This is a genomic window from Bradyrhizobium barranii subsp. apii, assembly GCF_011516635.5.
GTDB classification, from domain to species: Bacteria; Pseudomonadota; Alphaproteobacteria; order Rhizobiales; family Xanthobacteraceae; genus Bradyrhizobium; species Bradyrhizobium barranii.
Genome location: NZ_CP096255.1, coordinates 6,228,726 through 7,126,037 on the forward strand (window position 1 = coordinate 6,228,726; position 897,312 = coordinate 7,126,037).

Annotated in this window: 843 protein-coding genes, 7 tRNA genes, 50 pseudogenes and 4 riboswitches (2 of these 904 running past the window's edge); of the genes and pseudogenes, 388 read left to right on the forward strand and 512 right to left on the reverse strand. The window is 63.8% G+C overall.

Translation table 11 applies throughout. The annotated features are described in order from the left end of the window. Window positions 1–657, reverse strand: partial view of a response regulator transcription factor gene (locus HAP41_RS29755; protein ID WP_135214413.1) — the 5' portion only. Its footprint begins 135 nt before the window's first position; only the first 657 of its 792 coding nucleotides appear in the window; the start codon lies at window positions 655–657; its stop codon lies off the left edge, out of view. A gap of 365 nt (window positions 658–1,022) precedes the next feature. Next, complete coding sequence (locus HAP41_RS29760; protein ID WP_166065068.1) at window positions 1,023–2,366, reverse strand: IS1380 family transposase; 1,344 nt, start codon at window positions 2,364–2,366, stop codon at window positions 1,023–1,025. A 337-nt stretch (window positions 2,367–2,703) separates the two neighbouring features. On the opposite strand from HAP41_RS29760, the gene HAP41_RS29765 reads away from it, so the two are divergent. From HAP41_RS29765 to HAP41_RS29790, 6 genes are all read left to right on the forward strand, one after another. Then, window positions 2,704–3,936, forward strand: coding sequence for an acyl-CoA dehydrogenase family protein (locus HAP41_RS29765; RefSeq protein WP_063986456.1), 1,233 nt, complete (start codon window positions 2,704–2,706; stop codon window positions 3,934–3,936). A 28-nt stretch (window positions 3,937–3,964) separates the two neighbouring features. Beyond that, window positions 3,965–4,513, forward strand: a complete 549-nt coding sequence (locus tag HAP41_RS29770; protein ID WP_084795173.1) for an NAD(P)H-dependent oxidoreductase — start codon at window positions 3,965–3,967, stop codon at window positions 4,511–4,513. A 42-nt stretch (window positions 4,514–4,555) separates the two neighbouring features. Continuing rightward, entirely contained in the window at window positions 4,556–5,356 is an 801-nt protein-coding gene (locus HAP41_RS29775; RefSeq protein WP_166094233.1) for an alpha/beta fold hydrolase, read from the forward strand. 26 nt (window positions 5,357–5,382) lie between these two features. Further along, on the forward strand, window positions 5,383–5,826 hold the full coding sequence (locus HAP41_RS29780; protein ID WP_166094226.1) for a cupin domain-containing protein: 444 nt from the start codon (window positions 5,383–5,385) through the stop codon (window positions 5,824–5,826). Window positions 5,827–5,944: 118 nt separating this feature from the next. Next, the gene (locus HAP41_RS29785) at window positions 5,945–7,156 is read left to right on the forward strand and encodes an MFS transporter (RefSeq protein ID WP_166094212.1); all 1,212 of its coding nucleotides are present in this window, start codon (window positions 5,945–5,947) and stop codon (window positions 7,154–7,156) included. 147 nt (window positions 7,157–7,303) lie between these two features. After that, window positions 7,304–7,678 carry a winged helix-turn-helix domain-containing protein gene (locus HAP41_RS29790; protein WP_085404847.1) on the forward strand — a complete coding sequence of 125 codons (375 nt, stop codon included), beginning with the start codon at window positions 7,304–7,306 and terminating at the stop codon, window positions 7,676–7,678. 28 nt (window positions 7,679–7,706) lie between these two features. Here the strand turns inward: HAP41_RS29790 and HAP41_RS29795 are convergent, their stop codons facing one another. Both HAP41_RS29795 and HAP41_RS29800 read right to left on the reverse strand, forming a co-directional pair. Then, on the reverse strand, window positions 7,707–8,693 hold the full coding sequence (locus HAP41_RS29795; RefSeq protein ID WP_166094206.1) for a cysteine synthase A: 987 nt from the start codon (window positions 8,691–8,693) through the stop codon (window positions 7,707–7,709). Window positions 8,694–8,849: 156 nt separating this feature from the next. Continuing rightward, window positions 8,850–9,227, reverse strand: coding sequence for a hypothetical protein (locus HAP41_RS29800; RefSeq protein WP_028159380.1), 378 nt, complete (start codon window positions 9,225–9,227; stop codon window positions 8,850–8,852). A 183-nt stretch (window positions 9,228–9,410) separates the two neighbouring features. Here HAP41_RS29800 and HAP41_RS29805 point away from each other — a divergent pair, with 183 nt between their 5' ends. Continuing rightward, a complete protein-coding gene (locus HAP41_RS29805; protein WP_071915151.1) occupies window positions 9,411–10,820 on the forward strand; it encodes an aldehyde dehydrogenase family protein in 1,410 nt (469 codons plus the stop codon). A gap of 68 nt (window positions 10,821–10,888) precedes the next feature. Further along, window positions 10,889–11,449 carry a DUF2478 domain-containing protein gene (locus HAP41_RS29810; protein ID WP_166094200.1) on the forward strand — a complete coding sequence of 187 codons (561 nt, stop codon included), beginning with the start codon at window positions 10,889–10,891 and terminating at the stop codon, window positions 11,447–11,449. A gap of 191 nt (window positions 11,450–11,640) precedes the next feature. On the opposite strand, the gene HAP41_RS29815 is transcribed toward HAP41_RS29810, so the two are convergent. Both HAP41_RS29815 and HAP41_RS29820 read right to left on the reverse strand, forming a co-directional pair. Further along, entirely contained in the window at window positions 11,641–11,964 is a 324-nt protein-coding gene (locus HAP41_RS29815; RefSeq protein ID WP_224580703.1) for a hypothetical protein, read from the reverse strand. Window positions 11,965–12,229: 265 nt separating this feature from the next. Continuing rightward, window positions 12,230–12,373, reverse strand: coding sequence for a hypothetical protein (locus tag HAP41_RS29820; RefSeq protein ID WP_224581070.1), 144 nt, complete (start codon window positions 12,371–12,373; stop codon window positions 12,230–12,232). Here HAP41_RS29820 and HAP41_RS29825 point away from each other — a divergent pair. Continuing rightward, window positions 12,368–12,595, forward strand: coding sequence for a helix-turn-helix domain-containing protein (locus tag HAP41_RS29825; protein WP_248577124.1), 228 nt, complete (start codon window positions 12,368–12,370; stop codon window positions 12,593–12,595). The genes HAP41_RS29820 and HAP41_RS29825 overlap by 6 nt on opposite strands. Window positions 12,596–12,611: 16 nt before the next feature. Here the strand turns inward: HAP41_RS29825 and HAP41_RS29830 are convergent, their stop codons facing one another. The 5 genes from HAP41_RS29830 to HAP41_RS29850 form a co-directional block, all read right to left on the reverse strand. Next, window positions 12,612–13,196, reverse strand: a complete 585-nt coding sequence (locus HAP41_RS29830; protein WP_071915153.1) for a TIGR00645 family protein — start codon at window positions 13,194–13,196, stop codon at window positions 12,612–12,614. Between the two features lie 34 nt (window positions 13,197–13,230). Next, window positions 13,231–13,866 (reverse strand): TerC family protein, encoded by a 636-nt coding sequence (locus HAP41_RS29835; protein ID WP_063984006.1) that lies wholly within the window; start codon window positions 13,864–13,866, stop codon window positions 13,231–13,233. Next, a complete protein-coding gene (locus tag HAP41_RS29840; RefSeq protein WP_166094195.1) occupies window positions 13,866–14,225 on the reverse strand; it encodes a hypothetical protein in 360 nt (119 codons plus the stop codon). Before HAP41_RS29840 ends, HAP41_RS29835 begins: the two co-directional genes overlap by 1 nt. A gap of 2 nt (window positions 14,226–14,227) precedes the next feature. Then, the gene (locus tag HAP41_RS29845; protein ID WP_166094191.1) at window positions 14,228–14,701 is read right to left on the reverse strand and encodes a TerB family tellurite resistance protein; all 474 of its coding nucleotides are present in this window, start codon (window positions 14,699–14,701) and stop codon (window positions 14,228–14,230) included. A 445-nt stretch (window positions 14,702–15,146) separates the two neighbouring features. Further along, window positions 15,147–15,527 (reverse strand): nuclear transport factor 2 family protein, encoded by a 381-nt coding sequence (locus HAP41_RS29850; protein ID WP_166094188.1) that lies wholly within the window; start codon window positions 15,525–15,527, stop codon window positions 15,147–15,149. Between the two features lie 175 nt (window positions 15,528–15,702). On the opposite strand from HAP41_RS29850, the gene HAP41_RS29855 reads away from it, so the two are divergent. The 4 genes and pseudogenes from HAP41_RS29855 (at window position 15,703) to HAP41_RS29870 (ending at window position 20,345) form a co-directional block, all read left to right on the forward strand. Then, window positions 15,703–17,460, forward strand: coding sequence for an MOSC and FAD-binding oxidoreductase domain-containing protein (locus HAP41_RS29855; RefSeq protein WP_166094181.1), 1,758 nt, complete (start codon window positions 15,703–15,705; stop codon window positions 17,458–17,460). Between the two features lie 52 nt (window positions 17,461–17,512). Further along, on the forward strand, window positions 17,513–18,109 hold the full coding sequence (locus tag HAP41_RS29860) for a redoxin domain-containing protein (protein ID WP_175618062.1): 597 nt from the start codon (window positions 17,513–17,515) through the stop codon (window positions 18,107–18,109). Between the two features lie 51 nt (window positions 18,110–18,160). Beyond that, window positions 18,161–19,641 (forward strand): annotated as a pseudogene (gene pdxR / locus HAP41_RS29865) (MocR-like pyridoxine biosynthesis transcription factor PdxR). Window positions 19,642–19,715: 74 nt separating this feature from the next. Beyond that, entirely contained in the window at window positions 19,716–20,345 is a 630-nt protein-coding gene (locus HAP41_RS29870) for an FMN-binding negative transcriptional regulator (protein ID WP_166094167.1), read from the forward strand. Between the two features lie 52 nt (window positions 20,346–20,397). Here the strand turns inward: HAP41_RS29870 and HAP41_RS29875 are convergent, their stop codons facing one another. Both HAP41_RS29875 and HAP41_RS29880 read right to left on the reverse strand, forming a co-directional pair. Continuing rightward, the gene (locus tag HAP41_RS29875; RefSeq protein WP_166094163.1) at window positions 20,398–20,883 is read right to left on the reverse strand and encodes a hypothetical protein; all 486 of its coding nucleotides are present in this window, start codon (window positions 20,881–20,883) and stop codon (window positions 20,398–20,400) included. Beyond that, a complete protein-coding gene (locus HAP41_RS29880) occupies window positions 20,880–21,476 on the reverse strand; it encodes a hypothetical protein (protein WP_224581006.1) in 597 nt (198 codons plus the stop codon). The genes HAP41_RS29875 and HAP41_RS29880 overlap by 4 nt, the downstream gene beginning before the upstream one ends. Before the next feature lie 203 nt (window positions 21,477–21,679). Here HAP41_RS29880 and HAP41_RS29885 point away from each other — a divergent pair, with 203 nt between their 5' ends. The 4 genes from HAP41_RS29885 to HAP41_RS29900 all read left to right on the forward strand — a co-directional run bounded on the left by HAP41_RS29885 (window position 21,680) and on the right by HAP41_RS29900 (window position 25,492). Continuing rightward, window positions 21,680–22,510: a class II glutamine amidotransferase gene (locus tag HAP41_RS29885; protein WP_166094159.1), complete on the forward strand. Its 831-nt coding sequence runs from the start codon at window positions 21,680–21,682 to the stop codon at window positions 22,508–22,510. Window positions 22,511–22,530: 20 nt separating this feature from the next. Further along, window positions 22,531–23,757 carry a carboxylate-amine ligase gene (locus tag HAP41_RS29890; protein WP_166094156.1) on the forward strand — a complete coding sequence of 409 codons (1,227 nt, stop codon included), beginning with the start codon at window positions 22,531–22,533 and terminating at the stop codon, window positions 23,755–23,757. Window positions 23,758–23,783: 26 nt separating this feature from the next. Next, window positions 23,784–24,005 carry a hypothetical protein gene (locus HAP41_RS29895; RefSeq protein WP_175618061.1) on the forward strand — a complete coding sequence of 74 codons (222 nt, stop codon included), beginning with the start codon at window positions 23,784–23,786 and terminating at the stop codon, window positions 24,003–24,005. 347 nt (window positions 24,006–24,352) lie between these two features. Further along, window positions 24,353–25,492 (forward strand): hypothetical protein, encoded by a 1,140-nt coding sequence (locus tag HAP41_RS29900; protein ID WP_166094149.1) that lies wholly within the window; start codon window positions 24,353–24,355, stop codon window positions 25,490–25,492. A gap of 59 nt (window positions 25,493–25,551) precedes the next feature. On the opposite strand, the gene HAP41_RS29905 is transcribed toward HAP41_RS29900, so the two are convergent. The 5 genes from HAP41_RS29905 to HAP41_RS29925 all read right to left on the reverse strand — a co-directional run bounded on the left by HAP41_RS29905 (window position 25,552) and on the right by HAP41_RS29925 (window position 27,612). Beyond that, window positions 25,552–26,172 carry a hypothetical protein gene (locus HAP41_RS29905; protein ID WP_166094146.1) on the reverse strand — a complete coding sequence of 207 codons (621 nt, stop codon included), beginning with the start codon at window positions 26,170–26,172 and terminating at the stop codon, window positions 25,552–25,554. Between the two features lie 28 nt (window positions 26,173–26,200). Next, complete coding sequence (locus tag HAP41_RS29910; RefSeq protein WP_166094141.1) at window positions 26,201–26,536, reverse strand: hypothetical protein; 336 nt, start codon at window positions 26,534–26,536, stop codon at window positions 26,201–26,203. A gap of 85 nt (window positions 26,537–26,621) precedes the next feature. Beyond that, complete coding sequence (locus HAP41_RS29915; RefSeq protein WP_166049614.1) at window positions 26,622–26,858, reverse strand: hypothetical protein; 237 nt, start codon at window positions 26,856–26,858, stop codon at window positions 26,622–26,624. A gap of 74 nt (window positions 26,859–26,932) precedes the next feature. Further along, complete coding sequence (locus tag HAP41_RS29920; RefSeq protein ID WP_063984017.1) at window positions 26,933–27,136, reverse strand: hypothetical protein; 204 nt, start codon at window positions 27,134–27,136, stop codon at window positions 26,933–26,935. Beyond that, a complete protein-coding gene (locus tag HAP41_RS29925) occupies window positions 27,133–27,612 on the reverse strand; it encodes a hypothetical protein (protein ID WP_166049556.1) in 480 nt (159 codons plus the stop codon). The genes HAP41_RS29920 and HAP41_RS29925 overlap by 4 nt, the downstream gene beginning before the upstream one ends. A 463-nt stretch (window positions 27,613–28,075) precedes the next feature. Between HAP41_RS29925 and HAP41_RS29930 the strand changes: the two genes are divergently transcribed. The 3 genes from HAP41_RS29930 to HAP41_RS29940 all read left to right on the forward strand — a co-directional run bounded on the left by HAP41_RS29930 (window position 28,076) and on the right by HAP41_RS29940 (window position 30,716). Continuing rightward, window positions 28,076–29,083: an alpha/beta fold hydrolase gene (locus tag HAP41_RS29930; protein WP_063984018.1), complete on the forward strand. Its 1,008-nt coding sequence runs from the start codon at window positions 28,076–28,078 to the stop codon at window positions 29,081–29,083. Window positions 29,084–29,191: 108 nt separating this feature from the next. Then, complete coding sequence (locus HAP41_RS29935; RefSeq protein WP_063984019.1) at window positions 29,192–30,487, forward strand: DUF892 family protein; 1,296 nt, start codon at window positions 29,192–29,194, stop codon at window positions 30,485–30,487. A 79-nt stretch (window positions 30,488–30,566) separates the two neighbouring features. Then, entirely contained in the window at window positions 30,567–30,716 is a 150-nt protein-coding gene (locus tag HAP41_RS29940; protein ID WP_155255931.1) for a hypothetical protein, read from the forward strand. Between the two features lie 39 nt (window positions 30,717–30,755). Here the strand turns inward: HAP41_RS29940 and gor are convergent, their stop codons facing one another. The 3 genes from gor to rpiA form a co-directional block, all read right to left on the reverse strand. After that, window positions 30,756–32,144, reverse strand: a complete 1,389-nt coding sequence (gene gor / locus HAP41_RS29945; RefSeq protein WP_085404866.1) for a glutathione-disulfide reductase — start codon at window positions 32,142–32,144, stop codon at window positions 30,756–30,758. Between the two features lie 131 nt (window positions 32,145–32,275). Further along, window positions 32,276–32,824, reverse strand: coding sequence for a DUF2059 domain-containing protein (locus HAP41_RS29950; RefSeq protein ID WP_071915171.1), 549 nt, complete (start codon window positions 32,822–32,824; stop codon window positions 32,276–32,278). Window positions 32,825–32,826: 2 nt separating this feature from the next. After that, complete coding sequence (rpiA, locus tag HAP41_RS29955) at window positions 32,827–33,552, reverse strand: ribose-5-phosphate isomerase RpiA (RefSeq protein ID WP_176400469.1); 726 nt, start codon at window positions 33,550–33,552, stop codon at window positions 32,827–32,829. Window positions 33,553–33,716: 164 nt separating this feature from the next. Between rpiA and HAP41_RS29960 the strand changes: the two genes are divergently transcribed. The 6 genes from HAP41_RS29960 (at window position 33,717) to HAP41_RS29985 (ending at window position 40,078) form a co-directional block, all read left to right on the forward strand. Next, on the forward strand, window positions 33,717–34,391 hold the full coding sequence (locus HAP41_RS29960; RefSeq protein ID WP_014496192.1) for an HAD family hydrolase: 675 nt from the start codon (window positions 33,717–33,719) through the stop codon (window positions 34,389–34,391). A 153-nt stretch (window positions 34,392–34,544) separates the two neighbouring features. Then, window positions 34,545–35,048: a hypothetical protein gene (locus HAP41_RS29965; RefSeq protein ID WP_135214417.1), complete on the forward strand. Its 504-nt coding sequence runs from the start codon at window positions 34,545–34,547 to the stop codon at window positions 35,046–35,048. 131 nt (window positions 35,049–35,179) lie between these two features. Further along, window positions 35,180–36,232: a GTP 3',8-cyclase MoaA gene (gene moaA, locus HAP41_RS29970; protein ID WP_071915174.1), complete on the forward strand. Its 1,053-nt coding sequence runs from the start codon at window positions 35,180–35,182 to the stop codon at window positions 36,230–36,232. 300 nt (window positions 36,233–36,532) lie between these two features. Beyond that, window positions 36,533–37,072 (forward strand): TRAP transporter small permease subunit, encoded by a 540-nt coding sequence (locus tag HAP41_RS29975; protein WP_014496195.1) that lies wholly within the window; start codon window positions 36,533–36,535, stop codon window positions 37,070–37,072. After that, window positions 37,069–38,670, forward strand: a complete 1,602-nt coding sequence (locus HAP41_RS29980) for a TRAP transporter large permease (RefSeq protein WP_063984025.1) — start codon at window positions 37,069–37,071, stop codon at window positions 38,668–38,670. The genes HAP41_RS29975 and HAP41_RS29980 overlap by 4 nt, the downstream gene beginning before the upstream one ends. 121 nt (window positions 38,671–38,791) lie before the next feature. Continuing rightward, window positions 38,792–40,078: a M20/M25/M40 family metallo-hydrolase gene (locus HAP41_RS29985; RefSeq protein WP_166094118.1), complete on the forward strand. Its 1,287-nt coding sequence runs from the start codon at window positions 38,792–38,794 to the stop codon at window positions 40,076–40,078. Between the two features lie 16 nt (window positions 40,079–40,094). On the opposite strand, the gene HAP41_RS29990 is transcribed toward HAP41_RS29985, so the two are convergent. From HAP41_RS29990 to HAP41_RS30005, 4 genes are all read right to left on the reverse strand, one after another. Next, window positions 40,095–41,405 carry a sensor histidine kinase gene (locus HAP41_RS29990; protein WP_414643296.1) on the reverse strand — a complete coding sequence of 437 codons (1,311 nt, stop codon included), beginning with the start codon at window positions 41,403–41,405 and terminating at the stop codon, window positions 40,095–40,097. A 67-nt stretch (window positions 41,406–41,472) separates the two neighbouring features. Next, complete coding sequence (locus HAP41_RS29995) at window positions 41,473–42,147, reverse strand: response regulator transcription factor (RefSeq protein ID WP_166094109.1); 675 nt, start codon at window positions 42,145–42,147, stop codon at window positions 41,473–41,475. 161 nt (window positions 42,148–42,308) lie between these two features. Then, a complete protein-coding gene (locus tag HAP41_RS30000; RefSeq protein ID WP_071915177.1) occupies window positions 42,309–43,262 on the reverse strand; it encodes an ABC transporter substrate-binding protein in 954 nt (317 codons plus the stop codon). A 131-nt stretch (window positions 43,263–43,393) separates the two neighbouring features. Further along, a complete protein-coding gene (locus tag HAP41_RS30005) occupies window positions 43,394–45,157 on the reverse strand; it encodes a cache domain-containing protein (protein WP_166094105.1) in 1,764 nt (587 codons plus the stop codon). A gap of 464 nt (window positions 45,158–45,621) precedes the next feature. On the opposite strand from HAP41_RS30005, the pseudogene HAP41_RS30010 reads away from it, so the two are divergent. The 4 genes and pseudogenes from HAP41_RS30010 to HAP41_RS30025 all read left to right on the forward strand — a co-directional run bounded on the left by HAP41_RS30010 (window position 45,622) and on the right by HAP41_RS30025 (window position 52,373). Next, window positions 45,622–46,478 (forward strand): annotated as a pseudogene (locus tag HAP41_RS30010) (metal-dependent phosphohydrolase). Between the two features lie 297 nt (window positions 46,479–46,775). Continuing rightward, a complete protein-coding gene (locus tag HAP41_RS30015) occupies window positions 46,776–49,322 on the forward strand; it encodes an arylsulfatase (protein WP_166094100.1) in 2,547 nt (848 codons plus the stop codon). Window positions 49,323–49,640: 318 nt separating this feature from the next. Continuing rightward, window positions 49,641–51,225, forward strand: a pseudogene (locus tag HAP41_RS30020) (sulfatase-like hydrolase/transferase). A gap of 312 nt (window positions 51,226–51,537) precedes the next feature. Beyond that, window positions 51,538–52,373: pseudogene (locus HAP41_RS30025) on the forward strand (IS5 family transposase). Between the two features lie 16 nt (window positions 52,374–52,389). Here HAP41_RS30025 and HAP41_RS30030 read toward each other — a convergent pair. The 4 genes from HAP41_RS30030 to HAP41_RS30045 form a co-directional block, all read right to left on the reverse strand. Beyond that, complete coding sequence (locus HAP41_RS30030) at window positions 52,390–52,635, reverse strand: YunG family protein (protein WP_422652909.1); 246 nt, start codon at window positions 52,633–52,635, stop codon at window positions 52,390–52,392. A gap of 523 nt (window positions 52,636–53,158) precedes the next feature. After that, window positions 53,159–54,250, reverse strand: a complete 1,092-nt coding sequence (locus tag HAP41_RS30035; protein WP_014496209.1) for a TRAP transporter substrate-binding protein — start codon at window positions 54,248–54,250, stop codon at window positions 53,159–53,161. Window positions 54,251–54,443: 193 nt separating this feature from the next. Further along, the gene (locus HAP41_RS30040; protein ID WP_166094096.1) at window positions 54,444–55,586 is read right to left on the reverse strand and encodes an Mrp/NBP35 family ATP-binding protein; all 1,143 of its coding nucleotides are present in this window, start codon (window positions 55,584–55,586) and stop codon (window positions 54,444–54,446) included. Between the two features lie 108 nt (window positions 55,587–55,694). Next, window positions 55,695–56,132, reverse strand: coding sequence for a VOC family protein (locus tag HAP41_RS30045; RefSeq protein ID WP_028159844.1), 438 nt, complete (start codon window positions 56,130–56,132; stop codon window positions 55,695–55,697). A 187-nt stretch (window positions 56,133–56,319) separates the two neighbouring features. Here HAP41_RS30045 and HAP41_RS30050 point away from each other — a divergent pair, with 187 nt between their 5' ends. The 6 genes from HAP41_RS30050 to HAP41_RS30075 all read left to right on the forward strand — a co-directional run bounded on the left by HAP41_RS30050 (window position 56,320) and on the right by HAP41_RS30075 (window position 62,076). Then, the gene (locus HAP41_RS30050; protein WP_166094089.1) at window positions 56,320–57,192 is read left to right on the forward strand and encodes an NAD(P)-dependent oxidoreductase; all 873 of its coding nucleotides are present in this window, start codon (window positions 56,320–56,322) and stop codon (window positions 57,190–57,192) included. A 22-nt stretch (window positions 57,193–57,214) separates the two neighbouring features. Continuing rightward, on the forward strand, window positions 57,215–58,492 hold the full coding sequence (gene nhaD / locus HAP41_RS30055; protein WP_166094080.1) for a sodium:proton antiporter NhaD: 1,278 nt from the start codon (window positions 57,215–57,217) through the stop codon (window positions 58,490–58,492). Window positions 58,493–58,629: 137 nt separating this feature from the next. Continuing rightward, complete coding sequence (locus HAP41_RS30060; RefSeq protein ID WP_166094069.1) at window positions 58,630–60,225, forward strand: sensor histidine kinase; 1,596 nt, start codon at window positions 58,630–58,632, stop codon at window positions 60,223–60,225. A gap of 44 nt (window positions 60,226–60,269) precedes the next feature. Continuing rightward, on the forward strand, window positions 60,270–60,473 hold the full coding sequence (locus tag HAP41_RS30065; RefSeq protein ID WP_028146760.1) for a DUF1289 domain-containing protein: 204 nt from the start codon (window positions 60,270–60,272) through the stop codon (window positions 60,471–60,473). Window positions 60,474–60,501: 28 nt separating this feature from the next. Continuing rightward, window positions 60,502–61,041 (forward strand): TIGR02281 family clan AA aspartic protease, encoded by a 540-nt coding sequence (locus HAP41_RS30070; protein WP_063984038.1) that lies wholly within the window; start codon window positions 60,502–60,504, stop codon window positions 61,039–61,041. Between the two features lie 366 nt (window positions 61,042–61,407). Beyond that, the gene (locus HAP41_RS30075; RefSeq protein WP_038943855.1) at window positions 61,408–62,076 is read left to right on the forward strand and encodes an outer membrane protein; all 669 of its coding nucleotides are present in this window, start codon (window positions 61,408–61,410) and stop codon (window positions 62,074–62,076) included. 52 nt (window positions 62,077–62,128) lie between these two features. Here the strand turns inward: HAP41_RS30075 and dusA are convergent, their stop codons facing one another. Further along, the gene (dusA, locus tag HAP41_RS30080) at window positions 62,129–63,058 is read right to left on the reverse strand and encodes a tRNA dihydrouridine(20/20a) synthase DusA (RefSeq protein WP_224580701.1); all 930 of its coding nucleotides are present in this window, start codon (window positions 63,056–63,058) and stop codon (window positions 62,129–62,131) included. A gap of 502 nt (window positions 63,059–63,560) precedes the next feature. On the opposite strand from dusA, the pseudogene HAP41_RS30085 reads away from it, so the two are divergent. Next, window positions 63,561–63,716: pseudogene (locus tag HAP41_RS30085) on the forward strand (DUF736 family protein); the annotation flags it as partial. Window positions 63,717–63,937: 221 nt separating this feature from the next. Here the strand turns inward: HAP41_RS30085 and HAP41_RS30090 are convergent. From HAP41_RS30090 to HAP41_RS50405, 3 genes are all read right to left on the reverse strand, one after another. Further along, window positions 63,938–64,699, reverse strand: a complete 762-nt coding sequence (locus tag HAP41_RS30090; RefSeq protein ID WP_166094065.1) for an IS5 family transposase — start codon at window positions 64,697–64,699, stop codon at window positions 63,938–63,940. Between the two features lie 185 nt (window positions 64,700–64,884). Next, window positions 64,885–65,547 carry a LysR substrate-binding domain-containing protein gene (locus HAP41_RS30095; RefSeq protein ID WP_321576426.1) on the reverse strand — a complete coding sequence of 221 codons (663 nt, stop codon included), beginning with the start codon at window positions 65,545–65,547 and terminating at the stop codon, window positions 64,885–64,887. Window positions 65,548–65,591: 44 nt separating this feature from the next. Beyond that, window positions 65,592–65,765, reverse strand: a complete 174-nt coding sequence (locus tag HAP41_RS50405; protein WP_321576376.1) for a LysR family transcriptional regulator — start codon at window positions 65,763–65,765, stop codon at window positions 65,592–65,594. A gap of 157 nt (window positions 65,766–65,922) precedes the next feature. Here HAP41_RS50405 and HAP41_RS30100 point away from each other — a divergent pair, with 157 nt between their 5' ends. From HAP41_RS30100 to HAP41_RS30135, 8 genes and pseudogenes are all read left to right on the forward strand, one after another. Further along, window positions 65,923–66,669, forward strand: a complete 747-nt coding sequence (locus tag HAP41_RS30100) for an SDR family NAD(P)-dependent oxidoreductase (RefSeq protein WP_166094059.1) — start codon at window positions 65,923–65,925, stop codon at window positions 66,667–66,669. 138 nt (window positions 66,670–66,807) lie between these two features. Next, entirely contained in the window at window positions 66,808–67,551 is a 744-nt protein-coding gene (locus HAP41_RS30105) for an alpha/beta fold hydrolase (protein ID WP_206706241.1), read from the forward strand. A 78-nt stretch (window positions 67,552–67,629) separates the two neighbouring features. Next, window positions 67,630–68,376 carry an SDR family NAD(P)-dependent oxidoreductase gene (locus HAP41_RS30110; protein WP_166094050.1) on the forward strand — a complete coding sequence of 249 codons (747 nt, stop codon included), beginning with the start codon at window positions 67,630–67,632 and terminating at the stop codon, window positions 68,374–68,376. A gap of 30 nt (window positions 68,377–68,406) precedes the next feature. Continuing rightward, entirely contained in the window at window positions 68,407–68,787 is a 381-nt protein-coding gene (locus HAP41_RS30115; RefSeq protein WP_166094038.1) for a DUF427 domain-containing protein, read from the forward strand. A gap of 23 nt (window positions 68,788–68,810) precedes the next feature. Continuing rightward, complete coding sequence (locus tag HAP41_RS30120) at window positions 68,811–69,557, forward strand: glucose 1-dehydrogenase (protein WP_166094026.1); 747 nt, start codon at window positions 68,811–68,813, stop codon at window positions 69,555–69,557. Window positions 69,558–69,661: 104 nt separating this feature from the next. After that, window positions 69,662–70,789: an MFS transporter gene (locus HAP41_RS30125; protein WP_166094021.1), complete on the forward strand. Its 1,128-nt coding sequence runs from the start codon at window positions 69,662–69,664 to the stop codon at window positions 70,787–70,789. A 777-nt stretch (window positions 70,790–71,566) separates the two neighbouring features. Continuing rightward, window positions 71,567–72,226, forward strand: a pseudogene (locus HAP41_RS30130) (HWE histidine kinase domain-containing protein); the annotation flags it as partial. 147 nt (window positions 72,227–72,373) lie between these two features. Next, window positions 72,374–73,320 (forward strand): IS630 family transposase gene (locus HAP41_RS30135; protein WP_166055883.1). Its coding sequence is split into 2 segments (ribosomal slippage): window positions 72,374–72,713 and window positions 72,713–73,320, totalling 948 coding nucleotides; the frame shifts between segments, so codons are not numbered across the junction. 540 nt (window positions 73,321–73,860) lie between these two features. Here the strand turns inward: HAP41_RS30135 and HAP41_RS30140 are convergent. From HAP41_RS30140 to HAP41_RS30175, 8 genes are all read right to left on the reverse strand, one after another. After that, window positions 73,861–74,010 carry a hypothetical protein gene (locus HAP41_RS30140; protein WP_166094006.1) on the reverse strand — a complete coding sequence of 50 codons (150 nt, stop codon included), beginning with the start codon at window positions 74,008–74,010 and terminating at the stop codon, window positions 73,861–73,863. Between the two features lie 225 nt (window positions 74,011–74,235). Continuing rightward, window positions 74,236–74,550, reverse strand: a complete 315-nt coding sequence (locus tag HAP41_RS30145) for a hypothetical protein (RefSeq protein WP_166094001.1) — start codon at window positions 74,548–74,550, stop codon at window positions 74,236–74,238. Between the two features lie 12 nt (window positions 74,551–74,562). Beyond that, the gene (locus HAP41_RS30150) at window positions 74,563–75,534 is read right to left on the reverse strand and encodes an ArdC family protein (RefSeq protein WP_166093992.1); all 972 of its coding nucleotides are present in this window, start codon (window positions 75,532–75,534) and stop codon (window positions 74,563–74,565) included. Window positions 75,535–76,478: 944 nt separating this feature from the next. Continuing rightward, entirely contained in the window at window positions 76,479–77,519 is a 1,041-nt protein-coding gene (locus HAP41_RS30155) for an IS110 family RNA-guided transposase (protein WP_166093978.1), read from the reverse strand. 121 nt (window positions 77,520–77,640) lie between these two features. After that, entirely contained in the window at window positions 77,641–78,177 is a 537-nt protein-coding gene (locus HAP41_RS30160) for a cysteine hydrolase family protein (protein WP_166093971.1), read from the reverse strand. Between the two features lie 33 nt (window positions 78,178–78,210). After that, window positions 78,211–78,849 carry an acyl-homoserine-lactone synthase gene (locus tag HAP41_RS30165; RefSeq protein WP_175618060.1) on the reverse strand — a complete coding sequence of 213 codons (639 nt, stop codon included), beginning with the start codon at window positions 78,847–78,849 and terminating at the stop codon, window positions 78,211–78,213. A 194-nt stretch (window positions 78,850–79,043) separates the two neighbouring features. Then, window positions 79,044–79,772, reverse strand: coding sequence for an autoinducer binding domain-containing protein (locus tag HAP41_RS30170; RefSeq protein WP_166093967.1), 729 nt, complete (start codon window positions 79,770–79,772; stop codon window positions 79,044–79,046). Between the two features lie 166 nt (window positions 79,773–79,938). Beyond that, window positions 79,939–81,462 (reverse strand): aldehyde dehydrogenase family protein, encoded by a 1,524-nt coding sequence (locus HAP41_RS30175; RefSeq protein ID WP_166093963.1) that lies wholly within the window; start codon window positions 81,460–81,462, stop codon window positions 79,939–79,941. A 197-nt stretch (window positions 81,463–81,659) separates the two neighbouring features. Here HAP41_RS30175 and HAP41_RS30180 point away from each other — a divergent pair, with 197 nt between their 5' ends. Continuing rightward, window positions 81,660–82,727: an alcohol dehydrogenase gene (locus tag HAP41_RS30180; RefSeq protein ID WP_206706242.1), complete on the forward strand. Its 1,068-nt coding sequence runs from the start codon at window positions 81,660–81,662 to the stop codon at window positions 82,725–82,727. 50 nt (window positions 82,728–82,777) lie between these two features. Here the strand turns inward: HAP41_RS30180 and HAP41_RS30185 are convergent, their stop codons facing one another. From HAP41_RS30185 to HAP41_RS30210, 6 genes are all read right to left on the reverse strand, one after another. Beyond that, on the reverse strand, window positions 82,778–83,953 hold the full coding sequence (locus HAP41_RS30185; RefSeq protein ID WP_166093943.1) for an ABC transporter substrate-binding protein: 1,176 nt from the start codon (window positions 83,951–83,953) through the stop codon (window positions 82,778–82,780). Then, window positions 83,953–84,723 carry an ABC transporter ATP-binding protein gene (locus HAP41_RS30190; RefSeq protein WP_166093934.1) on the reverse strand — a complete coding sequence of 257 codons (771 nt, stop codon included), beginning with the start codon at window positions 84,721–84,723 and terminating at the stop codon, window positions 83,953–83,955. Before HAP41_RS30190 ends, HAP41_RS30185 begins: the two co-directional genes overlap by 1 nt. After that, window positions 84,720–85,481, reverse strand: a complete 762-nt coding sequence (locus HAP41_RS30195) for an ABC transporter ATP-binding protein (protein WP_166093924.1) — start codon at window positions 85,479–85,481, stop codon at window positions 84,720–84,722. The genes HAP41_RS30190 and HAP41_RS30195 overlap by 4 nt, the downstream gene beginning before the upstream one ends. Then, window positions 85,478–86,329 carry a branched-chain amino acid ABC transporter permease gene (locus tag HAP41_RS30200; RefSeq protein WP_166093917.1) on the reverse strand — a complete coding sequence of 284 codons (852 nt, stop codon included), beginning with the start codon at window positions 86,327–86,329 and terminating at the stop codon, window positions 85,478–85,480. The genes HAP41_RS30195 and HAP41_RS30200 overlap by 4 nt, the downstream gene beginning before the upstream one ends. Continuing rightward, window positions 86,329–87,201: a branched-chain amino acid ABC transporter permease gene (locus HAP41_RS30205; RefSeq protein WP_166093913.1), complete on the reverse strand. Its 873-nt coding sequence runs from the start codon at window positions 87,199–87,201 to the stop codon at window positions 86,329–86,331. The genes HAP41_RS30200 and HAP41_RS30205 overlap by 1 nt, the downstream gene beginning before the upstream one ends. Before the next feature lie 72 nt (window positions 87,202–87,273). Further along, window positions 87,274–88,233: a polysaccharide deacetylase family protein gene (locus HAP41_RS30210; protein ID WP_224580698.1), complete on the reverse strand. Its 960-nt coding sequence runs from the start codon at window positions 88,231–88,233 to the stop codon at window positions 87,274–87,276. Between the two features lie 87 nt (window positions 88,234–88,320). Here HAP41_RS30210 and HAP41_RS30215 point away from each other — a divergent pair, with 87 nt between their 5' ends. Next, window positions 88,321–89,073 carry an isochorismatase family protein gene (locus tag HAP41_RS30215; protein WP_166105702.1) on the forward strand — a complete coding sequence of 251 codons (753 nt, stop codon included), beginning with the start codon at window positions 88,321–88,323 and terminating at the stop codon, window positions 89,071–89,073. Here HAP41_RS30215 and tnpC (HAP41_RS30220) read toward each other — a convergent pair. From tnpC (HAP41_RS30220) to tnpA (HAP41_RS30230), 3 genes are read right to left on the reverse strand one after another with little or no spacing between them, the layout of a single operon-like run. Beyond that, the gene (gene tnpC / locus HAP41_RS30220; protein ID WP_166073793.1) at window positions 89,004–90,575 is read right to left on the reverse strand and encodes an IS66 family transposase; all 1,572 of its coding nucleotides are present in this window, start codon (window positions 90,573–90,575) and stop codon (window positions 89,004–89,006) included. The two genes, HAP41_RS30215 and tnpC (HAP41_RS30220), sit on opposite strands and share 70 nt — an antisense overlap. Window positions 90,576–90,627: 52 nt before the next feature. Further along, window positions 90,628–90,981, reverse strand: coding sequence for an IS66 family insertion sequence element accessory protein TnpB (tnpB, locus tag HAP41_RS30225; RefSeq protein ID WP_166073804.1), 354 nt, complete (start codon window positions 90,979–90,981; stop codon window positions 90,628–90,630). Further along, a complete protein-coding gene (tnpA, locus tag HAP41_RS30230) occupies window positions 90,974–91,432 on the reverse strand; it encodes an IS66-like element accessory protein TnpA (RefSeq protein ID WP_166073826.1) in 459 nt (152 codons plus the stop codon). Before tnpA (HAP41_RS30230) ends, tnpB (HAP41_RS30225) begins: the two co-directional genes overlap by 8 nt. A 162-nt stretch (window positions 91,433–91,594) precedes the next feature. On the opposite strand from tnpA (HAP41_RS30230), the gene HAP41_RS30235 reads away from it, so the two are divergent. Together HAP41_RS30235 and HAP41_RS30240 are read left to right on the forward strand one after the other, a co-directional pair. Beyond that, window positions 91,595–92,371 carry a maleate cis-trans isomerase family protein gene (locus tag HAP41_RS30235; protein WP_166093895.1) on the forward strand — a complete coding sequence of 259 codons (777 nt, stop codon included), beginning with the start codon at window positions 91,595–91,597 and terminating at the stop codon, window positions 92,369–92,371. Window positions 92,372–92,408: 37 nt separating this feature from the next. Continuing rightward, window positions 92,409–93,038 carry a MarR family winged helix-turn-helix transcriptional regulator gene (locus HAP41_RS30240; protein ID WP_166093890.1) on the forward strand — a complete coding sequence of 210 codons (630 nt, stop codon included), beginning with the start codon at window positions 92,409–92,411 and terminating at the stop codon, window positions 93,036–93,038. A gap of 119 nt (window positions 93,039–93,157) precedes the next feature. Here HAP41_RS30240 and HAP41_RS30245 read toward each other — a convergent pair whose 3' ends face one another. Beyond that, window positions 93,158–94,000: an IS5 family transposase gene (locus HAP41_RS30245; RefSeq protein ID WP_166060442.1), complete on the reverse strand. Its 843-nt coding sequence runs from the start codon at window positions 93,998–94,000 to the stop codon at window positions 93,158–93,160. 127 nt (window positions 94,001–94,127) lie between these two features. Here HAP41_RS30245 and HAP41_RS30250 point away from each other — a divergent pair, with 127 nt between their 5' ends. From HAP41_RS30250 to HAP41_RS30260, 3 genes are all read left to right on the forward strand, one after another. Continuing rightward, on the forward strand, window positions 94,128–95,561 hold the full coding sequence (locus tag HAP41_RS30250; RefSeq protein ID WP_248577125.1) for a 4-hydroxyphenylacetate 3-hydroxylase family protein: 1,434 nt from the start codon (window positions 94,128–94,130) through the stop codon (window positions 95,559–95,561). Window positions 95,562–95,661: 100 nt separating this feature from the next. Continuing rightward, window positions 95,662–96,168 carry a flavin reductase family protein gene (locus HAP41_RS30255; RefSeq protein WP_166093874.1) on the forward strand — a complete coding sequence of 169 codons (507 nt, stop codon included), beginning with the start codon at window positions 95,662–95,664 and terminating at the stop codon, window positions 96,166–96,168. Window positions 96,169–96,172: 4 nt separating this feature from the next. Further along, entirely contained in the window at window positions 96,173–96,817 is a 645-nt protein-coding gene (locus tag HAP41_RS30260; RefSeq protein ID WP_166093867.1) for a site-2 protease family protein, read from the forward strand. Between the two features lie 79 nt (window positions 96,818–96,896). Here HAP41_RS30260 and HAP41_RS30265 read toward each other — a convergent pair whose 3' ends face one another. After that, window positions 96,897–97,163 (reverse strand): metal-sensing transcriptional repressor, encoded by a 267-nt coding sequence (locus tag HAP41_RS30265; protein WP_166093809.1) that lies wholly within the window; start codon window positions 97,161–97,163, stop codon window positions 96,897–96,899. An 843-nt stretch (window positions 97,164–98,006) separates the two neighbouring features. Between HAP41_RS30265 and HAP41_RS30270 the strand changes: the two genes are divergently transcribed. From HAP41_RS30270 to HAP41_RS30290, 5 genes and pseudogenes are all read left to right on the forward strand, one after another. After that, window positions 98,007–99,986: a carbohydrate porin gene (locus HAP41_RS30270; protein WP_224580697.1), complete on the forward strand. Its 1,980-nt coding sequence runs from the start codon at window positions 98,007–98,009 to the stop codon at window positions 99,984–99,986. 16 nt (window positions 99,987–100,002) lie between these two features. Then, the gene (locus tag HAP41_RS30275) at window positions 100,003–101,739 is read left to right on the forward strand and encodes an ABC transporter permease (protein ID WP_166093763.1); all 1,737 of its coding nucleotides are present in this window, start codon (window positions 100,003–100,005) and stop codon (window positions 101,737–101,739) included. 15 nt (window positions 101,740–101,754) lie between these two features. After that, complete coding sequence (locus tag HAP41_RS30280; RefSeq protein WP_166093756.1) at window positions 101,755–103,065, forward strand: ABC transporter ATP-binding protein; 1,311 nt, start codon at window positions 101,755–101,757, stop codon at window positions 103,063–103,065. 1,206 nt (window positions 103,066–104,271) lie between these two features. Further along, window positions 104,272–105,444: pseudogene (locus HAP41_RS30285) on the forward strand (GTP-binding protein). Beyond that, window positions 105,387–106,445: a murein L,D-transpeptidase catalytic domain family protein gene (locus tag HAP41_RS30290; RefSeq protein WP_224580696.1), complete on the forward strand. Its 1,059-nt coding sequence runs from the start codon at window positions 105,387–105,389 to the stop codon at window positions 106,443–106,445. The pseudogene HAP41_RS30285 and the gene HAP41_RS30290 overlap by 58 nt, the downstream one beginning before the upstream one ends. Here HAP41_RS30290 and HAP41_RS30295 read toward each other — a convergent pair. After that, entirely contained in the window at window positions 106,391–106,819 is a 429-nt protein-coding gene (locus HAP41_RS30295; RefSeq protein ID WP_166093753.1) for a hypothetical protein, read from the reverse strand. The two genes, HAP41_RS30290 and HAP41_RS30295, sit on opposite strands and share 55 nt — an antisense overlap. Before the next feature lie 38 nt (window positions 106,820–106,857). Here HAP41_RS30295 and HAP41_RS30300 point away from each other — a divergent pair, with 38 nt between their 5' ends. After that, on the forward strand, window positions 106,858–108,393 hold the full coding sequence (locus HAP41_RS30300) for a M20/M25/M40 family metallo-hydrolase (RefSeq protein ID WP_166093749.1): 1,536 nt from the start codon (window positions 106,858–106,860) through the stop codon (window positions 108,391–108,393). Here the strand turns inward: HAP41_RS30300 and HAP41_RS30305 are convergent. Further along, window positions 108,390–109,253 carry a LysR substrate-binding domain-containing protein gene (locus tag HAP41_RS30305; RefSeq protein ID WP_175618058.1) on the reverse strand — a complete coding sequence of 288 codons (864 nt, stop codon included), beginning with the start codon at window positions 109,251–109,253 and terminating at the stop codon, window positions 108,390–108,392. The two genes, HAP41_RS30300 and HAP41_RS30305, sit on opposite strands and share 4 nt — an antisense overlap. A gap of 137 nt (window positions 109,254–109,390) precedes the next feature. Between HAP41_RS30305 and HAP41_RS30310 the strand changes: the two genes are divergently transcribed. From HAP41_RS30310 to HAP41_RS30325, 4 genes and pseudogenes are all read left to right on the forward strand, one after another. Further along, entirely contained in the window at window positions 109,391–110,557 is a 1,167-nt protein-coding gene (locus HAP41_RS30310; RefSeq protein WP_166093713.1) for a trans-sulfuration enzyme family protein, read from the forward strand. Window positions 110,558–110,622: 65 nt separating this feature from the next. Further along, a complete protein-coding gene (locus HAP41_RS30315; protein ID WP_206706243.1) occupies window positions 110,623–111,438 on the forward strand; it encodes a transporter substrate-binding domain-containing protein in 816 nt (271 codons plus the stop codon). Further along, on the forward strand, window positions 111,438–112,085 hold the full coding sequence (locus tag HAP41_RS30320; protein WP_166093710.1) for an amino acid ABC transporter permease: 648 nt from the start codon (window positions 111,438–111,440) through the stop codon (window positions 112,083–112,085). Before HAP41_RS30315 ends, HAP41_RS30320 begins: the two co-directional genes overlap by 1 nt. Further along, window positions 112,082–112,846, forward strand: a pseudogene (locus tag HAP41_RS30325) (amino acid ABC transporter ATP-binding protein). Before HAP41_RS30320 ends, HAP41_RS30325 begins: the two are co-directional and overlap by 4 nt. A gap of 402 nt (window positions 112,847–113,248) precedes the next feature. Here the strand turns inward: HAP41_RS30325 and HAP41_RS30330 are convergent. From HAP41_RS30330 to HAP41_RS30340, 3 genes are all read right to left on the reverse strand, one after another. Then, complete coding sequence (locus tag HAP41_RS30330; protein ID WP_166093700.1) at window positions 113,249–113,779, reverse strand: AMP-binding protein; 531 nt, start codon at window positions 113,777–113,779, stop codon at window positions 113,249–113,251. 8 nt (window positions 113,780–113,787) lie between these two features. Then, the gene (locus HAP41_RS30335) at window positions 113,788–114,996 is read right to left on the reverse strand and encodes an isochorismate synthase (protein WP_206706244.1); all 1,209 of its coding nucleotides are present in this window, start codon (window positions 114,994–114,996) and stop codon (window positions 113,788–113,790) included. A 156-nt stretch (window positions 114,997–115,152) separates the two neighbouring features. Then, on the reverse strand, window positions 115,153–115,809 hold the full coding sequence (locus HAP41_RS30340; RefSeq protein ID WP_166093693.1) for an O-methyltransferase: 657 nt from the start codon (window positions 115,807–115,809) through the stop codon (window positions 115,153–115,155). Window positions 115,810–116,175: 366 nt separating this feature from the next. Between HAP41_RS30340 and atzF (HAP41_RS30345) the strand changes: the two are divergent. Next, window positions 116,176–117,864 (forward strand): annotated as a pseudogene (atzF, locus tag HAP41_RS30345) (allophanate hydrolase); the annotation flags it as partial. 390 nt (window positions 117,865–118,254) lie between these two features. On the opposite strand, the gene HAP41_RS30350 reads toward atzF (HAP41_RS30345), so the two are convergent. From HAP41_RS30350 to HAP41_RS30360, 3 genes are all read right to left on the reverse strand, one after another. After that, entirely contained in the window at window positions 118,255–119,412 is a 1,158-nt protein-coding gene (locus HAP41_RS30350) for a ribonucleotide-diphosphate reductase subunit beta (protein ID WP_166093687.1), read from the reverse strand. 10 nt (window positions 119,413–119,422) lie between these two features. Beyond that, entirely contained in the window at window positions 119,423–122,326 is a 2,904-nt protein-coding gene (locus HAP41_RS30355; RefSeq protein ID WP_166093681.1) for a ribonucleoside-diphosphate reductase subunit alpha, read from the reverse strand. A gap of 121 nt (window positions 122,327–122,447) precedes the next feature. Further along, window positions 122,448–122,667: riboswitch (cobalamin riboswitch) on the reverse strand. Between the two features lie 232 nt (window positions 122,668–122,899). After that, the gene (locus HAP41_RS30360; protein WP_166093677.1) at window positions 122,900–125,296 is read right to left on the reverse strand and encodes a TonB-dependent receptor; all 2,397 of its coding nucleotides are present in this window, start codon (window positions 125,294–125,296) and stop codon (window positions 122,900–122,902) included. Window positions 125,297–125,485: 189 nt separating this feature from the next. Between HAP41_RS30360 and HAP41_RS30365 the strand changes: the two genes are divergently transcribed. The 6 genes from HAP41_RS30365 to HAP41_RS30390 all read left to right on the forward strand — a co-directional run bounded on the left by HAP41_RS30365 (window position 125,486) and on the right by HAP41_RS30390 (window position 131,266). Continuing rightward, entirely contained in the window at window positions 125,486–126,190 is a 705-nt protein-coding gene (locus HAP41_RS30365) for an ABC transporter ATP-binding protein (protein ID WP_166093673.1), read from the forward strand. Window position 126,191: 1 nt separating this feature from the next. After that, window positions 126,192–127,583, forward strand: coding sequence for an ABC transporter permease subunit (locus tag HAP41_RS30370; protein WP_166093665.1), 1,392 nt, complete (start codon window positions 126,192–126,194; stop codon window positions 127,581–127,583). 10 nt (window positions 127,584–127,593) lie between these two features. Continuing rightward, on the forward strand, window positions 127,594–128,550 hold the full coding sequence (locus HAP41_RS30375) for an ABC transporter permease (RefSeq protein ID WP_166093658.1): 957 nt from the start codon (window positions 127,594–127,596) through the stop codon (window positions 128,548–128,550). Between the two features lie 86 nt (window positions 128,551–128,636). After that, entirely contained in the window at window positions 128,637–129,062 is a 426-nt protein-coding gene (locus HAP41_RS30380; protein WP_166093653.1) for a DUF3526 domain-containing protein, read from the forward strand. Between the two features lie 114 nt (window positions 129,063–129,176). Further along, window positions 129,177–129,560, forward strand: a complete 384-nt coding sequence (locus tag HAP41_RS30385; protein WP_166093632.1) for a DUF2946 family protein — start codon at window positions 129,177–129,179, stop codon at window positions 129,558–129,560. A gap of 317 nt (window positions 129,561–129,877) precedes the next feature. Continuing rightward, on the forward strand, window positions 129,878–131,266 hold the full coding sequence (locus tag HAP41_RS30390; protein WP_224580695.1) for a TonB-dependent receptor family protein: 1,389 nt from the start codon (window positions 129,878–129,880) through the stop codon (window positions 131,264–131,266). Here HAP41_RS30390 and HAP41_RS30395 read toward each other — a convergent pair. Further along, window positions 131,251–132,197, reverse strand: a protein-coding gene (locus tag HAP41_RS30395) for an IS630 family transposase (protein ID WP_166093615.1) whose coding sequence is annotated in 2 segments (ribosomal slippage) — window positions 131,251–131,858 and window positions 131,858–132,197 — 948 coding nt in all. Because the reading frame shifts where the segments join, the coding sequence is not laid out codon by codon here. The genes HAP41_RS30390 and HAP41_RS30395 overlap by 16 nt on opposite strands. A gap of 30 nt (window positions 132,198–132,227) precedes the next feature. On the opposite strand from HAP41_RS30395, the gene HAP41_RS30400 reads away from it, so the two are divergent. Together HAP41_RS30400 and HAP41_RS30405 are read left to right on the forward strand one after the other, a co-directional pair. Next, window positions 132,228–132,848 carry a TonB-dependent receptor domain-containing protein gene (locus HAP41_RS30400; RefSeq protein WP_349770477.1) on the forward strand — a complete coding sequence of 207 codons (621 nt, stop codon included), beginning with the start codon at window positions 132,228–132,230 and terminating at the stop codon, window positions 132,846–132,848. Between the two features lie 45 nt (window positions 132,849–132,893). Next, window positions 132,894–133,395: pseudogene (locus HAP41_RS30405) on the forward strand (YcnI family copper-binding membrane protein). A gap of 139 nt (window positions 133,396–133,534) precedes the next feature. Here the strand turns inward: HAP41_RS30405 and HAP41_RS30410 are convergent. Continuing rightward, a complete protein-coding gene (locus HAP41_RS30410; protein WP_166093610.1) occupies window positions 133,535–134,524 on the reverse strand; it encodes a GlxA family transcriptional regulator in 990 nt (329 codons plus the stop codon). Between the two features lie 102 nt (window positions 134,525–134,626). Here HAP41_RS30410 and HAP41_RS30415 point away from each other — a divergent pair, with 102 nt between their 5' ends. The 4 genes from HAP41_RS30415 to HAP41_RS30430 all read left to right on the forward strand — a co-directional run bounded on the left by HAP41_RS30415 (window position 134,627) and on the right by HAP41_RS30430 (window position 138,894). Further along, entirely contained in the window at window positions 134,627–135,295 is a 669-nt protein-coding gene (locus tag HAP41_RS30415; protein ID WP_166093603.1) for a DJ-1/PfpI family protein, read from the forward strand. 91 nt (window positions 135,296–135,386) lie between these two features. Beyond that, complete coding sequence (locus tag HAP41_RS30420; RefSeq protein WP_166093600.1) at window positions 135,387–136,655, forward strand: ABC transporter substrate-binding protein; 1,269 nt, start codon at window positions 135,387–135,389, stop codon at window positions 136,653–136,655. A 225-nt stretch (window positions 136,656–136,880) separates the two neighbouring features. Beyond that, entirely contained in the window at window positions 136,881–137,213 is a 333-nt protein-coding gene (locus tag HAP41_RS30425) for a DUF2946 family protein (RefSeq protein WP_248577246.1), read from the forward strand. A gap of 570 nt (window positions 137,214–137,783) precedes the next feature. After that, window positions 137,784–138,894, forward strand: a protein-coding gene (locus HAP41_RS30430; protein WP_166093596.1) for an IS3 family transposase whose coding sequence is annotated in 2 segments (ribosomal slippage) — window positions 137,784–138,635 and window positions 138,637–138,894 — 1,110 coding nt in all. Because the reading frame shifts where the segments join, the coding sequence is not laid out codon by codon here. A gap of 95 nt (window positions 138,895–138,989) precedes the next feature. Here the strand turns inward: HAP41_RS30430 and HAP41_RS30435 are convergent. Further along, the gene (locus HAP41_RS30435) at window positions 138,990–139,340 is read right to left on the reverse strand and encodes a hypothetical protein (protein ID WP_166093586.1); all 351 of its coding nucleotides are present in this window, start codon (window positions 139,338–139,340) and stop codon (window positions 138,990–138,992) included. Window positions 139,341–139,628: 288 nt separating this feature from the next. Between HAP41_RS30435 and HAP41_RS30440 the strand changes: the two genes are divergently transcribed. From HAP41_RS30440 to HAP41_RS30455, 4 genes and pseudogenes are all read left to right on the forward strand, one after another. Next, window positions 139,629–140,045 carry a hypothetical protein gene (locus tag HAP41_RS30440; RefSeq protein WP_166093577.1) on the forward strand — a complete coding sequence of 139 codons (417 nt, stop codon included), beginning with the start codon at window positions 139,629–139,631 and terminating at the stop codon, window positions 140,043–140,045. Window positions 140,046–140,328: 283 nt separating this feature from the next. Further along, window positions 140,329–140,757, forward strand: a complete 429-nt coding sequence (gene tnpA, locus HAP41_RS30450) for an IS66-like element accessory protein TnpA (RefSeq protein WP_248577127.1) — start codon at window positions 140,329–140,331, stop codon at window positions 140,755–140,757. 62 nt (window positions 140,758–140,819) lie between these two features. After that, a pseudogene (locus HAP41_RS50775) lies at window positions 140,820–140,897 on the forward strand (hypothetical protein); the annotation flags it as partial. 115 nt (window positions 140,898–141,012) lie between these two features. After that, the gene (locus HAP41_RS30455) at window positions 141,013–141,468 is read left to right on the forward strand and encodes an MFS transporter (protein ID WP_224580694.1); all 456 of its coding nucleotides are present in this window, start codon (window positions 141,013–141,015) and stop codon (window positions 141,466–141,468) included. Between the two features lie 864 nt (window positions 141,469–142,332). On the opposite strand, the gene HAP41_RS30460 is transcribed toward HAP41_RS30455, so the two are convergent. Then, window positions 142,333–142,698, reverse strand: a complete 366-nt coding sequence (locus HAP41_RS30460; RefSeq protein ID WP_166093555.1) for a hypothetical protein — start codon at window positions 142,696–142,698, stop codon at window positions 142,333–142,335. A gap of 12 nt (window positions 142,699–142,710) precedes the next feature. On the opposite strand from HAP41_RS30460, the gene HAP41_RS30465 reads away from it, so the two are divergent. Genes HAP41_RS30465 through HAP41_RS30480 form a run of 4 tightly spaced genes read left to right on the forward strand, consistent with a single transcriptional unit; the run spans window position 142,711 to window position 147,933 of the window. Beyond that, window positions 142,711–144,363 carry an ABC transporter substrate-binding protein gene (locus HAP41_RS30465; RefSeq protein WP_166093552.1) on the forward strand — a complete coding sequence of 551 codons (1,653 nt, stop codon included), beginning with the start codon at window positions 142,711–142,713 and terminating at the stop codon, window positions 144,361–144,363. A gap of 38 nt (window positions 144,364–144,401) precedes the next feature. Then, window positions 144,402–145,412, forward strand: coding sequence for an ABC transporter permease (locus tag HAP41_RS30470; protein ID WP_166093544.1), 1,011 nt, complete (start codon window positions 144,402–144,404; stop codon window positions 145,410–145,412). Further along, on the forward strand, window positions 145,409–146,257 hold the full coding sequence (locus HAP41_RS30475) for an ABC transporter permease (protein ID WP_166093540.1): 849 nt from the start codon (window positions 145,409–145,411) through the stop codon (window positions 146,255–146,257). The genes HAP41_RS30470 and HAP41_RS30475 overlap by 4 nt, the downstream gene beginning before the upstream one ends. Continuing rightward, a complete protein-coding gene (locus HAP41_RS30480; protein ID WP_166093535.1) occupies window positions 146,236–147,933 on the forward strand; it encodes an ABC transporter ATP-binding protein in 1,698 nt (565 codons plus the stop codon). The genes HAP41_RS30475 and HAP41_RS30480 overlap by 22 nt, the downstream gene beginning before the upstream one ends. A gap of 43 nt (window positions 147,934–147,976) precedes the next feature. On the opposite strand, the gene HAP41_RS30485 is transcribed toward HAP41_RS30480, so the two are convergent. Both HAP41_RS30485 and HAP41_RS30490 read right to left on the reverse strand, forming a co-directional pair. After that, entirely contained in the window at window positions 147,977–148,990 is a 1,014-nt protein-coding gene (locus HAP41_RS30485; RefSeq protein ID WP_166093527.1) for a DUF2891 domain-containing protein, read from the reverse strand. Further along, complete coding sequence (locus HAP41_RS30490; RefSeq protein WP_166093522.1) at window positions 148,987–149,910, reverse strand: hypothetical protein; 924 nt, start codon at window positions 149,908–149,910, stop codon at window positions 148,987–148,989. Before HAP41_RS30490 ends, HAP41_RS30485 begins: the two co-directional genes overlap by 4 nt. 89 nt (window positions 149,911–149,999) lie before the next feature. On the opposite strand from HAP41_RS30490, the gene HAP41_RS30495 reads away from it, so the two are divergent. Continuing rightward, window positions 150,000–150,914 carry a LysR family transcriptional regulator gene (locus HAP41_RS30495; protein ID WP_166093517.1) on the forward strand — a complete coding sequence of 305 codons (915 nt, stop codon included), beginning with the start codon at window positions 150,000–150,002 and terminating at the stop codon, window positions 150,912–150,914. A gap of 25 nt (window positions 150,915–150,939) precedes the next feature. On the opposite strand, the gene HAP41_RS30500 is transcribed toward HAP41_RS30495, so the two are convergent. The 13 genes and pseudogenes from HAP41_RS30500 to HAP41_RS30560 form a co-directional block, all read right to left on the reverse strand. Next, entirely contained in the window at window positions 150,940–151,341 is a 402-nt protein-coding gene (locus tag HAP41_RS30500) for a VOC family protein (protein ID WP_166093502.1), read from the reverse strand. Between the two features lie 134 nt (window positions 151,342–151,475). Beyond that, entirely contained in the window at window positions 151,476–152,258 is a 783-nt protein-coding gene (locus HAP41_RS30505) for a class II aldolase/adducin family protein (RefSeq protein ID WP_175618056.1), read from the reverse strand. A gap of 16 nt (window positions 152,259–152,274) precedes the next feature. After that, entirely contained in the window at window positions 152,275–153,267 is a 993-nt protein-coding gene (locus HAP41_RS30510; RefSeq protein WP_166093485.1) for an NAD(P)-dependent oxidoreductase, read from the reverse strand. A 440-nt stretch (window positions 153,268–153,707) separates the two neighbouring features. Continuing rightward, window positions 153,708–155,405 (reverse strand): GMC family oxidoreductase, encoded by a 1,698-nt coding sequence (locus tag HAP41_RS30515; protein ID WP_166093478.1) that lies wholly within the window; start codon window positions 155,403–155,405, stop codon window positions 153,708–153,710. Between the two features lie 63 nt (window positions 155,406–155,468). Further along, window positions 155,469–156,800 (reverse strand): MFS transporter, encoded by a 1,332-nt coding sequence (locus HAP41_RS30520; protein WP_166093466.1) that lies wholly within the window; start codon window positions 156,798–156,800, stop codon window positions 155,469–155,471. Window positions 156,801–156,871: 71 nt separating this feature from the next. Then, window positions 156,872–157,678 carry an enoyl-CoA hydratase/isomerase family protein gene (locus HAP41_RS30525; protein WP_166093457.1) on the reverse strand — a complete coding sequence of 269 codons (807 nt, stop codon included), beginning with the start codon at window positions 157,676–157,678 and terminating at the stop codon, window positions 156,872–156,874. 36 nt (window positions 157,679–157,714) lie between these two features. Further along, entirely contained in the window at window positions 157,715–159,259 is a 1,545-nt protein-coding gene (locus HAP41_RS30530) for an AMP-binding protein (RefSeq protein ID WP_166093449.1), read from the reverse strand. Continuing rightward, window positions 159,252–159,770, reverse strand: a complete 519-nt coding sequence (locus HAP41_RS30535; protein ID WP_166093438.1) for a (2Fe-2S)-binding protein — start codon at window positions 159,768–159,770, stop codon at window positions 159,252–159,254. The genes HAP41_RS30530 and HAP41_RS30535 overlap by 8 nt, the downstream gene beginning before the upstream one ends. Beyond that, a complete protein-coding gene (locus HAP41_RS30540) occupies window positions 159,767–160,582 on the reverse strand; it encodes an FAD binding domain-containing protein (protein WP_166093421.1) in 816 nt (271 codons plus the stop codon). Before HAP41_RS30540 ends, HAP41_RS30535 begins: the two co-directional genes overlap by 4 nt. Beyond that, window positions 160,579–163,581: a xanthine dehydrogenase family protein molybdopterin-binding subunit gene (locus HAP41_RS30545; protein WP_166093414.1), complete on the reverse strand. Its 3,003-nt coding sequence runs from the start codon at window positions 163,579–163,581 to the stop codon at window positions 160,579–160,581. The genes HAP41_RS30540 and HAP41_RS30545 overlap by 4 nt, the downstream gene beginning before the upstream one ends. A 143-nt stretch (window positions 163,582–163,724) precedes the next feature. Further along, window positions 163,725–164,564 (reverse strand): helix-turn-helix transcriptional regulator, encoded by an 840-nt coding sequence (locus tag HAP41_RS30550; protein ID WP_166093386.1) that lies wholly within the window; start codon window positions 164,562–164,564, stop codon window positions 163,725–163,727. A 127-nt stretch (window positions 164,565–164,691) separates the two neighbouring features. Further along, window positions 164,692–166,113: a UbiD family decarboxylase gene (locus HAP41_RS30555; protein ID WP_166105689.1), complete on the reverse strand. Its 1,422-nt coding sequence runs from the start codon at window positions 166,111–166,113 to the stop codon at window positions 164,692–164,694. 25 nt (window positions 166,114–166,138) lie between these two features. Then, a pseudogene (locus HAP41_RS30560) lies at window positions 166,139–166,752 on the reverse strand (UbiX family flavin prenyltransferase). Window positions 166,753–166,925: 173 nt separating this feature from the next. Between HAP41_RS30560 and HAP41_RS30565 the strand changes: the two are divergent. Both HAP41_RS30565 and HAP41_RS30570 read left to right on the forward strand, forming a co-directional pair. Next, complete coding sequence (locus HAP41_RS30565; protein WP_166105688.1) at window positions 166,926–167,897, forward strand: LysR family transcriptional regulator; 972 nt, start codon at window positions 166,926–166,928, stop codon at window positions 167,895–167,897. A gap of 212 nt (window positions 167,898–168,109) precedes the next feature. Beyond that, window positions 168,110–169,150: a Bug family tripartite tricarboxylate transporter substrate binding protein gene (locus HAP41_RS30570; protein ID WP_166093381.1), complete on the forward strand. Its 1,041-nt coding sequence runs from the start codon at window positions 168,110–168,112 to the stop codon at window positions 169,148–169,150. A gap of 75 nt (window positions 169,151–169,225) precedes the next feature. Here HAP41_RS30570 and HAP41_RS30575 read toward each other — a convergent pair whose 3' ends face one another. The 3 genes from HAP41_RS30575 to HAP41_RS30585 all read right to left on the reverse strand — a co-directional run bounded on the left by HAP41_RS30575 (window position 169,226) and on the right by HAP41_RS30585 (window position 171,993). Then, a complete protein-coding gene (locus HAP41_RS30575) occupies window positions 169,226–170,062 on the reverse strand; it encodes a bifunctional allantoicase/(S)-ureidoglycine aminohydrolase (protein ID WP_166093371.1) in 837 nt (278 codons plus the stop codon). A gap of 62 nt (window positions 170,063–170,124) precedes the next feature. Further along, window positions 170,125–170,634 carry an ureidoglycolate lyase gene (locus HAP41_RS30580; RefSeq protein WP_166093360.1) on the reverse strand — a complete coding sequence of 170 codons (510 nt, stop codon included), beginning with the start codon at window positions 170,632–170,634 and terminating at the stop codon, window positions 170,125–170,127. Between the two features lie 27 nt (window positions 170,635–170,661). After that, window positions 170,662–171,993, reverse strand: coding sequence for a C4-dicarboxylate transporter DctA (locus HAP41_RS30585; protein WP_166093355.1), 1,332 nt, complete (start codon window positions 171,991–171,993; stop codon window positions 170,662–170,664). A gap of 224 nt (window positions 171,994–172,217) precedes the next feature. Here HAP41_RS30585 and HAP41_RS30590 point away from each other — a divergent pair, with 224 nt between their 5' ends. Then, window positions 172,218–173,123: a LysR substrate-binding domain-containing protein gene (locus HAP41_RS30590; protein ID WP_166093342.1), complete on the forward strand. Its 906-nt coding sequence runs from the start codon at window positions 172,218–172,220 to the stop codon at window positions 173,121–173,123. A 119-nt stretch (window positions 173,124–173,242) separates the two neighbouring features. Here the strand turns inward: HAP41_RS30590 and HAP41_RS30595 are convergent, their stop codons facing one another. Next, window positions 173,243–174,124: a LysR substrate-binding domain-containing protein gene (locus tag HAP41_RS30595; RefSeq protein ID WP_175618054.1), complete on the reverse strand. Its 882-nt coding sequence runs from the start codon at window positions 174,122–174,124 to the stop codon at window positions 173,243–173,245. 181 nt (window positions 174,125–174,305) lie between these two features. Here HAP41_RS30595 and HAP41_RS30600 point away from each other — a divergent pair, with 181 nt between their 5' ends. Both HAP41_RS30600 and HAP41_RS30605 read left to right on the forward strand, forming a co-directional pair. After that, window positions 174,306–174,674: a nuclear transport factor 2 family protein gene (locus tag HAP41_RS30600; RefSeq protein ID WP_166093333.1), complete on the forward strand. Its 369-nt coding sequence runs from the start codon at window positions 174,306–174,308 to the stop codon at window positions 174,672–174,674. A 258-nt stretch (window positions 174,675–174,932) separates the two neighbouring features. Then, the gene (locus HAP41_RS30605; RefSeq protein ID WP_166093329.1) at window positions 174,933–175,535 is read left to right on the forward strand and encodes an MBL fold metallo-hydrolase; all 603 of its coding nucleotides are present in this window, start codon (window positions 174,933–174,935) and stop codon (window positions 175,533–175,535) included. Window positions 175,536–175,585: 50 nt separating this feature from the next. Here HAP41_RS30605 and HAP41_RS30610 read toward each other — a convergent pair whose 3' ends face one another. Genes HAP41_RS30610 through HAP41_RS30620 form a run of 3 tightly spaced genes read right to left on the reverse strand, consistent with a single transcriptional unit; the run spans window position 175,586 to window position 179,548 of the window. Next, entirely contained in the window at window positions 175,586–176,017 is a 432-nt protein-coding gene (locus HAP41_RS30610) for a RidA family protein (protein WP_166093324.1), read from the reverse strand. A 17-nt stretch (window positions 176,018–176,034) separates the two neighbouring features. After that, window positions 176,035–177,213, reverse strand: a complete 1,179-nt coding sequence (locus HAP41_RS30615; protein ID WP_166093321.1) for an acyl-CoA dehydrogenase family protein — start codon at window positions 177,211–177,213, stop codon at window positions 176,035–176,037. A gap of 16 nt (window positions 177,214–177,229) precedes the next feature. Beyond that, entirely contained in the window at window positions 177,230–179,548 is a 2,319-nt protein-coding gene (locus HAP41_RS30620; RefSeq protein ID WP_166093317.1) for a bifunctional salicylyl-CoA 5-hydroxylase/oxidoreductase, read from the reverse strand. Between the two features lie 290 nt (window positions 179,549–179,838). Here HAP41_RS30620 and HAP41_RS30625 point away from each other — a divergent pair, with 290 nt between their 5' ends. After that, entirely contained in the window at window positions 179,839–180,342 is a 504-nt protein-coding gene (locus HAP41_RS30625) for a MarR family winged helix-turn-helix transcriptional regulator (RefSeq protein WP_071915253.1), read from the forward strand. Between the two features lie 12 nt (window positions 180,343–180,354). Here HAP41_RS30625 and HAP41_RS30630 read toward each other — a convergent pair whose 3' ends face one another. Genes HAP41_RS30630 through HAP41_RS30660 form a run of 7 tightly spaced genes read right to left on the reverse strand, consistent with a single transcriptional unit; the run spans window position 180,355 to window position 187,725 of the window. Then, window positions 180,355–182,016, reverse strand: coding sequence for an ATP-dependent acyl-CoA ligase (locus tag HAP41_RS30630; protein ID WP_166093288.1), 1,662 nt, complete (start codon window positions 182,014–182,016; stop codon window positions 180,355–180,357). A gap of 9 nt (window positions 182,017–182,025) precedes the next feature. Continuing rightward, complete coding sequence (locus HAP41_RS30635) at window positions 182,026–183,183, reverse strand: ABC transporter substrate-binding protein (RefSeq protein ID WP_166093275.1); 1,158 nt, start codon at window positions 183,181–183,183, stop codon at window positions 182,026–182,028. 56 nt (window positions 183,184–183,239) lie between these two features. Further along, a complete protein-coding gene (locus HAP41_RS30640) occupies window positions 183,240–184,022 on the reverse strand; it encodes a cyclase family protein (RefSeq protein WP_166093250.1) in 783 nt (260 codons plus the stop codon). Window positions 184,023–184,056: 34 nt separating this feature from the next. Further along, the gene (locus HAP41_RS30645; RefSeq protein ID WP_166093246.1) at window positions 184,057–185,298 is read right to left on the reverse strand and encodes an SDR family NAD(P)-dependent oxidoreductase; all 1,242 of its coding nucleotides are present in this window, start codon (window positions 185,296–185,298) and stop codon (window positions 184,057–184,059) included. Beyond that, window positions 185,295–186,473 (reverse strand): thiolase family protein, encoded by a 1,179-nt coding sequence (locus tag HAP41_RS30650; protein WP_166093235.1) that lies wholly within the window; start codon window positions 186,471–186,473, stop codon window positions 185,295–185,297. The genes HAP41_RS30645 and HAP41_RS30650 overlap by 4 nt, the downstream gene beginning before the upstream one ends. A 24-nt stretch (window positions 186,474–186,497) precedes the next feature. Continuing rightward, window positions 186,498–186,926 carry an organic hydroperoxide resistance protein gene (locus tag HAP41_RS30655; RefSeq protein WP_166093227.1) on the reverse strand — a complete coding sequence of 143 codons (429 nt, stop codon included), beginning with the start codon at window positions 186,924–186,926 and terminating at the stop codon, window positions 186,498–186,500. 16 nt (window positions 186,927–186,942) lie between these two features. Beyond that, window positions 186,943–187,725, reverse strand: coding sequence for an aspartate/glutamate racemase family protein (locus tag HAP41_RS30660; RefSeq protein WP_166093222.1), 783 nt, complete (start codon window positions 187,723–187,725; stop codon window positions 186,943–186,945). A 619-nt stretch (window positions 187,726–188,344) separates the two neighbouring features. Between HAP41_RS30660 and HAP41_RS30665 the strand changes: the two genes are divergently transcribed. The 4 genes from HAP41_RS30665 to HAP41_RS30680 are packed head-to-tail and all read left to right on the forward strand — an operon-like array spanning window position 188,345 to window position 193,056. Beyond that, entirely contained in the window at window positions 188,345–189,493 is a 1,149-nt protein-coding gene (locus tag HAP41_RS30665) for an ABC transporter substrate-binding protein (RefSeq protein ID WP_166093213.1), read from the forward strand. 43 nt (window positions 189,494–189,536) lie between these two features. Continuing rightward, a complete protein-coding gene (locus tag HAP41_RS30670; RefSeq protein ID WP_166093198.1) occupies window positions 189,537–190,580 on the forward strand; it encodes a branched-chain amino acid ABC transporter permease in 1,044 nt (347 codons plus the stop codon). Further along, entirely contained in the window at window positions 190,577–192,346 is a 1,770-nt protein-coding gene (locus HAP41_RS30675; RefSeq protein WP_166093192.1) for a branched-chain amino acid ABC transporter ATP-binding protein/permease, read from the forward strand. Before HAP41_RS30670 ends, HAP41_RS30675 begins: the two co-directional genes overlap by 4 nt. Further along, on the forward strand, window positions 192,343–193,056 hold the full coding sequence (locus HAP41_RS30680) for an ABC transporter ATP-binding protein (RefSeq protein ID WP_014496276.1): 714 nt from the start codon (window positions 192,343–192,345) through the stop codon (window positions 193,054–193,056). The genes HAP41_RS30675 and HAP41_RS30680 overlap by 4 nt, the downstream gene beginning before the upstream one ends. Here HAP41_RS30680 and HAP41_RS30685 read toward each other — a convergent pair. Continuing rightward, on the reverse strand, window positions 193,053–193,232 hold the full coding sequence (locus HAP41_RS30685) for a hypothetical protein (RefSeq protein ID WP_166093189.1): 180 nt from the start codon (window positions 193,230–193,232) through the stop codon (window positions 193,053–193,055). The genes HAP41_RS30680 and HAP41_RS30685 overlap by 4 nt on opposite strands. Before the next feature lie 468 nt (window positions 193,233–193,700). On the opposite strand from HAP41_RS30685, the gene HAP41_RS30690 reads away from it, so the two are divergent. Further along, window positions 193,701–197,060, forward strand: a complete 3,360-nt coding sequence (locus HAP41_RS30690; RefSeq protein WP_166093178.1) for an AAA family ATPase — start codon at window positions 193,701–193,703, stop codon at window positions 197,058–197,060. A gap of 63 nt (window positions 197,061–197,123) precedes the next feature. Here the strand turns inward: HAP41_RS30690 and HAP41_RS30695 are convergent, their stop codons facing one another. From HAP41_RS30695 to HAP41_RS30710, 4 genes and pseudogenes are all read right to left on the reverse strand, one after another. After that, the gene (locus HAP41_RS30695; RefSeq protein WP_166093173.1) at window positions 197,124–198,386 is read right to left on the reverse strand and encodes a patatin-like phospholipase family protein; all 1,263 of its coding nucleotides are present in this window, start codon (window positions 198,384–198,386) and stop codon (window positions 197,124–197,126) included. Window positions 198,387–198,811: 425 nt separating this feature from the next. Continuing rightward, window positions 198,812–199,888: a hypothetical protein gene (locus HAP41_RS30700; protein WP_166093160.1), complete on the reverse strand. Its 1,077-nt coding sequence runs from the start codon at window positions 199,886–199,888 to the stop codon at window positions 198,812–198,814. 475 nt (window positions 199,889–200,363) lie between these two features. Further along, complete coding sequence (locus tag HAP41_RS30705; protein ID WP_166055583.1) at window positions 200,364–200,966, reverse strand: plasmid pRiA4b ORF-3 family protein; 603 nt, start codon at window positions 200,964–200,966, stop codon at window positions 200,364–200,366. Then, a pseudogene (locus HAP41_RS30710) lies at window positions 200,963–201,529 on the reverse strand (IS66 family transposase); the annotation flags it as partial. The gene HAP41_RS30705 and the pseudogene HAP41_RS30710, both read right to left, overlap by 4 nt. Before the next feature lie 175 nt (window positions 201,530–201,704). Here HAP41_RS30710 and istA (HAP41_RS30715) point away from each other — a divergent pair. Next, on the forward strand, window positions 201,705–203,246 hold the full coding sequence (gene istA / locus HAP41_RS30715; RefSeq protein WP_166065845.1) for an IS21 family transposase: 1,542 nt from the start codon (window positions 201,705–201,707) through the stop codon (window positions 203,244–203,246). A gap of 16 nt (window positions 203,247–203,262) precedes the next feature. After that, a complete protein-coding gene (gene istB, locus HAP41_RS30720; protein ID WP_166063422.1) occupies window positions 203,263–204,024 on the forward strand; it encodes an IS21-like element helper ATPase IstB in 762 nt (253 codons plus the stop codon). A gap of 98 nt (window positions 204,025–204,122) precedes the next feature. Here the strand turns inward: istB (HAP41_RS30720) and tnpC (HAP41_RS30725) are convergent. From tnpC (HAP41_RS30725) to HAP41_RS30740, 4 genes and pseudogenes are all read right to left on the reverse strand, one after another. Continuing rightward, a pseudogene (gene tnpC, locus HAP41_RS30725) lies at window positions 204,123–205,127 on the reverse strand (IS66 family transposase); the annotation flags it as partial. Window positions 205,128–205,178: 51 nt separating this feature from the next. Next, window positions 205,179–205,532, reverse strand: a complete 354-nt coding sequence (gene tnpB, locus HAP41_RS30730) for an IS66 family insertion sequence element accessory protein TnpB (protein ID WP_166065968.1) — start codon at window positions 205,530–205,532, stop codon at window positions 205,179–205,181. Continuing rightward, entirely contained in the window at window positions 205,526–205,948 is a 423-nt protein-coding gene (gene tnpA / locus HAP41_RS30735; protein ID WP_166055731.1) for an IS66-like element accessory protein TnpA, read from the reverse strand. The genes tnpB (HAP41_RS30730) and tnpA (HAP41_RS30735) overlap by 7 nt, the downstream gene beginning before the upstream one ends. A gap of 657 nt (window positions 205,949–206,605) precedes the next feature. Then, window positions 206,606–206,824 carry a DUF1127 domain-containing protein gene (locus HAP41_RS30740; RefSeq protein ID WP_414643248.1) on the reverse strand — a complete coding sequence of 73 codons (219 nt, stop codon included), beginning with the start codon at window positions 206,822–206,824 and terminating at the stop codon, window positions 206,606–206,608. Between the two features lie 1,727 nt (window positions 206,825–208,551). Between HAP41_RS30740 and istA (HAP41_RS30745) the strand changes: the two genes are divergently transcribed. Then, window positions 208,552–210,063 carry an IS21 family transposase gene (istA, locus tag HAP41_RS30745; protein WP_166105319.1) on the forward strand — a complete coding sequence of 504 codons (1,512 nt, stop codon included), beginning with the start codon at window positions 208,552–208,554 and terminating at the stop codon, window positions 210,061–210,063. Window positions 210,064–210,077: 14 nt separating this feature from the next. Beyond that, a complete protein-coding gene (gene istB / locus HAP41_RS30750; RefSeq protein WP_166057122.1) occupies window positions 210,078–210,830 on the forward strand; it encodes an IS21-like element helper ATPase IstB in 753 nt (250 codons plus the stop codon). Between the two features lie 543 nt (window positions 210,831–211,373). Here the strand turns inward: istB (HAP41_RS30750) and HAP41_RS30755 are convergent. Both HAP41_RS30755 and HAP41_RS30760 read right to left on the reverse strand, forming a co-directional pair. Further along, window positions 211,374–211,655, reverse strand: a complete 282-nt coding sequence (locus HAP41_RS30755) for a response regulator transcription factor (protein WP_166093133.1) — start codon at window positions 211,653–211,655, stop codon at window positions 211,374–211,376. A gap of 128 nt (window positions 211,656–211,783) precedes the next feature. Further along, on the reverse strand, window positions 211,784–212,293 hold the full coding sequence (locus HAP41_RS30760) for a phasin family protein (RefSeq protein ID WP_166093118.1): 510 nt from the start codon (window positions 212,291–212,293) through the stop codon (window positions 211,784–211,786). A 261-nt stretch (window positions 212,294–212,554) separates the two neighbouring features. Here HAP41_RS30760 and HAP41_RS30765 point away from each other — a divergent pair, with 261 nt between their 5' ends. Both HAP41_RS30765 and HAP41_RS30770 read left to right on the forward strand, forming a co-directional pair. Then, the gene (locus HAP41_RS30765; RefSeq protein WP_166093107.1) at window positions 212,555–212,890 is read left to right on the forward strand and encodes a hypothetical protein; all 336 of its coding nucleotides are present in this window, start codon (window positions 212,555–212,557) and stop codon (window positions 212,888–212,890) included. A 6-nt stretch (window positions 212,891–212,896) separates the two neighbouring features. Further along, on the forward strand, window positions 212,897–213,073 hold the full coding sequence (locus tag HAP41_RS30770; RefSeq protein WP_166093099.1) for a hypothetical protein: 177 nt from the start codon (window positions 212,897–212,899) through the stop codon (window positions 213,071–213,073). A 13-nt stretch (window positions 213,074–213,086) separates the two neighbouring features. Here the strand turns inward: HAP41_RS30770 and HAP41_RS30775 are convergent, their stop codons facing one another. After that, entirely contained in the window at window positions 213,087–213,734 is a 648-nt protein-coding gene (locus HAP41_RS30775; RefSeq protein WP_166093092.1) for a response regulator transcription factor, read from the reverse strand. Window positions 213,735–214,520: 786 nt separating this feature from the next. On the opposite strand from HAP41_RS30775, the gene HAP41_RS30780 reads away from it, so the two are divergent. Both HAP41_RS30780 and HAP41_RS30785 read left to right on the forward strand, forming a co-directional pair. Further along, complete coding sequence (locus HAP41_RS30780; protein ID WP_166093085.1) at window positions 214,521–215,027, forward strand: hypothetical protein; 507 nt, start codon at window positions 214,521–214,523, stop codon at window positions 215,025–215,027. Window positions 215,028–215,307: 280 nt separating this feature from the next. Next, the gene (locus HAP41_RS30785; protein WP_166093079.1) at window positions 215,308–216,165 is read left to right on the forward strand and encodes a hypothetical protein; all 858 of its coding nucleotides are present in this window, start codon (window positions 215,308–215,310) and stop codon (window positions 216,163–216,165) included. A gap of 248 nt (window positions 216,166–216,413) precedes the next feature. Here HAP41_RS30785 and HAP41_RS30790 read toward each other — a convergent pair whose 3' ends face one another. Further along, window positions 216,414–217,208 carry an ATP12 family chaperone protein gene (locus HAP41_RS30790; RefSeq protein WP_166093071.1) on the reverse strand — a complete coding sequence of 265 codons (795 nt, stop codon included), beginning with the start codon at window positions 217,206–217,208 and terminating at the stop codon, window positions 216,414–216,416. A 74-nt stretch (window positions 217,209–217,282) separates the two neighbouring features. Here HAP41_RS30790 and HAP41_RS30795 point away from each other — a divergent pair, with 74 nt between their 5' ends. Then, entirely contained in the window at window positions 217,283–217,729 is a 447-nt protein-coding gene (locus tag HAP41_RS30795) for a hypothetical protein (RefSeq protein ID WP_166093059.1), read from the forward strand. A gap of 137 nt (window positions 217,730–217,866) precedes the next feature. Here HAP41_RS30795 and HAP41_RS30800 read toward each other — a convergent pair whose 3' ends face one another. The 3 genes from HAP41_RS30800 to HAP41_RS30810 are packed head-to-tail and all read right to left on the reverse strand — an operon-like array spanning window position 217,867 to window position 221,874. Beyond that, window positions 217,867–219,081 (reverse strand): RluA family pseudouridine synthase, encoded by a 1,215-nt coding sequence (locus HAP41_RS30800; RefSeq protein ID WP_135214968.1) that lies wholly within the window; start codon window positions 219,079–219,081, stop codon window positions 217,867–217,869. A 52-nt stretch (window positions 219,082–219,133) separates the two neighbouring features. Then, window positions 219,134–220,471, reverse strand: a complete 1,338-nt coding sequence (locus tag HAP41_RS30805) for a replication-associated recombination protein A (RefSeq protein WP_166093054.1) — start codon at window positions 220,469–220,471, stop codon at window positions 219,134–219,136. Next, complete coding sequence (locus tag HAP41_RS30810) at window positions 220,468–221,874, reverse strand: DegQ family serine endoprotease (protein ID WP_166093047.1); 1,407 nt, start codon at window positions 221,872–221,874, stop codon at window positions 220,468–220,470. Before HAP41_RS30810 ends, HAP41_RS30805 begins: the two co-directional genes overlap by 4 nt. Before the next feature lie 313 nt (window positions 221,875–222,187). On the opposite strand from HAP41_RS30810, the gene HAP41_RS30815 reads away from it, so the two are divergent. Beyond that, window positions 222,188–223,819 carry an OprO/OprP family phosphate-selective porin gene (locus HAP41_RS30815; RefSeq protein ID WP_166093039.1) on the forward strand — a complete coding sequence of 544 codons (1,632 nt, stop codon included), beginning with the start codon at window positions 222,188–222,190 and terminating at the stop codon, window positions 223,817–223,819. Between the two features lie 41 nt (window positions 223,820–223,860). Here HAP41_RS30815 and HAP41_RS30820 read toward each other — a convergent pair whose 3' ends face one another. After that, window positions 223,861–224,244, reverse strand: a complete 384-nt coding sequence (locus HAP41_RS30820; protein WP_028151187.1) for a winged helix-turn-helix transcriptional regulator — start codon at window positions 224,242–224,244, stop codon at window positions 223,861–223,863. Window positions 224,245–224,377: 133 nt separating this feature from the next. On the opposite strand from HAP41_RS30820, the pseudogene HAP41_RS30825 reads away from it, so the two are divergent. Then, window positions 224,378–225,112, forward strand: a pseudogene (locus tag HAP41_RS30825) (zinc-binding alcohol dehydrogenase family protein); the annotation flags it as partial. 105 nt (window positions 225,113–225,217) lie between these two features. Here HAP41_RS30825 and istB (HAP41_RS30830) read toward each other — a convergent pair. Further along, window positions 225,218–225,709 (reverse strand): annotated as a pseudogene (istB, locus tag HAP41_RS30830) (IS21-like element helper ATPase IstB); the annotation flags it as partial. A gap of 139 nt (window positions 225,710–225,848) precedes the next feature. Between istB (HAP41_RS30830) and HAP41_RS30835 the strand changes: the two are divergent. From HAP41_RS30835 to HAP41_RS30855, 5 genes and pseudogenes are all read left to right on the forward strand, one after another. Continuing rightward, window positions 225,849–225,986, forward strand: a pseudogene (locus tag HAP41_RS30835) (phage integrase N-terminal SAM-like domain-containing protein); the annotation flags it as partial. An 83-nt stretch (window positions 225,987–226,069) separates the two neighbouring features. Further along, window positions 226,070–226,905: pseudogene (locus HAP41_RS30840) on the forward strand (IS5 family transposase). Continuing rightward, entirely contained in the window at window positions 226,890–227,648 is a 759-nt protein-coding gene (locus HAP41_RS30845; protein ID WP_166093020.1) for a tyrosine-type recombinase/integrase, read from the forward strand. The pseudogene HAP41_RS30840 and the gene HAP41_RS30845 overlap by 16 nt, the downstream one beginning before the upstream one ends. Before the next feature lie 20 nt (window positions 227,649–227,668). Next, window positions 227,669–228,895 carry an IS91 family transposase gene (locus HAP41_RS30850; protein WP_166053869.1) on the forward strand — a complete coding sequence of 409 codons (1,227 nt, stop codon included), beginning with the start codon at window positions 227,669–227,671 and terminating at the stop codon, window positions 228,893–228,895. A 418-nt stretch (window positions 228,896–229,313) separates the two neighbouring features. After that, window positions 229,314–230,260, forward strand: a protein-coding gene (locus HAP41_RS30855) for an IS630 family transposase (protein ID WP_166055883.1) whose coding sequence is annotated in 2 segments (ribosomal slippage) — window positions 229,314–229,653 and window positions 229,653–230,260 — 948 coding nt in all. Because the reading frame shifts where the segments join, the coding sequence is not laid out codon by codon here. A 10-nt stretch (window positions 230,261–230,270) separates the two neighbouring features. Here HAP41_RS30855 and HAP41_RS30860 read toward each other — a convergent pair. The 5 genes and pseudogenes from HAP41_RS30860 to istA (HAP41_RS30880) all read right to left on the reverse strand — a co-directional run. After that, window positions 230,271–230,537 (reverse strand): annotated as a pseudogene (locus HAP41_RS30860) (ATP-binding protein); the annotation flags it as partial. 14 nt (window positions 230,538–230,551) lie between these two features. After that, window positions 230,552–231,304, reverse strand: coding sequence for a Mu transposase domain-containing protein (locus HAP41_RS30865; RefSeq protein WP_224580693.1), 753 nt, complete (start codon window positions 231,302–231,304; stop codon window positions 230,552–230,554). Window positions 231,305–231,398: 94 nt separating this feature from the next. After that, the gene (gene istB, locus HAP41_RS30870; RefSeq protein ID WP_166063422.1) at window positions 231,399–232,160 is read right to left on the reverse strand and encodes an IS21-like element helper ATPase IstB; all 762 of its coding nucleotides are present in this window, start codon (window positions 232,158–232,160) and stop codon (window positions 231,399–231,401) included. 16 nt (window positions 232,161–232,176) lie between these two features. After that, a complete protein-coding gene (istA, locus tag HAP41_RS30875; protein WP_166065845.1) occupies window positions 232,177–233,718 on the reverse strand; it encodes an IS21 family transposase in 1,542 nt (513 codons plus the stop codon). Between the two features lie 82 nt (window positions 233,719–233,800). Then, on the reverse strand, window positions 233,801–234,643 hold the full coding sequence (gene istA / locus HAP41_RS30880) for an IS21 family transposase (protein ID WP_224580692.1): 843 nt from the start codon (window positions 234,641–234,643) through the stop codon (window positions 233,801–233,803). A 196-nt stretch (window positions 234,644–234,839) separates the two neighbouring features. On the opposite strand from istA (HAP41_RS30880), the pseudogene HAP41_RS30885 reads away from it, so the two are divergent. Further along, a pseudogene (locus HAP41_RS30885) lies at window positions 234,840–235,145 on the forward strand (zinc-binding dehydrogenase); the annotation flags it as partial. A 187-nt stretch (window positions 235,146–235,332) separates the two neighbouring features. On the opposite strand, the gene HAP41_RS30890 reads toward HAP41_RS30885, so the two are convergent. The 33 genes from HAP41_RS30890 to rpsL all read right to left on the reverse strand — a co-directional run bounded on the left by HAP41_RS30890 (window position 235,333) and on the right by rpsL (window position 256,617). Beyond that, the gene (locus HAP41_RS30890) at window positions 235,333–236,121 is read right to left on the reverse strand and encodes an SDR family NAD(P)-dependent oxidoreductase (protein ID WP_166092992.1); all 789 of its coding nucleotides are present in this window, start codon (window positions 236,119–236,121) and stop codon (window positions 235,333–235,335) included. A gap of 210 nt (window positions 236,122–236,331) precedes the next feature. After that, window positions 236,332–237,171: a c-type cytochrome gene (locus HAP41_RS30895; RefSeq protein ID WP_166092983.1), complete on the reverse strand. Its 840-nt coding sequence runs from the start codon at window positions 237,169–237,171 to the stop codon at window positions 236,332–236,334. A 121-nt stretch (window positions 237,172–237,292) separates the two neighbouring features. Further along, window positions 237,293–237,709, reverse strand: coding sequence for a 50S ribosomal protein L17 (gene rplQ, locus HAP41_RS30900; RefSeq protein WP_166092978.1), 417 nt, complete (start codon window positions 237,707–237,709; stop codon window positions 237,293–237,295). 163 nt (window positions 237,710–237,872) lie between these two features. Next, window positions 237,873–238,904, reverse strand: coding sequence for a DNA-directed RNA polymerase subunit alpha (locus tag HAP41_RS30905; RefSeq protein WP_038942308.1), 1,032 nt, complete (start codon window positions 238,902–238,904; stop codon window positions 237,873–237,875). Between the two features lie 112 nt (window positions 238,905–239,016). After that, window positions 239,017–239,406 (reverse strand): 30S ribosomal protein S11, encoded by a 390-nt coding sequence (rpsK, locus tag HAP41_RS30910; RefSeq protein ID WP_007603045.1) that lies wholly within the window; start codon window positions 239,404–239,406, stop codon window positions 239,017–239,019. Between the two features lie 121 nt (window positions 239,407–239,527). Next, window positions 239,528–239,896 (reverse strand): 30S ribosomal protein S13, encoded by a 369-nt coding sequence (gene rpsM / locus HAP41_RS30915; protein WP_166092936.1) that lies wholly within the window; start codon window positions 239,894–239,896, stop codon window positions 239,528–239,530. 187 nt (window positions 239,897–240,083) lie between these two features. After that, window positions 240,084–240,965: an adenylate kinase gene (locus HAP41_RS30920; RefSeq protein ID WP_166105681.1), complete on the reverse strand. Its 882-nt coding sequence runs from the start codon at window positions 240,963–240,965 to the stop codon at window positions 240,084–240,086. Between the two features lie 276 nt (window positions 240,966–241,241). After that, window positions 241,242–242,573 (reverse strand): preprotein translocase subunit SecY, encoded by a 1,332-nt coding sequence (secY, locus tag HAP41_RS30925; RefSeq protein ID WP_028152980.1) that lies wholly within the window; start codon window positions 242,571–242,573, stop codon window positions 241,242–241,244. A gap of 148 nt (window positions 242,574–242,721) precedes the next feature. Then, window positions 242,722–243,207, reverse strand: coding sequence for a 50S ribosomal protein L15 (gene rplO / locus HAP41_RS30930; protein WP_166092927.1), 486 nt, complete (start codon window positions 243,205–243,207; stop codon window positions 242,722–242,724). A gap of 75 nt (window positions 243,208–243,282) precedes the next feature. After that, the gene (gene rpmD, locus HAP41_RS30935) at window positions 243,283–243,477 is read right to left on the reverse strand and encodes a 50S ribosomal protein L30 (protein ID WP_011088137.1); all 195 of its coding nucleotides are present in this window, start codon (window positions 243,475–243,477) and stop codon (window positions 243,283–243,285) included. A 25-nt stretch (window positions 243,478–243,502) separates the two neighbouring features. After that, complete coding sequence (rpsE, locus tag HAP41_RS30940; RefSeq protein ID WP_028152981.1) at window positions 243,503–244,093, reverse strand: 30S ribosomal protein S5; 591 nt, start codon at window positions 244,091–244,093, stop codon at window positions 243,503–243,505. Between the two features lie 44 nt (window positions 244,094–244,137). Then, on the reverse strand, window positions 244,138–244,500 hold the full coding sequence (gene rplR, locus HAP41_RS30945) for a 50S ribosomal protein L18 (RefSeq protein WP_007603036.1): 363 nt from the start codon (window positions 244,498–244,500) through the stop codon (window positions 244,138–244,140). An 11-nt stretch (window positions 244,501–244,511) separates the two neighbouring features. After that, window positions 244,512–245,045 (reverse strand): 50S ribosomal protein L6, encoded by a 534-nt coding sequence (rplF, locus tag HAP41_RS30950; protein ID WP_063982587.1) that lies wholly within the window; start codon window positions 245,043–245,045, stop codon window positions 244,512–244,514. A 16-nt stretch (window positions 245,046–245,061) separates the two neighbouring features. Then, the gene (rpsH, locus tag HAP41_RS30955) at window positions 245,062–245,460 is read right to left on the reverse strand and encodes a 30S ribosomal protein S8 (protein WP_008136338.1); all 399 of its coding nucleotides are present in this window, start codon (window positions 245,458–245,460) and stop codon (window positions 245,062–245,064) included. A gap of 14 nt (window positions 245,461–245,474) precedes the next feature. Next, window positions 245,475–245,780, reverse strand: a complete 306-nt coding sequence (rpsN, locus tag HAP41_RS30960; protein WP_063982585.1) for a 30S ribosomal protein S14 — start codon at window positions 245,778–245,780, stop codon at window positions 245,475–245,477. A 46-nt stretch (window positions 245,781–245,826) separates the two neighbouring features. Continuing rightward, window positions 245,827–246,384, reverse strand: a complete 558-nt coding sequence (gene rplE / locus HAP41_RS30965) for a 50S ribosomal protein L5 (protein WP_063982584.1) — start codon at window positions 246,382–246,384, stop codon at window positions 245,827–245,829. Further along, a complete protein-coding gene (rplX, locus tag HAP41_RS30970; protein WP_063982583.1) occupies window positions 246,377–246,691 on the reverse strand; it encodes a 50S ribosomal protein L24 in 315 nt (104 codons plus the stop codon). Before rplX ends, rplE begins: the two co-directional genes overlap by 8 nt. Then, on the reverse strand, window positions 246,691–247,059 hold the full coding sequence (gene rplN, locus HAP41_RS30975; RefSeq protein WP_007603030.1) for a 50S ribosomal protein L14: 369 nt from the start codon (window positions 247,057–247,059) through the stop codon (window positions 246,691–246,693). Before rplN ends, rplX begins: the two co-directional genes overlap by 1 nt. 84 nt (window positions 247,060–247,143) lie before the next feature. Then, window positions 247,144–247,392: a 30S ribosomal protein S17 gene (gene rpsQ / locus HAP41_RS30980; RefSeq protein WP_063982582.1), complete on the reverse strand. Its 249-nt coding sequence runs from the start codon at window positions 247,390–247,392 to the stop codon at window positions 247,144–247,146. Window positions 247,393–247,405: 13 nt separating this feature from the next. After that, window positions 247,406–247,612 (reverse strand): 50S ribosomal protein L29, encoded by a 207-nt coding sequence (gene rpmC, locus HAP41_RS30985; RefSeq protein ID WP_063986292.1) that lies wholly within the window; start codon window positions 247,610–247,612, stop codon window positions 247,406–247,408. Between the two features lie 5 nt (window positions 247,613–247,617). Further along, entirely contained in the window at window positions 247,618–248,031 is a 414-nt protein-coding gene (rplP, locus tag HAP41_RS30990) for a 50S ribosomal protein L16 (RefSeq protein WP_063982581.1), read from the reverse strand. 32 nt (window positions 248,032–248,063) lie between these two features. After that, complete coding sequence (gene rpsC, locus HAP41_RS30995) at window positions 248,064–248,789, reverse strand: 30S ribosomal protein S3 (RefSeq protein ID WP_063982580.1); 726 nt, start codon at window positions 248,787–248,789, stop codon at window positions 248,064–248,066. An 18-nt stretch (window positions 248,790–248,807) separates the two neighbouring features. Next, a complete protein-coding gene (gene rplV / locus HAP41_RS31000) occupies window positions 248,808–249,197 on the reverse strand; it encodes a 50S ribosomal protein L22 (protein ID WP_166092879.1) in 390 nt (129 codons plus the stop codon). A 10-nt stretch (window positions 249,198–249,207) separates the two neighbouring features. Then, the gene (rpsS, locus tag HAP41_RS31005) at window positions 249,208–249,486 is read right to left on the reverse strand and encodes a 30S ribosomal protein S19 (RefSeq protein ID WP_008136357.1); all 279 of its coding nucleotides are present in this window, start codon (window positions 249,484–249,486) and stop codon (window positions 249,208–249,210) included. Window positions 249,487–249,498: 12 nt separating this feature from the next. Further along, window positions 249,499–250,332: a 50S ribosomal protein L2 gene (gene rplB / locus HAP41_RS31010; RefSeq protein WP_028152985.1), complete on the reverse strand. Its 834-nt coding sequence runs from the start codon at window positions 250,330–250,332 to the stop codon at window positions 249,499–249,501. 12 nt (window positions 250,333–250,344) lie between these two features. Beyond that, the gene (locus HAP41_RS31015) at window positions 250,345–250,647 is read right to left on the reverse strand and encodes a 50S ribosomal protein L23 (protein WP_007603019.1); all 303 of its coding nucleotides are present in this window, start codon (window positions 250,645–250,647) and stop codon (window positions 250,345–250,347) included. Continuing rightward, window positions 250,644–251,264, reverse strand: coding sequence for a 50S ribosomal protein L4 (gene rplD / locus HAP41_RS31020; RefSeq protein WP_011088150.1), 621 nt, complete (start codon window positions 251,262–251,264; stop codon window positions 250,644–250,646). Before rplD ends, HAP41_RS31015 begins: the two co-directional genes overlap by 4 nt. 1 nt (window position 251,265) lies before the next feature. Beyond that, window positions 251,266–251,979 carry a 50S ribosomal protein L3 gene (rplC, locus tag HAP41_RS31025; protein WP_063982578.1) on the reverse strand — a complete coding sequence of 238 codons (714 nt, stop codon included), beginning with the start codon at window positions 251,977–251,979 and terminating at the stop codon, window positions 251,266–251,268. A 53-nt stretch (window positions 251,980–252,032) separates the two neighbouring features. Next, on the reverse strand, window positions 252,033–252,341 hold the full coding sequence (gene rpsJ, locus HAP41_RS31030) for a 30S ribosomal protein S10 (RefSeq protein ID WP_002712302.1): 309 nt from the start codon (window positions 252,339–252,341) through the stop codon (window positions 252,033–252,035). 84 nt (window positions 252,342–252,425) lie between these two features. Beyond that, window positions 252,426–253,616: an elongation factor Tu gene (gene tuf / locus HAP41_RS31035; RefSeq protein ID WP_063982577.1), complete on the reverse strand. Its 1,191-nt coding sequence runs from the start codon at window positions 253,614–253,616 to the stop codon at window positions 252,426–252,428. Window positions 253,617–253,656: 40 nt separating this feature from the next. Continuing rightward, window positions 253,657–255,729 carry an elongation factor G gene (gene fusA, locus HAP41_RS31040; protein ID WP_166092849.1) on the reverse strand — a complete coding sequence of 691 codons (2,073 nt, stop codon included), beginning with the start codon at window positions 255,727–255,729 and terminating at the stop codon, window positions 253,657–253,659. A 30-nt stretch (window positions 255,730–255,759) separates the two neighbouring features. After that, window positions 255,760–256,230, reverse strand: a complete 471-nt coding sequence (gene rpsG / locus HAP41_RS31045; RefSeq protein WP_063982575.1) for a 30S ribosomal protein S7 — start codon at window positions 256,228–256,230, stop codon at window positions 255,760–255,762. A gap of 15 nt (window positions 256,231–256,245) precedes the next feature. Next, complete coding sequence (gene rpsL, locus HAP41_RS31050; protein ID WP_166092826.1) at window positions 256,246–256,617, reverse strand: 30S ribosomal protein S12; 372 nt, start codon at window positions 256,615–256,617, stop codon at window positions 256,246–256,248. Between the two features lie 683 nt (window positions 256,618–257,300). Between rpsL and HAP41_RS31055 the strand changes: the two genes are divergently transcribed. Next, window positions 257,301–258,554 (forward strand): FAD-dependent oxidoreductase, encoded by a 1,254-nt coding sequence (locus HAP41_RS31055; RefSeq protein ID WP_166092819.1) that lies wholly within the window; start codon window positions 257,301–257,303, stop codon window positions 258,552–258,554. Here HAP41_RS31055 and HAP41_RS31060 read toward each other — a convergent pair. The 12 genes from HAP41_RS31060 to HAP41_RS31115 all read right to left on the reverse strand — a co-directional run bounded on the left by HAP41_RS31060 (window position 258,467) and on the right by HAP41_RS31115 (window position 276,857). Beyond that, window positions 258,467–260,500, reverse strand: coding sequence for an ABC transporter ATP-binding protein (locus tag HAP41_RS31060; protein WP_166092815.1), 2,034 nt, complete (start codon window positions 260,498–260,500; stop codon window positions 258,467–258,469). The two genes, HAP41_RS31055 and HAP41_RS31060, sit on opposite strands and share 88 nt — an antisense overlap. Before the next feature lie 132 nt (window positions 260,501–260,632). Continuing rightward, the gene (locus tag HAP41_RS31065; protein WP_166092811.1) at window positions 260,633–262,696 is read right to left on the reverse strand and encodes an FAD-dependent oxidoreductase; all 2,064 of its coding nucleotides are present in this window, start codon (window positions 262,694–262,696) and stop codon (window positions 260,633–260,635) included. A gap of 192 nt (window positions 262,697–262,888) precedes the next feature. After that, complete coding sequence (gene rpoC, locus HAP41_RS31070; RefSeq protein ID WP_071912831.1) at window positions 262,889–267,085, reverse strand: DNA-directed RNA polymerase subunit beta'; 4,197 nt, start codon at window positions 267,083–267,085, stop codon at window positions 262,889–262,891. Between the two features lie 129 nt (window positions 267,086–267,214). Continuing rightward, window positions 267,215–271,333 (reverse strand): DNA-directed RNA polymerase subunit beta, encoded by a 4,119-nt coding sequence (rpoB, locus tag HAP41_RS31075; RefSeq protein WP_085405453.1) that lies wholly within the window; start codon window positions 271,331–271,333, stop codon window positions 267,215–267,217. Between the two features lie 483 nt (window positions 271,334–271,816). Then, window positions 271,817–272,194: a 50S ribosomal protein L7/L12 gene (rplL, locus tag HAP41_RS31080; protein ID WP_028152883.1), complete on the reverse strand. Its 378-nt coding sequence runs from the start codon at window positions 272,192–272,194 to the stop codon at window positions 271,817–271,819. Window positions 272,195–272,248: 54 nt separating this feature from the next. Beyond that, a complete protein-coding gene (gene rplJ / locus HAP41_RS31085; RefSeq protein WP_166092795.1) occupies window positions 272,249–272,767 on the reverse strand; it encodes a 50S ribosomal protein L10 in 519 nt (172 codons plus the stop codon). A gap of 586 nt (window positions 272,768–273,353) precedes the next feature. Next, entirely contained in the window at window positions 273,354–274,307 is a 954-nt protein-coding gene (locus tag HAP41_RS31090; protein ID WP_166092789.1) for a 2-hydroxyacid dehydrogenase, read from the reverse strand. Between the two features lie 121 nt (window positions 274,308–274,428). Further along, window positions 274,429–275,121: a 50S ribosomal protein L1 gene (gene rplA, locus HAP41_RS31095; RefSeq protein ID WP_014494487.1), complete on the reverse strand. Its 693-nt coding sequence runs from the start codon at window positions 275,119–275,121 to the stop codon at window positions 274,429–274,431. A 6-nt stretch (window positions 275,122–275,127) separates the two neighbouring features. Then, a complete protein-coding gene (rplK, locus tag HAP41_RS31100) occupies window positions 275,128–275,556 on the reverse strand; it encodes a 50S ribosomal protein L11 (protein WP_006611824.1) in 429 nt (142 codons plus the stop codon). A gap of 131 nt (window positions 275,557–275,687) precedes the next feature. After that, a complete protein-coding gene (nusG, locus tag HAP41_RS31105) occupies window positions 275,688–276,245 on the reverse strand; it encodes a transcription termination/antitermination protein NusG (RefSeq protein WP_166092773.1) in 558 nt (185 codons plus the stop codon). Further along, the gene (gene secE, locus HAP41_RS31110) at window positions 276,245–276,436 is read right to left on the reverse strand and encodes a preprotein translocase subunit SecE (RefSeq protein WP_007611620.1); all 192 of its coding nucleotides are present in this window, start codon (window positions 276,434–276,436) and stop codon (window positions 276,245–276,247) included. Before secE ends, nusG begins: the two co-directional genes overlap by 1 nt. A gap of 345 nt (window positions 276,437–276,781) precedes the next feature. Next, window positions 276,782–276,857: transfer RNA gene (locus tag HAP41_RS31115), tRNA-Trp, on the reverse strand. Between the two features lie 152 nt (window positions 276,858–277,009). Here HAP41_RS31115 and HAP41_RS31120 point away from each other — a divergent pair. Then, on the forward strand, window positions 277,010–278,233 hold the full coding sequence (locus tag HAP41_RS31120; RefSeq protein WP_166092765.1) for a serine hydrolase domain-containing protein: 1,224 nt from the start codon (window positions 277,010–277,012) through the stop codon (window positions 278,231–278,233). A 150-nt stretch (window positions 278,234–278,383) separates the two neighbouring features. Here HAP41_RS31120 and HAP41_RS31125 read toward each other — a convergent pair whose 3' ends face one another. Further along, window positions 278,384–279,151: an SDR family NAD(P)-dependent oxidoreductase gene (locus tag HAP41_RS31125; RefSeq protein ID WP_063982568.1), complete on the reverse strand. Its 768-nt coding sequence runs from the start codon at window positions 279,149–279,151 to the stop codon at window positions 278,384–278,386. Between the two features lie 69 nt (window positions 279,152–279,220). Beyond that, window positions 279,221–279,919 (reverse strand): histidine phosphatase family protein, encoded by a 699-nt coding sequence (locus HAP41_RS31130; protein ID WP_166092754.1) that lies wholly within the window; start codon window positions 279,917–279,919, stop codon window positions 279,221–279,223. 134 nt (window positions 279,920–280,053) lie between these two features. Between HAP41_RS31130 and HAP41_RS31135 the strand changes: the two genes are divergently transcribed. Then, window positions 280,054–280,839, forward strand: coding sequence for an SDR family NAD(P)-dependent oxidoreductase (locus HAP41_RS31135; protein WP_028152877.1), 786 nt, complete (start codon window positions 280,054–280,056; stop codon window positions 280,837–280,839). A 929-nt stretch (window positions 280,840–281,768) separates the two neighbouring features. Here the strand turns inward: HAP41_RS31135 and HAP41_RS31140 are convergent. After that, window positions 281,769–282,251 carry an anthrone oxygenase family protein gene (locus HAP41_RS31140; RefSeq protein ID WP_166092750.1) on the reverse strand — a complete coding sequence of 161 codons (483 nt, stop codon included), beginning with the start codon at window positions 282,249–282,251 and terminating at the stop codon, window positions 281,769–281,771. Between the two features lie 68 nt (window positions 282,252–282,319). Here HAP41_RS31140 and HAP41_RS31145 point away from each other — a divergent pair, with 68 nt between their 5' ends. The 3 genes from HAP41_RS31145 (at window position 282,320) to HAP41_RS31155 (ending at window position 284,722) form a co-directional block, all read left to right on the forward strand. Then, on the forward strand, window positions 282,320–282,970 hold the full coding sequence (locus HAP41_RS31145) for a TetR/AcrR family transcriptional regulator (RefSeq protein WP_166092737.1): 651 nt from the start codon (window positions 282,320–282,322) through the stop codon (window positions 282,968–282,970). Window positions 282,971–283,063: 93 nt separating this feature from the next. Further along, window positions 283,064–284,251, forward strand: coding sequence for an acetylornithine deacetylase (gene argE, locus HAP41_RS31150; RefSeq protein ID WP_166092727.1), 1,188 nt, complete (start codon window positions 283,064–283,066; stop codon window positions 284,249–284,251). Between the two features lie 168 nt (window positions 284,252–284,419). Continuing rightward, window positions 284,420–284,722: a hypothetical protein gene (locus tag HAP41_RS31155; RefSeq protein ID WP_166092716.1), complete on the forward strand. Its 303-nt coding sequence runs from the start codon at window positions 284,420–284,422 to the stop codon at window positions 284,720–284,722. Between the two features lie 199 nt (window positions 284,723–284,921). Here the strand turns inward: HAP41_RS31155 and HAP41_RS31160 are convergent, their stop codons facing one another. From HAP41_RS31160 to HAP41_RS31170, 3 genes are all read right to left on the reverse strand, one after another. Continuing rightward, complete coding sequence (locus HAP41_RS31160; protein ID WP_166092704.1) at window positions 284,922–285,548, reverse strand: LysE family translocator; 627 nt, start codon at window positions 285,546–285,548, stop codon at window positions 284,922–284,924. Window positions 285,549–285,757: 209 nt separating this feature from the next. Next, window positions 285,758–286,816, reverse strand: coding sequence for a phosphotransferase family protein (locus HAP41_RS31165; RefSeq protein ID WP_166092686.1), 1,059 nt, complete (start codon window positions 286,814–286,816; stop codon window positions 285,758–285,760). Window positions 286,817–286,947: 131 nt separating this feature from the next. Further along, window positions 286,948–288,183, reverse strand: coding sequence for an acyl-CoA dehydrogenase family protein (locus tag HAP41_RS31170; RefSeq protein ID WP_063982561.1), 1,236 nt, complete (start codon window positions 288,181–288,183; stop codon window positions 286,948–286,950). 209 nt (window positions 288,184–288,392) lie between these two features. Between HAP41_RS31170 and HAP41_RS31175 the strand changes: the two genes are divergently transcribed. Continuing rightward, window positions 288,393–289,055, forward strand: a complete 663-nt coding sequence (locus tag HAP41_RS31175) for a TetR/AcrR family transcriptional regulator (RefSeq protein ID WP_166092677.1) — start codon at window positions 288,393–288,395, stop codon at window positions 289,053–289,055. A gap of 188 nt (window positions 289,056–289,243) precedes the next feature. On the opposite strand, the gene HAP41_RS31180 is transcribed toward HAP41_RS31175, so the two are convergent. The 15 genes from HAP41_RS31180 to HAP41_RS31250 form a co-directional block, all read right to left on the reverse strand. Continuing rightward, window positions 289,244–289,636 (reverse strand): RidA family protein, encoded by a 393-nt coding sequence (locus HAP41_RS31180; RefSeq protein WP_166092671.1) that lies wholly within the window; start codon window positions 289,634–289,636, stop codon window positions 289,244–289,246. Between the two features lie 201 nt (window positions 289,637–289,837). Then, entirely contained in the window at window positions 289,838–290,053 is a 216-nt protein-coding gene (locus HAP41_RS31185) for a hypothetical protein (RefSeq protein WP_014494475.1), read from the reverse strand. A 105-nt stretch (window positions 290,054–290,158) separates the two neighbouring features. Continuing rightward, window positions 290,159–290,266: a 3-keto-5-aminohexanoate cleavage protein gene (locus tag HAP41_RS31190; RefSeq protein ID WP_224580691.1), complete on the reverse strand. Its 108-nt coding sequence runs from the start codon at window positions 290,264–290,266 to the stop codon at window positions 290,159–290,161. A gap of 25 nt (window positions 290,267–290,291) precedes the next feature. Continuing rightward, window positions 290,292–291,521, reverse strand: a complete 1,230-nt coding sequence (locus HAP41_RS31195; RefSeq protein WP_166092662.1) for a CaiB/BaiF CoA transferase family protein — start codon at window positions 291,519–291,521, stop codon at window positions 290,292–290,294. 218 nt (window positions 291,522–291,739) lie between these two features. Then, entirely contained in the window at window positions 291,740–292,429 is a 690-nt protein-coding gene (locus HAP41_RS31200; RefSeq protein ID WP_166092656.1) for an outer membrane protein, read from the reverse strand. A gap of 137 nt (window positions 292,430–292,566) precedes the next feature. Further along, window positions 292,567–293,772, reverse strand: a complete 1,206-nt coding sequence (locus HAP41_RS31205) for an MFS transporter (RefSeq protein ID WP_166092649.1) — start codon at window positions 293,770–293,772, stop codon at window positions 292,567–292,569. 145 nt (window positions 293,773–293,917) lie between these two features. Beyond that, window positions 293,918–294,745: a 3-oxoadipate:acetyl-CoA acetyltransferase gene (locus tag HAP41_RS31210; protein ID WP_166092636.1), complete on the reverse strand. Its 828-nt coding sequence runs from the start codon at window positions 294,743–294,745 to the stop codon at window positions 293,918–293,920. 121 nt (window positions 294,746–294,866) lie between these two features. Then, complete coding sequence (locus HAP41_RS31215; protein WP_166092625.1) at window positions 294,867–296,264, reverse strand: MFS transporter; 1,398 nt, start codon at window positions 296,262–296,264, stop codon at window positions 294,867–294,869. A 469-nt stretch (window positions 296,265–296,733) separates the two neighbouring features. Then, window positions 296,734–298,050, reverse strand: a complete 1,317-nt coding sequence (locus HAP41_RS31220; RefSeq protein ID WP_166092622.1) for an NAD(P)/FAD-dependent oxidoreductase — start codon at window positions 298,048–298,050, stop codon at window positions 296,734–296,736. A gap of 59 nt (window positions 298,051–298,109) precedes the next feature. Further along, entirely contained in the window at window positions 298,110–299,426 is a 1,317-nt protein-coding gene (locus HAP41_RS31225) for an NAD(P)/FAD-dependent oxidoreductase (protein WP_166092615.1), read from the reverse strand. Between the two features lie 86 nt (window positions 299,427–299,512). Continuing rightward, a complete protein-coding gene (locus HAP41_RS31230) occupies window positions 299,513–300,259 on the reverse strand; it encodes an amino acid ABC transporter ATP-binding protein (protein ID WP_166092606.1) in 747 nt (248 codons plus the stop codon). Next, window positions 300,256–301,074, reverse strand: a complete 819-nt coding sequence (locus HAP41_RS31235; RefSeq protein ID WP_224580690.1) for an amino acid ABC transporter permease — start codon at window positions 301,072–301,074, stop codon at window positions 300,256–300,258. The genes HAP41_RS31230 and HAP41_RS31235 overlap by 4 nt, the downstream gene beginning before the upstream one ends. Continuing rightward, window positions 301,071–301,787, reverse strand: a complete 717-nt coding sequence (locus HAP41_RS31240) for an amino acid ABC transporter permease (protein ID WP_166092603.1) — start codon at window positions 301,785–301,787, stop codon at window positions 301,071–301,073. The genes HAP41_RS31235 and HAP41_RS31240 overlap by 4 nt, the downstream gene beginning before the upstream one ends. Before the next feature lie 17 nt (window positions 301,788–301,804). Beyond that, window positions 301,805–302,563 (reverse strand): transporter substrate-binding domain-containing protein, encoded by a 759-nt coding sequence (locus HAP41_RS31245; protein ID WP_224580689.1) that lies wholly within the window; start codon window positions 302,561–302,563, stop codon window positions 301,805–301,807. Continuing rightward, on the reverse strand, window positions 302,547–302,795 hold the full coding sequence (locus HAP41_RS31250; RefSeq protein WP_166049508.1) for a hypothetical protein: 249 nt from the start codon (window positions 302,793–302,795) through the stop codon (window positions 302,547–302,549). The genes HAP41_RS31245 and HAP41_RS31250 overlap by 17 nt, the downstream gene beginning before the upstream one ends. A 36-nt stretch (window positions 302,796–302,831) precedes the next feature. Here HAP41_RS31250 and HAP41_RS31255 point away from each other — a divergent pair, with 36 nt between their 5' ends. After that, the gene (locus HAP41_RS31255; protein ID WP_063982551.1) at window positions 302,832–303,602 is read left to right on the forward strand and encodes an IclR family transcriptional regulator; all 771 of its coding nucleotides are present in this window, start codon (window positions 302,832–302,834) and stop codon (window positions 303,600–303,602) included. Between the two features lie 124 nt (window positions 303,603–303,726). On the opposite strand, the gene HAP41_RS31260 is transcribed toward HAP41_RS31255, so the two are convergent. From HAP41_RS31260 to HAP41_RS31275, 4 genes and pseudogenes are all read right to left on the reverse strand, one after another. Then, the gene (locus tag HAP41_RS31260) at window positions 303,727–303,930 is read right to left on the reverse strand and encodes a hypothetical protein (RefSeq protein WP_166092593.1); all 204 of its coding nucleotides are present in this window, start codon (window positions 303,928–303,930) and stop codon (window positions 303,727–303,729) included. Window positions 303,931–304,175: 245 nt separating this feature from the next. Next, a pseudogene (locus HAP41_RS31265) lies at window positions 304,176–304,343 on the reverse strand (GDP-L-fucose synthase); the annotation flags it as partial. A 212-nt stretch (window positions 304,344–304,555) separates the two neighbouring features. After that, a tRNA-Gly gene (locus HAP41_RS31270) sits at window positions 304,556–304,629 on the reverse strand. Window positions 304,630–304,961: 332 nt separating this feature from the next. Beyond that, on the reverse strand, window positions 304,962–307,376 hold the full coding sequence (locus HAP41_RS31275) for an ATP-binding protein (protein WP_166092588.1): 2,415 nt from the start codon (window positions 307,374–307,376) through the stop codon (window positions 304,962–304,964). Window positions 307,377–307,692: 316 nt separating this feature from the next. Between HAP41_RS31275 and HAP41_RS31280 the strand changes: the two genes are divergently transcribed. Beyond that, the gene (locus HAP41_RS31280) at window positions 307,693–308,406 is read left to right on the forward strand and encodes a substrate-binding periplasmic protein (RefSeq protein WP_166092583.1); all 714 of its coding nucleotides are present in this window, start codon (window positions 307,693–307,695) and stop codon (window positions 308,404–308,406) included. A 10-nt stretch (window positions 308,407–308,416) separates the two neighbouring features. On the opposite strand, the gene HAP41_RS31285 is transcribed toward HAP41_RS31280, so the two are convergent. Further along, complete coding sequence (locus HAP41_RS31285) at window positions 308,417–308,620, reverse strand: hypothetical protein (RefSeq protein ID WP_166092576.1); 204 nt, start codon at window positions 308,618–308,620, stop codon at window positions 308,417–308,419. A gap of 26 nt (window positions 308,621–308,646) precedes the next feature. Further along, entirely contained in the window at window positions 308,647–308,826 is a 180-nt protein-coding gene (locus HAP41_RS31290; protein WP_028149875.1) for a hypothetical protein, read from the reverse strand. 197 nt (window positions 308,827–309,023) lie between these two features. Here HAP41_RS31290 and HAP41_RS31295 point away from each other — a divergent pair, with 197 nt between their 5' ends. Further along, window positions 309,024–309,404 (forward strand): YciI family protein, encoded by a 381-nt coding sequence (locus tag HAP41_RS31295; protein ID WP_166092572.1) that lies wholly within the window; start codon window positions 309,024–309,026, stop codon window positions 309,402–309,404. A gap of 9 nt (window positions 309,405–309,413) precedes the next feature. On the opposite strand, the gene HAP41_RS31300 is transcribed toward HAP41_RS31295, so the two are convergent. Continuing rightward, entirely contained in the window at window positions 309,414–310,004 is a 591-nt protein-coding gene (locus HAP41_RS31300) for a TMEM175 family protein (RefSeq protein ID WP_166092564.1), read from the reverse strand. Between the two features lie 128 nt (window positions 310,005–310,132). Here HAP41_RS31300 and HAP41_RS31305 point away from each other — a divergent pair, with 128 nt between their 5' ends. Continuing rightward, window positions 310,133–312,190: an ATP-dependent helicase gene (locus tag HAP41_RS31305; protein WP_166092559.1), complete on the forward strand. Its 2,058-nt coding sequence runs from the start codon at window positions 310,133–310,135 to the stop codon at window positions 312,188–312,190. Between the two features lie 62 nt (window positions 312,191–312,252). On the opposite strand, the gene HAP41_RS31310 is transcribed toward HAP41_RS31305, so the two are convergent. From HAP41_RS31310 to HAP41_RS31320, 3 genes are read right to left on the reverse strand one after another with little or no spacing between them, the layout of a single operon-like run. Continuing rightward, complete coding sequence (locus HAP41_RS31310; protein ID WP_071912731.1) at window positions 312,253–313,500, reverse strand: metal-dependent hydrolase family protein; 1,248 nt, start codon at window positions 313,498–313,500, stop codon at window positions 312,253–312,255. Window positions 313,501–313,512: 12 nt separating this feature from the next. Then, window positions 313,513–314,016, reverse strand: coding sequence for a GAF domain-containing protein (locus HAP41_RS31315; protein ID WP_071912729.1), 504 nt, complete (start codon window positions 314,014–314,016; stop codon window positions 313,513–313,515). Further along, entirely contained in the window at window positions 314,013–315,371 is a 1,359-nt protein-coding gene (locus HAP41_RS31320) for an MFS transporter (protein ID WP_166092534.1), read from the reverse strand. The genes HAP41_RS31315 and HAP41_RS31320 overlap by 4 nt, the downstream gene beginning before the upstream one ends. Before the next feature lie 171 nt (window positions 315,372–315,542). On the opposite strand from HAP41_RS31320, the gene HAP41_RS31325 reads away from it, so the two are divergent. Next, entirely contained in the window at window positions 315,543–316,409 is an 867-nt protein-coding gene (locus HAP41_RS31325; RefSeq protein ID WP_248577128.1) for a LysR family transcriptional regulator, read from the forward strand. 138 nt (window positions 316,410–316,547) lie between these two features. Continuing rightward, the gene (locus HAP41_RS31330; protein WP_166092527.1) at window positions 316,548–317,579 is read left to right on the forward strand and encodes an LLM class flavin-dependent oxidoreductase; all 1,032 of its coding nucleotides are present in this window, start codon (window positions 316,548–316,550) and stop codon (window positions 317,577–317,579) included. Window positions 317,580–317,604: 25 nt separating this feature from the next. Here HAP41_RS31330 and HAP41_RS31335 read toward each other — a convergent pair whose 3' ends face one another. Both HAP41_RS31335 and HAP41_RS31340 read right to left on the reverse strand, forming a co-directional pair. Continuing rightward, window positions 317,605–317,847, reverse strand: a complete 243-nt coding sequence (locus HAP41_RS31335) for a GIY-YIG nuclease family protein (RefSeq protein WP_166092508.1) — start codon at window positions 317,845–317,847, stop codon at window positions 317,605–317,607. A 94-nt stretch (window positions 317,848–317,941) separates the two neighbouring features. Continuing rightward, a tRNA-Tyr gene (locus HAP41_RS31340) sits at window positions 317,942–318,027 on the reverse strand. Window positions 318,028–318,233: 206 nt separating this feature from the next. On the opposite strand from HAP41_RS31340, the gene rlmB reads away from it, so the two are divergent. Next, entirely contained in the window at window positions 318,234–319,064 is an 831-nt protein-coding gene (gene rlmB, locus HAP41_RS31345) for a 23S rRNA (guanosine(2251)-2'-O)-methyltransferase RlmB (RefSeq protein ID WP_166092499.1), read from the forward strand. Window positions 319,065–319,189: 125 nt separating this feature from the next. On the opposite strand, the gene HAP41_RS31350 is transcribed toward rlmB, so the two are convergent. Next, the gene (locus HAP41_RS31350) at window positions 319,190–319,711 is read right to left on the reverse strand and encodes a hypothetical protein (protein ID WP_166092494.1); all 522 of its coding nucleotides are present in this window, start codon (window positions 319,709–319,711) and stop codon (window positions 319,190–319,192) included. Window positions 319,712–319,767: 56 nt separating this feature from the next. Beyond that, on the reverse strand, window positions 319,768–320,253 hold the full coding sequence (locus HAP41_RS31355) for a hypothetical protein (RefSeq protein ID WP_166092477.1): 486 nt from the start codon (window positions 320,251–320,253) through the stop codon (window positions 319,768–319,770). A gap of 307 nt (window positions 320,254–320,560) precedes the next feature. Between HAP41_RS31355 and HAP41_RS31360 the strand changes: the two genes are divergently transcribed. From HAP41_RS31360 to HAP41_RS31370, 3 genes are all read left to right on the forward strand, one after another. Further along, complete coding sequence (locus tag HAP41_RS31360; protein WP_166092470.1) at window positions 320,561–321,034, forward strand: hypothetical protein; 474 nt, start codon at window positions 320,561–320,563, stop codon at window positions 321,032–321,034. Between the two features lie 122 nt (window positions 321,035–321,156). After that, window positions 321,157–321,297, forward strand: coding sequence for a hypothetical protein (locus HAP41_RS31365; protein WP_166092466.1), 141 nt, complete (start codon window positions 321,157–321,159; stop codon window positions 321,295–321,297). Between the two features lie 218 nt (window positions 321,298–321,515). After that, on the forward strand, window positions 321,516–322,790 hold the full coding sequence (locus HAP41_RS31370) for an IS256 family transposase (RefSeq protein ID WP_166064748.1): 1,275 nt from the start codon (window positions 321,516–321,518) through the stop codon (window positions 322,788–322,790). Between the two features lie 32 nt (window positions 322,791–322,822). Here the strand turns inward: HAP41_RS31370 and HAP41_RS31375 are convergent, their stop codons facing one another. Together HAP41_RS31375 and HAP41_RS31380 are read right to left on the reverse strand one after the other, a co-directional pair. Next, on the reverse strand, window positions 322,823–323,101 hold the full coding sequence (locus HAP41_RS31375) for a hypothetical protein (protein ID WP_166092461.1): 279 nt from the start codon (window positions 323,099–323,101) through the stop codon (window positions 322,823–322,825). 243 nt (window positions 323,102–323,344) lie between these two features. Then, window positions 323,345–324,180 (reverse strand): annotated as a pseudogene (locus HAP41_RS31380) (IS5 family transposase). A 209-nt stretch (window positions 324,181–324,389) separates the two neighbouring features. Here HAP41_RS31380 and HAP41_RS31385 point away from each other — a divergent pair. Further along, the gene (locus HAP41_RS31385) at window positions 324,390–325,733 is read left to right on the forward strand and encodes an IS1380 family transposase (RefSeq protein ID WP_166053720.1); all 1,344 of its coding nucleotides are present in this window, start codon (window positions 324,390–324,392) and stop codon (window positions 325,731–325,733) included. A gap of 451 nt (window positions 325,734–326,184) precedes the next feature. Further along, window positions 326,185–326,259, forward strand: a tRNA-Thr gene (locus HAP41_RS31390). Between the two features lie 234 nt (window positions 326,260–326,493). Here HAP41_RS31390 and HAP41_RS31395 read toward each other — a convergent pair. Continuing rightward, window positions 326,494–327,123, reverse strand: coding sequence for a TerC family protein (locus HAP41_RS31395; protein WP_166092433.1), 630 nt, complete (start codon window positions 327,121–327,123; stop codon window positions 326,494–326,496). A gap of 260 nt (window positions 327,124–327,383) precedes the next feature. On the opposite strand from HAP41_RS31395, the gene HAP41_RS31400 reads away from it, so the two are divergent. After that, a complete protein-coding gene (locus HAP41_RS31400) occupies window positions 327,384–328,727 on the forward strand; it encodes an IS1380 family transposase (RefSeq protein ID WP_166065068.1) in 1,344 nt (447 codons plus the stop codon). Between the two features lie 1,008 nt (window positions 328,728–329,735). Here the strand turns inward: HAP41_RS31400 and HAP41_RS31405 are convergent. Continuing rightward, window positions 329,736–329,894, reverse strand: coding sequence for a hypothetical protein (locus HAP41_RS31405; RefSeq protein ID WP_166092423.1), 159 nt, complete (start codon window positions 329,892–329,894; stop codon window positions 329,736–329,738). 45 nt (window positions 329,895–329,939) lie between these two features. Between HAP41_RS31405 and HAP41_RS31410 the strand changes: the two are divergent. After that, window positions 329,940–330,038 (forward strand): annotated as a pseudogene (locus tag HAP41_RS31410). Window positions 330,039–330,054: 16 nt separating this feature from the next. Here the strand turns inward: HAP41_RS31410 and HAP41_RS31415 are convergent. The 5 genes from HAP41_RS31415 to HAP41_RS31435 form a co-directional block, all read right to left on the reverse strand. Beyond that, window positions 330,055–330,468, reverse strand: a complete 414-nt coding sequence (locus HAP41_RS31415) for a GFA family protein (protein WP_166092410.1) — start codon at window positions 330,466–330,468, stop codon at window positions 330,055–330,057. 20 nt (window positions 330,469–330,488) lie between these two features. Continuing rightward, entirely contained in the window at window positions 330,489–332,321 is a 1,833-nt protein-coding gene (locus HAP41_RS31420; protein ID WP_166092405.1) for an outer membrane protein assembly factor BamB family protein, read from the reverse strand. A 104-nt stretch (window positions 332,322–332,425) separates the two neighbouring features. Further along, a complete protein-coding gene (locus tag HAP41_RS31425; protein ID WP_166092398.1) occupies window positions 332,426–333,139 on the reverse strand; it encodes a class I SAM-dependent methyltransferase in 714 nt (237 codons plus the stop codon). 81 nt (window positions 333,140–333,220) lie between these two features. Beyond that, entirely contained in the window at window positions 333,221–333,940 is a 720-nt protein-coding gene (locus tag HAP41_RS31430; RefSeq protein ID WP_166092389.1) for a class I SAM-dependent methyltransferase, read from the reverse strand. A gap of 252 nt (window positions 333,941–334,192) precedes the next feature. Next, the gene (locus tag HAP41_RS31435) at window positions 334,193–335,890 is read right to left on the reverse strand and encodes a methyl-accepting chemotaxis protein (RefSeq protein ID WP_166092372.1); all 1,698 of its coding nucleotides are present in this window, start codon (window positions 335,888–335,890) and stop codon (window positions 334,193–334,195) included. Window positions 335,891–336,108: 218 nt separating this feature from the next. On the opposite strand from HAP41_RS31435, the gene HAP41_RS31440 reads away from it, so the two are divergent. Continuing rightward, window positions 336,109–336,327, forward strand: coding sequence for a hypothetical protein (locus HAP41_RS31440; RefSeq protein ID WP_071912707.1), 219 nt, complete (start codon window positions 336,109–336,111; stop codon window positions 336,325–336,327). A gap of 3 nt (window positions 336,328–336,330) precedes the next feature. Here the strand turns inward: HAP41_RS31440 and HAP41_RS31445 are convergent, their stop codons facing one another. After that, window positions 336,331–336,495: a hypothetical protein gene (locus tag HAP41_RS31445; protein ID WP_166092350.1), complete on the reverse strand. Its 165-nt coding sequence runs from the start codon at window positions 336,493–336,495 to the stop codon at window positions 336,331–336,333. Window positions 336,496–336,597: 102 nt separating this feature from the next. Between HAP41_RS31445 and HAP41_RS31450 the strand changes: the two genes are divergently transcribed. Continuing rightward, window positions 336,598–336,987, forward strand: a complete 390-nt coding sequence (locus HAP41_RS31450; RefSeq protein ID WP_166092342.1) for a hypothetical protein — start codon at window positions 336,598–336,600, stop codon at window positions 336,985–336,987. A gap of 296 nt (window positions 336,988–337,283) precedes the next feature. Further along, the gene (locus HAP41_RS31455) at window positions 337,284–337,538 is read left to right on the forward strand and encodes a hypothetical protein (RefSeq protein ID WP_166092335.1); all 255 of its coding nucleotides are present in this window, start codon (window positions 337,284–337,286) and stop codon (window positions 337,536–337,538) included. Window positions 337,539–337,578: 40 nt separating this feature from the next. On the opposite strand, the gene HAP41_RS50410 is transcribed toward HAP41_RS31455, so the two are convergent. From HAP41_RS50410 to HAP41_RS31475, 4 genes are all read right to left on the reverse strand, one after another. Beyond that, window positions 337,579–337,821 carry a DUF6719 family protein gene (locus HAP41_RS50410; protein ID WP_038935984.1) on the reverse strand — a complete coding sequence of 81 codons (243 nt, stop codon included), beginning with the start codon at window positions 337,819–337,821 and terminating at the stop codon, window positions 337,579–337,581. Between the two features lie 251 nt (window positions 337,822–338,072). Beyond that, window positions 338,073–338,780 carry an outer membrane protein gene (locus HAP41_RS31465; protein WP_166092332.1) on the reverse strand — a complete coding sequence of 236 codons (708 nt, stop codon included), beginning with the start codon at window positions 338,778–338,780 and terminating at the stop codon, window positions 338,073–338,075. A 287-nt stretch (window positions 338,781–339,067) separates the two neighbouring features. Continuing rightward, window positions 339,068–339,502 (reverse strand): hypothetical protein, encoded by a 435-nt coding sequence (locus HAP41_RS31470; protein WP_176400471.1) that lies wholly within the window; start codon window positions 339,500–339,502, stop codon window positions 339,068–339,070. 211 nt (window positions 339,503–339,713) lie between these two features. Continuing rightward, window positions 339,714–340,082: a His-rich protein BRANT gene (locus HAP41_RS31475; protein ID WP_166092330.1), complete on the reverse strand. Its 369-nt coding sequence runs from the start codon at window positions 340,080–340,082 to the stop codon at window positions 339,714–339,716. 251 nt (window positions 340,083–340,333) lie between these two features. Here HAP41_RS31475 and HAP41_RS31480 point away from each other — a divergent pair, with 251 nt between their 5' ends. Both HAP41_RS31480 and HAP41_RS31485 read left to right on the forward strand, forming a co-directional pair. Next, entirely contained in the window at window positions 340,334–340,876 is a 543-nt protein-coding gene (locus HAP41_RS31480) for a tetratricopeptide repeat protein (RefSeq protein WP_028150223.1), read from the forward strand. 109 nt (window positions 340,877–340,985) lie between these two features. Then, window positions 340,986–342,374: a serine hydrolase domain-containing protein gene (locus HAP41_RS31485; RefSeq protein WP_166092325.1), complete on the forward strand. Its 1,389-nt coding sequence runs from the start codon at window positions 340,986–340,988 to the stop codon at window positions 342,372–342,374. Here HAP41_RS31485 and HAP41_RS31490 read toward each other — a convergent pair. Then, window positions 342,361–343,929 carry a S10 family peptidase gene (locus HAP41_RS31490; RefSeq protein ID WP_166092322.1) on the reverse strand — a complete coding sequence of 523 codons (1,569 nt, stop codon included), beginning with the start codon at window positions 343,927–343,929 and terminating at the stop codon, window positions 342,361–342,363. The two genes, HAP41_RS31485 and HAP41_RS31490, sit on opposite strands and share 14 nt — an antisense overlap. Window positions 343,930–344,179: 250 nt before the next feature. Between HAP41_RS31490 and HAP41_RS31495 the strand changes: the two genes are divergently transcribed. Continuing rightward, complete coding sequence (locus tag HAP41_RS31495) at window positions 344,180–344,959, forward strand: NAD kinase (protein ID WP_166092312.1); 780 nt, start codon at window positions 344,180–344,182, stop codon at window positions 344,957–344,959. A gap of 13 nt (window positions 344,960–344,972) precedes the next feature. On the opposite strand, the gene HAP41_RS31500 is transcribed toward HAP41_RS31495, so the two are convergent. The 3 genes from HAP41_RS31500 to HAP41_RS31510 are packed head-to-tail and all read right to left on the reverse strand — an operon-like array spanning window position 344,973 to window position 346,412. Further along, complete coding sequence (locus tag HAP41_RS31500) at window positions 344,973–345,557, reverse strand: hypothetical protein (protein ID WP_166092305.1); 585 nt, start codon at window positions 345,555–345,557, stop codon at window positions 344,973–344,975. A gap of 34 nt (window positions 345,558–345,591) precedes the next feature. Next, window positions 345,592–345,846 carry a helix-turn-helix domain-containing protein gene (locus HAP41_RS31505; RefSeq protein WP_049807677.1) on the reverse strand — a complete coding sequence of 85 codons (255 nt, stop codon included), beginning with the start codon at window positions 345,844–345,846 and terminating at the stop codon, window positions 345,592–345,594. Window positions 345,847–345,848: 2 nt separating this feature from the next. After that, a complete protein-coding gene (locus tag HAP41_RS31510) occupies window positions 345,849–346,412 on the reverse strand; it encodes a DUF2975 domain-containing protein (RefSeq protein WP_166092300.1) in 564 nt (187 codons plus the stop codon). A gap of 172 nt (window positions 346,413–346,584) precedes the next feature. Here HAP41_RS31510 and HAP41_RS31515 point away from each other — a divergent pair, with 172 nt between their 5' ends. Both HAP41_RS31515 and HAP41_RS31520 read left to right on the forward strand, forming a co-directional pair. Further along, the gene (locus HAP41_RS31515) at window positions 346,585–347,130 is read left to right on the forward strand and encodes a response regulator (protein WP_008549760.1); all 546 of its coding nucleotides are present in this window, start codon (window positions 346,585–346,587) and stop codon (window positions 347,128–347,130) included. A 27-nt stretch (window positions 347,131–347,157) separates the two neighbouring features. Then, entirely contained in the window at window positions 347,158–347,736 is a 579-nt protein-coding gene (locus HAP41_RS31520; protein ID WP_166092296.1) for an Hpt domain-containing protein, read from the forward strand. Between the two features lie 176 nt (window positions 347,737–347,912). Here the strand turns inward: HAP41_RS31520 and HAP41_RS31525 are convergent, their stop codons facing one another. The 4 genes from HAP41_RS31525 to folE form a co-directional block, all read right to left on the reverse strand. Then, window positions 347,913–349,088: a DUF2336 domain-containing protein gene (locus HAP41_RS31525; RefSeq protein ID WP_166092284.1), complete on the reverse strand. Its 1,176-nt coding sequence runs from the start codon at window positions 349,086–349,088 to the stop codon at window positions 347,913–347,915. 180 nt (window positions 349,089–349,268) lie between these two features. Beyond that, window positions 349,269–350,288, reverse strand: coding sequence for a lytic transglycosylase domain-containing protein (locus HAP41_RS31530; protein WP_224580687.1), 1,020 nt, complete (start codon window positions 350,286–350,288; stop codon window positions 349,269–349,271). Between the two features lie 140 nt (window positions 350,289–350,428). Next, window positions 350,429–350,851, reverse strand: a complete 423-nt coding sequence (hisI, locus tag HAP41_RS31535) for a phosphoribosyl-AMP cyclohydrolase (RefSeq protein ID WP_166092271.1) — start codon at window positions 350,849–350,851, stop codon at window positions 350,429–350,431. Between the two features lie 45 nt (window positions 350,852–350,896). After that, window positions 350,897–351,589: a GTP cyclohydrolase I FolE gene (gene folE / locus HAP41_RS31540; protein WP_063982517.1), complete on the reverse strand. Its 693-nt coding sequence runs from the start codon at window positions 351,587–351,589 to the stop codon at window positions 350,897–350,899. A 242-nt stretch (window positions 351,590–351,831) separates the two neighbouring features. Between folE and HAP41_RS31545 the strand changes: the two genes are divergently transcribed. Next, window positions 351,832–352,287 carry an iron-sulfur cluster assembly scaffold protein gene (locus HAP41_RS31545; protein WP_166092259.1) on the forward strand — a complete coding sequence of 152 codons (456 nt, stop codon included), beginning with the start codon at window positions 351,832–351,834 and terminating at the stop codon, window positions 352,285–352,287. A gap of 51 nt (window positions 352,288–352,338) precedes the next feature. Here the strand turns inward: HAP41_RS31545 and HAP41_RS31550 are convergent, their stop codons facing one another. Next, window positions 352,339–353,235, reverse strand: coding sequence for a COG3904 family protein (locus HAP41_RS31550; RefSeq protein WP_166092243.1), 897 nt, complete (start codon window positions 353,233–353,235; stop codon window positions 352,339–352,341). Window positions 353,236–353,483: 248 nt separating this feature from the next. Here HAP41_RS31550 and yidD point away from each other — a divergent pair, with 248 nt between their 5' ends. Together yidD and HAP41_RS50415 are read left to right on the forward strand one after the other, a co-directional pair. Continuing rightward, a complete protein-coding gene (gene yidD / locus HAP41_RS31555; RefSeq protein WP_063982515.1) occupies window positions 353,484–353,822 on the forward strand; it encodes a membrane protein insertion efficiency factor YidD in 339 nt (112 codons plus the stop codon). A 102-nt stretch (window positions 353,823–353,924) separates the two neighbouring features. Next, a complete protein-coding gene (locus tag HAP41_RS50415; RefSeq protein WP_071912677.1) occupies window positions 353,925–354,134 on the forward strand; it encodes a hypothetical protein in 210 nt (69 codons plus the stop codon). A gap of 128 nt (window positions 354,135–354,262) precedes the next feature. Here HAP41_RS50415 and HAP41_RS31560 read toward each other — a convergent pair whose 3' ends face one another. Both HAP41_RS31560 and HAP41_RS31565 read right to left on the reverse strand, forming a co-directional pair. Then, window positions 354,263–355,477, reverse strand: a complete 1,215-nt coding sequence (locus HAP41_RS31560; RefSeq protein ID WP_155795123.1) for a hypothetical protein — start codon at window positions 355,475–355,477, stop codon at window positions 354,263–354,265. A 2-nt stretch (window positions 355,478–355,479) separates the two neighbouring features. Beyond that, window positions 355,480–356,844 (reverse strand): APC family permease, encoded by a 1,365-nt coding sequence (locus tag HAP41_RS31565; protein WP_166092232.1) that lies wholly within the window; start codon window positions 356,842–356,844, stop codon window positions 355,480–355,482. A gap of 329 nt (window positions 356,845–357,173) precedes the next feature. Between HAP41_RS31565 and HAP41_RS31570 the strand changes: the two genes are divergently transcribed. Beyond that, a complete protein-coding gene (locus HAP41_RS31570; RefSeq protein ID WP_166092229.1) occupies window positions 357,174–358,499 on the forward strand; it encodes an alpha/beta hydrolase in 1,326 nt (441 codons plus the stop codon). A 168-nt stretch (window positions 358,500–358,667) separates the two neighbouring features. Next, the gene (locus HAP41_RS50130) at window positions 358,668–358,799 is read left to right on the forward strand and encodes a hypothetical protein (protein ID WP_256478301.1); all 132 of its coding nucleotides are present in this window, start codon (window positions 358,668–358,670) and stop codon (window positions 358,797–358,799) included. A gap of 235 nt (window positions 358,800–359,034) precedes the next feature. On the opposite strand, the gene HAP41_RS31575 is transcribed toward HAP41_RS50130, so the two are convergent. Continuing rightward, window positions 359,035–359,424: a hypothetical protein gene (locus HAP41_RS31575; RefSeq protein WP_166092221.1), complete on the reverse strand. Its 390-nt coding sequence runs from the start codon at window positions 359,422–359,424 to the stop codon at window positions 359,035–359,037. 91 nt (window positions 359,425–359,515) lie between these two features. Next, window positions 359,516–360,511, reverse strand: coding sequence for an MFS transporter (locus HAP41_RS31580; RefSeq protein WP_166092215.1), 996 nt, complete (start codon window positions 360,509–360,511; stop codon window positions 359,516–359,518). Window positions 360,512–360,696: 185 nt separating this feature from the next. On the opposite strand from HAP41_RS31580, the gene thrS reads away from it, so the two are divergent. The 3 genes from thrS to HAP41_RS31595 all read left to right on the forward strand — a co-directional run bounded on the left by thrS (window position 360,697) and on the right by HAP41_RS31595 (window position 364,719). Beyond that, on the forward strand, window positions 360,697–362,739 hold the full coding sequence (gene thrS, locus HAP41_RS31585; RefSeq protein WP_166092207.1) for a threonine--tRNA ligase: 2,043 nt from the start codon (window positions 360,697–360,699) through the stop codon (window positions 362,737–362,739). A 93-nt stretch (window positions 362,740–362,832) separates the two neighbouring features. Next, a complete protein-coding gene (locus tag HAP41_RS31590) occupies window positions 362,833–363,396 on the forward strand; it encodes a nitroreductase family protein (protein WP_166092204.1) in 564 nt (187 codons plus the stop codon). A 63-nt stretch (window positions 363,397–363,459) separates the two neighbouring features. Then, window positions 363,460–364,719: a serine hydrolase domain-containing protein gene (locus HAP41_RS31595; protein ID WP_166092199.1), complete on the forward strand. Its 1,260-nt coding sequence runs from the start codon at window positions 363,460–363,462 to the stop codon at window positions 364,717–364,719. Here the strand turns inward: HAP41_RS31595 and HAP41_RS31600 are convergent. Then, window positions 364,705–367,167, reverse strand: coding sequence for a putative bifunctional diguanylate cyclase/phosphodiesterase (locus HAP41_RS31600; protein WP_166092190.1), 2,463 nt, complete (start codon window positions 367,165–367,167; stop codon window positions 364,705–364,707). The two genes, HAP41_RS31595 and HAP41_RS31600, sit on opposite strands and share 15 nt — an antisense overlap. 1,077 nt (window positions 367,168–368,244) lie before the next feature. Continuing rightward, a complete protein-coding gene (locus tag HAP41_RS31605; protein ID WP_166092184.1) occupies window positions 368,245–369,300 on the reverse strand; it encodes an alpha/beta fold hydrolase in 1,056 nt (351 codons plus the stop codon). On the opposite strand from HAP41_RS31605, the gene HAP41_RS31610 reads away from it, so the two are divergent. Continuing rightward, a complete protein-coding gene (locus HAP41_RS31610; protein ID WP_166092180.1) occupies window positions 369,299–370,573 on the forward strand; it encodes an IS256 family transposase in 1,275 nt (424 codons plus the stop codon). The two genes, HAP41_RS31605 and HAP41_RS31610, sit on opposite strands and share 2 nt — an antisense overlap. A gap of 32 nt (window positions 370,574–370,605) precedes the next feature. Here the strand turns inward: HAP41_RS31610 and HAP41_RS31615 are convergent, their stop codons facing one another. Beyond that, window positions 370,606–371,298, reverse strand: a complete 693-nt coding sequence (locus HAP41_RS31615; protein WP_166092176.1) for an AfsR/SARP family transcriptional regulator — start codon at window positions 371,296–371,298, stop codon at window positions 370,606–370,608. A gap of 152 nt (window positions 371,299–371,450) precedes the next feature. Here HAP41_RS31615 and HAP41_RS31620 point away from each other — a divergent pair, with 152 nt between their 5' ends. From HAP41_RS31620 to HAP41_RS31630, 3 genes are all read left to right on the forward strand, one after another. Further along, on the forward strand, window positions 371,451–371,714 hold the full coding sequence (locus tag HAP41_RS31620) for a DUF1127 domain-containing protein (RefSeq protein WP_028150249.1): 264 nt from the start codon (window positions 371,451–371,453) through the stop codon (window positions 371,712–371,714). Between the two features lie 110 nt (window positions 371,715–371,824). Beyond that, a complete protein-coding gene (mddA, locus tag HAP41_RS31625; protein WP_166105673.1) occupies window positions 371,825–372,547 on the forward strand; it encodes a methanethiol S-methyltransferase in 723 nt (240 codons plus the stop codon). Window positions 372,548–372,568: 21 nt separating this feature from the next. Continuing rightward, window positions 372,569–372,970: a nuclear transport factor 2 family protein gene (locus HAP41_RS31630; RefSeq protein ID WP_166092165.1), complete on the forward strand. Its 402-nt coding sequence runs from the start codon at window positions 372,569–372,571 to the stop codon at window positions 372,968–372,970. 69 nt (window positions 372,971–373,039) lie between these two features. Here the strand turns inward: HAP41_RS31630 and HAP41_RS31635 are convergent, their stop codons facing one another. Continuing rightward, window positions 373,040–373,888, reverse strand: a complete 849-nt coding sequence (locus HAP41_RS31635; RefSeq protein ID WP_166105655.1) for a LysR family transcriptional regulator — start codon at window positions 373,886–373,888, stop codon at window positions 373,040–373,042. A 103-nt stretch (window positions 373,889–373,991) separates the two neighbouring features. On the opposite strand from HAP41_RS31635, the gene HAP41_RS31640 reads away from it, so the two are divergent. Further along, entirely contained in the window at window positions 373,992–374,984 is a 993-nt protein-coding gene (locus tag HAP41_RS31640) for a zinc-dependent alcohol dehydrogenase family protein (protein WP_321576378.1), read from the forward strand. A gap of 44 nt (window positions 374,985–375,028) precedes the next feature. Here the strand turns inward: HAP41_RS31640 and HAP41_RS31645 are convergent, their stop codons facing one another. Both HAP41_RS31645 and HAP41_RS31650 read right to left on the reverse strand, forming a co-directional pair. Then, window positions 375,029–375,220: a hypothetical protein gene (locus HAP41_RS31645; RefSeq protein WP_028150253.1), complete on the reverse strand. Its 192-nt coding sequence runs from the start codon at window positions 375,218–375,220 to the stop codon at window positions 375,029–375,031. A gap of 315 nt (window positions 375,221–375,535) precedes the next feature. Then, window positions 375,536–376,519: an aldo/keto reductase gene (locus HAP41_RS31650; protein WP_166092159.1), complete on the reverse strand. Its 984-nt coding sequence runs from the start codon at window positions 376,517–376,519 to the stop codon at window positions 375,536–375,538. A 103-nt stretch (window positions 376,520–376,622) separates the two neighbouring features. Between HAP41_RS31650 and HAP41_RS31655 the strand changes: the two genes are divergently transcribed. Further along, window positions 376,623–377,516 carry a LysR family transcriptional regulator gene (locus tag HAP41_RS31655; RefSeq protein WP_166092146.1) on the forward strand — a complete coding sequence of 298 codons (894 nt, stop codon included), beginning with the start codon at window positions 376,623–376,625 and terminating at the stop codon, window positions 377,514–377,516. 275 nt (window positions 377,517–377,791) lie between these two features. Here the strand turns inward: HAP41_RS31655 and HAP41_RS31660 are convergent, their stop codons facing one another. Beyond that, window positions 377,792–378,865: an RgsD C-terminal domain-containing protein gene (locus HAP41_RS31660; RefSeq protein WP_166092133.1), complete on the reverse strand. Its 1,074-nt coding sequence runs from the start codon at window positions 378,863–378,865 to the stop codon at window positions 377,792–377,794. Between the two features lie 244 nt (window positions 378,866–379,109). Between HAP41_RS31660 and HAP41_RS31665 the strand changes: the two genes are divergently transcribed. Beyond that, complete coding sequence (locus HAP41_RS31665) at window positions 379,110–380,153, forward strand: patatin-like phospholipase family protein (RefSeq protein WP_063982500.1); 1,044 nt, start codon at window positions 379,110–379,112, stop codon at window positions 380,151–380,153. 19 nt (window positions 380,154–380,172) lie between these two features. Here HAP41_RS31665 and HAP41_RS31670 read toward each other — a convergent pair whose 3' ends face one another. Next, window positions 380,173–380,601: a CBS domain-containing protein gene (locus tag HAP41_RS31670; RefSeq protein ID WP_063982499.1), complete on the reverse strand. Its 429-nt coding sequence runs from the start codon at window positions 380,599–380,601 to the stop codon at window positions 380,173–380,175. 190 nt (window positions 380,602–380,791) lie between these two features. After that, window positions 380,792–381,598 carry a rhomboid family intramembrane serine protease gene (locus tag HAP41_RS31675; protein WP_014494322.1) on the reverse strand — a complete coding sequence of 269 codons (807 nt, stop codon included), beginning with the start codon at window positions 381,596–381,598 and terminating at the stop codon, window positions 380,792–380,794. A gap of 465 nt (window positions 381,599–382,063) precedes the next feature. Between HAP41_RS31675 and HAP41_RS31680 the strand changes: the two genes are divergently transcribed. From HAP41_RS31680 to HAP41_RS31690, 3 genes are all read left to right on the forward strand, one after another. Next, on the forward strand, window positions 382,064–382,618 hold the full coding sequence (locus tag HAP41_RS31680; protein ID WP_041958462.1) for a PAS domain-containing protein: 555 nt from the start codon (window positions 382,064–382,066) through the stop codon (window positions 382,616–382,618). Between the two features lie 64 nt (window positions 382,619–382,682). After that, window positions 382,683–383,111: a cupin domain-containing protein gene (locus tag HAP41_RS31685; RefSeq protein WP_028150261.1), complete on the forward strand. Its 429-nt coding sequence runs from the start codon at window positions 382,683–382,685 to the stop codon at window positions 383,109–383,111. Between the two features lie 143 nt (window positions 383,112–383,254). Beyond that, the gene (locus HAP41_RS31690; RefSeq protein WP_166092118.1) at window positions 383,255–384,049 is read left to right on the forward strand and encodes a Crp/Fnr family transcriptional regulator; all 795 of its coding nucleotides are present in this window, start codon (window positions 383,255–383,257) and stop codon (window positions 384,047–384,049) included. Between the two features lie 292 nt (window positions 384,050–384,341). Here HAP41_RS31690 and HAP41_RS31700 read toward each other — a convergent pair whose 3' ends face one another. Together HAP41_RS31700 and HAP41_RS31705 are read right to left on the reverse strand one after the other, a co-directional pair. Beyond that, window positions 384,342–384,827, reverse strand: coding sequence for a phasin (locus tag HAP41_RS31700; RefSeq protein WP_166092113.1), 486 nt, complete (start codon window positions 384,825–384,827; stop codon window positions 384,342–384,344). 536 nt (window positions 384,828–385,363) lie between these two features. Further along, the gene (locus tag HAP41_RS31705; protein WP_071912640.1) at window positions 385,364–385,750 is read right to left on the reverse strand and encodes a COG4315 family predicted lipoprotein; all 387 of its coding nucleotides are present in this window, start codon (window positions 385,748–385,750) and stop codon (window positions 385,364–385,366) included. A 146-nt stretch (window positions 385,751–385,896) separates the two neighbouring features. Between HAP41_RS31705 and HAP41_RS31710 the strand changes: the two genes are divergently transcribed. After that, the gene (locus HAP41_RS31710) at window positions 385,897–386,403 is read left to right on the forward strand and encodes a GNAT family N-acetyltransferase (protein WP_166105653.1); all 507 of its coding nucleotides are present in this window, start codon (window positions 385,897–385,899) and stop codon (window positions 386,401–386,403) included. Window positions 386,404–386,520: 117 nt separating this feature from the next. Then, window positions 386,521–386,832: a hypothetical protein gene (locus tag HAP41_RS31715; RefSeq protein WP_166092107.1), complete on the forward strand. Its 312-nt coding sequence runs from the start codon at window positions 386,521–386,523 to the stop codon at window positions 386,830–386,832. Window positions 386,833–386,909: 77 nt separating this feature from the next. On the opposite strand, the gene HAP41_RS31720 is transcribed toward HAP41_RS31715, so the two are convergent. Both HAP41_RS31720 and HAP41_RS31725 read right to left on the reverse strand, forming a co-directional pair. Beyond that, window positions 386,910–388,883: a DEAD/DEAH box helicase gene (locus HAP41_RS31720; RefSeq protein WP_166092099.1), complete on the reverse strand. Its 1,974-nt coding sequence runs from the start codon at window positions 388,881–388,883 to the stop codon at window positions 386,910–386,912. A 246-nt stretch (window positions 388,884–389,129) separates the two neighbouring features. After that, window positions 389,130–389,965 (reverse strand): annotated as a pseudogene (locus HAP41_RS31725) (IS5 family transposase). A gap of 98 nt (window positions 389,966–390,063) precedes the next feature. On the opposite strand from HAP41_RS31725, the gene HAP41_RS31730 reads away from it, so the two are divergent. The 3 genes from HAP41_RS31730 (at window position 390,064) to HAP41_RS31740 (ending at window position 391,606) form a co-directional block, all read left to right on the forward strand. After that, window positions 390,064–390,393 carry a hypothetical protein gene (locus tag HAP41_RS31730; protein WP_176400472.1) on the forward strand — a complete coding sequence of 110 codons (330 nt, stop codon included), beginning with the start codon at window positions 390,064–390,066 and terminating at the stop codon, window positions 390,391–390,393. A 54-nt stretch (window positions 390,394–390,447) separates the two neighbouring features. Further along, window positions 390,448–391,188 (forward strand): metallophosphoesterase family protein, encoded by a 741-nt coding sequence (locus HAP41_RS31735; RefSeq protein ID WP_063982494.1) that lies wholly within the window; start codon window positions 390,448–390,450, stop codon window positions 391,186–391,188. A gap of 64 nt (window positions 391,189–391,252) precedes the next feature. Further along, window positions 391,253–391,606 carry a cupin domain-containing protein gene (locus HAP41_RS31740; RefSeq protein WP_166092089.1) on the forward strand — a complete coding sequence of 118 codons (354 nt, stop codon included), beginning with the start codon at window positions 391,253–391,255 and terminating at the stop codon, window positions 391,604–391,606. 25 nt (window positions 391,607–391,631) lie between these two features. Here HAP41_RS31740 and HAP41_RS31745 read toward each other — a convergent pair whose 3' ends face one another. From HAP41_RS31745 to HAP41_RS31765, 6 genes and pseudogenes are all read right to left on the reverse strand, one after another. Continuing rightward, window positions 391,632–392,144, reverse strand: coding sequence for a hypothetical protein (locus tag HAP41_RS31745; protein WP_166092083.1), 513 nt, complete (start codon window positions 392,142–392,144; stop codon window positions 391,632–391,634). A gap of 95 nt (window positions 392,145–392,239) precedes the next feature. Further along, complete coding sequence (locus HAP41_RS31750) at window positions 392,240–392,656, reverse strand: VOC family protein (protein WP_014494310.1); 417 nt, start codon at window positions 392,654–392,656, stop codon at window positions 392,240–392,242. A 104-nt stretch (window positions 392,657–392,760) separates the two neighbouring features. Then, window positions 392,761–392,880: a DUF5680 domain-containing protein gene (locus HAP41_RS50780; protein ID WP_256478302.1), complete on the reverse strand. Its 120-nt coding sequence runs from the start codon at window positions 392,878–392,880 to the stop codon at window positions 392,761–392,763. Window positions 392,881–392,941: 61 nt separating this feature from the next. Then, window positions 392,942–393,220, reverse strand: a pseudogene (locus HAP41_RS50420) (DUF5680 domain-containing protein); the annotation flags it as partial. Between the two features lie 3 nt (window positions 393,221–393,223). Beyond that, window positions 393,224–394,375 carry a zinc-binding dehydrogenase gene (locus HAP41_RS31760; RefSeq protein ID WP_166092079.1) on the reverse strand — a complete coding sequence of 384 codons (1,152 nt, stop codon included), beginning with the start codon at window positions 394,373–394,375 and terminating at the stop codon, window positions 393,224–393,226. Window positions 394,376–394,506: 131 nt separating this feature from the next. Continuing rightward, window positions 394,507–395,145 (reverse strand): Clp protease N-terminal domain-containing protein, encoded by a 639-nt coding sequence (locus HAP41_RS31765; RefSeq protein ID WP_166092072.1) that lies wholly within the window; start codon window positions 395,143–395,145, stop codon window positions 394,507–394,509. 311 nt (window positions 395,146–395,456) lie between these two features. Between HAP41_RS31765 and HAP41_RS31770 the strand changes: the two genes are divergently transcribed. The 6 genes from HAP41_RS31770 (at window position 395,457) to HAP41_RS31795 (ending at window position 401,014) form a co-directional block, all read left to right on the forward strand. Next, complete coding sequence (locus tag HAP41_RS31770; RefSeq protein ID WP_206706246.1) at window positions 395,457–395,936, forward strand: GNAT family N-acetyltransferase; 480 nt, start codon at window positions 395,457–395,459, stop codon at window positions 395,934–395,936. 37 nt (window positions 395,937–395,973) lie between these two features. Beyond that, window positions 395,974–396,771 carry an alpha/beta fold hydrolase gene (locus tag HAP41_RS31775; protein WP_166092062.1) on the forward strand — a complete coding sequence of 266 codons (798 nt, stop codon included), beginning with the start codon at window positions 395,974–395,976 and terminating at the stop codon, window positions 396,769–396,771. A gap of 193 nt (window positions 396,772–396,964) precedes the next feature. After that, the gene (locus tag HAP41_RS31780; RefSeq protein ID WP_063982486.1) at window positions 396,965–398,161 is read left to right on the forward strand and encodes an MFS transporter; all 1,197 of its coding nucleotides are present in this window, start codon (window positions 396,965–396,967) and stop codon (window positions 398,159–398,161) included. Between the two features lie 52 nt (window positions 398,162–398,213). Next, window positions 398,214–399,380, forward strand: a complete 1,167-nt coding sequence (locus HAP41_RS31785) for an MFS transporter (protein WP_166092050.1) — start codon at window positions 398,214–398,216, stop codon at window positions 399,378–399,380. Window positions 399,381–399,448: 68 nt separating this feature from the next. Further along, window positions 399,449–400,060 (forward strand): PilZ domain-containing protein, encoded by a 612-nt coding sequence (locus HAP41_RS31790; RefSeq protein WP_063982484.1) that lies wholly within the window; start codon window positions 399,449–399,451, stop codon window positions 400,058–400,060. 330 nt (window positions 400,061–400,390) lie between these two features. Beyond that, window positions 400,391–401,014, forward strand: a complete 624-nt coding sequence (locus HAP41_RS31795) for a transglutaminase-like cysteine peptidase (protein ID WP_166092028.1) — start codon at window positions 400,391–400,393, stop codon at window positions 401,012–401,014. A gap of 166 nt (window positions 401,015–401,180) precedes the next feature. On the opposite strand, the gene HAP41_RS31800 is transcribed toward HAP41_RS31795, so the two are convergent. After that, window positions 401,181–402,524 (reverse strand): IS1380 family transposase, encoded by a 1,344-nt coding sequence (locus tag HAP41_RS31800; protein WP_166053720.1) that lies wholly within the window; start codon window positions 402,522–402,524, stop codon window positions 401,181–401,183. Between the two features lie 227 nt (window positions 402,525–402,751). Between HAP41_RS31800 and HAP41_RS31805 the strand changes: the two genes are divergently transcribed. The 6 genes from HAP41_RS31805 (at window position 402,752) to HAP41_RS31830 (ending at window position 408,337) form a co-directional block, all read left to right on the forward strand. After that, complete coding sequence (locus HAP41_RS31805) at window positions 402,752–403,738, forward strand: ABC transporter ATP-binding protein (protein ID WP_071912608.1); 987 nt, start codon at window positions 402,752–402,754, stop codon at window positions 403,736–403,738. A gap of 42 nt (window positions 403,739–403,780) precedes the next feature. Next, window positions 403,781–405,070 (forward strand): ABC transporter substrate-binding protein, encoded by a 1,290-nt coding sequence (locus HAP41_RS31810; RefSeq protein WP_071912606.1) that lies wholly within the window; start codon window positions 403,781–403,783, stop codon window positions 405,068–405,070. A gap of 4 nt (window positions 405,071–405,074) precedes the next feature. Continuing rightward, complete coding sequence (locus HAP41_RS31815; protein ID WP_038945489.1) at window positions 405,075–406,034, forward strand: ABC transporter permease; 960 nt, start codon at window positions 405,075–405,077, stop codon at window positions 406,032–406,034. A gap of 3 nt (window positions 406,035–406,037) precedes the next feature. Beyond that, window positions 406,038–406,916 (forward strand): ABC transporter permease, encoded by an 879-nt coding sequence (locus tag HAP41_RS31820; RefSeq protein ID WP_063982477.1) that lies wholly within the window; start codon window positions 406,038–406,040, stop codon window positions 406,914–406,916. A 20-nt stretch (window positions 406,917–406,936) separates the two neighbouring features. After that, window positions 406,937–407,668, forward strand: a complete 732-nt coding sequence (locus HAP41_RS31825) for an aspartate/glutamate racemase family protein (RefSeq protein ID WP_166091998.1) — start codon at window positions 406,937–406,939, stop codon at window positions 407,666–407,668. 177 nt (window positions 407,669–407,845) lie between these two features. Next, on the forward strand, window positions 407,846–408,337 hold the full coding sequence (locus HAP41_RS31830; protein ID WP_166091991.1) for a hypothetical protein: 492 nt from the start codon (window positions 407,846–407,848) through the stop codon (window positions 408,335–408,337). 185 nt (window positions 408,338–408,522) lie between these two features. On the opposite strand, the gene HAP41_RS31835 is transcribed toward HAP41_RS31830, so the two are convergent. The 6 genes from HAP41_RS31835 to HAP41_RS31860 form a co-directional block, all read right to left on the reverse strand. Then, window positions 408,523–409,469, reverse strand: a protein-coding gene (locus HAP41_RS31835) for an IS630 family transposase (protein ID WP_166091987.1) whose coding sequence is annotated in 2 segments (ribosomal slippage) — window positions 408,523–409,130 and window positions 409,130–409,469 — 948 coding nt in all. Because the reading frame shifts where the segments join, the coding sequence is not laid out codon by codon here. Between the two features lie 418 nt (window positions 409,470–409,887). Further along, a complete protein-coding gene (locus HAP41_RS31840) occupies window positions 409,888–411,114 on the reverse strand; it encodes an IS91 family transposase (RefSeq protein WP_166061603.1) in 1,227 nt (408 codons plus the stop codon). 20 nt (window positions 411,115–411,134) lie between these two features. Continuing rightward, window positions 411,135–411,995, reverse strand: coding sequence for a tyrosine-type recombinase/integrase (locus tag HAP41_RS31845; protein ID WP_166079017.1), 861 nt, complete (start codon window positions 411,993–411,995; stop codon window positions 411,135–411,137). A gap of 203 nt (window positions 411,996–412,198) precedes the next feature. After that, window positions 412,199–412,579 (reverse strand): hypothetical protein, encoded by a 381-nt coding sequence (locus HAP41_RS31850; RefSeq protein ID WP_166091963.1) that lies wholly within the window; start codon window positions 412,577–412,579, stop codon window positions 412,199–412,201. 206 nt (window positions 412,580–412,785) lie between these two features. Next, a complete protein-coding gene (locus HAP41_RS31855; protein ID WP_028150041.1) occupies window positions 412,786–413,316 on the reverse strand; it encodes a gamma carbonic anhydrase family protein in 531 nt (176 codons plus the stop codon). A gap of 106 nt (window positions 413,317–413,422) precedes the next feature. Continuing rightward, entirely contained in the window at window positions 413,423–413,752 is a 330-nt protein-coding gene (locus HAP41_RS31860) for a DUF6949 family protein (protein WP_014494286.1), read from the reverse strand. Window positions 413,753–413,974: 222 nt separating this feature from the next. Between HAP41_RS31860 and HAP41_RS31865 the strand changes: the two genes are divergently transcribed. From HAP41_RS31865 to HAP41_RS31875, 3 genes are all read left to right on the forward strand, one after another. Further along, window positions 413,975–414,682: a hypothetical protein gene (locus HAP41_RS31865; protein WP_166091960.1), complete on the forward strand. Its 708-nt coding sequence runs from the start codon at window positions 413,975–413,977 to the stop codon at window positions 414,680–414,682. 158 nt (window positions 414,683–414,840) lie between these two features. Further along, window positions 414,841–415,236, forward strand: coding sequence for a PaaI family thioesterase (locus HAP41_RS31870; RefSeq protein ID WP_166091947.1), 396 nt, complete (start codon window positions 414,841–414,843; stop codon window positions 415,234–415,236). Window positions 415,237–415,427: 191 nt separating this feature from the next. Continuing rightward, window positions 415,428–416,762: an IS5 family transposase gene (locus tag HAP41_RS31875; RefSeq protein WP_085398139.1), complete on the forward strand. Its 1,335-nt coding sequence runs from the start codon at window positions 415,428–415,430 to the stop codon at window positions 416,760–416,762. Window positions 416,763–416,896: 134 nt separating this feature from the next. Here HAP41_RS31875 and HAP41_RS31880 read toward each other — a convergent pair whose 3' ends face one another. Both HAP41_RS31880 and cysE read right to left on the reverse strand, forming a co-directional pair. Next, on the reverse strand, window positions 416,897–417,115 hold the full coding sequence (locus HAP41_RS31880; RefSeq protein ID WP_007602550.1) for a DUF3126 family protein: 219 nt from the start codon (window positions 417,113–417,115) through the stop codon (window positions 416,897–416,899). A 124-nt stretch (window positions 417,116–417,239) separates the two neighbouring features. Then, window positions 417,240–418,064, reverse strand: coding sequence for a serine O-acetyltransferase (cysE, locus tag HAP41_RS31885; RefSeq protein WP_014494283.1), 825 nt, complete (start codon window positions 418,062–418,064; stop codon window positions 417,240–417,242). Between the two features lie 277 nt (window positions 418,065–418,341). Between cysE and HAP41_RS31890 the strand changes: the two genes are divergently transcribed. Further along, window positions 418,342–419,718 (forward strand): hypothetical protein, encoded by a 1,377-nt coding sequence (locus HAP41_RS31890; RefSeq protein WP_166091929.1) that lies wholly within the window; start codon window positions 418,342–418,344, stop codon window positions 419,716–419,718. On the opposite strand, the gene HAP41_RS31895 is transcribed toward HAP41_RS31890, so the two are convergent. Together HAP41_RS31895 and HAP41_RS31900 are read right to left on the reverse strand one after the other, a co-directional pair. Further along, a complete protein-coding gene (locus HAP41_RS31895) occupies window positions 419,704–420,459 on the reverse strand; it encodes an alpha/beta fold hydrolase (protein ID WP_166091920.1) in 756 nt (251 codons plus the stop codon). The two genes, HAP41_RS31890 and HAP41_RS31895, sit on opposite strands and share 15 nt — an antisense overlap. Before the next feature lie 38 nt (window positions 420,460–420,497). Next, entirely contained in the window at window positions 420,498–421,574 is a 1,077-nt protein-coding gene (locus HAP41_RS31900) for a hypothetical protein (RefSeq protein WP_166091901.1), read from the reverse strand. A gap of 384 nt (window positions 421,575–421,958) precedes the next feature. On the opposite strand from HAP41_RS31900, the gene HAP41_RS31905 reads away from it, so the two are divergent. Continuing rightward, complete coding sequence (locus tag HAP41_RS31905) at window positions 421,959–422,204, forward strand: zinc-finger domain-containing protein (RefSeq protein ID WP_008562814.1); 246 nt, start codon at window positions 421,959–421,961, stop codon at window positions 422,202–422,204. Between the two features lie 19 nt (window positions 422,205–422,223). Further along, a pseudogene (locus tag HAP41_RS31910) lies at window positions 422,224–423,425 on the forward strand (FAD-dependent monooxygenase). Between the two features lie 21 nt (window positions 423,426–423,446). Here HAP41_RS31910 and HAP41_RS31915 read toward each other — a convergent pair. Beyond that, a complete protein-coding gene (locus HAP41_RS31915; RefSeq protein WP_166091883.1) occupies window positions 423,447–423,869 on the reverse strand; it encodes a twin-arginine translocation pathway signal in 423 nt (140 codons plus the stop codon). A 175-nt stretch (window positions 423,870–424,044) separates the two neighbouring features. Here HAP41_RS31915 and HAP41_RS31920 point away from each other — a divergent pair. Then, window positions 424,045–424,133, forward strand: a tRNA-Leu gene (locus HAP41_RS31920). A 121-nt stretch (window positions 424,134–424,254) separates the two neighbouring features. Here HAP41_RS31920 and HAP41_RS31925 read toward each other — a convergent pair. The 3 genes from HAP41_RS31925 to HAP41_RS31935 all read right to left on the reverse strand — a co-directional run bounded on the left by HAP41_RS31925 (window position 424,255) and on the right by HAP41_RS31935 (window position 426,566). Beyond that, window positions 424,255–424,821 (reverse strand): hypothetical protein, encoded by a 567-nt coding sequence (locus tag HAP41_RS31925; protein WP_224580686.1) that lies wholly within the window; start codon window positions 424,819–424,821, stop codon window positions 424,255–424,257. Next, window positions 424,718–425,545, reverse strand: a complete 828-nt coding sequence (locus tag HAP41_RS31930; protein WP_224580685.1) for a hypothetical protein — start codon at window positions 425,543–425,545, stop codon at window positions 424,718–424,720. Before HAP41_RS31930 ends, HAP41_RS31925 begins: the two co-directional genes overlap by 104 nt. Window positions 425,546–425,786: 241 nt before the next feature. Continuing rightward, window positions 425,787–426,566, reverse strand: coding sequence for a crotonase/enoyl-CoA hydratase family protein (locus HAP41_RS31935; RefSeq protein WP_166091878.1), 780 nt, complete (start codon window positions 426,564–426,566; stop codon window positions 425,787–425,789). 98 nt (window positions 426,567–426,664) lie between these two features. On the opposite strand from HAP41_RS31935, the gene HAP41_RS31940 reads away from it, so the two are divergent. Next, window positions 426,665–427,252 carry a TetR/AcrR family transcriptional regulator gene (locus HAP41_RS31940; protein ID WP_166091874.1) on the forward strand — a complete coding sequence of 196 codons (588 nt, stop codon included), beginning with the start codon at window positions 426,665–426,667 and terminating at the stop codon, window positions 427,250–427,252. A 197-nt stretch (window positions 427,253–427,449) separates the two neighbouring features. Next, window positions 427,450–428,652 (forward strand): multidrug effflux MFS transporter, encoded by a 1,203-nt coding sequence (locus HAP41_RS31945; protein ID WP_414643349.1) that lies wholly within the window; start codon window positions 427,450–427,452, stop codon window positions 428,650–428,652. Window positions 428,653–428,854: 202 nt separating this feature from the next. On the opposite strand, the gene HAP41_RS31950 is transcribed toward HAP41_RS31945, so the two are convergent. Next, entirely contained in the window at window positions 428,855–430,450 is a 1,596-nt protein-coding gene (locus HAP41_RS31950; protein ID WP_224581001.1) for a glycosyltransferase family 39 protein, read from the reverse strand. A gap of 213 nt (window positions 430,451–430,663) precedes the next feature. Beyond that, a complete protein-coding gene (locus HAP41_RS31955) occupies window positions 430,664–432,274 on the reverse strand; it encodes an ABC transporter substrate-binding protein (protein WP_063982465.1) in 1,611 nt (536 codons plus the stop codon). Between the two features lie 267 nt (window positions 432,275–432,541). On the opposite strand from HAP41_RS31955, the gene HAP41_RS31960 reads away from it, so the two are divergent. The 9 genes from HAP41_RS31960 to HAP41_RS32000 all read left to right on the forward strand — a co-directional run bounded on the left by HAP41_RS31960 (window position 432,542) and on the right by HAP41_RS32000 (window position 444,399). Beyond that, window positions 432,542–433,672: a M20/M25/M40 family metallo-hydrolase gene (locus HAP41_RS31960; protein ID WP_166091847.1), complete on the forward strand. Its 1,131-nt coding sequence runs from the start codon at window positions 432,542–432,544 to the stop codon at window positions 433,670–433,672. A gap of 95 nt (window positions 433,673–433,767) precedes the next feature. Continuing rightward, a riboswitch (glycine riboswitch) is annotated at window positions 433,768–433,871 on the forward strand. A 3-nt stretch (window positions 433,872–433,874) separates the two neighbouring features. Beyond that, a riboswitch (glycine riboswitch) is annotated at window positions 433,875–433,989 on the forward strand. Between the two features lie 67 nt (window positions 433,990–434,056). Then, window positions 434,057–435,358 carry a D-amino acid dehydrogenase gene (locus HAP41_RS31965; protein WP_166091840.1) on the forward strand — a complete coding sequence of 434 codons (1,302 nt, stop codon included), beginning with the start codon at window positions 434,057–434,059 and terminating at the stop codon, window positions 435,356–435,358. 181 nt (window positions 435,359–435,539) lie between these two features. Next, window positions 435,540–436,481: an ABC transporter permease gene (locus HAP41_RS31970; RefSeq protein ID WP_014494267.1), complete on the forward strand. Its 942-nt coding sequence runs from the start codon at window positions 435,540–435,542 to the stop codon at window positions 436,479–436,481. 20 nt (window positions 436,482–436,501) lie between these two features. Next, a complete protein-coding gene (locus HAP41_RS31975; protein WP_028150021.1) occupies window positions 436,502–437,389 on the forward strand; it encodes an ABC transporter permease in 888 nt (295 codons plus the stop codon). A gap of 14 nt (window positions 437,390–437,403) precedes the next feature. Beyond that, a complete protein-coding gene (locus tag HAP41_RS31980) occupies window positions 437,404–439,053 on the forward strand; it encodes an ABC transporter ATP-binding protein (protein ID WP_166091801.1) in 1,650 nt (549 codons plus the stop codon). A gap of 213 nt (window positions 439,054–439,266) precedes the next feature. Further along, the gene (locus HAP41_RS31985) at window positions 439,267–440,769 is read left to right on the forward strand and encodes a M81 family metallopeptidase (RefSeq protein WP_166091798.1); all 1,503 of its coding nucleotides are present in this window, start codon (window positions 439,267–439,269) and stop codon (window positions 440,767–440,769) included. 13 nt (window positions 440,770–440,782) lie between these two features. Continuing rightward, window positions 440,783–441,946, forward strand: coding sequence for a M20 aminoacylase family protein (locus tag HAP41_RS31990; protein ID WP_166091792.1), 1,164 nt, complete (start codon window positions 440,783–440,785; stop codon window positions 441,944–441,946). Window positions 441,947–441,948: 2 nt separating this feature from the next. After that, complete coding sequence (locus tag HAP41_RS31995; protein WP_166091790.1) at window positions 441,949–443,370, forward strand: amidase; 1,422 nt, start codon at window positions 441,949–441,951, stop codon at window positions 443,368–443,370. A gap of 138 nt (window positions 443,371–443,508) precedes the next feature. Then, window positions 443,509–444,399, forward strand: coding sequence for a crotonase/enoyl-CoA hydratase family protein (locus HAP41_RS32000; RefSeq protein WP_166091785.1), 891 nt, complete (start codon window positions 443,509–443,511; stop codon window positions 444,397–444,399). A gap of 106 nt (window positions 444,400–444,505) precedes the next feature. Here the strand turns inward: HAP41_RS32000 and HAP41_RS32005 are convergent, their stop codons facing one another. From HAP41_RS32005 to HAP41_RS32015, 3 genes are all read right to left on the reverse strand, one after another. Beyond that, the gene (locus HAP41_RS32005; protein ID WP_166091776.1) at window positions 444,506–445,483 is read right to left on the reverse strand and encodes an NADPH:quinone oxidoreductase family protein; all 978 of its coding nucleotides are present in this window, start codon (window positions 445,481–445,483) and stop codon (window positions 444,506–444,508) included. Further along, on the reverse strand, window positions 445,483–446,091 hold the full coding sequence (locus HAP41_RS32010; RefSeq protein WP_166091767.1) for a 2-hydroxychromene-2-carboxylate isomerase: 609 nt from the start codon (window positions 446,089–446,091) through the stop codon (window positions 445,483–445,485). Before HAP41_RS32010 ends, HAP41_RS32005 begins: the two co-directional genes overlap by 1 nt. Before the next feature lie 171 nt (window positions 446,092–446,262). Beyond that, window positions 446,263–446,964, reverse strand: coding sequence for a glutathione S-transferase N-terminal domain-containing protein (locus HAP41_RS32015; protein WP_166091762.1), 702 nt, complete (start codon window positions 446,962–446,964; stop codon window positions 446,263–446,265). Between the two features lie 110 nt (window positions 446,965–447,074). Here HAP41_RS32015 and HAP41_RS32020 point away from each other — a divergent pair, with 110 nt between their 5' ends. Further along, window positions 447,075–448,097, forward strand: coding sequence for a methionine synthase (locus HAP41_RS32020; RefSeq protein WP_135216896.1), 1,023 nt, complete (start codon window positions 447,075–447,077; stop codon window positions 448,095–448,097). Continuing rightward, complete coding sequence (locus tag HAP41_RS32025) at window positions 448,097–448,327, forward strand: hypothetical protein (protein WP_063982454.1); 231 nt, start codon at window positions 448,097–448,099, stop codon at window positions 448,325–448,327. The genes HAP41_RS32020 and HAP41_RS32025 overlap by 1 nt, the downstream gene beginning before the upstream one ends. A 39-nt stretch (window positions 448,328–448,366) precedes the next feature. Here HAP41_RS32025 and HAP41_RS32030 read toward each other — a convergent pair whose 3' ends face one another. The 3 genes from HAP41_RS32030 to HAP41_RS32040 form a co-directional block, all read right to left on the reverse strand. Next, complete coding sequence (locus HAP41_RS32030; protein ID WP_166091745.1) at window positions 448,367–448,987, reverse strand: hypothetical protein; 621 nt, start codon at window positions 448,985–448,987, stop codon at window positions 448,367–448,369. 140 nt (window positions 448,988–449,127) lie between these two features. Further along, a complete protein-coding gene (gpt, locus tag HAP41_RS32035) occupies window positions 449,128–449,655 on the reverse strand; it encodes a xanthine phosphoribosyltransferase (protein WP_166091737.1) in 528 nt (175 codons plus the stop codon). 28 nt (window positions 449,656–449,683) lie between these two features. Next, window positions 449,684–450,421: a competence/damage-inducible protein A gene (locus HAP41_RS32040; RefSeq protein WP_166091725.1), complete on the reverse strand. Its 738-nt coding sequence runs from the start codon at window positions 450,419–450,421 to the stop codon at window positions 449,684–449,686. Between the two features lie 277 nt (window positions 450,422–450,698). Between HAP41_RS32040 and HAP41_RS32045 the strand changes: the two genes are divergently transcribed. From HAP41_RS32045 to HAP41_RS32080, 8 genes are all read left to right on the forward strand, one after another. Next, complete coding sequence (locus HAP41_RS32045) at window positions 450,699–452,117, forward strand: circularly permuted type 2 ATP-grasp protein (RefSeq protein WP_166091721.1); 1,419 nt, start codon at window positions 450,699–450,701, stop codon at window positions 452,115–452,117. A gap of 4 nt (window positions 452,118–452,121) precedes the next feature. Next, window positions 452,122–453,066 (forward strand): alpha-E domain-containing protein, encoded by a 945-nt coding sequence (locus HAP41_RS32050; RefSeq protein ID WP_028150006.1) that lies wholly within the window; start codon window positions 452,122–452,124, stop codon window positions 453,064–453,066. A gap of 169 nt (window positions 453,067–453,235) precedes the next feature. Beyond that, window positions 453,236–454,084 (forward strand): transglutaminase family protein, encoded by an 849-nt coding sequence (locus HAP41_RS32055; RefSeq protein ID WP_166091716.1) that lies wholly within the window; start codon window positions 453,236–453,238, stop codon window positions 454,082–454,084. A gap of 183 nt (window positions 454,085–454,267) precedes the next feature. After that, the gene (locus HAP41_RS32060; RefSeq protein WP_224580684.1) at window positions 454,268–455,434 is read left to right on the forward strand and encodes a flavin-dependent monooxygenase; all 1,167 of its coding nucleotides are present in this window, start codon (window positions 454,268–454,270) and stop codon (window positions 455,432–455,434) included. Window positions 455,435–455,488: 54 nt separating this feature from the next. After that, a complete protein-coding gene (locus HAP41_RS32065) occupies window positions 455,489–455,896 on the forward strand; it encodes a carboxymuconolactone decarboxylase family protein (RefSeq protein ID WP_028154692.1) in 408 nt (135 codons plus the stop codon). Between the two features lie 114 nt (window positions 455,897–456,010). Further along, window positions 456,011–456,769: a proteasome-type protease gene (locus HAP41_RS32070; RefSeq protein WP_028154691.1), complete on the forward strand. Its 759-nt coding sequence runs from the start codon at window positions 456,011–456,013 to the stop codon at window positions 456,767–456,769. A 33-nt stretch (window positions 456,770–456,802) separates the two neighbouring features. After that, window positions 456,803–457,561, forward strand: coding sequence for an SDR family oxidoreductase (locus HAP41_RS32075; protein WP_028150002.1), 759 nt, complete (start codon window positions 456,803–456,805; stop codon window positions 457,559–457,561). Window positions 457,562–457,846: 285 nt separating this feature from the next. After that, window positions 457,847–458,458 carry a hypothetical protein gene (locus tag HAP41_RS32080; protein ID WP_166091693.1) on the forward strand — a complete coding sequence of 204 codons (612 nt, stop codon included), beginning with the start codon at window positions 457,847–457,849 and terminating at the stop codon, window positions 458,456–458,458. 75 nt (window positions 458,459–458,533) lie between these two features. On the opposite strand, the gene HAP41_RS32085 is transcribed toward HAP41_RS32080, so the two are convergent. Further along, entirely contained in the window at window positions 458,534–459,772 is a 1,239-nt protein-coding gene (locus HAP41_RS32085; RefSeq protein WP_166105649.1) for an MFS transporter, read from the reverse strand. Window positions 459,773–459,931: 159 nt separating this feature from the next. Between HAP41_RS32085 and HAP41_RS32090 the strand changes: the two genes are divergently transcribed. Continuing rightward, window positions 459,932–461,182: a NupC/NupG family nucleoside CNT transporter gene (locus tag HAP41_RS32090; protein WP_166091687.1), complete on the forward strand. Its 1,251-nt coding sequence runs from the start codon at window positions 459,932–459,934 to the stop codon at window positions 461,180–461,182. 117 nt (window positions 461,183–461,299) lie between these two features. On the opposite strand, the gene HAP41_RS32095 is transcribed toward HAP41_RS32090, so the two are convergent. After that, window positions 461,300–461,839, reverse strand: a complete 540-nt coding sequence (locus HAP41_RS32095) for a cupin domain-containing protein (protein WP_166091685.1) — start codon at window positions 461,837–461,839, stop codon at window positions 461,300–461,302. A 162-nt stretch (window positions 461,840–462,001) separates the two neighbouring features. Next, a complete protein-coding gene (locus HAP41_RS32100; protein WP_014494242.1) occupies window positions 462,002–462,289 on the reverse strand; it encodes an usg protein in 288 nt (95 codons plus the stop codon). Window positions 462,290–462,667: 378 nt separating this feature from the next. Here HAP41_RS32100 and HAP41_RS32105 point away from each other — a divergent pair, with 378 nt between their 5' ends. After that, the gene (locus HAP41_RS32105) at window positions 462,668–462,982 is read left to right on the forward strand and encodes a co-chaperone GroES (RefSeq protein ID WP_008139213.1); all 315 of its coding nucleotides are present in this window, start codon (window positions 462,668–462,670) and stop codon (window positions 462,980–462,982) included. A 44-nt stretch (window positions 462,983–463,026) separates the two neighbouring features. After that, on the forward strand, window positions 463,027–464,667 hold the full coding sequence (groL, locus tag HAP41_RS32110) for a chaperonin GroEL (RefSeq protein WP_071912538.1): 1,641 nt from the start codon (window positions 463,027–463,029) through the stop codon (window positions 464,665–464,667). Between the two features lie 122 nt (window positions 464,668–464,789). Here the strand turns inward: groL and lepB are convergent, their stop codons facing one another. From lepB to HAP41_RS32135, 5 genes are all read right to left on the reverse strand, one after another. Further along, window positions 464,790–465,536: a signal peptidase I gene (gene lepB, locus HAP41_RS32115; protein ID WP_166091676.1), complete on the reverse strand. Its 747-nt coding sequence runs from the start codon at window positions 465,534–465,536 to the stop codon at window positions 464,790–464,792. A 163-nt stretch (window positions 465,537–465,699) separates the two neighbouring features. Next, window positions 465,700–466,851, reverse strand: a complete 1,152-nt coding sequence (locus HAP41_RS32120) for a slipin family protein (RefSeq protein ID WP_166091671.1) — start codon at window positions 466,849–466,851, stop codon at window positions 465,700–465,702. A 339-nt stretch (window positions 466,852–467,190) separates the two neighbouring features. Then, window positions 467,191–467,256 (reverse strand) — tRNA-Asn (locus HAP41_RS32125). Between the two features lie 4 nt (window positions 467,257–467,260). Next, window positions 467,261–467,330, reverse strand: a tRNA-Phe gene (locus HAP41_RS32130). 192 nt (window positions 467,331–467,522) lie between these two features. After that, the gene (locus tag HAP41_RS32135; RefSeq protein WP_071912531.1) at window positions 467,523–468,356 is read right to left on the reverse strand and encodes a LysR family transcriptional regulator; all 834 of its coding nucleotides are present in this window, start codon (window positions 468,354–468,356) and stop codon (window positions 467,523–467,525) included. Window positions 468,357–468,483: 127 nt separating this feature from the next. On the opposite strand from HAP41_RS32135, the gene HAP41_RS32140 reads away from it, so the two are divergent. From HAP41_RS32140 to HAP41_RS32150, 3 genes are all read left to right on the forward strand, one after another. Then, on the forward strand, window positions 468,484–469,065 hold the full coding sequence (locus tag HAP41_RS32140) for a cysteine hydrolase family protein (RefSeq protein WP_166091666.1): 582 nt from the start codon (window positions 468,484–468,486) through the stop codon (window positions 469,063–469,065). Between the two features lie 12 nt (window positions 469,066–469,077). Continuing rightward, complete coding sequence (locus HAP41_RS32145) at window positions 469,078–469,716, forward strand: glutathione binding-like protein (protein WP_166091661.1); 639 nt, start codon at window positions 469,078–469,080, stop codon at window positions 469,714–469,716. A gap of 110 nt (window positions 469,717–469,826) precedes the next feature. Then, window positions 469,827–471,191: a caspase family protein gene (locus tag HAP41_RS32150; protein ID WP_166091656.1), complete on the forward strand. Its 1,365-nt coding sequence runs from the start codon at window positions 469,827–469,829 to the stop codon at window positions 471,189–471,191. A 38-nt stretch (window positions 471,192–471,229) separates the two neighbouring features. Here HAP41_RS32150 and HAP41_RS32155 read toward each other — a convergent pair whose 3' ends face one another. The 7 genes from HAP41_RS32155 to HAP41_RS32185 all read right to left on the reverse strand — a co-directional run bounded on the left by HAP41_RS32155 (window position 471,230) and on the right by HAP41_RS32185 (window position 478,081). After that, window positions 471,230–472,666, reverse strand: a complete 1,437-nt coding sequence (locus HAP41_RS32155) for an NAD-dependent succinate-semialdehyde dehydrogenase (RefSeq protein WP_166091647.1) — start codon at window positions 472,664–472,666, stop codon at window positions 471,230–471,232. Between the two features lie 12 nt (window positions 472,667–472,678). Continuing rightward, window positions 472,679–473,326, reverse strand: coding sequence for an ATP-binding cassette domain-containing protein (locus HAP41_RS32160; RefSeq protein ID WP_166091645.1), 648 nt, complete (start codon window positions 473,324–473,326; stop codon window positions 472,679–472,681). Further along, window positions 473,327–474,028, reverse strand: a complete 702-nt coding sequence (locus HAP41_RS32165; RefSeq protein ID WP_166091633.1) for an ABC transporter ATP-binding protein — start codon at window positions 474,026–474,028, stop codon at window positions 473,327–473,329. It abuts the gene before it with no gap. After that, on the reverse strand, window positions 474,025–474,768 hold the full coding sequence (locus tag HAP41_RS32170; RefSeq protein WP_166091627.1) for an ABC transporter ATP-binding protein: 744 nt from the start codon (window positions 474,766–474,768) through the stop codon (window positions 474,025–474,027). Before HAP41_RS32170 ends, HAP41_RS32165 begins: the two co-directional genes overlap by 4 nt. Then, the gene (locus HAP41_RS32175; protein WP_166091623.1) at window positions 474,765–475,808 is read right to left on the reverse strand and encodes a branched-chain amino acid ABC transporter permease; all 1,044 of its coding nucleotides are present in this window, start codon (window positions 475,806–475,808) and stop codon (window positions 474,765–474,767) included. The genes HAP41_RS32170 and HAP41_RS32175 overlap by 4 nt, the downstream gene beginning before the upstream one ends. Window positions 475,809–475,811: 3 nt before the next feature. Beyond that, entirely contained in the window at window positions 475,812–476,732 is a 921-nt protein-coding gene (locus HAP41_RS32180; RefSeq protein ID WP_166091617.1) for a branched-chain amino acid ABC transporter permease, read from the reverse strand. 164 nt (window positions 476,733–476,896) lie between these two features. Then, on the reverse strand, window positions 476,897–478,081 hold the full coding sequence (locus tag HAP41_RS32185) for an ABC transporter substrate-binding protein (protein ID WP_248577129.1): 1,185 nt from the start codon (window positions 478,079–478,081) through the stop codon (window positions 476,897–476,899). Window positions 478,082–478,265: 184 nt separating this feature from the next. Between HAP41_RS32185 and HAP41_RS32190 the strand changes: the two genes are divergently transcribed. Both HAP41_RS32190 and HAP41_RS32195 read left to right on the forward strand, forming a co-directional pair. Further along, a complete protein-coding gene (locus HAP41_RS32190) occupies window positions 478,266–479,099 on the forward strand; it encodes a MurR/RpiR family transcriptional regulator (RefSeq protein ID WP_166091611.1) in 834 nt (277 codons plus the stop codon). 21 nt (window positions 479,100–479,120) lie between these two features. Further along, on the forward strand, window positions 479,121–479,900 hold the full coding sequence (locus tag HAP41_RS32195) for an SDR family NAD(P)-dependent oxidoreductase (RefSeq protein WP_166091608.1): 780 nt from the start codon (window positions 479,121–479,123) through the stop codon (window positions 479,898–479,900). A gap of 102 nt (window positions 479,901–480,002) precedes the next feature. On the opposite strand, the gene HAP41_RS32200 is transcribed toward HAP41_RS32195, so the two are convergent. Further along, complete coding sequence (locus tag HAP41_RS32200; RefSeq protein ID WP_166091597.1) at window positions 480,003–481,094, reverse strand: DUF2778 domain-containing protein; 1,092 nt, start codon at window positions 481,092–481,094, stop codon at window positions 480,003–480,005. A 649-nt stretch (window positions 481,095–481,743) separates the two neighbouring features. Here HAP41_RS32200 and HAP41_RS32205 point away from each other — a divergent pair. Continuing rightward, window positions 481,744–482,268 carry a FecR domain-containing protein gene (locus HAP41_RS32205; RefSeq protein WP_166091595.1) on the forward strand — a complete coding sequence of 175 codons (525 nt, stop codon included), beginning with the start codon at window positions 481,744–481,746 and terminating at the stop codon, window positions 482,266–482,268. Between the two features lie 61 nt (window positions 482,269–482,329). Next, complete coding sequence (locus HAP41_RS32210; RefSeq protein ID WP_166091592.1) at window positions 482,330–484,216, forward strand: CHASE2 domain-containing protein; 1,887 nt, start codon at window positions 482,330–482,332, stop codon at window positions 484,214–484,216. Between the two features lie 178 nt (window positions 484,217–484,394). Here HAP41_RS32210 and HAP41_RS32215 read toward each other — a convergent pair whose 3' ends face one another. The 4 genes from HAP41_RS32215 to HAP41_RS32230 form a co-directional block, all read right to left on the reverse strand. After that, window positions 484,395–485,897, reverse strand: coding sequence for a glycosyltransferase family 39 protein (locus HAP41_RS32215; RefSeq protein WP_166091584.1), 1,503 nt, complete (start codon window positions 485,895–485,897; stop codon window positions 484,395–484,397). 6 nt (window positions 485,898–485,903) lie between these two features. Then, the gene (locus HAP41_RS32220; protein ID WP_166091576.1) at window positions 485,904–487,037 is read right to left on the reverse strand and encodes a glycosyltransferase family 2 protein; all 1,134 of its coding nucleotides are present in this window, start codon (window positions 487,035–487,037) and stop codon (window positions 485,904–485,906) included. Between the two features lie 261 nt (window positions 487,038–487,298). After that, the gene (locus HAP41_RS32225; protein ID WP_166091568.1) at window positions 487,299–487,499 is read right to left on the reverse strand and encodes a hypothetical protein; all 201 of its coding nucleotides are present in this window, start codon (window positions 487,497–487,499) and stop codon (window positions 487,299–487,301) included. Between the two features lie 156 nt (window positions 487,500–487,655). After that, complete coding sequence (locus tag HAP41_RS32230) at window positions 487,656–488,039, reverse strand: hypothetical protein (protein ID WP_166091562.1); 384 nt, start codon at window positions 488,037–488,039, stop codon at window positions 487,656–487,658. 100 nt (window positions 488,040–488,139) lie between these two features. Between HAP41_RS32230 and HAP41_RS32235 the strand changes: the two genes are divergently transcribed. Together HAP41_RS32235 and HAP41_RS32240 are read left to right on the forward strand one after the other, a co-directional pair. Next, window positions 488,140–488,976, forward strand: coding sequence for a DUF72 domain-containing protein (locus HAP41_RS32235; RefSeq protein ID WP_094184413.1), 837 nt, complete (start codon window positions 488,140–488,142; stop codon window positions 488,974–488,976). A gap of 9 nt (window positions 488,977–488,985) precedes the next feature. Continuing rightward, window positions 488,986–489,447, forward strand: coding sequence for a DUF488 domain-containing protein (locus tag HAP41_RS32240; protein WP_166091546.1), 462 nt, complete (start codon window positions 488,986–488,988; stop codon window positions 489,445–489,447). A gap of 187 nt (window positions 489,448–489,634) precedes the next feature. On the opposite strand, the gene HAP41_RS32245 is transcribed toward HAP41_RS32240, so the two are convergent. The 10 genes from HAP41_RS32245 to HAP41_RS32290 all read right to left on the reverse strand — a co-directional run bounded on the left by HAP41_RS32245 (window position 489,635) and on the right by HAP41_RS32290 (window position 498,980). After that, entirely contained in the window at window positions 489,635–490,549 is a 915-nt protein-coding gene (locus HAP41_RS32245; protein WP_166091541.1) for a PhzF family phenazine biosynthesis protein, read from the reverse strand. Window positions 490,550–490,681: 132 nt separating this feature from the next. Continuing rightward, entirely contained in the window at window positions 490,682–491,581 is a 900-nt protein-coding gene (locus HAP41_RS32250) for an amidohydrolase family protein (protein ID WP_166091537.1), read from the reverse strand. A gap of 22 nt (window positions 491,582–491,603) precedes the next feature. Next, on the reverse strand, window positions 491,604–492,857 hold the full coding sequence (locus HAP41_RS32255) for an MFS transporter (protein ID WP_166091529.1): 1,254 nt from the start codon (window positions 492,855–492,857) through the stop codon (window positions 491,604–491,606). 49 nt (window positions 492,858–492,906) lie between these two features. Then, window positions 492,907–493,638: a GntR family transcriptional regulator gene (locus tag HAP41_RS32260; RefSeq protein ID WP_166091520.1), complete on the reverse strand. Its 732-nt coding sequence runs from the start codon at window positions 493,636–493,638 to the stop codon at window positions 492,907–492,909. A gap of 132 nt (window positions 493,639–493,770) precedes the next feature. Next, window positions 493,771–493,968, reverse strand: coding sequence for a hypothetical protein (locus tag HAP41_RS32265; protein WP_085404340.1), 198 nt, complete (start codon window positions 493,966–493,968; stop codon window positions 493,771–493,773). A gap of 111 nt (window positions 493,969–494,079) precedes the next feature. Further along, window positions 494,080–495,387: an adenylate/guanylate cyclase domain-containing protein gene (locus HAP41_RS32270; RefSeq protein ID WP_135215458.1), complete on the reverse strand. Its 1,308-nt coding sequence runs from the start codon at window positions 495,385–495,387 to the stop codon at window positions 494,080–494,082. A gap of 29 nt (window positions 495,388–495,416) precedes the next feature. Further along, entirely contained in the window at window positions 495,417–496,580 is a 1,164-nt protein-coding gene (locus HAP41_RS32275; RefSeq protein WP_166091515.1) for an ABC transporter permease, read from the reverse strand. Next, the gene (locus HAP41_RS32280) at window positions 496,577–497,509 is read right to left on the reverse strand and encodes an ABC transporter ATP-binding protein (protein ID WP_166091510.1); all 933 of its coding nucleotides are present in this window, start codon (window positions 497,507–497,509) and stop codon (window positions 496,577–496,579) included. Before HAP41_RS32280 ends, HAP41_RS32275 begins: the two co-directional genes overlap by 4 nt. Beyond that, window positions 497,506–498,294, reverse strand: a complete 789-nt coding sequence (locus tag HAP41_RS32285; RefSeq protein WP_166091506.1) for an HlyD family secretion protein — start codon at window positions 498,292–498,294, stop codon at window positions 497,506–497,508. The genes HAP41_RS32280 and HAP41_RS32285 overlap by 4 nt, the downstream gene beginning before the upstream one ends. Next, window positions 498,291–498,980 carry a TetR/AcrR family transcriptional regulator gene (locus HAP41_RS32290; RefSeq protein WP_175618048.1) on the reverse strand — a complete coding sequence of 230 codons (690 nt, stop codon included), beginning with the start codon at window positions 498,978–498,980 and terminating at the stop codon, window positions 498,291–498,293. Before HAP41_RS32290 ends, HAP41_RS32285 begins: the two co-directional genes overlap by 4 nt. A 108-nt stretch (window positions 498,981–499,088) precedes the next feature. On the opposite strand from HAP41_RS32290, the gene HAP41_RS32295 reads away from it, so the two are divergent. The 3 genes and pseudogenes from HAP41_RS32295 (at window position 499,089) to HAP41_RS32305 (ending at window position 500,321) form a co-directional block, all read left to right on the forward strand. After that, window positions 499,089–499,424 (forward strand): ArsR/SmtB family transcription factor, encoded by a 336-nt coding sequence (locus HAP41_RS32295; RefSeq protein ID WP_011088398.1) that lies wholly within the window; start codon window positions 499,089–499,091, stop codon window positions 499,422–499,424. Continuing rightward, a pseudogene (locus HAP41_RS32300) lies at window positions 499,421–499,892 on the forward strand (SRPBCC family protein). The gene HAP41_RS32295 and the pseudogene HAP41_RS32300 overlap by 4 nt, the downstream one beginning before the upstream one ends. Before the next feature lie 15 nt (window positions 499,893–499,907). Further along, window positions 499,908–500,321, forward strand: a complete 414-nt coding sequence (locus tag HAP41_RS32305) for a GFA family protein (RefSeq protein WP_166091497.1) — start codon at window positions 499,908–499,910, stop codon at window positions 500,319–500,321. A 130-nt stretch (window positions 500,322–500,451) separates the two neighbouring features. Here the strand turns inward: HAP41_RS32305 and HAP41_RS32310 are convergent, their stop codons facing one another. Continuing rightward, window positions 500,452–500,841: a DUF4189 domain-containing protein gene (locus HAP41_RS32310; RefSeq protein WP_028158473.1), complete on the reverse strand. Its 390-nt coding sequence runs from the start codon at window positions 500,839–500,841 to the stop codon at window positions 500,452–500,454. A gap of 327 nt (window positions 500,842–501,168) precedes the next feature. Here HAP41_RS32310 and HAP41_RS32315 point away from each other — a divergent pair, with 327 nt between their 5' ends. After that, window positions 501,169–503,718: a patatin-like phospholipase family protein gene (locus HAP41_RS32315; protein WP_166091494.1), complete on the forward strand. Its 2,550-nt coding sequence runs from the start codon at window positions 501,169–501,171 to the stop codon at window positions 503,716–503,718. Window positions 503,719–503,749: 31 nt separating this feature from the next. Here the strand turns inward: HAP41_RS32315 and HAP41_RS32320 are convergent, their stop codons facing one another. From HAP41_RS32320 to HAP41_RS32355, 8 genes are all read right to left on the reverse strand, one after another. Continuing rightward, window positions 503,750–505,354, reverse strand: coding sequence for an NTP transferase domain-containing protein (locus tag HAP41_RS32320; protein WP_166091490.1), 1,605 nt, complete (start codon window positions 505,352–505,354; stop codon window positions 503,750–503,752). After that, a complete protein-coding gene (locus HAP41_RS32325) occupies window positions 505,351–506,052 on the reverse strand; it encodes an XdhC family protein (protein ID WP_166091485.1) in 702 nt (233 codons plus the stop codon). The genes HAP41_RS32320 and HAP41_RS32325 overlap by 4 nt, the downstream gene beginning before the upstream one ends. A gap of 2 nt (window positions 506,053–506,054) precedes the next feature. Then, on the reverse strand, window positions 506,055–506,378 hold the full coding sequence (locus tag HAP41_RS32330; RefSeq protein ID WP_007602422.1) for an XdhC family protein: 324 nt from the start codon (window positions 506,376–506,378) through the stop codon (window positions 506,055–506,057). Between the two features lie 11 nt (window positions 506,379–506,389). Continuing rightward, window positions 506,390–507,592 (reverse strand): vWA domain-containing protein, encoded by a 1,203-nt coding sequence (locus HAP41_RS32335; protein ID WP_071912469.1) that lies wholly within the window; start codon window positions 507,590–507,592, stop codon window positions 506,390–506,392. A gap of 140 nt (window positions 507,593–507,732) precedes the next feature. After that, window positions 507,733–508,641, reverse strand: a complete 909-nt coding sequence (locus HAP41_RS32340; protein ID WP_014494196.1) for an AAA family ATPase — start codon at window positions 508,639–508,641, stop codon at window positions 507,733–507,735. A 62-nt stretch (window positions 508,642–508,703) separates the two neighbouring features. Beyond that, window positions 508,704–509,510 (reverse strand): FAD binding domain-containing protein, encoded by an 807-nt coding sequence (locus tag HAP41_RS32345; RefSeq protein WP_014494195.1) that lies wholly within the window; start codon window positions 509,508–509,510, stop codon window positions 508,704–508,706. A 32-nt stretch (window positions 509,511–509,542) separates the two neighbouring features. Beyond that, window positions 509,543–510,028 carry a (2Fe-2S)-binding protein gene (locus tag HAP41_RS32350; RefSeq protein WP_014494194.1) on the reverse strand — a complete coding sequence of 162 codons (486 nt, stop codon included), beginning with the start codon at window positions 510,026–510,028 and terminating at the stop codon, window positions 509,543–509,545. A gap of 135 nt (window positions 510,029–510,163) precedes the next feature. Further along, window positions 510,164–510,610 carry an SRPBCC family protein gene (locus HAP41_RS32355; protein ID WP_071912467.1) on the reverse strand — a complete coding sequence of 149 codons (447 nt, stop codon included), beginning with the start codon at window positions 510,608–510,610 and terminating at the stop codon, window positions 510,164–510,166. 173 nt (window positions 510,611–510,783) lie between these two features. Between HAP41_RS32355 and HAP41_RS32360 the strand changes: the two are divergent. From HAP41_RS32360 to HAP41_RS32370, 3 genes and pseudogenes are all read left to right on the forward strand, one after another. Next, window positions 510,784–512,128, forward strand: a pseudogene (locus HAP41_RS32360) (3-carboxy-cis,cis-muconate cycloisomerase). A gap of 16 nt (window positions 512,129–512,144) precedes the next feature. Beyond that, window positions 512,145–512,927, forward strand: a complete 783-nt coding sequence (pcaD, locus tag HAP41_RS32365; protein ID WP_166091455.1) for a 3-oxoadipate enol-lactonase — start codon at window positions 512,145–512,147, stop codon at window positions 512,925–512,927. Window positions 512,928–512,941: 14 nt separating this feature from the next. After that, complete coding sequence (locus HAP41_RS32370; protein WP_039152041.1) at window positions 512,942–513,334, forward strand: carboxymuconolactone decarboxylase family protein; 393 nt, start codon at window positions 512,942–512,944, stop codon at window positions 513,332–513,334. On the opposite strand, the gene HAP41_RS32375 is transcribed toward HAP41_RS32370, so the two are convergent. Together HAP41_RS32375 and HAP41_RS32380 are read right to left on the reverse strand one after the other, a co-directional pair. After that, window positions 513,296–513,832 (reverse strand): hypothetical protein, encoded by a 537-nt coding sequence (locus HAP41_RS32375; protein ID WP_166091451.1) that lies wholly within the window; start codon window positions 513,830–513,832, stop codon window positions 513,296–513,298. The genes HAP41_RS32370 and HAP41_RS32375 overlap by 39 nt on opposite strands. Before the next feature lie 182 nt (window positions 513,833–514,014). Then, window positions 514,015–514,173, reverse strand: coding sequence for a hypothetical protein (locus tag HAP41_RS32380; protein ID WP_166091448.1), 159 nt, complete (start codon window positions 514,171–514,173; stop codon window positions 514,015–514,017). A 289-nt stretch (window positions 514,174–514,462) separates the two neighbouring features. Here HAP41_RS32380 and HAP41_RS32385 point away from each other — a divergent pair, with 289 nt between their 5' ends. From HAP41_RS32385 to HAP41_RS32405, 5 genes and pseudogenes are all read left to right on the forward strand, one after another. Then, window positions 514,463–515,380, forward strand: a complete 918-nt coding sequence (locus HAP41_RS32385; RefSeq protein WP_028147449.1) for an ABC transporter permease subunit — start codon at window positions 514,463–514,465, stop codon at window positions 515,378–515,380. Window positions 515,381–515,390: 10 nt separating this feature from the next. Next, window positions 515,391–516,709: pseudogene (gene livM / locus HAP41_RS32390) on the forward strand (high-affinity branched-chain amino acid ABC transporter permease LivM). Then, entirely contained in the window at window positions 516,706–517,551 is an 846-nt protein-coding gene (locus HAP41_RS32395) for an ABC transporter ATP-binding protein (protein ID WP_166091440.1), read from the forward strand. Before livM ends, HAP41_RS32395 begins: the two are co-directional and overlap by 4 nt. Continuing rightward, window positions 517,548–518,288: an ABC transporter ATP-binding protein gene (locus HAP41_RS32400; RefSeq protein WP_014494184.1), complete on the forward strand. Its 741-nt coding sequence runs from the start codon at window positions 517,548–517,550 to the stop codon at window positions 518,286–518,288. Before HAP41_RS32395 ends, HAP41_RS32400 begins: the two co-directional genes overlap by 4 nt. 159 nt (window positions 518,289–518,447) lie before the next feature. Beyond that, window positions 518,448–519,566, forward strand: coding sequence for a branched-chain amino acid ABC transporter substrate-binding protein (locus tag HAP41_RS32405; RefSeq protein ID WP_028147453.1), 1,119 nt, complete (start codon window positions 518,448–518,450; stop codon window positions 519,564–519,566). Between the two features lie 74 nt (window positions 519,567–519,640). Here the strand turns inward: HAP41_RS32405 and HAP41_RS32410 are convergent, their stop codons facing one another. Continuing rightward, on the reverse strand, window positions 519,641–520,027 hold the full coding sequence (locus HAP41_RS32410; RefSeq protein ID WP_166091430.1) for a response regulator: 387 nt from the start codon (window positions 520,025–520,027) through the stop codon (window positions 519,641–519,643). A gap of 195 nt (window positions 520,028–520,222) precedes the next feature. On the opposite strand from HAP41_RS32410, the gene HAP41_RS32415 reads away from it, so the two are divergent. Together HAP41_RS32415 and HAP41_RS32420 are read left to right on the forward strand one after the other, a co-directional pair. Beyond that, window positions 520,223–523,075: a PAS domain S-box protein gene (locus HAP41_RS32415; protein ID WP_166091424.1), complete on the forward strand. Its 2,853-nt coding sequence runs from the start codon at window positions 520,223–520,225 to the stop codon at window positions 523,073–523,075. 54 nt (window positions 523,076–523,129) lie between these two features. After that, window positions 523,130–524,118: pseudogene (locus HAP41_RS32420) on the forward strand (P1 family peptidase). A 212-nt stretch (window positions 524,119–524,330) separates the two neighbouring features. Here HAP41_RS32420 and HAP41_RS32425 read toward each other — a convergent pair. Beyond that, entirely contained in the window at window positions 524,331–525,083 is a 753-nt protein-coding gene (locus tag HAP41_RS32425) for an EF-hand domain-containing protein (RefSeq protein WP_248577247.1), read from the reverse strand. On the opposite strand from HAP41_RS32425, the gene HAP41_RS32430 reads away from it, so the two are divergent. The 4 genes from HAP41_RS32430 to HAP41_RS32445 all read left to right on the forward strand — a co-directional run bounded on the left by HAP41_RS32430 (window position 524,974) and on the right by HAP41_RS32445 (window position 526,771). Beyond that, entirely contained in the window at window positions 524,974–525,213 is a 240-nt protein-coding gene (locus tag HAP41_RS32430) for a hypothetical protein (protein ID WP_224580999.1), read from the forward strand. The genes HAP41_RS32425 and HAP41_RS32430 overlap by 110 nt on opposite strands. Before the next feature lie 164 nt (window positions 525,214–525,377). Further along, window positions 525,378–526,079 (forward strand): ribulose-phosphate 3-epimerase, encoded by a 702-nt coding sequence (gene rpe, locus HAP41_RS32435; protein WP_085404324.1) that lies wholly within the window; start codon window positions 525,378–525,380, stop codon window positions 526,077–526,079. 298 nt (window positions 526,080–526,377) lie between these two features. Next, window positions 526,378–526,557, forward strand: a complete 180-nt coding sequence (locus tag HAP41_RS32440) for a hypothetical protein (RefSeq protein ID WP_166091403.1) — start codon at window positions 526,378–526,380, stop codon at window positions 526,555–526,557. A gap of 22 nt (window positions 526,558–526,579) precedes the next feature. After that, entirely contained in the window at window positions 526,580–526,771 is a 192-nt protein-coding gene (locus HAP41_RS32445; RefSeq protein ID WP_166091392.1) for a hypothetical protein, read from the forward strand. 6 nt (window positions 526,772–526,777) lie between these two features. On the opposite strand, the gene HAP41_RS32450 is transcribed toward HAP41_RS32445, so the two are convergent. The 5 genes from HAP41_RS32450 to HAP41_RS32470 all read right to left on the reverse strand — a co-directional run bounded on the left by HAP41_RS32450 (window position 526,778) and on the right by HAP41_RS32470 (window position 531,127). Continuing rightward, on the reverse strand, window positions 526,778–528,211 hold the full coding sequence (locus tag HAP41_RS32450) for a serine/threonine protein kinase (protein WP_063982397.1): 1,434 nt from the start codon (window positions 528,209–528,211) through the stop codon (window positions 526,778–526,780). A 6-nt stretch (window positions 528,212–528,217) separates the two neighbouring features. Next, on the reverse strand, window positions 528,218–528,958 hold the full coding sequence (locus HAP41_RS32455) for a metallophosphoesterase family protein (protein WP_063982396.1): 741 nt from the start codon (window positions 528,956–528,958) through the stop codon (window positions 528,218–528,220). 117 nt (window positions 528,959–529,075) lie between these two features. Then, window positions 529,076–529,681: a hypothetical protein gene (locus HAP41_RS32460; protein ID WP_166091382.1), complete on the reverse strand. Its 606-nt coding sequence runs from the start codon at window positions 529,679–529,681 to the stop codon at window positions 529,076–529,078. After that, window positions 529,674–530,360, reverse strand: coding sequence for a DUF2135 domain-containing protein (locus HAP41_RS32465; protein WP_071912439.1), 687 nt, complete (start codon window positions 530,358–530,360; stop codon window positions 529,674–529,676). Before HAP41_RS32465 ends, HAP41_RS32460 begins: the two co-directional genes overlap by 8 nt. Continuing rightward, on the reverse strand, window positions 530,357–531,127 hold the full coding sequence (locus HAP41_RS32470; RefSeq protein WP_028147463.1) for a MotA/TolQ/ExbB proton channel family protein: 771 nt from the start codon (window positions 531,125–531,127) through the stop codon (window positions 530,357–530,359). The genes HAP41_RS32465 and HAP41_RS32470 overlap by 4 nt, the downstream gene beginning before the upstream one ends. A 200-nt stretch (window positions 531,128–531,327) precedes the next feature. Between HAP41_RS32470 and HAP41_RS32475 the strand changes: the two are divergent. The 4 genes and pseudogenes from HAP41_RS32475 (at window position 531,328) to HAP41_RS32490 (ending at window position 534,993) form a co-directional block, all read left to right on the forward strand. Then, window positions 531,328–532,697, forward strand: a pseudogene (locus tag HAP41_RS32475) (sensor histidine kinase). A 7-nt stretch (window positions 532,698–532,704) separates the two neighbouring features. Then, window positions 532,705–533,355 carry a response regulator gene (locus tag HAP41_RS32480; protein ID WP_028158452.1) on the forward strand — a complete coding sequence of 217 codons (651 nt, stop codon included), beginning with the start codon at window positions 532,705–532,707 and terminating at the stop codon, window positions 533,353–533,355. A gap of 218 nt (window positions 533,356–533,573) precedes the next feature. Beyond that, entirely contained in the window at window positions 533,574–534,605 is a 1,032-nt protein-coding gene (locus HAP41_RS32485) for an MBL fold metallo-hydrolase (RefSeq protein ID WP_166091364.1), read from the forward strand. Window positions 534,606–534,702: 97 nt separating this feature from the next. Beyond that, window positions 534,703–534,993 (forward strand): hypothetical protein, encoded by a 291-nt coding sequence (locus HAP41_RS32490; RefSeq protein ID WP_166091362.1) that lies wholly within the window; start codon window positions 534,703–534,705, stop codon window positions 534,991–534,993. Window positions 534,994–535,029: 36 nt separating this feature from the next. On the opposite strand, the gene HAP41_RS32495 is transcribed toward HAP41_RS32490, so the two are convergent. After that, window positions 535,030–535,617: a TetR/AcrR family transcriptional regulator gene (locus tag HAP41_RS32495; protein ID WP_028158450.1), complete on the reverse strand. Its 588-nt coding sequence runs from the start codon at window positions 535,615–535,617 to the stop codon at window positions 535,030–535,032. A gap of 566 nt (window positions 535,618–536,183) precedes the next feature. Between HAP41_RS32495 and purB the strand changes: the two genes are divergently transcribed. Further along, window positions 536,184–537,491, forward strand: a complete 1,308-nt coding sequence (gene purB, locus HAP41_RS32500; protein WP_166091358.1) for an adenylosuccinate lyase — start codon at window positions 536,184–536,186, stop codon at window positions 537,489–537,491. A gap of 118 nt (window positions 537,492–537,609) precedes the next feature. Then, on the forward strand, window positions 537,610–538,776 hold the full coding sequence (locus tag HAP41_RS32505; protein WP_166091356.1) for a M20 aminoacylase family protein: 1,167 nt from the start codon (window positions 537,610–537,612) through the stop codon (window positions 538,774–538,776). Between the two features lie 66 nt (window positions 538,777–538,842). On the opposite strand, the gene HAP41_RS32510 is transcribed toward HAP41_RS32505, so the two are convergent. Then, a complete protein-coding gene (locus HAP41_RS32510) occupies window positions 538,843–540,696 on the reverse strand; it encodes an ATP-binding protein (RefSeq protein ID WP_166091352.1) in 1,854 nt (617 codons plus the stop codon). A gap of 201 nt (window positions 540,697–540,897) precedes the next feature. On the opposite strand from HAP41_RS32510, the gene HAP41_RS32520 reads away from it, so the two are divergent. Then, entirely contained in the window at window positions 540,898–542,259 is a 1,362-nt protein-coding gene (locus tag HAP41_RS32520) for an ABC transporter substrate-binding protein (protein WP_166091342.1), read from the forward strand. A gap of 69 nt (window positions 542,260–542,328) precedes the next feature. Here HAP41_RS32520 and HAP41_RS32525 read toward each other — a convergent pair whose 3' ends face one another. Beyond that, window positions 542,329–543,654, reverse strand: coding sequence for an LVIVD repeat-containing protein (locus HAP41_RS32525; RefSeq protein ID WP_166091334.1), 1,326 nt, complete (start codon window positions 543,652–543,654; stop codon window positions 542,329–542,331). Between the two features lie 70 nt (window positions 543,655–543,724). Further along, on the reverse strand, window positions 543,725–545,632 hold the full coding sequence (locus tag HAP41_RS32530) for an acyl-CoA synthetase (protein ID WP_166091327.1): 1,908 nt from the start codon (window positions 545,630–545,632) through the stop codon (window positions 543,725–543,727). Window positions 545,633–545,879: 247 nt separating this feature from the next. On the opposite strand from HAP41_RS32530, the gene HAP41_RS32535 reads away from it, so the two are divergent. Continuing rightward, complete coding sequence (locus HAP41_RS32535; RefSeq protein WP_166091322.1) at window positions 545,880–546,992, forward strand: SecDF P1 head subdomain-containing protein; 1,113 nt, start codon at window positions 545,880–545,882, stop codon at window positions 546,990–546,992. 260 nt (window positions 546,993–547,252) lie between these two features. Continuing rightward, window positions 547,253–548,059, forward strand: coding sequence for a Crp/Fnr family transcriptional regulator (locus HAP41_RS32540; RefSeq protein WP_166091320.1), 807 nt, complete (start codon window positions 547,253–547,255; stop codon window positions 548,057–548,059). Window positions 548,060–548,072: 13 nt separating this feature from the next. Here the strand turns inward: HAP41_RS32540 and HAP41_RS32545 are convergent, their stop codons facing one another. Continuing rightward, window positions 548,073–548,714: a glutathione S-transferase family protein gene (locus HAP41_RS32545; protein ID WP_166091310.1), complete on the reverse strand. Its 642-nt coding sequence runs from the start codon at window positions 548,712–548,714 to the stop codon at window positions 548,073–548,075. A gap of 147 nt (window positions 548,715–548,861) precedes the next feature. Further along, entirely contained in the window at window positions 548,862–549,413 is a 552-nt protein-coding gene (locus HAP41_RS32550; RefSeq protein WP_166091303.1) for a cytochrome b, read from the reverse strand. 169 nt (window positions 549,414–549,582) lie between these two features. Here HAP41_RS32550 and murI point away from each other — a divergent pair, with 169 nt between their 5' ends. The 7 genes and pseudogenes from murI (at window position 549,583) to HAP41_RS32585 (ending at window position 555,080) form a co-directional block, all read left to right on the forward strand. Next, the gene (murI, locus tag HAP41_RS32555; RefSeq protein WP_063982379.1) at window positions 549,583–550,380 is read left to right on the forward strand and encodes a glutamate racemase; all 798 of its coding nucleotides are present in this window, start codon (window positions 549,583–549,585) and stop codon (window positions 550,378–550,380) included. 61 nt (window positions 550,381–550,441) lie between these two features. Further along, window positions 550,442–551,215 (forward strand): annotated as a pseudogene (locus HAP41_RS32560) (HpcH/HpaI aldolase family protein). A 69-nt stretch (window positions 551,216–551,284) separates the two neighbouring features. Next, entirely contained in the window at window positions 551,285–551,668 is a 384-nt protein-coding gene (locus tag HAP41_RS32565; protein WP_166091283.1) for a cupin domain-containing protein, read from the forward strand. Between the two features lie 106 nt (window positions 551,669–551,774). After that, entirely contained in the window at window positions 551,775–552,542 is a 768-nt protein-coding gene (locus HAP41_RS32570) for a 2-oxo acid dehydrogenase subunit E2 (RefSeq protein WP_166091271.1), read from the forward strand. A gap of 199 nt (window positions 552,543–552,741) precedes the next feature. Then, window positions 552,742–553,359 (forward strand): 30S ribosomal protein S4, encoded by a 618-nt coding sequence (rpsD, locus tag HAP41_RS32575; RefSeq protein ID WP_071912408.1) that lies wholly within the window; start codon window positions 552,742–552,744, stop codon window positions 553,357–553,359. Between the two features lie 114 nt (window positions 553,360–553,473). Beyond that, window positions 553,474–553,695 (forward strand): hypothetical protein, encoded by a 222-nt coding sequence (locus tag HAP41_RS32580; RefSeq protein ID WP_166091266.1) that lies wholly within the window; start codon window positions 553,474–553,476, stop codon window positions 553,693–553,695. Window positions 553,696–554,012: 317 nt separating this feature from the next. After that, window positions 554,013–555,080, forward strand: coding sequence for a threonine aldolase family protein (locus HAP41_RS32585; protein WP_166091264.1), 1,068 nt, complete (start codon window positions 554,013–554,015; stop codon window positions 555,078–555,080). Window positions 555,081–555,218: 138 nt separating this feature from the next. On the opposite strand, the gene HAP41_RS32590 is transcribed toward HAP41_RS32585, so the two are convergent. From HAP41_RS32590 to grxD, 4 genes are read right to left on the reverse strand one after another with little or no spacing between them, the layout of a single operon-like run. Further along, window positions 555,219–556,481, reverse strand: a complete 1,263-nt coding sequence (locus HAP41_RS32590; protein ID WP_166091261.1) for a serine hydrolase domain-containing protein — start codon at window positions 556,479–556,481, stop codon at window positions 555,219–555,221. A 1-nt stretch (window position 556,482) separates the two neighbouring features. Then, window positions 556,483–557,769, reverse strand: a complete 1,287-nt coding sequence (locus tag HAP41_RS32595) for a serine hydrolase domain-containing protein (protein WP_166091259.1) — start codon at window positions 557,767–557,769, stop codon at window positions 556,483–556,485. A gap of 46 nt (window positions 557,770–557,815) precedes the next feature. Next, on the reverse strand, window positions 557,816–558,367 hold the full coding sequence (locus tag HAP41_RS32600) for an O-acetyl-ADP-ribose deacetylase (RefSeq protein ID WP_166091254.1): 552 nt from the start codon (window positions 558,365–558,367) through the stop codon (window positions 557,816–557,818). A gap of 3 nt (window positions 558,368–558,370) precedes the next feature. Then, window positions 558,371–558,697, reverse strand: coding sequence for a Grx4 family monothiol glutaredoxin (grxD, locus tag HAP41_RS32605; protein ID WP_175618047.1), 327 nt, complete (start codon window positions 558,695–558,697; stop codon window positions 558,371–558,373). A 239-nt stretch (window positions 558,698–558,936) separates the two neighbouring features. Here grxD and egtB point away from each other — a divergent pair, with 239 nt between their 5' ends. Together egtB and egtD are read left to right on the forward strand one after the other, a co-directional pair. Continuing rightward, window positions 558,937–560,235, forward strand: a complete 1,299-nt coding sequence (egtB, locus tag HAP41_RS32610; RefSeq protein WP_166091240.1) for an ergothioneine biosynthesis protein EgtB — start codon at window positions 558,937–558,939, stop codon at window positions 560,233–560,235. A 50-nt stretch (window positions 560,236–560,285) separates the two neighbouring features. Then, on the forward strand, window positions 560,286–561,257 hold the full coding sequence (gene egtD / locus HAP41_RS32615; RefSeq protein WP_166091232.1) for an L-histidine N(alpha)-methyltransferase: 972 nt from the start codon (window positions 560,286–560,288) through the stop codon (window positions 561,255–561,257). Window positions 561,258–561,450: 193 nt separating this feature from the next. On the opposite strand, the gene HAP41_RS32620 is transcribed toward egtD, so the two are convergent. Together HAP41_RS32620 and HAP41_RS32625 are read right to left on the reverse strand one after the other, a co-directional pair. Beyond that, window positions 561,451–562,644, reverse strand: coding sequence for a low temperature requirement protein A (locus tag HAP41_RS32620; protein ID WP_166091222.1), 1,194 nt, complete (start codon window positions 562,642–562,644; stop codon window positions 561,451–561,453). 26 nt (window positions 562,645–562,670) lie between these two features. Further along, a complete protein-coding gene (locus HAP41_RS32625) occupies window positions 562,671–562,907 on the reverse strand; it encodes a BolA/IbaG family iron-sulfur metabolism protein (RefSeq protein ID WP_028147489.1) in 237 nt (78 codons plus the stop codon). A gap of 179 nt (window positions 562,908–563,086) precedes the next feature. Between HAP41_RS32625 and HAP41_RS32630 the strand changes: the two genes are divergently transcribed. Together HAP41_RS32630 and HAP41_RS32635 are read left to right on the forward strand one after the other, a co-directional pair. After that, window positions 563,087–563,446: a DUF427 domain-containing protein gene (locus HAP41_RS32630; RefSeq protein WP_166091219.1), complete on the forward strand. Its 360-nt coding sequence runs from the start codon at window positions 563,087–563,089 to the stop codon at window positions 563,444–563,446. A 103-nt stretch (window positions 563,447–563,549) separates the two neighbouring features. After that, window positions 563,550–564,608 carry an alpha/beta fold hydrolase gene (locus HAP41_RS32635; RefSeq protein ID WP_248577248.1) on the forward strand — a complete coding sequence of 353 codons (1,059 nt, stop codon included), beginning with the start codon at window positions 563,550–563,552 and terminating at the stop codon, window positions 564,606–564,608. Between the two features lie 38 nt (window positions 564,609–564,646). Here the strand turns inward: HAP41_RS32635 and HAP41_RS32640 are convergent, their stop codons facing one another. Beyond that, window positions 564,647–564,820, reverse strand: coding sequence for a DUF1328 domain-containing protein (locus HAP41_RS32640; protein ID WP_028158427.1), 174 nt, complete (start codon window positions 564,818–564,820; stop codon window positions 564,647–564,649). 183 nt (window positions 564,821–565,003) lie between these two features. On the opposite strand from HAP41_RS32640, the gene HAP41_RS32645 reads away from it, so the two are divergent. Next, window positions 565,004–566,191, forward strand: a complete 1,188-nt coding sequence (locus HAP41_RS32645) for an acyltransferase family protein (protein WP_085404298.1) — start codon at window positions 565,004–565,006, stop codon at window positions 566,189–566,191. A gap of 41 nt (window positions 566,192–566,232) precedes the next feature. On the opposite strand, the gene purL is transcribed toward HAP41_RS32645, so the two are convergent. Beyond that, window positions 566,233–568,443: a phosphoribosylformylglycinamidine synthase subunit PurL gene (gene purL, locus HAP41_RS32650; RefSeq protein WP_166091195.1), complete on the reverse strand. Its 2,211-nt coding sequence runs from the start codon at window positions 568,441–568,443 to the stop codon at window positions 566,233–566,235. Between the two features lie 185 nt (window positions 568,444–568,628). Here purL and HAP41_RS32655 point away from each other — a divergent pair, with 185 nt between their 5' ends. Both HAP41_RS32655 and HAP41_RS32660 read left to right on the forward strand, forming a co-directional pair. Continuing rightward, window positions 568,629–569,108 carry a PaaI family thioesterase gene (locus HAP41_RS32655; RefSeq protein ID WP_166091185.1) on the forward strand — a complete coding sequence of 160 codons (480 nt, stop codon included), beginning with the start codon at window positions 568,629–568,631 and terminating at the stop codon, window positions 569,106–569,108. Window positions 569,109–569,183: 75 nt separating this feature from the next. Beyond that, window positions 569,184–570,155: a DMT family transporter gene (locus HAP41_RS32660; protein WP_166091178.1), complete on the forward strand. Its 972-nt coding sequence runs from the start codon at window positions 569,184–569,186 to the stop codon at window positions 570,153–570,155. A 55-nt stretch (window positions 570,156–570,210) separates the two neighbouring features. Here HAP41_RS32660 and HAP41_RS32665 read toward each other — a convergent pair whose 3' ends face one another. The 3 genes from HAP41_RS32665 to purQ all read right to left on the reverse strand — a co-directional run bounded on the left by HAP41_RS32665 (window position 570,211) and on the right by purQ (window position 572,845). Further along, window positions 570,211–570,948: a tetratricopeptide repeat protein gene (locus HAP41_RS32665; protein WP_063982362.1), complete on the reverse strand. Its 738-nt coding sequence runs from the start codon at window positions 570,946–570,948 to the stop codon at window positions 570,211–570,213. 212 nt (window positions 570,949–571,160) lie between these two features. After that, window positions 571,161–572,147 (reverse strand): tripartite tricarboxylate transporter substrate binding protein BugD, encoded by a 987-nt coding sequence (locus HAP41_RS32670; RefSeq protein ID WP_166091167.1) that lies wholly within the window; start codon window positions 572,145–572,147, stop codon window positions 571,161–571,163. Continuing rightward, a complete protein-coding gene (gene purQ / locus HAP41_RS32675) occupies window positions 572,144–572,845 on the reverse strand; it encodes a phosphoribosylformylglycinamidine synthase subunit PurQ (RefSeq protein WP_166091159.1) in 702 nt (233 codons plus the stop codon). The genes HAP41_RS32670 and purQ overlap by 4 nt, the downstream gene beginning before the upstream one ends. Window positions 572,846–573,012: 167 nt before the next feature. Between purQ and HAP41_RS32680 the strand changes: the two genes are divergently transcribed. Further along, window positions 573,013–574,029: a magnesium and cobalt transport protein CorA gene (locus tag HAP41_RS32680; RefSeq protein WP_071912382.1), complete on the forward strand. Its 1,017-nt coding sequence runs from the start codon at window positions 573,013–573,015 to the stop codon at window positions 574,027–574,029. 13 nt (window positions 574,030–574,042) lie between these two features. Here the strand turns inward: HAP41_RS32680 and purS are convergent, their stop codons facing one another. After that, window positions 574,043–574,282, reverse strand: a complete 240-nt coding sequence (purS, locus tag HAP41_RS32685) for a phosphoribosylformylglycinamidine synthase subunit PurS (RefSeq protein WP_014494125.1) — start codon at window positions 574,280–574,282, stop codon at window positions 574,043–574,045. Window positions 574,283–574,294: 12 nt separating this feature from the next. Next, entirely contained in the window at window positions 574,295–575,062 is a 768-nt protein-coding gene (purC, locus tag HAP41_RS32690) for a phosphoribosylaminoimidazolesuccinocarboxamide synthase (protein ID WP_172782948.1), read from the reverse strand. A gap of 320 nt (window positions 575,063–575,382) precedes the next feature. Here purC and HAP41_RS32695 point away from each other — a divergent pair, with 320 nt between their 5' ends. Continuing rightward, window positions 575,383–575,706 carry a DUF1476 domain-containing protein gene (locus HAP41_RS32695; protein ID WP_014494124.1) on the forward strand — a complete coding sequence of 108 codons (324 nt, stop codon included), beginning with the start codon at window positions 575,383–575,385 and terminating at the stop codon, window positions 575,704–575,706. Window positions 575,707–575,765: 59 nt separating this feature from the next. Here the strand turns inward: HAP41_RS32695 and cynS are convergent, their stop codons facing one another. Together cynS and HAP41_RS32705 are read right to left on the reverse strand one after the other, a co-directional pair. Continuing rightward, window positions 575,766–576,254 carry a cyanase gene (gene cynS / locus HAP41_RS32700; protein ID WP_166091147.1) on the reverse strand — a complete coding sequence of 163 codons (489 nt, stop codon included), beginning with the start codon at window positions 576,252–576,254 and terminating at the stop codon, window positions 575,766–575,768. A gap of 89 nt (window positions 576,255–576,343) precedes the next feature. Then, a complete protein-coding gene (locus tag HAP41_RS32705; protein ID WP_248577130.1) occupies window positions 576,344–577,912 on the reverse strand; it encodes a bifunctional AfsR/SARP family transcriptional regulator/alpha/beta hydrolase in 1,569 nt (522 codons plus the stop codon). 148 nt (window positions 577,913–578,060) lie between these two features. On the opposite strand from HAP41_RS32705, the gene mddA (HAP41_RS32710) reads away from it, so the two are divergent. From mddA (HAP41_RS32710) to HAP41_RS32725, 4 genes are all read left to right on the forward strand, one after another. Beyond that, window positions 578,061–578,810, forward strand: a complete 750-nt coding sequence (mddA, locus tag HAP41_RS32710) for a methanethiol S-methyltransferase (RefSeq protein WP_166091140.1) — start codon at window positions 578,061–578,063, stop codon at window positions 578,808–578,810. Continuing rightward, window positions 578,807–579,784: an NADPH:quinone oxidoreductase family protein gene (locus HAP41_RS32715; protein WP_166091137.1), complete on the forward strand. Its 978-nt coding sequence runs from the start codon at window positions 578,807–578,809 to the stop codon at window positions 579,782–579,784. The genes mddA (HAP41_RS32710) and HAP41_RS32715 overlap by 4 nt, the downstream gene beginning before the upstream one ends. A 33-nt stretch (window positions 579,785–579,817) precedes the next feature. Next, window positions 579,818–580,573, forward strand: a complete 756-nt coding sequence (locus tag HAP41_RS32720) for a PaaI family thioesterase (RefSeq protein WP_166091135.1) — start codon at window positions 579,818–579,820, stop codon at window positions 580,571–580,573. Between the two features lie 311 nt (window positions 580,574–580,884). Then, window positions 580,885–582,093, forward strand: coding sequence for a GGDEF domain-containing protein (locus HAP41_RS32725; protein WP_071912364.1), 1,209 nt, complete (start codon window positions 580,885–580,887; stop codon window positions 582,091–582,093). 169 nt (window positions 582,094–582,262) lie between these two features. Here the strand turns inward: HAP41_RS32725 and HAP41_RS32730 are convergent, their stop codons facing one another. Continuing rightward, window positions 582,263–583,462 carry a TrmJ/YjtD family RNA methyltransferase gene (locus HAP41_RS32730; protein WP_166091131.1) on the reverse strand — a complete coding sequence of 400 codons (1,200 nt, stop codon included), beginning with the start codon at window positions 583,460–583,462 and terminating at the stop codon, window positions 582,263–582,265. Window positions 583,463–583,800: 338 nt separating this feature from the next. On the opposite strand from HAP41_RS32730, the gene HAP41_RS32735 reads away from it, so the two are divergent. Further along, window positions 583,801–585,012, forward strand: a complete 1,212-nt coding sequence (locus HAP41_RS32735) for an NADP-dependent isocitrate dehydrogenase (protein ID WP_166091127.1) — start codon at window positions 583,801–583,803, stop codon at window positions 585,010–585,012. Window positions 585,013–585,110: 98 nt separating this feature from the next. Continuing rightward, window positions 585,111–585,656, forward strand: coding sequence for a DUF3455 domain-containing protein (locus HAP41_RS32740; RefSeq protein WP_166091116.1), 546 nt, complete (start codon window positions 585,111–585,113; stop codon window positions 585,654–585,656). A 4-nt stretch (window positions 585,657–585,660) separates the two neighbouring features. Here HAP41_RS32740 and HAP41_RS32745 read toward each other — a convergent pair whose 3' ends face one another. Continuing rightward, a complete protein-coding gene (locus HAP41_RS32745) occupies window positions 585,661–586,887 on the reverse strand; it encodes a cyclic nucleotide-gated ion channel (RefSeq protein ID WP_071912352.1) in 1,227 nt (408 codons plus the stop codon). Between the two features lie 6 nt (window positions 586,888–586,893). Continuing rightward, the gene (gene alaS / locus HAP41_RS32750; protein ID WP_166091112.1) at window positions 586,894–589,572 is read right to left on the reverse strand and encodes an alanine--tRNA ligase; all 2,679 of its coding nucleotides are present in this window, start codon (window positions 589,570–589,572) and stop codon (window positions 586,894–586,896) included. Between the two features lie 233 nt (window positions 589,573–589,805). Further along, window positions 589,806–589,894, forward strand: a riboswitch (glycine riboswitch). A gap of 144 nt (window positions 589,895–590,038) precedes the next feature. Between alaS and gcvT the strand changes: the two genes are divergently transcribed. The 3 genes from gcvT to gcvP all read left to right on the forward strand — a co-directional run bounded on the left by gcvT (window position 590,039) and on the right by gcvP (window position 594,615). Then, a complete protein-coding gene (gene gcvT, locus HAP41_RS32755) occupies window positions 590,039–591,187 on the forward strand; it encodes a glycine cleavage system aminomethyltransferase GcvT (protein WP_166091106.1) in 1,149 nt (382 codons plus the stop codon). Between the two features lie 11 nt (window positions 591,188–591,198). Continuing rightward, window positions 591,199–591,567 (forward strand): glycine cleavage system protein GcvH, encoded by a 369-nt coding sequence (gene gcvH, locus HAP41_RS32760; protein ID WP_166091099.1) that lies wholly within the window; start codon window positions 591,199–591,201, stop codon window positions 591,565–591,567. 180 nt (window positions 591,568–591,747) lie between these two features. Beyond that, window positions 591,748–594,615, forward strand: a complete 2,868-nt coding sequence (gcvP, locus tag HAP41_RS32765; RefSeq protein ID WP_166105647.1) for an aminomethyl-transferring glycine dehydrogenase — start codon at window positions 591,748–591,750, stop codon at window positions 594,613–594,615. A gap of 152 nt (window positions 594,616–594,767) precedes the next feature. Here the strand turns inward: gcvP and HAP41_RS32770 are convergent, their stop codons facing one another. The 4 genes and pseudogenes from HAP41_RS32770 to HAP41_RS32785 all read right to left on the reverse strand — a co-directional run. Beyond that, window positions 594,768–595,763 carry a hypothetical protein gene (locus HAP41_RS32770; RefSeq protein ID WP_166091097.1) on the reverse strand — a complete coding sequence of 332 codons (996 nt, stop codon included), beginning with the start codon at window positions 595,761–595,763 and terminating at the stop codon, window positions 594,768–594,770. A gap of 93 nt (window positions 595,764–595,856) precedes the next feature. Beyond that, complete coding sequence (gene recA / locus HAP41_RS32775) at window positions 595,857–596,945, reverse strand: recombinase RecA (RefSeq protein ID WP_014494106.1); 1,089 nt, start codon at window positions 596,943–596,945, stop codon at window positions 595,857–595,859. Between the two features lie 633 nt (window positions 596,946–597,578). Then, window positions 597,579–597,752 (reverse strand): hypothetical protein, encoded by a 174-nt coding sequence (locus tag HAP41_RS32780; protein WP_166091088.1) that lies wholly within the window; start codon window positions 597,750–597,752, stop codon window positions 597,579–597,581. A 71-nt stretch (window positions 597,753–597,823) separates the two neighbouring features. Further along, window positions 597,824–598,374 (reverse strand): annotated as a pseudogene (locus HAP41_RS32785) (IS5 family transposase); the annotation flags it as partial. A 94-nt stretch (window positions 598,375–598,468) separates the two neighbouring features. Here HAP41_RS32785 and istA (HAP41_RS32790) point away from each other — a divergent pair. Then, window positions 598,469–600,010: an IS21 family transposase gene (gene istA / locus HAP41_RS32790; protein WP_166091080.1), complete on the forward strand. Its 1,542-nt coding sequence runs from the start codon at window positions 598,469–598,471 to the stop codon at window positions 600,008–600,010. A 16-nt stretch (window positions 600,011–600,026) separates the two neighbouring features. Next, window positions 600,027–600,788, forward strand: a complete 762-nt coding sequence (gene istB / locus HAP41_RS32795) for an IS21-like element helper ATPase IstB (RefSeq protein WP_166091074.1) — start codon at window positions 600,027–600,029, stop codon at window positions 600,786–600,788. A gap of 99 nt (window positions 600,789–600,887) precedes the next feature. On the opposite strand, the pseudogene HAP41_RS32800 reads toward istB (HAP41_RS32795), so the two are convergent. After that, window positions 600,888–601,190, reverse strand: a pseudogene (locus HAP41_RS32800) (transposase); the annotation flags it as partial. Window positions 601,191–601,514: 324 nt separating this feature from the next. Here HAP41_RS32800 and HAP41_RS32805 point away from each other — a divergent pair. Next, complete coding sequence (locus HAP41_RS32805) at window positions 601,515–601,712, forward strand: hypothetical protein (RefSeq protein ID WP_063982347.1); 198 nt, start codon at window positions 601,515–601,517, stop codon at window positions 601,710–601,712. Window positions 601,713–602,568: 856 nt separating this feature from the next. Here HAP41_RS32805 and HAP41_RS32810 read toward each other — a convergent pair. Further along, window positions 602,569–603,912: an IS1380 family transposase gene (locus tag HAP41_RS32810; protein WP_166091063.1), complete on the reverse strand. Its 1,344-nt coding sequence runs from the start codon at window positions 603,910–603,912 to the stop codon at window positions 602,569–602,571. 188 nt (window positions 603,913–604,100) lie between these two features. On the opposite strand from HAP41_RS32810, the gene HAP41_RS32815 reads away from it, so the two are divergent. Both HAP41_RS32815 and HAP41_RS50785 read left to right on the forward strand, forming a co-directional pair. Further along, a complete protein-coding gene (locus HAP41_RS32815; RefSeq protein ID WP_166091055.1) occupies window positions 604,101–604,250 on the forward strand; it encodes a hypothetical protein in 150 nt (49 codons plus the stop codon). A 754-nt stretch (window positions 604,251–605,004) separates the two neighbouring features. Further along, window positions 605,005–605,247: a DUF6894 family protein gene (locus HAP41_RS50785; RefSeq protein ID WP_063982346.1), complete on the forward strand. Its 243-nt coding sequence runs from the start codon at window positions 605,005–605,007 to the stop codon at window positions 605,245–605,247. Window positions 605,248–605,609: 362 nt separating this feature from the next. Here the strand turns inward: HAP41_RS50785 and HAP41_RS32825 are convergent, their stop codons facing one another. From HAP41_RS32825 to tnpA (HAP41_RS32840), 4 genes are read right to left on the reverse strand one after another with little or no spacing between them, the layout of a single operon-like run. Beyond that, window positions 605,610–606,212: a plasmid pRiA4b ORF-3 family protein gene (locus HAP41_RS32825; protein ID WP_166055583.1), complete on the reverse strand. Its 603-nt coding sequence runs from the start codon at window positions 606,210–606,212 to the stop codon at window positions 605,610–605,612. Then, the gene (tnpC, locus tag HAP41_RS32830; protein WP_166086948.1) at window positions 606,209–607,774 is read right to left on the reverse strand and encodes an IS66 family transposase; all 1,566 of its coding nucleotides are present in this window, start codon (window positions 607,772–607,774) and stop codon (window positions 606,209–606,211) included. Before tnpC (HAP41_RS32830) ends, HAP41_RS32825 begins: the two co-directional genes overlap by 4 nt. A gap of 51 nt (window positions 607,775–607,825) precedes the next feature. Further along, window positions 607,826–608,179: an IS66 family insertion sequence element accessory protein TnpB gene (gene tnpB, locus HAP41_RS32835; protein WP_166065968.1), complete on the reverse strand. Its 354-nt coding sequence runs from the start codon at window positions 608,177–608,179 to the stop codon at window positions 607,826–607,828. Next, the gene (tnpA, locus tag HAP41_RS32840; protein WP_166055731.1) at window positions 608,173–608,595 is read right to left on the reverse strand and encodes an IS66-like element accessory protein TnpA; all 423 of its coding nucleotides are present in this window, start codon (window positions 608,593–608,595) and stop codon (window positions 608,173–608,175) included. The genes tnpB (HAP41_RS32835) and tnpA (HAP41_RS32840) overlap by 7 nt, the downstream gene beginning before the upstream one ends. Window positions 608,596–609,984: 1,389 nt before the next feature. On the opposite strand from tnpA (HAP41_RS32840), the gene HAP41_RS32850 reads away from it, so the two are divergent. The 4 genes from HAP41_RS32850 (at window position 609,985) to HAP41_RS32865 (ending at window position 613,281) form a co-directional block, all read left to right on the forward strand. Next, entirely contained in the window at window positions 609,985–610,998 is a 1,014-nt protein-coding gene (locus HAP41_RS32850) for a glycosyltransferase family 2 protein (protein WP_063982345.1), read from the forward strand. A gap of 1,193 nt (window positions 610,999–612,191) precedes the next feature. Continuing rightward, on the forward strand, window positions 612,192–612,428 hold the full coding sequence (locus tag HAP41_RS32855; RefSeq protein WP_063986255.1) for a DUF6894 family protein: 237 nt from the start codon (window positions 612,192–612,194) through the stop codon (window positions 612,426–612,428). Between the two features lie 245 nt (window positions 612,429–612,673). Next, window positions 612,674–612,865: a hypothetical protein gene (locus HAP41_RS32860; protein ID WP_085404274.1), complete on the forward strand. Its 192-nt coding sequence runs from the start codon at window positions 612,674–612,676 to the stop codon at window positions 612,863–612,865. A 248-nt stretch (window positions 612,866–613,113) separates the two neighbouring features. Then, window positions 613,114–613,281, forward strand: a complete 168-nt coding sequence (locus HAP41_RS32865; RefSeq protein WP_166091034.1) for a hypothetical protein — start codon at window positions 613,114–613,116, stop codon at window positions 613,279–613,281. Window positions 613,282–614,170: 889 nt separating this feature from the next. Here the strand turns inward: HAP41_RS32865 and HAP41_RS32870 are convergent. Together HAP41_RS32870 and HAP41_RS32875 are read right to left on the reverse strand one after the other, a co-directional pair. Continuing rightward, on the reverse strand, window positions 614,171–614,410 hold the full coding sequence (locus HAP41_RS32870; RefSeq protein ID WP_041954813.1) for a DUF2798 domain-containing protein: 240 nt from the start codon (window positions 614,408–614,410) through the stop codon (window positions 614,171–614,173). A gap of 93 nt (window positions 614,411–614,503) precedes the next feature. After that, a complete protein-coding gene (locus HAP41_RS32875) occupies window positions 614,504–614,755 on the reverse strand; it encodes a hypothetical protein (protein WP_148312138.1) in 252 nt (83 codons plus the stop codon). 454 nt (window positions 614,756–615,209) lie between these two features. On the opposite strand from HAP41_RS32875, the gene HAP41_RS32880 reads away from it, so the two are divergent. Then, window positions 615,210–615,398, forward strand: a complete 189-nt coding sequence (locus HAP41_RS32880) for a hypothetical protein (protein ID WP_166091030.1) — start codon at window positions 615,210–615,212, stop codon at window positions 615,396–615,398. 143 nt (window positions 615,399–615,541) lie between these two features. Continuing rightward, the gene (locus HAP41_RS32885; protein WP_028152656.1) at window positions 615,542–615,781 is read left to right on the forward strand and encodes a DUF6894 family protein; all 240 of its coding nucleotides are present in this window, start codon (window positions 615,542–615,544) and stop codon (window positions 615,779–615,781) included. 3 nt (window positions 615,782–615,784) lie between these two features. Here HAP41_RS32885 and HAP41_RS32890 read toward each other — a convergent pair whose 3' ends face one another. Together HAP41_RS32890 and HAP41_RS32895 are read right to left on the reverse strand one after the other, a co-directional pair. Next, window positions 615,785–616,039, reverse strand: a complete 255-nt coding sequence (locus HAP41_RS32890; protein WP_014494095.1) for a hypothetical protein — start codon at window positions 616,037–616,039, stop codon at window positions 615,785–615,787. Between the two features lie 103 nt (window positions 616,040–616,142). Continuing rightward, window positions 616,143–616,439: a hypothetical protein gene (locus tag HAP41_RS32895; RefSeq protein WP_081369444.1), complete on the reverse strand. Its 297-nt coding sequence runs from the start codon at window positions 616,437–616,439 to the stop codon at window positions 616,143–616,145. Between the two features lie 362 nt (window positions 616,440–616,801). Here HAP41_RS32895 and HAP41_RS32900 point away from each other — a divergent pair, with 362 nt between their 5' ends. Then, window positions 616,802–617,266, forward strand: coding sequence for a PaaI family thioesterase (locus HAP41_RS32900; protein ID WP_166091020.1), 465 nt, complete (start codon window positions 616,802–616,804; stop codon window positions 617,264–617,266). A 138-nt stretch (window positions 617,267–617,404) separates the two neighbouring features. Here HAP41_RS32900 and HAP41_RS32905 read toward each other — a convergent pair whose 3' ends face one another. Further along, complete coding sequence (locus HAP41_RS32905) at window positions 617,405–617,683, reverse strand: HdeA family protein (RefSeq protein WP_166091009.1); 279 nt, start codon at window positions 617,681–617,683, stop codon at window positions 617,405–617,407. Between the two features lie 184 nt (window positions 617,684–617,867). Between HAP41_RS32905 and HAP41_RS32910 the strand changes: the two genes are divergently transcribed. Then, window positions 617,868–618,110, forward strand: coding sequence for a PilZ domain-containing protein (locus HAP41_RS32910; RefSeq protein WP_071917354.1), 243 nt, complete (start codon window positions 617,868–617,870; stop codon window positions 618,108–618,110). 46 nt (window positions 618,111–618,156) lie between these two features. On the opposite strand, the gene HAP41_RS32915 is transcribed toward HAP41_RS32910, so the two are convergent. Both HAP41_RS32915 and HAP41_RS32920 read right to left on the reverse strand, forming a co-directional pair. Then, window positions 618,157–620,205: a pyrroloquinoline quinone-dependent dehydrogenase gene (locus HAP41_RS32915; RefSeq protein ID WP_166091007.1), complete on the reverse strand. Its 2,049-nt coding sequence runs from the start codon at window positions 620,203–620,205 to the stop codon at window positions 618,157–618,159. Then, complete coding sequence (locus tag HAP41_RS32920; protein WP_085404269.1) at window positions 620,206–620,430, reverse strand: hypothetical protein; 225 nt, start codon at window positions 620,428–620,430, stop codon at window positions 620,206–620,208. A 151-nt stretch (window positions 620,431–620,581) separates the two neighbouring features. On the opposite strand from HAP41_RS32920, the gene HAP41_RS32925 reads away from it, so the two are divergent. Both HAP41_RS32925 and HAP41_RS32930 read left to right on the forward strand, forming a co-directional pair. After that, a complete protein-coding gene (locus HAP41_RS32925) occupies window positions 620,582–620,986 on the forward strand; it encodes a hypothetical protein (protein ID WP_166090987.1) in 405 nt (134 codons plus the stop codon). A 114-nt stretch (window positions 620,987–621,100) separates the two neighbouring features. Then, window positions 621,101–621,430, forward strand: coding sequence for a hypothetical protein (locus HAP41_RS32930; RefSeq protein ID WP_166090980.1), 330 nt, complete (start codon window positions 621,101–621,103; stop codon window positions 621,428–621,430). Window positions 621,431–621,489: 59 nt separating this feature from the next. Here the strand turns inward: HAP41_RS32930 and HAP41_RS32935 are convergent, their stop codons facing one another. Both HAP41_RS32935 and HAP41_RS32940 read right to left on the reverse strand, forming a co-directional pair. Then, complete coding sequence (locus tag HAP41_RS32935; protein ID WP_166090975.1) at window positions 621,490–621,957, reverse strand: DUF6691 family protein; 468 nt, start codon at window positions 621,955–621,957, stop codon at window positions 621,490–621,492. 5 nt (window positions 621,958–621,962) lie between these two features. Beyond that, window positions 621,963–622,391 carry a YeeE/YedE family protein gene (locus tag HAP41_RS32940; protein ID WP_166090967.1) on the reverse strand — a complete coding sequence of 143 codons (429 nt, stop codon included), beginning with the start codon at window positions 622,389–622,391 and terminating at the stop codon, window positions 621,963–621,965. A gap of 157 nt (window positions 622,392–622,548) precedes the next feature. Between HAP41_RS32940 and HAP41_RS32945 the strand changes: the two genes are divergently transcribed. Next, window positions 622,549–623,718, forward strand: coding sequence for a GNAT family N-acetyltransferase (locus HAP41_RS32945; RefSeq protein WP_166090952.1), 1,170 nt, complete (start codon window positions 622,549–622,551; stop codon window positions 623,716–623,718). Between the two features lie 7 nt (window positions 623,719–623,725). Here the strand turns inward: HAP41_RS32945 and HAP41_RS32950 are convergent, their stop codons facing one another. The 10 genes and pseudogenes from HAP41_RS32950 to deoC form a co-directional block, all read right to left on the reverse strand. Next, complete coding sequence (locus HAP41_RS32950) at window positions 623,726–624,391, reverse strand: DsbA family oxidoreductase (protein WP_166090947.1); 666 nt, start codon at window positions 624,389–624,391, stop codon at window positions 623,726–623,728. A 65-nt stretch (window positions 624,392–624,456) separates the two neighbouring features. After that, a complete protein-coding gene (locus HAP41_RS32955; RefSeq protein WP_166090941.1) occupies window positions 624,457–625,278 on the reverse strand; it encodes a helix-turn-helix domain-containing protein in 822 nt (273 codons plus the stop codon). A gap of 260 nt (window positions 625,279–625,538) precedes the next feature. Further along, a pseudogene (locus tag HAP41_RS32960) lies at window positions 625,539–626,629 on the reverse strand (ABC transporter ATP-binding protein). 84 nt (window positions 626,630–626,713) lie between these two features. Further along, window positions 626,714–628,162: an ABC transporter substrate-binding protein gene (locus tag HAP41_RS32965; RefSeq protein ID WP_321576687.1), complete on the reverse strand. Its 1,449-nt coding sequence runs from the start codon at window positions 628,160–628,162 to the stop codon at window positions 626,714–626,716. Between the two features lie 49 nt (window positions 628,163–628,211). After that, window positions 628,212–629,249, reverse strand: a complete 1,038-nt coding sequence (locus tag HAP41_RS32970) for a carbohydrate ABC transporter permease (RefSeq protein WP_135214641.1) — start codon at window positions 629,247–629,249, stop codon at window positions 628,212–628,214. Then, window positions 629,246–630,121: a carbohydrate ABC transporter permease gene (locus HAP41_RS32975; protein ID WP_166090934.1), complete on the reverse strand. Its 876-nt coding sequence runs from the start codon at window positions 630,119–630,121 to the stop codon at window positions 629,246–629,248. Before HAP41_RS32975 ends, HAP41_RS32970 begins: the two co-directional genes overlap by 4 nt. Before the next feature lie 7 nt (window positions 630,122–630,128). After that, entirely contained in the window at window positions 630,129–631,052 is a 924-nt protein-coding gene (gene rbsK, locus HAP41_RS32980) for a ribokinase (RefSeq protein WP_166090929.1), read from the reverse strand. 5 nt (window positions 631,053–631,057) lie between these two features. Then, on the reverse strand, window positions 631,058–631,513 hold the full coding sequence (locus HAP41_RS32985; RefSeq protein WP_014494077.1) for an RbsD/FucU family protein: 456 nt from the start codon (window positions 631,511–631,513) through the stop codon (window positions 631,058–631,060). 83 nt (window positions 631,514–631,596) lie between these two features. Continuing rightward, window positions 631,597–633,986, reverse strand: a pseudogene (locus HAP41_RS32990) (aldehyde dehydrogenase family protein). Between the two features lie 2 nt (window positions 633,987–633,988). Next, the gene (gene deoC / locus HAP41_RS32995) at window positions 633,989–634,906 is read right to left on the reverse strand and encodes a deoxyribose-phosphate aldolase (RefSeq protein WP_224580998.1); all 918 of its coding nucleotides are present in this window, start codon (window positions 634,904–634,906) and stop codon (window positions 633,989–633,991) included. A 340-nt stretch (window positions 634,907–635,246) separates the two neighbouring features. Here deoC and HAP41_RS33000 point away from each other — a divergent pair, with 340 nt between their 5' ends. Further along, window positions 635,247–636,041, forward strand: coding sequence for a DeoR/GlpR family DNA-binding transcription regulator (locus HAP41_RS33000; protein ID WP_166090913.1), 795 nt, complete (start codon window positions 635,247–635,249; stop codon window positions 636,039–636,041). A gap of 80 nt (window positions 636,042–636,121) precedes the next feature. On the opposite strand, the gene HAP41_RS33005 is transcribed toward HAP41_RS33000, so the two are convergent. The 3 genes from HAP41_RS33005 to HAP41_RS33015 form a co-directional block, all read right to left on the reverse strand. Beyond that, a complete protein-coding gene (locus tag HAP41_RS33005) occupies window positions 636,122–637,273 on the reverse strand; it encodes a substrate-binding domain-containing protein (protein WP_166090908.1) in 1,152 nt (383 codons plus the stop codon). A gap of 105 nt (window positions 637,274–637,378) precedes the next feature. Beyond that, the gene (locus tag HAP41_RS33010; RefSeq protein ID WP_166090906.1) at window positions 637,379–638,371 is read right to left on the reverse strand and encodes an ABC transporter permease; all 993 of its coding nucleotides are present in this window, start codon (window positions 638,369–638,371) and stop codon (window positions 637,379–637,381) included. Then, the gene (locus HAP41_RS33015; RefSeq protein ID WP_166090903.1) at window positions 638,368–639,948 is read right to left on the reverse strand and encodes a sugar ABC transporter ATP-binding protein; all 1,581 of its coding nucleotides are present in this window, start codon (window positions 639,946–639,948) and stop codon (window positions 638,368–638,370) included. Before HAP41_RS33015 ends, HAP41_RS33010 begins: the two co-directional genes overlap by 4 nt. A gap of 421 nt (window positions 639,949–640,369) precedes the next feature. On the opposite strand from HAP41_RS33015, the pseudogene HAP41_RS33020 reads away from it, so the two are divergent. Then, a pseudogene (locus HAP41_RS33020) lies at window positions 640,370–640,775 on the forward strand (hypothetical protein); the annotation flags it as partial. A gap of 68 nt (window positions 640,776–640,843) precedes the next feature. Here the strand turns inward: HAP41_RS33020 and HAP41_RS33025 are convergent. The 9 genes and pseudogenes from HAP41_RS33025 to HAP41_RS33065 all read right to left on the reverse strand — a co-directional run bounded on the left by HAP41_RS33025 (window position 640,844) and on the right by HAP41_RS33065 (window position 649,740). Continuing rightward, the gene (locus HAP41_RS33025) at window positions 640,844–642,106 is read right to left on the reverse strand and encodes an amidase (RefSeq protein WP_248577249.1); all 1,263 of its coding nucleotides are present in this window, start codon (window positions 642,104–642,106) and stop codon (window positions 640,844–640,846) included. Continuing rightward, window positions 642,046–642,513: pseudogene (locus tag HAP41_RS33030) on the reverse strand (SDR family NAD(P)-dependent oxidoreductase); the annotation flags it as partial. The pseudogene HAP41_RS33030 and the gene HAP41_RS33025, both read right to left, overlap by 61 nt. A 47-nt stretch (window positions 642,514–642,560) precedes the next feature. Continuing rightward, on the reverse strand, window positions 642,561–643,286 hold the full coding sequence (locus HAP41_RS33035) for an ABC transporter ATP-binding protein (RefSeq protein ID WP_166090896.1): 726 nt from the start codon (window positions 643,284–643,286) through the stop codon (window positions 642,561–642,563). Continuing rightward, window positions 643,276–643,995, reverse strand: coding sequence for an ABC transporter ATP-binding protein (locus HAP41_RS33040; protein WP_085404254.1), 720 nt, complete (start codon window positions 643,993–643,995; stop codon window positions 643,276–643,278). The genes HAP41_RS33035 and HAP41_RS33040 overlap by 11 nt, the downstream gene beginning before the upstream one ends. 2 nt (window positions 643,996–643,997) lie before the next feature. Then, window positions 643,998–645,071, reverse strand: coding sequence for a branched-chain amino acid ABC transporter permease (locus HAP41_RS33045; protein WP_085404253.1), 1,074 nt, complete (start codon window positions 645,069–645,071; stop codon window positions 643,998–644,000). Between the two features lie 12 nt (window positions 645,072–645,083). After that, window positions 645,084–645,950, reverse strand: a complete 867-nt coding sequence (locus HAP41_RS33050; protein ID WP_028151201.1) for an ABC transporter permease subunit — start codon at window positions 645,948–645,950, stop codon at window positions 645,084–645,086. Window positions 645,951–646,048: 98 nt separating this feature from the next. Continuing rightward, window positions 646,049–647,290, reverse strand: a complete 1,242-nt coding sequence (locus HAP41_RS33055; protein WP_166090863.1) for an urea ABC transporter substrate-binding protein — start codon at window positions 647,288–647,290, stop codon at window positions 646,049–646,051. A gap of 33 nt (window positions 647,291–647,323) precedes the next feature. Next, the gene (locus tag HAP41_RS33060) at window positions 647,324–648,322 is read right to left on the reverse strand and encodes an acetamidase/formamidase family protein (RefSeq protein WP_166090861.1); all 999 of its coding nucleotides are present in this window, start codon (window positions 648,320–648,322) and stop codon (window positions 647,324–647,326) included. A gap of 17 nt (window positions 648,323–648,339) precedes the next feature. Further along, window positions 648,340–649,740 carry an amidase gene (locus HAP41_RS33065; RefSeq protein ID WP_166090857.1) on the reverse strand — a complete coding sequence of 467 codons (1,401 nt, stop codon included), beginning with the start codon at window positions 649,738–649,740 and terminating at the stop codon, window positions 648,340–648,342. 358 nt (window positions 649,741–650,098) lie between these two features. On the opposite strand from HAP41_RS33065, the pseudogene HAP41_RS33070 reads away from it, so the two are divergent. The 5 genes and pseudogenes from HAP41_RS33070 to HAP41_RS33090 all read left to right on the forward strand — a co-directional run bounded on the left by HAP41_RS33070 (window position 650,099) and on the right by HAP41_RS33090 (window position 654,286). After that, a pseudogene (locus HAP41_RS33070) lies at window positions 650,099–650,934 on the forward strand (IS5 family transposase). A gap of 103 nt (window positions 650,935–651,037) precedes the next feature. Beyond that, complete coding sequence (locus HAP41_RS33075) at window positions 651,038–651,499, forward strand: transporter substrate-binding protein (RefSeq protein ID WP_224580682.1); 462 nt, start codon at window positions 651,038–651,040, stop codon at window positions 651,497–651,499. 76 nt (window positions 651,500–651,575) lie between these two features. Continuing rightward, window positions 651,576–652,850 carry an IS256 family transposase gene (locus HAP41_RS33080; RefSeq protein ID WP_166064748.1) on the forward strand — a complete coding sequence of 425 codons (1,275 nt, stop codon included), beginning with the start codon at window positions 651,576–651,578 and terminating at the stop codon, window positions 652,848–652,850. A 69-nt stretch (window positions 652,851–652,919) separates the two neighbouring features. After that, entirely contained in the window at window positions 652,920–653,702 is a 783-nt protein-coding gene (locus HAP41_RS33085) for a transporter substrate-binding protein (protein ID WP_224580681.1), read from the forward strand. Continuing rightward, window positions 653,699–654,286 (forward strand): ANTAR domain-containing response regulator, encoded by a 588-nt coding sequence (locus HAP41_RS33090; protein ID WP_028151206.1) that lies wholly within the window; start codon window positions 653,699–653,701, stop codon window positions 654,284–654,286. Before HAP41_RS33085 ends, HAP41_RS33090 begins: the two co-directional genes overlap by 4 nt. Before the next feature lie 227 nt (window positions 654,287–654,513). Here HAP41_RS33090 and HAP41_RS33095 read toward each other — a convergent pair whose 3' ends face one another. Next, window positions 654,514–655,248, reverse strand: coding sequence for an IclR family transcriptional regulator (locus tag HAP41_RS33095; RefSeq protein ID WP_049807412.1), 735 nt, complete (start codon window positions 655,246–655,248; stop codon window positions 654,514–654,516). 90 nt (window positions 655,249–655,338) lie between these two features. Here HAP41_RS33095 and HAP41_RS33100 point away from each other — a divergent pair, with 90 nt between their 5' ends. From HAP41_RS33100 to HAP41_RS33145, 10 genes are all read left to right on the forward strand, one after another. Further along, window positions 655,339–656,019 (forward strand): RraA family protein, encoded by a 681-nt coding sequence (locus tag HAP41_RS33100; protein ID WP_166090855.1) that lies wholly within the window; start codon window positions 655,339–655,341, stop codon window positions 656,017–656,019. A 2-nt stretch (window positions 656,020–656,021) separates the two neighbouring features. Continuing rightward, complete coding sequence (locus HAP41_RS33105; protein WP_166090851.1) at window positions 656,022–657,284, forward strand: 3-isopropylmalate dehydratase large subunit; 1,263 nt, start codon at window positions 656,022–656,024, stop codon at window positions 657,282–657,284. Beyond that, complete coding sequence (locus HAP41_RS33110) at window positions 657,281–657,778, forward strand: LeuD/DmdB family oxidoreductase small subunit (protein WP_085404246.1); 498 nt, start codon at window positions 657,281–657,283, stop codon at window positions 657,776–657,778. The genes HAP41_RS33105 and HAP41_RS33110 overlap by 4 nt, the downstream gene beginning before the upstream one ends. Window positions 657,779–657,882: 104 nt before the next feature. Further along, window positions 657,883–658,953 (forward strand): pyridoxal-phosphate-dependent aminotransferase family protein, encoded by a 1,071-nt coding sequence (locus HAP41_RS33115; RefSeq protein ID WP_248577131.1) that lies wholly within the window; start codon window positions 657,883–657,885, stop codon window positions 658,951–658,953. Between the two features lie 31 nt (window positions 658,954–658,984). Then, window positions 658,985–659,992: an extracellular solute-binding protein gene (locus HAP41_RS33120; RefSeq protein WP_166090820.1), complete on the forward strand. Its 1,008-nt coding sequence runs from the start codon at window positions 658,985–658,987 to the stop codon at window positions 659,990–659,992. 4 nt (window positions 659,993–659,996) lie between these two features. Further along, window positions 659,997–661,058, forward strand: a complete 1,062-nt coding sequence (locus tag HAP41_RS33125; RefSeq protein WP_166090817.1) for an ABC transporter ATP-binding protein — start codon at window positions 659,997–659,999, stop codon at window positions 661,056–661,058. Continuing rightward, entirely contained in the window at window positions 661,055–662,692 is a 1,638-nt protein-coding gene (locus HAP41_RS33130; protein ID WP_085404243.1) for an ABC transporter permease, read from the forward strand. The genes HAP41_RS33125 and HAP41_RS33130 overlap by 4 nt, the downstream gene beginning before the upstream one ends. A gap of 17 nt (window positions 662,693–662,709) precedes the next feature. Beyond that, on the forward strand, window positions 662,710–663,765 hold the full coding sequence (locus HAP41_RS33135) for a threonine aldolase family protein (RefSeq protein ID WP_166090815.1): 1,056 nt from the start codon (window positions 662,710–662,712) through the stop codon (window positions 663,763–663,765). Window positions 663,766–664,150: 385 nt separating this feature from the next. After that, the gene (locus HAP41_RS33140; protein ID WP_175618045.1) at window positions 664,151–664,381 is read left to right on the forward strand and encodes a hypothetical protein; all 231 of its coding nucleotides are present in this window, start codon (window positions 664,151–664,153) and stop codon (window positions 664,379–664,381) included. Window positions 664,382–664,417: 36 nt separating this feature from the next. Then, the gene (locus HAP41_RS33145; RefSeq protein WP_166090807.1) at window positions 664,418–664,816 is read left to right on the forward strand and encodes a hypothetical protein; all 399 of its coding nucleotides are present in this window, start codon (window positions 664,418–664,420) and stop codon (window positions 664,814–664,816) included. 158 nt (window positions 664,817–664,974) lie between these two features. Here the strand turns inward: HAP41_RS33145 and HAP41_RS33150 are convergent, their stop codons facing one another. After that, window positions 664,975–665,532: an SET domain-containing protein gene (locus HAP41_RS33150; protein ID WP_071912271.1), complete on the reverse strand. Its 558-nt coding sequence runs from the start codon at window positions 665,530–665,532 to the stop codon at window positions 664,975–664,977. Window positions 665,533–665,692: 160 nt separating this feature from the next. Between HAP41_RS33150 and HAP41_RS33155 the strand changes: the two genes are divergently transcribed. Further along, window positions 665,693–666,298 carry a hypothetical protein gene (locus tag HAP41_RS33155; protein ID WP_166090803.1) on the forward strand — a complete coding sequence of 202 codons (606 nt, stop codon included), beginning with the start codon at window positions 665,693–665,695 and terminating at the stop codon, window positions 666,296–666,298. 21 nt (window positions 666,299–666,319) lie between these two features. Here HAP41_RS33155 and HAP41_RS33160 read toward each other — a convergent pair whose 3' ends face one another. Beyond that, on the reverse strand, window positions 666,320–667,054 hold the full coding sequence (locus HAP41_RS33160; protein WP_166090801.1) for a TetR/AcrR family transcriptional regulator: 735 nt from the start codon (window positions 667,052–667,054) through the stop codon (window positions 666,320–666,322). Between the two features lie 106 nt (window positions 667,055–667,160). Between HAP41_RS33160 and HAP41_RS33165 the strand changes: the two genes are divergently transcribed. The 7 genes from HAP41_RS33165 (at window position 667,161) to HAP41_RS33195 (ending at window position 672,610) form a co-directional block, all read left to right on the forward strand. Continuing rightward, complete coding sequence (locus HAP41_RS33165) at window positions 667,161–668,558, forward strand: carotenoid oxygenase family protein (protein WP_166090795.1); 1,398 nt, start codon at window positions 667,161–667,163, stop codon at window positions 668,556–668,558. 74 nt (window positions 668,559–668,632) lie between these two features. Beyond that, window positions 668,633–668,896 (forward strand): hypothetical protein, encoded by a 264-nt coding sequence (locus tag HAP41_RS33170; RefSeq protein ID WP_166105645.1) that lies wholly within the window; start codon window positions 668,633–668,635, stop codon window positions 668,894–668,896. 76 nt (window positions 668,897–668,972) lie between these two features. Further along, window positions 668,973–669,548, forward strand: coding sequence for a hypothetical protein (locus HAP41_RS33175; protein WP_166090793.1), 576 nt, complete (start codon window positions 668,973–668,975; stop codon window positions 669,546–669,548). Between the two features lie 14 nt (window positions 669,549–669,562). Beyond that, entirely contained in the window at window positions 669,563–670,114 is a 552-nt protein-coding gene (locus tag HAP41_RS33180) for an inner membrane-spanning protein YciB (protein WP_085404236.1), read from the forward strand. 108 nt (window positions 670,115–670,222) lie between these two features. Then, window positions 670,223–670,519, forward strand: a complete 297-nt coding sequence (locus tag HAP41_RS33185; RefSeq protein ID WP_071912259.1) for a hypothetical protein — start codon at window positions 670,223–670,225, stop codon at window positions 670,517–670,519. A gap of 14 nt (window positions 670,520–670,533) precedes the next feature. Beyond that, the gene (locus HAP41_RS33190) at window positions 670,534–671,454 is read left to right on the forward strand and encodes an SH3 domain-containing protein (protein ID WP_166090773.1); all 921 of its coding nucleotides are present in this window, start codon (window positions 670,534–670,536) and stop codon (window positions 671,452–671,454) included. Window positions 671,455–671,590: 136 nt separating this feature from the next. Beyond that, entirely contained in the window at window positions 671,591–672,610 is a 1,020-nt protein-coding gene (locus HAP41_RS33195; RefSeq protein WP_166090771.1) for a DUF3616 domain-containing protein, read from the forward strand. 43 nt (window positions 672,611–672,653) lie between these two features. Here the strand turns inward: HAP41_RS33195 and HAP41_RS33200 are convergent, their stop codons facing one another. Continuing rightward, a complete protein-coding gene (locus tag HAP41_RS33200; RefSeq protein WP_166090750.1) occupies window positions 672,654–674,309 on the reverse strand; it encodes a fumarate hydratase in 1,656 nt (551 codons plus the stop codon). 245 nt (window positions 674,310–674,554) lie between these two features. On the opposite strand from HAP41_RS33200, the gene HAP41_RS33205 reads away from it, so the two are divergent. The 3 genes from HAP41_RS33205 (at window position 674,555) to HAP41_RS33215 (ending at window position 676,249) form a co-directional block, all read left to right on the forward strand. Then, window positions 674,555–675,028 carry a hypothetical protein gene (locus HAP41_RS33205; protein WP_071912253.1) on the forward strand — a complete coding sequence of 158 codons (474 nt, stop codon included), beginning with the start codon at window positions 674,555–674,557 and terminating at the stop codon, window positions 675,026–675,028. A gap of 259 nt (window positions 675,029–675,287) precedes the next feature. After that, on the forward strand, window positions 675,288–675,458 hold the full coding sequence (locus HAP41_RS33210; RefSeq protein WP_166090739.1) for a hypothetical protein: 171 nt from the start codon (window positions 675,288–675,290) through the stop codon (window positions 675,456–675,458). A 116-nt stretch (window positions 675,459–675,574) separates the two neighbouring features. Continuing rightward, window positions 675,575–676,249 carry a methyltransferase family protein gene (locus tag HAP41_RS33215; protein WP_166090730.1) on the forward strand — a complete coding sequence of 225 codons (675 nt, stop codon included), beginning with the start codon at window positions 675,575–675,577 and terminating at the stop codon, window positions 676,247–676,249. 17 nt (window positions 676,250–676,266) lie between these two features. On the opposite strand, the gene HAP41_RS33220 is transcribed toward HAP41_RS33215, so the two are convergent. Continuing rightward, a complete protein-coding gene (locus HAP41_RS33220; RefSeq protein ID WP_085404232.1) occupies window positions 676,267–676,974 on the reverse strand; it encodes a glutathione S-transferase in 708 nt (235 codons plus the stop codon). 200 nt (window positions 676,975–677,174) lie between these two features. Continuing rightward, window positions 677,175–677,849, reverse strand: coding sequence for a lectin (locus tag HAP41_RS33225; RefSeq protein WP_085404231.1), 675 nt, complete (start codon window positions 677,847–677,849; stop codon window positions 677,175–677,177). Between the two features lie 323 nt (window positions 677,850–678,172). Between HAP41_RS33225 and HAP41_RS33230 the strand changes: the two genes are divergently transcribed. From HAP41_RS33230 to HAP41_RS33245, 4 genes are all read left to right on the forward strand, one after another. Beyond that, window positions 678,173–679,174: an NrtA/SsuA/CpmA family ABC transporter substrate-binding protein gene (locus HAP41_RS33230; protein ID WP_166090714.1), complete on the forward strand. Its 1,002-nt coding sequence runs from the start codon at window positions 678,173–678,175 to the stop codon at window positions 679,172–679,174. Window positions 679,175–679,188: 14 nt separating this feature from the next. Next, a complete protein-coding gene (locus tag HAP41_RS33235) occupies window positions 679,189–680,013 on the forward strand; it encodes an ABC transporter permease (protein ID WP_175618043.1) in 825 nt (274 codons plus the stop codon). A gap of 20 nt (window positions 680,014–680,033) precedes the next feature. Further along, window positions 680,034–680,873 carry an ABC transporter ATP-binding protein gene (locus HAP41_RS33240; RefSeq protein ID WP_085404228.1) on the forward strand — a complete coding sequence of 280 codons (840 nt, stop codon included), beginning with the start codon at window positions 680,034–680,036 and terminating at the stop codon, window positions 680,871–680,873. Between the two features lie 90 nt (window positions 680,874–680,963). Continuing rightward, on the forward strand, window positions 680,964–681,689 hold the full coding sequence (locus HAP41_RS33245) for a Crp/Fnr family transcriptional regulator (protein WP_063986244.1): 726 nt from the start codon (window positions 680,964–680,966) through the stop codon (window positions 681,687–681,689). Window positions 681,690–681,699: 10 nt separating this feature from the next. Here the strand turns inward: HAP41_RS33245 and atzF (HAP41_RS33250) are convergent, their stop codons facing one another. From atzF (HAP41_RS33250) to flgB, 9 genes are all read right to left on the reverse strand, one after another. Beyond that, the gene (gene atzF, locus HAP41_RS33250) at window positions 681,700–683,085 is read right to left on the reverse strand and encodes an allophanate hydrolase (protein WP_166090703.1); all 1,386 of its coding nucleotides are present in this window, start codon (window positions 683,083–683,085) and stop codon (window positions 681,700–681,702) included. A 169-nt stretch (window positions 683,086–683,254) separates the two neighbouring features. Beyond that, window positions 683,255–684,286 (reverse strand): Tim44 domain-containing protein, encoded by a 1,032-nt coding sequence (locus HAP41_RS33255; RefSeq protein ID WP_085404226.1) that lies wholly within the window; start codon window positions 684,284–684,286, stop codon window positions 683,255–683,257. Window positions 684,287–684,515: 229 nt separating this feature from the next. Beyond that, window positions 684,516–687,098, reverse strand: coding sequence for a cell cycle histidine kinase CckA (cckA, locus tag HAP41_RS33260; RefSeq protein WP_085404225.1), 2,583 nt, complete (start codon window positions 687,096–687,098; stop codon window positions 684,516–684,518). Window positions 687,099–687,252: 154 nt separating this feature from the next. Then, the gene (flhB, locus tag HAP41_RS33265) at window positions 687,253–688,332 is read right to left on the reverse strand and encodes a flagellar biosynthesis protein FlhB (RefSeq protein ID WP_166090689.1); all 1,080 of its coding nucleotides are present in this window, start codon (window positions 688,330–688,332) and stop codon (window positions 687,253–687,255) included. 7 nt (window positions 688,333–688,339) lie between these two features. Then, on the reverse strand, window positions 688,340–689,110 hold the full coding sequence (gene fliR / locus HAP41_RS33270) for a flagellar biosynthetic protein FliR (protein WP_028148497.1): 771 nt from the start codon (window positions 689,108–689,110) through the stop codon (window positions 688,340–688,342). A gap of 17 nt (window positions 689,111–689,127) precedes the next feature. Next, complete coding sequence (gene fliQ / locus HAP41_RS33275) at window positions 689,128–689,391, reverse strand: flagellar biosynthesis protein FliQ (protein ID WP_014494021.1); 264 nt, start codon at window positions 689,389–689,391, stop codon at window positions 689,128–689,130. A 130-nt stretch (window positions 689,392–689,521) separates the two neighbouring features. After that, window positions 689,522–689,830: a flagellar hook-basal body complex protein FliE gene (gene fliE / locus HAP41_RS33280; RefSeq protein WP_008142413.1), complete on the reverse strand. Its 309-nt coding sequence runs from the start codon at window positions 689,828–689,830 to the stop codon at window positions 689,522–689,524. Window positions 689,831–689,846: 16 nt separating this feature from the next. After that, a complete protein-coding gene (gene flgC / locus HAP41_RS33285) occupies window positions 689,847–690,272 on the reverse strand; it encodes a flagellar basal body rod protein FlgC (RefSeq protein WP_028158335.1) in 426 nt (141 codons plus the stop codon). A gap of 97 nt (window positions 690,273–690,369) precedes the next feature. Then, window positions 690,370–690,774 (reverse strand): flagellar basal body rod protein FlgB, encoded by a 405-nt coding sequence (flgB, locus tag HAP41_RS33290; RefSeq protein ID WP_166090677.1) that lies wholly within the window; start codon window positions 690,772–690,774, stop codon window positions 690,370–690,372. Window positions 690,775–691,123: 349 nt separating this feature from the next. Between flgB and HAP41_RS33295 the strand changes: the two genes are divergently transcribed. Beyond that, window positions 691,124–692,101 carry a flagellar biosynthetic protein FliO gene (locus HAP41_RS33295; protein WP_166090673.1) on the forward strand — a complete coding sequence of 326 codons (978 nt, stop codon included), beginning with the start codon at window positions 691,124–691,126 and terminating at the stop codon, window positions 692,099–692,101. After that, complete coding sequence (fliP, locus tag HAP41_RS33300; protein ID WP_063982286.1) at window positions 692,098–692,853, forward strand: flagellar type III secretion system pore protein FliP; 756 nt, start codon at window positions 692,098–692,100, stop codon at window positions 692,851–692,853. The genes HAP41_RS33295 and fliP overlap by 4 nt, the downstream gene beginning before the upstream one ends. A 162-nt stretch (window positions 692,854–693,015) precedes the next feature. Here fliP and HAP41_RS33305 read toward each other — a convergent pair whose 3' ends face one another. The 23 genes from HAP41_RS33305 to HAP41_RS33415 all read right to left on the reverse strand — a co-directional run bounded on the left by HAP41_RS33305 (window position 693,016) and on the right by HAP41_RS33415 (window position 711,548). After that, window positions 693,016–693,252, reverse strand: a complete 237-nt coding sequence (locus HAP41_RS33305; RefSeq protein WP_028148501.1) for a hypothetical protein — start codon at window positions 693,250–693,252, stop codon at window positions 693,016–693,018. 81 nt (window positions 693,253–693,333) lie between these two features. After that, on the reverse strand, window positions 693,334–697,098 hold the full coding sequence (locus HAP41_RS33310; RefSeq protein WP_166090667.1) for a tetratricopeptide repeat protein: 3,765 nt from the start codon (window positions 697,096–697,098) through the stop codon (window positions 693,334–693,336). 222 nt (window positions 697,099–697,320) lie between these two features. Further along, window positions 697,321–698,235 (reverse strand): O-antigen ligase family protein, encoded by a 915-nt coding sequence (locus HAP41_RS33315; RefSeq protein ID WP_166090665.1) that lies wholly within the window; start codon window positions 698,233–698,235, stop codon window positions 697,321–697,323. Further along, a complete protein-coding gene (locus HAP41_RS33320; protein ID WP_166090660.1) occupies window positions 698,175–698,786 on the reverse strand; it encodes a hypothetical protein in 612 nt (203 codons plus the stop codon). Before HAP41_RS33320 ends, HAP41_RS33315 begins: the two co-directional genes overlap by 61 nt. A 265-nt stretch (window positions 698,787–699,051) precedes the next feature. Further along, window positions 699,052–699,447, reverse strand: a complete 396-nt coding sequence (locus HAP41_RS33325) for a C40 family peptidase (RefSeq protein WP_224580679.1) — start codon at window positions 699,445–699,447, stop codon at window positions 699,052–699,054. Window positions 699,448–699,476: 29 nt separating this feature from the next. After that, on the reverse strand, window positions 699,477–699,785 hold the full coding sequence (locus HAP41_RS33330; protein ID WP_166090654.1) for a hypothetical protein: 309 nt from the start codon (window positions 699,783–699,785) through the stop codon (window positions 699,477–699,479). A 122-nt stretch (window positions 699,786–699,907) separates the two neighbouring features. Then, on the reverse strand, window positions 699,908–700,354 hold the full coding sequence (locus HAP41_RS33335) for a hypothetical protein (protein WP_166090650.1): 447 nt from the start codon (window positions 700,352–700,354) through the stop codon (window positions 699,908–699,910). Between the two features lie 3 nt (window positions 700,355–700,357). Then, window positions 700,358–700,861, reverse strand: coding sequence for a lysozyme (locus tag HAP41_RS33340; protein ID WP_166090645.1), 504 nt, complete (start codon window positions 700,859–700,861; stop codon window positions 700,358–700,360). Then, a complete protein-coding gene (locus HAP41_RS33345) occupies window positions 700,862–701,080 on the reverse strand; it encodes a DUF7940 domain-containing protein (RefSeq protein WP_166090640.1) in 219 nt (72 codons plus the stop codon). Window positions 701,081–701,135: 55 nt separating this feature from the next. Next, the gene (locus HAP41_RS33350) at window positions 701,136–702,572 is read right to left on the reverse strand and encodes a glycine-rich domain-containing protein (RefSeq protein WP_166090637.1); all 1,437 of its coding nucleotides are present in this window, start codon (window positions 702,570–702,572) and stop codon (window positions 701,136–701,138) included. A gap of 73 nt (window positions 702,573–702,645) precedes the next feature. Then, window positions 702,646–703,227, reverse strand: coding sequence for a DUF4376 domain-containing protein (locus HAP41_RS33355; RefSeq protein ID WP_166090633.1), 582 nt, complete (start codon window positions 703,225–703,227; stop codon window positions 702,646–702,648). Between the two features lie 18 nt (window positions 703,228–703,245). After that, window positions 703,246–704,595, reverse strand: a complete 1,350-nt coding sequence (locus HAP41_RS33360) for a hypothetical protein (RefSeq protein ID WP_166090629.1) — start codon at window positions 704,593–704,595, stop codon at window positions 703,246–703,248. Continuing rightward, window positions 704,585–705,271, reverse strand: a complete 687-nt coding sequence (locus HAP41_RS33365) for a hypothetical protein (protein ID WP_166090622.1) — start codon at window positions 705,269–705,271, stop codon at window positions 704,585–704,587. Before HAP41_RS33365 ends, HAP41_RS33360 begins: the two co-directional genes overlap by 11 nt. A gap of 30 nt (window positions 705,272–705,301) precedes the next feature. After that, entirely contained in the window at window positions 705,302–706,156 is an 855-nt protein-coding gene (locus tag HAP41_RS33370; RefSeq protein ID WP_248577132.1) for a baseplate J/gp47 family protein, read from the reverse strand. Beyond that, a complete protein-coding gene (locus tag HAP41_RS33375) occupies window positions 706,153–706,407 on the reverse strand; it encodes a hypothetical protein (RefSeq protein ID WP_248577133.1) in 255 nt (84 codons plus the stop codon). Before HAP41_RS33375 ends, HAP41_RS33370 begins: the two co-directional genes overlap by 4 nt. 42 nt (window positions 706,408–706,449) lie before the next feature. After that, window positions 706,450–707,037 (reverse strand): phage GP46 family protein, encoded by a 588-nt coding sequence (locus tag HAP41_RS33380; RefSeq protein ID WP_166090612.1) that lies wholly within the window; start codon window positions 707,035–707,037, stop codon window positions 706,450–706,452. Between the two features lies 1 nt (window position 707,038). Beyond that, complete coding sequence (locus HAP41_RS33385) at window positions 707,039–707,482, reverse strand: hypothetical protein (protein WP_224580678.1); 444 nt, start codon at window positions 707,480–707,482, stop codon at window positions 707,039–707,041. An 86-nt stretch (window positions 707,483–707,568) separates the two neighbouring features. Then, window positions 707,569–707,757, reverse strand: a complete 189-nt coding sequence (locus tag HAP41_RS33390) for a hypothetical protein (protein ID WP_224580677.1) — start codon at window positions 707,755–707,757, stop codon at window positions 707,569–707,571. Next, entirely contained in the window at window positions 707,757–708,809 is a 1,053-nt protein-coding gene (locus tag HAP41_RS33395) for a phage baseplate assembly protein (RefSeq protein ID WP_166090601.1), read from the reverse strand. The genes HAP41_RS33390 and HAP41_RS33395 overlap by 1 nt, the downstream gene beginning before the upstream one ends. 6 nt (window positions 708,810–708,815) lie before the next feature. Then, complete coding sequence (locus HAP41_RS33400) at window positions 708,816–709,388, reverse strand: hypothetical protein (protein WP_166090599.1); 573 nt, start codon at window positions 709,386–709,388, stop codon at window positions 708,816–708,818. A gap of 318 nt (window positions 709,389–709,706) precedes the next feature. After that, window positions 709,707–709,901 (reverse strand): hypothetical protein, encoded by a 195-nt coding sequence (locus tag HAP41_RS33405; RefSeq protein ID WP_166090597.1) that lies wholly within the window; start codon window positions 709,899–709,901, stop codon window positions 709,707–709,709. 36 nt (window positions 709,902–709,937) lie between these two features. Beyond that, entirely contained in the window at window positions 709,938–710,750 is an 813-nt protein-coding gene (locus tag HAP41_RS33410) for a tetratricopeptide repeat protein (protein ID WP_224580676.1), read from the reverse strand. Between the two features lie 105 nt (window positions 710,751–710,855). Then, the gene (locus HAP41_RS33415) at window positions 710,856–711,548 is read right to left on the reverse strand and encodes a FecR family protein (RefSeq protein WP_166090587.1); all 693 of its coding nucleotides are present in this window, start codon (window positions 711,546–711,548) and stop codon (window positions 710,856–710,858) included. 371 nt (window positions 711,549–711,919) lie between these two features. On the opposite strand from HAP41_RS33415, the gene HAP41_RS33420 reads away from it, so the two are divergent. Next, window positions 711,920–715,342 carry a VCBS domain-containing protein gene (locus HAP41_RS33420; RefSeq protein ID WP_166090584.1) on the forward strand — a complete coding sequence of 1,141 codons (3,423 nt, stop codon included), beginning with the start codon at window positions 711,920–711,922 and terminating at the stop codon, window positions 715,340–715,342. A 22-nt stretch (window positions 715,343–715,364) separates the two neighbouring features. Here the strand turns inward: HAP41_RS33420 and HAP41_RS33425 are convergent, their stop codons facing one another. The 5 genes from HAP41_RS33425 to fliL form a co-directional block, all read right to left on the reverse strand. After that, the gene (locus HAP41_RS33425; RefSeq protein WP_166090582.1) at window positions 715,365–715,562 is read right to left on the reverse strand and encodes a hypothetical protein; all 198 of its coding nucleotides are present in this window, start codon (window positions 715,560–715,562) and stop codon (window positions 715,365–715,367) included. A 659-nt stretch (window positions 715,563–716,221) separates the two neighbouring features. After that, window positions 716,222–716,983 carry a MotE family protein gene (locus HAP41_RS33430; RefSeq protein ID WP_166090579.1) on the reverse strand — a complete coding sequence of 254 codons (762 nt, stop codon included), beginning with the start codon at window positions 716,981–716,983 and terminating at the stop codon, window positions 716,222–716,224. Window positions 716,984–716,992: 9 nt separating this feature from the next. Then, entirely contained in the window at window positions 716,993–717,439 is a 447-nt protein-coding gene (locus HAP41_RS33435; protein ID WP_063982280.1) for a DUF6468 domain-containing protein, read from the reverse strand. After that, window positions 717,436–718,638, reverse strand: a complete 1,203-nt coding sequence (fliM, locus tag HAP41_RS33440; protein WP_063982279.1) for a flagellar motor switch protein FliM — start codon at window positions 718,636–718,638, stop codon at window positions 717,436–717,438. The genes HAP41_RS33435 and fliM overlap by 4 nt, the downstream gene beginning before the upstream one ends. A 19-nt stretch (window positions 718,639–718,657) precedes the next feature. After that, window positions 718,658–719,158, reverse strand: coding sequence for a flagellar basal body-associated protein FliL (gene fliL, locus HAP41_RS33445; protein ID WP_085405903.1), 501 nt, complete (start codon window positions 719,156–719,158; stop codon window positions 718,658–718,660). A 381-nt stretch (window positions 719,159–719,539) separates the two neighbouring features. Here fliL and flgF point away from each other — a divergent pair, with 381 nt between their 5' ends. From flgF to flgH, 4 genes are read left to right on the forward strand one after another with little or no spacing between them, the layout of a single operon-like run. Beyond that, complete coding sequence (gene flgF, locus HAP41_RS33450) at window positions 719,540–720,301, forward strand: flagellar basal-body rod protein FlgF (protein WP_071912210.1); 762 nt, start codon at window positions 719,540–719,542, stop codon at window positions 720,299–720,301. 16 nt (window positions 720,302–720,317) lie between these two features. Next, window positions 720,318–721,106 carry a flagellar basal-body rod protein FlgG gene (gene flgG / locus HAP41_RS33455; protein ID WP_014494004.1) on the forward strand — a complete coding sequence of 263 codons (789 nt, stop codon included), beginning with the start codon at window positions 720,318–720,320 and terminating at the stop codon, window positions 721,104–721,106. 10 nt (window positions 721,107–721,116) lie between these two features. Continuing rightward, the gene (gene flgA, locus HAP41_RS33460) at window positions 721,117–722,259 is read left to right on the forward strand and encodes a flagellar basal body P-ring formation chaperone FlgA (RefSeq protein ID WP_166090558.1); all 1,143 of its coding nucleotides are present in this window, start codon (window positions 721,117–721,119) and stop codon (window positions 722,257–722,259) included. Window positions 722,260–722,262: 3 nt separating this feature from the next. Next, a complete protein-coding gene (gene flgH / locus HAP41_RS33465) occupies window positions 722,263–723,027 on the forward strand; it encodes a flagellar basal body L-ring protein FlgH (RefSeq protein WP_063982276.1) in 765 nt (254 codons plus the stop codon). A gap of 148 nt (window positions 723,028–723,175) precedes the next feature. On the opposite strand, the gene HAP41_RS33470 is transcribed toward flgH, so the two are convergent. Then, a complete protein-coding gene (locus HAP41_RS33470) occupies window positions 723,176–723,955 on the reverse strand; it encodes a 2-keto-4-pentenoate hydratase (RefSeq protein WP_166090547.1) in 780 nt (259 codons plus the stop codon). A 96-nt stretch (window positions 723,956–724,051) separates the two neighbouring features. Then, window positions 724,052–725,082, reverse strand: a pseudogene (locus HAP41_RS33475) (SDR family oxidoreductase). Window positions 725,083–725,176: 94 nt separating this feature from the next. Between HAP41_RS33475 and HAP41_RS33480 the strand changes: the two are divergent. Next, the gene (locus HAP41_RS33480; protein ID WP_175618042.1) at window positions 725,177–725,575 is read left to right on the forward strand and encodes a winged helix-turn-helix transcriptional regulator; all 399 of its coding nucleotides are present in this window, start codon (window positions 725,177–725,179) and stop codon (window positions 725,573–725,575) included. A gap of 303 nt (window positions 725,576–725,878) precedes the next feature. Here HAP41_RS33480 and dksA read toward each other — a convergent pair whose 3' ends face one another. Next, the gene (gene dksA / locus HAP41_RS33485; protein ID WP_008554760.1) at window positions 725,879–726,244 is read right to left on the reverse strand and encodes an RNA polymerase-binding protein DksA; all 366 of its coding nucleotides are present in this window, start codon (window positions 726,242–726,244) and stop codon (window positions 725,879–725,881) included. A 212-nt stretch (window positions 726,245–726,456) separates the two neighbouring features. Continuing rightward, window positions 726,457–727,068 carry an NAD(P)-dependent oxidoreductase gene (locus HAP41_RS33490; protein ID WP_166090540.1) on the reverse strand — a complete coding sequence of 204 codons (612 nt, stop codon included), beginning with the start codon at window positions 727,066–727,068 and terminating at the stop codon, window positions 726,457–726,459. A gap of 164 nt (window positions 727,069–727,232) precedes the next feature. Here HAP41_RS33490 and HAP41_RS33495 point away from each other — a divergent pair, with 164 nt between their 5' ends. Further along, window positions 727,233–727,598 carry a winged helix-turn-helix transcriptional regulator gene (locus HAP41_RS33495; protein ID WP_166090537.1) on the forward strand — a complete coding sequence of 122 codons (366 nt, stop codon included), beginning with the start codon at window positions 727,233–727,235 and terminating at the stop codon, window positions 727,596–727,598. Here HAP41_RS33495 and HAP41_RS33500 read toward each other — a convergent pair. After that, complete coding sequence (locus HAP41_RS33500; RefSeq protein WP_063982271.1) at window positions 727,595–728,008, reverse strand: flagellar assembly protein FliX; 414 nt, start codon at window positions 728,006–728,008, stop codon at window positions 727,595–727,597. The genes HAP41_RS33495 and HAP41_RS33500 overlap by 4 nt on opposite strands. Before the next feature lie 270 nt (window positions 728,009–728,278). Here HAP41_RS33500 and HAP41_RS33505 point away from each other — a divergent pair, with 270 nt between their 5' ends. The 4 genes from HAP41_RS33505 (at window position 728,279) to HAP41_RS33520 (ending at window position 730,802) form a co-directional block, all read left to right on the forward strand. Continuing rightward, a complete protein-coding gene (locus tag HAP41_RS33505) occupies window positions 728,279–729,403 on the forward strand; it encodes a flagellar basal body P-ring protein FlgI (protein ID WP_028148517.1) in 1,125 nt (374 codons plus the stop codon). Next, window positions 729,403–729,771 carry a flagellar assembly peptidoglycan hydrolase FlgJ gene (gene flgJ / locus HAP41_RS33510; RefSeq protein WP_028148518.1) on the forward strand — a complete coding sequence of 123 codons (369 nt, stop codon included), beginning with the start codon at window positions 729,403–729,405 and terminating at the stop codon, window positions 729,769–729,771. The genes HAP41_RS33505 and flgJ overlap by 1 nt, the downstream gene beginning before the upstream one ends. 11 nt (window positions 729,772–729,782) lie before the next feature. Next, the gene (locus HAP41_RS33515) at window positions 729,783–730,280 is read left to right on the forward strand and encodes a hypothetical protein (protein WP_028158316.1); all 498 of its coding nucleotides are present in this window, start codon (window positions 729,783–729,785) and stop codon (window positions 730,278–730,280) included. 159 nt (window positions 730,281–730,439) lie between these two features. After that, window positions 730,440–730,802, forward strand: coding sequence for a hypothetical protein (locus HAP41_RS33520; protein ID WP_166090513.1), 363 nt, complete (start codon window positions 730,440–730,442; stop codon window positions 730,800–730,802). 53 nt (window positions 730,803–730,855) lie between these two features. Here HAP41_RS33520 and flaF read toward each other — a convergent pair whose 3' ends face one another. From flaF to HAP41_RS33535, 3 genes are all read right to left on the reverse strand, one after another. Next, window positions 730,856–731,224, reverse strand: a complete 369-nt coding sequence (flaF, locus tag HAP41_RS33525) for a flagellar biosynthesis regulator FlaF (RefSeq protein WP_014493991.1) — start codon at window positions 731,222–731,224, stop codon at window positions 730,856–730,858. Between the two features lie 290 nt (window positions 731,225–731,514). Beyond that, window positions 731,515–733,122: a flagellin N-terminal helical domain-containing protein gene (locus tag HAP41_RS33530; RefSeq protein ID WP_166090509.1), complete on the reverse strand. Its 1,608-nt coding sequence runs from the start codon at window positions 733,120–733,122 to the stop codon at window positions 731,515–731,517. 243 nt (window positions 733,123–733,365) lie between these two features. After that, on the reverse strand, window positions 733,366–734,970 hold the full coding sequence (locus HAP41_RS33535; protein WP_063982267.1) for a DUF1522 domain-containing protein: 1,605 nt from the start codon (window positions 734,968–734,970) through the stop codon (window positions 733,366–733,368). Window positions 734,971–735,292: 322 nt separating this feature from the next. On the opposite strand from HAP41_RS33535, the gene flbT reads away from it, so the two are divergent. Further along, window positions 735,293–735,718 (forward strand): flagellar biosynthesis repressor FlbT, encoded by a 426-nt coding sequence (gene flbT / locus HAP41_RS33540; RefSeq protein ID WP_071912194.1) that lies wholly within the window; start codon window positions 735,293–735,295, stop codon window positions 735,716–735,718. Window positions 735,719–735,797: 79 nt separating this feature from the next. Here flbT and HAP41_RS33545 read toward each other — a convergent pair whose 3' ends face one another. The 9 genes from HAP41_RS33545 to HAP41_RS33585 form a co-directional block, all read right to left on the reverse strand. After that, complete coding sequence (locus HAP41_RS33545; protein ID WP_166090505.1) at window positions 735,798–737,297, reverse strand: pyridoxal phosphate-dependent decarboxylase family protein; 1,500 nt, start codon at window positions 737,295–737,297, stop codon at window positions 735,798–735,800. Continuing rightward, complete coding sequence (locus HAP41_RS33550; protein WP_166090501.1) at window positions 737,294–738,547, reverse strand: ATP-grasp domain-containing protein; 1,254 nt, start codon at window positions 738,545–738,547, stop codon at window positions 737,294–737,296. Before HAP41_RS33550 ends, HAP41_RS33545 begins: the two co-directional genes overlap by 4 nt. Window position 738,548: 1 nt before the next feature. Further along, on the reverse strand, window positions 738,549–740,198 hold the full coding sequence (locus HAP41_RS33555) for a hypothetical protein (protein ID WP_166090495.1): 1,650 nt from the start codon (window positions 740,196–740,198) through the stop codon (window positions 738,549–738,551). Next, the gene (locus HAP41_RS33560; protein WP_063982262.1) at window positions 740,188–740,970 is read right to left on the reverse strand and encodes a methylenetetrahydrofolate reductase; all 783 of its coding nucleotides are present in this window, start codon (window positions 740,968–740,970) and stop codon (window positions 740,188–740,190) included. The genes HAP41_RS33555 and HAP41_RS33560 overlap by 11 nt, the downstream gene beginning before the upstream one ends. Window positions 740,971–741,041: 71 nt before the next feature. Continuing rightward, window positions 741,042–742,916 carry a flagellar protein gene (locus tag HAP41_RS33565; RefSeq protein ID WP_166090490.1) on the reverse strand — a complete coding sequence of 625 codons (1,875 nt, stop codon included), beginning with the start codon at window positions 742,914–742,916 and terminating at the stop codon, window positions 741,042–741,044. Window positions 742,917–742,936: 20 nt separating this feature from the next. After that, window positions 742,937–744,820 (reverse strand): flagellar hook-associated protein FlgK, encoded by a 1,884-nt coding sequence (gene flgK / locus HAP41_RS33570; RefSeq protein WP_085405889.1) that lies wholly within the window; start codon window positions 744,818–744,820, stop codon window positions 742,937–742,939. 34 nt (window positions 744,821–744,854) lie between these two features. Further along, entirely contained in the window at window positions 744,855–747,134 is a 2,280-nt protein-coding gene (locus HAP41_RS33575; RefSeq protein ID WP_166090470.1) for a flagellar hook-basal body complex protein, read from the reverse strand. Window positions 747,135–747,425: 291 nt separating this feature from the next. Continuing rightward, on the reverse strand, window positions 747,426–747,938 hold the full coding sequence (gene msrB / locus HAP41_RS33580) for a peptide-methionine (R)-S-oxide reductase MsrB (RefSeq protein WP_166090468.1): 513 nt from the start codon (window positions 747,936–747,938) through the stop codon (window positions 747,426–747,428). 87 nt (window positions 747,939–748,025) lie between these two features. Further along, a complete protein-coding gene (locus tag HAP41_RS33585; RefSeq protein ID WP_166090464.1) occupies window positions 748,026–749,483 on the reverse strand; it encodes an NAD(P)/FAD-dependent oxidoreductase in 1,458 nt (485 codons plus the stop codon). A 93-nt stretch (window positions 749,484–749,576) separates the two neighbouring features. On the opposite strand from HAP41_RS33585, the gene HAP41_RS33590 reads away from it, so the two are divergent. Both HAP41_RS33590 and HAP41_RS33595 read left to right on the forward strand, forming a co-directional pair. Beyond that, window positions 749,577–750,113: a SixA phosphatase family protein gene (locus tag HAP41_RS33590; RefSeq protein ID WP_038956013.1), complete on the forward strand. Its 537-nt coding sequence runs from the start codon at window positions 749,577–749,579 to the stop codon at window positions 750,111–750,113. 60 nt (window positions 750,114–750,173) lie between these two features. Next, on the forward strand, window positions 750,174–750,599 hold the full coding sequence (locus tag HAP41_RS33595) for a universal stress protein (protein WP_071917342.1): 426 nt from the start codon (window positions 750,174–750,176) through the stop codon (window positions 750,597–750,599). Between the two features lie 150 nt (window positions 750,600–750,749). On the opposite strand, the gene HAP41_RS33600 is transcribed toward HAP41_RS33595, so the two are convergent. Beyond that, window positions 750,750–750,986: a DUF1127 domain-containing protein gene (locus HAP41_RS33600; protein WP_166090441.1), complete on the reverse strand. Its 237-nt coding sequence runs from the start codon at window positions 750,984–750,986 to the stop codon at window positions 750,750–750,752. A gap of 184 nt (window positions 750,987–751,170) precedes the next feature. Between HAP41_RS33600 and HAP41_RS33605 the strand changes: the two genes are divergently transcribed. Further along, window positions 751,171–752,514, forward strand: a complete 1,344-nt coding sequence (locus HAP41_RS33605; protein ID WP_028148537.1) for an aminotransferase-like domain-containing protein — start codon at window positions 751,171–751,173, stop codon at window positions 752,512–752,514. Window positions 752,515–752,583: 69 nt separating this feature from the next. On the opposite strand, the gene HAP41_RS33610 is transcribed toward HAP41_RS33605, so the two are convergent. Together HAP41_RS33610 and HAP41_RS33615 are read right to left on the reverse strand one after the other, a co-directional pair. Beyond that, the gene (locus tag HAP41_RS33610) at window positions 752,584–753,183 is read right to left on the reverse strand and encodes a YdcF family protein (protein WP_166090422.1); all 600 of its coding nucleotides are present in this window, start codon (window positions 753,181–753,183) and stop codon (window positions 752,584–752,586) included. A gap of 62 nt (window positions 753,184–753,245) precedes the next feature. Beyond that, entirely contained in the window at window positions 753,246–753,833 is a 588-nt protein-coding gene (locus HAP41_RS33615; RefSeq protein WP_166090414.1) for a hypothetical protein, read from the reverse strand. Between the two features lie 79 nt (window positions 753,834–753,912). On the opposite strand from HAP41_RS33615, the gene HAP41_RS33620 reads away from it, so the two are divergent. Beyond that, window positions 753,913–754,347: a hypothetical protein gene (locus tag HAP41_RS33620; protein ID WP_166090408.1), complete on the forward strand. Its 435-nt coding sequence runs from the start codon at window positions 753,913–753,915 to the stop codon at window positions 754,345–754,347. Window positions 754,348–754,350: 3 nt separating this feature from the next. On the opposite strand, the pseudogene HAP41_RS33625 reads toward HAP41_RS33620, so the two are convergent. The 3 pseudogenes from HAP41_RS33625 to HAP41_RS33635 form a co-directional block, all read right to left on the reverse strand. Further along, window positions 754,351–756,750: pseudogene (locus HAP41_RS33625) on the reverse strand (bifunctional diguanylate cyclase/phosphodiesterase). Between the two features lie 104 nt (window positions 756,751–756,854). Continuing rightward, window positions 756,855–758,288, reverse strand: a pseudogene (locus HAP41_RS33630) (MFS transporter). A gap of 62 nt (window positions 758,289–758,350) precedes the next feature. Continuing rightward, window positions 758,351–758,581: pseudogene (locus tag HAP41_RS33635) on the reverse strand (YciE/YciF ferroxidase family protein); the annotation flags it as partial. Window positions 758,582–759,025: 444 nt separating this feature from the next. Between HAP41_RS33635 and HAP41_RS33640 the strand changes: the two are divergent. The 8 genes and pseudogenes from HAP41_RS33640 to garD all read left to right on the forward strand — a co-directional run bounded on the left by HAP41_RS33640 (window position 759,026) and on the right by garD (window position 770,432). Beyond that, the gene (locus tag HAP41_RS33640; RefSeq protein ID WP_063982249.1) at window positions 759,026–760,108 is read left to right on the forward strand and encodes a lysylphosphatidylglycerol synthase transmembrane domain-containing protein; all 1,083 of its coding nucleotides are present in this window, start codon (window positions 759,026–759,028) and stop codon (window positions 760,106–760,108) included. Window positions 760,109–760,198: 90 nt separating this feature from the next. Further along, window positions 760,199–762,148 (forward strand): SGNH/GDSL hydrolase family protein, encoded by a 1,950-nt coding sequence (locus HAP41_RS33645; protein ID WP_166090387.1) that lies wholly within the window; start codon window positions 760,199–760,201, stop codon window positions 762,146–762,148. A 317-nt stretch (window positions 762,149–762,465) separates the two neighbouring features. After that, window positions 762,466–763,821: an MFS transporter gene (locus HAP41_RS33650; RefSeq protein ID WP_166090363.1), complete on the forward strand. Its 1,356-nt coding sequence runs from the start codon at window positions 762,466–762,468 to the stop codon at window positions 763,819–763,821. A 122-nt stretch (window positions 763,822–763,943) separates the two neighbouring features. Next, on the forward strand, window positions 763,944–764,849 hold the full coding sequence (locus HAP41_RS33655; protein WP_063982246.1) for a LysR family transcriptional regulator: 906 nt from the start codon (window positions 763,944–763,946) through the stop codon (window positions 764,847–764,849). Window positions 764,850–764,979: 130 nt separating this feature from the next. Further along, the gene (kdgD, locus tag HAP41_RS33660; RefSeq protein ID WP_166090349.1) at window positions 764,980–765,924 is read left to right on the forward strand and encodes a 5-dehydro-4-deoxyglucarate dehydratase; all 945 of its coding nucleotides are present in this window, start codon (window positions 764,980–764,982) and stop codon (window positions 765,922–765,924) included. A gap of 26 nt (window positions 765,925–765,950) precedes the next feature. Continuing rightward, a pseudogene (gudD, locus tag HAP41_RS33665) lies at window positions 765,951–767,293 on the forward strand (glucarate dehydratase). A 19-nt stretch (window positions 767,294–767,312) separates the two neighbouring features. After that, window positions 767,313–768,761, forward strand: a complete 1,449-nt coding sequence (locus HAP41_RS33670; protein WP_166090334.1) for an aldehyde dehydrogenase family protein — start codon at window positions 767,313–767,315, stop codon at window positions 768,759–768,761. A 129-nt stretch (window positions 768,762–768,890) separates the two neighbouring features. Continuing rightward, window positions 768,891–770,432 (forward strand): galactarate dehydratase, encoded by a 1,542-nt coding sequence (garD, locus tag HAP41_RS33675; RefSeq protein ID WP_166090331.1) that lies wholly within the window; start codon window positions 768,891–768,893, stop codon window positions 770,430–770,432. Between the two features lie 16 nt (window positions 770,433–770,448). Here garD and HAP41_RS33680 read toward each other — a convergent pair whose 3' ends face one another. Together HAP41_RS33680 and HAP41_RS33685 are read right to left on the reverse strand one after the other, a co-directional pair. Continuing rightward, entirely contained in the window at window positions 770,449–771,189 is a 741-nt protein-coding gene (locus HAP41_RS33680; protein ID WP_166090273.1) for a hypothetical protein, read from the reverse strand. Between the two features lie 6 nt (window positions 771,190–771,195). Beyond that, on the reverse strand, window positions 771,196–772,083 hold the full coding sequence (locus HAP41_RS33685) for a MipA/OmpV family protein (RefSeq protein WP_166090270.1): 888 nt from the start codon (window positions 772,081–772,083) through the stop codon (window positions 771,196–771,198). A 347-nt stretch (window positions 772,084–772,430) separates the two neighbouring features. On the opposite strand from HAP41_RS33685, the gene HAP41_RS33690 reads away from it, so the two are divergent. From HAP41_RS33690 to HAP41_RS33700, 3 genes are all read left to right on the forward strand, one after another. Further along, a complete protein-coding gene (locus HAP41_RS33690) occupies window positions 772,431–773,111 on the forward strand; it encodes a response regulator transcription factor (RefSeq protein ID WP_071912145.1) in 681 nt (226 codons plus the stop codon). 125 nt (window positions 773,112–773,236) lie between these two features. After that, a complete protein-coding gene (locus HAP41_RS33695; protein ID WP_224580675.1) occupies window positions 773,237–774,472 on the forward strand; it encodes a sensor histidine kinase in 1,236 nt (411 codons plus the stop codon). 40 nt (window positions 774,473–774,512) lie between these two features. Next, the gene (locus tag HAP41_RS33700; protein ID WP_224580674.1) at window positions 774,513–774,935 is read left to right on the forward strand and encodes a hypothetical protein; all 423 of its coding nucleotides are present in this window, start codon (window positions 774,513–774,515) and stop codon (window positions 774,933–774,935) included. Window positions 774,936–774,983: 48 nt separating this feature from the next. Here HAP41_RS33700 and HAP41_RS33705 read toward each other — a convergent pair whose 3' ends face one another. Then, window positions 774,984–775,871 carry a major royal jelly family protein gene (locus HAP41_RS33705; RefSeq protein ID WP_224580673.1) on the reverse strand — a complete coding sequence of 296 codons (888 nt, stop codon included), beginning with the start codon at window positions 775,869–775,871 and terminating at the stop codon, window positions 774,984–774,986. Window positions 775,872–776,333: 462 nt separating this feature from the next. Here HAP41_RS33705 and HAP41_RS33710 point away from each other — a divergent pair, with 462 nt between their 5' ends. Together HAP41_RS33710 and HAP41_RS33715 are read left to right on the forward strand one after the other, a co-directional pair. Further along, on the forward strand, window positions 776,334–776,750 hold the full coding sequence (locus HAP41_RS33710) for a winged helix-turn-helix transcriptional regulator (RefSeq protein ID WP_166090245.1): 417 nt from the start codon (window positions 776,334–776,336) through the stop codon (window positions 776,748–776,750). 268 nt (window positions 776,751–777,018) lie between these two features. After that, on the forward strand, window positions 777,019–779,283 hold the full coding sequence (locus HAP41_RS33715) for a TonB-dependent siderophore receptor (protein ID WP_166090238.1): 2,265 nt from the start codon (window positions 777,019–777,021) through the stop codon (window positions 779,281–779,283). A 110-nt stretch (window positions 779,284–779,393) separates the two neighbouring features. Here HAP41_RS33715 and HAP41_RS33720 read toward each other — a convergent pair whose 3' ends face one another. After that, window positions 779,394–779,750, reverse strand: coding sequence for a hypothetical protein (locus tag HAP41_RS33720; RefSeq protein ID WP_175618040.1), 357 nt, complete (start codon window positions 779,748–779,750; stop codon window positions 779,394–779,396). A gap of 399 nt (window positions 779,751–780,149) precedes the next feature. Here HAP41_RS33720 and HAP41_RS33725 point away from each other — a divergent pair, with 399 nt between their 5' ends. Further along, a complete protein-coding gene (locus tag HAP41_RS33725; RefSeq protein WP_224580672.1) occupies window positions 780,150–780,890 on the forward strand; it encodes a hypothetical protein in 741 nt (246 codons plus the stop codon). Here HAP41_RS33725 and HAP41_RS33730 read toward each other — a convergent pair. Both HAP41_RS33730 and HAP41_RS33735 read right to left on the reverse strand, forming a co-directional pair. Further along, window positions 780,860–782,929, reverse strand: a complete 2,070-nt coding sequence (locus HAP41_RS33730) for a recombinase family protein (RefSeq protein ID WP_166090234.1) — start codon at window positions 782,927–782,929, stop codon at window positions 780,860–780,862. The two genes, HAP41_RS33725 and HAP41_RS33730, sit on opposite strands and share 31 nt — an antisense overlap. Further along, window positions 782,919–783,155: a hypothetical protein gene (locus HAP41_RS33735; RefSeq protein WP_156504748.1), complete on the reverse strand. Its 237-nt coding sequence runs from the start codon at window positions 783,153–783,155 to the stop codon at window positions 782,919–782,921. The genes HAP41_RS33730 and HAP41_RS33735 overlap by 11 nt, the downstream gene beginning before the upstream one ends. Before the next feature lie 408 nt (window positions 783,156–783,563). On the opposite strand from HAP41_RS33735, the gene HAP41_RS33740 reads away from it, so the two are divergent. Then, window positions 783,564–783,935: a hypothetical protein gene (locus HAP41_RS33740; RefSeq protein ID WP_224580671.1), complete on the forward strand. Its 372-nt coding sequence runs from the start codon at window positions 783,564–783,566 to the stop codon at window positions 783,933–783,935. 193 nt (window positions 783,936–784,128) lie between these two features. Here HAP41_RS33740 and HAP41_RS33745 read toward each other — a convergent pair whose 3' ends face one another. Beyond that, window positions 784,129–784,740: a DUF2147 domain-containing protein gene (locus tag HAP41_RS33745; RefSeq protein ID WP_166090222.1), complete on the reverse strand. Its 612-nt coding sequence runs from the start codon at window positions 784,738–784,740 to the stop codon at window positions 784,129–784,131. 100 nt (window positions 784,741–784,840) lie between these two features. Here HAP41_RS33745 and HAP41_RS33750 point away from each other — a divergent pair. Then, window positions 784,841–785,676 (forward strand): annotated as a pseudogene (locus HAP41_RS33750) (IS5 family transposase). A gap of 110 nt (window positions 785,677–785,786) precedes the next feature. Here HAP41_RS33750 and HAP41_RS33755 read toward each other — a convergent pair. Continuing rightward, a complete protein-coding gene (locus HAP41_RS33755) occupies window positions 785,787–786,815 on the reverse strand; it encodes an NAD(P)/FAD-dependent oxidoreductase (protein WP_166090213.1) in 1,029 nt (342 codons plus the stop codon). 181 nt (window positions 786,816–786,996) lie between these two features. Here HAP41_RS33755 and HAP41_RS33760 point away from each other — a divergent pair, with 181 nt between their 5' ends. Then, complete coding sequence (locus tag HAP41_RS33760; RefSeq protein ID WP_166090200.1) at window positions 786,997–787,464, forward strand: acyl-CoA thioesterase; 468 nt, start codon at window positions 786,997–786,999, stop codon at window positions 787,462–787,464. Window positions 787,465–787,479: 15 nt separating this feature from the next. Here HAP41_RS33760 and HAP41_RS33765 read toward each other — a convergent pair whose 3' ends face one another. Together HAP41_RS33765 and HAP41_RS33770 are read right to left on the reverse strand one after the other, a co-directional pair. Continuing rightward, window positions 787,480–787,800: a 2Fe-2S iron-sulfur cluster-binding protein gene (locus HAP41_RS33765; RefSeq protein WP_014493954.1), complete on the reverse strand. Its 321-nt coding sequence runs from the start codon at window positions 787,798–787,800 to the stop codon at window positions 787,480–787,482. A 166-nt stretch (window positions 787,801–787,966) separates the two neighbouring features. Continuing rightward, window positions 787,967–788,341 (reverse strand): Hpt domain-containing protein, encoded by a 375-nt coding sequence (locus tag HAP41_RS33770; protein ID WP_175618038.1) that lies wholly within the window; start codon window positions 788,339–788,341, stop codon window positions 787,967–787,969. 395 nt (window positions 788,342–788,736) lie between these two features. Here HAP41_RS33770 and HAP41_RS33775 point away from each other — a divergent pair, with 395 nt between their 5' ends. Next, the gene (locus tag HAP41_RS33775) at window positions 788,737–794,445 is read left to right on the forward strand and encodes an apolipoprotein A-IV repeat region-like domain-containing protein (RefSeq protein WP_166090187.1); all 5,709 of its coding nucleotides are present in this window, start codon (window positions 788,737–788,739) and stop codon (window positions 794,443–794,445) included. Between the two features lie 179 nt (window positions 794,446–794,624). Here HAP41_RS33775 and HAP41_RS33780 read toward each other — a convergent pair whose 3' ends face one another. The 3 genes from HAP41_RS33780 to HAP41_RS33790 are packed head-to-tail and all read right to left on the reverse strand — an operon-like array spanning window position 794,625 to window position 797,441. Further along, window positions 794,625–795,506, reverse strand: a complete 882-nt coding sequence (locus tag HAP41_RS33780; RefSeq protein WP_166090184.1) for an MlaD family protein — start codon at window positions 795,504–795,506, stop codon at window positions 794,625–794,627. Between the two features lie 16 nt (window positions 795,507–795,522). After that, window positions 795,523–796,305 carry an ABC transporter ATP-binding protein gene (locus HAP41_RS33785; protein WP_063982229.1) on the reverse strand — a complete coding sequence of 261 codons (783 nt, stop codon included), beginning with the start codon at window positions 796,303–796,305 and terminating at the stop codon, window positions 795,523–795,525. Between the two features lie 2 nt (window positions 796,306–796,307). Beyond that, entirely contained in the window at window positions 796,308–797,441 is a 1,134-nt protein-coding gene (locus HAP41_RS33790) for an MlaE family ABC transporter permease (RefSeq protein WP_166090162.1), read from the reverse strand. 143 nt (window positions 797,442–797,584) lie between these two features. Here HAP41_RS33790 and dgcA point away from each other — a divergent pair, with 143 nt between their 5' ends. Next, window positions 797,585–798,580 (forward strand): N-acetyl-D-Glu racemase DgcA, encoded by a 996-nt coding sequence (gene dgcA, locus HAP41_RS33795; protein WP_166090155.1) that lies wholly within the window; start codon window positions 797,585–797,587, stop codon window positions 798,578–798,580. Here the strand turns inward: dgcA and HAP41_RS33800 are convergent. After that, the gene (locus HAP41_RS33800) at window positions 798,550–799,746 is read right to left on the reverse strand and encodes an MFS transporter (RefSeq protein WP_166090151.1); all 1,197 of its coding nucleotides are present in this window, start codon (window positions 799,744–799,746) and stop codon (window positions 798,550–798,552) included. The two genes, dgcA and HAP41_RS33800, sit on opposite strands and share 31 nt — an antisense overlap. 75 nt (window positions 799,747–799,821) lie before the next feature. Here HAP41_RS33800 and HAP41_RS33805 point away from each other — a divergent pair, with 75 nt between their 5' ends. Beyond that, window positions 799,822–801,177 (forward strand): hypothetical protein, encoded by a 1,356-nt coding sequence (locus tag HAP41_RS33805; protein ID WP_166090138.1) that lies wholly within the window; start codon window positions 799,822–799,824, stop codon window positions 801,175–801,177. A gap of 219 nt (window positions 801,178–801,396) precedes the next feature. On the opposite strand, the gene budC is transcribed toward HAP41_RS33805, so the two are convergent. Further along, window positions 801,397–802,167, reverse strand: coding sequence for a meso-2,3-butanediol dehydrogenase (gene budC, locus HAP41_RS33810; RefSeq protein WP_166090125.1), 771 nt, complete (start codon window positions 802,165–802,167; stop codon window positions 801,397–801,399). Window positions 802,168–802,305: 138 nt separating this feature from the next. Further along, entirely contained in the window at window positions 802,306–802,665 is a 360-nt protein-coding gene (locus tag HAP41_RS33815) for a hypothetical protein (protein WP_071912117.1), read from the reverse strand. A gap of 149 nt (window positions 802,666–802,814) precedes the next feature. On the opposite strand from HAP41_RS33815, the gene HAP41_RS33820 reads away from it, so the two are divergent. Then, window positions 802,815–803,198, forward strand: a complete 384-nt coding sequence (locus tag HAP41_RS33820; protein WP_166090111.1) for a VOC family protein — start codon at window positions 802,815–802,817, stop codon at window positions 803,196–803,198. Here HAP41_RS33820 and HAP41_RS50790 read toward each other — a convergent pair. Continuing rightward, window positions 803,191–803,256, reverse strand: a pseudogene (locus tag HAP41_RS50790) (fucose-binding protein); the annotation flags it as partial. The gene HAP41_RS33820 and the pseudogene HAP41_RS50790 sit on opposite strands and share 8 nt — an antisense overlap. Window positions 803,257–803,612: 356 nt before the next feature. Here HAP41_RS50790 and HAP41_RS33825 point away from each other — a divergent pair. Then, the gene (locus HAP41_RS33825) at window positions 803,613–805,421 is read left to right on the forward strand and encodes a caspase family protein (protein WP_166090095.1); all 1,809 of its coding nucleotides are present in this window, start codon (window positions 803,613–803,615) and stop codon (window positions 805,419–805,421) included. A 73-nt stretch (window positions 805,422–805,494) separates the two neighbouring features. On the opposite strand, the gene HAP41_RS33830 is transcribed toward HAP41_RS33825, so the two are convergent. The 4 genes from HAP41_RS33830 to thiD form a co-directional block, all read right to left on the reverse strand. Continuing rightward, on the reverse strand, window positions 805,495–806,478 hold the full coding sequence (locus tag HAP41_RS33830) for a threonine/serine dehydratase family protein (RefSeq protein WP_028153337.1): 984 nt from the start codon (window positions 806,476–806,478) through the stop codon (window positions 805,495–805,497). A 64-nt stretch (window positions 806,479–806,542) separates the two neighbouring features. Then, window positions 806,543–807,586 carry a glycosyltransferase family 4 protein gene (locus HAP41_RS33835; protein WP_166090069.1) on the reverse strand — a complete coding sequence of 348 codons (1,044 nt, stop codon included), beginning with the start codon at window positions 807,584–807,586 and terminating at the stop codon, window positions 806,543–806,545. Continuing rightward, window positions 807,586–808,398, reverse strand: coding sequence for a UDP-2,3-diacylglucosamine diphosphatase (locus HAP41_RS33840; RefSeq protein WP_028153339.1), 813 nt, complete (start codon window positions 808,396–808,398; stop codon window positions 807,586–807,588). The genes HAP41_RS33835 and HAP41_RS33840 overlap by 1 nt, the downstream gene beginning before the upstream one ends. Window positions 808,399–808,624: 226 nt before the next feature. Next, the gene (thiD, locus tag HAP41_RS33845) at window positions 808,625–809,425 is read right to left on the reverse strand and encodes a bifunctional hydroxymethylpyrimidine kinase/phosphomethylpyrimidine kinase (RefSeq protein WP_166090064.1); all 801 of its coding nucleotides are present in this window, start codon (window positions 809,423–809,425) and stop codon (window positions 808,625–808,627) included. 128 nt (window positions 809,426–809,553) lie between these two features. On the opposite strand from thiD, the gene HAP41_RS33850 reads away from it, so the two are divergent. The 5 genes and pseudogenes from HAP41_RS33850 to HAP41_RS33870 all read left to right on the forward strand — a co-directional run. Next, entirely contained in the window at window positions 809,554–809,799 is a 246-nt protein-coding gene (locus HAP41_RS33850) for an Lrp/AsnC ligand binding domain-containing protein (RefSeq protein WP_014493934.1), read from the forward strand. A 296-nt stretch (window positions 809,800–810,095) separates the two neighbouring features. Further along, window positions 810,096–811,202 carry a KPN_02809 family neutral zinc metallopeptidase gene (gene ypfJ / locus HAP41_RS33855; protein ID WP_224580670.1) on the forward strand — a complete coding sequence of 369 codons (1,107 nt, stop codon included), beginning with the start codon at window positions 810,096–810,098 and terminating at the stop codon, window positions 811,200–811,202. Window positions 811,203–811,358: 156 nt separating this feature from the next. Beyond that, the gene (locus tag HAP41_RS33860; protein ID WP_166090051.1) at window positions 811,359–812,924 is read left to right on the forward strand and encodes an alpha/beta hydrolase; all 1,566 of its coding nucleotides are present in this window, start codon (window positions 811,359–811,361) and stop codon (window positions 812,922–812,924) included. A gap of 122 nt (window positions 812,925–813,046) precedes the next feature. Further along, complete coding sequence (locus HAP41_RS33865; RefSeq protein WP_166053720.1) at window positions 813,047–814,390, forward strand: IS1380 family transposase; 1,344 nt, start codon at window positions 813,047–813,049, stop codon at window positions 814,388–814,390. A gap of 266 nt (window positions 814,391–814,656) precedes the next feature. Continuing rightward, window positions 814,657–815,072 (forward strand): annotated as a pseudogene (locus HAP41_RS33870) (IS630 transposase-related protein); the annotation flags it as partial. A 48-nt stretch (window positions 815,073–815,120) separates the two neighbouring features. On the opposite strand, the gene HAP41_RS33875 reads toward HAP41_RS33870, so the two are convergent. From HAP41_RS33875 to tnpA (HAP41_RS33890), 4 genes are read right to left on the reverse strand one after another with little or no spacing between them, the layout of a single operon-like run. After that, a complete protein-coding gene (locus HAP41_RS33875; protein WP_166055583.1) occupies window positions 815,121–815,723 on the reverse strand; it encodes a plasmid pRiA4b ORF-3 family protein in 603 nt (200 codons plus the stop codon). Beyond that, entirely contained in the window at window positions 815,720–817,285 is a 1,566-nt protein-coding gene (gene tnpC / locus HAP41_RS33880) for an IS66 family transposase (RefSeq protein WP_166055670.1), read from the reverse strand. Before tnpC (HAP41_RS33880) ends, HAP41_RS33875 begins: the two co-directional genes overlap by 4 nt. A gap of 51 nt (window positions 817,286–817,336) precedes the next feature. Next, complete coding sequence (tnpB, locus tag HAP41_RS33885) at window positions 817,337–817,690, reverse strand: IS66 family insertion sequence element accessory protein TnpB (RefSeq protein WP_166065968.1); 354 nt, start codon at window positions 817,688–817,690, stop codon at window positions 817,337–817,339. Beyond that, window positions 817,684–818,106 carry an IS66-like element accessory protein TnpA gene (gene tnpA / locus HAP41_RS33890; RefSeq protein WP_166079858.1) on the reverse strand — a complete coding sequence of 141 codons (423 nt, stop codon included), beginning with the start codon at window positions 818,104–818,106 and terminating at the stop codon, window positions 817,684–817,686. Before tnpA (HAP41_RS33890) ends, tnpB (HAP41_RS33885) begins: the two co-directional genes overlap by 7 nt. Before the next feature lie 89 nt (window positions 818,107–818,195). On the opposite strand from tnpA (HAP41_RS33890), the pseudogene HAP41_RS33895 reads away from it, so the two are divergent. From HAP41_RS33895 to HAP41_RS33915, 5 genes and pseudogenes are all read left to right on the forward strand, one after another. Then, window positions 818,196–818,726 (forward strand): annotated as a pseudogene (locus tag HAP41_RS33895) (IS630 family transposase); the annotation flags it as partial. A gap of 351 nt (window positions 818,727–819,077) precedes the next feature. After that, on the forward strand, window positions 819,078–819,938 hold the full coding sequence (locus tag HAP41_RS33900) for a tyrosine-type recombinase/integrase (RefSeq protein ID WP_029085027.1): 861 nt from the start codon (window positions 819,078–819,080) through the stop codon (window positions 819,936–819,938). 20 nt (window positions 819,939–819,958) lie between these two features. Beyond that, entirely contained in the window at window positions 819,959–821,185 is a 1,227-nt protein-coding gene (locus tag HAP41_RS33905; RefSeq protein ID WP_166061603.1) for an IS91 family transposase, read from the forward strand. Window positions 821,186–821,592: 407 nt separating this feature from the next. Beyond that, the gene (locus tag HAP41_RS33910) at window positions 821,593–822,939 is read left to right on the forward strand and encodes an IS5 family transposase (protein ID WP_166053956.1); all 1,347 of its coding nucleotides are present in this window, start codon (window positions 821,593–821,595) and stop codon (window positions 822,937–822,939) included. A 36-nt stretch (window positions 822,940–822,975) separates the two neighbouring features. Further along, window positions 822,976–823,758, forward strand: a complete 783-nt coding sequence (locus HAP41_RS33915; RefSeq protein WP_166105627.1) for a potassium channel family protein — start codon at window positions 822,976–822,978, stop codon at window positions 823,756–823,758. 70 nt (window positions 823,759–823,828) lie between these two features. Here the strand turns inward: HAP41_RS33915 and HAP41_RS33920 are convergent, their stop codons facing one another. Then, window positions 823,829–824,653, reverse strand: coding sequence for an NAD-dependent epimerase/dehydratase family protein (locus tag HAP41_RS33920; RefSeq protein WP_166089908.1), 825 nt, complete (start codon window positions 824,651–824,653; stop codon window positions 823,829–823,831). Window positions 824,654–824,744: 91 nt separating this feature from the next. Here HAP41_RS33920 and HAP41_RS33925 point away from each other — a divergent pair, with 91 nt between their 5' ends. Then, the gene (locus tag HAP41_RS33925; protein ID WP_166089900.1) at window positions 824,745–825,713 is read left to right on the forward strand and encodes an SMP-30/gluconolactonase/LRE family protein; all 969 of its coding nucleotides are present in this window, start codon (window positions 824,745–824,747) and stop codon (window positions 825,711–825,713) included. Between the two features lie 273 nt (window positions 825,714–825,986). Here HAP41_RS33925 and HAP41_RS33930 read toward each other — a convergent pair whose 3' ends face one another. Next, window positions 825,987–827,417 carry an aldehyde dehydrogenase family protein gene (locus HAP41_RS33930; RefSeq protein WP_166089893.1) on the reverse strand — a complete coding sequence of 477 codons (1,431 nt, stop codon included), beginning with the start codon at window positions 827,415–827,417 and terminating at the stop codon, window positions 825,987–825,989. Window positions 827,418–827,686: 269 nt separating this feature from the next. Continuing rightward, window positions 827,687–830,050 (reverse strand): thiamine pyrophosphate-binding protein, encoded by a 2,364-nt coding sequence (locus tag HAP41_RS33935; RefSeq protein ID WP_166089882.1) that lies wholly within the window; start codon window positions 830,048–830,050, stop codon window positions 827,687–827,689. A 135-nt stretch (window positions 830,051–830,185) separates the two neighbouring features. Between HAP41_RS33935 and HAP41_RS33940 the strand changes: the two genes are divergently transcribed. From HAP41_RS33940 to HAP41_RS33955, 4 genes are all read left to right on the forward strand, one after another. Beyond that, window positions 830,186–830,647 (forward strand): Lrp/AsnC family transcriptional regulator, encoded by a 462-nt coding sequence (locus HAP41_RS33940; RefSeq protein WP_014497003.1) that lies wholly within the window; start codon window positions 830,186–830,188, stop codon window positions 830,645–830,647. 96 nt (window positions 830,648–830,743) lie between these two features. Next, on the forward strand, window positions 830,744–831,664 hold the full coding sequence (gene ppk2, locus HAP41_RS33945) for a polyphosphate kinase 2 (protein ID WP_166089860.1): 921 nt from the start codon (window positions 830,744–830,746) through the stop codon (window positions 831,662–831,664). Window positions 831,665–831,715: 51 nt separating this feature from the next. Then, window positions 831,716–832,243, forward strand: coding sequence for a TAXI family TRAP transporter solute-binding subunit (locus tag HAP41_RS33950; protein ID WP_224580669.1), 528 nt, complete (start codon window positions 831,716–831,718; stop codon window positions 832,241–832,243). A 42-nt stretch (window positions 832,244–832,285) separates the two neighbouring features. Then, window positions 832,286–833,134 (forward strand): TAXI family TRAP transporter solute-binding subunit, encoded by an 849-nt coding sequence (locus HAP41_RS33955; RefSeq protein WP_248577134.1) that lies wholly within the window; start codon window positions 832,286–832,288, stop codon window positions 833,132–833,134. On the opposite strand, the gene HAP41_RS33960 is transcribed toward HAP41_RS33955, so the two are convergent. The 11 genes from HAP41_RS33960 to HAP41_RS34010 all read right to left on the reverse strand — a co-directional run bounded on the left by HAP41_RS33960 (window position 833,112) and on the right by HAP41_RS34010 (window position 846,704). Next, a complete protein-coding gene (locus HAP41_RS33960) occupies window positions 833,112–834,191 on the reverse strand; it encodes a zinc-binding dehydrogenase (protein WP_166089851.1) in 1,080 nt (359 codons plus the stop codon). The genes HAP41_RS33955 and HAP41_RS33960 overlap by 23 nt on opposite strands. Window positions 834,192–834,251: 60 nt before the next feature. Next, window positions 834,252–835,193, reverse strand: a complete 942-nt coding sequence (locus HAP41_RS33965; protein ID WP_175618334.1) for a DMT family transporter — start codon at window positions 835,191–835,193, stop codon at window positions 834,252–834,254. A 188-nt stretch (window positions 835,194–835,381) separates the two neighbouring features. Next, on the reverse strand, window positions 835,382–836,221 hold the full coding sequence (locus HAP41_RS33970; protein WP_166089847.1) for an aldo/keto reductase: 840 nt from the start codon (window positions 836,219–836,221) through the stop codon (window positions 835,382–835,384). 19 nt (window positions 836,222–836,240) lie between these two features. Beyond that, complete coding sequence (locus tag HAP41_RS33975; protein ID WP_166105623.1) at window positions 836,241–837,137, reverse strand: SMP-30/gluconolactonase/LRE family protein; 897 nt, start codon at window positions 837,135–837,137, stop codon at window positions 836,241–836,243. Between the two features lie 261 nt (window positions 837,138–837,398). After that, window positions 837,399–840,104: a nitrate reductase gene (locus HAP41_RS33980; RefSeq protein ID WP_166089842.1), complete on the reverse strand. Its 2,706-nt coding sequence runs from the start codon at window positions 840,102–840,104 to the stop codon at window positions 837,399–837,401. Window positions 840,105–840,118: 14 nt separating this feature from the next. Then, window positions 840,119–841,336 (reverse strand): NAD(P)/FAD-dependent oxidoreductase, encoded by a 1,218-nt coding sequence (locus HAP41_RS33985; protein ID WP_166089822.1) that lies wholly within the window; start codon window positions 841,334–841,336, stop codon window positions 840,119–840,121. A 10-nt stretch (window positions 841,337–841,346) separates the two neighbouring features. Beyond that, window positions 841,347–841,775 carry a globin family protein gene (locus tag HAP41_RS33990; protein WP_063986572.1) on the reverse strand — a complete coding sequence of 143 codons (429 nt, stop codon included), beginning with the start codon at window positions 841,773–841,775 and terminating at the stop codon, window positions 841,347–841,349. 121 nt (window positions 841,776–841,896) lie between these two features. Further along, entirely contained in the window at window positions 841,897–843,288 is a 1,392-nt protein-coding gene (locus tag HAP41_RS33995) for an MFS transporter (RefSeq protein ID WP_085404430.1), read from the reverse strand. 336 nt (window positions 843,289–843,624) lie between these two features. After that, window positions 843,625–844,419: an ABC transporter ATP-binding protein gene (locus tag HAP41_RS34000; protein WP_028146781.1), complete on the reverse strand. Its 795-nt coding sequence runs from the start codon at window positions 844,417–844,419 to the stop codon at window positions 843,625–843,627. A gap of 13 nt (window positions 844,420–844,432) precedes the next feature. After that, window positions 844,433–845,329, reverse strand: a complete 897-nt coding sequence (gene ntrB, locus HAP41_RS34005) for a nitrate ABC transporter permease (protein ID WP_166089812.1) — start codon at window positions 845,327–845,329, stop codon at window positions 844,433–844,435. A 61-nt stretch (window positions 845,330–845,390) separates the two neighbouring features. Next, on the reverse strand, window positions 845,391–846,704 hold the full coding sequence (locus tag HAP41_RS34010) for a CmpA/NrtA family ABC transporter substrate-binding protein (protein WP_063984796.1): 1,314 nt from the start codon (window positions 846,702–846,704) through the stop codon (window positions 845,391–845,393). A gap of 673 nt (window positions 846,705–847,377) precedes the next feature. Between HAP41_RS34010 and HAP41_RS34015 the strand changes: the two genes are divergently transcribed. The 3 genes from HAP41_RS34015 (at window position 847,378) to HAP41_RS34025 (ending at window position 850,543) form a co-directional block, all read left to right on the forward strand. Next, window positions 847,378–848,217, forward strand: a complete 840-nt coding sequence (locus tag HAP41_RS34015; RefSeq protein WP_028146778.1) for a formate/nitrite transporter family protein — start codon at window positions 847,378–847,380, stop codon at window positions 848,215–848,217. Window positions 848,218–848,272: 55 nt separating this feature from the next. Next, window positions 848,273–850,009: a bifunctional protein-serine/threonine kinase/phosphatase gene (locus tag HAP41_RS34020; RefSeq protein ID WP_166089786.1), complete on the forward strand. Its 1,737-nt coding sequence runs from the start codon at window positions 848,273–848,275 to the stop codon at window positions 850,007–850,009. 234 nt (window positions 850,010–850,243) lie between these two features. Continuing rightward, window positions 850,244–850,543, forward strand: coding sequence for a hypothetical protein (locus HAP41_RS34025; RefSeq protein ID WP_166089783.1), 300 nt, complete (start codon window positions 850,244–850,246; stop codon window positions 850,541–850,543). 226 nt (window positions 850,544–850,769) lie between these two features. Here the strand turns inward: HAP41_RS34025 and HAP41_RS34030 are convergent, their stop codons facing one another. Continuing rightward, window positions 850,770–851,687, reverse strand: coding sequence for an intradiol ring-cleavage dioxygenase (locus HAP41_RS34030; protein ID WP_166089780.1), 918 nt, complete (start codon window positions 851,685–851,687; stop codon window positions 850,770–850,772). A gap of 162 nt (window positions 851,688–851,849) precedes the next feature. On the opposite strand from HAP41_RS34030, the gene HAP41_RS34035 reads away from it, so the two are divergent. From HAP41_RS34035 to HAP41_RS34045, 3 genes are all read left to right on the forward strand, one after another. Then, window positions 851,850–853,124: a serine hydrolase domain-containing protein gene (locus HAP41_RS34035; protein ID WP_166089776.1), complete on the forward strand. Its 1,275-nt coding sequence runs from the start codon at window positions 851,850–851,852 to the stop codon at window positions 853,122–853,124. A 400-nt stretch (window positions 853,125–853,524) separates the two neighbouring features. Next, window positions 853,525–854,982 (forward strand): sensor histidine kinase, encoded by a 1,458-nt coding sequence (locus HAP41_RS34040; RefSeq protein ID WP_166105621.1) that lies wholly within the window; start codon window positions 853,525–853,527, stop codon window positions 854,980–854,982. A 22-nt stretch (window positions 854,983–855,004) separates the two neighbouring features. Next, window positions 855,005–856,138: a mandelate racemase/muconate lactonizing enzyme family protein gene (locus tag HAP41_RS34045; RefSeq protein ID WP_166089760.1), complete on the forward strand. Its 1,134-nt coding sequence runs from the start codon at window positions 855,005–855,007 to the stop codon at window positions 856,136–856,138. Window positions 856,139–856,156: 18 nt separating this feature from the next. On the opposite strand, the gene HAP41_RS34050 is transcribed toward HAP41_RS34045, so the two are convergent. Both HAP41_RS34050 and HAP41_RS34055 read right to left on the reverse strand, forming a co-directional pair. Next, entirely contained in the window at window positions 856,157–856,435 is a 279-nt protein-coding gene (locus HAP41_RS34050) for a hypothetical protein (RefSeq protein ID WP_166089748.1), read from the reverse strand. Window positions 856,436–856,532: 97 nt separating this feature from the next. Further along, the gene (locus tag HAP41_RS34055; protein ID WP_166089743.1) at window positions 856,533–858,836 is read right to left on the reverse strand and encodes a TonB-dependent receptor; all 2,304 of its coding nucleotides are present in this window, start codon (window positions 858,834–858,836) and stop codon (window positions 856,533–856,535) included. A 257-nt stretch (window positions 858,837–859,093) separates the two neighbouring features. On the opposite strand from HAP41_RS34055, the gene HAP41_RS34060 reads away from it, so the two are divergent. Together HAP41_RS34060 and HAP41_RS34065 are read left to right on the forward strand one after the other, a co-directional pair. After that, window positions 859,094–859,756: a response regulator transcription factor gene (locus HAP41_RS34060; protein WP_166089732.1), complete on the forward strand. Its 663-nt coding sequence runs from the start codon at window positions 859,094–859,096 to the stop codon at window positions 859,754–859,756. Beyond that, window positions 859,753–861,066 (forward strand): ATP-binding protein, encoded by a 1,314-nt coding sequence (locus HAP41_RS34065; protein ID WP_166089709.1) that lies wholly within the window; start codon window positions 859,753–859,755, stop codon window positions 861,064–861,066. Before HAP41_RS34060 ends, HAP41_RS34065 begins: the two co-directional genes overlap by 4 nt. A gap of 1 nt (window position 861,067) precedes the next feature. Here the strand turns inward: HAP41_RS34065 and HAP41_RS34070 are convergent, their stop codons facing one another. Further along, complete coding sequence (locus HAP41_RS34070) at window positions 861,068–861,799, reverse strand: cytochrome c biogenesis CcdA family protein (RefSeq protein ID WP_175618037.1); 732 nt, start codon at window positions 861,797–861,799, stop codon at window positions 861,068–861,070. A gap of 206 nt (window positions 861,800–862,005) precedes the next feature. Further along, window positions 862,006–862,272: a hypothetical protein gene (locus HAP41_RS34075; protein WP_028152051.1), complete on the reverse strand. Its 267-nt coding sequence runs from the start codon at window positions 862,270–862,272 to the stop codon at window positions 862,006–862,008. A gap of 482 nt (window positions 862,273–862,754) precedes the next feature. Between HAP41_RS34075 and HAP41_RS34080 the strand changes: the two genes are divergently transcribed. The 4 genes and pseudogenes from HAP41_RS34080 to HAP41_RS34095 all read left to right on the forward strand — a co-directional run bounded on the left by HAP41_RS34080 (window position 862,755) and on the right by HAP41_RS34095 (window position 866,946). Continuing rightward, window positions 862,755–863,804 carry a LysR family transcriptional regulator gene (locus tag HAP41_RS34080; RefSeq protein WP_038943246.1) on the forward strand — a complete coding sequence of 350 codons (1,050 nt, stop codon included), beginning with the start codon at window positions 862,755–862,757 and terminating at the stop codon, window positions 863,802–863,804. A 25-nt stretch (window positions 863,805–863,829) separates the two neighbouring features. Next, window positions 863,830–864,201 (forward strand): helix-turn-helix domain-containing protein, encoded by a 372-nt coding sequence (locus HAP41_RS34085; RefSeq protein ID WP_166089689.1) that lies wholly within the window; start codon window positions 863,830–863,832, stop codon window positions 864,199–864,201. A gap of 397 nt (window positions 864,202–864,598) precedes the next feature. Next, a complete protein-coding gene (locus HAP41_RS34090) occupies window positions 864,599–865,948 on the forward strand; it encodes a L,D-transpeptidase family protein (RefSeq protein WP_166089682.1) in 1,350 nt (449 codons plus the stop codon). A 177-nt stretch (window positions 865,949–866,125) separates the two neighbouring features. Next, window positions 866,126–866,946: pseudogene (locus HAP41_RS34095) on the forward strand (enoyl-CoA hydratase). A 15-nt stretch (window positions 866,947–866,961) separates the two neighbouring features. Here HAP41_RS34095 and HAP41_RS34100 read toward each other — a convergent pair. The 9 genes from HAP41_RS34100 to HAP41_RS34140 all read right to left on the reverse strand — a co-directional run bounded on the left by HAP41_RS34100 (window position 866,962) and on the right by HAP41_RS34140 (window position 876,524). Next, window positions 866,962–867,378, reverse strand: a complete 417-nt coding sequence (locus HAP41_RS34100) for an ASCH domain-containing protein (RefSeq protein WP_166089674.1) — start codon at window positions 867,376–867,378, stop codon at window positions 866,962–866,964. Between the two features lie 38 nt (window positions 867,379–867,416). Continuing rightward, window positions 867,417–868,496: an isocitrate/isopropylmalate dehydrogenase family protein gene (locus HAP41_RS34105; RefSeq protein ID WP_166089666.1), complete on the reverse strand. Its 1,080-nt coding sequence runs from the start codon at window positions 868,494–868,496 to the stop codon at window positions 867,417–867,419. 135 nt (window positions 868,497–868,631) lie between these two features. Beyond that, complete coding sequence (locus HAP41_RS34110) at window positions 868,632–869,699, reverse strand: alcohol dehydrogenase (RefSeq protein WP_166089648.1); 1,068 nt, start codon at window positions 869,697–869,699, stop codon at window positions 868,632–868,634. Window positions 869,700–869,877: 178 nt separating this feature from the next. Next, a complete protein-coding gene (locus HAP41_RS34115; protein WP_166105617.1) occupies window positions 869,878–870,849 on the reverse strand; it encodes an ABC transporter ATP-binding protein in 972 nt (323 codons plus the stop codon). Further along, a complete protein-coding gene (locus tag HAP41_RS34120) occupies window positions 870,849–871,841 on the reverse strand; it encodes an ABC transporter ATP-binding protein (protein WP_166089612.1) in 993 nt (330 codons plus the stop codon). Before HAP41_RS34120 ends, HAP41_RS34115 begins: the two co-directional genes overlap by 1 nt. Then, window positions 871,838–872,707 (reverse strand): ABC transporter permease, encoded by an 870-nt coding sequence (locus tag HAP41_RS34125; protein WP_166089604.1) that lies wholly within the window; start codon window positions 872,705–872,707, stop codon window positions 871,838–871,840. The genes HAP41_RS34120 and HAP41_RS34125 overlap by 4 nt, the downstream gene beginning before the upstream one ends. After that, window positions 872,694–873,644 carry an ABC transporter permease gene (locus HAP41_RS34130; protein WP_166089583.1) on the reverse strand — a complete coding sequence of 317 codons (951 nt, stop codon included), beginning with the start codon at window positions 873,642–873,644 and terminating at the stop codon, window positions 872,694–872,696. The genes HAP41_RS34125 and HAP41_RS34130 overlap by 14 nt, the downstream gene beginning before the upstream one ends. Before the next feature lie 7 nt (window positions 873,645–873,651). Further along, complete coding sequence (locus HAP41_RS34135) at window positions 873,652–875,196, reverse strand: ABC transporter substrate-binding protein (protein WP_166089580.1); 1,545 nt, start codon at window positions 875,194–875,196, stop codon at window positions 873,652–873,654. A 131-nt stretch (window positions 875,197–875,327) separates the two neighbouring features. Beyond that, entirely contained in the window at window positions 875,328–876,524 is a 1,197-nt protein-coding gene (locus HAP41_RS34140) for a CaiB/BaiF CoA transferase family protein (protein WP_166089543.1), read from the reverse strand. 192 nt (window positions 876,525–876,716) lie between these two features. Here HAP41_RS34140 and glgA point away from each other — a divergent pair. Beyond that, window positions 876,717–877,949 (forward strand): annotated as a pseudogene (glgA, locus tag HAP41_RS34145) (glycogen synthase GlgA); the annotation flags it as partial. Between the two features lie 54 nt (window positions 877,950–878,003). Here glgA and HAP41_RS34150 read toward each other — a convergent pair. From HAP41_RS34150 to HAP41_RS34205, 12 genes are all read right to left on the reverse strand, one after another. Then, on the reverse strand, window positions 878,004–878,954 hold the full coding sequence (locus HAP41_RS34150; RefSeq protein ID WP_166105615.1) for an oxygenase MpaB family protein: 951 nt from the start codon (window positions 878,952–878,954) through the stop codon (window positions 878,004–878,006). Between the two features lie 77 nt (window positions 878,955–879,031). Continuing rightward, window positions 879,032–880,174 carry a patatin-like phospholipase family protein gene (locus HAP41_RS34155; protein ID WP_166089539.1) on the reverse strand — a complete coding sequence of 381 codons (1,143 nt, stop codon included), beginning with the start codon at window positions 880,172–880,174 and terminating at the stop codon, window positions 879,032–879,034. Between the two features lie 132 nt (window positions 880,175–880,306). Then, window positions 880,307–880,474, reverse strand: coding sequence for a cbb3-type cytochrome oxidase assembly protein CcoS (ccoS, locus tag HAP41_RS34160; protein ID WP_014497059.1), 168 nt, complete (start codon window positions 880,472–880,474; stop codon window positions 880,307–880,309). Next, window positions 880,474–882,663 (reverse strand): cation-translocating P-type ATPase, encoded by a 2,190-nt coding sequence (locus HAP41_RS34165; RefSeq protein WP_166089530.1) that lies wholly within the window; start codon window positions 882,661–882,663, stop codon window positions 880,474–880,476. The genes ccoS and HAP41_RS34165 overlap by 1 nt, the downstream gene beginning before the upstream one ends. An 11-nt stretch (window positions 882,664–882,674) precedes the next feature. Then, complete coding sequence (locus tag HAP41_RS34170; RefSeq protein WP_166089524.1) at window positions 882,675–883,160, reverse strand: FixH family protein; 486 nt, start codon at window positions 883,158–883,160, stop codon at window positions 882,675–882,677. 15 nt (window positions 883,161–883,175) lie between these two features. Further along, window positions 883,176–884,642, reverse strand: a complete 1,467-nt coding sequence (gene ccoG / locus HAP41_RS34175) for a cytochrome c oxidase accessory protein CcoG (RefSeq protein WP_166089511.1) — start codon at window positions 884,640–884,642, stop codon at window positions 883,176–883,178. Between the two features lie 112 nt (window positions 884,643–884,754). After that, on the reverse strand, window positions 884,755–885,630 hold the full coding sequence (gene ccoP / locus HAP41_RS34180; RefSeq protein WP_166089483.1) for a cytochrome-c oxidase, cbb3-type subunit III: 876 nt from the start codon (window positions 885,628–885,630) through the stop codon (window positions 884,755–884,757). A gap of 6 nt (window positions 885,631–885,636) precedes the next feature. Further along, a complete protein-coding gene (locus HAP41_RS34185) occupies window positions 885,637–885,801 on the reverse strand; it encodes a cbb3-type cytochrome oxidase subunit 3 (protein WP_166089478.1) in 165 nt (54 codons plus the stop codon). A gap of 13 nt (window positions 885,802–885,814) precedes the next feature. Then, window positions 885,815–886,549, reverse strand: coding sequence for a cytochrome-c oxidase, cbb3-type subunit II (gene ccoO, locus HAP41_RS34190; RefSeq protein WP_166089475.1), 735 nt, complete (start codon window positions 886,547–886,549; stop codon window positions 885,815–885,817). Between the two features lie 10 nt (window positions 886,550–886,559). Beyond that, the gene (gene ccoN / locus HAP41_RS34195) at window positions 886,560–888,209 is read right to left on the reverse strand and encodes a cytochrome-c oxidase, cbb3-type subunit I (RefSeq protein WP_166089462.1); all 1,650 of its coding nucleotides are present in this window, start codon (window positions 888,207–888,209) and stop codon (window positions 886,560–886,562) included. A gap of 301 nt (window positions 888,210–888,510) precedes the next feature. After that, window positions 888,511–888,936, reverse strand: coding sequence for a CBS domain-containing protein (locus HAP41_RS34200; RefSeq protein ID WP_166089453.1), 426 nt, complete (start codon window positions 888,934–888,936; stop codon window positions 888,511–888,513). A gap of 37 nt (window positions 888,937–888,973) precedes the next feature. Continuing rightward, window positions 888,974–889,807 (reverse strand): universal stress protein, encoded by an 834-nt coding sequence (locus tag HAP41_RS34205; protein WP_166089427.1) that lies wholly within the window; start codon window positions 889,805–889,807, stop codon window positions 888,974–888,976. Between the two features lie 207 nt (window positions 889,808–890,014). On the opposite strand from HAP41_RS34205, the gene fixL reads away from it, so the two are divergent. From fixL to HAP41_RS34225, 4 genes are all read left to right on the forward strand, one after another. After that, a complete protein-coding gene (fixL, locus tag HAP41_RS34210; RefSeq protein WP_166089421.1) occupies window positions 890,015–891,532 on the forward strand; it encodes a sensor protein FixL in 1,518 nt (505 codons plus the stop codon). A 3-nt stretch (window positions 891,533–891,535) separates the two neighbouring features. Further along, on the forward strand, window positions 891,536–892,153 hold the full coding sequence (gene fixJ, locus HAP41_RS34215; protein ID WP_028150099.1) for a response regulator FixJ: 618 nt from the start codon (window positions 891,536–891,538) through the stop codon (window positions 892,151–892,153). Window positions 892,154–892,196: 43 nt separating this feature from the next. Further along, window positions 892,197–892,619 carry a response regulator gene (locus tag HAP41_RS34220; RefSeq protein ID WP_166089405.1) on the forward strand — a complete coding sequence of 141 codons (423 nt, stop codon included), beginning with the start codon at window positions 892,197–892,199 and terminating at the stop codon, window positions 892,617–892,619. Between the two features lie 103 nt (window positions 892,620–892,722). Next, on the forward strand, window positions 892,723–893,421 hold the full coding sequence (locus HAP41_RS34225; RefSeq protein ID WP_166089393.1) for a helix-turn-helix domain-containing protein: 699 nt from the start codon (window positions 892,723–892,725) through the stop codon (window positions 893,419–893,421). 42 nt (window positions 893,422–893,463) lie between these two features. Here HAP41_RS34225 and HAP41_RS34230 read toward each other — a convergent pair whose 3' ends face one another. The 3 genes in view from HAP41_RS34230 to HAP41_RS34240 are tightly spaced (at most 23 nt apart) and all read right to left on the reverse strand, a layout consistent with a single transcriptional unit that may run on beyond the window. Continuing rightward, complete coding sequence (locus tag HAP41_RS34230) at window positions 893,464–894,777, reverse strand: MFS transporter (protein WP_166089383.1); 1,314 nt, start codon at window positions 894,775–894,777, stop codon at window positions 893,464–893,466. A 23-nt stretch (window positions 894,778–894,800) separates the two neighbouring features. Next, window positions 894,801–895,334, reverse strand: a complete 534-nt coding sequence (locus tag HAP41_RS34235) for a PRC-barrel domain-containing protein (RefSeq protein ID WP_166089379.1) — start codon at window positions 895,332–895,334, stop codon at window positions 894,801–894,803. A 22-nt stretch (window positions 895,335–895,356) separates the two neighbouring features. Beyond that, a protein-coding gene (locus HAP41_RS34240; protein ID WP_166089376.1) for an amylo-alpha-1,6-glucosidase crosses the window boundary here: on the reverse strand, window positions 895,357–897,312 show its 3' portion. Its footprint extends 249 nt past the window's final position; 1,956 of the gene's 2,205 nt are visible here — the last part of the coding sequence; its start codon lies beyond the right edge, outside the window; its stop codon occupies window positions 895,357–895,359.

Here is an 897,312-nt window from a genome sequence, read left to right on the forward strand (position 1 = left end):
GTTGGTCTGGCCGCGGCAGACCCGGATCGCGACGTCCGCGGACCGTGGCGGAAGCGATGCCGAGAGCGTCGCCACCGGCGTCGTTGCCGGCTCGGGGACCCGGATTGCGGCAGGATGGGCGTCGATCGCGCCCGCGTTCGTCATGTTGGTCAAAGCGAGCGAGCCGGCCCGACACAGCATCTCCATGCGCTGCCGCGACCGCATCGTGTAGGGCGCGTCCGTATCGGTCGTCGCCGTAAACAGCACGCCGACGATCTTCTGCCCGCACCACAACGGGCCGCCCATGTTGTATGCAAAGCCCCACTCGTGCAGCATCTCGAAGGACGGACTGTGCCGCCATTGCTGCGGACCGATCACCGTTTCGCCGTCGACCGCGCGGCCTTGGGTCATGATGCAGTCGAGCACGGGGTCGCGCTTCCAGAAGCCGGCCCTGTAATTGTCGAGCAGGCCTTCTGCGACGTGCCGGCTGTAGACCAGTTCCGGTTCGAGCCCGTCGAGCAAATAGAGGCCGACGGTCGGCGATCCCGTCAATTCCGTGATCGCCGAGCAGCAGGCAATGCCAAGCGCGCGCACCGAGCGGCTCTCGGCGATGGACATCAGCCGATCTGCGAGCTGGCGCTCGGGCAGACCATCCAAATGCTCCTGCTCGGCTCTCACCGCCACTCCTCGCGCGAACGCGCGGTGCCCTCGGACACACGCGCGTCATTGCCGATTGTTATAGGCTTAAAATTTCTGCCTCGCCTGACCTTTGGTCAAGCGAAAAGAAGCGGCAAAACACTGCTCTCCCGGCCCAGCTTTGCGGCAGAGCAGCATGGCCAACACCCCCCATGATGGGGGATTGCTGCTTTGGCCGCCTCATCTCTAGCCCGATCTATTCACGAGAGCACGGTCGTTCTTGACGTCTGACTGGGGCTGGCGGCTGGCGTGGGTGACCGTCCGGCCTTTTGTCACCGGGTTCTACATCAAGCTGTTTTGTACGCGTTGGAGGAGTGGGGCGGGTGAGCGGGCGCAGGCCCGGTCGGTTACGGGCCGAGCGGGAGCAGCGCGCCGGGCAAGCTGCGGAAGAGGTCGGCTTCGGGGCATGCCGCGGCGAACGCAAGGCGAATGCGGCTCGCGGTTTCGACGACCCGGGCTGCGATTTTCAAGAGACGAAGACGCAGCGTCGCGAACTCGGCGGCGGCCAATTCCCGGACTTTGGGAATGGCGCCGCGCACGGTAAGCATCAACCAATAAGCGGCGGTGTGGAGAACGAGACGGACCTGGTTGGCGAGCGCCGAACGGCAACTGGTGCGATCGGAGGCGAGCTGCGTCTTATGCAGCTTGATCAGATTTTCGGCTTGGCCGCGCGCGCAATACAGGCTGTCGTAGATCCACTCGGCCGAGCCGACATCGAGGCTGGTGACGACGAAGCGGATGTCGAGGCCGAGCATCGTCGCCTCAATACGGGCGACAGTGCGCCGTTCGTGATCCCAGGACTTTGCCTTGTGGCGCGTCTCGGTATAGCCGCGCAGAACAGGCAGGTTCTCGATGGCGCGTCGCGTGCGAATGTCGTCGGCGACCTCGTCGACTTTTCTGGCGAGAGGCTTGGTACCGGACAGACCGAAGATGTAGTCGATGCCGTTGTTCTCGCACCACGTCATGGCCTCCGGCCGAGCATAGTGCCCGTCGCCACGGAACGTAATTCGCGTCTTGTGCCACCGCGTCCGGATATGCCGTATCAGGCGGCGCAGATGGGCACGCACCTCGACGCCGCCCGGCGTCTTGCCGGGCCGCAGCACGACCGCCACGGGCCGGCTCTTCTCCGTGTCGTAGACGTGGATCGGCAGGAAGCAGCGTTCGTCATAATGAGCGTTGAACAGCGAGAGCTGCTGATGGCCGTGGACGACATCGCAGGTATCATCGATGTCGAGCGTGACGGATGCCGGCTCGCGCGGGTAGCTATCCATCCATGCGTCGACCAAAGTGTAGGTCAGTCGGATCACGTCGCGCAGGCGCGGAGCATTCTCCAGACGCGACAGCGTCGGTTGGGAACACAGATCGCGACCGCTGTCCGGCAGCCGTCCGCAGGCCAGCTTGAATGCGGGATCGGACCGCAGATGATCGAGGTCGTCGGCGTCCTCGTAGCCGCAGCAGATCGCGAACATGCGCGCGCGGAACATATCGACAAGGCTGTGCACGACCCGCGTCGGATCGCGCCGATCCGGGAACACCCGGGCCAAATTGTCGGCCAAACCGAGACGCCGCTCGGCCATCGCCAGAAGCATCACGCCCCCATTCGAGGTTAGGCGTCCACCATCGAAGGCAGCTGTGACTTTCTTGGCGTGAACGGCTGGAAACGAGAAGGGCAGAATCGTATCATCGGTCATGGCGGGCGTGGCGTTCGCGGTTGAGGTGATGGGGTTGGCTTCGCAACCGAATCCTACGCCGCATCAGCGCTTTACACCACGCTCGCCAGCCTCTCAGGCGCCCTCTCGCGAATAAGGCGGGCTAGCATCCCAGCCATCGGGATCGCGTAACGACGTTCGCGCGGTTCCGACGGGGACATCTCGACACCAACGCGAGCCGTTCGTCGCGCGCACCAACAGTCTTTGGCGCGTGTGGGCGGAGTCTTGCCCGCGACCGGCGTCTGTTCCGCCCGACCCAGATCTTCGCGTGCAGCAGCGTTGCGCGAAGAACCAACAGCCCGACGTGGAGACACCGACCATGAGCCCTTCCGTGCAACTCGCCGTAAAGCCTTCCGCGACCCCGACGGTGGCCGAGTTCCATGCGCGCCTCGACGCGCTGCTACCGCTGGTCGAATCCAGGGCCGCGGAGGCTGAGACACAGGGCTATCTGACTGACGACGTGGTAGCGGCGCTGCGCAAGGCCGGCATCTACACCATGCTGTTCCCGAAGGAGGTCGGCGGCGCCGAGCTTCTGCCTTACGACGCCATGACCGTGATCGAGCGGCTCGCTTACGCACACGCCTCCGCCGGCTGGTGCGCCATCGGCAACAACATGGAAGGCACGACGCTCGCCATCTACATCGAGGACGAAGGCATCAAGAAAGTCTTCGCGGGCGGGCCCGACATTACGATTGCCGGCAACGGCGTGCCGCGCGGCTTCGCCCGACCGGTCGATGGCGGTTACATGATCCGCGGTAACTGGGCCTATGGCAGCGGCATTCAGCACGCCGAGTGGGTCCATTCAGGCTGCTTCGTCACCGACGCATCCGGCAAGGACATGGTGTTCGGCCCGAACGGCCAGCCCAAGATCGTCGTCACCCACCATCCGCGCGCGACCATCAAGTTGATGGGCAATTGGGACGTGCTCGGCCTGCGCGCGACGGGAAGTTTCGACTACACTTTGAGCGAGGGCGACGAGTTGTTCGTGCCCACGCACATGACCTACGATTTTGACATTGGCGCGCCGCGCCGAGGTGGTGTGCAGGGTGCACTGGGACTGGCGGGCTACAGCGCCTGGGCGCATTCCGCCTGGGCCGTCGGTGTCGGCCGCCGCATGCTCGACGAACTCGTCAAGGTGATCGTCCAGCGCCAGGATCCATTCGGCAAGTCGCGCGACAGCGCGAGCTTCAAGTTCCAGTTTGCGCAGGCTGAAGCTCGTTTCCGCGCAGCACGTGCGTTGGTCCACGAAACCTGGAAGGACGTCTCGGAGACTTGTGCCGGCGGTGAAAGTCCGTCGCTGGAGCAGATGACGATGATCAAGCTGTCATTGCGCCACGTCCACGACGTTCTGTCGGATGTCGCCACCTTCGCGCATCGCGCCGCGCGCGGCGCCTCGCTGCACAACACGCCGATGCAGCGGTTCTATCGCGACATCCATTCGGGCACGCAGCACATCCTGATGGCCGACCAGATCGTCGAAGAGTGCGGCCGTGCGCTGCTCGGCCTCCCCGGCCCTGGTGCGCAATGGACGGTCTTCGGGGTGACGGGCTGAGCAAGCGACCAGACACGAGGGCGTCGAGGTGAGGACATCCCGCATCGTTGGCTTCTGCGGCAATAGTTGGCGCCCGGCGAAGTCGCGCATGCTGGTGGAAGCCGTCGCCGCCGATCTTCAGGCGCAGCATGGACTGAAGACCACCGTCCTCGACCTTGTCGACGCCGGTTGCGGCATCGCCGGCTTCACCCGGACTGCACTCGATGACAACGCGCGCGCCGTCGTCGAGGCCATCGAACAAGCCGACGGTCTCGTGATCGGATGCCCGGTGTTCCAGGGCTCTTATCCCGGATTGTTCAAGCACGTATTCGACTTGATCGAACCCAGCGTGCTGCGCAACCGCCCGGTGCTGTTGACCGCGGTCGGCGGCGGCCTGCGCCACTCGCTGGTGGTCGAGCACCAGCTCCGCCCGCTGTTCGGCTTCTTCGAAGCCTGCACCGTTTCGACGGCGATCTACTCCAGCAGCGGCGAGATCGTACCGGGCGAGCCGCTCGCACCAATGACGGCCGCGCGGCTCGCCAACGCCGTCGAACAATTCGCCTCACTTCTCAGCGGTCGCCAGGAAGCCGCCGCATGACTCACCAACGCCCGGCTCTGCCGCCTTCAACCGGAGACGACCATGCTTGATACCGTCAAACCCTCACCCGATCTCACCGGCTTCTCCCGCGCGGAACATACGATCAACGGCGTGCGGACCGTCGTTCACAGCATCGGAAGCGGCCCCGTGCTGGTGTTCCTGCACGGCACCGGCACCTTCACCGGCTTCGAGATGGCGCGCGATTGGGCGAAGCGGCACACGGTCATCATCCCCTATCATGCGGGCTTTGGCGATTCCGGCGACTCCGAGACGATCGACACCGTCGAGGATCACGTCCTTCACTACATGGATCTGTTCGACAAGCTTGGCCTTGAGCAGTTCGACCTCGCCGGGTTCTCGCTCGGCGGATGGCTTGCCGCGGAGTTCGCGATCCGTCAGCCGCATCGGGTCCGCAAGCTGGTGCTGGTTGCGCCCGCCGGTCTTGTGGTCGGAAGCGCGCCTGCGCCCGGATTGTTCGAGATCGCACCGCAAGAACTGCCAGCCTATCTCGCGCACGATCCGGCCGCGGCGCTCCGTTACTTTCCCAAGGCGCCCGATCCGGCCTTCGACGCCCGGCTTGGACGCGAGGTCACGGGCTTTGCCAAGCTGATCCGCAGCGAACCGCAGGGCAATCCCAAGCTCGCGCACTGGCTGCATCGAATCACGATGCCGACGCTGGTGCTATGGGGGGCCGCAGATCGTTTGCGCCCGACCGCCCAGGCAGATGCCTGGAAAGCAGGGCTCCCCAACGCACGCGTGACGCTGGTGCCGGCGACCGGTCATCTCGTGTTCGAGGAAACGCCATCTTCCGCACACTTCGTCACCGATTTTCTCGCCGATTGATCCCGCACACAACAGAGGACACCACCATGATCGAGATGCCTCCGGGCGTGACCCCTGCCAAAGAAGGCTTTGGCAACGTCATCTGGAACATTCTGGGCCAGACCTACACGCTGAAGCAGCATTCCGAGGCGTCGATGGCCTGGCATGCCGTGTTTCCAGATGGCACCTTCGTGCCGCCGCACGTGCATCCGACCCAGGATGAATTCGTCTATGTGCTGAGCGGCCGCTACGACCTCTGGCTCGACGGCAAGGACTTTGTCGCCAAGGCCGGCGACCTCGTCCGCATGCCCAAGGGCATCCCCCACGGCATTTTCAACAAGTCGGGTGAAACCGCCACCAGCCTGTTCTGGGTCGCACCGACGCGGTCGCTGAAAGAGCTGTTCGAGCGCATCCACAATCTCGCCGATCCGCAGGAGGTCGTGCGACGTGCCGCCGAACACGAGGTCAACTTCCTGCCGCCGCCCGCCTGAGGCCACGCCGATTCCGTCGACACGCAAACCGCGAGAACCGATGATGACCATGCTGACAACAACTTGGACGTCCATCTCCGAGAACGACCGCCGTCGGATAGCCCGGTGGCAAAAAGGCATGCTGGCGCTCGCCATCCTCTGCGAGATCTTTCTCGCCGCCGACTGGTATGCCTTCGCGGCCGTACTGCCCTTCGTCTCCGAGAGCCTCAAGCTCAATCCCGCCGAGGCCGGGCTTGCGCAAGGCATCTTTGCGCTGACCTACGGTATCGGCATGGTCGTGTGGTCTCCGGTCAGCCGGTCGATGACGGCGCGCAACATGCTGCTGATCGGGCTTGCGGGCACTGGTATAGGCATGGTGCTCCAGGTGTTCGTACAAAGCTACACACAGCTCGTGATGCTCCGGCTCGTGATCGGCTTCTTCGACGCCGGCATCTTCATCGGCAACATGAAGCTGATCTTTGGCTGGTTTCCGCAAAGTCGGCGTGGCTCGGTGGTAGGCATCATCCTCGCCGCCTACAGCCTCGCCATCACCATGGATTTCGCGCTCGGCATTCCCCTGACGATTGCGACCGGTTGGCGGACCTTCTTCGCCGTGCTGGCAATCGGCACGCTGCTCGTTGCAGCCGTCGACGCACTCGTCGTCCGCAACGATCCGCGCGAGCTCGGTATCGACGGTTTCACCTGGGGCAACGAAACACCGCAGGAGCACCTGCCGCTCGGCGAGATCTTCCGCTCGAAATGGATCGCGGTCGGCGGCTTCGGCATCGTGGCCTGCACCTTCGCGATCGCCGGCACCGCAACCTGGGTGGTGCCGGCCTTCATCACAGTACAGCACATGCCGCCGGAAGCCGGCGCTGTCATCGGCACCGTCATGGGGTTGTCGCAGGTGCTATTCCTGGTGATTGGCGGCTACATGTCCGATCGGCTCGGCAAGCCCTTCATGATCAAACTCACCGCATGTCTCGCTTTCCTGACCGCGCTGATGTTCCTGTGGAGCGTGGTCACACCGATGTCGTTCTCGATGCTGGTGCTGTTTGCAGCACTCAGCGGTATCGCGCTTCTCGGCGGCGGCGCTATCTTCGCCCTGCTCAGCGAAAAATACTCCGACGCGCTCGCACCGGCCGCGATTGGATACGCCGAGGTATTTGGCATCTTCTCGGCCTTCGTGGCGCCCTGGATGATGGGCGCCATCATCAACGCCTCGGCCGGCTCGTTCACCGGCGCCTTCATTGCTTTCGCGGTGGTCGAGCTCATCATCGTCGGCCTTTTGATGATCCTCGCCCGCGAGGACGTCAGTCAGGGCGCGGTGGTCGGAAGCCCCGCGGAATAAGATGCAGCGATCAAGGGCACGGGGCTGAAGCCCGTGCTCTGGGGACCTCGACAAAAGGTCCATCTTCTGGGAAATCAGGCGCCCTCACCTTGTCCGCGGCGGGCAAGAGTGGCAATCTCGCATGCAAGTGCCCCAAGAGACCCCGTCATGCCGCGCGCGAGCGCCAAATCGCTTCCCCAGCTCAGTCTGCGCATCGACCTCGATGGCGAGGATCGGATCGGGCCCGGCAAGATCGAGCTTTTGGAGCAGATCCGCGAGCAAGGCTCGATCTCGGCGGCCGGCCGCGCCATGGACATGTCCTACAAGCGTGCCTGGGATCTCGTGGACGAGATCAACCGCATTTGCGGACATCCCGCGGTCGAGCCGCAGGCCGGCGGCAAGAACGGCGGCGGCGCGATGCTCACTCCCTTCGGCGAAAAGCTTGTCGCGCGCTACCGCAAGATCGAACGCGACGCCGCCCGCGCCGTGCACAAGGAGCTGGAAGCGCTCAAGAGCGACATCGGCCGTTCGCGGAAATCGTGAACGGACGGGCGCGCATCCTGGCGGCTCGCTATCGCATCCAGCGTGGCAGGGGCAGATTTTTCTTGCGCAGGAATTCCGGGTTGAACAGCTTGGATTGATAGCGCTGTCCGCCATCCGCGAGGATGGTCACGATGGTTTTGCCTGGACCGAGGTCGCGCGCAAGTCGCATGGCTCCAACGATATTGATCGCGCTTGAGCCCCCCAGCACCAGTCCTTCATGCTCGATCAGGTCGAACAGAACGAGCAGCGCTTCCTCGTCCGTAATCTGATATGCCGCATCGATGGGCGTGCCTTCCAGGTTCCTGGTGACACGGACTTGCCCGATCCCTTCGGTGATGGAGTCTCCTTCCGTCGTGAGCTCGCCTTTGGTGAACCAATTATAGAGCGCGGCCCCCATGGGATCGCTGAGCGCGATCTTGATGCCGGGATTTCGCTCCTTGAGGGCCCGCGCGATCCCACCCAAGGTACCGCCGCTCCCGACGGCACATGTGAAGCCGTCGATTCTTCCAGCCGTCTGCTGCCAAATCTCAGGACCGGTCGTGCGATAGTGGCCCTCCCGATTGGCGACGTTATCGAACTGATTGGCCCAGAAAGCACCGAGCTCCTCGGCGAGCTGACCGGAATAGCGCGCGTAATGACCCGGATTGGAATAGGGTACGGCCGGCACCAGGCGCAGGTCGGCACCGCACAGCCGCAACATGTCCTTCTTCTCCTGACTTTGCGTGTCAGGCATCACCATCACGCTTCGATAGCCGCGTGCATTCGCCACGAGCGCTATGCCGATTCCGACATTGCCGGCCGTTCCTTCGACGATGACGCCTCCCGGCCCAAGCTTGCCGCATCGTTCGGCATCGTCGATCATGGCCAGCGCCGCGCGATCCTTGATCGAGCCGCCGGGATTGAGAAATTCGGCCTTGCCATAGATCTCGCAACCCGTGGCCTCCGACGGCATTCGCAGCCTGATCAATGGCGTGTTGCCGATAGCGTCCAGGAAACCCGTTCGAACATCGCTCATCGCTTGCCACCTCTACCCGCCCGCAACTTTAGGCTGGCGAACAGGCAAAGCGATTCTCTAGTTCAGGCGACGCGTGCAACATTTCCGGCGCTCGACCGGCCCAAGCGGCAATTTCATTCTTAGGCGGTGTTTTGTTTGCGCCTTTGGCCCAAGCCGCTAGTTCGGCCGCACCGACATTTCCGGCATCGGCTGGGTCAGCGCTTCGCCGAGCAGGCTCTGCTCGGCTTTCGGGATCGAGAAGCGCACCTTGAAGCCGTCCTCGGTTTGAAGCGTAATGATGCGCTGGGTCGTATCGGTCGCCTGCTCGATCGCCCAGGACGCCAGCGGATAGGCGTAGCGCAGGCTCTGGTCGCCGTAGCGGGCCTTCAGCGCCGCCTCGAGCAGCCCGGGCAGCGTCATGATGAGGGCGCCGACCTGGTTGAGCGAGACGCTGACCGCGGCCGGGTTGCCCGCCAGATCCTCGAAGCCCAGCGAGATCGCGCCGCCGTCGGACGCCACCTCGCAGGTCGTGAGCTGCCTCACCTTGATTTCCATCGTCAGTCCCGGAACGCGGTTCGCTATATTCATCACGATATATCGATATGTCCACCCGCGTCCAGCCCTGCTTTTCTGGAATTGATCGAACCGGCCGCCATGGTCGGCCCGGCGAAGTCGTGATATATAGTTCGATATAACAAGGCCCCGAACGGCCCGTTTCTGCAAGGGAGCGCAAAGCCAATGAGTGACTACAATCTTCTCATCGACGGCAAGATGGTGCCCGGCGACCAGACCATGCCGGTTCTCAATCCCGCGACCGAAGAGGTGCTGGCGCAGTGCCCGCGTGCCTCGAAGGCGCAGCTTGATGCCGCCGTCGCCGCGGCGAAGGCCGCCTTCCCGGCCTGGGCCGCGACCCCGATGGCGGAACGCCGCAAGCTCGTGAACAGGATGGCCGACGTCATCGAGGCCAATTCGGGCGAGCTCGCCCACATCCTCACCAGCGAGCAAGGCAAGCCGCTCGGCGACGCCACCGGCGAAGTCCTCGGCATGGCCGCGTTCTTCCGCTACCTCAGCTCGCTCGAATTGCCGATGAAGGTGATCGAGGATTCCGGCGACCGCAAGGTGGAAGCCTATCGCCGCCCGCTCGGCGTCGTCGGTGCCATCATTCCCTGGAACTATCCGCTGCTCATCCTCAGCTTCAAGCTGCCGTCGGCGCTGCTCGCGGGCAACACGCTGGTGGTGAAGCCGGCGCCGACCACGCCGCTCGCGACCCTGCGCTTCGCCGAGCTGATCAAGGACGTCCTGCCGAAGGGCGTTCTCAACTTCATCACCGACGCCAACGATCTCGGCGGCGAGATGACCAAGCATCCTGATATCCGCAAGATCTCGTTCACCGGCTCCTCCGCCACGGGGCAGAAGGTGATGGCGAGCGCGGCGCAGACGCTCAAGCGCATCACGCTCGAGCTCGGCGGCAACGACGCCGGCATCGTGCTCGACGATGTCGACCCGAAGAAGGTCGCTCCCGGCATCTTCGAGGGCGCGTTCCAGAACTCCGGCCAGGTCTGCCTCGCCATCAAGCGGCTCTACGTCCACGAGTCCGTCTATGACGAGCTCTGCAACGAACTGGTCGCGATCGCCAAGAGCACGGTGGTCGACGACGGCGCCAAGCAGGGCACCAAGCTCGGACCGCTACAGAACAAGATGCAGTACGAGAAGGTGAAGACGTTCCTCGAGGACGCGCGCAAGAACGGCAAGGTGGTCGCCGGCGGTTCGGCGATGGACCGTCCCGGCTATTTCATCGAGCCGACCATCGTGCGCGACATCCAGGAAGGCTCGAAACTGGTCGACGAGGAGCAGTTCGGCCCGGTGCTGCCGCTGATCAAGTACTCCGACAAGAACGACGCGATCCGCCGCGCCAACGCCACCACCTACGGCCTCGGCGCGTCGGTCTGGTCGTCCGACATCAAGCGCGCGCACGAGGTCGCAACGCAGCTCGAGTCTGGCACGGTCTGGATCAACAAGCACCTCGACATGGCCCCGCACATCCCGTTCGGCGGCGCCAAGCAGTCGGGCATCGGTACAGAGTTCGCCGAGGAAGGCCTCGCCGAATTCACCCAGCTCCAGATCATCAACGGCCCGCCGGCGGCCTAATCCGACATCCGGGGCCGCGGCAAAACCGCCGCGGCCCCGTTCTCTTTGCGACGAAGCAGAGGCCAACCATGTTCGACGCGCAATGCGACCTCGCCGCCCTCGTCTACGAGGCGCATCAGGACCCCGACGCGGTCCTGCGCAGCTTTGCGGCGGATCTGAATGCGCGTGGCTGTCGCGTCGTCGGCATGGTTCAGGCCGGCCAATGCGCGGATTCGAGCCTGTCGGCCGTGCTGCTTCACAGCGGCGAGACGCTTCCGCTCGCGCAGGATTTCGATCCGGCCGCGCGCGGCTGCCGTCTCGATCTCGCGCGGCTGCAAAATGCGGGGATGCGGATCGCGGACGCCCTCTCGCATGGCGCCGATCTCGTCATCATCAACCGCTTCGGCAAGCGCGAACGCGACGGCAAGGGCCTGTCCCATCTGATTGGACGCGCGCTCGGCGCCAACATTCCCGTGGTGATCGCGGTTGGCAGAGACCATTTCGCCGACTGGATCAAGTTCGCCGGCGGCATGAGCGTCAGGCTCGGCTGCGAGCGCGACGCGCTGGAGGCGTGGTGGCGGAGCATCTCCACAAGCAACGCGCGGCTTGACGTCGGATCACATCCTACGGTGTGCGAAATTCTGAAGTGAACGATCTGAGCCTGCCGGGCTCGCGTACTTGTCCGTGGAGTCCTCACAACATCGCGCCGACTTCCCCTGTCGCCGCCGCGCAGGCAGTAGTTTCCCGGAATATGGCCGACGGTCGGGCCTCTGATACGCTTGTGCGGATTCAACCCGCTCACCCCGACATGCCCTGGGATCCCGAAATGCCGGTACGTCGGCTAAAGCCATCGCGCGTCCTCGGCGTCGAGCGCTTCTCGGACTTCGACGAATTTCGCGCCAACGAGGTGCTCGGTCTCGGCACCAGCACGCCGCTCCGTCCGCGGGAATTCTCGCTGTCTCGCGCCATCCTGCCGCTCCGCGACGGGCTCTTCGTGCTCCAGCGCTCCTTTGCACGGCGGTTTGAGGCCGAGATCGGCACGGACAACGGCGTCGGCCTCGTTGTTCCCCTCACCTTTCACTCCATCGCCAATGGCCGCGAGGTCGATAGTTCGATGATCGCCGTCATGCGCGGCAAAGCCCCCGTCAAGGCGATCGAGCATCACCCCAACACTTACCTGATGCTGCGCTTCAACTCGGACATGCGCCATCGCGGCTGGGCGGATTTCGACACCGGCCTCTCCTATGTCCGCACGCAGGACGAGCCGATGACGCGCCTGCGCGCGGCTATCGTGGAGATGTTCTCGCTGGCGTCGGCATGCCAACGATCCCCGGCAATTCGAGGCGCTCTACCGCCCGATCCAGGAAACGCTGCTCGCCGGCCTCGACGCCACCCTGCTGCCGGCAGGCGCACGCAGCGCCCGCCCCGGTTCATTCGACAAGCACCGCAAGCTGATCGCGCATCTCGACGACGTCGTTGCGCTGTTCGGCAGCAAGCCGCTCTACAGCGACGACCTCGCCGCCGCGCTCGGCGTGTCCGTGCGCACGCTCCAGGTCGCGACGCACGCGGTGCACGGCGTGAGCCTGCACCACTATCTGCGCCTCAAACGGTTGTGGGCCGTTCGCGTCCAGCTCATGACCGGGGGCGATGGCTTGACCGTCAAGGCCGCCGCGCTCGGCAACGGCTTCTGGCACCTGGGCGACTTCTCCAGGAGCTACAGACTGGTCTTCGGCGAAGCGCCGTCCGAGACGCTGGCACGCGGACGGCGTCCGTTGCATCTGGCGATCGGCGCCTGAGAGAGCGGATTGCCCCTCAGGCGTGACCGTTCTCCTTGCGGTGCCCGCTCTCGCTGATGCGGTCGACCCAGGCGATACCGATTGCGGAAATGATGAAGGTCAGGTGGATCAGCACCTGCCACATCACCCCGGACTCGGTGAAATTGCTGCGCGTGGTGCCGAGATTGCCGGCCTCGATGAAGGTCCTGAGCAGCGAGATCGAGGAAATGCCGATGATCGCCATCGCGAGCTTGATCTTCAGCACGCTGGCATTGACGTGGCTCAGCCATTCCGGCTCGTCCGGATGACCGTTCAGGTTCAGGCGCGAGACGAAGGTCTCGTAGCCGCCGACGATCACCATGACCAGCAGGTTCGAGATCATGACGACGTCGATCAATCCGAGCACGACCAGCATGATCTGCTGCTCGCTGGCGTCGAACGAGTGCGCGACCAGGTGCCAGAGCTCTTTCAGGAACAGCAGCACATAGACGCCCTGCGCGACGATGAGGCCGACATAGAGCGGCACCTGCAGCCAGCGCGAGCCGAAGATGAGTTGGGCGAATGGGCCGATTTTCGGTCGCGGCCCGGCGTGCGCCGAAGGTGCTTTGGGTTCAGGCGTCATGGATCACTCCGGATTGCAGGCAGGAATTGTCGCCTCAGAGACTCGCGATGACGGGCGCGAGCTCGAGCGAACCGCGATAGATCATCTCGAAGGCGACGTAAACGATGATGGCGAGACCGACATAGGCGATCCAGCGCTGCTTCTGCAACACCCGGCCGAGCAGGTCGGCGGCGACGCCCATCATCGCGACCGACAGCAACAGTCCGAACGCGAGGATGTAGGGATGCTCGCGCGCGGCGCCTGCGACCGCGAGCACGTTGTCCAGCGACATCGAGACGTCGGCGGCGACAATCTGCAACGCCGCCTGCCCGAAGGTCTTGCGCGACGCCGGTGCGCTGCCCGCGCTGCCGCCATGGCTCAACGAGAGCTCGGTGTGCGCGGACTGCTCGCGCAGCTCGCGCCACATCTTCCAGCACACCCACAGCAGCAGCACGCCGCCGGCGAGCAGCAGGCCGATCACCTGCAGGAGCTGGGTCGCGACGCCGGCGAAGACGATGCGCAAGGCTGTGGCGGCGACGATGCCGACGATAATGGCGCGGCGGCGCTGCTCGGCCGGCAGGCCGGCGGCGGCAAGGCCGATGACGACGGCATTGTCGCCGGCCAGCACGAGGTCGATCAGGATGACCTGGAGCAGCGCGGTCAGCGCGTCGGCGGTGATGAATTCAGTCATTATTGATCATTTTTCGATGCGGAGGGATCGAGCCATTGCGGCTTCTTCCGCTCGACCCAATCCAGGACCCTGGAGCGCGAGGCGCGCAACGCCGGGACGTCTTCGGCGAGCAGTGCGAGGCCGAGCGGCAGCATCCAGACTCCAAGCACCGGCAGGAAGGAGAGCACGCCGCCAACGATGAGCAGCGCGCCCGAAGGGATCCTCACCCAGCGGCTGGACGGTTTGAGCAGATAGGCGACAGTGTCGCCCATGCGCGGCGGCAGGCGGCGGACGAGCTTGTCGAGACGCGGGTCGCCACCGGCCATCTGGCCGGTGGTGACCAGGTTTCCTGTCGTCCGCTCGTCCGATGCTGTGCTCATGCTCACTCCTGCGCGGCGACGCGCCGTTCAACGCCTGCGCTGCCCGGCGCTACCGGCTTTGCGCGCGGCAGCACCAGCGTCAGCAGGCGTAACAGCTTGATCGCCTGCACTTCATGGGGATGCACGTCCTCGTCCGCAGCCGCGACGCGCTCCGATAGTTCCATCAGATGTGCCGACAGCGGCAGGTCCGAGACCGGACGCAACGTGTCGATCACCACATTGGCAAAGTCGGGCTCCTCGAGCCGTTCCGCCAGTTCGTCGAATATCGCAAACAGCCGGTCGTCACTCATGTGCGGCGCCAGTCCGCGATCCCTGATGAAGCGGATCACCTCGTCGCGCTCGACCGGCGAAACGCGCCGGTCGGCGACGGCGACGAGCGCGCCGGCGATCACCAACGCGACCGCGGCCTGCTCGTTCAGCCTGGACGGTTCCGTGATCTCGATTTCGATCGGATTGGAAGTGGCGGCGTCGGACATCGTAGCTCCCTTACGTTGCGAAATGACCGCGCGGGGCTGCGATGGGGACGATTGAGTCGGAGAGAACTCGAGAAGGCCCGACGATCGGCCGATCCATCGCATTCGCGCGGGACAGGTCATCCGACATCGCGAGGTTTTGCCGACATTGTCGGCGTCCTCGCCAGAGGGGCCCGGATTCTTGTTCGCTTCAGAGATAAAGATAGGTGGGCCGGAATCAAGGCAACCGGAATGCGACCAGCCGCCGCATCGGGTTCCATGTCGGTGGATTTGGTTAACCAGCGATGCACGTGTCCCGGACGCGCTGCTGCGCTCTTCGCGTTGCTACGCCGAGCCGGGACCCAGAAGGCCACGCATTCCGCCGCAATATGGGCCCCGGCTCAGCAGTGCACCGCCGAAGAGGCGCTGCGCTGCGTCCGGGGCACGAGACCGCCGTTTGACGCGCAACTTACCTCACGACCTCGACAAGATGCGCGCGCGACGGTGCGGGATCGAACCTCTCGCCGAAATACTGTGTCTCGTGCGCCACCAGTCCTTCGCGGAATTCCATGATGCTGACGACATAGGACGGCACGCCGTCGTAGGTCAGCACGAACTCGCTCACCCAGAGATCGCCGCCGCCGACGATCCGGCGGACCGTGAAGCGCTTCTTGTTGGGCTGCACGAACCGGCTTTCCTGAATCGTCCTGCGGCCGCGGATGCGCTCGCCGGACTGCGGATAGTCGAGCACGGCGTCCCCGCGGTAGATGTCGTGCTCGGCCTCGAAATCATTCGCGTCCGACGCAGCCCAATGGCGCTGAAGGGCCGCCAGTATCGCCTGATCATCCATCGCGCTCTCCCGTCTTGCGGTGTCTGCCCCCAGATCGGGACGCAGACAGCCGGCGACAAGACCGGCTAGCAACGTCTAACAACGACTAACGGGCCAAAATTCCGACATGGATGCAGATTGGCATTGCAGCGACCTGGAATCCGCCAGAGCCGCGGCCGTCACACCGGGGAACCCCATGGCCCGTCTGCTCTCCCTCAATGTCGGCCTGCCGCGCGACATCGCGTGGCAAGGCAAGACCGTTTATACCGGCGTCTGGAAGACGCCCGTCAGTGGTCCGCGCAGGGTGCGGCGGCTCAACATCGACGGCGATGGACAGGGCGATACCGCCGGTCATGGCGGCGAGCAGCGCGCCGTCTACGTCTACCAGCGGGAGTCCTATCAATATTGGCAGGAGCACCTTGGTCGATCGAACCTCGTCCAAGGTCAATTCGGCGAGAATTTTACCGTCGAGGGCCTGGCCGACAGGGACGTCTGCATCGGAGACCGTTACAGGATCGGCTCTGCCCTGCTCGAGGTGACGCAGCCACGCGTCACCTGCTACCGGCTGGGGATTCGCATGGAGGAGCCGGACATGGCCGCGCTGCTTGTCAGGCACGGCCGGCCCGGCTTCTATTTTCGTGTGATCGAGGAAGGCGACGTCGAGGCCGGCGACGAGATCACGCAGATCGCTGATGGCCCCGAACGCATGAGCGTGTCCGAGATCAATGCGCTGCTCTACCTGCCGCCCCACCCGCGCGACGGCCTGGAGCGCGCGCTGAAAATTCCGGCGCTGAGCGGCGGCTGGCGTCATTCCTTCGAGGCGCTGCTCGAGCAGCAGCGCAAGGATACGACGGCGGGAAACGCCGGGCTCGGCCCGGCGTCGAGCCCGCCTCCGGCCTGGCGCGGCTTCCGGCCGTTTCGCGTGGCGCGCAAGATCGCCGAAAGCGGCAACGTGACGTCGCTGATCCTCGAACCCACGGACGGACATCCCGTCGCCGCCGCCCTGCCCGGGCAATTCGTCGTCGTGCGGCTCGGCACCTCCACTGCACCGGCGATGACGCGCAGCTATTCGCTGTCGAGCCGTTCCGATGCCGCGTCCTGGCGCATCAGCATCAAGCGCGAAGCCCACGGCGCGGCAAGCCAATATGTCGCCGATGAGGTCAAGATTGGCGACGCCGTGCAGATCGGCGCGCCGCGCGGAAGTTTCACGCTACGGCAAGATGCGCGGCCCGTCGTCTTGCTGAGCGCCGGCATCGGCGTAACGCCGGTGCTTGCGATGCTGCACGCGCTCGCCGCGGAAGCATCGACGCGCGAAGTCTGGTGGCTGCACGGCGCCCGCAACGGTCGCGAACATGCGTTCGCCGCCGAGGTGCGTGGGCTGTTGACTGGGCTGGCCCACCATCACAGCCATGTCTGCTACAGCGCGCCCGATCCGGGCGATCGTCTCGATGTGGATTTCGACTCGATCGGACGTCTGGACCTCCGGGTGCTTCAAACCCTCGGCGTCCCCTCAGACGGCGATTTCTATCTGTGCGGGCCGGCACCGTTCATGACCGATCTCTCGCGCGGGCTTGCCGGACTCGGCATCGCAGCGGATCGCGTTCACACCGAGATGTTCGGCGCGGGACCATCCCTGACACCCGGCATAGCGTCCTCCCCGCAGAAGCGGGCGCACTTGCCGGCCGGCGCAACCGGCCCGGGCCCGATGGTCTCGTTCGCCCGCAGCGGCCTCAATGTCTGCTGGGGACCAGCATATGCCAGCCTGCTTGAGCTGGCCGAAGCCTGCGACGTTCCCGTGCGCTGGTCGTGCCGGACCGGCGTGTGCCACAACTGCGAGAGCGGGCTCGTGGCCGGATCCGTCAGCTACGCGCCGGACCCACTTGACGCACCGGCGGACGGCAATGTCCTGATCTGCTGTTCACGGCCCCAGGGCGACGTCGTGATCGATCTGTGAGTGTTGGCGCTCACGCCAGACATGCGAGAGTTCGAAGACATGGGAGAGTCCAATGCGACCTGACATGATGCCGGGAGTAACCTTCCCCGATTACGAGCTCAGCGACCACACCGGCAAGCACCGAAAGCTCTCCGAGCTGCAGGGTGGCGATCCGATGGTGCTCGTTCTCGGCCGCGGCGGCTTCTGTCCGAAGGACCGCCGCCAGGCCGAAGGCCTGCTGCAACTCCATCGCGAGATGGAGGTCGGCTACTGCCGGCTGGTCACGATCACCACCGACAACATCACCCAGACCAACGAATATCGCAGCGGCGTCGGGGCGCACTGGCCTTTCCTGTCGGATTCGCGGCGGATCGTTCAGAAGGACCTCGACATCGCCGAATACACCGATCCCGTCCACAATCCGATGATCCCGCATGTCGTCGTGCTGGAGCCCGGCCTGCGCGTTCACAAGATCTATAACGGCTACTGGTTCTTCGGACGCCCGACCGTCGAAGAGCTGCGCCAGGATCTCCGGGCCGTCAGCATGAATTGCCGTCCGGACTGGGACATCACCGCGCCCGGGCTGAAGGCCTTCTGGGATCAGGGCCACAAGGAGCATTTTTACCCCTACGGCAAGGCTTACGTCGAAACTCTCGGCGAACGGGATTAGAACCACATTCCGGCATCGTCCGTTCGGACGAATGCCGACCCAGGAATGTGGATGGTCCAGATGAAGACGACTCCCGGCGATCGTGCCGGCCGCATGGGTGCGCGCCAGATCTACGAAGCCCTGAGGGATCAAATTCTGACGCGGGTCTACGGCATCGACGGCCTGCTGCCGTCGTCGCGGACGCTTGCCGGCGAGATGGGCGTGGCGCGCTCGACCGTGACCGTCGCCTATGAACAGCTCGCCGCCGAAGGTTTCATCGAGACACGCCATGGCGCGCGGCCGCGCGTTGCCCGCGCCGTCGTCGAACGCGGACGCGCGCGCGCCGCATCGCGGCCCTCGGCGCGCAAGCCGCTTCTGTCGGCCTTCGGCGAGCGGCTGCGGTCGGACCCGCCGCGCTGGACCGAGCCGCCGCGCGGGCTCATCGCCAACTTCCGCTATGGCGAGCTCTCGCCGTCGGATTTCCCGGTGCTGGCATGGAAGAAGGCCGTGACGGCGGCGATGGTGCGCAAGCCCGAGCGGCTGGCCTATGACGACCCCTGCGGCGCGCTGCGGCTGCGGACCGCGCTTCAGGGCTATCTGTGGCGATCGCGAAGCGTCCGCTGCGAGGTCGATCAGATCGTTGTCGTGAACGGCTCGCACCAGGGGCTCGACATCTGCGCGCGCCTCCTGCTCGACGCCGGCGACCGCTTCGTGATGGAGGATCCCGGCTACCAGATTTGGCGCGGCACACGCTCGCGGCGACGGGCGCCGAGACGGTGCCGATCCCCGTTGACGCGGACGGACTTGAGACAGCGCGGCTCGACGGCATCGAGGCCCGGCTCGCCTATGTGACGCCGTCGCATCAATATCCGCTCGGCGGCGTCATGCCGATCGGACGCCGGCACCAATTGCTGGCCTGGGCACGCAAGCACGACGCCTACGTGATCGAGGACGATTACGACAGCGAGTATCGCTACGACACCAGGCCGATCCCGCCGCTGCACGCGCTGGAGGGCAACGACAACGTGATCTATCTCGGCACCGTCTCCAAGACGCTCTCCCCGACCTTGCGGATCGGCTACTTGGTCGTGCCCGCCGGGCTGCGATCCCCGTTCGCAGCCGCCAAGCAGATCATGGACCGGCACACGCCGCTGATCGAACAGCACGCTCTCGCTTCGATGCTCGAAAGCGGCGCCTATGACAGCCACGTCAGGCGCGTGCGCCGGCGCAACGCCGAGCGTCAGCAGGCACTGATCGGCGCGTTGCGCCGCCGGTTCGGAGATAGTGTCCGGATCGAGGGCACGGCGGCCGGCCTGCACGTGGTGGCGTGGCTCGACGATCTGCCGCAGAAGCGCGAAGATGCATTGATCCAGGCGGCTCGCGCGAAAGGCGTCGGCATCTATCCGGTCTCGGCGTTGCTGGTCGGCCCAAGCCGGACGCCAAGCCGGACGCGGAAGACCGTCGGTCTCGTCATGGGCTATTCGGCGCTGGAGATCGCGCAGATCGAGAGAGGCTGCAAGCTCCTCGCCCAGGCCGCCGTCGAACTGGACTGATGAAATCATACATAACTGGCCGTTTCGTATAGGCCAGATTCCGGCTATCTCCGCATCAAGAACGGAGACACGCCATGTACATCCCGCCCGCCTTCAACGACGACGACATCGAGAACATCCGCGCGACTATCCGCGGTGCGCGCCTCGCCAGCCTGGTGACGGCCACCGCCGAGGGCCCGGTCGCCACGCCCCTGCCGCTCTTCCTCGACGAGAGCGAAGGCGAGCACGGCGTGCTCTATGGGCATGTCGCGAAGGCCAACCCGCAATGGAAGCTGCCGCCGATCGGCGATGCGCTCGCCATCTTCAACGGCCCCGACGCCTATGTGACGCCGTCCTGGTATGCGACCAAGCAGGAGACCGGCAAGGTCGTGCCGACCTGGAATTACGTCGCGGTGCATGCCTACGGCCCGGTCGAATTCTTCCAGGAGCCGGAGCGCCTGCTCGACGCCGTGACGCGGCTGACGAACAGGCACGAGGGCGCACGCGCCAAGCCGTGGGCCGTCAGTGACGCCCCCGCCGATTTCATCGCCGCGCAATTGCGCGGGATCGTCGGTGTACGCATTCCCGTCGTGCGGTTCGAGGGCAAGCGCAAGATGAGCCAGAACCGGCCCGAGGCCGATCGGGTCGGCGTCGCGCAGGGTCTCGCCGCAAGCGAGGACGCGCATGATCGCGAAGCTGCCGCCCTGATCCCGCTTCCGGTCTGAGAGAGCGGGATTCTCGGTGCTGAGAGGCTTCACCGAGAGTCTCCGTGGACCATCAGCTTGCGCAGGAATGCGCGGTGACGCGCTCGCCCCTGACAACGGCTTCCGCCAGTTTGCGCCCGACGTCACCGAAATCCGATAGGGCAAGATAGCCTTGCGCGTAGGCTTCCTGCGTCAGGCGTTCGAAGCGCTTGTCGTCTCCGGTCGACCATTGCTTGGCGATGTAGTCTGCTCCGGCTTTCCCGAAAATCTTGGGGTAGTGTTCCATATCGTTCTGACGACGATAATAGTAGTAGTCGATATGGGCGGCGAATTGCTTCCGCCCCTCTCCCGCGCAACGCGATCCATAAGGGCGCTCGAACGCCAGAGCGGTCTCGCGGCGCAAGCCTGCGCGACCGTCCACGAAGATCTCTTCGTTGGAGCCATAACCCGGACCATCGACCGGTGCTGCTGGTTGCTGGGCTGTCTTCTGCGGAGCGAATGCCCAGGCGGCGACCTGCCAGATGACAAGCGCCCAGACGATGAACCAGGCGCGGCTCATTTGAAGCTCGCCGATGCCTGCTGCCGTGGCAGGCATACCGGAGACGGATCAAACAACATACCGGGCCCGGTGAACCAGAGAACGACGTCGCGGATATCCTCCGGGAAGTCTTCCTTGACGATGCCCTTTTGTTTGAACGCCTCGGCCAGCTGCGCCTTGACGCGAACGTCCAGCGGCGTGGAATACGCGGCGTTCGCCCGATCGCGCTTCTCTTCACTGCAGAACATGCCCATTCTCGGATTTGGGCAATCGTAGATCTTCACCCAGCCCCGCGCATAGGCCTCCGTAGCCGCCCTCAGGTTCGCCTTCATGGTGTCGTCGCACGGCGACATCGCGTAAGCGGTGCTTGCCTGCAATGCGTCCATCCGCAGTGCGTCTTGCTTCGGGTCCTTGTCGCTTTGCAGGGTGTGCTCAGCTTCCCAATCCTTCCGCTGCTTGGCCTTTGAATGCTCATCGCCGAACGAGGAACTGAGCGTGGGCCTCAATTCACCGACCAGCGAAACGTGCGACACCGGAAATCCGCGCATCGCCCAGGAGACGCCCACGAACGTGGAGACGAACGCCATGCAGGTGAAAAGAACAAATCGGCTCATGATGCGCACTCAAAATTCGCGCGCAACCTAACCGTGTCGGCGTTAAGAGATGGATTAATGCGCGGGTTCCCGCAATGCAGGGTAAATGAACGTCTAAAACACGCTGCAGAAATGATCCGGACTTTGCAGAACACATCGCCGGGGAACCCAACACAGGCGATCTTGTTGGTGAACCTTACGCCACATCCTGACAGGAAGGCCGCATGTGCCGCTGGATCGCATACCGGGGCGAGACCACCTCGTTCGAGCCTTACGTCACCGAGCCCGAGCATTCGCTGATCGCGCAGAGCATCCGCTCGCTGCAATCCACCGCGGGCTCGAACGGCGACGGCTTTGGTCTCGGCTGGTATGGCGAGCATCCGGAGCCCGGCCTTTACCGCGAGACACGTCCGGCCTGGTCGGACGAAAACCTGCGCTACCTCTGCCGCCATCTGCGCTCGCATCTGTTCTTCGCCCATGTGCGCGCCGCCACCGGCACGGCGGTGACGCGGCAGAATTGTCATCCGTTCGCCTGCGGCCAGTGGATGTTCATGCACAACGGCTTCGTCGGCAGCTGGAATCGCCTGCGGCGCAAGGTCGAGGCGCTGATCCCCGATGCCTACTACCCCTCGCGGCTGGGCACGACCGATTCGGAAGCCGTGTTCCTCGCCATGATGGGCGCGGGACTCGACAGCGATCCACTTGGCGCAACGCAAACCGTGCTGCAATCGCTCGTCGGCCTGGTCAACGAGGGCGAGCTTCGTGAGCGCCTGCGTTTCACCAGCGCGATCGCAAACGGCCGGGATCTCTATGCGTTTCGCGTCGCGGTCAACGATGCCGCCAACACGCTCTATTATCGCGAGGCCAGCGGCGGCCAGGTCGTCGTCGTGTCCGAGCCGTTCGACAAGGAAACGGACTGGACGGAAGTGCCGCCGAATCACGCGCTGGTCGCGCGCGCGTCCGAAAACGTGAAAATTGTTCCGTTCGACCTTGCAATTTCCAGTGGGTCAGACGCGGAACCGGCCCGTGTCAGGCGGATTATTGCCCGCAGGTAATACCACTGCCGGGTGGCCCTATGACATTTGCTTCGGATGTTTTGAAACTGCTGCGCCTCGATTCCTCCGATGACAAGCAGCACCTCGTCATCCGCTCTGCCGGCGGACGCGGCAAGGCGGCTGAATATTCCTTCGGCATCGAGGAGGAGTACTTCCTCGCCGATCGCCGCAGCCTCGAGGTCGCGATCGAAACGCCCAACGCCCTGTTCGAGTCGGTGAACTGGTCCACCGGCGGCCAGGCGATGCGGGAGATGCTGCAATCCCAGCTCGAGATCGCTACCAACGTTCACGTCGATGTCAATGACGCCCGGGAAGAGCTGCGGTTCCTCCGCCGCGAGGTCGCCAACGTCGCTGCGCAATACGGCTTCGTCATCATGGCCTGCGGCACGCATCCGACCGCGGTCTGGCGCATGTCGCAGCCGAGCCCGAAGCCGCGCTACGAGGAGATGATCGAGGATCTGCGCAGCATCGGCCACCGCAACATGATGTGCGGCATGCATGTGCACGTCCAGCTGCCCGATCCCGAGAAGCGGATGGCGGTGATGCGGGCGATGCTGCCGCATCTGCCGCTGTTCATCGCGCTGTCGGCCTCCTCCCCGTTCTGGAATTCCCACAAGACCGGGCTGAAGGGCTACCGGCTTGCCGCCTATTCCGAGCTGCCGCGCACCGGCTTGCCCGAACTGTTCGAAACCAGGCACGACTACGACGAATATGTCGGCGCGCTGCAACGCTCCGGCGTGATTCCCGACGAGAGCCATATCTGGTGGGCGATGCGGCCGTCCATGAGGCATCCGACCCTCGAGCTTCGCGCGCCCGACACCTGCACTTTCATCGACGACGCCGTTGCCATCGCCTCGCTCTATCGCTGCCTGACGCGCCATCTTTATCTGCGGCCGCATCGATCGAAGGAGGTCACGGTGGTCGAACGCGCGATTGCGGTCGAGAACAAATGGCGGGCGCAGCGCTACGGCACCGATTGCATCTTTGCCTCGAAGGACGGGCCGGTCACCATCTCGGAGCAGCTCGCCCGGATCATCGACGACGTCGCCGGGGACGCAGCCGCGCTGAACTGCGCCGCCGAGGTCGAGCACTGCCGGACCATCGTGGAGCGCGGCAGCTCGGCGGAATTCCAGCTTCGCGCCTATCGCGAGAATGCAGAGGACATCGGGGCGGTCTCGCGCTGGATCGCAGCCTCGACGATCTCGGGCGCGAGCGCTCCGATCGGAAGCGTTCGTGCGCCGTCATAGCGCCCGCGCAAGCTTGGCGAACGACAATGTCGCTCCTGAATTCGGTGATCGTGGAGGAACGCGTGAATCGCGTCACGTCTTGCGCTGGCTGCGGCCACGGACTTGTACCGCTGCTTTCGGCCAAGGGCCGCGCGGAGCTCAGCTGCCTCTGGTGCGAAGGCATCGACGCGCGAACGGTGGACATGGCGAAGTGGGCGGACAGCCCGATCGGCAAGCCCGAGCGGATCACCCGTCAGCCGTTCGAATGAGCGGTTTCACATGGCCAGCCGCCGGCCTTTGCTGATCGACGCGACCTGCGCGGCTGCACGCCTGCGCCGGGGCTTGCCGACAAATTAGACAAACCGCGCCCCCTCGCCGGGGTTGCGGGCTCCGCGATGAGGCCCAGGCAAGCTAGCCTAACGCGCCGTCTAACCTCAGGCGCAATCTCGATTTTTCATCGCGCCGCGCGGGGCCACCGGGCCCGCGTATCGCGCTGCATCTCGACTGGCCCAGAATTCGCAAGGCAGCGTCAGGCCTGATTCCCTGCTCCCACGAATTGGCGCAGCAAGATGCGTGCGCCCGGAGACCGGATGAGCGGTAAAGATCGGAGAGTGCCATGAACGTGCATGCCGCCGGCGATCTCAAATTTACCGGCCTCACCCATCCGAACGGCGCACCACTACGCCTCAACGCTCAGGATTTCGTGGCAATCGATCGCGACAGGAACGCCAGGTTCGAAGCGACGTACCGGCCGCAAGCCCTGTACAACCGTGCGAACGAAGGCTTCCACGCCAACAACGAAACCTTCCTCCTGCACGAAGTCGTGACGAACCTCCCGATCTACCGCCCGGACACCGGCCCCACCGATTTCCATCTTCATCTTCCACCGGGCGGCTTTCAGCTCGTGCTGGTCACCTCGGGCGCTTTCACCTTCGACTACGACGGGCGCTTCTACAATGTCGGCCCCGGCGCGGTGATGTTGCAAAGCGCGATCGTCCACCGCCAGCTGTTCTACACCTGGTCGGGACTGTCGACCGAAGAAAACCTGAAGACGCCGCAGACCGTGGTGCCCGACCCGATCTCGATGGGCTATTCCGGCAAATTCCTCGAAGCCTTCGTGACCGATCCGACGACCTTTCCGAACCCGACGATCGTCGGTCCGGACCAGATCAACGAGGCCGAGACGCCGCGCGTGGCCTGGAGCCACCCGCTGCACAACCGGCCGGCCGACGCGGGCTTCTGGCTTCAGGATCCCCTCGCGCTGGATGCGTTGTTCAAGCCGCTCACCGGCAGTCCGATCAAATCGGCCATGCCCGTGTACGTGCGCGATATCGGGATCGAAGTGCCGAGCGGCCATCTCGTCACCGGCCACATCATCGCAACCGACCCGCGTGGACATTCACTCCTGCCGAAGACCACATCGACGGCAGCAGACGCCAGCTGCTTCGCCAAAGGCGAGGTCGCAATCTACCGCGTCATTCGCGGCACGGCCGAATTCAAGAACAAGGCCGGTGAGGCGATCGAGCTTGCGGCTGGCGATGTGGTGACGGCGGGCAAGAGCTCGATCAGCCTCGTCGGCCTCGGCGAGAACACGCAAGTGCTCCGCCTCGGTCTTCTAAAGGGCATGAACGACCTTTGCAGCTGGACGCCGACCCAGCGCGACGAGATCGACGGCCTCGCCGGCCAGATCATCACGCAGAAGGACATCCGCCCCCTGCGCACCGAGGGCAAGCCGGTTGGATATCTGTACGCGTAGCCGCACGAAAAGACGGCCCGCCGAAGCGGGCCGTCGCGATCTCATTGGCGCAATGATCCTTAACGCACTGATCCACCGTAGAGCTGCCGCTCCTTGCGAACTTCGTCCGCACCGTAGGGCTTGCTGGCGGGATCGAACGACTTCCATCCGGTCTTCTGCCAGGCGGCGCTGCGGTCACGCAAATTGACCGACGACTCGTTCAGGACTGCGTCAAGGCGGGATCGATCGGCATCTGCGACCCGCGCCGACACCAGCGTGCCTCCCCGACGCACGCCCTCGGCGTAGGAGTCCGCATCTTCCCGCGAAATGCCGGCCTCAGTCATCGCTCCGACGACACCGCCGGTTGCGGCTCCGGCGGCCGCGCCGACCGCGGTTGCGGCGAGCCAACCGGCCGCAACGACGGGTCCGAGGCCGGGGATTGCGAGGAGGCCGAGACCGGCGAGAAGGCCGGCAGTGCCACCCACGCCCGCACCGATGCCGGCGCCCTTGCCGGCACCTTCGGCGCGATCGTCGACGCCATCGCGGTCACGGTCCACCTTCTTGTCGGTGTTGAACCAGCTGTCCGAATTATTGGCGACGATGCTGATGTCCGAATGCGGCACGCCGGCAGCTTCGAGACGCTGAACCGCCTGCTGCCCAGTGCTGTAGCTGTCGTAAAGACGAGAAATTGTAACGGTCATTGTGTGTCCTTCTTACTTGCTTATTGGCTTACTTGGCCGAATTGACGTTGCCTTGAAAGTCGACGCTGACCGCGGTGGCAGATCCACCCTTGCTGGCATGGCCGCGCCAAACACCGTTGTCGTCCTTCTTCAGTTCGGTGACGTTGGCGTAGCCGGCATCCTCGATCTTCGACTTGGCTTGTCCTTCGGTGAAACTTTTGCGACCTGCGACAGGAGCGTCGGAGTTGTTTTGCCCCGCGCTGTTGACCGCGCTGTTGTTCGGTCCGGACTGCGCCGGTGGATTTTGTGCCGAGGCCGGAGCAGCTGCGAAGGCGGTGGCCGCCGCGAATAAAGAAATGCAAACGATAAACGATGGGCGCTTCATGATGGTCTCCAGTGTCTAAGGAGTGATCCAAGCCCCCATCAGAGCTTTAGTTCCTACGTCTCGCGCCGTGACATCTCCTTCACGCTCAGGTTCTGAAGAATATCATCCACGTCATCACCATGAGGATGACTGCAAGTCCCACACTCACACCCAGCAGCATCAACACGCTGGGACCGAGCTCGCCTTGGCGCGCTTCGAGCGCAGTCTCAACGATGCGGCCGCTCTTGTCTCGATCCATGTCATCTGGTCCTTGCATTCCGGGGAAAGGTCGACCGTTTTCCTGCGTCAGACCCGGCAGTGCTGCCCACGCCAAATCGTCCATGGATCTCAATCGGACCCTTGGTGGTTCGTTACTATTGGCAAACGGTGAAAGCTCGGGCTCGAGATCTGCGCTGGCTATCCAGGCAAGCGGCGTCCCGGAGCGGTCAGACAGGAGTTGATATCGGCAGCCATCTTGTTCCGGTGTGCCTTGCTCAGCAGCGCATCCCGCTCTGGGCCGGGTTCAAGGTGCGAGGCCTCTTCACGCAGCCTCAGTGCATCGGCTGCGAGACGCTCGGCAAGTGAATCCGCCTGACGCACGCGGTTGCGCTTCTCATTCATGACGAACGCCCCTGCGTTGGCATCAGAATCAAATCAGCGCTTTGCGGCTGCGGTCGCGAGACCGGCGGCGTCGCACCATCGAGCCACTCCTGCGTCTCCGCGAGAGCGAGCCAGGCATCGCCCATGCTCCTGAACTGCTTGCGCGCCGCGTCGTTGGCAGCGGTGTCTTCCAGCGTCAGGCAGTGCCCGGCATTCTGCCGAAGATGCTCGGACTGGCTCAATTGGATATCAGTGCTGCTCGTGGCATCGGCAGAGGTCTGCCAGGAGTTCTTGCACACAGGGCACCGCCACTGATTGACGAAGTTCCCGGTGGGCAAGTAGGTCGCATGCAAGGGAGCCGCCACTATTCGCCCGCAGGCGGTACAGCCGTTGGGCCGTTGTGACGGGGATTGCTGTGTCTCGTCCTGAACCGCTTTCGCGCTCCAGCGGCGATCGAACTTGCGGCAGAGATGCAGGGGATAGGAGATAACGTTCAATGCGCGCCTCCGGTTGTGGCGGGAGCGCGGCAGCGTCTCTCTGTCACCGGCGCCTGTCATGTCTGTGCGGGTGATATCCTGGATATGGTGTCGCAAATGACATTCACCAGTGCGCGGCCCCGAGGAACCACGCCTTTACCTCCGATCTACGGCATTTTCCGACTGCTGGCTGCATCGATTGGATTAGGAACATCTCTCCGTCCCTCCTGTTGCGTCTGCACGACATGATCCGTGAATGCGCATGCCGGGAGGTCCGGACCAGCACTGTTCCGGGTCCCAAGAAGGCGAAATCGATCCCTGCTCGATGGTGCTGATCCGGTCTCCGAATCGCACCCGCGACGCACGGAAATCTCCTCCAGCAAGAATCCGGCGCCATCGCGGTCGTGATGCGACCAAGGGCGTCAATGCGGAAGCGTCCCTTCCCCACTCTCCAACAGCTGGCCGCAGTCAGCGAAAGTGTCACATGCGCATACTGAAAAAACGTTCGCCATCTTTGGCGGCCACGGCCCTTCATGCTCTCGCAGAACATCCCTTGGCCTCCACGATTGCCGCGACGGCCGGCCTGCTCGCAGCGGCCGCGTTCGTCAATCGGCGCCTTGCCGACAAGGCGCAGCGTGATAATCCGCCCCAAGGGCGGTTCATCGACATCGACGGTGTTCGGCTGCACTATGTCGAGCGCGGGTCCGGACGCCCGCTGGTTCTGCTCCATGGCAATGGCAGCATGATCCAGGATTTCGAGTCGAGTGGCCTGATCGATCTTGCAGCCAAGGACTATCGGGTCATCGTGTTCGACCGTCCCGGCTTCGGGCACAGTCTGAGGCCGCGCAACGTGGTGTGGACGCCGGCCGCCCAAGCCGACCTTTTCAAAGACGCGCTTGCGCACCTTGGCGTCGACAAGGCGATCGTGCTCGGACATTCCTGGGGCGCATCGGTTGCGATCGCCCTGGCAAGCAGGCACCCCTCATTGGTCGAAGCCTTGATACTGGCGTCGGGCTATTATTTCCCGACGGCCCGCACCGACGCGATGATGGCGATGGCCGGGCCGGCGATACCAGGGTTTGGCGACATCCTCAGTCACACGATCTCGCCGATCCTCAGCCGCCTGATGTGGCCGACGATGCTGCGGCAGCTGTTCGGGCCCAAATCCGTCCCGGAAAAATTCGACGGCTTCCCCAAATCACTGGCGGTGCGTCCGTCGCAGCTTCGTGCGGGTGCCGCGGAAGCGGCGTTGATGGTCCCTTCTGCGATGCTGTCGGCGAAGACTTACGGCGAATTGGCCATGCCGGTCACCATCCTGGCCGGCGAGGACGACCGCCTCATCGACATCGACGAACAGTCCGGCAGGCTGCATGACGAGATCAAGCACAGCAAGATGCGTCGCGTCCCGAATGCGGGTCACATGATCCAGCAATCGGATACGGCTGACCTGATGGCCGCTGTCGACGAAGCCGCGGCGGAAACGCTGCATTGAGCCACCTGATTCTCCCGAGAAGCATCTGGTCGCGGCACGATCCGAATTAGGAACGTCCAACACAGCGCTCAGTTGGCCCCGGTATCTCCTGTAGTCAAAGGTCTTTCCATGTATCATCACGTCAAAAAGCTCATGTTCACAGTCCGGGTCGACGAGCCCGATCCCCGGTTCGGCAATATGCTGCTGGAGCAATTCGGTGGCGCCAACGGCGAGCTTGCGGCCGCCATGCAGTATTCCATTCAGGGTCTCAACTGCGAGGATCCCGACCGTAAGGATCTCCTCATGGATATTGGAACCGAGGAGTTGAGCCACCTTGAGGTCGTCGGATCGCTCGCGCGGCTGCACTTGAAACCCATGAAGTTCGATCGCGAAGCGGCGGAAGCCGATCCCTTGATCGCGATTGCCGGAGGCGGCGGTGTCAATCTGTTCAACTCGCAAGGCAGTGCCTGGACGGCGGACTATCTCAAGATCACCGGAGAACTCGACGTCGATCTGCGCAGCAACATCGCCGCAGAAGCTCGGGCCAAGATCGTCTATGAGCGCCTGATCAATTTCTGTGATGACGCCGGCACCAAGGACGCCTTGCAATTCCTGATGACACGGGAAATCACCCACATGAAGGCGTTCTCACGCGCGCTGGAAAGCATGAACAAGCCCACGTTCAGCATCGGCCGCATCGCTCCGACGCCCGGTCTCGTGGACCAGTTCTTCAACGATTCGACAGGGTCCGGCGACAATGGAGAAATCGACACAAGAGGTCCCTGGAATGAAGGCGAGGACTGGGTGTTCATGGAATCACCGGCACTCCAGAGCGGCGATCCCGGCGCAGCGCCTTCCATCGTTGCCGAAAGCTCGCCATCGGAACCGTCCGTTGGCCTTGACGACCTGCTGATCGATCAGCTGCGGGATCTCCTGCACGCGGAGAAGCAGTTGACCAAGGCATTGCCTCAGATGATCGAGGCTGCCCGCTACGACCAGCTCTCCGAGCTGTTCACCGTTCACCTGGCCGAAACCGAAGCGCAGATCGAGCGTCTCGACGAGTGCTTCGAACTTCTTGGGAAGAAGCCGCGCGCCAAGGCTTGCAAGGGCATGCAGGGGCTTGTCGAGGAAGGCGACGAAGTGATCAAGGAGGGCGCCAGGAAGGACGATGCCGCTGCGGATCTCGCGTTGATCGGTGCGGCACAGCGTGTCGAGCACTACGAGATTGCCGGCTACGCGACCGCCCGCAACCTGGCGCAGCAGTTGCGTCACACCGCCGTCGTCGCGCTGCTTTCCAAGAATCTGGCGGAGGAAGAGAACGCGGACCAGTTGCTCAATCAGGTCGCACGTTCGTTGATGTCGGTTGCGAAGATGCCCGCCGCCATCGAGCAGACCTTCGCCGAGGATGAGCCCGCCGGAGGCTAGCCGGCCTTGAACCATTGACCACAAGGCAAGGCGGCCCCTGCACGGGCCGCTGCGCCACCACAGCCGGAAAGGATCTAGCATGCGCCCGAAGATCAAAGAACATACCTGCCCGCTGTGCAACGGAACCGGCTTTCCCAAGTCCAAGGAGCCAGCGCACCCGGGCCGCAAGATCTATCCGGTCAAATGCGAGTCCTGCCAGGGCAAGGGCAAGATATCGGAGATGACGTGACGTGATCTCAGTGCTTTGAGGTCGCGCTGAAGGCCGCTCCTACTCCGCCGCCTGACGCACATGCCGCGCCGTCGGCGTGCGCATTGTGACGAGCTCTTCGGCCGCGGTCGGATGCAGCGCGATCGTCGCGTCGAAGTCGGCCTTGGTCGCCTTCATCTTCACCGCGATCGCGACCACTTGGGTGACCTCGGCGGCGCAATCGCCGACGATGTGGCAGCCGAGCACGCGGTCGGTCGAACCATCGACGACGAGCTTCATCAGCACGCGGGTGTCGCGACCGGACATGGTCGCCTTGATCGGCCGGAACGTCGTCTTGTAGATGTCGACGTGGCTGAATTGCGCACGCGCCTCGGTCTCCGTCAGACCGACCGTGCCGACCTCCGGCTGCGAGAACACCGCGGTCGGGATGTAGGAATGATCGACCTGCACCTCGCGCTTGCCGAACACGGTGTCGGCAAACGCATGCCCCTCGCGAATCGCAACCGGCGTCAGATTGTGCCGGTGGGTGACGTCGCCGATGGCATAGATGCTGTCGACCGAGCTCTTCGAGAAATGGTCCACCGCGATGCCGCCATTCTCGGGGTTGATGGCGACGCCGGCCTTCTCCAGGCCGAGATTGGCGACCGACGGATGGCGGCCGATCGCGAACATCACCTGGTCAGAGGCAAGGCTCGAGCCGTTCGACAGATGCGTGGTGAATTCCTCGCCGTGCCGATCGACCTTCGCCACCGTGCAGCCGGTGAGAATGGTGATGCCCTGCTTCTCCATCTCGCTCCGGACGTGGGCGCGAACGTCCTCGTCGAAACCGCGCAGGATGTTGTCGCCGCGATAGATCACGGTGACGTCGGAGCCGTAGCCGGCGAAGATGCCGGCGAATTCCAGCGCGATGTAGCCGCCGCCCTGGATCACGATCCGCCTCGGCAGCTTCTTGAGGTGAAACGCCTCGTTGGAGGAAATCACGTGCTCGATGCCAGGGATCGAGGCGCCATGGTTGGGCGCGCCGCCGGTGGCGATCAGGATGTATTTTGCGGTGATCTTCCGGTCGTTCTCGAGCAGGCGGACGGTGTGCTTGTCCTCGATCACCGCGCGACTCTTGACGACCTGCGCGCCCGACTTCTCGACATTCGTCGTGTAGGCCGCTTCCAGCCGCGCGATCTCCTTGTCCTTGTTGGCGATCAGCGTCGGCCAGTCGAAGGTCGCGGGCGGAACGGTCCAGCCGAAACCGGCGGCATCTTCCAGCTCGTGACGGACATGCGATCCGATCACGAACAGCTTCTTCGGCACGCAGCCGCGGATCACGCAGGTCCCGCCCATGCGGTACTCTTCCGCGATCATCACGCGCGCACCGTGACCGGCCGCGATGCGGGCGGCACGCACGCCGCCCGAGCCGCCACCGATGACAAAGAGGTCGACGTCGAATTCAGCCATTGTCCACTCCGACCTCTTCTTTCAGCGCATGATCCGGAGAAGTGTGCAGCGGTTCTCCGATAGGATCATGCGCAAATAACAGCCTAAAGCGCGATAACGCGCTTCAGGGGTTTCTGATCAGATAGGTACTGTCAGATTTCCTTGCCACGCTTGCGCATCTCGGCACGGAAGGCACCCATCACGGTCTCGGAGAAGTTCTGGGCCCAGGAGTTCATGAAGGCCATGCTGAGGCCGATGGCGCGCGGCTCGGCGTCGATCAGCTTCTTGCCCAGCGGCGACTTGTAGAAGGTGACGAGGTCCTTCAGTTCCTGCTCGGTGAACTCGCTGGCATAGATCTGCGCCATGCCTTCGCCGATCTCGTTCTGGCGGCCGTTGAGCTGCTGGGCCACGATCGGCGCGACCTCGCTGAGCTCCTTCTGGTAGTTGAGATTCTGCTGGATTAGCGTGATCTTGGTCTTCTCGACCATGCCAGGCACGGCGCCCTGATACATCGCGGTGGCGTTCTTGATCTGCAGGATCTCCTTGGCCGCCGCGATCGCCGCAGGCGAGGCTTTCGGCGGGGCCGGCGCGGGAGCAGCCTTCTGGGCCGGCGCGGCCTGCTGCGCTATCGCCGGAACCGCCGAGACGGCCAGTCCAGCAGCAAGCGTCGCGGCGGGCAAGAATCTCAATACGCTCTTCATTCCTAGTCTCCTTTCGGCTTACGCCGTTCAATCACGCGAATTCCCTCGCCGCCCGCCAAAACGGCCGAGCTGGCCAAGCCGATAAACAAGCCATGCTCGACCACGCCGGGGATCGAGCTCAACGCCTTGGCGAGGCCAGGCGGATCCACGATGCGTCCGAGCTGAGCATCGAGAATCCAGTGGCCGCCATCGGTGACGAAAACGTGGCCATCCTTGTCGCCGCCTTTGGCTTTGCGGACCGCCATTTGCCCGGAAACGCCGCATTCGGCAAATGCCTTCTCGATCGCGCGGCGCGTCGCGCCGAGCCCGAACGGGATGACCTCGATCGGCAGCGGAAAGCGGCCGAGCGTCGGCACCCATTTGCTGTCGTCGGCAATCACGATCATGCGATCCGAGGCGGCCGCCACGATCTTCTCGCGCAGCAGCGCGCCGCCGCCGCCCTTGATCAGGTTGAAGTCGGGATCGATCTCGTCGGCGCCGTCGACGGTGAGGTCGAGATGATCGATCTCGTCCAGCGTCGTCAGCTTCACACCGCAGCGCTCGGCATCGAGGCGCGTCGCCTCCGAGGTCGGTACGCCGATCACCTTGAGCCCGGCCTGCACGCGCTCGCCGAGCAGCTCGACGAAATGTTTGGCGGTCGAGCCGGTGCCGAGCCCGAGCTGCATGCCGTCACGCACCTCCTCGAGGGCGCGCGCCGCAGCCTGCCGCTTCAACTGGTCCATGCTCACGATGCGCCCGCCCCTGAATTTTAGAGTGTGCCGCCGATAGGTTGCCTGCGGCGGCCTATGTAGCCTCGTTTTTCCCGCCGGAACAGGCCTCCGGGCCGATCTTATAAGGTGAACTTATGGCTTCGGCCCTTGCGCCGATCCGGCCAGCCCGATAGCGCTGGACCATGACCTCCCCTTACACCCTCGTCTTCGATCTCGACGGCACGCTTGTGGATACGGCGCCCGACCTGATCACCGCGCTGAATTTCGTGCTCGACCGCGAAGGGCTGCCGCCCGTGCCGATGGCCTCGGCCCGCAACATGATCGGCGCGGGCGCCCGCAAGCTGATCGAACGGGGGCTGGAGGCCGAAGGCCGCACCGTCACGCCGGCTGACATGGACCGGATGACGGCGGATTTCATCGCCTATTATGCCGACCATATCGCGGTCGAATCCCGTCCGTTCGAGGGGCTCGAGGCCGCACTCGACCAGTTTGCGGCCCAGGGCCACCGGCTGGCGGTCTGCACCAACAAGCTGGAATGGCTGTCGAAGCGGCTTTTGGACCAGCTCGACCTCACCCGCCGCTTTGCCGCGATCTGCGGCGCGGACACCTTTGGCGTCCAGAAGCCCGATCCGACCATTTTCCGCGAGACCGTGGCGCGCGCCGGCGGGGCGGTCAAAGCCAGCATCATGGTCGGCGATGCCGGAACCGACGTCGGCGTGGCCCGGCGCGCCGGGGTGCCCGTGATCGGGGTCAGCTTCGGCTATACGGACGTGCCGATCGCGGAGCTGAAGCCGGACCGACTGATCCATCACATGCGCGACCTGCCGGCCGCGGCCCACAGCCTGATGACTGCCTAGGAACCACAAGCCTCTGAGATAACTGGCATATTCTACGGAACCCTGCGTTAACCATCTATTAACTATGCGCAGCGCGCCGGTTGCTTGCTTGGAACGACGCTCGTAGGTTCGCCCGGGGATGTGGCGGTTCGTCGCAGTTAGAAGTGGGTGGTCATGCGTCGTGTCATCGCGATTGCGCTAGCGGGAGCGAGCCTTGGTGGCTGCTCCTCGATGTCTTGGGACATGTTCAAATCGGCGCCGCCGACCGTCCAGGTCCGGCTCGAATCCAATCCTCCAGGGGCCGACGCCACGACCTCGCTGGGTGCGGGTTGCAAGACCCCCTGCTCCGTCTCGGTTCCCGCCCCCGACGCGCCGTTCACCGTCGCTTTCGCGCTGCCGAAATATCAGCCGGCCAGCGTGCCGGTGAACGTGATCAAGAATCCCGGGGATTTCACCACGCCCGCCTCGGTCACCACCGACCCGAATCCGGTGTTCGCGGAACTCCAGCCGGCAGTGCCGCCCAAGCCTGTGAAGAAGCCGCACCGGCCGAAGAAGCCGAAGCCGGCCGCAGCCGCCGCGGCGCCTGCGGATGCCGCACCCGCTGCGGCCCCTGCGGATGCTGCACCTGCTGCGGTGGCGGCCTCGCCGTTTCCCGATCCGAACGCAGGAAAGCGCTGATCCAGGCGCTGATTACGTATACCACCCGATTGTCCTAACCGCGTCCGATGCTTAGATTGCTTCCAGAGCACCACTGAAGCAAAGGTGCGCCCGTCGCCGTAAGTGACAAGGCATTTGGCAAGGCATCTGGTATGAACGGACCTTCCGCGAGCCCTCTCGCAGCAGCGAGCCCCCGCGACGCGCTGTCGAGCGCGATGACCGATCCGTTCGGGCGGACCATCTCGTATTTGCGCGTATCCGTCACCGACCGCTGCGATCTGCGCTGCTTCTATTGCATGTCGGAGGACATGACGTTCCTGCCCAAGGCGGACCTGCTGACGCTGGAGGAGCTCGACCGGCTCTGCACGGCCTTCATCGCCAAGGGCGTGAAGAAGCTGCGGCTCACCGGCGGCGAGCCGCTGGTCCGCCGTAACGTGATGACGCTGGTGCGCTCGCTGTCCCGCCACCTTTCGAGCGGTGCCCTGAGCGAGCTGACCCTGACCACCAACGGCACCCAGCTTGCGAAACACGCCCGGGAGCTCGCCGATTGCGGCGTCCGCCGCATCAACGTCTCGCTAGACACGCTCGATCCCAAGAAGTTTCGCGAGATCACCCGCTGGGGCGAGATCGACAAGGTGCTGGAGGGCATCGAAGCCGCGCGCGCTGCGGGGCTTGGCGTGAAGATCAACGCGGTGGCGCTGAAGAACCTCAACGAGGACGAGCTTCCCGACCTGATGCGCTGGGCCCACGGCAAGGGCATGGGCCTGACGCTGATCGAGGTCATGCCGATGGGCGAGATCGGCTCGGGTCGTATCGACCAGTACCTGCCGCTGTCGCTGGTGCGCGCGCGGCTCGCCCAGCAGTTCACGTTGACCGATCTGGCCGAGAGCACCGGCGGGCCGGCGCGCTATGTCAGCATTGCCGAGACCGGCGGCAAGCTCGGCTTCATCACGCCGATGACCCATAATTTCTGCGAATCCTGCAACCGGGTGCGCATCACCTGCACGGGCACGCTGCACACCTGCCTCGGCCACGAGGATGCTTCAGATTTGCGCAAACCCCTGCGTGCATCTGACGACGACATGCTGCTTGCGGATGCGATCGACCGCGCCATCGGGCTGAAGCCCAAGGGCCACGATTTCATCATCGACCGCCGCCACGACCGCCCCAGCGTCTCCAGGCACATGAGCGTCACGGGCGGCTGAGGGATTCGCGCCTTCCCCGCCATAAGCTTTTGACTCGGCGTCAATTTGCCCATTTTCCGATTGACGGCGCACAAGCCCGCTGGTTTGGTGCAGCCGCCTTTGCTTGCCCGGCAGCAATAAGCCGGCCGCGCCCCTTTGGCGGTCGCGGTCAAGACGGCAAGGCACGAGGGGAGGACTGACGCCGCAATCGCTCCGGAATATTGTCCGTGCGGTCGCGTGCTTTTCGCACGCTGGCTAGGCGATGCGTGCTGAAGCCTCCCGTAAAGTGTTGGGCCGCGACGGCGACGGAGAGAAAGTAAGATGCGTCCATTGCTGGCGGTGAGCAACGCCATCGACGCCCTCAATGAAAAGATTGGGTACGTCTGTAACATCCTGGTGCTGCTGGCGTGCCTGGTCAGCGCGGCCAATGCCATGATCCGCTATGCCTTCAGCAACTCCTCGAACGGCTGGCTGGAGCTGCAATGGTACATGTTCGCCATCCTGGTGATGTTCGGCGCGTCCTACACCTTCAAGCGCAACGAGCATGTCCGCGTCGAGATCTTCTACCTCACGCTCTCAGAACGCGGCCAGCTCTGGCTCGACATGATCGGCACGCTCTGCTTCCTGATCCCATCCTGCCTCCTGCTCGCCTATCTGTCCTGGCCGTTCTTCATGCAGGCCTATAACGTCGGCGAGATGTCGGGCAATGCAGGCGGCCTGATCCGCTGGCCCATCAAGTTCGTGATCCCCGCCGGCTTCGTGTTGCTGGCGCTCCAGGGTGTTTCGGAAGTCATCAAGCGTATCGCGGCTCTCCAGGGCTATGTGACGATCGACGCCAAGTACGAGAGGCCGACCCAATGATTACGCTGGAAATGATGCCGCCGCTGATGTTCGGCGGCCTGGTTCTGGCGATGCTGATCGGCTTCCCCGTCGCGTTCACGCTCGCGGCGGTCGGCCTCTCCTTCGGCTTCCTCGCCATCCATCTCGGATTCTTCGACCTCAACTTCCTCCAGGCGATTCCCGGCCGCGTGTTCGGCAGCGTGCTTTCCAACGAGCTGCTGCTCGCGATCCCGTTCTTCACCTTCATGGGCGCCATATTAGAGAGATGTGGACTGGCCGAAGATATGCTGGACTCGATGGGCCAGCTGTTCGGCCCGGTCCGCGGCGGCCTCGGCTATTCCGTCATCATCGTCGGTTTCATCCTCGGCGCCATCACCGGCACGGTGGCGGCGCAGGTCATCGCCATGGCGCTGATCTCGATGCCGGTGATGATCCGCTACGGCTACAACATGCGCTATATCACCGGCGTGCTCGCGGCCTCCGGCACGATCACGCAGCTGGTGCCGCCCTCGCTGGTGCTGATCGTGCTCGCCGACCAGCTCGGCAAGTCGGTCGGCGACATGTATCTCGGCGCCTGGGGCCCGTCGGTGTTCCAGATCATGCTGTTCGCCGGCTACACCTTCATCCTCGGCCTGATCAAGCCGAGCCACGTGCCGCCGGTGCCGAAGGAAGCGCGCACGCTGACCGGCTGGGCGCTGTGGAAGAAGTGCCTGATGGGCATCATCCCCTCGGCCGTGCTGATCTTCGTCGTGCTCGGCACCATGATGATGGGTCTTGCGACCCCGACGGAAGCCGGCGCGATGGGCGCGGTCGGCGCCATCGTGCTCGCCGCGATCCATCACAAGGACTTCACCTCGAAGGACCGCATGATCCTGATCGGCGGCGTGATCGCCGCCGGCGTCGGCACCATCGTCGCGATGCTGTTCACCGAGAACCTGGTCTTCAGGCTCTCGTTCGCCGTCACCTATCTCGCCGTGGCCTGGATCTGCATCCAGGCGGCACGCATCCCCGAGCTGCGCGACCTCATCAAGCAGGGCTACGAGTCCACCATGCGCCTCACCTGCATGGTCACCTTCATCCTGATCGGCTCGACCTGCTTCTCGGTGGTGTTCCTCGGCGTCTCCGGCGGCGTCTGGCTCGAGCATCTGCTGACCTCGCTGCCCGGCGGCGTGTGGGGCTTCCTGATCTTCATCAACCTCTTCATCTTCTTCCTGGCGTTCTTCCTCGACTTCTTCGAGATCGCCTTCATCATCCTGCCGATGATCGCGCCGATCGCGCAGAAGGTCCTTGCGCCGGTGGTGGGACCGGACGCGGCGCTGATCTGGTTCGGCGTGATGCTGTGCGTGAACATGCAGACCTCGTTCCTGCATCCCCCGTTCGGCTTCGCGCTGTTCTATCTGCGCGGCGTGGCGCCGAAGGAAGTGAAGAGCTCCGACATCTATTGGGGCGCAATCCCCTGGATCGGCCTGCAGCTGATCATGGTGCTGCTCGTGATCATCTTCCCGATCACGGTGACGGGCCTGCTCGACAAGCCGCTCAACGTCGACCTCGACAAGGTCAAGATCGAAGTGCCGCAGATCGACCTGCCGCCGCTGGATCTCGGACCGCCGCAGAAGTAGCGGCCATAACCATCGCCGTCATGTTCCGCCTCGGCGGTTCATGACGCGCGCGCCCGCGCGCGTGACAAGCAACGCAAACACGGGCATACCGGGCCATCCTCCAACTGATGGACCGCCGCGCATGTCCCGATCGCTCCCTGCTCCGTCGCTCGCTCCCTTGATCGCATCGCTCTGGCTGGCATGTGCCGCAACGATTGCGCATGCGGAACCGATGACCGATGTCCATGCGCTGGCGCAAAAGGAGCAGCAGCCGCTGCTCGACACGCTGCGCGATCTCGTCAGCATCGAATCCGGCAGCAAGGACATCGACGGCCTGAACCAGATCGCCGAGCGCGTTGCCGGCCAGCTCAAGCAGCTCGGCGGCACGGTGGAGATTTTGCACCCCACCGACGTCTATCGCCTCGACGACACGCCCGAGACGATCGGCCCGGCCGTGCACGCCGTGTTCAAGGGCACCGGCAGCAAGAAGATCATGCTGATCGCCCACATGGACACGGTGTACCTGAAGGGCATGCTGAAGGACCAGCCGTTCCGCGTCGACGGCGACAAGGCCTACGGCCTCGGCATTGCCGACGACAAGCAGGGCGTCGCGCTCATTCTCCATACCGTGGCGATGCTCCAGAAACTCAACTTTAGGGATTACGGCACGCTCACGGTGCTCACCAATGGCGACGAGGAGATCTCCTCGCCCGGCTGGCGCAGCACCATCACCAAATTCGCCGCGGATCAGGACGTGGTGTTCTCGTTCGAGGGCGGCGGCACCGACGGCACGCTGCGCCTTGCCACCAGCGGCATCGGCTCGGCCTATCTAACGGTGCACGGCAAGTCCTCGCACGCGGGCGCTCGGCCCGAGGGCGGCGTCAACGCGCTGTACGAGCTCTCGCACCAGGTGCTGCAGATGAAGGACCTGTCCAAGCCCGAGCAGGGCCTGAAGCTGAACTGGACGGTCTCGAAGGCCGGCACCAACCGCAACGTGATCCCGGCCGACGCCTCGGCCCAGGCCGATGCGCGTGCGCTCAAGGTCGCCGATTTCGACGAGTTGCAGAAGGCGCTGCAGGAGAAGATCAAGAATCGCCTGCTGCCCGACTCCAGGGTCGAGCTGAAATTCGAGGTGCGCCGCCCGCCGCTGGAGGCCAACGACGCCTCGCGGCGCGTCGCGGCCTGCGGCAAGACGATCTATGGGGAGATCGGACTGTCCCTCAAGGTCGACGAGAAGGCGACCGGCGGCGGCACCGACGCCGCGTTTGCCGCGCTCAAGACCAGCGGCGCCGTGGTGGAAGGCATGGGCCTGTCAGGCTTCGGCGCGCACTCCAACGATGCCGAATATGTGCAGATCAACAGCATCGTGCCGCGGCTCTATCTGGCCACGCGCATGATCATGGACCTGTCCACGGGCAAGCTGAAATAGCGGCGTCTTCCCGTGGTCAGCTTTGGCCAACCGGGTGCGCGGCTCCCTCCGCCAGCCGAAACCGCAGCGTGAACTCCGCGCCGCCGCCAGGAAGATTTTCCACCGCCACCGTCGCGGCATGATCGTCCGCGACCCCGCGCACGATCGAGAGCCCGAGGCCCGCGCCGTCGCTGCGCTGGCGGTCGGCGCGCCAGAAGCGCTGGAAGATCAGCTCGCGCTCGGTCTCCGCGATGCCGGGGCCGCAATCGCGCACGCGCACCGAACCGTCCTCGCGCACCTCGACATCGACGGCGGTATCCTTCGCCGTGAACTTGATGGCATTTTCGGCGAGGTTGAAGATCGCGCGCTGGAGCATCTCCGCATTGCCGTGGATCAGCACCGGCGCGTCGGCGCCCTTCAGCGCGATGTCCTTGTGCTGCGCGATCGCGAACGGCGCGATGGAGCCGACCACCTCGGCGCAGACGGCGCGCAGGTCCGCGGTCTCGCCGGGATCGAGCACCAGGGTATCGAGCTCGGCGATCTCCAGCAGCTGGGCGACGATGCGGCTCATGCCCTCGATGTCGTCATGCAGCGCCTGCCTTGCGGCGCCATCGCCCAGCGTCTCGATCCGCGTGCGCAGGATCGTGAGCGGCGTGCGCAATTGATGCGCGGCATCCGCCGTGAACTGCCGCTGCACCCGAAAACCGTCCTCGAGCCGGTCGAGCGCCTGGTTGACGGCGGTGACCAGCGGCATGATCTCGCGCGGGATCTGCTCCGTCGGCAGGCGGATGTCGGTGCGCGCCGGCCCGATATTGCTGGCCTCCTCCGAGGCCTTCCACAATGGCGCGATGGCGCGGCGGAAGATGATGATGTCGGCGGCGAGCAGGATCAGCAGGATTGGAATGGTGATCCACCCGACCCGGCGGAAGAAGTTCGAGATGATGTCGTCGATGATGACGTCGCGATGCGCCAGATCCTCGGCGACGCGGATGCGCACGATCTTGCCGTCGATGATGCGGGTGACGCCGGCGCCGGAAATCGTCTCGGAAAGTGTCGGCGGCGCCGACGCTGCCGCTCCCGTTTTGCGGCGGGACGAAAACAGCAAACGGCCGTCGGCATCGCGGATATCGTAGAGATAGCGGCCGTAGGCTTCCGAATAGAGGCCCCGCAGGCTGTCCGGCAGGTTGAACGTCAGCAGGCCGTCCGGCGCCGCGACAATGCGCTCGGCCAGCACCTCGGCCTGCGCCCGCATGGCTTCGCGGTGCAGCTGGTCGACTTCGGAATTGAGCAGCCAGAACAGCACCAGCGGCAGGAAGATCGCGACGACCGCGACCGCCACGATGTGCATGAACACGATGCGCCAGATCAACGATTTGAATGTCGGCGATCTGCCATAGGCCCCGGCGGCCGCCACGCTATTTCTCCTCGGACATGAGATAGCCGACGCCGCGGATGGTGTGGATCACGATCTTGGCGCCGTGCTCGGTGAGCTGCTTGCGCAGCCGCGAGACGTAGACCTCGACCGCGTTGGAGGCGACCTCGCCTTCGAGCCCGAAGATGTGGTCCTCGACGTTCTTCTTCGGCACCACCCGCCCCTGCCGGCGCAGCAGGATTTCCAGCACCGAGGTCTCGCGCGCGGATATGATCCGCGGCTGGTCGTCGACGAAGATCTGGCGGCTTTCGGTGTCGTAGACGAGGTTCGCGAGGCGCAACGAGCGGCCGAGCAGCTGGCCGGGCCGGCGCAGGATCGCCTCCAGCCGCGCCACCAGCTCCTCCATGGCGAACGGCTTTGCGAGATAGTCGTCGGCGCCGCTGCGCAGGCCGCTGACGCGGTCCTGCAGGCCGCCGCGCGCGGTCAGCACCAGCACCGGCAGCGGCTCCATCTGCCGCCGAAGCTCGCGCAGCACCGACAGGCCGTCGCCGTCGGGCAAGCCGAGGTCGAGGATCATCGCAGCGTAGCTGACGCTGCTGACCGCCTCGCGCGCCTCGGCCGCGGTGCTCACGATGTCGCTCTGGTAGCCGGCGGCCGACAGCCCGGCGGCAACGAGCCGCGACAGCTCGACATTGTCCTCGACGATCAGAAGGCGCATCGCAGTCCCGCCGGATGTTCCGGTGCAATCACGGCTCGCGCCGCATCTTGGCTCTCTTCCACCATTCCGGCCGCCTCGGCCAGCGAAAAAGCGCGTGGCAGGCTCGCCCGCGCCCCCTGTCAGGTTCGTGTAAGCCGATCTGGGCGCGTTCCCATGATGGTTTACTCGATCACCTCATCCGCGCCGGCAATGACTGCTGCGGAGAACGGATGGCCGAGCAGTTTCGCTGCCTTCAAATTGACAACGAGCTCCACCTTCGTGACGAGCTGAACCGGAAGATCGGAAGGCTTCTCGCCCGACAGAATGCGTCCGGCATAGATACCCGCGCGACGGTGCGACTGCATGAAATCTCCCCCATAGCTCATCAAACCTCCAGCCACGGGAAAGTCTCGGGTCTGCGTGATTGCGGGCAATTGATATTTCATCGCGAGAGCCGCCAGCCGGGCACTGCGAAATGCAAAATAGGGGTCGGAGGTAAACACAACTCCGCCTGGCCCGTCCCTGGCAACGGCCGCGAACACGGATTCAAATTCATCCTCCTTGCTTGCGCTATAGATCTGCAGTTGAACCCGCAGGGTTTCTGCGGCCGCCTGAAGCTTCTGCAATTGTGAGGGTGCGGTCGGACTTGTCGGGTTGGCGACCACCGCCAATCTGGTCGCCGTGGGCAACAGGTCGCGCATCAGCTCAAGCCGCTTTGGCGACACATCGACGCTCAGGCTCGATACCCCCGTGATATTTCCGCCCGGCCGCGACAGGCTGTCCACCACGCGTAGCTGAACGGGGTCGCCGCCCATCTCGAACACGATGGTCTTGGTCGTACCCGTACCCTTCGCGGCAAGTGCCACGGGAGCCCCGCCAGGAGCCACGATCAGGTCTACATTTCTGGCGACCAATTCGGCAGCCAGGGCTGGCAATCGAGAATATTGTCCGGCGGCCCACTGAAAGTCGATCGCCACATTGCGCCCCTCGACGAAGCCGGCTTCCTCCAGTCCCTGTCGGAAAGCCTCAAGTCGACTGCCAAAGAGCTCGGGTGACTCCGGGCAAAGATATCCGATGACCGGCATGGAGGGCTTCTGCCCATACGAGACGGTCGTCCACGTCGCGGCGCCTGCCATCCAAAGAAGAAAATCACGCCGTCTGGCGCGTCTGCGTAGCGTTGCTGCTTCAGAGTTGGCGCACCTCATGCCCACGGACCCGCTGCCGTCAGCCGTTTGCCGGAGCATAGCCCCGGATACGCGGACAGTCTCTAGCGGATTGTGCCGGGCATCCCGCGGCCAGTCGGCTCGAGAGCCTCGAAGGATATTCCGAAGACTGGAATGGCTTCGTCAAATCCTTTGATCTCGCGGCCCCCGAGATCCTCAACGGGCCGCCTGCCCTTGACGTCGGCGGCGACTTTGGCGTCGATCAGGATTTCCTTGTCTGCGGCAGATCCGCACAGCCGGGCCGCAAGATTCACGACGCTTCCAATGGCGGTGTAGTCGAGCCGGTCCTCGTATCCGATCCGGCCGACAGTCGCCGGCCCGCTGGCAAGGCCGATTCCGAAACCAATGTGGTAGCCACGCGATCGCCAGCCGGCGATGAGGGCTTGCACGTTCGTCTGCATGTCGATGGCGAGATCGATGGCTCTCAATGCAGGCTCTTCGACCGGGACAGGTGCGTTCACCAGCACCATCAGTCCGTCTCCGGAGAAATTGATCAGCGTTGCCTCGAATTTCGTGATGACCCTGCCAAGGCTTTCATAGTATTCCGACAATACGCTCATGACGTCCTCGGGCGCGGCGCCTGCTGAAAACGCGGTGAACCCCCTCAAATCGCAGAAGACAACGACGACTTCCGTACGGCGGCCGTCCAGCACGCTGTCATCGCCAGCTCGATCGACGAGATCGGCGACCTGGGGGGCAAGGAACCGCTTGAGCTTGGCGATGCGCTCCTGGTGCTGCTGCGCCAGCGCCAGCTCGGACGCCATTCTGTTGAAACTGTTTGCAAGACGCTGGAACTCGTCCCCGGTGTGGATCGAGATGCGGTGGTCAAAGGACCCGGCACCAATCCTCTCCGTGCCCTCCTCGAGCAGCTTGATCGGCTCCGTCATCCGGTGCGCCAATGCATAGGCAAGAATGCCTGCGAGCATGGTGCTGATTGCGAGAAGCATTGCCGTCCGCCACAGGGCGGAATAGATCGGCGCGTAAGCTTCGGATAGCGGCTGCACGACTACGACCGTCCAGTCGGGGCCCTGTACGGGAGCAGCGCTGGCGGCAACATAGTGTCCTTGCGCATCCCGGCTCGTTGCGAAGCCCGCTTTCGACCCTATCGCGTCCCGCACAGCCCGAAATGGCTTGGAGGTTGCTTCCTCCGCCCCGCGGAGCACGAGGCTGATGTCGGGATGGGCGATCAGGCGACCCGATCGGTCCAGGACGAAGGCGGAGCCGGTCTTTCCGACCTTGATCGCCGAGATCACATCCCAAATCAGCTTGAGGTTCACTTCGGCTATGACTGCGCCGACAGCCGGCCGGTTGCCGGCAATCCCGACCGTCAAATACGGTTCGGAGCCTCGATTGTAGCTGACGTCGCTGAACCAGATCTGAGCTGCGCGGGCACCAACCAGGGCGGGATCGGCTGATCGGTCCGTGCGGCTCTCGATACGATTGAGGCCGATCCGCGAGATGTAGAGACGCTCCAGGCCATTGCCGTCGAGGAGTGTGAGACTGACGATGGCGGGCGCTTGTCGAAGCAGGCGCAACGCGTCGGTCCGCCGGCGTTCGTCGAACTCGTCACTCCATGGAAGCTGAACCAGCCAGCCAAGCTGACTCGTGATGCCGTGGATGAAATCGTGTATCTCGGCGGCCGCGGATGCGGACTGGAGGCTAAGCCACTGGTCGAGCCTCGCGCGCTGATCGCGATAGCCGAACCACGCCTCAATGACGCCGTTGAATGCAAGTGGGATCGCGACAGCCACGAAAAGCGCGAACAGATATTTATGAAAAAGGCCGCGAAACCGATCCTGAGGAATCATGATCCGGTCTCCTGATAATCACATAAATACAATGACCCAGAATAACATGTCGCTCCGCCGTCGGGTGGAGTTCATTCGAACCCGAGCGCACCGGTGCACCCTTCGCGCTTTCTAGGGCGGACCAGCAACGCGGTCCGGCGACAAATTGGCGCCATGGCTGAATTGTCGGCCGATGTCAGCCTCCGGCTGACTGGCCTTCGCGCCGCACGCCGGCTTTTGACCACCCTGAACGGGCGTTGCTGCCGGGCAGACGTAGCATGCGCCGCAGCCACGTTGATCTAGGTCAAGCATCACCCCCGCCTTTGGCCTCACGTCATGTTCAGCCCATTTCAGGCGGTGACGTCGCCTTTCAGTTCGCTGGCGCCCGGCAATTTCCAGCTCGGCGTCGCATTCTTCCAGTGGCCTCCTCTCCCTCCTGATCCTGCAGCAGGCTTATTGGGGGTTCGTCGACGAGGACCTTGCTCATGATAACAATTCCGGAACTGACGTCCCAGGCGCTCGGTGCGTTCCTCATCTCGGAGACAAAAGGCCGCTTCGGCTCATCGCATGCCAGCTTGCCGGAATTGCTCCTTACGCTGCGAAGCTGGCCCTGGAATGTATCGGCAACAGCGATGCATTGTATCACAACGTGGAGCACACCCTGTTGGTCACGCTGGTGGGGCACGACATCCTGATCGGCCGCTCACTTCTGAGGCAAACCACGGCCAGCGATTACGCTCACTTTATCCTGGCCTGTCTGATCCACGACATCGGCTACGTTCGGGGCGTCATCTACGGAGACCAGGAGGGCGCCTATGTCGTTGATGGTACCGGCCGAACGGTTGAGTTGCCGGTCGGCTCCTCCGATGCAGCGCTTGCGCCCTATCACGTCGATCGTTCAAAATTGTTCGCGGTGGAGCGCCTCGACGCTGTCGACCAGATCGACGCCGCGCGCGTTGCCCAAGCCATCGAATATACCCGCTTTCCCTATACAGACGCACCAACGAGCGAACTCAAGGATGATCTGGACGAGGAAGAAGGTTTGTTGCTGCGCGCCGCTGATCTGATCGGCCAGCTCGGCGATCCGAACTACATGAAGAAATCAAATGCGCTCTTCTATGAATTCGAAGAGATAGGGCTCAACAAATCGCTCGGATACGCCACACCCGCGGACGTGGTGCACAAATATCCGCAGTTCTACTGGACCAAGGTCGCACCGCAAGTCCCAACGGCGATCCGTTATCTGAACGTAACGTCGAGCGGAAGACAATGGATCAGCAACCTGTATGGCAATGTCTTCCGCGCCGAGCGAGAGGTCAGACTATCTGGCCCGCAGCTGTAGATCGGTGGTCTTGGACGGATTCGAGGCTCCGGTTTTGGAGCTTGAATCACGTCTCGGGCAGCGCCACCAATCCGCAATGGCTGGTCGCGGTCCGGCCAATGCTCTGAATTTACTTCCGCTTCCGGCGGCATAACGGACATCGCCGGACTTGCTGCTGGTCTGGCCCTGTCGCGAATGACCGAAGGCGACGTTTCGGACCTGTGGGCACCGTCTTGATTTAGATCAATAGAAGCCTTGCGGCATTGTGTCCCGAGTAGGCGCCCACAGGGTTCTGACGTCTCCAAGAGGGAGCTTCCAATGACCCGTGCCCGCCAGGATGACGATAGCTCAAAGCCAGAAAGCCGCAACCGCCGCAACTTGCTGCTTTGCGGCACCACACTCACCGCCGCTTATTTGCTGTGCGCGCTGGGAACAACCAGCCTCGCGCAACAAACCACCGGCACGCCGGGTTCACCCAGCGCCACGACGACGATAGATGGAAAGTATCTCCCGCCGCCGCCGCCGAAGTTCGGCGGCGAGATCAACCTTGGGGCCAGCCAGTCGAAACCGTATTGGCCTGCGCAAGTAGTGCCGCCCAAGGGTGCGCCCAACGTGCTCCTGATCATGACAGACGATCAAGGCTATGGAGTTTCGGGGACCTTCGGCGGCGTCATCCCAACTCCTGCAATGGATCGCATCGCGAACGCCGGACTGCGTTACACGCAGTTCCACTCAACTGCTCTCTGCTCACCGACGCGGGCAGCGCTGATCACGGGCCGCAACCATCACTCGGTGGGCTTCGGCGTGATCACCGAAATGTCCACCGGATACCCGGGGTATGACTCCGTCATCGGGCCGGAGAGTGCCACCATCGGCACGATCCTGAGGGAGAACGGCTACACGACGGCGTGGATCGGCAAGAACCACAACACTCCCAGCTATCAACTGAGCTTGGCAGGACCTTTTGATCAATGGCCGAACGGGATGGGGTTCGATCACTTCTATGGCTTCATGGGCGGCGAAACTGACCAGTGGACGCCGTTTCTCTTCCGCGACCAGACGCAAGTCTTTCCGTGGGTAGGACGCCCCGGCTACAACCTCACCACCGACATGGCGGACGATGCGATCAACTACATGAGGGGGTTGAACAACGCCGCGCCAGACAAGCCGTTCTTCATCTATTACGTGCCCGGCGGCTCGCACGCACCGCACCAGCCTACGCCAGAGTGGATCAAGAAGATCAGCGACATGCACTTGTTCGATCAGGGCTGGGAAAAGCTGCGCGAGACAATCTTCGCCAACCAGAAACGGCTCGGTGTAATTCCGGCGAATACCCAGCTCACACCGTGGCCGGATGGCCAGCCAGAATACGGCGGCGCGAAGCTACAAAAATGGGACACGCTCAGCCCCGACGAGAACAAGCTTTTCATTCGCCAGGCGGACGTTTTTGCAGCCTACACGGCCTACACCGACCATGAAATCGGCAGGGTCATTCAGGAAGTCGAAGACCAGGGCAAGCTCGACAACACACTCATCATCTACATCAGCGGCGACAACGGCAACAGCGCCGAAGGCTCCATCCTCGGCACCCCGAACGAAATGGCCGCGATCCAAGGCGTCAACATTCCAGTCGCGGAGCAATTGAAATTCTACGACGTTTGGGGTTCGGCCCAAACCACGCCGCACTTTGCGGTGGCCTGGACCTGGGCTTTTGACACACCATTCAAATGGACCAAGCAGGTCGCGTCGCACTTCGGCGGCACCCGTCAAGGCATGGCCATCTCATGGCCCGGTCACATCAACGAGGTGGGCGGCATCCGCACGCAGTTTCATCACATGATCGACATCGTGCCGACGATCCTCGAAGCCACCGGCATTCCAGCGCCGGTGATGGTCAACGGCGTTGCTCAGAAGCCGATCGAAGGCGTGAGCATGTCCTACACCTTCGACAAAGCAAACGCGAACGCCCCTTCGACCCGCAGCACGCAATATTTCGAGATGGTCGGCAACCGGGCGATCTACCACGACGGCTGGCTCGCCGCCACCACGCCGCCCGAGCCGCCGTGGGATCTGGGCTTCGGCAAGTTTCCCGATGTCGTCAACGGCTACACCTGGGAGCTTTACAATCTCGCCGAGGATTATTCGGAGAACAACGACCTCGCGGCCAAGATGCCGGACAGGCTGCGCGACATGAAGGAACTGTTTCTGGTCACGGCGCAGAAATACAACGTGTTCCCGCTGGATAACAGCTTCACCGCTCGCGCAGTCACGCCGCGACCGAGCGCGACCGCGGGTCGGACCTTATTCACCTACTCGGGTGAATCGTCTGGTCTTCCCTACAGCTGCGCCCCCGACATTGCCGGCAAGTCCTACTCCATCACCGCCGAGGTTGAAATTCCGCAGGGAGGCGCAGAAGGCATGATCAATACGCTCGGGGGCCGTGGCGGTGGTCATGGTCTCTACTTGCTCAAGGAAAAACCAGTCTTCGTGTACAATTTTTTTAACGTGGAGCGCTTCCGATGGGAAAGCCCAGCGGCGCTCGCACCGGGTAAGCATACCATCGTGTTTGATTTCAAGTATGACGGCCCCGGTTTTGGCAAGGGCGGCACCGGCGTCCTGTCGGTGGATGGCAAGGAAGTCGCCAGCAGGACTATCCCGCACACCATTCCGTTCGTCGAAACGATCTACGAGACCTTCGATGTCGGTGTGGACACCCGCACTGGCGTGGACGACAAGGACTACCAGCCGCCATTCCGTTTCACCGGCAAGATCGACAAGCTAACGGTCAAGCTGGTCCCGATGAAGGCTGCGGAGGAAAAGCTTCACCAACAGAAGGTCCAGGAAACGATAAACAAGGCACAGTAAGTCGCTCCGACTTAGCTGCTTGGCACTTCGCTTTTACCGAACTCAAAATTGCGACAGTCCGCGCCATCTTTTCTGTGTGATCAGGAGGGAAACATGCCTGTTGTACGGTTCCGTCTCAGCGACTTGAAATCAACCAAAGCCAGTGGAGCTTCAATTGCAGCACTAGTGGCGGGCGCGCTCGGGTTAGCGGCCCTCACGATGTCGAGTGTTTCGTTCGCGCAGAATATTCGAGGCAGCGCTACCGGCCCCACGACCGCCAAAGGCTACGATCATCCAGATCAATTCATTCACCTAAAACCGGTGAAGCCAGCCGACAACATGTATCCCGTTATCGCCCATTCGGAACAGGAGCAACAGGCGCGCGGAAAGCTCGCTGACCTCGAAAGGAAGACCGGCAAGAAGCCCAATCTCATTGTATTCCTACTCGACGATGTGGCCTGGACGGACCCCGGCTTCAACGGCGGGGGCATCGCGGTTGGCAACGAAACGCCTACGATGGACAAGCTGGCCAACGAGGGGCTGAACCTGACCTCGGCCTACTCGACGCCGAGCTGCTCGCCGCGCCACGATCATGACAGGGCAGAACCCGCTGCACCATGGCATTCTCCGTCCGCCGATGTATGGCGAGCCGGGCTGGCTTGACGGCGCAATCACGCTCCCGAGCATTCTTAAGAAGCTTGGTTACGTGACGCGTGGTGCAGGCAAATGGCACATGGGCGAGAACCGTGGCTCCCTGCCGCAGAACGTTGGCTACGATGATTATCTCGGATTTCTCAGCGTGTCTGACGAGTACACGGAGTGGCGCGATCAGTATTTTGAACCCGAAATAGCGCTGAGCCCGTCCCGCTTCAAGATGATGGAAGAGGCTCCGTTCAGTCATTATGAGGTTCACTGCACTCCCACCAACACGGAACAGTGCGAAAACCTCAAGCTGATCGATCTTGCCTACATCAAGGACCTCGACAAGCGCTGGATGGACTACAGCGTCGATTTCATCAAGCAGATGAAGGACAGCAAGCAGCCGTTTTTCCTTTACCACGCGACGCGCGGCTGTCATTTCGACAACTATCCGTCCGACGAGTGGGCAGGAAAATCGCGAGCGCGCACCGTGTATAGTGACTGCCTGGTGCACATGGACTATGTGCTCGCGCAACTCGTCAAGGCGCTTGAGGATACGGGTCAGCTTGAGAATACGCTGATCTTGCTGACCTCAGACAACGGACCCGAATGCGAAATCCCGCCGCATGGCCGAACCCTATTCCGGGGCTGCAAGGGTTCGTCATGGGAGGGAGGCGTGCGCGTCCCGACATTTGCCTACTGGAAAGGCATGATAAAGCCGCGCCGGTCGGAGGGACAGTTCGATCAAGCGGACATCCTGCCGACCTTTGTATCGCTGGCAGGTAAGCCCGGTGCACAGCTTGCCGAGTTCTTCCCGAAGACGACTTACGTCGATGGCGTTGATCAGTCCGGCCTGCTGCTCGCCGACAATGGTGAGTCGGCCCGCCGCGAGCGCATCTACACCCTCAATCAATACTTCGCGATGATCCGCATCGATGAGTTCAAATACATTTGGACGGCTGAAATCGAGAATGGGTTCTTTCAGAAGGGTGATTGGGGCGGGTTCAGTGGTCCGATCGCTGTCGACACAGGAGGCGCGGTCATGGTGAACCTCTACACCAATCCAAAGGAAGACGTGTCAACAGGGCTACGCCATCTTCCGATGGGCGTACCATTGGCGGGCGCGGCGGCCTCGTACATCAAGGACCTCGTAAAGTATCCGCCGCAGTTCAAGATTGGTGTCCTCAACAACAAACCGCCGATCTACAATCTGCTTCCAAAGGTAAAGGACGCGATTGAGAGGTTCCAGCAGGATCAGGAAGAAAAATATCCGCGGCACCAATAGCGTGAAACAACTGCACGGGGGCGGAACGACCCGGGACTGCCCTCGCGAAAAGCGTCAACGACGAGAGCGCTTGTCGTTGACAAGTACCCGCTTTACACAGCCTGGACCCAACTCGGACATGGACACGGGCGTGGTAGAAAGGCGTGAACTTAGTCAGTGACGACCCTGACCAACCCGCCGGGAAAATCTGCTACTTTGGAATGCGGGCGTTTCATTGTCGACGGTCTAAGTGTCTGTTCCAAAACATGTTGAGTCGAATGAATCGGTTGTGATTCAAGGTGAGCGGCCTGATTCGATGGGGACGCGCCGCCAATGTGGACTACCGAGAACCGTGCACGCTACGACCGCAGCCGCCTGCGCTATCCGAGCGACTTGACCGACGAGGAGTGGGCGCTGATCGCGCCTCGCATCCCGCCGGCCAAGCGCGGCGGCAACAAGCGTACGGTGGACCTGCGCGAGATTGCCAACGGGCTGATGTACATCCTGAGCACAGGTTGCCAGTGGCGCGCGATCCCCAAGGACCTGCCGCCGCGCTCGACGCTGTATGGCTACTTCGATCTGTGGAGCTGGAACGGCACGCTCGATAAAATTCATCACGCCCTCTATGTCGAATGTCGCGAAAGGGCCGAGCGCGAGGCTTCTCCCACCGCCGCCATCATCGATAGCCAGAGCGTGAAAAGCGCTGAAAAAGGGGGCCTCATGATCTCCATGGCTACGACGCGGGCAAGAAGATCAAGGGCAAGAAGCGGCACATTCTCGTCGACACGCAAGGCCTCTTGATGCACGCCATCGTGCATGCGGCGGACATCCAGGATCGCGACGGCGGCGTGCTCCTGATGGCAACGTTGTTCGGCCTCTATCCCTTTCTTCTGAAGCTCTACGCCGACGGCGGATATCAAGGGCCACATTTCCAGAAGGGGCTGCGTAGCGCTCTGAAGCGCGTGAACCTCGAAATCGTCAAACGCTCCGATCAGGCTCACCGTTTCGTCGTCTTGCCCAAACGCTGGATCGTCGAGCGTACCTTTGCCTGGCTCGGGCGATGCCGAAGACTGTCCAAAGATTGGGAATGCTTCAATCACAGGGCGCTCGCCTTTCTCAAGCTGGCCTCCATCCGACTCATGCTGCGAAAGCTATGCAATCCAAGGTAATCTTTCCGGACAGACTCTAAGGAGGGGAGGCGTCCAGCAGCAATAAGGTGAAGTCGTACCGCCGTCCTTCGATCCGATTGTAGAAATGATCGCCCGCCGGCAGAGGCGTTTTCAGCAGCTCGCCGCCGAAGAGTTCGTGAACGAGCAGCGCCGTGACGTTGCACTGCCCTGCCGCCGGATTGTTCGGCGTCCATTGGCTGGAAGTCGACAGCGACCATGCCTTGCGCAGCGCGCGTTGAACCTCATCGGGATCGAAGCTCATCGTCACCTCACGGGATCGGCACCGAAGCACCAATTTCGGATTATGCGATGCCAGCTTTTTGCCACTGTTTTGCCCGACGTGTCAAACGGGTTCGTTGCTGGGTCGAGCCCCAACTCCATCCACCCGTCATTGCGAGCGTAGCGACTTGTCCGCCGAAGCCTCGGCGAAGGCGGAAGCAATCCAGAGTCCATCCGCGGTGACGGTCTGGATTGCTTCGTCGCAAGGGCTCCTCGCAATGACGATGCGGGAACGGACGCGCGGCAAATGACGATGTCATTCCGGATGCCGCGATCAGGCAAAATCGCCGCGTTGACCCCGGCTGCGCGACGATTGCCCCTTCCTGCTGATTTGCCCCAACGGTCCAAATGGTTGGCAGCATCCAGAGGGCAACCTGCCCTCACCCTGCTTCTACTGTGCATGGGGTTGTTTTTCATATTTTTGTTTGGGCGGCCGCTGGCGGCAAAGAAAAAGCCCGGCCTCGCGAACGAGGCCGGGCTCTGTCGTCTTGCGACGCTTCGAAAGATCAGCCGCGGGTGCGCGAGCGGATCATGAAGCTGTCGTAGGTGTATTCGGCGACCTGCCACCACAGATATTCGTCGGAGCGGTAGGCCTGCATGGCGTCGATCGACTTCTTGAAGTCGGGGTTCTTGGCCGAGATCTCGCCCCACAGCTCGTTGGTCGACTTGAGGCAGGCCTCGAGCACTTCGTTGGTGAAGGGACGAAGCTGGGTGCCGCCGGCGACCAGACGCTTCAGCGCCGCCGGGTTCTGCATGTCGTAGCGCGCGGCCATCCAGCTGTTGGCGTTGGCCATCGCGTTGGTGAGGATCGCCTGGTAGTTCTTCGGCAGCGAATTCCACTTGTCCAAATTGGTGAAGGCGTGGACGGTCGGACCGCCTTCCCAGAAGCCGGGATAGTAGTAGTACTTGGCGACCTTGGCGAAGCCGAGCTTCTCGTCATCGTAGGGGCCGACCCACTCGGCGGCGTCGATGGTGCCCTTCTCCAGTGCCGGATAGATGTCGCCGCCAGCGAGCTGCTGCGGCACGACGCCGACCTTCTGGAGCACCTGGCCGGCGATGCCGCCGATGCGCATCTTGAGGCCGGAGAGGTCCGCAACGGTCTTGATCTCCTTGCGGAACCAGCCGCCCATCTGGGTGCCGGTGTTGCCGCAGGGCTGACCGATCACGTTCGACTTCTTGAAGAACTCGTTGCCGAGTTGCTCGCCGCCGCCCTGGTACCACCAGGAGTTCTGCTGGCGCGCGTTGAGGCCGAACGGCACCGAGGCGTAGATCGCCCAGGTCGGGTCCTTGCCGACATAGTAGTAGGAGACGGTGTGGCACATCTCGACCGTGCCGTTCGAGGTCGCGTCGAGCGCCTGGAGGCCGGGGACGATTTCGCCAGCGGCGAACACCTGGATCTGGAATTTGTTGTCGGTCATCTCGGCGACGTACTTCGCCAGCTGCTCGCCACCGCCATAGATGGTGTCGAGCGACTTCGGGAAGCTCGACGTCAGGCGCCACTTGATCTCGGGCATGGACTGCGCGATCGCCGGCGAGGCCACCGCGGCGGTCGCCGCCGCGCCTGCTGCCGACACTTTCAGGAAATCACGACGCTTCATCTTCAGGTCTCTCCTTGTTGGGGCGTTTCCCCTAAACTTCCTCGTTGTCGCCGCTCGTTCCGGCGACGCGTTTTTGTCGCGTCGAACCGAAGGGGCTTGACTGCCGTGGCCTTTAACACGGAAGCCCCGCTTTCGGAACGCGACAATGGCATGACGGGGCTCTACGAAAGTCGCATGTCCCCAAAAGACCGGCTCAGGCCGCGGCGATAACGCCTTTGAGCTGGTCCCGGACCTGCCCCGCAATGGCGCGATAGATCGCCGCATGAGGGCCGTCCGGCTCGCTGTCGACCACGGGATTACCGGCATCCGAGGTGGCGCGAATCGCCATGTGCAGGGGGATCTCGCCCAGGAACGGTACCCCGAGCTTCTCGGCCTCGTGGCGCGCGCCGCCATGGCCGAAAATATCCGATTTCGTGCCGCAATGCGGGCACTGGAAGTAGCTCATGTTCTCGACGATGCCGAGAACGGGCACGTTGACCTTCCTGAACATCGCAAGCCCCCGCCTTGCATCGATCAGGGACAGGTCCTGCGGGGTCGAGACGATCACGGCGCCCTTGAGCGGCACGTTCTGCGCCAGCGTGAGCTGGGCATCGCCGGTGCCCGGCGGCATGTCGACCACGAGCACGTCGAGGCTCCCCCATGCGACGTCGCGCAGCATCTGCGTCACCGCCGACATCACCATCGGACCTCGCCAGATCATCGCGGTCTCTTCCTCCACCAGGAAGCCGATCGACATGATGGCGAGGCCGAAACGCTTGAGCGGAATCATCTTGCGCTCGCCGTCCAGCGCCGGCTTCTCGTGGAGGCCCGTCAGCCGCGGCACCGAGGGGCCGTAGATGTCGGCATCGAGCAGCCCGACCTTGAGGCCGAGGTCGCGCAGGCCCAGCGCCAGGTTGAGCGCGGTGGTCGACTTGCCGACGCCGCCCTTGCCCGAGGCAACCGCGATCACGGCAGCGACACCCGGAATCTCGGACTGGCGAGCCATCGGCGATTGGGCGCCGCCCTGCGGCGGTGGCTTGTGGGCGTGGACCGGCTGCACGCCCGGCGTGCCGCGGCTCGGCGTTGGCGGCGGAGGCGGTGCGGCACCCGGCTTGCGCTCGGCGGTCAGCGCCACCATCACGGTGGTGACGCCGGGAATGGCGCGCACCGCGGCCTCGGCCTCGGCCCGGACGGATTCCCAGGCCCGCGCCTCGGCGGCATCGACGTTGATCGAGAAGAACACCTTGCCGTCGGCCGCGCTGATCGCGCTCAGCACATTGGCATTGGTGAGCGCGACCCCGCGGGGCGACTTGATCCTGGCGAGGCTGTCGAGAACCTGTTGCTGCGTCACGCTCAAAGCGCATCTCCTGAACAGAGCATGATCCGGAAAAGTGTGGAGCGGCTTTCCGATCAGATCACGCTCAAGGCTTGAGGATGCCCCATTAGAGCGGAAACGGCCAAAAGGCTACTGCCTGCCGATATCGTCAGCCATCTCCGCGGGGGCAGCCCCCTGCTCCGCAGCGGCCTCGTAATTGAGCTCGATCATGACCCCGTTGGGGTCGTGGACGAAGATCTGCCAGAGGTCGCCGCCGGGCACCTGGCGGGAGTCGAATTTCATGCCCTTGGACGTCAACCGCTGCTTCATGCCGTCGAACCCGCGGCTGACGAAGGCGACATGGTGGACAACGCCGGAATCCGGCTTTTGTGGCTCCGAGGTCGGGGAAATATCGACGAGGTGCACCACCGCCTTGCCCTCGCTGTACATCCAGGCCCCCGGGAAGGCGAAATCGGGCCGCGCGCCTTTTTCCAGGCCCAGCACGTCCTCATAGAAGCGGACCGTCTCGGCCAGATTCCGGGTCCGGATGTTGAAATGATCGAGGACACCAACGCTCACGCCACCCATGCTTTCGCTCCCTTTTTTATGTAGGACCTTAAGTCCCGCCATCCTAGCACAGGCGGCTGCCAAACGAAGCCGTTGCCCTCTGGCCTCAAGGGTTTATGGTGCGCTCCTAATCCGCCCTCATAGCGGAACCAGGCGCCCCTCGCCCGGCAAAAACCGTAAAACCCAAACTACGGACAAGGTACCACACATGGCTAAAGTCGCTTTCCTCGGTCTCGGCGTGATGGGCTTCCCCATGGCCGGACACCTCGTGAAAAAAGGGGGCCATGAGGTCACCGTCTATAACCGCACCGCGGCCAAGGCGAAGGAATGGGCGGACAAGTTCGGCGGCAAGACCGCGGCGACCCCGAAGGCCGCGGCCGAGGGCCAGGATTTCGTGATGTGCTGCGTCGGCAACGACAACGATCTGCGCGCGGTCACGATCGGCCCCGACGGCGCATTCGCCGGCATGAAGAAAGGCGCGACCTTCGTCGACCACACCACCGCCTCCGCCGAAGTCGCGCGCGAGCTCGATGCGGCGGCCACCAAGGCCGGCTTCAAATTCATCGACGCTCCCGTTTCCGGCGGCCAAGCCGGCGCCGAGAACGGCGTGCTGACGGTGATGTGCGGCGGCGCGCAGGACGCCTATTCCGGCGCCGAGCCGCTCATCACAGGCGCCTATGCGCGGATGTGCAAGCTGCTCGGGCCCGCCGGCTCCGGCCAGTTGACCAAAATGGTCAACCAGATCTGCATCGCCGGTTTGGTGCAGGGCCTCTCCGAAGGTATCCACTTCGCCAAGAAGAGTGGCCTCGACGTCGCCGCCGTGATCGAGACCATCTCCAAGGGCGCAGCGCAGTCCTGGCAGATGGAGAACCGCTACAAGACCATGAACGAGGACAAGTACGATTTCGGCTTCGCGGTCGAATGGATGCGCAAGGACCTCTCGATCTCGCTGGCCGAAGCCCGCCGCAACGGCGCCAATCTGCCGGTGACCGCGCTGGTCGACCAGTTCTACGCCGAGGTCGAGAAGATGGGCGGCAAGCGCTGGGATACGTCGAGCCTGCTCGCGCGCCTTAACCGCTGACACCTGACGAACTGATCCCGCCTTGCTGATCGCGATCGCCGTCATCTTCGTTCTGGCCTATGCGGCGATCGCGCTCGAACACCCGCTCCGGATCAGCAAGAGTGCCACGGCGCTGATCGGCGCCGGGCTGCTCTGGGCGATCTACGCGGCCACGATCGGCGACCACGCCATGGTCGGCCGGCAGATCGACGAATCCGTCGTTTCCACCGCGCAGATCGTGTTCTTCCTGATCGGCGCGATGACCATCGTCGAGGTGATCGACGCCCACGACGGTTTCGAGGTCATCACCTCCCGCATCAGCACGACCAGTCAGGTCCGCCTGATGTGGCTGATCGGCTTCGTGACCTTCTTCCTCAGCGCGATCCTGGACAATCTGACCACCACCATCGTGATGGTCTCGCTGATCCAGCGGCTGATCGCCAGGCGCGACGACCGCCTGCTGTTCGCCTCCCTCATCGTCATCGCCGCCAATGCCGGCGGCGCCTGGACCGTGATCGGCGACGTCACCACGACCATGCTGTGGATCGGCGGGCAGATCACGCCGCTGAAGATCATGGGTTCGGTGTTCCTCCCCTCGCTGGTCAATCTGCTCGTGCCGCTCGCCTTCATCAGCCTTCTGGTGAAGGGCAAGACCATCGCACCGCCGCCCAAGGACGACGGAGTTCAGCTCGTCGGGTCGTTCGAGCGCAACCTGATGTTCTATCTCGGGCTCGGCGTATTGATCGCCGTGCCCGCCTTCAAGGCGGTCACGCATCTGCCGCCCTTCATGGGCGTGCTGCTCGGGCTCGGCATCGTCTGGCTGGTCGGCGAGGTCGTTCACCGCGACAAGGACGAGCATGTTCGCCGTCCGTTGACGCTCGCGCATGCGCTGACGCGGATCGACATGAGCTCGATCGTGTTCTTCCTCGGCATTCTGCTGGCGGTCGCCTGCCTCGAACATGCGGGCCTCCTGTCGATGCTGGCGCGCTGGCTGGAAGCGACGATTGGCCGCCAGGACGTCATCGTCGTCGTGCTCGGCCTGCTCAGCGCCGTCATCGACAACGTGCCGCTGGTGGCGGCGACCATGGGCATGTACGACCTCGGCCACTACCCGCCCGACAGCTTCCTCTGGGAGTTCATCGCCTATTGCGCCGGCACCGGTGGCTCGATCCTGATCATCGGCTCGGCCGCGGGCGTCGCCGCCATGGGGCTCGAGCGGATCGAGTTCCTCTGGTACGCCCGCCGCATCGCCATCCCCGCGCTCGCGGGCTATCTGGCGGGCGCGGTGGTCTACGTCGCCCAGCATGCGGCACTGCACTGACCGGCACTGCGCGCGTTCAAAATTAACGCCGGGTTAACGTAATTCTTTAGCTCCTTAAGTCACCTCTTAAGGATTTCTTGCCAGAGATAGACAATGCAGAAGGCCCGCCTTTGCGCAGGCAGGAATGTTGTTGTTCGATGAGTAAACCCGCTGAAAAGCCAGAGGTCGTACAGCTTCCGGCCGAGCCGGTGAGCGCGCCATCGGCGAGCAGCCGCCGGGCTGCGTCGCAGCGGGTACGCGAGGCGCGCGACAAGTTAACGTCGACCAGCGGAACCCGGCCGGCTTTCGACGCCGAGATGCTGCGCCAATATGCCCAGACGCGGCTGTCGGCCTCCTATGTCGTGATGCTGCTGGTGGTCGCCACCGGCGTGCTGTTCGGGCTGTGGATGCAGCCGATCCCGGCCGCGGCCTGGACCGCCGGCATGCTCTGCATCCACGCCGCGATGATCCGCAGCTGCCACCGTTTCCTGGCAGAGGCCCCCTCGCCCGCGGCGACGCGCACATGGCGGACGCACTTCGTCGTACTCGACCTGCTCTATGGCCTGTGCTGGATGGCGATCCTGATCCATCCCGTGCTCGACATGGTCACGGAAACGCTGATGATGTTCCTGATGCTGCTGGTGATCGCAGTGTCGAGCATGCTGGCCGCCAATCTGCCGATCGCCGCCCTTGCCGCCACGGCGCCGGTCGCGGTCGCGATGGCGCTGAGCTTTGCAATCACCGGCGCGCTCGACAATTACATCCTGGCGGCGCTCGCGCTCGCAGCCGAAGGCTATTTCGTGCTGCTGGCGCACCGCCTGCACTCCTCGACCTTCGCCACGCTCGAGGCACGCGCCGAGAAGGACGCGCTGATCGGCGAGCTCGAACAGGCCAAGGCGATCTCGGACGAAGCGCGCCACCGCGCCGAATCCGCCAACGTCGCAAAATCGCGCTTCCTCGCGCAGATGAGCCACGAGCTGCGCACGCCGCTGAACGCGATCCTCGGCTTCTCCGAGGTGATGAAGAGCGAAATCTTTGGCGCGCACGCGGTGCCGGTCTACAAGGAATATTCCGCCGACATCCATAATTCCGGCGTGCACCTGCTCAACCTCATCAACGAGATCCTCGATCTGTCGCGGATCGAGGCTGGCCGTTACGAGCTCAACGAGGAAGCGGTGTCGCTGGTCGGCATCGTCGCCGACTGCCATCATCTGATGAAGCTGCGCGCCTCGAGCCGCGGCATCACCATCCACGAGGTGTTCGAGCAGGCCATGCCGCGGCTCTGGGCCGACGAGCGGGCGATCCGCCAGGTCGTGCTCAACCTGCTCTCCAACTCGATCAAGTTCACCCCGCAAGGCGGCGAGATCTGGCTCAAGGCCGGCTGGACCGCTTCGGGCGGGCAATATCTCTCGGTGAGGGATTCCGGCTCCGGCATCCCCGAGGACGAGATCCCGATCGTGCTCGCCTCGTTCGGCCAGGGTTCCAACTCGATCAAGTCGGCCGAACAGGGCGCAGGGCTCGGCCTGCCCATCGCCAAGAACCTGATCGACCTGCATGGCGGCACATTCACGCTGAAATCGAAGCTGCGCATCGGCACCGAGGTCATCGTCACCTTCCCGCCGGAGCGCGTGATGAGTGCGCTGGCGCCGATGTCGGACGATTCGCCGCCGCTCCAGCCGGACAGTTCCGCGGTGCCCGACGAGAAGCGCCGGCCGCGCCACAAGCCGATCATGAGCGCAGGTACGGGCTCTTAACGAGATGCTTGCAGACATGCCCGACGATCCCCCACTATGGCCACATGAGCAAAGAAACGCCGTGCGTCGCCGTCTGCATGATCGATCCCAAGACGAGGCTGTGCTTCGGCTGCGGCCGGACCTTGCCGGAGATCGCGCGCTGGCACGCCATGGAGAGCACGGAACGGCTCGCGGTGATGGCGCTGTTGCCGGCACGCATGGCGGACGCGGGTTTGCAGCCGATCGCGGGATCACCGAAACGCGCCTGACCGCCCTGCGTCGCCTCGGAGGCGCGCAATGATCCGCTTCCTGCTCGTTCTCGTCATGCTCGCCGGCACGGCCGGTGCCGTCGTCGCCTATGGCGATCCCGACCGGATCGCGCGCGCGAGCAACAAGGTCTCGCACATGTTTCGCGCGCAGATCGCCTCCCCGGCCCCGGCCGTGCAGATCCAGCGCGGCCAGGGCGGCGAATTCGCGCTACGTGCGAAGATCAACGGCGTCGCCGCACCGATGGTGATCGATACCGGCGCGACCTCGGTGGTGCTGACCTGGGAAACCGCGAAAGCGATCGGACTGCCTCTCGAGATGCTCGAATACGACGTCGATCTCGAAACCGCAGGTGGCCACACCAAGGCAGCCCGCCTTACGCTCGACCGTCTCTCCGTCGGCCACCTCGTCGAAAAGTCGGTGCCGGCCCTCGTCGTGCCGCGCGGGCAGATGAAGACCAATCTGCTTGGCATGAGCTTCCTCGACCGCCTGGAGAGCTGGGGTGTGCGCGCCGACAAGCTGATGCTCACAGGCTACCCGGAATTGCCGGATCGCCGCGCGCTCCGATAATCCGCTTCGCTGCGCGCCTCATGCGCACGATCAAGGCCCAATCAGCCGGGACTGCCTGAGCCGCACAACGCGATCGGCGTCTGTCAAATCGCCCTTGGCCGCTCTGGCGCCAGTCAAACTGACGGCGCCGCTCCATCCAGGCAGCCCCGCTTGATCCAGTCCGCGAGGCCACCTTTGCGCCAGCGCGCTGCGCAACATCGGCGCGGCTGCCAGCCAACCGCCTAACCCGAGCCCCCGCGAACAACCCATCGATGTGGCATTTCCTCTATTTACAGACCGCCTAGTCGGTTTATAACAATCCCATTCCCGGATCGGGGTTGGACAAGGCTGCTCCGCGAGGTGCGGCCAAGTGGGAGATTGAGAATTATGACTGCCAGAGCCGCCTTACGCCGCACGATGCGCGCCCTGCCCTTTGCCGCGGTGTTCGCCGCGAGCAGCGCCTGCGCTGCCGACCTGTCGCCGCGCTACGCCGCGCCCTCCTCCGCCTACACGGCGCCGCAGCCGGTGTATTCGTGGACAGGTCTCTATGCGGGCTTCAACGCCGGCTACGCAGAGAGCGGCGACGACGCGTTCAATAATCTCGTCGGCATCAGCGGCGGCAAGGTCAAGGGCGCCGTCGGCGGCGTGCAGATTGGCTACAACTACCAGCTCTCGCCGATGTTCGTGGTCGGCATCGAGAATGACTTCGAGGGCGGCGACATCAAGAACCACGACGCGCTCAACAGCGCCGCGGTGAGCATCCCCTGGTACATGACCGGCCGCGCCCGCGCCGGCATCGCGACGATGGATTCACGGCTGCTGTTCTTCGGGACCGCGGGTCTTGCCACCGGCGAGTTGAAGGACGGGCCGATCAACAAGATGAAGATGGGCTGGACCGCGGGCGGCGGCGTCGAATGGGCGTTCCTGCCGAAATGGTCGGCCAAGGCCGAATATCTCTACACCGAGTTCAAGCACGACGATCTGCCGGACTGGAACGCCGCCAAATTCCACACCTTCCGCGTCGGCGTGAACTATCATTTCGATCTGCTCCGCTGAGGCGGATCGACGAGGAGCCGGATTTTGCGATCCGGCTCTTCACCCGTTTGGGCTAGGCCGCGGCCTCCGCCGGAGCGCGCGCACCGACACGCGCGATCGCATCGCGCAGCACGTCCACACCGGCGCCCGGCTTCACCCCCTGCTCGGCAAGATGGCGGCGGAAGGCGCGCGCACCGGGCACGGCGTGGAACGCCCCGACGAAATGCCGCGTGATCGCATGCAGCCGCGTGCCCCGCGCGAGCTGCTGCTCGATATAGGGCATCATCGCTTCGAGCGCGTCCTGCATCGTCGCATGCGGCGCCGCTTCGCCGAAGATGTCTTGATCGACGGAGAGCAGCCGCCATGGCTCCTGATAGGCGGCGCGGCCGAGCATCACGCCGTCGACGTGCTCGAGATGCGCTTTCGCCTCGTCGATACCGGGGATGCTGCCGTTGATGATGATGGGCACATCAGGCATCGCGCGCTTGAGGCGATAGACGCGATCATAGTCGAGCGGCGGGATGTCGCGATTCTCCTTCGGCGACAGACCGTTGAGCCAGGCCTTGCGGGCATGCACGATCAGCGCATCGCAGCCTGAGGCGACCACTCCGCGCGCAAGCGTATCGAGCGCGACCTCCGGATCCTGATCGTCGATGCCGATGCGGCATTTGACGGTGACGGGAATGGAAACCGCGCCCTTCATCGCGTCGACACATCGCGCCACAAGCTCCGGCTCCGCCATGAGGCAGGCTCCAAAGCGGCCATCCTTCACACGATCCGACGGGCAGCCGACATTGAGGTTGATCTCGTCATAGCCGAACTCTTCGCCGATCCGCGCGGCCTGTGCGAGCTCGCGCGGATCCGACCCGCCAAGCTGAAGCGCCACCTTGTGCTCGACCGCATCGAACCCAAGCAGCCGCTCCCGGTCGCCATGAATGATGGCGCCGGTCGTCAACATCTCCGTATAGAGCAGCGCCCGCCGCGTCAGATGGCGATGGAACACCCGACAGCGGCTATCGGTCCAGTGCGGAGCTGGCCCTTGTAGCTGCCGTTGTCGTTCTTGGTGACGTATCCGATTGCGGTCATGGTCTTGTCCTCTTGTTGTTCGCGAGGAGCCGATCCCCTCGCGATGGCTGGACCGTGATGGGGAGCGCAACGCCTTCGAACCCGCGGGCTTCTCGCGGGGCGTAGCGCATGCGGAGCACCTGAGCAGACGGCTTTTTTGAAGCGCAGCGGCCGCGAGGAGCCGGACTTGTCCGGCGGGGAAAAAAGCTGGCGGCGAGGGTTTTGGCAGGCGGGGCGCTTCCCATAGGTCCTCTCAGCCACGCGGGGAGATCGGTCCCGCAGGAAACAGAGGACAAGCCCCACCCGATCGGAGGGCGCTGAGGCGACAACCCACACGAGGACGGCTCTCATGGCGCTTTCGCATACAGGTCCGACGAACCCAAAACCTACGTGGGGCACCACGAGCCAGCCATTCCGCCTTTGGCATCGTGCCCGAGAACGTCGGGATCGGGGCGGGCTGGATCCGCCGCGGCGAGAACAGCCGCAAGGACTATGTGAGCCTCTCACTGGCGGCACCCGAGTTCGGTCCGCGTAAGCGCTATGACAATCTTGGCCGCGGCACGGGCGGCGACGACGACAGATCTTCGCCGCATTAGCCGGCTAACGGCCAACGCTCCCTAGGCGACGCTCGTGGAGACCAATCTTGAAGCTATGCTTGCACTGCCGTTTCGGATTGAGACACCACAACTGCTCAGGTCTTCGCGCGCTTGCAACGGGCTCTTACCTACTCGAACGCGAGCTATCGACCGTGCGCCACGTGTCCACTGGGCAAATTCAATGTACATTGCTTCTTGTGCACGCCGCTTCCCGGTTTGCATTAGGATGCGGACTCATTAAGGCGCAGCCACAGCCTGATTGACGCCAGTTGAACGAAGGCAAGGTAGTTGGCGGCAAGTCTGTCGTAGCGTGTCGCCACTCGGCGATATTGCTTGATTCTGTTGAAGAACCGCTCGACCTGGTTGCGAGCTCGGTAGAGATAGGGCTGAAGCAGATTGGATCGCAGCGGTTTGCTTTTCGGCGGAATGTTGGCCCACGCCCCCTTCTTCAGCGCAAGCTGTCTAATCCAGTCTGCGTCATGGCCACGATCAGCAAGCAGCATTGACCCAACTTTCAGACGAGACAGCAGTTTTCCGGCAAGCCGCACGTCGTGGGCCTCACCGGGACTCAGCGCCAACCGTACCGGCAGACCATTGCTATCGACCACCGCATGAATTGTGCTCGTCAGGCCGCCGCGTGACCTCCCCATCGATTGGCGCTTGTTTCGTGTGATCCAAGCTCCATGTCGATGCACTCGGACAATGAAGGTGTCGATCATCTGGACAGCCGCATCGTGGGCAGCCGCAAGTGCGTCGATGATGCGGCTCCAAACACCAGCCCGCCGCCAGCGGACGAAGCGGTTGTAGCAGGTCGTGTATGGGCCAAACGCCTCCGGCAGATCACGCCAAGGTGCTCCTGATCGTAGGATCCAGAAGATGCCGTTGAGGACTCGTCGATCGTTTACCCGAGGAACGCCACGCGGCTTGTTCGGCAGCATGGGCTTGATGGCGACCCATTCATAGTCAGCGAGTTCGTAGCGCATGAGTTGACTCCAGTTGGGAGTTTGAATGACGGGGTCTTTCTGACGCAACGCTTCTGGAACGTCCTGGTTAGGCGCTCACGGATAGAAACGGACGGCAACCTGCCGACAATCCCCACTGATCAGTCGAAAATGATCCGTCTCTGACAATTGACGGCTGAGCCCGGCGCCTCGGGTCCTAAGCAAGTCTATGCCGCATCCAGGCCATCGATCCTCGAGAGAAAGGTCTTCAATATTGGCGAGGCGTTGTCGCGGCGGAAGCCGACCGTTACAGCGATCGTCGGCGCATCACCTTCGAGAGGGCGACTTACGACCGACCAGGGCAGGAAATTCTTCGCGGATGCCGGCAGAATAGCAACGCCACGGTTAGATGCGACGAGCGAGATCGCCATGGCGTAGTTGTCGATTTCGAATGCCGGCGTGACCTCGATGCCGCAGCGCTCGAGGTATTCGGCAATGAGCGCCCGGAGCACCCGCGGCACTTTCGAGATGCCGATATAGGTTTCGCCGACCAGATCCTTTGGATCGAAAGTCTCTCGCTGAGCGAGCCTGTGATTGCTGGGCAGAACGGCGACCAGCGGCTCCTGCGCCACGACCTTGAATTCGATGTCCGGTGTCTTCTCGCCGCGCAGAAATGCGACGTCCAGCCTGCCACGTGCGAGCTCCTCCGCCAGCGTCGCCGAATGATCGCTGGAGACCCGAATTTCGATGTCGGCCAGTTCGTTGCGCAACAAGCTGGTCGCACGCGGTAGCCAGTCGACCTCCTGGCCGGTGGTGAAGCCGATCGCAAAGACCTGTTTGCTCGGCTGTGCCGCGCGCCGCGCGCCGTCGGTGGCGGCTTCGGCTTGCATCAGTGCCAAGCGAGCATGTTCGAGGAAAACCCGACCAGCCTCCGTCAGCTGCACGCCGTGCACGCTGCGGACCAGGAGCGGCACACCGACTTGTATTCCAGGTCCCGAATCTGCCGGCTCAGGGAGGGCTGCGCCGTGTGCAGTCGCTTCTCGGCCGCCACGGTGAGGCTGCCTTCTTCGGCGACGGCAACGAAATAGCGTAGATGGCGAAGCTCCATTCCATACTCTCCAGGTATGGGAAGGGAACTTACAAAGTCTTTTTCAAAAGCGCTAGTCGGGCCCAAATAGCTTCCAACAGCAACGAGACACCGGCTTCTGACCATGCCCTCTGGGCAGGGAACGGGTGGCTTGTGCCCAATTTGAGGAGCTTTCGCCATGTCCAACCCCGTCGTGCTCATCACCGGAGCTCTGACCGGAATCGGCCGGGCCACTGCCATCGCGTTCGTCAAACAGGGCTCGACCGTGGTCGTTTCCGGCCGTCGCGAGGCCGAAGGCCGGTCGCTCGAGGCCGAGCTCCGCGGCCTCGGCGCGGAGGCCGCGTTCGTTTTCGCCGACGTGCGCCGCGAGGACGATATCCGTCGCCTGGTCGATCAGACGGTCGAGCGCTTCGGCCGGCTGGATGTCGCCGTCAACAATGCCGGCACGGAGGGCACCCCGGGGCCGGTGACCTCGACGACGCTGGAAAGCTATGCCGCGATGTTCGACACCAACGTGCTCGGCACCCTGCTCAGCCTGAAGCACGAACTCAGGGTCATGCAGCGGCAGGGCGCGGGCAGCATCGTCAACATCTCGTCAACAATGGGCGAGCGCGGCGCTGCCAACCTGTCGCTCTACGTCGCGAGCAAGCACGCCGTGGAAGGCCTCACCAAATCCGCAGCACTCGAAGCTGCCGCTTTCAGCGTCCGCGTCAACGCGGTGGCGCCGGGGCCGACAGAGACCGCGATGCTCGATCGTCTGACCGGCTCGCCGGACAAGAAGGCTGCCTTCTACGCCGCCGTACCGCTCAAGCGCGGCGCGAGACCAGAGGAAATCGCAGAGGCCGTCGCTTTCGTGGCTTCGGAGAAAGCCTCTTTCATCACAGGCCAGATCGTACGGGTCAACGGCGGCAAGACCGCAAGCTGAATCCAATCGGTCACATCATCTCAGACATGAAAAGGAGTTCTGCCATGACTACGCACACACACCAAACTGCACCCACCCAATTCGTCGACGCCAACGGCATTCGCTTCGCCTATCGGCGCTTCGGCAAGACAGGCGGGCGTGCCGATCGTCATGAACATCCATTTCCGCGGCACCATGGACCATTGGGATCCGGCCGTGACCGATGGGCTGGCACAGCAACGCGAAGTCATCCTGTTCGACAATGCGGGCATCGGTGCCAGCTCGGGCGAGACGCCGGCGACCGTCCCAAGCATGGCGACAGATGCCATCGCCTTCATCAGGGCGCTCGGGATCGGCAAGGCCGACATCCTCGGCTATTCGCTCGGCGGCAAGGTCGCTCAGGAGATCGCCGTGCAGGCGCCCGACCTGGTTCGCAAGCTGGTCCTGGTGGGTACCGGGCCGCGTGGCGCCGACACCGCCGGCAGCAAATCCGCAGAGATCTTCTCTGCGACCTACGATCCGCCCGAACATCTCTGGATCGCCGCGCATTTCCTGCCCAATGCAGCCGGCCGTGCCGCCGGACGGAAGTACCTCGAACGCAAGTTCCGTCGCAAGGATCGCAGCCCGGAAGTGAGCGAGACGTCCGCCACGGCTCAGTACGCGGCGATCGTCACGTCGAACGAGAAGACCGATGGCGTGTGGGATTATCTGGCCGACATCCATCATCCTGCTCTGGTGGTCGATGGCAGCAACGACCTGATCATCCCCACGGTCAACGGATTCACGCTGCAGCAGCGTCTGCCGAACGCGCAACTCATCGTCTATCCGGACTCGAGCCACGGGCCGCAGAACCAGTATCCGGAGCTATTCGTGGCCCACACCGCCATGTTCCTGGACGCGTAGCGAAACGCGGGTCGTCGAACCGGTCGCGTTTCCGTCCTGTGCAATCGCTGCCCTGGATTTCCTGAAAGGAAGATCGTCATGAAATCGTGCTGTGGAAAGACTGCGCTCGTCACCGGCGCCTCACGCGGCATCGGGCGCGCCGCCGCTTTGGCGCTCTCCGAAGCCGGAGCCCAGGTCCTGGTTCACTACGGACGTGGCGCTGCAGAAGCGCGTTCGGTGGTCGACGAAATCAAATCCGCCGGAGGCAAGGCCCAGGCGATCGGCTTCGATCTCTCGGATCCTCAAGGTGCGCACAAGCTTGCCGCCAAGGTGCATGAAATCGTCGGCGAACGGCTCGATATTCTGGTCGCCAACGCCGGAGTGGCCAAAGCCGCCACGATCGAGGAGACAACGATCGAAGACTTCGACGCGCTCTTCGCCGTCAACGTGCGGGCCCCGTTTTTTCTGGTCCAGCAGTTGATCCCGATCCTGAAAGAGGGATCCAGCGTTATCTTCACCTCTTCGCTCGCCGCGCATGCGGCCGTGGGAGCGCTCGCCGCCTACGCGGCCACCAAGGGAGCCATCGACACCCTGGTCAAGCACTTCGCCTTTGTTCTGGGAGCGAAGGGCGTGCGCGTCAACGCGGTCGCGCCCGGCGTCGTCGAGACCGACATGTCCAGCTTCGCAAGGACCGAGTCCGGCCGCGAATTCACCCTCTCCATGCAGGCGCTAAAGCGGGTGGCGCAGCCCGACGACATCGCGGGCGCCATCGCCTTCCTGGCGTCCGATGCCGCGCGCTGGGTGTCCGGCGACACGCTGAGGGTGGACGGCGGCTCGAAGCTTTGAGCGACAAGACGCAATGAAAGGACAAACGTCATGACGGAGCGCACGATCAAGATACCCGGCCCCGATCATCCGATCACCATCGAGCGGAACGAAAAGCGGGTCGTCGTCACCGTAGGGGGACGCGTGATCGCCGATACTCGGCGAGCCCTCACACTGCGCGAGGCCAAGTATCCGCCAGTTCACTACATCCCGCGCGAGGACGTCGATATGGCCGCCCTCGCGAGGTCGGCGACGCGGACTTACTGCCCCTACAAGGGTGATGCGTCCTACTTCAGCATTCCAGCCGGCGGCGAACGTTCGACCGACGCGATCTGGACCTATGAAGCGCCCTATGAGGCCGTGGCCGAGATCAAAAATCACCTCGCTTTCTACCTCGACCGCGTCGACGCGATCGAGGAACAAGCCGCCTGAGCGGCATCTTCAAGGAGTACGTCATGTCTGATCTCACCGGCAAAGTCGCCATCGTCACCGGCGCGTCGAAAGGCATCGGTGCCGCCGTCGCCAAGACCCTGGCCGCGCGTGGCGCCGCGGTCGTTGTCAATTTTGCGTCGAGCAAGGCCGGCGCCGAGGCGGTGGTCAAATCGATCACCGGCTCGGACGGCAAGGCAATCGCCGTCCAGGGCGATGTATCCAAGGCTGCGGAAGCCAAGGCTCTCGTGGACGCAGCGATTTCTGCCTACGGCCGCCTCGACATCCTGGTCAACAACTCGGGCGTCTACGAATTCGGTCCCCTTGAGTCGATCACCGAGCCGCAGTTCCGAAAGATGTTCGACGTCAACGTGCTGGGTTTGCTGCTGATGACCCAGGCCGCGGCCCCCCATCTGCACGAAGGCGCCAGCATTATCAACATCGGCTCCGGCGTCACCGCCATCACCCCTCCCCAGACGGCGGTCTACACCGCCACCAAGGGGGCGGTAGACGTCGTCACCGGCGTGCTGGCCAACGAGCTCGGGCCTCGCAAAATCAGGGTCAACACGGTGAGCCCCAGCCTCACCGAGACCGAAGGTACCCATAGTGCCGGAATGCTCGCGTCCGAATTCGAAGCCGGCATCATCGCCCAGACGCCGCTCGGACGCCTTGGCCAGCCCCAGGACATTGCCGACGTCGTGGCCTTCGTGGCCTCGGACGACGCGCGCTGGGTGACCGGCGAAAGGATCTCGGCCGGCGGCGGCCTGCGCTGATGGGACGGATCCATGTCGGCCTCCGGTCATCGGATGGCCGACATTCTCCGCCGAGACTGGTCTGGAGCCGCCGAGCGAGTTTTTGGGTCTCGCTCGGCGTTGCCATGCATACGCTATGGACAAGCGCCGCGCCGGCGCTCAGCTATCGGCTCTATGCGGAGGAATGGCAGCTGTCGCCCATACAGACGACAGGCGTCTTCGCGATCTATCCGTTGTTCGTCGTCGGCACGCTGATTCTCCTGGGCGATCTGTCGGATCATGTCGGCAGGCGATGGACCATGCTTGCCGCTCTGATGTTCTCATTGATCGGGGCTCTGACACTCGCATGGGCCGTCAATGTGGAATGGCTCCTGGTTGCCCGCGCAGTGATGGGGGTAGGGGTCGGCCTTGCGAGCGGCGCTTCGACTGCGGCCATCCTCGAGTTCAGTTCTACCGGCGATCCCGAACGCGCCGCTTCGGCGACCAATCTGGCGCAGGCGCTCGGATTCGCCACCGCGCTACTGCTCGGCGGCGCTCTGATCCAGTACGCGCCCTATCCGTTGCGGCTAGACTTCTTCGCGCTTGCGGTGGTCATCGCCGCGCTGATCCTGCCAGTCTGGTTTCTTCCGCGTCATGTGTCGAGCCGGACGCCGTGGGCTCCCCGATTGCCTCACGTGCCGGCCACCGTTCGCAAAGCATTCCATGTGGCATCGATCGGCGCCGCGACGGCGTTCGCCACAGGCGCCGTCCTCCTTTCGCTCGGCGGCCAAGTGGCACACGACCTGGTCGGGTCCGCCAACGAACTGACGAACGGCGCCATCCTGGCGAGTTTCGCCATCGTGTCCGCGATAGCCACGATCGTCGCGAGAAAGTTACGGCCACGAGCTGCTCTCTTACTCGGTTCGGTCACGACCACGATCGCTGTCCTCCTTTTGTGGTTGGCAACGAAATTTCATCTACTGTCCGCTTTGCTCATTTCGACCTCGTTGGCCGGAATCAGCTATGCATTTCTGTTCTTGGGTGCGTTGACGTTGCTCAATGCCGTCGCGCCGGCTGACAGTCGCGGTGGCGTCCTCTCAGCATTCTATCTCGTCGGATATCTCTGCATGGGATTTTGCGCCCTCGCGTTGGGTGTGGTCGCTCGCATATGGGGATTACCGACGGCAGTGGCAGCGGCGGCGATCGTACTCGCTTCGCTAGGATGTGCGACATTCCTTTTTGCTGTGGCGCGCTTTTCGGCGATGGTCGAATGACCTTCCGCTCCATGGTCCGCAATGGCCCACGCAACCTATTGCGCTGCGGCACAAACTCGGCCGGTACAGGGGAAAAAACAGACAATGCGTCTATCGCATCAGGCCGCTGGCTTTATGGGTACACAGCCTACGTCGCGTTCGCAGCGTCCGTAATTTGGGTAGAACGAAAATAGCAGACAGCACACCAAAACCATCGCGATTGACTCTAACGAAGGGTGTACGCAGGGCTGAATTACAGAACAAATATAGGTTGTTTTAGTGGCGCTTGTTCTCGTTTTGGTTGTTGCCGTGTCGATCCCTAAAACCGGATGGATCGAAAACGAAAAAGTCAGCAGCCCAAAATGGTCAAATCACTGTCAGCTCTCGCCATATTCGTGCTTCTCGGGACTTCGGTAATAGCTTTGCCCGTTTTTTCCCCCAAAGTGCAAAGGGTCGAAGCCGCGGCGCTGACCAAGGGAGACCGGTTAAAGGTCAGAACTACCGCGTCGAATTGCTCAACCCAGGTCTGGCCAGAGTTCGCTGCATCCTGTTTGCGAAACGCGGGCTCCGGAGCGAAAATCCTAGAAGCCCATCTTGTGACGGCTCGCCGATAGCGTCTTGCATCGATCGTCTATGCCGTGGCGATCGTCAGGGGTCGGATAACCGGGCGCTTGCTGAATATTCGAACAAGTTCTGTAAACTCCATTGGTTCCGGGTGAAAGAGTAAGGCGATCCATGTCGACAGATCCGACCCAGGTGCCGAACGTACTTGTCGTGGAAGATGAGATGATCCTGCGCATGCGCGCGGTCGACATCGTGGAGGATGCCGGTTTTTGCCCCGTCGAAGCCGTCAACGCCGACGAGGCAATCTCCATCCTCGAATCCCGCTCGGACATCGCGCTGTTATTCACCGACATTCAAATGCCCGGCAGCATCGACGGCTTGAAACTAGCCCACGCGGTGCACGAGCGCTGGCCTGCGATTAAAATCATACTTGTTTCCGGTCAAGTGAAGCCAACTGAGGCGGAAAGACCTGCGAATAGCCGATTCTATGGCAAACCGCTCGGCGTCGACCAAATGATCACCGAGTTGCAGCGGATGGTGGGCGCGGGTGCCCTTACGCTTCTCCCGAGCACGACTGAGTGGCCGACGAGTCAGTCTCGTCACGCCGTCGAGACGGTGGCTTCCTCGTCCCATTCCGCGCACGACGCCGTCCTGTTGGCAGAGAACGACAGCCTGCGCCTGTTGCTCGAACAGGCCGAAATAGACGCGCAGGCCCTGCTCGTTCAAGCCGGGATCGATGCCGAGCAGCGGGAGGCTTCCGACAAATTGCAAAAGCTAATCGTCGGGGAACTTCATCATCGCGTCAAGAATACTTTAGCCATGGTCAGCGCGATCGCGTCCCAGAGTTTCCGTGGAGCCCCCAGTATCGAGCACGGACAGAAGGCAATGGAAAGTAGGCTGACCGCGCTGGGACGGGCTCACGATATGCTGATGCAGGTCAGTTGGGCTAGAGCATTTTCCGACCGGAAAGAATCGGGTGGGGATTCCCAAAACGGCGCGAGTCAGATTCAAGCTGCATGCTGGCGAGGGAGGCCAGCATGTATGGCCAGGGCGCTTTCGGTTGATCTTCGCCAAAGGGTGGTAGCCGCGATTGACGGTGGCATGTCCTGTCGACAGGCTGCTGAGCGCTTTGGTGTCAGCGCGGCCAGTGCGATCCGCTGGCGCGCTCGCCTCAAGAAAGTTGGCGACATCGTTCCTAAACGCCAGGGCGGTGACCGCAAATCGCAGCGCATCGAAGCGCATTCGCAATTGATTCTGGAGGCGGTGACAGCGAGGCCGGATATCACGCTTGCCGAGTTGCGAGAACTGTTGAAACGTCATGGAATATCGACTGGCATCGCGTCGCTCTGGCGTTTTTTCCAGCGCAGAAAGATCACACTTAAAAAAAGACAGCGCACGCCGCCGAGCAACGGCGCGGCGATATAAATGCCGCACGTGAGGAGTGGTTCGAAGGGCAAATCGACCTTGACCCTGAGCGTCTCGTCTTCATCGACGAAACCAGCGCCAACACCAAAATGGCGCGGCGTTACGGGCGCTCGCCACGCGGCGAGCGATGTCGTGCAGCTATCCCACACGGACATTGGAAGACGACGACGTTCACCGCTGGATTGCGCTCCGACGGTCTGATCGCGCCGCTTGTTCTGGACGGTCCAATGGATGGCGACGCTTTCCTGGCCTACGTCGAGCAATTGCTCGCCCCATCGCTGCGGCCGGGCGATACCGTTATCATGGACAACTTGCCCGCTCACAAGGTCCATGGCGTTCGAGAGGCCATCCAGGCGGTCGGAGCTAGCCTGCTCTATCTTCCGCCCTACAGTCCAGACTTCAACCCGATTGAAATGGCCTTCTCCAAACTGAAAGCGCTGTTGCGGGCCGCCGCAGCCCGCACCATGCCCGATCTCTGGCAAGCAATCGCCAACGCTCTCAAACGCTTCTCACCCGAGGAATGTCAAAATTATCTCGTCGCGGCTGGTTACGACGCAACGTGATCGGAAAACGCTCTAGCGCGAGCCTTACTCACACTCTGAGCAATGCCACAGAGCCCTATGATAGTCAGGGAGACAGGCGCTTTCATTTCAATGGGCCGGATATCAGGATTACCTCCATAGCCGTTATCGCGCTTGCGATGACGTTCAACGAGCTGTGCACCAATACTACCAAGTTTGGAGCCTTATCCGTCCCGGCGGGCCGTGTGGAAATCGTATGGACGATAGACGAGTTGAAGCAGAGGCTCCGGCTGGTTTGGACGGAAAGAGGAGGTCCAGCGGTAGTGCCTCCAGCACGGCGAAGCTTCGGCACTAGAATGATGGGGTCGCTCGGCCAACAATTGACCGGTCAGGTGAGGCTTGAATACGAACCGGGTGGCTTCATGTATTCATTGGATGTGCCGCTTAGATCGGTCGCGGCAACCGCGTAAAGTTGTCATTTCAGATCTTGGGCCTTCAGCGACTTCCGACGATATCCGTTTTCGTGCCACTGTTGGTGGTTGAGCGAACATCAGGCGCCCAGCCGCCTAACGATTAGACAGCCTAGTTGAACCCCTTCACAACCACCGCGAGGCATGAGCACAACACCGCCGTCGAGGTCAGCGTCGAGACGGTAACGACGATCTGGGCGAGGCAGATACGCCTCAGCTTGATCGCGTACGGCTCGGGAAAGACCTTCTGAGGATGTGCCATGGTCGGCTCCATGATGCGGTGCGACGCACCGCCTGGATCGACTCATAGGGCGAGGCGCCCCGATTGGCTTCCAGCTATATTTGCGAGTCCCCGGATTGACTCGTCCGCGACTCGCGACGCAACAAACTCGGGCGCAAACCAAGTGTTCGCAGCCGAATCGGCGTCCTCAAGCCCCAGTAAACAAAGGATTAAAGATTTCGCGGGCGCGCGCAAGCAGTAGGGATTTCACGGGTCACATTGCCCGATCGGAAACCTCATATAGCGTGGCACGAAGCCTTCGACCTCCACCCTGTCCTCGCCCTCGAGGCAGTCGTGGATGATCTTGTTCTGAACACGGGCGGGCTCGGAGACGTGGGCGTCGGCGATTTCCTTGCCCGCGGCGTCGGCGAGCATGGCTTCGATGGCGGTGCGACGGCGGAGGAGATCGAGGAAGGTCTCATCGAGCTTCCACCATCTGGCCGCGTCGAGCTTCAGCACCATCCCGGCGGCCTCGGTAAGTACCGAGCTGCTGCGGCGAAGCGTCCGCAGCGGACTGGCCACCAAGGGCGCCTCTCAGGGCGCCGCCGCCTCCACTTCCGTCGAATGGTTGCCCGGACCAAACGCGAGCAGGAAGTCGGCCGCTTTGGACGCCTTGCTTGCCGCCTGGAAAATCGCCCGGCTGTCCTCGCGAAGGACGTCCAGCCAAGAGCCGAGATAGTCGGCATGGCGGACGGTCGGTTTGATGCTGAGAGCTGCGCAGATGAAGGCTGCCGTCAGTTCGGCGACGAGTTCTTCCTTGGCATAGGGTTTGGAGCCAAAGGCGCCCGAGAGGTCGCGGTTCAAGCGATTGGGGTGACCGGTCCAGTGTCCCAGCTCGTGGAACAGCGTCCGGTAGAAGTTGATCTGCTCAAAAAAGGCGGCCTGCTGCGGGATATGCACGCGATCGGTGGTCGGCGCGTAGAAGGCCTCGCTGCCGCCAATGCGGATATCGGCGAGTGTTGCGGCTGCGAGCGCTTGCGCTTGCGCTTGCGCTTGCGGCACGATCTCGCATTCCCTTGCGGGAAGTGCTTGCGCGGTGAGATGGTCCGGCAGGTGCTCACACTGGTCGAGGTTGAAAACAGTGTAGCGGCGCAGGAAAGGAATGGACGCCTCGCCCTCCTCCGCTTTGGTGTGTCCAGCTTGCTCCTGCCCATCCCGTCCGCGTTTCGGAATGAAGCGGTCGGCGTAGCAGACGGTCACGCCGTGTTCGCCCTTGCGCACGGAGGCGCCGAGGTTTGCCGCCTGATTGAAGGTGAGCCAGCGCTGCGAGGAAAAGCCGCTCTTAAAAAGCTTGCTCCAGAGGATCAGGATATTGATCCCGGAATAGGCCTTGCCAGTCGCAGCGTTCCGCGGCAGCGAGAACGCGAGCTGATCCCCCTCCACGCCCCAAGGCCGCGCCCATGGGAAGATGCCGGCCTCCAGATCGGCGATGATGTGTGTTGTAATCTCCTCGTAAAGGCTGAGTTGCGGCTTGGTCGCTTCATCGCGCTGTTTCTTCGAACCCATGACAATGTCCATTCGCCCTTCTTTCGCGCCCTGCCACCGGAAGGCGGGGTGGGCGGCGAAGAGCGACCGGAAAGCCCCGAACATTTAAGGCGGGCCGCACCGGAACGGCCGAAGCGCAGCGGAGGACCGCGCCCGCGAACCAAGTGCGCAAGGAGAGATCGAGACGGGCGCGGTTGCGGCCTGCCGGTTCGGGGCTATACGGGAGCGCCGCCCACCCCGCCTTCAGGGGGCAACTCAAATGCGCCGGCCGCTCCGCGGCCGGCTCCGCAAAATGCGAACCAGGCGGTGCTTTCGGATCGAGCGCTCATGAGATTTTTCATCCGAACACCTTGGTGCATAGACGATGCCCACCCGCAGGCGACGCTCGAGCTCAGGCACCGATTCCACTCAGTCTTCGCACTCACATAGTCTCTGCTTTTGCCGCTCGGCTGATTCCTCGCAAACGTAGCTTCCGAAGGGTCTGCTTGCGGACGTTGCTTCTCAAGCATCTTCTCAGAGGCGTTGCTTCCGCTGCGCCGCTTTCTCTGCGTTGCTTCCAACGCGTCGCTTCGACGATGCCGCGTCCCTGACATCATCTCCTGGATCTCGCTTTCACCCAGACAACGCTGTCTTTTGCGTCAGGGATCGAAGCCGGTAGGCCGAGACCATCTCAGGCTCGGTTCATATGTGGACGGCCCCCGACTTGCAAGAACGGCTCTGGCAGCATGCTCGGATCGCTTGCGCTCATATGTCCGGCCTGTTTTCGGGTCTTGCGACCACCGGCCAAGATGGGCTTCGCGGACAGTGAGATCCAAACACGAGAGCGGCATTTTCTGCCGGTAAACCGAGCGGAGCATTTCACTGACCGGCTTGCGCCGAACGTACCACCTCTTCCTGTCCTGCAAGTTCCGCCCTCGGCGTCAAACCTGCCGGTCTGGCCGCCAAGCTCTACGTTTCGTTCAAGGCTATGTTGGCATCGGCATAACGCTGCTTGCAGGTCGATACCGCTCACCACTGACCATCAGTTTCCAGGCAATCCGCGCCAGCTTGTTTGCCAACGCTATGGCCACGAGCTTCGGCGGCTTGCGTGCGATGATGTCTTTCAGCCAGGGCCAGGACCGAGTTTCCCGTCGGCGCATATCTGCGATCACGGCCGTCGCGCCAGCCACCAAAACGGTTCGCAACATGCCGTCGCCGGCGCGTGTAATCACGCCGAGCCTGTTCTTCCCGGCCGTCGAGTGATTCTTTGGGGTCAGGCCGAGCCAGGCGGCAAAGTTTCTTGCCGACTTGAACCCGCGAGCATCCACGACCTTGATTGAAAGCAGCGTCGCACCGATCGGACCAACGCCCGGGATAGCCGCCAGCCGTCGGCTCATCTCGTTACTCCGGTGGAGTTGCATAAGCTTCTTGTCGAGCGTGGCGATCTGGTCGTCGACGCGCGCCAGTTCTGCCGCCAAGGCGTCCACCAACTCCTTCGCCAAGTCGGGGACTGTTGCATCGGCCTTGATATCGATCAGCAATTGCGGAAGCCGCGAAAGTCCCTTAGGCGCGGTAAAGCCGAATTCAGCGGCGTAGCCGCGGATAGAATTGGCAAGTTGGGTCCGCCTGCCTATGAACTGGTTGCGCACACGCGCGAGCATCTGTGCGCCCTGCTGCTCGGGGCTCTTGATAGGCACAAAGTTCTTGCGCAGTTTCGGCCGGCTTGCCGCCTCGCAAATTGCCTCGGCGTCCGCAGCGTCGGATTTCCCGCGCTGCACGTACGGTTTGACATATTGCGGCGGAATCATCGCCACCTCGTGCCCGAGCGATTGCAGTTCCCGCGCCCAATAGTGCGATGCCCCGCAAGCCTCCAGCGCGACAAGTGCAGGCGGCAAACGACTGAAGAACTCCAAAACCTGCCCACGTCTCAACTTACGCCGTAGAATCGGCTGCTCCGTCTCGTCAACGCCATGCAGCTGAAACACACTCTTCGACGTATCCAGACCGATGCGAACAATCGTTTCCACGGGCGGCTCCTTCGTTTGAGGTCAGCGACGACCTCTTCTTGCCATGCAGTGTGGCGGAAGGGGGCCGTCCACCCCAACACGAGGGCCCGGCCCGCAAGCGAAAGCTTGCGGGGGCGCCCACTTAAGAGAGCAATTGCTGGATCCTGAGTGTCGAGGCTCGATCATCACAGGCCATGGCCCACTCGAACAACGTCTGGCGAACTGTCGTCGTGACGATACCATGATGCGCCAGGCGATCTACGACGATCTGGCGATCGGCCTCCCTTCTCGCGAATGCCAGATCCGAGAGCAGCCGTACCTCATATCCACGACTCGCGCTTTCGATCGCTGCGATCAGCACGTCTTCCTCCAGATACAAGCCACCCAAGAACACGATTCCCACGTCCGCGTCCGCGAGATGTGCGGCAAAGGCCGGATCTCGCCATGGCGACAAAGCCTCGGATTGGAAATGCTCGATCGCAGCGGCCACCTCCTCGGAAAGCGATCCCGGCTGATACTCGCCAAACGCGATCAACGGCGCGCCAAGAAGATCACGGCAGATCGGGAGAAGTGCCAGAGCTTCAAAGCATCGTATGGCGAAAGCCTCAGCCCCTCCCGCGACGCTGCCTCGCGCGAGATTGAGCAGGACGACACGGCTGTGGCGGGGATCTGCCAGCAAGATCCAGGCTCCTTGGCGCGAGGCATCATGTGGTCACGCAGCTTTGCGGCCTTCGGGCAGCTTGCGCACCACCGGTCCCGCAAGCCCTGCCTGCCGGTACATCGCCTCGAGCGCCAGGTCGGAGTCTCTCAGATAACCTGCGAGCGCGATCGTCTGACCGAGCTTGCGCGGTTCGGTCAATCTCTCGAGCGGCCAGTATGCGCGCCGCAGGATGCGCTCCATTCGCACATCAGTGACTGTCACGATCGCGTTTGCGCCCTTGGTACGCATGGTTTCGATCATTGCTGCAAAAAGTACGAAAGTCGCGCGATTGAATCCACGTTGCCCGATCTCGGCGACGCGTTCGGTGTCGACGCAAAAGCGCGAACTCTCGAGGACGAGTTCGCTTCTCGGCGCCTCCTTGTCACCGAGCAAGATGGGGAACGTATCCGCGAGCATGGTCGGGCCGGTGGTGGGGAGCAGCCTGACGCATCCGAGCACGACGTTGTCGTCAGAGACGACCAGGACGTGGGTCGGTGCCAGCGTATCGTAGATGTCAATCTCGAGATCGCCGGAGACCGATACCGTCCAATCCAGCCGATCCCTGAACACCCGGCGGCGCAGGCGGAACATCTGCGCCAGCAAATCGAGCTGGGATCCAGTTTGGCGATGGTCGAGCGTAATGGCGTGCATGGCGAACTCCGTTGAAAGGGAGTTCACCAGACCAGAGTAAGGCGTTCGAGGCGCCTGTGCTATTTTACAGGTTCATGACCGCACCGAAACTTGCGCTAGCGTCAGCAAATGAACGTAACTTTTTTCCACAAGAGGCCGATCTGCCGAACGCCTTGACGCGTCGCGGCACCGGTCGGCCGAGAGGTGGAAATCTGTCAGGGCAGAAGTCTTTGCCGCATCGCCAGCGCGACGCAGTGCGTGATGGACGTGGCGCCGAGCTTGCGGCGTGCGTTTCCGAGATGAAACGCCACGGTGCGGGGCGTGATGCCGAGGATCACGGCGGTCTCGGACACGGTCTTGCCTAGCGCCGCCCATGCCAGGCATTGCCGCTCGCGTTGGCTGAGGATCTGGACGCGTTGCGGCTCTTCGCCGCTTGCGGGCCGGCCGCGCAAATGCGTGTGAAAATAGAGGCCGAGCAACTGGACGACGTCATGGGATGTCGCAAGCAGCACATCCGGCTCCATCAGGGCATCATCGGTCGCGACGGTGAAGGCCGCCATGCGGCCGAACCCTGCCCTGATCGGCACTGTAATGCCCGACTTGATGCCGAACTCGGTCGCCTCCTGAAAAAAGCGGACCTGTTCCCGGCTTGCGGGGCGAATTGACCCGGAGGATGCTCCCCAACTGAAGGTCGTGTGTTCGCCTCGTGCTCTGAGCACGACGGGGTCGAGCCGCTGATATTGGCGGCGCAAATATCGGCTCGTCCAGGATTTCGGGTAGGACGAGATCAGGTTCAAGGAGCTGTCGACATTGCTGAGATAGGCAAACCACCGAAAGCCGAGACCATGAGCCGCGCGCGTCGCTAATCGCTCAAATTCGCTCTCATCCACGGCCGTTTGAAGGGCATCGACGAAGTCCTGAAAGACGTTCTCTGCCCAGTTCATGGTTGCGATGATCCAACATTGGCGCTGGCGCGGCGGATTGTGCTCGATAAGGCCGTCCTTGCGGCGATCTCGGACCTTCGCTTGTGCCGAGTCAAGATACCGCCTCAAGCAACGGCGGCTTGAGGCCAGTACTTACCTTTGGCCCGGCGACGGACACCTTGTCGTTTCAGAGCCGAATACAAGTGTCCCAGGGAGATTCTCCTCCCCAATTGACACACACGCTCTGCCTTCGCATGTAGCCCTTCCAGGCATCCGACCCTGCCGTACGTCCGCCGCCTGTCGCCTTTTCGCCCCCAAAGGCCGCGCCGATGTCGGCACCGGTCGTTCCCATATTGACCCTTGCGATACCGCAGTCACTTCCCGCAGCTGACACAAACAGCTCGATATTGGAAAGATCGGTGCTGTGAATGCCTGAGGACAGGCCTTGCGGCACGCCATTGTTGATACGAATGGCCTCCTCGAGGGTCTCGTAGGTGAAGATGTAGACGATTGGAGCGAACGTTTCCCGCTGAACTGACGGCAGATCATGCGGCACGCCGGTGATGAGTGTCGGCTCCACATAGTAGCCTCGCCGCTCGATCCGCTTTCCTCCGAAGGCGACCTTGCCGCCGGCCTCAATTGCCTTCCGGACGGCTCTTTCAAAGTGGAACACCGCCTCCTGATCGACCAGCGGGCCGACGAGCGTTTCAGGTTCCCTGGGATCCCCAACCCTAATCTGGCTGAAGGCTTCCTTCAACAGCGCGACGAGGGATTCCGCGACAGAGCTTTGGACGATGACGCGTCTCGTGCTCGTGCAGCGCTGACCGGTGGTCCCGACCGCGCCGAAGGCTATGCTGCGCGCTGCCAGCTTGAGGTCAGCGGTTTGATCGACGATGCATCCGTTGTTGCCCGAGCATTCGAGGAGGTGACGCCGCCCCAGCGTGCCGCCTACAATTTCTGCAACCCAGCGGCCGACGGCACTTGACCCTGTAAATGACAACAGCGCGACCCGCCGGTCGTGGACCATCAGTTCGGCAATTTTGGTTTCGCTGGGTATGAACAGGGAAAAGATGCCATCAAGCTTGAACTCTTCCATCGCCATATTGCAGATTTTCTGCAGTCCGAGTGCGGTGAGCGGAACCTTGGGGCTGGGTTTCCAAATGACCGTGTTGCCACCGATGGCTGCGAGAAACGCATTTTGTGCCCAGACCGACGCAGGAAAATTGTAAGCCGTGATGATCCCGACGACACCAAGCGGCAGCCATTGATCATACATCCGGTGCCTGCTTCGCTGCGACTGCTGGACCGCACCGTACATCATGCGAGACTGGCCGGCCGCCATCGCGGCCATGTCGATCAACTCGCGATTCTCGGCTTTGGCTTCATCGAAGGTCTTTCCCGTGTCCAATACCAGGAGTGCAGCGAGATCGTATAAATAATGCCCCGCCAAGGCACCAATCCGGCCTACAAGCTCACCCCGCCTTGGCGCAGGCACGGCAGCCCAATCGGGTTGTGCAGCTCGCGCACAGCAAATGACACGCTCGTAGTCGAGCTCGTTTGCGCCCGCGATGGTCGCGACGATCTTATCCCGAGCCGGATCGATCGCGTCGAACGGAATCCGCCCGCCCGTCGGGCTCCACCCGTCCCCACTCGCATACGCGCCTGAATTCAAGAACTCGATACCGAAAGTCTTCAGAGCAGGCTCGAACATCTCAACCCCATTTAGTTACTTTACCAACCTAACTATATTGCTATAGACCTGACGCCGCGGTGTCAATCGAGCCGTGACGCATCTGCAGACCTCGCGGAGAGATTGAAGGTGCATCCAGCGCTCAGGCTCCCGCCACCCAAGGCAAATGATTGCACGTCGTTTGCGGTCAAAGCGTCATCTCACAAATGGAGGAACATTTGAAAAGTCTTGCGCTCACAGAATACCGGGCTCCTCTCGAATGTGTCGAGACGACGACGCCCGTCCCCAAGGGAAATGAGGTTCTGCTCAGAGTCTCCGCCTGTGGCGTTTGTCATACCGACCTTCACATCTGGGAAGGCGGCTACGATCTGGGCGGTGGAAAGATGATGAAGATGTCCGATCGGGGACAAAAGCTGCCACACACGATGGGTCACGAAGTTGTTGGCGAGGTCATTGCGGCCGGCGAAGACGCACTGCGGCTGGTTGAAGCCGGCAGGACCTATCTGGTCTATCCCTGGTTTGGCTGCGGAGAGTGCCAAGTCTGCAAAAACTCGGATGAGCATCTATGCCCAACTCCGCAATATCTCGGCGTTCTGCGCCCAGGCGGCTATGCCGACTACGTCCTGATCCCCCACCCCCGGTACCTCATTGATATTCCCGCAGGGATCCCCCCGGAGCAGGCCGCTCCCTACGCCTGTTCGGGATTAACCGCATATTCCGCCCTGAAAAAGCTCGGACCGGGCCGGCTCAAAAAGCCAATCCTCATCGTGGGTGCCGGCGGCCTCGGGTTGATGTGTCTTTCGTTGTTGAAGGCTATGGGACAGTCCGGTGCGATCGTCGCGGACATCGATCCCGACAAGCAGTGTGCCGCGCTGGCCGCGGGCGCGATTGCCGCACTTGATCCAACCAAAGCTGACTTTGCCGCTTTGCTTGCAGAAAGCGCCGAGGGAGGCATCCACACGATTATCGACTTCGTGGGATCGCCGGCCTCCTGGGATCTCTCGATGGGTACTCTCGCCAAGGGCGGAGCCTATGTGATCGTCGGCCTCTTCGGTGGCGAGCGAACGCTATCGTTGGCGACCCTGCCCTTGAGAGCCATTACGGTGTCGGGTTCATTCGTGGGCAGCCGGCGAGACCTGATCGAACTGATGAGTCTGGTGCGGACCGGTGTCGATCAAATGCCGATCGTGACGCGACCGCTGGACAACGCTCATGAAACGCTATCCGATCTGAGAGAAGGCCGAGTTGTAGGGCGAGCCGTCCTGGTGCCGGGTGGTCCGTCCTAAAGGTAGCCCGATAGACGGTGCCGGAGACCCGGCACCGTCCAAACGTCATTTCAGTCGACGGAGCGTTGATCGAACAGCGTCCACCGCCCGCCCTTGGCCTCAAGCACGTAGATGGGCTTGACCGCATCGCCATTCTCACGGAACGTGATTTTGCCCCCAAGCGCCGGATAATCCTTCATTTTCCGCAATTCGTCCTTGATGGCACCGCGCTCGCTTGCGAGTTTTGAGTGCTCGCCGGTGACCCTCGCCCGCTTCATGGCCTCCGCATACATGTAGACGATGTCGTAGCTGGATATGTCGGTCTGGTTCGGCACCGTACGACCGATCTTGGCAGCCTCCGCTCTCACTGCAAAGGACTTTGCAAAGGCGCGGACGGCATCATTCAACTCGCTGTAGAAGGGCGAGCCGATGATCGTCCCCTCACCGGCATCCCCGAACCGGACGGGGAGGTCCGGATCTCCGACGGTCGTGCCTGCGAACAGGCGCGCGTTGACCCCCTGCCGCTTCATTTCCTTCGCGAGATTGATCATGGCTTCTGGCGGCGCGCCGACGCCGACGATATCAGGCTTCAGCTGCGCCAGCTTTGACACTTGTGCCGACATGTCGAATGCCTTGTACGGAAAATCGACGAAGCCACTCACGGGAACCTCGACCTTCAACAGGGCCTCTGGCAGCACTGCTGTACCAACCGCCTTGGATACGGCGTCGTCGGTCGCGTAGGCAATGGCGGCCGTCCTCATGCCCAGACCCTTTGCCCGCATCACCGAAAGAACAGTTTCGATGACCAAGCCCTCATCGACGGTGTTTCGGAAGGCAAATTTGAATGGGGCCGCCACTCCCGGTGCCGACGATGACATCGACATCTGGGAAATGCCGAGACGTTCCCCGGCCGAGAATGCCACCCGTGCCTCGCTCGAGGAGAATGGGCCGACGACAGCGAGCGCTCCGGCGTCCCGCGCAAATTGTTCGACCGCCAGAACCGCCTGCTTCGGATCCCCTGCCGTGTCGAACTTGACGACCTTGAGCGGCAGGCCGTTCACCCCGCCGGCGCGATTGATTTCGTCAACCGCCATGTCCACCGCGATTTCGTTGGCATTCGCAACACTTACGAACGTGCCAGTCCGAGCCATCGACAAGCCGATGACGAGATCGTCATCATGCGCAGAAGCGGCCGACGCAAACGCGACGGTCATCAACAGTCCTATCAAGCCAGTTTTGTATGTCATCATCGCCTCCCTATCGATTTCCTCATGTGAGCAATCTCTGCCGCCTCATGCGCTGAACCGCCGAGATAGGCTTCCTGCAGCCGAGAGCTTCCTGCAATCGAAGCAGCATTTCCTTGCATGACGACGCGCCCGAGCTCCAGAACCGTCGCCTGGTGTGCAATCTTCAAAGCATTTGCAGTGTTCTGCTCGACCAACAGCACGCTAAGCCCCTCGCGGTTGTATTCACGGATGAGCTCGAACATCTTCGCGACAAACAGGGGTGACAGGCCAAGCGACGGTTCGTCCATCATCAGAAGCCGCGGCTTCGCCAACATCGCGCGGCCAAGTGCCAGCATCTGTTGCTCGCCGCCAGACAAGCAGGAAGCGCTCTGGCTACGACGCTGCGCAAGATTAGGAAACCGGTCGTAGATATTGTCGATCTCTCGCCGTATGGCAGATTTGTCCCGCCGCATATGGGCACCGACCAGCAGATTCTCCTCGATGGTCATGGACACCAGGATTCGGCGGCCTTCCGGCACGAGGACAAGCCCGCTCGCGGCGCGCCGATGAATCGGGCACCGAGTCACGTCGGTGTTCGCAAAAAGGACTGTTCCGCTCGTTGGCAAGACGGCCCCGAGGATGGAATGAAGGAGAGTGCTCTTGCCGGCTCCATTCGCACCAACAACCGTCACGATTTCCCCACGTGCCACCTGCAGGGAAACCTCGTGAAGTGCCTCCACCCGCCCAAAGCGGGCCGACACATTGCGGATGTCGAGAATGCAGTCGCTCATGCTGCCTGCTCCGTTCCCAGATAGGCCTCACGAACCTGCTCATCCGTCCTGACTTGGTCGAATGACCCTTCGGCAATCTTGCTGCCGAAGTTCAAGACGACAATCTTGTCGCACATCGACCGAATGAAATGCATGTCATGCTCGATCACCAGGAGCGTCGTTCCCCGTTCCTTCAGGATTTGGAGGTGACCGTGCAGCTCGCGTGTCTCCGATCCATTCAACCCCGCCGCAGGCTCATCCAGCATGAGAATTGACGGCGAGGATAATGTTGCTCGGATCAAGTCGACACGCTTGCGAACCCCGTAGGGAAGCAAGCCGACAGGTTCATCGGCATAGTCACGCAGACCAAATGCAGCAAGCTCATCCCTGGCCGCACGCACCCATTCGTGATCGCGAATGAGCCGAAATGGCTGGAGCACGTCGAGCGACCACTTCAATGTGACGTGCTGCCCGATCAGCAGATTATCGATGACCGACAGGCGCGGTATCAGGCGAATGTTTTGGAAGCTACGCGCGATCCCGCGTTTGATGCGATGCCGGGATGGGACATCACCGATGTCTTCTCCACGAAATCGGATGCTTCCGGAGCTGACCTGGTACACCCCGCTGATGAGGTTGAACACAGTCGTCTTTCCAGCGCCGTTGGGACCTATCAGCGCGGTAGCGGTTCGCTCGGGCACATCGAACGACAAATCGCGCACGACTTCGAGACCGCCGAACGACTTCGATAGATTTTGGACGGAAAGAAATCCGGTCATGACGCAGTCGTTCCATCCTGTACCGCAGTCCGCGCGCGACGGCGCGAAAGCCCGCGTGTCATCAGTCCCTGCGGACGCAGGGCCATGAAGATGATGATGAAGAGTGCAAAGATGGCATATCGCCATTGAGAGCTTGATCTCAGCGCCTCAGGCAGAAGCGTGAAGATCGCTGCACCGACGAGCGGCCCCCAGACGGATTGCGTGCCACCCAGCAGCACGTACAGGACGGTGTACGTGCTCAGCATCACGCCAAAATATTGGGCCTCGATATAGTTGAAATAATGCGCATAAAGCGCGCCGCCTATCCCGGCGATTCCTGCCCCCAACGTCAACGCGGCAATGCCGATGGCCTTGACGTTTAATCCCAGCAGGTCGGCGACCAGAGGATCGTTTTTGACGGCGGCAAAGTAGATCGTTACCCGCGTTGTCGACACCAGGCCTATGAGCAAGACAACGACGGCGGCCACGGCGACGACGACAGTGGCCTCGATGTGCACCGAGACCGGATAGCCTGCGGCGCCGCCAACCACCTCGAGATTGAGGAAGATCGCGGAGATCACCTGGCCCAACGCGAAGGTCGCAAGTGACAAATAGATGCCCTGGGTTCTGAGTATTGGTGCAGCTATGGCGACCGCCAGGATGGCGGCGGCTCCCCCACCGGCCCCGACAGCTGCCAGCACAGGCCAGCCACATTCATTGGTCAAATACGCGCCGGCATAGGCGCCGATCACCATAAACCCGGCAATGCCGAGATTGAGCTGACCGGCCGCCATCGGAAGATAGACCCCATACGCCGCGATGGTGTTAAGGGCGAGCAGCACGATCAAACCGGTCTGATAACCTGACATCACAGCTTCTCCCTGACGGCAGCCGATCCAAAGAGACCTTCAGGCCTTGCAATCAACAGCGCCAGCAGCAGTCCGTAGACGCTGATATTGACGAAGTCGGCGCCGAGGAACTGCGTTGAAAGGATCTCGACAAGACCGATCAGAAGCCCGCCAGCGACCGCGCCCCAAATATTGCCCATGCCCCCGATAATCATCGCGCTGATGCCCTTGAACCCGATGCTCTCCCCCATTGTCGACGAGACCTGGAGATAGCTGATGGCAAAGAGAATGCCGCCAATGCCGGTAAAGACTGCGCCCAACACGAACACCCTTGGGACCACAGAGCCGACATTCACGCCAAGCACCAAAGCGGTGCGCCGGCTCTCGGCGATAGCCCTCACCTGACGGCCAAGATTTGTGACGTGCAACGAGATGGACAAAGCAATGACGAATGCAAGAGACAAAGCGAGGCTCAGTGCCTGGGCTCCGCCGACGATAATTGATCCGGCTCTAAAATTGAAATCGGCAATGAGAGCAGGGAACGATTGTTGATCCGATCCCAGCCAGAGAACGACGAGGTTCTCCAGCAACACCAGGAAGCCGAGTGAGCTGACGAGTGGGACTTCCGGGTCACTGTCGCTGCTCGGTCGGTAGGTTAGCAGATAGACCGAAAGGCCGATGATCGCGCTCGCCACGAGCGCCAAGCCAAATGCGAGCAACCAATGCTGGCCGCTCTTCAGCGCCGCCCACGAGACCATTCCGGCAATCATGAAGATTCCTGGAATGGAAAAGTTGAGAAAGTTGAGAACACCGATTGCCAGCGTAAAGGCCACGGCAATCATGACATAAACGCCGCCAAGCATGAGGCCGTTCACGATCTGCTGGGCAATCATAGCTCTCTCATCCGTTCGACCGACCTAAGATCAACAAGCGTTCGCAGCGACATATCGATATTTCCCAGAGGATCAGACATCGCTCACGCGAAGCGCGGTTGGCACGGGCGGATCACCGGCATCAGCGGCATCGGGGCTAACAAGGGTGCCCTTCGGCAAAGCGAGCGCGTGCTCGGCAATCTTGCCGGATGTTGTGATCCAGACTCTGTCGCGATGAGATGCGATATGGGCGAGCGCACGTCGCAGTTCCCTGGTCCGGTGCGGTTGGCCCATGACGAAGGTGTGGAGTGCAGCCGAGAAGACGAGCGGATACTTCTCGGAATCCTGCAATTGCTGCTCGAAGGCATCTATCAACAGATCGGCAAATTCCGCGTCGCTGACCCTCCTGTTGAAGACGGCCGGCAGATCGTTCAGCTCCATGGACGGATACGGCACGCTGAGAATGGGACCGAGATCGGTCCTGAACAGCTGCGGTTGCTCGTCGTAGAACCAGTCGAGCATGTAGCCGAAGCCCTGTTCGACCAGCAGTTCGGGCGTTTTCGTGCTTTGCGATATGAAGGGTCCGAGCCAGCCTTGGGGAGCGATCCCCTCCTCCTTTTCAAAGCGCCGCCGAACTTCTTTCAGCATCTCGCGCTCCTCCTCTTCGCTCATGTCGATCTGCCGCTCCGAATTGGTGCGGCCGTGACCAACAAATTCGTCGCCTCGCTGCCGGAACGCGGCCATGAGCGCGGGATAGGCGTCGTAGACCGCGGTATTGGCGAGCACGGACAGCGGAATGTCGAATTCGCGGAAGAGGTCGAGCAGGCGCCAAACGCCCACCCGGTTTCCGAAGTCTCGGTAGGCATATCCCCGATGAAACGGAGCGGCCGGCATCGTCGTGAAGTCCGGCCCCGGATTCCGTCCGAACTCGAAAGCCTCGATGTTCAACGCAAAATAGACCGCGAGCCGTTTGCCGTCGGGCCATTCGTAGGTCGGCCGCTGCGTAATGGGCACGAACGGATATCGGTTCATCTTGGTGTCAAACTTGGCCATGGGCCCTCCACGCTTCCTCTATTGACCGTCACGCTATCGGACGATATTTAGTTTTGCAAACTATTTTTCTGAGAAGGAGGTTTGACTGTGCGACCCTGGGATAGCGTCATCACCGACGAAGATCAGCGTAGATACGATGCAGCTGGCTTTGGCCGTGCGGCAGGCATCGGGTGCAGGCCTGCGCTCCTGATTATCGATGTGCAGTATCGAACGACCGGCTCCGTTCCGATGCCGTTTTGGCAGGCCGTCGAAGAGTATCCGACGTCATGCGGCGACGTCGCATGGCGAGCTGTCGGGCAAATCGGCAGAATGCTGGAGCTATTCAGGAGGAAGCGCTGGCCTGTCCTCTTCCCGCATGTCGCGCCGAAGGTTCAGCAAGATGGCGGCCGGCTCGCAGCAAAAGTTCCGGCGATCATGACGATCCCCCCGGTCGGATACCGGTTTGTCAGGGAAGTTGGCCCCATCGACGGTGACATCCTGATTCCAAAGAAACATCCCAGCGCCTTCTTCGGCACCACGCTCGCAAGTCATCTCATAGATCTCAAGGTCGACAGCCTGGTCATGACGGGCTGCACGACATCGGGTTGTGTTCGCGCGAGCGTGGTCGACGCCTTCTCCTACAATTTCCACGTCGCTGTGCCCGAAGAGTGCGTTTACGACCGCAGTCCGGTCGCTCACAGCGTGAATTTGTTCGATATGGGTAAGCGCGATTTTCTTCGCACGCCGGCGGTTTTGATGGATTGCCCTGGTATCGGGCGATACCGAGCCGTTCAGGCAGTGGCGGCTTTGTGGAAGTTGAAGGGCAGCAGGTCTGTAATATCGGCGTCGCCGGCGCGCTGAGGCAATTCGGTGAGGACGTGGCGCAACCACGCTAACGGCTCGACACGTGAGGCGCGGCAGGTCAGCATCAGGCTATAGACGACGGCACTGGCCTTGGCTCCGTCCACGGTATCGCTGAACAACCAACTCTTCCTGCCAGTTGCAAAAACCCTGATGTCGCGCTCCAGAAGATTGTTGTCAATCGGCATGCTGCCGTCCCCGGTGTAGCGCGTCAGATATTCCCATTGGTTTCGGGTGTAGGATACGGCGTCGCCGAGCTTGCTGTCAGGCAAGACCTTCGGGGCCATGTCATCGAGCCATACTTTGAGAGCATTGAGGATGGGGACACTATGTTGCTGGCGGAAGCGGCGAATGCAGTAGGCCTGTGTTTCACCCTTCTCCGGTATTCCGTCCCACGCCCGCCTTTCAACCCGGTAGAGCTGTTCAAAGAACCGCAGCGCTTGCTCGGGCGGACCGCCGCCCTTCTTCCTGGCTTTGAGGGCATCGACAAAGCGCCGCCGGGAGTGGGCCATGCATCCAATGTGGGTGGCCCCTTCCAGCGTGCGCCATGCGGTATAGCCGTCACTCATTACAATGCCACGGTAATCGCCGAGGAAGGCTTGCGGGTGGATTTGGCCGCGGCCCGGCTGATAATCCAGAAGAACGATCGGCTCGTGGCTGCCCTTGCCGCTGCGATAAGCCCACATGTACGATGTGCTGGTGGCCCGTTTGTCCTTCTCCTTGAGGACCTGAACCGTTGTCTCGTCGCCATGGATGAGAGGTTGTGATCTGAGCCGCAGCTTCAGGGCGTCGTAGATGCGATGCAGATGCTTCTCGCTCGAGCCAATCACCCAGTGGCCCAAAGCGCCGCGGCTGACAGGAACACCTGCACGTTCGAAGGCCTGCGCCAGGCGGTAGAGCGGCGTGCCATCGACATATTTGTGAACCAGCGCGAACGCCAGCGTCGAGGGCGTGGCAACGCTGCCCGGCAATGGTTGCGGCGGCATCGGCGCGGTCACGACAGGGGCGTGGATCCCGGTGCGATCGCTATGGCGGCACGCATATTTGAAGCGCACATTCTGTAAAACCTTCGCCTTCACCTCGATATGAAGTTGCTCGGTGACAGCCTCGCCCATGCGATGCATCTGGCCACGGCAGCAAGGACACGCCTTCTGATCGTCGGACAGGTCATACTCGACGCGCTCACGAGGTAGGTTCCCCGGCAGCGGCTTGCGGCCGCGCTTCTTTCCCATTGTGTTTTCGACGGGTGGCAAGCCCGTGTCCGGAAGTTCGGCGATATTGTTCGTTTCACTGCCGGCGTCCTCCTCATCGGAGGCCTGCTCGGCTTCATTGAAGAGACGATCAACATGCTTTTCGCTGCGCGGCGCAAAACGATGCAGGCGTGCCAGCGCCAGTTCTTCCTCGAGCTTGGCGACGCGGTCGGCGAGTTGATGGTTCTCCGCCTGCAGCGCAGCAATGCGTGCCAACAGCACTTCAACACTCGGATCGCCGGTTCGATTCATCGAATTCTTGAATCTGAACCGTACCGACGCGTCAACCGCTCAACTCGAGAGCTCAGCCGGCAACCTGATATTGCCGCACCGGATGGCGGACCATCGCATCGATATCGATGCCGTCAAGGATCCAGTGCAATTGCTCCGTCGTCAGCGTGACGATCGCCTCCTGGCGGCGCGGCCATCGGAACCTGTCTTCGGTCAGCCGCTTCAGGACCAGTACAAAGCCGGACCGATCGAAGAACAGAAGCTTCATCCGGTCGCAACGGCGATTGCAGAACGCAAAAACCGCCGGAGTGAATGGATCGAGCGCCATCGTCTCCTGGACCAGGACCGCAAGGCTGTTGATGCCAGCCCGGAAGTCGATCGGCTCACGGTGCAGATAGACCTGCAGGTCATCGCCCAGTCTAAACATCGCCCAGCGCTCCAATGATCGCCGTCAATGCATCCACATCGCCGCATTCCAGCGCGAGCTTCACGCCATTCGGCAGCGACACGCTCACTTTGGCCGGAGAACAAAAAGCTGGAGTCCCTTTGGGTTCCGAACCACGCACTTCATCGTAAGCCGGCAAATCAACCGTCGCCACGCTGTCTTTTCGCGACAGGTCCCGCTCGGACTTCCCCTCAAGCTGAACCGGGATGAACGCCGGGCGTGAGGACGGCGGCAGCGACCTGGTCGCGCTGTGCTTCTTGATCCACTTCCGAAGGAGGTTCGCGTTGACCCCATGTTCGAGTGCAAGCCTCGATACCGAAACCCCAGGCTCAAGGCAGGCCGCGACAAGACGCTCTTTCGATGCCGCCTCGTAGCGCCGGCGACCGTTCCGGCCGACAAGCCTGACCCGCAGTTTCTGATCATCGTCGCTCATCACAAGGTGTCCACCTATTTTGGTGGACACCTCATGCATCAGGACTCTCAAAAGCAAAAGGTGCGGAGAAATTCGCGCTTACCGATATGGCGCAGAAATACGCCGATGTCCTTCCCACCGACGAACTACTTCACACCCTGGCCAAGCTGACGGAGCGCGACGATGTCCAATGATTTCGAATATGGATCCGGAGGGATCGTCGGTTTCGCACCGCCGCAGTCCAATCCGACCGTGGAGCCTGAAATGGCTACCCTCATGCCGTCGGACGTGCTCACGCTGACGACCCGCCTTCGCGGCGACCCGAACGACGCCCGAAAGCGGTTCGGAGACTATTTGTTCAATTTGGGAGAGAGCCTGGAGGGGTTCGGCGCGATCAGGCTCGGAGCCTTCGGCTTCGCGTGCACGGCAACGACCTATCTGCTTGGCCAGGACGAAGTGCGTCGAAAGTTCGAGCAGCTTTCGCGGCTTTACGGCTACCCGATCTTGTCCTCAGCCGAGGCCATCGAACTCGCCCTTACCGAGCTTGGTGCACAGCGCATCGCGCTGTTTGGCCCCTATCCTGCCTGGCTGCAGGCAGCTTCATTCGCCTACTGGTCGCAGGCGGGATTTGAGCTGGCTGCGAAGGGCGGGATTAACCTAGGCAGCGGCTCGGGCTCCTCCAATACGCTCGACATCTACAAGCTGCGGGCCTCCCGGGTCGTTGAAGCTGTCCTTCGCCTCGATTGGCAGTCGGCAGATGCGATCGTCCTGACCGGAACGGGTGCTCCGACCTTGCGGGCCATTCCGGACATCATGTGCGCCACGGGCAAGCCGGTCCTCTCCTCCAATCTTTGTCTGGGCTGGGCCGTCCTGAGGGCCATAGGTCACCGGGCTGCGCTCCCTGTTGGGGGGGATCAAAGCGTGCTAATCGACGGGTGGCCCGCGAGGGTGGCAAGGTAGCGATTCGTTTGCCGCGGGCACTTGAGGAACAGACGGAATGACAAAGTCCAAGGAGCGCGCAACGAAGGCCAAACCGGCTGCAGTCCGGCCTCGCGTTCCTCAGCTTCCGCCGACGATTTCTCGCGCCGCCCTGATGGTTGACGGGACCGACATGCTGGTGCGCATGATTACCCACCAGCATTTTGTGCTTTCGGGCTTGCTCGAGACCGTGCGCGGAGGATTTGCTTCTCTGATCGGGCTTTCGTCTTTTCAATACGTGCTCATGCAGGCGGTAGGACGCCTTTCCGACAAGCAGCAGTGGACTGTCCGGTCGATCGCGCGCGAGATGCATATGACCGACGCTTACGTGAGCGTCGAGATCGCCGACCTCGTCGAAAGAGGCTACCTTGCCAAGATCGTCAATCCCGATGACAGGCGCGTCAGCTTTCTCGAATTGACCGACAAGGGCGTCTCCTCGCTGACGGCAATTGCGCCCATTCAGCAAATGGTCAATGACGCACTTTACGGCCATCTCGACAGCCACAGCGCCCTCACCTATTCCAACGAATTGAGTGTTTTGATCTCGCGCGCCGAAACCGCGATTTCGGTCCTGAACGACGTCGCCGCGGATCAACGCGAGGCCGCGCTGCGACAGCCCCCCAAACGCCGCAGGCGCACGGCACGATAAGCGTCAAGAGCTGGCTTGACTCCAGCGCTTCCGCAATTTCTTTAGTTTACTTAACTAATCTTGGAGAGATGCGATGCTCAGAACTGGCGCCAATTATCTTCGATCCCTCAGAGCCTGACTCAAAATTGCATTGCTGTTTTTATCGCTGCGATGCGCCTTGTCATGAGTTGGACAGAGGCGAGGAAGAGCCAGGCAGTTGCGCTTTCGATGGTTCGCTCGAAGTCCTTGGCCAATCTGCGGTTGCGGCCGAGCCAGGCGAAGGTTCGTTCGACCACCCAGCGGCGCGGAAGCACCTCGAAGCCCTGTGCGGCATCGGAGCGCTTGATGATCTCGACAGTCCACCGGCCGATCTTTTCCAGCACCGCCTTGAGCTTTTCGCCGGCATAGCCGCCATCGGCGAAGATATGGCGCAGCCAGGGGAAGCGGTAGCGAATGCTGCACAGGACATCTGGCGTGCCGTCACGATCCTGGACGTCGGCAGCGTGAACGATCGCTCCGACCAGGAGCCCTTGGGTGTCGGTGACGATGTGGCGCTTTCGACCCTTGATCTTCTTTCCCGCGTCGTAGCCGCGAGGGCCGCCACTTTCCGTGGTCTTGACCGATTGGCTGTCGATCACGCCGGCCGTCGGCGAGGCCTCCCGGCCGATCGCCTCGCGCGCCAGCATCAGGAGTGCGTGGTTGATCGATTGCCACAATCCGCTGTCGCGCCATTGGTAGAAATAGTACTGCACCGTGGTCATTGGTGGAAACAGAGTGGGCGGCAGCATGCGCCACGGCAATCCGCCGCGCAGCAGATAGAGTACTGCCTCGACGATGTCGCGATAGCTCCATTTCGGGCGCCGCCCGCGCTTGGCCCGCACAGGAAGCAACCTCTCCAGCACGCCCCATTCCGCATCCGTCAAGTCGCTTGGCAAACGCAGCTCCTCTCGGGCAAACTGTGCCCGGGTGATATCAGTCCACATTCTCGATCCCTTTGATGCTTCGCAACACCGATGGAATCAGAACTCGCTGATATCACTCAACTTATTTTTCGGTCGGACACTCAAGGAGGGACGCAAGATCTACCTTGGAGGTCACCTCGTCGATGACGTGACGACCCATCCCGCGTTCCGAAATTCGGCCCAGAGCTTCGCGGGCTTGTTCGATCTCAAATGCGATCCAGAGCATGCTGGTCGCCTGTCCTTCCTGGAAGACGGCCAACGTCACAGCTTCTACTTCAAGCAGCCACGCAGCCGAGAAGATCTCGAGTTTCGCATGGCAGGACACAAAGCCTGGGCCGACGCTAGCTACGGGCTTTTCGGCAGATCGCCCGATCACGTCGGATCGTTCATCACCGGCATGACATGCCGTCCTGAAATATTCGACGTCCCGAACCATGGCTTTCGGCAAAACCTGCTCGATTATTACACCTATATTCGTGACAACGATCTCTATGTCAGCTACGCGACCCACCCTCCGCAGGGAGCGCGCAATTATTCATCCGATGCCGCCCCGTCTTTCTTCAAGTCGCCGGCACTTCATGTATCAGCCACGGACAGCGAGGGGATCACTCTCCACGGAATGAAGACGCTGGCTACAGGCGGCGCCTTCTGTGACGAGATCTGGATCGGAAATCTGACGCCGCTGGCTCCTGATCGCATCAAGGAGGCCGTCACCTGCGCAGTCCCCGCCAATGCAGAGGGATTGTCGCTTTGGTCGCGACGCTCGATGGAGCAGGCAGCCCCGAACGCCTTCGACTATCCCCTCTCCTCTCGCTTTGATGAGAGTGACTGCATGCTCGTCTGTGACAATGTGAAGGTTCCCTGGTCGCGCGTCTTTACGATTGGCAACGTCGATCTCAGCCGCGCGATCTACATGGAAACGGGTGGTCACTACTTCGGCAACCATCAGTCCAACGTCCGCTTCTGGGCCAAACTGCAGTTAATCGTCGGGCTTGCGAACAAGATTGCAAAATCCGCCGGTGTTCGGGGAATTCCGGCGGTTCAGGAGACGCTCGGACGGCTTGCCGCCATGGAGGCGACCATCGCCGGCCTTATCGCCGGTCAAATCGCTGATCATGAGTCCGTCGGTGACGGCTACGTCGTCGTCAACAAGCGCTACATGTACGCTGCGCTGAGCTGGTGCCAGGACAATTACGGACTGATCTGCGCAACCGTCAGGGAGCTGATGGGCGGCGCGATCTTCCAGATGCCGGCCGACATCTCGATTGTCGAAAACGGTCAGATGAACGCTCTTTTCGAGACATATTGGTCAACTGAGCACGAAAGCGCACTGGATCGGATGAAGCTCTACAAGCTGGCCTGGGATCTGCTGGCCTCGGAGTTCGGCGCCCGGCACGTTCAGTACGAGAACTTCTATGCAGGGCCTCCGTTCCTCGTTCGAGCCCATAGCATGAGGCTCGCACCCTGGTCCTCGCTCGACCAGACCGTCGACAAGCTGATGGCCAGTTACAGCCTCCCATCCGACGCTACATCGACTCGCCCCGTCCCTGGGACACGCGATGCAGTCACGCCTGCCAAATGATCGCGATGAGCGCGCCCTTCGCGGTCTCGGGAGAGATCCGAGACCACGAAGCCGGCAAGCCTGTTGAATCCATCGAGGCGACCTCGGAGCAAGCAGAGCCATGAATTTCGACAGCAGACAATTGCGTGACGCGCTTGGCCACTTCCCAACCGGGGTGATCATCGCGACTGCGAAGACCGACGAGGGCGAGCAAATGGGCATGACAATGAGCTCGTTTAACTCGGTGTCGTTGGATCCCCCGCTGGTCGTATTCAGCATTCACCTTGGTGCCGCCAGCCTTGCAAAGTGGCGCTCGTGCCGCAGATACGCAATTAACGTGCTCAGCGAAAGCCAGGAAGAGCTCTCAAATCGATTTGCGCGGACCAAGAGCAGCAAATGGGATGGCGTCCGTTCAATCAAGGGGCACTTCGACACCCCGCTTCTTCCTGGTGTGCTGGTCGCCCTGGAATGCGAGCAATACGCACGACACGATGGCGGCGATCACGAGCTCTTCGTCTCACGGGTTCTTGCAATTCACAAAGCCCCGGATGAGCTGGGGCGACCTCTCGTATTCGCAAAAGGACGCTATTGGCAGCTCCAATCTGATCAGCCCAACTTGGGCTGCTGATCCAATGTGGCATGCCCTCGTCCTCACTGCCGGCGGCTATGGCACACTCGTGGTTCACGAGCTTGGTCACCTTTACGCGGGCCGCGCGCTTGGCCACAACGCCTTGACGGTAACCATTGGATTGGGGCCAGCAATCGCTCGATTTACCGACGCTTGGGGTACGATCTGGACATTCCAGCTTCTACCCGTCCGATCCGCCTGTGGATTTATCGACGAGCCCATTCCGCAGCCGCGTCTAACCCTCAAAGGCGCAAGACCCCCCAGGGCATTTCGGAGCCTCGGTCTGCGGGAACGCGCCTTTGTCCTGCTTGGCGGGCCGTTCGCGAATGCGGCACTTGCGTGCGTTCTGATCCTTGCAACCTATATCGAGGACCCGGACTTCACCTTTGTCCGCCTTGCCAACACTGACAACGGCATCACTTTTCTGATCGGCTCCCTTTCGGCCGCCATCGCGCTCTTCAATCTCTTGCCGATCCCACCTCTGGATGGCGGCCGCCTGGTCATGCTCGCGATCGAGGCTCTGACCGGCAACCCTATCGACATCAAGAGTGAGAGGCGATTGTTCAGGTTGGGTGCGATCATATTGTCGGTTGTGACCTTGCTCGGCGCTCTCCTCTTCTTCGCGCTACCATCGCTCGTTCTCGAATGATTAACGATTTGAGCATGGCCGGAGTCGTCACTCTCACCGGTCTGCCCAGCAGCCATCCAAGACTGCATCGCCATTCGCTTCACAAATATTTCGCGATCAGATTGAACTCCTTGAGCATCGCTTTGCCTTTTGCGCTCGCGGTGCTTACCGAGCGTTCAAAGCTGTGACTGAGATGATCGTGAATGAGCATCTTCTTGGCACTTTCGATTGCTCCTTCGACGGCCTGCAACTGCTGCGCGATTTGAGCGCAGGGACGCTCCTGTTCGATCATCTCGATGATCGTCTCAAGATGGCCGTTAGCTCGTTTAAGACGGCGCGCAATAGACGCGTGTACGTGATCCGGCATCGTTCCTCCTATCCTCCCCCGGAGGATCATTTCTATCCTGGTGGGAGGATGGCAACATGTGCTTGACTCCGCCGAATTGCAAGACTATGTCGCTGACCAATGCTGGATGCATACCGCGCCTGGCAGATGACATACAGACGAAGAGCCATGGGCAGTACTCGCTATGGCACACTCCTTCCGCAGGAAGCCGCTGTGCCGCAAATCATAGTCAAGCGCGACAACGACGCCGGCGTGAGATCTCGCGACCCCAGATAAGTGGTCGCATTCTGCTCACTGACCTGCCGCGTGTTGCGGAGGTGGAGGTGAGCGATGTTGAAGACATCAGCACGAAAATACTGGCTTGGATTCCGGCGGACGCCGCTGGAATCACAATGTTCTATTGCCGCTAACGACAATTTCTCGCCGGCCAAGGCCAAGCGAACCACGCAGCGCAACTTGTTACAGCGCGTGCGCATTGTATGTCGCTGGTCACAGACTGCCGATGGATTGACCTGTCGCTGGCAGGTCGACACCCCTGCAATGCCGCCACGCGATGATCGAATACCGGCGTGTCAAATCGCGGCGGACCGGTCCGATCGCGCCGGCTTGTGTGCCCAATGGTGATCGAACCAGCGCAGTCCTTGCAAGATTACGGCGTGTGGCTGGAGTCGCTGTCTTACGACTAGCCAGCCACGCGCTGCGGTTGATCATGACCCTTCATGGTCAGCAGCGGCTGTCGCGGCAGGGGCTCGCCGCGCTCCTGTCTGGCACACGATCGATTGAGCGGCTCGGCATTTGGCTGGCATTGGGTCGACGACGAAAGCGCTGAACGCAATGGAATTGGATAAGTCGGGAGTGTCCGCGATGAAATATGCGCTCTTCGTTGGAGGTCTTGCGACGGGCCTGGCATCCGCCTGCGCTGTGGCAGGCGACCGGCCGTCTCCGGGGTGGGGTGACTTCCGATTGTACCAATGGACCGGCTTCTACGTCGGCGGCCATTTCGGCTATGGCGACGCAAATTTTGGGCCCGGCACAAGTCCCCTGCCTGAGCAAGGCGTCGTCCTGCCACATAGCGCGACTGGGCTCACCGGCGGCTATCAGCTCGGCTATAACCGGCAGCTCACCAACCGCGTCGTTCTCGGCATCGAGGCGGATTCGACCTTCACCAGTCCGTCGGATGCCCCGGCGCTGGCACGCGCGCCGACGCCCTTCCACACCACGATCGACTATGTCGGCACTGTGCGCGGCCGCATCGGCTATGCCTTCGATCGCCTCCTGCCTTACATCGCGGGCGGCGTCGCATGGGGCCACACGCATATCAACGTCAACGATGCCGACGGTGTCACACCGCTCTTCCCGGTTGGCCACTACCAGACCGGCTGGACCGCCGGTCTCGGGCTCGAATACGCGGTCAGCGGCAACTGGACCGCAAAGGCCGAGTATGAATATGTCGACCTGTCGAGCCGGACTTATGATCTGAGTCGCTTTGGCCTCGGCAGCGTCAATGTCGATCCGCGCATTCATCTGTTCAAGCTCGGCCTGAACTACCAGTTCGGCGACACGCCCTGGATGGCGCCGGTCAACGGCAAGACCGCGCTCCCAGAGTCCAATGACTGGAATGTCCACGCCCAAACGACCTTCCTGCCGCAGGGCTATGGGCCGATCCACTCGCCCTATGCGAGCCCGCTCAGCCTTCCCGGCAGCGGCCAGTTTCAGGCCACGTGGACGACCACGGCCTTCCTGGGAGCGAAACTCTGGGACGGCGGCGAGTTCTATTTCAATCCCGAGCTGGCACAGGGCTTTGGCCTCAACGGTACGCTCGGCCTTGCCGGCTTCTCCAACGGCGAGGCTCAGAAGGCCGGCGCCCCGTTTCCGAAAATCCGCGCGCAGCGCTATTACGTCAAGCAGACCTTTGGCCTCGGCGGCGAGCGGGAGGATGTGCCCGACGCCCCGAACCAGCTTGCGGGCAAGCGTGACATCGACCGCGTCACGCTGATCGTCGGCCGGTTTGCGGTCGGCGATTTCTTCGACGGAAATTCCTACGCCAAGGACCCGCGCGCCGACTTCATGAATTGGGCGATGTGGTCGTCGGGGGCCTACGACTTCCCCGCCGATTTGCCTGGCTACACCCGCGGCGCCGTGGTCGAGCTCAACCGCAAGGACTGGGCGGTGCGCGGTGGCCTGTTCCAGGTGCCGTCGGCGCCCAACAGCGACGTGCTTACCTTCAAGACCGGCGGTGCTGTGGTCGAAGTCGAGGAACGGCACAGCGTTGCCGATCAACCGGGCAAGCTCCGGGTTGGCGCCTTTTACAATAGCGGCAACACCGCCAATTACCGCGAGGTTATTGCACTGGCGGCCGCCAACCCCGCGCTCGACATCAACGACATCACCACCGCGGATCAGCGCACCCGGCCGAAATACGGCTTCTACGTTAATCTCGAACAGCAGATCGTCAACGACGTCGGACTGTTCGCGCGCGCAAGCTGGAATGACGGTCAGAACCAGATCCTGTCGTTCACCGATATCGACCGCAGCCTTTCCGGCGGACTGTCGATCAAGGGCAGCTTCTGGGGCCGGCCAAACGACACGGTCGGCATCGGCGGCGCCGTCAACGGGCTTTCCGCTGCGCACCGCGACTTCCTTGCTGCGGGCGGCACCGGTCTTCTGATCGGAGACGGGCAACTCAATTACAGTCCCGAACGGATCTTCGAGACCTACTATTCGTGGAGACTCAACAATTGGACCGCGCTGACCTTCGACTACCAGTTCATCACAAATCCGGCCTATAACGCCGACCGCGGACCTGTCTCGATTGTCTCGGGCCGCCTGCACGCCGAATTCTAGCCCGGGGGCGGCCGTCATGAAACTCCAGGATTTCCGTAGCGCCGCGATCGGGCAGGCGCTACGTCCCAATGTCTGGGATATCGCCGCGCTGATCCTAGTGGTCGGCGCCATGGTGCTGATCGTCTATGGCGGCGAACAGACCACGGCGCCGCTGTCGGAGCTCGAACTGACGCCGGTGTCGCTCGACCCGTCGAAACTGCCGTTTTATGCGCTGCGCACGACGTTGCGGATGCTGCTCGCGATCGTCTGCTCCACCATCTTCACCTTCGCCTATGCGGCGATCGCCGCCAAGAGCCGGCGCGCCGAGATGGTGATGATCCCGCTGCTCGACATCCTGCAATCGGTGCCGATCCTGGGCTTTCTGACCTTCACGGTCGTGTTCTTCATGAACCTGTTTCCCGGCCAGGTGATGGGCGCCGAGCTCGCTTCGGTATTCGCGATCTTCACCAGCCAAGCCTGGAACATGACTTTTAGCATGTACCAGTCGATCCGCAACGTGCCGAAGGATCTGGAGGAGGCGACGCAAAGCTTCCATCTCTCCGTCTGGCAGCGCTTCTGGCGCCTGGACGTCCCCTTCGCGATGCCCGGCCTGATCTGGAACGCGATGATGTCGATGTCGGGCGGCTGGTTCTTCGTGGTGGCCTCCGAAGCAATCACCGTCGGCAACACCACGGTGACGCTGCCGGGCATCGGCTCCTATGTGGCGATGGCGATCCAGCAGCAGAACCTCTCCGCAATCTTCTACGCGATCCTGGCGATGCTGTTCGTCATCATCGCCTATGACCAACTGCTGTTCCGGCCGATCGTCGCCTGGGCCGACAAATTCCGCTTCGAGCAGACCGCCTCGGGCGAAGCGCCGACCTCATGGATGCTCGACCTGTTCCGCCGCACCCGTGCGCTGCGCACCCTCACGCGCCCCTTCGCCGCGGTGAACAGGATGGTCTCGAATTTGCGCATCCCGCTGCCGAAGCTGTCTCGTGCGGGAAGCAACATGGGGAGCCGCCCGTCGCGCCTCGTCGACGCGCTCTGGATCGCCGTGATCCTCGCCGGCACCGGCTATGCCGCCTGGCTGACCTATCGCTACCTCTCGGCCAGCCTCGACCTTTCAGACGTCTTCATCGTAATCCGCGACGGGCTGATCACCCTGCTGCGCGTCATCGTGCTGATCAGCATCGCCACGCTGATCTGGGTACCGATCGGCGTCTGGATCGGGCTTCGCCCGAAGCTGGCCGAGCGCGTGCAGCCGCTGGCGCAGTTCCTGGCGGCCTTCCCTGCCAATCTCGCCTTCCCCGTCTTCGTCTTCATCATCGTCCACTATGGGTTGAGCGCCAATATCTGGCTGAGCCCGCTGATGATCCTGGGTACGCAGTGGTACATCCTGTTCAACGTGATCGCGGGCGCAAGCGCGTTCCCGACCGACCTGCGCGAGGCCGCCGGCAGCTTCCACCTCGGCGGATGGCGATGGTGGTTCAAGGTGATCCTGCCCGGCATCTTCCCCTACTACATCACCGGCGCGATCACGGCGTCCGGCGGCTCATGGAACGCGTCCATCGTCGCGGAGGTCGCAAGCTGGGGCGAAACGCATTTGCAGGCCACCGGATTGGGAGCCTATATCGCCATGGCGACGGAGGCCGGCGATTTTCCGCGGGTCGTGCTCGGTATCGCCACGATGTGTATCATGGTGACGCTGTTCAATCGTCTGCTCTGGCGGCCACTCTATGCCTTCGGCGAGCGCCGCCTGCGTCTCGGCTGATGAGGAGGGAAAATCATGCTTGACCAGGTAAAGCCATCCGCCCTCGTCGACATCCGCAACGTCTGCCGGTCGTTTCCGAAGGGCAGCGGCGAGCAGCTGCTGGTGCTCGAAAAGGTCGACCTCACCATCCATTCCGGTGAGATCGTCGGCCTGCTCGGCCGCTCCGGCTCAGGCAAATCCACGCTGCTTCGGATCATCGCCGGCCTGATGGCGCCCTCATCGGGCAGCGCAACATGCCGCGGCGAAACCATCATCGGCCCGCCGAACGGCGTCGCCATGGTGTTCCAGTCGTTCGCGCTGTTTCCCTGGCTGACGGTGCTGCAAAACGTCGAGCTGGGGCTGGAAGCGCTCGGGATCGATGCCACCGAGCGGCGCAAGCGCGCGCTGGCCGCGATCGACCTGATCGGCCTCGACGGCTTCGAATCCGCTTTCCCCAAGGAGCTGTCGGGCGGCATGCGCCAGCGCGTCGGCTTTGCCCGGGCGCTGGTGGTGCATCCCGACCTCCTGCTGATGGACGAACCGTTCTCGGCACTCGACGTGCTCACCGCCGAAACGCTGCGCACCGACCTGATCGATCTCTGGATCGAGGGCCGGCTGCCGATCAAGTCGATCCTCATGGTGACGCATAATATCGAGGAAGCCGTCCTGATGTGCGATCGCATCCTGGTGTTCTCATCGAACCCAGGGCGCGTCGCCGCGGAGATCAAGGTCGGCCTGAATCATCCGCGCAACCGGCTTGATCCGCATTTCCGCCAGCTCGTCGACAGTATCTACGCGCGCATGACCCAGCGTGCCGAACCGAAGGCCCCCTCCATCGAGGGCATCCCGGGCACCGGTGTCGGAATGACCCTGCACCACGTGTCGTCCAACGTGCTGTCCGGCCTGATCGAGACGCTCGCGGGACCGCCCTATCACGGACATGCCGACCTGCCGGTGCTCGCGAGCCAGCTCCAGCTCGAGGCCGACGAGATACTTCATCTCGGCGAGTCCCTCCAGCTCCTACGCTTTGCGCAGCTCAGCGAAGGCGACCTTATGCTCACCGACGTCGGCAAGCGCTTCGCTAACCTCGAGACCGATGCGCGCAAGAAGCTCTTCGCCGAGCATCTCGTCACATACGTGCCGGTGATGGGATTGATTCGCCGCGTGCTAGATGAACGGCCCTCACATACCGCACCCGCAGCGCGGTTCCGCAACGAGCTCCAGGACTACATGTCCGAAGACTACGCGGACGAGACCCTGAAGACAGTGGTGTCCTGGGGACGCTACGCCGAGTTGTTTGCTTACGATGAACAATCAGAGACGTTCAGCTTGGAAGATCCTAGATGACGCCATTCCGTCTGGAAATGTTGATGAGACCGGCCGCTTTCCCTGACAACAATCTGCCCAACAAACTCGAGAAGAAGCGTCTCGAGAAAGCCAAGAGATGCAGCATTAGGTCGAAAGGACGAGCAAGCTTCTGATATCGCGAGCCTTGGGTCGCGATGTCTTCGCGCGGCAAGTCGTCACCGTCCAGGCGACGACGGCTCCCCTTAACGCCTCCCATCTAAATGACCGCTCTTTTCGACTCTTGGAGCTTGTTCAGCAGACAGATTTTTGCGCCGCAGGAATTGGCCGTGGGACTCGCAGACCGGGAAGGCCTGCGGCTTGCCGCAAATCGAAACGAGCCGTCCACTGCACAATAGCGCAAAGAGACTACCAAGACAGTCACAATAGCCGTCTCAATAATGTGCGGTCCTATCAAACAGCCTGCATTTATCTGCCCTCGGAGCTTGCCGGTCTCCCCTAGGTACGGGGCAGTTGGTCCTACTTGGCAGGTTGAGCAACCCAGGCATCCTTCGGCTTCCAGCGATGAATTTGGCCGCAGCGCGGACACTCGAGAGGAATTTCAACCTGGGAAGCGTTTCGAAAATGACGGTCTCCATCTTCAGCCCCGTAAAGAAAAATGGCGTCTCCCGCTGCACAGACGGCACACGCCGCCATCTAACCCACTGAACAACTTTAACTCTCGCTCCACTCCATCGTGAAAGTTTAAGGTAGCTGCAACAATCTATGTTCGATTGGAGGCAATCAGAGAAAAGTTCGTAAGGTCGTCCATCAACCCTGCTGCCGCAGGTTCAAGTCGTCGAGCTGCCGCCGCTCGGCCCCTAAACCGCTTGGGCTTTGCATGCAATGCAAAATCCGCGCTATTATTTGCGCAGTGGCGCAGATCTGAAACCAATCCTCCCTACCCCGCGACGACGATACCGCCGCAAGTCCAAATCGTGGAGGCGCAACCACCCATACCGACATTCAGTTCGGACCGGACGTGTTGCGCAGTGCCTATCCTCCGGACCCCGTGGCCATGCCGAACAGAAAGGCCTCACTTCCGCGAGCCGCTGGGTGGACAACTATGAAGCTCGCCGTCGGAGTTGATTAAGCGCAGCTTGACAGAGGCTCATCATCTCTATTGTAATGTTATAACATTACATCTTAGTCACCCAATGTGCTCTCCCAACCATCGACCTATCTCATTGAAAAGGCTCTTCGATCTTCATGCGAAAACTCCCCGTCACCGTCTTGTCCGGCTTCCTCGGGGCTGGAAAGACAACTTTGCTGAACCACGTCCTGAACAATCGGCACGGCCTGAAGGTGGCAGTGATCGTCAACGACATGAGCGAGGTGAACATCGACGCTGATCTGGTCCGCGACGGTGGTGCCAACCTGTCCCGGACTGACGAAAAGCTCGTCGAGATGACCAATGGGTGCATTTGCTGCACGCTCCGCGACGATCTCCTGAGGGAAGTACGCACGCTCGCGGAGAGCGGGCGCTTTGACTATCTGCTGATCGAGTCAACAGGCATCTCCGAACCCCTTCCGGTGGCGGCGACGTTCGACTTTCGCTCGGAAGCCGGCGAGAGCCTCTCCGATGTCGCCCGTCTCGACACCATGGTGACCGTTGTCGACGCAGTGAATCTGCTCAAGGACTATTCGTCGACCGACTTTCTGCAGGATCGCGGCGAGGCGCTGGAGGGCGACAGACGAACGATGGTTGACCTGCTCGTGGAACAGATCGAGTTTGCTGATGTGGTGGTGCTCAACAAGGTGGACGACGCCACGGAAGCTCAGCGCGAAGCGGCGCGCAAGATTGTCCGCTCACTTAACCCCGAGGCCGATATCATCGAAACAAACCACAGCCGCGTCCCGTTCGATCGCGTGCTCGACACCGGCCGTTTCGATTTCGAGAAGGCGCAAGCGCACCCGCTCTGGTAACCCGCTCTGGTACAAGGAACCCTATGGCTTCGCCGAGCACATCCCCGAAAGCGAAGAATACGGTGTGAAGAACTTCGTCTACCGCGCCGTTCGGCCGTTCGAGCCGGTGAAGTTCGACCAGTTCATCAAGCAGTCCTGGCCTGGCGTCATCCGCGCCAAGGGGCATTTCTGGCTGGCGTGCGAACCGAAGCGTTGGGCTTCTGGTGGGCGGCCGTTCCCGCCGAACGCTGGCCTGACGATCCCTTCTGGCGCAAAAATCTGCGGAAGCATTGGAACGAGATCTATGGCGACCGCCGCCAGGAAATCGTATTCATCGGCGTCGGCATGGACGAAGGGGCGATCCGCGCACGGCTCGATGCCTGCCTCGTGCCAGGCAGGCCTGCAATGGATGTTGCCGAATGGGCAAAGTTGTCAGATCCATTTCCAGCATGGCGGCGCGCCGATCAAGCGGCCTGAACGGCAGTTGCGGAGGCGATCCGCTGCGGTCTGGATCGCCCTTTCTCTGGCGGTTCGCGCTTGGCGTGACGATCGCCGCGTGGCTGTCGGCTGGAGCCTTTGCGGCGGAACGGCCGTCGGAGATACCGGGCTGGTTGATGAGCCATGTCGGTGACGGCGCGGGGCAGATTGCTCCGGTGGTATTGCAGAGAGCGCGCGCTCTCTACCTGCGAAAGGTCGCAGCCGGCGTCGTCAAGAATCCCTGCTATTTCGCCATGGACGCGACGCGGCCGAGCGAAGCCGGATTGGGGAAGCGCTTCTACGAGATCTGCGAAGCCGACCGGTCTTTTCGCGCGATGCCCGCGGGGCACGGCAGCGGCCGCAATATCAAGGGCGCGGTGAATTTCGCGAACGGTAAGGAGTGTGCAAAGAATTTCGGCAATGCGCTCGACTCGAATCTGACGACCGGCGGCGCCTATGTGACGGCCGAGACGAAAACCTCATTCAAGGGTTACTTTCGTAATGGCGCGAAACAGGAGGCCATCCTCTTGCGCTCGTTCGTTCAGTTCGATGGCGAGGGAGAGACTGCCAATGCCAGGGAGCGTGCGATCGGCGGGCATCCAGCCGTTGTTTTGAAGGCCGTCCATTATCGAAGCATGGCGCGTAGTCCCTATGCCAATGTGAATGGTTGCGTTCCGGTCGGAACCCTCGTGGACTACGCGAGCGGACGCAGCAATGGCTGCACGAGTTGGTCGCGATCCGACGCAGAGCGAATCATTCCAAAGCTCAAGGAGCCGACAACAGTCTACATCTACCCGGAATCGCAGGACATCAAGGCGGTCGCTCAAGCCGTCTCGGCGCGCCGATCGCTTTCGTCGAGCAGCCCTTATTGGAACGCCTTTTGCTCGAGGCAAATCGGCGCCCCGAAGTTCTGGGCAAGAGAGGCCCTCGAACCGATTCTCGCTCGTTACCGCCCCGCTCCTGAACCGGCCGCGAGTCCGGTGCCGACTTGCAAGCCGTGACCTCTTCGTTCCTCGTCTCGGGCATTAAACTGGCGCGAGAACATCCAGAGCTGCTCCGTTGCCATGTAGCCGGCCATGAGCAGGGCACCGAAGGCAACAATCGCCACCGACGCCGCGACCTCGACCGCCCGGATCGCGAGCATGCCAAAGCCGGCCTGGGCCTTGGCCATGCGGCCGCCGACCTCGCGCGCGCTGACCGCGATCGTCGCGATCAGCGCAGCAGTCAGCGCGGTGCCGAGACCCATCAGCAGCTTGGCGCCGACGCCGGTCCAGACCAGGTCTTGCGCCAGTGCAAAGACGAGCAGGATGATCGTGCGCGTGGACGCATCCTGGGGAACATCGACACGACATCGCCCCCCATAAGCTTCCTGCATGAGTCGATAGCTTCGTCTGCATTGCGTGCGCCGATCTCTTGAACCAAGCTAAGGAAACGCAATCAGGGCAACCGCAGCCGAGACACGTTAAAATGCCTATAGACACCTCTCGCCTCCTGTCAGCGTTGGCCCTTTGGCTTGGGTTGTTGCTCCCGCAAAGTGCCGGCGCGGAAGATGTCCCTTCTTCAGGAGGCGACGTCATCGACATGATCAAGACGCTCATCCGCTTCGATACGACGAATGCGCCCGGCGACACCCGCCCCGTAGCGGCCTATTTGAAGTCCGTGTTCGACGCGGCCGATATCCCCAACGAGACCATTCTCGCTCCCAACGGCCAGGCCGCGCATTTCATCGCAAGGCTCAAGGGGAATGGCCATGAGCGTCCCGTGCTGCTGGCCGCTCACACCGATGTCGTACCGGTGCAGCGCGAGCGCTGGAGCGTCGAGCCGTTCGCAGCTGTCGAGAAGGACGGCTTCATTTACGGCCGCGGTGCACTGGACAACAAGGGCTCGGTCGCGGTCTACGCGCAGGCCATCCTGAAGCTGGCCAGGGATCCTAGCCCACGCTCCAGGGACGTCATCTTCCTGGCCGAGGCCGACGAGGAACAGGGCCAGTACAACACCAACTGGCTCGCCGACCACTACTGGGACAAGATCGATGCGGAGTTTTCGCTCAACGAGGGCGGCCGGACAGTTCTTGGCTCCGATGGCAAAGTGCACGAGCTCCACGTCACCTACGCGGACAAGCTGACGCTCAATCTCAAGCTGAGGGCCCACGGGCCGTCCGGCCATTCGTCACGGCCAATACCGATCACCAATTCGGCCAACGGACAGCTGATCAGTGCCTTGGTAAAATTGCAGTCCTACGAGACCGCGATTCAGCTTTCTCCGGAGATCCGCAGCTACCTCGACAAAACGGCAGCGCTGAGCTCTGAACCGCTTGCTAGCACCATCCGCCGCCTCCTCGCTGCCAACGATGAAGCCGCGCAATTAGCGGCAGCGCGTGACTTGATCGCCAAGGATCCAGGTGGCTGGGGCGTCGAGGGACTGCTCCGCAACACGCTGGTGGTCACCATGCTGAATGCGGGACAGAAGCCCAACGTCATCCCTGGTGATGCCGAAGCCGTGCTCAATGCGCGTCTGCTGCCGGGAGTGACCGTCGACAATTTCATCGCCGAGGTAAGGAAAGTCATCGGCAATCCCGGGATCGAGATCGAGATCGTTAGCGCCCGGCCCAAATCGGAAATTGCCGGCTTCTACGCGATGTATTCCCAGATGGCTCCTTCGAATCTGCATACGGCGCTCTTTTCCGCGCTCCAGGACAGCGCCGGCAAGACATGGCCTGGCGTCACTGTACTGCCGACTCTCTTGGTTGCCAGCACCGACGCCACGCCCTGGCGCCGGCGCGGCGTGCCGGTCTATGGCATCGGTGCGGTGCCATCCGATCCGGTGAGTGCGAGCCGTATCCATGGCGACGACGAACGCGTCGGCATCGATGCGCTCCGGCAAGGCGAAACATTCTTTTACGGCGTGCTCAAGACGGTCACCGCGCCCTCGCCAGCGAAGACCCCTTAGCCCTTCAACTTGATGCCGAATTGAGGCGCCACACGGCGCAACTCGGCGATGAACGAGCGATGCAGCCGCGATTGAGGACTGTTGTCGCGGAACAGCAGAACCTTGTGGAATTCCACCGTCGGTCGCATCGGCCGAGTGGTCAGCCCGAGTGCCGTGAAGCCGGCTGCCGCGCTCGGATTGACCATGCCGATCCCGACGCCGGCCAGGACCAGCGCGCAGACGGTGCTCGAACTGGGCGTTTCAACGATAATTCGGAGACGAACGCCGCACTTGGCGAGAACCGCTTCGAGGCGCTGACGCGCCTTGTCTTCCGGTGCGAGCGCAACGAACGGCCGGCCGTCCATGTCCTCCGGCGTGATGACATCCTTGAAGGCGAGCGGATGATCCGGCGGTAGCGCGCAGAGGGCATGACTGCTGCCAAAATGTTCATGATGGACGCCGATCAGATCGACTTCATCCGCCGCAATGCCGAGATCGAAGCTGCCGGAAGCGACCAGTTCGCGCACCACGGACGACGCGCGGATCTGCAGCGTGACCGGGACGCCCGGATGACGCTTGTTGAAGGCGTGGATCGCCTTCGGGATCAGCGTGTTCGCGAGAGCCGAGAGTGATGCGATGCGGATGGCCCCGGCGCCAAAATCGCGGATTCGCGCTGCTTCGGCACGGATCTTGTCGAGACCGACGAAGGTTCTGTCGACCTCAGCGAACAGCAGCCGGGCTTCTGCGGTCGGTGACAGCCGCCCGCCCGAGCGATCAAACAAGGAAAAGCCGACGGAGCGCTCCAGTTCGGCAATGGCGCGGCTGACGGCTGGCTGCGTGATGTCGAGCAGCTCCGCCGCGCGCGACGCGGAGCCCGTCAAGATGACTGCCCGGAACGTCTCGATCTGGCGATAGTGCACAAAGCCCCCTATAATTTCAACGCATACATGGATGCCTTTACTTCAATTGTAAGCATAGCGCAGACCGCTACGCTTTGGCGATTCCAAATGAGGTTTCCATGCACGACCTGACACGCTGCGTTCAGCATCCCCCCATATCCCATGAAGGCTTTTCCTCGCTCGCAGTGCCGACATACCGCGCCTCGACGATCGTCTACGACGATCCGCAGTCCTTTGCGCGGCGTTCAGAGCGCGGGCTCGACGGCTATACCTACGGCCTGCACGGCACGCCGACTACGCGCACGCTCGAGGCGCAACTCACGGCGCTTCACGGCGGCGTCCGCACCGTGCTCGTCCCCTCCGGACAGGCCGCAGTCGCCGTGACGATGCTGGCAATGCTGCTTCCGGGACAGAAGGTGCTCATCCCCGATACGGTCTATCCGCCGGTGCGCAAATTCTGCGAGGACTATCTCACGCCGCGCGGCATTGCCTTTGGGGTCTATGATCCGCTGATCGGTGCAGGCATTTCGGAACTCATCGATGACCAAACGCGGCTGATCTGGATGGAGTCGCCAGGCTCGGGCACGATGGAGGTGCAGGACGTGCCGACGATCGCGAAGATCGCTCAAGCCAAGGGTGTGCTGACCGGCTGCGACAACACCTGGGCCGGGCCGTTGCTATTCAAGCCGCTCGCCCATGGTGTGGATTTCGCCGTCGAGGCGCTGACGAAATATGTCGGCGGTCATTCCGACCTCCTGCTCGGCTCGATCACGGTGAAGGACCTTGCCTTACGCAAGGCGCTGAAGGACGTGTTGCGGATGGTCGGCATCGGCGTCTCGCCAGATGAGGCATCGCTGGCGCTGCGCGGCATCGAGACCATGGGCGTGCGCATGGCCCACACCGGCCGCATCGCGATGGAATTTGCAGAGCGCCTACAAGCCTCGCCCGTCGTCAGCCGTGTGCTACATCCGGCACTCCGGTCCTGTCCCGGCCACGAACTGTGGAAGCGCGATTTTGTCGGCTCCAGCGCTGTGTTCAGCATCGTCCTGAAATCGGAGTTCAAGGATCGGATCTACCCGGCGATGGCGGCGCTTCGCGTATTCGCGATCGGCGCATCCTGGGGCGGCACGCGCAGCCTGATCGCGCCGATGAACGTCACGGGCGACCGGACCGTGCGCCCATGGGATCCATCCGAATCCGTGGTGCGCATCAGCGTCGGCCTTGAAGAGCCCGGCGAGCTATGGTCCGACCTCGAGAGCTTTCTCACAGCCACTGCCGCAGCGTAAAATCAGACGAAGTCAGCTCCCTGCAATCAGTCGAGGATACTCTCATGACTTTTCGTGCCGCCCTGATGATGATGATCGCCACCATAATCAGTCTTGACGGGTTGAAAGCCACGCACGCCGACGATGGCAGGCTCGCTGAGTTGCGAGCCTCTGGCACCATGCGAGTCGGGGTCACGCTGACCAGCGCGCCCTGGACTTATCTCGGCAGCGACAACAAGGCTGCCGGCTACGATGTCGAGATCGCGAAAGAAGTGGGACAGCGGCTCGGGATCGCAAACGTCGTGTTTATTGGTGACAGCTTCAAGAACTTCATCGAAGGGCTGCGCGCCAACAAATACGATGCCGTTTTCAATGATCTGCCCCCGACGCCGGAGCGCGCCAAGCTGGTCGACTTCGCCGAAGCCTATGGGGTCGAGGACTTCCGCATCTTCGTCAAGACCGGCAACACGTCCATCAAAGGTCTCGACGACCTGAAGGGCAGAACCGTCGGCGTCACCACCGGAACGACCAACGAGTCCTGGGCGCGCGCAAACATCCCGCAGGCAAAGATAGCCGGCTACGAGAACGGCAGCTTCATCTTTCAGGACCTGGGCTTCGGCCGTGTCGAAGCTACCATCATCTCGCATTTTGGCGGCCTCCGCTATGCACAGGCGACCAATCTCGGCGTCATCGAGATCGGCGGCCCCCTCACGTACCAGCTGTCGGCGCCGGCGATCCGCAAAGGCGAGACCGCGCTCAAGGCAGCGATCGACAAAGCCATTCTGGAGATGATCGCTGACGGCACGATCGACCGACTCGGCGAAAAGATCATCGGCCACGATTACAAGATGTCCGAAGCCATTGCGAAAGCGAAGGCCGAACAGTCAGTTCCAAAGCCATGATGGATCTGTTGGTCCGGGCCTGGCCGCTGCTCGAGGAAGCCGTACCGATGACGCTGTTCCTAGGCTTATCCTCCTTCTGCCTCGGCAGCCTGCTGGGCCTTGGGGTCGCCTTCCTCCGCCTATCGACCGCCCGCGGCCTACGATGGCTCGCCTTCGCCTATGTCTCGATCTTTCGCGGCACACCGCTGCTCGTACAGATCCTGCTGATATATTTCGGACTGCCGCGCCTCGGTCTCGCGCTCGATCCTCTGCCGTCGGCTATCGCGGCGTTGACGCTGTTCTCCGCGGCCTATCTGAGCGAAAATTTCCGTGCCGGTATCCTGTCCGTCGACAAGGGGCAATGGGAGGCTGCTGACTCGCTCGGAATGGACCGACGCAGGGCGATCACGCGCATCATCTTGCCACAGGCGCTGCGCATCGCCCTGCCCCCGCTTGGCAGTCGCCTGATCGCGCTGATGAAGGATACCTCGCTGGCATCGGCCATCACTGTGGTCGAAGTGACCCGCGTGGCCGAGCAGGTCGGCGCCGCTAGCTTTCGCTATCTGGAAATGTTCCTGATAGCCGGCGCGATCTACTGGATCATCAATCAGCTTCTGACCGTGGTCCAGATGCTGGTCGAGCAACACTTGTCGAAGCATCTCGCATGACCGAGCAGAGGGCTGTTTCCATTTCGGGGCTCGTCAAGCGCTTCGGCTCCGCCGAGGTGCTTCATGGTATCGATCTCGAGGTGTCAACGGGCGAGGTGGTCGTGCTCGTGGGACCATCGGGATCGGGCAAATCGACGTTGCTGCGCACGATCAATCTGCTCGAACGGCCGACTGCCGGCCGGATCAGCGTCTGTGGCCACGCGCTCACCTTCGACAGCGCTGCCCGACAGGAACGAGAGGAGATTGCCGTCACCCGGGCCATCCGCGCCAAAACGGCGATGGTCTTTTAGTCCTTCAATCTGTTTCCGCACATGACAGCGCTGGCGAACGTTGCCGAAGGATTGGTCAGCGTGAAGCGCATGACGAGGCGAGAGGCGGAGGCGGAGGCAATGAATCTGCTGGATCGGATGGCACTGGCCCACAAAGCCGCCGAATATCCGGCCACGCTGTCCGGCGGCCAGAAGCAACGGGTTGCCATCGCCAGGTCACTTGCGATGCGACCGCAAGTCATGCTGTTCGACGAGCCGACCTCGGCGCTTGATCCGGAATTGCGCAGTGAGGTTTTAACCGTGTTACGCGAGATTGCCGCCAGTGGCATGACTATGCTGATCGTCACGCACGAGATGGCGTTTGCGCGCGAAATCGCGGACCGCGTCGTGTTCATGGATGATGGCAGCATTCGCTTTGCTGGCCCGCCGGAGGGGTTTTTCCAGACAGCCGATCCACGAATTTCGAAATTTCGATCTGCGATCCTGCTTTGAGGTGGACGATCTAGGATGCAGGGGCGTTTTGTGGAAGGAGGGCTGACAGCAAGCCCCGCGCTGATTGGCGACCTGTCGTACGCGGCCTGCAGAATAACGCGACGGCAAGTCGCTCATACCGTCCGACAATCCACCGTCGGAGATCGAGGAAGATGGTTCGGTGGGAGCCCAACCTCCGAAATTGCGGTGATTCGATGATAGGCGGCGACTGCTGCGGACACGAGTTGCAATGCGGCGGAGGCTGCAGAACTTGCTACCTGTGATGTTATTGGCGTTGACGCTCCAGATACTTGAAAGAGCGGCACTCACCGAAGGCGCCTCCGCAGCTGAGAGTTCGCGGATGAGTACCAAATAGTGCACCCGGCACGATTCTAACGTGTGACCCTTTGCCTTTCACTTGCGCTATGCAGGTGATGAATCTCCTGGTGTGCCAACGCCCGCTGGATCAGAGCGCTGACCACCGCCAACAGCGGCCACGTCCTGGCTGACTTCATCGGCGAGACGGCGCCTGCGCGCGAGGCGGCGGCCGAGCGCTTCGACAAAACCCTCATAGCGCTCGCGTCCTTTGGTCTGCGCTGCTGCTAATGCTGTATCCGGCAAGGCTGGCGTGCTGGTCAGCCAGAACCGGACAAATTGATTGGCACGGAAAAGCGCGAAAACGACGGACAGGAATTCCGGTATGTTCGGCAATTGCACCACAACCCGTTCGCCGGGACGAAGCCCGAGCGCGAGGAAGCGGGCGGCGTTTTCATTAGCTCGCTCGAGCAGCCCCGCATAGGTCCATCGCTGCCCGCCGCCGATGACGGCAATATGATCGGGGGTCTCACGGGTGCGCTGCGCGAGGAAGCCGAACATGGTTTCTCCGCGCCAATAGCCTTTCTCGCGGTAGCGCAGAGCGTATTGCTCCGGCCAGACTTGCTTCAGCTCCAGCATGGCGGGCCTCACTCGTCAAACCTGCCGCTATCAATGCCGAAGGCGTCCAGCATTGCACGGAACTTGGCGGAGATCTCGATCAGCTCGCCCGCCGGCGTAGACCCCGGCACGATGCCGGCGCCGGCATAGAGCCGCGCGTGATTGCCGTCGAGTTCGGCGCAACGGATGGATACATGCCAGCGCCCGTCGCCCGCCGAGTCGCACCAGCCGACGGCGCCGGCGTAGAACTCGCGATCATAGGGCTCGAGTTTCACGATCTGGTCGTTTGCGAGATTGCGCGGCAGGCCGCAAACCGCCGGCGTCGGATGCAGGAGGCCGGCGAAATGGGCTGATGACAGCGAAGCGTCCTTGAGCTGACCGACGATACGCGTGCCGAGATGCCACATGCTTGCCGTTGCCGGCAAACAGGTGCCCTCGGGCGCTGAAAGATCGGCGCAATACGGCGCGAGGATGTCCAGAATGGAATCGACCACCATTGCATGCTCGCGGCGATCCTTGTCGGAGGCGAGAAGTCGGGCACCAGCCTTGCGGTCCTCCTCCGTGTCACGATGGCGACGGGCCGAGCCCGCGAGCGGATGAGAGACGACATGCCCGCCCCGCTTCTCGAGAAGGAGTTCCAGCGTTGCGCCGATGAGGCTGCGGAGCCGATGCGAACTTGCCGGCAAAGGGGTCGCAAAGACCGTGACACTTTCATCCGCGGAAAGCTTGCGCATGAGGTCGGCCGCGGAGAAATCGCGGTTCGCGGTCACCTTCAGGCTGCGCGACAGCACAACCTTGCGCAAGGTGGCGCTCGGCGCGTTCAACTGGTCGAGTGCGACGGCAACTGCGTTGGCAAACTCGGCGGCAGAGGGGTCCGGATCGACCGACAGGACCCTGGAAGCGACCGCGTGCGATGATGCGCCACCGCCGAGACCGGGGATGGCACCGATGTCATGCTTTCCCTGGACGCGAAGAACGCGTTCGGGCTGAACAAGATATGATGGCTGCTTTGGATCGAATGGCAGAGCGCCGACGAGAACATCCGGCCCTTCCGTTTGCTTGTCGAAGAAATCGGCCGTGAGCTCCGCAAGGTTGGCAAGCGCACCATCGCCCAGGGTCGCAATCTGCCCGAGCGCGAGCATCGTCTCGCCGGCCGTCTTCAAGACAAAGGGAATTGGACGGGCGAGCGCAGGCTCCGCCTGCACCTCGTCGTCTATCCAGATAAGTGGAGTTGCCATGCTGCGCTCCGGTGTTTGTTGTGGATGGAATATCTGTTGCCCCCCGACATCGCCTCGATGATCGTCAATCGATCCGGCACGTTCCTGTAAGCGGTGCGGTCGCGAAGCTGTTGAGCGTCCGTCGCGTCACCTCGATACCGATCCACCAGCAGCCGCTCAGGCTCGGCGGCGAACCAGGGTCATGCCGTCGCCAAGCGGCAACATGGACATGTCGACCCGCTCATCGTCACGGATTCCCACATTGAGACGGCGCATAGCCACGGTCTCCGAGCTGTGGTCTTGAGGATCGGCGACCGATCGCCCCCAGAACACGTTGTCGAAGCAAATCAGCCCGGCCGGCCGGATGAGACGCAGGCTGTACTCGTAATAGGTGTCGTAATTTTCCTTATCGGCATCGATGTAGACGAAATCGAACGCTCCCTCGCCTTCATCGGCAAGGAGGCGCTCGAGCGAGGTGATGGCATCACCGAGCTTAAGCGCGACGCGGTCTGCCACCCCAGCCTTCCGCCAGTAACTGCGTGCGATCGCCGTCCATTCCTCGCTGGCATCCAGCGTAATGAGCCGACCGTCCAGTGGCAGCGCGAGCGCCATGGCAAGCGCGCTGTAGCCGGTGTAGGTGCCGATCTCCAGCACCCGCTTCGCACCGATTGTCTTCATCAAGAACGCGAGCAACTGGCCGGCAGGGGGCGATGTCACCATATTGCCCTCGGGCAGCGCCAGGGTTTCTTCGCGCAACTTCCTCTGCACGTCGGTCAGACGCGTACCGAATTCGACCGCGTATTGTCGTATCTGGATGTCCGTCACGTGCTTCATGCCCGATCCTCAGGTCGGTTGCGCGCTCGTCACGACCTCAAGGAAGCCGTGGCCACGCTCGTTCGAGCGCTTCCCCAGGAGCGTTGGTTGGCGGAGGGCAGGCGAAGACATATTTTTCGTTGAGCAGATTGGTCGCACTGACAGTCACTTCCAGCGCGCGGCAAGAAGCGCCGCCGGACTCCTTACTGGCACGGTGCCCGCGTGTGACCTAGAGGCAGGCTTTCGTTCGCCGGACTCTCGCTTTCGATCAAGATTAGGAGACCTACAAACTGCTTGCCATGTGCCACCCGCCATCAGCGCAGGCGACCGGGCGAAACACCAAACCGTTAGCGAAAATGATTGCAAAGTGGGCGGGGCCATACCCTCATCGCGCTCGTGCCGGAGGATACCGTATCCGCAGCGGCGGGCGCGTTGCCCACATTCGATCCGGCAAGATATCCGCTGTGGGGCGTGCCATTTGCTGTCAAGGACAATATCGATGTTGCTGGAATGTCGACAACGGCGGGTTGCCCGGAATTCGCTTACACGGCTGCGACGACGGCATTCGCCGTGCAAAGGCTACTCGATGCAGGCGCCCTGCTGATCGGCAAGACAAATCTCGACCAATTCGCGACCGGACTCGTCGGCATCCGGCCCCCATACCCGGCGCCAAGGAACGCCTTCCACGCCGGCTATGTTCCGGGCGGATCGAGCGCAGGCTCGGCCGTTGCGGTCGCCCACGGCATCGTAACGTTCGCGTTCGGGACGGACACGGCCGGCTCAAGCCGGGTGCCTGCCGGCCTAAACAACATTGTAGGTCTGAAGCCGTCGCCACCGTGTCCGGCTCCGGCGTCGTACCGGCCTGCCGGACGCTCGATACGATCTCGGTTTTCGCGGGCACGGTCGCCGATGCCGATCGCGCATTCCGAGTAATGGCGAGCTTTGATCCGAAGGACGCCTACTCCAGATCGCTCCCGGTGCCGCTGCCGCCTGGGGCGTTGCCGCCGGGATTGCGCGTCGGTGTTCCGGATGCCGGTAGCCGTCGCTTTGCCGGCGACCTGATCTCGGAAGCCGCCTTCGACGCCGCACTCGCGGATCTTTCATCCGTGACTGGCAGCACAAAGCCGACACCGGTCGATATGACGGCGCTATTCGATGTCGCGCATCTGCTCTACAGCGGCCCGTGGGTGGCAGAACGCTGTCATTCGGTCTGGGACATGATCGCAGCCCAGCCCCACGCTCTGCACCCGGCGACGCGCAAAATCATCGAGGCGGCGACCGCCTTGTCGGCGGTCGATGCATTTGCCGGCATGTATCGGTTGGCAGAACTGCCGCGGGCCGCGGACGGAATTTGGTCGCACGTCGATGTTCTCGTCGTTCCGACCTACCCGCGGCCACGCGAGGTCGGCGAACTCGCCGCCGACCCCTTCGGACCCAATAGCGAACTTGGGACCTATACAAACTTCGTCAATCTTCTCGACCTCTGCGCGCTGGCTATTCCGAGCCGGTTCCGTTCGGACGGCTTTCCTTCGGGTGTCACGCTGATTGCGCCGCGTGGTCGCGACGGACTCCTCGCCGCACTTGGCGAACGGCTGCATGCGGCCTCGGCCAAAAGCATCGGCGCCACCCCGTGACGAAGTCCCGCCAACAGTCGAGGCCCTTGCGAAGGCCGGACCGGGCGAGATCGAGCTTGTTGTCGTTGGCGCGCACCTGTCCGGCATGCCGCTCAATCACGAACTCACCAGCCGCAACGCCAGATTCCTTCGAGCCGGTCCGACCACGAAGGATTATAAGCTGTTTGCCCTAGCGGGTGGGCCGCCCTTTCGACCCGGGTTGATGCGAGTGGCCGACGGCACCGGATCGCAGATCGCGACGGAGGTCCGGGGCATATCGGCGGAAGGTCTTGGCAACTTCATCACTGGCGTTCCAGCACCGCTCGGTATCGGGACGACGCGGCTTGCCGATGGGACGTCGCCCAAGGGTTTCATCGTAGAATCCGAAGGAATTATCGGCGCCAAGGATGTCTCGGAATTCGGCGGCTGGCGAAGCTATATCGCCAGCCTGTCTGCACGCTGAACGACGCGGCGACGGGCAGGATAACCGAATGCAGAACTCTTAACTGGCTAGATGTCGATGTGGTCGATTATCCAGAACGGATCCAGCTCCAAGACCGCTACGATATGAATTTTGAGCGTCGCCGATGTATCTCGTCAGCGCATGATTTGTCGTTTTAGCCGGTCTGCGAACGGAGCTGTTCCGTTATGCGCGGTTAAATCGCGTGGTGGCCCCGCCAAGCGATCCTTGGCCCCACACCGCTGCAGGGCGGGGCCGCCACGTAGTTGTTATTCTGCCCTCATGGTCGAAAGCCGACGGAAAGGCTTCACCGGCTGAGAGGATCAGCCGAAGCAGGGTCAAAGGTCGATCATGCGACATCCAGAGATGCGTACCTTGTGTGCGGTCTTGCGATCACTCCCAGTTCAACGCACCGCCGTTCTGATACTCGATGACCCGGGTCTCGAAGAAGTTCTTCTCCTTTTTCAGGTCCATCGCCTCCGACATCCACGGGAACGGGTTGTCGACGTCCGCGAAGACCGGCGCGAGGCCGATCTGGGCGCAGCGGCGGTTGGCGATGAAGTGCATGTATTGCTCGCACAGCGCCGCGTTGAGGCCGAGGAAGCCGCGGGGCATAGTGTCGCGGCCGTATGCGGCTTCGAGCTCGGCAGCCTCGCGGATCATGCCGCGGAGCTGGTCCTGGAACTCAGCAGTCCACAGATGCGGGTTCTCGGTCTTGATCTGGTTGATTACGTCGATACCGAAGTTGAGATGAATGCTCTCGTCGCGCAGGATGTACTGATACTGCTCGGCAATGCCGACCATCTTGTTGCGCCGGCCGAGCGACAGGATCTGCGCGAATCCGGTATAGAACCACATGCCCTCGAACACGACGTAGAAGGCGACGAGATCGCGCAGGAAGGCGCGGTCGTTGTCGGGCGTGCCGGTCTGGAACGACGGATCGTCCAGATGCTGGGTGTGCTTGAGTGCCCAGGCCGCCTTGTCGGTGATCGACGGCACTTCGCGGTACATGTTGAACAGCTCGCCCTCGTCGAGGCCGAGGCTTTCCACGATGTACTGGAAGGTGTGGGTGTGAACCGCCTCCTCGAAGGCCTGCCGCAGCAGATACTGCCGGCACTCCGGGTTGGTGAGATGGCGATAGACCGCCAGCACGATGTTGTTGGCGACGAGGGATTCGGAGGCCGCGAAGAAGCCGAGATTGCGCTTGATGGCGCGCCGTTCGTCCTCGGTCAGGCCATCCCGCGACTTCCACAGTGCGATGTCGGCCTGCATCGACACTTCGGTCGGCATCCAGTGGTTGTTGCAGCCGGAGAGATATTTCTCCCAGGCCCATTTGTACTTCAGCGGCAATAGCTGATTGACGTCGGCGCGGCAGTTGATCATCCGCTTCTCGTCAACGGAGACACGGCCGCCGGCACGATCGATCGTGCCGAGGCCGCTCGGATTGACCGGCTCGAGCTTGAGCTGGGTCTGCGGGCGCAGGGCCGTCGTGAGGGTCGCGGCGGCGGGCGCCGCCACTGCGGTGGTTTCGGTATCGGACCAATCGAGCATCGTCATGTCCTCACTGGCAGGCTTCGCATTCGGGGTCGTCGATCCGGCAGGCGTTGATGCCGTCGAGATCGGGAGCCACCGCCGTCGGGATCATGATCGGGGCGTGCGACACCACGCTCGATGCCGACACCGCATTGAGCTTGCCGTCGGTGCCCTTCAGCGTCGACTTCTCGACGTGCGTGGCGCTGCGCGAGCGCAGGTAATAAGTGGTTTTCAAGCCGCGCCGCCATGCCAGCCGGTAGAGCGTGTCGAGCTTCTTGCCGGAGGGATTGGCGATGTAGAGGTTGAGCGACTGCGACTGGTCGATCCACTTCTGCCGGCGGGCGGCCGCCTCGATCAGCCAGGCGCTGTCGATCTCGAATGCTGTCGCATAGAGCGCCTTGAGATCGTCCGGCACGCGGTCGATCTGGCCCACGCTGCCGTCGAAATATTTGAGGTCGGAGACCATCACCTCGTCCCACAGGCCCCTCACCTTCAGGTCGCGCACGAGGAATTCGTTCACGACGGTGAAGTCACCCGACATGTTCGATTTGACGAACAGATTCTGGTAGTTCGGCTCGATCGACTGCGAGACGCCGCAGATGTTGGAGATTGTCGCGGTCGGCGCAATCGCCATGACGTTGGAGTTGCGCATGCCGCTCGTCGTGACCTTCTTGCGGAGGCGATCCCAGTCCAGCGTGGACGAGCGGTCGGCGTCGAGGCCGCCGCGGGCCTCCGCGACGAACTGGATGGAGTCGATCGGCAGGATGCCCTTCGACCACAGCGAGCCCTCGAAGCTGGGGTAACGCCCGCGCTCCACAGCGAGATCCGACGACGCTTCAATCGCGTGATAGGAAATCGCCTCCATGCTGACATCTGCAAAGGTGACAGCCGCGTCCGAGGCGATCGGAATGCGCTGGACCTGAAGCGCCTCCTGAAAACCCATCAGGCCGAGGCCGACCGGGCGGTGGCGCATGTTGGAGCGCCGCGCCTCCGGGATTGTATAGAAATTGATGTCGATGACGTTGTCGAGCATCCGTACGGCGGTCTTGACCGTCCGCTTCAACTTGGCCTGATCGATGTCGGCAGCGCCGACATGAGCGAGCATGTTGATGGAGCCGAGATTACAGACCGCGACCTCGTCGGCCGAGGTGTTCAGCGTGATCTCGGTGCAGAGATTCGAGGAGTGGATCACGCCCACGTGCCGCTGCGGCGAGCGCAGATTGCAGGGGTCTTTGAAGGTGATCCAGGGATGCCCGGTCTCGAACAGCATGGTCAGCATGCGGCGCCACAGATCGGTCGCGCGCACCGTCTTGAACACGCGTAGGCCGCCGGCCTTCGCCTTCGCCTCATACGCCTCATAGGCGGTCTTGAAGGCTGATCCATAGAGATCGTGCAGATCGGGGGTCTCGTCCGGCGAGAACAGCGTCCATTCGCCGTCGGCATCGACGCGCTGCATGAACAGATCAGGCACCCAGTTGGCGGTGTTCATGTCGTGGGTGCGGCGGCGGTCGTCGCCGGTGTTCTTGCGCAGATCGAGGAACTCCTCGATGTCGACGTGCCAGGTCTCGAGATAGGCGCAGACCGCCCCCTTACGCTTGCCGCCCTGGTTGACCGCGATCGCGGTGTCGTTGGCGACCTTGAGGAACGGGATGATGCCCTGGCTTTCGCCGTTGGTACCCTTGATGTGCGCGCCGAGGCCGCGCACCGGCGTCCAGTCGTTGCCGAGGCCGCCGGAATACTTTGCGAGGAGCGCGTTGTCCTTGACCGACTTGAAGATGCCGTCGAGATCGTCGGAGACCGTGGTGAGGAAGCAGGACGACAGCTGCGGGCGCAGCGTGCCCGAATTGAACAATGTTGGCGTCGAAGCCATGAAGTCGAACGAGGACAGCAGATCGTAGAACTCGACCGCCTTGCCTTCGCGGTCGATCTCGCGCACGGCAAGGCCCATCGCGACGCGCATGAAGAAGGCCTGCGGCAATTCAATGCGCTTGCCATGCACATGCAGGAAATAGCGATCGTAGAGCGTCTGGAGGCCGAGAAACTGGAAGTTGAGGTCACGCTCGGGCTTCAGCGCCGCCGCGATCCGGCCGAGGTCAAAGCGGGCGAGTTCAGGATCGAGCAGCTCGGCCGCAATCCCTGTTTTCACATAGGCCGGAAAATACTCGGCATAGCGCGTCGCCATGTCGGCCTGCGACGCGGAGGTGGAAACGCCATGGACGTAGGACAGCACCTCGCCGCGCAGCTTGTCCAGCAGCAGGCGCGCGCTGACATAGGCGTAGTTGGGCTCCTGCTCGACCAGCGTGCGCGCGGCCATGATCGAGGCCAGCGCCAGCTCGTCCTGGCTGATGCCGTCGTAGAGATTGCGGGTGGTCTCGGTCAGCACGGGTGCAGCGGAGACACCATCGAGGCCCGCGCAGGCCTCGCCGATGATGAGCGCGAGACGCTTGGTATCGAGCCCGATGCGCGAGCCGTCGGCCAGTGTGACGTGGAGCTCGGGCACGGCAGCCGTCTGGGGTTCCGCGGCGGCCTCCTCCGCACGTTGGCGGGATCGTTGCTCGCGATACAGCACATAGGCACGCGCGACCTTGTGGTGCTCGCTGCGCATCAGCGCGAGCTCTACCTGGTCCTGCACGTCCTCGATATGGAAGGTGCGGCCCTCGCCGGCACGGCGCATCAGCGCGGTGAGGACTTCAGATGTGAGCTGCTCGACACTCTCATGCACGCGGCGCGAGGCGACCGCGCTGGTGCCTTCGACCGCGAGAAAAGCCTTGGTCATGGCAACCGCGATCTTGGCGGAATCGAACGGCGAGACCTTTCCGTTGCGACGGATGATCTGCATGGACGGCTCGCTGGAAGCCGCCGCAAGTGACTGTGGACGCAACTGGATGATGGGTGCGGAAGCGCCTTCCGCGTCGTGCAGATTCAGTGACATCAATCGGCCCCGTGATGCGCGCGTTGTGTTTGAACGGGGCTTTTGGAAAGGACGCCGCAGAATCGCCGGCAGCAAAGCGCCGGACGGTGCATGCAAGCGACCGACGGACACCCCGCCCGTGGACGTTCAGATCGTCACGGCAGGTCTCCTGGCTCGCAGGTCATCGCTCGCTTCCCGTCTTCCCAATGCACGGACGCACCAGTGACGCTTGTTCGGAAGCAGCTCGCTGCTGACAGTTGCGGGGGCAGCGCCGGAATTCCTCGCCAAAGGTGAGGTTCACCGGCTTCCCTCTTAGCCACTAAATCTTGCGATCCAGCGGAACCGTGACGCCCACATGTGGTGATATTCGCGACGATGTGTCAACGATTCGTTTGAATAGCCGTCCCGTATTCGCTGTGGAATGTGGGAGTTCCCCACCTTGAGCCTTAATATCTAGCTCGGTCATAGGGGTCGCGCGCCTTGCCCCATAGTGAAGCCAGTTGCCCGATTGCGACCTTCGTCCCCAACGCGCTTCCGGCCCATCCAAATCAATAGAAAGAACCGAAATGATCATCATAGTTGAAGAAGATGCCGTCAGAATTTGAACGACGTCTCGATCTCGTATGTACGTCTCGCTCCTAGGAACACCTGGTCCGGATAAAATGGATCGCTCCACGCCGCATACTTAGTACCCGTGAAGTTTCGGACCCGGAACGTGACGCGCGTGTTGTCGAAGGTCGGGAACGTCCTGGACTTCGGAATGTCGACAAACGCAAAGGCGTCGGCGGTCGTATAGGCGAGCATCGTCACCGTATTGGCATCCGTGGTGTAGCGGTCGCCGACGTGGCGCACCGAGAAGCCGGCTTCGACGGGCAGCCAGCCCGGATTGAGGAAGCGATAGGATGCACCGCCGTTGACAATCAGTGCGGGAATGTTCGGAGGCGCGTTTCCGGAGAACGAGCCGCCAGTGAAATCGTAGTCCGCATATCGGGCGTGGACATAGGCAACGTTACCCCAGATCTTGAGCTCGGGGATCGGCCGGACCGCCGCGGCGAACTCCACGCCCTGCGACTTGACCTTGCCCGCGATGTTGAGAGTCTGGCCCGCCTGCGCCGTATAGACGTTGCTGCGCTCGATATCGAAAGCCGCGAAGGTCCACTCGGCGCGTCCATTCCACCACAGGTTCTTGACGCCCGTCTCGTAACTGCGCGCGTCCGAAAGGGTCACTTTTTGCGTCGGACTTAGGAGGAAGATGCTGCCGCCCGACAAATCGCTGGCCGTTGCGTACTGGCTGTAGAACGTCGTGCCCTGGAACGCTTCCCAGGTGTAGCCGATCCGCCCCGTTACCGGGTCCCAGTTTGTCGAATAAGGGAAGCCGGCCTTGTTCGCGCCGAAGGCGTTGGTCGACTCGCGATCGAGCATGAAAGGATTGTAGCGCAAGCCACCGATCAGGGCGAAGGTCGGCGTCAGCTTCAAGCGGTCTTCGATATTGAGTGCAACGCTGTCGATGGTGGCCGTCTGCCGCTGCGTCGTCAGCAAGCCGTAATATCCGCGGTCGGGGTCGACGAGGCTGACGACGTCATGCGGGAAGTTGGCCGCCGCTGGCCGCGTGAATTCAAGATGATAGGCCTCGACGCCGGTCACCATGCGGTTGTCCATGCCGAAGAAGCGCGAATTCCACGTCACGTCGGTATTGTTGCCGACCGTGTTCTGGTTGTGATGCACGAAGAAGCGCTCGCGATCGACCAGATTGTTGGTCGTGTTGAATGCGCTGACCTCGTTATTGTACCAATCGCGGCTGGAATTGTACTCATAGGTCTGGCTCCTGAGGGTGACGTCATTCGTCAAATTCCACTCGAAGCCGGTACGCAGCCACGTCTCGTCGACCTTCTTGTGATTGTCGAGCACGTTGTAGTTCGTGCTGAGCGTTCTGCTGTCGACGGTGACGGCGCCGAGATTGCTGCCGTTGTAATCGGACACTTTCGTGCCCGATACGATCCCACTCGTCGCGTAGGGCCCGCTGAAAGCGACTGGGACCAGCGGCGTGCCTTCGTAGACATGACCATAATAGTTCTTGTATTCGGCGGCGACGAACACCTTGAACGTCTGCGACAAGCGATAGTCGAGCTGGCCGGAGACATGGAGATTCCTGGCGTCGGTCCCGTCGATGAATCCATTGACATCCGACTGGCTTATGTCGAAGCGATAGTCCAGGCCTTGGATGTTCGTGCTGCCGCCCGACCCGAAGCCCGTTCGATAGCTGCCATAGGAATCAAACCCGACAAACGCTTCGTTCTGGATCGCTCCGGTATGCGGGGCCTTCGTAACGTAGTTGACCGCGCCTCCGACCGCGCCCTGACCTGACATCAACGACGACGGCCCCTTGATAAATTCGACGCGGTCGAGGTTGAACGTTTCCATCGGCTGGGCCGTGAAGCCCGAGGGACCGATGTTGATGCCGTTATATATCACGTTGACCTGGTTGCCCTGGAAACCACGGATCGTGAACGAAGGATCGTTCGGTGCGTCCACTGCGGTAACGCCCGTCGCTCCCTTCGCGGTATCGAACACGGTGTGATAACCCTGCTCGCGGATCGTCTCCGCGCCCACCACGTCCACAGAGGAAGGTATCTGACGCGGCGTGAGCCCGAGCCGGCTCGCCCCCAGAGCCACGACATTCGTATTGAGCGGCGTCGGCTTTGCTCCCGCCCCCTGCTCGGACGAGGTCGCCGGCGCAGCCGTTCCGCTCGCAGGCGCGCGCCCTTGCCGTGCCACCCGACTGGACGCCGATCGCGTGGAGACGTTCCTGCGCTTTGCCTGTTGCTTGGGCACCTGCACGACAACTGCGGGCAACGCCGTCGCCGAATCCGATCGTGCGGGAGACGGGGACGCCGCCTGCGCCCATGTGCAATCCGGATTTAGAGCGATTACACATAGCAGCGTAGAAAATGAAGTCGAACTCAACCACCCGCGCAAAGACACGTTGCCCATTTATCGCCCCACCAGATTACGCAGCCCACAGCCTTGATGAGCGCATCTATATGAGTATGATGTCAACGAGAAAACATCATACTGACGATTTGGCCGTTCGATCGTGTCGAGGGCCGCTCGTTGTTTCGATCCGCGCGGACAAGATGATGTCCTTCACACCCCCGTAACAACGGCTCGCTAGGGGACCTCATGCTTGATGCTATCGACGTGACAAAACAATTTGGCGCGAACACCGCACTCGACGGAGTTTCGCTCAGCGTTTCACCCGGCGACATCTATTGTCTTCTCGGCGCGAATGGCGCGGGCAAGACGACGCTCGTCAATCTGTTCCTGAACTTCATCGAGCCCACCTCCGGCAACCTGAAGATCGGAGAGCTGGATGTGACGCTCAAGCCGCTGGAGACGAAGCGGCTGCTCGCCTACATTCCGGAGCAGGTCACGCTCTACGCGCCCCTGACCGGCCTTGAAAATCTGGCGTTCTTCTCCTCGCTCGCGATCGGCGAACAGCTTGCGCGCCCCAGACTGCTTGAATTGCTGGAAGCCGCCGGGCTTCCGTCCGGCGCGGCCGACAACAGGGGTGCCACTTATTCCAAGGGGATGCGCCAGAAGGTCGGCATCGCCATCGCACTCGCCAAGAATGCGAAGGCGCTGCTGCTCGACGAGCCGACATCCGGCCTCGACCCATCGGCCGCAAACGAATTCTCCGAATTGCTCGTCAATGCAAGCAGAAGCGGCGTGGCCATCCTGACGACCACACACGACCTCTTCCATGCCAAGCAGACCGGGACGCGTATCGGAATCATGAAGCGCGGACGGCTGGTCGACGAGCTCAAGAGCGAGGACGTGAGCCACGCCGACCTCGAGGCGCTCTATCTCAAGCACATGAAGAACTGACGTGTTTCGCACTATCGCTGTCAAAGACCTGCGTGAGCTCTCACGCGACGGCCGCCTCCTCTGGGGTGCAATTCTGATCATGGCGCTGATGCTTGTCGCATCTGCGGCGGGATGGAACAGGCAGGCGCAAGTCAACAGCGAGCGCACGGCGGGACAGGCTCTCGACTACCAGGCCTGGCTCAACCAAGGCCCCCGTCATCCGCACGATGCGGCAGAGCAGGGTATGCACGTCTTCAAACCAGAGCCTCCGCTTGCGGTTTTTGACCCCGGCATCGAGCCGTTTGTCGGCTCGACGGTCTGGCTTCAGGCGCACCGCCAGAGCGAGCTCAAGTTCAGGCCGGCGCAGGACGCGACGGGATTGCAGCGGTTCGGTGAACTGTCGCCCGCCTGGATCCTCCAGGTTCTGCTGCCGCTTCTCATCGTCATCGTCGGCTTCAATGCGGTCAGCGGCGAGCGCGGGACGTTGCGCCAACTGCTCAGTATCGGTGTTTCCGGCCGCAGCCTGCTGCTGGGCAAGGCCGTCGCACTCGCAGGCTGCGTAGGCATTCTCATCGTACCGCTCGGCCTCGCTTTCGCGACCATCGTGCTGGCGCGGCTGCCCGCCGGGGAGCGGCTAGATGTCGCATACCGCATGATGCTGTTGTCGGCCGGTTATGGCCTCTACCTCGGTTTCTACATTTTCCTGACGCTCGCGATATCCGCCCTCGCCCGCTCGTCGCGCGCGGCGCTCGTGCTGCTGCTCGGCTTCTGGGTCACGACGACACTGATCGCACCGCGCACCGCGTCCGAGGCAGCAAACCTCGTCTATCCAACACCGTCGCGGCTCGACTTCAACGATCATCTATCCCACGAGATATCCGAGGCCGCCGACGAAGCCTGGAACAGCAATTTCGGCGTTCGCACGCAATGGGACGCTTCACTGCCCCTGAGCAAATGGGGAGCGGCGCTGAAAGTCGACGACCAGGCAGGCTACGGGGTGCTCGATAAGACCTTCGGCAAACTCTGGGATACGTTCGAGAACCAGCAGCGCCTGCAGCAATACGGCGGGATAGCAATCCCCGTCATCGCGCTCCGCGATTTCTCCATGGGACTGGCCGGGACCGATTTCTCGCAACACCGGGACTTTTCGACGGCCGCGGAAATGCAGCGCCGCAAGATCCAGGACATCGTCAGCCAGGACCTGATCGATCATGCCGACCCGCTCGGCAATGCGCACTTTACCTACAAGGCTCAGTCCAGCTTGTGGGCAACTGTGCCGCAGTTCAAGTATCAGCTTCCGCCGGCATCGTTCGCGTTGACGCATCATTGGCCCGCGCTCGTGCTGCTCGCCATCACGTTCGGCCTCGCGATTGGCCTCGCGCGGTATGGCATTTCTCGTCCGCTGATGCGCTGAGGCTGCCGGCATGATCTCCTCACAGCCCCGTTCGACCTTCTGGCTGATCGTGCGTCATGAAGCGCGGATCATGTTCCGTGACGGCACCTTGCCCCTGGTCGCGGCCGTCCTGGCCCTCATGGTCGGCTGCGGCCTCTTCGTTGGGCTCGCCCAGGCTTCCTTGCGCGATCGCATGCTGGTCGACGTCGTGAAGCACGAGCGGGAGACCCAGACGGAGAATCGGCAAACGCTGAACTCGGTTCTTGCAGGCAAGGAAGCCCTGGTGCCGTTCTCGAATCCGGCAAACCCGGCCGCACTGGCGGGAACACTGGCCGGACGGCACGCAACGCTGCCGAACGCGGCTCTGGCGGCGCTCTCGGTCGGCCAGTCGGACCTGATGCCGAACTACTACCGCATCACCTATCTGAGCAAAGTCCAGTTCATGTACGATACGGAGATCGAGAATCCCTGGAATTTGCTGAGCGGTCATTTCGACCTATCGTTCGTGATCGTGTTCGTGCTGCCCTTGCTGGTGATTGCACTGGCTTACAATTTGCTGTCTGCGGAGCGCGAGCAAGGCACCTTGCGCATGCTGTGCTCGCAACCAATCTCGGTCGTAACGATCCTCGGCGGGAAGGTATTCGTGCGCCTGCTCGCCGTTCTTGCCGTCACCATCCCGCTGCCGCTCGCGGTGCTGCTGCTGATCCGTCCCGAGGCGCGTGGCGCGGAGCAGGTCATGCTCATGTTGTCATGGTCAATGCTCGTCGGCAGCTATGCGTTGTTCTGGTTCGTGCTGGCAGTCCTGGTCAACGCCGCCGGCCGGTCGTCCTCCGCCAACGCATTGATCATGGCCGCGATCTGGACCGTGCTCGTCCTGATCCTGCCGGTCGCGCTCAATCTCGTCGTCAACGTCGTCAGTCCGGCGCCATCCCGCACCGAGCTTGCGAGCCGTACGCGTGTCGTAACGGCGGACGCCTTGCTCGAATAGAAAACCTCTACAGCGCAGACTATCGCTACGCGTCGGACCCTGAATCGCTGCAAGTGAAGGATGGGCACATCGAGGTCCCCGCCCGCATGCGCGCATTCTTCCTGGCCAAGCAGCGCGTGGACGAACAGGTCGAGCCCCTGCTCAAGCGCTTCGATCAACAACTGCTTCAGCAACAGAAGCTGGTGGACGTGCTGGGCTTTCTGTCGCCCGCCATCCTCGTCAACGAGGCGCTGAATGCGATCGCCGGCACCGACTCGCGCCGATTCGTCGCCTTCAAAACGCAGACGGAGGTATTTCATAACTCCTGGCGGGAGCATTTTGCGCCGAGGATCAAGGACAATCTCGCGACCACGGCTGACGACCTGGAGGCACTTCCGCGCTGGCACTGGATCGAGTTACCGGCAAGTGACGTCAACTGGCGCGTCGGGTCGCGCATCCTTCTCTTCCTGATACTTGTGGCCGGTTTCGGGACGGTTGCGCTTGCCCGCTCAGCGCGCGGACCGGTGATTTGAGCCACCGAATGTGATTGCTGGGCAACACAGGGCCAATCCTCGACCTCCTCCCCACGTTGCTTGTTTGATTCGCTCTTTCCGTGTGGTACGCCTGCCACAGGAGTTGAGTGATATATGGCGAAGCTCGCTTTCAAGCGACGGATCGGATGGGCCGCAGCATTCACAGCAGCCTACGGCCTTGCCTTCAATGTCATTCTGTCCAGTATTCTCATCGCAGGCGTTTCTCCGCTCGCGGCTGCGGACGCTCATGAACTTTGCATCAGCTCTATTGAGGCAAATGCCGCTCCCGCCGACACTGAAAAAAGCAGCGGCAAGGCCACGATCCACTGCCCGCTGTGCGTCGGCCACCATGTAGCGGTGGACGTGCCGCGACCTCCTGCCGATCTGGCGGAGCGCATTCAGCTGCGCGTGGAGGCCGTCTATTCGTTTCAAGAGCGCATTCTTGCGCGCGCTCGATCGTTTGATCATCTTTCCCGAGGACCTCCTGATCTGATCTGACCGTGCGCCGATGGCGCTCCGTCCATAGTTCAGTTCAGAGGTTCATCATGTCATTCACGTCCCTGCATGTGCTCGGCTGCTTGCTCGCCAGCACAGCACTCGTCTTCACTTTGCCGGCAAGCGCTCAATCAAATCCACCCAACCTTCCCCCTGTCACGGTGGAGGCGCCTCAGCAGAAGCGTAGTCAGTCAGCTCGCGCACCCCGCACCCAGAGCCAGGCAACACGGGCTACCCGATCGGCGCGGACGCCCGCACCAGCAGCCGTTCCCGCCGCTCAGTCAAACCCGAGCGGCAGCGGCACCCTAACGGTCCCGAGCTTGGCGCAAGCCACAGCTGAGATTCAGCGCATCCCCGGGGGCGTCGAGGTGGTGCCCGACACCCAGTTCAAAGACGGTCCTGCCAACACGATCAAAGATATCCTTGGATGGGTCCCGGGCGTCCTGATTCAGACGCGATGGGGACCTGACGGCCGCATTTCGATCCGCGGCTCCGGGTTGTCCCGGAGCTTTGGCAACCGCGGTATCAATCCCTACATGGACGGAATCCCCATCAATACAGCCGACGGGTTGTTTGATCTATTTGAAATCGATCCGACTGCCTATCGCTATGTCGAGGTCTTCAAAGGCGCCAATGCGTTGCGTTACGGCTCCAACTCGCTTGGAGGCGCGATCAATTTCGTCATGCCGACTGGTCGCGATGCATCACCATTCGAGGCGCGTTTCGACGCGGGCAGCTTTGGTTATTTGAAGACTCAGACGAGTTCCGGCGGAGCCTACGGACCCGCTGACTACTTCATCACGGCCTCAGCCCAGCGCGAGGACAAACACAGCAGAACCGACACCGAGCGCCTCAACGCCAATTTCGGCTACCAGTTTTCGCCGGACGCTGAGACGCGCTTCTACGTCAACGCGGGCCGGTGGCGCGCAGAGATACCGGGAGAAGTCACCAAGACGGCTGCGCTGTCGAATCCGCGAGCAGCAAACCCCGATTTTCTGATTCAAGATCAGCAGCGCAACATCGATACGGTTCGGCTCGCCAACAAGACGACATTGCGCTTCGACAACACCACGGTCGACTTCGGCATCTTCGGGCTGGACCGACACGTCGATCATCCGATTTTCCAATATCTCGACTTTACGGCCAAGGACTACGGTGGCTTTGTCCGCGCGACCGACGATCGGCTGATCGGAGGCTTCCGCAACCGCCTGATCACCGGCGTGAATCTTCAGAACGGGACGATCGACATCAACCAGTACATCAACCTGCCGGGCGCCGTAAAAGGCCCGTTGGCTTCTTCCAACCTGTGGAAGTCGGAGAACACCTCAATCTACGGAGACAACTCGTTCTTCGTACTTCCAAATGTCGCGCTCGTTGCTGGCGGGCTATTCATGCATGCCGTTCGCGATCAGCGGGACCGCTTCCTGACGGACGGCGATCAATCAGGCCGCCGCACCTGGGATAACATCAGCCCGAGGGTGGGTCTGCTCTGGGACGTCGATCCGGCTTGGCAGGTGTTTGGCAACATCTCTCGCAGTGCTGAGGTGCCCACCTTTGACGTGAACACGTTTGCGACGCCGGCAAGCTCGAACGTCGATATCCAGACGGCGACCACCTACGAAATCGGAACGCGCGGGCGTAGGCCTGATGTCACTTGGGACGTCTCCCTCTATCGAGCTAGAGCGTTTTCCGATCACGTTGCGTCGTAACCAGCCGCGACGAGATAATTTTGACATTCCTCGGGTGAGAAGCGTTTGAGAGCGTTGGCGATTGCTTGCCAGAGATCGGGCATGGTGCGGGCTGCGGCGGTCCGCAACAGCGCTTTCAGTTTGGAGAAGGCCATTTCAATCGGGTTGAAGTCTGGACTGTAGGGCGGAAGATAGAGCAGGCTAGCTCCGACCGCCTGGATGGCCTCTCGAACGCCATGGACCTTGTGAGCGGGCAAGTTGTCCATGATAACGGTATCGCCCGGCCGCAGCGATGGGGCGAGCAATTGCTCGACGTAGGCCAGGAAAGCGTCGCCATCCATTGGACCGTCCAGAACAAGCGGCGCGATCAGACCGTCGGAGCGCAATCCAGCGGTGAACGTCGTCGTCTTCCAATGTCCGTGTGGGATAGCTGCACGACATCGCTCGCCGCGTGGCGAGCGCCCGTAACGCCGCGCCATTTTGGTGTTGGCGCTGGTTTCGTCGATGAAGACGAGACGCTCAGGGTCAAGGTCGATTTGCCCTTCGAACCACTCCTCACGTGCGGCATTTATATCGCCGCGCCGTTGCTCGGCGGGGTGCGCTGTCTTTTTTTAAGTGTGATCTTTCTGCGCTGGAAAAAACGCCAGAGCGACGCGATGCCAGTCGATATTCCACGACGTTTCAACAGTTCTCGCAACTCGGCAAGCGTGATATCCGGCCTCGCTGTCACCGCCTCCAGAATCAATTGCGAATGCGCTTCGATGCGCTGCGATTTGCGGTCACCGCCCTGGCGTTTAGGAACGATGTCGCCAACTTTCTTGAGGCGACCGCGCCAGCGGATTGCACTGGCCGCGCTGACACCAAAGCGCTCAGCAGCCTGTCGACAGGACATGCCACCGTCAATCGCGGCTACCACCCTTTGGCGAAGATCAACCGAAAGCGCCCTGGCCATACATGCTGGCCTCCCTCGCCAGCATGCAGCTTGAATCTGACTCGCGCCGTTTTGGGAATCCCCACCCGATTCTTTCCGGTCGGAAAGTGCTCTAATATCAGGAATGAATTGCAATGCCTGACGGTCGTCGTCAATCCGTTCTTCACCAACCCCTGTGTTCAGACGAATGCAGGCCGAACCTTTCACCAAGGTGTGGAGGCCGGCGCCGGGGTCGCCTTTCTCAAATCTGTGTTTACCCAGGAAGATCGAGTGTGGTTCAACCTTGTTTATACCTATGGCGACTTTCGCTTTCACGACGATGCGATCTGGGGAAATAACCGCCTGCCGGGCGCGCCAGCCCACTACCTTCGAGCCGAAGTGCTCTACAAGAATCCGAACGGATTCTATGCTGGGCCGAACGTCGAGTGGATGCCTCAGTCCTTCTTTGCAGACAATGCCAATACCCTCACGATCGATCCGTATGCCCTGCTGAATTTCAAGGTCGGCTACGACACAGGCGTGGGTTGGTCGGGCTACATCGAGGGACGCAACTTGCTTGATAAGCGCTACATTTCAAGCACGATCACGGTCGGCACGGCCGATCCCACGATGGCGCTTTTCAATCCGGGCACGGGACGCGCGATTTATGGCGGCGTCCGCTATCGAATGTGAGGAGGAATCGACATGAATTGGACCATCACCACTCGGACCGCTGTCATGGCGATGTCTACGTTGCTTGGCGCCGGCAACGCGGCGCAGGCGCACGTCACCCTTGCGCAAACGGAGGCCTCAGTCGGGACCTCCTATCGGGCCACGTTCCGTGTCCCTCATGAATGCGGCGATTCACCGACGCTAAAGGTCCGCGTCCGGATTCCGGATGCCGTCGTCGGCGTCAAGCCGATGCCAAAGGCGGGGTGGAAAATTGATCTTATCAAAGGCAGCTACGACAAGTCCTACGCGATGTATCACAGCAACGTCACGGAGGGCGTGAAGGAAGGTGTCGTGGAGCGGCAACCTGCCAAATGACTATTACGAAGAGTTTGTCGTTTCCGTCTATCTGACAGCCGACTTGGCTGCAGGGCGAATGCTTTATTTCCCGGTGGTGCAGGAATGCGAGGGCGGCGGCACGCACCGCTGGATCGAAATTCCCGCGGAAGGCAAGACAGCTGGGGACTACAAGGGACCCGCACCCGGGGTAAAGCTATTGCCAAAACAATGAAGCCAGAGGTCCAGCTTAGGCCCGTGCCTGACCTTAACTCATGGCACCGAGAGGCCTGCTTCCTGAAGGTGAGCCCAACGGGATGACGCGTGCGGGCCACAACAGTCTTTGACCCGAAACCCACATACTCTCTTTCTTGCTATGGTATGTTATCTAGGCGCAACTCACGAGAGGGTGGTAACGACAACCTTCCTGTACCTTTCGCCGTGCGTCTCAAAGACTGTGGAGGCTGGCCAAACGCGCGGATGAACGCTCGGCGCATCCGTTCGGGATCGCGAAAGCCCGTTGCTTGCGCGACACTCTCTATCGTCTCTCCAGAGCATTGCACGCGCTCGCGTGCGACCTCCACGCGCAACCGCTCTACGGCCCTGGTCGGGCTCAACCCGGTTTCAGCGACAAAAGAGCGGACGAAATGTCGTGCGCTCAAACCGCTTTGCTCCGCAAGTGTCTCCCTGGTGAGGGGAGCGTGGAGATTCTCACGCATCCAGGACAGAAGACCACCAAAACGGCCGTTCGGCATCTTGAGTTCCAGCAGGGTCGAGAACTGCGACTGGCCACCGCTGCGGCGATGATACAGGACAAGCTGTCGAGCCGTCGCCTGCGAAATCTCGTCGCCATGATCTTCGGCGACCATTGCGAGCGCCAGATCAATCCCTGCAGTCACCCCAGCGGACGTCCAGACGCCACCGTCCTTTGCGAAAATGCGATCTGCCTGAAGTTTCACTCTCGGATATCGTCCGATGAAGTCACGCGTGCGGGACCAATGCGTCGTCGCATACCGGCCGTTCAATAATCCCGCCTCGGCCAGCAGATAAGCCCCGGTGCAGACGCTTGCGATACGTACGCCGCGTTTCGCCATTTTTTTAACGAAGGCAACCGTCGCCTTGCATTGCGCCGCGACCTCGACTCCCTCGCCGCCTGCAACGATGAGCGTCGTGAGCGACTTTGCCGAACGCAGGCTGCGCGCGTACATCTCGGCGCCCGAAGAACTTCTGACAGCACCGGCCTTGACCGCGAAGATCCTCGTTTGAGGCGCGCTCTGTTTTTGCCGCCTTGCGATCTCGAAAACGGAGATCGGGCCGGATGCGTCCATCAACTGAAAATCTCTGAAAATCAGCAGGCCGATCATGGCATGTCCAGATTTAAGGGAATTACGCCATTTCCGGCCCAACCGCAGCATGGCAGGGTGTTGCGGTCAAGGACAACGCGGAGAGCAGGACATGTCTAGTCGATGCAGATCGGTCTGTTGGTGTTTCCGCGCGTGACCCAGCTCGATCTCACAGGGCCGGTCCAGGTCTTCTCGAGTCTGCCGGACGCGGAGCTGCATCTCGTCTGGAAGCGGATCGAGCCCGTTCAAAGCGATTCAGTCATCACGCTTGCGCCGACGGTGGCTTTCGCCGATTGCCCGCAGCTCGACGTCATCTGCGTCCCCGGCGGCTACGGCACGGACGAACTTCTCGTCGACAAAGAAGTATTGGAATTCCTGCGCAAGCAGGAGCCAAAGGCAAAGTTCATCACGTCCGTTTGCACCGGCTCTCTCGTGCTGGGCGCTGCCGGCCTGTTGAAGGGCTATCGTGCCGCGACGCATTGGACCGCCATCGAAGCCTTGCCGTATTTCGGCGCGTCGGTCTCCCGTGACAGGGTTTGTATCGACCGCAACAGGGTGACCGGCGGCGGCGTGACGGCTGGCATCGACTTTGCGTTGACGCTGGTATCGCTGTTGAAGGATCGTGCGGCGGCCGAGATGATCCAGCTTCGGCTGGAGTACAACCCGGCGCCGCCGTTCGAGGCCGGATCGCCCGACACGGCGCCGGCGGCGATCGTCGCAGCCATGAAAGAGCGGGTCGCATCCGCGCATACCAATCGAATGGAGTTTGTGAAAAAGGCCGCCGTCACCTAGGGCACAGTCACCCGCGACCGTGTGTGCTGCATGATGCGACCTTCCTTGCCGGGAAGATAGCCAATCGTGACCTCGCGAACAAAGGTGAACCATGAGGCATTTCCGGATCGATGAATTTCGCCCATTACGGATCCAGTTTTATCGGCTGGTTCTCGGCATTGGTTTGGCGGTCTCTGCGACCGCACTTCCGGATCTGGCATCGGCCCGCGAGCTCTCGGCGGGGGTCGTCAAGATCGGAATCATCAACGATCAAACAGGCCCGCTATCGGATAATTCCGGCCCCGGTTCTGTGGTCGCGGCGAAGTTGGCCGTGGACGACTTTCGCAAGCTGTCGCCCGACCTGAAGGTCGAGATCATTGTCGCGGATCATCAGAACAAGCCTGACATTGGCGCCCAGATCGTGCGCAAATGGTTCGACGTCGACGGCGTCGACATGGTTGCCGACGTCGGCAATTCTGCGGTGGCGCTGGCCATTCAGTCGATCGCAAGAGACAAGAACAAGATCGTCATCTACTCCGCGGTCGGGACGACGGACATCGGCGGAAAGCAATGCTCGCGTACGGGCCTGATGTGGCTGCACGACAACTATAATCTCGTCACCGGCTCGGTGCGCAGGCTGGTCGCACAAGGATATGACAGCTGGTTCTTCATTGCCGCCGACTACGCGTTCGGACGGAATATGGTGGAGGTCTCCCAGCGCACGCTGGCCGAGGCCGGCGCAAAGTCGCTTGGCGCGGTGTTTCATCCGCTTGGAAATGCAGACTACAGTTCGTTCCTGCTGCAGGCTCAGGCGTCGAAGGCCAAGGTCGTCGCATTTGCGAATGCCGGCGAGCAACTCGTCACGGTCATGAAGCAGTGGAATGAGTTCGGCATGAACGCGACGCCGCAGAAGCCGGTCGCCGAACTCATGTTTCTGACCGATGTGCACGCGATGGGCGTGGAAACGGCCAAGGGACTGACGACGGTGACCGCCTGGTATTGGGGCTTGAACGAGGAGACGAGAGCATTCGGTCAACGCTTCTTCAAGCTGCACAAAACCATGCCGACCGCGCCTCAAGCCGCCGTCTACTCCGCGGTGCTGCAGTATTTGAAGGCGGTGGCTGCAATTGGAACGGACGAGACGGACGCCGTTCTCGACAAGATGCGTTCCATGCCTGTCGACGATTTCTATGCCCGAGGCGCGCGATTGCGCGCTGATAGCAAACTCGCGCACGATTTCTACCTCGTCGAGGTCAAAAAGCCGCAGGAGGTGAAGACTCCTTGGGACTACTACAACGTCCTGGAGACGATATCCGCCGACAAGGCGTACATGCCGCTGAGCGAGAGCGAATGTCCGCGGCTGAAAACCAGCGCAAAGTAGCGAACAGCGCGTGGGATGAGGATGGTTCTATCGGTCCGCCAGCGTGACATTTGGGATACAATGCACGACCATTCTTCGCACTCGTGGCTTCATTCGCTTCTCAGCAAGATCAGAAGTCGTCGACTCTCAATGCTTCGCATGATTAATTTAGACGCTACCATGGGGCGTCCACCGGTGCGGCAACGGCTGCAAATTTATCTCCCGGCTTTCCTGATGGCGCTGATGATGCAAATCATCGCGCCAATTGGCGCGTCATGGGCAACGGCCTCCGCTTTATCTGATCCATTGGCGGCCTTCGGCGGTGCTGCGATCTGCCACAGCGTAGCCACGGAAGCCGACAGCCAATCGGACCAGACCAGCCATCACGTCCACGATAGTGCGTGCGCGCTGTGTTGCCTGGTCGCTCATGCGGGCGCATCGCTGAGCACCCCCAAGATTGCGATTGCCGTTCCCTATAGGTCCTCGCTGGCCGTTGTTTGGCACAATGCGGCGCAAGACCTTCGGGATTCCGAGAGCGGCAGACACGCAAGGGCCCGAGCCCCTCCTTCGAACTCCTGACTTTTCCAAAATCGCAAGTTCGGTGCGGCCGTTTGGCCGCCATCGATCAATTTGTCGACTGTTGGCGGGCGATCGCGCCCGGGTCTGAGAGTTTCCGATGTTTCGTTTTCGCGTCTTGAGCAGCGCGAGTGTCGCTGCGCTTCTTGCCGTCCCCGAAGTCGCCTTTGGCCAATCTACGCAACTGCCCGGCGTGACCGTTCAGGCACCAAGCCAAACACGTTCCACCACCGGGGTCGTCCCCGGAAACAGGTCGGGCGCCAAGCGCGCCAAACGCGCAAACGCGCAAACGCGCAGCCGGTGGCACCAACGGAGGTGGTCAAGCCGCTCGCGAACGCTCTCGGAACCTATAATCCCTCATTAAATTTGCCGGATCTCAAACTCCCGCTCCGACCCGAAGGTGTACGACCTTACGATCGACGACTTGACTTATCGAGGCGCAAGCCAGCACCCGCTCTTGCCGAGAGTGCACGTCCATGAGCAACGTTTCGATTCCGCCAGCCTGCTGACCTGCTCCCCTTAAACGCCCCCGGTTTTGAGTTAGGGTTCTGTTCTCCACCAAGGAGACAGACGATGCGTAAGGGCAGGTTCACGGAAGAGCAGATCATCAAGGTCTTGAAGGAACACGCTGCCGGGATGTCGGCGACCGATCTGTGCCGCAAGCACGGCATCAGCGATGCAACGTTCTACAAGTGGCGGTCGCGCTATGGCGGGCTGGAGATCTCCGAGGCTCGCAAGCTGAAGGCCCTAGAAGAGGAGAACCGCAAGCTCAAAAAGCTGTTGGCGGAGACGATGCTGGACGCATCGACGCTGAGGAGATGCTCGGAAAAAACTTCTGACGCCCGGCTTGCGAGACGTGCTGTGACCTGGGCGATCAGTGAGAAGGGCTACTCGCAGCGACGGGCCTGCAGGCTGGTTGGCCTGCCGCCTAAGACCTATCGTTATGTCTCGACACGGCCGGACGATGGAGCGTTACGGATCCGGCTGAAGGAATTGGCTTCGCAACGGCGCCGCTTCGGCTACCGTCGCCTGGGGCTGCTATTGGCTCGGCAAGGGGTTCGTATCAATCGGAAGAAGCTGTACCGGCTCTACAAGGAGGAGCGGTTGACCGTGCGCAAGCGTGGAGGCCGCAAACGGGCACTGGGCACTCACGCACCGATGTCGATCCCGCAGGATGCGAACCTGCGCTGGTCGCTCGACTTCGTGATGGATACGCTCTCCAACGGCCGGCGCTTCCGTATCCTGACCCTGGTCGACGACTTCACCCGGGAGTGCCTCGGTCTGGTCGTCGACACCTCGCTCACCGCCTTGCGAGTGGTGCGCGAACTTGGCCAGATCATCGAAAGCCGCGGCTGTCCGCGCATGATCGTCAGTGACAACGGCACCGAGTTCACCTCGAACGCTATCCTGGCCTGGCAGGAGGAACTCGGGGATCGAGTGGCACTACATCGCACCCGGCAAGCCGATGCAGAACGGCTTCGTCGAAAGCTTCAACGGCCGTCTACGCGACGAGTGCCTGAACGAGCACCTGTTCGCCAACCTCAACGAGGCGCGCCAGATCATCGAAGAATGGAGGATCGGCTACAACACCAGCCGACCGCACACGAGCCTCAATGGGCTCACACCGACCGAATTTGCAACCCGCCCCAACAGGAGCCAAACCCAGAACAGACTCGACTTATAAACGAGGGCAAATCGGGGAGTAGGTCACTGCTTACGGCTCGATCTGCCCCCGCATGTTGAGCGCGCTAGGCCCGTTCTTAAGTCAATCCGAAGTGACTACGCCAGATGCCATGCAACATCAAACGTGACGATATCGCTCCGACCATGTAAACTGTCTCGCGTGGCACCACTCAAGAGTGCCACACAGAAGCAAAGCACCGGACCGAAAACGCGCAGTAATATCAATGCATACCGGGGTTGCCGCCTAAGTTCAATCCTGTCTGGCAGCACGAGCTTTCCCCTTATTTTATAGGCTTTTTGGAAATCCGCTGGTGTGGACGCCGGTGAGTACAAATGAAGAAACGTGCACATGGCGTCCTTGCCGCGGATCAGCCCCATCATCACGCGCTGCGAGATGCTTTGAAGGCCATCTTCCGCGAAAAGATAAAAGCGAATTGAAAGGGCCATGCGACGCCTCGATTTACCTGGCGCGCAAGCTTCGGCACATCCAAGGCCTCAGCAACACAAAAGAGGTCGAAAATTTCCGACAGATCAGCTAGGCGGCTTGCCTTGATTGCAATGAACGGGGGGGCTGTTTAGGAAGAACGAATGAGCAGCGATTCGTCCCTTGATTGGTCAACTATGGAACGCCCTGTCCCGCCGATGCCGCGACGACGATGGCCCTTGGTCCTTCTGATAGCTTCCCTAGTCGCAGTCGCCAGCGCCGGGGGTGCATACGCTTGGTTCAATACGGGAATGATCGTTCGGCTTGCTGGCCATGACGGCGCCGATGCTGACGCCGGATCGAACGACAAAGCGGTCATGACCGATTTGCTCGCCGCTCAGCAGAAGGCGACCGAAGATCTCGAAGCCATCGACCGGGCCATCACCGACCAACAGGAACAACTAAAGGCGATCGTCAACAAGCTCGCGAGTCTGAGCTCCAAGGTTGATGCTCTGAAGAACCCGGCTCCGGAAATTGCTGCTGTCCCGCCCGCATCCCCCTTTCCGGACCACACGACTGCGCCGCCAGTCTCTACCGCTAGCACGGCGCGCCCCCTAAAGCACACGCCCCTGCAAAAGCAAAAGCAGGCCCCGCGCGTTGCGAGTCCGTCCGGGCCGATTTCAGTTGGTGGAGCGCCGTTGGACATTGCACCTGGCAACCCGCATTAGCCCACGCATAAATCCGGCGCTTCCGCGGCTACTAGACTAGCCGCCAATCGGTCCCGAGAGCGCTTTAAGACCCGCTTCTATCGTCGCAATGTCCTGCTCGACCTGGGCGATTGATGACCGGCAATCGAAGCCCGTCCTGGCTTTCAAATCGACGACCAATCTCCGGCGATGGCCCTGCATTTCCTCAAGTGACCGGCAATCCTTTAGTCTCGTGAGGCTATCTACAATTAGCTCGATTGCACTGTATCCATCCGGTGAAGGCCGCCTTGCCGAATGAGGCGTGTTGTTGAGAACTGTCCTTATGGACAGTGATAGGCCCAGTGCCCAAGTCGAACGGCTCAAAGTAGTGGACACAGGCCGGCGGCGGCGCTGGTCCGAGGATGAGAAGCTCAAGATCGTCCTGGAGAGCTTACAGGCGCCGCGCCAGGTCGCAGCAACCGCGCGGCGGTATGGCGTTTCGCGCTCGTTGCTGCTGCGATGGCGACGGTCGTTTCGTCCCGAGCCGAAGGATGCCGCCGATCAACCTGGCTTCGTACCGGCGATAGTGGTCGCGGAATCAGGGCCGACGCCTGATCCAGTCGCGCCAGCCAGCAGCAGCGGGTCGATCGAGATCGAGTTTGCTGCCGGGGCTCGGATGCGGATCACTGGCGCGGTCGACGCGGCGACGCTGAAGGCCGCCGTGGCGGCGCTGGCAGATGGACGCCTGCGGTGATCCCGATTGCTTCGGGTGTGCGGGTGTGGATTGCGACCGGCCACACCGATATGCGTCGCGGCATGAACTCCCTGGGCTTGCTGGTCCAGGAAGCCTTTAAGCGAGACCCGCACGGCGGCGATCTCTATGTGCTCCGTGGCAGGAGCGGCAAGCTGATCAAGATCCTTTGGCACGATGGACTGGGCATGTCGCTCTGGAGCGCGGCCGCTTCCTGTGGCCGTCGTCGGCTGATGGCGTATTGCCTCTGGACTCGGCTTGCCTACGCCACACTTCCTCGCCGCTGCGGGCGCGGTCGTAGGAATCGCGTTGACCGGGCGTTGGAAGCTTCAAACCGGTGCAGGAATCGATCTTGCGCCCTCGATGCACTGGCCCTCACCTGTACTGGCAATCGACGCAGACGCCGACCGCGGGCCAGTCCTGATTACGGTCGAATACCGCATCTCCCCGGAGCGCCGCGAAGCCTTCCTCGTCTCCATCAGAGACTTGGAACAACAACGAAGGCGTGATGGCGCATATTCCTGGGACGTCTTCGAGGACGCCGCCGAGAGCGGACGCTTTCTGGAGACGTTCATGGTCGCATCTTGGCTCGAGCACCTGCGGCAACACCAGCGCGTGACCAATACCGACAGGGCCGTTCAGGACGCCATCCGCGAGTTCGGCGCCACGGCCGAGCCCAGGGTCACCCACTTCGTCGCCGCCAAGTTTCGGTAAACCGGCTTTGGCACGCACAGCAAACAGTCGTTGCCGTAGATGCTGATATGCCGACGTTGGGGCGCTACCATCTAGCGTGAGAAATCGTACAAAATCGTGGTTTGGAGCACAAAATCACAGCCTTGGTAGCGGGATCGAATCGAACTGCCGACATCAGCATTCTTCACCTTTACGCCGAACAGCGGCCTCCTCCCCACAGGCGAGACGATGGCACGTCGGTTCGCTATGCCAACGAGACCAGCTTCTCGGTCGCAGGTCGCTGCCCTGCTCTCGTCCATTCGATCGCGTCGAACCGACGCCGGCCTCACGCCTCGGACCGGCTGTTCATATTTGCCGTCAATAGATTTTTCTTGATCTCTCGGTGCACACGTCGTGCACACGCGGCCACTTAACTAGTTGAAAGACTTAAACTCTCGCTCCAATCCATCATGGGCGCAACGGAAAGTCTGTGATTTAAGCTATTCATATTACTGAGATATTCCAGCTCCAATCGACCCGCATCGATTGAGAAATCTGATTTGGTGAGGCTTCCGCCATCAGGCTCTTCTAGGTCCATATATGCATGAATTGGAAGCGGAAATCGCGCCTTCGGATTCTCCGGGCGCACGTCGCGCCCACGAGAACAAGGCGTTCGCCTGGCTTCCGGAACTGCCCAGGACTCATCGCCCAGATTAGCCGGCACAACATTTGTCTCGATCGCATTCGAGCGAACCCGGCATCCGCCGACTCGTCCGATGCGGCTTCCAACGTCACCGATCTCGTCGGCACGAGCAATCGCATCGAAGGCCGTGTCTGACCTGTTCCGTTTCGCCCAAGACCGCGCTACCGACGCAAGCTTCGCGCGTAATGCGATAGCAGCAACATTCATTTCCCGATCGCCAGCATGCCGTTCTCCAGCGATCGGCTCTCTGCAGAATGTCTTTTCAATTTGGTGATGCGCCACGCGACATAATGCGGCCTGAGAGGACCGTCTCGACGCCGAACTCGGGTTGACGCGCGAATGAAGCGGCAATCGTTGCGCTGTTCGGTCACGGGCAAACCTAGATCGGGCGCGTTCGCAATGAAAACAAAATGACCATCGCGTCCACTGCCCCGCCCCCGACGCTTTTGTTGTCTGTCCCAAGTGAAATTTGGAATGGCCAGGTCCCCTTGTTTCGCTTCTCCTACGAGGAAACGCTGATGGTGCCGTAACGCTTTCGCGAAACGGTGACCTGATCGCGCATCAATCATCAGGGGCTCTTCATGACCGCACGTTTCCCAATGTTCTCGCTCTCCCGGCGCCGCCTCCTCGCTACGGCCTCCGTGATTGCAGCAGCGACCTTGACGGCGACGGCGGGTCTCTCTCCAGCTCGAAGTGCCGGCGCTCCACCGAACGGCGGCGACGTCACCTTCCTCATCGACTCGCTCGGCAGCACCTGGATTCCGAACAACAGCGCGATCTCCAGCTTCCAAGGCCACATCTGGGGCCACGTGACCGACAAGCTCGTCTATGTCGATGCTGACGGCAAGGTCAGCCCCTGGATCGCCGAAAGCTGGGAGCAGAACGGCGAGGCCACGCAGTTCACCCTGCACCTCAAGAAGGGTGTGACCTTCTCCGACGGAACACCGCTCGACGCGTCAGCCGTGGTCGCCAATCTCGACATCTGGTACGCAGGCCGGCGGAACGAGGGGATCAATCCGATTGGCCTCTTCCCGAAGACTTACGACCACGCCGAGGCGGTCGATGCAGCCACCGTGAAGGTTGTCTTCAAGGCACCGACGCTCGGGTTTATCCCGACGCTCGGCTATCACGGCTCGATCCTCATCTCCCCGAAAACGATCGCGCAGCCCGCCGCACAGCAGGCTGATCTGGCCAAGACATCCGGGAGCGGCCCGTATGTGGTCGCTTCCTGGAAAGAGGGCGACTTCGTCAAGCTGGTCAAGCGCAAGGACTACAATTGGGGGCCGGCAGCCGTCGGCCACACCGGTCCGGCCTACCTCAACTCGATCACCTACAAACTCGTGACCGAGCCGTCGCTGCGGGTCGCCGCTGTCCAGTCGGGACAGGCCGATGTCGCCTACAGCCCCTCACCGCAGGAACTGAAGTCGCTCAAGGAAGCGGGCTTCACGGTCGCGACCCCGCGCTATCTCGGTTTCGTCAACGGCCTCGCGATCAACACCAAGCTGGAGCCATACAATGACGTGAAAGTGCGCCAGGCTCTTCAGGCCGGCATCAACCGGAAGGAGATCATCGATACCGTCTATACGCCTGACTGGAAGCTGGCGACGTCCTTCATCCAGAGCAACGTGCCGGGTGCCACCGACCATAGCGAGCTCCTGGCCTACAATCCCGGCAAGGCGGAGAAGCTTCTCGACGAAGCTGGCTGGATCAAGGGTGCTGGCGGCATCCGGACCAAGGACGGCAAGCAGCTGTCGCTGACGCTCCACTCCAACCCCTATCTTGCGACGGCAAAGTCGATCGACGAGCTCATCGCCCAGCAACTCGGCAAGCTCGGCTGGAAGGTCACCATTCGCGCCTACGACGTCGTGACGTTCGGCGAGAAGGTCCGGTTCGGCGGGCCGGCCGTGCCGGCCTACGAGGTGACGCGCAGCTTCATCGACGCCGGCACGGTGGCCAGCATCCTCACCGACGCCAACAACGGCGAGAACTGGTTCAACCTCGGCGACAGCGACAAGAAGCTCAATGAACTGCGCGACAAGATCGCCGGCGCGGCCTCTCTCGACATTCGCAATCCGCTGCTCGACGAGTTGCAGACCTACGTTCTCGAGCAGGGCTATTTCATCCCGCGCACGCAGATCGTCCAGCGGATCTACGTGCAGTCCCCGAAGCTCAAGGGGGAGGTCTACAACGGCATCGCCTACGCCAGCTATTACACGGCAACGATCGGCGAGTAATCCGCAGTGCAAACAAGCAGCGTGAGGAGGCGACCGGCATGAGAAGCGCCTACCTGTCCTATGCCGCGAAGCGCTTCGCCCAAGCCGTCGTCGTCATCCTGCTGGCTTACGTCTTCACCTTCGTCGTCGTCAGTATTTTGCCTGGTGACCCCATCACCAACGTGCTGCGCGACCCGCAGAATGGATTCAGCGAGGATCAGATCAAGGAGATCATCGCCGCCCAAGGCCTGGACCGGCCAATTCCGATCCAGCTCTGGGCGTCCTTGTCCAACTTCGTGACCGGCGACCTCGGCCTGTCGATGCGATCCAATCGGCCTGTGACGACCCTGATCGCCGAGGTTCTCCCTTCGACACTGATCCTTGCATCCGCAGCTTTCGCCATCGCGCTGCTGCTGGCGGCTACGATCGCCTACGGCACCCAGTTCCTTCCGAAACGGTGCGGCCAGGGCTTGCTGCGTGGCTTCCCATCGTTGTTCCTGTCGGTGCCGAACTTCGTGATCGGCCTGGTGCTGATCCACATCTTCGGCTTCCAGCTCGGGTTCTTTCGCGTGATCGCGCCGGACAGCTTCTGGGCGACCTTCTTCGCCGCGGTCGCGCTCGGCATCCCCATCTCCGCACGGATCACCGAGGTGCTGATCGCGAACCTCGACAACGAGTCCGAGCAGGAATACGCCGCCGTTGCGCGCAGCCGTGGGCTCGGGCAGATGCGCCTCTTTGCCAAGCACCTGCTCAAGCCGTCTTCGCTCCCGGTCATCACCGTCATCGCACTTGCCATCGGCGAACTGCTCGGCGGTTCGCTGATCACCGAGACAGTGTTCGGACGGACCGGTATCGGCAGCCTGGTGCAGCGTTCGGTGAGCACGCAGGACCTGCCTGTCCTGCAAGCGGTCGTCTCGCTTGCGGCAGTGGTGTTCGTGCTCGTCAATTTGATCGCCGACCTCGTCGACCCGCTGCTGGACCCGCGCGTGAAGCTGATCGGCGGTCGCAAGGTCCGCCCGACCACCGCCGACGAGAGCTCCACCAATCTTTCCCAGGCGGTGACGCCATGACGCTCGTCTCCTTTTCCTCCTCGCCACGCATCACGGCGATCAGCCGGCTGGCAGCCCTTCGGGTGCCGCCGACCGTCGCGCTCGCCTTCGTGGTCATCGCGCTCGTGATCGCCTGGTCGCTCGCGCCGAGCTTGTTCACGAGTCATGATCCCGCCAGCGGCGTTCCCACTGACAAGCTGCTCAGCCCCAGCGCAGCGCATTGGTTCGGCACCGATCACCTCGGTCGCGACCTCTATACCCGGGTCGTCTATGGCACGGCCTCCTCGGTGACGAGCGCGCTCATCGCGGTCGTCATCGCCGCGGTTGCCGGCGGGCTCATCGGCCTCCTGGCCGGCTTCCTCGGCGGCTGGATGGACATCGTGCTCGCCCGCCTGGTGGATGTGCTGCTGGCGATCCCGAACTTCCTGCTGGCGGTCATCGTCGTCACCGCGATCGGTTTCGACACCACGAACGCTGCGGTTGCGACCGGCGTCTCGGCGGTCGCCGTGTTCGCGCGGGTGATGCGCTCGGAAGTGATCAAGACCCGGCAGGCCGTTTTCGTCGAGGCATCGTTCCTGATGGGCGGCTCGCGCTGGCACATTCTGTTGCGGCACGTGCTGCCGAATGCATCGCGCTCGGTGCTCCCGCTCGCGGTGCTGCAGTTCGGCCTGTCGATCCTGGTGATCGCCAGCCTTGCTTTCCTCGGCTACGGCGATCCGCCTCCCGCCTCCGACTGGGGCCTGCTGATCTCGATCGGCAAGGACTACCTCAAATGGCCGTGGCTGGTGTACGCCCCCGCCTTCGTCACGATCGCGACCGTCCTCTCCGCAAACAGGATCAGCCGATGGCTCCGCAAGACAGACTGACCGCCACGTTCACCCGCGCCGAGCGCGTCGCGCCGACGCCGCTGCGGTCGATTCCGCAGCTCCGGGTCGACGGCCTGTCGGTCTCCTATGGGCCGCACGAGGTCGTGACCAACGTGAGCTTTGAACTCGGCCGCGGCGAGAACCTCGCCCTCATCGGGGAGTCCGGCTCCGGCAAATCGACGATCGCCCGCGCAGTGCTGCGGCTACTCCCCAGCGGCGGGCACGCCACCGGCCGCGTGGCGTTCGACGGCCAGGAGGTGCTGGGGATTTCCGAGCGCGGCTTCCGGCCGCTGCGGGGACGAGCTATCGGGTTCGTCCCGCAGGACCCCGCCAACTCACTCAACCCGGTGCGGACGATCGGTGCCCAGGCGCAGGAGGCGGCTGCGCTGCTCGACGACCCCGACAAGGCGATCCGCAAGCAGCTCATCCTGGAGACGTTCGCCCAGGTTGGGCTCGACACCCCCCTGCGTGTCTACGACTCCTACCCGCACCAGCTGTCCGGCGGCATGCTCCAGCGCGTGCTGATCGGCCTTGCGATCCTGCCACGGCCGGCACTGCTGGTCGCGGACGAGCCGACCTCCGCGCTCGACGTCACGATCCAGAAGCGGATCCTCGACCTGCTCACGCGGCTGCAGCACGACCTCAAGATCAGCCTGCTGCTCATCACGCACGACCTTGCGATCGCCGCCGAACGAGCGGACTCGCTCGTGGTGCTCAAGGACGGTGTCATCCAGGAGGCTGGCCGGACCGCTTCCGTCTTCTCCTCGCCGGCGTCGGCCTACGCAAAGAGGCTGCGCGCGGATGTCCCGGCCCTCAACCCCGACCGTTACGCCGCACTGCGCGACACGGGCTTCCGTTCCCTCAAGACCGGCCAGGCACCGAAGATCGAGGTCAGCGCCGTCACGAAGACGTTCACAGTCGACGGCAAGGCGCTGACGGCCGTCGACGATTTGTCGTTCAGCGTCCCTGCTGGCACCACGCACGCGCTGGTCGGCGAATCGGGCTCGGGAAAGACCACGACGGTCCGGTTGCTGCTTGGGCTGGAGGGACCCGACACCGGGAGCATCTCGGTCGCAGGCGAACAAATCACCGGCCGCTCGCCCGAGGCACTGCGGACGGTGTGGCGCCACCTTCAATTGGTCTACCAGAACCCGTTCACCTCGCTCGATCCGACCTGGACGATCGAGCGGCTCGTGCGCGAGCCGCTCGATCGATTCAAGATCGGAACGCAAAAAGAACGGGATGAGCGCGTCCGCGAAGCGTTGGCCGATGTCGGACTTGGCGAGCACCTGCTCTCCCGCAAGCCCGGGGCCCTGTCAGGTGGCCAGCGCCAGCGCGTGGCCATCGCCCGGTCGCTGGTCCTCAAGCCCGACGTGATCGTGCTCGACGAACCCACCTCCGCGCTCGACGTCAGCGTCCAGGCCGGCATCGTCGAAGTCCTGCTCTCGCTACAGGCCAATCTGGGCCTGACCTACGTGTTCGTGTCTCATGACCTGGCGCTGGTGCGTCAGCTCGCCCACACCGTCTCCGTGATGCATCGCGGACGCATCGTCGAACACGGGACCGTCGCCGACATCTTCGATAACCCTCAGCAGCCCTATACGAGGTCGCTGCTGGCGTCGATCCCGTCGGGTGGCGACGATGTCGCGCACATTCGCACGCGCGCCTTCGGTTGATCATGACCGCAGATTGAATGAGCCGCGGAAGGCCCCTGCCCGCTCAGTTCTCATCATCCAGTGCAAGCACGGCAAAGCTCGCGAGCCAGTGCTCTCCCATGTAGTGACCGGCGATATGGGGGAGGCCTGCGGCCAGATGCTCGCGCGCCGCTTCATGAGCAACGACGCGGCGGGGGTCGCCTGCCGGCAAGGCGTCGCCGAGAGAGCGCCAGCACCAGGCGCGGCTGAGATTGAGCCCGTCGAGATGAGCGATCTTGCCATCGGTGCGATCGGTGACCGTCGCAGGCTTGAACAGCGTTGCCGGCCGTCGTTCGACCAGCCGCGGCAGAAACCGATCAAACCAGGGCAGGAACGCGTCCGGGGGCAACAGGCGCCGCATGCACTCGGCTTCGATAAGAGCCGAGGACTGGAAATCGTCGCCGCTCGGCTCACCCCAGGCGGGGCAGTCCGTGTCCTCACCATACCAGCGCTGGCCAGTCTCGTGCAGCAACCTGGCGAGCACTTCATCCTTTTTGATGCCGGCGTAGTCTGCCGCCATCCGCAGGCCAAACGCCGTATTGAAATGGGTGCCGACGCGTACGGGATAGAACGCCAACGGCAGGAAGTCGCGAAAGCGTTGCGCGATGATTTCGGCCAGCGGCGCGAGATTGCGGCTCCAGCGATCGTCAGGGTGGAGCGCCAGTTCAGTCGCGAGCTTCAGGATCCAGGCCCAGCCATACGGCCGCTTGAAGCCGCGGGCAGTCGGGCGGGCGAAGTAAGCACGTTCGGCGGCAACCTTCTCGGGCACGAATTGCGTATCGAAGAGGGCGCGGATGTCGGAGGCTGCCGCAAGGTCGGGAAACCTGCGCAGCAGTCGCGCCAGCATCCAGTAGCTGTGGACACAGGAATGCCAGTCATAGCTGCCGTAGAAGATCGGATGCAGCTGGCTCGGCGTGCGGGCATCCGCAGGTTCAGCCAGCGCGTGATCAACGTTATTGGGATATTCGCGCCCGACATGGCCGAGCGCGATGTTGGCAAAATGCGAGGCATGTTCGCGGGTAAGACGGGGCGTGGTCACGGCTTGGCCTTTCCAGTGTTCCGGCCGATCAATGTCTCGATCAGGCGCGGCAGGAGGTAGATCGGAAATTGCGTCGCCGCGAAGTATAGCGCCATGCGTGGCGAGGCGGCAGCACCCAGCGCCGACCAGACCAGGCCGACATTACGGTTGCCGAGGATGAGCCCGACAGTCAGCCGCTGGCCCAAATTGCCCGGCAGCAGCACGGCACCAGCTGCTTGAAGGGCGATGTTGCAAGCGAAGGCGAGCCCGAGGCAGAGCGTGGCGGCCTGCACATCCGCCGCGATCTGCGCGCGAATGTCAGCCATCGTCGCCACCGCAAAGACGAGAAGCGCCGCGACGATGATCCCGTCGACCATCCCGCCATGGGCCGCCAGCACCGGGGCCGCATGCCGGCGGACCAGGAAAGCCACCCCTTCGGCGCCGCCGATCAACAGCGCCAGACGAAGCGCGAGCTCGAGCGCGCTGATCTCGAGACCGCCGAACCAGCCTGCAAGAAGCGGCACGGTGACCGGAGCCAGCACCATGGACAACACCGTCACCACGAGCGGCACCGCCCCGTCGAGCCCGAGCATGCGTGCCACCGCTGCCGTTCCGCTCGATGGCGGCGCCGAGGCGGCGAGCACCGCCGCAAGCGCGATCTCCGGACCAAAGTTCAAGGCGTGACCGGCAACACCGATGACGAGTGGACAGGCCACCATGACGACGGCCGGCAAGAGCACGGAAAGCGATGGCCGTCGCAGCGTTGCGACGACGGCCTGACTGTCGATCCGCAACAGCGTTCCCAGCACGATCAGGAAGATCGTGGTTGGCATCAGGGGGCGAGCGAGGTCCGCAAGAGCCGGAAAGACCAATCCAAGCAGGACGCCAAGCGCCAGCAATGTCGGTCCGCGCGGGATGAAGTGCAGGAGTAAAGACCGCATACGCCGCGCCCAATCATGTCGTCTCCGCCAGGAGACCACACCCCGCATCATTCTTGAAATCGATTATTACTATATCTATCATCGTTCAAATGAATTTGGCTTCCGTCGACCTCAACCTCCTGGTCGCCTTCGAGGCGCTGATGGAGGAACGCCATGTGACCCGCGCCGGCCAGCGCATCGGCCTGGCGCAACCGTCCATGAGCAGCACGCTGACGCGGCTGCGTGCGCTGTTTGGCGATGAGCTCTTCGTGCGCTCGGCCTCCGGCATGCAGCCGACGGCCAAGGCGCTGGCGCTGGCGCGGCCGATCAGCGACGCTCTGGGGCAGATCCGGGGCGTGCTCGAACCCACATCAGCCTTCAATCCGGCAACAGCCCGCCATCGCCTGTCTATTGCGGCGACCGACTATGGCGACCTCGTCGTGGTGCCGCGACTGGTCGAGGCGTTGCGGCGGGACGCGCCTGGTATCGATCTCGTAGTGCGCCCCATCATTGATCCGGCCGCGAGTGTCGCAAGCCTGGAACACGGCGATGTCGACGCGCTGATAGGTGGCCATCTTCCCGCTTCCCCGCGCATCATCCGATCCACGCTTTTCACGGAGAGTTTCGTCTGCATTCGCGACGCCAAGCGCGCCAAACTGAAAGCCCGTCTCACCAAGGACGATTACACGCGGCTCCCGCATGTGATGTTCTCCTCCGCCGGCGGCGACGGGCTTCCCGGCGCAATCGACACGATGCTGAGCCGGCACGGACGCAAGCGCCGGACCGCGATCACGCTCGCCCATGTCGTCGCGGTGCCGTTTGCCGTCGCCGGCACCGATCTCGTGGCAACCATGGCCGAGCGCGTCGCGCGCCGCTTCGCGACAGCCGCCGGCGTATCTGTCGTTCCGATTCCCTACGATGTGGAGCCATTCACCATCGACCTTCTCCACACGCGCCGCGCCATGGCCAATCCGGCGCTGCGCTGGTTCATCGAACTGGTCAATCGCGTCTGCGGGACGCTGTAGCGATCGGCGGGCCGGCAGCAGGCTGCTATTCCCGCTCAATCAGCTGCGCGATCTCCCAGACATGGCCTGAGGGGTCGGCAAAGGACGCAGTTCGTCGCCCCCACGGACGGTCGATCGGGCCATTGAGCAGATCGACGCCAATCTCCCGCAGGGCTGAACAGACCTGATCGACGTCGACGACCCTGATCGTCAGGAGTGCGCGCGCCCCTGCGGAGGACTGCGCGACACGCAGCGGCTCGACAAGCGGCGGTGCCTGAGACGCGTCGAGAAGATTGACCAGGAGCCCACCAAATCGAAGCACGGATGAGACCGCATCTTCCCAGACCGTCTCGGACGCGAAAACCTTGGCGTAAAACGCTTTCGACGACGCAATGTCATCGACGAACAATGTGATGACTTCAACTTCGCTTGGCAGACCATTGACCATGTCGTCCTGCTCCTCACCGTTGCTGCGGCAGCCTGCACAAGCGTGACAAGCCGCCTGCCGCTATATCTCACGATGTTAGAGCATGGCGCAATTCGGCGAGCCGGGTCATCGACCCGGCTTGGAAGCCTCGATCCCTAATTGAATAGATCCGGTTCCGCCTCGGTGATCCAGTCCCACAACGGCTGAAAGCTGAAATAGCCGCCCTTGTGCGTTCCGACCTGCCGCGAGGTCAGGCTGGCGATCTCGTGGGGGATCGGCTTTGGCGTACCGGCGGCTTCCGCAAGCAGCTGGGCACGCGCGGCATTGTCCATGGCGATGTAGCACCAGGCGGCAGCCTCGATGGTCGGTCCGACCGTGAGCAGGCCGTGGTTCTGCAAGATGGCCGCCTTCTTCGATCCCAGCGCCTGCGCGATCTTGCGGCCCTCTTCCGCCTCCAGCACGACGCCGGAGAACGGATCGAACAGCACGTGATCCTCGTAGAAGGCGCAGGAATCCTGCGTCAGCGGATCGAGCAGGCGGCCGAGCGCCGACCAGGCCTTGCCATAGGTCGAATGGGTGTGCGCGGCCGCGATCACCTCAGGATGCGCGGCGTGGATCGCGGAGTGAATCACGAAGCCGGCCTGGTTGATCGGCTTGTCACCGATCAGGATGTTGCCATCGTGATCGACGAGCTGAAGATCCGATACCTTGATCTGGCTGAAATGCTTCGACAGCGGATTGGTCCAGAACCGTTCGGGGAACTCCGGATCGCGCACGGTGACGTGGCCTGCGAGCCCCTGATCGAACCCGTAGCGCGAGAACAGGCGGAATGTTGCGGCAAGCCGCTGTTTGCGGTGCAGCCGCTCTTCCTCGAACGTCGCGGCCGGCGTGCGCTCGACCAGAGAGTATTTCTTGGGCTTCTCGACGACCTTGTTCATTGTTGCCTTTCCTTTTTTAGTATTCGAGATCCTTGTCGAAGACGTCGGCCAGCGCCACGCCATGGGCGTAGGCGTCGAGGTTGACCAGCGTTTTATCGGCCAGCCGCTTGGCATCCTCGCCACCCGTCCATGACACATGCGGGGTCAGGACGACCTTGGGATGGCGATAGATCGGATCGCCCTCCGGCGGCGGCTCGGGATCGGTGACGTCGAGCGTCGCGCCGGCAATCCGCCCCTCGTCGAGCGCCTGCAACAGCGCACCCTGATCGACGATCCGCCCTCGCGCGACATTGATTAGGTGCAGCGACGTCTTGGCCCGCGCCAGCACATCGGCGTTGATCAGACGCGCGGTCTTGGTCGTCGCCGGCAGAGCAAGGACGAGATGATCGGAAGCCGCGACCAGTTCCTCGATGCTATCAACCGGCTGGATGCCCGGAAGGACGTATGGCCAGGCCGAGCGCCTGAGAACCCTGATGTTGACACCGAACGGCTTGGCCCGCTCGGCGACTGCGCGGCCGATCGCGCCGAAGCCGGCAATCCCGATCGTCTTGCCGGTGAGCGAGCCCAGCGGACTGATCTTCCACTGCTCGCGATTGCGCGGCCGGATGTCATGGATGCGCTTCTCGAAGCCGAGAATCGCCGCAAGGACATATTCCGCGATCGGATCAGCCGAGATGCCGCGGCCGACCGTGACCACCGGACCGTCGAGCAGCCATGCCGGAAAGAAATCGACTCCCGTCGATGCGGTCTGGATCCAGTGCAGGCCAAACGGCCAGCCGGCCGGCTTCTCCGCAGGCGCTTTGTGCCAGCCCACGAGCGGCCGCGTCAGCAGCACGTCGGCTTCGGGAGCAACCTCCCAGGGAGCGCGATCGGCGGAATGATCGATGATCAGCGGGCGCGACCAGTGATCGACCAGCGCCGCACGAATGTCCGGGCCAAGCTGATTGACGATGATCGGCGATCGCACGCTGGTGGAGGCGCGCTGGCTTTCAATTCGGGGAGTGTTCATGTCACGCAGTCACGTTGGCAACGATCCGGATATGCTAGGCGTTTGCTGCAAGATAGTCCTTTCAAAGATGACGGGTGTCTTGCAACAAGAGGACGACGCGCTTCGACAAGACATAAGAATTTGTCTCCGGAGCCTTGGCGCTTCTGCGGGGGCCGCGCCCGACGCGACCAAGTGCTCGAACCTGAGACCCACTGATTAAGAGCCAGTTGGTCCCATCCCAAGAAGTCGCGTCATTGATCGAATAGGTCGTAGTTAGCTGCGAGAGTGCAAAGAAGCTGCGCTTTCCGGGACCAATCCGCCTGCTTCAAAACGTGAACCGCTCGATGCCGCAGTCGGTCGTCGCGGCGCTTCCTGTTCAGGAGTCGAATCTAATGGAGTGACCTCGTGGAACTCGAATACCTCACGCAGGAGGGCGTTTCCGCGCTGGCGCAGCACAAAGCTTAATTTAGCGACAGCAGGGCATCACTGATCTTCTCGGCCGTCATGATCACGGGGATGTTGGTATTGGCCGTCGGCAGCCGCGGCATGATCGAGGCATCCGCCACAAAGATGTTCTCGCTGCCGATCACCCTGCCCCCGGGATCGACCACCGCCATCCGGTCGGCGGGATCGCCCGCGCGGCATGTCCCCACTGGATGCCAGACTCCGAACACGCTTTGCCGTACGAAAACTTCGAGGGCACGGTCGTCGGCAAGCGTCGCCTGGAAGGCCGTGCCGTTGAGCAGCACGAGCCGGATCACAAGCGCCCTGAGGCCCGCGGGTATGTCGAGCATTGGCCCGAGGATGGACGCAACGATGCGATTGACGGTGCCGTACCGGCTCAGCCGCTTGATCCGCGGAGAAAAGGAGGCCGGGAAGAAATCGCCCGCCTCCGGGTTGAGCGCGGGATGAACGACAATCTTCGCGAGCAGCCGGACGGCCGCGACCATCCGTTCGAGATCGCGTCGGTCGGACAGCAGGTTGAAATCGACCACAGGATAGGTTTTCGGGTCGCGGCTCGCCAGCGTGAGCGAGCCGCTCGAATACGGCCGGTTGCACCAGAGAAAGTAGAGACCAAGCCGCGTGCCCAGCGCATGCCACCCGCCGCGCGCCGCGGCCGTGATGTACATGTCGGAGGCGTCGCAGCCGGGATGTTCGGACGAGAAGCGCATCGCCGCGAAATTGGGACGCCGCCGGGCAAGCGGCAAGCGCAACCGCCGCGGCAAATATTGACAGAAGGTCAGTGCGGGATGATCGCGCAGATTGCTGCCGACGCCGGGCAGATCGATCGCCACGGGAATGCCGAGCGCTTGCAGCGCCGCACCTGGGCCGATGCCCGCCCGCATCAGGATCGCCGGCGATTGCAGCGCGCCTGCGGTCAGGATCACGCGGCCGGCGGCGACGGCGAGCTTCTGCCCGCCCCGCGCGACCACCACGCCCCTCGCGCGGCGGCCATCGAGCTGGAGTTGTTCGACCTCGCTGTCCGCCCAGATGGTCAGGTTCGGCCGCGCGCGCGCTGCTGCGTCGAGATATCCGGCGGCGGTCGAGACGCGCCGGTCGTTGCGATTGGAGAAGGCCGGCGGAAAGATGCCGTCCTCGAACTCGCCGTTCTGGTCCCTTCGGAACGGCAGGCCGGTTGCCGACAAAGCCTCTCCCACGGCCTTGCCAAACGGCGGCATCGCCTCGCGCGCGATGCGGCGGATCGGGATTGGGCCGTGCTTGCCATGCAGCGGGCCGTGGAAATCCAGGTCCGTTTCGAGCTTGAGGAAGTACGGCAGCACATCCGCCCATCCCCAGCCGCGCGCGCCGAGATCGCGCCATTCGTCATAATCACGCGGCAGGCCGCGATTGGCCGATTGCACGTTGATGCTGGAGCCACCGCCCATCACCCGGCCCTGCTCGTAGGCGCGGACGATCGGCTTGCCCTCGGCATTGCGGCCGGCGGCCGCTGACAGGCCCGGCCAGATGTATTTGTCGCCGAAGAACAGCGTCATCGGATAGCTGTCGAGGATTTCCGGCGGCGTCGCCTCGGGCGGCGTGTCCATCCCGGCTTCGATCAGAAGCACGCGGCGGCTTCCGTCTGCGGAAAGCCGATTGGCGAGCACGCAGCCCGCCGATCCGCCACCGACGATGACGTCGTCGAAATGCAGCCCATCCATTCCCGTCTCGTCGCGCAATTCGATGGATCGGCGCGGCCACGAATGCGGCCGCGCCGATTTGGCTCAGCGGAAGTTACCCTTGGTCTCGGGGATCACGACCGCACCAATCAGGTAGATCACGAACACGCCGACTGCGAAGTAGGCCAGCGACATCGGGATCTCCGCAGGACTACCGCTCACCAGCGAGACGAAGGTCGGCATCATGCCGCCCAGCGCGAAGCCGATATTCCAGGACAGGCCCGTGCCGCTCGCGCGCAACGCGGTCGGAAAACGCTCGTTGAGGAAGATCAGCACCGGCGCATAGCCGGCATTGCCGATGAAGGCGATCGCGAGCGCATAGAGCGTGATTTGCGTCGTGTCCTTGGTCGCCGCGAGATTGAGATAGCACAGCGGCAGCAGCACCGCGGCCAGGACACCGATGATGAGGAACGTCTTTTTGCGGCCGATACGATCGCTCAGCGCGCCGACCAGCACGGCCGAGAAGAACGCCGACACGCTCGCGCCCATCAGGATCAACGACGAGGTCTGGTTCGGGACCGCATTGATGACTTTCAGGAAGCTCGGCAGGTAGCCCGAGGTCAGGTAATAGCCGGCGCCGCCACCGAAGGTGATGAGAAGGTTGACCAGCAGCACGCCGCGATATTCGCCGGAGAACACGTCCCTGACCGGCGCCTTCGAGACCTTCGCCTGCTTGTTACCCTGCTGGCGCTTGAGCTCCTTGAAGTAAGGCGACTCCTCGAGGTTGCGGAAGATGAACCAGCCGAGCAGCGAGCTCAGCAGCCCCGAGAAGAACATGAAGCGCCAGCCCCATACCGCGAAGGCATCGCCGGGGAAGATCGACGACGTGATCAGGAAGATGAAGGACGCGAGCAGCGCACCGATGCCGGCGCCACCGCCGCCGACCAGACCCGACATCGCGCCGCGCCATTGCGCCGGCACCGACTCGGTGCCGATGGTGTGGGTGGAGGCCACGACGCCGCCGACGAAGATGCCCTGCACCAGACGCAGGATCGGGAAGAGGATCGGCGCGATCACACCGACCTGCGCGATGGTCGGCAACAGACCGAACGCCGCCGTGCTGATGCCGACACCGATGATGGCGATCAGCATGGCCTGCTTGCGGCCGTGCACGTCGGCATAATGCCCGAACACCGCCGAGCCCAGCGGCCGCATCAGGAGCGTCACGGCGAACGAGCCGTAGACCGCGGCGAGCGACAGCGCTGGGTTGCTCGACGGAAAGAACAGCGCGCCAACGACCGGCGCCACGTAGAGCAAAATGAACAAATCGAACAGATCCAGCGCCCATCCGAGCACCGATGCGATGATCGCATTGACCATCTGCTTGTTATCCGCCGACGCTTGCGCGCCGGCGACCGGCATATCCATCTCAGCCATGTTGTTTACCTCCCCCGTTTTGATAGAGCCGCGGCTCGCGTCATTGCGAACCGCGGCAGTTTTGTCGCGTATCAGCGGCCGGTGAACTTCGGCGGACGCTTGGCGTTGAAGGCCTCGACGCCTTCCTTGAAGTCTTCCGACTGGCGAAGGCGGCTGTAGCAATGGCCTTTGAGCTCGATCGCGATGGCGAGCGTCGAATCCTCGGTGTCGTTGAGCAGCTTCTTGGCGGTGCGCTGTGCCAGCGGCGAGAAAGTGCGGAGCTCGTCGACCAGCTTGTCGGTCGCCTTCTCCAGCTCGGCATCCGGCACACACTCCGTGGCGATGCCCCAGTCGAACGCCTGCTTGGCCGAGATACGCTTGGAGCGCATCACGATGTCCTTGGTGCGGGTGATACCGACCATCTTCTGCAGACGGGCCGAACCGCCCGAGCCCGGGATCTGGCCGAGCTTTTGCTCCGGCAGCGCGTATTGCGTGGTCTCCGAGGCAATGCGGAAGTCGCAGGCGAGTGACAGCTCGAAGCCGACGCCGAAGCAATAACCGCGGTTGGCAACGATCACGGGCTTGGCGCAGCGCGCAGGCGCGGCGACGTTCCAGGCGAGCTTGGAAACGTGCTCGGGGCTCGCTTCCATGAAGCCGCCGATATTGCCGCCGCTGGAGAAATGCTCGCCCTCGCCGCGCACTACGATGACGCGCACGCGCGGATCCTCGTCCAGCGTTTCGAAGGTCAGGCGCAGCTGGTCACGCTGCGGCATCGCCACGACGTTGTAGGGCGGCCGGCCCAGGATGATATCGGCCCGCTCATGCGCCTCATCGATCTCGACCTTGAACCCGTCGAGTTTTGCGAGTCGGGGATCGGTAAAATTGTAGGCTGACGGCATGTTGGTTTCCTTCTGTTGATTGTTGATGAGTGATGATCAGGCGGCGTCTGATGGCGGCAGGCGCTCGGCTTCGTATTCACCGGCGACGAGCAGTCGCCGCAGCAGTTTGCCGACCGGCGATTTGGGAATGGCGTCGACGAAGACGTAGCGCCGAGGCCCCTTGAAATTGGCAAGGCCCGTGGTCCGGCAGAACTGCTCCAGCTCGACGTCCGACACAGGGCGATTGCGCTTGACGAAGGCGGCGACGACCTTGCCCCATTTCTCGTCGGCAACGCCGACCACTGCGACCTCGTCGACCGCGGGATGCAGCGACAGGCAGCTCTCGATCTCGACCGGCGAGACGTTCTCGCCGCCGGTGATGATCATGTCGTCGACGCGCCCGGTGACGAACAGGTCGCCGTCGGGATCGACGAAGCCGGTATCGCCCGTAAAATACCAGCCCTCGCGCAGCGACTTGGCGTCGGCTTCAGGACGGCGCCAGTAGCCCTCGAAGGCCTCGTCGCCGGCGAGCGTCGCGATGATCTCGCCCTCCTCGCCGACCGCAGCAAGCTCCGCGACCGACTTCGCGCCGATGCGCACGACCTTGACGTGCTGGTTCAGCCCGGCCTTGCCGGCCGAGCCGGGCTTTGCCGCGGCATCCTGGTCGATCGTAAAGGTGTAGATCTCGGAGCTGCCGTAGTGATTGACGAACAACTCTGGCTTGAACGCCTCGTTCAGCTTCTTGAGAAGGCCGTCGGTCATCGAGGCGCCGGCAAAACCGAGCTTGCGGACGCTGGAGACGTCGGTTTTGGAGAAGGCCTCGTGATGAACGAGGTCGTGATAGAGCGTCGGCACCAGATAGAGGTTGGTGATCTCCTCCTGCTCGATCAGCGCCAGCGCCTGGCGGCTGTCATAGCGCGGCAGGCAGATGAAGGTGCCGCCGATCAGCGACATCGCCAGCAGCGAGCGGACACCCATGGTGTGGTAGAGCGGCATCACGCCGAGCGTGCGCTCGCCGCGGCCGTAGAGATTTTGCGCGACATGAGCGATCGCGGCAGCACGTTCGGCCCGATGCCGCCGCGGCACGCCTTTCGGCCGCGAGGTCGTACCCGACGTGTAGAGCATGATCGACCACGCATCGGTGCCGACGCGCGGCTCGGCGTCCGGCGCGCTGTCCTTGATCAGATCGGCAAAGCTGGTGGCCTCCCCCGTCCCGGGATCGACGGAAACACGCAGCAGCTTGCCTGCCAACCCCGAGCCCTGCACCGCCTCGGCAGAGATATCCTGATAGACGATCGCGCAGGCTTCGGCGTTCTCGATGCAGTAATCGAGCTCGTCGGCCTTGGCGCGCCAGTTGACCGGCGTAATCACGAGCCCTGCGAACTGGCAGGCCCAGTGCAGCGTCGCCGCTTCCCAGCGGTTTTGCAGCAGCGTGACGACGTGATCGCCGGGCTTGAGGCCAAGGCGGTCGAACGATGCCACGAGCGCAGAGATCTTGCCGTACCATTGCCGGTAGGTCAGGCGCAGATCACCGTCGACCAACGCAATCGCATGGGGATCGCGCGCGGCGCTGGCGATGAAGCTGCTGGCGAGATCAAGCATCGGACGTCTCTTTTTTGGATGAAGCGAGTTCGGCGGCGGCTTCGAGCGCCGCCTGGATGATCGGTGTGTAGCCGGTGCAGCGGCAGATATGTCCGCTAAGGAGGTCGCGGATCTCGGCCTCGGTCGGCGCCGGGTTCCTGGCGAGATAGTGGTCGAGCGACATCAAAATGCCGGCGGTGCAGAAGCCGCATTGGAGCGCGTGGTTGCGGCGGAACGCCTGCTGCAGCACTCCGAGCCGGTCCGCCGACGGTGCGAGGCCTTCGACGGTCCTGAGCTCGCAACCATCGACCTGCGCAGCGAGCGTCAGGCACGACCGCGTCAGCATGCCGTCGACGACAACAGTGCAGGCGCCGCAGACGCCGTGCTCGCAGCCGACATGGGTGCCGGTCGCTCCCAGCTGGTGGCGCAGGAAATCGGAGAGCAGCATGCGCGGCTCCGCCTCGCCCTCGACCGGCTTGCCGTTGAGCGAGAAACGGACGGCATGGCGCTGATCTGCCTTGAGACGGGTCATTGCAGCACCTCGCCGATCAGATCGCGACCGATCATGCGCACGAGGTCGCGCCGGTAGCGCGCGGTTGCGTGGACGTCGTCGCGGGCACCAAGTTCGTAGGCAAAGGCATTGAGGGCATCGTCGAGCGCGCTGCCCTCCAGCCGCGGCCAGTCGCGCACGGTCGGAACGTCGGCGACGCCGCCAACGGCGATACGCACGCCCGTCGGTGTCTTCATCGCCGCGGAGGCGACAATGGCGAAATCGCCATGGCGTCGCGCGACCTCGCGGAAGGCGAAGCGCGATCCCTTGACGGCGGGCAGCGAGATTCCTTCGATCAGTTCGTCATCGGCGCGAGCGGTCAGCATCATGCCGGCGAAGAAGTCCTTGGCGGCAACGCGCCGCCGCCGCTTGGCGCTGCGCAGCAACACCTCGCCGCCGAGCGCAACCAGCGTCAGCGGCATCTCGGCGCTGGGATCGGCGTGCGCGAGCGAGCCGCAGATGGTGCCTCGGCTGCGGGTCTGCACGTGCCCGACCCAAGGCAGCGCCAGCGCGACCAGCGGCAGCGCCTCGGCAAGGTCAGGCCATGCCAGGAGGTCGGCCTGGCGCACGCCGGCGCCGATGACGACGGCATCCGTCTTCCGCTCGATCCGGCGGAGCTCCTTCAGACGCATGATGTCGATCAGCAGCTTCGGCTTGGCGAGACGCATGTTGAGCATCGCCATCAGCGACTGCCCGCCGGCGAGCACGCGGGCATCGCCACCTTGCTGCGCGAGGCCTTCGAGGACCTCGCCGACGGTTTCGGCGCGGAGATAGTCGAATGCGGGCGGCTTCATCGGCGCCCCCCGAACAGGCTCGCCACCTTTGCCAGCAGCGCGAACAGCGAGAAGCCGCCACCCTCCGCACCACCACCGCCAGCCTTGCGGGCCAGTGCGGTGAAGAACTGGCCGATGATGACGCGCGTGGCGCCGTCGAGCAGGCGACCGCCGATGCTCGCGACCTTGCCGCCGATCGCGGCGTCGTAGCTGTAGGTCAGCTTTGTGCCGCCATTGCCGTCGGGCGCGAGCGTGATCCGCCCCTCGGCGTTGCCGAAGCCGAGCGCGCCGGTCGCACCGCCACGCAGTGTGACCGCGCGTGGCGGATCGAGATCGAACAGCTCGACATCCGCGCGATAACGCCCGCTGACCGGGCCGATGCCGAGCGTGACGTCGGCGCGGAAATGCGTGTCGGTGATCTTGTCGACGCGCTGGCAGCCGGGAATGACGGATTGCAGCGTGGCGGGATCGAGCAGCATCGCCCAGACCTGCTCGGGCGGCCCCTTTACCGAGGCCTGTCCCTCACCGCGCAACCGCCGGTCGCCCTCGCGCACAGGCGCAGCAGGCGCGCCGCCAGCGGGAGGCGGCGGTTCGGCACCGCGCACCAGCTCTGCAAGCCGCGCCGGCACCAGCGGCAAGGTGATATCGGCAATGCCGAGCGCGTCCGCGACTGCATTGGCGAGGCAGACGGGTGTGGACATGCAATTGCCCTCACCGACGCCTTTTGCGCCGAGCGGCGTGAACGGCGACGGTGTCTCCATGTGGATGATCTGCGGCTCCGGCACCTCGGTGGTGGTCGGCAGCAGATAGTCGGCGAGCGTTCCCGTCAGGAAACTGCCGTCCTCGGCGTAGGCATATTCCTCAAAGAGCGCGGCGCCGAGCGCCTGGGTAAAGCCGCCGCGGATCTGGCCGTTGACCATGGCGGGATGCAGGATGGTGCCGCAGTCGTGCATGGTGACGTAGCGATCGATTCGCGTCTCCAGCGTCGTCGGATCGATCTCGACGCCGCAGAAATCGAAGATGAAGCCGTGGCAGAGCGAAGAGTTGATGCGGTCCTCGTCGTCGGGCGGCGTCAGCTCCGGCGGCGTCCAGAACACGGTCTCGCGGATGGTCTGGCCGGCGTCGTCCGGCAGCGAGCCCGGCGACCAGTGGCTGAGGGCTGCCACGCGCGAGAACGCGATCCGGTTTTCCGGATTGTGCCTGGAGGCAACGAAGCCTTTCGCAAACACGATGTCGGCGGCTTCGACGTTCAACTGGCTTGCGGCGATGCGGGCGAGCCTGCCGGCGACGCGTTCCGCGGCGATCTTCGCCGTGCCGGCCACGGCTGCTGCGAAGCGGCTGGCGTAATTGCCCGAAGCGATCGACCATGCGTCCTTGGCCGTGTCGATCTCGGTGTTGACCCGGATATCCCTAGGCTGGAGGCCGAAGACGTCGGCGACGACCTGCGACAGCACCGTGCGATGGCCCTGCCCCTGCGGCACGGAGGCGACGTGAACCGTGACGCTGCCGACCGGATCGAGGCCGACGGTTGCGGTTGCCTGCGCGCCGTTCTTGGGACCTGCCTTGCGGCGCTCGGCCGCCGTCAGCACGGTGGTGATGTAGCCCATGTTGGAGACGCTGGGCTCGACCACCGCGGTGAAGCCGATCCCGTAGAGCCGCCCCTGTGCTCGCGCCTCGTCCCGCTTCGCCTTGAGCTCAGCGAGCCTGCCCTGTTCGACTGCGAGCGCGACGGCGTCCTGGTAGTTGCCGGAGTCGAGCAAGGCACCGGTCGCCGTGCGATAGGGAAACGCGCCGGCGTCGATCAGATTGCGCTTGATGACATCGAGCGGATCGAGGCCGAGGCCGATCGCGATCCGCTGCACCAGGCGCTCCAGTGCGAAATAGACCTGCGGGCCGCCAAAGCCGCGGTTGAGACCGGTCGGTGTCTTGTTGGTGACGACGACGCGGTTGCGGATCCTGACATGGCGGATGTCGTAGGCGCCGGTCAGATTGCCGTGCATGCGGTAGAGCGTGGCAGGCTCAGGCGCGCGCAGATGCGCGCCGCAATCCTCGACCTGGTCCCAGTCCAGCGCGAGGATCTTTCCGTTCGCTGCAACCGCCGCCGACAGGGTGGTCGCGCGGTTGGTCGCCGATACCGACGCGGTAAGATGCTCGAGCCGGTCCTCGATCCACTTCACCGGCCGTCCCGTGACGCGCGCGGCCGCCGCGATCAGCACGATGTAAGGAAACACCCCCTGCTTGACGCCAAAGCTGCCGCCGGAATCCGGCGGCGTACGCAGCCGCAACCGGTTGCCCGGCACTTTCAACGCGCGCGCAATCACGGTGTGGATGCTGAACGGGCCCTGGAAATTGGCGAGCACCTCATAGGCATCCTCGCCGGCATCGTGCGATGCGACGACGCCATAGGTCTCGATCGGCGTGCAGGAATTGCGGGGATAGCGGATGTCGATGGAGAAGCGATGCGGCGCATCCGCAAAGGCCTTTTCAGGATCGCCGTAACGGAAATGGCGGTCGCTGGCGAGATTGCCGGGAAAGCCATCGTGGAGCACGGGCGCGCCCGGTGCGAGCGTCCCAAGCGGATCGACGACAGCGGCACGCGGCCGATATTCGACGTTGATCAGCTCGGCCGCATCCTCGGCGCGCGCACGGTCAGTTGCGACGACCAAAGCGACCGGTTCGCCGACATAGCGCACGCGGTCCATCGCGATCGGCCAACACTCCACCGGCGCCTTCACGCCAACGACGAGGCTCGTCGTGACGGCCTTGACGTCGCTGCCGGTCAGAACGGCTGCAACCCCCGGCAGACGCTTCGCGGCTTCAACGTCGATCGAAAGAATATCGGCATGCGCATGCGGCGAGCGCAGGATCGTCGCGTGTAGCGTGCCGGGCTGGACACCGAGATCGTCGATGAAGCGGCCGCGGCCAGAGAGCAGCGCGGCGTCTTCGACGCGCTCGATCGAACGCCCGACCCACGGGTCATCGCCACTTCCCGGATTTGCGGATTTGACCGCCTGCAACATGTCCCGGCATACCTCCCGACGCGTTCTTTGACGCGACGATGACGTTTGTCAGGACTGGGCGTGCGGGAGCCATACCGCCCGCTCTCACGACTTACCAAATCGTCTCATTCGAGAGCGTGCAGCGCAATATCAGCCCGCAAGACTCACCCCGCGAGACGCGAGACATTGCGAAACTCGCGCGGGCTGACGCCGGCATGATCCCGGAAGAAACGCGTGAAATGCGCCGGCTCCGGAAAGCCAAAGCGCTCGCTGAGCTCGCCGAGCGGTGTGTCCTCGCGCATGACAGCATCGAGCGCGCGCTCCATCCGGACGACATTGAGATACAGCTTTGGCGAGACGCCGAGCGAGGTCTCGAACAGGCGGAAGAACTGCGCGCGCGAGAGGCCTGCGCCCTTCACGAACTGATCGACGTTGGCATAGGAATCGTGCACGCGCATCGCGTCCATCGCGCGGCGGATGCGCCAATCGCAGCTCACCGCGCTCATGCCGCGGATCGAGGTCGGGAAGCTGCGCCAGGGCGTGAATCGCTCAATCACCGCGATCATGAGATCCGAGAGCGTCTGCTCGTGGGTCCGCACCCCATCCGGATTCGCCATCATTTCGGCCGCCAGATGCAGCGTGAGCTGACGGATGCGCGGCGACACCTCGCCCGACGGCCGCTCGAAAAAGCCCGGCGCACCGCTGGCCGCCCAGCCGGGACGGAACTCCTTCAGCCATTCCGGCTCGATATAGAGCGCCATGATCAGCGTGCGCGGACGGTTGGCGTCGTGCACATAGGCATGCGGCTTCCAGCCGTCGACGAGCACGGCGGCGGTGTCCGTCAGCGGCGTGACCTGGTCGCCCACAAGAAACTGCGTGTCGGAGCCCTCGACCTTGAGCAGGACGTGGCAGTGATGATGAGCGTGGCGGACCAGCGAACGGTCCATGTCGAGCAGAGCGACCCTGCCGAAAGCGCCATGAGCGATGCGCAGGGCCGTCGACATCAGTTTCTTCCTCCCGGCAGCGTTGCGCTGCAAAATGATTGCTTCATCGGCGCGGCACTATAAGCAGCCCCCGCTTCATATTCCAACGGCGCAAACCGACGCAAGTTGCTTCCGAGCGGTAATCCGCTCATGCACGCGTCTCCGAAAGAAGCCGCGCGACCGCAGCGCCGGGGTCGGCCTGCAAGGCAGTGGCGAGATCGACCTCCTCCTCGCCCTTGACGCGAATGCGCTTGAAAGCGAGCTCGGGCGCGTTGACCGGCGCGGTCGCATCGAGACCCATCTTGGCGCTGATGCCGTTGTCGGTGGTCGGATCGAGCTTCGAGCCGAGCGCGCCGGCGACGACCATGAGGTCGCGGTCGGCCTGGAAGCGCGTCGCCACCGCCCATTCGATTTCCTCGGACGAGGAGATGTCGACGTCCTTGTCCACCACGACCACCTGCTTGATGTCGTAATGGGCGCCGAAGGCGCACATCATGATGTTCTTGGGTTCGCCGTCGTTCGCCTTGTCGATCTTGATCGCGAGGTGGTAGCGGCAGGTGCCGCCGCGCGTCAGGCGGACATCGATTACGCCAGGAAAACTGCGCCGCAGATGCTGGAGCAGCGTCGCCTCGCGCGGCACGCCGCCGAGGATCAGGTGCTCAAAACCGCCGCCCACAATGGTATGGAAGATCGGTTTCGCACGATGCGTGATCGCATCGACCTCGATCACCTCGCGATTGGCGCGCGGACCATAATATTGGGGGAATTCGCCGAACGGACCTTCCGGCTCACGCACGCCCTGAAGAATGCGTCCCTCGATGACGATCTCCGCGTGGGCGGGGACGCGGACTGAATTGGTGCGACACTTCACGACGTCGACGGGCGCGCCGAGCAGCGCGCCGGCAATCGCCATCTCGTCCTCATCGAGCGCCGCGATCGCCTGCGAGGCCAGCATCAAGGCCGGATGCGCACCGATGACGATCGCGATCTCCAGCGCCTGGCCCAGCTCTTCCGCGAGGCGGTAGTAGGAGAAGGTGTGCCGCGGCAGCAGCAGCACGCCGATGCGGTTCCTGCCAGAGATCTGGCAGCGGTGGATCGAGACGTTCTGTGCACCGGTCTTCGGGTTGCGCGCGATCAGCAGGCCGGCCGTGATGTAGGGGCCGCTGTCGCGCTCATTGTGCTTGGGCACCGGGAGTTGGCGCAGCAGATCGACGTCCTCGTGGACGACGTCCTGCACCGGTCCGCTCGCGACCTCATGCGTCGGCAGCGGATGGTTTGCCTCAGCCAGGAACCGTGGCAGCAACTGGTCCTCGGTCACGCCGATGGAATCGGCGACCCAGTCGCGTCCGGCGAAGAGATTGGCGACGACGGGAATTTCATGCCCATCGGGGCGCGGGAAGAGCACCGCGCTGTCACGCTCCAACCGCTTGGCGACGGCGGCGAGCTCGTCAGCGAGCCCAATGCCCTCGCGGGCGATCGCGAGCTTGCCGCGCTCGGCGAGAAACGCGAGCCAGGCGCGCAGATCGGCGGGCGCGTTCGCGCCTCTCCTCGCAACATTTTCCATTCGCATACGGGTCATTCCTCAGGTCTTCAGGTCAGGGCGCGATCTTGCGCAGCGGCGGCGAGCGGCGCTTGAGCGCCTCGTCCTCGCCCCAGCGGCGCACAACGCCGATATCGATGTCGAACAGGTCGAGCACACGGCCGACGGTGTGCTCGACCATGTCGTCGAGGTTCTCGGGTTTTGCGTAGAAGGCCGGCACGGGCGGGGCGATGATCGCGCCCATCTCCGACAGGGCCGTCATCGTCCTGAGATGCCCGGTGTGCAGCGGCGTCTCGCGCACCATCAGCACCAGTCGCCGGCGCTCCTTGAGCACGACGTCGGCAGCGCGGGTCAAAAGCGTCGTGGTCACGCCGGAGGCGATCTCGGACATCGAGCGCATCGAGCACGGCGCCACGATCATGCCGGCGGTGCGGAACGAGCCGCTGGAGATCGCCGAGGCCATGTCGTCGATCGCATGGCAGACATTGGCGAGCTCCCTCACCTCCGCGATCTTGTCTCGTAGGCAAAGGTCAGCTCAGCGGTCTTCGACATCACCAGATGCGTCTCGACGCCGGCATTGCGCAGGAGCTGCAGCAGGCGCACGCCATAGGTGACGCCGGAGGCGCCGGAAATGCCGATGATCATCCGTTTAGGTGTTGCATCCTGCATATGTCTGATTTCGCTCCCAGACGGCGCGGCCCTCGAGGCCTCGCGGTCCGCCACGAGACTAGGCAATCCCGCCCATCACTACAAATAATGGTTGATTATATCATCCATCATCTGTGATGATGACCGCGAGCGAGACCGGCGAACGAAGGACAGGCCCCGTGGAACTCAGGCAGATGCAATATTTCCTGTGCCTGGCGGAGGAAAAGAACGTCACCCGCGCCGCGCGCCAGCTCAACATCGTGCAGCCGGCGCTGAGCATGCAGATCGCCAAGCTCGAGGCCGAACTCGGCCAAAAACTGTTCGACCGCAGCGTCCAGGGCATGACTCTGACCAGCGCCGGCGAGGCGCTGGTGCGGCTGACCGCGCCGATCGTGCGTGACGCCGAGTACGCGCGGCAGGAGATGGCGCAGCTCGGCGGGCGCATTTCGGGGCGGGTCTCGGTCGGCCTCATCACGTCGGTGGCGCAGAGCACTATGGCCAGTTCGTCGGCGACGGTCGCCAGTCGTTATCCCGAGATCACGCTGTCCGCCTGCGAGGGCTATACCGAGACGCTCGTGGACTGGGTCAACACCGGCCAGCTCGATTTCGCGCTGATCAACGTGCCGCGCCGGAAGACGCTGCTGTCCGCGCATCACATCATGGACGAGGAGATGGTGTTCGCCTGCCGCAAGGACAGCCCGGTCAGGCCACCGGCAAAGCTGCGCTTCGACCACGTCGCGAATTTCGACCTCGTGCTGCCGTCCAAGCGCCACGGCCTGCGGCTGATCCTGGATGAGCACGCCGCCGCCGTTGGCATCGACCTGCGGCCGCGGCTAGAGCTCGACACCCTCCCCGCGCTCTGCGACGTGATCGCGACCACCGATTTTGCCACAGTGCTGCCAACCATCGCGCTCCGGCAATCGCTTGCGAGCGGCGCCATCCGGGCGCATCGCTTCGACCAGCAACGGATCGTGCGCTCGATTGCCTGGGTGCATCACCCGCGGCGAGCGGTGTCGGTCGCGGCCAAGGCGGTGCTCGACGTCATCAGCCACGATCTTGCGCAAGCGGCCGCCGTGGCGAGAGAGTTTGTGGAGCCTTTCATTGGCAGCACGACCTCATCGCCCCGCAAGGCGCGCAGCAAGACGCGGCGGAAAGCGATCTCTTGAGTGCAGAATTCCTGCTCGGACAAGATGTCGCGCCCACTGCAAAATGAGACGGGTTGGTAAGTTTTGAGACGTGCGGGCATGACGGTCGTAGCGGCCTGCTAACTACGGTCCAGGCGCAGAAAAATGCGACCTGGCGCTCATCCCCGACGACTCCCGTCCCGGACGCTCCCTGGGCTCGCAGAACAAGACACAGTCGGGAGATTCAGTCCGAGATGGCACGGTTCGGTCGCAGCAAGATCACAGATGGCGCTCATCAGCAGAACGAGGGATTTCGTCCTGACCGGAGGTCGCTGCTCTCGCTCGGTGGTGGCGCCCTGCTCGCAGCAACGGGAATGCGGCATGCAAACGCGCAAGACTATCCGACCCGCCCGGTCCAGGTGCTTGTGCCCTTCGCCGGCGGCAGCGCCAGCGACGTCATCACCCGCATCCTGCTCAACCGCATGTCCATGTCACTCGGGCAGGCCTTCGTGGTCGACAATCGTCCCGGCGCCGGCGGCAATATCGGCACCGCGGCTGCGGCGCATGCCGCACCCGACGGCTACACGCTGCTTATGAGCACCTCCGGCCCGCTGGCCGCGAACAAGTCGCTGTACAAGGAGCTGCCCTACGATCCGCAGAAGGATCTCGTCCCGATCGGCCTGTTCGCGACGTTACCGAATGTCATCGTGATCAATTCGAGGCTGCCACCGAAATCGCTGAACGAGCTGATCGACTATGCCAAGGCGCATCCGCGGGAGCTGAACTACGGAACGGTCGGCGTCGGCTCGTCGCAGCATCTGGCGGCCGCCTATTTCGAGCAGCTCACGGGCACCGAGATCACGCACGTTCCCTATCGCAATATCGCCGCCTACACGCCGGACTTCATCGCGGGCCAGGTCCCGCTTGGCTTCCAGCTCTTGCCGAACGTCATCAGCCTGATCAAGAGCGGCGATGCACGCCCGCTCGCGGTGGCCAGCGACAAGCGCATGACCGCGCTGCCGGATGTGCCGACCGCGGCGGAGGCAGGCCTCAAGAATTACGAGAGCGCCGCTTGGCTTGCTTTGCTCGCGCCCGCGAGCACAGGCAAGGCCGTGCTCGACAGGCTCTATGCAGCAATGGCGGAAGCCGTGAACGATCCGAAGGTGCGCGCCCTCTTCGTCGAGCAAGGCGCCGAGCCCATGGTGATGGACCCACAAGGCCTGAAGGATTTCATGACATCGGAAACGACGAAATGGGCCGCGGTCATCAAGAAGATCGGCATCGAGCCGATGTAACCCCGAGCTTTTGTGCAATTCTCAGCATCGTCCGGATGATCCGTCCGCGATAGCTCGCCAAAAAGCGCCTCCAACTTACGCTGCCGTGAAGGGCCGCAGATCCATGTGCCGGTTGACATCCTTATAGAGGAGATAACGGAACCGACCTGGGCCCCCGGCGTAGCACGCCTGCGGACAGAACGCCCGCAGCCACATAAAATCTCCTGCCTCGACCTCGACCCAGTCCTGGTTGAGCCGGTAGACGGCCTTGCCCTCCAAAACGTAAAGACCGTGCTCCATGACATGGGTCTCTGTGAAGGGAATAGATGCGCCCGGCTCGAACGTGACAATATTGATGTGCATGTCATATCGGATATCGGCCGGATCGATGAAGCGTGTGGTCCTCCATCTCCCATCCGTATCTGGCATTAGCGTCGATGCGACCGAGTCCTCGTTGGTCACGATGACGTCGGGGTGAGCAAGCCCCGGTACGCCCTGATACAGCTTGCGGATCCAATGAAAATGAGCTGGGCTCGAGCTGCGATTGCGAATGCTCCAGCCGCGGCCGGGCGGAAGATAGGCAAAGCCCCCGGGCCGCAGCTCCCGCTCCTTGTCCGCCACCTCGAGGCTCAATTTGCCACCCGCGACGAACAGCGCGCCTTCGGCATCCTTGTCCGGCTCCGGCAACTCGCTTCCCCCACCCGGTGCCACCTCCATGAGATAATGGGAAAATGTCTCGGCGAATCCGGAGAGCGGTCGCGCCAGCACCCAGACACGCGTGTTATCCCAATGCGGCAGATGGCTGACGACGATGTCGCGCTGCACACCGCCGGGTATGACCGCATATGCGTTCGTGAAGACCGCCCGGCCGCTCAAGAGCTCCGTCTGGGCCGGATGGCCGCCCTGCGGCACGTGATAGGTTTGCGATCGCATGGTCGTGGCCTCCGATAGGTTTCCCGTGTGGTATGTCATTGCGCGGCTCTGCTTGCCGCGCGTCATTTTCCGAGAATGCTGTCCGGCGCAAGATCGAGCTGCATCATCTCTTCCAGCCAATATTCCTCAAGATTGTCGCCCCCGCCCTTCCGGTCGACGACGAAGAACGGACTGGAGTCTTCCAGAACAAGCAGTGGGTGGTGCCAGCAGTTGCGGGCATAGTTCACGCCCTGGTGTCCCGTTGCAGCGAAGGCCCGATAGGTCGAGGCGATATGCGGATCCGTGCAGACGACGATCAGCCAGTCCTTGCGGTTCAAGGGCATGAACAATTGACTTCCAAGCGGATGGCGCTCCATCAGCCGGATCGCGATCGGCGCAGGCCGGGTGGAGGCGACAAACCAACTGATGTTGATCTGTCCGCCTTCCGCGGTGACGTCGATCGTGGCGAGATCGTTGAAGCGCCGGGCATAGCCTTCGTTGATCAGCAGGGGCGCCAACCCATCCGTATCGACGACATCGCCAAACGGCGCAAATGCCTTCCTCGTTAGAGGCTCAATCGAAAGCGTCAGCATCGCCATATTCCAACCAACACTCGCGCTTTACGCCGTCTGTGCACTCGGGACGGGCTCATCTCCGCCGACGGCATCGACCAGCCCCTCACTTGAGGGATCAATCTCGCCATTCAGGATGCGATGCGCCTTTGCCCTGTCGATGTCGCCTTCCCAGGACGCGACGACGACGGTGGCAACGCAGTTTCCGACATAATTGCCGAGGGCGCGGGCAATGCCGATGAACCAGTCGACCGACAGGATGAGCACAAGGCCGATCGCCGGAATAGCCGGGATAGCGGCAAGCGTCGCGGCGAGCACGACGATGGCCGAGCCCGGAACGCCGTGCGCGCCCTTCGACGTGAGCAACGCGATGCCAAGGATGGCCAGGAGATCGCCTGTCGCAAGCGGCGTGTTGGTCGCCTGTGCAATGAAGACTGCGGCCAAAGTCAAGTAGATGGAGAACGCGTCCAGATTGAACGAGTATCCGGTCGGTATAACGAGACCAACCGTCGACCGCTTGATGCCGAGCTGCTCGAGCTTTCGCATGGTTTGCGGCAGAACGCTGTCGCCTGCGGCGGTGCCGAGAACGATCATCAACTCTTCGCGCAAGTAGGCGAGCAATTTGAACAGGCTGAAGCCGGACAGTCGCATGATTGCGCCGAGCACCACGATCACAAACAGCACCACGGCCAGATAGAACAGGCCGACGAGCCCACCGAGTTGCTTGAGCGAACCAACACCGTACTTCCCGACCGTGAAGGCGATGGCACCGAAGACGCCGATCGGCGCGAGCCGGACGACGAAATTCATCATCTTGAAGATGATCTCGTTCACGCGCTCGATGAACTCGACGACCGGCTTCGCTCGCTCGCCGCACAAGGACACGGCGCAGCCGAACATGATCGAGACGATCGGCACCTGCAGGACGTCGCCGGAGCTGAAGGCCCCCACAATCGTCGAGGGGATGAGCTTCATCAGGAATTCGGAGACGCCGCCTCCCGCGACCTGAGCCGCGGTCTGGCTGAACCCGCTAAGGGCCTTGGCGTCGAGCGTCTTCGGGTCGATGTTCATTCCTGCGCCCGGCTCGAAATAGTAGGCAAGCCCAATGCCGAACACCAGTGCGACGGTGGTGACGATCTCGAAATACAGGAGAGAGCGGATGCCGACCCTTCCAACCTTCGACAGGTCTCCCGCCGCGGCGATACCGTGCACGACGACGCAGAACACGATCACAGGCACCAGCATCTTGATCAGCTTGATGAAGCCGTCGCCGAGCGGCTTCATCTGAAGGGCGAGGTCGGGATTAGCCATGCCGAGGGCGATGCCCAGCATGAGCGCAATGACGACCTGGAAGAAGAGTGACTTGAAGATCTTGGGCACGGCTTTTCCTCGCTTGGCTGGTCTTCGACTGACGCGGCTTGGTGGGCCTTCAGGCCTCCGCCTATCTTGTTGTTTGATGGTGACGTGTCGTCGTACGCACAATGGAGCGCGCTTGCCGTGATCGCGGACCGCGCCCGGCTCGCAGAGGGCTCCGTCGGGCATTCGTTGACCATCGCGGATCTCAAGTCCAATATATAGAACGACACGATTGATAGGTTTTCCAAATGGATCTCCGCCAGCTCCGATATTTCATCGCCGTCGCCGAAGAACGCAGTTTCACCCTCGCCGCTCGGCGACTGAACCTCTCCCAACCACCGCTGAGCCAGCACATCCAGACGCTGGAGGCCGAGCTCAAGACGCAGCTTCTCCACAGGACCAGCCGCAGGGTCGAACTGACTAAGGCCGGCGAAGCCCTGCTGGGTCGAGGTCGCGCCATTCTCCAGCAGATCAAGCTCGCGGAAGACGAAGTTCAGTCGATCGGCGCTGGCCTTATCGGCACGCTTGACGTTGGTGCGACCGGCTCCATCCTGCGCGGTCGGCTGGCGGAACTGCTTGCCGCCTACCGAAAGGTTGCTCCGTCGGTGAAAACCACGGTGCATGAGCAGGCGCCTGCATTGCAGATCGCAGCACTCCTCAACCGCACGACCAACATTTGTCTCATTCGCAGCGTTCCGACCGAACACGGCCTGACCAGCAAGCTTGCCTGGCGCGAAGAGGTGGTCCTCGCACTGCCGCACGCGCACCCGTTGGCCGGGCGCAAGCGGGTTGCGCTTGGCGAACTAGCATCGGAGGATCACATCGTCCTCGACCCCAATAGCTCCGAGTTCGCACGCTACATCCAGAAATGCTGCGTCGATGCCGGCTTTTTGCCGCGGGTATCCCAGCAGGTCGTCGACGCCCAGTCGATTCCGAGCCTGATCGTGGCGGGCTTCGGCGTGGCGCTGGTGCCCCAGTCCATTGCGCGCTTCACGACAGCCGACATTGTATTCCGGCCCATCAGACCCTCGCCACCCTCGGCCGATGTGTTTCTGGTGTTCCGAGAGGATGAGACGTCGATGGTCGTGCGCAATTTCATCAAATTGGCCGTTCGGTACCTAAGCCACCGCAAAAGCCCGAGGCAAGCCTCCTGAAAGAGCACGACGGTCGTTGACGCCAGCTCGCTTGCCCGCATTGACGTCAGGCTTCCCTTCGTCGACGCCGCGCATGCCGGCATCTACGCCACTATACAGTTCGTCGCGTCGAATTATGGTTAAGAGGCTCGCAGTGCGTTCGTTAGTGCAGACAGCGCAGCCGGCTGATGCTGACGACTGGGGTAATACATGAAGAACCCGGGAATTGGCGGCGTCCAATCCTCCAGCACACGGATAAGGCGACGTTTCGCAACATGCTCCGCGACCTGCTCTTCGAATGCGAGTCCCAGGCCGGCGCCAGCGAGTGCGGCCTGAATCACCAGGTGGGTATCATCGATGATGAGCGGGCCATTGACGCCGACCGTGACCGCCTTCCGTCCTTTCTCGAATTCCCACCTGTATGGACCGCCCGGAAGACGCAGGCTTATGCATCGATGGTCATTTAGATCCTTGGGTTTCCGTGGAATGCTTCGTGATGAAAAATAGCCGGGCGATCCGACCACCGCCAATCTCAACTCCTGGGTGACCCGCACCGCGATCATGTCTTTCTGAATGTACTCGCCAAGTTGAATGCCGGCGTCGAATTCACCCGCAACGAGGTCGACGGGGCCAGTGACGGTAACAACGTCAAGAACGATGTCGGGGTAAGCTTCCGCGAATGCCGTGAGCCGCGGCAACAATACCATCACGGCAGCCGACCGGGACCGGACAATCCGAAGGCGCCCTGCAGGTCGGTGCCGAACGTTTCGGGCTTCGTTGATGGCACGAGCAATCTGCTCGAGTGCCGGAGACAATTCCTTCAAGAGAGCTGCCCCTGCGGCGGTTGGTGCGACGCTCTTGGTCGTTCGAGCAAGAAGCTGCAGCTCGAGCCGTTGCTCAAGTCCCCGGATCGTGTGGCTCAGGGCAGACTGAGACACACCAATCTTTGCCGCAGCCCGCGTAAAGCTCCGTTCTCTGGCGACGATTGCAAACGTAGCGAGTTCGTTCAGCTCGTTTCTCATGATTTATGAATCTTCCTCATAACCCCATGTCGTTCAACATGCCTATCCTCATAAGCTACTTTGTCCTAGCTTCGGTCAGCAAGGAAGACTTGAGGCAACCTTGTGCAGGTTTCGGCCGGAGACGAAACTTTCCAGCCACGCGCAGTTTCTTCCCGTTCCAAAAGTTATGGATAACAGGCCTATGGATACCGATGCTCGTGCCTTGCGCTCCCTGGCGCAGACCTATTTCGACAGTGCCCATGAAATGGATGCCGACAAATTCGCGTCTATATTCCATCCCTCGAGTTCCGTGACCAAGGTCGGCGACGACGGCAACGTGAGCGTGACGCCAATTGCGACGTGGCTGGCAGCTGTCCGTAATTTGAAAGCTCCGAAGCAACAGGGCCTGGAGTGCCAAGATCAGATCCTCTCGATTGACGTTGAGGGAGAGCTCGCGCTTCTGAAGCTGAAATTGCAAATTCCGCCGCGGTACTTCACCGACATGTTGTCGTGCTTGAAGGTCGACGGAACGTGGAAGATCGCTCAAAAAGTGATGACTTCGAAGCTCTGACGGCTTCTTTGTCGTTTTGAGAGAGTGAATCAAACGCTTGTCAGGTTGTCCGTGAAAGCTCTGTCACAAAGCGCCAACACCTTGGGCTGCGCTTCGGGATCATGGAGGATCTGGTCACTCTCTGATGGGTATGTCGACCTGCCCGCCGAATCCCTCAAATATCCAAGCAACAAAGTAGGCAGACAGACCGATCCGCTTCAGCGGGACGCTCCGCTGGTTCGATTATCGGTCAACTGCTTCCTATTCGATCGCTCTGGCATGGATCGCGTTTTGATCGATTGTGGAGCCGGCGGGAGTTGGGACCCGTCCATGGGACATCTCGCGGAGGCGATTGCGGAGGCAGGCATCGACACGTCATCGATCACGATGATCGCCCTCACCCATGCTCATGGCGACCACATCAATGGTCTCCTGATGCCTGACGGTCGACGAGCGTTTGATGGCCTGAGGAAGATCGTGATTGGGGAAAACGCCGTCGGGGAGTTTCTTGCCGAGCCCGTGCTGGAGCAGTTTCGTTCGCTCCTTGCCCCCATCAACGGTGGAGATCGGCTGGCCGATCATTTACTGGCGGTGGATATACCTGGGCACGCTCGGGGCCATATGGGTTATCTCCTCAACACTGACGAGGACGATGTCTTGTTCTGCGGCGACCTCATCCACGTTCCCGCCGCACAGTTTTCCTGTCCCGAGCTTACCTGGGCCTATGATGATGACCAAGCCGTAGCGAGGGCAACCCGGATCAGGTTGCTCCAGGACGCAGCCAATGCGCAGACGTGGCTCGCCGGCGCTCATTTAGGTCGACCAGGCATCGGCAGAGTGGTCGAAGAAGGGCAAGGATATGCGTTCGTTCCGGTCGCGTAGCGGCCCATGAGCCCGCGCGATCGGCGGCAGCGCCTTCGCGCACGCCCTCGTCAGTGCGGGACGACGGCAGTCGCTTCGATCTCGACGCGCGCCGATGGCTCGACGAGGCGCACCACCTGCACGAGCGCCATGCTGGGGTAATGGGTGCCGACCACCTCGCGATAGGCCTTGCCGAGCGCCTTCAGATTCGTGGTGTATTCATCCATGTCGACGACATACCAGGTCAGGCGCACGAGATGGTCCGGCCGGGCGCCGCCTTCCGCCAGGATCGCAACGATGTTTTCGAGCGTCTGCCGAACCTGCGCGACAAACCCGTCGGCGAATCGACCCGCGATATCCCAGCCGACGACACCACCCGTCACAACGAGACGCCCTTCGGCCATGATGCCGTTCGCGTACCCCTTCGGCTGCGGCCAGCCACCGGGCTGAAGCACTTGCAGACCGCTCGTCGCGGGGCCTTCTGACTTTCTCATCGTACTCATGCGGGGTCTCAATCCTCTTAGCGCGGCTTTAGGAGATCGCGCGCGACAATCAGTTTCTGGACCTCGGTCGCGCCCTCGTAGATGCGCAGCGCGCGGATTTCGCGGTAGAGGCTTTCGACGATCTCACCCTTGCGCACGCCGCGGCCGCCGAACATCTGGACGGCGCGGTCGATGACGCGCTGCGCGGTCTCGGTTGCCGTCAGCTTCGCCATTGCAGCTTCGCGCGTCGTCGGAAGCTTCTGGACGTCGCGACGCCAGGCCGCGCGGTAGGTCAGCAGCGCGGCAGCGTCAGTCTCCGTCGCCATGTCGCCGAGCGCAGCCTGGGTCAGCTGGAGATCCCCCAGCGTCGCACCGAACATGTGCCGGTTGCGCGCATGCGACAGCGCTTCGTCCAGTGCACGACGGGCAAAGCCGAGGGCTGCGGCGGCGACAGACGCGCGGAAGATATCGAGCGTCTGCATCGCGAGCTTGAACCCGCCGCCCGGCGCGCCGAGGCGACGGCTCGCCGGAATCCGGCAATTGGTGAAGCGCAGCGTCGCCAGCGGATGCGGCGCGATGACGTCGATGCGGTCGGCGATGCCGAAGCCGGGATCATCCGGGAAGACGACAAAGGCCGAGATGCCGCGGGCGCCCGGCGCCTCGCCCGTTCGCGCAAACAGCGTGTAGACGTCGGCAATACCGCCGTTGGAGATCCAGGTCTTCTCACCGTCGATGACGTAGTCGTCGCCGTCGGCGCGCGCGGTGCAAGACATCGCCGCGACGTCCGATCCGGCCTCCTTCTCGGACAGCGCGAAGGCCGCAAGCCATTCGCCGGCGCGAACCTTCGGCAGCACGGCCTTGCGCAGGTCGGCCGAACCGCCGAGTGCGATTGCGCCGGAGCCGAGCCCCTGCATCGCGAAGGCGAAATCGGCGAGGCCATCGGCATAGGCGAGCGACTCCCGCGACAGGCAGATCGAGCGGGAATCGATCGTCGACGCATCGCCGTCGGGCGCCGCGACGGCGCAATCGAGCACCCCCGCCTCGCCCATCGCGCGCACGAGCTTGCGGCAGGCGCCATCGACATCATTGTGATCGATTGTGTCGAGAGCCCCCGACTGCACGAAGCGGTCGAGCGCCTCGCCGACCGCATGATGGCGCGGCTCGAAAAACGGCCAATCGAGCCATTCGCGCCGGATCACTTTCGCCGTGGAGCTCATCTGATCCCTCCTCCGCTCATTGCGCGCTAGCAGCCGCCGCGCGCGCCAGATTGGTTTCGTATTGTCCCTTCGCGGACAGATACTGCTTCGGCCACTCGACCTTGGTGATGCCGATGCGCGCGGCTTCGTGCAGCGTCCAGGCCGGGTCGGCAAGATGCGGCCGCGCGATGGCGCAGAGATCCGCGCGGCCGGCCGCGAGAATCGAATTGGCGTGATCGGCCTCGGAGATCGCACCGACTGCGATGGTCTCAATGCCGACCTCGTTGCGGATCAGGTCGGCGAACGGCGTCTGGAACAGGCGTCCATAGATCGGCCGCTCGTCCTTCCAGACCTGCCCCGACGAACAATCGATCAGGTCCGCCCCCACCTCCTTGAACATCGCAGCGAAGACCGCCGCATCGGCCGGAATGTTGCCGCCGTCGGTCCAGTCATGGCAGGACAGGCGCACCGACATCGGCCGGCCGGACGGCCACACCGCGCGCATCGCCTCGAACACCTCCAGTGGAAAGCGCGCGCGGTTTTCATGGCCGCCGCCGTATTCGTCCGTACGCCGGTTGGTCAATGGCGAGAGGAAGCTCGACAGCAGATAACCGTGCGCGCAATGGAGCTCGAGCCATTCGACGCCGGCGGCAGCGGCACGACGTGTTGCCGCGACAAAATCGTCGCGCACGCGTTCCATGTCGCCGCGGTCCATCGCCCGCGGCAACTGCCTGTGGGGCAGATACGGCAGGGCCGAGGCCGAGATCAGCGGCCAGTCTCCGGATTCAAGGGGTTGATCGATCCCTTCCCAGGGCACCCTGGTCGCACCCTTGCGGCCGGCGTGGCCGAGCTGAATCCCCACCTTGGCATGCCCGACGCCATGGACGAGCTCGACCAAGCGGCGCCACTGCGCCGCTTGCGCATCGTTCCAGAGCCCAAGGCAGCCCGGCGTGATCCGCGCATCCGGCGAGACGCAGGTCATCTCGGCGAAGATCAGCCCGGCGCCACCCATGGCGCGCGCGCCGAGATGGGCGACGTGGAAGTCGTTGATGAGCCCGTCCTGCGCCGAATACATCGCCATCGGCGAGACCATGATCCGGTTCGCAAGCATCAATCCCCGCACACGGTGCGGTGTCAGCATCGGCGGCGGCACCCGCTCGCCATCCTTGACCGCAATGCCCGACCGCGCGGCGAACCAGCGCTCAAAACCTTCCAGCCAGGTGCGATCACGCAGGCGAAGGTTTTCGTGGCTGATGCGCTGCGAGCGCGTCAGCATCGAATAGAAGAACTGCGGCGGCTCGAGCGTATCGGCATAGCGGTGGCCGACCACCTCGAACCATTCCATGGCGTTGCGCGCCGCATTCTGGATGCGCGCCACGTCGACGCGGCGCACCTCCTCGTACGCGTCCAGCACGGTTTCGATGCCGGCGCGACCGTGACCATGGCGATCGAACTGGTTGGCAAGCTCGATGGCGTCGTCGAGCGCGAGCTTGGTGCCCGAGCCGATCGCGAAATGCGCGGTATGCGCGGCGTCCCCCATCAGCACGACATGAGACTTGCCGTTGAACACACTCCATTTGCCGCAGATCAGGCGGCTGAAATTGAGCCAGGCCGAGCCGCGCAGATGGCGCGCATTGGTCAGGAGCTTCGCGCCATCGAGCGTCTCGGCGAAGATTTTTTCGCAGAACTCGATCGAGGCCTGCTGATCGAGCTCGCCAAGCCCGTGGGCGTTGTAGGCTTCTTCCGTGGTCTCGACAATGAAGGTCGAGGTCTCCGCATCAAACTTGTAGATGTGCGCCTGGAACCAGCCGTGCTCGGTCTTCTGAAAATCAAATGTAAAGGCGTCGAACGCCTTCTTGGTGCCGAGCCAGATGAAGCGGTTGGGCCGGATCACCATGTCGGGCTGGAACTGCTCGGCATAGCGAGCGCGGATCCTGGAATTGACGCCATCACAGGCGACGATCAGGTCGGCGTCGGGGTATTCGAGATCGGATTCGACCTCGCGCTCGAAGACGAGCTCGACACCCAGCGCTTCACAGCGCCGCTGAAGAATATTGAGCAGATGCTTGCGCCCGATACCGATGAAGCCATGGCCCGTCGTGCGCTGGCGCGTCCCCTTGAAGACGAGCTCGATGTCGTCCCAGTGATTGAAGGCGTCCTCGATCTCGGCCGCGCTCTCGGGGTCGGCAAGGCGCATCGCGGACATCATGGCGTCCGAGAACACGACGCCCCAGCCGAACGTGTCGTAGGGCTTGTTGCGCTCGACGACCGTGATGACATGCTCCGGGTGCCGGCGCTTCATCAGCAGGCCCAGATAGAGACCGGCCGGGCCGCCGCCGATACAGACTATGCGCATGATCCCTCGCTTTCGCGCGTCGCGCCGTGTGCCGAGCTTTCACCCAAATTATTTTAAGCATAAAATATTTCCTCGGCGCTCATCTTGTCAAGGCGGTTCTGCAAAGACCCGGCCCACGGGCTGGTCTCCGCGGCATCGATCTGGAGATTCAGTGTAAATTGGACACACGGCAGCGCCGATTCCGAGCCGCTCGGGCGCAGCCTTGAATTTACTTTTGGCACGAACTATCTTGCCAATGACCACGACAGCTGCGCCGGCTTTCGTCAGGCCACCAAGCCCAGGAGATTCGATTGGCACTCGCGAAGGAGTCCACGCCTGTTTCAAAGAATGGGGCGGATCAGGACGCCGAGTACAGGGCTCAAACGCGGGTCTGGCTCCGGTTGCTCGCCTGCACGACCCTGATCGAGGGCGAGTTGCGGCGCCGGTTTCGCGAAGAGTTCGATTTCACGATGCCCCGCTTCGACGTTCTGGCCCAGCTCGACCGCGAACCGAGCGGGCTTGTGCTGGGAGAGTTGCCGAAGCGCCTGATGGTCTCGGCCGGGAACCTCACGCCGATCGTGGACCGCCTGGTCGAGGACGGATACATCACGCGCACGCCTTCGAACCTCGACCGCCGCGTACAGATTGTCTGCATGACGGTCGAAGGCCGCAAGACCTTCAGGCGAATGGCCAAGAGCCACGGCGCGTGGCTTGCCGAGCTGCTGGCGGATTTCCCGGCGGACCGGTTCGACGGATTGATCGGCGAGCTCGACGACCTCAAGGCTGCCGTCAGGGACGCCCTGCAAAAACCCTGAGCGGACCGACAGTCAGCGCCGCACCTTCACTCCGGCCGCCTCGCGATCCCAGGTATCCGTGGTGATGCCCGCCTCGCGCAGCACGCCCTTCTTGATCTTGCCGTTCTCAGTGAGCGGCATCTGGCTCAGAATGCGCACATAGCGCGGGATGGCGAAATAGGCGATCTGGCCTTCGCAGTGCCTGACGATGTCGATGGGCTCCAGCGATTGGCCCGGTTCGAGCAGGATCGCAGCCGCAACCTCGTCCTCGCCCAGCTCCGACGGCAGCGGGTAGATCGCGCAGGCGGCGACCGCGGGATGGGACTGGATGGTCTGCTCGACCTCCCATGAGGATACGTTCTCGCCACGCCTGCGGATCGAATCCTTCATGCGATCGATGAAGCGGTAGTGTCCATCAGCATCCCGAACGACCCGATCGCCCGAATGGAACCACAGATTCCGCCAGGCCTCGACCGTCTTCTCCGGCATGCCGAAATAGCCGGTGGCGAAAGCAAAAGGTTCTCCGGCGCGAAGCACGAGTTCGCCGGCCTGTCCGTCAGCAAGCGCTGAATCGTTTTCATCGACGATCCGCGCCTCAATGCCTTCGGCCAGATAGCCCATCGTTCCCGGACGATCGGACGGGATCGTACCTGCGAATACGAAGTTCGTCTCGGTCGACCCATAGCCGTCGACCAGCGGCACGCCAAACCGCTGAAGGAATGGACCGTGGATTTGCGGCGGCACGCCGCCGCCAAGCGCGACGCGAAGACGATGCGCCTTGTCGTTCGCATTCTTCGGCTGCGCCAGCAGCATCGATGCCATCGCGCCGAGCAGATAGCCGACCGTCGCCTTATGCCGTTGCGCCGCGGCCCAAAAGCCGGACGCGGAGAATTTCGGCTCCAGCACGTAGGTGCAGCCGTTCAGGAGCGCCTGATAGAACGCATTGAGCGCGTTGGTGTGGAACAGCGGCAGTGTCGTGAACAGCACATCGCCCTCGCGGACGCCGAGCGCCCGCGCCGAATAAATGCCCCACCAGAACAGCTGCGCCTGCGGACAGCACACACCCTTCGCTGGCCCCGTCGTGCCCGAGGTGTAGAGGATCGCAACGGTATCGCCGGGACGCACGGCACCCGCCGGGGCTGCGGCTCCGAGCGCCGGCAACGGTACGGCGGAAAGCCGGGCATCGACTGCCCCGGCGGCAGCTCCGACGATCCAGGTGCGAGGTGGCAGTTCAACACCCGCCTCGACGCTATCGATCGCGGCAACGAACTGAGCCTCGACGACAAGGAGCGCGGGACGCGAATTGCGGAAGATGTGGGAGAGCTGGAAACCGCGCAGCGCGGTATTGATCGGGACTGCGATGGCGCCAAGCCATGCGCAGCCGAGATAGACCTGCAGGAACTCCGGACGGTTCGAACACATCAACGCGACCCGATCGCCCGGCCTGATCCCGGCGTCGACGAGCGCCTGGGCCGACGCGGCCGCGATCGCCGCGGTCTGCCCAAAGCTCCAGCGCGTCTCACCGGCGACAAGCAGCACGCGCTCGCCGTAGCGCTCGGCCTGCCGCGTGAGGATCGTTGAGAGGATGCGGTCCGACGGCGGAAACGACGTCACTGCACACGCCCAGGCCGGCGTCACGTTCTCCTGGCCGACCGCGTCGCTGACGTTCACCGGCGCGTTCTCCGTCACGATCATGCTCCCGTCTCAGGGCAACAGCTTGTACTTGCCGTTCTCGATCTGGACCATGACGCGCGAGCGATCGTCGACGCCGTGCCGATCCGCCGGCGTATAAGTGTAGACGCCCTGCGTCCCGACGACCTCCTTGGTCGTGAACAGCGCCTGACGAAGCGCGGTGCGGAATTCCGGCGTGCCGGGCTTGGCACCGGTTGCCATCGCGCGTTTGGCGGCATCGGCGAAGACGAGCCAGCCGTCGAAGGAATAGGACGAGAATGAATCCGTCGGCGCCTCGCCGTTCGCCTTCTCGAAGGCAGAGCGGAAATTCAGGGCCACCTTCTGGATCGGATTGCTGGACGGGAGCTGCTCCGCCGCGGTCACGGGTCCAGTCGGGCAGATGATGCCGTTGGCGGCCTTGCCGGCGAGACGCAGGAAATCGGCGCTGATCAGCCCATGATTGCCGTATAGCGGCCCTTTATATCCCCGCTCCGACAAGGCGATGACCGGCAGCGCGCCGGGCGTTCCAGTGCCGCCGAGCATGATGGCGTCGGGACGTGCGGCGAGTGCGCGCAGCACCTGAGCCGTGACCGAAGAATCCGATCTGGCGTAGCGTTCGTTGGCAATGATTTTGATGTCGGTCGTCTTCACACTCTGCTCGAGCGAGTTGTACATGAGGTCGCCGAACGCATCGGAGAATCCGATGAACGCGACGGTCTTCAGGCCCTTCGCCTTCATGTGATCGACGATGCCTTGCACGAGAAGCGGCGTCGGTTGCGGCGTTTGGACGACCCAGGGGCCGCCGTCGCCCGGCGGCACCGGCGCGATCGGCGATACCGCGATCATGGGCACTTTCATCTCGATCGCGGCGGTCGCCATCGCTAGGGTCTGCGGCGCGCCCGACGTTCCGATCAGGATATCGACCTTCTCCTGCTCGACGAGCTTGCGCGCGTTGCGCGCCGAGGCGGTGGCATCGGAAGCGTCGTCGAGTTGGATGACGCGGACCTTCTCGCCGCCGATCTCACCGACATAGGCCTCTCCCGCCGCGATGCCCTTCGCGTTCGGGATGCCGATCGAGGATACCGGCCCGCTGAGACCGGTGACGAAGCCGACGAGGATCTCGGCCTGCGCAAGTTGCGGGACGGCGAGAACCAATGCGGTGGAAGCCAGCAGGCTCTTGATCAAGTTCATGGCACCTGTCTTTCGTGAGGATGTCTGTTCCGATTGGCAAGCGCCATGGATTGGATTCAGGTTGACGCAGCCAGCGCGATGACGCGAAGCGGACTGCCTGAGCCGTTCTGGATCTTCAGTGGCGAGGCCACGATGACGGCGCCTGTGGCCGGAAGCTGATCCAGGTTGCACAGGCATTGCAGGCCGTAGCGGCCCGCGCCGTGCAGGAAATGATGCGCCGGATAAGGCGGCTCGAAATGACCGGCCTGGCCCGCATCCGTACCGATGGTCTCGGTGCCAAACCCGATGACGCCGCGCTCCTCCACCAGCCACTTCATGACGGCCGCGTTGGGGCCGGGCATATGTGCGCCGTCATCCCTGAGATTGGAGTAGTCGCGCCAGCCCTTCTTCGACCAGTCGGTCCTGAGCAGCACCCAGTTCCGCTCGGGGATCCGGCCGTGCTTTGCTTCCCAGGCCTCGACGAGCGGGACGGTCAGCAGGAAATCGGGATCCTGCGCCGCCTGCGCGGAGCAATCGATCACGCAGGCCGGCGCGATCATGTCCTTGGTCGGCATCGTGTCGACGGCATTGTTCGGCAGGTTCTTGCCCGTGAACCAGTGGATCGGTGCGTCGAAATGCGTGCCGGTGTGTTCGCCGAACGTGACGTTGTTCCAGTACCAGGCCGGACCGCGACCATCATAACGCGAGATTTCCTGGATGCGGACGGGCGCGGCCTGGCCGAACTCCGGCGGCAGCACGATGACCGGAAAATCCGGACTGAGCGTAAATGTGAGATCGACGACGCGCACCGCGCCGGAAGAAACCGCACCCGCCAGCTCCAGGAGATTGTTGCTCTGCATCGTCACGTCCTCCGGCTTGGTTGAAATCCCGATCTCACCTGTCGAGCTCGCGCTCGAGCGCTTTCGGATTGGCCGCGAGACGTTGCCGGATCTCTTCGGCGACATCTCCGACATACATCTCCTCGAGCCCGCCTCTCAGCCCCGACACGACCGCCTGCGCGATTGCGCGCGGCGCAACCTTCGGCGGCGGTACGGTCTGGAACCACTCGGTGTCGACGGGCCCGGTGAACAGATTCATCACCCTGACGCCGCCGGGCCTGAGCTCGGCGCGAAGGCAGTGCGAGAGCGACAGGCACGCCGCTTGCGAGGCCGAGTAGGCGCCAAAGGCAGGCCAGTTCGCCAGCGCATGGACCGAGAGAATGTTGACCCACGCGGCACTGTTGTTGAGGCCATCGGCACCCCGCATCCGCATGGCGGGGCCGAAGGCCTGCGCGAGGTTGATGAAGCCGAGATAGGCCTGGTCGATCTCGTCGCGCGCGATGCTCGTGCCCCTGCGGTCGAGCAGGCCGCCCGGCCGCACATATTCCGTCGTGTTGACGAGGATATCGACCTTGCCGCCGATGTCGGCCGCGAGATCGGCCGCAGATTTTTCGTCGGCGGCGTCAAGGGTCACGATCTCGATTCCGTCCTGGCCGCGCAGCAGCTGCTCGCCGGCGAAAGGCCGCCACGGTTCGGCAATGCCGACGAACACCGTCTTGGCGCCTGCGGCCTTCAAGGCGGCGGCGGCCTCCTGACCGATCACGCTCCGACCGTTGGTGACCAACACGCGCCGGAATTTCGGATCGGCCGTCATTTCCCGCCATTGCTTGTCGTCTGCCATGTTGGGAGTCTCCCCCTCGGGATGGGCAAAGGCCACTGCCTGACCGCTCTTGTCGAGTTGAAACGACATGCGGACCGGTGCGCCCTCCACGCAGTCGGCATGGAGGTGCGTCACAATCGTCGGACCGCAATCCAACGTCACGAGGCCGATGCGCCAGGGCGCACGCTCGCGGAAATAGACATCGCTCGGCACGCGCGCAGTCGTTTCGGCAAGAAGAACACCTCGTCGTGGCGCATCGACGAAGGCAAGGCCGGCCGACAGGCAAGACGGGCAGGCCTCCCGCGCCGGATAAGCAAAAGAACCGCAGGCCTCACAGCGTTGCAGCACGAAGCGGCCCTCGGCGGCGGCCCGCGTAAACCCATGCGACGTCCTGCTGCGCGGTCGCGGCGGCGAAGCAGGCAGCCGCGTCCGCAGCAGCGGGTTCTTGCGCCGGGGCGGCTTGATCGGCTCTATCATCGCGACGGCCCTGCAAAGATCGCGGCGCCCGAGGCGAGACCACGGTCATAGTTGATCATACCGAACCCCGAGGCCAAGGCGAGGCTCGCGTTCCCGACCTGCGTGGGGCCTGCAGTCCCCAGAACCTGTCGAAGTCCCTCGACGAGACCGAGATAGGCGCCGGCGGCGCCAGCCTGTCCGGCCGAGAGCTGTCCGCCCGACGCGTTGTGCGGAAAGTCGCCGTCGATGGTGAGATCGTGCTGGCGCACGAACTCGGCCCCCTCCCCCTTGTTGCAGAAGCCGAGATCCTCGAACTGCATCATCGTGATGACGGGGTAGTCGTCATAGGTCTGCACGACATCGAGATCGTCAGGCTTCACGCCGGCCATCGCATAGAGCTCGCCGACGTCCATTGCCCAGCCACCGCGGACCTGCATCGGATCATCAGCAAAGGCGTTGTGCCGCTCGATCGTCGAAAGCAGCCGTGCTGCTGTCAGCCCGAGCGAAGCCGCGGTCTCGTCCCGCATCACCAGGAAGGCTTCGGCGCCGGCGCATGGCATCACGCAGTCGAAGAGATGGATGGGATCGGAGATCGGCCGGGCCGCCAGATATTGCTCCATCGTCAGCGGCGTCTTCATCAGCGCATGCGGGTTGCGCAGGGCATTGGCGCGCTGGGCGACGGCGATCCTGCCGACATCCTCACGCGTGACGCCGAAGGTCCGCATGTAGTTGCGGGCGATCAGCGCGAAGCTCGCATTGGCGCCACCGGCGCCATAGGGATAGACGGCATCCTGGTTGAAGCGCGAGAAGTTCTCCAGCGTCAGCCGGAAGGAATCGACGTAGTTGGTATCGCCGGCGATGCACGCCACGATGTCGGCGTCGCGCGCCTGAACCGCGCGCGCCGCTTTTCGCAAGCCTGCGATGGCGCTGGCGCCACCGAGCGGAATCGTATCCAGCCATCGCACGCAGAGTCCGAAATGCTGCGTCAGCCCGATCCCGCTGTCGGTGCCCATCGTGAAGCTGGAGACGCACAGACCGTCGATGTCGGAAGCCTTGATGCCGGCCTGCGCAACGAGCGTGCTCAGTGCCCGCCCGATCCACCACTGCGCACTCTCGATGGAGTAGCGCACATAGGGAATCGTGACGGGCGTCGCAATCACGACGCCGTCGTACGGTGTACGCAAGGTATTGGTCACCAACCGCCCGCCTCGTTCATTGTCTCAGATGACCGTCAGCTTCACGGCAATATTGCCGCGGGTTGCATTCGAGTAGGGACAGCGCTCGTGCGCGCCCGCGACGACCTCCTCGGCCACCGACCTCTCGACACCGGGCAGATTGACCTTCAGTTCGACGGCGAGCGCATATCCGACGGGAACCGGCCCCATCGCAACCTTCGCGATCACTGACGGCTCAGCGGATGGGACGACCTTCCGGGTGCGCGCGACGAGCTTGACCGCACCGAGAAAGCAGGCGGCGTAGCCGGCCGCAAAGAGCTGTTCGGGGTTGGTGCCTTCGCCCCCGGGACCGCCCAACGATTTCGGCACGGACAGCGATACCGACAACAGACCGTCGGCGCTGGCGGCCTTACCGTCCCGGCCGCCAGTCGCCGTCACCTCGGTCTCGTACAGGATCTTTTCGGGAGTCAGCATGATTCATTCTCCAGTCCTAGCGGCTGTTGCGAGCAAGCAGTGCGCGGAAATCGTCGCGCGCCTGGGCGCTGGCCCGCTTGAAGCTCGGCCCGCGGCTGGGCTCGGTGCCATTGAGCTGCCGGAGCTGCACCCACATCTCGGCACTTTTCAGCGCCACCGCCGCGCAATTGACCACCGGCGCGTGCCCGACTTTCAGGCCATGCTCCCTTCCGATCAGAAGGCCCGGCAGCACGCCGGCGGGGATCACGACGTCGGCGCCGTGCTCGACCAGCGGGCGTGCGCAGGCGACGAAGTCCTTGATCATGCGGGCTTGGGCGGCCTGATCTCCGTTAAAGGCATCGGCGAAATCCGCCGGCTTGCAGCCAAGGCCGGTCACGTGGACCACGCGATCGCCGAGGCCATAACGCTCGGCCTGCTCGTAGTGCCAGACCTCGAAGACGGGATCGAGCGTCACAAGGCCGAGCCTCCGACCGAGCTGAGAGGCCGCCACCAACGTCGCCTCACCGGTCCCGATCACGGGAATGTCGAGCGCCGAGCGCAGCTCGTAGAGTCCGGGATCCTGGAAATGTCCCATCACGAAGGCGTCGAACCCGCCCTCCTCGGCCGCGATGCCGTTGTCGATGGCCTGGACGGCGCAGCGCAATTCCGCGAGCCGTCCGAACTCCCGGTCGGGCGGCGAAATGCCCTCGACGTGAACTGTCGTGCCCGATGCAGCGATGTTGTTGAGGTATTCCGACAGCCGCGCCATGTAGGGCGCGTTCACGCTCGCATCAACGAAGCTCTGCCAGAAGATGCGCATCGTCCTTCTCCTCAGGCGGTGATCGGAGGATCGGTCGTCGACGGCCGATAAATATATTTCAATCATAAACTAATTCACGCGTCAAATGCGCTCGGCGTCGTCGCCGACGGCCACCGCCACCGCAAGGGAAGCCCGGCCTTTTCGTACGCTCGATCGGCATTGAGGCGCCGCACTCTGGCGAAATTGTATGCAACAACATTTTTTCTGACAGAGCCGTGACACGTGTTGACGGCTCCACCAACACTACTTTAGGCTTTAAGTAATTCCTCGCCGGCCAGGGACCGGTGGATGTTGCAGGGCACCGATTTTGAGAGACTCGATCGTGTGGACAGTCGCCGTGCTCGAACAGCCGGCAGCAACAGCATCGCCGGCCGCGCATCGCGGCCGGGCCAACGGCCTTCCGTTGCTTCGGGAAAGTCCCGCCCGCATCTGCCGATGGGCCTGTCGTTCGAGCGGCAACCAGCGCCATGGCCGCTGAGATCCGGCCGAGCAACCCCTCTTCGATCGCGCCCGGGTTTCGGCGCTGCAGCAATGCTTTCAATCGGTTCGTTCGTCGCTCGGGCTCCCCGCACGGCAGCTTCGAGGCATTCCTATCCAGCACCAACGGAGGAGAACGCGTATGCGCAAGACTCTGAGCCTACTCGCACTTGTCGCCGGACTCTTCGCAGCGCCGGCTGCGCGGGCCGACATCACCATCGGCTTCGTCACCTCGCTGAGCGGCAATGGCTCGTCGATCGGAATCCCCTATGGGCGCGGCATCAACGCCGCCTATGAGTACAAGAAGACCATCAACGGCGAGACCATTCACCTGATCCAGCTCGACGACGGCTCCGACCCGTCGGCCGCGACCCGCAATGCGCGCAAGCTGGTGGAAGAAGAGAAGGTGGACCTCCTGATCGGCACGGCCACGGCACCCTCGACCATCGCCATGGCGGCGGTGGCGAGCGAGCTGAAAGTACCGATGATCGCGGTCTCGCCGATCGGCAAGCTGCCGGATACGCCGGAGCAGTGGGTGGTGTCGGTGCCGCAGCCGGCCTCTCTCCTCGTCAAGATCGTCGCCGACCGCATGAAGCGCGACGGCATGAAGAACATCGGCTATGTCGGCTTCTCCGACGCCTGGGGCGACCTCGTCTATAACGGCGCCAAGGCCGCCGAAGCCGCCGGTGACATCAAGATACAGACCAACGAGCGCTATGCCCGCACCGACACCTCGGTCACCGCGCAGATTCTCAAGGTGATGGCCGCGCGTCCCGACGCCGTGCTGGACGGCGGCTCGGGTACGCAAGGCGCCCTGCCGCTCCTCACGCTCGCCGAGCGGGGCTTCAAGGGCAACACCTACGGCACGGTGGCACTCGTCAATCCGGACTTCGTCAATGTCGGCGGCAAGGCGGCCGAAGGCATTCAGGTCTCCGCGGGTCCCGTGATCGTCGCTGAGCAGCTTCCCGACGAGCACTTTGCCAAGAAGACCGCGCTGGATTTCCGCAGCGTCTACCAGAAGACCCATAACATCCCGACCACCGACGGCTTCTCCGCCTATTCGTTCGACGCCTGGCTGATTTTCGCCAACGCCGCCGAGCGCGCGCTGAAGACCGCCAAGCCCGGAACGGCGGAATTCCGCACGGCGCTGCGGGACGCGATCCTCAGCACCAAGGAGCTGCCGGGCGTGCATGCCGTCTACAATTTCAAGCCCGGTGCGGTCACCGGCGTCGACGAGCGCTCGCTCGTCGTGGTGCGCCTGACCGGCGGCGCCTGGAAGTACGCGCCATAACCGGATCAATGGCCCCGGCATCACAGGGAGCAACGACGTCTCAATGACGAGCGACATTGCAGCCATTCTCGCGATCGACGGGATCGCCACCGGGGCCGTCTACGCCCTGGTGGCGATCGGGACCGTCCTGATCTTCACGGTGACGCGAGTCATCTTCATTCCCTTCGGCGACATCGCGGCCTTCACCGCGCTGACGCTGGCTGCCCTGGACGCGAAGCGCTTTCCGGGGACGGGAGCGCTGGTCGTGATCCTGGCCTGCCTTGCGACCCTGATCGAGATCATCTCGCTGGTGCGCTCCGGCGAACTCCGCCTGCTGCCCCGCGCGCTGTCCTTCTACCTCCTGCTTCCGCTCGCCGTGGTCGGTGCAGCCTGGCTTGTCATGCGCCTGGACCCGCCGCTTGCCGTCAGGCTCCTGCTGGCGCTGATGCTGATCACGCCGATCTCCCCGCTTCTGGATCGGATCGTCTTCCGTCCCATCGCTGACGGCACCGTGCTGCTGTTGCTGACGGTGTCCGTGGCGCTGCATTTCGCGCTGGTCGGCCTTGGCCTGTTGTTCTTCGGGCCCGAAGGGGTTCGAACCGAGCCGCTGACCTCGCTCTCGACCGAGTTCGCGGGCGTGCTGATCTCGGGCCAGACCATGCTGATCGTGATCGCGGCACTCGTTTTCAGCGGCCTCCTCTACCTCTTCTTCGACTTCACGCTGGTCGGAAAATCGCTGCGCGCCACGGCCGTGAACCGGACCGGCTCCCGGCTGATGGGAATACGCCCCGCCCGCGCCGGCACGATCGCCTACCTGCTGGGATCGCTGATGGCCGGCGTATCCGGAATCCTGATCGCGCCGGTGAACACCGTGTTCTACGATTTCGGCTTCCTGATCGGCCTCAAGGCCTTTGTCGGCGCCATCGTCGGTGGCATGACCAGCTATCCCGGTGCGGCGATCGGCGCCGTCGGCGTCGGCATCCTCGAAAGCTTCGCCTCGTTCGAGAGCAGCGCGCTCAAGGACGTCATCGTCTTTTCGCTGCTGATCCCGATCCTGATCTGGCGATCCCTCGCCTCGCTGCATTCCGAGGAGGAGATCGAGGAATGACGCGCCTCCACATCCAGCTTGCCGCCGTCCTCGCCGTGTTGTGTCTCGCGGTGGCTCCCTTCGTGCTCAGTCCGTTCAGCATCACGCTGATGAACTATATCGGCATCTATTCGCTGGTCGCCATTGGTCTTGCACTCCTCACCGGCGTCGGCGGCATCGTGTCGTTCGGACAGGCGGCGTTCGTGGGCGTCGCGGCCTATGCAACCGCGTGGGTCTCTGCGTTGAACGGGTACTCCCCGTGGCTCGGCCTCGTGTTCGGCGTGGTGCTGACCTGCGGCGTCGCAACCGTTCTCGGCGTCGTCACCCTGCGACTTCAGGGCCATTTCCTGTCGCTCTCGACCGTCGCCTGGGGCCTTGCGATCGGCTTCCTGTTCGGCAATGTCGAGGGGCTCGGCCGCTTCAACGGCATCTCGTCGATCCCGCCGATCAGCTTCGGTTCGATTGCGCTGGTCACGAGCGCCCAGATCTATTTCCTGATCTGGGGCATCGTCGCCGCGGTGCTTTTCCTCGGCTACAACCTGCTGGAATCCCGGCTCGGCCGCGCCATGCGCGCGCTCCGGGGCGGCAATACGCTGGTCGAGAGCCTCGGCATCAACGCTTTCCGCATCAAGCTCGTGACCTTCGTGATCGCGGCCTTCCTCGCCTCGCTCTCCGGCTGGCTCTACGCACACATGAGCCGCTTCATCAGCCCGGGTCCGTTCGATGCCGGCATGGGCATCGAATATCTGATGATGTCGATGGTCGGCGGCGCCGGCAGCCTGCTCGGCGGCGTCGTGGGGGCCGCGGTCGTCACGCTGCTCAAGAACAGCGTGCAGGATTACCTGCCGCTGATCGCCAAGGGTGCCTCCGGCCAGCTCGAGATCGTCGCCTTTTCCGCATTGTTCATCCTGTTCCTGCAATGGGCCCGGCAAGGCATCGTTCCCTTCGTCGCCCGCTATCTGCCCAAGGCCAGGCGCGAGCGACCTCAACCGGCGCCGCCCCTGCCCCGTCGCGCGCAACCGACGCCCGGGGAGCTGCTTCTGAAAGTGGATGGTGCCGAGCGCCGGTTCGGCGGCCTCGTCGCGGTCAACAATGTCAGCTTCGAGGTCCGCGCTGGCGAAATCCTTGCCGTCATCGGCCCCAACGGCGCCGGCAAGAGCACGATGTTCAACTGCCTGACCGGGGCGCTCCGGGTCAACAAGGGTGAGATCGTCTTTGCGGGACGCCCGATCACGCATGACGCGCAGTCCCGCATCGCCAAGGCCGGCGTCGCCAGGACCTTCCAGCATGTGAAGCTGCGCCCGCGCATGAGCCTGCTGGAAAACGTGATGCTCGGCACCTATGCCCGCACGCGCAGCGGCCTGTTCGCCGGCGCCTTCCGCCTCAACGGGCGTGAGGAAGCCAGTACCCGGCACGAGGCGCTGATGCAGCTCGAACGTGTCGGGCTCGGCGACAAGCCGTTCGAGCTCGCGGGCAATCTGCCGCTCGGCAACCAGCGCATTCTGGAGATTGCGCGTGCGCTCGCCGCCGACCCTGCGCTGCTGGTGCTGGACGAGCCCGCCGCCGGCCTTCGCCGCCAGGAGAAGCTGCGGCTCGCGGAACTGCTCCGCTCGCTGCGGGCAGACCATCTGACCATCCTGATCGTCGAGCATGACATGGAGTTCGTGATGTCGCTGGTCGACCGCATCGTGGTGCTCGATTTCGGCTCAAAACTCTGCGAAGGCGCGCCAGCCGCGATCCGCAGCGACGAGCGGGTGCAAGAGGCCTATCTCGGAGGCGTCGCGTGAGCGAGATGCTGTCCATGACGGATGTGACGGTCTGCTACGACAATGTCGAAGCGGTCCGCAACGTGTCGCTGTCGGTCGAGGAAGGTCAGATCGTCACCGTCATCGGCCCGAACGGTGCCGGCAAGACAACGCTGCTGATGGCGGCCATCGGCCTTCTGGCCTCTCGCGGGCGCATGGTCTTCCAGGGTCACGACATCGGCAGGATGTCGGTCGAAGATCGCGTCGAGCGCCGGCTGTGCCTGGTGCCGGAGAAGCGCGAGCTGTTCTCCGACATGACGGTCGCGGACAACCTTCTGCTCGGCTCCTACAGCCTGCGCGACCGCTCGGGCGTCCAGAAGACGCTGGACGAAGTCTATGATCGCTTCCCACGCCTGAAGGAACGGCAGCGCCAGGCGGCAGGCACGCTCTCCGGCGGCGAGCGCCAGATGCTCGCGCTCGGCCGCGCGCTGATGGCCAAGCCGAAACTGCTCATGCTGGACGAGCCGAGCCTCGGCCTCGCGCCGCTGATCGTGCGCGAGATCTTTCGCACCATCGCGTCGCTACGCGACTTGGGCGTCTCCATCCTGCTGGTCGAGCAGAACGCCCGCGCCGCGCTCGAGACGGCTGACTATGGCTATGTGCTCGAGACTGGCGAGGTCGTGCAGTCGGGCCCGGCCAAGGACCTCATCCACGACCCCAGGCTGATCACGGCCTATCTCGGCGGGCACTAGCGCTGGCTCGGATCAGGCTCGGCGAGCCGCACAACAAAAATATCGAAAAACAACCCCATGCACAGTAGCTGGCCGACAGCGATATCAATGGCTTGATACCCAGCAACTGCGGATTTAACGAAATCAACTTGATCCGTCGGGCAAAACAGTGGCACAATGCCATCATCGCTGCCCATGGATAGCCGATGGCTTCCATCGCCAACTCGGACATCCCAGTTACTAGGGGATCAGCAAGCTAAAGCCCGCCCGCGACAATTGGGAACGGTGGAGCATACCATCACCCGGTGAAATGGCGCCGCTTGCGCGCCCACATCTTGGGCCACAGCAAAGGCAAATCAATGATGCTCTAATCAGCGCGATAAATCGAACATCAGTTGCGCTCCATCTTGAATCCGCATCTTGGCACAAAGTGCATATTACGTCCGGCCTCGCCGAGGACCGCTATTGGCTCATGGCAGACCTATCGTGGCCGTCTGCTTGATGTCGGCTTTTGACCCAACTGCGACATCGCTTGGCAGCATCCAGTTTTCGCTGGAGCCCTTTCAATTGGGCGAGAGGTCCGGCGATCTGCGCTTCCGGCGATAGATGCGCCTTCGCAGGCTATTCCAATGTGCTATTCTTATCGCATAGGCCATAGGTATCCCATGACAGGTACTGCAGAGTGGCTCGCATCGATCGGTTTGGGGGAGTACGCCCAGCGTTTCGCCGAGAACGCCATCGATTTCTCGGTCGTTAGCGATCTCACGGAGCAAGACCTCAAGGACCTTGGCGTCCTGCTTGGGCACCGGCGCAAAATTCTGCGCGCAATTGCAGAACTCAAGAGTGAAGTCCTCGTATCAGCCCGAACGGCCGCCAAACCAGCGCCGCGGGACAGTGCCGAGCGGCGCCAACTGACGGTCATGTTTTGCGATCTCGTGGATTCGTCGGCACTTTCGGTCCGACTGGATCCAGAGGACTTGCGCGCAGTCATCGGCGCCTATCACGACTGCATCGCGGATGTTATCGCCCGGAGTGAGGGCGTCATCGCGCGGTACATGGGGGATGGCGTGCTTGCCTATTTCGGCTATCCCCAGGCCCACGAGGACGATGCCGAGCAGGCGACACGCGCGGGACTGACACTGGTCGATGCCGTGGCCAATCTCCAGACAGATATCGGTACGAGACTACAGGTCCGCGTTGGCATCGCCACCGGAATGGTCGTCGTGGGCGATCTGACCGGCGAAGGCGCCGCCAAGGAGCAGGCGGTCATTGGTGAGACACCGAACCTGGCCGCTCGCCTGCAGCAGTTCGCCGAGCCCGGCATGGTGCTGATTTCCGAGAGCACACACCAGCTCACCGATGGACATTTCGAGTACCGCGATCTCGGTTCTGTCGCGCTCAAGGGATGGGCGGAGCCAATACCTGCATGGCAGGTGCTCGGGATCAGTGGAGTGGAAAGCCGCTTCGAGGCGCAGCACAAGACGCGGTTGACACCGCTAATCGGGCGTGACGAGGAGATCGAGCTGCTGTTGCGGCGCTGGCGGCATGCCGCGTCAGGCGAAGGCTGCGTCGTGGTTCTAACTGGAGAGCCGGGTATCGGTAAGTCGCATATCGCGCTGGCGCTTCAAGAGCGGCTCCAGGCCGAACCACACATTACGGTACGGCACTTCTGCTCGGCGCACCACGCCAACAGTGCGCTGTATCCATTCATCGTCAACCTCGAACGTGCCGCCCGGTTTGAACGAGGCGAGACGGCGACGGAGAAGTTTGCCAAGCTTGAAGCTCTGCTCTTGCGGTTTGGCGCCGATGCAGACGGCGTGGTGCCGGCCCTGGCCAATCTTCTGTCGCTTCCGCTCTGCGACCGCTATCGCCTTCCCGAAATGACTCCGCAGACCCGCAAGGACATGACGCTGGCGGCGTTCCTGGCCCAGCTCGAAGCATTGGCGGCGCGTCAGCCGGTGTTCGTCATCTTCGAGGATGCCCATTGGGCGGATCCGACGTCGCTGGAACTGCTCGCGGTTACACTGGAAAAGCTGCCGCGGCTTCGCGTGCTGCTGCTGATCACGGCGAGACCGGAGTTCACGCCGCCCTGGCCTGGTCATGCCCATGTGACGACGATCTCGCTCACGCGGCTCAGTCGGCGCAACGGGGCAGCATTGGTCGAGCGCGTCACCGCCGGCAAGACGCTCCCCGAGGAGGTCATGCACCAAATCCTCGCCCGTACCGATGGCGTACCCTTGTTCGTCGAGGAACTGACGAAGGCCGTGCTCGAAACCGGGCTGTTGCAGGAGCGGGACGACCATTACACGCTCAGCCGTCCGCTACCATCGATGGCGATTCCGACGACGTTGAGCGCATCGCTGATGGCCAGGCTCGACCGATTGGCTCCGGTGAAATACGTGGCTCAGATCGGCGCCGTCGTGGGGCGCGAGTTCTCCTACGAACTGCTGAGCGCCGTTGCCGAGTTGCCAAGGCAGACGCTGGAGGAAGCGCTTGCCCAGCTTGTCCGGGCGGAGCTGATATTCTGCCGGGGCGAGATACCCCGGGCTGTCTATACTTTCAAGCATGCGCTGGTACGCGACGCTGCCGAATCCGGGCTTCTGAAGAGCCGACGCGCTACGCTGCACGCCACCATCGCGGACGTGTTCGAGCAACAGTTCCCGGAAATCGTGGAGGCTCAACCCGAGACTCTCGCGCTCCACCTCACGGAGGCGGGACTGTTCGAAAAGGCAGGAGAATATTGGCTTCAGGCCGGAAGGAAGGCGGCCATGCGCTCCGCCAACCTCGAAGCTATCGCACACCTGCGGAAGGGCATCGAGGTGTTGGCCCATTTGGCCGACGGTGCTCGGAAGGACAGACGAGAGCTTGATTTCCAGTTCGCGCTGGGACCATGCCTGATCGCTACCCAGGGACCGGCATCGCCACATGCGGTGGCGATCTTCGCTCGCGCGCGCGAGCTGTGCCAGCGCCTCGCAGATCCCCCCGAGCAACTACAAATCATGTTCTGGTTGACCACCGCGAGCGTCATTCGTGGTGAGTTGCCGGTCGCCGAGGAAATGATCTCGGCGCTGCTCGAACTCGCGGAGGCGCGCGGCGATCGACCAACGTTGCTCAACGCGATGCGTGGACAAGGCATGATTCGACTTTTCATGGGACATCTCGAAGGAGCCCACGAAGTGATCGTACGGGCCTTCGAAGCGTTCGAGGCAAGCAACGAGCAGGACAGATTGGCGGCGCGTGCCGCCGGCCAGGATGCGGGCGTGGCCGACCTTGCCCTGATGTCATGGGTGCTCTGGCTGCTGGGCCGCCCCGATACCGCGCTCGCACGACTGGATACCGCCATTCGGCGTGCCGACGCCATTGGTCATCCGCATTCGCAGGCCTATGGATGTTACTATGCGTCCATTCTCCACGCTCTTCGGGGCGAGTTCCTGACTGCGCACGGCTATGCGGAACGCTGTCTTGCCTTGTCGGAGGAGCACGGATTCCGGCAATGGAGAGGATTGGCGCGCGCCGTTCGGGGGATAAGTGCCACCTTTCTTGATCCTTCGTCCGCCGCGCTCGCGGAAATCCAGGGTGCGATGAACGAATATCGCAACGCGGGCTATCAGCTCGGCATCACGGCCCTATACGTGCTCCTGAGCCCGGCCCTATTGTCGAGCCGTCAGCGCGAAGCCACGCTCGAGCTGATCGAACAGGGCCTTGCCACAACCAGCCGCAATAGCGAGCGGATATTTGAGGCCGAACTGTACCGACTGAAGGCGCGCGCGCTGCTCTTCGATGAAGTACCGGGAGCCGGCACCGAGGCGCAATCACTGTTCGAGCGCGCACTGACAACTGCAACAAGCCAACACGCCAAGGCCCTTGAACTTCGAGTTGCAGTGGACCTCGGCGCCTTGTGGGTCGATCAGGGCAGACGCAAGGACGCGCTCAATCTGCTCGCGCCCATCTACGCCGGCTTCGCCGAGGGTTTTGAAACGCAGGATCTAAAGCAAGCGAAGGCACTGCTCGATCGACTGCAGTAATTTTTCCCGGATCACAGATATTGGAGTCTGGTTCAGCGGTCGCAGAGCTACTTGCCTTTGGCACTAGGCATCCGCTCGCTCTTGGCATTTGCGATACGTATCTTTCACCTTTTGCCATCCCTCCTTGTCGTTCTTCTCTGGATGCTCATTTATGAAGTGCGGCCCTTCATGCGGGTCGAGGTCTGCATGTGCGTGATACCTCTTGATTGCTTGTTCCGCAGCGGCTCTTCCCAACACTCGCCCGTTATAGAGGTTGCTGTGATTCCATTTGAAATTGATGTGCCCCGGCACCTGGATCTCGACGATTATGCCTTCCCATTTGGGTTCGTCGTACTGCACGTGATATTTGAAGATCCTGACGTCGTCTTCGCCAACGGTCGCTGCGAATAATTGGCAAAGATTCGCCAGGGCATCATGAAGGTCTTTCGGTTTGCGGACCTGCTTCGAATCGACGATCCTGCTCACCCATATTTCGTCCAGATCACGGTGCTCCTCGAGCAAGCTCTCGAAGTTGACCGTGTCGATCAGCGCTCCTTCGCAGTACGTAACTCCGTCGATCTCAACTGTTTCTTCGATGAAGGGAAGAGCTGAGCACGCACATAGGCTGGACGCGCTGATTGGCCCTTTGTACTCTTTCTTGTCGGCTTGCTGGATCATTGGTCGGTTGGAAAACAACGCGAGCTTATGGTCATCAAGATTCCAGGCGTTGTGAAATATGACGGGCTTTCCAGGCTCTTTGAGCGCTTCGAACTTTATGCTCTTCATGAACTGGCTATTCGGATAGTTGATCTTGGAGAGGCCAGTGACATGGGACAAGTACATCATTGACGTGAGATAGCGAACGAAGGGATTGGGTGCCAGGACCTGATTAAGGATCCATCTGTTGATGTCTCCGTCGTCCGGGATCGTGAACTTCTGTTGAGGGAACCAGAGCGACATAGAATCCCTGAAGGCATTCACCATGGTCGATGGGCCCCATAAATGCAGATAGTTCTTGGGATCCATGACGAAGCTGGTCAGAGCCCTGCTCATGCTTCCTGCCCAATCTGGACCAAACACGGTGTTTATGGGGAAGCGCTTATAGCCTTCGTCGTCTCGAAACACGCCATTCTTGAAGAATTGATAGGTCTTTTCCGCCCTGGCTTTGTTTTCAACTCCATCAAACTGATTGTAGACGATCCCAACCCAAGCGCCGATGCAGGACAAAGCCCACACGTCAAACCTTATATCTTCGTTGGCAAGGGCTTCCAGAACCCCGATGTGCAATCCTGCTGCCGGACCGCCTCCGCCGAGCGCAATCGCTCTCTTTACCATCGGATCCTCCATCTGATTTTTCGTGTGGCTTATTCTCCAATCAACTTTCTGAATTGCGTGAAGAGATTGGTCATTCTTGGGCTCTCGGCCGCACAGAATGCCATCGAACCAAACTTGACAGTTCATAGAGCCAGCATTGCGAAATACGATACGTGCGACGGAGCGGTGGACGTCGATATTCGATCTCGAATCCGCTGATCCCACTGGCGCACGAAGAGCCTGCTTAGCCTATCGCGGTCTGAACCGTCCATTTGTGAACCACTTCACGTACGATACTTATTGCCGCCCATGGCAGCAGACCTGTTGTCCAATCGCGACTTCCGTTATTGGCCCAAAGCGGACGCTTTGTAGTCTTTGCTCAGATGTCGGCTTGTGACCCGGAACGGACATATCGAAATCAAAACAGACCGAAACGGACGAGAAGCACCGCGACTCAACTACGGGAGTCCTTTTGTCACCGTAAAGGGATTGAACCCACGTTCCGCGAGGGCAGCCCACGAAGCTGCGCCAAGATGTGACAATCGGAAATAGAGCCGCGGTTTGGTCGGATCGGTGTCCAACACGAACCCGGTCGGTAACTCGCGGGCAGTTGTGGCATAGAACCCACCATCCGGCGACCTCTGGGATTCGACTACAGCGATCAACGAGTCTGCTCTCCCAGTCCTGCCGAGCAATTTCATCAAGAGAGCCATTTGGCCCGTTCCTTCGGTCCACACACCGTCTCGGTCTTCACCGTAAGAAAAGCCCTCATCGACACTCATTCGCTGTTCGGCGGTCGTAATTGCCGATGCAAATTTCTCGACCGCTCCGTGGAGCGCTATTAAAGGCCAGACCTGAGCATCGAGAGCCAAAATCGGATTGTGCGTGACACCGTCTTCAGCGGTACCTGCGGCGAAACAGGCGCATGCCGGATCCCACATCGTATTTACGAAGTACTCAGCGACCGTTGCCTTATCGCGCCAGCGCGAATCCCCTGTACGGATCGCAAGAAGGCCAAACGCGGCGGCGAGGTCAGTATTATGTTCAGTCGATTTCCACGTCCGCACTTCCGGCGTCGGTTCGTGCCCAAACGTACCACCCGTGAAACCGCCAGTACCGCGCGTATCGGCCCATTGCGCGACCCAGGCGCCAAGCCGTGCTGCACCATCGCGGAACCGAGAGCCGGCGTTCAGATCATCAAGCGACAGCAACGCCAACATGGCCCATGCCATGTTACCAACATCGCTGCCCACCTGATATCGATCCTCTAACCATTTGTTCTGAGTATTGTCCCACCACCCCGGAAGTTTGACGGGGCCATTCCCCACCACGCCCGCGGCGTAAGCGTTCCGGAGCCGTCCATCATGCCAGGTGCGGTCGTTGTCGATGGCCCAGAGAAGCGCCGAGCCAATCCGATACGCTTTGTCTTGCTCACCGCAACCGACCAACGCGATGGCGGCTACCGCATTGTCATAGAGGTAGGCGGCGCCATGCAGAGGCCCCGATTCGACGGTCGGATAGCTGGGCAGGAACAACGGCCCTGATGGCGGTGCCTTATCAATTAGACCAGCGAGGTATCCGCACGCTGACGTTTTTGGTGCTGTTGAGGCTTGCAGTGGAGCGGAGGCCATCATGATTGCGAAAGTCGCGACGATCCAAGTCTGAAGGCAGAGTCCGCGACAACGGTAGAAGCAACAAGTGATTGGTGCCGGTAGCATTTCGCTGCCTCTCGTGTCTTTTCAACCAAGATAGACTTTAGGACATCGGGAAGAATGCCGGTCAGGATCGAGAAAAAACTGTGCCTTCGTCTTCAATGGCAGCTTATGGCACTTTTCGGACCTGCGGCAGCAGTGTTCCGATGTCCGCTGTTGAGGGTTGAACGGACCTAAATCAGCCGCGACCGAAGGTCGCCTTTTGACCCAGACCGGACCACCCGTTCGCCGCGCAGGCATTGGGCTTAGGCTCGACCGTAAGCGTAGCTCTGCGGCCCTTTTGAATGGCGCTTGACGCCTATTTTGTTCGCGTGGCGCGTCGCCGCGGCTTCCTTGTGTCGGACAACGCGTTGACGGCGGCTTCGAGTGCCTTCCGGTCGACGACGTTGGGATCGAACCGCTCCGGGCCCCAGAGGCGCATGTGTCCGTGCTCGGGATGGGCGGGGTCGCTGATGGCGGCGAGGTATTCGGCATAGCCTGGCGCACCGCCGACGTCTTCCGGAGGACAACGACCGGCGGCCTCGAGCAGGAAGGGAAGCCCCTCCGTCGTGGTGTTCTCGAACCATTTTTCGAGCTTGATCACATGGTCCCAGCTGTCGCCGAAGTCATAGAGATAGTGGATCGTCTTGGCGCCGGTCTCGCGAACGATATCGCACAGCCGCGCTTTGCGGGCATCCATGGGCTGGTGACCGTAATCATTGTCGGGGTCGGGAATCCCCCAATGTGCCTCACCAGCAAAGAACTCGAAGAGGTGACTGTTCGTCCAGCCGAATGCCTCCTGAAGCGTCAGATGCAGCCGATCAAGGCGCAGGGTGACGGGTACGACAAGGCGACGCATCACCTCCGGCTTCACATCCTTGAGGGTCACCTTGATCCGGACCGCGGTCGTGTTCAGGCTCATGCCGCCAGCCTCGGATCGCGTGTATGCATCGTATAGGTCGACGCCCAGGGAAGCAGTTCGTCCAGTCGCGCTGCAGGCCAACCATTGACGAGCTTGGCGAGAACGTCAGCGAGCCAGTGCTCGGCACTGACGCCATTGAGCTTACAGGTCTCAATGAGCGAAGCCAGCAATGCCCAATTCCCGGCGCCTTCGTCGCAACCGGCAAAAAGAGAGTTCTTGGCGTTGAGCTTGATCGGTCGCATCGCACGCTCGACAGCATTCGTGTCCATTTCGATGCGCCCATCATCAAGATAGAGCGTCAGGCCGTCCCAATGACGTAGTGCATAGCGCAAAGCCTTCGCCGTGTCGCTCTTCTGCGCAAGGTGATCGAGCTTGGCCTCAAACCACTGCTTCAAGGCTGCAACCAGAGGCCGGGTATGCGCTTGTCGGCCAGCACGGCGCTCGTCCGCAGATCGGCCGCGGAGGGCCTTCTCGACCGCGTAAAGCTGGGCGATGCGCTCAAGAGCCTCGCGGGCAACCGGAGCTGGCGCAGGCGCAGCCTCCCGCTCGATCTTCACAAACTGGCTGCATGTTTCGCGGGATCGTGAGCACGGATTTCAGGGGATCGTGAGCAGAGATTTCAGACGATCGTGAGCACGGATTTCGCGGGATCGTGAGCAGCTTTTCAGCAACTCAGCCCGCTTCGGCCGACAACTCAACCGGCTTAGGAACTGCCTCGTCAGTGAACGAGGAAGGCCGATGCCCACCCAGAGATTGTCGATGCGCCGGATCAAAGAGGTTCTCCGCTTAAAACATGTTCAAGGCTTGCCGGAGCGAGCCATCGCGCGCACCTTGGGCATCAGCAACGGCGCCGTGCACAGCTATCTACGCCGAGCCGGGGCTGCCGGGCTGAACTGGCCGTTGCCGGCCGGAATGAGCGACGAGGACCTGGAGCTGCTGCTTTTCCCGGCGCCGAGGCCTGCGTCGCAGAGCCCCCAGCGGGCCGTTCCCGACTGGGGCTATGTCGACAAGGAGCTGCGCCGACGCAACGTGACCCGTCGGCTGCTGTGGGACGAGTATCGCGCCACCCATCCCGATGGCTTCGGCTACACCTGGTTCTGCACGACGTACGAGGCCTGGAAGGGGCGAGCCCGGCCTTCGATGCGGCAGACGCATCTGGGCGGCGAGAAGGTTTTCGTGGATTTCGCCGGCGACACCATCGACGTCATCGATCCCTCAAACGGGGAAGTGCAGTCGATGAAGCTGTTCGTCGCGGCGATGGGCGCCTCCAACTATACCTATGCCGAGGCCTGTCCAAGCGAGGGGCTCGCCGACTGGATCCGGGTCCACATCAATCTTTTCGCCTTCCTCGGCGGCGTGCCGACATTCGTAGTCTGCGACAATCTCAAGGCCGCCGTCACCAATCCCGACCGCCACGATCCCGGCCTCAACCGAACCTATGCCGAGATGGCGAGCCATTACGGCACGGCCATTCTCGCAGCCCGGCCGCGGCGCCCAAAAGATAAGGCAAAGGTCGAAGTTGCGGTGCAAGTCGCCCAGCGATGGATTCTGGCGCGGCTGCGCAACCAACGCTTCTTTTCGTTGGCGGAGCTGAACGCAGCCATCAAAACACTCGTCGTCGAACTCAATGCAAGGCAGATGCGCGACTTTGGCGCCAGTCGCGCCGAACTGTTCGCCGAGCTCGACAAGCCCAAGCTTACAAAGCTGCCGGACCAGGCTTACGCTTTCGCACGCTGGAAGCGATGCCGGATCGGCCCCGACTATCATATCGAGATCGATGGACACTGGTATTCCGCGCCGTATCGGCTCATCCGTGAGCTTGTCGACGCACGCATCGATGACAGAACGGTCGAGATCTTCCACAACGGCCGCAGGATCGCCAGCCACGCCCGCGCGCCCAACCGGCGGGGCCACACCACCATCGCCGACCATATGCCCAGCGCCCATCGGCGCTACGGTCAATGGACGCCCGCCGGAGTGATCGTCGCCGGCGAGCGGATCGGTCCGTCGACCGCCGCCTTCTTCCAGGCCGTGATCGCGGCCCGGCCGCATCCCGAGCAAGGCTTTCGCACCTGCCTCGGCATTCTGTCACTGGTCAAAAGCTACAGCGCGGAGCGCGTCGAAGCGGCCTGCCGGCGCGGCATTCTGATCAAGGCGCGATCCGTCGCCTCGATCCGCTCCATCCTCCAGAACGGTCTGGATCGTACCTTTCTCGACGAGCCCTCCGAACACCAACCCCTGCGCCACGGCAACATCCGCGGCCGCGATTATTTTCACTGAAGCCAAGGAGACCTGTATGCTCAACCATCCCACCCACGAACGCCTGATCGAGCTCGGCTTGAGCGGCATGGCCAAGGCCTTCGAGGAGCAGCGACGATCGCCTGATCTCGAAGCCTTGCCGTTCGAAGATCGCATCGGCCTGCTGGTCGACCGGGAAGCGGCGGAACGCGACACCAGGCGGCTCACCACGCGCCTCAAGCTGGCCTCGCTCCGCCAGAATGCCTGCGTGGAGGACGTCGATTTGCGCACGCCGCGGGGTATCGACCGGGCCGTCTTCGCCAAGCTCGCCAGCGGCGACTGGATCGATCGCCACGAGAATTTGCTCATAACCGGGGCGACCGGATTGGGCAAAAGTTGGTTAGCCTGTGCCCTCGGCCACAAGGCCTGCCGAGATAATCGCTCGGTCCTCTATCACCGCGTCCCAAGATTGTTCGAAGCGTTGGGGCTCGCGCGGGGCGATGGACGTTATGCCCGCTTGCTCAAAACCCTTGGCCGCGCCCAGGTTCTGATTTTGGATGATTGGGGATTGTCGGTGCTCACCGCTGCCGAGCGGCGCGATCTACTGGAAATCCTTGACGATCGCCATGGCCGCTCCTCCACCATCGTAACCAGCCAACTCCCTGTGGACACATGGCACGAAGTTATCGGAGATCCCACGCTAGGCGACGCGATTCTGGATCGCCTCGTCCACAACGCTCACCGCCTCCAGCTTGCTGGCGAAAGCATGCGAAAACGCAACGCCAAAACCATCACCCTTGACGAGCAGCCAGAACGCTGACCCTATCACCGCCTCGGCCGGAGCGAGGCTGCTCACGATCGTCTGAATTCGGCGCTCATGATCGCGCGAAATCGCTGCTCACGATCACTGAAATATGCAAACTGGCGCCGCAGATGCGACCAGCAGAAGGCGAGCGTCCCGGACAGGGCGTCCGCACGCGTCTCTCGGGTCATGGTCTTGTAAGCCTGATAGCCGTCGCAGTGGATGATGCCGCGATAGCCCTCCAGCAGCCGCAAGCCATGAACGGCGCCGCGGCCCGGTGCATAGGCATAGACTACCCCAGGCGGATCAGGTCCGGCCCAAGGCCTGTCATCGCGTGACAGCGCCCAGAAGTAGCCGGTTTTTGTTCTGCCGCGCCCCGGATCCAGCACCGGCGCCGGGGTCTCATCGACACAGAGCTTCGAGGAGGCGAGCAGAAGCTGGCGCAGACGATGCCACACGGGCTTCAATTCCTGGGCGGCATAGCCGACCCAGAAGGCGAGCGTGGAACGATCCAGCGCTATTCCGTGCGTCGCCAGCATCTGCGCCTGGCGGTAAAGCGGCAAATGCCAGTGATACTTGGCATCGATCACATGCGCGACCAGCCGCTCGGTGGGCAATCCTCCCCTGATCAATCGCTCGGGAGCCGCGTGCTGCAGGACGACGCCATGACAGGCGCGGCAGGCCAGCTTGGGACGGCGGGTGATGATGACGCGATACTGCGCCGGAACGACGTCGAGCCTCTGGCTCTCATCCTGACCAATCTCGAAGAGGTTGCCCTTACAAGACGGGCAGCAGCTCTCGGCCGGCATCATAGTCTCGATGACGCGCGGCAAATGCTCCGGCAGCTGACCACGGTTGGCTCTGCGCGCGGCAGCTCTCTTCTCGCCTGTTTTGGGATTGGCACGATTCTCGGCGGCTTCGAGAGCCGCAACGGCCTGATCGATATCCTCCAGAACAAGCTGCAGCTGATCAGCGTCCAGCTTTTCCGAGGACCGACCGAACTGCGCATCTTTCGCAAGCTTGAGCAACCGCTCGAGCCGGGCGCAGCGATCCAGCAGAGCCGCGGCAAAGGCACGCAACTCGGCTGGATCGCTCGGTAGCTCATCAGGCAAATCACTCATTGGCCCGAGCTTGCCATGCTTCGCGTCACGATGCAGCGATGATTTGCATTTTTACGCAAGCGCTTTCGGCTGCGGGATCCGAGGCGCGTGCATGCGCGTCCAATCCATGCCGGCCAGCAGTGCTGACAGCTGGGCCCCATTCATCCGCATCACACCGGCCACGATGGGTGGCCATTTGAAGCCGCTGCCATCGAGCCGCTTCCAGTACATCACAAGGCCGCTGCCATCCCAGACGACGATCTTCACCCGATCGGCGCGCTTCGCACGGAACACCACCGCCACGCCCTTCATCGGGTCATGGCCCAGCGTATCCTTCGCCAGCAGCGCCAAGCCCTCTGCACCCTTCCTGAAGTCCACAGGTTGCGTCGCCACGTAGATCATGAGGCTCGCCGGCATCGTCAGCATGAACGTGTCCGTCGCAGCGCAATGAACACATCGCTCAACGCAGCAAGGCCAGGCGCCCCGCGCACCTCCACGCGCGCGCCCTGGAACTCAACCGTAACAATGGCTGCTTCCGGCGAACCGGAGGGCTCTGCGGCCGCAGGCAACGCTAATTCCGACACCACCGGCACGAACGACAGCGTGTCCGCCGACGCCGGCAATACCAACTGGCCCAAACGCGCCCGGCGCCGCCAATCATGCACCTGCTGGGGCCGGCAGCCATGGCGACGAGCGACGTCTGTTACAACCGCCCCCGGTTCGAGGCTTTCCGCCGCAATCTGCGCCTTCAAATCATCCGGCCAGCGCTTTCGACCTGCGCCAGCGAACACTTCAATACGCGGTGACAACGGTCGTCTTATGTCGTCAGAATGGTCGTCCATTGTGAGCACCCTTCCAGAAGATGACTCTTCTAACGGTGCTCTCAAGACTCCGCACAAACAATCAGACGGGCCTCGGCGCTACGCTTACGCTCGACCGGTCCTCGCGCTAGTTTGAAGGACCTCGTGTTGCCAGACAGAGCGGTCGTCCCCATCGTATAGTGATCAGAAATCGCCAGCCACGAAAAGACCAGACTACTGGCGATTGCCGCGCTTGCGCCGCCTGCTTGGGCGGAAGGGCGCGGGTACGGGTGCCAGGGCGAGCCCCTGGTACGGTATGGCAATCATCCCTCGACCATGGCCGACGAGTGCCGGTCATGCCAGTCCCGTGGATTATCGAAGAGCTGATCTATGGCCAAAAGCATTCTTGTCATCGTTGCAATTCTCGCAATTTCTACTTCTGGCGCTTTGGCCGCACAGAGGACCCATCATGGCCGCGCGTCGCCTGCGCCGGCGCCGAGCGAGGGGTCGAGGGGGCTGAGCCCATATGCTGTGGGCCCAGGTAATTCCAACGACCGCGAGATGTACATCAAGAACCTGCGCGATTCCGGGTATAATCCGGAGAACAACTTCAACAGGTTCGGGAACGTGCAGGCAGCACCTTATGGGGGCGGCTAAACCTCGAATCCCGTTAACCCGGTACCGGCGCGGCTGCCGTCGCTAGGCCCGCCAAAACGGCTTTTCGAGTTCGTGCGCGATGTCGCTCCGGGAGACGCCGATATCGTGCAGGTCGGGCTCGGTCCAGCGCGCGAGCTCCCGGCGATCGCGATAACGCTGCCGCCAGAGATGAAGGGTCGCGCCAACGCTGGCCCAAACCTCGTAGAGGTTGACGAGAGCCTTGATATCAGCGGAGATCAGGCGTGTTGAAGACAACTTCACAGCTTTATCTCCCCCTATAAGTTCGGGAGGACTGTATCGCTGTGCTACTGACAGCATACTGTCAGCAGCAGGTAGCATCTCTGGCCCAAGGAACGGAGATGCCCCGGCTTCGGCTGACAATCACTTTGCGTCATGTATTCTTGGGAAGTCCGATGTTGGCCCATCAGCGAAGTGACGACACCGCTCAAGGAGGTCCGCTTAGCGAGGCGGTGCGGACTGGATTTGCTCGCTCTGAGTTCTTCGCATTTTGACCCGAAGTCGACCTTAAACTCGTAACCAGCGAGAGGCTGATCGCAGCTTAGCAGAGTCCTTGGTGGGACTTAGCACAAGCGGCACGCTCCCCAGGATCCGCAGCAACCCGCGCAACCACCGAACCCCCAGCCACCATACCCCCAGTCATCGAACCCGATGTCGTCATAGAATCCGATGCTGAACCCGCAGCCGCCGCAACCGCAACCACGGAAGCCACGGCAACCACGGAAGCCACCGCAACCTCGGATGCCAACGAACCCGCTACCACCGCAACCTCGAATGCCAACGAGCCCGCCACCACCGCAACCTCGGATGCCAACAAACCCACCACCACCGCAACCTCGGCCGCCAACAAACCCGCCGCCGCCGCAACCTCGGCCGCCGCCGCACCCCCCGCCACCATGGCCGCACCCGCAACCACCGCACCCCCGCGCTAGCTGCACGCCGCCGCCAAAGTTTTCTCTATCGAAAAGATGGAACGTGGCCAGACTGACGTCGGCCATTTCCTCTTCGCCAAGAAAGAAGCGCTGATTTGGCGAGGTGTTGGATTGCGGGATACCGGTAGCGGGCATCGTGGATGCGGATGCGCTACTCGCCAGCGAAAGACCCAGTCCGGCCGCACCTAGCACCTTCACGGTGGCGGCTTTGGCTGTGCGCTTCTGCTTCGAAGCTTGCTTGACCCGTGGCATGATCGCACCCTCCGTAGTTCTTGTGAAAGCGCTCTGCAAGAGTGCGCTCGGCGAAACCGGCGCGCAAGGGTTACCTGTGCCATAAAATGCGAAACATCTCATCGAGCTCCATTCATCTTCAGAACCGAGATCGACACATGACCGCTTTTGGTTGAGCAGAATCACGCCAGCCGACCAGCGCAAGAGGCGTCGCGATGTCGGCTGTCTACGGGAAAGCGGACGTCACACGATGGTTGGGCTGACCCCAGCTTTTGACCCAAAGCGGAAATCACTAGCTCGGTACCCCGCTTAGGTGAAATGTCGTAGCAAGGATGCGCCAGCCGTCGGGGGAGCGAACAAGGTTGTACGACTGCCGCCATTGCCTTGTGACGCTTCCATCCGGTCGGAGGTTTTTCCACGTTACAGTTCCGAGAGCACTGCGTTCGCCTATAGGAACAGCCACTACATCGTGCAGAGTTCCACTTTCGGCCCCTTCGCGTCGGTAGATGTCGGCCACTCCTTGGAAAAACCGCGCAATCTCGTCACGTGACTGAAAACAATGTATCGACCCGTCACCCCGCATGGTGATGCGGATTCCGATTTATTCCGGCCGGGTATTCCGACTTGAAGCCGGCCATCGTTCCGATTTGAAGCCGGCCACGATTCCGAAATGAAACCGGCCGGCATTCCGATTTGAAGCCGGCCGGGTTTTGGAAGTCGGCGTTTTCGTTTGGGTCAGTCCTTCAGGCATCAAGTCCCTCGTTGATCCACGAGGGGAAGCGGATGCCGGCCAAGAGAGAACTGACCATGCGACAGATACGACAGATGCTGCGGCTTGCCCGTGATGGGGTGAGCGCCCGGGAGATCGGGCGCACGCTCGGGGTGGCGCGCAGCACGATCCAGGACAATCTCAAGCGTGCCTCGACTGCCGGGCTGGCGTGGCCTTTGGCGGGCGATCTGACCGACGCCGTTCTTGAACAACGTCTGTTTGCCCATGCCGGCGTCAGGCGCGGCTTCCGCCGGCGCCGGGAGCCGGATTGGGCCTCGCTGGCCTGTGAGCTGAAGCGGCCTGGCGTCAATCTGATGGTGCTGTGGGAGGAGTACCGGGCGGTCCATCCGGAAGGTTATGGCTACAGCCGGTTCTGCGATTTATTCCGGGAATTCGAGCGGCGGCTGTCTCCGACGATGCGGCAGGACCATCCGGCCGGCGACAAGGTCTTTGTCGATTACTCCGGCAAGAAGATCATGATCGTTGATCGCGCAACCGGGGTTGTGCGCGACGCGGAGATCTTCGTCGCCGTGCTTGGCGCCTCGAATTACACCTACGCCGAGGCGACCTGGACGCAGACACTTCCGGACTGGATCGAGGCTCATGTCCGAATGTTCCGGTTCTTTGGCGGGGTGCCACGCCTCGTCGTCCCTGACAATCTGAAGTCCGGCGTGCACCGGGCGTCGTTCTACGACCCCGAAATCAATCGCAGCTACGGGATGATGGCGTCCCATTACGGCGTTGGCATCCTTCCGGCACGGCCAAGAAAGCCCCGGGATAAGGCAAAAGTGGAAGCCGGAGTGCGTTTTGCCCAGACCTATATCCTCGGGCGGCTTCGCCGGCAGACCTTCTTCTCGCTGGCTGAGGCGAATGCGGCAATCGCCGCCGCGCTGGAGCGCATCAACGCCCACGTCATGCGCCGGATCGGCGTCAGCCGCCGACAATTGTTCGAGACCGTCGAGATGCCTGTCCTGGCGCCGTTGCCGGATGCCGACTATCAGTTCGCGGAATGGCTCCTGGCCCGCGTCTCGCTCGATTATCACGTCGAGGTCGACGGCTTCTTCTACTCAGTTCCACACGGCCTGATCCGGGAGCAGGTCGACGTTCGCGCCACCACCCGGACCATCGAGTTGTTCCATCGGGGTTTGCGTGTTGCTGCTCACCAGCGCCGTTATGGCGGCCGCCGGCACGGCACTGATCCCGATCACATGCCCAGTGCGCATCGGCGTTACGCCGAGTGGACTCCCGATCGATTCCGGCGCTGGGGGCGGTCGATCGGGCCCAACACCGAGGGGCTCGTTCTCGCCATCCTGGCCAATCGGCCTCATCCCGAACAGGGATTCCGGACCTGTCTCGGCGTGCTTCGGCTGTTCAAGGATATTGATCCCGAACGCGCCGAGCTGATCGCGGCCCGCGCGGTCGCGGTCAGCGCACTGACCTACAAGAGCATCGCCTCCATCATCGCCAACAAGCTCGAACGCAGTTCTCGCGATACCGAGGACGCGATCATCGAACATCCCAATCTGCGCGGCCCCGGTTACTTCCATTGAAAGGATTATCCAGCATGCTCACCCATCCCACCCTCGACCTGCTGCATAGCCTTGGTCTCCACGGTATGGCCAAAGGCTTCAAGGACCTCGATGCCCAGTCCGAAGCGCGCAGCCTCGAACACGCCGAATGGCTGGCGTTGCTCCTGGAACACGAGAAAACGCTGCGCCAGCAAAAGCGGTTCGAAAGCAGAGCTCGAGCCGCCAAGCTGCGTCATGCCGCCTGCGTCGAGGATGTCGATTACCGCGCTATCCGCGGCCTCGACCGCACGCTCTTTCTAAAACTCGCCGCTGGCGACTGGATCCGGGCACGACATAATCTCCTTGTTACCGGGCCGTGCGGCGTCGGCAAGAGCTGGCTCGCTTGTGCCCTCGGCAACAAGGCTTGCCGAGACGACTTCTCAGTTGCCTACCATCGTGTGCCGCGTCTCTTCGCCGCTCTCGCACTCGGCCGCGCCGATGGCCGCTATACCAAGATGCTGCGGGCGATCGCACGACTTGATCTGCTGATCCTGGACGACTGGGGACCAGAACCTCTCGACGCCGACCAGCGCCGTGATTTGCTCGAAATCGTCGAGGATCGATACGAAGCCCGCTCGATTATCGTCACCAGCCAGCTGCCCGTCGATCGCTGGTACGAAATCATCGGCAACCCCACCATCGCCGACGCGATTCTCGATCGCCTCGTCCACAATGCCTACCGCATCGAACTCAAAGGAGAGAGCCTCAGGAAGCAGAAGCAACCCGCTCAAGATCAACCGGTCTCTTGACCTTCCCAGCCCTCGACGACATCATGAAATTGACCCATGCGAACGACGCCACGGGTGGCTGGCTTCAGATCGGAATACCCGGCCGGCTTCGAATTGGAATGCATGGCCGGCTTCGTCGGAATCCGCACTTAAGGACTTCATAGAAGGGTTTCTGTCATGCTCCGCTATATTCTCGCTCCTCTTGCCGCTTTCGTTTTGCTCATCGCCTGCTTGATCCCCGATGATGCCGAGGCTCGGCGCGGCGGAGGTGCCTATCGGGGTGGCGGCGGTTACCGCGGCGGTGCGGTCGCAGTTCGAGGACCGCGAGGCGGCGGCGCTGTTGCAGTGCGCGGCGCAGGCTACCGGGGCTACGGCTATCGGGGCGGCTATCGCGGCTACGGTGTCGGAGCGGCAGCGGTAGGCGCGGCTGCCGTTGGCGCTGCTGCGTACCGCCGCAGTTGCTACGATGCGTACGGAAACTATATTTGCGCCTATTAATACGTGGCGACGCGCGATAGCGGTCCTGCAACTGCAACCAATTCTCGACAATCATGCAGCCGAAGTTCAGGACGGCGGTTCGCAGCCGCCGTTCTCGCTATGCTGCAGCTCGTCGACGGCCGTAGTAAATTTGTAAGATGGCCAAGACGCCCACTGCGCGGCGGCTTCTGCAATTTCAGACTGGGAACTGATTTGCAGTTTCTGCAGCAGGCGTTTCCGCTGTTCGCCAACTTGTTCTGGTCTTCCGCCGATCTGAACCGCAATGGCACGATCAGAGTAGCCTCGGGCTAGACGCCGCAAGATGCGCTTCTCGCGCGGGCTCAAAAAAGGGACGCTACCGTTGATCAATTTTGCCTCTGCAATAGCACGGGACCGAGCATATCCCGGTGGCCACCGGCAGTCACTCGAAATAGAACTGCTCAAGGTCCGTGGGCGATCCGCATTTGCGTCCATCCCTTTGCCGGAGCGGCCTGCAGTTATCGTCCCGGCAGAGCCGTGGGCTGCCCGGGTGGCTCGATGCGCCAGAACGGATATGCCGCCAGTTCTCTCGAATGCTGCCCGAACATATCGACCCGTCTACTTGTAAACTCCGTAATGACGCTGAAAAATTCAGTTGGTGACCTGATCGTCGCAAGTCTTAGGCTGAATTCAAGCGCAAATTGCGCGTTGGCCCCGGCCATCTCAAGTAGCTTCGCTTGATACGCCTGCATGTTTGCCGTCGCCAAAGCAAAGCCTTTCGTTGGATCGCTACCCGTCATTCTCTGACTGACGTCATCCGGTAAGGCATTCACCCGAGGCTCAATGACAGGAACCTCGTGTTTAGGATCATCATGAAGCTCAGGAGGCGGTTCAATCGAGACAGCCGCAACAGAGCGAAGTAAATTCTCTTTCGGGCTTCTGACAATGGCCTGCTTGTTCCGTTGAGCCCGCGCGGTTTTCGGATTGCGGGCGCGCTTTGGTACTGTCGCCGGTTTGCGCTTGCTCATCTGACGCTCCAAAAAAATGGGGGGGGTGCGACCACAACGGTCATTTCAGGAAGGACAACAGGCTTTGTGACGTGGTCGTTCCAAACCCGTGCATTGTTGCGGTCCGGGATGAACTGGAGATCAATCGCACGTTCTGCGATGTCGACGATGAGTTTAGGTAGCAACTTCAACCAACAAACGTCTAACTGGCGATCCCCAACGACCAAACTTGACGCCCCCGGCACGACCCGCTTGGATTAGCGGGTTGATGGAGAAAGCGTCATGCGTATCTCGCCGTCGATCGTGCCCGGTTCCGAGCGGGACATCTATCTGGTGCTGGATGATTTCGGCGGCCGTCTTGGCCGGGCCTGGACCGAGACCGACGAGGAGCACACCGACCGCGAGACGCTTCTGAGCCACCTGATGGAGGGGCAATTCAGCAACCCGGCCCGCATCGTGAGCTTCAACACTGGTGAGGGCTGGTCGCGGGATGCCTCCGAGGACATTGCCGAGGCGCTGCAACAGCGATGCGCCGTGCGCGGCGAGGTTCCTCCATCCCTTGAGGCGTTCCTCGAAACCCACGGGCCCGGGGCCACCGTCCAACTATCCCTGCTTTGAGCAGCCATGACCCCTTTCGGCCTGGTCATCGTCGCGGTCATCGTCACGCTGTTTGTCGTCGCGCTGGCGACGCCCGCCGGACGGGTCGCCTTAATCGGACGCGCGCGCGGGATGGTCCTCATGCTGGTCTGGCTCGCCCTGCTCGTGCTGCTCGGTACCATGTGGGCGCGGCTCGGCTGGTGATTGGGCCTACTTGCTATTCTGCTAGCTGGTCTCTGCCGCCCGATGCAAGAACGCCAAACCGTTCCGAAAGCGAAACTAGTTCCGTCAACGACCGAACCTGCATTTTGGCCATCACGTTAGAGCGATGCGCCTTGATCGTGCGCTCGGTCGTGCCCAGAGCGCTGGCGATCTGCTTGTTGATTTTGCCGCGAATGACCAGTTCAAAGACCTGCCGCTCGCGTGGGCTCAAGGTCGCAAGATGAGAAAGAAAGGCTTCGCGCATGCTCTTCAGGGGACGCGCCGCGTCGTGTTGCGCTAAGGCTCGTTCGACCGCTTGAAGAAGCTGGTCCGAAGATATCGGCTTGATCAGAAAATCTTGCGCACCTGCCTTGATGGTCCGCACCGTAGCCGGAAAATCAGCGTAACCAGTCAGGAATATAATGGGCAGCGTTGAGCCTAGTTCGATTAAGCGCTCTTGCAGCTCTGGACCGCTCATTCCCGGCAACCGCACGTCAAGAAGGATGCAACTCGGCACCTCGTTGCTCGGCAAGTGATCCAGTAGATGCTGAGCCGAAGGATAGGCCGAAACCTCGTAACCGAATTCCTCTAGGCGATCTCCTATCGTTTTGCAGAAGGTCGCATTGTCATCGACAATATGCACGAACCTCGGACCGAGCTTCACCTCCACTGCTTCCGACCTCCGGCTTAGGAAAAAGTTGCACGCGCCACCATAAGTTTTGGTTTAATACAACGTTAGCGGGAGCTCGCCAAGAGCTTGAAATCACGCCTCATTAAAAGAGACCCCAGCCCAAATGGGGCGATGAGTTGGGGGCCCTTGAGTGTGCCCTAAAAGTTTGAAGCGTTGGGCAAACTTGGCAAAAGTCGCGATGTTCCTTGCGCGCGTCAGAACAGCGCACGCGGTGCCCTGGGGCCGCCGTGGCGGGCTCAGCCCCGCTCTTTCGAACTGCGATTTCCTGCCTGGTGCCTAGATCGCGGCTCATGGCACCGCGTATTGAGTACGCCATCCCCTGGGACCCGCGGGATGGCTTGCTCCTTCTCCTCGGTGTCATGTGGGCGCGCTCAGGGTGCGCATCGATGATTGTGGAAAGCGACCGCCCGGACCCAGGAGTGTGATTGCCGGGCGCCCAACGGCCCCCTTATTCTGCCTTAAGTTGCAGCGGGTGGGAGAAGCAGGTGTGAGAAGACTGATGGTGATCGCGGCCGCGCTTGCCGCGATGGGGACCGGGGCGAAGGCTGACAGCGATTTTCTGCTAGTAGGCTGCATTCGTTCCACGTTCGGACCATGCACAGCATTGCCGACCCTGCGTTACTTAGTCTCGAGCCAATGCGACGCAGCTCGCGAAAAACTCCGATCGGATATGGGCGCCGGTAACGTCAGTGCCTCCTGTGTCCCGGCCGACCCGCGGTGGAACCGCGCTCTCTTCCCCGAGAAGTAGGCGGCGCTTCTATGAATATCGAGGCAACTGGTTGGATTGCGATTTATGCTGCCGTGGTGTCGTCGTGCGCGTTTCTCCTCAACCTCAGAACGTGGATCGAGAACAAGCCCCGGCTACAACTGAGCCTCATGGTCGATGGCATGATCGTGAGCCCGGGAAGGGGCGTCGAGGAAAAGGACTTAACTATCCTGACCGTCACCAATCGAGGCCGCACACCGACGATGATCACAAACATGGTCATCTTCGAGATGACGTGGTGGCAGCGGCTTAGGATCAAGCCCGCAAAAAGCTTTGTCGTAGCCAACCCACAAATGGCCGGATACCCGCCGAATATACCGGGCGATCTTGAACCCTTAAAAAAATGGACCGGGTACGCGCGTCCCCGGCGCGATCTGCTGACAGACTGGCCGAGCCATCGATATTGGGTTGGTATCTATGCCACCCATCGCGATCGCCCGTACTTGATCCGGTTGCCCAAGACAAAGTCCGGTCCACCTGCGAATTCCAAAAGCGTCTAAGAAAGAACCCGAAGCATCCCGCCTCCCCCGCTGTTCTGACGCGCCAGGAACGTCGCGGCTTTTGCCAAGTTTCCCCGACGCCCTCAAGCTCGTGAGGGCAAAACTCAAGGCCCCGGCTCATGCCCTAACGTGGGTTGGGGCCCTTTTTGATGCGGGCGGGAGGGGACCGCTACCCTTCGACTGTCCGGCCGCCCTGCACGAAAAAATGGTTCTCAAAGGACATCGACAACCGTAACGAGCAACCTATGATGTGGCCCATGGGGCGGGGGCTGATGTGACGATGGGCGGGGCTGCGGCGCATATCATTTTAAAGATCAAAACGAAGAACCCGATTGAGCTAGGGGACTTCGTCGCTGAGTTTACCTCTGTTGCGTCGCAATACGACAAGTTCATCAGAGAGAACCACCCAGACCTAGGGCCGGAAGCGCGCATCTATGTGAAGCAAATAAAGAAGGGCTCGATAATTGCCGAGCTACTGCCGTTTGTGCCCTTCGCAATGTTCGCGCCGCAGATCATTTCCAGCATCGAACAGGTCAACGCCGTTAATGACTTCGTGCGCAACTACGGCTCGAAGCTCAAAGCATATTTCAAAAAAGGCGGCGAGGTACCGGAGGCGTCCAGATCGGACCTGAAAGACTTCATGGGCTCGCTCGTTGCCATCGCAAACGATCCTGATGGGTCTGCCTCGCTTGAGGCGCTGGTTTTCGAGGACGGTAAGCGCAAAGTCAAAGCTGCTGTCAAGTTCACGTCCAGAGAGGCTTCGCGAGCCGTTGAGCATATCGAGGAACACCGTAAGAGACTTGAACGGAAGGACAGTTCTGATTTCCAGCGCGAGTTGATGGTCTTTCGGCAAGCGAACGTAAGGAGCCCGCAGGTCGGTAAGCGTACTGGCGAACTGGTTATGGTAGAGGCGATATCAGATCGGGAGCTGCCCTTGATTTACGCATCCGACCTCGCTGAGCAGCGGATAAAGCATGAGATACGGGATGCCGACGACAACCTTTTCAAGAAGGGTTTCATCGTGGACATCAATGTGCAGACAAAGGGCGGCAGACCAGTGGGCTACCGTGTAACGAACCTTCATCAGGTCATTGATCTGCCGGATGACGATGAACATGAAGCGATAGGCGACCGATAGCGATCATTCTTAAGGCGAACGGGCCGGAGCGTTGGAGCGCTCCGGCCCGGTCTGACCCTCAAACCATGGGTGCCGCCATGGCCAAGGGCGATCATACACCCGCGCGGGATAAGCCTGTCCAGCAAGAAAAACGCCGCCCCAAAATCGGGGCGGCGGTCTTGTGCGCGGGTATTCCTAGCCATGCAGAGAGCGTGGAAAACCGCCCCGTGTAAACCCTTGATTTCGCTCGATCGGTCCTCTGCCTCTCGTTAAGGACCTTTGTTCGCTTGCGGCTTCACGGCCGCCAGCACTGCCACGGCGGCCTCAAAATCCTTCAGGCGGGCGGCGCGGCGGGCAGCCGCCTCCTCGTCCACGCCCCATTTCTCGGCGTTCCAGTCCTCGTCGACATGGGCGGCGGCCCAGACCTGGCCGGCATCGCGCACGCCATGGGCGAGCGCCAGCGCCAGCAGCGCCGAACCGGTCAGGGTCGTGACCACGTGGAGCGCCGCGATCGACCAGGGATCACCGGGCAGCGCCGCGCGGGCGGCCTGAACGGCCTCGTCCGGCTGCTTCACATGCATGATGCCCTCGGACAGGATGAAATGCGCGCCCAGCGTCTCCGCGGCCCAGAACAGCACGGGGTCCCAATGCGCGGCCTCGCGGGCGACCAGCCCTTCGGGGTGGCCGGCGCGATAGAACAGCAGGTCTGTCTCGAAGTATTTTGCAAGGTCGTCGCTGACGAGCTCGACGCGATCGATGACACCCTCGACGACGCTGTTGGCGATCCGCGTCAGCGGCATTGTCACGGGATCGATCGTCTCGCCCTGAGCCGCCCATTCCGCGGCCACGGCATCGGCCAGCGCGCGCGACGGGATCACCACCTGGCGGGCCGATGGCGTCCGGATCGGCCTGCCGTCCAGCGTGATGGCGAAGCCGCCCTCGGCCTCGGCCACGCCCGCCTCCTTGTAGAAGCGCTTGCGCTGCGGCGTACGCGCGGCCCGGCGCACAGCCTCCTGCGGATCGAGCGGGGACCGCCCCGCAACCTCATCGAACAATTCGCGCATCTCGTTTCGGCCCCGGTCTCTGGATGCTAGGCTTGTAAGCCAAGACCGGCGGCTGATAAAGCGAGCGGCAAGGCATGAGGGAACTTGCGGGCATTGCGGCCCTTTTCGCCGGGCTCTGGCTGGCCGCGGCGGACGCCGGTTTCCGCACCCCGGAATCGCTGGTCCGCAATGTCTACGCGCATTACGGCGAAGGCGCGCCGGAGCTGTCAAAAGGCCTGCCGCGCGATGCCGCCTCCGCCCGGCAATTCTTCGACCCCAGCCTGCGCAAGGCCTGGAGCGCGCCGAAGGTCGAGCCCTACGACTTCCTGGTGCAGAGCCCGAACTGGAAGCTCGGCCCGGTCGCGATCACGGTCATTCGCAGGCAATACGACAAGACCTATGTCGCGGCGAATTTCGACAATCGCGGGCGGAAGGTCACGCTGAACTTCGTCCTGGTCAACGGACCCGAGGGATGGCTGATCACGGATGTCGAAAGCCCGCATGACAGTCTGCGGGTGTTTCTGGAGCAGTTTCGGAAGTGAGCGGGCTAGTCGCCACTGCGTCAACACCGTCATTGCGAGCGCAGCGAAGCAATCCAGACTGTATCCGCAGAAGCATTCTGGATTGCTTCGTCGCTTCGCTCCTCGCAATGACGGGGCTGGTAGCGAGGCCCCGATCCCTACTCTTCCGGCGCGTTCTCGATCGGATCAAACCGGCTGGCATCGAGCCCGAGCAGATTCCAGGACTGCTGCATGTGCGGCGGCAATGGCGCGGTGGCGTCGATCACGCCGCCGCGCGGATGCGGAATGACGATGCGGCGCGCGAGCAGATGCAGCCGGTTTTGCAGTCCGCCCGGCAGCTGCCAGTTCTCGATGTTGAAATATTTGGGATCGCCGACGATGGGGTGGCCGATATGCTCCATGTGGGCGCGCAGCTGATGGGTGCGGCCGGTCACGGGCTTGAGCGACACCCAGGTCAACTTGTTGCCGGCGGTCTCAACCACCGCATAATACGTCACCGCGTGGCTGGCACCTTCGTCGCCATGCTGGGCGATGCGCATGATGGTGTCGTCCTCGCTCTCTTCCTTCGCGAGGAAGGTCGAGATGCGGCCCTGCTTCGGCTTCGGCAGACCCGGCACCAGCGCCCAATAGGTTTTTCGCGCGGACCGCGAACGGAACGCGCCGGTCAGATGCGAGGCGGCAAACCGCGTCTTGGCGATCAGGAGACAACCCGAGGTCTCCCGGTCGATGCGGTGGACCAGGCGCGGCTTCTGACCCTTGGAATCGCGCATCACCTCCAGCATCTGGTCGATGTGCCGTGTCATGCCCGAGCCACCCTGTACGGCGAGGCCGAGAGGCTTGTTCAGGACGAGGACGTCGTCGTCCTCGTAGATCGTCATCTCTTTGAGCGCCTGAAGCGTCTTTTGGGCACCTTCCGACAGCTCGCCGACGGCCTTTGGCGTGTCGAGCTTCAACGGCGGGATGCGGACGCTCTGGCCCTCCTCCAGCCGATCCTTGCTGTCGACACGCTTGCCGTCCACGCGCAGCTCGCCTTTGCGGACGACGCGCTGGATGTGGGAGAACGACAGGCCGGGAAAGCGCGCTTCCAGGAAACGATCGACGCGCATGTTGTTCTCGTCAGCCGTCACCTTGACGGTCTGCACCTTCGTCGGCAGCAGCGCCTCGACGGGCTTTGCCGGCGCAGGCGCTTCGGGCGCAGCCTTGGGCGGCCGCCGCTCGGCACGCTCCGCCGCAAAGCGCGGCGGCTTCGCACCCGGCTTGCCACCCAGCCGTGGTCCCGCCTTCTTCACAGTGCGCGCCTTGAACGGACGCGAATCGTCGCGCTCGTCACGCGAGCGGGGCTTTGGGTTCATTCTCTTGATGCGGCGGCTCATGGTTGCCTGCGTACCCTAAAAGCCGGCTCCCGTCACGGCGAAATGGCCGTTTCTAGCGCGAGCCTCCCCGCTCCTTCCGCAGCTTGGCCCAGTAATCCAGCCGCTTGCGGATCTCGCGCTCAAAACCGCGCTCGGGCGGGTCGTAGAAGGTCTGGCGGCCCAGGGCTTCCGGAAAGTAGTCCTGGCCGGAGAAGGCGTCGGGGGCGTCGTGGTCGTATTCGTAGGCCGCGCCGTAGCCTTCGGACTTCATCAGCTTGGTCGGGGAATTGAGGATGTGCTTTGGCGGTAGCAGCGAGCCGGCCTGTTTTGCGACCTGCATCGCGGCCTTGAAAGCCGTGTAGACGGCATTCGATTTCGGCGCGGTGGCGAGATAGACGACGGCTTGCGCGATCGCGAGCTCGCCCTCGGGATGGCCGAGGAAGTCGAAGGCGTCCTTGGCCGCGTTGGCAATGACGAGCGCCTGCGGATCGGCAAGGCCGATGTCCTCGACCGCCATGCGTACGACGCGGCGGGCCAGGAACAGCGGGTCCTCGCCGACATCGAGCATGCGCGCGAGGTAATACAGCGCGGCGTCGGGGTCGGAGCCCCGCACCGACTTATGCAGCGCCGAGATCAGGTTGTAGTGACCGTCGGCCGACTTGTCGTAGATCGGCGCGCGGCGCTGCAGGATCTCCTGCAACTGCGCCGCGTTGAAAATCTCGTCCGCCCGCGCCGAACGCCAGACCTCCTCGACAAGCGTCAGCGAGGCCCGGCCGTCGCCGTCGGCCATGCGCACCAGCACTGTGCGCGCCTCGTCATCGAGCGGCAGCTTGCGGCCCTCGACCTCTTCGGCATGCGCGAACAGTTTTTCGATCGCGGCGGCATCGAGCGAGCGAAACACCAGCACGCGCGCACGAGAGAGCAACGCCGCGTTGAGCTCGAAGGACGGGTTTTCGGTGGTCGCGCCGACCATCACGACGGTGCCGTCCTCCATCACCGGCAGAAACGAATCCTGCTGGGCGCGATTGAAGCGATGCACCTCGTCGACGAACAGCAGCGTGCCCTTGCCCATCTCGCGGCGGGCGCGTGCGGCGTCAAACGCCTTCTTCAGATCGGCGACGCCGGAGAACACCGCGGAGATCTGCTCGAAATGCAGATCGGTCGCATCGGCCAGCAGCCGCGCCACCGTGGTCTTGCCGGTGCCGGGCGGGCCCCAGAACACCAGCGATCCGAGCGTGCGCGTCTCCAGCATGCGCGTCAGCGCACCATCGGGACCGAGGATATGGTCCTGGCCTACGACCTCCGACAGCGCGCGCGGGCGCAGCCGGTCCGGCAGCGGATGCGGAGCCTCGTGGTCGAGCCCCGCCGCGGCAAAGAGAGTTGGCGTCTCCTGTGGTCGCTTCGGGCTCATCCGCCCAGCGTGACGTTGATCTGCTGGCCACCGCGCACCAGCGTGATGCGCCAGATCCGCGGCCGTTCGCCCGCCGCCTTTTCGAGGTCGCCGGTCTTGCTGATCTTCTGGTTGTTGACGGCGAGGATGATGTCGCCCTTCTGGAAGCCGACACTCGCAGCCGCGCTGTCGCCGCCGAGATCGGTGATCACGACGCCTTCGGTGTCGGCGTCCAGATGCAGCTCGTCGGCAACCGCCGGCGTGATGGACGAGACCTTCGCGCCCTGGAACGGCGAGCGCGCGGTGACGACGAGTTCGTTGCGGCCGGAGTCGGGTGCGGTCTCGAGCGAGATCGTGACCTTGAGTGGCTTACCGCCGCGCTGCACGTCGATCTGCGCCGTGCCGCCGAGCGGACGCGTGGCGAAGCGGTAGTCGAAGGCGTTGGGATCATCCACGGTCTGGCCGTCGATCCCGGTGATGAGATCGGAGGATTTCAGGCCGGCCTTGGCCGCGGGGCCGCTCGAGACCACGCTTGCAACCAGCGCGCCGGTCGGCGAACGCAGGCCGAGGCTCTCGGCGATCTCGGGCGTCACCGCCTGCAGTTTCGCGCCGAGCCACGGCCGCTTCACCGCCTTGCCGCCGCTCTTGGCGGAGGCCACGACGACGCGCACCATGTTGGCGGGGATCGCAAAGCCGATGCCTTGCGAGCCGCCGGAGCGCGAATAGATCGCGGTATTGATGCCGGCGAGCTTTCCGCTCATATCGACCAGCGCGCCGCCGGAATTGCCGGGATTGATGGCCGCATCGGTCTGGATGAAGAACTGGTAGTCGGTGATGCCGACTTGGGTGCGCGCGAGCGCCGAGATGATGCCGTGGGTCACAGTCTGGCCGACGCCGAAGGGATTGCCGATCGCGAGCACGACGTCGCCAACCAGCAGTTCGTCGGAATTGGTGAAGTCGAGGGTCGGAAACTTCTCCTTGGTGTCCTTCAGGCGCAGCACGGCGAGATCGGTGCGCGGATCCTTCAGCAGGATCTCAGCCTCGAACTCCCGCTTGTCCGACAGCGATACTTTCACCTGGTCCGCGCCCTCGATGACGTGGACGTTGGTGACGACGAGGCCGGAGGCATCGACGATGACACCGGAGCCGAGCGAGCGCTGCATCTGCTCGGGCTGCTGGCCCGGCACGCCGAAGAAGCGGCGGAAGATCGGGTCGTCCAGCAGCGGATTGCGGTTCTGCACCACCTTGGCGGCGTAGACGTTGACGACGGCCGGCTGCACCCGCTGCACGATCGGCGCATAGGACAGCCGCAGCTCGGCGGGCGAGGACGGGACACGACGGTCCTGCGCGGCGGCCGGATTGAGGTGGGCTGAAAACGCTATGCACAATGCCGTGATGACGGCGGTCCGGGTCGATCGAAACATTCCTACCTCTCGGAAAAGACGCCGGAATATAGGCGCGTTCGCCCGCCAATAGAAGGGCGCCAGGGGGCATTATTCAGCCGCCTTTCCGGTGTGTCCGGCGTGCAAGTCCCGCATGCGAAATGACAATTTACCTGGGCGGTGGATTGGCATGATGCGCGTCATCCAGCATTGTGGTGGCGAGCGGATTCGGTTGCGGCGAATTGGCATCAGTGGGAACCGCGCAACCGGGCGCAGCGTCGCGGGGCAGTCATCGTTCATACCTAGGCTCTCCCGTTACGACTTGGGGAAGTTCGTCAAACGATGGAGTCATGATGTGAGCAGGACAAGACTTGCAGCCACCGCGATTGGTCTCGCCGGTGCGCTGGCGGCCTCGCAGGCCCAGGCCCAAACGGCAAGCAGCAGCGATCAGGAGATCGCTCTGCTGAAGCAGCAATTGAAGATGCTGGAGCAGAAGCTCGACAAGCTCCAGAGCCAGACCGCCGCCAACACGGCGGCCACGGCGAAGGCCAAAGCCGAAGCAAAGGCGGAGGCCAAGGCCGAAGCGCGCTCGGAGGCGAAGGCGGTCGTGGCCAATGCCAGCGCGGCGATCCCGCTCAAGGGACCGGCGCCCGCGTCCGGCGCCGTCGTGACGATGCCGAACAACCGGCCGACCATCTGCACCGCCGATGGGGCAAACTGCGTCGCGATCACCGGTCGCGTGCACTACGATATGGGCGGCTATGACTATCGTCCCAACACGGCGGCAACTGTGCCGCAAAAGCTGGACAGCGGCGAAAACGTGCGTCGCGCGCGCATCGGTGTCGTCGGCAAATTCCTCGAAGACTGGAATTTCGCGCTGATCTACGATTTCGGGGGCTCGTCCGACGGATTTGGCGGCACGGGCGCCGCCGGCGCGACCCCTGTCGGCTTCCTGCCGGGCGGAGGCACCTCCGGCATCGAGAATGCTTGGGTGAGCTACACGGGGCTGAAGCCGTTCGGCGGCAAGATGGCAATCGAAGCCGGCATCATGGACCTTGCCTGGACCCTGGATGAATCCACGAGTTCCAACGACATTGCGTTCATGGAACGCGCCTCGGTCGGCATCATCGCGCAAAATATCGCCGCCGGCGACTTCCGTTCCGCCGCCGGTGCCCGCTGGTACAATGACGTGTTCTGGGCCGGCGCTTACGTGACCGGCCCGACCTCGGGTGCCATTCACTCGGCCTCGAGCGTGTCACCTCCCGGGACCAGCGAGCAATACGGCGCGACCGCCCGCGTTGCGGGTCAGGTCGTGAGCGGCAACGACTACTCGGTGCATCTTGGCGCCGACGCGGAATGGCTGATCCAGCCGCCGCGCAATCTGCTCGCGAACACGCAAACGCTCACGCTCAGCGATCGTCCCGAGCTGCGGATCGATCCCACGACGCTGATCTCGACCGGAGCGATTGCAAATGTGTCGGGCGCGCAGGTCTATGGCGTGGAAGCCGCGGCCACCTATGGACCGCTCTGGGTCCAGGGCGAATACTACTGGTTCAACATCGATCGCGGTGCGAACACCGCGGTGGCGCCCATCGGTACGTCGAGCCTGAAATTCCAGGGCGGCTACGCACAGGCGGCCTATGTCCTGACCGGTGAATCGCGCAAGTACAATCCGAGCAACGCGGCCTATGGCGGCGTCAAGCCGAACAATCCGTTCTCGATCAACGGCGGCGGCTGGGGTGCCTGGGAGATCGCCGGTCGCTACTCGACCATAGATCTGAACGATCAGTTGGCGACCGCCGCCGGCATCGCCGGCGGGCGGCAAACCGTCTACACGCTGGCGCTCAACTGGTACGTCAACGGCAATGTGCGCTTCATGCTCGACTATCTGCATGGCACGGTATCGAAGCAGGCCTCGCCGGTCTCGACAGCCGATGTCGGCTCGAAGTTCGATGCGGTCGCGTTGCGCACGCAGTTTGCGTTCTGATGCTATCTCTTCCGGGAGCGGCACAGTCCGCTCCCGGAGAGTTACGCTGCGCGCTTCGGCTTCTTGACCGGCTCCGCTTCGGGCGGCGGCGCGCATGACAGCCGTTGCTGATGGCTTTCGCCCCAGGCCTTCAGGATGTCGATCACCGGCCGCAGGCTCTCGCCAAGCTCGGAGAGGCAATACTCCACGCGCGGCGGCACCTCGGCGTAGACCTTGCGGATGACGAGCTTGTCCTCCTCCAGCGCGCGAAGCTGCTTTGTCAGCATGCGCTGGGTGATGCCGGGCATCCGGCGGCGCAGTTCGCCGAAGCGCTGGGTGCCGTCCTGGAGGTGGTAGAGGATCACGCCCTTCCACTTGCCGTCGATCAGGTCCAGCGTCGCCTCGACCGAGCAGCCGGGACGCCGGGTAAAATCTCGCCGCTTCATGCGTGTTTTCCCAATAGTATCCAAACAGGGACTATATCCCCGAATTTACAGTACTTGCCAAATCGGGGCTAGCGGGACAGTTAGCAGGCTAGGCGCACATCACAAGCTACGCGCCATTTGATGGAGACAAGCCATGAAGGCCGTCGGCTACAAAAAATCGCTTCCGATCGAGGATCAGGACGCGCTGATCGATTTCGAGACCGCAAAGCCCGAGCCCAAGGGGCGCGATATCCGCGTCGCCGTGAAGGCCATCTCGGCCAACCCGGTCGATTACAAGGTACGCAAGCGTGCCGCCCCGCCCGAGGGCGAGACGAAGATTCTTGGCTATGACGCGGCCGGCGTCGTCGATGCCGTGGGTCCGGACGTCACACTGTTCAAGCCGGGCGACGCGGTGTTTTACGCCGGCTCGATCCTGCGCCAGGGCACCAATTCCGAATTCCACCTGGTCGACGAGCGCATCGTCGGCGTCAAGCCGAAGTCGCTCTCGTTCGCGCAGGCCGCAGCCCTCCCCCTCACCTCCATCACCGCCTGGGAATTGCTGTTCGACCGGCTCGGCGCGGTGCCCGGCAAGAGCGTCGATCCGCGCACGCTGCTGATCACGGGCGGCGCCGGCGGCGTCGGCTCGATCCTGATCCAGCTCGCGCGACGACTCACGGGCCTCACGGTGCTCGCGACGGCGACGCGGCCGGAGTCGCAAAAATGGTGCCTCGATCTCGGCGCGCATGCGGTGATCGACCACGGCAAGCCGATGAAGGAGCAGATCGAGAGCTTGAGGCTGCCGCCGGTCGCGCTGGTGGCGAGCCTTACCTTCACCGACCAGCACTACAAGGCGATCGCCGAGTTCATTGCGGATTCCGACGAAGCCGGCCATGCATTCCAATTCGAAGCCGGCCGGGTATTCCGATCTGAAGCCGGCCACCCGTGGCGTCGTTCGCATGGGTCAATTTCATGATGTCGTCGAGGGCTGGGAAGGTCAAGAGACCGGTTGATCTTGAGCGGGTTGCTTCTGCTTCCTGAGGCTCTCTCCTTTGAGTTCGATGCGGTAGGCATTGTGGACGAGGCGATCGAGAATCGCGTCGGCGATGGTGGGGTTGCCGATGATTTCGTACCAGCGATCGACGGGCAGCTGGCTGGTGACGATAATCGAGCGGGCTTCGTATCGATCCTCGACGATTTCGAGCAAATCACGGCGCTGGTCGGCGTCGAGAGGTTCTGGTCCCCAGTCGTCCAGGATCAGCAGATCAAGTCGTGCGATCGCCCGCAGCATCTTGGTATAGCGGCCATCGGCGCGGCCGAGTGCGAGAGCGGCGAAGAGACGCGGCACACGATGGTAGGCAACTGAGAAGTCGTCTCGGCAAGCCTTGTTGCCGAGGGCACAAGCGAGCCAGCTCTTGCCGACGCCGCACGGCCCGGTAACAAGGAGATTATGTCGTGCCCGGATCCAGTCGCCAGCGGCGAGTTTTAGAGCATTTTCCGACCGGAAAGAATCGGGTGGGGATTGAACGAAGCCGCTGCCGCGGCGTAGGGGGCAAGGTGGCATAGATCGCCTCCTGGCTGAGAGGATGTGGGTGTTGGAGCCCACCCCCTCAGACAGGAGTATCGAGATGGCCGATTTGAGCCCTCTTCGCCGCCGCATGATCGAAGACATGACCGTCCGCAATCTGTCGCCGGCGACGCAAAGATCCTACATCAGCGCGGTTTCGAAGTTCAGCCGCTATTTTGGCCGATCGCCTGACCGGTTAGTGTCTGTTCCAAAACATGTTGAGTCGAATGAATCGGTTGTGATTCAAGGTGAGCGGCCTGATTCGATGGGGACGCGCCGCCAATGTGGACTACCGAGAACCGTGCACGCTACGACCGCAGCCGCCTGCGCTATCCGAGCGACTTGACCGACGAGGAGTGGGCGCTGATCGCGCCTCGCATCCCGCCGGCCAAGCGCGGCGGCAACAAGCGTACGGTGGACCTGCGCGAGATTGCCAACGGGCTGATGTACATCCTGAGCACAGGTTGCCAGTGGCGCGCGATCCCCAAGGACCTGCCGCCGCGCTCGACGCTGTATGGCTACTTCGATCTGTGGAGCTGGAACGGCACGCTCGATAAAATTCATCACGCCCTCTATGTCGAATGTCGCGAAAGGGCCGAGCGCGAGGCTTCTCCCACCGCCGCCATCATCGATAGCCAGAGCGTGAAAAGCGCTGAAAAAGGGGGCCTCATGATCTCCATGGCTACGACGCGGGCAAGAAGATCAAGGGCAAGAAGCGGCACATTCTCGTCGACACGCAAGGCCTCTTGATGCACGCCATCGTGCATGCGGCGGACATCCAGGATCGCGACGGCGGCGTGCTCCTGATGGCAACGTTGTTCGGCCTCTATCCCTTTCTTCTGAAGCTCTACGCCGACGGCGGATATCAAGGGCCACATTTCCAGAAGGGGCTGCGTAGCGCTCTGAAGCGCGTGAACCTCGAAATCGTCAAACGCTCCGATCAGGCTCACCGTTTCGTCGTCTTGCCCAAACGCTGGATCGTCGAGCGTACCTTTGCCTGGCTCGGGCGATGCCGAAGACTGTCCAAAGATTGGGAATGCTTCAATCACAGGGCGCTCGCCTTTCTCAAGCTGGCCTCCATCCGACTCATGCTGCGAAAGCTATGCAATCCAAGGTAATCTTTCCGGACAGACTCTTAGAGCTGGAAGACGTCCGCGCCTTCCAGGTGCATTTGGTCTCGACCGGCATCTCATGGCCGGCGCTGAACCAGATCGTCTGTGCGCTACGGTTTTTCTACGGCGTCACGCTCGGCGAGGCGCTCATCCCAGAGCGCATTCCCTATGCGCGAGAACCGCGCAAGCTGCCGGTCGTTCTCAGCGCCGACGAAGTGGTTCAGTTTCTTGAAGCGGTATCGAGCCTGAAGAGCCGCGCCGCGCTCACCACCGCCTATGCGGCCGGGCTCAGGGCCTCGGAGGTTGCGGGACTGCGGATCGAAGACATCGACAGCGCCCGCGGCGTCATCCAGGTGCGCCACGGCAAGGGCGCGAAGGATCGCAACGTGATGCTGTCGCCCCAGCTGCTGGGCATCCTGCGCACCTACTGGCGGCTCGCCCGGCCGCGGCTTTATCTGTTCCCTGGTCGTGACGAAGATCATCCGATCGATCAGACCGTGCTGCATGCCGCCTGCCGGTCGGCGGTGAAGGCTGCGGGCCTGACCAAGCGCGTCACGCTGCACACGCTGCGCCACAGCTTCGCGACACATCTTCTCGAGAACGGAACCGATATCCGGATCATCCAGGTCTTGCTCGGGCACAATAATTTGTCGTCGACAGCGCGCTACACGCAGGTCGCCACCGATACGATCCGAGCGACGCAGAGCCCGCTCGATCGCCTGTCGCTGGAGGTGACGCCACCTGGATGACCCGCAGCGGGATGCGGGTCATGACCCGCTCCGACATCCGCTCCAACAGGCCCGCCATCGAGATTGCCGATATTCTGCGCCGGCATGGCGACGCCTATCGCCGTGTACATGCCGGTCATCTGGGGCGGGTCGAGCGGCGCGTGATGAGCGCGATCGTTGCGTGCCGGACCGAGGCGCTCGGCGGCCACATGCAGGCTTGCGACGACTGCGGCACGACACGCGTTGCCTATAATTCCTGCCGCAATCGGCACTGTCCGAAGTGTCAGGGGAGAGCCCGAGCCGCGTGGCTCGCCGCGCGTCAAGCCGACCTGCTTCCGGTTCCCTATTTCCACGTCGTCTTTACACTTCCCGCACCGATCGCCGCGATCGCTTTCCAGAACAAGGCCGTCGTCTATGCCATCCTGTTCAAGGCTGCCGCCGAGGCGATGACGACGCTCGCCGCCAATCCACGCCGGCTCGGCGGTGCGATCGGCGGCGTCGCCGTCCTCCACACCTGGGGACAGACGCTGATGCATCATCCCCACGTCCATTGCGTCGTTCCGGGTGGCGGCCTCTCGCCCGATGGCGCGCGCTGGACCGCTTGCCGACCGAACTTCTTCCTGGCCGTCAAACCGTTGTCCAGACTATTTCGCACACTTTTTCTCAAACGTCTGTCGGCAGCCTTCAACTCCGGTGCCTTGCGTTTCTTCGGCGATCTCGGAGCTCTGGCCGAGCCGGCTGCCTTTGCGGCCCACCTCGACGCCATGCGACGCATCAACTGGGTTGTTTACGCCAAGCGGCCCTTCGGCGGACCCGCACAGGTCCTGGCCTATCTCGGCCGCTACACCCATCGCGTCGCGATCGCCAACAGCCGGCTCGTCGCACTCGACGACGATCATGTCGCCTTCTCATGGAAGGACTATCGCCAAAACAGCGCGACAAAGATCATGAATCTCAAGCCCGATGAGTTCATTCGCCGTTTCCTGCTTCATACGCCGCCTGACGGCTTCCACCGCATCCGCCACTTCGGCTTCATGGCCAACCGCCATCGCGCTGCCAAGCTCGCCCTTTGCCGCGAACTTCTCGATCATGAGCGAACAGCCCCAAACGATGGCCAGCCGTCGCCTGTGGATTCGGAGGCTCAAACCTGGGCCGAGGTTCCTGCCTGTCCCGATTGTGGTGGCGTCATGCGCATCATTGAGCGCTTTCGACATAGCTTCAGACGCCCCAGCCCTCGAACATCACCGTTCCGATGCGACACATCGTGAGCCAAGTCATGTCGTGCACGACGATCATCATTCGTCATTTCGCTCCCAGCGTCTCGATCATCGCGGACGATGTCGAATCCGTGCTGTCACACTGCGCGACAACAACCGTCCGATGCAGCAAAAGGCCTATCGCGATCTCAGGCGAAGCGCGTCTGATCTCAACTCTTCCAGGATGCGCACTCCTGTGTCTCTGCCTCACGCGCCGAGCCAGCAGATCGGGCATGGCGATCTCGAACAATCCCCATAGCTGCAAAACCGCGAATAGCCTCCCGCGCCTTCGTTCAATCCGGCTTCAATGAGGTCGCGTCATAAGCGCCTGCCGCGCCCTCGCGTGAGCGCGACCTCACAGAACCCTCCAGATTCCCAAAACGGCGCGAGTCAGATTCAAGCTGCATGCTGGCGAGGGAGGCCAGCATGTATGGCCAGGGCGCTTTCGGTTGATCTTCGCCAAAGGGTGGTAGCCGCGATTGACGGTGGCATGTCCTGTCGACAGGCTGCTGAGCGCTTTGGTGTCAGCGCGGCCAGTGCGATCCGCTGGCGCGCTCGCCTCAAGAAAGTTGGCGACATCGTTCCTAAACGCCAGGGCGGTGACCGCAAATCGCAGCGCATCGAAGCGCATTCGCAATTGATTCTGGAGGCGGTGACAGCGAGGCCGGATATCACGCTTGCCGAGTTGCGAGAACTGTTGAAACGTCATGGAATATCGACTGGCATCGCGTCGCTCTGGCGTTTTTTCCAGCGCAGAAAGATCACACTTAAAAAAAGACAGCGCACGCCGCCGAGCAACGGCGCGGCGATATAAATGCCGCACGTGAGGAGTGGTTCGAAGGGCAAATCGACCTTGACCCTGAGCGTCTCGTCTTCATCGACGAAACCAGCGCCAACACCAAAATGGCGCGGCGTTACGGGCGCTCGCCACGCGGCGAGCGATGTCGTGCAGCTATCCCACACGGACATTGGAAGACGACGACGTTCACCGCTGGATTGCGCTCCGACGGTCTGATCGCGCCGCTTGTTCTGGACGGTCCAATGGATGGCGACGCTTTCCTGGCCTACGTCGAGCAATTGCTCGCCCCATCGCTGCGGCCGGGCGATACCGTTATCATGGACAACTTGCCCGCTCACAAGGTCCATGGCGTTCGAGAGGCCATCCAGGCGGTCGGAGCTAGCCTGCTCTATCTTCCGCCCTACAGTCCAGACTTCAACCCGATTGAAATGGCCTTCTCCAAACTGAAAGCGCTGTTGCGGGCCGCCGCAGCCCGCACCATGCCCGATCTCTGGCAAGCAATCGCCAACGCTCTCAAACGCTTCTCACCCGAGGAATGTCAAAATTATCTCGTCGCGGCTGGTTACGACGCAACGTGATCGGAAAACGCTCTAGAAAGAGCGTGCGGTCGAGGCCGCGGATAGCGCGGTAATCGACATCCTCGACGCAGGCGGCATGACGCAGCTTGGCGGCTCGAGCTCTGCTTTCGAACCGCTTTTGCTGGCGCAGCGTTTTCTCGTGTTCCAGGAGCAACGCCAGCCATTCGGCGTGTTCGAGGCTGCGCGCTTCGGACTGGGCATCGAGGTCCTTGAAGCCTTTGGCCATACCGTGGAGACCAAGGCTATGCAGCAGGTCGAGGGTGGGATGGGTGAGCATGCTGGATAATCCTTTCAATGGAAGTAACCGGGGCCGCGCAGATTGGGATGTTCGATGATCGCGTCCTCGGTATCGCGAGAACTGCGTTCGAGCTTGTTGGCGATGATGGAGGCGATGCTCTTGTAGGTCAGTGCGCTGACCGCGACCGCGCGGGCCGCGATCAGCTCGGCGCGTTCGGGATCAATATCCTTGAACAGCCGAAGCACGCCGAGACAGGTCCGGAATCCCTGTTCGGGATGAGGCCGATTGGCCAGGATGGCGAGAACGAGCCCCTCGGTGTTGGGCCCGATCGACCGCCCCCAGCGCCGGAATCGATCGGGAGTCCACTCGGCGTAACGCCGATGCGCACTGGGCATGTGATCGGGATCAGTGCCGTGCCGGCGGCCGCCATAACGGCGCTGGTGAGCAGCAACACGCAAACCCCGATGGAACAACTCGATGGTCCGGGTGGTGGCGCGAACGTCGACCTGCTCCCGGATCAGGCCGTGTGGAACTGAGTAGAAGAAGCCGTCGACCTCGACGTGATAATCGAGCGAGACGCGGGCCAGGAGCCATTCCGCGAACTGATAGTCGGCATCCGGCAACGGCGCCAGGACAGGCTGCATCTCGACGGTCTCGAACAATTGTCGGCGGCTGACGCCGATCCGGCGCATGACGTGGGCGTTGATGCGCTCCAGCGCGGCGGCGATTGCCGCATTCGCCTCAGCCAGCGAGAAGAAGGTCTGCCGGCGAAGCCGCCCGAGGATATAGGTCTGGGCAAAATGCATATTTCAGTGATCGTGAGCAGCGATTTCGCGCGATCATGAGCGCCGAATTCAGACGATCGTGAGCAGCCTCGCTCCGGCCGAGGCGGTGATAGGGTCAGCGTTCTGGCTGCTCGTCAAGGGTGATGGTTTTGGCGTTGCGTTTTCGCATGCTTTCGCCAGCAAGCTGGAGGCGGTGAGCGTTGTGGACGAGGCGATCCAGAATCGCGTCGCCTAGCGTGGGATCTCCGATAACTTCGTGCCATGTGTCCACAGGGAGTTGGCTGGTTACGATGGTGGAGGAGCGGCCATGGCGATCGTCAAGGATTTCCAGTAGATCGCGCCGCTCGGCAGCGGTGAGCACCGACAATCCCCAATCATCCAAAATCAGAACCTGGGCGCGGCCAAGGGTTTTGAGCAAGCGGGCATAACGTCCATCGCCCCGCGCGAGCCCCAACGCTTCGAACAATCTTGGGACGCGGTGATAGAGGACCGAGCGATTATCTCGGCAGGCCTTGTGGCCGAGGGCACAGGCTAACCAACTTTTGCCCAATCCGGTCGCCCCGGTTATGAGCAAATTCTCGTGGCGATCGATCCAGTCGCCGCTGGCGAGCTTGGCGAAGACGGCCCGGTCGATACCCCGCGGCGTGCGCAAATCGACGTCCTCCACGCAGGCATTCTGGCGGAGCGAGGCCAGCTTGAGGCGCGTGGTGAGCCGCCTGGTGTCGCGTTCCGCCGCTTCCCGGTCGACCAGCAGGCCGATGCGATCTTCGAACGGCAAGGCTTCGAGATCAGGCGATCGTCGCTGCTCCTCGAAGGCCTTGGCCATGCCGCTCAAGCCGAGCTCGATCAGGCGTTCGTGGGTGGGATGGTTGAGCATACAGGTCTCCTTGGCTTCAGTGAAAATAATCGCGGCCGCGGATGTTGCCGTGGCGCAGGGGTTGGTGTTCGGAGGGCTCGTCGAGAAAGGTACGATCCAGACCGTTCTGGAGGATGGAGCGGATCGAGGCGACGGATCGCGCCTTGATCAGAATGCCGCGCCGGCAGGCCGCTTCGACGCGCTCCGCGCTGTAGCTTTTGACCAGTGACAGAATGCCGAGGCAGGTGCGAAAGCCTTGCTCGGGATGCGGCCGGGCCGCGATCACGGCCTGGAAGAAGGCGGCGGTCGACGGACCGATCCGCTCGCCGGCGACGATCACTCCGGCGGGCGTCCATTGACCGTAGCGCCGATGGGCGCTGGGCATATGGTCGGCGATGGTGGTGTGGCCCCGCCGGTTGGGCGCGCGGGCGTGGCTGGCGATCCTGCGGCCGTTGTGGAAGATCTCGACCGTTCTGTCATCGATGCGTGCGTCGACAAGCTCACGGATGAGCCGATACGGCGCGGAATACCAGTGTCCATCGATCTCGATATGATAGTCGGGGCCGATCCGGCATCGCTTCCAGCGTGCGAAAGCGTAAGCCTGGTCCGGCAGCTTTGTAAGCTTGGGCTTGTCGAGCTCGGCGAACAGTTCGGCGCGACTGGCGCCAAAGTCGCGCATCTGCCTTGCATTGAGTTCGACGACGAGTGTTTTGATGGCTGCGTTCAGCTCCGCCAACGAAAAGAAGCGTTGGTTGCGCAGCCGCGCCAGAATCCATCGCTGGGCGACTTGCACCGCAACTTCGACCTTTGCCTTATCTTTTGGGCGCCGCGGCCGGGCTGCGAGAATGGCCGTGCCGTAATGGCTCGCCATCTCGGCATAGGTTCGGTTGAGGCCGGGATCGTGGCGGTCGGGATTGGTGACGGCGGCCTTGAGATTGTCGCAGACTACGAATGTCGGCACGCCGCCGAGGAAGGCGAAAAGATTGATGTGGACCCGGATCCAGTCGGCGAGCCCCTCGCTTGGACAGGCCTCGGCATAGGTATAGTTGGAGGCGCCCATCGCCGCGACGAACAGCTTCATCGACTGCACTTCCCCGTTTGAGGGATCGATGACGTCGATGGTGTCGCCGGCGAAATCCACGAAAACCTTCTCGCCGCCCAGATGCGTCTGCCGCATCGAAGGCCGGGCTCGCCCCTTCCAGGCCTCGTACGTCGTGCAGAACCAGGTGTAGCCGAAGCCATCGGGATGGGTGGCGCGATACTCGTCCCACAGCAGCCGACGGGTCACGTTGCGTCGGCGCAGCTCCTTGTCGACATAGCCCCAGTCGGGAACGGCCCGCTGGGGGCTCTGCGACGCAGGCCTCGGCGCCGGGAAAAGCAGCAGCTCCAGGTCCTCGTCGCTCATTCCGGCCGGCAACGGCCAGTTCAGCCCGGCAGCCCCGGCTCGGCGTAGATAGCTGTGCACGGCGCCGTTGCTGATGCCCAAGGTGCGCGCGATGGCTCGCTCCGGCAAGCCTTGAACATGTTTTAAGCGGAGAACCTCTTTGATCCGGCGCATCGACAATCTCTGGGTGGGCATCGGCCTTCCTCGTTCACTGACGAGGCAGTTCCTAAGCCGGTTGAGTTGTCGGCCGAAGCGGGCTGAGTTGCTGAAAAGCTGCTCACGATCCCCTGAAATCCGTGCTCACGATCCCGCGAAACATGCAGGCAAAACGCACTCCGGCTTCCACTTTTGCCTTATCCCGGGGCTTTCTTGGCCGTGCCGGAAGGATGCCAACGCCGTAATGGGACGCCATCATCCCGTAGCTGCGATTGATTTCGGGGTCGTAGAACGACGCCCGGTGCACGCCGGACTTCAGATTGTCAGGGACGACGAGGCGTGGCACCCCGCCAAAGAACCGGAACATTCGGACATGAGCCTCGATCCAGTCCGGAAGTGTCTGCGTCCAGGTCGCCTCGGCGTAGGTGTAATTCGAGGCGCCAAGCACGGCGACGAAGATCTCCGCGTCGCGCACAACCCCGGTTGCGCGATCAACGATCATGATCTTCTTGCCGGAGTAATCGACAAAGACCTTGTCGCCGGCCGGATGGTCCTGCCGCATCGTCGGAGACAGCCGCCGCTCGAATTCCCGGAATAAATCGCAGAACCGGCTGTAGCCATAACCTTCCGGATGGACCGCCCGGTACTCCTCCCACAGCACCATCAGATTGACGCCAGGCCGCTTCAGCTCACAGGCCAGCGAGGCCCAATCCGGCTCCCGGCGCCGGCGGAAGCCGCGCCTGACGCCGGCATGGGCAAACAGACGTTGTTCAAGAACGGCGTCGGTCAGATCGCCCGCCAAAGGCCACGCCAGCCCGGCAGTCGAGGCACGCTTGAGATTGTCCTGGATCGTGCTGCGCGCCACCCCGAGCGTGCGCCCGATCTCCCGGGCGCTCACCCCATCACGGGCAAGCCGCAGCATCTGTCGTATCTGTCGCATGGTCAGTTCTCTCTTGGCCGGCATCCGCTTCCCCTCGTGGATCAACGAGGGACTTGATGCCTGAAGGACTGACCCAAACGAAAACGCCGACTTCCAAAACCCGGCCGGCTTCAAATCGGAATGCCGGCCGGTTTCATTTCGGAATCGTGGCCGGCTTCAAATCGGAACGATGGCCGGCTTCAAGTCGGAATACCCGGCCGGAATAAATCGGAATCCGCAGTTCATGGCGCCGCAGGGTCGGTTCGGCCTGATCGACGATCCCCCGGAGTTCGCCGTGAGCACCTTCAAGGGCAAGGCGATCTCGGTACACTGGGAATCGATGTTCACGCGCTCCTCTTTCCAGACGCCCGACATGATCGCGCAGCATCATCTGCTCAACGACGTCTCCGACCTCATCGACAAGGGCGTGCTGCGCACCACGCTCGACCAGACCTTTGGCACGATCAACGCGGCCAACCTCAAGCGCGCGCATGCGCTGCTCGAAAGCGGCAAGTCGCGCGGGAAGATCGTGTTGGAGGGGTGGTAGCAGTCACAACGTTAGGGCGAAGCTGCGTAAGGTGGGCAAAGGCGCGCTCGCGCCGTGCCCACCATCTCGCAACGGGTGCGACAAAAGTGGTGGGCACGCTTCCGCCTTCGCTCTTCGAGCTACGGCGGACAAGTCGCTTTGCCCACCCTACGGTGCCACGCTTCCGGTGCCATGCCTTCGCGTAGTCTCAGGCGATCGTGTTAACGATACCGCCTTCGGCGCGCAGCGCCGCACCGTTGGTCGCGGACGCTTCCTTCGACGCGACATAGACCACCATGTTGGCGATTTCGTCGACGCTGGCGAAGCGCTGGATCAGCGAGCTCGGGCGATGCTGCTTGACGAAATTGGCCGCGGCTTCATCGACCGACTGGCCATTCTGCTTGGCGAGATCCTTCACGAAGGTCTCGACGCCCTCCGACATGGTCGGACCCGGCAGCACGGAATTGACGGTGACGCCGGTGCCGCGGGTGAGCTGCGCCAGGCCGCGGGCGACCGAGAGCTGGGCCGTCTTGCTCATGCCGTAGTGGATCATCTCGACGGGAATGTTGAGCCCGGACTCCGATGAGATGAAGACGATGCGGCCCCAGTTGCGCTTGAGCATGCCCTTCATATAGGCGCGCGACAGCCGCACGCCGCTCATGACGTTGACCTCGAAGAAGCGGCTCCAGTCCTCGTCAGGGATCTCGAAGAAGTCTTTTGGCTCGAAGATGCCGGCGTTGTTGATGAGGATGTCGACCTCCGGCAGCGCCGCCACAAGCGCCTTGCAGCCCGAAGCGGTCGAGACGTCGGCGGCGATGCCGCGGACCTTGACGCCTGCCCCTTCCAGCTTGCGCACGGTGGCATCGACCTTGTCCTGGCCGCGACCGTTGATGACCACGCTCGCGCCGGACGCGGCGAGACCTCTTGCGATGGCGTGGCCGATGCCGGCGGTGGAGCCGGTCACGAGGGCGGTCTTTCCGGAAAGGTCGATCTTCATGAATCGTCTCCATTGTTGCTGAAGCGGATATCGTGTCCAGCGCACGCCGCTTCAATCGCCACAACTGCGAAATCGTAGGGTGGCACAAAGCGATTTGTCCGCCGTAGCTCGAAGATCGAAGGCGGAAGCGTGCCCACCTTTTCGACACGAGTTGAAAGCGAAATGGTGGGCACGGCGCGCGAAGAGCGCACCTTTGCCCGCCCTACGGCACTATTGCCGCGGCGGTAGCGTCCTGAGAAACGCGACGATGGCATCGAGGTCCTGCGCCGTCATGCTGGCATAGGCAGCATAGGCCATCGGCGGCTTGAGCTTGTGGCCATCGCGCGCGATGCCTTGCGTAATCGCACGTTTGATTTCGTCGTCGCTCCAGCCGCCCAGGCCGGCCGCGGGATCCGCGGTGATATTCGGGGAGATGGATTCGCCCCACGGCCCCTTGAACGTCCGGCCACCCTTGCCGCTCGCACCCGCGAAATCATGCACGGCGGACGGGCCCTCCGGCGTGTGGCATTCCGGGCAATGGGCGATCGTCAGGAGATAGCGGCCGCGCGCGAGCTTGTCGGAGAGATCGGCCTCGGTCGCTTGCTTGCCGGCATAGGTCGGCGCTTCCAGTTTCAGCGCGATCCTGTATTCCGGCGCAGGGGTTTCGTGGCGCACTGCGGGGACTGAGCGCAGGTAAGCGGTAAGCGCATCGAGATCCCGGGCCGTGAGCACCGTGTAGAACGCGGTCGGCATGATCGGCGCGACCTTGGTCCCGTTCGGCCTGTTACCGCTGACCAGAAACCGCTTCAGCTCGGCATCGCTCCAGTTGCCGATGCCGGTGTCCTTGTCCGGCGTGATGTTGGAGCCGGTAACCTTGAAGGCAGGCTCGTCAAAGACCTGGCTGCCGCCCGCGAGCGCGCGCGAGAGATCGAGGCCCTGCGGCCCGCGCGGCGTGTGGCAGTTGTGGCAGACCATCACGCTGTTGACGAGATAGGCACCGCGTTCGACCAGCGTCTCGCCAGAGGCCGGCGACATCAACAGCGCCAGCGCGATCCCAAGCACAATTCTCATCGACAGCCCCCCGGCCGGAATCGCGTTCACCAGACGATGCGCGGCATGAGATATCGCCGCGCCATACAAAAAAGCGGCGCCCAGGGGCGCCGCTTTCTGAAAACTTGAGGTACCGGCCGGCTTACGCCGCCTCGGCTTCCTTCTCCTGCACCGGACCGGAGTCCTGGCCCTTGGCATCGACGTCGCGGTCGACGAACTCGATCACGGCCATTGCGGCGTTGTCGCCGTAGCGGAAGCCGGCCTTGATGATGCGGGTGTAGCCGCCCTGGCGGTCCTTGTAGCGGGGCGCCAGCACGTCGAACAGCTTCCTGACCTGATCCTTGTCGCGCATCTCGGAGATGGCCTGGCGACGCATGGACAGGCCGCCCTTCTTGCCGAGCGTGACGAGCTTCTCGACGATCGGACGGAGCTCCTTGGCCTTGGGCAGCGTGGTGACGATCTGCTCGTGCTTGATCAGCGCGGCGCACATATTGGCGAACATCGCGCGGCGATGCTCGGCAGTGCGGTTGAGCTTCCGATGAACCTTGCCGTGACGCATGTAACTATTCCTTAGTTTGAAACTGCCGCGACGGTTCGTCGGACATGTTGCTCAGGTGGGCTGCCTGCGTTCGCCCGCGAAAGCGCGTTGCGCTTTCGCTTTCTTGTTTGAGCATGATCCTTATCGGAAAACCGCTTCGCACTTTTCCGGGATCATGCTGCGCTCAGTAGTGATCCTCGAAGCGCTTGGCGAGCTCGTCGATGTTCTCCGGCGGCCAGCCCGGCACTTCCATGCCGAGATGCAGACCCATCTGGGCCAGCACTTCCTTGATCTCGTTCAGCGACTTGCGGCCGAAGTTCGGGGTGCGGAGCATTTCGGCTTCCGACTTCTGCACGAGGTCGCCGATGTAGACGATGTTGTCGTTCTTCAAGCAGTTGGCCGAACGAACCGACAGCTCGAGCTCGTCCACCTTCTTGAGGAAGGCCGGGTTGAAGGCGAGGTCCGGGATGATCTCCTGGGCGACTTCCTTGCGCGGCTCTTCGAAGTTGACGAACACGTTGAGCTGATCCTGCAGGATGCGGGCGGCATAAGCCACCGAGTCATCCGGCGTCAGCGCGCCGTTGGTCTCGATCGTCATGGTCAGCTTGTCGTAGTCGAGGATCTGGCCCTCACGGGTGTTCTCGACCTTGTAGGAGACCTTGCGGACCGGCGAGTACAGGCTGTCGACCGGGATCAGTCCGATCGGCGCGTCCTCGGGACGGTTGCGCTCGGCGGGCACGTAGCCCTTGCCGGTGGCGACCGTGAACTCCATGCGGATCTCGGCGCCCTCGTCGAGCGTGCAGATCTGCAGGTCGGGGTTGAGCACGACCACGTCGCCCACGGTCTGGATGTCGCCGGCGGTGACGACGCCCGGGCCCTGCTTCTTCACGACCATGCGCTTGGGGCCTTCGCCCTGCATCTTGATCGAGATGTCCTTGATGTTGAGCACGATGTCGGTGACGTCTTCACGGACGCCCGCGATCGAGGAGAACTCGTGCAGCACGCCGTCGATGTGCACCGACTGCACCGCCGCGCCCTGGAGCGAGGAGAGCAGGATACGGCGCAGCGCGTTGCCGAGCGTCTGGCCGAAGCCGCGCTCGAGCGGTTCGGCAACGATGGTCGCGAAACGGGTCGAATCGCTGCCGGGCTGGATCTGGAGCTTGTTCGGCCGAATCAGTTCTTGCCAATTTTTCTGGATCGTCACTGTTTCACCCATACAGGCCAGTCAAACTGCTAGTGCAGACACTGGCGTTGGAGAAAGGCCGCGGATCATTCGCGCGGCTTTGCAAAAAGTCATTGCGGGCGACCAATGCGCCCGCAACTTGGTATCAAACGCGCCGACGCTTGCGGGGACGGCAACCGTTGTGCGGGATCGTGGTCACGTCGCGGATCGAGGTGACGGTGAAGCCCGCGGCCTGAAGCGCACGGAGCGCCGACTCGCGGCCCGAACCGGGACCGGCGACTTCGACTTCCAGCGTGCGCATGCCGTGCTCCTGCGCCTTCTTCGACACGTCCTCGGCGGCAACCTGCGCGGCGTACGGGGTCGACTTGCGCGAACCCTTGAAGCCCATCGTGCCGGCGGAGGACCAGGCAATCGTGTTGCCCTGCGCGTCGGTGATGGTGATGGTCGTGTTGTTGAACGACGAGTTCACGTGCGCGACGCCGGAGGCGATGTTCTTGCGCTCACGACGACGAACGCGGGTGGCTTCCTTGCCCATAGAGTACCTTTCCTGAAGATCTCAAACGCCGCCGTAATGCCAGCGGCTACACCTGTGGAACGAAAGGCGCGTGGCGAACGGGTCTCCCCTTTCGCCACACGCCGCGATTGGATTCGAAAACTTACTTCTTCTTGCCGGCGATGGCCTTGGCCGGACCCTTGCGCGTACGCGCATTGGTGTGGGTACGCTGACCGCGCACCGGCAGGCCACGACGATGACGCAGGCCGCGATAGCAGCCGAGGTCCATCAGACGCTTGATGTTGACGCCGACCTCACGACGCAGGTCGCCCTCGACGAGATAGTCGCGGTCGATCACTTCGCGGATCTGGAGCACTTCGGCATCGCTGAGCTGGTTGACGCGACGATCCTCGGGGATCTTCACCTTCTCCAGGATCTCACCAGCGATCTTCTGGCCGATGCCATGGATGTACTGGAGCGCGATCAGCACGCGCTTGTTGGTCGGAATGTTCACGCCGGCAATACGGGCCACGGCCTTCTCTCCTGTTGCCGATCCCTCGTCAGGAATCAGGCTTTAAGTGCTTGGTTTCTCGGGCAGGTGTTCACAAACGCGAACACGACGCCCACCCCTGGTCTTCCTGGGGCCCGGCATCGTTTGAAACTATCCGACTTGGATGCGGGGCTTATTAGGGGATTCAGGGGGCTTTCGTCAACCGCTGCTAGCGCTTAGCTCGCTTTTTCGTGACCTTTTTTGCGGCCTTTTTGGCACCTTTTTTGACGGCCTTCTTGGCGGTCGTTTTGGCTGCCTTTTTGACCGTTTTCTTGGTCGTTTTCTTGGCCCCCTTCTTGGTGCCCTTTGCGGCCTTCTTGGCGGCCTTTTTAGCGGATTTAGCCGCCTTTTTGGCGGTTTCCGCCGGTTTTTTGGCTACCTTGGCCTTCTTGGCACCTTTCTTGGCGGGCGTCGACTTGGCCGCGCTGCGCGCTTGGGCCTTGCCATGCGACTTGGGTTCGACCGCCCCCAGCGCCAGAAGCTGGCGATGAATCGCGCGGGTGACCTCGTCGATGGCCATCATGCCGTCGATGGTCGAGAGCTTCCGCCGCTCGGAATAGTAGTGAATCAGGGGTTCCGTCTGGCTGCGGTAGCTGGCGAGTCGCTTGGTCAGGACTTCCGGGGTGTCGTCGACCCGGACCTCCTCCCCGCGCTCCCGCATCTGGGCGACGCGGGTCTCGACGCGACTCAGCAGCGCGCTCTCGTTCACGCGGAGCTCGACCACGGCATCGAGCTTGAGATGCTTGTGCTTGAGCAGCTCATCCAGCGCCTCGGCCTGCGGCACGGTGCGCGGGAAGCCGTCGAGGATGAAACCGTTCTTGGCGTCCGGCTGGTCGATGCGGTCGGAGATGATTCCCACCACGATCTCGTCGGGCACGAGGCCGCCGCTGGCCATGATCTCCTCGGCCTTCAGCCCGACCGGCGTTCCCGCCGCAACGGCCGCGCGCAGCATCTCTCCGGTCGAGAGCTGGACGATGCCATAGCGCTGCACCAGCAGTTGCGCCTGGGTCCCCTTGCCCGACCCCGGCGGTCCCAGAAGTATAATTCTCATCGGCGTACGCCCCCCGGATTGGTGAGCGATACGTCGCGCACCTGTGTTTGAAGTCCAATGACAGTGCAAATCATAATCGGCGTCGCACCGCTACCCATATCATAGGGGAGCAAATGCCAGGACGCCAAGAAGGCCTTTGAAATCAGTGATTGCGTCGCAGGGAGAGCAGCTCTGCCGATGTCTTGGAATGGCTGACTGGTCGCCTCGGCGGGCGCCGTGCGTTGCTCGCGCGGCGAATCGGCGGCGCTGTCGCGCCGCCCTTGGGGAACGCCGCGCTTAGCGGCGGCGGCCGCGCAGCTTCGACTTCCGGATCAGGCCCTCATACTGATGCGCCAGCAGATAGCCCTGCACCTGCGCCACCGTGTCCATGGTGACGCTGACGACGATCAGCAGCGAGGTGCCGCCGAAGTAGAACGGCACCGAGGCGTAGGAGATCAGGATTTCCGGGATCAAGCAGACGATCGCCAGATAAATCGCGCCGAGCACGGTGATGCGCGACAGCACGTAGTCGATATATTCCGCGGTGCGCTCGCCCGGACGGATGCCCGGAATGAAGCCGCCATGCTTCTTCAGATTGTCCGCGGTCTCGGTCGGGTTGAACACGATCGCGGTGTAGAAGAACGCGAAGAACACGATCAGCGCGAGATACATGATCAGGAACAGCGGACGGCCGTGGCCGAGCTGGGTCGTGATCCACTGGAACCATTCCGGCCCGCTGCCGGCGTTGAAGTTGGCAACCGTGGTCGGCAGCAGCAGCAGCGAGGACGCGAAGATCGGCGGGATCACGCCCGAGGTGTTGAGCTTGAGCGGCAGATGCGAGGACTGGCCCTCGAACATCTTGTTGCCGACCTGGCGCTTCGGATACTGGATCAGCAGCCGGCGCTGCGCGCGCTCCATGAACACGATGAAGGCGATCACGGCGACCGCCATGATGATGACGACCAGGATGAGGCCGGTCGACATGGCGCCCTGACGGCCGAGCTCGAGCATGTTGGCGAGCGCCGCGGGCAGCTCGGCGACGATGCCGGCGAGAATGATCAGCGAGATGCCGTTGCCGATGCCGCGCGAGGTGATCTGCTCACCCAGCCACATCAGGAACATGGTGCCACCGGTCAGCGTGATCGCCGTGGACAGGCGGAAGAACATGCCGGGGTCGCTGACGACGTTGCCGGCGCCTTCGAGGCCCACCGCGATGCCATAGGACTGGAACGCGGCCAAGATCACGGTGAGATAGCGGGTGTACTGGTTCAGCAGCTTGCGGCCGGACTCACCTTCCTTCTTCAGCGCCTCGAGCTGCGGCGAGACGGTGGTGAGGAGCTGGATGATGATCGAGGCCGAGATATACGGCATGATGTTCAGCGCGAAGATCGCCATACGGTGGATGCCGCCGCCGGCGAACATGTTGAACATGCCGAGGATGCCGCCCGCCTGGGACCGGAACACCTGTTCCCAGATGTTGGGATCGATGCCGGGCAGCGGGATGTAGGTCCCGAGCCGATAAACGAGCAGCGCACCCAAGGTGAACCAGATGCGCTTCTTCAGTTCGTCAGCCTTGGCAAACGCACCGAAATTGAGATTGGCTGCCAGTTGTTCCGCTGCAGAGGCCATCTTGGACTTTCTCCCGCCGCCTATTGCGCCGTCATGCCCGCGGCCGGGCTACTCTAGCGGACGCCGGACATTATCTGGGGCTCGGCTTCGATAAGTCCACGTCCCACACGCGTAAAGGCCCGCGAGCCGCGGGCCAATGACGCAGTTGTTACGCCGCCTCGCCTTCTTCCTTGGCAGGGGCGAGGATCTTCACCGAACCGCCGGCCTTCTCGACCGCGGCGATCGCGGTCTTCGTGGCGCCGTGCACTTCGATGTTGAGCTTGGACTTGAGCTCGCCGCGGCCGAGCAGCCGCACGCCGGCCTTGGCGCGGCGCAGCACGCCGCCCTTCACCAGGGCCTCGACGTTCACGACGCTGCCGGCGTCGATCTTCTTGGCATCGACCGCTTCCTGGAGCCGGTCGAGATTGATCTCGGCGAACTCGACGCGGAAGATGTTGTTGAAGCCGCGCTTGGGCAGACGGCGATGCATCGGCATCTGGCCGCCTTCGAAACCCTTGATGCGCACGCCCGAACGCGCGGTCTGGCCCTTGCCACCGCGGCCGGACTGCTTGCCTTTGCCCGAACCAATGCCACGGCCGATGCGCATACGCTTCTTGCGCGAGCCGGCGTTGTCGGCGATATCGCTGAGCTTCATCGCCCTGCTCCTTGTTTCTTGCGCATGATCTTCACCGAAAACGGGTGCCCGCTTTTCGGGATCCTGCGCCTTTGCTTACTTCTCGTCGACGATGCGAACGAGATGGTGAACCTTCTCGATCATGCCACGAACCGCCGGGGTGTCCGGCAGTTCGCTGGTGCGGCCGATCTTGTTGAGCTTGAGTCCGATCAGCGTCGAACGCTGCGAGTGATGGCGGCGGATCGCGCTGCCGGTCTGCTCGAGCTTGATCGTCTTTGCTGCCTTGGCCATGGGAGTCTACTCCGAAAAGCTTCCGTTAGTCGGCAGCCGCCTCGGCGTCACCGCCGATACGGCGGGACTGGAGGGTGGACACCTTGATATTGCGGCGGGCTGCGACCGAACGCGGCGAATCCTGATGCTTCAGCGCGTCGAAGGTTGCGCGAACCATGTTGTAGGGGTTCGACGAGCCGATCGACTTCGCGACCACGTCCTGGACGCCGAGCGTCTCGAACACGGCGCGCATCGGGCCGCCGGCGATGATGCCGGTACCGGCCGGAGCAGCACGCAGGTAGACACGGCCCGCGCCATGACGGCCGGCGATGTCGTGATGCAGCGTACGGCCCTCGCGCAGCGACACGCGGGTCAGGTTGCGCTTGGCGGATTCAGTCGCCTTGCGGATCGCCTCAGGCACTTCGCGCGCCTTGCCGTGACCGAAGCCGGCGCGGCCCTTCTGGTCGCCGATCACGACAAGCGCTGCGAAACCGAAGCGCTTGCCGCCCTTGACGACCTTTGCCACGCGATTGATGTGGACGAGCTTGTCGACGAACTCGCTGTCGCGCTCCTCCCGGCGTTCACGTCCGCCGCCGCCGCGTTGATCGCGTCCACCACGTTGTTCGCGTTCTGCCATTTTTCCAATCCTTCAGAGGCTTGCGCCTCACTCCTCAAATTCTGTTAGAAGCTCAGCCCGCTCTCACGCGCAGCGTCGGCCAGTGCCTTGACGCGCCCGTGGTAGAGGTAGCTGCCGCGATCGAACACGACTTCCTTGACGCCCTTCTCGGCGGCGCGCTCGGCCAGCAGCTTGCCGACCGCCTTCGCCGCATCGATGTCGGCGCCGGTCTTGCCGCCGTCGCGCATCGACTTCTCGAGCGACGAGGCAGAGGCCAGCGTCTCGCCCTTCAGGTCGTCGATGACCTGGGCGTAGATGTGCTTGGACGAGCGAAACACCGACAGACGCGGACGACCGCCACCGGAGCGGCGCAGCTTCAGCCGCACACTCCGCTTGCGCCGGGCATTGGTAACCTTGGCTTTGGACATGACCGGCTCCGTTACTTCTTCTTGCCTTCCTTGCGGAAGATGAATTCGCCAACATACTTCACGCCCTTGCCCTTGTAGGGCTCCGGCGGACGATAGGAGCGAATCTCGGCGGCGACCTGGCCGACACGCTGGATGTCGCTGCCGGTCACCGTGATCTCAGTCGGCTTCGGCACGGTGATCGTGATCCCTTCCGGGATCGCGTAGACCACGTCGTGGCTGTAACCGAGCGCGAGCTGCAGGTTCTTGCCCTGCATCGCGGCGCGGTAACCGACGCCGGTGATTTCGAGCTTCTTCTCGAAGCCCTTGGTGACGCCTTCGACCAGATTCGCGACCTGGGCGCGAGCAGTACCGTACAGCGCCCGCGCGCGGTTGGTCTCGACCCGCGGGTTCACCTTGACCTGGCCGTTCTCGAGCTTCACCTCGACGTCGTTATGGACGACGAACTGAAGCTGGCCCTTGGGCCCCTTCATCTTGACGGTCTGCCCGTCGACGGTCGCGGTCACACCCGACGGAACCGCCACAGGCCTTTTGCCAACACGTGACATGGATCAACAATCCTTCTCAGAACACCGTGAAGAGAACTTCGCCGCCCACATTCGCTTCGCGCGCGCTGTGGTCGGCCATGATCCCCTTCGGCGTTGACAACACCGAAATGCCGAGCCCGTTGTTGACCCGCGGCAGAGCCTTCACCGAGGCGTAAACACGACGCCCGGGCTTGGAGACTCGTTCGATCTCGCGGATGACGGGCTCGCCGTCGAAATACTTCAGCTCGATCTCGATCTCGCTGCGGCCCGAGGAATGCTCAAGCGTGGCGTAACCGCGGATGTAGCCTTCGGTCTTGAGGACCTCGAGCACGTTCTCGCGCATCTTCGAGCCAGGCGTGGAGACCTTGGACTTCGAACGCATCTGCGCGTTGCGGATACGGGTGATCAGATCGCTGATTGGATCGTGCGTAGACATCTAAACGACCCTCCTTACCAGCTGGACTTCACGAGGCCCGGGACCATGCCCTTGGAGCCAAGGTCGCGCATCGCGATGCGAGACAGTTTGGTCTTGCGGTAGTTCGAGCGCGAACGGCCCGACAGCTCGCAACGCAGACGGATGCGGGTCGCCGACGAGTTGCGCGGCATTTCCGCAAGCTTCAGGGTGGCGGCGAACCGCTCCTCCATCGGCAGCGTCTTGTCGGCGATGATCGCCTTCAACCGCTCGCGCTTCGGGGCGGCGTTCTTCGCCATCCGCTTGCGCCGGTTGTTCTTCTCGACTGAACTCTTCTTTGCCATGCTTGGCTCCTGGGTATCCGCGTTTGAGAGGCTTTAGGTCAGCGTCTCACTGCCGGAACGGGAAATTGAAAGCGGTCAACAAGGCCCTCGCCTCGTCGTCGGTCTTGGCCGTGGTGCAGACGGTGATGTCCATACCGCGGGCTTCCGTGACCTTGTCGAAGTCGATCTCGGGGAAAATGATGTGTTCCTTGAGGCCGAGCGAGTAGTTGCCGCGGCCGTCGAAGCTCTTCGGGTTCAGGCCGCGGAAGTCGCGGACGCGCGGCAGCGCGACCGTCACCAGGCGATCGATGAACTCGTACATGCGGGCCTTGCGCAGCGTGACCTTGCAGCCGATCGGCTGGTTCTCACGCAGCTTGAAGGTCGCGATCGCGATACGCGAATAGGTCACGATCGCCTTCTGGCCGGCGATCAGCGTCAATTCAGCGGCGGCGTTCTCGGCCTTCTTACGGTCGTTGACGGAGTCGCCAACGCCCATGTTCAGCACGACCTTGTCCAGACGCGGAACCTGCATGACGTTCTCATAACCGAACTTCTCGGTCATTTCCGTCCGGATCTTCGCGTCATATTCCGCGCGCAGGCGCGGCGTGTAAGCGACCTCAGCCATCGATCTCAGCTCCCGAGCTCTTGGCGATGCGGACCTTCTTGCCGTCCGCCAGAATCTTGAATCCGACGCGGGTCGGCTTTCCATCCTTGCCGACGAACGCGATGTTGGACAGTTGGATCGGCGACTCCTTCGAGATGATGCCGCCCTCCTGGGCCTGCGTCTGCTTCTGATGACGCTTGACCATGTTGATACCGCGCACCAGCGCCGTGCCGGCGTCCGGGCGAACCTCGAATACTTCGCCGGTGCGACCCTTGTCACGACCGGTCAGCACGACGACCTTGTCGCCCTTGCGGATCTTCGCAGCCATCACAGCACCTCCGGCGCGAGAGAGATGATCTTCATGTGGTTCTTCGCGCGCAGCTCGCGCGGCACGGGCCCGAAGATACGGGTGCCGACCGGCTCGGACTGGTTGTTGATCAGAACGGCGGCGTTGCGGTCGAAGCGGATGACCGAACCGTCGGCGCGGCGGATGTCCTTGCGGACGCGCACCACGACGGCCTTCATCACGTCGCCCTTCTTCACCTTGCCACGCGGAATCGCTTCCTTGATCGAGACGACGATGATGTCTCCGATCGTGGCGTAGCGGCGCTTGGAGCCTCCGAGCACCTTGATACACATGACACGGCGTGCGCCAGAATTGTCGGCCACGTCGAGGTTGGTCTGCATCTGAATCATTGATGCACCTCGTCCTCTTCTCTCTTGCGCCAGCCCAGCCGGCGCTCAACATTTTCCTGAAGTCAGTCGGCTAAAGCCAACAGATCAGGCGCTTTTCTTGTGTTCGCCCCGGATCACGATCCAGCGCTTCAACTTCGAAATCGGCTTGGTTTCCTCGATCCACACCATGTCGCCCGGCTTGAACTGGTTGTCCTCGTCGTGCGCGTGGTAGTTCTTCGAACGGCGGATCGTCTTCTTGTAGATCGGGTGCGTGAAGCGGCGATCGACGCGCACCACAACGGTCTTGGCAGTCTTGTCGCTGACGACCACGCCTTGCAAAGTACGTTTCGGCATATTCGTAAGCCCCTTACTTCTCTTTCGCGCGCTTCTGCGCGGCGACGGTCTTGATGCGGGCGATGTCACGGCGAGCCTCGCGCAGGCGCGAGGTGTTCTCGAGCTGCCCGGTGGCGCGCTGGAAGCGCAGGTTGAAGCGCTCCTTCTTCAGATTCAGGATGGCGTCATCCTGCTGATCAGGGCTCAATGCACGGATGTCTTCGATCTTCATCTGGGCCATGGCCATTACTCCGCAATGCGCTCGACAAAGCGCGTCTTGATCGGCAGCTTGGCGGCCGCCAGGGTCAGCGCTTCACGCGCCGTCTGGGTGTTGACGCCGTCGATCTCGAACAGCACCCGGCCGGGCTTGACGCGCGCGACCCACAGTTCCGGAGCACCCTTGCCGGAGCCCATGCGGACTTCGGCCGGCTTCTTCGACACCGGAACGTCGGGGAACACGCGGATCCAGACGCGGCCGGCGCGCTTCATGTGACGGGTCAGCGCGCGGCGAGCGGCTTCGATCTGGCGCGCCGTAACGCGCTCCGGCTCGGTCGCCTTCAGGCCGAACTGGCCGAAGGCCAACGTCGCACCCGAAGACGCAACGCCGTGGATACGGCCCTTATGCGCCTTCCGGAACTTCGTTTTCTTAGGTTGCATCATGGCTTCAAGCCCTCAAATTCTCTGTGCTGGCGTCAGGCCGCAGCGTTGTCACGGCGCCCACGGCCACCGCGATCACCACCGCCGCCGGTCTCGCCTTCGGCCATTCTCTTGTCCTGGGCCATCGGATCGTGCTCGAGGATCTCGCCCTTGAAGATCCAGACCTTGACACCGCAGGTGCCGAAGGTCGTGAACGCGGTCGCAACGCCGTAGTCGATGTCGGCGCGCAGCGTGTGCAGCGGCACGCGACCTTCGCGGTACCACTCCATGCGCGCGATTTCTGCGCCGCCCAGACGGCCCGAGCAGTTGATGCGGATGCCTTCCGCGCCGAGACGCATCGCCGACTGCACGGCGCGCTTCATGGCACGGCGGAACGCCACGCGGCGCTCGAGCTGCTGCGCGATCGACTCGGCCACCAGCGTCGCATCGAGCTCCGGCTTACGGATCTCGACGATGTTGATGACGACGTCGGACGAGGTGATGTCCGCGACCTTCTTGCGCAGCTTGTCGATGTCGGCGCCCTTCTTGCCGATCACCACGCCCGGACGAGCCGAGTGGATAGTGACGCGGCACTTCTTGTGCGGACGCTCGATCACGATGCGGGCGACGGCCGCCTGCTTGAGCTCCTTGTGCAGGATCTCGCGGATCTTGACGTCCTCGTGCAGCAGCTTGCCGTATTCCTGCTTGCCGGCGAACCAGCGGGAATCCCAGGTCCGGTTGATGCCGAGACGCAGACCGATTGGATTGATCTTTTGACCCATCGTTTTCTCCTGCGACCCTTAAGCCGCTGCTGCTTCGGCTTCGACCTGACGAACAATGATCGTCAGCTGCGAAAATGGCTTGTAGACACGGCCCGAACGACCGCGGCCGCGGGCGGCAAAGCGCTTCATCACGAGGCCGTTGCCGACGAAGGCCTGCGCCACGACGAGATCGTCGACGTCGAGGTCGTGGTTGTTCTCGGCATTGGCGATAGCCGATTCCAGGCACTTCTTCACGTCAACCGCGATCCGCTTGCGCGAAAACTGCAGGTTGGCGAGCGCAGCAGCCGCCTTCCGGCCGCGAATGAGCTGGGCGACCAGGTTGAGCTTCTGCGGGCTCACCCGCAGCATCCGGGCGACCGCCTTGGCCTCGTTCTCGGCGAGGCTCCGTTCGCGCTTAGGTTTGCTCATCGTTTAATCCTCAAGCCTTCTTGGCTTTCTTGTCGCCGGAGTGGCCATGGAAGGTACGGGTCGGCGAGAACTCGCCGAACTTGTGACCGACCATTTCCTCGTTGACGGCAACCGGTACGTGCTTCTGACCGTTGTAGACACCGAAGGTCAGGCCGACGAACTGCGGCAGGATCGTCGAGCGACGGCTCCAGATCTTGATGACGTCGTGACGGCCGGACGCACGGGCGGCATCTGCCTTCTTGAGCAGAGAACCCTCGACGAACGGGCCTTTCCAGACTGAACGAACCATGTCCGGCGTTCCTTACTTCTTCCGCTTGTGGCGGCTTAGGAGAATGAATTTGTTGGTCGACTTGTTGCTGCGGGTCTTCTTGCCCTTGGTCGGCTTGCCCCACGGGGTGACCGGGTGGCGACCGCCCGAGGTACGACCTTCACCACCGCCGTGCGGATGGTCGATCGGGTTCATCGAAACACCGCGGTTATGCGGCTTGCGGCCCAGCCAACGGTTGCGGCCGGCCTTGCCGATCGAGGTGTTCATGTGATCCGGGTTCGACACCGCGCCGATCGTGCCGCGGCAACGGCCGTGCACCAGGCGCTGCTCGCCCGAGTTCAGGCGGATGATCACATAGTCGTGGTCGCGGCCGACGAGCTGGGCGTAGGTGCCGGCGGAACGAGCGAGCTGGCCGCCCTTCCCGATCTTGACCTCGATGTTGTGGATGATCGTGCCGACCGGCATGTTGCCGAGCGGCATGACGTTGCCCGGCTTCACGTCGACATAGTTGCCGGCAACCACGGAATCACCGACGGCAAGGCGCTGCGGCGCCAGGATATAGGCCTGGGTGCCGTCTTCGTACTTGACCAGTGCGATGAACGCGGTGCGGTTCGGATCGTATTCCAGCCGTTCGACCGTCGCGGGCGCATCGACCTTGTCGCGCTTGAAGTCGACGATGCGCAGCGTCTGCTTGTGACCGCCGCCGCGGAAGCGCACGGTGATGCGACCGGTGTTGTTGCGACCGCCCGAGGAGTGCTTGCCTTCGGTGAGCGCCTTGACCGGCTTGCCCTTGTAGAGGGCCGAACGATCGACCATGACCAGCTGGCGCTGGCCCGGCGTCGTGGGATTGAATTTTTTCAGTGCCATCGTCGTACGACCTTACAGACCGGTGGTCACGTCGATCCGGTGACCCTCTTCGAGGGTCACGATCGCGCGCTTGCTGTTCGACTGCGAGCCGAGATTGCCGCGGAAGATCTTGGTCTTGCCCTTGCGGACCAGCGTGTTGACGCTCTTGACCTTGACGTCGAACAGCTTCTCGATCGCTTCCTTGATCTGCGGCTTGGTCGCCTTCGCGGCCACCTTGAACAGGACCTTGTTGTGCTCCGAGGCGATCGTCGCCTTTTCGGTCACGACCGGCGACAAGATCACGTCGTAGTGGCGAGGCTCGATGTTCTTCGTCATTTGAAGCGCGCCTCCAGCGCATCGATGGCGGCCTTGGTCAGAACGAGCTTCTGACGGCGCAGGATGTCATAGACGTTGATGCCCTGGATCGGCAGCACGTCCATGTTCGGGATGTTGCGGGCCGCAGCGGCAAAGCCGTTGTTGAGCTCGGCGCCGTCGATGATCAGCGCGTTGGTCAAGCCGAGGCCCGAGAAGTGGCCGAGCAGCGCCTTGGTCTTCGCGGCTTCCAGCGCGGCCTTGTCGATCACCAGCAGATCGCCGTCCTTGGCCTTGGCCGACAGCGCATGCTTGAGGGCAAGCGCGCGGACCTTCTTCGGCAGGTCGGTGGCGTGCGAACGCACCACCGGACCGAAGGCACGGCCACCGCCGCGGAACTGCGGCACGCGGGCCGAGCCGTGACGAGCACCGCCGGTGCCCTTCTGCTTGTACATCTTCTTGCCGGTGCGCCAGATCTCGGCGCGGCCCTTGGCCTTGTGAGTGCCGGCCTGACGCTTGTTGAGCTGCCACTGCACGCAACGCGCAATGATGTCCTGGCGCGGCTCGAGGCCGAAAATGGCGTCGGAAAGCTGGACCGAGCCGGCTTCCTTACCTTCGAGGGTCGTGACCTTCAATTCCATCTCACGCCTCCTGCGCAGCCGGAGCAGCGTCCGCTTCGCCAGCAACCTTGAACTTGCCGGGCTTCGGAGCATCCTTCGGCAGCGGCTTCTTGACAGCGTCGCGCACGCGGATCCAGCCGCCCTTGGAGCCGGGAACGGCGCCTTCGACGAGGATCAGGCCGCGCTCGACATCGAGCTGAACGACTCGAAGGTTGAGCGTGGTGATGCGGTCGACACCCATGTGGCCGGGCATCTTCTTGTTCTTCCAGGTCTTGCCGGGGTCCTGACGGCCACCGGTCGAACCGATCGAGCGGTGCGAGACCGACACACCGTGGGTGGCGCGCAGACCACCGAAGTTCCAGCGCTTCATACCGCCGGCGAAGCCCTTACCGACCGACGTGCCGGTGACGTCAACGAACTGGCCGACGACGAAATGATCGGCAAGGATCTCGGCGCCAACGGGGATCATGGCATCCGCGGAGACGCGGAATTCCTCGACCTGCCGCTTCGGCTCGACCTTGGCGACCGCGAACTGGCCGCGCTCTGCCTTGGGCATGTACACGGTCTTGCGGCTGCCAGAACCAAGCTGGAGCGCGACGTAACCGTTCTTCTCTTCAGTGCGGTGGCCTACGACCTGGCAATTGCCGAGCTTCAGCACGGTCACGGGGATATGTTCGCCGGCCTCTGTAAAGACCCGCGTCATCCCGACCTTTTGTGCGATCACTCCGGAGCGCATCGGCGTGCTTCCTGTTCTTTCTGTCCGCTAGTCGCGAACGTGATCCAAAAATCTTAGAGCTTGATCTCGACGTCGACACCGGCGGCCAAGTCGAGCTTCATCAAAGCATCGACGGTCTGCGGGGTCGGATCGACGATATCGAGCAGGCGCTTGTGGGTGCGCATCTCGAACTGCTCGCGGCTCTTCTTGTCGACGTGCGGCGAACGGTTGACGGTGAACTTCTCGATGCGGGTGGGCAGCGGAATGGGTCCGCGGACCTGCGCGCCGGTGCGCTTCGCCGTGTTCACGATCTCGCGGGTCGACGTATCGAGGATACGATGGTCGAACGCCTTGAGACGGATACGAATGTTTTGGCCGTTCATTGCCGTGGTCTCTCTTTAGTGGGGGGTGGCGAATAGCGAATAGCGAATGTCAAACTCGCTACGCGCCAATCCCTATTCTCGTAATTACTCGATGATCGAGGCGACGACGCCGGCGCCGACGGTGCGGCCACCCTCGCGGATCGCGAAACGGAGCTTCTCTTCCATCGCGATCGGCACGATCAGGTGCACTTCCATCGCGATGTTGTCGCCCGGCATCACCATCTCGGTGCCTTCCGGCAGATGCACGACACCGGTCACGTCGGTGGTGCGGAAGTAGAACTGCGGACGGTAGTTGGTGAAGAACGGGGTGTGGCGGCCGCCCTCTTCCTTGGTGAGGATGTAGGCCTCAGCCTTGAACTTGGTGTGCGGCTTGACCGAACCCGGCTTGCACAGCACCTGGCCGCGCTCGACGTCCTCGCGCTTGGTGCCGCGGAGCAGCGCACCGATGTTGTCGCCGGCCTGGCCCTGATCGAGCAGCTTGCGGAACATTTCGACGCCCGTGACCGTGGTCTTCTGCGTGGCGCGCAGACCGACGATCTCGATTTCCTCGCCGACCTTGACGATGCCGCGCTCGACACGGCCGGTCACGACGGTGCCGCGGCCCGAGATCGAGAACACGTCTTCAACCGGCATCAGGAAGGGCTGGTCGACCGGACGCTCCGGCTGCGGAATGTACTCGTCGACATTCTTCATCAGCTCGAGGATGGCGTCATGGCCGAGCTTCTTGTCGGAATCTTCGAGAGCGGCGAGCGCCGAACCCTTGATGATCGGGATCTTGTCGCCCGGGAAGTCGTACTTCGAGAGCAGCTCGCGGACTTCGAGCTCGACGAGCTCGAGGAGTTCCGGATCGTCGACCATGTCGCACTTGTTGAGGAACACGACGAGCGCGGGCACGCCGACCTGGCGGGCGAGCAGGATGTGCTCGCGGGTCTGCGGCATCGGGCCGTCAGCGGCCGACACGACCAGGATCGCACCGTCCATCTGGGCGGCGCCGGTGATCATGTTCTTCACGTAGTCGGCGTGGCCGGGGCAGTCGACGTGGGCATAGTGGCGGTTCTTGGTCTCGTACTCGACGTGCGCCGTCGAGATCGTGATGCCGCGCGCCTTCTCTTCCGGCGCCTTGTCGATCTGGTCGTACGCCGTGAACGTCGCACCGCCGGTCTCGGCGAGGATCTTGGTGATCGCAGCCGTCAACGACGTCTTGCCATGGTCGACGTGACCGATGGTGCCGATGTTGCAGTGCGGTTTGTTACGTTCAAACTTTGCTTTGGCCATTTGACTCTCCGTTCAATCGTCAGTTCGAGACCGACGACAATCAGGCAAACTTCTTCTGGACTTCTGCCGACACATTGGCCGGCGCTTCTGCGTAGTGGTCGAACTGCATGGTGAAGGTCGCGCGACCCTGGCTCATCGAGCGCAGGTTGTTCACGTACCCGAACATGTTCATGAGCGGCACCATCGCGTTGATGACGTTGGCGTTGCCGCGCATGTCCTGCCCCTGGATCTGACCGCGCCGGGAATTCAGGTCGCCGATGACCGAGCCGGTGTAGTCTTCCGGGGTCACCACTTCGACCTTCATGATCGGCTCGAGCAGGACGGACTTGCCCTTCTGCAGCGCTTCGCGGAATGCCGCGCGCGATGCGATTTCGAAGGCGAGCGCCGACGAGTCGACGTCGTGGTACTTGCCGTCGACGAGCTGAACCTTGACGTCGACCACGGGGAAGCCCGCGACGACACCAGAGCCCATCACGCTGTTGAGGCCCTTTTCGACGCCGGGGATGTATTCCTTCGGAACCGCACCGCCGACGATCTTGGACTCGAACTCGTAGCCCTTGCCGGGCTCGTTCGGCTCGACCACGATCGACACTTCCGCGAACTGACCGGTACCGCCGGTCTGCTTCTTGTGGGTGTACTTGACCTCGGCCTTCTTGGTGACGCGCTCACGGAACGCAACCTGCGGCGCGCCGATGTTGGCGTCGACCTTGTAGGTACGCCTGAGGATGTCGACCTTGATGTCGAGATGGAGTTCGCCCATGCCCTTGAGGATGGTCTGGCCGGACTCCTGGTCGGTCGACACGCGGAAGGACGGATCCTCCGCGGCGAGCTTCGCCAGCGCCACGCCCAGCTTTTCCTGGTCGGCCTTGGACTTCGGCTCGATCGCGATCTCGATGACCGGCTCGGGGAATTCCATCTTCTCCAGGATCACCTGCTTGTCGGGATCGCACAGCGTGTCACCGGTGCGCGCTTCCTTCAGGCCGGCCAGTGCGACGATGTCGCCGGCATAGGCTTCCTTGATGTCCTCGCGGTTGTTCGCATGCATCAGCAGCATGCGCCCGATGCGCTCCTTCTTCTCGCGCGTCGAGTTCACGACACCGGTGCCGCTCTGCAGGACGCCGGAGTAGATGCGGCAGAAGGTGATGGTGCCGACGAACGGGTCGTCCATGATCTTGAACGCGAGCAGCGCGAGCGGCTCCTTGTCGTCGGCCTTGCGCACGACCTCGTTGCCGCGGTCGTCGGTGCCCTTGATCGCCGGCACGTCGATCGGCGACGGCAGATAGTCGACGACGGCGTCGAGCAGCGGCTGCACACCCTTGTTCTTGAAGGCCGAGCCGCACAGCACGGGATAGAACGCGCCGGTCAGCACCGCCTTGCGGATCAGCCGCTTCAGCGTCGCTTCATCCGGCTCGTTGCCGTCGAGGAAGGCGGCCAATGCGTCATCGTCGAGCTCGACGGCGGCTTCCACCATCTTCTCGCGGTATTCCTTGGCCTGCTCGACCATATCTTCCGGGATGTCGACATAGTCGAACTTCGCGCCGAGCGATTCATCGTTCCAGATGATGCCCTGCATCTTCACGAGGTCGACGAGACCCTTGAAGTTGTTCTCGGCACCGATCGGAAGCTGGATCGCGATCGGCTTGGCGCCGAGGCGGTCAACGATGTCGGCCAGACACTTGAAGAAGTCGGCACCCGTCTTGTCCATCTTGTTGGCGAAGACGATGCGCGGAACCTTGTACTTGTCGCCCTGGCGCCAGACGGTCTCGGTCTGGGGCTCGACGCCCTGGTTCGAGTCGAGCACGCAGACGGCGCCGTCGAGCACGCGCAGCGAACGCTCGACTTCAATGGTGAAGTCGACGTGGCCGGGGGTGTCGATGATGTTCAGGCGCTTGCCGGCCCAGAAGGCGGTGGTTGCAGCCGAGGTGATCGTGATGCCACGCTCCTGCTCCTGCTCCATCCAGTCCATCGTCGCGGCACCTTCGTGCACTTCGCCGATCTTGTGGCTCTTGCCGGTGTAATAGAGGATGCGCTCGGTGGTCGTGGTCTTGCCGGCATCGATATGCGCCATGATACCGAAATTGCGGTAGTTCTCTATGGCATGAACGCGAGGCATGGGCTGATCCTTAGATTCCGTGTTTCGCCGTTACCAGCGATAGTGCGAGAAGGCGCGGTTGGCTTCCGCCATCCGGTGCACGTCTTCGCGCTTCTTGACGGCGTTGCCGCGGTTGTTCGAGGCGTCGAGCAGCTCAGCCGAGAGCCGCTCGGTCATCGTCTTCTCGTTGCGATCGCGCGCGGCCGAGATCAGCCAGCGGATGCCCAGCGCCTGACGGCGCACCGAACGAACTTCGACCGGCACCTGGTAGGTCGCGCCGCCGACGCGGCGGGAGCGCACTTCGATCGTCGGCATGACGTTCTCGAGTGCCTGCTCGAACACGCCGAGGGGGCTCTGCTTGGTCTTGGCTTCGATGATGCCGAACGCACCGTAGACGATGCCTTCGGCGACCGACTTCTTGCCGGCGTACATCACCGAGTTCATGAACTTCGTGACGATGATGTTCCCGAACTTCGGATCGGGAAGAACTTCGCGCTTTTCCGCTGAGTGGCGACGAGACATTGAGCTGGTTCCCGCTTACTTCGGACGCTTCGCGCCGTACTTCGAACGACGCTGCTTACGGTTCTTGACGCCCTGGGTATCCAGAACGCCGCGGACGATGTGGTAGCGCACGCCGGGCAAGTCCTTGACGCGGCCGCCGCGGATCATGACCACCGAGTGCTCCTGGAGGTTATGACCTTCGCCGGGGATGTAGCCGATCACCTCGAAGCCGTTCGTCAGGCGCACCTTGGCGACCTTACGAAGCGCCGAGTTCGGCTTCTTCGGGGTCGTGGTGTAGACGCGGGTGCAAACACCACGCTTCTGCGGCGACTGCTGCAGCGCCGGCACCTTCTTGCGCGACTTCTGCACTTCACGCGGTTGAGCGATCAGCTGGTTGATCGTCGGCATCCTGGCCTTACCCTTTGTTCTGCCGCGGTCCCTTCCGGGTCCGCTGTCTTGGCGCGGCCCGTTGCCGGATCCGCAATTCTTTTCGGGCCACCCGCCCGACGAGGTCGCCTCGCACGGAACAATCCGCACAAAGCGAAATTGCGCCAACCGCTCCATCACCGAGCGGAAAGCGTTACGACGCCACAGAGGACCGCAGTTTCAGGCCAATCAGCATAAAGCTGCGGCCCGCGCACCGAGGTCATGCATCCGAATTCGATCTCAAGAGAACGAGCTCAAGAGACCTAAAATCGCACTGGCATTGCCTAGCTATGATCGACAGCGTTTGAGCGGCATTCGTCGAGGTTGGTGCCCGTCTTAGCGATCCCTGAGGATCAGATCCCTGGAGATCAACGGGTGGCCCGTTCCGACGCTGGCGATGCTCACCGCCTGTCGTTAAGTGAGGCGCTTTCTATAAGTGAGAGTCGGCCAAGTCAAGGTGAAACGACAGTCAGAAAACGCTTCTGCCACCTGACGAAATCGCTGTTTACCCGCACTCACCGCGCCTGCCGGATATGGGGACCGGACGCCTGTTCCGCCAGCCCAAAAACAATTTATACCCGGGTTAAATGTACTTTTATAACCCTTGCTAAGGCTTTTTTTCCTGTTGATGCGTCAATCTGACGCCTGCGGCAGAGATTTGCACCATGCGGTACACCGACATTGCCATTATCGGCGGGGGATTATCCGGCTCGACCGCCGCCGCAATGCTCGGCCGCGCCGGCATTTCGACGGTGCTGATCGACCCGCATGAGAGCTATCCGGCGGACTTTCGAGTCGAAAAACTCAGTGGTCACGTCCAGGTCGAGCGATTCCTGAAGACCGGAATCGGAGAATCGGTGCTGCGCCGCGCGACTTTTGCCGGCGAAAACTGGATCGCCCGATTCGGCCGGTTGCTCGACAAGGCGCCGAGTCGGCAGTTCAACATCCTCTACGATTCGCTCGTCAACGCCGTCCGCGACGAGATCCCTGCCGGCGTCGAGCGCATCTGCGCCAAGGCGGTCTCGCTCGAGACGAGCCCGGAGCGGCAAAAGATCACGCTCGCCAATGAGGAGACGATCTCGGCCCGGCTGGTCGTGCTCGCCAACGGTCTGAACGTCGGCCTGCGCCACCAGCTCGGCATCGCGCGAAAAGTCATCAGCGCCTGCCATTCGATCTCGATCGGGTTCGACGTGGTGCCGGCGGGGCGGAATTCGTTCGACTTCCCGGCACTGACCTATTTCTCGGAACGGCCGAGCGACCGAATCCCCTACATCACGCTGTTTCCGACCGGTCCGCGGATGCGCGCCAATCTGTTCGTCTATCGCGGCGTCGACGACCCATGGCTGCGCGAGCTGCGCCGCGCGCCAGCCGAGACGCTGAACGCCGCCCTGCCCCGGCTCAAGCGCATCACCGGCGCCTTCGACATCGCCGGCGAGATCAAGATCCGTCCGATCGACCTCTATGTGAACGACGCAAGCGGCCAGCCCGGCCTCGTGCTGGTGGGCGATGCGTTCTCGACCTCCTGCCCCGCCGCCGGCACCGGCTGTGACAAGGTCTTCACCGACGTCGAGCGGCTCTGCAACGTCCATATCCCGGATTGGCTCGCCTCCGACGGGATGGATACGGACAAGATCGCCACCTTCTACGCCGATCCGGTCAAGCGGGCCTGCGACGAATGGTCGGCGGCGAAGGCGTTCGAGTTCCGCTCCGTCTCGACCGCGACGAGTCCCTACTGGACCGCGCAGCGCTGGGCGCGCTTCATCGCTTGGTCAGTTCAAGGCTTGCTGCGGCCGCTCGGAGGAGCAATTCATCTGGAGCCGAACTTCCTCGGTCACGCCTCCTCGTCGTCCTCGTCCTCATCATCCTCGTCAAGGTCGTCGTCATCCTCGTCGTCATCGTCGCTGTCGTCATCGGCCTGAGCCACAGCGCCATGCGGCTGGTGGATCTGGTCGTTCCACAGCTTGCGATAGGTGCCGTTCCTGGCGAGCAGCTCGGCATGCGAGCCGCGCTCGATCGCCCTGCCCCCTGAGATCACGATGATCTCGTCCATCTCGACCACGGAGGTCAGGCGATGGGTCGACCAGATCATGGTGCGCCCCTTCGCGACCTTCAGCAGCGTACGGTTGATCGCGGCCTCGGTGGTCTGGTCGAGCGCCGAGGTGGCTTCGTCCAGCAGCAGCACGGAAGGGTTACGGATGACCGCGCGCGCAATCGCGATGCGCTGGCGCTGGCCGCCCGACAGCGTATCGCCGCGCTCGCCGACCGGCGTGTCGTAGCGCTGCGGCAGGCTCATGATGTAGCGGTGGATCTCGGCCTTCTTGGCGGCGTTCTCCACCTCCTCGTCGGTCGCGCCTTCCTTGCCGAGCCGGATGTTCTCGCGAATCGACATGTTGAACAGCATGTTCTCCTGGAACACCACCGCCATGCTCCGGCGCAGCGAATCCAGCGTCACCTTGCGGACGTCGACGCCGTCGATGGCGACGCGCCCCTCGTTGGGCACGTACAGCCGCAGGATCAGATTGAGCAGCGTGCTCTTGCCGGAGCCCGAGGGGCCGACGATGGCGATGCGCTTGCCGGCGTTGAGCTTGAGGCTGAGATTGTCCAGCACCGGCGTCTGGCTGCCTTCGTACTGGAACGTCACGTGGTCGAAGGTGATGTCGTTGGTGATGCGCGGCAGATCGGGCGCGCCCGGACGATCGGCGCCGCGCGTCGGCTCGTCCAGCAGCTCCTGCATGTGGCGGATCGCGGCGGCCGAGGAGATCGACACCGGGATGAAGTGCATCACGTGGGCGATGTTGTAGGAGACCTCCCAGAACGCGCTCTCGAAGGTGACGAAGGTGCCGATGGTGATCTGGCCCTTGGTCGCCAGATAGGCGCCGATCGCGAGCACGACGAGGTGCAGCAGCAGCACCGAAATGGTGACCGTCCGCTCCACCATGGTCGACAGGAACGCAGCGGAAGCGATCTTGCGGCGGGTCTCGTCGTTGCGGAAGCTGAAGAAGCCGAACATCTTGCGTTGCAGGCTGAACGCCTTGATCACGGCCTGCGCGGCCACGCTCTCCTGCACCATGCCGAGCAGCGCGCTCTCGTTCTGCTTCTGCTCGTAATTGGCCTGCACCGCCTTCGGGGTGAGGATGCGCGGCCCGATCAGCGTGATCGGGAACACCAGCAGCGCGACCGCGGCGAGCTGCCAGTTCAGGAACAACATCAGGATGATGCCGGCGATCAATTCCAGGAACGGCAGCGCCGCACTGTTGGCGAAGGTCTTGACCGAGCCCTCGAAGGCCGAAAGGTCGACGGAAAAGCGCGACAGGATCTCGCCGCGCTTGGTGCGGCCGAAATAGGCCGCCGGCAGGTCCTGGACGTGCTCGAACACGCGCTTGCGGACGTCGGAGATGATGCAGGCAGCCAGCCTGGCGTCCCAGCGCTCGTACCAGACCGCCACGATCGAGGTGAAGATGCCGGCGACCGCGAGCACGCCGAGGATCCTGTAGAGCGCCTGGAAATCCTCCTCACCGAGCGCGTCGTCGATCAGGTACTTCAGGCTGAGCGGCATGATGACGTTGAACAGCGTCTCGACGCAGACGCCGAACGCCACGAATGACAGCATCCGCTTGTAGTTGGACAGGAACGGCTTGACGAAACCCAGGATGGTCGCGAGCGCGCCTGCGGCCTCGCGCGCGGTAAAGACGACGAGCTCCTCGTCCTCATCGTCGTCGTCGAGCTCCAGCTCGTCATCTTCTTCGTCTTCGTCGTCCTCGTCGTCTTCGAGGTCCGCCTTGACGGGGACAAGCTTGTCGTCGAGCTCGGCCGCCTCTTCCGTGGCGAGTTTCTGTTTGTCGGGCGGGAGGGGCTTGGACGCCATGAAACCAACCGATGCTGACGGCCGGCATGACCGCGGAGAAAGCAGGAAATAGCGGCAACCGCTATCGCACCGATTCTATGCGATCATGACGAATTCGGCAAAGCAATTGGCTAGGCCGGTCCGATCCTGTCTCTAGTCGTCGTCCTCGTCCTCGACCTTGTCGAAGAAGGAATAACGCAGGCTGTCGGCGTCGGCGTACCACTGGCCCGGGCCCTTGTTGGCGGCAAGCGTCGCCTCCCAGAGCGCATCGGTGCAGTCCTTGCGATGCATCGACAGGTCGAAGCCGTTGCCGAAGAACAGCTCGGACCATTCCCACCAGGTGCCGAGCTTCTTGACGCCGCGCAGCAGGTCGTAGCGGTCGATCACCACCGAAGCCATGTCCGAGGTGATCGAGCCGAACACGAGGCCGGTCTTGACCACGCGGTTCAGTTCGCGGATCGCGCGGACCACCTGCTTCGGGGAAACATGGCAGAGGCTGGTCTCGAACACGAAGTCGAAGGCGCCGTCCTTGAACGGCATGTCGGTGATCGAGCCGAGCTTGTTGTATTTCTTCAGCGCCTTCGGCGTCCTGGCGTGGATGGCGCGGTTGTTCTCGATGCCGAAGGCGTCGATGCCGCGGTCGCGCAGCGCGCCCACCAGTTCGCCGCTGGCCGAGCCCGCGACCAACAGCTTGGCGCCCCTGGCCTTGCCCCAGACGATGCCGATCAGCTTGGTGAGATAATCGGGATCGGTGAAGTGGTGCCAGGCGTCGCTGTAGGGACCGAGGCCGCGATAGTTCTCGAAATAGTCGCGGTCGATCTTGTCCGAGACCGGCTCGCCCTCCTCCTGTGCGCGCTCGCGGCGCAGGCGCATCATCTCGGTCAGGATGATGTCGGTCGCCGCGTCCGAGGAGTCGAGCAGACCGTTCAGCGTGGAGTCGAACAGATAATCGCCGACCACCACGATGCCGGGATGCTCCTTCGGCTCCGGCCGGTGATTGGTCATGACGTCGCGCACGGGCAGACCGCCGGGGATGGCGTTCACCGACGACAGCCAGCGGTGGATCTTGCCTTCCACGAAATGCGAACGCGCATCGCCGAGCGAGGCGGGCAGCGATTTCAGTGCGGCGTCGATCAGCTCCTGATCCGACAGATTGGCGAAGGCCAGCGCGTCGGAGCCGGGAATCAGCCAGTTCAGCACGCCGTGCTTGCCGATGTCATGACGCGCGCCCTCGTTGTAGACGCAGCAGCCGCCGAAGGCTTCCGACATGAACCAGGCGCCGGAAATCTTCTCGCCCCAGAACGGCGCGTCGAACAGGATCGAGACGCGCAGATAGTGCGCGGGCCGATCGAAATAAGAGACGTGCTTGACCATCGACTTGCGGAGCTGCTCGCCTTCCCAGCCCATGGTCGCGAGCCACGAATGCGGCAGGCAGACCAGCACGAGGTCGAAGTCGCGCGTCTCCGGCCCCTTGCCGTTCATCATCTTCAGCTGGTAGCGGCCGGTCGGCGCCTTGCCGACGGTGAGCACGCGGTGATTGAGTTGGATGTCGGCGTTGACCTCCGACTGCAGGCACTCGATCAGCTGCTCGTTGCCGTTCTGTATGGAATAGAGGCCGATATAGCCGTCGACATCCATCAGGTAGTTCTTGAGCGCGTTGAGCCCGTTGGTGTTGTGGCTTTCGGTCGCGATGTCGGAGCGCGCCATCACCTTGAAGAAACGCTTTGCGGTTTCGTCCTCGACCTCCTCGTCGAGCACCTGCTCGGCGGTCTTGTAGGCCCAGGGATTCTCGTTGTCGTGCGCGCCGACGCCCTCGTAATATTCGATCGGCGTCATCGCCTCGGCGCAGCGGTTCCGGAACGCCTCGATCGCAGCCGCAGTCTTGGCGCCGTATTTGCGGCGCATGCCCGCGACGTCGTTGAGGAGCTCGCCGCCGAACTGCACCTGCTCGGCGTCCATCGGAATGGTCTGAAGTCCGAAATGCTGGATCAGCTCGCGCAGCGGATCGGGACCCGTCATCGAGTAGTCGTAGATCTCGGCAACGCCGGCCTCGTACATCGCCGGCGCGGAATCGAATTTGCGCGTGACGATCTTGCCGCCGAGCCGGTCGGAGGCCTCGTAGATGGTGATGCGGCAGAGGTCGCCGAGCTTACGTTTCAAGTACCAGGCGCTCATCAGCCCGCCGGGGCCGCCGCCTACGATTGCGAGATCAAGCATATGAGTTCCGTGGTCTCCGGCCCTGCCCCCGTCACGGGACCACCGGTCTAACTTCCCTTAGCAGAAGCGCTTTTGCGCCTGAAGGAAAGATGAACAAAGGTTGATCCTGCACCGCAACAGGCAAACAAAGCAGCAAAAAGGCCGGCTTGCGCCGGCCTTTTCATTGTCCTCGGTATTCCTACGGATGAACGATTATTCCGCAGGAGGCAGCGCAGGAAGCTCCGCTTCCGGCGCGGGCGACACGACGGCCGCCTGCTTCTCGCGCTCGTCCAGGATCAGCTTGTCGCGCTTCATCGCGACTTCGCGGATCTTGGCCATGGAGGCGCCGGTGCCCGCCGGGATCAGCCGGCCGACGATGACGTTCTCCTTGAGACCTTCGAGCGGATCGACCTTGCCGTTGACCGCCGCTTCCGTGAGGACGCGGGTGGTCTCCTGGAACGAGGCCGCCGAGAAGAAGGAGCGGGTCTGGAGGCTCGCCTTGGTGATGCCGAGCAGAACCGGCGTTCCCGTAGCGATCTTCTTGCCCTCTTCCTTCGCCTTCTCGTTGAGCGCGTCGAACTCGATCTTGTCGACCTGCTCGCCGGAGATCATGTCCGTATCGCCCTGGTCGGTGACTTCCACCTTCTGGAGCATCTGACGGACAATCACCTCGATGTGCTTGTCGTTGATGAGCACGCCCTGGAGCCGGTAGACTTCCTGGATCTCGTTGACCAGATAGGCCGCAAGCTCCTCGATGCCCTTGACCGCCAGGATGTCGTGCGGCGCCGGGTTGCCTTCGACGATGAAGTCGCCCTTTTCGACGACGTCGCCGTCCTGAAGGTGGATGTGCTTACCCTTCGGGATCAGGTACTCGCGTGCCTCGTCGGTCTTGTCCATCGGCTCGATCGAGATGCGACGCTTGTTCTTGTAGTCGCGTCCGAACCGGATGGTGCCCGAGATTTCGGCGATGATCGCCGCATCCTTCGGACGCCGTGCCTCGAACAGTTCCGCCACCCGCGGCAGACCGCCGGTGATGTCACGCGTCTTGGCGCTTTCGGTCGAGACACGGGCGAGGATGTCGCCCGTATTGACCTTGGCTCCGACGTCGACCGAGAGAATGGCGTCGACCGACAGCATGTAGCGGGCATCGCCGCCACGGGCGAGCTTGAGCACCTTGCCGTCCTTGCCCTTGACCACGATGGCCGGACGGAGGTCCGCGCCGCCGCGGGTCGAGCGCCAGTCGATGACCACGCGCTTGGCGATACCGGTGGCCTCGTCAAGCGTTTCCGAGATCGACTGCCCCTCGACCAGATCCTCGAAGCCGATGGTACCTTCGACTTCGGTGAGCAGCGGACGGGTGTAGGGATCCCACTCGACGATGCGCTGGCCGCGCTTGACGGTGTCGCCCTCGTCGACGTGCAGGCGCGAACCGTACTGGATACGGTGCGTCGCACGCTCGGTGCCGTCGGCATCGACGATCGCGATCACCATGTTGCGGACCATCGCGACCAGGTGACCTTCGCTGTTGCGGGCGATGGCCTTGTTCCGGATCACGATCTTGCCGTCGAAGTTGGATTCGACGAACGACTGCTCGTTGAGCTGCGCCGCACCACCGATGTGGAAGGTGCGCATGGTCAGCTGGGTGCCGGGCTCGCCGATCGACTGCGCCGCGATGACGCCGACGGCTTCACCGTGGTTGACCGGCGTGCCGCGGGCGAGGTCGCGGCCGTAGCACATGCCGCAGATGCCGTTGACGAGCTCGCAGGTCAGTGCCGAGCGGATCTTCACCTCCTGCACGCCACCCTGGTGGATGGCATCCAGATGGCTCTCTTCCATCAGCGTACCGCGCTTGATGATCACCTTGCCCGAGCTGTCACGCACGTCTTCGCAGGCCGTACGGCCGAGGATGCGCGAGCCGAGCGAGGCAACCACGGTGCCGGCATCGACGATGGCGCGCATCTTGATGCCGAGCTTGGTGCCGCAGTCGTTCTGCGTGATGATGCAGTCCTGCGCCACGTCGACGAGACGACGGGTCAGGTAGCCCGAGTTCGCGGTCTTCAACGCGGTGTCCGCGAGGCCCTTACGGGCGCCGTGGGTCGAGTTGAAGTACTCGAGCACCGAGAGGCCTTCCTTGAAGTTCGAGATGATCGGCGTCTCGATGATCTCACCCGACGGCTTGGCCATCAGGCCGCGCATGCCGGCGAGCTGGCGCATCTGGGCCGGCGAACCGCGGGCACCGGAGTGAGCCATCATGTAGATCGAGTTGATGTCGGCATCCGCCCCGCTCGCCGTCTTCTTGGTCGAGGAGATCTCCTTCATCATCGCCTTGGCGATTTCTTCCGTGGCCTTCGACCAGGCGTCGACGACCTTGTTGTACTTCTCGCCATGGGTGATCAGACCGTCGTTGTACTGCTGCTCGAAATCCTTCGCCAGCGTACGGGTGGTGTCGACGATCTTCCACTTGGAGTGCGGCACAACCATGTCGTCCTTGCCGAACGAGATGCCGGCCTTGAACGCGTTGTAGAAGCCGAGCGCCATGATGCGGTCGCAGAAGATCACAGTCTCCTTCTGGCCGCAGTGACGGTAGACCTGGTCGATCACGCCCGAGATTTCGCGCTTGGTCATCAGCTTGTTGATGATCTCGTACGAAATCCGCGGGTTCTTCGGCAGCAGGTTGCCGAGCATGACGCGGCCCGCGGTGGTCTCGATCCAGCGCGTCGAGACCTTGCCGGTCTCGTCCATGCCCTGCCACCGATACTTGATCTTGGTGTGGAGGTGGATGACCTTCGCGTGCAGCGCGTGCTCGAGCTCGGCCATGTCGCCGAAGATCTTGCCCTCGCCGGGCAGACCTTCGCGCATGATCGAGACGTAGTAGAGACCGAGCACGATGTCCTGCGATGGCACGATGATCGGCTGGCCGTTCGCCGGATGCAGGATGTTGTTGGTCGACATCATCAGGACGCGCGCTTCCAGCTGCGCCTCGAGCGACAGCGGAACGTGCACGGCCATCTGGTCGCCGTCGAAGTCGGCGTTGAACGCGGCGCAGACCAGCGGATGCAGCTGGATCGCCTTGCCCTCGATCAGCACGGGCTCGAACGCCTGAATGCCGAGACGATGCAGCGTCGGTGCGCGGTTGAGCAGCACCGGATGCTCGCGGATGACCTCGTCCAGGATGTCCCAGACCTCGGGCCGCTCCTTCTCGACCAGCTTCTTCGCCTGCTTCACGGTGGTGGACAGGCCCTTGGCGTCAAGCCGCGAGTAGATGAACGGCTTAAACAGCTCGAGCGCCATCTTCTTCGGCAGGCCGCACTGATGCAGGCGCAGCTCGGGACCGACCACGATCACCGAACGGCCCGAATAGTCGACGCGCTTGCCGAGCAGGTTCTGACGGAAGCGGCCCTGCTTGCCCTTGAGCATGTCGGCGAGCGACTTCAGCGGACGCTTGTTGGCACCCGTGATGACACGGCCGCGGCGGCCGTTGTCGAACAGCGCATCGACCGCTTCCTGAAGCATGCGCTTCTCGTTGCGGATGATGATGTCGGGCGCGCGCAGCTCCATCAGCCGCTTCAAGCGGTTGTTGCGGTTGATGACACGGCGGTAGAGGTCGTTGAGGTCTGAGGTCGCGAAGCGGCCGCCGTCCAGCGGCACCAGCGGACGCAGGTCCGGCGGGATCACCGGAACCACGGTCATGATCATCCATTCCGGCTTATTGCCGGAGTGGCGGAACGCTTCCACGATCTTCAGGCGCTTGGCGAGCTTCTTGTGCTTGATGTCGGAGTCGGTCTCCTGCATCTCGAGGCGCAAGGTGGCTTCGAGCTTCTCGAGGTCCATGCCCTTGAGCAGCTCGCGGATCGCTTCCGCGCCGATCATGGCGGTGAAGGAATCCTGGCCGTACTCGTCCTGCGCCTTCAGATACTCGTCTTCCGACAGCAGCTGACGGTCCTTGAGCGCGGTGAGACCCGGCTCGAGCACGACGTAATATTCGAAGTAGAGAATCCGCTCGAGATCCTTCAGCGTCATATCCAGCAGAAGGCCGATGCGCGAGGGCAGCGACTTCAGGAACCAGATGTGGGCGACGGGGGCTGCGAGCTCGATATGGCCCATGCGCTCGCGCCGGACGCGCGACAGCGTGACCTCGACCGAGCACTTCTCGCAGATGATGCCCTTGTACTTCATGCGCTTGTACTTGCCGCACAAGCACTCGTAGTCCTTGATCGGCCCGAAGATGCGGGCGCAGAACAGGCCGTCGCGCTCGGGCTTGAAGGTACGGTAGTTGATGGTCTCCGGCTTCTTGATCTCGCCGTAGGACCAGGACAGAATCTTCTCAGGAGACGCGATCGAAATCCGGATCTGGTCGAAGACCTGAGCCGGAGTCGTCGGGTTGAAGAGATTCATAATTTCTTGGTTCATCGTCTTCTCCTCGCGTGCCGGTCGCCTACGGCCGCAAATTCGAAAATCACTCAATCGGGGCGCCCTGCCCTCAAGGCCTCGGGAGGGGCGCCGATGCCCGGCCGTGAAGGCCGGGCATGAAAGGTCGTATTACTCGGCTGCTTCCGACGTCGGCGCCGGTCCCACCTTGGAGTTGTGCAGGTCGACGTTGAGGCCGAGCGAGCGCATTTCCTTGACCAGCACGTTGAACGATTCCGGAATACCGGCCTCGAACGTGTCGTCGCCGCGGACGATCGCCTCGTACACCTTGGTACGGCCGGCGACGTCGTCCGACTTCACCGTCAGCATCTCCTGGAGCGTGTACGCCGCGCCGTAAGCCTCGAGCGCCCACACCTCCATTTCGCCGAAGCGCTGACCGCCGAACTGCGCCTTGCCGCCCAGCGGCTGCTGGGTGACGAGCGAGTACGGACCGATAGAACGCGCGTGGATCTTGTCGTCCACGAGATGGTGCAGCTTGAGCATGTAGATGTAGCCCACCGTCACCTTACGATCGAAGGCATCGCCGGTACGGCCGTCATAGACGGTCGACTGACCCGAAGCGTCGAGACCGGCAAGCTTCAGCATCTCCTCGATGTCGGCTTCCTTGGCGCCGTCGAACACCGGCGTCGCGATCGGCACGCCGCGGCTCAGATTGTGACCAAGCTCGATCAACTCGTTGTCGTTGAGCGACTTGATCGTCTCGTCCTCGCCGTAGACCTTCTTCAAGGTTTCCTTCAGCGGCTTGATGTCCTGCTTCGACAGATAGGCATCGACCGTCTGGCCGATACGCTTGCCGAGGCCGGCGCAAGCCCAGCCGAGATGGGTCTCGAGGATCTGTCCGACGTTCATGCGCGAGGGCACGCCGAGCGGATTGAGCACGATGTCGGCATGCGTGCCGTCTTCGAGGAACGGCATGTCCTCGATCGGCACGATCTTCGACACCACGCCCTTGTTGCCGTGGCGGCCGGCCATCTTGTCGCCGGGCTGGATCTTGCGCTTCACCGCGACGAAGACCTTGACCATCTTCATCACGCCGGGCGGCAATTCATCACCGCGCTGAAGCTTCTCGACCTTGTCGAGGAAGCGCTGTTCCAGCCCCTTCTTCGACTCGTCGTACTGCTTCCGCATGGCCTCGATCTCGGCCATCAGCTTGTCGTTCGGCGAAGCGAACAGCCACCACTGCGACTTCGGGTACTCCTCAAGCACCGCACGGGTGATCTTGGTGTCCTTCTTGAAGCCCTTCGGGCCCGCAATGCCCTGCCGTCCCTCGAGGAGCTCGGCAAGACGGTTGTAGACGTTGCGGTCCAGGATCGCCTGCTCGTCGTCGCGGTCCTTGGCCAGACGCTCGATCTCTTCCCGCTCGATCGCAAGCGCACGCTCGTCCTTGTCGACGCCGTGACGGTTGAACACGCGCACTTCCACAATCGTGCCCTGCACGCCCGGAGGAACGCGCAGCGAGGTGTCGCGAACGTCGGAGGCCTTTTCGCCGAAGATGGCGCGCAGAAGCTTTTCTTCCGGCGTCATCGGGCTTTCGCCCTTCGGCGTGATCTTTCCGACCAGGATGTCGCCGGCGCGCACTTCCGCGCCGATGTAGACGATACCGGCTTCGTCGAGGTTCTTCAGCGCTTCTTCCGAGACGTTCGGAATGTCGCGGGTGATTTCCTCAGGGCCGAGCTTGGTGTCGCGGGCCATCACCTCGAACTCCTCGATGTGGATCGAGGTGAAGACGTCTTCCTTCACGATCCGCTCGGAGAGCAGGATCGAATCTTCGAAGTTGTAGCCATTCCACGGCATGAACGCGACCAGCACGTTCCGCCCCAGAGCGAGTTCGCCGAGATCGGTCGAGGGACCGTCGGCGATAATGTCACCCTTCTTGACGATGTCGCCGACCTTCACCAGCGGACGCTGGTTGATGCAGGTCGACTGGTTGGAGCGCTGGTACTTCATCAGACGGTAGATATCGACGCCCGACTTGGTCGGATCGAGATCTTCCGTGGCGCGGATGACGACGCGGGTCGCGTCGATCTGGTCGATCACGCCCGAACGGCGCGCCGCGATCGCGGCACCCGAGTCACGCGCAACGACGCCTTCCATGCCGGTGCCGACGAACGGCGCCTCGGCGCGAACCAGCGGCACCGCCTGGCGCTGCATGTTCGAGCCCATCAGCGCGCGGTTGGCGTCGTCGTTCTCGAGGAACGGAATCAGCGCCGCGGCGACCGAAACGAGCTGCTTCGGCGACACGTCCATGTAGTCGACCTTGTCCGGCGTCACCGGCAAGACTTCGCCGGCGTGACGGCAGACCACGAGGTCCTCGGTGAAGCGGCCCTTCGGGTCGAGCGGCACGTTGGCCTGCGCGACCGTGTAGCGACCCTCTTCCATCGCCGAGAGGTACACGACCTCGTCGGTGACGCGACCGTCCTTGACCTTGCGGTACGGCGTCTCGACGAAGCCGTACTTGTTCACGCGCGCGAAGGTCGCGAGCGAGTTGATCAGGCCGATGTTCGGACCTTCCGGCGTCTCGATCGGGCAGATGCGGCCGTAATGCGTCGGATGCACGTCGCGCACCTCGAAGCCGGCGCGCTCGCGGGTCAGACCGCCCGGTCCAAGCGCCGAGAGGCGGCGCTTGTGGGTGATCTCCGACAGCGGGTTGGTCTGGTCCATGAACTGCGAGAGCTGCGAGGAACCGAAGAACTCGCGCACGGCGGCAGCCGCCGGCTTCGCGTTGATCAGGTCCTGCGGCATGACCGTGTCGATGTCGACCGAGGACATGCGCTCCTTGATCGCGCGCTCCATGCGCAGCAGGCCGATGCGGTACTGGTTCTCCATGAGCTCGCCGACCGAGCGCACACGGCGGTTGCCGAGATGGTCGATGTCGTCGATCTCGCCCTTGCCGTCGCGCAAATCCACCAGCGTCTTGATGACGGAGAGGATGTCTTCCTTGCGCAGCGTACGCTGGGTGTCGGGCGCATCGAGGTCGAGGCGCATGTTCATCTTGACGCGGCCGACCGCGGACAGGTCGTAGCGCTCGGCGTCGAAGAACAGCGACTGGAACATCGCCTGCGCCGAATCCAGCGTCGGCGGCTCGCCCGGACGCATCACGCGGTAGATGTCGAACAGCGCGTCCTCGCGCGTCATGTTCTTGTCGGCCGAGAGCGTGTTGCGGATATAGGCGCCGACATTGACGTGGTCGATGTCGAGCAGCGGCAGTTCCTTGTAGCCCTGCTCGTTGAGGGCCTTCATCGACTTGTCGGTGATCTCTTCACCGGCTTCCGCGTGGATCTCACCGGTCTTCGGGTTGACGAGGTCCTCGGCGAGATAGTTGCCGACGAGCTCCTCATCGGACAGCCGCAGCGCCTTCAGACCCTTCTCCTGCATCTGACGCGCACCGCGCACGGTGAGCTTCTTGCCGGCCTCGAGCACGACCTTGCCGGTGTCGGCGTCGATCAGGTCGTTGATGGTCGAGTAGCCGCGGAAACGGTTGGCGTCGAACGGAACGCGCCAGCCTTCCTTGGTCCGCTTGTAGAGAATCTTCTTGTAGAACGTGGACAGAATCGCCTCGCCGTCGAGGCCGAGCGCAAACATCAGCGACGTCACCGGAATCTTGCGGCGACGGTCGATACGCGCATAGACGATGTCCTTGGCGTCGAACTCGATGTCGAGCCAGGAGCCGCGATACGGGATGACGCGGGCGGCGAACAGCAGCTTGCCCGAGGAATGGGTCTTGCCCTTGTCGTGGTCGAAGAACACGCCGGGCGAACGGTGCATCTGCGAGACGATGACGCGCTCGGTGCCGTTGACGATGAAGGTGCCATTCATCGTCATGAGCGGGATGTCGCCCATGTAGACGTCCTGCTCCTTGATGTCCTTCACCGACTTCGCGCCGGTTTCCTCGTCGATATCGAACACGATGAGGCGCAGCGTCACCTTGAGGGGTGCCGCGAAGGTCATGCCGCGCTGGCGGCACTCGTCGACGTCGTATTTCGGCTGCTCGAACTCGTAGCGGACGAATTCCAGCATCGAGGTGCCCGAGAAGTCGGAGATCGGGAACACCGAGCGGAACACCGCCTGCAGGCCCTCGTCGAGACGCCCGCCCACGGGTTCGTCGACCATCAGGAACTGGTCATAGGACGCCTTCTGAACCTCGATGAGGTTCGGCATCTCGGCGACTTCCTTGATGTGTCCGAAGAACTTGCGAACGCGTTTGCGACCGGTGAATGTCTGCTGCGCCATCGTGGCCTCTCATTTCGTCGCCCGCTCCGGGCGCGCCGTCCAGGACGCGGTTGCCACCGCTCCCCGGGTTGAATTTTTCGAACCCGCTTTGGGGACCAAAAATCCAGTTTCAGGCCGTCATGTCCTGAATCTGTTCTTCAGACCTTCAAAACGCAAAACAACGCGCGGGGCGCATAGGCACGCCCGCCCGTCACAACGATTGTCTTCACGGACTGCAAAAGCCCGAAATAGCCTGCTCTCCCAACGGCTTACAGGGAATCCGGCATCCCTGCCCACCGCGCTTTCGTGCTGTCGAACCGATATGGGGCGACAATAGTCGAGATTCGAGGGGTCAACCTTCAAATCCCAACACTTTTTCGTGTTCGGCCTACGTCGGAGCGTTCCGTCGCACGCCTTTTGCATCTGGCCCGCCCCTTTTGGGGATGGACCAGGATCCCGGGCCTCGCATGATGCGCGCCCCGGGATCCGGCCAGTAAGCGTTGCTTACTTGAGCTCGACCTTCGCGCCAGCCTTCTCGAGCTGGACCTTGATCTTCTCGGCTTCGTCCTTGTTCACGCCTTCCTTGACCGGCTTCGGCGCGCCCTCGACGAGGTCCTTTGCTTCCTTCAGGCCCAGGCCGGTGATGGCGCGGACTTCCTTGATGACCTCGATCTTCTTGTCGCCGGCGGCGGCAAGAACGACCGTGAACTCGGTCTTCTCTTCAGCCGGAGCGGCGGCAGCGCCACCACCAGCCGGGCCGGCCACGGCGACAGCCGCGGCAGCCGAAACGCCCCACTTCTCTTCGAGGAGCTTCGCGAGTTCGGCAGCTTCGAGCACGGTGAGGCTCGAGAGGTCGTCAACGATCTTCTGCAAGTCAGCCATTGTTCAGTTTCCTTGAGTGTAAGTCTGGTTCGGGTTTGAGTTTTGCGAAGGGCGTCAGGCCGCTTCGCCCTTTGAGGCATGAGCCTGGATGACGCGCGCGAGCTTGCCCGCGGGCGCATTGGCGAGCTGAGCGATCTTGGTCGCCGGGGCCACAAGAAGGCCGACGATCTTGGCGCGCAGTTCATCAAGCGACGGCAGCGAGGCAAGTGCCTTCACGCTGTCGACATTCAGGACGATCTTTCCCATCGAGCCGCCAATGATGACGAACTTTTCGTTCGTCTTGGCGAATTCGACGGCGACCTTCGGCGCCGCTACCGGATCGTTCGAAGTGGCGATCACGGTCGGTCCCTTCAGCATGGGGCCGATGGCAACGACGTCAGTGCCTTCAAGAGCAATTTTGGCGAGACGGTTCTTCGAGACCTTCACCGAGGCGCCAGCCTGCTTCATCTGCATACGCAGCTTCTGCATCTGGGCAACGGTCAGGCCGGAATATTGAGCAACGACCGCGACGCTCGTGGTCTTGAAGACCCCATTGAGCTGTTCGACCGCTTCCTTTTTTGCCGCTCGTTCCACAGCAAGCTCTTTCCGGTTGGCGGTCATCGCGAGAAGCGGGACCGCCGGGTTGCACCCATCGCCCCACCCAAAACCTGAACCTCGGGGCCAAAACCCCTTCGGACACGCGCCGGGCGAGACGACAATTCAAAGCCTGCCCTCCGGGAGCCCTTAAGGCCCACGGCGTGTCGAGGTCCGAACCAGACCCGTTTCGCAAGCCAGCCGTTAAAGCTGGATACGAAGTGAAATCCGGTCTTCACCCGTCTATGCAGGCCATGCGATTAAGCCGTTGAGAAATCGAAATTTCCCGCGGGCGCCTGCAGTCTTGGACAGGACGAGGTCAGCCGGCGAACCGCCCGACCCCTGCCCGCACTCCACCAACCGACGGGTTTTCCTTCCTTTTCGGGCAAATCCTCACGGACGCCCTGAAAAGGAATGATCTCCTGTCCTTGTCGGGTTTTCGGAATGCGTGCACGAACGCGCCAGCCGAGGCCGGCACGTCCGGAAGCGGTTCTTTAACCGCTCGGAGCCCGCTTGCCAAGAGCAAAATTCACACCAGTTCCAATCCGTTGCCGGCCGGGCCTGAGGCGGCCCGACAAGGGCCGATTCAGGCCGATTTGACCCCGTATGGCAGCGGCTTGCCCGCGAAGAAAGCCGTCAGGTTCGCCAGCACGCAGTTCTGCATGGCGACGTGCGATTCGAGGGTGTGGCCGCCGATATGCGGGGCAAACACGACATTGGGGAGCGCCGTCAGCGCGTCGGGGGCGTACGGTTCCTTCTCGAAGACGTCGAGGCCGGCGCCGGCGATGGTCCTGTCGGAGAGCGCCGCCACCAGGGCCTTCTCGTCAATCACAGAGCCGCGGGAGATGTTGACGACGTAGCCGTGCTCCCCGAGTCGCCCGAGGATATCAGCGTTGACGACGTGCTGGGTCTCGGCCCCTGCCCGGACCGCGATCATCAGCACGCTGCACCAGTCGGCCAGCGCCTCCAGCGTCGGGAAATATTGATAGGGCAGATCGTATTTGGTGCGGCTGAAATAGCCGACCTCGCTCTCGAAGGCGGCGCAGCGCGCCGCGATCTTGCGGCCGATCTCGCCCATGCCGTAGACGCCGATGCGGCGGCCGGGCATGCCGGCCTGCGGCCGCATCATCGGCGACTGCTTTGAGCCGGCCCAATCGCCGCTGCGGACATATTGGTCGGCGACCAGGATCCGCCGCGTCGTCGCCAGCATCAGGGTCATCGCAATGTCGGCGACGGAAGCCGCATTGGCACCGGGGCTGTGGCCGACCGCGATGTTGCGCGCGACGGCCGCCTGCAGGTCGACGCCGTCATAGCCGGTGCCGTAGCAGACGATGGCGCCGAGTTTTGGGAACAGGTCCATCGCCTCTGCCCCGAGCGGCGAGCCGCCGGCGGTGAGCATCGCGCGGATGCCGCCGAGCTCATCGGCCGAAAACACCTCGCGCGCCGGCTTGCCGCCGGTGTCGAGCAGTTCGAACCGCTCGGCGAAGCGCGCCATCATCGTCTTCGGGAAGCGCGAGTAGATCAGGACCTTGTCAGCCATTTTTTCTTGTTTCCCGGTTCTTGTTTCCGATGAACGCCGCCGCAAACGACGAGGGGCGGAATCGGTTGCCCAATTCCGCCCCTCGCCTCGTGCAATTTCCAAACCTCAGCCGAGGCAAGCCTTAACCGAGAATGGTGCCCGGCTCGACCTTCACGCCGGGGCCCATCGTCGAGGACACCGCAACGCGCTGGATGTAGGTGCCCTTGGAGCCAGCCGGCTTCGCCTTCGAGACAGCATCGGCCAGGGCCTTGATGTTCTCGACCAGCTTCTCCTCGGAGAACGAGGCCTTGCCGACGCCGGCCTGCAAAATGCCGGCCTTCTCGACGCGGAACTCGACCGAGCCGCCCTTGGCACCCTTCACCGCACCGGTGACGTCCATGGTCACGGTGCCGATCTTCGGGTTCGGCATCAGGCCGCGCGGGCCGAGCACCTTACCGAGACGGCCGACCAGCGGCATCATGTCGGGGGTGGCGATGCAGCGATCGAAATCGATCGAGCCGTTCTGCACTTTCTCGACGAGGTCCTCGGCACCGACGACGTCGGCACCCGCAGCCTTGGCCTCATCGGCCTTGGCGCCGCGGGCGAACACGCCGACGCGGAGCGTACGGCCGGTGCCGTTCGGCAGGGTCACGACGCCGCGGACCATCTGGTCGGCGTGACGCGGATCGACGCCGAGATTGATCGCGACTTCGATGGTCTCGTCGAACTTCGCCTTGGCGCGTTCCTTGACCATCTTGATGGCGTCCGCGAGCGGGTAAAGCTTTTCGCGGTCAACACCTTCGCGGGCTTTGTTCAAACGCTTTCCGATTGCCATGACCGCTTACCCCGCCACTTCCAGACCCATCGAACGGGCAGAGCCCTCGACCATCTTCATGGCCGACTCGATGGAATCGCAATTGAGATCCTTCATCTTCTTCTCGGCGATCTCGCGCACCTGCGCCTTGGTCACCTTGCCGGCCTTATCACGGCCCGGCGCCTTCGAGCCGGACTGGATCTTGGCGGCCTGCTTGAGGAAGAAGGACATCGGGGGTGTCTTCATCTCGAACGTGAACGAACGATCGGCGTAGATCGTGATCACGACCGGAATCGGGGTGTTCTTCTCTTCCTTCTGGGTCTGGGCGTTGAACGCCTTGCAGAACTCCATGATGTTGAGACCGCGCTGACCAAGCGCGGGACCGATCGGGGGCGAAGGATTCGCCGCACCGGCCGGGACCTGAAGCTTCAGGTATCCGGTCACTTTCTTTGCCATGTATCACTCCTGTTGTGCCGGCAGGGCCGGCGGTTTCAGGTTCGTGGTCTGGGTCGGATGCGGCTGGCAACCGCCCTCTCCCTCCCACGGCCTCTTGCTAGCGTGAGACCGAAGCCTCACGCCTCAATCGATCAGACCTTCTCGACCTGACCGAATTCCAGTTCGACCGGCGTGGCGCGGCCGAAGATCGACACCGCGACCTTCACGCGCGAGCGCGCCTCGTCGATTTCCTCGACCATACCCGAGAACGAGGCGAACGGGCCATCGGCCACACGCACGTTCTCACCGATCTCGAACGACACCGACGCCTTCGGCCGTTCCACGCCCTCCTGCACCTGGTGCAGGATGCGCATGGCCTCGGCTTCCGAGATCGGCATCGGCTTGTTCTCGGCACCGAGGAAGCCCGTGACCTTCGGGGTGTTCTTGATCAGATGGAACGCCTCGTCGGTCAGCTTCATCTTCACCAGCACGTAGCCCGGGAAGAACTTGCGCTCGGCGTCGATCTTGCGGCCGCGGCGCACTTCCGTGACCTTTTCGGTCGGAACCAGCACCAGCTCGAACAGCTCCTCGAGCCCGCGCTGCTTGGCCTGCTCACGGATCGATTCGGCGACCTTCTTCTCGAAGTTCGAATAGGCGTGGACGATGTACCAGCGCTTGTCGGTCGATTGGGTTGCAGCGGCTGTTGCCATCAGTGAATGCCCAAAAGGAAGGTGATGAGGTAACGGATGATCTGGTCGGCGGCGAAGAAGAAGATCGAGGCCACGGCGACCATCACGAACACCATGATGGTGGTGATCGTGGTCTCACGACGGGTCGGCCAGGTGACCTTGGCGGTCTCCGAGCGCACTTCCTGCAAAAACTTGAACGGGCTAACTGCCATCGTTTGATGTCCAACGTCCGTCGACAGACGCGAATGAATTTCAGGGATCCGAACAGCCGCCGTTGGCCCAGCCCTCTGTCTCGAAGGATGAGCCGGGAAACCGGGCTCGATTGTTCGGGGATTTCAAAGCCGCGCCGGAAATCCGCGTTTAACGGGCCGGCTGCGAGTGCGGGGTAGATACTGCGGATGGGGCCAAAGGTCAAGGTGTGGGCTGCCCGGGACACGCGCGGCCGAGGCCAGCGGACCCGATCCGGATCAAGGGCTTACCCGGTCCGCATGATCCACGGTCCGAGCTTGTCGGCCCGCCACCGTCCTGCCTGTCGATCCTGATTGTCTGGGATTAGCTGGCAGGAGTGGCAGGGCTCGAACCTGCGACCCCCGGTTTTGGAGACCGGTGCTCTACCAATTGAGCTACACTCCTACGGACCCTCGCGTCGCCACGCGGATCAGGGGCGCTTTCAAGCACAGGGGACGGCTGGTTTGCAAGGGTGAAGCGCGCTGGCTTCGCTTGTTTGTGCCGCGCCTTCTGGGCCAGAGTTCATTCCCGATAATAATGTGCGCCCGGGAGTGAACATGACTGCCACAGCCGCCGCCCAAGCCGCCTCCGCGCCGAAAACCCCGCCTTTGCCCGAGGCCAGGCCGGAAACGCTGGGTCTGTCGCGCCCTCGCCTGCAGGCGATGTCGGACGCCTTCAAACGCGAGATCGACAAGGGAACCATTCCCGGGGTGACCGTGCTGGTCGCCCGGCGCGGCCAGGTCGGCTGGTTCGAGGCGCTCGGCAAGCAGAGCCCGGCGGGACCTGCGCCGATGGCGCTTGATTCGATCTTCCGGATCTTCTCGATGACCAAGCCGATCGTCTCGGTCGGCATCATGGCGCTGGTCGAGGATGGCCATTTGCTGCTCGCCGACCCCGTCGCCAAGTTCATTCCGGAGTTCGCCAACCAGAAAGTCGGCGTCGTCAGTGGCGGCAAGCTGGAACTGGTTCCGCCCCGGCGGCCGATGACGGTGCAGGACCTGCTCCGCCACACCTCTGGTCTCACTTACGAGCACCAGGGCGACGGCCCCGTGCACAAGCTCTACCAGGAGTCCCGCGTCCGCAGCCGCAAGATCACCAATGCCGAGCATGCCGCGCTGGTGGCAAGCTTCCCGCTGGTCTGCCATCCCGGCGACGAGTTCAACTACAGCCGCTCCACCGACATCCTCGGCCGCATCATCGAGGTCGTCAGCGGCAAGTCACTCGGCGCGTTCCTCACCGAGCGCATCCTCGCGCCGTTGCGGATGACCGAGACCGGCTTCTCGACGAGCGAGGCCAATACCAGCAGGCTCGCCCAGCCGTTCGAAGCCGATCCCTGGACCCGCGACAAGGTCGCGCTGTTCAACATGCTCGAGCAGCCGGTGATGGAGTCCGGCGACGGCGGCCTGGTCTCGACCACGACGGACTACGCCCGCTTCGCGCTGATGCTGCGCAACGGCGGCACGCTCGACGGCAACAGGATCATCGGCCGCAAGACGCTGGAGCTGATGGCATCCGATCACCTCGGACCGCACGTCGTGACCAACGGCACACTGCTGTCGCCGGGCCACGGCTTCGGCCTCGGCTTTGCCGTGCGCCGCGAGGCCGGCATCGCGCCGTTCCCCGGCAGCGTCGGCCAGTATTTCTGGAGCGGCATTGCGGGAACGTTCTTCTGGATCGACCCGAAGGAGGATCTGTTCGTCGTGTTTATGTCGCAGGGACCGGGGCAGCGCGACCACACGCGGACGCTGGTGCGGGATCTGGTTTACGCGGCGGTGGATTGACGATCGCTCTCGTGCGCCGGACGCGACGCAACGCGTAGCGGTGCGTCGCAGAGCCGGGGCCCATGTCTCCGCGATCTCGAACGCCGCCTTCTGGGTCCCGGCTCAGCGGAGCAGCACTTCGTGCTGCACCGCGTCAGGGACGCGAGACCATCAACTAATCGTCGCGCCGCCGTCGATCACCATGGTCTGGCCGGTCATGAAGTCGCCGGCCTTCGATCCCAGGAACACGGCGGCGCCGGCGATCTCGTCGGGGATGCCGATGCGCAGCAGCGGCGAGCGCGAGGTCGAGGCCTTCAAATTCTCCGGATTGTCCCACAGTGCCTTGGCAAAATCGGTCTTGATCAGGCCGGGCGCGATGCAGTTCACGCGGATGTTGTGCTTGCCGTACTCGCAGGCGAGGTTGCGCGCGAGCTGCATGTCGGCGGCCTTGGAAATCGCGTAGGCGCCGAGGATGGTCGAGCCCTTCAGGCCGCCGATCGAGGAGACGATGATCACCGAGCCGTCCTTGCGCTCGATCATCTGCGGCACCACCATCGAGATCAGCCAGTTGTTGGCGACGATGTTGTTGTCGAGGATCTTCCGGAACTGATCGTCGGAGATGCCGGCGAGCGGGCCGTAATACGGGTTCGACGCGGCGTTGCAGACCAGCACGTCGATCTTGCCGAAGGCGCGGTTGCTCTCATCGATGAGGTTTTGCAGATTTTCCTTCGACGAGATGTTGGCGGCGATCGCGACCGCCGTGCCGTTGCCGAACTTGTCGTTGATGCCCTTCGCAACCTGGTCGCAGACATCGGCCTTGCGCGAGGAGATCACGACCTTGGCGCCGTGCTCGGCCATGCGCTCGGCGATCGCCAGCCCGATACCGCGCGTCGAGCCGGTGATGACGGCGACTTTCCCCTTCATGTCGAACAAGGTCATGGTTTCCTCCCAGATTATGGTTTGATTGACTTGAAGCTTACGCCGTGTCCGCGCGCGCGGACAACGGTATCAGGCGAGCTTCTTGACTTCCGGCCCCGCCAGCTGATGCATCTCGGCGTGCGCGTCATCAGCGATCCACGGCTGCTGGTTGACCATCGGCAGTCGCCAGACCGAGCGTTCGGGGCTTGAGAAATAATCGAGCCGCGTGATCGACACATTGTCGATGTCGAACGACAGGGCCCGCTCTACCTGGCCGTCGAGTGCGAGGCCGATCGCCGCCTTGATGGTGCCGCCATGCGCGACCGCGATCACATCCTGCCCGGCCGCCTCGTTGTTGATCCGCTCGACGGTGCGGCGCGTGCGGTTGTAGAGATCCATGAAGCTTTCGCCGCCGGGCGCGGGCTCGTTGATGTCGGCGAACCAGCTCGAGCCGACGGGGCGGCTGGCGATGAACTGGGCGCGGTTCATGCCCTGCCAGCGTCCGAGATTCTGTTCGGCCAGGTCTGCTTCCCATTTCATCGATGCGGGCCTTGGGAAGCCGGCCGCCCAGATCGCTTCCGCGGTCTGGTGGGTGCGCATCAGATTGCTCGAATACCAAACCGCCTTGCGTGGCAGCACCTTGGCAACAGCGTTGAACACGTAGGTGTCGCTGGTGTCGCAGGCGAGATCGCTCTGCCCGTAAATCTTGCCGCCGTCATTGCGCACCGGCGCATGACGGACCCACCACCACCGCGTCGTGACCACTTTGGGCTTGTCTGCGCCTGTCATCGAAACTCTTCCATCCCGTTTAATGTCGCTGTACGTCAGGTGTGAACGTGTCTCAAGACACTTTACCGTTTGAAATCTTGTTTGAAATTCCGTCGCGCGGCAAGCGTCGCGCAGCATACCAAAGGGAGAAACGCATGGGCCGTCTGCAAGGCAAATCCGTCATCATCACCGGCGCCGGCAGCGGCATCGGCCGCGCCGCCGCACTCCTCTTCACCCGGGAAGGCGCCAAGCTGATCGCGGTCGACCGCACCGAGGCGGTGAAGGAGACCGTCGACGAGGTGAAGAAGGCCGGCGGTGTCGCGGAAGCCATGGTGGCGGATGCGGGCTCCGAAAAGGACGTCATGGCCGTCATCGACAAGGCGGTGAAGACGCATGGCCGGCTCGACGTGATCTGGGCCAATGCCGGCGTTTCCGGCGGGCTCGTGCCGCTCGGCGAGCAGACCGTGGAACAGTGGCAGGAGGTGCTGCGCGTCAACCTGATCGGCCCGTTCCTCGCGGTGAAGCATGCGATGCCGCACATGGTGAAGCAGCAGTCCGGCGCGATCGTGCTCACGGCGTCCGTCGCGGGCCTCAAGGCCGGCGCCAGCGGACATCCCTATGCGGCGAGCAAGGCCGGTGTGATCAGCCTGGTGCAGACCACGGCGTATTCGCTCACCGGCACCGGCGTGCGCATCAACGCGGTGTGTCCGGGCCTGATCGAGACCGGCATGACCAAACCGATCTTCGACCGCGCCAAGGAGCGCGGCACCCAAGACAAGATCGGCCAGCTCAATCCGTTGAAGCGCCCCGGCCAGCCGCACGAGCTCGCGGCGATGGGGCTGTTCCTGGCCAGCGACGAGGCGTCGTATGTCAACGGCCAGGCGTTCCCGGTTGACGGTGGTTTGACGGCGTCGATGCCGTATACGGGCAAGCCGGTTTAGCACACGCTCTCTCGCATCCCGGACGCGCTGCGTCCGGGATGCGAGACCGGAGTTTTGGCGCGCAACTGCCTCAACATCGTCATTGCGAGCGCAGCGAAGCAATCCAGAATCCCTCTGCGGAGGCAGTCTGGATTGCTTCGTCGCAAGAGCTCCTCGCAATGACGGAGTGTGGGGTGACACGGCCGCTTCATCATACGCATCTTCATTGCGGACACACCCTCGCGTCCTCGCGGCTTGCTTCGCCCGAGCTTTGCTTGGTCGCCTCACCCCCAATTGAAAGAGGGCGCAGGGAAGGCCGGGAGCCGGCTGGCTCCCATTGTCCGCTATGCCATGAGTAGTTTGCGCTACAATGCACAGCGGGTAACAGGGCAACCGGAGCATCCCGGCCTTCCCTGCGCAGTGGTTGGAACGGCTTATGTCGTGCTCTCCCCGGGGAGCGTTGCACTATTGCCCCCGTCGCCGTTGCGGATGGCTGATGCGCATGCCCGGTCGGGCTGCCACATCACCGCAAGACTTGGCGCACAGACCCCGGGCGCCAGGACGACACGATTTGGCCGTACGCCGATCACATCTGTCGTTGGCGCGAGGTCTTCGCTCACGGTCGCCCGCCCTGCGAAGCTTTTCGTGCCGATGTGACCTGCGTCCACCGCCGCCCGGCCCGCGTTCGTGACGATCGCGATACGCCCCTCTTCCTTGGGCCGGGTTGCGGCGACAGATACGCCGTTTCCGAATTTCGGTAAAGTGAAATATTTTCGCGAGTACACATTGACCGAGAGTTTGAGTGTTTTGCCCGACGGGCAACGCAAGGTCTTGTAGACTGGAGATCTTGTAGCCCGGATGGAGCGAAGCGTAATCCGGGGTTTGGGCCCCCCGGACATAATGGCCCCGGATTTCGCTTCGCTGCATCCGGGCTACGATGCCGATTTGGCCTACGAAGCCAGCGCTGCGACAAACAACCCGCTCGCGACCACCGACGCAACCATCCGCACGTGGTTCCAGAACGTCCAGTCCTTCAGATACGCCGCCCACACCGCGCCAGCCTCCGGCGCGGACGGCTGCAACGCGGCGAGCGCGTTGTTGAGCGGGACGTTGAACACCATCGTCACCACGAACATGCCGATGACATAGAGGCCGCCGCCGGCGATCATGCTCACCGCTCCCGGCTCGCTGACGCGCAACGCACCCATCACCACCAGCGCCGCGCCCGCCACGGTCGTGCCGAGAAACAGCGGCATGAACAGCGAGCGTACGATGTCGACATTGATCGCGTTCATCGCCGCGATGCCGGCGGCCTGATCGAGCCGGTCAAACGCGGTCATGATGAAGGTCGAAAAGGCGAAATAGATTCCGGCCATGAGGCCGCAGCCGATCGCCGAAAACCAGAGCAGTCCGGTCGTAAAAACCTGCCGCATGCCGCAGCTCCCTCAAATGCGATAAACTCTCTTATTCCTAACGTCAAGCGCAGATGGCGGGAATCAGGATGCCGGCACGGAAAAGCAGGACGGACAAGACGACGCACGCGGCCGCGCGACGCACGCCGCTGGTGCCGACGCAGGAGCGAAGCCGGGAACGCTTCGACCGCATCCTGACCGCTGCGGCCGAGATCCTCACCGAGAAAGGCAGCGACGCCTTCCGGATGAGCGACATCGTCGAGCGCACCGGCATCGCGTTCGGCTCGCTCTATCAATATTTTCCGGACAAGAGCACCGTGATCGGGACGCTCGCCGAGCGCTGCAATGTCATCGGCCGCGACTGCGTCCAGCGCGACCTCGCCGAGATGAAGAAGCTGTCCGACCTGCACGCTGCGCTATGCCGCATCACCGACGGCTATGACCAGATGTTCCGCGAACATCCCGTGATGCATCACATCTGGCAGGCGACGCAGGCCGACCGAAGCTTGCAGAAGATCGACGAGGAGGATGTGGCTTTTCTCGCCGGCCTCTTGAGCGATACCCTCAAGCGTGTCGCGCCGAAACAGCCCGCCGCCGCCCTCACCTCCTTTTCGCAACTGGCGATGATCCAGATCGCGGCCGCGGTTCGTCACGCCATCGCCTTGCCGCCGGCGGAGGCGCGGCGTACGCTCGACCTGTTCAAGCGAATGCTGCCGAAAGATCTCTCCGCGCTCGGCTAAAGCACCCCTCGCGACCGGATTTGCCCGAACCGCCACTCCGTTGGTATGTTTCGTGCAGGCGGCGAAGCCATCCTCCATCTCATGAACGAGACAATGCCCAACCTGATTTTCCCGAGTTCACGACCCGATCGCATTCGCAACCTCCTCGCCGACCTCGTCGGCTTCGACACCGTCAGCGACCGCACCAATCTGCCCTTGATTGCCCATATCGAGAGCTATCTCGCTTTCCTCGGTGTCAAGGGCGAGCGCATCGTCGACGACACCGGCCAGAAGGCCTCGCTCTGGGTCACGATCGGACCGGAGGACCGTCCAGGCCTCGTGCTGTCGGGACACACAGACGTCGTGCCGGTCGTGGGCCAGGACTGGAGCCACGATCCGTTCAAGCTGGTCGAGCGCGACGGCAAGCTCTACGGCCGCGGCACCACCGACATGAAGGGTTTTGTCGCGGTGTGCCTCGCCATGGTGCCGGAGATGCTGGAAGCGAAGCTGACGACGCCGATCCATCTCGCCATCTCCTATGACGAGGAGATCGGCTGCGTCGGCGTGCGGCCGATGCTGCGCGAGGTCGCGAAGAAGAAGATCAAGCCGCTCGGCGCCTTCATCGGCGAGCCGACCGAGATGAAGGTCATCATCGGCCACAAGGGCAAGCACGGCGTGCGCGCGACATTCCGTGGTCTCGCCCGCCACTCCTCGATCGCGCCCGACGGCGTCAACGCGATCGAATACGCGGCCGAGCTCATCACCGAAATCCGTCGCCGTGCCGTGAAGCTTGCGGCCGCGCGATCGAATGACAGCCTCTACGACGTTCCGCATTCGACGCTGCTCACCAGCATCGTGCATGGCGGCGCCGCGCTGAACATCGTGCCCGATACTTGCACGGTGGATTTCGAATGCCGCGGCATCGGCATCACCGAGTCGCGCGAGGTGACGGATGCGATCGTCGCCTGGGCCAAGGCCGAGCTCGAGCCGGAGATGAAGGCGAGACATCCGGAGTGCGGCATCGATTTCGAGGAGATCCTTGATTATCCCGCGCTCGACACGGCGGCCGACGCCGCCATCGTCACACTGGCAAAAGGCCTCGCCGGCCGTAACGACCACGCCAAGGTCGCCTTCGGCACCGAGGCGAGCCTGTTCGCCAGCATGGCGGATATCCCGTCGGTGGTGATCGGCCCCGGCGCGATCGCGCAAGCGCATACGCCCGACGAGTTCGTGGCGATGGCGGAGCTGGAGAAATGCGCAGGCTTCGTGGAAAGGCTGATCGCGCATTGTGTGAAGGGCTGACCCGTAGGGTGGGTTAGCTTAGCGCAGCGTAACCCGCCACTTCTGTTGCGCCGTGCGAATGGCGGACAACGATGCGCCTTTGCCCACCCTGCGGGAGCTGATTTGCCCGACAGGCAAGGCTCCCTTCTGCTAGGCTCCAGACTCTCGCCTAACCGAAGGGAGAACTCCATGAAGGCCATCGCACTGGGCGCACTCGGGGCCGCGCTGGTTGCGGCCGCCGCTCCCGCCGCGCCGCTCAACGCAACGACGATCGGCTCTGCCGAAATCTCCGACGTCGACCAAGTCGGTCTGATCTGCAACGAGTATTATGGACGCTGCTGGCGGACCCGGGGACGCTATGTCCTGCGCTACTTTGACGACCCCAGCTACCTCCCCGGCAGGGGCTACAACTACTACGCCGGTCCCGGCTATTACGATCGCGGATACGGCGGCTACTACGTCGGACCGAGGTTCACCATTCGCGCCCGGTAGCAGGCCAATCACCATCAGAGCGGCGCTCGACGCCGTCGCGTCGAAGAAGAAGGGCATGAACAGCGAGCGCAGGATGTCGACATTGATGGCGTTCATCGCCGCAACCGTTCAGAGCGTAGCCCGCATGAGCGTTAGCAACATGCGGGACCGCCGTCCCGGGTGTCGCTGCGCTCACCCGGGCTACGGGAGCACGCGTTCCTCATCGCTCCTGCAACGCCAGCCGCACGCCGACAGCGCAGTAGATGGTCCCGACCACCTTGCCCTGCCATTTCACCACGGCCGGATGGCGGCGCAGGAGATTGCCCAGACGACCGGCGCCGACGGCGAACACCACGGTGCTGACGAGACCCAGCAGCACGAAGACGATGCCGAGAATCGCAAGCTGAAGTGCGATCGAACCGTGCTCCGGCCTCACGAATTGCGGCAGGAACGCAAGGAAGAACAGCGCGGTCTTGGGATTGAGCACTTCGGTCAGCACGGCCTGCCGGAAGGCCCGGCCCGCGCCGATCGCGGGCGCGCCGCCGTTCAGCTCGACCGGCGCCTTGTCGAGCATCGCGCGAATGCCGAGATAGATCAGGAACGCAGCGCCCGTATATTTAACGATGCTGAACAGCAGCGCAGAGGTCGCGATGATCGCCGAAAGACCGACGATCGCCATCGAAGTGTGGATCAAGTCACCGGCCGCAATCCCCGCGCCGGTCGCGATGCCGACCTTCGTTCCCGAGCTAACCGCGCGCGCCATGGTGAGCAGCGTCGCAGGCCCGGGAATGAAGACAAAACCGAGTACGATGAGGATGTAGGTGATGAGGGTGGCGTGATCGATCATGTGGCTGGCCGTTCTTTCACTGATGTCGCTACGACAGCGGTGTCATGCCCCGGCTTGACCGGCGCACCCAGTACGCCGCGGCTCCTCTGCGTCCACGCGCTGTCTCTGGGATACTGGATTGCCCGTTTTCGCGGGCAATGACACCGAAAGTGTGGAGACGGCGAACCACAAAGCGAAAAGGCGCGGCCATCAGCCGCGCCTTTGTGAGTCTACACCGCGCCTGCCTTCTGCGCGTACTCCCACGACGCCTTCGACAGCGGCACGGTGCGCTTGGCCGACTCCAGGGCCTTCGCGTTGGCGGCGGTGCCGTCGCGGACGCGGCCGGCGATGCCTTGGGTGATGCCGGCGAGGCGGAACAGGTTGTAGGCAAAATACCAGTTGAGATCAGGCACCGTCATCTTGGTGACGTTGCAATAGATCTGCGCGGCCTCTTCCACGCTTGGGATGTTGAGCGCCTTGAGGTCGGCGCCCTCCAGGCCCGGCATGATCCACTGCATCAACAGATAGGTGAAGTCGGCCATGGGATCGCCAAGCGTCGACAGCTCCCAGTCGAGCACGGCCTGCACACGCGGTTCCGTCGCGTGGAAAATCATGTTGTCGAGGCGATAGTCGCCGTGGACGATCGAGACGCGCGCCTGCTCCGGCACGGTCTTGGGCAGCCATTCGGCGACCTTCTCGAACTCCGGAATGTGCTGCGTCTCGGACGCCCGGTACTGCTTGGTCCAGCGGTCGATCTGGCGCGCGAAATAATTGCCGGGCTTGCCGAACTCACCGAGGCCGATCGCGACGGGATCGTACATGTGGAGTTTTGCCAGCGTCTCGATCTTGCTGGTGAAGATTTTTCGACGATCTTCCGGCGTCTGGCTCGGCAGCGTCGGATCCCAGAACACCCGGCCGTCTTCCATCGACATGACGTAGAAGGCCGCGCCGATGATGCTGTCGTCCTGGCACAGCGCATAGGCGCGCGCGACCGGAAAACCCTGCTTTCCAAGGGCTGCGATGACGCGGTATTCGCGATCGACCGCGTGCGCCGACGGCAGCAATTTGCCGAACGGCTTTCGGCGCATCACATATGAGCGGTTCGGCGTGTTGAGCCGGTAGGTCGGATTGGACTGGCCGCCCTTGAACTGGAGGACAACCAGCGGGCCCTCATAGCCTTCGACGTTGTCGCGCATCCAGGCTTCGAGCCGCATCTCGTCGAAGCGATGACGCTCCTCGACCGGCTTGGTGCCCGAGAATTCTTCGTCTTTCCTGACGCCGTCAGCCACGATGACGCTCCCTCTTCAGTCCGAACATGATCCTAATCGGTAACCGCTGACGCACTTGCGTCAAGCGGTCACCGAATGCGGATCAGCCCTGTCGTCTTTTTCAAGTCGGGAGCGCCGCAGGGCTCTCCCTCTTAATGCTTGGGAGAATTGGCATACTTCCGAACTTCGAGCCTTGCAATGGCGCGATTGTGCACCTCGTCCGGACCGTCGGCGAGCCGCAGCGTGCGGATGCCGGCGTAGTCCTTGGCGAGACCCGCTTCGTCCGAAACGCCCGCGCCACCAAAGGCCTGGATCGCCTCGTCGATGATCTTCAGCGCCATGTTGGGTGCTGCGACCTTGATCATGGCGATCTCGGCCTGCGCGGTCTTGTTGCCGACCTTGTCCATCATGTCGGCGGCCTTGAGGCACAGAAGACGCGTCATCTCGATGTTGGTGCGGGCCTCGCCGATGCGCTGCTCCCACACCGAATGCTCGACAATCTTCTTGCCGAAGGCGGTACGCGACATCAGGCGCTTCACCATCTTCTCCAGCGCCTCCTCGGCCTTGCCGATGGTGCGCATGCAGTGGTGGATACGGCCGGGACCGAGGCGGCCCTGCGCGATCTCGAAGCCGCGGCCTTCGCCGAGCAGGATGTTCTCCTTGGGCACGCGCACGTTCTCGAGCAGCACCTGAGCGTGGCCGTGCGGCGCATCGTCGAAGCCGAACACCGGCAGCATCTTCTCGACCTTGATGCCGGGGGTGTCGAGCGGAACCAGGATCTGCGACTGCTGCTGATGCTTGGCCGCCTTGAAATCGGTCTTGCCCATCAGGATCGCGATCTTGCAGCGGGGATCGCCGACGCCGGACGACCACCATTTGCGGCCGTTGATGACGTAGTGATCGCCATCCTTCTCGATGCTGGTCTCGATGTTGGTGGCGTCGGACGAGGCGACCGCCGGTTCCGTCATCAGGAACGCCGATCGGATCTCGCCGTCCATCAGCGGACGCAGCCATTTGCGCTTCTGCTCCTTGGAGCCGTAGCGCATGAACACTTCCATGTTGCCGGTGTCGGGCGCCGAACAGTTGAACACTTCCGAAGCCCAGGAGATGTGGCCCATCTGCTCCGACAGCAGCGCGTATTCGAGATTGGTCAATCCCGCACCACGGAATTCGTCGTCTTCATGCTCGTTCGGCGGCATGAACATATTCCAGAGGCCTTCGGCCTTCGCCTTCTTCTTGAGGTCCTCCAGAACCGGGATCACCTTCCAGCGCTCGCCGCTGTGATCCTGCTCGTTATAGATCGGCACCGCCGGACGCACGTGCTTGGTCATGAACGACTGCACGCGGTCGAGCCATTCCTTCTGCTTGGGGGACAGATCGAAATCCATGGGACGCTCCTCGGTCTCTCTTTGCAAAGCTGTTTTGCGTCGGACTGTCCTCCCGCCGCACGCGGTCCGCAAGCACGAATGCCTGCGGACGCTTCGGAACCCGTCCGCGCGCTGCGAACGAGTCTCGATTGCGGATTGACTTTCTCCGGCCTTCAAACGATAGTTTCATACAAGTGTTTTGAATTGCACTCCCTCCCCGAGGGGCATCCATGGCCAGCGATCATACGAGGTCTGCCATTCTCGCCGCCGCCGAACGGCTTTATGCCGATCGCGGCTTTGGCGACGTGACGCTGCGCGACATCGTCGCGGAGGCCAACGTCAACCTCGCGGCGGTGAATTATCATTTCGGCTCGAAGGACGAATTGATCGCAGAGTTGTTCGTCTCGCGCTCGATCGCCACCAACCGCGAACGCCTGCGCGAATTGAAGGCCGCGGAAGAACAAGGCGGCGGTCGTGCGCCGATCGAGGTGATCTTGCGCGCCCTCGTCGGCCCGACCTTGCGCGGCTGCCTGGGTCCGGAAAACCAGCGCTCCACCGCGGCGCGCTTCATGATCCGCGCCTCGATCGAATCCGTGCCGCCGATCCGCCGCATCAAGAACCGCGAGATCGACCATTTGCGGAAATTCGCAGGCGCCATGCGGCGCTCCCTGCCCGACCGCAGCGACGTCGATATCTATTGGGGCCTGAACTTCGCGCTCGCCATGGCGCACCACACCATCCGCGAGAGCGAGCGGTTGACGAAGCTGTCGGAAGGCAAATGCGATCTCGACGACGTCGAGGACGTCGTCGCGCGCGTCGTCAGCGTCGCGACGATGGCGCTGACGGCGGGGCGGACCGAGACGAAGGCGCCGTCACGGGTTGTCGCGCGTTAGTCAAAAAGCCGTAGCCACGCCGGCGCTGCGCTCCCTCGCCCCGTTCTTACGGGGAGAGGGTTGGGGTGAGGGGCCTCTCTCCTCGTGCGAGCTTGTCGAAGGACCTGTACCCCCTCACCCGGATTGCATCTTCGATGCAATCCGACCTCTCCCCGCAAGCGGGGCGAGGTAAAGTAACCGCCAGTCCCTCACATCATCGCGATGCAGTCGATCTCGACGTCGAAGGGGCCGAACCATTCCGGGGTGCAGACGAAGATGCGCGCCGGCGGATCGATCGGGAAATAGCGCGCATAGATCGCGTTGAACGCGGCGAAGTGTTTGGTCGAGGTGCAGTAGACGTTGCACTTCATGACGTTGTCGAGCGAGGCGCCGGCCGTCTGAAGGCACAGCTTCATCTGCTCCATAATGATCTCGCTCTGCCGCTCGATTCCCATCCCGCCGATCTCGCCCGTCTCGGGGTCGAATGGCGGCAGGCCGGCAACGAAGATCATGTTGCCGGCGCGCGTGACCGGCGAGGTCGGCGCCTTGACGCGGTCGAGAAAGGACGAGATCGGTTCGACGCGGAGCGCTTCGCGTTTCATCGGCGGCCACCTTCGGTTCGAGCGAGACTGGCGCCTTGCTACATTATTTTGCAGCCGGCATGCTTCGCTAAAGCTCGAAGTGTGGTTGCGCTAAAGCGCGATGAGATCGCGCTCTAGTTTTTGTTTGAGCATGATCTCCGCGCAAATGCGTTCCGCGTTTGTCGCGAGGGAAAACCGCTGCGCAGTTTTCCGGATCCTGCCTTACACCCGCTGCGGCATCTCCTCGGCCTCTTCCTTGGCGAGCAGCAGCAGCATCTCGATGCCCATCTCGCCTTCCTGGGGCGAACGGATGAACTTTATCTCGTCGGCGCTTTGCCGCAGCGCTGCAATGATGGCGACGGCCTGATTGGCCGTTGCTGCCTCGGTCGCCAGAATTGCCTTCTGGTCCTTGGCTTGAAACCCGATCGTGTAGGACATGCGTTCCCTCCCGGACTTGCGTGGGGAGGATCGCATCAGAGTCGCGCGCAAAGCGGAAGCCTGAGCGAGTACGGACCGGGTTTATCTGGGGATTGCGCGCAAGCCTCAGGCAAGGCCGAACATGGCGCGCGCGTCGTCCGCGGTCGCAACCGTCGCTCCCAGGCTGGTCAGGATCGCTGTCGCATGCGCGCCGGCATTGGTCTTCGCCGGCACGCCCTGGGAGGATCAGGAAGCGAAGCTAGATGATCCCCTGCTGCTTCAGCTGTTCGATCTTGCCGGCATCATAACCAAGCTTGCCGCCGAGAACTTCCTGGGTGTGCTCGCCGAGCAGCGGCGGGGCGCGGTAATTCTTGATTGGGGTCTCCGAGAGGGTCAGCGCGTTGCGGATCAGCGACAGATCGGGCTCGAACGGATGATCGACCTTCACCCGCATGCCGCGCGACTGGACGTGCGGATCGGAAAACACCTGCTCGAAATTGTTGATCGGGCCCGACGGCACGCCGGCCTCCTCCAGCTTTTCGAGCCAATAGGCCACCGGCTGCTTCAGGAACAGGCCGGCGAAGATCGCCATGATCTCCTTGCCGTGCACGACGCGGTCGTTGTTCTTGACGAAGCGCTTGTCGTTCGCAAGCTCGGGCTCGCCGAGCACGGCGCAGGTGCGCTGGAACTGGCCGTCATTGCCGACCACCAGCATCAGCTCGCCGTCGGTGCAGCGGAACACGCCGGCCGGCATGCCGCCATTGCCCCAGGTGCCGCGGCGCGGCGGCATCTTGCCGTTGACGAGGTAGATCTGCAGCCAGTGCGACAGCGATGCGATGACGGTGTCGAACAGGCAGACGTCGATGTGCTGCCCCTGCCCGTCATTGGCGTCGCGATGGTACAGCGCCGAGAGAATTCCGATCGAGGTGTTCATGCCGGTCATGTAGTCGACGATCGACGGGCCGACCTTCATCGGACCCTCGCCGGGCTCGCCGTCGATATGGCCGGTGACGCTCATCAGACCGCCCATCGCCTGCAGGATCGCGTCATAGCCGGCGCGCGGCGCGTACGGGCCGGTCTGGCCGAAGCCGGTCACCGAACAATAGATGATGCCGGGGTTGATCGCCTTGATCGTCTCGTAGTCGAGGCCGTAGCGCTTGAGATCGCCGACCTTGTAGTTCTCCATGAAGACGTCGACGTCCTTGGCGAGCGCGCGGATGATCGCCTGCCCCTCGGGCTTGGCGATGTTGACGGTGACCGACTTCTTGTTGCGGTTGGCGCAAAGGTAGAACGAGTTGTTGTTGTTGGCCTTGCCCTCGGGGTCGGTCAGATAAGGCGGGCCGAAGGCGCGCGCGTCGTCGCCGGTGCCCGGCCGCTCGATCTTGATCACCTCCGCGCCGAGATCACCCAGCATCTGGGCCGACAGGGGCCCGGCAAGCACGCGGGTGAGATCAAGGATCTTGATGCCTGAGAGCGGCAAGGCCGACATGTCGATTTCCTCCGGGAACTGATATTGGCGCGGCGGCCTTAAGCCCTGGCCGCGCTCCCTGCGGATACACCATTTTGGAGTCCTGAGCACTGCGTTCGGGGCATACGGCTATCCATCGCCCGGCAGCAGGAGCGGCCCTGCGGCGGGCGAATTTCCGCGCCACGGCTATCGCGCCTGCGCCGGCGCTCCGCCACGGCGATCCGCGCCGCTGATGACGGCTAGAACCTGACGCTGATTCCACCGCGCACGGACTGGAAGCGAGGATGCTGCTCGTAGCTCGCCCCGACGTCGGGCCAGTCGAAGCGGGACGTGCCGAAATCGCTATAGCGATATTCCAGGCGCGCCGTAACCCGATTGGTCAGCGCCGCTTCTCCGCCGACGCCTGCGGTCCATCCGGTCTTCGAAATGTCGGCATCCACCGTGGGAACTGCCAATGTCGACGTCCACCGGTACTTCACCTCGGTGAACGCCAAGCCACCCGTCACATAGAGCAGCAGGCGCTCAGTCGGTGTAAAGCCGAGCCGTCCGCGAACGGAGGCCTCCCACTCCTTGCGCGCGTCGTATCGGAAAAACGGGATGTTAAATCCGCCGTTCACCGGGCCCACGTCTACATCGGCCTCAAGGCCAACAACGAGCCTGTCCAATTGATGGTTGTAGCCCACATGGACACCGCCGAAGCCGCCGTCCGCGCGGAACCCATGCGTGAAGCCGGTCGGAGGCCCGCCCAAGACGAATTCGACAGTGCGATCCGGGCTCCACGCGTAACCACCTTGGACACCTGCATAGAAGCCAGTCCATGCGAAGGGCGACACGGCGACAGAGCGCACTGCCTTAACGGGCAAGTCGGCAGCATCCGCAGCGACGGCGGAGCAGGCCAGCGCGGCGAGGCAGATCAGCGTGCGTTTCATTGCAAATTCCGGCCCATGGGATTGACGATTCCAACTCTAGCGGGTTCCTCCCGCTATTGCTGTGGCGGCCGGGCGACACTCGGTGAAAACGAATAGGAAGCGACCGGCAACTCGCGGCAACCGACGTGCCGCCGACCTCACACCACACCGGCCGCGGCCATCTGCGGACGGCGGCGGCTGAGCAGAAGCAGGATCATCACGGCCGCGCAGGAACAGACGAAGGTGAGACCGAGCGCGCCGCGGCTGCCGTATTGGGTGAGCAGGCCGGCAAGAACGGGCGGCGAGATGGCGGAGGCGAGATTGAGCGGGAGCGCGATCATTGACGACGCCTTGGCGAACTCGGCCTGATCGTAGAACACCAGCGGTATCGTCGCCCGCGCCACCGCCATGGCACCGCTGCCGGCGCCATAGAGCAGGATGAAGACCGCGACCGCCCAGGTCGCCCCCTCGCTCAGCATCAAGAGCAGCATGGCCACGGGCAGCGCCGTGCCGGCGACAAGCCCCGTCGTGATGCCGTCCCAGCGCCCGCCGCCGAGGAAATCGAGCCCGCGGGCGCTGACCTGGATCACGCCGAGCATCGAGCCGAAGGCGATCGCCTGCGCCGGCGCCAGCCCCTCGGCGCGCAGCAATTCGATGAAAACGGCGCTCAGGCCGAAAGTGACGAAGGCATTGACGGTGATCGCGGCGACGACGAGGCCGAACGTGCTCCGCGGAATCGACAGCGCATTGGCCTGTTTTGCGGGAGCGGTGCCCCCCTCCTTCGCGACGGCCCGGCGCGGAGTTGCGAAAGCATAAAGCGGAAGCGAAACGAGAAACAGCATGGCGGCGTAGACGAGGCAGGTGCCGCGCCAACCGAAATGACCGCTCAGGAACGAGGTGGTCGGCCAGAAGATGCTGCCGGACAGTCCCGTCACCAGCATGAGCGCACCAATCGCGCTCTTGGCCTGTCGCCCGGCGACCTCGTTGAGCATGATATAGGCGCCGGTCGACAGTGTGGCGCTGCCGCCCATGCCGAGAATGACCCAGGCCACGAAATAGAGCATCGGCTCGTGCGCAAAATACAGAAGGACATAGCCCGGCACGGCCACGACGGTGCCCGCCATCATCACCTTGCGTGCGCCGTGCCGCGCAAAAGCCTTGGCGAGCCAAGGCGCACACAGGCCCATGGTGACATAAAGCGTCGAGGTGCCCGCAAACACCATCGGCAGACTCATGCCGAGATCGGCCGCGAGGTCACGGCCCACGATCGGCGGAAGACCGATCGTGCCCCATCCAATGAGCTGGGTGATGGCAAGCACCAGCAGGACCCCGATGAGCCTGCCGTCAGATTTCAAGAACCGCATTCCGATCGTCGCCTGCCCCAGCTGCATGCGTGCGCACAGACACGTCATAGCGGGAGTCTTGATAACGGAAGTCCTGGCGCAGCGGAACGCCGGCCGCCGAATGGCAGAAGGCGGCCGGGAGCATGTCAGCAGGAGGCAGTAGCCCCTACCCCGCGAGCCCGAGCACGGATCGCGCCTCGGCCGCGGTCGCGACGCGCCGGCCGTGGCGTGTGACAGCCTCGCCGGCGATGGTCACGAGCTCGGCGTTGCTGGCGGCCAGGCGCGTCTTGTCGATCCTGATATTGTCCTCGAGCCCGGTGCGCACCGCGTCGGCGCCGCGCGCAAGCGCCCAGCCCATGACCTCGGCCTGATGGCGTCCGATCCCGGCCGCCGTCCACGTCGCTTTCGGGATCAGCCGCTTCAGCTCTCCCAGGAGGATGTCGAGGACATGCTCGTCCGCAGGCATCGCGTTCTTGACGCCCATGACGAATTGCACGTGCGGACGCGAGTCCATCAGCCCCGCCTCGATCAGACGCCGCGCACCGTGTAGATGCGACAGATCGAAGATCTCGATTTCCGGGCGGATGCCATTTGTCTTCATGCCGGTCGCGAGAGTCTCGACCAGGGCGGCGCCGTTCTCATAGACGATCGTCGGAAAGTTCACCGATCCTGTCGACAGCGAGGCCATGTCCGGCTTCAGATAAAGCGATGATCCCCGCGCCGAGGGATCGCGGCCGCGCCCGCCGGTCGAGAACTGAACGATCATCCCCGGACAATGCATTTTGATCCCCTCCTGCACCTGCGCGAAACGCGCGGGGTCGGAGGACGGCGTCTCGTCATCGTTTCGAACATGGATATGGGCAAGCGTGGCGCCGGCCTCGAAGGCCTCCTGCGTCGACTCGATCTGCTCGGACGGCAAGATCGGCACCGCGGGATTGTCCTTCTTGCGCGGAACGGAGCCGGTGATGGCGACAGCAACAACAACGGGGTTCATCCCTTGACCTCATGATGATCGCGCTCGCGCGCACAAAAATTCGAATCGGCAATCTCGTAACGCATCGAGCCCTGCCGCTGCAAACATCATCGATCGCAGCGGCAGGCTCCTTGCGTGCCCTTCAGGTCGGAATTGCGGCCGCACGGCTCGCCGCCTCCGCACGCTGCCGCTCATAGTCGGCCCGCGGCATCGGAACGGCCTTGGGATTGCCGAGATCGTCGATACTGACCCGATAGGTCTCCCGGGCCGTGACGGCCGCCAGCGCCGCGATGACAGTGATACCGAAGGCGATCGCTCCCACCGTCAAGGGGATATTGTCCGAGCCGGGAGGCGCCACGGTCGCAAACAGGGCCGGAAGCAACGCGGTGATGGTCGTTCCGATGTTCTGCGAGATCGCCATCGCCGACACCCGCGTGCGGGTCGGAAACAGCTCCGGGTAGAAGCTCGGGAAGATGGCGTTGTAGCCCTGATAGACGACGCCCCACATCAGCAGCGACACCAGGATCGCCAGCGGCACATTCCTGATGCTGATGGCATAGAGATAGACGAAGGCAAGCAAGCCGGAGAGAAGCGCGCCCACGATGATCGGAGGCTTGCGACCGACCTTGTCGGAGAGATTGCCGACGAAGGGAATGACGAATATGGCCAGCATATTTCCGAGGACCGGGATCCACAGATAGACGTCCTTGGCAAAACCGATGCCATAGGCCGGCTGCACCGCGTAGGCCGCACCGAAGATGGTCGCAACAACCGGGATGACGTTCATCAGAGCCATGCAGATGACCCTGAGCATGTCGCGCCAGCTCAGCTTGATGGCCTGAACAATGGGCGACCGCGGCGTTTCTCCCCGTGCGCCCTCTTGCGCAAAGGCAGGGGTTTCGTCGACTTCGCGACGAATGATGTAGCCTGCGACAATGACGAAGAAGCTGAGCAGGAACGGAATCCGCCATCCCCAGCTATTGAATGCGTCGGTCGGCATATAGGCCGCCAGCGGCAGGAACACGGCTGCCGCGAGGATTTGTCCGGCCTGCACGCCCTGAAGGGCGAAACTGGCATAGAAGCCGCGCCGGCCGAACGGCGCATGCTCCAGGATCATCGAGCTCGCGCCGGAGATTTCACCGGCCACCGCAAATCCCTGCACAAGGCGCAGGATGACGAGCAGGATCGGCGCCAGGATGCCGACCTGCTGATAGGTCGGCAGAAAACCCACCGCCATCGTCGAGATGCCCATCAGGAACATGCAGACGATGAGAACGGTCTTGCGGCCATGGGTGTCGCCCCAATGTCCGAGAACGAAAGCCCCGATCGGCCGGGCCACATATCCCACACCATAGGTCGCCAGCGATGCAACGATGGCGACGGTGGGATTTTCCGACGGGAAGAAGATTTGCGGAAAGATCAGCGACGCGGCGGTCGCGTAGATGAAGAAGTCATAATATTCGAGAGCCGAACCGATCCAGCCGCTGGCAGCGGCCTTCCTGGACTGACTCATGTGACGGATCGTGCGAGTCGTGGTCATCGCAGAAAATTCCTCCACTGGGTTTGCTGACGTCCCGTTGTCGGGCTTCGCTCGAAATTGGGCAGCATTCTCCGGGCGCTCTGCCGACTTCCGCGAGCGCTTGTCACTGCCGATGGGTATCCGATTGGTCGCGACAATAGGCTTTCGCCGGGCTAACACAATTACCCAGTTATGCGATAAACCTAACATGATGTTATTTTCGCCAGACTTGAACACAGTTGGCGATTGTGCGCCGATCAGCAGCGCTCCGGCGGAGACGCGTCGTCGACATCCGACGCAGAGACGACCAGATATTTCAGACCGCCAGTTCAACACACGCTTTTCGCCACAAGCGCACGCTAGGCTCGCTTCTCCCATGCCGGCAAGATTGCCCGCCTCAGACAGCGCGACTGTGTGTGGGAGACCGGCCCGTCTGCCACGAGAAGAGCTCCCGTGACGACTACACCTTGTTTGGCGTGGGCATCAAAAATCAGGCGGCCTTCTTCAGGCGCTTGAAGCGCTCCATCCGGAAGGGTGCGGGATCTACGCAGGGCGTCGAACCGGTCACGAGATCGGCCATCAGGGCGCCGGCGCCAGGACCGATACCGAAGCCGTGGCCCGAGAAGCCGGTCGCGAGATAGAAGCCTGGAACGGAGCCGACCGGCGCGATAACTGGAACGGCATCCGGCGTGACATCCATCAGGCCAGCCCACATTTGCATGATCTTGGCGTCGCGGAACGCCGGGAAGGCTTCGCACAGATGGGTGACGCCGCCGTGGACGAACCGCAGCGACGGATCGGGATCAAGAATGCGGACATGCTCGAAAGGACTAACCTCATCACTCTTCCAGCTGCGGGCCATTTTCACCTCGCGAACGAACTGACCGCCGATGCGAAGCGTCAGTTCGTTCCAGCTCTTGATGAGCGTCGGCGTATAGTCGCAGAACAATCGGAAACTGTCCGGCGTAATCGGGGCGACGTTCGCGTTGCGCTGGGCGACGGTGAACCCGCCATCCAGACGGCGGCGGAAAGCGAAGTTGCCCGCACCAACGGCAAAATCCGGAACGCCCTCGATCGAAGAAACGCGGGCGACGCTCCCGAGTATCTTCAGGACCGGAAGATCGATGCCCATGTTGCCGGCGAAGAGGCGCGACCAAGCCCCTCCCGCCAGCACGACGGACGAACAGCGGATCTCCCCGCGCTCGGTGACACAGCCGCTCACCCTGCCCGCCGACCGCTCGATGGAACGGACCGCGCAATTGGTGAGGATATGCACCCCTTTCGCGGCCGCGCCGCGCGCGATTGCAGGAACGGCGATAAACGGCTCCGCCTTGCCGTCGCTCGGCGTATGCAGCGCGGCACGGAACGGTTTCGCCATACCCGGAATGAGCGTCTTCAGCGCCTCGCCCCTTACGAAGCGAGAGTCGAGATCGAAAGACGTGGCGTGTTTCAACCACTCGTCATACGTCGCAACGTCGGCATCCGTGTCGCAGAGATAGGCGATGCCGGCCTGCCGAAAGCCGGTTTCGCCGCCGATACGCTCGTTCATGCCACGCCAGAGCCGAAGACTCTCGATCGCGAGCGGCAACTCGGCCGGATCGCGCCCCATTTGGCGTACCCAGCCCCAGTTTCGCGACGACTGCTCTGCTCCGATCAATCCCTTTTCGCACAGGGCAACGGAGACGCCACGCTCAACCAGCGAAAGCGCGGTCGACACGCCGATGATGCCGCCGCCGATCACGACGACGTCCACATGCGCAGGCAGCTCCTGCGGCGCGACGACAAGATCGGGAATAATCCTGGACACGTGGTCCTCCTTGAAACGGGTACGCGGAAGGCGAGCCGGGCCGGATGTGCCGCCCGGGATCAGCGTCCCGGACGGTCGAGGAAATCGCGCAGGCGATACCAGCCGGCAAAGAGCGGCACGAACCAGGGCTTGCCCGAATAGAAGGGCACGGCCGTGAATGTCTCGCGATCGAAGGCCGATGGCATGTTCTGCTCGCCGAGAATTTTGCGTGCTGTCTGGTAGCCGAGAAAGGTCATCAGCGCGACGCCGTTGCCATTGCAACCAGCCGCGAAATCCGCGCCGTCCCGAGCCCCGAGATGGGCTATCTTGTCGACGGTCATGGCCACGCGCCCGCTCCAGGCATGAGTGATCTTCACGCCCGCAAGCTGCGGCCAGATGGCCAACATGCGCGCATAAAGCCGCTTCGCGGCCAGCTTGTCGGGCATGTCGAAGATGCCCGGGCGTGAACCGAACAGAAGCCGTGTCCCGTCAGGCGACGGCCTGGCGTAGATCAAATCACGGCGTGTGTCGGACACCATGCGGGCCTGCGGAATGAGCTCGGCCAGGAGATCGGCCGGCAGCGGCGCGGTGGCAATCTGATAGCTCTTGACCGGCACGATGCGGCTGGCGAGGCCAGGCGTCGCATCGGCGGCGGTGTAACCGTTTGTGGTTGCGACCACGTGGGCAGCCCGGATGGCACCTCGAGCGGTCGGCACGATCTTCTCTCCTTTCGCACCATCCTGCACCATACCCGCGCGCGCATGCGAGCGCAGCATGACGCCGGCGGCGCGCGCCCGGTCGCGCAGCGCCTTGTGATACTTGCCCGGATGCAGACCGCCATATTCGTCGATCACCATGCCGCCGTGATAATAGTCCGAACCGATCGCCGATCGCTGCTGCGCGCGATCGAGGAAATGTACGGTCACGCCGGTCTTTTCCGCCAGAAGCATGCCGTGCCGCTTCAGGGTTTCGTAATCGCCCGCGGCGTGGGCGCCGAAAAAGCGGCCGCTGAGCGCAAGCCCCGCATCCAGCTTCTCCGTCTCGACCAGCATCTTCAGATAATCGAAGCTCTCGTTGCTCTCGCCGATCAGGCGCGAGAAGAGCACGGGGTCGATCCCCTTGATCGCACCACTAACCACCAGCTTCTGGCCACTCGACACCATCCCGCCCGAACGCGTCGAGGCTCCCTCCCCGATCCGGTCACCGTCGATGACGACGACGGAGCGCCCGGCGCGCGCCAGATGAGTCGCTGCATTCAACCCGGCATAGCCCGAGCCGATGACCACGACGTCGGCTCGCTCCGGCAGCGGATCGAGATCGGTCTCCGGTTCCGCGGCCTCCCACCAGTAAGGCGTTTCCTTGAAGTCCTTGGCGTAGATGTCGTCAAAACGAGGCATGATGTATTGGGCCTTCCGGCTCACCTTTCATTTTCATTGCACGTGGGATGGCCGCACCACGCAGCGCGTCCGCCCCGGTGGTGCGATCAGAGAACCTGACCGAGGAATTCGCGCGTGCGCGGGTCTCGCGGATTGTCGAAGAGTTCCGCAGGAGGCGCACTTTCCACGATCAGACCACGATCGGTGAAACAAACGCGTTGCGAGACTTCCCGGGCGAACTTCATCTCGTGCGTCACGAGAATGCAGGTGAGGCCCTCCTCCACCAGTTCGCGGATCGCGAACAGCACGTCCTTTACCGTTTCGGGATCGAGCGCAGCCGTCACCTCGTCGAACAGGATCGCTTCCGGCTGCATCGCGAGTGCGCGGGCGATTGCCACGCGCTGCTGCTGGCCGCCGGACAGCTGCCCCGGGTAGCTGTCCGCCTTCTCCGAGAGCCGCACCTTCTTCAGGAGCTTGCGGGCCCGCTCCTCGACTTCGGCGCGATCGTGTCCGAGGACCTGGATCGGCGCCATCATGATGTTTTCCAGTGCGGTGCGATGCGGGAAAAGATTGTACTGCTGGAACACCATCGCGACCTGATGGCGCAGCACCCGCATCTGCTTTTCCGACCTCATGTCATGCACACGGTGTGCGCCGACGCGGACAAAGCCTTCGTCCACGGGAATCAGGCCGTTGATGCAGCGCAGAATGGTGGACTTTCCCGACCCGGAAGGACCGATAATGCAGACTGCCTCGCCCTTCTGCACGAACATCGAAATGCCCTTGAGAACAGGGACGTCACCGAAGGACTTGCGGACGTTGTCGAGCTCGATCAGCGCGTCGATGCGGTTCACAGGCTTTCTCCCTTCACGGCGCGCTCCAACCGGCGCGCGACGACCGCGATCGGATAGCAATAGGCGATGAACAGGAAGAGGATGGTCAAATAGAAGTAGACGATCACGCGCTCGTTCTCCATGGCGAGCAAAGTATTCAGAATTGTCAGCACGTCCTGGATACCGGTCACCGTGGCGAGCGCTGTCGCGATCATCAGCAACGCGTAGGAATTCATCCAGCCCGGGATCATGCGCCGCAGCGCCTGTGGCATGATCACGTGGCGATAGATCTGGCCGGTGCCATAGCCGAGCGAACGTGCCGCTTCCCACTGACCGCTGTGAATGGACTGAACGGCGCCCCGGATCACCTCGGAGAAATTCGCCGCCGTCGGCAGCGCAAGGCCAATCACGGCCTTCACGAACGGCGGGAACGCAATGGTCGTGCCGAAGACATGCATCTCAAACGGCAGGAAATAGAGCGTTGCAAAAAGCAGAACGAGCCAGGGTGAATTGCGCAGGAAATTCATCAGCAGAAGAGACGGGAGCCGGATCGGCCCGAACCTGGCGAGCGTCGCAAGACCCATGATCGTACCGAGCACCGTCGCCAGTGCCATGGAGGCGATCGAGAGAATGATATTGAGGGCAAAGCCGCCATTGATCGGCCAGCCGGACGCCGAGCCGGTGAGAAGCAGAGGAAGCCGCGCCAGCACGCGGCTCCAGTGCGCCGAGCCGCCCGCCGCCGCATCGACCCCGATCCAGACGGCCACGCCAAAGGCGATCAGCAGCAGAACGGCGCGCTTCTTTCCGTCATAGGAGAGCATAGAGCCCGCGATCAATGCCCCCTCCCGTAACCCGGGAAGGCCATGAGGGCTTCGAGCCTCGCCATCGCAAATGTGAGGATGGACACCAGCACCACATATATGAGGAGGACCAGAATCATGACCTCCAGCGTGCGGAACGTGTCATTGTAGATCTGCCCGGCGTAGTACATCAGTTCCGGCACGGTGATGACGGATGCCTGCGACGTCGTCTTGAAGAGGTTGGTCAGGATGTTCGTCAGTCCCGGCAGGCAGATGCGGGTGGCGATCGGCGCCTCGATGCGCCAGAAGCGGGCCCATCGGCCGTACCCCAGCGACCGCGCCGCATCGATGATCGACCGCGGCATGGTTTCGATGCCGGAGCGGAAGGCTTCGGTCGCCAGCGCCCCGCCGAAGAGACTGAGCGAAATCGCAGCACAGGCAAAGGCACTGAGAAGCGGAACCGATAATCCCGTCGACGGATCGGTCACCTTGAGGCCGAGGTTCGAGAAGGTGAAATAGGCAAACAACATCTGCAGCAGCGGCGGCGTGTTGCGGAACACCTCGACGAACAGCTCGATCAGGGCATCGAGCCAGAAAATCCGCAGCGTGAGCCCGAGGGCCCCGAGCATCCCGATGAGGATGGCGGCCCCCGATGAGAGCGCCGCCAGCTTCAGCGTGTTGACGACACCGGTCAGCAGCCATTGCTGGTACGCAGGATCCGCGAGCCAGGAATAGTCGAGTCCGAACAAAGGCCGCTCCGTGTGCGTCAGTTCTTCTTCGCGACCGCAGCCTTCGCCCGCGCGGCGATGTAGTCGGAGTGCGGCATGCCGAACTCGGTCTCCCAAGCAATCAGCTTGCCTTCGGCCTCGGCCTTGCCGATGGCCTTGTCGACGGCGTCGTGGAATTCCGTGTCTCCCTTGCGGAGGCCGCCGGCCATCGGCTGGAATTCATACGGCGCCACCGCGATCTTGTAGCTCGCCCAATCGGGCTCCTTGAGCTTCTGCTGAAGCGTCATGTCGTCAAAGACGAAGCCGATGCAACGATTGTCCTTCAACGCGCGATAGGCTTCCGGCTGGGTCTTGAAGGCCACGAGATTGATGCCGAATTCCTCGGTCATCTTCTTGTTGTAGTAGGAGCCCTGGATGCCGCAGACCGACTTGCCCTTCAGCTCTTCCCACTTGGAGACCGTCGCTTCCTTGGCCGCCAGCACGGACGGGCCGGCAGCGGAAACGTATTCCGTCGTGAAGTCGATGACCTTGGCGCGCTCGGCCGTGACGCCGAGCGTGGCGAAGATCGCATCGATGCGGCCGGCGGTCAGGAATTCGATGCGATTGGACGCGACGACAGGCACGAGCTCGATCTTGTCCTCGGAGCCAAGGAGCTCCTTGGCAACGTACTTCGCAAGCGAGACCTCGAAGCCGACGATGTCGCCCTTGTCGTTCAGATAGCCATAGGGCACGTAATCATTCTTCACGCCGACGACGAGCTTGCCGCGTGCCTTAACGTTCTCAAGCGTGCCCGCCACGGCGGCGCTGCCAGTAAAAAAAGCAGCGAGCGCAACAGCGGAAACGCCCATCATCGTTTTGAAGCCTGTCATCCTGTTCCTCTGGATAAATCACGGCCTTCCAGCGCTGTTGCCACAGCGCCGCGTCAGCCATCAGCTTTGCGAATGCAGAAATCAGGTCGCTCAAAAAATATGCATCAATCTCAAGCGACCTAATTTTCATCATTGGAGACGCATCTTTCTCAATGTACAAGTTGCCGAGGCCTCTTTTTTCATAATGTGAGATACTGTGCCGGTGATCGCCCAACCGCCCTCCGGTGGAGCCCAGCTGCTCGACCGGACCGTCATCCTGCTGGATCTCGTCGCCGATGGCGGCGTCGAGGGCCTATCGCTCAAGGACCTGGCGGCCCGCTCCGGGCTCAACACCGCCACCTGTCACCGCATCCTCAACACGCTGGTCGGTCACAAGCTGCTTGCCCGCGACGACAAAAAACGGCGCTACAGGTTGGGTGCACGCATGGCGATCTACGGCGTCCGCGCGGCTCGCGGCCCCGGCATCATCAGCCGCTGCGAGATCGCGCTGTCCCGGCTCAGGCGCCGCACCGGCGACACGACGCATCTGATGGCCCGCTTCAACCACGATTCCGTTTGTCTCGACCGGCGCGACGGCGAATGCATCGTGCCGACGCTGACGGGATCGATCGGCGGTTTCGTCCCCCTCGGCGTGGGCCCGGGCTCGATCGCAATGCTCGCATTCCTGGACGAGGACGAGCAGGACTACATCATCCGCGCCAACCTCGGGCGCTACGCGTCCTATCGCAACCTCACCGAGGACAAGGTTCGACAGCTGATTGCCGACACCCGTCGCCGCGGTTACGCGGTGGATGTGGGCGAGCTCATTCCCGGCATTGCCGGAGTTGGATTGCCGATCATGACGCCGGGCGAAAAGCCGGGCGCGGCGCTCAGTTTCACGCTGCTCTGCGCCAAGCTGACGCCGGGCGTCCTCGAACATTACGGCGCCCTCCTGAAAGAGGAAATCGACGCCATCGTCGGTCAGTAGGAAGGATCAGGGTGGCGTGGCGACGGCCGGAAACAGGTTAGCGGATCTCGTTCACGTAGGGATGATGCGCAGTCGTGGCGCCGTACTCGCTCAGAATCACAAGCGCACGGGCTTGATCGTATCCCTAGCTTCCCAGCGCATTCCCGCCGGCTTCGCGACCGGGCACGCTGACATGCACCTCATGCCCCTGACGGATCGCCAGGGATGCGGCAGCGACCGCGGACTCGAACGCGGCTTCCTTGGTCGCGTATTTGCTTTTGACGTCGCCGTCATGCAGCACGCCCCATTCGTCCTCGACCGGCACGATCGCGTATTGAGCAAGGCCCATGGTGCAACTCCTCGATATCCAGCGCTGCGTGACCTGCGGATGTGCCGCCGTCACCCGCCACACGGTGTTGCCGCTGTCGTCGGCGACCAGCAGTGCGCCGGTCTTGTCGATGGCACCAGCATCGGATGAATCGGATGACCCGCGATTTGCGCGGTGGAGCGCACGCGCACGGCTTCTTGCACGGTCGGCCTCGTTTGGCTTTTCGCCCTGCCCGACCGGCCAACTCTTGTTTACGGTGAAGGTTCCTACTCTCGCGCCGCCACCGGCGCGCCGGCCTGATACGCCGCATAGGCGCGCCTCAAGCCATCGTGAAGCGAAGTCGCGGCGCGCCAGCCGAGCTTGGCGAGACGGCCGACGTCGAGCGGCTTGCGCGGCGTTCCATCGCGACGCGAGCTATCGACACTGATATCGCCGCACGCATTTGTCGCGGTTTCGAGTTCGACGTCGGTATTGACGCAACGCCTCACCACCGCAGGAGCCGCGGCCCGAGCGCGGCCCCCGCCAGAGTGCACACCACGATCGTTCCACCGCGAAACAGTCGATCGCAAAGCGAGCATCAGGACGTGTCAAGCAGCCGATTTGTCAGACTGAAACCTGACCACTCTCGCAAAATCTTCGAAAAATTTGGAGCGGGTGAAGGGAATCGAACCCTCGTATTCAGCTTGGAAGGCTGCTGCTCTACCATTGAGCTACACCCGCATCACTGGCTCCCTAACACGACCAGGCGACAGTCTCAACTGCTCCGGACCGGTCTTTCCCGTCTCGCGGACAGGCTGGTTCCCGCCCCCGGGGCGCCCCTTAACGGCGGCGGGATTTCGTCCTATATTCAGAGTTCCGAAACCAAACGAAAGGAGGTGATCCAGTGTCTTATCTCAAGCGCTGTCACCTCGCTGGGATCGCCCGCTAGGCTTTGACGAAAGGCCTGGCATCGGGGCGCTCTCAGCCCTGGACCAGCGAGCAAGAAATCGGGCGCGACGGGGCCCCCCCGCCGCGCCTTTTTCGTGGGTGGCGTCTGCATGGATGAGCTCCGCTCAGGCCGGCGGCTCACCTGCAAGCACCTCGCGGATCTTCTGCGACAGCTCCGATTTCCGGTACGGCTTCCTGAGCAGCGCCAGGCCGGGATCGAGATGTCCTTCGTGGACGATGGTGTCGTCGGTGTAGCCGGAGGTGTAGAGCACGCTCGCCCCCGGCCGGCGGAGCCGGACGGCTTCGGCCAATTCCCGTCCGTTCATGCCGCCGGGCATGATGATGTCCGTGAACAGGAGATCGAATTTGACGCCCTGGTCGACCAGCGCAAGCGCGGCTGCGCCGTCGCTGGCGGCGAGCGTGCGATAGCCGAGGGTGCCGAGCTGGGCGATGACATAGCCCTGCACCAGCGGATCGTCCTCGACCACGAGGATCGTCTCGTGCCCGCGTGCCGACGCGGGCGGCTGAACCGGCGCCGTCCTGGCCGGCGCCTCGCCCTTCGACCGCGGCAGGAACAGCCGCATCACCGTGCCGCGCCCCTCCTCGCTCTCGATGACGACGGTGCCGCCGGTCTGGCGGGCAAAGCCGTAGACCATGCTGAGCCCAAGTCCGGTGCCACGGCCGACGCCCTTGGTGGTGAAGAACGGCTCGAACACGCGCTCGCGGATGTCGGCCGGGATGCCGTGACCGGTGTCGGCCACCGCGATCATCACGAAGGCGCCGCGCATGACATCGCCGTCACCGGCACCGCTGGTGCCGTCGAGGTCGCGGTTCGCGGTCTCCAGCGTGAGCCGGCCGCCGCCCGGCATCGCGTCACGCGCATTGACGGCGAGATTGACGATCGCCGACGAGAGCTGCGACGGATCTGCCATCGCGGACCAGGCGTCGTCCGCGAGCCTGGTCACGATCTCGATATGCTCGCCGAGGATCGGCTTGAGCAGCTTCGCCGTTTCGACCACGAGTGCGTTGACATCGATGTCGCGGGGCTCCAGCGGCTGGCGGCGCGCGAAGGTCAGCAGCTGCGAGGTGATCTCGGCGCCGCGCGCCGCCGCATCGTCGATCAGCTGTGCGATCGCGGCGAACTCGGGCTTTTCGGCAAGCCCTTCCTGGATGATCTCGATGGTGCCGGTGATGACCGTGAGCACGTTGTTGAAGTCGTGAGCGACGCCGCCGGTGAGCTGACCGATCGCGTCCATCTTCTGGGATTGGCGCAGCCGCTCCTCGGCCTCGTGCTGCGCGGTGAGGTCGGTGGCCGACCCGCGATAGCCCATGAAGCGTCCGTCCGCGGCGAAGATCGGCTGGCCGTTGACGTTGAAATGATGCATACGGCCGGCCACGTCGCGCCCGCGATATTCAAACTTCCGGAACGGCTCATGGCGGTCCAGCGTCGCCACGTGCGCGCGCCATTTCTCAGGCTCGGCGTCGCGGTCGGAGGCGGCATCTGTGCGGTGCTTGCCGACCAGCGCCTTGTTGTCCATGCCGAAGGCGCCGGCCCGGTCGGATACGTAGGTGAACCGATGATCCGGTCCGGTCTCCCAGAACCAGTCGGACGCGGTCTCGGCATAGTCGCGGAAACGCTCTTCACTGGCACGCGCGTCCTCTTCGGCGCGCCGGCGGATATTCAGGTCGCGCTCGAGATTTGCGTTGGCCTCGCGCAGCTCGCCATAGGCGCGCCCGAGATTCGCGCACATCGCGTTGAAGGCGTCGATCACCTTGTCCAGCTCGTCGGGATCGCGGGGCGGCCGGCGCTCGAGGTGCAAAGGCGGCGGCGGCCGCGACAGGCTGTATTGGCCGACGAACTCGGCGATGGCGACCAGATGCCGCGTCACCAGCAGATGGAACATGTAGATGATGAACAGCGAGACGACAAAGGTCTTCGCGGCCTGGCTTGCAAGAATGACTAGGGCACGGTTGAGCAATTGCCGATAGACGTCTGTCAGCGTCGCCTCGACATGGAGCACGCCGATCGGGCGTGACGTCCCCTGGACGCTGTAGTTCAGCGGATAGTCGCGTGTCACGGCTGAGCGGGTGCTCGGCTCGCCGACCGCGACACGGATCGGATTGGGACGATCGGCGATCTCGCGCACCTCGGCGGCGCGGATGTCGGGCAGCCGCAGGATGCCGTCGAGCTGGAGCTCGAGCTGGTTCTGGTCGAGATTCCACAGGCTCTCGCCGAGGCTGCCGGTCGTGCTGCGGCCGATCTCGTCGAGCCGCGTCTCGATGACGCCGACCTCACGGTCGTAGTCGAGATAGAGCTGAAGGGCGGTCAGCATCAGCGTGACGATCGAAGAGAACAGCAGCACGGCGGCCAGCAGACGCGGCCCGACGCCGCTGCGCGACCAGTTGAAGATCCGCGACAGCAGCGCTCCGATCATCGCTGGCGCAAATGCAGCGCCGATCCCGCTCAAATCCTGCTTCGCGGCCGCCGGGGGACCGGCGCGACTGCTGCGCTTGGAGTCCTCGTCGCCTGCATTACCCATGCACCACGTCCCCGGAATGGCGGCACCCTGCTCCGGACGGCGGGTCGCCGCCGCGAGCAATTCGACAGTTGAAATTCTCTCATCACGCGAAGCGTGGCGATCCTGCCGGCCCATGGGCGGCTTGGCGGGGTCTTGTCTTGCGCCCAGCAGCAGGATTCTCGCGCAAACTATCACTTCGCGTACTGGAATGACATTGGCTAAAGTCCGCAGTCGCCTGCAAGACAAGCGAGCGGTGCGGCCGCCACGCGGGTGCCACCCAGGTGGATCGCGGCCATCCGAATCCAATGGTAGCCATGCAGGGCAAAGGAGACGCGTCATGTGGCGGATCATCGTCGCCTGCCTGTCATTGCTCGCCGCCGGTCCGTCGCACGCGCAGGAGCTGATCCGGCTGGCGCGGATCGCCGACATCCCGGATCAATATGTCGGCGGCGAGATGCTGCGGGCCGTCTACGCCAAGCTGAATATCAAGCTGGCGTTCGAGGACGTCCCCGGCAAGCGCGCGCTGGCGCTGTCGAGCGCCGGCGAGGTCGACGGCGAGATCCAGCGGATCGGAACGCTCTCCAGCGACTATCCGACGCTGATTCAGGTGACGCCGGCGATCAACTACATCGAGCCGACGGTCTTCGCGACGAAACTTCGTTTCGACGTCACCGGCTGGAATTCGATCAGGGAGTACAGCATCGGAATCGTCCGCGGCGTCGGCTCCTCAGAGGCCGGGACACGCGGCATGGCCCGCGTCACCGCGACCACCAGCCTCGAGAACATGATCAGGATGCTCGACGCCGAGCGTTTCGAGCTGATGGTCACCGACCTCTTCAGCGGGCTCGTGGCGGTGAGGAAACTCAATCTGCAGGCCAGGATTGTCCCGCTCTCGCCACCGCTGGAGCGCATCCACATCTACCATTATTTGCACGAACGCCATCGCGATCTGGTGCCGAAGGTCGGCAAGGTGATCGCGCAGATGGAAGCGAGCGGCGAGCTGGCAACGCTGCGCGAGGCGCTGGTCAAACAGGTCCTGAGCGCGCCGTGACGGCGCCGGCTCAGCTCGCGCGAAGCCGCTCACGCAGGGCAACGGCGGCAATCAGCACGCCGACGCACCAGGCCATGACCGCCCGATGAGGCTCGTCGCCGAGCAGCACGGTGATAATGCTCGTCAGCAGGCACGGCGCGATTGCCTTCCGCGTCCGGCTCATCAGCGCAAGCAGGAACGGCATCGTCGCGATCGATATTTGCAGGACGTCCATGTCGAGAGACGGTGTCGCCGAAGGCTTCAGAAGCCACACACATTGAGCGCGCGCGGGCGTTTTCCGCGGCGGCTTTCGACGATCCGCTCGCCGCCGTTCTCGGCCGAGCTGCCGTAATAGCGGTGGTGGCCGGACTGGTCGTGCAAATCCGCGGCTTCCGACTTTCCCGCCCGACGCGCGTCGCAGATGATCTTTATGGTCGACATGGCCGCCTCCGAAGTGTTCTTGGTGGCAATCAGTCGCCTCGGCTTTGGGCAGCGTTCACCTCCGAGGGCGGCAATCGGGTTTCAGGACGGTTTCGTCGCAACTTGCGCGACGCAATATGTTAGTCTCCGGGATTGTCGGTATCGGCGGCGCTCATACATCCTTCCGACTGCGAGCTTGAAAAACAAACGAGGTGACGATGCTTTACGCCATCCTGGCCTACCACGTGGAAGACGAGATTTTGTCCTGGACGGCAGAGCAGGACGCCGCGGTCGTGGCCAAAGTGATCGAGGTTCAGGCGCCCTTGAGGGCAAGCGGACACCTTGGGCCGGCCGCCCGTCTGGATGAGACCCGAAAGGCGCACACCTTGCGCGGCCCCGGCGCGGGCATGGTGCTGGACGGCCCGTTTGCCGAGACCAAGGAGCAGCTTCTCGGCTTCCACCTCGTCGACTACGATACCGATGAGGAAGCGATCGCGGCGGCGCGGAAGCTGCGCGAGGTCAACCCGTCGGCGGTCTACGAAATCCGTCCGGTCAAGCTTTACGTGCCGGCCGACGGGTTCGGCGCGACAAAGGGATGAGCCGCCGCCTCACGCCTCTGGTTCGGCCCGCCCGACGTAGAAGCGCTGGATCAGCAGCCCGCCAAAGGCGATGAACCACACGTAGGGCGCGACGTGCGGCGCGAAGGCCGCAACGATCGTGCCCGGAATGAACACCAGCAGCGGAAACATCGAGGCCATGATCTCGTGGCGCCAGCCGCCCAAAATCGTCCACCACAGCCAGGCATTGAGGCCGGCGATCGCGGTCAGATGCAGGCCGTACAGCACGGCCACCGCGCTGCTTATGCTGTAATTGGTGTAGAGGCCGTTGGTCACCGGCAGCAGCACGATCGACAACAGGAAGAACAGGTTGAGGATCACCATGCCGCGGCTGCCCACGGGCTGGCGCGCGAGCCGGCGGTGGTGGCTGATCCAGAACACGCCGGCGATGATGAAGCTGAGCGCGAGACCGGCGAGCTTGCCGGAATAGACATGGGCGAGATCGCTCCAGTTCGGGGCACTGGTGAACACCGCGGCCTTGGGCAGGTCGTAGGCGAGTAGCGTCATGGCGACACCAAAGATGGTGTTGCTGAGCGACTCCAGCCGCCGCATCTCGAACTGGTCGGGCTTGAGCTCGGTCATGCCGGTTGCGCGCTTCTCGGGCTGGAACTTCGGGCCGTCTTGTCCCTAGGTCTTAACATTGGTTCCGTCCAGCCGCATTGCGATTCGCGCCGGGATCGCCGACTCTCACCCTTTCACGGGGGCGATTCGTGGCGACATATCTGGATACGCTCAATGCGGAGCAGCGCCGCGCCGTGGAGCATGGCGTCGCCGATGGCGCGACCGTGGGCGCGCCCCTGCTCGTCATTGCCGGGGCGGGCTCCGGCAAGACCAATACGCTCGCCCATCGCGTCGCGCACCTGATCGTCGCGGGCGCCGATCCACGACGCATCCTCCTGATGACGTTCTCCCGCCGCGCCGCGGCCGAGATGGCCGGCCGGGTCGAGCGCATCGCACGAAAGGTGCTGGGCGAGAACAATGCCGCGATCATGCGCGACGCCCTCACCTGGGCCGGCACGTTCCATGGCATCGGCGCGCGCCTCCTGCGCGAATATGCCGAGCGGATCGGCGTCGATCCAGCCTTCACCATCCACGACCGCGAGGATTCCGCCGACCTGATGAATCTGGTCCGGCACGAGCGCGGCCTGTCGAAGACCGAGAGCCGCTTTCCCGCCAAGGGCACGTGCCTGTCGATCTACTCGCGCTGCGTCAATGCCGAGATGGAGATCGAAAAGGTGCTCGGCCAGCACTATCCCTGGTGCGCGGGCTGGGCCGCCGAGCTGAAGGGCCTGTTCGCGGCCTATGTCGAGGCCAAGCAGGCCCAGCACGTGCTGGATTACGACGACCTCCTGCTCTACTGGTCGCAGATGATGAGCGATACGCTGATCGCCGAAGAGATCGGCGGCCGCTTCGATCACGTGCTGGTCGACGAATATCAGGACACCAACCGCCTGCAATCCTCGATCCTGCTGGCGCTGAAGCCGGATGGACGCGGGCTGACCGTGGTCGGCGACGACGCGCAGTCGATCTATTCATTCCGCGCCGCCACTGTTCGCAACATCCTGGATTTTCCGCAAAGCTTCTCCCCCCACGCCGAGATGATCACGCTCGACCGCAACTATCGCTCGACCCAACCCGTGCTGGCGGCGGCCAACGGCGTCATCGGGCTTGCGCGCGAACGCTTCACCAAGAACCTTTGGACCGACCGCACTTCGTCGCAGAAGCCGCAGCTCGTCACCGTCCACGACGAGGCCGACCAGGCCCGCTACATCGTCGAGGAGGTGCTGGCCAACCGCGAGCAAGGCGCGCTGCTCAAGCACCAGGCGGTGCTGTTCCGGACGTCCTCGCATTCCGGTCCGCTGGAGATCGATCTGACCCGCCGCAACATCCCCTTCGTCAAGTTCGGCGGACTGAAATTTCTCGATGCCGCGCATGTCAAGGACGTGCTGGCGCTGCTGCGCTTTGCCGAAAATCCGCGCGATCGCGTCGCCGGTTTCCGCATCCTGCACCTGTTGCCGGGCATCGGCCCCGCCACCGCGCAGCGCGTGCTCGACCAGATGGCGGAGAGCACCGACCCGCTTGTCGCGCTCGGCCAGCTTGCAGTGCCGCCACGCAGCGGCGCCGAGTGGACCGACTTCGTCCGCACGGTCGGAAATCTGCGTTACTCGGAATGGCCCGCCGACCTCGAGCGCGTGCGGCTCTGGTATGAGCCGCATCTCGATCGCATCCACGAGGATTCCGAGACGCGCCGCGCCGATCTCATGCAGCTCGAGCAGATCGCGAGCGGCTATGCCTCGCGCGAGAAATTCCTGACCGAGCTCCCGCTCGACCCGCCGGATGCGACCAGCGACAAATCAGGTCCTCCGCTCCGCGACGAGGACTATCTGATCCTCTCCACCATCCACTCCGCCAAGGGCCAGGAATGGAAGTCGGTGTTCGTGCTCAACGTCGTCGACGGCTGCATGCCGTCGGATCTCGGCGCCGGTACCTCGGCCGAGCTTGAGGAGGAGCGCCGCCTGCTCTATGTCGCGATGACGCGCGCCAAGGACGATCTGCATCTTGTCGTGCCGCAGCGCTTCTTCACCCACGGCCAGCAAGCCAAGGGCGATCGCCACGTCTACGCCTCGCGCACCCGCTTCATCCCGGAATCCCTCGTCTATCTGTTCGAGCGCACCGCCTGGCCGAAGGCGGCTTCGGCTGCGGCCCGCGCTGCGGCGCAGGGCCCGAAGATCGATATCGGGGCGCGGATGCGGGGGATGTGGCGGTAGCGCAGGGTTGTTTAGACGTGTGTTCCTAACGCGAACCGGTATCCTCTTCGCTCGAAAACGCTTTAAGCGTTCAGCCGGTCGAACTGGACCTTGCCTGCCTTCATCACCATCGGGATGTGCTCGCCCTGGCCGAGCAGGCAGGCCACATCGCGCAGCGGGTTGCCGTCGACCACGAGCAGGTCCGCAATAGCGTCGGGCGCGATCCGGCCGAGCTTGCCCTCCATGCCGAGCACTTCGGCGCCGATCAAAGTCGCGCTGGCGATGACGGAGCGCGCTCCCAGAATTTCGGCGCGAATGCGGAATTCGTCGCTCTGGAGGCGTTGAGAAGCTCCAAGCAGATCGCTGCCAAATCCCATCTTTACCCCGGCGTCGCGATAGATCGCGAGCGAACGCAGACCGGCGTCGCGGACATCGGCGATCTTGGCCACGCTCTCCGGCGGCAGGCCGTATTGGGCGCCCTCGTTGGCCAGCGCCTCGTAGGTGACGAGGGTCGGCACCACATAGGCACCCTTTTCGGCCATCAGGCGCGCGGTCGGAGCATCGACCAGATTGCCATGCTCGATGGTGCGCACGCCGCAGCGAACCGCGCGTTCGATGGCGGCAGCGGTGTAGGCGTGGGCGAGCACGTAGGTCTGGCGCCCGCGCGCCTCCTCGACGATGGCGCGGATCTCGTCCTCGGAGTAGCCGAAGGCGCCGACCGGATCGGTCGGTGAAGCGACGCCGCCGGACGCCATGATCTTGATCTGGTCGGCGCCCATCTGGAGCTCCTCGCGTGCCGCCCTGCGCACGCCATCGACGCCGTCGGCAACGCGCGCCAGCGCCCCGACACGCACGCAGCAGGGACACGGGGCGTCGCTCGCGAGGTAATCCGAGCGCGCCCGCATATCACCGTGGCCGCCGGTCTGGCTGAGCGCACGGCCGGAGACGAACAGCCGCGGCCCGTCGGTCAGGCCGGTCTCGATCGCCTGCTTCAGCGCATGGCCGGCGCCGCCGGCGTCGCGGACGGTGGTAAAGCCACGCCGCAGCATGCCGCGCAGCAGCAGCGTCGAGCGCAGCGTCACCAGCACGTTCGGCATGTGCACCTGCTGCGCCAGGTTAAGCTCAACGGCGATGGCGTGCACATGCAGGTCGATCAGGCCGGGCATCAGCGTCCTGCCCTTGAGATCGATGGTGCGATCGGCGGTGGCCTGGATCGGCCGGTCCGAGACCTCCTTGATCAGGCTGTCTTCGACCAGCACATCATGGCCTGCCAGCAATTCCGCCTGGAGCGGATCGAGCAGCGCGGCGTTCTTGAAGAGGATGCTGGACATCGCGGAATCCTGTCAGAAGTCGGCCGGCGCAAGCAGCGCCGGCAAGGTGAGCTGGGCAAAGGGAAGGCACGCGGCGATATCGTCCTCGCCATACCAGCCCGCCTCGTGAAGCAGATTGAGCGAGCCGAGCGTACGGCCGCGCCAGCGCACGGGCATGTTGAGCACGCTCGCGCAGCCGAGCGAGGCGATCAGCTCGTGGTCGGAGAACACCTTGCGCAGATCGTCCCGCGTTCGGCCGATATAGGCCTCGCCGCGGTCGAGCACGGCCTCGGTCCACGGGCCCGGCGCGAGGCGCTTGCGTCCGCCGGTCGGATACGGACCGGGAAGATTGGAATAGACCCGCGCGGCTTCGCCGCTGTCGCCGTCGTAGGTCAGGATCGTGAACAGCTTGTGCCCGATCGCCGACTTCACGGCTTCGTCGAGTGCCGCGAACAGAGCATCCGGCTGATCCGCCCTGCTCTGCGCCGCCGCGACGGCGCAGAGCCAGGGATCAGCGGTAACTTTCGTCCGCGTCATGCAACTTCACCCGCCGCGATCTCTTCCAGCGAGCGGCCGCGCGTCGGCACGCCCATCAGCACGACGGTGACTGCCCCGAGCAGCAGCACAGTGGTGGTGACCCCGAATACGCCGGCGAAGCCGAAATTCGGATAGAGATAGCCGACCAGGATCGGCGAGACGATCGCGCCGATGCGACCGATTGCGGAGGCCAGCCCGGCACCCGTGGTCCTGACCGGCGTCGGGAATACTTCGGCGGTATAGGCATAGACGCCCGCATAGGTGCCGTTCATGAACAGGGACAGGAAGATCCCCGCCGCCATGATCTGCTGGTCGCTTTGCGCGAAGGCGAGCCCGAGCGCGCTGGCACCGCCGAGCACCATGTAGGTCGCGATCGTCGCCTGCCGCCCGATGCGCTCGTTGAAATACGCGGCGCTGAAATAACCGGGGATCTGCGCGCAATAGATCGCGATCGAATAGGCGAAGCTCTTGGTAATGCTCATCCCGTTCTGGACCAGCAGGCCGGGGATCCAGACGAAGAAGGAATAATAGCTGAAGGTGATCGCCAGCCACATGATCCAGGTCATGATGGTGATGCGCGCCTGGCGGCCGGCGAGCAGCGCCGCGAAATTGGCGAGCAGCGTTCCGGTAGCTCCGGCCGGCGCCGTCGCTTCGACGACCGGCTGCGGCAGGACATGGCCCGCGCGCGCAAAGCCTGCCTCGATCCTGTCGAGGACGGCTTCGGCTTCCTTCTCCCGTCCCCGGCTTTCGAGCCAGCGCGGCGATTCCGGCAGCGCCCGGCGCCACCACAGCAGCATGACGACCGGCACCGCTGTGATCACCAGCACGATGCGCCAGCCGTTCTCGTAGGCGGGAACGATGAAGTAGCCGAGCAAGGCTGCGGCGACGAAGCCGAAGGAGAAGAAGCCGGCGAGTGCGCCGGTAAAGCTGCCGCGATAGCGCCGCGCGACGAACTCCGCGAGATAGGGCGCGATGATCGCGCTCTCCGCGCCGGTCCCCATGCCGGCGACAACGCGGGCGGCAAAGAAGGACGGCCAGGTATCGACCATCGCACTCACGATCGATGCTGCGCAGTAAAGCGCCAGCGCCGACATCATCACCGCACGGCGCCCGATCAGGTCACCGAGCGTACCGGCGAACAACGCGCCGAACAGGAAGCCGATATAGGTGCTGCTGCCGAGCACGCCGATCTGGACGCTCGACAGATTCCACGCCGTGCGCAGCACCGGCAGGATGAAGGCCAGCACGGCTGCGTCCATCGCGTCGAATGCGTAGCCGAGCCCGCCCATCAACAGCAGATGCGTGTGGAAACGCGCGAATGGAAGGCGCTCGACGCGCGCCGAGATCATCGACATGAAAGTCCCCCTCTGTCTGGCGGCCCGGCACTCCGCTCATCCCTTGGAGGAACCATAGACAAAGAGATATTATCGTCATAATTTATAATTATGATCTAGTACATCACTGTGGTGAATGTTCTGTCGTTCCGATCGCTCGACCTCAACTTGTTGAAAGTCTTCGAGGCCCTGATGACCGAAGGCAGCGTCACGCGCGCCGCAAATGCGCTTCTGATGACGCAGCCGGCGGTCAGCAACGCGCTCGCGCGCCTGCGCGACGCGCTCGGCGATCCCCTGTTCGTCAGGTCCGGCACCGGCATCCGCCCGACCCAGCGCGCCGTGGTGCTGTGGGAGCCGATCGGCGAGGCGCTGGAACGCGTTCGCGGCGCGCTCGACGAGCAGGTGTTCGATCCGCGCCGCGCGCAGACCGAGTTCAGCCTGTCCATGTCGGACTACGTCGCCTCGCTGGTGATGCCGAACCTGCTGAACCATTTCGGCAGGGTCGCGCCCAAGGCGCGCGTCCATACCGTACCCAACACCATTCTGGAGATCGCCGACCAGCTCGAGGACAACAGGGTCGATTGCGTGCTGAGCGTCTATGTCAACGAGGCGCAACAGCCGGCCGCCATTCGCTCGCGCTCGCTGTGGACCGTCGACTACGCCTGCTTCATGCGGCGCGGCCATCCGCTCGCCGCGATGAAGCGGCTGAGCACGCGCAGCTTCCTCAATGCGGGGCACGTGGACGTGAGCCTCGCCGGCAAGACCTTGCCGTCCTACGATCTTTTCCTCGCCTCGCGCGGGCTGTCGCGCAACCTGGTCGCGACCGTCAATCATTACAGCGCCGCCTACGAGGTCGTGCGCCAGTCCGACCTGATCGCCGTGCTGCCGAGCGATCTGCGCTCGCAATCCCGGCACGCGCCGTTCCTGCACGCCATGCCGATTCCGCTCAAGGCGCCACCGCGCATCGTCAGCCTGTTCTGGCACCAGCGCAACGACACCGTGCCGGCGCAGCGCTGGCTGCGCGAGACCCTGGTCGAGATGTTCGCCAGGTCCGATTGATCCCGCCGGCGCGGTGAAAAACTGGAAACCATGCCTTTCCCGGAGCAGCATTGTCGAAGCGGCCTCCGCGCCCTAGCTGCACAGCAAACAATTTCCCACATGCGGGCGCCGCTCGCGCCCCCCACAGAGACCTGATCGATGACCGCACCGCTCGAATTCGGACTGGATACCTTTGGCGACGTCACCAAGGACGGCACAGGCAAGACGCTCGCGCACGCGCAGGTGATCCGCAACGTCGTCGACGAAGCCGTGCTGGCCGACGAGCTCGGCCTCGACTTCATCGGCCTCGGCGAGCATCACCGATCTGATTTTGCGATCTCCTCGCCCGAGACCGTGCTGGCCGCGATCGCGTCGCGCACCAGGCGCATCCATCTCGGCTCGGCCGTGACGGTGCTGAGCTCGGACGATCCGATTCGCGTGTTCCAGCGCTTTGCCACGCTCGACGCGCTCTCCAACGGCCGCGCCGAGGTCATCCTCGGCCGCGGATCCTTCACCGAATCCTTTCCGCTGTTCGGCTTCGACCTGCGCGCTTACGAGGCGCTGTTCGAGGAGAAGCTCGACCTGTTCACGGCACTCTTGTCGCAGCAGCCGGTGACCTGGGAGGGCAAGCTGCGTCCGCCGCTGAAAGATCAACTGGTCTATCCGCCGGTCGAGAACGGCCGGCTTAAGACCTGGATCGGCGTCGGCGGCAGCCCGCAATCGGTGGTGCGCGCCGCGCATTACGACCTGCCCCTGATGCTCGCGATCATCGGCGGCGATCCCGCGCGCTTTGCGCCCTACGTCGATCTCTATCACCGCGCCTTCAAGGAGTTCGGCCGCCCGGCACAGCCGATCGGCGTGCACTCGCCCGGTTACGTCGCCGAGACGGATGAGCAGGCGCGCGAAGAGCTGTGGCCCGACTACAAGGCGATGCGCGACCGGATCGGCAAGGAGCGCGGCTGGCCGCCGATGGGCCGCGACGAGTTCGTCAATGAGGCCGAGCACGGCTCGCTCTATGTCGGCTCGCCGGAAACCGTCGCGCGCAAGATCGCCAAGACCGCAAAGGCGCTTGGCATTTCGCGCTTCCAGCTGAAGTATTCGGCGGGGCCTTTGCCGCACGAGAAGCTGATGCGGAGCATCGAGCTTTACGGGGGGAAAGTGGTGCCGCTGGTCAGGGAGATGATGGGGTGAGGCGATAGTCCGTTTTTGCTTTCGCTCACCAGAATCTCTTCTTCGCGAAGGCGTGGCCCGAACCCGACTTCAAATAACGTTCGAAGGCTCTCGCCTTCTCGATATCTGAGAAGGCCACATAGGTAACCAGCCTCCAAGGCATGTATTTGGAGGTATGCGGAGACTTGCCCGCGTTATGATCCGCTAGCCGTTTTTTGAGGTTCGCCGTCAGGCCAATATAGCGCTGACCGCCGAAAGCGTCGCTCTCCAGAAGATAGACATAGTGCATGGGGCCGCCCTCCTTCGCCAAGGCTTCGGAGGGCATCCTGCTTCGCGCAGTTGAAGGCTGTAAATCCTGCGAAGCGCGTCAGCGCGAAGCAGGATGGTGGGGGAGGCAGGACTCGAACCTGCGAAGCCATGAGGCGGCTGATTTACAGTCAGCTCCCTTTGCCACTCGGGACACTCCCCCGCTCGACGGCAGCACAATCGGGCCGGACCTTGCCGGCGACCGAATACGGCCATGGAACGTGAAGGCCGCGACAGCCCGGATGGGGGCGCGACCGGGCGCGTTTATGGGCGATGCGGTGGGGCAAAGTCAACCGAGGCGAACAGCTAAAATCGCCCCCGAAGCCACCCAAATTGCCATATTCCGGGACCCGTGACACAAGCGAGCCCATGAAGGATCGAAAATTCATCCCAAGGGGCCCCCGCGGCGGGGCTAAGCCCTTCAACAGGCCCGGAAAATCAGCCGGCCGGCCGGCTTGGCGCGACCGCGATTCGCAGTCCGACGGACCGGTCATCCTCTATGGCTGGCACACCGTGACCATGGCGCTGGCCAACCCTCAGCGGCAGATCCGCAAGCTGACGCTGACCGAGAACGCCGCAAAGCGGCTTGCGGACGAAAACATCGCGACCCGCGTCACGCCCGAGATCGTCCGGCCCCAGGAGATCGACCGCCTGCTGTCGCCCGACGCCGTGCACCAGGGCCTGCTCGCCGAGGCCGACGCCCTGCCCTCGCCCGACATCGAGACCCTGGAGCAGGAAGGCATGGTGCTGGTGCTCGACCAGATCACCGATCCGCACAATGTCGGCGCCATCCTGCGCTCCGCGGCGGCTTTCGCGGTGAAGGCGATCGTCACCACGGCGCGCCACAGCCCCGAGGCAACCGGCGTGCTGGCCAAGGCCGCCTCCGGTGCTCTCGAGCTGGTGCCAATGGTGACTGTGCAGAACCTCGCCCGAGCGCTAACCGCGCTGAACGAGCGCGGCTTCCAGACCGTTGGGCTGGACAGCGAAGGCAGCGAGGACCTCTCGAACGTCACGCTGCGCGAGCCGCTCGCGCTGGTGCTTGGTGCCGAAGGCAAGGGCCTGCGGCAACTGACCCGCGAGACATGCAGCGTCGTGGCGCGGCTCGACATGCCCGGCGAGATCAAGAGCCTCAACGTCTCCAACGCCGCCGTGCTCTCGCTCTATGTCGGCGCGAGCCGTCTCGGGCTGATGAAGCGGTAGAGCGTTTTCGAGCGAATTGGATACCGGTTCGCGTCAAGAAAACGCGTCAAACTAAGAATCCAAACAACAAAACGCCCATCCGCATCGCGCGGACGGGCGCTTCGTCAACTCAACCAATCAAACGATCAGTAATAGCGGCGCAGCACGCGGTGGCCGCCGTAATACGGCGCGCGGTGGGCGTAGCCGTAGCGCGGACCGTAGCCGTAGTGCGTGCGCGGCAGATAGCCGTAGCGCGGGCCATAGCCGTAGCGATACGGACGGTAGTACGGGCGCTGATAGGGATAGGCGGCGGCGGCACGATAGCCATAGCCATAGCCGTTGCCGTAGCCATAACCACGGCCGTAGCCGTAGTTGGCGGGCGCGACGACTGCGTCCTCACGATAGGTCGGGTACGGCGCGAATGCGCCCGGTCCGGTGTAGGTCGGCCCTTGGTTGACGTAGTAATACTGCGTGGCCGGCTCGGCGAGGTGCTCAAAGCCCCATCCGCCATAACCCGGGCCATAGCCCCAGCTACCGCAACCCGTGTTGCAGCCGCTATAGACCGGCGCAACCGGTGCGCACGTGCCGAAGCCGCAAGCCGCGGCGGGCGCGGTGGCGACGAACATCACGGCAACCGCCGCAACCAGTCCCGAAATCATCTGACGCATTACTCTCTCCTGTTGATTTTCGTATCTTGGATTTTTTCTTGAATTTTCGACGTTTCTTAAGTTGGCGGCCTTCCGGGAGCCTCTGCATGCGGCCGCGGCCGAGTACGCCGCGGACGGTCGTTGATCTCAGGCGCAAAGATCACCGGCGGCGGATTGACGGGTACGTCCATCTGCGGCGGCAGCGGCGCCGATTGCACACCCCAGCTCTGGTGATAGCTCTCGGCGGGCCTGGGCAATTTGCGGTTCGCGGGCGGCTCGACCTCGAGCCGGCCGTAGCCGGGCCGCAAGCCCATGGTCGGATAATAATGGCCGACGTCCTCGGGCTGCCGCTCGGCGATGTAGCGCCCGCCATAGATGGTCGGCTGCACCTGAACGTTCTTGCCGAGACCCCAGACACCCTCGACCACGCTGTAGGACGCGTCGATGTTGTCGATGATGACGGGCACGCCCGGGCGGCCAGGAACGACGATATCGAAGCCGCCGCCGGCAAACGCCGTCGCGGGCAATCCGATCAGAAAGGCGGCGAGCGCGAGAGCGCGCATGGAAGGATCCCGGTTTATCCGACGCTCAACCTATCCGATCGCCACGCGGAGAGGGTTAAGGCCCGCTCACCAATTTCCGGTAAGCCTAACGTGCAAGGGTCGATAGCGGCTCAAATGCCGCAAGCTGCGCTAGCGAAGCGTTAACGGGACACAAACCCGCCGCACATGCTGGATCGCACGAGGTTGCGTGACACAAACCGCACATCCTCCGCGGGCTCACGTCGATGTGACCCCACGTGCGAGAATCCGCGGAACGACTGCCGGATGGCGCGCTTAGCACAGGTCTCAACAACATGGAGCAAATGCCATGACGAGCCTGAAGCTTCTTGGCTTGGCCGCGATCGTCGCGTCCACGCTGGCAACACCGGCCTTCGCGCAAACCACAGTCGACAATTCGGGCCGCTGTACGGGGCTCTTCCAGGATCCCAATTGCCAGAATCTCGCCCCCGGCAATCCCACCACCGATCGCGCCTATCGGCGCCGGCACATGGCCCGCGGCCAACTGAATCCGGATGACGAAACTCGATCGGGCTTCTGGCCGGTCGACACCGCAGGCGCCGTTGCTGGCGCCGCCATCGGCACCGCAGCAGCCGTTGCATCCGCGCCGTTCCGCGGCTGGGACAATTCCTACGCCTATGACACTTCCGGTGGATATGCCGGCGGCCGTAGCGAAATGGGCTGGTACGGCAATTGGGATACTTACGCAGCCCGCAACGGCATCGTTTGCCGGCCCGGGACCTGGTACAAGGGAGCGGACGGCCTCCAGCACATCTGCCAGTAACACGGCACAAGTCGGGTGAAGAGGATCAGGCGGCCCTACGGGCCGCCTGTTTCATGGCGGCGAAACCCACCTCTGGAAGCATGGAATGCCGAAAAGTTCACCTCGCGGATATGAGGTGACACATGAAACGACTACCCGGCACCGCCGCCATCGGCAGCGCCGCTATCATCGGGTCGTGGAACGGCGACAAGGCTGCCATGGCCAAGTGGTGCGCTGGCGCTCCCAAGACGCTGCGCATGATCGAAGAGGGTATGAAGCCATGAAGTTTGCCCTCACCTCCGTCACCATTCTCGCTCTGCCCTGCAATGCGCAGACGATGGAGGAAAACCGTCGCTAATGCTTTAGCGCGGCGCGTTCGCTATCATCTTAGCGACCCTTTCCCGGGGATGTCCCGGGTTCTGTTGAATTTCTGAAGAGGTCGGCGTTGCCCACCTTGAGCCGGTAGGCTCGGGGTGCTGATTCCACAAAGGAGAGCAACGCCATGACGAGAGATATCACACCGGCTGGTTGGCCGGCGACCGGGGCTGTGGAGAAATCATTTGCGGAAGTGCGAGCGAGCTTCGATCGGTTCTGCCTTGCGGCAGGAATCGAGGCGCTCGGCACGATGATGGAGGCGGATGTGACAGCGGCCTGCGGGCCGCGCCACGGTCGTGATGCGGCGCGGCGGGCGCACCGTTGGGGCCGAACGCGGGGGCGGATCGGTTTCCACGGCGGCAAGATCGAGGTCGATCGCCCGCGGGTCCGGGGCATGGACGGCCGCGAGGTCACGATCCCGAGCTGGGAAACGGCGGCGCAGGAGGACTGGCTCGGTCGCTGGGCGATGAACCTGATGCTGATCAATGTGTCGACGCGCCGGTTCGGCCGCGCCGTCCGGCTGCCCGAGGGTGACGTGCCGGCACCGCCCGGATCGGGGATTTCGAAGTCGGCGGCCTCGCGGAGGTTCGTGGCTCTGTCGGCGGCGCGGCTGGCCGACTTCATGGCTGCCGATCTGTCCGCGCTCGACCTTCTGGTGGTCCAAATCGACGGGCTGCATCTCGACGACGATCTCGTGCTGGTGGCCGCGATCGGGGTTGACGGCGAAGGCAACAAGCATCCGCTGGCGCTGGTGGAAGGGGCGACCGAGAATGCAGCAACGGTTCAGGCCCTGCTGGACAACCTGGTCTCGCGCGGGCTCGACCCGACGGTGCCAAGACTGTTCATCGCCGACGGCGCGAAGGCGTTGTCGAAGGCGATCCGCCGCACCTTCGGTTCGGCCGCTGCGATCCAGCGCTGCCAGATCCACAAGGCGCGCAACATCATGGAACGCCTGCCGAAAGAGCATCATGCGGCCACCCGCCGGGTGCTGCGCCAGGCCTGGGAGCTCGATGACGCCGACAAGGCTGAAAAATTGATCCGCAATCTCGCGCGTCGACTCGACCAGCAATGGCCCGGCGTTGCGGCCAGTATCCTCGAAGGCCTCGACGAAATCCTGACTGTCGTCCGGTTGAAGTTGCCGAAGGAGCTTCGCCGATCGCTCGCCTGTACCAATATCGCCGAGAACATGATGGGCACCATTCGCCGCGTCACGCGCAACGTTAAACGCTGGCGGGATGCCGGTATGGCCTTGCGATGGGTCGCGGCCGGTATGATCGAGGCCAACAAGGGCTTCCGACGATTGAAGGCGCATAAGCAATTGTCGGTTCTGCGTGCGGCCCTTCAAGCTCACCACGATCGCATGACAATCAAGTCCGTTGCCCACGTCACGAGGGCTGCGTAATATTCATTCCGGCAACGTCGACCCGACGTAGTTCAACAGCGATCGGGACATCCCCCCTTTCCCTTCATGATCTCGTCTATCATCATGAGCGTATCTTTATACGCTTGATCCATCACCGGGCGGCAAGTGCCCTCGAATTGATCACGCAACACTTTGATGTTGTCGCACTTGCGCGACATCTCGTTTGTCATCTTGTCGTTGGCGACCGTAGCTACGGCTCCAACCGCTTCTTTGGAAACGCCCGCCTGCGCACCTATGCGAATGCTGCGACCGTGCAACACGCCTGCTGCAGTCTTGAGTTTGCCGAGCAAAGGGTCGCTTGGGTCTTTTTGCTCACGACAGACGGCATCAATAGTCGCGTAATTCGCGCAGTTGATTGCATCGTCTAGGCGCCGCGTGAGCGTCGGCGGCTGCGAGCGCCGCGGCGATGGCGAGAAAGCGTTTCATGTCTCGTCCTCACTCCAAAGGAACGTATTTGGTTCCGAGACCGCGCAAGGCTTTGACAGCTTTGGAGCACCATTCGTTTTGTCAGCTTTAGAGTCTGTCCGGAAAGATTACCTTGGATTGCATAGCTTTCGCAGCATGAGTCGGATGGAGGCCAGCTTGAGAAAGGCGAGCGCCCTGTGATTGAAGCATTCCCAATCTTTGGACAGTCTTCGGCATCGCCCGAGCCAGGCAAAGGTACGCTCGACGATCCAGCGTTTGGGCAAGACGACGAAACGGTGAGCCTGATCGGAGCGTTTGACGATTTCGAGGTTCACGCGCTTCAGAGCGCTACGCAGCCCCTTCTGGAAATGTGGCCCTTGATATCCGCCGTCGGCGTAGAGCTTCAGAAGAAAGGGATAGAGGCCGAACAACGTTGCCATCAGGAGCACGCCGCCGTCGCGATCCTGGATGTCCGCCGCATGCACGATGGCGTGCATCAAGAGGCCTTGCGTGTCGACGAGAATGTGCCGCTTCTTGCCCTTGATCTTCTTGCCCGCGTCGTAGCCATGGAGATCATGAGGCCCCCTTTTTCAGCGCTTTTCACGCTCTGGCTATCGATGATGGCGGCGGTGGGAGAAGCCTCGCGCTCGGCCCTTTCGCGACATTCGACATAGAGGGCGTGATGAATTTTATCGAGCGTGCCGTTCCAGCTCCACAGATCGAAGTAGCCATACAGCGTCGAGCGCGGCGGCAGGTCCTTGGGGATCGCGCGCCACTGGCAACCTGTGCTCAGGATGTACATCAGCCCGTTGGCAATCTCGCGCAGGTCCACCGTACGCTTGTTGCCGCCGCGCTTGGCCGGCGGGATGCGAGGCGCGATCAGCGCCCACTCCTCGTCGGTCAAGTCGCTCGGATAGCGCAGGCGGCTGCGGTCGTAGCGTGCACGGTTCTCGGTAGTCCACATTGGCGGCGCGTCCCCATCGAATCAGGCCGCTCACCTTGAATCACAACCGATTCATTCGACTCAACATGTTTTGGAACAGACACTTAGCCCGTCTTATTCGTCAGAGGGCGCCTGAGAGGCTGGCGAGCGTGGTGTAAAGCGCTGATGCGGCGTAGGATTCGGTTGCAAAGCCAACCCCATCACCTTCAGCCGCGAACACCACGCCCGCCATGACCGACGATACGATTCTGCCCTTCTCGTTTCCAGCCGTTCACGCCAAGAAAGTCACAGCTGCCTTCGATGGCGGTCGGCTGACCTCGAACGGGGGCGTGATGCTTCTGGCGATGGCCGAGCGGCGTCTCGGCTTGGCCGACAATTTGGCCCGGGTGTTCCCGGATCGGCGCGATCCGACGCGGGTCGTGCACAGCCTGGTCGATATGTTCCGCGCGCGCATGTTCGCGATCTGCTGCGGCTACGAGGACGCCGACGACCTCGATCATCTGCGGTCCGATCCCGCATTCAAGCTGGCCTGCGGACGGCTGCCGGACACGGGTCGCGATCTGTGTTCCCAACCGACGCTGTCGCGTCTGGAGAATGCTCCGCGCCTGCGCGACGTGATCCGACTGACCTACACTTTGGTCGACGCATGGATGGATAGCTACCCGCGCGAGCCGGCATCCGTCACGCTCGACATCGATGATACCTGCGATGTCGTCCACGGCCATCAGCAGCTCTCGCTGTTCAACGCTCATTATGACGAACGCTGCTTCCTGCCGATCCACGTCTACGACACGGAGAAGAGCCGGCCCGTGGCGGTCGTGCTGCGGCCCGGCAAGACGCCGGGCGGCGTCGAGGTGCGTGCCCATCTGCGCCGCCTGGTACGGCATATCCGGACGCGGTGGCACAACACGCGAATTACGTTCCGTGGCGACGGGCACTATGCCCGGCCGGAGGCAATGGCGTGGTGCGAGACCAACGGCATCGACTACATCTTCGGTCTGTCCGGCACCAAGCCGCTCGCCAGAAAAGTCGACGCGGTCGCCGACGACATCCGCACGCGACGCGCCATCGAGAACCTGCCGGTTCTGCGCGGCTATACCGAGACGCGCCACAAGGCAAAGTCCTGGGATCGCGAACGACGCACCGTCGCCCGTATTGAGGCGACGATGCTCGGCCTCGACATCCGCTTCGTCGTCACCAGCCTCGATGTCGGCTCGGCCGAGTGGATCTACGACAGCCTGTATTGCGCGCGCGGCCAAGCCGAGAATCTGATCAAGCTGCATAAGACGCAGCTCGCCTCCGATCGCACCAGTTGCCGTTCGGCGCTCGCCAATCAAGTCCGCCTCGTTCTCCATACCGCCGCTTATTGGCTGATGCTGACCGTGCGCGACGCCATTCCCAAAGTCCGGGAATTGGCCACTGCCGAGTTCGCGACGCTGCGTCTTCGGCTCTTGAAAATCGCCGCCCGGGTTGTCGAGACCAAGAGCCGCATTCGCCTTGCGTTCGCCGCGGCATGTCCCGAAGCCGACCTGATCCGCAGCTTGCCCGGCGCGCTGCTGCCGCTCGGTCCTTGACCGGTGGGGCGTCCGCCCGCGTTCACCCAACCCATCCCTCAAGCGCGTTGCAAAGTACCGGTCGTCAGGCGGTGAAAAGCCGAAGGCAATCCTGTGCGCCTCGTCAGCGGAGGTGTGCGGATGCACCAGTCGGACCAAAATACCGCGCTCTCACGAATAGGGCGGGTTAGTCTTCCAGAATCGGTTGACGGTTGCGTCGACGATCATCCGCTCTTTTGGTCCGACATCCTTCGCCCGTACGTCCTTGAAACGGGGCAGTCTGGTTTCACAAAGCGATTTCCGGCTCTACACATTTTCTGCCAGGCGGCGGTGCGGACAAGAGCGCAAGCCAGTCAGACTAGACCTACACCCCGACTGCGGCTATATCGACGCAAACGCTGCCCGACCGTGCACCCCAACGTGCCGAGCGGACAAGTTTCTTCTCGTTAACTGCTTATAATTGTTTGGTTTTGCCGGCTTAGCTCAGCGGTAGAGCAGCGGTTTTGTAAACCGAAGGTCGGGGGTTCAATCCCCTCAGCCGGCACCAGCGCTTAGCTTGTTTTATTTCGATGTCCCTCAACCGGGCGCGGCGCTTGTACCCTTAGTTGTTTTCATTCTCGGGGCTGGCTTTGCTCTAACCTAATTTTTTTTGACCGGCGTCGATAGACTTTGGACAGGGCCGCCCCACAAAGGCGGCCCTTTCTTCTGCGGGCTTCACACCCCATCTGCAGCCTATGCATACTGCGTTCGAATTCTGCCTGACGACTTAGGATACAGCATCTCATATCGACGCAACGTTGATGACATCCAACGTCCCGCGAAAGACCATGTCACCCGCCACATAAAGGATGACGGCTAGACCGACGTAAGCAATCCATCGATAAGTTTGCAGAAGGCGCGCAATGAACGAAGCGGCCACGCCCATCATCGCGATGGACAGCCCCAGGCCGAAAATCAAGATCATCGGATGCTCGCGTGCTGCCCCTGCCACGGCCAGAACGTTGTCGAGAGACATGGAAACGTCGGCCACGACAATCTGCCAACTCGCTTGAGCGAGTGTTTTGCGAGCTTTGCCGCCTGCAATTGCTCCAGCGGCGTCCATCGCACCTGTTGGCCCTGTGGAGGATGTGCGCAACTCTCGCCACATTTTCCAGCATACCCACAACAACAGGATCCCGCCGGCGAGCAAGAGGCCGACGATCTGGAGGATTTGCGTCGCCAACCCGGCGAGTAAGACGCGCAGTATCGTCGCGGCAACAATACCGATCAAAATCGCCTTGCCTCGTTGCGCCTCAGGAAGGCCGGCTGAAGCAAGACCGATGACGATGGCGTTATCGCCGGCGAGCACCAGGTCGATCAGAACGATCTGCAAGAATACGCTAAGGACATCTGTATCGAAATAATCAGGCACGGGTCATGTCCCCGCCGCAGGGGAATGGGCAGCTGCAAGCGAGATCGCATAGGTCTATCGGATCGGTTGGCCAATACCTGCCACCAAGAAACGGGGGTCCTAGCGCCGCCGGTTATCAGGGGCTAGCGCTATCGCCTAGCCCGCCTTATTCGCGAGAGGGCGCCTGAGAGGCTGGCGAGCGTGGTGTAAAGCGCTGATGCGGCGTAGGATTCGGTTGCGAAGCCAACCCCATCACCTCAACCGCGAACGCCACGCCCGCCATGACCGATGATACGATTCTGCCCTTCTCGTTTCCAGCCGTTCACGCCAAGAAAGTCACAGCTGCCTTCGATGGTGGACGCCTAACCTCGAATGGGGGCGTGATGCTTCTGGCGATGGCCGAGCGGCGTCTCGGTTTGGCCGACAATTTGGCCCGGGTGTTCCCGGATCGGCGCGATCCGACGCGGGTCGTGCACAGCCTTGTCGATATGTTCCGCGCGCGCATGTTCGCGATCTGCTGCGGCTACGAGGACGCCGACGACCTCGATCATCTGCGGTCCGATCCCGCATTCAAGCTGGCCTGCGGACGGCTGCCGGACAGCGGTCGCGATCTGTGTTCCCAACCGACGCTGTCGCGTCTGGAGAATGCTCCGCGCCTGCGCGACGTGATCCGACTGACCTACACTTTGGTCGACGCATGGATGGATAGCTACCCGCGCGAGCCGGCATCCGTCACGCTCGACATCGATGATACCTGCGATGTCGTCCACGGCCATCAGCAGCTCTCGCTGTTCAACGCTCATTATGACGAACGCTGCTTCCTGCCGATCCACGTCTACGACACGGAGAAGAGCCGGCCCGTGGCGGTCGTGCTGCGGCCCGGCAAGACGCCGGGCGGCGTCGAGGTGCGTGCCCATCTGCGCCGCCTGATACGGCATATCCGGACGCGGTGGCACAAGACGCGAATTACGTTCCGTGGCGACGGGCACTATGCTCGGCCGGAGGCCATGACGTGGTGCGAGAACAACGGCATCGACTACATCTTCGGTCTGTCCGGTACCAAGCCTCTCGCCAGAAAAGTCGACGAGGTCGCCGACGACATTCGCACGCGACGCGCCATCGAGAACCTGCCTGTTCTGCGCGGCTATACCGAGACGCGCCACAAGGCAAAGTCCTGGGATCACGAACGGCGCACTGTCGCCCGTATTGAGGCGACGATGCTCGGCCTCGACATCCGCTTCGTCGTCACCAGCCTCGATGTCGGCTCGGCCGAGTGGATCTACGACAGCCTGTATTGCGCGCGCGGCCAAGCCGAAAATCTGATCAAGCTGCATAAGACGCAGCTCGCCTCCGATCGCACCAGTTGCCGTTCGGCGCTCGCCAACCAGGTCCGTCTCGTTCTCCACACCGCCGCTTATTGGTTGATGCTTACCGTGCGCGGCGCCATTCCCAAAGTCCGGGAATTGGCCGCCGCCGAGTTCGCGACGCTGCGTCTTCGTCTCTTGAAAATCGCAGCCCGGGTCGTCGAAACCGCGAGCCGCATTCGCCTTGCGTTCGCCGCGGCATGCCCCGAAGCCGACCTCTTCCGCAGCTTGCCCGGCGCGCTGCTCCCGCTCGGCCCGTAACCGACCGGGCCTGCGCCCGCTCACCCGCCCCACTCCTCCAACGCGTACAAAACAGCTTGATGTAGAACCCGGTGACAAAAGGCCGGACGGTCACCCACGCCAGCCGCCAGCCCCAGTCAGACGTCAAGAACGACCGTGCTCTCGTGAATAGATCGGGCTAGAGCCGCGTCCGAATGTAGTCTGACCGGTTGCTCGAAAAGAAGTGCCACTTGATCTGGTTCGCCAAGAATCGCTGCGGCACAACCCAACATGGTCAATGCCCCGGCAACATCCCATAGCGTTACATTTTCTAATGTCGCATTTCCCGACTTTGCCCAAGCCAAGACCGCAGTGATCATCGCGTCTGAGAAAAATAGAATACTGAGCGCTGGTAAGACGAGCGGGGAATCCAGCAGGAGTATCATCAAGAATGCAGGAGCTGCGACCAGTATGCTCAACACCGCGCATGTGCAAAATGCTTGCCGCCAAGAAGCATTCCTGTTTGTCCAACTTGCACGAGAACGGATCATTTGATCCTCCTGCATAGGAGCATTTTTGGCGCCACTCACCTGCTGAACTACTCTGGTCTAGCTGATCGTTTTCCGACGCCTCCCCATCAATGTTTTGTCCTATGCCGCTGACTCTCAATTAGCGTAAGAATGCCAGCGGTCACCACGGCAATAACGACGACGGCTGCCAGCGCCTCGACAGAGGCCAAGGTCCCGTACCACCTGTTCCAAAGCTCAATCATGTGCTGGCCTCTCGCGAGAGCGCACCCACGATCGACAAGATCTGCTCTCCAAGAAGAACGAACCGGGCGATCAAAAAAGCAATGCTACTCATCGTCGCGCGGTTTTTCACCGCGCGGCAAGGTGACTTATGTGGCAAGCCTAAGCTGAGCTTCATTGAGGAACCGGAACTAAGAACCTAGCGTTCCCACAGCTCAACATCAGCGCGCGGATAGCCACGAACCACAGCCCCACGAGCGCGGGCACGGCGCCGATGACATAGCTCCGCATGAGTCCCTCCCTATTTGCAGAAACTATGCGCGAGCGCGATCGACAGCCTGCCATGGCCGCGGCTTCGCGCAAGCTTCTCGGCCGCAGCCTCATTGCCGCCAGCCTCGGCCAGCAGGACCCGCGCGCCGGCACAGAACGCAATGGCTAGCAGCATCAGTCCTTTCAGCATTTTGGAGCGTCTCCTATTGCCGGCTATTCCAGCGGCCGTCGGCGAGCCGGTTGATGCTCTTCCGATCTCAGCTTGCCGAGGTCAGCGGTCAAGCTTCGTAGATCGCCTTGAAGGTCGGGGGTTCAATCCCCTCAGCCGGCACCAGCGCTTGGTGGAAACCTCAGCTTGCATTCTTTGGCGCACTGCTTTGCTGAAAGTGCTCCGCACCACTGATTTCGACCCAGCCATGTTTCGACTGCTCGAAAACCGATCTTAGCGGAGCCGGGAAATTCGGGTCCGCCATCGCGCCGACGGCGACGCCGATCATCCCTGGCAGATTGTCCGCCTTCCAGTAGACCGTCGAACCGCAATGGGTGCAAAAATAGCTGCGGACCTTGCCGCCGCTCGCGGCCTTGCGAACGTATTCGCTTGGGGTCCCCGAGATCGTGACGGCCTCAGCCGCGTAGAAGGCACCGACGCCGAAGGGCGCACCGGTTCGGCGCTGGCAGTCCATGCAGTGACAAGCAACGACCGCGCGGGATGGCCCCGCGAGCGACAATGCAACGGCGCCACAACTGCATCTGGCATCGATCATCGCGCCTCCCTACCTCGCGCTCACTCCGTGCCCACCTCGAACGCCAGCAGCACGTTGCCGGCGACGCCGCTCCATTGGCCGTAGCCGGAATTGGTGTAGAGCATGCCGCCGGCGATGACCGGTCCGGGACCATCGATCGCGCCGCCATGGGCGGGGACGCCGTTGACGGCCTTGTAATCCTGCGCGGTGTCGAACTCCCAGAGCAGCTTGCCGTCGCTGGCATAGGCACGCAGGAAGCCGCTGACGCCGCCGGAGAACACGACGCCGGGGATCAGGCTCACCGCCGCCGACAGCGCGGGGCTGCATTGGAGACGATCGCCGCAGGCGACCGGAGGCACCTCCATCACGACTGTCCCGTTGGCGAGATCGAGCCCGAACAGGCCGCCGCCTTGCGTGGAGTCGAGACGTCTGGTGCCGTCACGCAGGAAACGCACGTCGGAGTTCGCGACATAGATGCGATCCTGATCGGCCGCCGAGCCCCATTCGCTGCCGCCAAGCGCACCGCCCTTCCCGATCCGCGTCTGCCACAGGATCTTGCCACCGTCGTCGGGATCGAACGCGTGCACGACGCCGGATTTCTGTGCGATGGCAAGAACGCGCCTGCCGTCGCGCAGGGTCACCAGGATCGGCGACTGGCCGAAATCGTGGTCGGGTCCGTGATCCTCGGGACAATTGGTCTTGTCCACGCCGTAGCATGCCACGACATAAGCGTCCTTCGGCGTGGCCTGCTGGCTCCAGAGCAGCTTTCCCGTCGCAAGATCGAAGGCGAGAATCGCGTCACTCGTCGCGGATGGCGGATTCGAATAGGAATTGCTGGTCGCGACATAGATCGCGCCGCGCTTCACATCGATCGTCGGCGCCGACCAGATCGCGGCACCGGACGGGCCGAACAGCTGGACGCCCTTCGCGTTCTTGTCGGTCGGATGCGGCACTTCCGGGATCGTATAGGCTTGCCAGACCGGCTTGCCGGTCGCGGCGTCCAGCGCCACCACGCTGCCGCGGAAGGTGCAGCATTCGTAAGAGGCTTGCGAGCCGGCGGCTTCCTCGAGCGAGGACAGCGGCACGTAGAGCACGCCGGAATGCAGCACCGGCGCGCCGGTGATGCGCGCGGCCGGATGCTCCTCGACCTTCGTCTTCCAGATCAACGCCCCCGTCAGCGCGTTCACGGCATAGGCGTTGGCACGCAAATCACCGAAGAAGATCGCGAACTGATCGGAGCCGGGAAGCGGTGCGACCGTGATCGCGGCGCGCACCGCCGCATCGATCGCGAACGTCCACAGCGTGCAGCCGGTTCGCGCATCGAGCGCATGCACCTTGCGGTCGGTGCCGCCGATGAACAGCAGGCCGCCCATGATCGTCGGCGGCGCAAAGGATACCGAGGCGCCGGGAAACGCGTAGGCCCATTTCAGCCGCAGGCGCGGCACCTGCGCCGCGGTCAGGCCCGCCATGTCAGCCGGCTGGAAGCGGCTGTTGTTGAGGTCCACGCCCCACCCGTTCCAGCGTGGACCGTCGAGCGGTTGCGGAAAGCCGCTGATCTGCTGCGTGCAGCCGCCCTGCCCGTCAGACGCGCTGTTGATTGCGGCCTTGCCGGTGACGAAAGCAGCAATCGCGCGACGCTCGTCGTCGCTGCGCTCCTTCGCCATCGCGGCCATGCTGCCGGAGGTCAGCGTCCCCAGCACGTGATCAAACGACATCGCCTGCATGGCGCCGCGCGCGGGCGCGCGGCTCTGGGCATCGCCGGCATCGTGACATTGCGCGCAATGCGCTGTGTAGAGCGCGGCGCCGTCCTGCTGCGCCAGTGCCGGCGTGGAGCACCAGATCAACAGAGCCGCTACGGCAAAACTCGGCCTCATGGCGTTCTCCGGCATCGTCGACACGCGACCCAAAGATCGCGTCACACAACCTGAAGTGTATCGCCATTGCGATCGCGGACGCAATGGAGTTCCGCCTGCGTCCGTCACGTCGCCGTGGCCATGCGGATACGATCGGGCAGTTCATCCAGACGCCATAGGGCAAGGCTCTTGTCGCGCCAGCCACCACCGCCCTCCTCGCAACGCTCGTTGATCAGCGCTCGCGGCGACGGCCAGTTGAACGGGGCCTTCTCCATGTTCAGCGCGCGCCAATCGCCATCCGTGCAATCGCGATTTGCATCCCATTCGGGAAACGTCGTGACCAGCAGGAAGCCCGCGCCGCTTTCGGCAAAGCGGGCCACGGCGCAGGCGACGTTGTCGAAGCTCAAATGAACCAGGCAGTCCCGGCACAGGATGACATCCGCGCGCGGCAGCACATCGCGCGTGATGTCGGCAACGAGAAACCGGCCCGACAACTCGCCGCCAGCCACACGCCGGCGATTGGTCTCGATCAGCGACGGCACGATGTCGATGCCGGTGTAGTCGAGGTCGAGCTTAATGCGGCCGATCCAGCCGGCATCGCCGCAGGGCGCATCGAGCAGCGAGCGCGCGCCGAGCCGTTGCAGCAGCGGAGGAAGCTCCTCCCGGATCGCGGCGGTCGCCGGGTCCTCCGAGCCGAGGCCCGAGACGGATGTGGCCGCGCCCCACAGGTTGGTCCGCTCGATCCGCTCGAACCGCGCGGCGAGATCGAGGCCGTCAAAGTTATCGCGGTCCGCAACGAAGCGCTCATGGGCGAGCACGGGTGGACGATTGGTGATCATCGGGCGGGACTCGCGTCAAGATTCCGTCGCAAGCACACTATACAGCCGACGCGTCGCCTCCGAAATCGCCAGCCGCTTCCCTCAGGCCGCCTTCTGCCACTCCATGATGTGGAAATAGGGCACGCGGCGATGAACGGCATTCCTCTCGGGATCGCCGCCTGCGGGCTCCGGCTCGACGAACAGACGCAGCTGAAGGCCGTGATCGAGCAACAGCGTCATGTAGGTGCTGAGCGGACGATGCCAATTCTGGACGCGGATGCCGCGCCAGCTCACCCAGATCGGCCGCTCCTCCATGTAATGGTCGATCGAAAAGCGCGGGATACCCTCGCCGTCCCGCGTCCATCCGTCGGGCTGCCCTGCGGTGTTGAAGCTGGTCAGGTTGGCGATCAGCAGCGTGCCGCCCGGCCGCAGCGCCGCCACCATCTTCGCGATGGCCGCGCCGAGGTCGGGCATGTCGATCAGGCTGAGATAGCTGACGACCAGGTCGAATTCCGCACTCAGCTCCATCGTCTCGGCGCGGCCGAGCCGATAGTTGCCGGTCGGGTCCAGCTCCCTGGCGCGCGCAAGCAACGCTTCGGTCGGATCGAGGCCGGTGGTGCGGATGCCGGCGCGCTGCATGATGCGGCAGAAGCGCCCCTCCCCGCAGCCGACGTCGAGCGCATTGCGAAAGCCGCGCCTTTCGATCCGCGCCCGCATCGGCGCGTCCAGGACGAAGCGGCGGCCGTAGTCGCCGTCTTCTCCCTGCTCGACGATCCAGGCGGCCGCGGACGCGGTCCAGCCGTCGCTGACGTCCTCGTTCATGGGGCGACCTTCGGGAATGGAGTCGGCCGCGCGCATCGCGCTGCGCGGCTACTGACCACGGATTGGATCAGAGTTCAACATGAGGTAGCATGCAGCCCGCATGCGCTCGACCACCAGCAAAGAGAAGGCCAAAATCGTTGCCGGCGCCGTGACGGCCGTCGTCATGACGGCCATGCTCATGGTGTTCGCGCTCGGCCTCTTGCTTCCGCATTAGGCGCGGTGAGCGCGGCGGACGAGTGCCGCCGCACACACTTACGCCGCGCGCACGGTCCGCAAGAATTTTCCGACTTCGTCCTTCAGCCGGTTGCTGTCGGTCGCCAGCATCTTGGCGGTCGAAAGCACCTGCGAGGACGCCGAGCCGGTCTCGGCCGCGCCGCGCTGCACGTCGGTGATGTTGGTGGAGACCTGCTGGGTGCCGTGAGCGGCCTGCTGCACGTTGCGCGAGATCTCCTGGGTCGCGGCGCCCTGCTCCTCGACGGCCGCGGCAATGGTCGACGACACCTCCGACAGCCGCTCGATCGTCGCGGAGATGTCGCGGATCGCGTTGACGGATTCCTGGGTCGCGGTCTGGATGCCGGAAATCTGCTGGCTGATCTCGCCGGTCGCCTTCGCGGTCTGCTTGGCCAGTGTCTTCACCTCGGAGGCGACGACCGCGAAGCCGCGGCCGGCCTCGCCGGCGCGTGCCGCCTCGATCGTGGCGTTCAGCGCCAGCAGGTTGGTCTGGCCGGCAATGGTGTTGATCAGCTCGACCACATCGCCGATCCGCGTCGCCGCGATCGAGAGCTCGCTGACCCGCTCGGTCGTGGTGCGCGCCTGGGTGACGGCCTCGCCCGCCATCCGCGCGGATTCCTGCACCTGCCGGCTGATCTCGTTGACCGAGGACGACAGCTCCTCCGTGGCGGTCGCCACCGACTGCACGTTGCCGGTGGCTTCACCCGAAGCGACCGCGACCACCGAGGTCAGCTCCTGCGCGCGGTGCGCGGTGGTGGCCAGCGTCGAGGACGACGCTTCGAGCTCGGTGGACGCCGAGCCCACCGTCTCGATGATCTCGCCGACCGCACGTTCAAAGCCGTCGGCCAGGTTGACCATGTCACGGCGGCGCTGCTCGGCAGCCTGCTTCTCGATCTCGAGCTGCGCAGCCTTGAGGCGTTCGACCTCGAGCGCGTTGGTCTTGAAGACTTCGACGGTCCTCGCCATGTCGCCGATCTCGTCGCTCCGGTCCTTCTCGGGCACCTCGGTCTTGAGATCGTTGCGGGCGAGACCCTCCATGGCGAGCTTGAGCCGGGCGATCGGCCGGGACATCGCATTGAGGCCGATGAACAGCGCGATCGCGATACCGACGATCAGGCCGCCGGCGCTGACGCCGATCACGGTCCAGGTCGCGGATCTGGCGTCGCGGTTGATGGCTTCCTTGCGGGTGCTGACTGCCTGTGCGGACTCGGTCACGAACTGGACGATGCGTGCGAGGGCCGCGTCCAGCACCGGATCGCACTCCTTGTGCGCACGTTCGGCGGCCTTGGCATTCTCCTCCACGCTGCTTGCCTGCGCACCGGCCTGAAGTACCGGATCGCAGCTGGCGAACGCGGCCTTCAGCTGGTCCCCGATGCTCTTGACCTGGCTGGCGCGCGACGGGTCGTCCTGCACGGCCGCATCGAGGTACTGGCCGATTTCGCTACGGTTCTGGTTCGCGATCTTGAGACGGCCAGCGTTGCCCGCCTCCGTCGCCTCGGTGAAGACCGCATAGAGCGCGGCATGATAGGTCTCGGCGCGGCGCTGGGCCCGCGTCAGGTTGAGCGCCGAGGATTGCGCGGCGGAGAGTTCGGCAAATCCGTCGACGGTCGCCGAAAGTTCACGCGCGGCGAAGCCGGCGACGGCAAGCATCGCGCATCCCATCACCGCCACGATCAGTGCGACCTTCCACACGATTTTCAGATTGTTCAAAAAGCTCATAACAGCCGCCCCAATGCTTCTGCCGACGCATAATCCCAGCAACGGGCATTGGAACCGGCGGACGTTAAGATTTGATGCCAAATCCCCCGAGTAGTCTTACGGAAAAATAACTATTCGGGTGATCGGCGTAAGCCTCGTGTAAGCTTCTGCCTGTTTTGGGGGCGTGATCCGGACATGACCGGCCGGAACCGGTCGCCGACGTCAGTCGTTGTCGGCCCATGCGGATCAAGGAAGAAAACCGAAACATGTTTCTGCTGGCGACGGTGACGCTGTGCTGTGTCGCCGTGGCCGGCACCGTTGCGCTGTTCGAGCTGGCACCAGCGCCGGCTCCGGCAACGCAGGTCGCCGAACGCGCGGCGATCGACGTTACGGCTCCGACACCAGTCCGGGTGGTGGGGGCGCCGTTCGAGCCCAACATTAACCCGCGCGAGCGATAGCGCTCACGTCGGCGATGCCTCTGTGCCTGCCTCGGGCCGGCCTTGGGCCCGCGCCAATTCCTCCACGAACGCGATCACCTCCGCCCGCTTGTCGGGCGGCAGCGACAAGAACGCACGGACGAGCCTCAGGCCCTGCGCTTCGTCCGACTCGTCTAAATTGACGTCCATTCCCCACTGTCGGGCGAGCGGGAAAAATATGCAATCCCCAGCCGGACACCTCCTTGATTCGGCCGGCCACCTTTGCTGGAATAGCTCCAACAGAGGTGGACCATGAAGTGGATCAGCGAGCGCGACGCACTGATCGCGCAGACAATGGCCTTCGTCCAATCGGTAACCGGCAAGAAGGGTGACTTCCATCCGCCGGAGAGACCGACGGCTGTACCGGACGTGCCGGTGGGGACCGTCACCGTCGAGACCGTGGCGGTCGAGACATTGGCGGTCGAGATCAAGCCGCCGCCAGTCCCGCTCGCCCCGCCCGTCATGATCCCGCCAGCACGGACAAGCGGCGATTTCCGCTCCGAGATGCAGGCCCGCATCGCCAATTTCCGCAAGCATCAGGAGCGATTCGAGCGTGAGCGGGAGGAGTATTGCGCGGCGACCCTGACCAGGCTCCGCGCGGCCATTCGCGACCCCTCCCTCCGTCCGCCAGCCGAAAACTAAGGCCGACGGTCGATCAGACACCTACAGCCAGGACCAAACCAACCAGAGATTGGCCGCACAGGCGCTGAGCAATCCCAGCGTCAGTGGCAGCAGCATGTGCCCGCAGCAGGTCTTGAGGTCGGTCGTCATGGCCGAAAACATCCGCTGATTCCGGCAAATGAGTCCCAGGGATTCTTTTTTTTGGGATTCAGGACTCGTTAAAGACTCAGGGCCCGCGGCTCCGATCACGCCCCCGTGATCGCCCCGGAACCCCCTGCCCCGTGAAGCCGTTAACGCGCTTTCCGGGAGCGGGAAGAATGCCCTACGCCCTGTTCTGCAACGACGCCCAAATCAGCAAGGCCTATCCCAGCGAGGCCGACGTCTGGCAGCTCGCGCAGCAAAGCGGCCTCGTCGTGGATGTCAGCACCGACGACCAGGGCCACGGCCCGCGCCGGGTCCTGGACAATGATTACGAGATCAAGCCCTGCCGGGCCGCCCAAGGCGAGGACCCCGCCAGGAACAAGGCCGAGGCCGAGCAGCAGTCGAGGATGGAGCTTGAGCTGAATTCCTGAGGTTCGGCCGCAAGCCCGGGGTATGTCAGCAAGGGATCTCTCAGGGGGTCGCGGTCGCCAGCGAGGCCTGCTCGCCCGCGAGCACCACGCAGGCCTTGCGACGGTGCAGCCCGCGGATCGCGCCCGTTACCTTCAGCACCTTGCCGGACGGGCAGGAAGCGTCCTTGACGAAGGCCACCTCATAGGGTGCCAGCATCAGAGGCTCGGATTTGAGGATTGTCTGTGCAGCGCACGGCAGGGAGATGAAGCACGAGAGCACTACTGCCGACACAAAGATACGCATGTCCGTCGTCCCACCAGCCCGGTAATTCTCATATAACGCCTTCCGGAGCGCGAGTTCCGTAGGCGGCAAAAATTATTTTTGCTTTACGCCAGTCCCATGACGCGCGTGAGAACGCGCGCGCCAGACCGTTTGCTTGCAAATGACGCGCCAGATGGTTCACGCAAAGCAAACAACAGGCAGGCAAACAAGGGCCTGGCAAACGAAAGGCCGGCGTGAGCCGGCCCTTGTCAGGTCGTGGTCGCTGTTGGGCGTCAGTAGCGCGAGGCCGCCGGTCCGCCCCAGCCGAAGCGGTAGTTCACACCGACCTTGACGGTATGCTCGTCCTCCCGGCCCCGGACGCCGACGACGTCGGCCGGACCGGAGGTGAAAGTCGTGCTGCCAAAGTTGTAATACTGGTACTCGGCCTTGGCCGACCAGCTCGGTGCGAACATGTATTCGAGGCCGGCACCGACAGTATAGCCGTCCTTGTTGTTGCCAGTGGCGGTGAAGGGCTGCGCCACGCCGGCGACATTGACGCCGAGGCCGCCATTACGCCAAGCGTAACCGCCCTTGGCATAGACCAGCGCCGGTCCCCAGGTGTAGCCGATGCGGCCCGTCACCGACCCGAGCTGGTCGGTGTTGGACGTCACCTGCGTCCCCAGCGGGAACGTGACACCGTTGTTGTTGGTCGGCAGCCAAGAGTACTGGGCCTCGATACCCACCACCCAATTGGGCGCGAACTGGTAGTCGAAGCCGCCCTGCACGCCGCCCAGGAAGCGGGCGTCGCTCGACTGGAAGCTGCTGTCACCGGCGAACGCGCCGCCGACATGGCCGCCGATGTAGAAACCGGTCCAATTGTAGATCACCTGCGGCGGCGTATAGGCGGGCGCCTTGGTATAGGTGCGCGGCTGCATGTCGGCCGCGGCGGCCGGTGCAACCAGCGCCAGCAGAGCAACGGCGCCCAGCAGAATCGTCTTCATGATCATCCCCGTTCTTTCAAATTCGACACTCAGGAAACAACGTGGCGTGAATTAGGTTGCTTCGCGGCGATGCCGGAACGTTGATCGTCTGTCACTGTGACGGGGTGGCAACAACGCGATTTTGTTCCGTCACACCTGCTCGCACCGACTGTTTTCGTCGTCTGCGCAAGGCGGGCTGTAACGATCTGTCGCAAGGCAAACCAGCCCCGTTCAAAGCTCGCCAAATTGTGATCCAGCGGCTCCGGCGGCCCCTGTCCTAGCACCTGCCGATGAAGGCCGGCTTTGCGCTACCGCGCCATCTTTTCCAGTTCCGGAAAGGGTGCGTAAACCGCACCGGCGCAGAGCTCGCCGGCGCGATCGACGATGCGGGCGCCCCGCCCGTTGACGAAGACGGCGGCCCGTTCGCGCATGCCCTTGTAGCTGCCGTCGGTCTCGCGTGGCGTGAAGTGCAGGCAGGCAACGTAGAACCGCCGTCCGCCGATCTCGCGCAGCACCGGATCGGCCATGGTGGCCTCGCGCACGCCGACGGGATTGTTGAGGTAAGCGCGCATCAAGGCCAGCGTGTCACTGCGAAAATTGTCGGGGAACGGCTGCGGCCCTCCCGCCTGGGTCCCCTCCATCAGGGATGGACGATCACCGTCGCTGCCGAAACATGCCGCGAGCGCCAGCGGCAAGACCAGAACCAACGCCAGGATCACCGCACGCTTCGCCAATCGCCCCACAGGCCACGCTCTCCGCTCGATCAGACTCGGAGGATGTTCTAGCTCCAAGGTTGCACGAAGGGAATTCGCCCTGCTCGTAGGCTGCGCAAATAACGCACCGCCCCGCCGCCGGCGCCTGCGCTTTCGCGCTGACGCCGAGACGACGGGCCGGGCCTGAATTCCGCACGCGGCGGCGGGCAATGCCAGGGATGCCGCCGCGCCGGATCAGTCGTTAGCTGCGCTTGTCGATGGCCGCCGGCTTGGTCATGTCAGGCTGCGCCTTCAGCGACTTCTTGGCCGACAGATGCTTGTTGTGGTGGCGATGCGTGCGCACGGCCTTATGCTCGTCGGGCGTGACCGCGGCATTGGCGTTCATCGCCTTCGACTTGGTATCCACCTTGGCGTCCGCCTTGACGTCGGCGGCCTTCGTGTCGGCCTTGACGCCGGCCTCGGGTTTCGCGGCGGTGGTCGACAACTTGGTCTGGCTCTGGTCCGCCTTGATCACCGGCGCGGTCGTGGTGGTCTTGCCGGCTTCAGCGGCGAAGGCCGGGGCTGCGATTACGGAAGCGGCGAGCAAGGCTGCGGAAATGGTCTTCAACATGGTTGGTCTCCTCTTGGAAGGATCTTGAGGCGGCGCCCTCTCGCCTACTCTTCGATCGTGGGTGGGAGCCTAGGCGGCGTGCACTGAACCCAATCTGAAGCCCGTCGCAGGCTTCTGTTCATCTCGATGACAAGTTTGTCATCTGCGGAGGGGCGAATAGATCGTGCGAAGCGGGAATGTTTTTGCCCGCTGGGTGTTCCGGTCTTTGGGCAATCGTGTAGGATCGCCACGTTCCATACGGGAGAAGATAGATGCGCAAACTTTCCATGCTTCTGGTACCGGGGCTTGTCTCGATGGCGTTGGCCGCCGGACCGATGCTGACCAGCGCCTACGCCGCGGGCAGCGACGAGCCCTCGCCGCCGCCAAAGTCGGACAGCTCGGCCAAGAAGGGGAAGAAGAAGAGCTCCTCCATCAGCGATCCCAAATTCCTCGCGGCCTATCGCACCGCCTACACCACGATCTACGACGGTCACGACTACACGAGCGCGATCGGCCAGCTGAAGTCGCTCGAGCGCGACGACGTCGCCGACGTCGCCAATTTGATCGGCTACTCCTATCGCAAGCTCGGCGACTACCAGTCGTCCAAGGTCTATTACGAGATCGCACTGAAGGACGATCCGAACCACGTCCGCACCTGGCAGTATTACGGCCTCTGGCAGCTCGAGCAGGGCAACCGCGAACAGGCGCAGTACCACCTGAACAAGATCGCCTCGCTCGCCGGCACCGACAGCTCCGAGTATCGCTCGCTCGCCGCCGCGCTCGACAAACCGACCGGCGCGACGCTCGTCTACTGAGACATCGCATCCTCGAACGAAACGAACGGGCACAACCTCGGGGTTGTGCCCGTTCCGCTTTCTCGGTTAGCCTCTCGCATCAAGTGCTCCCCTCGCAAATTGGTGCGCAATGGATACGTGGCTGCGATCCGCGATCGACTACATCGGCTCCTGGATCGAATTCCAACAGACGACATTCCAACAGCCCGGCGTCATCGTCGCATTTGCCCATCGCGGCGAAATCGTCGCCGAGCACGCCTTTGGTCTTGCCAATCTCGACACCGGCGAAAAACTCACCCCGCGCCACCGCTGCCGCATCGCCTCGCACTCGAAGAGCTTTACCTCCGCCGGCATCATGAAGCTGCGCGACCAGCGCAAGCTCAGGCTCGACGACACGGTCGGCCAACATGTCGGCGGCCTGCATCCGCGCGTCGCCGAGACGACGATTGCGCAGGTGCTCTCGCACAGCGCGGGGCTGACGCGCGATGGCGCCGATTCCGGGCAGTTCATCGACAACCGTCCCTATCTCAACGCCAGGGAGTTGCTCGCGGAATTGAAGCTGCCGACCGCGATCGAGCCGGGGACGCGCTTCAAATACTCCAACCACGGCTTTGGCCTGCTCGGCCTCGTCATCGAAGCCGTGTCGAAGGAGCCCTACTCCGCCTGGATCAAGCGCGAGATCATCGAGCCCGCAGGCCTGCGCGAGACTGAGCCGGATGCGCCGCTTCCCAAGGGCGCATCGTTCGCGCGCGGCCACACGCGAAAAGTGCCCGTGGGCGAGCGTTGCGTGATCCCCGGCGACAATCCGACGCACGCGATGGCGTCCGCTACGGGCTTCGCCGCCACCGCCGGCGATACGGCCCGCTTCTTCGCGCAGCTTGCGCCCAACGCCAGGAAGAGCGTGCTCTCAGTCGCAAGCCGCCGCGAAATGACCCGGCATCACTGGCGCATCCCGCAGAGTTTCGAGGCCTATTACGGCCTTGGCATCAACGCCGGCAAAACCGACGGCTGGGACTGGTTCGGCCATGGCGGCCATTTTCAGGGTTACATCTCCCGGACCTGCTCCATCCCCGCTTGCGAGCTCGCGATCAGCATCCTCAGCAACTCCATCGACGGCGCGGCGCCGTTCTGGATGGACGGCGCGATGCAGATCCTGCGCGTGTTCAGAACTCGCGGCGCACCCGACCGCCGCGTGCGCGACTGGACCGGCCGCTGGTGGACGATCTGGGGCGCAACCGATCTCGTCCCCGCGGGCAACCGCGTGCTGGTCACCAATCCGCAGTTCATCAATCCGTTCATGGATGCCGCCGAGATCGAGGTCACCGGCCGCGACACCGGCAAGCTCGCCTGGGCTGCCGGCTATTCCAGCCACGGCGAGCCGGTGCGCCGCGTCCGCGACAAGCGCGGCAAGGTCAGCGACGTCTGGATCGCCGGCGCCAATATCAAGCCGGAGCGTGTCGTGGCGCGCGAGATCGCGCGGAGATATCCGCCGCGCAAGCGGCGGCCTACTCTCGGATGAGAGCCTCGACCTCGCTCCGAAACGCCTGCCGCGAGCCGTCGCGCGAATAGAACATGTGACCGCCGGGATAGACGACGAACTTGACCCGCTGCGTCGCGAACGCCGGGAGCTGGTCGAGCACCCGCTTCGATCCGAAATAGGGCGTGGCGAGATCGAACAGGCCGTGCGCGACCAGCACGTTCAGCTTTCCGTCGGTGGCGAGGATCTGGCGCAGCTCCGATACCGACTGCGGCGGGTTGATGCCGCGGCCGAAATCCCAATTGCCCTCGACGGCGCCGTTGAGGACTTCGTAGGAGCCATCCGGCCGCCAGTTGAGCTTGCGCGTGAGAACATCGACGGCCGCACTCGTCAGCGGCGCCTGGAGCGCATCGCCCGAGGGATCGCCGAACCGGGAGCTGCTCGAATCCGGATAGGGATCATAGCCTCGCACCGAGGCGTCGTATCGCCCCGTCACCTTGCCGTTCTTGCGGTCGAACTCGCGGCGGAATTCACCGACGTCGAAACGGCCGGCGAGCCGACGGCTCACGGCCTGGTCGATCCCGGTGAGCTCGGCGACCTTGTCGGCAAGGCGATTGGTGGCCTCCTTGTCCGCCTCGCCCTTGACGAGGTCGGCCAGGAATTCGCCCCGCGCGTAAGCCTCGACGTCGGCGAGATCGGCGCGCTTGACCGGCCCCTTGGCTTCGCGCGCCACCGCGACATAGCTCGGCAGCGTCGCGACATATTGCAGGAGGCTGGTGCCGGTGAACTCGCGGAAGTCCAGGAGCGGCGACACCAGGATCAATCCCCTGACGCCGACGCCATGCTGGAGCTGCAACTGGCGCACGACCTTCGGCCCGCGAATGCCGCCATAGCTTTCGCCGCCGACATATTTCGGCGAGGTCAGCCGGTCGTGCTTCTCCAGCCAGCGGCGGATCACGAGCGCGATCGAATTGACGTCGCCGTCGACGGAGTAGAAGGACTTGCGCGCGTCCTCGCCACTGGCGACGAAACGGCTGTAGCCGGTGCTGACGGGATCGATGAAGACGAGATCGGTGAAGTCGAGCCACGTCTCCGCGTTCGGCTTCACCTCGGGTGAGGCGGACGGCGACAGGGCTTCGCCATCAAGCGGCAGCCGCCACGGCCCCGCAGCGCCGAACTGGAGCCATGCCGAGGACGCGCCGGGACCGCCGTTGAACAGGAACGTCACGGGGCGCGTCGCGCGGTCGGCACCATCGAGCTCATAGGACGTATAGGCGATGTCGGCGAGCGGCTCACCCTTGCCGTCGAACACGCGGATCGAGCCGGCAGTCGCGGTGAAGTCGAGTGCGCGGCCCGGCAGATCGAGCGTCTGCTTCGTGGTCGAATCCGACGGAAGTCGATGCGGCTCGGCGGCGGACGTTGAACCCTGTGATGCGCCTGGCGTGTTGCCGCCGCGCCCACCCTTCTGTCCCGTGGGGGCCGTCGTCTCGGCGCGCGGCTGCGGCGGATCGTCCGCGCGGGCAAATCCCGCGAGCGCGAAAGTCGACACCGCCAGTACCAGGGTCGCGCGGCGGAGCGCCGGCAAACGCATGACCATGATCGTTCTCCTTGTCCGGCTGCGAGAGCCGGCGAGCATCGCAAGGCTAGCGAGAAATTGCGACGGTTTGGGGGATAGCCGGCCCATTGGCGCCTGAAGAAGCCGGGCGAGCACAAATCGACCCGGATTTGCCCTGAATCGGGATGGACGCTGTTTGCCTTGAACAGCGGTCCTTCTCGACAATGCATGCCCAGGTCGTATAGACGAGCCCGGCGGAACTTTCTCCAGCCAGCGGCCCTGCCCGGAAGCCATGACCAAGCCAGCGCGATACAACCGGATCGCCTTTGTCGCGAGCCCAAGCAGCGAGGCGCAAACCGCCTTCGGCCAGCTCACTCGGGACTATGGCAATTGCGACCCGAACGACGCCGATGTCGTGGTCGCGCTCGGCGGCGACGGACTGATGCTCCAGACGCTGCACCAGAACATGCACTCGGGCAAACCGATCTATGGCATGCACCGCGGCACCGTCGGCTTCCTGATGAACGAGTACTCGACGGTCGACCTTCGCGCCCGTCTCGAGGCAGCGCAGGAATCCGAGATCAACCCGCTCCTGATGCGCGCCACCGACGTCAACGACCGCGTCCACCTGCATCACGCCATCAACGAGGTCGCCCTGTTCCGGCAGACCTACCAGGCCGCGCGCCTGCGGATCCTGATCGACGAGCGCGAGCGCATGGCTGAGCTGATCGCCGACGGCATCATGGTGGCGACGCCCGCCGGCTCCACCGCCTACAATCTGTCCGCGCAGGGACCGATCCTGCCGATCAACGCCGCGCTGCTGGCGCTGACGCCGATCAGCGCCTTCCGCCCGCGCCGCTGGCGCGGCGCGCTCCTGCCCAATACGGCTTACGTCGTGATCGAGGTGCTGGAGGGCGACAAGCGGCCGGTGGCGGCGGTGGCCGACCATGACGAGGTGCGCGACGTCCGCCGCGTCGAGGTGCTGTCCGACAAGACCATCTCGATGCGCATGCTGTTCGATCCCGGCCATAGCCTGGAAGAGCGCATCCTGCGCGAGCAGTTCGGCTATTGAACGCCGGCGCGGATCACTGGCCGCAAGACTGAATCGATTCCAGGCCGCCCGCCATGGCGGGATCACCGAGCAGATCGAAATCCCTGACGACGGGAACGAAGCTCTTCGTCTCCGACGTCATCAGATAGATCGTGACAGGCAGCGATCCCTGCGGCACCGCATTCGCGCGACAGAATTCTCTGGCTGCCACGCCGAGCCCCATCGACCCGCGTTTGCCTTGCTTCCCCTGCTCGACCATCGACGCACGCAGCGCTTCGAAGCGTGCAGCATCGCCTGGCGACAAGCGATAGGCGTAGGTCGAGGAGCCCAGCGGCGGCGCAGGCAGGCCGGCGCGATCTCGCGCGTCGCTCATCTCCATCATGGCGAAGCTCGTCTTGGTCTCGGCCTCGCCGGCCACTTTGGTGACGACGTCGAGCTTGACGCCGCCCGAACGTGGCCGCAGCGCGTCAGGCAACTGCACGGCGACGCGCAGCATCGACAGATCCGTCGTCCTGGCATCGATGCGGGCAAGCGGCGGGATCGATGTCAGCGGCACCGAGCTGCAACCGGCAAGCATGAGCGCAGCCGCGCTCGCAAGAACACGCGCCAGGCGGTTCATCGCAGGCATCTCCAATCTGGACTTGAAGGATTGGCTAGGCCGATTTCCGGCCGGCCCCGCGCGGCTCCAGCGCGTCGTCCGCGCTGTCAGGGACATATTCCAGGATATCACCGGGCTGGCAGTCGAGCACGGCGCAGATCCGCTCGAGCGTGTCGAAGCGGATGCCGCGCACCTTGCCCGACTTCAGCAGGGAGACGTTCGCCTCCGTGAGCTCGATGCGCGCGGCAAGCTCGCGCGACCTGATCTTGCGCCTGGCGAGCATGACATCGAGGTTGACGATGATCGGCATGGTCAGATGATCTCGCTGTTCTCGTGCCACATGCGAACGGCGTCGGCCATCACGGTCGCGAATGCGACGAGCGCGAGGCCGCTCAGCACCGACAGCACATGCGACTGCTCGATGCCGAACATGACCACGAGCTGGCCCGGCTGGTTGGCCCGCGTCAGGTTGAGCGTGGTGAGCATCTGCACCAGCGGCGATATCAGCGCGTTGACGATCAGCGCGAGGCCCATCCGCCGGATGCGCCAGGCGTTGTCGGTCACGAAGACCTCGCCGCGCGCGAAGCGGGAGAACAACATCGAGAGCTGCAACAAGGCGTAGAGAACAGGCGCAAGTCCGATCAGGCCGATCAGGGCGCCGGCGAGGCGCGTACTGAAATTGAGAGTGAAGGGCCGCGCCCCCAGCGGGGACTGGGTCGCGATCCAGTGCCGGAGCATCTCGTCGCTCGACCAGAGCAGCGGTACCGCAAGCACAGCGCCGGCGACGCACAGGAGCGCGCCGACGGCCACGATCCGTCCGATGCGCCGCAACCGCGGCTCGACCGGCGCAGGAAAAGGAAACGCGACGACGCTCATCGGACTAGCTCCCATCCAATTGTATATTTTTATCGTTTTACAATAAAAAATGGCAGAATTACGATATTAACCTCTCCCCTTCTCACGCACGCCGCGAAATGCCGGCAGCAACCCTTCCTTAACCCCCGCCGCGATATGGTTAACGAAAGTTGACCGCTCCGGCCCAGGCGTCATGTTCCGCATCGATTTCAACAAGCTGCGCTTCCTCGTCTGCGACGACAATCCGCACATGCGCCGCATCCTGCGGACGCTGCTGCACTCCTTCGGCGCGCGCGAGGTTTACGAGGCCGAGGACGGCGCCACCGCGCTGGAAATGTACAGCCATTACGTGCCCGACATCGTCATCACCGACTGGGCGATGCCGATCTTCGACGGGCTCGAGCTTGCGCAGATGATCCGGCAGCCGGAATCCAAGGGCAATCCCTACGCGCCGATCATCATGCTGACCGGTCATTCCGAGAAGCGCCGCGTCACGGTCGCGCGCGATGCCGGCGTCACCGAATTCCTGGCCAAGCCGATCTCCGCCAAGGGCCTCTACCAGCGTATCCTCAACGTCGTCGCCAATCCCCGGCCCTTCATCAAGACCAAGACCTATTTCGGTCCGGACCGGCGCCGCAACACCAACTCCGCCTATATGGGCCCCGAGCGCCGCGTCGGCGAAAAGCACGAGGTGCTCCAGCAACCCTCGCTGCTCGACAAGGCTCGTTCCTCCATCTAGCGCAACGTTTCGATCGGGGCAGACATCATGGCGAAGAACGGCGCAAAGGACATCGAGGTCACGGCCTTCGCCACGCACCAAGTGATCACGCAGCCCAATCCGCTGCGCAAGGTTCTGCGCCGTGTCGAAGAAAAGGACCTGGACGATCCGGTCGCCCGCGCCGAGCAGGCGCTCGCGGGCCTCTCCAGTGAGTTCAAGGACTGGATGACGACCGAGGTCAATCGTCTGTCGGCCGCTTACGTCGCTGTTCGCCATGAGGGCTTCACCAAGGAGCGGCGCGACGAGCTGTTCCGCGCCGCGCATGACATCAAGGGCGACGCTGCGACGTTCGGCTATCCGGCGGCGGCGGGAGTTGCGGAGAGCCTGTGCCGCGTCATCGAGCACGCGCCCGATCTCGACAAGGTGCCGGCCGAGCTGTTCACGCACCACATCAACGCCATCCTCGCCATCGTGCATGAAAACACCAAGCTCGACAGCATCAGCGTCTCGGCCGAGCTCAGCCGCCGCCTGCGCAAGGTCGCCGACGACTATCTCGCCCACGCCAACCGCGACCGCCCCGAGCATCTCGAGGTGATTTTGGCACCGAGCATCGTGCCGGCGGAGTAGCGGCTCCCGCTCTCTCCTCTCGTTATTGCGAGCGCAAGTGTCGTAGGTTGGGCAAAGCGACTCGTCCGCCGTAGCTCGAAGAGCGAAGGCGGAAGCGTGCCCACCAACTAATATAAGCTGTGCGGATCAATGGTGGGCACGGCGCTGCGCGCCTTTGGCCACCCTACGGCATCTCGCTACGCCGCGATCAGATCGTCATACACCGGATCGAGCGCATCATCCGCGACGAGCTCGTCGCAGAACAGCCTTGCCTCTTCGCGCGCGGATTCCGTGGCGAAGCGGCGGAGCAGGACCATCAGCGGTTCGGTGGCGCCGCGGTCGGTCTCGCAATGGGTGAGCACGCGCTCGACCATGCGCCGGCGCAGTCGCGCCGCGCCGTCGTCGGTATCGACAAAACCTTGCTCGTGGCAGGCATCGAGCGCGACCTGGAACGCCGCGAAGGTCGCCTCGGGAAGTCCGGCGCGGCGGAGCAGCGCGTGCAGGCTGTTGCCGCCACGGTCGTGCAGCAGCGCGCAGACGCGTGCCAGCGGCAGGTCGGCGAGTTCGGCGAGTGCCGCGTCGAACAGATCGAGATTGCTCGACAGCAGCGCGCGCAGGATGAGGCCGGCGGTGAGCTGGCCCGTGACGCGCAGATGATGCACCAGGCCCTGCATGTCCTCGCCGCGCGACCGCACCGCGATGTTCATGGTGGAGCGATCGCGCGCCTCGACCGTGATGCGCTCGGCACGATCGGCGCTCAGCCAGTTCCGCGCCACGACGAATTGCGCAAGGGTCTCGGAGAGTTTTGCCACCAGCGCGGCGCGCGTCGCGGCCGGCAGATCCTCAAGCACCAGCATCGCCTCGCGGATCGCGGCGAGATGGCCGTGGCGCTCGACGATGCGATTCCAGGAGAACGGCGCAAGCTCGGCGTGGGGATTTTCGATCAGCTCGAGCGCGGCCGCCGCGCAGCCGACTTCGGCGATGGCGGCGCAGACCGACACCGGCAACGCGATGCGGCGGGCGACCGCGCATTGCACCTCGTCATTGCCGGTTGCGACGATGTCGACGAGATCGGCGTCGATCAGCAGCGGCGAATGTTCGAGCACGGGCAGCGCGACGGTCGGCTGGTCCGCCGACAGCGCCCGCACGATCGACGCCGGCGCATCCGTGCTGCGCGCAAAGGCCTCGGCCATCGCCTGCCGCACCAGCGGCGAGGGATCGTCGAGCAGCATCAGGAGCGCGCCTTCGGCCGCGATACGGTCGTCATGGGAAAGGTCTGAGATCAGCCAGGCCCGGGCCAATGCCCGCGTTGCCTCGGCCCGCTCGCCGGCGGGCGCCGTCCTGATCCAATTGATGAACTGCCGAACAATCATGCTGCTTCCGGCTTACACAACAAACGAAAACGGTGACGGCTTGTCACCTGCAACACAAAATAAACCACGACGCTTAACAAAGCGTTCACCATAACTGGCTGGTTTTATTGACGTTTTGTTAAGGGAACAAAGCCGCCTGCCACGCGTCCGGGACACGAGAGCGGGTTATTCGCGCGACGATCAGCTCGAGAACGTACCGCTGCGATCGCTGAATAGATCGAGCGGTTGCGGCGGGCGCACGTCAGGCGTCGCCGATGCGATCGAGGCTAGCGAGGCGTTGCTGCCCCACAATTTCTGCACCGTGGTCGAGACCGGCTGCGTGGCATCGCCGGGCTGATAGATCGAGCGGAATGCGGGTGTGATCGGCGTGTTGTCTGCAACCGTTGATGACGACGTCGCACTCACCGGCGTCACGCCGCGCGCTTCCGGAAAGGTCTGCAGATAAGCGGCGTTGTCGATGACAGGCACGGTGGGCTGCACGCCGTTGGCACTTGCGACCTGCGTCGTGGATGGCGAGTCGCCATACATCGCCATTGCGCTGCGGGTCGTCTTCGAATTCGCCGCGCTGGCGTAGCGCGCGTCGAGCACCGAATAGACCTCGGAGACGCTGCGCGCGCGGCCGTCCCTGGCGTAGAAGATCGATCGGTTGGCGGAGGCCGCGTTGGGAAACAGCCGCGCGCCGACCGCTTGCGGATTGTCCTCGGCATTGGCAATCAGCTTTGCGGCGCCGCCGACACCCATGAAATGCGCCATGTAGAGTTCGCTGTCAGACGGCCTGCGGCCGAGCAGTCCGGTGAGCTTGAAACTGTTCGACTGCGTCAGCGCTGCGGCCATGGTGGAGGCGGCTTCCGGATCGTCGCGCAGCTTCATGATCGACCGCTTCATGGCGGGATCATCGACAGCGTAGCTGCCCGACGACGTCCTTGTGATGGCGTCGGAATAGTTGCCATAGCCGAGCTGGGTGCCCGCCTCCTTAACCGTACCCAGCCAGGTCTGGTCGATGAACTGGTAGAGCCCGTGGGCGGATGACGTGGTGGCTTCCGCCGTCGGATCGAAATCCGATTCCATCTTGGCGGTCGTCAGCATGTACTGGAAGCTGACGCCCGTCCGGTTGGAGACCTGCTTGATCGCGCCGGCGACGCGTGCCCGCGACGGATCGAGACCCGTCGTCTGAGAGGCACTGGAATTGTCGACCGACATGATGGAGTGCTCGCCCCGTGCGGCGTTGAGCGACGCCGGCAATTCGGCGCCTGTCGTATCACCGTGGGACAGGTATGGTTAATGCGGGGTTAATCTGGCCCCTCGCCGTCATTCCGGCCCGCCCCGCGTATAACGACGGGCTATTTCTTGTAGACGGCGTCCGGATCGAACAACCTGTCCGCATCGACGAAGACCAGCTTCGTTCCGCCGCCCTCGGCCTCGACCTTGCGGTAAAAGCAGGACCGGCGGCCGGTGTGGCAGGCCGCGCCGATCTGCTCGACACGGATCCAGACCGCGTCCTGGTCGCAATCGGTGCGGATCTCGACCACGCGCTGGGTCTGACCCGACGTCTCACCTTTTCGCCACAAGGCATTGCGCGATCGGCTGAAGTACCAGGCCTCGCCGGTCGCAATCGTCTTGCGCAGCGCCTCGTCGTTCATGTGCGCGACCATGAGCACGTCACCGGTGGCGACGTCGGTCGCCACGCAGGTCACGAGGCCGGCGGCGTCGAACTTCGGCAGGAAAGCGAGGCCTTCCTCGATCTCATGGGAGTGAGCGGACACGGGCGTCCTCGCTAGAGCATGACGCGGACATAGACCTTCGCGAGGTCAGCGCGTCGTGCCTCGCACCAGGGACAGGAAACGAGCTTGCTCCGCGGGATTGTCGCGGAACATGCCGGTGAAGCGGCTGGTGAAGGTAGAGGCACCATGCTTGGCAACGCCGCGCACCGACATGCAGGTATGCTCGGCCTCGATCAGCACGGCAACGCCGCGGGGCTTGAGGATCTCGTCGATGGCCGCCGCGATCTGCGCCGTCATGTGCTCCTGGGTCTGGAGCCTGCGGGCGAAGATGTCGGTCAGGCGCGCAAGCTTCGACAGGCCGACGACGCGTTCCACCGGCGTATAGGCGATGTGCGCCTTGCCGTAGAACGGCATCATGTGATGCTCGCACTGCGAGGTGAACTCGATGTCGCGCACCAGCACGAAGTCGTCATAGCCGGCCGTCTCGCCGAAGGTGCGATCGAGCACCTCGGCCGGGCACTGGTGGTAGCCCTGATAGAGCTCGTCGAAGGCCTCGACCACACGGCGCGGCGTGTCGAGCAAGCCTTCGCGCGCGGTGTTCTCGCCGATATAGGCGAGCAGCGTCTTCACCGCCGCTTCCGCCTCTGCGCGCGCGGGGCGCGGCTGGTCGGCGCGGACGGCGGCCGCGAGGAATTCGGCAGGGTCAAGCTCAGCCGGGCGGCTCTCGGGCTGGCGGTCGGAGGGCTTGCCCGGGCGGATGGATTTGATCGTAGCGTCCATGTCTACTCCGTTCGACGGCCTCGCGGCCGGAGTGTCACCGGCAGACGGGGCGGCAAGCCGCCGGACGCCTGAAGAGAACAGTTTTGACGAAAAAGGCCCTTTGGGTCATCACGCTGGCAGCGCAGATCTGGACCGCTGCCGCCGCACCGCTGGACTGTTTTTTCGCCAGTTCCGCCCCTATATAGGACCGTGGGCGGCGCCCGCCAAGGCCGATCCGGTGCGGAAGTGTTGGACTCCATCACATGCTGAACGACATCTATAACAAGCGGATCATCGAACTGGCCGGGAATATTCCACGCCTCGGACGGCTGTCGGACCCCGACGCCACCGCCACCGCCCACTCCAAATTGTGCGGCTCGACCGTGAAGATCGACCTCAAGATGGAGGGCAACAAGGTCACCGACTTCGCCCACGACGTGAAGGCCTGCGCCCTTGGACAAGCCTCTTCATCCATCATGGCAAGTCGCGTCGTCGGCTCGACCGCGAGCGAACTCCGCGAGTTACGCGAAACCGTTCGCAGGATGCTCAAGGAGAATGGCGCGCCTCCTGAAGGCAAATGGGAAGAGATCAAGTTCCTCGAGCCGGTCCGCGACTACAAGGCGCGACACGCCTCGACCCTCCTGACCTTCGATGCCGTGGTCGATGCCATCGGCCAGATCGAGGCGAAAGCCAAGCAGCCGGCCGCGGCGCAGGGCTGATTTGGTCGAGGTCATTCCGGCGCGCGCCCCGGCATGACGATTAGGGAAATCCTACTTCTGCGAGCCTGCGCTTTGCGCCGCACCGGTCGGCACCACGGCTTCCGCCGTCTTGGTCGACTTGACGGGCTGCGGCTCCGCTTCCGCGCCGAACCTCGCCTGGGTCTTCGGTGCAAGTTCCGCCACCGCGGGCGCCGCGACGTCCACATGCGGCAGCACGTCGGCCACCAGGTTGGTGGTCACGAGATTGGTGAGCTTCAGCTCGCCAGCATCCAGCTCGTGCAGATCTTCCCACGGCGGCACGCTGAGCGCGAGCGAGAGTAGGTCGCCGGCGCCGCCCATATCGAACGTGTATTTGGCGAGCCGGCCGATGTCGCGCTCCACGATCATCAGGTCCTGCGCGCTGTAGCTCGCCGCCCTGGCATCGTCGGCACGATCGCCCATCCAGATCTGGTGGACCCGGACATGAGCGGCTTCCGGCACATAGCGCTTCTTGCCGGCCAGCAGTAGGAACACGCACATGGATTCGCAATAGGCTTCGGGCGCAACCGCCGGACGGGCCGACTGCCCGCCGCGGTTCTGAACGCTGATACCGACGGTGGTCGAAAGTCCAAGATTGCGGAAGCGCCGGCCGAGCGTGATCGCGTCGTTGACGGAACCGCCGCTGGAGTCGAGCACCACGGTCGCGCCGCCAAGCTGGCGTCCGCGCGAAAACTCCTCGAAATCCCTCGGCGTATCGGCGGTGATGATGCCGACCGCGCTGACCCAGCCGCGGCAGTTCGGGTCGCAGGCGACCCAGTTGAACTTCATCGGCAGCTTGCGCTCTTCGAGGGCGGCACCGGCACGAGCCGTTGTGCCGGTCGTGGCGACAGCTCCAAAGAGCGCGGCGCCAAGCGCGGCTGCCCCAAGCAACAACCAGCCGCGACGGTCGAGGGAGTTCAGAAGTCTCAATCTGGTTCCTTCCCCAAGCCCCAAAGGTTCCCCAACAGTCCTCGGTAGCGCCCTCTGAGTCCATCATACGGGCGTATGTTTCTACACACGGTCGTCATAAAAATGGTATCCGGGGGAATACAGATCGTCCACAGGTACTTGCTGCACTGCTCCCAAAAAGCACGGGAAATATGGCGCAGAAACAACAACTTGCGGTTCCCTGCGCCGGAACCGCGCAATACCTCGCTCACGATCGCAGCACAGCGCCCATGAAGCATTCAACCTGCGAGCACTGTTCCACTCCCATCGAGGGCGCGCTCCGGCTCCCGCGCCGATTCGGCCGCGCACTGATCTGGCTCTACCGCCACACGCTCTCGCCGCTGGTCGGCTACAATTGCCGGCACCTGCCGACGTGCTCGGTCTATGGCGACGAGGCGATCGAACGGTTCGGGCTGTGGGCCGGCGGCTGGATGACGCTCGCGCGATTGCTTCGCTGCAATCCTTTCGGCACATCGGGAATCGACAACGTGCCCCTCAGCGCACCGCAAGGCGCGCGCTGGTATCTGCCTTGGCGCTATGGCAGGTGGCGCGGCGTCAACGCATCCTGAATATCACCAGGAAACGCCGCGGCGCTTCGCGCATCGCTGCCTTGAATGGAACCGGAACTTCCCCCTCGCGTTGTTGTGATGCTCCCACGGGAGGAAACAAGAATGCGCTGGAAAATCAGCCCACATTTTCACTTCAGGCTTGGTCCACATCCTGGTTCCAGAGGGCATCACGACCCAAGAACCCTCGACATGATTGCCATCATTGCGCTGCTGACGCTCGTGGTCGGCTCCGGCTGGTATCTGGCGACGAGCCTTGCCACGGCGCCGAGCACCACGGCCTTCATCGTGCCGAGCCAGAGCGTGCACTGGTAGGTTCGACGTTAGAGACCGAGCACCAGCCGATCTGCACCGGGTTTGGCGACATATCATCAGATGGCGTTCGCGTTCGTACGGCTGGTTGTCATCGCCCGGAGCGCGTGACACCCGCCACAACAGGCAACCTAACGAAACCAGAAAAAGCGCCCGGGCGGTGGCGGGATCGACTCGGGCGGACGCAGCCGCTTCGGACGCGGCGGCTTTGGCGACGGCTCGGCGGACGAGGTGTTCTCCGCAGCCGGCGCGGTCTCGCTTCCCGGCACCCTCACCGACAGCAGCAAGTTCGATTCATGCGTCCGCCAGCGATAGCCGACGCCGAAATCGATCGGCTGGGCGCGCGTGAACAGTTCGGCGTAGCGCTCCTGGTAGCGGCCGGGGAATTCGTCGATCGGTCCGAGATAGCGGCCGAACGGGAAGAACCGCCACTGTTGCGCATTGTAGTTCGCAAGCGGAATGCCGGAATCGTCCTGGATGATGGTCGCGCTGTTGGCCAGCAGCCAGTTGCGAGCGACGGAGAAGTCGCCCTTGTGCAGGAGATAGGACGCGCTCTTGAGCAGGCTGTTGCCGGGCCCGAGCGTCTCGCAGAATTTCAGAAATCCCGTGTTGCGCGCGCTGGCATTGGAGAGATCGGTCGAGAAATAGTACAGCGTGCGCGCCTCGCCGTCGCTTCCGGCAAAGGTGATGCGGACACCGCGCGTCGCGTTCCGTCCCGGATTGTCGCCTCCCGTATGCACCCCGCCCTTGTCGTCGAGCGCGATCATCTCGACATTGCGGATGGTCTTGCCGGAGCGCGCGAGGAAGACATAGAGGATCGGCAACGTGCCGTTGACCTGGTTGGCGTGCAGGTCGACCTTCATGTGCTTGGTGATGAAGAAGGAGAAGCTCAGGATCGAGCCGAGCGAACGCTCGACATTGTAGAGCGCGGCACCGACCGAGCCGCGCGGCAGCCGCGTCAGGTCAGGCACCGCGCCGACCGGCTCCAGCGCGCCGAGCACGTAGGTGCTGGCCTTGGAGTAGAACGCATCGGCGTAGAGGAAGTCGGGGCCGCTGAACAAGTAGAACATGGTCGGCCGGGGCGCGGCCAGATTGACGTCGGCCCAATTGCGGATCTTCGAGAGCTGCCGCTGCTCGAGCTGGGCGAAGGCGCCGTCGAAGAATTTTGCGTGGCGCTGCCAGCCCGGATCTTTGGTGAGCGGCACTAGCGGCGAGTCCGGCGAAGGCTGCATGCCCGCGAGAAAGCGCGCGGTATCATCGAAGGTGACGTCGGCGGCACGTGCAGACGAGACGGCCGCGGCCAGCAGGGCAAGAGCGACGGCCGCAATTCTCATGGGTCGAAACATGTCTATTCGCGGTGTGATGACGTACCAGCGGCGACCGGCCGCCTGCGGAAAACAGCATAGATCAACAGGCCCGAGAGCATGAGCAGCATCCCCGCCAGCGACTGCACCGGCCGCTCGGTCAACAGGTAGTACATCATGAACGCGGTCACGAGCAGGAAAACGAGCGGCGTGAACGGGTATCCCCAGGCGCGATAGGGCCGCGGCAGGTCGGGATCGGTGATGCGCAGCTTGACGACGCCGGCGACCGTGAAGAACGAACAGAACAACAGCGCGAACTGGATGAAGTCGAGCACCGCCTCGAAGCTGCGCGTGAACAACAGCAGATTGGCGACGGCAAGCTGAAACAGGATGGCATAGGCCGGCGCGCCGCTCACCGATCGCTTCGAGAACACGCGCAGGGCCGGAATGTCCTCGCCCATCGTCATCATCACGCGCGGGCCGATCCACATCATCGCGCTGATCGAGGAGATCAGGCCGACGCAGATCATCGCACCGACGATCCGGCCGCCGAGGCTGCCGAAGATCGCGCTGCCCGCGACGCTGGCAACGTCGAGCTGGCCGGCCAGCGCACTGACCGGCGTCGAGTAGAGAAACACCGCATTCAGCGCGACGTACAGGACGAGCACGATCAGCGTGCCCGCGAGCAGCGCGCGCGGCAGATCGCGTTGCGGCATGTTCATCTCGCCGATGATGTAGGTCGCGGCATTCCACCCGGAGAACGAGTACATCACGAAGACGAGCCCGATCGCGAAGGGCGCGCTGACGATATGCGCGAGATCACCCGGCTGCGGCGTGAAGACAATCGGCTGCGGCGTGCCGATGACGAAGCCGGCGAGCAGGAAGGCGACGATCAGCACGACCTTGAGGATGGTCGAGATCAGCTGGAAGGTCGAGGAGTGCCTGACGCCGGTCAATTGCACGATCGAGACCAGCCACACCACGCCGATGGCAAGCGGGATCGGCGGCAGATCGGGGACGACCGATTTCGCGTATTCGCCGAACGCCATCGCCGCAAGCGCGACAGGCGCTGCGAAGCCAACCGTCGCCGAGACCCAGCCGGCGAGAAAGCCGAAGGCGGGATGATAGGCGCGGCCGAGGAAATTGTACTCACCGCTCGAGCGCGGAAACATGGCGCCGAGCTCGCTGTAGGAGAACACCCCGCACAGCGCGACGATGCCGCCGATGGTCCATAGCAACAGGATCGAGAAGCCGGACGGGATGTCCTTGACCTGGAAGCCGAGGCTGGTGAAGACGCCGACCCCGATCATGTCGGCAACGACGATGGCGGTTGCGACCAGAACGGAGACCCCCGGCCCGCCCGTCAGCCGGCCGGTCCAAGGTGCGGGTCCCGCATCTGATGCCGTCATCGGGGTCCTCAACCTCAGGCGTCACGTGTCGTTGGGAGCATCGTGCAGTCTGGTCCAGTCAATTCAAGCAGGGTTAACAAGGGTTAAATGTGGCGCATGGAATCGGTAGTGCGGCACCTTTTGTGCGCGATCCTGGGCAATAAAGCCCCGCAAACACCGGAGAATCCCGTTTCGCACCCCCACAATCAGGACACGATTGCATGGTCCCTTTGAGCATTCCGGATTTGGGGAAGTTTATCCGGACACTTAACGTCGCCTAAACGCCAGTCGGCTCAATTAGCTTGAATATTGCCGCTGGGCTTGTGGACATGACTTGGGGTCATGGGTGGATGGTCGGGGCCGCTCCGAAACTGAGAGCTGACATTCGTGCTGATCGGACGCTGTCCGGCGCGCGCAGTGGTGCGCGCCGGATCGCGCTGGTCTCAGCCTTGGTGCCGCTGTCGCTCACGCTGGTTCAATGCGGCAGGGCTCCCAACCCGGCGGCGCTCGCGGCGAACTCGCAGGCTAACGTCCAAATCGTCGCGAAGACCAATCCTCAGGTCGCAAGCAGCGACACGTTCGAGGATCGCTTCCCCGCCCCGCAATTCAAGGAGCGCTTCCCGTCGGCGAGCGAGAGTCTTCTGCAACGGCAGATGTCGGACTTCTCGCCCAAACGCGCCGTCCAGCAGCAGCCTCAGCCGGAGCAGGCGCCGTACAAGGTCGCCTCGCTCGCACCGCAAATCCCCTACCAGCGTCCGGCACGTGAAGACCTGACGACACTCGTCAGCATGAGATCGTCGGCCTTCCCCTATTTCGGCAACAACCCCGCCTCCGACGCGCCGTTCCTCAACATCTCCAAGGGCGATCGCCGCGGCCACCGCAGCTATTCCGGGCGCGTCTACTGGCAGGACGAGACTTACAGCGATAGCCGCGTGCTGATGCACGTGCCCGAGCATTTCGACGTGCGCAAGCCGGGCGTGATCGTGGTGTTCTTCCACGGCAACGGCGCAACGCTGGAGCGCGACGTGCGCGACCGCCAACTCGTACCGCAGCAGGTCACCGATTCCGGCGCCAACGCCATCCTGCTGGCGCCGCAGATGGCGGTCGATGCCGCCGATTCCAGCGCCGGCAAGTTCTGGCAGGCGGGCGGCCTCAAGCGCTTCATGGAAGAGTCGGCGGCCCATCTGGCCCGGCTCACCGGCGATCCCAACAACGCCCGCGCCTTCGCCAACATGCCGATCGTGATCGTCGGCTATAGCGGCGGCTTCCTGCCGACGGCCTGGAGCCTCGAGGTCGGCGGCATCAGCGACCGCGTCCGCGGCGTCGTCCTGCTCGATGCCGTCTACGGCGAAATGGACAAGTTCGCCTCCTGGATCGAGAGCCACCGCTCCGGCTTCTTCGTCAGCTCCTACACCCGCTACACCGCGCGGCGCGACCGCGAGCTGATGAGCATGTTGCGGCAAAAGGGCATCAGCGTCTCCGAGGACATGGACGGGCCACTCCGTCCCGGCAGCGTGGTGTTCGTCGAAACCGGCGACGGGATCACGCATCGTGATTATGTGACGCGCGCCTGGACCCGGGACCCGCTCAAGGACGTGCTGGTGAAGATGTCGGCGACGCCGTCATTGGCGCTGACGCGCGTTGCGTCCACCAATCCGGCCGCATCGAGCCGCTAGCCGATATTGCGCGCGCCGGCATTTGGCCGCGCTGCCCGCAATTGCCGCAGGCTTTGATCAAAATGTGATGTTGATGGCCGACATCCCCGGGAGCGACCGGATTGCTTCCGCTGGCAACGATCATAATTTGCCGGCCAAGTTTTAGCTTGAATTCTGCGGGGACAGACGGTGCGTCAGGGACTGTACAAGGTCGACTTCCACACGGTTCATGGAACCGGCTGCGGCGTCGTCTATGTGACGGATGGCAAGATGCGCGGCGGCAATTCCGCCTTCGCTTTCATCGGGACCTACGTCGGGTAAGGCGACAGCATCAAGGTCAAGATTTCGACCCAGCGCTACAACGACGATCCGTCCTTCAAGCCGCTGTTCGGGCACGACAGGATCACCCTGACGCTGGCCGGCCGTGAGGACGGCGACACGGCGGAATTCGAAGGCACCGCGCTGCAAGTGCCGGGCGTTGCCTTCAGAGCCGTGCTGAGCCGGATCAGCGACTAGCCGTCCGGCTTCCAGGCTCTCGATCTTCAGGTCTTGATCTTCAGGTCTTGGGCAGCTTCGGAATGCTCTCGGCAAAGCCGTTGAAGCAGGCCAGTCGCTCGTCCTCTTCCTTGAAGAAGCGGCAATCGGCGTAACCCTTGGCCTTCGCCGGTTTCGGCTTCGGCTGCGGCGCGATCACGGCGTCGTAGCAGTTGAGGCGGTCCTTGGTGCCGTCATCGAGGTCGAGGCAGGCCTGGAGCCGTGCCGCGATCGACTGCGGCTTGCCCTTCGGCGCTGCGGCCGGCTTGGCCGCGGCCTCTTTGGTCCCGCCTTTAGTCCCGTTGGGCGTGACCTGCACCAGCGGCTTGTCCCCCACCATGGGTGGCTTGTCGGTTTGTGCAAACGCGGAGGCTGAATAGAGCACCGCGGCAACCGCCAGAATCATCCTCATGTCAGTCAACTCTCTTTGGTCCCCATGCCTCGCCTTCTAGCGCTCCCGCGCGTGGTTTGCCAAGCACCTTGCGCATACGAAAACGCACCCTTCAGGCCGTGGTGGCAGCCGGCCGGGGTCGGGTCAGAACCACGAGGATCAGCGCCAGGACGACGAAGCCGACCGCGACGAAACCAAGCGGATGCAGCAGTTCGCGGGCGAACAGCAGCCCGCCGATGGCGGAGCCGACAGCCTGGCCGACATAGAGGACGGAGGTGTTGAGCGCGACGGTCGCCGATGCGAGCGGCGGCGCAGCCGCGACCAGCCGCACTTGCTGCATCGAATTGGTCGAGGCAAAGCCGAGGCCCCAGATCGCGACCGCGAGCGCCATGAACACCAGGCTCCCCGCGCCGAGCGCCCAGCCGGTGATGCCTGCAAGCAGCAGGCAGGTGAACAGCAACGACGTCCGATAGGGCCCCCAGGTGTCGACGATGCGGGTCGCGATGACGACGCCGAGGAAGCCGCAAACACCGTAGATGCCGAACACCATGCCGATTGCATCCGGGCTCGCCTCGGTCAGCTTCTTGAGCAGCGGACCCATGAAGGTGAACACCACAAACTGACCGGACATTTGCAGCATCGTGATCGCAAGCAGCAGCAGGATCGTCCTGCTGCGGCCGACCGCGCTCCAGGTCTTCAGGTCAACAGGCGTGCCCTTCAGGCCCGCCGGCAGGCGCAGCAGCAACAACAGGAAGCTGATGCAACCGAGCGCGCCGACCGCCAGCATCAGCAGGCGAATGATGAGGAGACTTGTGTAGTCAGGGGCAAATGCCGAGCCGAGATTGCCGAGGGCCAGCACCGCAAGCGTGGTCGCAAGCAGCGTCCGGCGCTCGATGCGGCTCGTGAGCCAGGCCGTCAGCGGCGAGCCGATGCACAGCGTGATCGCGCCGAAGGTAATCAGGAGCCCGGCCGCATGGATGCTGACGTCGAGCCCCGTTGCCAATTCCGGCAGCATGCCCGCCGGCGCCAGCACCGAGCAGCCGGTGACGAGATTGCCGAGCATCAGGGCGGTTGGCGTGAAACGGGCAGCGGCAGGCGAATTTTCCATGCAAATGCATGTAGAACGGGCCTGCGACCAGTTAAAGGGCGCGTTGCGAAATAGTTGGAGCATCGCCCAAGCTTTTGCGCGCGACTTTCTTGGAAATGCCGGATTGCACAGGCCGAATCGCCTGATATATCGCTCGTTCCCGCTTACCTGCGCTCGTTCGCAGGAGTGAGCCTCAGGAGAAAAGCATGACCGACCAGCCCAAATCCGAATCCGGCTTTCAATACAGCCTCAGCAATCTGAGACCCGTGACCCCGCCCGAAAAGATCACCCTCACCTTCCCCGACGGCGCCCGGCGCGAATACGCCAAGAGCATCACCGGCCTCGAGATCGCCAAGGGCATTTCGCCGTCGCTGGCCAAGCGCACGGTCGCGATGGCGCTCGACGGCGTGGTCGCCGATCTCGACGATCCCATCGAAGCCGATGCCAAGATCGAGCTGATCAACCGCGACGATCCGCGCGCGCTCGAGCTGATCCGCCACGACTGCGCCCACGTGCTCGCCGAAGCCGTGCAGACGCTGTGGCCGGGCACGCAGGTCACCATCGGCCCCGTGATCGAGAACGGCTTCTACTACGACTTCTTCCGCAACGAGCCGTTCACGCCGGAAGACTTTGCCGCGATCGAGAAGAAGATGCGCGAGATCATCGCGCGCGACAAACCCTTCACCAGGGAAGTCTGGGACCGCGAGAAGACCAAGCAGGTGTTCCGCGACAAGGGCGAGGCGTTCAAGGTCGAGCTGGTCGACGCCATTCCCGGCAACGAGCCGATCAAGATCTACTACCAGGGCGACTGGTTCGATCTCTGCCGCGGCCCGCACATGACCTCGACCGGCAAGGTCGGCAACGCCTTCAAGCTGATGAAGGTGGCCGGCGCCTATTGGCGCGGCGACAGCAACAACCCGATGCTGACGCGCATCTACGGCACGGCGTTCGCAAAGCAGGAGGACCTCGACGCTTATCTGAAGCAGATCGAGGAAGCCGAAAAGCGCGACCATCGCAAGCTCGGGCGCGAGCTCGACCTCTTCCACTTCCAGGAGGAAGGTCCGGGCGTCGTGTTCTGGCACGCCAAGGGCTGGACCATCTTCCAGCAGCTGATCGCCTATATGCGCCGGCGCCTCGCCGGCGACTACAGCGAGGTCAATGCGCCGCAGATCCTCGACAAGTCCTTGTGGGAGACCTCGGGCCATTGGGGCTGGTATCGCGAGAACATGTTCGCAGCGCAGTCAGCCGGCGACGAGGCCGAGGACAAGCGCTGGTTTGCGCTGAAGCCGATGAACTGCCCCGGCCACGTGCAGATCTTCAAGCACGGCCTGAAGAGCTACCGCGACCTGCCGCTGCGCCTCGCCGAGTTCGGCGTGGTGCATCGCTATGAGCCCTCCGGCGCCATGCATGGCCTGATGCGCGTGCGCGGCTTCACCCAGGACGACGCGCACGTCTTCTGCATGGAAGACCAGCTCGCCGACGAGTGCCTCAAGATCAACGATCTCATTCTGTCGACCTACGCCGATTTCGGCTTCACCGGCGACCTCACTGTGAAGCTCTCGACCCGGCCCGAGAAGCGCGTCGGCACCGATGCGATGTGGGATCACGCCGAGCGCGTGATGGCGACGGTGCTGCGCGAGATCCAGTCGCAGAACAATCACATCAAGACCGAGATCAATCCGGGCGAAGGCGCCTTCTACGGGCCGAAGTTCGAATATGTGCTGCGCGACGCCATCGGCCGCGACTGGCAGTGCGGCACCACGCAAGTCGACTTCAACCTGCCGGAGCGGTTCGGTGCGTTCTACATCGACCATGACAGCGGCAAGAAGGCGCCGGTGATGGTGCACCGCGCGATCTGCGGCTCGATGGAGCGCTTCATCGGCATCCTGATCGAGCACTATGCCGGCAATTTCCCGCTCTGGCTGTCCCCGGTGCAGGTGGTGGTCACCACCATCACCTCGGAGGCCGACGAGTATGCCAAGCAGGTGCTGGAACAGGTCCGGCGCGCGGGGCTTCGGGCCGAGATCGACCTGCGCAACGAGAAGATCAACTACAAGGTCCGCGAGCACTCGCTGGCCAAGATTCCGGCGCTGCTCGTGTGCGGGAAGAAGGAGGCCGAGACGCAGTCGGTCTCCGTCCGCCGGCTCGGCAGCGACGGCCAGAAGGTGATGACGACGGTGGAGGCGCTCGCCGCCCTCGTCGACGAGGCCACCCCACCGGACGTCCGGCGGGCGCGCGACGCGGCCTGAGTCCTGAAATCGATCTAAACTCGCTTCCGGTTGCGGGCGTGCATGCTTATCTCGGCATGGCACGCCCGACGACCAGCCGAAGAGGACACCGCAGTGCCCGACGCCATCGAACTCCTGAAGACCCGTCGCTCGGTCAAGCCGCGCGAGATAACCGGGCCCGGCCCCTCCCCCGCCGAGCTCGAAACCATCCTCACCATCGGCGCGCGCGTGCCCGACCACGGCAAGCTCGCGCCCTGGCGCTTCATCATTTTCGAGGGTGACGCCCGCGAGCGGGCCGGCGAGGTCATCGCGACGGTCTTTGCCCGCAAGAATCCGGACGCACCGGCGGCGAACATCGAGACCGAGCGCAAACGCCTCACCGACGCGCCGCTGGTGATCGGTATCGTCAGCTTCACCAAGCCGCATCCGAAGGTGCCGGCGTTCGAGCAGGAATTGTCGGCCGGCGCCAGCGTCATGAACATTGTCACGGCCGCGACCGCGCTCGGCTACGGCGCCTGCTGGCTGACCGGCTGGTTCGCCTTCGACCGCGACGTGCTGGACGGCCTCGGCCTCAAGCCGGACGAAAAGCTCGCCGGCCTCGTCCATATCGGCACGCCGACCAAGCCCAGCGAAGACCGTCCGCGACCGTTCCTTTCGGAAATCGTGACGCGTTTTTAATCGATGTCTTGTTGACGCCTCCGACGTCTTGCGGCTTTGATCCCGGCGAGGGAGGAAGCCCGGATGAAGCGTCGTGAATTTCTGGTCGGGGCCGCGCTGCTGGCCGGCACGATGGGGCGCAGCCGCGCCGCCGACATCCCTGCCCCGTCGACCGACGGACTTGAGCGCATCACCGCGTATTTTGACAACGAGGTGGGAAGCGGCCGGCTGCCGGGCGCCGTGATCCTGGTGCAGCAGCACGGCAAGCCGGTCTACCTCAAGAATTTCGGCGTGCGCGACACCAGGACGGGCCTCGCCATGACGCCCGACACGATCTTCGCCATCCACTCGATGACCAAGCCGATCACGTGTCTCGGCGCGATGATGCTGATCGACGAGGGCAAGCTCGCGCTCACCGACCCCCTGTCGAAATACGTCCCGCTCTTCGCCGACACCAAGGTGGGCCTGGAGCCGGAGGGCACCTCGAAGGTCGAACTCGAGCCGCCGATCCGCCCTGTCAACATCGAGGATCTGCTGCGGCAGACCTCGGGCATCAGCTACGACTATATCGGCGCTCCATGGGTGATGCAGGTTTACCAGGCCGCAAATATTTTCGAGGGGCCCTTCAACAACAGGCAATTCGCCGACCGCATCGCCAAGCTGCCGCTCACGCGCCAGCCCGGAACGCTGTGGCGCTACGGCCATTCCACCGACGTGCTCGGCGCCGTCATCGAGATCATCTCGGGCCAAACGCTATATGAATTCCTCAAGCAGCGCATTCTCGATCCGCTCGGAATGAACAGCACCAAATTTGTGCTGAAAACGCCGGAGGAGCGCGCCCGGATGGCGCGGCCGCTGCCGAGCGACCCGGTCCTGCTCGCCGGCGAGCGCGACCGCCTCGACCATCCCGAATGGGAATCCGGCGGCGGCGGGCTGCTCTCGACCATCACCGACTATCAGCGCTTCTCGCAGATGCTGCTCAATGGCGGCGAGTTCGAGGGCAAGCGTTACCTCAGCCCCGCCGTGTTCAAGGCGATGACCACCGATCACGTCGGGCCCGGCTCCGGTGTGGGGCGCGACTATTTCTATTTCCCGGGCGACGGTTTTGGCTATGGCTACGGCATCGGTGTGCGCACCGATCCCGGCAATGCGAAGCCGCCGCCGGCCGGATCGATCGGCGAATTGAAATGGGACTCAGGCAGCGGCACCTATTTCGGCGTCGATCCCAAGCTCGACATGGTCTACCTCTTGATGCAGCAGACCCAGAACGAGCGCAGTCGCATCACGCCCGCCTTCAAGGAACTGGTCTACGGCTGCTATCCCGAAGGGCTACGCCGCCCGTGAGGCGCGCTGGCCGAAATCGGCGAGCAGCTTTGCGATCTCGGCGGCGGGCCGCGCCGCGCTGAACAGAAACCCCTGCACCTCGTTGCAGCCTTCGGCGCGCAGCCAGTCGAGCTGATCCTCGGTCTCGACGCCTTCAGCCGTCGTGGTGATGTTGAGGCTGCGGCCGAGGCCGGAGATCGCGCGCACGATCGCGACGCAATCGGGCCGCTGCGCCAGATCCTTCACAAACGAACGGTCGATCTTGATCTTGTCGAACGGGAAGCTACGGAGATAGCTGAGGCTCGAATAGCCGGTGCCGAAATCATCCATGGAGATGCTGACGCCGAGCTCGCGCAATTGATGCAGGATCGCGAGATTGGCATCGGTCTCCGCCAGGAAGATCGACTCGGTGATCTCAAGCTCGAGCCGCTTCGGCGACAGGCCGGACTGCGCAAGCGCGGAAATCACGACCTGGACGAGGTTGCGGCTGCGGAATTGCGCCGGCGACAGATTAACCGCGACCTTGACGTCGACAGGCCATTTCACCGCCTCCGCGCAGGCCTCGCGCAGCACCCACTCGCCGAGCTGGGTGATGAGGCCGATGTCCTCGGCGACCGGAATGAATTCCGCCGGCGAGATCATGCCCTTGTCGGGATGACGCCAGCGCAACAGCGATTCGAAGCCGGAGATGCGGTCGGACGCGATCGACACCAGCGGCTGGTAGTGCAGCTCGAACTCGCCATTGGCGAAGGCGCGGCGCAGATCGAGCTCCATGTCGCGGCGCTTCTGCGCCTGGAGGTCCATCTCGCGCTCGAAGAAATGGTGCACGCCGCCACCGTCGGACTTCGCCCGGTACAGCGCCATGTCGGCATTGCGCATCAACTCCTCCGACGTCGTGCCGTCGCCGGGCGACAGCGCGATGCCGATGCTGGCGCCGATCACCATCTCCTGGCCGTCGAGGTCGTAGGGCGCCTTCAGCATGTCGATCAGCAAGGTCGCGCAGGCGCTGGCTTCGTTGGACGAGACGTCGGCTGCCAGGATCACGGCGAACTCGTCGCCGCCAAGCCGGGCCGCGAGATTGCCGCCGCGGACCGCGGTGGTGAGGCGTTCGGCAACTTGCTTCAGCAGGCGATCCCCCACCGGATGCCCGAAGGAATCATTGATGTTCTTGAACAGGTCGAGATCGATATAGAGCACGCCGACCCGTTTTCCGCCGGCCTGGTCGAGCGCCTGCTTCAAGCACTGCTGGAAATGTTCGCGGTTCGGCAGATCGGTGAGCCCGTCATGGTGCGCCATGTGGGCGATCCGCGCCTCGGCCTTGCGCCGCTCCGTGATGTCGACCACCGCGACCAGATAGCCGTCGCGATCGTCGAAGGCGACGCGGCGACCGAAAGTGAGCACCTCGATCTCGCTGCCGTCGGCACACAAATGGCGCCAGTTGCGCGAGGAGTGATAGGTGTCGCCGATGCGTTCGAGCGCCTCGGCGTGGCTGTCCCACTCGTCCTCGGGCCAGATCTCGTGCAGCTTCATCCGCAGGAAGGTGGCGCGGCTGTAGCCGTAGTGCTGGACCGCGGCATCGTTGACGCTGAGGAATTCCTTGGTCTGTGCCTCGAACACCCACATCGGCATCGGGTTGTTGTCGAACAGCAGGCGAAACGAGGCGTCGCGCCGCTTCAACGCGGTGACGTCGGAGATCGTCAACGAGACCAGATCGGCGAAGGCGGTGTCACTGAGCCGAAGGTAACGTCCGTCGTCCTCGATCTCGAGCTGCTCGCTGCGGCCGCCGGAGACGACCTTGAGCAGGAAGTCCATGATTTCGGGCGCGGCCAATAGCGTATTCCCCTCGCCGATCCGCCGCCACAACAGGCTCGCGCTCGCAACCTTCAGCAGCACACCGGCGCTCTTGTTGTGATGCACGATCTGGAGATCGAACGGCTTGCCTGCGGCATCGCGCAGCGTCGCCAGCGAAACCACGGCGTCATCGGTCGACGAGAAGATCGCGTCCAAGAGATTGTATTGCGCGCCGCGCTCGTTGATGTAGGCGCCAACCAGCGTGGCGCCCCAGCGCGAGGCGGTCGGCAGCGCCAGCACATCGTAGGTCCGGACCATGCCGTCGCGCACGCAATGCGCGCTGCCCTGATGCGGACGTCCGTTCTCGAGCGCGCTCGTCACAGCTTCCGACAGCGCCGTTGCGCAATCGGGCGAGAGCTCGGCGACCGGGATATCCCAGCGCTCCTCGCCGAGCCATTTCTGCACGTAACGCCCGCTGCGCGACAATTCGAGCGCGCCATCGTTCTTCAGCAGCGCGATGTGGTCGGCGAGCCGTCCGAGGCTCCCAAGCATCACGTCCTCATAGCGCGGCAGCCGTTCGCCCGGCTTCAACGCGGCACGCCATTTGCGTTGAAGCACCGGGATGTCGTCAAACATTTCGGCGGCCGGTTTTCCCGGCATCTTCTTCGCGGCAGTCATTGCAGTCCCCAACGCACTTTCCCAGGGCATCCAATGCAGCCGCGCTTAATGCCGTGTAAAAAGGACGCAGCCGCGGGTTCCATTTGGCGATTATGACAGTTTTAAGTCAGGTGTTGGTTAGTGCGCGTTAGACACTATGACGGTTGCCTAAAATGCGATGCGTGCGCGTGAGAGTGAGTATGGCGCACAGCTGCTTCATCCTCGTCATTGCGAGCGCAGCGAAGCAGTCCGAACTGCCGCCGCGGAAAGATTCCGGATTGCTTCGCTGCGCTCGCAATGACGAAGTGTGCAGGAGCCGCGCCGGCCTCTCTCGTGTCCCGGACGCGACGCAGCGCGTAGCGGTGCGGCGCAGAGCCGGGACCCAGCAGGTGACACAACACACTGACGCATGGGCCCCGGCTCTGCAGCGCATCACTTCGTGCTGCGCTGCGTCCGGGGCACGAGAGCGTCGTTGAGTGACTGACATGGGCTCGCATCCTCGCGGCGCATTTCGCCCGAGCTTTGCCTGATCGCCTCACCCTCGAATGAAAGAGGGCGCAGGGAAGACCGGGAGCCCGCTGGCACCCGAGGTCCACTGTGCGGAGTTGTAGTGAGAAGTCTGCACAGCGGCATACAGGTGTAGCCAGGACATCCCGGCCTTCCCTGCGCAGTGGTTGGAACGGCGTATGTCGTGCTCTCCCCGGGGAGCGATGCACTATTGCCCCCGTCGCCTTGCGGATGGCTGATGCGCGTGTCCGGTTGGGCAACACGCACCACCACAAGACTTGGCGCACAGACCCCGGGCGCCAGGACGACACGATTTGGCCGTACGTGGATCACACCGGTCGTGCGTGCGACGTGCTTCGCTCACGGCTGCCCGCCCTGCGATCACCTTCGCACCAGTGTGGCCCACGTCCACCGCCGCCCGGCCCGCGTTCGTGACGATCGCGATACGCCCCTCTTCCTTGGGCCGAAGTGAGGCAACACATACGCCGTTTCCGATTTCTTATAAAGCGAATTCTTTTCGTTGAAGGCGATTGACAGCGTTCTACCCTGAGTTCGGTGTTTTGCCCGTCGGGCAAAACTCGGCAAGCACGATCACCGACAGCGATCGGGCGCGAGAAACCTTCTTACACTGTCCAGAAATACCGACCAGGCCGGCTCGGTCCCCAGCAAGATATGATTGGGACTCTCGAGCGGAACGAATGTTGCGCCTTTAATCCGAGCAGCGAGTTCCTGCCCCTCCGTGAACTTTACGCTCGCGTCGGCACGAGCGTGCAACACCAGGGTCGGCGTTCGTACATCCTGCAGCAGATGCCGCACATCGATTTCGCCGAAGATATTCGTAAGCTTGAAGGCGTTCTGCGGCGACGTCGTAATCCGCTGCAGATCGTTGAACCACTGCGCCTGCTCGGCATTTGCTTCAGGAATGAAGAGGGACGTGAATATCTGGCGAAACACCGGACTTTCTTGCCCCCACCCCTCGAGGACCAGAGTTGTCAATGCCTCCCGGCGGGCCACGTTTGACGGGTCCTGATGGCGCCAACCCTTTGCGTATCCGCCATAAAGAACGAGATGACTGACACGCTCCGGGTGCTTCACGGCGTAGGCTATCGAGATCGCGCAGCCCTGAGAAATGCCAAGCAGGGGAAAACGTTCGAGCCCCGCCGCATCGACGACCGTCTCGAGATCACGCACGAAAGCGTCGAAGGAGATGTCGAAGACATCCCAGTCCGACAAGCCCGTACCGCGTTCGTCGTAGCGCAGGAACGTGTTGTCGCGGCTCAACGCCTCGATCCAGTGCTGCCAGACCGGGCTCGCAAAGTCGAATTCTAGATGATTGAGCCAATTGGCGGCTTTCACCAGCGGCGGCCCGGCGCCGACCGACGCATAGGCGATGCGCACCCCGTCGCGCGCGGTGCAGGTTCGAACGTTCTGCTTGAGCTGCCTCGGCGAAGCCGCCGGCTCAGCGGCGGCCACATCCCCGGGCGGCCCCCGATGCTGCGACCGATGTCGCAGGAGTTGCTGGTAAAGCGCCCTCGTCTCCTGATCCGGGGATGTCCCGGGTTCTGTTGAATTTCTGAAGAGGTCGGCGTTGCCCACCTTGAGCCGGTAGGCTCGGGGTGCTGATTCCACAAAGGAGAGCAACGCCATGACGAGAGATATCACACCGGCTGGTTGGCCGGCGACCGGGGCTGTGGAGAAATCATTTGCGGAAGTGCGAGCGAGCTTCGATCGGTTCTGCCTTGCGGCAGGAATCGAGGCGCTCGGCACGATGATGGAGGCGGATGTGACAGCGGCCTGCGGGCCGCGCCACGGTCGTGATGCGGCGCGGCGGGCGCACCGTTGGGGCCGAACGCGGGGGCGGATCGGTTTCCACGGCGGCAAGATCGAGGTCGATCGCCCGCGGGTCCGGGGCATGGACGGCCGCGAGGTCACGATCCCGAGCTGGGAAACGGCGGCGCAGGAGGACTGGCTCGGTCGCTGGGCGATGAACCTGATGCTGATCAATGTGTCGACGCGCCGGTTCGGCCGCGCCGTCCGGCTGCCCGAGGGTGACGTGCCGGCACCGCCCGGATCGGGGATTTCGAAGTCGGCGGCCTCGCGGAGGTTCGTGGCTCTGTCGGCGGCGCGGCTGGCCGACTTCATGGCTGCCGATCTGTCCGCGCTCGACCTTCTGGTGGTCCAAATCGACGGGCTGCATCTCGACGACGATCTCGTGCTGGTGGCCGCGATCGGGGTTGACGGCGAAGGCAACAAGCATCCGCTGGCGCTGGTGGAAGGGGCGACCGAGAATGCAGCAACGGTTCAGGCCCTGCTGGACAACCTGGTCTCGCGCGGGCTCGACCCGACGGTGCTAAGACTGTTCATCGCCGACGGCGCGAAGGCGTTGTCGAAGGCGATCCGCCGCACCTTCGGTTCGGCCGCTGCGATCCAGCGCTGCCAGATCCACAAGGCGCGCAACATCATGGAACGCCTGCCGAAAGAGCATCATGCGGCCACCCGCCGGGTGCTGCGCCAGGCCTGGGAGCTCGATGACGCCGACAAGGCTGAAAAATTGATCCGCAATCTCGCGCGTCGACTCGACCAGCAATGGCCCGGCGTTGCGGCCAGTATCCTCGAAGGCCTCGACGAAATCCTGACTGTCGTCCGGTTGAAGTTGCCGAAGGAGCTTCGCCGATCGCTCGCCTGTACCAATATCGCCGAGAACATGATGGGCACCATTCGCCGCGTCACGCGCAACGTTAAACGCTGGCGGGATGCCGGTATGGCCTTGCGATGGGTCGCGGCCGGTATGATCGAGGCCAACAAGGGCTTCCGACGATTGAAGGCGCATAAGCAATTGTCGGTTCTGCGTGCGGCCCTTCAAGCTCACCACGATCGCATGACAATCAAGTCCGTTGCCCACGTCACGAGGGCTGCGTAATATTCATTCCGGCAACGTCGACCCGACGTAGTTCAACAGCGATCGGGACATCCCCCCTGATCCGGCTCGACGTTGAGCTCTTTGCGCAGGATCGCCTCGCAGCGCTTGTATTGCCGCAACGCCAACGCGGTCTGCCCCTGCTCGGAGTAGAGCCGCATCAAGGCGCAATCCACCTCTTCCTGCAACGGATCGATCGCCAACAAACGGAGCGCCAACGCGATCGCCTCCTCCCGTGCGCCGATAAGCTGTAATTCCCGCAGCAGCGTATGGAAGGCAGAGGTGGCGACGGCGCGCAACCGGGTCCGCTCGCCCAATAACCACTCGTCGAAAAGATCGGACCGCGCGTTCAGTCCCTCGAGAAAGGGGCCGCGATACAACACCGCTGCACGTTTCAAATTGGCGATGGACGGATCGGATACCGCATCCTTGAATTCGACGACGTCGGTCGTGACGGCGCCGATATCGAAGCCAAGCAGGTCGTGATCGGCGGACAGCGGCAGCTCGGCGCAATCATGTCGCAGCATGCTGATGCATTGGCGCAAGCTTTGTCGCGCCGCGTCCTCGTGACTGTCGGGCCAGAGCAACGCCGCAAGCCGCTCACGAACATGGACGACCCCAGGGTTCATGGCCAGAAATGCCACGAGGGCCTGCGCCTTCTTGTTGCGCAAGGTGACCGGCCCGCCCCGGTCCATGGAAAACGAACCCAGCAAGGTCAACCGCGGCATTCCCACCCTCTCGGCATCAAATGGCGCAATTCTAGCAGCCTCGACCGCGTTTTTGACGGTTTTTTCACGCCTGCCCTGACGAGCCGCTCACCGCCGTCCTCTAGAAAGGAGACAACGCGCTACCCGGCGCACATTTGAAAAGGCACAAACACGTGACCCTGATTTCCCTATCCACATCAAGCCTCGCGGCGCCCTTCGGGCGCCGAGGCATTCCGCTGCTTCTCGCGAGGTTCCGGCGCCTGCTGAACGGTTGGATCGCCGCCGCCATTGCCCATCACGAGCGCCGGGCGGCGCTCGCCGCCCTGCGCCCGCTGGACGACCGGGCGTTGAAGGATGTGGGTCTCTATCGCGGCCCGTTCGATGACCTCATCGAACGCGCTGCACGGTCTCGATGGAGCCGCTTCCGGCAGGCGTGAGACGACCACATCAGTTCAATTCGATCCTCGCCAAAGACCAGGAGAAGATGATGTCTATCACGATTCAAAACGGGCCAGGTACAGCACCCACTCGCCCCTTCGCGCTGGCGATGAAGTCCGCGGCCCTCGTCTACGGGACCAGTGCCTATTTGATCTTTCTGGGCACGTTCCTCTATGCCATCGGCTTCGTCACGCAATATATCGTGCCCAAGACCATCGACACCGGCGCGCCGACCTCGCTAACCAACGCGCTCGCCATCAATCTGCTGTTGCTATCGACCTTCGCGGTTCAGCATAGCGGCATGGCGCGGCAGGGGTTCAAGCGGCTGTTCGCGCGCTTCGCTTCGCCGGTCATCGAGCGCTCCAGCTACGTGCTGCTGGCAAGCCTGACGCTCTTGCTGCTGTTCTGGCAATGGCAACCGATTCCGACGGTCATCTGGAACATCGAGTCTCCCGCCTTGGCCGGGCTCGTGATTGCGGGCGAGTTCCTGGGCTGGCTGATTGTGCTCTACAGCACATTCCTCATCAGCCATTTCGAACTGTTCGGCTTGACACAGGTTATCAGCCATTTCGCCGGCCGGCTCACCGCGCCCGTCAAGTTCAAGACGCCGGGCCTGTATCGCCTCATCCGCCACCCGATCTATCTGGGGTTCATCATCGCCTTCTGGTCGACACCGGTGATGACGCTCGGACACCTGATGTTCGCATCAGTGACAACGGCCTATATCTTCGTCGGCATCTGGCTCGAGGAGCGCGATCTGGTGGCGCTCTTCGGCGACGAGTACCGAAAGTATCGGGAGCGCGTCGCGATGCTGTTGCCGGGCCTTTTCTGAACGGATTGGAAAGGCACCATCGTGACCGGACAGGATTTGATCGATCGTGCAAAAGCCTTCGTCGCGGCAGTCGCCGCGGCGAAGCCCAGCCAGACCGTCGAGGCCTTTTATGCCGATGATATCGTGCAGGAGGAATTTCCAAACCTTCTCCTGCCGCAGGGCGCAGTGCGCGATTTCATCAACTTGCGAGCGTCTTACGACAGATCCCGTTACATCCTTGCCTCGCAATCGTTCGAAATCGTCAACGCCCTTGCGTCAGGCAATTGCGTGGTGATGGAGACGATCTGGACTGCAACACTGGCGGTCGGCGTCGGCAAGCTTGCTCCCGGCGACACTATGCGCGCCCGTTTTGCGCAGTTCTTCGAATTCCGTGACGGGCTGATCTTCAGGATTCGCAACTACGATTGTTTCGAGCGAATCTAGTCCGTAGGGTGAGTTACGCCTGTCGACTGCGCTTCGCACGGCCGAAAGGCTAATCCACCCTGCAGGCCGTCATGCCAACCGTTCGATCACGAGATCGAGCAGCGCGCGCAGGCGCGCCAGGCGTCGGAGATCGCGGTGATAGCCGACAAACGTGTCGCGGCCGGGCGGCGTTGCGCCGATGGCGAGCGCGACGAGACGGCGGTCGCGGTCGCCGAGGGGGCGTGGCAGCACGGCGAACCCGCCGCCGCCGGCACACAGCTCCGCCTGCGCCTGCCGGTTGTTGCTGCGCGAGGCGATCTCCGCATTCGGCAGCGTGCGCTTCAACCAGATCGCATCTGGCATGTCGGCGAATTCGGCATTCATGGGGACGACGCGGGCGCCGCTGCCGTCGCCGGCGCGCGGCGGCTTGCTGCCCTTCCTGCCGTACAGCGCGTAGGGAATGTGGAGCAGTTTTCTCGAGATCACCTCGGGCTCACTGAACGGCTTGATGCGGAAGACGAGATCGGCCTCGCGCCGCGGCAGGCTGTAGAGACGCGCATCGGTCAGGAGCTCGACGATCACCTTGGGATGGCGCTTGCCGAAAGCGGCGATCACCGGCGACAGCATCACCGTGCCGAACCAGTCCGACGACGACAGGCGCAGCATGCCGTCGAGCTGCGTCTCCGCACCCGAGGCGTGGCGCTGAAGCGCGAGCGCCTCCTCCTCGATCCGCTCGGCGTGGCGCAGCACGGCGGCGCCCTCGTCGGTCAGCACAAAACCATCGGCGGTGCGCTGGAACAGCGTTTGTCCCAGCGCGGTTTCGAGCGCGCGAAGCCGCCGCCCCATCGTCGGCTGTGTCTGGCCGATCTTGCGCGCGGCAGCCCCGAGCGAGCCTTCGCGCGCAATCGCCAGGAAGATGCGCAGATCGCTCCAGTCCATCGAAATGACCCCATACAGAAATGCACGATCATCGTACATTCTTGTTCCTTCTCATGCAAAATTTCATGAGCATATTGGAGGCCGACAACGGAGCAAGACGATCATGACGAGACAATCGACGATGCGGGCGGCGATCCTGGAGACCCACAACGCGCCACTGCGCCTCTCAACCGTCTCCACGCCCGAGGTCGGGCCGCGCGAGGTGCTGGTGCGGGTGCGCGCGAGCGCGGTCAATCCGCTCGACACAAAGATCCATGCCGGTGCGGCGGCGCATGCGCGTCATCCGCTGCCCGCCATTCTCGGAATCGATCTCGCCGGCGTGGTCGAGCAGACCGGGCGCGACGTGACGCGGTTCAAGCCGGGCGACGAGGTCTATGGCATGACCGGCGGCGTCGGCGGCGTATCGGGATCGCTCGCCGAATTCGCCGCGGTCGATGCCGACCTGCTGGCGCCCAAGCCCTCCAATCTCAGCATGCGCGAAGCGGCCGCCCTGCCGCTGATCTTCATCACGGCCTGGGAAGGCCTGATCGATCGCGCGGCGCTGAAGGCCGGCCAGAAGGTTTTGATTCATGGCGGTGCCGGCGGCGTCGGCCATGTCGCGATCCAGATCGCGCGCGCCATCGGAGCAGACGTGTTCGCGACCGGCTCGGCAGCGCAGCGCGCCACGATCGAAGGCTTTGGCGCTGTGTTCATCGACCGCGGCACTGCGATCGAAGCTTACGTTGCAGAGCATACAGGCGGCCGCGGCTTCGACATCGTCTACGACACCGTCGGCGGCAAGGTGCTCGATGCCTCCTTCGAAGCCGTGCGCCGTTTTGGCCATGTGGTGAGCGCGCTGGGCTGGGGCACGCACGCGCTTGCGCCGCTGTCGTTCCGCGCCGCCAGCTATTCCGGTGTGTTCACGCTGCTGCCGCTGCTATCAGGCGAAGGCCGCGCGCATCACGGTGAGATCATGGCGGAAGCGACGCGCCTGGTTGAAGCCGGCAAGCTCGCGCCGCTGGTCGATGCAAGGCGCTTCACGCTGGAAAGTGTTGGCGATGCCTACGCTCTGATCCGGGATCACGCCGCCAAGGGCAAGCTGGTCGTCGACATCTGAGGTGAGGCTCGTAGCCCGGATGGAGCTGTCTGCTGCTCCCGCCGCTAGTCCTCGCTGGCCGCCGCGGAGCGATTGCGCAGGTAAGCCTGCGACAACAGGAAGAACAGTGCGCGCTCGCCATGATACTTGGCGGACGGCCGGGTGCGCTCGAAGCCATCGGCAAATATCTTGCCGGACTGGCACACCTGCCATCGCCAGCCAAACCGCTTACGCCTGGTGATGATCACTTCAAACATGCCGACGGGCTTGGTCCCCTGCTTCTGCCGGTCTCGCAAGTCATGCGCCTGCTCCGGCCTCCCCCGTTAGACGGATGCCCGACATATAGCGCAGCAGGACGGAAAGAGAATAAAATTGATTATCGGAAATCCGTATCTTCCACCGGCTATGACGAAGTTGCGACGCTTGCGGAATAAGCCTGTGCTGGCGGTGTTAATCGCTTCCTTCAACGCTGCTTGCAACGCTGCTTGGTAGCGCTGGCAAAGGTATTCAAGTCGGAACACAAGACGCGTATGCCCGGTAAGCGAACGCTCACCGGGCATTCACGCCGCAGCTCAGCGGCCGACTCGCGCCTGGAGATGCGCAGGATAGCGGTCGCCCTGCACGGCGACCTTGGACAGCACCCCTGCAATTGCAGTGAGGTCCGCGTCCGACAGCGTCACCGCAGCCGCGCCGAGATTTTCCTCGAGCCGGTGCAGTTTGGTGGTGCCGGGGATCGGCACGATCCACCGCTTCTGCGCGAGCAGCCAGGCCAACGCGATCTGCGCCGGCGTCGCTTTCTTCATTGCGGCGATCTCGCCAAGCAGATCGACGAGGGTCTGATTGGATTTGCGTGCGCTGGATGAGAAGCGCGGCACGATGTTGCGGAAGTCGCTCGCATCGAACGTCGTGCTCTCGGTGATCGCGCCGGTCAGAAAGCCCTTGCCGAGCGGGCTGAACGGAACGAAGCCGATGCCGAGCTCTTCCAGTGTCGGCAGGATCTCCTGCTCCGGCTCGCGCCACCACAGCGAATACTCGCTTTGCAATGCGGTCACGGGCTGCACCGCATGGGCGCGGCGAATGGTCTGCGCGCCCGCCTCCGACAAGCCAAAATGCAGCACCTTGCCGGCCTGGATCAGATCCTTGACCGCGCCCGCGGTCTCCTCGACCGGCACGTCGGGATCGACGCGGTGCTGGTAGAACAGATCGATGCGATCGGTCTTGAGCCGCTTCAGGGCTGCCTCCGCCACCGCCTTGACGTTGGCGGGCCGGCTGTCGAGCCCGGCCTCGACCTTGCCGCCCTTGAAGCCGAACTTGGTGGCGATCACGACCTTGTCGCGGAATGGCTGAAGCGCCTCGCCGAGCAGCTCCTCGTTGGCAAAGGGCCCATAGGCCTCGGCGGTGTCGAAGAAGGTCACACCGCGCGCGACGGCGGTCCTGATCAGTGCGATCGCCTGCGACGTCTCGGTCGCCGGGCCATAACCGTAGCTCAGGCCCATGCAGCCGAGGCCGAGGGCCGAGACCTCGAGGCCGCTCTTGCCCAATGTTCGCATCTGCATCGTCAGCTCTCCCTGAAGTTCATGTTCGGCAGCGAATTTAGGCCACGCGCCGACCTGCGATTAGATGATAAAATCGGTATGTACTGATGAGATGGATTCATGAATGACCCGCACCAACGTCAATGACCTCCTGGCCTTCCTTGCGGTCGCGCGCGAGCGCAGCTTTACCCGCGCGGCAGCCCAGCTCGGTGTGTCGCAGTCGGCGCTCAGCCATACTGTGCGCGGCCTGGAGGAACGGCTCGGCCTGCGGCTGCTCACCCGCACCACCCGCAGCGTCGCGCCAACGGAAGCGGGCGAACGTCTGCTCCGCAATGTCGGGCCGCGCTTTGCGGAGATCGACGCAGAGCTGTCGGCGCTGACCGCGCTCCGCGAGACGCCGGCGGGCACCATCCGCATCACCACCGGCGAGCACGCCGCGCAGACGGTGCTGTGGCCGGCGCTCGCAAAGCTGCTGCCGCGCTACCCCGATATCAAGGTCGAGCTCGTCATCGACTATGGCCTGACCGATATCGTCGCCGAGCGCTACGACGCCGGCGTGCGCCTCGGCGAGCAGGTCGCCAGGGACATGATCGCGGTACGGATCGGGCCGGAGATGCGCATGGCCGTGGTCGGCGCGCCCGCCTATTTCGCCGCGCGGGGCAAGCCGAAGCTGCCGCAGGATCTCACCGAGCACAATTGCATCAACCTCCGCCTGCCGACCTATGGCGGGATCTATGCCTGGGAGTTCGAGAAGCGCGGACGCGCGATGAAGGTGCGGGTCGACGGCCAGCTCGTGTTCAACACCGGCCTGCTCAGGATGAATGCCGTGCTGGCGGGGCTTGGTCTTGCCTATATCCCCGACGATCTCGTCAAGCGCGAGATCGCCGACGGCCGGCTGATCCGCGTGCTCGCCGACTGGTGCGCACCGTTTGCGGGCTATCACCTCTATTATCCGAGCCGTCGGCAGCCGACGCCGGCGTTCGCCGTGCTCGTGGAGGCGTTGCGGTATCGGAAGTGACGGGGCGCGGCCCTCCTCCTCGTCATTGCGAGCGCAGCGAAGCAATCCAGAATCTTTCCGCGGAGGTACTCTGGATTGCTTCGCTGCGCTCGCAATGACGGTGGGGAAACAGCAGCGCGTCGAAACTGCGCTCTCGTGCCCCGGACGCGGCGCAGCGCTCCTTCAGCGGTGCGCCGCTGAGCCGGGGCCCATCTATCGAGATATGTGCTTGTGGCTTCCTGGGTCCCGGCTCTGCGGAGCGGCATCGCATGCCGCACCGCGTCCGGGACACGAGACTAGCGCGCGACCACTTCGACTTCGCCGTCGACGCCGTTGACGACGTTGAAGCCGCGCTCGTAGACCTTGCCCTCGTTCTTGGCGATGGCGCGGTATTCGCCTTCGGAGAGCACGACGCGCGGGAAGGCGCCGATCGATTCCTTGATGACGTCGCCGCCGGGGGTCAGCACCGACCAGGCGGTGTTGGCGAGCGCCTCGCCGCCCCTGTCGCTGACGAGCTTGAGCGTGATCACGGCGGCGCGGTGGGTGATGGTGACGTCGGTGAGCTTGCCGGCCTGGACACGGATGTCCGAGCGCACCACCGAATTGGCGTCGCCATAATTGGAGATGATGTAGTAGGTGCCCTCCGGGATCAGCACGACGTCGCCGGCGGCGACGTTCGGCACCAGCGAGGCGCGCTCGCCGGACTCGAACTGGCTGCCCTTGTAGATCGCGAACGAGATCTGGTTCTGCGGAATGCGGCTGGTGCCGACGCGCCCCTCGATGCGCAGGCCACCGGCCGGCAGCACGAAGGATTCGCGATCGGTCTCGGCCTTCAGGCTGACGGTGCGCACCGCACTGACGAGGCCGAAGGCGACGTGCACGACGTAATTGCCCGGCGGCAGCACGATGTTCGGCGTGGCGTTCCGATCCTCGCGGATCAGCTTGAAGGTGCCGTTCTCGTCAGGACGGTCGGCAAACACGCGCCAGACCAGGCCGCTGGTGATTGCGGGTGTGTCCTTGCCGTATTTCGCGGTCAGCGACAGAACGCCCTGGCCGGGCACGGCTGCGTTGAGCGGCGGGGCCGCCGGCACGGTGCTGACCGCGGGCGGTGGCATGCTGGGCGTATTCGGCTGCAGCAGGGTCGGCGGCAGGCTCGGCGGCCCAGCGCCCGGGCCTGAGGGGGGCGCGAGGCTGACGGCGCCGCCGGGGTCGGGCACCGAGGCGGGCGGCACCGGGGGCGGACGATCGGAGAAAAGCTGCGCCCGCGCTGCATTTTGACCAAGGATATAGAGGCAGGCAGCAAGGATCAGCGTCGGCAGCAGCGATGTGCTGCGCCGCCATCCGATGATGCCGTCACCCCCGAGAGTCATGCCACCTGCTTTTCACCGAAAACGCGGCAAATTCAAGCCTCCGAATCCCCGGGGAATACGGCCGGATACAGTTCTTTGGAACCCGGTTGACGCCTGCGTGATTAAACGGGAGGCAGCCGGTCCTCGCCACACTCCTGCCCCCTGCTTCCCGAACGGTATAAACCATGCTTTGCCCTCGTTCTGGCGGAGCGGAAGTACGGCGCCTACTCTGCTGTGAGGGCTGGCCCGGGGTAGGAGGGTTTCGGTGCTTGATATTTTGAAGGGTCGGGGCGCGAACGGCTCCAATGGAGAGAAGGTCGGTCTTGGCAGCGTGCGACGGCCGGTCATTGGCCTGGCGCTCGGCGGTGGCGCGGCGCGCGGCTTTGCCCATATCGGCATCCTGAGAACCCTGGCCGCCAATGGCATTGTGCCTGACGTTGTGGTCGGCACCTCGATCGGCGCCGTGGTCGGCGGCCTCTATGCGGCCGGCCGGCTGGATACGCTGCAGGAGTGGGGACGCAGCCTGCAGGGGATGCGCAACATCCTCGGCTATCTCGACATCCGACTGAGCGGCTCCGGCCTGATCGGCGGTGAGAAGCTGGCAACCCGGCTCGAGGACGCGGTCGGCCAGACCCTGATCGAGGATCTTCCGATCAAGTTCGCCGCCGTCGCAACCGAGGTCCGTACCGGCCACGAGATCTGGCTGACGCGCGGCCGCGTGGTCGACGCCATGCGCGCCTCCTACGCCCTGCCCGGCATCTTCTCGCCCGTCCTGATCGGTGACCGCTGGCTGGTCGACGGTGCGCTGGTGAATCCGGTGCCGGTCTCGGCAGCCCGCGCGCTCGGCGCCGAAATCGTCATCGCCGCAAATCTTTCCAGCGACATCTTCACCCATTCCACGACGATCTATTCGCACGGCGCGGTGCCCGAGACGGTCCCGCCGGCGGCCGAGGCGACCACGGCGAAGCGGCGCTTCCCGCGATTGTTCTCGCCCGAGAAAACCATGAAGCGCGAGTTCTTCGGCGGCGCCGGACGGCCCGGCATCTCCTCGGTGATGGTCGACGCCTTCAACATCATGCAGGACCGCATTACCCGCGCGCGCCTCGCCGGCGATCCGCCCGATCTCCTGATCACGCCGCGGGTCGGTCATTTCGGCTGGTTCGACTTCCACCGCGGCGAGGATCTGATCGCGCACGGCACCCGCGCCGCCGAGCGCGCGCTGGAGTCGATCCAGGAGGCGATCGAGGTGCTCGCGCCGGCGCCCGCGGGCAGCGCGCCCAAGGCGGGCGAGCCCAAGGCAGACGAATAACGCCGACGAGTAAGGCCGCTCAGGCCGTCTTGATGTAGTCGCGCAGGGCTTCCTGCTCGGTCTCGTATTCCTGGACGCGGCGCTTCACGATGTCGCCGATCGAGATCAGGCCGACCACCTTGCCATCGTCGACGACCGGCAAATGGCGGAACTTGCCGGTGGTCATCGTCTCCATGAGCTCGGCGACCGTGTCCGTCTCCTTGCAGGTCACCACCTTGCGGGTCATGACCTGGGAGACCGGCTCCTCCAGCGCGCCGGCGCCGCGCTCGCCGATCACGCGCACGATGTCGCGCTCGGACAGGATGCCTTCGAGCCGGCTCTGGTTCATCACCAGCACCGCGCCGATCTTCTTCTCGCCGAGCAGTTTGACCGCGGCAGCCAGCTTGGCGTCGGGCTCGACGCTCATGATCTGGTGGCCCTTGGTGTTGAGAATGGAACGTACCGTCATTGTCGGCCTCCCTGAATCGGATCCGTCCGCATTTCGCGGACCGGACTTGTTCGTCGAGTCTTCAACTAACAGTTTAGGCGCCGGTTGCACGCTGAGGCGCTTTGCGAAGCATCGCCGCTAGCGGCTTGTCGCTTCGGAACATTCTTCTCGGGAATGATGGATGAATTCGGGCGGCGCCGCAAGCGCAGCTTCAAATGCGGTTTGAAATGTCCTGTGATGACGCATCCGCAGCATCGTTTCGCACGCGCGGCACGGGATCGAACAGCGCGAACAGCAGAAGGCCCGCGAAGAAGCCGCCGATATGTGCCTGCCAGGCGACGCTCGTGGTTTCGGAATCGACGCCGATCGCGCCGACGCCGAAGATGATGTTGACGCCGAACCAAACGGCGAGGAAGCCGACCACCCGCCCGTCGCGCAGTGCGCGCGACAGCGGCAGTGCCGGAACCCTTGCGGCGGTATCGGCGTCTGATCGGCTGAACGACAGGAAGCTGCCGCGGACAAAGGCAAAGCGGATCGCCGCTGCCATCGCGCCGGACACAGAGGCCGAGGCGCCGATCATCGGGGCCACCGCGTGCTCATGGGTGACGAGATGGGCGAGCGCGCCGGCCGCTGCCGTCACCGCGAGAAACAGGAAGAACCTGATCGCGCCGAAGCGCCGCGCCAGCGCGCTGCCAAACGGCAGCAGCCACAGCACATTGAAGCCGAGATGGGTCAGATTGGCGTGCAGCAGTGAATAGGTGACGAAAGTCCAGACCTTGGCGCCGGCCCCACCGGGGATCTGCAGGTTGAGCAGCGAGGAATCGTAGCGTTTCGGGATGAAGCCGAAGACGTCGATGGTCCAGTTCTCGAGCTCCGGCGGCAGCAGCACCCGCAGATGGATCACCGCCAAAAGGAGGATATAGGCGGTCAGCGCGACCGGCAGCGTCAGGATCGGCTCGCGCGGAGCTTCCTCGACAACGGCCGGTATCTCCGGCGGAGAATCTTGCGGGGAATCCAAGGCAGCTTCGCTTTCAGGCGCGATCGGAGCGACAGGCTTAACGACAGCCTTGGAGATAGTCGCCTTTGCCGGCCTTGCGCAAGTGCACAAAAGGAAAAGGCAGGGCCTGGGAAAGCCCTGCCTGTCCATGTCGGTCTTCCGGTACCCAGAGGAATAAGGTGTATCCCCACCCCTCCCCGCGGCCCGCGACCAAACTGTTTGACGCCCGTGTACAGGCCCCGCCGAGAACCTGGATGAAAGCGGCGAGGCTTGCGACCGCGATCACCATAGCAGCGGCGCGCCGGACGGAAAGCGCATAGTTAATTTAACGTTAACGACGCAAAGACAGCCTCCGGGGGCCCGAAAACGCCTCCACGGCATGGACGCTGCAAATCCCCTCCTGCACAACAACGAAAGGGATCGCGGGTGCACTGAAGCGGGACAGGTTTGTCCCGTGAGCTAGCGCCCCGGGGTAAGCGTTCAGTCATGAAACATCCGTCGAGCCGCGCGTTCTTCGCGTATTGGGACAAGAAGCGCGGCACTGCGCGGGCCCCTGATCGGGCCGATATCGATCCGGCCGCGGTCCGCGGCCTGCTCGGCGACATCTTCGTGCTGTCCTGCGAGCAAAACCTCGGCTTCCCGTTCCGCGTCGCCGGCACGCGCGTCTGCGCGCTCGCGGGGCTCGACCTCAAGGACCAGAGCTTTGCGGCGCTGTTCACCGAGGCCAGCCGCAGCGAGATCGAGGAGATCACCACGATCGTCGCCGACGAGACGTTAGGTGCGATCGCCGGCGTCACCGCCGCGCGCGAGGACGGCAGCAAGGCGCATCTCGAGCTGCTGCTGCTGCCCTTCAACGCCCGCCCGCATACGCCGGTGAGTGTCACCGGCGTGCTCGCACCGTTCAACGACGAATGCGGCGCGTTGTCCGCATTCGCCCTCACCTCCTGGCGCTATCTGCATCAGCCGGAGAAGCTGCTGCCGCGCGCAATCCGCAAATTGCAGATCGCACGCGGGCTGATGGTGTATGAGGGGCTGAGGTAGTTTTCGTTTCGACGAGGGCGAACGCCGCGACCTCGATGCAGCCTCTCACCGGGATGACACAGCCATGTCCGACATCATCAGCTTCGGTACGCTTCAGCTCCGCTTCCTGCACAGCAAGGACGACACCGGCGGCAGCGTCGACATCTTCGAAATGACGCTCCAGCCGAATGCGCGGATGCCGATCCCGCATTATCACGACCGCTGGGACGAAACGATCTACGGGCTGTCCGGCGTATCGACCTGGACGATCGACGGCAAGCAGAACGATCTCGGCCCCGGAGAATCGGTCTTCATCAAGCGCGGCATCGTGCACGGCTTCACCAACCGTTCGACGGGACCGGCAACATGCCTGTGCATCCTGAGCCCCGGGGTGCTGGGCCCGCAATATTTCACGGAGATGGCCGCACTCCTGTCGGCCGGCGCGCCACCCGATCCCGCGAAGATGAAAGAGACGATGCTGCGCTACGGACTGGTGCCCGCGCCGGCAGCGTGAGCCAGGCTCGCGATCCATCATTGGAACCTTACCTGCTGCAGGACGTTTAGCTGTTTGCCGGGCATATGCCTGCACGGCAACGCGGCTCGGCCGGAGACGGGGCGTTTGCTCGCCGCCGGGCCTCCGTCGAGGGACGATTCCCCGTGATGGAGCACGCGACCAGAGTTGGTAATCGCCTGTTAGCTGCATTACCGCCGGCCGACTTCGCGTTGCTTGCACCGTATCTCCGGAAAGTACCGCTCCAGCACGATGCAGTCCTGGTTCGATCGGGCGACCGGGTCGAACACCTTTGCTTCCTGTGCAGCGGCGCGATCGCTCTCATCATGGAGTTGCCGAACGGACAGACGGCTGCAACCGCCGTGATCGGAAACGACGGCGTCGTCGGCCTCATGACGGCGCTCGGCCCCGTCCGATCCCCCCTGACGGCGGTTGTCCGCGTGGCCGGAACCGCACTGCAGATCTCGCCCGCGCGATTTCAAGCGACGCTCGAACGCAGTCCCGCCCTCGCAAGCGCGGTTCAGATCGTCACCAGGGCGATGATGACGCAATTCCTGCACGTCGCGGCCTGCAATGCACTGCACTCCGTCGAGGCCCGCCTCGCCCGCTGGCTGCTTCACATTCACGATCGGACGGAGGGCAGTGGTGACGTCCTGCACCTGACGCAAGAGACGTTGTCGGAATTGCTCGGCGTCCGGCGGACCACCGTCACGCACGTCGTGAGCGCACTTCGAACCTCAAGAGCCCTGAAATCCAGTCGGCGCGGTCAACTCGAGATCGATCGGCCCCGGCTCGAGGTCGTCGCCTGCGAGTGCTACAAGGTGATGAGCCGCAGGATCGATCGGATCGTTTCGCAGGATGCCGTCAGGCGGCTTCACACCGCGCCCGCGCGGAATGGCTGCCCGCCCCCGGACTTCCCGTTCGCCAAGACCGATTCATAGACCCAGGCCTCTCTGGCGAACCACTCATGCGTCGCCGCGCACATCCCGCAATATGTGCGCGAAAAGAACACCGTACTGCACCGAAATCTTTCGCGATCTATCTCGATGCCCGTCGGAATGGCGTGGCCCGTTTCCGGGCACTTGATCATCACCATACCCATCCTGACTTCCTCCAGCTTGGCATCACCTCACGGCAAGGCTTCTCACGGCAAGGCTTCGCCGCCTCGGCTGGACCGCGCCCCTTCTGGCGAAGACGCTCGTCCAGCCGATCCACGCGGCCAGTAGCCTCGATTCAAGCAGCCCTATGCAGAACCAGGTTGAAACTCTTCTTGATCGGCTCGGCCGTCTCGGTTGCGACCTTCTGGGCGAGGTCCCAAAGCTCCCGGTTTTGGCGAGAAGCCGCTTCAAAGGTCTTGCGGCTGTAGCTGGTGGAGAGGCTCACGGCATCCGCAAACGACCTCGCATCCGCAAGCTGGGACATGAACTCCAGCGCGGAGCTGGTATTGATGTTTGATATTTCGATGACCTTGGTGCCGTAATCGGCGGCACGCGTGGCATTGGTCGAACAGGCTTCACGGAGCGCTTCGGTGATCTCCTCGGAAGCCGCCCTCATCCGCTCTAAATTTGCCTTGGCCCGGGCGGCGCCTTGCTCGGCGAGATCGCCGAAGATCGCCTGGAAGTTGAAAAATGGCAGGTCGAACCTGGGCATTGCACCGCCATTCGCCGTCCCGTTCAGTCCAGTGGCGTTCGTCTCGGCTTTCAGATTGGCATCATTCATGGTCATTCATCCCCTCACGCGAAACCAGATAATGGATTGAAGACTCCCAGAAGCTCCCAAGTGCGGACCGCACCGGGAAACCAGTGCCCCTACTCTCAAATGGAGGGATGCTGCTGCCGATATGCCGCTCGCGCCCCCTGCCGGAACCAACTATGACCAACCAAAATCGGGCCTTCGGTTCGCTTTCGGACTCTCGACTTGAATAAATTCGATTCAAGCGACGACGCGCCACAGGCGGCATTCTTCCTTCTTTGAAGTTGTCGCGATTACTTCCGCCAACTTGAGATCAGTCCGGCGAGCGGTTCGGAGACGCCGGTGCCGGTGGCCTTCCGCTGGGGGCGCGGCGAGGATTCGGCCGCTTCCAGATGGCGCCCTGTCACTGATTGACAGCGAGTTGCTGGAGCCGCTCCGCAGCGCACCGCATTGAACGATACGTCGCATCGCCAATGCGGCGTTGCGCTGCGTCCGAGGCACGAGACCGGTGGCATCCCGTCAATGTCAGACACCACCTCGCATTGCCGCGGCGGATTGTCCGCTCACGGCATCGCCAGATGCCAGGCGCCGTTCAGAAAGCCGTCGCCGGTGATGTCGCCGGGCTTCTGGTCCTTGGCGAAGGTGTAGAGCGGCTTGCCCTTGTAAGCCCACTGCCTGGATCCGTCGTCGCGCGCAATGACGGTGTAGCCGTCGGCCGCGGCATCGCTCGCCTCGGCCTTCAGCACCGGCCAGTTTGTCGCACACGGTCCGTTGCAGGCAGACTTGCCGTCCGCATCCTTGTCGAAGGTGTAAAGCGTCATGCCCTTGGCGTCGGTGAGCACGTTGCCCTTGTCGGACTTGCCGGTCTTGGTCGGCGGCGCGGCGAAGGCAGCGGGGATGATGGCGAGCGATACGGCGAGCGTGAGCGCGAGGCGGATCGAGGACGTCATGGGTTCTCCTGTCATGCAATTGGCTTGCATGGGGTAGGACGCCGCGCAACGCTTCGTATTCCTGGGACGGTGGCAAAGATATTTTTCGCTGCGCGCATCGTCGCGACGGAATAAACTGAATGGGTGAGACCGACCAACGGACCGACATGAGCAAGCCGCATTGGCGTCCCGCGCGCGCCTCCGACCTGGTCGCGATCAGCGCGATCGCAGCGCGGATCCATCCCGATCTCCCTGAGAATCCCGACGTGTTCGCGGAGAAGATGCGACTCTATCCCGATGGCTGCCGTCTGCTCATCGCCGACGAAGAGATCGCCGGCTACGGACTCGCGCATCCGTGGAAGCAACACCGCATTCCGCCGCTCAACGGCTTCCTGCAACAATTGCCTGATGATGCGGATTGTCTCTACGTGCACGACGTCGCCGTGCTGCCCGATTTCCGCGGTGGCGTCGCGCGCGATTATATTGCCGATATCGAGAAGCTGGCGCGCGCATCACACATCACAACGCTCGCGCTGGTCTCGGTCTACGCCACGCGGCCGTTATGGGAGCGTCTCGGCTTCCGGCCCGTCGCGGCGGATACTGAGGCGCGCGCAAAGCTCGCCTCCTACGGCGAAGGCGCGACCTACATGCTCCGCGACCTCGCTGCGACATAACGTCCCCGCCCGGCTCACGCGGGCGTGAAGCCGTCCCTCGAACCGCCTTCGATCACCCCCCGTCGAAGGTGTGCGCGGGCCGTTCTGGTCTCGCCGAATCGAGACTGGAGAATTTCCATGAAACTCACATTGTCGAAAGTTGCTTTGATTGCATTCGCTGCGGCGGCCGCGTTCAGCGCGACCAGTGCCAACGCGGCGCAGGTCCGGACCTATGGCTGCGATTCCGCCTTCTTCGAGGGCTGCGGTATCCTTGTCGAGACGCCGACCCCTGGCGGCAGAAGCCGCATCAACCTCACTCACGACACCTCGCCCATCTACATGAAGCAGACGGACCCCCGCTACAGCTCGTCGATGCGTGATGCCGGTGGTGGCGGCGGAGGAGGTGGTGGTGGCGGCGGTGGCGGCGGTGGCGGTGGCGGTGGCCGCTGAGTTCGCAGCTGACTTTTCAGATGATGTCGCCGGCGCAATCCGGCGGCATCATTGCAGTCTGCACGGTCAGGCGCAGTTCAGCCCCGATGCTTTTTCTTCGCCTTCTTTTTTCCAGGCGCGCCCTTCAACGGCCACGGCGTGACCGCCGGCTCGGCATGGCCAGGCTTGTTCTTGTGCTTCTTTTTCTTTCCGAACGAAGGAGCATCGTCGAATTTCGGCCTGCGCTCGCCGTGAGCCTTGTCGCGTGGCTTGAATCCAGCTGCATCGCGCGGGCGATCGTCGCGACGTTCGCGATGATCGATCTCGCCGCTCTCGCGCCGCGGCGGCTTTGACCGCTCTTCCGAAGGCGCCTGCCGCTGCGGCGCATCCGTCATCGGTTCGAGGCGGATATTGTCTTCCTTGTCCGGACGCTTGATCTTGGCAGCGAAGGATTCCGCGACCCGCTCGAAAATTTCGAACTCGGTCGTCGTGTCCATGATCTTGATGGCGCCGATGTCGCCCTTGTCGATGCCGCCGCGGCGGCAGATCATCGGCAAGAGCCAGCGTGCTTCCGCATTCTTTCTTCGTCCGATGTTGGCCCGGAACCAGACGCTGCCGTCCGCCATGCCGTGTTTCGCCGACGATTTTCCTGATTTGGGTCGGGCTCTTTCGGGGCGATCATCGCCGCGCGAAGTGCGGGCATCGTCGCGCGGTGCGCGGACATTGTCGCGCCCGCGATCGTCGCGCGGCCGGCCGGCTCGCTCGCCGGGATCGATGATGTCTTCGGGCGACGGCAGCCGTGCGCGATAGAGCCGCGCGAGTGCGGCTGCGATATCCTCAGCCGACCGCTCGGCCAGCAGCGCCTGCGCCAGCACCAGATCGTCCGCGGTCGTCTCCTCGGTGAACAACACGTCCTTCATGCGGTCGTGATCGAGCCTGCGGATTTCCTCCGCCTGCGGTGCCGTTCCCCAGACCGCGTCGATCCCCGAGACATTCAGCAGCATTTCCGCACGTCGCCGCCGTACAGGCGGCACCAGCAGGACGCTCGTCCCCTTGCGGCCCGCCCGCCCGGTGCGGCCGGAGCGATGCTGCATCACCTCGGCGTCGTTGGGCAGATCGGCATGGATGACGAGATCGAGGCTCGGCAGGTCGATGCCGCGGGCGGCGACGTCGGTCGCCACACAGACGCGAGCGCGTCCGTCCCGGAGCGACTGCAGCGCCGTGGTCCGCTCGTTCTGCGTCAATTCGCCTGACAGCGCGACCACGGAGAAGCCGCGCTCCAGCAGCGCCGCCTGCAAATGCCTGACGTGATCGCGCGTGCTGCAAAACACCAGCGCGCTCGGCGCCTCGAAGAAGCGCAGCACGTTGACGACGGCATGTTCGACATCACCGGGGGCGACCCGGATGGCGCGGTACTCGATGTCGGCGTGACCGCCTTCATCGCCGGCGACCTCGATCCGAAACGCCTGCTGCTGATATTGCTTGGCCAGCGCCACGATACCGCGCGGAAACGTCGCCGAGAACAGCAACGTGCGGCGTGTCTCCGGCGTGGTCTTGAGGATGAATTCCATGTCCTCGCGAAAGCCGAGATTGAGCATCTCGTCGGCCTCATCGAGGACAACCACTTTCAATTCCGTGATGTCGAGACGGCCGCGACGCAAATGGTCGCACAACCGGCCGGGCGTGCCGACGACGATGTGAGCGCCCGCCGCAAGCTCGCGCTGCTCGCGCCGCGGATCCATGCCGCCGACGCAGGAGACGACCCGCCCGCCGGCATGCCCATACAGCCATGCCAGTTCGCGCTGAACCTGCAAGGCGAGCTCGCGGGTCGGCGCCACGATCAGGGCGAGCGGCGCCCCCGCCTGCTCGAACCGCTCGGCATCGCCAAACAGATCCTTGGCCATGGCGAGGCCATACGCGAGGGTCTTGCCGGAGCCGGTCTGGGCCGAAACCAGGAGGTCGCGGTCGGCCGCTTCGTCTGCGAGCACGGCGAGCTGGACGGGGGTGGGTGAATCATAGTTCCGCTCGGCCAAAGCGTGGGCGAGCGGCGGGGTCAGGGCCGGAAAAGACACGGGATGGAGAACCTTGGTTAATGTCAGGCGCGGAACGGTGAACCGGCGGACCTGAGTTGCGTGCGCGGCAAACGGCCCGGCCGCACGCCGGATGTGATCAGGGCGCTCTTTACGCCAAGTGCTCTGAAATCACCATGCCTATGATGCATGGCTTGACGGAAAGAACCGCGCCTAAAGGTTGCATCTGACGTTCGCGGCCACCTCCGTTAACTTGAAGCCAACCGGCTTAGAGTCTGTCCGGAAAGATTACCTTGGATTGCATAGCTTTCGCAGCATGAGTCGGATGGAGGCCAGCTTGAGAAAGGCGAGCGCCCTGTGATTGAAGCATTCCCAATCTTTGGACAGTCTTCGGCATCGCCCGAGCCAGGCAAAGGTACGCTCGACGATCCAGCGTTTGGGCAAGACGACGAAACGGTGAGCCTGATCGGAGCGTTTGACGATTTCGAGGTTCACGCGCTTCAGAGCGCTACGCAGCCCCTTCTGGAAATGTGGCCCTTGATATCCGCCGTCGGCGTAGAGCTTCAGAAGAAAGGGATAGAGGCCGAACAACGTTGCCATCAGGAGCACGCCGCCGTCGCGATCCTGGATGTCCGCCGCATGCACGATGGCGTGCATCAAGAGGCCTTGCGTGTCGACGAGAATGTGCCGCTTCTTGCCCTTGATCTTCTTGCCCGCGTCGTAGCCATGGAGATCATGAGGCCCCCTTTTTCAGCGCTTTTCACGCTCTGGCTATCGATGATGGCGGCGGTGGGAGAAGCCTCGCGCTCGGCCCTTTCGCGACATTCGACATAGAGGGCGTGATGAATTTTATCGAGCGTGCCGTTCCAGCTCCACAGATCGAAGTAGCCATACAGCGTCGAGCGCGGCGGCAGGTCCTTGGGGATCGCGCGCCACTGGCAACCTGTGCTCAGGATGTACATCAGCCCGTTGGCAATCTCGCGCAGGTCCACCGTACGCTTGTTGCCGCCGCGCTTGGCCGGCGGGATGCGAGGCGCGATCAGCGCCCACTCCTCGTCGGTCAAGTCGCTCGGATAGCGCAGGCGGCTGCGGTCGTAGCGTGCACGGTTCTCGGTAGTCCACATTGGCGGCGCGTCCCCATCGAATCAGGCCGCTCACCTTGAATCACAACCGATTCATTCGACTCAACATGTTTTGGAACAGACACTTAGAGGGGGACCGCGTGACGCCTTCCGCCAAACGCGCCTGCGGCGATTGCACGCTTTGCTGCAAGGTCATGGCCATCGAGGCGCTGGCCATACCGGCTGGAAGCTGGTGCCGGCACTGCAAACCCGGCCAGGGCTGCGCGATCTATGCCGAACGCCCGGCCATCATGGGCCAGCGCATGATCCTCGTCACGCCGGACCGCGAGTTCGATCGCGGCATCGTCGGGCCGGACGAGCGGATCGTGCGGGAGCTGGAGGGGACCAAGGTCGTCGGCGCGACGGTGGTGAAGGAACATCAGATCAGCCATGGCTGGTTGGTGAACGTCCCATCAGCCGATACTAGATAGGTCCGGTGACCTGGCAGAGTTAAGTTCAGGCAAAGCAGCACGGGGAGCACGACGATGCGATTGGCAGTCATTTCCGATATCCACGGCAATCTCGCTGCGTTGGAAGCGGTGCTGGCCGACATCAAGGCGCGCGGCGTCGATCGTACGGTCAACCTCGGCGATTGCGTCACCAGCCCGCTGTGGCCAAAGGAAACTTTCGAGGCTCTCCAGTCGCTGTCGTTGCCGACGGTGCGCGGAAATCATGATCGCTGGATTGAGGAGTTTCCAGACGACAAGCTCTCGCCGGCAGGTCTGTTTGCGCGTAGCGCATTGACCGCGGAGCAGCGCCGCGCACTTCACAGCCTGCCCTCCCAAATACGGCTGGACGACGGGATCCTGGCCTGCCACGGCACACCCGACGACGATACGACGTGCCTGCTCGAAGAAGCGCTCGAGGACGGCCGCTTCGTGCCGGCGCGTCGCGACGTGCTGACCGCGCGCCTTTCGAGCGCGCCAACGGCGCGTGTCGTGCTGTGTGGTCACAGCCACCGCCAGGCGGCTGTTCAGGGCCCGGGCGACCGCCTGGTCCTCAATCCCGGCAGCGTTGGTTGCCCGGTGTTCGCGGACATTCCTTTTGCCGCAAACCTGGAGCATCGCTCGCCTCACGCCCGCTACGCGATCCTCACGAAACGAACAAGAGGCTGGCAAGTCGAACTGCTGGCCCTGGAATACGACTGGGAAGCCGCGTCCGCGCAGGCGCTCGCCAACGGCCGCCCGGAATGGGCGGAGGCCATGTTATCAGGACATGTCAAATAGCTGGCCTTGCCACGTCGGTCATTCGATCCCAAATCGTGCCTCACGAGAGCGCAAAGGGGGAAACATGGCCGACAGCATATCGCTTGCCGACAAGCTCGCGACCTTTGGGGATCATTGGTCGCCGCGCACGGTTACGACCTTCAACGATTGCGACGTGATGGTGGTGAAGGTGAAGGGCGAGTTCACCTGGCACAAGCATGACGACACCGACGATTTCTTTCTCGTCCTGAAAGGCAGTCTGGACATCGAATTGCGGGATCGCACGGTGACGCTCGGCCCGGGAGAACTATATGTCGTGCCCAAAGGGGTCGAGCATCGCCCGGTGGCACGCGAGGAGGTTCACCTCATGCTCATCGAGCCCACCGGCACCCCGAACACGGGCGACAAGGCCACCGCCGCAGCACGCAAGCTCGCATAGAGGACAACGCTTGGCGCGCGTCTAATCAATCCCTGGAGGTCGCCAGCTTGGTGAAGCGGCCGACCAGCCTCGCCCTGACCCGTGCAACTGTGTCCCTCGCCGCGCGGCTCAGGGCGCGGATGGCGCGCCAGGCGTCGGTTGCCTGCAGCCACGCCTTCACCTCGGAGAACTTGCCGTACGCCCAGGCGAACGCCGGAATCCGCATCAGCTTGTCGCGCGTAAGATGGAACAGGCGCTCGACCAGCACGAGCTTGAGCAATTCGCCGACGATGAAAGTCACGGCGGCGCTCACGACCTGACCCGTTGCAGCGAGGTAGGCCGCCACCGGCTTGATCGGCTCCAGAATGATCACGGGCACGGAAAACAGGGCGAGCGAGGGATAAGGGGACAGCGACCTGATCCAGGTGGGCAACCACTTGAATTCGAAATGCCGCCCAATCCAGCGCGCCATTGGCCGCGCCACGGCCATGAAGACGGCATCCACCAGGAAGTAGATGGCCGCCAGGATGTAAGTAACGGGTTTCAGGATTCGCTTCACGATACCTCTCCCGTGAAGTGAAAGTCGGAACCTGGGCCTAAGTTTCACCTTAACATGGATAGATCGGGGATTCCCGATGGAACTTTTTGGGCGCCTCAGATCTCGGCATAGACCTCCAGCAAATTGCCGTCGGGATCGCGAAAAAACAGCGTCCGGTGTCCGAACGACTGGTTCGTCGGCGGTGACAGCAGCGCCACGCCCTGCCGCACCAGTTCATCGGCACATTGATCGACCTCGGTCGCGGACACCTTGAAGGCCAGTTGCAGCGAGGCGCTGCCCGCCGGCGTCGGCGCGTCGGCCGCGGTCCGGCTCGGTCTCGCCAGCGCCAGCGTGTTGCCGCCCAGGCCGTACTCGATCCAGTTCGGCGAGAGCTCGCGCAGCAGCGGAAAGGCGAGGACGTCCTCGTAGAACCGGCGCATCGCCGCCATGTCGCGCACGAAGATGACGGTGTAGTCGATCGCGCGAATGGCGTTGAAGGGGGAGCGGGTGCGCGGGTTAGGTTCGTCTGTCATTGTAGCCCTCTTCCAAACTCAGGCTCGTAGCCCGCATGGAGCGGAATGCGGGACCGGCGGCCCCGGATTGCTCTGCGCTCCATCCGGGCTACAAGGTTCAAGAATTATCGCAACAAACCACCGCTATAGCGCAGCTCGTACAGCGGTGCGCCATCATGCCGCGAGATCGTCTCGACGCCGCGGAAACGATCGAGCGAGCCCTCGGCCTCGTTGCGGTAGGTCACGCCGCAGATAAGGCTCCTCGACGCTTACGCCCAACAGCGCCCGGCGCAGGAATTTGTAGATCTCGAGCAGCGTGGACCGATCCGTGATGTCCGCGCGGGCGCCGCCGCTGTAGCTCATCGACCAGATGACATGGTCATCCCGTGACACGGTCTCTTGGCCAACGAAAAACCCCATCCCGAAATAGATATCGCGATAGGCATAAGGTGGCGCGCGATGTTCGAGCTGCTTGGAGCCGGCGAGCAGCGGCGCGACCACGGTCGCGTCGTCGTCCAGCCCCGCATAGGTGCGCCGCTTGGCTTCGACCAGGAACGCAGCGAGATCGGGTGGAATGGACGGCATTGTCTAGTCCACCAATTCCGGCCACGGCACGATGGTCGATTTCACCGTCTTCATCGCCATCGCATCCCTCACCGCCTGTGCGACGCCTTCCTCCGTAAAAGGATAGATCGTCTGCATCTTCAGCCAGGGATATTTGTCACGCGTGCGGTAGAGCATGTCGACGCCGAGCGGGAGATCATTACCGGTAAAGCCCCAGGATCCCAGCACGTTGAGGTCCTTGGTGCAGATGCGGTGCCAGGAGGTCTCGATCGAGCCGGCATCGGTGAACTGACCCATCTCGACATAGGTGCCGCCGTCGCGCAGCATCTCGATGCCTTCGGGGCCGGCGGTCGGATGTCCCGAGCAATCCATCACGAGATCGGCGCCGAAGTGGCCTACGATCTCGCGGACGCACGCGATGCGCTCCTGCGGCGATTTGATCTCCTCGATGTTCACCGTCGCCTCCGCGCCGAACTCGCGCGCGAGCTTGAGCCGCGGCTCTTCCGGCGCGCCGACGCAGATCACGCGCCCCGCCCCCATCTCCCTGGCGGCCGCGACCGCGAGAATGCCGATCGGACCCGAGCCCTGGATCACCACCGTGTCGCCCCAGGAAAAACCACCGGCGCGGGTGGCGCGGTTAAAGGCGCGGATGCAGGAAGTCAGCGGCTCCGAGAGCGCGCCCAGCCGCAGCGACATGTCGTCGGGCAGCTTGTAGATCTTGGTGCCCGGCAGCATCTCGAGGTCGACATAGACATATTCGGCCCAGCCGCCCCACATATGCGGCGCCTTGTCGAAGCCGAGATAGCGGCCGTAATAGACCGGCGTCAGGCACTTGTTGGCGGTCTGCGGATAATGGATGCAGAAATAGCAGTGGCCGCAGGGCATCAGCGGCGGGATCATCACTTTCGAGCCGACCTTCAGCGGCTTGCTCATGAAGTCCTCGGTGAATTCGTCGCCGCACTCGACGATGATTCCGCCGAGCTCGTGGCCGAGCGTGAACGGCCAGGGTAACGGCTTCGGCCAATGCCCTTTGAGAATGTGCAGATCGGTGCCGCAGACGCCGCAGGCGCCGACCTTGATCAGCGCAGCCTTTTTGCCGACCTTCGGCCATGGCACGGTCTTGATGACGGGCTCCGAGCCCGGCCCTGCGTGAGTGCAGACGCGGATCTGGTCCATGGCTGTTTCCTCGCTGCCTGCTTGTTATGATTGATTGGTGCGGCCGACGATCAGCCTATGACAGCCGTGGGGCGTTGCAAATACCAAGGTGCATACCTCAAATGCACCGGGGCAGAAGGTTCACTGTTCTCTCAACTTGCGCGAGGAGGCGCTCTCTCAAGACCTTCGCCGGTCATGCCCTGCTCGCTCAGGAGCCAAACCGCAGGACTTGCAGTTTCGCTGAACATGGTCGCCAACACGTCCAGACCACTCGTTTCACGTTTCAGGCTGCGCACGGTCGCACGATGCACCACACGTCGAAATGCAACCGTCGGCGTCGTGTCGCGCTCGTCGCGGATCATCACCCAAGTGCTCAGCTTATCGTCGATATAGGAGACTGTGGTGCGCCTCAGGGCTTCGAGGTCAACCTCGCTGGCCTTCATCACTTCCGAGGCATCCGGATCGTCCAGCAGCGCAAGCAAGAGATGCTCCAGCGTCGCAAACTCGTGCTTTCGCGCTTTGGCGTAAGTGAGAGCCCTGTTCAGAGTCAGATCGAGCTCGCGGGTAAATCCCGAAGGCCACTTGATGCTCGCACGCGGTGGCAGAGCCGAGGCCGTGTCAGACGCCGGCGGTCCGCGTCGGATCGCGGCAGCAAGCGTATTCCAGTCAGCCAAGCCAAACAGCTCGGCGGTCAGCTCAAGGCTTTCGGCGACCGAAATCTTGAGACCTTTGGAGGCGAGAGAGGCGCGCAGCGTGCGCGCCATATCTTTAGCATCGCGAAAGTCGCGCATGGCTTACTCCTTTGCTTGAACACTTCGGGAAGCCAGTGCTTGCGTTGCTGACCCGTTGTTCGGCAAAGGGGCCAAGACGATGCATGCGATACGTTCACCATCCCGTAAAGGGTGCAAGCGGCAGGTCGTATCCACCTGAAAGAAAGGTGGCTCGGCGGCCGCCAAGTGTCAATACTGACGACTCGCGCAAACCCGTAAATGGCTTGTATCCGGACGCTGGGTTAGGATGAGACGGGCTCCTAGCCCGTATGGCGCAGCGTGTCCCGGATTACGCTTTCGCTCCATCCGGGCTACGATCGAGGATGACGCCGATGCTGCGTGACTTTCAGCCAGCGGATACCGAAGCGATCGTGCGCGTCGCTCTCGCGGCGTTCGCGGAGTTCGAGCGGCACTATTCCGACTGGCCGTTGTTTACGACCCATGTCGCTAAGATGCCGGAGCTTGCCAAAACCGGCGAGATCATCGTCGCCGAGGATGGCGGCCAGATCGTCGGCGCCGTCGCCTATGTCGGTCCGCAAGCCCCGAAGCCGGCCTTCTTCGATCCGGCCTGGCCGGTCATCCGCATGCTGGTGGTCGATCCGGCCGCGCGCAGCAAGGGCATCGGCCGGCAATTGACCGAGGAATGCCTGCGCCGCGCCGAGCGCGACCGGTCGCCGGTCATCGCCCTGCACACGACGCCGATCATGACGGTCGCATTGCCGATGTATCAGCGGATGGGATTTACCAGGGTTCGCGAGGCGCCGGATATTTTGGGCGTGCCTTATGCGGTCTACCTCAAGACGCTGGGGTAGGATGGCGTCGGCGTTGATTCTTTGACAGTCGTTGCGAATGACAAACTGGACGAGCCGAACCTGCGCGGCAAATGGCATCGACATCCATTATTTACGGACCGGGGACGACAAGCCTGCGCTGATTGCACTGCATGGTCTGACCGGAAGCGGCGCCTGCTGGACACCGTTGGCGCGCGCTCTCGAGGACGGCTACGACGTCATCATGCCCTCTGCGAGAGGACATGGCGCGTCGAGCGCACCGTCCGGCGGGTATCTGTACCGCGATCTCGCGGGCGACGTCATCGGCCTCATTGACGCGCTCGGGCTGACTGCCCCGATCCTGCTCGGCCATTCCATGGGCGGCATGACCGCCGCCGTGGTGGCGAGCGAGATGGGTACGGCCATTCGCAGCGTTATCCTCGCCGATCCGACTTTCCTGCCACCGGAGCGCCAGCGCGAGGTTTACGAGAGTGATGTCGCCGAGCAGCATCGCCGACTTCTCGCCCGGGACAAGGACGAGGCGCTGGCCGAGGCCCGGCGGCGGCATCCGCACCGCTCATCCGAGCTGCTTGACCTGATCGTTGATGCGCGGCTGCGGACCGAGATCAGCGCCTTCGAGGTTCTCACGCCGCCGAACCCGGATTATCGCGGGCTTGTCAAAGCCATTGCCGTCCCGAGCCTGCTTGTCATCGGAGACAATGGCGTTGTCTCCGTCGAAACGGCGCGGGAGCTGCAGGGGCTCAATCAACACCTCCGCCATGAGGTGATCGCGAATGCGGGCCATGGGTTGCCATATGACAAGCCGGATGAGTTTGCTGCGGTGGTCAGGTCGTTTCTGGCGACGGAGATCGCGTGACGCGCTGCTTCGTAGCCCGCATGGAGCTTTGCGGAATGCGGGGTCGGCGGTCCCGGATTGCGGGCTACGGACACACACCCAAGTGTCTTGAGCGGCTGGCGGCGAACGTGTATGGCCCCAAGGGTCCCACCCAGGTGATCGCTTGAACCCCCTTCCCCAAAATCCTGTTGTCGCGTCCGGATCGTTCGCGGCGATGAAGTCGGTGCCGTACCGGCTCCAGTTCATCGCCTATGTGCTGGCGATGATGGCGGACAATATCGAGCATGTGATCAGCTATTGGGTGGTGTTCCAGAAATTCCATTCGCCTACGCTGGGGGGCTTTGCCGTGCTGTCGCACTGGCTGCCGTTCCTGCTGTTCTCGGTCGCGGTCGGCGGGCTCGCCGACCGGTTCGATCCGCGGCGCATCATCCAATGCGGCATGCTGCTGTTCATCGTGGCCTCGGCCGGATGGGGCTTCTTCTTCATCACCGACACCATCCAGATGTGGCACGCGATGCTGCTGCTGGTGATCCATGGTTGCGCCGGCGTGCTGTGGCAGACGCCGAACCAGTTGCTGCTCTACGACCTCGTCGGTCCCGCGGATCTTCCGAGCGCGGTGCGCCTGAATGCGATGGCACGCTATCTCGGCATCCTGGTCGGCCCCGCCGTCGGCGGCGTCATCATGCTCACGCTGGGCACCTCGCACGGCATCATCTTCAACACGCTGTTCTACCTGCCGATGCTGCTCTGGCTGTTCTGGGCCCCGGTGCGCGACAAGAGCGTCGCGGTGCGGCGCTTCGCCATGCGCGGCCTTGCCGACATCGTGCTGACGATGCGTGCCATCGGCACGCAGCCGGTGCTGACCGCAATGACGTGGCTCGCCGGCCTCACCTCCTTCATGATCGGCAACGCCTATCACGCCCAGATGCCGGGGTTTGCCGGCGATCTCGGCCACGGCGATCCCGGCGTCTCCTACAGCGTGCTGCTCGCGGCCGACGCGGCAGGTGCACTGCTTGCGGGCATCGCGCTGGAATCCTGGGGACGGTTGAAGGGCACGCCGCGCACCGCGATCATGCTGGCCATGCTGTGGAGCGTGGCGCTGCTCGGCTTCGCCGCGGTGCGGATCTATCCGGTCGCGATCGTGCTGCTGTTCTTTGCCGGCTTCTTCGAGCTGTCCTTCAACACCATGGCGCAGGCGCTGGTGCAGTTGAACGCACCGCACGACATCCGCGGCCGCGTCGTCGGGCTCTACAACATGGCCGGGCTCGGTATGCGGGCCTTCAGCGGCATCACCGTCGGCCTGTTCGGTGCGGCGATCGGCATTCACTGGTCGCTCGGGCTCTCGGCCGCGGTGCTGCTGGCGCTGCTGTGCCTTCTCTACGGACGCGCGACGAGGAAGACAGCCGGTTGACTCTCGTCCCTCTCCACCGCACCTTCGAGAGAGGGCTTGGGGAGATGAGACGTTGCGCAATCGCTGGGGCATTCTTGCGATCCTGTTCGTCGTGCGCCTCACCATCGCGTTCCAGTTCCAGAGCGTGGCCGCAGTCGCGCCGTTGCTGCAACAGACCTTTGGCGTCGGGCTCGCCGATATCGGCATCCTGATCGGACTCTATTTCACCCCCGGCATCCTGCTGGCGCTGCCGGGCGGCGCGATCGGCCGGACTCTTGGCGACAAGCCGACGACGATCGCAGCGCTGCTGCTGATGACCGCGGGCAGCCTGGTCATGGCCACCACCGACATCTGGGGCTGGCAGATGGCGGGCCGGCTCGTCTCCGGCGCCGGCGGCGTGCTGCTGACGGTGCAGCTCACCAAGATGGGCACCGACTGGTTCGCCGGGAAGGAGATCGCCACCGCGATGGCGATCTTCGTCAATTCCTGGCCGGCCGGCGTCGCGATCTCGCTGCTGGTGCTGCCGGCGATCGGCACGGCCTATGGCGCAAGCGCGGTGTTCCTGGCGGCGGGCGCACTCACGGCAATCGGTATTGTGCTGGTCACGCTCTATCAGTCGCCGCCGGGAGCCACAGTCAGCGCGGCCGGCCCAGGCCGGCTCGATCCCCTCGCACTGCTGGCGGTGATCGTCGCGGGCCTGATCTGGGGACTTTTTAATGTCGGCTTCGCCATGATCTTCTCGTTCGGCCCCTCCCTGCTCGCCGAGCGCGGCTGGAGCATTGCGGCGGCGGGCTCCGCGATCAGCCTCGTGATGTGGCTGTCGGTGATCTCGGTGCCGGCAGGCGGCTATCTCGCCGACCGCTTCAAGCGTCCGCTCACGCTCGCGACCGCAGCCAGCCTCATCGTGGCCGGGCTGCTGGCCTGGTTGCCGCGATCGGATGCGGTGATCACGGTCCTCGTCCTGATCGGCCTGATCGGCGGCCATCCGGCCGGCCCGATCATGAGCCTGGCCGCCCGCGTGCTCGCGCCGGAAACAAGGGCGATCGGCATGGGCGTGTTCTACACTCTCTTCTATGCCGCGATGATGCTGGGACCGGCGGTGGCCGGCCGGCTGGCCAAATCGGCCGGGACGGCCGCGGTGGCACTCGACCTCGGCGCGCTGACGGTGCTGGCCTGCCCGCCGCTGATGTGGCTTTTCGAGCGCATTGTGTCTGTCCGTAATCGACGCGCCCAATCCTAACGCGGCGTTAACCCTGTGCACCTTAGGGTCGTCCCGGACTCCGCCAGGCGGGGGGTCGGGTTGTGAAAATGGCGTTGGCGAACAAAAAATTTCTTCCGGCCGCCGAGGAACGACGGCGTTTCCAGCGGGTGAAGGTTCACCTGCTCGGCCGCTACATGCTGCCGGACCGCCGGGAATTCCCCTGCCAGGTGATCAACATGTCGCCGGGCGGACTGGCGCTTCTGGCCCCCGGCATCGGCAATGTCGGCGACCGCGTCGTCGCTTATCTCGACCATATCGGCCGGGTCGAGGGCAAGATCACCCGCATCATCGACAACGGCTTCGCCATGACGGTCGGGGCGACGCCCCGCAAGCGCGACAAGCTGGCGGCCCAGCTCACCTGGCTTGCCAACCGCGACATCCTCAATCTGCCGGAGGATCGCCGCCACGACCGTATCGTGCCGCGCAACCCGATCGCGGTGCTGACGCTCGAGGACGGCACCAAGATGACCTGCCGCATCATCGACCTCTCGCTGTCCGGTGCCGCCATTGCCGCGGAGAACCGCCCGCCGGTGAAATCGATCGTGCTGCTCGGCCGGGTCCAGGGCCGCGTGGTCCGAAACCTCGAGGACGGCTTCGCGCTGGAGTTCATGCACGAGCAGCCGATAGAGACTCTCGAAGAGAGCGTTACCGCGCGGTAAAGCGCAAGGACGCTAAAACGCCTGTATTTCCAGCCCTGAAGGCGGCTTCCGCGATGCGGACGCCGCCTTTTTCGTGTCCGGCGACCGCCTCGCGCGGGTTAACGCGAGGGCCGCGTGCGCGCGCAAACAACAGTTCCGCCAGCGTTTCCGCGTTAATAGATAAAATTTGAATCAATTGAAGTCATTTCAAATCTTAGTCGAATTCGATTCAAGTATAGATCGAATTCATCGCGCCTTTTACTTGTATTCGTCTCGACTTGACTTGGCCGACTTAGCGGCAACTCAAAAGCTCCATGCGAAATGTGGTCCCAACAAGAAACGGGGGCCGCAATGTTGGACTTCAGGGGACAGGGGAAAGGGCTGGCACTGGCTGCCATGCTCTTCGGGATCAGCGCGGCAGCGCAGGCCAGCGAAGGCCGTCTGCTCTACGCGAGCCTCGGCGACACCACGCGTGCGCCGATCGGCTGGGTCGAGTTCTGTGCGGATAATGCCGCCCAGTGCCAGGGCGCGCCGACGCAACCGCGCGACATCGTGATGTCGCAGGCCGCATGGCGCGACCTCGTCAAGGTCAATCGCTGGGTCAACGAGACCGTCAAGCCTTTGACCGACCAGGAGCACTGGGGCGTGATCGAGAAGTGGTCGCTGCCGACCGACGGTTACGGCGATTGTGAAGACTACGTGCTGCTGAAGCGCAAGATGCTGATCGATGCCGGATGGCCGCGCGAGGCCCTGCTCATCACCGTCGTGCGGGACAAGAAGGGCGAAGGACACGCGGTGCTGACGGTGAAGACCGACAAGGGCGAGTTCGTTCTCGACAATCAGAACGAGAACGTCGTTGCCTGGACGGAGACCGGCTACCGCTTCGTCAAGCGCCAGTCACAGAGCGATCCCAACGTCTGGGTCTCGCTCGGCGACACCAAGCCGGCGGTCTCCACCGCCAGCGCCAAGAACTAGCCCGCCCTATTCGTGAGAGCGCGGTATTTTGGTCCGACTGGTGCATCCGCACACCTCCGCTGACGAGGCGCACAGGATTGCCTTCGGCTTTTCACCGCCTGACGACCGGTACTTTGCAACGCGCTTGAGGGATGGGTTGGGTGAACGCGGGCGGACGCCCCACCGGTCAAGGACCGAGCGGCAGCAGCGCGCCGGGCAAGCTGCGGATCAGGTCGGCTTCGGGACATGCCGCGGCGAACGCAAGGCGAATGCGGCTCTTGGTCTCGACAACCCGGGCGGCGATTTTCAAGAGCCGAAGACGCAGCGTCGCGAACTCGGCAGTGGCCAATTCCCGGACTTTGGGAATGGCGTCGCGCACGGTCAGCATCAGCCAATAAGCGGCGGTATGGAGAACGAGGCGGACTTGATTGGCGAGCGCCGAACGGCAACTGGTGCGATCGGAGGCGAGCTGCGTCTTATGCAGCTTGATCAGATTCTCGGCTTGGCCGCGCGCGCAATACAGGCTGTCGTAGATCCACTCGGCCGAGCCGACATCGAGGCTGGTGACGACGAAGCGGATGTCGAGGCCGAGCATCGTCGCCTCAATACGGGCGACGGTGCGTCGTTCGCGATCCCAGGACTTTGCCTTGTGGCGCGTCTCGGTATAGCCGCGCAGAACCGGCAGGTTCTCGATGGCGCGTCGCGTGCGGATGTCGTCGGCGACCGCGTCGACTTTTCTGGCGAGCGGCTTGGTGCCGGACAGACCGAAGATGTAGTCGATGCCGTTGGTCTCGCACCACGCCATTGCCTCCGGCCGGGCATAGTGCCCGTCGCCACGGAACGTAATTCGCGTGTTGTGCCACCGCGTCCGGATATGCCGTACCAGGCGGCGCAGATGGGCACGCACCTCGACGCCGCCCGGCGTCTTGCCGGGCCGCAGCACGACCGCCACGGGCCGGCTCTTCTCCGTGTCGTAGACGTGGATCGGCAGGAAGCAGCGTTCGTCATAATGAGCGTTGAACAGCGAGAGCTGCTGATGGCCGTGGACGACATCGCAGGTATCATCGATGTCGAGCGTGACGGATGCCGGCTCGCGCGGGTAGCTATCCATCCATGCGTCGACCAAAGTGTAGGTCAGTCGGATCACGTCGCGCAGGCGCGGAGCATTCTCCAGACGCGACAGCGTCGGTTGGGAACACAGATCGCGACCCGTGTCCGGCAGCCGTCCGCAGGCCAGCTTGAATGCGGGATCGGACCGCAGATGATCGAGGTCGTCGGCGTCCTCGTAGCCGCAGCAGATCGCGAACATGCGCGCGCGGAACATATCGACCAGGCTGTGCACGACCCGCGTCGGATCGCGCCGATCCGGGAACACCCGGGCCAAATTGTCGGCCAAGCCGAGACGCCGCTCGGCCATCGCCAGAAGCATCACGCCCCCGTTCGAGGTCAGCCGACCGCCATCGAAGGCAGCTGTGACTTTCTTGGCGTGAACGGCTGGAAACGAGAAGGGCAGAATCGTATCGTCGGTCATGGCGGGCGTGGTGTTCGCGGCTGAAGGTGATGGGGTTGGCTTCGCAACCGAATCCTACGCCGCATCAGCGCTTTACACCACGCTCGCCAGCCTCTCAGGCGCCCTCTGACGAATAAGACGGGCTAACGACCTGACTCTGCTGCACAGTTCTGGAATTCAGCCGGCCAAGGGCGGTTGGCACGGACCTTGCGGAGAGACGGGAGCATCGCCCCTCCCTTGGACACGCCATGGCCACTCCCGCCGCTCTCGAACTGGTCGCCGTCACCAAGCGCTACGACACGACACTGGCGGTCGACACCGTCAATTTGAAGATTCCGGCCGGGACCTATTGCTGCCTGCTCGGCCCCTCCGGCTGCGGCAAGACCTCGACCTTGCGCATGATCGCGGGCCATGAGGCGGTCAGCAAAGGCGACATCATTCTCGGTGCGCAGAACGTGACCGACCTCGAGCCCGCCAAGCGCGGCACGGCGATGATGTTCCAGTCCTACGCGCTGTTTCCGCATCTGACGGTGCTCGACAACGTCGCGTTTGCCCTCAAAATGCGCGGCGTCGACCGCGCGACCAGGCACAAGCGCGCCGGCGAATTGCTCGAGCTGGTGGCGATGACACCCTATGCGGGCCGGCTCCCGGCCCAACTCTCCGGCGGCCAGCAGCAGCGCGTGGCGCTGGCTCGCGCACTGATCACCGAGCCGCAGATCCTGCTGCTCGACGAGCCGCTCTCCGCGCTCGATCCGTTCCTGCGGGTGAGGATGCGCGGCGAGTTGAAGCGCCTTCAGCGCGAGCTCGGCATCAGCTTCATCCAGGTCACCCACGGCCAGGAAGAAGCGATGGCGCTCGCCGACCACATCGTGGTGATGAACCAGGGCAGGATCGAACAGCAAGGCACCGCGCGCGAGATCTTCCACCGCCCCCGCACCGAATTCGTGGCGCGCTTCATCGGCGGCCACAACGTCCTCAGCGACGCCGGAAACCTCATCGCCGTGCGCGCCGATCAGCTCGGCATCGCGCCGTTCGCCGAGGGCGCGTTCGGCGCCCCGGCGCTGCTGACCCAGACCGAGTACCAGGGCTCCTACATCGCCGTCTCGCTCACGCTCGACGATGGCACCGCCCTGTTCTCCCACCTCCCCGAGGCCGCCTTCGACGTCCACCCCTTCCGTCCGGGCGATCGCGTGCTGGCCACCTGGGATCCCGCCAAGGCGCAACGCCTGCAATAGCGCCGATCGATCACTGGAATGCGCAACAGAGGAGTGACTGATATGACCGAGACCACCAGGACGAAGGGCGTCAGCCGCCGCACGCTGCTCAAGGGCACCGCAGGTCTCGCGGGCCTCGCCGCCGGCTCCGGCGCAATCACCGGCTTCCCCTATGTGAAATCGGCCGATGCGAAGGTGCTGCGCTATCTCGGCACCGCCGTGAACGAGGGCGACGACATCTCCAAGCAGTGCCTCAAGGACACCGGCATCAAGATCGAATACATCACCGCGACCACCGACGACGTCACCAAGCGCGTGATGACCCAGCCCAACTCCTTCGACGTGTTGGACACCGAATATTTCTCGCTGAAGAAGATCGTGCCGTCGGGCAACATCCTTGCCCTCGATGCCAGGAAGATCAAGGAATTCGACAACATCACGCCCGTCTTCACCAAGGGTGAGACGCCCGGCGGCAAGAAGATCGGCGGCCAGGGCACGGCGCCCTGGAAGGTGCTCTATCTCGAAGGCAAGGACTCCAAGAAGTTCGCGACGTCGGCGACCGAGTTCGTCACGCTGATCCCGACCGTCTACAACGCCGACACGCTCGGCATCCGTCCCGACCTGATCAAGCGCCCGATCAGCTCGTGGTCCGAGCTGCTCAACCCCGAATTCAAGGGCAAGGCCTCGATCCTCAACATCCCCTCGATCGGCATCATGGATGCCGCGATGGTCGTGGAAGCCACCGGCAAGTACAAATATGCCGACAAGGGCAACATGACCAAGGAAGAGATCGATCTCACCATGAAGGTGATGACCGAAGCCAAGAAGGCGGGGCAATTCCGCGCCTTCTGGAAGGACTTCAACGAGAGCGTCAACCTGATGGCCTCCGGCGAGACCGTGATCCAGTCGATGTGGTCGCCGGCCGTGACGAAGGTGCGCTCGATGGGCATCCCCTGCACCTTCCAGCCGCTCAAGGAAGGCTATCGCTCCTGGGCCTCGGGCTTCTGCGTCTCCAAGGGCGTGTCGGGTGCAAAGCTCGAATGGGCCTATGAGTTCGTGAACTGGTTCCTGTCCGGCTATGCCGGTGCCTATCTCAACCGCCAGGGCTACTACTCCGCCGTGCTCTCTACCGCGAAGGCGCACATGGAGCCGTACGAGTGGGCGTACTGGATGGAAGGCAAGCCGGCCGAGAAGGACATCAAGGCGCCCGACGGCTCGCTGCTCGAGAAGGCCGGCGCGGTACGCGACGGCGGCTCCTACGAGGACCGCATGGGCGGCGTCGCCTGCTGGAACGCCGTGATGGACGAGAACGACTACATGGTCCGCAAGTGGAACGAGTTCATCGCGGCCTAACGTGATGGACACGTCAGAGGACATCCTGCAACAGGCGTCCCCGGGCTTGATCCCGGGGTCGGGCACGGCGCGCGCCGCGAAAGCGACGCGCCTGTCGCCGTCCTTCATCTCCTGGCTCCAGGCCGGGCCGATGATGCTGGTGTTTCTCGCCTTCTTCCTGATCCCTCTGGTCTTCGTCGTCATCGTCTCGTTCTGGGACTACAACGAATACCAGTTGCTGCCGGCCTTCTCCGGCCGCGGCTACACCGACACGTTCGAGGGCTGCATCGCGCAGCTCCCCGATCTCTGCACCATCGCCAAGACCTATCTGAAGACGTTGAAGCTGTGCTTCCTGGTCTGGGTCATCACGCTCTTCATCGGCTTCTGGGTCGCCTACTTCCTCGCCTTCCACGTCAAATCCAAGACCTGGCAGATGGGATTGTCGCTGCTCTGCACGATCCCGTTCTGGACCTCCAACGTCATTCGCATGATCGCCTGGATCCCGCTGCTAGGACGCAACGGCCTGGTGAACTCCGGACTGGTCAAGAGCGGATTGATCAACCATCCGCTGGAATGGCTGCTGTTCTCCGAATTCTCCGTGGTGCTGGCGCTGGTCCACCTGTTCACCTTCTTCATGGTGGTGCCGATCTTCAATTCGATGGTGCGCATCGACAAGTCGCTGATCGAGGCGGCCTACGACGCCGGCGCCACCGGCTTCCAGACGCTGGTCAACGTCATCATCCCGCTCTCCAAGCCCGGCATCGTGATCGGCTCGATCTTCGTCATCACCATCGTGATGGGCGACTTCATCACCATCGGCGTGATGGGCGGCCAGCAGATCGCCGCCGCCGGCAAGATCATCGAGACGCGGGTGAACGCGTTGCAATTCCCGGCTGCCGCCGCGAACGCCGTGATCCTGCTCATCATCACCTTCCTGATCATCACCATGATGTCGCGCATCGTCGACATCAAGAAGGAGCTCTAGAGCATGAAGGAGGGACGCCCGCGCTCATTCTACGTGCTCGCGATCTTCTTCGCAGCCTATGTGCTGTTTCTCTACGGCCCGATGATCGCGATCTACGTCCTCTCGTTCCAGGGCCCGCAGGGCGGCCTCACCTTCCCGATGAACGGCGTGTCGACCTTCTGGATCGCAAAACTGTTCCAGGGCACCGGCATCGTCGATCTCGGCGCGGCCTTCCGCCGCTCGCTGCTGCTTGGCCTGATCGTGATGGTCGTGACCGTCGTACTGTCGGTCGCCGCCGGCATGGCCTTCCGCCGCAAGTTCAAGGCGCAAAGCATTTTGTTCTACTCGGCGATCGCGAGCCTGATCGTGCCCTCGATCATCACCTCGCTCGGCATCTCGCTTGAATTCCGCATCATCGACGATTTGATCAAGGCGCACTGGAACGAGAATTTCGAGACCTCGATGGGCCTGCTGACCTCAGGCCTAGGTGCGCACCTGACCTGGACGCTGCCGTTCGGCCTGCTCATCATGTTCGCGATCTTCAACCGCTTCGATCCCAGGCTCGAGGAAGCCGCGCGCGATCTCGGCGCGACGCCGTGGCAGGCCTTCCGTCATGTCGTGCTGCCGATCATCCTGCCCTCCGTGATCGGCATCGGCCTGTTCGGCTTCACGCTGTCCTGGGACGAGCTCGCCCGCTCCAGCCAGGCGATCGGGGCGGTGAACACGCTGCCGCTCGATCTCCAGGGCCTCACCACCACCGTGACGAACCCCGACATCTATGCACTCGGCACCGTGATCTCGGCGGTGTCGTTCACCGTGATCGCCCTTGCACTCGGCACCATCCACATGCTCAACAAACGGCAGGCGGCCAAGGGCTCGGATGCCGGCCAAGGGCTTGTCTGACAAGGGGCTTGTCTGATCTGATGCGACTTCACGTCGTCAATCCCAACACCACCGCGTCGATGACGGCGAAGATCGCCGCTGCAGCACGCAGCGTCGCCCTGCCCGACACATTGATCGATGCGCGCCAGCCCGCGATGGGCCCGGTCTCGATCGAGGGCTTTTACGACGAAGCCTTCGCCGTGCCCGGCATGCTTGGCTGCATCCGCGACGCCGACCGCGACGGCGCCGACGCCCACATCATCGCCTGCTTCGACGACACCGGCCTCGACGCCGCGCGTGCCGCCGCGAAAGCGCCGGTGATCGGCATCGGGGAAGCCGGCTTCCACATGGCGAGCCTGATCGCGGCGCGTTTTGCCGTGGTGACGACCCTCGGTGTCTCGATCGTGCCGATCGAGCATAATTTGCGGAAATACGGTCTCGCCGAGCGCTGCGCTCGCGTCCGCGCCGCCGAGGTCCCGGTGCTCGCGCTCGAGGAGCGCAATGCTGATGCTCTCGGCAAGATCTCCGCGGAGATCACCGCCGCGGTCCGCGACGATCGGGCGGAAGCCGTCGTGCTCGGCTGCGCCGGCATGGCTGACCTCGCCGCCGAGCTCGCCGCCACACATGGCCTGCCCGTGGTCGACGGCGTCGCCGCGGCGGTCACGCTGGCAGAATCACTGGTGCGGCTAGGACTGAAGACCTCCCGACTCGGGCCCTATGCGGCGCCGCGCTCGAAGACCTATTCCGGACCGTTTTCGCCGTTCCAGCCTTGATCCCGGCTCTTTTCGAGGACCTTCAGGGGTCCCAAGACCAGCTGATTGCTGGTTTTTTGCCGTTAGCCTCTTTTTGGTCCCATTTGTTACCGAACGGTAACACTTTCGGGACGTCCCGGCGACCGCTGGTTGCCGCACTTCGCCACTCACCAAGTTTCAATTTGGGTTTTGTCAGCGATGATCGATCTCGCCCAGGACAGGCCGTCCAACCCCCTCCTTCGCCTTGGCGCCCAGCCGATTGCGCTGACCGCCGCAGCCCTCCTGCTCCTCATCGCCGGCGTGACCTCGATCGCGATCTGGCGCGCCTCTACCGGTGCAACTCCTGAGACCGACCGGGTGGTGGCGTCGCGGCAGCTCCAGGCCCGCACGGCCCAGGCATCCGAGCAACTCGTCGAGAAGACCAAGGGTCTCGAGGCGACCCAGCAGGAATCGATCGACCAGCTCCAGGTCGTGCAGGACCAGCTCCAGACCATGAAGCGCCTGATGGCGGCGCAGCAGGCCGACACCAAGCGCCTGTCCGAACAGGTCACGACGCTGAACGAGTCCATCGACGGCCTTCGGCAGTCCTTTGCCAGCGTCCGGGCCACGGAGGCGGAGACACCCTCGGTTACCCGCAGGAAACCGTCGCGCCGTGTCCACGCCAGCGCCCGCAAGCGCTCGCGCGGCTAGCCGGGTCAGGGTCTGCGACTAAATTTTTCCACATGTGAACTGGATCACATTCCCCCGTATGATTCCGCGCCATGCTCGCGGTTACCGGATGGCGTGAGCCGATTTCAATGTCCGGGGCTGGCAAGGTCGTTGACGGTATACTGCGTCAACGGCCTTGTTCTTTAGTGGGCTAGAGCGTTTTCCGATCACGTTGCGTCGTAACCAGCCGCGACGAGATAATTTTGACATTCCTCGGGTGAGAAGCGTTTGAGAGCGTTGGCGATTGCTTGCCAGAGATCGGGCATGGTGCGGGCTGCGGCGGCCCGCAACAGCGCTTTCAGTTTGGAGAAGGCCATTTCAATCGGGTTGAAGTCTGGACTGTAGGGCGGAAGATAGAGCAGGCTAGCTCCGACCGCCTGGATGGCCTCTCGAACGCCATGGACCTTGTGAGCGGGCAAGTTGTCCATGATAACGGTATCGCCCGGCCGCAGCGATGGGGCGAGCAATTGCTCGACGTAGGCCAGGAAAGCGTCGCCATCCATTGGACCGTCCAGAACAAGCGGCGCGATCAGACCGTCGGAGCGCAATCCAGCGGTGAACGTCGTCGTCTTCCAATGTCCGTGTGGGATAGCTGCACGACATCGCTCGCCGCGTGGCGAGCGCCCGTAACGCCGCGCCATTTTGGTGTTGGCGCTGGTTTCGTCGATGAAGACGAGACGCTCAGGGTCAAGGTCGATTTGCCCTTCGAACCACTCCTCACGTGCGGCATTTATATCGCCGCGCCGTTGCTCGGCGGCGTGCGCTGTCTTTTTTTAAGTGTGATCTTTCTGCGCTGGAAAAAACGCCAGAGCGACGCGATGCCAGTCGATATTCCATGACGTTTCAACAGTTCTCGCAACTCGGCAAGCGTGATATCCGGCCTCGCTGTCACCGCCTCCAGAATCAATTGCGAATGCGCTTCGATGCGCTGCGATTTGCGGTCACCGCCCTGGCGTTTAGGAACGATGTCGCCAACTTTCTTGAGGCGACCGCGCCAGCGGATTGCACTGGCCGCGCTGACACCAAAGCGCTCAGCAGCCTGTCGACAGGACATGCCACCGTCAATCGCGGCTACCACCCTTTGGCGAAGATCAACCGAAAGCGCCCTGGCCATACATGCTGGCCTCCCTCGCCAGCATGCAGCTTGAATCTGACTCGCGCCGTTTTGGGAATCTGGAGGGTTCTGTGAGGTCGCGCTCACGCGAGGGCGCGGCAGGCGCTTATGACGCGACCTCATTGAAGCCGGATTGAACGAAGGCGCGGGAGGCTATTCGCGGTTTTGCAGCTATGGGGATTGTTCGAGATCGCCATGCCCGATCTGCTGGCTCGGCGCGTGAGGCAGAGACACAGGAGTGCGCATCCTGGAAGAGTTGAGATCAGACGCGCTTCGCCTGAGATCGCGATAGGCCTTTTGCTGCATCGGACGGTTGTTGTCGCGCAGTGTGACAGCACGGATTCGACATCGTCCGCGATGATCGAGACGCTGGGAGCGAAATGACGAATGATGATCGTCGTGCACGACATGACTTGGCTCACGATGTGTCGCATCGGAACGGTGATGTTCGAGGGCTGGGGCGTCTGAAGCTATGTCGAAAGCGCTCAATGATGCGCATGACGCCACCACAATCGGGACAGGCAGGAACCTCGGCCCAGGTTTGAGCCTCCGAATCCACAGGCGACGGCTGGCCATCGTTTGGGGCTGTTCGCTCATGATCGAGAAGTTCGCGGCAAAGGGCGAGCTTGGCAGCGCGATGGCGGTTGGCCATGAAGCCGAAGTGGCGGATGCGGTGGAAGCCGTCAGGCGGCGTATGAAGCAGGAAACGGCGAATGAACTCATCGGGCTTGAGATTCATGATCTTTGTCGCGCTGTTTTGGCGATAGTCCTTCCATGAGAAGGCGACATGATCGTCGTCGAGTGCGACGAGCCGGCTGTTGGCGATCGCGACGCGATGGGTGTAGCGGCCGAGATAGGCCAGGACCTGTGCGGGTCCGCCGAAGGGCCGCTTGGCGTAAGCAACCCAGTTGATGCGTCGCATGGCGTCGAGGTGGGCCGCAAAGGCAGCCGGCTCGGCCAGAGCTCCGAGATCGCCGAAGAAACGCAAGGCACCGGAGTTGAAGGCTGCCGACAGACGTTTGAGAAAAAGTGTGCGAAATAGTCTGGACAACGGTTTGACGGCCAGGAAGAAGTTCGGTCGGCAAGCGGTCCAGCGCGCGCCATCGGGCGAGAGGCCGCCACCCGGAACGACGCAATGGACGTGGGGATGATGCATCAGCGTCTGTCCCCAGGTGTGGAGGACGGCGACGCCGCCGATCGCACCGCCGAGCCGGCGTGGATTGGCGGCGAGCGTCGTCATCGCCTCGGCGGCAGCCTTGAACAGGATGGCATAGACGACGGCCTTGTTCTGGAAAGCGATCGCGGCGATCGGTGCGGGAAGTGTAAAGACGACGTGGAAATAGGGAACCGGAAGCAGGTCGGCTTGACGCGCGGCGAGCCACGCGGCTCGGGCTCTCCCCTGACACTTCGGACAGTGCCGATTGCGGCAGGAATTATAGGCAACGCGTGTCGTGCCGCAGTCGTCGCAAGCCTGCATGTGGCCGCCGAGCGCCTCGGTCCGGCACGCAACGATCGCGCTCATCACGCGCCGCTCGACCCGCCCCAGATGACCGGCATGTACACGGCGATAGGCGTCGCCATGCCGGCGCAGAATATCGGCAATCTCGATGGCGGGCCTGTTGGAGCGGATGTCGGAGCGGGTCATGACCCGCATCCCGCTGCGGGTCATCCAGGTGGCGTCACCTCCAGCGACAGGCGATCGAGCGGGCTCTGCGTCGCTCGGATCGTATCGGTGGCGACCTGCGTGTAGCGCGCTGTCGACGACAAATTATTGTGCCCGAGCAAGACCTGGATGATCCGGATATCGGTTCCGTTCTCGAGAAGATGTGTCGCGAAGCTGTGGCGCAGCGTGTGCGGCGTGACGCGCTTGGTCAGGCCCGCAGCCTTCACCGCCGACCGGCAGGCGGCATGCAGCACGGTCTGATCGATCGGATGATCTTCGTCACGACCAGGGAACAGATAAAGCCGCGGCCGGGCGAGCCGCCAGTAGGTGCGCAGGATGCCCAGCAGCTGGGGCGACAGCATCACGTTGCGATCCTTCGCGCCCTTGCCGTGGCGCACCTGGATGACGCCGCGGGCGCTGTCGATGTCTTCGATCCGCAGTCCCGCAACCTCCGAGGCCCTGAGCCCGGCCGCATAGGCGGTGGTGAGCGCGGCGCGGCTCTTCAGGCTCGATACCGCTTCAAGAAACTGAACCACTTCGTCGGCGCTGAGAACGACCGGCAGCTTGCGCGGTTCTCGCGCATAGGGAATGCGCTCTGGGATGAGCGCCTCGCCGAGCGTGACGCCGTAGAAAAACCGTAGCGCACAGACGATCTGGTTCAGCGCCGGCCATGAGATGCCGGTCGAGACCAAATGCACCTGGAAGGCGCGGACGTCTTCCAGCTCTAACCGGTCAGGCGATCGGCCAAAATAGCGGCTGAACTTCGAAACCGCGCTGATGTAGGATCTTTGCGTCGCCGGCGACAGATTGCGGACGGTCATGTCTTCGATCATGCGGCGGCGAAGAGGGCTCAAATCGGCCATCTCGATACTCCTGTCTGAGGGGGTGGGCTCCAACACCCACATCCTCTCAGCCAGGAGGCGATCTATGCCACCTTGCCCCCTACGCCGCGGCAGCGGCTTCGTTCAATCCCCACCCGATTCTTTCCGGTCGGAAAATGCTCTAGCTGGAGCCCCGCTCCGATGGAATCGGAGCGGGGCTCCAGCTTTTTGCAGCTGTCAGAACGCTATTCGCAGACATCCACGCGGCGGACACGCCAGCCTGCCGGCGTCATCACGCGCTTCCGCACCACGTAACAGCCGCCGTAACCGCCGTCGTCGTAGCCGGTACCATAGTAATAGGGATCGCCGTAACCGTAGCCGTAGCCGTAATAGCCGCCATAGTAGCCGGCGCCGGCGAGACCTGCCCCGATCGCCACTCCGGGCCAGAAGCCGCCGCCACGCCAGTAACCGCCATGGCCCCAGCCGCCACCATGGCCCCAGCCGCCGCCGCCGTGGCCCCAGCCGCCGCCACCATGACCGAAACCGCCCCCCGCCTCAGCCGCCTGCGGCGCCGACAAGCCGACTGCCGCGACGGCCAGCGCCGCCATCATCATCTTGCGTAACATCACTCGATCCTCCGCGTGGAGACGTTCCACGCTCAAAGCAGGACCAAGCTAACGTCACCCGCGCCTTCCTGACAGCCTTACTGCCTCACTTCCGCGCGAGTATCAGCAGCCGCGATCGAAGCATGTGAATCCGAAGGAAGCTGACGCGCGGCGCGCGCGGACCGCTATGCGGCGGCTGCCATCTTCTCGGCGGCCCACGGCTATTCTCAGCCGATCCGCTTCAGGCCTTTCTTGAAGCGCGGGCCGTTGGCCACGTAGAACCTCGCCGCACTCCCCATCTTCTGCACCTGGGCGTCGTCGAGCGTGCGGATCACGCGCGCGGGCGAGCCGATGATCAGGGAGCGTTCGGGAAATTCCTTGCCCTCGGTGATGACCGAGCCCGCGCCAACGATGCTGTTGCGGCCGATCTTCGCGCCGTTCATCACGATCGAGCCCATGCCGACGAGCGCGCCCTCCTCGATCGTGCAGCCGTGCAGGATGACGTTGTGGCCGACGGTGCAGTTCTTGCCGATGACCAAGGGAAAGCCGAGGTCGGTGTGGCAGGTCGAGCCATCCTGCACATTGGCGCCCTCGCCGATCTCGATCCATTCATTGTCGCCGCGCAGCACGGCGCCGAACCAGACGCTCGCACCCGGCTTCAGGCGCACGCGGCCGATCACGGTCGCGGTCTCGGCGATGAAGTAATTCCCGTCGGCGGGAAGATCGGGTGCCTGTCCGTCGAGCTCGTAGATCGCCATGGGGTTCTCCTGTCGCGTCAACCCCAGCCATAGCGAAACGGCGACGCTGAGGCAAAGGGCCGCCGCGCCACGCAGGGGACGCAGAGTATCCCGTGCAACGGAAGCGTCAGACCAGAACGCCGGCGGCGCGTAGCGTCATCAGGAAGAAGGTGCCGCTCATCATGCTCCAGAAGCCGGCGATGACGGTCGCCATCATCACGAATTCGACGCGGCGGCTTTCCACCCGCATGCCACGCAACGTGTTGCGCATGATGATGAAGGGCGCCGCGAAGACCAGGAACGGAACCGCGGCAAACGTCTTCGGCGCCACGCCGTCCTGCAACAGGCCGAAACCGGCGGGCCGCTGGGCAAACGCCTGGTATCCGTTCACGAGCGCGCCCGCGAGCGCGAAACCGATGCAGATCGAGAACAGAGAATTGAAGGCTTCAGGTGTCATCGAACGGTCCGCCCTTACGCAACGCCGGAGCCATCCTGTGACAAAGAGTGTCGGTTAACGCTACATTATCCTTAAGGGAAGGTTAACGTCGGTGGCCGATCCGCGCAGGGCCCTCCCCCATCCCGGCGGCCGGGAACGCTCCGCGAATTCGCCGCCGCATGGCATATTCGCCGCTGATTCGTCGGCCACCGGCCGACTTCCCGGTTCGACTTGCGCAAGCTCATGACGATGTTTTCGGCAGCTCCCCTTAGGTCCTCCAGGACGCACCCTCGGGCGCATGTCGTCCCGATCGTGCTCGGCGGCATTGCGGCGCTGGGCGCGGTGGCGCTCGTCGCCTATTTGCTGTGGCCGACCTGGGGCTCGGGCGGCGCGAATGCTCCGGACCGGCTGCCGGTGAGCGTCGGCGGCACGCTGTTCAACGTTCCCACGACCGCGATCAGGATGAAGATCCAGCGGCACTCCGGGCCGCAGGAGCGCATCGATCTCGACTTCCTCTACCCTTCGCTTGAGCCGCCGGGCGCGCCGAAACATGTCACCGCCGACACCGTGGAAGAGGCGATGCAACCGATCGACCGTGTCTTCCTGTCGATATCGGCGCATCACGATGCGCTGGCGCCGGAGCAGCGAACAGCCACGATCTATCCGCGCTATCTCGACCAGGCCGCGACCAGTGCGGCGGACGGCCTGACGATGCGGATGTTCCGCGCCGACACGCCCTATGGCAGCGAGGACTTCTATTCCGCCGCAAGCCCCGCGCTGACCGCACGCTGCACGCGCGATGCCGCCACGCCCGGCATGTGCCTCTCCGAACGCCGTGTCGGCGGCGCCGATCTCACCTTCCGTTTTCCGCGGAGCTGGCTGTCGCAATGGCGCGATGTCGCGGAAGCGCTGGACCGGCTGTCAGCGCAATTGCGCGGACCGAAGGGATGAGCGCGGATTTCCGCCCCCGGACCGGCGCCTCCCGACAAAAATATCGAAAACAACCCCATGCACAGTAGCCAGTCGCCTATCCCGATTTCGTATTTTTCGAAAACGAAATTGACCCGTCGGGCGAAACAGGGATATGATGTCATTATGGGGCGATCAGCTTGAATGATGCGGCAACACATCTCCCGCCCGGCGCCGAGCTACTCGGACGCGAATGGCTCGGCTTCGACGAGAGCGGCCATGCACTGATCCGCTTTCAGGCGCAGCTCGCATTCACCAACAGGCACGGCACGATCCAGGGCGGCTTCCTCGCGGCGATGCTGGACTCCGCCACCGGGATTGGCGCGCTGGCCGCGCTTTCTCCTGACCTGACAGTGGTCACCAGAAGTCTGGATACGCGCTTCCTGAAGCCTGCAGCGGTCGGAGCCATCACGGCACGCGCGCGCGTTGTCGAACGGACGGATCGCGATATGGTCGTGCAGGCCGAGCTCGTCGATGCGAACGGCATCACTGTCGCTGATGCCACGGCGCGGCTGCGCATTCTCGCGAAGAAATAGAACTACGGAACCGCGGAGTTAGTCGTCCGTGAAGAATGCGGATTGATCTGAGAAATAAGCAGAATTTGTCTTGATGTAGTATTCGATTTTGCAGGAAAGCGGGGTGTTGGACCTCGCTTTCTTGCGTTTTAGGATTTTGCTTTTGGGCGATTCGTGATTCCCTGACGGCGTCGTCGACATTGGGGAATGCGATGAGCAAGCCGAGGGATGATCGCCAGAAAGACCTGTTGCTTCCGGCGCTTGATCAGATCATCGACATGGGTCATCCGCTGGTGCGGTTGGCAGCGCTGATCGACTGGAACATCCTGAATGAGCGCTTCAGTTCAGTGTGCCAAGCAGGGTCGGGCCAGCCGGGCTTGCCGACGCGGCTAGTCGCCGGCCTGTTCATTTTGAAGCACATGCACAACCTGTCAGATGAGGTGCTGTGCGCTCGCTGGATCGAGAACCCCTATTACCAATACTTCTGCGGCGAATTGAGCTTCTGCCACCGTCTGCCGTTCGATCGATCGTCGATGACACGCTGGCGGCAGCGGCTCGGCGAGGAACAGCTCGTCGCCCTGATCCAGGAAAGTCTTTCAGTGGCGCACAAGACCGGCGCCATCGGTCCCAAGGACCTGGAACGGGTGGTCGTCGATACCACAGTGCAGCCCAAGGCGGTTGCACATCCGACCGACGCGCGGCTGCTGCATCGAGCAATCACCAAGCTGGTCGGGCTCGCCAAGCGCAACCGTGTGCCGCTACGCCAGAGCTATCTGCGCCTGGCCAAGCGCGCCGCCATCATGACCGGCCGCTATACCCACGCCCACCAGTTCAAACGCGCCCGGCGGCAGCTCAAGTTCCTGCGGACACGGCTTGGCCGGATCATCCGCGACATCCGCCGCAAGATTGATGGCGATACGGTGCTGGAAGCTCGCTTCGGCCCGTTGCTCGGTTTAGCGCAGCAGGTGCGCAGCCAGGATCAGCATCAGCGCGGTCCGAAGGTCTATGCGTTACATGCTCCGGAGGTTGAGTGCATCGGCAAAGGTAAAGCCCGCGCGCCCTACGAGTTCGGCTGCAAGGTCAGCATCGCCACCCCTGTGACGTCTCCGAAGGGCGGCCAGTTCGTGCTCCATGCCAAGGCCCTGCATGGCAATCCCTTCGATGGGCACACGCTCGGTCCCGTAATCGCCGACATGGAGAAGCTCACCGGGGTGGAGACTCGCCGTATCCACGTCGACAAAGGATATCGCGGTCACAACCACCCGCATCGGTTCAGGGTCTGGATCTCGGGTCAGGTCCGCCGCGTCACAGCTTCCATCCGTCGCGAGATGAAGCGTCGTGCGGCTGTCGAGCCTGTCATCGGCCACGTCAAGGCCGAGCACCGCATGGACAGAAATTATCTCAAGGGACGCCTCGGCGACCGCATCAACACTGTTCTCGCCGCCGCCGGCTATAACTTCGGTCTGCTGCTGCGATGGCTCGCAGAGCTCTTGCGTGTCATCATCCGAGCCTTCTTCGAGACCGTCCCGGCTCGAAACACCGCTTGAGCCGGGCGCCGCCGCCAGTTCTTCACGAACGACGAGTTAACGTTCGTCATTGCGAGCAGTGCGAAGTAATCCAGAATCCCTCCGCGGAAAGATCCTGGATTGCTTCGCTTCGCTCGCAATGACGGAGAGAGAAACTATTCCTGATCGACGAGATCGTCCTCGAGGATCGCCATCTGGAATTGGAACGAGCGATCATCATCCTCGTCATCGACGAAGAGCACACCGATGAACTCCTCGCCGATATAAACCTCGGCGGAATCATCCTTCTTCGGCCGCGGCACGACGCGGATCTTGGGATTGCCGAATACGCGCTTCAGATACGCGTCGAGCTTCCTTACTTCCTTGACGTCCACGGCAAGTCTCCAATCGAAATCTGGGTTGGCGGGGTTTTAGGACGAGACGCGACGAACCGCCAGCATGAATTGCCAAAGAATTTGGGGACGAGCAGGGCCGGAGAATCCGGCCCTTTTCACTCACTCAAAGTCCCATCGCGTTGATCATCTGATCCATGGTGCGCGACGGCTCGGCGCATCCGGCCTCACCGACGATCTTGGCGGGCACACCGGCAACCGTGACGTTGTGCGGCACCGGCTTGACCACGACCGAGCCGGCGGCGATGCGCGCGCAATGACCGATCTCGATGTTGCCGAGGATCTTTGCGCCGGCGCCGATCAGGACGCCGTGACGGATCTTCGGATGGCGGTCCTCGTTCTCCTTGCCGGTGCCGCCGAGCGTGACGCCGTGCAGGATCGAGACGTCATCCTCGATCACCGCGGTCTCACCGCAGACGAAGCCGGTGGCGTGGTCGAGGAAGATGCCGCGGCCGATGCGCGCGGCGGGATTGATGTCGGTCTGGAACACCGCAGACGCGCGGCTCTGGAGATAATACGCAAAGTCCTTGCGGCCCTTCAGATAGAGCCAGTGCGCGAGGCGATGGGTCTGAATGGCGTGAAAGCCCTTGAAGTAGAGCAAGGGGTCGATGAAGCGCGACGTCGCGGGATCGCGATCGTAGACGGCGACGAGATCGGCGCGGAAGGCGTTGCCGAGATCGGGAGCCTCGCGCAGCGCCTCGTCATAGGTCTGGCGAACGAGATCACCCGACAGCGCGGAATGATCGAGCCGGTCGGCGAGACGATGGATCACCGAATCTTCCAGGCGACTGTGATGCAGCACCGTCGAGTAGATGAAGGTCGCAAGCTCCGGCTCGCGATGGACGATGTCCTCCGCCTCGCCGCGGATCCGATCCCAGATCGGATCGAGCGTTGCGAGCTTTCCTCCCGGACTGACCTGATGCACTGCCATAGGATCTGCTCTTTCGAATTGGCTCATTTTGCTGGCTCTATACCACAGTCTAGCCGACGAAGTCCCGACGGGCTTGCCTGAGAGTGAACAGTGAGTTGCTCCGCGAAAGCACGCCAACGCCTTGAAACACAACAGTTTCTTCTGACGCCCCCAGGCGGCGAGGTCGGCTGAAAATGGTCAGGATTTTGCCAAATTCAAGCCGGGCAGCGTCAAACTATTGGTGAATTCCGCCTCGACGGCTATCGCGGGCATGGTCGGGGAACACGACGGAGCGGATTTGAGCATCACCACCGATCAATTGCGCGCGGGCGCCGCGGGCTCGCTTTGGCTGCGGCTGGCGGCGGTGGGACTGCCCCTCCTCTTGATCGCGCCGGCGTTCTGGAACGGCTATCCGCTGTTGCAATGGGATACCGGCGGCTATCTGGCGCGCTGGTACGAAGGCTATCTGGTCCCGAGCCGCTCCACCGTGTTCGGCCTCTATCTGCACTACGGCGAGAATTTCGGCTTCTGGATCAATCTCGCGATCCAGTCGCTGGCGACGCTGTGGCTGTTGCAACTGACGCTGCGCGTACTCGGGTTGATGCAGACGTCTCGCTTCGTCGCGATCAGCCTCTGCCTGATCCTGTCGACCGCGCTGCCCTGGCTCGCGAGCATGCTGCTCACGGACATCTTTGCAGCGCTGTCGATCCTGTCCCTGTTCTTGCTGGTCGTCGGCGCGAGCCGGACGTCGGGCCTCGAAAAGATCTCGCTGTTCGTCTTCACCGCCTTTGCCGCCGCAACCCACAGCGCCACACTCGGCGTGCTGCTCGGGCTCTGCGCCGCCGGCTGGATGGTGCGGCCGTTCCTCGGCGCGCGCCTGCCGCTCGCCGGATTGGCGCAGGCGAGCCTCACCATCGTCGCGGGCGGCCTGATGCTGGTCTCGGCAAACCACGCGCTGTCGGGCAAATGGGCCTGGACGCCCGGCGGCTATGGCGTCGCTTTCGGACGCATGATGCAGGACGGTATCGTCGCGCGCTTCCTGAGCGATCATTGCCCGCGCGAGCGCTACAAGCTCTGTCCCTATCGCGACCAATTGCCAGCGACCGCCGACGAGTTCCTGTGGGGCAAGAGCATGTTCAACACGCTCGGCCGCTTCGAAGGCATGAACGACGAGATGGGCTATATCGTCGTGCATTCGCTCGCCGACTATCCGGCGTGGCAGGCCGGCGCGGCGTTGCGGGCGATGGGGCAGCAATTGCTGCATGTGGCCACCGGCGAAGGCACCAGTGTCTGGATCGGGCACACCTACGGCATCATCGAGCGCTACATCCCGGCGCAAGTCGCGCCGATGCGCGCGGCGCGGCAGCAGAATCACGGCCTCGATTTCGATCACATCAACTGGCTGCACGTTCCCGTCGCATTAGCCTCGATGCTGGCGCTGGTCGGGTTGCTCGCGCATGCGCTCGCAAGCCGCAGGCTCGACGATCTGACGCTGCTGGCGGCAACCGTCACGCTGGCGCTGCTCGGCAACGCCTTCATCTGCGGCGTGATCTCGGGCCCCCACGACCGCTACGGCGCGCGGATGGTGTGGGTCGCGACCTTCGTGGTGCTGATGGCGCTGGCACGTCGTTTCGGTGACGACTTGCCTGACGACGAGACCTCAGCCGCGGCGTGACAGGAAGTCGAGCACGCCGGTCTTGTAGACCTTGTCGCCGACCGCACGCATGTGGTCGCGGTTGGGGATGTCGAGCACTTCCGATCCCGGGATGATGGCGCCGAGCGCGCTGGCGGATCCTGCGACGTCGTCGGCGCTGCCGACCGCGATCAGCACGGGCACGTCGATGCGCGCGGCCTCTTCCTTCGTCATGAGGTCGCGGGTGCCTCGCAGGCAGGCGGCGAGCGCACGACGGTCGGAACGGGTCTGATCGGCGAAGGCGCGAAACGTGCGGCCGACCGGATCGGTGACGTCGTCGAGCGTGGGCGCCTCCAGCGCCTTCGCGACGTTCTCGCCGGGCCCGGTGCCCTCGATCAGGCCGCCGATGCCGATGCCGCCGAGGATCGCCGAGCGCAGGCGCTGCGACTCGTTGAGGGAGAGCCAGGCCGTCATCCGCCCGCCCATCGAATAGCCCATCATGTCCGCCTGCGGAATCGCGAGATGATCCATCAGCGCGAGCACGTCGCCGGCCATGGTCGGGATCGAGTACTGCGTGGGATCGTAGAGCTTTGCGCTTTCGCCATGGCCGCGATTGTCCAGCGCGATGACACGGCGGCCGTTCTTGCGCAGTTCCGAGACCCAGGTCGGATAGACCCAGTTCACGTTCTTGCTCGAGGCAAAGCCGTGCACCAGGATGATCGGATCGCCCTCGCCTTCGTCGAGATAGGCAATTTCAACGGCGCCGTTGTGAAAGCTCGGCATCAGCAGTTCCGGAAGTCGTTGTGGGGGAGAGATTGATCTTAGGCGGTAAGCGCCACGTCCGCCAGAGCGGATTGGGCTGCCGCCCGGCGGAGCCGCCGCGCCCGCCTGCGATCGCACCAGGCCTGGGTCAGGCGCTCCGTCGCCGCCTTGATCGAGGACAGCAGGCCGAACAGCGTCAGTGCCGCGCCGAACAGCCAGAGCGCCAGATCGAACATGCCGCCGACGAGCAGCAGCGCGCCGCGGCCGAGCAGCTTCATGATCGCGCGGGTCTTGCCGCCCTCCGCTTCCGCAAGCCGGGCCGCGCGCGCGACGTCCTTCGGGCCTTCGGCGATGCGCAGCGTATCCATGGCGCCGCGCGTGCCGGTCTTTTCGGCAACGCGGGTGACGTCCTTGCCGAGCCGGACCAGGGCACCGACCTTCTCGGCGCGGAACGCGGCCTTGATCGCGCTCGCGGTCTCGCCGGGGCGGAACACCGAACCCTTGACGACGGCGTTCTGGAGCATTGTCGTATCGACCACCTCACGCGCCGACCGGCCGGCCCATGCGGCAAGTCCCTCGCCGAGACGTCCGACCTTGCGGGCATCCTTCACCAGCGTCAGTCCAGCGCGCACGGGCGCGGCGCCGCCGACCGACACGTAGGTCACCGCCGTCACCGCAAGGCCGGCGGTCGCAAGGCCGAGCACCAGATGGTCGGTGTCCTCGCCCATGGCGAGACGCTTGCCCTCGCGCACGACGTCCCTGATGTCGCCGATCACGAAGAGATCGCCGGCGACGGTTCCGGACAGGCTCGCGACATCGTCGGCGTTGCCGGTGACGAGGCCGGTGGCGAACCGTTTGGCGAAATGCTGCGTGGAATTTTCTTCCTTGACCGCATCGCTGACGCGGTTGAGGAGGTCGTCGGGCAGCGCGATGTTACGTTCACGCACCAGCGCGACAAAACTGTCGGCGAGATCAGCGTCGCCGGCGGCGAGCGCGGCCTCGATATTGTCCTGAACCAGGCGGTCGTTCTGCCGCAGCAGCGCATCGAGCTTGAGCTCGGAGAGCGCCGCCGGATCGTCCTGGGCGGAGAGGAGCGCGCCGGCCTCGCGGGCATGCGGCGCTACCTGCGCGAGCATGAAGCTGCATGCTGCAATACCGGTCAACGCCGTGCTGATTCGCAGTCACTTCATGCCAAGAGTCATACCAAGAGTTGTGCCAAGAGCCTGGACGATCCCGAGATCATTGCGCCTGTTGGTTCGTCTTTCGTCGCAATTCCGCGCGTCCAAAGACATAGTATGCCAAAATTGCGACACAACGTCCCCGACGAAAGAAGGGCTTCTCTCAGGCCGCAAGATTGTGTCGAATTTGCATGAGCAAATGAGCATGGGGCAATTGCGAACCTTTCGGTTCCGCTGGACTAGCAATCATCTGCACCCAACAGTATGGTCCGCGGCGCCTCAAAGATGCCGCGTCAGTGTTTGATTGTGTCTGCCGCCATTGCCACTCCAGGATGAACTACGATGTCCGACCATGTCGTCCCGCACTTCCATAACGATGCCGGTGTCCCCGTCATCGAGATCGGCTCGCAAGAGTTCATGTGCGTCGGCGCCAATCCTCCGTTCGATCATCCGCACGTCTTCCTGGACCTCGGCAACGACAACGAGATCATCTGCCCCTATTGCTCGACGCTGTACCGTTTCGCCGCCGACCTGAAGCCGGGCGAAGCCCGTCCGCCGGAATGCGTGCTGAAGGACAAGGTGGCCTGACCGCCTCTCACGGTCAGGGGTGGCGCTCTCCCGAACGATTGTCATCGCCGGTGCCGGCATAGGTGGACTGACGGCCGCGCTTGCGCTCGCAGCCCGTGGCTTCCGCATCGTCGTGCTGGAAAAGGCCGAGCGGCTCGAGGAAGTCGGCGCCGGCCTGCAACTCTCCCCCAACGCCAGCCGCGTGCTGGTCGAGCTCGGCCTCACCGAGCGGCTCAAGCGAAGCGCCGTCACGCCTGAGGCGCTCTGCGTCATGAGCGCGCGGGCCGGCGGCGAACTGCTGCGCATGCCGCTCGGCGAAGCCGCTTCCGCGCGGGCCGGCGCACCCTATTGGGTGGTGCATCGCGCCGACCTGCAATCCGCGCTGGCCGGTGCGGTCTCCGACCATCCCGATATCGATCTGAAGTTAGGTGCGACCTTCGAGGATGTGGCGCCCCACGCCAAGGGGCTGACGGTCGTCCATCGCAGCGGCACGATACGCCGCAGCGATCTGGCCAGCGCACTGATCGGCGCCGACGGTATCTGGTCGACGGTACGCCAGCATCTGTTTCCCGAGGTGCAGCCGCGCTTCTCCGGCCTGATCGCCTGGCGCGGCACGCTCGATGCCACGCAACTGCCGAAGGATTTTACCGCGCGGCGGGTCCAGCTCTGGATGGGTCCGAACGCCCATCTCGTGGCTTATCCGATCGCCGGCGGGCGCCAGATCAACGTGGTCGCGGTGCTGCCGGGGACCTGGAACAGGCCCGGCTGGAGCACGCCGGGCGACCCCTTCGAGGTGATGGACGCCTTCGCGGCACCGCGCTGGCCATCGCAGGCCAGGATGATGCTCACGGCCGTCGACAATTGGCGCAAATGGGCGCTGTTCGGCGTGCCCGACGGCTGCCCCTGGAGCCAAGGACCGGTCGGCCTGCTCGGTGACGCCGTGCATGCGATGCTGCCATTCGCGGCCCAGGGCGCCGGCATGGCGATCGAGGACGCCGCCGTGCTCGCCCGGCATCTGAGCCTCGAGGCTGCCGAGAGCGCGGCCGGTATCGCGGCGGCGCTGAAGCATATGGCCGCGCGCGGCAGGCGCGGGTGCGGCGGGTGCAGCGGACGGCGCGGCAGCAGGGCCGCATCTATCATCTCGGTGGGCCGCTCGCGATCGCGCGCGATGTTGCGATCCGCGCGCTCGGCCCGGAGCGCATGCTGGCGCGACAGGACTGGATCTACGGCTGGCGGCCCTGAGGCGGGCGCAATCGTGTCAACTCAGCGAACGGCGCTACCGGATTTCGGGGCGGGCTTGATGTCCGGCCGCTGTGGAGCAGAGGCCGCCGGCGTCGCACCGGGCGGCGTTTCCCGGCACTTGTTGCGGCGCCATGCGTCCTCGGCAAGTTGCGACTGCCCGCGCACCGCGATGTAGTCGTTGCGATAGGCGAGCTCGGATACGACAGCGCCGCCGGTCCCGGTCTCCGCCTTGTCCATCAGCTTCTGCAAATCCGCGGTGCGGGTAGCGAGCGCCTTGCGCTCGCCCTCGAGCTGCTTGCAGTCGTACAATTCGTATTTGCCGGGGTCGGCAAAGGCCGGAGCGACCGTCTCGCTCATGCTGGCGCAGCCGGACAGTGCGCCGCCCGCAAGCAGCACAACGAGCGCGCCGCAGAAGCGCAGCGGAGAGGGAAGCGAAGCAGCCATGCCGGATAAATAGTCCCCGTGGATTGAGAATGCCTAAAGCAACAACAGATGTCCGGATTGAGGCTTTGCCTTGCGCAGCCGGCTCGCTTAAGGAAGAACCGCCCATCCGGCCCGCGAAACGCGCCAATTCCAGACGGCCGGAGGTGGACTTAACTAGTTGATCTCGTTGGATCAAGCGGGCATGGCGGAATTGGTAGACGCAAGGGACTTAAAATCCCTCGGCGCGCAAGCGCTGTGCCGGTTCGACCCCGGCTGCCCGCACCATCGGAGCTGACGGGGCGAGCCTCCGCCCAAAGGCGGACGGCAGACCGATGCAGTCACGAACCGGCTGGAGCCCCCGCGGGGGCAAGGCGCCGTCCTTTTCCGGCGGACACGGCGGCATGCGTTATGACTGCACACCGTCCGTCTGCAGCCGCCTCGGTTCGGCGCGAAAGTCGAGCAGCAGGATCCAGAAACTTGTCAGCGCAATGATGAGGAGGATGAAGCTGCCCTCGAATGCCGTCCCAAGAATCGAGATCAGTGCCGGAAAGGCGAGACCGACGGCGAGGAACGCGGCAAGTGACAGGGCCGGAAGATCGACGACGAGGATCGCGGCATAAAGCGCGAGCTCGAAGAAGGCATATTCCTTGAGGCGCGGCGAGCTGAGATAGAGCGCAAACATCGCGAACACCGTGATGCGCATGGCGACGCGGGGATGATCGATCAGCCAGCGATCCAGTCGCGCAAGAAGTGATCCGCCGTCCTGCGCCGGCTGGCTCGCGACCACGCGCAGGATGGACAAGGCGAACGGCACCAGCACGAGCGCGAGTGCTGCGCATGCATAGGTCGCGAACGTCGCCGCCTTGCTGTCACCGAGGCCGGCATGATCCATGAGGTCGCGCGCCGCCAGCAGCAGCGACGGATTGATCTCGAAGAGATCGACGAGATGCTGGTCGGGGATCTTTCCGCCCATCGCCAGTTGCCAGCTGCCAGCTCGCGAACAGCTCGGGGTACATCAGCCGCGATATCAGGATCGGCAAGGCGAAGCTGAACGCCGCAACCGCGATCAGCGCGAGCTTGCGACCGCGTGGCAGCGGCAGGAAATAGAGCGCGGCCAGCACGGGAAAGAACACCAGCTTGAACGACGTTACGAGGCCGAGCAGCGCGGCGCCGGCGAGCCGCGGCGGAAAACTGCGATCCTCGGGCGCGCCGGACGCAGCCGGAGAAAGCAGGAGTCTCAGCGCAATCGCGGTCAGCACGCCGCTCAGGATCGCGAAGTTGCCGGACGCCTGCACCCATTCGAAACCGACGAACGCGCCGAGCGTGCAGAGCACCCTCAGCGCAACATCGCGCGCGCCCGCGCGCGTTCGGCCAAGACCGGGCAAGAGGAGCCCGCAAAGCACGGCGAGGACAGGAAAGATGCCCTTGTAGTGATCGACCAGAAGTCCACCCGCGCACAACGGGCGGAAGACATCCAGCGTCACCGGCAGATAGGGATAAGAGAGCTTGGTGCCCTTCAGGTTCTTGACGAAATAGGGATCGAGCCCGCTGGCATAGGCATCGACCGCCGCGCAATTGACGCGAGTGTCCCAGCCATATTTCATATCGAGCACGGCGTCGTTGGCGAGATTGCCGAGCACCAGCAGTGCGGTCAGTGCGATCAGGCAGGCGAGCCAAAAGTTCCGCCGCGAAGCCATGTCGGCCGAGGGGTCCAACCATCGTGCTGCACCGGTGACATCGGACACAATCGGATACCTTGTTGGGCCGGGTTTCTCCGCCAACGCGGCGCCAGGCCGTGCCACCATGGACAGGATGGGTTGCGGATTCATCTCCCCTGTGCGTTGCGCTCGCGCTTATGGTGAATCCCTGGTTGCCAGCCGTCCGTCTGGACGGCGGGAACCGGTTCCCTGTCGCCGCGACCGGCAGATCCGCCGCCCCCTACCGCGACGAGCGGGCGGCAAGCCAGGCATCGAGTGCTTCGCGCGTGTCCCGGGTCGCCGCCATGCGTGCGAACTGCTCGCTCTCGATGGCGAGGCCTTCCGAGATCGAGACGTTGAGGCCCCGCGTGGCGGCGGTGATGACGCGGGCGACCGCCAGGTGCGAATGCCGCGTGATGCGGTCTGCCAGTGCGAAGGCTGCGTCCAGCAGCTGCCCGTGCGGCACGACGTGGTTGACCAAACCGATCTCATGAGCCCGCTGTGGTGAAAAGGAATCTCCTGTCAGGAGATATTCGAGCGCCCGCTTCCGGCCTGCGAGCCGTGGCAGGCGCTGCGTGCCGCCGAAGGTCGGCGTGATTCCGATCGCGATCTCGGGCTTGGCGAAGCTCGCCCGCTCGCTCGCGACGGCGAGGTGCACGGCTTCCGTGATCTCGCAGCCGCCGCCGAAGGCGATGCCGTTCACGGCGGCGATGATCGGCTTCGAAAACGCCTCCATGCGCGCCGTCATCGCCTGCCCGCGCCGCACGAAGGCCTTTACCGCCGCGTCCGGCCCGCATTTCACGCTCTTCGAGAACTCGGCGATGTCGGCGCCGGCCGAGAAGGCGCGGTCGCCCGCCCCGGTCAGGATCACGGCGCGGATATCGGCATCGTCCTCGATACGATCGAGGATCGCCATCAGGCGGTCGACGAGGCCGTAGCTCAGCGCATTGAGCTTGTTCGGGCGATTGAACGTCAGCAGCGCGACAGCGCCTCGCGTTTCGGAGAGTACGAGATCGGACAAGTGCAGGCTCCTTCCAGGTCGAATTCCAGGTCGAACAGGCGCGGAAGTCAGCCACAGCGGTCTTGTCGTGTATACTCACTAGACAGTATACATTCGCGATGTCAGGCAAAGGCGACACCACACGCGAGCAGATCGTCATCGCGGCGACGCGCCTGTTCTATGGCGAAGGCATCAGGGCGGTGAGCATGGACGCGGTCGCCGAGAAGGCCGGCGTCACCAAGAAGACGCTCTATTATCACTTCACCAGCAAGGACGAGCTCGTCGCCGAGACCATCGCGGCCAGGGACCAGCCGACGCTGGAGCTCTATATGCGCTGGTTCGCCGAGACCGAGGGCACAGTGGCCGACAAGGTCCGCGGTCTCTTCACGAGGCTCGGACGCTCCATGGATACGCCGCGATGGCGCGGCTGCGGATTCCTGCGCAGCATTGCCGAGCTCGCAAACACGCCGGCACATCCCGCGGTCAAGGCCGGCGCGGCGCACAAGAAGCGTTTTGAAGCGTGGCTCGAAACCGAATTGCGCGGGCATGGCGTTGCCGGTGCAGCGGCGCTCGCGCGCCAGCTCGTGATCCTGCTCGACGGCGCCACGACCGTGATGCTGATCCATCGCGATCTCGACTATGTCGACACCGCGGGACGATTGGCACTCGGCCTGGTCGAGCAGGCTCGGAAGACGGGCCGCGCTTAAGCCGTCCTTAGCCTCGACGGGTCCGCCGGCGTGACGGGCGACCTCACCAACTCGTGTCCGACGCCGCCCCGCCTGTCAGCCATCCCGAAACATGGGTTGTGCGACGCAGCATAACCGATCAAAAAGCCTCTGATTTTCAGAGGTGAGCTTTGTCCGACGTCAATGCCGACGATTGGGTGTCCTCGGGACACCGGCCCATGGGTTTTCCAGAATTCGTCATCGTGATCGCGTCCATCATGGCGCTGAATCCGCTTGCGATGGACATGATGCTGCCGGCGCTGCCCAACATCGGGGCAGCCTTCGCCATTCCCAACGCCAACCATCTTCAGCTGGTGCTCTCGACCTTCCTGATCGGCTTCGGTGCCGGGCAGTTCGTCATGGGCCCGTTGTCGGACCGCTTCGGGCGCCGCCCGGTGCTGCTCGGCGGCATGGCCGTCTATGCGGTGGCGAGCGTGCTGGCGGTCGCCGCACCCTCGTTCGAGACGCTGCTGCTGGCGCGCGCGCTGCAAGGGCTCGGCACGTCGGCAACGCGCGTGATCGCGACCTCGATCGTGCGCGACTGTTATGTCGGCCGCCGGATGGCGAGCGTGATGTCGCTCGCGATGATGGTATTCATCGCGGTGCCGGTGATCGCGCCCTCGTTCGGGCAGGCGGTGCTGCTGGTCACGCAATGGCGCGGCATCTTCGTCGTACTGATGCTCTACGGGCTGCTCGCGCTCGCATGGAGCGTGCTGCGGCTGCCTGAAACCCTTCCCGAGTCCGAACGCAGGTCGCTGGCGCCCGCAGACGTGCTCTCGGCGTTCCGGCAGACCGTGACCAACCGCCAGACCATCGGCTATGCGACGGCCGCCGGCAGCGTGATAGGCGCGCTCTTTGCCTATGTCTTCTCGGCGCAGCAGGTCTTTACCGGCGTCTATCATCTCGGCCACTATTTCCCGATTGCCTTCGCCGCGATCGCGGCCGGCACCGCGATCGCCGGCTTCCTCAATGCGAAGCTGGTCGGACGGCTCGGCATGCGCGTGATCTCGCACGGCGCGCTGACGCTCTACACCGCGGTTGCGGGCGTGATGCTGCTGACGGAAAGCCTCGGCATGCTGCCGCTCTCGTTGTTCACGGTGCTGTCCGCCCTGATGATGTTCTCGTTCGGCATGATGGTCGCGAACTTCACCGCACTGGCCATGGAGCCGCAGGGCCACATCGCCGGCACCGCCTCCTCGCTCTACGGCTCGATCACGACGCTGATCGGCATCGTCGTCGGCATGGCGATCGGGCAGAGTTTCGACGGCACGCTGCTGCCGTTCTCGGTCGGCTTCTTCCTGTCGACGCTGGCGGCGCTTGCGATCGTGCTGGTGGTGGAAAAGGGACGGCTGTTCAAGCCGCATCATCGTCCCATCGCATGAGGAACTTCCCGGCCGCATCGATGTTGTACTGCAGCAATTCGAAAGGCCGCCTCATGGAACCGGAACATCGCGAAGACAACACCACCCCGGATCGGGCGGAAACGGAGCGCCCGACGCCGGGCGCCGACCGAACTGCGTTCACTCCCCCTTCGCGAGCGAAGGCCTCGAGCGAATCCGCGACAGCCACTGCTGAGCGCAAAGCCTAGTCCGTCGGGCGCCTGCTGGCGCTGAAGTCCTGCGCGGCGCTCTCGGGCGTCGCGCTGCTCGTTCGCGGCGGCACGATCAGCACGACCACGTCCCGCGTCAGGCCGGGCTTGCCCCATAGCGTCGCCTGCACGGTGAACTGGCGCCTGACGAAATGCTCGGCGCGCGCGGACACGGACTCCATCCACCTGCCGCAATAGTCCTGGCCGCTGAAACAGAGCGCGGCCCAGCCGCGATCCAGTGTCGTCTTTCGCGGCATGCCCCACATGTACTGAAACTCGAACGGCCGCGCGTAATACGGATGGTCCGGACTGTAGAACGCGGTCGCAAAGGCCAGTGAATCGTCGCCACTGACGGCGCTGAGCGGCTCCCCGGTCAGGTCGTGCCATTCCCGGGTGAGCTCGTTGGCTACCTGCGCGTAGAAATTCCGGCCCTCTTCGTAGCCGTGATTGTTGCGATAGACGGCGTGAATCGGGGCGGCGACGAAGACAGCGGCGAGCCCAACGATTGCGGTGATGACCGTGACATTGACGGTGTAGAATCTTTCGATCGGGTAGCGCGTGCCGCAAACGATCAGCACGACGAACAGGAACAGCCCTTGCAGCGCCCATAGCGACGGCAGATCGGTGCCCATCGCCAGCGACGTCAGGACCGGCAGCACGATCGTGCCGATCGCAACGTAAAAAAGAAGCCGCAGGCCGGAACTCATCGCGGCGAAGTCGGCCGCAAATTGTTTCAGCCGTGTGCCGGCGATGATCACCCAGAAGACGGCCGATACGCTGATGGCCGCCACGAGTCCGAGCAGGAAGTTCTGCACCTCGCCGAGCGAGCTCACGAAGTTGCCGTTGGCGTGCGCCATCGCGTAGGTGAAGGCCGACGCGCCGGTCGTCGCGAGCCAGTAGATGTGCGGCGACAACACCGCGAGCCCGACCACGACCGATATCCACGGCGAAGCGGACGTGAAATAGGCGCGGCGCGCGGGATGAGCCAGCGCGGCAAATGCAAAGCTCGCCACGAGGAAGACCGAATAATATTTGCCGACCATCGCCAGCGCCGTGGTGCATCCTACCGCGACCGCCCAGGCCGCGCTGCGGGTCTCGAACGCGCGCAGAAAACACCAGGTCGCGAGCGGCCAGAGCGCAAGCAGCACCGCATTGGCGTTGAAGCGCTGGGCGTGGAACTGATAGGCCGGCGTCAGCATCAGGAGCAGCAGCACCAGGATGCGTTTGTGCCCGGTCACGAACTGCCGTGCGATCCGGTCGACGAAAAACAGGGCGAGCCCGGCATTGGCCATCGCCATCAATTGCAGCGACCAGTCACTGAGCGGGAAGACGGCGGTCCACACCGCCGTAACCCAGCCCATCAGCGGCGGATGCTTGTGGTAGCCCCACGCGAAACGGCGCCCGAGCGTCCAGGCCTCGAGGGTATCAGGGTGCAGGCCGCTGCCGGCATAGGCGACGGCCAGATAGACCGTCCAGAGCGCGACAAAGCACACAATGAGAAGCGGAACGGCCCAACCCGTCTCGACGCCGTCGAGCCAGCGCAGGAAAGGCCGCCGCCATCGCGCCGGCGCGCGATCGGACCGCTCGGCCATCGCCCGAAATGAAAAATCAATCGACACGGGACTCAAATGCAGGAAGGAAGTGATGTGCGAACTGCGCACATCTATTTCAAGTCAGAAACAAATAGCAATGATTGGACACTGGAAGAGTTAAAAGCTGACGCGAGGCTGACAAACGAAAACGGCGCCGCTGATCACAGCGACGCCGCGTAACGCTCGGGGAAGGCGCGCTGGCGCGCCCTCGCCTTACTCGGTCTTGTCGATGTTCCAGAACACCGGCGTCGCCGGGCCGTCGAGCACGCCGGTGAGCGACTTCCGCCACGCGCTCGGCGCCAGATACTGGCCGAGCGGCACGTAAATCACCTGGTCATAGGCTTCCTTCTGGATCTCGGTCGCGATCTTCTTCTGATCGTCGAGCGAGGCAGCGCGGACGAAGTCATCCTTGAGCTTCTCGATCTTGGCGTTTTCCGCCCAGCCGAACCAGCCCTTCTTGCCCTGCCCGCCGATCGACAGATTGGCGATCGGGTTGGACACGTCGGCGCTGACCCAGTTGGTGAAGAACATGTTCCAGCCGCCCTCCTTCGGAGGCTTCTGGCTGGCGCGCCGGCTGACCACCGTCTGCCAGTCGGTCGCCTGCGCGTCGACCTTGAAGCCGGCCTCGCGGAGCAACTGCACCGCGACCGTCGGCTGCGCCTTCAGCGTCACGACGTCGCCGGGCACCATGACCACGACGGGCGTGCCGTCATAGCCGGACTCGGCGAGCGCCTTCTTGGCTTCCGCCATGCCGTTGCCCTTGACCAGCGATTCCGAGCCGACGTCGGTCGCGAACGGCGTATCGCAGATGAAGAACGCACCGCAGATCTTGTAGTATTTGGGATTGCCGACGAGCGCGTCGAGCACGTCCTTCTGGTTCATCGCCAGAAGTGCGGCACGGCGGATCTTCGGATTGTCGAAGGGCGGATAGAGGAAGTTCATGCGCCCAAGGGTCTGGTAGCCGAACTTGTTCAGCGTCTCGGTCTTGAGGTCGGCATTGCCTTCAAGCACGGGCAGCAGATCCCACGGCGGCACTTCCATGAAGTCGATGTCGCCCGATTGCAGCGCGTTCACTGCGGTCTGCGCATCCGGCATGGTGATCCATTCGACGCGATCGACCTTGACCACCTTGCCTCCGGCAGTCCAGCTCGACGCCTCCTTGCGCGGCACGTAGTCGGTGTTCTTGACGTACACCGCCTTCACGCCGGGCTGGAATTCGCCCTGCACGAACTTGAACGGGCCGGAGCCGATCTGCTCGGGGATCTGCTTGTCCGGCGGCGTTTCGGCGAGACGCTTCGGCATCATGAAGGCGACGCGCGAGGACGGCTTGCCGATGGATTCGAGCACGAGGCCGTAGGGCTCCTTCAGCTTCAGCGTGATCGTCTTGGGGTCGGTCGCCTCGATGCTCGCAGTAAACTGCATCATCTGCTGGCCCATGCCGTCGACCGCGGCCCAGCGCTTCAGCGAAGCGGCGCAGTCTTCCGCCGTCACCGGCGTACCGTCGTGCCACTTCAGGCCGTCGCGCAGCGTGAAGGTGTAGGTGAGCTTGTCGTCGGAGATCTTCCAGTCCGCCATCTGCGGCTGGATCTTGAAGTTCGAGTCCGTCGCGATCAGCGTGTCGTAGACCATGTAGCCATGGTCACGCGTGATGTAGGCGGTGGTGAAAATCGGATCGATGATGCGCAGATCCGAATGCATCACCGCGGTGATGGTCTTGCTGGCGGCGGCAAGTACAGGCGAGGCCATCGCCGTCGAAAGCGCAACGACCGATAGCGCAAGTGTGGAGGCGAACGCGCGACGCCCCCGGCGCATCAAGCTCAACATAAAAGTTTCTCCTGACGTGAAACTGTTCAAAGGCAGGTTATTGGTTGAGCATTCGGTTCGTTCTTTAGGCGAACTAACCTCATGCGATGCCTTTGTCTTTCGAGACTTGCAGACAGTGCTGAGCGCGTCAATCCGGTTTCGCTGCAGCCCCAAGCGGCGCGCTCACGGGCTCCACAAAGATCGGTTTGGCTCTACAACGCTTTCCGCCAGTCCCGTCCGCGCCAATGCAATGCGCGTTCCATCTTTCGAAGCTTGAGAGACATTAAGATGAATCCAGCCAATCTTCCCTTCGATTCCGAGGCGATGCTCGAGGGCCTGCGCACCTGGGTAGAATGCGAGAGCCCGACCTGGGACGCGGGTGCCGTCAACCGCATGCTCGATATCGCAGCGCGGGATATGGCGATCATGGGTGCGACGATCGAACGCATCGGCGGCCGACAGGGCTTTGGCGGCGTGATCCGCGCGCGCTTCCCGCATCCGAAACAGGGCGAGCCGGGCATCCTGATCGCCGGCCACATGGATACCGTCCACCCGCTCGGCACCATCGAGAAGCTGAAATGGCGGCGCGACGGCAACAAGTGCTACGGCCCCGGCATCTACGACATGAAGGGCGGCAACTATCTCTCGCTGGAAGCGATCCGGCAGCTGGCACGTGCGTCCTTCACCACGCCGCTGCCGATCACCGTGCTGTTTACGCCCGACGAGGAAGTCGGCACGCCCTCGACGCGGGACCTCATTGAGGCGGAGGCTGCGCGCAACAAATATGTGCTGGTGCCCGAACCGGGCCGCGCCGACAACGGTGTCACCACCGGACGTTACGCCATCGCGCGGTTCAATCTGGAAGCGACGGGCCGGCCGAGCCATGCCGGCGCGACATTGTCGGCCGGACGCTCGGCGATCCGCGAGATGGCGCGGCAGATCCTCGCCATCGACGCGATGACGACGGAGGATTGCACTTTCTCGGTTGGCGTCGTGCATGGCGGACAATGGGTCAATTGCGTTGCCACGACCGCCACCGGCGAGGCGCTGTCCATGGCCAAGCGCCAGGCCGATCTCGACCGCGGCGTCGAGCGGATGCTGGCGCTGTCGGGCACGTCCAATGATGTCACGTTCAAGGTGACGCGCGGCGTCACGCGCCCCGTATGGGAGCCCGATGCCGGCACCATGGCGCTTTATGAGAAGGCGCGCGGCATCGCCAAATCGCTCGGCACTGAGCTGCCGCATGCGAGCTCCGGCGGCGGCTCCGACGGCAACTTTACCGGCGCGATGGGCATCCCGACGCTCGACGGCCTCGGCGTGCGCGGCGGCAACGGCCACACGCTGGAAGAATTCATCGAGGTCGAGAGCTTGGTTGAACGCGGGCGCCTGATGGCGGGCTTGCTGGCGACCCTGGAGTAAATTGAATCAACTTCGCACTGCACAATGCGTTGGCAGTCGCGGTTTAAATTTAGCCTTGTCTAAAAATGAGGCGCATCGTACTGCTCGATTGTCCACGCGACGATGCGGGAGAGATCGCAACGAGAGTTCAGGCTTTCGTTGCGGCGCCGACGGAGCAACCGCCCCGGAAACTCTCAGGCAAAAGGACCGTATCGTCAGGACGATCTGGAGAGAGGCGGCACGGCCAATGTGGTCGTGACGTCCACCGAAGGGGATAGTCCGGAGCTGACCTCGCCGAGGTCCGCGCCGGATCAAGCTCTCAGGTAACCGTGACAGATGGGGCGCCGCCAACGGCCTTTGGCCGGCGGTTAGCCGACTCTAACTCACGGGAGCCCCGAACCTGCCATGACCCATATCGCCATCATCGGCGCCGGCATCACCGGCGTAACGACTGCCTATGCCCTGCTCGAACGCGGATACAAGGTGACGGTGCTCGACAAGCACCGCTACGCCGCGATGGAGACCTCCTTCGCCAATGGCGGACAGCTCTCCGCCAGCAATGCCGAAGTGTGGAACAGCACCGCAACGATCCTGAAAGGCCTGCGCTGGATGTTCCGGCGCGATGCGCCGCTGCTGATGAACCCGCGGCCGAACTGGCACAAATATTCGTGGATGAGCGAGTTCGTCGCCAATATCGGCAACTACCGCGCCAACACGGTCCAGACCACGCGGCTCGCGATCGAAGCCCGCAAGCATCTGTTCGAGATCGCGGAGCGCGAAGGCATCGACTTCGATCTCGAACGCCGCGGCATCCTGCACATCTATCACGACAAGAAGGGTTTTGGATCCGGCCTGCAGGTCAATGCGCTGCTGAAGGAAGGCGGGCTCGATCGCCGCCCGGTGACGCCGGAGGAGATCCGCGCCATCGAGCCGACGCTGCGCAAGGACTATTTTGGCGGCTTCTACACGCCGTCGGATGCGACCGGCGATATCCACAAGTTCACGCGCGGACTTGCGGAAGCCTGCAAGCGGCGCGGCGCGACCTTTATCCATGAAGCCAACATCGATTCCATTGCCCAGGCAGGTGGCGGCTTTGTCATCGGCTGGGCTGATCTTTCGGCCAGTGATGCTGTCGCATCCGCGCGCAGCATGCTGAAGGCTGATGGCGTCGTGGTCTGCGCCGGTGTGGCCAGCCGCCACTTCGCCGCACTCCTCGACGAGCGCGTCAACGTCTATCCGGTGAAGGGCTATTCGATCACCGTTCAGCTCGACACTGCCGCAAGCCGCAATGCGACGCCGACCGTGAGCCTGCTCGACGAAGCCGCAAAAATCGTCACCAGCCGGCTGGGCGCCGATCGCTTCCGCGTCGCGGGTACCGCCGAATTCAACGACTTCAACCGCGACATCCGCGCCGACCGCGTGCAGCCGCTGGTCGACTGGGTGCGCAGCAACTTCCCCGGCGTCGAAACGTCCAAGGTCGTGCCCTGGGCCGGGCTGCGGCCGATGATGCCGAACATGATGCCGGTGGTGCGCGCAGGACGGATGCCGGGCGTGTTCTTCAACACCGGCCACGGCCATCTCGGCTGGACCTTGTCGGCCGCGACCGCGCAGATGATTGCCGGGACCATCGACGGCTGGCGCGGGCTCAACGCACCGCCGACTGCACCCTCACTCAGGGTTGAGCGCGAGTTCCGCCATGCATCCTGAGTGGCCGATATCGGAGGCTCGGCGGCCTCTTGCGACCGCCCTGCCCTTGGCACACAATTTGCCCCGAAAGGTCGGCTTCTCCGGCCGGCTTTCCAGCCCGAGTGACAGGCGTGCATGATAGACAGAACCGATTCCACGGGGGCCTCCCGGCCCCGCAAGTTCCGCAGCCGGAGATAGGTGCATGCTAGGTTATCTCATTCGCCGCGTTCTGGCCGCGGTGCCCGTGATGGGCGTCGTCGCGCTGTTCGTCTTCCTGCTGCTGCGGCTGACGCCGGGCGATCCCGCCGCCATTCTCGCCGGCGATAACGCGACGCCGGAACGGCTGGAACGCATCCGCGACTCGCTCGGCCTCAACGAGCCGCTCATCGTGCAATTCATCACCTGGGTGAACAAGCTGCTGCACGGCGATCTCGGGACGTCGCTGATCTCCAACCTGCCAGTCATGAAGATGATCAGCCAGCGCGTCGAACCGTCGATCTCGATCGCGCTCTCGACAATCATTCTCGCCGTCATCGTCGCCGTGCCCCTGGGCGTCATCGCGGCGTGGAAGCACGGCACCTGGATCGACCGTTTCGTGATGGGCCTCTCCGTGCTCGGCTTCTCCGTACCGGTGTTCGTGGTCGGCTATCTCCTGATCGAGGTCTTCGCGATCGACCTGCGCTGGGTGCCGGTGCAGGGCTTCCGCAGCATCTTCAACGGCTTTGGACCGTTCTTCGAGCGCATCATCCTGCCGACCTGCGCGCTCTCCTTCATCTACATCGCGCTGATCGCGCGCATGACGCGTGCGGCGATGCTCGACGTGCTCGGTGAGGACTACGTCCGCACCGCCCGCGCCAAGGGCATCAACGAGGTCGCCGTGATGATGCGCCATGCGCTGCGCAACGCCGCGGTGCCCGTCATCACCGTGATCGGCACCGGCTTTGCGCTACTGATCTCCGGCGTCGTCGTCACCGAGAGCGTGTTCAACATCCCCGGCATCGGCCGCCTCACGGTGGACGCGGTGCTGGCGCGCGACTACCCAGTCATCCAGGCGATGATCCTGCTGACGTCGCTGATCTATGTCGTCGTCAATCTCCTGATCGACGTCGCCTACACGCTGCTCGATCCCCGGATCCGGTACTAGGGCTAAGGATAGCAACAAAAATGTCCGTCGATAGCCTTCCCCAGTCGTCCATTCCGATCACGTCGCCGCTGCGGCCGCGTTTCGGATTCCTCACCTCGACGCCGATCATCGCGGCGGCCACGATCTTGCTCGCGCTGATCGTGCTGGTCTCGATCCTGGCGCCGCTGATCGCGCCGCACGATCCGGTCCAGCTTGCGCCCTCGCAGCGGCTGAAGCCGGCCTCGGCGCAGTTCCTGCTCGGCACCGACGCCTATGGCCGTGACCTCTTGTCGCGCGTCATCTATGGCGGCCGCATCTCGCTCCTGATCGGCATCGGCTCGGCGATCCTGTCGATCGTCATCGGCCTTGCGATCGGCCTCGTCTCCGGCTTCTTCAAGCTGGTCGATGCCGTCCTGATGCGCGTCATGGACGGCCTCATGGCGATGCCGAGCATCCTGCTCGCGATCGCCGTGGTGTCGCTGTCCGGCGCCAGCATCTGGACCGTGCTGGTCGCGATCACCATCCCCGAGATACCGCGCGTGGCGCGCCTGGTGCGCTCGGTCGTGCTGTCCGCGCGTGAGGAGCCCTATGTGGAAGCCGCGATCTCGGTCGGCTCCAGTCTGCCGAAGATCATGTGGCGACATTTGATGCCCAACACGATCGCACCACTGATCGTCCAGGGCACCTATGTCTGCGCCTCCGCGATCCTGACCGAAGCCATCCTCTCCTTCCTCGGCGCCGGCATCTCCCCGGAGACGCCGACCTGGGGCAACATCATGGCCGAGGGCCGCCAGTATTTTCAGCTCAAGCCGACGCTGATCTTCTGGCCGGGCCTGCTGCTCTCGATCGCCATCCTCAGCATCAATTTGATCGGCGACGCTGCCCGCGACGCCCTCGATCCCCGCATGAAGCAGCGGGAGGGCAAGTGATGACGGATCAAGTGATGACCAACCCAGTTCTCGACATCAACAACCTCGTCGTCTCCATCGGCAAGAAGCCGAAGGGCGCAAACATCATCGACGGGATCTCGATCCAGGTGCATAAGGGCGAGACACTGTGTCTCGTCGGCGAAAGCGGCTCGGGCAAGTCGGTGACCTCGCTCACCACGATGGGCCTGCTGCCGAAGGGCACGCTGGTTCCAACCGGCGGCAGCGTCAAGCTCGTCGGCGAAGAGATTCTCACCGCGACCGATCGCCGCCTGCGCCAGCTCCGCGCGACGCAGATGGCGATGATCTTCCAGGAGCCGATGACCGCGCTCAATCCGGTGGTGCCGGTCGGCCGCCAGATCGACGAGGTCCTGCGCGCCCACACCGATCTCGACGCAAAGGCGCGGAAGAAGCGCATCCTCGACATGATGGAGCAGGTCCGCCTGCCCCAGATCGAGCGCATCTTCGCCTCCTATCCGCATCGCCTCTCCGGCGGCCAGCGCCAGCGCATCATGATCGCGATGGCGCTGGTGCTGGAGCCGAAGCTGCTGATCGCCGACGAGCCGACCACCGCGCTCGACGTCACCACGCAGAAGCAGATCCTGACGCTGATCCGCGACCTCCAGCGCGATCACGGCACCGCCGTCCTGTTCATCACCCACGACATGGGCGTGGTCGCCGAGATCGCCGACCGCGTCGCCGTGATGCGGCAGGGCCGGCTGGTCGAGACCGGTCCGCTCGAGACCGTGCTGCGCAACCCGACCATGGAGTACACTCGAAATTTGCTTTCTGCGGTGCCGAGCTTGGTGCCGCGCGCGGCACGGCCCGAGACCAAGGAGCCGGTGGTGCTGGAGGCCAACGAGCTCGGCAAGATCTATAAGGAGCGCGCCTTCTTCGGCAAAGGCCGCGAGGTCGTCGCCGCCGACAAGGTCACGCTGACGCTGCGCAAGGGCCGCACGCTCGGCATCGTCGGCGAGAGCGGCTCGGGCAAGTCCACCGTCGCGCGGTGCATCGTCCGCCTGATCGATCCGACCTCCGGCGGTGTGCGCCTTGCCGGCCGCGAGATCGCTGACATCTCGCGCCGCCTGCTCCAGCCGCATCGGCAGAAGATCCAGATCGTGTTCCAGGATCCCTATCGCTCGCTCAACCCGCGCATTACCGTCGGCGAGAGCATCGCGGAAGGCCCGATCAATTACGGCACCTCGCATGCCGATGCGATGAAGCGGGCGCGCGAACTGCTCGAGCTCGTCGGCCTGCCCGCGGACGCAGTGACGCGCTATCCGCACCAATTCTCCGGCGGCCAGCGCCAGCGCATCGCCATTGCGCGTGCGCTCGCGCTCGACCCCGACGTGCTGGTCGCGGACGAAGCGGTCTCGGCACTCGACGTCTCGGTTCAGGCGCAGGTGCTGGAACTGCTCGACGAGATCCAAAACCGGCTCGGCATCGCCATCCTGTTCATCACCCACGATCTGCGCGTCGCAGCCCAGATCTGCGACGAGGTCGTGGTGATGCAGCACGGCCGTGTCGTCGAACAGGGCCTTGCCGCCGAGGTGCTGACGCATCCGAAGGAAGCCTACACCAGGGCGCTGCTGGAGGCCGCACCGGGCCGCGGCTGGGATTTTGCGAACTTCAGGCCGGTGTCGGAAGGCGTCGCGGCGCCGGCTTAGGTTTGTCCACTCGTCATTGCGAGCGGAGCGAAGCAATCCAGAGTCCCTCTGCGGAGACGGTCTGGATTGCTTCGCTTCGCTCGCAATGACGGGTAGCGACCATCATCATTCGAAAATGACTTAAAGCCATGCGCGGCGGCATGGGCTCCTCGCTTGCCCCCGCCTCGAAGCCAAGGCTAACGTCGCGCACTTTCAAACGCTGGACCAGAATTAATGACACGTATCGCCGTCGGCGGCTTCCTGCACGAGACCAACACGTTCGCCCCGACGAAGGCGACTTTCGCGGACTTCCAGCATGGCGGCGGCTGGCCGGCCATGACGGTAGGCGCCGACGTGAAGGTGATGCGCCGTATCAATGTCGGTCTCGCCGGCTTCGTCGACAGCGCCGAAGCGAATGGCTGGAACCTCATTCCGACGATCGCCTGCGGCGCAAGTCCGTCGGCGCATGTCACCAGGGACGCCTTCGAGCGTATCGTGAAGGTGATGGTCGACGGTATCGCCGCCGCCGGCCCGCTCGATGCGGTCTATCTCGATCTGCATGGCGCGATGGTGACCGAGCATCTCGACGACGGCGAAGGCGAGATTTTAGCGCGCGTGCGCCGCGTCATCGGCAAGGACGTTCCGCTCGTTGCCAGCCTCGACCTGCACGCCAACGTCACGCCCGAGATGATGGAACACGCGGATGCGCTGATCGCCTACCGCACCTATCCGCATGTCGACATGGCCGAGACCGGCCGCGCCTCCGCAAGGCACCTCGCCTTGCTGTTGAAGACCAAGCAGCGCTTTGCAAAGTCGTTTCGCCAATTGCCGTTCCTGATCGCGATCAGCTGGCAATGCACCAATGACTTTCCCACCAAGGGCATCTACGAAGAACTGGCCGCGCTGGAGAGCGACGCCGTTCCGACGCTGTCCTTCGCGCCCGGCTTCCCCGCCGCCGACTTCCGCGACTGCGGCCCGAGCGTGTTCGCCTATGGCAAGACGCAGGCCGATGCCGACCGCGCGGCCGATGCGACCGTCAAACTGATCGAAAGCCACGAGGACGATTTCGACGGCAAGATCTGGTCGCCCGACGACGGCGTGCGCCATGCGATGGAGCTCGCCAAGAGCGCGAGCAAGCCGATCATCATCGCCGATACCCAGGATAATCCGGGCGCCGGCGGCGATTCCGACACCACCGGCATGCTGCGCGCGCTGGTGCGCAACAAGGCGAGCGCCGCGACCGGCGCGATCTACGACCCGATCTCGGCCAAGGCCGCGCATGCGGCCGGCGTCGGCGCCACCGTGACGCTGTCGCTCGGCGGCAAATCCGGCATTCCCGGCGACGAGCCCTATCGCGAGACCTTCATTGTCGAAAAGCTCTCCGACGGCCGCTTCATCGCGCCCGGCCCCTACTACGGTGGCCGCGAGATGGAGATGGGTCCCTCCGCGTGCCTGCGCATCGGTGACGTCCGCGTCGTCGTCTCCTCGCACAAGGCACAGCTCGCCGATCAGGCGATGTACCGCTATGTCGGCATCGAGCCGACCGCGCAGAAGATTCTGGTCAACAAGAGCTCGGTGCACTTCCGCGCCGATTTCGAGCCGATCGCGGAAAAGCTGATGATCTGCGCCGCGCCCGGCGCGATGCCGGCCGACACAGCCACCCTGCCCTGGACGCGTCTGCGGCCGGGCATCCGCATCAAGCCGAACGGCCCCGTTTTCACGCCCCCATCACGCTAACCGGACAGGACACATGCCCACGATCGACCGCATCGACGGCTTTGCCGACGAACTCACTGCTATCAGGCGCGACCTCCACGCCCATCCCGAGATCGGCTTCGAGGAAGTGCGCACCTCCGGCATCGTCGCCGACAAGCTGAAGAGCTGGGGCATCGAGGTGCACCGCGGTCTCGGCGGCACCGGCGTGATCGGCGTGATCAAGGGCAATGGTTCGGGCAGCAAGCGCATCGGCCTGCGCGCCGACATGGACGCACTGCCGATGGAAGAGAACACCAATCTGAAATGGAGTTCGAAAATCCCCGGCCGCTTCCACGGCTGCGGCCATGACGGCCACACCACCATGCTGCTCGGCACCGCGCGCTACCTCGCCGAGACCAGGAATTTCGACGGCACCGTGCACCTGATCTTCCAGCCGGCCGAGGAAGGCCTTGGTGGCGCTCGCGCGATGATCAAGGACGGCCTGTTCGAGAAGTTTCCCTGCGACGAGCTTTACGGCCTGCACAACGCGCCCGACCTCAACCTCGGCGAAATCGCGATCCTGCCCGGCCCGGCGATGGCCAGCGCCGACTTCTTCGACCTGCGCATCACCGGCTACGGCGCGCATGGCGCGATGCCCGAACGCTCCAAGGACGCGGTGATCATCGCGACCACGCTGGCGCAGGCGATCCAGACCATCGTCAGCCGCAACGTCGAGCCGCTGCAGGCCGCCGTCATCTCGATCACGCAGATTCACGCCGGTTCCGCCTACAACGTCATCCCCGGCGAGGCGCATCTCTGCGGCACCATCCGCACCTTCTCGGATGAAGTCCGCGCCCTGATCGCCGAACGCATCCGCACGATCTGCGCCGGCATCGCGAGCGCCTATCAGTGCGTGATCGAAGCCGACATCCGCGACACCTTCGGCGTGCTGGTCAACCAGGTCGAGCAGTCCAAGGTGGTCGAGGAGGTCGCGCGCACCGTCGTCAACCCCGCCAACGTGATCACCCGCGCCCAGCCGAAGATGGGCAGCGAGGATTTCGCCGACATGCTGCAAACCATTCCCGGCGCCTATTTCTGGATCGGCCACGACGGCTCGGTGCCCGTGCACAATCCCGGCTTTGTGCTCGACGACAAGATCCTGCCGATCGGCGCCAGCATGTTCGCCCGGATCATCGAAACGCGCATGCCGGTAGGTTAGCAATGCACAAGAAGAGCGTCGAAGAGGCCGTCACCTCGCTGCACGATCTCTCCGCGGTCGATCTGATCGCGGGCTATCGGGCCAAGCAATTCTCGCCGAGCGAGGTGCTGGAGGACGTGCTTGCGCACGTCGTTGCGTGGGAACCGCATCTCAAGGCGCTCTACGCGTTCGATCCCGACAGCGCGCGCGAGGCCGCGAAGGCCTCGACCGCGCGCTGGAGCGGGGGCGAACCTTCCGGCGCGCTCGACGGCGTGCCTGTGACGGTGAAGGACAACATCGCGACCAAGGGCGTGCCCGTCCCGCTCGGCGCTGCGAGCGTGAAGCTCGTGCCGGCCGAGAAGGACGCCCCGCCCGCTGCGCGACTGCGCGAGGCCGGTGCGATCATCTTCGCGAAGACCACCATGCCCGATTACGGCATGCTGTCCTCGGGACTCTCCAGCTTCCACGCGCTGGCGCGCAATCCCTGGGACCTCTCCAAGAATCCCGGCGGCTCCAGCGCGGGCGCAGGCGCCGCGGCTGCGGCCGGCTATGGCCCCTTGCATCTCGGCACCGATATCGGAGGCTCGGTCCGCCTGCCTGCGGGCTGGTGCGGCCTCGTCGGCCTGAAACCGAGTTTTGGCCGCGTGCCGATCGACCCGACCTATGTCGGCCGTGTCGCCGGTCCCATGACCCGCACGGTCGACGATTGCGCGCTGATGATGAGCGTGATTGCAAAGCCCGACCGGCGCGACGGCATGAGCCTGCCCGCCGAGCCTCTCAACTGGAAGGGACTGGAGAAATCCCCGCGCAAACTGCGCATCGGCCTGATGCTCGATGCCGGCGTCGGCCTGCCGGCAGAGAGGCCGGTCCGCGATGTCGCGGTGAAAGCCGCAAAGGCGTTCGAATCCGCAGGTAGCGTCGTCACCGAAGTCGACGGCATTCTGACCCGCGAGATGCTCGACGGCCTCGACAATTTCTGGCGCGCGCGGATGTGGGACGATCTGGCCAAGCTGACGCCGCCCGAACAGGCAAAGGTGCTGCCCTACATCTTCAAATGGGGCGCATCCGGCGCAAAGCTCTCGGGTGTGGATGTCATCCGCGGATTCAACCAGACCATGGCGATCCGGGCGGCCGCTTCAAAACTATTCTGCGAGCTCGACTATGTGATCTCGCCGACCGCGCCGAACGTGAACTATCCGGCGGAATGGGCCTCGCCCACCAACGATCCGATGCGGCCGTTCGAGCACATCTGCTATGCCGTGCCGTGGAATATGTCGGAGAACCCTGCTGTCTCCCTCAACGGCGGTTTCGACGCCAACGGCTTTCCCATCGGCGTGCAGATTGTCGGCCGCCGCTTCGACGATATCGGCGTGCTCGGCATGGCCAAGGCTTTCGAGGGCTTGCGCGGTGCACAGAAGCCCTGGCCGAGCCCGCCGGCAAAGTAAGCATTCCGTCATGGCCGGGCTTGTCCCGGCCATCCACGTTCTTCTACTGCTCGCATGCCCAGTCCGCGCAAGACGGACAACGGCGACCATGCGTCTCGTCTCATTGAGATCGCACTTAAGATGAGGAAGGAAACCACCATGGCGTATGAGACCATCAAATACGAGGTCGCCGAGCAGATCCTCACCATCACGCTGAACCGACCCGACAAGCTCAACGCCTTCAACGCGCAGATGCAGGCCGAGCTGATCGACGCGTTCGACGCCGCCGACAAGGACGACGACGTCCGCGCCATCATCGTCACCGGCGCGGGCCGCGGCTTTTGCGCAGGCGCCGATCTTTCCTCGGGTGCGGATACCTTCGATCGCGATGCGCGGCGCGGGCCGGTGAAGCGTTTCGCGGACGGCAAGGTCGATTACAGCGATCCGCAGGTGCGCGACGGCGGCGGCCAGGTGACCTTGCGCATCTTCAAGTGCCTGAAGCCCGTCATCGCCGCGGTGAACGGCCCTGCCGTCGGCATCGGCGTCACCATGCAACTGGCGATGGACATCCGCATCGCCTCGGATGCCGCGCGCTTCGGCTTCGTGTTCTCCCAGCGTGGCATCGTGCCGGAGGCCGCCTCGAGCTGGTTCCTGCCGCGCATCGTCGGCATCTCGCAGGCGCTGGAATGGTGCTATTCCGGCCGCGTCTTCCCGGCCCAGGAAGCGCTCGCCGGTCGCCTCGTCAGCAAGGTCGTAGCCCCCGATGATCTCTTGCCGATCGCCCGTGCGCTCGCCAAGGAATTCGCCGCCAAGACCGCGCCGGTGTCGGTCGCCCTGATCCGTCAGATGATGTGGCGCATGATGGGCGCCGACGATCCCATGGAAGCTCACAAGGTCGACAGCCGTGGCATCTATACGCGCGGCCGCTCGGACGACGTTAGGGAAGGCGTGGTGTCATTCCTGGAGAAGCGTCCGGCGCAGTTCAAGAACAAGGTGTCGAGCGATATGCCGGATTATTTTCCGTGGTGGAGCGAGCGGGAGTACAAGTAGAGGGATCGTAGGGTGGGCAAAGCGGAGCGTGCCCACCACTCTGATTTCGGTGAGTGATAAATGGTGGGCACGGCGCAAGAGCGCCTTTGCCCACCCTACGGCACCGTCAATCCATCACCAGCGCCACCCGCCCGATCGCCTTGCGGTCGATCAACAGCCGCATCGCTTTAGCATAATCCTGCAGCGGCAGGCGGTGCGAGATATTCGGGCGCAGCTTGCCCTCCTCCGCCCATTGCAGCAGCGCCTTGAGCCGCACCTCGCCGAGCGCGGGATTCTTCCGTACCGCCTCACCCGCACGCACGCCGAGCACGCTGGCGCCCTTGATCAGCAGCAGGTTGGTCTTCGCCGAGCCGATGCCACCGGTAAAGCCGATCACCAGCAACCGCGCGCCCCAGGCGATGCAGCGCATCGAGTTCTCGAACACCTCGCCGCCGACGGGATCGAACACGACGTCTGCGCCACGGCCGTCGGTGATGCGCTTGACGGCATCGCGAAACGGCTCCCGATCGTAGCGCACGAGATGGTCGGCGCCGCGCGATTTCGCAATCGCGAGCTTCTCGTCGCTGGAGGCGGTCGCGATCACGGTCGCACCCAGCATCTTGCCGATCTCGACCGCGGCAAGCCCCACGCCGCCGCCGGCGCCGTGCACCAGCAACACCTCGCCCGGCATGACCCGGCCGCGATCGATCAGCGCGTGATAGGCGGTGCCGTGGCCGGCCAGATAGGTCGCACCTTCCGCGTAGTCGAACGTCGACGGCATCGGCGTTAGCTGCGTCGGCGTCACCACCGCTTCGTCGGTGAAGGCGCCATGGCGCATCTTGACGATGACCTTGTCGCCGACGGACACGCCGCTTGCCTCTGCGCCCACCTCGGTGACGTCGCCGGCGGCCTCCATGCCGGGCGTGAACGGCAGCTCCGGCTTGAGCTGATATTCACCGGCCGCCATCAGCACGTCCGGAAAGTTCAATCCGGCGGCGCGGATCGCAACGCGCACCTCACCCGGATTGACGGCGCGCGACGGAAATTCCTCGAGCCGCAACGTCTCGGGCGCGCCGAGTTCGCGGCAGACGACAGCCCGCACCATCAGGCCGCACTCGCCTTGCTGCGTTCAAGCGCCTCGCGGATCAGCGGCAGGCGGTCGTTGCCGAAGTACATGTCGGTCTTGCCCACGAAGATCGTCGGTGAGCCGAAGCCACCGCGTGCCACGACCTCTTCCGTGTTGGCCTTGAGCTGGTCCTTGATTGCCTGCTCGGAGATGCCGGCAAAGAACTTCTGCTCGTCGACACCGACCTTCCTGCAGATCTCGGCGAGCACGGCGTCCTGCGAGATGTCCTTGTCGCCGCCCCAATAGGTCTCGAACACGGTAGTGGCGAACGGCACCATGTCTTTCCCCAGCCAGATGCAGCCGCGCATGACCTTCACGCTGTTCACCGGAAACACCGTCGGCGGCATCTTGATCGCGAGGCCGGCCGAGCGCGACCAGTCGGCGAGGTCTTTTTTCATGTAGCGCGCCTTCAGCGGCACCGGCGTCTCGCGCTGCGCGTAGACGCTCGGATTGACCGTGTTGAAGATGCCGCCAACCAGGATCGGCCGCCAGATGATCTCGGCCCCCAGCTCCTTTGCCAGCGGCTGGATGTTGTGGAAGGCGAGGTAGGTCCAGGGGCTGGAACAGTCGAAGAAGAATTCGATCATGGCGTTTCCTTTGCGTCTTGTTTGTCGTGCTCTATCCCCGTCATTGCGAGCGACTTGTCCGCCATAGCTCGAAGAGCGACGGCGGAAGCGAAGCAATCCAGAATCTTTCCGCGGAACCAGTCTGGATTGCTTCGTCGCTTCGCTCCTCGCAATGACGATGGGGCGAGCAGCCTACTTCTTTCCCAGCACTTCCCTGGCACGCTGGCCGAACATGATCTTGCGTGATTCCTCGTCGAACGGCTCCTTCACGAACTTGCCGATCGCAAGCCCCGCCTGCACCGGCGGCCTTGCGCGCACCTCGGCGTACCAGCGTTTCACGTGCGGATAGTCGTCGAGCGTAAAGCCCTGCGCCTTGTGGGTCATGGCCCAGGGGAAGCAGGCGATGTCCGCGACGGAATAGTCGCCGGCGACATAGGCGCCGGTCCTGGCCAACTGCCGGTCGAGCACGCCATAGAGCCGCGCGGCCTCGTCGCGGTAACGCTCAATCGCATAAGGGATCTTTTCCGCCGCATACAGCGCGAAATGGCCGTGCTGGCCGAGCATCGGCCCGAGGCCCGCCATCTGCCACATCACCCACTGAATGGTCGTCGAGCGGCCGCGCAGATCGCTGGCCAGAAAGCGGCCGGTCTTTTCCGCGAGGTAAATCAGGATCGCACCGGTCTCGAACGCCGAGAACGGCGCACCACCGTCGGCGGGTGCGTGGTCGACGATCGCGGGAATGCGATTGTTCGGGGAGACCGCCAGAAATTCGGGGCCGAACTGCTCCCCGGCGCGGATATTGACGGGCTTCACGTCATAGGGGAGCCCGAGTTCCTCCAGCATGATCGAGATTTTCCAGCCGTTCGGCGTCGGCGCATAATAGAGGTCGATCATCGCCCTTCCCTGTCGTCGCCAATGGAATAGAGAGCGACTTTTGTTGTTCTGTACCTTGACGTTAAGACATGGCAGGAAGGGGCGCAACGCAACCTGCCGGGAGAGCCGCCATGCTGTTTCCAACCACGATCGCCGGCTCCTTGCCGAAACCCGAATGGCTTGCCGAGCCCAACATGCTGTGGGCACCCTGGAAGTCGCAAGGCGACGAGCTTCTCCGCGCCAAGCGCGACGCGACGATGCTTGCCGTCAAGGTCCAGGAGGATGCCGGCATCGACATCGTCACCGAGGGCGAGCAGGCCCGCCAGCATTTCGTGCACGGCTTCCTCGAGAAGATCGATGGCATCGATTTCGCCCACAAGGTCGAGATGGGCATCCGCAAGGACCGCTACAAGGCGATGGTGCCCCAGGTGGTCGCGCCGCTTCAGCTCAAGGGTCGTGTTCATGCCGACGAGGCGCGCGTAGCGCGCACGCACACGAAGAAGAAGCTGAAGTTCACCCTGCCCGGCCCGATGACCATCATCGACACGATTGCGGACCGCTACTACGGTGATCGCGTCAAGATGGCCTTTGCCTTCGCCGATCTCCTCAACGAGGAAGCCAAGGCATTGCAGGCCGACGGCGTCGATCTCGTGCAGTTCGACGAGCCCGCCTTCAACGTCTACATGGACGAGGTCAACGACTGGGGCATCAAGGCGCTGGAGCGTGCCGCGCAGGGGCTGACCTGCGCCACCGCCGTGCACATCTGCTACGGCTACGGCATCAAGGCCAACACCGACTGGAAGGAGACGCTCGGCGCGCAGTGGCGGCAGTACGAGCAGATCTTTCCGGCAATCGACGCGAGCCCGATCCAGCAGGTCGCGATCGAGTGCCGCAATTCGAAGGTGCCGCTCGACCTGCTCGCGCTGCTCAAGACCAAGATCGTGCAGGCCGGCGTGATCGACGTCGCCAGCGACACGGTGGAGACGGCCGAGGACGTCGTGCAGGTGATCGACGCGGTGTCGAAGTTCGTGCCCAAGAGCAACATCATCGCCACCACCAATTGCGGCATGGCGCCGATGCGGCGGGAGATCGCCGAGGCCAAGCTGATGGCGCTCGGCGCCGGTGCCGCGCTGGCGCGCGAGAAGCTGGGGTGATGGTGCTCCGAACGGCACTCGTCGTCACGGCTCTTGCGGGGATCACATTCGCTGCGCGCGCGGAGGATCGCTCCGTGCTGCTGAATTGCAAGGCCATGGTCGAGCGTGCGTCAAAGGATACGGGTACGGCAACCGAGGCCGAGCTCACCCGCTGCCGCCAGATCATGCGCGAATGGGCGCTGCGCGATGCGCGGACGACGGTGGATGAGCAAGGGCGGCCGCTGAAATAGCCACACGCTCGCTGCGTTCCCTCCCCCTTGCGGGGACGGTCAGGCGCGGTGCGCGCTGGGGTGCAATGTGACCTCATAGCCGGCGCTCATCGCGCGCAGCGTCGATGGCGGGGTCAGCAACTGCGCGTCGTCAAGCTCTCGCGCGCCTTCAACATAACCCGCCGTCGACCACAGCAGCGCCCCGCCCTGCATCAGCAGAAAGCTTTCCTCGCCCTGCTGCAGCATCGCGCCGTCTGGAAGCTGCTCGAGCGGCACCAGCAGCGCGTGAAGCCGCTTCTTGCCGTGATCGAGCCGCTCGTGGTGCAGCACCGTGTCGATATCGTGCATGCGGACATCACGGACGCGGTTGCCCTTCTCCCATGCAGCCCGGAAGCGATTGGCATCGTCGCGGCGGCAGTAGAAGCAGGGGCGATGGCCGGCGGCGAGCGCGGTGGCCTCGTCGAGGAAGAACAGCTCGGTCCAGCTATGCGTCGTCATCACCTCGCGACGGCGGCCGCGGAATTCGCAAACACAGGTGAGCCAGGCCGGCGACGACCACCGCTTCTTGAGCAGCGTCCTGGTCGCGGGATCATGGATGATGCCGCGATTGCCGGTGAACAGGCCACGGTGCGGCGTGGCGATGATGTCGCCGGTCGGCGTGACACGGTTTTGCAGGGGCATGGCCACCTCCACCTGTCATTGCGAGCGAAGCGAGGCAATCCAGAAATGCGTCTGCGGAAATCGTCTGGCTTGCTTCGTCGCTTCCGCCTTCGCTCTTCGAGCTACGGAGGACAAGTCGCTCCTCGCAATGACGGCGATCGTCAAGCCGCGCCGTCGCGCAGCGGCGGGTGGTAGGACAGCGCGGTGTCCCAGGGGAAGAAGATCCAGGTGTCCTGCGAGACTTCCGTGATGAAGGTGTCGACCAGCGGGCGTCCCTTCGGCTTGGCGTAGACGGTGGCGAAATGCGCATCGGGCAGCATGTCGCGCACCAGCCTGCCGGTCTTGCCGGTGTCGACGAGGTCATCGACGATCAGAAGTCCCTTGCCGGTGCCGCCGCCGAGCTTCATCGCCGCCTCGGAAATCCCCTTGAGGACCTGGAGCTCGCCCTGCTTGTCGTGGTCGTAGCTGGCGATGCAGACCGTATCGATGATGCGGACGCCGAGCTCGCGCGCCACGATCGCGGCCGGCACCAGCCCGCCGCGGGTGATTGCGATCACCGCATGGAAGGGGCCGACCTCGTTGAGCCGCCAGGTCAGCGCCCGGCAATCCCGGTGGAATTGGTCCCACGAAACCGGGAAGGCCTTGCCGGCCCGCTCCTGCACACTCAGTTCCGGTGCTTCACCAGCCATCGTCGTCTCCTGCTTCGTCTGCCGGCAGCTACCGGGTGATGTTCAATCCCGCCAGCATTTCCTTCACCGCCGCCATCGCCGCTGCCAACTTGTCCGCGTCGCGCGAGCGCACCACCAGATTGGTGTTCGGCTTCTGATCTTCGTCCATGAACGGATAGCTGCCGATGATGGTGTCGGGATGGGCGGCGGCGATCGCGCGCAACGGGCTGCCGATGTCGCCCTCCCGCGCATTGGCGCGGACCGATTCGGACAGCATGCGCACGCCCGACTTCAGCTTGGGCGAGACGATGTCCATCATGGCCTGCATGATCGAGGGCACGCCGGCCATCACGATGACGTTGCCGATCTTGAAGCCGGGGGCGAGGATGGTCGCGCTCTGGATCAGCTCGGCGCCATCGGGGATGCGGGCCATGCGCAGGCGGGCCTCGTTGAGGTCCTGCTCGCTCCAGCGCTCGCGGAAGCGGGCGACGACCTCCGGATGGTGGTCGATGCCGACGCCGAACGCCTTGGCGACGCTGTCGGCGGTGATGTCGTCATGGGTTGGCCCGATGCCGCCGGTGGTGAAGACATAGGCGTAGCGATGCCGCAGTGCATCCAACGCCGCGATGATGTCGTCCTCGTCGTCGGAGACGACCCGGACTTCCTTCAGGTCGATGCCGATATTGGTCAGGTATTCGGCGATGAAGCCGATATTCTTGTCCTTGGTGCGGCCGGACAGGATTTCATCCCCGATGACCAGAATGCCCGCCGTGACGATGTCGCTCATACCTTAAGTCCCTCACCTGTCGGCCCGACTTTGCCGAGGTAACGCGTTGAAGTCACGCGGTTTTGCTGCCGAAATAAGCAGTCCTCAGCCATTTTTTGAGGCACCCTCCCGGCTGTCCCCGGCAAATGCCACAACTCCATGCTTATCGCGCTGGCCCAGCCCTTGCTACCTCCTCAGAGTCATGCACTCTTGCCGCATGGCCAGGACGTTGCGGTCTTCACCAAGGCCTGACGACCTGTCGAATGGCGCAATGCCTTGCGGAGACAAGTCGGGATCTATGGCAGTCGCGTTTGATGAAATGAACATTCCCGGCGGGGACCTTCGCCCCGCCTATCAGGAGCTGGCGCGCTGGCTCAAGGAGACGCCTCCCGAGGCGCTCGAATATCGCCGCCAGGAGGCCGAGCTTCTGTTCCGCCGCATCGGCATCACCTTTGCCGTCTATGGCGATTCCGAGTCCACCGAGCGCCTGATCCCCTTCGACGTGATCCCGCGAATCATGTCCGGTAAGGAATGGGCGCTGCTGGAGAAGGGCCTGAAGCAGCGCGTGCGCGCGCTCAACATGTTCCTGCGCGACATCTATCACGGCCGCGACATCCTGCGCGCCGAGGTCGTGCCCGACGACCTGATCTTCCAGAACCCGGTGTTCCGCCCCGAGATGAACGGCCAGCAGGTGCCGCACGACGTCTACGTGCACATCGCCGGCATCGACATCGTCCGGGTCGATGCCGAGGACTTCATCGTGCTGGAGGACAATGCCCGTACGCCGTCGGGTGTGTCCTACATGCTGGAAAACCGCGAGATCATGATGCGGTTGTTTCCGGACCTGTTCGCCCGCCACAGGGTGGCGCCAGTCGAACGCTATCCGGACGAGCTGCTTTCCGCCCTGCGTTCGGTGGCGCCGCAAGGCGCCTCCGGCGAGCCGACGGTCGCCCTGCTCACGCCCGGCGTCTACAACTCGGCCTACTACGAGCACTCCTTCCTTGCCGACAAGCTCGGCATCGAACTGATCGAAGGCCGCGACCTCATCGTCAAGAACAACGAAGTGTTCATGCGGACGACCGAGGGGGTGAAGCGGATCGACGTGATCTATCGCCGCGTCGACGACGATTTCATCGACCCCCTCACCTTCCGCCCCGACTCCGTGCTCGGCGTGCCCGGGCTGATGTCGGCCTATGCGGCCGGCAACATCACGCTCGCCAACGCGGTCGGCACCGGCATCGCCGACGACAAGGCGATCTACTCCTACATGCCGGACATCGTGAAATTCTATCTCGGCGAGGAGCCGATCCTGAAGAACGTGCCGACCTGGCGTTGCCGCGAGCCGAAGGACCTTGCCTATGTGCTCGACAATCTCGGCGAGCTCGTCGTGAAGGAGGTCCACGGCTCCGGCGGCTACGGCATGCTGATCGGCCCCGCCGCGACGAAAGCGACGATCGAGGCCTTCCGCGAAAAGCTCAAGCGCGAGCCGGAAGGTTTTATCGCGCAGCCGACGCTGGCGCTCTCGACCTGCCCGACCTGTACGGCAAGCGGCCTCGCGCCACGCCACGTTGACCTGCGCCCCTTCGTGCTCACCGGCAGCAAGAGCACCACGATCGCGCCCGGCGGGCTGACACGGGTCGCGCTCAAGGAAGGCTCCCTGGTGGTGAATTCGAGCCAGGGCGGCGGCACCAAAGACACCTGGATCCTGGACGAGTAGTCAGATGCTGTCGCGTACCGCCGAAAACCTCTACTGGCTCGCCCGCTATGTCGAACGGGCCGAATATCTCGCGCGCACCATCGATGCGACGCTGCGCGTCACTGCGCTTCCCGCCGCCTATATCGGCAAGACCAATGAATGGGACTCGGCGCTTCTCACCGCCGGCGTCGCCGCGAGCTTCTATCAGCAATACGAAGTCGCCAACGAGCACAACGTCGTCGACTACCTCTCGTTCTCGGCAAGCAATCCATCATCGATCAGGAACTGCATCGAGGCGGCGCGGCTGAACTCGCGCTCGGTGCGCACCGCGCTCACCAGCGAGATGTGGGACACCATCAACTCGGCCTGGATCGAACTCCAGGAGGTCTGGAGCAAGGGCACCTCCACGCGCGAGGATCTCGCAAAATTCCTGCGCTTCGTGCAGGAGACTTCGCTGCGCTTCGACGGCTCGGCCTACCGGACCATGCTGCGCAACGACGCCTACTGGTTCTCGCGGATGGGCGTGCATCTGGAGCGCGCCGACAACACCGCGCGCATCCTCGACGTGAAGTACCACGTGCTGCTGCCCGAGGAGGAGCATGTCGGCGGCCCGCTCGACTTCTATCAGTGGAGTTCGATCCTGCGCTCGGTCTCGGCGCTGACGGCCTATCACTGGGTCTATCGCGAGACGCTGAAGCCGTGGCTGATTGCGGACCTGCTCATCCTCAACGACACGCTGCCGCGCTCACTGGCAAGCTGCTACGGCAATCTCGTGCGCAACCTCGACCAGATCGGCGTCGCCTATGGCCGCCAGGGCCCCGCCCAGCGCCATGCCCGCGGCATCCGCAACCGGCTAGAACACAGCAATATGAACGACATTTTCCAGCACGGCGTGCATGAATTCATTCAGGAATTCATCACGGACAATTCCAGGCTGGGCGAAATCATCACAAAGCAGTATTTGATCTGATGTCCCCCGGCTGACGAAAACGGGATATCGTCATGGCCGGGCTTGTCCCGGCCATCCACGTTCTTGCTTTTGCGCGGCGAGGAAGATCGTGGATGCCCGGGACAAGCCCGGGCATGACGAGCTTCTTCGCAATAGGCAGCGGGTCCAACCACTAACTTCACGGTCCACCATGCGCCTGCGAATCCTGCACACCACGACCTATCGCTACGAGCCGCCGGCCACCAGCGTGATCCAGATCCTGCGCATGACGCCCGGCAGCCATGACGGGCAATATGTGGCGGAGTGGCAGATCGACGTCTCGACCGACACCAAGCTCGACACCCATGAGGACGCCTTCGGCAACGTCACCCATGTGCTGTCCTGCGGACCCGTCGGCGACATCAAGATCACCGCCGAGGGCCTGATCGAAACCCACGACACCGGCGGCGTGCTGCGCGGCGCCGACGAGCGTTTTCCGGCCGGCATGTTTTTGCGCGCCACTGACCTCACCACCGTCAATCCGGCGATGACGACGGTCGCGCGGCAGTTGCGCAGCGAGGCCGAGAGCGACACGCTCGGCTTCCTGCACACGCTGATGACGCAAATCAGCGATCACATGACCTTCGACGAGGATCCGACCAACAGCGGCACCTCGGCGGCCGAAGCGTTCACGCTCAAGCGCGGCGTCTGCCAGGACTACGCGCATATCTTCATCGCCTGCGCCCGCAGCGGTGGCGTGCCGGCGCGCTTCGTCTCCGGCCATTTCCTGCGCTCGGACGGCACGGTGCACCAGGATGCCGGCCATGCTTGGGCAGAAGCTTACGTCGACGGTCTCGGCTGGGTCGGCTTCGATCCCGCCAACTGCATCTGCACCACCGACGCCCATGTCCGCGTTGCGATCGGGCTCGACTATCTCGGCGCAGCCCCCGTGCGCGGCACCCGCTATGGCGGCGGTGCGGAGACGCTGACGGTCGCGGTCAAGGTCGAGCAGGCCGGCCGCGGCGGGCAATCGCAGTCGCAGTCACAGCGGCAGAGCTAGGCGCGGCGGTATCTCGTCACGAGGCATCCGCGGCGCAATCACGTCGCAGCGTTACAGCTGTAATCGACGACGGCCCGCGCTGAAACCGTCCCGTAGCGCCATCTCTTCAACCTCCGTTGTGATCCGTTTCCGCAACAGAGGTTGAGACAGATGCGGCTTCACGAAAAGAACAAGAAGCATTCCGTGCCCCTGCGCGATCCCCACCAGGACATGCTTGCGGGGATCCGGGAGTTGGCTCCCGAGATCAAGGCCCGCGCCGCGGAGATCGAAGCCGCACGCCGCGTCCCGCCCGACCTCGTGGAACGGCTGCGGTCGATCGGACTCTTCCGGATGTTCGTTGCGCGGAACCATGGCGGGCTGGAGCTGGATTTTCCGGCCGGACTGGAGGTCATCAAGGCACTGGCCCGTCTCGACGGCTCGAGCGGCTGGATCGCGACTGTCGCCGGAGCCAGCAGCCTCTTCGTCGCAGCGTCACCCCCGGAATTGTACCAGCGCATCTATCAGGACGGACCCGATACGGCGATCTGCGGCTCATCCCAACCGGGTGGAACGGCAGAGCGCGTGGCCGACGGTTATCGCGTCAAAGGTCGTTGGCCGTTCGCCAGCGGTTGCACGCACGCCGACTGGATCGGCGGGTTCTGCATTGTCACCGAAAACGGCAAGCCGGTCCCCGGCCCGCAGGGCAAGCCGCTGCTTCGCGTCGTTGTGTTGCCGGCGCGCGACTGGGAGATCGAGGACACCTGGCACGCGGCGGGGCTCAAGGGCACCGGCAGCCATCACGTCACGCTGCGGGAGACGCTGGTTCCCGAGGCCAATTTCTTCGATCTCGATGCCGCCCCGCGCCAGTCGGGTCCGCTCTATCGGGCGCTGTGCCAATGGCTGCCATTGGTGCACGGCGCATTCACGGTAGGCATGGCCGAGGGCACCGTCGATGACCTGCTCTCGCTGGCGGGCACCGGAAGGCAGCAATTGTACGCGGCCGTGCCGATGCGGGAGTCCGAGATCTTCCAGTACGATCTCGGCCGGATCTCCGCCGACCTCGGAGCCGCGCAAGCGTTTCATGAGGTCCAGGCCGCCAGCCACTGGCGTCACGCGCTAGCGGGAACGCTGAACGACGAAGACCTCATGATCGAGGGGGCCCGGTCCGCGACCTGGCTCGCCACGACCTGCGTCGGCATCGCGGATGCCTGCTTTGCGCTGGCCGGCGCCAGCGTGGTCTATGACAGCTCGCCGCTGCAGCGGCGCCTGCGCGACCTTCACGTCGCAGCTCAGCACGCTCACGCGCAGCAGCGGCAATATGTCGATGTCGGCAAGCTGGCCTTGCGTCGTTCGGCCGGGCATGCCGGCTGAGTGCTCGAGCCGTGCTACACTCGCGGGATCAGACCTGACCCCGCGAGGTACCCCATGGCGACCGTAAAGCTGCTTTCGGACGATGAACTCTCCGCCGAGGCGCGCGCCGTTTTCGACGATATCCGCAAGGTGCGGAAGTCGGACTTCGTCAACAATTTCTGGCGCGCGCTGGCGCATGATCCGAAGACGCTGCGGCGGACCTGGGAGAGCATCAAGGAGGTGATGGCACCCGGCGCGCTCGATCCCAAGATCAAGGAAATGCTCTATGTCGCGGTCTCGATCGCGCATGGCTGCAGCTATTGCATCCATTCGCACACCGCGGGCGCACGGGCCAAGGGCATGACCGAGGCCGAATATGGCGAGATGCTCGCCATCGTCGGCATGGCCGCGGAGACCAACCGGCTGGTCACGGCGCTCGGCGTCCCCGTCGACGAGGCGTTTCTCGTCGATGCCGCTGACTGAGCGGCAGAGATAGCTGTTTCGCCGGAGAATGACGACCTCCCCCGGGGAATCGGGGGTTTCATGCCTCCCCGAAATTGGCTAGTAATTCCGCGCAAACGCGTTCGGGGACGGGAAATGACCTATTGTTGCGGAATCCTGGTTCGGGACGGTCTGGTGATGATCGCCGACACCCGAACCAATGCCGGGCTCGACAATGTCTCGACCTTCCGCAAGCTCCACATCTTCTCCAAACCCGGCGACCGCATCATGGCGATCGCCAGCGCCGGTAACCTCGCCATCAGCCAGTCGGTGCTGTCGACGCTGACCGAAGGCCTGGAGGACCCCACCACGGGCGAGGTCGAGACGCTGATGAACGCGCCGACCATGTTCCAGGCCGCCCAGCGCATCGGCCGGGCGATCCGGGCGGTGCACGCGACCGAAGGACCGGCGCTGCGATCCGAAGACGTCTCCTTCGACGTCTCCTTCCTGTTCGGCGGCCAGATCAAGGGCGCGCGCATGCGCCTGTTCATGGTCTACACCGCCGGCAATTTCATCGAGTGCACCACGGACACGCCCTACCTGCAGATCGGCGAGCACAAATACGGCAAGCCGGTGCTCGACCGCGCCATGCATTACGACGTCGAGCTCTACGAGGCGCTGAAGACCGGCCTGATCTCGATGGACTCGACCATGCGCTCCAATCTCGGCGTCGGCCTGCCGATCGACGTGCTGGTGGTGCGTAGCGATGCCTGCGATGCCGATCTCAACCACCGCATCGAGGCGGGCGAGCCCTATTTCCACGACCTGCGCTCGCGCTGGTCGGCGGCCTTGCGCGCGGCGCATCAGAACATTCCGCGGCCGCCCTACAAGAACGAAAAAGAACCAAAAACCTGACAGCCAACTTGAAGAGAGAAAAGGCAGGAAACGATGAGTGAAGCAAACAAGATCGCAGTGGTGACGGGCGCGGGCACCGGTGTCGGGCGCGCGGCGTCGCTGGCGTTGATGAACATCGGCTTCACCGTGGTGCTGGTCGGGCGCCGGCTCGACATGCTCGAGGAGACCGCAAAGCTCGGCCCCGCAGGCAAGAGCCTGTGCGTCACCGCGGACATGACCAAGCCGGACTCCATTGCCGCGCTGTTCGACAAGGTGAAGGCGACCTACGGCCGGCTCGACGTGCTGTTCAACAATGCCGGCATGGGCGCGCCGGCGGTGAACTTCGAGGATCTCAGCCTCGAGCAGTGGCAGGCGGTGGTGAACACCAACCTCACCGGCCCGTTCCTGTGCACCCAGCACGCCTTCCGCATCATGAAGGACCAGAGCCCGCGCGGCGGCCGCATCATCAACAACGGCTCGATCTCGGCGCACGCGCCGCGGCCGTTCTCGGCGGCCTACACCTCGACCAAGCACGCCATCACGGGCCTCACCAAGGCCTCCAACCTCGACGGCCGCATGTACGACATCGCGGTCGGCCAGGTCGACATCGGCAATGCCGCGACGCCCATGACCGATCGCATGGTCAACGGCCCCGGCGTGCTGCAGCCCGACGGCACCACCAAGCATGAGCCGCGCATGGACGCCAAGGCGGTCGGCGACGCCGTCGCCTACATGGCCGGCCTGCCGCTCGATGCCAACGTGCTGACCATGACCGTCATGGCCACCAAGATGCCGTTCGTCGGACGGGGCTGAAGACCTCTCTTCCCTCTCCTCGCTTGCGGGGAGAGGGCCTGACTCAAAAAACTGAAAAACAACCCCATGCACAGTAGGCGTCAAGGCGCAGCGAAGTCTCCCCGCAAGCGGGGTGAGACGGAATAAGTCCTGGCCCCGCCTCGACAATCGTCCTTACACGCGCGAAGAGGCGGGTAACGGCGAGAAAGCATGTCACAATCCCGAACTAAGGTATGATCCACCTGGGGTAGAGCCATAATCCCGGCCATTACCCGGCGGCTCCACAAATCGTTCGGAACGGTACAAATGGGTTTGGACATATATCATCTTCACATCGACGATGACGTCACTGATTTTCCTGTCATCATCGACGTCGAGCAGGCTCAACTTCAGAAGATCGTTCAATTCAGCCGCAAGAAAACAAATCAGTATATCGACTTTGAGCGGCTTCTTTCCGATCACGGATTCTCCGCGCGAGACTACTATCAAGCCCTTCATCAACGGGAGCTGTCAGGGATCGGAAAATTCTCCGACAGCTTTTATTTCTGCCCCACAGGCGAATCGGATCCGATGAACCCGACGCAGACGGGTCTATACTTTACCGACAAGAGAAGCTTTTTCGCGCCGAAGCCGCAACTGCCGCCAAATGTCTTGAAGCGATTGAAGACCTTCAAGATCAAGCAGTATCCGATGATCGATAGATTGGAGGATGTCGTCTACACCAAACAGATCGGGTATCAAAGAAACGCCGTCGCTGACGCCTTTTTCAACGAATTCCTCCCGGACGGGATGTTCGTTGAAAAGTCGTACGCGCAGAGAATATTCGAACTAACGATCGCTGAGGCACAGCAGGATTTCCGAACCAGCTTTCTCGACAACTGGGACGACCAACGCAGTCTCGTCGTAGTCTCCTGGTGAGAGATCACGACTCCACGGCAAGATTCTGGATTGCTTCGCTGCGCTCGCAATGACGGGAGGGAGAGAGCGGAGCCCCTACTCCAAGCTCTCCACCTGCCGTAGCGCCGGAAACAGCTTCATCCACAGCAGCGCGACCGCGACGGTGCAGACGCCGCCGAGCACGGCAGCAGGCATGGCGCCGAGCAGCGCGGCTGCGACGCCGCTCTCGAACTGGCCGAGCTGGTTGGAGGCGTTGATGAAGAGGAAGTTCACCGCGCCGACCCGGCCGCGCATCTCGTCGGGCGTTGAGAGCTGCACCAGCGAGAAGCGGATCACGACGCTGATCGTGTCGGCTGCGCCGAGAATTGCGAGCGCGAGCACTGACAGCCACATCCAGGACGACAGCGCGAACACGACCGTGGCGACGCCGAACACGATCACAGCCTGGAACATGCGCAGGCCCACATGCCGAGAGATGGCGTGACGCGCGAGCACCATGGTCATCAGCAGCGCACCGACCGCGGGCGCGGCGCGCAAGATCCCGAGCCCCATCGGGCCGGTCTGGAGGATGTCGCGGGCATAGATCGGCAACAGCGCGGTGACGCCGCCGAACAGCACGGCAAACAGATCGAGCGAGATGGTACCGAGGATCGCCGGGTTGCTGCGGATGAAACGAACGCCGGCGAAGATGTTGTCGGCGTCCGTCCCCTCCTTGGAGACCGCCTGCGGGCGCGGCCGGATGAAGCCGGTCAAAATCATCCCGAGAATCCAGAACAGCAGCATCACGGCATAGGCAAGATGCGGCGCGACCGCATAGGCAAAGCCGCCGAGCGCCGGCCCCGTGATGGTCGCGACCTGCCCCGCGCCGCTCGCGACTGCGGTTGCGCGCTGGAGCGATCCCTGCGGCGCGATCAGCGGCAAGAGAGCCGCGGTGGTCGGGCTCTCGAAGGCGCCGGCAATGCCGAGCACGAAGGTCGCGATGAAGATCTGCACCTCGCTGACCGCGCCGAGATAGGTGATGATCGCGAGATAGAGCGCGGTGGCGGCTTCCACGAGCTGGCAGAGCTGGACCACGCGCTTGCGCTCAAAACGGTCGGCGGCGTGGCCGGCGACGAATACCAGCAGCGCGGTGGGGAGGAATTGCACGAGGCCGACCATGCCGAGATCGAAGGCCGAGCCGGTGAGATCGTAGATCTGCCAGCCGATCGCGACCGCCGCGATCTGGCTGGAGAAGCGCGACAGGCTGCGCGAGAGCAGGAAGAACAGGAAAGCGCGGTGGGCGAGAAGTGCGCGGGCGGTGACCGGCGGATTCGAGGATATCGGCTGCTCTGTCATCGCCTCTTGGGTCACGCTTGGACCGTCCGCCCCCTGATTTCGACCTGCCCCGCGTGGCTGACGCAGACCTGCTTGTCAACAGCGGGCGGATCCGGCGGCCTTCCGGCATTGCGTTTGCAACGCACGCGCGGCCATAATCATTGAGGGTTTGGGGATATCATGCTTCGGCTGCAATCGGCACTCGGCGTTTTCGCATTGCTATTGATCGCCTGGGTGCTGAGCGAGAATCGCCGCGCGGCCTCGGCTCGCCAAGCAGCGATCGGGCTTGTCGCAACCTTCGTCACCGCGGTCGTGCTCCTAAAGGTGCCCGTCGTCGCGCGCGCCTTCGGCGCCATCAACGACGCGGTCGGCGCGATCTCCGCGGCCTCGCGCGCCGGCTCCTCCTTCGTGTTCGGCTATGTCGGGGGCGGTCCCCTGCCCTTCGATCTGAAGGTGCCGGGCGCCGATTTCATCCTCGCGTTCCAGGCGCTGCCGATCGTGCTGGTCATGAGCGTGCTGACGACGCTCTTGTTCTACTGGCGCGTGCTGCCGCCGATCGTGCGCGGCATGGCCTGGCTGCTGGAGCGGACGCTGGGCGTCGGCGGCGCGGTCGGGCTCTCGACCGCGGCCAACATCTTCCTCGGCATGGTCGAGGCGCCGCTGTTCGTGCGGCCGTACCTGGCGCAGATGACGCGCAGCGAATTGTTCCTGGTGATGACCGGCGGCATGGCCGGCATCGCCGGCACGGTGCTGGTGCTCTATGCGACGCTGCTGGCGCCGCTCATTCCCGATGCCGCCGCCCATTTCGTCATCGCCTCCGTGCTGGGTGCGCCGGCCGCGATCCTCGTCAGCCTGATCATGGTGCCGGAGACTTCAGACAAGCGCACCGGCGGCGCGCTGGAGGATCCCGAGATGGACGTCTCCGGCCCGATGGATGCGATCGTGAAGGGGACGAGCGCGGGGATCGAACTGCTGATCAACATCGTCGCCATGCTGCTGGTGCTGGTGGCGCTGGTCTATCTCGTCAATGCCGTCCTCGGCCTGCTGCCCAATATCGGCGGCGCCGCGATCTCGCTGCAACGCCTGCTCGGCCTCGTGATGGCGCCGGTGTGCTGGCTGATGGGATTGCCCTGGGACCAGGCGGTGACCGCCGGCAGCCTGATGGGCACCAAGACCGTGCTCAACGAGTTGATCGCCTATGTCGACTTCTCAAAACTGCCGCCCGATACGCTCGATCCGCGCTCGCGCCTGATCATGCTCTACGCAATGTGCGGCTTCGCCAATTTCGCCAGCCTCGGCATCATGATCGGCGGCTTAGGGGTGATGGCGCCGGAGCGGCGCGAGGAGATCAACGCGCTCGGGCTGAAATCGATCGTGTCGGGAACGCTGACGACGTGCCTGATGGGGGCGGTCGTGGGGGTGTTGAGTTAGGCTCTCTCCACCCGTCATTCCGGGGCGCCGCGAAGCGGCGAGCCCGGAATCCATCGGGCGTCAGCACATGCCAAGAAATGGATTCCGGGCTCGCGCTGCGCGCGCCCCGGAATGACATCAGGCCTTCAACTCCACCGTCCTGAACTCCGCCGGCAGGATCACCTCCAGCAGTTCCACGTCATCCGAATAATCCAGGATCATGTGCTTGATCTTCGGCGGCTGGGTCCAGGCGCTGCCTTCCTTCATCAAGGTCTCACCCTGACCGTCCATGTAGGTCTTCACCCAGCCCTTGAGCACGTAGACCATCTGGAATTCGACGTCGTGGAAGTGCAGCTTCGACACCTCGTTCGGATCGCAGGGGCCTTGCAGGCGGATCACGTGGGCTTGCGCGAGGCCGTGGCTGGCTTCGGCGATGCCGAGGTCGCGATACTTAGCGTAGACGCGCAGGCCGTCGGCCTTGAAGTCTTCCTCGCGGTGATGGCTGATGGCGATGCGCTGCTTGGGACGCGCGGGCTTTTTCGGAGCGGCCTTGGCCGGTGTCGTGCGCGCCTTTGCCTTCACCGCCTTGCGCGCCGAGGATCGTGCCACGGCCTTGGCTCCGCTCCGCTTCTTCACCGCGGCCTGGGCTGCGCTGCGCGATTTTGTTTTCTTGGCCATGGGCCGCCTCCCTGTTGTTATGGGCGGAGGCTAGCACAGAACGAGATATCGTAGGGTCGGCAAAGCGAAAGCGTGCCCACCATTGCCAGATGCAATCGTGGAGAGATGGTGGGCACGGCGCGCGAGCGCGCCTTTGCCCACCCTACGATGCCAGCGCGCTGCTCAATGCAGCCGGAACACGCCATCCACGGCGCGCAGCTCGGCCGGCTTGATCAGCTTGGAATGCGCGACGGTGACCGAATGGAGCGGACCGTCGAGCTTCTCCTGCCAGAACGCTAGGAAATCCTTCAGCGCCGGAAATTTCGGAAACATGTCGTAGTTCTGCCAGACGTAGGTCTGGAGAAGCGAGGGATGATCGGGCATCCGATAGAGAATTTGCGCCGTCGTCAGCCCGTAACCCAAAAGCTGTTTCCGGAAATCTTCGGAAACGCCCCCACTCCGCAAGCCCATGCCAACCTCCTTTGCAGGAGCGCATTCAAGGGGCGGCTTGGTCGGTGTGCGCCTTACGAGCCACCCGGTACTGATGCGCTCACATGAGAGAAATGTGACGCAAACTGACAATCCATCTCAAGCCTAAAAGTTTAACAAGCTGTTGAAATTCAATGCTTTAGCAGCAGAGACGGCTCCGTGCTAATACGGTCACCGGGCGGGTTAACGATGGTAAAGAGATTCTGGCACCCGGGCCTTCAGAGTGCCGATTTTTCTGCTAGAAGCCCTTGCCCCCGCAAAATTCCTGTCCTATTTCAGCCTCGCCTGTGCTAGCACTCGCTGGCACAGACTGCTAACGCCAAAAAATTCCCATACCGTGCAACTACTTAGGAGGACTGCATGAAATTCCGTCCGCTTCACGACCGCGTCGTGGTCAAGCGTATCGACGCAGAAGAGAAGACCGCCGGCGGCATCATCATTCCCGACACTGCCAAGGAAAAGCCCTCGCAGGGCGAAGTCGTCGCCGTCGGCCCCGGTGGCCGCGACGAAGCTGGCAAGCTGATCCCGATCGACCTGAAGGTCGGCGACCGCGTGCTGTTCGGCAAGTGGTCCGGCACTGAAGTCAAGATCGACAACGTCGACCTGCTGATCATGAAGGAAAGCGACATCATGGGCGTCCTCGACGTCCCCGCTTCCAAGAAGAAGGCGGCCTAAGAGCCCCCTCTCCCCACCAGCTAAACACCTAAGGAAAAATCCAGATGTCAGCTAAAGAAGTCAAATTCGGCGTCGATGCACGCGACAAGATGCTGCGTGGCGTCGACATCCTCGCCAACGCCGTCAAGGTGACGCTCGGCCCCAAGGGCCGCAACGTCGTCCTCGACAAGTCGTTCGGCGCTCCCCGCATCACCAAGGACGGCGTCACCGTCGCCAAGGAGATCGAGCTCGACGACAAGTTCGAGAACATGGGCGCGCAGATGGTGCGCGAAGTCGCCTCCAAGTCGGCTGACGCGGCCGGCGACGGCACCACCACCGCAACCGTGCTCGCGGCTGCGATCGTTCGTGAAGGCGCAAAGTCGGTTGCCGCCGGCATGAACCCGATGGACCTGAAGCGTGGTATCGACCTGGCCGTGGAAGCCGTGGTCGCCGACCTCGTCAAGAACTCCAAGAAGGTCACCTCGAACGACGAGATCGCCCAGGTCGGCACCATCTCCGCCAACGGCGATGCCGAAATCGGCAAGTTCCTCTCCGACGCCATGAAGAAGGTCGGCAACGAGGGTGTCATCACCGTCGAGGAAGCCAAGTCGCTCGAGACCGAGCTCGACGTCGTCGAGGGCATGCAGTTCGACCGCGGCTACATCTCGCCCTACTTCGTCACCAACGCCGACAAGATGCGCGTTGAGATGGACGACGCCTACATCCTCATCAACGAGAAGAAGCTCTCCTCGCTGAACGAGCTGCTGCCGCTGCTCGAGGCCGTGGTGCAGACCGGCAAGCCGCTGGTCATCGTCGCCGAGGACGTCGAAGGCGAAGCGCTTGCGACCCTCGTCGTGAACCGTCTGCGCGGTGGTCTGAAGGTCGCGGCCGTCAAGGCTCCGGGCTTCGGCGATCGCCGCAAGGCCATGCTGCAGGACATCGCGATCCTGACCGGCGGCCAGGCGATCTCGGAAGATCTCGGGATCAAGCTCGAGAACGTCACGCTCAACATGCTCGGTCGCGCCAAGAAGGTGATGATCGACAAGGAGAACACCACGATCGTCAACGGCGCCGGCAAGAAGGCCGACATCGAGGCGCGCGTGGCCCAGATCAAGGCGCAGATCGAGGAGACCACCTCGGACTACGACCGTGAGAAGCTCCAGGAGCGTCTCGCCAAGCTCGCAGGCGGCGTCGCGGTGATCCGCGTCGGCGGCGCGACCGAGGTCGAGGTGAAGGAGCGCAAGGATCGCGTTGATGACGCGATGCATGCGACCCGCGCGGCGGTCGAGGAAGGCATCGTCCCGGGCGGCGGCGTCGCCCTGCTCCGTGCCTCCGAGCAGCTCAAGGGTCTGCGCACCAAGAACGACGACCAGAAGACCGGCGTCGAGATCGTGCGCAAGGCGCTGTCGGCTCCCGCTCGCCAGATCGCGATCAACGCCGGTGAAGACGGTTCGGTGATCGTCGGCAAGATCCTGGAGAACAAGACCTACGCTTACGGCTTCGACTCCCAGACCGGCGAGTACGTCAACCTGGTCACCAAGGGCATCATCGACCCGACCAAGGTGGTCCGTACCGCGATCCAGAACGCAGCCTCGGTTGCCGCGCTCCTGATCACCACGGAAGCCATGGTTGCCGAGCTGCCCAAGAAGGGCGGCGCCGGTCCGGCGATGCCCCCGGGCGGCGGCATGGGCGGCATGGACTTCTAAGGTCCAACCACCTCAAGAACTACGAAACCCCGGCAGCGATGCCGGGGTTTTTGTTTTAGGCAAACTCTCTCCCCCCGTCATTCCGGGGCGCGCGGAGCGCGAGCCCGGAATGACGGGGCCCCTCACCAGACCTTCCCCAGCCGCTCCATGTGCGGCTCGCCGTCTTCATCGAGCGACCAGAAGATCCGGGTCACCCGCCCGACGAGGTTGTCCATCGGAATGAAACCCATCGTTGCCATCACGCGGCTGTCGCTCGAGTTGTCGCGGTTGTCGCCCAGCACGAAGAAATGGCCGGGCGGCACGGTGTAGACATTGGTGTTGTCGTAGTAGCCGTTCTCGACGCAGTCGTAGGTGATGTAGGAATTGCCATTGGGCAGCGTCTCGCGCCAGCGCTTGACCTTGACGCTACCATCCAGACCGCAGGCGGTGCCGGCGAGCCCGTTTGCGAGCGCGACGCGCGTCACCGGTCTGTCATTGAGGAAAAGCTGTCCCTGCCGCATCTGGATGCGGTCGCCGGGCAGCCCGACCACGCGCTTGACGTAGTCGACCGAGGTGTCCTTTGGCGCGCGAAACACGACGACGTCACCGTGCTCGGGCTCGGCGGCAAAGACACGGCCCGAGATCCAGGACGGCGCGAAAGGGAAGGAATAGCGACCATAGCCATAAGCATATTTGGCGGCAAAGACGTAGTCGCCGACCATCAGCGTCGGTGCCATCGAACCCGACGGGATGTTGAACGGCTGATACAGGAAGAAGCGAAACAGGAACGGCGGCGACCACAGCACCGGGATCAACAGGATCAGGACGACGATCGCTTTCCATTCCCGCGGCCGGGCCGTAGGGCGGATCGTTTGCTGAAGAGTGGTCATTCGCTTGCCATGATCGAGATTGTGGTCGTCACCGTGAGATTACGCAACCTTCGCGCGCGTGCAATACCCACTCATGGTTTTGGTCGCACGGGCGCGCGCACGCGTTCATCGCAAGCGTCGACAATGGAGATGTGAAGGGCCGCCCGTGGGCGGCCCTTCTGCTTCATGCGCTCTCGGGCGCCTTCAGGCGCACGAGCCGGGTCAGGAGGGCATCGAGGCCCTCGCCGTTGCCGGCATGGAGGTCGATGCGGCCGACCTTCTCGACCAGCCGCTCCAGCGACTCCAGCTCCTTGAGCCGCAGCAGCAGGGGGTTCTCCTCCATCAGGCGGGCGGTGTTCAGGAGCGAACGCGTCGCCGCGGTCTCCTCCTGCCGGCGGATCAGGTTCGCCTTCGCGACCCGCTCCGCCTCCACCACCGTGTTCACCAGCTCCCGGATCTCGCCGGGCAGGATCACATCCTTGACGCCGAGCTCGGTCACCTCCACGCCGGACTCCGCGACGCGTGCACGCACATAGTCGCGCAGCTCCGCATCCAGCGCCGCCTTCGCAGACAGCACCTCGTCGAGCGTCCGGCCCGCCACCGCCTCGCGGATCGCGAACTGCACCAGCCGGTACAGCCACGCATCCACGTCGGGCACGGTCGCAACCGTGCGCTCGGGATAGACGATCCTGCGGAACGCCGTCAGCGTCACCCGCAGCGCGATGCGATCCTTGGTCAGCATCTCCTGCGCGGTGATCTCGACCGCCTGGGGCCGCAGGTCGAGGCGCTTCACCTCGATCTTGCGGCCGACGGTCCAGAAGGCGTGCCGGCCGGGCGCAAGCCGCTCCACGAGCCGGCCCTCGACATAGAGCAGGCCCGCCTCGTGGTTCTCGACCACCGCTTCCATCACGACGGACGAGCGGTTGCGCTCGATCATGGTCAGGTGCCGCGCGCCAACCCGAGGATCGGCGGAAACATCGATGCGCTCGACATCGATGCGGGTCGCGATCTTCCAGTAGACGCGCGCCTGCCAGGGCGTCATCAGATGCACGGGCCGCCCGTCGAGGCTGACGATGGCAATCTCGTCCGCCTTGGTCTCGATCGCCTCGAACAGCTCCGCGGCCAGATCAGGCCGCGCAGCCTTCAGCACCGCGTAGCGATCCGCAGAGAATTCGCTGCGCACCACGTCGAGCACCTCGACCTTCAGCTCGTGCAGGGGATCGAACAGGCGATGCTTGCCGGGCGCGAGCATACGCACGAGCTGTCCGTTGCGCGTGAGCAACGCACGCTCGCCATCCTTCACCGTCACGTTCAACATCAGCAAGTGCCAAGTCATGGCACGCCTCCATCATGTTGCCTCCGGCCGAACGCGGCCGGATAGCGGGTTTCGTTTGCAAAGGACGTGAGGACGCGGACGACGCTTCCCGGGAAAGCGGCGGGCCGGGGCTTGAGCTTGCATGACGACGGGCGCACGCGCGCGATCGCTCGACGCGTGTCGAGCGGTCATGCGGAGCCACCCGGCATCAGCGCAAGCGGTATCGACCCGCGGCGCAAAGCCGGTCTCACAGTGTCTAGGTTCGGACGGAAAGCCTTTCGGCAAAACGGCCGGACTGCGACTGAAGCGCGCGTCCGGTCCTCGTCAGAGGTATCAGCTTTTCAGGCTGAAACGGAGCGCTGGAGCGGGATTCGAACCCGCGACAGGATGAGTAACAGTCATCTGCTCTACCAAACTGAGCTATCCTTTGTGCAAGAGACCGGAATCGAACCGATGCCTTCGGGTGTTCAGCCCGACGCTCTCCATGAGCTACGTCCTGCGTTTGCCCTTCATTCGGCGGAACACGAAACCGCAGAGCGGCTCGCGCCAGTCGGGATCTCAGAGAGCCCGAACCCATGGCCTACGAAGGAGGGCGCTAATAGACGAAGCACGTTCGGGTTGCAAGGGGGAAAGCCAAGATTTTTCGTCACGCACTCCGCACTGTGACGCGATGATCACAATGCGATGTGACGTCAACCGCGCGACGTTTCCTGAAAACACGCCCTCACCCAGTCGATCGTGACACGCGTCGCGGGATCGCGCTTCAGATGGTTCTGCACTAGCAGCCAGGCGTCGCGCCGCTTCGGCAGCAGCGTGGCGCGCAGGCGGCGATCGCCGAGCAAGTCCGCGCAAACATACTCCGGCAACACGCCGGCGGCCCGATGCGCGCGGATCAGGTTACGGATGACGCGAACGTTGTCGGTGACGCAGCGCGCGCGGGCTTGCTTCATGCGCAGGAATTGCATCTCGGGAATGGCACCGAGTTCGTCCGGATAGGCGCACAGCACCGGCTCGCCCTCGGTCGCAACAGGCTCGAAATAATAAATGCGGATCTCGCCGAGCCTGGAGATCGCGAAATCACCCTTGTCGGGTTTGCGCAGCCGGATGGCGAGATCGGCCTCCCAGCGCGAGAACTTGACGTTCTCGCTCGAGGTGAGGAATTGCAGCGTCAGGCCGGGATTGGCGCGCAGGAAGTCGCTCGCGCGCGGCGACAGCACCTCCTCGGCGAACGTGTTGGTGGAGGCGATGCGCAGGCGGCCCACCGGACCTGCCAGGCTCGCGCCAACGCGACCGATCTCGGCGGCATGTGCGGCCATCGCCTCGACATGCGCCAGCACCGCCTCGCAACTCCGCGTCGGCCTGCGGACGCCGTCCGCGGCCTCGAACAGACGCAAACCGAGCGCACGCTCGATGCGCGACAGCCTGCGCCCGACCGTCGTCTCGTCAATGCGCAGCCGCGCGCTGGCGCCCGCGTAGGTGCCCTCGTCCCTGACGGCGGCGATGATGCGCAGATCGTCCCAGTTCATTGCGTCAGGTTATACCGGCGGTGAGCGGCCTGCAATATCGCAGCCACCCGCTGCAATATCCCTGCATATCGGCAGGCATTCCCGGGGCTATGTTTGTGCAGCCTTTTGCCCCGGAGATTTCCAGACCATGACGACCGCAAAGACCCTGCTGCAGCTCGCCGGTACCGATCTCGACCCGCCGCGTCTTGGCGACGCCGCGCTGGTGCTGATCGATATCCAGAACGAATATCTCGCAGGTCCCCTCGCTTTGCCCGACGCCCGGCCTGCGATCGCGCGGGCGGCTGCGCTCCTGGCACGGGCACGCGAGAGCGGAGCCGCGATCATCCATATCGCCCATCGCGGCAAGGTGGGCGGCCTGTTCGACCGCGGCGCCATCGTCGCCGAGCTGAGCCCCCGTGCCGGCGAGCTGGTGATTGAGAAGGAGTTGCCCAATGCGTTTGCCGGCACTGATCTGCAGGCGCGCCTTGCCGCAACCGACAGGAAGAACATCGTACTGGCCGGCTTCATGACGCATATGTGCGTCAGCTCCACCGCCCGTGCCGCGCTCGACCTCGGCTTTCGCGCGACTGTTGACGCCGATGCCTGCGCCACGCGCGACCTGCCCGACGGCCGCGGCGGCACGCTGGGCGCCCGGACCATCCACGAGGTTGCGCTCGCCGAGCTATCCGACCGCTTCGCGATCATCGCGCGCGGCGATGTGCTGAAATAGCGGAGCAGCGCGATGCTGCAGCTCTATTTCTCGCCGATGGCCTGCTCGCTTGCGAGCCGCATCGCGCTGATGGAAGCCGGCCTCGATGCGCGCTATCATCTGGTGCATCTCCGGACCAAGACGGTCGCGGACGACGACAGCGATTTCCGCGGCGTGTCGCCGAAGGCCGCGGTGCCGGTCCTGGTGCTGGAGAACGGCGAACGGCTGACCGAAAGCGCGGCGGTGCTGCAATACATCGCCGATGTGAAGCCGGAAGCGGGCCTCGCGCCCCGGTTCGGCGATCCCGACCGTTACCGCCTGCAGGAATGGCTGAGCTTCATCGGCGCCGAGATCCACAAGGCATTCCTGTTTCCGACCTTCTGGTACAAGGACGACGGCTCGCTCGCCAAGCCGCGTGCGAGGATCACGCAGACTCTGTCGGTGCCATCAGCACATCTCGCGGACCGCGAATTCCTCGTCGGCGACCGTTTCACCGTCGCAGATGCCCACCTCGCCTGGGCCCTGCTGCTGCTCCGTCCCGCGGGCGTCGACATCGCGCAATGGCCAAGCCTGTCGGCCTATCTTGCGCGCATGCAGGCGCGGCCCGCCGTGCGGGATGCGATTGCGACCGAGATGGAGCTGCGCAAGACGGTGGCGGCAAACCCGGCGTGACAGGATGTCACGGTCGCCAAATCTGACGGGCCCACAGCGAGGGCATTGATACCGACGCGGCATGCGCTAATCTGGGGGAATATTTTTCGATATTTCCCTGGAAGGCATTCATGCGTGCTCCTTCTGGAATTTTGCGTCATTTTTTCCTGCCCCTCCTCGCCCTCTGGCTGAGCCTTGGACTGAGCCTTGCCCCCGCATCGGCGGACACGCGGGTTGCGCTGGTGATCGGCAACGGCGCTTATGTCTCTACGGCGCAGCTGCCCAACCCGTCGCACGATGCCGAAGACGTCGCAGCCACGCTGAAGCGCAGCGGTTTCGAGGTATTCCAGGGTATCGACCTGCGCCAGGCCGACATGCAGGACCTGACCATCCGTTTCGCGCGCGCCGCGAGCCGCGCCGATGTCGCCATGTTCTATTACAGCGGCCATGCCATGCAGTACAACGGCGTGAACTATCTGATGCCAGTCGACGCCGTGCTGACGGATGAAGCAGACCTCAAGCGCTTCGTGCGGGTCGACGACATCGTGAACGATCTGCAGCAGGCCAAGAATTTGCGCATCCTCGTGCTCGATTCCTGCCGCGACAATCCGCTGGCCGAAACCTTGAAGCGCTCTGCCGGCTCGACCCGCGCCGCCTCGATCGGACGAGGCCTGTCGAAAGTCGAGGCGCCGCGCGGCACGATCGTGTCATTCTCGACGCAATCAGGACAAGTTGCCGCCGACGGCGTCGGCCGCAACAGCCCCTACACGACCGCGTTCCTGAAGCACATCGAGGAGCCGCAGGAAATCGGCGACGTCTTTCGCGACATCAGCAGCGACGTCTATGATTCCAGCGGCAAGACCCAGCTGCCGGAGCTCTCGCTGTCGATCATCGGCAAGTTCTACCTGAACGGGCCTGTGTCAGTCACGGTCGCGCCGGCGGCCCCCCAAGCTGCACCGAAGGCCGATCCCTGCGCGGCCGCCGAGGCGCACTGGAAGGCTGCTGAGGGCATCGGCACGCTGGGTGCCTTTGAGGATCATCTCGCGAGATTCCCGAACTGCATCTTCGCCACCCTCGCCAAGGCACGCATTGAGGGCCTGAAGCAGAAAGTGGCGGTCGCGCCGAGCGGTAACGCGAGAACCACCGGCAGCAAGGATTTCGACGGCAGTTGGGACGTGACGTTGAACTGCTCGGCTTCCGGCAAGGCACAGGGCTTCACCAGGCCCCTGGTCGCCACCGTGACCAATGGCGTGTTTCACGCCGAGGTGCAGGGTCCGGGCGGTGTCAATCGGCTGGAGATCGACGGCCAGATCCCCGCGGACGGCAAGACGACCTTGAGCGCGCGCGGCACGACGGGGGCGAGCACCTACACACTCAACAACCTCGCGCCCGGCTCTCCTTACGCCTTCACGGTCGATGCGCAGTTCGATCGCACCCGAGGCAGCGGCAAGCGCAACGAGGCGCGGGCCTGCAACCTGGTTTTCGTCAAGCGCTAAGCCGCGCGATGATCGCGCGGCCTCGCGTGCACGCCCGCTCACACGCCCGTCTGGCTGATGAACTTGGTGTTGAAGTAGCCTTCCATCGCCTCGGTGCCACCTTCCGAGCCATAGCCGGAATCCTTGATGCCGCCGAACGGCACTTCGGGCAGTGCCAGACCAAAGCTGTTGATCGACATCATGCCGGCCTCAACCGCCGAGCCGATCGCGGCCGCCGTCTTGGCCGAGCTGGTGAAGGCGTAGGAGGCAAGGCCAAAGGGCAGCCGGTTCGCCTCCTCGACCACGTCGTCGAATGACGAGAAGCGGGAGATCAGGGCGAGCGGGCCGAACGGCTCCTCGTTCATCGCGCGCGCATCCTTCGGCACATCGCTCACCACGGTCGGCTCGAAGAAATGGCCCTTGTTGCCGACACGCTTGCCCCCGGTCTCGAGCCTGGCGCCCTTGCCGACGGCATCCTGCACCATGCCTTCGATGGCGGTGACGCGGCGCGGATTGGCGAGCGAACCCATTTTGGACTCGGGATCGAGGCCGTTGCCGACCTTGAACGCCTTGGCGCTGTCGACGAATTTGTCGACGAATTCGCGGAATACGTCGTCCTGCACCAGCATCCGCGTCGGCGAGATGCAGACCTGGCCGGCGTTACGATATTTCGCGGCCGCCAGAATCTTCGCGGCCGACGTGACGTCGGCGTCGTTGAACACGATCGCCGGCGCATGACCGCCGAGCTCCATGGTGGCGCGCTTCATGTGCAGACCCGCGAGCGCGTTGAGCTGCTTGCCGACATGGGTCGAGCCGGTGAAGGAGATTTTTCGGATCACCGGATGCGGGATCAGATATTCGGAGATCTCCGACGGCACGCCGTAGACGAGGTTGATGACGCCATCGGGCACGCCCGCGTCCGCAAACGCTCGGATCAACTGCGCGGGCGAAGCTGGTGTCTCCTCCGGCGCCTTGACGATGATCGAGCAGCCGGCGGCGAGCGCTGCGGAAAGCTTGCGCACGACTTGGTTGATCGGGAAATTCCAGGGCGTGAACGCGGCGACCGGACCGACCGGCTCCTTTATCGCGATCTGGTAGATGCCGGGGCCGCGCGCGGGGATCAACCGGCCATAGGCGCGCTTGGCCTCCTCCGCGAACCACTCGATGACGTCAGCGGCGGCCATTGCCTCCATCCTGGCCTCGCCCAGCGTCTTGCCCTGCTCCATCGTCAGCAGCGGCGCGATCTCGTCATTGCGCTCGCGCATGAGCGCGGCGGCCTTGCGCATGATCCGGCAGCGCTCGAAGGGGGCAACGTTACGCCAGACCTTGAAGCCGGCGGAAGCGGCGGCGAGCGCCTCGTCGAGATCGGATTGGCCGGCATGCGCGACGGTGCCGATCACCTCCTCGGTCGCGGGATTGCGCACCTCGATCACTTTGCCCGAATGGGCCGGGCGCCATTTGCCGGCAATGAAAAGCTGCGTGTTCGAATAGGCCAACTGAGTCTCCTTTTAGGTCGAGCTGTGACAGATGGCGTCCGCGGCGCGCGTCATCTCCGGTCCGAGATAGAGGCGGAAGCGCGGCTCGGCGGCGAGCGTCCGGAAGTCCACCATCCGCGTCACCCCGCCGCCGGCGACGAACAGGAATTGCCCGGCGATCTCGGCGAGGATGTCGAGGTGCCAGCTGGCTGTCGGATGCATGCAGAGGATGACCAGCCTGCCCTCGTCGCGCAGCTTGCGGAAGAAATCGAGCATGAAGCCGATATAGCCCTCCCGCAGGTTGAACTGCGGTTCGTCGAACAAGTGAACCAGCGGCGTTTTTGTCGGCGACGGCGCCAGCAAGGCGGACGGAATGCGCTTGCGGAACCGCCTGACCTGATAGGACTGGTGATAGTGGATCGCGAGCCGGTCGCGCTCGCGGTATTTGACACCGTGGATATCGGTGCCCGCGACCAGCACGCGCCCCGAAGTCGGCGCGTTGGAACCGGTCATCATCTCGAACAAGGTCGTCTTGCCGGCGCCGTTCGGCCCGACCACGCCGACGATACCCGGCTCCTCCAGCGACAGGTTTGCCTGAAGCGTGAACGTCGGACGGCGGATGACGCGGCCCCGTGTATAGACCTTGCGGATATCATCGAGAACGAGCAGCGGTGCGGCCACTTATTGTACTCCCAGCAAGCGCTGACGAAGCGCGCGATCATCGCGCAAGGCGGCGGCCTCGCCGGTCCAGACGATCCGGCCACGGTCGATCACCGCGGCGTGGTCTGCGACCGACAGCGCGATCTCCGCATTCTGTTCCACGACCAGCGAGGCGATCCCCTCCTCTTTCATGCGCAATATGGTCGCGAGCACATCGCCGACGATCTTTGGCGCAAGACCCTGGCTCGGCTCGTCGAACAGGACCAGTCCCGGCGAGCCGACCAGCGCGCGCGCAATGGCGACCATCTGCATCTCGCCACCCGACAGGTTCTCGCAGTCGCGCTCCATGAGATATTCGAGCGGGGAGAAGATCGCGGCGGCCTCCTTGACGCTCCAGTTGCGAAAGCGCGTGCGCTTCTGCGCGATGGTGAGGTTGCGCGCCACCGACAAGGTCGGGCACAGCCGCCGGTCGTCGGGGACCCAGCCGATGCCGGCGCGCGCGATCTCGTGGGTCGGATCGCGCGTCACGTCATGCCCGTCGAAGCGAACCGCGCCACGACGCGGCCGCGTCAGGCCGAGAATCGAACGGAGCATGGTGGTCTTGCCGGCGCCGTTCGGCCCGAGCAGTGCAAAGACCTTAGCGTGCTCGATAGCGAGCGAGGCGCCGAACAGCGCCTGGGTCTCGCCGTAGAAGGTATCGATCCCGTCCACTTCGAGGATCATGCGAACTTCCCGAGATTGGAGCGACGTACCCATTCGTTCTGCTGCAGCTCGTGCGGCGTGCCGCGCGCCACCACCTGGCCCCAATGGATGACCGAGATGCGATCGGCGAGCGAGAACAGGAATTCCATGTCGTGCTCGATGGCGACGATGGTCAGCCGGCCCTTCAGGTGCGCCACCAGAGCGGCCAGCCGCTGCACGCCGTCGGAGCCGAGGCCGGAGGTGGGCTCGTCCAGGCACAGCACGCGCGGGGCCTGCGCCAGCGCGACCGCGATCTCCAGCGCGCGGCGGTCGCCATAGGACAGGTCTTTGGCACGGATATCGCCCTTGTCGGCAAGCCCGACCGCCGCGAGCGCTTCGGATGCCTGCTCGTCAAACCTGCGGTCACCGGCTGCGGCACGGGCGATATCGAGGCCACGGGCGCGAAACGCGGGCAAGCCCATCATGACGTTGTCGCGGGCTGAGAATTCGTCGAACAGGGTCATGATCTGGAACGAGCGGGCGATGCCCTTGGCGGCGATGCGGTGCGGACTCAATCCCGTGACATCCTCGCCGCCGAGCAGGACTCGGCCGCGGCTCGGCTTCACCCTGCCGGTGAGGACGTTGAAGAAGGTGGTCTTGCCCGCGCCGTTCGGGCCCATCACGCCGTGAAACTCGCCCTCGGCCACCGCGAGATCGACGCTTTCCAGCACGACGCGATCGCCGAAGCGAACGTGCACACCTGCGGCCTCGATCATGCTCATCGCCCGCCCCCGACCAGCAGTCGCATCGCGGACGTGCCGCGCCGCCGCAACGCGTTGAGTGAATGCTGCTGCACGGCGGCCGAGAGCGCGCCCGCGATGCCTTCCGGGCGGAACAGCACGATCGCAATGAACAGCAGACCGAAATAGAGCATCCAGGCATTGGTCAGCGCGCCGATCACGTCGCGGGCGGTGAGGAAGAGAAACACGCCGATCACCGGCCCCCAGAAGCTGACGAGCCCGCCACCGACCAGCGTCATCATCACGACGTAGCCGGATTGATGCAGGCTCATGACGTCAGGGAATGCGGCGAGCTGCGCCATCGCGAACAGTCCGCCGGCAAAACCGGACACGGCCGCCGACAGCGCGAACACCGATGCCTTGTAGAGCCACACGTTATAGCCGAGATGAGCGGCGCGAACCTCGCTCTGCCTGATCGCAGCGACCACGCGGCCATAGGGCGAGTGCACCAGCCGCCACAATACGGCGGTACCGACCGCGAAGACCGCGAGCACGAAATAGTAGAACGCGACATTGTCGGTGAGATCGAACGACACCAGCCCGAAATCGGCCGGCAAACGCTTGATCTTGAGAAGCCCATCCTCACCGCCGGTGATCCGGTGCGACTTGATCGCCAGCGTCCAGAAGATCTGGCCGAATGCGATCGTCATGAAGGCATAGTAGATGCCGCGCCGGTGCGAGATGAACAGCGCCACCAGCACGCCGGCAACCCCCGCGACCACGGCCGCCGCAGCGAGACAGATCCAGAGATTGGCGACAATGTCGAGCTGGCAGAGCCCGAACGCATAGGCGCCGATGCCGAAATAGGCGCCATGTCCGAACGAGGGAAGTCCGGCCGTGCCCAGCACCAGGTTGAACGCAAGCGCATAGAGCGACCAGATCAGGATCTCGATCCCGAGATAGGGATAGAGCCCGATCCGCGTGATCCACAGCGGCACCGTTGCAAGCACGAGCCAGAGCACCAGCATCGTCGGCGTGACGAGGCGCGCAGCGTCGGATGACGATTTTGATCCCACAATCATTCCCTAGGCCTCGAGCACGCTCTTCTTGCCCCACAGGCCGCGCGCACGGAACGTCACGACGGCAACGAGCAGGATGTACATCGACAACAGCGACCATTCGGACGCGTAAGCGCCGGCAAGGCCGACACAGAGTCCGACCAGCAACCCCGCCACGACCGCGCCCCAAAAGCTGCCGACGCCGCCGAGCACGATCACCAGGAAGGCGGGGATGACGGCATCGACGCCCATATGCGGACGAATGCCCCAGATCGGCGCGACGATGATGCCCGCGATCGCGGCCAGCATCGTGCCGAACACGAACACCAGCAGCCGCAATCGCGACAGGTTGATGCCGAGCGCGCGGACGATCTCGCTGTCATGGGCACCGGCCTTGACGGTTGCGCCGAATGAAGTCTTTTCGATCAACAGCCAGACCAGGCCGATGATCCCGGCCGCGATGCCCGCCGCGTAGAAACGATAGGTCGACCAGATCAGATCGCCGAACAGGAAGCCGCCATTGATGGCGGACGGCACCTGGAGCACATAGTCACGCGTGCCCCAGACAAGGCGGATCAACTCCTCGATCACCATCGCGGCGCCGAAGGTCAGGAGAAGCCCGTACAGCGGGTCCTTGCCATAGGTACGCCGCATGCAGAGCTCGATCAGCATGCCGACGAGACTCACGATCACGGGTGCGATGACGAGCGTCGCGGCATAGCGCCAGCCCAGCGGGAGCGCGAGCCACACCTTCGCAAGATCGGCCGGCAATGGCGGGCGCGGTCCGGTGAGCTGCATGGCGACATAGGCCCCGAGCGCGAACAGGGACCCATGCGCAAGGTTGATCTGCTCCATCAGCCCGACAATGAGCATGAAGCCGAGCGCGATCAGCGCGAACAACAGGCCGAGCGTCAGGCCGTTCAGGAGATGCGGAAGAAGGTCGAACAAGGTATTGGCTCTCGCAACTGGCATTGGTCACCCAGGCGTCGATGGCCCGGGCCTGCGGCGCGCGACATGCGCGCCGCTCGTTCCACGACGCGACGCACCGTCTCTAGGAGTCGACGGTCGGCACCTGCTCGTAGGGCGTGAGCTTGCACTTGCCGGGTGCGGCGTCATCGGCGGCGGATTTCGGCTCGGTCCAACTGATGATCTCGAACAGATCGGTGTTGTCGGCCGGCTTGGCGTTGCGTCGCGCCAGATAGATCGTCTGCTGCATCTGATGCGTCACGGGATCCATGTAGGCGTCGAAATGCTGCATGCGGTCCGTCGCCGAGACCTTGAGGTTCTCGATCTCCTTGATGATCTTGACGTTGTTGGTCGACCCTGCCCGCTCGATCGCACGGAGCAATTCGCGCGTCGCGCATATAGCCGTTGTAGGAGACGTTGCCTGGCACCGGGATCGGGCCGTCCTTGTTGGCGGCCTGCCATTTCTTGACAAAATCGGCGACGCCGGGCAGTTGCAGCTTGTGATACCAGGTCGTGCCGAACACGCCGAACAGGCTGTCGGGCGCGCCCCAGACATCGGGCCAGTCCTGCTGGTTGTTGATCCAGGCCGGCTTGCCGTCGAGCTTGAGCTGCGCCACCTGCTCGCGTAGCGCCTTGATGTCGTCACCGCCGATCGCAGTCGCGACCACGTCGGGTTTCGCCTGCTGGATCTTCAGGAGGTAGGCGGTGAAGTCGCGGGTGTTCTGCGGCACCAGGAGATTGTCGATGATCTTGCCGCCGGCCGCCTCGACTTGCGCCTTGGTCGCGGCAGACGTCGTGTGACCCCAGACGTAATCGTTGGTCAGCAGCATCCAGTTCTTGCCGATGGAATCGACCGCGTTCTTGACCGACGCCTTGGAAAAATTGGTGCCGTTGCCGTCCCACACGAATTTCACACGTGAGCAGTTCTCCCCGGCCTCGCTCGGCGCGGAGGAATTGGTGTTCATGTAGATCACGCCGTATTTGCTGGCGACCTGGGTGATGGCGTTGGCGACGCCGGAATGCAGCGCGCCGATCAGGATAGTGCAGTCCTCGCGGGTGATGAATCGTTCGGCGACGCGGCTGCCTGTCGCCGGCGTCGTTTCAGTATCCGCAGTGATGAACGAGACCTGGCGGCCGAGCACGCCGCCTTTGGCGTTGAACTCGTCGATCGCCATCTTGATGCCGCGGAAATCATCCTGGCCGCTGTTGCCGTATTGGCCGCTGGCGCCGCAGGTCAGGCCGAGCTTGATCGGCTTGGCGCCTTGCGCCCACGCGTGATTCTCTTTCCACGGCCCAAAGAAGCTGCCGGTGCCGCCGATGACGCTGGCCATCAAGCTGCCCTTCAGAACGCTTCGCCGTGAGATCTGACGCCCTCTCATCGTTTCCTCCCGTTTTCGAAGTCTTTTGCTTTTTTGTGCCATTAGAATATTCATTCCATTTGTTATGTAAAGTAGAATATTTGATCCAAACGGTGAAATGCCGTTAAACAGGCGACCGATCCGGAGACCCGAGACGATGAACAAGGCACAAGGCGCGATGAGCTACGACGAGCTGCGCGGCGCCATTGCGCTGCGGCACCGGGCGCTATCCGGCCGGCTGCAGCAGATCGCGGAGTTCGTGCTCGATCACCCGACCGATGTCGCGCTCGGCACCGTGGCCGAGGTGGCGCAGCGCTCGGGCGCGCCGCCCTCGGCGATCGTTCGCTTCGCCCATGCGCTCGGCTTTGGTGGCTTCACCGAGATGCAGCAGGTGTTCCGCTCCCGCCTCGTCGCCGGCGTCGCGCCGAGCTACAAGGCGCGGCTCGCGCGCATGAAGAGCGAGGAGAAATCGGTGCTCGGCCGCCAGCCCGCCGCGGTGCTGTCCCGCTTCGTCTCGGAGGCGCAATCGTCGCTGGTGACGCTGAGCCAGTCGGTGCATGCGCGCGAGCTCGACGCGGCAACTGCGATCCTTGCGAAAGCGCGCGACATCTATCTGCTCGGCCTCGGCGGCTCGTTTCCGGTTGCGACCCACCTCGCCTACGTGCTGCGCAAGCTCGGACGCCGCGTCGTCCTGCTCGACGGCACGGGCGGCAGCATCCACGAGCAGTCGCATGCCGCAACCACGGAGGACGCGCTGGTCGCGATCAGCTTCCGGAACTACTATCCGGATACGGCTCGGCTGTTTCCCGAACTCGTTGCGCGAGGCGTGCCCACGATTTCCATCACCGACAGTCTCTTGAGCCCGATCGTCGAAGGCGCGAGCGTCGTGTTCGAGATCCAGGACATGCCCGAGCCGGCGCTGCGCACGCTGGTCGCGCCGATGTGCCTCGTGCAGGCGATGGCGATCGGGCTCGATCTCGCGGCGGACTGACATTCACAACAGGAGAAGATCATGGCTGCACATGACGGGAAAGTATTGTCAGGACAGGTCGCGCTGGTGACCGGCGCGGGGCGCGGACTCGGACGCGCCTTTGCGGAGAAGCTCGCCGCGCTCGGCGCCGACGTCGCCATCCACGGCATGCGCGAGAACGGGCCGGCGGAATATGGCGAGGGCACCACCCTCACCGCGGTCGCCGCAGAGATCGGCCAGCAATTCGGCGTCCGCAGCCAGCGCGTGCTCGGCGATCTCACCAGGGGCAAGGACATCGCGCGCGTGATCGCCGAGACGGAAGCAGCCCTCGGCCCGATCGACATTCTTGTGCACAATGCCGGCGGCGACATCGCAGCCGCCGGCGGCAAGCCGGACCCGAACGACGCGGTGAACATCAAGGAGGCCGATGTGCGCGCGGTGCTGGAGCGCAATTTGCTCTCGACCATCCTGACCTGCCAGGCGGTCGCGAAGGGAATGATGGAGCGGCGGCGCGGCCGCATCGTCACGCTCGGCTCGGTCGCCGCGTTCAAGGGCCGCACCCAGGGCTCGATCTATGCGGTGTCGAAGGCCGGCGTAACCCACTACACGCGATGCCTGGCCGACCAGCTCCGCGCTTACGACATCGCCGTCAACTGCATCGCGCCCGGCGATACCCGCACCGGCCGTTTCCTCGGCACGCGCGCGGTGGACCCCGACAGGATGGTCGAGACCGGCACGCTCGACCGCATCGCGACCGTCGATGAGGTCGCGCGCGTCGTCGAGTTCTTCGCAGGTCCCATGGGCGCCTTCGTCTCGGGCTAGGTGCTCAGGATCGACGGCGGCGGACAATGCTGGCCAGGCTAAATCAGAAAAGAAAAGGGCCGCTGCAAGCGGCCCTTTGAGATCATCGCGAATTGACTGAGATCACTCGACCCGCGCCAGCACCGCGAGCTTGCGGATGCCCTTGTTACGGTAGGCGTCGAGGAAAGCGTAATAGTCCTTGAACGACACGCAGCCGTTGGAATCGCCGTTCGGCCCGAGCATGAAGGTGTGGGCGAGCAGGCCGTCGCGGCCGTAGATCGCGCTCTCGCCGCCGATCGGGGTCAGGCGCAGCGCCGGCACGCCATGGAACAGCGCTTCGCGCGGCTTCAGCGTGTAGATGTGCGGCGGCGTCACGCCGCGCATGCGGACACGCGAGGAGCGCGGATCGTCGAGATTGGAGCCGAGGCCGGAATGCGCCTCGAGCTTGGTGCCGTCGGGCAGGTAAACCATCTTGGCGGTGATGTCGTAGACCGCCGTGTCGCGCTCATAGGGCGCCGAACCGCCGAGCATGGGGTTCTGCTCCCTCGGCGCGATGGACGCGGTCACGCTGGCATCAGCCGAGGCATAGGCCAGCAGCCCGCCGGACGGCTCGCGCTTGCCCCATAGCTTCTCGACCATCGACTGGCGCGGACCGGTGATCGACATCACCGCGGCCTTGGCGCGATCGGCAAACGATTTCGGCTTCGCCTCGGGCGCCGGCACGATCTCGGCCGGATCGGCCGAAGCCAGCTGCATCTGCGCATCCGGCGCACGCTTGGCCTTGTCCGCAGACTTGTCAGCAATCTTGGCCGGCGCCGCCGGCTTCAGCGCGTCCGCGACCTTCGCGATCACGCTCTGCTTGGGGGCGTCCTTCAACGCTTCCTTGGCGACGGCGACCTGGGTTGCGGGCGCGGCGCTCGCGTTCGACGCAACGCCCTGGGTCGCAGCCGCGGCAAAGCGCTCGTTGAACATCTCGCGCGAGATCGGGGCTGCGACCTGAAGCCGGTCGGGCAGCAGCGCAAAGGTGTCCCTGATGGCCTCGCCAGCCTCACGCAGCGCCACCCTGGGCGCGCGCTTGATCACGGGCTCGTCGTAGCCAATGCTGCCGACGGTCGGATAGACGCTGGCGCCGAGGACGTTGCTGTAGATGGTCCAGCCGGCGCCCATCACGACGCAGCCGATCGCCGTGGCGCCCAGCCAATTGGTGGTGGTCATTTTCCGGGAAGGCTTCCGAAGTGATTCTTGGACTTCCGTGCCGCGTTACTCTGCGCAGCGATACTCGTACTCATTCGCCTTGCGTCCAGGACGGTGTCACTCAGTCCCCCTTCGAAGTGCCGCTGGTCACGATCCGGGAACAGCATCTCGCAGGAGGTCGGAGCGTCATTAAGGCGACTTTTAGTTAAATGCAGATTAAGTTCGGGCAGATGTGAGGCACCGCGTTAACGCTGTCCCATTTCGAGAAAAAAGTCCGCAGAACTACGGACTTAGCAGCATCTGTTAACTATAATTCTCGGCCGGTTCGGCGCGTTCGACGGACGTCACAGGCCGCCCCTCTAAGGCCATCCAACCAAGTCGTTTTCGTGGTCTTCAATACCCGGACAATAGCGGGGAAGCGTTGCGCGAGGCTGGTGCGCGCTGCCCTCTCCAGCGGGTGTCAGCAGGGTGGCGGCAGAGCCCGTCCCACATCGCGCACAGAGTGCTCACGCGGCACGACGCCCTGACTGAAAGTTGATCGCGCCGGACTGGAAAAGACCGCACCGAGGAAATACCTGCGAGAGCGGCACTTTTCAGCAGCCTCTGCGTGTGATACGGTACCGTATCAACATCGCTTTGAACTGTGCCAAGCACGCAAACGGAGGCTGGCATGAGAGGGATCGCGGGCGCCGGTATTTTCGCTCTGGCGTGGTTGTTTCAGTTGATCGGGTCTGCGAATGCACAGCCGGCTGTCAATGTCGGCTGCACGGCATCGCCATCGGCTGCGGGCACGCAAGTCTGGCGCTGCGACAACGGCATCACCATCGTTGCGGAAAACGGCGCCAGATTTGAACTTAAGGACGCCAACCGCGACGGACATATTGACTCCGTGGAGTTGAGCAGCAAGGCGCTGCTGATCGAGGTGCCCAAGAAGCCCGGCGGCAATCCCTTCAAGGTGCTGACGCCGCAGGCGATCGCCGCAGTGCGCGGGACCAAATGGGCCGTCGATGTCGCTGAGGCCAAGACCGCGGTCTTCGTTGCTGACGGCCGTGTCGGTGTGAGCCGCAGGGCTCGTGGACGCGGCGTCGTGCTCGGACCGGGCCAAGGCGTCGATGTCGAGGCAACGGGCTCGTTGACCGTCAAGACCTGGGGCCAGCCGCGCGTCGACGCGCTGATGGCAAGACTGGGTCAATAAGGCCTGGACAATTAAGGCCCGCGCAGCAACGCCCGGGCGACAAAGAAGATTGCATTACGTAATGACTAGACGCGTTCAGATTCTGGTGGCACTCGTCCTCACCGCGCTGTGGGGTGCCGGCATCTATGCCGGCCACGCCAACGGTCATCTGCGCTTTCTTGATCGGCTCGAGGCGACGCTGACGGATTGGCGGACCCAGGTCCGCGGCGTGCAGGCTCCGCCCGATCTCGTCACCATCGTCGCAATCGACGACACCGTCGTGAAACGCGGCGGCAGCTATCCGCTGCCGCGCGCCGATCTCGCGCGCGTCGTCGACACCATCGTGCAGTTCAAGCCGAAGGTCGTCGCGATCGACCTGCTGCTGGTCGACCGCAGCGCTGCGATCGGCGACGCGACGCTGGCCAACACGCTCGCCACCGGTCCCATGGTGCTCGCCGCCGCGGCGATCTTCCCGACCGCCAGCGAGACCGTGGAGCCGGGCACCCAAGGTCCCCTCGCCGCGCTGCCACAGGCCGAGCGCTTCCTGCTGCCGCTGCCCCCCTTCGCCGATCACGCCGAGGTCGGAGTCGTCAACGTCGCGACGGGGCAGTCGGGCTCGCCACTTTCGGTGCCGATGCTGTTCCGGACCCGCGACAAGGTCGAGCTGTCATTTCCCTTGCGCGTCGCGGCGCGCGCGCTCGACAAGCCGCTGACGATCGCGCCGGATCATCTCATGCTCGGCGATCGCGCGGTCTCGACCGACAGCGATTTCGCGCTGCCGATCACCTATTACGGCCCGCGCCGCACCATCCGCACCGTCAGCGCGCAGAGCATCTTCGACGGCACGCTCAATCGCGCGGCGATCGAGAACCGCATCGTCGTGATCGGCGCCGCGGTCGCCGGCGGCGGCGACTTCTATCCGACACCGTTCGATTCCCTGATGCCCGGCGTCGAGGTGATCTCGACCGCGATCACCCATCTCGTCTCCGGTGACGGCATCGTGCGCGACCGCAAGGTCCACATCGCCGACGCGCTCACCGCGATCCTTTTGCCGATGCTGCTGGTCGGCCTGCTCGCCTGGCGGCGCAGCGCGCCCGGCATCATCGCGGCAGCCGCGGTGATGATCGCCTGGGCCGGGCTCAATCTGTTCGCCTTCACGCACGGCGTTTGGCTGAACGCCGCGACGACACTTGCCGCCGCGGTGCCGCCGGTCGCGGTCTTTGCCGGCGTGCAGCTGTGGGCCGGCGGCCGCCGCACGCAATATTTTGCCGCCAAGAGCAGGTCGCTGGCGCAATTCCAGGCGCCCGCCGTGCAGGAATGGCTGACGCGCGATCCGAATTTCCTGTCCAGGCCGGTCCGGCAGGATGCGGCCGTCGTCTTCATCGATCTCTCCGGTTTCACGACGCTCAGCGAACGGATCGATCCGGACGAGCTGCAGCATCTGCTGAGGGCATTTCACGCGCTGATCGACAAGGCCGCAGTCGATTGCGGCGGCCTGATCACCGGCTTTCTCGGCGACGGCGCCATGATCCTGTTCGGACTGCCACACGCGATGCCCGACGACGCGGCGCGCGCGCTGCAATGCTCGATCGACCTGTATCGCAGCGTCGATCGCTGGATCGCTTCGCTGCCGCCTGCCCTCCGCGGCCAGCTCGGTTTCAAGATCGGCGCGCATTTCGGCCCGATCATCGCCTCCCGCCTCGGCGAAAGCCACCAGCACATCACGGCGACGGGCGACACGGTCAACGTCGCGAACCGCTTGATGGAGGTTGCCGCCCAGAACTGTGCGCGGCTCGCGCTGACCGATACGCTGCTTGATGCGGCCGACTTCCACGGCGCTCCCGACGGCATTCTGTCAGGCCCCCTGCTCACGCAGGTCCGCGGCCGCTCCGGCGTCGTGACCGTCTGGTTCTGGCGCGACCAGAACGGGCCGAGCCAGGCCACCGCCAGGGCCGAGATGATCGACTAGCCGATGCGGCACGCCACACACTCCGCCGTCGTCCCCGCGAACGCGGGGACCCATACCCACAGGGAGAAGTTTGGCGAAGGCTGCTAGTGAGCGGCTTTTTCGCGCGGTACAGGCACCTGCGTTCATCGACAGACCACGCGGTATGGGTCCCCGCATTCGCGGGGACGACGATCGAGAGCTACCGCGCTTCCGGCGGCGGCGAGCGGTCGAGCACGTCGCCCTTGGCGCCTTCGAGCAGATCAATGCCGTAGGTCTCGATCACGAGCGGCCCGCGCTTGCGCTGCAATTGCGCAATTTGCGTCACCTTCGCGAAGAGCTCGTCGAGGGCGGTATGGCCGCCCGGGCGCAGCTCGTCGACAGAGATCAGCTTGCCGGCAAGCAGCTTTGGATCGGGCTCGGGCATGTTGACCCAGCGGATGCGCTGGTTCTGCTGCAGCACGCAGATGCCGCGCGGCAAGTAAAAGGCGAGCCAGCCCGTGGTGCCGTAGTCCTGCGCGAGCACGCAGGTCGCGCCACTGCGCACGCGCGCCGCTTCGATCTCGGCGGCGAGCTCGCGCCAGCCGACGCCGACGCTGCGCACCGTCGCGTCGCGGCGATAGCCCGACAGCCAGCCGGTGTTGGCCTGCACGATCAGCGCGGCAAACATCACGATGCCCACGGGCGCGGCCCAGCGCAGGCAGAAATCCACCAAGCGGCGCGCGCGTGGTTGCCACGGCACGAGATTGGCGGCGGCGGCCGCGGCAACGATGAAGGGCGGATAGACCGGCGCGAACCAGTTGGCCTCGACGCGGGCATGCAGCGAATGCCAGACGAAATAGACAACGATGGTCCAGAACAGCGTCTCGATCAGCAAACGCGAGGCCAGCGCGCCGGCCCGGCGCCAGGTCAGCGCGTGCAGGCCCATCGCGCCGAGGATGAAGACCAGCGGCGTTGCGAAGGCGATCTGGGTCGGGATCAGCTCGGCGATGAAGACGGGACGGAAGTCCTCGATCTTCGCGCGGCCGAGCTGCTTTACGAACGAGACCCATTGATGATCCGCATTCCACAGGATCACCGGTGAGAACAGCGCGAACGCAACGAGACCGCCGAGATAGGGCCAGGGCGAGAGGAACCAGCGCCGCAGTTTCGGCACGGCCGCAAGCCAGATCAGGATCGCGGCGCCAAAGAACATCGCGGTGTATTTCGACAGCAGCGCCGCGCCGACCGCCGCGCCGACGGCGAGCCACCAGACGCCGCGGCCGGTCTCCAGCACCTTCGCGAGGAAGAACAGCACGAAGCTGGAGGCAACCAGCAGCGGCGCATCCGGCGTCACGATCAGCGTGCCGACCGAGGCCATCATGGTCACGTTGAGCAGGATGGCGCTGGTCGCAGCCACCCGCGCGCCGCCGAACAGGATGGCGGCGGAGCGGTAGATCGCGTAGCTCATCGGCAGCGCGAGCAGGATCGAGAACACGCGGACGCCGAGCTCGGTGTCGCCGGCGATCATGGTGCCGGCGCGGATCACATAGGCGACCATCGGCGGGTGGTCGTAATATCCCCCGGCGAGGTTCTTCGACCACATCCAGTAATAGGCTTCGTCGAAGGTGATCGGCGTGAACGCGGCCGCAACCAGCCGCAAGCCGACCAGCGCGACGATCACCAGCGCGGTATTGCGGACAATCCGCGCGTCAGCCCCGCCCATGTCGAGCTATTTCTTGCGCCAGACGAACAGTCCGGACATCGCGTAGTTCCACACCACGCCCATCAGCGCGCCGGCCATGCCGGCCAGCCACCAGATCGGCTCCTGGTCGTAGACCGAGAAGGCGACGCCGACATTGGCGAGCAGCCCGACGCTGCACACGATGTAGAAGGCGATCAGGCCGCGCAGCAGCGCAAAGCCCTTCAGCCGCTGGTCGCGATAGGTGAGGAAGTTGTTGAGGACGAAGTTGCTGGTCATGGCGACGACGGCGCCCGCGGCCTGCGCCTCCGCGAACGGCGCCTTGAATAGCTGAAGGGCGATGAACAGCGTCGTCAGATGCACCACGAGGCCAATGCCGCCGACCATCGCGAACAGGATGAAGCGCAGCGAGACAGCATCGTTGGTGAACTTGGCCAGCACCAGGCCGAGAAAATCCAGTGCGACCATGGAATCGAGCTTGCTCTCGCCGTGCTGGCGCTCACCGAACGTGTAGGGAATTTCAACGGCTCGCAAGCTACCGTTCGCGCTCGCGACGAGGTCGAGCAGGATCTTGAAGCCGTGCACCGACAGTTTCGGAGCCAACTCCTCGAAACGGTCGCGCCGAACCATGAAGAAGCCGCTCATGGGATCGGCGATCTCGACCCGCAACGCCTTCCTGGCGAGTTCGGTCGCAAGCGCGCTGGCGCCGGCGCGCTGCTTGTTGAAGCCTTCGCTCTTGTAGCCCTCGATATAGCGGCTGCCGACGACGAGATCGGCCTGGTCGCTTGCGAGCAGCAACAGCATCTTCGGCAGTTGCGTCTCGTCGTGCTGGAGGTCGGCATCGATCACGGCCACATAGGGCGCGCTGGAGGCCAGGATGCCCTCGATGCAGGCGCCCGACAGGCCGCGGCGGCCGATGCGACGGACACAGCGCACGCGGTTGTCGCGCTGCGCCAGCGCGCGCACGACGTCCCAGGTGCCGTCGGGCGAATTATCGTCGACGAACACGACTTCCCAGGCGACGTTGGCGAGCGTCGCCTCCAGCCGCCGGTATAGCACCGTGACGTTGTCGCGCTCGTTGAACGTCGGGACGATGACCGACAGTTCCGGCGCCTCTTGAGCCTGCGGGGGAGTGCCGGAGCCCGGTCTGATCGCTTCATTCATGACGGCAGCGTATATCCGCCGCGTCCTGCGCTGCCAAGACGTTGCGCTACCGAGCCGGGGGTCTCTGGGGAAAGGCCCAAAAAGGGCCCAAAAATGCCAACGACCCCGGAACGGCAGACCGCGCGTACATCCGGCGCAAGTCCTAGCTATTCCAAGGTCGTCCCAGCGCCGGAGTTTCCCCTCAACGTCGCCGTTATAAGTTAGATAGGTACGGCAAAACCGCTTCGCAAGGGGGCATAGCGGCCCTTTTTCAGATCCTTGCTAGTTCGGGACTTCCTTGATCACCGGCCCACGCGGCGCGGGGGCGGCCGGGACTGCGGGCGCTGCCGCTGGAGCCGGCTCGACCTTTGCCGGCCTGGGCGGCTTGCCGTACTGGCCGATCGGCCCCAATACGACGGCGACCGCAAGCACGATCGCCGCGACGATCGCGCCCAGAATGCCACCCACCGACTCAGACGACATGGAAGCCCCATCCCTGTTCCAGATGCCTCCAGTGATACCATGGATGCGCGCGGAGCTGGAAGAGCCCCCCGCGGAGGGGCGAATAGCGAATGGCTCGTCGCGAATGAAGAGCGCCGGCTTACGTGCCCTCTTCGCGATTGGCCGTTCGCCACTGCCCTACTTTGCGGGCGGCCTGTGCTTGACGAAGGCCGTCACGATGTCCTTCTGCGCCGACTCGACCGCCCTGTTCGCGGTGGCGAGATGGGCGCCGGCATCGATGTTCGGATATTGCGTGGTGAGATAGTCGAGCAACGCCACCCGGTAATATTGCCGCTCCGACGGACAGGCGCCCGCGACCGAGCGGCCGAAATCCTGTTCCGACATTCCCTGATTGGAGTCGCGCGAATATTCCCGCGCCAGGCAATGCCAGTAATCGTCGCGGCCCTGCATGGCGAGCTTCTGCGCGCCCTTGGCATCGTCGTCATCGTCGGCCATGGCACCAAGCGTCATGGCAGCAGATGTCATCATGACGAGCGCCGCTCCCACCATCAGCATCCGCATTCTTGTTCTCCTTTTGCGCGGGTCCCGTTGCGACCTTAGACGGGACGGCGCAACTGGCCAATCACATCTGGTTTGATTAGGATGAGGTCCCTCCCCGTCGATGCGAGACCCTCCCGTGGCCAAAGCAAAAACCGCGTCCAAAAAATCCGGCAACATTTTCATCGGCGTGGGCGGCTGGACCTTCGAGCCCTGGCGCGGCGTGTTCTACCCGGAGAAGCTCACGCAGGCCAAGGAGCTGTCCTATGCCGCCTCGAAGCTGACCTCGATCGAGATCAACGGCACCTATTACGGCTCGCAGAAGCCGGAGAGCTTTCGCAAATGGGCCAGCGAAGTGCCCGATGGTTTCGTGTTCTCGGTGAAGGGACCCCGCTTCGCCACCAACCGCCGCGTGCTTGCCGAGGCCGGCGATTCCATCAAGCGGTTCTATGATTCCGGCGTGCTGGAACTCGGCGACCATCTCGGACCGGTGCTGTGGCAGTTCGCGCCGACGAAAAAGTTCGACGGCGCCGATTTCGGCAAGTTCCTGGAGCTGCTGCCGCGCAAGCTCGATGGGCGCGCGCTGCGCCATGTCGTCGAGGTCCGCCACGACAGTTTTTGCGCGCCGGACTTCGTCGCGCTGATCCGCGAGTTCGAGACGCCTGTCGTGTTCGCCGAGCACGGCAAATATCCGGCGATCGCCGACGTCGCCGGCGACTTCGTCTATGCACGGCTCCAGAAGGGCAATGACGAGATCAAGACCTGCTATCCGCCGAAGCAGCTCGATGCCTGGGCCAAGCGCTTTCAGGACTGGGCCGAGGGGAGTGAACCCGACGATCTGCCGAAGGTCGACGAGGCCAAGCCGAAGAAAGAGCCGCGCGACGTGTTCGCCTATGTCATCCACGAGGGCAAGGTGCGCGCACCGGCCGGCGCCATGGAACTGATCGCGCGGGTGAGCTGAGGATGGTTCATGGCAAAGGCGAAAAAGCTCTTCACCATCGGTTATGAACAGACGCCGCCCAAGGCGGTGCTCGACGAGCTGGAAGGGGCCGGCGTCAAGCTCGTGGTCGACGTGCGCGCGGTGACTTCATCGCGCCGGCCCGGCTTTTCGAAGAAGCAGCTTGCCGCGGGCCTCGACGAGCGCGGGATCGCCTATGTCCATCTCGCCGCGCTCGGCACGCCGAAGGAAGGCCGCCTCGCCGCGCGCAGCGGCCAATACGATGTGCTGGAGAGGATCTATTCAAAGCACCTGAAGACGCCGCAGGCCAGGGAAGAGATGGACGAGCTCTCGGCGCTGGTGATGAAGGCCGGTCCGGTCTGCCTGCTCTGCTACGAACGCGATCACACCCACTGCCACCGCCAGATGATCGCGGAGATCATCGAAGAGCGCGATGGCGTGGCGGTGAGAAATTTGGCGGGGCGGCAGGTGTAGCGGCCTTCGGACGGGGAGGACGACTTTAACCGTAGCCGTCATCCTGAGTGGCCGCTTCTTCAGCGGCCCTCGAAGGACGACGGCGTGCCCCGATGTAGCATCTCGGCCGTGCATCCTTCGAGGCTCGCAAGGGCTCGCACCTCAGGATGACGGATCTGGCGCGAGCTCGTCTTGGCGCGAGGAGAGTTCACCCCTCGCCCGCCAGCCGAAACGTCCCTTCCATCATCTGCACGCAGCTGCCGCCGACATGAGCGGAGACGATCTTGCCGTCCTGCTTGCGCACGCGCGTCCGGAGGATGCTTGGCCGTCCCATGTCAAAGCCCTGGCCGACGGTGAGCTTCAACTCGCCATCACGCGTGGGATCGAGATCGGCAAACAGCGCGGCCGCGGCGACCGTCGCGCTGCCGGTGGCGGGATCCTCGACGAGGCCGCTGGCGCCGCGCATGAACATCCGCGCCTGCCGGTCGCAAGGCGCCTCCGCTGGCGGCACGTCGCGCGTGTAGAACCATACCGAGCGGGCGCCGTCCCGCGGCAAGACCTTGCCGTAGGCGGCCGCATCGGGCCGGGCGCGCTTGAGCGCCTCGCGCGAATGCAGCTCCATCACCAGAAACGCGTTTCCAACGCTGACGATCTGCGGCGCGTGGCTGTCGACCTTGATGTCATCCGCACCGAGCGAGACGCAGCTTGCAGCTTCAGCGGCAGACAATTGCGACAGCCGCGCCAAAGGCTGGGGCGCGGTGAGCTCGGTTCTGACCACCCGGCCCTGCTCTCTCACGATCTCGACCGGCACGAGCCCGGCCTTCTCCTCAAACAGCAGGCGCGGTTTCAGCTCTTTTGCCATCGAGGCCAGCACGAAGGCGGTGCCGACATTGGGATGGCCGGCAAAGGCAATCTCCAGCACCGGCGTGAAGATGCGCACCTCGGCGTCATTGGCCTTGTCGCGCGGCGGCAGCACGAAGGTCGTCTCGGAATAGTTGAACTCGGTCGCGATCGCCTGCATCTGCTGCGTCGTGAGCCCGCCGGCATCCAGCACCACGGCAAGCTGGTTGCCGCCGAAGGCGCGGTCGGTGAATACGTCGACGGTGATGTAGCGGCGCTGCATCTTCACTTCCTCATGAAAGTCACGGCCTCAACCGACCGCATCGCCGGCAGTCTACAGGCCGGCGACATCGCTCGTCATGCCCCAAAATTCGGAGCATTCGGAGCAATCGCGCGAGGAGATCAAAAGGGAGAATCAGAAGCGGAACAGCTGATGCGGCGATGCGAGCACCCGCGCGCGCTCGCTGTCGTCGACGATCAGCGCATCGAGAAACTGCCTGTTTTTCGCGTAAGTCTGCGACGCCTCGAACTGCGTGTGCGGCCAGTCGCTGCCCCACAGCAATCGATCCAGGCCGTAGGCCTTACGCAGCAGCGGATAGGCCTCCTTCGCAAAACTCTCGCCGCTCGCGCCGTTGCGATACGGCGCCGAGGTCTTGACCCAGACATTTCGCGTCGCGCCGAGCTTCAGCACCGACTGGAAGCCGGGATCGGCGACACCGAGTTTCGGATCCGGCAGCGCATAGTGATCAAGCACGACGGGGACGCCATGGTCGAGCAGCTGCGGCGCCAGCAGTGCGAGATCGGACGCGTTGCGCTGGAGCTCGACTTGCCAGCCCATCGATTTCACGTTTCGGAGCAGCGCCTTCCATTCGCCGGCAGCGAGATCGGGCAAGGGCTGACCGACCAGATTGAGGCGGATGCCGACGACGCCGGCGCGATCGAGCGCGCGCAGTTCGTCCGCGGTCACGGAAGGATCGACCACCGCGATACCACGCAGGCGTCCGCCGGAAGTCTTCAGGCTCTCGACCAGATAGGAATTGTCGGTGCCGAGAAAGCTCGGCTGCACCAGCACGCCATTGCTCATGCCATTGCGGTCGAGCTGCTCCAGATAGAGCGCCAGCGGCGCATCGTAATCTGGGGCATAGCGCCGGCCGGGCGCGAGCTTGAGGCCGCGGTGGAAGACATGGGCATGGGTATCGATTGTCGGCAAGCTCGTCTCACTCTTCGCTCGGCTCGCGACGGCCGTGGCCGACACGAGGGATACAAGGCCTGTGCCGAATTGGCGGCGCGTCAGGCCACGCTCGCGGGATATCATGGTGACTGCTCCCCATCCGGCGTCAGGCGCGCGTCGCCGCGGCTTGTTCGAAAACCTTGCCGCGGGTTTCGGGCAGCAGCACCACCGCGATCAGCACCAGCGAATAGGCGAAGGCCGCATCGATGCCGATCGCCGGTCCGAGCCCGATATGGTCGCTGAGATAGCCCACGAGGAAGGGGAACGCGGCGGAGACGATGCGGCCGAAATTGTAGCAGAAGCCGACACCGGTGCCGCGCACGCCGGCCGGATAGAGCTCGCTGAACAGCGCCGCCATGCTGGCGGGAATGCCGGCCGAGAAGAAGCCGAGCGGAAAGCCGAGCACCAGCATCTCGCCGTTGGTCAGCGGCGCGAAGATGTAGATCAGCACGGTGACGATGCAGGCGCTGGCGAAGAAGGTGACATTGGCCCTGCGGCCGATGCGGTCGCTGATGATGCCGCTCGCGATGCAGCCGCAGAAGAAGGCAACGATGATGACTGCGAGATAGACGCTGGAGCCCAGCACCGACAGATGCCGCACTTCGCGCAAGAACGTCGGCAGGAACGTGGTCAGGGCCGCGTAACCGCCGTGGGCGCCGATGCCAAACAGGCCTCCGATCAGCGTCGAGCGCAGCACGTCGCGATGGAAGATGCCCGAGAGCGTGGCGAAGAATGGCGTCTTGTCGGCTGCGACCGCGCGCGGCGGCTCCTTCAAGCCGCGGCGGATGAAGATGATGAGGAGCGCGGGCAACAGCCCCAGCGCAAACAGCAGCCGCCAGGCGATGTCGGCGGGTGCATAAGTGAACACGAGGGCCGAGAGCAGCACAGCTGCGCCCCACCCCACGGCCCAGGCGCTCTGCACCGAGCCCAGCGCCTTGCCGCGATGCTCGGGGCGAATGATCTCGGCCATCAGCACCGCGCCGCAAGCCCATTCGGCGCCGAAGCCGAGGCCCTGAATCGCCTTCAGGATCAGGAGCTGGTTGTAAGTCATCGCGAACGCGCAGGCGAAGGTCGCGAGCGCAAAGGTCGCAACGGTAATCTGAAGCGCCTTGACGCGGCCAAAACGGTCGCCGAGCGCGCCGCCGAGCCAGCCGCCGAGCCAGCCGCCGAACGCGCCGAAGAACAGCGTGACCGAGCCGAGCAGGCCCGCATCGGCCTTACTGATGCCGAAGGCGGCGATCAGCGCAGGGATGGCAAGGCCGAACATCTGGACGTCGAGCGCATCCAGCGCCCAGCCGCCAAAACTTGCCCAAAACGTGCGCCGCTCCAGCGGCGAGCTTTCGCTGTACCAGTTTGACATTTTTCCTACCCTGTACTCGTTATTGCTTGGTGTCGTTGAAAAGTCGCTCTCACCTGATCTCGGCGTGGTAGCGGAACCGGTCGGCCGGCCCACGCGACCTGCGCCATTCGATCGGCCGCCGCTCCAGATCGAGCGCGAGGCGCTCGATCACGATCAATGGTGCGTGCGCTTCGAGGCGCAGCAGGCGCGCCTGCATCTCGTTGGCGGTTTCGACCGTCAGAATTTCCTCGGCCGACACCACCACCTCTCCGCAGCGCTCCTCGTAGAGCGGATAAAGCAGGTCGCCGAATTCGGCGGTGTCGATCTCCAGGATCGGCGCGAAGCGCGATTGCTGGAGCCAGATTTCTTCGGCGAGCAGCGGTACATCGTCGATCAGGCGCAGACGCGACAGACTGATCACGGGCTCGCCGACAGGGATGCGTAGCGCCGACGCAACCGCCGAATTCGCCAAAACGCTCTTGCGCCGGATGATGCGGCTCTTCGGCACGCGCCGCTCGCCGCTCTCGGACTGGAATCGGAAGAAGCGGAATAGCGAGGAGTTGAAGCGCGCCCGGCGCACGAAGGTGCCGCGGCCCTGCTGGCGCTCCAGCACGGTATCGGCAACGAGCTGATCGATCGCTTTGCGCACGGTGCCGATGGCGACGCCGTAATGCGCCGCGAGCTCGGCCTCCGACGGGATCGGCTCGCCCGGCCGCCATTCATTGCGGTTGATCCGCGCGGCGAGGTCGTCGCGCAGGCGCTGGTAGCGTGGCAGGCGGTCGTCGTGCGGGGCTGCATTCATATAGTCATATAGATGACTAGATGAGATAGGAGTCAAGCACTACCAAGGTACCGCAATCGAGAAACCGGCGATGCCCGCGGGGGACGCGAGGTCGGGCCGGCGGACGTTGCCAACCCGACCTCGCCTTGCGCGTTAATTCGCTGCCCTCGGCGTGCAGGGCGGCTGCTTGTAGGGCGCTGAGGCAAACGCGCCCTGTGCCGGAGCCCTCACGCAATCCGCAGCCGCCTGAGGCGAGGCGCGCCGCGGGGCGACGTCGCGAGCGGCTGCGGCCTGGGTTTGATAGACGGCGGCGGCGATCAGGGCGGCCGAGACAAGGGTCAATCGGGTCATGGGTTCTCTCCGCGTGGCAAACGGAAGCCGAGAGGTTTCGGCGTCCTGACAATATGAGCGGAAATCGCCGTGAGATATTTCATCACGCGCCTTCAACGAAACGCGAGCCCCTCACCCCAGTTGAAACACCGCCACCTTGTGCTCGTAGCCGCGAACCGCGACCTCGCCGAGCGCGACGGCGTCCTCACCGTCGTCGCCGAGCGCCTCGCGGACGGACGCGGAGATCAGGAGGTGCGAGCCGAACTCCTTGTTGAGTGCCTCCAGCCGCGAGGCGAAGTTCACGGTGTCGCCGATCACCGTGTACTCCTTGCGCCGGGGCGAGCCGATATTGCCGGCAACGACCTCGCCGAAATGGATGCCGATGCCGATCCGCAGCGGCCAGCTCGTTTGCGCGTTGATGCGGTCCATCGCGGCCAGCATCTCGCGGCCTGCGGCAACCGCGCGGTGCGCGGCGTCGGAGGCCTCCAGCGGCGCGCCGAACAGGGCGAGGAAGCCATCGCCCAAAAACTTGTTCACGATGCCGCCCTGACGATCGAGGATGTCGACCAGCACGGCGAACGCACCGTCGAGCCGGTCAACCACCTCCTGCGGGGTGCGCAACCGCGCGCTGGCGGTGAAGCCGCGGAAATCGACGAACATCACCGCGACGCGGCGAAGGTCGCCGCCCGCGCTGGGCCCCGCCGCCATCAGCCGTTCCACCACCTGCGGCGAGACGTGCTGGCCGAACAGGTTGGTGACGCGATCACGCGCGGTGGCGGCCGCGATGCTCGCGGCAAATTGCCGCCGCAGCCGCGCGCCGACGGAGCCGGCGAGCACGCCGCAGATCAGGATGATGGTGCTGCGCACAGCGTGAAAGTAGATCAGCGGTTCGCCAGCCTCGCTGGCCGAATTGTAGTACAGCGCGACGGCCAGGAGTTCGGCTGCGGCCACAAATCCCGTGAAGGTGGACAGCCAGAAATCGAGCCGCAGCGTCGAAAGAATGATGAAGATGAAATAGGCCAGTGGCAGCACGAAACCGAGCGCGGGCCCAGCGCCCATGCTGCGAATCTGCAGAATCAGGATGATCGTCGGCAGCGACGTTTCGATGAGAGCGCCGATATAGCGCCTGATCACCGGCAGGTCGCGATCGAGCTTGAGGTTTCGCCTGATCTGGCTGTGGACCCAGACCTCGAAGAGGATGAAGCCCCCCAAGAGCATGTATTCGCGGACCAAGCCCTCCGTCCCGCGCCAGACCCGGTTCACGATGGCAGGGTCGATCAGGTAGGTTGCGGTGAGGAACAGGATCATGACGCAGCCCGTCGTGATCAGCGCCCTCACCCGCAACAGCTCGGTCCGCAGCACTTCTCGCGTCAGCTCGCGCTCGAACTCCTCCGACATCACGGCATGTTGCCGGGTCTTCCTGCTGGCAAACCTGACCATTTCTCCCCTCGATTCAGGGGCATTGTGCCTCAATCCAGCGTACGGCGGAAGCGCGTCACCGCGATGGTCATGGCGACCAGCATCAGGATCGCCAGCGCCAGCGCGTCGAAGTGCAAATTCTGCATGGTCGCGCCCTTCAGCATGATGGCGCGGACGATCCGCAAGTAGTGGGTCAGCGGCAGGCATTCACCGAGATATTGCGCCCAGACCGGCATGCCGGCGAACGGGAACATGAATCCGGAGAGCAGAATGCTCGGCAGGAAGAACATCATGGCCATCTGCATGGCCTGGAGCTGGTTCTGCACCACGGTCGAGATGGTGTAGCCAATCGACAGATTTGTAGCGATGAACAAGGTCGACAGCAGCGCGAGCAGGAACAGATTGCCGAGCAAGGGCACGCCGAACAAGCCGACACCGATGCCGATGATGAGGAAGGCCTGAAGGAAGCCAACCAGCACATAAGGAACGATCTTGCCGAACATCACCTCGACCGGCTTGATCGGCATCGACAGCAGGCTCTCCATGGTGCCCCGCTCGACCTCGCGGGTGACCGAGAGCGCGGTGAAGATCAGCATGGTCATGGTGAGAATGGTGCCGACGAGGCCCGGCACGATATTGAGGCTGGACGACGCGGCCGGATTGTAGCGCGCATGCGCGCGGATCTCGAACGGCATCTCGGGCGGATTGCCGATATAGAGATCGTGCGCAAGCGCGGTCTGCACGACCATGCCGAGCGAGCCGAGCGCGGCGCTGGCCGCAACGGGATCGGTGGCGTCGGCCGCAACCAGCAGCGCCGGCCGGTCGCCACGCCGCACCGCCCGCTCGAAGCCGCGCGGAATCTCGACGCCGAACAGCACCTTGCCCGATTTCAGCAGGTTGTCGAAATCGTCGACGTCGTGCACCTCGTAGATGAAGCGGAAATAGGCGGTGTTCTCCAGCGCCTTCAACACCGAGCGGGCAAGATCCGAATCCTCCTGGAGCAGCACCGCGCTCGGCAGATGGTGCGGCGTGGTGTTGATGGCGTAGCCGAACAGCAGAAGCTGCATCACCGGCAGCATCACGATCATCGCGAACGACACGCGGTCGCGCTTGAGCTGGATGAACTCCTTGATCAGCATCGCATAGGAGCGCTTCCAGAAGCCGAAGCGCTCGCGGATCTCGTGCGCGGGTGCGGGATGATCGGCGGCGCTCATTGGAAATTGTCCTTGGAACGGCTCATCAATTCGATGAACACGTCTTCGAGCGAGGGCGATGATTTGTGCCAGTGCAGGCCGCCCTTCTCGCGCCACGGCGCGATGCTGGCCTCGAGCGCGGCGACGTCGCGCCCGGAAACGTGCAGCGAAGTACCGAACGGCGCCACCATGTCCACGCCGGGCTTGCCGGTGAGCGCGGCCGTGAGCCCGTTGAGCTCCTCGCCCGTCGCGGTGTAGGTCGTCAGGGCGGACTTCGCGATCACCTCCTCCACCGTGCCGTGCGCCAGCAGATGGCCGTAGGCGATATAGGCGATCTCGTGGCAGCGCTCCGCCTCGTCCATGTAGTGGGTCGAGACCAGGACGGTGAGGCCGTCGGCCGCGAGCGCATGGATCTCGTTCCAGAAGTCGCGCCGCGCCTTGGGATCGACGCCGGCGGTGGGCTCGTCCAGCAGCAGCAGTTTCGGACTGGGCAGCGTGCAGGCCCCGAGCGCGAGCCGCTGCTTCCAGCCGCCGGAGAGCTCGCCCGCGAGCTGCTCTTCGCGCCCCGACAGCCCGAGCCGCTTGATCATGTCGCGCGCGGCGCCGCGTGGATCGGCGAGGCCATAGAGGCGCGCGACGAATTCGAGGTTCTCGCGCGCCGAGAGGTCCTGGTACAGGCTGAAGCGCTGGGTCATGTAGCCGACCTGGCGCTTGATCTTTTCGGCATCGCGCCTGATGTCGTAGCCGAGGCAGGTGCCCTCGCCGCTGTCGGGCGTGAGCAGGCCGCAGAGGATGCGGATGGTGGTGGTCTTGCCCGAGCCGTTCGGCCCGAGGAAGCCGTAGATCGAGCCGCGCTTCACCTGCATCGACAGATCGTGCACGACCTCGCGCCCGCCAAACGACTTGGTCAGGCCCTTGACGTCGATCGCGATGCCGTTGCCGCCGTTCATCGCTTGTCCGCCACCGGCGTTTTTGGATGGAGATAGACGTCGATCGGCTGTCCGACCCGCAGGGCATCGGGCCGCGAGGGCCGCGCCTGGATCAAATAGACCAGCTTGTTGCGCTCATCGAGGCTGTAGATGACAGGCGGAGTGTATTCGGCCGAGGTCGCGATGAAATAGATCTTTGCGGTGAGATCCGCCGCGCAATTGTCGCAAGAGATGCGCACCGTGTCGCCGATCGCAAGCTTCGGCAACTCGGTCTCCGGAACGAAGAAGCGCAGCTTCATGTTGCCTGGCGGCATGATCGAGAGCACCGGCCGCTGCGCCGCCACCATCTCGCCCTCGCGGAAGTAGATCTGCTGGATGGTGCCGGCAACGGGCGCAAAGCCCCTGCGCCGCGCCATTCGCGTCTCCGACGTCGCGACCCGCGCTTCGGCGACACGCAAGGACGATACGGCGGAATCGAGATTGGCCTGCGTGCCGGAGCCGGTCTTGTTCAGCGAGGCCGCGCGATCATAGGTCTGCTGCGCATTGGCCAGTGTCGCCTTGTTCTGGTTGAGGTCGGCAAGCTGGAGATCGTCGTCGACGGAATAGAGGGCATCGCCGACCTTCACCTCGTCGCCCTCGCGGACATTGAGCTTCGTCACCCGGCCCGCTTCGTCCGGGCTGACGAAGATCATGTCGGCCTCGACCCAACCTTGAAATCCGGGATCGCGCTTGTCCTTGCAACCGGCAAGGCCGGTTGCCAGCACGGCAGCCAATGCAACCACAGAAATTGCTCGTGACGACCTCATGTCGTCCTCCGTTCGCCAAAAATCAAATCGAGATGGACGCGCAGCATGTCCTGGGCGTCGAGCGGCGCGTGCCGCGCAAACAGGCTCTGCCAGATCACCGCGATCATCGCCGGTGCGACCAGGATCTGCGGATAGCGCGCGAGGTTCTTCTCGCGGATCTCGCCGCGGGCAATGCCGAGCTCGATCAGCGCGCGCATGCCGGCGATCCCGCGCGAGACAACCTCGCGATAGTAGAAATCGGCGACGGACGGAAAGCGCGGCCCTTCCGCCACGATCAATCGCACGAGATCGCCGCGCCTCGTGCCGATGACCTCCTTGAGGAAGTTACCGGCAAAGGCCTCGACGAGATCGCGCACCGAGCCCGTCGGCGGCGGCAGCGCATTCAGCTTCGCCACCACAGGCACGATCACAGTGCGCACCAGCTCCTCGAACATCGATTCCTTGTCCTTGAAGTGCAGGTAGATCGTGCCCTTGGCCACGCCCGCCCGCTTGGCGATATCGTCGAGCCGCGTCGCGGCAAAGCCGCGCGCGATGAACTCCTCCATCGCCGCTTCCACGATGGCCGACCGACGCTCGGCCGCACGCGTGGCACGGTTCGAAGCGGGCGGAGCGTCGGCGGGCGCACGGCCCTTCGCATCGGCGCGAGCTGCGGTTGGCGTGGCTGCTTTGGTGGGCTTCTTTGTCATCCCCTATTTATGACTGACCGGTCAGTCATCATCAAGGCAGCGATCCAACCCTATGCAGCCAACAAATTAGTATTGACTAATGCATTGGCGTTTGCTAATCGAATATCCATGATCGAAGCCGCCCCAAATCCCGTCACCACCGTGATGCGTGCCCTCGCCGATCCGACGCGCCGTGCCGTGTTCGAGCGCGTGTTCGAGAGCAAGGAGATCAGCGTGGCCGAGCTCACCCGCGGCAGCGGCGTGACGCAGGGCGCGATCTCGCAGCATTTGAAGTCGCTGAAGCAGGCCGGCCTCGTCGCCGAGCGCGCCGAGGGCCGCAACGTCTATTACCGCGCCGCGCCGCAAGGACTCGAGCCGCTGGTCACCTGGATGGACCATTACGGCGTGTTCTGGCGCGAGCGCTTCCAGAATCTGCGTGACCTCTTGAAGGAGATCGATCCGTGAGTGCAGCCGAGTTCAGAGCCGGGACAAAAGACAGCGTCCAAGACATTGTTTTGGAGGAGGTCTTCCCTCACGCGCCCGAGACGATCTGGAAGACGTTGACCAGCGCCCAGTTGATCGCGCGCTGGCTGACAGCCGACCGGCTTCGAAGCCGCCGAAGGCAAGGCCTTCACCTTCCAGACAACGCCGGGCGGCAACTGGGATGGCGTCATCCATTGCCGCGTTCTCGAAGTGATACCGAACCGGCGCCTCGTCTACGCCTGGAAGGGCGGTGACGAACGCAACACCGGCTACGGCGCGCCGCTCGATACCGTCGTGACGTGGTCCCTCACCCCGGTCGAAGCCGGCACGCGGATCCGCCTAGTGCATGCGGGCTTCGTCATGCCCAGGAACGAGTCGGCCTACACGGTCATGAGCGGCGGCTGGAAGAAGGTTGTCCGCCAGCTCGACGAGATCAGTGGCGAGAAGTGAGTGGGAGATATTTCGATGACCAGGCCTTTTACCGGCGGCTGCGCCTGCGGCGCGATCCGCTATTCGATTCTCGGTGAGCCGCTGTTCAGCAATCACTGCCAGTGCCGGGACTGCCAGCGCGAAAGCGGTAGCGGTCACGGCTCGTACATGACCTTCGCGCGCGAAGGTGTCACGCTGACGGGCGAGGCGAAGCATTGGGACATGATCGGCGACAGCGGCAACGTGAAGACGCGCGGTTTCTGCACGCAGTGCGGCTTGCCGGTCTACATGACCTTTGCGGCGATGCCCGACATCTTCACCATCCGCGCCACAAGCCTCGACGAGCCCGCCCGCTACAAGCCGCAGGTGGTGACCTACGCAGCGCGTGGGTACGATTGGGATCGTCTCGATCCCGACCTGCCGAAATTCGCAGGCATGCCGCCGGGGTGAGGCGGCTGTATTTGGAGTGTCGAAGTCTCGGCATCGTCAAGGCCGGACTGTCCCGAATGTCATTCCTGACGCAATGCTCCGGTCCGCGCATCGCGCGGTACCCGTTGCATCGCCAATGACAGCAAAAGGATTATCCCTTGGCGTCGCAGGCCCAGGCGCGGATCACGCATTCCTTGCCGCCGTATTTGTAGCACTCGCGCGTGGCGGCATTGAGCGAGGCCGAGATCTTCGGCTTCACGGCATAGCCATAGGCGCCGCACGGGTTGGCCATATCGACCGACATCGCGGCGCAGGCGCGCTTCATGGTCACGGTCGTGCAGTCGCCCTTGCACTGCTTCTGCGCCGCGGCACGGGCCTCGCGCTCGGCGCCGTAATCAAAAGCCTGGCCATAGGCCCCGCACTTGCCGACCGCAAACGCACCGGCAGCATGCGCATCCGTGATGTAGCGAGCGCCGGCGACACAAACCGACAGCGCAAAGAAAAACATCGCGCAACGGCGCGCGACGACATTCGAAGCCATGGAAAAACCCCTCCCCCCAAGGCAGGTGGAAGGGACTCTAAGCGGTGGTCGTTTCCAGATGGTGAACGAGGGGTTGAAAACGGACGAATGAGGCACGGCCGCAGGCTCAGACCTCATCCTGAGGAGACCGCGTAGCGCGTCGTCTCGAAGGATGGCCGCGAGCGCGATCCGAGCCCTCACGGTTCAAGACCGCGCCTTTTCAATTGCAGCTACGTTTTCTCGGCCTGCCCAGCCACGTACAGGAAGAGAACAACTCCGCTTGGCGCTCTTGCCGAAGGATCAGAACTTGTGCCAGAATTCAACCATAGGATGTTGCGGGAGGCAGATATGCTTTCTACCAACGATCGAATTGTATTGGGCACCTTAATTGTTCTCATTCTTTGGCTCTTTCTTTTCCTCCCGGTCTATCACGAGTCCTTCGAAGGCATAGTTGTCGTCTGGGATTTCGTCAGCGCCGTAATTTGTGCTGGGATCGTGCTGTTGCTGCTGCCGAGTTTGTGGACCCGCATCCATGGGTTATTCGAGGTCTTTTCCGACCTCGCCGCTCCGATCTTCGTGCTGATTCTGGCAAGCGTTATCTATTCGACGGCGCAAATGCGCGAGGTTCTGTGGATCAAGTTTGCACCGGGCATCGATCCGAACGACCCGCTCGCGCCCTTCAGTCTCATGGCTGGCGTCTTCGGAACTGATCTGTGGGCAACGAGTTCGATGCTGCTGTTAGTCATCGCCCTCGGCGTATGGGGACCAGCCCACTTCTACCCGTATTCCGACGTTGTCTCAGCATTTCGGCTGTATCCCCACGCGCACCGAATAGCGGATCGCCTGCTCGAAGTCATGTCGCAAGCAAACCGTTTCGGCTTTGCTTGGCTGCTGGCGCCACTGCTTCCGGTTGTTATTTTCTACAACGCACTTGTGCCAACCTTTCCGCTGAAGGGTGAGCTGTTTTACGTGGGGTGGGAAATACTCTTCTATGGGCTTTTGCTGGCCTCTATATTTGGCCTCGTCTTCCTCTACACTCTGCTGGTGTACCTTACATCGCGAGACCGATGGCGTATCGATTTCGTCGTCAGAGCTTTTCCCTACTTGCCTTTGATCCCGTTCGTTACGCTATTCAAGAATTTCCCTCGGCTATCGGAAAGCTTTCTCAGTATCAAACTGAACCGCCAACTGTTCGAAGCGGCTCTTTTCTCGCTGTTTGTCCTGGCTATCTTTGCGTTTGTTCTGTTCTGCATCGTACCGATCGTCTACTTGGCCTCCGGGCTCAACATTATGAGTGTGGTGCAAAATGAGATTTTCACGGTAAATGTATTCTTGGCCGCCAGCTTGTCGTTTTCGGCGACGCTGTTCGGTCTGGCCCGTGAAAAGAAGCGATGGCACGGACTTCACGTCATCATCGGCGCGATGCTCGCGTTCGCGTATTTCGACCTTGACGACAACCACGCTATTCGCAGGCTTGCCGGCCAATCGACAGCTGGAACCTACGTGAAGCCATTAACTCTCGAGGACGGGTTTCAAACCTGGATAGCATCGCGCTCTGATCTCGACCGTTTCGAGGACGGCACCTACCCCGTCTACGTGGTGGCAGCTGAAGGAGGTGGCATCTACGCCGCATACCATGCCGGCATGTTCCTCGCCGCAATACAGGATCAGTATCCAGAATTCGCGCAGCACACATTTGCGATCAGTGCAGTCTCGGGAGGCGCTTTGGGCGCCTCGATATTTTCATCCCTCGTCAAGGCAAGAACACGAGTCGATGCGGCCAGAGCGCCTCAGAATTGGTATTGGGACAATGCACAGAGCTTTCTCCAGAAAGACTTCCTCTCCGATCTTGTAAGCGCAACTCTCTTCTTGGACGCGCCTGCGCGGATTCTGCCTTGCTGGAATCTCTTATGCCCCGGAGCAAGTTTGAATCGAGCGCGCGCGCTCGAGCGCTCCATCGAAAATGCTTGGCCGGCAGCGGCACAGGATCGGAAGTATCCAAATCCGTTCAAGTCCGGCATTCTCGGCTCTTGGGATCCCAAAAGTGTAGCTCCGGCCCTGCTCTTAAATTCGACCGAAGTCGAGACTGGCGAACGGGTGGTCGTTGCGCCGATGAGCTTGCAGAGCAGTCAAACGCCGGGTCTCTATAGCCTATCTGACAGGAATCCGACGCTCGATATCCCGCTCAGTACCGGTGTTGTATTGAGCGCGAGTTTTCCATTCGTAAGCCCAGCTGGTTGGTATGCAGCGACAGCTCCAACGGGAGAGAGAATACGTACTGAGAAGCGTCGGCTTGTTGATGGTGGTTATTCCGACAATTCGGGAATTGCTACGGCGCTCGATATCATCGCGCGACTTCAAGCATGCCCTGCCACTCGTCCGGTCGACTGCAAGCCTAAAGCGCGATTCATTCTTCTAGCCCTGGTTAGCCCTCCCGCCGACGACGGATTTGACAACTCTACCTACTCCTTTGGTGAATTGGCGACCCCACTGCGAGCCCTGGATAGCATTCGCTCCGAACGCGGCCGGCGCGCCGTTGCGCAGGCTCAACTATTTATGGACCAAAAGACTTGCGCCGACGCCGATCAAGAAAACCATAGTGCATCGTGCACCGAGGGGAGAGTGCGCAAGGTGATCCTCGCGACGGACGATGTGCGCGTCCCGCTCGGATGGGTGCTGTCGGATCGATCCCGTAGAGCGATCGAATGCAGTTTCGGCTTGGAAGCTCATTGTCCTGCAGCACCAATTGGCAAGAACACGGCTAGCATGCGCGAGAACAACAAGAGGATCGCGCTCCAGATCGGAAAGGAATTGAAAACCGATCGAATGTCCGAATCTTCTCCGCCCACCAACGATGCTGCGCATCTTGGAACGGGAGCCATTTCTCCGCCGCGGTGAAGAGAATAGCAGCGACCTCCTACGGGCACCACTACCCGCGTCGTGCCGCTTCCAGCGCCTGCGGCGTGTCGATGTCGAGGAAGGCGCTCTCGCCATCCACGGGGACTTCGGCCACCGCCTCGGTGTGCTTGGCGATCAGATGGCGCGCGCCGACGTCGCCGTCGAGCGTCATCAATTCCCTGAAGAAGCGGCGCGACCACAGCACGGGATTGCCGCGGCGCCCGTCACTGACGGGCACGACGATGAGGTTGCCGCGGTCCGGCGCAAAGCCGTCGATGAGACGGTCGATCAGGCCAGCATCGATCAGCGGCATGTCGCCCAAACAGACCACGGCGCCGTCGCAAGCCTCGGGTACGGCCGCGATGCCGGCCTTGACCGAGCTCGCGATGCCGCCGGCGAAATCCGGGTTGCGGACGAACTTCACCTTCAAGCCTTGCAGCGCCTGCTCGACCAACTCGGTCTGGTGCCCGGTGACGACGATCACCTCGGAGGCCTTGGAGGCCAGCGCCTGCTCGGTCGCGATCCGCACCAGCTTCTTGCCGTCGAGCTCGGCGAGCAGCTTGTTCGGTCCGCCCATCCGGGTCGAGCGGCCCGCCGCGAGCACGATGGCCGCGACCTGGCTGTTGCCCTCGATCGCGGGTTCTGCGCGCGGCTGCGGCCGCGTGACGATCTCCATCAGGAGGCCGCCGACGCCCATGCCCATCAACTCGGAACGCGTCACCTTGATGCCGGCGAGCAGCCGCATCAGCACCCAGTCAAAACCGTTCTCGACCGGCGAGCGCGCGCAGCCCGGCGCGCCCAGCACCGGCACCCCGCCGGCACGCGCGATCAGCAGCAAATTGCCGGGGTCGACCGGCATGCCGAAATGCTCGATCTCGCCGCCGATCCCAGTGACGGCCGCCGGAATCACGTCACGGCGGTCGGCGATCGCGGACGCCCCGAACACGATGACGAGCTCCGCACCAAGCCCGAGCAATTCCTTGATCGCGGCCGACAGCGCCAGCTCCTCATGCTGCACGCGCCGCTCGGCAATGATGCTGGCGCCAGCCGGCGCGAGCCGCTCGGCGGTGACGCGCAGCGTCTTGTCGATCACCTTCGACGAGAGGCCCGGCAGCAGCGTCGAGACCACGCCGACGCGCTTGATGACGTAGGGCGCGATCTTCAGTACGTCCCCGCCCGCCGCCTTCACCGCGGCATCGCGCAAATTGCCTTCGACGCCGAACGGGATGATCTTGACAGTGCCGACCATCTCGCCCTCGACCACCGGCTTGTAGGCGGAGAGCGTCGCAAAGGTGATGGCCTCGTCGACATTGTTGATGCGGTCGACCGCGGCGCGGTCGATCACCAGCACGCCCGGACGCGCGGCGAACAGATTGGCGCGGCCGGTGAAGGCGCGCTCGACATGAATGCCCTCGCCGCCGACGGCCAGCGCGATGCTGGCGGCGGCGACATCCTCGGAGACGTCACCCTCCTCCATGCGCACCACCACGACGTCCTTGATGCCGGCGCGCGTCAGCGCCTCGACCTCGGCCGGGCCGATCGTCGTGCCTTTCTTCAGCACCAGCGGACCCTGGCGCAGGGTGTGGACGGTCACCCCGCCGATCGCATCCTTGGGGCTCGCCGGTCCGAATTTCATGCCGCTTCTTCTTTTTCTTTTGGAGGCAGGCGCAGCACCGCCGTGATCTCGGCCATGATCGACACCGCGATCTCGGACGGCGAGACCGCGCCGATCGCAAGCCCAATCGGCGCGTGGATGCGCGCGATATCGCTGTCCTTGGCGCCCTGCGCGCGCAGCCGGTCGCCGCGCTTGGCATGCGTCTTCCGTGAGCCGAGCGCGCCGATATAGAAGCAGTTGCGCTCAAAGGCGTGCAGCAGCGCGGGATCGTCGATCTTCGGATCGTGCGTCACTGCGACGAAAGCCGTGTAGGCATCGACATTGAGCGGCGGCAGCGCGGTGTCGGGCCATTCGGCGACCAAGGGAACGTCAGGGAAGCGCTCGGGGCTCGCAAACGCCGTGCGGGGATCGACCACGGTGACGTCATAGCCCAGCGAGCGCGCCAGCGGCGCAAGCGCCTGGCTGATATGGACCGCGCCGACGATGACGAGCTTTGCGGTCGGCGCGTAGACGTTGAGGAACAGCTTTTTGCCGCCGGCTTCGACACTGGCGCTCTTGCCCATGCGAAGCTGCTTGTCCAGTTCGGCACGCAGCGGGTCGTTTGCAAAATCCGCAGCCTTCACCAGGCGCTGATCGCCGCTCTCGGTGTCGGTCACCAGGATCACCGGTCGGCGCGCGGCGCGCTCGGCATTGAGTTCGTGCAGGATTGCGAGCTTCACGGCTAGCCGACCTTCTCGACGAAGACGCGGATGGTGCCGCCGCAGGACAGCCCGACATTCCAGGCCGTCTCATCGGCAACGCCGAACTCCAGCATCCTGGGCTTGCCGCTCTGGATCACGTCCATGGCCTCGGTGACCACGGCGCCCTCGACGCAGCCGCCGGAGACCGACCCCAGAAACGTGCCCTCATCGTTGATGACGAGGCTCGAGCCCGCCGGGCGCGGCGCCGAGCCCCAGGTCTCGACAACGGTGGCCAGCGCGACGCCCCGGCCGGCCTTCTGCCAATCTTCCGCCGCCTTCAGAATATCCTCGTCGCGATCGAGCATGGCTTAACCTCTCAAGCTGCGGAACGGATCAGGCTGCGGTGATGCGGCGGCAGCGGCCGGGAGAGCGTCGTGATCAGCTCCTGGATCGAACTCAAATTATGTACCGGGCGGAATTCGTCAACGTGCGGGAGCATCATTTTGATGCCCTGCGCCTTGGCCTCGAAGCCGCCGAACCGCAGAAGCGGGTTGAGCCAGATCAGCCGCCGGCAGGACCGGTGCAGCCGGTCCATCTCGAAGGCGAGCCTGGAATCGGCCTCCCGCTCCAGCCCGTCGGAGATCAGCAGCACGATGGCGCCCTGGCTCAGCACGCGCCGCGCCCACAATTTGTTGAAGTTGTGCAGCGAGGCCGAAATCCGGGTGCCGCCGGCCCAGTCCTCGACCGAGGCCGAGCAGCTCGCCAGCGCCTCATCGGGGTCGCGCTGGCGCAGCGCACGGGTGACGTTGGTCAGCCGCGTGCCGAACAGGAACACCGAGACGCGCTTGCGGGCGTCGCCGATGGCGTGGAGAAAGTGCAGGAACAGGCGGGTGTACTCGCTCATCGAGCCCGAGATATCGAGCAACGCGACGATCGGCGCCGGCTTTTCGATGCGCCCGAGGCGATGGATGTCGATGATGTCGCCGCCGGTGCGCAAGGACGCGCGCAGCGTGCGGCGCAAATCGAGACGAAGCCCGCGGGGATCGGGCCGGTGCCGGCGCGTCAGAAGCTCGGCCTGCGGCAACCGCATCCGCTCGACGGCGCGGAGCGCTTCGGTGATCTCGGCCGCGCTCATCTGGGCAAAATCCTTCTTCTGAAGGATCTCCTTGTCGGAGACCGACAGGCGCAAATCCTGCTCCTGGTGCTGCGGCGTCTCCGTCATCCGCGGCTGCGACATCGCCTCCTGCACGCGGCGGGAGCCGGCCTGCGGCTTCTTCTTGGCCTGCTCCGGCAACGGCACCGAATCCAGCATGTGCTTCCACTCTTCCGAGGCGCGGAAGAACAAGTTGAAGGCCTGCCTGAAGATCAGCGCATGCTCGTGGCGCTTGACGAAGATCGCCTCCAGCGTGGTGAAGACGTCGGCGCGGTTGCCGATGTCGATCACCTGGAGCGCGCTCATGGCATCGATGACGGCGCCCGGCCCGACAGGCATGCTGGCTGCACGCAACGCGCGGGCAAAGCCGACGATGTTGTCGGCGAACTGCTCGGTCTGGTCGGGCGCAAGGTGGTTGATGGCCATGGATCAGCACTCTCACTCGTCATTCCGGGGCGCCGCGTCAGCGGCGAGCCCGGAATCCATAACCACGATCGGGACTATGGATTCCGGGCTCGCGACTTCGTCGCGCCCCGGAATGACGAGTTAGTTATGACGCACCAGCGTCAATTCTCGCTCGTCGCTTCCTTCAGCACCTTTTGCAGGGTGTCGCCCTGCATGCGGGTGATGTCGTCCTGGTACTTGAGCAGCGCGCCCAGCGTGTCGCCGACCACTTGCGGGGTCAGCGAGCGGGCGTCGAGCTCCGACAGCGCGGTGGCCCAATCGATGGTCTCGGCGACCCCCGGTGACTTGTAGAAATCCTGATTGCGCAACGCCTGGACGAAACGCACGACCTGCTGCGACAGCTTGGCCGAGATGCCGGGCACGCGCGTCTTGACGATCGCGAGCTCGCGCTCGGCTTCGGGATAGTCGACCCAGTGATAGAGGCAGCGCCGCTTCAGCGCGTCATGGATCTCGCGGGTACGGTTGGAGGTGATGATGACGATCGGCGGATGCGGCGCCTTCACGGTGCCGAACTCGGGGATGGTCACCTGGAAGTCACTGAGGATTTCGAGCAGGTACGCCTCGAACGCCTCGTCGGCGCGGTCGAGCTCGTCGATCAGCAGCACCGGCGGTCCCGCAACGTCGGGCTCCAACGCCTGGAGCAGAGGCCGCTTGATCATGTAGCGGTCGGCGAAAATGTCGGACGAGAGCTGATCGCGGTCGGTGTCGCCGGCGGCTTCCGCCATCCGGATCGCGATCATCTGCGCGGCGCTGTTCCACTCGTAGACGGCGGAGGAGACGTCGAGGCCCTCGTAGCACTGCAGGCGGATCAGCTTCCGCCCCAGCGCCGCCGACAGCACCTTGGCGATCTCGGTCTTGCCGACGCCGGCTTCGCCCTCCAGGAACAGCGGCCGGCCCATGCGCAGCGACAGATAGGTCACCGTCGCCAGCGACCGCTCCGCGAGATAACCGCGCGAAGTCAAGAGTTCGAGCATCGCATCGACCGATGCCGGCAGAGCCGTGAGAGTCATGAAAAAGCCAGTCTCGCTACGCCCTCACCGGGGACAAGTTTGGGCCGAGGCGTGAGGTTCACTCACTCCTTGGCGTTGGCGGCATCGAGGGCACGCCGCGTCAGCACCCCGATGAGATGCGCACGGTATTCGGCGCTGCCATGGATGTCGCTGTTGAGGCCTTCCGCCGGCACTTCGATGCCGTCGAGCGCCTTCGCGGCGAAGCGCTTCTTCAGGGCTTCCTCGAACGCGGTGACGCGGAACACGCCTTCGGAGCCGGCACCGGTGACGGCGACGCGCACGTCCGAAGGACGCCGCGCCACGAACACGCCGACCAGCGCATAGCGCGAAGCCTGGTTGCGGAACTTGATGTAGGCCGCCTTCTTCGGCAGCGGGAACATCACCTTGGTGATGATCTCGTCGGCTTCGAGCGCCGTCGTGAACAGGCCCTGGAAATACTCTTCCGCCTTGAGGCGGCGCTTGTTGGTGACGATGGTGGCGCCGAGCGCGAGCACCGCGGCCGGATAGTCCGCGGTCGGATCGTTGTTGGCGAGCGAGCCGCCGATCGTGCCCTTGTGGCGCACGGCGGGGTCGCCGATCTGGCTGGCAAGATTGGCCAGTGCCGGGATCGCCTCACCGACGATCGCGGAGCTTGCGACCTCGGCATGCCTGGCGGTGGCGCCGATCACGAGCGCACGGCCCTTCATCTCGATCGTGTTGAGCCCCTCGATATGGGAGAGGTCGACCAGATGGGGCGGGCTCGCGAGACGCTGCTTCATGACGGGAATCAGCGTGTGGCCGCCGGCGATCACCTTGGCGTCTTCGTTCTTCACCAGGAGGTTGGCCGCCTGGCGAACGGTCCCAGGGCGATGGTATTTGAATTCGTACATCTGAATGTCCTGATCGCAGAATGCGCGCGCGGTTAGGCGAGATCGGATTTCGCCATCGCCTTGGCGCCGGCGGAGATCGAAGCGACGATGTTCTGGTAGCCGGTGCAGCGGCAGAGATTGCCTTCCAGCTCCTCGCGGATGGTGTGGTCGTCGAGCTCGTGGCCCTTGCGATGGACGATGTCGATCGCCGTCATGATCATGCCCGGCGTGCAGAAGCCGCACTGCAGGCCATGGTGCTCGCGGAAGGCCTCCTGCATCGGATGCAGCGGAGCGCCGTCGGCGGCCAGTCCCTCGATCGTCTTGACCTCGTGGCCGTCGGCCATCACGGCCAGCGTGGTGCAGGACTTCACGGCCTTGCCGTCGAGATGCACGACACAGGCGCCGCACTGCGAGGTGTCGCAGCCGACGTGGGTGCCGGTCAGGCGCAGATTCTCGCGCAGGAACTGCACCAGAAGGGTGCGGGGATCGACGTTGGCCGTGACAGGATTGCCGTTCACGATGAGGGAGATTTTTGCCATAAGCACTCTCTATCAGCGCCCCGACGGGTCCCGTCGAAGCGGTTCTTATAATTATTCCAACCCATCATATGGGCCATTATGCCCCGGGGCAACATCGCCCCGGACGCAAGGCGCCATGCCGAAAGGCGATAGCCCTCAGCCCTGTACCGCCTTGGCGAAGTTCGCGAAAAATTCGTCGGCCAGTTTCTTGGCCGTGCCGTTGATGAGGCGCTGGCCGAGCTGCGCCAACTTGCCGCCGATCTGCGCCTCGACCTCGTAGGAGAGCAGCGTACCGCCGTCCTTCTCCGCGAGCTTGACCACAGCGCCGCCCTTGGCGAAGCCGGCCACCCCGCCCTCGCCTTCGCCGGAGATCTTGTAGCCGTTCGGCGGGTCGAGATCGGAGAGTGTGACCTTGCCCTTGAAGCGCGCCGACACCGGCCCGACCTTCATTTTCGCCGTCGCGCGAAAGCCGCCGTCGTCGGTCTTCTCCAGCTCCTCGCAGCCGGGGATGCAGGCCTTCAGCACCTCGGGATTATTGAGCTTCTCCCACACGGCCTCGCGCGGCGCCGCAAGCTGGACTTCGCCGTTCATCGTCATGGCCATGGGGTACCTCCCGGATGCTTCTCTATAAATAATGTGCTCAAGTAACGCACAGAGGCCGCAAAGGAAAGGGCAGCCCCCGGCCACGTGCAATGCATATTCGCAACTGCAAAAAGCTTTGCGCCGATGGTTTGGGATTGGCAGAGCCGGGGCATGGTGATTAGGTCCCGCGCAACATGAGCACAGCCCTCTCCCCCCTGCTCGCGCCGATGCTGTCGAGCGCAGCCATGCGCGCGGTCTGCGACGACCGGTCAACCCTCCAGAACATGCTCGATTTCGAGGCAGCCCTGGCACGCGCCGAGGCCGCCACGGATGTGATTCCCGCATCCGCGGTGGGCCCGATCGAAGCCGCGTGCAAGGCCGATAGCTTTGACATGGCCGCTCTGGGCGAGGCCGCGACGCGATCCGGCAATCTCGCGATTCCCCTGGTCAAGGCGCTCACGGCCAATGTCGGCAAGGCCGATGCGGAGGCCGCGCGCTACATCCATTGGGGCGCGACGAGCCAGGATGTCATCGACACCGCGACCATGCTCACGCTTCGCGCCGGCATCGATGCACTCGATGCCGATCTCAGCCGCGCCATCAAGGGCTTTGCCGCCCTGGCGCGGAGCCATCGCAACACCGCCATGGTGGCACGGACCTGGCTCCAGCACGCGCTGCCGATGCCGTTCGGCCTGAAGGCTGCGGAATACGCATCGAGCCTCGCCCGCGCCCGCTGCCGCCTGCGGCGGCTCTCTTGCGCTGCAATTCGGCGGCGCGGCCGGCACGCTCGCGGCCCTCGGCGACAAGGGGCTCGTCGTTGCAGAGCGATTGGCGCAGGAGCTCAACCTGCCGCTGCCGGAAGCGCCCTGGCACACCCATCGCGACCGGATCGCGGAAGCCGCATCATGCTTTGCGATTCTCGCCGGAAGCTGCGGCAAGATCGCGCGCGACGTCTCGCTGATGATGCAGACCGATGTTGGCGAAGCGTTCGAGCCTGCCGGCGAAGGCCGCGGCGGCTCCTCGACCATGCCGCACAAGCGCAATCCGGTCGCGGCCGCCAGCGCGCTGGGCTGCGCAACCATGGCCCCGCAGCTCGCCGCGACGATCTTCGCAGCCCAGGTGCAGGACCACGAACGCAGCGCCGGCCCTTGGCACGCGGAATGGCCGACGCTGCCGCAATTGATGCTGGTCGCCTCGGGCGCGCTCGCCGCCATCGTCGACATCGCGGAGGGCCTCGACGTCGATGCCGCGCGCATGCGCAGCAACCTCGATGCGACGCATGGGCTCATCATGGCGGAGGCGGTCACCTTTGCGCTGGCCGACAAGATCGGCAAGAGCGATGCGCATCATCTGATCGAGGCCGCCAGCAAGCGCGCGGTCGCCGAGAAGAAGCATCTGCGCGATGTGCTGTCGGCCGATTCGCAGGTCACGGCGCATCTTTCGCCGGAAAAAATTGCGGCATTGTTCGAGCCGATGGCCTATCAAGGGGCTTCCCAAGCCCTGATCGACCGGCTGCTCGACAGCCTCGAGCGCGACTGAAACGGAGACGCCCAGCATGCCCATGATCGATGCCGACGGTTGCCTGATCAACGTCTCCGTCGAGGGCCGCGACGGCGGGCCGACGCTGATGCTGTCTAATTCGCTCGGCTGCACGCTGCAGATGTGGGAGCCGCAGATGAAGGCGCTGACGCAGGTGTTCCGCGTCATCCGCTATGACCGCCGCGGCCACGGCAAGTCCAACGTTCCGCCTGCCCCCTATACGATGGAGCGCTTCGGCCGCGACGTGCTGGCAATCCTCGACGACCTCAACATCGAGAAGGTGCATTGGTGCGGCCTGTCGATGGGCGGCATGGTCGGGCAATGGTTAGGGGCCAATGCGCCGGAGCGCTTCGGCAAGCTCATCCTCGCCAACACCTCCTGCTACTACGCCGAGCCGACCAAATGGCTGGAGCGCATCGACGCCGTGAAGAAGGGCGGCATCGCGGCGGTGGCCGATGCCGTGATCGCGGGCTGGCTGACCCAGGATTTCCGCGAGCGTGAGCCGCAGATCACGGCGAAGATGAAGTCGATGCTGCTCGCCTCCCCCGTCGAGGGCTATCTCGCCTGCTGCGAGGCGCTGTCGACGCTCGATCAGCGCGAGATGCTCGCCAAGATCAAGAGCCCGACGCTGGTGATCGCCGGCCGCCACGACATGGCAACGCCGATCTCGGCGGGTGAATTGATCCGCTCCAACATTCCCGGCGCAAGCATGACCATCATCGACGCCGCGCACATTTCCAATGTCGAGCAGCCGCACGCGTTCACCGACGCGGTGGTGGGTTTCCTGACGCAGCGCTAGCCGGAGAAAAAAACATGGACGACCAGAAACGCCGCGATGCCGGCATGAATGTGCGCCGGAAGGTTTTGGGCAATGCCTGGGTCGACAAGTCGATCGCGGGCCGCAACGCCTTCAACACCGACTTCCAGGACATGATCACGCGCTACGCCTGGGGCGAGATCTGGACGCGGCCGCATTTCGACGAGCGTACGCGGCGCGTGCTCGTGATCGGCACCATGGTCGCGCTGGGGCAATGGGACGAATTCCGCCTGCATGTGCGCGCGGCGCTCGCCGAGGGCGGCTTCACCCCCGACGACATCAAGGAAATCCTGCTTCAGCAGGCAATCTATTGTGGCGTGCCGGCGGCGAACCACGCCGTCAAGGAAGCCTCAGCCATTGTGCAGGAGCTCGGCCTGCTCAAGAGCTAGCGGCGCGGCGGTCTCGACGGTCTCCCGAACGTCCTTGGGCGCCGGCGCGGGCCGTTCGATCACCACCACGATGGCAGCGCCGAGCAGCAGCAGGAGCTCGGTAGCATGCAGCCGGAGCGCGGCCATCTCGCCGACCTTCGAGGCCATCAACATGCTCGTAAACGAGATGAGGCTGCCGATCGCAAGCGCAATGCCGAGCGCCTCGTCGCTGCCGCCATTCTTGCGGACGCGGGGAATGCAAAGAAGCGCGAGATAGATGGCAAAGAACGCCACCACCGTCAGCCGGCCCAGCGCCAGTAGCCAGGCGGCACGCACTGTGCTCATCCCCGCCATCTGAAGATGGTCGCTGAGGAACAGCGCCACCGCGACACTCGGCCGCTCGTAGAGGCCGTGCACCGGTGCCACCATGATGTTGAAGGCCACGAGCGTCCAGGCCGGGATGAAATAGGCCGCCAGCAGGGCGCCGTTGACCGAACCGATCCGCCAATTCCTGAACATGCCGCTTCCCGCTTCGCTCGCTGCGCGCCTTCCATGGAAAGGCTTTGCCGAGGAGCTAACTCGCATCAGACCATGGCGGCAATTTAAACCCTTTGTTTACCTTAACTGGCCCGCCGGTCGTCGCGCCCACGGAAAAAGGCCCCGCCTCCCGGCGGGGCCCTCTTCGCGTCTAGGCTCCGAAACTACTTGTCCTGACCGTGCTGGCCGCCCTGTTGCTGGCCGGGCTTCTCGCCCTGGCGCTGCGGATCCTGCTGCTGCTGTCCGGGTTTCTGCCCGCCACCCTGCTGCTGCCCGGGTTTCTGAGTCTGCTGGCCCGGATTCTGATCTTGCTGCTTCGACATTTGGGGGAACTCCCTAGTTGGACCTCAGAGGAGAGACAACGGCCGGGATTCAGTTTGGTTGCTTTGCGGAACCCGGTTCCTCGCACCTGCGGAACCGAAATGACATCCGTAGCGAAATGACCTCTGTACAAGCCTTTGTGTCGAGGCATGGCCAGTTGCAGCCACCAGTTCCCTCCTGTTACAAAACGAGAAGAATGCTTAGGGGCTGCCGGGGCCCGAGAAGAAACTCAATCACACTTTCTCTCGAAGAGCTCCCTTTGAGCCGCGTCAGGTTTGGTAACGGCAGCCCATGGATTATTTCGCCCAGCAGCTCATCAACGGTCTCGTTCTGGGCTCGATCTACGGCCTGATCGCCATCGGCTATACGATGGTCTACGGCATCGTCGGCATGATCAATTTCGCCCATGGCGATGTCTTCATGATCGGCGGCTTCATCGCCCTGATCACCTTCCTGATCCTGATCTCGCTCGGCCTGACCGCGATCCCGGTGATCCTGCTGGTGGTGCTGCTGGTGTCGATGGCGATCACCGCGCTCTATGGCTGGACCATCGAACGCATCGCCTACCGGCCCCTGCGCCATTCCTTCCGCCTCGCCCCGATGCTGTCGGCGATCGGCATGTCCTTCGTGCTGACCAATTACTCGCAGGTCGCGCAGGGCGCCCGCGTCAAGCCGATTCCACCCTTCATCACCGGCGGCTATACGCTGCACGAAAGCGCGGACGGCTTTGTGATCCAGCTCTCCAACATCCAGATCATGGTGGTTCTCACCACCATCGTGCTGCTTGGGATCTTCACCTGGCTGGTCTCGCGCACCCGGCTCGGCCGCGACATGCGGGCCTGCGAGCAGGACCAGACCATGGCGGCGCTGCTCGGCGTCAACGTCGACCGCACCATCTCCATGACCTTCGTGATCGGCGCAGCACTCGCCGCAGTCGCGGGCCTGATGTACCTGCTCTATTACGGCCTGGTGGATTTCTTCATGGGCTTCGTCGCCGGCATCAAGGCGTTCACCGCGGCCGTGCTCGGCGGCATCGGCTCGCTGCCTGGCGCCATGCTGGGCGGTCTCGCGATCGGCCTGATCGAGACGTTCTGGTCGGCCTATTTCTCGGTCGAGTACAAGGACGTCGCGGCGTTCTCGATCCTGATCGTCGTGCTGATCTTCATGCCGACCGGCCTGCTCGGCCGTCCCGAAGTCGAAAAAGTTTGACGGTCGCCGCGTGACAATTCTCTCGAGCAATACGGCCAAACCTGCAACGGACATCCCCGCTCTGCTGAAGACGGCCTTCGTCAACGCCCTGATCGCGCTGGTGCTGTTCTCGCTGATGGTCGGCGTCCGCACCGAAGCGGGTTCCGACGGCCAGCTCACCTATTGGACCCGCTTCGGCGAGGTCGCCTCCCTCGTTGCCGCCGTGTTCGGCGGCTCGATCGTGCTCGGGCTGTTGCGACAGTGGATCGGTTCCAGCGGCACCGACAAGCTGGTGCCGCCGGCTATACGCAGCGGCATGTCGTTTCTGGGCCGTTACTTGGCGCCCGCACTTCTGATCTTCACGGTGCTTGTGCCGGTGATCTTCTATGATCAGCGCTATATCCTCGACCTCGCGATCCTCGTGCTCACCTATGTCATGCTCGGCTGGGGGCTGAACGTCGTGGTCGGGCTCGCCGGCCTGCTCGACCTCGGCTACGTCGCCTTCTATGCGGTCGGCGCCTATTCCTACGCGCTGCTGGCGACCAATTTCGGCTGGTCGTTCTGGGTCTGCCTGCCGCTCGCCGGCATCCTCGCCGCGTTCTGGGGCGTGCTGCTCGGCTTCCCCGTGCTGCGCCTGCGCGGCGACTATCTCGCCATCGTGACGCTCGCCTTCGGCGAGATCATCCGCCTCGTCATCATCAACTGGCAGAGCCTCACCGCGGCCCCAACGGCGTCTCCAGCATTCCCCGCCCCTCGTTCTTCGGCATCCCGCTGGACAACAGCGACAACGGGCTCGCCGCCAGGCTCGGCATCGAATATTCGCCGACCCAGCGCATCGTCTTCCTGTTCTACCTGATCCTGGCGCTTGCGCTGCTCACCAACTGGGTGACGATCCGGCTGCGCCGCCTGCCGATCGGCCGCGCCTGGGAGGCCTTGCGCGAGGACGAGGTCGCCTGCCGCGCGCTCGGCATCAACACCACGACCACCAAGCTCACGGCGTTCGCGACCGGCGCTATGTTCGGCGGCTTTGCCGGTGCGTTCTTCGCGACGCGCCAGGGCTTCATCAGCCCGGAATCCTTCACCTTCCAGGAATCGGCGCTGGTGCTCGCCATCGTCGTGCTCGGCGGCATGGGCTCGCAGCTCGGCGTCGCGCTCGCCGCGCTCGCCATGATCGGCGGCTTCGAGCTGTTCCGCAGCCTCGAGACCTACCGCATGCTGGTGTTCGGCATGGCCATGGTGCTGATCATGATCTGGCGGCCGCGCGGCCTGATCGGCCATCGCGCGCCGACCGTGTATCTGACCAAGGCGCAGGCGATCTCTTCCGACCTCGTCAAGGAAGGGCACGGATGAGCGCCGACAAGATTAGCGACAAGATTCTTGGCGTCGATCGGCTGACCATGCGCTTCGGTGGCATCGTCGCCGTGCAGGACCTGTCGTTTGCGGCCGAACGGAAGAAGATCACCGCGCTGATCGGACCGAACGGCGCCGGCAAGACCACCGTGTTCAACTGCATCACCGGCTTCTACAAGCCGAGCGGCGGCGCCATTCGCCTCACCCACGACGACGGCAAGGTGATTGCGCTGGAGCGGCTGAACGATTTCCGCATCGCCAAGCAGGCCAAGGTGGCGCGCACCTTCCAGAACATCCGCCTGTTTCCCGGCATGACCGCGCTGGAAAACCTGATGGTGGCGCAGCACAACGCGCTGATGCGCGCCTCCGGCTTCACCTTTCTCGGCCTCATCGGCGCGCCCGGCTACCGCGACGCCGAAAAGCGCGCGATCGACCTCGCCACCGACTGGCTGAAGCGGGTCAATCTGCTCGACCGCGCCGACGACGCCGCCGGCAATTTCGCCTATGGCGACCAGCGCAGGCTCGAGATCGCGCGCGCGATGTGCACCGAGCCCGCGCTTTTGTGCCTGGACGAGCCGGCGGCGGGTCTCAACGCGCGCGAGAGCGCAGCCCTGAGCGAGCTCCTGCTCTCGATCCGCAACGAGCTCGGCACCTCGATCCTGCTGATCGAGCACGACATGTCGGTCGTGATGGAGATCTCCGACCACATCGTGGTGATGGACCACGGCGTCAAGATCGCGGAAGGCTCTCCGCGCGAGATCCGCGACAATCCCAAGGTGATCGCCGCCTATCTCGGCACCGACGAGGAAGAGGCCGTGGCGGTGATGGAGAGCGGGTCGTGACGTCGTCCGCTCCCCTGCTGTCGATCCGGGGCCTGCGCGCCGCCTACGGCAAGATCGAGGCGCTAAAGGGCGTCGATGTCGAGATCAGCGCCGGCGAGATCGTCGCGCTGATCGGCGCCAACGGCGCCGGCAAGTCGACGCTGATGATGACGATCTTCGGCAAGCCGCGCGCCCGCGCCGGCCAGATCCTGTACGAAGGCCGCGACATCACCGACGTTCCCACCCATGAGATCGCCCATTTGCGCATCGCGCAATCGCCGGAAGGCCGCCGCATCTTCCCGCGCATGAGCGTCGCGGAAAACCTCCAGATGGGGGCGGATGCTACCGGATGCACCGACGCCGAACGCGAGGCCACGCTGCAACGCGTCTTCACGCTGTTCCCGCGCCTGAAGGAGCGCTACGCCCAGCGCGGCGGAACGCTGTCCGGCGGCGAGCAGCAGATGCTGGCAATCGGCCGCGCCCTGATGAGCCGCCCCCGCCTGCTTCTGCTCGACGAGCCCTCGCTCGGGCTGGCGCCGCTGATCGCGCGCCAGATTTTCGATGCGATCCGCACCCTGAACCGCCAGGACGGCCTGACGGTCCTGATCGTCGAGCAGAACGCCAACCATGCGCTGAAGCTCGCCCATCGCGGTTACGTCATGGTCAACGGCCTGATCACGCTGGCCGGGACCGGCGCCGAGTTGTTGCAGCGCCCCGAGATTCGCGCCGCCTACCTGGAGGGCGGCCGGCACGGCTGAGGTTGCCGACGGGGAGCGCGTGCGGCCGAATGTGGCGAGATATCTCCGCCAATGCCCGTATTTTGCCGGTGACTTCTCCCGAGATTCATTCAAGAATGGCGCCGGTTTAGACCGGGCGTACCCGGCAACTTCCACAGTCGACCACCCGCGAGGTATCTCATGAAATCACTGAAGCTCATCGGTCTGGCATTCGGCGCGTCGATCGCGCTATCGAGCGCGGCTTTCGCGCAGGATGTCACCGTCGCAGTCGCAGGCCCGATGACCGGCGGAGAGTCCGCCTTCGGCCGCCAGATGAAGAACGGCGCCGAGATGGCCGTGGCTGACATCAACGCCGCCGGCGGCGTCAACGGCAAGAAGCTCGCGCTCAACGTCGAGGACGACGCCTGCGACCCGAAGCAGGCGCGCTCGATCGCCGAGAAGATCGCCGGCGCGAAAATCCCGTTCGTGGCCGGGCACTATTGCTCGTCGTCGTCGATCCCCGCCTCCGAAGCCTATGCCGACGGCAACGTGCTCCAGATCACGCCGGCCTCGACCAATCCGAAGTTCACCGATAGCGGACTCTGGAACGTGGCGCGCGTCTGCGGCCGTGACGACCAGCAGGGCCTGGTCGCGGCGCAGTACATCGCCAAGAACTACAAGGGCAAGAACATCGCGATCCTCAACGACAAGACCACCTACGGCAAGGGTCTCGCCGACGAGACCAAGAAGGCGCTCAACAAGGCCGGCATCACCGAGAAGATGTACGAGTCCTACAACAAGGGCGACAAGGACTTCAACGCGATCGTCTCGCGCCTGAAGCGCGACAACATCGACCTCGTCTATGTCGGCGGCTATCATCAGGAGAGCGGCCTGATCCTGCGCCAGATGCGTGACCAGGGCCTCAAGACGATCCTGATGGCCGGCGACGCGCTCGCCGACAAGGAGTACGCCTCCATCACCGGTCCGGCCGGCGAAGGCACGCTGTTCACCTTCGGCCCCGATCCGCGCAACAAGCCGACCGCGAAGAAGATCGTTGACGCCTTCAAGGCCAAGAACATCGACCCCGAGGGCTATACGCTCTACACCTACGCGGCGATGCAGGTCTGGTCGCAGGCGGCAAAGAAGGCCGGCACCACGGACGCCAAGAAGGTCATGGCGGCGATCAAGGCCGGCAAGTGGGACACCGTGATCGGCCCGATCGAGTATGACGCCAAGGGCGACATCAAGCAGCTCGACTATGTCGTCTACAAATGGGACGCCAAGGGCGGCTACGCCGAGATCAAGGGCAACGGCACCTAAGACAGGATGCCTGACCTTTTAATCGGATCAATCCAACGCCCCGGTTCGCCGGGGCGTTTTCTTTCGCCGTGCGGTCACACGGCTGCGGAGAGTTCGCCGCCCGCCGCAGCCTGGGCCCTGTGGAGCGCTTGCAGGAGATCGTTCGGCCGAAATGGCTTTTGCAGGCATACCACGTCGGCCAGACCAGGCGACTCGCCCATGAAATCCAGCGCGGTCATGCCGGAGACCGCGACGATCGGGAACCCGGGAACTCGCTCGCGAATGGCCGCCATGACGTCAACGCCGCTGGTGTCGGCCAGGAAAATATCGACGATCGCGGCATCGAAAGCGCCCTCGCTGAAGGCTTTCAGGCCCGCTGCGCCGCTCTCGGCTTCGACGACGTCAAAGCGGTTGACCCGAAGCACGATCGCGACCATGGCGCGGACCTCCTTCTGGTCGTCGACAACGAGGACACGGCGCATGGGAACAACTCCCGGATACGTATCATTATTTGGTTCAATTCACCGCAACTGCCCGGCAAGGCAGTATGGGTCTGTCCCGGTAAATCACCTCTTACCAGCTACCTGTTCCAAGTCCCACCCCAAGTTAAATAAGCTGTAACCTTCGGTTGAGTCGCATGCGCTTTCTGTCAGGATGCGCGCCCGGAGCGGGCTACCATGCGGGTAGCGGCTTCCCGGCCGGAAGAGATTGACGTAGGAGGTCATCATGCCGGCTTACGAGAGATCGACGTGCTAGCGCCTAACGACCGAAGCACATTCCTGTCGACCTTGCCGGCTACGCGAAGCGATCGCAGGGCTGCGTTGGCGATCGTCGGCATCTCCGCGATCCTGTTCGCACTGGCGGTACCGTTTGCGGGCTTGCCGCTCGCACAGGTGCCGGCCTTCGTGGCGAGCTACCAGTCGGCGCTCGCGGTCAGCGACATCATCACCGCCGTTTTGCTGCTGTCGCAGTTCGCCGTGCTGCGCAGCCGCGCGCTGCTGCTGCTGTCGATCGGCTATATGTTCACGGCGGGCGCCGCGGTGACCCACGCCCTCACCTTCCCCGGGCTGTTCGCCCCGGCCGGATTGTTCGGTGCAGGCTCACAGACCACCGTCTGGCTCTACATGATCTGGCACGCCGGTTTCCCGCTGTTCGTGCTGGCCTATGCCTGGCTCAAGGACGGCAACGGCGGCAACAGGGTTGCGGGCGCGACGGCTCCCGCGATCGCACTTTCCGTCGCCGGCGTGGTCGTCGCGTTGACCGTCTTCGCCTGGCTGGTGACTGCGCAGCACGGCCTGCTGCCGGTCCTGCTCAAGGACGGCCACTACACCCCCACCATGATCGGCGTGGTGTCGTTCGTGTGGTCCCTGAGCTTCGCGGCGCTGGTCACGCTGTGGTTTCGCAAGCCGCACACGGTGATCGACATCTGGCTCATGGTCACGATGTGCGCCTGGCTGTTCGACATCGCGCTGTCGGCGATCGTCAACGTCGCGCGTTTCGACCTCGGCTTCTATGCCGGCCGGCTCTACGGCCTCTTTGCGTCGAGTTTCGTGCTCGCGGTGCTGCTCATCGAGAACGTGCGGCTCCAGGCCAACACGGCAGGCATGGTCGGCGCGCTGCAGCGGCAGTCGAGCTCGGAGCGGAACTATTATGCCGAGCGCGAGCGGCTGTTCAGCGCCGTCGTCGAGTCCTCCAACGACGCCATCATCACGAAGTCGCTCGACGGCACCATCACGTCCTGGAACAAGGCGGCAGAGCACGTCTTCGGCTACTCCGCCAGCGAGGCGATCGGCCGCCAGGTCGATATCATCATGCCCGAGGGGCAGCGCGAGGAAGTCGCCGAAATGCTGGCCCGCACCCGCAACGGCGAGGTCATCGACCAGCACGAGACCGTGCGGCTGCACAAGAGTGGCCAGCCGATCGACGTCCTGCTGAGCCAGGTCCCGCTGCGATCGACCGACGGCAAGATCATCGGCGCCTCCAAGGTCGCCCGCGACATCACCGAGCGGAAGCGGGCGGAATCCGCCCTCAACCGCGAGATCGAGGAGCGCCAGCGCATCTTCGAGACCTCGCAGGACTTGATCCTCGTGACCGACGGTTACGGCAATTTCATCCAGATCAGCCCGAGCGTGAAGGACATCCTCGGGTACAAGCCGGAGGACATGATCGGGCACAGCGCCATCGAGTTCATTCACCCCGATGACCTCGACAACACCCGCAGCGAGATGCGCGCGGCGCGGCGTGGCGCGGTCAAGCGCAGCTTCGAGGCGCGCTACTACCACTACGACGGTCACGAGGTGACGCTGAACTGGATGGGCACCTGGTCGGAGCCTGTGAAGCGCCATTTCTTCATCGGCCGCGACCTCACCGAGAAGCAGGCCGCGGAGGCCCAGCTCAGGCAGGTCCAGAAAATGGACTCCATCGGCCAGCTGACCGGCGGCGTCGCCCACGATTTCAACAACGTGCTGACCGTCATCACCGGCACGATCGGCATCCTCGCGGATGCGGTGGCCGACCGTCCTGAGCTCGCCGCCATCACCAAGCTGATCGACGACGCCGCCGAGCGCGGCGCGCAACTGACCAAGCACCTGCTCGCCTTTGCCCGCAAGCAGCCGCTCCAGCCGCGCGAGATCGACGTCAATGCGCTGGCGCTCGAGGCCGCCAAGCTGCTGCACCCGACCCTCGGCGAGCAGATCACCATCATGCCGCAGCTCACCGAGGATGCCTGGCCGGCGCTGGTCGACCCGGGCCAGCTTTCCACCGCGATCCTCAATCTCGCGCTGAACGCGCGCGACGCCATGCCGGACGGCGGCACGCTGGTGCTGGAGACCCGCAACATCTTCCTCGACGACGGCTATGCCAGCATGAATCCCGACGTCGTCGCCGGCAGCTATGTGATGATCGCGGTCAGCGACACCGGCACCGGCATTCCACCGGACCTGATGGAGCGGGTGTTCGACCCGTTCTTCACCACCAAGGAGGTCGGGAAGGGCACCGGGCTCGGGCTCAGCATGGTGTTCGGCTTCGTCAAGCAGTCCGGCGGCCACATCAAGATCTACAGCGAGGAAGGCCACGGCACGAGCGTGAAGATCTACCTGCCGCGCTCGAGCGGCGTGCAGGAGAGCGAGTACGAGTCGCTCCAGAACGTGCCCATCGCCGGCGGCGACGAGAAGATCCTGATCGTCGAGGACGACGCGCTGGTACGGCAATATGTCGTGACCCAGATCAAGAGCCTCGGCTATGCCGCGCTCGAAGCCGCCAATGCGGCCGAAGCCCTCACCATCATCGATGCCGACAAGGGCATCGACCTGCTCTTCACCGACATTATCATGCCCGGCCACATGAACGGCCGCCAGCTCGCGGACGAGGCGGTACGGCGGCGTCCCGACCTGAAGACGCTGTTCACCTCGGGCTACACCGAGAACGCCATCGTCCATCACGGCCGGCTCGATTCCGGCGTGCTGCTGCTGGCCAAGCCCTATCGCAAATCCGAGCTTGCCAAGATGCTCAGGACCGCGCTGGCGAGTTGAGCGCGCGGCATCGGTGCGCTATCGCTGATGCCTGAAGCGCATGGAGTGGCGGCCTTGAAAAATCTGCTTACCGATATCGCCGGCGTCCGCGTCGGCCATGCCGAGGATGCGAAAATCGCCTCCGGCACGACGGCGATCATCTTCGATGCCCCGGCGGTCGCGGCGATCGACGTGCGCGGCGGCGGGCCCGGCACGCGCGAGGATGCGCTACTCGACCTTGCCAGCACGGTCGAGCGCGTCGATGCGATTGCGCTGTCCGGCGGCTCCGCCTTTGGCATCGAGACCGGCGGCGGCGTCCAGGCCTGGCTTGCCGAACAGGGCCGCGGCTTCCGGATTCGCGAGGCGGTGATCCCGATCGTGCCGGGCGCCATCGTGTTCGACCTGCTCAACGGCGGTGACAAGGCCTGGGGTCGCTTCGCGCCCTATCGCGATCTCGGTTACGCGGCAGCTGTGGCCGCGGGCCACGATTTCGCGCTGGGCAGCGTCGGCGCAGGCCTCGGCTGTACCACCGCGACCTTCAAGGGCGGCCTTGGCTCAGCTTCAGCGGTCCTGCCCAACGGCATCAAGGTGGCCGCCATCATGGTCGTCAACGCGGTCGGCAGCGCAACCGTCGGCGAGGGACCGTGGTTCTGGGCGGCGCCGTTCGAAGAGAACGGCGAGTTCGGCGGGCGCGGCCTGCCAGCCAAATTCACGCCTGACATGCTGGCGATGCGCATCAAGGGCGGCCCCGCCGCGAGCGCGCGCGAGAACACCACGATCGGCCTCGTCGTCACCGATGCCACGCTGACCAAGGCCCAGGCCAAGCGGCTGGCGATGATCGCGCACACCGGATTTGCCCGCGCCATCTATCCCGTGCATGCCCCGACCGACGGCGACGTGCTGTTTGCGGCTGCGACCTGTGAGAAGCCGATCGAGCCGCTGGTCGGCCTCACCGAACTCGGCACGGTCGCCGCCAACGTGGTCGCGCGCGCGGCGTGTACAGCGCGACGGCGCTGCCGTTTGCGGGAGCATTACCGGCGTGGAAGGACCGCTTCGGCGCGTAAGGGGCACGCGCCTCTCACCACATATCGCGCGTCATCGCCCGGCGAAGACCGGGCGATCCAGTATCCCAGAGACAGTTGTGATTGAACCGAGAAGCCGCGGCGTACTGGATGCCCCGGTCCCGGCTCCGCCAAGGCTACGCCGGGGCCACAAGGGTGCTCGGCCGCCGAAGCTTTAGCGAAGGCGGCAAGCCGGGGCATGACAGCGAGTGGGCTTAGACGCTCATCGACATCGACGCGCCGGCGGTCGCTGAGGCGCCTTGCCCCTGCCCGCCTTGCCGCTGCATCAACTGCGCGAACAGATCGTAGGCCGAATTGCGAGAGGAGCTGGATGCGCCGGGGACCGTCGTCGACATCTTGAAGCCGTCGGCGTAGGTGACGGTGGTAGTGGTCGAGCCGTCGGCGGCGGTCGTCGTGGTCGAGGTCGAGCCACCGCTGGATTGCGACGACGAATCCGATCCATCGCCCGAGCCGCCCGCACCCTGCGCGTGGTGGTGGCCGCCATGGCCGCTCTTCAGCGCCTTCGACATCTCATCCAGGCTGACGCTGCCGTCGGAATTCGTATCCATCTTCGAGAACACGTCGTCGGCCTGCGCGAGGTTGGTGCCGCCGGCCCCCAGCGCGTTCTCGAATTCGGACTTGGTAATCTTGCCGTCGCCGTCCCCGTCGATCTGAGAGAACAGGTCCTTCAGCGCAGCGTCGCGGCTCGTCGAGGTCGAAGACGTCGAGCTCGACGAGCTCGAGCTAGCCGCGCTGCCGGTGCTGTCCGTCGACTGGCTTTGCGCGGCGAACAGCGCGTTCATGGTCTCCGGCGAGATTTGCGGAGTTTTGCCGGCATTGACCGGCGAGGTCGCGCCGCTGGTCGTGCTGCTGCCGCTGTCGATCGCGAACGGATTGATCGGCGCGTTCTGCGAAGACCCCGTGTTCTGGGTCGACGAGGACGATTTCGACTTCGTCAGCGACTGGATCGCGTCGAGCGCGCTCGATACGGCACCAAGGGCAAACAACATTGCACAACTCCAACCGATGCGGCACGCCGCAGCCAATGTTCTGGCGGTGATGTCAGCAAGCGTCGTGCCAGCGCAAAAAGCTCAATGAAATCCGCCTTCGCGACGCCTGGCGCGGCTCGGGAACACCGGCAATTCATGCCGGTCGCGGCAGAAATTTCCGCCCACAGGAAGCACACCACCCCTGCATTGCCCGGCTGGGAGGCCCATGTTAGGCGAGCATCATCTTTCACGGCCGCCACGGGACACCGCGCCATGACCCAAGCCTTCACTCCCCGCCCCCTGGCCATCGCGCCTTCGATCCTGGCCTCGGACTTCTCCAAGCTCGGCGAAGAGGTGCGCGCGGTGGACGCGGCCGGCGCCGACTGGATCCATCTCGACGTGATGGACGGACATTTCGTGCCCAACATCTCCTACGGCCCCGACGTCATCAAGGCGATGCGCCCGCACACCAAGAAGATCTTCGACGCGCATCTGATGATCTCGCCCTGCGACCCCTATCTCGAGGCCTTCGCCAAAGCCGGCTGTGACCACATCACCGTGCATGCGGAAGCAGGTCCCCATCTGCACCGCTCGCTCCAGGCGATCCGCGCGCTCGGCAAGAAGGCCGGCGTCTCGCTCAACCCGGGCACGCCGATCAGCGTGCTCGAATACGTCATCGACCTCGTCGACCTCGTGCTGGTGATGTCGGTCAATCCCGGCTTCGGCGGCCAGGCCTTCATCCCGTCTGCGATCGGCAAGATCCGCGACATCCGCGCGATGACGGCGGGACGTCCGATCGACATCGAGGTCGATGGCGGCGTCGGTCCCGATGTCGCGGGTCCCCTGGCCGCGGCGGGCGCCAACGCCTTCGTCGCCGGCACCTCCGTGTTCAGGGGCGGCACGCAGGAAGCGTACAAGACCAACATCGCCGCGATCCGCAACGCCGCCGCAGGCGCACGCGGCGAAGCGATCTGAAGCACAAGCAACATATTTGCTGAAAAGCTGCGGGTCTTACGGGCGTTGCGACGCGCAATGCCTAAATTGCACCTTGATCCGTACTCCTCCGGGCTTCCCTGATTCGTGCAAATCACCGCTAGTGATTCTTGCCTGTTTTCGCGGGAGCACATCATGACGACGACCCTGGTTTGGACTGGCGTGGCGTTGTGGCTTGGTTTCAGTGCGTTTGTTGTGTTTGGCCCATCGGCCGGACCGGCGAGGGTGCCTGCACGTTCGGCCCGCATCGTCCGTCGCGACTGGTATCGGGCCTGAGCCCATGCAGATCGCGCTCGTGAAGCGTCAGCTAAAGCGCAGGTGCCGCATCCCGCGGCGCCCGCATCCTGACCTCGACTATTTCTTCGGTCGGCTCGAACGCACCGAAGGCGAGAGGCGCGACGACACCGGGCCCGAGATGGCGGACCCGGATCACCCGCTCCGGTCACCGCGCCGGCATTGAATTCTGTTCTGGACCACGCCCGATGAAACCGCACTGCCCGAACTGCCTGAAGGAAATGACCAAGGCATCCGCGTCGCGTAACCTCTTCAATTGCGAGCCCTGCCGCGAGATCATCCAGTATTTCGGCGGCGGCGCGGATCACGGCGAGCCCGGCCCGCAATTCTGCTGGCCGATCCACCGCAAGCGCTCCGTCCACGCCGCCCACGCGGCGTGATCTTTCCTAGCCCCACACGACGCCGGCGTCTGGTTTCGCAGCAGCCATCCGCGGCGGCCGCACCACAGTGACGGTGCAGGCGGCCTCCGAGGCCACCTTGGCCGAGACGCTGCCGAGCAGCGCGCGGCGGAACGAGCTCTGCCGTGCGCCGATGATGACGTGGTCGACCTGATTGACCTCGGCGAATTCCAACAGCGCCGCGGCGGGGTCGACGGCCTCCAGCACGTGAACCGACAGCCGGCTCTCATCCAGCTTGAGCGGCGTCGCCCAATGCCGGAGCGCGACCAGGCGGTCGATATGCTTGTTGGAGCCCTGCTCGTCGAGCGTCCGGTCGATCGCGATGCGGTTGAGCTTGAGCACGTTGACGCAGGCAAGCCGCGCCGACGGCAGCGTCGCGAGAATGCGCTCGGTCGTCACGCGCAGCGCCTCGTTCAGCTCGCCCTCGCCTTCCACCGTGTCGAGCGCGACCGCGAGGATCGGGCTGGAGGCGATTTGCGCGGCGACGTCCGATTTCGCGCGCGGCGCCATGACGCCCAGGTTGAAGCGCCGCCGCCAGGCGACGCTCAAGGGGTCGCGCTTCAGCCGTTCCGAACGCGCGGTGAGCCTGACCTGGTCCGGATGAGCGAGATCGAAGGCGAGCTGGGACGCGGTCGGATAGCGCCGCACCGGCTCGATCTCGAGACAGCGCAGCACCACCTCCTGAAGCCAGGGCGGATAGTCCGCCCGCAATTCGCGCGGCGGATGCGGATCGCGCCACAGCCGGCGACGCATCGCGCGCAGCGTCTCGCCCTCGCCGAAGGGACGTTCGCCGGTGGTGAAGAAATAGAGCAGCACACCCAGCGAGAACAGATCGCTGCGCGGATCGTCGCGCACCCCCAACAGCCGCTCGGGCGCCATGTAGGGCGCGGTGCCATAAGGCAGGCGGAATTCCTCCTGCAACAGGTCCGGCAGATGGTTGTGGTGCGACAGGCCGTAATCGATCAGGACCGCCTCGCCGCTATCGCGGAACATGATGCTGCTCGGCTTGATATCGTGATGGATCACGTTCTGCCGGTGCAGATCAGCCAGCGCGGCGGCGATCTTCGCGACGAGCTGCCGCGCCTCCTCGTATGGGAGCGGCAGATCGGGCAGCCGCTTGTAGAGCGTGGTCCCGGGAATGCGCTCGATCACGGCGTAGGCCTGGTGCGCGAAGTCGCCGGTGCCGAAACACGAGGGCACGTGCGGCCCGGCGAGCCGCGGCAAGATCATCATCTCCATCTCGAACGAGACGATCGCGGCGGGGTCCTCGCCCTCCGACACCCGCGGAATCTTCATCAGCAGCGGCACGTCGATGCCGGGATGGGTGACGGTCCACAGCGTCGCCATGCCGCCGGCATGGACGCATTCACCGATGGTGTAGCCGTCGATCTCGGCGCCTGATTTGACCAGGGATTGCGGCATCGGCCTCTAGCGTCCCTGCGACAGCCGGTCGGCGAGCCAGGGCGGCAGGCCGTTCTCGCGAATCTTGTTCGCCGCGCTCGCGATGTCATAGGGCGCGCGGCAATAGGTGATCTGGCACGACACGGTGTCGAACAGCACGAAGGCTGCGGATGGATCGCCATCGCGAGGCTGGCCCACCGAGCCGAGCACGGCCAGCCATTGCCGCCCGCGCAGCAGCGGCACGGAAACGTCGGTCTTGGGCACGAGGCCCGTCATCTTCGCCGTCACCGACATCGAATAGAGCGCCGGGCGATGGATGTGGCCGCAGAAGGTGACATGGGCGGGCGTCGATATCAGGCTCTTGGCGGCATCCGCCGTCGAACGGACATAGTGCCAGCGCTGCGGGCTCGAGGCCTCCGAGTGGACGTAAAGGCGCTCCTTCTCATCCACCAGCATCGGCAGCTCGGCGAGGAACCGCCGCTGCGCGACGTCGAGCCGCCCGCGCGTCCATTCGATCGCGATCTGCGCCTCCGCATTCATGGCTTCGGTCGTGGTGTTGACCGCCTCGTCATGATTGCCGCGGACGGCGATGGCGCCCTCCCGGACCAGACCCATCACGGTATCCACGACCCATTCCGGATCGGCGCCGTAGCCGACGAAATCGCCGAGCAGGACGAACCGCTCCGCGCCCTTCGCGCGGGCAACCTTCAGGCAGGCCTCGAACGCCTGCCGGTTGCCGTGGATATCCGAGAAGACAGCGAGAAGCACGCACCCTCCACCCCAAAGGCCTTATCGGAAGCCGATAAGGCCAAATTGAGGGACGTCAAGAAGATGCGCCAGTGCGGGTGCGTTTTCCAGCGTGCCCCTGTCGCGATGGTGAAGAGCCTATTGCTCGTCCTTCGGCGGCATCCGGGGCGGCGGAATCGGGGTGAACACCGCTCCTTGCGCGCCGGCGGGTGGTGCCAGGAATTCGCCGGTCGAGGAATCGCCGCCGCTGGTCTCCAGAATGGTCTTGGGCGTCACATATTCCCGGACCATGTCGATCAGGCTGCCATCGCCGCCACCGAAATCGGCGGCGCGGCCGCCTTGCGGATGTCCCAGCGCGATCTCGTTCTCCGCCGCATGGGTCTTGTCGGCCAGTCTGTCATTGTAGGGCACACGAAAGGCGCGCGGGATGCCGCTCGGCCGATTGTCCTCGTCGAGCTGCTCGACCCAGAGATAGATCGAGCCGGGATCGCCCTCCAGCGAATGCGGCTCGACGATGCGGGCCTTCAGCAGCTTGAAGGTCGCCGGCAGCCGTTCGGAACTGGCCCAGCCCAGCAGCCCGCGCATCTCGGTGAAGCTGACGACATAGAAGGCGCTGGTCACGACCACCGCGACGGCCTTCAACGACCAGTGCAGCCGCGCATAGACCAGCACGACCAGCAGCAGCGCGCCGATGACGGCGTAGGCGACCGACAGCGTGAGGATGACCGTTTGCAGGCTAGTCACGGCGCACCCTCGTAGCGTTCTTGCTCACGCCGGTCCTCGGGTCCAGATCGGCGCCGTTGCGCCAGCTGCTCCGGAACGTCTCGAGCAGCGATTTCGGCCTCTGGTCCACATTGACGACCTTGCCTTCCGCATCGATGCGGAACCGCACCGCGGTCTTCTCGTCGCCGGTGTGATCGAGCGTGAACTTGTTGTCGAAGACCACTTGCGCGGTCGGATTGAGTTTTTGTACCTTCACATTGGCCTGGACCGGCTCGCCCGTCGTCGCCACGAAATGCGAGACGTTGACGGTGTATTCGCCGGCGACGATACCGCGCACCGTGACGATCTCCTCGCGGATCGGCGAGGCGATCTTCTTGCCGTTGACCATGATGAAGTCGTTGGCCCCGCCCCGGTCGTCGCGATCGAGCGTGAGGAAGCCGGCTTCGCGGTGGCGATACCAGGCGATGTTGCCGGCGGGATCCTGCACGAACAGGTCGAGATCGTCTGGATGGCTGTCCGGCCAGTCCAGCGTGATCATGAACTCGGCCTTGGAATCGATCTTGCCGTCCTTGGCATCGGGCGACACCGCGAGGAGCGCGAGGAAGAACAGGAAAGCGATCACCTGGAGCGCCTTGAACAGCATCACGCCCAGCGGATCGAACGGCTCCTCGCGTGGATAGAGACCAAAGTCATCCATCATGACGCGGTTCCAGCGCCTTTGCGCTCCAGCACCGGCGTCACATAGGTCTCGGTCAACACCACAGCATCCGAGAACACCCGCTGGGTCGCGGCATCCAGCATGTAATACTGGATGCGGACCAGGATCGAGCCGACGAGGCCTGCGAGCGTCGTGTACATCGCGACCGCCATGCCGTCGCTCATCAGCCCCATCGACGAGCGCATCGCGACCTTGTCGGCGGCGTCCAGCCCCGCGATCGGCGCCAGCATGATGATGAAGCCGATGATGGTGCCGAGCAGGCCGAGCTTCATCAGCGTGTCCGAGACGAAGGCACCGAAGCCGTTGGAGCCGCGCAGCCGGTCGGCCAGCGTTCGCAGCAGCAGCGTCTGGTCGACCGCCCGGTAGTCCTGCGCGGACGCTTTCGTCACGAGGCTCTCGATGTGGTCCCGCACCAGCCCGCGTGGCAGCGCGGCCGCGCTGCCGTCGAGCACCTTGCTGCCCCCGGGCGCCGCGAGCACCGCCCGGCACCGCCGCGCCGCCGCGCCTTCACGGGCGATCGCCCGTGTCCGCAGGAAGCAGTGGCCGCAGGTAAGGACATAGAGCAGCGCGATCACGCTGGAAATGTAGGTGCGGTCGGAGGTCAGCATCAGGCGGATCAGGCCGAAGCGCCACAGCAGCACGACGGCGAAGATCGACAGCCCGGTGAAGATCATCCAAAACAGCAACGCACTGCGCTCGGATGGGTCGGCAGCAGACCCCGCGATCGGTCCAATCGTCATCGAACTCATGCTGCACTGCCCCTGGCTTGCAGGGATTGGCCTGCAACGATTCCACCCCGATTAGATCAAAGCCGCCGCGCGCGGTCCAAAGAGCCATGCCCAATCCGGCTTGGGAAATTTGCCCGAGCTGCAATCCGGCCCAAACCCCGCAATTGGCAAGGCGCGGCGGCGTTGTTAGGCTGACCTTACCAAACGTTGAGGGTGATCGCATGCGCCTCGTGCTTCAGCTTGTCGCCCGTCTGCTTCTCATTGTCGCGCTCTGCCTTGGCGCTGCGACCGTCTGGGCCACGTTCGACGCCTATCGCAGCGTCGACCGGGCGACCGCGGCCTCGGCGCAGCGGGTCGCGCAGGCGCTTCAGGCGCTGTACTGGCACGAGTTCTTGTTGCGCAGCAGCAGAACGCGCGAGCAGCTCTTGCCGGTTCCGGAGTGGCGCACCCTGGAGACGATGAAACTGATCTCGCCCGGCGTCTGCGTCGAGTTCCAGCCGGCCATCGCGTTCGAAAGGCCGCTGTGCGGCCAGAGCGTGGGGCTAGGCAAGACGCCGCCGCACTGGTTCACCGCGATCGTACCCATCTTCCTCGGCAGCCACGCCGAAGTGATAAGGCCCGTCAGTCCCCGCGCGGCAGCCGCCGGAACGGTCGTCGCGACGCCGGATGCCGCAGCGGCCATCTCGCTTGCCTGGGAGTATCTCCTCAACGTGGTCGATGTCGCGCTTCTGATGGCGGCGGCGATCGCGCTCTTGGCGTCGCTTGCCATCGCGCACGCGCTGGCGCCGGCGCGCACCATCGTCGCCGCGCTCCAGCGCATGGCGCGGGGCCAGTATCGCACGAAACTGCCGCGCTTCCGCTCCATGGAGCTGGCGATGATCGGCAGCGCCGTCGGCGAGCTCGGCGGCCGGCTGGAGGAAGCCACCGAACAGCGCGCGGCGCTGACAAGGGGCTGATCGAGATCCGTGACGACGAACGCCGCGCGCTCGCCCGCGAGCTGCACGACGAGTTCGGCCAAAATCTCTCCGCCATCCTCGCCTTCGCCAACACGATCGAGACAGCAAGCGCGAAGGAGAGCAAGGATAACGGAATCGCGCAGGACGCGCGCATGATCTCGCAGGCCACCCATCATCTGATGGCCTCGCTGCGCGATGCGCTCAAACGCCTGCGCAATCCCCTGCCCGAGGAGCTCGGGCTCGAGGCCAGCCTCGTCAATTTGGTGGACAGCTGGCGCTCGCAAAGCGCAGCGCAGCCGACCATCCGGCTCGATCTCAGGGGCGACCTCACCGACATCAGCGGCCCGGCCGCCACCACCGCCTATCGCGTGGCGCAGGAATGCCTGACCAACGCACTGCGCCACAGCTCGGCGCGCGAAATCTCCTTGCGCATCGAGCGGCGCGCCGGTGACGACGACGCGTTACTGATCCGTGTCGAGGACGACGGCGGCGGCGACGCGGCACGCGTGGCGCAGTCGACCGGCTTCGGTCTCACCGGCATCCGCGAGCGGGTCGCGGCGGCCGGCGGATCGCTGTCGATCCTGCCTGCGCGAGGAGGCCTCAGCGTCGCCGCCACCATCCCGCTCGCAGCGTGAGGCCGACATGAGCGAGGTCGCGGCAACAGGCATCTCCGTGCTGCTGGTCGACGATCATCCGATCGTGCGGCAAGGCTACCGGCGCGTGCTGGAGAGCCAGGGCGATCTCCATGTCGTGGCGGAAGCCGACAACGCGGCCGACGCCTACGGCGCCTTCAAGGCGCACGACCCTGATGTCGTCCTGCTGGATATCTCGATGCCCGGCGCGAGCGGGCTGGAGGCGATCCGCAACATCCGCGCGCGCAGCCCGCGGGCGCGCATCCTCGTCTTCACCATGCACAACGAGGCCGTGCTGGTGAAAGCCGCCTTCAGCGCCGGCGCCAGCGGCTTCGTCACCAAGAGCAGCGAACCCTCCGCGGTCGTCACCGCGATCCGCAGCGTTGCGCGCGGCGAGCGCGCCATGAGCGACGACATCGCGCACATTTTGGCCGAGGACAGCCTGTCGGCGGGCTCGGCGCTGGACCAACTGGGTGAGCGCGAGATCGAGATCCTGCGCCAATTCGCCGGCGGCGCGACGACTGAGCAGATTGCTGCTCATCTCAATCTCAGCGTCAAGACGGTGCAGAACTATCATTATTTGATCAAGACCAAGACCGGCGCGCGCACCGACGCGCAGCTCGTGCGGCTGGCCGCGAGTTGCGGGCTGACGCGGATCTAGAGCTTGGCGGCTGGACGCCTATCTGGTTCCGGCCGGCCGCCCCAACGAAGGTCTCCAGTCGCTCTCGGATTGTGCTAGGCTCGATCGCAGCCACGGCATCCGGCACGAGACCGCCGGTGGATGTCTGTTGGGCTCCGATCTTGACGCGAGCCTCCCGGCTCTTTCGAAGCCGCCCTCGTTCCCGTTGTATGTTTTGCATGACAACAGGAGACGCTTCCATGAACATCAGGGACAGTCTTCTTGCCGCACTGATCGCCTTCAACGTTTTCGCGACTGGAACCACCGAGAGCGCAGCAGCCGACGCGAAAGACCAGATCACCATTCTTTATGACGCCTTCGGCACAAATGACGCGATGACAAAGGACTGGGGTTTTTCCGCCCTTGTCGAAGTCGCGGGAAAACGCATCCTGTTCGACACGGGTAACGACCCCGAGATCTTCGCGGCAAACGTGAAGGCCAGGGGCGTCAACCTCTCGGACCTCGACTTTGTCGTTCTTTCGCACCGCCACTCCGATCATATGGCGGGCTTGTCCTACGTCCTGAGCGTCAATCCGACCGTCAAGATCTACGCGCCGAAGGAAGGATTTGGCATCTACGGCTCTTCGCTGCCTTCCGGCTTCTTCCGGAAAGACGAGGCCCTGCCACCGGAGATGCGGTACTACGGAGGCAAGCCCCCAGCGGTGATGAAGTTCGGCTCGGCATGGGCCAACGCAAACTTCGAACTGATCGATCAAACGACCGAGATTGCTCCTGGGATCACACTGATTTCGCTGATCTCCGACGCGCCCGGGACACGAGAACTCAAGGAGCTGTCTCTGGCCGTCAACACCGCAGAAGGCGTAGTCCTTCTGGTCGGTTGTTCGCACCCCGGAATCGAGCGCATTGTCGAAGCGGCGACCGGTATCAATCCCAGGATTCATCTCATCGCGGGCGGATTTCATCTGGTCGTGGCGCCTGACGATGCAATCGCGAAAGTCGTTACCGCTCTCAAGGACAGGTTCAAGGTCGACGCCGTAGCATCGGGGCATTGCACCGGTGAGCCGACTTTTGCCGCGCTCAAGAAGGCGTTCGGCGACAGCTATCTCTATGCCGGCCTCGGCACGTCGATTCCGGTTGGAACGAGTGGGAATGCCAGACGCGGGGAAGGTCCAACGCTTGACGACCTTGCGACATATCGGAAACTGGCCGGGCGCGAAGACCCGTTCGGCATATTGCGGTCGCGCAGCCAGCGGTCGGGATCCGCGCTCTAGCGCGCGCAGTTCGCGCCTTTGTCCAGCGCGTGAGGCGAGCGGAATGGAACCGACACCGTCGCGCTTTGGTTAGCAGCAGAGTGAAGGGAGTTGCGCCATGAGTAAGGCCATGCACCGAACGGTCGTCGATCCTCCGCTCCTCACCGTGGGCGAACTCATCGACGAACTCTGCCGCTTGCCGGATACGGCCGTCGTCCACTTCCGCTGCCCCGCACTCGATCAGGAGCTTACATTCTACCGCATTCGGAAGCGGTCGAAGGACGCTGTCGAAATCGCGGTGAACAGATATCCGGAGAGCCCGCCGGTTGTCCCATCTTCCAACGGAAGGCAATCGACCCACTCGCCTGCCCTGCGCGAGGAGGCCCTTTTGCACAAGGCGAAAGGCTGAATCGACAATTACACGCTTTGGCGGGACCGTGTCGGTCTAGGCCGCCTTCAACCCGCGCAGCACCAGCGCCAGGGTCGCATCGACACGGGCGGGCAGATCGGCGTCCTTCCACTCGTCGGCGTGGGCCGGGTGGTGAAAGCGGACGGTGGCATCGAAGATGGCGCGGGCCGTGGCCTTGACGTCGCCCACCTCGAACACGCCCTGCTTCACGCCGTCGGTCAGGATCGACGCGATCTGGTCGATCATGGTGTCCTTGTGGCACTTGACGGCGGCGCAAGCCTCGCGCGCCAGCGTCAGATAGGTGTCGAACATCTCGGGATCGTCGAGCACGCGCGAGCGCTTGGCGGCGAACAGCGTGCGCAGCCAGCGGTCGAGTCGCGCCGGCGCCGGCCCCTGCTCCTCGGCGATCGCCAGCAACGGCGCGTCGATGCGATCCAGCCAGCGTTTGGCGACGGCCTCGCGCAGCGAGGCCTTGCTCGGGAAATGGCGATAGACGCTGCCGTGGCTCACATCGAGCGCACGGGCAACGTCAACCACGGTGGCCTTGGCAAGTCCGTAACGCCGCAGAACGTCCTCGGTGACTTCGAGGATCCGCTCCGGCGTCAAGATCACGGCTTCATTCATGCCAGCACCATGTTCCCGTTGAGGGCTCAGTTACCCGGCGATGGAACTGCTTCCGAAGCGCCCGTGCCGGTCGTTTCGGAAAGCTCTCGCCTTAATGAGGCAGTTTTGCAGCCTGCGCCGCGATCTGGCGCGCAACCAGTAAATTGAGCCAATGCCCAATCGTTCCGGTGAAGTTGATGATTTCGGTCGTCATTGTCTTAAGTCTCCATTCGTCCGCGGTCCCCACCTCCTTATGTCCCGCGATCCGCAAGTATTTCGGACCTCGGGCTCCCCGGGTGGGTCGCCGCGGGACGCCCAATCGGTGCGTCCGAAAACGGATATACACGTCTCGCTGACAGATTTCAATATCTGTCAGTCAATGATGCGTGATTGACAGTTAATTTTTGTGGGCGGCGTCTCCTCAGCCTGGGCTAGTTCCGGGGGCGGTGGATAGCTCGCCGATCCCCCTCGCTTGGGGTCCAGATCGTTTGTTTCGCCCTGCCCGCTCTGCTAAATCACGGCGTAAAAAGCATTTTGGCCGGTCGCCGCCCCCTTGGGCCGCCCGCCCACCTTCCTGGAGCAGTCTGATGATCCCCCGCTATACCCGCCCGGAAATGGCCTCGATCTGGGAGCCGCAGACCCGGTTCAAGATCTGGTTCGAGATCGAGGCGCACGCGGCGGACGCCCTCGCCGAGCTCGGAACGATCCCCAAGGAGGCCGCCAAAACGGTCTGGGCCAAGGCCAAGGACGCCACTTTCGACGTCGCCCGCATCGATGAGATCGAGCGCGAGACCAAGCACGACGTCATCGCCTTCCTGACCCACCTTGCCGAAATCGTCGGCCCCGAGGCGCGCTTCGTACACCAGGGCATGACGTCCTCGGACGTGCTCGACACCTGCCTCAACGTCCAGCTCACCCGCGCCGCCGACCTCCTGCTTGCCGATCTCGACAAGGTGCTGGCCGCACTCAAGAAGCGCGCCTTCGAGCACAAGATGACGCCGACCATCGGCCGCAGCCACGGCATCCACGCCGAGCCTGTGACCTTCGGCCTCAAGCTCGCTTATGCCTATGCCGAATTCTCGCGCGCCAAGGAGCGCCTGATCGCGGCGCGCAAGGAAGTCGCGACCTGCGCCATCTCCGGCGCCGTCGGCACCTTCGCGCAGATCGACCCGCGCGTCGAAGAGCACGTCGCCAAGGCGATGGGCCTCGTCCCCGAGCCGATCTCCACGCAGGTCATCCCGCGCGACCGCCACGCGATGTATTTCTCGACGCTTGGCGTGATCGCCTCCTCGGTCGAGCGTATCGCGGTGGAGATCCGCCACATGCAGCGCACCGAGGTGCTGGAGGCCGAGGAGTTCTTCTCGGAAGGACAGAAGGGCTCGTCCGCGATGCCGCACAAGCGCAACCCGGTGCTGTCGGAAAACCTCACCGGCCTCTCCCGCATGGTCCGCGCCTATGTGACGCCGGCCCTGGAAAACGTCGTGCTCTGGCACGAGCGCGACATCTCGCACTCCTCCGCCGAGCGCATGATGGGCCCGGATGCGACCGTGACGCTCGACTTCGCGCTGGTGCGCCTCGCCGGCTTGATCGACAAGCTGCTGGTGTACCCCGCCAACATGCAGAAGAACCTCGACCGCCTCGGCGGCCTCGTGCATTCGCAGCGCGTGCTGCTGGCACTGACCCAGAAGGGCGCAAGCCGCGAGGACGCCTACAAGCTGGTGCAGCGCAACGCGATGCCGGTCTGGCGCGGCGAAGGCGACTTCCTCCAGCTCCTGAAGAAGGACACTGAAGTGAAGAAGTGTCTCACCGACGCCGAGATCGAGGAGCAGTTCGACCTCGGCTACCACCTCAAGCATGTCGACACGATCTTCAAGCGCGTGTTCGGCGAGAGCTGAGCGCGCGTCCGTAGAAACTGCCGGGTGGTTAGCCGCAGGCGTCACCCACCATTCCTCGTGACAAGGCGGTGGGTTACGCTACGCTAACCCACCCCACGAACAAGAAACGGACGCCCCCATGCCCATCGTCAACCGCGTTGCCGCCCTCTCCGACGAAATGGCCGCCTGGCGCCATGACTTCCATGAGAACCCGGAGCTGCTCTACGAGGTCAATCGCACCGCCGGCATCGTCGCCGATCGCTTGCGCGAATTCGGCTGCGACGAGGTGGTGACGGGCATCGGCCGGACCGGTGTCGTCGGCGTGATCCGCGGCCGCAAGTCCGCCTCCGGCAAGACCATCGGGCTGCGTGCCGACATGGACGCGCTGCCGATCATGGAGACGTCGGGCGTCGCCTACGCCTCCAAAGTCCCCGGCAAAATGCACGCCTGCGGCCATGACGGCCACACCGCCATGCTGCTCGGTGCCGCCAAATATCTCGCCGAGACGCGCAATTTCGACGGCACCGCGATCATGATCTTCCAGCCTGCGGAAGAAGGCGGCGGCAAGGCGATGGTCGAGGACGGCTTGATGACGCGCTGGAACATCCAGGAGGTCTATGGCATGCACAACATGCCGGGCCTGCCCGAGGGCCATTTCGCGACCACGCCCGGCGCGATGCTCGCCTCCTCCGACAACATCCAGATCATCGTCCACGGCAAGGGCGGCCACGCCGGCGCCGGTCCGCACAAATCCATCGACAGCGTGCTGATCGGCTCGCAGATCGTCAACGCGCTGCAGTCGATCGTCGCGCGCAACGTCGATCCGCTGAAGTCCGCCGTCATCTCGATCACGCAATTCCACTCCGGCACGGCCTTCAACATCATTCCTGAAGTCGCCGAGCTCGGCGGCACCGTCCGCACGCTCGATCCTGAAGTGCGCGATCTCGTCGAGCGCCGCATCGGCGAGGTCGCCGAAAGCGTCGCCCGCGCCTATGGCGGCTCGGCCGAGACCAAGTACACGCGGATGTATCCGGTGACGATGAACCATGCGCGCGAAGCCGGCCTTGCCGCCGACGTCGCCCGCGACATCGTCGGTGCCGAGCGCGTCAACGACAAGTTCATCCCGATGATGGGCGCCGAGGACTTCTCGTTCATGCTGGAAGCGCGTCCCGGCGCGATGATCCTGGTCGGCATGGGCGACGGCAACGAGTGCCACCACCCGGCCTATGTCTTCAACGACAACATCCTCGGCCACGGCGCCTCCTACTGGGCGCGCCTGGTGGAGACGCGGATGCCGGCGGGTTAGCGCCGCTTCGCGGCAGCCGTGGCCCCGGCGACATTCCCGCCAAAGGGCCACGCCACGCGGAGCCCGTCATCGAGCCGCAGAGCGTTGGCCCGTTGGCTCATCCGCCTCCAGCGGGCGAGATGCGGTCTCGTCTGAGGCGAGAGGCAGGGTGAACTGGAAGAAGGCGCCCCGCGGCTCGTTTGCGCCGGCCCACATCCGCCCGCCGTGCGCCTCGATGATCGAGCGGCAGATGGCGAGACCCATCCCCATGCCTGTGGGCTTGGTGGTGTAGAAGGCTTCGAACAGGCGATCCACGTTCTTCGGATCCAGCCCCGGACCGGAATCCCGCAAGGTGACGTGGACGCCGTCGGATGCATCCCGACCGGTGCTGATCAGCAACTCCCGTCCCCCCTCGCCGACCGCGGCCATCGCCTCGATCGCGTTGACGATCAGGTTGAGCACCACTTGCTGAACTTGAACCCGGTCGGCCTGAATCGGCGGCAAGCCCTCGGCAAATTGCATTCGCACCGAGACGCCGTTCTTGAACGCTTCGCTGCGTGTCAGCACGATGACCTCAAGCACCGCCGGGTTGATCTCCAGGGTCTCCTTTTGCGGGGGCGCGTTCCTGATGAGCGCCCGGATCCGGCCGATGATGTCGCCGGCTCGCATACCATCACCGGTGATCCAGTCGAGGGTCTGTCGAACCCGCTCCAGGTTTGGCGGTCGCGCCTCCAGCCAATTCAGCCCGGCCTCGGCGTTCGCCACGATCGCGGCGATCGGCTGGTTGACTTCATGGGCGATCGAAGCGGTTAGCTGTCCCATCGTGGTGACGCGATTGGCGTGCGCGAGCTCCATCAGCGCTTCACGGTAGCGCCGCTCGTGTTCGCGGCCTTCGGCTTCCGCCCGCTTGAGAGCCGTCAGATCAAGGACAAAGCCGACGCCATGATCCGTACCTTCTCCGAACATGGTCCCGCCGATCAGCACCGGAACACGGCTTCCGTCCTTCCGCACATACTCCTTCTCGAATGGCTGGGCTGTCCCCACCCGCTTCAGTTCCGCCACGGTATGCAAGTCGCGGTCGCGCCATTCCGGCGGCGTGAGGTCGGTCCGATGCAGGCGCCCCGCGGCGAGATCTTCCCGGTCGTATCCCACGATGCGCAGGAAGGCATCGTTGGCCTCGAGAATGCGCCCCTCGACTTCCCAGATGATGATGCCGATGATGTTGGCATCGAACAGGCGCCTGATCTTGATATCCCGTGCTGCAAGATCACTCTGGAGCTGGATGTTCTCCTCGGTCGCCTCCCGCCGCCGTTTCGCTTCGAGCCGCGCGAGCGCCAGCGCCGCTGCGGCCAGCGCGACGACGAGGACAACGGCGCCGGCGATCAGCCAGGTCCAGCGTTGCTCGAATGCTTCTGCGCGCGCCTCCCGGCCGGCGAGCCGAAAGCGCTCGTGATCCACCATCTGGTCGATTTGCGAGCGGATCTCGTCCATGCTGCGGATCATTGCCAGCGCGGCCAGCCCGGACGTGCCGGCCGTCTTCAGCAGCTCGTCGATCTCGCGCAGCGTGGCTGTAACGGTCAGCGCCAGATGTCCGGCCCGAAGGCCCTGCAACGGATCATCCGCCACCAACATCTGCAGCGCCTGAGCCTCGCGCCGTACGCTTTCGTCAGAGACGCCGTAGGCCTTGAGATAGGCGGGGTCGAGGGTCATGAGATACCCGCGCCTTTCAGTCTCCAGTTCCGCGACGATCGCCCGCAGCCGATCAAGCGTTTCGAGGACCTGGCGGCTATGCTCGATGAAGTGATGAGCTGCTTGCCGCTCCTGCCAATATTGCAGGCCGAGGAAGCTGGTCGCGGCAAACAGGGTCACAAGCACTGCGACCGCAAGGATCAGCGGACGAGCAAACCATCGCAGAGGCAGGGCCCGAACAGGAACGGACATTGGCCGTGGGTCTTCGATGCTCGTGTGACCGCGCGTGTTCTGGTGCCGACGCCAGAGCATGATGGGACAATAGCACGGATAAGGAGGTCGGGAACCCGACATTCATCGGATACGCCAGAGGTCGGGCCGTGATGTCGCAGGACTGCGGCACCGTGCGTGTGCTATGGATGAATGCCCTTGGTTGATTCAAGGAGCATCATCATGGCACAGGGTGAAAACTCATTGAGCCATCCGGCGAGCCGCCGCAGTTTCATCAAGGGACTGGGGGCGGCTGGCGCGGGCCTGACCGCGCTGCCGCGATGGGGCTTTGCCGAGGATTCCGCTGCGGCTAACGCCAACGCCGCGATCGACTGGAAGCAATTTGCGGGACAGACGATCGCACTTTCGGGTGCGATCCATCCGTGGTCGAACGCGATCGCGCCGCTGTTGCCGGAGTTCACCATCCTCACCGGCATCAACGTCACCATCGATTTCCAGCTGGAAACCACCTACCTCGGCGCGCTGCCGATCAGGCTCGCTCGCGGCAGTAGCACGCCCGACGTCTTCATGTTCACGACCTATGGCCAGGGCATCACGAACGGATGGGTGGAGCCACTGAACGGCTATTATTCCATGAAGTCGCTGACCGACCCCGCCTGGTACGACGAGAGCGACCTGCTCAAGACGGCCCGCGCCTTCCCGCTGTGGTCGGACGGCGAACGGTACGCGGTCCCGATTACCTCAGAGGCGACGACCCTGTTCATCAACAGCGATGCGCTGGCAGCCAAGGACCAGCCGGTACCCCGGACTTTCGACGAGCTGCTCGTCACCGCCAAGGCGGTCAAGAGCAACGGGATGTCGGGGATCGCGATGCGGGCCCAGGCGAGCGGCAATTCCTCCCCGCCAGCCATGGGCTTCCTGTTCTCCTACGGTGGGGCCATGGTCGAGCACAACAGGGTCGTTTTCGCGAGCCCGGAGGGGATCGCGGCCGTCGAGATGTACGGACAGTTGCTCGGTCAGGCTGGGCCTGCCGGCGTCGGCAGCTACGAATGGTACCACGTGCTGGACGACTTCCTGCAGGGGCGGACGGCCATGGCGATCGACAGCAGCAACTTCGCGACCGACATTTCCAATCCAGCGAAAAGCCGTGTCGCCAAGCAGGCCGGGTTTGCAACCTTTCCGCATCTCGCCGGTCGCGGCCCCGTCCCCTTCATGTCGCACTGGCAGGCGTGCATCAATTCCAAATCGCGAAACAAGCGCGCGGCTTTCCTGTTCCTGCTCTGGGCGACGAGCAAGGCGACCTCGCTGCAGACTGCTGCAGCAGGGCTGGCGACGACACGCGTGTCGGCCTGGTCGAGTGAGGGCTTCAGGAAGGCGTTCGGTTCGCAGGCCGCCGAGGCGGCGCTGATCAATTTGCAGAATGCCGACGTCGACCGCGCCAAGGCGATTCTTTTCCATCCGCAATCGAGACTGATCCTGGACGCCTTCATGATCGGCGTGAATGAAGTGGTCAACGGGGCGAAATCGGCCAAGGATGCGATGACGGGCGCGGCCGAAAGGGCCAATGCGGCGATCCGCGGGTAGCGGCGAGGCGTCACCCGATCGGAAGAGGTGGCCACGGCGGACAAGTCGCCGACTCCCGCTGCGCGGCGATTACCCCTGATATTGCAGCACGTGCATTCCGGCATTCCAGTCCGACACGAACATCAGCCCGTCAGGCCGGACATAGGCGTCGCAGGTCTTGGCTGCGAGCGCGACGTTCGGGCGGGGGTCGACGAGTTTTTTCGGTGTCGGCGGCACCCAATACGCGATCTCCTTCGGCGCAAACTGATCCCTGACGTCAAACACCCTGACGCCGGCATTGCTGTAGGTCGCGAAAATCGTCTCCTCGCTCTGGAAGGAGCCGGGGCGGTTCTCATGCAGATTGTGCGGACCGAAGGTGCCCTTCGCACAGAAGTCGCGATCGCGTGGCGTCGGCAGCGTCGCGATCGGCACCGGATTTTGCGGCGCGCGCACGTCAAGCACGAATGTGTGAAACAGGCCCTTGGCGCATTGATCCGCATTGGCTTCATCCGCGACGATGGCGAGCTGGCGCTTGGGCAGCGGCAGCGGCGTATGCGTGCCGCCGGCGAACGGCGGCGACCAGTTGATGTGCGAGAGCAGCTTCGGATTGGCGGGATCGCCGATGTCGTGGATGGTGAAGCCGCCGTCGCGCCAGGCGGCATAGCCGCGATCGCCCGCCGTGATCATGTGATGCAGTGCAAAGCGCTTGCCCTTGGGCGTCGCCGGCTCGCCGGCCGCGCGGTTCATGCCCGGCAGCCACCATTTCGCGACGATCTCCGGCTTGGTGATGGTCTTGAGATCGACCACGCAAAGGATGTGGTCGGTGAAGCCGTCGAAATGCGCCGACACATAGGCATAGCGGCCGCCGGGCCACCACAGCCGGTTGATGCCGAAGCCCGGCATTTCGAGGAACGCGATCTCGCGCATCTCGCCCGGTTTCGAGATGTCGTGGATCGACAGGCCGGAGCGGAATTTCTTGGCCTTGGTGATGCTGTCGGCGAGTGCATTCTCGAAATAGCCGCGCATGCTGTCGTAGGACTGCATCGCGACGATGTTGGCGCCGTTCGCAAGCAGCAGCAGATCTTCCGCCACCTGCAGATGGTGGGTGCGGGTGTATTGCCCGGCAGTGAAGAAATTGACCGGTTTCAGTGCGCGCGGATCGGATGCGTCCAGGATCGTCACGCCGTCGCTGAACATGTGTCCGACATAGACGTGCTGCCGGTTGAACATCACCTGCACGGTGTCGGGCCGGCCGCCGACATCGCTGTACGAGATATGCTTGATGCCCTTGCCGATGCCCTCCGGCGGAATGTCCGGCTCTGACGCCCATACCGACCGTGGCAATCCGGACAGCGCAGCGGATCCGAACACGGCCGACAATTGTTGAAGGTGACGGCGGCGAGAGAGTTCAGGCATCGGCTTCCCCCATTTTTTGAGAGGATGATGCGCGCTCGCGGCGAGGCGCGCAAGCCTCGCGTGCCCTTACCTACGCCTGCACCACCTCGTGCCGCATCACGAATGGATCGAGCAGCGTGTGCACCTCGCCAGCGACGAGTTCGCGCTGGTCTGCCGGCAGGCCCGCGAGCGTCACAGTGGCGATCGAGCCGTGGCTGCCATGCGCGCCGACCTTCACCTTGCAGTCGATGCCGCGCGCGATGATCGGCGACAGCACCTTGGTGAACACCCGCTGCGCGGCGTCCCAGCGCAGCTGCGGCTTGAACACCTTGCCGACGCCCGTCACCGGCATCGGGTCGATCGGAATGACCTGCACCGGAACGGCGGCGCGCTCCGGCGTCCGCTCGCGCACCCAGGACTCGAGCTCGCCCGGCTGAATGGTCGCGCCCGGCTTCAGTTGCACGTAACCGACGGGCAATTCACCGGCATAGGCGTCGGGCTGGCCAACCACGGCGGCGAAGCCGACGGCGGGATGGCGAAACATGATCTCTTCGATCGGCGCCGGATCGATATTGTGGCCGCCGCGGATCACGAGATCCTTGGCCCGGCCGGTGATCCAGAGGTAGCCGTCGGCATCGAGACGTCCGAGGTCGCCGGAGTTGACCCAGACCTCGTCGACGAACGCACCCTTGTTGTGCTCGTCGTTGAGATAGCCGCCGAACACGCCGGGCCCGGCCATGATGACGACGCCGATCTCATCGGCTGCGCAGTCGCGGATCAGGCGGCCGTCGGCATCGAGCTGCACGATGCGCACGCGCGCGTAAGGCATGGGAAGGCCGACCGAGCCGAGCCGGATCGGCCGGCTGGGATAAGCAAGCGTGTGCACGCTCGAGGTCTCGGTCATGCCGTAGACCTCGACCACCGGCAGCTTCAGCTTCTCCTGGATCGCCGAGCCGACGGCGACGGGAATCGCCGAACCGCCGCCGGCGGCATATTTCAGGCTGGAGATGTCCGCATTGCCTGGCGGCACCGCAAGCGTGGCCGCGAGCACCGTCGGCACGCTCGACAGCGCCTCGGGCTTGAAGCGCTCCACCAGCCCCCAGATGTTCTTCACCGAATTCGGATTGCGCCAGCCGCTCGGCGACAGCACGACCAGCGAGCCGCCGGCGGAGAGCGTCAGCAACACCTGCGTCAGCGATCCCCCGACGTGGAATAGCGGCATGCCGAACAGCATGTTGGCGCCGGGCTTCGACTTCAGCAGCAGATTGAGCGCCCAGGCCTGATAGACCTGATTGGCGTGGGTGTGCCGCACAAGCTTCGGCGTGCCGGTGGTGCCGCCGGTGTGAAAATAGGCCGCGATGTCGCCACCCAGAATCTTGCGCCCGCTGATAAGCCGGTCGGACGGCTGCTGCTTGATCAGGTCGTTGAAGGCGAAGATGCCCTTGTCCGGATCGCCTCCGCCGAACACCTGCACGACCGCCTTGAGATGTTTCAGCTGCGGGCGGATCTGCTCGACCTTCTGCCAGATGTCGGTGCCCGGCATCGGCCCGAGCGCAACCAGGACCTTGGTGTTCGCGGCCTCAAGGATCTCCGCGATCTGGTGCGGCTCGAGCAGCGGATTGACGGGATTGGCGATGCCCGCGGCCTCGGCGCCGAACAGCGTCACGAAGGCATCGGGCACCAGCGGCAGCATGAAGCTGACGACGTCGCCCTTCTCGACGCCGAGCGCGTGAAACATGTTGGCGGCCTGCGTGACGCGCGCGACGAAATCGCGATAGGTGACCACGAGCGGCGTGTCGGCCGGATCGGCGTTTTGCAGGAACTGGATCGCGGCCCCGTCGGGGTTGCGCGCCGCACCGAGCCTGATGGCGTTATAAGTGCTCTCGGCCGCAACGCGATCGGCGTAAGGGACCTGCTCGAAGGCCCGGACCTCTGCGTCCGTCGCGAAGTCCGGATAGTCGTTGCCGATGAACCGATCGAGCGCGTGGATGCCCGCCATGGAATTCCGTCCTCCCTCAGATGCATTTCCCCGCCCCCTGTCTTTTGACATTTTGGTCGGCGAGGCCTCGGCCGATAGCCGGTCGAGCGCCGACAGAATGATGGATGATTGAGCGTTCGTCCATGGCCGAACGGCTACGGTCGTAGCACTCGTATTCAAGGCCATTGAACCTCCCCGCCCGATCGGGGGACCAAGAACATGCATCGGACTCCCCTGCCAGCGTCCTGCCGCAAGACTTGAGGAAATCATGACTACGCCCCCGCGGCACCGCATCACACGGCTGATTGTCGCGCTCGCCGTGACTTCGGCGATCATGACTTCAGCGATCATGACTTCGGCGATCGTCCTGCCCCGCGCGGCGCACGCCGAGGACGGCCAGTTCGACAAGATGCGTGCCAGGATCGCCGCCTTCGTCGCCGACAAGATGGAGAAGCTGGGCGGCTCGCGCATCGTCTACAGGGTCGATACCGACGGCTTGCGCGAGAGCGTCGTCACGGATTTGCGCGACGATGTCTACAAGACCCTGCGCGAGGGCAAGATCGCCTTCTCCGGTCTTGCGATCCGCGACGCCGGCGTGGAGGTGAAGATCGCGGATGCCAAGGGCCGCGAACAGCTCGCACGCAAGCTCGCGTCGGCCGCGGAGGGATTGCCATCGCATGCGCTCAAGGTGACCGATGGCGGCGACGGACTGGTCAGGCTCGCGCCGACCGATGCCGCATCCGCGGCCCGGCTGCGCGATCTCGTCGAAGATTCCATCGCCATGATCGAGCAGCGCCTCAAGGATGCCGGCATCAACCTCGCCAGCGTCCTGCCGGATGGCACGGATCGCATCCGCATTTTCATCCCGGGCATGATGGAGCCCGCCCGCGTGACCGCGGTCTTCGCCAGGAAGGTCAAGGTCAGCTTGCGCCTGATCGACGTCTCGATGCCCGCGGAGCAGGCGCAATCCGGCACGCCGCCCACGGGCACCGAAGTCCTGCCCGGCTTCAAGGACGAGCGCCATTACCTGGTCGCCAGGGACAGCGCACTCGACGGCGACGACATCAGCTATGCCGGCCCGGGATTTGCCAGCGGCACGAAAGACCCGATCGCCTCGTTCCGTTTCAACGGCCGCGGCACGCGGCGCTTTGCCCACGTCACCGAAGAGAACATCGGAAGGCCCTTCGCCATCGTGCTCGACGGCAAGGTGATCTCCGCCCCCGTGATCCGCGAGCCCATCACCGGCGGCTCGGGCCAGATCTCCGGCAATTTCACCCTGGAGGAAGCCAATAGCGTCGCGATGCTGCTGCGCGCCGGTTCGCTGCCGGGGCACCTCGACCTCGTCGAGCAGCAGGTCGTGCAACCCGCCGCCAAGCCATAAGGCTGGTCGCCCTGCGCCCCCGCCCCGTCGGCGCGCCACGGTCGACGACGCCGAAGCCCGCGCCCCGGGGGCCCCGAATCACGGGCGCGCGACGGCCATGCGCACAACCAACGGGCAATTGCCGAAACGCCCGATCAGGCTAAAATTTGCCTCTTGCGGCATGGCGGCCGAAGGCTTCATTTCAAGCGGTCGTCATTCGATTTCGGCTATACGTGTCGAGCATACCGACCAGGACTGAAGGCCTTACGCGGGGTTAGTACATGCCGTCCGGCAGCGCAGACATTTCCTCGATCCTCGACCGCATTCTGGATGCGGCGACGGACAACCTCAGGATCGCAAAGATCCTGGTCCAGATGGGCCTCGATCCCAACAACGTCACCTACGACGCGATCTTCAACCGGTTGCTGGAGATCTTTGTCCAAAACATTACGCTGGCCAATCTGTTCGCCGCGGTCGGCGCCGGCTTCTTCGTCGCCACCCTCCTGATGCGGACGATGGTGCCGCTGCGCGTCGCCAACATGGTCGGCTGTGCATTCTTCGCCGTTTTCGGCGCGCTCTCGGCCAACGTCTCGACCTTCCTCCTCTATCTGTTGCTGCTTCCGATCAACGCCCTGCGCCTGCGGCAGATGCTCAAGCTGGTCAAGAAGGCGCGCCACGCGGCCGAAGGCGACATGTCGATCGAGTGGCTCAAGCCGTTCATGACCGAGCGCAGATATCGCAGTGGCGAAACGCTCTTCAAACTGGGCGATCCCGCCAAGGAGATGCTCCTCACGGTCACCGGCAAGTTCCTGGTCAAGGAGATCAATGTCGAGATCGGGCCCGGAGCCCTCATGGGAGAGCTCGGGTTCCTCACGCCGGACAACCGGCGCACCGGAACGATCGAATGCGTCGAGGACGGACAGGTGCTGACGATCACCTATGACCGCCTGCTCGAGATCTATTTTCAGGACCCGCAGTTCGGCTATTACTTCCTGGTGCTGACCAGCCAGCGCCTGCTGCAAAACATCGATCGCTTGCAGAAGCAGCTGGCGAGCGAGCGGTCAACGACCACGAACCGGATCGCGTGAACGGCGCCGCGGCTCAGCTCAGTAGCAGCGCCATTCCCGGATCGCCCTTCTCCATCGCGCGCCGGTAGGCCGGGCGGGCACCGACGCGGCCGAGATATTTGATCACATTCGGGCAGCGCGACAGGTCATAGGGCTGGAAGTAGCGCATCGTGGTGAGCGAGAAGCCCATCATGATGTCGGCGGTGGTGAAGGTGTCGCCCGCCAGATATTCGGCGTCGCGAGCACGTGCATCGACGAGGTCGAAGGCGCGGTCGGTACGCCCTCTGCTCGCGACCAGCATCGGATTGTCCCCGGCAAGCTTGAGCCGGTTCAGGATCATCAGCCGGCCCATGCCGGCCTGCAGCGTGCCGTTGGCGAAGTGAAACCAGTACAGGAACTGCGCGAAATCAGGATGATCAGGGGGGAGCGCAAGGCGTCCATCGCCGTATTTGGCCATGATGTAATCGACGATGGCGCCGGACTCGGCGAGAACGAGGTCGCCGTCGGTGATCACGGGCGCACTCCCGATCGGATGCAACGCCTTGTAGTCGGGCGGCGCCAGCATGGTGACGGAATCGCGCGCGTAGCGCTTCAGTTCGTAGGGAATTCCCAGTTCCTCGCAGAGCCAGACGATGCGCTCGGATTGCGACTTGCCGAGATGGTGGACGGTGAGCATGGCGTCTCCTGCGACCGTGAGTTGGACCTGCCGTGACGCCGCATCTTAACTCGTCATTGCGAGCGCAGCGAAGCAATCCAGACTGCGACCGCGGAAAGACTCTGGATTGCTTCGCTGCGCTCGCAATGACGATGGGGAGGGACCGCCCTACCCAGCCTCGTCCGTCACCATCCGCGCCACGACGCGGTCGCGGCGGATGAAGTGGTGCCAGAGGGCAGCGACCACGTGAATCGCGATCAGCGCCAGCAGCGCATAGGCAAAGAGGATGTGGCGGTCCTCATAGGCGCCCGCCGCCGCACGGTCCGGAGAGGTGAATTGCGGCACGTGAAACAGGCCGAAGAAATCGGAATAATCAGGCGTACGCGCGCCGGAATGCGCCCAGCCCAGCATCGCGACCAGGATGACCACGAGATAGAGCGCGCCGTGGCTGACATGGGCCGCGATCTTCTGCCAGCGCGAGGTTTCAGGCGGCATCACGGGCGTCGGGTTGACGGCGCGCCAGGCCAGGCGCAGCACGGTCAGCAGCAGGATCACATAGCCGATATCGGCGTGGATCGAGCGGTAAAAGAAGCGGTCGGGACGCGCCGGGATGTGGTTCATCCACCAGCCGAAGCCGATCATGGCGAGGATGGCCAGCGCCAAAATCCAGTGCAGCCACCGGGAAACGCTGCCCCAGCCGTTACTGGTATTTCTGATCATGTCGGCTCTCCGGAGTTTTGCGGATATGTCCCCGTCCGCAGCGCAGCTGCTGATAGCGGGAACTTGCGGCAACCGTGAAATTGAATCGTTCCAAATTGGTCCCAAACGGCCCCGCCGCAAAACCGCCCCAAAAACCGAATGGTAACCATGGTGCCCTTAAGGTAGCGACGTGACCTATTCCCCGACGATCCTGGTGTTCGATTCCGGCCTTGGCGGACTCACGGTGCTCCGCGAGGTCGTGGCTGCGCGCCCGGACGCGCATTTCGTCTATGTCGCCGACGATGCCTTCTTCCCCTATGGCCACCACAGCGAGGACGAGATCATCGCCCGCGTCGTGCCGCTGATGGGCGAACTGATTGGCACGCACGATCCTGACCTCATCGTCATCGCCTGCAACACGGCGTCCACCCTAGTCCTATCTCACTTGCGCGCCGCTTATTCCCTGCCCTTCGTCGGCACCGTGCCGGCGATCAAGCCCGCCTGCGCGCAGTCGAAGACCCGCCGCGTCTCGGTGCTCGGCACCAAGGGCACGGTGAAGCGCGAATACACCAAGGCGCTGATCCGCGATTTCGGGCTCGGTTGCGAGGTGACATTGGTCGGCTCGCCCGAGCTCGCCTCTCTGGCAGAAGCAGCGCTCAGCGGCCATCCGATCAGCGACGGCGACATCCTCGCCGAACTCGCCCCCTGCTTCGTCGGTGACCCCGCGGACGCGACATCGCGCACCGACACCGTTGTGCTCGCCTGCACGCATTACCCGCTGCTGCTCGACCGGATGAAGACGCTCGCGCCCTGGCCGGTCGAATGGATCGACCCCGCGCCCGCCATCGCCCGCCGCGTCTCCGACCTGCTCGGCACGCAAATCGGCGGCATCGCGCAGTCCGGCGCCGAGATGATCTTCACCTCGAACCGCGTGCATGGTCTTTCGGCCACGCTGACGCCGTTCTTCGGCGGCCGCGCGCTGGCCTGACCTTGCGCCTCGACGGCGCGCTGCTAGGCTTCGCCGTCGCCATCTTCGCAGGTTCATCCCCATGCCGGTCCCCGCAACGCCGCTCAATCGCCTCCGCCAATTGTGGAGCGAAGGGCGCCCCGCCTTCGGCGCAATCGCGACAATCCCGAGCGTGCAGACCGTACAGATCATGGCGCGCTCGCTCGACTGGATCATCGTCGATCTCGAGCATGGCCCGATTGGCTTGACCGAAGCGCATGCGATGATCGCGGCCACGACAGGCACGCCATGCACGCCCCTGGTGCGGATCGCGGCGAACGAGCCGTGGCTTGCGAAAGCGCCGATGGACATCGGCGCCTTCGGCATCAATTTCCCGATGATCACCAATCGCGCCGAAGCCGAGAAGGCGGTGCGCAGCGTGCGCTATCCGCCGCGCGGCGATCGTCTCTGGGGTCCGTTCCGCGCGCCGTTCCGCTGGGGCCAGTCGATGCCGGACTACATGGCCAGCGCCGACGACGAGATGATCTGCATGATCACCATCGAGCATGTCGAGGCCGTCAATCGCATCGACGAGATCATGGCGACGCCGGGCATCGACGTCGCGGTGATCGGCCCCGGCGATCTCGCGACGTCCATCAACAAGCGCGGGCAGATGGACGATCCGGAATTGCTGGAGCTGGTCGCCCGCGCCGAGGCCGGTATCCTCAAGAGCGGCGTGCCAATCGGGGGTGTGGCCCGCACTGCAGACTAGGCCAACGCCCTGGTCGACCGCGGTTATCGCGCGATCGCGCTGGGTTTCGACTGGTCGCTGTTCCAGCGCGGCATCATGGCGGCGTTCGAGGGAATCAAGCGCTGAACGAGCCGATCGCGGCCTTGCCGGGAACTGCGACGCTGCTAGGGTCGGCGGTTCCAGGGAGGAAGAACCATGCTCAAAAAGACTTTACTCGCTCTCGCCTTCACCAGCCTCGCCGTTGCGGCCTTCGCCCAGCAGACCGGCATCAAGCGGACCCCACGGCAGAAGGTCGAATTTCCCGACGGCTACAACACCGTCACCGCCATCGCAGAGGTCCCGGCGGGCGGCGCGGCCGGACGCCATACCCATCCTGGGGTCGAAACCGGCTACGTGCTCGAAGGCGAGCTGAATCTCCTCATCGACGGCCAGCCGGAGAAAACCCTGAAAGCCGGGGATTCCTACCAGATCCCGGCAGGCGTCGTGCACGACGCCAAGGCTCATGGCGACAAGGCCATGAAAGTGCTTGGAGTTTATATCGTCGACAAGACCAAGCCGCTGGCCTCGCCGGCGCCCTGATGCGGCAAACCGACCGGCCCCAGGCGGGTTGGTTCGTGCTAGAGCACGCGGCGAGCGGGCCACCCGCTCGCTGCACATATTTTAGTCCGCAGGAACCGAAAGACCCATGCGCGGGACGTCCAAGACCATTTCGCTGCCGCGCCGCCTGATTTGCGACCTCATGCGGGCGTCGATGGACGTGCCATTCGTCTCGCTCTCCCGCCCTCTCAATATCCGCCCCCTGCTGGAGGCGCGTGCGGGAGCGATTGCGCCCTCCGGCTGGGCCGCAATGTTCGTCAAGGCCTTTGCCCTGGTCGCCAGGGACGAGCCGGTCCTGCGCACCGTCTACGCCAAATGGCCTTGGCCGATGCTCTACGAGCTGCCCAATAGCGTGGCGTCGGTGGCGATCGCCCGGGTCCAAGACGGCGAGGAATGCGTGATGCCGCAGCGAATCGCGGCTCCCGAAGCCATGGCGCTGGCCGCGGTGGACGCCGAAATCCGGCGTGCCAAGACGGCCCCGATCGACGATATCCCGATGTTCCGCAAGATCATGCGGGCCACCCGCCTGCCGCTGCCGCTGCGGCGGCTGTGCTGGGCGGTCGGGCTGAATTTCGGCCGACAGCGCGGCAATTGGTTCGGCAGTTTTGCCGTGAGCTCAGTGGCCGCCTATGGCGGTGGCGAGCTCCATCCCATCACGCCGGGCCCGTTCATCGTCAGCTATGGGGTGGTCGAGGGCGACCAGACCATCCATGTCGTGATCCGCTGGGACCACCGGGTGACCGACGCCGCCCTCATTGCCCGGGTCCTGACCCGGCTGGAACAGGTCCTGAACACTGAAATCGCTGCCGAATTGCGCGCGGCCGGGCCGAAGCCGATCCGGGCGGTCCGGACATGATTTCGGGGCTATTCGCATTGACAGAACGGCCCAAACCCACCTAAAAGCCGCCTGCTCGCGGGCCGATTTCGGCCCGCGAAGCGTTTCGCGACCCGTGGTCCTCTCCCTTAAGCTTTGGGGATCGGACCTGTCAGTGCCGGGCCCAGCCCGTCACACAGGAGGGCGCGTTTCCTCAAACCATGTACCTGAAGAGGACGCGATGACTAAGCGCAGTGAGGCGAAGTACAAACTCGATCGCCGTATGGGCCAGAACATCTGGGGCCGCCCGAAGAGCCCCGTCAATCGCCGCGAGTACGGCCCCGGCCAGCACGGCCAGCGCCGCAAGGGCAAGCTCTCCGACTTCGGCGTGCAGCTGCGCGCCAAGCAGAAGCTGAAGGGCTATTACGCCAACATTTCCGAGCGTCAGTTCCACGGCATCTATGTCGAGGCGAGCCGCCTCAAGGGTGACACCGGCGAGAACCTGATCGGTCTCCTGGAGCGTCGTCTCGACGCGGTCGTATACCGCGCCAAGTTCGTCTCCACGATCTTCGCCGCGCGCCAGTTCATCAACCACGGCCACGTCAAGGTGAACGGCCGCAAGGTCAACATCTCGAGCTACCAGCTCAAGATCGGTGACGTGATCGAGGTCAAGGAAGCCTCCAAGCAGCTCGCCCACGTGCTCGAAGCCAGCCAGCTCCCCGAGCGCGACACCCCCGACTATCTCGAAGTCGACCACGGCAAGATGACCGCCAAGTACGTGCGCATCCCCGGCCTCTCCGACGTGCCGTTCCCGGTGCAGATGGAGCCGCATCTGGTCGTCGAATTCTATTCGCGCTAATAGTTCGGCAGAACGACATTCAAAGGCCCCGGTTCACCGGGGCCTTTTTGTTTGAGCCGGCGATTCCCATGTCTCAGGCCATCTGTGCTATGATTGCACATCGCGGAGTTGAGCATGACTCGTCTTCTGGAAGAGGCCTTCAGCAAAGTTTCCGGCCTGCCCGATTCAGAGCAGGACGAACTGGCGCGGACCATGCTTGAGCTTGCCGGGGTCGATCAGCCACCAATCCAGCTGACGGCGGCGGAAGAGGCAGATCTCGCCGAAGCCGAAATCGCCCGCGGCGAGCTGGCCAGCGCCGACGAAGTCCGCGCGATGTGGGCTAAGCACGGCCTGTGAAGGTCCGCTATACGAAGCGGGCGCTCGCCCAATCGACCAAATTCTGACCTACATCGAGGCGCACTCGCCCCAAGGCGCAGGCCACGTGCGCGGCCGCATTGTCGCTCTCATAGCATTGCTAGAGACCTACCCCCACGCAGGTCGAACGACTACGCGTGCATACGTCCGTCGCTTGCCGGTCAACCCTTATCCCTATCTGATCGATTATCGTGTGACCTAGACAGAAATCGTTATTATGCGGTTTCGTCACGCCGCCCGGCGTCCACCCAGAGCTCGCTAACCGCGAGCGAGTGCCATTCCCCTCAGGGAGCAAGTTGATGCTCTATACCCCTCCCCCGATCGATCCCAAGGCGCCGCCGGTGCGCATCAATCTGCTTTCGGACACGCAGACCAAGCCGACGGCTGCGATGCGCGAGGCGATGGCGCGGGCAGAGGTCGGCGACGAGCAGGTCGGCGACGATCCGACCGTGAATGCGCTGTGCGAGCGCGTCGCCACGCTGATGGGCAAGGAAGCCGCGGTCTACATGCCTTCAGGCACGATGTGCAACGTCACCGCGACGCTGGTGCATTGCCGTCCCGGCGACGAGATCCTCGCCCACGAGAGCGCGCACATCATCGCCCGCGAGGGCGGCGCGCATGCCGCGATCGGCGGTTTCCAGGTGACCCAGCTCAAGGGACCCGACGGCCAGTTCACGCCGGAGACCTTTCGCAAGGCACTGCATCCGCGGACGCGCTACCAGCCGCCGCAGACCGTCGTCAGCGTCGAGCAGACCGCCAATATCGGCGGCGGCACGATCTGGAAGAAGGCGGCGCTCGACGAGATCGTAGCGATCGCCAAGCAGCACGGCCTCGTCACCCACATGGATGGCGCGCGCCTGCTCAACGCCACCGTGGCCAGCGGCATCTCCCCGCGCGACATGACCGCGGGATGGGATTCGGCGTGGATCGATTTCTCCAAAGGCCTGGGCGCGCCGATCGGCGGCGTGCTGGCGGGCACCCGCGCCTTCATCGATGCGGTGTGGCAGTGGAAGCAGCGCCTCGGCGGCTCGATGCGGCAGGCCGGCGTCTGCGCGGCCGCCTGCATCTACGCACTCGACCATCACGTCGATCGCCTGGCCGACGACCACGCCAATGCGCGCGCGCTCGCCCGCGGGCTGTCGCAGATCGCAGGCGTCGAGGTGCAGGAGCCCGAAACCAATCTCGTGTTCTTCAAGCCTGATGGCGCCGGAATTGCCGGCGACAAGATGGTCGCCGCACTGCGCCAGCGCGGCGTGACGCTCGCGATGATGGACGGCCGCATCCGCGCCTGCACCCATCTCGACGTCAATGCGGCCCAGGTCGAAGAAACGATCGGGTATGTCAGAGAGATCGTGCGCGGGGCGTAAGTCCGTAGCCCGGATGGAGCGCAGCAAAATCCGGGGTCCTCGCCTCGCGGAAAGATTTTCCCGGATTGCGCGGAGCCTGTCATCGGGCGGCGCTTCGCGCCGACCCGTTGGCTCCATCCGGGCTACGAAGGCGGCTAGCTACCGCCCCATCGCCTGATAGATCAGCGTCTTCAACGCGAGCTGAATCCGGCCACGCTGCGACGGGGTCTGCACCATGAAAATTCCGAACAGATCGTCTTCGGGATCGATGAAGAAGAAGGTGCCGCCGACGCCGTCCCAGCGATATTCGCCAAGCGGCCACGATGTCCCCGATGGCACCGAGGTGCGCACGGCGAAACCGAGGCCGAAGCCGGAGCTTCCGCCCGGATAGTAATTCTGATCGCGCGCGATCTTCGTCCCGGGGCCGATATGATCCGACGCCATCAGCGCGATGGTCTCGGGCTTGAGATAGCGCCGGCCTTCATAGCTGCCGCCGTTGAGCAACATCTGCGAGAAGCGCGCGTAGTCACCGACCGTACCGACAAGGCCGCCGCCGCCCGACTCCCACCTCAGCGGGTTCCGGGGATCGCGGACCTGCGTCATCGGGCTGATCGCGCGATCCTGCGGCATCGGCTCGGCGATGCGCGGCCACTTGGCGGGATCGGCGACATAGTATGCAGTGTCCGTCATCCCGAGCGGATTGAGCAGCCGCTCCTTCTCGAAAGCGAACAGCGATTTCCCCGATATGACCTCGACGATGCGGCCGAGCACGTCCGTGGAGTGGCCATAGTCCCAGTTCGTGCCGGGCTGTTCGGCGAGCGGAAGCGTGGTGATCTTCGCGACGAGTTCGGCGTTGGTCAAAGCTTTGTTGTCGAAGAGACCGGCGTCGGCATAGAGCTTGTTCACCAAGCCCCCGCCATAATAGCCGTAGGGCAGCCCGGCAGTGTGGCGCATCAAATCCTTGATCGTCACGGGGCGACTGAGCGGCTCCAGCGCCAGCGCAGCCTTGCCGTCCTCGGCCTTCGTCTCGACACCGACCGTCATCTTGCCAAAGGCCGGAATGTATTTTGCGACGGGATCGTCGAGCGAGAGCTTGCCCTCCTCGACCAGCATCATCGCCATGACTGTCGTGACCGGCTTCGACATCGAATAGAGCCGGAAGATCGTGTCCGCGCTCATCGAGATCTCGGTGGTGACATCGCGGACGCCGAAATTCTCGTAGTAGACCGGCTTGCCGTGCTGCTGGAGCAGCAGGATCGCGCCCGGAAACGTACCGGCTGCGACCTCGCTCCTGATGTAGTCGGAAACCTTTGCCAGACCTTCTGGCGAGAAAGTGTGGGCGCGCCCCTCGGAGCCCGCCTGCGCACCACCTGCACCGAATAAAAGAACGAGCGCCGCGATCAGCGCGCGACGCCCGAACATGTCACTTCTCCATCGCTTCATAAACCAACTGCTTCAATGTCCGCTGCACGCGCTGGCGCTCGGTCGGGGTCTGTTCCAGCAGCACGAAGAACATGTCCTGCTTGGGGTCGATGACGAAATAGCAACCGGAGGCGCCGTCCCACTTCAATTCCCCGAGATCGCCGGGCGGCGGTGGCTTGGCGTTGCCGGGATCGGTGCGGACCGCAAGGCCGAGGCCGAAGCCGAACCCGTCGCCGGGGAAATAGAAATAGTCGCGACTGACCCCCGAGGTCGGGCCGACCTGGTCGGTCACCATCAGCTTGAACGTCTCGGGCTTGAGGATGGTCTTGCCGTCGAGGCTGCCGCCATTGAGCAGCATCTGCGCAAAGCGCTCATAGTCCGCCATGGTCGTAACCATGCCGCCGCTGGCGAATTGAATTTTTTTGACAACCGTCGGATCATTGATCCGGCCGACACGAAAATCGGCGTCATTCGGCACCGGCTGCGCCAGAAGCTTCTGCTTCTCGGGCGCGGTGACGAAGAAGCCGGTGTCGACCATGCCGAGCGGATCGAGCAGCTTCTCCCGCTCGATCTCGAGCAGCGGCTTGCCGGTTGCGACCTCCATGACTCGCGCCAGAATGTCGGTGGAATGGCCGTATTGCCACAGCGCGCCCGGCTGGTTGTGCAGCGGCAGTTTTGCGATGCGCTCGGCGAACTCGGCGAGATCGAAATCGCCGTCGTAGATCTTGGCGTCGCGATAGGCCTTGCGGACCAGGCTGTCGCCGTAGAAGCCATAGGTGACGCCAGACGTGTGCGTCATCAGATCCTTCACCGTCATCGGCCGGCTCAGAGGCACGAGTTCGAGCGACTTGGTGCCGTCGTCGGCCTTCTTCTCGACGCCGACCTTCACATTGGCGAAGGACGGAATGTATTTCGAGACGGGATCGTCGAGCTTGATCTTGCCGTCCTCGATCAACTGCACCGCAACGACGGAGGTGATCGCCTTGCTCATCGAGAACAGGCGGAAGATGGTCTGGTCCGTAATCGGCGCCTTGCTCACCACGTCCTGCACGCCGAAGGCTTCGCGGAAGACGGGCTTGCCGTGCTGCTTGATCAGCACTGTCGCGCCGGCGATCTTGCCGGTCGCGACCTCGTTCTTGAAGAACTCGCTGACCTTGGCGAGCTTGTCCTGATTGAAATGCGCGCCGGCCGGAATCTCGTAGGTGCCTTCGGCGCGCGCGAGCGACATCGCACCCAGCGACACCAGTGCGCCGCAAATCAACGCACGCAGTCCGAAATGTGAATTCATATCCCCTCCCCGGAAGGTGGCCGAGCGGAGTGTACTGACCACGTCATCAGGCACAAGGGCTGCTGTACCGCGCCAGAACGTCCGTGTGGAGCGCGGCGCTTGTCTCCGAGAAACAACAGAATATGACGTGGGTGACCAGCGGCGCAGCCGGCAGGGCTTCAATGGTCGTGTGGACCGCAATCTTCGCGGCCTGGTCGGCCGGAAAGCGATATACCCCGGTCGAGATCGCGGAGAAGGCTAGAGAGTTCAGTCTATTGGCCTGGGAGAGCTCAAGCGCACGGCGATAACAGGAACGCAGCGAATCCGCCTCGCCGCGGCTGCCGCCGTGCCAGACGGGGCCGACTGCGTGGATCACATGTCGCGCGCGCAGACGGTAGCCCTTCGTGATCTTGGCATCGCCGGTCGGACATCCCCCGAGCGTCCGGCACTCGGCCAGAAGCTCGGGACCGGCAGCGTCGTGGATTGCGCCATCAACGCCGCCTCCGCCAAGGAGAGACGAATTTGCGGCGTTGACGATGGCGTCAACGCCGAGTGTCGTGATGTCAGCGACGATAACCTCGAGCTCGGCGCCGCCAATGCGGCGCGTCAGCTGGGTCACGTGTCAGGCCGCGACGGCGACGCCCTTCTCGGAGAGCAGCTGCTGCAGTTCGCCGGCCTGGAACATCTCACGGATGATGTCGCAGCCGCCGACGAACTCGCCCTTCACATAGAGCTGCGGAATGGTCGGCCAGTTCGAATATTCCTTGATGCCGTTACGCAGTTCGGCGGATTCGAGGACGTTGAGGCCCTTATAACCAACGCCGATGTGGTCGAGGATCTGGACGACCTGGCCGGAGAAACCGCACTGCGGAAATTGCGGCGTACCCTTCATAAACAGAACCACGTCGTTCGACTTCACTTCGTTGGCGATGAATTCCTCGATGCTCATATCCATGTCCTTCCGGGGCGGAGCCCTCAACGATTCCCTCGGGCCGGCCCAGCCGATTTAACCCGATACCTGCCTATATATGTAGCCCAAACCGTTGTGCATCCAAAGTAAAATGGCGGCGAACAGCCCCTTGGGGCCGGTCCAGGCCACGCCGGCCCCATTACATGATGCCACGAATATCATCGCCGGGGAGGACTTTCATACCGTAACGGAGCCCCTATCTAGGACGAACCCAGGTTTTGGAACCGGGCAACGCCAACAACGTTCTCTTGTCCTGTCTGGAGAAAAACGTGACGAAACAAGCCTCCGCTACGGCCACCCCGCCGCTTTCGTCACCGTCGGCCGACCCGCGCGGCCTCGCCCAGGGGCTGGAAGAGGCGTTTCTCGCCGTCCGCAACGAGACCGAGCGCCGGGCCGCGCCGCTGTCGCCTGAAGACCAGCAGATTCAATCCATGCCGGATGCGAGCCCCACGAAATGGCATCGGGCCCATACCACCTGGTTCTGGGAGCAATTTCTGCTCGGCGAGCACTGTCCCGGCTACCGGCCCTTCCACCCTGATTTCGCTTTCCTGTTCAATTCTTATTACGTCAGCGCCGGCCCGCGTCATTCCCGCAATCACCGCGGCGACATCACCCGCCCCAGCGCCGATCAGGTCGGCGCTTATCGAACATATGTCGATGCGGCCGTCGTCAAATTCTTCCGCGAGGTCGGCCCGGACAAGCTTCGCGAGATCGCGCCGCTGGTCGAGGTCGGGCTCAATCACGAGCAGCAGCATCAGGAATTGATGTTCACCGACATCCTGCATGCCTTCGCGCAGAACCCGATCCCGCCGGCCTATGATCCGGACTGGCGCTTCCCGGCTTCGACACGCGCGGGGGAGGATTGGCTGACGCTGAACGAGGGTATCCACACCGTCGGTCATGTCGACGACAGTTTTCATTTCGACAACGAGAAGCCGGCACATCGCGCCCTCGTCGGTCCGGTCAGGGTCGCACGCAACCTCGTCACCAACGCCGAGTGGCTCGCCTTCATGCGCGACGGTGGCTACCGGACCGCAACGCTGTGGCTGATGGACGGCTTTGCCACCGTCAACAACGAAGGCTGGGACGCCCCCGGCCATTGGCGCGAGATCGACGGCCAGTGGCACACGATGACGCTCGCCGGCCTCAAGCCGGTCGATCCGGACGCGCCGGTCTGCCACGTCAGCTATTACGAGGCCGATGCGTTTGCGCGCTGGGCCGGAAAGCATCTGCCGACCGAGATGGAATGGGAGGTTGCTGCGCGTGCCGGCCAGCTCAACGACGCCTTCGGCATCGTCTGGCAGTGGACGCGTTCTTCATATTCGCCCTACCCCGGCTACCGCGCCATCGAAGGCGCGCTCGGGGAGTACAACGGCAAGTTCATGATCAACCAACTGGTGCTGCGCGGCTCCTCGCTTGCAACTCCCGAGGGCCACAGCCGTATTACCTATCGCAATTTCTTCTATCCGCACCATCGCTGGCAGTTCACCGGACTGCTGCTCGCCGATTACGTCTAGTTTTCATCCGACGATAAATGCGCGCCGGACAGCGCGTTCAGGAGAGTATCATGAATGTGCACGCCAGCGCTTTGGCCGAAGCCCATCTCCCCGACGAGCAGACCACCGCTTTCGCCCGCGAGGCCATCGAGGACCTCTCGCAGCAGCCGAAAAAGCTGTCGCCGAAATATTTCTACGACGCGACCGGCTCGGAGCTGTTCGAGGCAATCACGCGCCTGCCGGAATATTACCCGACGCGCACCGAGCTTGCGATCCTGAAGGAGCGCGGCAGCGAGATCGCGAAGATCATTCCGCAGCATGCGGCGCTGGTCGAGTTCGGCGCCGGAGCAACCACAAAAGTCCGCCTGCTGCTCGATCACTGCAAGTTCGCGGCCTATGTGCCCGTCGATATCTCCGGCGACTTCCTGAAGGCGCAGGCGAACGGCCTGAAGCGAGACTTCCCGACGCTCGGCATCTATCCGGTGGCGGCCGACTTCACCACGCCGTTCGAGTTGCCCAAGGCAGTCGCATCGATGCCCAAGGTCGGCTTCTTCCCCGGCTCGACCATCGGAAATTTCGAGCCGCATGAGGCGCAGGCCTTCCTGAAGAGCGCCCGCAAGATCCTGGGCAAGGGCGCGCAGATGATCATCGGCGCCGACCTCGAGAAGGAAGAGCGCGTCCTCCACGACGCCTACAACGATGCCGCCGGCGTCACCGCCCGCTTCAACCTCAATGTGCTCGTGCGCATCAACCGCGAGCTCGGCGGCAATTTCGACCTGTCCGCGTTCACCCATCGCGCGATCTACAACCGCGAGCGGCACCGGATCGAGATGCACCTGATCAGCAAGAAGAGCCAGACCGTGCGCCTGCTCGGCACCAGCTTCTCGTTCCGCCCCGGCGAGAGCATCCACACCGAGAACAGCTACAAATACAGCCTCGAGCGTTTTGCTGCGCTGGCGCAGGGCGCGGGCTGGCGGGTGCGCGAAAGCTGGACGGACGCGGCGAAGATGTTTTCGGTGCACGCGCTGGAGGCGGCGGAGTAAGTGCTCCGTTGAATCTGAGAGCGGTTTCCTGCGGCTCATCCTTCGAGACGCCCGCCTTCGGCGGGCTCCTCAGGATGAGGACGGAGCGCGCGGCAACAGTTTCAACGGGTGCCTATGCCGATTAGCCTCACCCTGAGGAGACCGCGCAGCGGTCGTCTCGAAGGACGAGGCGTGCGCTCAGACAGCTCCAAATTCAATGCTGCTCTGCCTCCTCCGGCTTCGACCCCAGCGACATCGACTCCCAGACCGCGACCACGATCATGATCACGGTCGACGCGACCGACAGCCAGAGTGGCGAGAGATCGGCGGCGAACCACCACAGCACCAGTAGCAGGATGATGCCGATGCCATGGGAGAGCTGGAGGAAGCCGCGGATCGCGTGCTTGAACAGGATGGTGCCGACCAGGAACACCAAGGGACCACCGACCGTGCTCACGATGGTCCTGATATCGGAATGGCCGGTCGGATGCTTCAGCACCAGCTCGTCCGACACTGCGGTCAGGATGATGCCGGCGACGATCGGCATGTGCAGATAGGTGTAGGCGAGCCGCGCCAGCCGGCCGGATTCCGCGGACTTCGAGATGCGCTCGGAGCCGGCCTCGGCGCCCCTGTGGAAATAGACCCACCACATCGCGATGGCGCCGGCCAGCGCGGAGATGAAGGCCAAAATATTATCCGCGGTCCACTCCAACTCGGCGAAGGTGGCGCCGTTGACGACGACGGCTTCACCGAGTGCGATGATGATGAAGCCGGCGCAGCGCTCGGCCATATGGCCGCCCTCGACGGCCCAGGCTTCGACCGACGAGAAGCCGAGCTTCGGGACCCAGAAGCGCACCGCGGGCGAGACGTATTCGATCGCGAGCGCCGCGATCCAGAACCACAGCCGCGCCTCGTCATGGGCGAGACCGCCGAGGATCCAGAAGATCGCGGAGCCGCAGAGCCAGACCAGAATGCGGATCGCGTTGTGCCGGACGGCCGTTCGATGGCGCGGGGTCGCGAGCAGCCAGAAGGCGGTGCGTCCGACCTGCATGGTCGCGTAGGCGATCGCGAACCACAGGCCCCGCCCTTCGAACGCGGTCGGGATCGTGGTCGACAGCACGAGGCCGCCCAGCATCATCAGGAAGATCAGGATGCGGACCGGCGTCAGGTCGGGGTTGAGCCAGTTGGTGACCCAGGCTGTGTAGACCCACACCCACCACACCGCGAGGAACAGCACCGTGACGTGCACCGCGCCGAGCGGGGTGAAATGGTGCAGCAGCGTATGCGAGACCTGCGTGACGGCGAAGACGAAGACGAGGTCGAAGAACAGCTCGGCATTGGTGACGCGGCTGTGCTGGTTCGGAGCGATGACGCGAAACATCGCGCCGCGAGGATTGTCCGCAGCCATCGCCATCCCCCCGTCACGCGATCAGATCAGGCCCCGGGTACCCCGGTTTGCAGCGCCAGAGCGTGCAGCACGCCGCCCATCTGGCCTTGCAGGGACTGATAGACGATCTGGTGCTGCTGGACGCGGGACTTGCCGCGGAAGGATTCCGAAATCACGGTCGCGGCATAGTGGTCGCCATCGCCGGCGAGGTCACGGATCGTCACCTCGGCATCGGGGATCGCTGCCTTGATCATCGCCTCGATATCGTGGGCGTCCATGGGCATTCGGGTCTTGCTCCTGTCTCGGCTTCGAATCGCTTGCCGGGGTCCCCGGACCGGCAGGGCCAAACTTAGCGTGAACGGCCTTCTACGTCACGCATTCCGGCACTATATCCCTGATCCCATCCGGATAAAGGCACGACAAAGTGCCGCGCGCGCAAGATTGATCGAAAAGGCGTGAAATCATGAAGCTTCCAGGGCCCGACCACCCCATCACCATTACCCAAAATCCCCGACGCGTCCGCGTCACGGCCGGCGACATCGTGATCGCCGAGACCAGCAAGGCACTGATCTTGAAGGAGGCCAAATATCCGGCGGTGCAATATGTGCCGCGGGAGGACGCCAACATGGCGCTGCTGGAGCGCACCGACCGCGTCACCCATTGCCCCTACAAGGGGGACGCGAGCTATTACAGCGTCAAGGCCGACGGCAAGACGCTGGACAACGCGATCTGGACCTACGAGACGCCCTTCCCCGCGATGGCGGAGATTTCCGGCCATCTCGCCTTCTATCCGGACAAGGTGAAGATCGAGGAAGTGGGGTAGGCTCATCGCGCCGGGGGCGATCGCAGGTCGCTTCTTCTCAGCCGACACAAGGCTCAGGATGCCGCGCAAAGCCGCAAGACTGATTGGGGTCTCGTTGCTGGGCGTGACCGGCATCCTCATCGTGGTGGCCGCCGCCGGACTGGGTTTTCGCGCCTATCGCCAGCATCTTGCTGCCGAAACCCTCACGATCCACTCACCGAAGGGCGTGCAGGAGGGAGGGTTCGTCGACATCGGCGGAATCAAGCAATGGATTCAAATCCGCGGCGAGGATCGGGATAACCCGGTCCTCCTGTTCGTCCACGGCGGGCCAGGAGGCTCCAGCTGGCCAATGTCGTCGGGTTGGCGCCCCTGGGAAAAGCACTTCACCATCGTGCAATGGGACCAGCGCGGCACCGGCCGCACGTATGGCGCCGCCGGAGACACGCTGGCGCCAACCATGACGCTGGAGCGCATGACGCAGGATGGCGTCGAGCTGGCCGAGCATCTGCGCACGCATCTGCACAAGGACAGGATCGTCCTGGTCGGGCATTCGTGGGGCTCGTTCCTGGGAATTCACATGGTGAAGCAACGCCCGGATCTGTTCTCGGCCTATGTCGGCACGGGCCAGGTGGTTGGCAGGACGACCTTCGAGAAGGCATTCGAGCTCACGATCGCGCGCCTGCAACGGCTTGCGGCATCCGCCAACAATCGCGAAGCCCTGGCGGAATTGGCGCCGATCGCTTCACAGCCGACCCTCACCCCGGAAAATCGCCTGATTGCGGACAAATGGAGCAACGCGCTGGGTCTGCCGCCCGCCGGCGGCTTCCAGCTCGCCGGCCCCATCCCGCCGCTCTTCATGCCGGATGTCTCGCTGCTCGACTTGTACAACTGGCGCAAGGGCGTCGCCTTCTCGGCCAAATATCTGACCGGACGGAACGGGCCGATGTTTCAGAGCGACATGGCCTCGATGGGATTCAGATCTTCGATCCCCATGTTCTTCATTGAGGGCGACGCGGACGGCGTGACGCCGGGCGAACCGGCCGAGCAATATTTCAAGGAGATCTCAGCCCCTCATAAGGAATTTGTGTGGGTTCGCGGCGGCGATCATTTCATTCCGTTCGATCGTCCTGATGAGTTCCTGGCTGAGCTGATGGCCCGCGTCATGCCATTCGCCGGCAATTGAGGGCCGACGTCCCGGCCCCCATTTGAGCGGCAGCCCGGCTATGCCCTGAAGATCGTGAGCCCCAGTATCAGCAGCACCAGGAAGATCACGACGAAGATATAGAACAGGAAGCGGGCGACATCGGCCGAGGCGGCCGAGAGGCCGGTGAAGCCGAGCACGCCGGCCACGATCGAGACCAGGAGAAAGATCAGCGCCCATTTCAGGATCGTCATAACCAACTCCGACTAAAATGCCGCATGTTTTGCGGCCCTCAACCCATTCGCGAACGCTAACTTCGCTGCGCGGAACTGGTTCCTGAGGGCGCTCCGCGGGCAAGGCGCGGCATAAACTGCGCTTGCTGAATCCGGTTCCCGGCGGCACAGTCCGGCCAGGGCAGGAGCGCAATCGGGGCGACCATGATGACGATGTCACATTCCGCGACGATCGGCGCGGAGGCGCACGCCGCGCCGAAAGCCAAGGCGCGCAATCTGTCGCTCGATCGGACCCGCACCTTCCTCACGCTGGTGGTGCTGCTGCACCACGCCGTCATTCCCTACACCTATTTCGGTCACACCGACCCGGCGTCCTGGATCGGCTTCGACGTCGTCGTGCTCTGCACCGACAGCTTCTTCATGGCGATGTTCTTCTTCCTGTCGGGACTGTTCACGTGGTCCGGCATCGCGCGCAAGGCGCCACAGGTTTTCCTGCGCGACCGCCTGTTGCGGCTCGGGCTGCCGTTCGTGATCGCGGCCTTCACGGTCATCCCGCTCGCCTATTACGCGATCGCGCTGCGGCACGATCCCGAGCTGACCTTCGCTTCGTTCTGGTGGAAGACGATCACCGTCGGGCCGTGGCCGAGCGGGCCGATCTGGTTCGTGTGGGTGCTGCTGGCGTTCGACCTCACCGCGAGCCTGCTCTACCGGGTCTCAGCCCACCTGGTCGATCCGGTCAACCGCGTTTCGGTGCGCGGATTTGACCAGCCGGCCGTGTTCTGGCTGCTGCTCGCCGTCGTCACTGCCGTCGTCTACGTGCCCGCGCTGGTCCATTTCGGCGCCAACAAATGGTTCGAGTTCGGACCGTTTTCGGTGCAGGCGAGCCGCATCCTGCTCTACTTCGCCTATTTCTTCATTGGCGTCAGCGTCGGTGCCGCCAACTTCGATCGCGGCATCCTCAGCGCCGAGGGCCAGTTGCCGAAGAACCGATGGATGTGGGTGATCGCCACGCTGGTCCCCTACTGCCTGATGTGGTGCATGATCTACATCAAGCGCGCAATCCTCGGGAATCCCAACGTGCTGCCGGACTGGTATCAGGCGATCTACGGCACGCTCGTCGTGCTGTTCTCGGCCGCGATCCTGCTCGCGATCCTCGCCTTCTTCCTGCACCAGAAGTCGCCGGGGCCGAACCTGCTCGACCGCATGCAGGCGGACGCCTACGGCATGTTCCTGGTGCACTACCCGATCGCGCTGTGGATCCAGTATGTGCTGTTCGACTACTCGTGGCCTGCGATCTTCAAGGCCGCGATCGGCTTCGTGCTCACGGTGTTGCTGAGCTGGGGACTGACGGCAATGTTGCGGAAGATTCCGGGCGCGTCGCACGTTTTGTGAGGCCGAGGTCTCCTCGCAATGACGGAGTGTGTGGCGGCGCCTTACGCCGCCTTCCCGCTCATATACTCCGGCAGCCAGCGCTCGAACGATTTCCGCAGGCTATCGATCGTGACAGGCGCCTCGCCCGCGATCGCGATCGCATCGCCGCCGGTGGTGCCGATGCGCACGCAGGGCACCTCGCAGCCGCGCATCTTGGCCAGCACGCGGCCGGCGTCCGTTTCCGGTACGGTGACGAGATAGCGCGCCTGGTCCTCGCCGAACCAATAGGCCTGCGGCACGAGCGCCGCCGGCGCCGCCAGCAGTTTTGCGCCGATGCCGCTCGCCATCGCCATCTCGGCGAGCGCGATCAGCAGGCCACCGTCGGAGAGATCGTGCACCGCGGTCGCGGTGCCCGCATGGATCATGCCGCGCACGCAGTCGCCGTTGCGCTTCTCGGCTGCGAGGTCGACCGGCGGCGGCGCGCCCTCCTCGCGACCGCAGATGTCGCGCAGGTAGACCGACTGGCCGAGCCAGCCGTGGGTTTCGCCGACCAGGAGGATCGCCTCGCCCTCGGCCTTGAAGGCCAGCGAAGCGGACTTGGTGAAGTCGTCGAGCAGGCCGACGCCGCCGATCGAAGGTGTCGGCAGGATCGCGCGGCCGTTGGTCTCGTTGTAGAGCGAGACGTTGCCGGACACGACCGGGAAGTCCAGCGTGCGGCAGGCTTCCGAGATGCCCTTCAGGCAGCCGACGAACTGGCCCATGATCTCGGGCCGTTCAGGGTTGCCGAAATTGAGATTGTCGGTGATCGCGAGCGGCTTGCCGCCGACCGCGGTGATGTTGCGCCAGGCTTCCGCCACCGCCTGCTTGCCGCCCTCGAACGGATCGGCCTCGCAATAGCGCGGCGTGACGTCGACGGTCAGCGCCAGACCCTTCGGCCCGTCCTGCACGCGCACGACGGCGGCGTCGCCGCCGGGACGCTGCAAGGTGTTGCCGAGGATGACGTGGTCGTATTGCTCCCAGACCCAGCGCTTGCTGCACATGTCGGGCGTGCCGATCAGCTTCTCCAGCGCGGCACCGACGCCCATCGGCGCCGGCACCTCGCGCGCGTGCACCACAGGCAGCGCGGCAGAGGGACTATGCGGGCGGTCGTAGAGCGGCGCCTCGTCACCGAGCTCCTTGATCGGCAGGTCTGCCATGACGTCGCCGCCATGCTTGACGACAAAGCGCTTGCTCGGCGTGGTGTAGCCGACCACTGCGAAGTCGAGCCCCCACTTCTTGAAGATCGCCTCGGCTTCCTTTTCCTTCTCGGGCTTGAGCACCATGAGCATGCGCTCCTGGCTTTCCGAGAGCATCATCTCGTAGGCGCTCATGCCGGTCTCGCGGGTCGGCACCGCGTCGAGATCGAGGTCGACGCCGAGGTCGCCCTTGGCGCCCATCTCGACCGCCGAGCAGGTCAGGCCGGCCGCGCCCATGTCCTGGATCGCGATGACGCAGCCCTTCTCCATGATCTCGAGGCAGGCCTCGAGCAGCAGTTTTTCGGCGAAGGGATCGCCGACCTGCACGGTGGGGCGCTTCTCCTCGGACTTGTCGTCGAACTCGGCCGAGGCCATCGAGGCGCCGTGGATGCCATCGCGCCCCGTCTTGGAGCCCAGATAGACGATCGGCATGTTCACGCCGGAAGCGGCCGCATAGAAAATCTTGTCGGCGTCGGCGAGGCCCACGGCCATCGCGTTGACGAGGATGTTGCCGTCATAGCGGGTGTGGAAGCGCACCTGGCCGCCCACCGTCGGCACGCCGAAGGAATTGCCATAGCCGCCGACGCCGGCGACGACGCCGGAGACGAGATGCCGTGTCCTGGCATGCTCGGGCGCGCCGAAGCTCAGCGCATTGAGGCAGGCGATAGGACGCGCGCCCATGGTGAAGACGTCGCGCAGAATGCCGCCGACGCCGGTGGTCGCGCCCTGATAGGGCTCGATGTAGCTCGGGTGGTTGTGGCTCTCCATCTTGAAGACCACGGCCTGGCCGTCGCCGATGTCGATCACGCCGGCATTCTCGCCGGGGCCCTGGATCACCCAGGGCGCCTTGGTCGGCAGGCCGCGCAGATGCATGCGCGAGGATTTGTACGAGCAGTGCTCGTTCCACATCGCCGAGAAGATGCCGAGCTCGGTGAAGGTCGGCTCCCGCCCGATCAGCTTCAGGATGCGCTCGTACTCGTCGGGCTTGAGCCCGTGGGCGGCAACCAGTTCGGGGGTGATCTTGGGTTCGTTCTTCATGGATTCGGGGCTTTCGGCGGCGTTTTGCCGTTCTTAGGAAGATCGGGGGCCTACGAAAAGCCCTTTATGGCGCATTTTCCCGCTGTCCCACGTTTTGCGGGCAGGCGGTCGGCGGGAACGGGAATTGCAAGGCGCTGACGGATCGGATTTAAGGACTAAAGACCCGTAATTGAAGGCCCATTTCCTTGCACGAATTGACCAAAGTCCCCTCCACCCGCCGCCCGGACCTGCACGTCGCCACCGATGGCGAGTTCGCGGGCTGGCGGACCTGGATTCGCGACAGTTTTGAGAGCCATATCGGCCCGTTCTGGCACAAGATCGAGGACGACGGCAGCGTCCGCTCGGCGTTCCGGGTCGAGAAAAAGCACCTCAACGGCTCCGGGAACGTCCATGGCGGCTGCTTCATGGCCTTCGCCGACTATTGCCTGTTCGCGATCGCCACCCATGAGCTGGACGGCCCGGCCGTGACGACGAATTTCGCCTGTGATTTCCTCGACGCGGCCCGCGAGGGCGAGCTGGTCGAATGCGTCGGCGAAGTGTCCCGCGCCGGCGGCTCGCTGATTTTCCTGCGGGGCAAGCTGACCTCGGCCGGGCGGCCGCTGTTTACCTTCTCCGGCACGATCAAGCGGGTGAAGCGGAAGCCCGCACTCCAGCCAAACGCATAGCTCGACGCCTTCCCTTTTCGCGCCCCCTCGCCCAGACTTGCTGAAAGCGCTTTTGCGCGGGGGAGCAAGAACAAGGTGCCGCAGAGCACATCCGGATCGGGCCACACAGCGCCCTCCGCGTCAGCGCCATTGCCATCCATGACCGCCGTCGGCGCCCGTAACTGGCGCGACTATGCGCTGCTGTTCGCGCTCGCCTGCTGCTGGAGCTCGACCTATCCGCTGGCGAAGCTCGCGCTTCCCACGATCCCGCCCATCACCTTCATCTCGGCGCGCTCGCTGATCGCGTTCGCCTTCCTGTTCGCGATCTTGTGGATGCGCGGCCTCAAGCTCCCGACGGATGCGAAGGCCTGGAAGCTGTTCGCAGTCCAGCAGCTGATCAACTCGACCTTTCCGTTCCTGGTCATCACCTGGTCGCAGCAATATGTCCCGGCGTCGAACACGGTGGTGCTGGCCTCGACGACGCCGATCTTCGCCTTCCTGATCACCTCGCTGATCACGCGGCACGAGCCGGCCACGCTACTGAAGCTCGCGGGCGCAATTCTCGGCCTCGCCGGCACGATCGCCATCGTCGGGCTGGACGCGCTGCGCGGCTTCGGCAGCGAGATCGTGGCGGAGATCGCGATCCTGCTCGCCACCATCTCCTTTGCCTGCGCGACCATCTTTGGCTTGCGGCTCTCCGAATACGATCCGATGGTGGTCGCAACCGGCTCGCTGCTATTCGGTGGCCTCGTGCTGCTGCCGCCCGCGCTGATCATCGACCAGCCCTGGACGCTGCATCCGACGCCGACGGCAATCGTCGCCACCATCGTCATGGGCATCGTCTCCAGCGCGCTGGGGCTGATGCTGTTCTACGTCTGCCTCGGCCGGCTCGGCACGCTGACCACGAACGCACAAGGCTATCTGCGCATTCCGATCGGCGTCGGATTGTCCGTGTTGCTGCTCGGCGAGAGCGTGCCGTCGAACCTCGCGCTGGGACTTCTGCTGGTCATGGCCGGCGTCGCCGCGATGACGGTGCCGGCGGAACGGCTGAAGCTGCGCAAGGCATGATCCGGAAAGTGCGCAGCAGTTTTCCGATAAGATCATGCTCAAACAATAAGACCGCTCAGGTCGAAATCTGCTTCTCGGCGATCGAGAGCCAATCGGCCTGGGCGTCGCGCAGATATTTGGGTGCGCGCCGCATCTGGATCAGGAGCTCGTTGAAGACCACGCGCGCCTCGGCGCTGCGGCCGACCATCTGGAGCAGCATGCCGTAGCGCACCCGCGCCTCGGCGCCGGGGAAATAGCCGGCGACGGCGTGATATTCCTCCAGCGCCTCGTCGAGCCGGCCGACCTCGGCGAGCGCGCGGGCGTAGAGCAGATGCGCGTCGGCGGAATCGAAGTCCGGCCATTGCTTCTGAAGATCGTCCAGCGTCGCCAGCGCATCGGCCGGACGCTTGGCGGAAAACTCGGCCTGCGCCTTGCCGAAGGCATAAGCGGGGTCGTGGCCCATCGGCAGGCTCAGGATGTGACCGTAATGCTGCTCGGCCTCGCTGAAGCGGCCGACCTTCGCGCATTCCTCGGCCAGCGCCGCACGGTTGGCGATGGTGTCGGTGGCCGCCAGCCGGTCGCACAGCTCGCGATAACGCTTCTCCGGATCGAGCCGATTGGCAACGCGCTGACGCGCCTGTCGCGCACCGGGGCTGGAAAACCATTCAGGGACGAGTTCGACCGCGATGTAGGCGAGCGCGCCGATCAGCGGCACCATCAGGATGATGAAGGCCCAGGGCTGCAACCGCCCGGTTCGCGACGCGTGGTAAATCAGTGTGATATCGAGCAGCAGAACGACCAAAGCGACGGGCATGTGACATCCGGGAGCACAACGACAGCGCACGCTTCCTGATATCGCAACTCGCGCGGCGAAACAACTTTGAGTTGCTTCCATCCGCGCGGAAATCAGCGACCCCGGACGCGCGCGCCTTGATGGCGACGAGGAGTCAGTCGTCTCAAACGCGATTGAGGTTCATGAGACAGCAAGCCCAAAACCGCCATGACTTGCTGTGCCTTGGGCGGCTGCTACTTGGCGTCGTCCGCGAGCATCTTCCGGTACTTCTCGACGTCGCGCGTCACGAGCTTCTGGAGCACCTCGGGCGTATGCTCGTCGGGATCGGGCGCAACGGTCGACAAATCCGCAAAACGCTTCTTCACCGCGTCGGTTTCCACCGCGGTGCGCGCGGCTGCATTCAGCTTGGCGATGACGGCCTGCGGCGTGCCCTTGGGTGCGAACAGGCCATTCCAGCCCTGCGCCTCGAAGTCCGGCAGGCCTGCCTCGGCAGACGTCGGCAGATCGGGCAGCGTGGCCAGCCGCACGGTCGAGCCAACCACCAGGCCCCTCACTAGCTTGTCGCCGATCGACTGCGAGACGGAGGCCGCGGCGTCGCAGACGCCGTCGATCTGGCTGCCGATCGCATCCGTGAGTGCGGGCGCCGCACCGCGATAGCCGACCAGTGTTGCGTCGACCCCGGCGGCCGTCACAAAGCTCTTGCAAATGAGGTAATTCGACGAACCGACACCGGCGTGGCCGAGATTGATCTTGCCCGGGTTGGCCTTGGCGTAGGCGATGAACTCTTTCAGGTCCTTCGCCGGGAAATCCTTGCGCAGCGCGATGACGCCGAACGTCTTCGCCACCATGGCGATCGGCACGAAGGATTCAGGCGTGAACGGCAGTTTTGGATAGATCGTGTAGGTCGCGGCATTGGTGCCGGCGTTGCCGATAGCGATGGTGTAGCCGTCAGGCTCGGCGCGGGAGGCGCGCGCCAGCGCGGTCGAGCCGCCGGCGCCGGCGACGTTCTCGATCACGATGGTCTGGCCGAGCGCGATGCCCATTTGCTCGGCGACCGTGCGCGCGATCACGTCCGACGTACCGCCGGCCGCGAACGGCACGATCATCGTGATCGGGCGCTTGGGGAAATCCTGCGCGAACGCAACGGTCGCGAGTGAAAATGTCGCGAGCGACAGCGCCGCGATCGCGGCGAGAGCCCGCTTCGCCACGAACGAGATCACGCGGCCTTTTCCAGATGGGCAGTGAGACCGGCGAACAGGCCGCGGCCGTCGGTGCAGCCCATGATGTCTTCGACGTGGTTCTCCGGGTGCGGCATCATGCCGAGCACGTTGCCCCTGTCATTGACGATTCCGGCGATGGATTCCGCCGCGCCGTTGATGTTGCTGATATCGTCGACCACGCCGTCGGCGGAGCAGTAGCGATAGAGCACCCGCCCCTCGCCTTCGAGCCGCTTGATGGTCTCTTCATCCGCCTCGTAATTGCCCTCACCATGGGCGACGGGCACGCGGATCACCTGGCCGGCATTGTAGCCGCGGGTGAACGGCGTGTCGGAGCGCTCGACGCGCAGATGCACGTCGTGACAGATGAACTTCAGCCGCGCGTTGCGCATCAGGACGCCGGGCAGCAGGCCGGACTCGCAGAGGATCTGAAAACCATTGCAGACGCCGAGCACGAGACCGCCCTTGGCCGCATAGTCGCGCACCGCGTCCATCACCGGCGACCGCGCCGCAATCGCGCCGCAGCGCAGATAGTCGCCGTAGGAGAAGCCGCCGGGCACCACGACGAGGTCGGTGCCCGCGGGCAGCGACGTCTCGGCGTGCCAGACCATCGCGGGCTCGCTGCCGGAGATCAGCCTCAATGCGCGCGCCATGTCGCGCTCGCGGTTGATTCCGGGAAAGACGAGGATGGCGGCTTTCATGGTTCGGGTTCCGACGGTGATGGGAATCGGGCTGGCCAAAGGGCCAATTCGTCAGGAGACATAGCCATTTGACGGGGATTTTACCAGTGCTAGCCTCGCCGGGCGGCCTTGTACACAGGCCATAGCCACGGCAATTTTGCCTGACAATTTTGCCCGGGATTGAAGCCATGAACGTCCCGTCGCTGCCCGCCTCCCTCTCCGAACCGGTGTCCACTCAGGGCGTCATCGCTGCCGGCGCCTATGTCGACGGCCGGCGTGTCGCCAATATCGCCATCAGCGAGGCTTCGAGCTGGCGGGCCAAGCCCGGCCACGTGGTGTGGATCGGGCTGCACGAGCCTGACATGGCGCTGCTCGGCGCCGTGCAGAAGCAGTTCGACCTGCACGACCTTGCCATCGAGGACGCCAACAACGCCCATCAACGGCCGAAGATCGAGCAATATGGCGAGGCCCTGTTCATCGTGGCGCGGACGGCGCAATTGTTCGAGGGCCGGATCGCCTTCGGCGAGACGCACATATTCGTCGGCGAAGGCTATCTGGTCTCGGTGCGCCACGGCGCCTCGACATCCTACACGCCGGTGCGCGAACGCTGCGAAAGCTGCCCACGGGCGCTGGCGCGCGGCGAGGACTACATCCTCTACGCCATCCTCGATTTCATCGTCGACAACTACTCGCCCGTGCTGGAGAGCATCCACGAGGAGGTCGAGGGCATCGAGGACGACGTGCTCTCCAAGCCGATCAGCAAGGCACAGATCGAGCGGCTCTACATGCTGCGCCGCGACCTGTTGCGGCTCAGGACCGCGATCGGCCCGCTGGTGGAAGTCTGCCGCCGCCTCGAGCATGACGAGCTTGCGATGGTGCGTGCGACGATGCAGCCGCTGTTCCGCGACGTCACCGACCACGTCAGGAACATCCAGGAGCGCATCGATTCCATGCGCGAGGTGCTGGCCTTCGCCTTCGAAGCGAGCCTGCTGGTCGGACAGGCGCAGGAGACCGCGGTGTCGAAGAAGCTCGCCTCGTGGCTGGCGATCCTCGCCGTGCCCACCGCAGTCGCAGGCATCTACGGGATGAACTTCAAGTACATCCCCGAGCTGCAATGGGAGTACAGCTATTTCGTCGTCATGGGGATGATGGCGCTCGCCTGCCTCGCATTGTACTGGCGCTTCCACCGCGTCGGATGGCTGTGAAGCGCCGCGCGGGTTAGACGATCTCGACGCGATAGTTCTCGATCACGGTGTTCGCCAAGAGCTTGTCGGCGGCCTCCTTCAGCGCCGCTTCGGCCTTGGCCTTGTCGGCGCCGGCAAGCTCGATGTCGAACACCTTGCCCTGGCGGACGCTGGCGACGCCGTCGACGCCGAGCGACTTCAGCGCGCCTTCGATGGCCTTGCCCTGCGGATCGAGGATGCCCGTCTTCAGGGTAACGGTAACACGTGCCTTCACGTCAAATCCCTCTTAGCTCTTCACCAGCACCGGGCCAGTGCCCTGCGGACGCTCATTCTCCATGAGGATGCCGAGGCGTTTTGCGACTTCGGTGTAGGCCTCGAGCAGGCCACCGAGATCCCTGCGGAAGCGGTCCTTGTCGAGTTTCTCGTTCGACTTGATGTCCCACAGACGGCAGCTGTCCGGCGAAATCTCGTCGGCGACGATGATCCGCATCATCTCGTTTTCGAACAGCCGGCCGCACTCCATCTTGAAGTCGACGAGGCGGATGCCGATGCCGAGGAAGAGGCCGGTGAGGAAATCGTTGACGCGGATGGCGAGCGCCATGATGTCGTCGATCTCCTGGGGCGTGGCCCAGCCGAACGCGGTGATGTGCTCTTCCGACACCATGGGGTCGTTGAGCTGATCGTTCTTGTAATAGAACTCGATGATCGACCGGGGCAGCTGCGTGCCCTCCTCGATGCCGAGGCGCTGCGACAGCGAGCCGGCGGCAACGTTCCGCACCACCACTTCGAGCGGCACGATCTCGACCTCGCGAATCAACTGCTCGCGCATGTTGAGGCGGCGGATGAAATGGGTCGGCACCCCGATGTCGTTGAGATGCTGAAACAGGTACTCCGAGATCCGGTTGTTGAGGACACCCTTGCCCTCGATCACCTGATGCTTTTTCGCATTGAACGCGGTGGCGTCATCCTTGAAGTGCTGGATCAGGGTACCGGGCTCCGGGCCTTCGTAAAGAACCTTTGCCTTGCCTTCATAAATACGACGCCGACGGCTCATGGGGATGTACCGTGTTTTGTTGAAATCCATGTATTTGGTGTGCTCCGGTTACCAGGCTACGACCCACAGCGGAGCTGCCGTGAACGGCTGGGAACCCGTCTATAACCCCTTGGAAACAGAACGGGAACCAAACCTTCAGGCAACCTATCCGATTGGCTGTCCCAGCACAATCGATCCGGCCGCCCGGCATCAACTTATACCGTCTTGCCTGCGGCTTAACGGCTCGTTGTTTTGCCGATTCGTGCCCCCTATCTAGGCATGCGCCGGGGCCGTCGCAACGATGGCCACCGGATTCAGTCAGCAGGGAATTGGAAAAAGGCATGAGCAGTTTGGACAAGCGCGAGGAAGGCTTCGAGAAGAAGTTCGCCCTCGACGAGGAGCAGAAATTCAAGGCGGAAGCCCGCCGCAACCGGCTGCTCGGCCTTTGGGCCGCCGAGAAGCTCGGCATCACCGGCGAGGCCGCCACCGCCTACGCCAAGGAAGTGGTCGCGGCCGATTTCGAGGAGGCCGGCGATGCCGACGTCCTGCGCAAGGTCATGGCCGATTTCGCCGCCAAGAACGTCGCCATCACCGAGCAGGCGATTCGCGCCAAGATGAGCGAATTGATCGCCGTGGCCGCGGCCGAGGTGAAGGCGGGCAAATAGGCGAATAGGGAGCGGCGAGTAGCGAATGAACCCCATTCGCTACTCGCGATTCGTGTCCCTCACCCCTCCTTGAAGCCGTATTCCGGCACGTTGCCGCTGGCGCCGTAATATTTGTACGGCAGGAACTTGCCGCTCATGGTGATCTTGACGCGGTCGCCCTTCGGGTTGGCAACGCGTTCCATGGCCATGTCGAAGTCGATCGCCGACATGATGCCGTCGCCGAATTCCTCCTCGATCAGCGCCTTCCACGCCGGACCGTTGACCATCACCATCTCGTAGAAGCGATAGATCAGCGGATCGGTCGGCGGCATCGGCGTGCCGATGCCGCGCATCGGCACCTCGTTGAGCATCGCGGTCTCGGCCTTCGACAGGCCGAACAGCTCGCCGGCATTGGCGGCCTGCGGTTTCGTCAGCTTCATCTGGCCGAGAATCGCACCGACGATCAGCACCTCGGAATAGCCGCCGACCTTGTCGCAGATGTGTTTCCAGCTCCAGCCGTTCTCGCGCTTGATGTCGAGCAGCTTTTCGGTGAGGTCTTCGCGTTTCATGTCAGGGTCTCCCTTGGCCAGGCATCGTGTCACATCGTTTGTGCCGCTTTGGGAGGCACGAAACATGCCAATAAATGAGGCTTGAGGCGTCACCGCCTCGACCTCCCCTCACGCGGTAAAGCCTCCGTGAACCGCTTGATCGCCTCGAGCACCGGCTGCTGATCGCCGGCAAAGAACCAATGGTCATTGCCGTCGAGCTCGACGAATTCTGCACCGGTGATCCGGCTCGCGATGTCGCGCCCGGCCGCGATCCGCACGGCCTTGTCGTCCCGACGATGCAGCACCAGCGTCGGCACCGCAATCCGCGCCAGAAGGTGTCGCACGTCGGCGTCGCGAAAGGCCTCGAGCACGGCGGAGATGCCGCCTGGACTGGACGCCGCGCGCAACAGCCCCGCCCACCAGGCGCGCGCTTGCGGATCATTGGCCATGCTCGGCGCGAAGGCTTCGATCCCGACCGGGCCGCCCCATTGCGCAATCAGGTGCTTGCTCCAGGCGTCATACTGGCTGGCGCGCAGCGCGTGCGGATAGTCCTCCGACCAGCAGCCCTTGGCCAGTGCGCCGAACAGGATGAGTCCGGCCACATGGCGGGATTCCTCGACCGCAAATTTGATGCAGGCCGGCCCGCATTCGGATGCGCCGAACAGCACGACGCGGCGCGAGTCCGCCGCCCGCAGCACCGTGCCGATATCTTCCGCGGTGACGTCGATGCCGGGGGCCGATCCGACCCGGTCGGACAGGCCGATGCCGCGGCGATCGAAAACGATCAGCCGCCCAAACCTCATCAACGAGGCCAGAAACGTCCGGCTCGCAGGGTTCTCCCAGGCGCGCTCCACATGCGAGACGAAGCCGGGCATGACCAGGATGTCGAGCGGACCGCTGCCATAGGTCTGATACGCCAGATGCACGCCGGCGCCCTTCACGTAGCGTGTCGCTGGAAGAGCATCACGCAGCGGCGCGGCCGCGCGGCTCATGAGCGCCTCAGTCTCGGCTTCCGGCGCGACGCCAAGCTCGTCGCGCAGCCGCTGCGCAAGTGCCGCATGATGTCGTTCCGCCGCGCTTCGGTCGCCGGCCAGCAGCAGGCTGCGGATCAGGTGCCGGCCATACACCTCGCTGAGCGGATCGAGCTCGACCAGACGGCCCGCATGCACTGTCGCGGCGAGATGATCGCCCGCGGCATTCCTGTCCTGCACCAGACGCTCGAGCGCCTGCACGAGCCGCCCCCGCAGCGCCTCGCGGCGAAAGAATGCCCAATCGGCGAGCTCAGGACAGTCGTCCGGAGAAAAGCCCGCCAGGAAGTCGCCGCGATAAATCCGGCAAGCCGCTTCAAAGTCGCCGCGATCGCAGGCGCGCTCGAACCGATGCGAGTCGATCTTCAACTCGACCTCCGGAGACCAACGCAAGCTCGTGCGGTCGGTCTCGAAAACCGCCAGGCCGAGCGTGAGCTCGACGCGGTGAAGCAGACGCCGCAATCGTGCAAGGCCCGTCTCGCGGGGAGTCTCGGGCCATAGCAGCGTGGCGATGACGTCGCGCGCGACGGGGCCTTTGGCTTCCGCGAGATAGACCAGCAGCGCAAGCCCCTTGCGCAAGTTCAGCTTGATCGGGCGGCCGTCGGCATGGACCTCGGGGAACCCGAACGTGCCAAGCGAAAAGGCCGTCATGGAGATCCTCCCTCCCCGGTCGGCGCCCCCGGGGGACGCGCAGGGGACGGTCCAGCGATAGCAGTCAAGCCAGATCGAGCCCGCTCGCCAGCGAGCGGTTCAGGCTCCTGAATGCGGCACCGCCGCCATCGGCACAATAGGAAAAACCATGTTCGCGCGCCTCGCAATCCTGCTCTACGCCATCGTGAGCTACGCCGTCTTCACGGCTTCATTCCTCTACGCGCTCGGTTTCGTCGGCAATTATGTCGTGCCCAAGTCAATCGACACGTCGATCGACGTCGGCGCGCCTGTGAATTTGGGTGAGGCCATCGTCGTCAATCTGCTGCTGATGAGCCTGTTTGCCATCCAGCACAGCGTCATGGCACGCCCGGCCTTCAAACGCTGGTCGGCCAAATTTCTTCCAGTGGCCTGCCAGCGCAGCACCTATGTGCTGCTCTCCAGCCTGATCCTCCTGCTGCTGTTCTGGCAGTGGCGTCCGATCCCGGCGCCGATCTGGCAGGCCAGCGGCATTACGGCGTGGCTCCTGACCGGCGTACATTGGCTCGGCTGGCTGATCGCGTTCGCCTCGACCTACATGATCGATCATTTCGATCTGTTCGGCCTGCGCCAGGCTCTCGTCGCGTTGCGCGGAGCCGAGATATCAGGTCAATCCTTCCGGACGCCACTGCTCTACAAGATCGTGCGGCATCCGCTCATGCTGGGCTTTCTGCTCGCGTTCTGGGCGACGCCCGAGATGACCGCCGGCCATCTGCTGTTCGCGATCGCGAACACGGCCTACATCCTGGTCGCCCTGCAGTTCGAGGAGCGGGACCTGATCGCCGAGTTCGGCGCGACCTATCAGGACTATCGCCGGCGCGTTCCGATGCTGTTGCCGCGCATTTTCGGAGCGCCCCGATGAAAGCGGTTCTGTGCAATTCGTTCACTGGCCCTGCGGATCTGCACCTCGGTGAGATCGCTACGCCGCGGCCTGCCGGCGACGAGATCCTCATCGACGTCCACGCGGCGTCCGTGAGCTTCATGGACCAGTTGCTGGTCTCGGGCCTCTACCAGATGCGGCCGGCGACGCCCTTCGTGCCCGGCACGGAAGCTTCCGGCGTCGTCGTCGCGGTCGGCGACAAGGTCACGACATTTGCCCCCGGCGATCGCGTGGCGTGCAGTGCCTGGACCGGCGGCTACGCCGAACGGATGATCGCGAAGGAATCGAAGAGCGTGCGGCTGCCTGATGGCGTCGCGTTCGAAGCCGGGGCGACGGTGCTGCATAATTACGGCACGGCCTATTACGCGCTGGCCGAGCGGGCACGGGCTCAGCGCGGGGAAACACTGTTGGTCACGGGCGCGGCCGGCGGGGTTGGACTCGCCGCCGTCGACCTCGGGCGTCATCTCGGCCTGCGCGTCATCGCCGGTGTCGGCTCCGACGACAAGGCCGACCTGGTGCGCGGTTACGGCGCCAGCGAGGTCATCAACTATCGCAGCGAGGACCTGCGCAACCGGATCAAGTCGATCACATCGGGAGACGGCATTGATATCGGCTTCGACAATGTCGGCGGCGCGATTTTCGAGCAGATAGCCCGATCGATGAAGTGGGGCGGACGGCTGATGCCGATCGGCTTCACCAGCGGCGAGATTCCACAGATCCCGATGAACCTGCCTCTCCTGAAAAATTACGCCATCATCGGCGTCTTTGTCGGCGCCTGGGCGGAGAAATTCTCCGCGGAAGCCGCGCGCATGAATGATACGCTGATGCAATTGCTGGCCGACGGAAATATCCGCCCGCACATCGATCGCGTCCTCCCTTTGGAGGAGGCTGGCGACGCCATGCGCGCCGTCGCCAATCGCACGGTTCAGGGACGAATTGTCCTCAAGATCAGGTAGGCTGGGCCCGACGAGGAAGAGAGAATAAAGCCGATGCCTCAGATCATCATCGACAAGCGCTTTTGCGGTCCTCCGAACTCCGGGAACGGCGGCTATGTCTGCGGCCGGCTGGCCCGCCACATTTCCGGCGGCGCCGAGGTGACGCTGCGCGCACCGCCTCCCCTGGACAAGCCGCTCGATGCTGTCGCTACGGACGACGGCACATGGGAGCTTCGCGACGGCGCCAAGGTCGTCGCGACCGGGCGAGCGGCAAGCGTCGAGCTCGCGCGCGTAGAGACAGCGAGCTTGCAGGAAGCACGCGCGGCCGAATTGCTGGCGCTGTTCAAGCCGCACGAGCATCCGCTGCCGAACTGTTTCGTCTGCGGTCCCGCAAGAGCGAAAGGCGACGGCCTGCGCATTTTCGCCGGATCGCTCGGACGTCGGGCGCAAAGCCCCGTTCTCGCGGCGAGCTGGACGCCAGATCCAAATCTGGCCGCCGAGGACGGCCTGGTTGCGCCAGAATTTCTCTGGTCGGCGCTCGATTGTCCCACCGGCTTTGCCTGCAATTGCGATCAGCAGAGCGCGACCTTCGACAAGACGCCACTGCTGCTGGGCCGGATGTCGGCACGGATTGAAGCCCGGCCGCGCCCCGGCGACCACTGCATCATCACAGCCTGGCCAACCGGCCGCGACGGCCGCAAGCGTACGGCCGAGGCCGCGCTCCACGATGAAACCGGGAAGTTGCTGGCCGTGGCCCGTATGACATGGATTGCGGTGGAACGCGAGGTGCAGCTCGGGCGTACTTCGTAGGGTGGGCAAAGGCGCGAAGCGCCGTGCCCACCACCTCTATCTTAGCTCCGTTGAGCGACATGGTGGGCACGCTTCCGCCTGCGCTCTTCGAGCTACGGCGGACAAGTCGCTTTGCCCTCCCTACCTCTAATCACGCAACACATCCGTCGCCGCACCTTCGGCCTGCACCAATCCGCATTCTCCTGCACGCCCGCGGCCGCGCTTGCGACGGTTTACCTTGCGTCAAGCACGCCCGGCAATCGATGGCTGTCTTAAAAGGCTGTTAGGAGCGGTCATCGTTGTTGGCGCCCGGAATACGGGGACGCTCTGCAATGCAATCGGACGAGGGACTCTACAGTGCGCCACGCTGGCGCCTGACACGCTGGCTCGCCGAGCCGGGGCTAGGTGTTCCCGACGACATCCGCGCCGCGCTCATTGTCCAGCTCTATGGATCGCTGCCGGTTTTTGCTGCCGGCGCCGTCAACACCATTGCCGTCGCCGCCGTGATCGCTGGCCGCAAGCAGACTGCACCATTCATTGTCTGGCTGGTCATGGAGATCGCGATCTGCCTGGCCCGCCTCGCCGTGCTCGTCAGCGCGCATCGCAGGGCGCGTGCCCACCGCCCGACGCCGACCGACCTTCATCTCCTGCTCGCGGTCGCCTGGAGCGCCAGCGTTGGATTTGGCGTCGTTGCCAGCCTGGCCAGCGGGGACTGGGTCGTCGCCATGCTGGCCTCGCTCTCGGCGGCGGCGATGGTTGGCGGCATCTGCTTCCGCAATTTCGGCGCGCCGCGGCTGGCCGGGACCATGATCCTGCTGAGCCTCGGTCCCATCATCCCCGGCGCTGCGTTCGCCGGCGAGCCGCTGTTCTACATCGTCTACCTCCAGGTGCCGATGTATCTGGCCGCGATGACGGCCGCCGCCTTCCGCCTCAATCGGATGCTGATCACCACCATGCGCGCCGAACGCGAGAACAGCCATCGCGCACATCATGATGCACTCACGGGGCTGCTCAATCGCGCGGGCTTCGTCGAGGCACTCAGCGCCAGACTTGGAGCCCACGCCGAACGACGGTTCGCTGTGATGTTCTTCGATCTCGACGACTTCAAACCGGTCAACGACACGTTCGGACATGCGGCGGGCGACGAGGTGCTGAAAGCGGTGGCCGGGCGCGTGCGCCGGGCGCTGCCGGACGGCGCGGTGGTCGCCCGGATGGGCGGCGACGAGTTCGTCGTGCTCGTCGACGGCGTCACGGCCGAAATGGCCCAGGAGGCGGGATACCGCCTCATCAGCGAGGTTGCCGTCTCCTATGAGCTCGGCGGCGAGGTGCGCGCCGGTGTCGGCGCCAGCGTCGGCATTGCGATGTCGCCGGATCATGGCGCCGAAGTCGAGGAATTGCTCGCGGTCGCCGATGCAGCACTTTACGAGGCGAAGTCTGGCGGCAAATCGCGTTGCTGCCTGGCCTCGGTCGAGACCAACCTCGCCGCGTTACGTCGCCTCCAGCAGAGCGGCCCGAAAGCCCCGGTCGCAAGCGCCGCCTGACGCAGTACGACTAACGCACCCCACAAGCGCGATCTCGTAGGGTGGACAAAGGCGCGTAGCGCCGTGCCCACGACTTCTGTCTTGGCTTTGTCGAGCGACATGTTGAGCACGCTTCCGCCTCCGCTCTTCGAGCTACGGCGGACAAGTCGCTTTGCCTACCCTACGAGACCTACGCGCTCTGCTCGATCATCCCCTGCAGCCGCATCAGCTCCGCCTCGAGATCGCGCTCGACGTCCGCCGCCCGGATCTCCAGCACGCGATAGTCGCGCGCCTCCAGCCACGTCCGCCGGCCCGCACGATCGGCCGCGATGGTCTCGCCCTCGCCCGGGTTGACCAGTTCGATCGCGATCCGGTGCGGGAACGAGACGAAATCAGGAATGTGCCGGCCGACCGGAGTCTGGCGCTTGAACCCTCCTGCGAAGCGGCGGTCGCGGGTCAGGGCCTGCCAGAGCAGGCGCTCGGCATCGGTCGGGTTGCGGCGGAGCAGGCGCGCGAGGCCGCGCACCGTAGAGCCGCTGTCGGGGACACCGCCGCCCTGCCCGTGCTCGGCCAGCAGCGCGCGCAAGCGCGTGGCCTGCTCGCCGTCGAGCACGCCGCCCTTGGCCGGGCCCTTGCGGCCTTCCGCGATCGCCATCACCACCCCGTGCAGCGTGTGCATGTCCTGCTTGGTCGGCTCCATCCGGCTGAAGATGTTGCGCAGGTTGACCAGCATGGTGTCGCGCTTCTCGGCCGGGCGGAGGAATTCGACCCGGTCGAGCTCGCGGATGAGGTTGTCGAAGAAGGCCTGCATCTGGTGCTGCGAGGCGCGTTCGGAGCGCTCGGGCATGCTGTGCGGCAGCTCGCCTGACGTTGCCCGCTTGAACCATTCATAGCCGACCAGCAGCACGGCCTGGGCGAGGTTGAGCGAGGCAAAGCCCGGATTGACCGGGAAGGTGATGATGCGGTTGGAGAGCCCGACCTCCTCGTTGGTGAGCCCCCAGCGCTCGCGGCCGAACAGGATGCCGGCCTTGCCCCCGGTCGCGACATGACCGGAGATCTCGGCCGCGGCCGCCTCCGGCCCGACCACCGGCTTGGCCTGGTCATGGGGACGCGCAGTGGTGGCGAACAGCAGGTCGAGATCGGCGACCGCCTCGCCGACCGTGTCGAACAATTCGACCTTTTCCAGAATGTAGTCGGCACCGGCCGCCGCGCGCTGGGCGGCGATATTGGGCCAGCCGTCGCGGGGATTGACGATGCGCAATCGGCTGAGCGCAAAATTGCCCATGGCGCGCGCGGCCATGCCGATGTTTTCGCCAAGCTGCGGCTCAACCAGGATCACGATGGGACCGTCGAGGGAAACGCCCGCCTTGCTCTTGTCAGTCCCCGACATCTCGCTTCGCTTTCACACTGGTTCTCAAGGCCTTGGCAAGGCGCTCTTCAGGAATTGATTCAAAGCCGGCCCAAAGGGGCGGCCGCCCGTTCGCCTGTCGTTTGCCTGTCCTGACAAAATTCTCAAGGGAAATAACGGGTTGGATTCGACTTTTGAATCTCTTCTGAAGCCTGAGGCCCGCCCCCCGCAGCGGGGCCCGCCCCGCCCCCCATCTGGGCAAGCTGGATGAGCTAAAAGTGCATAATCCCTTGGCTTTCGCCCGCTGCAGTCCGGTGCTAAGAGGCGGCGGATATTCCCGTGGCGCGCCAAAGCGCCGTTCCCAAGAGGCTTCCCCGATCATGGCAAAAATCAAGGTGTCCAACCCCGTCGTCGAACTCGATGGCGACGAGATGACCCGGATCATCTGGCAGTACATCAAGGACAAGCTGATCAACCCGTACCTTGATGTCGAGCTGCTGTATTTCGACCTGGGCATGGAGTACCGCGACGAGACCAACGATCAGGTCACCATCGACGCCGCCGAAGCCATCAAGAAGGTCGGCGTCGGCGTCAAGTGCGCCACCATCACCCCGGACGAGGCCCGGGTGAAGGAGTTCAACCTCAAGCAGATGTGGAAGTCGCCGAACGGCACCATCCGCAACATCCTCGGCGGCGTGATCTTCCGCGAGCCGATCATCTGCAAGAACGTGCCGCGCCTGGTTCCCGGCTGGACCAAGCCGATCATCATCGGCCGCCACGCCTATGGCGACCAGTACCGCGCCACCGACATCAAGTTCCCGGGCAAGGGCACGCTGTCGATGAAGTTCGTCGGCGAGGACGGCACCGTCATCGAGAAGGAAGTGTTCGAGGCGCCCGGCGCCGGTGTCGCCATGGAGATGTACAATCTCGACGACTCCATCATCGACTTCGCCCGCGCCTCGCTGAACTACGGCCTGCTGCGCAACTACCCGGTCTACCTCTCGACCAAGAACACCATCCTCAAGGTCTATGACGGCCGCTTCAAGGACATCTTCCAGGACATCTACGACCGCGAGTTCAAAAAGGAATTCGAGGCCAAGGGCCTGACCTACGAGCACCGCCTGATCGACGACATGGTGGCCTCGGCGCTGAAATGGTCCGGCGGCTATGTCTGGGCCTGTAAGAACTACGACGGCGACGTGCAGTCCGATACGGTCGCGCAGGGCTACGGCTCGCTCGGCCTGATGACCTCGGTGCTGCTCACCCCCGACGGCAAGACCGTGGAAGCCGAAGCCGCCCACGGCACGGTGACCCGCCATTACCGCGAGCACCAGAAGGGCAAGGAGACCTCGACCAACTCGATCGCGTCGATTTTCGCCTGGACCCGCGGCCTGTCGCATCGCGCCAAGCTCGACAACAATGCCGAGCTCGCCAAGTTCGCGAGCACCCTGGAGAAGGTCTGCGTCGACACCGTCGAGGAAGGCTACATGACCAAGGACCTCGCGCTCCTGGTCGGCGCCGACCAGCGCTGGCTCTCGACCACCGGCTTCCTCGACAAGGTCGCGGAGAACCTCACGAAAGCGTTGGCGTAAGCCCGCGCATTATTTTCGTCTGATCGGGGTTAGACATCATTATGGGCCGCGCTTGGGCGCGGCCCATTCATTTTGACACCGTTGCGCGGAGGCTACCCATGTCCATCGTCAAGTTCGCTGTCCCCTGCCTGATGCTGCTGGCTGCCCTGGCCGGGCCGGCCGCCGCCGCGGAGCCCGAACCGGCTGAGGCCCCCCGCGGGCAACTGAAACTCAGCCTGCCGGAGGCCATTCGCGCGCCCGGCGAGACCGTCGTGCTCAGCGTCCATGCCGAAGGCGCGCAGGTCTATGACTGCAAGGCAGCCGCCGACGGCAAGCTTGCCTGGGCCTTCCGCGAGCCGGTGGCGACGCTGCTCGCCGAGGGCAAGACCGTCGGCCGCCACTATGCCGGCCCGAACTGGGAACTCGCCGACGGCAGCGCCGTGGCCGGCAAGGCCATCGGCAACGCGCCGGGCGCAACCGCCGCCGATATCCCCTGGCTCAAGCTGGAGGTCGCCTCCCGCCGCGGCAGCGGCATCCTGACGCCGGTCACCACCGTCCAGCGCATCAACACCCACGGCGGCAAGCTCGAGGGTTCTTGCGACAAGGCCGGCGATTTCAAAAGCGCGCCCTACTCGGCCGACTACATTTTCCTGAAGAAGGGCTGACCGCTCAGCGGTCGGTGTCGTCGCGCTCCGCCTGCGCCAATTCTGCCGCCGCAAGATCGCCGGTCTCCTCGAGCCGTGCCTTCGCGGTCTGGTGGACGTGGGCGGCGAGCGTCGGCATGCGCTCGATCAGCGCGTGAAAATCCTGGGCGTCGAGCACGAGCAGCCGCGTCTTGCGCGTCGCCGTCACCGTGCCGCTGCGCTTGGTCTTATGTAGCAGCGCGATCTCGCCGAAGAAGGTGCCGTCGGTGAGGCGCACCTGCTGGCTCGGCAGCGCGATCTCGACCTCGCCGGCAGTGATGAAATACATCGACGAGGCGGTATCGCCACGGCGCACCAATATTTCGCCCTGCTCGATGGTGCGGGCCCGGAGCAACCGCATGATGTCGGCGATCTCCGCGGCCGAAAGATGCGAGAACAGCGGCACCCGCGCCAGCATGCCCCAGGTCACCACGAAGTCGCGCCGCCTCACCTCCTCGGCGAAGGCGGTCGAGATGATCGCGACCGGCAGCGCGATCATGGCAAAACCTGAGATGATCGCGAACACCGAGATGAATTTGCCGAGCGGCGTCACCGGCACGACGTCGCCATAGCCGACGGTGCCGAGCGTCACGATCGCCCACCACATCGCGTCCGGAATGGTGCCGAGCTTGCTGGGCTGCACATCACGCTCGATGGCGTAGAGCAGCGAGGCGAAGGTCAGTACCACACCGATCAGGATGACGATGCAGCCGATCAGCGCACGCCGCTCGGCATGGATGGCCGCGAGCAGCGAGCGCATCGCCGGCGAATAACGGATCAGCTTGAAGAACGGCAGCACGCCGAGCCCAGCCAGCGTCGCGTGCCGGCCGGTGGCCAGCACGATCGCGGCCGGCAGGAACGCCATGAGGTCGATGATGCCGAGCGCGGAGAAGGCATAAGAGAGCCGGTCGGACAGCGCGGAGCCGTTGCGCTGGGTGTGCCCCGCCACGGTCCACAGCCGCGCCAGATATTCGAGCGCGAACACGATGACGGCGAGGACGGCGACCGCGCTGAACAGCGTGTCGAACCGCGCGTCGAGCTCCGGCACCGAGGCGAGGATCATCGCGACCACGTCGAGCACGATGACGCTGATGATCACCTGGATGAAGCGCGACCCGATCGAGTAGGCGAGCGGATCGTGCTCCAGCAATTCGTACAGGCGATCCCTTAGGTTGGGATCGGCCGAGCCACGTCCTCGCGGAACGAGGCGCATGGCCGTTTACGCGCCTGCCATCGCTTTTTCGATCGCCGCGAGCGCCTCGGGCGCCTTGGCGCCATCGGGACCGCCAGCCTGCGCCATGTCGGGCCGGCCGCCGCCGCCCTTGCCGCCGAGCGCCTCGGAGGCGACGCGCACGAGATTCACGGCATTGAAGCGCGCGGTGAGATCGGCGGTGACGCCGACCACGATCCCGGCCTTGCCGTCCTCGGTGACGCCGACGATGGCGACCACGCCGGAGCCGATCTGCTTCTTGCCGTCGTCCGCAAGGCTCTTGAGATCCTTCATCTCGATGCCCTCGACCGCGCGCGCCATCAGCTTGACGTCGCCGACCTCGCGCACGCCTGCGGCTGCGCCGTTCCCGACGGATGTACCGCCGCCCATCGCGAGCTTCTTGCGGGCGTCGGAGAGCTCGCGCTCGAGCTTCTTGCGCTCCTCCATCAGGGCTGTGATGCGCGCCGGGACGTCGTCGATCGAGGTGCGCAGCTCGTTGGCCGCGGTCTTCGCCAGCGCCATGGTGTCGTTGGCGTGCCTGCGCGCATAATTGCCGGTCAGCGCCTCGATGCGGCGCACGCCGGAGGCGACCGCGCTCTCGCCGGTCAGCGTGATCAGGCCGATGTCGCCGGTGCGCTTCACATGGGTGCCGCCGCAGAGCTCGACCGACCAGCCGAGCGCGTTGGCGCCGCGCTCACGCGCGGTCCGGCCCATCGAGACGACGCGGACCTCGTCGCCATACTTTTCGCCGAACAGCGCGCGTGCGCCGGCCTCGCGGGCCTCGTCCACGCCCATAATGCGGGTGGTGACCTCGTCATTCTCCAGCACCACGTCGTTGGCAATGTCCTCGACACGGGCAAGCTCTTCCGCCGTGATCGGCTTCGGATGCACGAAGTCGAAACGCAGGCGGTCGGGCGCGACCATCGAGCCGCGCTGGGCGATGTGGTCGCCGAGCACCTGGCGCAGCGCCTCGTGGATGAGATGCGTCGCCGAGTGATGCGCGCGGATCGAGGAGCGCCTGCCGTGATCGACCTCGAGCTGCAGCGCGGTGCCGAGCTTCAGCTCGCCGCTCTCCACGGTGCCGACGTGAACGAAGAGATCGCCGAGCTTCTTCTGCGTGTCGGTGACACGGAACTTGATGCCGCCCTCGCCGCTGAGCACGCCGGTGTCGCCGACCTGGCCGCCGGACTCCGCGTAGAACGGCGTCTGGTTGAGCACGATCGCGCCGGTCTCGCCAGCCTTGAGGCTCGCAGTTTCCTGTCCGTCCTTCACCAGCGCGGAGACCACGCCTTCGGCGCTCTCGGTCTCATAGCCCAGGAATTCGGTGGCCCCGAGCTTCTCGCGCAGCGGGAACCAGATCGCTTCGGAAGCCGCCTCGCCAGAACCCTTCCAGGACTCGCGCGCCTTGGCCTTCTGGCGCTCCATCGCGTCGGTGAAGGAGGCCTGGTCGACGCCGATGCCGCGCGATTTCAGTGCGTCCTGGGTCAGGTCGAGCGGGAAACCGTAGGTGTCGTACAGCGTGAAGGCGACGTCGCCGTCGAACATGTCGCCTTTCTTCAGGGACGCGCTCTTCTCGTCGAGGATGGCAAGGCCGCGCACCAGCGTCTTGCGGAAGCGGGTCTCTTCCAACCGCAGCGTTTCCTCGATCAGGTTTTCCGCGCGCATCAGGTCGGGATAGGCCTGGCCCATCTCGCGGACCAGCGCCCAGACCAGGCGGTGCATCAGCGGCTCTTTCGCACCCAGCAGCTGCGCATGGCGCATCGCGCGGCGCATGATCCGGCGCAGCACATAGCCGCGGCCCTCGTTCGACGGCAGCACGCCGTCCGCGACCAGGAAGGCCGAGGAGCGCAGATGGTCGGCGATGACGCGGAACGAGGCGACGGTCTGCTCGTTCGGCCCGCTGCCGAGCGCGGACGCGGTCGCGTCGATCAGATGACGGAACAGGTCAGTCTCGAACACGCTCTCCACGCCCTGCATGATGCAGGCCATGCGCTCGAGCCCCATGCCGGTGTCGATCGAGGGACGCGGCAGATCCACGCGCTCCTCCTTCGTCACCTGCTCGTACTGCATGAACACCAGGTTCCAGAATTCGAGGAAGCGGTCGCCGTCCTCTTCCGGCGAGCCCGGAGGTCCGCCCCAGATGTGGTCGCCGCGGTCGATGAAGATTTCCGAGCACGGCCCGCACGGCCCGGTGTCGCCCATCGCCCAGAAATTGTCCGAGGTCGGGATGCGGATGATGCGGTCGTCGGAGAAGCCCGCGATCTTCTTCCACAGCCCGGCCGCCTCGTCGTCGGTGTGGTAGACGGTGACGAGCAGCTTGTCTTTCTTGAGCCCGAACTCCCGCGTGATCAGGGTCCAGGCCAGCTCGATCGCGCGCTCCTTGAAATAGTCGCCGAACGAGAAATTGCCGAGCATCTCGAAGAAGGTGAGATGGCGCGCGGTGTAGCCGACATTGTCGAGGTCGTTGTGCTTGCCGCCGGCGCGCACGCATTTCTGCGACGTGGTGGCGCGCTGATAGGGCCGCTTCTCGACGCCGGTGAAGACGTTCTTGAACTGCACCATGCCGGCATTGGTGAACATCAACGTCGGATCGTTGCGCGGCACCAATGGCGAGGACGACACGATCTCGTGGCCGTTCTCGGCAAAGAAGTTCAGAAAGGTCGACCTGATCTCGTTGACGCCGCTCATGTTCATCCAATCGGGTGTGCTTGGACCCGCGATACGCCATCCAAACCGGGCATTTGGGCTGATATCTGCGGGTCAAAGCGCTTTTAGACAAGGCCAGCTGCGCTGTCCAGAAACTGTGCAAGGAGATCAGTGAGTTGCCGCAGGCGCGCAATCCGGTTTGCAATCCCGTTGAAAGCCGCCAGGTGCGCGTTGACAGGCTTGGCCGGCCTGTGGTCTGTACCCATCTGTATCGTACGGCCACGTCGGGAGAGACCGGCTTTGGTGCCGGCGCCGAAGGAGCAACCGCCCCGGAAACTCTCAGGCAAAAGGACCGCGTGGCTTTGACGACATCTGGAAAGAGGCGCCGACGGGCATAAGACCCGGACGACGTCCGCCGACGGGATAATACTCTCAGGCACAGCGACAGATGGGGCTTCGACTGGTGTCCACGGGGAATCCTCCTCGGGGAACCGCCGAGGGCCCCGTGATGCTTGCGCGCGACGACCAAGATTCCCACAAACGTACGCCCCTTCACGGGCTTCATGTCTCGCTCGGCGGCAAGATGGTGCCGTTCGCGGGCTATGACATGCCCGTTCAGTACCCCGCGGGCGTCCTGAAAGAGCACCTCCATACCCGTAGCCAGGCCGGCCTGTTCGACGTCTCCCACATGGGCCAGCTCGCGCTTCGGCCGAAGTCGGGCAAGGTCGAGGATGCCGCCCGCGCGCTGGAACGGCTGGTGCCGCAGGATATCGTGGCGATTGCCCCGGGCCGGCAGCGCTATGCCCAGTTCACCAATCCGGACGGCGGGATTCTCGACGATCTGATGGTCGCCAATTTCGGCGATCACCTGTTCCTGGTCGTCAACGCGGCCTGCAAGGAAGCGGACGAGGCGCATCTGCGCGCGCATCTCTCGGACGACTGCATCATCGATTCGCTTCAAGACCGCGCCCTGATCGCGCTGCAGGGCCCGAAGGCAGAAGCCGCGCTGGCGAAATTGTGTGCAGAGGCCCCCTCCATGAAGTTCATGGACGCCGGCCCGCACAAGGTTGCCGGTCTCGACTGCTTCGTCTCGCGCTCCGGCTACACCGGCGAGGACGGGTTCGAGATTTCGGTCCCCGCGGCCGATGCCGAGCGCCTCGCCAAAACGCTGCTGGACAATCCCGATGTGATGCCGATCGGCTTAGGGGCCCGCGACAGCCTGCGGCTGGAAGGCGGGCTCTGCCTCTACGGCCACGACATCGACACCGCCACCACGCCGGTCGAGGCCGCGCTGGAATGGTCGGTGCAGAAGAGCCGCCGCAGCGGCGGCGTCCGCGCCGGCGGTTTTCCCGGCACTGATGCGATCCTGGCTCATTTCGACAACGGCGCGAGCCGCCGCCGCGTCGGCCTGCGTACGGAAGGCCGCGCGCCGGTGCGCGAGGGCGCGCCGCTGTTTGCGGATGACGCGGGCGGCGAGCCGATCGGAAAGGTCACCTCGGGCGGTTTCGGCCCGAGCCTGAACGCGCCGGTCGCGATGGGCTATGTCCCGACGGCATCGAGCGCGCTCGATACAAAACTCTTCGCCGAAGTGCGCGGCCAGCGGCTGCCGCTCACGGTCGCCGCCATGCCTTTCGTGAAAAACACCTACAAACGCTGAGGACTGAGAAAATGACCACGACGCTGTACACCTCCGACCACGAATGGCTGGCCATCGACGGCGATGTCGCCACCGTCGGGATCACCGACTACGCGCAGTCGCAGCTCGGCGACGTCGTATTCGTCGAGCTGCCGAAGGTCGGCCGCAGCCTGAAGAAGGCGGAAGCCGCCGCCGTCGTGGAATCGGTGAAGGCCGCCTCCGACGTCTACGCGCCTGTTACGGGCGAAGTGCTCGCGACCAACGACGCGCTCGCCGCCGAGCCGGCGCTGGTGAACTCGGACGCGCAAGGCAAGGCGTGGTTCTTCAAGATCAAGATTGCCGACAAGAGCGAGCTCGGCGGCCTCATGGATGAGGCCGCCTACAAGGCACATACGGCGTGAGATGAAGCGAACTCTGACCTCATATTCGGTGTCATCACCCGCCTTGTGCGCACTGCGCACTGGGGCGGGTGATCCAGTACGCCGCGGCTTCTCGGCTCAAGCCGTGACGCCTGCGTTTACTGGATGCCCCGCCTTCGCGGGGCATGACGGCGACAGCGAAATCTAAAGCGAGGACCCATGATGACCGCGCACCGCAAATCCAATGGCGACGCCGCCGCCACCTTCGTTCGCCGCCACATCGGCCCGTCGGCGCGCGACGTCACCGCAATGCTGGAGGCCGTCGGCGCCAAGAGCGTGGACGCCCTGATGGCGGAGACGCTGCCGGCCTCGATCCGGCAGACCGCTCCGCTCGATCTCGGCAAGCCCTTGAGCGAGACCGAGGCGATCGCGCATATGGCCGAGCTCGCGCGAGAGAACCAGGTCTTCACCTCGCTGATCGGCCAGGGCTATTCCGGCACGGTTTTGCCCGCGGTGATCCAGCGCAACATTTTGGAGAACCCGGCCTGGTACACGGCCTACACGCCCTACCAGCCCGAGATCAGCCAGGGCCGGCTGGAGGCGCTGCTCAACTTCCAGACCATGATCTGCGACCTCACCGGGCTCGACGTCGCCAACGCCTCGCTGCTGGATGAAGCAACCGCCGCGGCGGAAGCGATGGCGCTCGCGGAGCGGCACTCACGGGTCGAGGCCAAGGCCTTCTTCGTCGACAAGGACGTGCATCCGCAGACCTTAGCTGTGATGCGCACCCGCGCCGAGCCGCTGGGCTGGACCCTGATCGTCGGCGATCCCCTCGCCGATCTCGACAAATCAGACGTGCTCGGTGCGCTGCTGCAATATCCGGGTTCCTCGGGCGCCGTGCGTGACCTCAGGCCCGCGATCGCGACGTTAAAGGCCAAGGGCGCGCTCGCGATCGTTGCCGCCGATCTCCTGGCCCTGACGCTGCTCGCCTCGCCGGGCGAGCTTGGCGCGGACATCGCGATCGGCTCGGCGCAGCGCTTCGGTGTGCCGATGGGTTATGGCGGCCCGCACGCGGCCTACATGGCGGTGCGCGATGCGCTGAAGCGCTCGCTGCCCGGCCGCATCGTCGGCCTCTCCGTGGACTCGCGCGGGATGCCGGCCTATCGCCTCGCGCTGCAGACCCGCGAGCAGCACATCCGCCGCGAGAAGGCGACCTCCAACATCTGCACCGCGCAGGTGCTGCTCGCCGTGATCGCTTCGATGTACGCGGTCTATCACGGCCCCGAGGGGCTTGCGCAGATCGCGCGCAACGTGCATCGCCGCGCCGCCGTGCTTGCCGCCGGCTTGCGCAAGCTCGGCTTTGCGCCGCAGTCGGATAGCTTCTTCGACACGCTCAGCGTGGACGCCGGCGCCAAGCGCGCCGAGATCGTCGCGCGCGCGGCTGCCGAGAAGATCAACCTGGGCGTCGGTGAAACCGCGTTGCGCATCGCGCTCGACGAGACCACAACGCCGGCAACCGTCGAAGCGGTCTGGCGCGCCTTCGGCGGCACGCTTGTTTACGCCGAAATCGACGCCACCACGCGCGAAGCGCTGCCGGAGGCGCTGAAGCGCGGGACCGCCTTCCTCACCCATCCCGTGTTCCACGCGCATCGCTCGGAGACCGAGATGCTGCGCTACATGCGCAAGCTCAGCGATCGCGACCTCGCGCTCGACCGCGCGATGATCCCGCTCGGATCCTGCACCATGAAGCTGAACGCGACCACCGAGATGATGCCGCTGACCTGGCCGGAGTTCGGGTCCCTACACCCGTTCGCCCCGCGCGAGCAGGCCAAGGGCTATCACGCGCTGTTCGCGCGGCTGGAAAAATGGCTGTGCGACATCACCGGCTATGACGCGATCTCGCTGCAGCCGAATTCGGGCGCGCAGGGCGAATATGCCGGGCTGCTCGCGATCCGCGGCTATCATGCTGCGCGCGGCGAGACGCACCGAAAAATCTGCCTGATCCCCTCCTCCGCCCACGGCACCAACCCGGCTTCGGCCGCGATGGTCGGCATGGACGTGGTGGTGGTCGCCTGCGAAAAGAACGGCGACGTCGACGTCAATGATCTCCGTGCCAAGGCAGAGAAGCACTCGAACGACCTCGCCGCGGTGATGATCACCTATCCCTCGACGCATGGCGTGTTCGAGGAGCACATCCGCGAGATCTGCGACATCGTCCACGGCCATGGCGGCCAGGTCTATCTGGACGGCGCCAACCTCAACGCGCAGGTCGGCCTGTCCCGGCCCGGCGATTACGGCGCCGACGTCAGCCATCTCAATTTGCACAAGACCTTCTGCATCCCGCATGGCGGCGGCGGCCCGGGCATGGGCCCGATCGGCGTCAAGGCGCATCTCGCGCCGTTCCTGCCTGGTCACCCGGCGACGCAAGCCGAAGCTCCGGTCGGCCCGGTGTCGGCCGCACCGTTCGGCTCGGCGTCGATCCTCACCATCTCCTACATCTACATTCTGATGATGGGCGGCGACGGCCTGAAGCGCGCCACCGAAATCGCGATCCTCAACGCCAACTACATTTCCACGCGCCTGGATGCGCACTTCCCGGTGCTCTACAAGAACGCGAAGGGCCGCGTCGCGCATGAGTGCATCGTCGACCCGCGCGCGCTGAAGACGACCTCGGGCGTCACCGTGGACGACATCGCAAAACGCCTGATCGATTACGGCTTCCATGCGCCCACCATGAGCTTCCCGGTGCCGGGCACGCTGATGATCGAGCCGACCGAATCGGAGTCCAAGGCTGAGCTGGATCGCTTCTGCGATGCGATGATCGCGATCCGGAAAGAAATCGCCGAGGTCGAGGCCGGCCGCTTCAAGATCGAGGCCTCGCCGCTTCGTCACGCCCCGCACACCGTGCACGACATCGCGGACGACGATTGGAATCGCGCCTACACCCGCGCCGAGGGCTGCTTCCCCGCAGGCACCTCGCGCACCGACAAATATTGGTGCCCGGTCGGCCGCGTCGACAACGTCTATGGCGACCGCAACCTGGTGTGCTCGTGCCCGCCAGTGAGTGATTACGCGGAAGCGGCGGAGTAAGGGATCGTAGCTTCGTAGGGTGGGCAAAGCGACTTGTCCGCCGTAGCTCGAAGAGCGAAGGCGGAAGCGTGCCCACCACCTTTGTGCGCGTTGGAATATGGTGGGCACGGCGCTTGCGCGCCTTGGCCCACCGTACGGCCCCGAACGCGTATCTAGGGTGCAACGAGCGAACGGTTCTTTCGGTCCCACCGCCAAAGCCGTTCGTTGGTGAGAAGCGTACCACCCCACCAGCGCCGAATCGGGTTGCGACGGAGGAAATCCTCCCGGCCTTCAAGGACCGCTTCCCCAAATTCGGTGAGCGATAGCCGGCTTCGGCGAAAGGCGGCGTTGCGGCCTCGCGCATCGTGCGGGGCCAGCGTCGCGAGTTTCGGATCGAGACCCGTGATCACCGGCATTGGGCCGGACCCAAGCCCTTCGAGCAGCGGGCCCAATTCCCATTGATCGAACACGCGCGTTTGCAGCGGACCGTCCGGTTGAAACAGCTCCTTGGTACGGTTGTGCCCCCGCGCAATCAGGTCGAGAAGCCGTGCTTCCGTCGTACCTAGTCCGGTGATTGGTGATGGCAGTTCTGCCAGCAATTGTTCCATCGCAGGCTTCAGGAAGGGCAGCCTGGGGAAATCCCTGCCGAGCAATCCGAAACAGAGCTCCGGCGTTGGCGCCCGGTAGGCTTCCCAGGCCATGTTAGCGATCTCGAAGTCGCAGTCCGCGACCTCCAACTCCCGCACCATACGATCGCGAAGCGCCGTGCCGTCCGCTCCGCGCAGGTCGAAATTGACACGTCGCAATCTCAGACGATCGGTGATCGATGGATGGGACCGCAAATAATCGAGGATCCAGATCAGTTGCAACTGACTATTGGGCTCAGGGTCGAACCACAGCTCGATGAGATCGACGCCATAGGTCTCGCAAAACCAAATCAGGCCTGTCTCCTTGTGGGCGAGACCGGTCTGAGGCAACCGGCCAACAAGATCGGACCAACGCACCTCCGGATCGCCTCTGACATAGCCTCCCGTCAGGTATTGCTCGAGGTGATGCGAGGTAGGCAGTGGCCCCGAAACGAAGCGAAAGATGAACGGCACGACCATGTCGGCGCGATCCGCATGGGCAAGACCGACGCCGGACGAACTGGTCAGGATCACGCGTTTCATCGCGAACGCCCCCAAAACGAAACGGGCACTGACGACGTCGGCAACTCAACGTCCTCAGCGCCCGCTCCTCGCGAAAATTTTTCGCGTTAGGTCTTACTCGTCCGCCGGCTCCTCGCCGTCGGCGTCGCGCTCGGGGGTGCCGGCGAGAATCTGCTCGGCAATCAGGCCGGAGTTCTGGCGGATCGAGGTCTCGATCTTGGCGGTGATGTCAGGGTTGGCCTTCAAAAACGCTTTCGAGTTCTCGCGGCCCTGGCCGAGGCGCTGGCTGTCGTAGGAGAACCAGGCGCCGGACTTTTCGACGATGCCGGCCTTGACGCCGAGATCGAGGATCTCGCCCATCTTGGAGACGCCCTCGCCGTACATGATGTCGAATTCGACCTGCTTGAACGGCGGCGCCAGCTTGTTCTTCACCACCTTGACGCGCGTGGTGTTGCCGACCACTTCGTCGCGCTCCTTGATCGCGCCGATGCGGCGGATGTCGAGACGGACGGAGGCATAGAATTTCAGCGCGTTGCCGCCGGTCGTGGTTTCCGGCGAGCCGTACATCACACCGATCTTCATGCGGATCTGGTTGATGAAGATCACCATGGTGTTGGATTTGTTGATGGAGGCCGTCAGCTTGCGCAGCGCCTGGCTCATCAGACGGGCCTGGAGACCCGGCAGCGCGTCGCCCATCTCGCCCTCGAGCTCGGCCTTCGGCACCAGAGCCGCGACCGAATCGACCACCAGCACGTCCACCGCACCCGAGCGCACCAGTGTGTCGCAGATCTCCAGCGCCTGCTCGCCCGTGTCCGGCTGCGAAATCAGGAGCTCGTCGATGTTGACGCCCAGCTTGCGCGCATAGACCGGGTCGAGCGCGTGCTCGGCGTCGATGAAGGCGCAGATTCCGCCCTTCTTCTGCGCTTCCGCCACCGTGTGCAGCGCCAGCGTGGTCTTGCCCGAGGATTCCGGCCCGTAGATTTCCACGACGCGCCCCTTCGGCAGACCACCGATCCCGAGCGCAATGTCGAGCCCGAGGGAACCCGAGGACACCGCCTCGACATCCATCGACCGGTCGTTCTTGCCGAGCTTCATCACCGAGCCCTTGCCGAACTGGCGCTCGATCTGGGAGAGCGCGGCGGCCAGAGCTTTACTCTTGTCCATGGAAGATCCTTCGACGATACGCAGGGCAGTGTTGGACATTGGGTCGTGCTCCTTATGGCGAGGATTCGCTAGAGGGACAAACGATTGGCGGGGCGGGCCGGCGATAAAAGTAATGTACCCCATTTGTTCCAAGTTCGCAATATGTTCTTTCGCGGATTTTGGCGCTGGCCTGTTTCCGGCGACATTGCCCTGGTTTGAAATGACACGTGGCCTGTTTTGTTCTGGGCAACCATACGGTGTATTCACGGGCGGAACACGCCGTCATATATTACCGAAGTTTCCCGGTTTTGGCACGATCTGCATAGACGCCAATTCTAACCGGACGCATGCTTACCCCTCTAGATTGTGGAGGGTGAACCATGATCGAGCGGCTCATCCAGGCGGGCATTGTCGCGGTAGGCGCCATCAACACCGGCCTAATCGTCTGGCTGATCCTGATGATTTGAGGCCGCCTCAGTTGGCGGCCTCTTTTCCATCCAGCTTCTCATCGATGTAGGCCCGCGCTCCCTTTGAGGCCGCTCTAGTGGGAGCCATTCCTGCGAAGCGATCTCCTTGCCCGATCCTGGGATAAACAATCCATTCCCATTTTTCTTCGGTGAGTGGCCGGCCATAAAGCCGCCGTCCGGTGCGGTCCTATAGTGGCCCTACTTCGCATCTGCGAGTGGCCGGCATCTAACCGGCGGGTTTTTCTTTGTCCTCGTGCGGCTGCTCGCCACGGTTTTCGGCAGTCTGCTCCGGATCCCCGGGCTTCTTCCCGGCCATGTTCCCAGGATTGAAATGGTACTTGCCGTCCGGATTCTCGCCGGGCTGCTTCTCATTTGGATTTTTATTGTTGTCGTCGGCCATAAGGCTGTTCCTTTAGAGGGAGGAACAACATGCAACAGGGCGGGCAATCCCTTAGAGTCTGTCCGGAAAGATTACCTTGGATTGCATAGCTTTCGCAGCATGAGTCGGATGGAGGCCAGCTTGAGAAAGGCGAGCGCCCTGTGATTGAAGCATTCCCAATCTTTGGACAGTCTTCGGCATCGCCCGAGCCAGGCAAAGGTACGCTCGACGATCCAGCGTTTGGGCAAGACGACGAAACGGTGAGCCTGATCGGAGCGTTTGACGATTTCGAGGTTCACGCGCTTCAGAGCGCTACGCAGCCCCTTCTGGAAATGTGGCCCTTGATATCCGCCGTCGGCGTAGAGCTTCAGAAGAAAGGGATAGAGGCCGAACAACGTTGCCATCAGGAGCACGCCGCCGTCGCGATCCTGGATGTCCGCCGCATGCACGATGGCGTGCATCAAGAGGCCTTGCGTGTCGACGAGAATGTGCCGCTTCTTGCCCTTGATCTTCTTGCCCGCGTCGTAGCCATGGAGATCATGAGGCCCCCTTTTTCAGCGCTTTTCACGCTCTGGCTATCGATGATGGCGGCGGTGGGAGAAGCCTCGCGCTCGGCCCTTTCGCGACATTCGATGCATGTTTCGCGGGATCGTGAGCAGCTTTTCAGCAACTCAGCCCGCTTCGGCCGACAACTCAACCGGCTTAGGAACTGCCTCGTCAGTGAACGAGGAAGGCCGATGCCCACCCAGAGATTGTCGATGCGCCGGATCAAAGAGGTTCTCCGCTTAAAACATGTTCAAGGCTTGCCGGAGCGAGCCATCGCGCGCACCTTGGGCATCAGCAACGGCGCCGTGCACAGCTATCTACGCCGAGCCGGGGCTGCCGGGCTGAACTGGCCGTTGCCGGCCGGAATGAGCGACGAGGACCTGGAGCTGCTGCTTTTCCCGGCGCCGAGGCCTGCGTCGCAGAGCCCCCAGCGGGCCGTTCCCGACTGGGGCTATGTCGACAAGGAGCTGCGCCGACGCAACGTGACCCGTCGGCTGCTGTGGGACGAGTATCGCGCCACCCATCCCGATGGCTTCGGCTACACCTGGTTCTGCACGACGTACGAGGCCTGGAAGGGGCGAGCCCGGCCTTCGATGCGGCAGACGCATCTGGGCGGCGAGAAGGTTTTCGTGGATTTCGCCGGCGACACCATCGACGTCATCGATCCCTCAAACGGGGAAGTGCAGTCGATGAAGCTGTTCGTCGCGGCGATGGGCGCCTCCAACTATACCTATGCCGAGGCCTGTCCAAGCGAGGGGCTCGCCGACTGGATCCGGGTCCACATCAATCTTTTCGCCTTCCTCGGCGGCGTGCCGACATTCGTAGTCTGCGACAATCTCAAGGCCGCCGTCACCAATCCCGACCGCCACGATCCCGGCCTCAACCGAACCTATGCCGAGATGGCGAGCCATTACGGCACGGCCATTCTCGCAGCCCGGCCGCGGCGCCCAAAAGATAAGGAAAAGGTCGAAGTTGCGGTGCAAGTCGCCCAGCGATGGATTCTGGCGCGGCTGCGCAACCAACGCTTCTTTTCGTTGGCGGAGCTGAACGCAGCCATCAAAACACTCGTCGTCGAACTCAATGCAAGGCAGATGCGCGACTTTGGCGCCAGTCGCGCCGAACTGTTCGCCGAGCTCGACAAGCCCAAGCTTACAAAGCTGCCGGACCAGGCTTACGCTTTCGCACGCTGGAAGCGATGCCGGATCGGCCCCGACTATCATATCGAGATCGATGGACACTGGTATTCCGCGCCGTATCGGCTCATCCGTGAGCTTGTCGACGCACGCATCGATGACAGAACGGTCGAGATCTTCCACAACGGCCGCAGGATCGCCAGCCACGCCCGCGCGCCCAACCGGCGGGGCCACACCACCATCGCCGACCATATGCCCAGCGCCCATCGGCGCTACGGTCAATGGACGCCCGCCGGAGTGATCGTCGCCGGCGAGCGGATCGGTCCGTCGACCGCCGCCTTCTTCCAGGCCGTGATCGCGGCCCGGCCGCATCCCGAGCAAGGCTTTCGCACCTGCCTCGGCATTCTGTCACTGGTCAAAAGCTACAGCGCGGAGCGCGTCGAAGCGGCCTGCCGGCGCGGCATTCTGATCAAGGCGCGATCCGTCGCCTCGATCCGCTCCATCCTCCAGAACGGTCTGGATCGTACCTTTCTCGACGAGCCCTCCGAACACCAACCCCTGCGCCACGGCAACATCCGCGGCCGCGATTATTTTCACTGAAGCCAAGGAGACCTGTATGCTCAACCATCCCACCCACGAACGCCTGATCGAGCTCGGCTTGAGCGGCATGGCCAAGGCCTTCGAGGAGCAGCGACGATCGCCTGATCTCGAAGCCTTGCCGTTCGAAGATCGCATCGGCCTGCTGATCGACCGGGAAGCGGCGGAACGCGACACCAGGCGGCTCACCACGCGCCTCAAGCTGGCCTCGCTCCGCCAGAATGCCTGCGTGGAGGACGTCGATTTGCGCACGCCGCGGGGTATCGACCGGGCCGTCTTCGCCAAGCTCGCCAGCGGCGACTGGATCGATCGCCACGAGAATTTGCTCATAACCGGGGCGACCGGATTGGGCAAAAGTTGGTTAGCCTGTGCCCTCGGCCACAAGGCCTGCCGAGATAATCGCTCGGTCCTCTATCACCGCGTCCCAAGATTGTTCGAAGCGTTGGGGCTCGCGCGGGGCGATGGACGTTATGCCCGCTTGCTCAAAACCCTTGGCCGCGCCCAGGTTCTGATTTTGGATGATTGGGGATTGTCGGTGCTCACCGCTGCCGAGCGGCGCGATCTACTGGAAATCCTTGACGATCGCCATGGCCGCTCCTCCACCATCGTAACCAGCCAACTCCCTGTGGACACATGGCACGAAGTTATCGGAGATCCCACGCTAGGCGACGCGATTCTGGATCGCCTCGTCCACAACGCTCACCGCCTCCAGCTTGCTGGCGAAAGCATGCGAAAACGCAACGCCAAAACCATCACCCTTGACGAGCAGCCAGAACGCTGACCCTATCACCGCCTCGGCCGGAGCGAGGCTGCTCACGATCGTCTGAATTCGGCGCTCATGATCGCGCGAAATCGCTGCTCACGATCACTGAAATATGCAACATTCGACATAGAGGGCGTGATGAATTTTATCGAGCGTGCCGTTCCAGCTCCACAGATCGAAGTAGCCATACAGCGTCGAGCGCGGCGGCAGGTCCTTGGGGATCGCGCGCCACTGGCAACCTGTGCTCAGGATGTACATCAGCCCGTTGGCAATCTCGCGCAGGTCCACCGTACGCTTGTTGCCGCCGCGCTTGGCCGGCGGGATGCGAGGCGCGATCAGCGCCCACTCCTCGTCGGTCAAGTCGCTCGGATAGCGCAGGCGGCTGCGGTCGTAGCGTGCACGGTTCTCGGTAGTCCACATTGGCGGCGCGTCCCCATCGAATCAGGCCGCTCACCTTGAATCACAACCGATTCATTCGACTCAACATGTTTTGGAACAGACACTTAGTTCCTACCAGTGGCCTACTTTGCAATCCCGAGTGGCCTATTTCGGCAGTACCCGGATGCTGGCCTGGTTTCCGAGCGCGGTGGCCTAGTTTGATTTTCGCGGTGGCCCGATTTGGATTTGAAGAACGGACCGCAAACGAATGTGTTCCGCTAAGCGAACATGAGGTGTAGAGTTTCGTAGAACTTCTGTGCCCCTTGAAAATTTTAAGCAGAGCGAACTTTGTGACAGGAGGAAGTCATGAAGCGCTTCCGATTCAAACCGGATAGAGTGCTTGGAGAGCGGCTCATCAAGGAAGCCAGACTAGCGCGAGAAAAGGCAGAACAATTGCAGGCGGCCCCAGAGCAAGAGGCTCTTTTGAAGAAGGCCCACGAATCCGATGTCGCCGCCCGCATTGAGGAATGGTTGAAATCATCCGGCTTGCAGCCGCCGAAGTAAGCCCGTCGCGTTGACTCCGCTGGTTCTCGAAACAGCGGGCCAGCGGGCCAGCGGGCCATGCAAGATCATCTGGTTCAACTTGAGAAGCTGCGGAAGGACGCGGCGGAGTGCGCTCTCATCCGCGACCGACGCCGCTAAGCGCGAACTATTCGACCGCCTCGCAAGTCATCTTACAGTCCTGGCCGACCAAGTTGAAATGGCGATGCTCGAACGGAAGACCGGTTAAGGCCGCCTCAGTTGGCGGCTTCTTTGCCAGCTTCCCGGCGAAGCTTTCGCAAAAGGATTTCGATGTAGCCTTCCAAGTCAGCCACGCTGTCAGCCGACAATCCCTCCGGGAAAAACGCGCAAGCTCGCCATTCATAGAACCACGGAAAAGAAGTGCCCTAATCCGCCTCTGCGCGTGTGAAACGATCTCGTCTCCTGCCCGTATCTATTGGGCTGGGGGATTTCAATGCCCAGTTCGACGCAGCGCCGCCACGCATCCATTTGAGCTTGGTCGCGTTGTGCCGTTGAACCTTCTCGTCATCCATTCGGACTGATCAATATCCGGGATTTTGCTAATCCCTCTCGGGGCTGGAACGCCGCCGCCTGCGCTTCATTTCAAGCGGGCGGCGTTTTCATTTCATTTGTGGCCTGATCTCCACTGAGCGGCGCCGATAGTTTCACACGACTGTCATGGCACGTTCCTAGCCCGCCCTATTCGTGAGAGCGCGGTATTTTGGTCCGACTGGTGCATCCGCACACCTCCGCTGACGAGGCGCACAGGATTGCCTTCGGCTTTTCACCGCCTGACGACCGGTACTTTGCAACGCGCTTGAGGGATGGGTTGGGTGAACGCGGGCGGACGCCCCACCGGTCAAGGACCGAGCGGCAGCAGCGCGCCGGGCAAGCTGCGGATCAGGTCGGCTTCGGGACATGCCGCGGCGAACGCAAGGCGAATGCGGCTCTTGGTCTCGACAACCCGGGCGGCGATTTTCAAGAGCCGAAGACGCAGCGTCGCGAACTCGGCAGTGGCCAATTCCCGGACTTTGGGAATGGCGTCGCGCACGGTCAGCATCAGCCAATAAGCGGCGGTATGGAGAACGAGGCGGACTTGATTGGCGAGCGCCGAACGGCAACTGGTGCGATCGGAGGCGAGCTGCGTCTTATGCAGCTTGATCAGATTCTCGGCTTGGCCGCGCGCGCAATACAGGCTGTCGTAGATCCACTCGGCCGAGCCGACATCGAGGCTGGTGACGACGAAGCGGATGTCGAGGCCGAGCATCGTCGCCTCAATACGGGCGACGGTGCGCCGTTCGCGATCCCAGGACTTTGCCTTGTGGCGCGTCTCGGTATAGCCGCGCAGAACAGCTAGGTTCTCGATGGCGCGTCGGGTGCGGATATCGTCGGCGACCTCGTCGACTTTTCTGGCGAGCGGCCTGGTACCGGACAGACCGAAGATGTAGTCGATGCCGTTGTTCTCGCACCACGTCATCGCCTCCGGCCGAGCATAGTGCCCGTCGCCACGGAACGTAATTCGCGTCTTGTGCCATCGCGTGCGGATGTGCCGCACCAGGCGGCGCAGATGGGCACGCACCTCGACCCCGCCAGGCGTCTTGCCGGGCCGCAGCACGACCGCCACGGGCCGGCTCTTCTCCGTGTCGTAGACGTGGATCGGCAGGAAGCAGCGTTCGTCATAATGAGCGTTGAACAGCGAGAGTTGCTGATGGCCGTGGACGACATCGCAGGTGTCGTCAATGTCGAGCGTGACGGATGCAGGCTCGCACGGATAGCTATCCATCCATGCATCGACCAGGGTGTAGGTCAGGCGGATCACGTCGCGCAGGCGGGGAGCATTCTCCAGCCGCGACAGCGTCGGTTGGGAACACAGATCGCGACCGCTGTCTGGTAGCCGTCCACAGGCCAGCTTGAATGCGGGATCGGACCGCAGATGATCGAGGTCATCGGCGTCCTCGTAGCCGCAGCAGATCGCGAACATGCGAGCGCGAAACATATCGACAAGGCTGTGCACGACCCGCGTCGGATCGCGCCGATCCGGGAACACCCGGGCCAAATTGTTGGCCAAACCGAGACGTCGCTCGGCCATCGCAAGAAGCATCACGCCCCCGTTCGAGGTCAGCCGACCGCCATCGAAGGCAGCTGTGACTTTCTTGGCGTGAACGGCTGGAAACGAGAAGGGTAGACTCGTATCATCGGTCATGGCGGGCGTGGCGCTCGCGGTGGAAGGTGATGGGGTTGGCTTCGCAACCGAATCCTACGCTTCATCAGCGCTTTACACCACGCTCGCCAGCCTCTCAGGCGCCCTCTGACGAATAAGACGGGCTAGCATTGTCATGCGACGGGGGTCCGGCGCGCGGCTCTCCGTCCAACCTCGGCCTAGACCACCAGATGGGCGGAGAGCTCGCCGACCTCCTGAACCATGGCGGCACGCCCGGGTTAGCTCGGCATGTGTCGCATCTGGTATTTTTCGCCTTCCTCGCCGTGACCGGGATCGGCTTCGTATTTCTGGTCACGATAACCCGCTTTGTGGGCGGATGAAGCAAGGCCGCCTCAGTAGGCGGCCTGACGGGAACGGCTCTCGACCAAGGGATTGAGATTCCGGTCTGTGGCGCGACACTCTCGCGCCATCCACCCGGAACGGTCCATCGTACAATGCGCGCGTTGGCGATGGGCCGGGTCTCGTGAGGCCGCCTCGGTTGGCGGCCTCTTTCGTTTCGTGAAGTCTTCCTTCCGCCAAGGAAGCCCCTCCGTACCGACTGGTTGATCCCGATAGATCATCTTGAAGATGCTCGCCGGATCCATGCCGCGCCCGTTCTTTCTGCTTTGGCGACACGCCCAGCTCAATAACATGGCGCTTAGTTGCGGCGGAGCGTGCTGTCCGCATTTGAGCCGTTGTGTCCCAAGTTGAATTCGTCAGTGTCCTAATTCGTAAAAGTTCCGAATGGCGGGACAAATTGAGGACTCGCTAATCCCCTGATCCGAGCGCACACTTTCACCATCACCGCCCGGATCGTGGCTACCATCGGTGACGAGAACGCTCCATCACAGCGCTCCCGCCCCCTCGAACAGGGAGCAGCGCCTTGCAAAGACGGCAACGCATCAGACAATCCGTATCTCTTCAGGACAGGCTGCGGGTCTTCGCTGACGATATCCGCACCCGGGCGGCAGAGCTTTCGCCAGGCGTTCTGAAGGATGATATGCTGAGGAAAGCCCGTCAGGCTGACACTGCATGTCACCTCGAAGAGTGGGTCAATTCCTCGGGTTTGCAGGCACCGAAGTAAGCTGAGCATCAATGGCTCAGTATTTTTTCGACCTCAGGTCGGATGGCATCTTCTCGCAGGACAAAGATGGCGTCGAACTGCTGGACGCCGAGGCGGCACACGATATGGCGCTCGGCGCACTTGTCGATGCCGCCCGCGATGCGGTCATGGAAGGTTCGACGGGCCAGCATTTCGCGGTGGAAGTTCGTAACGGAACTGGCCGTGTTCTCGAAGTCACCGCCATTTTCAATTCCAGGATTTTCAGCAAGCAATGATAACGCCGCCTCAGTGGCGGCCTCTTTCACTTGAAGACGTCGTCTTCGCAATCAGCCGAAAGCTCGCGTCAAAGGCCGATAATCTGGCTAGACAGGCGAATAGTCCTTCGGCAATCCCGTAACAAGTACTGCCCCCACGACGTTCTTTCTTCGAGACAATACTGATTCTCAGAAATTCGCGGTACGTGGTGGCCCGGTCCCCGCTGCGGCGTCCCGCAACGTGACATAAAACCTTGGCACAGGTTGTGCACACTCATCGTCACCGGGGTTTTGCATCCACCTCTCCGGGGCTGGAAAGCCGCCGCCCGCGCGATATTTAAGGTAAGCGTAGCTCTGCGGCCCTTTTGAATGGCGCTTGACGCCTATTTTGTTCGCGTGGCGCGTCGCCGCGGCTTCCTTGTGTCGGACAACGCGTTGACGGCGGCTTCGAGTGCCTTCCGGTCGACGACGTTGGGATCGAACCGCTCCGGGCCCCAGAGGCGCATGTGTCCGTGCTCGGGATGGGCGGGGTCGCTGATGGCGGCGAGGTATTCGGCATAGCCTGGCGCACCGCCGACGTCTTCCGGAGGACAACGACCGGCGGCCTCGAGCAGGAAGGGAAGCCCCTCCGTCGTGGTGTTCTCGAACCATTTTTCGAGCTTGATCACATGGTCCCAGCTGTCGCCGAAGTCATAGAGATAGTGGATCGTCTTGGCGCCGGTCTCGCGAACGATATCGCACAGCCGCGCTTTGCGGGCATCCATGGGCTGGTGACCGTAATCATTGTCGGGGTCGGGAATCCCCCAATGTGCCTCACCAGCAAAGAACTCGAAGAGGTGACTGTTCGTCCAGCCGAATGCCTCCTGAAGCGTCAGATGCAGCCGATCAAGGCGCAGGGTGACGGGTACGACAAGGCGACGCATCACCTCCGGCTTCACATCCTTGAGGGTCACCTTGATCCGGACCGCGGTCGTGTTCAGGCTCATGCCGCCAGCCTCGGATCGCGTGTATGCATCGTATAGGTCGACGCCCAGGGAAGCAGTTCGTCCAGTCGCGCTGCAGGCCAACCATTGACGAGCTTGGCGAGAACGTCAGCGAGCCAGTGCTCGGCACTGAAGCCATTGAGCTTACAGGTCTCAATGAGCGAAGCCAGCAATGCCCAATTCCCGGCGCCTTCGTCGCAACCGGCAAAAAGAGAGTTCTTGGCGTTGAGCTTGATCGGTCGCATCGCACGCTCGACAGCATTCGTGTCCATTTCGATGCGCCCATCATCAAGATAGAGCGTCAGGCCGTCCCAATGACGTAGTGCATAGCGCAAAGCCTTCGCCGTGTCGCTCTTCTGCGCAAGGTGATCGAGCTTGGCCTCAAACCACTGCTTCAAGGCTGCAACCAGAGGCCGGGTATGCGCTTGTCGGCCAGCACGGCGCTCGTCCGCAGATCGGCCGCGGAGGGCCTTCTCGACCGCGTAAAGCTGGGCGATGCGCTCAAGAGCCTCGCGGGCAACCGGAGCTGGCGCAGGCGCAGCCTCCCGCTCGATCTTCACAAACTGGCGCCGCAGATGCGACCAGCAGAAGGCGAGCGTCCCGGACAGGGCGTCCGCACGCGTCTCTCGGGTCATGGTCTTGTAAGCCTGATAGCCGTCGCAGTGGATGATGCCGCGATAGCCCTCCAGCAGCCGCAAGCCATGAACGGCGCCGCGGCCCGGTGCATAGGCATAGACTACCCCAGGCGGATCAGGTCCGGCCCAAGGCCTGTCATCGCGTGACAGCGCCCAGAAGTAGCCGGTTTTTGTTCTGCCGCGCCCCGGATCCAGCACCGGCGCCGGGGTCTCATCGACACAGAGCTTCGAGGAGGCGAGCAGAAGCTGGCGCAGACGATGCCACACGGGCTTCAATTCCTGGGCGGCATAGCCGACCCAGAAGGCGAGCGTGGAACGATCCAGCGCTATTCCGTGCGTCGCCAGCATCTGCGCCTGGCGGTAAAGCGGCAAATGCCAGTGATACTTGGCATCGATCACATGCGCGACCAGCCGCTCGGTGGGCAATCCTCCCCTGATCAATCGCTCGGGAGCCGCGTGCTGCAGGACGACGCCATGACAGGCGCGGCAGGCCAGCTTGGGACGGCGGGTGATGATGACGCGATACTGCGCCGGAACGACGTCGAGCCTCTGGCTCTCATCCTGACCAATCTCGAAGAGGTTGCCCTTACAAGACGGGCAGCAGCTCTCGGCCGGCATCATAGTCTCGATGACGCGCGGCAAATGCTCCGGCAGCTGACCACGGTTGGCTCTGCGCGCGGCAGCTCTCTTCTCGCCTGTTTTGGGATTGGCACGATTCTCGGCGGCTTCGAGAGCCGCAACGGCCTGATCGATATCCTCCAGAACAAGCTGCAGCTGATCAGCGTCCAGCTTTTCCGAGGACCGACCGAACTGCGCATCTTTCGCAAGCTTGAGCAACCGCTCGAGCCGGGCGCAGCGATCCAGCAGAGCCGCGGCAAAGGCACGCAACTCGGCTGGATCGCTCGGTAGCTCATCAGGCAAATCACTCATTGGCCCGAGCTTGCCATGCTTCGCGTCACGATGCAGCGATGATTTGCATTTTTACGCAAGCGCTTTCGGCTGCGGGATCCGAGGCGCGTGCATGCGCGTCCAATCCATGCCGGCCAGCAGTGCTGACAGCTGGGCCCCATTCATCCGCATCACACCGGCCACGATGGGTGGCCATTTGAAGCCGCTGCCATCGAGCCGCTTCCAGTACATCACAAGGCCGCTGCCATCCCAGACGACGATCTTCACCCGATCGGCGCGCTTCGCACGGAACACCACCGCCACGCCCTTCATCGGGTCATGGCCCAGCGTATCCTTCGCCAGCAGCGCCAAGCCCTCTGCACCCTTCCTGAAGTCCACAGGTTGCGTCGCCACGTAGATCATGAGGCTCGCCGGCATCGTCAGCATGAACGTGTCCGTCGCAGCGCAATGAACACATCGCTCAACGCAGCAAGGCCAGGCGCCCCGCGCACCTCCACGCGCGCGCCCTGGAACTCAACCGTAACAATGGCTGCTTCCGGCGAACCGGAGGGCTCTGCGGCCGCAGGCAACGCTAATTCCGACACCACCGGCACGAACGACAGCGTGTCCGCCGACGCCGGCAATACCAACTGGCCCAAACGCGCCCGGCGCCGCCAATCATGCACCTGCTGGGGCCGGCAGCCATGGCGACGAGCGACGTCTGTTACAACCGCCCCCGGTTCGAGGCTTTCCGCCGCAATCTGCGCCTTCAAATCATCCGGCCAGCGCTTTCGACCTGCGCCAGCGAACACTTCAATACGCGGTGACAACGGTCGTCTTATGTCGTCAGAATGGTCGTCCATTGTGAGCACCCTTCCAGAAGATGACTCTTCTAACGGTGCTCTCAAGACTCCGCACAAACAATCAGACGGGCCTCGGCGCTACGCTTACTATTTAAGCGGGCGGCGTTTTTATTGATGTCCTAATCCGACAGTCCCGTTGTCCTAATTAGGACAGCGCTGGGATTTTGGTGCTGGGCCAACCTCCTGGTCCAAAGCGAACTTCGAAGCGGCTTGATTTTGAAAAGTTCACTTTGGAACTGAAGGTGGCTCGTCTGCATATTAAGTTCACTTGAACTCAAACCCTGCGGTTAGGACCCGTAAAGACGAGGTTGTGTCATGAAGCAGCGCCGTCGTTTCACGCAGACCGTGTCACTGGAAGAACGACTTGCCGGAGAAGCGAAACGCCTCCGCGAACAAGCTAAAGCCCTCCCTCACGGTCCTCAACGAGAGGACCTCCTCCGCAAAGCCAGACAGGCTGAGACCGGCTCGCACATGAGCGAGTGGCTGAGATCGCCGGGGCTTCAACCGCCCAAGCCAGCCTAGAAGCAGACGCGCCTGAGGTATCGCGTTGCCGGCACAGATCCGGATTCTGTCCCGGCGTGGTCATTCGCGTTGGCGGCATCAACGCTTGAGGATGAAGGTTTTCCCAATTTCTGCGGCTGGCCCGATGAACCTTGGCACGGGACGTGCAGACAAAACGATATCGGGATTTTACAATTTCCCTCCCGGGGCTGGAAAGCCGCCGTCCGCGCTTCATTTAAGCGGACGGCGTTCTTGCTTCTGAAGCCCAACAAGCAACCTGTCCCGACTTGATGTTCCGAGTGTCCCAATTGGGACAGCACCCGGGTTTGGGCGTGGTCTGTTTCCGACCTCACTGTCCGATTTTGAAACGAGCCGTGGCCGGATTTGAAGTCGTTCAATTGTCGTGAGGTGAGACAGCACGTCGCGGCAGGACGCAGTCACCCTCCACCTGTCACCGAGCGGCCCTTGGCAATCTACCGGTGATTGAAAACGCCATCACGCTCGCGCCTCGCTTCCCTCTTGGAAAGAAGCAACGCGGCAGAGCTTCGCGAAATCCTTCAGGCGCTCCGCAAGAAACTGAACCAACGCCGCCTCGATTGGCCGCCCCCGTCTTGATCCGTCACCGCGTTGGCGCGGCTGCTGCGGCGACAGAAACCGAGGGGAACCAGAACACTCTTTCACCAAGGCGGACAAGCGGCCGCTTCGAAACGTCGCGGCCTGCGGGAACAAAGTTCATGCGAATGGACGATGACCGCATCGAGATCGTCTCCCTAGCATTCACGCGCCTCGTTCGCTCGGTTCGATTCAAGATGCTCTGCGAACAGGCTCAAACCGAAGAAGGGTCTGCCACTTCCAGCCACGACCGCTTCGATCAACGAGGTACGATGAATGGATCAATTGTACGCCGAGCGGTTCGATAGCTCCCAGAGTTCGGAACACCGCCCATTCATTTCGGTGGCAATACCCACCTTCCGCCGACCGGAGATGGTGCGCCGCGCGATTGAAAGCGTGCTGCAGCAGGAGCACGCCGACTGGGAAATGGTGATCAGCGACGACGAAGGTCCGGAAGGCGCGACTTGGAGCATCCTGTCCGAGCACGCGCGGAGCGACCCGCGCATTCGCGTTATCGAGAACCACCGCGGCCGCGGCCAGGTTGAGAATACCAACAACGCGATGCTCGCATGTCGCGGCGACTGGATCAAAGTGCTGCACGACGACGACTGGCTCACGCCAGGATCGCTTGCGACTTTTGCGGAATTGGCGAGGACGTACCCCGCCGCTGCGTTCATGACCTCCACATCTCATCTCGTTCAGGACAGCGGCATAAGGTACCGGCGAGGACGCCAAGTTTATCTGTATTCGGGCCAGCAGTGCCTGGCGGATCTCTATCTGGCGGGCAAGACCCGATTGCTTGGGATTGTCCCGTCGACCCTGCTGATCAACGGCAAGGTCATCCGGGCCGGTTGCCTGATGCGAAACTACAAGTCGATCAGTTGGGGCGTGGACCAACTGTTCTTTCTCGATCTCGCCTGCCAGGGCGACATGGTGGCGATCGACGACGGTCTTGTGTTCTACGACACGACCAACCACGCGAGCATCACGGCATTGGGATCGTTCCCTCAGATTGACCAGGAGACCATCGAACTCAAGCACCTCGCCTGGAGCCTTCTGGAGGATAAGCGCGGACTTCCCGATCCTGAAACGATGGTGCGTGCATTGCGGGTTGCCCGGCTGCGCACACGGATCCGTCAGCAGCCCCTGAGCGCAACGATCCGCGATGCGCTTCAAATCTTGCGCCCCTCGGTTTTGAAGGCGGCCAACCTGGCGATCCGAGCCTGGGCGCGCGCACCGGGTGCGATTGCAACCTTACCGGGGATCGCTCATTGCACGGATTTCCTGTGAGCTCATTCGGCAGTCCCGGTGTCAGAGTTGCCACAGCTGCGTTTGAGACACCGAGATAGGTGACCGAAAATCAGTCCCTCCCAAAGCCGCTCCCGTCTCCCGATCCGGAGCGCACCGAGGAAGCCGGACGGGAGTATGCCGCGGCCCATCGGTCGCGGGAATTTTTGGCAATGCGGCGGACTTGACTGCCGCGCGCCCGCATAGACATCGGGCGCAGCTGTTTCGATGATCGCCAGGCCCTTGCGCTCTCGGTCGGACATCATCCAACCGATGCCACCCATCCGAATGAAAAAATCTGCCCTGCGACGGTGCCGGTCAGGCAATACGCACGTCTCCGTGGTCTGCCAATCCAAGACGATAAGGAAACCGTACCGGCCCTCGAGATGCATTTGCGCATGCGAATGCGGGGCAGGAAAATTTGGCAATTATGTGCTGAAACGAACAGAGGCGCGGTGAGGGTCGACTAAACTCGGATTCGCTTGGTCTTTGCCAAGGGCCAAGCATCCCCAAGCGGCCCCGGCCTTCACCCCTATCAAGTCCCACCGGCCGGGGCCGTCTTCAGGGACGAGCCTGTTTCCTGGCGTGGTGGCCTTTGATTCCGGGAGTGACGCGATTTGTGGCGCAGAACACAACCTGACGACGAATAGCTGTGGTAGGATGCGAGGCATTGCAACGCCAAGGGTCGTCAGCGCCCCGCGTGGGAACCGTATTAGGGTTGAGCTGTTGACCTGTTTCATAGATGGGCTCAATTATGATCGACGCTGCTAAATGCGAGGAACTCGCAAATCATTACAAGGTCCTCTCTCAAGCATCCGGGGTTTCGGCGGACAGGGCCTTCCTGTTGAAGAACATCGCCCGGAGCCTCACTGGCGTGGCTAGCCAATTGGACAGGCTGGCCGCCCTGACGAGAGACGAAGGAAGGGTGACGCCGCCACAGGTGTAGGAGGATGCAAGGCGGATCGAGACCGTCCGTAAAGGCAGCTATGATTGACCTGGTTCAACGGCGCTCCGCGTCCAGGTCTGCGATTGCCCAACCTGCAAGCGGCGGCCTTGGAATTCTCGTCGGCCAACGGGACGCCAACCACGCCCTGGGGTTGGGACAGCACCCGGATTGCAGCCGCCGAAATTAAATAGGAACAGTCCTCACAAGGCAGGGTTGGCGCCGATACTCTCTCTGACTGAGAGGCGGCGCCATGGTCCGGTACTTTTTCGATATCCGAGACGACACCGGCCTCTATGCCGACGATGAGGGACTGGAGTTTCGAACCCAGCGCGAAGCAGAGATCGAGGCGACGCAGACATTGAGCGGCCTTGCGCGCGACCTGGCGGGACACGAGGATCGAACAGACGTTGCGATCGAAGTCCGCACCGACGCCGGGCGGGTGTTCCAAGCCGCCCTCATCTTCGAGCCGCCGACAACGAAGCAATAGGCCACCACGGCTCGCCATAAGGGCGTGCAGGTCGCGACGGACCGAGGCCGCCTGATCGGTCCATTCCGCGGAGCGCTCGCCCCGCCTCATCTGCGATCTACCTCACTTTGCCCCATCTCGGTCCGCCGCGAGGACGGCGGCTCGTCGTCATGCCTCTGATCGAATTTGAATGTAGCGCTACAATATGTAACGCTAACATCAGTAGCGCTACTTTGTGTACCGTTCGAACAACCTCAGGAGGCACGATGAAGGCAATCCTCAAGATCGCTCTGGCGCTGTCTGTCCTCGCCGGCTCGGTGCCGGCGCAAGCCCAGATATCGAATGCCGCGACGGCATCGGGCGCCCCGAAGGTCGGCGCAAAGGTGACGAGGAAGTCTCAGTTGCACGACGGCTGCCACAGCCGGCACGCCCAGATGATTGGCAAGCCCTGCCGCTAGAAGCCCTGCCGCTAGCGGGCAAGCGATTCAAAGATCAAGTGATTCAAAGATGATGAGAGGCCGCCTCGGTTGGCGGCCTTTTTTGATTTTTGCCGATCCTCCGCATTCGTCACCCTTCGACTGAAGATGACGCGCATCAAAGACGCAGCCGACGCGCGCCGTCATAATTCCGCAATCCTGCGGCATCGAACCTTTTTGCGGTGTCCGGCTTTCTTCGGGATGCGATCGCAACGATGGGGACCAGGAACATGACGGAAGACGCGCACCCTAATGCTGTCAGGCGCACTCACCTCCTGGCGACGGCGCACGAGGAGATGGTGAAGTTCGAGCGGAAGGAAAACGAGTTTCGCAAGAAGGATCGCGAAGAGCGCGCCGCCGAACTCCGCCTTCCCCTGGGTGAGATCAAGGTCCACTGAGCCTGCCGACGGGCTTCCGATCTGACCAAGGCTGCGCCGCGATGGCGGCTAGCCGCCGTACCGGCCGTCGGGAATGCGCGTCGCAGAATTGGGCCGGCAGAGCCAGCCCGTGTTTATGTCGAGGATCCGGCATTGCGCTCGGGGTGCGACCCGGAGCCGTTGCGCGGCATTTAAGGTATTTAAATACCAAAACTAAGCCATTGATCGCACAACGAAATCGCCCGACCCCCTACTGTGCATGGGGTTGTTTTCCATGTTTTGAAAGGGCGCGGCGGCGTCCTGGGTGCCCACCCAGGAATCGAAGCGCCTGCTTTAGCCCGGTCCGGCCTTGGCTGCCGTCCGCCGGTACGCCTTACAGCAGCGCCAGCAGCACGAGGCCGATCACCAGCACGACGAAGCCAGCCGCCGTCGCGGCGGCGAATGACCGCTCTACGTTATCCATGATGCCACCCCGCTGCCGGCGCACCACGTTTCCCCCATGGCGTCGCCGACGATGCGAAATCTCGCCGAGGGGTGTGGCTCCAGTGGTGCGATCGGGTGGCCAAATTGGGACGCGTGCGGGGCCAGTCTGCGGCCTCCCGACGCGGATTTCGGTGTCGGCCGTCAGGCACCCGTAAGCCTGGTCTCCTAGTCTGGCTGTGCCCGGTGGACCAACACCGGGCCTCCATACACAGTCGAGGACCCCGCTCTGCCCCGAGCGGGGTTTTCTGTTTGCGGGCACGGAGGTGCGGCAGGTTGAAAGCCGATCTGCCGGCCCTGTCAGGCTGTCGTAAGCTCAACCGGCTAGGCTCGTCTGGCTACGGTGTTGCAGCCCAGCACCTCAGCCTCCAATAACCTTTCACCCGCTTGGCTCTCCCCAAGCGGGTTTTTTTCATGCCTGCCGGCCGCTTCACCGAGCCCTCTCCTCTCGCGTCAGCCGCAGCGAGAAGGCGCGGATCGCAGGCGCTGCGAGCAGCACGATCGGCAGCATCGCGGCCCACGCGATCAGCCACGACACCATCCAGTGCGCGAGGAAGACCGTCGCGCCAGAAGCGGGAAAGCTGGCGATGCCCGCCGCGATCAGCGAGGTCAGGCCGGACTGGATGACACCGAAGACGAAATGAGAGTAGCGGCGGGGAATGCCGAGCATGACGCGCCCATGTTGTTTGCCGTCATGAAGCCAAGCAAGGCATATGCCGCAGCGCGCATGGAGTGGACTTCGACGTACACCGCCGGCGCTGGATCAGTGCCGCGAATCGGACAGCGGCGCGCGCCGCCTCGCTTCAGTGCAATCGGGCCGGCTCGATAGTCCTTCGAAACGCCAGAACGTGACGACGCTGGTCTCGCCGCACTCTTCGCAAACGAGCTTCTCGTCACCGAGCATGAAACGCGCGCGCTTGAAGCTCGATGAGGACGCGGGATGCCGGCAATGGGGACAGGTCAGCGAGAAATTCCGTGCACCCCAGCGCAGCACAAGATGTCTCAGCCAGCTCACACCTTCCCCTTCGTGACATCGCGTTCGAACCGTCGTTCACAAGCAGAGCATAGATACATGACACGCAAAAGTGGAAAAGTATCGACCGCACCTGTTCGCTTCGAATGGCGGCAGCAACGCGCGCCGCTTTGGGTTCCACAAGATACGGGATGGGATCCGGACCGCGCTTCGCAGCGATGTGTCAAATGCGCGGATCCCGCATTCCGGGGTTCTCCGTCCATGAACAGAGTTCCTCGGTGCGGATGGTTACACGGCAAGACCGGATGAATTTGCCATGCCTTGCCCGGATTCCGTGCACGGTTTTCGGAACTCGATTTCGTTTGTTTCGGACCGCGCGCGGTTCCAAAGATTACCGTGAACTATCCAAGGCTTACCGCCAAATTTCGCTTGTCGCAGGAATAGGGTGACGCCCAACATGTTCACCGGTGATGGAGGGTGAATCGTGGAGGTGACCATGAATCACAGGGGCGTTGAGTTCACAGTTGCCAAGACGGCGCTTCCCGGAGTCTGGCAGTGGCAGTTCCGCATCGGTGACGAGATCAGGACGGGCAAGACCGAGACGAGGATCGATCTGTTGGCGATCCGGCGCGTGCAGCTGCGCATCGATCGGGAGCTGAAGGCGATCGGGCGCAAGACCGCATGAACAAACCAGCCGAGCCGGGCTCCGCAGCCACACGCGCGAGGCGTCGTCCGTAGCGGCCCGGAATTGATCTATCCAAGGTTTGGGACTGCACTGCGCGCGCCCATGGCCCGGGAGGCGGGACCATCATGTGACCGGTGCCAGCCATGCCGCTCTACTTCTTTCGAATTCGGAACGGCCGCTATTCCGGCTGTGCGGACCAGGCGACGGAGTTTGCCGATCGCGATGCGGCCTGGAAGATGATGACCAGCATCTGCGCCGACATGGCCGCCGGCCTCGCGCGCAAGCTCAACGAAAATTCCGAATGGCACATGGAGCTGCTGGACGAGGCCAAGGAGCCCGTGTTCCGGATCCGCATCATCGCGGAATCGTTCGAGGAGACTTGAGGCCTAGTCGGCGCTGGGCAGCCGCCGCATGGTGAATTCGATCTCGCCGCCCGGCAGTTCGCGCCAGGTCTCGACCGCGCTCATATAGCCGGCCTTGGGGTAGCGGGCGAAGAATGCCTCCGCCCTCGCCCGCGCCGCCGGGCGCGGCAGAGTGAAAGTCTCACGCAAGAAGCCGTCGCCGCCGCGCTCGCCCGGCTTGCCGCCCATCTTGCGCCGGCGCGCCATCCGCTCGGCGAGATCCCGCGGACGATCGGCCATGCCGTCCCTCCTCAACGCAATACGCTCTCGGAGATGTAGGGAGCAGGCCGGCCGAAGAGGAGTCCCGGCCGGAGGCATCAGCCGCCTCCGATCGGGGACAAGGTCAATTGGCGGTCGTGCCGGACTTCTTCTTGGGCGCGCTGGTTGCGGCCGATGCCTTCGGCGCAGCCGCCTGCTTCGGCGGGTCGGAACGCATGTTGCCCCAGGGATCGTTGGACGCCTTGGAGTCCGGAATCTTCTTCAGCGTTTCCTTGTAGGCCTTGTCACGCTCGGCTTCCGCGGCCTTTTCCTCGGGGGTCTTGCCCGGACCTTCCTGCAGCAAATTGAGATTGGGCATTTGCGCGTAGGCCGGTCCCGCCAGCACGGCCAGCAGCACCGCCGCCATACGGAAGAGCTTCATCATTGACTCCTTGATCATCCATGAAGGGCGGGTCAACCGCGCCTTGTCGTTCTTGTCAACGGCCCGCTAGGCCGAATGGCGCGCTAGAGCCGGTCCGATCTGCACGATTTCGGCGCCTGCAGCCAGTCGTCCCAAATCGGGCCGCATCTGGTGCACCCGTCCAGCGCGAGACCCAGCGCTATCAACCCAAACACAAGGACACACCGACGCAACATCGCCCACCCGTTCCCAAGCCCAGTATCATATCGGCCCAAGTCAGGCATTTTCAAGCCGACAGAGCCGACCGAAGACCGGGTGACTTTGCCGCGCCGATGCGCGCAGAATAGCCGAAACATCCAGCAACACAGGGGGGACCGACAGCAATGCCATCGCAGCCAGAAGCCGAGTTCGGCATCGCTGAGGCCAGACGCATACTCGGCGAGGTCTTTGCGCCCTGGGTCCAGGATCTCAACCTCGCCGTCGAGCGCCTCGAGCACCTGCCGCCGCCGGACGAGCCGGACTGGCAGCCGGGCGCGCTCCTGCGCATGCCATTCTCGGAGCGGCTGTGCCGCAACGGCGGCGTGGTGTGCGGCCAGGCGCTGATGGCGCTTGCCGATACCGCGATGGTGATCGCGAACCTCGCCGCCAATCGCGGCTATCGTCCGATGACGACGGTCGATCAGACCACGCATTTCATGCGTGCGGTCTCCTCCTCGGATGTGCTCGCCGACGCCCGCGTGGTGCGGCTCGGACGCACCATGAGCTTTGGCCGCGTCACGCTGCTCTCGGCCTCCGACAACAAGCAGGTGGCGATGGTGTCGAGCGCGTTCGCGATGCTGCCGGGCTGAGCATCATCCAAAAAGAAGAGAGCCGCGTGAGCGCGCAAGGCGCTCCGCGGCTCTCCAATCAATTTCGCATCGAAGCGAGGGACTGAAGCGCGATTGCGTCCGCGCTTCGGTCAGCTTCAGGAATTACTTGCCGAGAATTTAGTCAGCCGCGGTGACGACGCTGACGGTCGGATTCTTTCCGCAATAGGCACCGAACTTCTTGGCGTTCTCGATGAACACCTCGGTGTCGATGATCGCGTTGTCCTCGTCGCCCTTGTACCAGCCGTCCATCCAGGTCAGCACGACCGCGATGTTGTCTTCGCCGCTCTCGAGGAACTGCTTGCAGGTCATGGTCGAGAGGTCCCACTTGACGGCGTGGGCGGGCATCGACGACAGCGAGAGCGCTGCGGCGAACAGAAGCGAAAGCGTGGTCTTCATCAATATCTCCATCGGCGCGTAACGCCATAAAGGAAGGGCTTGTGAGGGAAGTCGGCGGGAAGTGACTCACCGCTCCAACGTCGTAAACGAAGTCTGAAGCGCTGTGCAAGTAGCGCCAGTATTGAGTTTATTTCAACGTAATTTCTATGCACTACTTCACAATCATCGTTATGGATTAATGCCGATGATCGAGAAACGTGCAGCGCAGCGTTACCGTGTTTTCAAGGGTGGAACGATCACCTTTGAAAGCAGCGGCATCGCGTGCACGGTGCGAAACATGTCGGAAGGCGGCGCGGCGATCGAGCTCGATTCCCCCGTCATATTGCCGAAATCATTCACGCTCTCGATCGCGCGCGACAATTTCGTACGGAATTGCCGCACCGTATGGCGCAATGACAGGCGCATCGGCCTCGCTTTCGTACGATAGCGCGCGCGATGTGAACAACCGTTCGCATCGCATACACAACGCAGCATCATGCTTGCTTTATACGACGTCGACGACGCCAGCGCAGGCTCGCGATGATCAGCAGGATGATCGCGAACACAATTGCTGACGACGACACCCAAAATCGTCCGCCCGGACGATCGATGGTGCGCGACCACAGCGACGGCCCTTCACCCGGCCGCGCCAGGCGAAACGCAACGACGCTGTCGCCGATCGAGGTGCCGACCTCGGAGTGGCCGCCGGCGCCGATCGCGACATACTGCTCGCCCTTCCAGAGATAGGTCATGGGGTTGGCGACGCCGGGCACCGGCAGCCGGCCTTGCCATAACTCGCGGCCGCTTCGCGCATCGAAGGCGCGCAGATAGGCATCCATCGCGCCGGTGAAGACGAGACCGCCTGCGGTGACCGCGAGCCCGTTGACGAGCGGCGCGCCCCACGGCAGCGGCACGCCGAGCGGCGCAAGGTCTTCCGTGGTACCGACCGTCGAACGCCAGAGGATCTTGCCGGCTTTCAGATCGACCGCGACCATCTCGCCCCAAGGCGGCTTGTTGCAAAGAAGCCCGAGCGGCGACATCACCACCGCGCGCGACATCGCGAACGGCGCGCCCTTCTGCTGGCCGAAATCATGACCGGGAGGCGGATCGAATCCAGCCGCCTCCGCACGCGGGATCAGCTTGATGAGATGAACGGCGCGGGCGGTGTTGGCGTAGAGGATCTGGTTGACCGGGTCGAAGGCTGCGCTACCCCAGTTGACGCCGCCGCCGGTGAAGGGAAACTCCGCCGTGCCTTGCGTCGAGGGTGGGGTGAACACCCCCTCGTTACGTGCCTCCGCGAACTGCCTTTCGCAAGCGGAGCGACCCAGGCCAGGGAGGAGCGAGAGCGCATCCTCAGTCGAGATTCTTTGCGATGTCAGCGGCGGCACATGCGTCGGGAATGGCTGCGTCGGCGACAGTCGTTCACCTTCCGCGCCGCCTTGCGGCACCACGCGCTCTTCCACCGGCCACACCGGCTTGCCGGTATCGCGGTCGAGCACGAAGACAAATCCCTGCTTGGTCGGCTGAATCACGACATCGCGCAGGCCGTCTCCGGTGTCGATACGCGTCAGCGTCGGCTGCGACGCCAGGTCGTAATCCCAGACGTCGTGATGCACGGTCTGGAATGCCCACACGAGCTCGCCGGTCTCGATGCGCAGCGCGACCACCGAATTGGCGTGCTCGTTGTTGCCCGGCCGCTTGCCGCCCCAAAAGTCCGGCGACGGCGAGGATGTCGGCAGGAAAACCAGCCCGCGCGCCGCGTCGACCGACATCGGCGCCCAGACATTGGCGTGACCAGCTTCGACACCGTCGCGCTTGAGCGGTTCGAAGGTCCAGCGCGGCTGGCCGCTGCGCGCATCGAACGCGCGCACCACGCCGCTCGGCGCGTCGACGCGGCGGTTGTCGCCGATCGCGGAGCCGATCACGACGACACCGCGGCCGACCGCCGGTGGCGAGGTGATCTGGAATTCGCCAGGCCAGTCCAGCTTCATGCCGATATCCGGCCTGACCCCACCGCCAGTGCCGAAACCGGCGCAGGGAATCCCGATCTTTGCATCGAGCGCGATCAGGCGGACATCGTTCGTGCCCATGAAGATACGCGATCGGCAGGCGGCATTCGCGGGCGCCTCATCGTCGATCCAGTAGGTCACGCCGCGGCAGACATAGCGGTTGGCGGGCCGCTGGTTGGTCGCGATCTTTGGATCGAAGCGCCATTTCTGCGCGCCCGTGCCGGGATCGAGCGCGATCACCTCATTGAAGGGCGAGCAGAAGATCAGGCTGTCCTCGACGAACAATGGCGTCGCCTGGAATTTGGTTCGCCGCATCACCTCGGGCGGCCGCGCCGCGAGATCGCCGGTATGGAATTCGAAGGCCCGAACCAGATTGCCGACGTTGTCGGGCGTGACTTCCCGCAAGGGCGAGAAGCGTGAGCCGCCGGGATCGCCACCCCAGCTCTCCCAGGCGATGCCCGGCCACGACGAAAACAGGAGGAGCACGATGGCGGCGGCCGACTGACACAGACGGCTCGCCAACGCCCCCCTCATTTATTTGGGCTTCTTGGCAGGTTCAGCCGGACGGGCTCCGCCCCACGGGTCGTACTTCTCCTTGGGCTCCGGAATGCGCTCGAGCGCGGCCTTGTAGGCCTTTTCGTCGACCTTGGGCTTATTGTCCGACTTCGCTTCGTTCGGCTGGCCTCTGCTGCGGCCCTGCGCCTGCGCCGACGCAGCCGTTAGTGCGAGCACGGCGGCCGCGATGACCAAAATCCGCATTGATGCAATCCCCCTCGTCTGGGGCACAAATTAGCCTGCAATCCCGTAATAGCAAATGCCGGGGGGCCGGGATTTCAGCAAATCTTGATCGGCCGGGACTTTGCCAGATCGCATTCCTGCCTATCTGTTGGCCCGCAGGGGACCTTCACGGATGTTGCGGATTGTTGCTCATGCGGCGCTGCTGGCCAGCGCGCTCGCACTCGGTTCTTGCGGCTTCGCCGACAGCCGCGCGCCGGTGCCCGAGTTCATGCGCCTGAAGGAAGCCGAGCAGCCGCCCCCCGAAGCGCCCCCTGACGTCAAACGCGTGGTCCGCGAGCAGATCAACGTGGTCTTCCTCAACTCGTCTTATCCGCGGGAGGTGCACGTCGCCCCGCCCCATCGGGAGGTGCGGGGACAGGGCTGGACCGCCTGCGTCAGCGCGCAGCTCACCTCCGCCACCGGCTCCACGCTCGGCACCCAGATTTACATCGTGACGATATCAGGCGGAAAGGTCGTCGATCGCCGCCGCGCGGAAGCGGACGACATCTGCGGGACGGAAACCTACGAGCCGATCTAGGAACAAATCACGCCGACACGCGCTCCGGTTCCGGGAAAAACCTGTAATTCGACCCGGAACGATCACCGCCTCCCCTTCTTGTTACCCCCGAGGGCAGTTTCGGAGGAGGACACGATGAGGACATTCACGATCGCACTACTGGCTAGCGTCGGCGCCCTCGCTGCGGCGAGCGGCGCGAAGGCCGCGGACATCTACACGACCAGCGAATACGCCAACCCTGAGCTCGTTCAGGAAGTCCGGCTTGTCTGCGATGACGCCGGCAATTGCTATCGCACCCGTGGCGGCTCGCGCGGGATCGTGCGCGACTCCTACAACGCCATGCCGCGCGATCGCTATTACGAGCGTCGCACCTATCGCGACTGGGACGATGGTCCGCGCGGCGGCGTCGGCATTCGGGCGCCCGGCGTCAGTGTCGGCGTCGGTGTCGGCGGCGACCGCTGGTAGTCACTGAAGCTGTAACAGGGCAGGACCGGACGAGAGCCACTCGCCCGGTCCTGTCCATGTCAGGTTTCGAGCGGATCGGCCGGCGCGACGAAGCGCGTTGACGACGGGAGCTGCGCGATGAAGCGGGCGAGCACCATGCCGGCACACATCGCGGCGACGAAGATGAAAGCGGACGCCGAGCCGAATCCGAGCGCGGTGAGCGCAGGGCCCGGGCAAAAGCCTGCGAGCCCCCATCCGATGCCGAAGATGGCAGGACCGGCGACAATTCTCGGATCGATGTCTTTTCGCGTCGGAAGGTAAAAGCGGTCCGCGAAAAACGGTCGCGCGAGTTTCAAGACACGGCTGAAGCCGATGAAGGTTACCGCGACAGCACCCGCCATCACGAAGGCGAGGCTCGCATCCCACGTTCCGGCGGGAACGCCGGCGACGTCCAAGAAGTTCAGCACCTTTGCCGGATTCGACATGCCGGAGACGATGAGCCCGATACCGAAGAGGAGGCCGATCGCGAATTGGATGAGGATTGCCATCGTCGTCAGCCCCAGTGCCGCATCACGAAGACAGTGGCGATGCCCGCCGACATGAAGGTGATGGTCGCGACCAGCGATCGCAGCGACAGCCGCGACAGGCCGCAGACGCCATGGCCGGACGTGCAGCCGCTGCCCCAGACCGCACCGAAGCCCGTGAGCAATCCGGCGACGATCAGCACCGGCGTTCCCGCCGCGATCGTTTGCACCGGCAGGTTTCCGCTGACGATGCGCACCAGGATGGGCGCGGCGACGAGGCCGGCGACGAAAGCGAGCCGGCCGGCGAACTCGCGGTCCTCGTAAGGCGGAAACAGCCGCGCCGCGATGCCGCTGACACCGGCGATCCGTCCCGTTGCCCACATCAGGAGCACGGCGGACAGGCCGATTAACGCGCCACCAAGGAGCGACGCCATCGGCGTGAAAGGTGTGGCGATCATTGTGATCCTCCAGGTCGAGAGCTTCCATCATGGCACGCCGCGGCGGCCCGAATGCTCAATGAGACGTTAATATTACCATTCGAATTGAAGCGGCGTCCCAACGGAATTTTCCAATCTTTGCGCTAAGCATGACCTTCTGAACGGGGAACGACGGGACGTGGTCGATATCGCGCATCAGGCAGCGATCAATCCGGCATCGGCAAGGGCTGCCGCGGCAACGCGCGCGCTCGTCCCCCTCACGTCCATCGATCCCAGCCAATGGCGCGCGCTCGCCCAGCGCGTGATCGAGCCGAACGGCTATTACCTGCCGGGCTGGGAGCTCGCCGTGAGCGAGGCCGCACGCGGTCGCACCGACGCCTCGGCGCTGCCCGCCTTCGACGGCTCGTCGGCGCGGCTGATCGGGCTGATGCCGGTGGTCTCGCTCTGGCGCGCCTGGAAGATCCCCTTGCCTGCGCTGGTGAGCGCGCATCCCTATGGCACCCTCTGCAGCCCGCTGATCGACCGCGATGCGCCGATCGAAGCGGCCTCGCGGCTGTTGCAGCATGCGCGCGAGGCCGGAGCGCATGCACTCGTGCTGAACGACGTTGCACTCGACGGCGCGGCGATGAGTTCGCTCAAGGAGGTTCTCAATCGCGACGGCCTGAAGCCGCGTATCCTCTCCTCCTACATCCGCGCCAGCCTCGACGCGACGCAGGATGGTGAAACGCTGTTGCATGGCGCGCTCGGCGCCAAAAAACTCAAGGAGCTGCGTCGCCAGCGCCATCGCCTCGAAGAGCACGGGCCCGTCGCCTTCGAGGTCGCGCGCAAGCCCGACGAGATCGGGCCGGCGCTCGAAACATTCCTGCAACTCGAGGCCAGTGGCTGGAAAGGCAAGCGCGGCACCGCGCTGATCCAGCATGCGGGCGATGCGACTTTCATTCGCCGCGCGGTTCCCGCGCTGGCAGAGACCGCGCAGTGCGAGGTCATCACGCTGCGCGCCGGCACGACGCCGGTGGCGGCCGGCATCGTGCTACGCCACCAGGACCGCGCCTTCTTCTTCAAGCTCGGTATCGACGAACGCTTTGCAAGATATTCGCCGGGCGTGCAGCTCACGCTCGACCTCACACGGTATCTCTGCTCCGATCCGGCTATCGCCAGCGCGGACTCCACGGCGAGCGCCGACCACCCCATGATCAACCCGATCTGGCGCGGACGCTTCGCCATCGGCGACGTGCTGATTCCGCTGCGGCGTCACGATCCGGTCGTCGCGCTCACTCACGCGGCGCTGGTTGGCCTCAACGTCGCGCACGAGGCCGCGCGACGCGTGGTGCGTCTGCTCCGCAAATAAGCGAAAGCTACTCCGCTGCCTGTGCGTTGATCTCCGCCGAGACCTCGCGAATGGCGCGGGCGAGCAGGTTCGGATCCTGCGCGCCGGAGACGGCATATTTCTGCGCCAACACGTAGGTCGGTACGCCGGAGATACCCTTCTCGGCGGCCTCCTGCGCATCGGCCGACACGCGTGCGACGTCCTCGTCGGTGGCGAGGCGCTTGCGCACGTCCCCGGCATCAAGACCGACATCGGCGGCCGCCTGCACCAGCACGTTCACGTCAGTGAGGTCGCCGCCGTCGCGGAAATACAGCTCCATCAGCCGCTGCTTCATCTCGGGCGCCTTGCCGATCGCCTCGGCCCAGAGGATCAGGCGGTGACAGTCGGTGGTGTTGGGCTGGCGCGCGACCAGCTCGGGCTTGTAGACGAGGCCTTCCTCGCTAGCAGCCGCGACCACGCGGCCGGCAACGCCCTTATAGGCTTCGACCGAGCCGAACTTGGTGGTGAGATAGTCCTCGCGGCTGATGCCTTCGCGCGGCACCCACGGATTGAGGAAAAAGGGACGGAAATTGAGTTTGACGGGAACGTCGGGCACGAGCGCCAGCGCGCTCTCGATCCGGTGCTTGCCGATATAGCACCAGGGGCACACCACGTCGGAGACGACATCGATCTGGAGCGGTTTCAACGTGCTCATAGCGCCTCCTTCGGGCGATGCGGGTTTGACCCAAGATAAGCCGAACCCGCCCCGAGGCAAGGGCGCTAGGTCATAGCTGCTGCCATCTGCTTCAGCCGCTCGGCGGTGCTCTCGTCCGCCGGGAAGAACGTCTCCAGCGCCAGCTCCGACAGCGTGATGTCGACGGGTGTACCGAACACCATGGTGGTGGAGAAGAAACTTAGTATCTCTCCGCCATGGCGCAGCTTGAAGGGAATCGCGACATTGTCGCTCGACAGCGGCCCCGAACGCGCCGGGATGGGATAGCTCTTGAGGTCGTTATAGAGCTTGATCAGCTCAGGATCGGCCGTTGCCTCGCATTGCCGGTGCAGCCGCTCCAGCAGGTGCCCGCACCACTCCGCGAGATTGACCGTGCGCGGCGCCAGCGCTTCAGGGTGAAACGCGAGCCGCAGCACGTTGAAGGGCTGACCGAGCAGCCGCTGCGGGATGCCTTCGAGCAGCGGCGCCACCATGCGGTTGGCGGAAACCAGATTCCAGTGCCGGTCATAGGCCAGCGCCGGATTGGGCTCATGCGCCCTGAGAACGAGGTCGATCGCCTGGCGAGCTGATTTCAAGGCGGGATCCTCCAGCGGGCGCTGCGGAAACGCCGGCGCATAGCCGGCGGCGACAAGCAGCACGTTGCGTTCGCGCAAGGGTACCTCGAGACGTTCGGCTAGCCTGAGCACCATGTCGCGCGAGGGCGCAGCGCGGCCGGTCTCGACGAAGCTCAAATGCCGCGCGGAAATCTCGGCCTCGCCCGCCAGATCGAGCTGGCTCATGCGGCGGCGTTGCCGCCATTCGCGCAAATGGTCGCCGATATGGACGGGCTGGCTGCGTTCGGCCTGTGCCGTGGATGCACGTGCGTTCATGCTCGAAAACCTAGCATGCGGATTTCAGCCCTTCCATTACCCGCGAGGTAATGAATATTGGATACAACCATCTGAAATCGCTCAATCTCTTTTCGCAGACTCTGCTCAACACCAATACCGGACGAGCAAAGCTTGCGAAGAAGGGTGCAACGTCGCCCGCATCACGTGCGGAGCTCGCCGCAGCGCAAGTGACCGCGATGAGGCATGCGCACGCTGGAAGTAAAGATTAGGGATTACCTGCACCGCCAGAGGACCGCCGCCTATGAAACGGCCGCTCCGGAAACCTTGTCGAAAAGGTGCGTTCGCTCCAGATCGATGGCGACATCTATTGGGCAATCCGGCGCCGCAGAAACACCGACTTGCATCTGCGCCGTGAATGGAAATGCGCCCACGGTTCCAATCACGAGAGTATGCGGCCCGAGCGGCTCCACGTCTTTCACCATCATGCGGACGGAGGAGCCCGATGGCGCATCTTGCCGCAGCACGTGGTCGGGCCGCACGCCGAGCACAACCGGCTTGCCGATGCTCCCTGCATAGGCCGCCTCTCGAGATTTCGGCAATCTCAACGCCGTACCCGAGGGTTCGGTGAAGATCAGTGCACCGTCGCGAGCGGCAATCTCCCCGTGGAGAAATTCATGCTGGGCGCGCCCATGAAGCCCGCGACGAACAGATTGCTTGGTTTCTCATAGATCGTGATCGGATCAGCCGCCTGCTCGATGCGGCCGCGATTCATCACCACGACCCGATCGGCCATGGTCATAGCTTCGACCTGATCGTGCGTGACATAAACGATCGTCTTGGCGAGACGGCGATGCAATGCCTTGATCTCGGTCCGCATCTCGATGCGGAGTTTGGCGTCGAGGTTTGACAATGGCTCGTCGAACAGAAACACGTCCGGGCTGCGCACGATGGCACGGCCGATCGCCACGCGCTGACGCTGCCCACCGGAGAGCTGCTTGGGCCGACGGTCCACGTATTGCTCGAGGTCGAGAACCCGCGCCACGTCCTCGACGGCTTTCGCGATATTGGCGCGCGACTCGCCCCGCGCCTTCATGCCGTAGCCGATATTCTCACCAACAGTCATATGCGGATAGAGCGCATAATTCTGGAACACCATCGCGCAATTACGCAAGCCTGGGCGCAGCTGCGTCACATCGCGATTACCGATACGAATGGCTCCGCTGGTGACCGTCTCCAGTCCCGCTATCATGCGCAACGTCGTGGTCTTGCCGCAGCCGGACGGTCCGACAAGCACGACAAACTCCTCGTCGGCCACACTCAGATTAAGCCCCTCGATGATCTTGTAGGGCCCATATGCCTTGCTGACGTTCTCGATCTCGACGTGCGCCATGGATTCCTTTTTCCGTCCCTATATCGACGGCCAACAAAGCCCGGATGATGCTCACGCATCATCCGGGGCAGTCTCCGCGGGAAGCTAGTTCTTCGGTGAGAGGCCCATCGCCGCGCGATAGGCGGCGAGCTGCTTCGCGCGGCCGAACTCGTCGGTCAGGCGATTCCATTCCTTCGCGACCGCGTCCAGCGCGGCCTGCGCGGCCTGCGGCGTGGTCTGGCCGGCCAGCGCCTTGCCAAGCTCAATCTCCACAACCTCGGTGTAGGAGAAATAGCCGGGCAAACGCATGTCGAGCGCAACGTTCTTGCCGTTAATGGAGTCGGCCTGGGCGCCGAGATATTCCTTGGCTTCCGTCGGCGAGAAGATCTTGCTCCACAACTCCAGATTCGTGGTGTGCGACTTGCGGTATGGGTTGACACCCGTGCCACCGGTAATCGCGGCCTTGCCGGAGACTTCAGGGCTTGTCAGCGTCTTGACGAAATCCCAGGCCGCCTGCTGGTTCTTGCCCACCTTTGGCACGGCAATCTGCCAGCCTCCGAACGCCATGAAGGGTGCCGGCAGCACTGCCGGAAACTTGTCCCACTTCTTGGTTTTGGCGTTCCATATCTCGTCAGAGCCGGGCAGCACCGCAGAGCCCACCTTGCCGGAAATCTTCGATTGCTTGGGGTCGGCGGCGATCACGCCGGTGTCGCCCCAACCGATCGACTCGGCCACCTGGCCGCCGGCCACGGCGGCATTGACCTCGCCGAACGAAAAGTTCAGCGCGTTGGGCGGGCCAAGCTTGGAAGCGCGAATATATTCCTCCAATCCCTTCACCCAGCCCGGATTGTTGATCTGGGCATCCATCGTTTCGGGGTCGAAGAACATCGCGCCCGGATAGTTCGGGTTGTTGGTATAGGCCGCCGCGTGGCTGAAGAAGAACCAGAATTGCTGGCCACCGCGACAGAAGGCCTCCGCCGTGCCCCAGAGTCCCTTGTCGGGGCGCTGAAAGAACTCCGCGATGTCGAGATATTGCTTCCAGGTCTTTGGCGGCGCCAGGTCGTAGCCGTACTTGGCCTTGAAGGCGTCCTTCTCCTTGGGATCGCTGAACAGGTCGGTGCGATAGGTGTAGGTGTGAACGTCGCCGTCCATCGATTGCGAATAGATCTTGCCTTCCCACACCATCAGGCGCTCACGGTAGGCCGGCTCGACATCGTCCCAATCCTTGCCGGACTGCATCTCTTTCGGCATCTCGCTGAGATAGGTGACGAAGTCGGGCAGCCAGGCCGGCGCAAAGCTGACCAGATCGAACGTCGCGTCCGATCCGGTAAGCGATGTAACGATCTTCGGGTAGAGCTCCGACCAGGGGAACTCGACCACATTGACCTTGCCGCAGGTCTTCTTGGTCCATTCGTCCGCGCCGAGCTTGAGCGCGGAGGCGATATACGGTCCGGTCTGCGACGCCACAGTCAGGGTGACGCCGGAGTAATCCGGGCTACAAGCAGCGTTCGCCTGGCTCGCGGTGCAAGCCATCGCGAGCGAGGTGGTCAGCATCAGAAACGTCCGTCGCAACATCGTCCAGTCCTCCCTACATAGGTTTTTGCTATTTGATTGCTCCGAGCAGCAGGCCCGACCGCATCATGCGGCTGAGCAGACCTGCCATGATCATCATCGGAATGATGGCGACGAGCGCCGCGGCCGAGATCGCCCACCATTCGTCGCCGCGCTGGCTGTTCTGTCCCGCCACCAGGATCGGCAGCGTCTGCCATCTGGAATTGGTCAGGAACAGCGCGAACAGGAACTCGTTCCAGACGAAGGCGAGCGTGATCATGAAAGTCGCCAGCAGTCCGTTCATCGACATTGGCACCACGATGCCGAGGAAGATGCGCCAACTTGGCACGTTGTCGACCATCGCGGCTTCTTCGACCTCGATCGGAATGGCCTCGAAAAAGTCGCGCATCAGCCAGACCACGATCGGCAGCGAGAACGCGACGTAGCACAGCGTCAGGCCGACATAGCTGTCGATGAGCTGGAAGCCGAGCCGGCCGATTTCGCTGTAGAGGAGATACAGCGCGAAAGCCGTGACGATCGGCGGAAACATGCGCTGGCTGACGAACCAGAACAGGATGTCTTCATTGCCGAGGATCGGCCCCGGCAGCGGCAGGCGGTTGGACAGGATTGAAGCGACAAGCGCGATCGGGAACGCCAGCAGCAGCGCCTGCGCGCGGGTGAAGCCGAGCGAATTGTTGAACAGCAGATAGCCGCCGAGCGCGAGCAGGAAGAAGATCAGACCGGCGCCGAAGCGCACCCTGAATTCGAACCGCACCAGCGCATAGGCCGCCATTGCACCGACGGCAGTCGCGATCGCCGCCGCCGACAAGCCAACGATTGTCGAGTTCAAAAAGGTCCGGAAGAACTCGCCACGGATACCCTGATAAAGATCAATGAAGGGCTGCAGGGTCGGCGTGAAATCGACGAACGGAATATAGGTCGGGCCGCCGACCACGCCCGGCGGGGTCTTGAACGCCGTCACGACCACCCAATAGAGCGGAAACGCCGTGATCAGGCACCATGCGAAGACACCGGCCGCGACCAGGCGGCGGCTCCAGCGCGATAGTCCGGTAAGGCCCTGCCCGCTCATCGGCGCTTCTCCAGATGCGGCCGCAGCAGCGCCAGATAAGTGACGCCAATGATCGTGATGGCGATCAGGAACAGGAAGCTGAGCGCCGACGTGTAGCCGAGATTGAACTTCTTGAAACCCTCCTGATAGGCGAACAAGGTCAGGGTCTCGGTGTCCACACCCGGTCCGCCGCCCGTCATCACGAATACGGTGTCCATGATCTTGTAGCTCTCGATCAGGCGGATGAAGACGACCGCGGCGGAGATCGGCAGCATCATCGGAAAGGTGATGCCCCAGAACTGTTGCCAGGCGCTGGCGTTCTCGAGCTCGGCCGCCTCGTAGACATCTTCGGGGAGCGTTTGCAGGCCAGCCAGCATCATCAGGATGATGAACGGGGTCCACTGCCAGATCTCAACAGCGATGATGCAGGCGAGCGCCCAATGACCGTTGGTGAGGAACGGCAAGTTCGCCATGCCGAACATGGACAGGAACTGGTTGAGCGGCCCCATGGTCGGATTGAAGATCATGCGAGCAACAAGCGCGACGGCGACCGGGGCCAGAAGCATGGGCAACAGCAAGGCCACGCGAAATAGCCGTTCGCCCGGAACGCGCGCGTTCAGCGCGAGCGCAACGCCAAACCCGATCACGTATTGCAACCCGACGGCAATGAACGCGATCAGCGTCGTCGTGAAGATCGCATTCCAGAAGCGCGGCTCTTGCAGGAGCGTAGCATAATTGCCGAGCCACACGACCCGCGGCGGGATCGGCGGAATCAGGCGATAGCTGAGGAAGCTCATGGTGAGCGAATAGATCAGCGGAAAGATCGAGATCGCCAGCACGACGAGCACCGCCGGCCAGATGAAGACATGCTTAATCGGATCGTTCCGCATCATGAGCAGATCATCCCTTCAACAGGGCTTCAATCTCAGCGCGCCGCGGCATGGCAGGCGCAGTCCCCGCGCGCGTCACGGAAATCCCCGCCGTGGCGGAACCGAAGCGCGCCGCTTCCAGGGGATCGGCGCCGCCCGCAAGCGCTGCAGCGAAGCCGCCGACGAATGCATCGCCCGCGCCCGCGGTTTCGACCACCTTGCCGGCGGCGAACGGGGGCACGTGTAGCGAGCGATCTCGCCCGTGAAACAGCGCCCCGCGTTCGCCGAGCGTGATCAGCGCGGTGCCCGCTCCCTTGGCCACCAACGCTTCGCCGGCGCGGCGGGCGCCGGCAAGATCGCTCACCGCGATCCCCGTCAGCGCTTCCGCCTCGGTCTCATTGGGAACGACGTAGTCGCACAAGGCAAACAGGCCATCGTCGAATTTGACCGCAGGTGCCGGGTTGAACACGGTGATGCTGCCCGCAGCGCGCGCGATCTCGAGCCCGCGCTGCGCGGCCGCGACCGGTTGCTCGAGCTGGGTCACGAAGACGCGGCTGGTGCGGATCGCATCCGCCGCCGCATCGACGTCGGTGGGGCTGAGATCGTCGGCCGCTCCGCTCACCACGATGATGGCGTTGTCGCCGCGTGTCTCGTGGACATAGATGAAGGCCGCGCCGGTCGGCGCCTCCGCAGTCCTGGCGACGCGCGGTCGAATGCCCTCGGTTTCCCACGTCTTGATGGCAAGATCACCGAAGGCGTCGCGGCCGATCCGGGAGATGAAGGTCACATCTGCGCCTGCGCGCGCAGCGGCCACCGCCTGGTTCGACCCCTTGCCGCCTGGTCCCATGGCAAATCCCGAGCCGGCGATCGTTTCACCGATCGCGGGCATGTTGCCGGCCCGGAAGGCCAGATCGACGACGAAGATGCCGAGCACTGCGACGCCAGTCTTGCTCATGGTCGTCACTCTCCGTCCGGCGCGATGACGCCCTTGGAAAACAGGAAGCAGCCGTAGAAGCGCCGCTCTCCCGTGGCGATCACACAGTAGGCCGTCTTGGCCTTTTCATAGAAGGCATGGCGCTCGACCCCGACCAGCGGCCAGGAGCGTCCCTCGGCGCGGTCGATCGCGGCCTGCACCTCGCGCTGTACCGGCGGCACCTCCTGGGGCTGGCCAACAATCTCCATGCGGATTGCGGCATCGTCGACGAACGTATCGAGCGGCAGCACCGAGAGAATGGCTTCGATCGCCTTTGCCGTACTGACGTTGTCGATGCGAAGCAGCTCGCCGAACACGGTCTGGCGCGCAATGGAGTCGGCAGGAAAATTGGTGTCGCACACCACGAGGCGGTCCCCGTGCCCCATTGCGCGCAAGGCATAAAGCACGTCGGCATTGAGCAGTGGATTGATGCCCTTGAGCATGTTGCGTCCCTCCCTTGTCTTCAAAAAATCGCCCGAACTCTGATGGTCCGAATGCCAACCCGTATCACCGCAAGGTGACGTCTTTAGTCCCCATAAGGAATCCAGATGTTCTTCACCTGCACCGCGTGGCGGAGCAGGATCGGACCTTCGCTCGCCACCCGGTCGTACCAATCGAGCGCCAGCCCGTGGTCGACCAGCGTGCGCTTGAGGTTGCCGATCGACAGCCGCTCCGCAGCAGTCGAGGCCTCCTGCGAGCCGAACACCCAGAGCGCATCGACGTCATCATGCTCGGCAAGGACCTTTGCGAGCGCATCGCGCTCGCCGGTGACGATATTGACGACGCCTGCCGGCACATCCGACGTCTCCAGCACCTGATAAAAATCGGTCGCTGCAAGCGGATGCCGCTCGCTTGGGACGGCGACGACGCGGTTGCCCATCGCAATCAACGGTGCCACCAGGCTGATGAAGCCCAGCAACGGGGCCTCGTCCGGACAGGCCACCCCGACCACGCCGATCGGCTCGTGCATGGCAAGCGCCACGCCGCGCAACGGCGGTGCATGGATCGTCCCCTCGTATTTGTCGGCCCAGGCCCCATAGCTGAACAGCCGTTCGATACTCGCCTCGACCTCCGCGCGCGCCTTGGCGGGCGAAACGCCGGTCATATCACCGACGCGCCGGGCGAACTCGTCGCCACGCGCGGACAGATTCTCGGCAAGGTAGTAGAGGATTTGGGCGCGATTATGCGTCGACGCCCGCGCCCCCCCTCGGCCGAGCGCGCAGCGGCCACCGCGTTACGGATATCCTTGCGATTGCCCTCACCGGCTTCGCCGAGGTGCTTCCCCTTCGGCGACAGCACCGCGCGCGAATAGTTTCCGTCGGGACGAACCTGCTTGCCGCCGACGAACAGCTTGGCGGTTCGGTCGATCGACGGCGTGCCAAATCCGGCGCCGTCGTTAGAAGCCGCCGGGGATGGCGGCGGCACCTTCGCCCGCGCCTTCCGCCCGCTCCAGGCTTTCGGCTTGAGATATTCGTAGAGACCTTCCCGGCCGCCCTCGCGACCGAAGCCGGACTCGCGATAGCCGCCGAAGCCGACGCTGGCATCGAACAAATTGGTCGCATTGACCCAGACCACGCCGGCCTGAAGCTTCGGCGCGATATCGAGCGCCAGCCCGATGGTCTCGCTCCACACGCTGGCGGCAAGGCCATAGCGCGTGTTGTTGGCGAGCATCACCGCCTCGTCCGGCGTGCGGAACGTCATCGCGACCAGCACCGGGCCAAAGATCTCCTCGATCGCCACGGTCGATGACGGATGTACGTTCCAAAGCAAGGTGGGGGGATAGAAGCATCCCTCAGCGGGGATCGGCCCCGGCGCCTGATACTTCTCAGCGCCCTCCTTGACGCCGATTTCGACCAGCGCCTTGATCCGCTCGAGCTGCACCGGTGCGACCACCGCGCCCATGTCGATCGCCTTGTCGAGCGGCGGACCCACGCGCAGCGTCTCCATGCGGCGGATGAGGCGCTTGCGGAATGTCTCTGCGATCCCTTCCTGCAGCAGAAGCCGCGATCCGGCACAACAGACCTGGCCCTGGTTGAACCAGATCGCATCGACCACGCCTTCCACGGCGCCGTCGATGTCGGCGTCGTCGAACACGATGAACGGCGACTTGCCGCCGAGCTCGAGCGTCAGCGACTTGCCGCTGCCTGCGGTCGACTGACGGATCAATCGACCGACCTCGGTCGATCCGGTGAAGGCGATCTTGTCGATACCGGGATTTTCGACCAGCAACGCGCCGGTGGCGCCATCACCCGTCACCACATTCAACACGCCGGGCGGCAGGCCGGCTTCCGCCGCGAGCTCGGCGAACAGCAGCGCGGTGAGTGACGTGAACTCTGCCGGTTTCAGCACCACGGTGTTGCCGGTCGCCAGCGCGGGCGCGATCTTCCAGGCCAGCATCAGCAGCGGAAAGTTCCAGGGGATGATCTGGCCGATCACACCGACCGGGACATGGTCGGCGAATTCGCGGTCCTGCAATTGTGCCCAGCCGGCGTGATACAGGAAGTGGCGCGCGGCGAGCGGCACGTCGAGATCGCGGGTTTCCCTGATCGGTTTGCCATTGTCGATCGCTTCCAATACCGCGAACAGACGAGCATGACGTTGCAGCATGCGCGCCAGCGCATAGAGATGACGGGCACGACCGTGACCACCGAGCTTTGCCCATGACGACTGCGCCGATCGCGCGGCGCCGACGGCAGCCTCGACATCCGCTGCGATGCCTTGCGCGATCTTGGCCAGCGTCTTTCCGGTGGCTGGCTCGATCGTCGCCAGATGCTTGCCCGAAGCCGGCGCGACGAATTTACCGGCAATGAAATGCCCAAACGTCGCGTCGTGCCGCTTCAGCCAGGCGCGCGCCTCGCCGTCCGCCTCGGGAGCGGGACCATAATCCATGGTCTCAAAGTAATGTGCGATACTCATGCTCAGCCCACGGGATGACGGTTGAAGGCCGAGTAGCGGCCGGTGACGTGATGCTCGAGCTGGCGCTCGATGTCGGCGAGCAGGCTCGAGGCGCCGACGCGGAACAGATCCGGCTCGAGCCAATCGCGTCCCAACTCCTCCTTCATCAGGAACTGGTAGTTGAGCACATCCTTCGCCGTCGAGATTCCGCCGGCCGGCTTGAAGCCTATCTTGAAGCCGGTCCGCTCCTCATAGACCCTGATCATGCGCAGCATCGCCAGCGTCACCGGCAGCGTGGCATTGACGCCTTCCTTGCCGGTGGAGGTCTTGATGAAATCCGCGCCGGCCATCATGCAGACCATCGACGCCTTGGCGACGTTGCGCAGCGTTTTGAGGTCGCCGGTTGCGAGGATCGTCTTCAGATGCGCATCGCCGCAGGCTGCGCGGAAATCCCGGACCTCGGCGTAGAGAGCGCGCCAATCTCCGGTCAGCACATGCTCACGCGTGATGACGATGTCGATCTCCTGCGCACCGTCCCTGACGGACGCCTCGATCTCCTTGAGTTTCAGATCGTGAGGCACGAGGCCTGCCGGAAATCCAGTCGAAACCGCAGCGACCGGAATGTCATACCCATCGAGCGCTTCGACCGCGGTTGCGACGAAGCGGTGATAGACGCAGATCGCGCCCGTGTGCAGCCGGCGCCCGGCAAAACCGAGTGCCTCGACGAGGTCACTTCGTATCGGGGCCCTCGCCTTGGCACAGAGACGCTTCACCCGTTCGGCCGTATCGTCGCCGTTGAGTGTCGTCAGGTCGATGCAGGTGATCGCCTTGAGCAACCACGCCGCCTGCGCGTCCTTCTTGACGGTGCGCCGGCCCGGCAGGCTCGCAACGCGGCGCTCGGCGGCGGACAGATTGATCCGGATATCATCGACCCAGTCCATCTCGAGCGCGCGGCCGCTGTTGCGCGCGATCGGATGCGGATGATTGTGATCCCGTGCCTGGGGCTGCGCCGGCACCGCGGATGGATTTGATATCAAGACGCCCTGCGCCATCGGTACGCCGCGCAATGCTAGCGAATCGGCTGAAACGGCAGATAGACTGAATGTGCCGATTGCAACATGCGATCCTCCCATCCCTTGGCCGCCGGCGCTTCTGCTGCCTCCCGTCGCCGACAGCGAAACACCCTTCGGGCCAAATGTTAGTATTGTAACAGATTGACGTTGCTAAACTCCCATCATTGTAAGATCATTGTCAACCGGATAAGCAAGCTCGGTGACGAAAATGACTGAAACACCGACCGCACGCCCCAGCGAGACGCGCGTCCAACGGCTGCAACGGCTGCGACGCGCCGTCGAGACGAGCGGCGCACTGCATCTGAAGGACGCCGCAGAGCTGCTGAAGGTGTCGGAGATGACCGTTAGGCGCGACCTTGCCGGGCCCGAGGCGGCGCTCGCCCTGCTCGGCGGCTACGTCGTCAACGCGGCGTCGCCGACCGGGATCAAGTACACATTCGAACAGGAAATCGACCAGCACACACAGGACAAGCGCCTCGCCTGCCGATCCGCAGCCGCCTCGATCAAGGAAGGTGACACCATCTTCATCGACTGCGGCACCACGATGCAGTCGCTGGCGGATTGCCTGCCTGAGGACATGCCTCTTTCGGTGATCTGCTATTCGCTGAACGTCGCCTCGATCGTCACCCACCGGCCAGCGACGCAGGTGATGTTGATGGGCGGGCTCTACCATCCGTCGTCGCAGTCGTTCTCGTCGGATGACGGCCTGTCCTACCTGCGGCGGCTCGGGATCAACAAGGCTTTCATCTCGGCCGGCGGCCTGCACTGGACCCGCGGCGCCAGCTGCTCGAATTTTCACGAAGTCGCCATCAAGCAGGCCGTGATCGCTACCGCGATGGAGAGCATCCTCGTGGTCGACGCCAGCAAGCTCGGCAGCCTCAAGCCGGCGTTCTTCTCCGACGTCAGCTCATTCTCGCGGATCATCGTCGGTGGCTCCGTGTCGGCAGACACGCGCAAGCACTTCCGCAGCCTTCCCGTCGAATACGTCACCAGCACGGCCTGATCCGGACGGGGGCTGGTTCGCCCGGATCAGGCTTACCGAACGATGCGCGGTCTCGGTGGATCGCGCATCGCTGTTTCGGGCTAGTTGCAGGCGGGCTTCGCCTTTTTGCAGGCATCCGTCAGCTCGGCCGGCGGGTCCTTCTTGAATACGGTTTTGTAGGACTCCAGCACATTCGACTGCGTCACCGGCAGCGACTGCACACCTACCCAGCCAGGCGTTTCCTTACCCAGCAGCGCGTTCATCATCGCCATCGCCTCCGCGACGCCCTGGTCGTAGGGACGCTGCGAGCCGGTCGCCTTCAGCGGCCCGCCCTTGGCAATCTCGATCGCCGATTGCAGACCGAGGTCGACCGTCGTCATGGGAATATCGATGCCCTGAGCCCGCATCGAGCTCAGCGTGTCGAGCGCCGGTTGATCCCATACCGCGTACAGTCCCTTGACGTCGGGATTGCCGGTCAGGAAGTCGCCCGCGATCTGCGAGACCTTCGGCGGATCGGTGAAGTCGACCTGCTTCATCTTGATGTCAGGGCGGTTTGCTTTCATCCACTCCCGCACGCCCTTGGTGCGCTCGTTGGTGCTGAAATAGTCGACGCCGAAATTGACGAGACCGATGGTGCCGCCCTGCGCCACGCAGGATGCCAGGATCTGTGCCGCGATCTGGCCATTGCCCTGGCTATCGGCCGAGACCATCGTCGCATATTCCTCGGGATGCTTCAGACCAGTCGGGATGCTGTCCATCAGCACGAGCTTGATGCCGGCTTTGGCGATCTTCTTGTAGGTCGGCGCGGTCGCGGTGAAATCGACCGGAATCGAAATGATGCCGTCCGGATGCTGCTGGATCGTGTTCTCGATATCGGCGATCTGCTTGTCCACCTGATATTCGGCGGACGCGACGCCCGTCACCGTCACGCCGTACTTCTTCAGCGTATCGGTGATGCCCTGGATCTGGAGCTGCGACCAGTCGAGGTTGACCGTCTGCATGGAGATGCCGACCTTGAAGTTCTTCTCCTTGATCTTGGCGGCGTCGGCCTCCGACAGTGCGAGCACCTCGGGGGAAGCCGCCTTTTCGCCGTGGGGTCCCTGGCCGACGATCGACTTCGGCCCGAGCTTCGCGAGATCGACACCCTTGACGCAGGTCGCGGGCACTTCGGCGCGAGCCGACGGGATCATCGAGAGGGCGGCAGCGGCCACCAACGCAGTCAAAGGCAAGGTTTGTCGCAAGATTGGTTTCATTGTTTCCTCCATTTTTTGGTCGCCGATTCACCGGAGGGCCAGCGACCTTGCCCCTACCCGCGCAGCGCAATGAACTTGTTGTTCATGCGTCGCGCCGGACGTCGACTAGCGTTTCGTGAAAGCAACCGCGGCAACGATGATCGCGCCCTTGATCACGAGCTGCATCGGCGAGCTCACGCCGAGCAGAACAAGGCCGTTGTTGAGCGTGCCGATGATCAAGCTGCCGAACAGTGTTCCAAGGATGTAGCCGCGCCCGCCGAACAGGCTGCAGCCGCCGAGGATCACCGCGGCGATGACGTCGAGCTCCATGCCCTGCACGACATCTGGCCGCGCGGCATGTGAACGCGCCGACAGCACCAGCGCCGCTAATCCGGCCAGCGTGCCGGTCAGGACAAAGGCCGCAGTCGTGATCCGTTTGGTGTTGATGCCGGAATAGAGCGCCGCGGTCGGGTTGCCGCCGACCGCATAGATGCGCCGGCCGAACACATTGTAGTGCAGCAGCAGAATGCCGATAATCATCGCCGCCATAGTCCAGGCGATCGGAACCGGTATGCCGAGGAACGTGCCTTCGCCAAAGATCGCGAAATAGGTCTCGTTGGTGATGATCACCGGCTTGGTGTTGGTTACCATCATCGCCAGTCCCCGCGCCATGCTCAGCGAGCCCAGCGTCACCAGGAACGACGGGATCGATAGCTGCGTGGTCAGGATGCCATTGAGCAGCCCGACCAGCGCGCCGGTACCGAGCCCGGCCACGGCGCCCACGATCCAGCTGTTGATGATCTGGCTCATCGCGAGAGCAGCCGCCATGCCTGACAGCGCCAACGTCGAGGCAACCGACAGATCGATCTGACGCGCGATGATGATGAAGGTCATGCCGACCGCGATGATCGACACCAGCGTGGTCTGGCGCCCGATGTTCAGGAAGTTGTCGACCGAGAGAAACCAGGGCGAAGACAGGCTGAACACGACCAGCAGGATCACGAAGGCGATGTACAGCATGTACGGCCGCTCGCCCCGCAGCAAATTCTGGAGAATCTTGCGGCGGCGATCAGATCGGGTCGACGAGGCGACCACGTTGGGAGCAGTCAGTTCGGTCATGCGGGAAGCTCTTGCAAGTGGCCCGGCCCGGAGGCCTGGTACATCTGGAGGAGATGATGCAGCTCTTCGGCATCATCGATCTCGCCGCGCGACAGCGTACGAGCCACACGCCCGTTGACGATCACGGAGATGCGGTCGCAGAGCTCGATCAATTCGACGAGATCGGACGAGACGACCAGGACCCCGCTGCCGTCGCGGACGGCATTCCGGATCACGGCATAGATTTCCTCGCGTGCGCCCACGTCGACGCCGACCGTCGGTTCATCCAGGAGCAGCACGCGCGGCCGCGGATCATTCCATTTTCCGAATACGACCTTTTGCTGGTTGCCGCCGGAGAGCGTCCTGACCAGGCTGAACGCGCCTGGCGCTTTCACCGAAAGCCTGGCGACCGCGGTTTCCGCACGCCTGGCGGCGGCGCGTTGCTGCATCCAGCCCCAGCGCGAGAAGTGGGGAATTCGCGGCAAGGTGACGTTTCGCTCGATCGAATGGTCCAGGACCAGACCCTGCACATGCCGGTCTTCCGGCACCAGCGCGATGCCCTGCTCGATCGCATCGGCAGGCCCTCTCGGCAGCCATCGCCGGCCCTCGATCTCGATTGCGCCGCTCTCGAGCGGCCGGAGGCCAAACACTGTCTCCAAAATCTCCGTGCGGCCGCTGCCGATCAATCCGGCGAGGCCGTGGATCTCGCCCTTCAGCACGGACAGATCGACGGCGCGAAGCCGGTCGTTGGACACGTCGGACAGCGACAGAACCGGCGACGGATCCAATTCACGCTTCGCGACAGGTTCGGTGCGCGGGCCCGTGGGTGCCGATCGATCGGTTCCGACGATCGCGTTCACCAGCCGCTTCATGTCGGTCTCGGCGGTGACAAACGTGCCCGCGTTAGCGCCATCGCGCAGCACCGTGACGCGCTGCGAGATCTCGAACACCTCGTTGAGCCGATGGGTCACATAGATCACGCCGACTCCGCGGCGCGTCGCCTTCCCGATCGCATCGAACAGGATCCGGACCTCATCCGATGTCAGCGAGGAGGTCGGCTCGTCGAGGATCAGAAGCCGGACCTCGCCCATCAGCGCCTTGGCGATCTCCGTCATCTGGCGATAGGCGAAAGGCAGCGAGCCGACAGCCGCTCTCGCATCCAGGGGAATGCCGAGCGCGTTCAGGAATGCCTCGGCCCTGGCCATCAGCGCGCGCTGCCGGACGAAGCCGAAACGCGCACGCGGCTCACGGCCGAGCAACAGATTGTCCGCAACGCTCAAGGATTCGACGAGGCTGAGATCCTGATAAACGACAGCGATCCCCGCCTCGCGCGACTTCGCCGGGCTGTCGAATTCCACCGGCCTGCCGGCGATCTCGATCGTGCCGCTGTCGAGGGCATGAACACCACTGAGAATCTTGATCAGGGTAGATTTTCCCGCGCCGTTCTCGCCCAGTAGCGCATGGACCTCGCCGGCGCGAACCTCGAGGTTGACGTCGCGCAGCGCTCGTACGCCGCCGAAGCGCTTGTTGATGCCACTGACCATCACAAGCGAGGCCGACGACCGAGGTTCTGCTGCAACCGAACCGGACAGTTCCAAACTTTCCTCCCGTCGCCCCGCAAGACGCTGGTACGATGGTGACATATTGTTATTTTTGCAACTTATCCTGTTATAATTCTATCATCTCCGCCGACCTGTCAATGGCGGATCACGTCGCGGGGCCGGATCTAGCCCTGGCCCTATCTCGATTTGTGCGGTTGCGAACGTCAGTACAGACAGCCGGCCTTCCCAGCGCGGATCTGTTCAACATCAGGAACGGACCAAAGCTTCACGACGCGCTCCATTCGGTCCTGGCGGCAAGCACCCGATCATCCAAGCTAGAGGAGGCAGGCCCCGCGATCGATCAGCGCAAGCGTGTGCCGACAGAAAGGTAGACGCATAGGCGACGCGTGACAGCCATGGCGATGAGGCGGCCTTAGCCAAGCACACTAGACCGCGCGCGACACTTCGCTCCAATTCTGTGGATGACAATCCCTGCAATACGTCGTGCTCGTCGCGTCATTCCTGCCGCGCAGGATTACGTTCCTCGCCCTCGATCGTGCCGGCCGACCGCATCGACCGCGACATCTATCTGGTGCTTGAAGACGTCGGCGCGCGCTGGTTGCGCCCGTCGCGAGACCGACGAGGCTGACACCAACCTCGAGATCATCCTGCAAAATCTGCGGTCCGGCCAGTACGCCTATCCGGTCCGAATTGTATCCTTCAATCCCGTCCAGGGGTAGTCGCGGGATGCGACTTCCGAGGTCGCCGACCCACTGGCTCGGCGTGCAGCCGACACCGACGCTGAGATCTCGTCGGCACTGCAGGACTTCATCGCCGCTAACGCCAGAAAGCGCTTCGGCATGCAGCCAGCGCTGCGCCTTCGACTTCAGACACGTTATAATGCCTGTTGCTGCCTTTCATTCGATGGAAGCACGCTGCGTATGCCAATCCGTCACTGACTGGGCGCATACCCGGCGCGGGCAAGCGTATCTTCGGACAGATGCGGACCGACGAGCTGCATGCTGAGAGGCAATCGGTCCGACGCCATGCCGTTCGGTAGCGTGATGGTCGGGCTGCCCGAGAAGTCGAATACCGCCGTGAAGCGCAGGATGCTGAGCAGCACGTTCGGATCGGCGCCGTATTCGCCCATCTTGGTCAGCGTTGGGATCGGCACAGGCATGGTGGGAATCAGGAGCAGGTCAATATCGCCGAACAGCGCCGCGAGGCTGCCGCAGAACTTCAACCGCTCATGATGGATCTGAGCGATCTCGACGCCGCTGATCGATCTGCCCTGCTCGATCAGCTGCGCCAGATCGGGACCGTATTCCGACTTCCGCGACGGATAGGTCTCGAGATGCGCCTCTGCGGTCTCGATGGAGCACATCGGAATCCACATGCTCACGAGCTTCTCGTAAGCTGGGAACTTGACCTCACGAATATCGGCGCCGAGGTCCGCAAGCGTACGCTCCGCTTCCAGCAAGGCGGCGACCACCTGCCGATCGATCCCGTCCTGCGTGTAGCTGCGGTCCACGCCAATCCGTAAGCCTCGCACGCCCTCACCGATCCCCGCCAGATAGTTCGGCACCGGCGCCTGAAGGGCGGTCGGATCATTGACGTCTGCGCCCGCGATCACGCCGAGCATGGCCGCGGCATCGGCTGCGCTCCGGCACATCGGCCCGACATGATCGAGAGAGTCAGCCAGCGGGAAGACGCCGTGGCGGCTCACACGTCCCCAGGTGGGCTTGATCCCGGTCAGCCCGCACGTCGCCGACGGAAACCGGATCGAGCCGCCGGTGTCGCTGCCGATCGAGCCGAAGCAAAGTCCCGCCGAAGTGGCCACGCCCGATCCGCTTGAGGAGGAGCCGACCCAGTAGTCGGTCCCCCAGGGATTGAGCGGCGCTTGGTCGTCGGGATGATGGCTCGTATAGGCGCCCTCGGTCATTTTTAGCTTGCCGAGCGTGACGGCGCCGGCGTGTTCGAGCCGGTTCACGATCGTCGCGTTGAAGGAGGGGACGAACCTAGTGTGGATCGTGGTACCTCCAGCGGTCGGCGCGAAAGTGGTGTAGCAGAGATCCTTCAATCCGATCGGCACGCCGTGCAGCGGCCCACGCCAGATGCCCTTGGCAAGCTCGGCGTCACAGCGCTTCGCCTGCGCCATGGCCCGCTCGGCGAGGACGAGCGCGTAGCCGTGAAACTTCTGATCGAGCTTCGCGATCCGGCGATCGCCGCGGCCTTGCTCTTCTCGAGATACGGCATCGCCGCATTGACCAGCCGCACGGTGCCCATCATGTCGGTGGAGAATTCCTTCTCCCAGCTCTCCTCGTCCTGTCCGATCGACAGCGCACTGACATTGGCGACCACGACGTCGATGCCGCCAAGCTTCGAGGCCATGTCCTCGACCCAGGCCTTGAGCGCCGGGCCGTTGGAGACATCGACCGAACTACCGAAGGCAGCGACGCCCTTCGCCTTGATCGCGGCGACTGCGCTATCGACGTCGGCCTGGTTGCGCGCGCAGATGCCGACATCCGCGCCTTCCGCCGCGAATGTGTCGGCGATCGCCCTGCCGATCCCCTTGGTGCTGCCGGTGACGAGAACCTTTGCTCCCTTGAGTCCCAGATCCATGTCCATTCCCTCCCTATTGACGACTCGAAAACATGCCATGCGGCCGTTCAGAGCAGGAGCTGCTCGCGGACATTGTCCTCGTTAACCTCGCCACCCGCCAGCGACTGCGCGATCTTGCCCTTCTCCATGATGTAACAACGCTCGGCGATTGCCAGGATCGTGTCGAGGTTCTGCTCGACGAAGATGATGGTGGTCCCGAGCTCGTTCCGGAACGATCTCAGCGCCTCGCAGATGTGCTGGACGATCGAGGGCTGGATACCCTCGGACGGCTCGTCCAGGATCATCAAGGACGGATTGCCGATCAGCGCGCGACCTATGGCGAGCTGCTGCTGCTCGCCGCCCGACATCGTGCCCGCGGCCTGCCGCCGGCGTTCCTTCAGTCGCGGAAAATACTCATAGACGAGTTCAGGCAGCTTCTTGCCGCCGGGACCGCCGATCAACTCGCCGACCTGCAGGTTTTCCTCGACGGTCATCTGCGGAAAGACATCGCGTCCCTGCGGGATGTAGCCGAAGCCCGCCCTCGCCCGCGCGTCGGCTTCGAGCTTTGTTACGTCCTGCTCCATGAAGCTGATCGTGCCACGCCAGGTTTGCAGCAAACCGATCAGGCACCGCATCAGAGTCGACTTGCCGACACCGTTGCGGCCGATCACGCCGACAATCTCGCCGCGGGAGACCGACATGGTGACGCCCTGCAAAATCGGCGTCGCACCGTATCCCGCCCATAATTCCGATACGTCCAGAATCCGGTCAGTGGGATTGGGTTTAGTGAGCATGGGTCTTACCGAGATAAATTTCCGCGACTTTCGCGTCCTGCAAAATGCTTTCGAGATCACCGCGTGCGAAAATCTTGCCGAGATGCAGCACTGTGACGCGCTGGGCGACCTGGCGCACGAAGGCCATATCATGCTCGACGACAAGAACCGTCATGCCCTCTGCATTGAACGACTTGATCAGCTCGCCGGTCTTGAAGGTTTCCTCCGGCGACATGCCGGCAGTCGGCTCGTCCAGGAGCAGGAGCTGCGGCTTCAGCGCCAGCGCCATCCCGATCTCGAGCCATTGCTGCTGGCCATGCGACAGCGCACCCGCGAGCTTATCGCTGTCCGGCCCCAGGTTGAGCAGAGTCAGCAGGCGATCCTCCTCGGCGATGCGTTCCGCGCCGGACAGTCGTTCCTGGAGCGCAGTCTGGATATTTTGCCGAACCGGCAGCTCCTTGAACACGCTCGGAGCCTGCATCTTGATGCTCATGCCTCGCTGCACGCGTGCGTAGGGACGCTCCTTGGTGATGTCGACGGTATCGAACAGGATGCTGCCTTGGCTCGGCGGGTAGAGACCCACGATCAGCTTGAACAATGTGCTCTTGCCGGCGCCATTGGGTCCGATCAGGCAGTGGACCTCGCCGGCGTTGACCGTGAGGTCGACGTCGGAGACTGCGGTCAATCCGCCAAAACGCTTGGATACGCCTTTGACTTCGACCAGCGCCATGATCAGGACTCTTCCGGGTGCAAGCGACCAGCCTCCGCCATGACGGGGCTATCGTCGCGCCGCCGACGCCCGCTCCACCAGTCGGCGGCAAGCTTGCCGATGCCGAGCACAAAACCCTGCGGCGCCAGCATCACCGTGGCGAGCAGCAGCGCTCCCATCAGCACGAGTGCTGCCTGCTGGCTGTAGACCGTGATGGTCTGAAAGCCGAACAGCAGCAGGAACGATCCGACCAGAGTTGCGGTCAGATCGCTCCGTCCGGAGAAAGCCACCCATACGATGGGCATCGCCGCCGCAGGCAGGCCGATGCTGGACGGCGTGATGAATTGGCCCCAGGACGTGTACAGCGCACCACTCAGCCCTGCGAGGCCGCTGCCGATCACGAAGGTCAGGAGCTGGTATTTCCGGACGTCATAACCCAGCATCTCGGCGCGCTGCGGGTTCTCGCGCGTCGCCACGATGACGTTGCCAATACCCGAATTCACGAGCATGCGCAGCGCGAGATAGACGATCACGATCAGCGCGATCATGACGTAGTAGAGCGCCGATCCCTCGATATAGAAGTCGCCGACGGCGAGCGGGTCCATGCCCTTCATGCCGTTGAAGCCATTCAGCCGCGCCGGGCCGATGTGCCATTCCGGCCCCGCCGTCTGGCCGAGGAAGAAGGCAAGCACCAGCGTCGCAGACAGCGTCACGATCCCGAAGAAGATGCCGTTGATGCCCCCCCAGATCATGAAATAGCCGAGGATGCCGGCCGCCACCATCGCAAGGACAACGGACAGCGCAAGCGCGGCGATCGTTGCGGTGCCGCCGCCCATGTTAATCGCGAGCACGCCATAACCGTAACCGGCGATGCCGAAGAACAAGGTCTGGCCGAACGACAGCATCCCGCCATAGCCCCACATCAGGCAGAGGCCGAGCGCCATGAATATCCAGATCAGGAAATAGGCGAAATTCCCCACATCATAGGAGTCGGCGAACAGCGGATATGTCAGTGCGCCCGCGAGCACTGCAAGGAAGCAGGACCAGAAGATCTTGCCACGTCCGAGCGTCTGCGGACCTTCCAGCAGCTTGAACATCACAAATTCCCTTTAGCGCCCACGACGAACCAGAACGCTGGAGAGCCCCTCGGGCAACACCCGAATGATCAAAATAACGGCGACCAGCATGCCAATCTGTCCGATGATCTGGCCGTAGCTCGCGTTCAGCGCCATTCGGATCATCGCCAGGAACACAGCGGCCGGCGCTGTTCCGAGCAGCACGTTTGCCCCTCCAATTACGACCGTAACGAAGCTTTCGACCACGAAGGTCGCCCCCATGGTCGGGATCAGCGTCATCGTTGGCGCGTAGAGCGCCCCGCAAAGTCCGGCGAGGCCGGTGCCGATCCCGAAGCTGATCGAATAGATTCGGCCCGTTCGCGCGCCCAGCGCCTTCGCCATCGCCGCATTCTGCATCGTCGCCCGGGCGATCACACCAAAGCGCGTCTTCATGAAAACGATGTAGAGACCGCCCAGCACGGCCACCGCGCAACCGAACAGAACCAGACGATAGGTCGAAAACGTGTAGCCGCCGATTGCGAAGCTTCCCTCGGGCGTTCCAATGCCCCGCACGGCTGAACCGACAATCAGGAGCATCGATTGCGTCACGATGAGGCTGAGCCCCCAAGTGGCGAGCAGAGAATCCAGCGGCCGCTTGTAGAAGCGCCGCACGATCAGGAACTCGACGGCGACACCGATGAGTCCCGCCGTCAGCGCGGCCAGGATCTGGGCAATCGCGAGCGGAACGCCCAGATTCACCAGGCCGACGGTGACATAGGCGCCGCACATGATGAACTCGCCATGCGCCATATTGATGACGCCCATCATGCCGAACACGATAGCGAGACCTGCGGCCGAGAGAATGAGGAACGCGAACACGTCGGCGAACTGATAGAATACCGAGAATACTTCAGCCGACATCTTGGTCCCTTTGCCGATCCCGGCGCCGCATCGTTGCGGCGCCGGCCTTGTCCAAGAGCGCAACTCTCAATACGAGCAAAATCCGTGCCCGTCAGGCGTCACGATTTCTTTGGGAGATGGCTCGGCGTGTACTGGTCCTTGTCGTTCTTCTTGGTGAGATCGCAACCGATTTCGCCAAGCCAGTACGGCTGGATCGTCCCATAGTCCTTCTCGACCTTCACCTCATGCTTCGGCCCGACCGAGATCAGGCGCATGCGGTGCGAGGTGTGCTGGCTCTTCGGATCGATGCACACCTTGCCTTCGGGAGCGTCGATGCATGCATCGCCGGTCGCGATGACCTTGCGCATGTCGTCGAGCTTGATCGACTTCGCCTTCTCGACCAGCGCCTTGTACATGTAGAGCGCATTATAGGCATTGTAGCCCATGTCGTTGATGTAGAGCTCGTCAGGGAATTTCGCGTGCCAGCGCTTCTTGAACTCGGTAGCCTCCGGCGTGTCGATCTCCTCGAACCAGTTCGCAGTCGCATGCATGTTGTTAAGCGCCGGCGGCTTGAACCGCTTGTGCTCGAAGCCGAGCATGACCTTGATCGACGATCCCATCGGCAGATTGAGGTTGGCCGCAGCCGCCTGCTCGAAGAATGAATCCTGGGCAGCGCCGACATTGATCGTGAGCAACCAATCCGGCTTCGCCTTCTGGATATTCTGGATGGTCTGCGCGAACTGCGACACGCCGAGCGGAATGAACTCCTCGCCGACGACCTCGCCGCCGAGATCCTTCATGATCTTGCGGTTCCACTCGGCCGAGATTTGACCGAAATTGTAATCGGCGGCGATGACATAGACCTTCTTGCCGAACTTCTCGACCATCCATGGAATCAGCGTCGAGAATTGCTGCTCCGGCACCGCGCCCATGCTGATCATGCTGGCGTCGCAGACGCCGCCTTCATACTGGTTGGTGTAGAAGTACGGTGTCGAGGTGCGATCGACGATGGGACGCAGCGCCTCGCGCGAGGCCGAGGTGATGCCGCCGATCAGCACGTCGACCTTGTCGCGGTTGAGCAGTCGACGGCCGAACTCCTGATAGCGCGCGTTGTCGCCCTGCGGATCGAGGTGAATCAACTCGATCTGCCGACCAAGGATACCGCCGCTCTTGTTGATCTCCTCGACGGCCAGCTGAGAGCCGTGCAGCTTCGGCATGCCCATGAAGGCGAGGTCGCCTGACACGTCCTCGAGCAGACCCACCTTCAATGGCGGTTCCGCCGCCCGAGCAACACTCACCCCCGCCGCTGTACCGAGCATAGCGCCGAGCAAGACCATTCCGAGCTTACGTCGCGAATTCATCGTGATATCCCCTGTTCTGAAAGCGGCTGAATGTCATGGCTTGAGGTAATTCTTCAGGATCGATGCGCCCATCGTGTATTTTGGGTCGACCATGTTGCCGAGGCGCATGCGGCCGGCCTGGCTGAGCAGCATGTAGGCGTCGATCTCGTCGAAGCCGTAATCGGCCGCCATCCACCGCACGAGTTCGCGATAGGCGATACGGGCCGCGTCTTCGAGTGGGCGGGCGCTGCCGATCGTCATGATGAAGTCCTTTGTCTCGAGCCGCGGCCAGGCGAAGCTCCAGTTCTTGATCAGGTCGACCTGCAGCGTGACGGTCGCGCGCTGCTCCAGCGCCACCCCGGAGAGTTCGCCGTCGCCTTGCGTCGCGTGACAGTCGCCGACGTAGAGCATCCCACCGTCGGTATGCACCGGGAAATAGATGATCGCGCCGGGGGCGACGTCGGGCAGATCCATGTTGCCGCCGTGGTAATCCGGCTGCAGCGAGGAGATCGCCTCGATCTCCGGCGAGACGCCAATGGTACCGATGAACGGCTCGTAGGGCAGCGTAATCCTGTCGTTCCAGCGCACGCCGTTCCTGTCGACATGCAGCTTCTTCACGCGCTCCGGCAATGGCGGATTGAGCAGTGCCGTCGAGCTCGTCCCGACGAGTCCGCCGAACTCAGGAATAATGCAGGTCGTGCCGGCCGGCTGCTCGCCGCGGGTCTCGACGTCGCGGATGTAGATCGCGAGGCAATCGCCCTTCTTGGCGCCCTTAACCGCGATCGGGCCGCATTGCGGGTTTAGATAGGGAAAGTTCAGTTTGGCAGTGGGGCTGTCGCTCTCGCTGGTGAGCACACCGCCGAACGCATCCTCCGTCTCGACAACCACCACTCCGCCGGGGTCGATCGACAGGGTCGGCTTTGCATAGGGACCGTAGACGTAGTGGAAGCCGCCCTGCTCTTCGATCGTCAGGCTATGCGTCGCCCCGGTCGCGCCCTTTGCGACTGCGCGCTTGGCCATGATCGAATTCTTCAACCAGTCTTCTGCAGACATGCGAATGGCTCCTCAACTCAGATCCCGGGATGACGCTTGTGCCAGTCGGTAACGCGCTGGAACGCATCGCCCGCGCGAACGAGGCCGGCCTCATCGAAATGACGACCGACGAACTGGAAGCCAACCGGACCGCCATTCGCGGCGAAGCCGCCGGGTAGCGTCACGGTCGGGCTTCCCGTCATGTCGAACGGGCATGTGAAGCGAAGCATGCCTGCGATCAGCGAGGCGTCCTCGCCGAGCGACGCCATCTTGCTGAGCGTGGGCGCGGCGAATGCCTGGGCCGGCACGGCGAGGAGATCGACCGATTCGAACAGAAGGCGGACGGCGCCACGAAACGCTTCGCGCCGGAGCACGATCTTCTGATAGTCCATGCCGGACTGCTGCCGACCTAGATCGAGCAGGCCAGCGAGTGCCGGGCCGTACTCGTCCTTGCGCGCGGGATACGTGTCCTCGTGCGCGACGGCGACCTCGATGCCGCAGAGCGGGAACCAGTCGTCGATGACCGCCTTGGGATCGGGGAACGTGATCTCCTTGATCTTCGCGCCGAGATCGGCCGCTACACGCAGACCCTCGGTCAACACCTTGGCCGCATCGCCATCGGTGCCTTCGCTGGTCCAGCGCCGGTCGACACCGATCGTCACCCCGCGAAGGTCGCCGGACAAACTGGCGAGATAGTCAGGCACGGGCAGCGGAACCGACGTCGTGTCCTTGGGGTCCTGACCCGCGATCACGCCGAGGATGGCGCCGCAATCGACCGCGCTCCTTGCCATCGGGCCGATATGATCCAGCGTCGCAGCAAGCTCGAATGCGCCGTAGCGGCTGACGCGTCCCCAGGTCGGCTTGAGCCCGGTGACGCCATTAGCCGCGGACGGAAAGCGGATCGATCCGCCCGTATCGGTGCCGAGCGAGCCGAAGCAGAGGCCCGCCGCGGTGGCGACGCCGGAGCCGCTCGAGGATGCGCCGGGCCAGAGATCCGCGTTCCACGGGTTCTTCGGTGGATCGATCTTCGGGTGATGATCGGCGTAGGCGCCCTCGGTTTGCTGCAGCTTGCCGAGGATGATGGCGCCGGCATCTTTCAACCGCGCGACTACCGTTGCATCCTCGGTGGGACGGAAATCTCGATGAATGGTCATGCCATGGGCCGCCGGCGCGCCCTTGGCCCAGCAGAGATCCTTGACCGCCACTGGCACACCATGCAGCGGCCCCTTGATCTTTCCGGAAGCGATCTCCTTCTCGGCCGTGGCAGCGTCCGCGAGCGCCGAGTCAGCCATCACATAAGCGAAACTCTTGAGCTTGCCGTCGAGCTTCTCGATCCGCCCGAGCATCGCTTTGGTCGCTTCGACCGGCGACAGCTCCTTCGCCTGGATCTTCCGCCCGACGTCGACGAGTCCGAGATAGTGGAGATCTGTTGCCGCCATCGTTCTTCATCCTCACACTCGATGTGACGCGCGGTCGTCTCCGCGCATGCGTCACCGTTCTGGCGACGCGGACGCATCGCCAGCTTCCTTGGCGGCAAACGAAAAAAGCCACCCGTCCCTCCCGAATGAGGCGACGAATGGCTCAAATGCCGCGGCTATGATCTATCGCTTAGGGGCCGCAATCGAACGAAGCACTTAGTGCAAGGAGCTGGACGTCATCGGCCAGATCGGCGCACGCGAGGTTCGACAGGTAGCCCTGTAGGAGAAAAGTCTAAGTGTCTGTTCCAAAACATATTGAGTCGAATGAATCGGTTGTGATTCAAGGTGAGCGGCCTGATTCGATGGGGACGCGCCGCCAATGTGGACTACCGAGAACCGTGCACGCTACGACCGCAGCCGCCTGCGCTATCCGAGCGACTTGACCGACGAGGAGTGGGCGCTGATCGCGCCTCGCATCCCGCCGGCCAAGCGCGGCGGCAACAAGCGTACGGTGGACCTGCGCGAGATTGCCAACGGGCTGATGTACATCCTGAGCACAGGTTGCCAGTGGCGCGCGATCCCCAAGGACCTGCCGCCGCGCTCGACGCTGTATGGCTACTTCGATCTGTGGAGCTGGAACGGCACGCTCGATAAAATTCATCACGCCCTCTATGTCGAATGTCGCGAAAGGGCCGAGCGCGAGGCTTCTCCCACCGCCGCCATCATCGATAGCCAGAGCGTGAAAAGCGCTGAAAAAGGGGGCCTCATGATCTCCATGGCTACGACGCGGGCAAGAAGATCAAGGGCAAGAAGCGGCACATTCTCGTCGACACGCAAGGCCTCTTGATGCACGCCATCGTGCATGCGGCGGACATCCAGGATCGCGACGGCGGCGTGCTCCTGATGGCAACGTTGTTCGGCCTCTATCCCTTTCTTCTGAAGCTCTACGCCGACGGCGGATATCAAGGGCCACATTTCCAGAAGGGGCTGCGTAGCGCTCTGAAGCGCGTGAACCTCGAAATCGTCAAACGCTCCGATCAGGCTCACCGTTTCGTCGTCTTGCCCAAACGCTGGATCGTCGAGCGTACCTTTGCCTGGCTCGGGCGATGCCGAAGACTGTCCAAAGATTGGGAATGCTTCAATCACAGGGCGCTCGCCTTTCTCAAGCTGGCCTCCATCCGACTCATGCTGCGAAAGCTATGCAATCCAAGGTAATCTTTCCGGACAGACTCTAAGTAACTGCCCATCGCATTGTCAACGATGCTCTCTGCCTAAATTTCGATAGTGCTGCGCAGCAAAACGGCAAGCCACTTGCACTGTGATCGCCGATGATGATTTCATCTTCGCGTTGCACTACCGAAAGTCGTCAATGACAAAACCGTCTGTTCCCGTTGGCATCATCTGCTCGCAGTCCGGGCCCTATCAGGCTATGGGCCGCGAGATCCTCAAGAGCGCGATGATGGCGGTCGACGAGATCAACAACCAGACGGAGTTCGGCTTCTCGATTGCCCCTCATATCCGCGATCCTCGCGGCATCATCTCCGAATACCATACGGTCTGCGACGATCTCATTCGCAATGTCGGCGTCGAGCACATCATCGGCTGCTACACGTCGGCGTCGCGTAAACAAGTGCTGCCGATCGTGGAACGCACCGATCGCCTGCTCTGGTATCCTGCGCGCTATGAAGGCTTCGAGTGCTCCGACAACGTCATTTATGTCGGCGCCTCGCCCAATCACAACGTACTGCCGCTCGTCCGGGGATGTCCCGGGTTCTGTTGAATTTCTGAAGAGGTCGGCGTTGCCCACCTTGAGCCGGTAGGCTCGGGGTGCTGATTCCACAAAGGAGAGCAACGCCATGACGAGAGATATCACACCGGCTGGTTGGCCGGCGACCGGGGCTGTGGAGAAATCATTTGCGGAAGTGCGAGCGAGCTTCGATCGGTTCTGCCTTGCGGCAGGAATCGAGGCGCTCGGCACGATGATGGAGGCGGATGTGACAGCGGCCTGCGGGCCGCGCCACGGTCGTGATGCGGCGCGGCGGGCGCACCGTTGGGGCCGAACGCGGGGGCGGATCGGTTTCCACGGCGGCAAGATCGAGGTCGATCGCCCGCGGGTCCGGGGCATGGACGGCCGCGAGGTCACGATCCCGAGCTGGGAAACGGCGGCGCAGGAGGACTGGCTCGGTCGCTGGGCGATGAACCTGATGCTGATCAATGTGTCGACGCGCCGGTTCGGCCGCGCCGTCCGGCTGCCCGAGGGTGACGTGCCGGCACCGCCCGGATCGGGGATTTCGAAGTCGGCGGCCTCGCGGAGGTTCGTGGCTCTGTCGGCGGCGCGGCTGGCCGACTTCATGGCTGCCGATCTGTCCGCGCTCGACCTTCTGGTGGTCCAAATCGACGGGCTGCATCTCGACGACGATCTCGTGCTGGTGGCCGCGATCGGGGTTGACGGCGAAGGCAACAAGCATCCGCTGGCGCTGGTGGAAGGGGCGACCGAGAATGCAGCAACGGTTCAGGCCCTGCTGGACAACCTGGTCTCGCGCGGGCTCGACCCGACGGTGCCAAGACTGTTCATCGCCGACGGCGCGAAGGCGTTGTCGAAGGCGATCCGCCGCACCTTCGGTTCGGCCGCTGCGATCCAGCGCTGCCAGATCCACAAGGCGCGCAACATCATGGAACGCCTGCCGAAAGAGCATCATGCGGCCACCCGCCGGGTGCTGCGCCAGGCCTGGGAGCTCGATGACGCCGACAAGGCTGAAAAATTGATCCGCAATCTCGCGCGTCGACTCGACCAGCAATGGCCCGGCGTTGCGGCCAGTATCCTCGAAGGCCTCGACGAAATCCTGACTGTCGTCCGGTTGAAGTTGCCGAAGGAGCTTCGCCGATCGCTCGCCTGTACCAATATCGCCGAGAACATGATGGGCACCATTCGCCGCGTCACGCGCAACGTTAAACGCTGGCGGGATGCCGGTATGGCCTTGCGATGGGTCGCGGCCGGTATGATCGAGGCCAACAAGGGCTTCCGACGATTGAAGGCGCATAAGCAATTGTCGGTTCTGCGTGCGGCCCTTCAAGCTCACCACGATCGCATGACAATCAAGTCCGTTGCCCACGTCACGAGGGCTGCGTAATATTCATTCCGGCAACGTCGACCCGACGTAGTTCAACAGCGATCGGGACATCCCCCGCTCGTCCGGTACGTGCTCGACAATCTGTCACGGGAGATCTTCTGCGTCGGCTCCAACTACGTTTGGACATGGGAGACCAATCGCGTCACCCGGGAGTTGGTCAGCGCGGCAGAGGGCCACATCCTGGCCGAACGGCTGCTCGAACTCGGCGAAAGCGCCGTCGGGCACATCGTCGACGAGATCGTCCGCCGTAAGCCGCCGATCGTGTTCAACACGCTGGTCGGAAGCTCGAGCTATGACTTCATTCGCGCCTTCCACGCCGGAACCAAGGCCGCCGGGCTCGAGATTCCAATGCTGAGCTGCAGCCTGTGCGAGCCGGAACTGTCGATCGTCGGACCGGCGTCGGCCGGCTGCATCACGTCATCGGCCTATTTCGAGAGCATCCGCCTGCCGGAGAACCGCGCATTCGTTGCACGCTGGAAGGCGCGCTATGGCGACGACAGCAGCCCCTCGGTCGACGGGCAGTCCGCCTATGTCGCCGTCTATCTGCTGGCGCGCGCGTTGCAGCGCGCTGGCACATCGAGTATCGCCGAGGTGCGGCGCGCCGCGGCCGGCCATCGCTACAATTCGCCGCAAGGACCGGTCTGGATCGACGGCGGCAACAATCATTGCGTCCTTACACCGCGGCTTGCCGTTTCCAATCCGCGAGGACAGTTTGATATCTTCTGGGAAGCCGACGCGCCTGTTAAGCCTGATCCTTACCTGACGCAGCTCGACGTTGCCGTCAGCCCTTCGAGGGAGACCTCGGCGGGCGGCGCATTGCCGAACGCGCCGCATTTGCGGGTTGTAAAATGAGCAGACCGTCTTCATTTTCGCTGCGCGGGCGTAAGGCAATCGTCGCCATCAAGGACGAACGCGACGCAACCATCGTGCGACGCCAGTTCGAGCGTCTCGGGGTCGACAGCATCGCGTGGGAGCCGACAGAGGCGATCGACTTCGCGCCGGATCTGGCGTTGATCGATGACGAGTTCCTGCCTTTGACACAACCGGCACGACGCGCGTTCCTGGGACGCTGCCCGGTGATCGCCCTGCTCGGCACCGAAACGCCAAGCCGGCTGAAGCTAGTGTTCGAGCTCGATCCGGCCTCGTTCCTGGTCAAGCCGTTGCGCTCGGCCGGCATCTACGCGGCGCTCGTAATGGCAATCGAGCGAAGCGAACGCACCAACGAATTGAAGCAGCAGGTGGTCAAGCTCGAGCAGCGTCTTCGGTCGCGTCGCGTCGTGCTCGCCGCCGTTCTCCAGGTGATGCACTCGCACGCGCTCGCAGAACCAGCCGCCTTTGCGCTGATCCGCAAAGCCGCCATGGAACAACGCAAGACGATCGAAGAGCTTTCGGCGGAGATTACCGCCAAGGGCATGCTCCCGCGCGCAACCGGCTAGCTCACTTCCATACGTGTGCATTCCTCACCGCACTTCGCCTGACCTACCGGCAATGGTGAGGCGTAGGCTGATCTACGCCGAATGGCTCAAGTTTCGCGAGGACATCGTGACCGGGTTCAGAGTTTCGGAGGCGAGCTTTGAGTCCAGACTCTACAGTCTGTACAAGACCTGAGCGGAGTTCACGAGCTTGCCGGTCGAAATAGTGCCCTGCCCCGAACGAGGCGGCGTCAGGGAGAGCCTGTTTCGGCCGATGGCAGACTGATGATCCGCGGCGCGCCGACCTCGCGAGGCAATGGCGCGCCGAGCACAAGTGAGAGCCGATACGAGGCGTCGGTGAGCCGGGACGCCAGCGCCTGGAGGTCGGCCTGACGGATGCGTTCGATTGGGCCGCTCACGGTCATTGCGCCCACCAGCGCTCCGTCGTGGCCGAAAACGGCGGTGGAGAGGGAGGCCGTCACAGCGTCGTAGATTCCGGAACTGACGAAGACCTGCACGCCGCCATCCGTGCGGTCTGCCCAGCGCGCCGTCCGCAGCACTTGTCCCGTCGAGGTCAAATCGAGTGGCGCGAGATTTGTGGGCCGCGCGACGTCGCGCACGAGCTGCGGCGAATCCACCCGAAACAGACAGAGCCGGCTATCGCGTTCACGCACGTGGAACGCACTGCTCTCCAACGTCTCCTGGCTTAGCCGCTGAAGGACCGGCAGCACATGCTGTTCGAGATTGAAATTGGCCCGATAGGTGGTGCCGAGCTGGAATGTCTTTGCGCCGAGCGCGTAGCGGCCGTCGCTGAGGCGGACGACGTAGCCGGCTTCATCCAGCGACACCAGCGAGCGCATCACGGTCGGTTTCGCCAAGCCCGTGATCTTGGCGATGTCGGCCAGGCTGCGCGACCCGGCTCCAGCGAAGGTATCCAGGATCGCCAACGCCCGTTGCACGGCGGCGACCCCTTGCGTCTTGGGCATCGAAAATCCCTGTCCTGCCGATTTTCGGTTGACCTCGGCTCGTCACCGTTACACTATGCGTAACGCCGTTCCATTTTCAATGGGGTTGATATGGCCGTAGGGTTCAGGATCCTTTCCCGCAAGCGTGTTGTCGCAGGCGAATGGGTCGAACGGGCTCGCGCCCTTCCGGTCGCCAACATCAGCGATGTGATGTCGCGCATGGCCGCTGGCGGCGCCACGCTCCGGCCGATGCATGCGGCTGGCGGCATGGCCGGTCCCGCTTTGACCGTGAAGACGCGCCCCGGCGACAATCTGATGGTTCACAAAGCGCTCGACATCGCGGTTGCCGGCGACGTCATAGTGGTCGATGCGGGCGGCGACCTCAGCAACGCAATCTTCGGCGAGATGATGCTCGCGCAGGCCGCCCGGCGCGGCGTCGCCGGCATCGTTATCCATGGCGCGATCCGCGATGCCGCTGCGATCCGGGCAAACCCCCTTCCCGTTTTCGCGGCGGGTGTCACCCATCGCGGTCCGTACAAGGACGGTCCGGGCGAGATCAACGGACCGATCGCGATCGGCGGTATGGTCATCCAGTCCGGCGATTTGGTGCTGGGCGACGACGACGGCGTGCTAGCCGTCGCCATCGACGATTGCCGAGCGGTGATCGAGGCGGCCGAAGCCAAGCAGTCTGCCGAGACCAAGCAAATGGCGGCGATCGAAGCCGGTACGCTCGATCGCAGCTGGGTCGACGCCTCGCTCCGACGTCTCGGCTGCGGGATGCCAGAGGTCTAGCGATGGCCGGGCGTACGATCTCCGAGAAGATCCTCGCTCGAAAATCCGGGCAGGATGCGCACGCCGGGGACCTCGTGGTCTGCGAGGTCGATTGCGCGCTCGGCACCGACGGTTCGGTCCCGATGGCGCTCGACTATTTCAAGGCGATGGGCGGAGAGAACGTGCGCGATGCCGCCCGATTGGTCTTTGCGCTCGACCATTACGTGCCGCCGACAAGCCCGCAGACGATCGAGCTGCACCGCGTGATGCGGGACTTCGCCAGGCGGTTCAGCGTCACGCTGCATGAAGCTGGCGAAGGAATCGGTCACCAGCTCATCGTGGAGACGGGCCGCGCTCTGCCGGGTGGTCTGGTCGTCGGAGCCGACAGCCATGCCGTGACATACGGGGCACTGAATTGCTTTGCGACCGGGATCGGCTCGTCCGATCTCGCCGCGGTCATGCTGTGTGGCCGGATCTGGCTGCGCGTGCCGGATTCGATCCGCGTCGTCCTGACCGGACAACTGCCGAGCGGCGTCTATGCGAAGGATATCGCACTGGCCCTCGCGGGCATGCTCGGCGCTGACGGTGCCGCCTATCAGGCACTCGAATTCTCGGGACCGGGTGTCGCCACCCTCGCGCTGGAGGACCGCCTCGTCCTGAGCAATCTTGCGGTCGAGATGGGCGCGAAGACCGGCATCTTCCCGGCCGATGCTGAAACCGTCGCCTATCTGCAGGGCCGCACCGGCCAGGCTTTCGAACCGGTCGCAGCGGATCCGGATGCGCACTACAGCCGGACCGTGGAGATCGCGCTCGACGCCCTCACGCCGCGGATCGCGCTGCCGCATCTGGTGGATCAGGTCGTGGCGCTCGAGGATGCGGCCGGCACGCCGGTACAGATGGTCTATCTCGGCACCTGCACGGGCGGCAGGTTACGCGACTTCCATCAAGCCCTCGCCGTGCTCGAGGCGGGTGGAGGCGTCGCGCCCGGCGTGCAGCTCGTGGTCACGCCGGCATCGCGCGAGGTCCGCGACGCCATGGCGGCCGATGGCACGCTCGACGCCCTGGTCGGCTTCGGCGCCACCGTGGTCGAGCCGGGCTGCGGCTCCTGCTGCGGGACCTGCGGGGTGATCCCCGGCGACGGGGTTTCGGTGATCTCGACCGCCAACCGCAACTTCAAGGGCCGCATGGGCAACGCCAAGGCATCGATCTACCTCGCCTCCCCGGCAGCTTGCGCAGCCGCCGCGACCCGCGGTGCCGTGACCGATCCTCGCGAGGTGTCGCGATGACAGCCCTGCGAGGACGCGCGCGACTTGTCGGCGACGACGTCAACACCGACTCGATCATCAGCTCGACCCGCAAGCGGGAGAGCCTCGACCCCGCCGTTCTCAGGCAATTCCTGTTCGAGCATGTCGATCCGACCTTTGCAGCTTCTGTGCAACCGGGAGACATCCTGGTGGCGGGCAAGAATTTCGGTTGCGGCTCGGCGATGGAGGTTGCCGTCACGACCGTGCTCGGGGCCGGCATTCCGGCGGTGATGGCGCGAAGCTTCTCGCGCACCTACTACCGCAACGCGATCAACAACGGCCTGCTGCCGCTTGTCTGCGAAACCGGCGGGATTCGCGAGGGCGACATCCTGATCTCCGACGGCACCGGCGCGATCCGCAACGAACGCAGCGGCGAGACGCTCAGCCCGGAGCCGCTGCCGCCGATCATGCTGGCGATCCTGCGCGCGGGCGGCCTCGTTCCCTACATGCGTCAAAACGGTGACTTCAAGCTATGACGACCACAGACACTCCGAGCGCCATTGCTTCGACGGGATACCGTCTTCGGCTTCCCGGTCCAACCGAAGTGCCCGAGCGGGTGCGGCAGGCGATGGCTCGGGTGATGGTCAACCATCGCGGACCCGAATGCCGGACTGCAATCGGCGAGGCGGAGGAGATGATCCGCCCGATTTTAGGCACGACGAACCGCATCCTGTTCTTTGCGAGCTCCGGAACCGGCGTTATGGAGGCTGCGCTCGTCAACGTGGCCGGACCGGGCCATCGGATTCTCGTAGTCGAGCATGGTCAGTTCGGTGAGCGTTTCACCACGATCGCCAAGGCCATGAACATCACCGTCGACACGGTCGCGATCGAATGGGGCCAGGCGATCGATGTCGCCGCGGTGGAAGCCCGATTGCGCGAGCACACCTATCGCGCCGTCGTCGTCGTGCACAATGAGAGCTCGACCGGGATCGTGGCCGATCTCGCGGCGCTCGGCGCACTGGTGCGCGACCGGCCAACGCTGCTCATCGCAGACTCCGTCAGCGGTCTCGGCGGCATCGCGATGCGGCAGGACGAATGGGGCGTCGACATCGTCGTCTCGGCCTCGCAAAAGGCCTTGATGTGCCCGCCCGGCCTCGCACTTGCCAGCGTCAGCGCCAAGGCGTGGCGCGTGATCGGGCAGGACGAGCAGCGATCGGCCTTCTATTGGGATTTCCGTCGCGCGCTGAAATCCGCGGAGCAGAACGAGACCGCGTTCACGGCACCGGTGAGCCTCATCTATGGCCTGCGTGAGGCCTTGACGATGATGCACGAGGAAGGCTTCGTCAATGTGCTCGCGCGCCACAAGAAGCTCTCCGCCGCGCTGCGCGCCGGCGGCGCGGCGATCGGACTCGCAGATTTTTGCCGCGATGAGCCACGCTCGAACACGGTCGTGGTTTTCAAGGTCCCCGACGGGCTCGAAGGCGGAGCCATCGTGCGGCAGCTCTACCAGGATCACCGCACAGTGATCGCAGGCGCCCGCAACCGTCTCTCCGGCCGTGTCATCCGGTTTGGCACGATGGGTGCTTTGAGCGCGGGGACCATTCTGACCGACCTTCTGCATCTCGAGGACGCACTCACGAAGTTCGGCCTGCCGATCGAACCCGGCGCCGGGCTCAAGGCGGCCACCGAGTACCTCGCCGCAACCGCATGAGCAATCGCTGAACCCACGAGGGCGAACCACGATGAGATCTCCTGCCTCCACCCTCGCCCGAGTCGTGACGCTCGCGGCATCGCTGTTCGCGGCCGGGCTGGCCTCGGCCCAGCAGAACGTCGTGCTCTATTCGGCCAACGACGACACCGTGAACAAGCTTGTAGCCGAAGGCTTCGCCAAGGCGACCGGAATCAAGGTCGACGTGGTCTCGACCGGATCAGGTGTGCTAGTGCGCCGCGTCGCGTCCGAGGCCGCCAATCCGCAGGGCGACGTGATCTGGGGCGTCAGTGCGACGCTGCTGCGGCTGGCGAGCCCGCACCTTCAGGCTTACGCGGCGAAGGGCCGCGAAGCCGTGCCGGCGCAATTTCGCGATCCAAACGACCTTTGGCTTGGCACCAACATCCAGGTCGTCGTGATCGGCCAGAACACCAAGGCGATCGACAAGGCCAGCGGGCCCAAAGCCTGGGCAGACCTCCTCGATCCGAAATGGAAAGGCAAGCTCGCCTTTACCGACCCTGCCAATTCCGGATTCTCATATGCGGCCGCGACCACGCTTCTCTCGCTGTGGGGCGCGGACGACGCAGCCTGGACCAAGATGGACGGGCTGCTTGCGAATGCGAAGGTACTCAACCGCTCGACCCAGGTCTTCGACGGGATCGGCAGCGGCGAATATCCGCTTGGCATCACGCTCGAATATGCCGGCTTCCTGTGGGCCCATAACGGTGCGCCGGTGAGCGTCGCCTATCCGGCCGAGGGCACCTATGCGGGCGTCGAGGGCGCGGCCATCCTGAAAGGCGGACCGAACCCCGAGCCTGCCAAACGGCTGGTCGACTATCTGGCCAGCAAGGAAGTCCAGGAGATGTTGCTGAAGGCGACGTTCCGGCGCCCTGCCCGCCAGGATATCGAGCTCGAGGCAGTCGCACCGGGGATGCTGCCGTTCTCGGCGGTCAAGGTGCTGCCCTATGACGACACCAAATGGGAAGCGGCCCGTCGCGACACCCTCGCGCGGCTGAAGACCACGATCCAGAACACGCGCTGATCCGATGACCGCGATCCGGATTGAAAACCTGACCCGCACCTTCGGCGCGGTGCGGGCCGTGGACGACATCTCGCTCGACATCAAGCATGGCGAGCTGTTCACGCTGCTTGGGCCGTCAGGCTGCGGGAAGACGACGTTGCTGCGCATGATCGCAGGCTTCATCGACGTCGAATCCGGCTCCATTTCCTTCGACGAGCGGCGCATCGATGCTCTGCCCGCGCATCGCCGCGACACCGGCATGGTGTTTCAGAACTACGCGATCTTCCCGAACCACACCGTCGCCGAAAACGTGGCCTACGGGCTGAAGGCCAGGAAGGTTCCGGCTGCCGAGATCGCATCGCGCGTCGACAAGGCGCTCGAGCGGGTGCGGCTTGCAGGTTACGGTCCGCGGTCACCACACCAGCTCTCCGGCGGCCAGCTGCAACGCGTGGCAATCGCCCGCGCGCTCGTGATCGAGCCCGCCGTGCTCCTGTTCGACGAGCCGCTGTCCAACCTCGACGCGCAGTTGCGCACCGAAATGCGGATCGAGGTCCGACAGCTGCAGCAGGCGCTCGGCCTGACTGCGATCTACGTGACGCATGATCAGGAGGAGGCACTCGCCATCTCCGATCGCATCGCCGTCTTGCGTCACGGCAAGATCGAGCAAGTGGACACGCCGGAGCGCATCTATCGGATGCCGCAGACTGCCTTCGTCGCCGAATTCCTCGGCTCGACCAATATGGTGCCGGGCATCGCGGGAGCTTTCGACGGCCGTAACACTCCTGTCGCAGCAGCCGGAACGGAATTCACGGTCAGAGGCGAGGTCGCAGCGCCAGGCGCGCCGGTGTTGCTGTCGGTCAGGCCGGAGGCCCTGCAGCTGCGAGACGGTTCCGGTGGCTCGCTTGTGCATGCGCGTCTGGCGCTGCGTGAATTTCTCGGCCCGGTACAACGCCTCCACGCAACCCTGCCGGACGGCACCCAGATTCGGATTGCGGCGCTCGGCGGCCAGGCGCTCGATCTCTTGCCCGGCGCGCCGCTCACCCTTGCCTACGACCCTGCCCAGATCACGGCGTATCCGGCGCCATGAAACGCTTCGCCACCATCGTGACGCTGGCGGCGTTGGTGCTGCTCGCGGTGTTTCTGCTCTACCCGCTGGCGCTCGTCCTGGATGCAAGCTTTCGGATCGACGGCACGGGCGGCCTGACACTTGGGAACTATGCGGCGATTGTGAAGAGCCGCTACTATCTTGGCAGCATCGGCAACAGTCTGCTTTGCGCCGCGCTCGCGACGGCCTTCGCATGCGCGATCGGCATCCCGCTCGCCTTCTGTCTTGCCCGGATCGACATACCGGGCCGTGCGCTGCTGCTGACGCTTGCGTCCTTGCCGCTGGTCCTGCCCTCGTTCGTCAGCGCCTACGCCCTCGTGCTGCTGTTCGGCCATGCTGGTGTCGTCACCACCGCTCTGCGCGGGATCGGAATCCCGATCGGATCGATCTACGGCGTGCCCGGAATCGTCATCGTGTTCACGTTGACGCTCTATCCATACGTCGTCATGCCCGTGCTGGCCGGATTCCAGGCCGTCGACGCCTCGATGGAGGAGGCAGCCCGCAATCTCGGCGGCTCACGGCCCTATGTGATCCGCACCGTGCTGCTGCCCATCGTGATGCCGGCGATCCTTGCCGGCGGACTATTGGTGTTCATCGAGGCACTGGAGAATTTCGGCGTGCCAGCGGTGCTGGCTGAGGACCGGCCGTTCCTGGCCGTCGACATCTTCAAGCTGTTCGCCGGCGAATCTGATGCCAACCCGGCCGCGGCGGGCGCACTCAGCGTGCTCCTGATCGCCTGCACGGCGATCGCGCTGCTCGTTCAGCGGCACTACCTCGGCAAGCGCCGGTTTTCGACCAATGCCCGCAGCGCGCCCGCGAAGCTGCCTCTGACGCCGGGACTGCGGCTCACGGCCACGATCGTGAGTTGGGGCATTGTGATTGCCTCGCTGCTGCCGTTCGCGGCTGTGTTGATGATCTCCCTCCTGCGCTTTCGCGGCCCTGTCCTGACCTGGGAGTTCGGATTGGGCAATTACGCCACCCTATTGTCGGGCTCCTATCGGCCGCTGCTCAACACGCTGACGCTCGCCAGCATCGCGGCCGTCGTCACCATGCTGATCGGCGCTCCGATCGGCTATGTCGTGGCCCGGCACCGCTCGCGCCTGTCGGGATTGCTAGATTTCGTCGGCATGGTGCCGTTTGCGGTCTCGGGCACGATCCTGGCGATCGGGCTCATCATCGCGTTCAACAGCGGTCCCTTGATTCTGACCGGCGGCTGGCTGATCCTGGTCATCGCCTATGTCGTCCGCAAGCTCCCCTTCGCGATCCGGTCGTCCTCCGCAATCGTGCACCAGCTCGATCCCTCGCTCGAGGAAGCCTCGATCAATCTCGGTGTCTCGCCAAGCAAAACCTTCGCGACCCTGACCGTGCCGTTGATGGCCAGCGGCCTTGTCGGCGGGCTGGTGCTGGTCTGGATCACCGCGGCATCCGAGTTGAGCGCGACCATTGTGCTCTATGCGAGCGGCTGGGTCACCACGACCGTCGTGATGTACCATGCCATCGAGGGCACCGGCGCGGGTCTGGCGGCCGCCGCGGCCGCGGTGCTTATCCTCGTCACCGCAATCCCGTTGCTCCTGATCAATCGGCGCATCAACAAGCAGGAATCAACCGTGATATGACGGCAGGACAGGACGGTATGAACGAAGCAGCCCCGACGCTCCCGAATTTCCGCAGCGACAATGTCGCGCCGGTCTGTCCCGAGATTCTGCAAGCGATCGCCGAGGCCAATCGCGGCCCGGCCGCCGCCTATGGGGACGACGATTATTCGAGATTGTTGAATGCGCGCTTCTCGGAGCTGTTCGAGACCGCGGTCACCGTGTTCCCGGTCTCGACCGGTACGGCGGCCAACGCCTTGTCACTCGCGAGCTGCGCGCGGCCCTATGGCGCCATCTATTGTCACGAAGAGGCGCATATCCACACCGCGGAAGGCGGCGCGACCGAAGCCTTCACAGGCGGCGCGAAGCTCGTCGCCATGTCCGGCCGAAACTTTCGGATCGAGCCGTCGAGCCTGCGCCAGGCGCTGGGCCAGGCGGCCTGGGGAGTCCGCAATCGCTCCCAGCCCGATGCGGTGTCGATCACTCAGGCCAGCGAATATGGAACGATCTATCCCCTCGCCGAGATCGCCGACATCGGAGCAATCGCCCACGACAAGAATCTGTCGCTGCACATGGATGGCGCCCGGTTCGCCAACGCGCTCGCGCGGCTCGATTGCAGCCCGGCCGACATGACCTGGCGCGCTGGCGTCGACATCCTGTCCTTCGGGGCGACGAAGAACGGGGCGATGTCGGCGGATGCGATCGTGGTCTTCGACCAGGATCTCGTCGAATCCCTGTCCTATCGGCTTCGCCGCGCTGGCCAGACCTCGTCGAAGATGCGCTTCGCGTCGGCACAGCTGCTCGCCTACGTCGAGGATCGCCTTTATCTGCGGCTCGCGGCGAAGGCCAATGCCGTGGCCGCGCGTCTTGGAGCGGGTCTCGCTGCGCTACCCGACGTTCAGCTCATTGCGCCAGTGGAAGCCAATCTGGTTTTCATCAACCTGCCCGCTTTGGCCATCAACCGTCTTGCAGCGAGCGGGCTGCAATTCGCGCGACGGGGCCAGGACGTAATCCGGTTCGTGGCTCGCTTTGACAGCACCGAACAGGAAGCCGACGAGGTCATCGCGCTCGTCCATCGCGCGATTGCAGGAGGCTGAGAGCGATCATTCCTTAGCCGATCATTCTGCAGATAGTTGCCCCGCCCACCGTCACCCACGCGTCTACAGCCTTCCAAATTTTCGATTGCAGCTCCTGCGCAACAAGAGCATCGCTTGGCAAGCGGCACACGCTCAACCAACTGCCACGCCCGTTAGGGCGCGTGATGTCTGGCCGGTAGAGCCTGCCGAAACGCTTCTTCAAATAACCGGCCCATCTTTCTAGTAGAGCGATGGTCTCGGGACTGCGCACGATGACCAGCCTGCGCGCACCTCGCGAACAGCATCGAACACCTTAGGAGTATCGCGAACGGGCGCATTCTTTACCCGCGAGGTAATCGAATTGGTCCCCGCCACGGCGCATCTTCGGTCGCAACAGGAGATGACCATGATCGCGCTGCTGCTCTACCGGACCATCGCAGACCACCTTGTTCCCTGGGCCGTGACGCTCGCGACCCGCATGCTGGCACGCAGCCTCAACATGCCCGAGCCGCTGGTGCATTCGACCGGCGACTATGTCGTCGCGCAGGTCACAGCCTTCGAGCACGGCGTCGGCAAGAGCCTCTGCCCGTTCCGCCTCGCCCGCTTGCTCCGCGCCTGGTGGCGCGGACGGCACTGAATTCACCCCAAGCCCAACCCAACCATGGAGACCACGATGATCGACGCATCCACCTTCCTGCGCCGCGCGCTTCTCGCCGACGCCATCTTCAGCGGCGTCGCCGCCCTCGGCTTCACCTTCGGCGCCGGCGCGTTCGCATCGCTGTTCAACCTGCCTCAAGCGCTGCTGCGTGAGACCGGCCTGTTCCTGATCGCCTACACCGCGCTGGTCGGCTGGCTTGCCTCGCGTGCCTCCGTGGCGAGGCCGCTCGTGCTGCTGGTCGTGGTCGGCAACGCGGCCTGGACGGTCGGCAGCATCGCGCTGCTGTTCTCGGGCGCGGTGTCGCCGAACATCGGTGGCGAGCTCATGGTCGTCGCGCAGGCGATTGCGACCGGCGTGTTTGCCGAGCTGCAATATGTGGGATTGCGGAAGAGCGGGAACGTGGTGGTGGCGTGAGGTTCGGCTCGACCGGCACACCACGCGCAGTCGTCGCCCGGCCTGGCCGGGCGACCCAGTATTCCAGAGACAGTAGACGTATGCGGATGGGCTGCGGCGTACTGGATGCCCCGGTCAAGGCCGGGGCATGACAGCGGAAATGGGGGCTCGAACTCGTGCTAAGCCCGCGCGCGACCGTTCTTCTTGCCAACGGCATGGCCGTTGAGCTTCTTCTTGCCGGCCTTCGCGCCCGCCTTCTTGGCCTTGGCTTCCGTGCGCGCCTTCACCTTGGTGCGTTCAGCGCGGGCCTCGGCACGCAACTTCTTGCGCTTGGCCTCGCAGGAAGGGCATTTGCAGCCGATCGGCTTCAGATAGGCTTTGAAGTAGTCGGTGCCGTAATCGTAGTTGATCTCGTCGCCCGGCTCGATGTTCCTGATGGCGCGGATGAAGACCTTGCGCTCGCGCGGCCGGACGTCGGACTCGGCGTTGGGCCGGCAGGAATGGTTGATGTAGCGGGCGAGGTTCTTGCGCACCGAGCCGTCGATGGTCCAGCGGTTGTTGAGCTCGAACAGATATTTGTTCTCGATCTCGTCATGCGCGGGAATTCTGGAGTCCAGGATCGGTCCGAAATAACGGATGATCCGGGTCCCCTTCTTGATCGGCATGGTAGCGAAGAGGCCAAGTCCGGTCTTGGAACGGCCGACGCGATAGGATTTGCTGGAAGCGATGGCTGGCATGATCGAATGAGATGTCGCGGACGAAGCGCGGTAAGCGCAGCGGAAGGCGCCCTTCTAGAACGATTCCGCGCCGCTGTCAGGTACATCCCGCCTCTGTTTGAACCTTGCCCACAGTGAAGACGTCTGATGGAGGGAGTTCCCTCTGTATCAAGGCGTCGTCATGAGGCGTATCGCGTTCCTTTGTCTGACCGTGCTGCTGACTTGCCTGAGCGCGGGTCACGTCGCCGCCCAATCCATGGGCAGCACCTATTCCTCCACAGCGCCAAAAGACTGCCGCCAGATCGGCAAGCCCAGCGAGCTCGACGGCGGCACCACGCGGGTCTGCCCGGGAAAAAACGGCCTGATCGTGCTGATCGCCGAGGATGATCTGCGCGAAAACGTCTCGGTCGGCCGCAACCGCAAGGCCGCAGCGGAGGAACCGGCGGCAAAGGTCTGGTTCGCGCCATTCAATTCGTCGGAGGCCACCGTCGAATGGCGTAGCGCGGGCACCAAGCCGATTGCCATGATCCAGCGCTGGCACATCGCCGATGGCACCGATCCCGACAAGCAGGGACGGCCGAACACCAAGGCCGTGCTCGTCGTGACGCGGCTGCCGCCGGGGCCGGTCTGCCACGTCGCCTATGTCGATGCCATCGCCAACCCCACCGCCAATGAGCTCGCGCGCAAGGCGGCGGACGATTTCGCCCGCAGCTTCACTTGCGGCAAGGACGAGGTGAAGATTGTCGGCACGCGTGGACGTGCGGTCGAACTCGCGACGATGCGCTAGGGCAGCGCCCGCCCGAAGGCGCTATGCCGGCAGCTTCGCCGTGATGGGCGCCGTCAGCATCGCCTCGAGCAACTGTTCGGTCGTCGTCCCTTCGGGCAGCCGCCCCAGAATGTCCTCGAGACGGCCGTCGAGCAGCAGCATGGTGAAGCCGTGCACCATCGACCAGGCGCGCGCGATCGCGGCGCCCTGGTTCAGCGTCAGTGCGTCGCCACTGATCTGCTCCTGCCGCATCATGCCGATGGCATTGGCAAGGCCGGCGAAGGAGGCTTCGGCCGCCTCGTGCAGCGAGGGCCTGGAATAGTCCAGCCGCTCGGTGCGGAACATGATGCCATACATGCCGGGATGGGCCTGCGCATAGGCGACATAGGCCTTCGGCCGCGCCAGCGCGCGCTCCAGCGGCGTGGTGGCGGCGTCGCAGGACGAGGCCATCGCCGCGTTGAACTGGCGGAAGCCGACGGCCGCGAGCTCGCTGAGCAGGCCGGTGAGATCGCCGAAATGATGGGTCGGCGCGGCATGCGAGACGCCCGCCTCGCGCGCCACTGCGCGCAAGGTCAGGCCGGACAGCCCGTCGCGCTCCAGCACCCGTTCGGCGGCCTGGAGCAGCGCCTCGCGCAGGGCGCCGTGATGATACGGCGTCTCCGTCTTCGCTACTGCCGGACGGCGTGCGGAACGCGCCTGCGCGCTCGCGGCCGACGATGTCTTGCGCGGGGTACGCGGCTTGCGCGCTGTTTCGCTGTTGGTGTCGCTTTTGGCCATTTGCAAGCTATATGACGCAATATTGACAGTGTAAAGATTTCACTTGACGAATGCGGCGATCGGTATTATTCGATCTTTACGGTGTAAAGATAGGGAGGGATACGCCGTGCAGCACGACGCCGTCACCGAGCGCCGCCATAACCTCGGTCCGATTCCATTCGAAGCCGATGCGCCATTCCTCAAGATCGTCGGGGAATTGCCGCGCGATCTGAATGGCGTGCTCTATCGCAACGGTCCCAATCCGCAGTTCGATGCGCCCGGGGCGCACTGGTTCGTCGGCGACGGCATGCTGCACGCCTTCCACCTCGAGAACGGCCGCGCCAGCTATCGCAACCGCTGGGTCCGCACGCCGAAATGGCTGGCCGAGCACGATGCAGGCCGCGCGCTGTTCGGCGGCTTCGGCCGCAAGCTGCCGGATGCCCCGCAAAACCTCACCGACGGCGGCGTCGCCAACACCAACATCATCTTTCATGCCGGCAAGCTTTTGGCGCTCGAAGAAGCGCATCTGCCGACCGAGATCGAGCCGGGCACGCTGGCAACGCGCGGCTATCACGATTATCAGGGTCGCGTCGCCGGCAGCTTCACGGCGCATCCGAAGGTCGACCCGGTCACCGGCGAGCTCGTGTTCTTCGGCTACAACGCCGCGGGTCCGCTGACCCCTGCCCTCTCCTACGGATCGATCGACGCCTCCGGCAAGGCGACGCGCTTCGAACGTTTCGAGGCGCCCTATGCCAGCATGGTGCACGACTTCATCGTCACCGAGAACCATGCGCTGTTTCCGATCCTGCCGATCACCGGCAGCGTGGAGCGCGCGATGAGCGGACGGCCGCCCTATGCCTGGGAGCCGGACAAGGGCGCCTATGTCGGCGTGATGAAGCGCAACGGCACGGCGAAGGACATCGTCTGGTTCCGCGGTGAAGCCTGCTATGTCTTCCACATCATGAATGCGTGGGAGGACGGCAACCGCATCATCGCCGACGTCATGCAGTTCGAGGAAGCGCCGCTGTTTCCGCATCCCGATGGCCGGCCGACGGATCCGGAGAAATCACGCGCCCGCCATTGCCGCTGGACGTTCGATCTCTCGGGGAAGACCGACCGCTTCCAGCAGACCTATCTCGACGATCTCACCGGCGAATTCCCCCGCATCGACGACCGCCGCGCCGGATTGAAAAGCCGTCACGGCTGGTACGCCTGCGCCAATCCGCGGCTGCCGATGTTCGGCGCGCTGTCGGGCGTCGTCCATGTCGACGGCAACGGCAGACGGCTCGGTCATTATCTGCTGCCGGCCGGCGATACCATCTCCGAGCCGGTGTTCGTCGAACGCGCGACGGATGCAGCGGAAGGCGACGGCTGGCTGTTGGCGGTGGTCTGGCGCGCGCGGGAGAACCGCAGTGACCTCGCCGTGTTCAACGCCACCGATGTCGAAGCCGGTCCCGTCGCGCTGGTGCAGCTCGGCCACCGCGTGCCCGACGGCTTTCACGGCAATTGGGTGGGTGCGCAGTAACTCTCGCCTCGTCATTCCGGGGCGCGACGACGTCGCGAGCCCCGGAATGACATCGCGGATGTCACCAAAGAGGCCTGCACATGCCCTCGATCACCACAGATTGCCTTGCCGTCCTCGCCTTGGCCTGCGCCGCGCTCGCACTCCGGATGATCCGGCTACGTTGGAGCGGCCATGTCATCTTCAACGGCGGTATCTTGCTCTCGGTCGGCCTCCTGCTCGCCGCCGCGCTGCCGATCCTGTCACGCCTGCCCTGGGCGGAATTCGCCGACGCGGCGTCCGACCAAGCCATTGCAGCACTTCATTTTTTGGAAGTCACCTACGTTATTTTGACACTGTAAAGATTTCGCTTGACCCGCCATCGCTCCTGAATTATTTATCTTTACATCGTAAAGATTGGCCAGACCGAGGCGGCTCATGGCGATTTTCCTGATCCTCGCGCCCTACGGCGCCTACACTTTCCTGATGCTGGTGACGTCGGCCACGATCAGCGTGTTCGCCGCGTCTACAATCTGCCTCGCCACCATCACAGTGGATATCGCGCGCGGCCGCTCCGTCAAGATCCTGGCGATGGGCTCGGCGATCGTATTCGCCGCAATCGGCCTCTACCTCGCGCTGATCGACCCGAAGCTCGGCACGCTGGGCGTCAAGCTGTCGGTCGATATCGGCATCTTCGTCATCTCGCTCGGCTCGATGCTGGTCCGCCACCCGTTCACGCTGCAATATGCGGTTGAAACGGTCCCGGCCGAGACGGCGGCGATGCCCGGCTTCCTCACCGCCAACTACGTCATCACCGGCGCCTGGACCGCCGCCGCGCTGTTGATGATGGCCGCCAACATCGCGCTGCTCTACGTCCCCGCCCTGCCGCTCTGGTCGGGCCTCGCGGTCGCCTTCGCCGCCCGCAACAGCGCGATCTACTTCACAAAATGGTATCCCGAGTATCGCCAGATCAAATATGCTGCGCCCGCCGCCGCGCAGCCCCACCCCCATTGAAGACAGGACAGACGATGAAAGACGTATTCCGCCGGCTCGTCTCTGATTTCCTCTCCACCATCGTCTTCCTGGTAATCTATCTCGTGACCGACAACGTCATCCTCGCGACCGCAGTCGCGATCCTTGGCGCCATCGGCCAGGTGGTCTGGTCGCGGGTCAAGGGCCAGACGCTGGGCTACATGACCTGGGCGAGCCTCGGCCTCGTCATCGTGCTCGGTGGCGCAACGCTGCTCACCCACGATCCGCGCTTCGTGCTGGCGAAGCCCGCGATCGGGCATGTCGCGATCGGCATCATCATGCTCAAGCGCGGCTGGATGCTGCGCTATCTGCCGGCGATCGTGACCGAGACCATTCCGGAATACGTTACCGTCGCGGGCTACGCCTGGGCCGCGCTGATGTTTGCGCTCGCCGCGGGGACCGTTGCGGTTGCCATGACCGGCGACATGAAGCTGTGGGCCTTCTATATTTCGGTGGTCCTGATCGGCGCGAAGATCGTTGCGTTCGCGATCCAGTACGTGGCCTTCCGCCTGCTCATCGGCAGCCGTATTCGCGCAGCCCGCGCTTAAGGGCGCGTCAAAGAGAGCGTTAGGCACGTCCCCCGAGTTAGGCTATAGGCGTCCCTGGCTCACCTTGCGGATTGTCGCGAGGTGCCGGGAAAAAGTTGGGAGACACGAATGGCCGTGGACGGCAACTGGACTCTGACCATGACGACGCCCATGGGCGAGCGCAAGGCCACGCTGACCTTGCTGAACTCCGGCGGCACACTGACCGGAACGCAGGGCGCCGACGGCAATTCGGCCGAGATCTTCGACGGCACCATCAGCGGCGACGCCGTCAACTGGAAAGTCTCGATCACCAATCCGATGCCGTTGACGCTCGAGTTCATCGGAACGGTCTCTGGCGACAGCATGAGCGGCGAGATGGGCATCGGCCCGATGGGCAGCTTTCCGTTCACGGGCGCGCGCGCGTAGGCACGTTGCGAACCGTGCGCGTGCTCCGTCTCATCGCGGCAACGATCCTGTGTGTCGCGACGCAAGCGGCGCGCGCGGATGACACCGAACCGGCGTGGCGCGCAAGCGCGCTCGCCATGGTGCCGGCGGGCTATGTCGCCGGCACGGCCTACCGGACCGAAGGATCGACCGGCACCCTCGCCGTCTATCCGGCCTCGTCGAACGATCCGAAGACACCGGCAAGCGTGCTCGCTACGCGCCAGGCCCTCGTCGTCACGCTGACGCCGGATGCGACGCGCGCGGTCTCGGCCGAGCTGAAGCCGCGCAGCGCGCCGGACCCCGACAACGACGATTCCGATTTCGCAAAGCTCCACGCCGATCTCGCCGCCAGGCGCGCAACGCTGCCCGATGGGACCGAGCCGTGTGATCTCGGCGCCTGGTCCATCGACAAGGATCCTGATGGCCTCAACGTGCGCGCCGAGCCCTCGGCGAAAGCGCGCGTGCTCGGCACGCTGCCGCCGCCCTACCGGCTGAAGCTTGGCGGTGCCGAGAACACGCCCGACGGCGGCTGGCTCACCGAATTCCGCATCATCGGCTTCAAGGACGGCTGGTTCCTGATCGAAGGCGCCAAGCCGCCGGGCAAGGATTACGAGGACGAGAAGAGATATCCGCGCAGCGCGCCAAAACCCTATGCGGGGCGCGGCTGGGTCGCGTCCAACAAGGTCGGCGCGTCCTACGCCAATGGCGCGACGCGCATGGGCGGACTTTTCCAGGCGCCGTTCGTCGATGCGAAATGGATGCCGGCCCAGCGCGAGCTCGGCGGCCCAATCGACACCGACGGAGGCCCGAAGCGCATCTTTGCCTGTAGCGGGCTCTGGGGCCTCGTCGAGAGCCAGGACGGCGTCCGCGGCTGGTGGCGCTCGCTGTGCTCGAACCAGGTCACGAACTGCAGCTGACGGGCTGCGGTCGGTCTGCGGTCATTGGCCACGGCGCCAAGGCGCTCAGGTCGTTGACCACAGCCGGCTTCGCGAGCAGGATACAACTAAAGATTTTTATTGATCTCAACACACTTTCAGCAGAAGGGGAATTTGCATGCGCTCCCTCCCCGCTCACAATCGCATCCACCTGTTCCTGGCCTCCGCCGTCGCCGCACTTGCCGGAGTAGCGCCGGTGAGTGCCAATATGCTCGAGCCGCAGTCGCCGGCGTGGCAACTGAGCGAGCCGTTCAAGAAGAGCGCGGATGCGCGCACCAACATCAGTGGAGCGGCGTGCGCGACCACATCCCCGCCCCTCAAATCCTGCCTCGTGGTCAACGACGAAAAGAAATACGCGCAGTTCTTTGCGATCGAAGGCACGACGATCAATCCCGGCAAGGTAATCCGCCTGCTGAGCGATCAGGCCAGCGGCGATCCGGATGCCGAGGGCACCGCTTACGATGACGGTTATTTCTACGTGGTCGGATCGCACGGCCGCAAACGTCATCATCCCGACGACAGCAATCCGACGAGCTATCACCTCTTTCGCTTTCCCGTCGACAAGCTCACTGGAGAGCCACCCTTCCCGATCTCTGCGGACGAGGTGATCGGCGTCGAAGCATCCGTGACGCGCCTGCGCCGTGCAATCAAGGACGCACTGCCCGCGGATTACGACAAGCCTCTCGGAGACAACGGCGCCAACATCGAGGGCATCGCGGTCAAAGGGGACCTAATGTATCTTGGTTTCCGTGGTCCGTCCAAAGGCGGCAATGCGTATGTTCTCACGGTCGACGCAAAGGCCGTCTTCACCGAGAACATGCCGCTCAAGGCCAAGCTCATCGACCCTCCGCTGGCGCTTGGCACAACGACCGGTATCAGGGACATCGCCGCCGTGTCAGGCGGCTTGCTTCTCCTGACCGGGCCGGTCAACGAACAGCAGATCGCGCCCGCCGTCGTCTTCTACGATACCAGCAGCGGCAAGCTTGGACCGAGCCACACGCTCAGCGTCGCCGACAGCACCGCCAAGGCAGAGACCCTGCTGGTGCTCAGCGACGTCAGCGGCGAACCATGGCGCGTGCTCGTGATGTTCGATGGGCCCGAAAACGGAGCGCCGACGCAGTATGTGGTGCCGCGCTGAAGCGCACCATCAGCGGCGGACCGCCGTTCAACTGCGCGGAGCGCTAGCCCAGATTCAATTCCTTGAAGAAGTCGTTCCCCTTGTCGTCGATGATGATGAACGCCGGGAAGTCGACGACTTCGATGCGCCAGATCGCTTCCATGCCAAGTTCGGGATATTCGAGCACCTCGACCTTCTTGATGCAGTGCTCGGCGAGGTTCGCAGCCGCACCGCCGATCGAGCCGAGATAGAAGCCGCCATACTTCTTGCAGGCCTCGCGCACGGCAGGTGCCCGGTTGCCCTTGGCCACCATCACCATCGAACCGCCTGCCGCCTGGAACTGGTCGACGAAGGAATCCATGCGGCCCGCGGTGGTCGGGCCGAACGCGCCGGAGGCGTAGCCCTCGGGCGTCTTGGCGGGACCGGCATAATAGACCGGATGGTTCTTGAAATAGTCCGGCAGCGGCTCGCCCCTCTCGAGGCGCTCGCGCAGCTTGGCGTGCGCGCTATCGCGCGCGACGATCATGGTGCCGGTCATCGAGACCCGCGTCTTGGTCGGGTACTTCGAGAACGTCGCCAGGATGTCCTTCATCGGCTGGTTGAGGTCGATCTTGACGACCTCGCCGCCGAGCGACTGCTCGACCTGCGGCAGATACTGCGCCGGATTGTGCTCGAGCTCCTCGAGATAGACGCCATCTTTGGTGATCTTGCCGAGCACCTGGCGGTCGGCCGAGCACGACACGCCGAGCCCGATCGGCAGCGAGGCGCCGTGGCGCGGCATGCGGATAACGCGCACGTCGTGGCAGAAATACTTTCCACCGAACTGCGCGCCGACGCCGAGCGACTGCGTCATCTTGTGGATTTCCTGCTCCATCTCGACGTCGCGGAAGGCGTTGCCGTCGGGCGAGCCGTGGGTCGGCAGCGCGTCGAGATAGCGGGCGGAGGCGAGCTTCACCGTCTTCATGCACAGCTCGGCCGAGGTGCCGCCGATCACGATGGCGAGGTGATAGGGCGGGCACGCCGCGGTGCCCAGCGTCAGGATCTTCTCCTTCAGGAAGACGAGCAGCCGGTCCTTGGTCAGCACCGAGGGCGTGGCCTGGAACAGGAAGCTTTTATTGGCAGAGCCGCCGCCCTTCGCCATGAACATGAACTTGTAGGCGTCGTCGCCCTCGGCGTAGATCTCGCACTGCGCCGGCATGTTGTTGGCGGTGTTCTTCTCCTCGTACATCGACAAGGGCGCGACCTGCGAGTAGCGCAGATTGCGGCGCAGGTAAGCGTCGCGCGCGCCTTCCGACAGCGCCGCCTCGTCGTCACCATCGGTGATGACGTTGCAGCCCTTCTTGCCCATGATGATCGCGGTGCCGGTGTCCTGGCACATCGGCAGCACGCCGCCGGCCGCGATGTTGGCGTTCTTCAGGAAGTCGAGCGCGACGAACTTGTCGTTCGGGCTCGCCTCGCCGTCCTCCAGGATCGCGCGGAGCTGCTTCAGATGGCCTGGGCGCAGATAGTGGTTGATGTCGCCAAAGGCCGCCTCCGACAGCGCCCGCAACGCCTCGCGCGATACCACCAGCATGTCCTTCCCCAGGACCTTCTCGACCCTGATACCCTCGGCCGTGATCTTCTTGTAGGGCGTCTCGTCCTTGCCCAGCGGGAACAGCGGGGTGTGCTTGTAGGGCGGAACGGGTTTTGCGGGATCGGGGAAGGCGGTGGGAGCGTTCATGGGCAAATCTCGGGGTTTTGGAGCCCTCGCGGGCCTCTAAGCGTAGAAGCGTTCTAAGCTTTTTTGCCGCGAATGGAAGGCGTTCTGGCGCGGCCGAGGCATCCCGATTCGGCGTCACGACGGCCCTTTTTGGTTGCCCTCGGCCGGACGCAAGGTGGCGATGACCGTCCCCGGCAAGCCCTGGGTGCCCCCTTGCGCTCGGCGCGCGACGAAGGTTGAATGCGCGGCCTAAGGGGCTTTTCATCATGATTTTCAAACTGAACGTCCGCGGCGCGATCCTGGTCGCCGCCGCCATCACCGGCCTTGTGACCCTCGCCTCGCCTGCCCGCGCCGACCGTTGCGACGACAGCGCCAAGGAGCTGACGAACCAGGTCGAGCGCCTCAAGGTGAATTTCCGGGCCGCCAACATCGTCTACCTCTCGCACCCCGCGGCCAAGGAGCTGTCCGTGGGTTGCCGCGGCGACAAATATTCCATCGAGCTCTATGCCAAGGGCGATCGCAAGCCGACACCGGAGTTCTTTTCACTGGTGGGGTCGATGGCGGCGATCGTCTTCACCGTCACGAAGGACGACACCACGACGGGCGCGACACGCTGCCTGAAGCGGATGGGACTGTTGCGCGGCGACAAGGTCGTCATGCGCTACCGCCGACTCAACATGGAATGCACCCGTACCAAGACGGATGCGTCCATCGCGATCACGCGCGGCAAGGACGAGTAGACGGCACTCGCTCTTTCCACACGCTCCGTCATTGCGAGCTCCGCGAAGCAATCCAGAATCCCTCCGCGGTGACAGTCCTGGATTGCTTCGCTGCGCTCGCGATGACGAGGAGAGGTTCGTCCGCTCCCTCGTACAGCGCAAGGAGGCACAAAAGGCACATCCCACCGCACCAACTCCCTCGCATTTTAACGATTGGCTTGACGGAAGCTTCGCTCCTCGCAGCGCAAGGTCGATTGTTTCCATGTGTGAGGATTTGTGGATGAGCGTCTCTACCGTTGCGCCGCCGCCGATCGCGATCGTGGTGCCGAGCTACGACGCGACCAAGCAGCAGGACGACCAGAAGACCAAGGACAACGACCCGACCTACAAGCCGCCGCCGCCCGCGCCGCTGCCGCCGGGTCAGGGCACGCGGATCGATCAGCTCGCCTGATCAGACCGGTCAAAGATGAAACGCCCGAACCGGTCGATCGGGCTTTTCGCGTGTCCGGCCGCATCTTCGCCGGATAGCGGGACCAATATCGTGCGCGGCTGACCCGGGACCTGCGCATGATCGCAAAACTGCTGTTGCAGAACACGATCACCACCGCCGGCATGGGCGCGCTGCTGTTCGCTTGCGCCGGGACGATGCATTGGCCTGCGGCCTGGGTGTTCCTCGCCACCTGCGCCCTGCTCGGCCCGCTCTGCGGCTGGTGGCTTTATCGGGTCGATCCGGCGCTGCTCGCCGAACGTCTGCGGCCGGTCCTGCAAAAGGACCAGCCTGCCGCTGACAAGGCCTTCATGATCGTCTTCGTCATTGCGATGCTGGCCTGGCTCGCCACAATGGGGCTCGACCGGCGCACGCAATCCTCCGACATGCCGGTTGCGTTGCAGGCGCTCGGTCTCGTGCTGTTCGTCCTCTCGACGCTGTTCATCCTGTGGGTGTTCCGCGAAAACTCGTTCGCCGCGCCCGTGGTGAAGCTCCGGGCCGAACGCGCACAGCGCGTGGTCTCGACGGGGCCTTACGCGCATGTGCGCCATCCCATGTACAGCGGCATGATCCTGTTCTTCGCCGGCGTGCCGCTGCTGCTGGGCTCGTGGTGGGGCCTTGCGATAGCGCCGGTCATCGTCGTCTTGTTTGCTGTCCGCATCGGCATCGAGGAGCGCACGCTGCGTGAGGGCCTGCCGGGCTATTCCGACTATATGACGCGCGTGCGCTATCGCCTGCTGCCCGGCGTGTGGTGAGCCGCTATCCGGACCAGCTAATTGTCCAATTCCTTGTAGCGGCGGAAAATGCCTTGCTCGTTGAAGGGAATGCGGCGCTCACTTTCGAGATAGGCCTTGATGTTCGGCCGCGCGGCGATGCGGTCGTGCAGGCCGACGAGGCCCGGGATATTTCCCTCGAACGCCTTCATGCGCTTGGGAAAGGCGTAGCGCAGCCCGGCGACGATCTGGAACAGCGAGAGATCGACGTAAGTCAGCCTGCGACCGGTGACATAGGCGCCGCCATTGCCGGCGAGAAGCTCTTCGAAATAGCCGAGATATTTCGGCACGCGCTCGTCCCAAAACTCGGCCGTGCGCTTCTTCGCCGGCGCCTTCTGATCTTCATAGTAAATCGAAGGCCCGAGCGGGTGATGGGTGTCGTGGATCTCGGTCACGAGGTCGGTGATGGTGAGCTGAAGCTGGTGCACCCAAAGCTTGCCCGCTTCCGTCTTCGGCGCGAGCCCATGACGGGCGCCAAGATAGAGCAGGATGTTGGCGGTCTGGCCGATGACGAGCTTGCCCGCTTTCAGGAACGGCGGCGCGAAGGGCGGCGTGCCGCCATGCGCGTCCATCATCTTCATCATCGCAGCTGTTCCGCGCGCCCCCCGCGCGACGTCGATATAAGCCGCCCCCGCCTCCTCCAGCGCCAGCCGCACATATTCGCCGCGACCCTGGATCTCGGGCCAGTAGTAGAGCTCGTATTTCATGGGAAGGGTCCGTGAGCGTGGAAGCGGTCGGACCAATGTAACATGCGGCCGAAGGTTCCGTGAGAGCGAGACGGAACGGCGGCACCACATACCCCGTCGTTGCGAGCGCAAGCGAAGCAATCCAGAATCTTTCCGCGGAGACAGTCTGGATTGCTTCGCTACGCTCGCAATGTCGCGGGGAGAGAGCTGCGCGCCCTAACTCAATTCGCCGCGAAACAAAACAGCAGGCCGTCGCCGCCGGTGCTCTTCAGATCGGCCTGCGAGCAGCCGCCGTCAGGACCGCGCGAGGGGTGAGAGCTGTTCCAGGACTTTGACGGCTCGTCGTCGCGCAGGCCCTTACGATCGGCATGGCCGACGACCGCCGCGCCCTGCGTGCTCGACGTCCAGTTCCTGCAGGTCTTGTCGTCGCCCGCGGCAAAAGCGGTGCCGTCCGGTTGCGATCCCGTGAGGATATCGTGCCGGTTCGGCGTGTCGCCGGCGCCGTTGATGACCTCGCCCTTCTCGCTGAGCGCGGTCTGCTTGGTGAGGTTATTGGCCGCGCCGTGCAGGTCGGCAACGTCCTTGGCAATCACCGCCCCCTTGGCATTCTGCCACGGTCCCTTGCCAATGCGGTCCTTGGCATTGACGGCGGGCTTGCCGTCAGCGGCCTGCGTCGAGAGATAGGCGCGCCAGGTCTTGGCACCGGCACCGCCGGCCTGCGCCAGCTTCTGGCACTGCGCATCGGCTCCCTCCAGGCCGCCGAGATCGGCTCCCTTGCCCGGCCCGCTCGAAGTCACGAAGAAGGTCATGTCGGCTGACTGCGCCTGCACCGATGGACTCGCGAAGAGCGCGAGCGCAGCGCCTGCTGGCACGATGACCCTGGCAAGAATGCTCATCCTATCCTCCCGATTTTTCCGGCGATTGCGCCTGGCTGGACGGTCTTTGATCCGCTGACATGAACCCGTCACGACAGACATTATTCCAGCGGCCATCCGCCGCACGCGCATCACCTCGAGCGGCGGCGCTCGACCGGTCGCCCCGAGGGCCATGTCGATTAATTGCTTCCAGAGACCGTAGCGCCGGGCGAGCATACCAACGTGGGGCCGATCCTCAAGAGATCGCCCAGGAGGGGACGCGGGAGTCTGCTGCGGGGCCGTTCAGGGCGGCATCCGCGATCACATCGGGGCTGCCGCCGGGCGCGGCGCGAGGGGAGATCGTCATGCACTGGAACACCGTCCGCCCAATCGCGGCAATTGCCGGCTATGCCGCGCTTTGCTGCCTTGCCATCAGTCCGGACTCCGCCTCGGCCGCGGAATTGCTCAAAGCCCGGCTTGCGCAAAACCTCGGACCGATCTCCGGCCTTGCGATCGTCGCCAAATCGAAGGGGATTTTCGAAAAGAACGGACTGGACATCACCGTCTCGAACTTCACGTCCGGCAAGCAGTGCCTGGACACCGTGATCGGGGGCGGCGCCGACATCGCGACGACGGCGGAGGCGCCGGTCACCGCTTCGGCGATGGCAAACCAGCCCATCGCCTTCGTCGCCGGCATGGAATATTCCGACCTCAAGACGGTCGTCGCGGCCAAGGCCGGCGTCAAGACCAAGGCAGATCTTCGCGGCAAGCGAATCGGATTCACTGCCGGCACCGGCAGCGAGGTCTACACGGCGACTTTGCTGAAGTCGGCGGGATTGACTCCCAAGGATGTCACCCTCGTCAACCTGCGGCCGCAGGAGATGCTGCCGGCACTTGCAGCAGGAAGCATCGACGCGATCGACACTTGGGAACCCCACATCGCCAACGCCAAGAAGGCCCTCGGCGAAGCCGTCGCTGAGCTCGATACAACGGGCACATACTCCGAGACGTTCAACATCGTCGTCACGAGACCCTATCTGGATGCCAACCCTGCGCTGGTTGAGAAGTTCATCGCCGCGCTGATCGACGCCGAGGTCTGGATGAAAGCACACCCGGATGAAGCGATCACGGTCGTGGCGGACGCGGTCGGCATGAAGCGGGACGACCTCGCTCCGATCTGGGCCGACTATGTTTACCGGGTGCGTCTCGACGACCGGCTGATCGAGATTCTCAAGACCCACTCCGCATGGCGCCTCGAGAGCGGCAACCATCCTCCGGGAGCGGTGATGCCCGACTTCAGCAAGGTCGTCGTCGCCGAGCCGCTGAAGAAGGTCGACCCCGCACGCGTCACGCTCTCGTGGAAATAGGCACCCGCACAGCCATGCAGGACGGCACTTCAGCAGGACAAGAAATTGCTCTCCGCACCGACGGTCGCGGTCGGCGGCCGGATTCAGCTCGTCTTCGCCGCCTCAATATTCTGGTCGGAGCGCTTTCGCTTCCCCTGTTCGTCGGCCTCTGGGAACTGGTCTCCCGTTCCGGGGCCGTCAACATGGTGCTGTTTCCGCCGCCGACGGTAGTTGCTGCGGCGGTCCTTGAGTGGATACGAAGCGGACAGTTCCTTGGCGATCTGCTGGCCAGCCTCTTTCGCGTCACCACGGGGTTCATCTTAGGCGGCGCGCTCGGCATCCTGCTCGGTATCCTCACCGGCCAATTCCCTGTTGTTTCGAGCTTGCTGTCCCCGCTATTCCACATCCTGCGGCCAATTCCGCCGATTGCTTTCGTGCCGATCGTCATCCTGTGGTTCGGCCTGTCGGAGGCGGGAAAACTATTCCTCGTCGTATGGGGCGTGTTCTTCACGGTTTGGCTTTCGACCCACATCGGCGTGCAGAAGGTCGACCGCGGCCTGATTCGGGCGGCGTTGATGCTCGGCACGCCCCGGCGGCAGATGCTCCAGGAGATCGTGCTGCTGGGCGCGCTTCCCTACATCGTGGTCGGGTTGCGCACCGCCGTCAGCATCTCGTTTTACACGCTTGTCGCGGCCGAACTCGCAGGCGCTTTCGCCGGCATTGTCTACAGGATCGAGATTGCCCAGCAGAATTTGCAAACGGGCCAGGTCATGGGCGGGCTCGCAGCGCTCGGGTTGATTTCGTTCACTGCCGACCGGCTGTTTTCGGCTCTTGCGGAACGTACTGTCCGGTGGCGTTGATGTCTGGAGCTCGATCGACCATGAAACTGGCTCTGGCAAATTCGCCAGCCTCCGTCGAATCGGCGCGGAAACAACCGGCCATTCAAGTCTCAGACCTGAGCATCGTTTTTGACACCCGCGGCGGGCAGACCATCGCGGTGGATCGCGTGTCCTTCGACGTGGCACCTGGCGAGTTCGTTTGCATCGTCGGGCCCTCCGGCTGCGGCAAGTCGACGGTGCTCAATACGATCGCCGGACTGGAGGTGCCGTTTGAAGGCGACATCCTGGTAGAGGGCTCGCGTGTCTACAGCCCGCGACCCGATGTCGGCATGGTATTCCAGCAGCCGCATCTCTTCCCCTGGAAGTCTGTCCGCAGGAACATCGCCCACGGCCCGAGGATGCATGGGAAGTCCAGGACGGAAGCGAATGCCATCGCCGACGATCTGATCGCGATGGTCGGTCTCAAGCGTTTCGCCGACGCCTATCCGAACACGCTGTCCGGGGGCATGCAACAGCGCGTGGCGATCGCGCGAGCGTTGGCCAATCAGCCGCGCGTGCTGCTGATGGACGAGCCCTTCGGGGCCCTCGATGCGCAGACCCGGGCGGTGATGCAAGACAATCTGCTGGAGCTGCGCGACCGGATCAAGGCGACGATCGTGTTCGTCACGCATGACATCGATGAAGCCATCGTGCTGGCCGACCGTGTTCTCATCATGAGCGCGGGGCCCGGCCGCATCCTGCGCGAAGTCGCGGTCAAGCTGCCGCGCCCGCGGTCGAGTTCTGTCATGGTCGAGCCAACCTATCTTTCCCTCAAGAAGGATTGTCTCGACGTCATCCGCGCAGAAGGGTTGCGGGCGTTCAATCAGTCGGACGCGAGCTGATCCCCCAGAACTTGGAAATCGCGAAGCAGCCCGCAGCGCGCTGGCATGGTTCTTGAATAATCGATGCCGGGTCTCACCGTGGAGCCGGCGATGCACAGGGCGAATAGCGCGATAGCGGCAGGCGTGATGCTGGCCGAGTCGGACAATCTCGTCAGGCCGCTGCCCGGCTTGCTGGATGGTCTCAACCGGGCTGATTGCAATCGGCTGCGCGCGATCGGACGCGAGAAGGCCCTGGAAGCCGGCCAACTGGTTTGGTCTCAGGGCGACACACAGGCTGGGATCTACCTGATCAGCGAGGGACGCATACGCAGCTACTATGCGGCGCCGTCGGGGCGCGAGGTCACGCTCGCCTACTGGTTTCCCGGCAACTTCGTCGGCGGCCCCGATATATTCGGAACGGGCCCGCACATGTGGTCATCGGTTGCGGCCGAACCCAGCCTGTTGACGTTCATGCCGGGACTGGCGCTGCGGCGGCTTGCGCTGGAATCGCCGGCGATCGCCGTCGCCTTGCTGGATGCCCTGGCATTCAAGGCGCGTTGCTATTCGGCGATGGCCCAGATGCTCGGGACGCGCTCGGTGACCGAGCGGCTGCATAGCCTGTTGATCTTCCTGTCGCACGTCTACGGCGTGAAGCGCGACGGCGAGGTCGTCATCGGGATGCCGTTTACCCACGGCGATCTCGCCAATCTCATCGGATCCACCCGCCAATGGGTGACAGTACAGCTCGCACGGCTCCAGGAGGAAGGCGTGATCAGGTACGACAGATCCGTGATTTCGATCCTGGATCTTTCGACGCTCGAGCAAGAGATGGAATGAATTCCGACCTTCAGCCGCCAGACTTCAATTCGAACGCCGCTCGGCCTGCACTGGCCTCGAACCGCCGCGCCAGTCCGATCAGCGCGCGATCATGCCAGGCCGGCGCCAGAAGGGTCACGCCCATGGGCATGCCGTTCGGCAATGTCGCGTTCGGAACCGCCACGCCGCAGAGATCGAGCAGATTGGCAAAGTACGAGTAGTAGCCGAGGCGATTGTTGAGAGTGATCGGATCGCGATCCATCTCCTCCAGCGTGAACGGCCGCGGTGCGGTCGGGACCACCAGCGCATCGATACCCGCAAAGATCGCCTCGGCGTCGCGGCGAAGCCGGCGCAGCCGGTGAATGGCACCAAATGTGTCGATCGCTGAATAGCCGGCGGCCGAGCCCAGCACGGTCCTCGTGACATCAAGCAGGGAGCCGGAATCGATGTCCATCAGCGAAGCGATGGCCGAGTGCCGCTCCGCGACCCAGGGTCCGCTGAACATCAACTCCCCGGCCTGGCGGAACGGCGCGAAGTCCACCTCGATCGCCGTTCCTCCGATCTGCGTGAAACGCTCGCAGGCGCGCTCATAGAGCTCGCCGCATTCCGGCATGCCGAAGCATTCGAGATCGGCGGCCGCAATGCGGCCGAACCGGAACGATGGCACCGCCCCGCTGGCGAAAGAAAACGCCCTGGGCAGGCGGCTGTAGGGATCTTCGAAATCGAACCCTTCGATAATTTCGAGGATTGCCTCGCCATCGCTGACGGTATTGCAGAACACCGAAACGCAATCGATCGTCGGGCAATTCGGCACCAGCCCGCGCGATGACACCAGCCCAACGGTCGGCTTGATTCCGACGATGTTGTTGAAGCCGGCAGGTATGCGGCCGGACCCGCCGGTATCGGTGCCGAGCGCGAACGCGACGTGCCCGGCCGCGACGGCGACCGCGGACCCGGAACTGGAGCCGCCCGCAATATAGCGCGCATCGGCAACCGACGCGCAGGGGCCATAGGGTGAACGCGCACCGGACAGGCCTGTGGCGAACTGATCGAGATTGGTCTTTCCAAGGCAAATTGCGCCGGCCGCGGTGAGGCGTTCGACGCTGTGCGCGGAATGCCAGGGCGTGTAGCTGAACGCCGGGCATGCGGCAGTGGTCGGCATTCCCTCGACATCGATATTGTCCTTCACACCAAAGGGAATGCCGAGCAGCGGAAGATTTTCGCCTGTCCGCGCGCGCGCCACGAGCTTCCGGCATGCTTCAAGCGCCTCCTCCCGCGGGCGGAGATAGATCCAGCAATTGCGGTCGCGCTCGGCCTCGATCCGGTCATACGCCGTTTCGATCGCCTCCAAAGGCAGGGACGAATTCCTGGCAATGGTTTCGTGATTTGTCCTGGAGCGCGCGACAGACTGGCTCACCGAATATCTCCCTCTCTAACCGGCAGGCGCGAAATTGCGGGAGCTCTGCGCGGGCAACAAGCAATTAAGTGCTTCGCGCAAAATGGTCGGCCGTATCAGGATATAAGCGGCTCAAAGAAAAAGGGCGCCGTGCCGAAGCACGACGCCCTTGTCTTTAATCTGCGTACGATCAGTTGGTCTGCTGGATCGCCGACAATTCCCAGCCGCTGCCCGGACGGCGGGCAAAGGTCCAGATCTCGGTCGCCTCGCCCGGCTGCTCGCTGCCGGCGACAACCGTACCGCTGTTGCGGTCCAGCGTCTTGTCGGTGAGGGCGAAGCGCAGCGCCACCGTGGCGTATTCGGTCTCGCCTTCGCGCCAGGCCTCCGCGAGGTCGCCCTGCAACAGCTTGACGTTGGTCACCTTGTTGACGACGTTGCGCGCGCGGTTCTGGCCAAGGTCCTGCTCGAAATAGGAGACCATTTCCGGCGTCGCGAGCGTGTGCAGCTTGGCCACGTCCTCGTTCGACCAGGCGGCCTGGACATCGCCGAGCAGGCGCTCGAACGCCTCATAGTCATCCGGCTTGATCTCGAGCGGCGCGTTGTTGGCGCCGCCGAAGCCGAAGCCGCCGAGACCACCGCCAAGTCCACCACCGACGCTACCGCCACCGAGGCCGCTGCGATAGTTCGGCTGCGGTCCCTGACCGCTGCCTGCATCAGCATTGGCATAGGCCGCCTGCTGCGAGTGGCGGCGCTGCCACCAGGACATCGCCAGCCGCACCACCAACACCACGAGAGCGATCTGGATGATCAGGCCAATGATTGACGACAGGCCGCCGAGGCCACCGAACAGGCCGCCGCCGAACAGCATGCCGAGCAGGCCTGCGCCGAGGAAGCCGGCCGCAAGGCCGCCCATGAAGCCGCCGGCGCGGCCGAACAGGCCGCCACGCGCGGGTGCGGCGGCAGCCGAATTCATGCCGGCACCCGGCTGGGTATAGGTGCGGTTGAACTGCGAGGTCGAGCCCGGCGCGGTCGTGGTCGACGGCGGCGCCGAATAGGTGCGCGAACCGCGCGAACCCGACGACATGCCACCACCGACGCGGGCGTCGGCGGACGAAATCACCAGCGCAGTCGGCAGCGCAAGCGCCAGCATGACGGCGAGGGTCTTGAAGAGAGTGCGGGAGCGTTGCGAGAAAGTCATGTGCGTTTCCCAAATCCCCGGCATGGGGACGTGCTCCTAAGATGGGCAGACTTCCCGAAAAGTGAAGCCGGTTTCGGAACTTATGGCTGCGGCCCTCAGTCGCGGGGATGTGGCAAAAGCCCATATTTGGCGGGGGTTTGGCCGGGGAGCCGGAGGAACTGCGGTCGCGGGTTACCGGCGGGTTTACGGCAGGAATGCCGCTTTTTCCTCGTCATTTCGAGGAACTCTCGCAAATCGACCGTGGTAGTCGCCGTCATCCCGCCTTTGCCATCGTCTCCTTTACGGCCGCCACGAGCTGGCTGAGCGTGAACGGCTTTGGCAGGAAGTCGAATTGCTGGCCTTCGGGCAGGCTCTTCTCGAAGGCATCCTCGGCGTAGCCGGAGACGAAGATGAACTTGATGTCGGGATTCTTCTCGCGCATCGCCTTCAGCAGCGTCGGGCCGTCCATCTCGGGCATCACGACGTCGGAGACGACGAGATCGATCGCACCGCTCTGTTCCTCCAGGACCTCCATGGCCTCGACGCCGTTCTCGGCCTCGACCACGGTGTAGCCGCGCGAGCGCAGGCCGCGTGCGTTCAGCGCGCGCAGGCCCTCTTCGTCCTCGACGAGAAGGATGGTGCCCTGTCCGGTGAGATCGGTCCGCGGCTTGGCCTCCGCCGCCGCAGGTGCGGTCTCCTTCGCGGCGCCATTGGCCGCGCCGACCACTGCAGCGGGCTGCTCCTGCACCTCCGGCTCGGCGTGATGGCGCGGCAGGAAGATATGGAACGAAGTCCCCTGCCCCGGTTCCGAGTCCACGTAAATGAAGCCGCCAGTCTGCTTGACGATGCCGTAGACGGTGGAGAGCCCGAGGCCGGTGCCCTTGCCCACTTCCTTGGTCGAGAAGAACGGCTCAAAGATCTTGTCGCGGATATCGGCGGGGATGCCGGTGCCGGTGTCGGCGACCTCGATCCGTACATAGTCCGCAGCCGGCATGCCCTTGTAGGCGAGCTTGGCCGCTTCTTCCGCGGTGACGTTGGCGGTGCGGATGATCAGCTTGCCGCCGTCGGGCATGGCGTCGCGCGCGTTCACCGCGAGGTTGACGATCACCTGCTCGAACTGGGAGACGTCGACCTTCACCGGCCAGAGATCGCGGCCGTGGATGGTCTCGTGCTTGACCTTCTCGCCGATCAGCCGGCGCAGCAGCATGGCGAGATCGGACAGCGCATCGCCGAGGTCGAGCACCTGCGGCCGCAACGTCTGCCGCCGCGAGAACGCCAGCAACTGCCGCACCAGCGTCGCCGCGCGCGTCGCGTTCTGCTTGATCTGCATGATGTCCTGGAACGACGGATCGGTCGGCTTGTGCGCGTTCAGCAGGAAGTCGTTCGCCATCATGATGGCGGAGAGCACGTTGTTGAAGTCGTGGGCGATGCCGCCCGCGAGCTGGCCGACCGTCTCCATCTTCTGCGACTGGTTGATCTGGTTCTCCAGCGCGCGCCGCTCGGTGGTCTCGAGCATGTGCACGATGGCGGCTTCGGCCTCGTTCTCGGCCGCATCCACCGGCGTGACGAAGAACTGGCCCCAGCGCTCCTTGGCTCCCTCGAGCGCCACCTCGACCGGCGCGACGTCGGCCTGGCCCTCCGCGGCCTGGTTGATGGCCGTGATCAAAAGTTGCCGGTCGCGCGAATTGACCGCGCGGAAGATCGACTTGCTGGCGCTGTCGAGCCCGAGGGCCTGCCCGAGCTTGGCGTAGCGCGCGTTGGCCCGCACGACGTTGCCGCCTCGGTCGACGGTCGCGATCGCCATCGGCGTATGGTCGAAGAAGCGCATGAAGCGCACTTCGGCGGCGCGGTCGGGATCGCTGCGCTCGTCGCGGGCGCGGCTGATGACGAGCGTGCGCGACGGCCCCGGCGCGCCGTCTGCGCCGAAGGCGAGCTTGTGATAGAGCCGCACCGGCATGGTCTTGCCGGTGCGCATGCGCAAGTCGATGTCGAAGACTTCCGTCTTCACCTCGCCCGGCACCGCCACGATCGCGGTGAGCAGCGAGGCGCCGTCGCCGGAGACGATGTCGGTGAGCTTCAGCCCGCCCGAGCCGATCTCGGCGAGATCGTAGTCGAGCCAGTTCGCCAGTGTCGCGTTGACATAGGCGAGCTCGCCGGCCGGATTGACCGAGAAGAAGCCGCAGGGCGCGTGATCGAGATATTCGATCGCGTGCTGGAGTTCCTGGAACACGTCCTCCTGGCGCTCGCGGTCGCGGGTGATGTCGGAGATCGACCACACCGCGTATTTCGCCTCGCGCTTCCCGGTGCCGAGCGGGCGCACCCGCATGCGCAGCCAGCGGCCCTGGCTGCCGTCATGGCCGGAGATGCGCACCTCTTCCTGCTGCCGTTTTCCTTCGCGCGCGGCCTTGAGCAGGCGGAACACGGCTTCGGAGACGTCGGGGTTGCCGATGAAGACGCGCTCCACGGGCCGCACCTCCTGCGGTCCGCTGGCGCCGGTGAGCGTCAGATAGGCAGCGTTGGAATAGACCACGTGGCCGCGGGGATCGGTCACGGCCAGGCCGTCGAAGGCGTGGTCGGCAATGCGCCCCATCACGGGATCATCGAGACTGCGGTCGACGAAGCGGATGATGCCGGCGGCGAAGGCGAACAGGTTGAACAGGCCGACCATCGCCAGCACGGCGAGGATGCCGAGGATATAGGGCTGCGCCTGCGCGCGCCCGAGCGTCATCAGCCCGACGGCGACGGCGACGAGGCCGGCGGCCACCAGCAGCACCAGCGCAATACTGCCCGAGCGCGGCGACGGCTCGTGCGCCGCAACGGGCTCGCGTGTGAGGTCGTGGTCGGTCTCGGCAGTCATTTCAAGCTGGCACAGCCTGTCGGCAGAGAATCAACGCGCTACGGGGCGCGTGGGGTCCTCCCTGCCTGAATCGGACCCGCAGGCGCAAGGGTAGCAAGGGCGAAAGGTACGCTGATTCCCAGATTACGGCCATTTCCGGTACTTTTCGGGCATTTTATCCGCGTCCGGCGCCGAATCCCTGCTTCAGCCGCATGACGTAACCGATGACCTCGGCGACTGCATGGTAGTGCTCGGTCGGGATTTCCTGGTCGATTTCGACGGTGGCGTAGAGCGCGCGGGCGAGCGGAACGTTCTCGACGATCGGGATGTCGTGCTCGTGCGCGATCTCCCGGATCTTGAAGGCGAGATTGTCGACGCCCTTGGCGACGCAGATCGGCGCGGACATGCCGCGCTCGTAGGACAGCGCGATCGAATAGTGGGTCGGGTTGGTGATGATCACCGAGGCCTTGGGAACCGCCGCCATCATGCGCTTCTTGGAGCGCTGCTGGCGCAATTGCCGGAGCTTGCCCTTGATGTGCGGGTCGCCTTCGGACTGCTTGAACTCTTCCTTGATCTCCTGGAGCGACATCTTCTGCCGCTGGAACCAGCTGCGATATTGGAAGAAATAGTCGCCAATGGCGATGATCGCGAGCGCCGCGACCACTGCGCCGAGCAGATGAATGGGCAGGCTGGTGCTGGCGCCCAGCATGGCGGCCGGATCGAGCCTGACCATCGCCTCCATGCGATGGCGCTCCGGCCACAGGACCACGGTCATGACCGCGCCGAGCACGATCAGCTTGCCGAGCCCCTTGAGGAAGTTCGCGGCCGCCTGCTTGCCGAAGATGCGCTTGAGGCCCTCGGCCGGCGACAGTTTGCTGAATTTGGGTTTCAGGGATTCGGCCGACCAGACCAGGCGATGCTGGAGCACGTTGCCGGCAATCGCCGCCAGCACCAGCATCAGCAGGGGCACGCCGATCGCTGCGAGCACGGCGACCTCGATCTGCTGCATCAGCGCGAGCAGAGCCCTGCCGTCGGTCTTGATCATCCAGGAATTGGCAAGCAGGTTGCGCATCGGCGTCACCAGCCCGCTGCCCACCGAGCCCGAGAAGGTGGAGACCACGAGCGTGCCGCCCGCGATCATGAACCAGGTGTTGATCTCCTGGCTCTTGGCGACGTCGCCGCGTTCGAGCGCCTCTTCGAGACGCTTTTGTGTCGGGTCTTCTGTTTGACTGTCGGGATCGTTGTCGTCTGCCATCGATCACCTATTTGAGCGGCATCATCTGGTGCATCACACCGATGAAATAGTCGAGATACGTGCCCATCATCGCGGTGAGCACCACGGCGAGCACCAGGAAGCCCACGAAGATCGACAGCGGCACGCCGACGAAATAGACCTGCATCTGCGGCATCAGCCGCGCCAGCACGCCGAGCCCGATATTGAAGACGAGGCCGAACACAAGGAACGGTCCGGAAAGTTGCAAGCCCAGGCTGAACGCGGCGGCAAAGGCGCGCGTCGCCAGCGAAGCGACGTCGCCGCTCGATACGGTCTCGCCGGGCGCGAAGATCGTGTAGCTGTCGTTCAGCGCGGCGATCACCAGATGATGGCTGTCGGTGGCAAACAGCAGCGTCACCCCGAGCATGGTCAGGAAATTGCCGACCAGCACGCCCTGCTGTCCCTGTGTCGGATCGACCGAAGTGACGAAGCCGAGCCCCATCTGCTGCGCAATCACGGCGCCCGCGACCTGAAGCGCCGACAACGTCACGCGCGCGGTCGCCCCCAGCACGATGCCGATCACGATCTCATGCAGCATCATGACCAGCAACGGCGCGATCGAGCCCATGTCGACGTGATAGGCGTTGCGATGCAGCGGCAGGATGATCAGCGTCAGCAGCAGCGCGATCGCCAGCTTGATCCGCGTCGGAATGTTGGTCTCGCCCAGCCCCGGCAACAGCATCACCATCGCACCGACCCGGGCGAAGGCGAGCATGAAGGAAGCGGCGAGCGCCGGCAGCAGCGAGACGTCGATGCGCATGTCGGGCGCATTGTGCCTCAGCCGCCGATGATTCGCGACGAGATCCGCATCATGTGGGAATGGAGTGCGTCGGCCATGAACGGCAGCGCCAGCAGCATCGTGGCGAAGATGGCCAGGATCTTCGGCACGTAGATCAGCGTCTGCTCCTGGATCTGCGTCAGCGCCTGGAACAGCGACACGACGACGCCGACCACGAGGCCGACCACCATCAGCGGCGACGACACGATCACGATGGTCCAGATCGCATCACGCGCGACGTCGAGGGTTTCAGGTCCGGTCATGTTCTTTTTCTCACTGTGAGTTGTTCGTCATTCCGGGGCTCGCGAAGCGAGAGCCCGGAATCCATACTCCCGATCGTGGTTATGGATTCCGGGTTTGCGACGTCGTCGCGCCCCGGAATGAAAGGACCGATCAGATCGGCATCTTCATGATGTCTTCATATGCCGCGATCACGCGGTCGCGGACCGAGACCAGCGTGGACACCGCGACGTCGGTGTCGGCGACCGCCGTCACCACGTCCATCACGTTGGCCTTGCCGGCGGCCATCGCCACCGTCTGGGCGTCGGACTTGCGGCCGGACTCCATGACGCTGCCGACAGCGTCTTTCAGGAGCGAAGCGAAGGACTGCCCGCTCGCTTCGCTGCCCTTGCCGGCGCCGCTGTTCTCCAGCACGCGGGCGAGGTTGGCATAAGCATTGGCTGCGATTGTCGGTGATGCCATGGCTCAAATGTCCTGTTCAGCTCTTGAGGATGTCGAGCGTGCGCTGGATCATCCGGCGCGTCGCACTGATGATGTTGAGATTGGCCTCGTAGGACCGCTGCGCGTCGCGCATGTCGGTCATCTCGACCACCGAGTTCACGTTGGGATATTTGACGTTGCCGGTCGCATCGGCCGCCGGATTGTTCGGCTCGAATTTGGTGCGGAAGTTCGACTGGTCCGGCTTGATCCTGCCGAGGGTGACGACCTGCGCGTCGAGCGTGCGGTCGAGCGCGGAGGAGAAGGTCGGCACCTTGCGCCGGTAGGGATCGCCGCCTGATGTCTGCGAGGTCGAATCCGCGTTCGCGATGTTTTCGGAAATCACCCGCATGCGCCCGGCCTGCGCGCGCAGGCCGGAGGTCGCGATCGCCATCGAGCGGGCAAAGTCGCTGCTGTCATTCGCCATGATGCGCTTCCCTTAGCTCTTGAGCATGATCTCCGCGCAAACGCGTTCCGCGTTTGTCGCGAGAGAAAACCGCCCGCTCACTTTTCCGGACCATGCTCTAGCCCTTGCCGATCGCGGTCTTGAGCAGATGCAAGCTCTTGGAATAGAGCGAGGTCGCCGCCGCGTAGTCCATCTGGTTGCTGGCGGCCTTCATCATCTCCTCTTCGAGATTGACGGCGTTGCCGGCGGGACGGGTCTCGAAACCCGCATTCCTGTTCTGGTCAAAGCCCGAGGCCGCGCCGGATGGCGCCATGTGGGAGCCGCTGGTGCGGGTCAGCGCCAGGGGGCCCATCGAGCCGGTGACGGCGCCTGATTTGTCGAGCTTCGGCTCGACCAGGTCGCGTGGCCGGAATTTGGGCGTGTCGGAATTGGAGACGTTCTCGGACAGGACGCGCTGGCGTTCCTGGTGCCACTGCATCTTGGTGCGAATCGCCGACAGCACCGGGAGGTCGTTGATGGACATCGTTGCGGCTCCTTCCGCCTCTCGGACCAAAGGCCCGAAGCTAGGCAGAATTTGCCGCGTGTATGGTTAACAGGTGGTTAAAGATGGCGTCGATGCATGTCCCTTGACGGAACACCGCTTTGCGCCCCCGTGATTCTACGCATCCAAAAGCGGCATTAACCCAACCGTTTGGCGGGCCATGCACAAGCCAAGAAGTCGTTTTGGATCGAGCGATTCATAGGTTATTAAGAGCTGGGGACGGCAAAACTTGCCGTGGGACGTTAAGAAATCGCAGTTTGGGGCATCCCACGCCGATGGTTGGCGCGTCTGACCATGGGCACGAGAAAAGCGCCATTTGTCGGGGACAAGTATGCAAGGCAGCCCAATCACCTTCATCGTGGCGTTCATCGTCGTTCTGGCGTTGATCGGCGTCGCCGCATGGTTGGTTCGCCGATTCGCCAGCAGCCGGCTCGGTGCCAACACCCAGCGCGGCCGGATGCCCCGGCTTGCCGTGATCGATGCCGCCGCGGTCGATGGCCGGCGCCGCCTGGTGCTGGTCCGGCGTGACAATGTAGAGCATCTCCTGATGATTGGCGGTCCCACCGACATCGTCGTCGAGCCCAATATCGTGCGCGCCGCGCCCGGCCGCGACCAGCTTCCGCAGCGTTCCAATGCCGCCGAGCCGCCGCGCCTTGCCCCGATGCCCGATACCAGCAGCTGGACCGACGAAGCTCCGCGGCCCGAACTGCTCGATCATCCCGAACCGCAAATGCCCGAGCCGCCGCGGCCGCGCCCGTCCTTCGCCGACGAGGTACGCCGGCCCGCTCCCGCGCTGGCCGAGCGCCGCAACGAACCGCCACTGGCCGGCTTTCCGCCTGAGCCGATCCTGCCGCCGCGCCCCGAGCGCGAGGCACGCCCCGAGCCGGTTCCGCCGCGCATCGCCCGCAGCGAGCCTCCGCTGATGCCACGTCCCCCGCGGCAGAGCGAGCCGGTGAAAGTGCCCCCGGTGCGCGCCGAGCGCGCGGCCGCGCCGCCGCCTCCCCCGCCCGTGCCGCAGGCTCCGCCCGTTCCGCCGCCGGCCCCCGCTCCTGCCGCGCCCTCGAACGCCGAGCAGAATCTCGCCGAGATGGCGCAGCGGCTCGAAGCCGCGCTGCGCCGCCCCGCCGGCGAGACAGTCGCGCCTCCGGTTGCGCCCGAGCCGCCCGCTCCGCCGCCGCCCCGCGCCGCACGCAGCGAGCCGCCGGCCCCCCCGGCTCCGCCCGCAAAGCCGGCCGCGGAGAAGACCAGCTTTGAAAATCTCGAAGACGAGATGGCCTCGCTGCTCGGCCGTCCGAAGCCGTCTTCGTGAGGCTGCCGGCCCTCCCGCGTAGAGTTGTTTTTCTTTCTGTCCTGATCGCCGCGGCTTCGCTCGCGATGCCTGCGCATGCGCAGGACATCAGCATCAATCTCGGCGGTCAGGGGGGCGGCGTCACCGAGCGCGCGATCCAGCTCATCGCGCTGCTCACGGTGCTGTCGATCGCGCCGTCGATCCTGATCATGATGACGTCATTCACGCGCATCGTGGTCGTCTTGTCGCTGCTGCGCACCGCGATGGGCACGGCGACCGCGCCGCCGAACTCGGTGATCATCGCGCTCGCGATGTTCCTCACCTTCTTCGTGATGGGACCTGTGCTGCAGAAGTCCTACGACGAAGGCATCCGCCCGCTCGTCGCCAACCAGCTTGGCGTCGAGGACGCACTCCAGCGCGCTTCCGTCCCCTTGCGCGGCTTCATGCAGAAGAACGTGCGCGAGAAGGACCTCAAGCTGTTCCTGGATCTCTCGGGCGAGCCGCCGCCGGCCACGCCGGATGACCTCGCGCTTCGCATCCTCGTCCCCGCCTTCATGATCTCCGAGTTGAAGCGCGCCTTCGAGATCGGCTTCCTGCTGTTTCTCCCCTTCCTGATCATCGACCTCGTCGTCGCCTCCGTGCTGATGTCGATGGGCATGATGATGCTGCCGCCCGCAACGATCTCGCTGCCGTTCAAGCTGATCTTCTTCGTGCTGGTCGATGGCTGGTCGCTGGTGGCGGGAAGCCTGGTGCAGAGTTACGGGGGCGGATAGCTGCGGCTCCATCCGCCGTCATGCCCCGGCTTGACCGGGGCATCCAGTACGCCGCGGCCTTTCGATTTCATCACTGCGGCCTCTGGAATACTAGATCGCCCGATCAAGTCGGGCGATGACACCGAGAACGTGGCGTACAGTGAGACGGCGTCGACAGCGCCCCTACCCCTTCACGTCATACTGCTTGCTGAGGTGATCGCCGATCTGCACCAGCATGGCGACGCTTTCGGGGAAGCCCGGCTTATCCGTCGCGGCCTGGTCGGCATCGGCGCGGAATTCCCAGCTATCGCCGTCGCGGACGATCGAGATGACGAGGTCATCCGGACCATCGGCATGGACCTTCAATTCGGCCCGCGCCATGGCGATGAGTTCGGCTTCGGTCTTGGCAGGCTTGCTCATATCGACGCTCTCCCGGCATGAAGACGCGCAGGTTGCCGCTTCAACGGGCACCTGTCGAGAGGCCTCGTAGTAGCAGGGTTCCTACCGCGTCATCTTGATCTGCCGCACGACGGGGATCGTGGGCAGCGAGCCGGTGTGGTCGGCCTCGTCCTTGGCTTGCGGCGAGGCCGGCGCGCGGGCGGTTGCGTCGGGGAAGCGCTGCTTCATCTCGCGCAGGAAGCCGTCGAGCGTGTCGACGCTGGCAGCGAGCTTGGCGATCTCGGCGAATTCGGCGCTGGAGGACGCTGCCGGCTTGCTCGCGATGTCGAACGCGACCCGGTCCGCACTCTCGCTCATCAGCGGCGCATATTTCTCGCGGAAGCGCGACAGGCCGATCGAATCGTCGGCGAGCGCATAGCCGACGGCGGCACGGATGATGTCGCTCTTCTCCACCGCGTTGAGCGGCTTGAAGTCGCGAAAGCGGTCGCCGTAGTAGAGCTCGATCTGCTCGGCGGATTCGCGCCAGCGCCGCGCCGCCCAGAAGATGTCGGAGCGCAGGCGGAGCACCTCGCGTCCGGAGACGTTGGAGACGATGTCGAGCGCGAGATCGTGGCGGCCGACGTCGCTCTGCGCGCGCGCCTCCAGCAGCAGCCGCTGCTGCCGCAGCTCGCCGGAGAGATCGCTGATGCGGCTCGCGCGCAGCGCCGAGATCGCCATGTCGGGCTTGCGGTTGGCGAGGTAGATCATGGACAGGCGCGCGGCGACCTGGGCGCGGGCTGCGCCTTCGAGGCGATGGTCGACCTGGTACTGCAACAGCTCGGCGGCCTGGTCGAGCAGGTCGATCGAGGCGAGACGGTCGGCGAGTCGGCGGATCAGCTCGTCGCCGCGGCGGCCGATCGGCGTCAGCTCGCGGAACTCGTAGAACATCCCGAGCGCCTCGACCGGCGGCAGCTCGTCGCCCTTGGGCCCCAGGAATATCTGCGTGAACAGGTCGGAGGCGAGGTCCTGCGCCTGACGCGAGGCCTCGGCGTTCGGCTGGAGCCTTGTCGCGGTGCGCGCCGCCCTGAGCGCGTCCCGGTAGCGCCCGTTCTCGGCATATATCTGCGACAGCATCTGGAGCGTCTTGACCTCGATCGAGTCGCCCCGCCAGGTCATCGACAGCGTCTCGAGCTCACGCAGCGCGTCTTCCTTGCTGATCTCGTCGCGCTTCTGCCGCAGCGCTACTTCGAGCTGCTTGGCCTCGGCCGCCGCCTGACGATCGTTCGAGGCGACCGCGAATTTGTAGTCGTCGAGCGCGTCCTTGTCGTGGCCGAGCGCCTCGGCGAGCCGGCCGCGCAGCACGGCGAAGCCGGGCGCCGCCTCTGGCGATATGCCGACCACCTCGATCTCGCTGCGGCGCTTGGAGGCGCCGGCATAATCCTTCACCTCGAGCGAGGCGCGCATCGCCTCCATCGTCACGATGCGCTGGATGTCGATCGGCAGCGAGGCGATGGCGAATTCGACGTTCTTGAACTTCTCGCGCGCATCCGCCCACTTGCCCTGGCGCGCATAGGCGAGCGCCTTCCAGAGCTGGGAATCGTGGCTGTTGCCGATCACGGGATTGGCGAGGTCCTTCAAGCCCTGCGCTGGCCGGCCGATCAAGATGTTCGCGATCGCATGCATGATCAGCGCGCCACTCTCCTCCTTGTTGAGGGGATCGGCCAGCATCAGGTCGGTCACCGACTTGGCTTCGTGGTACATGGCGCGCGACATGTAGAACTGCGCGAGATCGAGCCGTGGCAGCGAGCGCTGCGCCGGCTCGACGGCCGCGATCGCCGTGATCAGACTGCCCTGGCGCGTCCAGAAATCCTCCGACTGGCCCTTGCGCCAGCCTTCCGGACTGAAGACCGGCCGCACCGCGGTCGGTGCCCGCTCGGCGGAGATATCGACCGGCGACAGCGTCAGTCCGCCCTTCTTGCCGAGAATGACCTTGTCGGATCCGACCTCGACGCCGACCTCGTCGGAGTTCGGCCGGATCGCGATGCCGTGCGCGGATTCCAGCAACGAGAGATCGACGAGATCCTGCCGCTTGATGAAGCCGCGCACCGGCCGCTGCCCGGTGACGACATAGAGCGTGTCGCCGGCGTCGGGATCGGTCAGCTTGTGCAACAGGCCCGGATTGGCGAAGGGGATCGCGATATTGGCGAGCGCGGGGTCGGTGATGTTGCGCGACATCATCAGCGGCAGCGGCGTCGCCTGGATCTTGTCGGCGAGCGTCAGGAGCCAATTGGTCTCCTTGCCGACCTCCTCGCTCGTCAGCGAGTAGACCAGCGGCCGGGTGAGACGGATGCGGACAGCCTGTCCCTTGTCGAGCGGCATCCGGCTGACCTCGCCGATCATCGCACCGCCCCGGCTGCGGATCGCCTCGACATCGATCGGCTTCGGCGTATCGAACACTAGCCACACGGTGTCGCCGCGGCGGAACGCCGCCGCAGGCGTTGCCACCTGAAGCGGGAAGATCACGCGCAAGCCATCGCTGTCGCGGCGGACATCGACGCTGGCCACGGTGGGCTGCGGCGCGGCCGGCGCCTCGGCAGGTGCGGCCTTGACGCTGTCCTTGGCCGGCTCTTTCGCAGCCTCCTTGACGACCTCCTTGGGCGCTTCGGACACCGCGGGCTTGACGGGCGCGACCACAGCTTCCGTTGCCGTTGCCGGCGCCGCAGGCTTCGACACGTCCTTGGGCGGTTCCGCAGCATGCGGTGCTTCAGCCGCGGGAGCCGGCGCAGGCTTCGGTGCTTCGACCGGCGGCATCGCCGCCGGAGCTTCCGGCTTCACCTCGGGCTTCGCTTCGATCTTGGCTTCGATCTTGGCTTCGATCTTGGCTTCGCGCGCGATCGTCTCGGACGTCGGCGGCGCGATCTCGCGATGGACCTCCTTCGGCTTCTCGGCCGCCGGCTTTTCCGGAGTCGGTCCATGGCCTTGGGCCGCAGGCTTCGCCTGCGCGATCACCGCCTCAGCCGTCGCGGCGGTCTTGCCCTTGTCGGGTTGGAAGGAGATGTCGACGACGTAATTCTTCTCGTCGCGGAAGGAGTGCACGTCCGAATCGCCGATCAGCGCGATCTCGACACTGGTCTGGTCGCTGTCGGACTTCTGCTTGATCGAGGCGACGTTCGGGGGCGCGGCGACGACGGCGTCCGCCAGATCGAAATTGAGGCCGGCATTGAACGCGAGCGTCAGCTTCTGCTCGTTGAGCACGGAGGACACGCCGACGCCGTCGGGCATCTCGAATACGAAGCGCACGAAAGTCGGCTGCACCGAGGCGCGCACGCGGATCTGCGGTCGCTTCTTAGTCTCGGCAGCGGCGCGCTGGGCGCGCAAGGCACGTTCGGCGACACGCGCACGCTCGGCCAGTTCCTTGACCACGTCCATGGGCAGGCTTGGCGGCGGCCCCTTCCAGCCCTCCGGCAAGAGATCGATGAAGGTGCGCTCGCCGGCATTCATGGTGTTGACGGTGACGCGCCGCGCCAGCGACAGGCGGATGGCGCTGCCGTCGGGATCGCGGCGGGCAGAATTAACGTAGTCGGGCGCACCTTCCGGAACGCGATCGACGGGAACGTCGACCGCCCGGTCGAAGCGAATGATGAGAATGGAGCCGGCCGTCGTCACCTCGGAGGGAACGTCCTCGCCGAGCTTGATCACCAGACGGGCAAAGCCGCCACCGGCCGAGAAAGTCGCCTCGCCCCGGACCACATCGGCGGCGCGGGCGGGCGCACCGAGGCCAATGAGCAGGCAGGCCGCCACCACGGGTGCCTTGCGGACGTGACGCGACAGCCCCTGCGCCAAAGCGCGGGCTCGCGACATAAATCCAGCGGCAGCCTTCTGCGCCATTGGCGGCGTTTCTTCCAATTCGGCGGTCCATGCCGGCACTGGCGCCGGCCCGTGCCGTCGACTGTAGGTTTTGCCAATTAAGGACTTGTTAACGTCAGCCCATTGAAATTTAACCGCTTCCGGTCGCTGTGCGCCCTCATGTGCGCCCCGGGGTTCGGCCTTTGTGCGGGTCCGCGTGGGGGCGCTTCCGGCCAGATTGTGCGCCGGGCCGGCGCGGTCGCTTCAGGGCTTCCGGGGCTGAATTGCAAGGCAGGACAGCGCTAGCCCGAACCCCATGCCCCAAGGGATAAGACCCCCATCCGAGAACGCCGCGCCGAAGGCCGCGGCATAGACGGCGAAGCATGTCGCCGATATCGCCGCGGACAACGCAAGCGGGTCGCGGCGATGCCATTGCCGCATGACAGCGATCGGCGCGAACGCGAACAGGATAAGGATCGATATCAGCCCTAGAAGCCCGTTCTCCGCTAGGCGTAGGATCAGCATGGAATGCGGCGACGTGAATTCGGGTTCGATCCGCGCGTAAATGCCGGTCCCGATGCCGGTTAGCCAGTTTGCCTTTGCGATTGCGATGCCCGTCCTGACGGCTGCGGCCCGGTCTGCCCCAGATTGATCCTGAAGGGATTTGTTCAGTCTATCGCCGCTTGTCGGCTTGTCTATTTCGCCAGCATTCGCGCCGAAGAACGAACCGACGCCGCTCGCATAGTAGTTCCAGCCGCCAGAAGGCAGATGGACGGCGATAATGAACGCGACGACGGCGGGAACGGCCCATCGAACGTTCCCCTTGGCGATAGACAGAATAACCGCCGCCGCGGGCAGGCCGATCAGCGCCAAGATCAATCCCGCGCGGGAATAGACCAACAATCCGGCGTAGCAGAGAAAAAACAGAAGGGCGATTTTCGCCTTCGCGAAGTCCTTCGAGATGTAGAGGGCGCCGGCGGCGAGGGGCAAAATAGCGACCCAGCCCGCAATAAAGTTCACGCTGTTGCCGTAACCGTTGCCGCCCGCCACGCGCATAAGATCAAGGTTCATTTTGTCCATCAGGAAGCCTTCCGCAGTCAGCGCGCAGCAATTGACCGTCAGGATGGCCGCCGACTGACTGAGCGCGACGACGGCAAAGCCCAAGCAGAAAAGAAACACGGCATGAACGAGGAAGGCGCGATCTGTCGCGTTCGCGGCATACGCATAGACGACGACAAAGGGGATGATGATTTCGAAGAACCCACGCGCCAGCCATAGGCCGGATCGGTCGCAGCCGCGCTGCTGACGATCCAACTAGCCAAGGCAAGCGCCGCGCTGACGGTCAGGATCGGCGATGGCCGTTTCGGCGGCCGCAGGATCGCGGTTCCGATCGCTGACGCGATGAGCAACAGAAGAACGGGCCGGAACACTTCAAGCGCGACATTCCCGTCCATCAGGGTTTTCCGGATGGCCTTGATCGCCAAGAGGTTGTCCAGCGGCGCGGCGAAGGCGAGGATCAGCAAAGCGCGCTGGAACCGATCCGGGTACGCTTTCCAAAGCTGGAACCAGTAAAAATAGCCAAATCCGACCGCGACGGCGACCGCCTGCGCGAGATGGCTTGGCAGATAGTCCGGCTGTTTCAGGGCGACGACGGGCGCTGACGCCATGATCAAGGCGATAGCCAGACCGGGCGCGATAAATTTCCGATATTGCAAGATGACGGCTTCCATCCCCGATTGCGGGCGCAACCTACCCAACAACCGAGGGGCGAACAAGAAGGCCCTTAAACGGAAAAAAGCCCCCGCCCCGGCCGAAGCCGGAAGCGGGGGCGAAGTCTAGGGAGGCGCGCCGGCGAGGCCGGCGCTACCGCGGAGGGCACCCCACGGGTTCAGTGTGTCGCCAGCCAGAGCCAGCGAAGGGCCGCGCCGCCGCTGATGAGCAGGACGGCGAAGGTCGCGGCCAGAAGGATTTCGACGTCGGTCCGGGTCCAGCGCATCAGACCCGCCGATAGGCGATGATGCCGCGCGTCGGCCGCGGCCGCTCCCGGACCGCGTGACCGTCATTGCCGGACAGAAGCATGATCTGACCGCCGCCAAGGTCCGCGGTGATGATCCCGACATGATGCCGCCAGACGGCGATTACGCCGGCGCCGGGGCCGCTGGCGGCGGTTCCAACGCGTACCCATGCCCGGGCGAGGTTCAGCCGGGGGTCACGGATACCCAGCTTCAGGCGCAGCCAGCAACCGCACCAAGCAATCCCGGCGCATTCCGCCGGCTGCCCGGCGGCGACGTGGCGATGATGGTTCCGGTGGTGGTGCCGGGGACGGGCTTCCGCCGGCATGGCAGAAAACACGGCGAGCGCGAGCGCTGCCGCGATCATGGATCGCTTCATCGGGTAATGCTCCGAAGGTGTCTAAGAGGTTAGGTTTTGGAGTGGATGCGCTTCGTCAGTTCGTCGAACTTCGCATCGATCTTGTCGCCGATCTTTTCGATCGACTTTTCCATTCGGCCGATGACCAGTTCGAAACTGCCCTTCCGAACGAATTCGTCGCGTGCCCAGATTTCGACCTGATAGACCTTGTCCGATAGCGACCGGAACTTTTCTTCGAATTCAGACCGAAGCGCGACTTCGGACCGCGACAGCTTCCAGACGACGCCGCAAGCTGTCGTGATCAGAACGATTTCGAGGGACGCCGCCGCGATGACGATCGTCCAGTTAATCCCTTCCATTGCCCTGCCCTTCGCCTGCGGCCCGATCGCGGACGCCGTCATACCAATCGCGGCTACTGGAAAGCCGGCCGTTCGCTTCCTTCAGCGCGTCCCGGGTCACGGCAAGCCGCGCCCGGGCGTCGTCACTGAGCCTTGCCGAAGGGTCTTTGACCGGCGCCATGAATGCCGGCGCCGGCGGAAGGTCGCGGGTCAGCGGGACATGACTTGGACGCGATGCGCAGGCCGCGCAGGTCGTCGCAAGTAAGGCCGCACTTGTCAGGCGCAGGCCGTTTTTCCAGTTCAGCAACATAATCGGCGGTCTTTCCTTTTTCGACGTCGGCGTTCGCTTCCAACGCTGCAAGTTTCAGGGATGCAGCGGCCGCAGCCGCTCGCGCGTCGTCGCGATCCTTCTGAACCGCGTCCAACTGTGATTGAAGGGCGGCCGCCTCGCATTTGCTGTCGGCCGCCTCGAACCCGGCGTCATAGATTTTGAAGCCGGCGCCGGCGAAGGCGAGAAGCAACAGCCCGAAGACTACCGCTTCAATGGCGATCGGCGGGACGCCGATCAGTCGGGCGAGCGCTGCGAGCATGGATCAATCTTCCCGCAGGCACCAAGGCCGTTCGCCCCACATGGCATTTGTGCGGCGATTGTAGAGGCCTTGAAGGAATTCGCCGTTCGCGTTGACGTACTTGACCATTGCGTCGCAGGCTTCTTTGACGCGCCCGGCGTTGAGGTCGCGGCCGATCGACGTATTGCAGACCTTCGCCGGACCAAGATTGACGGCGAACGAAGCAATCGCCGCCTGTCGGTGGGGCGGCATAGTCGGCAGCGACGGGACGCAAACGACGACCTTGTCGGCGTAACGTTCGGCGGCTTCCTGAAGCGCCTTCTGACAGTCTTCCTTCGGAACGACGTCGCCGACCTTCAGCCAAGGCCAATCGTAATTGGTGATGCCGCCGCAGACGGTCACGACGCCCGGCGGATCGAATGGGAGATGTTCGGCAACCGTGCTCATGCCCTCCCAATGCGAGACGAGCACGCCGGCGAGCACAGCGCCAGCTGCGGAAAGTCCAACGTGTTTTTTGGTGATAGCCATCTATTCAGCCCCCGGCTGTTTGAGAAGACGCGCGACGCCGAACGCCGCGGACAAGACAATCCCGCCGATCACGTAAGCGCCGACGGGAATTTTGTCGGCGAGCGCCGGCCAGACCATGATCGCGCCGCCGACCATGCTCCAAAATGCGGCGCCGCCGATCGCCGCGCGCATCGAATGCAGCCGCAACAATTTGCTGTGCCAGTCGTCGATCAGTCGCATTTGCCTTTCCCTTTCCCAGGCGCGAAAAAGGCCGCCAGAATTGGCGGCCCCTTGGTCATTTCGTGCAGTATTCGGTGATGATCACGACGCCGGGCGCACCATTGCCGCCAGCCGATGCGACAGCGCCGTTGATGCCGGCCGCGCCGCCGCCGCCTGAGCCGTAGGCGATGCCCGCAACGCCCCCACCCGAGGCGACCTGTCCCGGCCCACCACTACCGAAAAAGCTCGCGCCGCCCGATCCGCCCGCGCAAAGCTGAGTAGAGCCGCCGAGACCCGTTCCGCCGCCGCCCCCGTTGACCTTGAAGTCGCCCGTCCCAGCCGTTCGATTGTCGCCACTCGCGCCGACGGTTTGGTTTCCTGCTGCGGCGACCGCTCCACCGCCGCCGCCTTTGGCCACAACGAGGGCGCCAACGCTTGTATCCACGCCTTGGCCGCCGTTGGCGCCAGATGCGCCTGCGCCACCCGTGCCGATCGTGACAGCCTGCGTCGCGCCAGCCGTTGCAGCGCTGATGATTGAACGGGAGTAATCCCCAGACTGACCGCCGCCAGCGCCGCTTCCGACTGATGTGCTGATGGTTGGAATGCCGCCGCCCGCGCCGCCGCCGCCGACGCCTTCGACGTCGGCATAGATAAGGTTTGCATTTGGCGTCCATGTTCCGGTCGCGGTGAAAACGGTACGACGGATGACGCCGAATGCCGCGGCATTGACGCGCGCCTGATCCTTTTGCGCACCGCTCAAACCTTGCGCAGTGTCGTAGCGCACCGCGCCGGCGCCCGGCGTGACGTTGGTCAGTTGCGAACCGTCGACGGCCGGCAGCTTCGCCGTGCCGTCGAGTTGCACTACTTGGCTTGCGGCGGTGCCAACGTTGAGCGCCGCGGCGGTGCCGAGCGTCGGCTTTCCGGTCAGCGAAGCATAAGGAATGTTAGTCAACAGCGAGCCGTCAACCGCCGGGATGCGTGCCGATCCGTCGAGTTGCAGCACGTTGCTAGCGGCGACGCCGAGGATCACGCCGAGATTTGCGAGCGCTTGCGTCTTCTGCGGCGTGGTCAGGCCCTGCGCAGCGTCGACGCGCAAGCGGACTGCGAGCGCCGCAGTAACCGTCGCCGCGAAGCTGGCGTCGTCGTTGATGGCGTCCGCCAGTTCTTTCAGCGTATCGAGCGCGCCGGGCGCCCCGCCAATCAGGGCGGTGATGGCGGCTTGCAGCGCTTCCATCGTCGCAAGCTGAGTGTTGTTGGTGCCTAGCGCCGGCGTTGGTGCCGTAGGCACGCCAGCAAACTGAGGCGAGTAGACCGGCGCGAAAATCGCCGTCGGCTGAAGGACAAGGTTGGAACTGCCGTCCAGCGTGAGGACGACGTTAGGCGTCGGCGCCACTGTGTCGAGGACGGCGAGCATCCCCGTCAGTCTGTGGGTTGCGTTGAAATGCGACGGCTGGATTGCGCCGGGGTCGCCGTTGTCGGCGCGGCCGGACTGGAATTCGTGATCAACAGGCATGGGCTGCTTTCCGAAAATGAAAAACCCCGGCTTTAGGCCGGGGCTTGCGGGGGCAGTGTTTTGGGTGGATGGATCAGATCGCCGCAAAGGCGGCGTTGATTTCAGGGATAGAAATCAGCGTTCCGGCGTCGATCTGCGCGACGACGTCGGCTTCCGTGGAGAAGCAGGCCGCGACGTGCTGACCAATCGCTACCGCCAGAGCGATGATCGTCGGAGCATCCAACGGGGTGAAGTTTCCGTTTTCCGCTTTCCATTTCGTCGTGAAGGACGCGTCGTGAGCGGCCATATTGTATGCGCCGTTAATCATCGATTGGCTTACGCGATCTGTGCTGACCGACATTCCGCCCACGGATATCCCGCCGACTTCTTTGTCGTAACGGACCGCTGCGGCGTAGACCTTCAGCTGCGGGCGGCTGTATGTCGTCGCCGTCGGCTGCGCGAAGGTCGTCCCGTCGAACAGCCATGCGGGGAGAAGATCAGACACATACGGCCAGATTTCCGCCTCGCTGGCGATCTTCGTCGCCGCGGCGCGTTCGGCGAGCCAAGCAACGAAGTCCGCATCGGCGATCGGGACATACGTGTTTCGCTGACTGGAATAGACCTTGTCGACAGCGCCGCCGACGGCCCAATACCAATTACGGGGTTCAAATTGCATGCGGATGATCCTTCCGGATTAGAGGTAAAGGCCGTTGGACGCGGAGCCGGCGATGGTGCCCGGCAGGTAGCTTGCGCCGCCGCCGTTCGTATTGATCAGGCCATAGTTGTCTGCCTGATACCGCTTGCCGGTGACGTTGCCCGGGTTGACGATGGTCGCATTCGGCGGGCCGAACGTGATCTTGCCGCCCATCGCGGCGTAAGCAAAGGCAAGGCCGCAAGTGATCGGCGTGCTGACGGTCAAGTTGATGCCGGTTGCGACGCTGATGATACCGTCCAGCATTCCCCAGAGCGCTTCCGAGCAGTTGCCCGCGAAGTTATGAGCGCCGTTGATGTTGAGGTTCGCAGCGCCGTACGCTTCGAATACCGCGCCGGTCGAAATGGTGCCGCTGACCGTGTTGCTAGTGTTGAGCGTCGCGCCGGAACCGGTCACGACGAACCCGCCGGCGGCGGCAGTGCCAAGGTTGACGACCTTGACAAACGAAACAGACATTGTGTTCGGCCCCGTCACCGTCACGCAATGAGATGTCCCGGCCGGGTTCTGCACAACAACGGCGGACGGATTGCCCGTGTTTCCGACGACAATAATGTTCGGACCTGCATAGCCGGGCGTCTGGAACGGCGCATAGGTGCCGTCGGCGATGTGAATGGTAATAGCGAACTGAGACGGCGCGTAGCTGAACGCAATGTTGATCGCTTGCTGGATGGTTGCCAGCGCGTGACCCGCAACGTTCGAAATGCCGTCGTTTGCGTCGTTGCCGATCGCGCCATTGACGTACAAATCATAATTGGAAACCAGCTGCGGGCGCCCGCGCGCCGACGGCAATTGCAGCTTAGTTCCATCGAAAATGTAGCAGTCGATCCCGCCAGCGACGATATCGCCGTAAAGAAGCGCCGAACCGTCCCGCCGGACGATCGGCAGAACACCAAGGCCGCTAATATTCGCGGTCGCCGCGCCCGTGTTGATGTTCGCCGCCTTGATATAGAACCGCATGCCTTTCTTGTATTCCGCCGGCGTCGGCGTCAGCGCGGCGGTGATTTGGTTTGCCGTGACGGAGGCGTCTTCGCCGTAGCTGACAAGACCGCGCTGGATCAGGTGCTGCGCGGCCCGAACCAAAATGCTGTCGTCGGCGTTGTCCTGTGTGACGATGTCGACGCTTCCGGCCGTCTGACCGTTGGCACGCGCAAGGGCGCGAAGCGTTGCGGTGACTTCATTGAACCAAGCCGCCGAAAATTCCGTGCCGTCGTCGAGGTCAGGCGACGAACAATCGCGGAAGAAAGTGTCGATCGCAGTAAACGCCCGCGTTTCAGACGGGCGAACAGTCACGCCGCCAGCGCCGACGGTCGGTCCGAAAAGATCAAGTGCCATTTGAAGCCTCAAAGGTTAGCTGGATTTCAGCGTGAACGATGCGGGAAAGGATGCATTTCAGCGGCGACAGATCGGGGCCGCAGGAAACGCGACGGCCGGCGCGCATGCGGCCGGCGCGAGATGCGAGGTAACGGCCGCGCGGCTGGAACGCCGAACTTTCGTTTAGGTGAACGATGATGCGAAGCGCTGCGGCGCCGACGACACGGCCGGCGCGAGCGCGGCCGGCGAAGGCCCGCCCTCCGGCACGAGAGCCGCAGAAGCCGATTTCTTCGTTACATTCGATTGACCAGCCGGATCGCGCCGCGACCGCCTGATAGTATTCGCAGCGCGTCCCGCCGATCGCGGCGACCTTCGTACAAAGGTCCGGGAAGGGATCGCAATCGTCCGGAAGACCGTATTCGACCATCCATTCGTCGCGAGTTTCTTTGACGCTTTGGCACCAAAATTCCATCCGCAGGTCGCAGAGACGCTGCGTCAGGTAGTGCAAAACGACTGCGTAGGACCGCCAGTATTGATAGAGAATGCTGACGGTCGTCCGGGTGGCGGAGTATGCATCCCCGTCGAATGCATCCGGCGAGAAGCCGATTTCCTGTCCCGGCATCGGGGCGCCTTCGTTCGTTTGCCACGCGCGACCGCGCGGCAACAGCGAAAGCACCCCGGACGTTACATCGTCCAAGGTTGGGCATCGCATTGATGAATTGCCTGATTAGGGGATGAAGGTGACGGTTCCGAGGACGGCCATTTGGCCGGACAGAAGCGCCTGATCTGCTGAAGGAGACGCGATCCGATGGCGCTGTTCTCCGGTCGCGTTCGCGACGGCCTGCCAAATCCACGACAGCGAAAAGGAAAACGGCGAGGCCAGATATGGCATGCTGCCAAAGGCGTCATCGTTTCCAGCCGGGCGAGACAGCCGGAAGAACGTATCCCGCAGTTCCGCCAAAACGGCTTCCTGAACTTCCGACGTGTTCGGCGACAGTCCGGCGATCGTAATGTCGACCGGGACAGCCTGCGGCGCGGCGATAGTCACCTTCGCGCCGGCCGGCCGAACCGTTTCGATGTAAGCCGCGACCCGCAGAACGTCGGCGGCAGACGGAATGCCGTTCGGATAAAGATCGTACATCAGCGGGAAAACGCGGATCGTGCCGGCGCCCTGCCATAGCCTTTCGACATAGACCGTCGGCCGATCCAGAAAGAACGACACGCCGGCGACCTGCCCGGTCCAATCAACGTAATCCGCGGCGTTGCCGCCATGCGGCGGGTTTCGCTTCCGGAACAGGATGCGAGCACGATAACTTTCCATGTCTTCGACGTCGACGCCAAGGGACAGGCCGTCGCCGTCGACCGCGCAGGTCGGCGCCGTCGTACTTGTCGACGTCACGCCGGAAACGATTTCGAGCGGCGTATTTCCCGCCGTGTTAGTCGCCGCCCCGTCAGTCGCTGCCACGACCGGGACCGTCAGCGTTCCAGACGTCGCCAGCGTGCCGCCGGCGCTGACGATCAGTTCGACGCCATCCGTTCGGCGCAGGATCGCGCCGGTCAAAACGGCGACGTTGTCGGTCACGGTGAAGACGACACTTCCTGACGCCGGCGCGCCGGCTTCTGGGGGATGCCGAATTCGATGCCGTGGAACGTCAGGCTTTCAAGATCGGGCGCGCGGTGCGCGAAAATCTGCTTCTCGATATAGGAGGCGAACCCGAACAATTCGTAGATGCTGCCGGCGATAACCTTCGCTGACGCGTAGACGTTGTTAGGCCAGACCCACGCGTCCGAGCCCTTCAGGTTCGCCCGGAACGACTGGCGCGTCCGCTCCATCAGGTCTTTCAGTGTCGGAAGTGCAAACATTGCGGAGGCCCCTTAATCCGGCGGGTTGTCGCGGAAGGTGGCCGCTTTCGGTGACGTGACGGTCTGCTGCCAAATGTCATCGAAGCGGTAGTCGTATGCTCGCGTTCCGTCGCGTCCGTAAATCTGGATTGCGAGGTCGCAACGGTTGAAGGCAAATTCGGCGGTCGCCTGCGCTTCGATGCGGACCGCGGCGCCTTGGAAGATCAGCGGCGCGAGCGCGTCCAACGCGATCGCTTCGACCCATCGCCGGATTACTTCGGTCAGGGTTGACCGCTCGAAAATCCAGAGAAGCGAACCCATGTCGGTTTCGCCGAGTTCGGCGCGGACGTCTTCGCCGTCGCCAAACCAGCCGCGGGGGTCGCCGTCTTCGACCAGATAGCGCAGCGGATGATCGTTCGGGATACGCTTGTCGGTGAACAGCGAAATGATGACGGCGGTATGCAGCGCGGCCTTTGCTTGCAGCCCGCCGCGGTTCTGCGGTTCGTCGGGGGCCGCAAGCGCCCAATCGGCTTGACCGCGCCAAGGCGACCATACGCTATCCCAAAGCAGAATAGGCTGCGCCTGCGCGCCTTCATTGATGCGAACGCGTAGCGAAGCCATGTCAGATCGCCTTCGTTGTGGTTGAGCAGCCGCCGCCGCAAAGGCCGATGGGCGTTCCGCCCTCGCCGCCTAGATTGATGTCGGGACTTTGGACGACGACCGTCGGCGCCGTAACCGTCGCCTTCCCGCTTTCCAGCTTCACCGAAGCGTCGTCGAATTCCGACGTCAGGCTTTCTTCGTTCCAAGTGATCTTGGCTTGCTGGAAGGTGATGACGACATTGTCGCCGTCCATGACGATTGAGATCGTCTTTTCGTCCTTGCCGCTTTCGTCGTCGGGGGCGTCGTCGCCGCCTTCCTCGCCGCCGGCTTCGTCCCCGCCGCCGTCTCCGCTTTCGCCTGCGGCGTAACCGTGGCCGATGCGAATATTGACCTTCTTCTGATGGACAAGGTCGGCGTTCTCCTTGAAGACGCGAATGATGTCGCCGAACTGATTGAAGATCGCCATACAGCCTTCGGGCGTCTTCTTCGGGCGGTATTTCTCGTGACCGCCGTCGAGGTAAAGCGTCCGATCGGATCGGCTGCCCATCTGGATTAGATAGCCGTCGCTATCCGCCGGCGGGACCGACGTAAGCCGAAGTCCAGCGGCCGCCAGATTTTCTTCGGCTTTTCGTTCTTCAACCCCTTGAGGTCGATCCGCTGCTGACTTTTCTTGTCGTCGACCTTCACGACGCGCGCGCGGCGCGTCGTCGACCGAATGCCGTCTTCGTGCTCGTAAAACATCAGCCCATGTCCCAATCGCCGCCGGATTTGTTGCCCTTGCCGCCGCCGCCGCCCTGCCCGTCATAGGCGCGCGGGTCGACAAGGTTCAGCGTCGCGATGCTGCCGCTGTCGTTCTGGCGGTAGTCGACGCTTTCGATCAGCATGTCCTGCGCGATGTCTAGGAACTGGCTTTCGGTCCAAACCAAATAACCCGGCGTCCAGAGCATGCCGCCGTCATCGCGGAAGCCTTGCGTCAGGATCGTTGCCTTCAGCGCGTTACCGGCGGCGCGGTTCTTCCGGTTCTTCGCCCGCTTCTTCGCGCGATCCTTCGTCGTGTCTTCGTCTTGGATGATGACGATCGCACGATGGCGCTTGACCGCGCTGTCTTGTTCTTCCGCCTCGATTTCCAGATTGTCGTCGCCGTGGCCGAACGGGCGCTGTCCGCGGACGACGATCTTCGAATGGCGGTTTGAGCCGTTGTGGTGAGCGGTACCGGCGAGAATGTTGACGCCCTCGATCAGCCCGCCGCTTTGGCGTTGCCCGTTCGCCTTCGTGATCTTGGCGTTACCTTCCGGCGTGCCCGTGATCGTCATGCCTTGTTGACGCGCCAGCTTTTCGACACAGCGGAAGCACGTTTCGCCGGGCGTCAGCTGATACTGTTCGACCTTTTCCAGCTGCTGATCAGTCTCGAATTTGGCGGTGTAGTTGCTGGAAATCTCCTGCCCGATTTCAAGCGGGTCTTTGTTTTCGAACTGGCCGGTTTCATGTTCGGCGCTGCCGTCGACAAGGTCCGCCGATTTTGATGCGCCGCAGACATCGATAATTGCTCGCCTCGCTGCAAAGCTTGGTTCGCGGCTGTCGACATAGCCAGTCAGAAGAAGGTCGCCGTTTGCCGAAACAGTGACCTCCGTTCCTACAGCGAATACCGCGTTCGTTGCAGACCCGCCGAGTTCAGCCGCGATAGTCATCGAGAAAGACCGCGCGGCCTTGTTGAATGCGGCGTGGACGTTGATTTCTTCAAACGCGGTCCAGTTACCGCCGCCTGCGGTGATGGTGACGACTTCGATCCCCATGACGACCTACTTCGACAGCGCTTCGAATTCCGTCGGCATAAACGACGGATGCGGGATCATGTTACGCGCAACCAATTCGGCCGACCGATTGGGGTCGGCGTAAATCCGCCATGCCCAGAACAGCGACGGCATGGACAGGTTTGCTTCGACGGTGACGACCGGCGCGAGGTCGAGGACTGCGCGCGACAGGTATTCGATCGTCGCGTCGCGCAGCGCTGCAACCGCGTGGAACAGGTCGATTTCTCCCGGCGGGATCAATTCCAGAATGGCTTCGATGTACTCCGCAACATTCCCGCGCAGCGTGATCCCGGATTGACGGTCGGTCAGCGTTACCCGGGCGACCGCTTCGCAATAGGCTGTTACCGCCGCGAGCAACAAAAGCCGTTTGGCTGCGGCGTCGTTCAGCGCCGCGGCCCGCCGGCTTGGCGTCGGATAGGGGGAAGAAGGAATGACGGATGGGATCGACGGCCTTCGCTGGCATTCGCTTCGCGCCGGGAAGCGGCGGGCCTTTTGGCGCGCTTCGAAGCCGGCCCGCGCCGCTGGCTTTCCGATCGCCAGCTGGCGGCTGTGGACTGGCACAGAGCCGACGGAGCAGGATCGCGAACTGATCGCGGAAGCTTGCATTTCGCTCAACGGCGAACAACGGGACTGGCTTCGCGGTAAACGCCGGCGGCTTGTGCGCCGGCCCGGGCGCACAGGGCGCACACTGACCATATGATATCAATAGCTTAGCGGCCTATCCCGCTAAGGACTTGTTAATGCTGTAATGACGAATTCACCCGGCACAGTGCGTCGCGACGCCTGCTTGCGGGCTCGGGCGTTCGTGCTTCGAATCTGGAGAGCAAGTGGTTAAGGAGGCGTTAACACCCCGTAGCCCGCACCCGTCAGGAATGCCAATCAACCCCCGCGATTGGCCGGCAAGGCATTCAACTTGCCTCGCGCTTCGCGAATTGACTGCAAGGTCAATCGCTTTTCCGAGATTCGGCTCTCGATGTACTCACGCTCGAGATCGGTCAACTGTGTGTTCAACAACCGCTGATAGCGGCGAATGCTATCGTCGTGAGCCTGAATGAGCGCGAACCTTGCATCCATATTCACCTCCGATTCGTTCCGCCTCACCGGGCCAACTCAGTCGTAATCGACGCCATAACGCGCGAACTCGTCGCCGATGTTCTTCTGAATTGTCCTTGCAGTCGAAATGTCAGATTTTCCGCCGATCGCATCGCCTTGCTTCAGCTTGGCAAGCCCGCGGCCAAAAAGCGCGCTCGCCAGTTCCGGGGCGGCTCGCAGGGCAGAATTGTAGTCATCGATCGCGGCACCGAACTCACCCATCTTCAGGTGGATCAGCCCACGCGAGTCGTACACGGCAGCGCTGGTCGATCCCGACTGAAGCGCTCTGTCGCAATCCGCCAGCGCTTCTCGCGAGGCACCGAGAACCGCCCTGGTCCAACATCGTCCGCTCCATGCCGCCCGCGAGGCGGGCTGGAGACGGATTGCCTCGTCGTAATCATGCGCCGCGCGCTGGTGGTCGTTCTTTTTCAGATAGGCTCCCGCGCGGTTGACGAAGGCAGCGCCACAGCCGGGATCGAGCTTGATCGCATCATCAAAGGCTTCGATCGCGAGCTCATATTCGCGTCTCCTCAAGTGAGCCACGCCGCGGTTGTTGAAGGCCTTTGCGTATGTCGGATTGAGTGCGATCGACTGATCGAAATCGCTGATGGCGCTGTCGTAGTCGCCCTTTGCCGTGTAGGCGTTACCGCGATTGTTATACGCGATTGCCAGAGCTGCCGTCGAATCTGGACGCGCCTGTATGAAAGTCGTGCAGGCACCGATCCGGACATCGAGCGAGGTGGTACCCGTCCCGTTGCACAGTTCGATATTGCTGAGATAGCTGTCCTTCACCCCGGAGTTCTGGGCCGCGACCGGCAAGCCGACCAGCATCAGGACGACAAGCGCCAGTCCGCCTTCGGCAACGGAGGATCCTGGTTTCATGTCAGGCTCCCGATCTTCCGAGATCTGGCGATTGCACCGGCTGGGACCAATTCTCTAGCAGCCGCGGCAGATGTTCAGATTGAGCCTTTGCTCGGCCCTTTGCTCGGGTTGGCGTGTCCCCGCAGCGCCGGGCTTCTTCGTATATTTGTTCTTGCCCTCTTCGATCAGAGTGGAAAACCTGGTGGTTCCGTCGTCCGAGATTTCGACGTGAGGTGTGGTGCCTCGAATGCCCATCGTCGCGACCGGCGTTTCGATCTTCATGTCGCCGGTCATCGCAACCTGGCCGGCAACAAAAACGAACGTACCCTTGGTCAGGTTGATGACTGTCGAATTGGACTTTCCACCCGGCTCGTAGACGTATTCGTCCAATGTCATGCGGGCGTTGCTCGACAAGTTGAACGAAGTTCCATCGACAAAGTTGATGCCGACCCGACTGTCGGCACCGGTTCGAACCAAATCGCCCAAATAGACGGGATCACCGATCTTCGTCTGGATGGATTCGCCCCCGACGTTTGCCTGAACAATGGCGGCGCCCGCATGCTCGATGGTGACCGAGCCATCGGCTGTCACAACTTTCCCGATTGGCTTTGATGACGAGTCCAGCACGGCACGTCGCGGGGAATCGTCCTGCGCCTGAACCGGGCGGGGTGACGAAGCGGCCAGCGCAAGGACGAGACCTGCCACGAGAACAATCGCTGCACGAGTGCCCATGGCTTCCTCCTTTTCGAAGATATGATCCTCGAGCATCCGAACGGCTCCGACAGGGCCGACGAAAGCCATCGGGGATAATGGCAGACCAGCCACAGCAAACCACGACAGCCAAAATGGTTATTCCGGGGTAATCCGAATGGCTGATCGCCGTGTCCAAAAGAGTCACTATCCGCGCCAGGCAATTTCAAACAGCTTTTAGCGCTGAAAGCGGTACCGTCGGGCGAAACGTCAGCAATTCTGCCGTGATCAGCCTGGGCGGAATTCTCAGAAACGACAACTTTTTAGCGGGCATAGCTGAGGTTGCCGGCACAAAATTGTTCCCGATCGCGTGACGCGGCAAGCCGGCCAAGACGCGGCGGCATAGGGCGACGCCTGAGGCCGACCGCTAGGGCAATCGAGGTTGAAAAATGGCCGTCACGTCCACTGCAGAGCACGGGGGCGAGCGCGAAGCCGCTGCGGGCCTGCATCGCCGCGTGAAGACGGCGAAGAGCAATCCTCCTGATGTACCCGCTATTCAATCTCATGAGCGAGCCTCTGCCGGCCGTTTCGGGATGCTGTCGCTCACGGCATTGCTCTTCTCGATGATCAAGGAGGTCAGGGCCGCAGACCCGAACGCAACGTTCCTGGACGACGATACGATTACATACAAGGACTTTGCACACGGCACCTTCGAGCTCACGACCAAGGAACCAACCCCGCGGCACATCATCGTCGAGGACCCCGGACAAACGGTCGTGCTGAGCAAGGTCGGCTCCGGGCTTACCGTGAATCAGCTCGACAACAGCGCGACCCGCATGGAGGAGCTGCGGGTGGCCCAGCAGGAGGCGCTCGAAAATTTCTCGAAGGGATTTGGCAAGAACGGGTCCGGCACGCCTCCGTTCGTCGAATCTCTGCCGCTGGAGCCGATCAATTTCATAGCGCCCGCGGCGCCAAGCGCACTGCTGCCGTTGCAGCCGATCATCGTCACGGTGCCCGACATCATCACACCCGTGACACCCGTGCGGACGCCGCCGATCTTTAATGTGCAGGCGGGCCCGCTTGAACTCGACACGGTCGCGTTCGACGTCTTCGCCGCAACGAGGGGAACCTTCAGCGCCAGCAGCTCCAGCGCCGCGCTGACTTTCGGCATCAGCGGAGGCGCTACGGGCGCTACCGCGCTGGAGGGAGCGATCTACGACGTATCGAAGGCCAGCTCTTATGGCACGCTTTATCTGAACAGCTCGACTGGCGCCTATGCCTTCGTTCCCAACAGTGGCGCGATCAACGCGCTGAAGACGCCGACCACCGATAGCTTTGTGATCACCGTGTCCGACGGATCGCTTTCGGCTCAACAGGCCTTCACGATCAACATCAACGGAGCCGACGACGCGGCGATCATCTCCGGCACGACGACCGGCTTGTCAATCGAATCCGGCGGCGTCGCCAATGCCCCATCCGGCCCACCTGTCACAACCGGCCCACCTGTCACAACCGGCAAGCTTTCGGATATCGACGTCGACGACCCCGCCAACACTTTCTCGGCCGTCAATTCCCCGACGAAGAGTGCACACGGTTACGGCACTTTCACCATGACCGCCGACGGCGTCTGGAGCTACACGCTCGATCAATCCAACAGCGCAGTGCAGGCTCTGAACGTCGGCCAGACGCTGACCGACACCTTCACGGTGACCAGCATCGGCGGCACCCCGCAGTTGATTACCATCACGATCAACGGCTCCAACGACGCTGCCATCATTTCCGGGACGACGGCCGGCACCGTGACGGAAGCCGCATGTTGGAAGCCCGGGACTCCGACCGCGACCGGCAAGCTTGCAGATACGGATGTCGACAATACTCCCGACAGCTTCACGCCGGTGACCTCGCCCAGGGCGAGCGACCACGGTTACGGCTGCTTCCGGATGACGGCCGACGGCGTCTGGACCTACACGCTCGATAACACCAATTGCGTCGTCCAGGCGCTGAACGTCTACGACACCCTGACCGACACCTTCACCGTGACCACCATCGACGGCACCGCGCAGGTGGTGACGATCACCATCCACGGCACGAACGATCCGGCCATTATCCACGGCTGCATCACTGGCTCGGTGACCGAGCCCGATTGCAGGGAACACGGCAAGCCGACGGCGAGCGGCAGACTGACTGACACCGACGTCGACAACGCGCCGAATACATTCACGCCGGTCACTTGTGCGACACGGAGCGCGGGCGGCTACGGCACTTTCACAATGACTGCCGCCGGTGTGTGGACCTACACGCTCGACACCGCCAACTGTGCCGTGCAGGCGCTTCCTTCCTGCGAGACTTTGACCGACACCTTCACGGTCACGACCATCGATGGGACGGAACAGACCATAGCCATCACAATCCACGGCGCCGACGATCGCGACCATTTCGGCCACGCGGCAGCTCTCGATGCCGCCGATCCGCCCCACGCCGCCACGCTCCCCGAAGACAATGCGGCTGCGAGAGCTTTTGCCGCCGGTCCGACGGTGGCTGCGAGCACTCATGACGCGAACACGGATGGCATCGGCGCCTCCGGCGAAAGTCCGGATCATGGCAAGATCGGTACAAACGGCGGTCGCGACACCTTTCACGACGGGCACGAACAGACCCTTCTTGCCGGCGGCTCCAGAGACGATCATTTCGTCTTTGCCTCGACGTCGAATTCCAGTGCAGCGCGCCCTGATATCATCTCTGGTTTCAAGGCAGACTCTGAGCGGGGCGACCTGATAGCGCTCGGCGCGCTCACCCTCTCCGTTCTGGCACTCGACCCCTCCAGCACGACGGTGCCCGCACATACGATCGCCTGGCTCTACGACAGCTCGGCGAACCAGACCATCGTGTACGTCAATCCGACGGATCAAAGCCTGAGCATCGGCGATTCCAGTCTGGTGGAAATCCATCTCGATGGCTTCTCCACCGTCCAGACGTCGGATTTCATGCTCGCGCTGGAAACGTCGGGTCATGCGATGGCAGCCGCGCCGGCCAATCTGGAACCGGGCGCGGACAACGACGCGGCCGGTAGCCCGACGACGGCGACCAGCCCCTCATCAGGCGAAATCGTCCATGAGCGAGCCGCCCTGATCGACGGAGACGGGCCCGGGCAAGCTGCGAAGGCGAGCGGGTGCAGGTTCGATGCCGATTGCGACCGGATTGCCCTCGTCAGGCACACCGAGTTCGTTCAGCCCGACGATACGAACACGCGATCGGACGCCCCCGCCGGCGGGAACGTGGCCTCCGCGGTGAGCCACGTGCAGCCCGTCCACCAGCTTCATTCCACGGCAGTCGCGGAGAATAGGTTCGTATTCGACAAGCTGACACCGTTCGACAACGGCAAGGAGATCGCGCCCGCTCCAGAGAGCGTGGCCGCCAAGGACAGCGGCCCGGTCGCACCGTCCACGGTCGACCCAAGCGTCGAGTCCGGCCCAGACTCCATCGAGACGTCACGCCACGAAAATCACTTGCGCGAGCATCATCATGGGGAGCCGATAGCCGAGAACGATCTTCCTCGAGTTGCTTCTGTTCACCTCGGGGACTCATTTCATTTCAAGCAGCACGGCTCTGACGGTTCGGGTGACATTGCGCCCGCGCCCTGGCACACGGCGGTCGAACCCTACGCCATCAAGGATGGCGCTGTGCATGGCCACCATTCAGAGCTCAGCGCAGGATGGGACGATCCTTCGGACCCGTCCGATCATCACGAACATGCTGGCGTCGTCCACGGATTCAGGGCGGCGTCGATGCCTGAGCCGTCCCCGCCGCATATTGATCCGGCTCACGGCGCAGGCTCAGCTCACGCCCACGTGCCGCACGATCTGATCGTGTGATGTCCGCAGGGCAACTGGATCTTCAGTGTTGTTTTCCGATGCCATCCGATGCGGCGGAGCTGTCCCGCTCGGGACAAGCATCGTCAATGTCGCCATCCTCTTCTTGCGGCGGCAATGCATGCTGATGGTCAAGCGCGGATGTCCAGGCCAACGTCATCGCCGCGATGAGCAGCCGATTGACGGCTTCGATTGCGCGTTCTGCTACGGACGAGTAATTCATGGCTTCCGCCCGCGCGGCTGATTGCCGATGGCGGGAGCCTAGGACGAACTCTCCAGCACCACTGTACTCCAGTTCACAGTTGCACGCGTCAACTCATCGCAGCCTCAGAAGATGCCGCTTGCTTCAGCTGCATCTGCAACGCGAGCCGACGAGCTTCGTGCGGCAAAGATATCAAGCTCGCGATCACCCCACTCCCCGGCGCGTTTGACCTGCGTACTTGGTTGCCGAGTAGGCTCGCACAACCTCAGAGGTGTTGCGGTCCATCAACGACTCTGAATCAAATGTGATCATTGCGATGCGAATGCGATTGGTCAACTTTTTTGGGGGAGCAATCAATGAGCGGAGAAGCCAACTGCATTGTATGTAGCCAGGCAAGAGCGGTCGTAGCCGTCTTTCCAATCGCGCGGGGCTATGCACTAAAGGTATACGAGTGTTCCTGCTGCCACAGCACCCTTCATCTCGTGACTCGCACGACGAAGGCTGCGCTGATCAGGCAGCACTGCGAGACCCTCCTTCCCGTCGAGAAGCCGCTGAGCGCGACGGGTCCCAGGGTTCAACAGCGGTTCGCGAACTAGACACGCAAGGCGTCTAGCCGCGTACAGGCCGAACGACCGCGCGATTGCGCGCAGGCTGCCGCAGCGCGCCGCGCCTCCGGAGCCTCAATTCGGCTTTTGCGTCGGCTTGCCGTCGATCTTGGGGAGATCGCCGGCCGCGGCCGATTGATCGCCGCCGCCATTGGCCCGGCGGGCCATCTCGACCGTCAGCCGCTCGGCGGCCTCCGGCGACATCACTCCCATGATGTCCGACATCTTTCGCGGCGCGATCTGCGAGGCGATCTCGATCAGCACGCCCATCTCGAGCCGGTCGAACACCCGTGCGGCGTCCTTGGGCTTCATGCCCTCATACATGGTCACGAGGCCCTTCATGCGCTGGGCTTCGGCGGCCTTCTGCTCGGCCTGGGTCGCGGAGATGCGGGATTCCACCGCCTTCATCTCCTCGACCTTGTTTTCGATGCGCTTCTCGGCCGACTTGAGCAGGCTCTCGCGGATGTCGATCTCGCGCTGGCGGGACTCGATCTCCTGGCGGCGTGCCTGCAAGCGCTCCAGGATCGCGCGCTCGGAGGCCGAGACCTGCGGCTGGGCCTCCTCCATCTTGACCACGGTGCCCTCGGGCTTGGTCTCGGGCGCGGCGGGCTTCGGCGCCTCCTTCGGCGCGCCGTGGGTAGATCCCGTGATATCGGGGTCTTCCCGCCCCGTCGGAAAGTTCAGATTCTCCTGCGCCCAGGATTTCTTGATCTGGCTCGGCTGGTAGTCGAAGACATAGCCGCCATTGATCACGAGGCCCACGACCTTGAGCGTGGCGAGCCCTGCGACGGCGACCAGGACGACCGGAATGACGCGGATGTTACGAAAGGATTTCATACCCTGACTTTATGCCGCAAGGCCGTTGGATCGTCGGCGCTCGGAGAAGGCTTCGGCCGCAGCCGCCACCGCCTTCGCCGATGAGGGCTTGGCCGCGGGCACCGCGGCCGCTTCCGGGCTCGCCGCAGGGCGCGCGGCGATCGCAATCTTGGACAGGCGCCGCACCACGTTGTCGGCTTCGCCGAGCTGCTTGTAGAGCTGGTCCGACATCTGCGTCGCCGCCGCCAGCTGGCTGCCGAGGTTCTCGTTGACGTCGCGCACGGCGAGCTTCAGCCCGCCGATCGCGCGCTCGGCGATCTCGGTGGCGGTGATCAGCTCGCCGATGACCGCCTTCAGCGAATGCTCGTCCGCCTTCAGCCGCGTCAGCCGCTTGTTGAGCATGACACAGTAGACGATGGTCAGCATCAGCAGGATAGCCACCAGCGTCTCGATCGCCATTCCCAGGGAGTGGTTCATGGGGCCTCCATCATCTTGTTCTGCTCGTCCACCTTCTCAAACATCGCAAGTGTCGTACTTGGCTTGCGCAGGGGTTTCGTCACCCGTATCGCGACGCGGTCGCCGACCCGGCCCATCCGCCCCTCGGTCAGGGTGACGTCGCCGCAACGCACAGTCACGTTGGCATCCGCGCGCATGTCGAGCGGCAGGGTGTCGCCGACCTTGAGCCGCATCAGCTGCTTGAGCGGGATTTCGGCCTCGTACAGGACGGCATCGACCGCGATCTCGGCCTGGTTGATCTCGGTGGCGAAATGGCCCTCCCAGATCGTGTCGCGGCCGAATTTTTCGCCCATGAACATCTGGAGCAGGACGCCCCGGATCGGCTCGATGGTCGCGTAAGGCAGCAGCAGCTCGATATTACCGCCGCGATCTTCCATGTCGATGCGCAGGCGCACCAGGATCGCGGCGTTGGCAGGACGGCTGATGGCGGCGAAACGCGGATTGGTCTCGAGCCGATCGATCGTGAAGGTCACCGGCGACAGCGGCCGGAACGCCTGCTCGGCGTCGACCAGCACCACCTCGACCAGCCGCTTGACCAGCTCGGTCTCGATCGTGGTGTAGGGCCGGCCCTCGATGCGGAGCTGGCTCGCGCCGCGGCGGCCGCCGAGCAGCACGTCGATCATCGAATAGATCAGGCTGGAATCGACCACCGCCATACCGAAGTTTTCCCACTCCTCGGCCTTGAACACCGAGAGAACGGCCGGTAGCGGGATCGAGTTCATGTAGTCGCCGAAGCGCACCGAGGTGATGCGGTCGAGCGAGACTTCGACGTTGTCGGAGGTGAAATTGCGCAAGGAGGTCGTCAGCAGCCGCACCAGGCGGTCGAAGACGATTTCGAGCATCGGCAGACGCTCGTAGGAGACCATCGCTGAATCGATGATCGCGCGAATGCCGGAATGGTCGTCGAGCGTGACGTCGCCGACCGCGAAGCCGAGAAGATTGTCGATCTCCTCCTGCGACAGCACCCGCTCGCCGGAATTCTTGCCGGCGCCGAGATCGCGGCTGCCGTCCTCGACCATGGCCGCCCATTGCAGGGCCATGGTCTCGGATAGTTCGTTTGCGGCAGCAGCCTTCGCGGCCTCCGCGGGATCCTCGGAATCAAGCGAGGCCTCCCATTGGGCGGCAATTGCATCCTGGTCTGGTTGGTCGGTGCCTGCCATGATCCCTAGCCCGTCATGCTCACTGGATCACGACTTCCTTGAACAGCACCGCGCTGACCTGGATCGGGGAAACCGCCGCATTGACGCGCTTGGTCAGCTCTTCCTTGAGGCGGAAGACGCCGGCGGAGCCGTTGAGGTCGGAGGAGCGCAGCTCGCGCACATAGGTCTGGAAGATGTCGGTGATGCGCGGCATCGTCGGCTTGATCGCCTCGATCTGCTTCTCTTCCTTCAGCTCCAGCACGATCTTGAGCTTGAGATATTGCACGCGTTCACCGGGCGCACCGGCGAGGTTGACCATGATGTCGGGCACGTCGACGAAGGCCGGCGGCTTCGGCGGCGGCGCCGCCTCGGCGTGATGCTCGTCGTCGCCATGACGGAAGAAGAAGAACCAGGTCGCGGCGCCGCCGCCGAGGACGGCGAGCAGACCGACGGCCATGATGATGAGCTTGAGCTTGTTCTTCGGCGGAGCGGCTTCCGCGCCTTCGGCGGCTGCGCCGCCTTCCGCTTCATTGTCTGCCATGGTCGATAGGCTCGCTCATCTCATAAAGGGTCGAAAGAGCGAAGCCTCCTGGCAGACAGTGACGCGATACAAATGCCCCAGCGCAGTGCGCTCCTCTTACACGCAAACGCTACGGTAATAATGGTTAACGGAATCTTTCGATTGGGCCCCCACTAGGAAAAATCTGCCGGGCAAACATGGCTAACAGAACCTTTCTGCCGCCTTCCCGCACCTCTCAAAAATCGACAAGATATTGAAATTACACCATTTTTGGAGTTGGCACGGCTTTCGCTAAGAAAGGACCGAGGCCGGAGGGTTTGGGAGAACCCGGCGGTCTTGTTCACGGGTCGGCCAAGGCGCTTGGGAGAGCGAGGTGGCGGGCTCACTCAGGGGAGATTTCCGATGCAGAACGCGCTTCTGATCGGCTTGTCACGGCAGATGACGTTGGAACGGCAGATGGATGTCATCGCCAACAACGTCGCCAATGCCAACACCAACGGCTTCAAGGCCGACCATTCGCTGTTCGAGGAGTTTCTCAACTCGAACGCGCGTGAGGACAATTTCATCGCGTCCGACCGCCGGGTCTCCTATGTGCAGGACCGCGGCACCTTCCGCGACGTCGGCCAGGGGCCGATGGAGCCGACCAACAACCCGCTCGACATGGCGATCGACGGCAACGCGTTCTTCGCGGTGCAGGCCAATGGCGGCGAACGCTACACCCGCGACGGCAAATTCTCGCTCAACAGCACCGGCCAGCTCGTCACCTCCGACGGCAACCTCGTGCTCGGCACCGGCGGCCCGATCACCTTCCAGCCGACCGACCACGACATCAACGTCGCACCCGACGGCACCGTCACGGTGCTCGAGGGCACCGCCAAGACCGACTCGATCCGCGGCAAGATCCGCATGGCTGCGTTCGACGATCCGGCGAAACTGACCAAGCTCGGCGCCAACCTCTACGACGTAGGCTCCGCGACCCCGCAGGCCATCACCAAGTCGACCGTGCGCCAGGGCTACATCGAGAAGTCCAACGTGAACTCGGTCGGCGAGATGAGCCGCATGGTCGAGGTCATGCGCAGCTACACCGCCATCGCTAACCTGCTTCAGCAGCAGAGCGACCTCCACAAATCGGCGATCGAGAAGCTCGCCGACGTTCCGGCCTGATTAGGGGATCACTGACATGCAAGCGCTCCACACCGCTGCGACCGGAATGGCGGCCCAGGAACTCAACGTCCAGGTCATCTCCAACAACATCGCCAACCTGCGCACCACCGGCTTCAAGAAGCAGACGGCGGCGTTCCAGGACCTGATCTACGAGCACGTCCGCCGCGTCGGCGCGCAGGCCTCGGACCAGGGCACCATCGTGCCTGTCGGCGTCGACATCGGCGGCGGCGTCAAGACCGTCGGCACGCCGCGCAGCATGACGCAGGGCACGCTGTCGCAGACCGGCAACGACCTCGACCTCGCGATCTCGGGCGAAGGCTTCTTCAAGATCCTGATGCCCGACGGCACCTTCCAGTACACCCGCGACGGCACCTTCCAGATGGACAACCAGGGCCGCGTCGTCACCGCGCAGGGCAACCCGGTGCAGCCGACCATCACCATCCCGAACAACGCCTCCGGCCTCGCCGTCAACGAGCAGGGCCAGGTCTCGGTGACGCTGCCGGGTTCGTCGACGTCGGCCGTTCAGGGCCAGATCGGCGTGACCCGCTTCATCAACAAAGCGGGCCTCCAGCCCGTCGGCAACAATCAGTTCGTCGAGACGCCCTCTTCCGGCCCGCCGCAGGACGGCACCGCGAACTCCGAAGGCTACGGCAAGGTCACGCAGGGCAGCCTGGAGCAGGCCAATGTCGACGTTGTCTCGGAGATGAGCGACCTGATCGCTGCGCAGCGCGCCTACGAGATGAACGCCAAGGTCATCAGCGCCGCCGACCAGATGATGCAATCGACCACGGCGTTGTTCCGCTGAGGTAATGACGATGATCCGCACCACCCTCGCCACGATCTCCGCTTTCCTGCTGCTGGCGCTGCCGGCGCAGGCCGCCGACGATTTCATCGCAGCGCCGACGCTGCGCGCGAGCGTCACCGTGACCTCGGACGTGGTGCGGGTCGGCGATCTCATCGACCATGCCGGCTCGGCCGCGCTGATCCCGGTCTACCGCTCGCCCGATCTCGGCACCACCGGCGCGCTGCCGGTCGCGCATGTGCTGTCGGTGCTGCGCGCAAAGCAGGTGATCGGCGTGATGACCGGTGACATCAAGGAAGTCCAGGTCACCCGCCTCGCCCGCACACTCGCCAACAAGGACCTCGAAACCGCGGTGGCCTCGGCGCTCGAGCGCCGCTTCGGCCTTGGGGAAGCCGCCAACATCGCCGTCACGTTCGACCGCGGCGTCGCCGACATGCGGCTCGACGCCTCCAACACCGGTGCGCTCCAGCCGGTCGCAACCCGCTATGACGCCCGCAACGGCCGTTTCGACATCGCCTTCGAGATCAACAACGACAACAATCCGACGCCGACCAAGCTGCGCTTCACCGGCATCGCGATCGAGACGGTGGAAGTGGCCGTGCTGACGCGCGACATCGACCGCGCCGACCTCCTGAAATCCTCCGACGTCACGCTGGAGCGCCGGCCCAAGGCCGAGGTCACCGGTGAGCCCGCCTCGCGCGACCGCACCATTGGCATGCAACTCCGCCGGCCGATGCGGGCGGGCATGCCGATCCGCGTCGCCGACATCGTCAAGCCGGACTTCGTGTCGCGCGACCAGAGCGTCACCGTCATCTACCAGGTCCCCGGGATCTACCTCACCACGCGCGGCAAGGCGCTCGAGAGCGGCGCCGAGGGCGACACCGTGAGCGTGCTCAATCTCCAGACCAAGCGCACGCTGGCAGGCATTGTCACCGGTCGCGGCCAGGTGACGATCCAAGGCGCGAGCCAGTCCGCGCCGATGGCGCCTGCGGTCGAGCAGACCTCCTCGCTCAAGCGCGACGAAACGCCCACCCCGGCGGCCGCTGCTGCAGCGCTCGCACAGAGCCTGGTCCAGGCCCCCGCGTCTCCTGCTCAGATCGCCCAAGCCCAGATTCCACAAGTTCGCGTCCCGCAAGCTCCAGCCAAGTCAGAGTAAGTCATGTCCAGGTTCAGTTCGGCTTCCCGTCTACGTCGCGTCGCGATCTCTGGTCTGCTGCTGGCAGTTTGCGCGCTGGCGAGCGGCTGCTCCTCGATCGACCGCCTGTCGCAGATCGGCGAGCAACCGAAATTGTCGGCGATCGACAATCCGACGACGCAGCCCGGCTACAAGCCGGTGCAGATGCCGATGCCGAAGCCGGAAGTCGCCTCCTACAATCCGAACTCGCTGTGGCGCAACGGCAGCCGGGCCTTCTTCAAGGATCAGCGCGCGACCCATGTCGGCGACCTCCTCACCGTGACCGTGAACATCACCGACAAGGCCAACATCGCCAACGAGACCCAGCGCAGCCGCACCGCCAAGGAGGATTCGGGGATTACGGATTTCATCGGCAGCAAGACGGTCACGCAGCCGCTCAAGATCCTGCCCGGCCGCCTTCTCACCACCGACTCGACATCCTCCGCCGACGGCAAGGGCTCGGTCAATCGCACGGAGGCCTTGCAGACCAACGTCGCCGCGGTCGTGACCCAGGTGCTGCCGAACGGCAACCTCGTCGTCGAAGGCAAGCAGGAGATCCGCGTCAACTACGAGATCCGCGAGCTCATCGTCGCCGGCATCGTCCGCCCCGAAGACATCCAGAGCGACAACACCATCGATTCCAGCAAGATCGCACAGGCCCGCATCGCCTATGGCGGCCGCGGCCAGATCACGGACGTGCAGCAGCCGCGCTACGGCCAGCAGGTCATGGACGTGCTGTTGCCCTTCTAAGCCTCTCCCGAGCTCCCACATCGTGTTCGCGAACCTAGGCGCGAACGACGATGTACTACGCGGCCTCCGGTAGCTCCCCTGCCGGAGGCCGCATGTATTTTGTAAAGGCGATTGGGACGACTGACGGCGGGGATTGCCGTAGCAGCCCTCACGTAAACTCCGCCTCCACCACGCCCAGCCCGTCGAGCTCCATCCGCACCTTGTCGCCGGCCTTCAGCCACAGCGTCTTCACCAGGCTCCCCGTCAGCACGAGTTGCCCCGCGTGCAGACCCTTGCTTTCGGCGGCGAGGTGGTTGGCGAGCCAGGCGAGTGCGTTGTGGGGATGGCCGAGCACGTCGGCGCCGGTGCCGTGGCTGACCTCTTCGCCATTGACGATGGCGCGGCCCTTGACCGCCTTCAGATCCGGCACCGACGAGCGCGGCACCGCCTCACCCAGCACGCAGCCGGCGGCGAAGAAATCGTCGGCGATCAACGTCGGCGCGCCCATCGACTCCCACTTCACATAGCGGTCGTCGACGATCTCGATCGCGGGATGATAGGCCTCGACGGCCTCGCCGACCCATTCGGCCGTGAACGGCGCCTCGCCGGCGGCGAGGTCGCGCTTCAATCGCACCGCGATCTCGCACTCGACGCCGACGCGAACATAGTCGGCAGCCGCGAGCTTGGCCCCGCTCTCGTGCACGCCCTTCTGGAACACGCTGCCGCCGCAGGGATGCGGGATGCCGATATAGTCCTGCATCACCTGGCTGGTGCAGCCGATCTTGTAGCCGACCAGCGGCCCGACATGCGGCAACAGGAGATCGTGCAGCGCGCGCTGGACCTGATAGCCCTCGGCTTCGTCAGCCGGCGGATGGTCCAGGGCTGCGAGCGGCGCGCGGTTACGGCGCGCGAGCGCAATCGCCTTTGCGGCTTTGAGAATCTTGTCCATCGGCGCCGGCTCCCACGCTACGCAATTGAGGTCGGCACTTCAGCATCCCCGCCGCGGCGTGACAAGCACGGGCCAAAGGACGGGCCACGGGGCGCCTCAGCCCTTGACGAGGCCGAGCCGGATCAGGCTCTCGGCCGTCGCGAGGATCGCCTCGTCGTTGGAACGGGCCTGCCAGCCAAGCAGCGACCTCGCCTTGGCGCTGGTGGAATGCCGAACCCTTCCAAGCATCGGCACAACCGCGCGCAGCAGCGGAATCCGGTTTGCGGCCAGCCGCACCAGCCAGTCCGGGGCCTGGAGCCGCGGAACCCGGCGCGCCCTGGGCCCGAGTTCCCGCCGCAGCACCCTGGCGATATCGAGGATCGACATCGTCTCCCCGGAGACCGCGATGAAGCGCTCGCCTTTTGCTTCGGGCGCCGTCATCGCGCGCAGAGGTGCAAATCGGCCACGTCGCGCACGTCGACCACGCCGAAATAGACCCACGGCACCGCCGGCATGGCGCCGTCGAGCAGCGATTTGACGATCTCGATCGAGCCGGAGAAGTCCGGCCCCAGCACGGGGCCAAAAATGCCGGCGGGATTGACGACGGACAATTCGAGCCCACCGCCCTCGCGCGCGACGAAATCCCAAGCCGCCCGCTCGGCCAGTGTCTTGGATTTGATGTAGGGCTGCACGTCGGCGCCGTCGAGATTGGTCCAGTCGGTCTCGTCGAACGGCCTGTCGCGCGCCGGATGGCCATAGCCGATCGCGCCCAGCGACGAGGTGACGACGACCCGCCTGACGCCGGCCTCGCGTGCGGCACGCAGCACGCGCAGCGTGCCGTCGCGGGCCGGGATGATCATCTCGTTCTCGTCCTTGGGAACACTGGTCGACAATGGCGAGGCGACATGGAGCACGTAATCGCAGCCGGCGACGGCCTCGCGCCAGCCGTCGTCCGCGGTGAGATCGGCGGTGAAAAAGGACAGGCTTTCAGGCGACGCAGCCCCACCCTCGCGCAACATCGCCAGCACGTCGGCCTGCCGGTCCGGGCGGCGCACCGTGGTCCGCACCTGATGGCCGGCGGCCAGAAGCTGCAGGACGACATGGACGCCGACGAAGCCGGACCCGCCGGTGACCAGAACAATGCTCATTGCCGAGTTCCCCTCATTGCGCAGGCTGGGCGAATTGGTTCCGCCACCCTGCTCAAGGCCGCATCTGGTCACAATCTTCCGGGGAACAAGTAGAATGGATTTCGAGACCGGTATGGAAAACCTGACCAGCGTTTGCGACGGCGACTGCGATTGCAGCCCCGACCCTGCCCTGCTCGCCGACTTCAAGCGCGCCATCCATGCACTCGGCGGCAAGTGGAAGCTGGAGATCCTGTTCGCGCTGATGAACCGCGCCGTCCGTTTCGGCGCGTTGCGGCGAGCGATCGGCGGCATCACCCAGCACATGCTGACCATGCAGCTGCGCGAGCTCGAGCAGGACGGCCTGGTGTCGCGAACCGTCTTCGCGGAGAAATCCTTGAGGGTCGAATACGAGCTGACGGATGCGGCCTACGGCCTGTTGCCGGCGTTTAAGGAAATATTGAGCTGGTCCAGGCTTTATGGCGATGCGCGCCTTGTGGCGTCGCAGCAAGCCTGATGCAGCCAAGCCTGATGCAGCCAAGCCTGATTGCAGCGATGTGTGAAGCTGCCGGATCGTTGCCTCAGCCTTCGAGTCGATCTCGTTGATGCGACTCGCAAAACCTCCCGCACCTGAAGTGAAGGCTGTTTCTCATCCGAACTTACGTGAGCTCGGAGGAAGTGACTCCAGCCCATTGATCGTGATTCACTTTTCGCGATCGCTGATGCGCGTCGCGGCAAGCGGCAGACAAAATGCTGATCACGGCGCTCAAGCTGCACCGTGAGCCCAAAAACAAAGAGCCGCATCGCTGCGGCTCGGACTCTATTCGTCGCGGTAGACCTTCTCGCGTTTCTCGTGGCGCTCCTGCGCTTCCACCGAGAGCGTTGCGATGGGCCGGGCTTCGAGCCGCTTCAAAGAGATCGGCTCGCCGGTGTCCTCGCAATAGCCGTAGGTGTTGTCCTCGATACGCTGGAGCGCGGCGTCGATCTTGGCGATCAACTTGCGCTGGCGGTCGCGGGCGCGGAGTTCGATGGCGCGGTCGGTTTCGGACGATGCCCGATCGGCGAGATCGGGGTGGTTCACGTTCTCCTCCTGCAGAGCCTGCAGCGTGAGCTTGGACTCTTTGAGGATCTCATCCTTCCAGGCGAGGAGCTTCAAACGGAAGTACTCCTTCTGCCGGTCGTTCATGAAAGGCTCTTTTTCGGTCGGTCGGTAGTTTTTCAACTTTTCCAAGGGCGGCCTATCTGTCTAAGCAACGACTCGCAACGGAACGGGGTCCGTTAAGCCGGGCTTATATAGTGGCCTCATGTGACAGACAATATTTCCCTGATCGTTCGGTTAGCGCCCCAAGCCCTTGCACAGGAAGGTTTATCCTGAAGAACCCGGGGGCGGCCGAAGGCCTAGTAACCGACCGTGAAACGCTGCCTCGGGTGGGCCGGCCGCTCGATCTCGTCGGCGAGCGCAATGGCGTAGTCGGCGAAGCTGATCCAGCTTTTCCCGTTCGCATCTGCGAGAAGCTGATCGGCCCCGAGCCGGAACTTGCCGGTTCGCTCGCCCTCGATGAAGAGGGCCGACGGCGAGATGAAGGTCCAGTTCAGGTCCTTTTCCTGTCGCAGCAGCTCAAGGAAAGCCCCGCCCGCCTCCGCTTCGGCCTTGTATTGGGCGGGAAAACCGGGGGTTGTAACCAGTTTGACGCCGGGAGCGACGTCCAGGCTACCGGCACCGCCGACAACAAGGTAGCGACCAACACCGGACTCCTTCGCCGCGCCGATCAGCTTGAGCGGATCGCTGGCCAGGAAGTGCACGGAACTCACGGCGACGTCATGCCCCGCCCACAGCCTGGCAAGGCCAGCCTGGTCGAGCACGTCGCCCTTGGTGGGCGTGACGTTCGGCAGGGTCGCGATCTTCTCGGGGTTCCGGGCGATCGCCGTGACCGCATGGCCGCGGCGCGACAGTTCCTTGGTGATCTCCGACCCGGCCCCGCCTGAGGCGCCGGCGACTGCGATTTTCATGGAAGGCTCCTTTGCTTCTTTTGGTAACTAACGGTTACTAGATATCGCAAAGGATGCTGGTGTTAAGAGAGCACTTTGTGCTTACCTGATTACGCAAGAGTAACCGGGACCCGTCACCGGCGCGCGAGCCGGCAAGGGGCCAAACGGATCGTGAGGAGTTGACGATGAAGCCAGACGTCTATGCAGCGAACTGCCCCACGCGCCAGATCCTCGACCGCGTCGGCGACAAATGGGCGGTGCTGCTGCTGCTGCGCGAGGATCCGATGCGCTTCAATCAGTTGCGCCGAACGATTGAAGGCATTTCGCAGAAGATGTTGAGCCAGGTTCTCAAGTCGCTCGAGCGCGACGGCCTGATCAAGCGTCACGCCATCGCAACCGTACCGGTGACGGTGGAGTATTCGATCACGCAGCTCGGGGTGACGCTCGCGGCCGCCGTCGATCCCCTGCGCGATTGGGCCGAGCAGAATCTGAAGGACGTGCTCGCCGCCCAGCGCCGCTACGACACGCAGCAGAAGGACGAAGCGGCCTAAGCCTGCCCGGCCTTGGCCAGCTCGACCTCGACGCGCAGCTCGATCTCGGACAGCAGGGAATCCAAACCAGGATCGCCCGAGGATGATTTCAGGTTCGCCGCGGCATCGCGCAGCCGCATCACGGTCGAGGCGTCGAGATTGCCGGACAGTAATCCCATCTTGAGATCGTCGAGCACGTCGAGCGCGGTCCTGCCACGGGCGACCGAGCGCTTGCGGCGCTCGACCGGATCTTCCTCGATGCCTTGCAGTGCGAGCAGCCCATCGATGTTCGCGGCCGCCTTCGGTGCGGCAGCGCCCCGCGTCTCCTGCGCCGACGAGGTGTCGGGCAGCACGAAGGTGCCGGAGCTCGTCCGCCTGGCCTGGCTGGCCGGCGTACCTAGCGTGGTGCCGTTCGGTCCGTAGATGCGCATCGCAGGAATCCGGGTGATCGATGCCGTCACCTTCGCCGTCTTATGGTTAACGGCGCGTAAACGGCCCGGCAAAATCTGCCGAGAGGCGGCAGTTTCGCTCCTCAGGGAGAACGCTCCCTGACACCGGTGGAAACAGGTTTATTCAACCTATTCAATCGCGTAACCCCGCTGCCCCGCGTTGGCACAGCACTCGCAAGGAAAGCGTCGGACCAGCTCGTCATGGGAGTGTCGGGGATGGTCCGAGATGTGAGGAGCCTCGGGGAGCAGAGGATGCCAGGCGTTCGTTGGGTGAGGATTGTTGGGGTGGCCTGCGCCGCGCTGTCAGCGCTGGCGCTCTCGGTCACGTCTGCAAGCGCGACATCGCGCATCAAGGACCTCGCCAATATCGAGGGCGTGCGGCAGAACCAGCTCATCGGCTACGGCCTCGTCGTCGGCCTCAACGGCACCGGCGACACGCTCAATAACATCCCCTTCACCAAACAGTCGCTGCAAGCGATGCTCGAGCGCATGGGCGTCAACATCCGCGGCGCCACCATCCGCACCGGCAACGTCGCCGCCGTGATGGTCACGGGCAATCTGCCGGCCTTCGCCACCCAGGGCACGCGCATGGACGTCACCGTCTCCGCGCTGGGCGACGCCAAGGATCTGCGCGGCGGCACCCTGCTGGTCACGCCCCTGCTCGGCGCCGACGGCAATGTCTACGCGGTCGGACAGGGCTCGCTCGCGATCTCCGGCTTCCAGGCCGAAGGCGAAGCCGCGAAAATCGTGCGCGGCGTTCCGACCGTCGGCCGCATCGCCAACGGCGCCATCATCGAGCGCGAGATCGAGTTCGCACTCAATCGGCTGCCGAATGTGCGGCTCGCGCTGCGCAACGCCGACTTCACCACGGCCAAGCGGATCGCGGCCGCGATCAACGACTATCTTGGCGTCAAGACGGCCGAGCCGATCGATCCCTCGACGGTACAGCTTTCGATCCCGCCGGAGTTCAAGGGCAACGTCGTCGCCTTCCTCACCGAGATCGAGCAGCTCCAGGTCGATCCTGATCTCGCCGCCAAGATCGTCATCGACGAACGCAGCGGCATCATCGTGATGGGCCGCGACGTTCGCGTCGCAACCGTCGCGGTGGCGCAAGGCAACCTCACCGTCACCATCTCCGAGAGCCCGCAGGTCAGCCAGCCCAACCCGCTGTCACGCGGGCGCACCGTGGTCACGCCGCGCACCGGCGTCAGCGTCGTCGAGGACGGCAAGAAGTTCGCCGTCGTCAAGGACGGCGTCTCGCTTCAGCAGCTCGTCGACGGCCTCAACGGCCTCGGCATCGGCCCGCGCGACCTCATCAGCATCCTCCAGGCGATCAAGGCCGCCGGCGCCATCGAAGCCGACATCGAGGTGATGTGATGCAGACCAGCATGATCAACACCCCGCACGTCGTCACCTCCTCGGCCTTCTCGGTGGAGAGCCGCAACGGCCGGCCCGACTTCGAGCTCGCCGCCGCGTTGCAGAAGGTCTCGCCGCAGCAGCAGTCGAAGGCGCAGAAGACCGCCACCGATTTCGAGGCGATGTTCCTCAACAGCATGTTCTCGCAGATGACCTCGGGCCTGAAGGGCGAAGGTCCGTTCGGCGACACCCCGGGCACCGGCGTGTGGCGTTCGATGCTGACCGAGCAATATTCCAAGAACTTCGCCAAGGCCGGCGGCGTCGGTGTCGCCACCGAAGTCTACCGCACCCTCATCATGCAGCAGGCGAAAACAATCCGCACGGCATAAGGTCAACCGAGATGAACCACTTCAACGCCTCACGTCAGCCGGTGCAAGCGCAGCGCCCGAACACCGCACCCGGCAACGCCGAGGCGCGCAAGGTCGCCGAGCAGCTGATGGATGCGATGAACGCCCTGCTCGGACTGGTCGAGCGCGAGACCGAGCTCGTTCGCGCCGGCCAGGTCCGCGAAGCGATGACGCTCGAGAGCAAGAAGCAGGAGCTGTCGCGCAACTATGTCAGCGCCGTCAGCGAGTTGAAGACGAACCAGGCCCAGCTCGCGAAATCCGCGCCCGAGCTGCTCTCGACGCTGCATCGGCATCACGACGCGTTCCGCGCGATGCTCCAGGTCAATCTCACCGTGCTCGCGACCGCACACGCGGTCTCGGAGAGCGTGGTGCGCGGCGTCAACGCCGAGATCCAGAAGCGCAACGTGCCGAACACCTACACCGCGGCGGGACGCCGCGCGGCTCCAGGCCCACGCCATATCACCCCACTCGCGGTCAGCCGCTCGCTCTGAGCGCGCGCGAAAACTCCCTGCAATTTTACGAAAAACCGCGCGACGGTATCGTCGCGCGGTTAGGCACGTTTGCTTACCCGGTCTTCAATCCTGGTGTTCCATGGTTGCGTATTGAGAGGGGTTGGGATTTGACTCAGACGAGGCAACCAGGAGGCTGCCATGAGTACAGATTTCAGCATCAGGCCGGTGGGGATACCGGCCCCCGTGCAGATCATAACGACGTCCAATGCGGCGGCGAACAAGGCCGTGCAAACTGATTTGCCGGTGAGCCAGACGGTCGCCGCGAGCGATACGAGCGCGGCTGCGCGCAATGATTTGCAGAGCACCAACGATAGCGTTTCACGCCAGGTCGTTTTCAATCAACCCGCCGCGTCCTTCGTGTTCCAGGTTGTGAACGAAAGGACCGATGCGGTTGTCGATCAGTTTCCGGATGAAGCGATGCTGCGGCGGCGCGCCTATTTCCACGCACTGGACATGAAGTCCGAGCCCCCGCGTCCACTCAGCACCGATCGCAGCGCCTGACGTTCACGCCGCGGGTCGCGACGGCCGTATCGAGGTCGTTCGAATCGGTCGCGTTACGACCGTCCCGAAAGACCGGCGGCGATATTGCGATTGATCTCGATCAGCGGGCGGAAGTGATCGAGCTGCGGGCTCATCAGCAGCGCTGCAGTCTGGCTCAGCACGAACACGCTGATGTTGGCGATCCTCTGCCGAACGTCGAGCGGCTGCGGATTGGTGTCGCGCATCGCCTCGCTCAGGAAGATGGTCCAGAGCTTGCGGTTGAACATCAACGCCTGCGTCGTCTGCTCGTTGAAGGGATCGGCGCTGTTGATGGCGTCCTGCAGCTTGTTGGCGGCCTTCAGGAGCGTCTGCGCCTCGATATCGCGAGGAGACGCAGTGGTCGTGGCTACACGCGCGTAGGCCGAAGCAGCAGAACTCGACATCGATCACCCTGGAGGTTTCCTCGCCCGTTGTACAGGCTTAAGGATTTCTTTCCCAACCCTAGGCAGCACCGCTTAAGATTTGCTTACGTGAGAGTGCGGACGATCTCCGGACAATTACGGGTCGCGGCATCCACCTTCACCTCAAGGCTAAATCCGAGTGCTCGCACTGTAAACGATTGCATCCATCATGCGCTGATCTGAGCTAATCGACAGTTAGCGATCTCGCTCAAAACAACGGCGAAGCCTAGGCTTCGCCGTTGAATGATTCATCGTGTACGTCAGCGTCGCGGTTAGCGGAGGAGCTGAAGCACGCTCTGCTGCGACTGGTTGGCGAGCGACAGCGCGGAGACTGCGATCGACTGACGCGTCGAGAGCGCCTGGCTGTTGGCCGCTTCCTCGTTGGTGTCCGCAAGCGTCAGGCTCGACGAGCCGGTCTGCAGCACGTTGATCAGGTTCTTGCTGAAATCCTGACGGATCTGCACGATCGAGAGGTTCGAACCGAGCGTCGACGCCTCGGCACGCAGCGTGGTGCTGGCCGAGTTGAGCGAAGTCAGAATAGCGTTCGCCGATTTCGAGTCCAGGAAATCAACGCCCGAGGTCAAGGGAGCAAGGTTGAGGCCGGCGTCGTTGAAGGTGACGCCCTGAATGTTCAGCGTCGAACGCCCGGTTTCGTTGAACACGAGCTTGAGCGTATCGCCGTTCAGCAGATTCACGCCGTTGTAGGAAGAGTCCTGCGCCGTGGTGTTGATTTGCGCGAGCACGTTGTTGTACTGCCCGACCAGATTGGCGCGCGTGGCTTGCGAATCCGGGTCGACGGTGGGCGCCTGCGCGATCAGGCCATAGAAGGGCTGGCCGCTCGCCGCGGCCGTGCCGCCGATTGCGCCGATCGTCGAGGACGCCGAGTCGTTGGAGGTCACGATGTTGAGATGACCGGTCGTGTCGATCGTTGCCTGCAGGTTGTTCGCCGCCAGCGCCGCGTTGAGTTGATTGAGCGTGGAAACCTGCCCGACGCCGGCACCGAAGGTGATGCTGGTGGCGGTGCCGCCGCCGGTCGGACCGATCGTCAACGTCTTGCCGCTGAGCGGGGGCGGAACGCGGGCGGTGGTGCCGGCAGTGAGGCCGAGCGCCGTGAGCACGTTGCCCGAGCCGGAGATCGCCAGATCCTGGCTCGTGCCGGTGCTGAGCACGAGCTTGCCGCCGGAAATTGTCGAGGCCGTGCCCGTACCCGTGATGCCGTCGATCGCGCTCAGTACCGACTGCACCGTGAGTGTGCTGCCCGCACCGATGCCGATCGTGACGTTGCCGAACGAGTCGGTGGTCGAGGTGGTTTGCGCGGTCGAGAAGGTGATCGTCTTGCCGTCGACAGTCAGGACCGAACCGTTGGTGATGGTCGTACCGAGATCGTCGGAACCCGCACCGGCGGTACCGACCAGCTTGGTCGCGCCCGTGATCGGCGCCGCGCCGCTCGTATCGTCATTGTTGACGACGGTGCCGGTGACCGTGTTGTTGGTGTATGCCGTGCCCAGCAGGTTGTTGGCGGTCGCACCGGGGACCGCGGCCGACGTCACGTTGGATTTAGGCGAGTACCCCGTCGGGCTCTGCAGTACCTGGCTGGCGATCGATTTGGCGCTGTCGACCAGCTTTTGCAGCGAGGTGATGCCGGTGTTGGCGGCCTGCAGCACCTGCACGCCGTTGCTGATGCCATCCAGGAGATTGCTGATGTCGCTGGCGCGATTGTCGAGCCCCTGTGCGGTGAAGAAGTTGGTGGGGTTATCAAGCGCCGTGTTCACCTTCTTGCCGGTCGAAAGGCGTCCTTGCGTGGTAGCGAGCAGGTCGGCTGTCGACTGCAGCGACAACAGGTTCTGGCGGACTGATGCCGAGAGAACGATGTTGGACATTGGCAGATCTTCCTCTTGGAGCGCGACGCGTACGGATCGGAGCCCGCCGGTCTGGCAAATGGGCTTTTGTCTAGTTCTAGACGCACTCCTTTAAATTAAGGTTAATGGCGGCTTAAGCCACAGGGTTAACAAGGTATTAACCGGCCAGGGTTCCCTGAAACCCGGCTCACGCCGCGTCACGCGCAAAAAACGGCGGGGCAAAAGCCCCGCCGTAATGCCTTGTTTGACGATTTTCGTCGCGTATCAGCGCAGGAGCTGCAACACGCTCTGCTGCGACTGGTTGGCCAGCGACAGCGCCGAGACCGCGATCGACTGGCGGGTCGACAGCGCCTGGCTGTTGGCCGCTTCCTCGTTGGTGTCGGCCAGCGTCAGGTTTGACGAACCGGTCTGCAGGACGTTGATCAGGTTCTTGTTGAAGTCCTGACGGATCTGCACGACCGACAGGTTCGAACCCAGCGTCGATGCTTCCGAACGCAGCGTGCTGCTGGCGGCATTGAGCGAGGTCAGGACCTTGTTGGCCGAAGCGTTGTCCAGGAAGTCGGTGCCCGACGCGAGGGTCGAGATGTTGAGACCCGCGGTGTTGAAGGTCACACCGGTGATGCTCAGCGTCGACTTGCCGGTTTCGTTGAACGTCAGCTTCAGCGTGTCGCCGTTGAGCAGGTTGACGCCGTTGAAAGAGGCATCCTGCGCGGTCGTGTTGATCTGCGCGAGCACGTTGTTGTACTGCGCAACCAAGCCTGCACGCTGGGTCTGCGAGGTCGGATCGGCAACCGGAGCCGCGATGGCAGCGCTGTGGAACGGACCGGTGGCGGTAAAGGCCGAGCCGCCGAGCGTGCCGATCGTCGAGGAGGCCGCGTCGTTCGTGGTCGTGATGGAGATCACGCCGGTCGAGTCGATCGAGGCCTGCAGGTTGTTGGCCGCCAGCGCCGAATTGAGCCCGTTCAGCGTCGAGACCTGGCCGGTGCCGGTGCCGAAGGTGATGCTGGTGGGCGTGCCGCCGCCGGTGGCTGCGATCGTCAGCGTCTGGCCCGAGATGGCGGGCGGGACGCGGGCGGTGGTGCCGGCCGTGAGACCGAGCGCGGCGAGCACGTTGCCCGAACCCGCGATCGTGAGATCCGAGGTCGTGCCGGTGCTCAGCGTGAGCTTACCAGCCGCGACGGTCGAGGCGGTGCCGGTGCCGGTGATGCCGTCGATCGCGCTCAGCACGCTCTGCACCGTCAAGGTGCTGCCCGTGCCGATGCCGATGGTGACGTTGCCGGCGGTGTCGGTGGTCGAAGTGGTCTGCGCGGTCGAGAACGTGATGTTCTTGCCGTTGACCGTCAGGACCGAGCCGTTGGTGATGGCCGTAGCAAGGTCGTCGGACGTCGCGCCCGCGGTGCCAACCAGCTGGGTGGAAGCGGTGATGTTGACCGCAGTGCCGGTGTTGTCGTTCAGCACGGCGGTGCCGGCGACGGTGCTGTTGGTATAAGCGGTACCCAGCAGGTTGCTGGCGGTCGCGCCGGTGATGGCGGTCGAGGTCACGGTCGACTTGGTGGAGTAGCCCGTCGGGCTCTGCAGCACCTGGTTGGCGATCGACTTGGCGCTGTCCACCAGCTTCTGCAGCGAGGTGATGCCGGTGTTGGCTGCCTGGAGAACCTGAACGCCGTTGCCGATGCCATCGAGCAGATTGCCGATGTCGCTGGCGCGGTTATCAAGGCCCTGGGCGGTGAAGAAGTTGGTGGGATTATCCAGAGCCGAGTTCACCTTGCGGCCAGTCGACAGACGGGACTGGGTGGTGGCGAGGAGGTCGGCGGTGGACTGGAGGGAGAGCAGGTTCTGGCGAACCGATGCGGAGAGAACGACGGACATACTGTTACCTTTCTGGTAGCTACGCGTCCTATCTGACCAATTGATCAGACGACCGCCGGACCGTGCGTCCAAGCCTCTAACAATCCGTGAAATGAAACCCGCAGTTTTTCCCGCCGCGACGCCGGAAGCCCCCTTCGAGGCCGCGGCAGACGGCCGGACATGCCGCTATCGGCCTTGAAATTGTTGCATTTTCCGTCCCCGCCGCCGTCGTTTACGACCTGTTAACCATGTTGCGCAAGGATCGGCTCCAAATCACGAACGATCGCCCTCATCGCACGAACGCCGCGACGGATCGTTGTAAAAGGGTTGATGGAGAACAGGCATGGCTCTCAAGGTTGAGCTCAAACCGCACGAACGCATCATCGTCGGCAATTCGGTGATCACCAACACCGACCAGCGCGCCCGCCTCCTGATCGACGGCGACAACGTGCCGATCCTGCGCGAGCGCGACATCCTCACGCCGGAGACCGCCGACACGCCGGCCAAGCTCGTCTATCTCGCGGTCCAGCTCATGTACATCTCGCCGGATCCGCAGAGCCAGCACGGCACCTACTTCAACCTGGTGCGCGACATCGTCACCGCGGTGCCGAGCGCCTGGCCGATCATCGAAAGCATCAACAACAACATCATGAGCGGCGATCTCTACCGGGCGCTGAAGGATGCCCGCAAGCTGATCGCCTATGAAGAGAAGCTGCGGGACCAGTACCAAGCGACGCATCCCAAGGGTGACGTCAGCTCGGCCGCCTGATCGGCACGCATCAGCCTGCCCAAACGACAACGGCCCCGGATCATGTCCGGGGCCGTTGTCGTTTCACCTGCATGCCTGGTCACTGCGCCGCCAGCGGCGGCGCCTCGACCTCGATCAGACCACCGCCGGTCCGCCGCGCGCCGAACTCCAGCACCGCAGCCACAAGCGCGTCGATGTCCGTCTCGTCGGTACGGTGATTGACGATGGCAGCGCGGATCGCGAACCTGCCGTCCAGCGTCGTGCTCGAGGGTGCCGCAACGCCGGACTCCTGGACATCGGCGACGATCTCGCGATTGACTGCATCGTCGGCGCGGTAGCGGAAGCAGACGATGTTGAGGTTCACCGGCGCCAGCAATTCCAGCCGCGGCTCGGCCAGCACGCGCGTCTCCAGATATTTCGCCAGCGCGCAGCCTCGCGCGATCACCGCACCCAGCCGGTCGGTGCCGAACGTCTTCAGCGTGAACCAGGTCTTCAGAGCGCGGAAGCCGCGCGACAGGTCGGGGCCGAGATCGCAGGGCCAGACCGCACCCGCCGCAAGCCCCCTCGCCTCGCGGCGCAGATAGGCCGCCGGCTGCGCAAAGGCCTGCCGGTGCTGCTCGCCGTCGCGCACCAGCAGGAAGCCGGCGTCGTAGGGCACCTGCCCCCATTTGTGGAAGTCGAGCGCAATGGAATCGGCGAGCTCGATGCCGCCGAGCATGGGCGCGAGCTCGGGCGAGAAGATCGCGAGCGCCCCGAAGGCGCCATCGACGTGAAACCAGATTCCTTCCTCGCGGCACAGCGCAGCGATCGCCTTGAGGTCGTCGATCGCGCCGATATCGACCGTGCCGGCAGATGCGACCACCAGGAACGGCTTGAAGCCGACTTCGCGATCGATCGCGATCTGCGTCCGCAGCGCAGCGACGTCGATGCGATGATCGGCATCGACATCGATCTTGCGCAGCGCATCGGTGCCGATCCCGGCGATGTCCATCGCCCTGGAGACACAGCCATGCGCGGCCCGCGACGTGTAGGCCGTGAGCAGCGCGCCGTCATTGCCGATGCCGTGCTGCCGCGCCAGCGTGCCGAGCGCGCTCGTGCGCGCCACCAGCACCGCCATCAAATTGGCCATCGACGTGCCCGTGACGAAGATGCCGCTCGCACGCTCCGGGAAATCAAACAGGCGCCGCATCCACGCGACGATCTGGCGCTCGACTTCGATCGGCATGTGATCGCGTCCGCCGAGATTGGCATTGAGGCCAGCTGCGAGCATCTCCGCGAGCATGCCGACCGCGGTGCCGCCGCCATGCACCCAGCCCATGAACCCGGGATGGACATTGCCGGTCGCATAGGGCGCGACATGCTCGGCGAATTCGCGATAGACATCGGCAAGGTCGCTCGCCTCGCGCGGCACGTCGGCCTTCAATGCCGCGCGGATGCCGTCGGGAATCGGCTGCCACACCGGCCGCGTGCGGACATTGGCGATACCGTCGATCGCCTCGTCCAGCATGCGATGGGCGAGCGTGCGAAATTCGCTCCAGTCCTGCGGATCGAGCGAAGCCTGCGCGACGGAGCTTTGCGCGTTGCGGATGATCTCGTTCATGCTGCGCTCGCCTTGCCCTCTCCTGCTTGCCGCGACAGCATCGCCGTGAACGCGGCAAAGATCTTGCGCATCTGCGGCGGCTTGTACGGAAACACGACCGGCGGATCCATGTTGTGCACGACGGCGGTGTTGTCGGCTTCGAAGACCAGCAGCTCGCGGTTTGGGTTCTCGGCGCAATCGACGATGAAATAATCGAGGCCGACGCGCCGGCTCATCTCGTCGAGCGCGGTCTTGTGGCGCGCGGCGAAGGCGTGGTCAAAGTCCAGCATGAAGACGGCCTCTTCAGCCCGCTTCTCCTCGCTGAACGCCATGTAGGCGTTGAGATACCAGATGTCCCAGCGATCGGCGATCGCCATGTGGCAGGCGTAGGGCTTGCCGTCGACCATGGCGAGACGATATTTGCGGTAGAGCCCGTCGGGGCTCGCATAATCGACGAAGCGCGCGACGAAGAAATCCTGCTCCTCGCGCTCGGCGAGATAGGCCGCGAGTGCCGGCGCATCGTCGAGTTTCGCGAGCCCGACACCGGCATGCGTGCCGCGCGGCCGCGCGATCATCGGAAAGCGTAATTCGCCGGCGATGTCCTCGCAAGCGATCCGGCCCTGCGCGAGATCCGTCAATTGCGCGCGCGTGGCGTGGATGGTCGATGGAATCTCGAGACCAGGGATGCCCGCCAGCAGCCGATACAGCTTGTCGCGATCGAGGTTGCCGATGAGATCGGGGCGATTGAGCAGCGGTCGCGGCCAGCGCGGCGCCGCCTTTTCGATCAGGGCGAGCGGTTCCCGGCATTCCTCGGAATCGGATGCAACCACGATGGCAACGTCGTGATCGGGCAACGTTTCAGGCAAGCCGACATCCTTGGTCACATAGAGCGTCAGCAGCTCGAAATCGGAGCCTTCGAGCAGGAATTCGATCGGCGTGTTGCCGCCCATGTCGATGTCGGCCGCAAGGGCGAGCACGCGCAAGCCGGGCTTCGGAGCCGCAGCGGGCGTGCGAAACAATTGATGGAAGGTCAGCACCTCCGACTGGATCGCCAGCCCCGCCGCCTTGTCGCCGAGTAGCTGGACGATCAGCGATAGGTCAAGGCCTTCGCCCGCGTGCGCTGCTCCTTCCGTGATCCGCGTGACGAGCTGATCGCGCAGTGGCTGCAGATCGACACCTTCGAAGGCCTGGCGCGTCAGCTGCGCAAAGCCGATGCGGTCGGCATAGTTCGGCACGGTCACGCCGATCGGCGCGGAAACTGGATGCTGCATCTCATACCTCGAAGGCGGACTTTTCCGGTGCGGTTGCGGCTGCGCCGCGGTCAAGCAGCAGCTCGATCTTCACCAGGACATGGGCGATGCGATCGAGCAGGTGCTGCACATTGCGTCGTGCCTGCGCCATATCCGGCGACCAGACCTCGGTCACGAGCCGGGCGCCGACGCAGAGGCGCAGCACGGCTTGCGGCGCATCGTCCTGCCGCTCCAGCCGGACCGGCTGGCCGATCAGGCTGCGCTGGACGGCGATCTGCCGGTCCGCCGCGCTGCCGCTGATTTCGTCGTTCATGTCACGCCGCAGCGCCCGATGGACGGCGCCGGTCTCGGCCATCGAGACCGGCTTGCCGTCGCGCAGCAGCATGAACGGAAAGATCGTGGCGTGCGCGAACTCCTCGTCGTCCCCGGCAGTCTTCTCGGTCGCCGTTGGAACGGGTTGAAGCGACGGCGACAGCGCGATCATGCTGTCGATGCCGGCGGCAAGCTCGGCCAGCGCCCTGACGCGGAAAGCTCCGGGCACGGCGTAGTAGCTGCCGATCTCCGCGAGCGCCGCCTCCCAGCGCAGCCATTGTCCGAAATTCGGCCGGCGCTCGAAGCGTGAGCGCAGCGCCGTCCAGGCCATCGGCCAATCGCAGCGGCCGGCATAGTCGAAGAAGCCCGGCGCAATCCCCTCAATCCGGTCGAGCGACCGCGAAAACCCCTTCGGCACCAGCAGCGCGCCGCTGAAGGCAGGGCCGCCGAAGAATTTCGAGCCGGTGATCAGCACCATATAGCCGCGGTCGAGATAGGAGCGTAGCCGGCGGCGGCCGAGCCGCGCCTGACAGGCGTCGACGACGACCTGAACCTTGCGCGGCCAGCGCCACGCGATCTCGTCGAGACAGGCCACGCTCGGCGCGCGCCAGCCGAGCTTCGAGGAATCCATGATCTGAAGCAGCACGGGCGCACCTTGCGCGATGGTCGCTTCGATCGCCTCCAGCACCGCGGCATCGGTGTCGGCGCGCATCGCGATCCCCGGCCCGGCCCGAAGCAGCGGCAACGTCACGCTGGCGCCGGCGAGTCCGGCAACCGCGCCGTCCTTACGCACGGCAAGGCCGCTCGCCGTCATGGAGCTGAAATGGTGACCGCGCGCGGTCTGGGCCGTGCCGCTACCGGTCTGGTCGGCGCCGACCACGATCGTCACTGGCGGGGCGCCGAGCACTGCACGCGCCAGGAACAGGGCGTGGAGCTGAGAATCCGTCCCGGACGGCGAGAACACGACGTCGACGCGCGGCGAGAGCTGGAGATGGCCGCGCAACTCCTCGCGCATGCCCTCGCAGCGCGCATCGAAGGCGATCTCGACCTCGTCGAACAGGCACCTGTGCATCAGTTCTTCCCGCGCCAGCGCGGCGCGGTCATAGGCGAGTTGCGAGATCGTCGATGCCGTCGAGGAGGCGAAATTCCAGATCTCGGGTTCCGGCGAGGCCGCACAGCCATAGGCATTGACGCGATCCCCAGCGTCGAGCGCCAGCCGCGGATCTCCGCCGGAGACGAGCAGCGTGTCCAGTGGCGTGAAGAGATCGCGCAGGCGGTAGCGCGAGCCGCCGTCGAATGTGCGCTCGGGGACTGACAGACCGGATGCGCCGGCACTCATCCCGGAAGGCTCACGCCGCATCGGCAGCTGCCGCGGGCGCGGCTGCGAATTGCGAGGCGATGTCACCGTGGAACACCGACGGCCCGACGTGATCCAGCGAGCTCTCGATGTCGGCCCAGATTTCGCCGCCGATGTCGGTCCAGCGCTTGCAGAAGGCGAAGTCCTCGGAGAGATAGGTGCCGGTCGCCGGATCGATCATGCATTCGAACAGCGCGAAGCGGTTCTGGCTCGCCGCCAGCGTGTCGTGCGAATGCTCGCGGAAGAATTGCAGGCCGGCATAGTTGGGGTGGCGGCACATCGCCTCCAGCACGTGGCGGCGGATCATCAGGAAGCCGGTGCCGGCGTAGCGCACGCGGGTAAAACCGTTGACCACCACGATGCGGTCGGGATCCTCGATCTCGAGCACATAATCGAGCGCGGCCGCCGGCACATCCGCGCGGCCGGACTCGATCGCCCGCCTCGCCTTGTCCCAGTTGACCCGCTTGATCGGATAACAGCCGGCGACGACATCCGCGCCGCATTCGATCAGCCTGAACACCTGCTCGGGCTTGAAGCCGATGTCGGCATCGATGAACAGGAAATGGGTCGCCTTTGGATCGTCGAGAAACATCGCGGCCAGATTGGCCCGCGCGCGCGTGATCAGCGCATCGCCGTCACGCAGGAGCACCTTGAGCTCGAGATTGGACATGCCGTGCACGGCGCGCTGGAGCGCGAAGATCGAGCTCGCATAAATGCTCGAGACCTGCCCGCCGAAGCACGGCGTGGCCACCACCAGCTGCATCTTGTCCGACATCGACGGCCCCGCCCCGCTCAACTCCTCACCAAAAGGTAAAGAGGCATGGTTAACGGCGTCTTAATGCGCCGTTACAGGAACTTGACGAGCGACAGCTGCGCGAGTTTCGAGGTAACCTGGTAGGACGCTTGAAGCGCATTCTGGAGCGACAAGAGCTCGCTCGCCACCTGATCCGGCGAGGCCGATTCCGCCTGGTCGATGATGGACTGGAGCTGCGCCTTGGCCTGGGTCTGGCGCGTGCCTGCGTCCTTCATCGTGTTCTGGGCCATCGCGAGGTCCGTCTGGATGTCCTCGATGTGCTGCTGGCCGGGCTGCTTCGTCAGGGACTGCGTCACCCGCAGGCTCAGCGCGGAGACCTGCCCGCCCGCATACTGGCTGGTCGGCGAGGTCGAGAACGTCCCGAACACGGCGATCGCCTGCAATTGCTGGCGGATCGCGTCCTCGTTGGCCTGCGCGCCATATTGCACCGTGACTGAATCATCCACCCGCGCCATCGCCGTGGAGCGCGGCGAGCCTGGCCCGTCATTGCCGGTGTACCATTTCACGGTATTGGCCGAGCCGTTGACCAGCGTCGTCGCCGAACTCGCCGGTGAAGAACCGACGCGCAATGGCGGCTGCGTCGCGGTGACCGGCGTCGAGCCGAAACCGAGCGAGTTGAGTGCGCCCGAGTTCGAGGTCGTGATGTTGAGGCTCGCCGCGTCGTCCGTGTTGATCGTGATCGAGCCGCCATGCACGGTCGAAGGCTTCGACGTCCCCGTGATCTGGTCGATCTTGCTCATCAGCGTCTGGATGCTGTCGCCGACATTGAGCTGGTTGCCGGTCGCGCCCGAATTGACGAAGGTCAGCGTGGTGCCGTTCACGGTGATGGTGTCGCCGGCGGCGAAGCCCGGCGAGATCGAATTCGAGGGGCTGGCGCCGGACAGCGCCGTTGCTCCGCTGATCGGCGCCGGCGGGGCCGCCTGGTTGTTGACGGGCGCACCGATCGCGGAGCTTGCGGTGTTGAAGAAATTGTCGCCGGCCGTGATCGCGGATGCCGCGACAAGCGAGGTGTTGGCGAGCTTCGTGATCGCGGTGTTCAATGCCGTGTTGAGGTTCGCGGCCGTGTTGCCGGGAGTCGTCGCGTCAATCGCGAAGCTGCCGATCGGCGTCGGCGTGGCCGAGGACGCGGTCAGGTCGACCTGCCCGGTGGTGCCGTCCGGCAGCGTGAACTGGACGCTCAGCTTGTCGCCGTCGTTCGGGTTGAGGCCGTTGAGATCGACCGAGAACGACACCGGCGAGCCGCTCGGGCCGGTAACCGTCGCACCCGTCAGCGTCGAGGACACCGCCGCGATCTTCATTCCGAACGGCGATCCGGCGACGTCCTCGGATACCCGCACCGAGCTCGGCGTCGGCTGCGTCTGCACCAGCCGTCCCATGCCGTTGGCACCGAGGTCGGCGGCCTGGCGTTCCGCCATGACGGTCTTGAAGCCCGCCTGCGTGGTCGTGCCGTTGATGATGTCGCCGGCATTGGCAACCGACTGCGTGTTGAACGCCGTCCCGGAGAACAGATAGCGGTTGCCCGACTGCGTGTTGAGAACGCCGACCATCGAGCCGAACTGCGAAGCGGCTGTGTTCTGCGCGACGGTCTGTCCGTTGACGTTGAGATCCCGCGCGGTGCTTGCGGAGCCGGTCTGCACCGTGTTGCGGATCGTCGTGAGCGACTGGAGCGCGGTATTGGCGAGGTTGATGTTCACGTTCACGTTCGTGATCGTGTCGGTATAGGCGGCGATGTTGGAGAGCTGCGAACGCCCGGCGATCGCAAAGCCCTCGTTGGTGCCCATCCCGGAATAGTTCTGCGACAGCTTGCCGGTTGCGAGCTGCGTCGACAGGTCGGTAAGCTGCTGATTGATGTTGCGGATCTGCGCGCCGAGGACCGACGAGGAGTAGTTGATGCTGCTGATCGACATCTTTCAGAACCCTGTACTGGTTACACTTGAGCCTGGATCAACGTGTTCATCATGCTCTGCACCACCGACATGACGTGGGCGTTGGCGGCATAGGCATTCTGAAGCTGGATCAGGTTCGACATCTCCGAGTCCAGATTGACGCTGGAGGTCGAGTCGAACTTGGCCTGGAGCGTCGAGACCACGACGCTCTGGCCCTGCTGGAGCTGGGTGGCCTGGGTCGAGGCGTTGGCCTGGACGCTCAGGAACTGCTGGAGGTAGTTCGAGACGCTGCCGGTGAAGGGCTGGTTCGCCGAGCCGAGGCCGGTCGTCGGCGAATAGGAAAACACCGCATTGGTGAGCTGCGAATAGAGATAGTCCGAGCGCGTGGTATCGCCGGCGGGCGTCACCGGCGAGGTGTTGTAGACGGACAGCCGCGTGGGATCGCTGACCAGCTGCGTGTTCACGGCGATGCGCCCGGCAAGGCCGGTCATCTGCGAGCCCGAGGCGGTGATCGCACCGGTGTAGAGCGCCTGCCCGCCGTCGGTGAACACCGCCAGCTGCGGGCTGCCCGAGGTCAGCGACGAGATCGTCTTGGTGGTCGAGGCCGAATTGACCTGGGCAAGGCCGGTATTGTCATCGGTCACCCGCAGCGTCGTGGCCGTCGCTGGCGACGGAGCGGCGGAGAACGTCAGGTGCGAGCCTGAGAGCGCGGTGTTGAGCGCAGCGGCGATCGCATTCATGCCGCCGGAGAAATTGACGCCCACCCGCATCGGGTTGGCATTGGTGGCGTTCTGGAGCGGCAGCGCCGCCGGGTCGGTCACGTTGACGAGCGTGATCTGGCGCTGGGTGTTGGTCGCCGTGTCTTTGTAGGTGATGTTGACCGTATTGCCCGGCTGCGCACCGGCAAGGTCGAGATCGAATCCGGCCGGCGGGCCCGAGACCGTGCTGCCGGCCGTGGTCTTGTCCGACAGCGCGCTCGACATCGTCGCGGCGAGCTGGTCGATCTGGTCCTGCGCCTGCACCAGCGTCTGGTCGCGCAGCTTGAGATCAGCCGCGATCTGGCCGGAGGAGACCACGTTGTTGGCGACGACGTCGAGCTGCGAGCCGTTCGGCAGCTTGATGTTGAGCGCACCGACGCCCGACTTGGCCGGGTCGGCGTTGTAGAGCGAGGTCGCCGACAGCGCGCCGGCGGAGGCAAAGGTGAATTGCGAGGCGAGCCCGGCGCCGACGAGCTGGATGCCTGTCGTGGTGTAGATATTGGCCTGGTTCGAACCGTCGGTGGTGACGCGAACGTCGACATATTTCGACAGCGTGTTGATGGCCTGGTCGCGCTGGTCCATCAGCGTCGCGGCGGACGGGTCGTTTGCCGACAAGCCCTGAAGCTTGGTGTTGATGTCGGCGACCTGCTGCATCGCCGCGTTGGCCTGCTGTGCCGAGGTGCCGAGATCCTGCTCGACGTTGGAGCGCAGCGACTGGATGCCGTTGGTGGTGACGTTGAGCTGCTTCGCCAACGCCTGCGCCGCGCCGAGGGCAACCGTCTGCGCCGACGACGAGCCGGCGCTGGTCGACAGCGCCTGCAACGCCGTGGTGAATTTGTTCAGCGCGGTTTCGAGCGTGCCGCTGTTGCCGGGCGTGCCGTAGACACTCTGAAGCTGCTTCAGGATGTTGGCCATCTGGTCGGCGTAACCGCTGCCGCCGGTCTCGGTGCGCAGCTGGTTCTGCACAAAGGTGTCGAGCTCCCGGCTGACGCCGGTCGTCATCGCCGTCGAGCCGAAATCGCCGGTGGTGACCTCGATCTGGTTCGGCCTCTGGACGACGTAACCCGGCGTCTGCGAGTTGGCGACGTTCGAGGAGACGATCGAGAGCGCGGCCTGGTTGGCACGTAGACCGCTCATCGCACTGGCGAGGGCTGAACTCAAACCCATATCACTAGCCGCCTTTGGTTACGTCACGCGCCGATCAGCGCAACACGTTCAAGAGATCCTGCACCATCGAATTCGCTGTCGTGATCACCTTGGTGTTGGCCGAATAGGCCTGCTGGGTCACGATCAGCTTGGTGAATTCGTCGGCGATGTCGGTGTTCGAGCCTTCCAGCGACGAGCCGCTGATGCTGCCCGACGCGCCGTCGATCGCTGTGCCCGACTGTTCGGTCGCGGCGTAAGCGCCGCCGTCGAGGGCCTTGAGGTAATTGGTGCCGTTGAAGTGCGACAGCGTCACCTGGGCGAGGTTGAGGTTCTGGCCGTTGGAGAAGGTGCCGACCACGAGGCCGCTGTTGTTGACGGCGACCGAGCGGAGCTGACCGGCGGCGTAGCCGTTCTGCGTGATGGTGTTGATCGTCACCGCGCCGCTGGTGCTGGCATATTGCGTCAGCCCGCCCGAGGACATGTTGAAGGCGACCGAGCCGAGCGACTGGCCGCCGACGCTGACGTTGTTGATGGTGATGCCCGATCCGCTCGGCGAGGTCAGCGAGCCGTCGCTGGCAAAGGTGAAGGCCTGCCCGGTGTTGACCCAGCCGACCGTCGTGCCGGTCGCATTCGGATCGGTCTGGTAGAACAAGTTCCAGGTGTCGGAATGGCCGGTGCCCAGCGAGGCGCTGTCGGTCTTGGCCCAACGCAGCTGCAGGTTCACCGGCGTGCCCGCGGCGTTGTAGGCGGTGACCGCACCGCCGCTGATCGATTCCTTGGTGAACGTGGCGATGTCGTTGCCGATCACGCCGCCGGTGCCGGCAGTGCCGCCACCGCCGCGGTTCTTGGAGATGGACGACGTGAAGCCGAGCGCGGCGAAGGCGCTGCTGTTGTTGGGGCTCGTCACCGTCAAGGTGGGATTGGCGATACCGGTATTCAGGGTGATCACGCCGTTGCTGATCGAAGAACCGCTCGCACCGCTGAGCGTGTCGATCTGGCTGAGCAGAGTCGCTATGGAGTCGGTGATGTTGATCTGGTTCGGAGGGGTAGCGCCGGAGGCCACGAAGGTGATCGTGTTGGCAGCTCCCGTGCCGTTGACCTGGATCGTGTTGCCGACCACGAAGGGCGTCGAGAGGACTTCCGCCCCGCCGGGCGTCGCGGTGCCGCCGAGCTGTGTACCACTCGTAATCGCGGGAGTGGACAGCACGTTACCGCCGCGCGTCACGCTGCTGACGCCGAGCAATCCTGCCGCGGTGCCGCCGATCGTCACGTCGGCCGTGGTGCTGGTCGTGATCTGGATGTTGCCGCTGGCATTCATAGTCACGCTGGAGGCGGGAACGCCGGCTCCAGACGCGATCGCGCTGAGGACATCCGACATCAGTGCGCTGGTGGGCGACTTCAGACCAATCGTAGTGACGACAGGGGGGCCTGCAGCCGTCGAAACGCCCGAGACGGTGTTGTCGAAGTTGATTGTTTGGCCGTTGACCGTCAACGACTTGCCGGCGAGGTTGGTGAGCAGGCTGGTGTTGAGATGCGTGGCCAAGCCGGCATCGAGCGGCGTGCTGCCAGTTGCCGCCGCCGAAGCGTTGTCCTGCAGTGCCACCGAGCCAGTCGCGGTCGTCGCCGTATAGGCCGAGCGCAGATTGCCGGTGGCCGCCGCGCCGGAGACCGTCGCATTCGAATAGGGCGGCGGCGGCGTGCCGACGATCAGCGGGTTGGCGGCGAAATCGGACGGGTTCAGGCCGCCGGCCGCCAGCAGCGTGCCGCTCGCCGCAGTCGAGCTCGCCCCCGTGTTCGGCACGCTCGGCAGGTTCGCGGCGTACTGGATCGCGGTTGTCGCCTGTGCCGGGATGAAGTTGTTCTGGAATTTCAGGACGGACGCCACATTGCCGGTCGGGTTGCCGGTCTTGGGGTCGACCGTGACGCCCATCAGGTAGTAGCCGGCGCCATTGACGAGATTGCCGTTGGAATTGAGCTGGAAGTCGCCGCGGCGGGTGTAGTAGGTGACGCCGCTGAACTGCGGCAAGTTGTCGACGACGTTAGTCGCCTTCTGGATCGAGAAGAAGCCGTCGCCGGTGATCGCCATGTTGGTCGCGACGGAGGAGGACGAGATCGTACCCTGGGTGGTGATGGTCGCCTTGGCGTTGGCCGTCACACCGCCCGCGACCTGCTTGCTCGGGACCGAGGCGTCGGGAATGAGATCGACGAAGCTGGTCCCGATGCCCTTGTAACCGGTGGTGGATGAGTTCGCGATGTTGCCGGAAATGTTCTGCAGCGCGTAGGACTGCGCCTGCAGGCCACCCACCGAGGTGTTCATTGCATCGAAGATACCCATAACTTTGTCTCCAGATCCGATCTCGGCGGCCGGTCGACCATGGCCGCAGTCGGAAGAGACAGTCGCAAGGGCTATGCCAATGCGGGTATTCTCAGGAAATCAATGACTTGAATGGGAAGGCCCCGGTCCGATGCCCGGGGCACAATTGCCGGGCAGGCAACAATTGCCGGGGCATCGGGTCATTCCGGGGCGGCCCGCAGCACCGAACTCAGGTGCGCAATTGCGCACCTGAGAAGCTCGAGATTCCGGATTCGACGCTCACGCATCGCTCCGGAATGTCTCCAGCGAGACCTACGTTGCCGACGCGGCGGCCGGGTGGAAGACCAGCCCGAAACCGTCGATGCAATAGCGCAATCCGGTCGGCTTCGGACCGTCGTCGAAGACGTGGCCGAGATGGCCGCCGCAGCGCCGGCAATGCACTTCGGTGCGCACCATGCCGAAGGTACGGTCCTCCGTCTTGCCGACATTGCCTTCGATCGGCTGGTAGAAGCTCGGCCAACCCGTGCCGCTCTCGAACTTGGTGTCGGATGCGAACAGCGGCAGGTCGCAGCCGGCGCAGGCGAAGATGCCCTTGCGGTGTTCCTTGAGCAGCGGGCTGGAGCCTGGCCTCTCGGTGCCCTCCTTACGGAGGATTTCATATTGCTGCGGCGTGAGCTGGGCGCGCCACTCGGCGTCCGTCTTCTCGATCTCGAATTTTTGCGCGGCCTTCTCTCCAGCCTCGGCGGGCGTTCCTCTCAACCAGCGGAAGGCCGAAAGGCCGAACAGGCCGGCAACAGTTGTCAGCAGGATGCGGCGGTCAAACATCTGATTCTCCGTGCGCGGGGGAGTCCACGCTCTGAGATACGGGCTCTAACGGCCGACGTTACACGTCCGGGCGGGGTTCTTCTCAACTTATTGCGAGACGACGTCGCCCTGCAGAACCGGTTCCACGCCCTCGGCCGCAGGTTTCGGCGGAGGGGCCGGCCGCGGCCGGACACCCGGCGGCGGACGGCGCGGACCGGTGCCGGCGGCCCGGTTGGCTTCGGCGAGGCGCGCCTCGCGTTCCCGGTCCTTGACGCGGGCCCGCTCTCGGTAGCGGGCGAGCGAGCCTGCGGCGGCGGAACTCGCCCTGCCCCAGGCTCCCACCAATTGGCCCGCGACGCGTCCGGTCGTGCCACCCGCCCAGACCAGCTCGAACGGCGAGAACAGCCGCCAGCGCTCGTCGCCCCACAAAATGCTGCGCGCGATCAGCTGCCCGGCCATGGCCGAGGTGTTCATGCCCTGGCGGCCGAACCCGCTTGCCACCCACAGGCCTTTGCGCAGCTGGCCGATCTGCGGCATGCCGTGCACGGTCTGGCCGGTGGCGCCGCCGAACATGTCGGTGATCTCGACATCGCCGAACTGGGGGAAAATCGATCTGATCCGCCGCCTGACCGCGCCCGCAAAGCGCTGCGGACGCGCGGCCCAGGTGGTCTCGGGGCTTTCCCACATCAGGCGGTCGCCGTCGACGACACGGAAATGGTCGACCCCGTCGGAATCCATCACCGATCCCTTGAACGCCACGATCTCGTGCACGCGCTCGCCGAGCGGGGCGGTAATCCCGGCATAGCGCCAGACCGGCAGCAGCGTCTCCGACAGGCGCCTCAACGGCGCGCCGAGGTGGATGTTGCCGGCGAGCACGATGTGGGTGGCGCGCAGCCGCGCCGAGGGCGTGACGATGCGCTTGCGGATGCCGGAATGATCGATGCTGACGACCGGCGTATCCTCGAAGATGCGCGCTCCCGCCCGCCGCGCCAGCGTTGCGAGGCCGTGCACATATTTGCGGCCGTCGAGCTGGAATGCCCGGGGATAATAGACGCCGTGGAAGTAGCGGTCGGTCTTGAGCGCCTCGCGGACGCGATCCACCTGCCAGCCCTCGACCTCCGTGTCGAAATCCTCGTGGAGCATCTGCAACCGGCTGATCAGCCGGTCGCCGGCATCGACGTTGGAGACCTCCAGCACGCCATCGCTCGGGCCAATGCCGGGCATGTTCTCTTCGGTGGCGTTGGCCCGGACGAACTCGGCGCCCTCCTTCGCCAGTGTCCACAATTCGCGCGCGTCCTCAAAGCCGACGCGCTCGATCAAATCTGCGAGCGGCAGCGCAAAGCCCGGCATCACGGTGCCGAGCTGGTTTCCGGAGGCGTTCCAGCCGATATGGCGGCCCTCGAGCACCGCGACGCTGGCTCCGAGCCGGGCTGCCTCCAGCGCGATGGAGAGCCCGGCAAGCCCGGCCCCGATCACGCAGATGTCGGCGTCGAGATCAAACGACAGTCGCGTGCGTTCACGAAAGCCGGCTTCTTCCTGGGACACGCTTGTGAAAGTCTCGCTCATGTCGTTTCCTTAAAGGACCGATCGGGCCCTTGTCACCTTGTCCTCAACCGGCGCCTGTAGATTATGCTGGACGCGTAACGATTCGAGAATGCCATGCGCCGTTTGATGCTGCTGCGTCACGCCAAGACCGAGACTGACGCGCCGAGCGGCCGTGACCAGGATCGTCGCCTCGACGACCGCGGCCACAAGGACGCCGCGCAGATCGGGGATTGGCTCGCCACCCATCCCCCGTTCCCCAAGGCCGTGCTGGTGTCGCACGCCGTCCGGGCCCGGCAGACCTGGGACATTGCCTGGGAGACGATGAAGGACCGAGTCGCAGCGCCGCAGGTTGAGGTCCTGCCCGAACTCTACGGCGCCGATCCCGCCCAGATCCTGGAATCCATTCGCACTGCAACCGTTCCGGCCAACCCGAAGCAGTTGCTGCTGGTGGGCCACAATCCCGGCATGCACGAGGCCGCGCTGATGCTGATGGGCGGCGGCGATCCGGCCGGCGCCAAGGCGCTCGCTCACAATCTGCCCACGTCGGGGCTTGCGATCTTCGACTTTGACGTCAAGGATTGGGGTGACGTGGCCTACCGCCGCGGCAAACTGGTGCTGTTCGTCAGCCCCAAGCTGCTTCGATCGGGTTGAGACGCGCGGGGCGCGCCGTCTCGACCGGTTGATCCTAGCTTGGTCAATTGGGAGGCGCAGATGTTCAAGTCCATCCTCGTGCCCATCGACCTCGCCGACACCGATCTGGCCAAGCCGGCGCTCGCGACCGCGATAACGCTGTCGCAGACCTGGAGCGGATCGATACGACTGCTCAACGTGCTGCCGATGACGCCGGTGATGCTCGCCGAATACGTCCCGGCCGATTTCGACGAGCAGCAGCGCCAGACCTCCGAGGAAGCGCTCGCCATCGTCGCGCGCGAGTCAGGCATCGAGACGGGGCGCATTTCCAGCGTGGTGCGACAGGGCGGCATCTATCATGAGATCCTGGAGGAGGCCATGCACATGAAGGCCGACCTGATTGTGATGACCTCGCACCGGCCGGCGATGCGCACCTATTTCCTCGGCTCCAATGCCGGGCACGTCGTGCGCTACGCCAAGTGCTCGGTGCTGGTGGTCAGGCACTGAGCGCCACAACAAACGCTGTCATTGCGAGCGCAGCGAAGCAATCCAGAGTCTTTCCGCGGTGGCAGTCTGGATTGCTTCGCTCCGCTCGCAATGACGACGCGGAGGCATTGTCACCACGCCCGGACTTGCGGGCGTGGCGGCCGAATGAACTCACAGATATCGCGTCAGCTCGGCCTTGAACTGCCCGTAGACGGCATCCTCGATCTGGCTGCGCGTAATCCCGATGTCGCGCAAGGCGTGGTCGTCGAGCTCGTTCAGCGTCTTGACGGCAGAGCGGCGCTCCAGGCGATCGAACAGCGCATGAGCAACGTTGGCGAGCGTGCTGAAAAATCCGCCCGACGAGGGTGGGCGTAAACTCCGACCGGCAGTTTGCGAGATCGTGGTCATTTTCTTCTCCGGCCTATTGTCCGCGCAGCGAAGCAGGTGCCGTTGGCGCGGACGCTGTGAGCGCCTGCACCTCATTTGCCGTCGGATTGCTCTCGCTCTCCTCGGCTCAATCGCGGAACTTGATGGAACTTAAATGCTCCAGTACACTACTCGGAGCAAGTAAAACATTGCTCTCGGTGCAATAATGTCCAAGTTCGAATACGTGAAGCTTGCCGATGCCATTGCGGCCGATATCACTAAAGGCACGTTAAGGCCCGGCGACCGGCTGCCGCCACAGCGCAACTTTGCCTATGACCGCGGCATCGCGGTCTCGACCGCGAGCCGGGTTTATACGGAGCTGCTTCGCCGCGGGCTCGTCGTCGGCGAAGTCGGCCGCGGCACCTTCATCTCCGGCGACATCAAGCGCGAGGTCGAGGCGTTGAGCGAGCCGCGCGACGCGCGGATCGATTTCGAGGTCAATTATCCGTTATTGCCGCAGCAATGGGCCATGATCGCCAAGAGCCTTGCCGGGCTCGAGCGCGTCGACGCGCTCGAATCCGCCCTGCGCGTCTCGACCAGCACCGGTACCAAGAGCGCGCGCAATGCGGCCGTCGCCTATCTCGCGCGCAAGGATTTCACGCCGCAGGCCGAGCAGATCGTCTTCACCGCCAACGGCAAGCAGTCGCTCGCCGCCGCGCTCGCCGCCCTCGTTCCCACCGGCGGCCGCTGCGGCGTCGAGGCGCTGACCTACCCTTACGTCAAGAGCATCGCCGCGCGGCTCGGCGTGACGCTGGTCCCGATTCCGATGGACGAATTTGGCGCGAGGCCCGATGCGATCCAGAAGGCGCATCGCGAAGCGCATCTGTCGGCGCTGTATCTCCAGCCCATCATCCAGAACCCGCTCGGCGTCACCATGAACGCGACGCGGCGTGCCGACATCATGCGCGTCGCCGAGAAGCTCGATCTCACCATCATCGAGGACGCCGTCTACGGCTTCCTTGCCGACGACACGCCGCTGGCAGCCCTCGGGCCGGACCGTTGCATCGTGATCGACAGCCTGTCCAAGAAGGTCGCACCGGGCCTCGCGCTCGGCATCCTCGTCACCCCGCCGCATCTGCGCGAGAGCGTGATGAGCGCGGTGCGGACCGGCGGCTGGATCGCCTCGGGCCATGCGTTGGCGTCCGGGCAGCGGCTGATGGCCGACGGCACCGTCGCCGAGCTGACACGGCTGAAACGGATCGACGCTGCGCGCCGGCAGCAGACCGCGGCAAGGCTGCTTGCCGGCTACCAGATCGCGGCCGACGCGCGCTCCTATCATCTCTGGCTGACACTGCCGCCGCACTGGCGCTCGCAGACCTTCGTCGCCGCAGCAGCCCGGCGCGGCATCGCACTGACGCCATCCTCGACGTTTGCAATTGCCCACGGACATGCACCGAACGCGGTGCGGCTCGCGCTCGCCCCGCCCTCGCTCGAGCAGCTCGATTCCGGCCTGCGCACGCTCGTGTCGCTGCTCGGCACCAAGGAAGAGGATTTCGACTCGACGGAGTAGCCAGAGCGTTGCGAGCGAAGTGATACCGGTTCGAGAACGCGTCACGACAAAGATCCGGCCCTTCGCCGCTCAGGTCGCGGGCCATTCCGCGATAAAGCCCCTCGCCTTGTACGGCTCGATCTTGTCCCATTCGTGCAGGACACGCCGGCGAAACTCGACATCGGTGTGCCAGAGCGCGCGCGACGTCGCAAAGCTGTCGACGGTGAGCAGCATCTTCTCGACTTCAGGCCAGTGCCGATGCAGCGTCATCGGGTAGCGGCGCGCCGTCCAGGTGTTGCCGAGGCAGATCACGCTCCGGATGTTTCGCAGTCCAAGCGCCGCATCAATGATCGGCAGCGAGAAGATCACGTTCTCGCCGGTGTTCATTGCGCGATGTTCCTCGAGGATGAGGTCCGCCGGAATGCCGGCCGCAACCATCGCTGCCTTGATGATGGTGCACTCAGATTGCTCCGAGCCCGGCGTCACACCACCGCTGACAATCGACCAGCGGAAAAGGCCCTCGCGCCACAGCCTCGTGGCGGTGTCGGCGCGCAAGCCAACGTCCTCGCGGGTGCCGAACATGAACAACAGATCGGCCGGCCGGAGCGGCGTATCGATCAGATGCGTACGGTTGATTTCGACGATCTCATCCGCTGTAGGCTGGCGCCTGCTGCGATCCATGGTTGGCATGACAGCACGATGCGACACCGGCGCGGGAGCGCGAAGTCACGTTTGATTGCGGCCGATTGCACCTAAGGCAGCAACGCCTTCGGCACACGATCAAAACTGTAGCTGTGCGGCTGGTTGCGCCGCACGAAGCCGCCGACCTGCCAGGCGAACAGCGCGGCGAAGCCGATGATGAACAGGGCGCCGGCGAACTCCCCGATCATGAGCGCGCGGATCAGAAGCCCCGTCATCGCCACCGTCAGCACCGCCAGGAAGGCCAGCACCGCCGCATAGGTCTTGCGGCCGAGGCCTGCGGTCAATTCGGCGCGGCTGCCGGCTTGCGCCATCCGTGCGTGCAATTCGATGATGAAATCGCGAAAACCGTTGTCCTGCGGCGCCATCAGCGCCGCAGTCTGCCAGCTCGTCGACAGGATCCTGATGCGGCCGCCGCCGGTGTGGCTGACATCGGCGCGAAAGCGGTGCTGCTGCATCGACACCGGGCGAAACGACAGCCGGATCGCCGAGATCTCGTCATAGCGCCACAGGCCGGAGCGGCCGGCGATGTGCCAGGACAGGCCCTCGTCCGTCAGATCGAAACGATGCGCCGAGCCGATCAGCGACGCCTTGTAGGCGTAGCTCGTGACCGACGGGCCTTGCGCTCCCGAAACCTGCATCCCCACAATCAATCCCGTCCGCGCAATCCCGCCTGCGATCGGCTTGCGCGATCGCCCTCGCCCATCCTACAAGCGGGGCATGGCTGAGACGACCTTTTTTCCGCGCCGCCTGATTCTCGGTGCCGCCGTGATCTCCGGCGTGCTGCTCGCGCTCGCGGTGCACATGCTGGGCGCGCGCTACGGGCTCGACCTCGGCGGGCTCTGGCATTCCGACTCGCATGAATTCATACCCGCGGGCGCAGCGATCGCCTGGTGGCTGATTGCCACGGTCGGTTTCTCCGGCGGCTATTTCACGGCGACATTGATGCAGAGCGCCGTCTCCGGACAGATCCCGCAGCGGATGCGGCAGTTCCTGATCGCGGTCGGCGTGCTGCTGCTTGCCGGTGCGGGCCAGGTGGCCTCGGCGCCGAGCCCGATCCCGTCCGTCTCAGGCGTGCTCGCCGGGCTCGCCGCGCTATGTCTTGGCGCCGTGATGGCGTTTTGCGGCGCGCATTTCGCGCTGCGCCGCGGCTAGACATCAGGCCGAGGCGAGCAGCCGCGGCCGGTTCAGCATCAACGCGACATCGGATGCGGGCCGCGGCTTGCTGAAAAGATAGCCCTGCGCCTGGGTGCAGCCCTCGCGCCGCAGCAGCTCGAGCTGCGCGTCGTTCTCGACGCCTTCCGCCGTGGTGACGATGCCGAGGCTGCGCCCGAGGCCGGTCACGGCGCGGATGATCGCCATGGAATCCTCGCGCGTCGCAAGCTCCGACACGAAGGAGCGGTCGATCTTGATCTTGTCGAACGGGAAGCTGCGCAGGTAGCTCAGCGACGAATAGCCGGTGCCGAAATCGTCGAGCGAGATCCGCACGCCCATGGCGCGCAGCTCGTGCAGGGTGGTCAGTGTCGCCTCGCTGTTCTGGAGCAGCACCGATTCGGTGATCTCGAGCTCGAGCCGCCGCGCCGCGAGCCCCGAGGCTGCCAGCGCATCGGTCACGGATGCGATCAGGTTCGGGCTCTTGAATTGCACCGGCGACAGGTTGACGGCGACATCGACATCGTCCGGCCAGGTGGCGGCGTCACTGCAGGCGCTACGCAGCACGAACTCGCCGAGCTGAACGATGAGGCCAGTCTCCTCGGCCACCGGAATGAAGTTGATGGGGGCGATCAGGCCGCGCTGCGGATGGTTCCAGCGCAACAGCGCCTCGAAGGCGACGACGCGACCGCTGGCGACGTCGCGGATCGGCTGGTAGTACGCCTCGAACTCGTCACGCAGCAACGCCGCCCGCAAGTCCATCTCCAGCAGCCGCCGCGCCTGCGCGCGCGCATCCATGCCGGTCTCGAAGAAGCGATAGGTGCCGCGGCCGTCCGCCTTGGCGCGGTACAGCGCGAGGTCGGCGTTCTTCAACAGCTCGTCCGGATTGTCGCTGTCCTGCGGCGACAGCGAGATGCCGATCGAGACGCCGATCACGATCTGATGGTCGTCGATCTCGTAAGGCGCGGAGATCACCTCGACGAGGCGGCCGGCAAGGGCTCGCGCCGCGGCTTCTTCGGAGCGCCCGATCTGGACCACGGCGAACTCGTCGCCACCGAGGCGCGCCACGGTGTCGCTCGCGCCGACAGTGGCCTTCAGCCTGCGACCGACTTCCTTGAGCAGCGCATCGCCGATGGGATGGCCGAGCGAGTCGTTGATGTCCTTGAAGTGATCGAGATCGAGGCACAGCACCGCGAGCTGGTCGCCCGACTTCGCCCGGCCCAGTCCCTGCTCGAGCTGCTCGTGGAACAGCACGCGGTTCGGCAGATTGGTCAGCGCGTCATGGCGCGCCATGTGCGAGATCTTGGCCTGCGCCTCCAGCCATTCGGTAATGTCCTCGAAGGTCGCAACCCAGCCGCCGCCCTGCATCGGCTGGTTGACGACGCGGATGGAACGACCGAACCGGGTGACGACCTGGCTGGTCGTGCGGCCCTCGCGCGCGTCGGCCACGAGGCGCGCGAAGAATTCGCCCGCATCGCCCTGCCACTGGCCCTTGGCCTGCTCTTCCCGCAGCACGTCGACGAGCAGGCGGCCGGCGAGCGGAATGTCGGTGCGGCCGAGCAACGCTGCCTAGCGCTCGTTGAAGAGCTGGATCTTGGCGTCCGCATCGAACATGCACAGTCCCTGCGACATGTTCTCGAGCGCGGTATCCAGCACGACTTGCTGGCGTCCCAGTTCGCCCTTGGCGCGGCGGTCGAGCAGAGCCGCCGCGAGCGCGATCGCGATGATCGCAGCGGCGGCGCTGGCGGTGAGGATCGACAATGAGGCCGGCGGGATCGACAGGCCGCTGATCACGACCGCAGGATCCGGCGTCAGCTCCACGGCGCCCATGGCGGTGAAATGATGTGAGACGATGGCAAGCGTCAGCAGCACCGTCGCGCCAAGCGCGCCGGCAAGGCTGTCGCGCCGGCCCGCAACGACCAGGGCAAGCGACCCGAGAACGATGCCGAGCACGATCGAGACCGTCACTGTGCCGGTCGTCCAGCCGATGTGCGCGGGAATCTCGAGCGCCATCATACCGGTGTAATGCATGGCGGCAACGCCGCCACCAACGACGGCGCCGCCGAGCGCAACCAGGCCCGCCCGCGTCACCGACACCGAGATGCTCAGCCCGATGAAGGTGACCGCGATCGCGAAGATCAGCGACAGGACCGTCAACGGAATGTTGTAAGCGCCGCCCGCACCAGGACCGTAAGCCTGCATCGCGATGAAATGGGTTGCCCAGATGCCGCCGCCGGCGACGACGGCATCGAGCGCGACCCACGATACGCGAGCTCCCCCGCGCGCCGCACGCGCGCGGTGGAACAGGCTGATCGCCGCCGCGCTGGCGAGCAGACACACCGCTCCGCCGAGTGCGACCAGACGCCAATCATGCTGATCCGTCAGGCAGTAAAGAACTTGATACATTGCCGGCCCCTATTCCAACCGCACTAGAGCCGGCAGAGATGGACAGTCGGTAACCGGCTATGTGCCGGTTTCGGGAATGGTGAACAGAGAATGTGTGGGATCGCTCAAATTGAGCGCCCTTGCGCCTTTGCGTCAGGTGCATTTGCGCCGAGGCCGATCACGGCGGCGGCGAGCAGCAGGACGGCCGCCGATATGATTAGCGACTGGTGAAGGCCCGTCATGAATGCACTGTCCGAAGCCACCAGCGAGCCGAACAGCGCGACGCCGAGCACGCTGCCGGTCTGCCGCGTCGCGTTCAGGACACCGGCGGCGATACCGGAGCGCGCCTTGTCGATGCTGCCGAGCAAGGTGGAGGTCAGCGGCGGCACCAGCAGGCCAAGTCCACCGCTGATCGCGATCATCTGCGCAAAGATCGCCCAGTAGCAGGTCCCGGCTTCGGTCCAGAGCAGCCCGAGACAGCCGAGTGCCGAGATACAGGCGCCGACCACGATGGTCGGGCACGAGCCGATGCGCTCGGCCACACGCGGCGCCAGCAGGTTGACGGGCAGCACCGCCCCCATCATCGGCACGAAGGCGAGCCCGGTCCACCAGGCCGACAGCCCGTTGATCCTCTGGAAATACAGGCTCAGCACGAAGATCAGGCCGTAGATCGCGATGTTGACGAGGAGGCCGACGATCGTGGTCAGGGTAAACAGCCGGTGACCGAACAGCGACAGCGGCAGCATCGGCTGCACGGTGCGGCTCTCGCGACAGACGAAGAGCACCGCGAATGCGGCTGAGGCGACGAATGCTGCGATCACGGCTGGATGGCTCCAGCCGAGCGCGCCAGCTTCGATGATCGCGCCGGCAAGCGTGCCCAACGCAGCGATCGCGGCGAGCTGGCCGGGCAGATCGATCTCGCGCGCGCGCGACCGCGTGGTCTCGCTGGCTTAGCGCCAGCTCAGCCACAAGCCGGTAAGACCGATCGGCAGGTTGACCAGGAAGATCGCGCGCCAGCCGACCAGCGTGATCAGTGCGCCGCCGACGAAGGGACCGGCAGTGAGCGCCAGGCTGGCGCCGGCGGCCCAGACCGCCACGGCGCGGCCACGCGCGCGGTCGTCCGCATAGGCATGATTGAGCAGCGCCAGGGAATTCGGCACCAGGATCGCCGCTGCCAGCCCCTGGACCAGCCGCGCTGCGATCAGCACGGCCGCATTGGGCGACATCGCGCAGGCGAGCGAGGCCGCGGTGAAGATGGCGAACCCCGCCATGAAGATGCGCTTGGCGCCGATGCGATCGCCGAGCGCGCCTGCGGTCAAAATGAAAGCGGCAAAGGCGATGGTATAGGCGCTGACCACCCATTGCAGCTCGGCGACGCCGCCGCCGAGCGATTTGCCCATCGCGTCCAGCGCAGTGTTGACGATGGTGACGTCGAGCTGGACCACGCCATAGCCGAGGCTCATCGCGGCAAGCGTGAGGGACGTTGCAAGGCGCGAGCCGGCACGCTGCGCACTGGCTCCACCGTCGAGAGGTTCATATTTGATGGTGCTGGCTCGCATGCTGCCGCCTCGGTTGCAGCCCCATGCGAAACATACGCTTCCAGCCCGCCGTCATGCTTCGACAATGACCGAACCTGCGCGCCGTGCATCTTGAACACTTCCTCGAGCCGCTTGACGTGCTGCTTGGTTTCTTCGAGGTGCGTCAAAAAGCCCTGCTTCAGCTGCGGATCGGTGGCCTTATCTGCCATTTTCGGCAGCGCCTTGGTGAGCTGCTGCTCGGCGTAATAGATGTCCTGAAGCTGGTGCACGAACAGGTCGTTCATGGTCTTGATGTCTTTTGTGAACAGTCCCATCGTTCCGATCCTCGCGGTTTCGGGAACATTGAGGCGTCGGCTCGCACGAAAAGCCGATGATTCCGCCGTGTTCGATTGCTGATGGAGCGCTAACCGGCGCACGGTACCGACGTTCCCAAAAAGCTCGCATCGCTTGCGTTGGAACAATGCCGACTGCGGGCGGACACGAAATCATGTCAAGATGCGGACGCGCGTTCCAGGCAAGTGCCTCGACTCATATGCTTAACGCGCGCCCGATATGAACCACATATGACAAAAGCGGCGGTCCACCGCAGAACCTATCGGTCGAACGCAGAACCTATCGTTGTCAAGGGCTGCACAAGTCGCTGTTTTTGCCTTAAATGAGCTACATCATGCCTAGCGGTCGAAGCCCATTTCGGGCAGTGATCGCACCCGACCGGCCAATGTCTGGCCGATCGGTCTTGCCCCCCGCCGGGAGGATGAATGCACGGACTGCTGCCCGCGCTGAAGCGCGGCTTCAAGAGATGGATCGGCTGGCGACGGCTCGGTGTTGCTGCGAGCGTCTTCATCATCGCCTTCGCGATCACCACGCTTGCGCGCACTCTCAAGGACATCGATACCGGCGTCATCCTGACCGCGTTGACCGAGATTCCCCGCGGGAATATCGGGCTGGCGGCGATCTGCGTCGTCTTCGCGTTCTGTACGCTGACCTTCTACGATTATTTTGCACTGCGAACGATCGGCAAGAAGCATGTGCCCTATCGCATCGCAGCACTCTCCAGCTTCACGTCCTATTCGATCGGCCACAACATCGGCGCCACCGTTTTTACCGGCGGCGCGATCCGCTTCCGGATCTATTCGGACTACGGGCTGAACGCGATCGACGTCGCGAAGATCTGTTTCCTGTCAGGCCTGACCTTCTGGCTCGGTAACATCTTCGTGCTCTCGATCGGCATGGTCATCCATCCGGATGCCGCCTCATCGATGGATCAACTGCCGTCGTCGATCAACCGGCTGATCGGGCTCGGCGGCCTCGCCTCGATCGGCGCCTATCTGGTCTGGCTCTGCATGGGCGAGAAGCGCCGCGAGCTCGGCCAGAAGGGCTGGAAGGTGGTGCTGCCCTCGGCGCCGCTGACGCTGGTCCAGATCCTGATCGGCGTGGTCGATCTCGGCTTCTGCGCAACGGCGATGTACCTGCTGATGCCGGCCAATCCGTCGATCGACTTCATGTCGCTGGCGGTGGTGTTCATCCTGGCGACGCTGATCGGCTTTGCCAGCCACGCGCCCGGCTCGATCGGCGTGTTCGATGTCGCCATGCTGGTCGCGCTGCCCGAATTCGGCCGCGAGCAGCTTCTGGCGACCCTGCTGGTCTTCCGCATCCTCTATTTCGTGATCCCGTTCGGCCTCGCCATCTCCATCATGGGCGCGCGCGAGCTCTGGATGAACGTGGTCGAGCCTTGGCAGGAGCGGCGGCGGCTGGCCGAGGCCTGCGCGCAAGGCAACCTGCCCAAGCAGGTCGCAGCGATGGAACGCGAGCGGTCGTTGCGACAGGCCAGCAAGCGGTAAGGCGGGCGGGCGACCGTCAGACAGAGGTTGCGGGCGGGGCAGCAATGCTCTCTTATTTCCGCCTCAACTTTGCCGTTGAACACGCGGGCCATGATCCCTTTTTCCTTTCGTACCCTTCCCGCAGGCCTCCTGCTGCTTGCTGGGATTCTGACGTCTTTGCCGCTCGAGCGCGCCGCCGCGCAGGACGCCGGTGCGATGCAAATATCCTGGGAGGTGCGCAACCGCTTCCGCCTGTTCCGCGAGGAGCGCGACTTCCAGCTCCATGTCGAGAACGCGCGTAACCGCAGCATCCTCGCCGCCGAGCAGTCGCTGGAGCTCCAGAGCGAGGGCCGCGGCTGGGCCCGCAACATGGTCAACCGGCTCTGCATCGACCTCCAGGGCCGGGTCAACCAGCCCTGCACCCGCGACAACGTCAAAGAGAATTACCTCACGCCGACCGACCATCCGGTGACCGTGCGCCTGACCGGCGCAGTGCCGGTCGGCGCCACCTGCGCCTGGTCGTTCGACGACGGCGACGGGCCGCAGACCTCGACTTTCGATTGCGCCGAGCCGATCAACCTGCGGGTCCGCTACGGCAAGCAGACGGTCGCGAGCGTCGACGTCTCCTCCGGCTCCGATCCGACCCAGCGCGTCCAGGCCGAGATTCAGGTCCGCGACATCTTCGTCGCCGGGCTCGGCGACAGCATCGGCTCCGGCGAAGGCAACCCGGACCGGCCGCTGGCGCTGTCGGACGAGGGCTTCTGCTTCCGCTCCTATCTCGGTACCGCCGGTGCGCAGTACTACCGGCCGAGCCGCGCCGGCTATAAAGGTGGCCGCGCCTGCGAGGCACCCGACACCCTCGCCAACTGGCAACATTACGGCGCGCTCTGGTTCAACTCGCCCTGCCACCGCTCGCTCTACAGCTACCAGGCCCGCACGGCTCTCGCGCTCGCGGTGCGCTACACCCACATCGCGGTGACCTTTCTGCCGCTCGCCTGCACCGGCGCCAGCATCGGCGACGGGCTGCTGGGCTCGCAGCGCGCCCGCGAATGCCCGCCCGGCAAGACCGGCGTCTGCAACACCAGCGTGAACGCCCAGGTCGCCGAGCTGCGCGAGGCGCTCACCGCGGCGAAAAAGCGCCAGCCCGACCGCACGCTTGACCTCGTGCTGCTCTCGATCGGCGCGAACGATGTCTACTTCTCCGGCCTCGTCGCCGACGTCATCGTCGACACCGCGACCGAGCGCGCGCTGTTCCGCCGCTCCGGCGTGATGGCGAGCGTCGACGATTCCCGCGATGCGCTGGCGCGCGAGCTGCCGCAGAATTTCGTCAAGCTGCGCGAGGCGCTGAAGCCGCTCGTCGGCGGCGACCTCTCGCACGTGGTCTATGTCTCCTACGCCAATCCCGCGCTCGCCGATGGCGGCGTGCCCTGCCGCGGTGGCCGCGCCGGGTTCGACATCCATCCGTCCTTCAACGCCGATCCGCAGCGCCTGGCTCGCGTCTCGACCTTCGTCGACACCGAATTCCTGCCGCAACTGAAGGGGCTCGCCACCTGCACGCGCGGAGCGCTATGCCGCGATCCCGAAGCCGACCGCATGACCTTCGTGGATTCGCACCAGGCGGCATTCGGCGATCACGGCTTCTGCGCCCATTCGGGCAACGATCCCGAATTCGACCGCACGTGTTTCGCCGAGAACGGCCAGAGCTTCAATCCCGATATCGTGAGCGCGGCGAGCCAGCCGATGCTGTGCGGCCGCGGCGCCTCGGAGTATCGCGCCTACCTGCCGCGCGCGCGCTGGATCCGCGATGCCAATGACAGCTATTTTGCCGCGATGACCTATCCGCAAGGCCTGCCGGCGGCGAGCCAGCCGACCGACATCCACGACGCCACCTGGGGCGTGCTCTCCGCCGTCTACGGCGGCGCCGTGCATCCAAGCGCGGAAGGCCACGCCGCGATGGCGGACGCCGCACTGCCGGCCGCGAGCAGCGTGCTCGGCCTCGATGCGGTGCCGCCCGGCGTGACGCGCGGACTGTTGGCGCCGCTGCTGGGCACGCAGCAATAGCACGACACTGCTCCCACTTACTCGGTGTCATCGCCCGCGAATGCGGGCGATCCAGTACTCCGTGACAGCGGTGATTGAATCGAGAGGCTGCGGCGTACTGGATTCCCCGCTTTTGCGGCGAATGACAGTGGTGTGCGGAGCACGACCTCGCGCATCACGATCGCACATTCTCGTCACCTCACGATCGTTCCCCGCACCTGCCGTTCCATCGATCCAAAAACGGCATCGATCGATACTCCCTTGAACTTGGACACTTTGCCGCGCGCGCCTCTAGGAGTCGCAGTGAGGAAACATTTCGAGTTCTAAGGAGGCGCGTGATGAGCGCAGTGGTGTCGTCCGCAGCGGACGTGAGGAGGTCTCGCGTCAGGCTGTTCATCGTGACCATGTTGTTCCTGGTCACGACCGTGAACTATGCCGACCGCGCCACGCTGTCGATCGCGGGCCCCGCGCTCTCGAAGGAGCTTCATCTCGATCCCGTCGCCATGGGCTGGATCTTCTCGGCCTTCGGCTGGTCCTATGTCGCGGCGCAGGTGCCGGGCGGCTGGCTGCTCGACCGCTACGGCTCGCGCCTCGTCTATGCCTTCAGCATCATCGTCTGGTCGCTGTTCACGATGATGCAGGGCTGGGTCGGCTTCCTCAGCGCCGGCGCCGCCATCATCGTGCTGTTCGCACTTCGCCTCCTCGTCGGCGTCGCGGAAGCGCCGTCCTTCCCCGCCAACGCCCGCATCGTCGCGGCCTGGTTTCCCGGCAATGAGCGCGGCACCGCATCGGCCTTATTCAATTCGGGACAGTATTTCGCCACCGTGATCTTCGCACCGCTGATGGGCTGGATCGCGCACGATTACGGCTGGCGCTTCGTGTTCTTCGTGATGGGTGGGCTCGGCGTCATCATGGGCCTGGTTTGGATCAAGACCGTCTACGGCCCGAAGGAGCATCCCGGCATCAACGAGGCCGAGTTCGATTACATCAAGGAAGGCGGCGCGCTGGTCGATCTCGATGCGCCCAAAAACGATCTGATGCAGGAGCGCGCGCCCGAGTCCGGCTCCGGCTGGGACCACATCCGCCAGTTGCTCTCCAACCGCATGATGCTCGGCGTCTATCTCGGCCAGTACTGCATCAACACGCTGACCTATTTCTTCCTGACCTGGTTCCCGGTCTACCTCGTCAAGGAGCGCGGCCTGTCGATCCTGCAAGCCGGCTTCGTCGCGACGCTGCCGGCGCTGTGCGGCTTCATCGGCGGCGTGCTCGGCGGCGTCATCTCCGACGCCATCCTGCGCAAGACCGGCTCACTGACGATGGCGCGCAAGATCCCGATCGTCGGCGGCATGCTGCTATCGATGTCGATCATCGCCTGCAACTATGTCGACGGACAGGCGCTGGTGGTCGGCTTCATGGCGCTCGCCTTCTTCGGCAAGGGCATCGGCGCGCTCGGCTGGGCGGTCGTCTCCGACACCTCGCCCAAGGAAGCCGGCGGCGTCTCCGGCGGCCTGTTCAACACCTTCGGCAACCTCTCCTCGATCAGCACCCCGATCGTGATCGGCTACATCCTGGCCGCGACCGGCTCATTCAACGGCGCACTGCTGTTCGTCGGCGCCAACGCGCTGGTGGCCGCGTTCGCCTATCTCGTGGTGGTCGGCAAAATCGAGCGGGTGGTGCTCAAACGTTCCTCCTGAGGGCTCCCACGGGAGCTTGACCAGGCAACTCAACGGCGGCTCCTCAGCCGCCGTCTTTGTTTTGGGGATGATCGATGCTAGAAGTGCCGGGGAAACGCCTTATCCATCTAAGGCATGTATCGATGTTCGACCTCAACCAGCTCCGCTGTTTCGTCACGGTGGCCGAAGAACTGCATTTCGGCCGCGCCGCCGCGCGGCTGAACATGACCCAGCCACCGCTGTCGCGGCAGATCCAGGTGCTCGAGCACATCATCGACGCGCCCTTGCTCGAACGCACCAGCCGCTCGGTGCGCCTGACCCCGGCTGGGCGCAGCTTCCTGCCGGAGGCGCGGCGCATCCTGAAGCTCGCCGAAAGCGCCTCGCAAGTCGCCCGCCGCATTGCGCTCGGCAAAACCGGCTCGCTGAAAATCGGCTTCACGGCGGCTGCCGCCTACGGCTTCCTCCCGGAGCTCGTCGCCGCCTGCCGCGCCAAGCTGCCCGAGGTCGATTTCTCGCTGAAGGAGATGGTGTCCGGTGATCAGTTCGAGGCGCTCAGCTCCGGCCAGATCGACGCCGGGCTGTTGCGGCCGCCGATAGCGCGCCCCGAAGTGGCCAGCCGCCGTGTCGTCGCCGAACCCCTGCTCGCCGCGATCCCGAAGAAGCATCCGCTGGCGAACGCCGAGACCATCACCATAAAGGACTTCGACGACCAGCCCTTCGTGATGTACTCGCCCTATGAGAGCCGATATTTCCACGATCTCCTGGTGGCGCTGTTCACCCGCGCCGACGTGCTGCCGCGCTATGTGCAGCATTTGAGCCAGATCCATTCGATCCTCGCCATGGTCCGCGCCGGCCTCGGCCTTGCCATCGTGCCGGCCGCGGCTGCGAGCCTGAAGATCTCCGACGTGCGGCTGCGGCCGCTGAAGCTGCGCACCCGCGTTCCCGTCGAGCTGTTCATGGTCTGGCGCCGCGACGACGAGAATCCGCTGCTCTCGGCGCTGGTCAAAATCGCAGGCGAATTGTCCTCCGCGGAGGTGGCAGACGATTGATGCTCAATCCGCATCGGTCGATATAGGCTTTGGCTTGGACGCGCATCGAACCGTCTCCTAAACAACGGCGCATGGACGCGCAGGCCTCGGCCCGCGTCCTCCACAACACGCAATTAAGGGAGCAGCGCCCATGAGCAAGATGACCCCGCAGGAAATGGCCCAGAAGATCGGATCGGGCCTCCTGTCCTTCCCCGTCACGCCCTTCAAGGCGGACTATTCGTTCGATGAGGCGACCTACCGCGCCAACATGGACTGGCTGTGCGGCTATGACGTTGCCGGCCTGTTCGCCGCCGGCGGCACCGGCGAGTTCTTCTCGCTGACGCCGACCGAGGTTCCGCAGGTGGTCAAGATCGCCGTCGACGAGACCAAGGGCCGCGTGCCCGTGCTCGCCGGCACCGGCTACGGCACCGCCACCGCGCGCGAGATCGCGATCGGCGCGGAAAAGGCCGGCGCCAACGGCCTGCTGCTGCTGCCGCCCTATCTGACCCATTCCGAGCAGGACGGCCTTGCTGCCCACGTGGAAGCCGTGTGCGCCGCCGTGAAGATCGGCGTCATCGTCTACAACCGCGACAACGCCATCCTGCAGCCCGATACGCTGGCGCGCCTCGCCGAACGCTGCCCGAACCTCGTCGGCTACAAGGACGGCATCGGCGACATCGAGCTGATGACCCGCGTCTACACCAAGCTCGGCGACCGCCTCACCTATATCGGCGGCCTGCCGACCGCGGAAACCTTCGCACTGCCCTATCTCGACATGGGCGTGACGACCTACTCCTCGGCCGTGTTCAACTTCGTTCCGGAATTCGCCACCAATTTCTACGCCGCGGTGCGCAAGCGCGACCATGAGACGATCCATGCGGGCCTGAAGAACTTCATCCTGCCGCTGATCGCGATCCGCAACCGCAAGAAGGGCTATGCGGTCTCGATCATCAAGGCCGGCATGAAGGTGATCGGCCGCGATTCCGGCCCCGTCCGCCCGCCGCTGACCGATCTCACCGAGCAGGAGGTTGCGGAGCTGACCGCGCTGGTGAAGAATCTGCCCGCCATCCGATCGTCACAACAAGCTGCAGAATAACAGACAACAACAGGGAGGAGCGTGCTATGGCCCAGACTGAGGTCTCCGGCGCACCGGTCGTCACATCGATGCAGGTGATCCCGGTCGCGGGCCGCGACAGCATGCTCCTCAATCTGAGCGGCGCGCACGCGCCGTTCTTCACCCGCAACATCGTCATCCTCACCGACAATTCCGGACACACCGGCGTCGGCGAGGTACCGGGCGGGCAAAAGATCTGGCAGACGCTCCAGGATGCCCGCGATCTCGTGATCGGCAAGACCGTCGGCGCGATGAACAACATCCTTGCCGACGTCCGCACGGCGTTCGCCGACCGAGATGCCGGCGGCCGCGGCAAGCAGACGTTCGACCTGCGCGTGATGATCCATGCGGTCACGGCGATCGAGTCCGCACTGCTCGACCTGCTCGGCCAGCACCTCAACCTGCCCGTCGCCGCACTGCTCGGCGAAGGCCAGCAGCGCAAGAGCGTCGAGACGCTCGGCTATCTCTTCTTCGTCGGCGACCGGCGCAAGAGCAAGCTTGACTACGTCAGCGGCGAGACCGGCAAGCCCGAATGGTTCAACCTGCGCCACCAGGAGGCGATGACGCCGGAGACCGTGGTGCGGCTCGCGGAAGCCACCCACGACCACTATGGCTTCGCCGACTTCAAGCTCAAGGGGGCGTGCTCCGCGGCGAGCAGGAGATCGAGGCCGTCACCGCCATCGCAAAACGCTTCCCCGACGCACGCGTCACGCTCGACCCCAACGGCGCATGGTCGCTCGACGAGGCCATCAGCCTCTGCAAGGGCATGCACGGCATTCTTGCCTATGCCGAGGATCCCTGCGGCGCCGAAGCCGGCTTCTCGGGTCGCGAGATCATGGCCGAGTTCCGCCGTGCCACGGGCCTGCCGACCGCGACCAACATGATCGCGACCGACTGGCGCCAGCTCTCGCATGCGCTGCGCCTGGGCGCGGTGGACATTCCGCTGGCCGATCCCCACTTCTGGACCATGCAGGGCTCGGTGCGCGTCGCCCAGACCTGCCGCGACAATGGCTTGACCTGGGGCTCGCACTCCAACAATCACTTTGACATTTCGCTCGCGATGTTCACCCATGTCGGCGCCGCCGCGCCCGGCAAGGTCACCGCGATCGATACCCACTGGATCTGGCAGGACGGCCAGGCGCTGACCAAGGAGCCGCTCCAGATCAAGGGCGGCAGGATCGCCGTGCCCGAGCGGCCGGGCCTCGGCATCGAAATCGACCGCCCGGCCATCGAAACCGCGCATGAGCTTTACAAGAAGCATGGACTCGGCGCCCGCGATGACGCTACTGCCATGCAGGACCTGATCCCCGGCTGGACCTTTGACGACAAGCGTCCCTGCCTCGTGCGTTAAGAAAATCTCGGAGGACTACATGACTGCGATCCTGAAGAACTTCATCGGCGGCGAATGGGTCGACGGCTCCGGCGTCACCAAGAACATCAACCCCTCCAACACCAACGACCTCGTCGGCGAGTACGCCAAGGCCGACAAGGCGCAGACCGAGAAGGCGATCGCGGCAGCCAAGGCCGCCTTCCCGGCCTGGGCGCAGTCGACGCCGCAGGTGCGCTATGACGCGCTGAACAAGATTTCGCTCGAAATTATCGCCCGCAAGGAAGAGCTCGGCCGCCTGCTCGCCCGCGAGGAAGGCAAGACGCTCCCCGAGGGCATCGGCGAGGTCGCACGTGCCGGCCAGATCTTTGCGTTCTTCGCCGGCGAAGCCCTGCGCCTGATCGGCGAAAAGGGTGCCTCCGTCCGTCCCGGCCTCGACGTCGAGCTCACCCGTGAGCCGGTCGGCGTCATCGGCATGATCACGCCCTGGAATTTCCCGATCGCGATCCCCGCCTGGAAGATCGCGCCCGCGCTCTGCTACGGCAACACCGTGGTGTTCAAGCCGGCCGAGCTGGTGCCGGGCTCGGGACATGCGCTGTCCGAGATCATCACCCGCTCCGGCATTCCGGCCGGCGTGTTCAACCTCGTGGTCGGCTCCGGCTCCGTGGTCGGCCAGACCCTGCTCGATCACCCGGATGTGGCCGCGATCTCCTTCACCGGCTCGGTGCAGACCGGCCGCAAGATCGCGCAGGCCTGCGTGCTCTCGAACCCGATGAAGAAGTTCCAGCTCGAGATGGGCGGCAAGAATCCGCTGGTCGTGCTTGACGACGCCGACCTCAAGACCGCCGTCGAGGTCGCCGTCAACGGCGCCTATTTCTCGACCGGCCAGATCTGCACGGCGTCCTCCCGCCTGATCGTCACCGAAGGCATCCACGATCGTTTCGTTGCGGCGGTGGCCGAGCGCCTGAAGGGCCTGTCGGTGGACGACGCGCTGAAGGCCGGCGTACATATCGGCCCCGTGGTCGACCAGAGCCAGCTCGACCAGGACCTGCGCTACATCAAGATCGGCCAGGACGAAGGCGCCAAGCTTGCCTTCGGCGGCGAGCTGCTCAAGCGCGAGACGCCCGGCCACTACCTCCAGCCGGCGCTGTTCACCGAGGCCAACAACAACATGCGCATCGCGCGTGAGGAAATCTTCGGCCCCGTCGCCGCCGTCATTCGCGCCAAGAACTACGAGGAAGCGCTGGCGATCTCCAACGACACCGAGTTCGGCCTCGCCTCGGGCATCTGCACGAGCAGCCTGAAATACGCCTCGCACTACAAGCGCAACAGCGAGTCCGGCATGGTGATGGTCAATCTGCCGACCGCCGGCGTCGACTATCACGTGCCGTTCGGCGGCCGGAAGGGTTCGAGCTACGGCGCCCGCGAGCAGGGCTCCTATGCGCGCGAGTTCTACACCACGGTGAAGACCGCCTATACCTATCCGGGCTAACCACGGGGAAGATATCGTAGGGTGGGCAAAGCGAAGCGTGCCCACCGCTTACGTTCGGTGTGAAGCATGGTGGGCACGGCGCGTTGCGCCTTTGCCCACCATACGACTTCAGTTTCTGAGGCAAAGCAGATGGACCAGGACGTCGCAGCGAAAGAGCAGCCCCGCTACATCAAGCTCAACGAGCGCGACAATGTCGCGATCGTGGTCAATGATTTCGGGCTTCCCGCCGGCTCCCGCTTCGCCAGCGGGCTGACGCTGCGCGCCTTCGTGCCGCAAGGGCACAAGACAGCGCTGGTCGATATCGCGCAAGATCAACCGATCATCCGCTACGGCGAGGTGATCGGCCACGCGTTGTCGCCGATCCTGGCCGGCGAATGGGTCGACGAAGCGCGCATCCGCATGCCGGAGGCCCCTGCCCTCGACAAGCTGGAAATCTCGACCGCCGTCCCCGCGCCGCTGCCGCCGCTCGAAGGCTTCACCTTCGAAGGCTTTCGCAACACCGACGGCTCGGTCGGAACGAAGAACATCCTCGGCATCTCCTCCTCCGTGCAATGCGTCAAGGGCACGATGGAATATGCCGTGAAGCGCATCCGCGCCGAACTGCTGCCGAAATACCCGAACGTCGACGACGTCGTGCCGCTGACGCACGCCTATGGCTGCGGCGTCGCCATCAATGCCCCCGATGCGGTCGTTCCGATCCGCACGCTGCAGAACATCGCGCAGAACCCGAATTTCGGCGGCGAGATCCTGGTCATCAGCCTCGGCTGCGAAAAGCTCGCGCCCGAGCGGCTGGTGCCGGAAGGCGTCAGCGATGCCATCGTGCGCATGCAGGACGAAGCTTTCGACGGTTTTGGCGCCATCGTCGATGCGATCATGACCCAGGCTGAGGCTCGCCTGAAGATCCTCAACAAGCGCACCCGTGAGACCTGCCCCGCGGCCGATCTCGTCATCGGTCTGCAATGCGGCGGCAGCGACGCGTTTTCCGGTGTCACGGCCAACCCTGCACTCGGCTTCGCCGCCGATCTCCTGGTGCGTGCCGGCGCGACCGTGATGTTCTCGGAAGTGACCGAAGTGCGCGACGCGATCCAGCTGCTCACGCGGCGCGCCATCAACGAGGACGTCGGCCGCGCGCTGGTGCGCGAGATGGCCTGGTACGACTCTTATCTCGCCCGCGGCGGCGCCGATCGCAGCGCCAACACCACGCCCGGCAACAAGAAGGGCGGCCTCGCCAACATCGTCGAAAAGTCACTCGGCTCGATCGTCAAGTCCGGCTCGTCCGCCATCACCGGCGTGCTCTCGCCCGGCGAGAAGGCGACGCAGAAAGGCATGCTGTTCGCGGCAACGCCCGCGTCCGACTTCATCTGCGGCACGCTCCAGCTCGCCTCCGGCATGACGCTGCAGGTGTTCACCACCGGCCGCGGCACGCCCTACGGCCTTGCCGCCGCGCCCGTGATCAAGGTCGCGACCCGCACCGAGCTCGCCCGCCGCTGGAAGGATTTGATCGACTTCGACGCCGGCGGCATCGCCACCGGCGAGAAGACCATCGAGGAAACCGGCTGGGACCTGTTCCGCCTGATCCTCGACGTCGCCAGTGGCCGCACAAAGCCGTGGTCGGACCGTTGGGGCATCCACAACGACCTCACGCTGATCAATCCGGCGCCGGTGACCTGAAACCGGCCAACCGGCCTCACTGACCGTCGATCAGGTGCATGTCGCCTAGCGTGACGGGCAAGCTGCGCGTGATGAGATCCGTGATCGCCGCGCGTAGCCGTTCGCTCGCAGCCGGCCCCTCGAACGTCGCGTCGATCGGCCCGCTGGGTCCGGCGAGCCGCATGGTCCCCGTGTTGTCGAGCGGCGCGGCCGCCCGCTTCTCGATCAAGTCGAACGACTTGCCGTCGATCACGCGCACCTCGTACAGCGCGTGGATCAGGCCGTAATCCGCAAGCAGCGTCCGATATTGGGCGAGCCCGATGCCCTCGACGTTGCGGCCGTTGCCGAGCTTCGATCTGGCCCGGGTGATGACGATGTACGCATCCAACCCCTGCGGCGCGACATCGCTGCGAACCAGCTCCTTGAACGGATCGCTGCGCAGGAGATTGACGGGCGCAACCGCCGAATCCCTGATCGCGGCAAACGCGGCGCGTCGATAGCTCACCGCCTGCACGCGAAAGCGTCCACCGAGCAGCTTCGTCGCCTGCTGGACGATCAGCTCGTCCAGCCCCCAAGCGCTGATCGAGAGGCTTTGCCCGGCGTTGCCGAGCGCAATCAGGCCGGCTTGCGTCAGGCTCATCTCGTCGCCGATGGCCGAGACGATGCCGACGGTCTTGATCGCCTGGAGCCGGGTCGCGCGCGTCTCGAACGCCGCGGCCGCGCCGAGGGCGATGCAAGCGATCGCCAGGCCAACCCATAGAAAAGCAATGCGGCGCATGGTGACCTATCGAATCCTGAAATCGAACGAATAGGACGCACCGAGGCCGATCGTCGTCTGGTTCGACGATCCCCGCAGCTTCACGAGCGGGCTGTCTGCGGCGTCGCCCAGCAGCTTCTCATACTCGATATAGGCATGGACTTCCCACTGCGGATTGATGCGATAGGAGATCTGGCTGCCGAAGCCGACCGAATGCGCACCGCCCCTAGTGTCGTACATCGGCAGTCCCGACGCCATCGCCTGCGTGGCGTCGACGCCGAAATAGGGCGCGGTCGCCTTGGTGCTTTTCCAGGTGAAGCGCGGGCCGGCCGAGATCGTGAGCCTTTGGATCAGCGGCACGATGACGTCGGCGGAGACATCGGCGACCGTGCCGGTATGACCGCCCATGCCCTGGCGCAATTCACTGCGCAGGCGCAGCCAGTCGACCGGGAAATATTCGACGAACCCGCCGAGCTCGTATGCGGCCTTGACGTCGCCAAGGCCGGTCAGCTCGGCATATTTGTCGCTCTTGCGCGACGCGACGTATTTGAACGCGGGGCCGGCGCGAAAATTGCCGACGTCGAGCAGCGCGATGCTGGCGCTGTCGCGGGGCCCGCGAAACTGGTCGACCGATCCGGCACGACGGATGGAGAAGATCGGGATCGGCATGAGTTTCCCGTTCTTCGATCCGACGAAATCCGGAGTGTACTCTCCGCCGATGCCGACCATGACGGTCCAGTTGCCGGAGGGCGAAGGCAGCATCGGCACGTCGAACGGCGGAGCCGGCAGCGTGAACGCCGTCTGCGCCGATGCGGACTGCGCGATCACCATGATTGTACCGAGTGCGGCAAGACACGCGGTCGTCCGCCGCGCATTCACCGTGAGGCGGAGAGCGGCTTCGTCAAAATGCTTCATTACGGGGCCCCGGACCGGCCTTGCTGGCCTGGTCGACTCGTGTGGTTAGGAGCCACAGCATGTGGTCCGGCAAAATTGCCCCAAGATTGCAAGGCGCAGACAGCGCCCCGATCCATTCGCGGCGCATGCCGGGCGCGCCGCCGGATCAATATTGCCCGAACATTGCCGGGCCGCGCTCACGCTCGCAAACTTTGAACGCTAGGGCCGGTCTGCGCCCGCGTTCCTGCCTTTTATTCGCCAAGCTCGCTGCCTTAATGGGAACCCTGCGCACGAGCCGGAACGCCAGACTTCGGCCAGGGAGCGTCACGCTCAGGGTTTTGTTGCCCCAGCAGAGTCAAGGACGTCCCGTGCGCTCCCTAGTAATCGAAGACGAACCGCAGATCGGCGCCTATGTCAGCCGCCTGCTCGGACAATTGCACGGCATTGTCGACGTCGTCGGCTCGATTGCCGATGCCCGTCAGGCGCTGGACAATTTCAAATATGATCTCGCGATCATCGACCGGATGCTGCCCGATGGAGATGCGCTCCAGGTGGTGACGGCGCTGAGCCGATCGGCGGACCGTCCCGCGATCATCATGCTGACCTCCAAGGACGCCAAGGAGGATGTCGTCGACGGTCTCAATGGCGGCGCCGACGACTATCTCGGCAAGCCGTTCGAGCCGCAGGAGCTCATTGCGCGGGTGCGCGCCGTGTTGCGGCGCCCCCGGCAACTCGCGCCCTCGGTGCTGTCGCTCGGCAATGTCGAGCTGCATCTCGGCAGCAACGAAGCGGTGGTCGCCGACACGAAAATCCTGCTGCGCCGGCGCGAGGCGCTGATCCTCGGAGCGCTCCTGATGCGCCGCGACCGCGTCATCACCCGCGCCGCCCTGATCGAGGAGATCTACGGCTTCGACGACGAGATCGAATCCAACACGCTCGAAGCGCAGGTCTCGCGCTTGCGGAAGAAACTGACCGAGCTCGGCGGCGATGTCGAGATCCGCAGCATGCGGGGCATCGGCTACATCCTGCGGCTGGCAACACCGCGATGACGTCGATTGCCCGAACGTTTGCGCTGTCGCTCGGCATCGCCGCGACGACGATCTTCCTGATCATGCTCGGTGTCTTCATCTGGCGTTACCCGATGGAGGAACGCGAGTTCAGGGCTTGCCGCATTGTGGTCGCCGTTCTCGATCGCGCTACGGTGATCGAAGGGCAAAACCTGACGGTACGCCCGACTCCCGCCCTCGAGGAGCTTAAAGCGGACAGCCCGAACCTCTGGTACGTCTTGTCCGCGGGCGATCTGGTCAGCGAATACGGGAGCGAACGCCGGCCCACCCTCCCCTTCGCGTTTCCCTATCACGGGCCGATCGGCTCGTCCGTCTTCAGCACACTCGACCAGAAGAACACCTTTTGTCTCGCCGTCGTGCAACGGGGCTCGTTGCAGCTTACGATGATGGTCGGCGAACCCAAGGTCCGCTTCGGCCGGATTGCAAGGAACTTCCTTGTCCGCAGCATTTTCGCGATCATCACGCTGGCGCTGGCCTTTGCGGCGACGGTCGCCATCGGCTCAATGCTGGCCGCACGGTTCGTCTCGCGCGGCATCGAACGGGTGGCGCGTCGCGCGCTCGCGATCGACCCAGCGGCCCCGCAGGGCCTGATATCCCTGTCCGAAGTCCCCACCGAGCTGAAGCCGCTGGTCGCAGCACTGAACCGCGCCTTCGGCGAGATCGACGCCTACATCAGGATGCAACGCCGCTTTCTCGGCAATGCCGCCCATCAGCTGCGCACGCCGCTCACGCTGCTGCGCGCGAAAATCGAGGACGTGCCCGAGCCGGCGCTGAGGGTGGAATTGGTGCGCGACGTCCGCCGCTTGACGTCGCTGGTCTCCGCCATGCTTGACCTCGCGCGATTGCAAAATCACGCGATCGAGAAGCGACCGATCGATCTTGCCGAGATCACGCTGGACGTGCTGGCCGATTTCAGCCCCTCGGCGCTGGACGCCGACATAGAGCTTGCGCTGGAGCACGCCGAAGAAGGTCCGTTCCTGGTGCAGGGCGTCGACGCCGCGGTACGCAGTGCGCTTGCCAATCTCGTCGGCAACGCGCTCATCCACGCCCATGGTGCGCGGCGCATCGTCGCCACGCTCAGCCGCGGCGACATCTCGATCGACGATGACGGCGCGGGCCTGCCCGACGGTGCGGAGCACAGGCTGCTCGAGCCATTTCAGACCGGCAACAGCGCGGGCGACGGCGCCGGCCTCGGCCTGTCGATCGTCCGCGAGATCATGGCCGCGCACGGCGGAGAGCTGGTCATCTCCTCCGCGCCGGGCCGCGGCACGACGATGAGCTTGCGCTTTCCCGAGGCCACCGCGACGACCAGATCGCCGCACCTCGATCTGCAAACGGGCTGACGAGCCGCTTCTAGCCCTTCGGCGAAACCGTCCGGAAACATTGGCGTGGAAAACTTCTTCCGCGTTTCACGTCTGTCGCATCACGCAATCAAATAGATCCGCCGCCGGCGGTCGAATGTTCGCACACAAGCGAACCTGGCGCGGCATCGCCGCGACCAAACCTCCGATTGCCATCTTCCACGGAGATTTTCCAATGCGCGTTCTTTCAATGATTGCCGTTGCCGGCGCCCTGATTGCGAGCTCGGCCGGTGCATTTGCCAGCGAGCTTCCCTCTTACGAAGTGAAGTCGTTTCCGATTTCGACGACCCAAGTGCAGGTTCTCGGCGGCGCCGGAGTCGAGGAGCAGTCGGCTGCGCCCGCGATGATCGTCGCCGGCATGCCCGCCTCGCCCGCGCAGATGTCGGTGCTGTCGCCGCGCGTCAAGCGGCTGGCGAGCGCCAACGCCACGAGCGAAGAACGCTGAGACAGTTTTCGACCCCGGCTGCCCTTGCCGGGGTCGTCGCTCCCGCCGTCAGCGTGAGATATAGCCTGCTGCGATCGGCTTGAACCGATAGATCAGATACGGCGTCTTGTTTTCCGCCTTGCCGCCATGGAACATGGCGGCTGCGGAGACCTGAGACGCGGACACGTACATGTACCCGTCGGGAGAGGCAGTAATCCCGTCCGGCCACACCATGTCCGGATCGCTCAGATAAGTGCGAAACTTCCGGTCGGCGCCTATGATTCCAATCGATTTGGTCTCGACCGCAGTCAGGTAGATGTTGCCCGCATAGTCGATCGACAGGCCGCCATTGTTCGGCTTGTCCGAGTAGCGTTCCACCCGCGCGCTCAGCTCTTCGGCGGGCAGCTTCTCGTTGCCGAGGTCGGTGGCCTTGATGCGATACAGCGACCGGCCGCTGAGTGGCGCGAAATAGACCCATTCGGACCTGGCATCCATCGTGATGCCGTCGCAGCCGACCTTGATGAGCGAAGGCTTGCCGTCCTTGCCAGGCACCGTCAGATCATTGCCATCCACGGTGATCGGCACATTTTCAGGGACGGTGGATCGATCGCCATCCAGCACGCGCCGGGCGGCCCCCGTATCCATGTCGATGACGATGATCGCAGCGTGAGAGCCATCGCCGCCGGGCCCGATGTTTTCGTCGGCGATGTAAAATTTCCGGTTCTTCTGGTCGATCACGATGTCCTGCGGCTGCGAGCCTTTCACGGTCACGGGCTCCGGCATGTAGTAGATGCGCTCCAGCCTGTTCGCGCGTGTTCCAGCCGACCAGCTTCGGCGTGATCTGCGTCCGGAATCCCATGTCGATGATCCACACGACACCGCTTTCGTCGGAACGAAGACCCAGGACGTTATCCAGGTACTGATCGGTGCCTTTTCGTGGCGTATTCCATTCCGCATTGGGAAACGGCTCGAACGTTGTCGGCGATGTCAGCCGCGCCACACGAACGTCGGGACTGAAGAATGGATGGTGACTGAATATCAGCTGATTGTCCGGCGTAAACGCAATGTTGCCGACCGACTGAGGGAGCTTCGCGAAGACTTCCGCGTTGCCGCCTCCGCTCTCCGCACAGGCTGCGCCCGTGACGACTGCCGCCGACAGAAAAATGACAAGTCGAATTCCTCTCCTCACGCTTCGCACCGCTCCCTCCCTTTGTTTTCTACGGTTATTCCAACGCGCGTGCGCCCGGCCCGCGCCGGCAGCCGCCACAGGATTTCAATGCAGAGACCCAATGCGAGCCGAAGCGGTCGTTCGTTCATCACCGCCTCGCCGATATCGATCTTTGCGAGAGCCACGATGCGCGCTAATTTGGGGACTGACAATTACGCACAGGCCAGTCCTCTAGTATCACGGAGTGAACCATGCAGAAGCTCGGCAGCAAGACGTATGATTGTGCCGTGGGATGCCCCGTGGAGGCCACCCTCGATCTGATCGACGGCAAGTGGAAGGGCGTGATTCTCTATCACCTGCTCGACGATACGATTCGCTTCAACGAGCTCAAGCGGCGCCTGTCCCGGATCACGCAGCGCATGCTGACGCGCCAGCTCCGCGAGCTCGAGGCGGACGGCCTCATTCATCGCGAGATCTATGCGGAGGTCCCGCCGCGGGTCGAGTATTCACTGACGGCGCTTGGGCGCTCGCTCGAACCGGTCGTTCGCATGCTCTGGACATGGGGCAATCAGTATCTCGCGACGGAAGCGGCCCGTGCCGGCGCGGTCAACGGCGCCGTTTCGCTCTCACCGCGGGTCAGACGGAGCCTGCCGGCAGGCCGCCTGTAGGCGCGGCCCCTGCGTATCCACGATGCCTTGCGGCGACTGCAAGTAAATCGCACACGTCGATCAAGACGGCGTCGGCCTACGCCGCGACGACACACGATTCTCCATCCTCACATGAGGCCATCCGGGCGCCGCCATCAAGCGGCGCGCGCTCTACTTATATAAATACTAATTCCAAATCTGATGATTGAGGGACCATTGCGCCCCTCCCGCACTTCAAGCCATCGACTGCGCTTGTTAGTCGTCCGCCCCGCAAATGATGGGGTCGCGAATGACTACATATCTCAGAACGACGGCAGGATTGATCGGCGGCGCGCTGCCGCTGTTGGCAAGCCTGATGGATGCGGCGCCGGCTGAGGCGCAATCATCGTCGCAGGAATTGCCCGCCGTCGTGGTCGAGCAATCGTCGCGGCCGGCAGCGCGCACACGTCCGTCTCCCTCCCGGCAGGCAGCGCTAGCCGCGAGCCGCCGTCGTCAGGCCGAGCGCGCACCATCGAACGCCGATACACAGGCGGCCGGCGCGAGCACGGGCGCGGAGACCGCGACAGGCCCCGTCCGCGGCTATGTCGCGACCCGCAGCGGCACCGGCACGAAGACCGACACCCCACTGCGCGAGACGCCGCAGTCGATCACCGTGGTCACCGCCGACCGCATCATCGACCAGGGCGCGACCACTGTGCAGGATGCGCTGCGCTACGTTCCGGGCGTGTTCGCGGACGCCTACGGCGCTGACTCGCGCGGCGACTATCCGCGCATCCGCGGCCAGGACCCGAACATCTATCTCGACGGCACCCGTGTGGTGAACACCTGGAACTTCAACGAGTGGCGGCCGGAGCCATATACGCTGGAGCGCATCGAGGTGCTGCGCGGTCCCTCCTCGGTGCTTTACGGCGACACTTCGACCGCAGGCCTGTTGAACCTGGTCTCGAAGCGCCCGCAGGCCGAATCCGCCAATGAGATCGGCGTCCAATACGGTAGCTTCAACCGCAAGCAGGTGCAGCTCGACTCAACGGGCAAGCTGACCAAGGACGGCGAGTGGCTCTATCGCTTCATCGGCGTGTTCCGCGACAGCAACATGCAGACCGACTACGTCAAGGACGACCGCATCGTGCTCGCACCGTCGCTGACCTGGCGGCCGACCAACAACACCAGTTGGACCGTGCTCGGCACCTATCAGAAGGACACTACGGGCTCCTCCACGGCGTTTCTGCCGCATGAGGGCACGCTCTATCCTGGCCCCAACGGCTTCATTCCGGTGCAGCGTTTTGCCCGCGAGCCTGGCTTTGACAAATACCAGACCGAGACCGGCGCGATCAGCAGCCTGTTCGAGCACAGTTTCAGCGATGGCCTGAAGATCCGGCAGAACCTGCGTTACGCCCACGTCGAAGGTATCTATCGGTCGATGTGGCCGGATCTGAATTTTGTCGATCCGAGCGATCCGAACTATCCGTTTCTCGATTCCAGCAGGCGCACCGTGGCACGCAGCGTATGGAACCGCGAGACGATCAAGGATAGCCTGACCTCGGACAGCAATGCCGAGCTGAAATTGCAGACCGGGGCGGTCGCACACAAGGTGTTGCTCGGGGCCGACTACCGCGAGGCCAGGGAGCGCGCGCAATCCGGCTTCGCTACTGACCCGACACCTTTCGATCTCTACACGCCGGTCTACAACGGCGTGACCGCCCCGGCGATGTCACCCGAACCGAACCTCCGTCAGAGCCAGTTCGGCCTCTACGCTCAGGACCAGTTGCGGCTCGGACCGTGGCTCGCGGTCCTCGGCCTGCGCCACGACTACGTCACGAGTGACACGCAGGGATCTCCGGTCGAGAACTATCAGGCGACAACCGGCCGTGCCGCGCTGATGTACGAACTGCCGTTCGGCGTCACGCCCTACGTCACCTACGCGCAGTCGTTCAACCCGATCTTTGGCGCTGGTATCTGCGCCACCGTGTGCGCGCCTCAGCGTGGCGAAATGGTCGAGCTCGGCTTCAAGTACAATCCGACACCGCGCAATGCGATCAACGGCGCGATCTTCGACATCACCGAGAAGAACCGGCTGGCGAGCGACCCTGACAATCCCCTGCTCTCGATCCAGACCGGCAAGGTCCGTATCCGGGGCGCCGAGCTCGAGGTGCTCACGAGCCTGACCCCGGATCTCGACCTGATCGCCGCCTACACCTATATCGATGCCCGCGTGGAGAGCGGCGACAATGCCGGCAAGCATGTCGAGACCGTACCGGATCACCAGGCCTCGCTATGGGCGAAATACCGCCTCGCCTGGTTTGGCCTGCCGGGCATCACCGTTGGCGGCGGCGTGCGTTACATCGGCCAATCCTGGGACGGCACCGACACCATCCGCACGCCGGACTACACTTTGTTCGACGCCATGGTCCGCTATGACAACGGCCCCTGGCGACTTCAGGTCAATGCCAGCAACCTCTTTGACAAGCGTCACCTCACCACCTGCCGGATCGGCGGCGACTGCTTTCTCGGTATCGGCCGCACGGTGCTCGGCAGCGTGACGTACAAATTCTAGAGCATGATCCGGAAAAGTGTGTAGCGGTTTTCCGCACAGATCATGCTCAAACAATAATCTAAAGCGCGATGACGATTCATCCCAATCTCATCGCGCTTTAGGAATGACCGCTAAGTCATGCTGCCGGGCATGAAGCAGCGCACGCGGGGATGGCCGTCGACATAGTGCTTCCACACCATGGTTCGACCGATCTTGTTCGGCTCGGTGATCACCGCGCCGTCGGGCACGACGACCCATTCGTCGTCGATGCGTACGCGGTAGTGGCCGCTATCGGATTCCCAGTCGACGTCGGCTATGACGTAGCCGTCGGCATCCGAGCAGCATTGCCCGTATTTGCTGTGCAGGCTCTCGAACCAGGGTTTTAGCGGCGAGTTGGCATAGCGGCCGTCGTCGCGCGCCAGCGCCGAGGTCGCAAGCAGCGCCATCGGCCCCAGCAGCGCCGCCGCGCATAGTCTAGCAAGTCGCATGTCATCTCCGCGGATCGCAATCAGCGCCGGGAGGGACAGACACCGCCGTCCGCCTTCCGCACGGTGGCGGCGGGCGTGGAGACGGCGACTCGCTCCCCAGCGGCTTTGCGACAGCTATGCAAATCCGGCGCCAGCGTGCATTCCGGAGAACTACGGCCGCACGGTGTTGCCCCGGCCGGCGCGCACGTCCTGCATGTCCAACGCGCCGGCAATTTGCCGCAGCTGTTTTGGAGGCTTTCCTTGTTCCGCGAGGACGTGTACGAAACGGCCGCGGACGCGCGCCGCATCGTTTAATCAACTGTTTCAATTAGAGAAATCAGGTGTTGGCGTGACTGGCATTGGACCGTCAGCGCTATGAGTTCGAGAGAGTTGCTTCCTGGCCAGCAGGATCCGACCGACTTGCCCGCAAGCGAAGTGCAGTTTGCGCTCGTGATTTCGCGCATGCTCGAGACGGTGAAGGACGACGCGGAAGCCAGGCGGCAGATGGTCTACGACCTTGCCCGCTACAAGCTCCAGGAGCAGTTCACCTACGCCGACGCCCGGAACATCGACCAGATGAAGCGGGCGCTCGAGGTCGCAATCGAGGAGGTCGAAAAATTCTCGCGCGACCAGGCGCCGCTGGAGCGCTTGCCGTCACAACAGCTCACGTCGTCAAAGGCGACCGAGACAGGCGGTCTCCTGGTGTCCGGCGACGCGACCGTCTTGCGATCGAGGATCGAGATATCCCGCAGCAAGCTGCCTGCGATCTCGGGCCCGCTTCTACCGGTGATCAAGCGTACGGCGGCCATCCTGCTTGCCGTTGGCGCAGTCATCCTGATCGTCTCGCAGCGAGACAACATCGCCGCGCTGCGCAGGCAGATTTCGTCCCAGGCCCAGGAGATCGCGCAGGTATCGCCCAAGCCGGAGGCGACGATCACGGTCGCCAAGCCGGAGATGGTCGCCCCCGCACCGCCTCCCCCGACGCGCGTATTGCCAACCGACTACGGCATCTACGCATTGATCGACGACAAATCGCTGGCGGAGTTGAATGCGACCGGCGTGATGGCGCCAGACATGCGCATCGCGATTTCACCGGAGTTCTACAACCGCGCATCAGAACACCCATTTGTCTATGTTGTTGAAGAGAAGAGACTTTGTTGATCGGGATGCGATCCTGCGGGGTATCTTGGGTTCTGCCGCGCTCGTTCGGTGATGGATGTGGCGGCATCCGTGGTCAAGGCCGCGCGCGCAAAGATCCATGGCCCATCCGGCAGAGGGTGGACCGCGTCGATCTGACCAGCTTCTGCGGCCAAGCGCAGCGTCTTGGATGCGACCTTGATAAGCCTGGCGGCGTCGGAGAGATTGAGCCATGGCTCGACGCTATCCTCGGCCCGCCGAAAGACGGGTATCCGATGATAAGATCGCGTGGTTGTGACGCGCTCACGGGTCCAACGGTTGCCGTTGCCCGTCTTGAGGCCGTTGCGGTTGAGCAGGCCCGCAATCAGGTCGTCGCTGGCGATCAGCACCAGTTGCCGGATGGCTGCGATGATGTCACCGGAGGTGCTGTTACGCTGCCCCCGTCGACGCTTCGGCAGCCGCATCTCGCTGTGAGCGCCGCCCGCCCAATGCACGACAAGAACGATCTCGGACGCTTCGTCATCGATATCGGCAACGACCTCGTGGATCAGCGTACGGACGATGCGCTTCTTCAGCCGCGCATCGATGGTCGGCCCTGACCAGATTGACTTGAGGTCTGAGGCCAGCACGCTGAGCATCGTTGGATCGATCGCTGTCGGTGCGGTCGTCGCATCATGCGCGGCAATCTTGCTCTCTACCTCGACGACACGGGCAAGCGAGCGATTCCAGCGCGTCTCAAGCTCCGCGGCAACCAGGCGATTTGCCGGATCCGCCGTGTCATATTGCCGGAAGGCACGATCGGCGGCGTAACGGGCCGCTTCGAGATCACGGCCGAGCGCTTCGCGAACTTGATCCCTCTGATGTGTGGCTTGGGCTGCGGCGGCCGTAGCCGCCGCAACGGCGCCGGGTCCGACAACGCCGAGCAGTGCCCCTTCGATCGCATCATCGACGCGCAAGCCACCGAACGCGATGCAGCGCGGTTCGCCGTTGTCCATCCAGCCGCGCGAGCAGCTGTAACGGGGGATGTGATGCTTCATACCGCTGTAGCGCAGCGTCAGCTTGCGGCCACAACGCCGGCAGCGGATGAGCCCAGCGAGCAGCGCCTCGCCATGCTTGGGCGCGCCATGATGCCGGCTCGTGGGCACGTTACTGGAGACCATTGTACGGATCGCTTCGAACCTCTCCCAGTTCACATAGCCTTCGTGGGCGTCCGGCTTGAGGACGAGCCACTCGGCGCGCGCCTTCCGCCGGATCTTCGCGCCTGCGCCATGGACGCCGTACCCCGTCGCTACGGCTGTTCTACCATAGGCGTAGGCTCCGCCGTAGACCGGGTTCTCGACCATCCTGTGGAGAGTCGCGTAGCTGGGCCGCCGCCAGGCTGTGTCGCCGTTCGGCTGCTTCACTGGTAGGTCGAGGCCGTGCTCATGGAACCACAGCAGCGCCTGCCGCGCGGTCCCGAGTTCCTCGATCTTGTCGAAGACGAGCGTAATGGCGTCCTGCACACGCCGGTCCGGATCCTTCTCGTAGCGATCACCAACCTTCACAAAGCCGACTGGCGTGGCCGCAATCAGTTCGCCACGGCTGGCCTTCTCGTAGCGTGCCGAGAGCGAGCGTTGTCGCAAAAGGTCCAGCTCATACTCGTTGAGGCTCCCCTTCAGCCCGAGAAGCAGTCGGTCGTTGCCATGCCGCGGAGCATAGACAGCTTCCTGGTCAACCAGCACCGTGTCGACGACGCGACACATCTCGATCAGCTGTTGCCAATCCCGGCTATTGCGGGCAAAGCGCGAGACCTCCCGCGCACAGACTGCGCCGACCTTGCCGAGGCAGACCTCGGCCACCATCCGCTCGAAGCCCGCGCGCTGGACGCCGCCGGCAGCGGAACGCCCAAGATCATCGTCGATCACCTCGATCTTGGACCACCCCAGCGCCGTCAATCGGTCGCGCATCGCGTATTGCAACGCGCTGCTCTCACGATTGTGCAGAACCTGATGGGCGGAGGACTGGCGCACATAGAGGATCGCCTTGCGTTCGAGATGGTGAGGGCGGACCTTGTCACTGATCATGACCGTCTTCCCTCTTCGCGAGCGTTGCGCTTACCCGTGCATGGTCCAGCACCAGCTGCGTCATCAAGTTCACCAGCGCATCCTGCGCCTCCTTCGGCAGCTCCCGCCATTCCGGTACCCCGACGGCGCCGTGCGCTATGCCACCCGTGAACAGGTCCATCTGATGCACGCCGAACCGCCGGTTGCGCCGAACCGGGTTCGCCGATATCGCCGTCCTGCTTGCCATGAGCCTCTCCCCGATTCTCATCGTGAGAGACTCCGCATGCACCGGAAAGCGGTTCATTCAATGATGATGTCGCGCTCTTGACCGCTGAATCGACAAGCGACGACAACGCGTTGAGCGCTTCCAGGCTGACAAAGGGCTCTGCCGTTAGGCTGCCACCGCGAGCACATGCCGCGCGGTCGAACATCCAGGATGGGATCTCCAGAAAACGCCGCGTCTCCGATCCATCCAGCGTGCAGCGGAAAACAACGCCGTCCGCCTTGTCGATCACACCATGGACGAAAACCTCGCGGCCTGCCCAAGGGTGATGCCGGTACAGAACCTCACGGCATACGGTCCCGTGGGCGTTCTCAAGCCTTGTTGTAGAAGCCCGATCGCCCGCATCTGCCGAACGGCCGCGTCAGATTCATCGTGTTTCGGCGGGACGCCGCGAACGTGATCCCGGAGCGCGTCGAGGTTCGGGTCGTCGCGAAGATCGCCAGGGAGTTTTCGACCGATGCTGCAGGCAAAAATCTGGGCGGCGGCGAAGATGTCGGGGTGATCCGAAACTTCGCCTATCCGTTCCGGGTGTCGCCGATCCCGGGAAAGCCGGAGATGTACGAGCTTCACACCGGCGATTCAGGGCTCGAGCTTGCGCCGGGACATTACGTCCTGAGCCTGGGATCGCAGGCCTATTATTTCCAGGTCGACGGCGAGATCACCGATCCCCGGCAATGCCTCGAGCGGGTCGTCGCCGGCAACGGCACGTTCTACGCGCCCTGCAAGAAGGCACGGACGTATTGACGGCCTCTCCCTGTCATTGCGAGCGCACCACCAAACACTCAGCTGTCATCGCCCGACTTGATCGGGCGATCCAGTATTCCAGAGGCAGCGCGAGAATACGGAGAAGCCGCGGCGTACTGGATTCCCCGCCTTCGCGGGGAATGACAGTGGCGTGTGAGGCAACAGCCGTGACGGCAACAACGCCGACGGCGACCTACTGCTTCGGCGCGGGCGCCATCATCGCGCCGCCCTTCTTCGCTGCGGGCGCAGGCGCAGGCTTCGTCGTCGCGGCGGTCGCCTGTGCCGGAAGATATTTGGCGACGATGGCAGGATCGACCTGGGCGATGTAGGCGTCGGGAAGACGCGTCCAGGTCTCGTCCTTGCCGAACAGGGAAATGCCGAGGAAGCCGCGCATGGTCAGCGTCTGCCCGTCCGCGCTGACCGACATCTTGGCCTTCCAGATGTTGCCGTCGCGCGGATTGACCACGTTGCCGCCGTCATACTTCAGGCCGTCGCGCTTCATGTCGCGGATGAAGGAGAGCCCGAGCACCGGCGCGTTCTTGCGATCATCCGTGCATTTCGCACAGACCTCGTTCGGGTCGTCGCCGGGACGCGGAAAGGTTTTCGCGATCACGCCTTCGAAGATGCCGTTGTGGTCGACGAAGAGAAACCATCCCACCGTCTTGCCGTCCTCGATCTTCTGCCAAAGACCCGCGGCGGTTGGCTGCTGCGCCTGTGCGGCTACCGGCCCAACCGCGCCAAGCGTCAGCGCAAGAGCGAGCGCGAGGAGCGAGAGCAGCCGAAAGCTGGAAAAGAGAGTCCGCATTATGATCACCTTGCTAAGTGTCTGTTCCAAAACATGTTGAGTCGAATGAATCGGTTGTGATTCAAGGTGAGCGGCCTGATTCGATGGGGACGCGCCGCCAATGTGGACTACCGAGAACCGTGCACGCTACGACCGCAGCCGCCTGCGCTATCCGAGCGACTTGACCGACGAGGAGTGGGCGCTGATCGCGCCTCGCATCCCGCCGGCCAAGCGCGGCGGCAACAAGCGTACGGTGGACCTGCGCGAGATTGTCAACGGGCTGATGTACATCCTGAGCACAGGTTGCCAGTGGCGCGCGATCCCCAAGGACCTGCCGCCGCGCTCGACGCTGTATGGCTACTTCGATCTGTGGAGCTGGAACGGCACGCTCGATAAAATTCATCACGCCCTCTATGTCGAATGTCGCGAAAGGGCCGAGCGCGAGGCTTCTCCCACCGCCGCCATCATCGATAGCCAGAGCGTGAAAAGCGCTGAAAAAGGGGGCCTCATGATCTCCATGGCTACGACGCGGGCAAGAAGATCAAGGGCAAGAAGCGGCACATTCTCGTCGACACGCAAGGCCTCTTGATGCACGCCATCGTGCATGCGGCGGACATCCAGGATCGCGACGGCGGCGTGCTCCTGATGGCAACGTTGTTCGGCCTCTATCCCTTTCTTCTGAAGCTCTACGCCGACGGCGGATATCAAGGGCCACATTTCCAGAAGGGGCTGCGTAGCGCTCTGAAGCGCGTGAACCTCGAAATCGTCAAACGCTCCGATCAGGCTCACCGTTTCGTCGTCTTGCCCAAACGCTGGATCGTCGAGCGTACCTTTGCCTGGCTCGGGCGATGCCGAAGACTGTCCAAAGATTGGGAATGCTTCAATCACAGGGCGCTCGCCTTTCTCAAGCTGGCCTCCATCCGACTCATGCTGCGAAAGCTATGCAATCCAAGGTAATCTTTCCGGACAGACTCTAAGCCGCCACTGCAATGGCCGCAGACTACGGCGATTTCGCGAACGGTTCCAGCACCAGAAACATGGGGCATTGCCTACCGAACCCGGTGCCGTCAGTTGACACCGAGCTTCTTTTGCAGACTGGAGGACGAGGTCGTGTACTGGAACACGAGCCGCTTCTCCGGATAGACGTAGCGATGGGCTTTTTGCGACATCAGCGCGCCCTCGTGGAAGCCGCACAGGATCAGCTTGATCTTGCCAGGATAGGTGTTGATGTCGCCGATGGCGAAGATGCCGGATACGTTGGTCTCGAACGCGGACGTCTCGACCGGCACCAGATTGTTCTCCAGCGCGATGCCCCAGTTCGCGACCGGACCGAGCTTCATGGTCAGCCCGAAGAACGGCAGCATGGTATCGCAGGAAACTTCGCTCACGCTGTTGTCGTTGCCCTTGACGGTGGCGCCGGTCAGCTTGCCTTCGGTACCGGACAGCGCGGTGACCTGTCCGAGCCGCAGATCCATCTTTCCGTCGGCCACCAGCGCGCGCATCTGCTCGACGCTGTGGGGCGCGGCGCGAAAATCGTCGCGCCGGTGCAGCAGCGTGATGCGCTTGGCGAGCGGATGCAGATTGAGCGTCCAGTCGAGCGCAGAATCGCCGCCGCCGACGATCAGAACGCTCTTGTCGCGGAACGTCTCCATCTTGCGCACGGCGTAGTGCACCGAGGTGCCTTCATAGGCCTCGATGCCCGGCACCGGCGGGCGCTTGGGCTGGAACGAGCCGCCGCCGGCCGCGATCACCACCACCTTGCATTCGAACACCTTGCCCGCGTCGGTGGTGCAGCGAAACAAGGGATCGCCGATCTTCTCCACCGTCTCCACCATCTCGCCGAGATGGAAGGTCGGATGGAACGGCTTGATCTGCTCCATCAGCGCGTCGGTGAGGCCCTGCCCCGAAACGTGCGGAATGCCGGGAATGTCGTAGATCGGCTTTTCCGGATAGAGCTCGGCGCACTGGCCGCCGACCTTGTCGAGGATGTCGATGAAATGCGCCTTCATGTCGAGAAGGCCAAGCTCGAAGGCGGCGAACAGACCACAGGGGCCGGCGCCAATAATCAGCACATCGGTTTTGATCACGTCGCTCATGTCGTCTCTTTATCGATCGTTATCGGTTGGACGCCGCCCGGGGGCAGAAGTGACCCTGCCTGTCTAGCCAACGGGGATGGATCAGGGAAGGCATAAAAGCGGGCGCACCCCGCAGCCGCGCCCACTTGCCGGGTCAGGATAACTGGGCTGTAACGGGATGCTATATGACGGAGATCAATCGGTGAACGCACCAAGCCGCCTCGATACGACGCCGCGCCTGGAGGACTATCCCTATCGTCTCGGCGACAATGTCCGCTTCGGCGATCTCGATCCGAACCAGCACGTCAACAACGCGGTCTACGCCACTTATTTCGAGACCGGCCGTGTCACGCTGATGAAGAGCCCGGAATACGGGCTGACGCCGCCGGGCCTTGCCTGGATCATGGTGCGGCTCGACATCCATTTCCGCGCCGAGCTGCACTGGCCGAACAAGATCGAGCTCGGCCTCGGCGTGGTCAAGCTGGGACGGACGTCGGTGACCTTCGAACAGGTGGTGTTTTCGGAAGGAAAGTGCATCGCGTCGGCGATGTCGGTCGGCGTCATGCTCAACGAGGCCACGCGGCGGCCCGCACCGCTCACCGCTGAGATCATCGAGAAGCTCAGACCCTGGCACAAGCGCGGTATCGAGGTCGCGCCGCCGAGCATCTAGGATATTGAGGGACGATCAGGCCTGCCGTTCCGGCGTCGCCACGACGAGCCCGTCGAGTTCGTCGGAGACCTTGATCTGGCAGGACAGCCGCGAGTTCGGGCGCACGTCGAAACCGAAGTCGAGCATGTCCTCTTCCATCGGCGTCGGGCTGCCGACCTTCTCGCGCCAGGCTTCGTCGACATAGACGTGACAGGTTGCGCAGGCACAGGCGCCGCCGCATTCGGCCTCGATGCCGGGAATGCTGTTGCGGATGGCGGCTTCCATCACGGTCGCGCCGTTCTCGACTTCCACCGTACGGGTTTCGCCCTTGTGGTCGACAAAGTTAATCTTGGCCATGTGTGCTCGTGCTGCCGCGATGTTGCAAATGAAGGAGGGTCCGGGCTGTCCTATAACGGGTCGATCCGCCCGGCGCCATAGGGTTTTGATGCGACGTGAATCCCGCTTCGCGGGAAGAAAACGCGTCAAAACAAAAGACTAGAGCGCGGTTTCTCGCCTTGTCGCCCTAGGGCTTCAGGATCGCCTCGATGGCGGCGCGAGCCTCGGTCACCGCCTCTTTCAACGCGGCCAAGGCGTGGGTCTGGCCATGGCCGGTCCGGACCGCGGTCTCGAGGCTGGCCGCCGCATCCGCCACCGCAAAGGCGCCGATTCCGCGCGCGGAGCCCTTGAGCTTGTGGGCGAGTGCGCCGGCCTCGGCCGGCAGTGCTGCCATCGCCGCGATCAGGCGGACCGCCTGCTCGGCGAACATCGCGAGCACTTCCTGTTCCAGCTCAGTGTCCCCGAGCGTCATGCGCGAGAGGTGATCGAGGTCGAGCGGGCTGTCGATGGGTGCAAGCGGGGGCGAAGGCATCCAGTCCATCCGTTGCAGTTCAGGCGTCATGGCGCAGGCCCCGGCATCGCGCGATGTCCGCCGATCCGGCGGTCAAGTTCCCCCCACCGAAGCATGGAAATGGTTAACGAAGTGTTTGGGCCGTTTTACGCAAATCCGCCCGTTTATTGCCGAAAAGTTGCCGCAATCCGGCGAGTCCGGTGGAGAATTCCATTTATTGCTAAGGCGTTACGGCGCTATCCTGTTAACGATGATTAAGATTGTCTTAATCCCGGGCATTTCATTCGCGACGCTCTGCCAATAGGATGTTGCGGAAATTGGCGGACAAGCCGTCCGGGTGGGGACGGCTGGGAATCCGCGTAAGCGGCATGATCCGGTCTGTGGGCTTGCGTAGCGCGCTGGGCTCGCGGGGGGACGCGTACAAGTAACGAGGGCTCGGACTGAACATGGCGAACACTCCGAAAAAGGTCAAAGACCCGACAGAAGTTGCGCTTTCTGCGATCCAGGAAGCCCTGAACATCAGCGACACGGCCGCGGACACCAGCCGCAACGCCTCGATGCGCAACGAAACGTCGTCTCCGGTGGGGCCGCCGGCTCCCCCGATCTTCGACGAGCCGACCTTCGAGCCGCGTCCTGCCGCCAACGAGCGCGCCACCGTGTTCGATACGATCGAGGAGCCGCGCACCTCGCGCCGCGCCGCCAACGACGACCGCGAGACCATCGGCCAGTTGCTCCAGGCGCTTCAGAAGGGCCGCCCTGCCCGCAGCGTCTACACCTTCGCCACCATCTTCGCCGGCGTCTGGCTCGCAGCCTGCGCCGCGCTCACCGTCGGCTTCCTGCCCTCGATCCAGGCCGCCATGGGCCAGAGCGGCGGCGTGCTCGTCATCGCCGGCCTGATCGCGATGTTCTTCGCGCCGATCATGCTGTTCTACTTCCTGGCGAGCCTCGTCTGGCGCGGCCAGGAAATGCGCATGATCGCGCAGGCGATGGCGCAGGTCGCGATCCGCTTCTCCGAGCCCGAGGGCTCGGCGTCCGATTCCATGGTCACCGTCGGCCAGGCCATCCGCCGCGAGGTCGCGGCGATGGGCGACGGCATCGAGCGCGCCATCGCGCGCGCCGGCGAGCTCGAGACGCTGGTCGCCAACGAGGTTGCGGCGCTCGAGCGCGCCTATTCCGACAACGAAGTGCGCATCCGCTCGCTGCTCCAGGACATCGCGCACCAGCGCGACAATCTGGTCGGCCAGGCCGAGCAGGTCCGCAGCGCCATCTCCGGCGTGCAGATCGATCTGCGCCACGACATCGCGCTGATCTCGGACGCGATCGCCTCGCGCGTCGACGAGGTCGCCAAGAGCATCACCGGCGCGCTGGAAGAGCGCGGCGCCCACATCACGGGCGCACTGAGCAACGCCGGCGACAACATGATCCTCGCGCTCGGCGAGCGCGGCGGCGACCTGCTCGACCGCCTCGAGGAGGCCAGCAACGAGACCACGCGCGCCGTGCTCGACGCCAGCGAGCGGCTGACCACCAGCCTCAACTTCAAGACCGGCCACGTCCACGACGAGTTCGTCGACCTCGCCGACCGCGTCCACGAGATGCTGAACGAGCGTATCGACCGCATCACCGGCGAGTTCGAGCAGCGCTCTGCCGCGGTCGTCGACGGCATCTCCGAGCGCACCGAGCAGGTGCACGACAGCCTGAAGAATTCGTCGGACTCGCTGCTGCTCGAGCTCGAGCTGCGCTCCAACGACCTCTCCGCCAAGATCGACGATGCCGGCAACCGGCTCGCCGGCCACATCATGACCTCCGGCGACAAGGCGAGCGAGGCGCTCGACGCCACCGTCAACACGCTCGTCGCCAAGGTCGTCAGCCAGACCGAGACCGCGCACGACTCGCTGTCGCTGCAGATGAGCGCGTTCGACGAGCTGGTGAAGAACCAGGGCACCGAGCTGGTCGAGAGGTTCGCCCGCGACTCCGGCACGCTCGGCGCGCTGATCACCCGCCACATCTCCGAGTTCGACCGCACCGTGAAGACGTTCGGCGGTGATATCGTCGATCGCATGGGCCAGCGCACCCAGGACATCGCCGAGAGCCTGAAGACCTATGTCGACAATTTCGATACCCGCTTCACCTCGAACGGCGGGGCGATCACGGCCGTGCTCGACCAGCGCCTGGTGCAGTTCGAGACCACGGTCGGCGAACGTGTCACCAACCTCGACGCCTCGCTGAACGACAAGATCGTCAGCCTCGACGGCACGATCGAAGGCCACATCAAGACCTTCGACGACCAGCTCGTCGGCCGCGTCGCCGCGCTCGAACAGTCGTTCGACACCCGCGCCAAGTCGGTGACCGAAACCATCGACGGACGCCTCAACACCCTCGCCTCGTCGCTGACCGACGGCGCCGCGCAGGCGATCCAGTCGATCGACTCCCGCCTCACTCACCTCACGACGTCGCTCACTGACGGCGCATCGCAGGCCATCGAGACGATCGATACCCGCCTCAACTATCTCGCGACCTCGCTCACCGATGGCGCATCGCAGACCATCCAGTCGATCGATACGCGGCTGACGCACCTCACGACGACGCTCTCGGGCGGCGCCTCGCAGGCGCTCGAATCCATCGACACGCGCCTCACCTACCTGACGACCGCGGTGACGAACGGCGCCTCGCAGGCCGTGCAGTCGATCGACACGCGCCTCACCCTCCTGACCTCGACGCTCACCGACGGCACCGCGCAGGCGATCGAGGCGGTCGACCGCCGCATCACCGGCGTCGCCGAGATGATCGACGGCCGCAGCACGCACCTGACCGACACGGTCACGGCGCGCTTCCAGGACATCCACCAGGCCATCGAGACCAAGGTCGGCTCGGTCGCCAACGACATCGACGTGCGCGTGGCGCAGTTCGAGGACCTGCTCGGCTCGCGTGTCGAAGCCGTCGCCGGCCGCATCGAGAGCAGCGGCCGTCAGGCCAGCGAGGACATGATGTCCCGCGCCGAGATGATCTCGACCGCGATCCGCTCGCATGTCGAGGACGCCGAGCGCTCGCTCACCAACCTCGTCGTCAACACCAGCGAAACGATCCAGACCGGTGCGCGCACCGCGCAGCAGTCGCTGATGACGGTCTCCTCCGACGTCAACGCCCAGCTCAAGATGACCTCCACCGAGGTCGAGCGCGCGCTGACCGCGGTCGGCACCGGTGCTGCGAACTCGATCCTGAGCAGCGCCCGCGAGGCTCAGTCGACCCTGGTCGCTGCCTCGGGCGATGCCTCCAACCAGATCAAGGGGCTCGCGGTCGACGTCGAACGCACGCTGTCGGCGGCCGGTTCTGCCACCGCGGCCTCGATCCTGGCCGGCGCCCGCGAGGTGCAGACCACGCTCGTCACGGCGTCTTCGGACGCGGCTAACCACGTCAAGACCCTCACCGCCGACGTGCAGCGTTCGCTGTCGCTGGCCGGCGCCACCACGGCGGAATCGATCACCGCCGGCGCCCGCGATGCGCAGAGCGCGCTGATCGCGGCCTCGACCGAGACCGCCAACCAGATCAAGGCGCTATCCTCGGACGTGCAGCGCTCGCTCTCGATGGCCGGCACCTCGACGGCAGAGACCATCATGACCGGCGCCCGTGAAGCCCAGACCACGCTCGTCAACGCGTCCTCGGATGCGGCGACCCAGGTCAAGTCGCTCGCGGTCGAAGTGCATCGGTCGCTCTCGCAGGTCGGCCAGTCGACCGCCGAGACGATCACGACCAGCGCCCGCGACGCCCAGAGCACCCTGCTCTCCGTCTCGGCCGAACAGACCAGCCAGGTCCGTTCGTTGGCGGCCGAGATGCAGCGCGCGCTGGCGACCGCCGGCGGCGCCACCATCGAGGCGCTCACCAGCGGCGTGCGCGAGGCCCAGGGCACGCTGATCACCGCCTCGACGGATGCGGCAAGCCAGATCAAGTCGCTGACCACGGACATCGAGCGCACGCTGACCTCAGTCGGCGCCGACACCGCCTCGACCATCCTCAACAGCGCGCGTGAGGCGCAGACCTCGCTGACGTCGACGTCGGCGGATGCCGCAAGCCAGATCCGCACGATCTCGACCGAGATCGAGCGCGTATTGAGCACGGCCACGACCAACGCCACCAACGACATCCAGACCAGCGCGCTCAACGCCCAGAACGCGCTGATCAACGCCTCCAACGAGGCAAGCTCGCGCGTCAAGTCGAGTTCGTCCGACGTCGAGCGTTCGGTGCTCGCCGCCAGCAGCAGCTTCGGCCAGGCCATGACCGGCAAGACCGACGAGATCGTCACCTACGTGCAGCAGCAGGCCGACCGTCTGTCGAACATGATCGACGCCAAGCGCGGCGCGCTGGTCGACGCGATCGGCTCGAAGACCAGCCAGCTCACGCTCGACATCGACCGCGTCACCTCGGATGCGCTGAAGTCGATCGAGACGCGCGGCCATGCGTTCTCGCAGACGATGATGGGCAACGGCTCCGAAGTCGCCCGCACCATCAACGCGGCGAGCGAGATGGCCACCGGCGCGGTCGGCAAGTCACTCAAGGACCTCGAGCAGGCCTCCCGCTCGGCGATCGACCAGTCGCGCCAGGTCTCGATCGCGGCCGTCACCGAGATGCAGGAGACCAGCAAGATCCTGCGTACCGACACGGTGGCCCTGTTCGAGCGTCTGCGCGAAGGCAACATCCTGCTCCAGGAGGTGCTGACCGGTGCGCACGACAACCTCAACTCGCTCGAGCGGGCGCTGGTGACACGCGTCGCCGACTTCGTCTCGGCGATGAACGATGTCACCTCGCGCAACGGCGCTGCGACGCAGAACCTGGAAGACCAGCTCAACGTCTTCAACACGAAGACCACGCGGGCGCTGCAGGACCTCGGCGAGCTGTCGACCCAGTTCGACGCGCACGGCAAGGCCCTGGTCGAAGCCGCGCAGGTCGTCGAGGTGAGCAACAAGAACACCACCGCTTCCCTCGCCGAACGCAAGCAGGCACTGGAATCGCTCGTCACGACCATCGACCTGCGCACGGCCGATCTCGACCAGCGTCTGTCGCGCTTCACCGGCCTGCTCGATGAATCGCTGGCCGCCGCCGAAGAGCGTGCCCGCGACATCGCCCGCGTCGTCGCGGAGACCGCCGGCGCAGGCTCCGCCGCGATCACCCGCCAGTTCGAGGCGGTGCGCGTGGCGTCCGAGGAGGAGCACCGCCAGACCGTCGAGGCCATGCACGACATCTACCGCCAGACCACGGACGAGGCGGATACGATGTTCAAGCAGTCGACCGAGAAGTTCACCAACCTCGTCTCCAGCATGAAGCAGATGGCGTTCGAGATGCACAACGAGCTCGAAGCCACCCGCAACGAGCTGCGCCGCGGCGTGCTCGAGATGCCGCAGGAGGCCGCCGAGAGCACTGCGCAGATGCGCAAGGTGATCGTCGACCAGATCGAGGCCCTCGCCGAGCTCAACCGCATCGTGGCCCAGCATGGCCGTGGCCTCGACGTCTCCACGACCGGCCGCGCCAGCGCGCAGCGCCAGGAAGAGCCGTTGCTGGCAGCCGTCGGCACGCGCAACACCGAGACCCGCGGCCGCGACACCGGCAGCGCCTCGACGCTGCCGCCGCCGGACCTCGGCATGCCCGCCTCCTCGCGCCGCACCGAAGCGCCGCCGGTCGCGCCCGCGGGCAACGACCAGGGCCGCGACGGCTGGCTGTCGGACCTCCTGAACCGCACGGACGCCAACCAGGGCGCTCCGACCGGACGTGAGGCCCCGCGTGGCCGCGCGACACCCGCGCCGCAGCCGCAGGCTCCGCAGGGTGGCAGCAATCCGCTGGAGTCGCTGTCGCTCGACATCGGCCGCCTGATGGACCGCAACCTCGCCGCCGAGATGTGGGACCGCTACCAGCGTGGCGAGAACAAGGCCTTCACCAAGCGCCTCTACACGCCCGCCGGCCAGAAGGCCTTTGACGAGGTCGCCCGCAAGTATCGCGCCGACCGCAACTTCAAGGGTACGGTCGACCGCTACGTCGCCGAGTTCGAGCGTCTGCTCGACGAAGTCGCCCGCGACGGCCGTGGTCCGCAGGAGCTGCGCAGCCACCTGACCTCGGAGACGGGCCTGGTCTACACGCTGCTCGCACACGCGGCGGGTCGGCTCGGGTGATCAGCCCCTAGCGACAACGAATAGCGAATGAGAACGGAGGCCTCACGGCCTCCGTTTTTATTTGAGCCCGTCATTGCGAGGAGTCCTTGCGACGAAGCGATCCAGACTGCTTCCGCGGAGACGATCTGGATTGCTTCGCTACGCTCGCAATGACGAGGTGAGGTCCGTGTACTAAACGCCTACTGCCGCCTGCCGCTCGCGGCGGGCGCCGGCCTCGGCGGTTCGGCCGGCGGCGGCGCGGCGGCCGGGGCGCTGTTGCTGGCGCCGAACAGCACGCGGGTCGGGTTGCGATCGAAATTGTTCACGGCGCGGCTGATGTCGCCGAGGGTGCGGCGGCCGTCGGTCATCAATGCGCCGGAGCGCTTGTCGAAATCCTCGGCCAGCTCGCGGATCGACTTCACCGCCTGGAACAGCTCGCCGCCGTCCTTGCCGCCGGCGAGCGTGTTAAGGCCGAACATCAGGCTGTCGGCCTTGTGCATGACGCCGTCGACCTTGGCCATCACGCCGTCGATCTTCTCGGAGTTGCGCGCGAGCGAGTTGGTGAAGGTCTCGAGGTTCTTCAGCGAGTTCTTCACCGACTCCTGGTTGTCCGCGACGATCTTGTTGATGTTCTGGAGCGTGCCGCGGATCGCCTCGGTGACGTCCTGGAGCTTGTTGGGATCGGCCGTCAGCGACGGGATGCCGTCCTCATCGAGCGGCGGCGGAGGCGCCGCCTCCTCGCCGCCCTTGAGCGAGATCGCGGCGACGCCGGTCAGGCCCTGGAATTCGAGGCCGACCAGGGTGTCCTTGCGGAGCGGGGTGTTGTTCTCGACCATGGCGAGTGCGACAACCCGCCGCGGGTTGTCGAGCTTCACCGAGACCACCTCACCTACCCGGATACCGTTGAAATTGACACTGCCGCCGTTGCGCAGGCCCGCCGCCGGGCCCTCGAACACGACGCGCAGGGGGCTGCGCTGCTTGGTGGTGTGCAGTGACTGGAACCACAGCACGAAGCCGATCGCCGCGGCGATCACCGCCAGCGTGAACGATCCGATCAGTACGTAATTGGCCCGCGTTTCCATCAGCTACTCCGGCACCTCAGCCCATCACCGCACGGGCGCGCTTGCCGTGGAAATATTGTCTCAGCCAGGGATGCTGCGAGGCCTGCATGTCGGCGATCGACCCTGCCGCAATGATCTTACCGTTCCCTAAAACGGCGATGCGGTCGCAGGCTGTGTAAAGGCTGTCGAGGTCGTGCGTTACCATGAAAACGGTCAGGCCCAAAGTACGCTGCAGCGTCCTGACCAGCTCGTCGAAATCGCCGGCGCCGATCGGATCGAGGCCCGAGGTCGGCTCGTCGAGGAACACGAGATCGGGATCGAGCGACAGCGCGCGCGCCAGCGCCACGCGCTTGATCATGCCGCCCGACAGTTCCGAGGGAAAGCGATCCGCGACTTCCGGCTTGAGCCCGACCATGGTGAGCTTGGCCAGGGTGATCTCGTCCATCAGCCGCTGCGAGACCCGGAGATATTCGCGCATCGGAAACTGGATGTTCTGCCGCACGGTCAACGAGGAGAACAACGCGCCCTGCTGAAACAGCACGCCCCAGCGTCGCTCGACACTGCGGCGCTGCGAGGTGCTGGAGGAATCGAGGTCGACGCCGAACACCTCGATGGAGCCCGCGACCTTCGGCACGAGGCCGATGATGGTGCGCGTCAGCACCGACTTGCCGGCACCGGATGGGCCGACGAAGCCGAGGATTTCGCCGCGCTTGACGTCGAGGTTGAGGCCATCGAGCACGCGCGTCGCGCCGAACTGCACGGTGATGTCGCGAACGCGGATGATCGGATCTTGAATCGCGTTTTGAGTTTCTTGCGCCATCGTCACATCCCGATCGAGGCGAAGAAGATGGCGAACACGCCGTCCATGACGATGACGAAGAAGATGCCCTTCACCACGGATGCCGTGGTGTGCTGTCCGAGCGATTCCGCGCTGCCCTGCACGGCGAGCCCCTCGACGCAGGCGACGATGCCGATCACGGCCGCCATCACCGGTGCTTTGACGATGCCGACGATGAAATGGTCGATCGAGATGGCGTCGCGCAGGCGCAGCAGGAAGGCTTCGGGATCGACGCCGCCATAGAGCCAGGCGACGAGGCCGCCGCCATAAAGCGCGGCCATGGCGCCGAGGAAGGCTAGGATCGGCAGCGCCAGCACCAGCGCCAGCATGCGCGGCAGCACCAGGACCTCGATCGGGTCGAAACCCATCGTGCGCAGCGCGTCGATCTCCTCGCGCATCTTCATCGAGCCGAGCTCGGCCGTGTAGGCGCTGCCCGAGCGACCCGCGACCATGATCGCGACCAGGAGGACGCCGATCTCGCGCAGCACCAGCACGCCGAGCATGTCGACGACGAAGATGTCGGCGCCGAACCTGCGGAAATGAAAAATGCCCTGCTGGGCGATGATGCAGCCGATCAGGAACGTGATCAGCACGATGATCGGCACCGCGCGCCAGCAGACCTGCTCCATGTGGTGCACGGTCGAGGTCAGGCGGAACGAGCGCGGGTGGATCAAGACGCGAAACCCCGCCGCGAGCACCGCGCCGAGCATGTCGACGAGGCCCGCAACCGTGCCAGCGACCCCGGCCACGGCCCGGCCGATCTGCTCCAGCATGCCGGTGATGGTGACCGCGCTGCTGTCGACGACCGGCGTCGCCCTGACCCGCCGCACCTCGTCCACGAGGCTCGAATAATTGGCGGAGAGCCCCGCGATCTGCGCCTCGACGGCCCCTTGGGTCAGGCTGCGGCGCAGCCGTTCGATCAGCCAGGCGCCAAAGGTGTCGAGCTTGGCGACCTCGGAGACGTCGATGAATATGTTTTGTGAACCGCCGGCGAGCTTCTCGGCGTCAGCCACCATCCGCTCCAGGACCGGCGCGAAGCTCGCGGTCCAGGTTCCGGTGGCGCAGAGTGCCAGCGCATTGCCCTTGGCAATCCGTTCCAGCTTCGGATCGCCGCTCAAGGTGTCCGCTCCCGGGCCGGGGCGCGAGAAACGGGTAGAATCAGATGGTTGTGCACACGCCCTTACCCAGAGAAGGTATCCCCAACTGGTTAATGTTAGTTGCTAGAGGTAACTAGCAGGTTCAGATTTCGCCAGAGTTCAAAATGACTTCCAGCAAAGTTCCGGCCCTCGCCGCGCGAATCGAGCGATTTCCCATCGCCGGCAGTTTTACCATCAGCCGGGGCGCCAAGACCGAGGCCGTGACCGTTGTGGCCGAAGTGAGCCGCAACGGCCTCACCGGCCGCGGCGAATGCGTGCCTTATCCCCGCTATGGCGAGACGCCCGAGGCAACCCTAGCCGCCATCCAGGCCATGCAGGCGGCCGTCGCGGGCGGCCTCTCGCGGGAGGCGCTGCAGGCCGCCATGCCGCCGGGAGCGGCCCGCAACGCGCTGGATTGCGCCCTGATCGACCTCGAGGCCAAGGCGACCGGCCTGCGGGCCTGGAACCTGCTGGACCGCCCGGTGCCGGGCGAGCGCACCACGGCCTACACGATCTCGTTAGGGACCCCCGAGGCTATGGCGGCGGCGACGGCCAAGGCCGCGCATCGGCCTTTGCTCAAGATCAAGCTCGGCGGCGACCGCGATGTGGAGCGGATCGCGGCGGTTCGCAAGGCCGCCCCCGAGTCCGAGTTGATCGTGGATGCCAACGAGGCCTGGACCGAGGCCAATCTGGAGCAGAATCTCGCCGCCTGCGACGCCGTCGGCGTCACCCTGGTCGAGCAGCCGCTGCCGGCCGGGAAGGATGGCGCGCTGGCGCGGATCAGGCGGCCACTCGCGGTCTGCGCCGACGAGAGCGTGCATGACCGCCCTTCGCTCGCGCCGCTCCGCGAGCGCTACGACGCCGTGAACATCAAGCTCGACAAGACCGGCGGCCTCACCGAGGCGCTGGCGATGGCCGACGCGGCGCAGGCGCTCGGCTTCGAGATCATGATCGGCTGCATGGTCGCGACCTCGCTGTCGATGGCCCCCGCAATGCTGGTGACGCCGCAGGCGCGCTTCGTCGATCTCGACGGCCCGCTGCTGCTCGCGCGCGACCGCGACCACGGGCTGCGCTACGACGACAGTCTGGTCTATCCGCCCGCCTCCTCGCTCTGGGGATGAGCCTTGAGTCGATGCCGCGCCGACCAGATCACGAGCGCGCCGGCCGCGGCCATCGCGGCCATGACGTAGTACAAGCTGTCGCCGATGCGGGCGTAGATCGCACCTGACGCGATCGATGTCGCTGCGCCCAGCAACCCGTTGCACGCGGCATAATAGCCCTGCCCCCGCGCGATCTGATGCGATGGCACGCGCTGCACCAGCAGGTTCATGGTGCCGACGATGGTCATGCCGAAGGTGAGGCCGTGGCCGAGCTGCACGATCACGAGCAGTGCGAGCGGCGGCTCCTGCGCAGTGACGATCCAGCGCACCACGGCGCTCACGCCGCCGATTGCGATCAGCGTGGACGGATGCAGCGAAAACCGCGGCGACAGTGCAAAGACGACGATCTCGGCGATCACGCCCAGCGTCCAGAGGCCCGCGATCGTCAGCCCGCCGAAGCCGTGGAGCTGCCAGTTGATGGCCGAGAACGTGTAATAGGCGACGTGGCTGCCCTGGATCAGCGCGGCCGAGGCGATGACGGCCCAGAAGCCGCCATCGCGCAGCAAGGCCTTGCCGGCATGCGTCTCCGTCGTCCTTCGCCTGACATCGTCGAGCGGCTGCAGCAGCAGGCTGGCGGCGACCGCAACGACGGCCCACGCGACGATGATCCAGATCAGATCGCGCGCAGCGATGTGGTCGACGAGAAAGCCGCAGGCGAGCGAGCCCGCGGCGAAGGCCGCCGAGCCCCACAGCCGCAACGGTCCGTAATCGAGCCCGTAGCGGGCGACGCCGCGCAACGCATACGCATCGGTCAGCGGGGTCGTCGGCGTCCACATCATGCAGGTCAGCGCATAGATCAGGAACAGCGCCAGCGGCTGCTGCTGCAAGCCGACCGCCGTGAACCCGATCGCGGTTGCCAGCACCGACACCATCATGCCGGCGCGAATGGCATGTCGCCTTTCGGCAAGGGCGGTGATCTGCGGCAGCGTGGTGAAGCGCGTGATCGCCGGCAGCGCGTTGATGAGGCCGATCCAGCTTGCGTCGATGCCGATCGCCTTCAGCCAGACCGGAAAGAACGGCAGATGCGTGCCGGACACCGCGAAGACCGCCGAATAGAACAGCGCAAGACTCACGGCGAATCGCCGCTTCACGGCGGCTTGCGTGGGGATTTGTGATTCGCCTGCCATCAAACCAATTGCGATTCGGTCGATATCGTGGTGATCGTTACAGTAACGCGTAGTGATTTGCGCGACGAGATTGTCATGGCCAACGAAGCATTCGCCCTCTCGCCTATGTCTGCCCGTGCGGCCGAGCCGAACGAGCAGGATTACGACGCGATCCGCGAAGCCTTCATGGAGACCGCGCGCGGCCGCTGGTTCCTCGGCGAGTATGCCAAGCGCAACCGCAATGCGGATACCCGCATGGTGCTCGATGCGGTCGCGAAAATCGAAGAAACCCTTGCGGCACAGCGACTACCGGTCGTCGAGGATCGCCTGCCCGAGGCGCTGGTCGAGATCCGCCGCGCCATCCGCGAAGCCGAGACCATCGCGATCGCCGCCTTCGATCCCGCGGCGATCGAGGCCAGCCTCGCGCCGATTCCGCGCGGCGTGCGCATCATCAAGGAGATCTCCTGGCGCTGGCGCGAGATCGGCGCCGACGGGCGAATCTGCGATCTCATTGATTCGCAGCTCGCCTCCATCGAGGCGGCTTGCGGACAGCTATCGACCATCGACCCCCGCGTCGAGCTCAAGGCTGCATTCGATCTGCTCAGGGATCGGGTCGAGCAGCTTGATGGCGACGGCGACACAGCGCCGCAAGCGGCGGTGCATCCCGCCCCTGCGCCGGTGCAGGAAGCGCCCGTCGTAGAGGCCGCAACGGCAACCGAGGCACCCGTGGCTTTTACGGATGCGCCGCAGGACATCGCGGCGACTCCCGCGCCCGAAGCAGCGGTCGATGCCAGCGCCGCCGAAGCACGCGCCGTTGGCGAGGAGGCAATCGACGTCACCACCGAGCCGGAGCTCATTGCCGGCCATCACGTCGGCCCCGAAGAGGAGGTCGCAGAGGCCGCCGCCTTCACCGAGGTGACTGACGGGGTCTCGCTCGACGCCGCCGCGGAAGCCGAGGACGAAGCCATACTCGATGCCATCGCGCTGGAAATGGCCGCGCCCGATCCGGAGTTCGACGAGATCACCGAACCGGTCGAGCTGGAAGCGGCCATTCCGGAGCCGATGGCCGCGGAGGTCGCAGCCCCGATTGCGGCAGAGCTTCCGGAGCCGGTCGCAGCCGAGCCGGCCGCCACCGCAGTCGCGGAAGAGCCCGCCGAAGACGCGCCGATCGCGATGGACTCGCTCGCGCGCCTCACCGACGCCATTGCGGAGGCCGCCGCCGAAGTGATGGAGCAGCCGGCCCCGGCCATGGCGGCCGCCGCGACATTCGGCGCAGCCCCGACCGCGACGCTTCCGATGCCCTCGCCCTTGTCCGCCTCCTTGCCCGAGCCCTCGCTCGGCGCCACCATCCTCGCCAGCGGCATCCTGCAAAAGCCCCGCGCGGCGGCCAACGACCCCATGGCGCCAATCCGCCGCATGACCCAGGCCGAGAAGATCGCGTTCTTCTCGTAAGGGGCGCGCGCTCTCCACATCGTCATTGCGAGCGCAGCAAAGCAATCCAGAGTCTTTCCGCGGAGAGATTCTGGATTGCTTCGCTGCGCTCGCAATGACGGAACAAGGTGAATCACCGCACCCTCTCTCGTGTCCCGGACAAGCTGCAACGCGTAGGCAGTTGCGGCGCAGAGCCGGGACGCAGGCTGTTGCACGGGTGCTCTCGCAAACCTAGCCGCGCTACGCGAAGGGGGCCTGCCCGGTCGATGCGTCGACGCCGCCGTCGACCGGCAGATTCACCCCATTCACGAAGCTGGCGTCGTCGCTTGCGAGAAATGCGATGACGCTCGCGACTTCCTCGGACCGGGCTCCGCGCCCCAGGGGGATACGTTCCACCAGCTTCGCGAACAATTCCGGATATTGCTCCATGATCGGCGTCGTCAGGTCGGTGAGGGTCAATGATGGGCACACCGCATTGATGCGCACGCCTCTCGGGCCAAAGTCGAGCGCCAGGCTGCGTGTGAGATTGCTGACGGCACCCTTCGTGGCGTTGTAGAAGCTCAAACCCCGATCGCCGCCAAGCCCGCTGAGAGACGACACGTTGACGATCGAGCCGCCGCTTTCGATCAGGTGCGGAAGCGCGGCGCGCGTCATGTAGAGGACGCCGTCGACATTGACCGCGAAGAGATCTCGCCACAGCTGGACCGGCGAGCCCAGGAAATCGATCAGTGCACCCGTCCCGGCATTGTTGACGAGGATGTCGATCCTGCCGAATTGAAGGACCACGTCGGCGACCAGGCGCTCGACATCTGCGGCGATCGAAACGTCGGCGGATCGGATCATGCAGCGATCGGTGCCGAGTTCGGCAGCGACTTCAGCCAGCTTGACCTCCCGGCGCCCGTTGAGCACGACAATGGCGCCTTCGGCGTGAAAGCGCCTTGCGGCTGCGGCGCCGATGCCGCTGCCGGCGCCCGTAACGATGACGACTTTATCCCTGAACCGATCATTCATGCCAATAACTCCATCCGAAACCGCGAGGTCCGGACAAGAGCTAGGACACCGGAAAGACAGCCCGGTTTCAGCCGAACCGGATTCGGTTACGATTGAAATCTATCGCGCGAAGCGTTCCGCGAGGCGATGCGAGGCCGATCAGCCGCAGTTCCAGACTGCGCCGATCGGGGTCCGCGTCCAGCACGGCCCAAAACTGCCGCCATTGTAGCGGCCGCCGCCGAAGCCGGGCCGGCCGAAATAGCGCCATTCGCCATCCCAGCCGTAATATTGGGGCACCGGGTCGATGTACCAATGGCGGCGGTCGCTGCGCGACATGCGCCGCATCGCCTCCTTCTGCTTGTAGAGCGGAATGCTGTTGCTCAGCGGCTGGCGATAGCCCGGCAGGAAGCCGTAACCATGCCAAGCCTGCTTGGGACGTTTTTGAGATGACGCAGCAGACGCGATGGCGGGCAACAGCGACAGGACGACAGCAATGGATAGACACATAAGGCGCGACATGGATCGACCATAGACAGTCGCTTGCCCGAAGGCCATTCAAATTCGGGTGCGAGACTTTTCGCCGCTTCGACTCATTGGCTTCTCCCGATAAGCTCGCATAGCGCAGCATGAGGGCCGCGCGTGAAATTTGCATATTCCGGAGTGAGCGGATGTCTGAAACCCCGCCCGTCGGCGCATTCGCCATCGTTCCCAGCAACGACCTTGCCGCTGCGATTCCGTTCTGGGAACGCCTCGGCTTTGCGCGCGCGGGCGGTGATGCCGACTACGTGATCATGACCGGTTGGGGCTGCGAGGTGCATCTCACACGAGCCGGCAATGGCCCGTGGCGCGTGCCCGAGCACAATCCCTTCGGCGTCTTCATTCGCACGCCCCACGTCGAGGCCATCGCCGCGCGCGTGGACGGTCTGATCATCCGCCCCGGTGGCGTGCTGCGTCACCGCGAATGGGGGATGTATGAGGCGGGCATCAACGGACCCGACGGTCTTCTCGTCAGGATCGGCTGGCCAGCAGGGCTGATGCATCGCCCTAGCTGATCACGCCCTTCCGGATCAGGAAGCATCCATAGCCCCTGCTGTCGCCGACCTGCACGACGCCAAACCCCGCCGCCGCCGCGCGATAGAATTCCGAGCGCGAGAGCTTGCCGGGAGCAACGGCCGGCCAACCGCGCGCTCGATTTCCGCCAGCACCGCGCGCTGCACGTCGGGCATGCGATCGGGATCATCGACCGGCGCCATCACGCGCACCGGATCGGGATCGAAATCGTCGAGCGGGTAGACCGACATGTTGGCACGCGGCCGGTCATCGGCCGTTCACCATAGCAGGTTCCAAAGCGTGATTCAGATCACGCAGCTTACCATGGTGATTGCGATAACGGACCACGGGCTCGAACGCGGCCAAGCTTCCTCGCAACCAATCTCGCATCGAGATGAGTGCCAGAGGAGCACGCCATGTTCCGCCTAAAGCCTTTCCTGATGACGGCTAGCCTCGTGGGAAGCCTGTTCGGCTTCGCCTGCGGCCCTGCTCCCGCGCAAGTCGCCCCGGTCCAGCCTGCCCCCACCGCGCTGCAAGGGCGGGAGCAGCGGCTCGCGCTGGTGATCGGCAATTCCAACTACAAGAACGCGCCGCAGCTCCAAAATCCCGACAATGACGCGGAGTCGATGGCTCAGTTCCTGAACTCCGCCGGCTTCGAGGTGGTTGCCGCGACCGACCTGACCCAGAACGACATGCTCCGCGTTGTTCAGGACTTTTCCGCCAAGGTCTCCGCGCGGGGTCCGAACACTGTCGCCATGGTCTACTACGCCGGTCACGGCGTGCAGCTCGCCGGCGAAAACTATCTCGTTCCTGTCGATGCCAAGGTTTCGAACCCCACCGAGCTCGTGAGCAACTCAGTGCGCCTCGTCGACGTGATGTCGACGCTGGAGACGATCCCGAGCCGCATGCGCATCGTCATCCTCGATGCCTGCCGCAACAATCCGTTCCCTGATGTCAACGACGCCGGCCGCGGCTTGGCCATCGTCGATGCGCCGAACGGCTCGATCGTCGGCTACTCGACCGCGCCGGGTGCGGAAGCACAGGACGGCACCAACGGCCACAGCCCCTATACCCAGGCCTTCCTCAACGTCGCGCGCGAACCCAACGTGCCGATCGAGCAGCTGTTCAAGCGCGTGCGCCTCGAAGTGAACCAGACCACCAGCGGCGCGCAGATCCCGTGGGAAAGCTCGTCGCTGACCTCGGACTTCACCTTCTTCGGCGACACCGCTGTCGCCGCCAACCGCGCGCCGGTGAATGCGCCTGTCGTGCAGGTGGCCTCCAACCTGCCGAGCCGCTCGACGCGCCAGGCCTATGACTACGTCGTGTCCGAGGGACGGCAGGAGTACTATCAGGAGTTCATCCAGATGTACCCGCACGACCCGCTGTGCGACCACATCCGCTGGCTGCTCAACAACCTGCTGATCACGCAGGCCTGGCACAAGGCGGTGCTCGCGAACTCCCCACTCGGCTACAAGAGCTTCTATGACAGCTACGGCAACAGCCCCTATGCGCAATCCGCGCTGAAGCTCCAGGCTCAGCCGAAGCTGATCCCCCTGATGCAGGCGACCAAGTTCCTCGCGCCGCAAAACATTGCCCCGACGTTCAAGATCGGCAATCTCGGCCAGCCCAAATACATGCCGCTGATGCAGCAGGGTAATGGTGGTGGCCAAATGAATGGCAATCTGCCGGTCGTGCAGAAGCCGGTGGACAGCAACGTCATCGGCAAGCTCGGCAATGGCGGTCAGGTCGTCAACCTGCCCTCGGGCAACAACCAGCCGAACGGCACGCCGTCGCGGACCCCGGGCAAGATCGTCACCCTGCCTGCGCCGACCAACACGACCAACACCAATGGCGGCACCGGCAAGATCGTGACGCTGCCCGCGACCAACAATACGCAGAACGGCGGCAGCAACAATAACGGCACGACCAAAGGCACGCCAGGCAAGATCGTGAGCATGCCGGTGAATGTCGGCAAGGGTGGCACGACTGTCGATACGAAGCCGGTCGTTCAGACGCAGAACAACCCGATCCGCGTCAACAACGGCGTGAAGCTCAACAACACCCCGGTGAACAAGGTGCAGGTCCAGAACAACCAGCAGAACAACCGCCCGCAATTCAATGCGACCAACCGTGTGGTCAACAACGGCGGCAACAACTTCCGGCAGTCGATGAACCAAGCGCCCTCCATGGGCGGCGGCAACAACCACCGCGGCTTCATGCGCTGATCGCCACAAGCGAAACGACAAAGGGGCAGAGCGGCGACGCTCTGCCCCTTCTTCATGTTAGAAGGTCCGAAACCTAAGCAACCAGCTCGGCAAACAGATCCGCATCCACATTGCCGCCGGAGAGCACGATGACGACGTTCTTCCCGGCGACGTCGAGGCGGCCGGCAAGCAGCGCGGCGAGGCCGACAGCACCGCCCGGCTCGACCACGAGCTTCAGCTCGCGATAGGCGAAGGCCACGGCCGCACCGACTTCCTTGTCAGATGCAGTCACGCCGCGCGCCAAGAGCTTGCTGTTGATCGCAAAGGTCATCTCGCCGGGGATCAGGGCCATCAGCGCATCGCAGATGGTGCGGCCCGCAGGCCCATGCGGCTCACGGTGGCCTGCGGTCAGCGAAATGCCGTGATCGTCGAACGCCTCGGGCTCGGCCACCACGATCTCGGCGAGCGGATAGCGCGCCTTCACTGCCGTGGCGACACCCGCGATCAGGCCGCCGCCGGAGGCCGGCGCCACCACGATGTCGGGGCTGAGGCCGAGCGCAGCCATGTCCTCCGCGATCTCACGACCTGCGGTGCCCTGCCCCGCGATCACGAACGGATCGTCATAGGGCCTGACCAGCGTCGCGCCGCGCTTCTCGGCGATGCCGCGCGAGATCGCCTCGCGGTCGTCGCGGTCGCGATCGTACAGCACGACCTCGGCGCCGTAGGATTTGGTGCGCTCGCGCTTCGACAGCGGCGCATCCGCGGGCATCACGATGGTCGCGTGCATGTCGAGGATCTTGGCAGCCGCCGCCACGCCCTGGGCGTGGTTGCCGGACGAGAACGCGACGACGCCGCCGGCGCGCTTGTCCTGCGGGATCGAGGCGACCTTGTTGAAGGCGCCGCGGAACTTGAAGGAGCCGGTGCGCTGGAGCATCTCCGGCTTCAGGAAGACCTTTGCGCCGACGCGCTCGTTGAGCACGGGAAAGGACAACAGCGGGGTGCGGATGGCGAAGGGCGCGATCACGCGTGCTGCTGCATCGATATCGGCAGGGCCGATCGGGAGGAGCTGTTCGGTCATGCCTAATGTTATCGCGCCGGACGAGGCGCGGGGCAAGACACCTGCGCGCGATGAACCTTGGTTTTCAGGCTACGAAACTAACCGGCTCCGCCCCATTCCTGCCTGGAAGCACCGCGCCAACCGCCTTGATGCTGTCCACAAACGCCCTCGCCGAGGCCTCCCAGGTGTAATTGGCGGCGAATTCGACGCAGTCCTGCCGGGACACGTCGAGCGCCGCGAAGCAGGCGTTGCGCAGATCGTGATCGAGGGCGCCGACCGGTGCATCGCCGATCACGTCGCGGGGGCCCTTCACCGGGAAGGCCGCAACCGGCAGGCCGCTGGCGAGCGCTTCCAGCAGGACCAGGCCGAACGTGTCGGTCTTGCTGGGGAACACGAACACGTCGGCCGCAGCATAGATTGCCGCCAGCGCCTCGCCGTGCTTCTCGCCCAGGAAGATCGCATCCGGATAGGCTTCTTCCAGCGCGACCCGCGCCGGGCCGTCGCCGACGATCACCTTGGTGCCGGGCAGATCGAGATCGAGAAACGCCTCGAGATTCTTCTCTACTGCCACCCGGCCGACCGAGAGAAACACCGGTGCCGGGAAGCAGAGATCGATGGCGCGGGGGTGGAACAGGCTGGTGTCGACGCCGCGCGGCCACAGCACGACGTTGTCGAAACCGCGCTCGCCGAGCTCGCGGGCGAGCGCAGGCGTTGCCGCCATCACGGCGCGGCTGGGCGCGTGAAATCGGCGCAGCGCCCGCCAGATCAGGGATTCCGGAACCGGCACGCGGGCGCGGACATATTCGGGAAAGCGGGTGTGGAAGCTGCTCGTGAACGGCAGCTTGCGCTGGCGGCAGTAGCGGCGGACCATCAGTCCGATCGGCCCCTCCGTCGCGATGTGGATGCTGTCGGGGCGGGCCTCTTCGATCAGCTTCGCGATCCGCGCCGGGCGCGGCATGGCGAGCCGCACGTCGCGGTAGCTCGGCATCGCAAAGGTGCGGAACGATTGCGGCGTCAGGAACGTGAACTCGACACCGAGCCCCTCGGCGGCGTCTGCGAGCTTGGTCAGCGTCCGAACCACACCATTGACTTGCGGGTGCCAGGCGTCGGTCGCGACCAGGATGCGCATCAAGCGGCCCTTGCTGCGACCTGCGGGACCTGTGCCGGCTTCCGCGCCTGATCCGCCCAGGTGATGATCTCGAAATGACCATCGTCATGCTCGACCAGCGCCGTGCAGCTCTCGACCCAGTCGCCGCAATTCATGTAGCGGATGCCGCCCTCGTCGCGGATCACGGCATAGTGGATGTGGCCGCAGATCACGCCGTCGGCGTCGTGACGCCGCGCCTCGGCGGCGAGCGCCTGCTCGAACGCGCCGATATAGTTGACGGCGTTCTTGACCTTCTGCTTGGCCCATTGCGACAGCGACCAATAGGGCACCTTGAACATGCGCCGGAAGAAGTTGACGAAGCGATTCATCTGGATCGCGAAGTCATAGGCCTTGTCGCCGAGATGGGCGAGCCAGCGCGCGTTCTGCACCACGAGGTCGAAGATGTCGCCGTGGATAACGAGATAGCGCTTGCCGTCCACGCCGGTGTGGACGGTATTCTCGACCACGTCGATGCCGCCGAAATGCGTGCCGTAATAGTTGCGCAGGAACTCGTCGTGATTGCCGGGAATGTAGATGACCTTGGCGCCCTTGCGCGCCTTGCGCAGCAGCTTCTGGACCAGGTCGTTGTGCGACTGCGGCCAGTGCCAGCTCGATTTCAGCGCCCAGCCGTCGACGATATCGCCGACGAGATAGATCGTATCGGCATCGTGGTAGCGCAGGAAGTCGAGCAGCAGGTCGGCTTGAGAACCGCGGGCTCCGAGATGAACGTCGGAGATGAACAACGTGCGAAAGCGCCTTTCAGGGCTCTCGTCACTCACATCGTAACTTCCCATGCGACAGCCTGTAACAATATCCCGTGACAGGGGGATGACCAATGAACCTTTGAGGCACCCTCGGATACGAATCAAACCTCGCCTCGCCCGTCCCGCGAATATCAGTCGCATGCGACAATCCGGCGACATGACGCCGCAACGGCCTCCGCAAGACCCCGGAACCGATGGCTGATCAGGTTAACGGCAGCGGTCCCGCGCGCCGCTGGCGGTGCGCTCGCGGCCCGGATCAGTAAAATTTGTGGAAATGATGGATCGGCCCGTGGCCGTGGCCGACGCTGAAGCGGTCGGCGGCCGCGATCGCTGCGCTGATCCAGGCCTTGGCGCTCCGCACGGCCCGCTCGAGATCCTCGCCCCTGGCAAGCCCCGCCGCGACGGCCGAGGACAGCGAGCACCCCGTGCCGTGGGTGTTGCGGGTGGCGACCCGCGGCGCCGCAAGCGCGATCGTGTTGTCGGCATCGACGAGATAGTCGATGCTTTCGGCGCCCTCGCCGTGCCCGCCCTTGATCAGGACCGCACGGCAGCCCAGCGCCAGCAGCCGGCGCCCCTGGCTCTCGATCTCGGCCTCGCGTGTCGCGACGGGCTCGTCGAGCAGAGCCGCGGCCTCGGGCAGATTAGGCGTGATCACCGACGCCAGTGGCATCAGTTTCTTGCGCAGGGCTTCCACGGCCTCCGCGGCGAGCAGGCGATCGCCGGAGGTTGCGACCATCACGGGATCGAGCACGACATGCCCCGGCTTCCAGCGCGACAGCGCCGCCGCGATCGCATCGATGCTGGCGGCCTGCGCCACCATCCCGATCTTCACCGCGCCGACCTCGAGATCGGAAAACACGGCATCGATCTGCGCGGTGACGAATTCGGCGGGCACCGCGTGGATGCCGGTAACGCCGCGCGTGTTCTGCGCGGTCAGGGCCGTGATCGCGGAAGCGCCATAGACGCCGAGTGCGGCAAATGTCTTCAGGTCGGCCTGGATGCCGGCGCCGCCGCTCGAATCGGAGCCGGCGATGGTGAGCGCCACGGGCGTCGTCATGGGGCGATCTTCCGCGTTTTTGAGACCATCACCCGTCCTAGCGCGCACCCCGGTGGCCCGCAAGTTCGCTTGCTAAATCCGGCCGATTTTGGCCTATTAGCCGCCAGATATGCTTCGGAGTGACTGCAATGGTTCCTTTTTTCGTCCAGATCAAATGCAAGCTCGGCCAGTCCTACACGGTCGCCAACGCGCTTGCCGAAGCCGAGATCGCCTCCGAGATCTACTCCACGGCCGGCCATTACGATTTGCTGGTGAAGTTCTACGTCGACAAGGACACCGACATCGGCCACTTCATCAACGAGAAGGTGCAGGTGCTGCCGGGCATCCAGGACACCCTGACCATCATCACCTTTAAGGCGTTTGGCGCGAGCTAGGGTGTGCACGAGGGCCGGATGGGAAGTCCGCTTCCGAGACAGCGCAGCGGACCAATTGTGCTCAAAGTGAGTTCTTCGGATTTTGACCATCGCATACATCATCCAGCGCTCGCCCCCCTCTCGCGCTAACAAGGCCCAACGCGCTTCATCGATGACGGCCGCGTCGACATCGCGCCAATGTCCGGTCAAAAAACGGATAGTCTCCAAGTGGTTGGGGCCATCGTAGCCCACGCGCTTAGGTCCGCGGAGGAACAATTCGGCGGCCCGATCGCGTGCACCTATGCCGCGCGCAAAGTGTGAAATATTTCATTGAACATACAACCCTGGAATGCTCTTTTCACACGGATCGTGAGCGCCGGGGGCCGGCAATGCCCAAAGGACCGCTTGTTTCGATAGCAGTTGCTGTCTGGGTGCTTTGCACAGGCGGCTTAGCCTGGGCGGTTCGCCCAGCGGCGATAGACCCCGCTGCCATCCTCCGTAACCAAGTCGACAAGATTGGTCCGGGTTCAGTTGTCTTTAATCCTCCGACGGAAATGACGGTCGGCTATCACGAGCCAATAGCCGTCCAGCCGCTCCAACGTCATGGCGTGGCTCAAACTGAACAGATCGAGGTTGGCAGCTTCATGCGGGCTCGCCTATTCGGTGAAGGATTCACGGCAACAACGAGTAGCGATGACGCGCAAGCCGAGTGGCTTTATGCTGAGCTTCCAGCGAAGTCGGGCGACCAGACCGGTGCACCGCGCGACAAAATGTATCTCTTCGTTTCGCGAGTTCTGGGCAGCACGGAGGAGGTCTGGCAGGCAATCTTCGCATCCGATCGCCTAACTTATCGGCCACCCCGTCTCGTCCTGTACACAAGCGCCACCTACGCGGCCTGCGGATTAGCCGAGAAAATCATGGGACCATTCTATTGTCCTGATGATCAGAAAGTCTACCTCGACCTTTCGTTCTTCCAAGAGATGCAGACTGACCTTCACGCCTGCGATTCGAGCGGCGCCGACTGTCAACTTCCTCAGGCCTATGTGATAGCCCACGAAATCGGACACCACGTTCAGAACTTGCTGGGAATTATGCCAAAAGTGCGCGAGCTTCAAGAGAGCATGGAAACGGAGGCGGAGAGAAACCGGTTACAGGTTCTTCTCGAATTGCAGGCCGATTGTCTCGCCGGCATTTGGGCGCGTAAAATTAAAGAGAAAGCGAAGATCAACGCGAGCGACATAGCAGCGGCAATTCGAACGACAGAAGCACTAGGCAACGACACCCTGCAGAAAAGTGCCTTGGGGTACGTAGTGCCTGACTCGTTCACTCATGGCAGCGCTGCGCAGCGCCATCATTGGTTCGATGTCGGTTACGCAACTGGATTGGTGAAGAGCTGCAACACCTTTGCTGGAGCGCGGCAATGAGACCCGACCTTCCCGACTCTCAACAGCCGATGTCCGACGACGACTGCATACTTCCGAGCGGGACCGCTGGCGGTACGGGAGCCCCCACCGAACGAAGAGAAACTCTGCGACGAACGCCTGCCCGGTCTCTTGCATTTTCATTTTGAGGGGAGTGCCGTGCCCCAGCATTGGTTAAAATACTTGGCTGTTTGGTCAATTGCTTTCGCAACGGGCTTCGGGAGCAGCTACGCGCAACCGATCGTCGCCGAGCGAGACGTCCTTCAGATCTGCGAAGCGTTTTCGCGGAAGGCCCCAGAGCGAATGCCGGCAATTGTTCAGCCGGAAGCTGCCAAAAATTTCGTTGGGAGATACGCTCGCTTTTCGGACCGGCTACGAGGCTGCCTATCGGCATCGGAGCGCGAGCGCGAGCCAAATAGCGTGACTTTTTTGATTCAGAACACACAGTATGAGAGTTACTGGAAGTTCCTCACTGATTCCAACTCAGTTCAATGGATTTCTATCGAGAGGTTTAGGCCCGTCACGCTGGCAGATGATGAGCCATGGCGCGCGCCTTTTGATGTGACAGCAGCCCCGATCAGGCCAACGATTAAACCCGGCGGCACCAAAATAGACCCGGATATCCAAGGCGGCGCGATTCAAAACTCCAGCGTCGACACACGTATCGTTGAGTTTTTCTATGCAACGAACCGCAAACAGTCGGACACTCCCCCCGATGTCGAAGGCCATCCCCAGCCCGCATTCACAAGCGATGGACCTCCTGTCTACAGCTTAAACGGCTGGACTGCTGTCAGCGGCTACACAGGCGAGCGCAACCCTGATCTGAGTGTCGGGATCGTTCGCGTCCGGGTGCCTGAAGGACACCACATCGGAAACATAGAATTGCCCCCGAGCCTTAAGCTCTTCGGATTTGAGTTGAGACGAGACACACTTGACCCAACGAAGCATTTTACTATTCGCAGCATCGAGAAAACAGACGAAGCGAAATGGATAAAAACGCTAGCGTCAACAAAGAAGAAAAAGGCTCTCGTGTTTGTCCATGGCTTCAATACCAAATTCCGCGACGCCGTCTTCCGGGCAGCGCAGATAACTTGGGATCTTCAGTTCAGAGGCTCCACAATCTTATTCTCATGGCCGTCTCGCGGGGATATCGCGGACTATCTCTATGACAAAGAAAGCGCGTTGGCTTCGCGCACGGCCTTTCTTCGCGTGATCGACGATCTTTACAAAGCCGGATATGACAACATCGATGTGATAGCTCACAGTATGGGGAACTTGATCGCAGTTGAGGCCCTATCAAATAGCGCCGCGACACGATCACCCACGGCTATCGCGCAGTTGATTATGGTCGCCCCCGATGTGGACCGAGACATGTTTGTTCAAGACATTTCCGGCGTCGCAAAGGTCACCAAAGGGCTTACGCTTTACGCATCCAAGAACGACAAGGCCTTGCAGCTATCGAAGCGTATTGCCGGAGGTATCCCGCGCGCGGGAGATGTACCTGATGCCGGGCCAGTTGTTTTGCCTGGACTTTGGACGATTGATGTCAGTCTGATTGGAGATGAACTGTTCGGACTAAATCATAACACGTTCGCCACAACACGAAATGTGCTTAACGATCTTGCGATACTACTTATGGAAGGCAAGCCGCCACCACGGCTAGTTGAGATCCGGGGCTTCCCTGAGCCTCCCCAAAAAGCCGCGTACTTCCGCTACATACCCTAGCCCGTCTTATTCGTCAGAGGGCGCCTGAGAGGCTGGCGAGCGTGGTGTAAAGCGCTGATGCGGCGTAGGATTCGGTTGCGAAGCCAACCCCATCACCTTCAGCCGCGAACACCACGCCCGCCATGACCGACGATACGATTCTGCCCTTCTCGTTTCCAGCCGTTCACGCCAAGAAAGTCACAGCTGCCTTCGATGGCGGTCGGCTGACCTCGAACGGGGGCGTGATGCTTCTGGCGATGGCCGAGCGGCGTCTCGGCTTGGCCGACAATTTGGCCCGGGTGTTCCCGGATCGGCGCGATCCGACGCGGGTCGTGCACAGCCTGGTCGATATGTTCCGCGCGCGCATGTTCGCGATCTGCTGCGGCTACGAGGACGCCGACGACCTCGATCATCTGCGGTCCGATCCCGCATTCAAGCTGGCCTGCGGACGGCTGCCGGACACGGGTCGCGATCTGTGTTCCCAACCGACGCTGTCGCGTCTGGAGAATGCTCCGCGCCTGCGCGACGTGATCCGACTGACCTACACTTTGGTCGACGCATGGATGGATAGCTACCCGCGCGAGCCGGCATCCGTCACGCTCGACATCGATGATACCTGCGATGTCGTCCACGGCCATCAGCAGCTCTCGCTGTTCAACGCTCATTATGACGAACGCTGCTTCCTGCCGATCCACGTCTACGACACGGAGAAGAGCCGGCCCGTGGCGGTCGTGCTGCGGCCCGGCAAGACGCCGGGCGGCGTCGAGGTGCGTGCCCATCTGCGCCGCCTGGTACGGCATATCCGGACGCGGTGGCACAACACGCGAATTACGTTCCGTGGCGACGGGCACTATGCCCGGCCGGAGGCAATGGCGTGGTGCGAGACCAACGGCATCGACTACATCTTCGGTCTGTCCGGCACCAAGCCGCTCGCCAGAAAAGTCGACGCGGTCGCCGACGACATCCGCACGCGACGCGCCATCGAGAACCTGCCGGTTCTGCGCGGCTATACCGAGACGCGCCACAAGGCAAAGTCCTGGGATCGCGAACGACGCACCGTCGCCCGTATTGAGGCGACGATGCTCGGCCTCGACATCCGCTTCGTCGTCACCAGCCTCGATGTCGGCTCGGCCGAGTGGATCTACGACAGCCTGTATTGCGCGCGCGGCCAAGCCGAGAATCTGATCAAGCTGCATAAGACGCAGCTCGCCTCCGATCGCACCAGTTGCCGTTCGGCGCTCGCCAATCAAGTCCGCCTCGTTCTCCATACCGCCGCTTATTGGCTGATGCTGACCGTGCGCGACGCCATTCCCAAAGTCCGGGAATTGGCCACTGCCGAGTTCGCGACGCTGCGTCTTCGGCTCTTGAAAATCGCCGCCCGGGTTGTCGAGACCAAGAGCCGCATTCGCCTTGCGTTCGCCGCGGCATGTCCCGAAGCCGACCTGATCCGCAGCTTGCCCGGCGCGCTGCTGCCGCTCGGTCCTTGACCGGTGGGGCGTCCGCCCGCGTTCACCCAACCCATCCCTCAAGCGCGTTGCAAAGTACCGGTCGTCAGGCGGTGAAAAGCCGAAGGCAATCCTGTGCGCCTCGTCAGCGGAGGTGTGCGGATGCACCAGTCGGACCAAAATACCGCGCTCTCACGAATAGGGCGGGCTAGACTAGAGCATTTTCCGACCGGAAAGAATCGGGTGGGGATTCCCAAAACGGCGCGAGTCAGATTCAAGCTGCATGCTGGCGAGGGAGGCCAGCATGTATGGCCAGGGCGCTTTCGGTTGATCTTCGCCAAAGGGTGGTAGCCGCGATTGACGGTGGCATGTCCTGTCGACAGGCTGCTGAGCGCTTTGGTGTCAGCGCGGCCAGTGCGATCCGCTGGCGCGCTCGCCTCAAGAAAGTTGGCGACATCGTTCCTAAACGCCAGGGCGGTGACCGCAAATCGCAGCGCATCGAAGCGCATTCGCAATTGATTCTGGAGGCGGTGACAGCGAGGCCGGATATCACGCTTGCCGAGTTGCGAGAACTGTTGAAACGTCATGGAATATCGACTGGCATCGCGTCGCTCTGGCGTTTTTTCCAGCGCAGAAAGATCACACTTAAAAAAAGACAGCGCACGCCGCCGAGCAACGGCGCGGCGATATAAATGCCGCACGTGAGGAGTGGTTCGAAGGGCAAATCGACCGTAAGCGTAGCTCTGCGGCCCTTTTGAATGGCGCTTGACGCCTATTTTGTTCGCGTGGCGCGTCGCCGCGGCTTCCTTGTGTCGGACAACGCGTTGACGGCGGCTTCGAGTGCCTTCCGGTCGACGACGTTGGGATCGAACCGCTCCGGGCCCCAGAGGCGCATGTGTCCGTGCTCGGGATGGGCGGGGTCGCTGATGGCGGCGAGGTATTCGGCATAGCCTGGCGCACCGCCGACGTCTTCCGGAGGACAACGACCGGCGGCCTCGAGCAGGAAGGGAAGCCCCTCCGTCGTGGTGTTCTCGAACCATTTTTCGAGCTTGATCACATGGTCCCAGCTGTCGCCGAAGTCATAGAGATAGTGGATCGTCTTGGCGCCGGTCTCGCGAACGATATCGCACAGCCGCGCTTTGCGGGCATCCATGGGCTGGTGACCGTAATCATTGTCGGGGTCGGGAATCCCCCAATGTGCCTCACCAGCAAAGAACTCGAAGAGGTGACTGTTCGTCCAGCCGAATGCCTCCTGAAGCGTCAGATGCAGCCGATCAAGGCGCAGGGTGACGGGTACGACAAGGCGACGCATCACCTCCGGCTTCACATCCTTGAGGGTCACCTTGATCCGGACCGCGGTCGTGTTCAGGCTCATGCCGCCAGCCTCGGATCGCGTGTATGCATCGTATAGGTCGACGCCCAGGGAAGCAGTTCGTCCAGTCGCGCTGCAGGCCAACCATTGACGAGCTTGGCGAGAACGTCAGCGAGCCAGTGCTCGGCACTGACGCCATTGAGCTTACAGGTCTCAATGAGCGAAGCCAGCAATGCCCAATTCCCGGCGCCTTCGTCGCAACCGGCAAAAAGAGAGTTCTTGGCGTTGAGCTTGATCGGTCGCATCGCACGCTCGACAGCATTCGTGTCCATTTCGATGCGCCCATCATCAAGATAGAGCGTCAGGCCGTCCCAATGACGTAGTGCATAGCGCAAAGCCTTCGCCGTGTCGCTCTTCTGCGCAAGGTGATCGAGCTTGGCCTCAAACCACTGCTTCAAGGCTGCAACCAGAGGCCGGGTATGCGCTTGTCGGCCAGCACGGCGCTCGTCCGCAGATCGGCCGCGGAGGGCCTTCTCGACCGCGTAAAGCTGGGCGATGCGCTCAAGAGCCTCGCGGGCAACCGGAGCTGGCGCAGGCGCAGCCTCCCGCTCGATCTTCACAAACTGGCGCCGCAGATGCGACCAGCAGAAGGCGAGCGTCCCGGACAGGGCGTCCGCACGCGTCTCTCGGGTCATGGTCTTGTAAGCCTGATAGCCGTCGCAGTGGATGATGCCGCGATAGCCCTCCAGCAGCCGCAAGCCATGAACGGCGCCGCGGCCCGGTGCATAGGCATAGACTACCCCAGGCGGATCAGGTCCGGCCCAAGGCCTGTCATCGCGTGACAGCGCCCAGAAGTAGCCGGTTTTTGTTCTGCCGCGCCCCGGATCCAGCACCGGCGCCGGGGTCTCATCGACACAGAGCTTCGAGGAGGCGAGCAGAAGCTGGCGCAGACGATGCCACACGGGCTTCAATTCCTGGGCGGCATAGCCGACCCAGAAGGCGAGCGTGGAACGATCCAGCGCTATTCCGTGCGTCGCCAGCATCTGCGCCTGGCGGTAAAGCGGCAAATGCCAGTGATACTTGGCATCGATCACATGCGCGACCAGCCGCTCGGTGGGCAATCCTCCCCTGATCAATCGCTCGGGAGCCGCGTGCTGCAGGACGACGCCATGACAGGCGCGGCAGGCCAGCTTGGGACGGCGGGTGATGATGACGCGATACTGCGCCGGAACGACGTCGAGCCTCTGGCTCTCATCCTGACCAATCTCGAAGAGGTTGCCCTTACAAGACGGGCAGCAGCTCTCGGCCGGCATCATAGTCTCGATGACGCGCGGCAAATGCTCCGGCAGCTGACCACGGTTGGCTCTGCGCGCGGCAGCTCTCTTCTCGCCTGTTTTGGGATTGGCACGATTCTCGGCGGCTTCGAGAGCCGCAACGGCCTGATCGATATCCTCCAGAACAAGCTGCAGCTGATCAGCGTCCAGCTTTTCCGAGGACCGACCGAACTGCGCATCTTTCGCAAGCTTGAGCAACCGCTCGAGCCGGGCGCAGCGATCCAGCAGAGCCGCGGCAAAGGCACGCAACTCGGCTGGATCGCTCGGTAGCTCATCAGGCAAATCACTCATTGGCCCGAGCTTGCCATGCTTCGCGTCACGATGCAGCGATGATTTGCATTTTTACGCAAGCGCTTTCGGCTGCGGGATCCGAGGCGCGTGCATGCGCGTCCAATCCATGCCGGCCAGCAGTGCTGACAGCTGGGCCCCATTCATCCGCATCACACCGGCCACGATGGGTGGCCATTTGAAGCCGCTGCCATCGAGCCGCTTCCAGTACATCACAAGGCCGCTGCCATCCCAGACGACGATCTTCACCCGATCGGCGCGCTTCGCACGGAACACCACCGCCACGCCCTTCATCGGGTCATGGCCCAGCGTATCCTTCGCCAGCAGCGCCAAGCCCTCTGCACCCTTCCTGAAGTCCACAGGTTGCGTCGCCACGTAGATCATGAGGCTCGCCGGCATCGTCAGCATGAACGTGTCCATCGCAGCGCAATGAACACATCGCTCAACGCAGCAAGGCCAGGCGCCCCGCGCACCTCCACGCGCGCGCCCTGGAACTCAACCGTAACAATGGCTGCTTCCGGCGAACCGGAGGGCTCTGCGGCCGCAGGCAACGCTAATTCCGACACCACCGGCACGAACGACAGCGTGTCCGCCGACGCCGGCAATACCAACTGGCCCAAACGCGCCCGGCGCCGCCAATCATGCACCTGCTGGGGCCGGCAGCCATGGCGACGAGCGACGTCTGTTACAACCGCCCCCGGTTCGAGGCTTTCCGCCGCAATCTGCGCCTTCAAATCATCCGGCCAGCGCTTTCGACCTGCGCCAGCGAACACTTCAATACGCGGTGACAACGGTCGTCTTATGTCGTCAGAATGGTCGTCCATTGTGAGCACCCTTCCAGAAGATGACTCTTCTAACGGTGCTCTCAAGACTCCGCACAAACAATCAGACGGGCCTCGGCGCTACGCTTACAATCGACCTTGACCCTGAGCGTCTCGTCTTCATCGACGAAACCAGCGCCAACACCAAAATGGCGCGGCGTTACGGGCGCTCGCCACGCGGCGAGCGATGTCGTGCAGCTATCCCACACGGACATTGGAAGACGACGACGTTCACCGCTGGATTGCGCTCCGACGGTCTGATCGCGCCGCTTGTTCTGGACGGTCCAATGGATGGCGACGCTTTCCTGGCCTACGTCGAGCAATTGCTCGCCCCATCGCTGCGGCCGGGCGATACCGTTATCATGGACAACTTGCCCGCTCACAAGGTCCATGGCGTTCGAGAGGCCATCCAGGCGGTCGGAGCTAGCCTGCTCTATCTTCCGCCCTACAGTCCAGACTTCAACCCGATTGAAATGGCCTTCTCCAAACTGAAAGCGCTGTTGCGGGCCGCCGCAGCCCGCACCATGCCCGATCTCTGGCAAGCAATCGCCAACGCTCTCAAACGCTTCTCACCCGAGGAATGTCAAAATTATCTCGTCGCGGCTGGTTACGACGCAACGTGATCGGAAAACGCTCTAGGGCGCGTTTTCATAAATCGCGACGCGTAGATCAGTTCCCTTCGATGTCCGCTATGGCTCGGCAGCGGCGCAAAGTTGGATTCACTTATGGTCCGAGTTGGGGCCATTTAGTCGTCCGTGAACAAGGCTCTAAGCGATTGAGCGAGAGTCTGTTTTTCGGATTTGAGACGGTTTGAGATTGCAGGGATTGGGAGGTAAAGACCGCCAAAGCCTGCAAATTCGATTGTGGATTGAACGAAGCCGCTGCCGCGGCGTAGGGGGCAAGGTGGCATAGATCGCCTCCTGGCTGAGAGGATGTGGGTGTTGGAGCCCACCCCCTCAGACAGGAGTATCGAGATGGCCGATTTGAGCCCTCTTCGCCGCCGCATGATCGAAGACATGACCGTCCGCAATCTGTCGCCGGCGACGCAAAGATCCTACATCAGCGCGGTTTCGAAGTTCAGCCGCTATTTTGGCCGATCGCCTGACCGGTTAGAGCTGGAAGACGTCCGCGCCTTCCAGGTGCATTTGGTCTCGACCGGCATCTCATGGCCGGCGCTGAACCAGATCGTCTGTGCGCTACGGTTTTTCTACGGCGTCACGCTCGGCGAGGCGCTCATCCCAGAGCGCATTCCCTATGCGCGAGAACCGCGCAAGCTGCCGGTCGTTCTCAGCGCCGACGAAGTGGTTCAGTTTCTTGAAGCGGTATCGAGCCTGAAGAGCCGCGCCGCGCTCACCACCGCCTATGCGGCCGGGCTCAGGGCCTCGGAGGTTGCGGGACTGCGGATCGAAGACATCGACAGCGCCCGCGGCGTCATCCAGGTGCGCCACGGCAAGGGCGCGAAGGATCGCAACGTGATGCTGTCGCCCCAGCTGCTGGGCATCCTGCGCACCTACTGGCGGCTCGCCCGGCCGCGGCTTTATCTGTTCCCTGGTCGTGACGAAGATCATCCGATCGATCAGACCGTGCTGCATGCCGCCTGCCGGTCGGCGGTGAAGGCTGCGGGCCTGACCAAGCGCGTCACGCTGCACACGCTGCGCCACAGCTTCGCGACACATCTTCTCGAGAACGGAACCGATATCCGGATCATCCAGGTCTTGCTCGGGCACAATAATTTGTCGTCGACAGCGCGCTACACGCAGGTCGCCACCGATACGATCCGAGCGACGCAGAGCCCGCTCGATCGCCTGTCGCTGGAGGTGACGCCACCTGGATGACCCGCAGCGGGATGCGGGTCATGACCCGCTCCGACATCCGCTCCAACAGGCCCGCCATCGAGATTGCCGATATTCTGCGCCGGCATGGCGACGCCTATCGCCGTGTACATGCCGGTCATCTGGGGCGGGTCGAGCGGCGCGTGATGAGCGCGATCGTTGCGTGCCGGACCGAGGCGCTCGGCGGCCACATGCAGGCTTGCGACGACTGCGGCACGACACGCGTTGCCTATAATTCCTGCCGCAATCGGCACTGTCCGAAGTGTCAGGGGAGAGCCCGAGCCGCGTGGCTCGCCGCGCGTCAAGCCGACCTGCTTCCGGTTCCCTATTTCCACGTCGTCTTTACACTTCCCGCACCGATCGCCGCGATCGCTTTCCAGAACAAGGCCGTCGTCTATGCCATCCTGTTCAAGGCTGCCGCCGAGGCGATGACGACGCTCGCCGCCAATCCACGCCGGCTCGGCGGTGCGATCGGCGGCGTCGCCGTCCTCCACACCTGGGGACAGACGCTGATGCATCATCCCCACGTCCATTGCGTCGTTCCGGGTGGCGGCCTCTCGCCCGATGGCGCGCGCTGGACCGCTTGCCGACCGAACTTCTTCCTGGCCGTCAAACCGTTGTCCAGACTATTTCGCACACTTTTTCTCAAACGTCTGTCGGCAGCCTTCAACTCCGGTGCCTTGCGTTTCTTCGGCGATCTCGGAGCTCTGGCCGAGCCGGCTGCCTTTGCGGCCCACCTCGACGCCATGCGACGCATCAACTGGGTTGCTTACGCCAAGCGGCCCTTCGGCGGACCCGCACAGGTCCTGGCCTATCTCGGCCGCTACACCCATCGCGTCGCGATCGCCAACAGCCGGCTCGTCGCACTCGACGACGATCATGTCGCCTTCTCATGGAAGGACTATCGCCAAAACAGCGCGACAAAGATCATGAATCTCAAGCCCGATGAGTTCATTCGCCGTTTCCTGCTTCATACGCCGCCTGACGGCTTCCACCGCATCCGCCACTTCGGCTTCATGGCCAACCGCCATCGCGCTGCCAAGCTCGCCCTTTGCCGCGAACTTCTCGATCATGAGCGAACAGCCCCAAACGATGGCCAGCCGTCGCCTGTGGATTCGGAGGCTCAAACCTGGGCCGAGGTTCCTGCCTGTCCCGATTGTGGTGGCGTCATGCGCATCATTGAGCGCTTTCGACATAGCTTCAGACGCCCCAGCCCTCGAACATCACCGTTCCGATGCGACACATCGTGAGCCAAGTCATGTCGTGCACGACGATCATCATTCGTCATTTCGCTCCCAGCGTCTCGATCATCGCGGACGATGTCGAATCCGTGCTGTCACACTGCGCGACAACAACCGTCCGATGCAGCAAAAGGCCTATCGCGATCTCAGGCGAAGCGCGTCTGATCTCAACTCTTCCAGGATGCGCACTCCTGTGTCTCTGCCTCACGCGCCGAGCCAGCAGATCGGGCATGGCGATCTCGAACAATCCCCATAGCTGCAAAACCGCGAATAGCCTCCCGCGCCTTCGTTCAATCCGGCTTCAATGAGGTCGCGTCATAAGCGCCTGCCGCGCCCTCGCGTGAGCGCGACCTCACAGAACCCTCCAGATTCCCTTTCGCAGCGGACCATGATTCTGTGTTGCATCGGAGGGGACGATGCGACCGAAGAAGCACAAGACGACGGGATCGAACGACCTGTTCCGGGCGCGGCTGGACCAGATCATCAATCTGAAGCACGAGCTGGTTCTGTTGGCCGGCAAGATCGATTGGGACTGGATCGACGGCGAGATCGCGCCGCTCTACAGCGAGAACGGCCGGCCGGGGATCGAGACCCGCTTCATGATCGGGCTGCTGTTGCTCAAGCAGATTTACGGGCTGTCCGATGAGGGGATTTGCGAGCGCTGGGTCCACGACCCGTATTTCCAGTACTTCACCGGCGAAGAGTTCTTCCAGCACGCCTTCCCGCACGAGCGATCGGACCTGAGCCATTGGCGCAAGCGGCTCGGCGACAAGCTGGAACTGCTGCTGGCCGAGAGCCTGCGGGTGGCGCACGAGGCCGGCGCGTTACGCGGCCAGGACCTCAAGCGGGTCACGGTCGATACCACGGTGCAGCCAAAGGCCATCACCTTTCCGACCGACGCCAAGCTGCTGCATGCGGCCATCAAGGGGCTCAATCGCCTGGCGAGAAGGCACGGCGTCAGGCTGCGGCAGTCCTATTCTCGGATCGCCAAGGCCGCCGCGATGATGGCGGGCCGCTACGCCCATGCCAAACAATTCAGGCGGCATCAGCGGCAGTTGCGTATCCTGCGCTCAAGGCTCGGCCGGATCATCCGCGATATCCGCCGCAAGATCGACGGCCAGCCAGCCCTGGAGGAGGCGTTCGCCCTTCCGCTTGGCCGGGCCAGCCAGATCCGCTCGCAGCAGCAGCGCCAACGCGGCTGGAAGCTTTATTCTTTCCATGCCCCGGAGGTGGAGTGCATCGGCAAGGGCAAGGCCTCCGCGCCGTACGAGTTCGGCGTCAAGGCTTCCATCGTCACCAACAACCGCCGAGCTCCCGGCGGTCTGTTCGTGCTACACGTCAGGGCGCTGCCCGATAATCCGTATGACGGTCACACCCTGCGCGACGTCATCGACCGCACCGAGGCACTCACCGGCTGTCCGATCGAGCGGGCCTATGTCGACAAGGGGTATCGCGGCCACGACGCTCAAAATCCACGTCGCGTCTTCATCTCCGGCCAGAAGCGCGGCGTCTTCGGGATCATCAAGCGCGAGTTGCGCCGCCGATCCGCCATCGAGCCCATCATCGGACACCTGAAGGCCGAAGGTCACCTCGGGCGCTGCTACCTCAAAGGCCGCGCAGGAGACGCCGCCAACGTCGTCCTCTCCGCCGTAGGCCACAACTTCCGCCGCATCCTCGCCTGGCTGAGAGATTTCTTGGACCTGTTCCTGATCCGGATATGGCGCACGTTCACATGTCCCATCCCGCTCAATTCGGATTCTTAACGGACGACTACGAAGGGACATGGGCCGCTCGACGCCATCGCCGTCCCATTTGAGGCCCTGAAGGGCAGGATCCGGGAACTTTACGAAGGCGACACGTTCGGCTGCATAAAATTCCGATACGCCCTGCTTGCGCTGGACGTCGTCACGGTTCTGTTCATCATCGCGACCTCGTTCCTGCCTCGCAACAGGGCCATCGAGTCGCTCGATGTGGTGTTCGGCGTGCTGATCCTAGCGGATTTCGCCGCACGGATGATCATCAGCCGCCGGCCGCTGCACGACCTGGCGCGGCTTTCGACCTGGACCGACATCGTCGTCATCATCTCGTTCCTTGCGCCGCTCGCCGGAGAGGCCGGCGGCTTCCTGCGCGCATTTCGAACACTGAGGCTGCTGCGCGACTATCAGATGGTGGCGCGGCTCCGGGTCGACAGCGCCTTCTTCCGGCGGAATGAGGAAGTGGTCTTTGCCGTCGCGAACCTCGGCGTGTTCATCTTCGTGATGACCGGGATCGTCTACGAGACGCAGAAGTCTCACAATCACCAGATCGCCAACTATGCCGACGCGCTCTACTTCACGGTGACCGCACTGACCACGACCGGCTTCGGCGACATCACCTTGCCCGGGACCGTCGGCCGCCTGATCACCGTCGTCATCATGATCTTTGGCGTGACCCTTTTCCTGAATCTCGCCAAGGCACTGCTCGCACCCTCCAAGGTACGCTTCCCCTGTCCGGTTTGCGCCCTGCAGCGCCACGATGTCGACGCGGTGCATTGCAAAGCTTGCGGCACCGTATTGAATATTCCCGATGAAGGCATGGACTAGGCTGCATGCCGGCGCGAGTGCCGCGGAGAGGCCCCCTCACCTCATAACTGTGGAGAGGGGGCATGACATTTCAGCGCTTATTCCAATCAATGATCCGGCTCGTGTCGCCGTCGAACTCGTTGCTGCAGAACGCGCCGCCCTGGTAGTGGTCGCCGACCGGATCCGGCTTCAGCTTGGCCTGCTCGGCCATCGCGTGCTCGCGGAAATCCTCGGCGCGCCCCGTCGGGCGATAGCCGAATTCGTAGGCGCGGTGGTTGTCCCACCAGGCGCGCTCGTTGAGGGAGGCGCCGTAGAAGACCTCGAAATGGATGTCGGGATGTTCGAGCCCGATGCGGCAGAGCTGCACGAGGTCGTCGGGCTTCAGCCAGATCGAGAGCCGGCGCTGGTCGAGCGGCATGTCGCCGAAATTGCCGATGCGCAGGCAGGTCACCTTCAGGCCATGCTTGTCGGCGTAGAGCGCGCCGACGGCCTCGCCGAACACCTTGCTGACACCATAACGGCCGTCGGGGCGCGGGGTGACGTCGGCCCCGATCTTGTGGTGGCGGGGATAGAAGCCGACGGCGTGGTTGGACGAGGCGAACACCACGCGCTTGACACCCCTGCGGTAGGCGGCCTCGAACAAATTGTAGCCGCCGATGATGTTGGCCTGGAGGATTTGGTCCCAGGTGCCTTCGACCGAATAGCCGCCGAAATGGATGATGCCGTCGACGCCCTCGCAGATCGCCTCGCACTGCGCGAGATCGGCGAGATCCGCCGCCTTGAATTGTTCGCTCGCGCCGAGATCGGCGGGCGGCTTGATGTCGGAGAGCAGGAGATCCGGATAGATCGGCGGCAGCAATTTTCGCAGGCTCGTGCCGATTCCGCCCGAAGCTCCCGTCATCAAAATACGCGGCATGTCTTCCCTCGCCTGTGGTGACCGATTTGCGGCCGTAGATAACTGATGCTAGCAGACTTGGACAGAGGGAACGCAACAAAGAGACCTGCACATGAACGATGCATCGTCCCACACTCAAGGCTGGCGGCCGGCGACCTATTACCCCGATCCGGCGATAAAAGCACTGGACCCCCGCTTCGAGAAATACTGGCTGAAGCTGTCGGCGGTGGAGCGGCTGGCGACCGGCCTGCGCTGGGCCGAGGGTCCCGTGTGGTTCGGCGACGGCCGCTATCTCCTGTGCAGCGACATCCCGAACCAGCGCATCATTAAGTGGGAGGAGGAGACCGGAACCGTCTCGGTTTTCCGAAAGCCCTCGAATTTCGCCAATGGTAACACGCGCGACCGCCAGGGCCGGCTCGTCACCTGCGAGCATGGCGGCCGCCGCGTGGTGCGCACCGAATATGACGGCAGCATCACCGTGCTGATGGACTCATTCGGTGGCAAGCCGCTGAACTCGCCGAACGACGTCGTGGTGAAGTCCGACGGCTCGATCTGGTTCACCGATCCGACCTTCGGCCTGCTTGGCAATTACGAGGGCTACAAGGCGGAGCCCGAGATCGAGCCGAACGTCTATCGGCTCGATCCTGCAACGGGCAAGGCGACCATCGTCGCCGAAGGCGTGCTCGGTCCTAACGGGCTGTGCTTCTCGCCCGACGAGAAGATTCTGTATGTCGTGGAATCGCGCGGCGTGCCGAACCGAAAAATCCTCGCCTATGACGTCTCGCCTGACGGCACCACGATCTCCAACAAGCGCGTCCACATCGATGCCGGCCCGGGCACGCCGGACGGCATGCGCTGTGACATCGACGGCAATCTCTGGTGCGGTTGGGGCATGGGCGATCCCGAGCTCGACGGCGTCGTGGTATTCGCGCCCGACGGCGTCATGATCGGCCGCATCGCGCTGCCCGAGCGGTGCGCCAATCTCTGCTTCGGCGGCGTCAAACGCAACCGCCTCTTCATGGCCGCGAGCCAGTCGATCTACGCGCTCTATGTGAACACGCAGGGCGCGGTCGGGGGATAGGCGTTCCGCAGAGATGGTCTCGTAGGGTGGGCAAAGCGAACGCGTGCCCACCCTCCTTGTTCGTCGCGGAATGGTGGGCACGTCGCTTCGCTCCTCTGCCCACCCTACGAGATCTCTCCTCCGTCATTGCGAGCGAAGCGAAGCAATCCAGAGTCTTTCCGTGGAGACAGTCTGGATTGCTTCGTCGCTGCGCTCCTCGCAATGACGACGGAGCAAAACGAAAAACGCCGGAGCGGTCTCCCACTCCGGCGTCATCTTTGTTCAGGCGAAAACTTACGCCGCGTTGAAGCCCGCAACGGCCTTCACTTCGAGGAAGTCTTCGAGGCCGTACTTGCCCCATTCGCGGCCGTTGCCGGACTGCTTGTAGCCGCCGAACGGCGCGGAGCGGTCGTTGGGCACGCCTTGGAGATTGACGTTGCCGGCGCGGATCTGGCGACCCACGCGCTTGGCGTCCTCAACCGAAGCGCCCGAGACGTAACCCGCGAGACCATAGGGCGTGTCGTTGGCGATGTGCACGGCTTCGGCTTCGTCCTTGGCGCCGATGATGGTGAGCACCGGTCCGAAGATTTCTTCACGGGCGATCGTCATGTCAGGGGTGACGTCGGCGAAGATGGTCGGACGGACGTAGAAGCCCTTGTTGACGCCTTCGGGCAGGCCCGGACCACCGGCGACGAGCGTTGCGCCCTCGTCGATGCCCTTCTTGATGAGGCCCTGGATCTTGTCCCACTGGCCGCGGTTGACGACCGGACCAATGGTAGTGCCTTCAGCGCGGGGATCACCGGCCTTGGTCTTGTCGGCGACGGCCTTCGCGATCGCGGCGACTTCCTTCATCTTCGACAGCGGCACGATCATGCGCGAGGGCGCGTTGCAGGACTGGCCGGAGTTGTTGAACATGTGCATCACGCCGCCGGTCACCGCCTTCTGCAGGTCGGCGCCTTCGAGGATGACGTTCGGCGACTTGCCGCCGAGCTCCTGGCTGACGCGCTTCACGGTCGGCGCGGCGCGCTTGGCCACATCGATGCCGGCGCGGGTCGAGCCGGTGAACGAGATCATGTCGATGTCAGGATGCTCGCTCATGGCGGCGCCGACCTCGGGGCCGAGGCCGTTGACGAGGTTGAACACGCCCTTCGGCACGCCGGCTTCATGGAAGATTTCGGCGAAGATCAAAGCCGAGGTCGGGGTGAATTCCGACGGCTTCAGGATCATGGTGCAGCCGGCGGCGAGCGCAGGCGCGACCTTGCAGGCGATCTGGTTCAGCGGCCAGTTCCAGGGCGTGATCATGCCGACCACGCCGACCGGCTCGCGCAGCACCATGGCGGTGCCGACCGGTTCCTCGAAATGATAGTTCTTGAGCACGTCGAGCGTGGTCATGAGGTGGCCGAGGCCGGCGCCGGCCTGGAGCTTCTCCGCCATCGGCAGCGGCGCGCCCATCTCGTCGGAGACGGCGGCGCCGATCTCCTTGAGCCGACCCTTGTAGACCTCGATTACTTTCGTGAGCAGCGCGACGCGCTCCTCGCGGCTGGTCTGGGAGAAAGTTGCAAAGGCGCGCTTGGCAGCAGTGACGGCCTTGTCAACGTCAGCCTTGGAGCCCAGCGCAACCTCGTACATCGCCTCTTCCGTCGCGGGATTGACCACGGCGGTGGACTTCTTGACGGCGGGATCGACCCAGGCGCCGTCGATGTAGAATTGCATGCGATTGACCATCGTTAACCTCTTCTTGGGGGCTTGGAGGGGGCGTTTCGGCAGGCATCCTTGCACGAAAGCGCCGGCAATTGAACCCGCCATATGCGGGGCCAGCGTTGCGGCGGACGGAGGATATATGAGCCGATGGCGGGAACGAGGCAAGGCTCCCTCAGGTGTCATTCCGGGACGCGCCACTTGGCGCGGGCCCGGAATCCATAACCACGATCGGGAGTGTGGATTCCGGGCTCGACGCTACGCGTCGCCCCGGAATGACAGGGCAGTTACCTCAACTACACCGCCATCTTCCGGTGCAGCACCGGTGCGCCGGTGGTGAGGCTTTCCGCCGCATCGATGATGGCGTTCGCATCGATGCCGTAATGGCGGTAGAGGTCCGCGATCGTGCCGGTCTGGCCGAACTGCTCGACGCCGAGCGCCTCGACGCGATGGCCGCGGACGCTGCCGAGCCAGCCGAGCGCGGAGGGATGGCCGTCGATCACGGTCACGATGCCGCAGTCGCGCGGCAGCGGCGCGAGCAGCTTTTCGATGTGGCTGAGATGCTGCACACCCCGCCGATCGCGCCGCAATTTCCGCGCAGCGGTCCAACCCGCATGCAGGCGATCCGCCGAGGTGATCGCGAGCAGGCCGATGTCGCGGCGGCTCTCGCCGATGAAGCCGGTCGCCTCAATCGCTTCGGGCGCGACCGCGCCGGTATAGGCGATCACGAGTTCGGCATTGGGCCCCGGCTTGCGCAGCCAATAGGCGCCGTCGGTGATGCCCTGCGCAAGCTCCGGCGTCATGATCCGCTGCGCCTGCTCGATGCTGCGCGTCGAGAGCCGCAAATAGACCGAGCCGCCCTCGCCCGGATCGCGCTGCATGTGATTGAAGCCCCACGCCATGATCACGGCGAGCTCGTCGACGAAAGCCGGCTCGAACGAGGCGAGCCCGTCCTGCGCCATGCCGATCAACGGCGTCGCGATCGACTGGTGCGCACCGCCTTCAGGCGCCAGCGTGATGCCCGAGGGCGTCGCTGCCACCATGAAGCGCGCATCCTGGTAGCAGGCGTAGTTCAATGCATCGAGGCCGCGCTCGATGAAGGGATCGTAGAGCGTGCCGACCGGCAACAGCCGCTCGCCGTTGATCTGGTGCGACAGGCCCAGCGCCGAGAGCATGATGAACAGGTTCATCTCGGCGATGCCGAGCTCGAGATGCTGCCCCTTGGGCGAGAAGTCCCAATTGAACGTGGAGGGAATTTTCTCGCTGCGGAATAAGTCCGCCTTCTCGCCGCGCGCGAACAGGCCGCGCCGGTTCACCCACGGACCGAGATTGGTCGAGACCGTGACGTCGGGCGAGGTCGTGACGATGCGTCTGGCCAGCTCGCTGTCGTCGCGCGCGATCTCGTTCAGCACGAGGCCAAAGCCTTGCTGGGTCGACATCTGCGGCGACGGCTTGAACGCCAGCTGCTGGGGCACCTCGATAACAGGCGCGGTCAGCCGACGGCCGTCCTGGTTGAACGGCACGCGCGCAAGGAAGGCGTCGAGCTCGGCGGCGTCCTGCGCGAGGCCCTCGTACTTGTCCCATTCGTGGCCCGCACGAATGTTCTGGCTCTCGCGATATTTCTCCATCTGCGTGACCGTCATCAGGCCGGCGTGGTTATCCTTGTGGCCCTGGAACGGCAGGCCGACGCCCTTGATGGTGTAGGCGATGAAGCAGACTGGGCGATCGTGGTCGATCGACTCGAACGCCTCCAGCATGCTCGCCATGTCGTGGCCGCCGAGGTTCGACATCAGCGCCAGCAGCTCCTCGTCGCTCCGCCTGTCGATCAGCTTGGTGATCGGGCCCTGGTCGCCGATCTCGTCGTGCAGATGCTTGCGGAAGGCGGCACCGCCCTGGAAGCACAGCGCCGCGTAGAGCGCGTTCGGGCAATTGTCGATCCACCGCTTCAGCGCCTCACCGCCTGGCTCGGCAAAGGCCTCGCGCATCAGGCGGCCATATTTCACGATCACCACCTCCCAGCCGAAATTGCGGAACATGGTCTCGAACTTTTCCCAGAGCCCCTCGCGCACGACGGCGTCGAGCGACTGGCGGTTGTAGTCGACCACCCACCAGGTGTTGCGCAGGCCGTGCTTCCAGCCTTCCGCGAGCGCCTCGAAAATGTTGCCCTCGTCCATCTCGGCATCGCCGACGAGCGCGATCATCCGCCCTTCGCGGCGATCCTTCATCCAGCCATGCGCCTTGACATAGTCCTGCACCAGCGAGGCAAAAAGCGTCTGCGCGACACCGAGGCCGACGGAGCCGGTGGAGAAATCGACGTCGTCGACATCCTTGGTGCGCGAGGGATAGGACTGCGCGCCCTTGAAGCCGCGAAAGTTCTCCAGCTTCTCGCGGGTCTGCCGGCCGAACAGATACTGGATGGCGTGGAACACCGGGCTCGCATGCGGCTTCACCGCGACGCGATCCTCGGGGCGCAAGACGCTAAAATACAGCGCCGACATGATGGTCGCGAGCGAGGCGGACGAGGCCTGGTGTCCCCCGACCTTGAGCCCGTCCGCGTTGGCGCGGATGTGGTTGGCGTGATGGATGGTCCATGACGACAGCCACAGCGCCTTGCGGGCCAGCGCGGTCAATGTGTCCAGACGGGCGGTATCAACGGGCATGACAATGGCTCCCGGAAACAGGTCGGACGATGATACGCCTGCGGGCGGCGCCAAACTTCTCAATTTTTCGCGCCATACCCCCGAATATTGGGATACTTTACCAATGGATCAGCACTTCAGACAGGTTTCATCCCAATGCCAGACCTCGACGCCATCGACCGGAAAATCCTCGCTTTGCTCCAGAACGACAGCCGGCTGACCATGCAGGAGCTGGCCGACAAGGTCGGGCTCTCGGTGTCGCCCTGCCATCGCCGGGTCAAGCTGCTGGAGGAGCGCGGCGTCATCAGCCGCTACATCGCGACCGTCGACCAGAAGGCGCTGGGGCTGCATGTCAGCGTCTTCATCTCGATCAAGCTGGCGCGGCAGAAGGAGGAGGATCTGAATCGTTTCGCGCGCGCGATCTCGAAATGGGACGAGGTGCTGGAGTGCTATCTGATGACCGGCAACCGCGACTATCTCCTGCGCGTGGTGGCGGCCGACCTCGCCTCCTACGAGACCTTCCTGAAGACCAAGCTGACCCGGCTCGACGGCATTGCCTCGATCGAGTCGAGCTTTGCGCTCAGCCAGGTCAAATATTCGATCGCCCTGCCGGTCTGACGGCCCCGCCGGGCTATTTCGGAACCGGTGTCACATGGGCGCAATAAACCCCGCCGATGGTCACGGGCGACAGGCACCCTGCCGAAAGAAGGACCCATGACCGCATCCGACCGCACCCCTGAAATGGCCAAACGCGAGCGCATCATCCGGGAAATGACCGACGATCTCGACGAAGAGCTGGAGATGGAGCTCGATGACAGCAGGCTCGACGAGTTGCTGGACGAGACGGACGCGCTCCGCCCGACGGTGGATCGCAGGCTCTATTTCAGGGAATTGCTCCGCCTCCAGGGCGAACTGGTCAAGCTCCAGGACTGGGTACAGAGCGAGAAGAAGAAGGTCGTAGTGCTGTTCGAGGGCCGCGATTCCGCCGGCAAGGGCGGCGTCATCAAGCGCATCACCCAGCGGCTCAATCCCCGCATCTGCCGTGTCGCGGCGCTCCCCGCCCCGAGCGAGCGCGAACGCACGCAATGGTACTTCCAGCGCTACGTGTCGCATTTGCCGGCCGGCGGCGAGATCGTGCTGTTCGACCGCAGCTGGTACAACCGCGCCGGCGTCGAGCGCGTGATGGGCTTCTGCTCCGAAGAGCAATACCAGGAGTTCTTCAAGACGGTGCCGGAGTTCGAGCGGATGCTGATCCGCTCCGGCATCATCCTGGTCAAATACTGGTTCTCGATCACCGACGACGAGCAGCAGTTCCGCTTCAGCATGCGCATCAGGGATCCGCTGAAGCAGTGGAAGCTGAGCCCGATGGATGTCGAGGCGCGCAGCCGCTGGGAGGCGTACACCAAGGCCAAGGAGACGATGCTGGAGCACACGCATCTGCCGGACTCGCCGTGGTGGATCGTCGACGCCGTCGACAAGAAGCGCGCCCGCCTCAACTGTATCGCACATCTTCTGAGTCAGATGCCGTACCAGGAGGTCGCCCGCGTGCCCGTGGTGCTGCCGCCGCGCGTGCGCAATCCCGACTATCACCGCGGCCCGATTCCGCCGGAGATGTACGTGCCTTCGAAATACTGACGGCACCCGCCGCGCCTGCCGTCGGGCGAGCTTGCCGATGAGGAAAGCGAGATGCCCGTGCCAAGCGATCTGAGCGTGAGGAGAGACGCGTCGTCTCGCCGCCGCAATCGCTTTGGCCCGTGGCTCGCGCTCGCAAGCGTGCTCACGGTCGCTCTTGCCCTCGCCTATTGGGTCTGGCAGCCGGCGACGCTACGCATCGCGGTCGGGCCGGCCGGCAGTGACGACCAGGCGCTGATTGCGGCGGTGGCGAAGGCGTTCGACGCAAGGGGTGGCGCGGTGCGGCTCGTGCCGATCGAGACCGACGGCACACTGCAAAGCCTCAATCTGCTCGGCGCCGGCAAGGCCGACCTCGCGGTGGCTCGCGGCGACTTCGCCATGCCGGCCGACACCAATTCGGTGGCGTTCCTGCGGCGGAATTTCGTGGTGTTGTGGGCGCCAGCGGCGCGCAAGGGCGCCGCCAGGCCGAAGATCATGGAGATCGCCTCCCTCACGGGGCGCCGCATCGGTGTCGTCGGCCTTGGCGATGCCAATCTCAATCTGCTTCGTGTCATCCTCGCCGAGTCAGGCGTCAACCCGTAGAAGGTCACGATCGCACAGTTCGGTATCGACCGCATCTCCGAGATGGCCCAGGACTCAACGCTCGACGCCTTCATGATGGTGGGCGCACTCGACGACAAGGCGATCGCAAGCACGATCGCCACCACCGCACGCCTGCGCGGCGAGCCCAAGTTCCTGTCCGTCGACGTCTCCGACGCCATCGCCGAGCGGCATCCGCTCTACGAATCCGAGGAAATTCCCGCGAGCGCATTTTCCACAACGCCGCAGCGGCCGGACGACAAGATCGACACCATCGCCGTCAATCATCTGATCGTCGCGCCCGCCTCACTGTCCGAGGACACGGTCGCCACCTTCACCCGCGAGCTGTTTACGGTCCGTCAGTCGCTCGTGAAGGACTTGCCCGGCGTCAGTCACATCCAGAAGCCTGACACTGACAAAGACGCCGCGCTGCCGGCCCATCCAGGAGCTGCCGCCTTTATCGACGGCAACGAGCGCAGCTTCATGGACAAGTACAGCGACTACATCTGGGGCGCAGTGCTGCTGCTCTCGGGCTTCGGCTCGGTGGCCGCGTGGCTGCGGCACTATCTGCGGCGCGAGGAGCGCAGCGAGAACGCGCTGCATCGCGACCGGTTGCTGACGGCGATCTCCAGCGTGCGGGAGGCGACGTCGCTCGACGATCTCGCGGCGATGCAGAGCGCAGCCGACGACATCTTGCGCGAGACGCTGGCCTGTCACGAGGACGGCGCCATCGAAGACGGCGACCTCACCGCCTTCGGTCTCGTGCTGGCGCAATTCCACCAGGCGATCGTCGATCGCCGGGCCGTGATCGCCCAGATGAGCGATGCCGACGTCGCGGCGAAACTCGACGGCGGCGTGCTTCAGCCGTTCCCTATTTCCACGGCTGCACGATGATCTTGGTGTGCGCCTCAGGATTGGCGAGATCAGCGAACGCCTTTGCGACGCCATCGAGGCCGACCTCGGCGGTGACCATCGCGGCCGCATCGACCTGCCCGTCGGCGATCAGGCGCAGTGACGCTGCGAACTCATCCGGCGTGTAGCCGAGCACATATTGAACATTGAGCTCCTTCATGATTCCGAGCATGGGTTCGCTCCTGTCGGTCTCCATGCAGACGCCGACCACCACGATGCGAGCATCACGCGGGGCGCCCTCGAACACCTGCTGCAACAGGCCGGGCACGCCGACACATTCGAAGATGATTGCAGGCTTCAATGCCGGCAGCATGGCCTGCAACGGCGGCCGCGCCGCCTTCTCGGCCTCCGACATCTGCGCGTGCTCGGCCCAGGTCGCGTAGGGCTGCGTCACCTTGGGATCGACGACGATATCGGCCCCGAGCCTTGCCGCCAGCGCACGCCGCGCCGGCGAATAGTCGGCGGCGACGATCGGATGCAGGCCCTTGATCCTCAGCGCTGCGATCACCGCGAGGCCGACCGGGCCGCAGCCGATCACGAGCGGTACCTCGCCGCCCCGGATGTTGGCTTTCGCCACGGCGTGGACGCCGACGGCGAGCGGCTCGGTTAGCGCCGCATGTTCGGGCGCGAGACCGTTGGGCACCTCAAGCAGTAGCGGCTCGCTGAGCAGCATCGCCTCGGCATAGCCGCCGATATTGTCGTTGGAATAGCCGATGCCCTCGACGCCCTGCGGCGTCACGAGCGCCGGCAGCGAGCAGACGCGGGTGCCGGGCTTGAGCTTGCGCGCGGTTCCGGGACCGTAATCGACGATCTCGCAGCAGAACTCATGGCCGAACACGACGTCGCGGGCGAGATCCATCGGCTTGCGGCCGGTCTTCTTCGCCATCTCCACCATGCGGGGAGCATGCAGGCGCGCGTGAAGGTCGGAGCCGCAGATGCCGCAGGCGAGCGTCCTGACCAGCACCTGGCCGGGGCCCGGCTTCGGCTCGACCATCCGGTCGACGACAATCTCACCGTTCCTGAAAATCGCAGCGCGCATCCGGCTCCTCCCGTGTTGTTGGAGCCGTTGATAGCACGAAGCGGGACGCGCGAACTTTCGTCAGGGGTTCGGGGAACGCTCTTCCAGCACCAGCAGCTGGGCGCGGCGGATGCGCTCGCGATGAGCGATGTAGAGACCGCTGGCGACGATGAAGGCAGCACCAGTGACGGTCCAGACGTCAGGCACTTCGCCGAACAGGAAGAAGCCCAGAATGCTGACCCACAGCAACTGCGTGTACGAGAACGGCGCCAGCACCGAGGCATCGCCGTAGCGATAGGCCAGCACGATGATCCACTGGCCCACGGTGGACGCGACGCCGATCACGATGCCGAGCCCGATCGCGGTCCAGCTCGGCGTCACCCAGACGAACGGCACCATCAGGCTGAGGATCGCAACGCCCGTGAGCGCCGAATAGGCCATGGTGGTGAGGACGGCTTCGCGCCCGCTCATCATGCGCGTCAGGATCAGCGCAGCGGCCCAGCAGAATGCCGAGATGATCGGGAAGAACGCGGCGGCGTGAAACGCATTGGAGCCCGGACGCAGGATGATCATCACGCCGATGAGACCGATCGCGGTCGCGATCCAGCGGCGCATGCCGACCTTCTCGCTCAGGAAGATGATCGACAGCGCGGTGACGAACAGCGGCGAGACGAATCCGGTGGCCGAGGCTTCCGCGATGGGGAGGAAACGGAGACCGGTGATGAAGAACAGCGAGGAGCCGAGCAGCGCGACGCCGCGCATCAATTGCAGGCCGAGGCGATCGGTGCGCATCGCATGCAGCGGCGAGCCCGGCAGCATCACCGGCGTGAACATCAGCGCGAACGTGACGAAACGGATCCAGGTGATCTCGATCGACGGCAGGCTCGTCGACAGATACTTTGCGGTGACGTCGGAGCAGCCGAGGAATACCGTCGACAGCAGCACCAGCGCGATCCCCTTGAAGGGATGATCGACGCGCGCAGGCGCGCGGCGAGCCTCCTGCTTCTTCTCCGGCACGGGCATGGGAATACTGTCGAGCCTTGCGGCTGCGGCGGGCGGCGGTGTCACGGCTGGAACCTGGGAAAACGACGATTCGGGAACGATCGTAAAAAACGACAAATGCGCCGCTTTCACAACTTCCGAAAACAGGATGCCGATATGCGCTGACGACCCCGCGCGTCAATACTCCATTAATAATAGGCGTTTGTGCACTACAACATGGGCAGACCGCGCGGCTTCGGACCGCGCGGAAACGCCGCATCGAGCGCCGAAATCTCGTCTTTCGTCAGCACGAGATCGCCGGCCGCCGCATTCTCGCCGGCATGTTCCGCCGACGAGGCCTTCGGGATCGCGAACACCGTAGTTGCACGGGTGAGGAAGCTCAGCGCGACCTGCCGCGGCATCACACGACGCGCCTCTGCGATGCGTGCCAGCACCGCGCCTCCCTTGCTGTTACTTGTGGGAAACTCGTCGTGGCCGAACGGAGAGTATGCGACGACAGCGACGCCATGCTTCTCGCACCACGGGATCACCGCATGCTCAATCGCGCGCTCCTTGAGGTGATAGAGCACCTGATTGCAGGCGATGCGGCCTTCGCCGGAGACGTCGAGAATCTCGTCGAGATCGTCGGCGTCGAAATTGGAGACGCCCCAGGATTTGATCTTGCCGGCCTTCACCAACTCCTCGAATGCGGCGACCGTGTCTTCGAGCGGATAGGAACCGCGCCAGTGCAGCAGATAGCAGTCGAGACGATCGGTCTTCAGCCGCCTCAGCGAGCGTTCGCACGCCGTGATGGTGCCGCCACGCGAGGCGTTGCTCGGCAGCACCTTTGAAACCAGGAACACTTCATCGCGGCGGCCTGCGATCGCATCGGCGATGACGAGCTCGGCATCGCCGTACATCTCGGCGGTGTCGATGTGGGTCATGCCGAGATCGAGCCCGCGCTGAAGCGCCGCGACCGCGCGCTTGCGGTCGCCATGGTCGAGATACCAGGTGCCCTGCCCGATGACGGAGACGTTCGCGCCGGTCTTGCCGAAGGGTTTTGTGTTCATGTTCGTTCCTTCAGATGCTCTACAGGCCACTGATATCCGCAACCAGCACGCTGCCGGTCCCTGACTCCATGATATAGAGCCGATCTTTCTTCACGCCACCGATGGCGACATTGGTGCAGCTCGGACCCGCGCACGACTTGATCCGCGCGATCAACTCTCCGTTCGGCGCGAACACGAAGACGTGGCCGAGCGAGGCGTGGCCGACGAACAGGCGACCAGCCGCGTCCATGGTCATGCCATCAGGACCGCTGGTGCCGAACAGCGAGCAGAAGCGGCCGACCTTCGACACGCTGCCGTCCTTCATGAACGGCAACCGCCACACCGCATTGTCGCGGGTCATGGCGACGAACAGCACGGTTTCGCTGGGGTCGAGCACTAGGCCGTTCGGGCTGATGCCGGTGTCGAGCAGGCAATCGAGCCGGCCGCTCGACGTCAGGCGATAGACGCGGCCGCTTGCGTCGTGCAGGCCGGTCTGGCCCTGATCGGTGAACAAGATGTCGCCGTTGGAGGCGAGATGCAGATCGTTGCAGCCACGGAACGATTCCGAGTTGCGGGCGGTCAGGATGGGCCTGATGCGCCCTGCCCCGGCGTCGAGCTCCATGATGCCGTGCATGTAGTCGGCCACGAGGATGCGGCCGTCGGCGGCGATCTTCAATCCGTTCGGCCAGCCCTCATATTCGATCACGAGCGACCACGCGCCATCAGGCGCGATGCGGAAGATGCGGCCGAAGGGAATGTCGACGATGTAGAGGTTGCCGTCCTTGTCGAACGACGGCCCTTCGATGAAACTATCGGTCGGCACACCCGGCCGGTTGGCATCGGCCCAATCGGTCCGCACGCCCTTGCGGCGGAATTGGTCCGGCATGGTGGAGAAGATCTTGGTTTCGATCAGGCGCGGCGGCGTTTCCAGGTACATCATTGTTGTTTTTGTGCATGTGGAGGGGGATCGCGGCAACATAGGGCACAATCGCGGGCGCGTCGATTGGGCGAAGGACATGGCTGCGTCCACGTCACTCTCGTGTCCCGGACGCGCTGCAGCGTGAAACGCTGCTGCGCAGAGCCGGGACCCAGAAAGGCCAAATACTCTGCTGTGAGGTGGGCCCCGGCTCTGCAGCGCATCACTTCGTGCTGCGCAGCGTCCGGGGCACGAGACCGTCTCCCAGGCTGGAGAGATCCCCTACCCCGCAGCCGCCGCGACCTTCGCTTGCTTCGCCGGCGCCACTTCCGTCGTCGCGATCAGCCGCTTCAGCTCGGGGATACATGACCCGCAATTGGTGCCGGCCTTGAGCTTGGCGCCGATCTCGGCCGCCGTACGCGCGCCGCTCGCGATGGTGTCGCAGATGGTGCCGCGGCCGACGCCGAAGCAGGCGCAGACGATGGGGCCGGTCGAGGCCGCGCCCTCCGTCGATTTGCCTGACAGCAGCATGCGGCGCTGCTCGTCGGTGACGTGATCGGCCACGAACAGGCTCTTCACCACCTCCCAGTCGCCGGCATCATGCGCGGGGCCGACGAACAGGCAGGTCTCGATGCGGTCGCCTGCAAACGAGGCCGCGCGATAAACGCCGCCGCCGAAGTCGCGATAATCGGCGACGTCCTCGCCGGCGACGCCGTCGAGCCAGGCCGGCCAGCGCGACAGATCCGCATTGTCGGCGAAGAGATAGCCGAAGCCGCCCGTAACCGTGACACGGGTCCACATCAGGTTCGGCGGCAGATCGAGCTGCTTGCGCGACAGCGCAAAGCCGCGGAAGACGTACTCATAAGGCGAGATCGCCGCCGGCGTGGCTTTCGACTCCGGCTGGCCAGAGAACGGATCGGTGAAGGACTGCACGAGCGCCCCGACGCGGCCGTGCGAGGCGTTCATCGCGCTCCAGTGGATCGGCGCGAACAGCGTGCCGCGCTGCTGACGGTCGCTGACGACGACCTTCAAGATGCACTGGCCGTAATCGGTGGTGATGCGGGCGTAGCCGTCATGCGCGATGCCGTGTTTGCTGGCATCATCCGGGTGGATTTCGACGAACGGCTCCGGCAGATGCGCGCCGAGACGCTGGCTGAGCCCCGTGCGCGTCATGGTGTGCCACTGGTCGCGGATACGTCCGGTGTTGAGCCGCAGCGGGCGCGACGGTCCGGTCTCGCCGCGCAGTGACGGCACGTCCGGCGCGACGAAGCGGCCTTTGCCGTCATTGGTGAAGAAGCCGCCGTTCGCGAAGAAGCGCTCGCCGGCCGCCTCGCCTTCGCGCGCCGGCCACTGCACCGGCTTCAAGGCGTCGAAGGCCTCGTCCGAGAGCGCGGTCAGCGCGCCGATGTCGAAATCGCGGCTGCCGTCGTTCTCGAAAGCAGAGAGCGCGGCATGCTCGCGGAAAATATCGGCGGCGGATTTGTAGTTGAAGCTGTCGCCGAAGCCGAGCCGCTTTGCGGTCTCGCTCAGAATCCACCAGTCCGGCCGCGCCTCGCCCGGCGCCGGCAGGAACGAGCGCTGGCGCGAGATGCGGCGTTCGGAATTGGTCACCGTGCCCGACTTCTCGCCCCAGGCGAGCGCCGGCAGCAGCACGTGCGGCCCTGCCTCGACCGTGTCGTTGGAGAGCACGTTCTCGGAGACCACGAACAGCTCGAGCTTCTTCAGCGCCTCACGCACGACGTCCGCGTCCGGCAATGACACCGCCGGGTTGGTGCCCATCACCCACAGCGCCTTGACCTCGCCGCGGTTGATCGCCTCGAACAGCTGCACCGCCTTCAACCCTTCATGAGTGGCGATGCGCGGCGCCTTCCAGAATCGCCGCACGCGGTCGATGTCGGGCGGCGTGAAGTTCATATGCGCGGCGAGCTGGTTGGCGAGGCCGCCGACCTCGCGCCCGCCCATCGCGTTGGGCTGGCCGGTGAGCGAGAACGGCGAGGCGCCCGGCTTGCCAATGCGCCCCGTGGCAAGATGGCAGTTCAGGATCGCGTTGACTTTGTCGGTGCCCTGCGCCGACTGGTTGACGCCCTGCGAATAGAGCGTGACGACGCGCTCGGTGTCGCGGAACATCTTGAAGAAGGCGGCGACGTCCTGTTCGGACAGGCCCGTCGCCAGTGCGGTCGCGGTGACACTGCCGGCGATGTTGCGCGCGCGCGCCAGCGCGTCATCGAAGCCAGACGTGTTCTGCGCGATGTAATCCTGGTCCAGCGCGCCATTGTCGGCGAGATGGACGAGCAGGCCGGAGAACAGCGCAGTGTCGGTGCCGGGCTTGAGGCCGAGGAACAGATCGACGTCGCTGGCCGTGTCGGTACGGCGCGGATCGATCACGATCATGCGCGCGCCGCGCTCCTGCCGGTTCTTCAGCATGCGCTGGAACAGCACGGGATGACACCAGGCCGCATTTGAGCCGACGAACACGAGCAAATCAGCCTGGTCGAGATCCTCGTAGCAGCCGGGCACGGTGTCGGCACCGAAGGCGCGGCGGTGGCCGGCGACCGAGGACGACATGCAGAGCCGCGAATTGGTGTCGACATTGGCCGTGCCGACAAAGCCCTTCATCAGCTTGTTGGCGACGTAATAGTCCTCGGTCAGGAGCTGGCCCGAGAGATAGAACGCGACCGCATCGGCGCCGTCGCGCGCCACGATGTGCTGCATGCGATGGGCGACGTGGTCTAGCGCATCGCTCCAGGCGACACGCTCCAGCACGCCCTTGCAGCGGATCATCGGATAGAGCAGCCGGCTCTCCAGCCCGATAGTCTCGCCGAGCGCGGAGCCCTTCGAGCACAGCCGGCCGAAATTGGCGGGATGATCAGGGTCGCCCGCGATCGCCGCGCCACCGTTGCCGTCGGGTGTCGCCAGCACGCCGCAGCCGACGCCGCAATAGGGACAGGTCGTCTTGGTGGCGCGGAGCGTGGGATCGATCGCCGTCATATCGAGCTGCCTTATCAAGCCGCCTTGGAGGGACGCGCCAGCGCGCGGCCGAACATCATGTCGGTGCGGATCGCCGCCACCTTGTCGCGATTGCGGATCAGCTCGAGATACCAGAGCGCATCGACGGTATCGCCGATCAGGACCGCGCCGGTGAGCCGGCCGTCGGCGATGACGAGCTTCTTGTAGGTGCCGCGCCTGCGGTCGGTGAGTACCAAGCTCTCGCTGCCGTCCCCGCCCATGAAGTCGCCGGCGGAGAAGACGCTGACGCCGGACACCTTCAGATTGGTCGAGACCACGCTGCCCTGATAGGCGGCGGGACGTCCGGCGAGATGCCGCGCCAGCACGCGCGCCTGCTCGTAAGCGGGCTCGACCAGGCCGTAGCAGGTGCCGCGATGCTCGGCACATTCGCCGAGCGCGTAGATGTCGGGCGAGGCCGTCTGCATCTCGTCATTGACGACGATGCCGCGGTTGACCGCGATGCCCGCCTCTTTGGCAAGCGCCACATTCGGCCTGATGCCGGCGGCGAAGATCACGGCATCCGCCTCGATGCGCGTGCCGTCGGCGAGCTCGACGGCTTCGACATGGCCCTCGCCGTGGATCCGGGCGGTGGAGGCATTGAGCAGGATGCGGATGCCCTTGCGCTCGACCAGCGTCTTCAGCAGGTCGGCCGCCGGCAGATCGAGCTGGCGTTCCATCAGCCGGTCCATCAGGTGCAGCAGCGTCACAGGCGCGCCGGCTTTCGCAAGGCCATAGGCCGCTTCGAGTCCGAGCAGGCCACCGCCGACCACGACGACACGCTTCTTCGCCGCAGCGAGCGTCAGCAGCAGATCGACGTCGCGCGTATCGCGAAAGGTGTGCACCCCGGCGAGATCGGCGCCCGGCACGTTGAGCCGCAGCGGCGTCGAGCCGGTGGCGAGCACGAGCTTGGAATATTCGACGCTCTCTTCACCTTCGATCTTGAGCTCGCGGCGGCCGGTGTCGATCTCGGTGACGCGATAGCCGTAGCGCACGGTGACGCCGCGATGGCGCCACCAGTCCGCCGGCCTCAGCTCGATCTCGTGCGAGCCGGTCTCGCCGGCCAGTACGGAGGAGAGCAGCACGCGATTGTAAGCGAGCCGCGGCTCTTCGCCGATCACCGCGACCGCGTAGCGGCCGAGCGAGGTCTTGGCGAGCTCGTCGACCAGACGCGCGGCCGCCATACCGTTACCGACGATGACCAGCGGTTCACTCACAAGGCATCTCCTATTCGGCGGCCTGCGCCTGTGCGCCGTAGGCCTCGGAAATCATGTAGCCGGACAGCACGCCGTAGGCGTCGGTCCAGGCCGTGGCGAGTTCGGGTGTCCAGGCCTCGCCGAGACCCTTCTCGAGGGTCCAGAGCAAGGTCGCGCCGACCACCGGATAGTGCTCGGCCTTGGCGCCATAGGCGACGTGACGCTTGGCGAGCGCCGAGGCCGCGGGAAGAATCGTCTCGAGCTTCGACAGGCCGCCGACGACGGCAGCGAGCATGCCCATCAGCTTCTTGCGCTGCTCGGTCATGTCCTCGGGAAACATCGCGCGCACGGATGGCGCCACCTCGAACAGGCGATCGTAGAACAGCACCGCGGCCGCCTCTGAAATCGGCGCGACCTTGGAAAAGCTCTGCTGGACGAGGGTGATCTGTTCTGAAGTCATGATGTTCTCCTGTCTGTTTCGGTCTGCCTTTGTCCGCGCCGTTGCGAACAAGGTTCATGGGTCAAACGTCATCAGAGAGTCTTCTCCCCGCGTACGGGGAGAAGCGACATTCGTGCCAAACTCAGACTCGCGCTTCCGCGAGGCTTGACGCGCCCTCACCCTGCGGGCTGCGACGCAGGTAGAACCACCAGGTCAGTCCGAGGCAGGAGGCGTAGAAAGCGAGATAGATCGCGAGCGCGAGCGACGGCCCGCCGGTCATGGCGATCGATTTGCCGAAACCGGTCGGGATCAGATAGCCGCCGACCGCGCCGATCGCACCGATGAAGCCGACCGCCGCACCGCTCTCGATGCTCGCGGTCTTCAAGGCCGCCGCGCGCGCCGCATCGCCCTTGCCGCGCACCCTGAACAGGTTCTGCTCGCGGAAGATCGAGGGGATCATGCGGTAGGTCGAGCCGTTGCCGATACCCGTCGTCACGAACAGGATCAGGAACATCGCAAGGAAGCCGGTGAAGTCCTTGTGCCCGACGAAGTAGAGCACGCCGACGGTGGCGCCCGCCATCGCGATGAAATTCCAGAAGGTGAGGATGGAGCCGCCGATCTTGTCGGCGAGCAAGCCGCCGAGCGGTCGCGACAGCGAACCGACCAGCGGCCCGAGGAACGCGATCGAGATCGAGATCGCCGGAAACTGCGTCTTGATCAGCAGCGGGAACGCCGCCGAGTAGCCGATGAAGGATCCGAACGTGCCGATATAGAGATACGCCATGATCCAGGTGTGCTTGCGCTTGACGACGGCAAGCTGGTTCTTGATCGACGACTTGGCCGTGGTCAGGTTGTTCATGAAGAACACCGCGCCGAACACCGCGATCGCGATCGGCAGCACCCACATCAGGCCCGCGTTCTGGAGGAAGATGCCGTCGACGGGGCTCGCCTGGAACAGGTTGATGACCGCGAGCGTCATCAGGATCGGGGTCAGCAGCTGCACGCTGGAGACGCCGATATTGCCGCCGGCCGCGTTCAGCCCAAGCGCCCACCCCTTCATCCGGTCAGGGAAGAAGAAGGAGATGTTGGTCATGCTGGAGGCGAAATTGCCGCCACCGAGACCCGCGGTCGATGCGATCAGCAGCATCAGCCAGAACGGGGTGTCGGGCTGGCCGACGAAGTAGGCGAGCGACAGCGTCGGGATGAACAGGACAGCCGCGCTGAAAATGGTCCAGTTGCGGCCGCCGAAGGTCGTGACCGCGAACGTATAGGGGAAGCGCATCAATGCGCCGATCAGCCCTGGCACCGCGACGAGCTGGAACAGCTGGTCGGTGGTGTAGTGGAAGCCCGCCTGCGGCAGCTTGGTGGTGACGATGCTCCAAATCAGCCAGACGGAGAAGCCGATATGCTCGGCCACGATCGACCAGATCAGGTTACGCCGGGCGATCACCTTACCGCCCGCATTCCAGAACGCCTCGTCTTCGGGGCGCCAATCAGAAATCCACGTCGGATTTCGAGTCGGATTCGTCGTCATTGATAATCCCTTCTTGGCTCACCGCTGCGTCGTTGCAGGCTCAGCCTCCACGCGGAGGCGCGCGCCGAGGCCATGCCCCGGTGGCGAGTTCACGATGCTGATTGATGATGTTGAGGGACGTCGTCGTTGGCGTCGGAAAAGGTATTTCAATTTCCGTGCCAATTGCGCGCGTACGGGAAATACAAGGAATTCAGGAGCTTGTTCGCATTGCCCGAAGTTCTTGAAGGCGTATTTCGCTCGCAAATTTAGCGGTTCGCTCAATCCTTGTGCGGCGCACAAGGATTGAGCGAGGTGTCGATTATTTAGGCGCGCTCATCTTCCGCGTTAAACCTTCGTTTATGCGGCCTCGACGAAGCGATGACGCTCGTAGAGGAACTCGAGCACGCGGTGGCGGCACTTCAAATAGGTGGAGTTGGTCGCAAGATCGAGCCGCTTGCGGGGACGTGCGAGCGGCACCTCCAGCACCTCCCCGATGCGCGCGCTCGGCCCGTTCGTCATCATGACGATGCGATCGGATAGCAGCACCGCCTCGTCGACGTCGTGGGTGATCATCAAAATGGTGTTACCGAGCTTCTGATGCAGCGCCATCACCGAGTCCTGCAGATGCGCGCGGGTCAGCGCGTCGAGCGCGCCGAACGGCTCGTCGAGCAGCAGGACCTTCGGCTCCATCGCCAGCGCACGGGCGATGCCGACGCGCTGCTTCATGCCGCCGGAGATTTCCGAGGGACGCTTGTCCCTGGCGTGGGCCATTTGCACCAGGTTGAGATTATGCATGACCCAGGCGTCGCGTTCGGCGCGGGACTTGGTCCTGGCAAAGACCTTGTCGACGCCGAGCTTGACGTTCTCGTAGACAGTCAGCCACGGCAGCAAGCTGTGGTTCTGGAACACTACCGCGCGATCGGGCCCCGGCGAGTTGACCTCGCGGTTCTCGAGCAGCACGCCGCCGGTGGTGGCGCCGGTCAGGCCTGCGATGATGTTGAGCAGGGTCGACTTGCCGCAGCCGGAATGGCCGATGATCGAGACGTATTCGCCCTTCTCGATCGTGAGATTGATGTCCTTCAGCACCTCCGTGCTGGCGGCACCGCGGGTAAAGACCTTGTCGATATGGTCGAGCTTCAGATAGGCGTTCATGTGCCCTTCTCCCTCAGTTCTGCGCCGTGCCGCGGGTGACGATCCTGCCGAGGCCCGCGATCAGGCGGTCGAGCACGAAGCCGACGATGCCGACATAGAACAGCGCCAGGATGATCTCGCTGATATGCGAGGAATTCCAGGCGTCCCAGATGAAGAAGCCGATGCCGACGCCGCCGATCAGCATTTCGGCCGCGATGATGGCGAGCCAGGACAGGCCGATGCCGATGCGCAAACCGGTAAAGATGTAGGGCGCCGCCGCCGGGATCATGATCTTGCCGAAGAACTCGAGCGGATTGAGCTGCACCACCGCGGCGACGTTGCGGTAGTCCTGTGGGATGTTGCGGATACCGACCGCGGTGTTGATGATGATCGGCCAGATCGAGGTGATGAAGATGACGAAGATCGCCGATGGCTGGCCGTCGCGGAACGCCGCGAGCGACAGCGGCAGCCAGGCCAGCGGCGGGATGGTGCGCAGCACCTGGAACAGCGGATCGAGCCCGCGCATCGCCCAGACCGACTGCCCGACCAGCACGCCGAGCGCGATGCCGGCGATGGCAGAGAGCGAATAGCCGAGCGCGACGCGCTGGAGACTGGCGGAGAGATGCCAGAACAGGCCCTTGTCGATGCCACCATGATCGAAGAACGGATCGAAGATCAGTTCCTTGGTGTCCTTGAACACCTTTGACGGCGGCGGCAGCGCCGAGCCGGCGCGGCGGCACACCAGCTCCCACACCAGCGTCAACAGCGCGATCACGACCAGCGGCGGAATCACGCGCACGGCGGTCTCCCTCGCCATACGCGCGTAGGCCTCGCTGCGCGGCGGACGCTTGAGCGTCATCGCGACGACCGGCGCGGAAGCACCCGCAGGCGTTGCGGTCTCAACCTCAATCTTCGTGGCAGGCATGTTCATTGAAAATCCCTCTCCGGCTTCAAAGGACGACGCGGCCGCCTGACGGCGGCCGCGGGCTCCATCAGACTTCGACGCGCTTGATCGCGAGCGATTTCAGATAGGCCGCCGGATTTTCGGGATCGAACACCTTGCCGTCGAAGAAGGTCTCCTTGCCGCGCGAGGTGGAGGCCGGGATCTCGGAAGCCGCGACGCCGAGGGTCTTGGCCGCATCGCGCCACATGTCCTCGCGGTTGACCTTGCCGATCAGCGCCTTGCTGTCGAAGGAAGCTTCATATTTGCCCCACCGGATGTCCTCGGTCATGAACCAGAGATCATGGCTCTGGAACGGATAGGAGGCGAAGTCGCGCCAGTACTTCATGATGTGCGGTGAGTTCTCGACCACCTTGCCGGCATTGCCGTAGTCGAACTTGCCCTTGGCGCGATCGGCGATGTCCTCGACCGGGCAGTTGATCCACTGCCGTTTCGCCATGATGGTCGCGAGCTCTTCCTTGTTCTCCATCTTGTCGGCCCATTGCTGCGCCTCCATCACGGCCATCAGGATCGCCTTGGCAGCCTTCGGGTTCTTGTCGACCCAGGCCGCGCGCATGCCGAGCGACTTTTCGGGATGCTTGCTCCAGATCTCGCCGGTGTTGACGGCGGTGTAGCCGATGCCCTGATGCACGAGCTGCCCGGGCCAGGGCTCGCCGACGCAGAACGCGTCCATGGTGCCGACCTTCATGTTCGCCACCATCTGCGGCGGCGGCACGGTGATGGTCTCGACGTCCTTGTCGGGATCGATGCCGCCGGCGGCGAGCCAATAGCGGACCCAGAGGTCATGTGTGCCGCCCGGGAAGGTCATCGCGACCTTGGCCGACTTGCCATCGGCCTTCTTCTTCTCGAACGCCGCCTTCAGCACCGACGCGTCGGCACCGACCTTGAGGTCGGCATATTCCTTGGCGACCGAGATGCACTGCGCATCGAGATTGAGCCGCGCCAGGATGTACATCGGGGTCGGCTGGTTGTTCTGCGTCACCTTGCCAGCGGAAATCAGGTACGGCATCGGGGTCAGGATGTGCGCGCCGTCGATGCCGTTCCCCTCCGAGCCGAGCACGAGATTGTCGCGCGTGGTGCCCCATGAGGCCTGCTTCTGCACGTCGGTGTCGGGCACGCCGTATTTGGCGAACAGGCCCTTGTCCTTGGCGACGAAGAGCGGACCGGCATCGCTCAACGCGATGAAGCCGAGCTTGGCGCCCTTGACCTCGGGGCCTGCGTCCTGCGCGAAGGCGCCGGCGGGGAAATTCAGCTTGGCGGCGGCGAGAAGAGCGGCGGTGCTGCCGGCGGCCTTCAACAATTGACGGCGGCTCAGGCCCGAGGGCTGGCGGGTGCGCTTGGTCATAGGCAGTGTCGTCCTTTGCATCGTTGCAGAATTGATGGCGTCAGTGCGCGCGAGCGGCCCGTCCGTCCGTGACGCCAGAAACAGGCGCATGCGAACGCATGGCGGGGGAGACCCCCGTCTGGTGGCGTCGGCAAATCGGATGAGAAGTCTCGCGGGACGGCTTCAATGGCGTCGGCTTGAATGATTCAAGCTTCATGCCAAGCCCGCCACTCCGAAAAACGTCGAAAAATGAATGGGTTATTGACGCCGCGCCAGACTGTCGCAGGCCTGCTGCGCACGCGGATTTTGCGGATTGCTCATTCCTTGTGCGCCGCACAAATCTTATGCAGCCGCCCAAGCAAAAGGCCGTGCGTCCGCAAAAGTCAGCTGAACGCGCGCGACATCCGATTGATATCGCTAGCCTTTTTGAACACGCCAACACGGCACGCAACTTGCTTCTTCACCGACGTCAACGAAGACTGCGGCTTGCCGCATTGTTGCAGCCTCTGGCGGCTGCATCCCGGAAGCTCAACTGCTTCGCGGCCCTCCCGGCTCAGTCCTCGTGACGCGATTCCCAAGGCTTCCAAACCTTCCATAGCCCTCGTGCGCGGCAGAGCTGTCCGCACGGCCAATGATGTTCAGCTGCGCTCTCTCGGGCGTGTCGATCTCACTTACGAAGCAAAAGGAACCATTGATGTCGTATCTCGCGCCTTCGGAATTCGTCACCAAGATGGTGGATGCGGGCGAGTCCAAGATCTTCATGTCCACCCGGGATACTGCCATCCGCGCCTTCATGGCCGGCGCCATCCTCGCACTCGGCGCATGGTTCGCCATCACCATCAACGTGAACACGGGCCAGCCGCTGATTGGCGCGATACTGTTTCCGGTCGGCTTCATCATGCTGTACCTGCTCGGCTTCGATCTGCTCACCGGCGTGTTCGTGCTCTCGCCGCTCGCCCTGATCGACAAGCGTCCCGGCGTCACGCTCGGCGGCGTGCTGCGCAACTGGGGCCTCGTCTTCGTCGGCAACTTCGCCGGCGCCTTCACCGTCGCCTTCATGATGGCCTTCGTGACGACGTTCGGCTTCACGCAAGACCCCGACAAGGTCGGAGCGGCCATTGGAAACATCGGCGAAGGCCGAACGCTCGGCTATGCCGCGCACGGCGCGGCCGGCATGGCGACGCTGTTCATGCGCGGCATGCTGTGCAACTGGATGGTTTCGACCGGTGTCGTCGGCGCCATGATCTCGACCTCGGTTCCCGGCAAGGTCATCGCGATGTGGATGCCGATCATGCTGTTCTTCTACATGGTGTTCGAACATTCCGTCGTGAACATGTTCCTGTTCCCGTCCGGCCTGATGCTCCATGCCAAATTCTCGATCATGGATTATCTGATCTGGAACGAGATCCCGACCGTGCTCGGCAACCTCGTGGGCGGCCTCGCCTTCACCGGCATGACCCTCTACGCCACCCACGTCATGACCAAGCCGAAGCGTCAGGCCGGCAAGGCTGCACCGACCCGCGTTGCGGCCTGATACGTCTCGACAGAGGAGCCTCGCCCGGCCAGGGTGAGGCTCCCTTCGCCTGGTGATGACGATGACCCGCGGACTCCTGATCTCTGTCGGCCAGCACTCCGACAAGGGGCGCAAGCCCGTCAATCAGGATTTTCACGGCGTCCTGATTCCGGAAGAGCCGCTGCTCGGCCTGAAGGGCATCGCGGCCGTTCTCGCCGACGGCATCTCCAGCAGCACGGTGAGCCAGATCGCCAGCGAGTCGGCGGTCAAGAGCTTCCTGATGGACTATTACTGCACGTCGGAATCCTGGACGGTGAAGACCTCCGCCCGCCGCGTGCTGGACGCGACCAATTCCTGGCTGCACTCGCAGACGCGCAAGAGCCAATATGCCTACGATCGCGACAAGGGTTATGTCTGCACCCTGACCGCCATGGTTATCAAGGCGACCACGGCGCACATCTTCCACGTCGGCGACTGTCGCGTCTACCGCGTCGCCGGCAAGGCGCTCGAGCAGCTGACCGACGATCACCGCATCATCATGTCGTCGGAGCAGACCTATCTCGGCCGCGCGCTCGGCATCAATCCGCAGCTCGAGATCGACTACCAGGCTTTCGAGATCGAGGCCGGCGACACCTTTATCCTGGCGACCGACGGTGCCTATGAATTCGTCGACCAGCGTTTTATCACCAGCGCACTCGGCGAGCACGCAGCCGAGCTCGACGGCGCGGCAAAGGCGATCGTCGAGGAAGCCTATCGGCGCGGCAGCGACGACAACATCACCGTCCAGATCCTGCGCATCGACGCGGTGCCGCAGCGCGAGCCGGCCGGCATCTTCAATCAGACGTCACAGCTGCCGCTTCCTCCGTTGCCGGAGCCGCGAGCGGTCTTCGACGGCTACAGGATCATCCGGGAAATCCACGGCAGCAGCCGCAGTCATATCTATCTCGCCGTCGATGTGGAGACCGAGGCGCCGGTCGCGCTCAAGCTGCCGTCGATCGATTTGCGCGACAATGCCGCCTATCTCAAGCGCTTCCTAATGGAGGAGTGGATCGCGCGCAGGATCGACAGCCCGCACGTGCTGAAGCCGCTGTCACAATCGCGACGGCGCAGCTACCTCTACGTCGCGACCGAGTTCGTCGAAGGGCAGACGTTGAAGCAGTGGATGACCGACAATCCGCGCCCCGATCTCGAAACCGTCCGTGGGCTGGTCGAGCAGATCGCCGCGGGGCTGCGCGCCTTCCACCGCATGGAAATGCTGCATCAGGACCTCAGGCCCGACAACATCCTGATCGACAAGACGGGCACCGCAAAGATCATCGACTTCGGGTCGATCAGGGTCGCGGGCGTCGCGGAGGCGGCGCCGCGAGACGAGGCCGACGACATCCTGGGAACGGTCCAGTACACGGCGCCGGAGTATTTTCTTGGGCAAGGCGGCTCGCCGCGCTCCGACATGTTTTCGCTGGCCGTGATCTGCTACCAGATGCTGACGGGAAAGCTTCCCTATGGCACCCAGATCGCCAGGATCCGGCGCAAGGCGGACGCGCGGAGACTTCAATATCGCCCGGCCGACGACGATCGCAACGTGCCGGCCTGGGTCGACGGCGCGCTCAGGCGCGCGCTCCATCCCGATCCCTACAAGCGGCACGAGGATCTGTCCGAATTCGTCTTCGAGCTTCGCACGCCTAATCCGGCCTATCTCGACACACGGATCACGCCGCTCCTGGAGCGCAGCCCGCTGATGTTCTGGAAGCTGACCACGGCAGCGCTTGCTTGCGCAGTCGTCGTGCTGCTGGCGCTGCTGCACGGGCGATAGGGCGCAGAAGGGCGCAGACGTCCACTTCTAGCGGCCAAGTGGAACCATTATCGTTCGTCAGAGCATTGCCGCTGGTGACCCATATGCGACATCGGCCAAATAGCCCAAACATCGCGCGATTAGCCGGGTTTAAAGGTTGATTGCGGCTAGACGTTTTTGCGCTCGACTATGCCGTCGCGACGGCGTTGAATCCGCTACGCGGGCTCTTTTGTTTCAAGGAGGGAGGACCGAAAGGTGAAGACAACGATCATCGCACTTTGTGCCGCCGCTCTCATCGCCGCCGCACCAGCCGCGCTTGCGCAGGGTGTACCAGGCAAAGCACTTGGTCTGCAGCATAAGATCTCTAAGAGACATCACCCGGGCGTCCCCGGCTACGCTCCGCTGCATGAGCTGCAAACAATGGGATCGAAGAAGGGCTATCCGGGAGCTTTCGGTTACGCGCCTAATGAACCCAGTCGTTTAGACAGAAATCTCGAAGCGTCCAGACAAGCTGGTGGTGGTGGCGGCGGCGGTGGCGGAGGGAGTGGCATGTGAACCCACGCGCTGCACGAACAGGCGGTATCCGTCCTGCTTAATCGGGACGCTCCGGGGGCGTTAAGGCCGGCTCGCCTCGCGTCTTCTTTATGTTCGCAGTATGTTTGTTGTTGGCCCAACTCGGACATCCAGTGAGGTCCGCTGTTGCGCAGCTACCAGAAGCACAGCGGATGTCGCACGCGCCCTGACTACCGAGCGGCCGAATGTGCGCTCCAGCTGCGGGCCCTCACGCCGGCTCCTCCGCCTTCACGCCCAGCGGCTTCGGCGCCATGCCGCCGCCCGGCTTGAGGTGAAATTCGTAGGTCATCAGGTGCCACTGCCCGTTTGCCTTGGAGCCGTCGGGCATCGCCGGATCGTTGCGCGGCTCGACCTTGGCGACGAGGTCGTCCTTGACCCCGAACACCACGTCGGAATCGAGATATTTGTCGCCATCCATGAAGACGTGCGTGATCAGCGGCTCGTAGCCCTTGGCATTGACCAGGAAGTGCACATGCGCGGGACGCATCGGATGCCGCTTGGTCTGCATGATCATCTCGCCGACCGGGCCATCGGTCGGGATCGGATAGCTGCACGGCAAAATGGTGCGGAAGAAGAAGCGGCCGTCGGCGTCGGTGATGAAGCGCGCCCGCGCCGAAGCGCCGACCTCGTCGTAGTTCGGCTTCTGTGAATCGTAGAAGCCGTCATCGTCGGCATGCCAGACGTCGACGGGAACGCCCGCAAGCGGCTTGCCCTTGAGGTCGGTGACGCGGCTCTGCACGAACATCCGTTCGCCGGTCTGATTGTTCGGCGAGATGTCGGTGCCGTGCGCGGTGACCTTGTGCTCGCCGACATAGAACGGGCCGAGCACCGTGGTCTGGGTGGCGCCCTCGCGATCCCTGTGGTTGACGGCGTCGACCAGCATGGAGACCCCGAGCACGTCGGAGAGCAGGATGAATTCCTGCCTTGTGTCGGTGCATTTGTGGCCGGTGCGGGTCAGGAAATCGATGGCGTATTCCCATTCCTCGAAGGTGAGACCGGTCTTGCTCACGTAATCGTGCAGCGACTTCACCAATTCCTGGAGCAGGAATTTTGCCCGAGGGTTCGGCGTATTGTCGAAGCTTTTGACGACGGCTTCGGTGAGTTCGGTCTCGTTGAACTGGGTCATGGTGCGTTTGCCCTGAGTTTTCTCGTTGGCCCGGGTGGGCTCCTTGGAGGCGTTCCACAGTGCAGCCTACACCAGCAGGCCCGGCCGCGTTAAGCGCAACCGGCTTGGAATGGGGCCGGCATTTCGCTATCAACTTTCCGACAAAACGCCCCGGAGGAACTGATGCTCGCCCCTACCCCCGCCTCGCCCGAATCCGTGGGCATGTCCAAGGCCGCGCTCGACCGCGTCGATGCGCATCTGAAGAGCCGCTACATCGATGCCGGCCGCTTCCCGGGCACGCACCTGCTGGTCTATCGCCGCGGCAAGGTCGCCCACAGCTCGGTGCAGGGCTTTGCCGACGTCGAGCGCAAGGCGCCGGTCAAGGACGACACCATCTACCGCATCTATTCCATGACCAAGCCGCTCACCAGCGTCGCCTTCATGATGCTGGTCGAGCAAGGCCTCGTGGCGATCGACGAGCCCGTCGCCAAATACATTCCGGAATGGAAGGATCTCGGCGTGTTCGTCGCCGGTACCGCGCCGGCCTTCCTGACCCGGCCGCCGTCCCGGCCGATGCTGATCGTCGACCTGCTGCGGCACACCGCCGGTCTCACCTACGGCTTCCAGCAGCGCTCCAACGTCGATGCCGCCTATCGCACCGAAAAGATCGGCGAAGTCGAGAAAGCCGGCACGCTGCAGAGCATGATCGAGGCGCTGGCAAAGATTCCGCTGGAGTTCTCGCCGGGCGAATCCTGGAACTACTCGGTGGCGACCGACGTGCTTGGCTATCTCGTCGGCAAAATCTCCGGGATTCCCTTCGAGCAGTTCCTCAAAACGCGCATCCTCGATCCGCTCGGCATGACCGACACTGATTTTCACGTGCCGGCCGCCAAGGCGCATCGCTTCGCCGCCTGCTATTCCGCCGATCCGGGTGGCGGCATGACCTTCCATGCCGGCCAGCGCCGCGAGGGCCTGACGCTCCAGGACGACCCGACCAAGAGCTCGTTCCTGTCTCCGCCCTCGTTCATCTCGGGCGGCGGCGGACTATGCTCGACGGTCGCCGACTATCTCACCTTCTGCCGTGCGCTGCTCAATGGCGGCGAGCTGGGCGGCGTCCGCCTGCTCGGGCCGAAGACGCTGGCGCTGATGACGAGCAACCACATTCCGGGCGGCCGCGCGCTGCCGGAAGTGTCCCGTTCGCTGTTTTCGGAAGCCACCTATAACGGCATCGGCTTCGGCCTCGGCTTCGCCGTGACCATGCGCCCGGCGGAGACGCTGATCGCCGGCAGCCCGGGCGAATATAATTGGGGCGGCGCGGCCACGACCTCGTTCTGGATCGACCCGGCCGAGGAGCTGATCACCATCTTCATGACGCAGGTGCTGCCGTCGAGCGCCTATCCGCTCCGGCGCGAACTGCGCAGCATGGTCTATGCCGCGATCACCGAGAGCAATCTCTGAGCTACGTCTCAACGAGAACGGGCCCTCGCGATCGATCGCGAGGGCCCGTCGTTGCCTAGTGCATATGGCCGACCAGATAAATTCCGCCGCCGAGCACCAGAACGGCGGGCACGGCCCACAAAATCAGAACTGGCATTGCGTCATTCTCCTCAGTTGGACGTGCAGACCTTGACGGTCTTCATGCCGCTTTCAGCCTCGGTCCGCGACTTGACGCCCGCGACCGCGCTGCAAAATCCCGCTCTGACGTGCTCGCCGGACGCGAAAATCGTGGCGCGGTGCAAGTCTCACCCGTATGGTCTCCCCAAAATCATAATCCGGCGCCGCTGCGCTGGAACCGGGACGCCCGCGCTTGTCAAAGCTCACTCTGCCGGTCCGGCTCGCTCTTCTGGTCACGGGAACGATGTTGCCGCTGATCGTCTTTGCGGTGGGTATTGCCTATTCCAACTACCGCCAGGACCGCAGCGACGCGACACGACGCGTGCTGGAGACGGTGCGAAGCATGCGCCTCGTGCTCGATTCCGAAGTGCAGCGGATGACCGGCGGCTTGCAGGCGCTGGCGCTCAGCAACGCCCTGCAAAGCGGCGACTTCGACGACTTCCGCCGGCTGGCAACCGGGTTCATCAGCCAATATGGCGAGGACAGCGTCCTGCTGGTGGCGGACGGGAGCGGGCACCAGCTGTTCTCGACCGTCACGAGTGAAACGACAAACCTGCCACCCCGCAACAATCGCGAGATCGTCGAGCGGGTATTTGCGAGCAAGTCACCGCAATATTCCGACCTGTTCACCGGCTCGACCAAGAACCGGCCGATCGTGACCGTCGAGGTTCCCGTGCTGCGCAACGATGAGGTCGTCTACGCGCTCTCCTTCAGTCCGCCGATCGCGACCTTCCAGAAACTGGTCGAGCAGCAGCGGCCGAACGATCAATGGACGGTGTCGCTGCTGGACACCAAGGGTCGCGTGTTCGCGCGCGCGCCAAATCCGGCCGAGACGTTCGGCAAGCAGGCCTCCGGCGCACTGAACGATGCGATGGCCCGGACGCCGGAGGCGACCCTCGCCACCGTTTCGCTCGATGGCGTCGCGCTGTCCTCCGCCGATACGCGGTCGCGGCTGACCGGCTGGACGGTCGTGGCCGGTGTCGCCGAGAGATCGCTGATCGCCCCGCTCTGGCGCGACATCGCGATCACCAGCCTGATCGGCGGCATCCTGCTGCTGACCGGCCTGACCTTCGCGGTGCGGATGGCGACCACGATCGCGCGCGGCGAGATGCTGCACAATCTGCTGATCGAGGAGCTCAACCATCGGGTCAAGAACACGCTGGCCTTGATGCAGGCGATCGCGGTGCAGACCTTCCGAAGTTCAAGCCGGGACGAGCGGACCAAGTTCGAGGGACGGCTCGGTGCGCTCGCCGAGGCGCATAATCTCCTGAGCCAGGGGAAATGGGCGGGCTCGGAGCTGAGGGACGTGATCGCGCGCGTGCTCCAACCGTTCCTGCTGAGCAATCCCGATCGCATCCGCATGGCCGGCCCCACCGTGCCGCTGTCGCCGCGGCTCGCCGTGGTGCTGTCGATGATCGTGCACGAGATCGCCACCAACGCCGCGAAATACGGCGCGCTGTCGAACGAGACCGGCCGGGTCACGCTGGACTGGGAGGTCATCGCCGACACGCCGAAGCCGCGGCTGCGGCTGATCTGGAGCGAGATCGGCGGACCGCCGGTGACGGAGCCGGTGCAGCGCGGTTTCGGGTCGCGCCTGATCGAGCGCAGCGCGCGCGACCAGCTCGGCGGCGAGGCGACCGTCGACTTCCTGCCGCGCGGCGTCGTCTGCACGGTGACGTGCGTGCTGGACGAGGCGCGGTGAACGGATTGAAGGAATATCGGCGATGAAGATCACCAAAGTGCGCACGCACATCCTCGAAGCAAAGCTCTCGCAGCCGTTCGCCTATTCGCGCGCCTGGTACGACACGCGCACCGCGATGCTGGTCGAGATCGAGACGGATGACGGCCTGACCGGCTGGGGCGAATGCTACGGGCCGGCGCGGATGACGGCGGCGGTGGTGCAGAGCATCGCGCCGTGGCTGATCGGCGAGGATCCGCTGCGCACCGACGTGCTGTGGCAGATGGTCTACGCACGCTTGCGCGATCACGGCCAGAAGGGTGTCGTGATCCAGGGCCTGAGCGGCATCGACATCGCGTTGTGGGACATCAAGGGCAAGCATTTCGGCGTGCCAGCGCATCAGCTTCTCGGCGGCGCCGCGCGCAAGGAGATAGCGGCCTATGCGACCGGGCTCTACCGGCGCAAATCAGGCGATCCGCTCAAATACCTGCCGGAGGAAGCGGCCGGCTGCGCCGCGGAAGGTTTCCGCGCCGTGAAGCTGAAGGTCGGCTTCGGCATCGCCGAGGATGCCGCGGTCACCCGCGCGGTGCGCGAGGCGATCGGCCCGGATGTCGCGCTGATGGTCGATGCGAACCACGCCTATGACGCAGTGGCGGCGATCCGGCTCGGCCGCATGATCGAGCGCTACGACATCGGCTGGTTCGAGGAGCCGGTGCCGCCGGAGGATGTCGCGGGATATCGCGCGGTGCGATCCGCGCTGACGATTCCCATCGCCGGCGGCGAATGCGAATTCACCCGTTTCGGTTTTCGCGACCTGTTCGCATCGCATGCGCTGGACATCGCCCAGCCCGACACCTGCGCCGCGGGTGGCCTCTCCGAATGCAAGAAGATCGCCGACATGAGCGAGGCGTTCGGCATCCGCTACAATCCGCATGTCTGGGGCACCGGGATCGCGATCGCGGCCTCGCTGCAGCTCCTCGCCGTGCTGCCGTCACACACGCCGACCTCGCTTGCGCCGATCGAACCGATGCTCGAATTCGACCGCACCGAGCATCCGATCCGGCAGGCGATTTTGAAGGAGCCGATCGAGCACAAGAAGGGTTTCGTGCGGGTGCCTGACAGACCGGGGCTAGGTATCGATATCGACCGCGAGGCGCTCGCGCGCTTCGCGGTTCAATAGAAAAAGCGGTCGACGCCGTTAATTCGGCGGCACGTCGATCGGAACGAGAAACGCGAAGCCATATTTGGCGTCCTCGCCGCGCGCCTCATCGAGGCCGCGTCCAAGTTCCACCGCGGCAATCTCGGCGGGAAGCGCGAGCCTGACCTGTCGGACATGATCCGGGCGCAGGAGAGGACGCCCACCTGAACGCATGCTCTCCAATTCCTGGACGAACCAGGCTTCCTGCACGCGCGCCCGGGCGGATCGCAGTGAGCTGGCCGAGAACGCCAGAACCGGTCTCTGGTTGATCTCCAGCACGAAGCAGCGCTGTCGCGCCGCCTGTGCGGCGCGATTGCTCTTGCGTGCCGTCGACCTGCCTTCAGCTCGGCCACTCGCGCGTGTCATCTCAACACCATCAGAAGTTCGCCGTGGCTGACAATCTGAACACACGTGGAGACCCCGGCGTGATGTTGTTATTCCCGTCCGCGGTCGAATAGTACTTCCGGTCGAGGAGATTTTCGATGTTGAGCTGGGCCCGCCAGGTCTCGTTGAGCCTGAAGAACACGGCGGCGTCCACCCGCGTGAACTCCGGAATCAGCACGGTGTCGTCGGACGATGCGAAGAAGTTCGAGTAGTGGATCACACCGAGGCCCGCGGCCCACTGCTCCGTGAACTGATACCTGTTCCAGAGAGAAAAGGTATTGTACGGCACAAGTCCCACGCGGTTGCCGGCGACAATGGTCGCGGAGTTGTTGCTGGTGATCCGCGCATCCGTGTAAGCGTAGCCGCCCGTGATTTGCCAGGCGTCCGTCACGTAGCCTGTCAGAGACGCTTCGAGGCCGCGGGTCTTGGTGGCTCCGCTCAGGATGAAGAATCCCGCATTGTTGGGATCGGCAAAGCGCTGATTGGTCCGGTCCAGTTCGTAGATCGCCGTAGCGAACTGCAGGCTCGGGAAGATGTCGTATTTGAGCCCGACTTCCTTGTTCACGAACTTCTCGGGCGCTGCGATGGCCAGGCCCGGTGTCAGAGCGCTGAACTGGTCGCCGGCGCTCGGCAGATACGAGATGCTGTAGCTGCCGTAGATCGACAGGTTTTCGAGCGGCTTGAACAGGACACCGGCGCGTGGCGACACCAGATCATCAACCCGGTTGAGCTCGACGAATGTGCGACGGTCTCGCGACGTCAGGTCGAAGTGATCGAACCGCAAGCCGCCGATCAGCTCCAGATAGCGCGTGATCTCGACCTGGTCCTGAACGTAGACGGCGCCGAGATTGAGCTTGTAGGTGTTGTTGGCGTCGGTGCCCCCGTTATTGGCGAAAGTGACCGGAACGTACGACGTCGGATTCCTCGGATCGATCGTGATGGTCGATGATACGCCATTGAAGAGCCCGCTCTGCCGGTAGTTCAGGCCGTTCTGACGGCCCACCTCGGCACCGAAGACGACGGTGTGACGAATTGGGCCCGTCCCGAATTTGTAGGTGAGATCGGTCTGGTTGAAGTAATTCGTCCGGTCGGTCTCGTTATTGTATGCTTGCAGATTGCTCGAGGTTCCGGCGGCATTGACGGCACCGGAATTGGCTCCTCCGCCCGGATAGATGTTCTGGTAGAACTTGTCGTAGTTGGCGATCTGCGACGAATTCTTGATCGTCCACCCGTTCTCGAAATCGTGCTCGACGACAGCGGTTCCGATATCCACATCGGCGAGCGCATAGTTGAGGTTGGGATTGCCGAAGAACGCAGACGGCGACGTATCGTGGGGATAGCGCGGGAAAGCGTTTCCGGGGCGGATCTGCGAAGGGATGCCGCGATCCACGGTACGCCGGTCGTGCAGATGCTCGTAGCTCAGCTTGACCGTCGTGGTGTCGTTCGGCGCAAAGGTCGCGGTAGGATTGATCGCCCAGCGTTCGAGGTTGACGAAATCGCGATAGCTCTGCGTGTTTTCGTACATCGCGTTGAGGCGGAAGGCCCAGTTCTCGTTGATCGCCTGGCCGACGTCGGTGGTCACGCGGGCGCCGGGATAGGAATTGCCGCCGACCGTCACCTCGCGAATGGTCGTACCGTCGGCCTCCTTGAGTACGCGGTTGACGACGCCACCGCCGCGGCCGAAGATCATCGCGTTCGGCCCCTTCAGGACCTCGAGCCGCTGAATGTTGTAGAAGTCGCGAAAATACTGGACGTCGTCGCGGATGCCGTTGGTATAGAAGTCGGCGTTGCTGCGCTGGCCGCGGATGACGAGGTCGTCGCGATGCGATTCGCCCTGGTGATAGATCACGCCGGGCACATAGCGGGTCGCCTCGCCGATCGAGGTGAAGGCCTGGTCCCTGATGAAATCCTTCGTCAGCACCGTCACCGACTGCGGCACGTTGAGGAGAGCCGTATTGGTCTTCGTCGCGCTGGTCATGCTCCGCGTGACATAGCCCTTCTGGCCGGTACGCGCGTCCTGATTGTTGACGCTCGGCGGCTTCTTCTCGACCGGTGCGACGGTGGCCGTCCGGCGATTCGATCGCGCTGCGCGCGAGGTGGTCGCTGTCTGCGCCCGGCGGGCGCGCTGCTGCGGAGCGGAAACGACGACTGACGGCAAGGCTCCCGCCGCCTGCCCCTGCTGTGCGGAGGCCGGGCCCGCCTGCATCGTCAGCCCGCCACTGAATGACAGCGCCGCCGTTGTCGACAGCAGAAAACCACGCAACGCCTTACGGCCACCCCAACAACCCAATTCCATCTGCAACGCCCCAAAAGCTTCGCGTGCCGCTCTGAAAGACGGCTTCGCGGTCCCAAACTGGGGCGCATCTGCAATGCGAAGAATTAGATGAGGATTAGATCGGATTTAGAATAGGTCGAGCCTCTCTACGCTCACGCCCAAATTTGTAAGAGTTCTAAATTGAGGCGCAGGCGGTTGACCATTTGGCCGCGGTGTCGAATGTGGCGCTTGGTGCTGCGACGCGCCACCACTCCAACACAGCGATTTTCCCTGAATCAATGCGCCTCCTGCTGATCGAAGACGATCCGATGTTCAGCAAGGCGCTCGTCCGCGGATTGAAGCGAAACGGAATGACCGTGGACTGGACCCGCGACGGACAGGACGGCTACGCCGCGCTGAAACGCGCCGAGCACGCGATCACGCTGCTCGATATCGGACTACCCGGCATGACCGGCTTCGAGATTCTCAAGGCCGCGCGCAGCAGAAAGGCTTCGCCCATCCTGGTGATCACGGCCCGCGACCGGGTCGAGGACATGGTCGCGGGACTCGATCTCGGCGCCGACGACTTCATCGTCAAGCCGTTCGAGTTGCGCGCCCTGCTCGCGCGCATCCGCGCGATCATGCGCAGGGTCAACGACCGCTCCAATTCGCTGATGAGCAGCAAGGAGATCACGCTCGATCCATCGACCCATGTGGCGACCTTCCGCGGCATCCAATCGACGCTTTCCGCGCGGGAGTTCTCGGTGATGTACGCCCTGATGGAGCGTCCCGGAACCATTCTGTCGCGCGGCCAGATCGAGAGCCGGATCTACGGCTGGAGCGACGAGGTGCAGAGCAACGCCGTTGACGTCGTCATCCACGGCTTGCGCAAGCGGTATGGCAAGGACGTCATCCGGAACATCCGCGGTGCCGGTTGGATGGTCACGAAGTCCGGATCATGAGCTCTCTTCGCAAGACCATCATCACGCGTGCGACGCTGTTGCTGGCCGCCATCGGCCTCTTGGCGACGGCAACATCGTTCGGCCTGGTCGCCTATGAGATGAACAAGTTCCTCGACGCGCAGTTGCAGGAGATCGCCGTCAATGTCGGTCCAGGCGACCGCAACGGTGCGGGTCCGCTGCTCGAAAGCGAAGACGAGGATCGGTTGGTCGTCCGCATCTGGGATCGCTCCGGCGCGCTGCTGCATCGGGCGGGTCCTCCGATCGATATTCCCTGGCAATCAGTGCCGGGATTGTCCGACGTGACCGCCGACGGGCAGGATTGGCGCGTCTATCGCTGGAGTCACGCGCAGCACGATATCCAGATCGCGCAGGCGTGGAGCGCCAGGCACGAGATCGCGCTGCACGCGGCGACAGGCGCCGCGCTTCCGCTGCTGCTCGCCATTCCGCTGGTCTGGGCCGTTCTGGGTTGGTCGATCAGCCGCACGATGGGCGGTCTGCAACGGCTGTCGGCCGAAATCGGCCAGCGCAGCGTCGATGCGCAGGAGCCCCTGCGTCCGGTGGGCGTACCGGCGGAAGTGGCTCCGCTGATCGTTGCCATCGACAAGCTCGTCGATCGTCACCGGTCGGCACTCGAAGCGCAGCGCCGCTTCGTGGCGGACGCAGCGCACGAACTGAGGACACCTCTGGCCGCGCTCCAGATTCAGGCGGAAAACCTGATCGCCGCGGATCTGTCCGGACAGACTCGCGAGCTTGCCGACGAACTTCGGGACGGCGTGCGGCGCGCATCGCATCTGGCGAGCCAGTTGCTCGAAATGGCCAGAACGGAAGGCGCCTCGATCCGGAAGCGCGACGACATCGATCTTGCCGCGCTCGCGACGTCGTTGCTAGCGGACTTCTATCCGCTGGCTGAGGCGCGCAACGTCCAGCTCGCGATGACGGCGGAGACACCGTGCAGGTTCCTCGGCGATCGCGACGCGATCGGCAAGCTCATCGCCATCCTGCTGGACAACGCCATTCGCTATTCAGGCTCAGGCGGCTCCGTGGAACTCAGGGTCGTCAATGACGGCAAGATTTGCGCGCTGGAGATCGTCGATGACGGCCCAGGCATTCCCGAGGATGCAATGCCGTTCATCTACGACCGCTTCTTCAGGGCTGCGCCCCAGGGCGTCGAGGGGACCGGGCTTGGTCTTGCGATCGCCAAATCCACCGCCGACCGGCACGGCTTCAGGCTGATGCATCAGAACCGGAGCGGCGCGACCGGCATCGTCGCGCATGTCCGGCTTGACCTGACTACCGTGCCGACCGCGTGAGCTAACCGATCGTCTGCAGCGCCGGAAACGTCTCGAGCAGCCAGATGCTGACATTCGAGACCGTGCCGGTGAGGAAGCCGATGCCGGTGATCACCATCAGGACGCCCATGGCGCGCTCGACATTGACGAGCTGGCCCTTCATCCGCGCGAACAGCTTCGAGAACTGCTCGATCATCAGGGCGGCGATCAGGAAGGGAATGCCGAGGCCGGCCGAATAGACTGCGAGCAGGCCCGCCCCCCTCGTCACCGTCGCCTCCGCCGCGGCGATCGAGAGGATCGCGGCAAGGATCGGGCCGATGCACGGCGTCCAGCCGAAGGCGAAGGCGAGGCCCATCACATAGGCGCCCCACAGGCCGACAGGCTTGGGCGCGGTCAGGCGCCCCTCGCGCATCAACAGGCCGATCCGCGTCAGTCCCAGGAAGTGCAGGCCCATGATGATGATGACGATGCCGGCAAGGATCGACAGCTCGGCCGACCATGCACGAATCAGCCCGCCGATCAGCGAAGCGCTGGCGCCGAGCGCCACGAACACCGTGGAGAAGCCGAGCACGAACAGGAGCGCCGACATCATGATGGCGCGCTTGGACGCCGAGGCCGGCTCCTTGTTCTCGACATGCTCGATCGTGGCGCCCGTGAGATAGATCAGATAGGGCGGAACCAGGGGCAGAACGCAGGGAGAGAGGAAGCTGACGAGGCCGGCAATCAGGGCCGCCGGGATCGAGACATTTTGCATGATGCAGTCGGAGCCATCTCAGGCTCTTTGGCCGCGCACCGGGAATGCGCGCGGCGGGAGCCGAACCGGCTCTGGTGTAGCCGATGCCGGGGAATGCGCACAACAGAGGCGCACGAAACCAGGCTCCTCCCGATGCCGTCTGCGATCACAGATGCGGCATCGGGACGCGCACAAACCTCGCCAAAAAGCGAGACTCGGCGGCGCTGCTACTTCACCACGCGGAGCAGCGGACGCCGGGGCTGGTCCTGCGTCTGCTTGGAGGGGGGCTGCGGTTCGCTTCCAGCGCTCCGCAACATTTCGTCGCACAGCGCCTTGAGATCGGCACTGTCAATTCCTTTGAGCTTCATCCGCACGTCGAGGATGACGATGGACAGCAGCTCGGCCGACTCGCGGTTGTTGCTCTCGTTGAGAACCTTGCGGCACTCCTCAAGCGTTTCCAGCACCGACTGCAACTGTTCGTCTGAATGCGACACCGGCGTTCTTTCCGTTAGTTCGGCCTGCGAGACGTGTTTGTGGAAATCCCCTCGGCCCCCATGGGATACCGAGAATAACACGAGGCGCCGACGCCTCCGAACATGATTTCAGTATGATTTTGCCGGGAAACCGTGGCTCCCGCGAACATCGACCCGCTGCGCGGGACGCCATTATCGTCGTGGCCGGGAGTCGAACGCGCGGCACTGGATGATCGACCCATTCCGCGCGGCGACAGCTCGCGCGCAAGGACTTCCGTGACGGAAAACGCCGACAATCCTGCAGCCATTTCAGGGCTCGCAACGGAACTCACGCCACACCCCTCATTCCAACGTTGGTCGGCCGATTCGATTCTCAGCCTTAGTAACACTCGGATACCGCCCACGAGGCAGTAACGATGGCGTTCAAAAGTCGCCGTTCCCCAACCCGCAGTGGTTGTGGTTTGCGCCCAATTCTGCCAGTTTAGCAACCCGAAGGGACTTGTATGCACTCCTTGGCGGAAAGGGGCGTTCCACAGGAGGAACGCCCAAAGATCAACATCAGCGGCCTCTCCGATTGGGATGCGGCCCGCATATTCCTGGAAGTCGTTCGATGCGGCAGTTTTCGCTCGGCGTCTGAACGCCTGTCGCTGTCGATCAACGCCGTCCGCCGCCGGATTGATGATTTCGAGCGCCAGACCGGCACCACCCTGTTCACCCGCGACGTCCACGGCACGCATCTGACCGATGAAGGTGCACTGGTGGTCTCCGCAGTCGAGCGCATGGAGGCGGCCGCCTTCGACGTGCTGCGCACCAGCGATTCGACGGCCAACGCCCTGTCCGGCGAAGTTCGCGTGGCCGTCACCGAGGGTCTCGGGACGTTCTGGCTCGCCCCGCGGCTGGTCGAATTCCAGCAGGCCTATCCGAAGATCCTGGTCGACCTGCATTGCGCGATGCGCTCGGCCGATGTCTCTCGTCACGAGGCCGACGTCGCCATCCATCTGTCGCGTCCCTCCGCGCTCGACGTCAAGCTGGTGCGGCTCGGCCGCATGCACCTGATGTTCTGGGCTTCGGAAAAATACCTTGAGAAACACGGCACGCCGCGCTCGGCGCTCGAATTGATCAAGCACCGCCTGGTGCTGCAATTCGCCGACCAGCTTGCCGCCAAGGAAACCTTCGAGAGCTTCTTCCCAGGCGTTCCGGAACGTGACCTGCTGGTCATGAAGACCAACGTCTCAAGCGCCAATTATTGGGCGGTCGCGAATGGCGCCGGCATCGGCGTATTCCCGAGCTACGCCATTGCGCTTGGCGGGAAGTTGATTCCACTGGAGGTCGAGCTGAACAGGCCGCTGGATATCTGGTTGTCCTACCACCCTGGTAGCGGCCGGATTCCACGCGTTCGGCACATGATTGACTGGCTGATCGAAGCTTTCAATCCGGCGCGATTCCCGTGGTTTAAGGAAGAGTTCGTGCATCCGCATGAATTCAAGGACGAGTATATGGGCGAACCCCTGACCCAGCTCTTCGGGGGATTTTCAACCGAAGAACAAAGGTGAGAGTATGAAAGCAGCGGCGAAAAGAATGAAGCAGCGCAGCGCCGGCAAGCCGGACATTGAGCTTGGCAAGCGGATCCGTCTGCGGCGCGTCGAGATGAAGATCTCGCAGGCCGAGCTCGGCGAGAAGCTCGGCGTGAGCTTCCAGCAGGTCCAGAAATACGAGAAGGGCGTCAATCGCGTCGGCGCGGCTCGGCTTCAGCAGATCGCCACCGCCCTCGATGTGCCCGTGACCTTCTTCTATAACGGCGACAACAAGGCGCGCGAAGTCGAGAGCCTGCTGTTCCTCGATTCCGCCTTCAGCCTCCGCCTGCTGCGCGCCTACAGCAAGATCAAGGACCAGACGGTGCAGCGTCAGCTCGTCTCGCTGATGGAATCGATCGCAGCGAACGAGGCCTGAGCCGATCGGGCTCTGACCTTTACGGCCGATGTTCAATCCGCCGCGTCACGGGGGCGCGGCCGGATTGAACGAGACCCAGTCCGCGCGCTTGCGCGCGGCTCTCCTTTCGGGGCGGCCAAGCCGCCCTTTTTTCTTGCGGGTTTCTTGCTGCGGGTTTCCTGGCAATTTGCCCACCATTGCCGCGGATTTCGCGAACCGAACCCGCCCCTGCTGCGACCCAATCGAGACGCCCCGCCTCGAACGCGCGGGCTTTCGACTGCCGTGCTTAATGGGACCTCAACTCCGAGGCTCTAGCTTCCCGCCCGATTTTTGCGAATCGGCGCACGCAGCGCGGCGAGCGGGAATTGCCAATGCGAGCGCCCGTCCGGGCCTCGTCCTCGTGGGGAAGATGGGACACATGTCGAAACGCCATGCGATGATCGTTGCCGTCGGCGTGCTCGCGAGCGCCTCCGCGCTGGCGCAAACCGAAACCACGGGACAGGCAGGCCCGAGGCCTGCAACGGCGGCCGGTACTGTGCCGGCCGCGGCGAACCCGGCCCATGCTGCCGCGCCGAAGGCTGCCGCGCCCGCTTCGACGGCAGAGAGCCGCTCCGCCGCGGCGCTCGCGCTGACGCACGAGCCAACCTATGACGAGGGCTCGGCTCAGCGCATCAAGGATGCCGCGCTCAGCTACTCCGATCTTGCCGTACGCGGCGGCTGGCCGACCATCCCTGCCGATGCCAAGTTCGCCCTCGGCGTCCAAGGCGCCAGCGACGAGCTGCTGCGCAAGCGACTTATCCTCTCCGGCGATCTCGCCGCCAACAAGGCGACCGGCGCCTTCGACCAAGATCTCGCCGACGCCGTAAAACGCTTCCAGGCCCGCCATGGACTGGCGCCGACCGGCACGGTGACGCCGCGTACGGTCGCGGCGATGAACGTCTCCGTGCAGAAGCGCATCCGGCAGCTGGAGGCTTCGCTCCAGCGGCTCGAGAACATGAATTTCGGCTTCGGCCAGCGCTATGTCGTGATCAACATCCCCGCCGCGTTTGCCGAAGCGGTCGAGAACGATGTGGTGGTGCGGCGCTATCGCGTGATCGTCGGCAAGACCGAAAAGCCCTCGCCGACGCTGACGGCCCAGATCACCAGCGTCGTGCTCAATCCGACCTGGACGGTGCCGTCCTCGATCGCCAAGACGGAGATCTCGGCACATATGCGCAAGGATCCGACCTATTTGTCGCGCATGCACATGGAGGTGCTCGACGCCCACGACAATCCGATTGATCCGCACGCGGTCGACTGGTCGGGCACGCACACGCCGAACTTCACCGTGCGCCAGCACAACGGCACCTTCAACGCGCTCGGCGCGGTGAAGATCGACATGCCGAACGCCTATTCGGTCTATATGCACGACACCAACCAGCGCAATCTGTTCAGCGACGACTACCGCTTCGATTCCCATGGCTGCTCGCGCGTCGACAATGTACGCGATCTCGCCGCGTGGCTGCTGAAGGACCAGCCGAAATGGAGCCGCGCCGCGATCGATGCCGAGATTGCGAGCGGCCAGCACCTCGAGGTCGCCATGGCGAAGAAGGTGCCGGTGGCCTGGATCTACCTCACGGCATGGATGACCAAGGACCAGACCGTCCAGTTCCGCAACGACGTCTATAATCAGGACGAGCAGTTGCTGGAGGCCACCGCCGAAGAGGCGGCGTTCTTCAGCAATGCAGGCAGCCATCCCCTGACCGCCCACATGCACGCAACGCAGTAGCGCATGATCCGGAAAAGTGTGCAGCGGTATTCCGAAAAGATCATGCTCAAGGAATAACCGCTTTTCGCGCCATGCAATCGCGGCACAGGCGGATGCAAAGCCGCGTCCCTCGTCGCGGTTGACCCGGGCCGCGCCCCGGCCGCACATTGCGCTCGGCCTACGACAAGCGAGCGCGCAATGCCTGACAATTCCAGCACGACCGAAACACCCCTTGCCGACGGCAAGATCCTCAAGCAGGTCATCGACGGCATCGGCGTGATCACCTTCAACAATCCTGACAAGCGCAACGCGATGTCGCTGGAGATGTGGGAGGGATTTGGCGAGGCGCTGACGAGCCTGCGCGATGACGCGACGGTTCGCGTCGTGATCCTGCGCGGCGCCGGCGGCAAGGCATTCGTCTCCGGGGCCGACATCAGCCAGTTCGAGAAGACCCGCCACAATGCGGCGGCGTCCGAGGAATATGCCAGGCGCAGCGCCGCCCAGCGCGCGCTGCTCGCCGACTATCCCAAGCCGACCATCGCCTGCATCGAGGGCTTTTGCCTCGGCGGCGGCATGCAGGTCGCGATGCTCGCCGACATCCGCCTCGCCGCACATGGCAGCCAGTTCGGCATTCCCGCGGCAAAGCTCGGCATCGCCTACGGCTATGACGGCTTGAAGCATCTGGTGTCGCTGGTCGGCCCGTCCTGGGCACGGCTTCTGATGTACACGGGCATGCGGATCGATTCCGCCGAGGCGCTGCGCATTGGCCTCGTCGAGCGCTTGTTCCCGATCGACGAGTTGTGGGGGAGACGATGACGATCGCGCAGACCATCTCAGAGAACGCCCCGCTCGCGATCAAGGCCGCCAAGATCACCATCGCACAGGTGTTGAAGGACGAGAGCCAGCGCGACCTGGAGGCGATCAAGGCGATCGGTCACGCCTGCATGGACAGCGCGGACTTTCGCGAGGGCCGGCAGGCCTTCATGGAAAAGCGCAAGCCGCAGTTTACGGGCAAGTAGCCTCGGCGTCCGGGCTCAGCAAGGCGCAGGCGCCTGATCACCAAACACCTCGATCAGGCGGAAGCGCTCGCACATCAGCATCATGTCCTCGCTGAATCGTCCGAGCCGGCCGAAATAGGTCCGATGGGCGCTACGCCAATAGGCGAGGCTTCGATCGCCTTCGCCCTCATCGTGCGCAAACGCGGCATCGACGTCATTGAAGCGCCGATAGGTGATCTCGACGGATTCGATGACGCAGCGCGGTTCTCCGCGCCCGTTGAGTACGACCCAGCGCTCACCCGGCGTGGACGTGTTCGGTTCGTCTTCCGTACTGCAAGTCGCGGTCTTGACGCCCTTGACGACGAGTTCAACCAATTCATCCGCGAGCGCGGGATTGTCGCCGAAGGCGAAGGTCCGGAGGTGCCGATAGTGCTCGGGAGCCGGATTGCTCATTGACTTCCAGCTCCTCCGATATCGACCGCCTGCGGTAACTACAGCGCAGCGAGCACCGCTTTCGTAATGTCAGCCGTGCCGTTGCTGCCGCCGAACTCCATCGGCTTGATGCCGCCGGCGTAGATCTGATCCACTGCACGCTCGATCTGCTCGCCGGCTTCCGCCGCGCTCTCGACGCCGTGCTTGTCGGCGAGCCAGTCCAGCATCATCGCCGCCGACAGGATCATGCCGGTCGGATTGGCCTTGCCCTGCCCCATGATGTCTGGTGCGGTGCCGTGGCAGGGCTGGAACACGGCATATTTGTCGCCGATGTCGGCGGACGGCGCCATGCCGAGGCCACCGATCAGGCTCGCGGTGATGTCGGAGACGATGTCGCCGAACATGTTCTCCATCACCATCACGTCGAAATCCCAGGGACGCTTCACCAGCATCGCCGAGCAGGCATCGACATAGAGCCGGTCGGTCTTCACCTCCGGATGCTTCTTCTCGATCTCGTCGAAGATACCGCGGAAGAACGCAAAAGCCTTGAACACGTTCGCCTTGTCGACGCAGGCAAGCATCCCCGGCTTGCCGCGCGCCTTGCGCCGCTCGGCGAGCCGAAACGAGAACTCAAACAGGCGTTCGGAGGTCTTGCGCGTGATCACCATGGTCTCGCGCGCGTCCTCATGGGTGACGACGCCCTTGCCCATCGAGGCGAACAGGCCTTCGGTGGATTCGCGGATCACGACGAGATCGATGCCGCGCTGGTCGGCGCCGACGATCGGGCTCGGCACGCCCGGAATGAGCCGCGCCGGGCGCACGCCGGCATAGAGATCGAAGATGAAGCGCAGCTCGATCTGCGGCGCGATCTCGGTATTATCGGGGTAGCGGACCGACGGCAGGCCACAGGCGCCGAGCAGGATCGCGTCGGCCTCCTCGCAGAGCTTGATGGTGGAATCGGGCATCGACTTGCCGGTCGCGAGATAATTGTTGGCGCCGGCGGGCGCCTCGGTGAAGCGGAAGCGCAAGTCCGACTTCGCCTCGATCTTGCGCAAGACTTCGATGGCCGGTGCCATGACTTCGGGACCGATGCCGTCACCGGCGAGCACGGCAATGTGGAAGGCGTTGTTTGCGGACATTTGAGAGACCTTAGGAAGGAACGAGCCAAGGACGTCATTGCGAGGAGCGAAGCGACGAAGCAATCCAGACTGTGTCCGCGGAGGGATTTCTGGATTGCTTCGCTTCGCTCGCAATGACGGAGGAGAGAGCGTTTATTACGGCGTCAGCACCGTGCGACCGACCACCGCGCCCTGCTGCAATTGCACCAGCGCGTCATTGGCCTTGTTGAGCGGCTGGCGCGTCACCGGGATCGGCGGCACGTTCTTCGCGCGCACGAGGTCGAGCAGCTCCTGGGTCTCGCGCAGATTGCCGACATAGCTGCCCTGGATCGTCACCGCCTTGATCGGGATCAGCGGCAGCGCCCAGGTCGCGCCGCCGCCGAACAGGCCGACGATGACAAGCTTGCCGCCCTTGGTCAGGCAGTCGAAGCCGAGCTGCGTCGTTGCGGCGTTACCGACCAGATCGATCACGGCGCGGATCGGCCCGCCCGCCTTTTTGGCAAGCTGCTCCAGCGCGTCCGGCGCCTTGGGATCGACGGTCGCGAGCGCACCGGCCTTTTCCGCGGCCTCGCGCTTCCTGGCGTCGATGTCGACCATGATCGCGCCCTTGCCGCCCATTGCCTTCAGCAGCGACAGCGCCATCAGGCCAAGACCGCCGGCGCCGAACATCACGATCGGCGTGTCAAAATGCTGCTCGACCTTCTTCAGCGCGCTGTAGGTGGTGACGCCAGAGCAGGCGTAGGGCGCCGCCGAGGCGGGATCGAGCCCCTTCAGGTTGAGCAGATAGCGGGGATGAGGCACCAGCATGTGGTCGGAGTAGCCGCCGTCGCAATAGACGCCGAGCGAGCGCGGCGTCAGGCACATGTTCTCGTCACCGGCCAGGCACGTGGCGCACTTGCCGCAGCCGATCCAGGGATAGACGAGGCCGACATCGCCGAGCCTGAGATCGCCCTGGTCGGTCGGCTTCACGTCGGGGCCGAAGGCTGCGATTTCGCCGACCGTCTCATGGCCCATGGTCAGCGGCAGATTGATGCCGCGGTCCTTCAGCGACAGCGGCTTGCGGCCGTGGCCGAGATCGTAGCCGCCTTCCCAGATGTGGAGGTCGCTGTGGCAGACGCCGGCGGCCTTCACCTTGATCAGCACCTGCGTGCCCGACGGCTGCGGCGTGGCCTCGTCGAACTCCTGCAGCGGTGCCTTGAAATCGGCGACCTTGAAACTCTTCATCGGCGTTCTCCCGCATGCTTCTCATTGTCACGCCACCATGCCATGACCGGCGGGGCGAAACAAATCCGGGAGCCGTCTTACAGCGTTTTCGAGCGAAGTGGATACCGGTTCGCGTAAAGAAAACGCGTCAAAACGAGAATCTAGAGCCCCGTTCCGATCGCATCGGAACGGGGCTCTATTAGGCCCGCGGATGGTGGCAAGCCGCGAACTGGCCGGGTGCGACCTCGCGCAACTCCGGTATCTCCGCGCTGCATCGCTGGTCGGCCCGCGGGCAGCGGGTGCGGAAGCGGCAGCCGGACGGCGGCGCAATCGGCGATGGTGGCTCGCCGGTCGCCACACTCTCGACGGGACGCACGTCCGGATCGGGCACCGGGATCGCCTGCAACAGCAGGTCCGTGTAGGGATGCGCGGGCCTCGCGAACAATTGTTCCGACGGCCCGACCTCGCAGAGCCGGCCGAGATACATCACCGCGACGCGGTCGCTGACCGCTTTCACCACCGCGAGATCATGCGCGATGAACAGCAGCGTCAGGCCGAAGCGCGCCTTCATCTCCTCGAGCAGATTGAGGATCTGCGCGCGGATGGAGACGTCGAGCGCCGAGACCGGCTCGTCGCAGACGATGAATTCGGGGTTGAGCACCAGCGATCGTGCGATGCAGATGCGCTGGCACTGGCCGCCGGAGAATTCGTGCGGCAGACGGCCCGCTACGAGGTCAGGGTCGAGCCCGACCGCGGACAGCACGTCGTGAACGCGCCGCTTGCGCTCGGCGGCATCTTTCACGCCGGCGATGATCAGCGGCTCGGCAACGATGTCACCGATGCGCCGGCGCGGATTGAGCGAGGCGATCGGGTCCTGGAAGATCAGTTGCACGCGGCGGCGCATCTTGCGCAGCGCCTCGCCTTCCATCGCGGTGAGGTCCTCGCCGTCGAACAGCACGCGGCCGGACTTGGCGCGGCGCAATTGCAGCACCGCGCGCCCCAGCGTCGACTTGCCGCAGCCGGATTCGCCGACCAGCCCCAGCGTCTCACCGCGCGCGACCTGGAGGCTGACGCCGGAGACCGCGTGCACCGTCTTGTTGCCGAGACCATATTCGACGACGAGATTGTCGACGTTCAGGAGCGGCTCAGCGGGCATGGCAAACTGCATCATCATGCGCCAATCCCCTCCGTCATCTGGATGGGATGGAAGCAGGCATAGAGATGCCCCGGCATCTCCGCGCCCTTCAATTCGGGCTTGGCCTCGTGACAGCGCCCTGCGGCATAGCGGCAGCGTGGCACAAACGAGCAGCCTTTAAGTGGCCGGGTCGGATCGGGCGGACGGCCGGAGATGGCGGGCAGCGGCGTATGCGGCGCGGTCTCCAGCTTCGGGATCGCCGCCAGCAGCGCCTCGGTGTAGGGCATGTGCATGCGCTTGAACAACGCCTGCGTCGGCGCGCGCTCGACCACCCTGCCCGCATACATCACCGCGACCTCGTCGGCGCGGCCGGCGACGACGCCGAGATCGTGGGTGATGATGATCATCGCCATGTGGCGGCGGCGCTGCTCGCGCGCCAGCAGATCGAGGATCTGCGCCTGGATCGTGACGTCGAGCGCCGTGGTCGGCTCGTCCGCGATCAGCAGTTTCGGCTCGCAGGACAGCGCGATCGCAATCGCGATGCGCTGGCGCATGCCGCCGGAACATTGATGCGGATATTGCGCGAGCCGCTGCTCCGGCGCCGGAATGTCGACGGCGGCGAGCAGCTCGATGCTGCGCTTCCGCGCCGCCGGCGCATCCAGTTCGAGATGCTCCTGGATCGTCTCCATCAGCTGGGTGCCGATGGTCAGCACTGGGTTGAGCGAGGTCATGGGGTCCTGGAACACGACCGCGAGGTCGCGCCCGCGCAGGCGCCGCAGACGCTCGGAGTCGAGCCGCACCAGATCCTGGCCGTCGAACATCACGCGCCCGGTCAGCTTCGCCTTCTTCGGCAGCAGCTGAAGCACCGCGCGCGACAGCATGGTCTTGCCGCAGCCGGATTCGCCGACGATGCCGAGCGTGCGGCCCGCCTCCAGCGACAGGTCGACACGATCCACGGCGCGCAAATTGCCGCGCGGGGTCGGAAGTTCGACCGCCACGTCCGCGATGGTCAGAAGCGGCGCGCTCACAGCGCCCCCTGACGCGGGTCGGTCAGGGCCCGCAAGGTGTCGCCGACCAGGTTGAAGGCCAGCACGGTCAAGAGCAGCGCCGTTGCCGGCAGGAAGGCCAGCCGCGGCGCGACGTCGAGGCTGTCGCGCCCCTCGCCGATCATGCTGCCCCAGCTCGCCATCGGCGGCGGCACGCCGAGCCCGAGGAAGGACAGCGCGCCCTCGACTACGATGGTGACGGCGACGCCGAGCAGGAAGAAGGCCAGCAGCGGCAGGATCACGTTCGGCAGCAGCTCGCGCAGCAGGATGCGCGCATGGCTGGCGCCGAGCGCCTCGGCCGCGATCACGAACTCGCGCCGCGCCAGCGTCAGCGTCGCCGCGCGCGCCACCCGCATGAAGGCGGGAATGCCGAGCACGCCGAGGATCAGGGTGAGATTGGGAATCGACTGGCCGAGATAGGCGGTCACCGCGAGCGCGAAGATCAGCGGCGGAAACGCCAGCAGCACGTCCATGCTGCCGACCACCAGCGTTTCGAACCGGCCGCGGAAATAGCCGGCGAGGAGACCAAGCGCGCCGCCGAGCGCAAGGCCGATCATCGGCGCGATCAGCCCGACCGTCAGCGACACCCGCGCGCCAAAGATCAGGCGGGCGAATTCGTCGCGGCCGAGCCCGTCGGTGCCGAGCCAGTGTTCCCCGGAGAACGCGGCACGGCGCTCCAGCATGTCCATGTCTACAGGATTCTGCAGCGGCAGCACCGGCGCGAGGATCGCGAACGTCAGGACAATCGCGAGCCAGGCGCTCGCGAACCAGAACAACAGGCCGAGCCTGCGGCCGCGGCGGACGGGCGCCGACGCCTCGTCCTGGATGGAGAGCTCAAGCGTGGCCATGGCGGATCCTGGGATCGAGCACGGCGTAGAGCATGTCGACGATGAAATTGACGAGGACGAAGCCGCAGGCGACCAGCAGCACCACACCCTGGAGGATGACGAGGTCGCGGGTGTAGATCGCGCCGACCAGCAGGCGGCCGATGCCCGGCAGCGCGAAGATCGATTCCACGATCAGCGTGCCGCCCAGCAGGCGCCCAATATTGATGCCTGTCACCGTCACCAGGGTCAGCGACGATGGCTTGAGCGCATGCACGAACAGGATGCGCGCCGGCTTGAGGCCTTTGGCCTTGGCGAGCGCGATATAGTCCTCCTGCAGGGTCGCGATCATGTCGGAGCGCAGCACCCGCATGATGCCAGGCCATTCCGCCAGCGCCAGCGTCAGCGCCGGCAGCACGAAGAAGCGCAGGTTCGACAGCGGCTCCTCGATGAACGGCACATAGCCGGTCGCTGGCAGCCAGCGCAGCTCGACCGCGAACAGATAGATCAACAAAATCGCCATCAGGAACGACGGCATCGACAGCATGGCGAAGGCGCTGCCGGTCATGAAGCGGTCGAAGGCGCCACCGGCGCGCGCGGCGCAGGCGATTGCGAGCGGGACACCGATCAGGAGCCCGATGAACTCGGCCATCAGCATCAGCTCGAGCGAGACCGGAATACGCTCGGCTACCGCCTGCAACACCGTCTGCCCGGTGCGGAAGGAGCGGCCGAGATCGCCCTGCAGGACGTGACCGAGCCAGCTCAGGTAACGCCACCACAGCGGCTGGTCGAGCCCCATGTCACGGCACAAAGCCGCGACATTCTCCGGCGTCGCCTGATCGCCGAGGATGACATAGGCAAGGTCGCCCGGCAGCAACGCGGCGATCAGGAAGGTGAGCAGCGAGACGGCGAGCAGCACCGGCAGGATGGCAAGGAGCCGCCGCACGACGAAGTTCAGCATCGCGCGGTCATTCCAGCCAGGTGGTCGAGACGTCGATCACGCCGTTGTAGATTTTCGGAAAGCCCTTCAGCTTGGCGCTCGACAGCGCGTAATAGGTGTTCTGGAAGGTCCAGAACCAGATTGCCTCCTTGTTGATCAGGCGGCTGATCGCGCAATAGTCCTCGATACGCGCGGCGGGATCGGCGGTGACGCGGGAGTGGTCGAGCAGCCGATCGAGCTCCGGATCGGCGAAGTTGGCCAGCGCCAGCGGGCTGCCGCTGCGGAAGTTCGAATACATCTGCGGATCGGGATCGGCGAGGTCGACGATGCGCCAGGGTATGAGCTGGAACTGACGCATGAAGGCGCGCGGCGGGATGGTGGCCTGGTCGACCTGCTCGATCTCCATGTTGGCGCCGGCGCGCTTCCAGAATTGCTGGAGCACCTGGCCGATCATGCGGCCGCGGGGCGTCGCAGTCACCATCGTCTTGAATTCGACCGGCTTGCCATACTCCTTGATCAGCGCCTTGGCCTTCTCGACGTCGAACGGCAGCGCGCCGTCGTCCTTGCACTTGACCCAGGAGCCGTCGCCGTAGGGATTGGTCGCGGGCCGGCTCAGGCCGTTGCTGATCGCCTGCGACATCTTCGGGCGGTCGATCGCCATCACCAGCGCCTGCCGCACGCGGACGTCGTCGAACGGCGCCACCTTGGTGTTGAAGGCATAGACCTGCGCGCCCGAGCCTTTATAGGTGTGCACGGTGAGCTTGGAGTCCTTCTGCGCCTTCATGATGTTGTCAGCGTCGTTCTCGTCGTCCCAGATGATGTCGGCCTCGCCCGATTGCAGCGAGGCGAAACGCGACTGCGCGTCGGGCAGCGGCTTCAGGATGATGCGGTCGAGATAGGGACGGCCCTTGTCCCAGTAGCCCGGGTTCTTCTCCAGAACCATGCGATCGCCGGCCGTCCATGATTTCAGGATGTAGGGACCGGTGCCGACGGGATTGCGATTGTAGTCGTCGCCCTTGGTCTTCCACGCCGTCGGCGAATGCACGACGTTGTTCTGGCTCTGGATGGTGTTCGTCGCCGGCAAATTCACGGAAGGATCGGTGAGATTGTAGACGACAGTATATTCGTCGGGCGCCTGCACCTCCCTAACGTTGCTGATGTAGAAGGCGCAGCGGCACTTGTTGGCGGGGTCCTTCTGCCGGTCGAAATTCTCTTTGAAGGCTTGCGCATTGAACGGCGTGCCGTCGTGGAATTTCACGCCCTGGCGCAGCTTGAAGGTCCAGCTCTTGTAATCGTCCGAATGGGTCCAGGAGACTGCCAGCTTTGGCGCGGCCTCGCCCTTCTCGTCGAGCGTGGTGAGCGTATCGAAGATCGCGGCCGCAGCGGTGAAGGTCGAGGTGTCGTAGACCCCGACCTTGAGCGGATCGAAGCCCGTAATCTCCAGCTCCTGACCGACGGTGATGCTGCCGCCCGCCTTCTGCGCCTGTGCCGGCTCGGCCGGCGGAAGGAGAGAAAATGCCGCAACAAGGAAAATCGGCGCGTGCTTGCGCGCCGCGGCAGCAAGGTTCGTCATGGTTCCTCCCGGGATCCCTCGTCCGATGTTTCGGATCGTTGAATGACTCGGAGGCAAGCTTGGCGATAAATGCTCGCCACGGCAAGAGGAACACGCGAGAGATCAAACGCTGTAGTGGTGCTGCGATGCGCTCAGTTTGTCGCAGCCGTTTTGCCTGACGGAATTGGAGCATCGTCGGCGAGGCCGATCTCCTCGCGCAATTCGTCCGTGTGCTCGCCGAGCACGGCCATCGTTTTGGCGGGCGTGGTGTCGGCGCCCGACATCCGGAACGGCAGATTGAGCACCTGGAACGAGCCACCCTCGTCCTCGACGGACGAGAGCGCCTGCCGGTGCGCGAGTTGCGGATCGGCCAGCGCCTCAGACACGGTGCGATAGGCCGAGGCCGGCACACCGGCCGCGCCAAGCGCGACAAGACACGCGTCGGTCGTGAGTGGCCGCGACCAGGCCTCGACGCCGTCCATCATATCAGCCCAGTTCTCGCGGCGCGCGGCGTAGGTGGAGAAGCGCGGATCGGAAATCCATTCGGGACGGCCGATCACACCCATCAGGCACTGAAACGTCTTCTCACTCGCGACCGTGATCATGACATAGCCATTGGCCGTCTCGGTCGGCCCGAACATCGGGCGCGGCGGCGGCTTCACCGCGAATTGCGAGCTCTGCAGTTCGATCACCGTCAAGGTCAGCATCGATTCCAGCATCGAGACGTCGATGTGCTGGCCCTGCCCGGTCACCGTGCGCTGATAGAGCGCCGAAGCAATCGCGCCGAAACCGTAGGTGCCGGTGACTACGTCGGCATGGTAGATGCCGCAATAGTCGGGACGGCTGCGGCCGGGCTGATAGGCGAGATGCGCCATGTCGTAGCCGGAGGCCGCATGGATTACCGGCGCGTAGGCCGGCAGCTCGGCCGAGGGACCGGTCTGGCCGTAGCCCGAGATCGAGCAATAGATCAGCTTTGGATTGACCGGGCGCAGGCGGTCGTAGTCGAGCCGCAGCCGGTGCATCACGCCGGGGCGAAAATTCTCGACCAGGATATCGGCGGTCGCGGCGAGCCGGCGCACCGCCTCCTTGCCCTCCTCGGACTTGAGATCGAGCACGACGCTCTTCTTGCCGACGTTGAGCTGGCCGAATACGGTGCTGCACCCCTTGCGCAGCGGCGGCCGGGTGCGCATCGTCTCGCCGCCGTCGGTCTCGATCTTGATGACCTCGGCGCCCATGTCGGAAAGCATCCGCGCACAATGGGGGCCGGCGATGGTGGTCGAAAAATCCAGGACCCTGAGGCCCGCGAAGGCCTTTGTCGTCGTCCCCTCATGCTTATCTGCTAACGGCATGCCTGCTGCGCCCCTCGGCCTCTTAGGAACTATCGAAGTTCTCTCTTATTGATGCGCCGACCCTAGAGGGCGGCGGGTGAGTAGGAAAGTCTTTACCGAACGGACGCGTCTCACGGGCGGGCTTGGGAATTCCAGGACAACTGGACCCGTTCTTGCATAGCAATAAACGGGATCGGAAGAGGGCAGCTGTTCTTGAGGGTCTTGTTCGTCACAACCGAGATGGACGATTTCGTCCGCGTTGGCGGACTCGGCGCCGTTTCCGCTGCACTTCCCAGGGCGCTTCGCCCTCTCGCCGATATCCGGGTCATGTTGCCCGGCTACCGCGACATCATCGAACAACTCACGCATATTCACATCGTTGGCCGCTGCCCGGCGTTTGCGGAGATGCCGGCCTGCTCGCTCGGCCGGGCTGCGACCAAGGACGGGCTGCCGGTCTATGTGCTGTTGTGCTCACAACTCTACGACCGGCCCGGCAATCCCTATGGCGACGAGTCCGGACACGACTGGCCGGACAACGACATCCGCTTTGCGCGCTTTGCCTCGGCAGCCGCTGAGCTGGCCATGGGCAAGCTGGACAAGAATTGGGCAGCAGACCTGATCCATGCCAATGACTGGCAGGCCTCGCTCGTGCCGGCCTACCTCGCCTGGCGCGGCGCCAAGCTGCCGTCGATCCTGACCATCCACAACCTCGCCTACCAGGGACTCTTCCCGAAGGACTCGCTGCGGCGGATCGGCGTCCCCGAGAGCTCCTTCCATATCGACGGCGTCGAGTTCTACGACCAGCTCTCCTTCCTCAAGGCCGGGCTGGTCTATGCCTCGCACCTCACCACCGTCAGCGGCACCTATGCACGCGAGATCACGACGGAGGAATTCGGCTGCGGTCTCGAAGGCCTGCTTCGTGTCCGCTCGGATGCTGCCGAGCTCACCGGCATCCTCAACGGCATCGACGAGAGCTGGGACCCGCGCTCCTGTGCCCAGCTCGCTCAGCAATTCGGCGCCGGTGACTGGGTCGGCAAGAAGGCCAATGCGGATTACGTGCGCAAGCAGTTCGGGCTCGCGGTGTCGCGCGGCCCGATGTTCGCGATTGTCGCACGCCTCGTGCACCAGAAGGGTATCGACCTCGTACTGTCGGCCGCCGACGAGATCATCGATGCCGGCGGACAGATCGTGGTCACCGGCTCCGGCGAGCCCGCACTCGAGCAGGCGCTGATCGACGCGCATCGCCGCCGCCCCGACGCGATCGGGGTCACGATCGGCTTCAACGACGCCCAGGCGCGGCGCATCTTCGCGGGCAGCGATTTCACATTGATGCCGTCGCGCTTCGAACCGTGCGGCCTCAGCCAGATGTACGCCCAGCGCTTCGGCTCGCTGCCGATCGGTCACCAGACCGGCGGCTTGGCCGAAACCATCACCGACGGCGAGACCGATGTGGAGAGAGGCGCGCCACTCTATCGCCCGTCACTCCAAGAGCTGAGAACCTCACCCCTTCCCGCGCACATCCATTTGCGGCCGCCCGATCCAGGCGCGATTGAGACACCGGGTCATCCAGTCGGGCTGCGGCTCGCCCCGCAGCCGCGCCTGCGCTTCCTGGTAGGGACCGACATAGCGCAGCCGGTCTGGCAGTTTGGGATAGACGCGCCTGATCCATCTCAGCGCATTGTCGGCTGCCCGCTTGTCGCGCTCGTCGAATTCAAACCCGAAGCCCGCTCGCAGGCGCTCCGGCAACAGACTCGCCGTGAGCGCGCGATACCATCGCGGTGGCCGCAGCCACGGACGCGCGCCGCCAAGGATCTGCGCGGCGATCTCGCGCGCCGCCGGGCTGACGGTCAGCGTATCCGACTGCGCCATCGCCGCGGTGTAGGCCGCAAAGCCGGACCAGTCCGCGGGCAAATCGTCGGCCGTCAATCCGAACAAGGCGCCGAACATCCGGCTCTCGCTCCAGTAGCGCTCGCGCTCCTCCGCCGAGAGCGGCGGAAGGACCAGGTCATGCGCCATCACCGCGGTCTCGACCAGCGTCGCATGAACCCAGCGCAACGACGGAATGTCGTTTGCGCAGTAGCGCGAGCCTGCCGCGAACGGACCGACGGCCTCGGGCATCGCGCCGACGATCATGCTGTGGCGCCGATGCAGTTGCCGGGACGACAACTGCGCCCGGTCGAGCGAGCCGAACACCATCGCAAAGACGATGTCGAAGGTGCGATGGAAGCGGCCGATCGGATCGGCAAGGGTGCGCGAATGCTCCGCGATGGCGGCAGCGACCCAGGGATGCGCCAGCTGCAACAACAGCGCGCGGCCGGCGCCGAGAAAGATGAGGGCCTCCCGGTCGATCTGCCAGGTCACCGTGTCAGGGCCGAACACGCCGGCAACCGGTCCCGCGGCGTCAGCTCGGACCTGATCGAGGGCCAATTCCAGATCGTTCCCGGATACCAACTGCAAGGCCTCTCAAAAGCGGACGACGACCAACAATCCGCAGGGCCTGTGGCAATTCGATGAAAGCGGACGCGGCCCTACTCCGCCGCCATCGGCATCTCGTCCATATGCTCGTGCAGCACCACGCCGGCGAGCGGATCGAATTCACCGATCCACGGCTTTCGCGCCAGCACCGACCTCGTGTGGGCGTAGCCCGCATGCCAGCGCCGCGTAATGCCTGACGGACTGAAGTCGATATCCTTGGTATGGGTTTCGCGATCGAGCTGCGGCGCCAGCAGCCGCACCACATGCATGCGGGTCGGACAGCCGTAGCTCATCAACTCCCTCACCGCGGGATCGTTGCGCTCGCTCTCGGGCAACCGCGCGGCAAGCTGGTTGATGACGTGGCGCAAGCGATGGGCCTGCTGCTGCCGCACGATCTGGCTCGCGATGCGGCTGGAGTACTGCACGTCCTTATGGCGGTTCAAGACCTCCGCCATCGTGGTCGGCTCGGCGCCGACGGAATTCCACAGATGCACGGAGAAAATCAGCGAATCCCTGCGTGGATTGTCATCGAATACGGCCTCCGTCGGCGTGTTCGACAGGATGCCGCCGTCCCAATACAGCTCGCCATCGATGCGCACCGCCGGGAAGGCCGGCGGCAGCGCGCCCGAAGCCATGACATGCTTCACCGTCAGTTCGCCGTCGCGGCTGTCGAAATAGCGCATTTCGCTGGTGCCGACATGAGCCGCACCGACCGTCAGTCGCGGCGCGCAGCGATTGGCGAGATCGAAATCGACCAGCTCGCTCAGCGTCTTCTCCAGTGGCGCGGTCGAATAGAAGCCGGCGTGATCGGCGCCGAGCGGAAAGGAATCTCCCGCATGCGCCAGCGGGTTGGGCCGGAAGAAGCCGGGAATGCCGTTGGTGACAGTCGACAAATAGGCGAGCTTCTCGCTGAAGTCGGGAAAGGCGCCGCCCAGAGCCCAGACCGGATTCTGCTCCATCCGCTTCCAGAACTCCTTCAGGCGCGCGAGCCTATTTTCCGGCGCATTACCGGCGATCAGGCTCCCGTTGATGGCACCGATCGAGGTGCCGATGACCCAGTCCGGCTCGATCCCGGCCTCGTGCAGGGCCTGGTAGACGCCCGCCTGATAGGAGCCGAGCGCACCGCCGCCTTGCAGCACCAGCACGACCTGTCCCGGCAGATCGTTAGGCCCGCACACTCCGACATTTTTCTGCATGCTCGTCACGCTCCTGCTCCGGAGAGCCTGCCCCGTCGCTTCTACGTAAGATCCTCCGGCATTGTTACGCCCGGCGACCGCCGGCCGTCCAGCGACCATGTCCGAAAAGGGCAGCGCGGAACCAACGGAGCGTTAACGCTTGACCGGGGCGTCCTGCGGCGGCTCGTCGTCGGCGATGGCCCGCCAGGCCGCGCCGTCGAGATCGTCATATTGGCCGCTGCGCAGCGACCAGAGGAAGGCGACGAGGCCGGCGCCTCCGAGCATCAGCGCCAGCGGCACCAGGATGACCAGGATTTCCATCACACGATCTCCCGTGACGAACTGCGCGCCCGCAGTGAATTCAGCATCACCAGGATCGACGACCCGCTCATGGCCGCCGCCGCAATCAGGGGCGTCACCACGCCGCTGATCGCGACCGGCACGGCGAGGACGTTATAGCCGATCGCCAGCCAGAGGTTCTGCCGCATCAGATGCAGCGCCTTGCGCGCGGAGTCGATCGCGGCGACGACAGGCGCCAGCGGCCGGCCGAGGAAGACGAGATCGGCGGTCGCCTGGCTGAGATGCGCGGCCGAGATCGGCGACATCGAGACATGGGCCGCCGCCAGCGAGGGCGCGTCGTTCATGCCGTCGCCGACCATCAGCACTTTGGCGCCGCGCCGCTTCAGTTCCTCGATCCGCGCGATCTTGTCGGCCGGCGTGACACCGGCGCGCCATTCGGCGATGCCCAGCGCATGGGCCGCCGCGATCACCGCGGGCTCGCGGTCGCCGGACAGAATCTCCATGCCGATATTCCGCGCCTTCAGCGCCGCGATCACGGCCTGCGCGTCCGGCCGCAGGCCCTGGCGCACCGAGAGGATGAACTTTTCAGTCCCTTTGCTGAAAGCCACGATGGAGGCCTCAGGGTCGAGCGTGGCGCCGCCGACCAGCGCTTCGGCGCCGCAGAATAACGGACGGCCAAGGCGAAGCTCGACACCGTCCACCACAGCGCGCACGCCCTGCCCGGCCTCCTCGACCGCGCCAACGATCGGCGACCTTGCACCGGCGGCCTGCGCGACGGCGGCGGCAACGGGATGGTGGCTCGACAGCGCGAGCCGGCCGGCAAGTGCAAAAATGTCGGCGGGAATATCGGCCGCGTTCATCACCTCGAGATCGGGCAGCGTCAGCGTGCCGGTCTTGTCGAAGATGACGTGATCGGCTTCGGCCAGCCGCTCGATGGCGTCGCCGGAATTGAGCAGCACGCCAGCTTTGAACATCGCGCCCGAGGCTACCGTCTGCACGGTGGGGATCGCAAGCCCGAGCGCGCAGGGACAGGTGATGATCAGCACGGCCACGCCGGTCACGATCGCATCGTGCCAGCCGGCGCCCGCGATGACCCAGCCCAAAATGGTGATCAGCGCGGTCGCATGCACCACCGGCGCGTAGAGCCGCGAGGCGCGGTCGGCGAGCCGCATGTAGCGCGAACGCGCCTGCAGCGCGTTGTCGAGCAGCCGCGTGATCTCGGCGAGCAGCGTCGCCTCCGACGCCGCCGAGACCCGCACCCGCAGCGTGCCGGAGATGTTCATGGAGCCCGCATAGACCGCCGTGCCCTGCTCCGCCGTGACATAGAGCGTCTCGCCGGTCATCAGGCTCTGGTCGATCTCGGAGCGTCCCTCGATCACCGTGCCGTCGACGGCGCAACGCTCGCCGGGCCGGAGCAGCACGATGTCGCCGGGATGGATCGCCGCGACCGGCACCTGCGAGATTTCGTCGGGACCGACGAATTTTGCGGCCGTCTCCGCTTTCAAGGCGGCGAGATTGCCGGCGACCGCGCGGGTCCGCCGCCGCATGTTCTGGTCGAGGAAGCGGCCGACCAGCAGGAAGGTCAGCAGCATGATCGCCGCGTCGAAATAGGCGTGCTCGGCGTGGTGGATGGTCTCGACCACGGACATGCCGAGTGCAAGGCACACCCCGATCGAGATCGGCACATCCATGTTGGTGGTCTTGGCCGACAGCGCGCGCCAGGCCGAGCGGAAGAACGGCTGGCCGGCATAGGCCGCCGCCGGCAGCGCGATCAGCGCCGACAGCCAGTGGAAGAAGTCGCGCTGCTCCGGCAGCATGTCCGAGACGTTGCCGGACCAGACCGGGATCGACAGCATCATCACATTCATGGTGGCGAACGCGGCGACGCCGAGGCAGCGCAGCAGGAAGCGGGATTCGGCCACTTCCGTTGCTTCCGCGCTCTCGGTCTCATAAGGATAGGCCTTGTAGCCGAGCTCTTCGAGCCGATCGATGAAGCGGGCCGGGTCGAGCGTGCCCTGCTTCCATTCCAGCGCGACGCGGCGGTCGGTGAGATTCACGCGCGCCAGCGTGACGTCGGGGATGGCCGACAGTCCGCGCTCGATCTTGGCCATGCAGCCGGCGCAGTGAACGCCCTCGACGGCGAGATCGATGTGCTTGATGCCCTCGCCCGCGGCCCGGACGTAGTGCGAAAAATCCCGCGTGACCTGCATGACGAATTCCCTCAGTTCAGGATCACGCGGTTGCGCGACATGAACACGCGTGTCCCGCGCGCCTCGCCCTCGATCACGAGATCCCACTGCCCCGGCGCGACGGCAGTGGCATTGCCGCGATAGATGCCGATGCCGGCCTCCGAGAGCTCGACCTGGAGATCGGCGCGCTTGTCGGTCGGCCGCTCCAGGCGTCCGCCGAATTTCAACCCGCTCATCGGCTGGCCGCTCGCATCGCGCGCCTCGACCTGAAGCGAGGCAGCGCCATCAGTGCGGCGCTCGATATGGGCGTTGACCTTCCAGTTGCGCGCGGCCTGGTCCTGTGCTGCCGAGATCTCGCGGTCATAGGTGAGGCCCGCGGCATAGGGACTGTCGACGTCGGTGCCGGGCAGCGTAGCGATCGCGAGCTTCATCATGGTCACGTTGACGCCGATCACGAGCCCGAAGAAGGCAACCAGCATCAGGAACACCTTTGTTCCGGTCAGCGGCTTGGTGGCCAAGGCAGTCTCCTGATCCTAGGGCGAGACGAAATTGTCGGTGGCGGTGGCGACCTCGCCGAGCCCGATGTCGGTGACGTGGAAGCGAACGGGAACCGACTTTTCCGGATTGCTTTCCGCCGGCGCGGTGACCAGCAGGCGCAGCTCGCTGGTGGAGTCGCGCGGGATCACGATCATCGGCCTGTCAGGCGTCACGGAATCGATGCCGACGACATGCGTGGTCAGGTTGGCCGGACCGTTCGCGTCGATCGCGATGACGCGGTCATAGCCGCTCTTGTTCAGCAGCCGCACCGTATAGGCGTTTCGGATCGAGCCGTCGCTGAGCCTGACCGCGACCGGATTGCGGTCGTGCAGCACGTTGACGTCGAGCAGGCTGCGGGTCGCGAGCGTGTAGATCATGATGCCGCCGACCGCCGCGATGATCGCGCTGAAGGCGACGGTGCGGGCCCGGACGATGCGGTAGACCGGCGCCTTGCCTTCCTGGCGGCGCTGGATGTTGATGTCGTTGTCGTAGCCGATCAGCCGCTTCGGCCGGCCGATCTTGGTCATCACGTTGTCGCAGGCGTCGATGCAGAGTCCGCACTGGATGCATTCGAGCTGCGGCCCGTTGCGGATGTCGATGCCGGTCGGGCAGACCGCGACGCATTGATAGCAGTCGACGCAGTCGCCGACGTGTTCGCCGAGCGCGCGCAGCTCGATTGCCTTCTTCACCGAAGTGCGCTTCTCGCCGCGGTCGTAGCGATAGGTGACGTTGAGCGCCCATTCGTCGGTGAGCGCGGCCTGGATGCGCGGCCACGGGCACATATAGGTGCAGACCTGCTCGCGCATGAAGCCGGCGAGCACATAGGTCGTCGCCGTCAGGATGCCGATCCAGATATAGGCGATCATCGGCGCCTGGAAGGTGACGAGCTCCTTCACCAGCGTCGGCGCGTCGTTGAAATAGAGCACCCAGGCGCCGCCGGTCCACCAGGCGATCAGGAGCCAGATCGAATGCTTGAGCACGATCTCGGAGATGCGCTCCAGCTTCATCGGATCGGACGACTTGTCCTTCTTCATTCGCTCGCGCCGGTCGCCTTCGACCAGCCGCTCGACCGCATAGAACAGATCGGTCCACACGGTCTGCGGGCAGAGATAGCCGCACCAGATGCGGCCGCCGACTGAGTTCATCAGAAACAGCGCCACCGCGGCGACGATCAGCAGGCCGGTGAAGTAGTAGATTTCCTGCGGCCACAACTCGATGAAGAAGAAGTAGAAGCGGCTGTTGGGAAGATCGATCAGCACCGCCTGGCTCGGAGCACCGATGCCGCGATTCCAGCGCACGAACGGCAGGAAGTAGTAGACGCCGAGGCAGAACGCCATCAGCCCCCATTTGATTCGGCGGAACGTGCCGGAGACGCTCTGGGGATACACCTTCTTCTGGGCTACGTAGAGCGGCCCGTTGTCATCGTTCGATGTGAGGTCGTTCGGGTTCACGGTCTTGTTCATCGCCAAGAAGCTTCTCGAAAAGGTGCGATTAAACCTAGACCCGACGCGAGCGCGTCAGTTGATCCAGCTCAAGCGGGGGCACTTTTGTTCGCCCCCGCCCGTCGCGAGCAGGCTATTTTCCGCCACCCAGCGAGTGGACGTAGACCGCCATCGCCTTGATGGTGGCGGGATCGAGCCGCCCTTCCCAGGCCGGCATCACACCGGCGCGGCCGAGGCTGATGGTCTCGATCAGGCTCGCTTCGTCAGAACCGTAGAGCCAGATCTTGTCGGTCAGATTCGGGGCGCCCATCTCCGGGTTGCCCTTGCCGCCGTCACCGTGGCAGGCGATGCAATTCTCCGCAAAGATCTTCTCGCCCTTCGCGGCATCAAAGCCCCTGCGGGTCGAGAGGCCCGACAGCGACCGCACGTAATTGGCGACCGTGACGATCTCGTCGCCCTTCAGCACGCCGTCCTTGCCGAAGGCTAGCATCTGGCCCTCATGCGCCTTGGCGTGACCGGAACGCGCGCCGAACTGGATGGTCTGCATGATCTGGTCGAGCGTGCCGCCCCACAGCCAGTCGTCGTCGTTGAGATTCGGAAAGCCTTTTGCGCCGGCGCCGCCTGAGCCGTGGCATGGCGCGCAATTGTCGCCGAACACGGTCTTTCCCTTGGCCCGCGCAAGCGCCAGCAAGGCCGGGTCCTTCTCGATGTCGGCGAGCGAAGCCGCGCCCAGCGCCGCCATCTTGTCACCCCGGATCTTCTCGAGATTGGCGAGCTCGACCGCAACGTCGGCGCGCGAGGAATAGCCGAACAGGCCCGTGGTATTGCTGGAGATCAGCGGCCAGGCCGGATAGACGATCCAGTAACCGATCGCCCAGACGATGGTGAGGTAGAATGAGATCACCCACCAGCGCGGCAGCGGCGTGTTGAGCTCCTTGATGCCGTCCCACTCATGTCCGGTCGTGGACTTGCCGGTGACGGAATCGATGTCGCCATGATGATCGGTCATGATCTCTTACTCCTCTCGCAACGGCAGGCGCGCCGCTTCGTCGAAAGCGGCCTGGTTGCGGGGCCATAATGCGTAGGCGATGATCGCGAGAAAGATCGCGACGAACACCGGCGTCCAGATCGTGGTCACGAGACCAGACGCGAGATTGTCGAGTGTCAGGATGGCTTTCATCGTTGATGCCTTCTCAGCGAAGATTGGCTTTCTCGTTGTAGAGCTTGAAGTCGACCAGCGTGCCGAGCATCTGCAGATAGGCGATCAGCGCGTCCATCTCGGTCGGCGTACCGGCCTTGCCGTCGAAATTGCGCACGACGGCCTTGGCGTACCGCTTGCCGAAGGCGTCGGAGCCAGCATTGTCGGGATCGGCCTGGGCCTTCAGATCGGCGCCTGCGTTCGCGATCTGGTCGTCGGTGTAGGGCGTGCCGATGGCCTTGAGCGTCTTCATGTGGTCGGCGATCGTATCGGGATCGACTTCGGTCTGGCTCAGGAACGGATAGCCCGGCATCACCGATTGCGGCACGATCGCGCGCGGGTTGGTCAGATGGGTCACGTGCCAGTCGTCGGAATATTTTGCGCCGACGCGGGCGAGATCGGGACCGGTACGCTTCGAGCCCCACTGGAACGGATGGTCGTACATGCTCTCGGCGGCGAGCGAGAAGTGACCGTAGCGCTCGACCTCGTCGCGCAGCGGCCGGATCATCTGCGAATGGCAGAGATAGCAGCCTTCGCGGACGTAGACGTTGCGGCCCGCAAGCTCCAGCGGCGTATAGGACCTGACGCCGTCGACCGCCTCGATCGTGCTCTTGAGGTAAAACAGCGGAGTGATCTCGACGAGACCGCCGATCGCGATCACCAGCAGAATGCCGACGATCAGGACGATCGAGTTCTTTTCGAAGATTTGGTGGCGTGTCCAGAACGACATGGAAGGCTCCTCATTCCGCCGGCTGAAGCGCGACGGGCATCTGGACTTCCACTTCGCCGACGCGAACGGTCATCCAGAGATTGTAGGCCATGATCAGCGCGCCGATCAGGAACAGCCCGCCGCCGGCGGCGCGGATGATGTAGAACGGATGCATCGCCTCGACGCTCTCGATGAAGGAATATTCGAGGAAGCCGAGCGAGGTGTAGGCGCGCCACATCAGGCCCTGCAGGATGCCGGACACCCACATCGCGGAGATGTAGAGGACGATGCCGAGGGTCGCGATCCAGAAGTGCCAGTTGACGAGCTTCAGGCTGTAGAGGCCATTGCGATTCCATATCCACGGCACCAGGCAGTAGAGCGCGCCGAAGGAGACGAAGCCGACCCAGCCGAGCGCGCCGGAATGCACGTGGCCGATAGTCCAGTCGGTGTAGTGGCTGAGCGAGTTCACCACCTTGATCGACATCATCGGGCCTTCGAAGGTCGACATGCCGTAGAAGGCGACGGAGACCACGAGCATGCGCAGCACGGGATCGGTGCGGAGCTTGTCCCAGGCGCCCGACAGCGTCATCAGGCCGTTGATCATGCCGCCCCAGGAGGGCATCCACAGCATGATCGAGAAGGTCATGCCGAGCGTCTGCGTCCAGTCCGGCAGCGCCGTGTAGTGCAGATGATGCGGGCCGGCCCAGATGTAGAGGAAGATCAGCGCCCAGAAGTGGATGATCGACAGACGGTAGGAATAGATCGGCCGCTCCGCGCGCTTCGGGATGAAGTAGTACATGATGGCGAGGAAGCCGGCGGTCAGGAAGAAGCCGACCGCGTTGTGGCCGTACCACCACTGGAACATCGCGTCCTGGATGCCGCCCCAGGCGACATAGGATTTCGAACCGAACACCGAGACGGGGAGCGCGGGATTGTTGCCGAGATGCAGGACCGCGATCGTCACGATGAAGGCGAGATAGAACCAGTTCGCGACGAAGATGTGCGGCTCCTTGCGCTTGATGATCGTGGCAAGGAAGACCAGCAGATAGGCGACCCAGACGATGGTGAGCCAGAGGTCGGCATACCATTCCGGCTCGGCATATTCCTTCGACTGGGTGACACCGAGCAGATAGCCGGTGCCGGCGACCAGGATGAAGAAATTGTAGCCGATCACGACGAACCAGGGCGCGAGGTCGCCCGCAAGGCGCACGCGGCAGGACTTCTGCACGACATAGAGCGACGTGCCGATCAGCACGTTGCCGCCGAAGGCGAAGATCACCGCGGAGGTGTGCAGCGGACGAAGCCGGCCGAAGCTGGTCCAGGGCAGATCGAAGTTCAGTGCGGGCCACGCCAGCTGCGAGGCGATGATGAGGCCGACGAGGAAGCCGGCAATGCCCCAGAACATCGCCATGACGGCGGTGAACTTGATCGGACCCATATTGTAGTTGGGGCGGCCGTTGATCTCCGCCGGCGGCAGCGCCGCCGGACGATCGAAGTAGCGGTTGATGATGCCAAAGACCACAGCCAAGCTCGCCGCCGCGCTGAGCGCGGCATGGAAGGCAAAGGCCGAATCGAGCGCCTTGGCCGAGGCGATCACGCAAAGGAAGGCGGTGACTGCGAACACGATAGCCAGGCCGCTTTCACCGATGGTCATGGATTTGGAGATGGAGGGCTGGCTCATGCGGATTCTCTCTGAAAGAACACGCCGCCAGAAACCACATTCGACCTCGCGGGGAATTGATTGAAATCAAGACAGGTGGATTTCTATTCGGGTGAGTGATGCGGCGCCCGCCAGTTGAAGTGCCCTCTCCCCTTGTGGGAGAGGGCAGCGAGGACGGTGCCGCGCACTCACTTGGGTGAGGGGTCGGCTCCGCACGGAGAGTCTTTCGGTGGAGAGAACCCCTCATCCGGCGCTTCGCGCCACCTTCTCCCACATCCGCCTTCGCCAAGGCTTCGGCGGACATGAGGGGAGAAGGATGGAGTCACTCCCGCGCCGTCGCCTTGAGCGCCTTGATGACGTCCTCGCGGGCGATGATTCCGACCAGCTTTTCCGCGCCGTCGAGCACGATGATGCTCCTGATGCGGTGCTCGACCATGATCTGGAGCACGCGCGTCAGCCGCGTGTCGGGGCTGACATAGATGAACTCGGGCGTCATGACGTCGCCGATCCTGCGGCTCATCAGGTCGCGATAGTGCGGCAGCATCTGGCTCGGCGAGAACGCGAAACACTTCAGGATGTCGAACTTGGTGACGATGCCGACCACCTGCCCGTCGTCCTCGACCGGATAGGAGTTGAAATCATCACGCTCGAACATCTCGCTGAGCGCGAGCAGGTCGTGGTCGCGCCGCACCGTCGTGACGTTGCGCGTCATGTAGCTGTCGACGATCTCTTCAAGAAATTTATACACAGCGCGTCCTCCGATTTTCGTTTTGGCCGGCCGGCCGTCAGTGCGAGAGCAGCACGCTGCGGGCGGATTGGGTGACCAGATATTCGGTGACGCCGCCGAGGATCAGCTCGCGAAAGCGCGAATGACCATAGGCGCCCGCCACGATCAGGCCGGCCCCGAGGTCGCCGGCGACCTGCTCCAACTGTGCGGCAGCGGTTGCGTTCCGCACGGCCTCCGAGATGCGTGCGCTCGCGGTGACGCCGTGACGGGCGAGCCAGGCGGCAACGTCGGTGACGCCGGCCATCACCGCCGAACGGTCGTCATCGCGCTCCGGGATCTCGACGATGGTGACGTCCCTCGCCTTGCGCAGCATCGGCAGCGCATCCGCTACCGCGCGCCGCGCCTCCGGCGTGTCCTTCCACGCCACCAGCACGCTGCGCAGGTCGAGCCAGTTGACCTTGTCGGGAACGACGAGAAGCGGGCGGCCGGCCTGCATCACCAGGTCCTTGGGACTCGCGAGCGCGAACGCGTCGGAGAAGGCCGGGCGCTGGCCGCCGCTGACGATGATGTCGGCACATCGTGCCTGCGCCAGCACGAAACGGGTCGGAAAATCCATGGCGCCGCGCCACTCCACGCGGCCGCCGCGCGCCCTGGTGGCGGCGCGGAATTGCGCCTCCAGATCGGCCAGGCGCTTCCTGATCGAGGCTTCCTCCTGATCGATCAGGCTCTGGGCTTCAGCGCCGTCGGTGAAATAGAGTGGCGGCGCGAACTGCCCTGCGGCAACCCCGATCATGGCCGCCTCGAATCGCTCGGCGAGCTCGCCCGCGACCTGAAGGCGCGCCTCGTTGGACTGGTCGAGCGCCAGGCTGACCATCACGGTCGCGTAAGTCATTGGGATTCTCCGCACAGCTATGAACTGGCGCGAAATCTAGCCTCGCCGTGACGGGGCAGGATGAGGTAGATCAAATCGCCGGGCGCGACCTTGCGGGAAATCCGCCAATGGAATCAGACATCCGAACTTGCCTCGGGCCGGTCCATGGGCGAAATTGCGGTCATGTTCGCGGCACCACGCCCGCCGCGCGAAGATGGGAGTCATCGATTGTCGCCGACCCGCGTAACGCATCCGCCAGACGACAGTCGCGGCGAGCATTTCCGGGTCCGGATCGAGGGATTCGGCGTCGGCACCTGGGATCTCGACCTCACGACGCGCGAGCTGGAGTGGTCGGAAACCGCGAGGATGCTGCTCGGTATCGAGCGGGGCCAGCCGGCGAGCTACGACCTCTTCCTGTCGCGTCTCGAGCCCGGCGACCGCGCGCGCGTCGAGAACGCGATCAAGCAGGTCTCCGAGCATGGCGGCGGCTTCGACGTCTCCTTCAGGATTTCCGGCAACTCCGGCCGAGGCAAATGGATCAGGGCCCGCGCCGGCTTGATTCGAGACGAATCCGGCGTCGCGCGCCATCTCAGCGGCATCTTCCTCGATATCGACGAGGAGAAGCAGGTCGAGGAAGCCCTGCGCACGCGTGAGACCCACCTTCGCTCGATCCTTCACACCATTCCCGACGCCATGATCGTCATCGACGGCCGCGGCATCATGCAACTGTTCAGCACCGCCGCCGAGCGCCTGTTCGGCTGGTCCGAGCAGGAGGCGATCGGCCAGAACGTCAGCATCCTGATGCCGGAGCCCGACCGCACCCGCCACGACAGCTACATCGCGCGCTATCGCAGCACGAACGATCCGCACATCATCGGCATCGGCCGCATCGTGACCGGCAAGCGCCGCGACGGCACGACCTTTCCGATGCACCTGTCGATCGGCGAGATGCAGTCCGGCGGCGAGCCCTATTTCACGGGCTTCGTCCGCGACCTCACCGAGCACCAGCAGACCCAGGCGCGGCTCCAGGAATTGCAGTCCGAGCTCGTCCACGTGTCGCGGCTGACCGCGATGGGCGAGATGGCCTCGGCGCTTGCCCACGAGATCAACCAGCCGCTGGCGGCGATCAGCAATTACATGAAGGGATCGCGGCGGCTGCTGGCCGGCAGCACCGATCCCAACACGCCGAAGATCGAAAGTGCGATGGATCGCGCCGCGGAGCAGGCCTTGCGCGCCGGCCAGATCATCCGCCGCCTGCGCGACTTCGTCTCCCGCGGCGAGTCCGAGAAGCGGGTCGAGAGCCTGTCCAAGCTGATCGAGGAAGCCGGCGCGCTCGGGCTTGCCGGCGCGCGCGAGCAGAACGTGCAGCTCCGCTTCAGCCTCGATCCGGACGCCGATCTCGTGCTCGCCGACCGCGTTCAGATCCAGCAGGTGCTGGTCAATCTGTTCCGCAACGCGCTGGAAGCGATGGCGCAGTCGCCGCAGCGCGAGCTCGTCGTCGCCAACACCCGCGTCGGCGACGACATGATCGAGGTCGAGGTATCCGACACCGGCTCCGGATTCCAGGGCGACGTCATTCCCAACCTGTTCCAGACCTTCTTCACCACCAAGGAAACCGGCATGGGCGTGGGACTGTCCATCAGCCGCTCGATCATCGAGGCTCACGGCGGACGCATGTGGGCCGAGAGCAACCCATCAGGCGGCGCGACATTCCGCTTCTCTCTCCCGGCAGCCGATGAGAATTGATCCATGACGACCAAGGGACATGTCTACGTCATCGATGACGACGAGGCGATGCGGGACTCGCTGAACTTCCTGCTGGATTCCTCCGGCTTCGGCGTTACCTTGTTTGACGATGCGCAAGCCTTCCTCGATGTCCTGCCCGGCCTCGCCTTCGGCTGCGTCGTCTCCGACGTGCGCATGCCTGGAATCGACGGGATCGAGCTGTTGAAGCGGATGAAGGCGCAGCAAAGCCCGTTCCCGATTCTGATCATGACCGGCCATGGCGACGTGCCGCTCGCGGTCGAGGCGATGAAGTTAGGAGCGGTCGACTTTCTCGAGAAGCCGTTCGAGGACGATCGCCTCACCACCATGATCGAGACGGCGATCCGCCAGGCCGAGCCGGCGGCGAAGAACGAGGCCATCTCGCAGGACATCGCCGCCCGCGTCGCCTCCCTCAGCCCGCGCGAGCGCCAGGTCATGGAAGGGCTGATCGCGGGCCTCTCCAACAAGCTGATCGCCCGTGAATACGACATCAGCCCCCGCACCATCGAGGTCTACCGGGCCAACGTCATGACCAAGATGCAGGCCAATAGCCTCTCGGAGCTGGTCCGGCTGGCGATGCGCGCCGGGATGCTGAAGGATTGAGGCAAGTCAAAATCATTCTCCCGGGCCGTGCTAGCCAAAGGGGATGATCGAGATCGGCTCGCACCAACAGCGGCTTCCAGTGACGTCATCCGCAAAGCCCACCGTCTACGTGGTCGACGATGATGCCGCTGTGCTGGGATCCCTGCAATTCCTGCTGGAAACCGACGGCTTTGCCGTGCGGACCTTCAGGAATGCCACGGCTCTGCTGAATGCCAGCGGCGCGCCCGGCGCAGACTGCTACGTGATCGACTACAAGATGCCCGACATCAACGGCATCGAGCTGGCCAGCCGGTTGCGCCAGTCCGACGAAGGCACGCCCGTGATCCTGATCACCGGCTATCCCGATGGGAACATCTCGGCCCGGGCGGCAGCCGCAGGCGTCAAGGACGTGATCTTGAAGCCGCTTCTCGACGAAACCCTGGTCAAGTCCATCCGCCACGCCATCCAGGGCGGCCGCGGCAACTGACCTACGGGGTTCTACGTAGGTAAACCCCCTTAAGATATCTCGCGAAATTTTCGAAGCGCCCGAACCCGCGTACCAAAGCGTCATCACAACGGAGATGGCGCAGATGCTGACCGAGACGCTCAACACCCAGGCGATCAACACCCAAGTTCGTGGCAAGATCGCTCCTGCCCATCCCGTCTCCGACCAGTTCGGCGCGATCGCCGGCCATGTCGGCCTCGTCGCCACGGAGTTCTCCTACCGCAAGGACGAGGAGATCTACGGCGAGGACGAGCCGGCCGAATATGTCTACCAGGTCATCACCGGCGCGGTGCGCAGCTACAAGCTGCTCTCCGACGGCCGCCGCCAGATCGGCTCCTTCCATCTCCCCGGTGACGTGTTCGGCCTTGAATCCGGTCCCAGCCACCGCCTCGCCGCTGAAGCCATCATCGACACGACCGTGCGCCTGGTGAAGCGAGCGAGCCTGGAGAAGGCCGCCGGCACCGACGTACAGGTCGCCCGCAAGCTCTGGGCCATGACCGCCGGCGAACTACGTCACGCCGAGGACCACATGCTGCTGCTCGGACGCAAGACCGCGATGGAGCGCGTCGCAACCTTCCTGCTCGAGATGGACCGCCGCCTTGCGGTAGCCGGCATGATGGCACTGCCGATGTGCCGCCGCGACATCGGCGACTATCTCGGCCTGACGCTGGAGACCGTATCGCGCGCGCTGTCGCAGCTTCACGCCCAGGGCATTTTGGGATTTTCCGGCGCCCGCCAGATCGTGCTGCGCAACCGCCAGCGCCTGCACAATCTCGACGCCTGATTTCTGTCTTCCTCCCCACCCGCTTTGGCCGGCTGAATTCGTTCAGCCGGCCATTTTTTTCGGCGCGATCATGCCCGTGCGCCGGGTTTCCGGCATTACAAAGAGGATCAGCAAAAGCCCGGTCGCGGCGACGCCGGACAGCCCGATGAAGGCGGTGGCATTGCCGAACTTGTCGCTGACATAGCCGCCAAGCGCCGTGCTCAAGGACGCTCCGATGCCGGTCGCGGTCCCGACGATGCCTTGCGCCAGATTGAAATGGCCGCTGCCGAAGGCGACGTCGGCCACGATCAGCGGGATCATCACCGCAAACACCGCCGCCGTGATGCCGTCGAACACCTGCACCGCGACCAGCAGATAGGGATCGCGCACGGTCGCAAACAGAAGGCCCCGGATCGTCAGCGCAGCGAATCCGATCAGCAGCAGCGGGCGCCGGCCCCAGAGCTGCGCCTTGCGCCCGACCGTCGGCGACAGCAGCGCGACAATCGCCTGCGGCACCACGATGCAGAAGGCGACGAGCACCGTCGCCCACTGGCTCGACCGCGCCGTCACCGCGCTCGCCATCAGCGGCATCATCGCGGCGTTCGCCAATTGCAGCAGCAGCACGCTCAGCGCGAAGACGATGAGCGGGCGTTGCCGGATCAGGTGCCAGAGATTGGTGTCGCCTGGAACCGGCGCCTCGCGCGGCATCTCGCCGTGACAGCGCGCGATGTCGACTTCCTCCTCGCGGATGCGCGACAGCGCGATCAGGGTCGGAATCGCGAGTAGGAAGGTGACGAGGAACACCGAGCGGCTCGACAGCAGATAGCCGGCCGTGCCCATCACGGCGGCGGCGACGCCGTTGCCGAGGGACGCAAAGCGCGCATTGCGGCCGAGCCGCTCGCCGATCGCAAGCGGACCGACGAGGCCGAGGCTGATCGCCGCGATAGCCGGCCCCAGCACGCAGCTCGCCGCCGCATGCAGCGTGGCCGCAGCAACCACCACGGGGAAGATCGGCATCGCCGCATAGGCGAGCGCGCAGAAGCCGATGGTCGCTATCGCAAGCGCTGCGACCAGCCGCTCGGACTTCGCGGCATCGATGATCGCGCCACCGGGCATCTGTCCGATCAGCGCGACGATGCCACCGATCGACAGCACGAGGCCGATCTCGACCTGAGTCCATTTCTGCGTCGTGAGGTAGACCGCGATGAAGGGGCCGAACCCGGTCTGCACGTCGGCGAGGAAGAAGATGAACCAGTCGAGGCCGCGCAGGCTCTGGCGCGACGGCGCCGGAAGGCCCGCAGGCGGCGGCGCGGCAACCTTGTACCGTTCAACGCGGCTATCTCGATCTGCGTGGTTCCGCTTCCTCGACAACAGCACCGGCAGCCATCCCTCCCCGCGCCTCACTGAATCGCTTGCAGCGGCTGCAGGCTGCCGGACGCGCCGAGCACCACCATCGGCGTGTCTTCCTTGTATTCCGGCGCGGCTGCGACCTGCGCCTTGGTTAATTCCAGCGTGATGCTGTCCTTCTTGTTGGCAATCTTGCCGAACCGCATCGCGTTCCAGTCCACCACGATCTTGCGGCTGCCGACGCCGAGGAAACCGCCGAAATCGATCACGGCGGCGCGCACACGGCCGGCGCGGTCGACGATGATGTCGACAATGCGGCCCATATCCTCGTCGGCGGCGCTGCGCACGTCACGGCCGAGCACGCCATGGGCGTCGCTCGCACCGATGATGGTCACGGACGGCGGCGGAGCGGCGTCCTTCGGCGTGACCGGCACGGTGGAGGTCGGCGGCTGCACCGTGGCCGGCGCGTTCGCTTCGCTGGGGGGCGTCGTTGGGCCCGCGGGCGGCTCCTCCGCGGCACGCGATGCGGCGACCGTCAATCCCGCGACGATCGCCGCACTCAGAACCAACCATCCGGCGGTACGCATGAACCCTCCTCCCGGCGCGCCGCTAGCGCGCCAGCACGATCGAGACCTGGATCTGGCCGCGCGTGCGCAAGACCTCCAGCGCGACGTCGTCGCCGTGACGGCTGACGCGCAGATCCACGCTGGAACTGCCCAGGCGCAGATCGCGCAGGATCACCTCGTTCAGGAACGCCGGCAGATGCGGATTGCGCAGGCGGATCTCGCCGCGCGCGACGTCGAACTCGATGCCGAGCGCGGCCTCCAGCAGCGTGAATGGCGTCGCGCTGGCCCAGGCCTGCGGCGCGCAGGCGACCGGATAGAGCGTCGGGCCGCGCCGCTTCTCGCGCCGGAAGCCGCAGAACAATTCGGGCAGCCGCCGCAGGTCCATGTAGGTCGCCGCGTCGAACAATCCCTTGAAGACATGCGCGACCGAATGCTTGAGCCCGTAGCGCGCGAGCCCGAGCGCGATCAGCGCATTGTCGTGCGGCCAGATCGAGCCGTCATGATAGGACATCGGATTGTAGCGCACCTCGCCTTGCGCGACCGTGCGGATGCCCCAGCCCGAGAAGAAGTGCGGCGCCATCAGATCGGCGGCGACGAGACGTGCGCGGTCCTCGCGGATCATGCCGCTGAACAGCACCTGCCCGGCATTGGATGTCCGCACCTTACAGGGCCGTTTCCTGCCGTCGAGCGCGAGCGCATAGGTACCGAGCTCCTCGCACCAGAATGCCTTTTCGAACCGCTCGGCCAGCGCCTTGGCCTCGGTCTCGAGCTTTTTGGCGAGGTCCGGCTTGCCGAGCCGCAACGCGCAACGTGCGGCGAGCTGCTTGGCGGCAAAGACGTAACCCTGCACCTCGGCAAGGGCGAGATTGCCTTCCGCAAGCTGGCCATCGGCATGGAAGATCGCGTCATAAGAGTCTTTCCAGCCCTGGTTGGCGAGGCCCTTTTCGGTGGCGCGCTGGTATTCGACGAAGCCGTCCCTGTCGGGGTCGCCCGGGCCGTCGATCCAGGCCAGCCCCGCCTCGATCGCCGGCCACAGCTCGGTCAAGGTCTTTTCGTCGCCGGTGCGCTCGAAATAGCTTCCGGCGAGCAGCACGAACAAAGCGGTCGAATCCACGCTGCCGTAATATTGCGCGAACGGCACCTCGCGGAGCGCAGCCATCTCGCCGCCACGCATCTCGTGCAGGATTTTTCCGGGCGCCGCATCGTTCAGCGGATCGACCGTCTCTGCCTGAAAATGCGCGAGCCGCCGCAGCACGCCCTTCGCGACCCGCGGATCGATCCACAGCATCTGGAGCGCGGTGATCAGGCCGTCGCGGCCGAACGTCGTCGAGTACCAGGGAATGCCGGCATAGGGATAACGCCCCTGCGGCGTCTCCGTCATCAGCATGTTGAGGTCGGCCATGGCCTGGCACAGCACCTCGTTGAAGATGTTGTTCGACGTCTCGATGCTGGCCATGCCCGTCGTCGACTGGCGCATCTCGCGGCGATGGGCGAGCAGGCCCCTGAAGAAGCGCGCGGGCTTCTCCGCGATCGGCCGGTTGCAGGACACCGCCACGAACAGGGATTTCGACTGGTGCGGGTCCAGGTCGAGCTGCCAGGTCGCGGCATTCACCGACAGCCGCGTCGGACGCGGGTCGAAATGCAGGCCGGTGGTACGCACGGCATCGTCAAGGCCGCGATAGTGGAACAGCACGTCGGTCGGCCCGAGCAACTTGCTGGTGCCGGTCCCGCGGTGCGGGCGCCGCTCGCCGCGCACCTCGAACAGATCGGCGAAGTCGCTGTCGAACAGCAGCGTCAGCTCCGGGCTGGCGCGACGGTCGCCATGGTTCTGCACGCCGATGCGCTGATAGGCCGTGCCGCGCCACAGGAAGATCGTGCGCACGATGTGCAGCAGGTCCTTCTGCAGCACGATGCGGCCCTGCCGATAGATATCGGGATTGGTGAGATCGACGGTCAGGGCCGAATTGTCATCGCGAAGATTCGAGCCGAGCAGCAGCGG

What these genes read in the sequence shown, in the direction of transcription:
- HAP41_RS32850 (WP_063982345.1), top strand. Translation starts at nt 609,985, where the DNA reads ATGGATCAATTGTACGCCGAGCGGTTCGATAGCTCCCAGAGTTCGGAA.
- HAP41_RS34065 (WP_166089709.1), top strand. Translation starts at nt 859,753, where the DNA reads ATGAGCTCTCTTCGCAAGACCATCATCACGCGTGCGACGCTGTTGCTG.
- HAP41_RS30820 (WP_028151187.1), bottom strand. Translation starts at nt 224,244, where the DNA reads ATGAAGCGGCGAGATTTTACCCGGCGTCCCGGCTGCTCGGTCGAGGCG.
- HAP41_RS29840 (WP_166094195.1), bottom strand. Translation starts at nt 14,225, where the DNA reads ATGAGCACAGCATCGGACGAGCGGACGACAGGAAACCTGGTCACCACC.
- HAP41_RS33520 (WP_166090513.1), top strand. Translation starts at nt 730,440, where the DNA reads ATGAGTACAGATTTCAGCATCAGGCCGGTGGGGATACCGGCCCCCGTG.
- HAP41_RS32085 (WP_166105649.1), bottom strand. Translation starts at nt 459,772, where the DNA reads ATGACAGAGCAGCCGATATCCTCGAATCCGCCGGTCACCGCCCGCGCA.
- HAP41_RS30235 (WP_166093895.1), top strand. Translation starts at nt 91,595, where the DNA reads ATGTCCAATGATTTCGAATATGGATCCGGAGGGATCGTCGGTTTCGCA.
- HAP41_RS29975 (WP_014496195.1), top strand. Translation starts at nt 36,533, where the DNA reads ATGCGTCCATTGCTGGCGGTGAGCAACGCCATCGACGCCCTCAATGAA.
- HAP41_RS32470 (WP_028147463.1), bottom strand. Translation starts at nt 531,127, where the DNA reads ATGAGTTCGATGACGATTGGACCGATCGCGGGGTCTGCTGCCGACCCA.
- HAP41_RS33995 (WP_085404430.1), bottom strand. Translation starts at nt 843,288, where the DNA reads ATGACGACGAATCCGACTCGAAATCCGACGTGGATTTCTGATTGGCGC.
- HAP41_RS33010 (WP_166090906.1), bottom strand. Translation starts at nt 638,371, where the DNA reads ATGACCGAACTGACTGCTCCCAACGTGGTCGCCTCGTCGACCCGATCT.
- HAP41_RS29855 (WP_166094181.1), top strand. Translation starts at nt 15,703, where the DNA reads ATGGCCCGTCTGCTCTCCCTCAATGTCGGCCTGCCGCGCGACATCGCG.
- HAP41_RS32045 (WP_166091721.1), top strand. Translation starts at nt 450,699, where the DNA reads ATGGCAGTCGCGTTTGATGAAATGAACATTCCCGGCGGGGACCTTCGC.
- alaS (WP_166091112.1), bottom strand. Translation starts at nt 589,572, where the DNA reads ATGAGCGGCGTCAACGAGATCAGGTCGACCTTTCTGAACTTCTTTGCC.
- rlmB (WP_166092499.1), top strand. Translation starts at nt 318,234, where the DNA reads ATGAAGGATCGAAAATTCATCCCAAGGGGCCCCCGCGGCGGGGCTAAG.
- HAP41_RS30530 (WP_166093449.1), bottom strand. Translation starts at nt 159,259, where the DNA reads ATGCTTGATCTCGCCAGCAGCTTCATCGCCAGCGCCGCGCGCGATCCC.
- HAP41_RS31775 (WP_166092062.1), top strand. Translation starts at nt 395,974, where the DNA reads ATGACAAACTGGACGAGCCGAACCTGCGCGGCAAATGGCATCGACATC.
- HAP41_RS31440 (WP_071912707.1), top strand. Translation starts at nt 336,109, where the DNA reads ATGCGGATCAAGGAAGAAAACCGAAACATGTTTCTGCTGGCGACGGTG.
- tuf (WP_063982577.1), bottom strand. Translation starts at nt 253,616, where the DNA reads ATGGCCAAAGCAAAGTTTGAACGTAACAAACCGCACTGCAACATCGGC.
- thiD (WP_166090064.1), bottom strand. Translation starts at nt 809,425, where the DNA reads ATGACGACGCCCGTGGCGCTCACCATCGCCGGCTCCGATTCGAGCGGC.
- HAP41_RS29800 (WP_028159380.1), bottom strand. Translation starts at nt 9,227, where the DNA reads ATGGAAATCAAGGTGAGGCAGCTCACGACCTGCGAGGTGGCGTCCGAC.
- HAP41_RS33375 (WP_248577133.1), bottom strand. Translation starts at nt 706,407, where the DNA reads ATGGAGCGGACGCGCCAGTCGTTCCGGGCGAACCTGAAGGGCTCGGAC.
- istB (WP_166063422.1), top strand. Translation starts at nt 203,263, where the DNA reads ATGCTCAACCATCCCACCCACGAACGCCTGATCGAGCTCGGCTTGAGC.
- HAP41_RS29875 (WP_166094163.1), bottom strand. Translation starts at nt 20,883, where the DNA reads ATGAGCCGCGCCTGGTTCATCGTCTGGGCGCTTGTCATCTGGCAGGTC.
- fusA (WP_166092849.1), bottom strand. Translation starts at nt 255,729, where the DNA reads ATGCCTCGCGTTCATGCCATAGAGAACTACCGCAATTTCGGTATCATG.
- HAP41_RS33150 (WP_071912271.1), bottom strand. Translation starts at nt 665,532, where the DNA reads ATGCCAGCCATCGCTTCCAGCAAATCCTATCGCGTCGGCCGTTCCAAG.
- HAP41_RS34010 (WP_063984796.1), bottom strand. Translation starts at nt 846,704, where the DNA reads ATGACCAAGCGCACCCGCCAGCCCTCGGGCCTGAGCCGCCGTCAATTG.
- HAP41_RS29920 (WP_063984017.1), bottom strand. Translation starts at nt 27,136, where the DNA reads ATGAATGAGAAGCGCAACCGCGTGCGTCAGGCGGATTCACTTGCCGAG.
- HAP41_RS32530 (WP_166091327.1), bottom strand. Translation starts at nt 545,632, where the DNA reads ATGGCGGGCATCCACGCGCTCGATCGGTTCATCGGCAACGACTATCCG.
- HAP41_RS30850 (WP_166053869.1), top strand. Translation starts at nt 227,669, where the DNA reads ATGACCCGCTCCGACATCCGCTCCAACAGGCCCGCCATCGAGATTGCC.
- dgcA (WP_166090155.1), top strand. Translation starts at nt 797,585, where the DNA reads ATGACTTCCAGCAAAGTTCCGGCCCTCGCCGCGCGAATCGAGCGATTT.
- HAP41_RS31580 (WP_166092215.1), bottom strand. Translation starts at nt 360,511, where the DNA reads ATGGAAAATTCGCCTGCCGCTGCCCGTTTCACGCCAACCGCCCTGATG.
- HAP41_RS32825 (WP_166055583.1), bottom strand. Translation starts at nt 606,212, where the DNA reads ATGAGCCTGAACACGACCGCGGTCCGGATCAAGGTGACCCTCAAGGAT.
- HAP41_RS33550 (WP_166090501.1), bottom strand. Translation starts at nt 738,547, where the DNA reads ATGCAGCATCCAGTTTCCGCGCCGATCGGCGTGACCGTGCCGAACTAT.
- HAP41_RS32905 (WP_166091009.1), bottom strand. Translation starts at nt 617,683, where the DNA reads ATGAAGACCACGCTTTCGCTTCTGTTCGCCGCAGCGCTCTCGCTGTCG.
- HAP41_RS31195 (WP_166092662.1), bottom strand. Translation starts at nt 291,521, where the DNA reads ATGTCGGCCTTGCCGCTCTCAGGCATCAAGATCCTTGATCTCACCCGC.
- cysE (WP_014494283.1), bottom strand. Translation starts at nt 418,064, where the DNA reads ATGGCAGTGCATCAGGTCAGTCCGGGAGGAAAGCTCGCAACGCTCGAT.
- HAP41_RS29900 (WP_166094149.1), top strand. Translation starts at nt 24,353, where the DNA reads ATGAACGTGCATGCCGCCGGCGATCTCAAATTTACCGGCCTCACCCAT.
- HAP41_RS30295 (WP_166093753.1), bottom strand. Translation starts at nt 106,819, where the DNA reads ATGCAGGAAGCTTATGGGGGGCGATGTCGTGTCGATGTTCCCCAGGAT.
- HAP41_RS33780 (WP_166090184.1), bottom strand. Translation starts at nt 795,506, where the DNA reads ATGGAAACGCGGGCCAATTACGTACTGATCGGATCGTTCACGCTGGCG.
- purB (WP_166091358.1), top strand. Translation starts at nt 536,184, where the DNA reads ATGATCCCCCGCTATACCCGCCCGGAAATGGCCTCGATCTGGGAGCCG.
- HAP41_RS32095 (WP_166091685.1), bottom strand. Translation starts at nt 461,839, where the DNA reads ATGGCCAAGAAAACAAAATCGCGCAGCGCAGCCCAGGCCGCGGTGAAG.
- HAP41_RS32810 (WP_166091063.1), bottom strand. Translation starts at nt 603,912, where the DNA reads ATGACCGATGATACGAGTCTACCCTTCTCGTTTCCAGCCGTTCACGCC.
- HAP41_RS31790 (WP_063982484.1), top strand. Translation starts at nt 399,449, where the DNA reads ATGGCGTTGGCGAACAAAAAATTTCTTCCGGCCGCCGAGGAACGACGG.
- HAP41_RS33980 (WP_166089842.1), bottom strand. Translation starts at nt 840,104, where the DNA reads ATGACGGCGATCGATCCCACGCTCCGCGCCACCAAGACGACCTGTCCC.
- HAP41_RS29805 (WP_071915151.1), top strand. Translation starts at nt 9,411, where the DNA reads ATGAGTGACTACAATCTTCTCATCGACGGCAAGATGGTGCCCGGCGAC.
- HAP41_RS31295 (WP_166092572.1), top strand. Translation starts at nt 309,024, where the DNA reads ATGCTTTACGCCATCCTGGCCTACCACGTGGAAGACGAGATTTTGTCC.
- HAP41_RS29890 (WP_166094156.1), top strand. Translation starts at nt 22,531, where the DNA reads ATGACATTTGCTTCGGATGTTTTGAAACTGCTGCGCCTCGATTCCTCC.
- HAP41_RS33350 (WP_166090637.1), bottom strand. Translation starts at nt 702,572, where the DNA reads ATGCCTGTTGATCACGAATTCCAGTCCGGCCGCGCCGACAACGGCGAC.
- HAP41_RS31810 (WP_071912606.1), top strand. Translation starts at nt 403,781, where the DNA reads ATGACCGAGACCACCAGGACGAAGGGCGTCAGCCGCCGCACGCTGCTC.
- HAP41_RS30140 (WP_166094006.1), bottom strand. Translation starts at nt 74,010, where the DNA reads ATGGCACATCCTCAGAAGGTCTTTCCCGAGCCGTACGCGATCAAGCTG.
- HAP41_RS29795 (WP_166094206.1), bottom strand. Translation starts at nt 8,693, where the DNA reads ATGAGCGATGTTCGAACGGGTTTCCTGGACGCTATCGGCAACACGCCA.
- HAP41_RS33240 (WP_085404228.1), top strand. Translation starts at nt 680,034, where the DNA reads ATGAAACTGGCTCTGGCAAATTCGCCAGCCTCCGTCGAATCGGCGCGG.
- HAP41_RS30515 (WP_166093478.1), bottom strand. Translation starts at nt 155,405, where the DNA reads ATGGATGGGCTGCATTTCGACGACGTCATCGTCGGTGGCGGATCGGCG.
- HAP41_RS32965 (WP_321576687.1), bottom strand. Translation starts at nt 628,162, where the DNA reads ATGCTGACCACCTCGCTCGCGATGGCTTGCACCGCGAGCCAGGCGAAC.
- HAP41_RS30265 (WP_166093809.1), bottom strand. Translation starts at nt 97,163, where the DNA reads ATGCCGGATCACGTACACGCGTCTATTGCGCGCCGTCTTAAACGAGCT.
- HAP41_RS34220 (WP_166089405.1), top strand. Translation starts at nt 892,197, where the DNA reads ATGATCGAGATCGGCTCGCACCAACAGCGGCTTCCAGTGACGTCATCC.
- HAP41_RS33585 (WP_166090464.1), bottom strand. Translation starts at nt 749,483, where the DNA reads ATGAGCGAGACTTTCACAAGCGTGTCCCAGGAAGAAGCCGGCTTTCGT.
- HAP41_RS31545 (WP_166092259.1), top strand. Translation starts at nt 351,832, where the DNA reads ATGCTGAACGACATCTATAACAAGCGGATCATCGAACTGGCCGGGAAT.
- HAP41_RS34115 (WP_166105617.1), bottom strand. Translation starts at nt 870,849, where the DNA reads ATGATGCAGTTTGCCATGCCCGCTGAGCCGCTCCTGAACGTCGACAAT.
- flbT (WP_071912194.1), top strand. Translation starts at nt 735,293, where the DNA reads ATGGCTCTCAAGGTTGAGCTCAAACCGCACGAACGCATCATCGTCGGC.
- HAP41_RS31130 (WP_166092754.1), bottom strand. Translation starts at nt 279,919, where the DNA reads ATGACAGGCGCAGACAAGCCCAAAGTGGTCACGACGCGGTGGTGGTGG.
- HAP41_RS31925 (WP_224580686.1), bottom strand. Translation starts at nt 424,821, where the DNA reads ATGGGCGGAAAGATCCCCGACCAGCATCTCGTCGATCTCTTCGAGATC.
- HAP41_RS32165 (WP_166091633.1), bottom strand. Translation starts at nt 474,028, where the DNA reads ATGATCCTCGAAGTGGACGGGATCGATACCTTCTACGGCGAGACCCAG.
- HAP41_RS32465 (WP_071912439.1), bottom strand. Translation starts at nt 530,360, where the DNA reads ATGATGGATGACTTTGGTCTCTATCCACGCGAGGAGCCGTTCGATCCG.
- HAP41_RS32535 (WP_166091322.1), top strand. Translation starts at nt 545,880, where the DNA reads ATGACTACGCCCCCGCGGCACCGCATCACACGGCTGATTGTCGCGCTC.
- HAP41_RS30790 (WP_166093071.1), bottom strand. Translation starts at nt 217,208, where the DNA reads ATGCGCGAATTGTTCGATGAGGTTGCGGGGCGGTCCCCGCTCGATCCG.
- HAP41_RS31480 (WP_028150223.1), top strand. Translation starts at nt 340,334, where the DNA reads ATGCGCAAACTTTCCATGCTTCTGGTACCGGGGCTTGTCTCGATGGCG.
- istA (WP_166105319.1), top strand. Translation starts at nt 208,552, where the DNA reads ATGCGACAGATACGACAGATGCTGCGGCTTGCCCGTGATGGGGTGAGC.
- HAP41_RS32105 (WP_008139213.1), top strand. Translation starts at nt 462,668, where the DNA reads ATGAAATTCCGTCCGCTTCACGACCGCGTCGTGGTCAAGCGTATCGAC.
- tnpB (WP_166073804.1), bottom strand. Translation starts at nt 90,981, where the DNA reads ATGTTTAGACTGGGCGATGACCTGCAGGTCTATCTGCACCGTGAGCCG.
- HAP41_RS31060 (WP_166092815.1), bottom strand. Translation starts at nt 260,500, where the DNA reads ATGGCGTCCAAGCCCCTCCCGCCCGACAAACAGAAACTCGCCACGGAA.
- HAP41_RS32580 (WP_166091266.1), top strand. Translation starts at nt 553,474, where the DNA reads ATGACTCGTCTTCTGGAAGAGGCCTTCAGCAAAGTTTCCGGCCTGCCC.
- HAP41_RS31505 (WP_049807677.1), bottom strand. Translation starts at nt 345,846, where the DNA reads ATGCCGATCATCGTCAACCTCGATGTCATGCTCGCCAGGCGCAAGATC.
- HAP41_RS30785 (WP_166093079.1), top strand. Translation starts at nt 215,308, where the DNA reads ATGGGCGGGGCTGCGGCGCATATCATTTTAAAGATCAAAACGAAGAAC.
- HAP41_RS31660 (WP_166092133.1), bottom strand. Translation starts at nt 378,865, where the DNA reads ATGACTCTCGGGGGTGACGGCATCATCGGATGGCGGCGCAGCACATCG.
- HAP41_RS30660 (WP_166093222.1), bottom strand. Translation starts at nt 187,725, where the DNA reads ATGCGCATCTTCTGGCAGAGCTTCGTTGATGCGAGCGTGAACGCGCCC.
- HAP41_RS33425 (WP_166090582.1), bottom strand. Translation starts at nt 715,562, where the DNA reads ATGAATTACTCGTCCGTAGCAGAACGCGCAATCGAAGCCGTCAATCGG.
- flgG (WP_014494004.1), top strand. Translation starts at nt 720,318, where the DNA reads ATGCAAGCGCTCCACACCGCTGCGACCGGAATGGCGGCCCAGGAACTC.
- HAP41_RS33605 (WP_028148537.1), top strand. Translation starts at nt 751,171, where the DNA reads ATGTCCAAGTTCGAATACGTGAAGCTTGCCGATGCCATTGCGGCCGAT.
- HAP41_RS32745 (WP_071912352.1), bottom strand. Translation starts at nt 586,887, where the DNA reads ATGCGCCTCGTTCCGCGAGGACGTGGCTCGGCCGATCCCAACCTAAGG.
- HAP41_RS31325 (WP_248577128.1), top strand. Translation starts at nt 315,543, where the DNA reads ATGACCGAAGGCAGCGTCACGCGCGCCGCAAATGCGCTTCTGATGACG.
- rplD (WP_011088150.1), bottom strand. Translation starts at nt 251,264, where the DNA reads ATGGAATTGAAGGTCACGACCCTCGAAGGTAAGGAAGCCGGCTCGGTC.
- HAP41_RS32705 (WP_248577130.1), bottom strand. Translation starts at nt 577,912, where the DNA reads ATGACGGCCTTTTCGCTTGGCACGTTCGGGTTCCCCGAGGTCCATGCC.
- HAP41_RS30340 (WP_166093693.1), bottom strand. Translation starts at nt 115,809, where the DNA reads ATGAAGCACGTGACGGACATCCAGATACGACAATACGCGGTCGAATTC.
- rplC (WP_063982578.1), bottom strand. Translation starts at nt 251,979, where the DNA reads ATGCGCTCCGGAGTGATCGCACAAAAGGTCGGGATGACGCGGGTCTTT.
- HAP41_RS33715 (WP_166090238.1), top strand. Translation starts at nt 777,019, where the DNA reads ATGACTACATATCTCAGAACGACGGCAGGATTGATCGGCGGCGCGCTG.
- HAP41_RS33035 (WP_166090896.1), bottom strand. Translation starts at nt 643,286, where the DNA reads ATGCTCACTAAACCCAATCCCACTGACCGGATTCTGGACGTATCGGAA.
- HAP41_RS31575 (WP_166092221.1), bottom strand. Translation starts at nt 359,424, where the DNA reads ATGAGGATGATTCTGGCGGTTGCCGCGGTGCTCTATTCAGCCTCCGCG.
- HAP41_RS32520 (WP_166091342.1), top strand. Translation starts at nt 540,898, where the DNA reads ATGGCACAGGGTGAAAACTCATTGAGCCATCCGGCGAGCCGCCGCAGT.
- HAP41_RS32440 (WP_166091403.1), top strand. Translation starts at nt 526,378, where the DNA reads ATGCAGATCGCGCTCGTGAAGCGTCAGCTAAAGCGCAGGTGCCGCATC.
- HAP41_RS30895 (WP_166092983.1), bottom strand. Translation starts at nt 237,171, where the DNA reads ATGAGAATTGTGCTTGGGATCGCGCTGGCGCTGTTGATGTCGCCGGCC.
- HAP41_RS34085 (WP_166089689.1), top strand. Translation starts at nt 863,830, where the DNA reads ATGAAGCAGCGCAGCGCCGGCAAGCCGGACATTGAGCTTGGCAAGCGG.
- HAP41_RS29985 (WP_166094118.1), top strand. Translation starts at nt 38,792, where the DNA reads ATGTCCCGATCGCTCCCTGCTCCGTCGCTCGCTCCCTTGATCGCATCG.
- HAP41_RS30260 (WP_166093867.1), top strand. Translation starts at nt 96,173, where the DNA reads ATGTGGCATGCCCTCGTCCTCACTGCCGGCGGCTATGGCACACTCGTG.
- rpsJ (WP_002712302.1), bottom strand. Translation starts at nt 252,341, where the DNA reads ATGAACGGCCAAAACATTCGTATCCGTCTCAAGGCGTTCGACCATCGT.
- HAP41_RS29785 (WP_166094212.1), top strand. Translation starts at nt 5,945, where the DNA reads ATGCTGGCGCTCGCCATCCTCTGCGAGATCTTTCTCGCCGCCGACTGG.
- HAP41_RS33050 (WP_028151201.1), bottom strand. Translation starts at nt 645,950, where the DNA reads ATGTCGGCTGAAGTATTCTCGGTATTCTATCAGTTCGCCGACGTGTTC.
- HAP41_RS30590 (WP_166093342.1), top strand. Translation starts at nt 172,218, where the DNA reads ATGGATCTCCGCCAGCTCCGATATTTCATCGCCGTCGCCGAAGAACGC.
- HAP41_RS30175 (WP_166093963.1), bottom strand. Translation starts at nt 81,462, where the DNA reads ATGTTCGAGCCTGCTCTGAAGACTTTCGGTATCGAGTTCTTGAATTCA.
- HAP41_RS29775 (WP_166094233.1), top strand. Translation starts at nt 4,556, where the DNA reads ATGCTTGATACCGTCAAACCCTCACCCGATCTCACCGGCTTCTCCCGC.
- HAP41_RS33905 (WP_166061603.1), top strand. Translation starts at nt 819,959, where the DNA reads ATGACCCGCTCCGACATCCGCTCCAACAGGCCCGCCATCGAGATTGCC.
- HAP41_RS32630 (WP_166091219.1), top strand. Translation starts at nt 563,087, where the DNA reads ATGAAGCTTCCAGGGCCCGACCACCCCATCACCATTACCCAAAATCCC.
- HAP41_RS33670 (WP_166090334.1), top strand. Translation starts at nt 767,313, where the DNA reads ATGACTGCGATCCTGAAGAACTTCATCGGCGGCGAATGGGTCGACGGC.
- HAP41_RS32595 (WP_166091259.1), bottom strand. Translation starts at nt 557,769, where the DNA reads ATGAATTCACATTTCGGACTGCGTGCGTTGATTTGCGGCGCACTGGTG.
- HAP41_RS30015 (WP_166094100.1), top strand. Translation starts at nt 46,776, where the DNA reads ATGACCCGTGCCCGCCAGGATGACGATAGCTCAAAGCCAGAAAGCCGC.
- HAP41_RS31225 (WP_166092615.1), bottom strand. Translation starts at nt 299,426, where the DNA reads ATGCCTCGTTTTGACGACATCTACGCCAAGGACTTCAAGGAAACGCCT.
- HAP41_RS34035 (WP_166089776.1), top strand. Translation starts at nt 851,850, where the DNA reads ATGCTCGCCCCTACCCCCGCCTCGCCCGAATCCGTGGGCATGTCCAAG.
- HAP41_RS30810 (WP_166093047.1), bottom strand. Translation starts at nt 221,874, where the DNA reads ATGTTTCGATCGACCCGGACCGCCGTCATCACGGCATTGTGCATAGCG.
- HAP41_RS31800 (WP_166053720.1), bottom strand. Translation starts at nt 402,524, where the DNA reads ATGACCGACGATACGATTCTGCCCTTCTCGTTTCCAGCCGTTCACGCC.
- HAP41_RS31185 (WP_014494475.1), bottom strand. Translation starts at nt 290,053, where the DNA reads ATGTCCTACACGATCGGGTTTCAAGCCAAGGACCAGAAGGCAATTCTG.
- msrB (WP_166090468.1), bottom strand. Translation starts at nt 747,938, where the DNA reads ATGTTTGACCGCCGCATCCTGCTGACAACTGTTGCCGGCCTGTTCGGC.
- HAP41_RS31855 (WP_028150041.1), bottom strand. Translation starts at nt 413,316, where the DNA reads ATGGCGATCTACGAGCTCGACGGACAGGCACCCGATCTTCCCGCCGAC.
- HAP41_RS33575 (WP_166090470.1), bottom strand. Translation starts at nt 747,134, where the DNA reads ATGGGTATCTTCGATGCAATGAACACCTCGGTGGGTGGCCTGCAGGCG.
- HAP41_RS33320 (WP_166090660.1), bottom strand. Translation starts at nt 698,786, where the DNA reads ATGGAAGCCGTCATCTTGCAATATCGGAAATTTATCGCGCCCGGTCTG.
- HAP41_RS33930 (WP_166089893.1), bottom strand. Translation starts at nt 827,417, where the DNA reads ATGGTCAATCGCATGCAATTCTACATCGACGGCGCCTGGGTCGATCCC.
- ppk2 (WP_166089860.1), top strand. Translation starts at nt 830,744, where the DNA reads ATGACCGCATCCGACCGCACCCCTGAAATGGCCAAACGCGAGCGCATC.
- HAP41_RS32175 (WP_166091623.1), bottom strand. Translation starts at nt 475,808, where the DNA reads ATGATTGTGGGATCAAAATCGTCATCCGACGCTGCGCGCCTCGTCACG.
- HAP41_RS31445 (WP_166092350.1), bottom strand. Translation starts at nt 336,495, where the DNA reads ATGGACGTCAATTTAGACGAGTCGGACGAAGCGCAGGGCCTGAGGCTC.
- HAP41_RS33335 (WP_166090650.1), bottom strand. Translation starts at nt 700,354, where the DNA reads ATGCTCGCAGCGCTCGCCCGACTGATCGGCGTCCCGCCGATCGCCATT.
- HAP41_RS30605 (WP_166093329.1), top strand. Translation starts at nt 174,933, where the DNA reads ATGGATCGCGTTTTGATCGATTGTGGAGCCGGCGGGAGTTGGGACCCG.
- HAP41_RS32680 (WP_071912382.1), top strand. Translation starts at nt 573,013, where the DNA reads ATGAACGTCCCGTCGCTGCCCGCCTCCCTCTCCGAACCGGTGTCCACT.
- HAP41_RS31740 (WP_166092089.1), top strand. Translation starts at nt 391,253, where the DNA reads ATGGCCGACAGCATATCGCTTGCCGACAAGCTCGCGACCTTTGGGGAT.
- HAP41_RS30165 (WP_175618060.1), bottom strand. Translation starts at nt 78,849, where the DNA reads ATGCACGCCATTACGCTCGACCATCGCCAAACTGGATCCCAGCTCGAT.
- HAP41_RS33955 (WP_248577134.1), top strand. Translation starts at nt 832,286, where the DNA reads ATGGCCCAGGACTCAACGCTCGACGCCTTCATGATGGTGGGCGCACTC.
- HAP41_RS34110 (WP_166089648.1), bottom strand. Translation starts at nt 869,699, where the DNA reads ATGAAGAGTTTCAAGGTCGCCGATTTCAAGGCACCGCTGCAGGAGTTC.
- HAP41_RS32570 (WP_166091271.1), top strand. Translation starts at nt 551,775, where the DNA reads ATGCGCGGGACGTCCAAGACCATTTCGCTGCCGCGCCGCCTGATTTGC.
- HAP41_RS33555 (WP_166090495.1), bottom strand. Translation starts at nt 740,198, where the DNA reads ATGCGGCGTGAGCCTTCCGGGATGAGTGCCGGCGCATCCGGTCTGTCA.
- HAP41_RS33765 (WP_014493954.1), bottom strand. Translation starts at nt 787,800, where the DNA reads ATGGCCAAGATTAACTTTGTCGACCACAAGGGCGAAACCCGTACGGTG.
- HAP41_RS33155 (WP_166090803.1), top strand. Translation starts at nt 665,693, where the DNA reads ATGAGGCGTATCGCGTTCCTTTGTCTGACCGTGCTGCTGACTTGCCTG.
- rpsC (WP_063982580.1), bottom strand. Translation starts at nt 248,789, where the DNA reads ATGGGTCAAAAGATCAATCCAATCGGTCTGCGTCTCGGCATCAACCGG.
- HAP41_RS32320 (WP_166091490.1), bottom strand. Translation starts at nt 505,354, where the DNA reads ATGAAATTCGGACCGGCGAGCCCCAAGGATGCGATCGGCGGGGTGACC.
- HAP41_RS33515 (WP_028158316.1), top strand. Translation starts at nt 729,783, where the DNA reads ATGAACCACTTCAACGCCTCACGTCAGCCGGTGCAAGCGCAGCGCCCG.
- HAP41_RS33415 (WP_166090587.1), bottom strand. Translation starts at nt 711,548, where the DNA reads ATGCTCGAGGATCATATCTTCGAAAAGGAGGAAGCCATGGGCACTCGT.
- rpsL (WP_166092826.1), bottom strand. Translation starts at nt 256,617, where the DNA reads ATGCCGACGATCAACCAGCTGATCGCTCAACCGCGTGAAGTGCAGAAG.
- HAP41_RS32025 (WP_063982454.1), top strand. Translation starts at nt 448,097, where the DNA reads ATGGTGCTCCGAACGGCACTCGTCGTCACGGCTCTTGCGGGGATCACA.
- rpmD (WP_011088137.1), bottom strand. Translation starts at nt 243,477, where the DNA reads ATGGCCAAGGCAGCAAAGACGATCAAGCTCGAGCAGACCGGCAGCGCG.
- HAP41_RS31360 (WP_166092470.1), top strand. Translation starts at nt 320,561, where the DNA reads ATGACGAGCCTGAAGCTTCTTGGCTTGGCCGCGATCGTCGCGTCCACG.
- gpt (WP_166091737.1), bottom strand. Translation starts at nt 449,655, where the DNA reads ATGGCTGGTGAAGCACCGGAACTGAGTGTGCAGGAGCGGGCCGGCAAG.
- HAP41_RS32210 (WP_166091592.1), top strand. Translation starts at nt 482,330, where the DNA reads ATGACTAGACGCGTTCAGATTCTGGTGGCACTCGTCCTCACCGCGCTG.
- HAP41_RS32310 (WP_028158473.1), bottom strand. Translation starts at nt 500,841, where the DNA reads ATGGCTTCGAATGTCGTCGCGCGCCGTTGCGCGATGTTTTTCTTTGCG.
- HAP41_RS29790 (WP_085404847.1), top strand. Translation starts at nt 7,304, where the DNA reads ATGCCGCGCGCGAGCGCCAAATCGCTTCCCCAGCTCAGTCTGCGCATC.
- fliM (WP_063982279.1), bottom strand. Translation starts at nt 718,638, where the DNA reads ATGGCAGGCACCGACCAACCAGACCAGGATGCAATTGCCGCCCAATGG.
- HAP41_RS32145 (WP_166091661.1), top strand. Translation starts at nt 469,078, where the DNA reads ATGCTGCAGCTCTATTTCTCGCCGATGGCCTGCTCGCTTGCGAGCCGC.
- HAP41_RS34015 (WP_028146778.1), top strand. Translation starts at nt 847,378, where the DNA reads ATGTCGTATCTCGCGCCTTCGGAATTCGTCACCAAGATGGTGGATGCG.
- HAP41_RS31320 (WP_166092534.1), bottom strand. Translation starts at nt 315,371, where the DNA reads ATGTCGATGATCTCGGCGCGCGTCGAGCGCCTTCCATTCGCGCGTTTC.
- HAP41_RS30035 (WP_014496209.1), bottom strand. Translation starts at nt 54,250, where the DNA reads ATGAAGCGTCGTGATTTCCTGAAAGTGTCGGCAGCAGGCGCGGCGGCG.
- HAP41_RS31965 (WP_166091840.1), top strand. Translation starts at nt 434,057, where the DNA reads ATGACCCATATCGCCATCATCGGCGCCGGCATCACCGGCGTAACGACT.
- tnpB (WP_166065968.1), bottom strand. Translation starts at nt 817,690, where the DNA reads ATGCTGACGATGCCGGCGAGCCTCATGATCTACGTGGCGACGCAACCT.
- HAP41_RS32195 (WP_166091608.1), top strand. Translation starts at nt 479,121, where the DNA reads ATGGCTGCACATGACGGGAAAGTATTGTCAGGACAGGTCGCGCTGGTG.
- HAP41_RS33405 (WP_166090597.1), bottom strand. Translation starts at nt 709,901, where the DNA reads ATGGATGCAAGGTTCGCGCTCATTCAGGCTCACGACGATAGCATTCGC.
- rpe (WP_085404324.1), top strand. Translation starts at nt 525,378, where the DNA reads ATGACCCAAGCCTTCACTCCCCGCCCCCTGGCCATCGCGCCTTCGATC.
- HAP41_RS31895 (WP_166091920.1), bottom strand. Translation starts at nt 420,459, where the DNA reads ATGCCGAGCTTTCACAACGGCGCCGTTGAAATTGCCTATCTCGACGAA.
- HAP41_RS33110 (WP_085404246.1), top strand. Translation starts at nt 657,281, where the DNA reads ATGACAGCCCTGCGAGGACGCGCGCGACTTGTCGGCGACGACGTCAAC.
- HAP41_RS34235 (WP_166089379.1), bottom strand. Translation starts at nt 895,334, where the DNA reads ATGCGTACCGCCGGATGGTTGGTTCTGAGTGCGGCGATCGTCGCGGGA.
- HAP41_RS29995 (WP_166094109.1), bottom strand. Translation starts at nt 42,147, where the DNA reads ATGCGCCTTCTGATCGTCGAGGACAATGTCGAGCTGTCGCGGCTCGTT.
- HAP41_RS32505 (WP_166091356.1), top strand. Translation starts at nt 537,610, where the DNA reads ATGCCCATCGTCAACCGCGTTGCCGCCCTCTCCGACGAAATGGCCGCC.
- HAP41_RS30520 (WP_166093466.1), bottom strand. Translation starts at nt 156,800, where the DNA reads ATGGCTGAGATGGATATGCCGGTCGCCGGCGCGCAAGCGTCGGCGGAT.
- HAP41_RS33295 (WP_166090673.1), top strand. Translation starts at nt 691,124, where the DNA reads ATGCAAGGCAGCCCAATCACCTTCATCGTGGCGTTCATCGTCGTTCTG.
- HAP41_RS33645 (WP_166090387.1), top strand. Translation starts at nt 760,199, where the DNA reads ATGATCCCTTTTTCCTTTCGTACCCTTCCCGCAGGCCTCCTGCTGCTT.
- HAP41_RS33680 (WP_166090273.1), bottom strand. Translation starts at nt 771,189, where the DNA reads ATGCGCCGCATTGCTTTTCTATGGGTTGGCCTGGCGATCGCTTGCATC.
- HAP41_RS32185 (WP_248577129.1), bottom strand. Translation starts at nt 478,081, where the DNA reads ATGGCCAGCGTCATCGGCGGCACCGGCAGCTTCTTTGGGCCGTGGAAA.
- HAP41_RS33220 (WP_085404232.1), bottom strand. Translation starts at nt 676,974, where the DNA reads ATGAAATACGAGCTCTACTACTGGCCCGAGATCCAGGGTCGCGGCGAA.
- HAP41_RS32525 (WP_166091334.1), bottom strand. Translation starts at nt 543,654, where the DNA reads ATGCCTGAACTCTCTCGCCGCCGTCACCTTCAACAATTGTCGGCCGTG.
- HAP41_RS30640 (WP_166093250.1), bottom strand. Translation starts at nt 184,022, where the DNA reads ATGCAGAGCAACAATCTCCTGGAGCTGGCGGGTGCGGTTTCTTCCGGC.
- HAP41_RS30125 (WP_166094021.1), top strand. Translation starts at nt 69,662, where the DNA reads ATGCATACGCTATGGACAAGCGCCGCGCCGGCGCTCAGCTATCGGCTC.
- HAP41_RS32100 (WP_014494242.1), bottom strand. Translation starts at nt 462,289, where the DNA reads ATGGGCTTGCGGAGTGGGGGCGTTTCCGAAGATTTCCGGAAACAGCTT.
- HAP41_RS32910 (WP_071917354.1), top strand. Translation starts at nt 617,868, where the DNA reads ATGATCGAGAAACGTGCAGCGCAGCGTTACCGTGTTTTCAAGGGTGGA.
- HAP41_RS31815 (WP_038945489.1), top strand. Translation starts at nt 405,075, where the DNA reads ATGGACACGTCAGAGGACATCCTGCAACAGGCGTCCCCGGGCTTGATC.
- HAP41_RS32725 (WP_071912364.1), top strand. Translation starts at nt 580,885, where the DNA reads ATGCAATCGGACGAGGGACTCTACAGTGCGCCACGCTGGCGCCTGACA.
- deoC (WP_224580998.1), bottom strand. Translation starts at nt 634,906, where the DNA reads ATGGACTGGGTCGATGATATCCGGATCAATCTGTCCGCCGCCGAGCGC.
- HAP41_RS32895 (WP_081369444.1), bottom strand. Translation starts at nt 616,439, where the DNA reads ATGAAGCTCTTCCGTATGGCGGCGGTGCTGCTGGCCGTGCTGGCGGGA.
- HAP41_RS33910 (WP_166053956.1), top strand. Translation starts at nt 821,593, where the DNA reads ATGCGACCGAAGAAGCACAAGACGACGGGATCGAACGACCTGTTCCGG.
- flgA (WP_166090558.1), top strand. Translation starts at nt 721,117, where the DNA reads ATGATCCGCACCACCCTCGCCACGATCTCCGCTTTCCTGCTGCTGGCG.
- HAP41_RS33045 (WP_085404253.1), bottom strand. Translation starts at nt 645,071, where the DNA reads ATGTTCAAGCTGCTGGAAGGTCCGCAGACGCTCGGACGTGGCAAGATC.
- HAP41_RS33950 (WP_224580669.1), top strand. Translation starts at nt 831,716, where the DNA reads ATGCCCGTGCCAAGCGATCTGAGCGTGAGGAGAGACGCGTCGTCTCGC.
- HAP41_RS33775 (WP_166090187.1), top strand. Translation starts at nt 788,737, where the DNA reads ATGGCGAACACTCCGAAAAAGGTCAAAGACCCGACAGAAGTTGCGCTT.
- HAP41_RS32870 (WP_041954813.1), bottom strand. Translation starts at nt 614,410, where the DNA reads ATGCTCGGCATTCCCCGCCGCTACTCTCATTTCGTCTTCGGTGTCATC.
- HAP41_RS32330 (WP_007602422.1), bottom strand. Translation starts at nt 506,378, where the DNA reads ATGCTCGATCGCGACGAGGATATTCTGAAGGCGGCGGAAGATTGGCAG.
- HAP41_RS33060 (WP_166090861.1), bottom strand. Translation starts at nt 648,322, where the DNA reads ATGTCTGCAGAAGACTGGTTGAAGAATTCGATCATGGCCAAGCGCGCA.
- HAP41_RS33935 (WP_166089882.1), bottom strand. Translation starts at nt 830,050, where the DNA reads ATGCCCGTTGATACCGCCCGTCTGGACACATTGACCGCGCTGGCCCGC.
- HAP41_RS30150 (WP_166093992.1), bottom strand. Translation starts at nt 75,534, where the DNA reads ATGGGTTCGAAGAAACAGCGCGATGAAGCGACCAAGCCGCAACTCAGC.
- HAP41_RS33210 (WP_166090739.1), top strand. Translation starts at nt 675,288, where the DNA reads ATGAGCGTCTCTACCGTTGCGCCGCCGCCGATCGCGATCGTGGTGCCG.
- HAP41_RS30580 (WP_166093360.1), bottom strand. Translation starts at nt 170,634, where the DNA reads ATGCTGACGCTTTCGATTGAGCCTCTAACGAGGAAGGCATTTGCGCCG.
- HAP41_RS31055 (WP_166092819.1), top strand. Translation starts at nt 257,301, where the DNA reads ATGCGGTACACCGACATTGCCATTATCGGCGGGGGATTATCCGGCTCG.
- HAP41_RS31735 (WP_063982494.1), top strand. Translation starts at nt 390,448, where the DNA reads ATGCGATTGGCAGTCATTTCCGATATCCACGGCAATCTCGCTGCGTTG.
- HAP41_RS30565 (WP_166105688.1), top strand. Translation starts at nt 166,926, where the DNA reads ATGCAATATTTCCTGTGCCTGGCGGAGGAAAAGAACGTCACCCGCGCC.
- HAP41_RS30865 (WP_224580693.1), bottom strand. Translation starts at nt 231,304, where the DNA reads ATGCATTTTGCCCAGACCTATATCCTCGGGCGGCTTCGCCGGCAGACC.
- tnpA (WP_166055731.1), bottom strand. Translation starts at nt 608,595, where the DNA reads ATGGACGACCATTCTGACGACATAAGACGACCGTTGTCACCGCGTATT.
- HAP41_RS29930 (WP_063984018.1), top strand. Translation starts at nt 28,076, where the DNA reads ATGCGCATACTGAAAAAACGTTCGCCATCTTTGGCGGCCACGGCCCTT.
- HAP41_RS33410 (WP_224580676.1), bottom strand. Translation starts at nt 710,750, where the DNA reads ATGCTGGTCGGCTTGCCGGTCGCGGCCCAGAACTCCGGGGTGAAGGAC.
- HAP41_RS31215 (WP_166092625.1), bottom strand. Translation starts at nt 296,264, where the DNA reads ATGACCACGACTCGCACGATCCGTCACATGAGTCAGTCCAGGAAGGCC.
- HAP41_RS31175 (WP_166092677.1), top strand. Translation starts at nt 288,393, where the DNA reads ATGGCCAGCGATCATACGAGGTCTGCCATTCTCGCCGCCGCCGAACGG.
- HAP41_RS31310 (WP_071912731.1), bottom strand. Translation starts at nt 313,500, where the DNA reads ATGTCCAGCATCCTCTTCAAGAACGCCGCGCTGCTCGATCCGCTCCAG.
- HAP41_RS34000 (WP_028146781.1), bottom strand. Translation starts at nt 844,419, where the DNA reads ATGAACGCCTATCTGAAGCTCGACCATATCGACAAGGTCTTTACCCGC.
- rpmC (WP_063986292.1), bottom strand. Translation starts at nt 247,612, where the DNA reads ATGGCCCAGATGAAGATCGAAGACATCCGTGCATTGAGCCCTGATCAG.
- HAP41_RS30120 (WP_166094026.1), top strand. Translation starts at nt 68,811, where the DNA reads ATGTCTGATCTCACCGGCAAAGTCGCCATCGTCACCGGCGCGTCGAAA.
- HAP41_RS32720 (WP_166091135.1), top strand. Translation starts at nt 579,818, where the DNA reads ATGCCTCAGATCATCATCGACAAGCGCTTTTGCGGTCCTCCGAACTCC.
- HAP41_RS33345 (WP_166090640.1), bottom strand. Translation starts at nt 701,080, where the DNA reads ATGCGACTGATCGACGACTGGCACAGCAAATTGTTGCGGCTGCATTCG.
- HAP41_RS34030 (WP_166089780.1), bottom strand. Translation starts at nt 851,687, where the DNA reads ATGACCCAGTTCAACGAGACCGAACTCACCGAAGCCGTCGTCAAAAGC.
- HAP41_RS30510 (WP_166093485.1), bottom strand. Translation starts at nt 153,267, where the DNA reads ATGAACACTCCCCGAATTGAAAGCCAGCGCGCCTCCACCAGCGTGCGA.
- HAP41_RS32150 (WP_166091656.1), top strand. Translation starts at nt 469,827, where the DNA reads ATGCGTGCTCCTTCTGGAATTTTGCGTCATTTTTTCCTGCCCCTCCTC.
- HAP41_RS33600 (WP_166090441.1), bottom strand. Translation starts at nt 750,986, where the DNA reads ATGACCACGATCTCGCAAACTGCCGGTCGGAGTTTACGCCCACCCTCG.
- purL (WP_166091195.1), bottom strand. Translation starts at nt 568,443, where the DNA reads ATGAAGAACGAACCCAAGATCACCCCCGAACTGGTTGCCGCCCACGGG.
- HAP41_RS32900 (WP_166091020.1), top strand. Translation starts at nt 616,802, where the DNA reads ATGCCATCGCAGCCAGAAGCCGAGTTCGGCATCGCTGAGGCCAGACGC.
- HAP41_RS29940 (WP_155255931.1), top strand. Translation starts at nt 30,567, where the DNA reads ATGCGCCCGAAGATCAAAGAACATACCTGCCCGCTGTGCAACGGAACC.
- HAP41_RS29965 (WP_135214417.1), top strand. Translation starts at nt 34,545, where the DNA reads ATGCGTCGTGTCATCGCGATTGCGCTAGCGGGAGCGAGCCTTGGTGGC.
- HAP41_RS30240 (WP_166093890.1), top strand. Translation starts at nt 92,409, where the DNA reads ATGACAAAGTCCAAGGAGCGCGCAACGAAGGCCAAACCGGCTGCAGTC.
- HAP41_RS34090 (WP_166089682.1), top strand. Translation starts at nt 864,599, where the DNA reads ATGTCGAAACGCCATGCGATGATCGTTGCCGTCGGCGTGCTCGCGAGC.
- rpsN (WP_063982585.1), bottom strand. Translation starts at nt 245,780, where the DNA reads ATGGCAAAGAAGAGTTCAGTCGAGAAGAACAACCGGCGCAAGCGGATG.
- ccoN (WP_166089462.1), bottom strand. Translation starts at nt 888,209, where the DNA reads ATGAGCCAGCCCTCCATCTCCAAATCCATGACCATCGGTGAAAGCGGC.
- HAP41_RS33215 (WP_166090730.1), top strand. Translation starts at nt 675,575, where the DNA reads ATGATCGCAAAACTGCTGTTGCAGAACACGATCACCACCGCCGGCATG.
- HAP41_RS30690 (WP_166093178.1), top strand. Translation starts at nt 193,701, where the DNA reads ATGACAGGTACTGCAGAGTGGCTCGCATCGATCGGTTTGGGGGAGTAC.
- HAP41_RS32000 (WP_166091785.1), top strand. Translation starts at nt 443,509, where the DNA reads ATGGCGTATGAGACCATCAAATACGAGGTCGCCGAGCAGATCCTCACC.
- HAP41_RS32930 (WP_166090980.1), top strand. Translation starts at nt 621,101, where the DNA reads ATGAGGACATTCACGATCGCACTACTGGCTAGCGTCGGCGCCCTCGCT.
- flgB (WP_166090677.1), bottom strand. Translation starts at nt 690,774, where the DNA reads ATGTCCATCAACGACCTCCCGGTGCTGTCGGCGATTCGCACCAAGATG.
- HAP41_RS33185 (WP_071912259.1), top strand. Translation starts at nt 670,223, where the DNA reads ATGGCCGTGGACGGCAACTGGACTCTGACCATGACGACGCCCATGGGC.
- HAP41_RS32375 (WP_166091451.1), bottom strand. Translation starts at nt 513,832, where the DNA reads ATGTTCAGGAATTGGCGGATCGGTTCGGTCAACGGCGCCCTGCTGGCG.
- HAP41_RS33205 (WP_071912253.1), top strand. Translation starts at nt 674,555, where the DNA reads ATGATTTTCAAACTGAACGTCCGCGGCGCGATCCTGGTCGCCGCCGCC.
- HAP41_RS30480 (WP_166093535.1), top strand. Translation starts at nt 146,236, where the DNA reads ATGGCTCCGCAAGACAGACTGACCGCCACGTTCACCCGCGCCGAGCGC.
- HAP41_RS33535 (WP_063982267.1), bottom strand. Translation starts at nt 734,970, where the DNA reads ATGTCCGTCGTTCTCTCCGCATCGGTTCGCCAGAACCTGCTCTCCCTC.
- dksA (WP_008554760.1), bottom strand. Translation starts at nt 726,244, where the DNA reads ATGAACGACCGGCAGAAGGAGTACTTCCGTTTGAAGCTCCTCGCCTGG.
- HAP41_RS31760 (WP_166092079.1), bottom strand. Translation starts at nt 394,375, where the DNA reads ATGGACCAGATCCGCGTCTGCACTCACGCAGGGCCGGGCTCGGAGCCC.
- HAP41_RS30310 (WP_166093713.1), top strand. Translation starts at nt 109,391, where the DNA reads ATGCACGACCTGACACGCTGCGTTCAGCATCCCCCCATATCCCATGAA.
- HAP41_RS30845 (WP_166093020.1), top strand. Translation starts at nt 226,890, where the DNA reads ATGCAATCCAAGGTAATCTTTCCGGACAGACTCTTAGAGCTGGAAGAC.
- HAP41_RS33195 (WP_166090771.1), top strand. Translation starts at nt 671,591, where the DNA reads ATGCGCTCCCTCCCCGCTCACAATCGCATCCACCTGTTCCTGGCCTCC.
- HAP41_RS30320 (WP_166093710.1), top strand. Translation starts at nt 111,438, where the DNA reads ATGGATCTGTTGGTCCGGGCCTGGCCGCTGCTCGAGGAAGCCGTACCG.
- HAP41_RS31780 (WP_063982486.1), top strand. Translation starts at nt 396,965, where the DNA reads ATGAAGTCGGTGCCGTACCGGCTCCAGTTCATCGCCTATGTGCTGGCG.
- HAP41_RS32055 (WP_166091716.1), top strand. Translation starts at nt 453,236, where the DNA reads ATGCGCCTGCGAATCCTGCACACCACGACCTATCGCTACGAGCCGCCG.
- HAP41_RS30610 (WP_166093324.1), bottom strand. Translation starts at nt 176,017, where the DNA reads ATGAGTACGATGAGAAAGTCAGAAGGCCCCGCGACGAGCGGTCTGCAA.
- HAP41_RS33850 (WP_014493934.1), top strand. Translation starts at nt 809,554, where the DNA reads ATGGTTCCTTTTTTCGTCCAGATCAAATGCAAGCTCGGCCAGTCCTAC.
- HAP41_RS34070 (WP_175618037.1), bottom strand. Translation starts at nt 861,799, where the DNA reads ATGCAAAATGTCTCGATCCCGGCGGCCCTGATTGCCGGCCTCGTCAGC.
- HAP41_RS30620 (WP_166093317.1), bottom strand. Translation starts at nt 179,548, where the DNA reads ATGCGCATAGTCTGTATCGGCGGCGGCCCGGCCGGTCTCTATCTGGGC.
- HAP41_RS33090 (WP_028151206.1), top strand. Translation starts at nt 653,699, where the DNA reads ATGAGCAGACCGTCTTCATTTTCGCTGCGCGGGCGTAAGGCAATCGTC.
- rpsK (WP_007603045.1), bottom strand. Translation starts at nt 239,406, where the DNA reads ATGGGCAAGGAAGCCACCCGCGTTCGTCGTCGTGAGCGCAAGAACATC.
- HAP41_RS31260 (WP_166092593.1), bottom strand. Translation starts at nt 303,930, where the DNA reads ATGGGCCTTGCTCAATACGCGATCGTGCCGGTCGAGGACGAATGGGGC.
- HAP41_RS31750 (WP_014494310.1), bottom strand. Translation starts at nt 392,656, where the DNA reads ATGACAGACGAACCTAACCCGCGCACCCGCTCCCCCTTCAACGCCATT.
- HAP41_RS31765 (WP_166092072.1), bottom strand. Translation starts at nt 395,145, where the DNA reads ATGCGCGACTTTCGCGATGCTAAAGATATGGCGCGCACGCTGCGCGCC.
- rplQ (WP_166092978.1), bottom strand. Translation starts at nt 237,709, where the DNA reads ATGCGTCACGGCAAGGTTCATCGGAAGCTCAACCGCACTGCCGAGCAT.
- HAP41_RS33755 (WP_166090213.1), bottom strand. Translation starts at nt 786,815, where the DNA reads ATGAGCGACGTGATCAAAACCGATGTGCTGATTATTGGCGCCGGCCCC.
- HAP41_RS33120 (WP_166090820.1), top strand. Translation starts at nt 658,985, where the DNA reads ATGAGATCTCCTGCCTCCACCCTCGCCCGAGTCGTGACGCTCGCGGCA.
- HAP41_RS30675 (WP_166093192.1), top strand. Translation starts at nt 190,577, where the DNA reads ATGACGCGCCTCCACATCCAGCTTGCCGCCGTCCTCGCCGTGTTGTGT.
- HAP41_RS32015 (WP_166091762.1), bottom strand. Translation starts at nt 446,964, where the DNA reads ATGATCGACCTCTATTATGCGCCGACGCCGAACGGCTGGAAAATCTCG.
- HAP41_RS32010 (WP_166091767.1), bottom strand. Translation starts at nt 446,091, where the DNA reads ATGATCGAATTCTTCTTCGACTGTTCCAGCCCCTGGACCTACCTCGCC.
- flgJ (WP_028148518.1), top strand. Translation starts at nt 729,403, where the DNA reads ATGCAGACCAGCATGATCAACACCCCGCACGTCGTCACCTCCTCGGCC.
- HAP41_RS31465 (WP_166092332.1), bottom strand. Translation starts at nt 338,780, where the DNA reads ATGAAGACGATTCTGCTGGGCGCCGTTGCTCTGCTGGCGCTGGTTGCA.
- HAP41_RS30465 (WP_166093552.1), top strand. Translation starts at nt 142,711, where the DNA reads ATGACCGCACGTTTCCCAATGTTCTCGCTCTCCCGGCGCCGCCTCCTC.
- HAP41_RS30420 (WP_166093600.1), top strand. Translation starts at nt 135,387, where the DNA reads ATGAGGCATTTCCGGATCGATGAATTTCGCCCATTACGGATCCAGTTT.
- HAP41_RS30205 (WP_166093913.1), bottom strand. Translation starts at nt 87,201, where the DNA reads ATGATTGCCCAGCAGATCGTGAACGGCCTCATGCTTGGCGGCGTTTAT.
- HAP41_RS33720 (WP_175618040.1), bottom strand. Translation starts at nt 779,750, where the DNA reads ATGCGACTTGCTAGACTATGCGCGGCGGCGCTGCTGGGGCCGATGGCG.
- HAP41_RS33385 (WP_224580678.1), bottom strand. Translation starts at nt 707,482, where the DNA reads ATGGCGATCTTCAATCAGTTCGGCGACATCATTCGCGTCTTCAAGGAG.
- HAP41_RS30385 (WP_166093632.1), top strand. Translation starts at nt 129,177, where the DNA reads ATGGCGAAGCTCGCTTTCAAGCGACGGATCGGATGGGCCGCAGCATTC.
- HAP41_RS30760 (WP_166093118.1), bottom strand. Translation starts at nt 212,293, where the DNA reads ATGAGCAAGCGCAAACCGGCGACAGTACCAAAGCGCGCCCGCAATCCG.
- HAP41_RS33865 (WP_166053720.1), top strand. Translation starts at nt 813,047, where the DNA reads ATGACCGACGATACGATTCTGCCCTTCTCGTTTCCAGCCGTTCACGCC.
- HAP41_RS33875 (WP_166055583.1), bottom strand. Translation starts at nt 815,723, where the DNA reads ATGAGCCTGAACACGACCGCGGTCCGGATCAAGGTGACCCTCAAGGAT.
- HAP41_RS32955 (WP_166090941.1), bottom strand. Translation starts at nt 625,278, where the DNA reads ATGAACGCACGTGCATCCACGGCACAGGCCGAACGCAGCCAGCCCGTC.
- HAP41_RS33710 (WP_166090245.1), top strand. Translation starts at nt 776,334, where the DNA reads ATGCAGAAGCTCGGCAGCAAGACGTATGATTGTGCCGTGGGATGCCCC.
- HAP41_RS30415 (WP_166093603.1), top strand. Translation starts at nt 134,627, where the DNA reads ATGCAGATCGGTCTGTTGGTGTTTCCGCGCGTGACCCAGCTCGATCTC.
- HAP41_RS31865 (WP_166091960.1), top strand. Translation starts at nt 413,975, where the DNA reads ATGACGATGTTTTCGGCAGCTCCCCTTAGGTCCTCCAGGACGCACCCT.
- HAP41_RS32665 (WP_063982362.1), bottom strand. Translation starts at nt 570,948, where the DNA reads ATGCCCGTCGCTTTGGTCGTTCTGCTGCTCGATATCACACTGATTTAC.
- HAP41_RS34055 (WP_166089743.1), bottom strand. Translation starts at nt 858,836, where the DNA reads ATGGAATTGGGTTGTTGGGGTGGCCGTAAGGCGTTGCGTGGTTTTCTG.
- HAP41_RS32405 (WP_028147453.1), top strand. Translation starts at nt 518,448, where the DNA reads ATGAAATCACTGAAGCTCATCGGTCTGGCATTCGGCGCGTCGATCGCG.
- HAP41_RS33815 (WP_071912117.1), bottom strand. Translation starts at nt 802,665, where the DNA reads ATGTCGCGCCTTATGTGTCTATCCATTGCTGTCGTCCTGTCGCTGTTG.
- HAP41_RS31510 (WP_166092300.1), bottom strand. Translation starts at nt 346,412, where the DNA reads ATGAGCGTCGTCGCGTTTCCTTTTCCTGCGCCGGTCGAGCCGCGGTTG.
- HAP41_RS31490 (WP_166092322.1), bottom strand. Translation starts at nt 343,929, where the DNA reads ATGGTCATGCGTTTGCCGGCGCTCCGCCGCGCGACCCTGGTACTGGCG.
- HAP41_RS31090 (WP_166092789.1), bottom strand. Translation starts at nt 274,307, where the DNA reads ATGGCTGACAAGGTCCTGATCTACTCGCGCTTCCCGAAGACGATGATG.
- HAP41_RS31905 (WP_008562814.1), top strand. Translation starts at nt 421,959, where the DNA reads ATGTCCGACCATGTCGTCCCGCACTTCCATAACGATGCCGGTGTCCCC.
- HAP41_RS33160 (WP_166090801.1), bottom strand. Translation starts at nt 667,054, where the DNA reads ATGGCCAAAAGCGACACCAACAGCGAAACAGCGCGCAAGCCGCGTACC.
- HAP41_RS33530 (WP_166090509.1), bottom strand. Translation starts at nt 733,122, where the DNA reads ATGTCCAACATCGTTCTCTCGGCATCAGTCCGCCAGAACCTGTTGTCG.
- HAP41_RS32345 (WP_014494195.1), bottom strand. Translation starts at nt 509,510, where the DNA reads ATGTACGAATTCAAATACCATCGCCCTGGGACCGTTCGCCAGGCGGCC.
- HAP41_RS31350 (WP_166092494.1), bottom strand. Translation starts at nt 319,711, where the DNA reads ATGCGTCAGATGATTTCGGGACTGGTTGCGGCGGTTGCCGTGATGTTC.
- gcvT (WP_166091106.1), top strand. Translation starts at nt 590,039, where the DNA reads ATGCTTGCGCGCGACGACCAAGATTCCCACAAACGTACGCCCCTTCAC.
- HAP41_RS30475 (WP_166093540.1), top strand. Translation starts at nt 145,409, where the DNA reads ATGACGCTCGTCTCCTTTTCCTCCTCGCCACGCATCACGGCGATCAGC.
- HAP41_RS30890 (WP_166092992.1), bottom strand. Translation starts at nt 236,121, where the DNA reads ATGAAGATCGACCTTTCCGGAAAGACCGCCCTCGTGACCGGCTCCACC.
- thrS (WP_166092207.1), top strand. Translation starts at nt 360,697, where the DNA reads ATGACCGACCAGCCCAAATCCGAATCCGGCTTTCAATACAGCCTCAGC.
- HAP41_RS30670 (WP_166093198.1), top strand. Translation starts at nt 189,537, where the DNA reads ATGACGAGCGACATTGCAGCCATTCTCGCGATCGACGGGATCGCCACC.
- HAP41_RS29960 (WP_014496192.1), top strand. Translation starts at nt 33,717, where the DNA reads ATGACCTCCCCTTACACCCTCGTCTTCGATCTCGACGGCACGCTTGTG.
- HAP41_RS30290 (WP_224580696.1), top strand. Translation starts at nt 105,387, where the DNA reads ATGGGCAAAGTTGTCAGATCCATTTCCAGCATGGCGGCGCGCCGATCA.
- HAP41_RS29870 (WP_166094167.1), top strand. Translation starts at nt 19,716, where the DNA reads ATGTACATCCCGCCCGCCTTCAACGACGACGACATCGAGAACATCCGC.
- HAP41_RS30115 (WP_166094038.1), top strand. Translation starts at nt 68,407, where the DNA reads ATGACGGAGCGCACGATCAAGATACCCGGCCCCGATCATCCGATCACC.
- HAP41_RS32230 (WP_166091562.1), bottom strand. Translation starts at nt 488,039, where the DNA reads ATGCGGATGCTGATGGTGGGAGCGGCGCTCGTCATGATGACATCTGCT.
- HAP41_RS30195 (WP_166093924.1), bottom strand. Translation starts at nt 85,481, where the DNA reads ATGACCGGATTTCTTTCCGTCCAAAATCTATCGAAGTCGTTCGGCGGT.
- istA (WP_166065845.1), top strand. Translation starts at nt 201,705, where the DNA reads ATGCCCACCCAGAGATTGTCGATGCGCCGGATCAAAGAGGTTCTCCGC.
- HAP41_RS31700 (WP_166092113.1), bottom strand. Translation starts at nt 384,827, where the DNA reads ATGAATGATGCCAATCTGAAAGCCGAGACGAACGCCACTGGACTGAAC.
- HAP41_RS33650 (WP_166090363.1), top strand. Translation starts at nt 762,466, where the DNA reads ATGAGCGCAGTGGTGTCGTCCGCAGCGGACGTGAGGAGGTCTCGCGTC.
- HAP41_RS29950 (WP_071915171.1), bottom strand. Translation starts at nt 32,824, where the DNA reads ATGAAGAGCGTATTGAGATTCTTGCCCGCCGCGACGCTTGCTGCTGGA.
- HAP41_RS30350 (WP_166093687.1), bottom strand. Translation starts at nt 119,412, where the DNA reads ATGCTCGATTGGTCCGATACCGAAACCACCGCAGTGGCGGCGCCCGCC.
- HAP41_RS29860 (WP_175618062.1), top strand. Translation starts at nt 17,513, where the DNA reads ATGCGACCTGACATGATGCCGGGAGTAACCTTCCCCGATTACGAGCTC.
- nusG (WP_166092773.1), bottom strand. Translation starts at nt 276,245, where the DNA reads ATGGCAACAGCCGCTGCAACCCAATCGACCGACAAGCGCTGGTACATC.
- HAP41_RS31570 (WP_166092229.1), top strand. Translation starts at nt 357,174, where the DNA reads ATGGTCGGGGCCGCTCCGAAACTGAGAGCTGACATTCGTGCTGATCGG.
- HAP41_RS31355 (WP_166092477.1), bottom strand. Translation starts at nt 320,253, where the DNA reads ATGCGCGCTCTCGCGCTCGCCGCCTTTCTGATCGGATTGCCCGCGACG.
- HAP41_RS31640 (WP_321576378.1), top strand. Translation starts at nt 373,992, where the DNA reads ATGACGAGACAATCGACGATGCGGGCGGCGATCCTGGAGACCCACAAC.
- HAP41_RS32445 (WP_166091392.1), top strand. Translation starts at nt 526,580, where the DNA reads ATGAAACCGCACTGCCCGAACTGCCTGAAGGAAATGACCAAGGCATCC.
- HAP41_RS30045 (WP_028159844.1), bottom strand. Translation starts at nt 56,132, where the DNA reads ATGGGTGGCGTGAGCGTTGGTGTCCTCGATCATTTCAACATCCGGACC.
- HAP41_RS30765 (WP_166093107.1), top strand. Translation starts at nt 212,555, where the DNA reads ATGCGTATCTCGCCGTCGATCGTGCCCGGTTCCGAGCGGGACATCTAT.
- HAP41_RS31680 (WP_041958462.1), top strand. Translation starts at nt 382,064, where the DNA reads ATGAAACATCCGTCGAGCCGCGCGTTCTTCGCGTATTGGGACAAGAAG.
- HAP41_RS30030 (WP_422652909.1), bottom strand. Translation starts at nt 52,635, where the DNA reads ATGAGCTTCGATCCCGATGAGGTTCAACGCGCGCTGCGCAAGGCATGG.
- HAP41_RS33355 (WP_166090633.1), bottom strand. Translation starts at nt 703,227, where the DNA reads ATGCAATTTGAACCCCGTAATTGGTATTGGGCCGTCGGCGGCGCTGTC.
- HAP41_RS30695 (WP_166093173.1), bottom strand. Translation starts at nt 198,386, where the DNA reads ATGGAGGATCCGATGGTAAAGAGAGCGATTGCGCTCGGCGGAGGCGGT.
- HAP41_RS31970 (WP_014494267.1), top strand. Translation starts at nt 435,540, where the DNA reads ATGCTAGGTTATCTCATTCGCCGCGTTCTGGCCGCGGTGCCCGTGATG.
- HAP41_RS31845 (WP_166079017.1), bottom strand. Translation starts at nt 411,995, where the DNA reads ATGGCCGATTTGAGCCCTCTTCGCCGCCGCATGATCGAAGACATGACC.
- HAP41_RS31180 (WP_166092671.1), bottom strand. Translation starts at nt 289,636, where the DNA reads ATGAAACGCGAAGCGCTCCGCGTCGAACCGATCTCGTCCTTTCTCGAC.
- HAP41_RS33395 (WP_166090601.1), bottom strand. Translation starts at nt 708,809, where the DNA reads ATGGGGATCGAAGTCGTCACCATCACCGCAGGCGGCGGTAACTGGACC.
- HAP41_RS32395 (WP_166091440.1), top strand. Translation starts at nt 516,706, where the DNA reads ATGAGCGCCGACAAGATTAGCGACAAGATTCTTGGCGTCGATCGGCTG.
- HAP41_RS29830 (WP_071915153.1), bottom strand. Translation starts at nt 13,196, where the DNA reads ATGACGCCTGAACCCAAAGCACCTTCGGCGCACGCCGGGCCGCGACCG.
- HAP41_RS30570 (WP_166093381.1), top strand. Translation starts at nt 168,110, where the DNA reads ATGGCACGGTTCGGTCGCAGCAAGATCACAGATGGCGCTCATCAGCAG.
- HAP41_RS33305 (WP_028148501.1), bottom strand. Translation starts at nt 693,252, where the DNA reads ATGAGCAAGCCTGCCAAGACCGAAGCCGAACTCATCGCCATGGCGCGG.
- HAP41_RS32495 (WP_028158450.1), bottom strand. Translation starts at nt 535,617, where the DNA reads ATGAATGAAGCCGTGATCTTGACGCCGGAGCGGATCCTCGAAGTCACC.
- rplR (WP_007603036.1), bottom strand. Translation starts at nt 244,500, where the DNA reads ATGTCCAAAGCCAAGGTTACCAATGCCCGGCGCAAGCGGAGTGTGCGG.
- HAP41_RS29935 (WP_063984019.1), top strand. Translation starts at nt 29,192, where the DNA reads ATGTATCATCACGTCAAAAAGCTCATGTTCACAGTCCGGGTCGACGAG.
- HAP41_RS32915 (WP_166091007.1), bottom strand. Translation starts at nt 620,205, where the DNA reads ATGAGGGGGGCGTTGGCGAGCCGTCTGTGTCAGTCGGCCGCCGCCATC.
- HAP41_RS32545 (WP_166091310.1), bottom strand. Translation starts at nt 548,714, where the DNA reads ATGCTCACCGTCCACCATCTCGGCAAGTCGCAATCCGAGCGCATCGTC.
- HAP41_RS30770 (WP_166093099.1), top strand. Translation starts at nt 212,897, where the DNA reads ATGACCCCTTTCGGCCTGGTCATCGTCGCGGTCATCGTCACGCTGTTT.
- HAP41_RS33840 (WP_028153339.1), bottom strand. Translation starts at nt 808,398, where the DNA reads ATGGGAAGTTACGATGTGAGTGACGAGAGCCCTGAAAGGCGCTTTCGC.
- gcvP (WP_166105647.1), top strand. Translation starts at nt 591,748, where the DNA reads ATGACCGCGCACCGCAAATCCAATGGCGACGCCGCCGCCACCTTCGTT.
- rbsK (WP_166090929.1), bottom strand. Translation starts at nt 631,052, where the DNA reads ATGAGCAAGACTGGCGTCGCAGTGCTCGGCATCTTCGTCGTCGATCTG.
- HAP41_RS31915 (WP_166091883.1), bottom strand. Translation starts at nt 423,869, where the DNA reads ATGGCTGCTTCGCTTCCCTCTCCGCTGCGCTTCTGCGGCGCGCTCGTT.
- rplF (WP_063982587.1), bottom strand. Translation starts at nt 245,045, where the DNA reads ATGTCACGTGTTGGCAAAAGGCCTGTGGCGGTTCCGTCGGGTGTGACC.
- HAP41_RS34060 (WP_166089732.1), top strand. Translation starts at nt 859,094, where the DNA reads ATGCGCCTCCTGCTGATCGAAGACGATCCGATGTTCAGCAAGGCGCTC.
- folE (WP_063982517.1), bottom strand. Translation starts at nt 351,589, where the DNA reads ATGGACGCTACGATCAAATCCATCCGCCCGGGCAAGCCCTCCGACCGC.
- HAP41_RS30060 (WP_166094069.1), top strand. Translation starts at nt 58,630, where the DNA reads ATGAGTAAACCCGCTGAAAAGCCAGAGGTCGTACAGCTTCCGGCCGAG.
- HAP41_RS32040 (WP_166091725.1), bottom strand. Translation starts at nt 450,421, where the DNA reads ATGAGCGACATCGTCACGGCGGGCATTCTGGTCATCGGGGATGAAATC.
- HAP41_RS32050 (WP_028150006.1), top strand. Translation starts at nt 452,122, where the DNA reads ATGCTGTCGCGTACCGCCGAAAACCTCTACTGGCTCGCCCGCTATGTC.
- HAP41_RS31615 (WP_166092176.1), bottom strand. Translation starts at nt 371,298, where the DNA reads ATGCCGCGGTTGACCTTGCTGGGTTCGTTTTCCATGGACCGGGGCGGG.
- HAP41_RS30000 (WP_071915177.1), bottom strand. Translation starts at nt 43,262, where the DNA reads ATGGCAGGCGCCGCGACGTGGACGACCGTCTCGTATGGGCAGAAGCCC.
- HAP41_RS33360 (WP_166090629.1), bottom strand. Translation starts at nt 704,595, where the DNA reads ATGGCACTTGATCTTTTCGGACCGACCGTCGGCGCTGGCGGCGTGACT.
- HAP41_RS32235 (WP_094184413.1), top strand. Translation starts at nt 488,140, where the DNA reads ATGCGAGACCCTCCCGTGGCCAAAGCAAAAACCGCGTCCAAAAAATCC.
- HAP41_RS31605 (WP_166092184.1), bottom strand. Translation starts at nt 369,300, where the DNA reads ATGGCGTTGCTCTCCTTTGTGGAATCAGCACCCCGAGCCTACCGGCTC.
- HAP41_RS30490 (WP_166093522.1), bottom strand. Translation starts at nt 149,910, where the DNA reads ATGCGGTCTTTACTCCTGCACTTCATCCCGCGCGGACCGACATTGCTG.
- HAP41_RS30110 (WP_166094050.1), top strand. Translation starts at nt 67,630, where the DNA reads ATGAAATCGTGCTGTGGAAAGACTGCGCTCGTCACCGGCGCCTCACGC.
- HAP41_RS32065 (WP_028154692.1), top strand. Translation starts at nt 455,489, where the DNA reads ATGGCGACCGTAAAGCTGCTTTCGGACGATGAACTCTCCGCCGAGGCG.
- HAP41_RS32565 (WP_166091283.1), top strand. Translation starts at nt 551,285, where the DNA reads ATGCTCAAAAAGACTTTACTCGCTCTCGCCTTCACCAGCCTCGCCGTT.
- HAP41_RS31290 (WP_028149875.1), bottom strand. Translation starts at nt 308,826, where the DNA reads ATGTCGACCATAAAGATCATCTGCGACGCGCGTCGGGCGGGAAAGTCG.
- HAP41_RS31600 (WP_166092190.1), bottom strand. Translation starts at nt 367,167, where the DNA reads ATGACTGCCGCGAAGAAGATGCCGGGAAAACCGGCCGCCGAAATGTTT.
- HAP41_RS32385 (WP_028147449.1), top strand. Translation starts at nt 514,463, where the DNA reads ATGGATTATTTCGCCCAGCAGCTCATCAACGGTCTCGTTCTGGGCTCG.
- HAP41_RS32200 (WP_166091597.1), bottom strand. Translation starts at nt 481,094, where the DNA reads ATGACCACCACCAATTGGCTGGGCGCCACGGCGATCGGCTGCGTCGTG.
- HAP41_RS31940 (WP_166091874.1), top strand. Translation starts at nt 426,665, where the DNA reads ATGTCAGGCAAAGGCGACACCACACGCGAGCAGATCGTCATCGCGGCG.
- HAP41_RS34130 (WP_166089583.1), bottom strand. Translation starts at nt 873,644, where the DNA reads ATGCTGAACTTCGTCGTGCGGCGGCTCCTTGCCATCCTGCCGGTGCTG.
- HAP41_RS31500 (WP_166092305.1), bottom strand. Translation starts at nt 345,557, where the DNA reads ATGAACCGCCTGGCGCGTGTTCTTGCGAGCGCGGCTGCGCTCATGCTT.
- HAP41_RS32890 (WP_014494095.1), bottom strand. Translation starts at nt 616,039, where the DNA reads ATGGCCGATCGTCCGCGGGATCTCGCCGAGCGGATGGCGCGCCGGCGC.
- ccoP (WP_166089483.1), bottom strand. Translation starts at nt 885,630, where the DNA reads ATGACCGATCATCATGGCGACATCGATTCCGTCACCGGCAAGTCCACG.
- HAP41_RS30495 (WP_166093517.1), top strand. Translation starts at nt 150,000, where the DNA reads ATGAATTTGGCTTCCGTCGACCTCAACCTCCTGGTCGCCTTCGAGGCG.
- rplB (WP_028152985.1), bottom strand. Translation starts at nt 250,332, where the DNA reads ATGGCACTGAAAAAATTCAATCCCACGACGCCGGGCCAGCGCCAGCTG.
- rplA (WP_014494487.1), bottom strand. Translation starts at nt 275,121, where the DNA reads ATGGCAATCGGAAAGCGTTTGAACAAAGCCCGCGAAGGTGTTGACCGC.
- HAP41_RS31560 (WP_155795123.1), bottom strand. Translation starts at nt 355,477, where the DNA reads ATGTTTCGACCCATGAGAATTGCGGCCGTCGCTCTTGCCCTGCTGGCC.
- flhB (WP_166090689.1), bottom strand. Translation starts at nt 688,332, where the DNA reads ATGGCAGACGACAACGATCCCGACAGTCAAACAGAAGACCCGACACAA.
- HAP41_RS32770 (WP_166091097.1), bottom strand. Translation starts at nt 595,763, where the DNA reads ATGAAACGCGTGATCCTGACCAGTTCGTCCGGCGTCGGTCTTGCCCAT.
- rpsS (WP_008136357.1), bottom strand. Translation starts at nt 249,486, where the DNA reads ATGGTTCGTTCAGTCTGGAAAGGCCCGTTCGTCGAGGGTTCTCTGCTC.
- istB (WP_166091074.1), top strand. Translation starts at nt 600,027, where the DNA reads ATGCTCAACCATCCCACCCACGAACGCCTGATCGAGCTCGGCTTGAGC.
- pcaD (WP_166091455.1), top strand. Translation starts at nt 512,145, where the DNA reads ATGCCCATGATCGATGCCGACGGTTGCCTGATCAACGTCTCCGTCGAG.
- HAP41_RS33095 (WP_049807412.1), bottom strand. Translation starts at nt 655,248, where the DNA reads ATGCCCAAGACGCAAGGGGTCGCCGCCGTGCAACGGGCGTTGGCGATC.
- cynS (WP_166091147.1), bottom strand. Translation starts at nt 576,254, where the DNA reads ATGAAACGCGAAGACCTCACCGAAAAGCTGCTCGACATCAAGCGCGAG.
- HAP41_RS33805 (WP_166090138.1), top strand. Translation starts at nt 799,822, where the DNA reads ATGGCCAACGAAGCATTCGCCCTCTCGCCTATGTCTGCCCGTGCGGCC.
- HAP41_RS31065 (WP_166092811.1), bottom strand. Translation starts at nt 262,696, where the DNA reads ATGCTTGATCTCGCAATCGTAGGCGGCGGCCCCGGCGGGCTGATGAGC.
- HAP41_RS31330 (WP_166092527.1), top strand. Translation starts at nt 316,548, where the DNA reads ATGACCGCACCGCTCGAATTCGGACTGGATACCTTTGGCGACGTCACC.
- HAP41_RS50785 (WP_063982346.1), top strand. Translation starts at nt 605,005, where the DNA reads ATGGCTCAGTATTTTTTCGACCTCAGGTCGGATGGCATCTTCTCGCAG.
- HAP41_RS33835 (WP_166090069.1), bottom strand. Translation starts at nt 807,586, where the DNA reads ATGCGCATCCTGGTCGCGACCGACGCCTGGCACCCGCAAGTCAATGGT.
- HAP41_RS31520 (WP_166092296.1), top strand. Translation starts at nt 347,158, where the DNA reads ATGGCGAAGAACGGCGCAAAGGACATCGAGGTCACGGCCTTCGCCACG.
- HAP41_RS31635 (WP_166105655.1), bottom strand. Translation starts at nt 373,888, where the DNA reads ATGGACTGGAGCGATCTGCGCATCTTCCTGGCGATTGCGCGCGAAGGC.
- HAP41_RS33255 (WP_085404226.1), bottom strand. Translation starts at nt 684,286, where the DNA reads ATGCCGGGGATTTGGGAAACGCACATGACTTTCTCGCAACGCTCCCGC.
- HAP41_RS32260 (WP_166091520.1), bottom strand. Translation starts at nt 493,638, where the DNA reads ATGAATGCAGCCCCGCACGACGACCGCCTGCCACGCTACCAGCGCCTG.
- HAP41_RS32625 (WP_028147489.1), bottom strand. Translation starts at nt 562,907, where the DNA reads ATGCCCATGGACGCCCACGATATCGAGGCGATGATCAAGGCAGCGATC.
- HAP41_RS31425 (WP_166092398.1), bottom strand. Translation starts at nt 333,139, where the DNA reads ATGATCACCAATCGTCCACCCGTGCTCGCCCATGAGCGCTTCGTTGCG.
- HAP41_RS33310 (WP_166090667.1), bottom strand. Translation starts at nt 697,098, where the DNA reads ATGGCGCAGAAGGCTGCCGCTGGATTTATGTCGCGAGCCCGCGCTTTG.
- HAP41_RS33920 (WP_166089908.1), bottom strand. Translation starts at nt 824,653, where the DNA reads ATGCCGCGTATTTTGATGACGGGAGCTTCGGGCGGAATCGGCACGAGC.
- HAP41_RS31385 (WP_166053720.1), top strand. Translation starts at nt 324,390, where the DNA reads ATGACCGACGATACGATTCTGCCCTTCTCGTTTCCAGCCGTTCACGCC.
- HAP41_RS32135 (WP_071912531.1), bottom strand. Translation starts at nt 468,356, where the DNA reads ATGAACTGGGACGATCTGCGCATCATCGCCGCCGTCAGGGACGAGGGC.
- fliE (WP_008142413.1), bottom strand. Translation starts at nt 689,830, where the DNA reads ATGGCATCACCGACAATCGCAGCCAATGCTTATGCCAACCTCGCCCGC.
- HAP41_RS32640 (WP_028158427.1), bottom strand. Translation starts at nt 564,820, where the DNA reads ATGACGATCCTGAAATGGGCGCTGATCTTTCTCCTGGTCTCGATCGTG.
- HAP41_RS33140 (WP_175618045.1), top strand. Translation starts at nt 664,151, where the DNA reads ATGATCGCGCTGCTGCTCTACCGGACCATCGCAGACCACCTTGTTCCC.
- HAP41_RS30185 (WP_166093943.1), bottom strand. Translation starts at nt 83,953, where the DNA reads ATGACATACAAAACTGGCTTGATAGGACTGTTGATGACCGTCGCGTTT.
- HAP41_RS29980 (WP_063984025.1), top strand. Translation starts at nt 37,069, where the DNA reads ATGATTACGCTGGAAATGATGCCGCCGCTGATGTTCGGCGGCCTGGTT.
- HAP41_RS30005 (WP_166094105.1), bottom strand. Translation starts at nt 45,157, where the DNA reads ATGATTCCTCAGGATCGGTTTCGCGGCCTTTTTCATAAATATCTGTTC.
- HAP41_RS33745 (WP_166090222.1), bottom strand. Translation starts at nt 784,740, where the DNA reads ATGCGGACTCTCTTTTCCAGCTTTCGGCTGCTCTCGCTCCTCGCGCTC.
- HAP41_RS32975 (WP_166090934.1), bottom strand. Translation starts at nt 630,121, where the DNA reads ATGATGCGGAACGATCCGATTAAGCATGTCTTCATCTGGCCGGCGGTG.
- HAP41_RS33800 (WP_166090151.1), bottom strand. Translation starts at nt 799,746, where the DNA reads ATGGCAGGCGAATCACAAATCCCCACGCAAGCCGCCGTGAAGCGGCGA.
- HAP41_RS33130 (WP_085404243.1), top strand. Translation starts at nt 661,055, where the DNA reads ATGAAACGCTTCGCCACCATCGTGACGCTGGCGGCGTTGGTGCTGCTC.
- fixJ (WP_028150099.1), top strand. Translation starts at nt 891,536, where the DNA reads ATGACGACCAAGGGACATGTCTACGTCATCGATGACGACGAGGCGATG.
- HAP41_RS31300 (WP_166092564.1), bottom strand. Translation starts at nt 310,004, where the DNA reads ATGACCGAGCTCAAGCCCGACCAGTTCGAGATGCGGCGGCTGGAGTCG.
- HAP41_RS30575 (WP_166093371.1), bottom strand. Translation starts at nt 170,062, where the DNA reads ATGCGATCGCAAACCTATCACGTGCCGCAGGGCGGCCATCCGGCCCAG.
- HAP41_RS32735 (WP_166091127.1), top strand. Translation starts at nt 583,801, where the DNA reads ATGGCAAAAATCAAGGTGTCCAACCCCGTCGTCGAACTCGATGGCGAC.
- fliL (WP_085405903.1), bottom strand. Translation starts at nt 719,158, where the DNA reads ATGGCAGACAATGAAGCGGAAGGCGGCGCAGCCGCCGAAGGCGCGGAA.
- HAP41_RS33235 (WP_175618043.1), top strand. Translation starts at nt 679,189, where the DNA reads ATGCAGGACGGCACTTCAGCAGGACAAGAAATTGCTCTCCGCACCGAC.
- HAP41_RS30685 (WP_166093189.1), bottom strand. Translation starts at nt 193,232, where the DNA reads ATGGGCAGCGATGATGGCATTGTGCCACTGTTTTGCCCGACGGATCAA.
- HAP41_RS32225 (WP_166091568.1), bottom strand. Translation starts at nt 487,499, where the DNA reads ATGTCGTCTGAGTCGGTGGGTGGCATTCTGGGCGCGATCGTCGCGGCG.
- HAP41_RS32075 (WP_028150002.1), top strand. Translation starts at nt 456,803, where the DNA reads ATGAGTGAAGCAAACAAGATCGCAGTGGTGACGGGCGCGGGCACCGGT.
- HAP41_RS31565 (WP_166092232.1), bottom strand. Translation starts at nt 356,844, where the DNA reads ATGACGGCATCAGATGCGGGACCCGCACCTTGGACCGGCCGGCTGACG.
- HAP41_RS33490 (WP_166090540.1), bottom strand. Translation starts at nt 727,068, where the DNA reads ATGAAAATCGCAGTCGCCGGCGCCTCAGGCGGGGCCGGGTCGGAGATC.
- HAP41_RS31365 (WP_166092466.1), top strand. Translation starts at nt 321,157, where the DNA reads ATGAAACGACTACCCGGCACCGCCGCCATCGGCAGCGCCGCTATCATC.
- HAP41_RS33435 (WP_063982280.1), bottom strand. Translation starts at nt 717,439, where the DNA reads ATGAACCACTCCCTGGGAATGGCGATCGAGACGCTGGTGGCTATCCTG.
- moaA (WP_071915174.1), top strand. Translation starts at nt 35,180, where the DNA reads ATGAACGGACCTTCCGCGAGCCCTCTCGCAGCAGCGAGCCCCCGCGAC.
- HAP41_RS32285 (WP_166091506.1), bottom strand. Translation starts at nt 498,294, where the DNA reads ATGAGGTCGTCACGAGCAATTTCTGTGGTTGCATTGGCTGCCGTGCTG.
- HAP41_RS32410 (WP_166091430.1), bottom strand. Translation starts at nt 520,027, where the DNA reads ATGCGCCGTGTCCTCGTTGTCGACGACCAGAAGGAGGTCCGCGCCATG.
- HAP41_RS33545 (WP_166090505.1), bottom strand. Translation starts at nt 737,297, where the DNA reads ATGAACGAGATCATCCGCAACGCGCAAAGCTCCGTCGCGCAGGCTTCG.
- HAP41_RS31530 (WP_224580687.1), bottom strand. Translation starts at nt 350,288, where the DNA reads ATGTCGGTCGACAATTCCAGTGCCTCTCAGACGACGGGTCTCGATCCG.
- HAP41_RS30635 (WP_166093275.1), bottom strand. Translation starts at nt 183,183, where the DNA reads ATGAACTTGATCAAGAGCCTGCTGGCTTCCACCGCATTGGTTCTCGCC.
- HAP41_RS33610 (WP_166090422.1), bottom strand. Translation starts at nt 753,183, where the DNA reads ATGCCAACCATGGATCGCAGCAGGCGCCAGCCTACAGCGGATGAGATC.
- HAP41_RS33480 (WP_175618042.1), top strand. Translation starts at nt 725,177, where the DNA reads ATGGATTTCGAGACCGGTATGGAAAACCTGACCAGCGTTTGCGACGGC.
- HAP41_RS33730 (WP_166090234.1), bottom strand. Translation starts at nt 782,929, where the DNA reads ATGATCAGTGACAAGGTCCGCCCTCACCATCTCGAACGCAAGGCGATC.
- HAP41_RS30245 (WP_166060442.1), bottom strand. Translation starts at nt 94,000, where the DNA reads ATGTGGACTGATATCACCCGGGCACAGTTTGCCCGAGAGGAGCTGCGT.
- HAP41_RS30170 (WP_166093967.1), bottom strand. Translation starts at nt 79,772, where the DNA reads ATGAACTGGGCAGAGAACGTCTTTCAGGACTTCGTCGATGCCCTTCAA.
- HAP41_RS30460 (WP_166093555.1), bottom strand. Translation starts at nt 142,698, where the DNA reads ATGATTGATGCGCGATCAGGTCACCGTTTCGCGAAAGCGTTACGGCAC.
- rpsE (WP_028152981.1), bottom strand. Translation starts at nt 244,093, where the DNA reads ATGGCAGAACGCGAACAACGTGGTGGACGCGATCAACGCGGCGGCGGC.
- HAP41_RS33340 (WP_166090645.1), bottom strand. Translation starts at nt 700,861, where the DNA reads ATGGCTATCACCAAAAAACACGTTGGACTTTCCGCAGCTGGCGCTGTG.
- HAP41_RS33595 (WP_071917342.1), top strand. Translation starts at nt 750,174, where the DNA reads ATGTTCAAGTCCATCCTCGTGCCCATCGACCTCGCCGACACCGATCTG.
- HAP41_RS32270 (WP_135215458.1), bottom strand. Translation starts at nt 495,387, where the DNA reads ATGGTCAGGTTTGCCAGCAGGAAGACCCGGCAACATGCCGTGATGTCG.
- rplO (WP_166092927.1), bottom strand. Translation starts at nt 243,207, where the DNA reads ATGAAGCTCAGCGATATCGCCGACAACGCCGGCTCGCGCAAGAAGCGT.
- HAP41_RS32250 (WP_166091537.1), bottom strand. Translation starts at nt 491,581, where the DNA reads ATGATATCCCGCGAGCGTGGCCTGACGCGCCGCCAATTCGGCACAGGC.
- HAP41_RS33390 (WP_224580677.1), bottom strand. Translation starts at nt 707,757, where the DNA reads ATGTTTTACGAGCACGAAGACGGCATTCGGTCGACGACGCGCCGCGCG.
- HAP41_RS30075 (WP_038943855.1), top strand. Translation starts at nt 61,408, where the DNA reads ATGACTGCCAGAGCCGCCTTACGCCGCACGATGCGCGCCCTGCCCTTT.
- HAP41_RS30410 (WP_166093610.1), bottom strand. Translation starts at nt 134,524, where the DNA reads ATGATCGGCCTGCTGATTTTCAGAGATTTTCAGTTGATGGACGCATCC.
- HAP41_RS32020 (WP_135216896.1), top strand. Translation starts at nt 447,075, where the DNA reads ATGCTGTTTCCAACCACGATCGCCGGCTCCTTGCCGAAACCCGAATGG.
- HAP41_RS33135 (WP_166090815.1), top strand. Translation starts at nt 662,710, where the DNA reads ATGAACGAAGCAGCCCCGACGCTCCCGAATTTCCGCAGCGACAATGTC.
- HAP41_RS29885 (WP_166094159.1), top strand. Translation starts at nt 21,680, where the DNA reads ATGTGCCGCTGGATCGCATACCGGGGCGAGACCACCTCGTTCGAGCCT.
- HAP41_RS31515 (WP_008549760.1), top strand. Translation starts at nt 346,585, where the DNA reads ATGTTCCGCATCGATTTCAACAAGCTGCGCTTCCTCGTCTGCGACGAC.
- rpoB (WP_085405453.1), bottom strand. Translation starts at nt 271,333, where the DNA reads ATGGCGCAGCAGACATTCACCGGTCGCAAACGCGTTCGCAAGTTCTTC.
- HAP41_RS30535 (WP_166093438.1), bottom strand. Translation starts at nt 159,770, where the DNA reads ATGACCCGTCTCAAGGCAGATCAGCGCCATGCCGTCCGTTTCTCGCTC.
- HAP41_RS30780 (WP_166093085.1), top strand. Translation starts at nt 214,521, where the DNA reads ATGAATATCGAGGCAACTGGTTGGATTGCGATTTATGCTGCCGTGGTG.
- HAP41_RS29895 (WP_175618061.1), top strand. Translation starts at nt 23,784, where the DNA reads ATGTCGCTCCTGAATTCGGTGATCGTGGAGGAACGCGTGAATCGCGTC.
- HAP41_RS31825 (WP_166091998.1), top strand. Translation starts at nt 406,937, where the DNA reads ATGCGACTTCACGTCGTCAATCCCAACACCACCGCGTCGATGACGGCG.
- HAP41_RS31145 (WP_166092737.1), top strand. Translation starts at nt 282,320, where the DNA reads ATGCCGGCACGGAAAAGCAGGACGGACAAGACGACGCACGCGGCCGCG.
- purC (WP_172782948.1), bottom strand. Translation starts at nt 575,062, where the DNA reads ATGAGCCGTCGGCGTCGTATTTATGAAGGCAAGGCAAAGGTTCTTTAC.
- HAP41_RS34135 (WP_166089580.1), bottom strand. Translation starts at nt 875,196, where the DNA reads ATGACGAACCTTGCTGCCGCGGCGCGCAAGCACGCGCCGATTTTCCTT.
- HAP41_RS33200 (WP_166090750.1), bottom strand. Translation starts at nt 674,309, where the DNA reads ATGAACGCTCCCACCGCCTTCCCCGATCCCGCAAAACCCGTTCCGCCC.
- HAP41_RS50405 (WP_321576376.1), bottom strand. Translation starts at nt 65,765, where the DNA reads ATGGAGCTTCGCCATCTACGCTATTTCGTTGCCGTCGCCGAAGAAGGC.
- HAP41_RS33655 (WP_063982246.1), top strand. Translation starts at nt 763,944, where the DNA reads ATGTTCGACCTCAACCAGCTCCGCTGTTTCGTCACGGTGGCCGAAGAA.
- rpsH (WP_008136338.1), bottom strand. Translation starts at nt 245,460, where the DNA reads ATGTCTACGCACGATCCAATCAGCGATCTGATCACCCGTATCCGCAAC.
- HAP41_RS29760 (WP_166065068.1), bottom strand. Translation starts at nt 2,366, where the DNA reads ATGACCGATGATACGATTCTGCCCTTCTCGTTTCCAGCCGTTCACGCC.
- HAP41_RS32415 (WP_166091424.1), top strand. Translation starts at nt 520,223, where the DNA reads ATGCGGGTAGCGGCTTCCCGGCCGGAAGAGATTGACGTAGGAGGTCAT.
- HAP41_RS30360 (WP_166093677.1), bottom strand. Translation starts at nt 125,296, where the DNA reads ATGGGCAACGTGTCTTTGCGCGGGTGGTTGAGTTCGACTTCATTTTCT.
- HAP41_RS31160 (WP_166092704.1), bottom strand. Translation starts at nt 285,548, where the DNA reads ATGATCGATCACGCCACCCTCATCACCTACATCCTCATCGTACTCGGT.
- tnpA (WP_166055731.1), bottom strand. Translation starts at nt 205,948, where the DNA reads ATGGACGACCATTCTGACGACATAAGACGACCGTTGTCACCGCGTATT.
- HAP41_RS32645 (WP_085404298.1), top strand. Translation starts at nt 565,004, where the DNA reads ATGATGACGATGTCACATTCCGCGACGATCGGCGCGGAGGCGCACGCC.
- HAP41_RS30600 (WP_166093333.1), top strand. Translation starts at nt 174,306, where the DNA reads ATGGATACCGATGCTCGTGCCTTGCGCTCCCTGGCGCAGACCTATTTC.
- secY (WP_028152980.1), bottom strand. Translation starts at nt 242,573, where the DNA reads ATGGCCTCTGCAGCGGAACAACTGGCAGCCAATCTCAATTTCGGTGCG.
- gcvH (WP_166091099.1), top strand. Translation starts at nt 591,199, where the DNA reads ATGACCACGACGCTGTACACCTCCGACCACGAATGGCTGGCCATCGAC.
- HAP41_RS29915 (WP_166049614.1), bottom strand. Translation starts at nt 26,858, where the DNA reads ATGGACGATTTGGCGTGGGCAGCACTGCCGGGTCTGACGCAGGAAAAC.
- HAP41_RS33785 (WP_063982229.1), bottom strand. Translation starts at nt 796,305, where the DNA reads ATGGCGCAAGAAACTCAAAACGCGATTCAAGATCCGATCATCCGCGTT.
- HAP41_RS33005 (WP_166090908.1), bottom strand. Translation starts at nt 637,273, where the DNA reads ATGAAACCAATCTTGCGACAAACCTTGCCTTTGACTGCGTTGGTGGCC.
- HAP41_RS32485 (WP_166091364.1), top strand. Translation starts at nt 533,574, where the DNA reads ATGAACATCAGGGACAGTCTTCTTGCCGCACTGATCGCCTTCAACGTT.
- HAP41_RS30435 (WP_166093586.1), bottom strand. Translation starts at nt 139,340, where the DNA reads ATGGCCCTTTCAATTCGCTTTTATCTTTTCGCGGAAGATGGCCTTCAA.
- HAP41_RS30500 (WP_166093502.1), bottom strand. Translation starts at nt 151,341, where the DNA reads ATGGTCAATGGTCTGCCAAGCGAAGTTGAAGTCATCACATTGTTCGTC.
- HAP41_RS30355 (WP_166093681.1), bottom strand. Translation starts at nt 122,326, where the DNA reads ATGTCACTGAATCTGCACGACGCGGAAGGCGCTTCCGCACCCATCATC.
- HAP41_RS32480 (WP_028158452.1), top strand. Translation starts at nt 532,705, where the DNA reads ATGAGCGAGGTCGCGGCAACAGGCATCTCCGTGCTGCTGGTCGACGAT.
- tnpA (WP_166073826.1), bottom strand. Translation starts at nt 91,432, where the DNA reads ATGAGCGACGATGATCAGAAACTGCGGGTCAGGCTTGTCGGCCGGAAC.
- rplL (WP_028152883.1), bottom strand. Translation starts at nt 272,194, where the DNA reads ATGGCTGACTTGCAGAAGATCGTTGACGACCTCTCGAGCCTCACCGTG.
- flaF (WP_014493991.1), bottom strand. Translation starts at nt 731,224, where the DNA reads ATGTCGAGTTCTGCTGCTTCGGCCTACGCGCGTGTAGCCACGACCACT.
- rplE (WP_063982584.1), bottom strand. Translation starts at nt 246,384, where the DNA reads ATGGCTGAGGTCGCTTACACGCCGCGCCTGCGCGCGGAATATGACGCG.
- HAP41_RS30190 (WP_166093934.1), bottom strand. Translation starts at nt 84,723, where the DNA reads ATGAGCGACTGCATTCTCGACATCCGCAATGTGTCGGCCCGCTTTGGG.
- HAP41_RS29845 (WP_166094191.1), bottom strand. Translation starts at nt 14,701, where the DNA reads ATGTCCGACGCCGCCACTTCCAATCCGATCGAAATCGAGATCACGGAA.
- flgF (WP_071912210.1), top strand. Translation starts at nt 719,540, where the DNA reads ATGCAGAACGCGCTTCTGATCGGCTTGTCACGGCAGATGACGTTGGAA.
- HAP41_RS50410 (WP_038935984.1), bottom strand. Translation starts at nt 337,821, where the DNA reads ATGCGTATCTTTGTGTCGGCAGTAGTGCTCTCGTGCTTCATCTCCCTG.
- HAP41_RS32730 (WP_166091131.1), bottom strand. Translation starts at nt 583,462, where the DNA reads ATGTCGGGGACTGACAAGAGCAAGGCGGGCGTTTCCCTCGACGGTCCC.
- rplK (WP_006611824.1), bottom strand. Translation starts at nt 275,556, where the DNA reads ATGGCAAAGAAAGTGACCGGATACCTGAAGCTTCAGGTCCCGGCCGGT.
- HAP41_RS32335 (WP_071912469.1), bottom strand. Translation starts at nt 507,592, where the DNA reads ATGGCCATCAACCACCTTGCGCCCGACCAGACCGAGCAGTTCGCCGAC.
- HAP41_RS30280 (WP_166093756.1), top strand. Translation starts at nt 101,755, where the DNA reads ATGCTTGACCAGGTAAAGCCATCCGCCCTCGTCGACATCCGCAACGTC.
- HAP41_RS30800 (WP_135214968.1), bottom strand. Translation starts at nt 219,081, where the DNA reads ATGAGCCGCCGCATCAAGAGAATGAACCCAAAGCCCCGCTCGCGTGAC.
- tnpC (WP_166073793.1), bottom strand. Translation starts at nt 90,575, where the DNA reads ATGAATCGAACCGGCGATCCGAGTGTTGAAGTGCTGTTGGCACGCATT.
- HAP41_RS33505 (WP_028148517.1), top strand. Translation starts at nt 728,279, where the DNA reads ATGCCAGGCGTTCGTTGGGTGAGGATTGTTGGGGTGGCCTGCGCCGCG.
- HAP41_RS30255 (WP_166093874.1), top strand. Translation starts at nt 95,662, where the DNA reads ATGAATTTCGACAGCAGACAATTGCGTGACGCGCTTGGCCACTTCCCA.
- HAP41_RS32855 (WP_063986255.1), top strand. Translation starts at nt 612,192, where the DNA reads ATGGTCCGGTACTTTTTCGATATCCGAGACGACACCGGCCTCTATGCC.
- argE (WP_166092727.1), top strand. Translation starts at nt 283,064, where the DNA reads ATGCCCAACCTGATTTTCCCGAGTTCACGACCCGATCGCATTCGCAAC.
- HAP41_RS31420 (WP_166092405.1), bottom strand. Translation starts at nt 332,321, where the DNA reads ATGAGGCCGAGTTTTGCCGTAGCGGCTCTGTTGATCTGGTGCTCCACG.
- HAP41_RS31820 (WP_063982477.1), top strand. Translation starts at nt 406,038, where the DNA reads ATGAAGGAGGGACGCCCGCGCTCATTCTACGTGCTCGCGATCTTCTTC.
- HAP41_RS34080 (WP_038943246.1), top strand. Translation starts at nt 862,755, where the DNA reads ATGCACTCCTTGGCGGAAAGGGGCGTTCCACAGGAGGAACGCCCAAAG.
- HAP41_RS34125 (WP_166089604.1), bottom strand. Translation starts at nt 872,707, where the DNA reads ATGGCCACGCTTGAGCTCTCCATCCAGGACGAGGCGTCGGCGCCCGTC.
- HAP41_RS31140 (WP_166092750.1), bottom strand. Translation starts at nt 282,251, where the DNA reads ATGCGGCAGGTTTTTACGACCGGACTGCTCTGGTTTTCGGCGATCGGC.
- HAP41_RS32030 (WP_166091745.1), bottom strand. Translation starts at nt 448,987, where the DNA reads ATGCCCCTGCAAAACCGTGTCACGCCGACCGGCGACATCATCGCCACG.
- groL (WP_071912538.1), top strand. Translation starts at nt 463,027, where the DNA reads ATGTCAGCTAAAGAAGTCAAATTCGGCGTCGATGCACGCGACAAGATG.
- HAP41_RS31830 (WP_166091991.1), top strand. Translation starts at nt 407,846, where the DNA reads ATGATCGATCTCGCCCAGGACAGGCCGTCCAACCCCCTCCTTCGCCTT.
- istB (WP_166057122.1), top strand. Translation starts at nt 210,078, where the DNA reads ATGCTCACCCATCCCACCCTCGACCTGCTGCATAGCCTTGGTCTCCAC.
- istA (WP_166091080.1), top strand. Translation starts at nt 598,469, where the DNA reads ATGCCCACCCAGAGATTGTCGATGCGCCGGATCAAAGAGGTTCTCCGC.
- HAP41_RS31980 (WP_166091801.1), top strand. Translation starts at nt 437,404, where the DNA reads ATGACCAACCCAGTTCTCGACATCAACAACCTCGTCGTCTCCATCGGC.
- HAP41_RS31155 (WP_166092716.1), top strand. Translation starts at nt 284,420, where the DNA reads ATGAAGGCCATCGCACTGGGCGCACTCGGGGCCGCGCTGGTTGCGGCC.
- HAP41_RS31495 (WP_166092312.1), top strand. Translation starts at nt 344,180, where the DNA reads ATGACCAAGCCAGCGCGATACAACCGGATCGCCTTTGTCGCGAGCCCA.
- HAP41_RS31405 (WP_166092423.1), bottom strand. Translation starts at nt 329,894, where the DNA reads ATGCTGAAAGGACTGATGCTGCTAGCCATTGCGTTCTGTGCCGGCGCG.
- HAP41_RS31705 (WP_071912640.1), bottom strand. Translation starts at nt 385,750, where the DNA reads ATGACGTCCTCGATCCGCCTCGCGCTCACGCTCGCCGTATCGCTCGCC.
- HAP41_RS32970 (WP_135214641.1), bottom strand. Translation starts at nt 629,249, where the DNA reads ATGAGCGGGCAGGGCCTTACCGGACTATCGCGCTGGAGCCGCCGCCTG.
- HAP41_RS31595 (WP_166092199.1), top strand. Translation starts at nt 363,460, where the DNA reads ATGAAGCGTCGTGAATTTCTGGTCGGGGCCGCGCTGCTGGCCGGCACG.
- HAP41_RS33615 (WP_166090414.1), bottom strand. Translation starts at nt 753,833, where the DNA reads ATGCAGGTTTCGGGAGCGCAAGGCCCGTCGGTCACGAGCTACGCCTAC.
- rplX (WP_063982583.1), bottom strand. Translation starts at nt 246,691, where the DNA reads ATGGCTGCGAAGATCCGCAAGGGCGACAAGGTCGTCGTGCTGACCGGT.
- HAP41_RS32550 (WP_166091303.1), bottom strand. Translation starts at nt 549,413, where the DNA reads ATGATCAGAAATACCAGTAACGGCTGGGGCAGCGTTTCCCGGTGGCTG.
- HAP41_RS31370 (WP_166064748.1), top strand. Translation starts at nt 321,516, where the DNA reads ATGACGAGAGATATCACACCGGCTGGTTGGCCGGCGACCGGGGCTGTG.
- HAP41_RS32005 (WP_166091776.1), bottom strand. Translation starts at nt 445,483, where the DNA reads ATGGTGCGGGCTGTCGTCTGCCGCGAACTCGGCGCGCCCGAGACGTTG.
- HAP41_RS31995 (WP_166091790.1), top strand. Translation starts at nt 441,949, where the DNA reads ATGCACAAGAAGAGCGTCGAAGAGGCCGTCACCTCGCTGCACGATCTC.
- HAP41_RS31650 (WP_166092159.1), bottom strand. Translation starts at nt 376,519, where the DNA reads ATGCAGATGCGAACATTGGGCAAGAGCGGCCTCGAGGTCTCGGCCCTC.
- rplP (WP_063982581.1), bottom strand. Translation starts at nt 248,031, where the DNA reads ATGATGCAACCTAAGAAAACGAAGTTCCGGAAGGCGCATAAGGGCCGT.
- HAP41_RS32450 (WP_063982397.1), bottom strand. Translation starts at nt 528,211, where the DNA reads ATGCCGCAATCCCTGGTCAAATCAGGCGCCGAGATCGACGGCTACACC.
- HAP41_RS29765 (WP_063986456.1), top strand. Translation starts at nt 2,704, where the DNA reads ATGAGCCCTTCCGTGCAACTCGCCGTAAAGCCTTCCGCGACCCCGACG.
- HAP41_RS31850 (WP_166091963.1), bottom strand. Translation starts at nt 412,579, where the DNA reads ATGTTACGCAAGATGATGATGGCGGCGCTGGCCGTCGCGGCAGTCGGC.
- HAP41_RS33685 (WP_166090270.1), bottom strand. Translation starts at nt 772,083, where the DNA reads ATGAAGCATTTTGACGAAGCCGCTCTCCGCCTCACGGTGAATGCGCGG.
- ntrB (WP_166089812.1), bottom strand. Translation starts at nt 845,329, where the DNA reads ATGAACATGCCTGCCACGAAGATTGAGGTTGAGACCGCAACGCCTGCG.
- HAP41_RS34205 (WP_166089427.1), bottom strand. Translation starts at nt 889,807, where the DNA reads ATGACTTACGCGACCGTGATGGTCAGCCTGGCGCTCGACCAGTCCAAC.
- HAP41_RS33940 (WP_014497003.1), top strand. Translation starts at nt 830,186, where the DNA reads ATGCCAGACCTCGACGCCATCGACCGGAAAATCCTCGCTTTGCTCCAG.
- HAP41_RS31120 (WP_166092765.1), top strand. Translation starts at nt 277,010, where the DNA reads ATGACTGCCACAGCCGCCGCCCAAGCCGCCTCCGCGCCGAAAACCCCG.
- HAP41_RS31485 (WP_166092325.1), top strand. Translation starts at nt 340,986, where the DNA reads ATGGATACGTGGCTGCGATCCGCGATCGACTACATCGGCTCCTGGATC.
- HAP41_RS30090 (WP_166094065.1), bottom strand. Translation starts at nt 64,699, where the DNA reads ATGCGCTACGAACTCGCTGACTATGAATGGGTCGCCATCAAGCCCATG.
- HAP41_RS33770 (WP_175618038.1), bottom strand. Translation starts at nt 788,341, where the DNA reads ATGACGCCTGAACTGCAACGGATGGACTGGATGCCTTCGCCCCCGCTT.
- gor (WP_085404866.1), bottom strand. Translation starts at nt 32,144, where the DNA reads ATGGCTGAATTCGACGTCGACCTCTTTGTCATCGGTGGCGGCTCGGGC.
- HAP41_RS33565 (WP_166090490.1), bottom strand. Translation starts at nt 742,916, where the DNA reads ATGTCGATCAGCAGCATCAACTACTCCTCGTCGGTCCTCGGCGCGCAG.
- HAP41_RS50415 (WP_071912677.1), top strand. Translation starts at nt 353,925, where the DNA reads ATGCGCTGGAAAATCAGCCCACATTTTCACTTCAGGCTTGGTCCACAT.
- ccoO (WP_166089475.1), bottom strand. Translation starts at nt 886,549, where the DNA reads ATGTCGTTCTGGACACGCCACCAAATCTTCGAAAAGAACTCGATCGTC.
- HAP41_RS30365 (WP_166093673.1), top strand. Translation starts at nt 125,486, where the DNA reads ATGCTTGATGCTATCGACGTGACAAAACAATTTGGCGCGAACACCGCA.
- yidD (WP_063982515.1), top strand. Translation starts at nt 353,484, where the DNA reads ATGAAGCATTCAACCTGCGAGCACTGTTCCACTCCCATCGAGGGCGCG.
- HAP41_RS30905 (WP_038942308.1), bottom strand. Translation starts at nt 238,904, where the DNA reads ATGGGTGAAACAGTGACGATCCAGAAAAATTGGCAAGAACTGATTCGG.
- HAP41_RS31430 (WP_166092389.1), bottom strand. Translation starts at nt 333,940, where the DNA reads ATGAACGAGGACGTCAGCGACGGCTGGACCGCGTCCGCGGCCGCCTGG.
- HAP41_RS32935 (WP_166090975.1), bottom strand. Translation starts at nt 621,957, where the DNA reads ATGGCAATCCTCATCCAATTCGCGATCGGCCTCCTCTTCGGTATCGGG.
- HAP41_RS33735 (WP_156504748.1), bottom strand. Translation starts at nt 783,155, where the DNA reads ATGGCAAGCAGGACGGCGATATCGGCGAACCCGGTTCGGCGCAACCGG.
- HAP41_RS32265 (WP_085404340.1), bottom strand. Translation starts at nt 493,968, where the DNA reads ATGACCCGATTGACCCTTGTCTCGGCCGCCCTGATCGCCGCCGCCGTC.
- HAP41_RS31125 (WP_063982568.1), bottom strand. Translation starts at nt 279,151, where the DNA reads ATGACCTTGTTCGACATGAAGGGGAAAGTCGCCGTCATCACCGGCTCG.
- HAP41_RS33640 (WP_063982249.1), top strand. Translation starts at nt 759,026, where the DNA reads ATGCACGGACTGCTGCCCGCGCTGAAGCGCGGCTTCAAGAGATGGATC.
- HAP41_RS30595 (WP_175618054.1), bottom strand. Translation starts at nt 174,124, where the DNA reads ATGAGAAACGAGCTGAACGAACTCGCTACGTTTGCAATCGTCGCCAGA.
- HAP41_RS34100 (WP_166089674.1), bottom strand. Translation starts at nt 867,378, where the DNA reads ATGAGCAATCCGGCTCCCGAGCACTATCGGCACCTCCGGACCTTCGCC.
- HAP41_RS33225 (WP_085404231.1), bottom strand. Translation starts at nt 677,849, where the DNA reads ATGAGCATTCTTGCCAGGGTCATCGTGCCAGCAGGCGCTGCGCTCGCG.
- purQ (WP_166091159.1), bottom strand. Translation starts at nt 572,845, where the DNA reads ATGAAAGCCGCCATCCTCGTCTTTCCCGGAATCAACCGCGAGCGCGAC.
- HAP41_RS31415 (WP_166092410.1), bottom strand. Translation starts at nt 330,468, where the DNA reads ATGATCGATGCCAGATGCAGTTGTGGCGCCGTTGCATTGTCGCTCGCG.
- tnpC (WP_166055670.1), bottom strand. Translation starts at nt 817,285, where the DNA reads ATGAGTGATTTGCCTGATGAGCTACCGAGCGATCCAGCCGAGTTGCGT.
- HAP41_RS33230 (WP_166090714.1), top strand. Translation starts at nt 678,173, where the DNA reads ATGCACTGGAACACCGTCCGCCCAATCGCGGCAATTGCCGGCTATGCC.
- flgH (WP_063982276.1), top strand. Translation starts at nt 722,263, where the DNA reads ATGTCCAGGTTCAGTTCGGCTTCCCGTCTACGTCGCGTCGCGATCTCT.
- tnpB (WP_166065968.1), bottom strand. Translation starts at nt 608,179, where the DNA reads ATGCTGACGATGCCGGCGAGCCTCATGATCTACGTGGCGACGCAACCT.
- HAP41_RS29880 (WP_224581006.1), bottom strand. Translation starts at nt 21,476, where the DNA reads ATGAGCCGATTTGTTCTTTTCACCTGCATGGCGTTCGTCTCCACGTTC.
- HAP41_RS31930 (WP_224580685.1), bottom strand. Translation starts at nt 425,545, where the DNA reads ATGGCTTCGCGGCGGAACTTTTGGCTCGCCTGCCTGATCGCACTGACC.
- HAP41_RS32220 (WP_166091576.1), bottom strand. Translation starts at nt 487,037, where the DNA reads ATGAATGAAGCGATCAGACCGGGCTCCGGCACTCCCCCGCAGGCTCAA.
- HAP41_RS31900 (WP_166091901.1), bottom strand. Translation starts at nt 421,574, where the DNA reads ATGCTCGCGCAGGTAGCGCCGCATGCCCGCGAGGCCGGCGCGCTCCTC.
- HAP41_RS33100 (WP_166090855.1), top strand. Translation starts at nt 655,339, where the DNA reads ATGGCCGTAGGGTTCAGGATCCTTTCCCGCAAGCGTGTTGTCGCAGGC.
- HAP41_RS31135 (WP_028152877.1), top strand. Translation starts at nt 280,054, where the DNA reads ATGGGCCGTCTGCAAGGCAAATCCGTCATCATCACCGGCGCCGGCAGC.
- rpoC (WP_071912831.1), bottom strand. Translation starts at nt 267,085, where the DNA reads ATGAACCAAGAAATTATGAATCTCTTCAACCCGACGACTCCGGCTCAG.
- HAP41_RS33925 (WP_166089900.1), top strand. Translation starts at nt 824,745, where the DNA reads ATGAACGATGCATCGTCCCACACTCAAGGCTGGCGGCCGGCGACCTAT.
- HAP41_RS32350 (WP_014494194.1), bottom strand. Translation starts at nt 510,028, where the DNA reads ATGGCAAAAATCTCCCTCATCGTGAACGGCAATCCTGTCACGGCCAAC.
- HAP41_RS30705 (WP_166055583.1), bottom strand. Translation starts at nt 200,966, where the DNA reads ATGAGCCTGAACACGACCGCGGTCCGGATCAAGGTGACCCTCAAGGAT.
- secE (WP_007611620.1), bottom strand. Translation starts at nt 276,436, where the DNA reads ATGGCAGTTAGCCCGTTCAAGTTTTTGCAGGAAGTGCGCTCGGAGACC.
- HAP41_RS32140 (WP_166091666.1), top strand. Translation starts at nt 468,484, where the DNA reads ATGACGACCGCAAAGACCCTGCTGCAGCTCGCCGGTACCGATCTCGAC.
- HAP41_RS30630 (WP_166093288.1), bottom strand. Translation starts at nt 182,016, where the DNA reads ATGATCGTGACGGAGAACGCGCCGGTGAACGTCAGCGACGCGGTCGGC.
- HAP41_RS32305 (WP_166091497.1), top strand. Translation starts at nt 499,908, where the DNA reads ATGACCAGGCCTTTTACCGGCGGCTGCGCCTGCGGCGCGATCCGCTAT.
- HAP41_RS32295 (WP_011088398.1), top strand. Translation starts at nt 499,089, where the DNA reads ATGATCGAAGCCGCCCCAAATCCCGTCACCACCGTGATGCGTGCCCTC.
- HAP41_RS32510 (WP_166091352.1), bottom strand. Translation starts at nt 540,696, where the DNA reads ATGTCCGTTCCTGTTCGGGCCCTGCCTCTGCGATGGTTTGCTCGTCCG.
- HAP41_RS32620 (WP_166091222.1), bottom strand. Translation starts at nt 562,644, where the DNA reads ATGGCTGCGGACAATCCTCGCGGCGCGATGTTTCGCGTCATCGCTCCG.
- HAP41_RS30665 (WP_166093213.1), top strand. Translation starts at nt 188,345, where the DNA reads ATGCGCAAGACTCTGAGCCTACTCGCACTTGTCGCCGGACTCTTCGCA.
- HAP41_RS31275 (WP_166092588.1), bottom strand. Translation starts at nt 307,376, where the DNA reads ATGGGTAATGCAGGCGACGAGGACTCCAAGCGCAGCAGTCGCGCCGGT.
- HAP41_RS30540 (WP_166093421.1), bottom strand. Translation starts at nt 160,582, where the DNA reads ATGAAGCCGCCCGCATTCGACTATCTCCGCGCCGAAACCGTCGGCGAG.
- HAP41_RS31875 (WP_085398139.1), top strand. Translation starts at nt 415,428, where the DNA reads ATGAGCAAGCCGAGGGATGATCGCCAGAAAGACCTGTTGCTTCCGGCG.
- HAP41_RS31610 (WP_166092180.1), top strand. Translation starts at nt 369,299, where the DNA reads ATGACGAGAGATATCACACCGGCTGGTTGGCCGGCGACCGGGGCTGTG.
- HAP41_RS33080 (WP_166064748.1), top strand. Translation starts at nt 651,576, where the DNA reads ATGACGAGAGATATCACACCGGCTGGTTGGCCGGCGACCGGGGCTGTG.
- HAP41_RS34140 (WP_166089543.1), bottom strand. Translation starts at nt 876,524, where the DNA reads ATGCCGTTAGCAGATAAGCATGAGGGGACGACGACAAAGGCCTTCGCG.
- HAP41_RS33500 (WP_063982271.1), bottom strand. Translation starts at nt 728,008, where the DNA reads ATGCGCATCTACGGACCGAACGGCACCACGCTAGGTACGCCGGCCAGC.
- HAP41_RS30275 (WP_166093763.1), top strand. Translation starts at nt 100,003, where the DNA reads ATGAAACTCCAGGATTTCCGTAGCGCCGCGATCGGGCAGGCGCTACGT.
- HAP41_RS30065 (WP_028146760.1), top strand. Translation starts at nt 60,270, where the DNA reads ATGAGCAAAGAAACGCCGTGCGTCGCCGTCTGCATGATCGATCCCAAG.
- HAP41_RS32240 (WP_166091546.1), top strand. Translation starts at nt 488,986, where the DNA reads ATGGCAAAGGCGAAAAAGCTCTTCACCATCGGTTATGAACAGACGCCG.
- HAP41_RS31950 (WP_224581001.1), bottom strand. Translation starts at nt 430,450, where the DNA reads ATGGCCGAGCGGTCCGATCGCGCGCCGGCGCGATGGCGGCGGCCTTTC.
- rpsD (WP_071912408.1), top strand. Translation starts at nt 552,742, where the DNA reads ATGACTAAGCGCAGTGAGGCGAAGTACAAACTCGATCGCCGTATGGGC.
- HAP41_RS30505 (WP_175618056.1), bottom strand. Translation starts at nt 152,258, where the DNA reads ATGAACAAGGTCGTCGAGAAGCCCAAGAAATACTCTCTGGTCGAGCGC.
- HAP41_RS29850 (WP_166094188.1), bottom strand. Translation starts at nt 15,527, where the DNA reads ATGGATGATCAGGCGATACTGGCGGCCCTTCAGCGCCATTGGGCTGCG.
- HAP41_RS31960 (WP_166091847.1), top strand. Translation starts at nt 432,542, where the DNA reads ATGAATCCAGCCAATCTTCCCTTCGATTCCGAGGCGATGCTCGAGGGC.
- HAP41_RS33830 (WP_028153337.1), bottom strand. Translation starts at nt 806,478, where the DNA reads ATGACCGAACAGCTCCTCCCGATCGGCCCTGCCGATATCGATGCAGCA.
- HAP41_RS32275 (WP_166091515.1), bottom strand. Translation starts at nt 496,580, where the DNA reads ATGAGCGCCGCCGATCATCCCGCACCCGCGCACGAGATCCGCGAGCGC.
- HAP41_RS31475 (WP_166092330.1), bottom strand. Translation starts at nt 340,082, where the DNA reads ATGTTGAAGACCATTTCCGCAGCCTTGCTCGCCGCTTCCGTAATCGCA.
- HAP41_RS31990 (WP_166091792.1), top strand. Translation starts at nt 440,783, where the DNA reads ATGCCCACGATCGACCGCATCGACGGCTTTGCCGACGAACTCACTGCT.
- HAP41_RS33705 (WP_224580673.1), bottom strand. Translation starts at nt 775,871, where the DNA reads ATGCGGAATGGAATACGCCACGAAAAGGCACCGATCAGTACCTGGATA.
- HAP41_RS33175 (WP_166090793.1), top strand. Translation starts at nt 668,973, where the DNA reads ATGGCGATTTTCCTGATCCTCGCGCCCTACGGCGCCTACACTTTCCTG.
- HAP41_RS34045 (WP_166089760.1), top strand. Translation starts at nt 855,005, where the DNA reads ATGAAGATCACCAAAGTGCGCACGCACATCCTCGAAGCAAAGCTCTCG.
- HAP41_RS30545 (WP_166093414.1), bottom strand. Translation starts at nt 163,581, where the DNA reads ATGTTGCAGGCGGTCAAATCCGCAAATCCGGGAAGTGGCGATGACCCG.
- HAP41_RS30335 (WP_206706244.1), bottom strand. Translation starts at nt 114,996, where the DNA reads ATGGCAACTCCACTTATCTGGATAGACGACGAGGTGCAGGCGGAGCCT.
- HAP41_RS33990 (WP_063986572.1), bottom strand. Translation starts at nt 841,775, where the DNA reads ATGACTTCAGAACAGATCACCCTCGTCCAGCAGAGCTTTTCCAAGGTC.
- HAP41_RS32190 (WP_166091611.1), top strand. Translation starts at nt 478,266, where the DNA reads ATGAACAAGGCACAAGGCGCGATGAGCTACGACGAGCTGCGCGGCGCC.
- HAP41_RS32540 (WP_166091320.1), top strand. Translation starts at nt 547,253, where the DNA reads ATGCCGTCCGGCAGCGCAGACATTTCCTCGATCCTCGACCGCATTCTG.
- HAP41_RS33115 (WP_248577131.1), top strand. Translation starts at nt 657,883, where the DNA reads ATGGTCAACCATCGCGGACCCGAATGCCGGACTGCAATCGGCGAGGCG.
- HAP41_RS32280 (WP_166091510.1), bottom strand. Translation starts at nt 497,509, where the DNA reads ATGAACGGCGGCAACGGCATCGCGATCGACGTCAAGGGCCTGACCAAG.
- tnpC (WP_166086948.1), bottom strand. Translation starts at nt 607,774, where the DNA reads ATGAGTGATTTGCCTGATGAGCTACCGAGCGATCCAGCCGAGTTGCGT.
- HAP41_RS30200 (WP_166093917.1), bottom strand. Translation starts at nt 86,329, where the DNA reads ATGTCAGGTTATCAGACCGGTTTGATCGTGCTGCTCGCCCTTAACACC.
- lepB (WP_166091676.1), bottom strand. Translation starts at nt 465,536, where the DNA reads ATGACCACTCTTCAGCAAACGATCCGCCCTACGGCCCGGCCGCGGGAA.
- HAP41_RS33825 (WP_166090095.1), top strand. Translation starts at nt 803,613, where the DNA reads ATGTTCCGCCTAAAGCCTTTCCTGATGACGGCTAGCCTCGTGGGAAGC.
- HAP41_RS34185 (WP_166089478.1), bottom strand. Translation starts at nt 885,801, where the DNA reads ATGAAAGCCATCCTGACACTCGACAATCTCGCGTCTGGTCTCGTGACC.
- HAP41_RS31770 (WP_206706246.1), top strand. Translation starts at nt 395,457, where the DNA reads ATGCTGCGTGACTTTCAGCCAGCGGATACCGAAGCGATCGTGCGCGTC.
- HAP41_RS32245 (WP_166091541.1), bottom strand. Translation starts at nt 490,549, where the DNA reads ATGCAGCGCCGCTACATCACCGTCGACGTATTCACCGACCGCGCCTTC.
- HAP41_RS32080 (WP_166091693.1), top strand. Translation starts at nt 457,847, where the DNA reads ATGGGTTTGGACATATATCATCTTCACATCGACGATGACGTCACTGAT.
- HAP41_RS30550 (WP_166093386.1), bottom strand. Translation starts at nt 164,564, where the DNA reads ATGTCGACGGCCCTGCGCATCGCTCATGGCGCTTTCGGCAGGGTCGCT.
- HAP41_RS32925 (WP_166090987.1), top strand. Translation starts at nt 620,582, where the DNA reads ATGTTGCGGATTGTTGCTCATGCGGCGCTGCTGGCCAGCGCGCTCGCA.
- HAP41_RS33970 (WP_166089847.1), bottom strand. Translation starts at nt 836,221, where the DNA reads ATGAACACAAAACCCTTCGGCAAGACCGGCGCGAACGTCTCCGTCATC.
- HAP41_RS32885 (WP_028152656.1), top strand. Translation starts at nt 615,542, where the DNA reads ATGCCGCTCTACTTCTTTCGAATTCGGAACGGCCGCTATTCCGGCTGT.
- HAP41_RS32715 (WP_166091137.1), top strand. Translation starts at nt 578,807, where the DNA reads ATGAAAGCGGTTCTGTGCAATTCGTTCACTGGCCCTGCGGATCTGCAC.
- HAP41_RS33590 (WP_038956013.1), top strand. Translation starts at nt 749,577, where the DNA reads ATGCGCCGTTTGATGCTGCTGCGTCACGCCAAGACCGAGACTGACGCG.
- HAP41_RS33560 (WP_063982262.1), bottom strand. Translation starts at nt 740,970, where the DNA reads ATGTCGGACAAGATGCAGCTGGTGGTGGCCACGCCGTGCTTCGGCGGG.
- HAP41_RS33245 (WP_063986244.1), top strand. Translation starts at nt 680,964, where the DNA reads ATGCACAGGGCGAATAGCGCGATAGCGGCAGGCGTGATGCTGGCCGAG.
- HAP41_RS30100 (WP_166094059.1), top strand. Translation starts at nt 65,923, where the DNA reads ATGTCCAACCCCGTCGTGCTCATCACCGGAGCTCTGACCGGAATCGGC.
- istA (WP_224580692.1), bottom strand. Translation starts at nt 234,643, where the DNA reads ATGCCGGCCAAGAGAGAACTGACCATGCGACAGATACGACAGATGCTG.
- HAP41_RS32215 (WP_166091584.1), bottom strand. Translation starts at nt 485,897, where the DNA reads ATGGGCGGGGCTGACGCGCGGATTGTCCGCAATACCGCGCTGGTGATC.
- HAP41_RS30270 (WP_224580697.1), top strand. Translation starts at nt 98,007, where the DNA reads ATGAAATATGCGCTCTTCGTTGGAGGTCTTGCGACGGGCCTGGCATCC.
- mddA (WP_166105673.1), top strand. Translation starts at nt 371,825, where the DNA reads ATGAAGTCCGCGGCCCTCGTCTACGGGACCAGTGCCTATTTGATCTTT.
- HAP41_RS31945 (WP_414643349.1), top strand. Translation starts at nt 427,450, where the DNA reads ATGGGTTTTCCAGAATTCGTCATCGTGATCGCGTCCATCATGGCGCTG.
- rplN (WP_007603030.1), bottom strand. Translation starts at nt 247,059, where the DNA reads ATGATTCAGATGCAGACCAACCTCGACGTGGCCGACAATTCTGGCGCA.
- fliQ (WP_014494021.1), bottom strand. Translation starts at nt 689,391, where the DNA reads ATGACCGGACCTGAAACCCTCGACGTCGCGCGTGATGCGATCTGGACC.
- HAP41_RS30645 (WP_166093246.1), bottom strand. Translation starts at nt 185,298, where the DNA reads ATGATAGAGCCGATCAAGCCGCCCCGGCGCAAGAACCCGCTGCTGCGG.
- HAP41_RS31710 (WP_166105653.1), top strand. Translation starts at nt 385,897, where the DNA reads ATGAGCAAGCCGCATTGGCGTCCCGCGCGCGCCTCCGACCTGGTCGCG.
- egtD (WP_166091232.1), top strand. Translation starts at nt 560,286, where the DNA reads ATGAATGTGCACGCCAGCGCTTTGGCCGAAGCCCATCTCCCCGACGAG.
- HAP41_RS32380 (WP_166091448.1), bottom strand. Translation starts at nt 514,173, where the DNA reads ATGTCGAAGCAGCAAGATCAGAATCCGGGCCAGCAGACTCAGAAACCC.
- HAP41_RS32940 (WP_166090967.1), bottom strand. Translation starts at nt 622,391, where the DNA reads ATGATCGCCACACCTTTCACGCCGATGGCGTCGCTCCTTGGTGGCGCG.
- ccoS (WP_014497059.1), bottom strand. Translation starts at nt 880,474, where the DNA reads ATGGAAATCCTGGTCATCCTGGTGCCGCTGGCGCTGATGCTCGGAGGC.
- HAP41_RS31280 (WP_166092583.1), top strand. Translation starts at nt 307,693, where the DNA reads ATGTGGCGGATCATCGTCGCCTGCCTGTCATTGCTCGCCGCCGGTCCG.
- HAP41_RS31400 (WP_166065068.1), top strand. Translation starts at nt 327,384, where the DNA reads ATGACCGATGATACGATTCTGCCCTTCTCGTTTCCAGCCGTTCACGCC.
- HAP41_RS32355 (WP_071912467.1), bottom strand. Translation starts at nt 510,610, where the DNA reads ATGGCCATGACGATGAACGGCGAAGTCCAGCTTGCGGCGCCGCGCGAG.
- HAP41_RS32170 (WP_166091627.1), bottom strand. Translation starts at nt 474,768, where the DNA reads ATGAGCATGATCGAGGCCGCAGGTGTGCACGTTCGCTTCGGCGATCGC.
- HAP41_RS31200 (WP_166092656.1), bottom strand. Translation starts at nt 292,429, where the DNA reads ATGAAACGCACGCTGATCTGCCTCGCCGCGCTGGCCTGCTCCGCCGTC.
- HAP41_RS31795 (WP_166092028.1), top strand. Translation starts at nt 400,391, where the DNA reads ATGTTGGACTTCAGGGGACAGGGGAAAGGGCTGGCACTGGCTGCCATG.
- HAP41_RS32315 (WP_166091494.1), top strand. Translation starts at nt 501,169, where the DNA reads ATGCTTTCTACCAACGATCGAATTGTATTGGGCACCTTAATTGTTCTC.
- mddA (WP_166091140.1), top strand. Translation starts at nt 578,061, where the DNA reads ATGTTCGCGCGCCTCGCAATCCTGCTCTACGCCATCGTGAGCTACGCC.
- HAP41_RS31670 (WP_063982499.1), bottom strand. Translation starts at nt 380,601, where the DNA reads ATGACGGTACGTTCCATTCTCAACACCAAGGGCCACCAGATCATGAGC.
- HAP41_RS30555 (WP_166105689.1), bottom strand. Translation starts at nt 166,113, where the DNA reads ATGCGAATGGAAAATGTTGCGAGGAGAGGCGCGAACGCGCCCGCCGAT.
- cckA (WP_085404225.1), bottom strand. Translation starts at nt 687,098, where the DNA reads ATGACTGCCGAGACCGACCACGACCTCACACGCGAGCCCGTTGCGGCG.
- HAP41_RS30210 (WP_224580698.1), bottom strand. Translation starts at nt 88,233, where the DNA reads ATGGCCAAGTTTGACACCAAGATGAACCGATATCCGTTCGTGCCCATT.
- HAP41_RS33965 (WP_175618334.1), bottom strand. Translation starts at nt 835,193, where the DNA reads ATGCCCGTGCCGGAGAAGAAGCAGGAGGCTCGCCGCGCGCCTGCGCGC.
- HAP41_RS30380 (WP_166093653.1), top strand. Translation starts at nt 128,637, where the DNA reads ATGCGCGCATTCTTCCTGGCCAAGCAGCGCGTGGACGAACAGGTCGAG.
- HAP41_RS31860 (WP_014494286.1), bottom strand. Translation starts at nt 413,752, where the DNA reads ATGACACCTGAAGCCTTCAATTCTCTGTTCTCGATCTGCATCGGTTTC.
- HAP41_RS33470 (WP_166090547.1), bottom strand. Translation starts at nt 723,955, where the DNA reads ATGGACAAGATTCTCAAAGCCGCAAAGGCGATTGCGCTCGCGCGCCGT.
- ccoG (WP_166089511.1), bottom strand. Translation starts at nt 884,642, where the DNA reads ATGAACAAGACCGTGAACCCGAACGACCTCACATCGAACGATGACAAC.
- HAP41_RS33065 (WP_166090857.1), bottom strand. Translation starts at nt 649,740, where the DNA reads ATGGCGGCAACAGATCTCCACTATCTCGGACTCGTCGACGTCGGGCGG.
- rplV (WP_166092879.1), bottom strand. Translation starts at nt 249,197, where the DNA reads ATGAGCAAACCTAAGCGCGAACGGAGCCTCGCCGAGAACGAGGCCAAG.
- HAP41_RS29990 (WP_414643296.1), bottom strand. Translation starts at nt 41,405, where the DNA reads ATGCACATCGTGGCGGTCGCGGTCGTCGCGATCTTCCTGCCGCTGGTG.
- HAP41_RS30315 (WP_206706243.1), top strand. Translation starts at nt 110,623, where the DNA reads ATGATGATGATCGCCACCATAATCAGTCTTGACGGGTTGAAAGCCACG.
- HAP41_RS30655 (WP_166093227.1), bottom strand. Translation starts at nt 186,926, where the DNA reads ATGCTGACTCCCGAAAAGATCCTGTACGAGACCGAGGTGACGGCGACT.
- HAP41_RS32695 (WP_014494124.1), top strand. Translation starts at nt 575,383, where the DNA reads ATGAGCAGTTTGGACAAGCGCGAGGAAGGCTTCGAGAAGAAGTTCGCC.
- HAP41_RS31975 (WP_028150021.1), top strand. Translation starts at nt 436,502, where the DNA reads ATGTCCGTCGATAGCCTTCCCCAGTCGTCCATTCCGATCACGTCGCCG.
- flgC (WP_028158335.1), bottom strand. Translation starts at nt 690,272, where the DNA reads ATGGCGAATGACAGCAGCGACTTTGCCCGCTCGATGGCGATCGCGACC.
- HAP41_RS32120 (WP_166091671.1), bottom strand. Translation starts at nt 466,851, where the DNA reads ATGACTTGGCACTTGCTGATGTTGAACGTGACGGTGAAGGATGGCGAG.
- rpsQ (WP_063982582.1), bottom strand. Translation starts at nt 247,392, where the DNA reads ATGCCGAAACGTACTTTGCAAGGCGTGGTCGTCAGCGACAAGACTGCC.
- HAP41_RS32255 (WP_166091529.1), bottom strand. Translation starts at nt 492,857, where the DNA reads ATGTCAAACTGGTACAGCGAAAGCTCGCCGCTGGAGCGGCGCACGTTT.
- HAP41_RS32490 (WP_166091362.1), top strand. Translation starts at nt 534,703, where the DNA reads ATGAGTAAGGCCATGCACCGAACGGTCGTCGATCCTCCGCTCCTCACC.
- HAP41_RS32070 (WP_028154691.1), top strand. Translation starts at nt 456,011, where the DNA reads ATGACCTATTGTTGCGGAATCCTGGTTCGGGACGGTCTGGTGATGATC.
- HAP41_RS29905 (WP_166094146.1), bottom strand. Translation starts at nt 26,172, where the DNA reads ATGACCGTTACAATTTCTCGTCTTTACGACAGCTACAGCACTGGGCAG.
- HAP41_RS33900 (WP_029085027.1), top strand. Translation starts at nt 819,078, where the DNA reads ATGGCCGATTTGAGCCCTCTTCGCCGCCGCATGATCGAAGACATGACC.
- HAP41_RS29810 (WP_166094200.1), top strand. Translation starts at nt 10,889, where the DNA reads ATGTTCGACGCGCAATGCGACCTCGCCGCCCTCGTCTACGAGGCGCAT.
- HAP41_RS31805 (WP_071912608.1), top strand. Translation starts at nt 402,752, where the DNA reads ATGGCCACTCCCGCCGCTCTCGAACTGGTCGCCGTCACCAAGCGCTAC.
- HAP41_RS29910 (WP_166094141.1), bottom strand. Translation starts at nt 26,536, where the DNA reads ATGAAGCGCCCATCGTTTATCGTTTGCATTTCTTTATTCGCGGCGGCC.
- HAP41_RS30805 (WP_166093054.1), bottom strand. Translation starts at nt 220,471, where the DNA reads ATGAGCCCGAAGCGACCACAGGAGACGCCAACTCTCTTTGCCGCGGCG.
- HAP41_RS33180 (WP_085404236.1), top strand. Translation starts at nt 669,563, where the DNA reads ATGAAAGACGTATTCCGCCGGCTCGTCTCTGATTTCCTCTCCACCATC.
- istB (WP_166063422.1), bottom strand. Translation starts at nt 232,160, where the DNA reads ATGCTCAACCATCCCACCCACGAACGCCTGATCGAGCTCGGCTTGAGC.
- HAP41_RS31715 (WP_166092107.1), top strand. Translation starts at nt 386,521, where the DNA reads ATGAAACTCACATTGTCGAAAGTTGCTTTGATTGCATTCGCTGCGGCG.
- HAP41_RS34040 (WP_166105621.1), top strand. Translation starts at nt 853,525, where the DNA reads ATGTTGCCGCTGATCGTCTTTGCGGTGGGTATTGCCTATTCCAACTAC.
- HAP41_RS33000 (WP_166090913.1), top strand. Translation starts at nt 635,247, where the DNA reads ATGACTGAAACACCGACCGCACGCCCCAGCGAGACGCGCGTCCAACGG.
- HAP41_RS31335 (WP_166092508.1), bottom strand. Translation starts at nt 317,847, where the DNA reads ATGCACTATGTCTATCTTCTGGAGAGCGACGCTTTCGGCGGTCAGCGC.
- fliR (WP_028148497.1), bottom strand. Translation starts at nt 689,110, where the DNA reads ATGCGCATCGACGTCTCGCTGCTGCCGGCGCTCGCCGCTTCCTTCATG.
- HAP41_RS32340 (WP_014494196.1), bottom strand. Translation starts at nt 508,641, where the DNA reads ATGACTCTCACGGCTCTGCCGGCATCGGTCGATGCGATGCTCGAACTC.
- HAP41_RS32865 (WP_166091034.1), top strand. Translation starts at nt 613,114, where the DNA reads ATGACGGAAGACGCGCACCCTAATGCTGTCAGGCGCACTCACCTCCTG.
- HAP41_RS33960 (WP_166089851.1), bottom strand. Translation starts at nt 834,191, where the DNA reads ATGCGCGCTGCGATTTTCAGGAACGGTGAGATTGTCGTCGACCGGATG.
- HAP41_RS29780 (WP_166094226.1), top strand. Translation starts at nt 5,383, where the DNA reads ATGATCGAGATGCCTCCGGGCGTGACCCCTGCCAAAGAAGGCTTTGGC.
- HAP41_RS34225 (WP_166089393.1), top strand. Translation starts at nt 892,723, where the DNA reads ATGCTGACCGAGACGCTCAACACCCAGGCGATCAACACCCAAGTTCGT.
- HAP41_RS29835 (WP_063984006.1), bottom strand. Translation starts at nt 13,866, where the DNA reads ATGACTGAATTCATCACCGCCGACGCGCTGACCGCGCTGCTCCAGGTC.
- HAP41_RS30050 (WP_166094089.1), top strand. Translation starts at nt 56,320, where the DNA reads ATGGCTAAAGTCGCTTTCCTCGGTCTCGGCGTGATGGGCTTCCCCATG.
- garD (WP_166090331.1), top strand. Translation starts at nt 768,891, where the DNA reads ATGGACCAGGACGTCGCAGCGAAAGAGCAGCCCCGCTACATCAAGCTC.
- HAP41_RS33040 (WP_085404254.1), bottom strand. Translation starts at nt 643,995, where the DNA reads ATGGCGCTGGTCGAAGTCAAAGGCGTATCCAAGCGTTTTGGCGGATTG.
- HAP41_RS31955 (WP_063982465.1), bottom strand. Translation starts at nt 432,274, where the DNA reads ATGTTGAGCTTGATGCGCCGGGGGCGTCGCGCGTTCGCCTCCACACTT.
- HAP41_RS31450 (WP_166092342.1), top strand. Translation starts at nt 336,598, where the DNA reads ATGAAGTGGATCAGCGAGCGCGACGCACTGATCGCGCAGACAATGGCC.
- HAP41_RS33055 (WP_166090863.1), bottom strand. Translation starts at nt 647,290, where the DNA reads ATGAATTCGCGACGTAAGCTCGGAATGGTCTTGCTCGGCGCTATGCTC.
- HAP41_RS34165 (WP_166089530.1), bottom strand. Translation starts at nt 882,663, where the DNA reads ATGCAGGTCACGCGGGATTTTTCGCACTACGTCCGGGCCGCGGGCGAG.
- tnpA (WP_166079858.1), bottom strand. Translation starts at nt 818,106, where the DNA reads ATGGACGACCATTCTGACGACATAAGACGACCGTTGTCACCGCGTATT.
- HAP41_RS31525 (WP_166092284.1), bottom strand. Translation starts at nt 349,088, where the DNA reads ATGATTGTTCGGCAGTTCATCAATTGGATCAGGACGGCGCCCGCCGGC.
- HAP41_RS30095 (WP_321576426.1), bottom strand. Translation starts at nt 65,547, where the DNA reads ATGCAAGCCGAAGCCGCCACCGACGGCGCGCGGCGCGCGGCACAGCCG.
- HAP41_RS32780 (WP_166091088.1), bottom strand. Translation starts at nt 597,752, where the DNA reads ATGGCCGACGACAACAATAAAAATCCAAATGAGAAGCAGCCCGGCGAG.
- HAP41_RS31315 (WP_071912729.1), bottom strand. Translation starts at nt 314,016, where the DNA reads ATGACGCGGACGAAAGTTACCGCTGATCCCTGGCTCTGCGCCGTCGCG.
- recA (WP_014494106.1), bottom strand. Translation starts at nt 596,945, where the DNA reads ATGTCCAACACTGCCCTGCGTATCGTCGAAGGATCTTCCATGGACAAG.
- HAP41_RS32290 (WP_175618048.1), bottom strand. Translation starts at nt 498,980, where the DNA reads ATGACAAAGAAGCCCACCAAAGCAGCCACGCCAACCGCAGCTCGCGCC.
- HAP41_RS34155 (WP_166089539.1), bottom strand. Translation starts at nt 880,174, where the DNA reads ATGCAGAAAAATGTCGGAGTGTGCGGGCCTAACGATCTGCCGGGACAG.
- HAP41_RS32585 (WP_166091264.1), top strand. Translation starts at nt 554,013, where the DNA reads ATGCTCTATACCCCTCCCCCGATCGATCCCAAGGCGCCGCCGGTGCGC.
- HAP41_RS34105 (WP_166089666.1), bottom strand. Translation starts at nt 868,496, where the DNA reads ATGTCCGCAAACAACGCCTTCCACATTGCCGTGCTCGCCGGTGACGGC.
- rpsG (WP_063982575.1), bottom strand. Translation starts at nt 256,230, where the DNA reads ATGTCTCGTCGCCACTCAGCGGAAAAGCGCGAAGTTCTTCCCGATCCG.
- HAP41_RS32985 (WP_014494077.1), bottom strand. Translation starts at nt 631,513, where the DNA reads ATGCTCAAGGGCATCAATCCACTGCTCAATGCCGACGTGCTTTATGCC.
- HAP41_RS31285 (WP_166092576.1), bottom strand. Translation starts at nt 308,620, where the DNA reads ATGGACGTCCTGCAAATATCGATCGCGACGATGCCGTTCCTGCTTGCG.
- HAP41_RS32590 (WP_166091261.1), bottom strand. Translation starts at nt 556,481, where the DNA reads ATGTTCGGGCGTCGCGCGCTGATCGCGGCGCTCGTTCTTTTATTCGGT.
- HAP41_RS32090 (WP_166091687.1), top strand. Translation starts at nt 459,932, where the DNA reads ATGCTTCGGCTGCAATCGGCACTCGGCGTTTTCGCATTGCTATTGATC.
- HAP41_RS31170 (WP_063982561.1), bottom strand. Translation starts at nt 288,183, where the DNA reads ATGGATTTCGATCTGTCCCCCAAGCAGAAGGAATGGCTCGACCGCGTG.
- budC (WP_166090125.1), bottom strand. Translation starts at nt 802,167, where the DNA reads ATGAATGATCGGTTCAGGGATAAAGTCGTCATCGTTACGGGCGCCGGC.
- flgK (WP_085405889.1), bottom strand. Translation starts at nt 744,820, where the DNA reads ATGGGTTTGAGTTCAGCCCTCGCCAGTGCGATGAGCGGTCTACGTGCC.
- HAP41_RS33325 (WP_224580679.1), bottom strand. Translation starts at nt 699,447, where the DNA reads ATGAAGCGATCCATGATCGCGGCAGCGCTCGCGCTCGCCGTGTTTTCT.
- HAP41_RS32805 (WP_063982347.1), top strand. Translation starts at nt 601,515, where the DNA reads ATGAAGCGCTTCCGATTCAAACCGGATAGAGTGCTTGGAGAGCGGCTC.
- HAP41_RS33620 (WP_166090408.1), top strand. Translation starts at nt 753,913, where the DNA reads ATGGCTGAGACGACCTTTTTTCCGCGCCGCCTGATTCTCGGTGCCGCC.
- HAP41_RS33145 (WP_166090807.1), top strand. Translation starts at nt 664,418, where the DNA reads ATGATCGACGCATCCACCTTCCTGCGCCGCGCGCTTCTCGCCGACGCC.
- HAP41_RS30375 (WP_166093658.1), top strand. Translation starts at nt 127,594, where the DNA reads ATGATCTCCTCACAGCCCCGTTCGACCTTCTGGCTGATCGTGCGTCAT.
- HAP41_RS32815 (WP_166091055.1), top strand. Translation starts at nt 604,101, where the DNA reads ATGGGCGGAGAGCTCGCCGACCTCCTGAACCATGGCGGCACGCCCGGG.
- HAP41_RS32740 (WP_166091116.1), top strand. Translation starts at nt 585,111, where the DNA reads ATGTCCATCGTCAAGTTCGCTGTCCCCTGCCTGATGCTGCTGGCTGCC.
- HAP41_RS33125 (WP_166090817.1), top strand. Translation starts at nt 659,997, where the DNA reads ATGACCGCGATCCGGATTGAAAACCTGACCCGCACCTTCGGCGCGGTG.
- HAP41_RS33420 (WP_166090584.1), top strand. Translation starts at nt 711,920, where the DNA reads ATGGCCGTCACGTCCACTGCAGAGCACGGGGGCGAGCGCGAAGCCGCT.
- HAP41_RS32880 (WP_166091030.1), top strand. Translation starts at nt 615,210, where the DNA reads ATGAATCACAGGGGCGTTGAGTTCACAGTTGCCAAGACGGCGCTTCCC.
- HAP41_RS33105 (WP_166090851.1), top strand. Translation starts at nt 656,022, where the DNA reads ATGGCCGGGCGTACGATCTCCGAGAAGATCCTCGCTCGAAAATCCGGG.
- HAP41_RS31205 (WP_166092649.1), bottom strand. Translation starts at nt 293,772, where the DNA reads ATGCGGTTCTTGAAATCTGACGGCAGGCTCATCGGGGTCCTGCTGGTG.
- HAP41_RS33975 (WP_166105623.1), bottom strand. Translation starts at nt 837,137, where the DNA reads ATGTACCTGGAAACGCCGCCGCGCCTGATCGAAACCAAGATCTTCTCC.
- HAP41_RS32370 (WP_039152041.1), top strand. Translation starts at nt 512,942, where the DNA reads ATGGACGACCAGAAACGCCGCGATGCCGGCATGAATGTGCGCCGGAAG.
- HAP41_RS30525 (WP_166093457.1), bottom strand. Translation starts at nt 157,678, where the DNA reads ATGCCGTCAGCCTACAATTTTACCGATCCCCGACTCGCAAAACTCGAC.
- HAP41_RS30070 (WP_063984038.1), top strand. Translation starts at nt 60,502, where the DNA reads ATGATCCGCTTCCTGCTCGTTCTCGTCATGCTCGCCGGCACGGCCGGT.
- HAP41_RS30330 (WP_166093700.1), bottom strand. Translation starts at nt 113,779, where the DNA reads ATGCTGGAGCTGAAGCAAGTCTGGCCGGAGCAATACGCTCTGCGCTAC.
- HAP41_RS32205 (WP_166091595.1), top strand. Translation starts at nt 481,744, where the DNA reads ATGAGAGGGATCGCGGGCGCCGGTATTTTCGCTCTGGCGTGGTTGTTT.
- HAP41_RS33820 (WP_166090111.1), top strand. Translation starts at nt 802,815, where the DNA reads ATGTCTGAAACCCCGCCCGTCGGCGCATTCGCCATCGTTCCCAGCAAC.
- HAP41_RS33380 (WP_166090612.1), bottom strand. Translation starts at nt 707,037, where the DNA reads ATGGCTTCGCTACGCGTTCGCATCAATGAAGGCGCGCAGGCGCAGCCT.
- HAP41_RS31435 (WP_166092372.1), bottom strand. Translation starts at nt 335,890, where the DNA reads ATGAGCTTTTTGAACAATCTGAAAATCGTGTGGAAGGTCGCACTGATC.
- HAP41_RS31685 (WP_028150261.1), top strand. Translation starts at nt 382,683, where the DNA reads ATGTCCGACATCATCAGCTTCGGTACGCTTCAGCTCCGCTTCCTGCAC.
- HAP41_RS31645 (WP_028150253.1), bottom strand. Translation starts at nt 375,220, where the DNA reads ATGTTTGAAGTGATCATCACCAGGCGTAAGCGGTTTGGCTGGCGATGG.
- HAP41_RS30470 (WP_166093544.1), top strand. Translation starts at nt 144,402, where the DNA reads ATGAGAAGCGCCTACCTGTCCTATGCCGCGAAGCGCTTCGCCCAAGCC.
- HAP41_RS31210 (WP_166092636.1), bottom strand. Translation starts at nt 294,745, where the DNA reads ATGAACCCCGTTGTTGTTGCTGTCGCCATCACCGGCTCCGTTCCGCGC.
- HAP41_RS30615 (WP_166093321.1), bottom strand. Translation starts at nt 177,213, where the DNA reads ATGAGCTCCACGGCGAAAGTGATCCGGCGCGAATGGCTCGATTGGCCG.
- HAP41_RS33495 (WP_166090537.1), top strand. Translation starts at nt 727,233, where the DNA reads ATGAAGCCAGACGTCTATGCAGCGAACTGCCCCACGCGCCAGATCCTC.
- HAP41_RS31985 (WP_166091798.1), top strand. Translation starts at nt 439,267, where the DNA reads ATGACACGTATCGCCGTCGGCGGCTTCCTGCACGAGACCAACACGTTC.
- HAP41_RS31840 (WP_166061603.1), bottom strand. Translation starts at nt 411,114, where the DNA reads ATGACCCGCTCCGACATCCGCTCCAACAGGCCCGCCATCGAGATTGCC.
- HAP41_RS31655 (WP_166092146.1), top strand. Translation starts at nt 376,623, where the DNA reads ATGACCCGCACCAACGTCAATGACCTCCTGGCCTTCCTTGCGGTCGCG.
- HAP41_RS30920 (WP_166105681.1), bottom strand. Translation starts at nt 240,965, where the DNA reads ATGAGAATTATACTTCTGGGACCGCCGGGGTCGGGCAAGGGGACCCAG.
- HAP41_RS30440 (WP_166093577.1), top strand. Translation starts at nt 139,629, where the DNA reads ATGATCGTTCGGCTTGCTGGCCATGACGGCGCCGATGCTGACGCCGGA.
- grxD (WP_175618047.1), bottom strand. Translation starts at nt 558,697, where the DNA reads ATGAGCATCGAGGAATTCATCGCCAACGAAGTGAAGTCGAACGACGTG.
- HAP41_RS32860 (WP_085404274.1), top strand. Translation starts at nt 612,674, where the DNA reads ATGAAGGCAATCCTCAAGATCGCTCTGGCGCTGTCTGTCCTCGCCGGC.
- HAP41_RS33430 (WP_166090579.1), bottom strand. Translation starts at nt 716,983, where the DNA reads ATGAAATCCTTTCGTAACATCCGCGTCATTCCGGTCGTCCTGGTCGCC.
- HAP41_RS31455 (WP_166092335.1), top strand. Translation starts at nt 337,284, where the DNA reads ATGCCCTACGCCCTGTTCTGCAACGACGCCCAAATCAGCAAGGCCTAT.
- HAP41_RS32920 (WP_085404269.1), bottom strand. Translation starts at nt 620,430, where the DNA reads ATGCGGATTTTGGTCATCGCGGCCGCCGTGCTCGCACTAACGGCTGCG.
- HAP41_RS32950 (WP_166090947.1), bottom strand. Translation starts at nt 624,391, where the DNA reads ATGAGCACGTTGAAACCGCTCCAGATCGATGTCGTCTCCGACGTGGTG.
- kdgD (WP_166090349.1), top strand. Translation starts at nt 764,980, where the DNA reads ATGAGCAAGATGACCCCGCAGGAAATGGCCCAGAAGATCGGATCGGGC.
- tnpB (WP_166065968.1), bottom strand. Translation starts at nt 205,532, where the DNA reads ATGCTGACGATGCCGGCGAGCCTCATGATCTACGTGGCGACGCAACCT.
- istA (WP_166065845.1), bottom strand. Translation starts at nt 233,718, where the DNA reads ATGCCCACCCAGAGATTGTCGATGCGCCGGATCAAAGAGGTTCTCCGC.
- HAP41_RS31015 (WP_007603019.1), bottom strand. Translation starts at nt 250,647, where the DNA reads ATGACGAAGAACATCGAGCCTCGCCACTACGACGTGATCTTGTCGCCG.
- HAP41_RS33330 (WP_166090654.1), bottom strand. Translation starts at nt 699,785, where the DNA reads ATGGAAGGGATTAACTGGACGATCGTCATCGCGGCGGCGTCCCTCGAA.
- HAP41_RS34020 (WP_166089786.1), top strand. Translation starts at nt 848,273, where the DNA reads ATGACGATGACCCGCGGACTCCTGATCTCTGTCGGCCAGCACTCCGAC.
- HAP41_RS30425 (WP_248577246.1), top strand. Translation starts at nt 136,881, where the DNA reads ATGCAAATCATCGCGCCAATTGGCGCGTCATGGGCAACGGCCTCCGCT.
- HAP41_RS30795 (WP_166093059.1), top strand. Translation starts at nt 217,283, where the DNA reads ATGAGGGAACTTGCGGGCATTGCGGCCCTTTTCGCCGGGCTCTGGCTG.